Consider the following 911767-nt stretch of genomic DNA (forward strand, 5'->3'; position numbering starts at 1 on the left):
CAACATCCAGCTGTCGCGGATCCTCGGCGCGGACGTCCGGCTCGTCGACGCCGGGTTCGGCATCGGGTTCAAGGAGAGCTGGGAACAGGCGCTGGCGGAGGTCGAGGCGAACGGCGGCACGCCGTACGCGATCCCGGCCGGGGCGTCGGACCACCGGCTCGGCGGGCTCGGGTTCGCGAACTGGGTGCTGGAACTGGAAGAACAGGAACGCGAACTCGGCGTTTTCTTCGACACCGTCGTGGTTTGCTCGGTCACCGGCAGCACGCAGGCGGGGATGCTGGCCGGAGCGGCGGCGAGCGGGAAGCCGCGGCGGATCCTGGGGATCGACGCGTCGGCGAAGCCCGAGGAGACGCGCGAGCAGATCGGCCGGATCGCGAAGAGCACGGCGGCGCTGATCGGAGCCGGGCCGGTTGCAGAAACCGAACTCGACGAGCGGTATCACGCCGGGGTGTACGGGATTCCGGATGAGCGGACGCTGGAGGCGATCCGGACCGCGGCGCGGTTCGAGGGGATGATCACCGACCCGGTGTACGAGGGGAAATCGATGGCCGGGCTGATCGATCTCGTGCGCACCGGCGAAATCGCGAAGGATTCGAACGTGCTGTACGCACACCTCGGCGGGCAGCCCGCGATCAACGCGTACACGAGCGTGCTCGGCTGAACCGGGTGCCCGGCCGCGGCCGGGCACCCGTGCGGCTCAGTCCAGCACGGCGAGCACGTCGATCTCGACCAGGAGCCCGGCGGGCAGCCCGACGTACACCGTGGTGCGGGCCGCGTGCGGGGCTTCGCCGATCAGTTCGTTGTAGACCTCGTTGAACGCGGCGAAGTGGCTGGTGTCGGTGAGGTACACGCGCACCATCACCGCGTCCGCGAAGCTCGAGCCCGCTTCTTCGAGCAGCGCGGTCAGGTTCTTGAACACCTGCCGGGTCTGGCTCACGACGTCGTCGCCGACGATCTCGTTCGTGGCCGGGTCGAACGCGACCGCGCCGGCGACCTGGAGGATGTTCCCCTTGCGGACGGCCTGCGAGAAGTTCGCCGGCGGCTTCGGCGCGTTCTCGCTGGTGATCGCCGTCTTGCCCATCATTGCCCCTTTCCGTTCCCCGTCCATCCACTGTGGACGGAAGCTTCTTCGGCGGCGGCCAGCAGCTCGGGCACGAGCGCCAGCAGCCCGTCGTAGTCCAGCAGCACCTTCGGCACCGACATCGACGCCGCGGCGAGCACTTCGCCGCCCGCGCCGCGCACCGGGGCGGAGATACAGTGGATGAAGTCCTCGTGTTCGGCATTGTCCACCGCGTACCCGCGCTCAGCGACCTGGTCCAATTCGGCCAGGTACGCCTCGGGCGTGGTGATGGTGTTGGCGGTGAGCACGACGTAGTCGATCGCACGGGCGATCTCTTCGCGTTTCGCCCGCGGCATCGCCGCCACGAGCACCTTGCCGACCGCGGTGCAGTGCAGGGGCGCGCGTTTGCCGACCCGCGAGTACATCCGGACCGCGTGGTGTCCCTCGAACTTGTCGATGTACACCACCTCGCCGTCCTCATAGGACGCCAGGTGCACAGTGTGCCCGGTGCGCGAGTTCAGCCCGGCGAGCGCTTCGTGCGAACTGCGCCGGACATCGCGGTCTTCCAGCGCCTGGTTGGCGAGGTCGAAAAGCGCGCTGCCGAGCCGGTAGTGCCGGGCCCCTTCGCGCCGCACGAAATGGTGCGATTCGAGCGTGCGCAGCAGCCGCAGCACGGTCGTCTTGTGCACGCCGATCTCTTCGGCCAGCTCGTCGAGCGTCTTGCCGCCGCGGGCGAGACCGCCCAGCAGCGTCAGCGCGCGGTCGAGACTTTGGCTCACGTCGCCACCACTCCCTCTCCGGTGAGCCGGACCGAACCCCAGCCGTCGGCGTCCGCCTGCACCAGTTTCGTCACGACGGCCTCGGCGAGCGGCACGCCGACGTCGTCCTGAGTCAACAGTGTCGCGGCTGCTTGCAGGTGACCGCGCCGGAGCCTTGTCAGCGGGTCGGCGCCGTGCAGAGTCGCGGCCAGGAATCCGGCGGCGAAGGCGTCGCCCGCGCCGACCGGCTCGACGACGTCGACACTGAGCGCGGGCGAGAACAGCGGTTCGGCCGAGCCCTCGACGAGCGTCGCGCCGCGTTCCCCGTGCTTGACCACCAGCGTGCGCGGACCAGGCAGAAGCTCGCGCAGCCGCACCGGATCGCCGGTGCCCCACACCCGCTCCGCTTCGTCGTCGCCGGTCAGCACCAGGTCGGCCTTGCCGGCCAGTTCGGCGAGAACGGACTGGTCGCGTCCGGTCCACAGCGCGGGGCGGTGGTTGACGTCGAACGACACGAGCAGGTCGCCGCGCGGACGGTCGAGCAGCGCGCGCACGAGCGCGAGGCAGCTGCCGGAAAGCGCGGGCGTGATCCCGGAGAGGTGCAGCACGCGAACGCCGGAGAAGTCCAGCCGGGACATCAGTTCCGGGCCCATGCCGGAGGCGGCGGAACCCGAGCGGTAGTAGCGGACCGGACTGCCGCCCGCGCCGCTTTCCTTCACGTACAGCCCGGTCGGGCGCGTCGGGTCGAAGACGACGCCGCGCACGTCCACGCCCGCCGACGCGATCTCGCGGACGAGCGCGCGGCCGAACGGATCGTCGCCGACCGCGCTGACCCAACCGCTGCGCACGCCGAGCGCGGGCAGGTGGCACGCGACGTTCGACTCCGCGCCGCCGATGGTGCGCAGCCAGGTGCGCACCTCGTCCGGGGGGCCGGGTTCGGCGGGCACGAACAACGCCATCGACTCGCCGATGCAGAGCACTTCAGGCGACGCTGTCGGACTGCTGGTCACTGACGTTCCTTCCCCGTTGACCTGTGGCCACCCGGATGCTACACCTATGCAACGCATTTTGCGCAACGTCCGTTGCAAGATACGCAACCGAGGTCCCAGATGAACAGCAACGCCGCTCTCACCGCCGCCGTCCGAGCCGGGCGCGGCGAACGGATCGACTGGCGCTTCCGCGCTCTCCCTCCGGCACTGTCCGGGCTCACTCTCGACGAAGCCGCCGCCCGCCGTGCCAAGCTCTTCGACGACGGCTTCTTCGGTCCGTTCGTGGTCATCGACGCGGCCGCGATGGAGCACAACCTCGCCACCATGGCCCGCTGGTGCGCCGAACGCGGCATCGCGCTCGCGCCGCACGGCAAGACCACGATGGCCCCGGAGCTGTTCGCCCGGCAGCTGGAGCACGGCTCGTGGGGCATCACCGCGGCGAACGCCGGGCATGTGCGGATCTACCGCGCGTTCGGCGTGCCGCGGATCCTGCTGGCGAACCAGCTCGTCGACCCGTCCGCGTTGCGCTGGCTGGCCGGCGAACTGGCGGCGGATACGGACTTCGAATTCGTCTGCTGGGTCGATTCGGTGCGCAGCGTCGAGCTGATGACCGAAGCGCTCGCCGGCGCCAAGCGGCCCGTCGATGTGCTGGTGGAGCTGGGCGGCGAAGGCGGTCGCACCGGTGTCCGCGACGCCGCGACCGCGCTTGCCGTTGCCGAAGCGGCGGCGCAGAGCCCGGTGCTGCGACTGCGCGGCACGGGCGGATACGAAGGCGCGCTTTCGCACCACACCGGCGAAGCGGCGCTGGCGAAAATCAGTTCCTATGTGGACAGTCTTCGCGACGCGACGATCACCTTCGCGGACAAGGGTTTGCTCGCCGACGGCCCGGTGTACGTCACCGCGGGCGGCAGCGCGTACTTCGACCGCGTCGTGGACGAGCTGACCAAGCCCTGGCCGGACGGTCTCGACGTGGTCCCGATCCTGCGCAGCGGCGCGTACCTGACCCACGACGACGGCTTCTACCGCGAGATCTCGCCGCTCGGCGAGCACCCGCGCATCGCTGGCGTCGACAGCTTCCGTCCGGCATTGCACGCATGGGCGCAGGTCACGTCGAAGCCGACGCCGGAGCTGGCGCTGCTCACCGCGGGCAAGCGCGACCTGCCGTACGACGAAGGCATGCCTGAGCCGCAGCTGCTGCGCAAGGACGGCGTCGTCGCCGAATTGACCGGGCACACCGTCCCGAAGCTCAACGACCAGCACGCGTTCCTCGAACTGCCGGAAGGGTCGCCAGTCGAGGTCGGCGACTGGGTGCGGCTCGGTCTGTCGCATCCGTGCACGACGTTCGACAAGTGGTCGCTGCTGCCGGTCGTGGACAGCGACGGCGAGACGGTGGTCGACTTCGTGCGGACGTGGTTCTGATGGACCTCGTGATCCGCGGTGCCCGAGTCGCCGACGGAACCGGGGCCCCGCTGGAAATCCGCGACGTCGGGATCACCGGCGACCGCATCGCCGACATCGCCGCGCCGGGCGAACTGACCGCACCGCGCGTGCTCGACGCGACCGGGCAGGTCCTCTCCCCCGGTTTCATCGACATGCACTCGCATTCCGACCTGCAAGTGCTCGCCAACCCGGACCATCTGGCGAAGATCAGCCAGGGCGTGACCACCGAGGTGCTGGGGCAGGACGGCCTCTCCTACGCGCCGGTCAACGACGAAGTGCTCGCGAGCCTGCGCCAGCAGCTGGCCGGATGGAACGACGACCCGGCGGGCTTCGACTGGAGCTGGCGCTCGGTCGGCGAATACCTCGACCGGCTCGACCAGGGCATCGCGACGAACGCCGCGTATCTCGTGCCGCAGGGCACGGTGCGGATGCTGGTGATGGGCTGGGAAGACCGGCCCGCCACGGACGCCGAGCTGGCGCGGATGCGGGACCTCATCGCGACCGGGCTGGAAGAAGGCGCGTTCGGGCTGTCGTCCGGGCTGACCTACACGCCCGGGATGTACGCGACCACCGAGGAACTGGTCGAGCTGTGCCGCGTGGTCGGCGAACGCGGCGGCTACTACAGCCCGCACCACCGCAGTTACGGCGCGGGCGCGCTGGAGGCGTTCGCGGAAATGGTCGACGTCTCCCGCCGCTCCGGCTGTCCGCTGCACCTCGCGCACGCGACGATGAACTTCTCGGTCAACAAGGGCAAAGCCCCGGATCTGTTGCGGCTGCTGGACAACGCGCTCGACGACGGCTGCGACATCACCCTCGACACGTACCCGTACCTGCCCGGCGCGACCTACCTGTCGGCGCTGCTGCCGAGCTGGTCTACCGAAGGCGGTCTGGAACCGACACTCGCTCGGCTGTCCGACTCGGACACTCGCGAACGCATCCGCGCCGAGATCGAAGAGTCCGGTTCGGACGGTGCGCACGGTGTGCCGATCGACTGGGACGCCATCGAAATCAACGGTGTCCGCCGCGAGGAAAACGCCGCGCTGGTGGGGCACAGCGTTCTCGCGTCCGCCCGTGCCGCCGGGAAATCCCCCGCAGAGCTGTATTTCGACACGCTCATCGACGAAAAGCTCGGCACGTCCTGCCTCATGCACGTGGGCCACGAGGAAAACGTGCAGGCCATCATGCGGCACCGCACGCACACCGGCGGCTCGGACGGACTGCTGGTCGGCGCGCGCCCGCATCCCCGCGCGTGGGGCACCTTCCCGCGGTACCTCGCGCGCTACGTCCGCGAACTGGGCGTTCTCGAACTGGCCGACTGCGTCGCGCACCTCACCGGGCGCGCGGCACGGCGGCTGGGGCTGACCGACCGGGGCCTCGTGCGTCCCGGCTACGCAGCCGATCTGGTGCTCTTCGACCCGGACACGGTCGCCGACACCGCGACGTTCGACAATCCGCGGCAACCAGCCGCGGGCCTCTCCCACGTCTTCGTCAACGGCGTCGCCGCCCTCGAAGACGGAACCCCCACCGGCGCGCTCGCCGGGCATTCCCTTCGCCATCCCCGGAGTCGACGATGATCCACTGGCTGCAGACCAGCACAGCCGGTCTGCTCACCCTGGCCGCGGTGTCCATCGCGGTGCTGCTTTTCCTCATCATCAAGGTCAAGGTCGAACCGTTCATCGCCTTGATCGTGGTGGGCCTGCTCACCGCACTGGCCGCGGGCGTGCCGGTCGGCACCCTCGTCGGCACCGCCCAGAAAACCTCGGATTCGCTGCTGGAGAAGGGCTTCGGCAGCATTCTCGGGCACATCGCGGCGATCATCGGGCTGGGCACGCTGCTCGGCTCGATCCTGGAGAAATCCGGCGGTGCGCGCGTGCTCACCGCGGCGCTGCTGCGGACGTTCGGCGAGAAACGCGCCCCGCTCGCCATGGGTCTTTCCGGGCTCATCTTCGGCATCCCGGTGTTCTTCGACATCGGCATTTTCGTGCTCGCGCCGCTGGTCTACGCGGCGGCGAAGCAGGGCGGCCGGTCGATCGTGCTGTACGCGATGCCGTTGCTGGCCGGGCTTTCCATCACGCACGCCTTCATCCCGCCGCACCCGGGGCCGGTCGCCGCGGCCGGCCTGCTGCACGTCGATCTCGGCTGGCTGATCCTGATGGGCGCGGTCTGCGGCATCCCGGCCTGGTTCATCGGCGGCATCCTGTACTCGACGTGGATCGGCAAGCGGGTGAACGTGCCGCTGGCCGAGGACTTCGCGAAGCTCGCCGGGGAAGAAGGCGAGCAGGAGGGCCCCGCGCCCTCGCTCAAGCTGGTCGCCGGGATCATCGCGGTGCCGCTGGTGCTGATCCTCGTGGGCACGTTCGGCAGCATCCTGCTGCCCAAGGGTTCCACCGGAGCGGGCATCGCGGCGTTCCTCGGCACCCCGGCCATCGCGCTGACCATCGCGACGCTGCTCGCTTCGTGGCTTCTCGGCCGCCGTCGCGGGATGAGCGGCGCGGATCTGGCCCAGCTTTCGGCCAACGCGCTGCGTCCGGTCGCGATGATTCTCCTCGTGGTCGGCGCGGGTTCGTTCTTCGGCGCGGTGCTGTCCGCCACCGGGATCGGCAAGGCGGTGGCCGGTTCCCTTGGCGACGCCGGGCTTCCGGTGCTGCTGGCGGCATACATCATCAGCTGCGGCATGCGCATCGCCCAGGGTTCCGCGACGGTCGCGATCGTGACAACGAGCGGCATTGTCGCGCCGACGGTGATGGAACTGCATTACTCGCAAGCACAATTGGCGCTTCTGGTGGTCGCGATCTCGGCCGGGTCGATCATCGCCTCGCACGTGAACGACGGCGGATTCTGGATCGTGTCCCGGTACTTCGGGCTGACCGTGACGCAAACCCTGAAAACCTGGACGGCTTTGGAAACAGTCCTTTCCTTGAGCGGTTTCGGTGTGGCAGCATTGGTGATGGCATTGGTCTGAACCACATCGGCACACGTTCCGGGGGTATTCGATGACCGAGATTTCCCGCCGCACGTTCGTCGGAGCAGTCGGCGCGGCCGGGGCCGCCGCCGTGGTGGGCGCACAGCTCGCCACGGCGGCGCCCCGGCCGCGTGCGGCCACGACGGTGTACGTCGGCAGCTACACCAACTCCTCGCCGGCCGGGCACGGGCTCGACGTCACCCAGCGTGCGGCGGGCAGCCCCGCGCTCACGCCGGTGCGCACGGTCCCGAAGCTGACCGACGTCTCCTGGTTCGACCGCACTCGCGACGGCCGGATCCTGTACGTCACCAACGAAAACGAGGGCGCGGAGACCGGGACGGTGTCCGCATTGGACATCTCCGACCCGGCCCGGCCGAAGCTGCTCGGGTCGACCTCCTCCAAGGGCGGCTCGCCCACGCACCTTTCGGTGCACCCGAGCCAGAAGTACGTGCTGGCCGCGAATTACGACTCCGGCAGCGTCGTAGTGCTGCCGATCAAGTCCGGCGGCAAGCTCGGCGCGGCCACCGATCTGCAGCAACACCAGGGCAAAGAGCCGCACGCGCACCAGGTCGTCACCGATCCGTCCGGCAAGTGGGTGCTCGCGGTCGACCTCGGCACCGACTCGGTGTACGTCTACTCGTTCGACACCGGCAAAGGAAAGCTGAAGCTGCACAAGCAGATCACCCTCCCCGCCGGCGCTGGCCCGCGGCACCTCGCGTTCCACCCGAACGGCACATTCGCTTACGTCGCCCAGGAACTGCGCCCGGAGATCACCGTCGCCAGCTGGGACGCCGCCACCGGCACGTTCAAGCCGATCGCCGTGGTCCCCGCGGTTCCGCCGGGCAGCACCGGCGAACTGTTCCCCGGCGAAATCACAGTGTCGCGGGACGGGAAGTTCGTCTACGCCACTGTGCGCGGCCCCAACACCATCGCCGCCTTCACCGTCGCCGACGGCGGAGCCGGGCTCAGCTTGGTCTCCTCGGCGGCGTCCGGCGGCAACTGGCCGCGGCATCTCGCGCTGGATCCGGACGAGAAGTGGTTCTACGTCTCGAACCAGCGCTCCGGCACGGTCACCTGGCTGCCGCGCGACCCGGCCACCGGCCTGCCCGGCAAGTCCGCGGGCTCGCTCGCCGTGCCGAACGTCAACTCCGTCTTCTTCGTCTGAGAAAAACCGGGGCTGGCACGCCGCACAGCCCCGTCTTTCCCGGTCTCTGACCGGTCCCCGCGACAGGAGTCACCGATGAAGCTGCGTTCTGTCCTGCCCGCTGTCGCCGCGCTGGCGTTGCTCGCCGCGTGCGCGCCCACCCAATCCGGTCCGGCCGCCTCGGGCGGAAATCAAACCGACGGCACGCTGAGAGTCTGGCTGTTCGACGAGGCGAACCGCGCGCCGAAGGAGGCCGCGGTCAAGGAAGCGATCACCGAATTCGAGGCCAACCACGCCGGCGTGAAGGTCGACGTGCAGTGGGTTCCGGTCGAAGGCCGCGCGGACAAGTTCTCCGGTGCGTTCAACGACCCGTCCAACGCCCCCGACGTCGCCGAATTCGGCAACACCGACGTCTCCAGCTACGCGCAGACCGGCGCGTTGTCCGACCTCACCAAGGACATCTCGAACTGGTCGGACGGCAAGGACCTGCTTCCGTCCGTAGTGGACACCGCCAAGGCGAACGGCAAGATCTACGGCATTCCCTGGTACACCGGCATCCGCGCGTTGTACTACCGCACCGATGTCTTCGCCGAACTCGGTCTCAAGCCGCCCGCGACGCTGGCCGAGCTGACCGAAGACGCGCGCAAGATCCGCGAGAAGAAGCCGGATCTGTACGGCATCGCCACCGGAGGCAAGTACACCTACGCGATGCTGCCGTTCATCTGGGCCAACGGCGGCGACCTGGCCAAACAGGACAATGGCAACTGGACGTCCACTGTGGACTCTCCGCAGGCCAAGGCAGGCGTCACCGCGTACGCGAACCTGATCAAGGACGACATCTGCCCGCCCGCGGCCTGCGCCAACCTCACCGGCACGCAGAGCGTCACCGCGTTCGCCGGCGGCAAGGCGGGCATGGTGATCGGCGGCGACTTCAACCGCAAGGCCGTCGAAAAGGGCGCGGTCAAGGGCAAGTACGCGATCATGCCGCTGCCCGGCACCACCCCGGGTTCGGTCGCGCCCGCGTTCGCCGGCGGCAACCTGCTCGGCGTGTTCGGCGCGAGCCAGCGCCACGGTCTCGCGGTGCAGTTCGCCGAGCTCCTGGCCGGCATCAAGTACCAGGAGAAGATGTACGCGGCGATGGGCAACCTGCCCACCCTCTCGTCGGTGCAGAAGAAGCTCGCCGCCAGCGACCCGACGCTGAAGGCGTTCGTGGACACCCTCAGCGCGGGCACGAAGTTCGTGCCGAGCACCCCGGCGTGGTCCAAGATCGACAGCCAGAACGTCCTGCCCACCGCCGTGCAGCAGATCGCGACCGGCGGCAAGGACGCGAACGCCGCGCTGGCCGACGCCGCCGCGGCGATGAACAAGAACTTCGGCTGACCCGTGGCCGCAGTCCGTTCCGCGACCGTCCGCCGCGACGGCCGCGCGGCCCTTCTGTACCTGCTGCCGGCGGGCGTCTTGCTCGCCGCGCTGCTGGTGTACCCGATTTACCAGCTGGTCGTGATCTCGCTCTACGACTACGGCCAACCGCAGGCGGCGGGCGCAGCCCCGCTGGTGTTCCTCGGCCTCGACAACTACGTCAGCCTGCTGGCCGACGTCCAGTTCTGGACGGTGCTCGGCAAAACGGTCGGGTTCGCCGCGGCCTGCGTGCTCGGCAGCCTGGTCGTCGGCACGGCGCTGGCCGTGCTGGCGAGCCGGGTCCGCGCGCTGCCGCGCATGCTGCTGTTCCTGGCTGCGCTCGGCGCGTGGGCGACCCCGGCGATCGCGGGCTCCTACGTCTGGCTGTTCCTCTTCGACACCGATTTCGGCCTGGTCAACGAGGTGCTCTCGGGCATCGGGTTCACCGGGATGGAGCACCATTCCTGGACGTTCGGCACCTTCGGCACGTTCGGGCTGGTCGCCGCCGAGGTGATCTGGTGCTCGTTCCCGTTCGTGATGGTGACGATGTACGCCGGGATCAGCGCGGTGCCGAAGGAGACGCTGGAGGCCGCCGCGCTCGACGGCGCGTCGGTGTGGCGCACCTCGTGGTCGGTGATCCTGCCCGCGGTGCGGCCGCTGCTCACCATCGCGACCGTGCAGTCGATCATCTGGGACTTCAAGGTGTTCACCCAGATCTACGTGATGACCAACGGAGGCGGCATCGCAGGCCGGAACCTGATCCTGAACGTCTACGCCTACCAGCAGGCGTTCGCCGGGCAGGAGTACGGGCTCGGCTCGGCGATCGGGGTCGTGATGACCTTGCTGCTGCTGTCGATCACCGGGCTCTACGTCCGGTCCCAGCGCCGGAGTGCCGCATGGCTCTGAAAGTGCGCCGCCCCGCGCGGCTCGTCGCCGAAATCGTGACCGTGGTGATCGCCGGGATCGTCGCGTTCCCGCTGTACTGGATGGTGCTCTCGGCGTTCAAGCCGGCCGGCGAAATCCAGTCCGCGCATCCGAAACCGTGGACGTTCGCGCCCTCGCTGGACAGTTTCCAGCGCGTGCTCACGGTGTCCGGATTCGGCCGGTACTTCCTCAACAGCCTCGTGGTCGCGGTCGTCGTGGTGCTGCTGTCCCTGGTGTTCTCGTTCCTGTCCGCGGTAGCGCTCACCCGGTTCCGCTTCCGCGGCCGCGGAGTGCTGCTGGTGATGCTGCTGGTGGCGCAAATGGTGCCGGTGGAAGCGCTGACCATCCCGCTGTTCTTCCTGATGCGCTCGGTCGGCGGCACGGTGCCCGCCTTCGGGCTCAACGAACTGGGCTCGCTCGTGCTGGTGCACCTGGCGTTCAGCCTGCCGTTCGCGATCTGGATGCTGCGCGGGTTCGTCGCCGCGGTGCCCGCCGAACTGGAGGAAGCGGCCACTTTGGACGGTGCGTCGCGGATGCGGTTCACCTGGCAGATCCTGTTCCCGCTCGTCGCCCCCGGGCTCGTGGCGGTGAGCGTGCTCGCGTTCATCCATGCGTGGAACGACTTCCTGTTCGCCAAGACGTTCATCATCTCCAAGACCGAAAACCAGACTCTGCCGCAGGCGATCCTGGTGTTCTTCAAACCGGAGGACACCGACTGGGGTGCCGTGATGGCCTCGTCCACCCTGATGACGATTCCCGTGCTGGTGTTCTTCGTGCTGGTGCAACGGAAACTCATCGGCGGGACGGCCGGGGCCGTGAAGGGATGACCATGTCCGGTTTCGCCGCCCTCCTCCCCCGTCCCGTGTCCGCGGAAGCGGTGCCCGGCACCTGCCCGTGGCCCGCTCCGGTCGAGGTCCGCCCGGGCGCGAACCTCCCCGCCGAGGGCTACCGGCTCACGATCGCTCCCGACGGCGTCACGCTCGAAGCAGCCGACGCCGCGGGCGAGTTCTACGGCCGCCAAACACTTCGCCAACTGGCCGGCCCGGACGCGTTCCGTGCCGCTTCGATCCACAATGGACCGGCCGAGCTGCCGTGCGGGACGATCACCGACCATCCGCGTTTCGCCTGGCGCGGCTGCCTTTACGACGTTTCCCGGCATTTCCGGACGAAGGCCGAGGTGCTGCGGTTCATCGATCTGCTGGCCGCGCACAAGCTGAACGTGCTGAACCTGCACCTCACCGACGACCAGGGCTGGCGGATCGAGACGCCGGAGTTCCCCCGGCTCACGTCCGTCGGCGGCTGGCGGAAATCGTCGATGGTCGGCAGGCACGACGGCCCGGAGCGCGACGGCCGCCCGCACGGCGGTTACTACACTGTGGACGATCTGCGCGAGATCGTCGCGTACGCCGCGTCGCGGGCGGTCACCGTGGTGCCCGAAGTGGACATTCCCGGACACGCCCGAGCCGCCATCACCGCATACCCGGAACTCGGCCCGGCCAGCGACACCCCTTGGGAGGTATGGACTTCCTGGGGCATCAGCACTTCGCTGCTCGACCCGTCGGAGTCCGCTCTGGACTTCTTCCGCACGGTTTTCGACCACGTGCTGGACATCTTCCCGTCGCAGGTGATCGCGCTCGGCGGGGACGAGGTGCCCGGCGTCACCGAGGCGCACCACCGGTTCGTCCGGGCGATCGCCGACCATCTCGTCGCGCGCGGCCGCACGCCGATGGGCTGGGACGAGGTCCTCGACGGCGGCGACCTGCCGGCGATGGTGATCGGCGTGTGGCAGGACCGCGAACGCGCCTCGCTGGCGGTGAAGGCCGGGCACGAGGTGGTGCTCTGCCCCGAGGACGGCGTGTACCTCGACCACCGGCAAAGCGACCACCCGGACGAGCCGGTCCCGGTCGGGTACCTCCAGGATCTCGAGCATTTCTACGGTTTCGAACCCGAGTCCGGACCGCACGTGCGCGGCGTCCAGGCGCAGCTGTGGTCCGAACACCTGGACACCGTGCGGCGGACGGATTACGCGGCGTTCCCTCGCTTGTCGGCGTTCGCCGAGGTCGCGTGGAGCAGCGGACCGCGCGACTACGCGGAGTTCCTGCCCCGGCTGCGGGACCACCACCTGCCGCGGCTGGACGCGCTCGGCGTGGAGTACCGGCCGCTCGACGGGCCGCGTCCGTGGCAGACCCGGCCGGACGCGCCGGGACGGCCTCGCTGAACGCGGATCAGACGGCCGACCGTTTCAGGATCACCGCGATGGGTTCTGCTGCTTGCCACCGCAGTCGTCGAATCGCTGCTGCGTGATTCAGGACATGATGTCATCTGATGACAGCGCGACTGCATCCTTTCCGAGGGCCGCTCCTGCTGCACATCATGAGGGAAATTGGGCCGTCTCCCATTATTTCAGGCACATTCTTCAAGATTTGTTCCAGCACAGGTGCCGCTTCGAGAATGGCAGCCCGATTTGCTTCTAGCTCGGATGAAGACGGCCGCTGGATGCGCTCCAGATTGCCGTCCAAGTCGCGGCACCAGTGCTCGCCTGCCGGATCGGTGAATGCCACCTCGGAGATATACGCTGTTCTCAAGGTACGCCCGGGATCAATGACTTTGCCCGAGCGCACGAGGTCTTCAAAAAGGTCGATCGCCTCGCTGGCGACCTGCTGTGGGTCCTCGGCAGGTCTTAGCCGCGGCAGGACGACCGGCGATGGCTCGACCGGCAGTTCGTCGCCTCTGACGTGGAACTGGACGGTGGCCACGACGTTGCGAATCGAGCCCGGGTTGCGGTTGATGTACATCATCCTCGGCTTGCCTGGGGCAGGCTCTCCCGTCCATTCGAGCCACAGATCGAATCTGGTCGCCATATCACGGGTACGTCGCGCAGTCTCGCGGCGTTCCGTCCGGATCGACCGCCGAAGAGCAAGACCAGCCAGCGCAGCACTCGCCGATGAGATCACCCACGGGATGGTGTCTGTCCACTGGAAACCCACGTCGCCCTCCCCTAAGCACGGGTTCACAGAGTGTGCATCCTACCAATCGTGGAGAGTTGATGCTCCCGATTGGCTTGCCGTGGAGTCGAGAACGATTTGCTCGACACTTGCGCGCGCGGTCAGCGACCGAACGGCCAGACTCACCAGGGTCTGGCCGCTCCCGCACTGCACCTGAGGCATCGCCAAGCCACGGAACAGATTGCTGGAGCCGTGATACGTACATAGCCCGGAATGCAGGGGTGATCTCCCCTGGCCGCCCTCGCCTTCCTTTGTCTACTCGCTAGTCAAGACCGGACCGAGTGGCGGCGCAGCGACGACAGCCTGCTCCTTCCCTGAACTAACGCACGGGTGGCAGAACCCAGGATGGACGGCTGAGTGCTCCGGCACGGCGGTGTCCGCCCACGGCGCTATATAGGCGAACTGGTGAGGCTTGCCCGACGGTGGGTGATAGGCCGGAAGTCCGACTAGTCACAACTCGGTGCGATACGCGGCAACGGCTTGACATCGGGCAACGACCTGAGGAGCTTGGCGTGCTGGCCTAAACATCTAGACCAGCACGCCAAGCTCTGATATATGCCGTTATACGCCTGTCGGCCCGAGGAACGTCCCGCCGGTCGCGTCCACGACCTGCCCGGTGACCCACCGCGCGTCCGCCGAGGCCAGGAACGCCACGATGTCGGCGATGTCGGCCGGTTCGGCGACCCGCCGCATCGCGGACGCCCCCGCCGTCCCCGCCCGCATCCGCTCGTCGGCGAACATGTGCGCGGTCCGGTCGGTCGGCGTCGGACCTGGGGCGACCCCGTTCACCGTGATCCCCCGCTGGCCGAGTTCCTGCGCCAGGCTGCGGGTGAACACGTCGAGCGCGCCCTTCGTCATGCTGTACGCCAGCTCGAACGGCAGCGCGATGCGCGTGTCCGCGGACGAGATGTTGACGATCCGGCCGCCGTCCCGCAGCACCGGCAGCAGGCGCTGCACCAAGAAGAACGGCGCCTTCACGTTCACCGCGAACACCTTGTCGAACTCCTCCGACGTCGCAGTGGTGATCGAGCCCGCGCCGGTCGCTGCGTTGTTGACCAGGATGTCGAGCGCGACCTCGCCGGTGCGTTCGCGCAGCTCCGCCGCGAGACGGTCGAACAGCGTCTCCGCGTCCCCGTCGACACCCAGCGTCGCCTGCACTGAGAACGCCTTGCCGCCGTTCGCCTCAATCGTCGCGACAGTCTCCTTGGCCGCCGCTTCGTCGCTGCCGTAGTGCACGGCGACCAGCGCGCCGTCGTGCGCCAGCCGCGTCGCGATGGCCCGGCCGATGCCCTTGCCGCCGCCGGTGACCAGTGCGGTCTTCTGCGTCATTTCTTGCTCCCCTTGAGTGGTGAACTTCGATGTCCACACTTTCGGGGAGGCCGCTTACCGGCCGCGCACGAAGCGCTGACGGGCCCGGTCAGCGCTCAGCCAGGCTTCAGCCGGTACCAGACCTCCGGCCGTCCGACCTGCCCGTATCGCGGTTCGCGCTGCGCCAATCCGTTGTCCGCCAAGTACTCCAGGTACCGCCGCGCGGTGACCCGGGACGCCCCGATCGCGCTCGCCGCACCGCCAGCGGACAGCCCTTCGCCCGCCCCGGCGAGCGCGTCGGTGATCGCGTCCAGCGTTTCCGCGCTCATGCCCTTGGGCAGCGGCGCGGACTCGGTGGTGCGCAGCGTGCCGAGCGCGCGGTCGATCTCCGCCTGCCCGGTGACCTCGCCGGACGCCTCGCGGAACGACGCGTAGCGCTCCAGCTTGTCCCGCAACGACGCGAAGGTGAACGGCTTCAGCAGGTACTGCACGACCCCGACCGAGACCGCCGCCTTGACCAGCGCGAGGTCGCGCGCGGAGGTCACCGCGATGACGTCGATCGGCAGCCCGGCCGCGCGCAGCGAACGGCAGACAGCGAGACCGTGCGTGTCCGGCAGGTAGAAGTCCAGCAGGACCAGATCGACGGGTTCGCGTTCGCAGAACCGCAGCGCCTCGCCGCCGGAATGCACCACGCCGGCGACGACGAATCCCGGCAGCCGCTCGACGTACAGCCGGTGCGCCTCGGCCGCCACCGGCTCGTCCTCCACCACCAGCACGCGGATCACGCCGACACCTCCTGCCTCGGCAACCGTACGGTGAAGACCGCGCCGCCGTCGCGTCCGACGTCGATGGTGCCGCCGTAACGCCGGACCGCCTGCACCACCAGCGCCAGGCCGAGGCCGTGCTCGTCCCCGGCCTTGGTCGACCAGCCCCGGCGGAACATCTCCCCCACCGCCTCCTCCGGCACACCCGGGCCGTTGTCCGCGACGCGCAGCAGCAGACCGTCCTCTTCGGACCGCGCGGTGACCACGACCGACGGCCGGGTGCCGGATTCCCGCACCACAGCGTCGATTCCGTTGTCGATCAGGTTGCCGAGAATCGTCACCAGATCCCGTCCGGCGACGCCGGGGCCGAGGTCGTCGATCATCGTGTCCGGCGTGATGGTGAATTCCACGCCCCGTTCGCTCGCCTCCGCGGCCTTGCCGAGCAGCAACGCGGCCAGCACCGGTTCGGCGACCGCGGTCATCACGCGGTCGGTGAGTTCCTGCGCCAGCGCGAGTTCGGCGGTCGCGAACTCCACGGCGTCCTCAGGACGGCCGAGTTCCACCAGCGACACGACCGTGTGCAGCCGGTTCGCGGCTTCGTGCGCCTGCGACCGCAACGCCTCGGCGAGACTGCGCGCCGTGGTCAGCTCGCCGGTGAGGGTCTGAAGTTCGGTGTGGTCGCGCAGGATCACGACGGTGCCCTGCGCGCGTCCGCCAGAGCTGACGAGCGTCGTGCTCACGACCAGCACCCGCGAATCGGTCAGGTGCAGTTCCTCGGTGCGGTTTTCCGGCGCGGTGAACGCCGCCGCCAGCTCCGGCGACAACCCCAGCTCAGCGAGCGGCTGCCCGACCGGGTCGCCGCTCAGCCCGAGCAGGGTGCGGGCGCCGTCGTTGCACAACCCGACGCGGCCGTCGCGGTCAACCAGCAGCACACCTTCACGGACCGAATGCAGTACCGCTTCGTGGTATTCGAACAGATTGCTCAGCTCGGCCGGAGCGATGCCGCGCGTCTGCCGCTTCAGCCGCGCGCTCACCAGCCAGCCCCCGCAGGCGCCCACCAGCAATACTGCCGCCGCGACGCCGAGCAGCGGCCAGACGCGCTCCTGCACCTCGGCCGAGATCGCCGCGATCGTGATGCCCACCGCGACGAGCGCGACCACCCGGTGGTTCACGTCGAACACCGGAACCACCACGCGCACCGACGGGCCGAGCGAACCGGTGTAGGTCTCGGAGACGACGCCGCCCTCCTGCGCCGCTTCGATGTGCCCGAGGAACCGCTGCCCGATCAACGCCGGATTCGGGTGCGTGTAACGGATTCCTTGCGGCGACATGATCGTCACGAAGTCCACTCGCGTGTCCACGAGCACCCGCTGCGCATACGGCTGCAGCGTCGCGGTCGGATCCGCGGTCGCGGCCGCCCGCGCGACATCCGGGGCGTCGGCGATCGAACGGGCCACCGCGAGCGACTGCTCCCCGGCCCGGTCGGTCGTCGTGCGCCGGGCGTCGAGATAGGCAATAGTGATGCCGCCGGAGACGAGCACGAGCAGGATCGCCAGCTGCAGCACCAGCAGCTGGCGGGCCAGGCTCCAGCGGCTCGTCCGGATCCGAGGTGTCGGGGGCACCCGCTCATACCAGCACACGCACGGGTCCGGCAACACTCCGGCGCCGCTGCCGGGAAGTCCACACCGGACAGACCCGCCGCGAACTCAATGAACACAACGGTGACGCCGGTCATATCCGCCCCGCATAGTGACCCGCGTTCCCCCCACCGAGCTGGAGGCAACGGTGCCGACACCGACCCCCGAAGCAGCCGCGCCCAAGCGCGACCGCACGCGTTACCTGTACCTGGCCGTGATCGCCGCCGTCGTGCTCGGCGTCGCGGTCGGGCTGCTCTGGCCGTCCGTCGGCAAGAGCCTCGCCCCGCTGGGCACCGGCTTCGTCAACCTGATCAAGATGATGATCTCGCCGATCATCTTCTGCACCATCGTGCTGGGCATCGGCTCGGTCGCGAAGGCGGCGAAGGTCGGCAAGGTCGGCATCACCGCGCTGGTCTACTTCATCGTGATGTCGACGTTCGCGCTCGCGATCGGGCTCGTCGTCGGCAACCTGCTGCACCCGGGCAGCGGCCTGCACCTCAACCCGGCCGACGTGTCGAAGGTGCACCAGCAGGCCGAAGGCGGCGAGGGCACCACCGACTTCCTGCTCGGCATCATCCCGAAGACCTTCGTGTCCGCGTTCACCGAGGGCCAAGTGCTGCAGACGCTGCTCGTGGCGCTGCTGGCCGGGTTCGCGCTGCAGAAGCTCGGCAAGCGCGGCGAGCCGATCCTGCGCGGCATCGAGCACATCCAGCGGCTCGTGTTCCGCGTCCTCGCGATGATCATGTGGGCCGCCCCGGTGGGCGCGTTCGGCGCGATCGCCGCGGTGGTCGGCGCGACCGGCTGGGGCGCGCTGCGCAGCCTGCTGGTGATCATGCTCGGCTTCTACCTCACGTGCCTGGTGTTCGTGTTCGGCGTGCTCGGCGCGGTGCTGTGGCTCGGCGCGCGGGTCAACATCTTCAGCCTGCTGCGGTATCTCGGCCGCGAATTCCTGCTGATCCTGTCGACGTCCTCTTCGGAATCCGCGCTGCCGCGGCTGATCGCGAAGATGGAGCACCTCGGCGTCAGCAAGCCGGTCGTCGGCATCACGGTGCCCACCGGGTACTCGTTCAACCTCGACGGCACCGCGATCTACCTGACGATGGCGACGCTGTTCATCGCCACCGCGCAGGACCAGCCGCTCGCGCTCGGCGAGCAGATCACGTTGCTGCTGTTCATGATCATCGCGTCGAAGGGCGCGGCGGGCGTGAGCGGCGCCGGCATCGCGACGCTGGCCAGCGGCCTGCAGTCGCACCGGCCGGAACTCGTCGACGGCGTCGGTTTCATCCTCGGCATCGACCGGTTCATGTCCGAGGCCCGCGCACTGACGAACTTCGCGGGCAACGCGGTCGCGACCGTCCTCATCGGATCATGGATGAAGGAATTCGACCGCGACCGCTCGCGCGCGGTGTTCACCGGCCAGGCCCCGTTCGACGAAGCGACCCTGGTCGACGAGAAACCGGCCGAGCCCGCTCAGCCCGCCCCGGCGAACGCCTGAGACCCAGTCCGCGCCCGGGCCCCTTCCCTCCGGGTGCGGACTGTTCGGCGCCGCGGCCGTGCACGTCCCCCGTGCGCACGGCCGCGGTGCCTTTCCAGGTCAGCAAGCAGTGCGGCCGTCGTAGCCCTGCCGCGAAACCGCGATCGCCTCGCGATGCCGTTCCGCCCAGTCGACCAGACCGGACAGCGAGTCGTACAGTTCGCGCGCCATGTCGGTCGCCTCGTACTCGACCCGCGGCGGCACCGTCGGGTAGACCGTGCGCGTCAGCAGGCCGTCGCGTTCCAGGTTCCGCAGGGTGAGCGTGAGCATGCGGCGGCTGATCCCCTGCACCGAGCGTTCGAGTTCGGTGAACCGCACCGGACCGCGCGTCGCCTCCAGCAGGATGCCGATCACCCATTTCCCGCTGATCCGGTTCACGACCTCCATCACCGTGCACACCGCGAATTTCGCCGGGTCGAAGTCCGTGGCCTCGTCGGTCACAGCGATGTTCCCCTGGGACATGAAAGTGCCTCCTTCCGCACCGTCCCATGGTCACACATGATGGGCACTGTAACAAGAGATGCCCTGGCTACGACCAGCGGAAACTCTCCCCTGTGCTCGTTATGGAGGACCTTGTCATGCCCGAAACCGCTCGGCATCGCGGCGCGGCGCTCGCCGTGCTGTCCGCCGCCTCGCTGATGGTGGTGCTCGACAGCTCGATCGTCGCGGTCGCCCTGCCGGTGATCCAGACCGACCTGGGCTTCAGCGCACCCGGGCTGGCCTGGGTGGTCAACGCCTACCTCGTCGCGTTCGGCGGCCTGCTCCTGCTTTCCGGCCGCCTCGGCGACCTGGTCGGCAGGCGGAAGGTGTTCCTCGTCGGCATCGTCGTCTTCACCGCCGCTTCGCTGGCCGCCGGGCTTTCCCCGAACGCGACCGCGCTGGTGGTCGCTCGGTTCGTCCAAGGCGTCGGCGGGGCCCTGACGTCAGCGGTCGTCTTGGGCATGATCGTGACGCTCTATCCCGAGCCGCGCGCCCGCGTCCGCGCGATCGGCGTTTACAGCTTCACCCAAGCCGCGGGCGCGTCGATCGGCATGGTCGCGGGCGGCGCGCTGACGCAAGGCCTCGACTGGCACTGGACCTTCTACATCAACCTGCCCATCGGCATTGCCGCGCTCGTCCTGACTCCGCTGGTTGTCGCGTCCGACCGCGGCCTCGGCTTGCGCACCGGCATCGACGTCCTGGGCGCGCTGCTGGTCACCGCCGGGGTGATGCTGCTGGTGCTGGGCATCGTGCAGGCAGGCGACGCCGGGTGGACGTTCCTGACCATCGGCACTCTCGTGCTGGCGGCCGTCCTGCTCGCACTGTTCCTGGTGCGCCAAGCCCGGACGCGAACCCCGTTGCTGCCACTGCGTTTGCTCCGCGTGCGCGCGATCAGCGGCGCCAACCTGACCATGGTCGTGATGGTCGCCGGGTTCTTGGGATTCCAGTTCGTCACCGCGCTGTACCTTCAGCAGGTCCTCGGTTTCGACGCCCTCACCACGGGTTTCGCCTTCGTCCCGACGCCGGTCATGATCGCCGCGTTCTCGCTCGGCCTCGCCGACTGGCTGAACAGCCGCTTCTCCCCGCGCGCGGTCCTGGTCGCCGGTCTGCTGACGACGTCGGTGGCTTTCCTTTACCTGACCCAAGTCCAGACCGCCGGCGGCTACGCATCGCACGTGCTGCCGTCGCTGATCCTGATGGGCGCCGGGGCGGGAATGGCGATCCCGGCGCTGATGGGCTTGGCGATGTCCGCGGCGACCCCCGACGACTCCGGCGTGACTTCGGGGTTGATCACCACGACCCAGCAGGTCGGCGGCGCGCTGGGAACCGCCGTGCTGGCGACCGCCGCCGCGACCCGGACTGCCGAGATGCTGGGCGGAGGCGCTTCCGAGAAGGAGGCGCTGGCGTCGGGATTCCGGGTGGCTTACGGCTTCAGCGCCGGGTTGACCGCTCTCGCCGCGATCCTCGCCGCGGTGCTCCTGGGCCGCCGATCCGCCGCGGCTCCCGCCGACACCGCCGCCGAACCAGTCGCGTCCTGACCTGACACCTCGTGAGTGGCGGCGCCGGTTCTAACCGGCGCCGCCACTCACGAGGTAACCGGCCAGTCCGTGGTGCCCGCGCCGCATCATCCACGCGTGGTTGGCGCGAAAGAACGGCCGGGCGATGACGTCCAGCCTCCGCAGCAACGGTTTCCGCACCCGAACGTGCTGCGTGATCTCCAGCCGGGAGCCCTCGCCGTCGGCGTGGATCGCCCCGGCGAGCATCCCGTCGAGGTCCCCGCTCAGCCGGACGCGCACCCGCAGGCCCGCCGCGTCCTGCTGCTCCCGGTGCATCGCGATGACGATCCGGTACGGCAGCCGGGAGCGGCAGACGATCTGGGCGGTGTCGCCGTCGACCTGGCGCACCGACTGGACGTCCGGCCACCACCGGGGATACGACTCGAGGTCGACGATCGCGTCGAACACCCGGTCCGGGAGAGTCGGCAGCCACCAGTCGCTCCGGAACGAGTACTCGGCGTCCGTCTTCTTCTCGAGGCTCACAGTCCGCCCCTCTCTCCCGATCAGCGGAACGCGTACTTGTCGATCTTGACCTGTGTTTCCTAGGCTGGCCATCCCTTGGGTACGCCGCCGCCTGAACCATCGAGGAGGCCTGCCGTGCCGACAGCCGCCCGAACCGCCCTGGCCGCGCTGCTGACCGCGACGCTAGTCGGCTGCGGCACCGCTCCGCCGCCGCCGGCCGCCCCCGCTTTCACCGCGACCCTCACCTCGCCCACGAACGTCGTCCTGCACTGGCCTGCCGACCCGGCCGCGGCTGGCTACCTGCTCGAATACGCCAACGCCGCCGGCGGACCGTGGACCGCGCTGCAGTACCTCCCGCCCGGCCAGACTTCTTATACCCACCCGGACCTGATCCCGGAAACGCCGTTCTACTACCGGATCCGGTCCTTCGCCGGTCCGGTGTCGGCGACCGTCACGGCGGGCAACACTGCTCCCTCCGGTGCCGCTGCCGCGCAATCCGCCCCGGCCGACCTCGCCGTGACCCCGGCCCCGGACCAGAACCTGCACTTCACCTGGACCGACCGCTCGACCGGCGAGGCCGGTTTCCTGCTGGAGATCCGCCGTCCGGGCACGCCGGACTTCGTCCCGGTCGAGGTAGCCGATCCCAACGCGACGCAATGCGCGCTGTCGCTCCTGCCCGGCGAACAAGGCTCGGCCTTCCGCCTCCGGGCCCTGTCCTACGGACCGCTCTCCCCCGTCGTCGAGCGCACGACCGGAAAGGACTGAAACTTCCGCCGCACAGCCGAAGAGCCGCCCGGCATGGCACCGGACGGCTCTTCCTGCTTCGAGTTCATCGCGGGCAGAACGCCACAACCCAGCCCACGGTCAGCGCCAGCACCGCTCTGCCGGCCCGGGGCCGCGATCGGGCCGACCGGCGACAGCATCGCGGCTATCGCCACGACCGGCAGGGCGCAGCCGCGGATCAGGCCGGCTTCAGCACCTGCGCGAGGAACTCGCCGGTGTAGCTCCCCTCCGTGGCTGCGACCTGTTCCGGCGTGCCCTCGGCGATGACGGTGCCGCCGCCGGAGCCGCCTTCCGGGCCCATGTCGACGATCCAGTCGGACGTCTTGATCACGTCGAGGTTGTGCTCGATCACGATCACCGTGTTGCCCTTGTCCACCAGCCCGTTGATCACGCCGATCAGCTTGCTGATGTCCTCGAAGTGCAGGCCGGTGGTCGGCTCGTCGAGGATGTAGACGGTCTTGCCGGTGGAGCGCTTCTGCAGTTCGCTCGCCAGCTTGACGCGCTGCGCCTCGCCGCCGGACAGGGTCGGCGCGGGCTGGCCCAGGCGGACGTAGCCGAGGCCGACGTCGACGAGGGTCTGCAGGTGCCGGTGGATCGCCTTGATCGGCTCGAAGAACTCGGCCGCCTCCTCGATCGGCATGTCCAGCACGTCCGACACCGTCTTGCCCTTGTAGTGCACTTCGAGCGTTTCCCGGTTGTACCGGGCGCCCTTGCACACCTCGCACGGGACGTAGACGTCCGGCAGGAAGTTCATCTCGATCTTGATCGTGCCGTCGCCCGCGCACGCCTCGCAGCGCCCGCCCTTGACGTTGAACGAGAACCGGCCCTGCTGGTACCCGCGGACCTTCGCCTCGGTGGTGGCCGCGAACAGCTTGCGCACGTGGTCCCACACGCCGGTGTAGGTGGCCGGGTTGGAACGCGGCGTGCGGCCGATCGGCGACTGGTCGACGCGCACCAGCTTGTCGACGTTGCCGAGGCCGTTGACCCGGGTGTGGCGGCCCGGGACCTGGCGCGCGCCGTTGAGCTTGTTGGCCAGCACCTGCGCGAGGATGTCGTTGACCAGCGTCGACTTGCCGGACCCGGACACGCCGGTGATCGACACGAGGCAGCCGAGCGGGAACGACACGTCGATGCCGCGCAGGTTGTGCTCGCGCGCGCCCACCACGGTGAGCTGCCGCTTCTTGTCGACCGGCCGCCGGATCGCCGGCACCTCGATCTGGCGCCGCCCGGACAGGTACGCGCCGGTGATCGATTCCTTGTTTTTCAGGATCTTCTTGTACGGGCCGCTGTGCACGATGTGCCCGCCGTGCTCGCCCGCGCCGGGGCCGATGTCGACCACCCAGTCGCTGGCCCGGATGGTGTCCTCGTCGTGCTCGACCACGATCAGCGTATTGCCGAGGTTGCGCAGCCGGGTCAGCGTCTCGATGAGCCGGTGGTTGTCGCGCTGGTGCAGGCCGATCGACGGTTCGTCCAGCACGTACAGCACGCCGACCAGACCCGAGCCGATCTGCGTCGCCAGCCGGATGCGCTGCGCCTCGCCGCCGGACAGCGTGCCGGACGCGCGGTCGAGCGACAGGTAGGTGAGCCCGACGTCGAGCAGGAAGCGCAGCCGCGCCTGGATTTCCTTGAGCACCGCGCCCGCGATCATCGCCTCGCGCGGGCCGAGCACCAGTTCGTCGAGGAACTCCGACGCCTCCGCGATGGACAGCGCGCACACCTCGGCGATCGACCGGTCGCCCTGCGTCGCGTGCTCCAGCGTGACCGCGAGGATCTCCGGCTTGAGCCGGGTGCCCTGGCATGCCGGGCACGGCACCTCGCGCATGTAGCCCTCGTACCGCTCGCGCATGTACTCCGAGTCGGTCTGCTCGAGGCGCCGCTCCAGGAACGGGATGACGCCCTCGAAGGCCGCGTAGTAGGAACGCTGCCTGCCGTACCGGTTGCGGTAGCGGACGTGCACCTGCTCGTCGACGCCGTGCAGCACCGCCTTCTGCACGCGCGCGGGCAGCCGCCGCCACGGCGTGTCCATGCGGAACCCGACCGCCTCCGACAGCGATTCCAGCAGCCGCAGGAAGTAGTCGGCGCTCTGCCCGCCCGCCCACGGCGCGATGGCGCCTTCGGCGAGCGACAGCTCGTCGTCGGGGACCACCAGTTCGGGGTCGACCTCCTTGCGGATGCCGATGCCGGTGCACTCGGGACACGCGCCGTAGGGCGAGTTGAACGAGAACGACCGGGGCTCGAGGTCCTCGATCGCCAGCGGGTGGCCGTTGGGGCAGGCCAGGTTCTCGGAGAAGCCGCGCACGCGGTGCGGGTCGTTCTCGTCGAGGTCGACGAACTCCAATTCGACCAGGCCGTCGGCCAGCCGCAGCGCCGTCTCCACCGAGTCGGTGAGCCGCTGCCGCGCGCTGGTCTTGACCGCGAGCCGGTCGATCACCACGCCGATCTGGTGCTTTTCCTGCTTCTTCAGCTTCGGCGGGTCGGTGAGCGGGTGCACCGTGCCGTCGACGACCACGCGCGCGTAGCCCTGCTGCTGCAGGTTCTGGAACAGGTCGAGGTACTCGCCCTTGCGCCCGCGCACGACCGGAGCGAGCACCTGGAACCGGGTGCCCTCGGTCATCTCCAGCACCTGGTCGACGATCTGCTGCGGGGTCTGCTTGCTGATCGCCTCGCCGCACTTCGGGCAGTGCGCCTTGCCGGCGCGGGCGTAGAGCAGCCGCAGGTAGTCGTAGACCTCGGTGATGGTGCCGACGGTCGACCGCGGGTTGCGCGAGGTCGACTTCTGGTCGATCGACACCGCGGGCGAGAGGCCCTCGATGAAGTCGACGTCCGGCTTGTCCATCTGCCCGAGGAACTGCCGCGCGTACGCCGACAGCGACTCCACGTACCGCCGCTGCCCCTCGGCGAAGATCGTGTCGAAGGCAAGGCTCGACTTGCCCGACCCGGACAGGCCGGTGAACACGATCATGCTGTCGCGGGGCAGATCGAGATCCACGCCGCGGAGGTTGTGCTCGCGCGCTCCGCGAACAACGAGGCGATCAGCCACGCCTTCGTCCCTTCCATCGTTCTGCTCGGTGGCCCGCCGGGAGATCCGGTGCCGGCGGACGTGCCCAGGGTAGGGACGACCACCGACAAAAACCGGACCGCACGTGTTCTGCCTGGGCTTTTCCGCTCTCCGGGGGCCGGGGGAAGCGGCCCGCGGCGGGGTCGCCGGACGCTGTCGGAGGCCCCGCGCGGCAGAGCGGATGCGCGGGCTGGCCCGGTTCCACGATACAGGTCGGCGAAGGCCGCCCGGCCCGGGTGCACGCCCCGGGAACCGGCGCGGGGCAGCGCCTTCCGGCCGGTTTCGCCAAAAGTGTCGGTCCCCGCCGCTACGTTCGGGGCGTGGCGAGCGAAGAAGCCGGAGCCGTGCGGATCTACGCGGCGGGGAAGGGCAGCGGCGACCCGGGACCGGGCGGCTGGTCCGCGGTGCTGGCCTACGGCGGCCATCGGAAAACCCTCGCCGGCGGGGCGGCGGACACGACTGCCGGCCGGATGGCGCTGACGGCCGCGGTGGAAGCACTCGAAAGCCTGAACAGGCCGGTCCGCGTGCACCTCTACAGCGACAGCGAGCATCTCCGCACCGCGCTGGACGGCCAGGGGTCCGACGACCTCCTCCCCCGGCTCCGCACCTGCGCCGACCGGCACGAGATCACCTGGCGGGCGGCCGGGGACCCGGCCGCCCGCGCCCAGCTCGCCGAACTGGCCGATCTCGCGACGGCGGCCCGCCCCTCCGGCCGCCCGCCCGCGCGGCCGGAGGACGACGAGTGCCGCCACGGCATGACGAAGGCCTACTGCGCCGATTGCCGCCAGATCGACGCCGGAGTGCTGCCGAACGGCTACCACACGGCGGGCGGCCACGCCTACCACAACGACGCCGATTGCTACTGGCTGCGCAGGGGCCAGCAGCGGCAGGAGCGGATGGGCCGCGACACCCACGAGATCGTCCGGATCGCCTGGGCGTCGGTGATCCCCGGCGAACTCGCACCGTGCGAACACTGCTGCACGACGGAATGGCTTCAGCGGAACCGCCGCGGCCGAGGGCTCAGCCGCTCTGCATGACGCACCGGACCCGGTCGAACCGGCCCCCGGCGAGGTCGTCCTCGCGGATCAGCCAGTACAGAACCCCGACGTCGCCCCACGTGAGGCCCGCGTCACCGTCGCTGTCGATCTGCGCGAGCAGGGCCCAGCGCACCGCTTCGTCCGCGAGATCCGACTCGCTCGCCTCTTCCGGCAGGACTGCCGCGGCGACCTCGTCCTCCGGCGGCCCCTGGACCGGCCACGAGCAGCCGCCGATCTGGTGGTACGGCGCGGCCGACGACTCGCGGAGCCGGTCGTAGAACTCCTCGGACCAGTTGTCCGGGTCGGAGAGCGGAAGCCCGTCGCGGGCGAGCGTGCGGCGCAGCACCTCCTGCTGGGAGTTCGGGAAGGTGCCGGCGATTTCCCCGGACAGCTCCAGCCGCGGATAGCTCTCGACGCCCTCCGGCGCGGCCCGTTCCGCGGTCTCCGTCCCGGCCGGGACGACCACGACGGCGCCGAGCGAGGTCAGGTCGACCGGGCCCTGCGCCTCGAACCAGTCGTCGCAGTAGAAGAACAGCAACGAACCGGACGCGGGCAACTCGATCCCGCCGGGCACGCGGGGCAGCGCCGCACAGTCCACGGCCGCGACGAAGTTCATCGGCAGCTCGCCGCGCCAGACTGGCCATTCCACGTCCGCGGGCAGCGCGGGATTCCCGCCGAGGCAGCCGACGCGCACGCCGTTCCCGCCGGTGTTCAGCCGCGCCGCGGGCCGGAAGAGGGTTTCCCACGCCTCGGCCACGTCCGGCGGAAGGTTCTCGCGCGCCAGCCCGGCGAGCGGGTCGATCCAAGAGGTCATGGGAAGATCTTGACAGCTGGCGCCGACAGAAACGGCCGCGTGGCCACCGCACGGGTGATCCGGCTACGGTGGGACCTCGTGAACATCGCCGACACGTACACCGGACACGTCGAACCGGGCGGCGACGCCGCCCGCCGGACGCTGGACGGGCTCACCATCACCAAGCTCTCCGTTGGCCCGATGGACAACAACGCGTACCTGCTCGTGTGCCGCGAGGAGAACGAAGCGCTGCTGATCGACGCGGCCAACGACCCGGAACGCATCTCCGACCTGATCGGCCACGGCCCCGACCGCCCCGCGCTGCGCACCGTCGTGACGACCCACCAGCACCCCGACCACTGGCAGGCACTGGGCGCGGTCGCCGGAGCGAACGGCGCGAACACCGCGGCGCACCCGCTGGACGCGGAACCGCTGCCGGTCCCCCCGGACTTCCTGGTCGAACACGGCGACACGCTGAAGGTCGGCTCGGTCACGCTGGAAGTGATCCATCTGCGCGGCCACACGCCGGGGTCGATCGCGCTGCTGTACCGGGACCCGAAGGGCCATGGGCATCTGTTCACCGGGGATTCGCTGTTCCCGGGCGGGGTCGGGAAGACTTCGTCGCCGGAGGACTTCGCCTCGCTGCTGGACGATGTCGAGGCGCGGATTTTCGATCAGCTGCCGGACGACACGTGGTTCTACCCGGGGCACGGGGACGATTCGACGCTGGGCGAGCAGCGGCCGCATCTGGCGGAGTGGCGCGAACGCGGCTGGTGAACCCCGTCGTTCAGCAACTCCTGACGCTGGCCGCGGTGCTGTTGGGCGCCGCGGCCTCGTTCACTGCGACGGCGCTGGTCGAACGCGGCAAGTGGCGACGCCAGTATTTGACGCGATGGGACGAAAAGCGGCTCAGCGCCTACGCCGAGTACGCCACCGCGCTGAAGTCATGCGCACAGTTGTCGTACCGGATCGCCGCGACCCGCGGCTTTCCGGCGGGCGCGCTCCCGGTAGACCTCGACGAGGGTTTGGCCGCCCTTGCCCAGGCTGAGAGCGAGCGTGCGACCAAATGGGAAACCGTGCTGCTTCTCGGCTCCCCGGCGGCCGTCGACGCCGGACGCCGCTGGCATGAGACCGTCTGGAAGCTCAGCTGGGTCGCCCGGGGCACAACGATGAGCCACGACGATTTCATCGGTCTCTATCACGCCATCGGAGCCAAGCGGGACGAGTTCTACGTGCACGCCCGGGCCGACCTGGATGTCCGCAGCGGACGCCTGCCGCTGCCCGATCGCGACTGGCTCCCGCCCGCGGACCGCGATCTCAGCGGATGACCGTCGTTTTGTCCCGTGTCGGCCGTGGCGATCCGGAAATCCCAAGCCCGCCAAGGGAATTCGACTACAACCGCGCGCGGCGTGTTGCCTAGCCACCCTCCGGCGAGTACTCAGGCGAGGGGTCAACTTTCGCAGCACGGATCGGGGGAGCGGCATGACAGCGCAGCTATGGTCACGGCGGACCTTGCTCAGCGGGGCGGCGAGCAGCGCGGCGCTGCTCATCGCCAGCTGCGCGGCCAAGCAGTCCAAAGCCATCGCTGCGGCACCGCCCGCTCAGCCTGGCGGGGCGCGCGTGATGATCATCCGGCACGCCGAGAAACCGTCCGGTTCGACTGGGCCGCAAGGGATTGACGTGAACGGCAGCCCCGATTCGCACTCGTTGACCGTCCGCGGCTGGACCCGGGCGGGGGCGCTCGTGGAGTTATTCGCCCCGGCGACAGGCGCCTACCGCACAGGGCTCGCCAAGCCGACCGCTGTCTACGCGGCTGGCGGCAGCGGTGGTGAGGGCACCCGGCCGCGGGAAACTGCTGGGCCGCTGGCAGAGCGGCTCGGCAAAACCGTCCTGACCACCTACGCCAAGGGCAGCGAGAGTGCGCTCGCCGCGGAGGTCGCCCGGCGGACTGAGCCGACGTTGATCAGTTGGCAGCACGAGGAAATCCCCGCGCTCGCGGCCGCGTTCGGGGTGACTGCGCCGCAAAAGTGGCCGGACGACCGGTTCGATGTCGTCTGGGTGCTGACCCCGGCCGGGTCCGGCTGGGCACTTTCTCAAGTGCCGCAGCTGCTCCTGGCCGGGGACAGCGCCGAGCCGATCAAATAGCTTACTGCCGCTCGTAAGGAATCTTCTCCCCCGCCTCCACCGCGAACGGCAGGTGATTCCCTTCAGGCGGCAGCGGGCACGTAGCGAAATCCGTGAACGCACACGGCAGGTTCACCGCCCGGTTGAAGTCCAGCGTCACCGTTCCGTCCGCGGCAGCCTCGGCGACCGGCAGGGAACGATTGGCCGCATAGGTGGTCACGCCGCTGGTCGCGTCGGTGAAGAGGATGCTGTAGCCGCCGGTCTTGCCGTTGAACGCAGTCAAAACATGCTCGACACCGTCGCGCTCGAAGACCACTCGGCCAGGCGCGGTGTAGACGTGCGACAGGCCTTCCACTACCGCCCCCACCGTCGTCGGCCGCGGTTCGTCGAACGGCTCGAAGCGGCCGGTCAGGACCCACGCCGGGTCGGGTTCGTACGCGGGGACCCCGCGGAAGTCATGCAGCACAGGGGCTTTCGGGTCGTGCACGCGGATCAGGTAGCCTGACCGGCGCGCGATCTCGATTTCCACCGAACCGGCCGTCACCCGGGTGCCCGCGCCGCTGTTCACCAGTTCGAAGCGGTGGACATCCGTCAGCAAAGCGCCTTCATGCCGCAGCTCCCCGCCGGCCGGGTCGACGTAGGCGGCTTCGGCGTCCTGCCACCATCGGCCGGGCAGGCCGGGGTACGTCCGGGGCGAATTCTCGAGCCAGTCGAGCGACACCAGCGCCAGCCAGCCGTACGGATCGGCCAGCGTCTTTTCCCGCTCCGCCTTCCAGTCCTGCCACGCCTGTGCGAACTCCACCGCCATGTCCGGATCCCTTCCGTGAGTGTCCAGGGCACAACACCGTCCCCGGCATGGCATTCCGGCTCCCAGCACGTGGGAACGGTAGGGTCGCCGGGTGGCGGAGCAGACGGAACAAGCCGTGGAGATCTACACCGACGGCGCGTGCAGCGGAAATCCCGGACCGGGCGGCTGGGGCGCGCTGCTGCGCTACGGCAAGCACGAGCGCGAGCTGTACGGAGCCGAGGACACCGTCACCACCAACAACCGCATGGAGCTGATGGCTCCGATCCGCGCGCTGGAAAGTCTCACTCGCGCGTCTGTGGTGCGGATCTACACCGACAGCACGTACGTCCGCAACGGCATCCTCCAGTGGATGCCTCGCTGGAAGAAGAACGGCTGGCAGACGCAGGCGAAGCAGCCGGTCAAGAACGCCGACCTCTGGCAGCGCCTCGACTCCGCCTGCGAGCGGCACGAGGTCGAGTGGCTGTGGGTCAAGGGCCACGCCGGGCTTCCGGAGAACGAGCGCGCGGACAAGCTCGCGGTCAAGGGATCGCAGGAAGCCGCCGCGGCCGGGGTGCGCCGGGCTCGCGGCTGAGTCTGCGGATCACGCCCGGCATTACCTGTTCGAGGAGATTCCACGGACCGGACCCGCGCGGTTTCACGAGGCGGCGGCGTCATCGTCTCGGTCAAGCGGGCACCGTCCGACAAAAAAATTCGTCTTGACAAGACAAATCATCGGAAGGCAAGCTCGGCAGCATCAGCAAGCCGAGAGGACAAGCCATGCCGAAGTTCACGACCGTCGCCCAGTACGTCGCCGCGCAGCCAGAAGCGCTCCGCGAGGTTTATGCCGACCTCCTGCCCGCCCTCGACCACGCGATGCCCGCACCGGCCGCGCTCTACCACGGCGCGCCCACCTGGAAGGCCGGCAAGAACCCGGTCTGCCTCGCGAAGGCGTACAGCTCATACGTCACGCTCGCCTTCTGGCGCGGCCAGCTTCTCGACGGCGACCTCGAACCGAGCGCCCGCGAGATGGCGCACGTCAAACTGCGCAGCGCGGAGGACGTCGACGCCAAGCAGATCACCGCCTGGGTGCGGCAGGCGCTGGCACTGGAGACAGAATCAGCGGCGTGACGAACCCCTGCCCCTGCGGGCTGCCCGAGCCCTACGCCGACTGCTGCGGCCGGTTCCACCGCGGCGACCAGCACGCCCCGACCGCCGAACGGCTGATGCGGTCGCGGTACTGCGCGTTCGCCGTCGGGGAGCCCGATTACCTCCTCGACACCTGGCATCCGGACACCCGCCCGAAGCGGCTGCGGCTCGATCCCGCCCAGGAGTGGACCCGGCTGGAGATCCTCGGCCAGACCGGCGGTTCGCTGCTGCAGAACGAGGGCACCGTCGAGTTCCGCGCGCACTACCGCTATCAGGGTCGCGACGATTCGCAGCACGAGAACAGCCGATTCGTCCGCGAGGGCGGGCGCTGGTACTACGTCGACGCACGCTAAGCGGAACCGCGGGGGAAAATCGGGCGAAAAGACCCCGTCGAGGTCTGTTCCCGGACGCCCGGGGCGGCTACGATCACCGGCAATCGTTAAGGAACTTTACTAACAATCGCCGCCGCCAGGAGCCCGAGGAGGACCGCTCGTGACCCCACGCCGGCCAAGAATGCCCGGACGGCTGTTAGCAGTCGCCGCCCTGACCGCAGCGCTGATCCCCGGACTCGCCGGGGCCGCCTCGGCCGGGCCGGAGCCCGGCCGGGCCGCGATCCCCGGCTATCTGATCCAGTCCTCGGCCAAGGTGTCCGACGACGCCTCGGTGTCGAAGCCCGGCTTCGACGCCAAGGGCTGGTACCCGGTCGGCTCGCAGTCGACGGTGTACGCCGGACTGCTCGCCAACGGCCGCTACTCCGACCCGTTCTACTCGACGAACATGAAGAACGTGCCCACCGCGGACTTCAAGGTCCCGTGGTGGTACCGGGCCGACATCAAGGTCGCCGACCCGACCCAGCGCACCTACCTCGACGTCAGCGGCGTGCTGTCCAAGGCCGACGTCTGGGTCAACGGCACCCGGGTCGCCACCAAGGACGAGGTCAACGGTCCCTACACCCGGCACGACCTCGACGTGACCAAGCAGGTCCACGAGGGCGTCAACAGCGTCGCGTTCAAGGTCTACCCGAACGACCCGAACAACGACCTGTCGATGGGCTGGATCGACTGGGCGCAGACCCCGCCGGACCAGAACATGGGGCTCGCGCGCGAGGTCCTCGTCCGGCACAGCGGGCCGGTCGCGCTCCGCGGCGCGCACGTGGTCACGAAGCTGAACGTGCCCGCGCTCGACCACGCCGACCTCACGGCGAAGGCCGACGTCCGCAACGACTCCGACTCCGCGGTCCGTGCCACGGTGTCCGGCACCGTCGCGGGCAAGCCGGTGAGCCAGGACGTTTCCCTTGCCGCGCACGAAAAGAAGACCGTCACCTTCCCGGTGATCGGCGTCGACAAGCCGCAGGTGTGGTGGCCCGCAGGCATGGGCGGCCAGCCGATGCAGCAGCTGGACCTGACCGCGACCGTCGGCGGGACCGCGTCCGACGCGAGCCGCTCCAGCTTCGGCATCCGCGACGTCAAGGCCCCGCTGAACTCCAGCGGCGGGCGGCAGTACGTCGTCAACGGCAAGCCGCTGATGATCAAGGGCGGCGGCTGGTCCCCCGACCTGCTGCTGCGCTGGGACGCGGGCCGGGCGGCGGACAAGCTCGCCTACGTCAAGAACCTCGGCCTCAACACGGTGCGGCTCGAGGGCCACATCGAACCCGACGCGTTCTTCGACCTCGCGGACCGGATGGGCGTGCTGACCATGCCCGGCTGGGAATGCTGCGACAAGTGGGAAGGCCAGGTCAACGGCGACGAGAAGGGCGAGCCGTGGACCGAGGCGGACTACCCGATCGCCAAGGCGTCGATGACCGCCGAAGCCGAGCGGCTGCGCGACCACCCGAGCGTGCTGTCCTTCCACATCGGCAGCGACTTCGCGCCCGACGCGCGGATCGAAAAGGGCTACCTCGACGCGTTGTCGGCGGCGGACTGGCCCGCGGCGGTGATCTCCGCGGCTTCGGCCAAGGCGTCGCCGAAACTCGGCCCGTCCGGGATGAAGATGAACGGCCCGTACGACTACGTCCCGCCGAACTACTGGTACGACAAGGCGCACAAGGACGCGGGCGGCGCGTGGAACTTCAACTCCGAGACCAGCGCCGGGCCGGACATCCCGACGATGGACACGCTCAAGCGGATGATGACGCCGGCCGAGCTGGAAACGCTCTGGAAGAACCCGGCCGCGCCGCAGTACCACCGCTCCGAGTCGGAGACCTTCGCCAACCTGAAGATCTTCGGCGACGCGCTGGCCGGCCGCTACGGCAAGCCGACCAGCCTGGACGACTTCGTCCGCAAGGCGCAGCTGGCGCAGTACGAGAACGTCCGCGCGGAGTTCGAATCGCACTCCCGCAACTTCACCGATTCGAAGGACCCCTCGACCGGGCTCATCTACTGGATGCTCAACAGCGGCTGGACGTCGCTGCACTGGCAGCTGTTCGACGCCTACCTCGACCAGAACGGCTCCTACTTCGGGGCCAAGAAGGCGAACGAGCCGCTGCACATCCAGTACTCCTACGACACCAAATCGGCTGAGGTGGTCAACTCCACCACGAAGAAGGCGTCCGGCCTGACCGCCACCGTCGAGCTCTTCAACACCGACGGCACGAAGAAGTTCTCGAAGACCAAGAAGGACTTCTCGGTCAACGGCGGCGGCGCGCACGCGAAGGCGCTCGACATCGGTTCGGTCAGCGGGCTTTCCTCGACCTACCTGGCGAAGCTGGTGCTCACCGATTCGGCGGGCAAGGAGGTCAGCCGGAACGTGTACTGGCTGTCCACCAAGGACGACAAGCTGAACTGGAGCAAGTCGGACTGGTACTACACGCCGACGTCGTCGTACGCGGATCTGTCCGGGCTGTCGAAGCTGGGCGCGGCGAAGGTGGGCGCCACGGCGACCTCCGCTCCGGGTCCGGACGGCACCACCGTCACCACGGTGAAGCTCACCAACACCTCGTCGGGCAAGACCCCGGCGTTCATGGTGGACGCACACATGGTGGACAGCGCGGGCACTCCGGTGCTTCCGGTCAGCTGGTCGGACAACCAGGTCAGCTTGTGGCCGGGCGAATCGGTGACGATCACCGCCACTTACCGCACGGCTGATCTGCACGGCTCCGCGCCGTCGGTGCGGGTCGCGGGCTGGAACACCGGAACGCAGACCGTACAAGACTAGGACTCGTGAGTGGCAATCGCGGTTAGAACCGTGATTGCCACTCACGAGTCCCACAGCCGCCGCTGCCCCGCGTCCGGATCCGACACCGTCTCGCTGACGTCGTCGAACACCCGCGTCACCCGGTCCTCCGGCCGGTACGACGCCCACCCCGGATCGCCGGTCGCCACGAACCGGACCCACGTTCCGAACATCTCCTCCGCCATCGCCCGCAGCCGCTCCGGATCCGGGCGGGCGATGGCGAACATAAAGCGCCAGTTGGGGTTGCCGACGTCGTCGAACACGAACGGCAGGTCCACCCCGTGCGCCGCGCCGAGCCCCTTCCCGCGCGGCGCGATCCGCCAGTCCAGCCGGTACATCCACGCCGTGCCGCCCGCCGCGTGCTGGGTCTCGGCCAGCCGGATCGCCGGCAGCCACCAGTCCCCCGCCGTGCGGACGCGGTTCACCAGCTGGTCCTCCGGCCAGTCCGGCAGCAGCTCCCGGTACGCCTCGGTCATCCGCGCGAGGTCATCCGGTCCGAGCATCGTCGAACCGGTGCCGAGCAGTTTCGCGCCGCCGGTTTGCAGCCAGGAGAACAGATCCTGTTCGTCGGCCGTGGTGCCGGCGAGGATCCGGACTTCCCGGGCCGCCCCGTCCGCGACAGCTTCGCCGGGCCGCTGCGGCAGGAGATCCCCGTCGACCACCACGCGGTAGGTCACGAGGGTGCCGAGCTGAGCCGTGACCCGTTGCTGCGCGGTCAAAATCTCCGTGACCGGCAGCGTGCGCAGGTCCGCGTTGCCCAGCTCGGCCAGCACCGCTTCGCCGACAGCTTCCGCTTCGGCCGGGGTGTGGACGACGGAACCGACGCCGGTGCCGCTCTGCACGATCGCCTGGCTGAACAGCCCTTTCGCGGCCGGAACCGCCAGCAGCGTCCCCACCGTGCGGCCGCCGTTGGACTGCCCGGCGAGCGTGACGCGCCGCGGGTCGCCGCCGAACGCGGCCACGTTGTCGCGGACCCATTCCAGCGCGAGCACTTGGTCGTGCAACGAGAGATTCCCGTCGGAAACGCCGGGCAGCCGGAGCATGCCGAGCACCCCGAGCCGGTACGCGACGGTCACCACGACCACACCGCGGCGGGCATACGCGGACGCGTCGAACTGGTGCGGCGCGCCCATCACCCCGCCCCCGCCGTGGATCCACACGAGCACCGGATACGAACCAGGTGCTTCGGGCGCGTAGACGTTGACGTACAGGCAGTCCTCGTCGCCGACGAAGCGTTTCCCGGTCACGTCGGGCTGCGGGGCTTTGGCCGCGAACTCCGTCGCGTCGCGCACCCCGGTCCAGGACGCCGCCGGCACCGGCGGCCGGAACCGCAGCTCCCCCACCGGCGGTTCCGCGAACGGCACCCCCAGGAACAACCCTGCTCCGTCCCGCACCTCGCCGCGGACGGCACCGGTCCGCGTCTCCACCGTCGTCACGCCCGGCAGCCTAACGCCGGCCCCCGCGCGTGCTCCGGGGCCGCGGGTGATGATTGTCCCGTGGAAATCGCAGCGGAATTGGTGGCGCTCGTCCTGACGGTTCTCCTGGTGACCGTCGTCGCGCGCCGGATGGACTGGTCGGCTCCGCTGTGCCTCGTCGCGGTCGGCGTCGGGGTGTCGTTCATCCCCGGGGTGCCGCAGTACGAACTGGACCCGGAGATCGTCCTCATCGGGCTGCTGCCGCCGCTGCTGTACTCGGCGTCGATCCAGACGTCGCTGATCGCGTTCCGCAAGCTGCGCGGGCCGATCGCGCTGCTTTCGGTCGGGCTGGTGGTGTTCACCGCGTTCGGCGTCGGGCTGGTCGCCTGGCTGGTCGTGCCGGGATTGCCGCTGGCCGCCGGGATCGCGCTGGGCGCGGTCGTCGCACCGCCGGACGCGGTGGCGGCGAGCGTGGTCGCGCGGCGGGTCGGGATGCCGCGCAAGCTCGTCCGGCTGCTGGAGGGCGAAAGCCTCTTCAACGACGCCGCCGCGCTCGTCGCGCTGCGCACCGCGATCGCGGCGATCGCCGGCGCGGTCAGCCTCTGGCAGGTCGGCCTGGATTTCCTGCTCGCAGCGGCCGGCGGGATCGTCGTCGGCTTCCTCGTCGGGCTGATCGTGACGTACGTTCGCGCGAAGCTGGAAGACACGCTCACCGACACCGCGCTGTCGTTCGCGGTCCCCTTCGCGGCGTACCTGCTCGCTGAAGCGGTGCACGGATCCGGCGTGCTGGCTGTGGTCGTCACCGGCCTGATCCAGGGACACCAGACGCCGCGCATCCAGTCCGGGCCGTCGCGGCTGGCCAGCAGGCTGAACTGGGAGACCGTCCAGTTCCTGCTGGAGAACATGGTCTTCCTGCTGATCGGCCTGCAAGTGCGGGGCATCCTGCACGAGGTCGGCAAGAGCGGGCTGTCGCTGTGGCAGCTCGTCGGGATCTGCGCCGCGGTGCTCGCCGCGACGATCCTCACGCGGATGCTCTGGATGGTCGGCATCGGCGTGGTGAAACGCCTCCTGGACACCCTCGGCGTGGAACGCGGCAAGGTGTGGCCGTGGCGCTACTCGGCGGTGATCGCGTGGGCCGGGATGCGTGGCGTGGTCACGCTCGCCGCGGCGTTCGTGCTGCCGGCTGACACCCCGCAGCGCGCGGTGCTCGTGCTGGCCGCGTTCGTCGTGGTGGCCGGGACGCTCGTGGTGCAGGGCATGACGCTGCCGCCGCTGATCCGCCGTCTTCGCCTGCCTCGGCCGGACCCGGCGGAGGACGCTCTCCAGGAAGCCGCCGTGCTGCACGACATGACCCGTGCCGCGCTCACGAAGCTGGAGGAGCTGCGGCGTCCGGAGGACCCGCCCGAGGTGATCGAGCGGCTGCGCGACCGGTTGCAGGGCCGGTCCGACGCCGCCTGGGAACAACTCGGCAGGCAGAGCGCGCTCGCCGAAACCCCCAGCGACGCCTACCGTCGGCTGCGCGTCCAGCTTCTCGAAGCCGAACGCGAAGTGTTCCTGAAGGCACGGGACAGAGGCAGTGCCGACGACGCGGTGCTGCGCCGCGTGCTGGCCCGGCTCGACATCGAAGAATCCATGCTCGACCGCGACGAGGAGGAACCCCCGGTGGCCGAACGCGAACTCAGCACCCCCGCCGCCACGGCCGGGTCCTGCAAGCACCTCAGCCACGAGTGGCCGGAGAAGGAGCCCAGCTCCCCGGACTCCTGCGCCGAATGCGTCGAAGCCGGGACGACCTGGGTGCACCTGCGGAAGTGCCTCAAGTGCGGGCACGTCGCCTGCTGCGATTCGTCGCCGGGCAAGCACGCTTCGCAGCACTTCCGCGAAACCCTGCACCCGGTGATGCGCAGCTTCGAGCCGGGCGAGACGTGGCGATGGTGCTTCGTGGACAAGCAACTCGGTTGAGCCGACCGGTTAGGGTCGGGGCATGAGCACGCCCGAACAGGAAGTCGAGTACCGCCAGCACCGCTTCAGCCCGCCCTCGGGCGCCACCGAGATTTTCCTGGTGCGCCACGGGGAATCGATGCCGCAACGGCTCAGCGAGCCGTTCGATCTCGTCGACGGCCAGGCCGACCCGGACCTCGCGCCGGAAGGCCGCGACCACGCCGCCCGCGTCGGCGAGCGGCTGGCGTCGGAACGCATCGAAGCGCTGTACGTGACCACCTTGCGGCGCACCGCGCAAACCGCTGCGCCGCTGGCGGAAAAGCTCGGCCTCACCCCGGCCGTCGAGCCGGACCTGCGCGAGATCCACCTCGGCGAATGGGAAAACGGGCTGTTCCGCAAGCACACCGCCGAAGGGCATCCGCTGGCGCAGAAGCTGTGGGAACAACAGCGGTGGGACGTCCTGCCCGGCGCGGAATCCGACGAAGCGTTCGGCCTCCGGATCCGGGCCGCGCTCACCCGCATCGCCGCGGCGCATCCCGATCAGCGGGTCGCGGTGTTCACCCACGGCGGCGTGATCGGCGAGGTCTTCGCCCAGGCGAGCCGTGCGCTGGAGCGGTTCGCGTTCCTGGGCGCGGACAACGGCTCGATCTCGCACCTCGTGGTGCACGGCGAGAACTGGCTGATCCGCGGCTTCAACGACCGGTCTCACTTGGCGGCCCCGCTCGGCTGAGCCGGCTCGTCGCGGCGGACGAACCCCGCCGCGACGAGCTGCACCGTCACCAGCACCGCGATCGCCTCCGCGGCCAGCAGCCCGATGAGCACCAGCACCTGTGTCGTACCGGCTTGCAGCGGGCTCGCCCCGCCCAGCAGGACGCCGACGTACGCGCCCGGCAGCGTCACCAGGCCGACCGTCCGGGTCTGATCGAGTGCCGGGATCAACGCGTGCCCGGCCGACGGACGGCAGATTTCCAGCGCGGCATGCCTCGGCAGAAACCCCAGCGCCAGCGCGGCTTCGTACTCGCCGCGGCGTTGCTTGAGTTCGTCGAGCGCGCGGCGGGCCGCCTGCGAGGTCGCGGTCATCGAACCGCCGATCACGATCCCCGCGATCGGCACGACGGAAATCGGCTTCGCCGGGACGACGCCCGACCCGAGGACGAGCCCCAGCACCGGAAGCACGCCGGACGCCAGCGACAGCGCCACCCACCCGATCCGCTTCGGCACCCCGATCCGGCTCGCGGACGTCGCGGCGGCGATGGTGAACATCGCGAGGACGAACAACCCGGTCAGCCAGCCCGACCGCAGGATGACCGTGATGACCAGCGAAACGAGCGCGAGCTGCGCGACGGCGCGGACGGCCGCGACGAGCACCGCCCGCCCCTGCCCGAGCTGCCCGAACCGGACGACGGCCGCGCCCGCGAGCGTCAGCACCGCGAGCACGGCGATCAGCGCGGGCCCGAATCCGATCGCACCGTTCACGGGGTGATCCTGCCGCAGGCCGGGGTTCGGCGCGGCGAACCGGGGCCTTGTCCCGGACCGGTGCTGCCCCCGATGAGGCTTTCTTCGCGGCGGCCTGGCTGCAGGGGCGCTTGCGAGGGCGATGCGGAGCAGCCGCTGGCGAGACCCTTGCAGGGCTTCGCTCCCGCGGACCTTGATATCGCGAGCCAGGCCCGGCAGCGGGGCGAGACCCCCGCGCTCCTGCGAAACCCCGACGCGGGCCCCAGAGCTTCGAGCAGCTCCGGTCAGGCGCTGCAGCTGAGCTGCCGCCCCTCCCCGGACACCGATTTCTCGGCGACCACGTGCCCGTCGACCCGGATCCGGCACAGCAGCGCCCCGGCGCTCTGCGCGACCAGGCTGCTGAACACCGGCTGCGCGGCGGGAGTCTTCCGCTGCACCGTCACCGACCAGGGCAGCTGGACCTCGGCCTGTTGTTCGAGGTCGCCGCCGGTCGCGACGTAGGTGAGGTTGTGCGCGACGTCCCCGCCGGTCAGCTCGTAGACGACCGTGCGGGTCACCTCTTGCGCTACGGCGGGTTCGACGGTCACCGACGGCACCGACGCGGCCGGGGCGGGCCGGTCCGGGGTCGCTTTCGGCATGACGTACCACGCGACAGTGACCGCGACGGCGATGACGCCTGCCACGACCACCACGCTTCCGAGCGGCCGCAGCCTGCCCGTTTCCCCCCGGGCCGCCGTGGGCCGGGTCGCGCCAGGAACACCCATGGAGAGGTCTTCTCTTCTCGAGCGCACTTCCCGCGAGTGCGACGTCTGGTTCTTCGCCAGACCGTTACACGGCGTTAGCCAACCCGAGAAAATCAGCTCCATTTCACCCTGATGGGGGTAGGGGACGTTCGCTCACGAGCACGGTCACCACGCACGATGCCGATGACGCTCGCGCATCCCCCGGTTGACGCAGGGTGATCAGTCGACGAGCCCGGCCTCGGCCAGCATTCGCAGCACGCGCTGTCCGGCGGGCGGGCAGGCGGCGGCGTCCGCGGCGCTCAGCCAGGCGGCCTCGGCGATCTCGGCCGACGGCTCCGGTTCGCCGGTGTGGTCGGCGGTGTAGCAGGTCATCCGGACGCGGCGGCCGTCGGCGAATCCGTCGGCCCGCTCGTCGAGCAGCGCGAAGAACCGGAAGCTGAGCGGGTCGAGCGCGACGCCCAGTTCCTCGCGGATCTCCCGGCAGAGCCCCTCGACGTCGCCCTCGCCGGGTTCGCGCTTGCCGCCGGGGAGATAGAACTTTTCCTTGCCGGTCGTGCGGACCGACAGCAGCCGCCGGTCCCGCACGTGGACCCAGGCCAGGGCGTCGATCGGGGTCATGGGCGCCATTTTGTCGTACCCGAGGGGGATGATCGCGGGGTGTACTCGGAAAGCCCGCCGCCGGAGTCCCTGCGCCGCCTCGTGCGGTGCCGCTGGGAGTCGGTCGAGCCCGGCCCGAAGCGCATCGTCCCGGACGGCTGCGTGGACCTCGTCGCCGGCGCGGGCCAGGTGTTCGTGGCCGGACCGGACACGACGGCGTGGACGTCGGTGTACCCGCCCGGCACGCGCCTGCGCGGCCTGCGCTTCCGGCCCGGCGCGGCGGCCGCGATGCTCGGCGTGGGCGCGGACGAACTGCGCGACAGCCGCGTCCCGCTGCCGGACCTGTGGAACCGCCGCGGCGCGACTCTCGCCGACGAAATCCTCAGCGGCCGCGACCTTGCCGACGCGATGGCCGATGTCGCGACAGAGCGGGCCGCCGCCGCGGATCCGGTGGTGGAGCGGATGCTGGCGAGACTCGCCGCGGAGTCCGCTGGGGACACCGGAAATCTGAGCCGAGGAGAAGCACCCGCCACGCGACAACTGAGCGCGCGGCCATCGTCGAGTGCCGCCGAACCATCCGCGGGGCATCCGGCTGAACCGAGCCGAAGCGAACGGCAGGCGCGCCGCCTCTTCACTCTCGCAGTCGGCTACGGACCGGCCACCTACCGCCGAATCCTGCGCCTCCAACGAGCCATCGCACTGGCCCCCGCCGTAGCGACCCTCGCCGATCTAGCTGTCGCTGCGGGGTACGCCGACCAACCGCATCTCACCCGCGAATGCCGGGCCCTCACCGGCCTCACCCCGGGCTCCTGCTTTGCCAGGCAGCTCACTCCGCCGCCAGATCCTGTTGCCGCGCAAGGAAATGCGCCGTCTCCGCCGTAGCCGGATACAACGCCCGGTAATGCGCGTAGAACTCGTCGTACCGATCCGCCCGGACGGGATCCGGCTCGATCACCTCGGCGACCGGGTTCCACGCCTCGATATCCGGCTCCAACCCGACCGCCACCGCCGCCAGGTACGCGTCCCCGAAGCACGCCCCGACAGTTTCCGTCGGAAGATGCTGCGGCGTCCGCGTCACGTCGCTGACGATCCCCGTCCACACCCTGCCCTGCGTCCCGCCGCCGACCGCCACCAATCGGCGCGCGGGAGCACCCATCGCGGAAAGGTTGTGCCGCACCCCGTAAGCCGTCCCCTCCAACGCCGCGCGGTACAGCTCCGCCCGCCCGTGCGACGTGGTCAGCCCGGCGATCATCCCGCGTGCCAGCGGATCCGGCGCAGGGGTCCGCTCGCCCGCGAAGTACGGCAGCATCAGCAATCCGCGGCTTCCGGCCGGGACCTGACCGGCCGAGGCGACCAGTTCGGCGAAATCGCCGTCGAAGAGTTCCCGCAGCCAGTCGGTGATCGCGCCGGAGGTCGCCATTCCGGCGGCCAGCGAGTAGCTGCCCGGGAAAACCCCGCGAGTCGCCCACAAGCCGGGCACCGGACGGGCCTCGGCGACAGCCTGGACGAGGAACATCGTGGTGCCGTACATGACCATCGTGTCGCCGGGCTCGCGCACGCCCGCACTGGCCGCTTCGGCCCACGCGTCGATCGTGCCGCAGGCGACCGGCAATCCGGCAGGCAATCCGGTCTCGGCGGCCGCTTCGGCGGTGACCGTGCCGACGACCTCGGTCGGCCAGGCGAGCCGCGGCAGGTCGATTCCGGGCGCGACGAGCGCGGCCCAGTCCTCCGCCCAATCTCCCGCGCGCAGGTCGTACATCGGGTCGCATTGGCTGGCCGAATGGTGGTCGAGCACATACTCGCCGGTCAGCCGCTGGACGAGATACGAACTCGCCATCAGGAACTGCCGGGCCCGCGCGGCGACGTCCGGTTCGTGCCGGTACAGCCACCGCCACTTCGGGCCGACCGCCTGGCTCGACAGCGCGCTCCCGCACCGTTCCACAATGGACTCTTCGCCGAGTTCGGCGGTCAGCTCGGCGATTTCCGCGCCCGCCCGGGTGTCCACGCCGTAGAGAATCGCCGGGCGCAGCGGCCGTCCGCCGGCGTCCGCGGGCAGCAGCACCGGGCCGATGCCGCTCACCGCGAGCCCGGCGGGTTTCGCGCCGTCGGCCAGCAGTTCGCGGACCAGCTCGGCGAACCCGGCCCACCACACGGTTTCGGCGTCGTGCTCGAACCAGCCGGGGCGCGGGCGGGAGGTGCTGTGCGGGCGGGCGGCGCGCGCCAGTACAGTGCCGTCCGCACCCACGAGGACGCCTTTCGAACTGGACGTGCCGATGTCGATGCCGAGCAACGGGCCCGGTCGCATCACAGCACCCCCGGCAAGCGGACGGTAAACGATTACCGGCAAGGTATTCTGCGCTCACCGGGGTGTCAAGGAAGCCAGGACGAGGAGGCTCGGTGGCCACGATCAGCGACGTCGCCGCCAGGGCAGGCGTCTCGACCGCCACGGTGTCGCGGACACTGAACGGCAAGTCCACAGTGGACCCCGAGCTGGCCGCCCGGGTGCTGGAGGCCGCCGAGGAGCTCGGCTATCACCCGAACGGACTGGCGAGAAACCTGCGCCGCCAGGAGACCGCCGTGCTCGCGCTGATCATCTCCGACGTCGAGAACCCGTTCTTCACCTCGATCGCGCGCGGGGTCGAGGATCTCGCGCAGGTGTCGGGGTACTCGGTCGTGCTCTGCAATTCCGACGAGAACGAGGACAAGGAACGCCGGTACCTCGACGTCGCGCTCCAGGAACGCGTCGCGGGCGTGCTGCTCTCCCCCACCGGCCCGGCCACGAGCGTCACGCGGCTGCGCCGGCTCGGCATCCCGGTGGTCGCGGTCGACCGGCCGCTGCCCGGCACCGACGGCGACCAGGTCCTCGTCGACACCCGGCGCGCCGCCCGGCAGGCGACCCGGCATCTCGTCGCGAACAGCTACCGGCGGGTGGCGTGCCTGACCGGCCCGCCCGGCGTGCGCACCGCCGACGACCGGCTGTCCGGCTACTTCGACGCGGTCGGCGAGGAGAACGCGATCTTCCGCCGCGCCGAGTACCGCGCGGAAGGCGCGCGCCACGCCGCCGGGGACCTGCTGGACCAGCCGGTGCCGCCGGACGCGCTGCTGGTCGCCAACAGCACCATGGCGATCGGCGTTCTGGAGGCGCTCGCGGAGCGGAGCCTGCGGGCCGGTCGCGACATCGGCATCGTCTCGTTCGACGACGCCCCGTGGACGACGCTGATCGACCCGCCGCTGACGGTCGTGGCTCAGCCCGCGTACGAGATCGGCCGGGTCGCCGCGCAATTGCTGCTGGCCCGCATCGCCGACAGCACCCGCGAACCGGTCACCACGACGCTGGACGCGCAGCTGATCGACCGGCAAAGCTCGCACCGCTGACCGGCCGCGCCGGGAAACCGGCGGCGCAAGGATCCAGCCCCGGCGCGCGGCGAAATCCGGCGAGCAGACCCAGGCCGAAAACGGAATCCGAGGGAAACGACGTGCCTGGCGGCCCGGCGGAGATCCGCCGAGCCGCCAGGCACGCCCCACCCCCTGTCCCCCCAGCTTCCGCCGCGGACGGCGGAGCACGGGCCGCACCCGAGGGCGGGAAACCGATTACTCGTTCGCAACGTAAATCGGCGGTCCGGGAGTGTCAAGCACTCGAAAGCCTGGACAAGCCACCCGGTGCGGGGCAGACTGTCCCGAACTCGCCTACGCATCGTGTTGACTTCTGTGCGATGCGTGTCGATCTTTGGTGAATTCACCCACAAAAAGGCGAGAAACCGCACGAACCCGCACACACGCGCTAGGCTGAGCGTATGTCGATAGCGCTGGAGAACGTTCTCGCAAGAGCCGGCCTCAAAGCCGACGCGAACGAGTTTCTCACGCTCGTGGAGGACGCGGCCCGCAGGCTGTCGCCGCCCAACCCCGACCCCTCGCACTACTTCTCCCCCGACCAGCAGGCCGCGCTGACCGACGCGGGGCTCGATCTGAGCCCGCGCGACGAGGGCGAACCGGACTTCCGCGCGCGCACCGTCGCCGCGCACGCCGTGCTCGCCGACTCCGCGCTCTCGGTCGGCCAGGCCGCCGAGATGCTGAACGTCGACGACAGCCGGATCCGGCACCGCCTCAAGGAAGGCAGGCTCACCGGCTGGAAGGACCAGGGCTGGCGGCTGCCCGCGTGGCAGTTCAACGGCGCGGGCGTGCTGCCCGGCCTCGAGACCGTGCTGCGCGCCGTCCCCGAGGACCAGCCCGCGCTGGTCGTCGCGGCGTTCATGAACACCCCGCAGCCCGACCTGGTGATCAGCGACCGGCCGGCCACGCCGCGGCAGTGGCTGCTCGCCGGCGGCGACCCCGAGCAGGTGGCCCGGCTCGTCGCCACGCTCGGCTCGCCGTTCTGACCCGCTGACCTTCCCCGCCTGCGCACCGCCCGCCCACCGCGGCGCAGGCCCGCCCCCTGCCCCGACACAGGACGGACAACCTCCCCCGCATGGCCCGGCTCCCCTCGCCTCCGGCGCGGTCGGCTCTGGTCAAGGGGCTCGACCGCAGCCACGACGTGGTTTCGGTGCAGCCCGAGACCCGGCTGGTCCGCATCTTCACCGCGCACGGCAACCATCCGCAGCAGTGGAACACCTTCCGCTACACCGGCCCGCTCCCGCACGGCCGGTTCGACCAGCAGACGCCCGGCCGCGGCGGCCGCCCGGTCACCGACCCGGGCAACGGCGTGCTGTATTTCGGCCTGACCGTGCGCACGAGCGTCGCCGAGGTGTTCCAGACGACCTCGACGGTGGACCGCACGACGCGCGGCCCGCGGCTGGTCGTGGTGCGCCCGACGCGCGTGCTTCGGCTGCTCGACCTCACCGGGTTGTGGCCGACCCGGGTCGGCGCGTCGCAGGAGATCTCCAGCGGCCCGAAGAAGATCACCCAGGCGTGGGCGCGGGCGATCCGCGGCGCGATGCCGGACCTCGACGGGCTCTGGTACCGCTCGTCGATGGACGCGGGCAAGCCCTCGGTGTGCCTGTGGGACCCGCCCGCGGGCGCGGCGCTGCCGATCGCCCCGGACGTCCTGCTTCCGCTGGACCATCCGGGGCTCGACGTGCCGCTCGGGCGGGTGTGCGAGGAGCTGAACTACACGCTGCTCAGCTGAGGTGCCGGGCCCACCAGGCCAGCACCGCCTCGAACCGCTGCACCCGGTGCCGCGGCTTGCCCGAGCGCGTCAGCTCGTGCCCCTCTCCCGGGAACAGCAGGAATTCCGTCTCGACCCCGGCCTGGCGCAGCGCCACGAACTGCCGCTGCGCCTGCTCCAGCGGGCACCGCCAGTCCTGCTCGGAGTGCACGACGGCGAACGGGATCCGGATGTCCGCGGCGTAGCTGAGCGGGCTGCGGCGACGCTGTTCCTCCGGGTCCGCGCCGACGTAGCCCTCGGTGAAGTAGTAGCCGATGTCGGAGCTGCCCGCGAAGGAATCCCACGCGTTCACCGCGCGCTCGCTCCACGCCGCGCGGAACCGGTCCGGGTGCTTCGCGGCGACCCAGCTCGTCATGAACCCGCCGTAGGACCCGCCCATCATGCCGGTCCGCGACGCGTCGAGGTCCGGCCGCTCCAGCGCCTTGTCGAGCAGCGCGAGCACGTCGTCGACGTCGACGGTGCCCATGTTGTGCACGACCGAAGTACCGTGCGATTGCCCGTATCCGGCCGAGCCGCGCGGATTGCCGAGCACGACCGCGAACCCGGCCGACGCGTACACCTGCGCCTCGTCGAACACCGTCCATTCCTGCTGGGCGAACGGCCCGCCGTGCACCACGCGCAGCACCGGGTGCGGCCCCTCGCCTTCCGGAAGGACGAGCCAGCCGTGCACCGGGTAGCCGTCCGGCGCGGTCGTCTCGAGCTCCACGACCTCGCAAAGACCCTTGTCGCGCAACGGCTTCGAGTAATCGGTGAGCGTGCGCGGACTGTCCGCGCCAAGCACCACCAGCTCGCCCGCAGTGTCCAAACCGGCCACAACCGCGACGACAGTGCCGCCGTCCGCCGCGAATCCGTGGACTGCCGAATGCCCGGCATGCAGCACACGCAAGTCGTCGAACTTCGCACCGTCGCCGTCCGTCGCGATCGCGCGCAGTTCCACCGCACCCCGATTGCGCACGGCGACCAGCACCTCGTCGCCCAGCGGAACCGCCGGGCCGGAGCCGCTCTCGATGTCCACGGTCTCCACATCGGTCAGCCGCCGCGGTTTCCCGTCCGGAACGACCGCGTACAGCCCGGTATTGGAGGCGACGACGACACCGTCCTCATGAGACGTGCCGAAGAAGTAGAGCGTGCCGTCCGGCGCGTACACCGGCTGATCGGCATACCCGGCGCAGGCGGCCAGGACCTCGGGGGCGCCACCGTCGACCGGAAACGCGACGAGGTCGTGCTCGCGCGTTTCGATCCGGTCGAAGTCGTGCGGCACGATCACGACGACGCGCTCGCCGTCCGGCGTCCAGACCGGCTGGCTGACGCTGTAGTCGCGCGGCGTCACCGCTTCCGGCTCGCCCTCCTCGAAGGTGTCGAGCACGAACAGCCGCTTCGGCCGGTCACGCAGGAAACCGACGTTGTCGATGCGGTAGTCGAGCCGCGTGATCAGCCGCGGCGCCTCGGCGGCGGGCTCCGGTGTGCGCTCGTCGGCGTCCTCGGTGCCGTAGCGGCCCGGCTCGGCCTCCCGCGCGGTGAACGCGAGCCAGCGCGAATCCGGAGCCCACACCGGCGCGTCCGCACCGAGGTGCAGCGAAGTGAGCTTCCGGGATTCGCCGCCGTCGACGGGCATCACGTGCACCTGCGGGCTGCCCTCGGCGCCCTTGCCTTCGCCGGCGCGCAGGAACGCGACCCACCGGCCGTCCGGCGAGATCGCCGGCGACGAGTCGCGCGGCCCCTGCGTCCACGGCGTTTCGCCGCCGGAGAGCGAGATCCGCCGGATCGCGCTGCGGTACTGGTCGGTTTCCAGGTCGGGACTGCTCACCGCGGCGAGCAGGAGGTCACCGCGCAGCGCGGGACGGCCGGGGACGGCGAGGACTTCGATGTCGGCAGGACGCATGCCGACGACCGTACCCGATCCTTAGCAAGGCAAACGACCTATTTGGCCTCGACCGCCCGCCGTTCGTCGCGCTTGGCCTTCGCCAGGCTCAGCACCGTGGTCACGGTGAGGACGACGACGATGACGCCGAGGGACATCCAGTTGCTGATGTCCAGCCAGTCCGGCGCGAGGTGGTACTCGTGCAGCGCGTGCACCACCAGCTTCGCGCCGATGAAGGCGAGGATCACCGCGAGGCCGTAGCTGAGGTACACCAGCTTCGTGACCAGCCCGCCGAGCAGGAAGTACAACTGCCGCAGGCCCATCAGCGCGAACGCGTTCGCGGTGAAGACCAGGAACGCCTCCTGGGTGATGCCGAAGATCGCGGGGATGGAGTCCACCGCGAACAGCAGGTCGGCCGAGCCGATCGCGACGATCACCAGCAGCATCGGGGTGATCTTCCGCTTGCCGTCTTCCTTCACCAGGTACTTGTGGCCGCGGTAGTCGTCGGTGACCGGGAAGAGCTTGCGCACCCAGCGGGTGAGCGCGTTCTCGTGGTACTCCTCCTCGTCGCCGTTGCCGCGCAGCATGCTGATCGCGGTCCAGACGAGCACCGCGCCGAAGACGAAGAACACCCAGACGAACTGGTTGATCAGCGCCGCGCCGACCGCGATGAACACGCTCCGCATGCCCAGCGCGAGCAGGATGCCGACGAGCAGCACGCGGTGCTGGTGGATCGCGGGCACCTTGAACGAGGTCATGATGATCATGAAGATGAACAGGTTGTCCACGCTCAGCGAGTACTCGGTGATGTACCCGGTGAAGAACTGGACCCCGGGGTCGTGCCCGGCGAAGAACCAGATGCCCGCTCCGAACAGGACGGCGCAGGCGATGTAGAAGATCACCCAGCGCGCGGCCTCGCCGGTGGTCACCTCGTGCGGCTTGTGGTCGACGATCACCAGGTCGATGGCGATCAGCGCGAGCAGCCCGCCGACTGTCGCGAACCACAGCCACAGGGGGACGGTCATATCTGAAACCTCCGGATAGTGCGCAGCAGCAACTAACCGGAGGTCTCTCCCGCCGGTGCGAGACCGGCCGACGGTGCCGGGGACCTCGGCGAATGACTCGCCCGGGTCACCGTGCTGACGACACCGCCGCGAAGGAATACTCCCCTCACAGCGCGTTCAGTCTGCCGGTTACGCGCTGCGAACGCCAGCCGGGGTTGCCTACGTCACCGGACCGGCCGTGTTTTCTTCATCACTCCGGGCATCGGACGGGCGAACCGGCCGGATCCGGACACTCTCCGCACAGTCGAACCACCGCGGATGCGGAATCGGAGGCGCTGGGGGCAACAAGGCGAGGTCGGGGCTCGTGCGTGGCGATGCCGGGCAGAACCGGCATCGCCGCTCGCGAGAACGGCACCGGGCGGGTGAACCGTGTCTGATCCGTGTTAGCCCGCATGCCCGTTCTCAGGAAAATAGTCATAACGTCGCTTCGTGCCCCGAATCCCGTTTCCCCGCACCCGCGGTTCCCGGCTCGTCGCCGTCGCCACCGTGGTGCTGGTCGCCGCGGCCGCGGTGACCGTCTGGGCGACCCGCGACCGCGGTCCCGCACCGGTCCGGACCCAGGACGCGTTCGTCGCGATGCCCGCCGCACCCGGTTCCCCCGATCAGGTCCGGATCGACACGACGACCTACTACCCCGAACACACGCCCGCGCCCGCCGTGCTGCTCGCGCACGGCTTCGGCGGCGACAAGTCCAGTGTGGACCCGCAGGCGCGCGAACTGGCCCAGCGCGGGTTCGTGGTGCTCGCCTGGTCCGCGCGCGGATTCGGGCACAGCACCGGCAAAATCGGGCTGAACGACCCCGACGGCGAGGTCGCCGACGCACGACGGCTGGTCGACCGGCTGACGGCAAGTCCCGAAGTGGCGACCGGCGCCGACGGCCAGCGCGAGATCGGGGTGACCGGAGCGTCGTACGGCGGCTCGCTGTCGCTGCTGCTCGCCGGGACCGACCACCGGGTGCGCGCGCTCGCACCAGTGATCACCTACAACGACCTCGGCCAGGCTCTCGTGCCGAACGCCGCGGCGTCGGCTGCGCCGTCGGCGAAGACCCCGGCGGCCGGTGCCTTCTCGCCGGACGGCGTCTTCAAGAAGAGCTGGGCGGGCATCTTCTTCTCCGCCGGTTCGGGCGCGGCCGCGGCGAGCACGCCGTCCGCCGAAGCGCCGGAAGCGGGACAGAAGACCAACGACAACGGCAGCACCGCGGGGAACAGCGGCGGCACCGCGCCGCAAGCCGCCGCGCCACCGGCTGGCGCACGGGCGGAGCGGCCGTCCGCGGATCCGTGCGGCCGGTTCACCGCGGCGGTGTGCAAGGCGTACTCGGAACTCGCGACCACCGGCAAGGCCAGCCCGGAGACGGTCGCGCTGCTGCACCGCGTCTCGCCCTCGTCGGTCACCGGCAAGATCACCGTGCCGACACTGCTCGTGCAGGGCGAGAGCGACACGCTGTTCGGGCTCGACCAGTCCGACGCCACCGCGCGGCAGATCACCGCGGCGGGCGGGCCGGTGCGCACGATCTGGTACACCGGCGGCCACGACGGCGGCATCCCCGGACCGCAGTTGCGCGCGAAGATCGGCGACTTCCTGTGGTCGTCGCTCACCGGTCAGGGCGACCCCGGCCGCGGATTCAGCTACGACGTCCAAGGCACGTTGCGCGCCAACGGAACCCCGTCGGTGCGGACGGTCAACGCCGCCGCGTACCCCGGGCTCGACGGCACCGGTGCCGAGCGGAAGCAGGTGGCGCTCACCGGTCCGGCGCAGCCGATCGTCCGGCCCGCGGGCGCGAATCCGGCCGCGGTGAGCGGAATTCCGGGGCTCAACGGGCTCGCGGCGGGCACCTCCCGGCTGGCTCCGCTGTTCAGCAGCGACCCGCCGGGGCAGGCCGCGCAGTTCGGCACCGCGCCGTTCGACAGCCAGGTGCTGCTGTCCGGTTCGAGCACGGTCCGGTTGCAGGTCGCGACCGACCCGGCGCATCCGCAGCCGGAAGCGGTGCTGTTCGCGAAGCTGTACGACGTCGGCCAGGACGGCACCCGGGTGCTGCCCGCGAACGCGGTCGCGCCCTTCCGGGTCACCGGACTGCCCGCGGACGGCACGCCGGTCGACGTCACGGTGACGCTGCCGGGCGTCGTGCGGCCGATCGACTCCGGGCATTCGCTGCGGCTCGTCGTGGGGACGACGGACCAGGCGTACTCGGTGCCGACGCAGCCGGGAGTGTTCCGGGTCGGGCTCGCTCCGGGCGCGGCGCTCGCCGTCCCGGTGGTGCCCGGCGCGTCGGTCGGCGCTCCCCTTCCGGTCGGGCAGCTGATCGGCATCGGCGCGACGCTGCTGGTCGCGATCGCGGTCGTCGTGGTCGCGGCGATCCGCCGCCGCCGGGCGCACGACGTCGACCCGGAACTCGCGGACACCCCGCTGGTGATCAAGGGGCTGCGCAAGCAGTACGCGGGCGGGTTCACCGCCGTGTCGGACCTGTCGTTCCGCGTCGAACCGGGCCAGGTGCTCGGCCTGCTCGGCCCGAACGGCGCGGGCAAGACGACCACGTTGCGGATGCTGATGGGCCTGATCACGCCGAGCGCGGGCGAGATCCGCGTGTTCGGCCACCGGATCACGCCGGGCGCTCCGGTGCTTTCGCGGATCGGGTCCTTCGTCGAGGGGTCCGGATTCCTGCCGCACTTGTCCGGCAAGGCGAACCTGGAGCTGTACTGGGCGGCGACCGGGCGGCCGGTCGAGAAGGCGCATTTCACCGAGGCGCTGGAGATCGCCGGGCTCGGCGACGCGGTGCACCGGCGGGTGAAGACCTACAGCCAGGGCATGCGGCAGCGGCTCGCGATCGCGCAGGCGATGCTCGGGCTGCCGGAGCTGATGGTGCTCGACGAACCGACCAACGGGCTCGACCCGCCGCAGATCCACCAGATGCGGGAGGTCCTGCAGCGCTACGCCGCCACCGGGCGCACCGTCGTCGTCTCGAGCCATCTCCTGGCCGAGGTCGAGCAGACGTGTTCGCACGTGGTGGTCATGCACCGCGGGAGGCTCGTCGCCTCGGGCGAGGTCGGCGAGCTGGCGGCCTCGAGCGGCGAGGCCACGTTCCGGGTCGGCGACCCGGCGGCGGCCGCGGCGGCGCTCAAGAGCGTCGGCGGGGTGTCGGACATCGAGACCGAGGGCGATCTGGTGCACGCGAATCTCGACGGGCTGCCGCGCGCCGACGCGGTCGCGGCGCTCGTGCGCGCCGGGGTCGCGGTCGAGCAGGCAGGGCCGCGCCGACGGCTCGAGGACGCGTTCCTGCAGCTGGTGGGAGAGAATTCATGAGCGAGGGCAACGGTTCCGGCGGGGTGCACACCGACCCGGCCGCACTGCAGGAGCTGAGCGACCTGGCCACCGCGGAACCGGCCGAGGTCGGCCCGGACGGCGCGGTCGCGGGCTACCGGGCCGACCGGACGCTGCGGCTGAGCGTGGAGCTGAAACGGCAGCTGCGCCGCAGGCGGACCCAGCTGGTGCTGGCGTTCGTCGCGGTGCTGCCGTTCATCCTCGTGGTGGCGTTCCAGATCGGGCAGTCGAATCCGAACCGCCGCTCCGGCGGGTTCGTGGACCTCGCGACGGCGAGCGCGCCGAACTTCGTGGTGCTCGCGTTCTTCGTGTCCGGCACGTTCCTGCTGCCGATGATCGTCGCGTTGTTCTTCGGCGACACGATCGCGAGCGAATCGTCGTGGTCGAGCCTGAAGTACCTGCTGGCGATCCCGGTGCCGCGGCACCGGCTGCTGCGGCAGAAGGCCGCGGTGTCCGGGCTGCTGTCGATCGCCGCGCTGGTGCTGCTGCCGGTGGTTTCGCTGCTGGTCGGCATCATCTGGTACGGCGCGGGCGACGCGATCAGCCCCACCGGCGACGCGGTCAGCTTCGGCGACAGCCTGCTCGCGCTGCTGATGTCCACTGTGTACATCGTGGTGCAGCTGGCCTGGGTCGCCGGGCTCGCGCTGCTGCTGAGCGTGTCGACGGAGGCTCCGCTGGGCGCGGTCGGCGGGACGGTGCTGGTGGCGATCCTGTCGCAGATCCTCGACCAGATCACCGCTTTGGAAGGGTTGCGGAACTATCTGCCGACGCATTACTCGTTCGCCTGGATCGACTTGATCTCCACCGACATCGACTGGACGAACCTGGCCAGCGGGGTGCTGTCCTCGGTCATCTACACGACGGTGTTCCTGCTGCTGGCGGGCCGCCGGTTCGCACGCAAGGACGTCACCAGCTGAGGCGGACGTCCGGTACGGTTCGGCGCGTGACGATCCACCTGGAACTCGACGCCGGCGTCGCACTCGTGACCCTCGACCACGGGCGCGGCAACACCCTCGACACCGCCACCTGCAAAGAGCTGGTGATCAGACTCGAAGAGGCCGACGCCGCCGGGGCGCGCGCGGTCGTGCTCACCGGATCCGGCGACATGTTCTCCGCCGGAGTGGACCTGGTGGCGCTCGACGAGGGCGGCGCGCGCTACGTCGGCGATTTCCTGCCCGCGTTGTCGGACGCGTTCCTCGCCGTGTTCGGCTTCCCGCGCCCGGTGGTGGCGGCGGTGAACGGCCACGCCATCGCGGGCGGCATGGTGCTAGCCGCGGCGTGCGACCACCGGATCGCCGCGGACGGCCCCGGCCGCATCGGCGTGACGGAGCTGCTGGTGGGCGTGCCGTTCCCGTTGTCGGCGCTGGAAATCCTGCGCTGCACCTACGGCACGACGCCGCTGCCGTCCCTCATCTACAGCGGCGCGACGGTCACCATGCCCGACGCACTCCCCCGCGGCCTGGTCGACGAGGTCGTGGCGAGCGAGGACTTGCTCGGCCGGGCCCGCGAACTGGCCGCCCGCCTCGGCGAACTGCCCGCGGAGGCGTTCGCGCACACGAAGCAGCAGCTGCGCCAGCCGTATCACCAGCGGATCGCGGAGAACCGCGTGTCCGACGACGCACAGGTGGAGCGGCTGTGGCGGTCCGAACCGGCGCTCGCGGCGGTGAAGGCGTACGTGGAGAAGGTGCTGAAGCACTGACCTGCCGCCCGGGCCGTGCGCGGGAACGGGAGACTTTCTTGCCTCGGCTCTGCCCGCGCACCCATTGCTTCGGGCGCATGTTTCTGTGAAAGTCGAAGCGAGGGTCCGGGAAACCGGGGGTGCCTCAGTTCGGAGCGCACCCCCGGGTCGGGGGCCGCTCGTTGTCACGGATCCGGTCAGTTCTCTCCAGCTTGACCAGCTCCAGGTCGGTCTGCGGGAAGTCGTCGCCGATGCAGAGCAGCGGTTCTCCGGCGAGCTTGGCGGCCGCATAGGTGAGGCAGTCGCCGAAATTCAGCGCTGCGGGATGCCTGCCTTTGCCGTACCGCAGGTATGCGGTCTGCGCGGTCCGCCAGTGCGCCTCGCCGAACGTGAGAATGTCGAACCGCCGCCGCTGCAGAAACGAAGCCAGCAGCGTCGCGCCTCGCTCGCCTTCCTTGTGCGTCAGCACGATCGAGGTCTCCGCCAGCGTCGGCGCCCCGATCCGGCATTCCTCCGCGCCGCCGATCGCCCGGGCGATCGGCACCGCCAGCGGTTCGCCCAGGAGGACCGCCACTACCGCGGAACTGTCGATGATCACACGCCACCTGGCCCGTAGCCAAGGATTTCCTCGCGCTCGGCCTTGCTGACCGGCTTGCCCCGGTTCTCCGCCGAGACCTGCGGCCAGATCTCGTCCTGCAAGAAGCGCACGAAGTCGTCCGCGTTCTGCTCCGCGCTCCGCTGCGCGAGCAGCCGGTCCCGCATGATCCGCAGCGAATCGCGGACCGCGCCGGTTTTGGTGGTGCCGGTCAGCTCGGCCACCTCGGCGGCCAGGCGCTCCGTTTCCGGATCTTTGATATTCAAAGCCATGGTGGAATGGTACCCGGCTATGGTGTAACTACTTAATTCCTGCCGCGTCCATCCCCCGCAGTTCCTTCTTCAGGTCGGAGACCTCGTCGCGCAGCCGGGCGGCCAGTTCGAACTGCAGGTCGCGGGCGGCCTGCATCATCTGGTCGGTCATCTGCTGGATCAGATCGGCCAGTTCGGCACGCGGCATCGACGACACGTTCTTGTCGGTGAGCATGCCCGAGCTGCGGACCCGGTCGCCCTGTTCCGGCTTCTTGCCGCGCGAGGCGTTGCGGCCCGAACCGCCGACCGCGACCGCCTCGTCGGAGTCTTCCGCTTCGTTGTAGACGCGGTCGAGGATGTCGGCGATCTTCTTCCGCAGCGGCTGCGGGTCGAGGCCGCGCTCCTCGTTGTAGGCGACCTGCTTGGCGCGGCGGCGGTCGGTCTCGTCGATGGCGTACTGCATCGAATCGGTGATCTTGTCCGCGTACATGTGGACCTCGCCGGACACGTTCCGCGCCGCGCGGCCGATGGTCTGGATCAGCGAGGTTCCGCTGCGCAGGAAGCCTTCCTTGTCCGCGTCGAGGATCGCGACGAGCGACACCTCGGGCAGGTCGAGGCCCTCGCGCAGCAGGTTGATGCCGACCAGGACGTCGTAGTCGCCCGCGCGCAGCTGGCGCAGCAGCTCGACCCGGCGCAGCGTGTCGACCTCCGAGTGCAGGTACCGGACCCGGATGCCCAGCTCCAGCAGGTAGTCCGTGAGGTCTTCGGCCATCTTCTTGGTGAGCGTGGTGACCAGGACGCGCTCGTCCTTGTCCGCGCGCTCGCGGATCTCGTGCACCAGGTCGTCGATCTGCCCCTCGGTGGGCTTCACGACCACCTTCGGGTCGACCAGCCCGGTGGGCCGGATGACCTGCTCGACGAACTCGCCGCCGGTCCGGCCCATCTCGTACGGGCCCGGCGTCGCCGACAGGTACACCGTCTGCCCGATCCGGTCGGAGAACTCCTCCCAGGTCAGCGGCCGGTTGTCGACCGCGCTCGGCAGCCGGAACCCGTAGTCGACGAGGTTGCGCTTGCGGCTCATGTCGCCCTCGTACATGCCGCCGATCTGCGGCACCGTCTGGTGCGATTCGTCGATGACCAGCAGGAAGTCTTCCGGGAAGTAGTCGATCAGCGTGGCGGGGGCGGAACCCGCGCCGCGGCCGTCGATGTGCCGCGAGTAGTTCTCGATGCCGGAGCAGAAGCCGACCTGGCGCATCATCTCGATGTCGTAGGCGGTGCGCATGCGCAGCCGCTGGGCCTCCAGCAGCTTGCCCTGCTTCTCCAGCTCGGCCAGCCGCTCTTCCAACTCGGCCTCGATGCCGCGGATCGCCTTCTCCATCCGCTCCGGCCCGGCGACGTAGTGCGTGGCCGGGAAGATCCGGACCTCGTCGACCTCGCGCACGATGTCGCCGGTGAGCGGGTGCAAGTAGTACAGCTTGTCGATCTCGTCGCCGAAGAACTCGACGCGGATCGCCAGCTCCTCGTACGCCGGGATGATCTCCACCGTGTCGCCGCGGACGCGGAACGTGCCGCGCGCGAAGGCGATGTCGTTGCGCGAGTACTGCACGTCGACCAGCGCGCGCAGCAGCACGTCGCGCTCCACCGTGCCGCCGACCTCCAGCTTCGTGGACCGGTCGAGGTAGGACTGCGGGGTGCCGAGGCCGTAGATGCAGGACACGGACGCGACGACGATGACGTCGCGCCGCGAGAGCAGATTCATCGTGGCGGAGTGGCGCAGCCGCTCGACGTCGTCGTTGATCGACGAGTCCTTCTCGATGTAGGTGTCCGTCTGCGCGATGTACGCCTCGGGCTGGTAGTAGTCGTAGTAGCTGACGAAGTATTCGACCGCGTTGTGCGGGAACAGCTCGCGCAGCTCGTTGGCCAGCTGCGCGGCCAGCGTCTTGTTCGGGGCCATCACGAGCGTGGGCCGCTGGACGCGTTCGATCAGCCACGCGGTGGTGGCCGATTTGCCGGTGCCGGTGGCGCCGAGCAGCACGACGTCTTTCTCGCCCGCCTTGATCCGGCGTTCGAGATCGTCGATGGCCGCGGGCTGGTCGCCCGCGGGCTGGTACTCGCTGACGACCTCGAACCGGCCGCCGGCGCGAGGCACCTCGGAGACGGGGCGGAAGTCGGACTGGGCGAGGACGGGGTGTTCGGTTGCGAAAGCCACGGGAACCAGGGTAGGCCGGGGCACCGACAATTTCCGCGACGGCCGGTGTGAGCTGGGGATCCTCTCCCCAACCGGAGGCTCGGGGGACGCGGCTGCCGGGCCGCCGGACCTCGCGGGCCCGCACCGGCGGCGGGCGGGCCCGGCAGCCGAGCGCCGGGGTCGTTGCCCAAGAACCAACCAGCCGGTGACACAACGGGCATTTCACCGGTGTCGGTGCCCATGGTGAATGTTCAGCAGCTGCAGCAGTCGCATCCGCCGCAGCAGTCGCAGTCGCACCCGCTGCAGCAGTCACAGCCGCAGTCGCAGCTGGCGCCGTTCGGTTCGCCGCTCCAGGGGCCCGGGTACGGGTCGCGGCAGCAGAACTGGCACGAGCAGCACATGTACGTCGCGATCGCGCAGCCCGCGAAGAAGTTCCGGCGTTTCGGCGGGACCGCGAACTTCGGCGCCCAGCAGCCGCCGCCCTTGCCGTCCAGGGAGCCCCCGCCCTCCGGCGGTTCGGGACCGTCCGGACCGCCCGGGCCACCGGGCCCGCCAGGTCCGGGAGGACCGCCGGGCCCAGGCATTCCAGCAGGTCCGTACCCCGGCGGCGGAGCCCCGTAACCGTGCGGCGGCCCGTAACCCGGCGGAGGCCCGTACGCAGGCGGCAGCCCCGGCTGCCCGGGCGCCCCGATCCCCGGCCCGTACGGCGACTGCTGCGGCGCTGGTCCCGGCCCGATCCACCCGGGCGGCGGCTGCTGGCCGTGCAGGTGGTGATGCCCGAACGCCCGTCGCACCGCCTGCCGGAGCTCGTGCACCAGCAGCGCGTGCACCAACGCCGAATCAGCGAACTCGGCCTCGCGCAACGCCAGTTCGACCCCGAGCACCGCGTCCGAACACAGCCGATGCGCCTCGTCCAGCGCGGTTCCCGTGGCCAGCAACGGATTCCAGGAGCCGGACGCCGCGTCCGCAGCCAGGTCCTCGACCGCGTCGAGCAGGTGCGCCACCCGGCCGAACAGCCGTCCGGCCTCGGCGAGCGGCGCGCGGTTGCCGGGGCGTCCGGCCAGCACCGCGGTCTGCGCGAACGCCGCGGACGACGCCAGCTCGGCCGGTTCGGTCGCCAGCAACGGCGAGTCCCCGGCGCGAATCGCGCGTTCCAGCTCGCCCTGCCGGCCGACGGCTTCGGTCAGGACCGCGGTGTCGAAGCCGATGCCCGCGCCCGTCCGCCCGCCCTGCGCGGCCCAGCGCCGCGCGACCAGCCGCGCCGCTCCCGCCACCGGGCGCCGGGCGAAAGCGCCGTCCCGGTCGGCGACGTGGTCGTCCACCTTCGCCGAAGCCAGCACCAGCGACACCGCCGCGGCGAGCCGGGCGCCGTCGCCGACCGCGACCGACGCCGGGCGCATCGACCGCAGCGGGCACGGTCCCGCGGCACGCCGGGGTCCGCTCGGCGTTTGTGCCTCGACCAGCGCCGAAACGATCAGCGCGTCGTAGTTCGTCACGACCCGGGCGAACTGCCCGTGCTGGTCGCGCAGCGCGAGGCAGAGGCCGCACAGGTGTGCCATCCAGTCCGCGTGGAGGCGGCCGGCCAGCCGGTGCCGGCAGGGTCTGATGATCCCGAACATGCGCGCGTACCCCCAGGAGAACCGAATGACTCGCGAACTTTAGCCCCGCGACCGGGCCCCTAACCGGTTTTCCGGCGATTCTCGCGAAGCGCGCGGACAAGGCAGGATGGGCGGATGACCGATCTGCACCCGCCCAAGGTCGAGACGTTCGACCCGGCCGCCCGCGTGAACATCGACAACAAGGGCATCCGCCGCGACGTGGAGGAGTTCCGCGAGGAGCCGTTCGGCCTGTACCTGGCGCGGCCGACGCCGGGGCGGGCGCAGTTCCACTACCTCGAATCGTGGCTGCTGCCGGGGCTCGGGCTGCGGATCACCGACTTCTGGTTCAGCCCCGGCCACGAACGCGACCAGGACTTCTACCTCGACGTCGTGCGCGTGCACCGCGACGGCCCGCGCTGGGTCGCCACCGACCTCTACCTCGACCTCGTGCTCAAGGACAAGATCTCGGTCCGGGTGATCGACACCGACGAGCTGCTCGCCGCCGTCGCCGGGAACCTGCTCTCCCAGCAAGAAGGCGAGTACGCGCTCGAAGTCGCCTACGCTGCGGTCGAGGGCCTCGCCGCGCACGGATACGACCTCGCCGCCTGGCTGTCCGCAAAGGACATGACACTCGGCTGGCGCAGGCATCCATAACCGGGAACGGGGGAATTCCCCACCCCCGCCCGGCGGTCAGCCGGATTACCGGCAGCGGCTCGCCCGGCCACGATCAGCGGCATGGAACGAACCGCACACCAGGTGACGCTCGACCTCGTCCGCTCGCTCTATCGCGAGCACACCGAAGCGTTGCGCGCCGCGAAAGACGCCCAGCGGGCGCACCGCCGCGCGCATCCGGCGATGAAGACGCAGCTGGACGACGTCGAAGCGGAGATCACCTACCTGCTCCTGCGGCACCTGCGCCCGGAGAAAGTCGTGGAGATCGGTTCGCTGCACGGCTGGTCGACGAGCTGGATCCTCCGCGCGCTCGCGGACAACGACGCCGGCGAGCTGACCACGATCGACCTCGTCGGCAACGCCACGAAGACCGTCCCGCGCGCGCTGGCCAAGGGTCGCTGGGAGTTCCGCCAGGGCGACGCGCGCACCATCGCCCCCGATCTGCTGTCCGATGTGGACTATCTCTTCATCGACGCCGACCACCGCGCGCGCTTCGCGAAGTGGTACCTCTCCGATGTCTTCCCGAAGATCGACGCCGCGGTGAGCGTGCACGACGTGTTCCACCGCGCCGCCCCGCTGCCGTTCACCGAAGGCGCCGAAGTGGTGCGCTGGCTGGAAAAAACGCGGACTCCGTACTTCACCGCGGCCCGCGCCCGCGCGAAACACGCGTACGCTTGCCTCAACGAACTCCGGCGCGAACTCGGCGTCGACAGCGCCGTGCACACCGGGCGCGACAACCCGATGATCTACTTCCGCATCCACCGATCGGTGGATGCGCGGCGGACAGCCGGTGGACCGGAAGTCGCGCCGTTCCGCTGATCCGATAGGCCCCTCCAGCCGGGATTCTCGAAGGCAGCAACCGCTGCGATTCGAGAGGGGAATCCCAGGCAATGCCGGTCATCGAGGTGCGGAACCTCCATAAACGCTATCGGCAGAAGACAGCCGTGGAAGACGTTTCGTTCACCGTCGAGCAGGGCGAGATCTTCGGGATCCTCGGCCCCAACGGCGCGGGCAAGACGACCACGGTGGAATGCGTCGAGGGCCTGCGCTCCCCCGACGGCGGCACCGTTTCGGTGCTGGGACTCGACCCGCGGCGAGACGTCCGAGAGCTGCGTCAGCGCCTCGGCGTCCAACTGCAGGAAAGCCAGCTGCCCGACCGGTTGCGCGTCGGCGAGGTGCTCGACCTGTTCGCCGCGATGTACCGCACCCCGGCCGATCCGGGACGCCTCATGGCGCTGCTCGGGCTCGCCGGACAGCGGAACACCTTCTACCGCAAGCTTTCCGGCGGCCAGCAGCAGCGCGTGTCGATCGCGCTCGCCCTGGTCGGCAGCCCCGAGGTGGTGGTGCTCGACGAACTGACCACCGGTCTCGACCCGCAGGCCCGCCGCGACACCTGGGACCTCGTCGAAGCCGTCCGCGCGGAAGGCGTGACGGTCGTGCTCGTCACGCACTTCATGGAGGAGGCGGAACGGCTGTGCGACCGGATCGCGGTGATCGACGCCGGGCGCGTCGTCGCGATCGACACCCCGGCGGGGCTGGTCGGCCGAGTCGGCGGGGAGCAGCGCATCCGGTTCCGCCCGTCCGCGCCGGTCGACCCGCGGGAACTGGCCGGGCTGCCGAGCGTGCTGAAGGCCGAGCGGAACGGCGCGCATCTCGTGGTGACCGGCGGGGAAGGCGCGCTGCAGGCGGTGACGTCGTTCCTCGCCCGCGCCGACGTCGTCGCGGGCGATCTGCGGGTGGAGCAGGCCAGCCTCGACGACGCGTTCGTCGCGCTGACCGGCCGGAAACTGGACTGAGGGGGAACCGGAAGTGCTGTCGAAGCTGACCGTCGCCGAGGCGAAGATCTTCCTCCGCGATCCGGGCGCGCCCGCCGTGGTGCTCGGGATCCCGTTGGCGCTGGTGCTGGTGTTCGGGCTGATGCCGGGGTCGCGCGAACCGAGCGCCGAGCACGGCGGCCAGTCGTCGCTGGCCACCCTGATCGCGCCGATGGCGGTGGCGATCCTGCTCGGGATCCTCGCGCTGAACCTGTTCCCCGGCGCGATGGCCGCGCACCGGGAGAAAGGCGTGCTGAAGCGGCTTGCGGCGAGCCCGGTGCCGCCGTCGCGGCTGCTCGCCGCGCAACTGCTGGTGAACCTCGCCATCGCCGCGGTCGCGATCGTGCTCGTCGTGGGGGTGGGCACGATCGCGCTCGGCATGGCGCTGCCGAAGAACCCCGGCGGGTTCGTCGCGGTCGTGCTGCTGGGCGCGGTGTCGCTGTTCTCGGTGGGCACGCTGCTCGCCGCGTTCGCGCCGACCGGCCGCGCGGCGAACGGACTCGGCGCGGCAGTGTTCTTCCCGATGCTCGCGCTCGGCGGCGTGTGGGTCCCGAAGGAGCAGCTGTCGCCGGTGTTGCAGCACATCGCCGACGTCCTGCCGCTCGGCGCGACGCTCGGCAGCCTGCGCGACACCGCCGCCGGACACGCGCCGCGACTGCTGTCCATGATCGCGCTCGCGGTGGTCGCCATCGTGTGCTCGACGCTCGCCGCCCGATTCTTCCGCTGGGAGTGAGCCCGATGACCACGACACAGGAAGAAGCCACGACGGCCCGCCCGGTCGCGCCGTTCGCCCGGATGCCCGTGTTCGGCATCGCCGCGCTGATGGCGGTGCCGCTGGTGCTCACCGCGAACAACTACGGCTACTTCGGCGACGAGCTGTACTTCCTCGCCGCCGGACGGCATCTGGCCTGGGGTTACGTGGACCAGCCGCCGATGCTGCCGCTGCTCGCCCGCGCGATGGACACCATCGCGCCGGATTCGCTGTTCGTCCTGCGGATCCCGGCGATGCTGGCGACGCTCGCGGGCGTCGTGTTCGCCGCGCTCATCGCCCGTGAGCTCGGCGGCCGCACCCGCGCCCAGGCGATCACCGCCGCGACCTTCGCCGCCTGCACGAACTTCCTGGCAGGCGGGCACTACCTGGCGACGTCGACCCTGGACCCGTTCCTCTGGACCGTCCTGCTCTGGCTGATCGTCCGCTGGATTCGCACCCGGCGCGACGGCCCGCTGCTGTGGGCCGGAATCGTCACCGCGCTCGCGATGTACGTGAAGTTCCTGATCGGCGGCTTCTGGATCGTCGCCGGAATCGCGCTGCTGATCTGCGGTCCGCGCGAACTGCTGCGCCGCCCGCTGCTGTGGGCCGGTGCGGCGATCGCCGCGCTGGCGCTGGTCCCGACGCTCGTGTGGCAGGCCCAGCACGGCTGGCCGCAGCTCGGCATGGGCGCGGCGATCTCGAACGAGGTCGGCGAGTCCTGGGGCGGGCGGCTGACCTGGATCCCCCAGGTGCTGCTGCTCGCCGGAGTCCCGGTCGGGGTCGCGTTGCTCGGCTACGGCCTGTGGCGGCTGCTGCGTTCGCCGCAGCTCCGCTCCTACCGCTTCCTCGCCTGGACCACGCTCGCGCTCGCCGTGGTGTTCATCGCGGTGAACGGCCGGTCGTACTACATCGCGGGCATGTTCGCGCCGTGCTGGGCCGTCGCGGCGGTGGAACTCGAGAAGGGACAGGCGTCGCGATGGTGGCGCTGGATCCCGACGTGGCCGGTCTTCGTGCTCTCCGCGCTGGTGATGCTGCCTGCCGCGCTGCCGGTCTGGCCGCATTCCTGGGTCGAGAAGAACCCGTCGCTGCCGACGCCTGCCTTCTCGTTCGGCGAGGTCGGCTGGCCGGAAGCCGCGCAATCGGTCGCCAAGGCGTTCCACAGTGTGCCCGACCCGGCACACACCGCGATCGTCGGCGAGACCTACTGGACCGCGAGCGCGCTCGACCGCTACGGCCCCGCACTCGGCCTGCCCGAACCGACCAGTCCGAACCGCGGGTACGCGACGCTGGCCGTCCCGCCCGATTCGGCGCGCGACGTCCTCTTCGTCGGGGCCGATCCCCGGCCGTTGCTCGGGCGCTTCGCCCATCTCGAGCCGGTCGGCGCGGTCACGACCGGGACCGCGAAGCCGAGTGTGCTCGACGGCACCCCGATGTGGCTGGCCACCGCGCGGCTGCGGTCGTGGGCGGAAATCTGGCCCGAGCTGGCGAACACCGGGGCTTGACCGGCGGCACCCGCAGTGGGACGGCGCCAGGCCTCGCCCGTAGGGTGCGGGCGAGGCCAGCCCCCGATCCGCCGACAGGGAGCAGGATGGATGCCGTGACCACGGCCACCGCACCGAGCACGCCCGGCCGCGAGCTCGCCGGGTTCGCCCGGCGGCCGGTCTTCCTGCTCGCCGCGGGAACCGCCGCCGTACTCCTCGCCACCGCCGGCCGCTACGGCTACTTCGGCGACGAGCTGTACTTCCTCGCCGCGGGCAAACACCTCGCGTGGGGCTACGCGGACCAGCCGCCGGTGCTGCCGTGGCTCGCCTGGCTGGCGAACTCGATCGCGCCGGGCTCGCTCGTCGTGTTCCGGATCCCGGCGATCCTGGCGACCGCCGCGGGCGTGGTGTTCACCGCGCTCATCGCCCGCGAAATGGGCGGCGAGCGCAAAGCGCAGACCCGCGCCGCCGCCGCGTACGCGATCTGCGGGCAGTTCGTCGGCAGCGGCCACTACCTCGCGACGTCCACTGTGGACCCTCTGCTGTGGACGATCGTGCTGTGGCTGCTGGTGCGCTGGATCCGCACCCGCGACGACAACTTGCTGCTGTGGCTCGGCGTCGCGACGGCGGTCGGGCTGAACGTGAAGTTCCTGATCGGCGGGTTCTGGGCGGTCACCGCGGTCACCGCGCTCGTCTTCGGGCCGCGAGACCTGTTGCGCCGGCCCAAACTGTGGGCGGGCGCGGCGATCGCTGCTGTCGCGTGTGTCCCGACGTTGCTCTGGCAAGCCGCGAACGGCTGGCCGCAGCTCGGCATGGGCGACGCGGTCTCGCGCGAAGTCGAGGAAGCGGGCGGCCGGGCGATGTTCGTGCCCGCACTGCTCGCCGGAGCCGGTCTGGTCATCGGTGCGCTGGGCGTGCTGTACGGGCTGGCTGTGCTGCTCGGCAGCACCCGGCTGCGCCCGTACCGGTTCCTCGGCTGGACCGCGCTCGGCGTCTTCGCGATCTTCCTGATCGGCAACGGCCGGTTCTATTACGCCGCAGGCACTTTCGGCATCCTGTGGGCAGCCGCCGCGGTGCATCTGCAAGACCGGCGGCCCGCGTTGTGGTGGCGCTGGGTGCCGACATGGCCGTTGTTCGCTCTCTCCGCGCTCTACAGTCTCCCCTACGCGCTCCCGGTGTGGCCGGTGCAGTGGCTGGTCGAGCATCCGACCGCGCCGCGCCCGGCGTACGCGATGGAGGAATACGGCTGGCCGGACCTGGCCGCGTCCGTCGCCAAGCAGTACCGCGCGCTGCCGCCGCAGGAACGAACCCGCACCGCGCTCGTCACCGGCGGATACTGGCAAGCCGGCGCGCTCGACCGGTACGGGCCTGATCAGGGCTTGCCCGAGGCGTACAGCGCCAGCCGCGGGTTCTGGTACTTCGGCCGCCCGAACGACAACGCCGACACCGTGCTGTTCGTCGGCCGCGAACCGGCGAAGCTGGCCGCGCACTTCCGGTCCGCACGGGTCGTCGGCGAGGTCGGCAACCGGCTGGGCGTCCCGAACTCCAGCCGCCACCTGCCGATCTGGCTGCTCGAGGGCCGGATCGGCGGCTGGGCCGGGATCTGGCCGCAGCTGAAGGACCTGAAGGCGTGAGACTCGAGGACGTCCGGGACGTCAAACTCGATTGGCGGGGTTCGCTGATGCCGCCGGCCACGCCCGACCCGGACGATCCTCCCGTGCGGTGGCACCGGTGGTTCACCCGGACCGAGACCGCGATCGCGTGGCTTCTGCTGATCGTCCCGACGCTGCTGAGCGTGCTGCACGGGGACCAGACCGCCGGGCACCGGACCACCACCCTGCTGCTCGCCGCCGGGGCCGCGGTGTGGCTGGGGCTGACCACCGTCGCCGTGGGCGCGAAACTGCGCGACCACCCGATCCCCGCGGCCGCGATGTTCGCCGGGGTCGTCACGTTCGGCGCGATTCTTCAAGCCCGAGACACCTACTTCATCATCTTCATGGTCTACGGGTTCTTCGCGGCGATGCGGATGAAGCCGATGCCGGTCGCGGTGCTCGGTGTCGGCATCACCTCGCTGCTGATCAACACCATGACGCTCGGCGGGCCGATCCACGCGCTGTCGGTGTCGCCGGGGATCTGGGGCACGGTGGTGGTCGTGCAGACCACGGCGATCGGCGGGGGCGGCGCGCTTTTCGCCGCGGTGGGCAGGCAGAACCTGGAACGCAAACGGGCGCTCGACCGCCTGGCGGCGGCCGAAGCGGAGAACCGCGGCCTGCAGCGGCAACTGCTCACGCAGGCGCGCGAGGCCGGCGTGCTCGACGAGCGGCAGCGGCTGAGCCAGGAAATCCACGATACGCTCGCGCAGGGGTTCACCGGGATCATCACCCAGCTCGAAGCCGCCGCCCAAGCCCGCGACGACGCGGCGGAATGGGAACGCCATCTCGCCGCGGCGACCCAGCTGGCCCGGGAGAACCTCACCGCGGCCCGGCGTTCGGTCGCCGCGCTGCGCCCGGAACCGCTCGAAGCCGCGACGCTGCCCGAGGCGCTCGCCGAGGTCACCCGGCTGTGGAGCGAACGCACCGGGGTGCCCGCGGAATTCTCGGCCACCGGGACCGCGGTCCCGCTGCATCCGGAGCTGGAGGCCACCCTGCTGCGGATCACCCAGGAAGCACTGTCCAATGTGGCCAGACACGCGCAGGCGAGCCGAGCCGGGATCACCCTGTCCTACATGGGCGACGAGGTGACCCTCGACGCGCGCGACGACGGCGTCGGCTTCGACCCGGCGCGCCCGCCCGCGCCTCCGTCCGCGGAAGGCGGGCACGGCCTGCCCGGCATGCGGCGGCGCGCGCAGCGGCTCGCCGGCGCCCTGCACGTCGAGTCCGAACCGGGCGGCGGCACCGCGGTCTCGGCGCGCCTGCCCGCGATCCCGGCTGCGACACTGGATCCGACCGAGGGGGCCACATGACCATCACGCTGCTCATCGCCGACGACCATCCGATCGTCCGGGACGGTCTGCGCGGCATCTTCACCGGCGAACGCGGCTTCGAGGTGCTGGGCGAGGCCGCGCACGGAGCCGAGGCCGTCACGCTCGCCGAGGCGCTGAAGCCGGACGTCGTGCTGATGGACTTGCGGATGCCCGGCACCGACGGGGTCGCCGCGATCACCGAACTCGCCCGCCTCGGCAACCCGGCGCGCGTGCTCGTGCTGACCACGTACGACACCGATTCCGACGTGCTGCCCGCGATCGAGGCGGGCGCGACCGGCTACCTGCTGAAGGATTCGCCGCGCGAGGAGTTGTTCCGCGCGGTCCGCGCCGCCGCGCGCGGCGAGGCAGTCCTCTCCCCCGCCGTCGCGAGCCGGATCATGGGCCAGATGCGGGCACCGGCCCAGGAACCGTTGTCGCAGCGGGAGATCGAGGTGCTGAACCTCGTCGCGCGCGGGTCGACGAACAAGGAAGCGGCGAAGAAGCTGTTCATCAGCGAGGCGACGGTGAAGACGCACCTGCTGCACGCGTACGCGAAGCTCGGCGTGAAAGACCGGGCGGCTGCGGTGGCGGTGGCTTTCGAACGCGGCTTGATCGGGTCCTAGCCCCAGAGTTCGCTGCCGCGCGACGCCGCCCTGACGACCACCGCGGCCACGAACTCCTTCCCCGGCAACGGATCCAGCTTCCGCCCGTCCCGGAGCCGAGGCGCGACCAGCCCCTCGTCCGCCTCCCGTGAGCCGATCACCGCCTGGTACGGCACCAGCCGCCGGTCGCGGATGCGAGAGCCCAGACTCCCCCGTTCCGCCGCGACGACCTCGGCGCGCAACCCGGCGTCCATCGCCGCCTCCGCGAGCGCTTCGGCCGCCGGAAGCTCCGCGTCACCGACCGGCAGCACCGCCACCTGCACCGGGGCCAGCCACGGCGGGAACGCGCCGCCGTGTTCCTCGATCAGCTGCGCCAGCACGCGTTCCAGGCTGCCGAGCACCGCGCGGTGCACCAGGACCGGCCGGTGCGCGCGGCCGTCCGGGCCGACGTATTCGAGCCCGAACTGCTCCGGCTGGTGCAGGTCGACCTGGACGGTGGACAGGGTCGATTCGCGGCCGGAACTGTCGGCGATCTGGACGTCGATCTTCGGGCCGTAGAACGCGGCTTCGCCCGGCCCGCGTTCGTAGTCGACCCCGTCCAGCGCGTCGACGAGCACTTCGGACGCACGCTCCCACGCTTCGGCCGCTCCGGCGTACTTGCCGCGGTTGTCCGGAAGGGAAAGGCGGTAGCGAGCGGGTTTCAGCCCGAGGTCCCGGTACACGCGCCGGATCAGCGCGAGCGCACTCCGCACCTCCTCGCCGACCTGGTCAGGCTGGCAGAAAATGTGCGCGTCGTTCAACTGGATCGCCCGCACCCGGCTGAGCCCGCCGAGCACGCCGGACAGTTCGGCGCGGTACATCCCCCCGAGTTCGGCCAGCCGCAGCGGCAGTTCGCGGTGACTGTGCGCGCGGGACCGGTAGATCAGCGCGTGGTGCGGGCACAGGCTCGGCCGCAGGACGACCTGTTCGCCGCCGAGATCCATCGGCGGGAACATGTCGTCGCGGTAATGCGCCCAGTGGCCGGAAAGCTCGTACAGCTCGCGTTTCCCCAGCACTGGCGATGAAACGTGCCGGTAGCCGGCCCGGCGTTCGACCTCGCGGACGTACTCCTCCAGCACGTGCCGTACGGCGGCGCCGTCGGGCAGCAGATACGGCAGACCCGCCCCGATCAGCGGGTCGCTGCCGAACAGGCCGAGTTCGCGGCCGAGTTTTCGGTGGTCAGGCATGGCGGTCTCCTCACGGAAGGCGAGGCGAGCGCACGACAGAGCCCGGGGCGCTCGCCCCGGGCTCGAATGGCAGTGTTCAGCGCGCCGGGACGGGATCCGGCGTCGTCGTGGACTGGGCGCGCATCATGGCGCGAACGGTAACCCCGCACCCGGCGGGACCGCACCTGGTTTTCCGGCTCAGGGCTTCCAGCCGCTCTGCGCGGCCCACTTCTCCGCGCGCACGAACGCCTCGTTGACCCAGCCCTGCTTCTCCTCCGCGTACTGCTCGACCGTGCCGTCCGCGGAATGCTTGCGCGCCAGCTCTTCCTTCACCCGGGCGTAGTCGTCGCGCTCGTCCGGGTGCGCGCGGATCCAGTCCCGGAACAACAGCGCGAGCCGCCACGCCGGGGTTTCGGTGGAGCGGACGTGCAAGTTCACCGGCCGCTTCGGGTCGGCGCTCTGGTGGAACCGCTTGAGCCACTTCCCGTCGCCGCCTTGGGGATCGTCCCACCATTCGCCTTCGCGGCGCGGGAATCCGGCGTCGGCGAGGGCCTCGGCGATCGCGTCCGCATCATCCAAAGAGGACACGGTGAGCTGCAGGTCGAGGATGTCCTTGGCCGGAAGGCCCGGCACCGCGGTGGATCCGATGTGGTCCGCGCGCACCAGCCGCGAACCCGCGAGCTGCCGCAGCCGCGCCAGCCGGCGTTCGGCCTGCAGCGGCCAGCTCGAGTCGTACGGCGAGATCACCGGCGAGGCGGGCGGACGCGGTTTGCGCAGCCGGAGGTTCGCCTCGAACGGCACCAGCCGGTCCGCCCACAAGGCGTCCACCTCGGCGAGCACGACGTCCGGCGTGCCGCCGTTGTCGAGCCAGACGTCCGCGACGGCGCGGCGCTGTTCCTCCGCGGCCTGCGCCCGGATGCGCGCCCGCGCGTCGGCTTCGGGCATGCCGCGCACCTCGACGAGCCGGCGCACCCGCACCTCCACCGGCGCGTCGACCACCAGCACCAGGTGATAGGCGGGCGCGAGGTCGTTCTCCACGAGCAGCGGCACGTCGTGGACCACGATCGCGTCGTCCGCGGCCGCGGCCATCAGCTCGCCGGTGCGCTGCCCGACCAGCGGATGCACGATCGAGTTCAGCCGCTTGCGCGATTCGTCGTCCGCGAACGCGCGCGCGGCGAGCGCCGGACGGTCCAGCGAACCGTCCTCGGCCAGGATTTCCTCGCCGAACGCCTCGGCCAGCGCGGCCAGCCCGGGCGTGCCCGGCTCGACGACCTCGCGCGCGATGCGGTCGGAGTCGATGACGACGGCCCCGTGTTCGGCCAGCCGGTTCGCCACCGTCGACTTCCCCGCACCGATCCCGCCCGTCAGGCCCACTCGCAGCATGGCCACAACCTTAACGAGCCCAGCGGTCACCCGCTCAGGCGACACCGAACCCCCCTGCACGTGCACCCGCACACGTACCCGCACACCCTCCGCGCAAACGCAAGCACATTTTCGGGCGTAGCCGAACTGATGTGGGTGACACGCCGCGCGCTTGCGCTGTTTTCGCGGGTCGAGTGCGTACCGTGCGCGGCGGAAGGGTCGCCCACACGGAGGAACAATGGCGGAGAAGCACGTCGGGAAGCACCGGCTCGGCACCCCGGGTCTGGTGCACTGCGTCTCCTATCGCCAGGTCTCGGACGCTCTAGCGGAGTACCGGCGCACGTGGTTCAGCGCGCTGCTCGTGCCCGCGAAGCACAGCCTGGCCGGCCTCCGCCGTCGTGCCCGCGAAGCCGCACTGGAACGTGCCTGGGTCCCCTCGGTTTCGCTGGAACGCGCCTGACCGCGAGTACGTGAGGGGAACCCTGAGGGACTCTGATTCCCTCGGGCGGCCCGCACGGACGGCCCGCGCCCGCCGCCTCGTCGGCTGGGTGCTGAAGTCCGCGGATCAGATCGCGTGGGTTTCGATCGCGATCTCGTGGCTCAGCGTGCGGTGCACCGGGCATTTGTCCGCGATCTCCAGCAGTCGCGCGCGCTGAGCGTCGTCGAGGTCGCCTTCCAGGGAGATTTCCCGGGTGATTCGGCTGATCAGCCCGACCTCGGTCTCGCAGCGTTCGCAGTCGCGGGCGTGCACGCGGTCGTGCCGGAGCCGGACAGTCGTGCGGGTCAGCGGGATTCCCTTGCGGTCGGCGTACATCCGCAGCGTCATCGACGTGCAGGTGCCGAGCGCGGACAGCAGAAGGTCGTACGGCGTGGGACCGGCGTCCGCGCCGCCGGCACTGGCCGGTTCGTCGGCGAGGAATTCGTGGCCGGCGGTCGTGACGCGCTGGGTGTAGCGGCCGCTCCCGGCATCGGTGACGACGACAGTGCCGGGCTCCGGGTGGGTCATGAGGGCGCGTTCCTTCTGCTCGGCACCGCCCGCCCGGTCCGGGCGGTCGCTTGTGGACGGTCCGGGAACGACGTTCCCAAGAAGCCGTGAATATCGTATCTTCTGCTTGCGAGAGGCGGACGCGCTTCCCGCGGAGCACGGGCAAAAGGGGGTGGGAGATGGCCACCCGGCATCTCTCGACACGGCCGGCGGAGCAGCACAACCGCGGCCGTTTCCTCGACGCGGCACTGACCGTCCTCAGCGAGCGAGGCGTCGCCGGATTGACCGTGCGCGCGGTGGCGGAACAAGCCGGAGCGTCCACGATCACCGTGTACACGCGCTTCGGCGGGCGCACCGGTCTGCTGGACGCCTTGTACGAACGGGCTTTCGACCTGCTGGGCGAGGAATTGCGCGCCGTTCCGCAGTCCGACGGCGACGGGATCGCGGATCTGGTGGAGGTCGCACTCGCCTACCGCCGGTTCGCCTTGGAAAGCCCGGCCCGCTACGGCTTGATGTTCGAGCGTTCGGTGCACGACTACGACCCGGACCCGGCATTGCGGTCGGGAGTGCTGCGCACGAGTTTCGCCGAGTTCGTCGCGAGAATCGACCGGGTCTGCCCGCCCGGCGTCGTCGCGCAGGAATGCGGGTACCTGCTCTGGACGTCCATGCACGGGCTGGTGAGCGTCGAGCTGACGATCCGCTCGCAAAGCCCGCTCGACGACTGGTTCCTCAGCTCCGACGAATCCGCGCACGAAACCATCTACCGCCGGGGTGTGCACGCGACGATCGACGGGCTCGGCCTGCGCGACTGACCCGCCCGGCACGCGGAGCCTCGGAAGACAGCTCTGCGGCCGGGGGCATCGCGCACGCAGGTTCGCTGGGCTCGTCGCGAAGATCCGACCGCATCTGCCCGCTCGACGTCATCCGCACCCGAACGCGCCGAGGCGCCCCGATCACGCACCCGACCGGCGCGAAAAGATCCGGAGAAACAGTTCGGCCCCGGTCCGCTCGGGACCGGGGCCGAACTTGTCAGAGACTCAGCGAGTCAGCCGCTCACGCGCCGCCCGACAGCTTCTCGCGCAGGGCCGCGAGCTGCTCGTCGCTGGCGAGCGTGCCGCCGCTCTTCGCCTCGGCCGGGGCGGACGAGGTGTAGCTCTGGTCGCCGCCCTCGATGCCGGTGGCAGCGTCGGCAGCGGCTTCGGCGTCGGCCTCGGCGGCCTTCTTGACCTGGGCCATGTGCGCCTCGTAGCGCGTGTGGGCCTCGGCGTACTGCCGCTCCCACTCCTCGCGCTGCTTGTCGAAGCCTTCCTGCCACTCCTGCGTGTCCGGGTCGAAGCCTTCGGGGTAGATGTAGTTGCCCTCGGCGTCGTACTCGGCGGCCATGCCGTACTGGGTGGGGTCGAACTCGGTCTCCGGCGTGACGCCCTCGTTCGCCTGCTTCAGCGACAGCGAGATGCGACGGCGCTCGAGGTCGATGTCGATGACCTTGACCATGACGTCGCCGTTGACCTGGACGACCTGCTCCGGGATCTCCACGTGGCGCTCGGCCAGCTCGGAGATGTGCACCAGGCCCTCGATGCCCTCCTCGACGCGGACGAACGCGCCGAACGGGACGAGCTTGGTGACCTTGCCCGGCACGATCTGGCCGATCGCGTGGGTGCGGGCGAACTGGCGCCACGGGTCTTCCTGGGTCGCCTTCAGCGACAGCGAGACGCGCTCGCGGTCCATGTCGACGTCCAGGACCTCGACCGTGACCTCCTGGCCGACCTCGACGACCTCGGACGGGTGGTCGATGTGCTTCCAGGACAGCTCGGAGACGTGCACCAGGCCGTCGACGCCGCCCAGGTCCACGAAGGCGCCGAAGTTGACGATGGAGGACACGACGCCCTTGCGGACCTGGCCCTTGGCGAGCGCGTTGAGGAACTCGCTGCGCACCTCGGACTGGGTCTGCTCGAGGTAGGCGCGGCGGGACAGGACCACGTTGTTGCGGTTCTTGTCCAGCTCGATGATCTTCGCCTCGAGCTCGCGGCCCACGTAGGGCTGCAGGTCGCGCACGCGGCGCATCTCGACCAGCGACGCGGGCAGGAAGCCGCGCAGGCCGATGTCCAGGATGAGACCGCCCTTGACGACCTCGATGACGGTGCCCTTGACGGGCTCGTCCTTCTCCTTGAGCTCCTCGATCGTGCCCCAGGCGCGCTCGTACTGGGCGCGCTTCTTGGACAGGATCAGGCGGCCTTCCTTGTCCTCCTTCTGGAGGACGAGGGCTTCGACCTCGTCGCCGACGGCGACAACCTCTGCCGGGTCGACATCGTGCTTGATGGACAGCTCGCGCGAGGGGATGACGCCCTCGGTCTTGTACCCGATGTCGAGCAGGACCTCGTCGCGGTCGACCTTGACGATGGTGCCCTCGACGATGTCCCCATCGTTGAAGTACTTGATCGTCTTGTCGATAGCCGCGAGGAAGTCTTCCTCCGACCCGATGTCGTTGACGGCGACCTGCGGGGCCCCGGTGGGGGCGGTCGGGGCGGTGGCGGTGTCGGTGGTCATTAGGCGGGTTGCTCCGGTGGATGGGTGTCGTAGGTGGATGTGAAGTTGGCTACCGGCAGTGCACGCGGCGGGCCCCGCAACTGGCATGCGGCGACCCTGCTCAAACGTCCGGCGACCAAACGTTCCACCAGTGAACGACCGCGGCATGACCCGCTGACGATGCGCGGCCCCGGTGGGTAGTCACCCGGGCAGCGCGAACCCCACTGCGCTAACACGTATCGTACGCGGGCCCCCGCGGGGGACACAATCAGGGTCGCCCTGGGCTCCCGGTACCTTCCTCGCAACGTTTCCGCCGGTCCGGGCATTCCCCGCGCCCGGACGGCCGCACCCGGGAGAGGAGACCCGCATGCCCGAGCCCGCCGCGGCCCCGGCGGACCGCCACGCGAGCGCCGAAGAACGGCTCGGCACGGTCGGCGTCGCCCATCGCGAGGTCGCCGGAAACGAGGCGGAGGCGGCGAATCTGGCCTGGTGGGACGCGGATGCCGACGACTACCAGGCCACCCACGGCGGATTCCTCGGCGACGCCGATTTCGTCTGGTGCCCGGAGGGCGTGCGCGAGGAGGACGCGCGGCTGCTCGGCGACGTGCGCGGCAAGCGGGTGCTCGAAGTCGGCTGCGGACAGGCCGCGTGCTCGCGCTGGCTCGCGGCCGCCGGGGCCGAACCCGTCGCCACCGATCTGTCCGGCGGCATGCTCCGGCACGCCCGCGAAGGGAACGCCCGCACCGGCGCGACGGTCCCCCTCGTGCAGGCGAACGCCGAGCGGCTTCCGTTCGCCGCGGCGAGCTTCGACATCGCCTGCTCCGCGTTCGGCGCGCTCCCCTTCGTGCCGTCGCTGGAGACCGTGTTCGGCGAAGTGCGCCGGGTGCTGCGCCCTGGCGCGCCGTGGGTGTTCTCGGTGACCCACCCGATGCGGTGGATCTTCCCGGACGATCCCGGGCCCCAGGGGCTCACCGCGACCCAGCCGTACTTCGACCGCACGCCGTACGTAGAGGTGGACGACGACGGCACGGCGACGTACGTCGAATACCACCGCACGCTCGGCGACTACGTGCGCGCGCTCGCCGCCGAAGGCTTCGCGCTGGAGGACCTCGTCGAGCCGGAATGGCCGCAGGGCCACACGCGCACCTGGGGCCAGTGGAGCCCGCTGCGCGGCAGGCTCTTCCCCGGCACCGCGATCTTCCGCACGCGCCGCGACTGACCGGCTACGCTGCGGCAGTGAGCTCCGCAGGCCGATTCGCCGAACTCGACCCGCTCCTGCCGCCGCCCGTCCCGCTCGCGAGCGGCGACCGGCTGCGCGCGGTGACCGCGTCCGGCACGCAGGTTTCCGCGATGCTCCAGCGCTACCGGCACGGTCCGGGCGACGCTCCCCTGCTGTGGTCGGCGGCCGAGGTGTGGCAGCTGTTCCCGGATCCGGAGACCGCGGGCACCGAAGCGTTCGACGCGCTGCTCGGCGCGCTGCGGTCCCAAGTGGACACTGAAGCGCCGGGCGCCGATTCGGCGTGCGTCGTCAACTGGCCGAGCCGCGACGCCGAAGCCATCCGGGCTTTTCTCGATCACGGCCTGGTTCCGTTGTCCGCGTTGGCCGTTCGCCCCGCCGTCGCACCGGAAGACACCGGCACGAACGCGTCGATCCGCCTCGCCGGACCGGACGATTACCCCGCCGCGCTGACGCTGTGCACGGCGACGTTCGACTACACTGGCCTTGTCGCGCACCGGAAACGCGAGCAGACCGCGGAACTGCTCGGCCCGGCGCTGCGCCGCGCGCTCGGCGAGAAGGCGACCTGGCTCGCCGAGGTCGACGGCGAAGCGGCGGCGCTCGCGCAATGCGACTGGGTGGAATCCATGCCCGGGAACGAGGCCGCCGAACTGCTGCCGACCGGACGCTGGGGGTACGTGAACAACGTCGTCACCGCCCCGGGCAGCCGCGGCGGCGGGATCGGCCGCGCGCTGATGGCCCGCGTGCACCGCGAACTGCTGAACCAGGGCGCGACCGGCACCTACCTCTATTACAACCCGACCAACCCCCTGTCGTCGGTGTTCTGGCACCGGCAGGGCTACCGGCCGCTGTGGACGTCCTGGGAAGCACACCCTGCGTGGGCCTTGCGCTGAGCTTTCCGCTCTTTGGTGTGACGTCCGGCGAGCCGGCTTGCCGACCCCGCGAGGTCAGGACTAACTTTTGAACTGACTAGTCAGTTCAAAATCCGTGGAGTGTGTCCTGTGCAGGTCCGTGCCGACCGGGTGTCCCTGAAGGGTCCCCACGGCCCCTTGTTGCCGCCTACCTCGCTCACCGTCGAGGAGGGCTGCCTCACCGTCGTGCACGGCGAACCGGGCGTCGGCATCACCGCGCTGGCGCTGGCGCTGGCCGGACGGCTGAAGCCGACCACCGGCACCGTGACCGCCGAACCGGAGGGCGACCTGCGGCGGCTCGTGGCCGTCGTCGACTCGCCGGGGGTCAGCGAGCCGGACGAGGCCTTGTCGCTGCGCATCGTCACCGGCGAAGAACTGGCGCTCGCACACCGTCCTTCCAGCAAGGATGCTGTCACAGCTTGGCTCTCCCAGCACGACGCGGCTCCGTATGCCGACAGCCGGTTCGAGAACCTCGAGCCCGCGCTGCGCATCCGGCTGCTCACCGCGCTGGCCGCCGAACGCGACGGCGTGCGCGTGCTCGTCCTCGACGCGCCCGACCGGCACACCAGCGACGTCGAGACCTGGGCCGCGGTCGCGAAGGAGCACGCGGCCCGCGGGTTCGCGGTGGCCGTGCTGGCCGCGACGACGCCGGAGCCGGCGCTCCCCTGCCCGCCCGCCAAGGTCGGCGAGGTCGAGCAACCGGACCCGGTCCGGCTGTACGCCCCGCCGGAGCCCGCTGAAGCCGAGCAGACCAAGCAGCTCCCGGACACCGCCGAACTGACCGCCGAAACCGAGAACTCCGAGGGAGACCGGGCATGACCACCCCCCACAAGCGGGCCGGCGGACTGAACGCGTTCCGGATCGCGCGCAACGAGCTGCGCAGGCTGTCCACCGGGACGCTGCCGAAGCTCGCCATGTTCGCGCTCGTGATGGTGCCGCTGCTGTACGCGTCGTTCTACCTCTACGCGAACTACGACCCCTACGGCCGTCTCGACAAACTGCCCGCCGCGGTGTTCACCGAGGACGCCGGCGCGAAGGACTCGGGCGGGGCCGAGCGCAACGTCGGCCGCGAAGTCACCGACGAACTGGTGAAGTCCGGCACCTTCCAGTGGCATCAAGTGTCCGAAAAGGACGCCCGGGACGGCGTGCGCGACGACAAGTACTCGTTCGCCATCGGCATCCCGCACGACTTCTCGAAGGCGCTGCTGTCGTCCGGGAATTTCGAGCCGGAGCAGGCGACGATCACGCTCACCACCAACGACGCCAACAACTATCTGTCCGGCACCATCGCGAAACAGGTGGCCGACCAGGTCCGCAAGACGATCGCGGAGAAGGTGGGCAGCGAGGCCGCGGACAAGTTCCTCGTCGGCTTCTCCACCATCTACGGCAAGATCTCCGAGGCGACCGACGGGGCCAAGCAGCTGGCCGACGGCGCGGCGAAACTCCAGACCGGGCAACATCAGCTCTCCGACGGCGCGGGCCAGCTCGCGACCGGGTCGGCGAGCCTCGCCACCGGGCTGGGCACGCTCAAATCGAGCACCGCGCAGCTGCCGAGCCAGACGCAGAAGCTCGCCGACGGGGCGGGCCAGGTGGCCGACGGCAACCAGAAGGTGGCGAGCGCGGGCTCGCTGGCCGCGTCCGCCTCGTCCGACGTGATGGGCCGGATCGACAGCTACCGCACCCAGCTGGCCGCGAAGCTGCAGGAATCCGGGATGCCGGAGGATCTCAAGAACTCGATCCTGGCCGACTACGACAAGCTGCGCACGGACGCGAACCAGGCGAACGGGAAGATCCAGTCCGCCAACGGAGACCTGCAGAAGCTCTCCAGCGGCGCCCGGCAGGTGTCCGACGGGGCGCATCAGCTCGCGTCGGCCTCGCCGCAGCTGGCCAACGGGATCGCGCAGGCGTCCGACGGCGCGAACCAGCTGCGCGACGGCGCGGCCAAGCTCAACGACGGCGAAAAGACCGCCGTCACCGGCACCGACCAGCTCGCCGACGGCTCGGCGAAGCTGCGCGACGGGCTGGCCGCCGGGCTGAAGCAGATCCCGAACCCGGACGACCCGACCCGCACCGCCACCGCGAACACGATCGCCGACCCGGTCGCGGTCACGTCGAACGGCGTCGCGTCGGCGGGCACCTACGGCGCCGGGCTCGCCCCGTTCTTCATCTCGCTGGCCACCTGGATCGGCGCGTTCGTGCTGTTCCTGCTGATCCGCCCGCTGTCGACGCGCGCGCTCACCGCCGGCGCGTCGCCGCTGCGGGTCGCGCTCGGCGGCTGGCTGTCCTCGGCCGTGCTGGGCCTGGGGCAGGTGATCGTGCTGTTCGCCGCGGTGACCTGGCTGGTCGGCATCCACGTGGCGCATCCGCTGGGCGCGATCGGCTTCGCCTGCCTGGTGTCGCTGGCCTTCACGTCGATCGTGCACGCGCTCAACGCGCTCTTCGGCGCGGTCGGCAAGTTCCTCGGGCTCGTGCTGCTGGTGCTGCAGCTGGTGAGCGCGGGCGGCACGTTCCCCTGGCAGACGATCCCGGACGCGCTCTATCCGCTGCACATCGTGCTGCCCATGGGCTACGCCATCGACGGGTTCCGGCACCTGCTGTACTCCGGCGCGTCGCTGCAGATCCTCGGTGACGTAGGGGTGCTGGTCGCGTACCTCGTCGGCGGGATCCTGCTGTCCACTCTCGCGGCGCGCAAACACCGGGTGTGGTCGGTCTCGGCGCTCAAGCCCGAGCTGAGCCTGTGAGAGAAACGACCAAGCGGAAGCTCTTCGAGGCCACGCTGCGGCTGTCTGCCAGCCGCGGCCTCGTCGGGCTGACGGTGGATGACATCGCGGCGGAGGCCGGGGTCGCGAAGGGCACCGTTTACTACAACTTCGGGTCCAAGGACGGGCTGGTCGACGCGCTGCTGCGGTTCGGCGTGGATCTGCTGGCCGGGCGGCTGCGGGCTGCCGGGTCGGACGACGATCCGCTGGCGGTGATCGAGGCTCAGGTGGATACGACGCTGGAGTTCATCGCGGAGTATCCGGGGTTTTCGCAGATCGTGGTCAGCGAGTTGTGGCATACGCCGGGGCGGTGGCACGACACGCTGGCGTTGCTGCGGGAGGAGCTGATCGCGGTCGTGAAGGCACAGCTGGAGCGGTTGCGTGCGGCTGGACGGTTGCCCGCCGGGCTGGATATCGCTACGGCTGCGGCCGGGTTGTTCGGGACGATGCTGGTGGTGGCGCTGGATTGGCAGGTGTTCCATCCGGCCCGGGACCGGGCGGACGTGCTGGAGTCGGTGATGGTGCTGATCCGGGGGCTGCGGCGGTGACGTGGCGGGGCCCGGCGGTGGGTGCCGGGCCCCTGGGGGGTCAGTGGCAGTTGGCGCAGCAGCCGCAGCCCTTGCCGGTGCAGGCGGAGCAGCATCCGTGCCGCAGGACGGTCTGGAACAGGCGTTTGATCATTGCTCGGTCCTTCCGGGTTGGTCTTTCCTGCGTGGGTCACGCTAAGTCGGGTTGTGGTTGCCGGGGTACCGCTGACCGGGCAAGCGGGCGGGTGAATCCCGGATGGCGGGAGTTCGGTCGCGGATCTCGGGCGGCTCGTCGCCTGGCTGCAGCATTGCGCCCGAAGCAGGCCCCCGCCCCCGAACCTTGGCTGTGCTGACGGTTCGGGGGTGGCTCCATGCGTCGGGCGGGTGCAGCGGTGCGGTTATTTGTCGTGAGGGGAACACGGACTTGGGTTCCTACTGTCCGCAGGGGACGTTGAGCCAATCTGCTTTCGGGATGCTTGTGCGGGTGTCTTCCAGGTGGGTCAGCAGGGAGTCCAGCTGGGCGGGGTCCGCTGTGTATTCGAGGATTGCCCGGTAGAAGGCGCCGGTCATGGTTTTGGGCATGAGGTCGGAGGCGTCGAAGCAGACTGGTTTTCCTGAGGTGATGGTGGCCGCTATTTTGCGTCGTACTGGGTCGCGGTAGACGTCCTTCGCCACCGCTGCGCCTGCGGAGAAGGCCGTTGCGTTGGGGTTGCCTGCCCAGATTTGCTGGGCTTCCGGGGAGACCAGGAAATCCAGGAACTGGCGGGCCTGCGGGGTGTCGGAGAACATCGCGGCCAGGTCTGCGGATACTTCTGATGCGCCGGAGCCGGGGAACGGGAAGAAGTCGTAGTCGGTTCCTGGTTGCGGGCGCGGACCGGTTTCGTCGTGCAGGTGCATGGTTTGGTAGCTGCCCATCGCGAACGAGCCCTGGTGTTCCATCCGGCAGCCTGGCGGGTCGGCGAAGAGGGGGCGGGCCGCGTCGCGGAAATCGGTGAGCAGGGCGGAGGGGGCGCCGCCTTGGATGCCGCCTGGGCGGACTGCCACGGCGCCCCAGTCTTGGAAGGCTTTGCGTACTGGATCCGAGGTCCAGGGGAGGGTTCCGGCCGCCCATTGGCGATAGATTTCCGGGCCTGCGGAGTGCAGCAGGATGTCTTCTATCCAGTCGGTGCCTGGCCAGCCTGAGGTGGGCGGGGCGGCCAGGCCCAGGCACCACGGGGTGTTGTGGCTGGTCGCCAGGTTCACTAGCTGTTGCCAGGTGGCGGGTTTCGGGCCGGGGAGCGTTGCGGGGCGGTACCAGATCGCGCTTTTCAAGTCGGCTTTGACGGCGACGGAGTAGAGCTTTCCGGTGCCAAGGCGTTGCAGGTCGACCCATTGCCTGCCGTAGAAGGATTCGGCTTTCTGTTCCAGGAAGTCCAGGGGTTTGATTTCCTGGCGGCGGGCGTAGTCGGCCAGGAGGCCGGGGCTGGACAGGACTGCGATGTCGGGGGCGGCGCCCTGCTGGACGTCGGCGGCCAGGACTTGCTCTACCGCGCGCGTGCCCTGGTAGCGGACTTCGATGCCGGTCTTCGCTTCGAACCGTTGCTTGACCAGGTTGAAGGCTGCTTCCTCGCCTTCGGTCCACACGCCGATCACCTGGAGGGTGTTGCTGCTCGCGGCGACTCCGCACGCCGACGAAGCCGCTGCCAGCGCGGCGGCGGCCAGCAGGAGCAGTTTCTTCCACAGTGGACAGTTCATGGGCGGTACCGGTATTCGTCGATCCGTCTGTACAGGCCGGCGACGGTCAGGGCTCCGGCGATGATCAGGGCGGCCGGAACCAGTACTGGCAGGCCGCCGGATTCGGTGGCTGCGGTTCCGGCGGACGTCACGGCGCGGGCGGCTGACGTGATGGCGTTCTGGGCCGGGGCCGCGGCCGAGGCGATCGGGGTTTGGCGGCGGAAATCGTCCACAGTGGATCCGCAGCCGGGTGGGCCGCAGCGCTGGTGCAGGAGGGTGGCCAAGCGGGCGTGGCCGCCGGCGTCGGCGGCTTCGATGCTTTTCTCCCGGACGGCTACTGCTTCGTCCACGCTGCTGCGCACGGTGTCGAGGCGTCCGGCCAGGGCGGAGGCCACTAGCAGGCCCGCGACGACGCCTAGTCCTAAGACGGTCGCGCCGAGCAACGGCAGGTTCAAGCGGCGGCGGAATCGTTGACGGAGGAAAACTTGCGCCGAGACCAGCAGGGCGAGCAGGACGATGGGCGGCAGGAGCCAGAGGATCAGCGGGCCCGCGCTCATCCTGGTGCCGGAGATCTGGGTGTCGAGGGCGGCGCGTTCGTCCTTTTGCAGTTTGCCCAGCAGGGCCAGGACGTTGTCGGGGCCGTGCAGCAGGAGCGAGGCATACCAGAGGTCGGCCAGTCCGACGAGTTCCCCGCCTGGTTGCCGGAAGTGCGCGTCCGCTTGGCCCATCGCGCCGGAGTACGACGCGACCAGGCCTTCGACGGTTTGCAGGGTGCCGGTGCCTGCGTCGCCTGCTTGGTTGAACTCCGCGACGCGCGCGAGGCTTTGGCTCGCTGCCGCCATCCGGTTTTCGTACTCCTGGCCAGGACCCGCGAGTTTCGCTTCTCCGGAAGCGAAACTCGCGATGGCGGCGGCGTCGGCGGACACGAGGGCGTCCCGTGCCGCCGCGACCTCGAGGATCGCCCGGCTGGTCGCGGACGAGATCTGCTCAGCCGTCCGGACCACGCCGTTCACCGCGAGAAACGACGTGACCATCGCGAGCACAGTCCCGGCCAGCAGCACTGCCCGGATCCGCACGAGCGCCTGCCGCGTCCGCAGCGTCACGCGGCACCTCCGTCGAACCGTTCTCCGCACTCCTCGCAGAAGCGCGCGCCGGACGGGTTCGGGGTCTGGCAGTGCGGGCAGATCGCCGGTTCGGCGTCCGGAGGCGGCGCGGGGCGGGCGTCGCGAGGTTCGTCGCCGACGTTCGAGACCGTGGAGACCAGCAGGTTGAGCAGTTCGCTGCGGGTGACCTCGGGGCGCAGGCGCACGTCGTCGCCGTCCGTTTCGACTACCCGGGCCAGCCGGCGCAGTACCTCCTTGTTGCTGGTCCTCGTGGCGATTTCGACTGCGCGGCCCCACTCCCGTGCCGCTCGTGCGTGATCGCCCGCGGCGTAGGCCTCGTCGGCGTTCACCAACGCTTCGCTCAACTCGGCGTGCATGGTGTAGCGGCGCACCTTCGGGTCGACCAACGTCGGCGCGACCGGGTCGCGGGTCCAGTGCGCCAGAACAGGCGCCGCGGAATCCGGTGCGCCCTCGACCTCGACCCAGGCGAGCATCCGGTCGGAGCCGTATTCCGGCGGAGCGTCCGCCGAGACTTCCACCGCGAGCTGGAATTCCCGGGTCTCGCCGGCGCTCCACGAGCCGAGCGAGAGGACCGTTTTCCCGTCGCCGTCGCGGACGCAGCGCGAGGTCAGATCGTATTCGCTCGGCCAGACCTGCTTCACGAACCGGAGCGTGGTCTGTTCGGTGACGCCGATCCGCAATCGCGCCGACGGGATGATCTTGGCGAGCGCCGCGGCCATCAGTGCGCGGAAGTCCTCGACCAGGTCTTCGTCGCGCACCACCGAATCGACGGAACCGCGCAGCACCCGGCCGATCTCGACCAGTTCGGCTCGTTGCCAGCCGTCGCCGATTCCTCTTGCGTCGCAGACGAACTGGCCTTCGCAGGCGTCCAGTTCGCGACGCAGTGCCTCCGCTGATTGCGACTGGTTGTTCCCGTCGGTCAGCAGGATCGCGTGGCGTACCGCGTCCGGCGCTGAAGCGAACAGGTGCCGTGCGCACTCCAACCAGGTGCCCATCGCGGTGCCGCCGACCGCGACGAACCGCTCCACCGCGGCAACCGCGGCGGCCCGGGTCTCGTCCGACGCGACCGCCAGCCCGGGTTCGGCCGGATACGCCAGGTCGGCGCGTTCGGTGCCGCGGACGACGGCGAACGCGACGCCGTCCGGGAGAGCCCAGATCGCCGCGGCTGCTGCCCGGCGCGCGGCGGCGATCTTCGTCGGCGGGTAGCGCATCGAGGTCGAGCAGTCGACCAGGAGCACTTCCGCGCCGGACGGACGGGACCCGCCAGCGCCGCCGTCGTCGCGCGCGGAAACGGTGACCACGGCCTGCATCGCGGTGTCGCCTTCGCCGAGGTAGCGGTTCTGATGGACCTCGACGTCCCAACCCCTGCTCATCCCTCGCCCCTTCGCCGCCTACACCCAGGTCGTCGGCCTCGTCTCGTTCGCCCGGTCGACCAACGCGTCGTGGTACTCCGCCGAACCCGCCCGGCGCGCGATCCGCCGGTACGACTGTTCCACCAGCAGCCGCAGCCCGTGTTCGTCGAGCCTCTGGCCGAGAACCGGGCCCGGCGGCATCCCGCGCATCCCGGCCAGGAAACAGCGCAGCGCGCTCTCGCGGACCTCGGCGGTGAGCCGGTCCGCGGTGTCGCGGTCCACTTCCAGCGCGGACAGCCGGTCGATCGCCTCGGCCAGGTCCTCGAGGTCGGGCAGCGCGTCGCCCACCGGCAGGATTCCCGCGCGCACGCGGATTCCGGCGATCCGGGCCGCCTCGTCGTGCCGCGAGTACTCCGGGACCTGGTCCAGCAGTTCCACCGCGGCCGTGCGCTCGTCCAGCTGCAAATGCCCGCGCGCAAGTCCGAAAACGGCATTGACCTGCAAATGGTCTCGCACCCACAGCGCGTCGTAGTAGCGCGCAGCCTTCTTCGGGCCGCCGCAGTGCTCCGCGCACAGGCCGAGCGCGAGCTTCGGCGTCTCCTCCCCCGGGATGTCACGGTGGACGCGCTCGAACCAGGTCTGCGCGCTCTCCACGGCGCCAGTGGCGAGTGCGACCAGCCCGCGATGCCAGGCGATCCGCCAGTCGTGCTTGGCCCGCGCGCCGAGCAGTTTCTCGGCGGCGTCCACTCGCCGCCCGGCTTGCTCCGTGCCGTTCGAGTCCGCTTCGGACAGTTCGAGCCAGGCCCGGCAGCGGCGCAGCTCGACCTCGACGGTCGAGTCCGCGCGTTCGAGTTTCTTCAGCAGCCGAGCGGGATCCGGCGCGCGGACGGTGCGCAGAAAGGTGACCGCCGGGTCGTGCGGATCCTCGTGCGGCACCGGCAACCCGAGCGCGATGTCGAGCGGTGCTGGCAGCGCGCCGAGCGGGCCGACGGGACGTCGGGTGCGACGCACCCACTCCCCTACCGGTCGCGGCTGGCCGAGCCCGGCGTCGAGCAGCACCGCCGCTTCGGTGAACAGGGTGGAGATCGACGGGCGCGATTGGCGGTCGCGCAGCGAAAGGATCTCGTGCAGTACGCCGTCGAGTTGCACGAGCATTTCGCCGGCGGTGGCGAACCGGTGCTCGTACGGACCGGTCGCGCGGTCGAGCACCTGGGTGAAGGATTCGACGCCGAGCGCGATCCGTTTGTCGGCCGGATGCGGCCAGCCGTCGCTGCAGCGGAACAGGTCGCGCAGCGTCGCGCCGACGGTGTGGATGTCCGAGCGCACGGTGAGGCCGTGCTCGTCGAGTTCGGTCGCGCCGATCTGGAACCGCGGGTTGCCGACGATCGGGCTGGTCTGGTCGCCGATCTTGCGGATGGCGCCGAAATCGATCAGCTTGACCCGCTTCTCGCCGTGGATCACGTTCTGCGGGCTCAGATCGCAGTACAGCAGCCCCTGTTCGTGCAGGTAGCCGAGCGCGGTGAGGATCTCGCGGCCGTACGCCACGACGTGCTCGACGAGCAGCCTGCCCTCGGGCCCGTCGAGCATCGCGCGGCCGCGCCGCATCACCTCGGCGAGCGGGAGGCCGTCGACGAACTCCATGACGATGTAGCGCGCGTCCGGCCCGCCGTGCGGATCGGGATGCGTGGCGACGTCGTGGATCCGGACGATGTTCGGGTGGTCGAGCGAGGTCAGCACCTGGCTTTCGGTCTCGGCGATCCGCACCGCGGCCTCGTCACCGGTGTTGAGCAGGCCTTTCAGCGCGACGTACTGCTTCAGCCGCAGGTCGGTGCCGAGGTAGACGTACCCGAGCCCGCCGCGCGCGATGCAGCCGTGCACCTGGTAGCGGCCGTCGACCACGTCGTCCGGGAACAGCTTGGGAGAGAAGGAAAACGGCGTGCCGCACTGCGAGCAGTAGCCTTCGGTGCGTGCGGGACGGCCGCCCGTCGATCGGCCCACCGGCGCGCCGCAGCCGCGTTTGCCGCAGTACCGTTCGTCCTCGGCGACATGCGGATCGGCGAGGACGCGCCCGGCGATGTCCGGCAGCACGACCACGGGAAGCGGAACGTAGTCGTCGCCGGTGCCGTGCCCGGCGGTCTGCTGCTCCCGCGTGACGACGGTGTCGGCGATCCGGCTCGCGCCCGGAGCGGGGATGACGAGCGTCGCGTCGGCTTTCGGCGTCGGCCGCTTCGGCTCGGATCCCGGCGCCCAGCCGCATTTCGCGCAGAATCCGGCGCGGCTGATCGTGCCGGAGCAGTTCGGGCGGGCGCAGGCGGTCATCGATTCCCCTTGCGCACCGCGGCACCGAACGCCTCGACGGCCGCCGCGGCTTCTTCGGGATCGCACGCGCCCTCGTACAGCAACTGCCAAGCGTTGGCGTACAAGGAATCCAGCAGCGGATCCTCGACCCGGCCGGCGGCGCGGGCGCGCTCTCCGTAACCGTCGAGACGAAACCTCAACTCGGTGCGGCGGTCATGCGCCGCGTCAAGCCGATCGCGCGCGCTTTTCGCCGCGGCCAGATCGGCGGCCACCACACCGGCGACTTCCTCGACATGTCGTTCCGCCCACGCGACATCGCCGAGATCAGCGGCTTCCTGCAACCTGCTCACCGCACCGCGGCGGCGACGCACGCGCGGCGGCGGAATGTCGCTCACCGCGAACCGCGGGGCCAGTTCGGCGATGTCCTCCTCGAGCGCGGCGAGTTCGTCGATCTGCTTGTCCAGCGCGGAAATCCGGCGAGCCAGCCCGTCCGGGCGCGCCCCGTTCCGGCGCGAGCGCAACTCCGTCAGCCCGGGCGAGGACTCCCGGCGGAACCCGAGCGCGAGCCGGATCCCGAGCCGCGCGGCACGGTCCGCCAGCGGCGCGATCACCTCGCCGATCAGCCGTTCCGGCTCGGCCGCGTCGTCGATCGCGTTCACCACCACCGTGCGGCCGATGCCCGAATGCGTCGCGCCGTTGTCCAGCGTGAGGTCCAGCCGCTCCGCGAGCCGCTGCCGCACCTGAGCCGAGGTTTTGCCCGCCGCGTCCACCGCGAGATCGACGCTTCCCGCTGGCGGCAAGGTTTCCTTCGCCAGGGTGTCGCGCAGTTCGTTCGCCGCCGCCGAACGCTCCCGGTCGGCGAGCACCACCGCGAGATCGAGCGCGGCGGCCTTCGCGGACCCGGCCTCGCCGGTCACGACGATCCACACGCCGCGCCCCTCGCCGAACCAGCCCACGACCTCGCGCGCGAATTGCGGATCGTAGGCGACCCGGTCGAGTTCGCGGCCGAAGGTCTGGTCGACAGCCGGACTCCCCCGCCCCCACCGGTCCGCGCCGAGATAGCCGAGAATGGTCTCGACCGGGATCATCCACGCGACCCGTTCGCCCTCGGCCTTGTAGCGCGACACGACCATGCCGACCACCCGGCCGGTCTCCTCGTCGAGCACCGCGGTGCCGCTGAACCCGCCGGTGATCGGCTGGTCGTCGTTTTTGCGGCCCAGCTGAACCCATTCGCATCCGGGCCCGCCTTCGCCGGCGAGCTCGCCGAACGTCCACAACCCTTCGTCCGCGCCCGCCGGAAATCCGTAGGCACGCACTGCTTGGCCGTCCGACAACGGCATCCGGTACAACGGCGCGCCCAACGCTCCCGGCACTCGTCCGGCCAGCCGCAGCACCGCGATGTCGCCGCGCTCGTCCCGCCCCGGCGGCACCCACGCCCCCGGCACGACGCGGCCGGAGCTGACCGGAGTGCCGGGCAGCCCGACGAAATCGACCAGGACGTCCGCGTCCGGCCCGCCCGCCCGCTCGACGACGTGCGCGCAGGTGAGCACATGGTCCTCGTCGAGCATGGTGCCTGCCCCGCGGATCCCGCCGGTGCGGTCGCGCAGGCGAACCCGCCAGCGTCGACGCTCGGCCTGGTACCCCACGAGGGGACCCTACGCCGCGGGATCGGCGGCTCGGGCGGCGTTTGCGGAAAGTGGCCCACGCTGGAGCAGCAAGCTCACCCGTTCAGCGGCGTGGAAGCACTTCTCGTGGGTGACACCGGTTCCGGGGAGTCGCTTCGCGGCGGTGGCGTTGACGATCTTTCTTGGGTTGCTGCTCACCGAGTGCAGGTTTCCCGCGCAGGGCACGAAGCGGGCGGGACGGGCAGGCAGCGGATCTGAGCACGCCTGCTGACTCGTGCACTTCTAGCTGAATTCGCTGCCGATTCCGTTGCCCGCAACGGTATTCGCAGATGGCGCACAGCCAGCACCGTTGCCCGAGCGCCGCCGACCCGCGTTCGCGTTCCGGGGCGTGCCGCCGATTGCCTTGCCCACGCCGGAGATCCGTGAACGCCCGGCCCGGCCTCGTCGCCCATGCCGTCGACCCATGTTCGCCCGAACGGGCGCGCTGCCCCATTTTCGTCCATGCCGACGAACCTCGGCCAGGCTCTCTCGCCCGCAGCCGACGCGTGCTCACCCGCTCGAACGCACCGCCAACCGCGCCCGCCGCGCATACCGCCGACTCGTACCCGTGCAGCCGGCTTCGGGTGCCCGCGCCGCCGACCGGGCTCGCGCGCTATCGGGAACCCGGTCTGACCGAGTGCCCGGGGCGGGTCGCCGACCGGCCCCGGGCGCGGCTCAGCTCAGTGCGCGGCCTCGTTCCACGATCGCCCGTACCCGACCGAAACCTCCAGCGGCACGGCCAGTTCCGCGGCCGAGCCCATGCCCTCGCGGACCAGTTTCTCGACGTCCGAACGCTCGCCGTCGGCGATTTCCAGGACCAGTTCGTCGTGGACCTGGAGCAGCACGCGGCTGCGCGCGCCCGCTTCGGCGAGGGCGCGGTGCACGTTCAGCATCGCCACCTTGATGATGTCCGCCGCGCTGCCCTGGATCGGGGCGTTCAGCGCCATCCGCTCGGCCATTTCGCGGCGCTGGCGGTTGTCGCTGTTCAGGTCCGGCAGGTAGCGGCGGCGGCCGAAGATCGTCTCGGTGTACCCGCGCTTCGCGGCCTCGCCGACGACCGACTGCAGGTAGTCGCGCACCCCGCCGAACCGCGAGAAGTACGCCTCCATCTGCTCTTTCGCGTCTTCCGTCGAGATCTTCAGCTGCTGCGACAGGCCGTACGCCGACAGGCCGTACGCCAGCCCGTACGACATCGCCTTGACGCGGTAGCGCTGCTCCGGCGTGATTTCCGCGGCGGGCACGGAAAACGCGCGCGACGCCACGAACGTGTGCAGGTCCTCGCCGCTGTTGAAGGCCTCGATGAGGCCCTCGTCCTTCGACAGGTGCGCCATGATCCGCATTTCGATCTGGCTGTAGTCCGCGGTCATCAGCTCGGCGTAGCCGTCGCCGACCACGAACGCGTCGCGGATGCGCCTGCCTTCCTCGGTGCGCACCGGGATGTTCTGCAGGTTCGGCTCGATCGAGGACAGCCGCCCGGTGGCCGCGATCGTCTGCTGCAGCGTGGTGTGGATGCGCCCGTCGTCGGCGACCGATTTGATCAGGCCCTCGACCGTGGTGCGCAGCCGCGTCGCGTCGCGGTGTTCCAGCATGTGCTGCAGGAACGGGTGCTCGGTCTTCTCGAACAGCGACTGCAGCGCGTCGGCGTCGGTGGTGTAGCCGGTCTTGGTGCGCTTGGTCTTCGGCATGCCCAGCTCGTCGAACAGCACCACCTGCAGCTGCTTCGGCGAACCCAGGTTGATCTGCTTGCCGATCACCTCGTACGCGGATTCCGCGGCCTGCGTGACCCGGCTGAGGTAGTGCGCCTCCAGCTCGGTGAGCTGGTCGACGTCGACCGCGATGCCCGCCGCTTCGAGTTCGGTGATCACTTCGAGCAGCGGCAGCTCCAGCTCGGCCAGCAGCTTCGCGCCGCCGAGCTCCTCCAGTTCGGCGGCGAGCGCGCCGGCCAGCTCGAAGATCGCGCGGGCTTTCACCAGTTCGGCGGAAATCTCCTTCTGCTCCAGCTCGTCCGCGCCGCCGTCGAGCAGCGACAGCTGACCGTCGCCGTCGCCCGCCTCCGAGCGCAGCTCGCGGTGCAGGTAGCGCAGAGCCAGGTCGTCCAGCCCGAACGTGCGCTGTCCCGGCCGTGCGAGGTACGCGGCGAGCGCGGTGTCCATGCTGAGCCCGCCGAACGTCCAGCCGCGGGCGCGCACCGCGTGCAGCGGCACCTTCGTGTCGTGGCCGATCTTGCGGATCTTCGGGTCTGCCAGCCATGCCGACAACGCCCGGTCGTCCGCCTCGTCCATCGCGGTGACGTCGACGTACGCGCCCTCGCCGTCAGCCGTGGCGAAGGCGACCGCCTTGAGGTCGGAACGGACCGACGAGCCAGTGGTCCGGAACGACAGCGCGACCGGCTCGGCCGCACCGGCGTGCGCTTCGAGCCACGCGCCGAGCGCACCCGGGGCGAGCGCGGAGCCGGATACCTCGAAGCCCTCTTCGGCCTCCGGTTCGGCGCTGCTCAGGGTGTCGAACAGCCGGTCGCGCAGGACGCGGAACTCCAGCTCGTCGAAGAGCCGGTGCACGGCCTCGCGGTCCCACGGACGCAGCTCCAGCTGGTCCGGCGCGGACTCCAGCGGCACGTCGCGGACCAGTTCGGTGAGCTGCCGGTTGAGCTGGACCGACGACAGGTGCTCGCGCAGCGCGTTGCCGACCTTGCCCTTGACCTCGTCCACTCGGTCGATCAGGTCGGCCAGCGTGCCGAACTGGCGGATCCACTTGGCCGCGGTCTTCTCCCCCACCCCGGGGATGCCGGGCAGGTTGTCCGACGGGTCGCCGCGCAGGGCCGCGAAGTCCGGGTACTGGGTCGGCGTGAGGCCGTACTTCTCTTCCACCGCGTCCGGCGTGAACCGCACGAGGTCGGAGACGCCCCGCTTCGGGTACAAAACGGTCACCCGATCGGTGACGAGCTGCAACGCGTCGCGGTCGCCGGTACAGATCAGGACGTCGTAGTCCTCGCCCGCCTGCGTGGTGAGCGTCGCGATGACGTCGTCGGCCTCGTAGTTCTCCTTCGTGAGCGAAGGGATGCCGAGCACCTCGAGCACCTCTTTGACCAGGTCGACCTGGCCGCGGAACTCGTCCGGCGTGGCGCTGCGGTTGGCCTTGTAGTCGGCGTACGTCTCCGACCGGAAGGTCTTGCGCGAGAGGTCGAAGGCGACCGCGAGGTGCGTCGGCTTCTCGTCGCGCAGCAGGTTGATGAGCATCGAGGTGAAGCCGAAGACCGCGTTGGTGACCTGCCCGGTCTTCGTGCGGAAATTCTCCGCGGGCAGGGCGAAGAAGGCGCGGTAGGCCATCGAATGGCCGTCGATCAGCAGCAGCCGGGGGCGGTCTTTCGCGGCGGCGGCGCCTGTGGCGTTGGCAACGGTTCGGTTCTCGGTCGGGCTCACGGGGGCGAGTCTAGGGTGAGGGCCTGACACTCTTGCGTGTCGCATAGGTTGAGGAGCAGAGAGTGACCGAGCAGACGGCGGAAATCACGCCGGGCCAGTTCGCGGGCATGGACCCCGCGGCGGCGGGCCAGCAGCTGAACGACAAGATCGGGCTGAAGCTCGTGGAGCTGACCCCCGAGCGGGTCGTCGGAACGATCCCCGTCGAAGGCAACCTCCAGCCCTACGGACTTCTGCACGGCGGCGCGAACGCCACCGTCGCCGAAGCACTGGGCTCCGTTCTGGCCGCGCTCAACGCGGGCCCGGAACGCGCCGCGATGGGCCTGGAGCTGTCCTGCACCCATCACCGCGCAGTCCGCTCCGGCACTGTCACCGGCGTCGCGACCCCCCTGCACGTCGGCCGAGGCACCATCACGTCGGAAATCGTGCTCACCGACGACGAAGGCCGTCGCACCTGCACCGCCAGGCTCACCTGCGTCGTCCGGGACCGCCCGCCAGGCGCCTGATTTTCCGGCGAGATGTCGTGAAAAGCCCCTTGAGGGAATCAGATTCCCTCAAGGGGCCCTTCACAGACCACCGCCACGGCCGCGACGCACCCAATGTGGCGTTCGGTGCATCCCACGCACCCAATGCGGCGTTCGGTGCGCCACATGCACCCAATGCCACATTGGGGCGCTCAACCGCAGCCGCGACTCCCAACGCAACCAGCCACCCAAGCCGCGCACACCCACCGCCAAACCGCAGCCAGCGCACCCAACCCATCAAGGCGCCCACACCTCCCCCACCCCCGATACGAAGCCAAAAACACGGCGCGGGGGTCCTTGTCAAGGCATCTTTCCCGCCTTGACAAGGACCCCCGCACCGTAGTCACACTCAAAAATCGGGGCGCCCGTCTCACCACCCGACGGCAATGTCGCCGCCAGGCGACGAGCCGCGACCGGGAAGACAGACCTCACCCAACTCCGAGATAAGCCTCCTTGATACTGGTATCAGCCAGCAATTCCTGCCCAGTACCAGTCTTGGTGATCTGCCCGGTCTCCAGCACATAAGCCCGATGCGCCCGGGACAACGCCTGCTGCGCGTTCTGCTCGACCAGCAGCACGGTCGTCCCCTGCCGGTTGATCTCCGTGATAATCCGGAAAATCTGCTGAATGAACTGCGGTGCCAACCCCATCGAAGGCTCGTCCAGCAACAACAGCCGAGGCTTGGCCATCAACGCCCGCCCGATGGCAAGCATCTGCTGCTCACCCCCGGACATCGTCCCGCCGACCTGAGTCTTCCGCTCAGCCAGCCGCGGAAACAACTCGAACACCCGGTCGAAGTCAGGCTGCAGATTCTTCCGGTCCTTGCGCGCATAAGCGCCCATGTCCAGATTCTCCAGCACCGTCATGCCGGGGAAAATCCCCCGGCCCTCCGGTGCCTGCGAAATCCCGCGAACCACCCGCAAATCCCCGCGCAGCCGCGAAATGTCCTCGCCGTCAAACCGGATAGCCCCGCCAGAAATGGGCCGGATCCCGGAAATCGCCCGCATCGTGGTCGACTTGCCGGCGCCGTTCGCCCCGATGAGGGTGACGATCTCGCCCTCGTTGACCGTGATCGACAGCCCGGACACTGCCTGGATCCGTCCGTAGTGAACGGAAACGTCGGATAGCTCAAGCAACGTCATCGTCGGGAACTCCCAGGTAAGCGGCGATCACGGCGGGGTTCTCCCGGATTTCGGAAGGCAGCCCGTCGGCGATCTTCTTGCCGAACTCCAGCACCACGATCCGGTCGGTGACGCCCATGACGAGCTTCATGTCGTGTTCGATCAGCAGGACGGTGTAGCCGTCGTCGCGGATCGTCCGGATCAGCCCCATGAGCTCTTCCTTCTCCGCCGGGTTGAACCCGGCGGCAGGCTCGTCGAGGCAGAGCAGCTTCGGCTCGGTGGCGAGCGCCCGCGCGATCTCCAGCCGCCGCTGGTAACCGTAGGGCAGGTTCTTCGCGCGGTCCGCGGCCCGGTCGGCGATGCCGACGAATTCCAGCAGCGCCATGGCCTTCTCGATCGCTTGCTTCTCCTCGCGGTGGTGCCGCGGGACTCGCAGGAGCGCGCCGAGCAGGCTCGTCTTGTGCCGCGCGTCGGTGCCGACGACCACGTTCTCCAGCGCGGTCATCTCGGAGAACAGCCGGATGTTCTGGAACGTCCGCGCGATGCCGAGCTGCGTGATCCCGTGCCGCGACGTCTTGCCGAGCGGCTTGTCCTCGAGCAGCACCTGCCCCGACGACGGCCGGTAGACGCCGGTCATCGCGTTGAAGCAGGTCGTCTTGCCCGCGCCGTTCGGCCCGATCAGGCCCAGGATCTCGCCGCGCCGGATCTCGAAGGACACCGAGTCCAGCGCGACCAGCCCGCCGAAGCGGACGGTGACGTCGTCGACTTTGAGCAGCGTCTGCCCGTAGTCGGCCTGGATCTCCCGGTCCGGCGCGACGACCTCGGCGACCTCGGCCTCGTGCTCGGCGAGCTCCTCGGCGGTCATGTTGGCGACCTCGGCCACGAGGCCGCCCTCGGCCGGGACCTCGGGCCCGTTTCCGTTGCCAGGGACCGTCATGCCCTCTCCCCCTGGTTGTCGGTGGCCAGCGAACCGTCGCTGCTGACCTGTTCGCCCTTGCCGAGCAGCCGCTGGTACGCCTGCCTGCCGTAGGCGAGCAGCCGCTGCCGCGCGCCGAGCAGGCCCTGCGGGCGAAAGATCATCAGGACGATCAGCGCCAAGCCGAAGATCAGGTACTTGTACTCCGCGATCGCCTGGAACCGCAGCGGCACGTACGCCACCACGATCGCGCCCAGCAGCACGCCGACCTTGTTGCCCGCGCCGCCGAGAATAACCGCGGCCAGGAACAGCATCGACGTGACCACGTCGAACTTCTGGTTGTTCACGAAGCCCAATTGCCCCGCGTACAGCGCCCCGGAGAGGCCGCCGACCGCGGCGCCGCCGACGAACGCCCAGATCTTGAACTTGAAGGTCGGCACGCCCATGATCTCGGCCGCGTCCTCGTCGTCGCGGATCGCGACCCACGCGCGGCCGACGCGGCTGCGCTCCAGGTTCCCGACCACGAACAGGATCACGATGATGATCGTGACGCAGAGCCAGTACCACGGGATGCCGTCGGTGTTGTTGAAGAGCGGGCTGCCGTCGGCCTTCGTGCCCGGCGGATGCCCGACGCCCTGGAAACCGCGGTTGCCGCGCAGCGGGTCGATGTTGTCGGCCAGCAGCCGCACGATCTCGCCGAAGCCCAGCGTGACGATCGCCAGGTAGTCGCCGCGCAACCGCAGCGTCGGCGTCCCCAGGATCACCCCGAAGATCATCGTGACCACCATCGCGATCGGCAGCACGACGAGGAACGGCAGCTTTGCCAAGGACGAGTCCGGGCTCGTGAACAGCGCCATCACGTAGGCGCCGATCGCGAAGAACCCGACGTAGCCGAGGTCGAGCAGACCCGCTTGGCCGACCACGATGTTGAGGCCGATGGCGACCAGCGCGTAGCGGGCCACCTCGAACATCGCGATCGGGAAGTCGTACCCGGGCTGGGTGGTGATCAGCGGCGGGTTCAGCACCGGCAGCAGGTAGACCAGCGCCACCAGCGGGATGAGCACCCCCCACTGCTGGACCCGGGAGAGCCGGTTCCACCATTCCGAGAGCGGGCGGCGGCGCGCCTTCGCCGGCGCGGCGGGCGGCGTCGTAGTCGTCGTCATACCCGTGCCTTTCCGAGCGATTCGCCGAGAATGCCGGTCGGGCGGAACATCAGGATCAGCACGAGCAGGACGAACGCGACGACGTCGCGCCATTCCCCGCCGAACAGCGACTGCCCGTAGTTCTCCACGACCCCGAGCAGCAGGCCGCCCAGCAGCGCGCCGCGCAGGTTGCCGATGCCGCCGAGCACCGCGGCGGTGAACGCCTTGATGCCGAGGATGAAGCCGCCCTGGTAGGAGGCGCCCTGCGGGATCTTCATCATGTAGAACAGCGCCGCCGCGCCGGCCAGCAGGCCGCCGATGAGGAACGTCAGGGTGATGACGCGTTCCTTGTTGACGCCCATCAGCGTCGCGGTGTCCGGGTCCTGCGCGACCGCGCGGATGCCGCGGCCGAACTTGGTGCGGTTGACGAACATGTCCGTGCCGACCATCAGCAGGATCGAGGCCACCACGGTGATGATGGTGACGATCGTGACGCTGCCGCCGAAGATCGTGAACACCTCGTCGTTGCGCAGCAGCCGGATGCTGTTCTCCGGGTTGCCGCCGCGCCAGATGAACAGGATCTGCTGCAGCACGAAGGACGCGCCGATCGCGGTGATCAGGAAGACCAGCCGGGGGGCCTTGCGTTTGCGCAGCGGCCGGTAGGCCACGCGTTCCAGCACGACCGCGGTGCCGCCGGACACCGCCATCGACGCGATGAGCGCGAGCAGCAGGAAGCCGATCAGTTCGAAGATCGGCAGGTCGGGGGTCGCGCCGGGGCGGAAACCCAGGCCGTAGAAGGTGAACCACGTCGCGAAGGCGCCGTAGATGAACACCTCGGAGTGGGCGAAGTTGATGAGTTTGAGCACGCCGTAGACGAGGGTGTAGCCCAGCGCCACGAGCGCGTAGATGCTGCCGTAGGAAAGACCGTCGATCGTGTTGTCCCAGAACTGGTTCAGGAACGAATTCACGTCGAAGGTGATCCAGCTGCCGCCGCCCTGCGCGAGGACGAGCGAGCTGAGGTCAGGGGTCATCGACACACTAGTTCTCCATGTGGGTCCGGGGTGCGGGCGAGGCGGGATCGTGCCGCCTGGCCCGCACCCCGGTACTGGAACCGAAAGCGGTGAGCTACTTGATCTCGGTGTTGCGGACGATCTTTCCGTTGTCCACCTTGTAGGTCCACACGGTGGTCGCGGCGAGCTCGCCGTGGTCGTCCCACTTGAAGTGCTTCGTGATGCCCTGGCCGTCGTAGGTCTTCACGAAGTCCAGCAGGCCGGCGCGGTCCTTCTTGCCGGCGTCGATCCCCTTCAGCAGGATCGTCGCGACGTCGTAGGCCTCGGGCGAGTAGGTGCCCGGGTCGACGCCGGTCGCGGCCTTGTAGGCGTCGGTGAACTTGGTGAACTGGTCAGCCGGGACACACGGGCAGGTGAAGTACGCGTTGGCCGCGGCGTCGCCGGCGCCCTTCACGAACAGGTCGTCCTTCACGCCGTCCGGGCCGACGAACTTGGCCTTGACGCCCGCGTCGTTCAGCTGCTGCGCGAACGGAGCGGCTTCCTGGTAGTAGCCCGAGTAGAAGATCGCGTCCGGCTTCTCGCCCTTGATCTTGTTGACCACCGCGGAGAAGTCGGTCTGCTTCGTCTTGACCTTGTCCTGGCAGCTCGCCTTGTCGCCGAGCGCCTTGACGGTCGAGGCGGCGAGACCGGTGCCGTACTCGGAGTCGTCCTCGATCACGCAGACCTTGCTGGCCTTGAGCTCGCCGGTGATGAACTTCGCGGCGGCCGGGCCCTGCGCGTTGTCGTTGCCCAGCGCGCGGAAGAAGGTCTTCCAGCCGTTCTGGGCGAGCGACGGGTTCGTCGCCGACGGGGTCACCGCGACCAGGCCCGCGGAGTTGAAGATGTTGCCCGCGGCCTTCGACTCGCCCGAGAACGGGAGGCCGATGACGCCGATGATGCCCGGGGTGTTGACGATCTGGGTCACGATGCCCGGCGCCTTGTCCGGGGTGCCCTCGGTATCGAACTCCGCGAGCTTGACCTGGCAGCCCGGGTTGGCCTTGTTGTGCTGGTCGACCGCCAGCTTCGCGCCCTTGAGGATGTTCTGGCCAAGGGCCGCGTTCGCGCCGTTGATCGTGCCGGCGTAGGCGATCGAGGTCGGCGCGCACTGCGCCTTGCCGTCTCCCGCCGGGTCCGCCGCGTTCGCCGCCGCCGACGGGGCCGCGGCCTGCGGCGCGCCGCTGTCGCCACCCGAGTCACCGCCGGTCCGCGCCGAGCAGGCGCCAAGGGAGATGACTCCCGCCGCGGCCAGCACGATGACCTTAGTGAGTCGTGCTCTCTGCACTCGTTCCTCCAAATGCCACCCGCCACGCTCCTGCGGAACGGCGGGTCCCTGCGTGGGACTTCGACTGGGCGCTGAACGTAGCCGCCGGGTGAGGTGTTGCACAGAGTCACAGCGAGTCTTGTATCCACATCGTGACGGTCGTCACGAGAATTAACGGACGATTTACACTCGATCGTCTTATTGCAACGACCGAGTGAATGACTCTTCGTGTCCGAGCACCCCTCGAAAGGACCTTGACCTGACGTCCGATCGATGGGGGCAGTCTAGGAACATCCCCTCCGTCATCGTGACCGACACCACGATCCCCCGGCCTCCAAGGTAGCAACCTTGCCCTTTCGCGCAGGGCAGATCAACCCGCACGGGTGGGTCCGGCTTCGGTGCCGCACAAGGGTTTTCCCTGGTCGGCAGCCAGGTTTCGGCGCGACCCGGCGACGAGGGACAGACGCGGCGAACCGGACGGAGTCCCGCTGGCCGGGAGCGCACTCCGGGGCCAGGCGGTGACTCTCCGACACGATTTCCGGCGTTCCCGAAGTGCCGGGCAACGAAAAAGCGGGCGCGACCCCCTGGTCACGCCCGCTTCCCGGATGCTTGCCGGTTGCTCAGCCGATGCTTTCCACGACCGCCTCGGCGACGGCCTTCATCGTGGTGCGCCGGTCCATCGCGGTGCGCTGGATCCAGCGGAACGCGTCCGGTTCGGTGAGCCCCTGGCGGCTCATCAGCAGGCCCTTCGCCCGGTCGATGACCTTGCGGGTCTCGAGCCGGTCGGTGAGCCCGGCGACCTCGGCCTCGAGGGCCTGCAGCTCGGAGAACCGGCTGACGGCCAGCTCGATGGCGGGCACGAGGTCGCGTTTGGCGAACGGCTTCACCAGATAGGCCATGGTGCCCGCGTCGCGGGCCCGTTCGACGAGGTCGCGCTGGCTGAACGCGGTGAGAATGACGACCGGCGCGATCCGGTCGCCGGTGATCCGCGCGGCCGCCTCGATGCCGTCGAGCTTCGGCATCTTGACGTCGAGGATCACGAGGTCCGGCTTGAGGTCGGTGGCCAGCGCGATGGCCTCCTCGCCGTCGCCGGCCTCGCCGACCACCTCGTAGCCCTCTTCGCGCAGCATTTCCACCAGGTCGAGCCGGATGAGCGCCTCGTCTTCCGCGACGAGCACCCGTCGCTGCGGCACGCCGGCGGCGGCGCCGTTCGACTCGGCAGCCTGTTCGGTCACCGGTGTCCTCCTGAAGGCTCGGCGGGACGTCTTCGACACGCGGTCACCCGCGAGAGCCCAGCGTACCGGGACCGATCCAGATCCCACGATGGCGTTCACCACGAAGTGGCGGGCGACACCCAGCCCCGGCCCCAAGTCGATCACCGTCGATCACCGGACCCGGTCGCCGGCGGGGAGGGCGGGTCCCGTAAAGTCCCCGGCACTGCGCCCCCGTAGCCCAACTGGCAGAGGCAACGGATTCAAAACCCGTCCAGTGTGAGTTCGAATCTCACCGGGGGCACGGACGACATCTACACAAGCGAACACGCTCGGCTGAGCGGCTTGTGTGTCAGTCATCTGATCCGTGATCCTCTCCGCCACCTCGGCCACGTCCGGAACGTCCCCGGCGGGCAGCGTGATGGCAATCTCGACATGATCGTCGTCCAGCAATCGTACTTCGAGCCGGAGCACCTCGAAGAGCCTCCTCAGCAACTCCGGCGGTGCCGCGGCAAGCTTCAGGGCAAGCAGGGGCAAAGCATCAAGCAGTGCCGCCTCGCCAGGACCCGGCGGCTTCGGCTGGCTTTGCACCTCCGCGTCCAAATCCGCTATCTGCTCCGCGATCGCTTCTTTCTCCGCCTCCAGTTCGTTATACGTGCCGCGCAACCCCCGGGTAAACGGATCGTCCGGGTCTCCGCCCTGCGCTTGCCGGAGGATCGACTGCTGGCGCTTCTCGAGGTCGGCGACCGCGCCCTGGAGCGATGCGCGCTTCCGCGATCGTTCCTCTGCGGCGATCTCGTCCGCTGACGAAGCCTCGCCGAGCAGCAGCCGTACCCGCTCTTGCCCGAACACCCGCTCAGTCAGGAACTGGGCGACCGCATCGGCCACCGCATCCTCGCGGACGTAGACCGTCTTGCGGTGTCCTGCGTACTTGTCCGCTCTCCCCCGGTTGTTGTTCAGCGGGTGGCAGACGTAGTACGCAAACCGCGGCCGTTGGGCACCGAACATGCGGCGACCGCAACTGCAGAAGATCAGGCTCCGGAACAACCCGGTCCGCCTCGCCTCCGGATGGCTGTTGAGTTCCAGCCCATTCCGCCTCGATTGGCCGATCTTCCGGCCGGCATTGAAGTGGTCGTACATCCACTTCGGGATCAAGGGCTCATGTGCCGGATCGACCGACCACACCCACTTCGCGGGGTCGTTCACTCGCCCGTGAGCGGATCGCGAAGCTCGCCGGTTGAAAACCTGGTAGCCCGTGTATTTCGGGTTGTGGAGGATGTCGGCCACGGTCGACTTGCTCCAAGCTCCTCGTGCGCGAAGCATCCCTGCGGGCTGAGGGGGCGGATACTTCGAGAGATCGGCATTGAGCCGGTCGACGATCGCCGGATACCCGAGGCCCTCGTATCGCCAGAGCGCTATCTGCGTCACCGTCTCGCCACGAGCGCCGTCGGGCTCGAGCCGTGACTTTGTGAACCCCTTGGCTGCCTTCGCGGGGTTTGGATGGCGGTAGGTCTTCGCGCGGTAGCCGTAGCAGGGCTTGCCGATGTTCCAGCCCTCGCGAACGTGGGTGCACAGCCCGCCCCAGGACTGCTCCAGGGTGTTGAGGACCTCGTATTCGGCGACCGACTGGTTGATCCTGCGCTGGAGGATTCGCTGCGCGCGGCTGCCGGAGACGGTGATCGGCTCGTTGGAAGCGAACAAAGAGACGTCCGCCTGCTCGAGTTGACGTTCGATCGACAGTCCTTCGAACGACCGTCGAGCTACCCGGGCGATGCCCTCGCAGATCACGACGTCGAACCGACGATCAGGACTCTGTGCTTCCTCCAGCAGGTCCGCGACGCCGCCATCGCGTGCGATGGGAATGTCGAACCGCTCGTAGCCCGTCTTCTTCCCGCGATCTTCCAGCGTCATCCGCCCGGATTCGACGTCGTAGAAATGGGCGACGATCACCCATGCCCCGGGCAGGGCGTTCTTGGAGTTTCCGAGCTGGCGGATCAACGACTGCCGCGGGTCCTGTTGATCGTCGGTCGAAGTACGCCCGAGGAACGCCACCCGAATCTCGCCCTGGAGCAACGCTGCCGACACGCCTAGCGGGGAAACCGCGTAGTCGGACAGTCCAGAGGGACCGTGGACGACCTTGGGCGCCCGTACGCCGGATGGTGGGTCCCACGGGATTTCCAGGCCCGAGGGCAACTGCTCGGTCATTCTCGATCGTCCTCCTTTGCCGTACTGTGCGTCGATTCATCGACGGCCCAGTTCAGCAAATCTGCGAGGACGAGCCCAAGCTCGCCGCGAAGACGTCGCGCCTCGGCGCCGTGAAGGTAATCGACGTGAGCGGAAAATACGCGACGACGGCCGCGCTTGAGACGATCAATATAGCACCATGAATCGTCGCGAATGCCGCGTTCACCGAAAGGCTTCCCGCTGTCTCCGACCTCCGAGCAACCCACATCCGCCCCCGCAGTCTCGAGACGCCCGAGATACTTCGAGACCGGCAGACCTGCTGCTACGAACTCGGTCTCGGACCCAGTCTCGACAACGGTCTCGCCGTATCTCGGATGTCACCGTCTCCGTCCTTCACAGAGACACGGCACCCAGGAAGCGTCTCGATTCGGCGAGACTGTCAATTCGAGATGCGCGGCGTCACTCGTTGCAGCAATTCGACTGTCTCGGGTTCGAGCGGGCTTTGCAGTGAGGAACTAGCTGTTTGCAGACGCTCAGCGAGCGCTCTGGTTGCGGATCGATTTCCGCTTGCGTGTTCGATCCGCAGAAGGTCTCGGTTGAGCAATTCGCTGACGGGCTCAGCACGGAGGCCTCGTACCGCTGCACGCCGCGCTCGGGAAAGGTCGTCAACTTCGCAGTAAGCAGTGGCGAGCGTATGGGCGACCTCGACGATCTGGTCGATCATGTCGCGTTGATGCCACGAACTCCATTCGTAGCGAGTCCGCGGAACGTTGCTCAACGGCATGCCCTCCACCAGGTCGAGAGCCCGCTGCAGCCGGTCGACACGATCGTCCCCGTCTGCGGTCCTCACCAGGTGCTGGAATCGGAACCAGTCGCAGAGCAGGGTGTCGGCGAGGCGGTAACCGCCATTCTTGGCGTCGACGTTGGGCAGGTACAGCCCACCGTCACAGTCGTGGCCGAGCCAGGTGCGCAGGCGGGAGATGTAGCCCTGTCTTGTGGCGGCGGACCATGGCTGGGTCGCGGTTCCCAGTTGCTGCGAGATCTCATCGGCGTGGACGCCGGGGTTGAGGGCCAGGAAAGCGGCCAGTTCAGTGAGCCGGTTGACCTTCTTGCCCTCGACGCGGCTGTAGTCCACCCCGCGCAACGAGACCGGTCCAAGCAGCCGCAGCTCCGGCATCGTCGGGTCGAGAACGGTCTCGGCAGGTGTCTCGGGCTCGTCTCGGTCCGCCTTCTGTGGATGGGCGACAGTCTCGGCGGGATCGGGACCGAGGGTCTCTGGGGTCCCCCTTCGTTCGTCCTTAGGTGCGCGTTGCAGCGCAACGCGGACGTCAAGCTGCTCCACGTGGGTCAGGTGTTCGCGAAGGTCGAGTTGCCAGGCACCCGGGATGTACGTGTCCGGATCGGTACCCGCGACGACGGCGACGATGCCGGCCGCAGCGTCGCTGGTGGCGAGGAGGTCGGCGTCCTCCTGCGCAAGCGGGGTCAGTGCGATCACGACGTGCGAGCGTTGGTCGGTTGCGTCGCCGAGGCGTTCGAGCAGGTCATCGACGGACTGGTACCGGTCGATGCGGTCGGTGCCGTCGAGGAGTTGCCCTGCTCCGACGGCGTCGACAGCGACATCCCGCGCCCAGGGCGAACTGGCGAGTTCGACGGCTATGGCTGAGGCAACCTCGGCGATGTCGCCCGGGTCTCCGTCGAGGAGGAGTGCTCCGATCCGGTCGAGGCTCAGCAGGATCAGGTCGCCGTGCAGGTCGTGACCGAGACCAGTCAGGAAGGGGTATGGAGCGTCGCTGGCTGCGTTGCCCGGCGGGACCGAGTGGGTCAATTCCCATTCGTCGTCGATCAAAGTGGCGGTAAACGGCGCGATCGGTTCTGCGGGCTCGGCCAGGCGGACGGTCGTGCGCGCGCTGCCGAGCCGGACCATCCGGATTCCTGGCAGTTTGCTGCCCTCGTTCTCAGCGTGTTGGGCGAGCTGGCGCAAAGAGCGGTCGAGGTTGTCGATCGGGTCCGTTATCGGCTCGGAGTCCGGGGCGTGCCTGCGGGCTGTGCGAAGCCGACGGATGCCGACCGTGCTCAGGAAAGTTGCCGCCGCAAGCCCGGCGGCACCCGCGATCACCAACGGTGTATCGATGGCAGGGCCGGGCGGCTGCGCTGACTGTTGGCTAGTCTCCTTGTTCGTCGGCGGTTCCGGTACCGGAGTGCTCGTCGGCGGAGCTGACGTCGTGGGCTCAGGTTGTGGCGGTCGCGGCGCAGGAACAGCAGGCGGCGCGGTCGGCAGTTGGAGCGTCTCGCCCGCTCGGATGCGGTCAGGATTGCGCACGTTCTGGTTGAGCCGCACGATTTCTTGGTAGCGGTCGGCGCGGCCGAGCCGATCGCGGGCGATCGACCTCAGCGTTTCGCCTGGCTGCACGCGGTATTCCTTGACCGGCGTCCGGAGGGGAAGCTCGAGCTGCCATCCCGGTTTGATCAGTGCGACGTCGCGGAGGGTTTCCCCGTCCGGTTGGCGACGGAAGTGGTTGAGGTCGTAGATCTCGGTGTAGCGGCGTTCATCGCCGAGTCGCTCAGCGGCGATCCGCATCAGGCTGTCGCCGGGCCGCACGACGTAGGGTGCCGCTGTCGAAGCGGCAGGTGGTTCCGCGGCAGTGGCGACGGTGGCCGTCCCGATCATCAGCAGCAGCACTCCGGCGACGACCTTCCGTGCCCAGCCGAGCCCGGCGACCTGGCGTACTGGAAGTCCGCGGAGGCGGCCGACTGCTTCGACGAGCACCGCGGCGGCGAGTTGCAGCCAGGCGATGACGCCGGCGAACGCAAGGAGGGTCAGGAAAACCTGGCCGCTGTCGCGCGTCACCAGTGCAGACAACACGTCGGCGAGGGTGTGCACGTGGTTCGGGAGCAGGACATCGCGGAAGGTCCATAAGGCGGTCGGCGGCCCGGCGAGGATCGCGGTCAAGGCGAGCAGTCCACCGAGGAACCGGACGATGCTGGTGAGGGGACGCATGATCGACTCCTTCGTGGTCAGTCGGCGGAAATCAGGCCTGCCGCGCCGCGACCGTGGACGATGAGTTCGGAGATGCCGATAGCTCCGAGGAACACGGTGCGGAGGGAGTCGGTTGTCTCCACGACGATGTGGTCGGAACTGACCTGCACGGTTCCGGTCATGCCGAATGCCGCGAGATAGCGTTTCGCTGCGGTCGCAGCTTCGTCCGGGTCGACGTGCGCGGCCCCTCCGGCGGCGAGCGCGTGCGGGTCGAGAGCTTGGCCGCCGGCGCGCGCGGCTTCTTCGGCGACTGCGGTGGCCCGTGATGCGGCGAGTGCTTTGCGGGAGCCGTCGACGGCGAGGCCGATGGCGATGATCAGGGCGAGGCTGAGTCCGAGGATCAGCACGGAGATGGAGCCGCGCTCGTCGCGGAACAGGTTCATCGGCGGGCTCCGTATCGGTCGATCGGGGAACGGAACGTCGCTTCGACCGGTCTGGTCCCGGTCAGCCCAGGCAACAGGTCGGCAAGCGGGACGTCGCAGCGGATGCGTGCGGTGACGGTGCCGTTGATGCCCGCGGGGCGGCCGAACTCGCTGGCGTCGATGCCGACGGTCAGGTGTGCGCAGGTGATGGACTGCTCGGCGAGTACGGCCCGGGACTGCTGCTCGGCTGCGGACGCGGCTGCCCGGCCGTCGTGGGCGAGCGATGCTTGGCGGGCTGCTGCCCGGGCAGCAGCGTCTATTGCGGATTGGGCGGTTTCGACGCGCATGCCGAGCAGTCCGAGGCCAAGGAGCGCGATCAAGGCGGAGATGCCGATGACGGCTTCGATGTTCATGTCGCCGCGTTCGGTGCGCAGTTCGGCGAGGCGAGTTGTCATGGCCGGATCCGCTCGATCGGCGCGGCGGCGGTCTGGCTGATCCGCATGGTCACGAACGGCACGAAGGACGCGACCTCAGCGTTGACCGTCACCCGGACGACGTTGCCGTCCGAGCGCCCGTCGGCGTCCACATGCGACAGCCACGCGCCGGTCGCGTCGCGGGTGTAGGCGGTAGCCCGTTGAGCGGCTCCGGTCACGTCGACGGGCGAGATGCGGGCACGGTCGGCACCGTCGCGGGCGGCTTCCAACGCGATCGTGCGGCCGAGGAAGACCGCGACGAGCTGGAACACCGTCAAGGCTGCGATGATCAGGGTGCTGATGATCAAGACCGCAGTGATCGTGTCATCGCCCCGCTCGCCTGTTCGCAGCTGTTCGGCGCGGTTCATGTCAATGCCCGCCGATCAGGGGAATCTTGCCGTTGACGTAGGCCGTAATCGCGCCCGCGATGAGCGTGGCGATGCCGACGGCGAGGGCGGCGTACAGCGCTTTGGTGATGTTCTCGTCGCCACGTTCGCTGTCGCGGCGGAACTCCTGCAGCCGAGCGGAAAGCAGCTCGTGTGCGAACAGCCAGCAGGTCAGGACGAAGCGGGGCATGACGGGTTTCCTTCCTTAGGTGGTGAGCATGGTGGCGACGCCGGGGAAGGCGAGGAAGACAACGAACGCGAGTCCGAGGAGGGCAAGCGGGAGGTCCATCCGGTCGGAACGCACTGCTGCGCCGGTTTTGCGTTCGGCTGACAGTTGCTGCTCGATGGAGTCGGCCTTGACGCGCAGCGAGGTGACGATGCTGGCGCCGTCGTGTCCGGCGCTGGCGACGACGTGGGTCAGGTCGCTCAGTTCGCGGACGCCGGTGGCGGTGCCGAGTCGTTGCAGGCCGTCCCAGGGCATGTCGCCGAGCAGGGCGGCCTCGTCCATTGCGTCGCGGATGCGTCGGAACGTCCAGCCCTCGCCCAAGCTAGCCGGGTAGCGGAGTGCTTCGACCGGACCGCGGTCGCCGATCCTGCCGAGTGCGACGAGGCGGCAGTAGCAGGCCAGCGCGCCGCGCAGTTCTGCCCGTGCACGAGTGACCTTCGATTTCAGGCTCGCGGCCGGGAGTGTCCATCCGACCACAGCTGTGGCCAACGACAGAACACCAGTAAGGACAACAGGCGGGGCCACGCCGCCGAACGCGAGAACGACGGAGAGCAGGGGCACCCAGAGGGCACCGATCGCGGCGAACACGATCCGATGCAGCAGAAACGTTTCAGGTGCCTGACCAACCAGTTCCAGATCGGCGAGTGGGACCGAGAGGAAGGCGAAGCGGGCTGGGACGTCCTTCGGGCCGGCATCGTCGACGATATCGGCCAGCCGCGGCCTGGTCCGGACGAATGCCGCGGCCACCATTGTCACGCCGGCCGCGAAACCGATGGACAGGAGGATCAGCAGCGAGAGGGAGGTCATCGCGGTTCTCCCGAGCGGAGGAAGCGCGGCGATTTCGGTTCGACGCCGAGCCGTCGCAGCCACGCGACCGCTGCACCGACCAGAGCCAGGACAGCGGCGAGCACCGCCTGGCCGCCGACAGAGTTGTAGACGCCGGTGTAGGTCGAACCGCCGAGCACGGCGAAGCCGAGGAACATCACCGCCCAGATGCCGAGCAGGATTCGGGCGGTCGAGCGCCGCCGGGCCCGTTCGACCTCCGCGGCACGACGTGCACCCACTTCGTCGGACACCTGACGTGCCAGCGCATTGAGAAGTTCGGCCGCGCCTGCCCCGTAGTGATGGGCCACGCACAGGCCTGCGGCGGCGATGTCGCCGACCCGGTCGTCGAGGTCGTCCGCGAACTCCAGCAGTGCCGGACGGAACGCCCAGATCCGCAACCGTTGCGCGAGGGTGCTCACCTCGGAGGCGATCTCCGGTGGCGCTTCGCGGGCAGACGCCTGGATGGCAGTGGTCAGGCCGATGTGTCCAGGACCGAGGAGGTCCGCGAGACGGCGGAGCCAGGTCTCGATCGCCTCCAGGCGAGCGATTCGCGTGGCCGACGCACGACCAGCGGAAACGAGCCACGGCAAGAAGATGACGGCCGCGGCTCCTCCGACGCCCATGATCGGCCACCCGGAGACCAGCCACAGCACTCCCCCGGCACCTACCGCGATCAGATGGCGCCGGGCGAACCGCAGACGGCGATGCCGGGACCGCACCGAGCGGCCCGCGGTTCCGCGGCAACCTGCCATCACTGCGGTCAGTCCGGTGGCGAATCCGAGACCAGTGAGCGCGACGAGCAACTCATCCATGACGTTCCTCCGGAGGCCGGAGCGTCCATTCGCCGTCGCCGCTGGTGGTGAGCCAGTTCCGGTCGAAGCCACAGGCTTCGAGGTCGGCGATGTCGGTCGGGAGGTTCCCGGTCGGGACGGCGCGGGACGCTCCGGTCGGACGGCGGAAGAGGTGGGTGCGCGCCGGGTGCCCGTGTTCTCCCGGTTCGACCGCGACGATCTCCGACACCGACCGGTCGAGTGCGCCGTCACGAGCAGTGAGGTCGATGTGGACGATCAGGTCCACTGACTGCGCAACCATGTCGCGCGCGAACTCGGGTGTCCAGGCGGAGTTCGCGTCCAGGCACAGCAACGCCATCCGCTGGATCGCCTGATCCGCGCTGCGGGCGTGCACAGTCGACAGAGATCCGGCTCCGCCTGAGGACAGCGCGTTGAGCATCGGGACGATCTCCTTGCCGCGGACCTCGCCCACGACGATCCGGGCCGTGTGCATGCGCAGGGCTTGCCACACGAGCTGCATCAGGCTGACGCCGCCGACCGGATGGCCGTTGTCGAGGTGCTCGGCGTTTCCTTGCTGCTCTTCGAAGGCGACCACGGCGGGGAACCGGTCACGACGCCGATGCAGGCCGAGTTCGAACTCAGTCTCCAAGGTCGCGAACCGTTCGGTCGGCGGAATCTCCCAGCACAGGCCTCGCAGAAGCGTCGTCTTACCGGCCTTCTGCCGTCCGCTGACCACGATGTTCTTCTCCGCCCGGACTGCGGCGCGCAGCAACGCCAGCTGCGCGGTGGAAATCATTCCGCGGTCGCGTAGCACCTCCAGGTCGGCAGCGCCGAGCCGGTGGCGGCGGATCGAGACGTGCGGCCGGTCGGTGACGCCGACGGTCGCGGCAAGACGTTCGCCGCCGGGCAGTTCCATGTTCAGCAGCGGATGCGTCGCGTTGATCGCGTGCTCGGTCCGGCCGTGGCGTGCGGCGATGCGTTGCAGCCAGCGGATCAGCGCGTCGTCGGTGGGTGCGATACGCGGTCCGCGCATGACGCGGCCGTCGCCGTAGGACAACCACGCGGCATCGCTGCCGATCACGTCGATGTTCTCGATCGAGTCGTCCGCTAGCAAAGGTTCGAGGCGTCCCAGACCGAACATCTCCGCCATGACGGCTTGCCGGATCGCCCAATCCTGATCCGGATCCGGAAGCGCCCTGCCGCGAGCAATCCACTCTTTTCCGACCTCGCTCAGTACCTCGTCGATAAGGTTTCCGGCGACCGCTCGTTCGTCAGCGGGGACGTGGCTTCCTTGCCTCAGCGCGTTCTGGACGCGTGGAGCCAAACGTTCCTGCACCAGATCGACCAGCTCATCGGAGCCCGCGAATATCTCCGCGTCATCCGGCATCGTCCGGCTCCCCACCGTGATTCGGCCTTGGCACCGGGATCGGCCGCACCGCAGGCACCGGTGCCATGTGCACCGACGGAGGTCCGGGGTGGGGCGGGAACCGTACGACGTTGGTAGAGCGCAACAGCGCTTCCCTCGTCGAGGCACGCCGACCCAGTTCCTGCGCGACCACGCGAGTCGACGACAACAATGGAGAGGTTGGGAATCGCCGTGACGGCTGGAACAGGTCGCTGAACTGCGCGGCCGCAGCAGGATCCTTCGCCAGTACTCCCGCCAACGGCACTCCATGCGCCGCGAACACTTTCGCGACTTCGGCAGGCGGAAAGCCTTGGGACTCTGCCGGGACGACCACGGCGACGAGGCTGCCGTCGCCGGACGCGGTGAGCCCGGCTTCGCGCTGAACGAGTTCGAACGAGCGCACCGCGCGAGCCAGCGAATGGCGGTCGTTTCGGAGAACGAGCACGACCAGGTCCGAGGCGGCCATCACCGCGCGCGGCGCGCCGTGCGCCCGGATGCGACCGCAATCGACCAGGACGTCGACCGTCTTGAACTCGCGGAACAGTCCCGCGAGCGAGGCCCAGGGCACGCCGTCGGATTCCAGCGGGCCACGGCATCCTGGCAGCAGATGGTGGCGGCCGGTTCCGTTCGGCAAGGTGACCAGCTGCGCCGACATGGCGTGGTGCAGCGGAGTCTTGCGGGCAGCGACCGTCAACTCGAGAAGACCGCGACGGCCGAGAGCGCCGTCGGGATCGAAGACTGCCAGCGCGTGCCCGCCGGTCGGATCCGCCTCGACGGCGACGGCATCGCGTGGCCACGACCAGGTGAGGGCCAGCACCGCTGTGGAGACGCCGGGGCTGCCAGACAGCGAGAAGAACGAGATCAGCATGTCAGCCAGCCCCCAACGGAAGCATGATCAGCACCACCGCGCTGGCTGCGGCCTTTGCTGCGAGACGAGGACCGTCCGCGGCGGGCACGACGACGTCGACCACACGGATCCCACTGGCGTCGGGCGCACCGACCCGCAGCACGGTCGCACGGACCGGCTGCCAACTATCGGCCTCGGTTGAGACCAGCAAGACCGGCGATCGGGTGGTCGGTGTGCCTCCTGGCATCTGCCCGGCCTTGAACGGGACGCCGACCAGCTGCTGCCCGACGACGGGAAGCGACGGACCTTCGACTTGGCTTCGCGTCACCAGATTGCCGACGACAAGGTCCGAGGTAGCCGGTTTGCCGACGATCTCCGCCCGCCCGTCCCAAGGAATCGGATCGAGCCCGGCAGTCGGATGGACCTCGACCTCTCGCAAGGCAGCCTCGGTCACCGTCTCGCCGAAGCGAACCGGCGCGGCGACGCCGACCGCCGCGATCGTGTCGCTGGTCGACCGGAAAACGGCGACGGTTCCGGCGGCGCACATCGCCGAGAGCACCACACCGACGAGGATCAGCAGCTTCGACCGGTACCGCCGCGGCGGGTGCAACGGCGTCGGCGCGGGCGGTGCCGGGCGATCTGTGGTGGGCACGGACTTGACGGTCATCTCAGCCTCCCCGAACGTCGGTGTTGAGAGTCCGGATCTCGCGGACCGCCAGCTGCGCACGGGACGTCAGGTCCATCGAGTCGGCCGCGCCCTGCCCTGCTCCGGACCAGCGGATCCGCCAGTGCCCGGTCGCGGAAATGGGGAACCCGGCGGAGGACGCTCGGGAATAGATGTGTCCGCAGGTCGGAGACGGTCGGCCAGCCTGGTCGTCGGTGAACGGCGTGCCCGGGCCCGCGCAGGTGACCGGCGCGCCGTCTCCCATGGCCCAGGTGATCCACTCGAGCGTGGCGGTCACGCTCACCGAGATCCCGCCGGCGGCTGCAGTCTTCGATACCGGGCCAATCGTCGACGGCCGGCGGACCGTCCACATCCAGACCGGGAACCCGACAGTCGCGCCGTGGGGCGAATCCGCCGGAGGAGCGAGCTGGATATCAGGAGCCTCAAGCCCCAGCTCGGCGATCGCCTGCCGGGCCAGTTCCGCCGGCGAAACCTGCGGAGCGGCGGCAGGCTGGCCGTTGGGAGCGAACACGACCCTCGGCCAGGGCAGCGCAGCTCCGTCGCCTTGGCACATCTGGAACTTCAGCGACCCCTCGTGCGGGTCGTGCCCGCCCCACATCGGATCTCCCGGAGGAGGCTGTTGAGCCCATGGTCGCTCGACGCACGTGAACTTCGGCCGTGGTGCTTGCCCTTCTGCGCCGGGCCGCGGAGGGCTCGGCGCGGGAGTGGGACCGCCTGGACGGCCAGGGTCGGTCGCGGCGACCCAGCAGCGTCCGCGCGTGCCGGTCGACGTACACCCGCCCTCCTGTCCGGCAGCCGGCGCCGGAATGAGGATCAGCAGCAGAAGCACGCCGATCGCAGCATCAGCGCGGCTCAGCATGGCTGGTCCACGTGCGGTCGGACGATCTGAATCAGCCACCGGTACGGCGCTGGATACCGGACCACCTCGGCTTCCAGCCGATAGCGCCGAGGCTGCCCCGGGTTGTCGAGGTACTTGCCCGTCTCCCCCGGCCTGTCACTGACCAGGTGTTCGTCAGAGGCATCCAGGCAGTCGTCGATCACGACACGAGCCGGCTCGGCAACGCTGACCGAGCGGACCGAAGGAGCCCGGCGGTATTGCCCGACCGAGTGAGCTGGCACAGACGCCAGGTTGGCCAACTCGTCGACGAAAGACGTCAGCGCGGGATCCGCCATCAACCGAGTCAGCGCCGGACGCCAATCGTGCGACTGCGGAGCCGCCTCTGCTTGTTCGCTCAGTTCCCAGTATTGGCGATAGACCGCCAACGCCTTCGGGGCGATTTCGTGTTCGGGGGCGGGGATCCAGGGAGACGAGGGCGCGGCGGCAGTTGCCGGTGATGGAGGCCGCGGCGGTGCAGCGTTGGAGCATCCAGCGAGCAGGGTGCCCGCGATCATCAGTGCGACGGTCGGGTACCTGAGCTGAGTCATCAGGGTCTCCATGGGATAGGCGGGTGCGACGAGCCCGATCGGCCCGCCGCACCGCAGCGAGCAGGGTCAGGCCGGGCCGTAATAACCGGGCTGGCATCCGACGCCGCCGTTCCACCAGGCGTCGATCACCCGCAGCCGGACGACGGGCTGCACGTTCGTGATGCCCGGTCCGACGCAGTAGCGGAAGAGATTCCGGAAAATGTCCTGCACGTCGAGCATCACCGTCGAGCCGGAGCCGCCGTCGCAGTGCCGGTACATCCCAGGATCGATGTAGCCGCACGGCATGCGAGCGCTCACGGTGGTGGCCGATGCCTCGGCCGAGACTCCCACGCCGAGCGCGAACACAGCTGAACCCATCGCCACGGCACGTCTGATTGTTCCGGAAATGGACATAGTTCCTCCCCAAAACAAAAATGAAATTGCTTCACAACAGAGCGGTGAATGCGCGGGCCTGGTCGCCGGGTTTCAGCCGACGAGGATTCCGAGGTCGATCACGATGCCTCCGCTCAGGTGGTGAGGCGACCGGCCCCGCCCGTTCTCACCGCGTTCGGGGACCGGCCGCTTCCTCTTCCGTTCCCCAACGCCGGATGCTGGGGCACGTCCTGGTTTAACGCGGCGAATCCGACTGAGGGCAAGGTGAGTCGACCGCTGAGTCTCGACTCACCCGACTATTCTTCACCCGTTCGGCGGAAGGTGTCGGCAAAACGGAACAGGTAATGGAGCGAAGGCGAAGTTGCTCGTGGTACTCACTGTGAGTGGATGCCCATGAGGTGCCGGACCGGCAGAGCGTGCACGAGGTGCTGGAGCTGTTGAAGGGGCAATGGACCGTGGCTGTCCTCGCCAGCCTTGCCCTGGGCGAGCGTCAGTTCAACGACTTGCTCGCCGATGTCAACGCCGTGGAGGAACGCATCGGCTGGACGTCGCATCCACGTCCGCTCACGGCCCGGGTCCTGACGGACACGCTTCGCCGGCTACAAGGACACCAGCTCGTCGCTCGTCGCTCGGACGGCAACCAGTTCTCCGCGGTCTGGTACCGCCTGACCCAGGACGGGCGATCTCTGCTGCGCGCACTCCGGCCGCTCGCGAACTGGGCACGGCAGCACCGGGCTAACTCCGAATCGGCCGAGATCTAACCCCGGGACTCAGCCCGGCGCTGAGTCCTCTAGACCAACAAGACCGCACGACGACCACCAGCACCGGCAGGATTCTGCCGGTGCAGGCATCAGCAAATACGCGGTCAAGGCGCGCCCCAAGTGTCGAAGTTCTCTTGCGCCTGTTGCAACCGGTCGTAGTCGGTGGGAGTTGCACCCGGATTCAGTTTTTGGAAATGCTCGAATTCCCGTCGCCCGGCCTCGTCGGCCCACCCGGTGGTCGCGTCGTAGGCCTTGTCCAGCAACTCCTGGCCGCCGAAGAAGCCGAGCGCACCGCCGATCAGGCTGCCCAAAACAACCGCGACCACCGCGCCCGGGCCGGTTTCCCAGCCCAAGGCCGCGCCAGCGGCGGCACCGCCTTCGGCACCTGCCGCTCCGGCAGCCAGGCTGAACGCCCAGCCACCGCCCTCCTGCGCGGCGACCCGGCCGCGTTCGGCTTCGGGCGCTGTCGCGATGCGTGCGACCGACATCCCGGCTCCGACCACCAGCAGCACGCGGCCGCCGTAACGCAGGACAGTGATACCGCGGAGAAACGCCTTTTCACCGGCCACCGCGCCAGCCATGTTCGGCCCCTTGACCTGGCTGATCGACTTGCTGGGGACTACGCCGACGCCCTGTCCCTCACCGAAGCCGCGCGCATACTCCTTCGCCCGTTCCAGAGCCACCAGCCGACTCTCCAATTTGGCGATGAAGGTCTTGCCCCGTCCAGCGGAGCGGGCCGCCGCCAGTTGCTGCGCGAGGTCACGACCGATCTGCTCCAACTGGGCCATGATTTCACCGTGTTCCAGGAATCGCGCACCCAGTCGCCGCGCGGCCTCCACGTCGATCCGGACCAGTTCGCCGGTGCCCCGGCCGGCCAGCAGCTTCTCGAAGGCCGCCAGGTTCCCGGTGGAAATCCGGTCCGTGCCGATCTTCGGGACATTACCTCCCGGCCGGAGATGGCGGAACGTCATCTCTGCCTCAGTGGCGGCCGGTTTGAAGACAGACCCCGGATCGGGCGGCCGAGGCGTCAGGTTCGCGCCGCCGAGCAACTGGACCGCACTCGGATCGGTGCTGGCCAGTACGCGGTAGTACCAGTTCATTTCCGGGATGAACAGTGCCGGGGCACCGGCGGCGGCCGGGATGCCAGAGGTCGCCCGGGACAGCGCCGCCGGTGGAAGGCCGGGCAGCACGCCCTCCGGGACGTCGGCGGCGCGTTGCCCGGTGAGCGCTTCGTACTCCGGGTAGGACAGGCTGATCACGTCGACCGTCCGGTCCGGAGGCGGCCTGCGATCAGCCTGGGAGACTGGCTGAAGACGCGGCCCTGCAGCAGGTAGCGGCGTTTCCCGGACCTGCCTGCCAGAGACGGCGTCGTCAGCCATGCGGTCGGCCTGCGCCTCCACCGCCGTGGTGTGTGCCGCTGGCCCCTCAGCGGCCGCCCGCGATTGGAGAACGTGTGCGAGTTCGTGGGCAAGCAAGTCCAGGTTGGTCCGCTCGGCCGCGGCGGGTCCGAGCGTCAGGTGCTCGCCCTCGGTGAAGGCCCGCGCGCCGCGGATCTGCGCGTCGAGCTGGGAATGTGGATGGGTATGTACCCGGACACGCGAGAAGTCCGTGCCGAACGCGGTTTCCATCCGTGCACGGACCACGCCGTCCAACGGCTCGGCCGGGTGCTCCTCGTGGGCCGAGCGCACCGGCGGGTCCGGCTTCCGCCGCGGCACCGGTTCGTGGAAAGCAGTCATAGCGCAAGGATCGGCTCGATGCGTCACTGCGCCGTCAACACGCCATCGACATAGCTGCCCGCTCTGACCGCACAGCAAGCTAATGCGATCAGGCCTCAGTCGATCGCTTCGACAACCAGCACCTGGTCGCGACGTCCATCGTCTTTCGCCGTGAATAGAGCGTTGTCGGCAGCAGTCATCAGCTCCTGCAGGGTCCGACCCGCTCCTGGAAAAGGTGCCGCGCCAACTGAAACACAGATTCGGATGGATGAGTCAGCAGAATCTGAACACGCGTCAACGATTCGCTGTCGAATCCGCCTCGCAACGGCGAGGAGCACGTCTGGTTGGGTACCGGGCAGGAGCGCCGCGAACTCGGCACCGCCGAGGCGCCCACACAAGTCATCTCCACGAATTTCATCGCGGAGTGCGTCGCCAACCTGCCGAAGAACCTGGTCCGGCACCAAACAGTCATCCTGGTAATGGCCTTCGACCAGATATTCGACATCCATCAGCAGCAAGGCGACCTCTGTGCCGAACTCCCGGGCTCGCTCGATCTCGGACTCACCGATCGCGGTCCAGCTCGTCGCGTTGAGCAGGCCAGATTTCGCATCAGTCGTCGCAGCCTGCTCGAACTGCCGAATCAGCACCGTGCGGTGCAGTGCGTACAGCGGCAAAAAGATCACGACGACCAGCCAGGGCCACCAGACCAACAGCAGCGCCGTCAACGCGCCCATGCACAGGGTCGCCAACTCGAGCAGGTTCTCGTTGACCGGGCCGAGCAGGCCAGACAGGCTCATCCGCCCCTTGATCAAGACGATTGCAGTCGCGACGACCGTCGAGTTCACCAGGAAATACAGCGCGATCACGCCGACAAGCCCAGCTGCGGTCATGGCGTCGCGGTGTGCGCCGGGCGGCACGAGGTTCAGCTGACGACCAGCCCAGCCAGCGACCTGGCAGGACAGAGCAACATTGCACGCACTGAAGACCACCCGGTACGCATGTATGCCCGAGACTCCGCGCCAGCTACGAAACCACAGGTGGAGGTACAAAAGTGCCACCAGCGCCGAGGCCAGCGCCGGAGGCAGGAGCAGCGCAGCCGACAACGTCCAGACCGACGAGAAGTTCACGTGCGGCGTATTCGAGAATCGCCGCCTGCGCCGTTCGACCTGACGGGTCATTTCGGCCGCGACCACGCCGAGCACCACCAGCACTACCCACTCAAGCGCGTCTCGCACCGTAGTCCGCGCAAACGCGGAACTGGTCGTCACGGCGATGGCCGCACCGTCCACGAGCAGCAGAAACACAATCGCCGCGCGTGGGATACCCCAGATCGCCCAGCTTCGTCTGCGAGCCCACCACGAGCCGATCACACGGGGCATACTGAACTCACTTCCGTTCCCAAGGAGGGGCAGCCGGCCACTTGCTCCTCCTCAAGCCGGACACCTGGGAGGGGGCCTACATGCGCAACAAGGACCTGTGATCACGCCGCAATGACCGGCGCAGGCTCGTCCGCGGCGCTTCTCGCTCGCCGCGGGCGGGCCGCCTGCCAAACCAGCCCTGTGCCCGCCGCGGCGACCACCGCCGCTCCGCCGGACAGCGCTACCGCACCGACCGGGCCGACTTGCTCCGCCACCACGCCGCCGAGCAGGATCGCGACGCCTTGGGAGCTGTAAAGCACCGTCGTCAATCGCCCCATGACCGTGGCGCGACGCGAATCAGGGACAAGCTGGCGAACCGCAGCCACCATCCGCACGATGTACACCGTCGACAGCATCCCGGTCACCGCCCATAACGCTGCTGCCCACCAGACGCCTGGCAACCACGCGCACAGGACCAGCGGAACCCCGGCCACCACGGCTGGCAGGACGACCGCCTTCGCCGACAGCACGTTGCTCACTTGCCGACGCGCGGCCCACCACCCGCCGACGACGCTGCCGATCGGATCCGATGCCATCAGCAAGCCGACGCCGAACGACCCCACCCCGGCTGCGGTCGCGAACGGTGCGGCCAAGCCTTCAGGAACCACGAGCAATCCGGTCAGCCCAGCCAACAGCGCGACTGCAACGATCCGACGGTCGAGCTTTCCCAGTCCGCTTTGCTCGGCGCTGCCTGCCTCAGCCGCAGCAGCGCGGCGTTGCCGGATGAAGACGAGCACCAGCGTCGCACTAAGGAAGAAGGTCGCGGCATTCAATACCAGCGAGGCGCTGGTGCCCCACGCCGTGACCAGAACACCGCCCAGGCCGAAGCCGGCGACCTGCGCGATCTGCGAGGTCATCTGTCTCAGTCCGAGACCTGCTTGCAGGGTCTTCTCGGGAAGGACATCCGAGAGCAGCGCCAACTGCGCCCCTTTGAACGGCGCTCCCGCCAGGGTGAGCAGGCCGACCAGTACCCACAGCACCGGCAACGGCACTCCAGGAATGGCCATCGCCGCCGCCAAGCAGCCGCGGACGATGTCCGTCACCACGATCACCGTGCGGCGCGGAAACCGGTCGGCCAAGCCGGACAAGAGGAATCCGCCAAGAACAGCTGGCACGAAGGTCAGCGCGTAAGTCAATGCCGTCAGCAGCGCGGAATTCGTACGTGCGTACACCAGTAACGCGAGCGCGACCCGCGCCAACTGGTCCCCGAAGACCGACAACGCCTCAGTCAGCCACAGGACGCGAAACTCCCTGACCCGCAACGCATCCCTGATCGGTGCGTGCTTGGTGTCCTTCATCCGGCCTCCCCTGCCGTCCGACGAACCCAACGACCTCAGCTCACAGAACTGCGTCGAGTGATCAACTGTATGCCTGGAGTGTTGACAAGCAGGCTCAAACAGCTGCGGTTCACCTGAACGTAGTACCGAGAGAACAGAGAGTAATTCTACTTAGCCGAAGCCGAGCCGACTGCGTTAAGCCTTCAGCATGCGGCTGGTGAATCCGCGCTCCACAAGGCGCGAATACGCAGCAAGAGCGCTATCCGGGACGTCCTGTTCGATGGCGAATCCCAGCTCCGGATAGCGAATGACCCGTTCCATGTCACCGATCATCATGTCCACGACATCCGCCGCAGGACCGATCGTCTCGACATATTCGCGCAAGCCAATCGGTGCGGACGCACAGCGAGGATCGACCTCCGGCCACTGCCGTCGGCAGGTCGCGTAGGCGCGCCGCTCCATGTACGGCATCGCAATCAGCAACAGCGAAGTCGGTTGGATCCCAGCCGCGGTGAAAACCTCGCGCGACAGAACAATGTTCTCACCGGTGTTCTGCGCGTTCGGTTCCAGCAGAGTCGCCTCAGCCGGAACTCCGCGACGGAGAGCAATCTCGCGAAAATGTTCTGCTTCACCGCGTGGAAAGAGCTTCTCGGTCGCAGGAGTCTTCCCGCCGCTGAAGGCCAGCAGCGGGAACAAGCCCCGGTGGTACAGCTCCGCCGCGAACGACGCGACGCCGCTGTCGTTGCCCCCGAGAACGAGTGCGGCCGAGCACGGGACCAGCTCGTGGTGGAGCTGGTGAAAGTCCCAGACGACCTCAGCATCCGCCCAGTCCTGCGCCGTCAGCTCGCGCTCCACGTGCTCAGTCAGCCCCTCACGCCCGTACCCGTCGTTCCCGAGCCAAGAAGACTCCGAATGCTCCGCAACTGGTGCATCATGCCGTACCGCTCGGCAACCGCGGCAGCCGCCTCAAGCCGGCGGTGGCCCGCAGACTCGGTCCGCGGATCGGACAACAAGACGTGGCCGTAGGCCGTATCCAGCCGTACCTGTTGCATCGGTGCTCCAGTCCCCTGCGCGTCCAGCGCGACCCCGATAGCCGCAGTCGCCTGGTGGAGGTCGCCAGCGCTCCGGTGCGCGAGCGCCAGCTTCTGATGTGCGGCTGACCAGTCGAGCGGTTCCTCCAGCCTCTCGAACTCGACGATCGCCGGTTCGATGAACTGGACGGCTTCCTCGGGTTTGCCTGCTTTGCTCAGCGCAGTCCCCACCCAAAGCTGCGACCTCGCGCGGTCTCGAGCGGACAAACGTGCGTCGTCGGCCAGTTCGAGGTACCGGTCCGCCGCCGTGCCGTAAGCACCTGCCATCTCCTCGTTCACCACCAGCTGCAACTCGACCTGCGCTACCCGCCGAGGCCTGCCGAGATCGGCGAAAACCGCACGCGCGAGCGAATAGCTCTGCCTGGCCGACAACGGCCCGCGAAGCAAACCCTGGTCCTGGCGCAGATCTCCTTGCAGCCGCAGGGTTCGGGCGTACAGCGACATGCCGAGTGCGTCGTTGCTGTCCGGCGAAAACCGGCGCAGCGAGCGATCGATCAATGCGGTGCAGGAGTAAAAGTCTTGGCGTCCAAAGTGCACTAGCGCACGGTCCAGGTCATCCGACCACAACTCATAGTCCACAGCAGACGAGCGAGGTCCTTGGTCGGCAGCCGTTGCCGATCCGGTCGGCGCTTCCAGGACAAGCAGGTCGCCAAGCTCGCGAAGGCTGACGCCCAACAGTTTGGCGATCTTCGGGCGGCGGCGCGCGCTCGGTGCCCAAATGCCGCGCTCCCATCGTTTGACCGCGCTCGGATCGACCCCCAACGCGTACGCGAACGACTCTTGGGAGTAGCCAGTTTCCTTGCGCGCGCGCTTCAGTTTTTCCCGTGGGGCGCTCATGTTCTCACCCCTGCTAATCCGTGGTCAGCGGCCTGAACGCCCCCAGAACGCCCCTGCCCGCCCCGATACCGCCCTGGTCCGGCTGGCTCGGAAGATCCACAGTCGTTCCAGGCACCCTTGCAGTCGCACGGCATCCCAGGATCCGGGCGGAATGACCGCCAATCCCGCCGTCCGAATCCGCCGGCGAGCGTCAGGTGCCTCCCCGAGCCATGGAGGACAAGAAATGACCGGACTGCGGAAGACTCCCGCCCCGGGCCTGACCAGCCAGGCGATCCCGTGAAGCTCTCGATGATCGACACCTTGACCGCACTCGCCGCCGTGTACCGGCGACGTCCCCGGATCCTCGTGGAACTCATCGCCGGGCAGCTAACGGCGGACGAGCTTCGCGAGTTCGGCGATGTCCTCGCAGAAGCCGCTGCGTTAGTGCGCGAGCGCGCCGCATCAGTGGATTCCGCGGGCAACCAGGCTGGGCCGACCGCGCCATGAAGGTCTGTGTTCGCGCCACTCCGCCCGCCGCCGTCGCCATCGGAGTCGAGTTGCGCGCGGCGAGGTTGGAGGCCAAATGCGGAGTCCGCGAGCTGGCGCGCAGACTGGCCGTGAACCCAGCACACGTGAGCAACTGGGAACTGGGGGAACGAGTCCCTCCGCCGGACATCGTTTCCTTTGTAGCCGGCGTCCTGCAGCTGACGAAGGCCAAATTCGACCGCCTCAGCCAGCTCGCGGCGGACGCGCGCCGTGAGAACCACATCGAGCCGAGGGAAGACGCCGCGGCACGGCTTACTGCCGTCTACGAGCAGCTGGCGTCGCACATCATCGAGTGGGCCCCGATGCCGTTGCCTGACCGCGTGCAAGACTCCCGGTGCGCGGATCGGAGGACGTCGGCCTACTCCGGACGAGCACCGGCCAGTCGAGACCTGTTCGTCAGCGCGCGATCCTGTCGAAATTCCGAACTGAGCCGCGCGGCGATGATCGAGCGGAACGAACGGTTGCTCCGCCTCCTCCGGAAGGAGCGCGGTGGCGTCCGCCTGGTAACGGCTGACGTCGGAGACCTCCCGGCGTTCACCGTCTACCGCATTGAGGGCAGGACACCGACGGTCGCGTTGCGGCACGCAGGCTGCTCCATCTACCTCACAGCCGAACTTGCGACCGCCGCTTACATTCGCGCCACCCGAAGCTTCGCGGGCGAAGCGCTCTCCCCCGAGCAGACCGTCGATACGATCGAGCAGACGCTCCGAGAACTGAAGGCGGGCCAGTGACCGGCAAAGCCCGGCAAGAACCGCGCCCCGAGCTGGCTCTGGCGATCGGAACGCGGTCGACCTGCACCACGTCCAGGCCGACCGCGTTCCGACTGTTCGATCTCCTTCGGCCTCTGTCGACGGGCTACCCCAGGTCATACCCCAGGCTGTCAGCCACGTCCTCGACGAAGTCCTCACCGGGGACAGAGTCGTCCTGCTGATGGACGTCCCATGCGACGTCGTCCACGGCGTCACCGCCGTCCTCCAATGCTTCGGACACCAACCCGACCAGGTCGCGGGCCTGGTCCTGATCGAGGTCGAACCGGTCGGCCGCGTTCGCTGCCGCGTACTCGAGCATGTCTTCGGGCCAGGTTTGGTCGTTCACGAGCCGACTCCTTCTCGTAGGCGATACAACGCGAGACACGGCCGCGACAGCAGAGCTTTATTCAGCGCACCAGCGTCATCGTTGCCGCCAGCACCGTGCCGCCGACCATCGCAGGCGCGAGCGGGATCCGGCATTGCCGGGGTCGCGCCAAGACGGTCGCCAGCGCTTGGATTCCGGCGAGCAGGTAGCAGAAGACAATCGCCGCGCCGATCGCCGACCAGCCTGCTGTACCCGCGAGCATTCCTAGCGACGGAGCTAGTTTCACGTCGCCAGGCCCGGGATGCCCGCTCAGGACGAATGATGCGAGCAGCAGCCCTGCCCATGCCGCGCCGCCGATCACGGCACGGAGCACCATATCCGGTGTTCCCGAAAATAGGGCGGTGCCGATGATGCATGCCGTCACGGAGACGAAAAGCATTGCGCTGAGCTGATTCGGAACACGATGCTCGGCGAAGTCGACCACGACAGCAGGCAATCCGAAAGCGACTAGGGGACCTGCTGCCGACGAGAGACCCGATGGCCAGCAGACAGCGATGGCCGCCGCGGCACCCAGCAACGCGACTTCCCGCCAACGAGACGTGACTCCGGTTCGGCGGAGCAAGACAATGCCGACGGCACCCGAGAACGCCGCGACAACAGTTCGCCAGAACCACAGTTCAGATGTCACGGCGGACCTCGATCCGCACCTCCGCGCCGTACCAGGCGTCATCGTCCTCACAACACCCAGGCTGATAATGCCAGCCTGGATGGTTAGACGAGGCGAGTGCCCGGCGACATCTGCACGGCACGCTCTTCCACCAGCCCACCCTGAGAATGCGCAGCCGTCCCAGCGAACAGTTGCAAGGAAACTGCCCGGCAAGAGACACCCGCGCTAGATCGATCACCGCAGCGAGGTTCGCTCCGCGAACCAGCAACTGGCCGTGTGCCTCCACGTGGTTCGCGACCCACTCGACAGACCGAAGCACCTCCACCGCGCCCTCCCGCTGATCGCTCGCAGAGACGCGAGAGACACGCCTGGGACGCCGTGGCCCGATACATCGCGGCAGGCGGGCGACCTCGGTGGTGATGAGCGGCCCTGCTCGGAGTCGGCGGGGCGCGGCTCCGCACAGGACCGCTCCTTCCGCATGTCCGCCGCTTCCACCGGTTCACTGATCTGACTCGACAAGCCCGGCCCGGACGCATAGATGCGGGGCGATGGGACGAAGAGTCGGTGGTAAGCCTGCAGCTTGTCTTCGCCGTGGTCCGACCTTGCCCACTCTCATCCACGATCGTCCTCCTCATCAGAGGCTTCGGACGGCCGCTCCGCCGCTCGGGCAAGACCGGTGGCCACAGGCGGGAGTGCAGTTCCGGCGGGACGACATCCCCGAGCCGAAGCTGTGCGGCATGCACGCCGGGGTCCGCCAGGTGTCTGGTCAGGTCGTTGATGGCTTCGCTCACGCGGCCAGCGGGACTGTCCGCCGCAAAGATCAGGGCCGCCATCGGCCGGATTCGCACCATCAGCCCGCTCCATCCGCGCAGTCCGCACCGCAGGAACGAAGCACCGTCCCAGCCGCAGGGACTTTCATCGCGCCGGACAGGAAGATGATCGCGGATGTCGCGAAGCCGCTCCCGCGGATGACGGGACCGGGCAACCGGCGACTTCCCACTCGGTGAAGAGCGCGACGATCCGGTCCCACAGGTCCGGCGCTCCGACCTCGGCGACGCGCATTCGGACGCGGTGCGCGCGACTGTCCCAGCAGGCCGCTACCCGCACGCCGGACCAGGCATCGACGTCCAGGAACAAGTGCTCGTCGAGCTTCCGGTGCGGGCTCCACTTGCGGTAGACCACACCCGGCAGCCCAACTGTCACGATCGCAGTGGCAGCCTGATGCTCGATTCCTGGCACGAATACCGCGGGGACCAACCGTGCGGCCCGCAGCGCGTCGATCAACTGATCGCGGGGGTCCTTGCCCTTGAACATCCACGTCACGGTGTGCACAAGCTCGGCCAAGGCCGCCTTCGGCACAGACAAGATCGCAGTCATCTCGCGGTGGCTCCTTCACAGCTGGGAGGCAGCGGCCCCGGACTGATCGGGGGTCAGGGCCGGGGCCGCCGCCATCGAAAGCCCCGCGACAGCGCTCGACGGCGGGGGCAATCGCCGGAGCGCCGTCACGGGGCAAGTGACCGTCAGCCGGTACCGTGTCGGCTATCAGCGTGACGTAGGTCATACTGATGACAGTACAACTGACGATCGTCAAAATGGGATCGTCCGATTGGGTGCGCTTGCGCAAGCCGTGCTTCCGGCGAGCGCGAGAGGCGAGGGAGAACAGGAGCAACGCGTGGCAACGACCAGTCCGACCGCGCTGAAATGGTGGTTCGCCGTCGCCATGCGGCACCTGCGCGAGATCGCCGGCCTTGAGCGGTCAGACGCGGCCCGGGCGATCCGCGGCAGCGTGTCGGCCATCGCCCACATCGAGAACGGCCGCTCGCTGCCGAAACCTCTCGAACTCGAGCGGCTGCTCACGCTCTACGGCGTCGCCCACCGGATCGAAGCGTTCCTGCGCTTGAGGGAACGCGCCCGCAAGGGCAAAGACTGGTTCGCCGACGGCGGACAGCACGACTTTCCCGAGGACTTCGGCCTGTTCCTGGGCATGGAGTCCTCCGCCAGCCAGCTGGAAGGCTGGGACGCCAACGTCGTTGCCGGAGCATTCCAGACCCGCCGGTACGCCGAGGCCACCATCCGCGGTGCCGGACCAGACCTCGACGAGGACGAGGTGCGCCAACGCGTCGACCTGCGGATGGCACGCCAGCGCATGATCTTCGAGGAAGGCGAATCTCCGCTGGTCTGGCGGGTCATGGCCGCCACCGCGTTGGAATGGCAGGTCGGCGGCAAGGACGTTCTGCGCGAACAACTGCTCCATCTGGCCGACCTCGCCGATCGGCCCGGCATCAAAATCCAGGTGCTGCCGACCACCGTCGGCGCGCACACTGGCGCGGAAGGGACCTTCACCATCCTGTCCGCGCCGCCGGAACTGGAGGACTACCCCGGCTGCGTGTACGCGGAGACGCTGGTCAAGCCCTACTACTACGAGGAGCTGGAGCAGATCAGGAAGTACCGCAACGCCTTGACCGAACTCCGGGTCAAAGCCACCAAGCCGGAGAAAACTCCGGCGCTGTTCCGTCAGCTAGCAAAGGACCTGTGATCCCATGAAGCACGAGGACGCCGTCGCCGCCCTCGCCCGCGCGACCAACTGGCACAAAGCTTCCTACAGCAAGGAAAACGCCTGCGTGGAAGTTGGATCCGTCCCAGGCCTGGTCGGAGTCCGCGATACCAAACTCGGTGCCACGAGCCCGATCCTGGTCTTCGACTCCGCCGAGTGGGACGCGTTCGTGCGCGGCATCAAGGACGGCGAGTTCGACCTCACGAAGCCGTAAACCATCTCTTACCGGTGGAAGCGCCCCTGACGATCGACGTTGTCGGCCAGGGGCATTCCTTTGCCCAGAGCTTGCTCCGGTCTCATTTTTTCCTCAGCGGGTGTTCCGGTAAACCGGCGCGAATAGCGACCGGCGGCGTGTGTCCGCACCGAGGATAGGCACGGCAACATCGGCCAGCACCCCGTCGTTCTGGAGCCGCCGCAAGGTCGTCACGACCAGGTCGACCCGGTCACCGGCCGACGCGACCACCGGCAATGCCTGCGCGTGAGCACGCAAATCTACGAGCCGGCGTTCGAGCACATGCTCCGCAGCACCGGACAAGACGATCACGACGCGCGGGAAGCGCGGATACCGTGAACGCCAAGCCGGACTCGCTCCGGGACGCCGCGGCACGTAGTCGTGGTAGCGCACATACGTGACGAGCTTCTGCGCCAAGCGGGCGACCGGCATGGTCGACCGGTCGAGTTCAACGAAGAAGATGCGCTGGGAACGGTTCCCCTCGTCGAGGACGTAGTGCAGGACTGCGTCCGCGATCACTGTGGCGCGCCGGCCGTCGCGATGGTGTGCGACTTCCGGGGTCCAAGACAGCGGGCCGCAATCGTGGCCGTGTGCACGGGCGGTCTCCACGAACGCGAGACCGGTCTCGACGACGTCGAGACTGTGAGCAAGCAGCACTTGAGCCGCCTCGGGATCCGCGACCCGGTACTGCCTCGGCTCCACCGCGTCCGACAGTTCGGCCATCGCCGCGCCTTCCGCAGTGACGTACCAGGCACGCGGGCTGTGCTCGCGGGTCACCGCGTCGAGAAGACCGGTGCGGCGCAGGACCGCGAGCTTGTGCCGGACCGTGCGCAACGGCATCCCCGGCGCGATCAGCCGCCCGAGTTGGTCAGTCGAGACAAGCCGGTGCCAGTACGCGAGCAAGAGCGCCTGCAGCTGAAATGGATCGAGCAGCATTCGTCACTCCACACTGGACTCGATCTCGCCACTGCTCCCCCGGCCCGGCGGCCTGCCGCGTCGCGATCGCGGCCGTCCGCCGCTATGCAGAGCGGTGATGATGCGCTCGTCGAGGGTTTCGAGTTCGTCCAGGACCTCGCCGATCGGGCGACGGCGGAGATTCCAGTCCAGGCATTCGTCGACCTTGTCGTTCCACTCCGGATGGAAGTGCTCGGCGAACTCCCCGTCCACATGCAGGCCGCGGATCTTGAACGGCGTCGTCCGCTGTCCGCCCAGGGTCACGGTCACCACGTGGTGGAACTGCTCCAGCTCGGTGATCGTCGCCGGCTGGACGAGACCGCCGAACTCCCGCGCGACCGTGCGGGCACCGTCGATCGCGGCGGCGCTCGTCATCAGCAGCGACTGGTTCTGCAGCAATGCGCGACGGGTCTCGGCGGCGAGGCGGTCGGGCATCTGGTTCATCACGTGCAGCCGAACCTGGAACTTCCGCATTTGTTCGAGGATCGCCGCGACGTAGCCCTTCGCCGCGCCGTCCACTGCGGCGAGTTCGTCGATGAACGCGTCGAACCTGCGGCGCTTCTCCACTGGAATGTTCGCGCGGGACCGTCCAGCGCGGAACAGGTCGTAGATCATGAACGAGGTGATCAGCTTGCTCGTCTCGCCTGCGCCGCTGGTGCATACGAACACGATCCGGTTCGCATCCATCGCCTTGCGCACTTCATAAGTGGTGACCGACGATCCCAGGAACGCCGACAGCGTCGGGCTCGTGCGGAGCCGGTTGATGATGTTCGTGACCACCGTCGTCGCGTCCGGAGTAAGCCGGGTGAAGGAATCGGTCCAGTACCGGCGCACGCTCGGCCGCAGGCAACCCAAGATTTCCTCGCGCCAGTCCGCGTCGTCCAGCAACGTGGGGATCTGGAAGATCGTGGGCGCGCACTCCGCCGGCACTCTCATCGCCACGTAACACAGCGCCTCACACGCCTTCGTCAGAATCGACTTCGCCCGCGGTGCCGCATCACCCCAGCTCAACGCCGCAGCGAACGAAGTGACCACGGCGTCGACCCGGTCCTCGATATCAGTCTCGTCGTAGCCCTGCATGCTCAGCGGATTCCAGCCGGGCAACCGCTTGCCCCGGCCGCGGACATCGAGGTTGATCTCCCAGAGCCGATTCCGCAGCCCCGGGTCGGACAGATACGGCTTCGCCCGCTGCCAGCCGTCCGCGTGCGGGTCGAGAAACCACACCCCGCCGCCCGCACGGGCGATCTCGATCGCCTGCGCCAGCGCCTCTTCCGTCTTGCCGAACCCAGCCTTGCCGAACCGTGCCGAGAACAGCAGCTCCCGCTTCGGGATGCCGACCAGCCGCTCCTCACCGTTGACGTCGGTCACGTAGCCCAACCGCACCAGACCAGCTTCTGGCCGGTACGTCGGCACTTCCCGCGGCGCGGGCAGCACCCAGCCCCGGCTCCGCGCGATCACCGGCGACAAACACCGGCCCGACGGCGGCTTGAGCAAAGCGGCGATCTCCCCGGCCGTGACCAAGGAGCCGCAGCGCGGCTTCGCCAGCCCGCTCGTGAACCGCCTGTCGAACAGCCACCTCACCACCGGCAGGTCCGCACCCAGATGTCGGCCGAGGAGCCGAGCGCCGCGCAAACGCCAGTAGTTTTCGCCGCGGTAGACATCGAACGCACCGATCACGCTGCGCAGGTGCGCCTCCGCTCGCCCGGGAATCTCAGAGGCACACCGCAACAACAACTGAACCGCGAACACCGGCTCGTCGGTGAGGAACTTGTTCTGATTCACCGGCTTCCGCGACCCTCGCACGGCGACGGCTCCTCCTTGTCCGCGCGCACCAGGCAGGAACTCGCCGACGACCTCCGCCAGCCCCTCTCCAACCGCGTGCAACACGCCTGCGGAGTCACCCGATGGCTGGTGCTTACGCGAGACACGCCGGGTCCGGGCAGGGGTCAGCGGTATCAGGTCCAGGCACACGTCGACGCTCTCGCCGAGATCCGGTCGAACGTCGCCCAGCGCGTTCGCCAAGGACTGCAACGGATCATCCGGCCGGACTGGCAACGCTTTCAGCGCGAACTGCGGCGGCCGTGCCAAGACCAGTTCAGCCCGCGCGACGTGAACGCCGTGCCTCTCGGCCCGGCTCACGCGTTCACCAGGACAGTCGCTCCGTCAGCCATGCCGCTCCCCTTCGCTCGTGCCGTTTTGCGAAGAAGACAAGGTCACAATCAACCGCGATGATTCTCACCCTGACTGACCACAGTGGACGGCTGTTACAGAAAGTCCTCGTCGAGATGATCGACGACCTCGACGGCACCGAAGCCAGCCAAACCGTCCCCTTCGGACTCGACGGCGCCCAGTACGAATTCGACCTGTCCGACGACAACGCCGCCGCCCTACGCGACCAGCTCGCCGCCTTCATCGCTTCCGCCCGCCGCACCGGCGGGCGCAAAACCACCGGCTCGGCCGCGGCCGCACCCACCGCCGAGGACCGCGAGCGGTCCAAAGCCATCCGAACGTGGGCTGTCGCCAACCAGTGGGCCGTCGCCGCACGCGGCCGCATCCCGGCCAACGTCGTCGCCGCATACGAAGAAAGCCTGAAGCAAGACACGAAGCCTCGCCGGGCGCGCACCGCGAAGAAATCCGCAGCGAAATAGCCCGTCAGCAACCCCGGGCGGCGGCCGCCGAGGTCATTTCTCCTTCGCGTCGCCCGGGGTGGTCTCTCCTCCGGCCGTGAGGGTGGTTTCTCCGCCACCGGGCGGCGTCGCGCGGCGGATTTCCACCTGCGGGTAGCTGAGCTTGTTCAGCACACCGGCAATGGATTCCCGCCCCTCGATGCTCATCACCATCTTCCCGAAGTCCGGGTCGGTCCCGAACCGCACCCGGACGCCGACGACCGAGCGGGGCACCCAGCCGTGCACCGGACGCGCGCGGCCCAACTGGTGGGCGAACGCCAGCACAGCCGGCAGCGACGGCTCGAAGGCGGCCGTCGGCAGCAGGTCGTAGCGGACACGAGAGCGGAGGTGGCGGGAACGGATGTGTCGGTGGAGGACAAAGACCGCGATCAAGATCGCGACCACCGCTGTGGTCACCCACCACAGCGCGGCGCTCGTGAGCAGGTGGTCCATATGGAGCGCCTGCGGCGCACCGTTCTCCTGCATGGCCTGACGGCCATGCGTACGGGAGAACATGTCGGCTTTATGAGCAACCGTGCTCCACTGCCACTGACCAGCGGGTTTCCCCGCTTTAGCGATGAACTCAAGCGAACAGCCAACGGCGAGGCCAAGGTAGGACCCAACGGCAACGATCAACACAGGGCTTCCCTTCTCGAGCAGACCCCGCAGACACGTCGAAGCAGATCGCGATTCAATACACGACAGCCAAGGCTCACTCCGGACACGCCTTCAGTACCTCGCGCTCGCCTGGTCATTCTCCTGGCGATAGCCGCTGGTCCACTCGCAGACGCAACCGAGCCGCTCTCGGGCCGTCGATTCCGGCAAGCAGCGGCTGGGCCTCGTTCCAGGCTTGCCGCGCATGATCGGGTTTGCCAAGCAGGCTGAACGCTTCCGCGAGGCTGTCGAGCGCGACCGCATGATGCCAGCGATCGCCGTACTTGCGCTGGGCATCCGCAGCCTGCCGGAAGAAGTTGACGGCGTCGTCCAAACGGTCCAGTTGTCGGTAAGCCTTTCCCGCGACTTGCAAAGCTTCAGCCGCACCGCCTTCATAGCCGAACTGACGCAATAGAACTGCAGCATGCTGGCTCGAGGTCAGGGCACTCTCCGGATGGTTCTCCTCGAGTTCCAGATGACCCTGGCGCAGCAGTAAAAGCCCCTCCAACAGCTTGTTGTCATTCGCTTCCGCATACGCCATAGCGTGCTGCAGAGACTCCCGTGCTTCGGCAAACTGGCCCTGCTCTATCAGCACCTCGGCCAAGCGGGTCAAACAGAAGGCCTCCTCACTGTCATTGCCAAGCTGACGGTAGGTGGCAACAGCCTTTCGGGTTTCGCGTTCAGCTTCGGCAAGGTCACCGTGGCGAAAGTGGAGGTCACCAATATTGCCTACCAGGAAAGCAACGAGCAACGGAGCGTCCAGTTCGCGCGCAATGGTCAAGCCGCGCTCGAACTCGACCCGCGCCGCGTGAAGCCGGTAGTATCGCAAATACGTGAGACCAAGGCCGTTCAGTGACTTCGCGACACCCCACTGATCACCCAATTCATCGAAGAGCGCCTGCGCGTTCCGGTAATGGTCCTCGGCTTCCTGCAGATGCTGTCCCAGGCGGTTACGCACGCCGAGCCCCCAATGGATGACGGCCTCGCCCCTGCGGTCACCACCGCGTCGAGCAGCGTCAAGGGCGATCGAGTCGACCGCCAGCCACCCGCCCAGCGGATCTCGACTGCCGTTGATTTCCATCAAGACCGCGGGAATCTGCCATGCGATTCGATTCAGCCCGGCAGCCGCGGCAGTCCGAGTCGCTGCCATGAGGTTCGAGCGCTCCCGCTCGTACCACTGCGCCGCATCGCGGTGATCGATGAACTCGGTCCGCGGAATTTCGCCGTCGAACGGGTCCGGCGAGACGCGGAAAGCACCTCCCCGCGATCCGGTGGCATCCACCGACGCGATCGACGAGCGCAGGTACCACTCCAGGACGCGGCGCAGCGCCGCGTCCTGCTCGTCCGCCGGTTCCTCGTGATGAGCCTGGTCGGCGGCGTAGGCACGCATCAAGTCGTGAAACTGGTACCGGCCCGACCCCATGTCTTCCAAAAGGTGGGCCCCGACGAGCGTATCCAGGAGGCGGCGGGCATGGCGTCGGGTGTCACCGATCAGCGCTGTCGCGGCGTCGAGACTGAACTCAGCACCAGGATGCAGACCCAGCAAGCGGAATGACCGAGCGGCATCCGGCGGGAGAGCCCGATAGGACCACGCGAACACGGCGCGAACCGCGTCAGCGTCATCGTCGTCCTCAGTGGACAAAGCGTCCCATAGTGACGACTCGTCGCGCAGATCCTGGATCAGATCAGCCAGCGGCATTGCCGGCCGGCCGGCGGCCCGCTCCGCAGCGACCCGCAGGGCCAACGGCAACCGAGCGCAGAGCCGGGCCAGCTCCGCCAAGTCGCCGGGGTTATCTGCTTTCCGGTAACCGACGGTGACCGCACGCAACAAAGCGACGGACTCTGTGTCGGAGAGCAACTCCAGGGCAACCCGACGCGCGCCCTCGCGTGCCACCAGGCCGGGAAGGCGGCTGCGACTGGTGATCAAGACGCGGCAGCCGGACGTACCTGGCAACAGCGGCCGGACCTGTCCGACTGTCGCGGCATTGTCCAGAACGATCAACATTCGCTTGTCGGCGACCAGCGAACGGTACAACCCGGCCTTGGCCTCGACGTCGGCTGAAATCCGGCTCGCCGGCACCTCCAACGCCCGCAGGAAATGGCCGAGCGCGTCGTCCGCGGTCAGCGGCGCGCCTGGATCGTAGCCGCGCAGGTTCACGTAGAGCTGGCCGTCGGGGAAGCGAGGACTGGCACGGTGCGCACAGCGGATCGCCAACGCTGTCTTGCCCACCCCGGCCGTGCCAGCGATCACTGCGACGGCAGCCGTGTCCAGCTCTTCGTCGCTGGACAGCCAGCGGTCCAGCCTCTCCAGCTCGACGTTCCGGTTGACGAAGCCCCGCACGTCTATCGGCAGCTGCCGTGGCACTTGCGCGGCGCGCTGCCCAGCCTGATGTAGATGCACCCCGCCGCTGACATCCCGCGCCTGCACGAAATCTCGGGCCGATGCCGATCGATTGGACCAATTGTTCGCATCCGGCTCAGGTGTCTCCGACATTCGGCCCCCTCAGCCATGTCGCACATCCAGGTGGTCACACTACCGTGGTCCTGCGCGCAGGCGACCAGATTAGAGCCAGACGGCCGAGCACGGGCTCGAACGCTTCCAACAGGTAGCTCGACAGAATGAGCAGTGCTGCCGGCCCTCGAAAGCTGATTTCGTATTCATAAACGATGTTAGACACCTCTATTGCAGCCGTTCGGATACATCGCGCCACCGCTGTGGCACTTCCGGCCGTCTGACCGCTCGTACGTGGCGGGTGCTCATGATCGGATCGGCACCCAGGACTGCCCGACGTGCTGCAGCCGTACGATCGCGGTTTGGCGCTCGACATACTCGCCGTCTGGGCTTTTGGCTGCCCACAGCAGGTGTGCCTCCACGGTCACAGCGTTGACGCGGCGCGCGACACCGGCTTGAACACGCGCCTCCTGGTAGACCCGCGTCGGGCGGTGTCCGGGGAGATAGTCCGGGAAGCGTTCGCGGCCAACTCCGGTCAGGTCCGCCAGCAGCGCCAACTTCGCGAGCGCAAGCATCGGCTGCTCGAGCTGCGGGTCCAGGTTGCTTGCCTCGGATGTGCGCAAAGCGCGGTTGAGGTCGCCGTCGTTCACCCGCCCAGAGAGGGAATCAGGCACCGGCCGCGGCGACGAGGGGGTGGACCACGGCGTGACTCGCGGCGGGGCAGGACGAGACGAATCGCTTGTGGAAAGGTTCGAGCCGAGAATCAACACGACGATACTTCCAGTCGCGACGACTCCGCCGAGGCCGAGCAGGACGGTTCCGCGCCTCGACATGGCGTTACGGGAGCAGGCGCACGCCGCCGGCGTACTCATGGAGGTCGACGGGGTCTTTGCGGACGACTGTACCCGAGGCGAAAGCGTTGATCATCTGACCATCGCCGAGGTAGATCCCGACGTGATGGATGAGGCCGGGACTGTAGAAAACGAGATCGCCCGGCCTGAGCGCGGCCAGCCCCGCGGCCTTGGGCAACCGGGCGCCGAGGGAGAACTGCGCTCCGCTTTGATGGGGCAAGGTGATTCCCACGCGGGCATAGGCGTAGAGGGTCAGGCCGCTGCAGTCGAAGCCGATCTTGTTGTAGTCGCCGTGCTGGTCGGCCACGCCGCCGTCGCGGATGCCGCGGCTCGGTCCGGCTGCGGTGCCTCCGCCCCAGGCGTAGGTGACGCCGAGCTGGGACATCGCCGCGTCGATGACCTGCTTCGCTTGCCCGCTCGCCGAGAGGTGCGCTGCGACGGGTTTGAGCTGCAGTGCGTCGTAGGCGCGGATGTCGGCCAGCACCTGCTCGACGTATACCTGGCTGGCGTTGTAGGAGTAGATCGCGTCGCGCAGGTCGGCGTCCTTGCCGAGGTCTCGAGGCCCTCGTCCGCAGAGGTAGACGGCAGCGGTGAGTGCCGCGTCGAAGGCGTTCTGCGGGTTCTGGATTCCGTCGTCGTTGCCGTCCTGCGCGACGGTGCTCCAGGTAGTCGAGAGGAACTGGAAGGGTCCTTCGGCGCGCGCGAAGGTGCCGTCGAGGTTCCGGATCGGCGTGCGGTTGCCGCCGGTGCCACTGCCGTCCAGTTGCGGGCCGAGGATCGGCGGCGTGATGTCGCCGTTCGACGCGATCGTATGACCGTTGGCGTGGTGGGACTCCTCTTGCGCAATGCCAGCCAGGATCGGCCAGCGCATTCCGCGGCAGTCTGGGCGAAGCTGCTCAATTCTGTGTACGGCGCGGGTATAGGCGGTGAGCATGACGGCTGGGATGCCGGGCACGTCCGCAGGCGCCTCGGTTGATCCGCTGGAATCGTCAGCGATCGCGATCAGGACTCCGGCGAGCAGGAACGCCGCGAGAAGAGGTCCAGCCAGGGGCAGTATGGCGATGATGCGCCATCGCCACGGATGCTGCCGGTAGGCGTTGCGCGCGTAATCGGCGATGCGGAGCGCCAGCAACGGATTCATATCATGCCTCCTTGCTCATGCGGTCTCGCAGGCGTTGGCTCCAGGAGACGGGCGGCGCGAGCATGCCCGCCGGCAACGGTGTCGCGGCAGGAGGCGATGTCGGCTCGGCCGGTGCCGCATGGTTGGTGCCAGTGAATGTCGGTGCATTCGTGATTCGCGCGGGAATGTGAGCCGCGACTTCGTCAGCCAGGTACGGCTTCTCCCCCGCCGCTCCGGGACGCGCCTGCAGTGCCGCCGCGGCGGTTGTGACGGCGTGCCAAGCCGGCGTCGCACCCGACATCGTGCCAAGTCCGGTGGCGTAGCGGACGCCGTAGGCCTTGGCTGCGGCGGCTTGCCTGCCGAGTGCGGCTTCGGCGGCGTTGCTCTTCGAAGTCAGCGCCGTGCTGGCTCGGTGCGCGGCGCGCGGCCACGACACCGGTGCGCCGATCGTGTAGGACAGCGCCGTGCGTCCAGCCCTGCCGCCTGCTTTTCCCGCCGTCACAAGCCGGTTCTTCAAGTCTCCGACCGGGGCCAGGGACTCGGCGAACGCTTCCGTTCCAGCTTTCACTGTCCGGGAGATGCGGTGCGGTCCGGGCGGGACGATCGGGTCCGGCAGCGATTTCGGCGCGGAACGCGGTTGCCCGAGCTTCTGCACTCCCGCGCTCACCCGGGACCTCACTCGCCCGACATTGACGGAGAGCCGTTTGCGGAACAGGAACCCGGAGAACACAACCAGGTCGATCACCGCGAACCGGACCAGAGGCGGGCCTAGGTCGGCGGTCATCAACGACCGGACGATCACCGTCATCACCGCCAGGAACAGCATGCCCATGAGCACCTTCGCGACCGTCGCCGCGATCGAGCTGACCCGATACGCCAACTGGTGCTGCCATGCCGGGACCACTGCGATCACGAGCGCGAACGCCAGCAGCAATCCCTCGAACAGCAGCAGATACGGGGCCAGCACTTGGATCGCATTGAGACAGACGGTGAGGATGGCGAACAGCACCATCGAGACCGCGTAACCCCACGCGCCGAACGCGCGGTCGGCATCGGCGACCTCGTTGTACTTGCCGTACCGGTCCGGGCAGCCGTCGAGTTCGCGGGCCTTGGTGCTGTCGTCCTTGCCAGACCACGGACCGTCGTCCAGCACCTTCTTCACCGAGTACCGGCAGACGCCGTCGACTTTGTGGTCGCTCGTGATCGCGGAGCCGTAGTTCAGGATTTCCCATGGCATGACGAGAAGGTTGTCGATGAGCGCCTGCCCGATCGGTGCTGCGGGATTCCCGGTTCCGCCCGGCCGTTGGCCCAGCACCACGGCGCTGACGTCCGTGCCCAGGTCGCGGCTGAGGCTGAGCACCCCGTTGTCGCCCACCAGGAACGCGACCGGATGCGTGACGACCGAGACGGCCAGGGCGTTGATCACGATCGTCGAGAGCATTTCGCGCCACGCCCGGGTGGTGAGTCCGCGTGCGAACAGGAATCCGAGATAGCACACTGCGATCAGGAGCGCGATCTGCCTCAGGTGCAGGTCGCCGATGATCGAGGTTTGCCAGACCTGCTCGAGGTTTTCCGCTGGCGCTTTCACCCAGTCCGCGACGCCTGCGGTCATCGACCATTCGGTGAACCAGACCGAGAAGCCGACTGAGTACTTGCCGACCGCGAAGCCCATGTTCCCCAGCCACAGCCAGATCGTGGGCATGGGATCGCTCAGCAGCGACGGGAGATTCGCGAAGAGGTCGTAGTTGTGCAGGTCGCGGCCGTAGCCATCGTTGAGGCTGAACAGTCCGGAGGTGTGTCCTTCGTGCCCTTGCTGGTCGACGAGAGGCAAAGGCGGCGGTGCCGAGGCGCCGGGGCTCAGTGGCGGTACCGATTTCGGCGGCAGGGGAATCGTTGCGCAGTAGGGATAAGGCTCGCAGGAGTGCGGCTTCGAGGGCGAAGGGTCGGCGGCCGCGTACGGCGCGCTGGCCACGCCTGTGGCAAACGTGCATATCAGAGCAACTGCGAGGACCGCCGCAGCGTAACGAGAACGCACTCTCGTGACACGCGCCGAGGCAGCGGATTCGATGCACCGGAACGCCACCTCGACCGGCCCGCCCGACCACTACCCACCACTATCCACTAGTATTCGGGCCGGACATGCTGCTCCGCTCAAGCAGCGGAGCAGCACGCCTCTCGTCAGCGCAGGAAGATGGCTGCTAAGCCAACGACTTGACTGGCCAACTGAAGCACCGGTCCCCAGGCAAGCAGGCGCCTAACCATTTTGCCTGGGGGCCGCTGCGAACGACAGCGTTCGCAGCCACTTCCCTCTCGATGGGGCACTAGGCCTCACCTCTCTTATCGACCCTATTCCGCCGAGGCGACCGGCGGGCCGACAACGCCCGCCCGCCGTCTCGACGCCGGACGACGGCAGCCTAGCGGGACGCAGCAGTGGCGCGGCAGGCGGGTATCGGCACAAGACCTGTTGTGCCGCAATGATAACTAGTGTGTACACGTGTTGACGTGCAGACGTCAACACGATCAGCAGCGCCCCTAAGGCGACCGTTCAAGCTTCTTTCACGGACCGGGCACGCACAACGACAGGCGTCGTGAGAATCGACTTGACGAAGGAACGATACGGCTGTGGAAGGACCTTGACCTTGCCTATCCGTCCAAAGTGGTCTCTGGCAAGGAACTCTCCTGCGCGTGCGTTGCGCTCAGCCGCTCCTCCAGAGAGGCTGACAGGCGAAAGATCTTTGGTGACCGTGTCGTGGTAGTGCGGATCGGCCGCGTCGACGCCGAGCCAGGCCAAGCTGTGCCGAGCGAGGCTGTCATCTCGATGACGACCGACCAGCCGCACAGCAATCAGGCCGCGGAGGACCTCGTCGCCGAGGTCTTGCGGGGCGTGGGATCCGAACGCGGCGTCAGCGCCGTGTTTGCGGCCGTCGCGGACGAATTCCAGGGCGATTTGCTGGCCTTCGGGGGTTCCGGTGACGTTGTAGGCCTCGTCGCAGATGAACTCGCCCCAGCGGGTGGTGCCGAAGCAGACTTCCTTCGCGATGGCGGCAATCAGCAGATGGAAGGCGCGGCCGAACAGCTTCCGCGGCGGGATGCGAGCGGCCATTCGCTCGCTGCTCATCTCCAGTGTGGTCGGCAGCGGGACTTCGTGGGTGCAGAACACGACGAAGTCCGCAGCGCGCAGGTCGACCGGCGGCAGGTCAGGATCGAAGATGGGACGAGTGATCGGGTCTCGCCGAAGCCGGTCTAACCGGGACGCGAGCGCCCGCGCGGCAGCGTCATGTTTGCCCTGTGTCGTCAGGGTCGCGATCAGCTTGTTGCTGGAGGCGTCGTCGGCAGCAGTGACAGCGTCGAGACCCCGGCCGAGTGCGTCTCGTTCGGGTGAAGCGGATTCGAGATCGAGCCAAGCGGCGAAGAAGATCTCCGCGATGCCGGTGCTCGTCTTGCCGCGGAACACACGTAACGGATCACACGAGTAGCGGAGTTCGGCGCTGCTGGCGCGTTCGCCGTCGAGGGCGGGGTCGACGATGTCGACGATCTGGCTGTTGCCGGGTAGGGCGTCGGCGACCGGGACCCATTCGCGGCTGCGGGTGCGGTCGATGGCGATGACGCGGCCGTCGAGCATGAGCCGGACGATGGCGGCGACGTTTTTCAGCACGACCGACTTCCCGGCACCCAACTCCCCTACCACCGCGATCCCGCCGGACGAGTCGTGAGTCGGGCCGTAGGTCGGATCGAGCAGGAACGGGGCAAGTGCCCCGCCGTCGAGGGCAAGCCCGAACAGGGCACCGGTCGGGTCGCCGAAGTCGGTGGCGGAGAACGGCAGGAGCATGGCGGCGTCGGTGGCGAGGAGGTTCTGGCTGCATTCGCGCACGACCATCGGGGTGCGGTAGCCGGGCAGCATCGCTTGGTAGAGCTGGCGCTGTCCGCCGAGCGGGCGTTCCCACCGATATTCGCCGCCGAGGAAAGACTGCCGTAGGGTTTTCGCGGCGGCGTCGCATTCGTCGGCCGTTTGGCCCCAGACGCAGGCGATGACGCCGACTTCGAGGTCGACCTCGGTGGAGCTGGCACCGAGGCGGGCGTTCTTGTGCTGGATCTCCTCTTGGGCGGAGTGCACGTCGGCGGGCACGCCGGCGCTGTCGGCGGCGTGTTCCTCGTCCTGTCCCATCAGGTCGCGCGTGCGGCGTCGGTTGGCGGCGCGGGCTTCTTCGTTGGTTTTCGCGGTGATCCGCAGCGCGTAGTCGATGCCGAACCCGAGGTCGGCCAGGCGGGCGAGGATTTCGTGACCGGGAAAGGTGAACGCGCGCGGCATCTCGGCGAGGACGAGGTAGGCCTGGTAACTCGTGAGTAGGCCGTCGTCGGACGGGGTGAGGCATTTGAGGAACCGGCGGTTCAGGGTCGCGAGCGGCGCGAGGAGCCCACGGCCGTCGTGGTCGGTGCGGCCGCCTTCGTCGAGGACGCTCGCCGGGAACGTCGCGAACGAGGTACGACGTCGGGGCGAGACCGAGACTCGTGTGTTGTGGACGGTCTCGCTGGTCTCGAGTTGTGGCTCGTTCACTCCGCGGACCGGTGCGCGGCACAGCCACCACAGCAGTTCGGCTTCCGCCGCCGGCCGCAGCGGCAACGCTCCGCCGATTTCCCGGCCCGCGACTCGGGCCCGTTCCTTGGCTTGCGTTACGGCTGCGGTTGTCGCTGGTCTCGTGGGGAGACCGAGACTGGCTGCCAGCGCGGCACCGGTCGCGCGCAGCAGGCCGCCGGCGGTGTCCCGCCAGCCGTGGCCGGTCAGCGGGAGCGCGATCCAGTAGGTCCGGCCGAGCAGGTCGAGGGCGTCGAGCTGGTCCCAGGCGTTGTGCACGGTTTCGGCCCAGTGCGGGTTCGCTTCGACGTCGGTCCCGGCCAGGCAGCGGCGGACGATCGCGTGCGGCTGGGCCTGTTCGCACAGCGACACGATCAGCGCTTCGCCGCGCAGGGACTTCATGAACGTCACGGTGCGCTCGTACAAGGTACGCAGCTGCCGGCCGCTGGAACGCGCGCTCTCCCTCGGCAGCACGCGCCATACGGCCCAGGTCGCGCCGTCCGCGCAGAACACGAGGTTCCCGCTCAGGTCGAGGATCTGTTCCATCTCCGCTCCTTCGTCTCCGCCGCAGTCCGCGGCTCGTCCTGCGGCGCACCGAGATGGAGATGGATCCGGTGCTGTGTCCACACAGGACGGGCAGGTCGGTACGGCCGACGGCCGAGCATCCCGGGCTGCGAAGCCAGCACATGCGAGACAAAGCCGCACAACCAGCCCAGCGGGGTGCGCGATTCGATCCGGGCGCGGCGCAGGAACACCGCTGACAGCGGCACGCACCAGCGCGCCGCACCTAGCCAGTCCAGCAGCGGGAGTTTCCATACCGTGAGCAACAGCAGCAGGAACACCACGCCCTGGGTCAACGTGTACGGACCGCCCGGCAAATACCCACCGTCGCGGCCCGGCATCCGGCCGAACATCCGCGGATACCGCCGCGACCGCGTGTAGGACCGGCCGATCAGCGTCTCGCCGCGAGGCTTCGGCGTGGGCACGGCTAGTGGGTGAACCAGGAACCGAACATCCCCGACACCGCGTCCAGGTTCAGCAGGATCCCGAGGAACACCGCCGCGATCACCCCGTACTTGATCGCCCTCGTGAAATTCCCGCGAGTGCCGATCAGCAGACCGATCCCGCCGACGACAGCGACCAGCAGGATCAGCCGCCGGACCGCTTCGCCGCCCCACGCGAGATTCGCGTCGAGCCACGACTTCACGTCTGCAGCCAGCATGCCCATCGTCAACGCCCTCCTCCGCTCGGTTCCCGCAGCGGGACCGGGTCGATCCGGGTCAGTTCCCATCGGCCTGAGCGGGCGGTCAGGGTGAGCGGGTAGTCCGCGAGCGTGTTCTGCCCGGTCGCGTCGAAACACCGTGCTCGCGCCAGTACCCGGACCTGCGTCCCGTCCAGGGGCCGCGCGGCCTGGCCCGGTTCGAACGTCTCGCGGGTCCGCAGGTCCTCCAGCCGGATCGACGCATACGGAGTCGGCGAAACCGGGACGATGCTCGTCCCTGGGCTCACATATCGGTCGAGCTGGCCTTGCCCCACGAGGTAGGCGGTCAGGAACCCGGTCACCGACTGCCCGATCGGACCCGCAGGAGCAGCGGACTGGCCGTACGCGAGCACAGGTGGTGCCGAGGTCGAGGGACAGGCCACCGGCGTCGGCAGCGACGTCGCCGCATACGAACTGCCGTCGCCGACGAAGCTGACCTGCTCGCAGGTGATCTTCGCCGGATGGGAACCGTCCGGCTGGAGCGTGAGCAGGTTCGCCGCAACCACCACCGACCAGGCATCCGGCGACGGCGAGACCACCGACACCGCGGCGGTCGCCACCGGGATCTGCGACCCGACCTCGCGCTCGGACCGCATCCCGTCGGGATAGAACGCTCCCAGCCCGGCGGGGTCGCCGCGACTGGCCGACAGCCACGAGCGCACGTACATCTCCGCCCATCCCCGCGGATCCCGATGGACCCCCTCGGCCGCAGGCATCGCCGGGTTCGCGGGCGCGGCGGAGCGCAGCAGAACCAGCCCGCCGACGGTGGCCAACGGACTGGCGATGACGACCAGCCACGCCAGCACCCGCCCAACCCGACCAGTCACCACCCGCACCGCCGGCTCGGCAACGACGTCCGGCAGCATCCGCGTCGCCGCACCGAGCCCGCCATTCCGTTGGCCCGCGCCAGCACGCGGCTTCGCGCTATGGGCCATGACCGCCTCCTGCCTGCAGACGCCAACCTCGCAGACAGGCTTGCCACTCGCCGGATTGATGCGGTCCCGCTCAGCTCGCCCACGGCAGGCCGCACCCCGGATAGTCCTCCGCAACCTCCGACAGCGCCGCGATCGCCCGTTTGCGCCACCGGGTCACCGTCGGCTGGCTCACCTCTAGTTCCTCGCCGACCTGCCGATCCGTGGCCACTCCGTCCCGCCCTGCCCGATCGCCGAAGAACCGGCGGATCAGCACAGCCCGCGCTCGCTCATCGAGCAAACCGCGATCCACCGCCCACGACAGCACCGACAACAACTCCTCCGACGCAGCGATCTCGCGTTCCGGCTGCACCAGCGCGAGGCGGAACGTGTCGTCGTCGACGCTCACGACCTCAGCCGCCACCTGCGCGTAATCAACCCCGAACGACCGCAACGCGGCACGCTGCGTCTCCCGGACCAGGTTCGCCGCCACGTGATTCCGGCGCCGCAACGGGAAACACCGGATCTGCTCCCACAAGTGCCCGATCACGGTCGCCTGGACGTCGCCGTTCGCCTCCCCCGCCGACGCTCCCCCACCGGTGACTCCTCGCCGTCGTCCGCCCGCGCCGGTCGCGGCCCGAATCGCACGGATGACCCGGCCGGTGACGCCCGGGACCGCCGGCAGCATCGCCGAGAGCACGATCTCCGCCGCTGTCACCCCGTCTCGATTGGCGTCCGCAGCGCGCTCGAGCAAGGCATGCAGGATTCGGTCGTGAGTCTCGTACTCTCGCGTCGCCAACACGCGAGCGAGAGCGTCGTGGCTCGCAGTCTCGGCCAGCACGAGATCAGTGCGAGACCAGGTCTCCAGCGCCCGGTCGAACCTCCTCACCATCCGCGGGTGACGAAGACGACTCTCCACCATCGTCAACGGGCTTTCACCGACTTCATCGGCACACAGCGAACTCATCACAGGCCCTCCTCGAGTCGCGACTGCTTCGCCCCGACCCTCCGACCGACCTGCGTCTCCCTTGCTGGACCCGATCCTTGCCCCTCGCCGAGAGCAAGCGTTGATTCACCCGTTGCGACGACGCGTCCGCACCATGCCCGCCGGAAATAGGTGCCCCTTGCCCCACCCAGCGCAGCATCCGGGCATGACCGCGTTCCAGCTGGTTTGACTTCACAGGCGAACACATGTTCGACTCCACGCGGGGTCGCCGAGAGCCGTGACGACCCGGAACGTGGAAGCGAGCAGGTGAGCTAGAGGTGAGCGAATGGCCGTCGACCGTGCGGAAAGTAGATCCACCGATTCCGGTGTGGGTGGGCGTGCGCAAGCTGCTCGTGCTCGGCACCGAAATCCTCGCGCCCCGTGACCGCGCCGGGCTGCGCATCGAGACCGAACATCCAGGACTGCTGTTCGAATGGGCGCGCCGCGAGGACGGCGGTCTGCTCGGCTGGGTCACCTACCAGCTCGTCACCGCCGACGACCAATGGTCACGACCGGTCAGCCACTACGTGCCCGCACACCTGCTCCGCCGCCGCGGACCCGCCCGAAGGCACCAGTACAGCGACTACCGGCCCCGGACCCACGGATAACGGCCCTCCGCAAACGGGTTCTTCCGCAGCTCTCTCTCGAAAGGGCTATTTGCCGGGACCCGCACTGAGACCGCCGAGAGGTAACGACAGCCCAGGTACCGCCGACGACCGCCGACAACAGCACCGCCAGGGTGCTCGTCCGGCCCATGTCGTTGCTGGAGGAAACCGGACAGTTACAGGTCCACTGGCAGGAAAGTGGGGCGCGTCTCCGGAGCCGCCGTTGAGCGCGAGGACGAGATCGGAGTGGGTCGGCGAGCCGACCAGCATCAGCATCGAGGACTTCAGGATCGTGTACCGCAGCTGCGGCAGGGCGCGGAACGGCATGAGCTGCCAGCCGATCACGAAAATCACCAAGCACAGCGCGAGCATCGGATCGCCGAACCAGTCCTGGGCGAGGGCGGTGGCGACGACCGCGCGGCTCATACCTGCCCACCGAACACGCCCGTCGCCGCGGCGAAACCCTCTGGTGAGTCAGCTGATCTTGGCTTGGTCGAGGAGATTCTCGCCGTCGTCGACCTCGAGCGCCGTTATCGGTGGTGGTTCCTCGATATGAATCCCGAGGAGACGCAGTTGGCCGATGATCTGGTCGTCGACGGGTTTGGTTGTCGACGACCACGGCCGTTCGCCTTCGCCGCCAAACAGGGCCACACCGTTCGGGCGAGGGCCGGTGTCGAACCTCGTCCGGTACCGGATGCCGTCGAAGACCGTCGCGCCCCGGTTCCCTCTCGTCTCGTCGAACGTCCGAGCGTATAGGCGCGGCACGCGGTACTGCGACATGTCCGACAGCTCGTTCGTGATCCGGAATTGGAGAGCGCGGCGGTGCGTCAAGTTCGCCAGTCGGATCCTGGTTTCCACGTGCAGTACATGGATTAGCCACTGCTGCAGGAAGGAGATCTCGAAGACAGCTTCGTTTTCCCTTGTGCACCATTCGATCCCGATGCACTCGAGGAGTCCGCACAGCGGGTCGGAACTCAGGTAGCACGTACCTCGAGGTTTGCTCAAGTCGAAACGGCACTTCCCGCACGTGCAGAACCACCACGGGCCGCGCCCGTTTCGCACTGCGCGGTACAGGCAGGAGTTTCGCCGAACGTAGAAACGGGGAAATTTCTGCCACGGCAGGTGTGGGCCGGGCTCGGGTTGCACGACGAATTCCCGTGTCGTCATGAGGCCCACCTCGCAGCCGTTCGCCGCGCGGCGTCGACGGCAGAGCCGACGTCTCCGCTGAGCAATGCATCGACGATGCTGCGATCACCGAGAATGCGCAGAGGCGTTCGCAGCCAAGCCGCCGCGGTCCACGTGACCTCGTCGCCTGGACCGGCTACAGCTTGGAGCACCTCGGAGAATCCTGGGAGGACGCCGTCGGGCGTGAACTGATAGCAGGGCAGGACATCATGTCCATCGCTGGTTCTAAGTACCAAAATCACGTTGGCGGCCGCCATCTTCACCAACTCTTCGGGGTCTGAGGCGCCGAGTACGGCACACGCCGTCTCGGCTCGGAGGACTGGTCCGATCGCAGCGCGCCACGGGCTCTCGGACGGGCCAGTGCCGAGAACAGCCCGGACTTCCTCGATCAGCCCTCTCACGTCGTCGCGGTGAACCTTGACCGTTTCCGGGTCTGTCTGGAGGCGAGAAGCGAGATGGGTAGCCAACAAGTCCGCGACAACGCCGGAAACGAATACGTCTGTTGAGGCGCGCACGTCGATGGATCGTGAGCGCACGTCCTGCACGGCTCGGCGGACGTCGGCGTCGGAAACCTTCGGCAGCGTCGCGGTGGTCACGAACCGCCCTCCGGCCGAGCGCGGCCGGCCACCCCGGCCTCGTCGTGACGCGATCGGCTGGGCCTCTGCGGGCAGGTTCGAAATCGAGATCGGCCGGTTCTCGAGCACGTGCTCTACCTTGCGGGAGAGCACACGCAAATCGCCCTTCCTGATCCGGATCGAGCCAGCGGGAACCTTGTGGACAAGCCGCTCGGCCAGTATTCGAGCAACGACGTCACTTGCGGGAAAATGTCGATCCTCGCCGAAGGCGCCTCGAACCTTTACGTCGTCAATGGCGCGCTGCACGTCGTTTTCCGACACGTGCAACAAGTCGGTCAACGTCCGAGACCGGTAGTTGTCTTTGCGTGCGGCCCGGGCGTAGACCCGGTGTCTGCTCTTGGCGGCCATCTTCGAACTCCACTCGGCAGGAAAGGTGACTCGCTCACGGCCGCAGTGATGAAGCGACCTTGCCGAGTCCAGCCTTCGCACTTCTCCCCCATAGTCGGTGGAGTGCGTGCGTCTGTTTCAGTTGTGACCGGTTCGGAAGGCTCTACATTCATTGTTGCCCTCGGCAGTGAGCACCACTGCCGGCCACCGCGAATACCGTGCGCAATGCCTACCACGCTGCCCAGCACTAGGCATCCCCATAGCGCCACTCTCGTGCGGCCCAAGACCAGGCGGTTCCGCGCCAGCCAAGGCAGGCGCCAGTCCACAGCGATCGACTGGACTGGGTCGCGACGAATGGACGAAACGAAGCGATCACATCGTGGTGTTACTCGGCTGCTGACAAGCGAACGCGTTCCTCCCCGGAGGGGAGTCGACCAGGTTGACGCGAGTACGCGGAAGCCGAAGGCATCGTCGGCGAACTGGCTTGTATGGCGTTTCTGAGCCCGCACAGCCCGCTTCTCAGGCGCGGTGCTGAGGTTGTCTAGGGTCGCAGTGTGAGCGAGTCGAAAGATCAGCAGGTCCGGTACGTCGTCGAAGGTGTCGCCCTAGGGGTGCTCGCTGCGGGGATCGAGGCGCTGCCCGCGGTAAAGATGACGTTGGAGTTGAACTTCAACTCGGTGTGGCGACGCTGGGAGCCAGCTGCGGCCTTCCCGTCGCTCGCCCGCGCCGCTGACCCGGGAAACCTCTTCTACCTGGCTCTTCATCGATCGGAGGGTCGCCGTTGGGGAGCGGGACGCTGGCAGATCGACGGGCCTTGGGCCAGGCCTTTCCTCGCGGAGGGGTGGGAGCCGAGCGAAATCGAGGAGTGCCTCGATCAGTTCGCTGACGAACGGGCCTCGGCCGAAGACTGGCGTCGATTCGGTCGGCTCTACGTGGACAAATTCGAGGCTGGCGAGATACTGCGCGGATAGGCCCTGGCCAAGGCGACGGCATGGGGCGCTGGTTTCGTCGGCGCTGTCTGGTATCTCTGTGATCATGTTCGTCTATGGGGGGACGGTCGCCGGGGCTGCCGAGGCGATCGAGGCGTCGGTGGCACGGTTCGTCAAAGCGGCCGAGGACAGGTTCACGAAGCTGTATCAGCGGCCGATGAACGGGTCCGAGCGGTCGAGCTGGCAGAACAGCTGGCCAGCGCTGCTGCGCACGCTCACCGACGCGGGCCTCGGCAACCTGCAGCTGTTCCTCGAGTACGAACTACCCGGCAGCGGACAGCGAGTCGACGCTCTGCTGCTCGGATCCCGCGACGACGGCGGAGTGACCGCCGTAGTGATCGAGTTGAAGCAGTGGACAGAGATGGACTCGACCACGGATCTGTTCACCTGGGTCCGCCGCGTCAAGTATCTGCACCCGAGCCGTCAAGCCGCGGGCTACCGGTACTACCTGGACGACTGGATCGACGAGCCCGAACTCAGGTTGGCGACGCGGGCCGTCGCCTACCTCCACGATGCCGACAGTGAAATAGTGCGCTCGCTGCGCGAGCCGGTGGCGGCCCGCCCGGGCAGCGGCGAGGTGTCGCTCCTCGGCCGCGACGACGTCCAGTCATCGGCGAGTCCGGCGGGACTCGCCAAACTGTTCGGTGCCGACGGCCTCCAGGCACCCACTGAGGAGCAGGTCCAAACGTTTCTGACGGCTCGCCACCGGCCGTCAGCCGATCTGCTCACGCGGATCAACGATCTGATGACGAGGCACTCAGTCTTCCGGCTGATCGGCGCTCAGCAGACCGCCTACCTGGAAGTCCTGGACGCGGTGAGCCGTGCCTTGCTGGATCCGCGCAAGCAGCTGATCGTGGTGTCCGGAGGCCCGGGAACCGGCAAAACGGTGATCGCGGCCCGTCTGGTGGGCGACATCCGGAAGGTCGTCGGCGACGAGGCCTACGGGTGCTATCTGACCCCGTCCGGAACCCTGCACAACCAGCTCAAACGTGCCGTCACGACCCCCGGCGCGGATGGCTTGTTCAGCCACGTCGGCGACTTCGGCAGGCGCGAGGGCAAAGTCGTGCCGATCGTCGACGAAGCCCAGCGGTTGCGCCGGGACCAACGGCAGGTCGTACAGATGCTCGCACGCACACGAGTGTGCGTCCTGTTCCTCGACGAACGTCAGATCATCCTGCCGGACGAAGGCTTCACTCTCGCCGAGCTGGAACAGCAGGCGGCCCGGGCCAGGGCCGACGTCACGCACGTGAAGCTGGTCAGCCAGTTCCGGTGCAACGGTTCCCAGCGATACCTGGGCTGGCTCGAGCAGCTCCTCTACGGCAAGGCGACGCAGTGGACACCATCGGACTACGACCTGGCGGTCGCCCCCACCCCCGACGCTCTCAGCGAATGGGTCACCCGGCACGCTCGTGCCGGGCGCACCGCCCGCATCACCGCGGGCTTCTGCTGGCCATGGACCAGAAAGCCGGGCGCGGACGGCAAGCTGGTCAAGGATGTGAAACTCCCGTGGGGCGCGACCGCGCCGGACTGGTCGATGCCCTGGAACGCCTCTCAAGAACTCCAAGACGACGAAGGAGCTGTCCCGAAAAGCCACTTCTGGGCAACCGACGACGGCGGTCTTCGCCAGGTCGGCTGCATCTACACCGCGCAAGGCCTGGAATACGACTACGGCGCCGTCATCCTCGGTCCCGACTTCGTCCGCCGCGGCAACCGCTGGGTCGCCGTCCCCGAGACGAACAAGGATTCGCGCATCCCCAAGGACATCGACCCCGACCACTATCTGCGGCTGGCGGCGAACACCTACTGGGTGCTCGCCACCCGAGCGAGCCTCGGCTGCCGGCTCTACTCAGCCGACGCTGAGACCCAGAAGTTCCTGACGAGCCTGGTCGCCCCATCGGAGAGCACTCCCTGAGCGCACCGCTTTCGCCCCGCACAACACGGCCTGGGCGAACCATCCGGGCGGACACAACCAGCTCGGCGACATCTCCAGCGGGCTTTCAACATCTACCAGGTCCTGCGCACCGCCGAGGGAAGGGCCGCCGGTCGGTCTAGGTCGCCGACGCACAGACCCAGGACTACCTCGAACGGCTGATCCCTCGCCCGGATCCCGCCTCGGCTGTCGGCGACCGGGCAGGATTTGTCGGTGGTACGGCCTAGGCTCCGGGACCATGGCATACACCGACGTGACCGCAGAGGCTGTGCGCAAGGCCGTCGCCGAGTACGACGATCGCGGCGCCGAGGACTTCCTCCGTGCCTACGGTTTCGAACCCGCGCGCCAGTACCAGCTCCTGGTGCACGGCAAACGGTATCCGTCGAAAGCCATCGTCGGGGCCGCCCACCAGTACGTCCATGGCCGTCCGCTGCGTGCGGACGAGTTCTCCGGCGGCGCGGCGACCGTCGTGCGGCACCTGGCATCGCTCGGGTTCGAGATCGAGGCGACCCGCCCGGTCCTGATGATCCACGTCGGCCAGGCCGGCCTGGACAACCTCGAGCACGGGCTCGAGACCTCGACCTGGGGCTTCCGCGAACTGCCCGACGACCTGGCCGACGCGCGCTTCGACTTCGTCGTCTTCGGCGAAGGCGCCTCGCCCCGCGTCCCCGACGAGGACTGGTTCGCCGACACCGCCACCCTGCACATCTGCCAGGCCACCAGCGGCTTCTACACCACCGACGCCAAGCACTGGCCCGACGAGCTCGACCGCGACGAACTGATCTACCCCGTCCACTTCGGCATCCTCCCCCTCGGCACCGCCGACGCCGTCCCCCTCGGCCCCGACGGCCCTCTGCCCGCCGATGCCAGCCGGCAGCTCAAGATCTCCGGCACCCACCGCGGGTTCGGCAAAATCGCCCACTTCGACCCCGCCCCGCTCCTCGCCCGCGCAGGCCTCGCCGACGCGGTCGGCCTCCCCCGCAACCCGCAAGAACGAGCAAAAATCACCCTGTCCCGCGCCCCCGGCACCCGCCGCACCCAACGCACCAACCCCAGCGGCCGCCACGGATCCGGGCCCGGCCGACAGCAAGACCCCAAAAAACGCATCGCCGTCGAGCAACACGCCGTCAAACTCGCCATCGCCCACTACGAACGACACGGCTGGCATGTCACGGAACTCGGCAAACCCTACGACCTGCGATGCCGACGCGGCGACGAGGAACTCCACGTCGAAGTCAAAGGCACCACCGGCTCCGCAGCCGCCGTCGAACTCACCATCAAAGAGATCGAACACGCCCGCGGCACCGACATCACCGACCTCTTCGTCGTCAGCGAAATCGTCGTCGACAACGACTACACCACCACCGGCGGACGCACCCAGCTCTTCCCCGACTGGGCACCCGCCGACGAACACCTCCAACCCACCAAATTCCGATACGAACTCCCACCCAACCCCACACACCTCCAATCGCACGCCACCTGATACGACGACCGAGGCTTGCGTTAGCAACCTGGCTGCCGACACACAGTTTCAGGCACATAACGGGAGAGAGGGCAAGGATCTCGTCCGTCGCGCCTCCCTCGGTGCGGCACAGGACTGCTCCCGCTTGCGGAGCACCCTCGATGCGGCCAGCGGCAGCCGTTGCCTGTGAAGCGGATCGGCGCGTCGACAATCGCGAACCACCTATAGGCCTTCACTGTAAACGGGTCACTGCGGCAGGCGCGTTTGCCCTATGGTCTCGCCCGATTCGTCCTGGGCTTTGACAACCTGGCACAATTGCAGGCTTACAACGGGAAGCTATCGGTCGGCTCTAGGACGCCGACAGCCAACCGGACACTGGCAGCAGCCAGCACCCCCGCCCGACACGCTCAGCAGCCTCTCCACTGGTACCGCACGGAAGTCACGGAGTGCAAATCAATGGCTGATCAAGAACCTCGCCATGCGTACAACTCCATGTCCGGATGGAGCGATCGGGTCGTACAAGCTCAACAGATCAATAGCGTGCACTTCCATCATAAAGCTTCCGACCGTCCGCACCGTGCACCTCTGTTCATGGTTCCACCGAAGACGCATCACGTAGTCGAACGCCCAGAGCTGACCGACGCCGTGGTTGATTCCCTTATCGCCGACGGGCCAAGCGATCTGGTTCTGCTCACCGGACTGAGCGGAGCCGGCGGCTTCGGGAAGACAACCACCGCAGCCCGAGCGTGCCGAGACCAGCGAGTACGCGACCACTTCACCGAGATACTCTGGGTAACGCTGGGCGAGGGAGTCCATGGCAACGAACTCGCCGCCCGCATCAATGATCTGTCCGCACAGATCACGGGCGAGAAGCCGCTCTTCGTAGACCCGGAACAGGCAGGACACCACCTGGGCAACCTTCTCGACGCGGTCCCACGCCTACTGGTAATCGACGACGCCTGGACAGCTGCACAACTGCATCCGTTCCTCGTCGGTGGTGACCAGTGCGTCCGGCTGGTTACGACCAGGATCCCCCGGATCCTGCCCGCAGGACCAGAGCCGATTGTGGTCGGCGGGATGAGCACGGCCGAAGCTCGCGAACTGCTTACGGGTGGGTGGCCAGACCCCCTGGCTGACGTCACAGGGCTCTTGCAACGTACCGGCCGCTGGCCGGTTCTGCTTCGGCTCGTCAACGGAACCGTACGCAGGCACCTTAAGTACGGCTCGAACCTCCCTGAATCAATCCGCATGACCGAGGAGCAACTGTCCGGACGGGGGCCTTCCGCACTCGACATCACCGACGCGGGCCAACGCAACCTCGCGGTGGCCGCGACTATCGAAGCAAGCCTGCGCGCGCTGAGCAACAAAAATAATCAGCACCTCCACCGATATCTCGAACTCGCCATATTTCCCGAGGACATCGATATCCCACTCTCCGCTCTGACCACTTATTGGAACCACGTCGCCGATATCGACAGGAAATCGACCGTTCAGATATGTATAGAACTGGCTGAATCATCACTGATCGATAGTTTTCGCCTGGATTCTAATCCAAGATTTCGGCTGCACGACGTCGTCCGTCACTATCTACAGCACAAAGTGGGACCGAAGCTTACATCACTTCACCGAAGCTTCGTGGACGCCCACCGCAAGGCCCTCAATGAGTGGTGGAATCTACCCGAAAGCGAGCATTACCTCACACGAAATCTCATATATCACCTGGAGGAAGCCGACCTGACCGACGAATTGACGAGCCTCGTCTGCGATCCACGATGGATCGCTCAGCAACTATCGCGGCAGGGTCCGTCGTCCGTTGAAGCCGACCTCAGCCGCGCATCAAATCCCATCGCAGACCAGCTTGCCAAAGCCATTCGCCAGAACGTTCACATCCTCGGACCGATCGACCCGCCCGATGCCATGCTCCCTACCCTTCTCAGCCGACTTAGCGGATACCCCCAACTCCACAGCCTAGTCTCCGAGCATGCCAGCCTCGTACGGGAAGAACATTTGGCACCGCTCTGGCCGATGGAAGCGCCCCACCCAGCAGTCATTCGGTCGATTCCCACAGGCAGACCCGTTCAGATTGTGAAGATTTCCCCAGACGGATCGTGGCTCGCCGCAGCCTTCCGTTTTTCTGAGCGCGCACAGACTTGGACGATGGACGGAACACCGTTAGCTACGATCGAAGCGCCGGGGAGAACGATCGAAGATCTTGCGATCGGCCCAGACTCAAATTGGTTGACCACGATCCATCATCAGAAATACACAGAATCGCAAAATAGAACTGACTGGGTGCATTTTTGGTCCCCTGATGGCAACGAGAAAGCAGCGATCGACAGCCACAACTCAATAGCGACACTAATCGATGGAAACAGAATACTCCTCACACGGATAAATGACGAAATACAGCACCGTGACAATGCCGGGAACGTCCTATCTTCAGCGAAGCTACACCATCTGAAGCTGCGAGTGTCCAAGCAGGTAAAGATCTCTGCAGACGGCAAGACCCTGGCGGGCGTAGACGGAGTCACCGTATGGACCTGGAACGCCGAAGGAGTTCCTTCTAGTACATTCGCAGGACACACCGACCACATCACTGATTTCGCAATTAGCTCTGATGGTCGCCTCATTGCGACGGCCAGCAGGGATGCCACGGCACGACTCACTACCCTGAACGGAAATTGCGTCGCCAGCTTCATCGGCCACGACAACGATGTTCTGGCAATTGCAATAAGCCCGGACGACAAGTGGCTGGTGACCGGCGGACTCGACGGAACCATCCGCTTGTGGAACTCGGACGGCACCCTGATCGAAACCATTCACGACCACAAACAAGAGGTCCATTCCGTCGCGATGAGCCCGGACGGATCCTGGTTTGCCAGCGGCGGAGAAGACGGCACCGTAAGATTGTGGGATTCAAGTCTCATCGGCCGCGAGAAGCGGGCTTCACTAGATCGGAACGTTTTCGCCGCAGCTCCGGACCACTCGTGGGTCGCCGAGGAAGATTCTCGCCATGGGCTGCGAATCCGGAGTTTCCGCGACACCGGACGGCACCCACTCTTGCACAGCCAGGATTTCAATGCCGCCTGTACAGCTGTGAGCCCGGATGGGTCCTGGCTAGTCGCCGGAAACTTCGGAGGCGAGATATCCGTCTGGCGGACAGCGGACGGACATCGCGTCGCCTCCGCATCCAGTGACCATCGCCGGATCCACGGCATCACGGTGGCACCCCACGGTGAGTTCATAGCCACTGCAGGACAGGACAACAAGATCCGCGTCTGGGATAAAACCCTCGTTGAAAAACACGTTTTCGAGAGCGCTAAGCTAGGATGGGCAAACTGCGTTGCGGCGGGTCCCGCCGGCGACTGGCTTGTGGCCGGGCATGAAGAGGGGTTGGCCATCCTCTGGAACGTTAAAGGCGACGAAATGGGTAGGCTGACCGGTCATACAAGCGGTATCCGGGACGCCGCCATCTCACCCGACGGGCAGGTAATCGCCACGGGCAGCACCGACCGTTCCGTCAGGCTGTGGAGACCCGATTGTTCGGTGATCGGGATCCTTTCAGGCCATACTGCCGCAGTTTCGGCCGTGCAATTCAGCCCGGACGGCCGGTTGCTCGCCTCACTGGACCGAGGTTCCACTATCCGGATCTGGGATACCACGGAACTCCGCTGCCGCACCACATTGCGGCTTGGAGACCGTATGCGGAACATCCACTGGCACCGCGACAGCCAGCAGATCGCTGTCAGCGGCGGCGGGAGTTGGCTAGAAGGAAGCATCGCCGGATTGCATAAACTTCAGCTCATACCCCGGAGACCCGGCTGAGCCAGCGGGCCTTCATTCACGCGCCGATTCAGGACTGACTACAACATGCCTGCGGCGGAAGCTGCCTCTGTCCTCGTGTTGCGAGAAGTGCTCAAGACCTCGCGAGGGCCGTTGGACATAAGATCGGTGAGCACTCGCGCGGATTCGGTTCGCACGGTGGTTGTGCACCCACCCATCGCTCGCCTCAGTGTTCGATCTCGGCGAGGTCGGCCTGTGCCGAGACCCCGCGGAGCATCGTTCCGGCGAAGATCGCCACCCCGAGCAGGACGAGCGCGGCGATTCCGCCAGTCCAGGCGAGTGCGCTGGTGAACGAATCCGTCGCTGCCGTGTACAGCGCCGCCTCCATCGCAGCGGGCAGTTCCTTGGCGTACAGAAGTGCCGCGGCGAGGGTTTCCTTCACAGACTCGAGAATGCCGCCGGGAAGTCCTGCCGGGGCTGCGTTTTCAAGGCCCGTGCGGTAGAAGCCGAGCAGCACGGAGCCAAGGATCGCGGTGCCGAACGCGGTGCTGAGTTCGTACGCGGTTTCGCTGATCGCGGCGGCCTGGCCGGAGTGCTCAGGGCGCACCGAACTCATAATGAGGTCGTTGGTGAGTGTCATGGCCACACCGGCACCGAGACCAACCAGGCACAGGGAGATGGCGATAACCCACGGCTGGGTGTCGGCAGTGATCGTGAGCAGTAGTGCGAAGGCCCCGGCGGTAATGAGCCCGCCCGCAGCGACAACGGTCGCGGTAGGAATGCGTTTGACGAGCGCCGCGGCAAGGAAACCGGCGCAGGCGGACACGGCGGCCTCGGGCAGCATCCACAACGCTGACTGGATGACGCTGAGGCCCGCGACGAGCTGCAGGAACTGGGTGAGGGCGAACATCGCGCCGACCAAGGCGAACACCGACAGCAGATCGGTGACCACCGCACCGGTGAAGGCCCGGACGCGGAACAGCCGGACGTTGATCATGGGCTCCGGCAAGCGCAACTGGCGGATGACGAACAGCACGAGCAGGGTGAGTCCGGCGAAGAAAGCAAGGAGCGCGACGCCTGGTTCCTTGCCCTCGGCGAAGGTCTTCACCCCGTAGACGAACGAGATCATGCCCGCGAGCGAGAACGCGATCCTGGGGAGGTCGACGCGGCCCGGGTTCGGGTTCTTGCTCTCCGGGACGAGGAACGGCGCCAAGACGAGCAGCAGCACCATGACCGGGATGTTCATCAGGAATACCGCGTGCCAGCTGAAGATCTCGATGATCCAGCCGCCGACGATCGGGCCCGCGGCCGCGCCGAGCGCGCCCGACGCGGACCAGACCGCCATGGCCGTGCGGCGCTGATCGCGGTCGAGGAACATGGTGCGGATCAAGGAAAGCGTTCCCGGCATGATCGTCGCGCCGGCGACGCCGAGCAGAGCGCGGGAAACGATCAGCATCCACGGCGCGGTCGAAAGGGCGCCGAAGACAGAGGCGATCGCGAAGACGACCGCGCCGACGAGGCGCAACCCGTCCGATAGCCTGCTGGCATCTCGCCCTGCTCCATCCATTCGCCATTCGTCGAGTCGCAGGTTCGGCGGCAATCGCCGACGCTGTTCAGTACGGGAACGAAGCAGCCACGTTCACCGCAGCGTCCGGATATTCTTTGTCGACCTGTTCGCAGGGAGCATGTAACGGAACCGGATCGCCGCCGACTAAGTGAGTGCCGGATTAGACGACTGGCAACCGAGTCTGGGAGCGTGGGCATGTCCGTAGATGGCGAGCATCATAAAGGTCCGTCCACTCTGGATATCCTCACTCAGACGTACGGTGCTTTGCGAGACAACTGGTGGAACCTCTGCACCGAAACCAGCTGCGACTCGTCCGCACCATGGGTGCGCGAAGGGAACTGCTCGACACTTTCGGATTCCACGAGCAAAGCATGCGCTGACTTGCTCAAGAACGCGCAGGAGACCGCAGACAGTGCAGGCCGCTCCGTGCTCAACCACCTGAAGCTGCTCGCGATGGCCTACCCGGCCGAAGGCGAACACGACGACGCCTTGTTCCCCGGACTGGCACCATTTTCGCTCGCGCGGACGCTATTGGAAGGTGCCGCCGTGCTGAAATGGTCGCTCACGCCGGACCTCGACAAGAGACTGCAACGCTCTGCGCGCCTCCAACTGTGGTCGGCTGGGGAGGCTCAGCGAGCCCGCGGTGCAAGTGACAGCAGCGAGCCGCTGGCGGCCGCGGAAAAGCTGGTCAAGGCTGCTGGATTCGAGGTACGAGATGGACGCTTTCCCAGTCAGCGGCTCATCGTCGTCAACGGCAGCACGCAGAAGACTTTCCAACCGTCCGAAGCCATTGAGGATCTGCTCCAAAAGCGCGGCCTCGCGCTCTATCAGTCGTGGAGCGGCTACGCACACCATGCTCCGTAGGCCGTAGTGCCCTGGTCTTCACGTTCCCTGTCGGTGGACGGGCGCGGGCAGCATATTTCCACATTCCGCTTCGAAGATAAGCATGTCGAACTCGCCGCAGACGTCGCTATCGTGGTGTCGGCGGCAAGCGAAGCCCTGGGGACGTTCTACGGTCGTCGGTACACGGACTTCGTCGTAGCCGGCACCAACACTGCCTCGAGGCTCCGGGCTCTGATCCCGCCGATCCGGCTTGCGTTGGGCCGCCCCGACGCTGACCCCGTGCGACGCTAGACGAGGACACTCTGCCACGAGTGTCGGCTGCGCGGTTGCAAGTCACCTGATCGCGATGCGGGAATCAAGACGTCCTGCGGCGGCCGAGTCGTCGCTGGCGACTGGTGCCGGACGAAGTGCGGGGCGGGCCGTGCCGCTGTTTGACGAGACAGACACGCCCGCTGAGGTTCGCGTGCTGTCACGAGCAGACGGTCGGTTAGCACTGATTGCGCCCGTTCAGAACGGCGGTGTTTCTGGCGCAAAGTCTGCCACCCGGTTTAGGAGCGAGAATGCACACTCATCGTATGGCGACACCGGAATACTTGGGGCAGGCGGTTCTCGACGTCTCGATCGCCCCCGGGCGCGTGGCGTACTTGATATGCGAAGGCAGCCGTGATGGATTCCGGCGTGCCGTGCAAGAGGCATGCACGCGGTGGGGCGGCCAGGCCGAGCCGATCATCCCGGTCGGCGCTGGCGGCACGGTGGCTGAATGGCATCAACAAGTGGTCGAACTGGCCGGTGTCGAGGCCGTAGTGAACATCGACCTGCCCGATGACGACGCCGCGACTGCCGCCCAGGCTCTGAACCAGGTCCTGATTCCACTGGCGCACATCGACAATCCGCCTGTCGCGTCCTCGTTTACAGTGCATCCATCATGGGTGGAAAATCCGCCTAATTCTCCGGACGGATACATCGTGGCGGCCGTGAACGCACCGTTGTGGCAAGTCGCCGTCGCAGGCGACCTCACTGCCGACCACCTCGCCGCGCTCAACCAGCCAGGCCGACCGTTCCACGTACCTCAGCCTTTCTCGGTCTACCGCCAGGAGCACGAAGACCAGGTCTCGCGCGCACAGTTGCGAGGCGACACGCTCCTGGACCGAACTGTCGCCTGGTTCGGCGAGTGCTGGGCGAGACCTGGCCCGACCGCGTTCCCGGCTTTGATCTGGGTGACCGACGGTGACAACCTTGAGGATTGCCAGTGGTTCTGGAACCTGCGGGCCCTTCGGCCGTTGCGGCTCGAGACCGTCCCGATGGTCCTGCTCCCCGCCGATGCCGTCGAGCATTGGATGGGGTACGCGAACCAGCTTTCCGTGAGCCTCGCCCGATTCGAGGGCTTCGCTCCTGACGTGGTCATCGGCGGCCACACCGTTGAGGACGACAAGCTGCACGGCTTAGCCAGCCAACTCGGCTTGCAAAGAAGCAACGAAGAAGCCCGCAGCGGGTACAAGTTCCCCGCGGAGCTTCGCGAGGCTCCGTTCACGTACCTGACCTGGAACGAACTGGCCGCGAGCGGCATGGACTACCGCATCTGGCTGACGTATGAGCGGCGATACGGCGAACCACTCCAGATTCTTACGCAACTGTTCCGCGATCCCACCGTCATCCGCTTCGCATCGCCCGTCCCGTTCACCGCGTACGGGCGAGCATTGCTTCGCCTGTCAGGCGGCCCATTCGACGCCCTGCCGCAGCGCGCATCGACCGCCAGGCTGGTGCACGACGCTGCGACCTGGCACGGTGAGGCACTACAATTCAACACCGACGCGCGTCGAGTCGAATATGACCTCCGCGTGCGGATACCCCGGATGACAGATGTAGTAAGCGCTCTGTTGCAAGAACGCACCCAGCGTCATGAACTCTCGGACAAGGGCAAGATCGGTGCCGCATTACAGGCCAGCCGGGACATCGCCGTCCTGCTCCAGCCAGGAGCCTACGAAGCGATCAACGAGCTAACCACCCCCAGAGCGAAACGCCTCCGCGAAGAACTGCACGAACTGAACAACGAGGGCCTCACGCTGGACGCAGCCTTGGTGGAAGAGCTCGTGTCCAAATGGGGCCACCGAGGCGAGCGCCGCTACCGCGCGGGCAACAACATCCTCCCGCTCGCCAGGCCAGCGCTCGAAACACTAGTCGATCACTATTGGGCTGAACGCGGGTTCGAGATCGCCTGCACTACCTGTGGAGTCAATACGTTCGCCGTCATGGCTGACGTGCCTTCACGAGGACCCGCCGTCTGCGACGGCTGCCAAGCGCCGCAGCGCTACACCACACCGAAGACCATGCCCGCCGTCTACTACCGACTGGACGCACTCATCGACCGCGCCAGCGACAACGGCGTTCTGCCGCACCTGCTCGCCATCGCGGCACTGACCGTCCAGGACCCAGAATGCTGCCTGCTCCCAGGCACTGACGTCGTTTCCCTCGATGGCGACACTTCCGAAGTCGACATCTTCGGAGTACACAATGCACGTGTGCTGGCAGGCGAAGTCAAGACCCGAGCCGCCGACTTCACCCCTGCTCAGCTCACCCGTGACGTCAACCTCACCAAACGCCTCGATGCCGACATCCACCTTCTAGCCGCGATCGACACAGTGCCCGCAGATACTGCAGCAGAAGCTCAACAGCTGTGCGATGAAGCTGGCCTGGAGTTGCTCGTGCTCGACAAGACGCAGTTGCGCCCCGTCCGCGGTTGAGGGTCCATGGCATACAAGGCCGCAACCATCAGGACAACCGCGGGCGAGACCATCGGAGCCACCCACAACAGCAAACGCTCTTAACCAGCGGGTCCGAGGTTCGGGGTTCGAGTCCCTGACTGCGAACCCAGCCAGCATCGCAACACTCATGCTGAACTCCCCCGCACCGCAAACCCGCGGCGCACAGCCATGACGGCTCCGGCGTCAACACCTGCGCCCTGATCGGGCCGAGATCCATACCGAACAGCGTCGGCGTCACCCCACGACCAGAGCCGGAACCGCGTGCCAGCTGAACAGCTGAAATCGCGGCGCCGCACGGGACCTGACAAGACCAAAATCGATCCGCTGGCTCGACATCGCGACCAGCAGAACGGCCCCGGCAGGTGCGCTGGGGCGGCCAGAACAGCCCGGGCACGAGATTCGGCCACCCACTGACACGGCTGTCTCGGCGGGTGGCCGCACTGACCGGGCCACCATGGCACAAGGCCCGCTGCTGTCACGAGGCCTCCGGATCGGGATGTCCGCCCCGTCTTTCGCAATCTAGTACGCGGCCTTGGTATCCCGCCGCGCTGCAACTGTCGGCCAGTTGCTGTTCGCATGTCCGACCCTGACACGCGGTGCCGGACCGACCCCGTGCCGGAACTCCGCGCGGCCGATGTTCCCGTCGGGATCGGCTGCGACTCCTCACCCCACAGCGGCCACGCGAGCACGTGATTGGAAGCGCACACCGCACTACGTCGCCTTCGAAGGCTGCGGCGGCGCAGGGGCGATCTCCGCCCACGACGTGCTCGAGATGGCCACCACCAACTCCGCCGCCTTCCTCGGCCGCGACGACCTCGGCCGGATCCGGGTCGGAGTTCCGGCAGACCTCGTCGCGTGGGAACTCAACCCGGTCGCGTTCGCGGGCGCGCACTTGGACCCGGCCGACGCCTGGCTCCGCTGTGAACCCGTTCAGGCGCGCCACACGGTCGTACAAGGCATCCCGATCGTGGAAAGCGGCGAACTCGGGCTGCCCTGGCTGGACGACATACTCGCCCGGCACCGCCGGATCTCCCGCCAGCTGCAGGGACTGGCGGGATAACCCGAACCCCGGGCTGCCGAGCAGGCCGGTGTTTTGGCAGCCCGGCCTGAGACTGCCAGGCCCATCTCCGCCTCCGTTCCGCCGCGGCGGCTACGACGCTAAATCGTGTTCTTAGTTGTTGCTGCTCCCGAGAGTTCGCGGTGAATAATGGCTGGATGCCTGGCTGGTTGCAGATAATCCTGCCGATCGTCACCGCACTGCTCGGCGGAGGAGTCGGCTTCGGCTTCGGACGCTTGGGGAAGGCACTCGATCGTCGCCAAGATCGAAAGGATGCTGAAGCTGCCCGCGTGCTGGCTGAGCAAATGCGCCGACCTGCATTCGCAGTCGAGCACGTGAAGGGCACACTGTATCGGCTGGTGAACGTTGGCGACGCCGACGCTACTCGCGTGCACTTCTCCGATCGGGACGAGTCGTACGCCCAGATCCAGTACCGTCCGGAGCGAGTTACGCTCGGCATTGGTGCAGCGCACGAGTTCGGCATCCTTACGACAGACGCGCTGCCACTTCCTGGACGGGTCCTGGTCATGTGCGACCAGTTTGACGAACCTGTACCGGCCCGAGTGCCGCTATAGATCACGGGTGGGAGAACCCTCGCCGCACTACGCAACCCTGAACAGAGCTTCAAGCCTCAGTTCACGCGCTCATTGAGTTAGCAAGGCGGTCGGCACAGACTCAACCGTGCCGGTCGCCGCGCCACCCGCCAGCGCCTCGACGCGCCGGCGCTGGCGCGCAGCAGAGCCGAACAGCCGACGAAATCGGCAGGTCTAGCTCCGTGTCAGTAGCTCTCAGTCCGGCGCAGGAGCGCCGGGTCGTCGCGCCCAGCACAAACACCGACGAGAAGAACCCAGATTCCCCTTCCGACGCATGTTTGCTCTGCCTCGCGGCCGCACCAATCGCGATATGCGGCGCACCTCAGGCCGTCGCCTCGACCACCACGACAGGCAGGGACCTGCGCATCGGCAGGCTGGAACACGTCGGACGGCGCGCTTGTCGTCTGCAACTCCTGAACGACTCCCCAGCGCGGCAGCCTCAGTCACGACGACGTTCGCGAAGGGCCGTGAGCCCTTTGCCGCCACAGAGATCGGCTGGTCAGCGGCGAAGTAGGCGGTTTTCGCACCTTGGCGTTACTGATCGATTACAGTGATTGTTGGGGCGGTCTCGCGCGGGCTGCCCCGCCGTGGTGGTGACTTGTCGCTTGAGGGGTGCGCATCGTGGGTCAACCTGCGTCGAAGGCAGGCAGCTGGCTTGACGGCCTGATGTTCAACATCGGGGACCCGCCGGGTGGTGGCGGCGGGGCTGTTGCGGGCGGTGGTCCGGGTTCGAGCGGGCAGGGGTTCAGCCTCAGCCATGATGAGGCGATGAGCATGCTGAACCTGGCGCGCGGCATCCGCGACGATCTGGCGAAGATGATCCCGAAGGCGGAGCGTCTCACGCATCTGAACCCGCCTGCCGAGGACCCCGCGAGCAAGGGCTATAACGCGCTTCTTTCCGGATCGGGCGCAGGTGCCAGCGCGTTCGGCCACGGCTTGGGCCACATTCAGCGCGAACGCGACTACGTCTCGACGCTGATCGAACGGCTGGAGAAGGCCCTGCACATCACCCAGAGCGGCGACGACGACGCGGCGGGAGCGGTGCAGAACGCCGCGAACTCGGGCGGAGGACTCGCCTGATGAGTTCGCGCACGCTCATGCGGTCAGCTGGGCTGGTCGTGCTCGCCGCGGTCGCGGCCGGCTGCAGTTCGCCCGGCAATCCCGGTTCCGGCCTCCCGACGTCCGCTGGTGCACCGGCGAGCACGTCCGCAGCGGCCGCACTGCCGCACAGCGGCGCGCCGAAGGTCGCGAACCCGCTGCCGTCGACGATCCTGGACAGCTCGCCCTGCGACGGCGGCCTCACCGGGGACCAGTTGAACGAGATCATCGGCCAGGCCCCGCAAGGCTCGCCCGACACCAAGTCCAGCCTGGGCCCGAGCTGCACGTGGATCAACAGCGTCAAGGGTTCCTACGTCGACGTCGCCTACGACACCAAAAGCGACGACGGGCTCAGCTCGTGGTACGCGAACACCAAGCCGAAGTCGGTGGTGTGGAAGGAATCCGAGGTGCTCGGGTTCCCGTCGGTCGCGCACGTGACGCAGAGCAGCGACTCCCCCGACGAGTTCTGCCAGGTCACCATCGGGATCAACGATCAGCGGACCGTGGACGTCTCCATCGGCCTCAGCACGGCGAAGAAGGGAACCGTCGACCCCTGCTACGTGGCGAACGTCGCCGCCCAGCGGGTGATGACGAATCTGAAGCACAAAGCGGGTTCGTGATGTCGATCTTCGATGTCCTGGGCGACGCGGCGAAAGCCGTCGGGCACGCCGTCGAAGGCGCCGTCGAGTGGGTCGGAGACCGGGCCAGCGACGTCGGCGGATGGTTCGGCGATCTGTTCGAGGGCAACCTCGGCGAGCAGGCCGTGCCCCAGTCGGAACTGGTCAAGCAGATCATGGCGAGCAAGGGCGCGCCGGACTGGCACGGCGGCGCCGACCAGGCCGCGGAACTGGCTGAGCAGCACGCGCAGGTCAGCGGTCGCGTGCAGCAGCTGATGTCGGGCATGGAATCGTCCTGGACCGGCGGCGGCGCGGACGCCGCGCAGGCGCGGATCAAGCCGCTGGCGGACGTGTCGCAGGCCGCGTCGCAGACCTTCACCGCGAACTCGCAGAACGCCAGCGGCCTGGCGCACGGGTTCGACCAGCTGAAGGCGTCGCTGCGGCCGATGCCCGAGACTCCGCCGCACCGGACGTTCCTGGACGAGGCACAGTTCTGGCGGACCACCGACACCGAAGCGAAAATCAACCAGTACAACGAGATCGCGCAACAGAATCTCGACAAGTACAACACCTACGCGGACACCGCGAAGTCAGCGGGCCAAGGCTTGAAGATCGACTACGGGCAGCTGCAGGACTTCGGCGACGGCAACGTCGACATCAGCGCGCAACCCAAGGAGCCGGCCGACCACAGGGCAGGCCCGGACAATCCTCACCTGCGCAGCGGCGGCCACCAGCCGCCCGTGGCAGCGCCTGGCACCAGCGGGCCGGCGCAGTCGTTCGCTCCCCCTCCGCCGCCGTCGGCTCCGGTGCAGTACCAGCCGCCGGCCAGGGACGCGGCGGGGCTGCCGCACTATCAGGCTGGAGGCGGACCCGGCGACGGGACGACCACAGCCGGATGGACACCGCCGGCCTACGAGCGCCCGAACAGCCCGGGCTGGGTGCCTCTCGCGCTGCCGAACACCGGCGCAGGTGCCAACGGCGGCAATCCGTCGCCGGGGTTCGTCGCGGGCTTCGGACCCGCGGGCGGCTTCGGGCCCACTGGCGGACTGCCCGGGAACGGCCCGGGCAGTCCTGGCGGGAGCGCGGGCGGCCGAGCCGGCGGTTCCGCAGGGCCGGGCGCGGGTTCCGGCGCCACGGAAGAACCGGTGGCCCGCGGAGGCGCGAACTCGGCCGCGGCCCGAGGCGCGGCCGGTGCCAAGGGAACGCCGGGAATGGGCGGGATGGCCGGCGGCGGAAAGGGCGGGAAAGGCGAGGAAGACAAGGAACACCAGCGCAAGTACGGGCTGGACGACGATTCCGCGTTCGACCTCACCGACGACGAGGACGGCCGGCTGCGCGACCCGCGCACCGGCCTGCCGCCGACCCCGCCCACCATCGGAGGCTGACCCGCGACGATGACGATCATCGACAGACCGGTCCGGATGCCGCGACCGGCGTTCTTCGCCGCCTGGAACTACACCGGCCTGACCAGCCTCCCGATCGTGGTGAGCCCCGAACACACCTACATGACCGCGGAATTCGCCGCCGAGCGAGAGCGACGAGCGATGGACCGGTTCGCCGCCTTCGGACTCGCCACGCCGGACGGACGGTTGACCCCGCAGTTCCGGGCCACACTGGAACTGCTCGCCGCACCCGCCCGCGAGTGCTACGCCTGGACCGCGTTCACCCACCGCCCGCACGACGACGGCGCGTTCTTCGTCGCCGCGGCCGGACGCGACGCCGTCCGGCTGATCACCGACCACCAGTCGATCCAGCTCGACCCGATCCAGCCCCGCAACCTCGCCACCGCACTGGTCGAGGCCCTGCCCGAACACCCACCAGCCCGGACGGCAACCCTGCGAATCCCCACGACCTACCTCGAAGACACCGACGTCGACCCGCTCTCGGAAATGTCCGGGCACGCCGACGACCTGCGCCACCTCCTGCGAAGCGAACGCACCGCCGTGCACAAGCTCCACGCCGCAGTCGGACACGGCACCGACCGGATCCACAGCACAGCGCTGACCGTCTACGACCTCACCCGCGCAGGCCGCGTGCTCGCCTTCACCAGCGACACCCCGCACGGCGGGCTGGAAGCCACCGTATGCAGCGGCAACCGCACCAACCTCGTCGACGCGCTCAACCTCACCCTCAACGGACTCACCTGACGCCGTCGATGCATAGCAGTCTCCGTAAACGCATGCCGGTGCGACTGCGAGGACAGACAGCGATCCCGCCACAGTCACCCGCGGTCGCCCATTCGCTCTCAGCACTGGCTCCACGGATACAGAGCGCTGAACTGGTCGAACGCGTCGTTCAAATCCTCATCCCGAGCCAGAACGTCTACCGCAATCGACGATCCCGAAAGCACATCCGCAGCAGCGAGCACACTGACGACAGCCTGCACTATCGCGGCATACCGACCCGGTGGCACATCAGGCGGCAACTGCACCCGAAACTCACGAGGCACCACACGAGGAAGACTGCCTGTCATCAGTTGGTGACACCAACTCACGTTATGGCTGGACTTGGTCGCGGCCCGTTGTCCGCCTGAGAGTGTCGCAGCGTCCCTCAGAAGGTGTTCGAGCCGACCCTGGCACTGGCTCAACGGTGATCCCTACCGAACCGTTACTGCGACGGAGCTGGCTTCGCGTAGATATCCGGTGCGTAGTTCTTCGCCTTCCGCACGAAGAAAGCGTAACTCTCGTGCCGGTTGAGACCCTTCTTGATCACCTCGGCATCGACGCCAACATGCAGCAGGATCGCCGCCCCGAGGATCCATTTCAGCGACTCCCATAAGACGAGATTGGTCTGCCAACTGTTGCGCGGACCTGGCAACAAGTGTGCATAGTCGTTGCGGGCATTTACCAGGCTGGCTGCCCACTGCGTGGCCACACCGGCAGCGTCGGGCACGCAATCCTTGGTGTACGCGATCAGCCGCTCCAGACGCTGCCGATACTCCTTCTTCTTGCCGGTCTTGTGCAGCCGGCGGTCGAGCCCCTCCGCACACGCTGCCAGCTCCAGCAGGTCAGTCTCCAGGAAGCGGCCAGTCTCCCGCTCGAAGGTGCTCACCAAGATCGAGGGGATCGGATCGATATCTCTGGAAGCCACGATCGCATTAGCCACAGTAGCCAAGTTGATATCAGGAAGCCGTAGATAGGAGTAGCCGGGTTTGATTGGCCTCAGTAGACGGTCCGCCCGCACCATGGGGTGGTAGACGCGGTCGTAGTAGTCCGAACGCTCGGTGACCACCTTCAGCTCAGTTATCTTGCATGCCCGGTCCATCATCACCGACGCCATGTTCAGCACAGGCGCGATAAAATCGGTGTAGAGCGTATCCAATGACTCCGCCTGTGCATCGATCCACAGCCACGCCTCGTGCCGGATTTCGAAACCGGCGGCACTCGGAGAGGTCAGGTGCCGCTGGTGTGTCACCCGCAGCGCACCCAGTCCGCCGGGGATCTGAGCTGACTGCGGCTCCGGCTCGCGGTAGGACACCTCGACCGGGGAGCCCTCGCTATAAGAGTTCTCGTACTTGGTTAAACCGGTCCTCGCTACCCACTCGTCGATGTAGGTGAACCGGACCATCGCTTTGAGGATCGGATCGCCCGGTTCCATGTGCACGCCGCGGATCAGCCACGGCCCTTCGAAAACTTGGGTGCCATTCTCAGAGCCTGCCTCCAGATCGCCAAAGATCTGCAAATTCTGCGGATAGGTGTCGGCACCCAGCAAGGTCACGTTCGAGTGGCTGCCTTCGCTGAGTCGTCCGTGCACCGTGTACCGGTCGACAGGGAACTCTGGTGCCGGCACTCCTATCCTCCCGCCCGATGTGGACGACCACTCGACCGGAGCAGTCAACTGCCCGGCGAGGGTGATTCTCGGGTTCGACCCCGACACATCCAGCCAGCCCGGCAACTTCTCGTCGGGATGGCCCGCCAGCCAGAATCGCCCCAGCAGGTGTTGCTCGTCTCGATCCGCCACGCTTCCCGCCCTCTCTACCGACTGGCCAGCCGACCGAGTGTAGCTAGGCCGTCTGACCTCGTCATGCGTTAATGATCTGCCAGCAATAGCATTAGGCGGTAATAATCCACCGTCGAGAAATCTTTGCTGCATCTGCTGGTGTACCGCGCTCCGCAACGTGCGTTGCGTCTCCGCTGGGCAGTCCAGTGGGTATTCGCTCCCTCGTAGCGGTCGGTGTACGCGTAAACCGTGCCAATCTGGTGGGGATCCGCGCGGCCACAATTGGTAGGTCGCGACAGCCGACGGCGGCGAGCGCCGCGGCGCACAGCTCGAGAAGCTGTTAGGAGTCCGGGTGCGGCAGGAAGAATCCCAGCTGAGCCGGCGGTCTGCCCCGCCTCGTGGTTCCACCCGCCCGCCCGCGGTCGCGCAGGAAGCCACACGGGTTTACAGTGGACCGTCGTGTTCGGCCCTAGTCGATTGCGGTGAGCACAAACGACACATCGCGCCAGTGCAAGGCTGTCCTGTATGCCTTTTCGACTACCCGAACAATCTCAGGTATCGGAGCTCCGTCGTCTTCGCGGCAGCGATCGATCTTCTGCTTGAGCACGGGCCATAGCTGGTCGGCCAACGCCACCTTGCTCGGCTCGTAACTCCAATCCCACCACACGTTCTTGATATCTACGTTGCGGTGCCCAGTCCGCGCCCGCGCCCTCAACGCCGCCAGAGCACCGATGAGATCAACACGGCTAAGGCCGTTCACGGTCTCGTGGATCGCTATGATCGCGTCGGCGAGTTCTTCGTCCGTGAAATGCGCAAACTCGTAACATGAGGCCGACCAGCGGTGAATGTCGACAAGCATGCTCAGCTCTTCATCGGTGGTCTTCGCGCCTTGGGCACGCAGTACTTGTCGAATCTCATCAAGGATTCCGTCGCGAGTCCGCTCCCATTTGTCCGCGGCGAACTTGCCCTCTGGGTCTACAGCGACCATCAAGCAGGTCGGCGGTTTGAGAAGGTCCCAGTGGTTGTCGGTCTTGCGCCCAGCGATCAGCGGCGCGGCCGCGAGAGCTGCGACCTTCTGGAGGTCCTTGGTCGTCCCGCCGAGATGCAGGACCCGGACCAGCTCTGGAGCAGCCCGGTAGCCCAGCTCGGCCGCGATCTTCGGGACGTGCAGCTGCTCGCTTTCGCCCTCAACGGCTAACACGACACGAGGATGCGGCGAGAGTCCGAGACTCATCAGGTCTTGGTCCAAGCTGCTATCGCGGCGGCTCAACCGCTCGTGCGACGGATGCGCTGACATCGGCGAAGGCTTCGGCAGCTGCTGCGCCAAGGCACGATCGGCGAGGTTTTCATGGAAGCGGAGAAGGATCTCAGCCGTCTGCCGCATGTCCATTGCCGCGAGCGCGGGGCCTTTGAGTTGCTCCCATGCCTTGCGCGGCGCGCGGCGGGCGAGTTTCCCCCAGGAACCGCCTAACGGATCGATCCGGACTGCCGAGCTGAGCAACGACTCGGCGTCCTCGGCAGCTTGCCCGGCGGAGTAGCCCAGGGTGTCGCTCACGGCCGCGGGGTCGAACGACGCGCGGTACGCGGACCACTGCTTGAATGTCGTGTTCGACAGGTGCACGAAGTCGGGATCAAGCGTAGGCCCGTACCGTGCCTCAAGTGCAGTCGCAGCGATGGCGATACGCCGAAATTCGGCGGCCTCCTCGATCAGGTACGGACCTGGATCAGGCAGCTGCACCCGACACTTGCCGTCGCGCCAGGTCTCCCGGCGGCCCTCCAGCACCCACGCGATCGACGACAATACGTGCAGCTGATGCCATGAGTAGATCAAACCGTCCCACCAACGGCGGCCGAAGCGAGCCTGCCGGACAAACGGCAGGTGCGGCCGAAACGGCATCGCGGCAAGGTCACGCGCCCTGCCGACCTCACGCGCTAGACGCAGCTCGGTGAGCAAGGTGCCGTTCGAGCGCGGTTCGTCGCCGTTGGGAACCGCCAACGAAGGATCCGGTTCGTTCTGCACCCAGACGAAGGGGATCAACAGGCGATGCCGATAGAGCTCGCGCACAGTTTGGATGGTGAGATCAAAGCCACGACGCTTCGCCTCCGAGATGAACTTCTCCGGGCTCAACGGCGGTCGCTGCGTGAAGACCCACGGCATGGAGGCGACCGCCAGTGATGACGGTGAGTTAGCACCCACAACATTGTCGGAACGAAAACGCGCCATGACTCCAGCCCTAGTATCCCAGCGGCCGCGCGGGCAAACTGCGCCAACGAGCGGCCCGCGCCGCCAAGCGATGCCGATGGGACTGCCGCAGGTGTCGGCGATCCTGCTCGCTGGCGGGCCGAACAATGTGCACACCTTGTACCACCCCGACGGCAGCGAATCCCGCATCGGGCCGGCCGAACGCGCACAGCAGCTGGCCGAGCGGATGGGCGTCGTGGACCGCTTCGCCGCCGATGGCCCGTTCTGACCCGGCGACAACCTGCTCGCGCCACCCCGGCAGCCGACCCTGATGCCGCATCAGCCGAACCCGTCCTAGCGCGACGGCGAATATCCCTGCCGAGGCACAGACGAACGAGAGCATCCGATGGTCGACTACGAATTTCCGGTTGCACCGGAGATCGAACAAGCGTAACGAGCCGCGTACGAGGCCCTGGCGGCTCTCGTGCCGTCGGCCGCCGCTGGCAGGAATCAGGAGGCCGAGGTTTGCTCGTGACGCATGCGGCGTGCCGATCGCAGCACGTCTGACCGGCTATGCTGCCGAACCGGGGACATTCGCGACCGAAGGCGGTGACAACGCGGGGATGGAGTTCGCGCGCCCGCCCTATGTCGTGGTGGACACCACCGAGTTCCGCGCCGACCTGACGCTGGGGACCCGCTGGACGGCGACTCTGTCGGCCGGCAGCTACGGCCTGCTCAAGCTCGCGATTCCGATGATCGTGCGGCTCGAGGCGATCCGGCACCACGATCAGCTGGTCTCCGAAGGCGAGCGGGGAGCGCTCAAGGGACTCAACATCGTCCGCCGCTACGCCGAAGAGCCCGACGACATCATCGACGCCCGGAAGATCACCCAGATCTGCGAAGCGACCCGACGCGGCTTCCAGTACAAGCTCGAGTACTACATCGAGCAGGCGGGCGGCAGGTTCCTTCCCGTGCCGGCCATTGACCACGGCACCCTCGTAACCAGGGCCATGCAGGGCCGGAAACCGTTCACCAACAACGGAAAAGAAGGCTACCGCGATGCCCTGATCTGGTACTCCATCCTTGAGCTCTGCGACAATCTCGACGCGGACGACTACGTCCTGTTCGTCACTGGCAACAGCCGCGACTTCTGCGATTCCGGCAGCAACGCCCTCGCCGAGCCGCTGCGACAGGACCTGGCGACGCTTGCGTCACCACCCACCCTCACCGTGATCCCCTCGCTGCGCGACCTGCACGAGGCGTACGGCGAGGCCATCAACGCGCTTGCGGCCCCCTCGAACCGACCGCCTCGTCATCCGCCGGCACCGCCCCACCCTGATCTGCTCGCGGACAGGATCGGCAAGATCTGCAACGGCTTGATAGGCAGCGCCATCCCGAGCGCGGACATCCCGACTCCTTTCGATCAAGCCGGCCTGCCTGCGATCGGGCTCGACGACGTGCTCGTCCGCGACATCGAGGAAGTCAACGAGCCGGAGCCCGGTGCCCCGATAACCCCGCTTGTCGACGACGTACTCACCCGCGAGATGGCGCAGTCCGCGTTGGTTGCGCTCGAGGGCGTGATGACCGACTCGGATTTCGCCCGCTACGTGCCGAACGATATCGACGAGCTCCTAGTGCTCGAACTAGCCGCCACGCCGGGACAGCTCCGCGTGCGCTTGACCCGACCGGCGTTGCTGTTCTTCCAGGTCACCTACGACGTCATCGACGGCAGCATCGACCGGATCCACCTCGCGCTCGTCGAATACGTCGTCGATGTCCTCGCCGAGCATCCCTTCTGCGAACTCCCCGATGCTGCCGACGACGACTCGGTTTCAGATTGAACGCGACCATCCGCAGGCAACGCAGCTGAGTCCGGACACCGCAACAGCTCCACAGTCTCTCACTGAGTCCGCCCTGCCCCGCCGCTCGAATGCGGCCACACATCAGTCCCGCCATTCCTTTTGATCTGCAAGTCCTGGGCCGGTGATGGACGATCAGCGCATCCGGGCGATTCCAGCCGAAACCACATGCCGGGATGACGCAGGCCGAGTCGACAATGACGACCTTTAGGGGCCAGCTCGCTGTGAACTCGCTGCTCGGAGGGCCTGAGGCCTCAGAACGGCGGCTCGAGAGAGGGTTCCGTGGCGCTCAGGCCTGCTAGCTCTGACAGCAGAACCGTAACGTCCACCGCCAGTGAAGCCTGCTGCGCCGCGATGACCGCGAGCTCGTTCATGATTTCCTTGCGTCGACGCTCCGCAACGGTGGGCTCGGCTTCGTCAGGATCGGCACCCGCACGCTCAGGTAGCTCGTCCAGCTGCCGTCTCGCGTACGACAGACCTTGGTGAAGCTGGTCCAAGGCGGCGCGGCGGATCAGTGCCCGCTGCCACGGCGGTCCAGCGAATGCCACGGTGACCGCGAGGGCCAGCGCGGAGACGAACACCGACCACGTGGTCCAGCGGTCCAGCAACAGTTCCAGCCCGACGGGAGCCACCACAAGCAATACCTTCGCGGCCACCAGACCGCGGAGCGGCGGGTGCGCGGTGCTCGGCGCGGACCTCCGGCGTCGGATCAAGTGCCCCAGCGGCGGCACGACAAGGACGGGTGCGCAACGCAGTTGCCTCAGGTGAACCGGTGACGGCAGAGAACGTCGAGCATGTATCGGGCTTGCGTCCTGCAAAGATCACGCCTGACGCCGGGTGGATCGCGTTCGCATTGATCCCTGAAGGCGGGGGCGCGGTCGCCTTCAATTTCCGCTACAACCGAGACCGCGCGGCAGAACTCATCAATCGAGCGTCGGAATTCATGGCGACCGCGCGAGAGGCACTGGCTGCCGGACGACCCGGCCCCGCAGTGGAGACCGCCTTGGCTGCGGGAGAACTCGCGGCGACGGCCATGACCTCGCTGCAAAATATCACTCACAAAAGACGGAACACCCACGGTGCACGCCAGGCTTGGCTGAACCGGTACACGCAGCTCGGCAACGCCCCGCACGATTGGTATAATTCGATGAGGCGTCTGTTGTAATCCCGTCCCTTCGCACGTTACGGGGACCCGTACGGAGGCCCCCTACCGTCCGAGAGCGATCTGGCCGACTATCTCGACCACGTCGAGAGCCTGATTGGACACGCTGCCCGGAGCGCGACAGATCACTATGCCCCTGACTCGTAGACACTGTCTCGGCCTGAGCGCCCAATATCACTGGGCGATCGATGAGGCAACCAAACCGGGAAGCTCTTAGTCGACGACTCGTCTGCGCACCGCACAACCCCGAGAATGACATATAGCGTACTCATAAGCAGTATCGATACATCAAGACCAAACCTCGCAGTGCTCGTCAGCTACAATGATGAACGTGAGCCACGAGATACGCTATCGATTTGGCGAGGCCGACAAGAATTCCATACTTCGATTGGCGCTCCTAGAAGCTTGGGGGCACCGCTGCTACTGGTGCACTGAACCCAAGGACTTCGCCGATATCCAGATCGATCACATCATTCCCCATACCATCACGACAGACGATCTTGAAGAAATCCTTCGCGAACATCTTCCTTGGCCTGCAAGGCAAGCGTTCGACGTACACACCGCACAGAACCTTGCTCCAATATGCACCCCATGCAATATCAAAAAAGGCAACACAACACTGATTGGCACCGGCATACTTTCGACCCATCTACGAAAATCTAGCCAAATGCGCACGAAGGTCGAGAGGTACGTCCGATCATTCCAAGCGTCGAACACCGTCTCCAAGGCCCTACTCGCAGTGTCTACAGCAGATTTAACCGACCCAGGCTCCAGGAAGGCACTCGACGACCTCGGGCCGATCGTGATGCAGAGATTCGCCATGCTCACACCCGAAGTTCTCACCCAATACTCAACAATTCATAAGATTGACGACCCAAGAGAAGACGAATCTATTCGCGCTCTCGTTAACATCAACGAGACTGGACGAAAGACGAAGGCCATACTTGAGGAATACTATAAAATAAATGCGAATGATGCATTTCTTGAAATTCTCAAGGCCGTCAAATCAGGGATAATCGTACGCCTCGAGGATGACATCTCTTCCGAACTGCGGCGACATGGTCATATGTATCCACAAGTGGGACCGCCAGCCGGGAGACGAATCATCGAAATCGAAGACTTAGCATTCGACGCCGCAGACGCCATTTTCACAGCGGAAGGAACCTTCGAATTTGACGTTTCAGCAGAGGTAGTCGTTCCAAGCGAAAACGATTCTGGCTCGGAGAGTTTTCAGAGCGACACAGCCGCCCATGGGCGATTCTCCGTTGCATTCTGGCCGGATAAATCAAACACTGCAGTTACGGAAGTCGACACTCCATTGATAACGGAATGGAACAAGGGGCCCGCGCCCTGGTAACCCTGAGACGCTAGCGCGCAGAATTATGAGCAAGCGATGCACACTCGACGCATGGCGACGCCGGAATACGTGGGACAGGTGGTTCTCGACGTCTCGATCACCCCGGGGCGTGTGGAGTACTTAATACGCGAAGGCAGCCGTGACGGACTCGGGCATGCCGCGTAAGAAGCATGCACGCGGTGGGCGTCGTTATAGGTTAGGTACGTGAACGGAGCCTCACGAAGTTGCGCTGGGAACTTGTGGGCGCTGTGGGTCCTATCTTCGCTTCTTCGCAAGCCCAGTTGGCTGGCTAAGCCGTGCAGCTTGTCGTCGTCAACGGTCTGACTGCCGATGACCACGTCGGGCGCGAAACCCTCTAAGCGGGCGAGGCTGACGGAAAGCTGGCTTGCGTACCCCACCAATGCTCGACGGCATCGGCGTGGATCAGGACCAGGGGGGACGGTCTCGCGGTACCGCGTTCGCACAGGTACGCCAGTCAGCAGGTTTACGTCACCGAGATGTATGCCGGCATTGGCGTAGCCGCCGGGTGCGGTCGCCGCCCCGCTGCCGGATACCGTGTTCCGCCGTTCCCTGGTCATTTGTACGGATTCCGTCAGTCCAGGTAGACGCCGGTGGTGATCGCAGCCCCGGCACCCGATGCTTCCGCGTGCACTATGTTCGCCGCGCGGAGCGAGCTGGCCGTGGTGACCTTCCCGGAAATGCCGGTGATCGCGCCCCCGCCACTTTCTGCGGCAGCTCGGCCTGTGTCAGATGCGCAGACAACGCCGCTGGCTTGCGGCCCACTCAACGCCGCCCGCACGGCGACCCCGACCGCCGCGACTGCTCCCAGCGCCGAGATCGTCGTCGCGATCTTGTTCGCAACATCCCACTGGATGATGGCGAACGAGACTCCCAGCGTCGCTACCAGCGCACAGGTAACAACCAGCACGACGCGTCCTGTTTTCGTTCGCCTTTTCACGATGCCGAGGACGCTACCAGTCTTTCGTACTGCGTTCGGGCCCTCGCCCGGCAGCAGCGCTGAGAAGACGTGCCGGCGTACCGAACTCAGAGGATTTCGCCAGCGGCACAGCAATTTCGACCCACTCGGCACAGGCCCACTTCGCCTACGATTCAAGCCCGACGAAGTCGGCCGCACTATAACAGCGCAGCATGATCCTGCCAAGCCAGTGAGGGTTGACAATCTGTCAGTGGACCACGTCGGTCGAATCAGGTCTGCTAAGCGGACCGATCCACCCCGCCGACGACTCAGGAGGCCTCCGCGATGCCTGCCGCGCCCACAGGCGGCCCCCTTCCCGCATGTCGCGTCGACGGCGAACCGGCTGCGCTGCTAGCTCGCCGCAGTGGCACCCTGCTCGACGACGTGCACTCGCCGACCGACTGCGCGAACCGGCTGACAACGCCATCCCATTGCGCCACAGTCGGTGACTCCTGTGAACCACCTCCGCAGCTGTGGCCGACCAGCCCGAGGACGTCCTGCCTGTCTACGCCAGCAGACCGCGACCAGAAGGCAGTGAACAACATCCGCCACGACATCGTCGACGACCAGGCGACGCGATCCCCGTGCGTGGATCAACCAGGGGGCTCGGTCGGTGAAGAGGGCTTCGAACGTCTGCGCCGGGCCATGCTCGACAACGGGGCATCCACGCGAGAGACAGCCGAGGCCCTCGGCAGGCGCCGGGGCCTAGGTCCGCTTTCGGCTTGGCGGCACGCTCTCGGCTTAACCCGGGACGAGGTTGCCACCCGATACAACGCCGCGGTTGTCAGCAATCGCCGGCTCAGCGATACGGCAACTGCCCTCGACCCCAGGCCGATGACCGCTGAACTCGTCGTCGAATTGGAAGCCGAAGGCAACGATGGGCGGGGCTTTATCACGGCGGAAGAAGCCGAGGCGTTCGCGAAAGTATTTCAGGCAGACCCCACGACTCTGCAGAACGGCGACGCCTGGGTGATCTCGTTGAACGTCAAAACCGTTGACGCTGGCTTGCCTCTGCTGCCAGGGGAAAGTGTCATCTCGATTTACACCACAGCGGACGACGGAACGCTGTTGCAGGAGGCCGTGGTGGAACTGCTGGAGGCATGCGGGCTCGAGGCGGAGCTGTGGGACAGGGTGCACCGCGGCTCGTGGTTTCGCCGCTTCCGCGCACGATCCCAGGCCCGCGCAGCAGCGGACAAGCTCGCCGATCTGGCCAGCAAGCTGGAACGTGCCGCCGAGCTCAAGTACATTGACACGCCGCGCTCCGAGAGCGACGTGCGGGAAGCGAACGCGGTCGCGCAACTGCTGCAGCACACAGGGGCCGACGAGGAAATAGTCATCTGCCTTAGTTCCGTGCTGTTCGTCAAGACACGAGGCACGATCGTGGTGAAAGTCCTCAACGAGAACGAGATCCGGGTGCTCAAGCAGTACCCGCGCCTGTTGAAGTCTCCCGGCGAGATCCTCGACGGCCTTGCGCGCCACCAGTCTCCAGCCCCCACGGCGTCGGAACCCGGCGCGCTGACGCCGACCTTGCCCTCGGGACGGGCCGACCGTCCTACCAGCTGACCAGGCGCGTCTATCGCGCAGCGAACGGGCACCTGCGCTATTCGAGCACGGTCAGGCGATCGAGCACCAGGGAGTGCTCGGTCGCTGAAGCCGATACCGACGTCGCCTCACCCGCAATATCAGCCGCGGCATGCCGATCGTCCCCGTTTCTCGTTGAGAAGGTTCGAGTCTCCGCAGAGCGTGACGCTATGTGTCGGTGCGGAGTTCGACGATCGAGGTAGTTGACAGGATCGGCTTCCAGCCGGGGGACATGGTCTCCATCAGCCCGTCCGCACGGAGACGATGGTGAGCCGCATCAGGCAGCAGAGCGGGGTCGAGCGGGTACAAGGCGTGGGGGTTGTGGAACACGTCCATGCCCTCCAGCCATGTCTCGGGCTGCTCCGGTCCCACGACGTGTACGAAGCGCAGGGCCTCGGAGGAACTCTGGTCTGGATCCCAGCAGCGGCCGGTGCGGATTAGAATTGTGGTTCCGTCGCCGAATCCAGCGTTGACACCCATGCGATTGAATTTCGAGATCGTGCCACTCCCATTAAACAGCACGGCGCTGACATTCTCGGCACCGGGCTGCGTAAAGAAGCTCGATGGAACGCTCTTCTCGCCCCAGCGGTGTTCACTAATCTGGACTGACCGGGTCGTCAGGTTCCCGTAGCCGTCAGATTCGGACTCGGTGAACCGACCATAGAGGTAGATGGGAAGCGCTCCATGACTATATGTCATGGAAAACGGTTGGTGAAAGTCTTGGATCGCGAAAACCAGCGGTTTATTCGCAGCAGCTTCGCGCGTCCAATACTGCTTTCCCAACTTTCTCATCAGCGGCCCGGAGTACTTCGTCGGCAGATAGTGCCGAACATACCTCGACCATTCCTCGTCCGTGTTGGGCAAGGGGACCTCGGCGGAGCCCGCCGACTGTCTCGTAGGGTTGACGGTCGTCGCCTCTATGGCGAACTCCCCTGCGAGCCCAGAGGCCAGGAAATCCGGGGCGGGCTTAGGGTTGGTGATGTCAAATCCCGCCTCGGTGAAGGCAGCGAACAGGTAGAGTTCCCATAGCCGGGCATCGAAGCCGGTGGTCTGGAACTGCTCGACAAAGTTGCCGTCGACGTCGTTATGCCACCTCATCATCGCGGTGATAATGCCGCGAGCGGCTGAGAACGCCCTGCCAGAGGCGACCTCTCGGAAACTCGGGTGCAGCTTATCCTCGCCTACAACAGGAGTGAAGAAGTCGATTGGAGGGCCGACTTCGTCGCCCTGTGCACGTTCGCTCTCCAATCTGGGCAGCAGTTCCTGCATTGTGAGATCCAACGCCGCCACCGCCTCCTCTGGTCTGCTGAAGTACTTCGTCTGACCGATATAGCGGTATCGCTCCCTCAAGTCCTGCGCGAGGATGATGCCGGAGAACTCATCGTCCGTGTCCACGACGAGAGTGGCGAGAAGTCGCTCATCACCTGCCTCAAACCAGCCGATTTCATGGCACATGGCACGAGTTGCGGCCCTGCGACAATACGCAGCGAGGGCCTCCCACCGGACTCGAGAGATAGCTTGCATACCCGATAATAGCGGGCAGTGACTGCAGCCACGGTCAATCAGCGCTGGCCGTCGTCACAGCCACCCCTTGCAGGGATCGGCCCCGGGGGCTGTTGGCGACCGAAGGCTCTAGGTGCCGACTGCGGCTGGAACTCCACCGGCCCGGCGCCGGCGGTCACGACCCCCGCGTCGCCACGATCAAGGACTACAAGAAGAGCATCGCCGGTTAGCTACGGCGCTGACGCTTCGGCGCGAGGCCCTGCTGACAGCTGGCGAGGCTGGCTTCCGGGCGGAAGCTCACGTCCGCCAGTTTCGTCCTCGGCAGTGAGCGTCGCCGCAGGGACCGGCCAGCCGCCCGGCCAGGCTTCGACAGTTCGTGGCCGCCAGAGCTGCCACCAGCGAGCACGAGGAGTTTTTGCGGAGCCCAGGTCACGCCGGGCAGCGAGGATGAAGTGTTTCTGCGCGTCGCCAAGTTCACGCATCCACTCGCGCGTGTGCTCGATCTCGTGCACGCGGGCAGCCCCGCCCTTCGATGTTGGCAAGACGCCGAACAACTCCCCCATGACCGCAGTGATCCTTTCGGCCGCAGCTCGCGGTCCCGGATTTCCGACCAAACGGACCTCGGACAGTGCCGCGAGAAACGCGGACATGGCTTTACGCACGTCGGCGGTCTGTTTGATCGCGGTTGTTGTGTGACGCCACCTGAACGGCTCCCACCGCTGCATCGTCAGGGCAAGTTCACCGAGAAAGTTATGCCATGTCATGAGGTCGTTGGTCGCCGACAGAAGCCCCAGGTAGGCGCGACGTCGATCCTCTTTGCTCTTCGCACCAGCGTCCTGGCCAGGGGCGATGACCGAGAACAGGGCTCGCGCGGTCTTCAGGCAGCCGACGAACTGCTGGCTCAGCTTCAAAACCTCGTCCGCCGGCACACCGAACACGTTCACGCCGCCACAACCTCCGAAGCCGAATGACTACGCACCCCGTCGTCGCGGTGCAGTCAGGCGTTACAGGCGGCCCTGGTCTCTGAGGGGAGGTGATTGCCCAATGACAGCTCTTGAGCAGGCGCGGTCGGCCTAACCCCCGTAGCACTCAGCCTGGTTTGGAGGCGCGGCGTGGACGGGCCGTTCGTCCTGCCACAGCACACTCCCGGCTGGCAGATTCTCGGCTGGACCAGCTAGTAGCTCCAGCACGGCGACGGACCCCCGCGGCGCGACATGCCCGAGCAGGCCGGGCTGACCCTGTGGTGACAGGCGGCGGTGACCCGCCTCTCGTCCACCACCGCCCTCTTCAACCTTGATGGGAAGCCATTCGCTCCTCGAACTCAGATCGAACAATCTTGACGAGACGACGTGCCCGAGCGGCACCCACGCCAAGCCGGACGCGCAGTGTGTCGGCGGATATCGGCGTCTGGTGCACCGCACGATGGACCGCGTCTTCTTTCCGCGCCCGGGTCAAGAGCGCATCGGACATGCGATCATCAACTGTCTGCCCGGCACTCGGCTGCACGAAATCCTCAAGTCGAGCCTTCGCAACACTGCGCCCTCATCGAAGTCCGCACAGACAGCCAGACCCGGCCGATCAACTTCGCTTCCAACTGGCTTGCGGAGAGACTGTTCGCCAATGGCCAACAGCAAGCCGGGACCGACCTCCGCCCAGCCGATCAACAGCAACGGCCCCACAGAGTCGAACGCCGCCTTCCCGAACTCGCCCGCAGCAAGAGGCTCCGCGATGTTCAACCCGAGGGGGACCACGCTGGCGAACACCAGCAAGCGACGAGCAGGCCGCAGCACCTCCGAAGACGCGCCCGCAAGCACGAGATGCCGCCCACCGAGAAGGAGACCTAGAATTGAAAGATCGACCGCAGGAGCCACCAGCGGTGCGACCCACGCAGGCACACCGAGCCGGAGAGCCAGGCTCAGAACGTTGCCGAAGCCAACCAGAAACGCCAAGCCGACAACGGTGCCCATGATCGCGGTGACAGCTCTGACAACGACGTCGTAACCAGTCGATGCTTGGCACGCGAACTGCGCCCATCGGCGGCCATCAGGCATCAACTCCAGGCCTGCCGACCTGGAAACTGCCCTCAATCACCAACATCCCGCTAGAAACCCACTGGTCAGGCCCGGGACCGTCTGCATGTAGCCCTGCCCAGGGCACGAACCTGCGCCAGGCGGAGGTCAGCGTCGGCATCAACAGCCTCGGCGCGCCGACGGGGTGCACCCGAACACCGTGACCTACCGCCTAGAACGACGGGGGTATCTGACCGGGTGGGACCCCGGACGTTCGCCCAGGCTGCCTCGGCGTAGCGCGGCAGCGACCGGACCGGAGCAAGGAACTTCTGCTGTACGCCAGACATCGCGCACTGCGCCCATCCGCGATGGGGCGCACGGGGCATAGCGATCCGCCGGAGGACATCTGCGCTCGGCGACCGAGGACTGAGCTCAGACCCCGCTCAGCTGTGGCATAGTCTGGGCTGCTTCCGCATTGAGATCGTGAGCAAATAGTCCGCATCGCCACCGGGCGCGCTATTGAGTGAGCGTTGCCACCACCCGAGCGACGAATTCCACCCGCGATCACGAAGAACGGCTCATCGCTCCGTCCACCTTTTCGTCGACTGTCGCCATTGCATCGAGTCGGCCCTCGGCTCTCCACCGCCGCAGCACTCGCCGCCCGTAGTTATGCGTACCGGCCACCCGGTCCAGCTCCGCACCCGAGGGACGGCGACCCAACGCAGCCTCCTGCTCGTAGTGCAGCCACATCCGCTGCTCAGCCGTCAGCTCATGATCCACCTGGGCTGCCTCCGGCATGGGCTCCACAACTGCCTCGGCCTCAACAGAAGGTCTCCCCGGCTCCGCGTGCGGCGACGGGTCAGCAGCCGTCGGCCAATGCCGCCGCAACGCCCGGTTCAATAACTCCACGGCAAGTAACAGAGCAAGCGGAGGACACGCCGCCACCGTCACCCCGAACACACTCAACGACGGAGCCGCACCGATATTCGCACACAACGACAACGAAATCCCGAACAAGAACGCCGCCCACGCCAACCACCGACCGCTCCCCCGCTGACCACGCCACAACTCCACCGTCGCCAACGTCAACAACCCATCCACGATCAACGGCCAAATCGCCGCCGTCGTCGCATCCGCACCAAACCGCAGCGCGAACACCCGACCATGCTGATACGACGCATACGCCGCACCCAACGCCACCAACCCCGTCGCACCACACTGCACCCGCAACGACCACGACCGCGCCCATCGAACCGCTACTCCGTTCGGAGGGTGAACAGCACCTTCCTGCATCAACTCCGCAGTCACGCCGACTCACCCCGACGCACCCGACGACAGCTCACAATCCCCACCACTGCGGAAACCCGCAGCTCAAAGGCCATATTTCCCGATGTAGATATCGTCCGAACCGCCCCGGGGGCACCCAGAATCTCGCTGTTTCCGCTGCTCAGCGGCTTGCCGTCAGTGGCAGCCCGGCCCGCCGATTCCCGTTCCCGCAGGTCGGACGGCCTGAGTTCGAATCCTCAGTGCACCGGCAGGAGTTACCGCCTTCTCGAGCGCTGCCGACGCATTAGGCCCGCTGCCCGACGGGAACGCAGCACCCCAACCAGGACGAACAGCCAGCACAATCCTCGTCAAGAATGCACCCAACGTTGCTTGTCGATGTCCCAGCTTCCTCCGCTGTCCAAGCAATCGCTGAACTCGCGCTGACCGTCTACCCACGCCTTGTGCCCCGCGCACACGTCGTATTTCAGCTCGTCGCCGTCCCTGCATTGGTAGCCGTACTGGGGAGGCTTTCGCGGCGGAGTCTTTCGCGTCGGCGCCGCTTTGGCAGTCGATGGGGCTCGCGCGCCCGGCACCCTCGCCGAGGTACTTGCCGGCACCGGAGGCATCGTCGTTGTCGCCGCTGGGCCGGACGACCCCGGAGAGGGCACGACGCTGGTTGCGGCGGGCGGATTCGCCGGTATCGACGAAGAGGGTGCCGCCGGCGCACCACCGCACCCGGCCACCGCCAAGGCCGCGATGAGCAGAATTCCCCAGAACCGCAACCTTGTCATGCTGCGACCCCCGACCGACTCGACGACATAACTGACCTGCAAGTCGTGCCACGGCACAAGCAGTGCAACAGCATCGAGCGCCACGTCACCCGACTGAAATCAAGCCGACGGCGTCACGAAATCGACGACCGCCGGGCTCGCGACGATGAAGTTCTCGGCGCGCACTTCGGCCGGTTTGGCGAGGTGCGGGTCGCACTCAATCCACCGTTTCCTTCCTCTCCCGCCCGCCGCAACGAATCCGTCGACCCTGGCCCGATGTGACACCCCGGCATAGACGGCAGGTCCGGCCATGGATCTCGATCGCGGCGTGGTCGGAGAGTCCCTTCCAGTGACCGGACAGGCACCGGCTGCCCAGTCGAGGACGGATCCGATCGGACCATCGTTGCGACCGTCAAGGACGTCGAGCCCGGCGGTTCCGAAGACTCGGACAGGCTCCCCTCAGAGCGGTGCCCGGCCCTGGCCAGCCTGCCCGCCGCCCGGCGCGCCGAAGGGGGTGTGCGCGGTGCGTTTGAGGGTGATCGAGCTGATCCGTCCGGCCAGCGTGCCGGGGATTTCCCAGTCGCCGGGGACGCCGGTGAAGCAGGCGTCGTGGGCGTGGGCGGCCCGCAGGATGGCGTCGGTGTCGTCGACGGTGAGCCGGGAGAAGCGGACTCGTGCCTTGCCGGGGCCGTCGAGCGCGACGACGCCGTCGCGCGGGCAGCCGCCGAGGCATTGGACGTGGCGGATGCCGACCTTGTCGCCGCCGAGGTGCTCGGCGATGCCGGCGGTGAGGGCGTGGCTGAATTCGCCGCTGTGCTGGGGGTCGTAGCGGGGGCAGGTGGCGCAGACGAGCAGTGTCACGGATACCTCGGCGCGGGCTGAGTGCGGGGACGGCGCCGGGACGGGCGGGCGTGGCCGCGGGTGGTGGCAGGCCGCCCGTCCCGGAGGACGGGTCATGGCCGGTCGGCGGTTTCCTTGTGGAACTTGCCGTCCTTCATGATGGCGTGGAGTTTCCCTTTGTCTTGCAGGACGGTGATGTCGGCGAGCGGGTCGCCGTCGACGAGCAGCAGGTCGGCGAGGTAGCCGGGCTGGACCTTGCCGAGTTCGTCGGGACGGAGCATGATCTCGCCGCCTTGCGCGGTCGCGGCGAGGATGGCTTCCATCGGGGTGAACTCGAAACGTTCGACGAAGTGCTGCAGGTCGCGGGCGTAGGTGCCGTGCGGGGTCCAGGCGAAGCCGTAGTCGCCGCCGGGCAGCACCCGGATCCCGCGGCGGTGCATCTCGATCATGGCCGCGGTCGCAGTCTCCAGTTCGCGCTTGTAGCCGGCGGCTTCGGCGGCTTCCTGCGGGTAGCCGAAGTCGGCTGCTTCGTAGAGAGTGGCCACGAGCCAGTTCACGCCGGGCGCGACGAAGATCCAGTCCTTGGCGGATTCGAGCAGGTCCATGCCTTCTTCGTCGGTGAAGCTGGCGTGGTAGACGATGTCGACGCCGTGGCGGACGCACATCTTGACGCTTTCGGCGCTGCGGGCGTGCGCGCAGACCCGCTTGCCGCGGCGGTGCGCCTCGGTGACCGCGGCCGCGACTTCCTCGTCGGACATGTAGGTGTCCTCGGCGCGCTGGGTGCCGGTGATCTCTTCGCCGGTCATGGAAAGCTTGATCTGGTCGACCCCGATTTCGATGAGACGGCGCACGGCCTTGCGCATTTCCTCGGGACCGTCGGCGAACCAGGTGATGCCCTTGACCAGTTCGCCGCCCGTGACCGCGATTTCCGGGCCGTTGGCGAGGTAGCGCGGGCCGGGGAACCGGCCGGCGTTGATGACGTCGCGGCAGACGACGTCGAGGCGGTCTTTGGCCGAGGCCGCGCCGAGGCACATCGTGTAGCCGGAATCGAGGTAGGACCGTGCGGACTCGATCGCGAACAGCAAGTGCTCCTCGACCGGAAGCGCGGCCAGACCGTCGAGGTCGCCGCTGTTGTTCCAGGTGAAGTGGGTGTGGGCGTCGCACAGCCCGGACATCAGGGTGCGGCCGCGGCCGTCGATCACGCGGGCGCCGGCGGCCGCGGCGGGGTCGACGGCGCCGACCGCGGCGATGCGGTCGTGGTCGACGAGCACGTCGCCGCGGTAGGGGTCGGCCCCGGTGGAGTCCAGGACGGACACGTCGCGGAACAAAGTCTTGCTGGCGGGAACGGACATGGGAACTCCTCGGCATTGAGGCGCAGAAGCGTTGCGGTTACAGAAACTTCGTGAGCTGATCGGTGGTGTCGGCGGCGGCTTCCAGCGCCGTCCAGTGCCCGACGCCGGGCAGGATCGACACGGTGGCGTCCCCGTGCGCGGCAGCGAGCGCCTGGCTCACCGCGGGCGGGCCGACTTTGTCGTCGGAACCGGTGATCAGCAGCAGCGGCAGATCCGCGGGAACCGCTCCCGGGTCGGTCGCGGCGGCGAGCGCTTCGCAATTGCGGGCGTAGCCTTCAGGGTCCTGGCGCATCACCAGTTCCCGCACGAACGCGGCGACTTCGGGTTTGTCCCGCCGCGTTGTTTCGGACAGTGCGTTGGCCACCACGCCGGGCGCGACGGCAGCGGTGCCTTGGCCGCGCAGGACAGCGGCGCGGTCTCGCTGGGCTTGCCGTCCCGCGTCGGCCGGTTCGGCGACCGCGCCCAGCAGCGCCAGGGCCGTCGCCCGCCGCGGATGCCGGGCCGCGAAGGCGCGGGCGACGAGCGTGCCCATCGAATGCGCGACCACTGCCGCCGCGTCGGCCTCGAAGGCGTCGAGCACTGCCGCGAGGTCGTCGGCGTGGGACTCGATGCTGATTCCGTCGCGCAGTCCGGACCGCCCGGCTCCGGCGGAATCGACCCGGATCACCCGGAACCGTTCGGCCAGCGCTTGCGCCTGCACCTGATAGAAGTTCGAGGTGCCGCCCAAACCGTGCACCATCAGCACGGCCGGTCCCGCGCCCTCGGCTTCGACCGCCAGTTCGGCGCCGTTGATCTTCATGTCCGCGTTCCTTTCGTGCTCAGGCGATCCGGTTGCGCAACGCGCCCAGACCGGAGACGGACACCTCGACGACGTCCCCGCGGCGCAGGAACTTCGGCGGCTCGAACCCGATCCCGACCCCGGCCGGCGTGCCGGTGGCGATGATGTCGCCCGGCAGCAGCGTGATCCCCGCCGACAGCGTCGCGATCAGCTCCGGGATGTCGAAGATGAGGTCCTTGACCAGCGCCAGCTGCCGGCTCTCCCCGTTGACCGAGGTCTCCAGCTCCAGCGCGGTCACATCCGGGACCTCGTCCGCGGTGACCGCGTACGGGCCCATCGGGCAGTGCGTGTCCAGCGACTTGCCCAGCAGCCACTGCTTGTGGTCCCGCTGCAGATCCCGCGCGGTCACGTCGTTGACGATCGTGTAGCCCCACACGTGCCCGTACGCGTCCGCACGGGAGATCCCGCGTCCGCCCCGGCCGATGATCACCCCGAGTTCGCCCTCGTAGTCCAGCTCCGCGGTCACCCCGGGGTGGGCGGACACCTCGTCGAACGGGCCGGTCACCGACGTGGTGGCCTTGGAGAACAGGATCGGCTTCTCCGGCAGCGCCTCCGACCGGCCCGGGGTGTCGTAGCCGCTGCGGCCGAACTCGGCCACGTGGTCGCGGTAGTTCTTGCCCACGCAGAACACATTGCGGCGCGGCACCGGAATCGGCGCCCGCAACCGCACCGACTCCAGCGGCACCGGCTCCAGCCCGCCCGCCCGCGACGTCAGCACCGGGCCGAGCTCGTCCCACCGCTCGACCAGTTCCAGCACGCCCGTCCCGGCCGGAAGCAGTCCTGTCACGTCCCGCACCGCGGCAGCATCGACCAGCCCGACCCGGTCACCGGCGCCCGCCGAGAATGTCACCAGCTTCATTGTGAACCAATCATGACCAATTAGCACCAAATCTGACCAAGCTGACCGTACGCGTGCCGCCCCCGGTTGTCGACACCTGCGCGGAAACTGGTCTCGATCGGCCCGATTGGTTCAGATTGGTTTGTCGCCGTGCGGTACGATGCGACCATGACGGCGACCACGGTGGAGCACTCGCTGCGCGCCTTCGTTGTCGACGGCGCCCGCGACGGCAGCCTCGGCCCCGGCGCGAAACTTCCCACCGAACGCGCCCTCGTCGAACAACTCTCCGCACCCCGCAGCGCCGTGCGCCGCGCCCTGGAAGCCCTGGAACGCGACGGACTGGTCGTCCGCCACGTCGGCCGCGGCACCTTCCTCACCGAAGCGGTTGCCGGCCAGGTCGACGGAGCCCCCGCCGACACCAGCCCCACCGAAATCATGCAAGTGCGGCAACTGCTCGAACCGCAAGTAGCCACTCTCGCCGCGCGCGTGGCCACGCAAGCCGACCTCGACCGCATCGCCCGTTCCCTCGCCGTGGGCGGCGAGGCCGCGGACTTCGAAAGCTTCGAACGCGCCGACGCCACCCTGCACCGCGCCATCGCCACCGCCGCCCACAACGGCCTGCTCATGAACATGTTCGACGTCATGAACACCGCCCGCGCCCTGCCCATCTGGGGCAACCTCAAGCGCCGGACGTCCACCCCCGAACTGCGCGCCTGCTACCACCGCGAGCACACCGACATCGTGACCGCCCTGCGAGACCGCGACCCAGACGGCGCCGGCGCCGCCATGCGCCAGCACCTCCAGCACGTCGCCGACAGCCTTCTCGGCCGACCCTGAACCGGCGGGGAACACCGGCGCGCGCGTTGTGCTCGCCGGCGGGCTGCCGCACCGAGACGCTGCTCCCGCCGGACACCACCGTGTGGCTCGCCTGAGTACCGGCTACTGCTGCGCCCAGGCCATGGTCCGCGCCCACGCCGGTGTCTCCCTCATCCCCGGCCCCGACTTGGACGCCGTCCTCATCTCCCCACGCCCCACCGCCGCCTCGGCATCGTCGACCCGCCATCACCCAGCCCCGAAGCCGCCGCCCTCCGGACGGCTCTGCCGAAACAGGCACGACCGACCGCCAGCAACTCGAGTTCAAGCCTCGCCACGGTGGCTGCTGATTGAAATCTTCCCCGCGAAACCCTTGTCCACCAGCAAGATCCGGCCGTTTCGGACTGCCCGACACTTCGACTGGCGCGGCGCAGGCACAGTTCTTCCTCAGCCACGGCGGCTGGGGCACCGGCCGGCGGGACGCTGCCGCTGTCACGTCCCCCGACGGCGAATCTCACGCACCTCACCGTCATTCTGTGTTGACCCATAACGGATTTCGCGTTCGGCGAGCGCAGTACGGCCGCCGCGGCTCCGGGTGATCGACGGAGCCGCGGCGGCCATTGTTCCAGGCTCCCGCAAAGGAATGGCCGAAGTCTGGATCCGATTCTACTTGTTGGCGCCCGGGGTGAGCACCTTGTCGATCACGAACACCGTGGCGTTCTTGGTCGGGATGTTGCCGCACAGGATCTTCGCGCCGTTGACGGTCATGTTGTCGCCGGAGCCTTCGATCTTGATCGGCCCGCCCGCGGTGTTGAGCGAGGTCACGTCGCCGGCGGCGGCGAGGCCCTTCGCGTCGTAGCGCTTGCCCAAGACGTGGTACTGCAGAATCGGGGCCAGCTGGTTCGGGTTCTTGGCCAGTTCGGCGAACTTCGCGTCGCCCAGCGCGGCGAAGGCGGAGTCGGCGGGCGCGAACACGGTGATCGCCTGCTGGCTGTTGAGCGTGTCCACCAGGTTCGTCGCCTTCACCGCGGCGACCAGCTTGGTCAGCAACGGGTTCGTCGAAGCCGCGGAGGCCACCGGCTGCGGCCCCATCGAGTCGAGCGAGCCGGGAGCGTTGCCCTGCGGCAGCTTCGAGCACGCCGGGCCGAACACGTCGGCGTTCGTCGTCACGCCGTCGCCGGAGGACGCGCTGCTGGACATCGGCGCGGACATCGAGCTCGACATCGGCGCGGGCGCGCTGGAATTGCCGCTCCCGGACGAGTTGTCGCTGCCGCTGCACGCGGTCAGGGTCAGCGCGGCGGCCGCGGTAAGGCCGACACCCGCGACGCGGAATTTGTTCACGATGATTCACTCCTAGTCGAGCGGCGGTAGCAGTACGTCGGAACTGCCTGATGCCGGTCATTCGGCGCGGCTGCCGGAGCGGATGGGTCGCCCGGACGAAAAACCCGATCGAGCGAACGAAATCCGCGCTCGCCTGGCGCGAAACGCCGATGCCGTCAAGAAAACGCGGGCGACGGCCAATCTCCTGACCGGGTCGGCGCCGAATGACCGGCGGAGGCAAGCAGACGGGCTTGCCCTCGGCAGACGACACGGAGGCAGCCGGCCGTGCACAGCACAGCAAGCGCCGCCTCGGCGGCCAGTCCCCCTCGGCCGCGTCGCCCATCGAGAACAGACGAAAACGGCGGTCCACTGTCATGAACGCACACACGAGCCGCACATCCGCTTCCGCGGCAGCTCCGAGCCGCCTGACGTGGTGGGCAGGTGCTCTTCTGGGCGTCCTCGCACTCGCGGCCGCGCTCGCCGCGGGGCATCTGGTCGCGGGGCTGATCTCGATCAACGCCTCCCCTTACCTCGCCGTCGGCAACGGCGCGATCGACCTGACCCCGGTCGAGCTGAAAGACTTCGCGGTGCGGACCTTCGGCACCTACGACAAGCTGGTGCTGTTGAGCGGCATGGCTGCGGTGCTGGTCCTCGTGGCGGCCGCGGCCGGCGTGGCCTCGCGCCGGACTCCTGTGCCGGGCGCCGTCGTGATCGTCGGGTTCGGACTGGTCGGGGCGTTCGCCGTCTACGAACGCCCCGACCTGACCGCGGTGGCGTTGCTGGCCCCGCTGGCGAGCCTGATCGCCGGGGTCGCCGTGTTCGTCGGCTTGCACCGGCTGGCTCTTCGTTCGCGCCAAGAGAAAAGCGAAGAGCAAGGCACCTCGCGGAGGACCGTGCTGCTGGCCGGCGCCGGAGTGATCGTCGGAGCGGGCGCCGCGGCCACCGCGGGCGAGTTGCTCGCCGGCACCCGCGACGCGAACGCGTCCCGGACCGCGGTCGGGCGGCTCGTCCCAGCCCGGACAGCGCCGCCGATACCCGCGGACGCGGACTTCGCCAAACTGGGCACGCCCGCATTCCTCACGCGCAACCGCGACTTCTACCGCGTCGACACCGCCCTGACGGTTCCTCAGGTCCGCGCGGAGGACTGGAGCCTCCGGCTGCACGGCATGGTCGGGCGCGAGCAGCGATACCGCTACTCCGACATCCGCGACCGGCCGCTCGTCGAACGCACGATCACCATGACGTGCGTCTCCAACGAGGTCGGCGGCACCTATGTGTCCACCGCGAACTTCGTCGGCGTGGACCTGGCCGACCTGCTCGGCGAAGCCGGAATCCGCCCTGGCGCGGAACAATTGTTCTCGACCAGCGTGGACGGCTGGACCTCCGGCAGCCCCGTCGCCGCCGCGCTGGACCGCGACCGCGGCGCGATGCTCGCCATCGGGATGAACGGCGAACCGCTGCCGATCGAACACGGATTCCCGGCCCGGCTGGTGATTCCCGGCCTGTACGGCTATGTCTCGGCGACGAAATGGGTCACCGACCTCGAAGTCACCACCTGGCAGGCGAAACAGGCGTACTGGCTCAACCGGGGCTGGGGCCGCGAAGCGCCGGTCAAAACCGAATCGCGGATCGACTCGCCCAAAGGATTCGACACCGTCCCCGCCGGGAAGGTGCGCGTCGCCGGGATCGCCTGGGCCCAGCACACCGGGATCGAGAAGGTCGAAGTCCGCGCGGACAACGGACCGTGGCAGGAAACGACGCTGTCGGCGGAGGTCAACCGGAACACCTGGCGGATGTGGTGGACCGAACTCGACGTCCGGCCGGGCAGCCGTCAAGTCGTCTGCCGCGCCACGGACAAATCCGGCTACACCCAGACCGACCAGCGCGCCGGAACCGTGCCCGACGGGGCGACCGGATGGCATGCGATCACCTTCATCGCCCAGTGACCCGGGCGCCCGTCCCCGCGGGCCGTTCCCGGCTGCGGCTCCGGCGGCCGCCTGGATGCGCTGATGAGCGGGGTCGCGTTCTCGGGCGGCGCTGCCGGGGAACATGACGACCCGACCGGTCCTTCGATGCCGCGGAGAGGTGTCCGGGTTGTGCTCGCATTCCGGCATCGTGCGGAACAGGCCGAAGCGCGGACACGCTCCAGTCCACAGTGGACGGGGCAAGGCAGCCGCGTTTCGGCCTGGCACCCAGCAGATTGCCCGATTCGTCGCTTCGATGGCATACCGATCCGGCGCGAACGTCGAAAGCGTGGCAGCACTTCGCTGACGCCCTCGAACGCACCGAGCGATTCATCCGTGACGCCGACGGGTCCGGCCTGGCCTTGTCCCCTGTCGCAGGCAGTGATCCCGGAGTGCACCGGACCCGGTGGCATCGATCGGCCGCGGCCCGCAGAAATCGGAGGTCAGCCCGGCGCGAGCGCCCCGGCCGGGAAGCGGGCGCGCAGCCATGCCCCCATTTCCGCGCCGGCCAGGGTCGCCCCGGAGGTCATCCCTTCCCGCAGCGGAGCGCCGAAGTGGCGGCCTGGCACCCGCACGTGCGCGAGGTCGGCCGCACCGCTGCGGTCGCGGAACCGCTGCGCGTCGGCCGGGAAACACGCCTGGTCGCCGGTCAGTTCCACGAGCAGCGTCGGCACCGTCACTTCGGGCAGGCAGGCGGCCAGGTCCGCGTTGCCGGAAATCGCCGACCAGGTCGACAGCCACGAATCCGGGGTCGTCAGCCTGCCGAAGCCCAGGACTCCGTAGTTGGTCAGGTCCGGGCGGCGGCCGAACAACGACCCGTACGGGCGGTCGTTCGGGTCCAAGGACAGGTCTACCGAGCGCAGGTCGGCGTCGGTGCGGTAGACGGTCAAGACGCCGGTGGCCAGCGCGGTGCGGCGATCGGCGGCGTCCCGGGTTTCGCCGTACCGGTGCCGGGCCGCCGCGGACTGCTCGGCGAGTTCGCGGGCCAGCGCGTCGATCCGGGCGATCCGGTCGTACTGTGCCTTTCGGTAGGCCGCGACGAACTCTTCCGAGTACGCGGACGAGCCGGGCGGTTCGGCGAAGCCGTTGGCCGGCAGGTACGGGTCCAGCTCCGGCGCGGCCGAACGCGGGTCCCGCTCGTCGACGACCGACGGATCGATCAGCCGCAGCAGCAGCGCGCCCTGGCCGGGGTGCGGGGCCATCATCAGGAACCCGTCCGCGACCGGCATTTCGGCCTCCGCCAGCGGAACCGGCTTCCCGCTCGGAGCCCGGCGCAGCCGCTGGGCGGCCGGGCGGGCGGCCTGCTGGAGGTAGAACGCGGCCAGCGCGGCGCCGCCGGAGTGTCCGATGAGGACTACCCGCGAGAATCCCTTGTCCCGCAGGAAAACGTTCCCGGCGGCCAGGTCGAGCAGGGCTTGCTCGTGCAGCAAGGTCAGGTCGTTGCCGACCGTCCGGGTGCCCTGGGTCCACACCGCGTACCCCTGGCTCAGCAGCTCCGGCACCAGCACGTGATGCGAGAAGTCCTGCCGCGGATGCATCAGCACGGCTACGGTGCTCGCGCCCGGGACTGTCCTCAGCAGGCCGTGCACGGTCGCGCCGTCGCTCGTGGCGAGCTGGTGCGCGGTCGTGACCGTCGCTTCGGGCAGCTCCGCCGGGGCGAGATGCCGGCCTGCGCCGAGTCCGTTCTCAGCCATCGGCCCGCCTTTCGACCCGCAACGCGTTCTTGTCGTGCTGAGTGATCACCGAACCTTCCAATCCGGCGACCGCGCTGTACCAGACCGCGTGCCGGCAGCCGGTCGAGCGCCGGTCGATCACGATGGTTTCCGGCGCGGTGATCCGGAAATACGGCCCGATCCGGTCGACGGTGGTGTGGTCGTCTTTCCGCGCGACATCGACCACTCCGACGTTTTCGGGCACATCGAGAACGTAGAACCGGGCCACGTCAGACCAGCTCCTTCCCGGTCGGTTCCCACGACGCCGCCCGCTCGACGATCAGCTCGGCCTTGCGCGTCAGCAGCTGGTCCATCGACGGCGCCTCGCCGGACGCTACGTCGCACAGCGCTCGCAGGGTGAGCTCCGCGTCGAGGTCCTCCTGCGGCGTGACCGGGCGCAGCGCGCGGGTGATCTCGACCATGTAGCCGTTCGGGTCGTGCGTGTAGATGGATTCGATGGTCTCGTGCATGACCTGCATTTCCACCGGCCACTCGGATTCGTCCAAGCGGCGGCGGTACTCCAGCAGGTCTTCCTCGTCCTCGACGTTGATCGCGAGATGCCTGCTGTCGGCGAAGAACTTCGGCGTGCCGTGCGGCAGCCGGGCCCAGGCGTCGCCGGGCGCGGTCTGGTCGCCCGCCGGTTCCCAGCCGAAGTAGTAGAAGAACGCCAGCCGGTCGCCGCCGCCGATGTCGAAGAAGAAGTGGATGAAGTCCGGGTGCCGTTCCGGGCCCCAGCCGGCCGCGCAGATCGAGTGGACGATCGGGAACTTGAGCACGTCGCGGTAGAACCGGACGGTGGCGGCCGGGTCGAAGGTCGGGAACGCGGCGTGGTCGACCCCGCGCACCCGGTGCACTGGCTTGTCAGTCATGGAAACTCCTTGTCAGACCTGGACGTTGGCGTCGGCGCGCAGCAGCGAACCCGCGCCGGGAAGATCGACGGGCAGGCCGAGGCCGCGCAGGATCGAGTACGCGCCCGCGGTGGCCGCGGACAGCACGGGCAGCCCGAACTCCTCTTCCACGGGCTGGACGAGGTCCAGCGACGGCATCTGGACGCAGCACGAGATCACCAGCGCGTCGCTGTCGCTCAAGTCGAGTTCGCGGGCCGCGGCCAGCACGGTCTCGCCGGGGATGCAGCCGACCTCGGCGTTGTCCGCGACGCCGAGCGCGCGCCAGCCGGTGATCGTGAATCCTTCGGCTTCGAGGTATTCGACGACCGTGCGCGCCACCGATTCGGTGTACGGCATGACCAGCGCGACCCGCCTCGCCGCGAGGTCGGTCAGCGCCCGCACCAGCGCTCCGGCGCTGGACAGCACCTTCGTGTCCGAGCCGCCCGTCGCGAGCTGTTCCGCGATCCGCAGTTCGGCGTCGCGGTGTTCGCCGGCGCCCATGGCCATTACCGCGACGAGGCAGGCGTACAGCAGCACGTCCGTCTGCGCGTCGCCGATCTCCAGCACGCACCGCTCGCGCTGCGCGTTCATCGCGCGCAACTGCTCGGGCGTGACGGCGTGCATCCGCATCCGGCTGGCGTGGAACGAAAACTCGACGCCGTCCACGCGCCGCAGCAGCCGCGGCAGCTCGGTCTCGACGGTCACGTTCGAACTCGGCACGATCAGCCCGACGCGCCGGGATGTGGTGGTCACGAATCCTCCTGGGAGACAGTCACGAAATCGGCCCGGCCGGCGCCGACCGAGGTGGCCGCGAAGGCCCGCGCGGACCGCGGCAGATCCACTCCGACAGTGCGCCGGGTCCGCAGCCGGAGCCGCTCGGCGAAGTCGACCCGGGCCCAGAACTCCCCGGGTTTCCCGGTCACCAGCACCGGTCCGGTCCCGGCCGCGAGCCGCGCGACGGTCCGGTCGGCGGCCTCGCCCCACACGTCCGGCTCGGCCCACGCGACCTCCTCGACCGGCTGGCCGAGGTCCGCCCGCGGGACCGCCCGGGCAGGCAGCTGGATCCCGTTGCCGCGCAACGGTTGCGCGAGGACCCACTCGGCCGGGTCGCCGGACGGCGCGGCGCCCAGCCACTCCAGCGCGGTGCGCACGACCCCGGGTTCCGAGGCGGCGTAGTCGGCCATGGTCAGGTTGCCGGAGCGGGTCATGTAGGAAAGGCCCAGCCGCTCGGCCGGCCAGTCCGCCCGCCAGCGGTAGGAATCCCACCACCGCTGGCTGCGGCCCGCGAGCTGTTTGAACCGCTCGACCGCCGGACGGCGGGCCTGTTCGTACGCCGCGAAGGCGGCCGGCACCGAGCTTTCCCCGGCCAGCGCGTCCGCCAAGGCGATCGCGTCTTCCAGCGCCAGCTTGGTGCCCGAGCCCAGCGTGTAGTGCGCGGTGTGCGCGGCGTCGCCGAGCAGCGCGACGTTCCCGGTGTGCCAGCGGTCGAGGCCGAGGTTGACGAACCGGCTCCACCGCGTGCGGTTGGCGAGCAGTTTCCCGCCGCGCAATTGGTCCGAGAGCACGTTTTCGAGCAGCCGCACGCTCTGCTGGTCCGTTTCGCCGGGCGCGGTCGCCGCGTCGAACGCGGCCAGCCCGGCGTCGGTCCAGGTCCTGTCGTCCACTTCGATCAGGAACGTGCTGCGGTCCTCGGCGTACGGGTACGCGTGCGTGACGAACAGCTGCTGCCCGCGCCGGGCCGACGCGAAGAACGCGGACGAGGCGGCGAACGGCGCGCCGCACCAGACATACCGCGTCCGCCCGCGGCTGGTCCGGACGCCCAGTTCGGCGCTGAGCTTGGCGCGCGTCCCGCTGCCGACGCCGTCCGCCGCGATGACGACGTCGCCGCTCACCGAGCCCAGATCCGCGTGCGATCCGGCCCGGTACTCGACGCCCGCCGCGGTCGCCGCTTCGGTCAGGACGCGCAGCAGCGCGGCGCGGCCGACCGCGAGGTTCCGCGCGCCGTGGAGGCAGACGGACCGGTCCTCGGCGGCGAACCGCAGTTCGTGGCCGACGTAGCTGACCTCCCGGACCCGGTCCGCGGTTTCCGGATCGGCCTGTTCGAGATTGCGCATGGTGGCCTCGGTGAGCCCGACGCCGAACCCGAACGTCTCCTGCGCGCCGTCCATCCGCTCGTGGACGACCACCTCCAGGGCCGGGTCGCGCAGTTTCAGCAGCCGCGCGGCGTACAGCCCGCCGGGGCCGCCGCCGAGCACGTTCACCCGCCGGGTCATCGGGCGCTCCCTTCGGCCATTTTCGCCTGGACGTCCTCGCGCAGCCGGTTCTTCGCGACCTTGCCGACGTTCGTCAGCGGCAGCGCGGGCACGACCTCGACGCGCTCGGGCAGTTTGTACTTCGCCAGCCCGCGGGCGAGCAGGTGCGCACCCAGCGTTTCGACTGTCAGCGGCGCCGCGCCGTCCTCCAGCACGAGATACGCGCAGGCCCGCTCGCCCAGCACGGGATCGGGCATCGCGACGAGCGCGGCGGTGACCACGTCCGGATGCGCGACGATGATCTCCTCCACCTCCTCGGCGAAGATCTTCTCGACGCCGCGGTTGATCACGTCCTTGATCCGGCCGTCGATCGAGTAGCTGACCCCCGCCGCGGCGACGTGCCGCCGGGCCAGATCGCCGGTGCGGTAAAAGCCGTCGGCCGTGAACGCGGTCCGGTTGTGCTCGTCGGCGCGGTAGTAGCCGCGGATCGTGTACGGCCCGCGCGCGGCGAATTCGCCGACCTCGCCGTCGGGCACCTCGTCCTCGGACACCGGGTCGAGGATCCGGATCTCGTCGGCCGCGGAGATCGGCGCGCCCACCGTGCGGTGGCGCACCGCCTCGTCCGCGCCGGCGGGCGTGACCAGGAACATCCCTTCCGCCATGCCGAACATCTGGCGGATCCGGATGCCCAGCTCGTCGCGCAGCCGCTCGGCGACCTCGACCGGCAGCCGCTGTCCGCCCACGACGAAATCGCGGAGACCGGAGAAGTCGGTCTGCTGGGCGCGCGGCGATTCGAGCAGCCGGACCGCGAGCGCGGGCGGGACGAGCGGCAGCACGTCCGGCTGGTGCTCGGCGACGAGGTCGAGGACCGTGTCGACGTCCGCCGAGGGCGAGAGCACGAGCGTCGCGCCGGTGAAGATCGACGGCTGGAGCGCGAGCGAAATCCCGGCGTTGTGCATGAGCGGCAACGGATACAGCAGGCGGGAGTGTTCGTCCATCGCCATCGCCGCGGCCCAGGCGCGCGCGTTGTAGGCGTATTCCTCGTGCAGCCGCGGCGCGACCTTCGGCAGGCCGGTCGTGCCGCCGGAAAGCTGGAAGACCGCGGGCCGGAGCAGGTCGGATTCGAGATAGGGCAACGGTTCCCGGACCGGCTCGCGCACCAGCCGGTCGTAGCCCGGCGCCGTGCCGATCGGCTCGCCGCGGCACGTCACCACCTCGGCGACCGAGCCCTCGGCGAGAAGCTGTTCGGCCTGGGTGCGCAGCCTCCCGTCGCGGAAGTCGGCCTGCACGAGGAGCGTGCGGGCGCCGACGTGCGCCGCCAGCAGGCCGATCTCGCGCGTGCCGTGCTGCGGCAGCGTGCACACCGGCGGCGCGGCGGCGAACAAGCAGCCCAGGTAGGCGACGACCGTCTCGGCGACGTTCCCCATCTGGAACATCACCGGCTCGCCCGGCCGGGCCGCGCCGGAGCGAAGCAGCCCGGCCGCGAACCGCTGGGCTTCGCCGAACAGCTCGTCGTAGGTCCACGCGCGGCCCTCGGCCAGCAGCGCGATCCGCGTCCCGTGCCGGCGCGCGGAGTCGAGCAGTTCCGCCGGCAGCGACCGCCCCGCCCAGAACCCGGCACGCCGGTAGGCAAGCACGCTGACCTCGTCGTACGGGGTCGTCGGTGGTGCAGGTGGAGGCAACGTCATGCGGATGACGGTAAGCCGGTCCGCGCAAAAGTTCAATAGCTGTGTCGAAAGTTCGACACTGATGTCACAACGCCGGACTGGCCGGGGCACGAAAAAGGCCGTGCGGCGCTGGTGCGCCGCACGGCCGAAGCAGGATCCCGGTCAGCCTTCGAGGCGGTCCAGGAGCGCGCGGATCTGGTCGATGGTCTTCGCGTCCTGCCGTCCGCGCCCGGTGTTGTCGCCGGCGGCGAGCATCGACGTCGCCAGCCCGGTGATCGTCGCGACGACCGCCTCGACGTCCGAGCCGGACCGGAACCACCAGGCGACCCAGTTGCACATGCCCAGCAGCGACAACGCGGCGGTGCGCGCGTCGACCGGGCGGAACTCCCCGGTTTCGATGCCCGCCTCCACGAGTGCGGTGAATTCGCGCAGGACGGTGCGTTTCGCCTCGAGATGCTCGCCCGCGAGCGGTTCCGGCAGGATCGACTCGGAGCGGTCGAGAATGCGGAACTGGTCGGAATGCTCGGCCCGCTGCCGCACGATCAGCCCGACGACGTCGGCGATCTTCTCCGACGGCGCGAGATCGTCGCGCGCCTTGAACTGCGCGAGCACCTCGGCGAAACCGTTCGTGACCTGTTCGACGAGCATCGCGAGCAGGTCTTCCTTCTTGCTCACGTAGTGATACAGCGCGGGCCGCGAGATGTTCAGCGCGTTCGCGATGTCCAGCAGGCTGGTCGCCTCGTAGCCCTTTTCCGCGAACAGCCGGGTCGCGGTGTCGAGCAGTTCCGAAGTCACCAGCGTGCGGCGCAGCTCGCTGCGTTTTCCCTTACCCCGCTCTGCCGTGGACATGATCCGCAGCTTACCCGCGGGCTCACCGCACGCCGTGAATGCCGTGCGCACCCAGCCAGCCGACGATCTCGTTCAGGTAGTCGGCGCCGCCGTAGCCGAGCAGCGTGGCGTGGCCGGTGTTCTGCACGATGTACTTGGTGAACACGCCCGGCCGGTAGTAGCCCGGCTCGTTCGCCGACATCGGATCGGTGTCGCAGTCGTCGGTAGTGCCGCACCAGATCTTGTCGTACTGGCCGGGCGACCACAGGATCGGCGCGTCGATGTTCTTGGTCTGGTCGGTGTAGGTGCGCAGGGTGATGTCCGCGAGCTCGGTCGCCGACATGGTGTCCTTCGTCGCGTCCTCGACCGTCAGCTGCTGTGGATCGAAAGTGGCCGCCGGACCGTAGAAAATGGTGCGACGGCCCGGAATGCTGGTGAGATACGCGGGGTCGACCGCCCACGGCTGCCCGGAGAACTTCGAGTCCAGCAGCGCCGGATAGGCGAAAGTGCCCAGCCGCGCGGTCGAAGCCGGAGTCAGCAGCCCGTGCCCGACGGCGTGCACCATCAGCGCGTCGACGTCGTGGAAGGTGCCCGCCTCGACCTGCGAGGTGAGACCGCCCATCGAGTAGCCGTTCAGCGTGACAGTGCCGAATTGCGGGCCCAGACCGCCTTGGCGCAGGTACTGCACAATTTGATGCGTGGTGTTCGCGGCGACGTCGAAGTTCATGCTCGCGCCGAGCGGATGATCACTGCGGCCGTACCCGATCCGATCAAGGTTCAGGGTCGTGAAGCCGCGCTGGGTCATGTAGCGGACGTAGTTGTAGCGGTCCGGCTGGTACGGCCAGTCGTAGTAAGTGTGGTCGTAGGTCCCGCCGTGGATCAGGATCTGCACCGGCTGCTTGCCCAGCAGCGCCGGGTCGGAGGTGCACAGCTGGCCGAATTCCTTGAGCACCACGGAACTTCCCGGCTCGGTGACCGGGAAGAAGTAGTTGCGGCACTGCGCCCCGCTCGCCGAGGTCGCGTCCGGCAGGTCGGCCGCCGCCGGAGTGCCGGGCAGACCGGGCACCGCCTGCGGCGCGAGCGGCCAGCCGTTGTCCGCGCTCGCGACGGCCGCGGCGCCGGACAGCGCTAGCACCGAGGCGGACACCACCGCCGCGATCCGGGAAATACGTCGTTGCACGCTGCGCACGGTGGTCTCCCTTCGACGGACGGGCCTCATTGCCCGCCCTCTTACGCATGTGTCATGTTATCGACGTAAGTGTCGAAGTCAAGTGTTGGCGCAGGTGAAGGCGTTGCGTCCGGGCGCGCTACTGGTCGCTGACCGCCGCCGGCGCAGCCGTGCCCTGTCCGCTGCCTGAGCAGAGGCTCAGCGGCCGAACAAAGCCTTCAGCCCTTCAGGGACACGCTCACCCTGGATATCGTTCGCGGCCTCCTCGATGCGTTGCAGGTCGCCGGGCGTCAATTCGACGTCGAGCGCTCCCAGCCTCTCTTCCAGGCGGTGCAGTTTGGTGGTGCCGGGAATCGGCACGAACCGGGGCTTCCGCGCCAGTACCCAGGCGAGAGCGAACTGTGCCGGGGTGGCTCCCTTGTCGCCGGCGATCTGCTTGAGCAAGTCGACCAGTTTCTGGTTGGCCTGCCGTGCTTCCGGGGCGAAGCGCGGCAGCATGCGGCGGAGGTCGTTGCCGGCCAGGGAGGCGCCGGGGTCGATCGTGCCGGTCAGATAGCCTTTGCCCAGCGGGCTGTAGGGCACCAGGCCGATGCCCAGCTTTTCCAAGGTCGGGATGATCTCGGTTTCATGGTCTCGCATCCAGAGCGAGTATTCGCTTTGCAGGGCCGTCACCGGCTGCACGGCGTGGGCGCGGCTGATCGTCGCCGCGCCTGCCTCCGACAGACCGAAGTGTTTGACCTTGCCTTCCGCGATCAATTCCCTGACCGTGCCCGCTACGTCTTCGATGGGCACTTCGGGATCGACGCGGTGCTGGTAAAGCAAGTCGATGCAGTCCGTGCGCAGCCGCTGGAGCGAAGCCTCGGTCACGCGACGGACCTGCTCGGGGCGGCTGTCCGGCCCCGACGCCGGGGCCGGACCGTTTTCTCCGTGCTTGAGGCCGAATTTGGTGGCGATCACCACCTGGTCGCGGACCGGCGCCAGCGCCTTGCCGACCAGCTCTTCATTGGCGAACGGGCCATAAACCTCGGCGGTGTCGAAGAAAGTCACGCCGAGATCGACCGCGGCCCGCAGCAGCTTCGTCATGCCGGCGGGGTCCGGGGCCGCACCGTAGAAGAAGCTCATGCCCATGCAACCGAGTCCCATGGCGGAAACTTCGAGGTGCTGCCCGAGTGTGCGTTTCTGCACGGAAAGCGCTCCTTCGGTCAAAGTCGTCTGGACCATTGCTTCCGCTGCGCGAACGGAAGCGGTGACCGCAGGCCAGGTCCGTACCGGGGGCGGCGGGGAGGACTTGTCGTTGCCGGTACTGCCGGTGCCCCCATGGCCGAGTCCCTCGCCGCCGAACCGGCCCGGACCTTCCGAAGTCCGGGCCCCACTTGACGTTGTCCCCCCGCCGGGCCCCGGATCCTTTGCCTGGCGGCGGTTCCGGCTGGCGCAATGGCCAGGGAATGACGGGTGGACAGCCGGCCAGCGAAGCCGCAGGAGGAGTTCGATGCGTACCGAACAGACCCGGCAAGTGGTGGAGAAGTACTTCTCCAGTCTCGAGAACGGAGACCTCGACTCGGCGCTGGCGCTGCTCGCCCCCGATGTCGAGTTCGATCTGCCGCGCGACGAGTGGAACAGCGTCATCCCCTACCTCGGGCAGCACCGCGGGGTCGACGCCGTGCGGAAGGCCTTCGCCGTTCGCGCGAAGACGACCGAGGTGCTGGACTACGCGCTGCGCGGGTTGCGCGCCGACGGCGACACCGCGTTCGCGACGATTTACACCAGGGCCGCGCACACCAGGACCGGCACCGAGTTCGAGATCCTCGACTCGCACGAGATGGTCGTCGACGACAGCGGCCGGATCGCCAGGTGGAAGGTGTACTTCGACCCCAACGGCGAGATCGCGGCCTTCACCTCGGACGCGAACGAGCGGTTGATCGCGGCGAGCTGGAAAGGCGACCGCGAAACGGTTTCCGAGGTGCTCCGCTTCGGTGCGGACGTCGATCACCGGGACCCGGAGAGCGGGTTGACCGCGCTGATGATCGCTGCGGGACGCGCCGACGCGCCGTTGACGGACCTCCTCGTCGCGCGCGGCGCGGACGTCTTGACCGCGGACAGCGGCGCGGGGGCGACCGCACTGCACAAGGCGTGCCAGGGCGGGAGTCTCGACGTGGTCCGGTCGCTGGTCGAGGCGGGCGCGTTCGTCGACGCGGTCGCGCCGACCACCGGGCACACCCCGCTCATGGACGCGCTTTGGTACAAGTTCCCGGAGGTCGCGAAGTACCTCCTCGACGCGGGTGCCGGGCTCAACCTCAGCACGCACTACGGGTTCTCGCTCAAGGAGCACTTCGCGTACGAGCTGAACGTGAACACCGTGGGCAAGGACCGGCTGCTGCTCGCCGAGAAGTACCTCAACGAGCGCATCGCGTCCGACGAGGAGCGGGCGGCAGCGCAACGGCTGATGACGGCGGTCACTGCGGGCGACGTCGGCTCTGTGCGCGAACTGCTCGCGAACGGAGCCGAGGCCGACGAAGTGTTCCCGATCGTCGGCGGATTCAACGACGGGCACACGCCGCTGCTGGTCGCGGCCCGGGACGGGCACACCGAGATCGCCCGCCTGCTGCTGGACGCGGGCGCGGACGTCAACGCCACCGAGCCGACCTTCGGAGCCGTGCCCCTGCACAAGGCCGTCTACAACGGACACGTCGAGCTGACGAGGACGATCGCCGGATGGCCCGGGGTGAACCTCGACTTCCAGGGAGCCACCAACGGATACACCCCGCTGCACGACGCGCTGTGGCACGGCTACGAGGAATGCGCGCGGACCGTCGTCGACGCGGGCGCGCGGCTCGACCTGGTGGGGCACGACGGAAAGACCCCGCTCGACCTCGCGGCCGAGGTGTTCGGGGACCACCCGCTGACCGCGCTCATCCGCGCGAAGTCCTGACCGAGGAGGGACCGATGCTGTTCTACGTGCAGATGAAATGGCGCCACGAGGGCCGGATCACGCTCGACGAACTGTGGGAGATCGAGCGGGAGGAGGCCGAGCACGCGCAGGAGACCGTCGACTCCGGTTTCTGCGTCGGCATCTGGAAAGTGGCCGCGCAGAAACGGGTCGTCGCGATCATCGACTCCCCCGACGCCGAGGAGCTCGACCGCACCGCGCTGGGCAGGCTGCCGATGCGCGAATACCTGGAGTTCGAGCAAGTGTGGCCGCTGCGCGACTACCTCGGGTTCGCCGAGGACGTCAAGAAGCGTTACCAGGTCTGAGGATCCGCCCGAGGAGGACAGGGAGCGACATGATTCACCAGCTCATCTTCGCCGCGCCGAAACCCGGCATGTGCGAGCAGGAGTTCCAGGACTACTGGCTCGACGTGCACGCGGTCGAGTTCGCCAGCAAGATCCCGCAGATCCGCAAGTACCTGATCGACAAGCGGATCCCCTTCCCCGGCGAGGATCCCGACGCCGAGCCGTTGTGGAGCGGGGTCGCGGAAATCTGGCTGGAGAACGAACAGGAGCAGCTGGCCTCGCTGCAGACCGACGAGTTCTTGCAGGGCGCGCGGCTGGACGAGCCCAATTGGGCGGCGTTCTGGCGCACCGTCGTGCTGGACACCGACGCGCACGTGGTGCGCGCGGGCTCCGAGCCCGCCGGGGTCAAGATGATCATGCTGGCGAAACGCCGGGAAGGCTTGCCGCTCACCGAGTTCCGCGAGCACAGCCTCGGCGAGCAGGCCAGCCTGACGGCGGAGGTCCCGGGGCTGCGGCGCTACCTCCAGGGGTTCACCAAGGACGGCTACTACAGCCTCGGCGAGGCCCTGCTCGACGTCGCGTACCAGCTGTACTTCGACGACGTGGCCGCCGTGACCGCGGCTCTCGAATCGCCGGAGTTCGCGCGTGCGACGAAGCACCTGGAATCGATCGCGGAGCCCCGCTACGTCCACCGGCTGCTCTTCACCGAGCACTGGGTCATCGGACCGCAGGCGCGCTGAGATGAGCGCGGTGAGCCGCAACGCCGAGACGGTGGCGACCTTCCTCCGGCTGCTGGAGGAAGGGAACATCGACGACTGGATGGAGCTGTGGGCCGACGAAGGCGCGCAGTACTACCCCTTCGGCACCGAGATGTTCCCCCGGCACCTCGTCGGCAAGGCCGCGATCTACGACAGGTGGAGGGGCATGCCGTCGATGTTCGACAGCCTGAGTTTCCCGATCAGGGAGACCTGGGAGTCCGGCGACACGGTGCTCGCCCGGTTCGACTCGGCCTGCGTGCTCGCCGGCGGGAAGCGCTATCGCAACACCTATCTCGGCATTTTCAAGTTCGACGACGCGGGTCTGCTCCGCGAGTACTGGGAGTACTTCGACCCGATCGTCGCCGGGGTGGAATTCGGCCTCGCCGCCGTGGCGTACGCCCCGCGGCGGACCTGACCGGGGAAGAACCGGATCGGCCCGGGCGGGCGCACCGCCCGGGCCGATCCTCGTCTCAAGGGAGCGAAAGATGAGCGGCAATCCCGCGATCTCGGCGGCACAGGCCCGCCGGGTAATCGACAAGGCGGTCGCCCGCGCCGGGGAACTGGGCGCCGGGGTGTGCGTGGCGGTCGTCGACAGCGGCGGCAATCTCAAGGCGCTGCACCGGATGGACGGCGCGACGTTCGCGACCGTCGACCTCGCCGTCGACAAGGCCGCCACCGCGGCGGGCTACGGCATGTCCACCCACGCCCTCGCGGAATTCGCCTCGGCCGACCCGGCCGTCCTCGCCGGGCTGTCCAACCGGCCCGGTTTTTCTTTGCTGCCCGGCGCTCTCCCCCTCGAGCGGGGCGGCGCGATCGCGGGCGCGGTCGGTGTCTCGGGCAGCAGCCGGGGAGAGGACGAACCCATCGCCGCGGCGGGCGTGGACGCGTTCGGCGAGGAGTAGGGCAGGCGCCAAGGAACCGGCCGGAGGGAATTCTCCGGCCGGTTCGCCGCGTGCGGTCGGCGTCTCCGGCAGAAGACGCCGGACACAGCGAACCGGCCGAAGGTGATCCTCCGGCCGGTTCCCCGTGCGCGGTCACACTTCCGTCAGCGACCCCGCGTCGACCAGATAGTTGGCTCCGGTGACCCGCGAAGCCCGGTCCGAGGCCAGGAACACGACCACGTTCGCGACGTCCTCCGGGGTGCTCTCCCCCACCAGCGGCGCGCTTTCCAGTTCCACCAGCATCTTCCGGACCTCGGCCGGGTCCTGGCCGGTGTCGCCCGCGATGGCCCCGACCACGCCGTCGATGCTCGGCGTCTTGGTGAGGCCCGGGGAAACGCTGTTGACGCGGACGCCGCTGGGCGCCGCTTCGGCAGCGAGTCCCTTGGCGTAGTTGGCGAGCGCCGCCTTGGCCGCGGTGTAGTGCAGCAGCGGAGGGATCGGCCTGCGGGCGGAGTTCGACACGATCTCGACGATCGAGCCCGAACCCCGTTCGATCATGCCGGGCAGGACGGCGCGGTCGAGGCGCACCGCGGCGAGGTAGTGCGTCTGCATGACCGAGACCCACAGTTCGTCCGGGATCGACGCGATGCCGTTGATGTAGGGCCGCGCGCCGCTTTCGGTCCCGCCCGCGTTGTTCACCAGCACGTCGATCCCGCCGAGCACCGAAAGCGCCTCGTTCGCGGCATATTGCACGCCCTCGAGGGTGCTGAGATCGGCTCGCACCAGAGTCGCTTCGGACGGCAGGTGGGGCGCGGGGTTCCGGGCCAGGGTCACGACAGTGGCGCCTTCTTCGAGGAACCGCTCGACGATGCCGAGGCCGATCCCCCGCGTCCCGCCCGTGATCAAGGCACGCTTTCCCTTGAGCTCGCCAGACATGGTGCACCTTTCCTTGTTGGTTCGGCGGCGCTGTGCTCAGTCGGCCGCCGGGGCGACTGCCTCGCTGGACCTGGCTTCGGCGTGGGCCGCCGCCGGCGGCGGCTTCAGGAATCCGGTCGCCCACCCGACCGGCACGGTGACAGCGCAGATGATCAGTCCGGTGACGGTGATGGCGGACAGCCCGCCGCCGGTCAGCGCCAGGCCGCCGACGAGCGCGCCGATCGCGATCCCGGCGTTCAGCGCGGAAGCGGGCAGCGACGCGGCGAGATCGCCGCCGGGCCCGGCCAGGGCTGTCACCCGGTACTGCACCGACGGCACGGCGGCGAAACCGGCGAGACCCCACACCCCCAGCACCACCGCGGCGGGCACCGGCAGGGACCCGACCAAGGCGAGCACGCCGAGCGCGGCCGCCAGGACGAGCCCGCAGACGACCATGGTCAGCGTCGCGTTCCAGTCGGCGAGCTTGCCGCCCAGGAAGGTGCCGAGCGCGTTGGCGATCCCGAACACCAGGAGGAAGACGCTCACCATCCCGCCCGCGATGCCGGTGACCTCCCCGAGGTAGGGCTCCAGGTAGGTGAGCACCGCGAACTGGCCCGCGAACAGCAGCACGGCGAAGCCGAGCACCGCGATCACCCGGGGGTGCAGCGCGTGGCGGACCTGCGAGCTGAACCCCATCGCCCCGGACGAGGCGACCTTCGGCACGAACAGCAGCATCGCGGCCAGCACGAGGACCCCGACGAAGACGATGCCGAAGAACCCGCCCCGCCAGCCGACGAGCTGCCCGACGAGCGTGCCGAGCGGGACGCCGAACGCGGTGGAGACCGCGAACCCGCCGATCACCACCGACATCGCCCGGCCGATCCGCTCGGGCGACACGACGCCGATGCCGATCGTGATGGCGACCGCGACCACCAGGCCCTGCAACGCACCGGTCAGCACGCGGGCGATCAGGAGCACGGTGAAGTCGGAGCTGAGCGCGATCACCGCGGTGATCGCGACGTACGCCGCCATCGCCGACAGCAGCACGAGCCGCCTGCTCGCGCGGACGGTGACCGCGGTGAGGACCGGGCCGCCGATCGCCTGGCCGAGAGCGTAGGCGGTGACCAGGGAGCCGGCGGTGCTGATCGACGCGTGGGTGTCCTGGGCGATCAGGTTCAGCACGCCCACGACGAGAAGTTCGGCGCTGCCCATCGTGAAGGTCCCGAGGAACAGGATCAGCAACACCAGGCTTCCCCGGGATCGAGTCAGGTCCGGCCTCATCGGGGAACTCATTTCCTTTCCGCCTTCTTTCTTGGTTTTTCTCGGGTTCGCGCGCACGGCGCGGGGCGGTTTCGCTGCGTCGAGGAGACCAAGCCGGGGCACGCCGCGACAAGCCGCGCCGGGAATCGCGCCCGTACTCTGGCAACTCGTTTCTTCCGGCCCCGACGTCACTGAGTGCGGACGGCGTTCTGGTCGCGCGGTTCCCGGCCTGCCTACGGTGTACCGCTATGATTCGACAAACCTCGCGGCTCCCGTCGTTGACGGGAATGCGATTCATCGCGGCGGTGCTGGTTTTCCTGACACACGTCGCGGCCGGAAAACTGTTCTCGGACGCCAGCCTCAGCGGCTTCCTCAACGACTACCTGAGCAGGACCGGCTATCTGGGGGTGAGCTTTTTCTTCGTGCTGAGCGGATTCATCCTGACCTGGACGGCGAGACCGGACGACACCGCGGCCCGCTTCTACCGCAGGCGGCTGGTGAAGATCTACCCGAACCATTTCCTCACCTGGCTCGCCGGGCTGCTGCTGATGGTGTGGGCGGGAACCGCCGTCACCACCGGGAACACGCTGCCGAGCATGTTCCTCGTGCAGAGCTGGTCGCCGGACTTCGACGTGCTCATGGGCACCAACGGGCCGAGCTGGTCCCTGGCCTGCGAACTGCTGTTCTACCTGTCCTTCCCGCTGCTGCTGCCGCTGCTGCGCAAGATCCCCGCCGCCCGGCTGTGGGCCGCCGCTGCGGTCGTCGCGGCCGCGGTGTGGCTGGTGCCGCTGATCTCCCAGCTCGGGCCCGATTCGCCGGTGTCGCCGTTCCAGCCGGTTTCGTGGTGGAAGTACTGGTTCACCTACTTCATGCCCGCTTCGCGGCTCTTCGAGTTCGTCATGGGCATCGTGATGGCGCTGATCGTCCAAAAGGGACGGTGGATCGGCATGCGCCGGACGACGGCGTTCCTGCTGCTCGGGGTCGCCTACGTGCTGCAGGTCGCGCTCCCGGACTCGTGGGGGCTGGTGGCCCCGGTGGTCCTGCCGCTCGGGCTCGCCGTCGCGGCGGGCGCGGTCGCGGACACGACCGGGCAGCGTTCGGTCTTCGCGACCAAGACGATGGTGTGGCTCGGCGAGGTGTCCTTCGCGTTCTACCTCGTCCACATCCTGGTCTTCGACTACGGGCCGATCGGGCTGGCCACCCATCCCGGCGCCGAGCACGCGCGTGCCACGCCGGTGTCGATCGGGCTGATCGTCCTCACCTTCGGCCTGTCGCTCCTCTTCGGCTGGCTGCTGTACAGCTTCGTCGAACGGCCGATGATGCGCTTCAGCCGTCCGAAGAAGAAACCTCCCGCTCCGGAGGCCGTGCCGGTCGCCGCGGCACCGGAGGGGACTGGCGAACCGCGCCGCTGACCATCCACAACGGACGCCCGTTGCCCGGGTCGGCAGGTTCGTGAGGGGAACTCTGAGAAAATTCGATTCCCTCAGAGTTCCCCTCACGGACGAAGCCCGGGCTCGCTCGGGCCGGTCCCGGCGCACGGGCCTCAGCGGGAAGCGGTGCGCCGCATGCCGAACCACGTGAGCACGCCGCCGGCCAGGAACAGGCAGGCGCAGATCAGCATCGAGACGGCGAACCCTCGGTCGAGCGCGGCCGGGTCCGCTGCGAGGACCCGCGGGAGCCCGGCGACCGCGGGCAGTGCGGCCACCACGACGAGACCCGCGACGCGTGCCACGCCGTTGTTCACCGCGCTCGCGATGCCGACTCGCTGTTCGGGCACCGCGCCGAGCACGGCGGTGCTGATCGCGGGCGTGATCATCGCGATGCCGACGCCGATGAGCACGATCGTCGGGAGAACGTCCGCGAGGTACTCCGCGCCGGGGCCGATGCGCAGCGCGAGCAGCAGCGCGGCCACGCAGCACAGCGAGCCCGCCGACACGAGCGTCCGCGAACCGATCTTCGCGGTGAGCGCGCCGGCGCGGGCGGACAGCCCGAGCACCAGCAAGGTGGCCGGAAGCAGCGCGAGTCCGGCGGCGAGCGGGGTGTACCCGACGGTGACCTGCAGCTGGATCGGCAACAGGAAGAACAGTCCGGCCAACGCGCCGTAAACGCAGAACGACGCGAGGTTCGCGGTGGAGAACTCCCGGGACGAGAACAGCTCGAGCGGCAGCATCGGCGCGCGGCGGCGACGCTCGGCTTGGACGAAGGCTGCGAGCGCGATCAGGCCGGCCGCCGCACTCGCGAAGACCGGCCAGCCCGCGCTGGAAGCCTCGGTGAGCGCGTAGGTCGCGCAGCCGAGCCCGGCCGCGGCGAGCAGTCCGCCGGCGAGGTCGAACCCGCGGGCCGGACCCGGGTCGCGGCTTTCCGGCACGTACCGGACCAGCAGCACGGCCACGACCAGCGAGACCGGGACGTTGACCCAGAACGCCGAACGCCAGCTCGCGACGTCGACCAGCCAGCCGCCGACCAGCGGGCCGGCCGCGCCCGCGACGCCGCTCAGCCCGGACCACGCGCCGACGGCCCTGGCCTGGTCGCCGGGCCGGAACGCCTCCTGGACGAGCGCGAGCGACCCCGGGACGAGCAGCGCGCCGCCGAACCCCTGCAACGCCCGTGCGGCGATGAGCCATTCGACGTTCTGCGCGGCGCCGCACAGCAGCGACGCGACAGCGAACCAGGCGAGCCCGACCAGGTAGATCCGCCGCCGTCCGAAGCGGTCGCCCAGTGCGCCGCCGAGCAAGACGAATCCGGAAAGCGTGAGCGTGAAGGCGTTGACCGACCACTGCAGACCGGTCAGCGAGGCGCCCAGGTCCTCCCCGATCGCCGGCAGCGCCACGTTGACCACCGTGGTTTCCAGCAGGACCAGGCCGGCGCCGAGGGCCGTCGCGATCATGACCCACCGCCCGGCGGGCGAGGAAAGCCGGAGTGCGCCGGACGTCGTGACCCTCGCCACAGCAAACCTCCCGGACGTCGAAAATACCGACGCTACCGGGGCTGGCGAAGCCTCGGGAAAGAATGTCCGCACTACGTCAAGTCGGGTCGCGGCTGCTTTGTCAATTCACGGAGTGCCGGCCGCCGTCTTGCCGCCGCCGGCCGCGGCCGAGGACCATTTTCCGGAGAGGACCACGTATCGGGAGGGCCAAGATGTCAGTCGCCACGTCCCTGCTCGCGACGACCGCGGAAATAGCGCGCGAGTTGCGGGCGAAAATGCGCGGATCCGTTCTGACGGAATCGGATCCCGAATATTCCGGCGCCACGGCGATCTGGAACGGCGCGGTGGACCGCAGACCCGCGGTGATCGCCCGCTGCGCCGACGACCGCGACGTCGTCGCCGCGGTCTGCGCCGCCCGGCGGCACGGCCTGCCGCTTTCGGTGCTGGGCGGCGGACACGACTGGGCGGGCCGCGCGCTGCGGGACGGCGGCCTGCTGGTCGACCTGACGCCGATGCGCGAAGTGCGCGTGGACGACCTGTCGTGGACAGCGTTCGTGCAGGGCGCCGCACGAGCGGGCGACGTGCTCGCCGCGGCCCGTCCGTACGGCCTGGCCCCGGTGACCGGCGTGATCAACAAGGTGGGGCTGACCGGGCTGGCGCTCGGCGGCGGCTACGGCGTGCTCGGCGGCCGCTACGGCCTGGCGAGCGACAACCTGATCAGCGCGGACGTGGTGCTCGCCGACGGCAGGAAGGTCACCGCGAACGCGACCGAGCACCCGGACCTGTACTGGGCGCTGCGAGGCGGCGGCGGCAACTTCGGCGTGGTGACCGAGGCGCATTTCCAGTTGCATCCGGTGTCCGCGGTGCAAGCCGGACTGCTCGTCTTCCCGCTGAACCAGGCGGCGCGGGTGCTGCGCGGCTACCAGGACCTGATCAGCGAGGCCCCGCACGACCTGACGGTGATGGCCGGGTTCTTCGGCGGACCGGACGGCGAGCCCGTGCTGTTCCTGCTCCCGGTGTGGTGCGGGGACGAGCGGCGGGCCGAACCGTGGCTGGCGCGGCTGCGGGGCCTCGGCAAGCCGGTGGCGGGCGAACTGACCTCGATGGCCTATCCGGACGTGCTGAGCCTTTTCGACGCGAGCATCGTGGACGGCAGGCACAACGAGATGCGCACCCGCTGGGTCGCCGGCCTGACGGACGAGATCATCGACATCGTCGTCGCGGCGATGTCCAAGGCGACCTCTCCGCTGACCGGCCTGTTCCTGCACAACTTCCACGGCGCGGCGACCGAGGTCGGCCCGGCCGACACCCCCTTCGCACTGCGCAGAGACCACCTGCTGGTGGAGATCTGCGCCTCCTGGGAGTCCACTGTGGACGACGACGGCACCGCGCACCGCCACTGGGCCCGGGACCTGTCCGCCGACCTGGCCCGGCACGCGCTCCCCGGCGGCTATCCGAACCTGCTGGGCACCGACGAACCGGAACGCGTGACGGTCGCTTTCGGACCCAACGCGGCGCGGCTGCTGGAAATCGCCGAACGCTACGACCCGGACGGCGTGTTCAACGCGGTCGCCTCGCTCCGCCCGGATCCCCCGGCGCCCGCTCCTTCGACCACCGTGGAAACCATCCGGTTCAAGCTCCGCGGCGGCGTGTGCGACGCCGACTTCCGCACGCTGAACCGGCAGGTGCAAGACGAGTACCTGGCCCGGCGGCCGGGTTTCCTGTCCAGGCAGACGTCCCGCAACGCCGACGGCGAGTACCTGGTCGTCGTGCACTGGGCGAGCAAGGAGGACGCCCACGCCACGATGGGGTCGTTCTTCACCGCGCCGGAGACGCAAGGGTTCCTCGGCGCGGTGGACAAGAGCACCGTCGCGTCGGGCAGCTACGCACTGGTCCCGGGGCCCCGACGGGCGGGATGAGCCCCACGCGGGAAACCGGCCCTTCTTCTTGTGCACCAAGAAGAAGGGCCGGTCTGCTGGGCAGGAACCGCGGCGGGGAACCGCTTTACCGCGCGGGCACGGGCAAATACCGCAGCCCGGCAAGGGAAACCAGCACCAGCGACCCGACCCCGACGATCAGCACCCCGGTGGCCCCGAGCAGCCCGATCTGCGTGGTGGCGAATCCGGCGGCCACCGTGGGCACCACGGTGCCGAGATAGGCGACGATGTTCGTGGCGGCGACCAGCTCTCCGAGCCGTTCGGGCGGGGCGAGCGCGCTGGCGAGCCGGAAGGACGCCATGTTCGAGCAGCCCCATCCGAACCCGAGCACCACAGTTCCCAGCAGGAACGCCGACCGCGACCCGGCGGCCAGCGAAGTCAGCACCCCCACGAGCCCGGTCAGTTGCGCGGCGGCCCCGGCCGACAGCTGCGGCCGGGCCGGCATCCGATGGCAAGCCACCTGTGCCGCCGCGGCGCTGCCGGCCAGCACCGCGATCACCGTCCCGCCGAGCGCGCGGCTGGAACTGCCCAGCACGACAGCGGCCACCGACGGCCCCAACGCCATGTAAAGCCCGCCTACCGCCCACACGGCGACGATCGTCGACGACAGCACCGTGAACGCGCGCCGGGCCGAGGAGGGCACGTGAATCCGCCGGGGCGCCAGCCGGAACCGGCGGCACAGCGAACCGGACCCGCACGGCGCGGTCTCCGGGACGAGCGCGACGCAGACACCGGAAGCGGCGAGCAGCCCGAGCAGGATCGCATACGGCAGCCGGGTCGGCGAGGGGCCGTACTCCACCAGCAGCCCGGATCCGAGCGCACCGGCGCCGATTCCGATGATCGGCGTCACGCTCCCGCTCAGCACTCCCCGCCACCGCGCCCCGGGCGGCGCCAGCTCGAGCAGCGCGGCCGCGAGCGCCGAAGCCCCGATGCCGCCGCCGAACCCCTGCACCGCGCGGGCGGCGATCAGCCACGGAAGTCCCTGCGCGAAAAGGAACAGCACCGTCGCGGCGGACACCGTGCCGATCGCCAGCAGGATCGCCGGGCGGCGGCCGGTCAGGTCGGACAGCGAGCCGAACAGCAGCATGCTCGCCAGCACCGACACGCAGTACACCCCGAACACCACGGTGACCGTCGAGTCGTCGAACTGCCATTCCCGTTGGTACACCGGGTAGATCGGCGAGGGCACGGTCGACGCCGCGGACAGCAGCACCGCGGCGAACCCGACCAGAACGGACGCCGATCGGCGGGAGGGGACGGGGGCGACGGCGTTCTGCCGACGGCTGGCAATCGTCATGGGAATCCTTTGGGTAGAAAAGGAAAAAGGCGGCCGCGGATCGTTCGCGGCCGCCTCCTCGCCGAGGGTCAGAGACGGAACAGCCCCGGGTCCTCGACCACGACGTCGAGCAGCACCGGGCCGTCGGCGGCGAGGGCCTTCTTCAGCGAGTCGCGCAGCCCGTCCGGCGAGGTGATCCGTTCCGCCGCGCAGCCGAAGCCCTTCGCCAGCTGCGCCATGTCCACATCGGACAGATCCCAGCCGGCCTGCCACGATTCCTGGTCGGCGAGGTAGTACTTCAGCGACAGATAACCGGAGTTGTTCGGGATCACGAAGGTCACCGGCAGGTCGTGCTGCGCCGCGGTCCACAGCGCGTGCAGCGTGTACTGCGCGGACCCCTCCCCCACGACCACCACGGCACGGCGGTCCGGGCGGGCGAGGGCGTACCCCACCGCGCCGGCGAACGGGAACCCGAGCGCGCCGCTCGCGGTCGCGAAGTACCCGTTGGACGGCCCGAGCGGGATCTGCTCGTGGAAATCGGCCCGCGCGATCGGGAGTTCCTCGAAGAGGACCGCGTCCTCCGGCAGTTCCTGCGACAGCAGGTGGAAGAGGTACGCCTGGGTGAGCGGTTCCGTGGCCTCCGGCACCGGATAGGTCTGCTTGGGCGCCGGCGCGGCCAATCCGTCGCGCTGGCGCACCAGCGTGCCGAGCTGCTTGACCACCTGGCCGGGCGGGCACACGTAGACCGCGTCCGCCATCGACCAGGACGCCGCCTCCGGATCGTCGGTGACATGCAGGAACCGGGTCCCCGCCGGCAGTTCGGGCGGGGCGCTGGAATCGAGCTCGGCGTCCTCGGTGGAGAACAGATCGGCCGTCGTGAACAGCGTGAACGCCGGGCTCCCGAGGATGGCGACGACGTCGTGCTGCCCCAGTTTTTCCGAGATCAGCTCCGGAATGGGCGGCAGCACGCCGGCGAACTGCGGGTGGCTCTCCGGGAAGCTGGCGCGCGGCCACACCGGGCTCCCCCACACGGTGGCGCCCAGCTTTTCGGCCAGCCGCACGAGGTCGTAGCGGGCCCCCTGCGCGTCGATCGCGGGACCCGCGACCAAAGCGGGGCGCTCGGCCGCGTTGAGCTCCTCGGCCACCTTCGCGAGCACCGCCGGGTTCGGCACCACTGCCTGCTCCACCGTCGGCACCTTCACCGGCGGACCGGCGGGCCGCACCCAGTCGTCCTCGGGCACCGCGACGAACGTCGGACCCTGCGGGTGCTGCTTGGCGATGTGGTACGCCTTGGCGAGCAACGCGGGAACGTCCTGCGGACGGGCCGGCTCCGCGGCCCATTTGATGTAGGGCTGCGGGAGCTGGGTCGCGTCCTTCGCGTGCAGGAACGGCGCGCCCTGCAGCATCTTCCTCGCCTGCTGCCCGCCCAGGATCACCATCGGCGTGTGCGCGCTTGCCGCGGTGTAGACCGAGCCCATCGCGTTGCCGAGCCCCGGCCCGCCGTTGATCATCACCAGCGACGGCGCGCCGGTCGCCTGCGCGTAGCCGTCCGCCATGCCGACGACCGAGGCCTCCTGCAGCCCCGTCACGAACCGGAAGTCGGACGGCCAGGACTCGAACAGCTTCATCTCGGTATGGCTCGGGTTGCTGAAGATCGTGGTCATCCCGAGTTCGCGGAGAAGGTCCAGTGTCGCGTCCCGAACAGACCTGCCGTTTTTTTCCGTTGCCACGGTGAAAACCCTCCTTCGGGGCGCGGACTTGCGGTTGCTGTCCGAACGCTATCCACGCGGGCAACGGATCGACAGTGCACGGCCGATGATCCAGCCGACGTCGTTAAGTCGGCTGCGGCAAAGCGCCCGGTCCGGTTTTCCGGAGGAGTATCCGGCGACTTCTACAAGTGACCGCGAAAAGACAGCTTTCGCTTGTCCGGAAGAGCGTGTCCTGTTTGACTCGGCGTTTCTCCGGCAAATACGAGAGGTGTTCGTCGATGAGTACGATCGAGACCATCCGATTCAAGCTGCGCGACGGGGTCGGCGAGAGCGCGTTCCGCGCGCTCAATCACGAGGTCGAAACCCGGTACATGGCCCGGCGACCGGGTTTCCAGTCGCGGGAGACCGCGGTGTCCGCCGACGGGGAGTGGTTCGTCTCCGTGCACTGGGCGACCGCCGAGGACGCCAAGCGCACGGTGGACGCGTTCTTCTCGGCCCCCGAAACCCAGGCTTTCCTGGCCGCGGTGGACGTCTCGACTGTGTCCTCCGGCAGCTACCAATTGCTTCCCGACGAGGACCCGCGGAAACCGCTGCACATCGTGAACAAATCCGACCTTCCGTCGGTGCGGCTCGGCGGCGAGATCATGGCGCGCATTTTCGACGGCGGCGCGCACGGCGACGGCGCGAATGTCTCCGCGTTCATTGTCGACCTGCCTCCTGGCGCGGGCCCGAAACGGCACGTGCATCCGTACGAGGAGGTTTTCATCACCCTCGACGGAAAGGTGGAACTGGAGGCGGGCGGCACGCTGCGGACCACCGGACCGGACGAGGTCTGCGTCGTGCCCGCCGGCGTCCCGCACACGTTCACCAACGTCGGGACCGAACGCGCGGTGATGGTGAACATCCACGCCGGCCGAAGCGTGGCCACCGAATTCGTGGAGGGCGGCCCGGAGCGGAAGGGCTACGAGTTCAACCACGCGGAAGGATCGTCGGCGCGGTAGCAGAGCCGCTGGCTCATCGCGACGGCGTAGGGGGCGTAGCGGGTGCGCCAGTGCTGGAACACCGGCCACGCCTCCTGTTCGCCGAGTTCCTGCGGCAGGCCCGCGTCCACGGCGACCTTCAGGGTCTGGTCGAAGTCGCGTTCCTCGCGGCCCTCCAGGCTCACCACGGGCCGCGGGAGGCGGACGCCGACCTGCCGCGCCAGCACGGGAAAGCACTCCGCGCCCGCCATGAGCACCGACCGGGTGCTCGGCGGCGCCCAGTCCGGCGCGACCGACTCGGTGAGCGCCGCGGCGTCGAGGACCAGCACCGCCGCGTCCAGCCAGCACGTCCCGGTCGCCGGGCGGTAGACGGTGAGCGCCGGGTAGCCGGTGTGGGTGGCCAGGATGTCGGCCAGCCAGCCGGTCCACTGCGCGAACAGCCGGTCGAGGTGGTCGCGCGAGCCGAGCCGCAGGTGCTCGGCCAGCACCTGCTCGGCCTCGGTGGCCATGGCGGCGCGCATCGACATCCGCGCCACGACCAGTTCGCGCCGGCTGTACGCCGCCGTGACCCGGTGCAGGTGCAGGACGAACGACGCGAGCACCAGCAACGCCGAGACCCACGCGGCGACAGCCAGCAGGTTTCCGTCGCGCAGCACGAGAAATCCGGTCAGGCCGCTCCAGGTCAGCGGCACTCCGGCGAGCACCGGAGCCGTCAGCGCGAAGCCGGCGAGCGTCGCGACGAACCAGCACGCCGCCGCGAGGTACAGCGCGAGCGGCGCGCACAGTTCCAGCACCCGCTCGCCCGCCGCACGCGGCAGCCGGTGCGCCAGGACGGACCCTGCCCGCCAGGTGCCGCCCACGACGGTGCGCATCAGCACCGACGAACGCCAGCGCGGGACGAAAACGGTCCGCAGCACCGACAGCCAGGCGGCGACCGCGAGCGCAGCTCCGAAGACGAATGCGATTGTTTCGGTCACGTGGCCACCGCCCGCGTCGCAGAAAGAGCCTGTCCGACCGCAGCCTGCCAAAGAGCGCGGGCGGCGAACAGAATGAGTTTGTGGTGGTACTCGCGGTTCCAGGACAGCACGTACCGCGCGAGAGCGCTGTCGAGGGGAAACCGCGGAACCGGCACGGCCTGATTCTCATCACGGGGGCGCCGGGACGGCGAACATTCCGGCCGGATTCCGTGCAGTCAGGGATACCTCGCCACCGAAAGCCGCGAAACATGCACCACCCCGGCCCCCGGATCGTCGCGGTCGACCACCACCTCCGACGGCAGGTCCGCTCCCGAGAACGCGGCCAGGCCCGCGGTCACGCCCCAGGCGCCGAGGTCCGGCACGGCCAGTACGTCGCCGGGCCGGAGCGGGGGCAGCCGGAGCGCGGGCGCCCACACGTCGAACGGGGTCTCCTGCGGGCCGATCAGAACGGTGTCCACCAGATCGCCGGACAGCGGACGGGAGATCAGCTTCGGCGTCAGCGGGCGGCGATGCCGGCCCGCGAACGGGCCGATGTGGTTCGCGCCGGACTCCAGCACCGCTGTCTGCCCTCCGCCGGAGAATCGCACGTCGAGCACTGCGGTGACGAGGGTGGCCGCGGAGCCGACTAGCTCGCGGTCCACTTCGAACGAAACGAACGGCCCGCCAGCGAGCAGGTGCGCGAACCTCGGCGCGAATCCGGTGAAGCCGACCCGTTCTACCGGTCCGCCTTCCCGGGCCAGAACCGAGATCAGCCGTCCGGTCAGGTCGGCGGCGCTGTCCGCGTCGGCGTCCGCGCACACGTGCAGACCGACGACCCGCACGCCGTCGCGCCCCGTGAACCGGGACGGTTCGGCGAATACCGCGTGCGGATCCGCACCGGCGCGGACGGATCCGCACGCGTTCACCCGCAGCAGGCAACGCACCGGGCGCCCCGCGGCGCGACGGGCGAGCTGGTCCAGCGCGACCGGCGAGTCGACGGCGAAGGTCCGCACACCCAAGCCCAGCGCCCACTCGAGATCCGCGTCCCGTCGCGCGGGGCCGGTGTAAAGGACGTCCCGGCCCGGCCAGCCCGCGACGAGCGCGGCATCCAGTTCGCCGGACGACCGCACCGCGGGCAATACGCCGGCTTCGCGGATTTCCCGGAGCAGCTCGGGGTGCGGGTTGGCCGACAGCGCGTAGCGCAGTTCGGCGCGCGCGGGCAGCGCGGCGAGCAGCGACTGCCGGCCGGCCCGGAGGTCGGCGAGGTCGTACACGTAGCAGGGCGTGCCCGCCTCGTCCGCTACAGACAGCAGGTCGGTCACGTTTCGCTCCATCGCCGGACCCGGGCAGCCGAGGACATCGGGGGCAGGGGCTGGGTTTCACTCAACCGGCAGGCAGACCGTGAAACACGTGTCGCCGGGCGCCGAGGTCACGCTGATCGTCCCCCGGTGCCGGGTGGTCACGATGCCGTGGCTCAGGTGCAGGCCGAGCCCGGTGCCCTTGCCGATGTCCTTGGTCGTGAAGAACGGCTGGAACAGCATGCCGATCGCGTCGGCGGGGATTCCCCGTCCGTCGTCCCGGATCTCGACGACGGCGTAGCGGCCCGAACGCCGGGTGCCGATCCGCAGCACGCCGGCGCCCTCCATCGCGTCGACAGCGTTGTCGATCAGGTTGGACCACACCTGGTTGAGCTCGCTCGGGTACGCGGTCACCGGCGGCAGGTCCGGCGCGTAGTCGCGGCGCACCTGGACGTTCCCGAGCCGCGCGGCGTGCATGGACAGCGTCGCGTCGAGCCCCTCGGTGAGGTCGACCGCGCGTTCCGGCGCCCGGTCGAGATTGGTGTAGGCCTTGGTGTCCCGCACCAGCATCGAGATCCGTCCGCTCGTCTCCGCGACGTCGGCGACGAGCGCCTCGGCACGCAGCCCCTGCGCCAGCCACTCCACCGCCGCGGGCAGCGCGCTCGTGCGCACCTGATCCGCGAACCGGTCGAGGTCGTCAGGACAGACGCCGCCTTCGACGAGCACGGCCGCGGTCTCGTCCGCGCCCGGAACCCCGTGTGCGGCAAGCACTTCCGCGAGCGCGTCCGTCGTCCGGTCCGTGTCGAAGGGACCGAGCGGCCGCTTCGCGGCCCGGGCCCGTTCCGCCAGCCGGCCGAGGCGGACGTCCTCGTCGTCGGTGGCGAGGCGGCCCCACCGCACGGCCGACCCGGCCAGCTCGCGCACCGACTCGCCGAGTTCCCGCGCCGCCTGGACGAGCGCGGCGGCCGGGTTGTTCAGCTCGTGCGCCAGCCCGGCGGCCAGCGAGCCGAGGCCGTCGAGCAGCGCCCGCCTGCCCGCCTGCAGCTCGTAGGACCGGATCCGCCAGGCCAGCACCGGGAGCAGCACGCGGCACACCCGCGGGCAGCGGACGATCATCTCGAGGAACGTCTCCTGGTCGTAGGCGAGCAGCTCGGTGGCGCCGACCGCGGTGCCGCGCGCGACGTAGCCGCCGCCGGCGAGCATCGGCAGCTCGCCGGTGAACTGGTGCGCCGCGACCGGTTTCTCCGGCTCCGCACCCGGCGTGGCCGCGCTCGGCACCGCCGCGACCGCGTCCGCCGAATGCCGGGCCACCACCTCGGTCCGGCCGCCGATCATCTTGGAGATCAGCAGTTCGCCCGCGAGCAGCACGTAGAAGTGCTCGGCCCGCTGCCCGTCCTCGAACAGGACCTCGCCGTCGGCGAGGGTCACCGGCTTCCCCGCGACGGCCAGCCAGCCGAGCTCCTCCTCGCCGAGGCCGGCGAACAGCTCGATCCGCCGCAGCGCGTCGACCGCCTCGGGGCCCGGCCTAGGCATAGGGCCGCATCGCCAGGTCTTCCCGGCTCTCCCGCAGTTCGCTGCCGAGGCGGTAGGCGTAGGCGAGGGAAGCCAGGGTGACGTGGTGGTGCCAGCCGCGGTACGACCGGCCCTCGAAATGCCGCAGGCCGACGTCGTCCTGCATGCGCCCGAGATGCTCGGCGGCGAGGCTGTCCAGCCCCACCAGGTCGATCAGCTGCGGCAGCCGCGCCACGTTCAGGTTGGTCAGCCAGGTCGCTTTCGGCCGGTTCCGCCCGACCGTCCACTGGGCGAGCAGGTGGCGGGCGGGCTGGTGCCGGCGGGCCACCCGGACGTTGCCGTACCGCGAGGGCTCGGCGTCGCGCGACACCGGCGAGGCGACGAACCGGCTGGCGGACGCCCGCGCCGCGGTGCGGATCTGCCAGTTCAGGGTCCTGGCCGCGGGCCGCACGGCCAGCACCGCCAGCTCGCCCACGGTGCACGCCCGGCCGGAGCTCGCGCGGGCCGGCGGCACCGGGACGTGCTGGCCGACCCGCAGCAGGTAGCCGAGCCCGCGCTCTTCCAGCGCCCACAGCAGCGGCTCGACGTCCTGCTGGTCGGAGACGTCGGCGAGAACCGGGGCCGGGGCCAGCCCCCAGTTCTGCCGCATCTCCTCGACCGCCTCCAGCATCACCTGCCAGCGCGGCCGGTGCCGTTGCGCCGCCGGCACGTGCGCGCGGCCGCGGCGCCGTTCGTCGGCGTCCCAGGAACGCGGCAGGAGCAGCCGCCAGTTCACCGGCACGCCCACGGAGCCGCCCGCCAGCATCACGGCGAGGCCGACCTGGCAGTTGAGGGTGCGGCCCGCGGCGGGCACGTACCGGCTGTCCACGCCGACGGAGTTCGCGCCGTTCTTGGGGAACACGGCGTCGCGCACCACCCACGCCCTCGGCGCGATCGCCTCGGTCACGTGCTCGGCGAGGTTGCGGCGCACCGGTTCCCACTGCCAGGTGCTCTGGTTGACGAACTGCTGCAGGCACTGGTCGACGCGGGTGCCGACCACGGTGTCGCAGATGCGCCGGATGGACTTGCGGCCGGGCACGGTCACCAGGCCGCGCACGTACACCTCGCCCCAGCGTCTCTGATCGGACCGGGCCAGCGGGGAGAGCCGGTCCCGGCAGAACGCGCCGAGGCTCGTGGACTCGTTCAGCACGGATATCTTGTCGACAGCGATGGACATCGTTACCGTTCCCCCAATTCTGGTCGGCGGTGACCGCCGAAAACGTTCCCGGCGTCCATCCCCCGTCATGGAGCCGCGCGGCGGCCTTGGCCGCGTACGGCGCGTGCCTCGTGCTTTCCTGCTGGAAGACCTCGCGGGCCGCTCGTCGTGCGCGTGCTGCCGGAAGACCGGCGAACGGGTCGCCCCCAGGCTCCCGCGATCACCGGGCCGGCAGCCGTGCCCGACGGGCGGGAGCCATGCGATTCCCTCCGCCCGGGTGCTCCGGGTGATGCGGTTTTTCCGTGTGTCCCACCATGGCCCGGGCGGCGGCGATTACCCAGAATGTGGTTATGGGGGTACTCCGGGTACCAGGGTCGCGGTGACGGCGGACTTAGTCAGCTGGCGATTGATCGGACCGCGCCGGGGCACGGATGGTGAGGGTCTGCTCTTTCCACGGTGGGAGGTACGGCATGCCCTGGCCTTTCGTTGGCAGGACTGAACTGCTCGACCGGATCCGCGCGGTGTTCGCCGAGCCGGGGCCCGGCCCCGTGCTGCTGGTCGGCCCGCCCGGGATGGGCCGGAGCACGCTGCTCGCCGAAGCGCTGGCCAGGGCGCCGCTGTCGCGGGACGACGCGGTGCTGCGTCTTGAACCGGCCGGGCCCGCGCCGTTCGCCTCGCTGCGCGGCCTGCTGCCCGACGGGTTCGCCTTCACCGGCACGCCGGACCGCGCGGTCGCGTCCGTCACCGGCGAGGTGGCCGCGCGGCTGTCCGGCAGGCGGCCCGTGGTCGCGTTCGACGACGCGCACCTCGCCGACGCGTACAGCGTGCGGGTGCTGCGACAGCTGCGGAACGAGCACGACGCGATCGTGTTCGCGACCGCCGCGGGCGCCGGCGCGCTGCCCTCCGGCCCGGATCCGCTGGACTGCCTGCGCTACGACCTCGGCTCCCGCACGCTCCGGCTGCCGCCGCTGACCGAGGACGAGGTGGCGGGCATCCTCGCCGAAACCCTCGGCGGCCCGGTCCGCCCCGCGACCGCCGAGGCGCTGCACGCTTCGACCGGCGGCAACCCGGGGCTCTTGCACGACCTGGTCGTCCGCGACGGCCTCGCCGCCGAAATGTCGCTGTCCGGCGGGATGTATCAGCTGTCCCCGATCTTCCCTGGCGGGCAAGGCCGGGCCGCCGGCGAAGCGGTGACCGCCCGGCTGACGGACGCGGTCGCGTGTGCCTGGCAGCGGCTCTCCCTCGACCAGACGGGCGAACTGTGCAGGCTGGCGGCCTGGCACGGGCTGGGCCGTTCGGTCGCGCCGGTCTGGGCCATGGCGCTGTTGCTGCGCGGCGAAACCGCCGCGGCCCGGCGCGTGCTCGACACGCACGCCGACCGGTCGCCGCAAGCGGAGATAGCCAGGGCGATGGTCGTCGGGCTCGGACAACGAAACATCGCCGCCGCGGACGCGGTGCTGGCCGCCGCGGCGAGCTCGGACGTCCGGCACCGCGCCCGGTTCCTGGCGTGCCGCGCTTGGCTGCTCGCCGTCACCGGGACACCGGCGGTCGTCGAGCTGGTGGACCCTGGCGAAGACCGCGAAGCGTCGCTGTTCTCCCGGGCCGCACACGCGGTCGCCGCCGGACGAGGCGCGTCGGCGGTCTCGCATCTGCGTCGGTCGCTGGCCGCCGCCGAAGGGCTGCGGGCGGAGATGCCGTGGTTTCCGCCGTATCTCACCGCGTGCCTGATCGACGCCCTGCTGCTGGCCGGGCGCATCAACGAGGCCACCGCCGAGGCGGCCGAATTCCATGCCGGGCAGCGCGGATGCGGCTGGAACGTGGCGGTGGCTTTCGATTCGCTGCTCGCCGCGCGGGGTGCGGACGGCGGAAATTCCGGGGAGGCCTGGGACGGCCTCGCCGGGCCGGATTTGTCCCCGGCGGTTCCTCCTCGGCGGCCGCTGCCGTAGCGAGCCGTCGGCATGCGGTTGGCGCCGTGCCCGCCCGGACCGAAGCGGGGCGGGTTTGGCGTCTGCGAGGACGGCACGCCCAGTTCCCGCCGTCCGCGTCGCCCCCGACGCAAGCCAACGGTCCGCCAGCGGCTTCGGCCTGGGCGGACACGCCTCAACCGCACCCGTAACGCCGTCTTGAGTCCCCCGGCATTGGACTCTGATTCCCGCAAGGAGCCCTTCACGGCCCGGGCAATCCGCGGCGGCGCGGCCCGCACGAGAAGCGGCCGCAGCGGCGTTGTCGCCGCTGCGGCCGCAGCACCTTCGCTCAGGAAACCGCCTCGCGAGGCCGGGGTTCCAGCTCCCGCGCCAGATCCTCGATCGACGCCGCGCCCAGCAGGTCCCGACCGCTGACGCGGAGGCCGAGTTCGGTCCGCACCTGGTAGGCGAGCTGCACCGCGAACACCGAGCTCAGGCCGAGCGCGGGCAGCGGGACGGCCGGGTCGACGTCGGGCAGGCCGAGCAGCAGGCCGACCGCCGTCCGCAGGTAGCGGACGCGGCCGGGCACGGTCGCGGCGGACTCGGCGTAGTGCAGCGCGTCGATCGGAGTCGCCCTCGGCGCCGCTCCGGTTCCGCCCGGCCACTCGACCTCGCCCGCGTCGATCCAGAACCGTTCGTGCTGCCACGGGTAGCCCGGCACGTCGACGAACCGGCCGTCGCCGAGGCGGTCGAACGCGACCTCGCCGCCCGCCGCGTACACGGCGCCCAGACCGCCCAGCATGGTCTTGTACTCCGGTTCGTCCCTGCGCAGCGACGCGACCTGCCATGCCCGCGCCGCGGCGTCCTGGATCCCGTCCTCGATCGCGAGACTCAGGATCGGGTGCGGGCTGATCTCGACGAACACCGTCGGCCGCCGGTCCGCCAGCACGGCGCGGACCGCCGATTCGAACCGCACCGGGAGGATCAGGTTGTCCGCCCAGTACCCGGCGTCGAAGCCGGAGCCGTCGACGACGCTGTCCAGCACCGTCGAGCGGACCGGCACCCGGCCCGGCCGCGGGCGCAGGCCCGCCAGCACGTCGTGCAGCAGCGGGCGCAGCGGTTCGACCTGCGGGGCGTGCGAGGCGTAGTCGACCCGCACCTGACGGCAGAACACGCCGTCCGCGCGCAGCCCGGCGACGATCTCGGCCAGCGCGTCCGGGTCTCCGGACAGCACGGTCGCGGCACGGCTGTTGACGACCCCGACGCACACGCGGTCCGCGTACTCGCCGATCGCCCGCTGTGCCGCCTGCTCGCCGAGCTGAACCGCCCACATCGCGCCGGGTGTGCGCCGGGCGGCCAGCAGCGCGGAGCGCCTGCAGATCACGGCCGCGCCATCGGAGACGCTGAGCGCCCCCGCGGTGACCGCCGCGGCCACTTCGCCCATGCTGTGCCCGATCACCAGGTCCGGCTCGACGCCGAAATCGCGCCACACCGCGGCGAGCGCCACCTGGACCGACCACAGCACCGGCTGCACGAAGTCCATAGTGGACACTTCAGCGCCGCTCCCGATGACCTCGGCGGGCGACCATCCCGTCTCGTGCCGCACGGCGCGGTCGCATTCGGCGAACCGGCGGGCGAAAACTTCGCTGCTCGCCAGCAGTTCCCGCGCCATTCCCGGCCACTGCGAGCCCTGTCCCGGGTAGACGAACACGATCTTCGGCGGTTCGGTGACCGGACTCCCGTCACCGAACACCTGCGCGGATCCCTGCCGCCGACCGGCCGCGGCGAGTGCGGCCACGAGTTCCTCGCGGTCGGAGCCCACCACGGCCATCCGCCGCTCGAAGTGCGTGCGGCGCACCGCGGCGGTGTGGCAGACGTCGGCGAGTGCCGGGGCCGCCGGCGATTCGAGCAGCCCGGCGTACCGTTGCGCGGTCTGCCGCAATGCTTCCGGATGCCGGGCGGACAGCGGAAGCAGGTAGGCGGAGCGCTCCTGCGGGTCGGCCCTCCCGCGCTCGGGGAGTTCCGCGAGCACGACGTGCACGATCGCGCCCGCCAGCCCCAGCGACGTGACCCCGGCGATCGCGGTCTGCCCTTCGGCCGGGAGGACCTGGGTCCGGCGAGGCAGCCGCAGCGGGGTGCCGGGCTGGCGGAACTGCGCGATCGGCTTCGTGACGTGCAGCGTCGCCGGAACGGTGCGATGCCGCAGCACCAGCGCGGTCTTGATCAGCCCGGCGATCCCGGCCACGCCTTCGAGGTGGCCGATGTTGGATTTCACCGAGCCGACGAGGCACGGCCGGTCCTCGGGCCGCCCTTCGCCCAGCACGTCGGCGAGCGCCTGCAGTTCGACCGGGTCGCCCGCCGGAGTGCCCGGTCCGTGCGCCTCGACGTAGCCGACTGCCGAGGGCGGGATGCCCGCGTCCCGGTAAGCGGCTCGCAAAGTGCTCTCCTGCGCGACCTGCGCCGGTGCCGTCAGCGACGGGCCGGTCCTGCCGTTGTTCCCGGTCGCGGTGCCCACGATCGCCGCGTAGCCGCGGTCGCGATCGCGCGTCGCGTCCGGCAGCCGCTTGAGGATCACCGCACCGACGCCCTCGCTGCGCACGTAGCCGTCCGCGCTGGCGTCGCCGAACCGGGAACGGCCGGTCGGCGACAGCATTTCCGCTTCCGACACCGCGAAGTGCAGGTCGGGCGACAGCATCAGCTGCGCGCCGCCGACGATGGCGAGGTCGATCTCGCCGTGCCGCAGCGCGCGGACGGCCAGGTGCACCGCCAGCAGCGACGTCGCGCAGTTGGCCGCCACGCCCATGGTCGGGCCGCGCAGGTCCAGATGGTGCGCGATGCGCCCGGCGATCATCCCGGGCACCACGGTGCCCATGGCCGCGTGCAGGCCGCTCCGGCCGGCGGCACGCACGAAATCCCAGTACTCGGTGCCGAACGTGCTCAGGTACACGCCGGTGTTGCTGCCCGCCAGGCCTTCCGCGGTCAGGCCCGCGTCCTCGACGGCCTGCCACACGACTTCCATGAGCATCCGCTGCTGCGGATCCATCTGCTCGGCCTCGCCCCGCGTGATGCCGAAGAACCCCGCGTCGAAATTGTCGACGTCATTCAGATAGCCACCCCCAAGACTGCGAATCGTATGCGGTTTCCCGGATTCCGCCGAATAACATTTCTCGGCGTCGAACCGCTCGCGCGGTATTTCCCCGACCGCATCCCCTCCGGATATCAGCAGTTCCCACAACTCGTCCGCGTTCCGCGCTCCGGGAAACCGGCAGGCGACACCGACCATGATCACCGAACGGCCGGCGTCGAACGTCCCCCCAGCGCCTGTCATGACTGTGGACCCAGCACAGCGACTCCTCATTTCCGCGGGATTCGTCCCGACGGGTCGCATCATGTCCATCAGCAAACCCCCAGGTCAACTTTGAACTAACGGAATATCGGCGCGGCGAAAACGCCCGCGAACTCTAGTGCGAATCCAACGGAAGGTGCAGCACTACTCCGACCGGCACAATCTCCGGCGTGTGCACGACCGTTATCCGCAACGCCCGCGCCCCCATTCGGTCGTGCCGGAGCCGCCGGATCCGCGACCGGTGCTCCACCACCCGGTGCTGTCCCCACCAGGCCCGGAACTCCGGGCTGAGCCGGGCGAACTCGGCGACCTGGGCCTGCTGGCGCGGGTCGTTCGGATGCTGGGACATCTCGCTCCGCCACCGGGCGACCGCGTCCCGGGTGTCGGACTCCCAGTCCGTCAAGCGGGTCCGGGCGACCGGCGACACCAGCATCCACCTCAGGATGTTCCGTTCCTCCTTCGGGAGCGCGCCCCAGTCCTCGTACCACTCGCACGCCGCCGGGTTCCACGCCAGGAGGTCGCCGTAATTGTCGCCCGCGTACACCGGATACGGGCTTTCCTCGAACATCGCGACAATTTGCCCGACCAGGACTTCGGCGGGCACTTCGGCGTCCAGCGCGGCCGCGTGGACGACGGCGCCGAGCGAAAGGCGGTGGATGTAGCGGCGTTCGTCTTCGGACAGCCGCAGCACCCTGGCCAGGCTGTCGAGCACCTCGCGGGACGGCTGGATGCCCCGGCCCTGCTCGAGGTAGGTGTACCAGGTGGGGCTGACCCCGGCCAGCACGGCGACCTCTTCCCGCCGCAATCCCGGTATCCGCCTTCGCGTTCCCGGCGGCAGGCCGACTTCGGACGGAGCGATGCGCTCTCGTCTGCTGCGCAGGAACCTGGCAAGCTCCCGTCTGCTGGCGTCCGTCGACAACTGAGCCCCAGGATTTCGAAAACCGGATGACGCGGAAGGTCACCCGCCATACTACGGGCGGCTGCGGATTCCGGCACCCGAGTCACAGCGCACCCCGATGCAGTGCCAGCATCGTGATGTCGTCCGATTGTTCGGCTGCTCCGACATGAGCACGCAAAGCCTTGTCCACCTCCGAAAGAACCGCCTCCGCGGACGTCGCCGGTTCGCTTATCGCAGTGATCAGCCGGTCCATGCCGAAAAGCGATCCGCCCGCCGCGCGCGCCTCCACTACGCCATCGGTGTACAACAGCAGCGTGTCGCCCCGTTCCAGGCGGGCGCAGCCGAGGCCGTAGGAACTGTGCAGCATCATGCCGACGGCCGGGCCGGTCGGGGTGAGCAGCGTGTGGCTGCCGTCGGCGCGCAGCAGGACCGCCGGGTTGTGCCCGCCGTTGATGTAGAGCAGGCCGCCCGACGCGGGATCGAGCACGCCGAAGATGAGCGTGGCGAAGTAACCCTGGCGCAGGTGGTTGCGGGTCAGGTACCGGTTGGTCGCCACCACCGCCTGCACCAGCGGGCCCGCGCCCACCGACAGCATGGGCGGCAGCGGCTCGCCCGCCTCGGCCGCGGGAGCGGGCCCGGGCGCGTCGCCAGGGCGTCCGGCGGTGCCGGTGTGCTCGGCGGTGTGCCGCAGCAGGGTGCGGATCAGCGCCATGAACAGCGCGGCGCCGACGCCCTTGTCGCACACGTCGGCCACCACGAACCCCACCCGGCGCCCGCCGACCAGTTCGAACCCGTCGTAGAAGTCGCCCGCCACCTGCCGGGCGGGCCGGAAGCGGGACGCGACGTCCCAGCCGTGCGGCGCGGGCAGCTTCTCCGGCAGGAAACCGGACTGGATCTCGTGCGCGATGGCGAGGTCCCGCTCGTAGGCGCGCAGGCTGGCCTCGGCGGCCATGTCCTCGACCGCGCCGGCGAGCTGGCCGCGTTCCCAGCAGGAGCTCATCCTGCTGCGCAGCAGGCTCGGCAGGAACGGCGGCAGGACGTAGTCGAAGCCGCCCCGCACGCACGCCTCCAGCGCGTCGAAGTCGTCCTGCGGGAACACGATGGTCGTCGGCGGGTTCGGCAGGTGCGCGAACCGCCTGGCCAGCAGCGCCACCCGCTGCAGGCCCAGCGACGCCGACACCAGCAGCCCGTCCGGCGGGGCGAGGCGCTCGTCGCCGGCGAGCACCTCGTCCTCGGTCGCCGTGCGCACCTCGAACCCGCCGTCGGCCAGCGCGGGTTCGAGCCGCGGCATCCTGGCGGCCGGGTCAGCGACGACCAGTACGCACGATTTCCTCATCGGTCCCTCCCCCGCGCCGGATCTTGAGCAGGTTGCGGTTGCGGCCCCCGGCCCGGACGTGCTCCAGGCTGTCCACACTGGACAGTGCGAGGAACAGCCCGAAACCGCCGAGCGGGGCCCATCCCGGATCCATGGCCAGCCGGGACGCCACGTCGTAGGCGGACGGGTCGAACTCGGGCGCGTCGTCCTCGATCCGCACCCACACCCACGCGTCGTCGTAGCCCGGTTCGATGTCGATCGTCCCGCCGCGGCCGCCGTACCCGTGCGTCACGATGTTGGTGGTGATCTCCTCGGCCGCGAGGCGCATCCGGTAGGCCTGGCTGTGCGTCATCCCGGTCGCGCCCGCGAGCCGGTCGACGATCGCCGGGATCAGGACGCCCAGTTCCTCGATGTCCCTCGCCTTGACCGCGATCACGGCTGCCCGCCCGCCTCGTGCATCACGATGCTGCGGTCGAATCCGGTCAGCCGGATGGTCTCGGCCACGTCCGGCTGCACGCCGACGAGCACGATCTCCACGCCCCGCCCCATTTTCTGGTGCGCGAACACCAGCGAGCGCAGCCCCGCCGAGGACAGGTAGGTCAGCTCCTCGGCGAGCAGCACCAGCCGCTGCGGCATCCGCTTGACCGCGGCGACGATCAGCTCGTTGAGCCGGTGCGCCGAGCGCGAGTCCACCTCGCCGGCGAGCCGGATGGTCGCGACGCCGTTCTCCGCGTGCATTCTTCCGTGAAACCCCATGGTTCATCTCCCTCGACGTTCCCGCGCCACGAGCACGAGCACCGTTCTCGGTCCGATGCGGACCCGTTCCTGGTCGGCGAGCTCCGGCTCGGCACCGGGCTGCTCGGCAGGAGGTTCGGCGTGGGTGTCCGCGAACCGGTGCCACGCCAGGTGATCCGGCAGCTGCGGCAGTTCCAGCTCGTGCCGCTCCCAGTGCGCGTTGGCCGCCAGGTAGACACAGTCCGCGGCGCCTTCCTCCTCGGCGTGGAACATGACCGCCAGCAGCCGGTTGTGCGAGGACCAGTCCGGTGTCCACGCGCGCACGCCGTGCCAGCTCACGTCCGGGAACAGCGCGCCGTTCGCGTGGCCGGTGATGTGCCAGCGCCTGCGCAGCACCGGATGCGCGCGCCGGAACGCGATGGCCCGCTTGACGAATAGCAGCAGATCGGCGTTCTCCGCGAGACCGCGCCAGTCGAACCACGAGATTTCGCTGTCGTGGCAGTAGGCGTTGTTGTTTCCCTGTTGCGTGCGGCCGATCTCGTCGCCCGCCAGCAGCATCGGCACCCCGTGGCTCGTCAGCAGCAGCAGAAGCGCGTTGCACGCTTGCCTGCGCCGCAGCGCCAGCACTTCCTGGTCGCCCGCCGGGCCTTCGTGCCCGCAGTTCCACGAGTGGTTGGCGTCGTCCCCGTCGCCGCCGTGCTCGCCGTTGGCGTCGTTGTGCTTGTCGTTGTAGGCGAACAGATCGTGCAGGGTGAACCCGTCGTGCGAAGTGACGAAGTTGACCGAGGCCACTGGGCCGCGTCGCAGGTACAGGTCCGGCGAGCCGATCAGCCGGTCGGCCATCTCGCTGACCGTGCCCGGCTCGCCCTTGAGGAACCGGCGGACCGCGTCGCGGTAGCGGCCGTTCCACTCCGACCACCGGCAGTAGTCCGGGAAACTGCCCACCTGGTAGAGCCCGCCCGCGTCCCACGCCTCGGCGATCAGCTTGGTGTGCGCCAGGACCGGGTCGCTCGCGAGCGTCTCCAGCAGCGGCGGATTGGCGAGCGGCGACCCGTCGGAAGCGCGGCCGAGCACCGCGGCGAGGTCGAACCGGAAACCGTCCACGTGGTACTCCGACACCCAGTACCGCAGGCAGTCCAGCACGAAGCCGAGCACCACCGGGTGGTTGCAGTTCACCGTGTTGCCGGTGCCGCTGAAGTTGTAGTAGCGCCCGTCCGGGGTCAGCATGTAGTAGACCCGGTTGTCCAGGCCCCGGAAGGAAAACGTCGGACCGCGCTCGTCGCCTTCCGCGGTGTGGTTGAACACCACGTCCAGCACGACCTCGATGCCCGCCGCGTGCAGTTGCTTCACGAGGCTCTTCAGCTCGTCGCTCTGGCGGCCGAGCACGCCGGTCGCCGCGTAGGAGGCCTTGGGCGCGAAGAACCCGACGGTGTTGTAGCCCCAGTAGTCGTGCAGCCCGGCCGGATGGTTCTCGTTCTCGTCGAATTCGAGGACCGGCATCAGCTCGACGCAGTTGACGCCGAGTTCGACGAGGTACGGGATCCGCTCGGCGAGCCCGGCGAACGTGCCCGGCCAGCGCACGCCCGACGACGGGTGGCGGGTGAAGCCGCGCACGTGCGTCTCGTAGATCACCAGGTCCTGCATGGGCAGGCCGAGCGGCCGGTCGCCGGCCCAGTCGAAGCCGTCCGGGGCGATCCTCGACCGGTAGCGGTACCGCCGGTCGCCCGGTTCGCCCCAGGTCTCGCGGCCGCCGACCGCGGTCGCGTACGGGTCGGACAGGAGGCACGCGGCGTCGTACCGGTCGCCCCGCTCCGGATCCCACGGGCCGTCGATCCGGTAGCCGTACTCGATCTCTTCGGCGCACAGCCCGAACACCGTCATGGCGTAGACCGAGCCGGTGCGGTAGCACTCGGGGAATTCGAGTTCCGCGAACGGCTCCTCCGCGCCGCGCCAGAACAGCACGAGCGCCACCGAGGCAGCGCCCGTGGAGTAGACGGAGAAGTTGACGCCGCCGGGGACGCGCGTGGCCCCGAACGGGAGCGGCCTGCCCTCCCGCACGTCGAACCCGGCGAGCCGGCCCGCCGGGCACGGAGCGGCGCGCGGCGCGGTCCGCATCGGCTGGAGGCTCATCGGGTCAGCGCCTCCACCCCGGCGTCGACGGTGTCCACGACGGTGAAGAAGTCGATGAACCCGGTGCCGGTCATGACCTCGGCGACGTCCGGGGTGAGCCGGGCGAGCGCCAGCGGCACGCCGGACTCCTGCACCTGCCGGTAGACCAGCAGCAGGACCCGCAGGCCCGCGCTCGACGTGTACGTCATGCCGCCGAGGTCGAGCAGCGCCGCGCCGTCGGACGGGACCAGCTCGCTGATCCGCGTCCGCGCCTCGTCCGCCGTCGCGCTGTCCAGTTCCCCCTCGAGCGCGAGCACGGTCACCCGGCCCCGCATGTACTTCTCCAGCTCCATCGTCCCGCTCCCCAGTCAGTCCACAGTGGACAAATGTGCCCGCACGGTCAGGTCGTGCCCGGTCTCCGGCAGGCGCACGGTCATCTCCTCCGCGTCGAACGCGGAGTACGGGCGGCCGTCGACCTCGACCCACGACAGCCGCACCCGGCCCTTCGGCAGCGCGTCCGGCGCGGTCCGCAGCAGCCGGTCCGCGTCCGGTCGCGGGCGGAACCACAGGGTCATCGGCTCGCCGGACAGCAGGAGGCGCTGGTACACCGTGGCCAGGAAGCACAGCTCGCTGCTGTGGTACATGCTCATCGAGTGGCTGCCCTTGAGCCGCTCGGTGCCGAGCAGGTACGGCGTGCCCGCGGCGAGCACGTTGAAGTACACGCCGCCCTCGTCGTGGTCGAGGAAGAAGCTGTTGTAGAACGCCGCGGCCTCCCGCGCCTGCTCGCGGAACCCGGCGTCGCCGGTCGTCCCGGCCAGGATCAGGTAGGCGAGGATCGCCTGCTCCTGCTGCCACCAGGCCTTGCGGTCGTGCCAGACGAGCCGGTGGGCGTCCTCGCCGTCGGCGAGCTGCCGTTCCACCATGTCGTACCAGCCGCCGCGCCGCCGGTCGCTCCCCACGTCCGGCATCGTCCGGCCCAGCCGTTCGGCGAGCTCGACGTACTTCGGGTCCGGCCGGATCGCGTTCATCCGCAGGAGATTCCAGGCGATCTTGAGGTTGTGCCCGACCACCGCCCGGTCCTGCTGCCAGCCCCAGGTCCGGTCCGGCGTCCAGTCGCCGTGGAACCGTTCCTGCACGAACGGGCTGTCCTCGCGCGGGAAGTGCTCGGCGATCAGGTCGAAGGTCTCGGCCAGCATGTCGGCGTGCCGTTTCTCCCCGGTGGCCAGCCAGAGGTTGATCAGGTAGGCGGGCGCGTGGTCGCCGATCGAGTTCCAGTTCTTGCGCGACCGGTTGTGCCGCAGCGATTCCTGGTGCGGCGACAGCAGCACCGGGTCGATGTGCGAGTAGTACCCGCCGAGGTCGGGGTCGCGGAAGAAGCGGCGGAACAGCCGCAGCGTCGCGTCGATGTCGTCGCGGATCCGCCGGTCGCCGGTGACCCGGAACAGCTGGGTCTGGCCGACCAGCGCGTAGATCTGCTCGTAGGCCGGGATCGCCTCGTAGTCGTCGCCGAACTCGGAGGTGAACAGCTTGCGCTCGCTGCCGCCGCGCACGTCGATGCCGTGGTACCAGTACACGACGTCCTCGTCGCGGTCGACGAACCGCATGTGCTCGCGCAGGTACTCGGTGCCACGGTCGGCCACGCCGAGGAAGTCCTCGTCGCCGGTGAGCAGGTACGCCGACGCCATCCCGTACACCAGCCGGGAGATCGTGTCCGTCTCCTGGACGTGGTGGTCGCTCTTGTCGCCGCCGAGCCGCAGCACGGTGCGGTAGTCGGCGAAGTCGACCGGCCGCGCGCCGCCGAACTGCGCCCGCCGGTAGAACCGCGCGATCTCGCCCAGCTGCCGGGACCACCAGTGCGGGTCCTCGAAGCAGTAGTCGCCTGCCCGGCGGCCGAGGAAGATCAGCCGCTTCGCCTCGAACCGGCCCGAGGGATAGCGGATCCCGTACGCGTAGAGGAATCTTCCCGGCGCCAGCAGCTCGGCCACCTGCCCGGTCGCGTCGGCGTAGGGCTCGCCCAGGTTGCGCAGGAACTCCGCGGACATGGTGTGCCCGAAGGCGATCCGCTGCCGCCGCCCGCCGGAGGTCTTCAGCTCGAACGACATCCCGTCGGATTCGGTGACGTAGCCCGCGACCAGGTCGGAGAACGAGTAGTCCACGCCGGCGGCGGGCTCCGGGCGGCGGCGGTCGCGAGCGATCAGGTGCGCGGTGAGATCCGAGTGCGCGGTCATGTCGCCCTCGCCATCCTCTCCAAGACGGACCTCCTGGTGCGGTCGGCCCGCGCGGCGATGAGGTCGATGAGCGTGCGGGCGAACAGGTGGCAGTGGTCGGCGCTGCGCGCGGTGACCAGGTCGCCGTCGACCACCACGTCCTGGTCGGCGAAGACCGCGCCCATGTTGCGCACGTCGCCGATCAGGTTGTTGTGGCAGGTGACCCTGCGGCCGCGGACCACGTCGGGAATCGGCGACAGCAGCCACATGCCGTGGCAGATGACTCCTTTGAGGACGGCGGGATCGGCGAACGCGGCACGCGCGAACCGCACCGCCGGGGCGAGCTCGCCGACGCGTTCGGAGTAGCGCAGCCGGTCGGACACCATGCCGGACGGGATGATCAGCGCGTCCAGCGCGGACGCGTCGAGCGTCTCGAGATCGCCGTCGACCGTGATCGGCAGCTGGTGCTCGTGCCCGGTGAACGTGATCGACCGCTGGCCCCACAGCCGGGTGATCAGCCGCAGTGCCACGCCTTCCTCGGCGAAGCGGCGGAGGTAGTACCACAGCTCCGGTTCGACGTAGTCCGTCTCCATCAACACGGCGACGCTGCGCCCGGCCAGCCGGCCGCCTTGGCGGAGGATGGTGTTCACGACTGTCCTTTCAGGACGTGATCAGGTGGACGAGGAACGGTCCCTCGTGGCCGAGCAGGCCGGCGACCGCCCGCTCGACGTCGGCTGCCTTCTCGACCTTGACGCCCGGAACTCCCATGCTCCGCGCGAGTTCCGCGAAGCCGAGCGGCGGCGTGGCGAGGTCGAAGGAACCCGGGTAGGCGTGCGCCTGGATGTCCCGCTCCCGCCAGTACTGCTCGATGTTGTTGTCCAGCAAGCCGTATCTGCCGTTGTCGCAGATGACGAACTTCGCCGCGACGTCGTGTCGCGCGGCCGTCCACAGCGCCTGGATCGTGTACATGCTGCCGCCGTCGCCGGTGAAACCGACCACCGGCGCGTCGGGCCGCGCGAGCTTGATCCCGATGGCGCCGGGGATGCCGACGCCCAGGGAACCGCCTCTGGTGGCGAAATAGCTTCCGGGCACGCGGGGCGGCAGGTGGCGCCGAAGGCCGGGGGACGCCGTCAGCGCCTCGTCGAACACCACGAGGTCCTCGCCCGCCTGGTCGGCGAGCGCCGCCGAGAACCGTTCGATCAATGGAGCGTCCTCCCCGAGGCCCGGTCGCTGCCACTCCGCCCGGTCGGCGCGCCTGCCGGGCAATCTGGCGGCGAGTCCCGCGAGCGTCGCCTTCGGGTCGGCGACCAGGCCGAGATCGACCGGGTGGTTCTTGGCGATCTCGAAGTCGTCCAGGTCGACGTGCACCACCTTGGCGTCGCCGAACGGGTTGTCCAGCAAGGGGAACACGTCCGGGAACACGTAGGTGCCGACGATCAGCACCGCGTCCGCGTCCTTGACCGACGCGGCGCTCGCCTCGCCGAACATGTGCCCGGTTTCCCCGCGGTACCAAGGGTTCGTGGTGTCCATGTTCACCTCGGACGTGTCCACGCCCCACACCGGTGCGCCCAGCCGCTCCGCCACCTCGGCGAGTTCGGCCTGCGCCTCCGACACGGCGACGCCGTCGCCGGCGAGGATCACCGGGCGTTCCGCCCCGAGCAGCAGTTCCGCCGCCCGGTCCAGCTCGCCGGGGAGGGGGAACGCCGCGCGGCTCGGCACGCTCGCCGGCATCGCGGGTTCGGCGGTCGGCGCGTCGAGGACGTCCATCGGCAGCTCGACGAAGACCGGGCCGCGCGGCGGGGTCATGGCGATCTTCACCGCGCGGCGCAGCACCCGCAGCAGCGAGGACGGATCGGTGACCCGCGTCGCGTACTTGGTCACCGGCCGCGCCATGGCGACGAGGTCGGCGGCCATCTGCGAGTCCATGGCGTCGTAGCGCACGCCCGCACTGCCCGCGATCACCACGAGCGGCGAATGGCCGCGCTTAGCCTGGTACAGCATGCCGATCCCGTTGCCGAGGCCGACCCCGGCGTGCAGCTGCACCAGCGCCGGGGCGGCCGCGGCCCGGCAGTACCCGTCGGCGATGCCCACCGCGACGGTCTCCTGCAGCGCCAGCACGTAGGAGAACGCGGGCAGCTGGTCCACGATGTCCAGCAGCCCCTGTTCGACCGTGCCGGGGTTGCCGAACATCGTGGTCATGCCGTCGGCCGCGAACTGTTCGAAGATCGCGATCTTGCCGGGACGCTCGTGCATGACGGCCTACCAGCCGTACCGGCGCAGGCCGGACTCGAGCACCTCGACCAGCTTGCCGCCGCCGAGGAAAGAGTCCGGAGTGGACCGTGCGGTGACGTACGGGAAGTCGACGATCACCGACGTCTCCTTGCCGACGTTGCCGTGGTAGCGGCCGTCCGGGCCGGTCGCGTCGCGCAGGATGTACTCCAGCGGGTACGGCGGCGGGCCCATGTTGAAGTCGACGCCGAGGAAACCCGTGCCGTCCTTGTAGTCGTACTCCTTGCAGTGCCCGGTGACGTGCTTGCCCCGGAGGATGCTGACGCGGTCCTCCCAGTCGCGGGCGAACGCGAGGGCGGCGACGCCGTAGCAGAGGGCGAGGATCGGCTTGTCCGCCCGGACGAAGGCGAGGATCAGCTCGTGCAGACGGCCGTTGTTGGCCAGGTCCACGATCGGCCCGCTGCCGCCGACGATCACGAGCGCGTCGTACTGCTCGATGTCGGTGTCCAGCTTCGCGAGTTCGCGGTAGTAGTCCTCGGTCTTGCGCAGCGGTTCGGGTTCGCTTTGGTAGGGCCGGTCGGGAATCCACTGCTCCAGGCTGAGCGGATTGTCCAAACGGGACGATTCGTCGAGTTCCCTGGCCGCTACGGCGACTTCCGGCGTGGTGACGGAGCGGCCGAGCGGCGGGTCGATGTAGCCGGGGTCGAGGCTCGGCGGCAGTGCGTGGGCCCGTTTGCCGGTCGGCGTGGCGAAGACGGTCTGGTAGCCGTGTTCGTCGAAGGCCACGAGCGGTCCGAGGAGTTCCTCGCCCCAGTATCCGTATTCCGAGAGGATCGCGAGTATCTTTGTCACGCCGTCGAGTGAACCCGCTTCCCGTGCGGCGCAACAAGAACCGGCTTCGCTACTCCACGAAGTCCGCGCCGGGTTCCGGCTACTTCGTTAGGTGGTCCCGGAAAGCCCGTGTGCCGCCCGACACTGGTCGCCATGACCGCATCCGCGCCGCCCCGCCACCGACCGGCCCTGCTCGCCGTCGACGACGACGCGCACGTGCTGCGCGCTGTCCGCCGGGACCTGCTCAGCGTCTACGCCGACCGCTACCGGGTGCTGTCCACGACCTCGCCCGCCGACGGCCTGCGCATCCTCGACCGGCTCGCCGACCGAGGGGAAGAGCCCGCGCTGCTGCTGGTCGACCAGCGGATGCCGGAGATGACGGGCATGGAGTTCTTCGCCGAGTCGCTGAACCGCTTCCCTTCGGCGCGGCGGGTGCTGCTCACCGGCTACGCCGACACCGCCGTCGCGATCGACGCGATCAACGAGGTCAAACTGCACCACTATCTGGTCAAGCCGTGGGAGCCGCCCGCGGAACGGCTGTACCCCGTGCTGGACGACCTGCTCGCCGAATGGCAGTCGACCTACGAGCCGCCGTACGAGGGCATCCGCGTCGTGGGGCACCGGTTCTCCCCCGCCACGCACCAGCTGCGCGATTTCCTCACCCGGCTGTTGCAGCCGTTCCGTTTCGTCGACGTCGACGAAACGGGGTCGGACGAGGTTCCCGCGGTCGAACTGCCCGACGGCAGGCGGCTGGTGCGGCCGACGCGCACCGAACTGATGGCCGCGCTCGGCCTGCGCGGCGAGCTGTCCCGGCCGCACTACGACCTGGTGATCGCGGGCGGCGGGCCGACCGGACTGGCCGCCGCGGTGTACGGCGCCTCGGAAGGCCTCGCGACGCTGCTGCTGGACGCGCACGTGCCCGGCGGCCAGGCGGGCACATCCAGCCGGATCGAGAACTACCTCGGTTTCCCGGCGGGGGTGAGCGGAGCCGAACTGACCCGGCGCGCGGTGGCGCAGGCCCGCCGGTTCGGCGCGGAACTGCTCGCCCCGGTCGGCGCGGTGTCGTTGCGCCGCGCGGGCCGCGCGCACCTGATCGGCCTGTCCGACGGCAGGGAGATCGGCGCGGGCAGCGTGCTGCTGGCCACCGGCCTGTCCTACCACCGGCTCGCGGCGGACGGCTGCGACCGGTTCGAAGGAGCCGGGATCTATTACGGCTCAACGAACTCCGAAGCCGCGTTGTGCGCGGGCCAGCACGTGGTGATCGTCGGCGGCGCGAACTCGGCCGGACAGGCGGCGCTGCACTTCGCCAAGCACGCCGAACAGGTCACGATGCTCGTCCGCGCACCGTCGCTGGCGACCCGCATGTCCCGCTACCTGGTGGACGAGATCGACGGGACGCCGAACATCGAGGTCCGCGCGACCACCGAGGTCGAATCCGTGTCCGGAGCCGCGCATCTGGAACGAATCACGTTGTGCGACAACCGGACCGGCACGGTCGACGAGATCGCCGCGGAGTCCATGTTCAGCTTCATCGGCGCCCGCCCCCGCACCGGCTGGCTCGCGGACACGGTGCGGCGCGACACCGGCGGGTACCTGCTCACCGGCTCCGCACTGGCGGGCCTGCTCGACGAGACCTGGGACCTGCCCCGCGAGCCGATGCTGCTCGAAACGAGCGCGCCGGGGGTGTTCGCGGCCGGGGACGTGCGCGCCGACTCGGTGAAGCGCATCGCGTCGGCGGTCGGCGAAGGGGCGCTCGCGGTGACGCAGATTCACCAGCATGCGGCGGGGGTTTAGGACAGGCCTTTCAGTCTGCCCTGCTTCCGGCAGAGTGGGCCCGTGCGCAACCATCGGCGGGAACACGCACTCGGCGTCATCGTCGACCGTTACGTCACTCCCGGCCCCAGCCGAACGCAGCGCCTTCGCCCGCGCACTCGCCGCCGACGCGCGGCAGATCACCGCCGACGATCTTCGGGAGCCGTTCGGCTACGAATGGCGGGCACAGCTGACTGCGGCCTGGCTGGCCGGGCTCGACCGCCGCGAGCGCATCGGCGAACTGCTGCTGGCGAGCAAACTGTGTCGCGCGGGCAAGGGATTCTGCTTCGCCTTGACGCGGTCCGGCACCCAGCAGGACGCGCAGTTGCCGGTCGACTGCCTCGACCGGTATCTGGCTCGCCCGGACCTGATGTACGACCAGCACTGGGCGATGGCGGCGTTCCTTTGCCTGGACGCGCGTCTCGGCGCCGGCCACGCGAGCCCCTTCCTCGGGCCGAGCGGGGCATGGCAGCGCTGGACCGCAGCGGCAGCGACGCCGGTCACCGATCCCGGATCGCTGCGTCCTCAGATCGGCATGATGTGTTCCTTTGCCGAGCACTGCATGCGATCCGTCGACGAACCTTGATCGTCCTTCGAGTCATCCCGGGAACAGCAGGCTCGCCAGCAGAACATGCACCGCAGTACCGCCGACGATGCTCAGCACCGCGTTGCGGCGCCACAGATGCAGGCCGATCGTCACCGCCAGCGCGATCGTCGGGGCGAAGGCGCTCGAAGACGTCCACGACACGTCGCGCAAGCAGTAGACCAGCAGGATCACCATGACCCCCGCAGGCATGCGGGTGCTCAGGTACTGCACGGTCCGGCTGGCGCGCAGCGGGGCCAGGACTGCGAACGGGAGCGCCCGCAAGCCCCACGTGACCGCGGCGGACACCGCGACCGCGGCCAGCAGGTAGACGGGGTCAGGCATTGCTCACGCTCCGTTCGGCGACGAGGCCGCGGACGACCAAGCCGCCGACGAACAGCACGAACGCCGCCAGCAGCATCTGGCCGGGGAAGACCACGCGGGCCACGACCGCGCTCAAGGCGGCGAGGACGGGCGTAGGCAGGTCTCCCTTGCGGTCGCGGACGGCGTCCAGCGCGAGTACGACGAACAAGGCAGTCATGGCGAAGTCCAGGCCGACGACGCCGCTGGGGATGAGCGAGCCGAGCAGGCCGCCCACCGTTGCTCCGCCGACCCAGAACAGGTGCAGGAACAGTTGCAGCCACAGGATTCGCGCGCCGTTCCACTCGCGGGCGGCGTCCGTTGTGGACAGTGCGTAGGCCTCGTCGGTGAGGGCGAACGTGCTGTACGCGCGCGCTCCGCGACCGCGTACGCGGTGCAGCGGGAAGGACAGCGCGTAGAAGACGTGCCGGACATTGACCAGGAACGCCGAGAGCCCGATCGACGCCAGCGGGGCCGCCGCCGCGGCCAGGCCGATGAGCAGGAACTCGAACGAGCCCGCGTAGATGAACGTGGTGAAGACCGTCGCCCACCACCAGGCGAGGCCCGAATGCGTGAGGAACGCGCCGAACGCGAGTCCGAGCGGGACCAGGCCGATCCCGACGGACCCGCAGTCCTTCAGCGCGGCCAATGCGGGCGGGCGATCACGAACAGCCAGGTCGGACACGGTTTCCACGCTTGGAACACTACGTCAGCTCGTGGCTAATTTGGTGTCCGATCATGGCGCTAGAATGGGCCAGTGAGCAATGTAGTGCGGCTGGATGCGCTGGATCGGGATATTTTGTTTCACCTCCGTCAGGACGGGAGGCTGACCAACGTCGAACTCGCCAAACGGGTCGGGCTCACCCCTCCCCCGTGCCTGCGCCGGGTGAAGCGCCTCGAGGACGCCGGAGTGATCGCCGGGTACCGCGCGGTGATCGACCCGGAAACCGTCGGCCGGGGGCTGGAAACGCTCATCGACCTGGAGGTCTACGCGACCGACCGGGCGACGATCGAGGCGCTCGAGGACACCGTCGCCTCCTACGAGGAGGTCATCGAGTTCCGCCGCCTCTTCGGCCGCCCCGACTACTTCATCCGCGTCGCGGTCGCCGACCACGCCGCGTACGAGGAATTCCAGACGCGGAAGCTCTCCGGACTGCCGGGGGTTTTGCGCGTCACGTCGCACCTGACGATGAAGAAGATCAAGGGCGACGCCTGAGTCCGGGAAGGAAGGCCCCGGCCGGGAAGGGCCTGGCAGCGGGTTCAGCGCCGGATCGTGGGCGGCAGCAGAAACGGATAAGTGCGGCGGCGGACGGTGCGCTGCCAGAACCGGTCGGCTTTGCGCAGCCGCTGGACGATTGCCCACATCCGCGCGTCGCCTGCGTAATAGCGAGCCACTTCCCCGCTGCTCAGCGGAACCTCGAGGCGCTCGTTGGCCTGTTCCAGGAAGACCGGCACCAGGGAATCGAGCCGGTCCTTGTACAGGTTGCCGAGGAAATCGAGGACGATGCCGCGCGTCGAGTAGTACTTGTCCGTGGCTGCCTTGAGCATGACTGCCTTGACCGCGCCGCGCAGGATCCACGGCAGGGACGTGAGCAGCAACCCCACGTCGGCCTGCTCCCGGCCGCGGCCGTCCCGCAGGAACGGGGTGGTGACGTCGACGAACACGAGTTCCCCGTCGAGGTCGAACCAGTTGCTGGCCTGGGCGTCGAGCCCCAGGTCGGGTCGGGCCGCCCGTCCGATCGCGGTCAGGTATCGCGCGAAGAAGGACTTCGCCCAGCCGAGATCCCGGGTGTGCAGCAGCTTCGAGCACAGCCGTGCCGGCGGCAGCGCTTCCTGGACGCAGTAGGCGACGCCGCCGCTTCGTCCCCGCGACAGGTAGCGCAACTCGGTAGGCGCCACCGTGATGCCGTGAGCGCTCAACTGCCCGACATAGCGGGCGAGCGTTTCTTCGTACCGCTGAAACCGATCGCAGTCCGGGAACGGCGGAAGCCGCTTGCAGGCGAACGTTCCCTCGCCGGTGCGGACTTTGAGGACCAGCGTGTCCTCGCCGTGGCCGAGAACGTCGAAGACGCCGTAGTCGCCGGACCGCAAGGCGGCCTGCACCTGGCGCTCCAACGCATCGAGGTCGCGAGACGCGATGGCTAGGGACACAACGGTTCTCCCTTGTCCGCGGCAGACCGGAAGACCGCGAGCTCCGCGCGGAGGGCGTTCAGCACTCGCGACCGGCCCGCGCCTGCGAGAAAGAAATGCCCGCCGGCGACCTGACGGACCACTAGCGACCCCTGCGTGTAAGAGCGCCATGCCTCGACCTCTACGGCATTGGCCAGCGGATCGTCGCTGCCGCGGAACGCGGTGACCGGGCAGCGCAGGGGTCTGCGCGGCGTCCACGCATAGCTGTCGCAGAGGGCGAGATCGGCCCGCAGCACCGCGCTCTCGGGAACCGCGTGCTGCCCGGCCGCGGACAGCACCTCCGCATCGGACACCTGCGCGGGACCGTAGAGATGCGGTGCCCGGCTTCCGGAAACGAACAGGTGCAGCGGCTCGCCGTGGCCGCGGTCGCGCAACCGGCAGCTGAGTTCGTAGGCCAGCAGCGCGCCCATGCTGTGGCCGAAGAACGCATACCGATCAGCCAATCCGTGCGCGATCAGCGTTTCGGCCAGCTCGTCGGCCAACGGCTCGAGGCCGGCGTGCGGGCGAGCCCGGACGTGGCGGTCGCGTCCCGGCAGCAGGACCGGAACGACCTGGGCGACCCCGGCGAGATGCCGCTGCCAGCCCTGATAGGTCGCCGCGGTCCCGCCGGCGTGGTGCAGGCAGACGAGCCGCGGGACAGCGCCCGTCTCGCCGCTGAATCCTGGCAGCCACGGGGTGTCCGGCACCGGCGACCCGGGGTGCTCGCTATCGCTTGACGTGTCGCCGCCCCTCCTCCGACCCTAGCCAGTCGATCGTGCGCCGCATGCCGTCCTCGAATCCCACGTCGCCGTCGAAGGCGAAGTCGTGTCTCGCCCGGTCGATGGGGAACAACTGGTTCCGTTCGAACAGATGCACCGCGTGCCGGGTCAGCATCGGGCGTCCGCGCAAGCGCAGCGCGCCGTAGACAGCTTCGAAGGCCAGCGCGAGCCCGGTCGCGATCGGTGCCGGCAGGTTCAGCTTGGGCTCGCCGACGCCCAGTCCGCGGGCGAGCGCCCGGAGGTACTCGCGCCAGGTGGTCTCCTCGTTGTCCCGCAGGTTGTACACCCCGCCGACCGCGGATTCGGCTGCCGCGGCGGCGATCATGGCGTCGGCCACGTTGTCCACGTACACCAGGCCGGCCGGTGCTCTGCCGCCGCGGACATACATCATTTGCCCTCGCAGCAGCAGATTGGCGACCTCGACGACGAAGTCCTTGCTGCCCGGTCCGTACACCGAGACCGGTCGCACGATCGTCAGCGGCACGCCGCCTTCAGCGGCCGCCCGGCGGACTTCTCGTTCGCCGAGCAGCTTGCTGCGGTTGTAGGGCAGCCCCACGTCTCGCGGCGGGACGTTCTCGGAGCAGGGCCGCGTCGGATAGCCGTAGACATCGGTGGTGCTGACGTGCACGAAACGGCGCACCGTGCCGGCACGGGCGGCGGCCCGGACGAGATTCGCCGCGCCTTCGACGTTGACTTCGCGGAACTCGCTCCACGCACCCCAGTCCGCGGACTTCCCGGCGCAGTTGTAAACGCATCCGGCGCCGTCCGCCGCCTCGTTCAGCGCGTCCGGATCGGACAGTGCGCCGACGTGGAACTCGACGGGCAAGCCCGCCAGGCCCCGGCGATCGCTGCGCTCCCGGACCAGGGCGCGAACGCGATGTCCTCGCTCGGCCAGCCGGCGGACCAGGCGGCCGCCGATGAAGCCGCTCGCGCCGGCCACCAGCACGGTCTCCCCGGTCACGGCCGGACTCCCGCCGCGCGCATGGCCTCGACCAGCCGGTCGAGCGAGTATTCGATGTCGTCCTCGGCATGGTCGGCGTTGACGAAGAACCGCAGCCGGCACTGGTCGCGCTCGACCGCCGGATAGCCGATGGGCATGGCGTTCACGCCCATGGCGAGCAGCGCGTTCGAGACCGCGATCGCAGGCTCCCATTCGCCGATGACGACCGGGATCACCGCCGATGCGCGGGACACCCCGATGTCCAGCCCCCGCGCCCTCGCCGCGGTCCTGAACAGGTCCGCGAGTTCCCGCACCCTGGCGACCCGCTCGGGTTCTTCTTTGACGACCCGGATCGCCTCCAGCGCCGCACCGGCGTTGGCGGGCGAGATCCCGGTGCTGAAAATGTAGAGCGGCGCGGTGTATTCGAGGTATTCGATCACCGGCGCGCGGCCCGCGAGGTACCCGCCGAGGCTGCCGAGAGCTTTGCTCAGCGTTCCCATCCAGAGGTCGACGTCGGCGCGGTCGACGCCGAAGTGCTCGCCGATGCCCGCGCCCGTGGCGCCGAGAACGCCGATCGAGTGCGCTTCGTCGACCATGAGCATCGCGCCGTGCCGCTTGGCGACCTCGACGAACCGCGGCAGGTCGGGGATGTCGCCGTCCTGGCTGTAGGCGCCTTCGAGCACGATCAAGGTCCGGCGGTGCCGGTCGCGCGCCGCGCGGAGCCGCTCGTCGAGGGAAGCCCAGTCGTTGTGCGGGAACGGCTGGCGCTGTGCTCCTGACAAGACGCAGCCGCGCACGATGCTGTCGTGGATCCAGCGGTCGTGCAGGACGAGGTCCGGCGGGCCGAACAGATGCCCGACGGTGGCCACGTTGGCCGAGTGGCCGCCCGCGAAGACCATCGCGTCCTCGGTGCCGAGGAACCCGGCGATTTCCGCCGCGAGTTCCTTGTGCAGCGGCGTTTGGCCGCACAGCAGCGGGGTGGCCGACGCCGAGGTTCCGTAGCGGTCGACGGCGGCTTTGGCCGCTTCGCGGACTCGACGGTGGTGGGACAGTGCCAGATAGTTGAACGCCGAGAAGTTGACCGTCCGCTTGCCGTCGATCGTCGCGTGCCCGGAATTGCCGCCGTCGTGAACCCGGTCGTAGGGATTCGCGCCGCCGCGTTCGACCTGGCGCCGGCGTTGCCGCAAGGCGAGGTACTCCGGCCACTGCTCGAATCCGGTCCTTTCCCGGACCTCGGCGGGCTCGAGGGCCTCCGGCTCGCCCTCGCCCGCTTCCAGGAGCTCCGTCAGCTGCGCCACGGTCGGATCCTCCGCGAGTGCTTGCCGCACCCGCTCGGCCTGCCGCTCGGGCAGCGGGCCGAAGTGGCGCCGCAGTTCGGTCACCATCAGCGAGTCGAACCCGAGATCCGCGCCCAGCCGGGCGTGCGAGGGGATCTGGTCCGGGGCGAACCCGGACACCCTCGCCAGGTGGTGCAGAAGTCTTCGCCGGGTCAGGACCGGAATCGCGGTCGCCGGATCGCGTCCGGCCGGGGCCTCCCGGGTCTCCCCCTCTGCGCTGCCCGTCGCCGCCGCGGTGAACCAGCAGGAGCGCGGTTCGCGCACGGAATGCGGGACGTCGACGGGCACGCGGGTCCGGTGCCGGTCGAGCGCCGCCCAGTCCACGCTGCCGTCGGAACAGTGCAGCCGCCCCAGCGAACGCAGCAGTGTCTCCCACTCGCGTCCCGGCCGCAGCGACGGCAGCCAGAGTGCTTCGGCCGGGTCTGCGGTCATTGCCCGGCCCAGCGTGAGCAGTGTCTGGTTCGGGCCGATTTCGGCGAAGGCGTCGCACCCGAGTCGCCGCAGCGCGGCGAACCCGTCCGCGAACAACACCGGGCTGAGCACATGGTCCGCCCAGTAGTTCTCGTCGACGCCGCCGACCGGTTCGCCGGTCAGGTCGCTGATCCAGGGCGTCGCCGGCGCGGCGAAATCCACCTCCTTGGCGGCATCGCGCAGAGGCGGCGCGGCTCCGGCCATCATCGGCGAGTGGAACGCGTGCGAGACCCGCAAGGACCGGACGTCGACCGCGCTCGCCTCGAGCTCGCGCCGGGCGGAGGCGATCGGTGCGGGCGGTCCGGCCAGCACCAGGTGATCGGGCGCGTTCACCGCGGCGACCGCGATCCCCGGCTGCCGGAGGGCGACCGCCCGGACGACCTCCGCGTCGCCGACGCAGGCGATCATCTCGCCGCCCGCGCTGTGCTCCTCCATGTACCGCGCGCGCAAGGCGACGAGGGCGAGTACGTCGTCGAACTGGACCGCGCCGGAAATACAGGCGGCGCTGTAGGCCCCGACACTGTGGCCCAGCACTGCCGCCGGCCGAACTCCGAGCGAGATCCACAGCCGGGCGAGGGCGACCTCCAAGGCGACAAGAGCGGGCTGGCAGTAGCGCGTTCGCGTCAGCCAGTCCTCGCTTTGCCCGGCAAGAAGCAGCTCCGGAAGCGGACGGTCGAGCAACGGCCGCAGCACCAGGCCCGCTTGGTCGATGGTGTCCCGGAACGACGGATGCCCCTCGTAAAGTTCGCGCCCCATTCCGGCGTAGTGCGATCCCTGCCCGCTGAACACGAACGCGACTCGCCGGCGCTCGCCCCGGTCGACGTCCCGCGCCACGGCAGCGGACGGGGTGTCCGCGGCGAGGGCGGCCAGCGCGGCGTCGAGTTGTTTCGCGCCGGCGCCGACCGCAGCACCGCGATACCGCAACAGCGCGCGTCCGGTGTTGGCGGCGCGGCACAGGTCGTCCAGTCCGGCCTCCGGGTTCGCGGCGAGGTGCCTGCGGTAGTCGCCGGCCAGCGTGCGCAACGCGGTGGGCGTGTGCCCGGACAGGCAGAGCACGTGCGCGGCTCGTTCCGGCGCCGTGCCGGCGGGTTCTCCCCGCGGGGCTTGCTCGAGGACGACGTGCGCGTTCGCGCCGCCGAATCCGAACGAGCTGACGGCGGCGCGGGCGGCACCGCGTTTGAGCAGTTCGGTGCGCCGGGTGGACACTGTCAGTCCCGAGTCGGCCCAGGCCAGCCGGGTGCTGGGGGTTTCGAGATGCAGTTGCGGCGGCACCTCGCCGTGATGCACGACGAGTGCTGCCTTGATCAGGCCTGCCACGCCCGCGGCGGCCTCCAGGTGGCCGATGTTGGCTTTGACCGAGCCGACCAGGCACGGCTTGTCGTCGGCGCGGCCGGTTCCGTAGACGGCGGCCAGCGTCTCCCACTCGACCAGATCCCCGAGTTTCGTCGCGGTGCCGTGCGCTTCGACGTAGTCGATCTCCTCGGCACAGAGCCCCGCCTTCTCGAGCGCGCGCTGGATCACCTGCCGTTGCGCGATTCCGCTCGGTGCGGTGAGCCCGTTGGCGCGTCCGCCGTGCGCGACGGCGGATCCGCTGATCGTCGCGTAGACGCGGTCGCCCGCCGCGGTCGCGTCCGACAGCAGTTTCAAGCACACGAGCCCGGCGCCCTCGCCGCGGACGTAGCCGTCGGCGGCGTCGTCGAACACCCGGCAACGGCCTTGCGCGGCAAGCATCCGTCCCTGTGCGAAGGCCACCGACGGCAGCGGGGACAGCATGAGGTTGACTCCGCCGGCGAGCGCGAGGCCGCATTCGCGCTCGCGCAGGCTTCGGCAGGCCAGATGCACCGCGACCAGCGACGAGGAGCAGGCGGTGTCGAGGGCGAGGCTGGGGCCGCGCAGGTCGAGCAGATAGGACAGCCGGTTGGCCGCGATCGCGTGCGCGTTTCCCGTCGCGGTGTACAGATCCGGCTCGTCGTGCCCGGCCGAACGCAGCGTCGCGTAGTCGTTGCTGCTGATGCCGACGAACACGCCCGCGTCGCTGCCGGCCAGGCTGGTGGGAGCGATCCCCGCGTCCTCGACGCACTGCCACGCGATCTCGAGCAGCAGGCGCTGCTGGGGGTCCATCTGCTGCGCTTCACGGGCGGAAATGCCGAAGAACTGGGCGTCGAACTGGTCCGCGCCGTCGATGAACCCGCCGAATCCGGGCGCCGGGAACGCGTCCGCGTCCCACCGCCCCGCGGGCACTTCGGTGACCGCGTCCCGGCCGTCCAGCAGCAGCTTCCAGTAAGACCGGGCGTCAACCGCACCCGGCAGCCTGCAGCCGATCCCCACGATCGCGATCGGCTCGCCGGCGCGCGGATCCGCCGCGGGCGAGAGCGGCGGCGCCGGAGCCGGACGGCCGAACCGCTGGGACAGCTCCCGGATCGTCGGATAGTCGAACACCGTTGCGGGGGTCACCTCGCGGCCGAGCCACGAGCCCAACTCGTCGACGAGTGCGACCAGGTGCTGCGAGCCGGCCCCGATCTCGGCCAGCGGCAGCGCGGGGTCGATCGCGGACGGCGGGAGGCCGAGCTGGTCGCCGAGCCGCGCTCGCAGCCAGTGCTGGAGTTCTGCCGGGGTCGGGCTGCCGCGCCGCGGCTGCCGGCGGCACAACGCCACCAGGGTGTCGGCGCGGGGATCGACCAGAAGCGGCCCGATCGGCACGGCGATGCCCCATCGTGCCTCGATCTTCCTGACCAGCTCGACGAGCCGGGGGTACTCGAGGCCCAGTTCGGCGAAACCGCGCCCCTCGACGTCGGTCCGGCCGGAGATGTCCGCGAGCGCCCGGAGCACGGCGGCCGCGGACGGCGGCGCCGCGTCGGCCTTCGGAGCGGAAGCCCGCGTGACGCTCGCCGCCGCGACAGCCAGGCCGAAAGTGCGGAAAGCCCGGCTGCAAGCCTGTCTTCGCAGTTTGCCGCTTGTCGTCTTCGGCAGGGCTCCCGGCCGGAGCACGACGACGGCGTGCGGGGAAACCGCGTGCTCGGCCCCGATGCCCGAGCGGACCTTCGCGAGCAAGCTGTCCGTGTCCTCACCCGGCCTGACCGCTGCTTCGAGGGCCACGACCAGCTGCTCGCTGCCGTCGATTTCGGCGGAGAACGCCGTCACGCTGTTCGCTCTCGGCGCGCCGGCCGCGTTCTCGACGGTCAGCTCGATGTCCTGCGGGTAGTGATTGGTCCCCTGCACGACCATGACGTCCTTGGCCCGGCCGACGACGAACAGCTCGCCGCGATGCTGGAAGCCGAGATCCCCGGTGCGCAGGAAGGAAACCCCCGGCTCGTCCGCGACAGCGGCCCGGAAGGTCCGTTCGCTCTCCTCGTCCTTGCCCCAGTAGCCTCTCGCCACGCTCGGCCCGGCGACCCAGATCTCGCCGACCCGCCCCGAGGGGAGCCGCCTTCCGGTTTCCGGGTCGACGACGGCGACCGCGACCCCGTCCGCGGCGGGACCGCATCCGACGAGCCGGACAGTGCGGCTGGTCCGGCTTGTCGGCGGCGCGGGATTTCCCTCCGCCACCGTGACCGCGTCGAAGGTGCGCTGGACCGGCTTGGCCGCCGAAGCGGTCGCGGTCACCATCAAGGTCGCCTCGGCGAGGCCGTAACACGGAGAGAACGCGCGCCGGTCGAACCCGCACGGCGCGAAAAACTCGGCGAACCGGTCCAGGGTCCCGGATCTGATCGGTTCCGCGCCGTTGACGGCGATCCGCCACCGGGAAAGGTCGAGGGTGTCCCGCTGCTGCTCGGTGATCTTGCGCAAGCAGTGTTCGTAGCCGAAGTTGGGCCCGCCCGAAGTGGTGGCTCCGGTCGCGGACAGCGTTTCCAGCCAGAGCATCGGCCGCCGGGCGAACGCCAGGGGAGACAGGAAATGCAGCGGCACCCCGCCGTACAGAGCGGTCAGGAAGCACCCGATGAGGCCGAGATCGTGGTAGAGCGGGAGCCAGGAGACGATCGCCGAATTCTCGTCGTGCCCGAGCCTGCGATGGATCGATTCCAGGTTGTGCAGCACGTTTTCGTTGCTGACCATCACGCCCTTCGGCGCCGAGGTCGAGCCCGACGTGTACTGCAGGAAAGCGAGCGAATCCCGGCCGGTGCCCGGATCGTCCCAGTGCTCGGCGAGGGCGGCGTCCGTTTCCTCGGCGACCAGCCAGCGCAGCGCACCGGGGCCTGCCGCGCCGGTCCCGGCGTCCCGGTTCCCCTTGCGCGGGAGCACATCCGCCGTGGTCAACGCGTGCGTCGCCGCGCAGTCGGCGGCCATGGCGGCCAGCCGCCGCAGCGCGTGGCCGGACCGGGCGGTGTCCGCCGGATAAGCCGGCACCGCGACGGCCCCCGCGTATTGGCAGCCGAGGAAACCTCCGACGTAGTCCAGCCCCGGCGGGTGCGCCAGCAAGACGGGCTTGCCGTTCAAGCCCTCCCGCCGCAAGCGGACCGCGAGGGCGCGGGCATACCGGTCGAGCCCGCGGTAGGTCCAGGCTCCGCCGTCGTCCGCATCGGTGACGAAGCGGCAGGCGAGTTCGTCCGGCCCCCGCTCGACCCGCTCTCGCAGCACAGCCGCCAGCGTCGCGGGCGAGCCAGGGCGCGCCTCGGTCATCCTCGAATCCCGGCCCATGGCCGCTTCCTCCCCCAAGGCAATCCTGACACGGCGGCGAAAGCGGGCGCACCCGCGGACCGGCCCGCCGCACCGCGGCGTCGGCCCCGGACAAGGCACCTGAACTGATGCCGTTGCGGAAACCGCTAATCCGGACGGTACGCCGCAACGAATTCGGTAATAGTGGTGCCAGCTGTCTCACGAATGCACTCGCGCACGGCAGCCCCCATTGAGTTGACCCGATCCGCGATCCGGCGACAACCGGGCGGACCGCCAGGTCACGCTAAGTCCCGTTCATCTGCCCGACAACCCGAATTTATCGCAGTTCACTCGAACGGTCCAGCTTCGCGGAATTTCCTGGTACGAACAGCCGGAAAGCATTCGCCCGAATGGCGACGAAGCACCCGCTCGGGCGGATCTCCCGGCCATCCGCCGTTCATCCGCGCAATCCCGGGCACCAGCGGGTGAAATGTACACTGTGGACACCGAGCTGCCGGAACCCGGTTAAGACAATGGCGACATAACGCCCGGCAAACCAATCTTCGCCTGCCGAGGACGACGCTCATGTTACCTTCACCCGATGGGCGAATATCATCGCGCGCTGATCACCGGGGCCTCCGCGGGAATCGGCGAGAGTTTCGCGGAGGAGCTCGCGTCACGTGGATGTTCCCTCGTATTAGTGGCTCGCCGCCGCGCGTTGCTCGAAGCGGCGGCCGAGCGCCTTCGGGAACGCCACCGGGTGGAGGCCGAGGTCCTGGTCGCCGACCTGGCCGACCCCCGCCAGCTCGAGGCGGTGGAAAACCGGCTCTCCGACGAGAGCAGCCCGGTCGACCTCCTGGTGAACAACGCGGGCGTCGGCGAGACCGAGCCGTTCGCGGACTGCCCGGTCGACAGCGAGCAGCGGACCGTGCTGGTCAACGCGCTCGCGCCGACCCGGCTGTGCCACGCCGCGCTCGCGTCGATGACCAAGCGCGGCCGGGGCGGAATACTCAACGTCGCCTCGATGGCGGGCCAGCTCCCCGCGTTCCGCAACAGCGCGACCTACGGTGCGACCAAATCGTATCTTTGCTCGCTCAGCGAAAGCATCCGGCTCGAATTGAAGGCCGGGAATTCCCGGATCGCGGTCACCGCGGTGTGCCCCGGATACGTGCCGACCGACCTGACCGCCGGAATCACCTTGCCGAAGATAGCCTGGACGTCCCGGGAAAAGGTCGTCCGGGATTCGCTTCGCGGATTGTCCAAGAACAAGCCGCTGGTGATACCGGGCACCCTCTACAAACTGGCGGCCATCGGCGCCCGGGCGATGCCGAGGGCACTCGTCAGACCCTTCGCCGCGGATTCCCCGAAAGACGACGATGCGTTATCGACGGCGCGCACCCGGTGACTCCCGGCGCGATTGCCGAATGACCCCGGCGCGCCGGCGGTGCGCATTGGTCGCGGTGTCGCTCGTGACGTTCATGGCCTACCTCGACAACAACATCGTCAACGTGGCGCTGCCCTCCATCCAGGAAGACCTCCGGTTTACCGTATCCGGTCTGGAATGGGTGGTCAGCGCGTACATTCTGGTCTTCGGAACATTCCTGCTGTTCGGCGGACGGCTGGGCGACATCCGCGGCTGGCGGCCGCTGTTCCTGTCCGGACTCGGCCTGTTCACGCTGTCCTCGCTCGTGGCGGGCATGGCGACCAGCCCGGCCATGCTCGTGGCAGGCAGAGCCTGCCAGGGCCTGGGAGCCGCCGCGGTCACGCCGACCACCCTGGCGATCATCTCGGCGGTGTACCCGGACGAGCGCCGCCGGGCCAACGCCGTCGGCGTGTGGAACGCCGTCGGGGCGCTGGCCCTCGCGGTCGGCCCCCTGCTCGGCGGGGTGATCAGCCAGCATCTCGCGTGGGGCTGGATATTCTTCGTCAACGTTCCCGTCGGCCTCGCGACGCTCGTTCTCGGAGCGTGGGCGATCCGCCTGCCGAAGCCCGCCGGGGAAAAACAGTCCATGGACATCGCCGGGACTCTCTCTTCCGGCGGCGCGTTGTTCGCCTTGACGTTTTCCCTCATCGAGGGGCACGAATTCGGCTGGGATTCCCCCGTCATCCTCGGCGGATTCGTCGCGGCCGGACTGCTGGCCGCGGTTTTCGCCGTGGCCGAGACCAAGGTCGCGCATCCGATGCTGACCATCAGCCTGCTGTGGGACCGCGTTTTCGGCGGCGGTGTCGCCACGATGTTCATCTGGGCCTTCGGGCTGTTCGGAATCTTCTTTTTCACGTCCCTCTATTTGCAGGACGTGCTGCTGTTCTCGCCCACCGAGGCCGGACTCGCCTTCGTGCCCATGGCAGTGCTCATGATCGCGGGCTCGGTGCTGAGCGGCCCGGCGGCCGCCCGGGTCGGTGCGCACCGCTCGGTGTCGGGCGCGATGGCGCTGATCGCCGCGGGCATCGCGGGCGCCGCGCTGCTCGACGCGAACGCGACCTTCGCCGAAGTGATGCCGCCGTTGCTGGTGATCGGGCTCGGCGGAGGATTCACCACGTCCCTGACCGCGACCGTGCTCGCCGCCATGCCCGGCCGCCAGGCGGGAGTGGCCACCGCGGTCTTCAGCACCGTCCGCCAGATCGGCGGATTGCTGGGCGTGGCCGTCATCGGTGCCGTGCTGACCGCGCAGCAAACGACGGAATCGCACCGGGGAGCCCCCTTTCGCGACGCATTCCTCAGCGGTTACCACAAAGCGTTGATAGTAGCCGCTGTCCTGGTAGCCGTTGGCGCTGCCATCGCCTACTTCGCCTTGCGCGCGAAGCTTCCCGAAACCGATCCGCACCAATCCGGCGCCGAGCATTGAATACGCTGGCTATGCCCGTATCGTCACTCGATCGGACGTATCTGGGAGGAAGGCGGTCGTGTTTACTTGATGCCCGAAGAGGGAGCCGTCGATTGGATCGGCCGATTCCGTCTTCGAGCGCCCCGGCCCGGGCGGTCCCTCTTGTGCACGATTCCTGAAGTTTTTCTGTGCATGATCGTCGAGGGGACAGCAATGGTGAATTCATTCGTCAAGTCCGGGACCCGGCTCGCGGCGATGACCGGGTTCGTCGTCGCGACGGGCGTCGTCGGCGCCGCACCCGCGCTGGCCGCGGACGCACAACTCGTCGTCAGCCCCACCACTGACATCACCGACGGGCAGAGCCTCGCCGTCACCGGCACGGGATTCTCGGCCGGGGCCACCGTATTCGTGGCGGAGTGCGCCGACAACGCCGCCGCCCATTCCTGCGACCTCGCCAGCGGCGACCTGCAAGTGGTCGTCGCGGACGGCAATGGCGCCATCTCCGCGTCGCTGCCCGCCCGCCGCACGTTCGCCGGTGCCGACCCCGCGACCGGCGCTCCCACCGGAACCGTGGACTGCACGATCGCGCCCGGCTGCGCGATCGCCGCTTCGGTCGACCGGTCGACCCCGGCCGCGCCTCCGGTCGTGATCAGTTTCGCCCGAGGAGAGTGAGTTCCGGCGCCGGGTTGAGCCCGCTGGCGCTCAACCCGGCGTTCGATGGCGCCCGCCGCCGGTCACTCCATCTGCAATACGACCTTGCCGAGCTTGCCCGGTGAACCCAGCCGCGCGTAAGCCTCACGCGCCTGTTCCAGCGGATGAACACTGTCCACCGGCACCGTGAGCCGACCCGCCGAGAGCGCGCGCAGAAGTCCGTCCCGCACCCGGTTCGCGAGCAGAGCCTTCTCGACCGTGCTGCGAGCCCGGATAGTCGACCCGAGCACCCGGCCGCGGGCGCGCATCAGGTCGAACAGGCGCAGGGACGTCTCCTCCCCGGCACCGACCCCGATGACCAGGATTCGGCCGTACGGGTTGAGCCACCGCACGCGGCGCAGGCAGTCCTTGCCGCCGACCAGTTCTACGACGATGTCGTACGGGCCGTGGGCCTCTTCCTGATCCGGGGTCACGACTGTCGCATCGGAAGCCAGAGCTTGGACGGCGGCATGGGACTCCGCGCGGCGCACGCTCGCGACGACGTCGGCCCCGGCGAGTGCGGCGACCTGGAGCATCGCGGTGCCGACTCCGCCGGCCGCACCGGTGATCAGGACTCGCTCGCCGGGGCGTACGCCGGCTTGGTCGACCAGGCCGTCCCAGGCGGTGCTGAACGCTTCGGGGAAACCGGCGGCGTGGACGTCGTCGACCGAGTCCGGGATCGGCAGCAGCAGGCTCGCCGGAACCGCGATGCGTTCGGCGTGGGCGCCGCCGCCCACCACGGCCATGACGCGGTCTCCGGCGGACCACCCGGCAGCCGGTTGTTCGATTACCCCGGCGATTTCGAGTCCGGGGATGTCGTCCGGCCAGCCCGGCGGGGCGGGGTAGGCGCCTCGGGCCTGCTGCAGGTCCGCCGCGTTCAATCCGGCCGCGCGGATCCGGACCACGGCCAGGCCGCCGTCCGCGGCCGGGTCGGGGGCTTCGCCCAGTTCGAACTCGCCGTCCTTGATTTTCACCGCGCGCATGCGGGTTCCCCTCGCCTCAGACTTCGTGGACGTGCTCGACCTCGGGCGGAGCGGCGAAGTACTCCCCCACCAGTTCCCGCCACCGCTGGAAATCCGGCGAGCCGCGGAACTTCACCGTGTGGTGCTCCACCGTTTCCCAGCGGACGACGAGACGGTAGCGCGCCGGTTTCTCGGCACTGCGCCACAGGACCGCGCCGTGACAGCCTTCCGCTCGGTCGAAAAGCGGTTTGGCCTTCGCCACCGCCTGCTCGAAATCCGCCTCCGTGCCGGGGCGGACGTCGATCTGCGCGAGTTCGCGGATCATCCGGGTTTCCTTTCGCTGACGGGGTTTTCGGGCGACCGGTCCCGCAGTTCGCGGCGCAGGATCTTCCCGGAGGCGTTTTTCGGGATCTCGTCGAGGAATTCGACGATACGGGGGTACTTGTACGCGGCCATCCGTTCCTTCGCGTACGCGACCAGGTCCGGCGCGGACGCCGACGCGCCGGGGTTGAGCGAGACATACGCCTTGACCGTCTCGCCGCGGTACGGGTCCGGCACTCCGACGACGGCCGTCTCGCGGACGGCGGGGTGGGTGTAGAGCACGTCCTCGACCTCGCGCGGCCAGACCTTGTAACCGGCGGCGTTGATCATGTCCTTCTTGCGGTCCACCACATAGAACCAGCCGTGTTCGTCCATGAACCCGACGTCCCCGGTGCGCAGTTCCCCGCCGGGCAGCGATTCCGCGGTCGCGTCGGGCTTGTTCCAGTAGCCCGGCACCACTTGCGGTCCGGAGGTGGCCAGTTCGCCGATCTGCCCGGCCGGCACCTCCGCTCCGGCCTCGTCGAGGACCCGCACGACGGTGTTGAACACCGGAACGCCGACGGAAAGCGCACCAGAAGCGGGGTCGACCGGCGCTCGCACCCCGCGCGGGACGCAGTGCGACGGCGAACTCGTTTCGGTGAGGCCGTAGGCGTTGTGCACCTGGATGCCGAGTTGGTTCTCGAGCGACTCCGCGACCGCGGGCGCGATGGCGGCGCCGCCGGAGTAGACCGCGGTCAGCGAGGCGAAATCTTCTCGGCTTGCCTCGGGAACGCCCGCCAGCGCGGTGAACGCGGTGATGGCGCCGATGGTGAAGGTCGGCTGATGCTCGCGGATCGCGTCGAGCATCACGGCCGGCTGAAAACGGTGCGACAGCACCAGCGGCGCGGGCAGCAGCAGGGCGAGCATCACGTGCCCGACGAGCCCGGTGATGTGGAACAGCGGGGCGATTCCGAGGATCGTGTCGGTTTCGCCGAGACCGATCCAGTCCCGGTAGGTCTGCGCGTTGAAGACCAGGTTGCGGTGGGTGTTGATCGCGCCCTTGGGGATTCCGGTGGTGCCGGACGTGTAGGTCAGCACCGCCGGATCGGAAGGCTTCGGCGTCGCCGCCATTCGCCTGGTGGGCCGCGCCACCAGGTCGGCGAGATCGCGGACGCCCTCGTCGCGCCGCTCCGCCGAGCCGAACAGGCGCGGATCGTCGCGGTTCTGCCAGTCCAGCGCCGAAGTGGTGACCACCGTCCGCACCGCGGTGCCGCCGTCGGCGATGACGTCGCGGGCGACCTCGGCGTACAGCTCGTCCAGGGCGAGCAGCGCGGTCGCGCCAGAGTCGGCGAGCAGGTAGTTCAGCTCGCGCGCCCGGTTCATCGGGTTGATCGACACCGCTGTGCCGCCGGCCTTCCACGCCGCGATCAGCCCGATGACGTACGCCGGGTTGTTCTGGGTGAACAAGGCCAGCCGGTCGCCCGGGGCGAAACCGTCGTCGGCTAGCGCGGCTGCCAGCGCGTTCGCGGCCTCGTCCGCCTCGCGCACGGTCAGGGCGCCGTCGAAGTAGCGGATCAGCACGGCGTCCGGGGCGCGGCGAACGGACGCGTCGAACAGGGCCAGCGCGGTGTCGTGTTCCGGGCGGATCTCGGCGGGGGTGCCCTCGCGGTAGAGCGCGAGCCAGGGTTTCGCGGCGTAGGCGCTCATTTCACCGCCATCGGGTTGACCGGCGAGCCGCTGGCCCGGTGGATCTTCAGCGGGGCCGCGGCGTAGAAGAAGGTGTACTTGCCGTCTTCGGCGCAGTCGGCGGCGAGCTTCTCCAGGTCGCAGATCTCGGTGAACACCACGCCGAGGTTGCGCATCAACGCGTTGTGCAGCACCAGCGCGACCCCGGTGTCCGGGTCGGTGGTGACCTCGTTGGCGATGGTGTCGGTGACCAGGTTCGGGATCTCCCGGCGCTGGAACCACTCGACGAGTTCCGGCGAATACACGAGTCCAGCTTCGCAGAATCCGTCGTAGAAGGCGTCGCCCTGGTCGAAGAACAGCCGCAGGTGGTTGGTGCGGATGAGCAGGATGTCCCGGTCCTCGATCGCCGTGCCCTGCGCCGCCGCGCACGCCTCCAGGTCCTCGTGGGTGAACGTCTCGCCCGCGTCGAGGTGGTCCTTGCCGCGGAACCGCGCGATGTCCAGCAGCACCCCGCGGCCGGCCACGCCGCGTTCGGCGATCGGGGCGACGCTGGCCTTCTCCAGGCCGCCGACGGTGCTCCGCGCGTCGTAGCCGTTCCAGATCCGGCCGTCGTACCAGACGTGCCCCAGCGCGTCGTACTGCGTGGAGCCTTGCAGGAACGCTTCGATCTTGTCGTCGGCGTAGTGCAGGCCGCCGGGGAATTCCGGTCCGTCGCCGCCCTCGTCCCAGGCGGATTCGTCGATGACCTGCTCGCGTTCGGCGGGACGGCGGCCCGGCCACACCGGCTCGCCTCGCGGGTCCCCGATCAGCCGCTGCAGGGTGAACACCTTGCCCGCGCCGATTTCCGCGACGCCGCGCAGCACCTCGGTCTCGGTCAGGTAGTTCAGCGCGCCGACCTCGTCGGCGGAACCCCACTTCCCCCAGTTCGACGGCGCGTTCGCCAGCAGGTCCGTCAGGGCAGGTGCGTCGCTCATCGATCATCCTCCACGTCGAGCCAATCGGTTTCTGAACAAACCCGTACGAGCGTTCGGTCGCGTTCAATGCGATGTCATCGTGAGGTTGGCCGGACGCTTTGTCAATACTGATCCCCGAAGTGATGAAGACATTGGCCGCCGCGTCGGCTAGTGTGTTCAGAATGTCTGAACATCTCGCGGCCGAACCGGAGGCGGGACCGCTCGTCCGGCAGGCCAGGACGCGGGCCCGGGTGTCGCTGCGCGAACTGGCGAGCCGGATCGGGGTCAGCGCCGGGACGCTGAGCGCGATCGAGAACGGGAAGACCGGCCTGACCGTGGAACGGCTGGGCCGGATCGCCGACGCGCTGGGCACCTCGGCGTCCGACCTGCTCGCCGCGCGCACCGCGCCGGAGGAGCGGCCCCCCGCGTCCGACCGGCCCTGGCGCGTCTTCGAACCGCTCGACCTCGACCCGGTGCTGCGGGCCGCGATCGCCACCTTCGTCATCACCGGCTACCACGGCGCGACCATGCGCCTGGTGGCGGCGAACGCCCGGATGAGCGTCCCCGGGGTCTACCACCACTACCCCAGCAAACAGCACCTGCTCGCCGCCATTCTCGACGTCGCGATGACCGAACTGCACTGGCGGATCCCCGCGGCCCGCGCCGACGGCGGCACCTCGGTCGAACGCTTCGCGAACATGGTCGAGGCGCTCGCGTTGTTCCACGCCCAGCGCCGCGACCTCGCCTTCATCGGGGCCAGCGAGATGCGGAGCTTCGAGGAGCCGAACCGGTCGCGGATCGCGGCCAGCCGCACCGAAATCCAGCGGCTGCTCGATGCCGAGGTCGACGCCGCGATCCGGGACGGCGAGTTCGCCACGCGGCATCCGCGCGACGCCGCCAGGGCCGTGGCGACCATGTGCACCTCGCTGCCCCAATGGTTCCGTGCGGACGGGCCCACCTCCCCTGAGCAGATCGCGGCTGAATACGCGCGGTTCGCGGTCGACCTGATGCGCGGAAGCGGGTGAGCACGGTCCGTTGTGGACAGTCGGCGGGCTTCGCTCCCGAGAATCGCACTGCCCGCGAACCTGAAGCAACCAAGACTGCCGGGCGGGCCAACCCGGACTGTCCGCGGGCACAAGAGCCAGGAAGGGGCCGGACATGAGCGGCGATCTCCGCGAACTCGTCAGGCGGGCCGAGGCCGAACTCCCCCGGCTCGTCGACACCCACGTCGCCCGCGTGCGCGACGAGATCGACATCTACCGTGAGGACGGGCTCGTCCCGCCCGAGGATCTGCGCCGTTCGGTCGAGGCGAACATGCGGTTCATGATCGCCGCGCTGCGCGATCCGAAGGGCGGCAACGACTTCTCCGCGCCGCGCGAGACCGGATCCCGGCGGGCGCGGCAAGGTGCGCCGCTGCCCGAGGTGCTGCGGGCCTACCGGCTGGGGTTCGCCGCGCTGTGGGACACGCTCGCCGCGGCGGCGGACTGCCGGCGGCCCGCGTTGATGCGTGCCCTGCTGGCCGCGGGACGCGGTTTGTGGCTGCTCACCGACGAATACGCCATCCAGCTGACCGAGGCGTACCGGGCGACGATGGCCGAACTGACCCTCGCGCGCGAGCGGCGCCGGTCGGCGCTGGCGGAGGCGTTGTTCACCGGCGAACCGGTCGCCGGGACGACGCACTGGGAAATCACCGCGCTGCTCGGCTTCCCGCCGGACGCCGGCCTGGTCGTGGTCATGGCGGAGACCCGCCGCGCCGACGAACCGCTCCCGGGGATCGAGCAGCGGCTCGCGGAGCACGGGATGGTTTCGGTGTGGCGGCTCACGCCCGCGCTGCAGACCGGGATCGTCGCGCTTCCGGACGGCGCCCCGGAGCCGCTCGTCGCGTTGCTGCGGCAGATCGCCAAGGCGAGGGTCGGGATGAGCCAGCCCTACCGCGCGATCGGCGAAACCCCGAGGGCAGTGCGCCTGGCCAGGATCGCGCTGGTGTCCGCCCCGGAAGGCAGCAACCAGGTCAGCACCTTCCGGGCGGGCCGGGTCGCCGGTCTCGTCGCCCACGCCCCCGCCGAAGGCGTCCGCGTCGCGCAGGCGGTGCTCGGCCCGGTCCTCGAACTGCCCGCCGAGGACCGCGAAACCCTGCTGGCCACGATCCGGGCCTGGTTCGACAACGACGGCTCCGCCGAGCAGACCGGCAAGCAACTGCACTGCCACCGCAACACCGTCCGGTACCGCCTGCGGCGGGTGCACGAACTCACCGGGCATTCCTTCGCCAACCCGGCCGACATCGCCGAACTGGCCGTCGCGCTGGAAGCGGTTCCCCAGGACCGCTGATCCTCAATGCCCGGAACTCAAGCGGCGCAGCGAAGCGGGATCGTCGACGCGCCCTCTTGAGTTCCGGGCATCGCCGCTGACCTTTCCGTTGTTCCCCGGCACAACGCGGACAGTTCCCGGAGACAGCATTCTCCGCCGCCGGGATGCCCGGCTCGGCACACCTCGTTCCACCGGGCAGATGCCCGTGACCGAGGCGGGCGTCGGAACCACCGTCCGGCCTGGCGAACACGGCCGGGAAAGGAAGGCATCGTGGCATTGCCGAGGAAGGCCCTCATCGCCATTCCCGCCAAGCACTTCGAGTTCTACGAGGACGGTTCGGAGACCGGCCTGTTCTACACCGAGGCGCTGCATCCGTACTCGGTCTTCGCCGATGCCGGGTTCGAGGTCGACCTGGTCAGCGAAACCGGCAGCTTCGGGCTCGACGCGCACTCCACCGAAGACCAGTTCCTCACTGATGAGGACAAAGCGGTCTACGAGAATCCCGAAGCGCCGTTCAGCGTCAGCCTGAACCAGAACCTGAAGAAGGCCGCCGACGTCGACCCCAACGAGTACGGGGTCTTCTTCGCCGCGGCCGGGCACGCGGCCATCTACGACTACCCCGGCGCCACCGCACTGCAGTCGGTCGCCCAGGGCGTTTGGGACAACGGCGGCATCGTTTCCGCCGTCTGCCACGGCCCGGCGATCCTGCCGTACGTGCGCGACAAGGAAACCGGCAAGTCGATCGTCGCCGGCAAACGGATCACCGGCTTCACCACCCAGGGCGAGATCGACCTCGGGCTGATCGACCGGATCAAGACGGACAACGCCCCGCTGATCGAAGACAGCGCGGCCGCGGCGGGGGCCGGGTATGTCGCTCCGGCGCAGCCGTTCGACGACCTTTCGGTTACCGACGGGCGGGTCGTGACCGGGGCGAATCCGGCCAGTGCGCATTCGGCGGCTCGGCGGGTTGTGGAGGCGTTCGACCAGTTGTGACGGGTGTTGGCGGCGCCGCCGAGCGAGCCAGCGCCTGTCCCAGCCACTCGTTGATCGCCCGAGTCGACTCCCGCTCAGGCGAATCGGCCACCGGAACCGGCCGGTGCTCCGGCCAGCCGGCGGCCAGCGTCGCCGGATCCGGTACTGGCCCCAAGGCGGTCAGAAGGTCGGGCAACGTCGGGTAAAAGCGGTCCGGACGGCCGGCTGATCGCAGTGACCAGCCGGCCGGTCCGGTGGCGACCCGGACGCCCCGGCGCAGCGTCGACAGGCGGGCCGCGACGACCGTGCGGGCGTAGCTTCCCGACAGCACGCCGGTGAGCCAGTCCGTTCTCGTGGTCCCGCAACTGCCGCACATCAGGGCATCACGTCTCCGCTGTTCGGGCCGAGCACCTGGCCGACATACAGGTTGCCGCCGGGGTCGGAGGCGAGCAGGACGGCGGTCGGTGCGATTTCGCCGACCGTGCCGAAGCGGCCGAGGGGCAGTTCGGCGGCTTTCGCCGAGCGCCAGTCGTCGCTGATCCCGGCCAGCAGCGGCGTTTCCACCGGGCCGGGGGCGATGGCGTTGACCAGGACGCCCCGGCTCGCTGCTTCCAGGGCGATCGACTTGGTCATCGCGATCACCCCGGCCTTCGCGGCGGCGTAATGCGCGAGACCGACGCCGCCCTTGATGCCCAGTTGCGAGGCGACGTTGACGATCCGCCCGTCGCCGCGTTCGAGCATCGGGCCCAGCACCGCGCGGTTGAGCAGGAAGACACTGGTCAGGTCGATGTCGATGGTCTGCTGCCAGGTCTCGAGCGGCATCGTGTCGGCGGGGGCCTCGGTCAGCAGCCCGTGCGAGGTCACCAGGACGTCGATCCGGCCGAGCAGGCGGGTCGCCTCGGCGACACCGTCCGCGACCGCTTGTTCGTCGGACGCGTCCATCCGCACGGCGCCGGTCGCGCCGAGTTCCGCCGCGCGTTCGGTGACCTGCGGCTGGACATCGGCCAGCACGACGGCCGCTCCGGCCGCGACGAAGTGCTCGGCGATCGCGCGGCCGATGCCGCTCGCCGCGCCGGTGACCAGTGCGGTCCGGCCGGCGAGCGGGCTGGAGTCGGTCATGGGCGGGGTCCTTCCGGTTTCGTTGGTGCGCGAGCGAGCACGGGCTCAATCCCGCATCGCGACAGTGAGGGCGCCGTCCACCGTGATCGCCTGGCCGCTGACATACGAGGCCGCGGCCGAGCTGAGGAACTCGATCACGCCGGCGATCTCCTCCGGCCTGCCGACCCGGCCGCACGGGATCGTCGCGCCTGCCCGCCGGAGTCCTTCAGGGCCAAGCGAATTGGCCGCGTCCAAGGACTGCGGCGTCTCGATCAAGCCGGGGACGATCGCGTTCGCGCGGATTCCGCGCGGGCCGAGTTCGACCGCGAGGCTGCGGATCAAGCCGAGCACGCCCGCCTTCGCGGTGGCGTAGTGCGCGTGCTCCGCCCAGCCGTACACGCCGCCGGCGATCGACGAAATGGCGACGATCGAGCCGCCCTCGCCCAGGTGCGGAGTCGCCGCCCGGGCCAGCCGCATCACGCCGTGGAGGTCGACTTGCAGGACTTCGTCCCACTGGTCGTCCGTCATCCCGTCGAAGGCGGCGCGGCGAAGGATTCCGGCGTTGGCGATCACGTGGTCGACCCGTCCGAACGCCTCCAGTGCCGCGGCGACGAAGGCTTGCGCCGACGCGGTCTCGCTGACGTCCAGTTCGGCGATCAGCCCGGTGCCGCCCGCTTTTTCCACCCCGGCCAGCGTCTCCTCCGGATCGTGCGGGTCTCCGGGGAAACTGCCGATCACGACCTGGTCGCCGCGGGCTGCCAGCCGGACCGCGGCGGCCCGGCCGATGCCGGACGCCGCGCCGCTGATGACCGAAACCGCTGTCATGCCGCTTCCGCTTTCGTCTCGGCCGGGCGCACCGCGGCCCCGGCGTCGGGAGTCACTGTCTTGGCGCCCAGCATGATCAGGCCGGACGCGAACGTGCCGAGCGCGCCGACCAGCAGGGCGGCGGTGGAGAACGACATCGCGTCCGCGACCAGTCCGGTCAGGATCAGGCCGCCGACGATCGCGCCGGGCTGGCTCATCGCGCCGATGAAGGTGCTGCCGGTCGCGCGGCAATCGGTGTCGTAGCACTCGGCCTGGAAGAACATGATCGCGGCGTACGGGCCGAGCAGGAAGAACAGCCCCAGCATGTACGTGACCAGCACGTAGGCCGGGTTCTCCGGGCCCACCAGCATCGCGGCGAAGAAGACGCCCGCCAGCAGCCAGCCGGTCACGATCACCTTCTTGCGGCCGAAGCGGTCGCCCAGCCAGCCGTGCGTGAGGTAGCCGAGCGCGCCCACCAGGTTCGACACCACGACCAGCACCAGCGCGTTGCCCGCCGAGATGTGCTTGCCCGATTCCAGCACCGTGGTGCCGAGCACCGAGAAGGTCTGGATGCCGAACCAGTTCACCAGCCAGGCCAGCGACAGCATGATCGTGTTGCGCAGGTGCTTGCCGGAGAAGATCCGCTTGAACGGAGCCGCGTGCTGCTCTTCGAGCCCTGCTCGCGCGGCGAAGGCCGACGCCTCGTCGCCGCGGCCCTCCTTGCGCAGCCGCCGCAGGGTCTGCTGGGCCACGAACTGCGGGCTTTCCTTCAGCCGCAGGCACAGCAGCGCCACCACGAACGCCGGGACGGTCGCCAGCAGGAACGCGATCCGCCAGCTGCCGGGGCCGAAGACCGCGGTGATCAGGCCGACGAACGCGGCCGCCAGCAGCGCGCCCAGCGGCCAGCCGGTCTGCACGATCGCATAGACGAAACCCTGATGCCGCTTGATCTTGCGGTCCTCGGTCAGTGCGTACAGCTCGTTGAGGTAGGTCGCGTTCACCGACTGCTCGGCGAGCCCGAGACCGCTGATCCCGCGGACGCCGACGAGGCTCGCGGCGCCCGCGGTCGCGGCCGTCGCGGCGGAGGACAACGCGGTGCCGCCGACCGAAATGATCATGCCCTTGCGCCTGCCGAGCCGGTCGACCAGCGGGCCGACCGCCAGCACCACGACGAAGGTGCCGACGCTGACCAAAGTGGACACCAGCAGCGCGAAACTCGCGTCCCAGTGGAAACTGTCGGAGATCCGCGGCAGCAGCGTGCCGAACATGATGAAGTCGTAGACCGCTACGGCCCAGGCGAAAAAGGCGATCTTGGTCGCCCGTCTGGTCTCCTTGACCGAGACGGCGGGCAGCCCGCTCCCGGGTGCTGGGGTGGTCATCTGCGTGCTCCTGTCGTGAGCCGGGTCAGGCGGTGCGCGGGAAGCGCGCCTGGAAGTCCTGCGCGATCTGGTCGAAAGTCGCCCAGCGGACGCCCTCGTGCCCGTTGATGTGCTCGATCAGGCGCTCCAGCATCAGCAGCACCTGCGGACGGCCGGACACGTCCGGGTGCACGGTGAAGGTGAAGACGGCGTAGTCGAGTTCGCGGTAGACCCAGTCGAACTGGTCGCGCCAGATCTCTTCGAGGTGGCGCGGGTTGACGAAGCCGTGGCTGTTCGGGCTGGACTTGACGAACATCATCGGCGGCAGGTCGTCGAGATACCAGCTGGCCGGGATCTCGACCAGGTCGGTCTCGGCGCCGCGGACCAGCGGTTTCATCCAGGTCGAGGCGGGCTGGTCGTAGTCGATCTTGCTCCAGGAGTCGCCGACCCGGACGTAGTACGGCGTGAAGTCGCGGTGCATCAGCGAGTGGTCGTAGCGGATCTTCCGTTCGACCAGCAGCTCGTTGGTCACCGGCGAGAACTCCCACCAGGGCGCGACGTACCCGGTGGGCCGCGTGCCGGTGCGCCCCTGGATCAGCTCGAGGCAGTAGTCGAGGATCTCCGACTCCTGCGCGCGAGTCATCGCGATCGGGTTCTCGTGGCTGTAGCCGTGCAGGCCGATCTCGTGGCCCGCGGCGACCACCTGCTCGAACTGCTCCGGGAAGGTTTCGATCGAGTGGCCGGGCCAGAACCAGGTCGCGGGAAGGCCGTAGCGGGCGAGCAGCCGGTTCAGCCGCGGCACGCCGACCTCGCCGGCGAAGATGCCGCGCGAGATGTCGCCCGGCGAGTCCTCGCCGCCGTACGACCCGAGCCAGCCGCCGACGGCGTCCACGTCGATGCCGAAGGCGACGAAAATTTCCTTGGCCATGCTCAGCTTCCTTTCTCACGGTTCGCGCGGTGCCGCAGCCGGTCGGCGGCGACGTCAGCGGGAAAACGGGACAGCAGCAGCGCGAGCAGGATCCGCGTCTGCGGGAACGGGAGCGCGGTCGCCGGGACGGCCCCGGCGGCGATCGCGTCGACCGCTCCGCCGCTGCCGTAAATGGCGGCGCCCGGCCCGAACGGGACCCGGCTCGAGAGCGCCACGACGGTGCCGGCGTCGACGGCCGCGCGCAGCGAGCGCAGGTAGCCGCGGTTGAGGTTCCCGGAACCGGTTCCGGCCAGCACGATCCCGGGCGCCCGCTGCTCGACGAGGTGGTCGAGCAGTTCCGGGGTCGCGCCGGGCGACAGGGTCAGCGTTTCGACGCGGAGCGAGCCGAACCCGGGGCCGGGCAACGGAAGCGGTTCGGGACGGGCCGGCCGGGCGGTGAGCAGCGGGCCGTCGTCGAGCACCTGCCCGATCGGCCCGCCGGACTGGGCGGCGAACGGCTGCGGCAGCAGGGTGTGCGCCTTCCGCAGCCCGCGCGCGGCGAAGAGCTGGCCGGCGAACGCGACCAGCACGCCGAGCCCGCGCGCCTCGGGCGCGGCCGCGACGCCGATCGCCTGCCGCAGGTTCCGGGGACCGTCGGAGCCGTCGCGGTCGGGCGCGATCTGCGCGCCGGTCAGCACGACCGGCCGGTCGTCGGCGTGGACCAGGTCCAGCAGGAACGCCGTCTCCTCGATCGTGTCGGTGCCGTGGGTGAGGACGATGCCGTCCACCTCGGGACGGGCCAGCTGGGCCTGGACCGCTTCGGCGATCGAGGCCAGGTCTTCCAGGGTCAGGTTGAACGAGTTCTCCCGCAGCACGTCGACCGGTTCGACCTTGACCGAGGGGTCTGGCCCGGCCGCCTCGAGCAGCGCGCCGGCCCCGTCGGCGGCGACCGAGGCGCCGCCGGGACCCGTGCGGGAGGCGATGGTGCCTCCGGTGGCCAGGACCACGATGTGCGTCATGGGCGTTGAGTGTGAGCTACACAAACGTTTGAGTCAATCGTTTGTGTCAATCGTTTGTGGCGACGTCCGCGCGGGCCGGGCATACTGGGGCCCGACGACAGGAGGCAGATGCCCGCGACCGTGCGGCCCTTCACCCAGCGGATGATCGCCGAGGACGTGGGCGTCAGCGTGACCACGGTGTCCCGGGTGCTCAATCCGGCGGAAGAGCATCCGGAGCGCTGGGCGTCGCCGGAAAAGGTCGCGGCGATCCTCGACTCGGCCGAGCGCAACGGCTACCGCCGCAACCCGCACGCCGCGAGCCTGCGCACCGCCCGGTCGAACGTGATCGGCGTGCTGGTCCCCCGGCTGCAGGATTTCGTGCTCGCGACGATCTACGAGGGCATCGACGAGGCCGCGACCGAGGCCGGGATCTCGACCTACGTCACGAACTCGCTCGACAACCCGGAACTGCAGCGCCAGCGCACCCAGCAGATGCTGGACCGCCGGGTGGACGGGCTGATCTTCGGCGACGCGCACTCCGACGACACGTTCCTCGACGGCCTAGCCGAAACCGGCGTCCCGTTCGTGCTGACCTCGCGCAGGCTGGGCGAGCACGTCTCGATCACCTGCGACGACCCGGCGGGCGGCCGCTTGATCGCCGACCATCTGCTGGAGACCGGCCGCCGGGACGTCGCGATCGTCGCCGGTCTCCCCTTCGCCTCGACCGCGCAGGAACGCACCCAGGGGCTGGTCGACCGCTTCGCCGAGGCCGGGATCGAAATCCCCGCGCACCGCATCGTCTACAACGGATTCGACGCGGCGGCCGGGCGGGCGGCCGCCGATCAGCTGCTGGCGCGCAAGCCCTATCCGGACGCGATCTTCGCGACCAACGACTTCGCCGCGATCGGCGCGATGGGGTCCTTGCGGGACAAGGGACTCCAGATTCCCGAGGACGTCGCCCTGGTCGGCTACAACGACACCCCCCTCGCCGCGTCGATCTCCATTCCGCTGACCACGATCCGGTCGCCGATGCACGAGATGGGGCGCCGGGCGCTGGGCACGTTGCTGCGCAAGCTCGCGGGGCAGGACGTGGAATCGCAGCGGCTTCAGCCGGAGCTGATCGTGCGGGCGTCGACGGTCGGCTGAGTCCCCGCGGAAGTCCGTGAGGACCGTCCGCAGAAGCGGCGAGAGCGGCGAGGCGGCGGGTCAGGGCTGGCGGTCCATGGAGCCCCAGCCGGCAGGGGCTTCCCGGTCCACCAGCCGCAGCGCTTCGTGCAGCACGGCGTCCTCGATCCACGCCAGCGGTTCCGCGTCCACGATCAGCGGCTCGTTGTCCGGCCCCCGCGCGATCTCCCGGCCCCGCAGCAGCCACGGACGCACGCCGGGGCCGCCGCGTTCGCGCAGGTGCTGGTAGTCGTGCAGGCGCCGGGCCAGCCACAGCCGCAGCGATCGCCCGCGCCACCACGGCTGCCGGGCCAGCGAGTTCGCCGACAGCCCCGGCAGCAGCATCCCGGTGAGCCCGTCGCGGCTTTCCTCGCCGGAACACAGGTCCGCGTCCGGGCCGCGCGACCACCGGACGTACAGGTCGTCTTCGCCGGCCCGGCGGAACGCCGAGACCAGCTCGTCGAGGTCGCGCACGACGGGCAGCCGGTTGTCCCATTCCGTCATGGGCCCGGGATTACCCGCGTCCGCCGGAGCCAATCTCAGCGGGCGACGACCCGCACGCCGCGCACCAGCGGATCCACCGGGTCGGGCAGGAACATGCCCGCGGCCGCTCCGCTTCGCAGGTAGTCGAGCACCGGGCGGGTCAGCACCTCGCCGGGGAACACGGCCGGAACGCCTGGCGGGTACGGGCTCATCGTCTCGGCGACGATCCGTCCGGCGGCCTCCTCGACCGGGACCTGTTCGGCCGGCCCGAAGAACGCGTCGCGCGGCAGCATGGCCTGGTCGGGTTCCAGGTCCTCGGGCGCGGGCAGGTCCACCGTCTTGGCGCGGGGCAGCTCGCCGGCGTGGCCGGACAGTGCTCGCAGCGCCTCGACCAGCCGGGCGGCGGTGCTCTCGTCGTCGCCGACGGTCAACTGGGCGGCGATCCGGCGGTGGTCGGAGAGCCCGACGTCCACCAGCTGGTGTTCCCGCAGCCAGTGGTTGGCGTCGTAGCCCGAGCACCCGAGTGCGGACACGTCGATCAGCATTTTCAGCGGGTCCCGGTCGTCCGCCCGGCCGGGGCCGAGCAGTTCGGCGTCTCCCAGCACGGTGATCCCGGGGATCGCGGCCAGCCGTTCCCGGGTGTCCGCGGCCAGCCGCAGCACGGTGTCGAGCAGGCCCTTTCCGTGCTCGGCCATTTGCCGTCGCCAGCCGTCGAGCCCGGCGTAGACCAGCGACGACGGGCTGGTCGTGTCGAGGAGGTCGGCGCGCATGGCGAGGACGTCGGCGTCGACCAGGTCGCCGCGCAGGTGGTAGACCGAGCCTTGTTCCAGGCCCGCGCCCATTTTGTGCACGCTCGTCACGCACAGGTCGGCTCCCGCGTCCATCGCCCACGCCGGCAGGTCCGGGTGGAACGGGAAGTGCGCACCCCAGGCCTCGTCGACGATCAGCGGCGCCCCGCGCTCGTGGCAGATCCGCGCGACGCCGCGGATGTCCGCGCAGGAACCGTAATCGGTCGGCGTGATGAGCAGCATTCCCTTCGCCGCCGGGTGTTGCGCGAAGGCCGCCTCGGTTTCCTCCGGCCCGGGCGGATGGGCGAAGTGCAAGGACGCGTCCCAGCGCGGGGACACCCACACCGGCCGGATGCCGCTGAGGATGAGCCCGGCCACCACGGATTTGTGCACGTTGCGGGAAATCAGCAGCTCTTCGCCCGGGCCCGCGACCGACAGCATCGCCGATTTGACCGACAGCGAACTGCCGCAGGTCGAGAAGAACGCGCGGTCCGCGTGCACCGCGTCCGCCATCAGGTCTTCGGCCTCGTTCAGCACGCCGCGGTTGAGCGCCCGGTCGTCAAGCCCGTTCATGAGAATGACGTCCGAGGCGAACACGTCGCGGCCGACGATCTCGGTCAGCCGGGGGTCGGCGCCGCGGCCCTGTTTGTGTCCGGGCGGCAGGAAGGACACGTGCCCGGACGCGCGGAACCGGCGGATCGCCTCGAGCACTGGTGCGCGGGAATGATCGGCCACGCGTCCCGCTTACCCGGCCGGGCCGATCTCAAACACGCACCCGTTTCAGGGGCCCCCGAAGGGGTAGTCCTGCCTGGTCTTCACCGGGAGACGGAGGAATCATGACTCAGATGACGGAAGAACCGCAGCAGGCCGGGGTCTCGCTCGCGACGCCGCGCCGCACGTGGATCGGCGACCACGACCCGACGGACCAGAACTGGCAGGAGGTCGGCGACGAGATCCGGCTGGCCGCCCAGCGGGCCGGAAGGGCGTGGCAGCAGCCGGAAACCGATTGACCCGCCGGCGGAACCGGCGACGGCGAAAGGGCTGATCGGGCAGGCGGAGTTGCCTGATCGTCCTCCGGCTTTCGCCGCCGTCGCGTCGCGTGCCCCTCGGCCGCCGTTCTCGGGCGTCGAGTCGTCGCAGGTCAGCACGCCCCGGGTCGGCCAGATGGCCGATGCCCGGACGGGGTTGCCCGCCGACTGGCCTGAATGGACGGACTCTTCGGACGATTCTGTCTTTTCCCCGGTCTCACTACCTTCGGAGCGCTCCCGCTTCCCGCGGAAGCGGACCGTTGCCGAAGGAGTGCGCATCGATGAAGATGCTCGTGGGGCTCGCCGCGCTCGCCGTCGCGGGAGGTTTGACCGCCGCGATCTGCCTGGCCGCCGGTTCCGGTGGCACCGACTGGCAAGCCTCGTGCAGAGCGGCCCCGGCCTCGACGGCGGGCAAGCACTCCGGAGCCGTCGCGGAAGCCCGGAAAGCCTTGCTGAGCAACGGAAACGACCCCCGGCTCGAGATCGAGGTCGCCGACCTGGACGCGTGCGCGGTGGAGGTCGGCTGGAAAGCCGATCAGCCGCAGCCGACCGCGTCCGTGGTGAAACTGCTCATCGCGCTCGATCTCCTCGACCAGTCCGGGGTCCCCGAAGACAGCGAGGCCGACGCCGTCCATGCCATGCTCGCGGCCAGCGACGACCGCGTCGCCAGCCGGTTCTGGCAGCGGCTCGGCGGGCCGGCGATCGTCCGGCGGCAGGCCGGGAAGCTGGGGCTGACGCACACTTCTCCGCCTGCCGATCCTGGCCAGTGGGGGTCGACGAAGATGTCGCCGGAGGATGTCGTCGCGGTCTACCGGAACATCACCTCGGGACGGTCTGACGAGGAACGCGACTTCCTGACAGAGGCGCTGGAAAGCGCGCCGCTCAACGCTGCGGACGGATTTGATCAGCATTTCGGGATTCCGCGGGCGTTTCCCGGCACGGTGTGGGCGATCAAGCAGGGCTGGGGCACGTCGGAGGGGCGGCGGGTGCTGAACACGACGGGGCTGGTCCGGACGGAGTCGCGGACGTTCGCGGTGGCGGTGATGAGCACGTGGGACGATGACATTGATGTCGCCACGGCCGCCAAGGCGCTCACTGCTGCCACTGGGGCGTTGAAGGATTCGCTTGCCGGCACCGGCAAACTCGCGTGAGCTGGTCCTTTGTGGACAAAGTTGGGCTTTCGCGCTCCGCAGTCCTCTTCTTCCTCGGGAAACGTCGTTTGCGCGCGGAGCCGTCCGGGTATTCCGATGCCCCCGACCCCAGGAGAACATCGGTGGACGAGCAGACCGGCGACGAGCTGACCTTCGGCATCGAGGAGGAGTTCTTCGTCGTGGACCGCGACGGCCGGCTGGCGCGGGCGGACGACGTGGTCGACCGCGCGGCGAAAACGGGCGGCGGCAACGGCGAGTTGCAGCACGAGCTGATCCAGTCGCAGGCCGAGATCGCCACCGACGTCTGCCGGACCCGGGACGAGGCGTCGCAGCGGCTGCGCGAGTTGCGCGAGGACTTGGCCGCGGCGGCGCGACGGCAGGGCTGCCGGTTGCTGCCCGCGGCCTCGCCGCCGGTGTCGGAAGCCGGCTTGCCGGGCGTCACCCCGAATCCGCGGTACGAGCGGATCGGCGAGCATTTCGGCGCCACCGCGCGGACGTCGCTGACCTGCGGCTGTCACGTGCACGTCGCGATCCCGGACAAGGAGACCGGCATCCAGGCGCTCGGGCGGATCCGGCCGTGGCTGCCCGCGCTGCTGACCGTGACCGCGAATTCCGCGATCGCCGACGGTTACGACACCGGTTACCGCAGCTGGCGCTATCAGCAATGGAGCCGCTGGCCCTCAGCGGGGCCGCCGCCGCGGTTCGCGTCGCTCGACGAGTACGAGAGCGTGGTCGACGCGTGGCTGCGCTCGGGCGCGATCCTCGACCGCGGGATGGTCTACTGGGACGTCCGGCTCTCGGAGAAGCAGCCGACGATCGAGTTCCGCATCGCCGACGTCGCCGCCACGCCGGAGGAAGCGGTCCTGCTCGGCGTGCTCGCGCGAGGCCTGGTGGCCACCGCGCTGGCGGACGACGATCCCCCGCCGGACCTGCCGAACGAGGTGCTGCGCGCCCATCTCTGGCGCGCGTCGCGGGACGGGGTCAGCGGCTGCTGCCCGCACCCGCGCAGCGGCGACTTGGCTCCGGCGAAGGCGGTGCTCGCCGATCTGATCGAGCTGACCTCGTCCGCCTTGGAGTCAGCCGGGGACCTGGAGTTCGCTCAGGACGCGACGGCGCAGTTGTGCGCCGAGGGCAGCGGCGCGGACCGGCAACGGCGACGGTTCGCCGAGCGGGGACGCGGCGAGGACGTCGTGGACCTGCTTGCGGGCAACGCCTGACCGCAGGCGCGTCAACGCCGATGCGCCCAAGCCGCGGCCAGGCAGTAAGCGCCGAACGCGGCGAGGCCGACCGCCACCACCGTCAGCAGAACCGCGCCGAACGGCTGGGCGGCGAGGGTCTTCAGGCTGGCATCCAGGCCGCCCGCCTGTTTCGCGTCGGAGCGGAAACCGGCGTAGCCCAGCAGGAACGCGGTCACCGCGAAAACGACTGCCTTCGCCAGGTACCCGGTGCTGCCCAGCCACCCGACCCAGCGGCGGGTCTTGCCGGGCAAGCCGGCGAGGTCGAGGTCTTCGAGGAAACTCTGCTTCACGCCTTTGACCCCGGCGGCGACGGCGACGCCGAGCACGATCGCGGCGGCGATCACCACGAGTGCCGGGCCGGCGGGCAACTGGAGCAGTTTCGCGGTGAACTCCTGCTGGGTCTGATCGCTCGAACCGCCGCCGCCGTCGCCCGCGGCGAGCCGGAACGCGGTGGTGCCTATCGCGAGCACGACGATTCCTCGCGCCGCGGCGCCGAACCGTTTGCGCGTCCGTTTCCCGCCGCTGGTCCAGGTGTATCCGGTCGCGGCCATCAGGAACTGCCACAGTCCGAACGCGACCAGGCCGGCCGCGAGCACCCACAGCAGGACCTGGCCGAACGCCGTAGACCCGACCTCTTGCAGCGCGCCCTTCTGGTCGGGCTGCCCGCCGCCGCCGAAGGCGACCCGTACGGCGAGGTAGGCGAGGATGAGGTGCACGAGCGCGTAACAGGCCATTCCCGCCCGGCCGAGCAGCTGGGCGGTGTCGGTCTTTTCTCCTCGGGCGACCTTGGCGGCGATCCGGTTCATGCAGTGGGGATACCCGCTGTGGTCCGCCCTGCCACTAGGCCAGGTGGTGCAATCCGCCACCTCGGTGAGCTCCGGTTCACGGAGGGTTAGTCCACAGCGGACGCGTTCGCTGGAGCCAGGGCGGCGACGCTGTTCTGCGCCGCGTGCGCGCGTTCAGAACGGCTTCTTCGAGGCAGCCCACGACCGGGAGGTCGAGGCCCAGCAACGCCAGCGGACGCAGCACTGCCCGCTGCTGCGCGACCACCGCGAACCGCACCCCGGAGCCGCGGGCTTCGCTGGCCTGTTCGGCGAGGAATTTCAAGAACCGGGCCGAGCAGAACGGCACGGCGGTCAGGTCCACGAGCAGGGCCGGCGGCCGCAGCCCGAGTTCTCCGGACACGAGCCGGCGGAGCCGGGGTACGTCGGCGGCGTCGAGGTCCCCGGCGAGGGTGACCACGGTCGACTTCGCGGTGCGGGTGAGCGTCGTCGCGGGACGGTCGGCCGGGCACACGACGGTCAGGCTCAACGGCGGGGCGTTGCTGTGCATGGTTTTTCGTTCCCTCCTCGCGCGAAGCGGGGCGGGGACCGGGAACGAGCGGCGCCGGCCGGGCTGTCGGAAATCCCCCTCGGCGGCTGGTCGGATACGGCGAAATGCCTGGCTGACCGGCGATGCCGCCAACATACCTTCGGGGCGCCCGTTTTGCGCAACCCTGCCTCACCCGGGCGGCCGTACGCGCCGAGGACGACGCGCGATCAGGTCGGGGCCAGACCAGGCTCCGGCGGACTCCGGCAGATCCGGATCGTCAGCAACGTCGTGACGACACAGCCGAGACCCATGAACGCGACCATCGTCCGCGTGCCCGCGAGTTCCGCGAGCGGTCCCAGCACGGCGGTGCCGACCGGGATCATCGCCCGGTCCGTGCTCGCGATGCCCATGATCCGGCCGAGGAGATCGCCGGGGGCGGTCGCTTGCAGCGCTGCTCGGTTCGCGGTGCGGTAACACTGCCCGACCAGCCCGACCACCACCATCGTCGCGCCCGCGCCGACCGCGGCGGACTTGCCGCTGAAGCCGCTGGGCACGAGGAGGACCAGCAACGCGCATCCGAGCAGCACCGCGCCGATCGCGGCCAGTCGTGCGGGGTTCGACGGAGGGCGGCGGGACATGGTCGCGGAGGCGGCCAGCGCGCCCGCGGCGCCGCAGGTCAGCAGCAGGGCCGCAGTGCTTCCGTCGCCGTGGAAGAGGTCTTTCGACAGGAGCGGCATCATCGCGGTGTACGGGAAAGCGAACAGCATCGGCCCCATCGCGAGGGCGATCTGACGGCGCATCGCCGGGTTCTGCCGGAGCAGCCGCCGCACGGACTCCGCTGGCGGCGCCGGGCCAGGCGTCGGGACGGGATCGGGCAGGACGGTCAGGCAGCACAGGGCGACGAGCGTGCAGAAAGCGTTGAACCAGAACGCGATCGGGACCGAGCTGATCGCGAGGACGAGCGCGCCTGCCGCGGGGCCGAGGAGCATCGCCGCGTTCAGGCAGGCCGAGTGCATGGCGATCACGGCGGTGAGCGGTCGCTGCCCGCGCAGCAACGGCAGGAGCGTCTGCCTCAGCACAGGTTCCGCGCTGCCCGCTGAGGCTCGTGCGAACACCGTCGCGCACACGAGCCACAGCGGGCCGCCAGCGGTGACGATCCAGGCGAGGCACAGGGTCGAGCCGAAGAGCGCCACGCGCAGACCCGCGAGCAGCCGGCGTTTGTCGTAACGGTCGGCGAGCCATCCGGCCGGCGCGGTGAACAGCAGGATGGGCGCGAGCCGCACCACGTTCACCGTCGCCAGCGCGGTGGCCGAACCGGTCCGCTCGACGACGTACCAGTTGAGCGCGACCAGATCCGCGGTGTCGCCGATCCGGGAGGACAGCGTGCCGGCCAGGAACAGGCGCAGCGGCAGCCGCCCGGCAGTGCCCGCCGTCATCGGACGGTGTCGCCGGCGCCGTGCAGGGGGTTGGCCTGGGGCAGGTAGATGTCGTGGTCGGCGGCCAGCAACCGCATGAGCCCGAACGCTTTCTGCGGAAGATGGGACGTCATCAGGAACGCGACGTCCGCGGACGCCCTGGCGAGCAGGTTCGCGGGCAGCCCGGCCAGCAGGTCGGTCATCTTGGTGCGGACTGTCGTCCAGAGCCGCTCGGCGGGCAGGTCCCAGGTCTCCGCGAACATCGTCACCACGTGCGCGATGTTGGCCTGCAGCAGCGCGTACGACACCTTTCTCCGCACGTGGCCGATGTCGTCGGAGAAGGTGATCGACCCGGGGTGCGGGACGAAATCGAGGCCTGCCTCGCGCATCCGGCCCGAGTGGACGCGGATGCCGCCGAAGTCGCGGACGAGGACCCGGACCGGCAGTCCGTCGCGGACCACCAGCAGCGTGTTCTGCAGATGGGCCTCCAGTCCGATGCCGTACCGCCACAGCAACGGCAGCCCCGCGGCGAGCATCAGCTCGGCGTAGCGGTCGAAGAACCCGAGCGCGACCGCCGAGCGACGTGAGCGTTCGTGGACCAGTTCCGCCAGAACGGTTCCGTCCGGATACGCCGCTCCTCGCAGAGCGCAGGCGGAAAGGACGATCTCGCCGGGGACCGCGTAGTCGGCGGGATCGGCCCGGAGCAGGGCGGAAAGGCCGCGTTCTCGCGAGGGTGCGGGGTTTCCCGGCGGCGGAGCGAAGGCTATGCCGGCCAATTCGGGTACGCAGACGACCCTGCCGCGCGTGCTGGGGTCGTCGGCCAGCAGGCGTTGCAGGAGACAGCTCATTCGCGGGCCGTTGCCGGTGGTGGCCGGCGAGATCGTGCGCCGCCGCGAGGTGAGCTGGACGTCGAGCGAGGTTTTCACGGTCAGCCGCCGTCCGTGCCTGCCCGCGGCGGCGGTGACCAGGGTGCGCACCGAGACGGTCGGCCGGCAGGCCAGTTGCGCTTCGGGGAGCGGGACGATGCCGCCGGTCGCCAGTTCCTCGGGGTACTCGGCGGCCAGCCTGCTCCGCAGCTGCCACGGGTGCACGGGAATCAGCTCGTACTCGGCGGGAGCGTGCCCGCGGGCGGCGAGTCCGTCGATGGCGCGCGCGACGGTCGCGGGGAAATGGTCGGCCACGATCGTTCCCACCGACGCGCCCGACGGATCGGGGGTCGAGAGCACGGAATCCTTGCGCACCGCGACGAAGGAAAGGCCTACGGTGTCGGCGCTTTCCGGGCAATACGCGAGCGAATCCGCTGGGGTGAAGCCGCGGCGGACCCTCGGGGCGAGGTGGATGGTGTGCCCTTCCGCGCACGCGGCGTCGAGGTCGAGGGCGAGGTCGGAAACGGCGCGTTGTCCGGCCGCCGCCGCGATCCGGTGCGGGCGCGCGGGCAGGCGGCGCCGGACGCAGGCACGGGACAGGGCGAGGTTGCGCGCCGAGTCGACGAGATCGTCGCGGAGCGCGCCCCAATCCATCTCCCCGCCGGACGAGGCGACGGCGTCGACCAGATCCTCGGGTCGGTCGAGCACGCGGACTTCGACGCCGTCGCTCAGCACGACCGGGCTCGCCACTTCGTTGGCCCCGAACCCGCCTTCCGGCTCGCACACCGCGGCCAGCCGCCGTCCCGACCGCAAGGTCACGCAGATCAGCCGTCCGGCGCCCGGCCCCAGCAGCGCGAGAACGCTCGGGGCCACCGGCGGCGGTCCGGTGAAGGGAAGGACGATCTCGGTGATTCGCTTGGCGGGCAACGATCTCCGTTCGCGCAGCAGCGCGCCGCAGGCGCCGTTGAGGGTGCTCAATCGCGCGCCGGCGAGTTCGTCCAGCCAGGGCCGCACGAGTTCCGGGCGGCGCTCGCGCAAGCACGCGAGCATTTCCCGTTCCGCCTCGTTGAGGTCCGGCGGTTCCGGCTCCTGCTTCGTCGCGGCGAGCGGATTCGGTCCCTCGACGTACTGCTGGTCGGTGACCAGGTTCTTGAGGCGCATCGTCAGCAACGCCTTGTGCTGCCACGGCTCGTTCAGCAACGCTTCGGCGTCCGCCCTGGCGTCCTCGGCCTCCTCGGGGCAGCAGGCGGACATGGCGAGCCGGTGGAACGCCTGCCGCACGCACTCCCCCGCCACCGGCCACAGGGCGTCCTCCACGCATCCGGACGCGTGCGCCAGCTCGGCGACGAGTTCTCCGAGATGGTGGCCGAAAAGCGGGTAGTACAACTTGGCGCGGAGCGCGGCGGGGTCGCTGGCGAGCAAGGGCGAGCCGGGCAGGAAGTCGCCGGCCAAAGCGCGTCGGGCCAGACGGGATTCCAGCACGCGCGCGGCGCCGAGGTCCCGGAGCAGAACGCGGTGCGGCAACCGGTCTTTCAGGACGAGAACGGTGTTCTGCGGATGGGGTTCGAGCGCGATGCCGTAGCGGACGAGCAGCGTCAGCAACTGCGGGACACAGCGCTCGACGTGCGCGGCCAGCCACTGCCGCGCCACCTCGCTCAGCGCAGCGCCGGTGACCGACGCGGTCTCGGCGAGCAGATCGTGGAGGAGGCTGGCGCCGGTCAACGGAGATTTCGCGAACAGCGCGGCGACCGGCATCGACAATTCGTCCGGGCCGAGCAGGTCTTCGCTGTCTTCCCGGAGGACAGCGGCCAGCGAACGGCGCCGGGCCTGCACAGCCGCGGGATCGGGCCCGTCCGGCGGCACATACGCGACGCTGGCCAGCTCTCGCAGCACCGCGAACCGCGGCCGCCCGTCCGGCGTGCCGAGCGCCAGGTCCAGGTCTGCCGCGACGATCCGTTCGAGCAGCGCGGACAGGCGCGGCCCGTTGTGCACCGCGGCGGGCGAGACCCCGCGGACGGCGCTGGTGAGCTGCACTTCCAGCGCGGTTTTGACGTGCAGTCCCGCGCTCGCCGCGGTCTCGCGCGCCGACAGGGTCCGGACCGAGATCAGCGGCCGCGCCGGGATCCGGGTGCGCAGCGGCGCCACCGTGCCGTCGGCGATCGCGTCGGCGTGCAGCGCCGGGAGGGCGTGGAAACGCTGGTGCGGATGGACGGGAATCAGCACGCGCTGTTCGGGAATGAGCCCCGCCGCGCGCATCTCCACGGCAGCCGCGGCGACAGTTCGCGGAAAGGCTTCGCTGAGCAATGCTTGCGAAGCATCGAGGCCGTTCGCTCCGGTGGCGGCGTCCCGGGAAACCGCAACCAGCGGCAGATCGAACGCCGCGCCGAATTCCGGGGAATAGCGAATGGTGTCCTCGGCCGACATCCCGACTTTCATTTTAGCGACCGGATGCAGCGGATGTCCTTCGACCACCATTCGCTCGAAGGGAATCAGCAGCGATCCCTCTTCGCCCGAATCGCGGAGCGCGGCGACCAGCGACGCGAACGGCCGGTTTCGGTGCCCGTTGCCGGAATTATCCCGATCGCGCAGCTCGGCCGCGAAGACGCTCGCCGCGGCCAGGGACAGCGCATGACCGGCGACGCTGTCGGCGAGCTCGGCACGCAGCCGCTCCCAGGCGTCGGAGTCGCCGGAGCACAACCGCTCCTTCGCCAGGAAATCCCAGAGCCGCAACGGGTCGGCGACCTCCCGGCCGTTGAGCCGGACCGGACCGGCGAGGGTCAGGCGACCGGTCTTCGTCGCCTCGCGCAGCACCAGTTCCAGGCCGCGTCCGCGCGCCGGCCCCGTTCTCAGCAACCCCTCGCGCACTACCGCGGAAAGGAGGCGGGACATAGTCGTCGCGCGGGCTTTCGGAAGGCATTCCGCGTATTTTTCCGCGAGCCCCGGAAGCACCGGTTTCCCGGATCCTTCGAGGCGGACATAAATTGCGCGTTCCTCGGGAGAAAGGGATTCTCCCAGCGGTGCAAGGAAAGCATTCTCACTAGCCTGAGCGGGAGATGACATGGTGCACTATGGTGGCGCTGCCAAGGTTAACCAGACAGGAACGTACAGGTTAACAAAAGATGAACACACCTATCACAACCCGATAAACTCGGACATTCGCGCACTCAATCTCGGCCATTGCGCAGCAGGTTGAGGACTCAACTGGAGCAGTGTCCGATATTTTGGCACGGCAATTAACCCGCGCTCACAGAATTCGCCGGTCGATTTCGCGGATCACGGCGAGACTGCCGTATTCCGCGTTGGACAGCACCGCCACGTCGAGGTTCTCCCCCGGATAGTGGCGTGCGATGCCCCCGGCGCCGGCGTTGCCGCCGTCCTTGTAGTAGTTCCGCACCGAACCGTCGGGCCGCATCGTGAACTCCAGCCCGAACCCGAACCACACGTCGCCGTCTTCGGCACGGTGGTGCAGCACCTGCGGGGTGAGGAACTGCCCGGTGCGCTCGGCCGACAGGAGTTCGCCGCCGCGGACGGCGCGCAGGAACCGCACCAGGTCGGCCACGGTGGCATGCGCCCCGCCGTCGGGCGCGCCGATCGACGGGCAGCTGAAGATGTTCTGCTGCCACCCGGTGATCCGTCCCTCCGCGCCGACGACCGGATCCCAGCCCTCGGCGACGTCCGCCGCGGCTTCCCGCCGGTCGTAGAAATCCGACGACGTCATGCCCGCCCGCGCGAAAACCGCGCTCCGGATGTGCTCGCGATAGGCGACCCCGGTGATTTCCTCGATCGCCAGACCGACGAGGAGGTATCCGGCATTGCAGTACCGGCATCCCTCCCCCGGCGCGAAATTCGGTGGCTTGGCCGCGAAATTCGGCAGGTGGTCGCGCGTTCGCGTCACCGAGTAGACCGGCCTGTCAACCCACAGCGCCTCGTAGCTTTCACCTGCTTCCTCGTCCGCGTCGTCGGCGATGCCGGAGGTGTGCGTGAGCAGGTGCCGCACGCTCACCCGCGGTGAGATCGCCGTCCCGGCCAAGTCGACGATCTCGGTGATCGGCGCGTCCAGCTCCAGCCGTCCTTCGTCGACCAGCTGCAAGGCGGCCACCGCTGTGAAGAGCTTGGTGACGGACGCCGTGTCGAACCGGAGGCCAATCCTGTTCGGCACCGCCCATCGGCGGCTGGCCTGCCCGTACGCACCCGAAAACACCACGTGCTCGCCGCGGCGGATCAGCACTGCTCCGGAGAACTTGCCGACCGCGGCTCGGGCACTCAGCCAGGCGTCTAGACCGGAGAAAGGCATTCTCCGAAGGTAGCGATCCCGGTCGCTCTTCGCGACGACCATAAGATCGTCGCGAAGAGCCTCAGCCGGCTGACTCGTCCGGAGACCAGGTCAGGGGCCGTCGCACCATCCGTCGCAGACGTAGAGCCATCCGGTTCCGCAGCCGCCCACCCGGTGGCACTCGTCGCTGTATACACAGCCTTGCCAGCAATAGTCGCTCTCCATGCTGCACTGGCAATCGTCGCTGGCGGCTTCGGGTTCCGACGGGCCGAGGGTCGCGATGATCGACTGGGCCTCCCCGGCGAAGGCAGCGGTCACCACGGCGCGGAGGTCCTCCAGTACCTGGTTCAGGTCGGGCGGCGACGGCCGCGAGTGCAACGACTCGTTCCCGAGGACCTCCGCGGCGCGCTGCAACGCTCGTTCCTGGCTCTCCGACAGGGAATCGTGCGTCGCACCGTACTGGCGGAGGTGCTCCGTCCACAGACGGCTTCTGACCGCGGCCGACGAAGCGGTGAAGATCGCCTTCCGGTAGGGGAGCGAATGCTCCGCGAACTCGGAGTACGCCTGGGGGAGCCGGTCCTTGTTGGACTCCGCCCACGCGACAGGATCTTCGCCCTTGCCCTTGCCCTTGCCTCCCGACGGCCCGAGTTTGACCAGCGCGGCCGCCACTGCGAGGCCACCGACGAGCGACCGGACGCCTAGCTGGTTCCGCTGTGCAGGGCGCCGCGTCCGGCCCATCGCGCCGAGGACTGCCAACGTCGACCGGACGCCCAGATGCCTGGCCAGTTTCACCCCGAGCCGGGAGCCTATCCAAGCTCGGGTGCCGTCGGGCCTCACCCGGATCAGAGTGGGCGCCCACGCCGGGTCGGCGCCGAGCGCCTGCTCACGCCATCTCCGCACATCCGGCTGTGCCAGCGGCAAGACTTCGAGCGTCCCGTCGCAAGCCTCGGCCACCGCGCGGGACATGGCCCGGCAGAACCGGCACGAGCCGTCGAAAGCCAGCACCCATCGGTCAGATGCGTTCGTCATGGAATCCCCCGCCATTCTGTTCGGGCTCTGCGCGATGCGCTGTTCGCCGTGCTGCTATCCGCGGCACGGAAAGTCCTGGATATGCGATCCGTCGACCCAGTTGCCGTACTTGTCGCCGCTCAGTCCGGCCGCCGGCACGTACCCGCGCACATTCTGGTAGCCGTAGACGATCAGCCAGACATTGTTGTACCGCCCGTGGCTGATCTCCACGGGATCGCCCGTCGTCCAGCAATCCCAGCCATAGGTGAAGCCCGCCCAGACCTCGCCGACCTGGCGCGCCGGCAAATGCGGTTGAATCCGGACACCCATGTCGCGGTACGGATGCACCGGCGGCTCTCCTGGCGGGTGTGCCATTGCGCGATGCGTGGGCGGCATCTCAGCCGCCGCCGCGGCGGGCACAATTGCGGTCGCCGCCGCAAGCGCGGCGGCTGCGACAGTTTTCGCTGACATTCTCATCGCATGCTCCCCTCTGAACGGAAACCCGCACGCCCCCGCGTACGGTCCGTTCAAGACTCAGCCGCGCTGCGCGAGCATCCAAGCCTTTGCGCTCTCGCTGAAGGACCTTGACAGTGCAGCATCGCAGGAGTAGCGGAGTGCCGAGAAACGATCGCCGCGACGTGCGTATTTGGTGAGCACCAGGCTGTGTTCGAGCACCGGCCCGTGGAAGAACTCCAGCGGCGTCCCGCCCGGGCCCTTGGCGGAGAACCCGGCCTCGACCTTGCGCCGGTCCGCGAGTTCCTGCGAGATCGGCGTGCACTCGCCCGAACTGCCACGATCACCGAGGTGCGCAATGCCGCGGCTACGGTGTGGCGGGTCGCCAACGGGGTGCCGACGCTGCGTCCGCGAGCGGTGCCGGACCCGCCCTCCGCGGAGGCCGAACTCCAGCTGGCCAACGGACGGCCCGCTTCCGGCTGACCGTGCCGACCATCCACAAGGGACACCACGCTCGCCTGCCCGCCTCATCCCCCCTGCTCGCGTCCCCCGCACCTGCCGCAACCAGGACAGAGAGATCCGCCGTCCGCCGATCAGCGGGCGGCGGGTCACGCGGTCTGGCCGCCGTCGATCACGAAATCCTGTCCCGTGCAGTAACTGCTCGCGTCGCTGGCCAGGAACGCCACCAGCGCAGCGACCTCGCCGGTCGTGCCGGGGCGGCGGATCGGCTGTCCCGCCACCGCGCCGCCGCCCGCGCGGGTCGTTTCGGAGATCATCCGCGTGTCGATCGCGCCCGGGCAGACGCAGTTCACCCGGATGCCGAACTCGCCGAGCTCCTTCGCAGCGGATTTGCTCGCCCCGCGCAGCCCCCATTTCGACGCGCTGTACCCCAGCCCGCCCGCGAAGCCCGTCAACGCCGCGGTCGAGGCGACGTTCACGATCGAACCGCCACGGTCCCGCATCAACGGCAGCACGGCTTGCATCCCGAGGACCGGGCCGATCAGATTGACGCCCAAGGTGTGCGCGAGATGGTCCTCCGCGAAGCTCTCCAACGGTGCCTTGCGGTAGAAACCGGCGTTGTTGACGAGCACGTCGACCCGGCCGAACTCGGCGCGGGCGAGTTCCATGGCGGTGGCCCAGTTTTCCTTGCTGCGCACGTCCAAGCCGACCGCGAGCGTCGCACCGTCGATCTCGTCCGCGACCGCGGCGACGGCGCTTTCGTCCAGGTCCGCCAAGACGACGCGCGCACCCAGCCGCGCGGTCGTCCTCGCGTGCTCGGCACCCTCCCCTTGCGCGGCACCGGTCACGAACACGATTTTGTCCCGCAGATCCACGAGTTGATCGGCCACGTTCCACTTCCTTCGGCTCGGAGCGCTCAATCGCGCGAAGGTACCTTCGCCGGAAGGGAGAGCGGAGGGCATGCGTCGGCTCAGCGGACACCTGATTTGACCGGCGTCGCACGGGATCGTAGTCTCGCACCAAGCGCTTGCTTCAGATGGAGGAAGGCTGCCCTTGAAGGATTTCCACGGCAAGCCGGGCATCGCGGTCGTGACCGGCGGAACCGGAGGGCTGGGCACGGCGATCTGCCACACGCTCGCCGAACGCGGCTCCGCGGTCGCCTTCACCTATCGCAGCGACCACGAAGCAGCGAAGCGGCTAGCCGCCGAACTCGACGCGACAGCCGAACCCCTGGACCTCACCGACGCCCGGCAGACCAAGGCGTACCTCGACAACGTGGTCGAGCGTTTCGGAACGATCCACACCCTCGTCCACGCCGCCGGACCGCTGGTCCCGCAACAGCATCTGTCCACAGTGGACCCCGCAGACTTCGGCAGGCATCTCGCCGCGGAGGCCGCCGCGTTCTTCAACCTCGTCCGCCCGGCGCTGCCCGCCCTGCGCGCCAGCAAAGGCTCGATCGTCGCGGTCACCACCGCAGCGACCCGGCGCTACCCTGTCCGCGACGGGCTTTCCGCCGGGCCCAAAGGTGCGGTGGAAGCGACCGCACGAGCGCTCGCGGCCGAGGAAGGCCGCTTCGGCGTCCGGGTCAACTGCGTCGGCCCCGGAATGCTGACAGACGGCATGGCAGCGGAGCTGGTGGCCAACGGCGACCTCGACGACCGCGCCCTCGACGCCGCCCTCCGCGCCATCCCGTTGCGCACCTTCGGCAACGCACAGGACATCGCGGAAGCCGTGTGCTTCCTCGCCTCGGACCGCGCCGGGTTCATCAGCGGCCAGAAACTCGACGTCGACGGCGGATACGGCGTCTGACGCGCCGGACCCCGAGGCACAGCCGGCCCCGGGGTCCCGAACACCGTCACTTAGCCTTGTTCTTCACCTCTTTCGCCTTCCCCTTCAGCGAACCCACCGCGTTCTGCGTCGGCGAGTACGTCCCGTACAGCGCAGGATCCGGCTTCGGCGCCGTACCGGGGCCACCGAGCGGCTGGGGATCGGCGAGGTACTCGATGCCTTCCCCGCCGAAGCTCCAGCCCGCCTTCGCCCCGTCCGGGCCGTCCGACAGGTGCCACACCGTGTTGTTGTGGTCCTGGTTTTCCTCGTCGAACAACGCGGTCGGCGCGATGTCGCTTTCCAGGCCGTCGGCCTTGAGTTCCTCGATCGCGGCCAGCCATTGCTTCTGGTGCACGGTGTCGCGAGCGAGATTGAACTGCAGCATCGCCTTCACGCCGGGATCGTCGGTCATCCGGTACAGCCGCGCGGTCTGCAGCCTGCCCTGCGCCTCGGCCGCGGCGTTGGCGCGGAAGTCGGCGAGGAGATTGCCGGAGGCGACGATGTACTTGCCGTTCCACGGGGTGCCGTTCGAATCGGCGGGCAGCGCGCCGCCACCGGCCACGATCGCCTGCTCCGGGTCCATCCCGCCGATCGCCGCCGCCATCACCGGGTCCTTCACCGCTTCCGCGGTCGCGGTGGCCGGCGCGCCCTCCAGCAGCCGCGCGACCATCGTGGCGAGCATTTCGACGTGCCCGATCTCCTCGGTCGCGGCGTCCATGATCAAGTCCTTGTACTTGCCCTCGATGCGGCAGTTCCAGCCCTGGAACAGGTACTGCATGGTCACCGTCATCTCGCCGAACGCGCCCCCGATCAGCTCCTGGAGCCTGTGCGCGTACACCGGGTCCGGCTTCTCGGGCTTCGCCTCGAACTGCAGCAGCTTGGTGTGTCGGAACATCAGCGTCCTCTCCCGGGATCCGAGCCGGGCGCCATACCCGGCAAGTCCGGCTGGAGTGCCCGCGATCGACCGGCCTACACACGGCGATTTCAGGGAGTCCGGCGGGGCAACGGCGCGGTGGCGGGCCCTTCGAGCACAGTGCCGTCGACGTCGAATCGCGAACCGTGGCACGGGCAATCCCAGCTGCGCTCGGCGGCGTTGAACCGCACGAAGCAGCCGAGATGCGTGCACCGCATGGACACCGCGTGCAGGGTGCCTTCTCGGTCTCGGTAAACGCCTTTGCGACCATGTCCGTCCGCCAGCACTTTCGCCTGGTCCACGGCGATGTCGTCGGTGCTCGTCGCGTCGGCTTGGGCGAGCCGGTCGCCGACGAAGTCCTTCGCCACCTTCGCGTTCTGCTGCACCAGTTTCGATGCCGACTTCAGCGAAACCCGTTGCGGAGAAAAGAGGTCCCGACGCGGATTGGCCGATCCGGTGATCCCGTCGGCTACCGCGGCCGCCGCCGCGGTCCCCATCGCCAAGCCCCATTTCGCGAACCCGGTCTCGACCCACAGCTTCCGTGCGCCCGGGAAGTACGGCCCGGCGATCGGGATGCTGTCGTAGGCCTTCGGATCCTGCGCCGACCACCGGTGCGTGACCTCGTCGACGTCGAAGTGGCGCGCCGCGAACTCGCCCAGTTCGGTGTACCGCGCGAAGTCGACCGGGTCGCCCGCCGGATGGCCTTGGCCGCCGAGGATCAGCCGGTCCTCGCAGGAGGCGAACGACCACAGCGGACTCCCGGCGCTGATCGCCAGCTCCCCCGGCGGCTTGCCGGATTTCAGTGTCGCGGCAACGCAATACGACCGTTGCACCTCCAGCCGGGGGAAGAACAGCCCGCGGTCGAGGATCGGGTAATGCGTCGCGATGACCACGTTTTCGGCGTCGAGCGCGCCGTCCTCGGTCGTGACGCGGTACGGCGGCGCCGCGCTGACCTGCCGCACCCGGCTTTCCTCGAATACCCGGCCGCCCTCGGCCTCGACGGCGTCGGCGAGCCCGCGCACGTAGTCGGCCGGATGGAGCGCGAGTTGCTCGGGCAGCCGCACCGCGCCGTGCACCGGGACCGGCAGGTCGAGCGTGTCCGTCCACTCGACCGGCAGACCGGCCTGGGTCGCGGCCTCGTACTCGGCTCGCACGGTGTCCGCCTCGTCGGCGTCCAGCGCGAACGTGGCGGCGGGCAGCCTGCGGAGCCCGCACTTGATGGGTTCGGCCAGCTCCGCCACCAATTCGACCCCGGCCAGCGCCGCCTCGGCGTAGGCCGTCGCGGTGGCCGCGTCGTGCTCGCGAAGGAGCGTTGAGTACACAGTGGACTGCAACGCGGTGACCTTCGCCGTGTTATTGCCGCTGGCTCCCTCCGCGACGCGCCCCGATTCGACGACGGCCACATTCACGCCCCGGCGCGCGAGCAGCAGTGCAGTGGTCATCCCGGCGACGCCACCGCCGACGACGGCGACTTCCGCCCGTTCCCGGCCGCGCAGGGACGACCGGCTGGTCGCCGACGCGGTCGCGAGCCACAGGGACTGGTCTGCGGTGGTGGTCATCAGAAGCTCCTCCGAGTGCCCATCGGGAGGACGCCGAGCACGATCATCACGACGGCCAGGCCGAGGTGCAGCCAGTTGTCGGCGGTGTTGACCGGGATGAAGTCGGCCGAGCTGCCGTGGTCGACGATCAGGCCGTACACCCACAGCGCCAGGTAGATCACCCCGCCGGCGACGAGGAAGTTCTTCGCCCCGGCCGGCGTGCGGGCGAGCGCGAGCCCCGCGACGCCGAAGGCCAGGTGCACGACGTTGTGCAGGATCGACACGCTGAACAGCCCGAGCAGCAGCGCGCCGGAATGGTGCCCGGCACCCGTGAGCTGGTCGTAATGCGTGGTGACGCCCGGGATGAAGCCGAGGATGCCGACGAGCAGGAACACCGCGCCCACACCGGCGGCGACGAGCTGGCGCGGCGTGCGCCGCGCAACGGCAGTAGTCATGACCGGAGCCCTCCCTGAATCGCCCGCACCGGGTCCGGCGCGGAGTTAGCCGGGTAACCGGTGCGGGATCGGGCAAACCTCCGCGCACGTCCCGGCCCCGGCTCGACGCCTGCCGCATCCGGTGGCGGGGCGGCCAACCGGCGTCCGGAATCCGGTTTGAAGCCCGCCGCCGCGGGCAACCGCGAGCATGCGATTGCGGCGGAGCGAGCTGTCCTCGCCAGGCATCAAGCGGCAGCGCCGGGGCCGCGGCTTCCGGTACCTCGCGCCGGACGGCTCCCCGGTGACCGACGCCGAGGTCCTCGAGCGCATCCGCGAGCTGGTGATCCCGCCCGCGTGGCGCCGGGTGTGGATCTGCCCGCATCCGACCGGGCACATCCAGGCCGTCGGGACCGACGACGCGGGCCGCCGCCAGTACCTGTACCACCCCGAGTGGCGGCGAGCGCGCGACGAGGAGAAACACGACCGGGTGCTCGCACTGGCCGGGGAGCTGCCGAACGTCCGCGCCGCCATCCGGGAGGATCTGCGCCGGCGCCGCCTCGACCGCCGCCGGGTCTCCGCCGCCGCGTTGCGGATGATCGACCGAGGCGTCTTCCGCAGCGGCGGCGAGGAGTACGCGGAAGCCAACGGCTCCCACGGCGCGACCACGCTGCTGCGCGAACACGTGAAAATCAGCGGCGACGAGCTGACCTTCTGCTACCCCGCCAAAAGCGGCCTCGTCCGGTCGCTGAGCATGCGCGACGGCGAACTCGCCGCCGTCCTCAAGTCGCTCCGCCGCTGCCGCACCGGCACCTCGCGCCTGTTCGTCTACCGCGCCGACGACGGCTGGCGCGAACTGCGCGCCAGCGACGTCAACGAGCGGTTCAAGGAACTGGCCGGCGAGGAATTCACGGTCAAGGACCTGCGCACCTGGCACGCGACGGTGCTCGCCGCGGTCTCCCTCGCCGCACGGGAGGCGCCGACGTCCCAGCGCGGCCTGGCGAGGGCCGAGACCGCCGCGATGAAGGAGGTCGCGGAGGAACTGGGCAACACGCCCGCCGTCGCCCGGCGTTCGTACGTCGACCCGCGGGTGCTGCGGGAATTCGAGCGGCGCGGCACGATCCACCGCTCGGTGCGCAAAGCCGACGCTGACGGGCTCGCGGAGGAGCAACTGCGGGAGCGGATCGAGAAGGCAGTGATCCGGCTGTTGCGGCGGGCCTCCCAGTAGGTCTGCGGCAGTCGAGGAACTCCTGCTCCCCCGACGCGGCCAGGCGGCGGTCTTCGGCGCACTCGACCGTCCGACGCGAGGATTTGCCTCTTAAATCATACGCACTACTAATGGTATGTTGCGCTCATGACCGCCCTCCTGGCGGCAGGCTGACCACGTTCGCCCACCCGAAAGGACCCGGCCATGACTCTCGCCGGAAAGACCGTCCTGATGTCCGGCGGCAGCCGCGGCATCGGCCTGGCCATCGCGACCCGCGCGGCGCGGGACGGGGCGAACGTCGTCCTGCTGGCGAAGACCGCGGAACCGCATCCGAAGCTGGAAGGCACCGTCTACACCGCCGCGAAGGAGATCGAGACCGCCGGCGGCCAGGCACTGCCGATCGTCGGCGACGTGCGGTCCGAAGACGACGTGCTCGCCGCGGCCGAAGCGGCGGCGGCGCGGTTCGGCGGCATCGACATCGTCGTGAACAACGCCAGCGCGCTCGACCGGTCCGGCACCGAAGAGCTGTCGATGAAGCGCTACGACCTCATGCAGGACATCAACACCCGAGGCACGTTCCTGCTCAGCAAGGCGGCGATCCCGCAGCTGCGCAAGGCAGCGAATCCGCACATCCTGACGCTGTCGCCGCCGCTGAACCTCTCCCCCGCGTGGATCGGCGCGCACCTGGGCTACACGCTCTCCAAATACGGCATGAGCCTGTGCACCGTGGGTCTCGCGGAGGAACTGAAAGCGGACGGAATCGCCGCGAATTCGCTGTGGCCGCGCACCCTCATCGACACCGCGGCAGTGCGCAACATCATCGGCGGCGCGAGCCAGGCGCGCACCCCGGAGATCATCGCCGACGCCGCGCACGCGATCCTCACCCGGCCCTCCCGCGAATGCACCGGGAACCTCTTCATCGACGACGAGGTGCTCGCCGCCGAAGGCGTGACGGACCTCTCCGGTTATCAGCGCGGCGAAGGCGAACTGGCGCTGGACATTTTCGTCGGCCCGGCCTGATCCCGCATCCGGTCGAACTCCCCGGGCAGGGTGGCGCCCTCGTTCATCTTGGCCAGCAGTTTGTGCAGGGACTCGTGGGAGCGCTGCGGAAGGTCGCTGAGCACGTGCCGGTCGAGATCGGCCAGCAGTTCGTTCGCCTTGCGCAGCGTTTTCCGCCCCGCGTCGCTGAGGTCGACGACGTAACGCCGCCGGTCTTCGGGGTCGCGGGCGCGCGCGGCGAGCCCGAGGGTCTCAAGGTCGTCCAGGCTGCTGACCATGGTCGCCGGGTCGATCCGCAGGTAGGCGCCCAGCGACAGCTGCGACATCGGGCCGTTGTCGGCCAGCGCCTGGAGGACGCTGTAGTGCCGCACCCGCAGGCCCAGCTCGTGCAGCCGGTCCTCGGCGAGCCGGAACACGACCTGGCCGAGCTTGACCAGGAGACAGCTCGTGTGCTCGCCGATCCCGCCCGGCACCAGCGGACCTGACATCGTTTCCCCTGCCCATCGTTAGCGGACCGTACGAATCCCGATGATACCGGCCGGGGCGGGAGAAGGGCCGCTTGCCGAAGAGGCGGCCGCTCCCCCGGATCGGGGTGCACCGCACCGCCGCGGGCCCGGCACGCGTTAACCTGGCCTCAACCGACAGCGCGAGAACACGGAACCCAGGTGAACCAGACCGGAGCACAGCCACCAGCCGGAACCCAGGCCATCCGCCGGGCGCTCGGCATCCTGCGGCTGCTCATGGACGAGGACGGGGAGCTCACGCTGTCCGCGATCGCCCGCAAACTGGACCTCACGCCGGGCACGACGCACCGGGTGGTGCGCGCGCTGAGCGCCGACGGGCTCGTCGCGCACAACCCCCGCACCGACAGCTACCACCTGGGCCCCGGCTCGATCCTGCTCGGCCAGGCCGCCCAGCGCGTGCACGGCCTTCAGCTCGCGCTGCCGGTCATCCAGCGGATCAACGCGGACACCGGGGAATCGGTCAACATCACGATCCGCGAGGGCAACGAGTCGGTCGTCCTGCTGCGCGCGCAGTCGACGCTCCCGTTGCGGTTCGAGCAGCATCCTGGCGCGCGTTTCCCGTTGTACGCCACGGCTTCCGGCAAGGCGATGCTCGCCAATTCCCTTGATGCGGAGTCCTATCTCGCGAGTCTGCCGGAGCAGTTGCCCGCGCTGACGCCGCACACCCTCGCGACCCGCGACGCCCTCGCGGTGGAGCTGGCCGAGACGCGCGATCGCGGGTACAGCATCGACAACGAGGAAAACGTCGCCGGTGTGCGGTGCGTCGGCGCGGGCGTGCTGGACGACCGGGGGCTGGCCCGGGCGGCGGTGGTGATTCAGGTGCCGACCGTGCGACTGCCCGAGGATCGGGTTGCCGAGCTGGGTGCGCTCGCGATCGATGCCGCCAAGGAGATCGCCCCGTTCCTTCCGCCGGACCGGCTCACTCGCTACTGACGTCAAGCCGGACCACACCTCAGCCGCCACTGACTCCCATGGCGCGAGCGGTGAGCGAAGCGAGGTGCGCGGGCTGGTGCTCGGACAGCTGCCGAATCTGCGTCCGGCAGCTGAATCCGTCCGCGTGCACCACCGTCCCCTCCGGCGCCGCGCGCAGGGCGGGCATCAGCTGGTGCTCCGCGACAGCGACGGAAACGTCGTAGTGCCCCCGCTGGAAGCCGAAATTCCCCGCCAGACCGCAGCAGCCCTCGCGCAACACCTGCGAATGCTCAGACAACCGCCCGAGCAGCTGCGAGTCGGCGTCGTAGCCGAGGTCCGCGTGCTGGTGACAATGCACCTGAGTGAGCACCGGAGCCGCGGACTTCGTCAACGCGGGAAGCTCGCTCTCCCCGACATGCTCCGCGAACGTCCGGACATTGCGCTTCAGCAATGCAGTCCGCGAATCCTCCGGCAGCAGCTCCGACCCGTCCTCCCGCAGGGTCGCGGTACAACTCGGCTCCAGCCCGATCACCGGAATTCCCTGCCGCAGCCACGGGTCCAGCGCGTCCAAAGACCGGCGCAGCACCCGGCGCGCCGCGCCTAGCTGGCCGGTGCTGTGCCAGGTCAGTCCACAACAGACAGTCCGCTCGGGGATGACCACCTCGTGGCCAAGGGCTTCCAGCACCGCGACCGCGTCCCGGCCGACCTGGGGGTCGAAGAAGTTCGTGAAGGTGTCCGGCCACAGCACGACCTTCGACGAGGAACTCGCCCGCTCCCGGCGGCGGAACCACGAAGCGAACGTCGGCGACGCGAGCCGCGGCAATTCGCGTTCGGCGGCGATCCCGCCCAGGCGGTTCAGGACCGGCCGGAGCGGACCGCCGGCCGCGGCGTTGATCGCGCGGGCGAAGGGCGCGCCCAGCCGGAGCCAGCGCGGCAGCGCGCCCATCGTGTAGTGCGACATCGGGCGCATCCGCCGCTCGTAATGGCGGCTGAGGAATTCGGTCCGGTAGGAGGCCATGTCGACGCCGACCGGGCAGTCCGATTTGCACGCCTTGCAGCCGAGGCACAGATCCAGCGCGTCGCGGACTTCGGGCGAACGCCAGCCGTCCTCGATGACGTCGCCGGCCAGCATTTCGAACAGCAGGCGAGCCCGGCCGCGGGTCGAGTGTTCCTCCTTGCCGGTCGCGCGGTAGCTCGGGCACATCATCCCGCCGGACGCGGACACGCACTTGCCCACGCCCACGCATCGCCGGGACGCCGCGGCCAGGTCGCCGTCGTCGGCGTGCAGGGCGAGCCGGGCCCGGGTCGGCAGGATCGGCGGGGCGATGACCGTGCGCAGGTCGGCGTCCAGCGGCGCGGGATCGACGACCCGGCCGGGGTTCATGCCGTTCGACGGGTCGAAGGCGGCTTTGTAATCGGCGAAGGCCTGCATGAGCCTCGGCGGGAACATCAGCGGCAGGAGTTCGGCTCGCGCTTGGCCGTCGCCGTGTTCGCCGGACAGCGAGCCGCCGTGGGACACGACGAGTTCCGCGGCCTCGACCATGAACGATCGATACGCTTCCTTCGCTTCCGGCGCGGCCATCGGGAAGTCGATCCGCACGTGGAGACAGCCGTCGCCGAAGTGGCCGTAGACCACGCCTTTCCGGCCGTGCTTGTCCAGCAGCAGGTCGAATTCGCGCAGGTACGCGCCGAGCCGGTCCGGCGGGACCGCGGAGTCTTCCCAGCCGGACCACGCCTCGGAGCCGTCGGCCAGCCGAGTCGCGAGGCCCGCGCCTTCTTCCCGGATCCGCCAGAGTTTCCGCTGGGCGACGGGATCTTGCACGACGAGCGAAGTGGCGCCGACCTGCGGGGCGCGGGCAGCGACTCGTTGGGCGACGGCGAAAGCCTCGGCCGCGTTGTCGCCGCCGGTTTCCAGGTACAGCCACGCCGTTCCGTCCGGCAGCGTGCTGCGGTCGCCGGGTTTCCGGGCGTCGAGAGCGGCGACCAAACCGGCCTCGATGCCTTCCATGGTCAGCACCGGGAGGTCGAGCAGGGCGGGAACCGCGTCGGCGGCGGCGATGCTGTTCTCGAAACCCAGCACGGCGAGGGCGCGCATAGCCGGGATCGGGGCCAGGCTGACGACCGCGCTCAGCATGGTCGCGCAGGTCCCCTCGGAGCCGACCAGGGCCTTGGCGACGTCGAAACCGTTCTCCGGCAACAGGTATTCGAGGTTGTATCCGGAAACCCGCCGCGGCAGTTTCGGGTAGCCGAGGCGGATGTCGGCCAGGTATTCGTCGCGCAGGTCCCGCAGGCGGCGGTACAGCTCGCCGACGGAATCCTCGCGGGCGCAGAACTCCTCCAGCTCAGCCGGTGAAGTCGGGCCGACCTCGAGCCGGGTTCCGTCGAGCAGGGCGATTTCCAGCGCGCGGACGTTGTCGACCGTCTTGCCCCACGCCACGGAATGCGAACCGCAGGCGTTGTTGCCGATCATGCCGCCGATCGTGCAGCGGCTGTGCGTCGAGGGGTCCGGGCCGAAGGTGAGCCCGTGCTCGGCGGCCCGTTCGCGCAGCCGGTCCAGCACGAGGCCGGGTTCGACGCGCGCGGTGCGGGCGGCGGGGTCGATGTCCAGCACGCGGTTGAGATGCCGGGTGAAGTCCAGGATGACCGCGCGGTTCGCGGCCTGCCCGCCGATGCTGGTCGCCGCGCCGCGCGGGAGGACGGGCGCGCCGTGGTCCGCGCACACCTTCAGCGCCGCCACCACGTCGTCCGCGCTGCGCGGCCGCACCACGAGCAGCGGGACGTGCCGGTAGTTCGACGCGTCGGTGGAGTGGGTGGCGAGCGTGGCCGGGTCGCCGGCGACTTCGCCGGACACCGCCCGCGCGAGTGCTTCCTGCAGTGCCGAATGCGAACGGGCTCGGGCCGGCATGGGCGTCTCCTGGGAAATCGGGGGTTCACAGCGCCGCGGTCGCCGGGCTACCGTGAAGGCTCGCCACATAGTGGATATAGCTTCCACATGTTGTCAACATCGACGTGAGGAGTGGTCTCCTTGACCGACATGCCCCGCAACGAAAGCGTCTTCACCTGGGCGGCGCCCCCGTTGAAGTTCGGCGCCGGCGCGCTCGACGAACTGGGCGCGGAGGTGGCCGCGCGGCAGGCCAAGTCGTGCCTGATCCTCACCGACCCCGGCGTCCGCGGCACCGGCATCCCGGACCGGGCGCTCGACTCGATCCGCGCGGCCGGGGTGAAGAGCGAGATCTTCGACGGCGTCGGCGTCGAACCGACCGACGCGAGCATCGACGAGGCCGTCGCCTACGCCCGCCAGCAGGAATGGGACTGCTTCGTCGCGATCGGCGGCGGTTCGGCGATCGACACCGCCAAGGCGGTCAACCTGCTGACCACCCACCCCGGCGAACTGCTCGACTTCGTGACTCCGCCGATCGGCGCGGGCAAGGCCCCGTGGCTGCCGCTGAAGCCGCTGATCGCCGTGCCGACCACCGCGGGAACCGGGTCCGAATCGACCACGATCTGCGTCGTCGACCTGCTCGGCCTCCACCTCAAGGCCGGAGTGAGCCACCCGTCGCTGCGCCCGTCGCTGGCGGTCGTCGACCCGCGCACGACGATCAGCCTCCCGTCGGCGGTGACCGCGGCCAGCGGCATGGACGTCCTGTCGCACGCGCTGGAGAGCTACACCAGCGTCGCGTTCGACGCGAAGCCCGCGCCGGAAGACCCGATGAAGCGGCCGGCGTTCTGCGGCTCCAACCCGATCAGCGACGTCTGGTGCGAGATGGCGCTGACGTTGGTGGGCAAGCATTTGCGCGCCGCTGTCCTCAATGGACGCGACCTGACCGCGCGCACCCAGATGGCGCTCGCGTCGACCTACGCCGGGACCGGTTTCGGCAACGCCGGCACGCACCTGCCGCACGCGAACGCGTACCCGATCGCCGGTGCGGTGAAGCAGTACCGCGCCGAGGGCTACCCGGAGATGCCGATGGTCCCGCACGGCCAGGCCGTGTCCGCGACCGCCGCCGAGGTGTTCCGCTGGACCTATCCCGCGGCGCCCGAACGGCATCTGCACGCCGCGCACCTGCTGTCCGGCGGCCAGACCTTCACCGCCGCCGACGGCGCCGACGCGCTCCCCCACGTGCTCACGGAGCTGATGGCCGACATCCAGATGCCGAAGGGGCTGCACGCGTTCGGGTACGGCGACGAGGACATCGACACCCTCGTCGACGGCACCCTCAAGCAGACCCGCCAGCTGGCTGTCGTGCCCCGTCCGGTCACCCGGACCGCGCTCGAAGACATCTTCCGCCGCTCGCTCTGACCACCGGGAGTTATCAATGGCGACAACTCCGGAGAAGAGCACCGACGTCCGCCTGGTCGTCGCGTCCAGCGTGTTCGGCACGACCGTCGAGTGGTACGACTTCTTCCTCTACGGCACCGCCGCGGGCCTCGTCTTCAACAAACTGTATTTCCCCGGCTCCGATCCCCTGGTCGGCACCGTGCTGGCCTTCGCGACCTTCGCGCTCGGCTTCCTCGCCCGCCCGATCGGCGGGTTCGTCTTCGGCCACCTCGGCGACCGGGTGGGGCGCAAGAAGATCCTCGTGGCGACCATGCTCATCATGGGCACCGCGACCTGTCTCATCGGGCTGCTGCCCGACTACCGGATGATCGGCCCGGCCGCCCCGATCATCCTGGTCGTCCTCCGGCTGGCCCAAGGCGTCGCCGTCGGCGGCGAATGGGGCGGCGCGGTGCTGATGGCCACCGAGTACGCCCCGGCCGGGAAACGCGGTCTCTACGGCAGTTTCCCGCAGATCGGGCTGGCCATCGGGCTCACCCTGGGCACCGGCGTGCTGGCGCTGCTGAACGCGGTCACCAGCGACGAGGCGTTCCTGTTGTGGGGCTGGCGGATCGGCTTCCTGCTGTCCGCCGTGCTGGTGGTGGCGGGCCTGCTGATCCGGGTCAAGGTGATGGAAACCCCGGCCTTCCGCACCATGGCGGCCGAGGAGGGCACCGCGACCGTGCCCGCCGTCGAACTGGTCCGCGACCGGCTCTCCCGGCGGCATCTGCTGCTCGGCATGGGCAGCCGGTTCACCGAGGGCGTGGCGTTCAACGCGTGGGCGGTCTTCGTGATCTCCTACGGCAGCGGGACGCTCAAGCTGGACCGGCAGCCGCTGCTGGTCGGCGTGATGATCGCGGCCGCGGTGATGGTGGTGTTCATCCCGGTGTTCGGCAGAGTGTCCGACCGGCTGGGCAGGCGGCGGACCTTCACGACCGGAGCCGTGACGACCCTGGTGCTGGCGATCCCGGCGCTGGCGGCCCTGCACAGCGGCAATCCGGTGCTGATCACGCTCTCGCTGATCGCGGTGCTGGGCATCAGCTACCCGGTGATGTACGGCCCGCAGGCGGCGTTCTACGCCGAGCTGTTCCCGATTTCGCGGCGATGCACCGGGATTTCGGTCGTCTACCAGCTTTCCGGCGTCGTGGCTTCGGGGCTTACCCCGCTGATCCTGGCGTATCTCGCCGGGAAGACCGGGACGACCGGCATCCTGGTCTACCTCGCGGCGACGACCGTGGTGAGCGTGGTCTGCACGCTGGCGATCCGGCAGAGCGACCTGTTCGAGGACGACGAGCGGGTTTCCGCGCCGGCCAAGGAGGTACCCCGGCTCACCTGAGCGGCGGGGGTCGTGAGCGGCGTTGCCGGTTCTGGCCGGCAACGCCGCTCACGACCCGATCGCCTCGATAACCCGCTCCCGATCTTGCGGCCGGAGGTAGAGGTAATGCCCCGCCTCCGCCAGAACCTCCACCTCCGCCTGCGGAACCAACCGCCGGAGATTCGCGGCTGCCGCCACGGGATCGTGGACGACGCTGCGCCCGCCGAACAACGCCAGCACCGGCGTCCGAATCCCGCGGAGGGCGTCGTCAGGCGGACAGTCTTGGAGCGGGATCCGCGCCCGGTAGGCACGGATCCCGGCGACGACCACCTGCGCGGCGGGCTGGTCGAACACGTCCTTTCCTGCGGACCAGGCAACGAAGCGCCGCCAATCGCGGTCGCGGTTCAGCACCATCGCCGCGAGAGCGCGTCGTTGCGTGGCGGCGGAGAACTTGGCGCTGACCGTCGTCGGGTCGAGCAGGCAGATCCCGGCGAGCCGATCCGGGGCGTGAATCGCCTGGTTGACCGCGTGCCAACCACCGGTCGAGCCGCCGACGAGGCGGACCTCGTCCAGTCCGAGCCCGGCCAGGACGTCGTCGAGACCGAGGGCGCGGTCGCGGATGCCGGCGAACGGCCTGGTCTGCACGCTGCGACCGGCCTCGCCGAGGGTGTCGAGGGCGTAGACCGGGCCGTCCAGCCCCGGGATGAGCGGCGCGTAACACACGGCGGTCGCCATCAGGCCCGGCAGGAGCACGAGCGGGCGCGCACCGGCGCCGAAGCGGTAGACGCGAGTGGTCCCGTGGCGGCACGCGACGTCGAGGACCTCATCGGGCTGAGGGCATTCCCGCAACGCCTTCTCGTAGACCGTGAAATAGCGTTGCTGCGCCTCGGGATTCTTGAACCGGCCGATCTTCTTCATGGCCAGGGACGCTATTTCGCGAACGCCCGGCCGGTCTTGGACGAAAGTAAGATGGCGGCATGGCAGAGTGGTCGCTCGTCGTCCCGCGCCGGGACATCACGGCCTCCCGAGGACTGCATGTCTTCGGAAGTCCCCGGGTCCCCGGCGTCCTGGACTACGCGGGCCACGACTTCCCGCCGTCCGCCGAACTGCCTTGGCGAGTAACGCCTTTGGGCGCGATCACCATGATCCTGGACTTCGCGGCGCCTGCTCGGACGCTGCCGTTGTCGCCGGTCTTGGGCTTGCGAGACCGGCCCCTGCTCGTCTCGCAAGCCGGACCCGCGAAAGGGATCACGGTCGCGCTGACTCCGCCCGCCGCGCACGCGTTGTTCGGAGTGCCGCTGCGCCTGCTGGCGAACGCGACCGTGTCCGCCACCGATCTCCTCGGCCGCGACGCCGTCCTGCTCGCCGAGCAACTCGCGTCCGCACCCGACTGGACCGCGCGCTTCGCCCTGCTCGACGGCTTCCTGCTCCCCCGCGTCCGGTCCGGCCCCGCCTTGGCCCGCCCGGTGCACGCCGCGTGGCACCGGCTTGCGTCCGCGCCAGTCCGGGTCGACGCGGTGGCCGCCGAGATCGGCTGGTCACGGCAGCATCTGACGGTCCGCTTCCGCGAACAGATCGGCCTCTCGCCCCGGACCGTCGGCCGGATCGCCCGCCTGCACCGCGCGGTGTCCCGGCTCCCGGCGGCGCGGTCCTGGGCCGAATTGGCACTCAACTGCGGATATGCCGATCAATCCCACCTGAACCGCGATTTTCGCAGCCTTACCGGATGCACACCTACGGAATACGTCAGCGAGTCGCAGTGGCAGCCTCGGTGAGCTGCTCCCGCAAGGTGCTCAGCGTCCGGGCCAGCAGCCGCGAAACCTGCATCTGCGACAGCCCGACCCGATCGGCGATCTGGCTCTGCGTCATGTTCGAGAAGAACCGCATGACGACGATCGCGCGCTCCCGCTCCGGCAGGCTCCGCAGCAGCGGCTTGAGCGTCTCCCGGTCCTCGAGCTTCTCGATTTCCGGGTCCTCGTCGCCGAGGGTGTCGGCCAGCGCGAGCGAGCCGGTCTCGTCGTGGGCCGGGTAGTCGATGGACGCGGCCTGGTAGGCGTTCCCGGCGTGCAGGGCTTCGGTCACCTCGTCCAGGTCGAGGTCGAGATGGTCGGCGAGTTCGCGCGCGGTGGGCGCGCGGCCGATGCGCTGGCCCAGGTCGGTGGCGGCCTGGCCGATCGTCACGTGGAGTTCCTTGAGCCGCCGCGGGACGCGGACCGACCAGGTGTGGTCGCGGAAGTAGCGGCGGACCTCGCCCATCACGGTCGGGACTGCGAAGGCGACGAAATCCGTCTGCCGCGCCGGATCGTAGCGGTCGACGGCGTTGATGAGGCCGATCCGCGCCACCTGCAAGAGGTCCTCGGACGGCTGGCCGCGCCGGGCGAAGCGGCGCGCGATGTGCTCGGCCAGCGGAAGGTGCTCCTCGATGAGGCGGCGGCGCAGCCGCGAGTGCTCGTCGGTGTCCTCGGCGAGGTGGCTGATCTCCTCGAACAGCACCGCGCAGTGGCGGTAGTCGTCGCGCCGGGTGCGGGTCATGGTCGCCGCGGTCATGTAAATCCTCCTGACAGCCGAAGGGAACGTGACTCGTGTAGTGCCATGGAGCGCATCGCGTTGCCGACGCTAATCATCCTTAGTGGACAGTGCCCGGCGTCGCAAGGCGAGCGCGCGGCGGATCCGCGTGCTGGCCGGGGCGACAGGCAGCCGGAGTGTCATGGCCGGGTGGTACCCGCCCGAGGACAGGATCAATCGGCCGGCCACCCGAATGGGGGCTCAAGTCACATCGCGCAGACGCAGCAGAGTGTCGAGTTCGGCGGAACTGCCGACGGAACGCAGGACGGGCGGCGCGAGCTGCCCGATGCGGTGATCGCCGCGCGCAATGCGGTGACGAACCGGAGGAGCTGCGCGGGCGGCGGAACGACGGTGGCGCCGCCGAAATAGCGGAGAACGATGAGATCTTCACCGGAATGCGTTTCGACCGCGGTCGACCATCCGTGGACCTCGTCCCACAGCAACGCGACATCCCGCCCGGGGCAACCCGGCAGATGACCGTCGAGAGCGACGTACGCCGACACCGGCGGGCCTGGGTCGAGAGCGCAGAACTCCGGACCGACCCCGAGCGCCCGCGCGACCTCGGCGAGATAGCCCCGCAGCGGGGCGAGGACGGCGTGCGGATTGCCGGGCGGGACGTGCGGCGTCGCGATCACGGGCGCCTTTCCGGCGGAAGGATCAGCTTCCGGGCCGCCAGCGCCCGCGCACCGAACGGCGGTCGGCGCGGCTGAGCACGCCCGAGGTGTCGCGCGTCCAGTGGCCGCCGCGGGAATCGGTGAAGGACAGGCCGGGCACGGCGGCCGCGGAGTACAGGTCGTCCACCGGCATGGCGTCCTCGCCGAACGGCAGTGCCCGGACGGCAGTGGCGCCGGGCGGGATGATCGCGAACCGCGCACAGTGCGGCTCCTCCTCGTCCGGGCGGCTGACCTCCAGCGAACAGTCGAACACCGGTGCGTCGCCGCTGTTGTGCGCGCAGACGACGTAGTCCTCGTCCCGGTCGTGCCGGGCGCCCTCGTCGAGCCACGCGGAGACCGACTGCGCCTGCTGCTCCTGCCGGACTTCCGCCTGGTCTTTCCGGTTGAGCAGCATGATCCACACATACGAGGCGAACCCCAGCAGCGAGCCCGCGCTCCCGATCGCCGACACCCACGTCGCGGCAAGTTGTGATCCCATTTCCGGCGGGGTTCCCCGATCCGGCCGCGGCCAAACCCGGCCCGGCAGAGGTTTAGACCTCCGCCGGCCGGGGCAGCAATAACCCGCCCCCGGACTTTCGTTGCCGCGGGGACGCCGGCGATGCCGAGACATCGCCGGCTTTTCTGCTGTCCACAGTGGACTTCCGGGGGCTCAGACCTTCAGCCAGGACGGTCGAGCGCCCTTGCGCAGCGTGCGCCACTCGTCGGCGAACCTGCCCTGGAGCATCTTCGCCGCAGCCTCGTCCCGGCCGTAGAGAAGACCGAAGGTGAACGTGTTCTGGTTCTCGCTGAAACCGTCGATCGCGAAATGCCGCAGCGCCGCACGGTCGACGACGCTGTCCTGATGCTTGCCCAGTGTCTGCTGCACCGCCTTCACGTGCTTGCGCCACGCGCGCAGCTTCTTGCCGAACGCTGGCCGGACGGCGTCGGCGGCATAACGTGCGCGCTTGGCCTTCTTCCGGACGTTGTGCAGTGCCTTCTCCAGTTCAACGCCACTGAGCCCTTCCGTCGCCGCAGTGGCCCGGCAGAGTTTGCGCGCGGTCTTGCGCAGGGGTTTGCGCAGCGCTTTCTTGCCTGCCGGACGCATCGTGTCGAGAAGGGCGGCGATCGACCGCAACAGGGCCGCGTATCGGTTGCTGGACAACGCTTCCGTCGCGCGGGCCAATTCAGTGCGGGAGGTGCGGGCGAAGTCGCGGGTCAGGTATTGGCGCAGGGGACCGAAAACCAGCTCCGGCGAGACCTCGTCGAGGCAGGCTTCGAGGCGCGCTTGGCTGACCTCGGCGTCCCGCGCGGGGGCGAGTTCGGCGCCCAGCCACTTCAGCTCCGCCGTGACCGCATCGGCTTTCTTCCGGCCCACCAGAGACGCGAACGTCTGGAGCGCGCTCCGCAGCTTCCGCGCCGCGACCCGGAGCTGGTGCACTGAATCGTCTTCCCCGACGCGGAAACCCAAGTCAGCGCGACGCAATCGCTCGAATTGCGCGCGCAGATACGCAGGCAGCACCTCGTTCGAGCCCCGCTTGTTTTCGGCGGCGTCTCCCATCAGCCGCTGCAGTTTCGACGGCCACCAAGCGTTCTCCGCCCCGCGCTTGCGCAAGGTGCGGTCAAGGCGGTCGAGCAGCTCAGGTCCCGCCTCGACGTCCAGTTCGCGCCACCGGTCCAGCCGCACCGCCGGTCCCCCAAGGAATTCTCCGGTGACGTGGTCGTCCGCGAGCGTCGCCAGCGTTCGGCCGGACGCGTCGGTCAGGCGGTGCGTGAACCGGTCGGTCCGCAGCTGCGCGACGGGGCGCAGCTTGCGGTCCAATGTGTATGCACGGAGCAGCGTTGCGATTTGAGCGGGCGCCTTCGGGCTGTCACCGAGCGGAAATCGCAGCTCCTGGCTGGGCAATTTCAGGGACCACCCGGTGCCGCTGTTTCTTCGCAGCGCGATCCCGGCTCTGGTCAGCCGGAAATCCTTGGTGTCGTAGTAAACGGTCTCGAGCGTCCGCTCGGCCGGAGCTTCCTGTGTGACTCCCTCGCCCGCCAGCCGCGGCACGCGGGCTTTCAAGCTCAGCTCGTACTTGCGGCCGGACTCTGCGCTTCGCATTCCCCGCTCCTTCAGTCGTTTTCGGCGGCGCCGGCGACGCCTTCGGCGATCGCGGGCACCAGGCCCTCGTCGAAGACGCTCGGCACGATGTGTTCTCGGTCGAGGTCGTCGCCGACCGTCGCGGCCAGCGCGTGCGAGGCCGCGAGCAACATCCGTGCGGTCACCCTCGGAGCGCCGGAGTCGAGCAGCCCGCGGAACATCCCCGGGAAGACGAGGACGTTGTTGATCTGGTTGGGCAGGTCGCTGCGTCCGGTCGCGACGATCTCCGCGTGCTCGTGCGCGGCGTCCGGATCGACCTCCGGATCCGGGTTGGCCAGCGCGAACACGATCGCCCGGTCGGCCATCCGCGCCAGGTCGCCGCCCTTGAGCAGACCGCCGACGCTCACGCCGACGAAGACGTCCGCGTCGTGCAAGGCGTCTTGAATACTTCCCTGGACGGCGTCGCCGCGGTTGGTGTTCTCCGCCAGCCACTGCTTCTCGCCGGTCAGGTCGCGCTCGCCGTGCAGAGTGCCTTTGCTGTCGCAGACTACGATCCGCTCCGCGCTGAAGTCGGCCTTCAGCAGCAGCCGGGCGATCGCGGACCCAGCCGCGCCCGCACCGGAGATCACCACCGACGTGGCTGCCGGCGTGCGGTCGGTCAGCTTCAGCGCGTTGTGCAGAGCGGCCAGCACGGCTACCGCGGTGCCGTGCTGGTCGTCGTGAAAGACCGGCACGTCCAGCTCGTCGTGCAGCTGCCGCTCGACGGTGAAGCACCGAGGCGCGGCGATGTCCTCCAGGTTGATCGCGCCGAAGGACGTCGCGAGGTCCTTCGCGGTGCGCACCAGGTCTTCCGGCTCGCGGCTGACCGGGCAGATCGGCCAGGCGTCGACGTCGGCGAACCGCTTCAGCAACGCCGCTTTGCCCTCCATCACCGGCAGCGCGGCGGCCGGGCCCTGGTCGCCGAGCCCGAGCAGCGCGGAACCGTCGGAGACGATCGCGACGGAGTTGCCGCGCACGGTTTCCCGCGCCAGCACCGACGGATCCTCGGCGACGCGCTCGGCCAGCTCGGCGACGCCGGGCGTGTAGTGCTCGGCGAGGTCGTCGGCGTCGTCGAGCCGCACTCGGGTGGTGACTTGGATCTTTCCGCGACTGCTCATGCGAGCCGGATACCCGGCCGCGCCGCGGCGGAATCGTGCTCAGCCGGAGCTCCGCCCGCTGCCCCTCTCCCCTCCGCTGACGGGCAGATGTCCGTGAGGGGAACCCGGAGAACCCCAATGCCACATTGGGTGCGTCGCAGATACGGTCCGGTGAGCATCAACCGAGTGTTTCGGCCAGGTCGGCGTCCTGTGCGGCGGTCAGCCGGGCGACGCGGCTCAAGGTCCCGGCGTGGGGACTCAGAGTCGCTCACGGCTCGCTGCCGCGGTGCCCACACCCGGCGCCGGCGTGCTCAGTCCAGCACGAGCGCCGCGTCCGGTTCGGTCACCCGGAAACTGAAGCTTTCCTCCAGGTACAGCGTGAGCGTCTCGGCGTCGTGGTGGCGGTAGCCGACCGAGAGGTCCTGGCCGAGCTCCAGCACGAAGTCCCCGCCGGACAGGCTCAGCACGACCGCACCGGTCAGCCCCGGCGTGCGCTTCACCCGGCCGCCGCCCAACGCCCGGCGGAGGTGGTCGAGCACGAGAAGACCGCCGTGTTCGGTGCTCTCCACAATGGAGGTGTAGCCGCCGGGGTTGATCGCGAGCGCGTACGGTCCTTCGATTCCGTTGCACCGCAATGTATTCACCGCGTTGGCCACGATATGCGGATAGCGTTCCGGATCGCTGCCGAGGGTCCCGTGGTCGTACGGGCTCGCCTCGGCGATCCCGGTGATCCCGGCGTCCGGCCAGCCGTGGAACACCGCGCGGTTCTCCAGCAGGCCCACCTGGGCGGCGGCCTGGTCGAGGTCGTCGAACTCCAGGTCGTCGGCGCCGCGCTCGGCGTCCTCGAGCTCCTTGCGCTGGACGGTGAACGGCACCCGCACCTCCACCAGCGGCAACACCCGGCGCTGCTGCGCGAGGGTTTCGCGCTCCCGGGCGGCTTCAGGCGGATCGACCCGCCGGGTCCGGCCGAGCGGCGTGGCCGAGTGCGTCCAGCCGTGCGGGCCTTCGACGTCGACCATCTTGCGCGCCGCCAGATGCGTCCCCAGCCGCTCCCGCGCCTCGTCGTCGATCTGCTTCCAGCCCTCGGCCGGGATCGGCGCGAGGTCGCGCATCAGGTGGTTCATCATTCTCCCTTCAGGCTGCCGATCCCCAGCGATCCGTCGCCCGACGAGCTTTTCCCGGCTTTCCGCTCCTGCTCCTCGACGTAACGCTCCGGGTCGACGTCCCCGGTGTCGATGCCCTTCCCGCCCTCGTGCTCGGCCTTGAACTCGAGGAATTTCCGGCCGAGTTCCTCGCGCAGGCCCGGATCGGCGTGCTTGCGGAAGTCGGCGAGCGCGTCGTCCTCCTCCTCGGCCATGTGCTCGCTGTTGGCGGTGCGGGCCTGCCGGACCGCCGCGTGCCAGGCCGCGCTGCCCGCCGGATGCCTGCGGGCTTCGGCGACGGCGTCGCGGATGTCGTTGTGGTCGCCGACCGCGTCGAGCGTCTCGTCCTCGGCGTCCGTGCCGCGCTGGATCAGCTCGGGGTAGAAGACCGCCTCCTCGGCCGCGGCATGCAGGTCCAGCAGGTCCGCGAGCGGTTCCCACGCCCGCGCCAGCTCGTCCGGGCCGTCGAGGTCGTCGAGGTCGGCGAACGCCCGCCGGAACCGCTCGTGATCGTCGAGGATCAAGCTGGTGATGTCCGTCATGGCCCTCGACGTTAGCTCTCCCGGCGGCGGCGCGCTCGTCGTGTTTGCGCGAGGCTGCTTGCGGGTAAAGAGATCCGATGGTCGCGCGTCAGGAACCGGGAGCCGAACCGCCGGACACCGTCAGCCTCGACAAGCTCCGCCGAGCCGCTGGCGATTGCCGCGGCTGCGGGCTTTACCGCGACGCCACGGCGACGGTTTTCGGCGCCGGGGCCGAGCGTGCGGACATCTTCGCTCTCGGAGAGCAGCCCGGCGACCAGGAGGACCGGCGAGGCGAACCGTTCGTCGGCCCGGCCGGGCGCCTGCTCGACAAGGCGCTCGGCGACGCGGGCCTCGACCGCGGTTCCCTCTACCTGACCAACGCGGTCAAGCACTTCAAGTTCAAGCTCCGCGGCAAACGCCGGATCCACGAAAAACCGGCGCGCTCCGAGGTCGTCGCGTGCCGTCCGTGGCTGGTGGCCGAACTTCGGGCGGTACAGCCCCGTCTCGTGCTGTTGCTGGGCGCGACGGCGGCGCAATCGGTGTACGGCAGCAGTTTCCGGCTCACCCGGCATCGCGGCGAACCGCTGGATCCGCCGGAAGAGTTCGCCGGCCTGTTCGCCTCGGCAGTCGCCACCGTGCACCCGTCCGCCGTGCTGCGCGCGCCCGACCGCGACACCGCGTACGACGAGTTCGTCGCCGACCTGCGCGGCCTCTGACGTTTGCCCGTCCCGGCAAGGGGAATCCGGCCGCCATGAAAGCAGTGACCTGGCACGGCAAGCGGGACGTGCGAGTCGAGGCCGTCCCGGACCCGAAAATCGAGGAGCCGACCGACGCGGTCGTGCGGGTGACCTCGACCGGCATTTGCGGTTCCGACCTGCACCTGTACGAGGTCCTTGGCCCGTTCATGACCGAGGGCGACATCCTCGGCCACGAGCCGATGGGGATCGTCGAGGAAGTGGGCAGCGGCGTGAGTTCGCTGAAACCCGGCGACCGGGTGGTGGTGCCGTTCAACATTTCCTGCGGACACTGCTGGATGTGCGAGCGCGGGCTGCAATCGCAGTGCGAGACCACCCAGGTCAAGGACCAGGACAAGGGCGCGGCGCTGTTCGGCTACACGAAGCTCTACGGCCAGGTGCCCGGCGGACAGGCCGAGTACCTCCGGGTCCCGCAGGCGCAGTACGGGCCGATCAAGGTGCCCGACGGCCCGCCGGACGAACGGTTCGTCTACCTGTCCGATGTGGTCCCGACGGCGTGGCAGGCCGTGGAATACGCGGACATCCCCGACGGCGGCTCGGTCGTGGTCTTCGGTCTCGGCCCGATCGGCCAGATGGCGGCCAGGGTCGCGCAGCACCAGGGCGCGGGCGAGGTGATCGGCGTCGACCTCGTGCCGGAACGGCTGGCGCGGGCCCGCGCACACGGCGCGACGACGCTGGACCTGCGCGACCACCGGCAGATCGGCGACGCGATCCGCGACCTCACCGGCGGCCGCGGCGCCGATTCGGTGATCGACGCGGTCGGCATGGAAGCACACGGCGCGCCGATCGGGAAGCTCGCGCACAACCTGGTCGCGCTGCTGCCGCAGCCGCTCGGCGCGAAGATCACCGAGAAGGCCGGAATCGACCGGCTGAGCGTGCTGTACGCGGCCATCGACAGCGTCCGGCGCGGCGGCACGATCTCGCTGTCCGGCGTGTACGGCGGGATGGCCGACCCCATCCCGATGATGGAAGTGTTCGACAAGCAGATCCGGCTGCACACCGGACAGGCGAACGTCCGCCGGTGGATCGACGACGTGCTGCCGGTGCTCACCGCGGACGGGGATCCGCTCGGCGTCGAAGGCTTCGCGACGCACAAGCTTCCGCTGGCCGACGCGCCGCGCGCCTACGAGATGTTCCAGAAGAAACTCGACGGGGTGCAGAAAATCCTGCTCGAGCCGGCGGCATAGCCAGCGGTCCGTGAAGGACTCCTTGAGGGAATCAGCTTCCCTCAAGAGGCCCTTCACGGACCGCTTCGCGCTGCGCGAGCCGTTCCCGCTGCGGAACCACGACGTACTTCGGGTCCTTCGCGGACTCCACCCCGGCCGCATACACGCCGAACCGCGTGCACAATCCGGAGGCGAGATAAGCCGCCCCGGCAGCAACGCCCGCCGCGCGGTTCTTCCGTGCTGCCAACGACAAAGCCGCTCCCGCCGCGGTCAGCGCCTTGGCCGCCTTCAGCAATCGCCCGGCCCGCCCGGTCCGGTAAGGCTCCGAAGCCAGCCCCAGCCCGGTCTCCAGGTGATGCTCGGCAGCCAGCTCCGCCGCGGCACCAGCTAGCCCAGCCCGCACCGCGGGACCGTTTTCCTTCCGCGGCACCGCGAGCAGCGCGATCCCCGCCCCGCTGGTCAGCGCGCTGCCCGCGAACAGCACCGGCAGCGTGCCGTGCGCCTCGTGCCACGACGGCGTCGCCGTGTCGGCCAGCAGCACCGCCGTGTACGTGCACATCGCCGGGCCCAGTACGCCCGCGCCCGCCCCGGCCAACCGGCCCAGCCGCGGGAAACGTCCGGTCAGCGTGGAAAACGCCGCCCCCGCGGCGAGACCGGAGAACGGCGACAGGATCCACGACCCCACCGACAACGGCGAAGTCGGCTTGAGCACGCGCAGCATGTTCAGGAACCGCGCCGGCTTGCCGAGGTCGTGGATCAGCGCGACGACGCTGGCGATCGATCCGCCGGAAGCCGCCAGCCGGCCGGCCTTGGCCAGTTCCGGGCGTCCGGTCGCGTCCGCGAGGGCGGCCAGCGACGCCGACGCGCCGGCCGCGCCGCCGAGGAACAGGTACAGCGGGACGTCCGGCTGCTTCCAGGCGGGCTCTTTGAGGATCGGCCTGCCGTAATAAGACCGGAATTCGGCGGGCTCGACCATCGCCCGTTCGCGGCGGGGGCTCATCGGCGCCGTCCCAGGAACGACACGACCAGCGCCGCGGCCACCCCGGCCGCGGTCGTCGCGGCGCGCTTCCACATCCGCGGCAGGTCGCGGGTCGTCACGACCGGGTCCGGCGGGAAGCCGTAGACCTCAGGTTCGTCCAGCAGCAGGAAGAACGCGCCGTCGCCGCCGACCCCGTCGCCGGGATCGTGCCCGTAGAGCCGCGCCTCCGGCACGCCGTCGTCGTGCAGCGCCGACACGCGCGCGGCGGCGCGTTCGCGGAGTTCGTCCAGCTCGCCGAACTGGATGGAATCGGTCGGGCAAGCCTTGGCGCACGCGGGTTCCATCCCCGCGCCGAGCCGGTCGTAACAAAGGGTGCACTTGAACGCACGGCCGTCGCTCTCGCGCTTCTCGATGACCCCGTACGGGCAAGCCGGAACGCAGTAGCCGCAGCCGTTGCAGATGTCCTGCTGCACCACGACCGTGTCGAATTCGGTGCGGAACAGCGCGCCGGTCGGGCAGACGTCGAGGCAGGCGGCGTGCGTGCAGTGCTTGCAGACGTCGCTGGACATCAGCCAGCGCACGCCTGCTTCTTCCGGCTGCTGCTGCTCCGGCGCTCCGACCGTCGGCATCCCCAGGTCGACCGCGGGCTGTTCGATGAACGCCACGTGCCGCCAGGTGTTCGAGCCGAGGTCGCCGGTGTTGTCGTAGGACAGCCCGAGCAGGTCCGGCGCGCTTTCGGCCTCCGGGACGCCGTTCCACTCCTTGCACGCGACCTCGCACGCCTTGCACCCGATGCACACCGACGTGTCGGTGAAAAAGCCCATCCGGGGCTGGGCGCCGTACTCAGCCATTGGCTCGCCTCCGGTACTCCGCCACGAACTCCAGCAGCGCCGGCCCGCGCGGCCGCCGTCCGGGACGGATGTCGCAGGTGGCCGCTTTGGCCTCCTGGATGTGCACGTTCGGGTCCAGCACGATCGACAGCAGGTCGTTGGCCGCGTCGCCGCGGGACAGTCCGTTCGGGCCCCAGTGGTAGGGCAGCCCGACCTGATGGACGGTGCGGCCGCGCACCTTGAGCGGTTTGACGCGGTCGGTGACCAGCACGCGGGCCTCGATCGCCGTCCGCGCCGACACGACAGTGGCCCAGCCGAGGTGCACCAGCCCGCGTTCGGCGGCCAGCGCGGGCGAGATCTCGCAGAAGAACTCCGGCTGCAGTTCGGACAGGTACGGCAGCGTCCGGCTCATCCCGCCCGCCGTGTGGTGCTCGGTGAGCCGGTAGGTGGTGAACACGTACGGGTAGACCTCGCTGCGCGCCGGGTTGTACTGGTTCACCGGGCTGTCCAGCGTCTGCCGCACCGGCGAGGACTGCTGGCCGTAGAGGGCGTTGCCGACCGGGCTTTCGAACGGCTCGTAATGCGTGGGCAGCGGACCGTCGGCCAGCCCGGCGGGGACGTACAGCCAGGCTTTGCCGTCGGTCTGCATGATGAACGGGTCGCGGCCGCTCAGCGCGTCCTGCGCCTTCGCCCCGTCCGGCGGCTGGTAATCGGGTGGCTTGGCGGCCTCGAAGTCCGGCACGTCCGGGCCGGTCCACTTGGACTCCTTCGCGTCCCAGCGGATCAGCTTTTTGCGTTCGCTCCACGGATTCCCGTCCGGGTCCGCCGAGGCGCGGTTGTACAGGATCCGCCGGTTCGCCGGCCATGCCCAGGCCCAGCCGTTCGCGATCCAGTCCTGTTCGGAGCCGGGCTGCCGGTTCGCGGCGTGGTTGTGGCCGTCGGCGCGGACGCCGCAGTAGATCCAGCAGCCGCACGACGTCGAGCCGTCGTCCTTGAGCTGGGTGTAGGACGAGAGCGGACCGCTCGGGCCGTGGCCGTTGATCTCCGCGAGCACGGACTCCGCGCTCGGGTCGTCCGTCGGGCCCTCGGTCGGATAGCTCCAGGCCAGGTCGCGCAGCGGGGCGTCGCGCTCGTCGCTGCCGACGCGCTCCCGGATCAGCCTGCCCAGGTGGTAGTAGAACCACAGGTCGCTGCGGGCGTCGCCGGGCGGTTCGACCGCTTTGTGGTGCCATTGCAGCAGCCGCTGGGTGTTGGTGAAGCTGCCGTCCTTTTCGGTGTGCGCGGCGGCGGGCAGGAAGAAGACCTCGGTGCCGATCTCCTCGGATTTCAGCTCGCCGGTCTCGATCTCCGGGCCGTTCTTCCAGAACGTCGCGCTTTCGATCAGCTGCAGGTCGCGGACCACCAGCCAGTCGAGATTGGCCAGCCCGAGCCGCTGGAACTTGCCGTTCGCCGAGCCGACCGCCGGGTTCTCGCCGACCAGGAAGTACCCCTTGCACTCCCCCGCGATCTGTTTCTGGACCGTCGCGTACGTCCCGTGGTCGCCGGTCAGCCGGGGCAGGTAGTCGAAGCGGAAGTCGTTGTGCGGCTGGGCGGCCTCGCCCCAGTACGCCTTGAGCAGGCTGACCGTGTACGAGCGCATGTTGCCCCAGAACCCGGTCTTGCCGGCGTCGGCCTCGACGAAGCTGTCGAGGTCGAGGTGCTGGTGCGCGTGCGGCATCGGGATGTAGCCGGGCAGCAGGTTGAACAGCGTCGGGATGTCGGTCGAGCCCTGGATGCTGGCGTGCCCGCGCAGCGCGAGAATGCCGCCGCCCGGACGGCCGATGTTGCCCAGCAGCGTCTGGAGGATCGAGGCGGTGCGGATGTACTGCGCGCCGACCGTGTGGTGCGTCCAGCCGACCGAGTACACCCAGGCGGTGGTGCGGTCGCGGCCGGAGTTCGCGGTGATCGCCTCGGCGATTTCGGTGAACTGCTCGACCGGCAGGCCGCAGATGTCGGCGACCGCCTCGGGCGTGTAGCGCGAGAAATGCCGTTTGAGGACTTGGTAAACGCAGCGCGGATGCCGCAGCGTCTCGTCCGTCCTCGGCTTGTTTTCGATCGCCGCGCCGCCGCTGCCGTAGGACTCGGCGCGCGCGGAGCTCTGGTGTTTCTCGCCGCCGTGGTGGCCGCCCGGCTGCCCCGGGTCGCGGTGGCCGGCCGCCGGCGCCGCCTCGGCGTCCTCGTACGCCCAGGTCGAGTTGTCGTACTGGCGTTTCTCCGCGTCGAAGCCGGAGAACAGGCCGTCGAGGTCCTCGGTGTCGGCGAACTCCTCGGTCAGCATCGCGGCCGCGTTCGTGTAGGCCACGACGTACTCGCGGAAGTCCAGTTCGTTCTGCAGGACGTAGTTGATCAGCCCGCCGAGGAACGCGATGTCCGAACCCGCCCGCACCGAGGCGTGGACGTGCGCGACCGCGCTCGTGCGGGTGAACCGCGGGTCGACGTGGATGATCTTCGCGCCGCGGGCCTTCGCCTCCATCACCCACTGGAACCCGACCGGATGGCATTCGGCCATGTTCGAGCCTTGGACGACGATGCAGTCGGCGTTGGCGAGGTCTTGCTGGAACGTCGTGGCGCCTCCACGACCGAAGGAGGTCCCCAGACCGGGAACCGTGGCGGAGTGTCAAATACGGGCCTGATTTTCGATCTGTATCGCGCCGAGCGCGGTGTACAGCTTCTTCATCAGGTAGTTCTCTTCGTTGTCCAGCGTCGCGCCGCCGAGGCTCGCGAACCCGAGCGTGCGGTTGAGCCTGCGGCCCTGGTCGTCGGTGTCCTGCCACGTTTCGGCGCGCGTTGCGAGCACGCGGTCGGCGATCATGTCCATCGCCTGGTCGAGGGACAGCTTTTCCCAGTCGGTGCCGTACGGCCGCCGGTAGAGCACTTCGGTGACGCGGCTCGGGCTGGTCACGAGCTGTTTGCTGGCCGAGCCCTTCGGGCACAGCCTGCCGCGGGAGATCGGCGAATCCGGGTCGCCCTCGATCTGGGTGACCGCACCGTCCTTGACGTACACCTTCTGCCCGCAGCCGACCGCGCAATACGGACAGATGGAACGGACTACCTTGTCGGCGTCCTCGGTGCGGGCGTGCCATTTTTCCGAACCGGCGGATTTCGCCGCCGAGGCGCGCGCGGTGCGGTCGGGACCGGCCAGCTGCCGGTACACCGGCCAGCCTTCGATCCACTGCCGCATGCCCACGCTGTCACGGTAATCCGTTCTCCGGGCGCTCGCAGCATGTCCGGCGGGTCCCGTCGCCGAGCGGTTCGGTGAGCCCGGCGGCGTCGAGGTGCTCCAGCAGCGGGATCATCACCCGGCGGGTGCTGTCCAGCGCCTGCCGCGCCCGCGACACGGTGAACGGCTCGCCGAGCGCGGCCAGCGCCTCCGCCGCGCGCTCCGGCGCGTCCGGGGCCAGCACCACTCCGTCGGCGATCGCCCGCAACCGGCCTGCCCGGACGGCGGCGGCCAATTCCCGTTTGCCCAGACCGAGTTTCCGCAGTTCGTCCGCCTCCGGCGCGCGGAACGGGCGCTCGGCGAAGCGCTCTTCGAGGACTTCGACGGCGCTTTGCACTTCGGCGGTCAGCCCGGCGCCCGGTTCGCGGACGAGCCCGTCCTTGAGGACCGGCCCGCCGGCGAGGACTGCCGGGACGAGTTCCGCGTCCGGCAGGCCGAGCCGCTGCCGCAGCGCCTCGACCGGGATTCCCGCCGCCAGCGGATGTTCCCGGGCCCACGCGGCGACCACCTCGGCGACCTCCGCTCGCGACTGGCTGAGCCGGCCCGGATCGGCGTGCCAGCCGCCGAGCCGTTCGCCCACCTCCGGCAGCCCCAGGGCCCGGAAGTCCTCGTGGCGTACGAAACCCTCGCGGCGAAGGTAATCCCAGCCTGGCTCCAGGGCGGTCAGCTCTTCGCCTCGAGCTCGCGCGGCGCCGCGGCGGGCGAGTGCCGGCGGGCGGACGTCGACCACGTCGAACCCGGCCGGGATCCGGTGCTCCCCCGGGTCGCGCAGCAGTCCTCGGTCGCCGGTCCGCAGCGGCAGCGGGGTCGCGAGCAGCAGCCGCGCGGTGTCCGGCCCGAGTGGACGGACCCGGGTCGGCACCGCCGCGGATCCGAAGTGCAGCACGAGATTCCGGTGCAGTTCGCCGGACGGCGCGCCGCGCAACCGGACGTCGATTTCGGCCGCCGGACGCCACGCGCCCGGGGTCAGCAGAACGTCGCCCCGGCCGACGGAATCCCTGGGCACGCCGCGCACATTCACCGCCACCCGCGCCACCGCGGACACGCTTTCGCGGGGTTCGCCGAGCGCCTGCAAGCCGCGGATCCGCACCCGGTTCGCGCCGAGCGTCAATTCGTCGCCGACCCGCAGGGTGCCGCCGCCGAGCGTTCCGGTGACGACGGTGCCCGCGCCTTTGATGGTGAACGCGCGGTCGATCCAGAGCCGGACGTCCGCGTCCAGGTCCGGCGGCGGCAACCGGCCGGCGAGCTTGGCAAGCTGCGCGCGCAGTTCTTCAAGACCTTCGCCGGTCGTGCCGCTGACGCTCACCGCGGGCACCTCGCCGAGCGCCGTCGCCGCTGTCTCCTGCAGCGCCGCCGCCGTCGCTCCCGTCGGGTCGGCGCGGTCGGATTTGGTGACCGCCACGAGGCCGTGTTCGACGCCGAACGCGTCCAGCGCCGCCAGGTGTTCCGCGGATTGAGGCATCCAGCCCTCGTCGGCGGCCACGACGAACAGCGCGGCCGGGACGGGACCGACGCCCGCCAGCATGTTCGGGACGAATCGCTGGTGCCCGGGGACGTCCACGAAGGCGATTTCCTCGCCGCCCAGCCGGGTCCAGGCGAAGCCGAGGTCGAGGGTCAGGCCGCGGCGGCGCTCCTCGGCCCAGCGGTCCGGCTCCATGCCGGTGAGCTGCCGGATCAGCGTGGATTTCCCGTGGTCGACGTGTCCGGCGGTGGCGATCACCAGCATCGGCGGACCGCCTCCCGCAGGGTCGCGTCGTCCGCCGGGGGAACCGTCCGGAGGTCGAGCAGGCACCGGTCCCGCACGATCCGGCCGACGACGGCGGGCTCGCCGAGCCGCAGCGCCTCCGCGTACCGGGCGGGCAGCGCGACCGCCGCACTGGGCAGCTCGACTCCCGGCGCACCGCCGCCGCCCACGACCGCGGTCGAGTCCACTGCCTCGGCGGCCACGCCCGCCGCGCGCAACGACTGGGCCAGAGCTTCGGCGCGCGGGTGGAGCCCCTGCGCGAAAAGCGCCGCCCGCACGGGTGGTTCCGGCCCGCGAAGGGTGGCTTCGAGCGCGGCGAGCGTCAACTTGTCGACCCGCAGCGCACGAGCCGCGGGATGCCTCCGGAGCCGTCGCAGCAATTCGGCGTCTCCGAAGAGCAAGCCCGCCTGAGGACCGCCGAGAAGCTTGTCGCCGCTCGCGGTGACGACGTTCGCGCCGCCGGCCAGCGCGGTCGTGACGTCCGGTTCGTCCGGCAGCAGCGGGTGCGGCGCGAGCAGCCCGGATCCCACGTCGGAGACCACCGGCACGCCGAGCCTGGCCAGTTCGGCGACGCTCGCTGCCGAGGTGAACCCGGTGACCTGGTAGTTCGAGGGGTGGATTTTGAGCACGAATCCGGTGTTCGGGCCGACGGCCGCCGCGTAATCCTCCGCCGAAGTCCGGTTGGTGGTGCCGACTTCGCGGAGCCGGGCTCCGGTCGAGGCGAGCAGGTCCGGAATGCGGAAGCCGTCGCCGATCTCGACCAGCTCGCCCCGGCTGACCACGATTTCCTTGCCTGGAGCCAAGGCCAGCGCGCACAGCAGCAGCGCCGCCGCGTTGTTGTTGACCACGTGCACCGCCTCCGCGCGCGGCACCGCTTCCGCCAGCGCGGCCAGAGTGCCGCGGCCGCGTTTCGCCCGCTCCCCCGTTTCGAGCGCGAACTCGACGTCCGTGGCGCCGCCTGCCGCCACGATCGCGTCCAGCGCGGCGGCGGACAGCGGCGCGCGGCCGAGGTTGGTGTGCACGAGGACGCCGGTCGCGTTGAGCACCGGACGCAGCGACGACACCGTCGCGGGCAGCCGCGCCACCACCTCCGCGACGACCTCGCCGGGCTCGATCTCGCCGGCCCGCGCCCGCTGCTGCGCCGCCGCGACCAGCGACTTCACCAGGTCGCGGCCGAGCGTTTCGACAGCTTTCGCGATCCTCGGCTCGCCGAGCACGGCGTCGGTGCGCGGGATCGCCCGGCGCGGGTCACCCATGGCGGAGGCGGACGGGAATCGAACCCGCCAGCGGCAGGACCTGCCGCTCAACGGTGTTGAAGACCGCGCCGGTCACCAGGCCGGATACGCCTCCCTGGGGCATTCCGCCATCCTGCCAAGAGCGCCGCACGCCCGCATCATGAACGGCATGAGCGTCCGGCTGACCCAGTACGCCCACGGCGGCGGCTGCGCGTGCAAAATCCCGCCCGGCGAACTGGAAACGATCGTCCGCGGCCTGTCCGGCGCCGCCCCGGAGAACCCGCCCGGCGAACTCCTGGTCGGCCTCGACGACGGCGACGACGCGGCGGCCGTGCGGATCGCCGGGAACGTCGCGCTGATCGCGACGACGGACTTCTTCACCCCGGTCGTCGACGATCCGTACGACTGGGGCCGGATCGCCGCCGCGAACGCGCTGTCCGACGTCTACGCGATGGGCGGCGTTCCCGTGGTCGCGGTCAATCTCCTCGGCTGGCCGCGCGAGGTGCTGCCGTTCGAACTGGCTGCGGAGGTGCTGCGCGGCGGCTTGGCCGTCTGCGCCGCGGCCGGCTGCCATCTGTCCGGCGGGCACAGCGTCGACGACCCGGAACCCAAGTACGGCCTCGCGGTCACCGGCACTGCCGACCCGGAACGCTTGCTGCGCAACGATTCCGGCAAGCCGGGCACACCGCTGACGCTCACCAAGCCGCTGGGAATCGGCGTGCTGAACTCACGGCACAAGGCCACCGGCGAACGCTCCGAGGAGGCGATCGCCGCGATGACCACGCTCAACCGCGCCGCGTCGGCCGCCGCGCTGGAGGCAGGCGCGGTGTGCGCCACGGACGTCACGGGGTTTGGCTTGCTCGGCCACCTGCACAAACTCGCCCGGGCGAGCGGGGTCACCGCGCGGCTGGACCCGGCGGCTGTCCCGTACCTCGAGGGCGCGCGGGAGGCGTTGCGCGACGGGTATGTCAGCGGCGGGACTCGCCGGAATCTCGACTGGGTCCGGCCGCATGCCGACCTGTCGCGGATCTCCGAGGACGAGGCCTTGTTGCTGGCGGACGCGCAGACTTCCGGCGGCTTGCTCGTGGCGGGCGAGCTTCCCGGCCACCCCGTGATCGGAGAGCTGACTTCGCGCGGCGACCACACGATCGTCGTCGGCTGAGATCCAGGAGTCCTTCACGGGCCTTCGGCGGCGCAGATCGGGCCAGGCAAGCGGCTGCGGATTGGCCGGTCCCCGAAGTGGGTAGCCCCTGCCCGAGGTGAGACATGCGCGCTGCGACCGAGATTCTGCTGTGGTGGCTTGCCCTGACCGGGCTGTGGACCCTCACGCTGTCCACCCCGTCGGCACCGGAACTGATCGCCGGCGCCAGCGCGGCGGCGGTCTGCGCGATCGCCGCCCGTTCCGCACGCCGGGCGATGAACGGGACGTGGCAGTTCAAAGCCGGCTGGCTGGCCTGGCTGACGCCGCTCCCCAAAGCCGCCGTCAGCGAATCCGTCGCCGCCTTGCGCGCGGTCTTCCCACGCCCCTCCGCCGGAAAGTGCGCGAAAGTCCCCGTCCCGGCCGAACCACGCGCGCAGCACGAAGCGCGGCTCGCCGTCGCGACGGTGGTGATCGGCTGTACGCCAGGCACGATGGTCGTCGCGAGCCCGCCAGACGACACGGACATCGTCGTTCACCGCCTGCTCCCGGACTCCCCGGCTCTCGATCGGGTGACGCGATGACCTGGCTGCTCCTCGCCGCTCTGCTCTTGATGGCAGGCGGTCTCGGCACCGCGTTGTGGCTGGCCGCCCGGGGCACCGCGATCGAACGCCTCGCCGGGATGCAATTCGCCGGGACCGTCACCGTCCTGACGCTCCTGCTGCTCGTCCAGGCGTACGGCCCGTCCAGCGCCGTCATCCTCCCCCTGACGCTGACCGTCCTCGCCTTCGCCGGGACGCTCGTCTTCGCGCGGCTGCTGGGGACCCGATGACGATCGCCGCGCAGATTCTCGTGTTCGCCGGGGTGTTCGTCGTCCTCGCTTCCGCCGCGGGTTTGCTGCGCGCGAAAGACTTGCTCACCCGCCTGCATCTGCTCTCCCCGGCGACCACGCTCGGCGCGCCGCTCATCGGTGTCGGGCTCGTCCTGGTCAACGGCGTTCAGCTCGGCTCGGGCGCGATCCTCGCGACGGTCGTCCTGCTGGCGGTCACCGGCCCGATCCTGCAATCCGCCACCGCCCGGCTCGAAGCTCGCCACCGCGGCGAGATCGACGAGGACCTCCCCTCATGAGCGCCGCCGTGCTGCTCGTCGCCCTCGCGCTGGTCGCCGTGGCCGGATTCGCCGTCGTCGCGACGCACGACCCGAAGCGGCAAGCGAGCACGCTTACGGTGTTTTCCCTGTGCCTGACGGTGCTTTTCGTGGTGTTCCAAGCTCCGGACGTCGCGTTGTCCGAACTCGCCGTCGGCGCGGCGATCGTCCCGCTGCTCGTCCTGCTCACGCTGCGGAAGACCGGCAAACGATGAGGACCCGCGACGTCGTCGGAGCCGCCGGGCTGGCCGGGGTCGCGGCGCTGTTCATCGCCGCGTTCACCCGGATGCCCGCCGCCGGAAGCGCCAGCCACGTCTACCGGGACCTGGTGCTGCCCATGGGTTTCCGGGAGGTCACGCCGAACCTGGTGTCCTCCGTGAACTTCGATCTGCGGGCCCTCGACACCCTCGGCGAGGAAACGATCGTCGCCGCCGCGGTCGTCGGCACGCTCGCGTTGCTGCAACCGCCCAAGAAGGAGCCCGAAACGGACGGCACCGGCTACGTCCTGCCCGCCGTGAAGCTCGCCGGATTCCTGCTGCTGCCGGTCTCGGTGCTGCTGGGCATCGACATCGTCGTGCACGGACACCTGACGCCCGGCGGCGGTTTCCAAGGCGGCGTCGTCCTCGCGACCGGCTGGCATCTGCTCTACCTCTCCGGCAGCTACCGCGCGCTGGCCCGGCTGCGCCCGATCGACTGGTGCGAATACGCCGAAGCGGCGGCCACCGGCCTGTACGTCGTGACCGGCCTGCTGGGGCTGGCCAGCGGCGGTTCGTTCCTCGCGAACGTGGTGCCACTCGGCCAATTCGGCTCGCTGCTGTCCTCCGGGACCGTCCTCGTGCTGAGCGTCCTGATCGGCATCGAGGTCGCCGCCGGATTCGTCGTCCTGCTGTCGCGGTTCTTCGTGCACGGGCTGGAGGAACGGTGACCGGCGTGGTGTCGGCGGCCTGCTACGGCGTGGCGGCGTGGCTGTTGCTGCTGGGCTGCGCCGGGATCATGCGCAGCCGGCATCTCGTGCACACCGTGGTCTCGCTGTCGGTCGCGCAATCCGGCACGTATGTCCTGCTGCTCGCGATCGGCTACCAGGACCAGGCGACCGCCCCGATCGTGTCCCAAGGCCAGTCGCAGCCGGTGGTCGACCCGATGGTGCAGGCCATGACGCTCACCGACATCGTCGTCTCGGCGACCATCACCGCGCTCCTGCTCGCCCTGACGCTGCAGATCTCGCGCCGCCACGGCACGGTCGATCCCGACGAACTGCGGGCACTGCGCGGCTGACCATGACGACCCTGCCCGCACTCGCCGTCGCCGTCCCGCTGCTGGCCGCCTGCCTGCTGCTCGGCCTCGGCGGCAAACTCCCCCGCGTCGTCGTCGACGTGACGGCCACGGCGACCGCGGCGGCGGTGTGCGTGCTGTGCGTGGTCCTGCTGACCGCCGCGCACCACGAGCGGGTGGTCAGCTGGCTCGGCAGACAGGGTCCGGAAGGTGCCCGCTCGGTCGGCATCGTGCTCGTCGCGGACGGGCTGAACACGACGTTCGCCGCGCTGGCCGCGTTCCTCACCGTCTGCGCGCTGCTCTACAGCTGGCACTACTTCGAAGCCGTCGAAGCCCGCTACCACGCGATGATGCTGCTCTTCCTGACCGGCATGATCGGTTTTCTCTTCACCGGCGACCTGTTCACGCTGTTCGTGTTCTTCGAGCTGATGAGCGGCGTCGCCTACGCGCTGACCGGGTACCGGATCGAGGAGGCGGACTCGGTGCAGGGCGCGCTGAACTTCGGCGTGGTCAACTCCCTCGGCGCGTACTTCACGCTGATGGGCATCGGCCTGCTCTACGCCCGCGGCGGGCAGCTCGGGCTCGCACAGCTGGGAGTCGCGCTCGACGGCCGTCCGGCGGACGCGCTGGTCATCGCCGCGTTCGTGGCGGTGTGCACCGGATTGCTGGTCAAAGCCGCGACCGTGCCGTTCCATTTCTGGCTCGCCGACGCGCACGCCGTCGCTCCGACACCGGTGTGCGTGCTGTTCTCCGGGGTGATGGTCGAACTCGGCCTCTACGGCGTGCTCCGCGTCCGCACGACCGTGTTCGGCACGGTGCTCGACGACGCCACCGTCAGCCGGGTCTTCCTCACCGCCGGGATCGCCAGCGCCGTCCTCGGCGCCGTGCTTTGCTTCACCCAGCGGCATCTCAAACGATTGCTGGCCTACTCGACCATCGCCCACATCGGACTGTTCCTTTGCGGACTCGCCGCCACCGGCGGCGAAGCGACGGCCGCGTTCGTGCTCTCGGCGCTCGGGCACGCCGGAGCGAAGGGTGCGCTGTTCCTCCTGACCGGAGCGTTGAAGGACCGCTACGGCAGCGTCGACGAAGACGAACTCTTCGGCCGGGCAACACATTCACGAACCGAAGCAGCGCTGTTCCTGGTCGCCGCGGCCGCTCTCGCCGGATTGCCGCCGTTCGGCCTGGCGCTGGGCAAAGACGCCGCCGAACACGCCGGACCAGAGTGGCTGATGATCGTGTTCGCAGTCATTTCCGCACTCACCGCCGCGGCGGTGCTGCGCGCCGGGCTGCGAGTCTACTTCGGACTCGGCAGGCCGCCTGCCGGGGATTCCTCGGACACGACGACCGGCTCCGGCGAGGAACCCGAGACCGGCCGGCCGATCGCACGCACCCCGATCCCGATGCTGGCCGCCATCGTCGTCCTGCTCGCTTTCGCGCTGGCCGCAGGCGTCGTGCCGTGGATCCGCGACGTCGCTGTAGCCGCCGGAGCGCAGGCCGTCGACCGCGCGGGCTACCTCCACGACGTCCTGCCGACGCTGCCGCCGTCCCGCCCCGAAGCCGGATCCGAGCTGACCTGGACCGGCCCCGGCCTGCTGTCCGCCGCGGCAACCGCCGTCCTCGCCCTCGCCGCCACCGCACTCGCGCTGTGGTCGCGACGCCGGGTCCCGAAACCGGTGCACGAAGCACTCACCGTGCTGCATCGCGCGCACTCCGGCCAGGTCGGCGACTACGTGGCGTGGCTGCTCGCGGGCGTCGCCGTCCTCGCCGGGCTGGTCTGGCTCTGACCTCGCCGGGTTTACCCGCCGGTCAACCCGGCTACCCGCAGAGCGGCCCGTGACGTCGACCGTGAGGAGTTGCCGTGCCCGCCAGCACCGCCGACGGCCCGAAACTGCTGCCCGAAACCGAAGAACTGGCCACCGGCAAGAACTTCGCCGCGGTCACCACGGTGCTGCCGAGCGGCCGGATGCAGACGCAGATGATCTGGGTGCACGTCGAGAACGGCCGGATCGTGCTCAACACCGAAACCCACCGGGCGAAGTACCGCAACGCCGAGCGCGACGATCGCATCACCGTCCTGATCCGCGACGAGCAGGACCCGTACCGCTACGCGGAGGTCCGCGGCCGCGTGACCGGCGTCGAGACCGGCGAACGGGCCCGGTCGCACGTGGACGAACTCGCGCGCAAGTACACCGGCGGCGACTATCCGCCGGACGCGATCAAGTCCGAACGCGTCATCCTCCAGGTGACCCCGGAGCGGCAGACGTTTATCGACCAGAAGAAGGGCGTCGCCGACTGATGCGCGACGCGCTCCGCCGCTACCGCCGGGCGTGCGACTACCTGGCCGCCGCGATGATCTACCTCAAGGACAACGTCCTGCTCACCGAGCCCTTGCGGCCCGAGCACCTGAAACCGCGCCCGCTCGGTCACTGGGGCACCTGTCCCGGCCTGACCCTCGTCTACAGCGCGCTGAATCGCCTGGTCGCCGAAACTCAGCAGCGCACCCTGCTCGTCACCGGTCCCGGCCATGGAGCCCCGGCGATCCACGCCAATCTCTGGCTCGAAGGCACGCACGCCGAGTACGACCCGCGGCTGTCCCTCGACGGTTCCGGACTCGCCGAACTCGTCCGCCGGTTCTCCTGGCCGGGCGGTTTCCCCAGCCACCTCTCCCCCGAGGTCCCCGGCGTCATCCACGAAGGCGGCGAACTCGGCTACGCCCTCGCCACCGCGTTCGGCGCGGCCTTCGACGATCCCGACCTGCTGGTCGCCTGCGTCATCGGCGACGGCGAGGCCGAAACGGGTCCGACCGCGGCGGCGTGGCACAGCCCGAAGTTCACCAATCCCGGCGATGGCCGGGTGCTGCCGATCCTGCACCTCAACGGGTACAAGATCGCTTCCCCGACCGTCTGCGAAGCCATGTCGGACGACGAACTCACCGCGTACTTCACCGGCTGCGGCTGGAACCCGCTGCTCGTCGACGTCCGCGACACCGACGATCCGGACTCCCCGCTCGCCGAAGCCCTCGCCCGCGCGCATCGCCAGGACAGCGGCCCGCCGCCGATGATCGTCCTGCGCAACACCAAGGGCCTGGGCCTGCCTTCGACGTCCCCGGAGGGCACGCCCCTGGAAGGCACCTTCCACGCCCACCAGGTCCCGCTCGACCCGGATCAGCTGAGCGCAGTGGAACAGTGGCTGCGTTCGTACCGGCCGGAGGAACTTTTCGACGCCGACGGTGTTCCCGCGCCGGATTTGCTCGCCGTGCCACCGGAACCGGAGCTGCGGCTCGGACGGGTTCCGCAGGCGAACGGCGGCCGGCTTCGCCGAGACCTGCCGCTGCCGGATGTCGCCGCATTCGCCGGCACGGAGGAGGAAAGCCCGACTGAGGCCCTCGGCGGCTGGCTCGCGGAACTGGTGCGCCGCGCTCCGGACACCTTCCGCGTCGTCTGCCCGGACGAACTGCAGTCCAACAAGCTCGGCGCGCTGCTGGACGTCACCGACCGGCAGTTCGACCGCGCCGTTCCCGGCCACACCGAACATCTCGCGCGTCGCGGCCGGGTGCTGGAAGTCCTGTCCGAACACCTCTGCCAAGGCTGGCTGCAGGGTTACCTGCTCACCGGACGACACGGCCTGTTCCCGTGCTACGAGGCATTCGTGTCCATTGTGGACAGCATGGTGAACCAGTACGCCAAGTTCCTCAAAATGTCCGGCGAGGTCGGCTGGCGCGCTCCGGTGGCGAGCCTGAACTACCTGCTCACCAGCGACGGCTGGCGGCAAGAACACAACGGCTACAGCCACCAGGGCCCGGGCTTCATCAACCAGATGCTCACGAAAAAGGCCCACACCACAAGGATCTTCTTCCCGCCGGACGCCAATACGCTGCTGGAAACCATGCACCGCTGCCTGTCCTCGACCGACCTGATCAACGTCGTGGTCGCGGGAAAGCAAAGCAGTCCCGTGTGGTTGTCCCCCGACGATGCCCGCGCCCACTGCCGCGCCGGGACCGCAGTCTGGCCTTGGGCGAGCCACGGGGGTTCGCCGGACGTCGTCCTCGCCTGCGCCGGGACTACCCCGACGGCCGAAACCCTTGCCGCCGTGCAGTTGCTGGCCGCTGCGGCTCCGCAACTGCGGGTCCGAGTGGTGAACGTGGTCGACCTGCTTTCGCTCTGCCCGCCCGGCCGCCACCCGAACGGACTCTCCGACGAAGCGTTCGCCGAGTGCTTCGGCGAGGACGTCCCGGTGATCTTCGCTTTCCACGGCTACCCGTCCGCCGTGCACGAAGTACTGCACGGACGCCCTGCCACGCAACGCTTCCACGTGCACGGCTACTTGGAGGAAGGCACCACGACCACCCCGTTCGACCTGCTGGCCAGCAACCGGATGACCCGCCACGACCTGGCCGCCGACGCCGTCCGCCGCGCCCGCGGCTGGTCCTCCCTCGGCGGCGACCTGGCCCGCGACTTCCAACGGCAGCGCGACGAATTCCTCGCCGCCGCCTACCGCGACGGCGAAGACCCGGCCGAGATCACCGGCTGGCGGTGGAAGCGATGAACGTCCTGACCGTCAACCCGGGCTCCGGCAGCCTGCGCTTGCACCTCGTGCGCGCCGAAGACGAGAAAGTCCTGGATTCCGCCTCGACCGACGACGTCTCGTCCTTCGCGGACCGGCAGCCCACGATCTCCGTTGTCGCACACCGGCTCGTCCACGGCGGCCCAGACCTGGTCCGCCCGGTGGAGGCGACCCCAAGCGTCCGGGCGAAGATCGCGGACGCCCGGTCCCTCGCCCCGGAACACGTACCGAAAACCGAGGCCCTGCTGGACCAGCTCGCCGACCTCCTCCCGGACGCGACGCACATCGTCTGTCCCGACACGGCCTTCCACGAAACGCTTCCGTCCGTCGCCCAGACCTACCCGCTGCCCGCCCGGTGGCGCTTCCCGTGGAACCTGCGCCGCTACGGCTTCCACGGCTGGTCCTTCAGCTGGGCGACCCGCCGCGCCGCCGAACTCCTGCATCGGCCGCCCGGGGAACTGAACCTGCTCATCGCCCATCTGTCCGGCGGCTGTTCGGTCTGCGCGGTATCTCACGGACACAGCGTTGACACGTCAATGGGGTTCACGCCGCTGGAAGGCGCGATGATGACCAAACGGTCCGGCTCCGTGGATCCCGGCATGCTGCTGTGGCTGCTGCGCGAAGGAAAACTGACCGTCAGCGAACTGGAAGACGGCCTTTACCACCACTCCGGTCTGCTGGGGTTGTCCGGCATCTCCGACGACACCCGCGACCTGGTAAGCGACGGTTCCGCCGAGGCCCGCTTCGCCTTGGCCGTCTTCGAACACCGGATCCGAGCCGAACTGGCCGCGACAGCCGCGAGCCTGGACCGGATCGACGCGCTGGTGTTCACCGGCGACATCGGCTGGGACCAGCCCGAAACCGCCGAGGCGGTCGCTGGCGGTCTCGGGGTCCTCGGCATCGCCGGCGGTTTGTCGCGGACCCGGGAACGCGATGCGGTGATCAGCCCGCCCGGGGCGAAAATTCCGGTGCTGGCCTTGCGCTCCCGGGAAGAACTCGAACTCGCCCGCGCCGCCGCCGAGGCGGTCCGCTGACCTCACGAATGCGGGTCGACGTCGTCGCCGAGAAGCCGGTGCACGGCCTCCACGTTCTCGTACCGCTGCTCGGGCAGTTTGCCGAGATGGCCGATCACGTCGTCGCCCGCGCCCTTCGCGGCGGCCCGGCGGAGAAGTTCGTCGCGCTCGCACGGGTACTCGACTTCCGTCAAATACTCCCGGACGTCAGACATGGCGCTCCCTTCCTCGGGTTCTCCCTCCGCATACCCGCCCGGTCCGGGATCAATGCGGGTTACGCTCGACTGGTGAACGACTCCCCGAAGCCGGCCAAGATCGGGAACGTGCTGCATCCCGTCGCCGACGTCAGCTCAGCCGTGCGGTTCTACGCCACGACCTTCGGCCTGCCCGCGAAATTCGTCGACGGAGACCGCTACGCCGCCCTCGACGCGGGCGGAACGACACTCGCCCTCGCCGGCCCGGAAGAGGACGTCACCGACGGCGCCCCCGCCGCTTCGTTCAAGGTGCCCGACGTCTCCGCCGCCCTGACCGCACTGGTCGCCGGCGGCGGAACCGTTGTGCGGCAACCGGAACAAGGCCCCCACGAGGTCCGCGCGGTAGCCCGCGACCCGTGGGGCAACACGATCGTGGTCTACGGACCGCGATAACGGCTGAGTCGCAGCGGGACCACGCCCCGCTGCGACTCCCTTACCGCGGCCTCCGCACGTGATCCGCGATCGCCGCGTCGTCGTCCGCGCCGTACATCTGTTCGATCAACCCCGAGAACGACCGCACCACCGCCGCGCGCTTGACCTTCCCGTTCGCCGTCCGCTCGCCCCGCGAAGCCTCCAACGGCCGCGGCAGCACCCGGAAATCCTTCAGCTGCTCCACCCGCGCGAGATCCGCGTTGACCCGCTCCAGCTCGGCCCGCAACCGCCCGGCCAGCCCCGCGTCCGCGGCCGCGCTCGGTTCGATCAGGACGGTCAGGTACTTCCGCCCGTCGCCGACCACGATCGCTTCGTCGATCAGCACACTTTCCTTCAACCGGATCTCGATCGGCTGCGGATCGACCGTCTTGCCGCCCCGGGTGATGAGCACGTCCTTCTTCCGCCCGATCAGCCGGATGTCCCCGTCGGCGGTCCGCTCCATCAGGTCGCCGGTGCGGAACCAGCCGTCGGCGAAGACCGCCGCGGTTTCCGAAGGATTCCGCCAGTACCCGCTGAACAGCAGCGGCGCGCGGATCAGCATCTCCCGGTCGTCGGCGAGTTTCACCTGGTAGCGCGGGTCCGCGAACTCCCGGCCGATCCGCCCCGGACGCGGGAACGGCTGCCCGAACTGCCCGATCGGGCACCCGCCGGTCTCGGTGAGCCCGTAGTTCTCGCGCAGGTCGAGACCCCAGATCTGCCACAGCGCCACGACGCTCTCCGGCATGGCGGCCGAAGCCGTCCACGCGACGCGCAGCCGGTCCATGCCGAGACTCGCCCGCAGCGGAACGAACACCGCCCGGACCGCGGCGGCGTAAGCGATCCGCAGCGGCACCGGCGCACGACGGCCGGACCACCGCCGCTCGGCCATCCGGCGACCGATCCGCATCGCGGCCCGGTACGCGAGGCGGCGGATTCCCGTCCAGGATTCAGCGAGGGCGATCAGCTCGGCGGCGAGCTTCTCGTAGAACCGGGGCGGCCACAGCACCGCCGTCGGGCGTACCGCGCGCAGCACCTCGCCGTAGTCCTCGATGCGGCAGAAGGTCACGACCAAGCGCGTGTGCAGCGGGGTGAAGACGAGCAGCAGCGCGGGAGCGACGTGCGCCAGCGGGAGGAACCCGACGACGTCGTGCCGCGTGGTCCGGCTCTCCGGGTAAAGGCCGATGACGCTCTGGACCGCGTGCTGGAGCGTGCGGTGGGAATGGGTCACGCCCTTGGGCGCCCCGGTGGAGCCGGAGGTGTAGAAGAGGGCAGCCGGATCGTCGAGCGTCGTGGCGGCGATCAGCTCGGCCAACGCGTCGGGGTCTCCGGCCGTACGCAGGTCGTCCCAGCTCACGCCGGTGATCCCCGCCGGCAGCTCCGGCGGGGCCGCGTCGATTCCGGCGACGAGCCGCAGGTCCGGGGCGTTCCCGGCGATGTTCGCGACCTTGGCGAGCTCCGTTTCCGTCTCGCCGAGGAACGCGACCGCCTCGCTGTGCACCAGGAGCTGCTCGATCTCGGCGGGCGAGTTGGTCGGGTACACCCCGAGCACGACCCCGCCGACGCTCTGCACCGCCAGCGCGGCGAACACCCATTCCGGACGCGCGCTGCTCATCACCGCGACCCGATCGCCGGGCCGGACCCCCCGCGCGACCAGGCCGAACGCGAGTTCGCGCACCCGGTCCAGGTACGTCCGCCAGGTGATCGCCCGCACCGTCCCGCCGCGCGAATACCGCAGCGCGACGGCGTCTGGCTCTCGGCGAGCGCGGTCGAGCAGCAGACCCGGCAGCGTCCGCTCCGGTTCGAACTCGGTCAGTTCCATGACCCACCCTCTCTTCCCGCCGCGAGCCCGCGTCCGGCGGCGTTCACGCGGCACGCTCGCCGAGGTGGAGGAAGTCACCTCGGTACCACATCACGGGTTTGCCGTCGCCGGCCCGCGCGTCGCGCACGCGCCCGATGAGGATCACGTGATCCCCGCCGGGCACGGCCTGCGCCAGTTCGCAACGGAGAACCGCCGCCGCGTCCGGCAGGAGCGGATGGCCCTGTTCGTCGAACTCGAAGCTCCCGTACGCGAACTTGTTCTCGCCTTTCGTCGCGAACCGCGTCGCCAGCTCGGCGTGCGAAGGGGTCACCACGTTCACGACGAACCGCTCGGCCGCCATGAAAACCGGGAAACACGTCGCGCCCCGGTCGAGGCACACGAGCACCAGCGGCGGATCGAGCGACAGCGACGCGAAGGAACTCGCGGTGAATCCGTGCAGCGTGCCGTCCTCGCCCCGGGTCGTCACGATCGTGACGCCGGACGGGAAACGAGACAGCGCCGACCGGAAAACGGCCGGGTCCAGATCGTGCGATACGTCAGCCATTCCATGCCTCCCGGGCAGCTCGTGCGGCGGGGTCGTCGAAAACTGTTCGCGCGCCGGCGGCCGTGACCCGCAGCTGCTTCTCGTCCGGCCATCCGGCGGTTTCCTGAAGGAGAGCCAGTTTCAAGGCCGCGAACACCGCGGGCGGTTTCGCCGCCGCCGCTCGCGCCTGTGCCGAAGCGGCCTCCAGCAACTCTCCCGGCTCAACCACTTCGTCGACGATGCCCAACGCTTTCGCCTCCGACGCGCCGACCGGTTTTCCGCCCAGCAGCAACCGCCGGGCGCCACGATCGCCCACCGCCTCGCGGACCCGGGCGATCCCTTTGCCCGCAGGCAACATCCCGTGGTCGACCTCGGGGAAAACGAACCGCGCTCGCGAGGACGCGTAAACGAAATCGGAGAACAACGCCATTTCGATCCCGCCGCCGACGCACCAGCCGTTCACCGCGCACACCAGCGGCCGGGGAAATTTCTCCAGTGCGCAGAGCAGCGCGTGAAACGACGTCATCCGCTCGGCCATCGACTCGGCGTCGTAGCCGGCCGCTTCCTTGAGGTCGCCGCCCGCGCAGAAGAACCGGTCGCCCGCACCGGTCAGGACGACCGCGGGACCCTGCGCCAGGTCTTCCAGGGTCGCGGTCAGCCTGCTGATCAGCGAGTTGCTGAGCGCGTTCGCCGGCGGACGGCTCAGGGTCAAGACCACCGCGCCGTCCGTTTCCGCGGACACCTGGACGGCGCCCAGCGCGGCCGTGGTCATGTCGCCGGTACGCCGGAAGCGGAAGGAAAGACCGGCGCACGCTTCTCCCGGAACGCTTGGCGCGCTTCCCGATAGTCCGCTCCGGCGAAGTCGAGAATTTCCAGCGCACTGGACAATTCATGCTGAGGCAACGCATTCGTGAGCCACATGTTGAGCGCGCGTTTCGTGAACCGGAGCGCCTGCTGCGAGCCTCGCGCGAGCTGAGCGGCGACCTCCAACGCACGCGGCAGCACCTGCTCGCGAGACACGGCCAAGCTGACGAGCCCGATCCGCTCGGCCTCCGCACCGGTCAGCTTTTCCGAGGTCAGCACGTAATACTTCGTCTTGGCCATCCCGACCAGCAGCGGCCAGATCAACGCGGCGTGGTCGCCCGCGGTCACGCCGACCTTGGTGTGGCCTTCGATCAGCACGGCGTCCTCGGCGGCGATGCTGATGTCCGCGAGCAATGCCGTCGACAGACCGTAGCCGACCGCCGGGCCGTTGATCGCGGAAATGACCGGCTTTTCGATCCGCAGCATCGTCGAAATCCGGCGGCGCTCGGATTCCAGCATCGCGAGCGCCGCTTCCGGCGTCGGATCGGGTTCGCGCACGTCCATTCCGGTGCAAAACGCCTTGCCCGCCCCGGTCACCACGACGACCCGGGTCTCGTCGTCGCGCTCCACGTCGGCCCAGATCTCGCTCAGCTCCTCGAACATCGGCATCAGCAGCGAGTTGTACCGCTCGGGCCGGTTGAGGGTGATCAGCAGGACGCCCTCGGCCGGACGCTCGACGAGCACGTTTCCGGTGCCGTGCTGGTAAAGGTCGCTCATCGGACTGCCTCCGCGGTCAGGTTCCCGGACTGGAACCGGCGCAGCGCTTCCTCGTGCGCCGGACGCGCGGCGCGGATGTCGGCCAGCACGTCGCCGGCCGGGCGCACCACGTTGCGCGGGTGCTTGAACCGCGGGATCACGTACTTGCCGAACAGCTCGATCGAACGCATCAGCTGGTCGTGCGGCAGACTGTCCACTCGCAACACCAGCGATTCCACACCCATGTCCGCGTACCGCTGGACGTGCTCGACGCAATGCTCCGGGTCGCCGACGAGGAAGCCCTGCGACCGCTCGAACAGGTATTCCTCGTCGCTGAAATCGACGTCGTCGATCGCGCCCAGGTAGGCGTAGTCCTGGGAAAGCTTGGCCAGCCGCCCGTACGCGTCGGTGGAGAGCTTGGACATCTCGAACAGCGGCCGGGCCTGTTCGCGGGCCAGCGCGGTCGTTTCGGCGCAGTGCATACCGCCGCTGACCAGCACCATCTTGCGCGGCGTGATCGGGTACGGGTGCGTGGCGGCGGCGAGGGTCTCGTCGTAGAGCTTCAGCATGTTCTCCACGAGGTCGTAGCCGAGGTAGAAGCCGCCCATGATCGCGCCGATGCCCATCGCGGCCGCGGTTTCGACCGAACTCGGACTGCCCGCGGCGACCGAGATCGGCGGGTACGGCGCCTGCAGCGGCTTCGGCACCAGGCTGCGCGGCGGGACCTTGTAGTGCTCGCCCACGAAGGAGAACGGATCGTCGAGGAACGCCCGGCGGATCAGCTCGATCCCTTCGCGCCACTGGGATTTGTTCTCCGTCGGGTCCACCTCGAAGGCCCGCAGCGCCAGCGTCGTGTTGCCGCGTCCGGTGCCGAGTTCGATCCGGCCGTTCGAAAGGATGTCCTCGGTCGCGATCCGTTCCGCGACGCGCAGCGCGTGGTTCATCCGCGTCGGCAGCAGCGTGACGAGGTGGATGAAGCGGATCCTGCTCGTGAGCGCCATCAGGTACGGGTAGAGCACCTCCGGCGCCGAGACCGTCGCCGTGCCGATGGCGACGTGCTGTTCGGAACTGCCGAACGCGTCGAAGCCGACCTGCTCGGCGAGCAGCACCTCCTCGACCAGCTCCCGGTAGCGGTGCTCGTGGGTGAGCCCGACCGGGGTGTCCCCCTCCGACATGAGGATGAAGTCCATGATCGCCCCTTCCAGCCGATGTTATTGCTCGATAACATAAGACGGAGCTAACCCGTGGTCAATAGCCCTTCCGGGAGGAAACATGTTACTTACCGCTAACTTTGGCTGGTGGAACGCATGAGCGAGTTGCGGATCGAGCACCTGACTTCGCCGGAGATCGCCGACGCGCTGGCGAGCGGCATGCGGACCGCGATCCTGCCGCTGGGGGCTACGGAGCAGCACGGGGCACACCTGCCGTTGTCGGTCGACAGCGACCATGCCGATCGGCTGGGGACGCTCGTGGCGGAACGGCTCGGAGATGCGCTCGTTCTGCCGGCTGTGCGTCTTGGCTGCTCCGCGCATCATCTCGGCTTCTCCGGGACGCTGTCGGTGCGGCCCGAAACGCTGGAAGCTGTCTGCTTCGACTGTTGCGAAAGCCTTGCCCTGCATGGGTTTCGACGGGTCTTGATCTTCTCGGCCCACATCGGGAACTATCCGCTGCTGAGCGAGATCGAGGCGAAGCTCCCCGCAGGCCTGGCTGACGAGCTGGATGTGGTCGCGTTCTGGGACTCCGCCGCGGTGCTCGATGCCTGGCGCACTGCCGTCGCCGGCCTGGCCGGCCAGGTCGGCGGGCACGCCGATGTTGCCGAAAGCTCGATCATGCTCGCACTTCGGCCGGAGGCGGTGCGGCCTGGTCTTGCCGCCGCCGGCCTCGGTGAGCCGATGAACGATGCCCTGCTGGACCGGGTATTAACCGGGGGCGTCAAGGCGGTCGCGCCGAACGGCGTGCTCGGCGATCCGCGCGGAATGTCCTCCGACCTGGGGTTTGCCTGTCTCAGCGCGGTCGCGGACTTGCTGGCCGAGTACGCGACGGCTCGTTATCGGCCTCTCACCTAGAATCGTGCCATGACGAGCCCATCTCGCGCCGCGTCGCCGCGTTCGTCGCGCAGGCAGACGTTGATCAAGGTCGCCGGCGAGTTGTTCCACGAGCGCGCTTTCGACGCGGTCACCACCGAGATGATCGGTGCTCGGGCCGGCGTGACCGGGCCTGCGCTGTACCGGCACTTTCCCAGCAAGCAGGCGTTGCTGATCGCCGTGCTCGAGGATCCGCTGAAAGATTTGCTCGCCAATGCGCGCGAGACCGCGGCGGAGGTGACTGATCCGCGCAAGGCGCTCGAGGCGATGATCGACTACCACGTCACGCGGAGTCTGCAGAATGTGCCGTCCACGTTGGTGTTCTTGAAGAATGAGCACAACGTTCCGGAGGAGGAGCGGCATCGGATGCGGCGGATGATGCGGTTGTATGCCGAGGAGTGGAGTGCGCTGGTGGAGCGGCTTCGCCCTGATTTGTCTGATGCGCAGAACCGGGTGCTTACGCATGCGGTGTTCTCGATGATCAATTCTGTGCCGCAGTTCAATAGCGGGCTGGATGTCGAGAGCGTGGCCTCGACGATCCGCACCGCGGCGGTTAATGCGTTGCTTGTGCCGGCTGGCGGTGTTTGAGGCTTCGGCTGGGGCTGCCTGATCTCGGGCGGCTCGTCGCCATGGCGGGCGACATTGCGCCCGGGGTTGGGCCCCACCCCCGAAGGTTCATTGTGCTGACGGTTCGGGGCCGGGGGCGGTGTGGAGTGCCTCGATGGGTGGGTGCGTCGGCTGCGGTGCGCGAGTGGGCGGGGCTAGCGCCCCAACGCCACATTGGGGCGCATCCCGGCGGAGCCGGTGGTCCGCGAAGGGCCCTTGAGGGAATCTGAGTCCGTGAAGGCGGCCTTCACGGACGGCGGGCAGGCGAGCACCAGGCGGCGACTCTGGTCACATTCAGATGTCTGACATTCGGTGTTAGGGTCGCCTTATGAACGATCTTCGGGCACCCCGCCGGGTCGCCAGTCTTGCCGCGCAGCTCGTGGACACCTTGCGGGAGCAGATCGCGTCCGGGGAATGGCCGGTCGGGATGCGGATTCCGGCGGAGAACGACCTGGTCCAGCAGCTTGGCGTCGGGCGAACCACAGTGCGGGAGGCGCTCGGCGCGCTGGTGCATCTCGGTCTGCTGGAGGCTCGGCGGGGCGACGGGACGTACGTCCGCGCGTCCAGCGAGATGCAGTCCGTCTTGATGCGGCGGGCGAATTCCTCGCGGCGGAGCGACGTGCTGGAACTGCGGGCCGTGCTGGAGGAGTACGCCTCGGGGCTGGCCGCGGTCCGCCGCAGCGACGACGATCTCGCCAACCTGCGGAATCTGCTCGACGAGGCCGGGCAGCGAGACGACACCGGGACGGCCGCCGAGGCGGATGTCCGTTTTCACCAGGCCGTCGTGAACGCGGGGAGGAATTCGCTGCTCACCGAGGTGTACGACGTCCTCAGCGCCTCCGTTGCCGAGCAGATCGGCGACACTCTCTGGCCCGGCGCGACGGCCGACGAGCACACCCGGCTGCACCGGCAGCTGGTCGAGGCGATCGCTGCCCAGGACGAGGTCGGGGCACGTTACTGCGCGGCCGAAATCGTGAAGCTGACCGAGGCCGGGACGGAGCGGGAGAAGTGACGGCCGAAGTTGAGGCGCCGGCCGTCGCGAAGAGAGCGGTCGCCAGACCTGAGCGGTCCGTTGGGTTGTTGCTCGCGATTCTCCTGGTGGCGGCCAATCTGCGGGCGACGCTGACTGGCGTCGGCACGCTGCTGCCCGCCATCGAGCAGGACACCGGGCTGCCCGCGTGGGCCGGCGGCGTGCTGAATACGGTGCCGTTGCTGATGTTCGCGGTGACATCGCCGGTTGTCGGGCGCGTCTCGCATCGGGTCGGTTCTACGCGGTTGCTCGTGCTTTCCCTGGCAATGCTGACAGTGGGCACAGTGGTTCGGTCGCTGCCGTCGACTGCCTGTTTGTTCGCCGGCACGGTCTTGCTGGCTGCGGCGATCGCGGTCGGGAATGTCTTGCTGCCGACGGTGATTCGCGCTCACGTACCAGCATCGCGGATCCACACTGTCAGCGCGCTTTACGTCACGGTGATGGGTGTCGTCGCGGCGGTGTCGTCCGGGATCTCCGTTCCCTTGGCGGGGATTTTGCCGGGAGGCTGGCATTCCGCGCTGGCTTGGGGTGCGGTCGTCGCGTTGGCCGCACTGGCCGGATGGTTGCCGAGGTTGCGCGGTTCGGGCCCGGACGCCGGTGCGCGGACGGGCGGCTCGCACGCGCCGACGCCATGGCGGTCGTGGCTGGCATGGCAGGTTTCCCTGTTCATGGGCCTGCAATCACTCGCCTTCTACACCGCGGTCGCGTGGCTGCCCAGCATCCTCAGCGGGCAGGGCATGAGCACCGCGGCGGCCGGCTGGATGCTGTTCTGCTGCCAGCTCGTCGCGCTGGCCACCGGCATGGTGCTGCCGCTGCTCACCCGGGGCCGGGCCGATCAGCGTTATCCGGCGGCCGCGGCGTCGGCGGTCATGGCGGCCGGGTTCGCGGTTCTCCTGGTGCTGCCCGGAATCGCGATCGTCGGGTGCACGCTGCTCGGGCTGGGCACTGGGGTCTGTCTCGTGCTGGCGCTCAGTTTTCAGAGCCAGCGCGCGACAGGCCCGAGCGAGGCCACTGCCCTGGCGGGGATGGCGCAGTCGATCGGTTACCTGGTCGCGGCGGCCGGGCCGCTGTTGCTCGGCATTCTCCACGACGCCACGGGGAGCTGGTCCGGCGCGCTCGTCGCGCTCACCGCGTTGAGTGTCGCGATGGCTTTCACCGGATATGGCGCCGGACGCGACCGTCACGTTCGCGCTGATGTCTGACCTCGACCTCGCCGACCAGGTGACCCGTCAGCTTCTCGCGCTGACACGGCTGGCGCCTCTTCCGCCCGATGTTATTGACCGATAACATATGGAGACAGGTAAGACCAGTTCAGCTCACGGCAATGATTATTGGCTAGTAACTATGAGTGGCTTCGGGACTCAGGGAGGTTCGCCATGCTGGATGCCGCGGACAGCGTGCGCGCGGCCGTGTTCGCGCTCGAGGAAGGCCGGATGATCGTGGTCGTCGACGATCACGACCGGGAGAACGAGGCCGATCTCGTGCTCCCGGCCGACAGCGTCACTGCCGGCCAGATGGCCTTTCTCGTCGCGCACACCACCGGAATCGTGTGCGCACCGATGACCGGGGAACGCGCCGACGCACTCGCGCTCCCGCCGATGGTGGCGCAGAACAAGGACGCGCACGGCACCGCGTTCACCGTCTCTGTGGATCACAACGACGCAGGGACCGGAGTGTCCGCGACGGCCCGCACGCTCACTTGCCGCGCGCTAGCCGATCCGGTCACGACGCCTGAGAAGCTTCGCCGTCCAGGTCACATCTTCCCGTTGCGCGCGCGAGAAGGCGGCGTGCTCGTCCGCGCCGGGCACACCGAGGCCGCCGTCGATCTGCTGCAGATGGCTGGTCGCGAACCGGTCGCTGTCATCAGCGAGCTGATCGGCCCGGACGGCGAAATGCTGCGCGACGAGGCCGTGCGGGAGTTCGCCGCGGACCACGAGCTGCCGGTCGTCGCGATCGCCGACCTGGTCCGGTATCGCCGCCGGGCCGAGCGGCTGGTCGAACCGGTCGCGACCGCGGCGATGCCGACCGCATTCGGCGATTTCCGTGCTGTCGCGTACCGGTCGCAAGTGGACGGAGCCGAACACCTCGCCCTCGTCATGGGCGACGTCGCCGCCGCCGGTCGCTCCGAGCGCGGCGCGCTGGCGCGGGTGCACAGCGAATGCCTGACCGGCGACATCCTCGGTTCGTTGCGCTGCGACTGCGGCGCCCAGCTCGAACAAGCGATGCGCGCGGTGGCCGACGAGGGTTGCGGGGTGATCGTTTACCTGCGCGGCCACGAGGGCCGCGGGATCGGGCTGGCGCACAAGATCCAGGCTTATGCGCTCCAGGAATCCGGCCTCGACACGGTCGACGCCAATCTCGCACAGGGTCTTCCCGCGGATTCCCGCTCCTATGATTCCGGGGCGCGGATCCTCGACCGTCTCGGCGTCCGGCGAGTGCGGCTGATCACCAACAACCCGGAGAAATACCGCGGACTCGGCGAATACGGACTCCGGATCGTCGAGCGGGTCGCACTGCGCGCGGCCGAAACTCCGCAGAACCTGCGTTACCTCCGCACGAAACGCGACCGGATGGGCCACCGCTTCGGCGCATTGACCGATCCAGTGCCGGAGCAGAAAACTTCCTGAGCCTTGCCGCTTCCGCGCGGCCGGTCCTCCCCCGCGGCCCGCCGCGCATTGTCTCCGGCGACCAGCCACAGTGGACTCCTGTTATGGTCTGCGGTGACCACGTCCCGTTTCCAGGAGGAGCCGCCGCGATGGCACAGAAAGTCCTCGTCGAGATGATCGACGACCTCGACGGGTCCGAAGCCGGGCAGACCGTCCCCTTCGGACTCGACGGCGTCCAGTACGAAATCGACCTGTCCGACGAAAACGCCGCCGCCCTGCGCGACGAGCTCGCGACGTTCATCGCCGCCGCCCGCCGCACCGGCGGACGCAAGACGACCGTGCGGGCCACGGCCGCGCCGACCGCCGAGGAACGCGAGCGCTCCAAGGCGATCCGCACGTGGGCCCTCGACAACAACTGGGCCATCGCCGAACGCGGCCGCATCCCGCGCGAAGTGATCGCCGCCTACGAGGAAAGCCAGAAGCCGGAGGCGAAACCCCGCAAGCGCACCGCGAAAAAGCGCGCCGGGAAATAAGCGTCCGGCCCCGACGGGTTCCGGATCGATCATTTCGGGAAAAGCCGGACGAGGCGTTCGCTCCCCCGCCGGAGTTCCGGCGCAGGCGTCCGGAACACCGTCCTCCGCGCACGAAGAAAACACCGCCCGGCCGCAGGCGAATGCCTCCGGCCGGGCGGTCTTTTCCGGCTTGCCGGGAGCGGACGAGCAGTTTCCGGCTCCGTCGCTGACCCCTGTCCCGGCACCCGTCCGGCACGCCCGCCAGATCGGCGGTCGCGTCGAACACCTTGCCGGATTCGACGGAGCCGTCGAGGACGCCGGGCGATCCCGCATCGCTCTTCCGCAGTCATCGAGCAGTACGGGCGCAGGTCGCCGGAGCGGACCCGGGCGGCGGTGATCCGCACGGAAGCACCGGCGGGCCGCGCCGAGGGCGAATCGCACCGCCGAGGTCGAACGCGCCGCCAATGCCGCCGCACCAGCTGGCCGGCCACCGAAATCGCCATGAGATCGGGCCGAGAGCGGGAGAAGTCCGATACAGTTGCCGGAAAACTCTCCCAGGGGGCGACGATGGAGTTCCAGGAAGTCGTGCGGCGCAGGCGGATGGTGCGCAAGTTCACCGGCGAACCCGTGGCCGAGGACAGCATCCGCCGGATCATGCGCAACGCGCTGCGCGGGCCGTCCGCCGGATTCTCGCAAGGCCAGGCCTTCCTGGTGCTCCAGGGCGACGACGTGCGACGATTCGCCGACACCCTCCAATCCTGGACGCTGGACGACGACGCCAAAGCCGCGCCGGTGATCGTGATCCCGTTCTCGGTGAAGGACGTTTACCTCGACCGCTACGCCCAGCCGGACAAGGGCTGGACCGACCGCAGCGAGGACCATTGGCCGGTCCCGTTCTGGTACATCGACACCGGGATGGCCGTCCTGCTGATCCTGCAGACCGTGGTCGACGAAGGGCTCGGCGCGGTGTACTTCGGCATCGGCGCGGAGGATTTCGACCGGCTGCGCGCCGAATTCGGCGTGCCCGACACCCACGAACCCATCGGCGCGATCGCCATCGGCCACGACGCCGACGCCAAGATCTCCGCCGGAGCGTCCCCGAGCACCCGCCGCCGGAAGCCGGAATCCGAGACTGTCCACTTCGGACAGTGGTAGATCCCTGCCCGCCGGCGGAGCCCGGAGACCCCAAACGTCCACTTTGGATGCCATTGGGCCGGTGTCGCGCAGCGGCCCACGGTTCGCCTGACCGCACCGGCCTCGGCTGACCAACCGCGGTCGCCGGCCGGGGCGGCCCGCTGACGCACGCCGCCGCCGGTGAGCGCGATTCCTCCGCGTTCACCGGCGGCTTCGTTGTGGAGCCGTCTCACGCGAAGACGGCGGCGCCCGCCACCGCGGCCCGGCGAGATGCCGCCCTCGGCGGCGACCGGGCCGGGGAGCTCCTGTCCGGGCAGCGGAGCGGGCATCGGACCTCGCGGGAATCCCGGGACGAACCGGAGCGGGCGTCCTTGCCTCCCCGCACCCGGGGCGCGATCCGGGAAATCCGGACAACACGAAAATGTTTCAATACCGCTGGAAAGCCGCGCGAAGAGACATAATTCCCGTCACTGGTCCGGCGCTTCGCTTCACCTCCGCGACTGGGCGCGAAAGCCGCCCTCGGCCGTTTTCGCCCGAGAAGGCGTCCGTGCGAGCTTCCTGCGCAACCCGGCAATAACCGACGCACGCACGACAAGAACCGCACCGGAGCAGTACCGATCCGGCCGAACAGCGCAATCACGCCCGCCGTCTGCCGCACGCCTCACCCTGGCGGCAGAAACCCGGGGCACGAAACGGCAATTCCCTCGAAAGTGCCATCAATCCCGTGAGACAGCACTTGCATATTCCGACCTGATGCGCAATGTCCCCGAATTCGAGGACCAAGGAACCTTGACGGCCGCCCCGCGGCCGTCAAGGCGAGGCCGGACACCCCCTGCGCACAGCGACTTCGCGCCACTCGTTGTGCCACGGATTTCACCCCAGCGGAGCAGTTCCACGTGCGCCAACCGGGGAATCCGCACCCCGAAAGAAGGGAAATCCTGGTAACATCGCCCGTGCGGAGGATCGGTTTGCGGTAAACGCACGACGACGATCAGACTTCACCGGAACCCTTCGCCGGACCCTCCCGGATCCGTCGACAGCTGCCACTAGCTGTTGAAAAATAAAGGGTATTCGCGGCCTAAGTCCTCTTTGCCAGATAAATACCCGTTCGCGTGGTCTAGACCTCAATCTTCGGTCGTGCCGTATTTGTCAGCCGCGACGCGCATCGAACAGGTCACGAAATTGTCAACACCGACGTCCGTAGGTTACGTCGGCGTTACATCCACCGATGATTAGGCATATGGATCTCACCGAGTACCCGACCGCCCGCCCCGGTCCGGCACCCGACACCGAAGAAGCATTCGCCCAGGTGATGGCCGATGTCACCGGGCAGGAAAACGTGTCGGCCGACAGCAACTTCTTCGCCGATCTCGGGGCCAACTCGCTCGTGCTGGCACAATTCTGCGCGCGAGTGCGCAAGCGTGCCGATCTTCCCTCCGTCTCCATCAAGGACATTTACCGGAATCCGACCATCGCCAGTCTCGTGTCGGCGCTGGCCGAGCCAGCGGAAGTCCCGGCCGAAGCACCCGCTCCCGCGCCCGCCGAGCCGCCGAAGCGGGCGAGCAGGCTCGAATACTTCGGCTGCGGTTTCCTGCAGTTGGTGATTTTCCTTGCCTATTCCTGGCTCGTGGCCCAGGTGCTCGGTCTGGGAACCGACTGGATCGTGGCCGGGACCGGGCTGCTCGACTACTACCTGCGCGCGGTCGGGTTCGGCGCCATGGTGCTGGTCGTCCTGTGCACCCTTCCGATCGCGCTCAAATGGATCCTCGTCGGCCGCTGGAAGCCGAGGGAGATCCGCGTGTGGTCCCTCGGGTACGTGCGGTTCTGGGTGGTCAAGACGCTCGTCCAGCGGAACCTGCTGGTCCCGCTCTTCGCCGGTTCCCCGCTCTACTCGCTGTACCTGCGCGCGCTCGGCGCGAAGATCGGCAAGGGCGTCACGATTTTCTCCCGCTACGTCCCGGTGTGCACCGATCTGCTCTCCGTCGGGGACGGCACGGTGATCTGCAAGGACACCTACTTCACCACCTACCGCGCGCAGAACGGGCTCATCCAGACCGGGCCGGTCGCGATCGGCGCGCACGCCTACGTCGGCGAGATGGCCGTCATCGACATCGAGACCAGGATCGGCGACAACGCCCAGCTCGGGCACGCCTCGTCGCTGCACGCCGGGCAGGCGATCCCGGAAGGGCAGAGCTGGCACGGCGTGCCCGCCGTCCCCGCCGACGTGCTCTACCGGCGGGTCGAGCCGCGGGCCTGCGGAAGCGTCCGGCGGGCGTTTTTCGCCGTGCGCCAGGCGCTGACCGCGGTCTTCCTGATGGCTCCGCTGGTGCTCGGCCTGCTCGGCTTCGTGCTGAACACGCTGCCGAACCTCAGCCCGGCGATGGGGCTCGGCTCGGCCGTCATGGACTTCACCTACCCGAAGTTCTACTGGAAGGCGCTCGTCGTCTCCTTCATCCTGTACTTCGGCCTGCGGCTGACCGGCTTCCTGATCGTCACCCTGGTCCCGCGGCTGCTGAACCTGGCGCTCAAACCCGGCGAGGTCTACCGCCTCTACACCCTGCGCTACACCGCGCACCGCGCCGTCCGCGCGCTCACGAATCTGCGGTTCTTCAAGACTCTTTTCGGCGACAGTTCGGCCATCGTGTACTTCCTGCGCTTGCTGGGCTGCAAGGTCTCCAAGAAGGAACAGACCGGGTCCAACTTCGGGCTCGAGGAGAAATTCGAGAACCCGTACCTGTTCGAGGCCGGCGCGGGCACGATGGTCGCCGACGGGCTCTCGGTGGTCAACGCCGAGTACACCAACACCTCCTTCCGGCTTTCCCGGGTGCGCGTCGGGGCGCGGAACTTCCTCGGCAACCACGTCGTCTACCCCGCCGGCGCCAAGACCGGGGACAACTGCCTGCTCGCCACGAAGGTCCTGGTGCCGCTCGACGGCCCGGTGCGCGAGGGCGTCGGGCTGCTCGGCTCCCCCAGCTTCGAGATCCCGCGCTCGGTGGAGCGCGACAGCCAGTTCGACCATCCGAAGACCCCGGAGGAATTCCGGCGCAGGCTGGCCGCCAAGACGTTGCACAACGTCGGGGGCATGCTGCTGTACGCCTTGTCCCACTGGCTGTTCTTCTACGGCCTGCTGCTGATGACCTGGGCCTCGGACGTCTACTACGGCGTGATCGGCGCCCCGCTGTTCGCGATCGACACGCTGGCCTTCCTGCTGTACGGCACGGTCTTCTTCGTCGCCCTGGAACGGATCACCGTGCTGATCCGGCCGCTGCGCCCGCTGTCGTGCTCGATCTACGACCGGCGGTTCTGGCGGCAGGAACGGTTCTGGAAAGCCGCGGCGACGAACGCCCACCTGCGCGTGCTCGACGGGACCCCGTTCAAGAGCGTGCTGTGGCGGCTGCTGGGCATCAAGGTCGGCAAGCGCCTGTTCGACGACGGCGCGGGCATCATCGAGAAAACGCTGGTGCGCATAGGAGACGACGTCACGCTCAACGTCGGCTCCGTCGTCCAGTGCCACTCGCAGGAGGACGGCGGTTTCAAGATGGACCGCATCTCCATCGGCAGCGGGTGCACGGTCGGCATCGGCGCGCTGGTGCATTACGGCGTGACGATGGGCGACGGCTCGACGCTCGCCCCCGATTCCTTCCTCATGAAGGGCACTGAGGTCCCGGATCGCGCGCACTGGGGCGGGAACCCCGCGCACGAGATCGGGGCGGGCCGCCGTCAGCTGGCGGCGAGATCGTGACGGATCACCGACAATCACGGGAAGGACGACCCATGAGAACCGGACTGGGAGCGGTTCGCGAGCATTGGCGCGAAGTACTCACCGCCGGCGGCCGCACCAGCGTCCCGCGCTGGACGCTGGCGGCCGGATCCGCGATCGGCGACCACGAAACGCCGGTCCCCCGGGGGCTCGCGGCCGCGCTGCGGCTGCTGGCCGAGCAGCTGCGCGTGCCGCTGAGCTCAGTGCTGCTCGCCGCGCACGCCAAGGTCCTCGCCGCGCTGTCGGGCGAGACCGAGGTGTGCACCGGCTACGTCGCCGAGCCGGGCGGGACGCCGCTGCCCTGCCGGCTCAGCACCGAATCCGGCACCTGGCGCGAGCTGATCGAGCACGCCGCGGCGATCGACGCGCAGACCCTCGCCTTCCGGGACTTCCCGGTCGACGAACTGCGTGCCGAACTCGGCATCATCGCGCCGCCGTTCGAAACGGTCTTCGACCCGACCGGCGCCGACGGGGACCTCGCCGGGGACATCGTGCTGCGGCTGGACGTTTCGCCGGATCTGGAGACGCTCCGGTTGCGCTTCCGCACCGAGGTGCTGGATTCCGAAGCGGCCGAACGCATCCTCGGCTACCACCTGAGCGCGCTCAGCCTGATCCGCACCGACAGCACCGCACCGCACCAGGAAACGACCCTGCTGTCGGCGGCGGAGCTCAAGCTGCAACTGGAAGGGCTCGCCGGGCCGCACGTCGAGGTGCCGGACCTGCGGTGCCACGAACTGTTCCAGCGCAACGCCGCCCGGAATCCGGACGCGATCGCCGCGGTGCACGGCGACCGGCGGTGGACGTACCGGGAGCTCAACGGGCGCGCCAACCGCCTGGCGAGGGCGCTGGTCGCGCGCGGGCTGCGCCGCGAGGGCGTCGTCGCGGTGGTCACCGAACGCAATCTGGACTGGATGGCCGCCGTGCTCGCCGTGTTCAAGGCGGGCGGTGTCTACCTGCCGATCGAGCCGCATTTCCCGGCCGACCGCATCGCGACCACGCTGCGCCGGGCCGACTGCGAACTGGTGCTGACCGAACCCGGCAGCACGACGACCCTGCGCAAGGCGGTCGAATCGCTGCCCGGCGTGCGCACGCTGTTCGTGGACGCCGCGTACGAGGAGGACCATTCCGAAGACGATCTCGGCGTCGCCGTCGAATCCGGCCAGCTCGCCTACATCTACTTCACCTCGGGCTCCACCGGCGAGCCGAAGGGCGCGATGTGCGAGCACGCCGGGATGGTCAACCATCTCTACGCCAAGATCAACGACCTCGGCATCACCGAGGAGTCGGTGGTGGCGCAGGTCGCGCCGCAGTGCTTCGACATCTCCCTGTGGCAGCTGGTCTCCGCGCTGCTGGTCGGCGGGACCACGCTGCTGATCGAACAGGACGTGATCCTGGACGCCGACCGCTTCGTGGACCGGCTCGGCAGCGGCGGGGTTTCGGTGCTGCAGGTCGTGCCGTCCTACCTCGAGGTCGTTCTGTCCGCTGTGGACAAGAACCCGGTCGCGCTGCCGGATCTGCGCTGCGTGTCGGTGACCGGCGAAGCGCTCAAAACCGAGCTGGCACAGCGCTGGTTCGCCACGATGCCGGACATCAAGCTGGTCAACGCCTACGGCCTCACCGAAACCTCGGACGACACCAACCACGAGGTGATGGACCGCGCGCCGGCGCGGGAGCGAGTGCCGCTCGGGCCGCCGGTGCAGAACGTGCGCGTGTACGTGGTCGACGAGCGGCTCGACCCGGTCCCGCTCGGCGCGCCCGGGGAGATCGTGTTCTCCGGGGTGTGCGTCGGCCGCGGGTACGTCAACGACCCGGAGCGCACCGCGCGGGCGTTCACCACCGACCCGCATCGCCCGGACGCCCGGCTCTACCGCAGCGGCGACCACGGCCGCTGGCTGCCCGAGGGCAAGCTGGAATTCCTCGGCAGGCGCGATTCGCAGGTCAAGATCCGCGGTTTCCGGATCGAGATCGGCGAAATCGAGAACACGCTGCTGCGGGTGCCCGGAGTACGCGACGGCGCGGTGGTCGTGGCCGACCGCGGCGGACAGGGCAAACGGCTGGTCGCGTTTTATTCGAGCCGGGAACAGCTCGACCACGAGCAGATGCGCGAGCACCTCGCCGCGGCGCTGCCGGAGTACATGCTGCCCTCGGCATTCCATTGGCGCGAGCGGCTGCCGTTGACCGCCAACGGGAAAATCGACAAGAAGAACCTCGCCGCGCTGGCCGCCGAACTCGACGCCGTCGACGAGGACTACGACGCACCGGCCACCGGCACCGAAGAGCGGCTGGCCGGGGCCTGGGCGGACGTGCTCGGCATCCGGGCGGGCCAGGTCGGCCGCCGGGACCACTTCTTCGACCGGGGCGGCACGTCGCTGTCCGCGGTGAAGCTGGCGATCGCGCTCGACCGCGCGGTCTCGATCAAGGACGTCGCCAAGCACCCCGTGCTCGCCGACCTGGCCGCGCTGATCGACAGCCGGTCCGCTGCCTCCGGAAACTCCTGAACCTCCCGAACCGCGGAAATCGAAGGGATTCCACGATGTCGTTGTCCAAATTCCTGCCGAAGACTTCCCCGCCCGAGCCGGATTTCTGTCCCGGGCTGCCCGCGGTGCTGCGGGCCGAGGCAGGCGGCGACCCGGCCGGATGGGCGAGCACGCACCGGGAGACCGTGCGAAGACTCGTCGCCGAATACGGCGCGGTGCTCGTCCGAGGTCTCGGGCTGGCCGAACAGACCGCGGTCGCGGCCGTGTTCGGGCGGCTGACCGACCTGCTGATGACCGAGCGGGAGGCGTTCGCGCCGCGCACCGCCTACCCCGGCGGGGCGCACTCCTCGACCGAATGGCCGCCGAACCAGCCGATGTGCATGCACCACGAACTCAGCTACACCCTGGAATTCCCGGGACTGATGCTCTTCGCCTGCGTCAGCCCGCCGTCCTCGGGCGGGGTCACCGGGGTCAGCGATTCCACCGCCGTGCTGGCCTCGCTGCCCGCGGACCTGCGCGCGCGGTTCGAACGCGACGGCTGGCTGCTCACCCGCAGCTTCAACGACGAGATCGGGGCCTCGGTCGCCGAAGCGTTCGGCACCGAGGACCGCTCCGCGATCGAGCAGTACTGCCGCGCCAACCGGATCGAGTTCGAATGGCAGCCCGACGGCGGCCTGCGCACCCGGCAGCGCCGCGACGCGATCGTCGGGCATCCGGTCACCGGCCAGCCGTGCTGGTTCAACCAGATCGCCTTCCTCAACGAGTGGACGATGGCCCCCGAGGTGCACGAGTACCTGGTCGACATCTACGGGGCCGACGGCCTTCCGTTCAACACGCGCTTCGGCAACGGCGACCCGATCGGCGAGGACGTCGTGCGATTGCTCAACGAGGTGTACGAGGAACACACCGCCGGAGAACCGTGGCAGGCGGGAGACCTGCTGCTGGTCGACAACGTCCGCACCGCGCACAGCCGGGACGCCTACGAGGGCCCGCGCGAGGTGCTCGTCGGACTGGCCGACCCGGTGCGGCTTTCCGACTGCTCGCTCGCTTCCGAGGGGAAAAACCAGTGACCACGCAATCCTTCACCGCCGAATCCGCTTCGGCGGGCCCGGTCGCCGTGCCGCCGTTCGCGGTGATCTCCGGCGCCCAGGTCCAGCAGGCGCTGTCCGGGCGCGAACGCGAGGTCGTCGACCTCGTCGAGACCGCCTACCGGGTGCACGGCTCCGGCGATTCGGTGAACCCGCCCTCCTATTTCCTGCGCTTCCCCGACCGTCCGGCCGACCGGATCATCGCCCTGCCCGCCTCGCTCGGCGGGAAGACCAACGTCGCGGGCCTGAAGTGGATCTCCAGCTTCCCGGGCAACGTCGCCGCCGGGATCCCGAGGGCCTCTGCGGTGCTGATCCTGAACGATCTCGCGACCGGATATCCGTTCGCCTGCCTGGAAAGCTCCATCATCAGCGCGACCAGGACGGCCGCCTCCGCCGCGCTCGCCGCGGACTGGCTCAGCCGGACCCGGCAGCGTCCCCGGCGCGTCGGGTTCTTCGGCGTCGGCCTGATCGCCCGCTACATCCACACCTTCCTCGCCGGGACCGGCTGGGAGTTCGACGAGATCAACGTGCACGACCTGCACCCGGACAGCGCCGCCGGATTCCGCGGCTACCTGGAGCAGTCCGGCTTCGCAGGCGAGATCAGCGTCCACGACACCGCCGAGGGCCTGATCCGCGGCAGCGACCTGGTGGTCTTCGCGACCATCGCCGGCGAACCGCACGTGCACGATCCCTCGTGGTTCTCGCACAATCCGCTCGTCCTGCACGTGTCCTTGCGCGATCTGGCCCCGGAAGTCCTGCTGGCGTCGGCGAACATCGTCGACGACGTGGACCACTGCCTCAAGGCCAACACGTCGCCGCATCTGGTGGAGCAGCGCACCGGCAGCCGGGACTTCCTGCTCGGCACCCTCGACGACGTGCTGTCCGGCCGGGTCAGCCCGCCGGCAGGCCGGCCGTTGATCTTCTCCCCGTTCGGGCTCGGCGTTCTCGACCTCGCGGTCGGGGCCTTCGTCCACGAGAGAGTGTCCGACGCCGGCGGACTGCACGTCATCGAGGACTTCTTCCACGAACTGCGCCGGTATGGCTGAGCGCCGTCCGCCACTGAGCTTTGCCTGAAGGGGAGAAAACTGTGCGAGTCATCACCGTTCCCGAAGCTTTCAACGAGGAGGCGCTGTACGTCGACCTCCGCTGGAGTTTCGGCTATTCGCTCTACCTCAAGTGCGAGGGGTTCAACTTCGCAGGCTCCATCAAGCTGAAGGCCGCGACCGAAATGGTCGACGCGGCCGAACGCGACGGCCTGCTGCGGCCGGGCTCGATCATCGTCGAATCGTCCTCGGGCAACCTCGGCGTCGCCTTGAGCATGATCGCGGCCAGCCGGGGGTACAAGTTCCTGTGCGTCACCGATTCCCGCTGCAACCTCGCGACGCGCCGCGCGATCGAGGCGCTCGGCAACGAGGTGCACATCATCACCGAACCCAGCCCCGAAGGCGGTTTCCTCGGGGCGCGCATCGACCACGTGCGCATGCTGGTCGCCTCCGACGAGCGCTACGTGTGGCTCAACCAGTACACCAACCCGGACAACTGGGGAGCGCATTTCCAGCGCACCGGACCGGAGATCGCCGCCGCGTTCCCGAATCTCGACGTGCTGTTCGTCGGCGCGGGCACCACGGGCACCCTGATGGGCTGCGCGCGGTTCTTCCGGCAATGGCACCGGCCGGTGCGGATCGTCGCGATCGACAGCGTCGGCTCGGTGACCTTCGGCGGCCCGGCGGGCAGGCGGATGCTGCCCGGGCTGGGCACCAGCGTGCGCCCGGCGATCCTCGACGAGTCCTATGTGGACGACGTGGTCCTCGTCGAGGAACCGGATTCGGTCCGGGCGTGCCATCGGCTGGCGCGCAACGGCTTCCTGTTCGGCGGCTCGACCGGGACGGTCGTCAGCGGAGCCACGAGCTGGCTGTCCGAACACGACGCACACCACCTGACCGCGGTGGCCGTCGCCCCTGACCTCGGCGAGCGGTACCTCGACACGATCTACCAGACCAACTGGCTGCAGGGCATCTACGGAGAGGACGTGCTTTCGCCCCGGCCGCGCCAGTCCGTCTGACCCGCGCGCGGCGCACCGGCGTTCCCCGGTGCGCCGCGCCGCGGCGGGCTCAGTCTTTCTTCTGCCATTCGTCCCAGCTGAAGCGCCAGTCGGTCCAGCCGTCGCCGGGTTTGAGGTCGACGCCGGTGTCGGTCACCGTCACGACGTCCCCGCGATGGGAGTTCTCGTAGAACCACTTCGCGTTCTCGACGCTGACGTTGAGACAGCCGTGCGAGGTGTTGGTGTGCCCCTGCTGCCGGACCGACCACGGCGCGGAGTGCAGGAACTGACCCGAGTTGGTGAGCCGCAGCGCGTACTTGACCGTGGTGCGGTAGCCGCCCGGCGAGTCGGTGGGCACGCCGTACGTGCTGGAGTCCATGGTGTACGGCGACTGCACGGTCATGATCAGCATCGTGCCCGAGACGCTGCGCGCCGACGGCTTGCCGAGGCTGACCGGGGACGTCAGGACGAGCTGGCCGTCCTTGTACGTCCGCATCTGCTTTTCCTTGTCGGACACCTTCGAGATGATCGACGGGCCGGTCTTGAAGCTGATCTTGCGGTCGGCCTTGCCGAACACCCCGTTGCCGAGCGCACGGCCGGCGATTTTGATGTCGAGGGTGATCGTGGAGTACGCGGGCCAGTATTCCTTGGTGCGGTAGTGCACCTCGTCGTCGCCGAACCAGCGCCACGCGCCGGTGGCGGGCTTGTCGGAGGTGACGGTGAGCATCTTCTCGGCAGCGGCCTTGTCCGCGACCGGCGCGGAGAACTTGATCGTGATCGGCATGCCGACGCCGGTGGTCTCGCCGTCGAGCGGGATCACCGACGGGTACGCCTGCGCCTTCGCGGTCGCGGTGGTGAAGGTGCTCGTGCGGGTCACCGGGTTGCCGTCCGCGCCGGCGGAGCGTGCGGTGAGCGTGTACTTCGTGCGGTATTCCAGGGGTTTGCTGCTGGTCCAGCGCTGCTTCGCGGCGTCCATCCCGCCGGGAACCGGGGTGCCGTCCGCGGCGGCGAGGGTGACCTCGCTGAGCGTGGACCCGCCCGCCACCGCGGTGACGGGTTCACCCGGTGCGACGTCGTTCGAGCCGTCCTTCGGCCCGAGGTCGAGGGTCGCGGGCGCCGGCGCCGCGCTGGTCTTCTGTTCGGCGCCGGCAGCGGGACCGGGCTCCGGTGCGGACGTGCACGCCGCCGTCAGCGCCAGCCCGGCAACGATCCCCCCGATGATCTGCGTTTTTCGCCCCAGCACCTGATTTGCCCCCGTTCGCCCTTACTACCGGACATAGTAGTCATACCGGTCAGGCGTGGAGCAGAGCGGGAGTCGCCGTCCAGGCCCCGGCGGCGATCAGGGCCACGGCTGTGCTCACGGGGAGTAACGCGGCCGTCGCGAAGGCGAGAACACTGGTAATCGCGGTGTGCCGCCCGCGGGCGAGGTGTTCGAGCCGGAGCTCGTGTCCGCCGAACGCACCGGATGCATCCGGTCCAACGCCGCGCTGACGGTCGCCGCTCCATGCCGACGCCCAGCCGCGGCGTCCGCGCTCAGCTCGACCGCAGCGGCGGCGAACTCCGGCGACCGCCGGGCCAGCGGAACGAACGACAGCGCCGCCGACACCGCGTGCGCGAACCCGGCCAGGCGGTGATGCCGTCCGCGCAGATGGGACCGTTCGTGGTCGACGACCGCGGCGAGTTCGGTTTCGGAGAGATCCTTCGCGAGCCCTTCGGAGAGCACGACGAGGCCGGTCGCGCAAGCGAAGCTGACGCCGATACAGGCGGATCGACGCCAGCGCGAACGCCGTCGCTACCGCACCTGCTCCGGCCGCGATCATGCCGCCCAGCAACAGAATCCACGCGCCAAAACGCAGCGTCGCCGGCATCCGTGCCCGCAATACGCGACGCAGCAACAACGGTCCGCGGCAACCCGCCATCGCCGCAGTCGCGACGAGCGCCGCGGAGACGATCACGAGCGCTTCCGCAGTCCGCGCCGCAATGCGTCCCGCTCCCCCTCGGACGCCGACCGCGCGAAATGCAGCAGCACCCCTTCGGGATCGCCCACGTCCGCGAGCAGGTTCCGCATCGCGCGCGCCGCGGCTTCCTCTCGCGACAGCGCTGGCGTGTAGCAGTAGGCGCGGCTGCGTTTTTCGCGTTCCACCCAGCCTTTGCTGTGCAAATGATCGAGGACGGTGAGGACCGTCGTGTAGGCGAGATCCCGGTTCAGCGCCTCCAGCACTTCGCGGACGGTGCGCGCTTCGCTCGCGCGCCACAAGACGTCCATCGCCGCCGATTCCAGCTCGCCGAGTCCTTGCACGCCACGCATCCTAGGGCTCGCTCATCCGGCGGTTTCCCCGCTCTCCGGCTCGTTTTCCGGAGGCCGCCGGGCCGAAGCGGCTCGCACGCGGTTCCTTCTGGTGGCGGGATCAGGACCGCCCGGTGAACCGGTACGTCGGCCCGTGCGACCGTTCGCAGTGCTCGGCCCGGTCCTCGTCGGCGTGGTCCACCTGCAATGTCGTGTGGTCGAGCCGGTGCCGCGACCGCATGATCTCCTCGATCCCGGCGCGCACGGCGTGGCAATCGGCGGCGGGCCGCACCAGCACGTGCGCGGACAGCGCGGGCTCGCCCGAGGTGATCTGCCAGATGTGCAGGTCGTGCACCTGCACCACGTCCGGGACGGACGCCACCTGCTCGCCGACCGTCTCCGGGTCGATTCCCGCGGGCGCGGCCTCCAGGAAGATCCGGCCCGACTCGCGGACCAGCCCCCAGCCCGCCTTCGCCATCAGCGCGGCGACGACCAGCGCGGCGATCGCGTCCGCGCGGGCGAATCCCGTCCACCACACGATCGCGCCCGCCACCGCGGTCGCGATGAACGCGTAAAGGTCGTTGAGGATGTGCTGGAACGCGCCCTCGACGTTCAGGCTCGACCGGTTCGCCCGGCTGATGCACCAGCTCGCCGCGACGTTCACGACGATCCCGGCCAGCGCGGTCACGAGCACCAGCGCGCCCTGGACCTCCGGCGGTTCGATCAGCCGGGTCACCGCCTCGTAGCCGAACCACGCGGTCAGCAGCAGCAAGGTGATCCCGTTGGCCTGCGCGGACAGGATTTCCGCGCGCTTGAGCCCGTAGGTGAACCCGCCCTTCGCCGGACGCGCCGCCAGCCGGATCGCGACCAGCGCGAGCACGATCGACGCGGCGTCGGTCAGCATGTGGCCGGCGTCGGTGATCAGCGCGAGCGACCCGGCGATCAGGCCGATGACCAGCTCGACGGCCATGAACCCGACGATCAGCGCCAGCGCCCGCACCAGCCACATGCGGTCCGCGCCCGCGGATACGCCGTGACCATGGCCTTGGTGTTGCTCGCTCACCCGCACCGTCCCTGACATATTGCGAAACGTGCATGTATTGTCGCGCACGCTCCGCCCCGGCGTCCACCCGAGGTCACCCGCCCGGTTCGAGAGCACCGTCCCGGCGAGCGGCGTCCGGACCGGGGTGCCGATGGCGTTCGCGACGCCCAGGCCGTAGTGGGTCGTTCCCCAGCGGATGCCGTAGTTCGAGGCGACCGTGCCGGTCACCGGCGCGCAGGCACGGGGCTTCCCGACTGGCTCGCTCCTCCCGCTCCGGTCGGTCGTCGCGCACCTTGACCGCCGACTTCAGCTCCGCCGTGGGCGGACGTGCGGAAACCGGAAGAACCTCATGCCCCGGCTGCTCGTGCCGCCGCCGCGAACACCCCCCGCCCGCGAACCCGGCCAGGACGAGCCCGCCGCGAGCACCGGCGGACACCCGGTTCGAACGCCGCCCGCGGGCAGCCGCCAAGGTGCTCGTCTCGCCGGATCTCATCTACTATGCCGGATAGTAGATGATGCCGAGGTCAATGCGCGGTGAGCCCGCCGTCCACGACCAGTTCGGTTCCGGTGACGAACGAGGATTCGTCGCCGGCCAGGAACAGCATCGCGTGCGCGACCTCGGCCGGGCTGCCCGCGCGGCGCATCGGCGTGCGGACGATGTCGGGCTGCTGGTCGCCCTGTTCGTCGAGCAGGTCCTGGATCATCGGCGTCGCGATGACGCCCGGGTGCACCGAATTGACCCGGACCCCGCGCGTCGCGTACTCGACCGCGGCCGTCTTGGTCAGCAGCCGCACCGCCCCTTTCGACGCCTGGTACGCGGCAGCCGCGCCGCTGCCGACCAGCCCCAGCACCGAGGAGGTATTGACGACCGACCCGTTGCCGGAGGCGCGCAACAGCGGCATCGCGGCCCTCATCCCGAGCCAGGTCCCGGTCTGGTTGACCGCGATCACCTGGTCCCAGGCGTCCTTCCCGGTTTCCTCGATCCCCGGCCAGTCCACGATTCCCGCGATATTGACCAGCACGTCGAGACGGCCGAACCGTTGCTGGGTCCGTTCGACGGTTTCACGCCAGTTGTCCGCCGAGGACACGTCCAACCGGTCGGCGAGCACGTCAGTCCCGAGCCTCGCCGCGAGTTTCTCCACCGCGCCGTAATCGACATCGGTAATGACCAGACTGGCCCCTTCACGGGCGAACAGCTCAGCAGTAGCCTGTCCAATCCCTCCGGTCGCTCCAGTGAGCAACACAACTTTGCCGCCAAGCCGCATGGGATATTTCCTTTCGCCGGAGGGAAATCAAGCCGCCGTGTAGCCGCCGTCGGCGGCTACGACCGCACCGGTGACGAACGCGGACCGCGGCGAAGCCAGAAACCCGATCACCTCGGCGATTTCTTCAGGCTGCGCGACCCGGCCGAGCGGATGGGCGTCGCCGAAAGACCGCAGATACGCCCGGCTGTCGGCGCGGAAAGTGTCGAGCAGATCTGTCTCGATCACGCCCGGAGCGACCACATTCGCACGAATTCCGTGCGGCGCGCCTTCCAGTGCGAGCACTTTTGTCAATTGTGCCAGCGCTCCTTTCGACGCGCTGTACGCCGCCGCTTCGGCCAACCCCACCGTGCTGGCGAACGAGCCGACCGTGACGATCGCTCCCCCGCCGTTGTCGCGCATCACCCGAAATGCTTCCCGCGCATGCAGAAACGCCCCGCGGGCGTTGACGGACATCACCTCGTCCCAGTCCGCCGCGGTCGTCTCAGTGATCGCTTTGTTCACCGAACGTCCCGCATTGGCGACCAGGATGTCGAGCCCGCCGAACCGCTCGATCGCCGCAGCCGCCGACCGCAACGCGACGTCCTCTTCGGACACATCGCCGACCAGCACCGCCACCCCGTCGCCGGCCAGCTGCTCCGCCTCCGGCCGGATGTCGGTCGCCAGCACTCGTGCCCCACGGGAGCGCAGCCAAGCGACCGTCGCCGCCCCGACCCCCCGCGCGGCACCCGTGACCAGGGCGACCTTTCCCGCCAATTCACTCGTCATGCCGCCCAGTCTCAGCCGCTTCGAGTCTCGCTGACAGGACGTGTCACACCCACCCAGCCGCCGCCTACCCTGGTCCGCATGGGCACGGAACTGGGCGACTTCCTGCGAGCACGCCGCGCACAACGCTCCCCGGAGGACGCCGGCGTGCGCTACTCCGGCAGACGCAAAGTCGCGGGACTGCGCCGCGAGGAAGTCGCCGTGCTCGCCGGAGTGAACGTCGACTACTACGCACGCCTGGAGCAAGGCCGGGAAGCCCGGCCGTCCACCCAGGTGCTCGACGCCCTCAGCCGCGCCCTGGACCTGGACCCCGACGCCCGCGAACACCTGTACCGCCTAGCCGGCGCCGCCCCGCCCGACCTGCCGTCCCCCGTTTCGCAGAGCGTGAGCCCGGAACTGCGGCAACTCATGGACGGCCACCCGCACGCGCCCGCGTTCGTGCTCAACCGCGTCCTGGACATCCTGGCCGCGAACGCCCTCGCCGACGCCCTGTTCTCCCCTTTCGCCGCAGCCGGCAACCTGGCCCGCATGACCTTCCTCGACCCAGCGGGTCGGCAGTTCTACGCCCGCTGGGACTGGACGGCCCAAGCCACCGTGGCGAACCTGCGCGCCGCCGCGGGAGATCCCGCATTGCCTCGCTTAACCGCGGAGCTCAGCGAGGGCAGCGAGCAGTTCCGAGTGCTGTGGGAGACCCATCAAGTGCGCGGGAAAACCCGCGAACCGAAGCAGTTCGTGCATCCGGCGGTTGGGCCGCTGACGTTGACTTATCAAGCCTTCGACGTGCGCGGTGCGACTGGGCAGCAGTTGATTGTCTATCAGGCTGAGCCTGGGAGTCCGAGCGCTGATGCGCTGTCTTTGCTGCGGAGCGTTCCGCTGCGGATTCCGGCTGCCGGGAACGCCACTCACCGTCCGGATGCGGGCGGAAAATCGTAACCGCACGAGTTCTCGTGCGTGACGTGGGCGGCGAATACACCGAACTGGCGCGCCGCGCTGCCACGGGATTCTTCACGGCGATGCATCGCACAGCCCCCATCGGAACACGGCCAGCGCGACAGCAGCGGCCGCATTTCGGCTGCGAGTTCCGAGCGTGTTTCCGACTCTTCTCGCGGAAACACCGGCAAGACAGTCCGCGAACCGGGCGCTCAAGGCAAGGCACGCAGGACAGGCAGGCTCTTCTTCCCGCAGAGCACGCGCACAGGTCCCGCGCACTCGAAAACCTCCGCCAACTCACGATCCGCGCGGCGCCCAAGCGCCCGTTCGCGCACTCGAAAGCCCCACGAGGCAAGGCGTGCGGCGCGAACCGGCCTGTGTTCCCACAATGCAGGCCCGCCCGCCCCGCACGCCGGCCGCCGGGGCGCGCGTTCGGTGCCCGAGCGCACGTGCGCGCGCGTGCACCAGCGGCCTCCGGCCGGGGTCGCGCCGCCCGGGGGAAAGCGGCGCGGGCCCGGCCAGGGCCTCGGCAGGTTACTTCGTGACGATCTTCTGGCCGACCAGGATCAGGTTCGCGTCGGGGATGTACTTCGCGTTCAGCTGCTGCAGGTGCTGCCAGCCGCCCTCGACGTTCAGGTTCTTCGCGATGCCGGAGAGGGTGTCGCCGGCGGCCACGGTGTAGCTGCCGTCCGGGTTCGAGGACGGTGCGGCGTGCTTGGGCGCGGACTTGACCTTCGTCTCGGCCTTGACCTCGACCTTCGGCTTCGCGGCGACGGCCTCGACCTCGGCGGAGCCGCCGGAGGTGTCGCCGCCGAAGTCCGCGTAGCTCGCCGGACCGGAGCCGCCGCGGCACTGCCACGGGGCCGAACCCTGCTTCGCGTAGATCCGGTCCGCGACGATCTGCTGCTGCGCAGGGGTGGCCTTGTCGGCCGTCGGGGCGAACTGGCCGCCGCCGTTCGCGAGCCAGGTCTTCGTGACGATCTGGAACAGGCCGGCGGGGCGGCCCGCGCGCTGGCCCGCGGCGGTGTTGTTGACCGCCTTCGGGTTGCCGCTGCTCTCGCACTTGACGATGCCGGCCTGCCCCGGGAAGGCGTTGGCCGTGCCGGCCCCGGCGAGGCCGATGCCGCCGAGGGTGGCTCCCGCGAGAGCCGCGGTCGCGCCGGTGCGCTGGAGGACTGTCTTCGTCTTGCTGGGTTTGCTGTGCCGTCCCACGGTAGGTGGGCTCCTTCGCTGTCACACCGCACCGCCGTCCTCGTGCCTGAACCAGGCAGCGAGCCGCGACGGCGCGCGGCGGCTTCGGGTCGCTGATCCTCGGGGTAGATCGCAGGTCACCGCAAAAGCTCGAGAAGATTACGAAACGGAAACGGCAGGTGTACAGAGGCAGTGGGATCGGCCACAGATCGCCTCGGCGCGTAGCAGTGGGGCGACAGTCCGTCATGGTCACCGCCGCACATCTGGTTAATAAATCACTGCTCAACCGCAACGGTATCTTGCCCATCACCCGCCCAAAACTGCCCTCCACCAAAGCACCGGAAATTTTCCAACAGAAAGAACTGTGCGTTACTTGCTCTTCAAACGTAGATAACGGTCGAGATAAACGCAGCTTCGCGGACCTCGTTCACCCGCACTGCTCCGCCCGGCCCGGCCGCGCGCGCCCCGCCGGAGCAGGCCCGCTCCCCCGGACGCGCTCGCGCCCGCCGCCGTCCGCGAGCGACCGGAGCCGGCGGACCAGCGGTCCGGACCACCACGATGGTCTGGACCACCCGCCCGACAGCCCCGCCGCTCCCCGCCGCCGAAACCGCGGTCCGCCGCTCCTTCCCGGCGGAAACCGCACCCGCCGCCGGACCCAGACGGCGAAAAGACCAGAAAAACCCCGGAAAGGTCCACATTTCTCCCCGCCGGAATATTCTCGAACGTCGGCCGCGCCACTCGCGGAAACATCTCACCATGCGGCCCTTCCCGCCGATTCACACGCCGGAAACGGATCGTGAATATTCACGCCCCGTTTCGCGGAACCGAGAACGCCGTTGCCGTTTCAGTCGTTCAGCCCAGTACGGCGAACTCCGCGAAATCGCCGCGTTCACTCTCCCGGCGCATTGCCTTGCCTTATCGCGGCCGATTCTTTTCTTTCCGCAGCCGGACGCCACCCGGCCGCCGCCGACCCTCCGTTCGGCCGGAACCGGCTGCGCTACTCTGTGCCCCGCGGCATTCCAGCGAGGTCGGCCGGAGAGGGCCGAGCACCGGCGCGGCCCTCCCCGCTTTCGCTCTCGACACACCGTTTTCCTCACCGCGGACCGTTTTCCTACGGTTGGCGAATCCCTGCGAAAAAGAGGAGGAGTGCATGACGGACTCGGCGCCGGAACCGCGGCGCGACGTCGGCGGAACGCATCCGGGAAACGGACCGTTCTGTCCCGGAGAAGGCAACCCGCTGCCGCGGCGATCGGGAAAACCGCTGCTCTGTTCGTTCCGGGAGAAGCGCGTCCGGCGGGCGGCCGCGAAGTCCGCGCGGGGCCAGTCCGCCCCGAAAGCCCTTCGCGGAGGGAAAACCGGCCGCGCCACCACCACTGTCAGGGGAGAACAGGCCAGATGACCACCCTCGAGCATCCCGCGCCGCTCACCGGCCCCGCCGTCTACTGCGACCTGCCCGGCCCGCGTTCGGCCGAGTACCTCGCCCGGCAGGACCGCCGGGAGCCGAACGCCCGCCGCGGCCCGCGGCGGCTGCCGATCGCGATCACCGAGGGCTCGGGCAGCTTCGTGCGCGACGCCGACGGCAACGTCTTCATCGACTTCCTCGCCGGGGCGGGCGTGCTTTCCCTCGGGCACAACCATCCCGAACTGGTCGCGGCGATGACCGCGCAGCTGAGCAAGCTGACCCACGCGCTCGACTTCGCGACCCCGGTCAAGGACGAGTTCTCCGAGGCCCAGCTCGCGATGCTGCCCGAAGCCCTGCGCTCGCGGATGAAGCTGCACTTCTGCGGACCGGCCGGGACCAACGCGGTCGAGGCCGCGCTCAAGCTGTGCAAGACCGCGACCGGACGCGGCGGAGTCGTGTCGTTCCAGGGCCGGTTCCACGGCAGCGCGCACGCCGCGCTCGGCCTGACCGGGCAGCGGCCCGGCGCGAGCGCTCTCTCCGGCACGCAGTACCCGCCGTACTCCTCCTGCCCCCGCTGCCCGGCCGGCCACGATCCGGACACCTGCGCGGCGACCTGCCCGGACCTGCTCGAACGCTCGCTGCACGATCCCGACGGCGGCCTCCCGCTGCCCGCGGCGGTGGTGCTCGAACTGGTGCAGGGCGAGGGCGGAGTGGTCCCGGCGCGGGCGGATTTCGTGCACCGGGTGCGCGAGCTGACCCGGGAGCTGGGCATCCCGCTGATCGTCGACGAACTGCAAACCGGCTGCGGCCGGACCGGGACCTGGTTCGCCTTCGAGCGCTACGGCATCGAACCCGACGTGATCGTCGCGTCCAAGGCGCTCAGCGGAATCGGCTCGCCGGTCTCGCTGATCATCTACGACGAGCGCCTCGACAACTGGGCTCCCCGCCCGCACGCCGGCGCGTTCCGCGGCAATCAGCTCGCCTTCGCCGCGGGCGCGCGGGCGATCGAGGTCGTCAACCGCGACAGCGTGCTGGACAACGTCGTCGAGCGCGGATACCAGTTCGAGGAACTGCTTTCCCCGCTGGCCAGCCATCCGTGGGTGACGGACGTGCGCGGCGCCGGGCTGATGTGGGGCATCGAACTGGCCGATCCGCGCACCGGCGCGCCCGCGTCGGAACTCGCGCTGGCCGTGCAGAACCACGCGCTGCGGCGCGGGCTCATCGTCGAACTGGGCGGACGCGGCGACAGCGTGGTCCGGTTGCTGCCGCCGCTCAACGTCGCCGCGGAAGTCGTGCGCACGGCCGCCGGGATTCTGCTGGCCGCACTGGACACGGCGACCCGGGAAGCACGCTGACCGCGCGACCGCGCCGCCGCCCGGGGTCTGGCGGCGGCGCGGTCGTCCGTCGTTCCAGAAGTTCTAGAAGCTGAACCACTGCGAGGACACGAGCACCAGCCCGAGCGAGCACACCGCGACCACCACCAGTCCGAGCGCGGCCACGATCAACGGCCGCAGCCCGCTGCGCGCCATCTGGCGAAGGTCGAAGTTCAGGCCCACCCCGGCGAAGCACAGCAGGAACGCCCACTTCGACAGGTTCCCGAGGCTGGCGACCTCCGCCTTGGTGAAGACGTGCGCGGTCGCCAGGGCGGAGACCGCGATGAACCCCAGCACGAACTTCGGGAAGGTGCGCCACACAAAGCCCGCGCGGCCCTTCACCCCGCTGGCGACCGCCTTGCCGCCGCGCGTGGACCAGTATGCCGCGTAGCCGAGGACGACCAGCCCGATCAACGCGTTCCGCGTGCTCTTCACCGCGACGGCGATGTCCTGCGCGTGCGGGGAGTACGCCGCGCCGGTCGCGGTCGTCTCGGCGGTGTTGTCCACCGCGAGTCCCGCCCAGAGGCCGAATTCGGTGTCGGTCAGGTTCAGCGCGTGCCCGATCGCCGGGAAGGTGAACAGCGCGACCGCACCCAGGGCGAGGATCGCGGCGATGGCGTAGCCGGAATCCTCGTCGTCGGCGTCGATGGAGCCGCGGCCCGCGATGATGGCGGACACGCCACAGATCGACGTACCGATAGCCAGCAGCGAGGACAGCTTTCCGCCGAGGCCGAAAGCCTTGCCCACTAACAGGATCACAGTGGTCGCGACGGCCATGTCGACCAGGATCAGGCCCAGGCTGAACCCGCCGAGCTTGGCGAGGTCGCCCAGCACGAACCGGGCGCCGAGCAGGACGATGCCGGTCTTCAGCCAGAACTCGTAGGTCCCGACCCCTGGGCGGAACAGCGCGGGGACGCCGATCGTATTGCGGATGACCAGTCCGAGGACGATCGCCCACAGCACGTACTCGATGTCCGGCAGCGCCGTCCCGGTCGCGTGGCCGAGGCTGCGAATCCCGTTCTGCGCCAGTGTTCCCGCAATGCCCACTGCTGCCAACAGCAGAAGCCCCGGCAGATATCTCACGACCGCGGGCACCGTGCGGCGGCTCTCCAGTGCGGCGGTCATGTGACGAGAAAGGGAATCGCCGGCAGCACGCCGAACGCCGCCAACGCCACCAGAACGGCCGCGACCAGCACCGCGGCCCAGTCGGCGCTGATCCGCGCAGCGCCTCGCGGCTTCGCATCTGAACTCATGACCGCAGGACTGTAGGCGGACCGGCCGCGCTGGTCCGCCTCGTCCACCAGCTGGGAACACCCTGCCGGAACAACATCCCCCAGCCGCCCACATCCTGAGCGGCAGTGCGGGGCACCCCGGATCCGGGCTACCTGTGGCACAACCGAATCGAGGGGGCAGTGCCCGCATGAGTTCATCGAAAACCTTGCACCTCGCGGTCGAACTCGACAGCGACGGAGCACCTCCGGAAACCGGCCCGCACGCGCTGGCGGACGTCGTCGCCGACGCCGAGCGCGCCGGGTACACGTTCGCCACCTTCGACGACGCGCCCGTCCCGCCCGCCGGCGGATTCCGGGTCGACGCCACGGTCCGCACCGCGTATTCCGCCACCCGGACGTCCCGCATCGGCTTGGCCCCGACGTCGCACGTGCTGACCGCCGAACCGTTCCACCTGGCCGCCCAGCTCGCGAGCCTCGACCACGCCACGCACGGCCGCGCCGCCTGGATCGTCGGTACCGCCGCCACTCCGGAGGCGCTCGCGACGGTCGGCCGCGCCGAACCGGGCGATCTCCGCCAGGAGGTGGCTGACGTCGTCGAAGCGATCCGGCGGCTGTGGGACTCGTGGGAGGACGACGCGGTCATCAAGGACCTCGCCACCGGCCGTTACCTGGACCCGGACAAGGTCCACCACGTGGACTTCGCCGGGGAAACCTTCTCCGTCAAAGGCCCGCTGATCACGCCGCGACCGCCGCAGGGCAGCCTCGTCGTCCTGGCCGCGGAGGAGTTCGCCGACGTCGTCCGGCCGGACATCGTGCTCACCGACGATCTCCAGCGGCGCCGTGAAGCCGGCGCTCCCCTGGTGTTCGGCGAGCTGGAAGTCCGCTTCGATTCCGCGGACCCGACACCGAGCGGACGCACCCGCTACACCGGGTCTCCCGCTGGGCTGGTCGCCTTGCTGGAACAGCTCGACCTCGACGGCGTGCGCCTGCACCCCGGCGCGGCGGACCTGCCGGTGCTGAGCCGGGAAGTGCTCCCGGAACTGCGCCGGCGCGGGGTGCACGCCCCGCCGGAACCGGGCGCGACCCTCCGCACGACGCTGGGCCTCCCGCGTCCCGGGAACCGATTCGCCGTGTCGTCGAAGGGAATCGCATGACCGCGCAGCTGCACCTCGGGGTCTTCTACACCGGTGTCGGACCGCAGTTCCTGTGGGACGACCCGTCGAACGCGGAGCACACCGAGATCGAGACCTACGTGTCGGTGGCCCGCACGATGGAACGCGGGCTGTTCGACGCGTTCTTCCTCGGCGAAGGCCTCCGGGTCCGGGAGAACCGCGGCCGCGTGCACGCCCTCGACGTCGCCGGCCGTCCGGACGCGATCACCCAGCTGAGCGCGCTCGCCGGGGCCACCACGAAAATCGGGCTGGTCGCCACGCAGAACACCACCTACAACTACCCCGCCGACCTCGCCCGCCGCCTGGCCTCGCTCGACTACCTCTCCGGCGGACGGGCCGGGTGGAACATCGTCACCACCGACAACGCCTGGACCGGAGCCAACTTCCGGCACGGCGGCTGGCTGGCACACGAGCGCCGCTACGAACGCGCGACCCAATTCGTCGAAGCCGCGAAAGCCCTGTGGGCCGGACCGGTGGCGGCGGACACCGACCTGGTGCGGCTGCGCGCCGAACCGACGCTCCCGCCTCGGCGGCCGGTCTTGTTCCAGGCAGGCGACTCCCCCGGCGGCCGGGAACTGGCCGCGCAACACGCCGACGTGGTCTTCTCCGCGAACACCGCCTACGACAAGGCCGCGGCCTACGCGGCCGACCTGCGAGCGCGGCTGACCCGCCACGGAAGGCCCGCTGACGCGGTACGCATCCTGCCTGGCGCGTCAGTGGTTCTCGGTGATACGCCAGCCGACGCCGCTGAACGCGCAGAGGACATCCGCCGCCGCCAGATCAACCCGCAACGCGCCATCGCGTTCCTCGAACAGTATTGGGGCCAGGACCTGTCCGCCTACGACCCGCACGGACCGCTGCCGGACATCGAACCGGCAGAAGGGGAACTGGACCCGTCGCGCGGCACGATTTCGATCGAGCACCGCACCGGGAAGCTCGAGCGCATCCGGCAGTGGCGCGATCTGGCCGAGGCGAAGAACCTTTCGATCCACCAACTGGTGCTGGAGGTCGAACCGCGGCACCACTCGTTCGTCGGGACGCCGGGACAGATCGCCGACGAATGGGCCCGGTATGTCACTGACCGGGTGGTGGACGGGTTCAACCTCAGCCCGCAGCTGGTTCCGGGTTCGATCGACGAGGTGGTCGACCGGCTCGTGCCGGAACTGCAGGAGCGCGGGGTGTACCGCACCGAGTACACCGGGTCGACGCTGCGCGAACATCTGGAGCTGCGGTGAAGTTCCTGCTGATCACCCTCATCACGCACACCCCCGACCCGGTCACCGGCGAACTCGCCGCCCCCGACGCACGGCTGCGCGAGGTGGTCGAAAACGCCGAACTCGCCGAGGAACTGGGCTTCGACGGCTACGGCGTCGGCGAACGGCATGAGCGACCCTTCCTCTCGTCGTCCCCGCCGGTGGTGCTCAGCCACATCGCCGCCCGCACGCGCCGGATCCGGCTGTTCACCGCGGTCACGACGCTCAGCCTGCTCGACCCGGTGCGCGCGTTCGAGGATTATTCGATGCTGGACAACCTTTCCGGCGGCCGGCTCGAACTCATCATCGGCAAGGGCAACGGCTCGGCCCAGCGCGAACTGTTCGACGTCACGCCCGAGGAGCAGTGGGACCGCAACGCCGAGGGCTACGAACTGTTCCGCAAGCTGTGGGAGGCGGACCGGGTCACCTGGTCCGGCCGGTTCCGTCCGCCGCTCGCCTCGGCGGAGGTGTGGCCGCGCCCGCTGCAGCAGCCGATCCGGATCTGGCACGGCAGCGCCACTAGCCGCGACTCCGTCGAACTGGCCGCGAAACACGGCGATCCGCTGTTCTCGGCCAACGTGACCAACCCGATCGAACCGTACGCCGAACTGATCCGGCACTATCGCGAACGCTGGGCCTTCCACGGCCACGATCCCGCCGACGCGGTGGTCGGCGCGGGCACGGCCGGATTCCACCTGGCGAGCCGTTCGCAGGACGCCCTCGACGCGTACCGGCCGATTTTCGAGGCCCGGCTGGCGCTCCAGCGCGAACTCGGCCAGAAACCGGTTTTCCCGACGCTGGCGGATTTCGTCGAGCGAAGCTCCGCGCTGATCGGCAGTCCTGCTCAGGTGACCGAGAAGGTGTTGCGGTACCACGAACAGTTCGGCCACCGGGTGACGCATCTGTCCGCCGACCGCGACGGACGGACCCCATCCGAGCACCGGGCCGCGCTGGAGCTGTTCCAAGCCGAGGTGGCACCGGCGTTGCGCCGGGCGATACCGGGGCCGCCCTGGCCGTCGAACGGCTGATATTCGGTGGACAGGGCTTCCTGCGGCGCGCAAGATCGAGAGACGTGACCGACCTCGCCGCCTTGCCGCTCGCTGATGCCCAGCTGTCCGAAGCCCAGCCCTCCGACGCCGCCGAGCTCCTTGTGCTGCAACGGTGCTGCTGGGTCCCGCAGGCGATCGTCAACGACACCTTCGACGTCCCCGCCCTGCACGAGGACCTGGACACCGTGCGCGGCTGGATCGAGACCACTCGTGTGTGGACCGTCCGGATCGGCGGACGGCTCGTCGCTGCCGTACGCGCGCACCTCGAGCAGGACCGCTGGGAGATCGGCCGCTTGATGGTGGCCCCCGATCTCGCCGGGCAGGGCGTCGGGCGGTGGCTGCTGAGCTATGCCGAGCAGCAGGCCCCTCCGCGGGCGACCAGCCTGGTGCTCTACACCGGGGCGGGCAGCGAGCGGAATCTGACGATGTACCGGCGCGCGGGGTACCAGGTGGCCGAACCGCCCGCGGACACGCTCGGGAAGCACATCCGCGGGGCGGTTTATCTCACGAAGAGCGTTTAGCGTTTTCCTCTGCGCAGCAACCCGAACGCCCCCGCACCGACCAGGGCCAGCGCGTCCACCCCGATCGCCGCCCGGATGGCGTCCAGTTCGCCGGTCGTGACCGTCGTGAACACCGCGCTCGCCAGCGGGATCCCGATCGCCATGCCGATCTGCTGGCTCTGCGTCGCCATCCCGGTCGCGAGGCCCTGGGCGTCCGCGCCGGCCGCCGACGTGGCGAGCACCAGGAACGACAGCATCGCCAGCATCGAGAAGACCGCGTTCGCGAACTCGGCGGCGATCAGCACCGCCAGCCAGCCGTTCGTCGCGGCCAGCCACAGGCCCGGCAGCATGAACGCGCCCTGGCCGACCAGCGCCACGCCGAGCAGCGTGCGCGGACGGACCTTCGCGAGGATCCTCGGGCCGATGCTGCCGCCGAGGATCTGGCCGGCCCCGATCCCCACCAGCACCATTCCGGCGACCAGCGAGGAATGGCCCAGGACGTTCTGGACGTACAAGCCGGTGAAGAAGATCAGCGCGGTCTCGCCGCCGAAGAGGAACAGGGCGGCCACGTTGCCGTAGGCGACGTCGGGGTGCCGGAGGATGGCTGCGGGGACGAGCGGGTCGGCGGTCCGGCTTTCCACGATTCCGAACGCGATCAGCAAGACGGCCGCCAGTGCGAGCGAGAAGACAGCGGCAGTGTCCAAACCGGACTCGGCGGCCCGGGTGATGCCGTAGACGCCCGCGAACAGCCCGGTGGTGATGAGCACCGCACCGGGCACGTCGGGTTTCCGGCGGGTTTCCGCGCGGCTTTCCGGAACGACCAGCGGCACGACCGCCAGCGCGGCGAGCGCGACCGGCAGGTTGAGGAAGAACGCCCAGCGCCAGGAGAGCAGGTCGGTGAGCAGTCCGCCGAGGATCGAGCCGACGGTGAAGCCCGAGCTCATCATCACCCCGTTGAGCCCCAATGCCTTGGTGCGCAAGGAAGGTTCCGGAAACGCGGCGGTCAGCAGCGCGAGCGCGGCCGGGGTGACCGCGGCGGTGGCCAGGCCCTGCAGCGTCCGGGCCACGAGCAGCACCGCGGGCGAACCGGCGAGGCCGCCGACCGCCGAGGCGGCCGCGAGCACGGCCATCCCGGCGGCGAAGATCCGGCGGCGGCCGAGGTGATCGCCGACGCGGCCGAACATCAGCGTGCAGCCGGCCGCGCACAGCGCGAACGTGGTGGTGATCCATTGCAGATCGCCGGAGAGAAAGCCGAGGTCCGCCCCGACCCGCGGGAGCGCGACGTTCAGCACGGAGAAATCCGCCGCCAGCATGAACTGCGCGGCCAGCAGGACCACGAGCACCATCACGCGGCGGCCGGTCAGGCGGACGTGAGCCGTATCGGTCGTCATGCGGCCAGATTCGCGGCCGGCGCGGGAAACAGCCAGATCCCCGCTGTGACTAGCACTGCCAGTGTCAGGCTGGGATCAGCTGAGATCAGTGGCCAGCAGCTTCACCGCAGCCTCATGCGCCGAGTCCGGCGCGGCGTGATATATCTTCAGAACAGTTCCGTCGCCCAGCTCAGCCGATTGGTACATCAGCTCGAACTCCCCCACCGTCGGATGCCGGAACGTTTTCACCCCGGCCGTGCAATTCCCGACCGTCTGGCCGACCCACAGCTTCGCGAATTCCGGGCTGGCCATCGTCAGCTCGCCGATCAGCTCGGCCAGCCGCGGGTCGTGCCGGTGGTCCGCGGCGATGTACCGCAGGTAGGAGACGTTCTGCTGCGCCTCCAGCGGCCAGTCCGCGTACAGCGCGCGGACGTTGTCGTCGAGGAAGTTCAGTTTGACGACATTCGGCCGGTCCCGGTCCGGCGCGGCGAAATCGAGATGGGCGGCGAACAGTTTGTGGAACAGCGAATTCCACGCCAGGATGTCGCAGCGGAAATTCAGCACCGCGACCGCCGCGGCGCCGAGGGTGTTCACCAGCATGCGGGTGTGCGGGGTCAGTTCGTCGGTCGTGGCCGGGCGCACCGGCGGGGCGGGCGCGGTCGTGCCGATCTTGAGCAGGTGCGCTTCCTCGGCCGCGCTCAGGTCCAGCGCGCGGGCGATCGCGGACAGGACTTCCGGCGACGCGTGCGCGGTCTGCGCCTGTTCGAGCCGGGTGTAGTAGGTCGAACTGACCCCGGCGAGCGCGGCGACCTCCTCCCGCCGGAGTCCGGGCACTCGCCGGGACCCGCGGCTGACCAGGCCGATTTCGGCGGGTTGGAGGCGCTCGCGCATCCGTCGCAGATAGCTTCCGAGGTCGGTGTTCACAGGCTCTGGCACGGTTCCATCCAAGATCTCCCGCGACCGCGGCGTCAAGCGTCCCGCGCGGGGAAGCCGTGCCGTCGGGCAAGCAGGACGACCGCCAGGACCGGCGCCATCAACGCCAGCACAGCCCAGGGGAAGGAGCCGCTGCCAGCCGCGTCGAGCAGCACCCCGCCGACGACGCCGCCGGCGGCCATCGCGGCGTTCCACAGCGTCACGAGCATCGCTTGCACAGTGTCCGCGGACTCGCCGCCTGCCTCGCCGGCCGCGGTTTGCAGGAGCGTCGGCACGCCGCCCCAGCCGAGGCCCCACAGCGCGGCGGCCGCGTAGACCAGCGCCGGTTCGGTCGCGAGCAACGCCGCGGCGACGGCGACCAGCAGCGCACTGACGACCGTCAGCAACCGCAGCCGCCGGTGGATCTGCGCGCCGACGATCCAGATGCTCGCGATCGAGGCGAGGCCGAACGTCAGCAGGACCAGGTCGGTGTCGCCGCCCAGGTCCAGGCCGGTGAGGAAGGTGGCGAGGTAGGCGTACAACACGGTGTGCGCCAGCACGAACACCAGCGTGACGAACAGGACCGCCGCGACTCCGGGGATCCGCAGCGCGGGCAGCATTTTCGGACGCGCTCCCCCGGGCTGGCCGGGGAAGTCCGGCACAGCCACGACGATCCAGGCCAGCAACACCGCCGTGAGCACAGTCATAGCGAGGAACGCGGTGCGCCAGCCGGTCAACTGGCCGACGAAGGTCCCGGCGGGCACGCCCAGGCACAGTGCGACGGGGATACCAGCCATGGCGATGGCAATGGCACGCCCCTGCAGAGCGGGTTCGGCGAGGCGCCGGGCGTACCCGGCCAGCAGCGCCCACGCGAGACCGGCGGCGACGCCCGCGACGAACCGCGCGACCATCGTCACGCCGTACTCCGACGATACGGCGGTGACGGTGTTGGCCACGGCGAATCCGGCCATCGCGGTCAGGAGCAACCGTTTGCGTCGCCAGCCGGCGGTGACAGTGGACAGCGGGATCGCGGTCAGCACAGTGCCCAGCGCGTAGACCGTGACGGTCTGCCCGGTCGCGGATTGGCTGACGCCGAGCGAGCCGCTCATCGCGGGCAGCAGACCGGCCGGCAGCGTCTCGGTGAGGCTGGTGACGAACACCGCGGTGGCGAGGGACAGCAGCGCGAAAAGCGGAAGCCGCTGAGTCGGCGCGACGGCGGCTGAAGTGGGGCTCATGCGCCCACAGTGCGGACCGGGCCTTCGGGAATGCTTACGATCGACTGACGGTGGGGCTGACGGCGCGAACAGGGGGGCGACGCATGCGGTTCGGGGTGCTCGGCCCGCTCGCGGTATGGGACGAGACAGGCGCACCAGTCACCGTGCCCGAAGCGAAAGTCCGCGCCCTGCTCGCGACACTCCTGGCCCGCGACGGCGGACCGGTCGCCCCGGACCGGCTGATCCAGGACCTCTGGGGCGATCGCCCGCCTGGCAAACCGGCCGGCGCGTTGCAGGCCAAGGTGTCGCAGCTGCGCCGGATCGTCGGCCGGGAAGGCGTCGAGCGGCAGCCGGCGGGCTACCGGCTGCGGATCGACCGCTCCGACGCCGCCCAGTTCCGCGACCTCGTCGCCCGGGCTCGCGCGACGACAGACCCCCGAGCCCGGGCGGCGCGCTTCGCCGAAGCCCTCGGCCTGTGGCGAGGCGAGCCGTTCGCCGACTTCGCCGACGAGGAGTTCGCGAGACCGGCCGCGCACCGGCTGGCCGAGCTACGCCTGGCCGCGGTGGAAGAACGAGCTGCGGCCCAGGTCGAAGCAGGCGACTACTCCCCCGCGGACGATCTGGCGGACGTCATCGCGCGGCACCCGCTGCGGGAAGGCTTGCGAGCAGCGCACATGCGCGCGCTCTACCTGCGCGGACGGCAGAGCGAAGCCCTTGCGTCCTATACCGGTCTCCGCACCCGCCTCGCCGAGGAACTGGGCGTCGACCCGGGGCCGGAGCTGCGCGCGCTGTACGAATCGCTGCTCCGCCAGGACCCCGGACTGGCCGCCGGACCACACGGCAACCTTCCCCGTCCGTTGACGCCGCTGGTCGGCCGGGAAGCGGCCCTGGCCCGGCTGACCGGGTCGCCGGCCAGGCTGGTGACGCTCACCGGGCCGGGCGGGGTCGGCAAGTCCCGGCTGGCGGTGGCCGCGGCGGGTTCTCCCCGAAGCGCCCCGGACGGCGTGTGGCTGGTCGAATTCGCGGGCGTGCGCGGCTCCGCGGCCGATCTCGCCGAGACGGTCGCCGCCGCGCTCGGAATCCGTGACTCGGCCGACGCCGCCTCCCCGGCCCAACGACTCGCCGCCGCCCTGCGCGACCGGCGGATGCTGCTCGTCCTGGACAACTGCGAACACGTCGTCGACGCCGCCGCCGAACTCGTCACAACACTTCTCCGCGCCACCGGCGACCTGCGGATCCTCGTCACCAGCCAGGAACCGCTCGGCCTGCCCGGCGAGACCGTGTTCGCCGTCGAGCCGCTGCCGCCCGCCGATGCCGTGCGGTTGTTCACCGAACGCGCCACCGCCGCCGCCCCGGATTTCACCGGCGACGCCGACACGATCGCCGAAATCTGCCGTCGCCTCGACGGCCTCCCGCTCGCGCTGGAACTCGCGGCCACCCGCGTGCGCGGCCTGGGCGTGCGGGAACTGGCCGCCCGGCTCAACGACCGGTTCGCCGTGCTGACCCGAGGCTCGCGCGGCGCGCCGGCACGGCAGCAGACCTTGCGCGCGGTGCTCGACTGGAGCTGGGAACTGCTCAGCGAACCGGAGCGGACCGTCCTCAGCAGACTGGCCGTCCATCGCGACAGTTTCGATCTCGCCGCCGCCGAAGCGGTCTGCGCGGGAGACGGCGACGTGGTCGATCTCGTGCTCCGGCTGGTAGACCGGTCGCTGGTCTCCGTCGCGAATGGACCGTCCGGGATCCGGTACCGGTTGCTGGAATCCGTTGCCGCGTATGCCGTCGAGCGGTTGGCGGATCCGGCTGCCACGCGCGGCCGGCACCTGCGGCACTACCTCGAAATCGCCGAGAACGCCCGACTGCACGGCACCGGACAACGGATGTGGCTCGCCCGGCTGGACGCCGAAGCGGGCAACCTGCGCGCGGCCCTGGACGAGGCCGTCTGCCGGTCGCCCGCCGAGGCAGTACGGCTCGCGACGGCGCTGTCCTGGTGGTGGCTGCTGCGCGGCAGGCTCGCCGAGGGCCGCCGGATGCTGTCCGCCGTGCTCCAGGTCGCCGGGCCGAATCCGGATCTCACCGTCCTCAATGGATCGTTCGCCCTGCTGACCGGCGAACCAGCCCCGCCCGATTCCCCGGGCAGCGTCCGCGCACTATGGCTGCGCGCCTACAGCCTGTTCAGCGTCGGCGACCTCGCCGCCAGCCGCGAAGTCAACGCGCGTGCACTGGCGGCTGCCGAGGACGACGAATGGGGCACCGCCGCGGCGCTCAGCCTGCGCGCGATGCTCAGCCTGGTCCGCGGCGATCTCGCCGGACTCGGCCGCGACGGTCTGCGCAGCGCCGAGATTTTCCGCCGCCTCGGCGACCGGTGGGGCGAGATGCAGACCATCCCGCCGCTCGCCGCGCTCGCCGAAATCAAGGGCGACTACGCCGAAGCCGCGCGCCGCCAGCACGAAGGGCTCGCCATCGCGCGCGAACTGGACTTGCAGGCGGAAGTGTCCGCGAGACTGTCCGGCCTCGGCCGCCTGGCACTGCTTGAACGCGACTGGCAACGAGCCCGCGACTTGCACGAACAAGCCCTCCGCAGCGCGGCCGCGCACGGCTACGCCTACGGCCGGATCCACGCCGAAATGGGCCTCGCGCTGGGCGCCCGCCGCTCCGGCGATCTTGACGCCGCCGAACGCCACCTGACCCGCATCCGCGACGAATACCGCGGTCTGTCCTCGACGGCGGGCGACCATTTGCTGTACGCGGAACTCGGTTTCGTCGCCGAACTCCGGGGAGATGCGGTGCAGGCGAAGAGATATCACCGGCAAGGTCTGGAATACGCGCGAATGCTCGCCGAGCCGCGGGCTTTCGCGTTGTCGCTGGAGGGATTGGCGGGCACGGCGGTTCCGGAAACCGCGGCGTTGCTGCTCGGTGCCGCCGACGCCGCGCGACGCAGTGTCGGCGCACCGCTCCCGCCCGCCGAGCGCGGCGACGTCGACCGGATCACCGAAGCGGCGCAACGGGTTCTCGGCGCATCCGCCTTCGCCGCGATCTTCGAGCGCGGCACCCGGTTGCCGGTCGAGGACGCCGCCGCGGTCGCTTCTGGACGGTAGTGCCGCCATCACCAGCACAACCGCCGCCTAGCTCCGCGCCCTCCGGCCCCGCACTCTGGCCTGAGAGCCGCACCTCGCGGCCGGACTGGAGCAGCCCCCGTGAAAGCACTGCGCATCACCGCCTTCGGCACCGAAGCCACCCTTGCCGACGTCCCCGCCCCGGCCCCCGGACCGGGCCAGGTCGCAGTCGACGTCGCCGCCGCGGCGGTCAACCCGCTCGACCTCAAAATCGCCTCCGGCGCCATGCACGGCTACTTCCCCGTCACCCTCCCCTACGTCCTGGGCACCGACTTCTCCGGCACGATCGCGACACCGGGCCCCGGCTGGCAGATCGGCGATCCGGTGATCGGCCGCCTGGATCCCGGCGCCGGCGGAGCTTTCGCCGAACAGCTCGTGATCGACGCCGCACAACTGGCGCCCGCACCGGCCGGGATCAGCCTGGAAACCGCGGCAGGGCTCCCGACCGCCGCCGCGACCGCGTGGCAGGCACTGGCCGAAGTCGCGAATGTCCGCTCTGGACAGACAGTTCTCGTGCACGCCGCGGCCGGGGGCGTCGGCAGCTTCGCGGTCCAGATCGCCCGGCGCCTCGGTGCGCGCGTCGTCGCGACCGCGTCCGGTTCGGGGATCGCCATCGCGGAGAAGCTCGGCGCCGACGAGGTCCTCGACTACCGGAAGGTCGCCTTCGACCACCGGCTTCGCGGAATCGACGTCGTGCTCGACACCGTCGGCGGCGAGGTCGGGGCCCGGTCCCGGCAGGTGCTCAAACCAGGCGGACGGCTCGTGACGACTCCCGCCCCGGCCGACGGCGCCGAGTTCGTGTTCCACACCTCGGACGCGGCCCGGCTGGCGAAAGTGGCGGAACTGGACCTCGACGTGCTCGTCGACCGCACCTTCCCGCTCGTCGACGGCGCCCGAGCACTCGCCCGCCTCGCCCAAGGCCGCGCACGAGGCAAAACCCTGCTCCGCATCGCTTGAGTGGTGCTGACGACGCCTGGCTGGGGCAGCGCACGCGGAGGCATAGTGGCGGCATGGACCTGCGCGAACTAGGCGTGTACCTCAAATCGCGGCGCGACCGGATCAGCCCGGCGGACGTCGGCCTTTCCGCCGGTCCGCGCCGCCGGGTGGCCGGGCTGCGCCGCGACGAGGTGGCGACCCTTGCGCGTGCTTCGGTGGACTACTACGTGCAACTGGAGCAGGGCCGCGGCACCCAGCCGTCCGAGCAGATGCTCGCCGCGCTGGCCCGCGCACTGCGGCTGACCAGCGACGAACGCGATCACCTCTACCATCTCGCCGGGCGTCCGCTGCCGCCCGCGTCGAGCGGCAGCGCGCACGTCCAGCCCGCGCTGCTCAACCTCCTCGAACAGCTGACCTCGACGCCGGCGCAGGTGATGACCGACCTCAGCGTCCCGCTCGTGCAGAACCGCCTCGCCGAGGCGCTGCTCGGCCCCGCCGCGCCCGGCGACGGTGTCCGAGCGAGCTTCGTCTGCCAGTGGTTCACCGACCCCGCCGCGCGTGCGCGGTACCACCCGGACGAACACGAGCACCAGTCGCGCGTCTTCGTCGCCGACCTGCGCGCCGCGATCGCCAAACGCGGCCGCGACGCCCTGGCCGAAGAGCTCGTGTCGACGCTGCGCGCGAGCAGCGAGGAATTCGCGCACCTCTGGGAACAACGAGAGGTCGCCGTGCGGCGCACGGACCGCAAGCGGCTCGTCCACCCGGCGCTCGGCGTCCTGGAGCTCGACTGCATGAACCTGCTCAGCGAAGACGGCGGCCAGCGCCTCCTGTGGTTCACCGCCCCGCCGGGCAGCGACCGTCTGGAGTTGCTGGCCGCCGTCGGCACCCAGGACCTCGCTCCGCGCTAAGTCCGCTACGACCGCACAGACAGGGTGAGCTTCCCCATCGCCTTCCGGTTTTCGATGGCCTCCAACGCCTCTTGCACCTCCGCGAGCGGGTAGCTCCCGCCCAGCGGAGGCACGATCTTCCCGGAAGCCAGCTTCGGCAGCAGTTCCGCCCACTGCCCCTGCAAGTACCCCGGCCGCGGCAGCGCGTACGCGCCCCAGCCGACGCCCACGACGTCCAAGTTGTTGAGCAGCAACCGGTTGACCTTCACCTCGGGGATCGACCCGCCGGTGAATCCGATGACCAGCATCCGCCCGTCCGCGGCCAGGCAGCGCAGCGAATCGGTGAACCGGTCGCCGCCGACGACGTCCGCGATCACGTCGACGCCGCGGCCGCCGGTCGACGCTTTCACCGCGTCCTTGAAGCCGTCCGCCAGCACGTACTCGTCGGCCCCGGCGGCGACCGCCGTCTCGCCCTTCTCCGGCGTGGACACCACGCCGAGCACCTTGCCCGCGCCGAACGCCTTCGCGACCTGGATGACCGCCGTCCCGACCCCGCCGGCCGCACCGTGCACCAGCACGGTCTCCCCGGCCGCCATCCGGCCGCGGCGGCACAGCGCGAAATGCGCGGTCAGATAGTTGAACGGAATCGCCGCCGCCTGGTCGAAGCCCAGGTCGTCCGGGATCGGGAACACCGCGTCGGCCGCGCACGCGACCTGCTCGGCGAACCCGCCCAGGAACGGCAGCGCCGCGACCCGGTCGCCGGCCTTGACCGCCGCGCCCTCCGGAGCCTCCGCCACGACCCCGGCGACCTCCGCGCCCGGGATGAACGGCAGCTCCGGCTTCACCTGGTACAGCCCGCGCGTCTGCAGCAGGTCCGGGAACGACACCCCGGCCGCGTGCACGTCGATCAGCACCTGGTCGTCAGCGCGCGCGGGCGCGTCGGCTTCGACTACCGAAACGGTCGACGGGCCTTCGAGGTCCTTGATGTGTACGGCTTTCATGCGTTTCTCCTGGTTCACAGCGCGGCGAGGATGTCGTTGACCCGGTCTTTGGCGTCGCCGAAGAGCATCGCCGAGTTTTCCCGGAAGAACAGCGGGTTCTGCACGCCCGCGTAGCCCGAGGCCATCGACCGCTTGAACACGACGACGTTCTCGGCTTCCCACACCGTCAGCACCGGCATGCCCGCGATCGGGCTGCCCGGGTCCTCGGCCGCGGCCGGGTTGACGGTGTCGTTCGCGCCGATCACCAGCACCACGTCGGTGTCGGCGAAATCGTCGTTGATCTCGTCCAGTTCCAGCACGATGTCATACGGCACCTTCGCCTCGGCCAGCAGCACGTTCATGTGGCCGGGCAGACGTCCGGCGACCGGGTGGATGCCGAACCGGACTTCGATGCCCTTGTCGCGCAGTTTCCGGGTCAGCTCGGCCACGCCGTACTGGGCCTGCGCGACCGCCATCCCGTAGCCCGGCGTGATGATCACCCGCGACGCGGCCGTCAGCAGTTCTGCCGCGCCCTCGGCGTTGATTTCCCGGTGCTCGCCGTAATCCTTGTCCCCGGACGGTCCGGCCTCGATGCCGAATCCGCCCGCGATCACCGAGATGAACGACCGGTTCATCGCCTTGCACATGATGTAGGACAGGTACGCACCCGACGAGCCGACCAACGCGCCGGTGATGATCAGCAGGTCGTTCTCCAGCAGGAAGCCCGACGCCGCCGCGGCCCAGCCCGAATAGCTGTTCAGCATCGACACGACCACCGGCATGTCCCCGCCGCCGATCGAGGCGACCAGGTGCCACCCCAGCGCCAACGCCAGCACGGTGACCACGATCAGCAGCCACAGCGCCGGGCTCGCGACGAACCACGCGGTGAACGCCACGAACAAAACCAGGGCGCCGAGGTTGAGGAAGTTCTTGCCCGGCAGCATCAACGGCGCGGACTTGATCTTCGCCGACAGCTTCAGGTTCGCCACGATCGACCCGGTGAACGTCACCGCGCCGATGAACACGCCGATGAACACCTCGGCGTGGTGAATTCCCAGCGTGCCCAGGGAATCGAGGTGCTGCGCCTCGCCGCCGGCGGGATCGTCTTCGACTTGCAGGTACCCGTTCCAGCCCACCAGCACCGCGGCGAGACCGACGAACGAATGCAGCAGGGCGATCAGCTCGGGCATCCCGGTCATCTCGACCACGGCCGCCCGGCGCAACCCGATCCCCGCGCCGATCACCATCGCGATGATCATCAACGCGATCGAGGTGCCGGTGATCTCCCCGGACACCGCCTGCGCGATCGTCGCGATCAGCGCGACGACCATCCCGGCGATGCCGAAATAGTTCCCGACCCGCGCGGTCTCGTGCCGGGACAGCCCGGCCAGCGCGAGAATGAACAACAGCCCGGCCACGATGTAGGCGGCCTGGCTCGCAGTGTGCACAGTCATCTGAAGAAGGCCTCTCGGGTCAGCTGCGGGAGAACATGGCGAGCATCCGGCGGGTCACCGCGAACCCGCCGAAAATGTTGATCGTCGCCAGCAATGTCGCCACCGCCGCCAGCACGACGACCACCGTGTTGCCGCTGACCAGATTCAGCAGAGCGCCCACGACGATGATCCCGGAAATCGCGTTCGTCACCGACATCAACGGCGTGTGCAGCGCGTGGTGCACGTGCCCGATCACGTAGTAGCCGATCACGATCGCCAGCGCGAACACCGTCAGATGCGGCAGCAGCGCCGCCGGGGCCAGCGCCGCCAGCAGCAGGAACACCGCCGCGATCCCCAGCACCAGCCCGAGCCGACGCCCCGAGGACATCGGCTGCTTCTCCGGTTCCTCCTTCTTCTCCGCCGCCGCCGCGGGTTTCTGCGGCGCCGCGGAGACTTGCACCGGCGGTGGCGGCCATGTCAGCTCGCCGTTCTTCACGACGGTGATCGAGCGGACCACCACGTCGTCGAAGTCCACGACCAAGCGGCCGTCCTTCTCCGGCGTCATCAGCTTCATCAGGTTGACCAAGTTGGTGCCGTACAGCTGCGACGCCTGCGCCGGGAGCCGCCCCGCGAGATCGGTGTACCCGAGGATCGTCACCCCGTTGCCGGTGACGATGCTTTCCCCGGCGACCGAACCCTCGACGTTGCCGCCGTTCGCCGCGGCCATGTCCACGATCACCGAACCCGGCTTCATCGACGCCACCATCTCGCCGGTGATGATCCGCGGCGCCGGACGGCCCGGGATCAACGCCGTCGTGACGATGATGTCGGCCTCGCGACACTGCGTCGCGTACAGCTCCTTCTCGCGCGCCTTGTAGTCGTCGCCCATCTCCTTCGCGTACCCGGTGGCGGAAACCTCCGCGTTCGGGTCCTCGATGGACAGATACTCCCCGCCCAGGCTCTTCACCTGATCAGCGACCTCCGGCCGCGGGTCCGTCGCCCGCACGATCGCACCCAGCGACCCCGCCGCGCCGATCGCCGCCAACCCCGCGACCCCGGCGCCCACGACCAGGACCTTCGCCGGGTTCACCTTCCCCGCCGCAGTCACCTGACCGGTGAAGAACCGCCCGAACGTGTGCGCCGCCTCCACCACCGCGCGGTACCCGGCGATGTTCGCCATCGAGGACAGCACGTCCAGCGACTGCGCCCGGCTGATTCGCGGCACCGCGTCCATCGCCAACGCCGTGATCGGCCGCTTCGCCAGATCCTCCACCAGTTCCGGCTTCAACGCCGGCGCCAGCAAGCTCACCACCGTCGCGCCCGGCTTCACCGCATCCAACTGCTCGGAAGAGGGAGCGTTCACCCCGAACACGACGTCCGCCTCGGCGACCGGCCCGACCGCCGCACCCGCGTCCGCATACGCCTCGTCGAAGAACCCCGACGCCAGCCCCGCGCCCGGCTCCACCGCCACCTCGTAGCCCAGCCCGCGCAGCTTGCCCACCGTTTCCGGGGTCGCCGCGACGCGCGTCTCCCCCGGTTGGGCCTCCTTGAGCACCCCGATCAGCATGCCGTCTCCTTCCCGCTCGTTCGCGGAAGATCCGCCGGCCGGGCCTGACGGCGTTTTGGGTCGCCACCTGGTCCGACTTCGCCCGCTTCAGGTACAGATGCGCTGGATACTCCCATGCCGCCCGGCCTCCGGCAGCCAACCGGAGCCCCTTTTTCCCGGCGAGTGCGACGAGATCACGGTCATAGCCCGGGCCGTCGCGGGCGGCCGGCCCGCGCCCGCCGTCCCGCGGGCCGCGGCGGCGAGCAGGTCAGCCGCCGACTACCCGGTTGAACCGCCTCGCCGGTCCTGGCCCGGGCCGATCCGGCCGTGCTCTCGGACACAGCCGCCGGATCGATCACGACGCCCGCAGTGATGTCCGCCACTTGACAACCGGCCTCCCCGCGCTCAGCCGACCGGGCGGCCCAACCCGCTGCTCCGCTCGGAGCCTGCGGTCGCGTACCGGGTCAGCATGGCCGTCAGCTCGTCCTCGAACGCGGGAAGGTCGAGCGGCTCCGGCCCGGCGATCAGCTTGTGCACGAGCAGTTCCACCGTGTTCACCACGATCCGCGCCGCCATGTCCACATTGGACACGCGCGTTTCCGGCGAGCGTTCCAGCAGCTCGCGCACAGAGGCGACCCGCTCTTCCTCGTACCGGGCGACCTGCTCCAGCAACTCCGCCGAACGCGGGGCCTGGTCGGCCAGCACGCGCAGCAGCTGCGGATCGTCGAGGTGGTTCTGGACCGCCACGTGCACGAGCTCGCGGAGCGCCCCGTAGAGCGTCTCCGGCGGCCCGGCGGTTTCCCGGTGGCGGCGCAGGGTTTCCGCGCCGGCGTCGAGATGCCGGGCCGCCAGCGCGACGAGGATGGCGTCCTTGTTCGGGTAGTACTGGTAGAGCGACCCGATCGACACCCGCGCCCGCTCCGCGATGCGGTTCGTCGTGCCCGCGGCGTAGCCCAGCTCGGCGAAAACCCGTGCGGCCGCCGCCAGGATCCGCTGCCGGGTCAGCTCGCCGCGCACCTGCTGGGGCTCCTTGCGCGGCTGGAGCCGCTTTCCGGACATCGCAAGCCTCCTCGACGGCGGTGAGCTTTTGCTCATAATAAGCCGCTGAACAGCAGGTGTGCGATTCTCCGGCGGGCCTCGGCCCTAGCCGCGGCCGAGGCCAGGCAGCGGACGCGTGCCCTCCGCGCGCACCGCGTCCAGCGCACGCGGGTCCAGGCCCAGCAGCCGCAGGATCGTCGGCGCGATCTGCGTCGTCTCGACGGCCGCCGGGATCCGCTCGCCGTGCCCGCCGCTGACGACCAGCGGAACCGCGCGGTCGTCGGCCGCCGCGCCGCCGTGTTCGGCGATTTTCGAGTGGCCGCCGGTGTACACGACGCCGTGCTGCGCGATGCCGACCAGATCCGGCACCCGAGGGTCGCCTTGGGCGGCGTGGAAGTACCGGGCGGCGTCGGTTCCGGCATACGCCGCCGTCAGACCCGCGTGCGTGAACGGTTTCGGCGCGCCGGTGCTGCCGTTTCCGGTACCGGACTGGGCCAGCAAGTACTGCCGGGCGAAGGCGGCGGCCTCCGGCGAGTGGTCGGTGAACCACAGCAGCATCGCGTCGTCGTCGGTGGACTGGGCGACCAGGTCGGGCGCGCCCGGGTGCGCGGCGCGCCAGGCGGCGTTCAGTCCGGCGAGCAGCGGGGCGTCGTCGATGCGGGTCAGCGCGGCCGGGTCGATCGGCGACTGGCCGTGTTTCGCGGAGAGGACCACGGCCGTCGAACGGTCGAGGTGCTGTTTCCGCAGTTCAGCGATGAACGCGCCGAGTCGCCGGTCGACGAAGTCCAAAGCGGACCGCAGCACCGGGCCCGGCGTGCCGTCCGCCTGGTACCCGCCGGGCCTGCCACCGGAAACCGGCAGCTTCTGCGCCGTCGAGACGGACTGGAAGTTCATGCCGAACACGCCGGGCGTACCGGCGTGCGCGCGTCCGCTGTGGTCGAAGCCGTCGATCTCGTTCAGGACGGCCTTGGCCTTGTAGCCGTCGTATCGCTGGGTCGCGGCGTTGTCCTTGGTCCAATCGCCGGAGCCGGGCGCCTTGCTGTTGATCTCCGGGGCGAAGAGGTCGTCGATTCCCGTCCCGGACGGACCGCTGAGCAGTTCGTACGCCGGGTGCTTGTCCGACCACGCGGTGCGCAACCCGGCCTGGCGGGCGACCTCGAACACGGTGTTCACCCGCAGATATTGGTGCGGGTAAACGGGTTCGCACGTCTTCGGATCGACCGGGAGCGCGGCGGGGTCGATCAGCGAACGCGGATCGCCGGTCATCGCGAGCACGCCGTCGGGCAGGTTCGGCAGTCCCTGTCCGGCGTCGATGCGGTCCTTGTCCCGGTCGAGATCCTCGGTGTAGTCCACTGTGGACCCCGGCTTCGCGCCCGCGCACGCCGTCGTGCCAGACGGCAGCAAAGCCCGGTTGTAGGTGGCGTCGTAATAGATCCCGGTGGTCGCCGGGTTGCCACCGGTCACCTGGCCGACCATGCCGGGGAACGAATCCGACGGCACCGGCGTGCTCGCGTGCGTGTACTCGGCGCCGTGCGCGACGAGCGCGGCCAGCGCCGATCCGGGGTGGGTGCGCGTGTACCACTCCAGGTCCGATTGGTGGAGACCGTCGACCGAAAGCAGCAGCACGTGCTCGGCGCGAACCGGCGCGGCCAGTGCGGGCACGGCCGCCGCGACGGCACCGGCCGCGGCCATCGCCACGGCCGCACGCCAACGAATTCTCGACACGGGTGCCCTCCTCGTCTCCGCCGCCGACACAGCGACCGGCGTATTCCAGGCCGCGCACAAAGACGAGGGAAAACCGCGGGAGAAACACAAGATGAACGCTCGCGGCGAAACGGCGGCGCAATTCGCGCGATTCGTTCAACGGCGCGGATACACGTACACGCCGTCGGAGTCCTTGTCGATCACTGCGACGCTCTGGTCGATCGCCGCCGGAGCCGAAGTCCCCTCGGGCAGCGGCTTCGCCTCCCCGGTGGACAGGTCGATCCGCACCGGGGATTCACTAGCCCCGTAGGCAATTCCGTCCGGATCGACCGATTCGACCTTGATGGCCTTGTGTGTCGCGGTTTCGGCGAAACAGTATCCTTTCTTCGCTTCCAGATCGAAAACCGCCCGTCCCGCCACGAGATACCGGCCGCCCGCGTCCAGGAACGGCCCGGCGCGCCTGCTCTCCTTGTCGTCCAGAGTGGACTGCGCGCAGCGGACCGAGGCCTGCACCTGTCCTGTCGCCGCGTCGTGGACCGCCCACATCCGTGCAGTCGCGTCGTCCTCGACCGGCCACGCCGCGAGGACGTGCTTGCCGTCCGGCGTGCCGTAGGTCCGCACATCGGCACTGCCGACGTTCGCCGCCGCCCCGGCCGGGACCGCGTCGCCGCTGAACCAGCCGCCCGGCGTCCAGAACGCCCGGAACCCCTGTACCAGCGGCCCTCTCGCGGTCGCGCCGGGGACGCTGAGATTCAGGTTGCAGTCGCCGATCGCGTGCTCGCACGGCTTCGGCGCGTTCAGCGACGGACTGCTCCGGTCGTAGGTCGTGACTTCGCCGGTGGACACGTCCGCGACCGCGGTCGCGCGGTCCGCTTCGACCAGCGCCGTTCCGCCGTCCTGCACGGTGAACCGGCCCGCCGCGACGGGGATGGCGATCTGCCGCACCGCCTTCCCGCCGTTCGCGGTCGCGCCGAGGTCGAACACGTCGAGATGCGTTACTTCCTTCGCTTTGTTGACCGCGTCGCCGCCTTCGAGGCCGGTGCTGGCCAGCACCGCGTAATCCTTGCCGTCCTTGGCCGTCTCGAACAATCGCGTGGCGACGTCGTGGTAACCGCTTTCCTCGCCGGGCAGTTCGACCGGCGCGCTCGTCCACCGGTCCGCGCCGGTCTTCTCGTCCTTCGCGAGGAGCCGGACGGTCTTGCCGTCGGGCGAGGGCACCGCGAACAACACCGCTCCGGCCCGCGCCGCGAGCACCGGATCAGCCAGTTTGCCGCCGTCGGCGCCCACCGCCGTCCAGCCCTTGGCCGCGTCGAACGCTTCGGGGATCTTCTGCTGTGCCGCTTCCGGGTCCGCCTTGGGCGAAGGGGGCGGCACCGGGGGCGGCGCGGGGTCCGAACAGCCGGAAAGCACCGTCACAGCAACGAAAGCACCGGTGACGACCACGGAATTCCTCAGCCTCGACATGCCAGGTGCGACGACTCGAACCGAGCACAGGTTCCCCGCGTCCGGCAGATATTCCGAACCCCCGGCGATCGCAAGTGCTTGCACTTTGCCATCACCTGTGCTCTCCTCACAGTGCTTGCACAACGAAATCACCACGGAAGGACTGGTCATGATCCGCCGAGTACTCGCCCAGTGCACCGTCTCCGACCTCGCACGCGCCGAGAAGTGGTACACCGCGTTGTTCGATCGCGGTCCCGACGCGCGGCCGATGCCCGGACTGCTGGAATGGCACCTCGGCGACGCCTTCGGACTGCAGGTGTGGTCCGAACCCGAGCGCGCCGGACGGTCGACGGTCGTCTTCGAAGAGACTGACCTCGACGCGGCCGCCGCACAGGCAACGAAAGCAGGCATCGCGCACGACGGACCGCAGCCCGGCGGCGGCGCGCGCATTCTGCCGCTCGCCGACCCGGACGGGAACCGCGTCGTGTTCAGCGGCCGGTGACCCGGCTTGACCGGCCGGCCCGGACCGGCCTAGGGTCACGACTAGAGAGATCGCTCTAGTCGCGAGACCCGAGGAGGTCCAATGCCGCGCGTGGAGCTGTCCGCCGGGCCGATCGACTACACCGACACCGGCGGCGCCGGACCGGTCCTGGTGTTCGGGCACGGTTTCCCGATGTCCGGCACGCAGTGGCGCAAGGTCGTCCCGCTGCTGGACGGCTGCCGCTGCCTGCTGCCCACGCTGCCGCTCGGCGCGCACCTCGCCCCGATGCGGCCCGACGCGGACCTGACCCAGTTCGGGATCGCGCGGCTGCTCGGCGAATTCCTCGCCGCACTCGACCTCCACGACGCGACAATCGTGCTCAACGACTGGGGCGGCGGCCAATTCCTCGTCGCCGACGGGCTGGCCCCGGCCGAGCACGTCGCCCGGGTCGGCCGGCTCGCGCTCGTCGCGTGCGAGGCGTTCGACAACTTCCCGCCCAAACCCGCTCGACCGGCCGTGAAGCTGCTCCGGCTTCCCGGCGGACCGTGGCTGCACGCCCAAGCCACCAGGACGTCGTTCTACCGCCACGCCAAGGCCGCCTACGGCGGGATGTGCGAAAGCCGGATCCCCGACGACGTTCTCGAAGGCTGGTTCGCGCCGGCCTTGCGGGACAAGGAAATCCGCCGGGACATGGTCAAATTCGCCACCGGGAGCCCGCCGCGGCGAGTGCTGCTCGAATGGACGGAGCGGCTGCGGACCTTCGACCGGCCGGTCCTGGTCGTGTGGGCGGGCAAGGACCGGATGATGCCCGCCGAGCACGGACGACGGCTCGCGGACCTGTTCCCGGACGGCCGTCTCGCCGAGATCCCGGACAGCGGCACGCTGATCCCGGAGGATCAGCCGGAACGACTGGCCAAGGAACTGACGGCGTTTCTTGCCGAGACCGGCGCGAAATAACGCGTCAGGCCGGGACAGTCAGCGGAAACCGCACGCCGGTCAGTTCCTCGGAGACCGTCCACAAGCGACGCGCGGTCTCGAGATCGCGTGCTTTCGCCGACCGGCCGACGAGTTTCGGCGCGCCGCGGTTCTGCAGGAAGCCGCGCGGGCCCGCGTAGCTGTTGCCGGGAATGTCGGCCAGCGCGGCGTAAAGCGTCGGCCGGGCGCCTTGCTCGGGGGTTTGCGCGATCAGGCGAGTGCCGAATTTCGCGATGGAGGAAAGCACCGGCGTCTCGACTTTCAGCAGGTTCGTCGCCGCCACGCCCGGATGCGCGGCGGTCGCGAGCACCGGCGAACCGGCTTCGGCCAGGCGGCGCTGGAGTTCGGCGGTGAACAGCAGGTTCGCGAGTTTCGACTGTCCGTAGGCCGCCGTCGCCCGGTACGGCCTCCGTTCCCAGTTCAGGTCGGCGAAATCGATCGAGCCCACCCGGTGGCCGTTCGACGAAACCGTCACCACGCGGCCGCGGATCTGGCGCAGCAGCAGATTCGTGAGCGCGAAATGGCCGAGATGATTGGTCCCGAACTGGGATTCGAAGCCGTCCGCGGTGCGCGACAGCGGCGGGATCATGATCCCGGCGTTGTTGATCAGCAGGTCGATCGGCTCGGCGAACTCCGCGGCGAACGCGCGGACCGAGGCCAGCTCGGCGAGGTCGAGCTGCCGGACTTCGACGTCGCCGGGCAGTTGACCGGCGACCTCGCGACCGCTGCGCGGATTCCGCACCGCGAGCACGACCCGTGCGCCCTTGGCGGCCAGCGCCGCCGCCGTCGCCCGGCCCAATCCGCTGTTCGCACCGGTGATCACGGCGGTGCGGCCGGTCTGGTTTTCCGGAAGAAGGTCCATGCCCCCAAAGTAGGCACCGACAACAATGTTGTCAACGGAAACATACTGCTAGACTGGCCGGGTGCCCGACCAGTCCGACGACCGCCCCTACCACCACGGCAGCCTCCGCACCGCCTTGCTCGACGCGGCCGAACGCGGGTTGCGCGCGCACGGGGCCGATCAACTGTCGCTGCGCGACCTGGCCAGAGAGATCGGCGTCAGTCACGCCGCGCCGCGCCGGCACTTCCCGGATCGGCAGGCGTTGCTCGACGCCCTCGCCGAAGCCGGTTTCGCCCGCCTGGACAGCGCGTTGCGCACGGCGTTGAAGACTGCCGACGACTTCCCGGGCCGCGTACGCGCCGCGGCAACCGCGTACACCCGCTTCGCCACCGAGAACTCGGCACTGCTGGAACTGATGTACACCAGCAAGCATCGCCCTGGCGCGTCGCGGATCGTGCAGGCCGCCGAAGCGCCGTTCTCGCTGATGAACGACCTGATCGTCGAAGGGCAGCAGCAAGGCGCGTTGCAGGACGGGCCGCCGCAGCGGATCGGGGTCGTGCTGTTCGCGACGCTGCAAGGAATCGCGACGCTCGGCAACGGCGACCTCGTTCCGCCGGAATTGCTCGACGGGCTCGTGGACACCGCCGTCGAACAGTTCCTGCACGGCGCTCGTCCGTAACGAAACCGGCGGGCCGGGCGAATGCGGCGGACAATTGGATACCGTGGTCGGCATGGCTGACCAACGACCGCTCGGCTTGCGAGAACGCAAGAAGCTCGACACGCGCAAAGCGCTGAGCGACGCCGCCGTGGCGCTGATGTACGAGAGAGGTCCAGACAACGTCGTCCGCGAGGACATCGCGGAACGGGCCGGGGTGTCGCTCCGGACGTTCAGCAACTACTTCGCCACGAAATACGACGCGGTCGCCTACCGGCAGGAGCACCGGATCCGGCTCAGCGCGGAACTGCTGCGGAAACGCCCGGCGGACGAACCGCTCTGGACCGCGCTCGCCGAAGCGCTCATCGAACCGCTGCGCGCCGACGGAGTGCCGTACGGGCAGCCAGCGTCCGACCAGCTCAGCGCGGTGCAGGCGTGGAGCGCGACGCCGGAGATGCGCACCGCGCTGGCCCGCGTGGAGACCGGCGACCTGGTCAAGGCGATCGCCGAACGCACCGGCACGCAGGTCGGCGACCTGTACCCGCAGCTGGTGTCCGACGTGGCGATCGCGGCGATGACCACAGTGCTGAACCGGTTTCTCGACGAGAGCCTGGAGAAAACGGTTCCGGCGACGCTGCGCGACGTGTTCGCGCGGATTTCCCGGGGGTTGCCGCCCCAGTGATCAGCGCCGCGAAGCCGCGGGCAGCGAATTCTCCCTGCCGTGCGCGGCGAACTCGGCCCGCAGCGCCTCCCGATCCTCCTCGGTGAGCAGCCGGTACGGACTGGCCCGGCTCGGCGCGTACCACACCCGGCCGCCTTCCCAGCCCTGTGCGCGCAACGGCGCCTTGTCCACCTTGCCGCTGCCGGTCACCGGGGCCTCGTCGATGATCCGGACGAACGTGGGCCGCCATTTCGTGCCGAGATCCGGTTGCGCGGCAAGGAATCCGGCGAACTCGGCCGGATCGAACGCGGCATCCTCGGCGAGAATCACCGACGCCATGAGCAGGTCCCCGGTCCGCGGATCGGGCACGCCGTAGCAGTGCGCCGCAGCGAACGCCGGGTACCGGCCGAGGATCCGCTCGACCGCGACCGTGCCGAAGTTCTCGCCGTCCACGCGGAGCCAGTCCGCCGCCCGGCCCGCGAAGTACAGGTAGCCGTCGCGGTCGCGGTAGCCCAGGTCGCCGGTCCAGAAGTCTTCGCCGCCGAATTTCAGCCGTTCGGCCATCGCGGCGGGGTTGCGGTAGTAGCCCTCGAACGTTTTCCCCCGGCCGACCGCGACGATCTCGCCGGTCGCTTCCTCGCCGTTCAGCAGCAGGCCGTTCCCGTCGAATTCCGCGAGCGGGCATTCCCGGTTGTCCTGGTCGCGGATCTCCGCGCGCATTCCGGGCGCGGGACGGCCCAGCGCGTTCGGCGGCGCGTCCGGGTCCGCCACGATGCGGATTCCGCCCTCGCTGGACCCGTATCCTTCCCGCACTTCGCAGCCGAACCGGCGGCGGAATTCGGCGGATTCTCCCGGCGCGGCTTCCGATCCGAAGGCCACTTCCAGCCGGTTGTCGGCGTCGGACGGTTGTTCCGGCTGCGCGACGACGTAGCTCAGCACCCGGCCGACGTAGTTGAAGTAGGTCACGCCGTGCGCGCGCAGGTCCGGGACGAACTGCGACGCGGAGAACTTCCGCACCAGCACGATCGTCGCGCCGACCTTCGCCGCCGCGGCGAGGTTCATCATGATGGCGTGCCCGTGGAACATCGGCAGGCACAGGTAGGTGACCGAATCGCGGTGCAGCGAGACGCGTTCGGCCAGCGCGTCGGTCAACCGGCCGAGGCGGCCGTTGCCGCAGATCACCGCCTTGGGCGTGCCGGTCGACCCGGAACTGAACAGCAGCAGGAAGATCGCGGCCGGGTCCGGGAGCCACGCGGGCAGGTCCGCGCCCGCGTGCTCGGCCAGCAAGCTTTGGTACTCCGCCGACTCCACGTCGAGGATCCGGCGGACGGTCGGCAGGTCGAGGCTCGCCGCTTCGTCGCGGTAGAGCGGTTCGGTGAGCAGCACGTCGACGTCGGTGTGGCTGATGTCCGCCGCCAGCTCCGCACCGCGCCGGGTGGAGTTGACGCCGACCAGGACGTCCCCGGTCACCGCGGCGGCCAGGATCCAGAACACGAAGTCCGGCAGGTTCTGCAGCAGCACCCCGACGTGCCGCTGCGTCCGGCCGGGCCCCGGCTCGAAGGTGCGCAGCAACGACGCCCGGACGGCGGCCTCGTCGACGACTTCCGCCCACGTCCAGCTTCGCCCCTCGAACCGCAACCCCTCGTGCGCGTCCCCGCGCCGGGACCGGACGACTTCCGCGAACGTCTCCATCAGCGGTCCGCCGCGAGGACGATCGCCGAGTGCGGCACCGGCGAACCGCCGGTGACGAGCACGTGCTCCAGCGACTTCGCCGGCTGGTTCACCGAGCTGCCGCGAATCAGCCGGACGCCCTCGGCGATTCCGTTGACCCCGTGGAGGTAGCCCTCCCCCAGCTGGCCGCCATGGGTGTTGACCGGCAGCCGCCCGCCGAGTTCGAGCGCGCCGCCGGCGATGAAGTCCTTTGCTTCGCCGCGACCGCAGAACCCGTATTCTTCCAGTTGCAGCAACACCATCGGCGTGAACGCGTCGTACAGAATCGCCGCGTCGATGCCGTCCGGCCCCATCCCCGACTGGGCCCACAACTGCTCGGCGACCAGCTGCACCTCGGGCATCTCGTCGATGTCGGCACGGTAATAGCTGCTCATCGAAATCTGTTGCGGCCCCACGCCTTGCGCTGCCCCGGCGATCACCGCGGGCGGATGCGGCAGGTCGCGAGCCCGCTCCGCGCTCACGATCACCAGCGCCTGTCCCCCGTCGCTTTCCTGGCAGCAATCCAGCAACCGCAACGGATCGGCGATCATCCGCGACGCCTGATGGTCTTCGAGCGTGATCGGCCGTTCGTGGAACCAGGCCTTCGGGTTCACCGCCGCGTGTGTGCGCGAAAGCACCGAAACGCGGCCGAAGTCCTCGCTCGTCGCCCCGTATTTGTGCATGTACCGCCGCGCCAGAAAGGCTTCTTGCTGCGCGGGAGTGAGCAGGCCGTACGGGTTGATCCAGTTCCGGTATTCCTGGTCGGTGTTCGCGGTGTAAGCGAACGGCGGCGGCCCGGCCCCGAACCGGTGGCCAGAACGTTCGTTGAACGCCCGGTACACCACGACGACGTCCGCGACGCCAGAGCTGACCGCGAGCGCCGCCTGCTGCACCGGCGCGCACGCCCCGCCGCCGCCGTGCGGAATACGGCTGAAGAACTTGAGCCGCGGAATCCCCAACGCCCGCGCGACCGCGATCTCCGGGTTGGTTTCCATGGTGAACAATGCGAATCCGTCGACTTCTTCGACCGGAATCCGCGCGTCGGCAAGAGCGGCGAGGACGCATTCGCAGGCGAGCTGCCATTCGCTGCGCCCGGAATTCTTGCTGAACTCAGTCGCGCCGATCCCGGCGATCGCGGCCCGCCGCGCGAACCCGCTCATGCCGCCACCTCTTCACGGAGTCGCACGCCGGCCGACCGGAAGGCGCCGGCATGAATAACCATGATTCGCTTGCGAGCTGCGCTCATGCCGCCACCGTCACTCGAGCCGACACGTGCACGCCGCGTTCGTGGCTTCCGGCGACCTTGATCGTCACCGCGTCCTCGGTCGCTTCGATGACTTCGCCGGCGAAAGTGAGCGTGTCCCCGGGAAACAACGGCAGCCCGAGCCGCAGCGACACCTTGCGGATCCGCGTCGCCGGGCCGCAGACGTCGGTGAGGTAGCGGTCGATGAACCCGTTGGTGGCGTTGATGCTGATGAAAATGTCCGGCATTCCCCGTTCGGCCGCCTTGCCGGGGTCGTGGTGCACGTCCTCGAAATCCTGCGACGCGATCGCGGTGGCGACGATCGTGGTCCGGTCGAACGGGATCGCCAGCTCCGGCAGGCGGTCCCCGAGAGCCAGGGTCATCGGGTGTGCTCCTTCGGGTCGCGCGGCCGCAGCTGCGGGAGGATTTCGCCGTGCGCGTGCTCGCTGAAGCCGACCCGCAGCGGCAGACCGATCTCGAGCCGGTCGTGGTCGATCCCGGCGATGTCCGCGACCAGCCGGACGCCCTCCTCCAGATCGGCCAGGCCGACCGCGAGCGGGTAGTCGAACGCGGGATCCTTCGGGTGATACAGCACCGTCCAGCTGTGCAATACCGCGCGTCCGCTGGCGACGACCGTGTCCCACGCGAAGCTCCGGCACACCGGACACGCCGGGCCGGGCGGATGCCGGAGCGTCTGACAGCCGGTGCAGCGCTGGATTTCCAGGCGTCCTTCGCGAGCGGCGGCGAAGAAGAACTGGTTGTCCTGGGTGATCGTGAGCCGCGGGACCGCGGTGTGCTCGCCCATCACTCGCTCCGTTCGGCCGGGCGGAACCGCAGGATCCGGAAACGTTCGTCGACCAGCAGTTCGCCGGCCTCGTCCACGTAATGCTTGCGCAGCGTCACGAAATGCCCGTAGCCGAGCGCGGTGCGCTTGCACCCCGACACGGCCTCGATGGTGAAATGGCAGGTCACGTGCGTGCCCGGGGTGATCTCGCGGACGTACTCCTGTTCGACGTCGGTGGCCACCACCGAGGTGTAGCCGGCGGCGTCGAGCACGTTCATCAGCCGCGAGTACGCGAAATCCTCCACCGCGCCCTCGCGGCGCAGCTGCTGGATCTCGCGGTAGCGCCGGTACCCGGCCATCACCCAGGTCGAGCACATCGCGGGCGGAGCGACGACGCCGGGGCGGCCGGTCGCCTTCGCCGCGGCGTCGTCGACATACACCGGATTGCGGTCGTCGAGCGCCTCGACCCAGTTGCGGATCATCGCCTCGTTCACCGCGTACCGGGCCACCCGCGGCGGCTCGGCCTGCTGGCCGGTGAACTCGGCGAAGTCCGTCCGGAGACCGGTCATCACCCCTCCTTGAGCAAGCGTTTGGCAGGACGTTAGGAGCGTGCGGGAAAGCGGGCAAGCGACAGTCCCGGTGGGCGGGCGGCTCGTGCGTGTCTATGCCGGTCAGCACCGGCGCCGCCACTCACGAGCCCTTACTCCCACCGCACCAGCCGCCGGACCACCTTCCCGGTCGCGTTGCGCGGCAACGGGTCCCGGGTCAAGAACCAGGCCGTCGGAACCTTGTACCGGGCCAACCTTTCGCCGAGATACTCGCGCAGCTCATCAGCGTCCACTTCAGACTCCGCACGAACCACTATCTTCGCCGCGACGATCTGCCCGTAATCCGGATCCGGCAGACCCGCGACAATGCATTCGGCGACCCCGGGATGTCCGGCGAGCTGTTCCTCCACCTCCGCCGGGTAGATGTTCTCCGCCCCGCGCAGGATCAGGTCGCTGCGCCTGCTCAGCACGAACAGCGCGCCGTCGCGCAGCTGGCCGAGGTCGCCGGTCCGGAACCAGCCGTCGTCGGTGAACGCGGCGGCGGTCGCGGCCGGGTCGTTGAAGTAGCCGAGCATCACCTGCGGGCCGCGGAGGTGGATCTCCCCGTCGGTGCCGTCCGGGACCGGACGGCCTTCGGTGTCGCGGATCTGCACTTCCATGTTCGGCACCGGCCGTCCCGCGGTGTCCGGGTCGGCGAGGAGTTCGGCGGGGGTCGCGAGGGTGGCCGCGGTGGACGATTCGGTCAGACCGTAGTTCGTGCTCAGCGAAGCGGCCGCACCGGGCAGCGCGTCCCGCAGCTGGTCTTTCAGTTCGGCGGTCGACGGCGCGCTGCTGACCGAGACGGTCTTGAGCGTGCTGAGGTCGTAGCCGGAGAGATCGGCTTCGACCAGGCGGGACAGCATCGTCGGGACCGCGCCCCAGTTGGTGATCCGTTCGGCCTGCACGAGGTCCAGCACCCGGTGGATGTCGAATTTCCCCTGGTACAGCACGGCGGTGTCGCCCACCGCGAGCCGCACGACGGCGAGGTTGTGCAGGGCGGCGATGTGGAACAACGGGGTGGCCAGCAGGAATCGGCGGTCCCGTGCCGGACGGCCGAATTCCGCCGCCAACGCGTCGTTGAACAGGTGGAACCAGACCGCGGCGAGCACGTTGCGGTGCGAGTGCGTCGCGCCCTTCGGATGGCCGGAAGTGCCGCTGGTGAAGAGGATGACGGCGGGGTCGTCCTCGTCGACCGGCTCAGGTTTCAGCGCGGTGCCTTCGTGCCGGCCAAGGAGTTCCCGGTACTGCGGGCTGCCTAATTCCAGCACCGGATACTGGTCCGCGACCAGCGGTGTCCGGGACGCGTCGGTCAGCACGACTTTCGGCGTGGTCAGGTCGAGGCCATGCGCGACCTCCGGCGCGGCCCACATCGAGTTCATCCCGACCGCGATCGCGCCGAGCGACACCGCGGCCCAGAATCCGACTATCCACTCCGGACAGTTCGCCGCGCACAACGCGACCCGGTCCCCTCGGCCGACCCCGTATTCGGTCCGCAGCACCGAGGCGAGCGCCGAAACCTGGTCGTAGTGCCGGGCAAAGGTGAGCCGGCTGTGCACAGTGACCAGATACTCGCGGTCGCCGAACTCGCGCGAGGCCTCCAGCAATTCGGTCAGGCGCCGATGCCGCCGCGCGAACACCCTCGCCGGACGGCCCGCGACCGGCTCCGGCCGGATCTCGAACCTCGCGCCCGGCGCGGTCAGCCGCGCGATGATGTCGTCCCGATCGGTCATCGGTCGCCTCCCGTTGTGATCATCGGATCGTCAGCTGCCCGCCGTCGACGTTCCAGCACTGCCCGGTCACCCAGCCCGCCTCGGCGCTGGCCAGGAACACCGCGGCCGCCGCGATGTCGGCCGGCTCGCCAACCCGCCGCAACGGCACTTGCGCGCGAACGTACTCGGCCCAGGAAGCCGGATCCACGTCGTCCAGCCTGCTCGTGCCGACCACCCCGGGGCACAGCGCGTTCACCCGGATTCCGTGTTCTCCCAGCTCTTTCGCCGTCGAGGAGGTCAACGACTGCAGCGCGGCTTTCGACGCGGAATAGGCCGCCGAGCCCGCTCCGGACAGCTTCCCGCCGATCGAGGAGATGTTCACGAAAACCCCGCCGTCGCCCTGCTCGACCATCCTTCGCCCGAACGCGCGCGTCATCAGGAACGGCCCGCGCAGGTTGACCGCGAGGACCCGGTCCCAGGTTTTAACGTCGAGGTCCAGCACCGGCAGGCGATCGGGCCCGCGCGCGGCCGCGGCGTTGTTGACGACGATATCCACGCGGCCGAACGCGTCGAAAACGGTCGCCAGCAGGCGGTCGACCTGCACCGGGTCAGCGACGTCGCTCACCACCGGCAAGGCCTGGCCGCCGAACTCGCGAATCTCGTCCGCGACGGACTCGATGTCCCGCCAGCCCGCGGCCTGCTCTTCCGGCGGGAATTTCTCGCGCGGGCGGCCGCTGCCGGTCAGCGCGACCGCGCAGCCGGCCTTCGCCAGCTCGACCGCGATCGCCCGGCCGATCGACCGCATCCGGCCCGCCCCGGTCACCACCGCGACTTTGCCGTCGAACCCGCTCAGCGGATACATCTCAGAGCCGCTCGACGATCGCCGCCGTGGCCTGCGCCCCGCCGGCGCAGATCGCCACCAGGCCGAGCGTCTGGTCGCGGCGCTCCAGTTCGTCGACGATCTCCGCGAGCAGCCGGATTCCGGTCGCGCCGACCGGATGCCCGATCGCGATCGCGCCGCCGTTGACGTTGAGCCGGTCCTCGCCGACCCCGAGGGTGCGGGCGAATGACAGCGGCACCGCCGCGAACGCCTCGTTGACCTCGAACAAATCGATGTCCGCGATGGTCATCCCTGCTCGGCCAAGCACGCGTTCGGCCGCGCGGATCGGGCCGTCCAGCAGGTACTTCGGCTCGGCGCCGACGATGGTCTGCGCGACCAGCCTCGCCCGCGGCCGCAGCCCGAAGGTCTGGTCGGCGTCGACCAGCAGCGCGGCCGACGCGCCGTCGGAAATCTGCGACGCGGTGCCCGCGGTGTGCAGGCCGTCTTCCTTGATCGGGGCGAGTCCGGCGAGGGCTTCGGTGCTGGTGTCGCGCAGTCCTTGGTCGCGGTCGAACTGGCCGCCGTCGAGCGGGACCGGCAGGATCGAACGGCCGAACCGGCCCTCGTCCCAGGCACGGCGCGCGCGTTGCTGCGAGCGGAGCCCGAACGCGTCCAGGTCCGCGCGGGCGAGCCCGCGCCGTGCGGCGATCCGGTCGGCCGCCTCGTACTGCGCGGGGAGGTCGGTCTTCCACGACTCCGGACGCGGGCGGCCCGCGTCGCCGAGGTTGCTCAGCAGCGGCACCCGGCTCATCGACTCGACCCCGCACGCCATTCCGGCGTCCACCAGCCCGGCCGCGATCTGCGCGGCGATCAGGTGCACCGCCTGCTGCGCGGACCCGCATTGCGCGTCGATGGTGGTGGTCGCGGTCTCCTCCGGGAGCCCCGCGTGCAGCCAGGCGAACCGGCCGACGTTGTTCGACTGCTCGCCCGCCTGCGTGACGCATCCCGCGACGACGTCGGTGACCAGCGCCGGATCGAGGCCGGTGCGGTCGAGGATCCCGCGCTGCACGTGACCGAGCAGTTCGACCGCGTGGATGCCGGACAACGCGCCGCGCCGCTTGCCGAACGGGGTGCGGACCGCGTCCACAATGACCGGGGTGCCCATCATGCATCTCCTGGAGTCGTGCGGGCCCAGGCGTCGGCGAGGACCGCCGCGTCGCCGCAGGTCGCTTTCAGCCTCAAGTCACTTTCCTGCTGCCACACGGAAATCCTCAATGTCTGGCCGGGGATTACCGGACCCGCGAAGCGCGCTCCCAGTTCACGGAGGCGTGCGGGGCGGCCGTCGAGGAAGTGGTCCACGACGGCTTTGGCGACCAAGCCGTAGGACGCCAGCCCGTGCAGGATCGGTGCTTCGAAGCCTGCCTTGGCCGCGACCTCCGGATCTGCGTGGAGCGGGTTGCGGTCGCCGTTCAACCGGTACAGCAGCGCCTGGTCCGGCGTGGTGGCGACGTCGAGCACGTGCGTCGGATCGCCGTCCGGCAGCTTCGGTCCGGCTGCGGTGCCTGGGTCTCCGCCGAAACCGCCCTCGCCGCGGGCCCAGATCGACATCTTCGACGTCCACAGCGGACCATCGGCGTCCGCGACCTCGTGGGCCAGCACGATAACCGCGGCTTTGCCCTTGTCCTGGATCTCCGCGATCCGCGTGGTTCGTTCCGCCGAGCCGGACGTCGGCAGCCGGTCGCGGTGGAGTGTGACGACCTGTCCGGCGTGCAGCAGCCGGGTCAGGTCGACGTCCACACCGGGCAGCGTCAACCCTTCCGCGGGGCGGTCTCCGGCGGAAATTCCTTGTCCGGCAACGAGCGCGAAGGTCGGAAGGACTTCCAGGTCCCGTTCGTAGCCGTACCGCAGGTCGGTGCCGGAGCCGAGGGAAAGGTGGTACAGCAGCACGTCCCGGGTGGTCCAGGCGAGCTGCTGGGTGCGCGGCGGGGCGTTGAGCGCTTTGTCGACGTCGATGGGCACGGAATCCTCCTAAGCCGGGGCACCGATCGGGGGTGCGGACGGCAACCGGTCCCCGAGTTCGGCGGCGAGTGCGTCGGCGGCGCCGAGGGTGAAGGCGACCTGGCGGCCCCAGAGGAAGTAGCGGTGGATCGGGTAGTCGACGTCCGCGCCGATGCCGCCGTGCAGGTGCTGGGTCGCGTGCACGACCCGCAGTCCTCCGCGCGAGGCCCACCATTTGGCGACCACCGCGGCGATCTCCGCTTCGTCCTCGCGGCCCTCGTCCAGCAGCCAGGCGGCGCGCTGGGTGCAGACGCGGATTGCCTCGGTGTCGAGGTAGGCGTCCGCGGCCCGTACCGCGACAGCTTGATTCGTCGACAACGGACGTCCGAATTGGACTCGTTCCGAGGTGTACTTCGCGGTGGTCGCCAATGCCTCGGCACACACGCCGACGCTGATCGCGGCCAGTGCGACCCGGAGCCTCCGCAGTGTCCATCGCAGAGCTTTGTCGCCGGAAGCCAGGATGTCCTGCGGGGCGGCTACTGCCCCCGTGAAGCTGATGGATGCGTGGCTTTCGCGGCTGGTGACTTCGACGGGCGTCACGGCGAGGTTGACCGTCGGTACCAGTACCAAGTGGACTTCGTCGGCTTCCTTGACCGGCACCAGCACCAGATCGGCTTGCGCGCCAGCGGGCACTGACCCGACCTCGCCGGCGAGTTCGAGCTCGTCGCCGCGCCGGGTGGCGGTCACCGAAACCGTGTCGTCGAACGCGCCGACCAGCAGCGCCGAACCGTCCAGCACGCGCGGCAGGACCCGGTTCCGCTGATCCTCGGAACCGAACTGCGCGACCGGCAGCAATCCGCCCGCGACGACGTTCCACAATGGAACCGGCGCGACGTGCCGTCCCACTTCCTCCAGCAGCACCGCCAGCCCGGTCATCCCCAGCCCGGCCCCGCCGTCCCGTTCGGACAGGCAGATCCCGAGAAGGTCCGCTTCCGCGAGCACTCGCCAGAGGCCGGCGTCGAAACCGCCCTGCTTCTCGACGGCCGCCACCCGCTCGACGGTCGCGCGGTCGGCGAAGATCTTCGCGGCCAGCTCGCGGACCGCGCCAAGGTCGTCGTTGAGGTCGAAATCCATGTCAGCTCCTGGCCTTTTCCGGACGGCGGCGCGCGGACAGCGTCATGCCGAGGGTTTTCGCGGCGACGATCTCGCGCAGCACCTCGTTGGTGCCGCCGCCGAAGGTGTTGTTCTGCGCACGGCGGGCGAGCGTCTCGACCCGTCCGTTCACCGCCGCTCCGGGCGAATCGGGCCGCAGCAGGCCGCGAGCGCCGAGCACTTCCTGAAGCCTGCTGTACGCGGTCACCACCGCTTCGGTGCCGAACACCTTGGCGGCAGCGGAATCCCCGCCGCCGAGGGTGCCTGCCGCGACATCCGCGACCAGCCGCAGGTTGATCAGGTCCGTGGCGCTGAGCAGCGCGTACACCTCGGCCAGCGTGTGCCGGACCCACGGCAGGTCGTACACCGTGCCCGGGCCGAACGGCTCCTCCTGCGCCCACTTGAGGACCGCGTCGTACATCTGGTTCGCGATGCCGCCGCGTGCGGCGAGGGCGACGCGTTCGTGGTTGAGCTGGCTGGTGATGAGCCGCCAGCCGTCGTTCAGCTCGCCGACCACATTGGACAGTGGAATTCGGACGTCCTCATAGTACGTCGCCGAGGTGCTGATCCCGCCCACCGTGTGGATTTCGGTGGCGGAAAAACCTGGCGTGTCAGTCGGCACGAGCACGACGGAGATGCCCCGGTGCGGCGGCGCGTCCGGATCGGTCCGGACCGCCAGCCAGATCCAGTCGGCGAAGACGCCGGCACTGGTGAAGATCTTGTTGCCGTTGACGACGAGCGAGTCGCCGTCGATCTTCGCCCGCGTCTGCAGCGACGCGAGGTCGGTGCCCGCGCCGGGCTCGGTGTAGCCGATGGCGAACATCAGCTCGCCGCGCAGGATCGGGGGCAGGAAGAACTTCTTCTGTTCCTCGGTGCCGTGGTGCATCAACGCGGGCGCGACCGTGTTCAGGGTGACCAGCGACAGCGGGGCTCCCGCGCGCAATACCTCGTCGTAGAACACGAAAAGCGCTTCCGGGTCCTCGCCGCGGCCGCCGTACTCCTCCGGCCAGCCGAGGCCGAGCCAGCCGTCCGCGCCCATCCGGCGCAGCACCCGGTCGAACACCGGGCCGCCCTCGGTCTGTTCGGCCAGCGCGCGGCGGTCGTCCTCGTCGATGATGCGGGCGAAGTACTCGCGCAGCTGCGCGCGGAGCCTTCGCGAACGCTCCGACAGCTCCGGATGCATGCGGTTTCTCCTCAGGATCGGGTCAGCGGGGCAAGCCGAGGACGCGGTGGGCGATGACGTTGAGCTGGATTTCCACGGTGCCGCCGCCGAACAGCACGGCGGGAAGGCCGAGGTGGTCGACGACGTGCCCGTCCTCCGCGCTCGCGGAGCCGGGGCCGAGCAGGGCGATCACCTCGCGCGAGCCCTCCTGCTGGGCGAGCGCGCTGAACACCTTCTGGACGCTGACCTCGGCGCCCAGGTCGAGTCCGGCGAGCCGGGCCAGGACGCTGCGGAGGCCGAGCGCGGCGAGCGTGAGTTCCCGCGACGCGCACCGGCCGAGCGCGGCCAGTGCGTCGGGATCGTCGGGATGGTCGCGGAGCAGCTGGCGGATCCGGTCGGACGAACCATGCGCGAGAGTCGCGCCCATGTTGTGCCGCTCGTTGGCGAGCGTGGTCGTCGCGAGCTTCCAGCCGCTGTTCGGTTCGCCGACCAGATCGCGGTCCGGGACGAACACGTCGTCCAGGAAGACCTCGTTGAACTCCGAGCGTCCAGTGGCCTGTTTGATCGGCCGGACGGTGACGCCCTCCGTGGCCAGATCGACGAGAAAGTACGAGATTCCGCGGTGCTGCGGCGCTTCCGGGTCGGTGCGGGCGAGGCAGACGCCCCAGTGCGCCTCGTGGGCCAGCGAGGTCCAGACCTTCTGCCCGGAGATCCGCCAGCCGCCTTCCGCTTTGGCCGCGCGAGTGGTGAGCGAGGCGAGGTCGGAACCCGCGCCGGGCTCGCTGAACAGCTGACACCAGCGGATTTCCCCGCGCAGCGTCGGCAGCACGAACCGCTCGCGCTGTTCCGGGGAACCGTGGACGAGCAGAGTCGGCAGGACCCATTCGCCGATCACCGTGGTGGGCTGCGGAATTCCGCGGCGCTCGAACTCCTCCGCGATGACGGCCTGTTCGAGCGGCCCCGCGGCCAGGCCGTAGGGCTTCGGGTAGTGCGGGGCGGCGAGACCTGCGTCGGCGAGCGCGCGGGTGGACGGCTCGGTCTGGTCGAGGACGGCGGCGATCTGGCGGCGCAGTTCGAGGCAGTCTCGGGGGCTGGCGATGGTCAGGTCGCGGGTCGTGGTCCGGGCGCGCTCGCCGAGGGTGCGGGCGGCTGATCGGCCGAGGGAACCGGACAGCGCGACGGCGCGACGCCAGTAGAGGTGCGCGTCGTGTTCCCAGGTGAAGCCGATCGCGCCGAGGAGGCGTACGCAGCCGAGGGATGCGTCCACCGCGGCGGGAAGCGCGGCGTGCCTGGCCTGCGCAGCGGAAAGCGCTTGCTGTGCAACGGAATGCTGCTCGGCGCGCGCCGCGTCCCAAGCGGCGGCCGTCGCGATCTCGCGGTGCAGAAGGATGCCCGCCGCTTGATGCTGGACGGCTTGGAACGAACCGATCGGACGGCCGAACTGGACGCGGGTGCGGACGTGGTCGACGGCGCAGTCCAGAGCCCAGCCGCACAACCCCGCCGCCTCCGCGGCCGTGGGGACCGCGAGAGCCAGCTCGGCGCGTTCCGGGTGAAGTTCTACGAGGTTGTCCTGAGATACCAGGAAGTTCTCCAGTGTGAGCCGCGCCGCGGATCTGGTCAGATCAACGGCCTCGACGGGGATCAGCTGCCCGGGCTCTGGTCGGAGCACGAACCAGATCTCTTGTGCGCGGACGACCGCGATCTCCGCGTCCGCGAGCCCGAGCGTCGGGCAACTCGTGCCGTTGACATGCCAGCCGTCCGCAGTGCGGGTCGCGGAGAGACCGTCTAGTACGACAGCTCCGGTCGCACCAGCGGCGAACGCGGACAACGCCTCCGTCGGTTCGGCGGCGGCGAGAACGGCACTGGCCATGACGGTCGGCAGGAACGGTCCCGGCACCAGATGGCGGCCGAACTGCTCCGCCACCACGGCGAGTTCGAGCAGCCCAGCGCCTTGGCCGCCAACGGATTCCGGCAGGTGCAGGGAGTGCCAGCCTTGACCGGTCAGGGCTTTCCAGAGGTCCGGCCGCCCGGGTTCGGCGCGGGTCTCGGCGATCGGCGCGTACCGCGCGGCCCACCCGGCGGCGGAGGCGGCCAGGTCGCGGTGTTCCTCGGACAGGGCGATGGGCATGGGTCAGATCCGTTCGACGAGCACGCAGCTGGTGGCGGCCGCGGCGCAGATCGCGATCATCGCGAGGCTGGCGTCGCGGCGTTCGAGTTCCTCGACGGCCGTCGCGAGCAAGCGGATGCCGGTCGCGCCCGCCGGATGGCCGAGCGCGATTGCGCCGCCGAGGACGTTGAGCTTGTCCTCCGGGACGCCGTGCACTTGCGCGAACGACAGCGGAACGGCCGCGAACGCTTCGTTGACCTCGAACAGATCGATGTCGCCGATGGCGAGCCCGGTGCGGTCGAGCAGTTTCCGCGCCGCGGCGACCGGCCCGTCGAGGAGGTATTCGAGGTCGCCGCCGATGACGCACTGCGCGAGAAGCCGCGCCCTCGGCCGGAGGCCCAGTTCGCCGGCGCGGCCGCGGGACAGGAACAGCGCGGCACTCGCGCCGTCGGAGACCTGGGACGAGGTGCCCGCGGTGTGCAGGCCGTCGGGCACGGTGGTGCGGAGACCGGCGAGCGCTTCCGTCGAGGTCTCGCGGAGGCCCTGGTCGCGAGTGATCCGCCGGCCGTCCGGCATTTCCAGCGGGAGGACTTGCCGGTCGAAAAGCCCAGCGTCCCAAGCCTTCCGCGCGTTGTGCTGGGAACGGAGGCCGAACGCGTCGAGATCCGCCCGGCTCAGCCCGCGCTTCCGGGCGATGCGGTCCGCGGCGGTGTACTGGTCCGGGGTTTCGAGAGACCAATCGGCCGGTCTCGGCGTGCCCGCACCGGTCCCTTGCTTCGGGGTGAGCGGCACGCGCGACATCAACTCGACGCCGCACGCGACGCCCGCGTCGACCGTTCCGTTCGCGATCTGGCCGGTGAGCAGGAAGGACGCCTGCATCGAAGTGCTGCACTGCGCGTCGATCGTGGTGGCTCCGGTCGCCGCCGGGAGCCCGCCGTAAAGCCAGGCGGTGCGGACGACGTGGCCGTACTGCTCGCCCAGCGGCGTGACGCAACCGCCGATCACCTGGTCGACCTCGCCCGGCTCGAGTCCGGCGCGATCGAGGACGCCGCGCTGGACCCGGCTGAGCAACTGGACGGCATGCAGGTCGGAAACCCAGCCGTCGCGCTTGCCGAACGGCGTGCGAACCGCGTCGACGAGTACTGGCGTGGTGTCGTTCAAGCCCGGATCTCCTTGTCGCGGGACAGGCTGGACCGGCCCCGGTAATCGAGCAAGCGTTTGGTTGGAGGTTAGCTCCGGCCCGGTGGGCGGGACAAGCACAGGTACTGGTGAGCGGGAGTGGCCCGGCGCCGCGGCGGGCTCGGCTCGGCCAGCCTCGGCTGCCCGCTGCCGAACGAGCCGCCGCCCCGCTGGCGAGCGAGCAAGGCCTGGCAACCTCGCGCCGCAAGCTCGCCGAATAACCACCACGCAACCCGGTCGCACCACTCCGCGCGCCGGCGGACAAGCTCCGGCCAGCCTGCGATGCCCGCTCCCGAACTGGCCCGGCCCGATCAGCCCACTGCGCAACAAGCACCGCACACACCGCTCCGTCCGCAAAGCCGGCCCGCCCCGCCCCACCCAGCCTGCGCCGTCGCTCCCCCGCCGCGAGCCGCCGATGCCACTCACCGGGAGCAGCCGCCCGCCGGGGCCCCGCCATCGGCACCATGGCGGCATCCCTTCCCGCATTGGAGGCCCCGTGTCCCACCCCAGCACCGCCCTTTCCGGCCGCACCGCCATCGTCACCGGGGCCGGAGCCGGGCTCGGACGGGCCGAAGCGCTCGCGCTCGCCGCGGCGGGGGCGAACGTCGTCGTCAACGATGTGAGCGAGGCCCGGGACAAGGTTGTCGCCGAGATCGAGGCAGGCGGCGGCCAGGCGCTGGCCGTCCCGGGCGACATCGGCGACTGGCACTACGCCGAAGAGCTCGTCGCCGCGGCGACCGAGGGCTTCGGGTCTCTCGACATCGTCGTCAACAACGCCGGCATCACCCGCGACGCGATGCTGTTCAACCTCGGCGAGCAGGACTGGGACGACGTCATCCGCGTCCACCTCAAAGGCCACGCGGCCCTGTCCCGCGCGGCGGCGCGCCATTGGCGGCAGGTCAGCAAAACCGCTGGCGAGCCCGCTTACGGACGGCTGATCAACACGTCGTCGGAGGCATTCCTCCTCGGCGGCGCGGGGCAGCCGAACTACGCGGCGGCGAAGGCGGGGATCGCGGCGCTGACGTTGTCGTGCGCGCGAGGACTGAGCCGCTACGGCGTGCGCGCGAACGCGATCTGCCCCCGTGCCCGGACGGCGATGACCGACGGGATCTTCGCCGCCGGACGCAGTGCGGGCGGGCTGGACATCCTCGCGCCGGAGCGGGTCGCGGCGTTCGTCGCGTACCTCGGGTCCCCGGCGGCGGAGGCGGTGAACGGGCAGGTGTTCGTCGTGTACGGGGACATGGTCGCGCTGCTCGCCCCGCCGACCGTCGAGCACCGGTTCGTGTCCGCTCGAGGAGCGTTCGACCCGGCGGAGCTCGAGCGGACAGTCACACCGTATTTCGCCGGGCGCGACCCGCGGAAAACGTTTGCGGCCAGCGACATCGTGGGGCTCGACGACACCGAGACGTCGTGAGCGGCACTGCCGGTCAGCACCGGCATTGCCGCTCACGAGCTCACCGCACCGCCGCGGCCATCTTCTCCAGCATCGGCCGGACGTCCCGGCGGCGGTAGCCGAGCAGCTCCGTCTCGCGGGCGTCCGGTTCGTAGGAAATCGTCGCGCCGCGGCCGGGGACCAGGACCCGGTCGGGCAGGAACGGGTGCTCCTCGTCGCGTTCTGCCAAGACCCGGCCCGAACCGGAGACGTCGAAGATCAGCTGGAAGTAGTCCCGGAAGCTAAGGTTTTCGTCGCCCACCAGGTACGCCGCACCGGATTCCCCGCGCAGCAGCGCGCCCTCGACCGCTTCGGCCAGGCTCCGCACGGACAGGTAGTTCGTCCCGCCGACCGGTGCGAAGTCCGGCACCTTTCCGATTAGCTCCCCGTCGGCCCAGGCCAGCATTTTCGCGAACTGCCGCGTCGACCGGCCGGGTGCCATGCCGACGATCGACGGCGGGTTCAGCGTGCACACCGTGAACCCGTCCCCGGCGAGGGCGCGCGCTCCTTCGTCGGCGAGGCGGCGCGCGTCGACGTACGGATTCGTTTCCGCGAGATCCGGCCGGACCTGGTGGTAGTAACTGCCGATCTGGACGAAACGTCCGACGCCGGCCCGTTTCGCGCGCGCCGCGATCGCGGTGACGCCGTCGATTTGGTACGTCCGCCAGAATTCCTCGTCGCCCCAGCCGGTGACGTGCCGGATGTCCTGCCCGGCCGCGAAAACGACGGCGTCGAACGGGGCGAGCGCGGCCTCGTCGAAACCGTCGTGGGCGTAGTCGCCGAGCAGCACCGGCAGGCCCGCCGCCAATGAATCGGCGTCGGGTTCGTGTCGCCCGGCGACCGTGACGGCGTGCCCGGAGTCGCTCAGGTGCACGGCGGTGTTCGCGCCGATCATGCCGGTGCCGCCGATGACCAAGACCTTCATGCGCATTCCTCTATCCGAAGTGGACTCGCCCGCCGTCGACCACCGGGCCGCGTTCCGACGTGATCCGCAGGCCGCCGTCGGACCAGCCTTCGACTCGCAGTTCCTCGCCGGGGAACACTGGTGCGGCGAACCGGCCTTCCAGCGACGTCAGGTCCGCCGGATGCGCGCCGACCTGCCGGGCCGCGACCAAAGCGCCCGCGCCGAGGGTGGCCAAACCGTGCAGGATCGGGCGCGGCTGGCCGATTCCGGCCGCTGCCGCGGGGTCGACGTGGATGTGGTGCCGGTCCCCGAGCAACCGGTACAGCAGGGCTTGATTGTCCGCAGTGGACAACGGGACGGTCCAATCCGGACTGTCCAAAGCGGGCGGCCGGCCGGGGCCGCGCTCGCCGCCGAAACCGCCGATGCCGGGACAGAACAACGACCACGTCGCGACGAAGTAGTCCGATTCGACGGCCACGTCATACACCGCCGCGCTGCCCTTGTCCCATACCTCCGGAACCCGGGCCCGCATGGAAATCTCGCCCGCGGGCGGCAATGGCCGCAAAACCCGCAACCGCTGCGAACCGTGCACCGCGTTGCCGACCTCGAACGCGCCGGCCGAGCCGAGGACGTCCGGGGCCCATTGGGCCAGCGTCAGCGCGAACGGCGGCAGCACCCGAAGCCGGTCCTCGAAGACCAAGTCGAGTTCGTCCGGCCGGGCACCGATGGCGAGGGCGTAGAGGATCGGGTCGCGGTCGGTGTAGGCGACGGTGCGTTCGCCGAGGACGCGACCCTTCCAGTCCGCGGGGCTGTTCACTGCGCTCCGTAAACCGGTTCGGGCGCGGGCGCTTCCTTCAGCAGCTCGCGCACGGCCGGGCCGACTTCGCCCGCGGTCCAGCGCCGGTCCAGTTCGCGGGACGGACCGTGACTCCAGCCGTTCTCCACGCAGATCCGGCCGCCCTCGACCTCGATCACGCGGCCGGTGACGTCCGCCGCCTCCTCGCTGGCGAGCCACGCGACGATCGGCGACACGTTGCCCGGGTGCATCGCGTCGAACCCGTCCTCCGGCGCGGCCATCTGCGCCGCGAACGGGCCTTCGGTCATCCGGGTGCGCGCGGCCGGGGCGAGAGCGTTCACCGTGATGCCGTACCGGCCGAGCTCCGCCGCTCCGACCAGCGTCAACGCGGCGATCCCGGCTTTGGCGGCGCTGTAGCTGCCCTGGCCGACGCTGCCCTGGAGACCCGCACCGGAGGTGGTGTTGACGATCCGCGCCGCCCGCGTACGCCCCGCCTTCGCCTCCGCGCGCCAGTAACCCGCGGCGTGGTGCATCAGCGCGAAATGCCCCTTGAGGTGCACCGCGACGACCGCGTCCCACTCCTGCTCGCTGGTGGTCACGATCATCCGGTCGCGCACGAAGCCCGCGTTGTTGACCACGATGTCCAGCCCGCCGAACGCGTCGACCGCCTGCTGGACCAACGCTTCCGTCGCCGCGAAGTCGGCGACATCGGCACCGTTGGCCACCGCTTCGCCGCCCAGCGCGCGGATCGCCTCGACCACTTCGCCCGCCGGACCGTCGGACGCGCCTTCGCCCGCGCCCGACGTGCCGAGGTCGTTGACCACGACGCGTGCGCCCTGCCGGGCCAGCTCCAGCGCGTGCTCGCGGCCGAGCCCGCGGCCTGCCCCGGTCACGATCGCGACCCGGCCCTCCAAAATCCCGCTCACATCATCTCCGTTTCGTCGACCGGCCGGCGAGGCGGTTCCCCGTAAACCAAGCAAGTGTTAGGCTACCAAGCAATCGCTAGGTTAGGAACGCACGTGACGATTTCCACGCAGCTCCACGACAACGGCACCTTCGTGGTCACCATGGACTACCCGCCGGTGAACGCCCTGCCGGTCGCCGGATGGTTCCGCCTCGCCGAAACGGTCCGGCAGGCGGGCGAGGACCCGGCGGTGCACGTCGTCCTGCTCAGGGCCGAGGGACGCGGCTTCAACGCGGGCGTCGACATCAAGGAAATGCAGCGCACCACCGGTTTCGACGCCCTCGTCGGCGCGAACCGCGGCTGCTACCTGGCATTCAAGGCGATCTACGAATGCGCCGTCCCGGTGATCGCCGCGGTGAACGGCTTCTGCCTCGGCGGCGGTGTCGGCCTCGTCGGCAACTGCGACACGATCATCGCCGCCGACGACGCGTACTTCGGCGTCCCCGAGGTAGACCGCGGCGCTTTGGGCGCGGCGACGCACCTCGCCCGCCTGGTCCCCCAGCACCTGATGCGCACGCTGTACTTCACCAGCCGCACCATCGCGGCGAAAGACCTGGTCCAGCACGGCTCGGTACTGGAAACCGTGCCCGCCGCCGACCTGCACGACGCCGCACTCGCGCTGGCCGCCGAGGTAGCGGCGAAGGATCCGCGCGTCATCCGGGCCGCCAAAGCCGCGCTCAACGGCATCGACCCGATCGACGTCAACCGCAGCTACCGTTACGAACAGGGCTACACCTTCGAACTCAACCTCATCGGAGCCGCCGACGAACACCGCGACGCCTTCGTCGCCACCGGCCGCCCGATGAACGACTGACCTCTCGAGGAGACCCGTGCCTCTCCGCACCCCGCTCACCGAGCTCACCGGCGTGACCCACCCGATCGTGCAAACCGGCATGGGCTGGGTCGCCGGCCCGCGCCTGGTCTCCGCGACCGCCAATGCCGGAGCTCTGGGCATCCTCGCCTCCGCGACGATGACCTACGACGAACTCGACCACGCCATCAAAGAAGTCAAGCAGCGCACGGACAAGCCCTTCGGCGTGAACCTCCGCGCCGACGCGGGCGACGCCGCCGAACGCGTCGAACTGCTGATACAGCACGGCGTCAAGGTGGCATCTTTCGCCCTGGCGCCCAAAAAGGACCTGATCGCCCGCCTGAAGGACCACGGCCTGGTCGTCATGCCCTCCGTCGGCGCCGCGCGACATGCCGAAAAAGTCGCCTCATGGGGCGCGGACCTGGTGATGATGCAAGGCGGCGAGGGCGGCGGCCACACCGGTCCGACCGCCACCACCCTGCTGCTGCCGTCCGTACTGGACGCAGTTGACATCCCAGTGGTCGCCGCTGGAGGATTCTTCGACGGCCGCGGCCTAGCCGCCGCACTTGCGTACGGCGCCGCCGGCATCGGGATGGGCACGCGTTTCCTGCTCACCAGCGACAGCGCGGTGCCGGATGAAATCAAACGCACCTACCTGGGCTTCGGCCTGGACGGCACCGTCGTCACCACCAAGGCCGACGGCATGCCGCATCGGCTGTTGCGCACCCCGTTCATCGAGGGCCTCACGAAGGAAGGCTTCGTGCAACGCATGGCGCGGACTCTGCGCCGAACGAAGGATTTCAAGCGCCTGAGCGGCCAATCCTGGCCGTCCTTGGTCGCCGACGGCCTCCGCATGAAACGCGGCAGCGACCGCTCGTGGACGCAGACGATGCTGGCCGCGAACACCCCCATGCTGCTCAAAGCAGGCCTGGTGGAAGGCGACACCAAGGCCGGGATGCTGGCGTCCGGGCAGGTGGTCGGGGTGATCGAGGATCTGCCGAGCTGCGCGGAACTGGTGACCCGGATCGTGGACGCCGCACAGGAGCGGCTGAAAGCCACCAGCGCCCTGCTGGACTGAGTCCAAGCACGTGAGGGAACCCTGCGGGACTCCGATTTCCTCAGGGTTCCCCTCGCGTACTTCACGAGCCCCGCCAAACCGCAGCCACCCCGCCCCGGAACCGCAGGTTAAAGCCGCTCGAGCACAGTCACGTTCGCCTGCCCGCCGCCCTCGCACATGACCTGCAACCCATACCGCCCCCCGCTCCGCTCCAATTCGTGCAGCAAAGTGGTCATCAACCGAGCACCCGTCGCCCCGATTGGGTGCCCCAGCGCGATCCCGCCCCCATTGACATTGACCTTCTCGTGCGGCACGCCGATCTCCTGCATCCAAGCGAGAACCACCGGCGCGAACGCTTCATTGCACTCGAACAAGTCAATGTCGTCCACGGACAGCCCGGTCTTCTCCAACGCCCGCTGAGTGGCCGGAATAGGCGCGGTCAGCATCCACACCGGATCCGCCCCGTACACGCTGATGTGATGCACCCGCGCCCGCGGCGTCAAACCGTGCTCCGACACCGCACGTTCGGACGCGATCAGCATAGCCCCGGCGCCGTCACTGATCTGCGACGCCACCGCGGCAGTAAGCGGACTTCCCTCCTCAAGAGGCTTGAGCCCGGCCATCTTCTCCAAAGTCGTGTCCCGGCGCGGCCCCTCGTCCACAGCGAACGGCCCGACCGGCGCGATTTCCCGGGAGAACCGCCCGGCATCGATGGCCGCCAACGCCCGCCGATGGCTCTCGAACGCGAATTCCTCCAGCACGGCCCGGGAAAGCCCCCACTTCTCGGCGATCATCCGCGCCGACCGGAACTGCGAAACCTCCTGGTCCCCATACCGAGCCACCCACCCGGGCGACTCCGCGAAGGGCGTGCTGAACCCGAACTGCTGCCCCACCGCCATCGCCGAAGAAATCGGAATAGCGGACATGTTCTGCACTCCTCCGGCCACCACAAGATCCGCGGTCCCGGACATCACCCCCTGCGCCGCGAAGTGCACCGCCTGCTGGCTCGACCCGCACTGCCGGTCGATGGTCACCCCAGGCACATGATCCGGCAGTCCGGCCACCAGCCAGCCAGTCCGAGCCACATCCCCAGCCTGCGACCCGATCGTGTCGCAACACCCGAACACGACGTCGTCCACCGCACCGGGATCGATCCCGGTCCGCTCCACCAGCGCACGGATCGCGTGCGCCGCCAAGTCGGCGGAATGCATCGCGGCGAGCGAACCGCCGCGTCGGCCCACCGGAGTGCGAACCGCGTCCACCACATATGCCTCAGGCACGAAATCCTCCAGCGGGATCAGGGATGCTGACTGCTCACCGAGACGACTTCACCAGTGAGATAAGACGAATAAGCACTAGCGAGAAACACCATCACATTGGCGACTTCCCACGGCTCGGCGGCCCGCCCGAACGCCTCGCGCCCCTTGAGTTCGGTCAGCAGTTCGGCAGTAGTGACCTTCTCCAGGAACGGATGCATCGCCAGACTGGGCGACACCGCATTGACCCGGATCCCCGACGAAGCCAGATCCATCGCCGCGGAACGGGTCAACGCCATCACCCCGGCCTTGGCCGCCGCGTAATGCGCCTGGCCCTCCTGCGCTCGCCAGCCGATCACCGAGGCGTTGTTCACGATCACCCCGCGACAACCGCGAGCGATCATCCGCCGGGACGCCGCCCGGACGCACCGGAAAGTCCCGGTCAAAGTCACGTCGAGGACCAGCGACCATTGCTCGTCAGTCATCTCGGTGATCGAAGCGGTGCCCCCGAGACCGGCGTTGTTCACCATGACCTCGACCCCGCCGAACGGGTCGGCCGCGTCCAGCAAGGCGGCGACCTGCTCTTCTTTGGTCACATCGCACACCACTGACGCGACCCGCTCGGCACCGAACTCCGCGCCCAGCTTGGCGGCCGCCTCGGCAAGCCGTCGCTCGTGGGTATCCCCGATCACGACCGCCCGGGCGTCTTCTTCCAGGCACCGCCGGGCAATCGCCGCCCCGATGCCCGCGCCCGCCGCGGCAGTCACGACGACCACGCGCTCGGCGAGCAAGCCATGCCCGGGCACGTAATCAGGCGCGGGCTGTTCCGGTTTAACGCTCACGGTCGCGGCTCCCTAGGCAGGCCGAGCACGCGCTCGGCAATGATGTTGCGCTGGATTTCGTCCGAACCGCCGTAAATCGTGTCGGCCCGGCTGAACAAGAAAAGCGTCTGCTGAGCATCGAGGTCGTAAGAACCGGCGGCGGTCAACGCGGAACCCCCGCGGACCTCCATCGCCAGCTCCCCCAGTTCCCGATGCCACCGGGCCCACAACAGCTTCGACACCGACGCTTCCGGCCCCTGCGACCCAGCCTCGTACGCGCTCAGGGTCCGCAGCGCGTGCACCCGCAGCACCTCGAGGCCGACGGCAGCTCGCGCCAACCGATCCCGCACCACCGGATCGTCATAACGCCCGTTCTCTTGCGCGGCGGCGACCACGCCGGCCAGCTCCCGGGCAAACCCGACCTGCTGCCCGATCGTCGACACCCCGCGTTCGAACCCGAGCGTCGCCATCGCGACCCGCCACCCGTCCCCGGGCGCGCCCACCACGAGGGACTCCGAAGTCCGCGCCCCGTCGAAGAAGACCTCGTTGAACTCGCTGGTCCCGGTCAGCTGCCGGATCGGCCGCACCTCGACCCCGGGCTGGTCCATCGGCACCAGCAAATACGACAGTCCGGCATGCCGCCGGGAACCCGGCTCGGTCCGCACCACCGCGAAACACCACTGCGCGTGCTGCGCGAGCGACGTCCAGATCTTCTGCCCGTCGATCACCCACTCCCCGCCCTCCAGCCGGGCCCGCGTCCGCACCCCGGCAAGGTCCGACCCCGCGCCCGGCTCCGAATAGCCCTGGCACCACAGCTCGGCGACCCCGACGATGCCCGGCAAGAACCGCCGCCGCTGCTCGTCCGTGCCGTGCGCGATCAGGGTGGGCCCGAGCAGTTCCTCGCCAAGGTGGTTGACCCGCGCCGGAGCGTTCGACCGCGCGTACTCCTCGTGGAAGATCACCTGCCGCAGCAGGCTCAGCCCGCGCCCGCCGTACTCGACCGGCCAGCCGAGGCAGGTCCAGCCGTGCGCGGCCAGATGCTGGTTCCACGCCTGCCGCTCCTCCGGCGCCTCGTGCTCGCGCCCGGATCCGCCGAGGCCCTTCAGCGCGGCGAACTCGCCCGCGAGGTGGTCGCCGAGCCACTCGCGCACCTCGGCGCGGAACTGCTCGTCCTCGGGGGTGTAGCGAAGATCCACCCGTCCTCCTGGTCCGCCGGTGCCGGTCCGGTCACGCTACCAAACCAAGCACTTGTTTGGTAGCATCGCCGCCGAACCGAGAAGGAGTGATGCGCGTTGAGCGGAACCGAAGAAAGCACCGACGAGCAGGTCGTGACGTACGAGGTGCGCGGTCCGGTCGCGGTCGTCACGCTGAACCGGCCGCAGTACCGCAACGCCCAGAACTCGAAGATGACCTACGCGCTGGACGCCGCCTTCACCAAGGCCGTGGACGACGCGGACGTCAAGGCGATCGTGCTGGCGGGCAACGGCAAGCACTTCTGCGCCGGGCACGACATCGGCACCCCTGGCCGCGACATCGACCAGAGCTTCGAGCGCAAAGCGGTCATCTGGTGGGACCACACCGACCGGGCGGGCGTCGATTCGCGGTTCGCCCGCGAGTCGGAGGTCTACCTCGGCATGTGCCGCCGGTGGCGGGAGATCCCGAAGCCGGTCATCGCGATGGTGCAGGGCGCCTGCATCGCGGGCGGCCTGATGCTCGCGTGGTCGTGCGACTTCATCGTGGCCTCCGACGACGCGTTCTTCTCCGACCCGGTCGTGCGGATGGGCATCCCGGGCGTCGAGTACTTCGCGCACCCGTGGGTGATGAACCCGCGCGCTGCGAAGGAATTCCTCTACACCGGCGACCGATTCGGGGCGGACCGCGCGCAGGCGCTCGGCATGGTCAACCACGTCGTGCCGCGCGCCGAACTCGAAGAAGCGACGTTCGCGATCGCCGAGCGGATCGCGCAGATGCCGCAACTCGGCCTCGCGCTCACGAAGAAGGCCGTCAACCAGGCTGAAGACCTGATGGGCATGCGGTCCGGAATGGACTCGGTGTTCGGCCTGCACCACGCCGCGCACGCACACAACGCCGAACTGGACACCGACTCGCTCGCCGGGCTCGACGCGCGTTCCATGGCGAAAGCCAACAAGAAGGCCGCGGGAGAGTCATGAGCCCGGAATTCACCGTCGCGGAAGAGGAGTTCCGTGCGGAGGCGCGCGCCTGGCTGGCGGAGAACAGCCCCGGCCCGCTGCCGTCGATGGACACCGAAGACGGCGCCCGCGCGCACCGCGAGTGGGAGGCGAAACTCGCCGAGGGCCGGTGGTCCGTGGTCGCCTGGCCCGCCGAATACGGCGGCCGCGACGCGACACTGACCGAGTGGGTGCTGTTCGAGGAGGAGTACTACCTCAGCGGCGCGCCGACCCGGATCGCGCAGAACGGCATCTCGCTGCTGGCCCCGATCATCTTCGAGCACGGCACCGACGACCAGCGCGCGCGGCACCTGCCCTTGACCGCCAACGGCACCCGGATCTGGGCGCAGGCCTGGTCCGAGCCGGAGGCGGGCAGCGACCTCGCCGGGATCCGCAGCACCGCCGTCCGCGACGACGAACGCGGCGGCTGGGTCCTCAACGGACAGAAGATCTGGAGTTCGCGCGCCCCGTTCGCGGACTGGGGGTTCGGCCTGTTCCGCTCCGACCCGGAAGCCGAGCGGCACCGCGGCCTCACCTACTTCCTGTTCCCGCTCGATGCGGACGGCGTCACCGTCCGGCCGATCGCCCAGCTCGACGGCGACTGCGGCTTCGCCGAAATCTTCTTCGACGACGTCTTCGTGCCCGATCAGGACGTCCTCGGCGGGGTCGGCGACGGCTGGCGCGTCGCGATGAGCACCGCGGGCAACGAACGCGGGCTGTCGCTGCGTTCGCCGGGCCGGTTCCTCGCGGCGGCGGACCGGCTTCTGGACCTCTGGGCCGAGCGCGGAGCCGAGGCGCCGCACCTGCGCGACCGCGTGGCCGACGCCTGGATCAAGGCCGAGGCCTACCGGCTCTACACCTGGGACACCGTCGACCACGTGCAGAACGGCGGCGACGTCGGCGCGGCGGGCAGCGTCAACAAGCTCTTCTGGACCGGCCTCGACCTCGGCATCCACGAAACGGCGCTGGACCTGCTCGGCGCGGGCCAGGAGCTGCGCGGCCGCTGGGCCGAGGACTACCTGTTCGCCCTCGGCGGCCCGATTTACGCCGGCACCAACGAAATCCAGCGCAACATCGTCGCGGAACGGCTGCTCGGCCTCCCCCGCGGCGAGCGCAGGAAGGCACAAGCATGAAGTTCCGGTTGTCCGCCGAACAGCGCGCGTTCGCCGAAGCGCTGGACGCCCTGCTGGGCGCGGCCGACGTCCCCGGCGTCACCCGGTCCTGGGCGGCCAAGCGGCCGGAATCCGGGCTGCTGCTGTGGAAACAGCTCGCCGAACTGGGTGTCACCGCGCTCGGCGTGTCCGAGGAACACGGCGGCGTCGACGGGACTCCGGTCGATCTGATCGTGGCCTTCGAGCGGCTGGGATACCACGGCGTACCGGGGCCGGTGATCGAGTCGATCGCCGCCGCGCCCGCGTTGCTCACCGACGGTTCGTTGCTGTCCGCGCTGGCTTCCGGAAACGCCGTGGTGACGTTCGCGAGCGCGCCGGACACTCCGTACGCGCTGGATGCGGACGTCGCCACGGACGTCTTCGTGATCGGTGATTCGCTGGCACGCGCGGAAATCGGCCGCGAGCTGCAGTCGGTCGATCCTTCCCGGCATCTGTACGAAGTCGCCGCCGGTGCCGGGGTTCAGCCGCTTCCCCCGCAAGCGCGGCAGAAAGCGCTCGATCTCGCCAGCCTCGCCTGCGCCGCGGAGCTGCTGGGCTGTGGCGAACGGATGCTGGCCGACACTGTCGCCTACCTCGGCCAGCGACGCCAGTTCGGCCGCGTGATCGGCGAGTACCAGGCGCTCAAGCACGCCGCCGCGGACGTCCGCGTGGCGCTCGACTTCGCCCGTCCGCTGCTGCTGGGCGCGGCCCGCGAACCCAGCGCTCGTGCGATCTCGGCGGCAAAGGTCGCGACGTCGGACGCGGCCCAGCTCGCCGCGCGCACCGGGCTGCAGTTGCACGGCGCGATCGGTTACACGCTCGAATGCGATCTGAGCCTGTGGCTGCTGCGCGTCCGGGCGCTCGTGGGCTGTTGGGGCACGCCGGCCGTGCACCGCGCGCGGGTGCTGGAGAGCCTGACGAGGGGCCGCTGATGCACTTCGCGCTGACCGACGAGCAGCGGGAACTCGCCGCCGCCGTCCGCGGGCTGGTCCAGCGACGAGCCGCGAAGACCGATCTGCGAGCGGCGATCGACTCGCCGACCGGGTACGACACCGAGCTGTGGTCCGCGTTGTGCGAGCAGATCGGCGTCGCGGCGCTGGCCATTCCCGAGGAGTACGGCGGGGCCGGGTACAGCCTGTTCGAAACGCATGTCGTGCTGGAGGAGCTGGGCGCGAGCCTGACGCCGTCTCCGCTGCTGGGGTCGGGAGTGCTTGCCGCACAAGCGTTGCTGGCCGCAAACGCGCCGGAGTTGCTCCCCGGGATCGCGGCGGGCGAGGTCGTCGCGCTGGCCTGGGCGGATCGGGCCGGACGGCATCGCACCGACGGTTCGGACGTGGTCGCCTCGGGCGGAACCCTGAACGGCACCGCGACTCTGGTGCTGGACGGCGCGCAGGCGTCGCAGCTGCTGGTGGTCGCGATGGCCGACGGGCGGCCCGCGCTGTTCCGGACTGACGCCACCGCCGAAGCGACCCCAGCAGTCGACCAGACCCTCAGGTTCGCCAAGGCCGAGTTCAGCGACACCCCGGCGACGTTGCTCGCGGAAGACTTCGCCGAAGCCCTCCCCCGGCTGCACGCCATCGCCGCGATCGCTTGCACCGCCTTGCAAGTCGGCGGCGCACAGTCCTGTTTGGACCGAACCGTCGCACACCTCAGGGAACGCGAACAGTTCGGCCGCCCGCTCGGTTCGTTCCAGGCGTTGAAACACCGGGTCGCGGACATGCTGGTGCAGGTCGAAACCGCCCGGTCGATTTCGTGGGCAGCCGGATTCGCGGCCAGCAACGGCGAGGATCTCGCCCGGCAGGCGGCGTACGCGAAATCGTGGTGCAGCGAGGCTTTCACCGCGGTCGCGGCCGAAACCGTCCAGTTGCACGGCGGAATCGCGATCACCTGGGAACACGACGCCCAGTTGTACTTCAAACGCGCGCACGCGCTGGGGCAGCTCTTCGGCGACGCCCGTGAACACCGGACGCGGCTATGATCCACCACGTCGGCATCACCGTGACCGATCTCGCCGCGTCGACGGAGTTCTACCGCGATCTGCTCGGCGGCGACGTCGAAGGCCCGTTCGAGCGCAGCGGTCCGCGGATCGACGAGGTCACCGGATATCCGGGCGTGATTGTGCGGCAGAGCTTCGTGTCGGCCGACGACGGCGACACGGTGGTCGAGCTGCTGCAGTACGAAAACGGGTCGCCGGCGCGGCTCGACCCGGACCACGGGCAGGCGGGCGCCGCGCACGTCGCGATCACCGTCGCCGACCTGGACGCGACGCTGGAGCGGCTGCGCGGACGCGGGGTCGCCGCGCTCTCGGAGCCGATCGTCACGAGCCATCCGATGGCGGGCTGCCGCGCGGTGTACGTGCTCGATCCGGACCGGGTGCGCGTCGAATTGGTGCAACTCCCCGCCTGAGCGGAACAACAATGGAGGAACGAATGGGCGGCAAGTCCATGACCCTGGACGGCGTCACCGAGTACGTCCGGTCCGGGATGACCGTCGGGATCGGCGGATGGGGGTCGCGGCGCAAGCCGATGGCGATGGTGCGCGAACTGCTGCGCAGCGACGTCGAGGACCTCACGCTGGTCACCTTCGGCGGGCCCGAGGTCGGGCTGCTGTGCGCGGCGGGCAAGGTGCGCCGGGTGATCTACGGGTTCGTCTCGCTCGACACGATCCCGCTCGACCCGCATTTCCGCGCCGCTCGCGAGGGCGGCCGGGTCGAGACGACCGAGTACGACGAGGGCATGTTCGTCGCCGCACTGCGGGCGGGCGCCAACCGGCTGTCGTTCCTGCCGACGCGGGCCGGGCTGGAAAGCGACGTGCTGCTGATGAATCCGGAGCTGAAGACCGTCGCGTCGCCTTATGACGACGACGTCTACCTCGCCGTGCCCGCGGTGCGCCCGGACGTCTCGCTGCTGCACCTCAACCGCAGCGACACCCTCGGCAACGGCCAGTTCCTCGGCCCGGACCCGTACTTCGACGACCTGTTCGCGATGGCGTCGGACAAAACGCTGCTGAGCGTCGAGAAGATCGTGGACACCGAGGACCTCACCGCTGCCGAGCGGTCGACGTCGCTGCTGATCAGCCGGATGTTCGTGAACGGCGTGATCGAGGCCCCGAACGGCGCGCACTTCACCTCGTGCGACCCGGATTACGGCCGGGACGAGGCGTTCCAGCGGCATTACGCCCAGTCGGCACAGGACGAGGTCTCGTGGAAGCAGTTCCGCGAAACCTTCCTGACCGGCGACGAGGCCAGCTACCACGAAGCAGTGCGCGCCTTCCACCGCGCGACCGAGAAGGAGTCCGCATGAGTGCCCCCGCAACCCGCGCCGAGGTCTGCGTCGCCGCGTGCTCCGACGCGTGGCGCGGCTCCGGCGAAGTGCTGGCCCACGCGGTCGGCACGGTCCCGGCGGTCAGCGCGCGGCTGGCCCGGCTCACCCACTCCCCCGAACTGGTGCTGTCCGACGGCGAATGCCACTTCATGGCCGACCCGCCGCCGCTGGGCAAGACCGCGGCGGCGGGCGGGACCGTCGAGGCCTGGGCGCCGTTCGGCCGGATCTTCGACATCCTCAACACCGGGCGGCGGCATTCGATGATGGGCGCGAGCCAGATCGACCGGTTCGGCAACCAGAACATCTCGCTGATCGGCGACTGGCGGAAGCCGAAACGCCAGCTCATCGGCATGCGCGGCGCGCCGGGCAACACGGTCAACCACCGCACCGACTACTGGGTGAGCCGGCATTCGAGCCGTGTGTTCGTGGACCGGGTGGACGTGGTGTCCGGCGTCGGCAACGACCGGGCCCGCGCGCATCCGTCGACCTCGCTGCGGTTCCACGACCTCGGCGTCGTGGTGACCGACCTGGCGGTGCTCGACTACGACGAGGACGGACGGCTGAAGGTGCGCTCGCTGCACCCGGGCGTCACCGAGGACGAGGTGCGCGCGAACACCGGCTTCGAACTGGACTTCAGCGGCGCGGGCGTGTCGCGGGTGCCGGACGAGCACGAACTGGAGCTGATCCGCACCGTGCTCGACCCCAGGAACGCCCGGGACCGGGAGGTCAAGGAGCCCCGGTCCTGAACCGCTCAGCCGGCGAGCAAACCGCCGTACAGCATCGCGAGGTACTGCTCCGCCACGACGTCGTGGCGGAGCTTTCCGCGCGGGTTGTACCAGCGGACCGACGACCACACGGTGTCCCGGATGAACCGGTACACGAGGCTCACCTCGAGGTCGTCGCGGAACTCGCCGGTCTCCCGGCCCGCGTGGAGCACTCCGAGCCACAGTTTCTCGATCTTCAGCGATGTCTTCCCGACGAATTCGAAATCGGCGAGGCTGCCGACAACGGCCGATTCGTTCTGGTAGAGCGCCACCGCGAACGGCCGCTCGTGAATCGTCGCGAAGGCGGTGTACACCAGCGCGTCGAACTGCTCGCGCGGCGTGCCGTCCTTCCCGGCGATCTCGGTGAACGCGGCCAGCAGGTCGTCCATGAACTCCTTGAGGATCTCGCGGAGCATGTCCTCCTTGGACGCGAAATGGTGGTACAGGCTCCCCGAGAGGATGCCCGCCTCGTCGGCGATGTCGCGGACGGTGGTCTGGGAGTAGCCCCGGGTCGCGAACAACTGCGCGGCGATGCCCAGCAGTTCGCCGCGCCGGGTGCCGCCGTTTTTCGCCGGAGCCCGGCCGGTTCGCGGAGTCATCGCATGGATCCCTTCCTGCCCGCTGCTTTCCCCTATGCTACCGAACAAGCACTTGTTCAGTGAGGAGACCCGCGTGTCGACACCTCGCACGATGCCCGCCCTGCTCGACGAAGCCGCCCGCCGCCACGGCGACGCTCCGGCTGTGGTCGACGGTACGACACGGCTGTCCTGGACGGAGTTGCGGGAGGAGGCGCGGAGGGTTTCCCGCGCGCTGGCCGCCGCCGGCGTCCGGTCCGGCGACCGGGTCGCGGTGTGGTCGCCGAACCGGGCGGAATTCATCCTGACGTTCCTGGGCGCACAATGCCTCGGCGCGGCGCTGGTGCCGATCAACACCCGGTACCGCGGCGAGGAGGCCCGGGTGGTGCTGGAGCGTTCCGGTGCTTCGGTGCTGGTGCTGTGCAACGGATTCCTCGGGAACGACTATCTCGGGATGCTGACCGAGGCGGCTTCCCGGTCTGGTTCCGGTGGTTCTGTTGTGCCTGGGCTTCCGCGGCTGCACACCGTGATCGACCTCGGATCGGACGGCGTCGCGTTGCCGTGGAACGAATTCCTCGCCGGGGCGGAATCGGTGGCCGCTGTCGATGAGTCGGTGGTGACGCCGTCGACGGTGGCGGACATTCTGTACACCTCGGGCACCACCGGCGTCCCCAAGGGCGTCATGAGCACGCATGCCCAGACGATCGGCGTCGCGGACGTCTGGGCGAAGGGCGCGTCGCTCGCCCCGGCCGACAACTACGCGATCGTCAACCCGTTCTTTCACTCCTTCGGTTACAAGGCCGGGGTCGTCGCGGCGATCACCGCGGGCACGACGATCTACCCGGTGCCGACCTTCGACCCGGTCGCGTTGATGGAGCTGGTCCAGCGAGCCGGGATCTCGGTGCTGCCCGGTGCGCCGACCATCTTCACCACGCTGATCAACCACCCGCGCCGCACGGAGTTCGACCTGTCGTCGCTGCGCTTCGCGATCGCGGGTGCGGCGTCGGTGCCGGAGAACCTGTTCTCGGACATGCTGGAAATCCTGGGCTTCGAACAGGTCGCGCAGGCGTACGGGCTCACCGAATGCGTCGTGGCGACCCAGTCGCGGCCGGACGAGGACCCTCGGCACGTCGCGCACACGACCGGTCCGGCGGTGCCCGGCCTGGAAATCCGCGCGGTCGACGGCGAGGGCGAGGACGTGCCGGTCGACGCGGACGGCGAAATCCTCATCCGGGGCGAGTTCGTGATGCTCGGCTACTTCGACGACCCGGACGCGACCGCGGCCGCGATCGACGCCGACGGCTGGCTGCACACCGGCGACGTCGGGCAGCTGGACGAGCACGGCTGCGTCAAGATCACCGGGCGGCTCAAGGACATGTTCACCGTCGGCGGGTTCAACGTGTACCCGGCCGAGGTGGAGAACGTGCTGAGCACCCACCCGGACGTCGTGGAGGCCGCGGTGATCGGCGTGGACGACGACCGGATGGGGTCGGTGGGGCGCGCTTACGTGACGTTGCGGGACGGGGTCGAGCTGGATCCGGAGGCACTGCGCTCGTTTTGCCGGGAGCGGCTGGCGAACTTCAAGGCGCCGCGCGAGTTCGTGGCGATCAGGGAGCTGCCGCGGAACGCCAGCGGGAAGATCGTGAAGCGAGAGCTGTCCTGACGTCGTGAGTGGCTACGCCGGTTAGAACCGGGATAGCCACTCACGACGTACTCAGCGGTGCGGCGCCGAACTTGTCGCGCTCGGTGCGGCCGGGCACCCAGGCGGAGGACTCGGCGCCAGATTGGTCGTCCCGTCGGCGTTCGCGCTGGACAGCAGCACGACGGGGGTGCCGGGGCAGCGCACCGGCGGGGCGATCACGACGGAATCGATGACCGCATCCTGGCGGCGAGACGGTTCGGTGCGCGCCGAACCGTCCCGCGTGCGGCCGTTACGCCAGCCGTTCCAGCACCATCGCCATGCCCTGTCCGCCCGCCGCGCACATCGTTTCCAGGCCGAAGGCCGCGTCTTTCGCCTGGAGGCCGTGCAGCAGCGTCGCCGCCATCCGCGCGCCGGTCGATCCGAACGGGTGTCCCAGGGCGATCGCCCCGCCGTGCACGTTGACGCGGTCGATGTCGAGGCCCAACTGGTCGACGCACGGCAGTACCTGTGCGGCGAAGGCTTCGTTCATCTCGACCAGGCCGATGTCCTCAACGGACAGCCCGGCCCGCGCCAGCGCCTGCTGGCTCGCCTCGACCGGGCCCAGTCCCATGATCTCCGGGCTCAACGCCGACACCCCGGTGGCGACGATCCTCGCCAGCGGCTGGATGCCCAGTTCGCGGGCCCGCACGTCGCTCATCACCACCAGCGCGGCAGCCCCGTCGTTGAGCGGGCAGCAGTTCGCCGCGGTGACCGTCCCGTCTGGACGGAACACCGGCTTCAGTCGAGATACCTTCTCCAGCGTCACTCCCGCGCGCGGACCGTCGTCCGTGGACACCACGCTGCCGTCTGGCAAGGTCACCGGCGTGATGTCCTTCTGCCAGAACTCCCCCGCCGCCTCGGCGAGATTCTGGCTGCGCACCGCGAAGGCGTCTTGATCCGCACGCGACACTCCGCAATGGTCCGCGACGTTCTCCGCGGTCTCGCCCATTGCGATGTAAACGTCCGGCAGCGCACCGTCTTTACGCGGGTCTGTCCATTGCAGACCACCAGCTGCTCGCTTCTCCGTCACCGCCATCGCGTCGGCGTACAACGGGTTCTTCGTGTCCGGCATGCCGTCAGCTTTCCCCTGGGAGAACCGGGAAACGCACTCGACACCTGCCGAGACGAACACGTCGCCCTCGCCGGCGCGGATCGCGTGCATCGCCATTCGCGTGGTCTGCAGCGAGGACGCGCAATAGCGATGCACAGTCGTGCCGGGCACCGCGTCGAGGCCGAGCCGCAGCGCGACCATCCGGCCGAGGTTGTACGCCTGTTCGCCGGCCGGTTGCGCGCAGCCGAGCATCAGGTCGTCGATCCGGTCGATCTGCGGAACCGCGGCCAGCGCGGCTTCGACCGTCTGCGCGGCGAGGTCGTCCGGCCGCAGGTCCTTGAGCGAGCCCTTGTACGCCCGCCCGATCGGCGAGCGGGCGGCGGAGACGATCACGGCTTCGGGCACAGCAGGGTCCTCCTCAGGCGTTCGGGGTGTGCTGGAGGAACGCGGGCCATTCGCCGCCTCCGTCCACATTGAGCACCGCTCCGCTGACATGGCTCGCGAGCGGCGACGCGAGCAGCAAACAGGCTTGGCCGACCTCGGCCGGCGACGCGAACTGCCCGCGCGGGATCGTCCGGGCGACCGCGTCGCGCTGCGCCGGATCGCCGTAGTGGTCCTCGGAACCCGGCGTCTCGACCAAACCGCAACTGACCGCGTTGACCCGCACCCGCGGCGCCCATTCCACGGCCAAACTGGTGGTGAGGCTTTCCAGCGCCGCCTTCGCCGCGCCGTACACCGCGGTGCCGGGGCTGGGCCGCCGCGCCGAGATCGACGTGACGTTCACCGCCGACGCTCCCGGCGTCTCGCGCAGGATCGGATGCGCCGCGTGGAGCACGTACGCGGCGGCCAGGAAGTTGAGATCGTTGATCTTGCGATGAAACCGCGGCGACGCCTCGGCGAACTGCGCGAACGGCGCGCCGCCCGCGTTGTTGACCACGACGTCGAGCCGCCCGTGCCGCTCGCCGATCTCGTCCAGCCATTGCCGGACCTGATCCGCCTCCCGCACGTCGACCCGCGAGAACCGAGGTGCGCGTCCGCCGACCTCGCGCAGCTTCCCGGGTTCCGTGCGCCCGCAGATCTCGACCTCGGCGCCCGCTTCGAGGAACGTCGCCACGATGCCGTCGCCGACTCCGCGCGCTCCGCCGGTGACGAGGACGACGCGATCGGTCAGGTCGAAGCTGACAGGCATGCTGCTCCTTCTCGCCGGGAGCGCTCAGCCTACCAAACAAATGCTAGGTTGAGGACGAGGAGGTTTTCCATGCCACAGGAAGCAATCCGGCGAGTCAGCGTCGTCACCGGCGGGGCACTGGGGATCGGCGGGGCGACCAGCCGCCGCCTCGCCGCGCGCGGGGACCTGGTTGTGCTGAACGACATCGACGCCGCTGCCGCCGCCGTCGCGCGCGCCGAGATCGAGGCGGCCGGTGGCGTGTGCGAAACGGTCGTCGGCGACATCGTGACCGACGAAGTGGTCGAAGCTGTCACCGCTGCTGCCCTGCGCTTGGGCGACGGGCGGATCGACGTCCTGGTCAACAATGTCGGCGATTTCCGCCCTGCTTCCCGGGATTTCCTGCACAGCACACCGGAACAATGGGCGCGGTTGCATGAACTGAACCTGCTGCACGTCTTCAAGCTCACCCACCAGGTGCTGCCGCGCATGATCTCGCAGGGCTCAGGCGTGATCGTGAACAATTCGACCGTGGAAGCGTTTCGCGGCATCCCCGGGCACGCGGTGTATTCCGCTTACAACGCCGGGGTTTCCGCTTTCACGAAGAGCCTGGCCGTCGAGGTGGGACGGCATGGCGTCCGGGTGAACGCGATCGCGCCGGATCTCGCGGACAGCGAGCAGACTCCCGCCGCGGCGATGCTGCGCGACAACGACCCCGCGGCGATCGAAACGTGGGTGCCGCTGGGCCGGTTCGGGCACGTGGACGAATACGCGAAAGTGATCGAATTCCTGACCACGGACGCGGCGTCTTACGTCACCGGCCACACGATCCCGGTGGACGGCGGGACGCTCGCGGCCTCGGGGTGGTACTTGCGGACCAACCGGAAGGGGTTCACGAACTTTCCGCGGGAGACGTAAGGGGTCGTGAGTGTTCATGCCGGTTCTCACCGGCATGAACACTCACGACCCCGGTGCGACGGCCCGCTGAACGCTGTCGCGGAGCAGGTTCCGGCGTTGCTCGTGCAGTTCCGGAGGCTCCTGGTCGCTGGCGGCATAGACGTTGCTGACCGGCGACCACGCCATCGACATCGCGATCACCATGGCCATCAGGTCGAACGGGTCGCCGTCCCGGACGAGGCCCGCGGCTTGCGCGTCGGCGATGGCACGCAGTTTGGCGTCGTCGAGGCGGTCGCTGTCGTCGACGAGGTGCCCGGCCGGACGGCGTTCCAGGCGTTCCCAGGTGGCCAGCCGGATGAGGTCGGGCCGGCGGAGGTACTCGTCGTAGAGGCGGACGGCCCAGTCGGCGAGGTCGGTGGCGTCGATCGGCACGACGGTCATGATCCGCTCCAGGGAAGCGGAGAAAACCGCGTCGAACAGCCCTTCCTTGTTGCCGAAGTAGCCGTAGAGCTGCGCCTTGTTGGTGCGAGCCGCGGCCACGATGCGCTCGACTCGCGCCCCGGCGATCCCGTGCTCGGCGAACTCCCGGGTCGCCGCGTCCAGGATGCGCTGCCTGGTGGCGGTGCCGCGCGAGGTCAGGGGCTTGTCGGCCATGCCGGGCACGATAACAACAGACCAGTCTGTTTGCCGAATCGGCGGGCGGCGGCTAGCGTGGCAATAGACCGAACAGTCTGTTTGCTAAGGGGCGAACATGAGAAGCACTCCGGGCTGGCGAGCCGACGGCGCCGGGTTACGACAGACCGTCCTGCGACGCCGGGAACTGCGGCCCGACGACGTCGCCGTTCGCGTGGACTACTGCGGTGTCTGCCATACCGATCTCCACGCCGTCCGCACTCACACCGGCGAAGCGCCTTTGGTGCCCGGCCACGAGTTCACCGGCGTGGTGACCGGTCTCGGGCGCGAGGCCACCCGATTCGCCATCGGCGACCCGGTCGCGGTCGGGAACATCGTCGATTCGTGCGGCGAATGCGCGATGTGCCGGGCAGGACAGGAAAACTTCTGTCACGAGTTCCCGACCTTGACCTACGGCGGCACCGACCGCCACGACGGAACCAGCACGCTCGGAGCGTTCTCCCGCGAGTACGTCGTCCGCGACGAGTTCGCCTACCCGCTCCCCGCCGGACTCGACCCCGCGGCCGCCGCTCCCCTGCTGTGCGCGGGAATCACGGTCTGGGAACCGCTGCGCGCCCTCGGCGCCGGACCCGGCACCCGGGTCGCCGTGGCCGGGCTCGGCGGCCTCGGGCACCTCGCCGTCAAACTCGCTGTCGCGCTCGGGGCCGACACCACGGTCGTCAGCCGATCGGCCGGGAAAGCCGACGACGCCCGGCGGCTCGGCGCCCACGACCTGATCGTCTCCGCGGACCAGCGCCAGATGGCCGCCGCCCGGGACCGGTTCGACGTCGTCATCGACACCATCGCCGTCCCGCACGACGTCTCGCCGTATCTGGGCCTGGTCGCCCTCGACGGAACCCTGAGCCACGTCGGGCACCTCGGCGCGGTCACCGTGCAGGCCACCGATCTGCTGATCGGACGCAAGAAACTCAGCTCCGCGGGCAGCGGCGGCCGTCCCGCGACCGCCGCCATGCTGGAGTTCTGCGCCGAGCACGGGATCACCGCCGACATCGAACTTCTGCCGTCCGCCCGCGTCAACGAGGCTCTCGAACGCTTGGAGCGCAACGACGTCCGCTACCGCTTCGTGCTGGACCTGTCCGATCTGCCGGAGAACCGCTGAGCGCGGTCAGCCCACGTAGCCCGCGGGCTGTCCCCAGTCCGCACCCCGGGTCGTAGTCCGGTCCACCAGCACGCACCGGGTTCCGGTGAAGTTCGTCGGCATGCACTTGTTGCAGTGGATGCACAACGACGGCGTCTCCGGCTCGGCCGCGATGCGGTTCACCAGATCCGGCTCGCGCAGCAACGCCCGGCCCATCGCGACGTACTGGAACCCTTCCCGCATCGCCAGATCCATCGACGCGCGGTCGGTGATCCCGCCGAGCAGCACCATCGGCAGCTTCACCGCGGCCCGGATCTGCCGGGCGTCCTCGAGGAGAAACGCGTCCCGGTAAGGATATTCTCGGATGAATTTCTTCCCCACCGCCTGCACGCCCAGTTTCAGCGGCTGCGGCATCACCGCCGCGAACTCGCGGACCGGCGCGTCCCCCTTGAAGAGGTACATCGGGTTGAGCAGCGACGAACCGGCGGTCATCTCGAGCGCATCGCAAGTGCCGTCGGCTTCGAGCCACTGCGTCACCGGGATCGCCTCGTCGAGCCAAAAGCCGCCAGGCGCGCCGTCGTCCATGTTCATTTTCACGATCACCGCGATCCGGTCGCCGACCGCGTCGCGCACCGCGCGCATCGTGTCGCGCGCGAGCCGGGCGCGGTTTTCCAGCGAACCGCCGTATTCGTCGGTGCGATGGTTGAGTTTCGGGCTCAGGAAGGAGCTGATCAGATAGTTGTGTCCTAAGTGGACCTCGATCGCGTCGAAGCCGCACTCGATGGCGCGCAGGGCCGCGTCGGCGTGGGCGCGTTTGACGCGTTCGATGCCGGCGTGGTCGATTTCCTGCGCGAAACTGAGCGTCGTCTTGTGGAAGTACCGGCTCGGCGCGAGCGCGGGCAGCCCGTTGCCCTTCGGATTCGCGACCGGCCCGCCGTGCCCGATCTGCGCCGAGATCGCCGCGCCCTCGGCGTGCACCGCGTCGGTGAGCACGCGCAGCCCGGGGAGGGATTCGTCGGCCCAGTAGATCTGATGCCGGTCGGTGCGGCCTTCCTTGGCCACCGCGCAGTAGGCGACCGTCGTCATCCCGACGCCGCCCTTCGCGTACCCGACGTGGAAATCGACCAGATCCCGGGTGACCCGGCCGTGATGGCTGAGGCCCTCGTAGGTCGCCGCCTTGACGACGCGATTGCGCAACTGCACCGGCCCGAGCCTCGCGGGGGCAAGCGGATCGGGCGGGGTGGGGGTCGTGGAAGTCACGGTGTCACGGTAGGAAAGGCAGGGGGTGGGCCGCTCTCGCGATCTCGGTGACCGGGAGGCCTGGACGGCGGGAAACTCTTCGCCGCCGTAACGCAATGGCCGGACCCGCCGATTCTTTTTCGGCAATCGCCGCTTCGCCGGAGGAGAAATACCCGTGCCCGATCTCAAACCCCGTCCGCGCTATCACACAGACGCCTTCACCGACCCCGCTTCCGTCGCCGAGCGGCTGAAGGAAGCGGCCGAGAAGGACGGTCCGACGGACTACGCGAACAGGATCAACCTGGAACTCCTGGCGCAGCTCGTGGCGATCCGGCGGCACACGTTGATCATCGCCACGATCGTCGTGATGTGGGCGGTCCTGACCGCGATCGGGGTCATCGTGATCATGAACAAGCTTCCCAGCACCGGATCAGCCGTCTCCCACTATTGAGCCGGCCAAGGAGCCGCCTCCTCCAGCTGCGCCGCCAGCGACAACAGCAGCCCCTCCCGCCCAAGATCCGCCGCGAACTGCACCCCCAGCGGCAGCCCGTCGTCGTCCCGGCCCAGCGGGAGCGAGATCGCAGGCATCCCGGTCACGTTGAAAACGCTGGTCCACGCCGAATACGCGCCCGCGTGCTCGTAGATCGACGCCGGATCGGTCGTGTCCAGCAGGCCCAGCGGCGGGGCCGGGAGCGGCAAGGTCGGCGTGAGCAGCACGTCATACGAGGTGAAGACCTGCCCGACTTCCCAGCCGATCTCCTGTGCCCGGCGCAGTGCGCGGTGGAGCTGGTTCGCGGTCAAGCCGCGGTAGTGGTCGAGCAGCAGCGCGGTGAACGGCTCGACGTCGCCCGGCTCGAGTTCGCGGCCCAGTGCGGCCAGCCGGTCTTCGACGATCACCACCAGGTCCGCGCCCATCAGCACTCCGCCGGTCGTGCGGACGTCCGGGACATCGAACGGGGCCACGGTTTCCTCGACGCGGTGGCCGAGTTCCTCGCACAGTTTCGCCGTCTGCTGTACCGCCGCCAGGCACGCGGGATGCGGGTCGACGCCGGTCCGGGCTTGGGTGGCCAGGCCGATGCGGAGGCGGCCGGGCGCACGGCCGGCCGCGTCGAGGAAAGTGCCGGGCGGGGTCGGGGCGGCGAAGGCTTCGCCCGGGAGCGGTCCGGCGATCGCGTCCAGCAGGGCTGCGCTGTCACGGACCGTCGTGGTGACCGCGTGGGCGACCGAGACCGGCGCGGCGAGGGTGCCGGAGTCGGGGGCGCCGGTGGTGCGGCCGCGGCTCGGTTTCAGGCCGACCAGGCCGCACATCGCCGACGGGATCCGGATCGAGCCGCCGCCGTCGGTTGCGTGGGCGGCGGGGACCAGGCCCGCGGCGACGGCGGCTGCCGAACCGCCGCTGGAGCCGCCGGGTGAGCGGGACCGGTCGCGCGGGTTGCGGGTCGGGCCGTGCAGTTGCGGTTCGGTGCTCGCGTTCAGGCCGAATTCCGGCGTGTTGGTGGTGCCGAGGATGACCAGGCCGGCGCGTTTGTAGCGGCGGATCAGTTCGCTGTCCACAGTGGATACAGCAGAGGCGAACAAGCGACTGCCCTGGGTGGCGGGGAGTCCGGCGACCTCGGTGCCGAGATCTTTGACCAGGAACGGGACTCCGGTGAGCGGGCCGTCCGGCAGTCCGGCGTCGATTTCGGCCAGGGCGGCTTCGAAACGGCGGCCGACGACGGCGTTGAGCCGCGGATTCGCCTGCTCGATGCGGGTGATCGCGGCTTCGGCGGCCTCTCGGGCGGACAGGTCGCCGCGGCGGATGGCGGCGGCGGTATCGAGGACAGAAAGCACAGCGAGGTCTCCTCAGAAAAGCTCAGCCGAAGAAGGCTTGGCCGCCGTCGAGCGGCACGGTGGCTCCGGTCAGGTAGCGCAGATCGGAGCCGACCAGCGCGACGACGGCGCGGCCGATGTCCTCCTCGCATTCCCCGATCCGGCCCATCGGAATGGTCGCGACGAATTCGGCGGCCTCTTCCGGATTGTGTTCGGTCCACCATTTCAACCCGGGCGACAACGCGTGCGGCGCGATCGCGTTGACCCGGATCCCGTCGCGCGCCCACTCCACGGCAGCAGTGCGCGACAGCGAGCGCAAGGCTTGTTTCGCTGCGGCGTAAGCACCGTAGGCGGTGGGATCCCAGCGCACCATCGCTGAGGTGACCAGGTTGACGATCGAACCGTCGCCGGTCGCCTTCAAATGCGGGTGGGCGGCTTTCATGAAGGCGAAAGCCGCGAACGGGCCGGTCTCGAAACCGCGCGCGAAATCCTTGTCGCTCATTTCCAGCAACGGACCGAAGGCACCGGAGTATGCGTTGTTGACCAGGATGTCCAGTCGGCCGAACCGCGAACCGACCTCGTCGACGACGCCGGGAATCGACGCGGTATCCGCGACATCGCACTCGAACGGTTCCGCGGAAGCTCCCCGCTCGCGCAGGAGGCGGCAGGTCTCGTCCAGTTTGCCGCGCGTACGCCCGAGGACGGCGACCGACGCCCCCTCCCCCGCCAGCGCCAGCGCGATTCCTTGCCCGACGCCTTGTCCGGCGCCGGTCACCAGGGCCACCCGGCCCGCGAGCGTGTTCATCGGCCTCCTTCGTCCGGGGCAACCGGTCGTGCGACGTGTTTCGCCACGAAAATGCCGTCCGCGGAAACGCAGACCTGGCCGTCGGCGAGAATCTCGCCGGTCGTGTGGATCCGCCGGCCCTCGCTGGATTGCTGCCGCGCACGCACGGTCAGCTCCTCGAACAACGGGGTCGTCCGGTGGTAGCGGACGCTGAGGGTGCCGGTCATCCCGTCCGGTCCCGGCCCCCAACTGTTGGCGACGCCGAGCGCGTGATCCAGCAGCAGCGCGGAAATCCCGCCGTGCACGCAGCCGGGCGGGCCCTGATACGGCAAGCCGAGCGTCACCGTGCCGGTCACCGATCCGTCCGGCAGGCCGTGCAGGCGCAGCGGCGGCGCGAGCGCGTTTTCCGGGCCGGTGACAGGATCGTGCCGAGGCCGCCCGGCCCACATTCCGACGAACCGCTCCTGGCGCTCCGGCGCGTGTTCTTCCAGTTGGGCGGCGATCCGGTTGAGGTCGCGGGCGATGTCGGACATCGGTGCGGCGCTGCCCGCACCAGCGTGCAGGAGCGCGTTGACGACCCGGCGCGCGGCCGCGGCGGCAGCGTCGATGCCGTCGTCATTCGGGACCGGTGACAAGGGAACGTTTTCGGCGTAAGTCGTCATCAGTAGTGCGCCGCCGGGCGGAGGGTCGCCTCGGCGCCGCCGTCGACGTAGACGACCTGGCCGGTGATGTGCGTGGTCGCGGCGTCGGCGAAGTACACCAGCACACGCGCGACGTCCTCCGCGGCCGCGTAACCGTGCAGCGGCATCGGGACCGCTTTGTCCATCACGGCCTTCATCTTCGGGTCGGCGAAAAGCTCGTCGGTCATCGGCGTCCGGACCACGCCGGGCGCGACCACGTTGACCGCGATGCCCGCGTCGGCCCAGCCCGCCGAGACGGACGTCCGGCGCGCCCATTGCGCGATCGCGGACTTCGAGGACGGGTAGAGCTGCAGCGCGCGATTGTCCGCGATCGCCTCGCGGGCAGCGGTCAGCGCGGCTTGCTCGTCGCCGCGCAGGCAGGCCTCGACCACCGCGGGGTCGTTCGGCTGGGTGCCGGAGATCGAGCCGACCAGGACGACCCGCGGCGACTCGGACTTCGCGAGCAGCGGCTGCAGGGCCTCGATGAACTCGGTGCTGCCGAAGTAGTTCACCGTGACCATGGCTTCGCCGGGATTCGACGTTCCGGCGCAGGTGACGACCGCGTCGACGTGCCCGGTGCGCTTGCCGACCTCCTCGGCGGCGGCGGCGCGGCCGTGCGGGGTCGAGAGGTCCGCGTCGACGTCGCTGCCCGCGAGGTCGACGCCGAGGACCTGGTCGCCGCGTTCGGCGAGGAGACCGCTGAGCGCCGCCCCGATCCCCGAACTCGCTCCGGTGACGACGACGGTGCGCGGCATGACGGCCTCCTGAAGTGTGGTTCCGGGAACGGCCGCGACGCTACGGGGACTCCGCGCGCGCACGGCGGGTCGATCCCGGTCACCGGGAGAAGCCGGTCAGCGGCCCAGTCCGGCCAGCAGCAACCGGCACGCCAGCACCGTGTCCGCCTCCGCCTCCTCGGCGGTGATGTGCCCGTTGAGCTGCGAAGTCAGCACGCCGTACCAGGTCTGCTCGATCAACCGGACCAGACGGCGGTCGTGGTCACTGGGCTCGGCCACCCCGGCGACGCGCAGGATCAGATCGGCGAACTCGACCGCCGCGGCCATGTTCGGCGACTCCCCCGCGACGGTCGCGTTGTTCGACTGCAGCATCGCCTGCGCGAGCCGCGGCCGTTCCAGCAGGCGGCGGGCGGCGTCGACCAGCACGCGCGCGACCGCCTCGGCCGGTTCCTGCCCGGGTTCGACCGGGACGCTGTTGCGGTCCAGCTGCTCGACCTGGCTGTGCAGCAGCGCGGTGAACAGGATCGTCTTGGACGGGAAGTACCGGTACAGCGTGGCGATGGCGACGCCGGCGTCGCGGGCGACGTCGAGCATCTGGATCCGGTCGAGACCGTGCTCGGCGCCGTGGTCCGCGGCCGCTCGCAGGATGCGCCGGTAGCGCTCCTGCTGCGCGGGCGAACTCGGCGTGGCCGGCGCCCGGTTTTCGGCGACTCTCGGCACCGCGACTCCTCCGCTCGTGATCAGGCCATTCTCTCCCACGATCCTCCCACCGGGCGCCGCCGCTACCGGTGAGTGGGATGACCGCGCCCGGGCGCGGCGGCGATGCGGTTGGCTCGCCGGGTCGCGACGACTTGGAGGACTCATGGCTTTCGACGACCAGTTCGACGTGGTGGTGGCCGGCTCCGGCGCGGGCGCGCTGACCGGCGCGTACCTCGCCGCCCGGGCCGGGTTGCGCACCGCGGTGGTCGAGGGCGCGGACCTGCTCGGCGGGACTTCCGCCTACTCCGGCGCGGCCTGCTGGCTGCCCGGCACACAGGTGCAGGAGCGGTTCGGCGTCGCGGATTCCACCGCCGCCGCGCGCGAGTACCTGCGCGCGCTGCTCGGCGAGGACCGGACCGGGCGGCAGGAGGCGTTCCTGGCGAAGGCGCCGGAACTGGTCGCGGCGCTGGAGGCGGATCCGGCGCTCGAGTTCGAATGGCGGGCGTTCCCGGACTACTTCGACCGGCCGGGCCGGGTCCCCGGCGGACGCTCGTTCGTGCCGGTCGACCTGCCGCTCTCCGAACTGGGCGACCGGGCCGAACTGGTGCGTCCGCCGGTCGACCGCGACCGCGCCGGCCGCGGGCACCGGGACGCCCCGCTGGACGGCGGCCGCGCGCTGATCGGCCGGCTGCTGCTGGCCTTCGACGCGACCGGCAACGGCACTGTGTTCACCGGAACTCCGGTCGACGAACTGGTGGTCGAGGACGGCCGGGTCGTCGGCGTCGGTGCCGGCTCGAGGCGGATCGGGGCGACCCGCGGCGTGCTCATCGGCGCGGGCGGGTTCGAGCGGAACGCGGACCTGCGGGAACAGTCCGGCGTGCCGGGCTCGGCGGCGTGGTCGATGGCACCCGCGGAAACGAACCGCGGCCAGGTCCTGGCGGCGGCGCTCGCACTCGGCGCGGCCGTCGACCTGATGGACGAGGGCTGGTGGTGCCCGGGAATCGCGATGCCGGACGGCGGCGCGTCGTTCACGCTCGGCTTCCGCGGCGGTCTCGTCGTCGACCGCGACGGGCGGCGCTATGCGAACGAGTCGCTGCCATACGACCAGATGGGCCGTGAGATGGCAGCAGACCCGGCGCGGCGGGTCCCCTCGCACCTCGTGTTCGACAGCCGGGAGGGCGGCCGGCTGCCCGCGATCGCGTTGCCGGGCGGACGGCCGGACGACCATCTGGCGGCTGGCACCTGGGTGGAGGCGGACACGCTCGCGGAACTGGCGAAACTGATCGACGCTCCCGGGTTGCCCGAGACGGCGGCCCGGTTCAACTCGTTCGCCGAAGCCGGGCGCGACGAGGATTTCGGGCGGGGCGAAGACGAATACGCGCGGCATTTCGCGAATCCGGTGCTGGTGCCGGTGGATCGCCCGCCGTTTCGCGCTGCCCGGCTGGTGTTGTCGGACCTGGGCACGAAGGGCGGTCTGGTGACCGATCCGGACGCGCGGGTGCTGCGCGAGGACGGCTCGGCGGTGGCAGGTCTTTACGCGGTCGGCAATTCGGCGGCGTCCATGACCGGAAGCTACTACCCGGGTCCGGGAATTCCGTTGGGCACGGCGATGGCTTTCGCGGCGCGGGCCGTCGACGATCTGGTGGCACAGGCCGGAAAATAGCCGGATTGCCGCGCAGCCCCACACCACCGCGGGCCAGGCGCGTCAACCGAGCACCGTGCCCGAGCTTTCCGTGTTGCGAGGGCGTTTGCGGGAGAAGGCCGAGAGGTCGATCTCCAGCCCGGTGTGTTCGCCGAGGTACTGCGCCGGTCGCGTGTCGTGGTCCGTGCCGTTCTCGGTCTGTTCGATGATCGCGGCGAGGAACTTGCCGACGACCGGGGCGTTTTTGAATTGATTGCCGCTGGTGCCCATGGCGACGTAGAACCCGTCGAGCCCGGTGCGGTCGTAGATGGGGGTCCAGTCGTCGGCGACGTCGTAGACCCCTACCACCCCCCGCGCCCGGTTCGGGACCGTCAACTCGGGCAGCCGCCGGGCTGCGCGGGTCACTTGCGCCTCGAACACCGCCATGGTCGGGTGCGTCGCGACCGCGTCCGGGTCGTCCGCCCACTGCAGCGGATCGCACTCCGGTTCCGTGCCGCCGACCAGCAGACCCCCGCCGGGCTCGCCGCGCAGATACGTGCCCAGGTCCATGTCCGCCACCGAAATCCCGACCCCGGCACCGGATTGATACCCCGGCGGCGCCGCCACGTGCGCGACCTCCTGGCGCAACGGCCGGCACGACACCGTGAAATCCGCGCCCACCCCGGCCAGTTCGTTGACGCGCGTCGACCACGGGCCGGCGGCGTTGACCACCACGGCACACGGAATCCGGGTCCCGTCGCCCAGCACTACCGCACTCACGCGGCCATCGGCCCGCTCGACGCCGCACACGGTCGTGCGGAAGCGGAACTGCGCGCCGTGGAACCGCGCGGCGGCGGCCAGGTTCTGCGCGGCCAGCGCCGGATCGGTCACGAATCCCGCGTCGGGCGTGTACACCGCGCCCAATGCGGACTCCGCGTCCGCCCAGAACCGGTTGTCGTCAAGGCGTTTCGGCGGCCAGTAACTGCCGACGTCGATACCCGGTATCCGTTCCCGCAGCTCCGCGCTCGACCACTCCTCGAACGGGACCCCGGCCTCTTTGAACAGCGGCACATACGCCGACCGCGGCGCGGCAGGGACGTCCAGCATCGCCAGCCCGCACCGCTCGAACCGGGCCGGCTGCCCGACGTCGCAACCGAGGTGCTCCGCCCACGCCCGCCAAGCGAAATGCGCCTCCCAGGCCGCGGAGACCCCGGCCAGCGTGGAAAAGTTGAACCGCACCACCGCACTCGAAGCGGCCGTGGAACCGTGGCCTGGAGCCCCGGCCTTGTCGACGACCGTCACGCGCCACCCACGCCTGCCGAGTTCCAGCGCGACCGAAGCACCGACAACGCCCGAACCGATCACCACGACATCGGCGGCCATGGAACCCCACTCCCCTCACGGAAACCCCGTGCGCCACGCCGGGCACGCACGATGACACGGCCATTGTCGGCAGGCGCGCAGTCGCGCGGCATCAAGCATTCGCCGCATCTCCGCGCGCGAAACCGCGACCACTGTCGACCCGCGGTGCCGCCTGTCCCCTGCGTCAGCCGACCTGACCGCGCAGCCTGCACGCGTCATCTGTCGCGCCGGACCGCCACCGCGCACGACAGGTGTCGCTTGTCCTCGAAGGCGTGGTGGGAGACAGTGGACGCTGGCCCGTACCAGCGGAGGTAAGCGCTCATGGCTGATGAGCTGCAGGAGGTCGTGGACACCCTCGCCGAGCGGCTGCAGCGGTCGGTGGCGATCGACGACCCGCAGATCCGGCTGCTCGCGGCGAGCCGCCATTTCGGCGACGAGGACACGACGCGGGTCTTCTCGGTGCTCAACCGCTCGCTCGACCCGCGGTTGTGCGAGCAGATCCTCGCCAAGGGCATCGCGCAGTGGACCAGCCCGGGCCTGGTGGCCGTGCCGAACGAAGGGACGCTGCCGCGGCTGTGCGTACCGATCCGCTGTGCCGGTCTGCTGCTCGGCTACCTGTGGCTCATCGACCCCGATGCCACGCTGACCGAGCACGACAAGGAGAGCGCGCGGGAAGCCGCCGAACGCGCCGGCGTCGTGCTGTACCGGGACCTCATCGTGCACGAACGCACCCGGGCCCGGCACGAGGCGATCCTGTGGGAGCTGGTGGCCACCGACCCGGCCATCCGTTCGCAGGCGGTCGAGGACCTGCGTGCCGAGCAGCTGTTCCCCGCGACGGCCATGCACTTCCAGGTGCTCGGCGTGCAGCACCGGGGAGCCGAATCCCCGCAGACGGTGGCCATGGAGGCGGCGCTCGAGGACGCACAGGACACGATCGCGCAGTACTGCGGGGCGCAGGGCTCCGCGCTCGTCGCCGCGAACAAGTCCCGGGCCTGGTTGGTGATCGCCCAGCCGCGGCCGTTGTCGCGGCGCGAGACGGAGACCGTCTGCGACCGCCTCACCGCACGATTCGACCAGCTCACCCACCACGACGGGCAACTCGTGCTGGGCATCGGCGGTCCCGTCGCCCGGATCGAGGACATCATCGAGTCGTACCGGCAGGCTTTCCTCGCAGTGCGCGCGGCACAGCTCGTCCCCTCCGTCGGACCGATCGCCCGCTGGGACGAACTGGGGCCCTACGCGCTCCTGATGAAAATGCCCGCCGAGGATCTGCTCGCCGCCGCGCAGGTGCCGGCGCTCGCCGTCCTGGAACGCGAGGACGGCCAACGCGGGCTCGTCACGACGCTGGAAGCGTTCCTCGACAACGCGGGCGATGTCGCCCGTACCGCGGGCGAGCTCAAGGTGCACCGGGCCACCCTGTACCACCGGCTCAAACGCATCGAAGCGATCACCGAATGCGACCTGAACCGAGGCGAAGACCGGCTCACCCTCCACTTGGGACTGAAACTGCGCACCCTGGCCGCCGCCTACCGCAACCAGACGGCTCCGGAGACCTCTTCCGCCGCGCTGCGCTCGGTGTCCTGACCCACCAGGAAAGCGCACCCCTCAGCCGCAAGACTGCTGGGCATGACGTTGGCGCCGCCCAAGCGGATTTTCCGCCTGCTCCGCCGGAAACCACCGCACCAACGCCATCATCTCTCACAGGTTGCCGGCAGCTGGCTTCATCCCGAGATGGTCCATGACGAACGCGAGGATCTCCGCGTGGTGTTCGATGGCCTGCGCCCGCGTCGCCGGCAGGTGGCCGTAGTCCTTCCGGACCCGCAGCAGCGGCTTGTTCGCGGCGCTGGCCGCGCGCAGCCGCGCGGTGAAGACGCGGCCGTGGAACGGCTCGCAGCCGAAGTCGTGCTCCCCGAAAATCTGCAGCACAGCCGGATGCCGCACGCCGACGCGAACGTTGTGGTACGGGGAAAAGGCGGCGAGACGACGGGAGTCCTCGGGGTCCGTGACGTCCCCGTAGTCCTCGAGGAACGCCCCGCGCGCTTCCTTGGCCGCGGGGTTGCCGGGGCTCTGGAACTCCAGCATGTCCAGCAGCGGCACATCGGCCACCACCGCGCCCCAGAGATCCGGCCGGCGCACGAGCGCGACGCCGGCGAGCATGCCGCCGTTGCTCTTGCCGTAGAAGGCGAGCCGTCCGGGTTCGCTGACCCCGGTCGCGATCAGTTCGCCGGCGACGGCGAACAGGTCGTCGAAGGTGTTCTGCTTGTTGGCCAAGCGCCCGGCTTCGTACCACTCCCGGCCGTATTCGGCGCCCCCGCGAAGGTTCGCCTGCACGTACACGCCGCCCGCCGCGAGGAACGGCCCGACATTCCCGAGGTAGTGGGGCATCAGCGCCTGGTTGAACCCGCCGTAGGCTTCGATGAAGGCCGGCTGCGGCTTGCTGCGGTCGAGATCGGGCCGGTGGACGACGAAGTACGGGATCCGGGCGCCGTCCCGGCTCGTGGCGAACGCGCGGTCGACGGTCAGGTCCGGAAAGGCCCGGCCGCTCTCGCTCAGCCGGACGAGTTCGTTCGTCTCGGGCAGGTAGCGGTAGTCCACCGACGCCTGCTGGAAAGTCTCGTGGGTGAACGTCAGCTCGGTGGAACGCTCGAAGCGGCGGGCGGCCATCGCGGTGGGCGAGGAACCGGAACCGGGCATCGGGACGGCCGCCTTCGCCTCGCCGGTCGCGCCGACCACCCGGAACTCGACCGCGATGTCCCGGATCTCGCAGACGACCAGGTCGTCGCCGAGCTTGCGGACGCACCGCAGGACCGCTTCGGACTCCGGCACCAGTTCGCGCCAGGTGCGTTCGTCGGCGGAGGTGGCGACGGGGACGGCGACCACTCTGCCGCGCGGCGCGTCGCCGGTGACCACCGCGACGTAGGTGTCGTCGTCGTACCACACCCCGTGGCACTCGCCGCGGTAGTCCGCGGGGAGGAAGGGCCGCCATTCGCCGGTGGCGCGGTCCAGGAGGCGGCAGGCGATCTGCTCGTGCTGCCCGGCGAGGGCGACGACCCGGGCGCCGCCCGGGGACACCTGCGCGGTCAGCGTGAAGGTGTTGTGCGGCAACTGGTCGCAGGGGAACACGGTGTCGGCCTCGGCGGGGACGCCCGCGGTTACCGGGACGAAGCACAGCCGGTGCTCGCCGGTGTCCGTCCGGTCGGCCGTGTAGAACCCGGTACCGTCCGGCAGCCAGCCAGGAGTCGCGCCCGCGGCGACGTGGCGCGGCGCCTCGACCGGCAGCATCCGGCCGTCTTCGGTGCGGACGACATGCAGCGTGCCGATCGTCTGTCCCAGCGGGTAAGCGGCGAACACGACCCGTGCTCCGTCGGGGGCCGGTTCGTACCAGAGCAGCTGCGAGCCTTGGCCGAACGCGGGGTCGCGCGGGTCGACGAGAAGAGTGCGGGGGCCGTCCGCGGTTTCCGAGACCCACAGGCCCAGCGTCGGGTCGTCGGCGGCGACCGCGGCGAGCCGGAACCAGAACCGGCCCATGCGGCGCGGCGTCGTGGTCCCCCAGATCTCCGCGTTCGACGGCTGGTCCGCGACGGTCCGTCCGAGCTGGTCGCGGATCTCGCCGAAGTGCGCCCAGCCGCGGATCGCGGCCGTGGTGGCGGCGTTCTCCCGTTCCTGCCAGGCGAGCGTCTCCGGGGTGTTCTCCCGCAGCCAGCGGTTCTCGTCGGTGAACGTCACCGCCCCGACCGTCACGACCTGCTCGCTGGTATTCCCGTCCGCCGTTTCCGTCGTCACCCGTGCTCCTCGGTTCTGTGTGGGCAAGGAACGCGCTCCGCGCCAATCGTGCGGTTCAGCTTAGGATTCGCCGTCGCTAGCGGCCGCAGACAAGCGTTGCGACTCCGCGCCCGGGGACGCGACAGCTGTCGCCCGCGCCAGATGTCGGACCGCCGCGCCGAACTGCCCGACGTTTGTCCAATTCTCCTCGGCGAGTCCGCATCGCAAGCTGGGTACCGGGTTCGCCGCCTTCGCCCCCCCGCCTGGAGGTATTCATGTCCGCACGCACGGTCGACCTCGTCACCCGCAACGTCGTCGAGATTCCCGCGGAACCGGCCGCGATCTGGCCGTTGCTGCTCGATCCGGACAGGTGGAAACAGGGGGCGAAACCGGTTCGGGAATCGGGTGAGCCGGGCGCCGTCGGGGAGGTCCGGGTCGCCCGGGAGACGATCGACGGCGTCGAGTACCGCCTGGCCGTCGAGACGGTGGTGCTCGAACCGCCTTTCCGCAAGGTCGTGAAGCTGCTGACCGGAGCCCCGGACGATCCCGGGTGGGCCGCGTGGCAGCTCGTCCCGCTGGCCGGCTCGACGCTGGTGAGCTACGAGGTCTACAGCCGGCACGAAATGGACGGCGCGATGACCGCGGACGATTACCGGGCGGCGAACCGGCTTCGCTTCGACGCCGAACTCGCCACGCTCAAGCGGCTGGTCGAGGAGGAGGTGGCGGGCGATGAAAAATGAAGTGGTGGCGAGCGGCCTGCCGGCGCCGAGGGGCCGAACGCGATCGGTGAGCGCGTTGCTGGTCGGTGCCGTGCTCGTCTACGGCTTGCTCGAAGCCATGATCGTGCCCGCGCTGCCGCTCATTCAAGGCGGAATCGGCGCCACTCAGGCGGAAGCCGGATGGATCATCTCGGCGATGGCGCTCGTCGGCGCGGTCGCGACGCCGGTCGTCAGCAGGCTCGCCGACATCCGCGACCGGCGGCGCGTTTTCCTCGGTGTGCTCGCGGTCGTCTTCGTGGGGATCGCGACCGCGGGGCTGGCCCCGTCGGTGCTGGTGTTCGCGATCGGCCAGGGGCTGCAGGGCGCCGGGGTCGGCCTGGTGCCGCTCGCCGTCGGCATCGTCCGCGACACCGAACCGCCCGAGCGGTTGCGCCGGACGAACGGCCTGTTCGTCGGAGGACTGGCCGTCGCCAACGCGGCCGGGGTGCTGCTGGCCGGGCCGCTGCTCTCCGCGCTCCCGTACCAATGGCTGTACTGGCTGGCGTTGATCGTGCTCGTTCCGCTGCTGGCGTTCGCGGTTGCCGTGATGCCCTCCTATCCGCCTTCGGTACGCGGCAGGGTCGACTCCGCCGGCGCAGCCCTGCTCGGCCTCGGAGTGGTCGCGCTCCTGCTGGCCATCACCTTCGCCGCCTCGACCGGGTGGGCGTCGGCTCCCGTGCTCGGGCTGGGCGCGGCGGCGATCGTCGCGCTGGCGGGGTTCGTCCTCGTCGAGCGACGCGTCGCCGACCCCCTGGTGGATCTGCGGCTGGGCGGCTCCGCGGTGCTGATCGTGCACGTGACCGCGTTCGCCGCGGGAGTGTCCTCGGCGGTGCTGATGATCGCGGTGCCGAGAATCGCGGCGGCGCCGGCGGCGACCGGGTACGGGCTGGGTTCGACCGCGGTCGCCACCGGGCTGATCATGTTCCCGCTCGGGGTGCTCGGCGCGGTCTCCGCCCCGCTGACCGGCCGGCTGGAGCGGCTGGTCGGTTCGCGCATGGTGATGGTGCTTTCCGGGGCGCTGCTGCTCGCGGCGGGACTGATCATGGTGAGCGGCCGGTCCAGCGCTTTCGTCCTCGCCGTCGGCGCCGGACTGGTCGGGGTGGCCATCGGCACCGGGCTCACTCAGGGCGTCAACATCATCGCGCTCACGCTTCCCGCCGACCGCGTCGCGAGCGTGACCGGGCTCGCTTACGTGCTGCGCGCTGTCGGCAACGCGGTCGGCGCCCAATTGGCCGCCACCGTCATGGCCCTCGACCTGCTTCCGGGCACCCAGCTGCCCACCTGGAACGCCATCACCTGGGTCTTCCTCGGCGCGGGCGCGGTAGGGGCGCTCGTGGCAGCGGTGTCTTTCCGGCTCCCCGCGCGGCTCACCGCCGCACGCTGAACCGCGCGCATCCGTCCGACCAAGGAGACGCACATGGCCCCGACCGTCCGAGCCCTCGCCGACCGGGTGTGGGACCACGTCCTGCGGACCGAGCCGCACTACGCGCTGCGCGCCGGCCGTCCCGTCGAGCACCTGCCGAACGGGTCACTCGACGAGGCGGAAGAACGGGCCGCGACGGGCCGGTCCGTGCGTGCGGCACTCGCCGAGACCGACGACGCCGCGCTCGACCGGGACACGGCCGCGCTGCTGCACTTCATCGCCGACCAGTGGGCGTGCGCCGACCAATCGTGGTGGTGGCACTTCCCGGTCGCGCCTTACCAGCTGTTCGAGCTCAGCTTCACCGCGCCGCAAGCCTTCGGCGCGATCACTTTCGCCGACCCGAACGCCGATGTCGAGCTTTTCCTTTCCCTCGCTGGGGATCTCGCTCGGCGGGTACGCGGCGCGGAGGCGAAGCTTCGTGCGCAGGCCGAGCGCGGATGGGGAACGCCGCGAGCGGCGTTGCCAGGATTCGTCTCCGCCGTCGTCGGCCTGCGCGCCGCGACGCAGCGGTGGCTCAGCCTGGACGAGCATCGCATCGAGCCCCTCTCCCCCGCACTGCGCGGCAGGCTCGCCGACGGACTTGGCCGCGCCGTGACCAACGACGTACTGCCCGCGGTCGACTCCCTGCTGCGCTACCTCGACGGTCCGGCACGAGACACCGCGACACCAGGGGTCGGGCTCGGCCAATACCCCGGCGGCGAGCAAGCATACCGGCGACTGGTACGGCAGTACGCCTCCTATGACATCTCACCAGAGCAGGTGCACGACATCGGGCAAACCCAGGTCGCCGAGCTCACCGAGAAGATGGCGAAACTGCGCTCCGAGATCGGGTTCGACGGCGACGAAGCCGCCTACCGGAGCGTCCTCGACGCGGACGAACGATTCCACGCCCGCCGCGCCGAGGACGTCGCCGCGACCTACCAGCGCCACCTCGCCGCCGTCGAACCGCTGCTGGGGCATTGGTTCTCGGTGCTGCCCAAGGCACCGCACACAGTCGAACGCCTCGATCCCGAACTCGAAGCCGGACTGTCCTACGGGTACTACGAACAACCAGGACCGGCCAATCCCGCAGGCCGCTACCGCTACAACGGATCCGGGCTCGACAGCCGATCACAGATCAACGCGGCGACCCTGATCTTTCACGAACTCGTTCCCGGGCACCACTTCCACCTCGCGCGCCAGGAAGAAGACACCGCACTGCACCCGATCCGCGGCAAGTTCGCCCCCGAACTGCTCGGCGCCTACACCGAAGGCTGGGCCGAATACGCCGCCTCGCTCGGGACCGAAATGGGCCTCTACGCCGATCCCTGGGACCGGTACGGCCACTACGTGCACCAGCGCCTCACCGCGCAACGACTCGTCGTCGACACCGGGCTCAACGCGTTCGGCTGGTCCTTGGAGAAGGCGGAGGCGTACATGGCGGCCACGACCTTGGAATCGCCGCCTCAAATACACACCGAAACGCTGCGCTACTCCACTGATATGCCCGGCCAAGCGCTTGGCTACCGCCTCGGGTTCCTCAAGTTCTGGGAACTGCGCGAACAAGCCGCGCGGAAACTCGGGGCCGCCTTCGACGTCCGCGCCTTCCACGAGGTCGTCCTCGGTCCCGGTGCGCTCCCGCTCACCGCCGTCAGCGAGAACACGGCAGACTTCGTTGCGGAGCAAACCACCGGATGACACCGTGGTCCGCGCTATCCCTTCGGCGGGGTGAACGCGGCCAACTGCTCCGACCCGGACCAGTCATGCCCCCAGTAGCTGTCCCGGGTGATCTCCTCGGCCGTATAGAACCGCTCGTCCACCAGCATTCCCTCGGTCCCGTACTCCAGATCCCACCCGCCCGGAGCCCGGACGTAGAACGACACCATCTTGTCGTTCGTGTGCCGACCCAGCGTCGACGACACCGAGAACCCGCGTTTGCCGACCTCGTCCAGGGCGCGGCCGACGGCATCGAGGGAGTCGACCTCGACCATCAGGTGCACCAGGCCCGGCGGTTCGCCGTGCGGGGCGGGGCAGATCGCCAGGCTGTGGTGGCGCTGGTTGACGCCCATGAAGCGCACCCGGCGGGGTTTCTGATCGGGAGCCGCGCCGCCCATCGCGACCGCGCCGCGCGGCAGGAAGCCGAGGACCTCGGTGTAGAACGTCTCGACCTCGGCGAAGTTCGTGGTCGGCAGCACGACGTGGCCCATGCCCTGTGCGCCGGTCACGAACTGCTGCGTCCACTTCGTCCGGACCGGGTCGTGATCGAGGACCGGGCCGAAAAACACCTCGACGGGGGTGCCGGACGGATCGTCGAAGGTGAGCGCCGAATCCACGCGGCGTTCGCGGCATTGCTCTTCCGACAACACTTTCACCGCGGTTCCGGACGCCTCCACCGCCCGCCCGACCGCGGCCAGCGCGAACTGGTCGCGCACCTCCCAGCCCACCGCGAGCACCCGGTCGTCCTCGCCGGGCAGCACGATCAGCCGCGCCTCGCGTTCGTCCATCCGGAGGTACAGGCCGTCGGCGACCGGGCCGGACGTTTCGGCGAAGCCGAGCGCCTCCACGGTCAGTTCGCGCCAGCGCGGCAGGTCCCGGCTCTGGACCCGGAGGTATCCGAGCCCTCGGATCTCGGTCATGGCGAAACTCCTTGCGGGATAGGAAGGTTCAGATCATGGAGAGCATCGGGCCGGGTGGCGGCTCGACGTCGAGGTCGGTGAGCGCGGACGCGTGGAACACCGAACCGGGCACGTGGATCGCGTGCGCCAGGCCCATGTGGCCGTCGCGCCAGAACCGCTGGATCGGGTTGTCCATCCGCAGGCCGTTGCCGCCGCTGCGGGCGACCACCTCGTCCATCGCGCGCACCGCCCGCCATGCCGCGGCGACCTGGGTGCGGCGCGACGCGGCACGGTCGGCGAGCGTCACCGGCTCCCCGGCCGCTGCCTTGTCGTAGAACCGGGAAACATTGTCCAGCATGGCGATTCGCGAGGCTTTGATCTCTTCGGCGGCGGCGCTGATCGCGAACAGGACGTACGGGTCGTCCTTCACCCGGGTGCCGGTGATCTGCACGCGAGTGCGTTGATATGCCAGATGCGCGGCCAGCGCGCCCTCCGCGATGCCGATCACCGCGGACGTGATGCCGAGCGGGAAGATCGTGGTGAACGGGACGCCGTACGTCGGGTTCGTGCGGCCGGATTCCCGCAGCGCGCTGCCGTCGGTCATCCGGCTGAACGGGACCGCCCGGTACTCCGGAATGAACGCGTCCTTGACGACGATGTCCTTGCTGCCGGTGCCGCGCAGGCCGACGACATCCCAGGTGTCCTCGACGATTTCGTAATCCGCGCGAGGCAGGATCACGTGGTAATTCCGGGGCGGCTGCACGACATCGCCGTCCGCGTCGCCGAGGAATCCGCCGAGGAAAATCCAGTCGCAATGATCGGTGCCGGACGAGAACTGCCACCGTCCGTTGAAGACATACCCGCCGTCGACCGGCTTCAGCACGCCCATCGGCGCGTACGGCGAAGCGATCCAGGTGTCGTTGTCCGCACCCCAGATTTCTTCCTGGACGCGACGGTCGCAGAGCGCCATTTCCCACGGGTGCACGCCGACGATCCCGGCCACCCAGCCCGTCGAACCGTCGAGCGAAGCCAGCCGCATCACCGTTTCCGCGAATTCGCGCGGATGCGCTTCCGCGCCGCCGTAATCGGCGGGCTGGAGCATTTTGATCGCGCCGGTTTCCCGGAGCACCTTCGCCGCTTCGTCGGCGAGCCGGCCGAGCCGCTCGTTTTCCGGTCCGAGCGCGGCGATCTCCTCGGACCGCTCCTCGACGGCGGCTAGAGCGGGATGGGTCATGGCGCTTCCCTTTCTCCGGTCCGGATACGGTGCGGTCCCGGCTGCCCCGAGCCTCCCAGCGGAGCACCCGAGCGCGCGGGCGCGCTCCCGGTCAACGGGATCAGGGCCGCGGCACCTTGCTCCGCACGACCTTGCCGGTCACGTTGCGCGGCAAGGGATCCGGCCCGATCCGCCACCGCGACGGAACCTTGAAATACGCCAGCCGCTCGGCCGCGAAGGCCCGCAGTTCCTCCGCCTCGATCGGCACCGAGACCACCACGACCGCAGCCACTTCCTGGCCGAGGTCGACATGCGGCACGCCCAGCACAATGCATTCCCGCACCGCCGGATGTTCCGCCAGCACGTTCTCGACCTCGGCCGGATAAACGTTCTCGCCGCCGTGCAGGATCAAATCCGAACGCCGTGCGGCGAGCCGGAGCAGCCCGTCGGAGAGAACGCCGATATCCCCGGTGTGCAGCCATCGCTCGTCGTCGATAGCGGCTGCGGTGGCTTCGGGATCTTCCCAATAGCCGAGCATCGTGAACGGGCTGCGCACGCAGATCTCTCCCGCGCTGCCCTCCGGCATCGCCTCGCCGGAGGTGTCCCGGATCTCCAACTCCACCGTCGCGATCGGATGCCCGACAGTGCCGGGGAAAGCCGCCAGGTCACCAGCAGCGGCAACGGCGATCGCCGTGGAGGATTCGGTGAGGCCGTAGCTGTCGACCAATCCCTTCTCCGCCATGGGGAGTTCCGCGCGGAGCCGTTGCTGGAATGCAGGCGAAGAAGGCGCGGCACCGAGAGTGAAAGCGGTCAGCGAGGAAAGGTCGTATCGGGCAAGGTTGCCGTGTTCCAGCAGCCGGTGTGCCATGGTCGGCACGACGCCCCAGTTCGTCACCCGCTCAGCCTCGACCAATCGCAGCACTCGCTCCGCGTCGAAACCTCCCTGGTGCACCACGACCGCGCTGCCGTCCGCCAGCCGCGGCACGACGAGGTTGTGCAGTCCGGCGATGTGAAACAGCGGCACCCCGAGCAAGTACCGCCGCGCGGACGGATCCGTCGGGTCGCCGAGCACACGGGCGACTTCGCTGTTCAGGCGGTGAAACTCGATCACCGACGTCAGGTTCCGGTGCGTGTGCACCGCGCCTTTCGGCCGTCCGGTCGTGCCGCTGGTGTAAAGGATGACCGCCGGATCGTCCTCGGCCACCGCACAGGAAGGCAGCGGTGCGTCCGGCCGGGAGCGGGCGAGCCGGGGAACATCCTCCTCGACAGTCAGCACCGGAACGCCGTCCAGCAGCGCGGCCCGCTTCGAATCGGCGACCACGAGCGACGGTCGGGTGTGGCCGAGCGCGTACGCCAGTTCCGGCCGCGACCACCACGCGTTGTAGCCGACCGCGATCGCGCCCAGCGACACCGTCGCCCAGAACGCGATCACCCACTCCGGACTGTTCGCCGCCGCGATCGCGACCCGGTCGCCCTTGCCGATCCCGTACTCGTCGCGAAGCGCGCAGGCCACCGATGCGACCTGCCGGGCATGGTCAGCGAAGTTGATACGGCGATCGGCCGTCACCAGGTACTCGCGTTCACCGTGTCGTGCCGAGGCCGCCAGCACCTCCCCCAAGGACCGCGCGCGGCGGGCGAACACCGTCATCGGCACGCCCAGCACCTCTTCGGTGCGAAGCTCGCACGGTCCGCCGGGCGCGGTCAGTGCCTGCCGAGGATCAGCGGAGAGGCTCATCAAAGGTCTCCCTCCTCGCGCACCGGTGCGGGCGTGATTGTGCCTGCTCGCCGCAGTGAGCGCCGGGCCGATTCCAGTGACCGGGACCGGCTCAGAGGAACGCTGGTTCGCCGTACGCGCCCTGGCGCAGCAGCCCGGGCGACTCGGCCCGGCCGTCGAGAACCCGGTTGGTACGCCGGGTGACCTTCCATCCTGCATCGGTGCGGGCGAGCGCCCAATGGTTCGCCGTCGCCCGCCGGACAACAAAGCGGTCGTCCTGATATACCACCATCAGCGAATGACATACCGCGATCGCCGTGTCGCCGTCGACGGTCACGTGCGGCGGGCCGACGAAATGCGCGCATCCGCCGGAGATCCAGCCTTGATGGGCGCTCGACCGCACCATCCGGGCCAGCTGCTCCCGGCCTTCGAGGTAGATCTCGTCGACGTCGTACACGCCGTCCTCGGTCCACAGCGCGGCGACGTCCTCGGCCGCGCCGGCGTCGACCAGCGGACCGTACGCGGCGATCAGCCTGCTGATCTCGCGTTCGTCCTCCAGCCGCGCGAGCCGCGCCTCCAACTGGGCGATCCGGTCCACCTCAGACCTCGCTTCCTAGCTCGGCGAGCGTTTCGAGCTGCTCGCGGTAGTGGTCGGCCGAGTTCGCGGCGATCCGCGCGCTGACCGTCGTCGCCCCGGCCTCGACCACCCGGGCCAGCCGGTCCCGGCAGGACGCCGTGCCAGGGTCCAGCGGCCGTCCGGGCGACAGCACGACCTGGAAGCCGTCCGGCAGCTGAACCGTGCCGAGCATCCGGCGCAGCTCTTCCAGCGACAATCCGAACGGGACCCAGCCGTCGGCGAGCTCCGCCGCGCGGCGGAGCGAGCGTTTGGTTCGGCCGCCGATCCACAGCGGGACTTTCGCCTGGACGGCATGCGGTTCGACGATCATCCCGGCGAAGTCGTAGTGCGGACCGTGGTATTCCGGCAGCCGCTGCGACAACGCGGCCCGCAGCGCCCGGAGCGCGTCGTCGGCCCGCTCGCCGCGCTGTTCGAACGGCGCGCCCAGCAGGTCGAACTCCTCCCGCAGCGACCCGACGCCCAGGCCGAGCACGAGCCGCCCGCCGCTGACCGTGTCAAGCGTTCCGTAGCGCTTCGCGATCTCCAGCGGGTGGTGATATCCCAGCACGAGCACCTGCGTGACCAACCGGATCCGGTTGGTACGAGCAGCCAGGAAGCCGAAGGTGGCGAGCGGATCCCAGTACGTCGAGCCGCGCTGCTCCGCCACCGGTACCGGCACCGCGACGTGCTCGCTGCAGGTCAGGTGATGGAAGCCGAGACGGTCCGCGGTCTCGGCGATCCGTGCCAGGTCTTCGATGCCCGCGGCGTCCTCCCAGGCGTTCGGATCCCCCGGCAGCCGGGTCACCACGGGGCTCACGAGGCCGATGTCCATGCGCCATGCCTACCGGCCGCTCGCGCCTGCGCGAGCGGCTTCTCCCGCTGATCGGGAGCCGTGCCGCACTCGTGACCCGCCGCTTGTTGACGCCGTGCCCGGCCGCCGTGTTACCGTCAAAACTAGAAATGATTTCAATTCGTCCGCGAGGAGCACAGCATGACGGTTGTCGCGATCGAAACGGACTCCCTCGGCACGGACGTCGCACAGAACCGCGCCCTGCCGCCGTCGATGGTCGAGAGGATGACGCTGATCCTCGACGCGTTCGACGCGCCGAGCACCCGGCTCACCCTCGAACAGGTCGCACGCACGACCCATCTCCCCCGTTCGACCGCGCACCGCATCCTCGACCAGCTCGTGCGACTGCAGTGGCTGTCGCATTCGTCGTTCGGCTACGCGCTCGGCGCGCGGGCGCTGAATCTCGGCGGCACCGGCGGCAACCACCTCGAACTGCGCGAGGCGACCGCGGCCGTGCTGCACGAACTGCAGTTGCGCACCGGGATGGTCGCGCACCTGGCGATCCTCGACGGCGCCGACGTCCGGTATCTCGACAAGGTCGGCGGCCGGTTCGCCGCGGTGGTCCCGTCGCGCGTCGGCGGCCGCGCGCCCGCGCAGTGCACCGCGCTCGGCAAGGCGATGCTCGCGTGGCTGCCCGCCGAACAGGTCGAGGACCGGGTCATGCCGACACTCGGCCGCCAGACCAGCCGGACGATCTGCGACATGGTGACGCTGCACCGCGAACTCGGGCGGATCCGCGACCGCAACGGCCTCGCCTTCGAGCGCGGCGAATGCTTCGCTGACATCTCCTGTGTCGCCGCTGCCATCCGAGGCCCGGAAGGACCCGAGGCGGCGATCTCTCTGGTCGGCGACGCACACACCGCACTGGAGCGCGTCGCACCGCTCGTCGTGGTCGCCGCACGGCAGGTCACGCAGGAGCTGTACCCGATGGTCCGGTTGCGCACCGCCGAGCCCGCCTGGAATTGAACCGTCCACAAAGGACTTCCGGTCACTGGGATGCCACCGGCCTCGGGACCGCCCGCCGTTCTACGTTCTACCTCGCAGAAGTGGGGCACTGGAAGGAGATCCGACGATGACCACAGTGGAGCCGGCACCGGACGAGGTCCGCGTGATCGAGGCCGGCGCGGCGCCCACGCGGTTCGCCCGCGGGTGGCACTGCCTCGGGCTGGCCGAAAGCTTCGCCGACGGGAAGCCGCATCCCATCACCGCGTTCGGGCAGAAGCTCGTGGTGTTCGCCGGCGAGGACGGCAAGCTCAACGTGCTCGACGCGTACTGCAGGCACATGGGCGGCGACCTGTCGCAGGGCACGGTCAAGGGCAACGAGGTCGCCTGCCCGTTCCACGACTGGCGCTGGGGCGGCGACGGCCGCTGCAAGCAGATCCCCTACAGCCGCCGGGTTCCGCTGCGGGCGCGCACCGCGGCGTGGACGACGATGGTGCAGGACAAGATGCTGTTCGTCTGGAACGACCCGGAGGGCAATCCGCCGCCGGCCGACGTCGTCATCCCGCGCATCGAGGGCGCCACGCGCGACGACTGGACCGACTGGACCTGGTACGAAACGCACGTCGACACGAACTGCCGCGAGGTCGTCGACAACGTCGTCGACATGGCGCACTTCTTCTACGTGCACTTCGCTTTCCCCACGTACTTCAAGAACATCTTCGAGGGACACGTCGCCACCCAGCTGCAGCGCGGCACTTCGCGGGAGGACGTGCGTCCGCCCGCCAAGGACGGGCAGCCGAAGGCGCTCGGCAACACCTCCGTCGCCGCCTACTACGGGCCGTCGTTCATGATCGACGAGCTGACATATCACTACGAGGGCATGGACATCGACGCCGTCCTCATCAACTGCCACTACCCCGTCACGGCGAATTCGTTCAAGCTGCAGTACGGGATCATCGTGAAGCGCACGGACAAGCTCTCCGGCGCGGAGGCCGAGGAAACCGCGCGCAAGATGGGCGATTTCATCCGGATCGGGTTCGAACAGGACGTGCAGATCTGGAAGAACAAGACCCGGATCGAGAACCCGCTGCTGTGCGAGGAGGACGGTCCGGTCTACCAGCTGCGGCGCTGGTACGAACAGTTCTATGTGGACGTCGCGGACGTCACGCCGGAGATGACCGAGCGGTTCGAGTTCGAACTGGACACCGCGAAGCCGAACGCCGCGTGGCGCAAGGAGGTCGAGGAGAACCTCGGCCGCCGGACCGGCGAGCGCGTCTGATGGCGGTCCGGGCCGACAACCGGCTGCTGGACGAGCCGATGCGGCCGGTCCAATGCGGAACCTGCGAGGCGTGGCTGACGGTGCGCAAGAGCAGCTGGCATCAGACAAGCATTCAGTGGGATGCCGACGCTTCCGCGCGATGTGTCGAACGGTCGGCTTGCCCGGAGGATCTGTTCCGCGGCTGTCACGCGTTGCGGGATTCGATCGACCGGGCGGTCGCGGACGGGGGAATTCCGGTGGCCGGCGAATGAGCATGAACGAGAAGTACGGACCCTGGGCGGTGATCGCGGGCGGTTCGGAGGGCGTTGGCGCGGCGTTCGCGCATCAGCTCGCCGAGGCCGGGATCAATCTGGTGCTGATCGCGCGCAAGCCGGAACCGCTGGCAGAGACTGCGGCGGCGGCGCGGGCACGCGGTGTGGAAGTGCTGACCGCGCAGGTGGATCTGCTCGATCCAGACGCGCTCCCGGCGATCCGGGAAGTGACTGACGGGCGTGAAGTCGGTCTGCTGATCTTCAATGCTGGCGCGAACAGTTACGGGCACGAGTTCGTCACCGGGGATCTCTCGCGGGTGCGTGGGGTCATCGACCTGAACATCACCGCGCAGCTCGCGTTGGCACATCACTTCGGCGCGTTGATGGCAGCACGCGGGCGCGGTGGAATCCTGCTCGTGGGCTCGCTGGCCGGGTATCTCGGGCAGGCGGAGATCAGCGTGTATTCCGCGGTCAAGGCGTTCAGCCGGGTGTTCGCCGAGGGGCTGTGGCTGGAGATGCGGGACCGCGGCGTGGACGTGCTCGAACTGGTGCTGGGCGTCACCCGGACTCCGGCGATGGAGCGGGCCGGGCTGGCGTTCGACCTGCCGGGGCTGAACGTGGCCGAACCGGAGGACGTCGCGCGGGAAGGGCTGGCGCATCTCGCGGACGGGCCGGTGTGGGTGGCGGGTGGCAACCTCGCCGCGGCGGAGAAGCGGAGCGGGTTCCCGCGAGCGGAACTGGCGCTGGCCGCACACGAGGCGACGCGGAAGCTGCTCCCAACGCGGTAGCCAGCGGTCCGTGAAGGGCTCCTTGAGGGAATCTGATTCCCTCAAGGAGCCCTTCACGGACCTGCCAAGAAACCACCGACCGCGGCGTGGAAACCGCTCGGGTCCTCCACCCACGGCAGGTGACCGGCTGGCAGCTGCACGCGCGACACCTCGGGCAGCGCCCGTTCCAGCGAGTCCACCGCCTTGCGGGGCCGGATGTCCGCTGTCCCGTCCACGATCAGGGTCGGCGCCTTCAGCGTCTCGCACTGGCCACGCAGATCCGGCGAACGCTCACGGTTCAGCGCGGCGTTGCACTCGAAATTCACGCCGAACCACGGGTCAGCCATGGCTTCGGCGTGCCGAAGTGCGCGCTCCCGGTCGGCGAAGTCCGCTGACCATTGCAGGACGCAGTACTCCCGGTCTTCCTCCGCGGTGCGGTCCCGGTCCCGCAGCGCCTCCCAGCGCCCCAGGCGCCCACCGAGCGCGACGCGGAGGTTGTGCTCGTACTCCGCGTGCCAGGTCGAGTCGTCGTCGATCCCGGTGCCGGAGACGTAGACCAGCTTCGTTACGCGGTCCGGATGCGCCAGCGTGTAGCGCAACGCCAGCTGCGCGCCCCACGAGTGGCCCAGCAGCGCGACGCTGTCCCAGCCGAAATGAGCCCGGATCGCGTCGAGGTCGGCCACCGTCCGCTCCACGGAGTACGGTCCCCGCCGCTGCGACCTGCCGCATCCTCGCTGGTCCCAGCGACAGATCGGCGCGGCTGCCGAGAGGTCAGCCGCGACGTCCGCCATCATGTCCCACAGCCCCGGGCCGCCGTGACAGAAGACGACCGGTTCGCCGTCGCCTGTCTTCGCCGCCCAAAGCCGGATGCCGTCTTCCGTCCGCACCGCTTGATCCACGCGACGCAGTATGGCGGCGGTCAGGCCTGCGCGACCCGCACCCGGGCAGCCGTGTCGTTCTCCTCGACCAGCCCGCCCTGCGCGGGTTTGCGGCCGTGCTTCATCACCAGGATGATCGCCACCCCGACGATGCCGACGACGCCCGCCCACAGGTACGACTGGGTGAACGCGGCGTCGCCGTAGATCACCGCGTGCGATTGGGGCAGCGTCATCCGGACGTGCTCGGCCATGATCGCGCCGGTCACCGTCACCGCGGCCGACGACGCCAGCATCGCGATCACGCCGGCGATGCAGTTGCCCGCGCCGCCGAGCCGCTCGGGCAGGGCGTCCTGCAGCAGGTTCGCGTTGGAGGAATGGAGGAACCCCACCGCGAACCCGGCGACGAAGCTGGTGATCGCGACCTGCCACTGCACGGTGAACATCCGCGAGCCGAGGAACATCACCACGAGGAAGCACAGGCTGGACGCGAGCAGCACCTGCCGCGCGCCGATCCGCTTCGACAGATAGCCGCCGAGCGGGCCGACGACCATGCCCACGACGCCGAGCGGGAACGTCCACAGTGCCAGCTGCAACGCGGAAAGGCCGACGCCGTAAGTGTTTCCGGGGATGTGCGGCGTCTCGAACATGGTCGGGCTGAGGATGCCGTGCGCGTTCATCATGTACGACACCAGCCCGACCGCGACCACCGTCGGCAGGAATTTGCGGCCGATGAGCACCCGCAGGTCGATCAGCGGTTCCCTGGCCTTCAGCTCGCGCAGCACGAACGCGGCCAGCAGCAGCACCCCGATCCCGAACGCGCCGACGGTCTTCGTCGAACCCCAGCCCCACGTGCCGCCCTTGCCGACCGCGACGAGCAGAATGCCGAGGCTCGCGCCGAGCAGAATGGCGCCGAGAATGTCGAAGGAAGATTTGACCCGCACTTTGCTTTCCGGCACCAGCCACGCGTGCAGCGGCAGCAGGATGCCGACGTAGATCACCATGAACCAGAACACGCTGCGGAACCCGAAATTGTCGATCAGCACCCCGGCGAGAAACGGGCCGGCGACCGCGCCCATGCCGATTCCGGTGACCACCGAACCGAGGGCGACCGGCACGTACGAGCGCGGGATCACGTCGCGCACGAGCGCGTAGGAAATGTTCACGATGCCGACCAGGCTGCCCTGCAGCAGGCGGCCGATCAGGAGCAGCGCGAACACGTCGGTGGTCGCGCACACGATGCTGCCGAGCAGGAAGATCGCGCCCATCACGAGGATGATCCGCTTCTTGCCGTAGCGGTCGGCGGCCTTGCCCGCGAGCGGCAGCACGACCGCGCCGGCGAGCGTCACCACCGAGGCCGCCTGCGCCACGTCCAGGGTGCGGAAATGCGCGGCCATCCCGGGCAGCGCCGGGTACACCATGAGTATTTCGAACGTGGCGATTTCGGAGAGCAGAATGATCAGCGCGCAGACCGCGATGATCCGCCCGCGGGAAACAGGTCCGTTCGCCGGATTCAGGTCGAGTGCCATGCCGGTCCCTTTCCAGAAGTGATCAGGGGAATCCCCGCCGGAATACGAGGTCCCGCGCTGATGAGGCCGGAATCGACGTGAGCGTAATCACGGCGGCCGGACAGCCCTGGCGCGATCCCGCTCACCGGGAGAGCCGAAACCCCTTCAGATATGCGAGCCGCCGTCGACGCGGATCTCCGCACCGGTCAGGTATCCCGCGTCCGCGGAAGCGGCGAAGGCGATCGTCGCCGCGATCTGGTCCGGTTCCGCCGCGCCCATCGGCGAGCGGATGCGGCTGTAGTACGAGGTGTCGAGACCGGCCAGGACGTGCTCGCCGACCAGCGGCGTCGCGACCGTGCCCGGCGACACGACGACCACGCGCACGCCGCGGCCGACGACCTCCGCCGCGAGGCTCAGCGAGAACCCCAGCACTGCGGCTTTGCTCGCCGAATAGGCGGTCATGTAAGGATTTCCGTGCGTAGCGGAACTGGAGGACACGTTCACGATCACGCCACGGCCGTCGGGCAGCTGCGGCAACGCTTCCCGGCAGCACAGCGCGGTGCCGATCAAGTTCACGTCGTAGAGCCGCCGCAGGTCCTCGACGGTCAACTCGGCGATCGGCGTCGTGCGGTGGATTCCGGCGACATTGACGACCACGTCGATGCCGCCGAGTTCAGCCGCCGCGGCCCGGACCGCGGCCGAGATCGCGGATTCGTCGGAGACATCGGCCTGATGCCGCAGGATTCGTTCTGTTTCCGGAGTCCCGGAGTGGTCGACGTCCACGGAGAAGACGGTCGCGCCTTCGGCCGCGAGACGGAGCGCGGTCGCTCGGCCGATCCCCGAGCCGCCACCGGTGAGCAGGACTTTCGCGTTCTCGAATCGGCCCATCGCTGCCTCACTGGGGCGTCGTGAGTGTTCACGCCGGCGAGAACCGGCATCGCCACTCACGACGCCTCGTACGTAACCTTGACCTCGTCCGTCTTCGGGCGGGCCTGACAGGCCAGGATCAACCCGTCCGCGAGGTCCTGGGCATCCAGGACCTCGTTGTGCGCCAGGTCGACTTCACCGCTCACGAGCACGCAAGCACAGGCACTGCACGCGCCTTCCCGGCACGAGAACGGCGCGTCCAGGCCTGCCGCCAGGAGGACGTCGAGCAACGCGTTCTCCCGCGGCCAGCGCAAGGTGCGCGTCTCCCCGTCGAGTTCGACTTCCACTGTGCCCGCCGGGCCGGACTCGTCCACCTCCACCGACTGGAACGGATCACCGGTGAGCGACGTGAACCGTTCCACCGTAATGCTTTCCACGCCGAGTCCGTTAAGGACCGCTGAAGCCAGGTCCATGAACGGCCCGGGTCCGCAAAGGAACGCCTGCCGATCCCGGTACGGCGCGGTCAACGCCCGAAGCCCGGCCTCGGTCGGCAACCCCTGCACCGATTCCAGCCAATGCGACACGGTCAGCCGATCCGGATGCTCCTTCGTCAGCCGCACCAGCTCGTCCCGGAAGATCACCGACTGCTCGTCCCGGTTCGCGTAAACCAGCGTCACCCGTCCGGAACCGGCCCGCAGGCAGGATTTCAGGATCGACATCACCGGCGTGATCCCGCTTCCGGCGGCGAGCAGCAGCACGTCGGCGTCGAGCGAACGCGGCGTGAACGCGCCCGATGGCCGCAGCACCTCCAGCACGGTCCCCTCGACCGCGTTGTCCACCAACCAATTCGACCCGTAGCCGCCCGCGGTGCGCTTCACCGTGATTCTCGCCGGCTCCTCGCAATACGGGGAACTGCACAGCGAATAGCACCGCGCGACACTGTCCTCAGCGGACGGAATCCGCACGGTGAGGAATTGCCCGGGCAGATAGTCGAAACTGCCCTCGATCGGTTCCAGTACCAGCGAATGCGCGTCAGCGGTCTCGCGGACCACCTCGGTCACCCGCACGCGCATCGCGCTCATGCCGAGCGCGCGGCGTGCCGTGCCGCGAGATAGCCGAAGACGATCGACGGCCCGATCGTCGCGCCTGGACCAGCGTATTCGTTGCCCATCACCGCAGCGGTCGTGTTGCCGGTGGCGTACAGACCGTCGATCGCCGAACCGTCGTCCCGCAGGACCCGGCTGTTCTCGTCGCACACCAGGCCGCCCTTGGTGCCGAGGTCGCCGACCTCGATGCGGAACGCGTAATACGGGCCCCGCTCGATCACGTCGAGACACGGGTTCGGCAGGGTCGGATCGCCGTAATACCGGTCGTAAGCGGATTCCCCGCGGCCGAAGTCCGCGTCCACTCCATTGTGAGCGAAGCCGTTGAAGCGCTCGACCGTTCCGGCCAGCGCGTCGGCCGGAACTCCGATTTTCCCGGCCAGCCCGGCGAGTGTGTCCGCCCGGTGCGCGATTCCCGCCGCGTAGTACGGCTCCGGAATCGGCGCGCCCGGCAGGATCTGGGCGAACGGATAGCGCGCCCGGGCCTTGGCGTCCATCACGAACCAAGCGGGCACGTGTCCGCCTTCGAGCTGGGCGTGCACGAAGGTGACATACGGCGCGGATTCGTTGGTGAACCGCGTGCCCTCGGCCGACACGATGACCGAACGCGGGATCGACCGCTCGGACACCAGCGGCACGACCGCGCCGGACGGATGCCGCACCGACGGCATCCACCACGCGTCGTCCATCAGGTCCGTGGCCGCGCCGACGCCCAGCCCGGCCTCGATGCCGTCGCCGACGTTCTCCCGCGCGCCGCCGCTGTAATCGTCCCACGCGGCTTCCGGCAGATAGCGTTTCCGCAGATCAGCGCTGTGCTCGAAACCTCCGGTCGCCAGCAGCACACCACGACGGGCGCGGATCCGCTGCTGCGCGCCGTCGTGCTCGGCGACGATCCCGGTCACCCGGCCGTCCTCGACGACGAGTTCCGTCATCGGCGACCGCAGCCACAGCGGGACCCCGGCGTCCTTCAACGCCATCCGCAACCGCGCGACCAGCGCACGACCGCCGGTCGCCATGTGCCGGCGCCGCACCACGTTGGACGACACCCGCCAGGCGGCGATCACCGACGCCCACCGGCCGCGCCAGGTCCGCTTGACCATCGCCAGATCGTGGTAATCCTTCGCGGTGACCCACAGGCCGAGCGGACCCTTCATCGTGTTCGGCCGCTGGTACCGCTCGTCCTCGCCGAGCTGCCGGGTGTCGAACGGCTTCGCCTCGATCGACCGGCCCAGCGGACGACCGCCCTCCAGCTCCGGGTGGTAATCGGCGTACCCCTTCACCCAGAAGAACCGCAGCCACTTGCTGCGCTCCAGCAGCTCCATCGCCGCCGGGCCGTGGTCCACATACGCGTCGAGCCGCTTCGCGGGCACCCGTCCCTCGGTGAGCAGGTCGAGGTAGCGGCGGATCGACGCGCGGCTGTCGTCGTGCCCGGCCGCGCGCAGCGTCGGGTTGTTCGGGATCCAGATGCCGCCGCCGGAAATCCCGGTGGAGCCGCCGTACATCGCGCCCTTCTCGACGACCAGCACGTCCAGCCCGGCCGCCGCGGCGGTCAGCGCCGCGGTCATCCCGCCGCCGCCCGAGCCGACGACGACGAAGTCGTGCTCCGCGTCCCAGGCCATCACTCGCCGTCCTTCCGGAGCAGGAACGCGAGGACGGCGCTTTCCCACGCGTCCTTCTGCTCGATCATCGTCCAGTGGCCGCAATTCGGGAGGATGTGCAGTTCCGCGTGGGGAATCGTGCGCATCGGAATCAACGCCATGTCGAGCGGGCTGACCCGGTCGTCCCGGCCCCAGGTGATGAGCGTGCGAGCGCGGATCTTGCGCAGGGTCGCCCACAGCGGGGTGACGTCGAAGGCCGCGGCCGCCTGCGCCCGCAGCACCCCTTTGCCGTACATTTTCTTGGCGCTGGCCAAGGAATCCGCCGCGGTAGCCAGCTTCCACCGCTCCTCGATCAGCTCTTCGGTGATCAGGCCGCGGTCGAAAACCATGGAGTTCAGCCACTGCACGAGCCGTTCGCGCGTCGGGTCTTCGACGAACTCGGTCAGCAGGTTGATGCCCTCGCCCGGAGCCGGGCTGAAGATGTTCGTGCCCATCCCGCCGACGGTCACCAGCCGGCGGACCCGGTCCGGGTGCGCGATCGCGGTGCGGGTGGCGACGAAGCCGCCCATGGAGTTGCCGACGAGGTCGGCGGCGGCGATGCCGAGCCCGTCGAGCAGGTCGAGCACCGCGCGTTCGGCGGCGGGCATCGGCGGCGCGTCGACCGGATCGCTGACGCCGAATCCGGGGAATTCCAGGATCAGGCACCGGAAATGCGCGGCGAACGACGGCAGATTCGCGCGGAAGTTCTGCCATCCGGTGACGCCGGGGCCGGATCCGTGCAGCAGTACGACCGGCGGCCCGTCGCCTGCTTCGTGGTAGCGCAGCACGCCCCGGTCGGTGCGGAGTTCGCGCAGCGTCGCGTCGTGGCTCAGTTCCGGCATGGCTGACCTCTTGCTCGTGGGTGCGGGATACCGCCGAAGCTAGCCAGCCGCCGGACGCGCGCGGGCCTTCAGTCCCGGTCACCGAGAGAGCCGGACGCCGCCCGGGCCGGCAGCTTTTACCGTCGAAGCCATGCAAGCCACCGAAGCACCGAGCCCGCTGGAGATGCGCCGCGCGCTGAGCCGGTTCGCCAGCGGGGTCACCGTGGTGACCGGCGTCGACAGCGGCGAGGCGGTGGGGTTCACCTGTCAGTCCTTCACGTCGGTGTCGCTGGCACCGCCGCTGGTGCTGTTCTGCGCCGACCGCGGCGGCCGGGCGTGGCCGCGCATCCGGTCTGCCGGGCGGTTCTGCGTCAACGTGCTGGCCGAACCGCAAGCCGATCTCTGCGGCCGCTTCGGATCCCGCCGCGGGCTTCGCTTCGAAGGACTGGATTGGGAGCTTTCCCGCTGGGGCACGCCGGAATTGCCCGGTGTGCTGCTGCGCGTGCACGCCGAGGTCGAAACCGTGCACCGCGCGGGCGACCATGACGTCGTCCTCGGCCGCGTCCTCGCACTCGACCCCGGCACCGACGACCGGCCGATGATCTTCTACCGCGGCGATTTCGGCGTGGAAGGGAGTCCGGACGAGGTTCCGGGTTATCTCTGGGGCTGGAGCGACCGCTGAGCCGCCGTTGGGCTCGACTCCGACGGGGAACGCGTGACGGTGCCGCCGAGATTCCATGCGCTGGTTGCCCATCGGCCAGGAACGGCACTTCCTTCCCGTTCTCCGGCAATCACCGCCCGAGCATCCGCGGCAGCTCCTGACCGCGTGAAGAACGCGGTGCCAGGCGCTCGACCAGCGACGCCGGAATCCCGACCGTCGCGGCTCGTCGCGACCCGCGCGCAGGCACGGCTTCTCCCGGCCCGGCAACCGTTCCGGGCCGCGATCGGGTCGCCGGCCCAATCCGCGGAACGAACCGCGCCGAAAGGGACGCGCGCCGGGCTCCGGCGGCAAGGCATCCGGCTCCGGCGTTTTCGGCTGAACTTCGCTGCCGCGGCTCCGCCGGGACTCGTCTCTCCGCTCCCAGATTCGCGGCTGCGGTTCCGGGAGAATCATCATTCTGGTCACCACACCATCATGTCGAACACCTGTTCGATATCGCATCACTCGGCCAGGTACAACCCGACCACCCGGTCGAGGTGACCGCCGGCGCAGTGGTCACGCGGCGCGATCTCGCCGAGGCGATTCGGTCGCCCCGCGCGTGTCCCGCATCGGCTTGACTGGCCGGCGCGACGGGCGGAAACCGCGGTGAAGCACGCGGGCACCGGGATCCCCCGGGTATCCCGGTGCCCGCGCGCCTGCCCTCGCGAGTCCACCCCGCCGGACACCGGACTCGCGGTCGTCGAGGACAGCGCTTTTCGTTGCGAGCGGGGATTCTCCGCAAAGTTCTTGCTGAACTCCGCGAATCGGTTCGTGTGTTACAGAGAATGGGACTTTCGCGATGATGCGGGAAGAGAACGTCTCGTCATACGAGACGACGCAGTCGCGAGGCGTCCGGAGGCAGGGGTGCGGGCGTGTTCGGCAACATCTGGTGGGGCGCTTCGATCCAGACGCGGCACTGCGACGGCGGCGGCACTCAGTCGTGGCGCATCAGCTGACCCGCGACGAACGCGAGCCGACCTGACTGAAGCGGGACCGCGCTCAGGACAAAAGCGCGCCCCCACGACGAATCCCGCCTCTCACGAACATCAAACCCGCAGAAACCGCAGCACGACGGCACATCCCTCGTCTAACAGCCCCGCCCCAGCGACCCAGCCTCCTGCTCCAGCGCCCGCACCATCGCCACCGCCGCCGGACTTGGCTGCTCCCCCGTCACCGCCCACAGCACGCGCCGCAGCCCGCCGCACTCGTCGCGCACGGGGACCCATCGCACGTCGGCGGGCAACGAGTCCGCCGCGAAACCGGGCACCAGCGAAATTCCCAACCCTGCCGCGACCAGGCCCAACCGCGTCGGCCACGCGCGTACCGCGAAGGCGATCGACGACCCGGCGATTCCCGGCCACGTCCCGGATTCCGGCGAGCCGCCCGCACCGACGATCCATTGCTGTTCGGCCAGTTCGTCCGGTTCGACCCAGCTGCGCCCGGCGAACGGATGCGATTCCGCGACCGCCACTCCGTACCCGGTTCCGCTGCGCAATTCGGTGCGCCGCAAGCCCTCGAAGTCGTATTCCGGCAAGCCGTCGCCGGTGACGGCCACCGCGACGTCGAGGCGGCCGCGGCGCAGGGACTGCAGTTGCGCCGGGGTCGCGGATTCGGCGAGCTGCACCTCCACGCCCGGATGGGCGCGCAGCAGCCGGGAAACCGCGCGGGGCAGCAAAACCGCCGACGCCGCCGGGAATCCGCCGACCGCGATCCGCCCGGCCAGCCGGTCGCGCAGTCCGGCGAGTTCTTTTCCGGCCGCGTTCACGCTGTCCAGCACGCGACCGGCGTGCCGGATCAGCACTTCTCCTGCTGTCGTAGGGCGGATTCCGCGGGCATGCCGTTCGAACAACGCGGTTCCAGTAGCGCGTTCGCTCGCCGCGATCTGCCGGGACACCGCGGATTGCGTGTAGCCGAGCCGATGCGCGGCAGCACTGAACGACCCGGTGCGGGCCACCTCGACCACGACCCGCAGGCCGGTGAGCGTCAGATCAGCCATTCCGCCAACCATATCCGAAACGAACGGCCCCGGACGTCCACAGTAGACGCAACGGCGGCCACCTCCCCTTGCCTGCGACGCGAAATACCGGTTCGGAACGGGATTTCCGCGCCCCGAAGGACACCGAGCGTGCCCCAACTACCCCGCCGCGGGTGCCGCCGAACGCCCGAATCGGGGTTGCGGCGAACAGTCGAACTCGCCCCGAACCCCGGAACCGGCGAAACGTCCGCGCGGGAACGAACGATGTCATCGCCAGGAGTGGCGAAGAGAATCTCCAGGGTGACCGCCTGCCGACGGTCTACTGTGGAATGCCCGCGCCCGCCCGCTGTTCACCGGGTGGCCGTCGCCGCTTAACCGCCGGCGGTAACTTTCCGGCGCCGTGTCCGCGATGTCCTCATCGACTGCGACGGCTTGTCACCGGACGGCCGTCCGAGCCGGACTGAGGTTGCGACACATGAAAAGCGCTCGAAGTCCACGTCGGACTCCCCGGTTCCAGCTGATCGGCGGCCCGGGGAACGCGACGAGGTGGCGGCTCCTCGGCACGAACAACGCGTCGCTGGGGCTGGGCACCGTCGACTACCGCAACGGGGAAGAATGCGTCGCGGCGATCCAGTGGCTGTGCGCGAACCTCCCGCGCACGCGCATGGAACTGACCCACGACCACGGAATCGACTGGCGGTGGGTCCTGCGCGCGGGGAGCGGGACGATCGCTTCGGCGAGCCACGCCTACGGACGCCGCATCGAAGCGCAGCACGGGTACGAGCGATTCGTCGCCGCGATCGCGGACGCGGCGGAATTCGCGGCGGAAGGCCGAATCACCGACTGGCGCACGAAGTACCGGCTGCCCGGCTGAACGCGTTCGTCGGGCATTAACTCCCGCGCCGTCGGGCGGGAACGCGACGTGGCGGGCAGTGTTTGCCAGGCCCCGCGAAGTTGGTCTCGACCACGGAATCCCGTGGTCGAGACCAGACAGAAAGAGTACAAACCGATGCGTGCTCGTACTGCCCGGTTCGCGGGCGTCTCCGCCGCGGTCGCCGCGGGTGCTGCCCTGATTTTCCCGGGGACCGCTGGCGCGGTTCCCGGCCCGAACCAGCTCCCCGAGGTCGTGGCCGCGGTGGGCTCCGACACGATCGCGGACGTCACCGGCGCGGTCTTCGCCGCTGCCAACGGCGCGGCGGCGAACAGCGACCCCGACAACTACGTGAACGTCCCGCCGGTCCTCGCGGGCAGCCAGTCGTTCGCTGTGCCCGGCGACGTCTACGACGGCGGAACCAGCTACACCGTCTCCAACCCGCCCCCCAACGGCTCTTCCGCGGGGAAGACCGCGCTGGCCAACGCCGCCGCGGCCGGCAGCGGGTCGGTCGACCTCGCCCGCTCCTCGTCCCCGCGGTCGGCCTCCGACCCGTCGACCTTCCAGTACTACGCCTTCGCCAAGGACGGCGTGTCCTGGGCCGCCTCGTCGACCGGCGCCGGCGCGGGGGTCACCCTGACGCTGGCCCAGCTTCGCGACATCTACAGCGGCGCCATCACCAACTGGAACCAGGTCGGCGGTACCAACACGCCCATCTCCGTCTACCTTCCGCAGGCCGGTTCCGGCACGCTGTCGTTCTTCACCAACACGGTGCTCGGCTTCGACCCGACCACGAAGCCGGTCACCATCAAGCGCTTCCAGGAGAACGAAGGCAACACCATCCCGGCGGGCGACCAGCCGTCGGCGATCGCGCCCTACTCCGTGGCCCAGTGGGTCGCCCAGGGCAACGGCGTCGTCAGCGACAAGCGCGCCGGCTTCTTCGAGGGCGCCCTGACCGGTGCCGGTTCGGACGGCGCCCCGGTTTCGGGCTCCGCGCCGAATTTCGCCCCGGCGTTCGCCGACGGCTTCCTCGGCGCCCGTTTCGTGTACTACGTGCTCGACACCCGCTCGCCGTCGCGCGACGCGGCGCTCAACGCGGTCGGCTTCGACTCCTCCGGCCCGAGCCCGCTCTGCAACGGCAGCCTCGCCGGCACGCTGAGCCAGTACGGTTTCAAGCCGCTCGCCCCGGTGAACGGCGTCACCTGCACACTTTCCTGACCCGCTGACGCATCGGACCGGCCCGGCTGGGGATTCCCCGGCCGGGCCGGTTCCGTGTGCCCGGCTGGGGATTCCCCGGCCGGGCCGGTTCCGTGTGCCCGGCAAGGCAGGCGCCCACCGTGCTCCGGCATGAAACCGGGGCTGGCCCGGAGAGTCTCCGTGCCAGCCCCGGTTTCAGCTGAGGCAGATCAAGCCCAAGCAGGCAGCAACCGCCACACCGCCGATGCCGCCAGCACGGCCAACGCCAGCAGCGCCGGTGTCGTGAGCACATACGTCGACACCGAGCGCCAGCGCCGATACAGCAGCGTCGCCCCCGCGGCCACCACCGCGAACCCGCCGAACGCGAGCACCAGCCGGGCCCAGCCGCCCGGGTCGCCCGTGCGGCCGTCCTGCGCGTCGGCCCGGCCGTTCTGCGGCGTCGGGCGGAACGGCTTGCCGTCGAGAACCGCGGTCACCACCGTCGCGCCCGAAGCCGAGCCGGGCCACCACGAACCGGATGTGACCAGCGTCAGCCGGCCGTTCTCCGTACGGCCGTAGTCGCGGTCTTCGTCCAGGTCACGGTTCGCCGTGCCGGTCACGGTGTACACCGATTTCCCTTGGGTCGTAGCGATCACCAGCTGGTCCCCGGGAGCCAGCTCGCCCAGCCGCGAGAACGGGGCGCCGTACCCGGAATACCGGCCCACCACGGCCGAGTTCCCCGGCTGGCCGGGGCCCGAAGTGCCGGGCACGTGCCCCGGTCCGGACATCGTTTCGCCCGGTTCGACGCCTTCGAGAACCACCTGCTGCACCTGCAGCTTCGGGATCTCCAGCACTGCCACCGGCGCACCGAACTCCGGCGGCTTCGTCACCGGAGCGGCACCGAGCAGCGTGCGGGCCGCGCCCTGCGCCTGCGCCATCCGATCTCGCAGCACCGCCAGCTCCGTCCGCTGGTCGTTGTTCGCGAGCATCGGGCCGAGCGCGTAGGCGACAATGCCGAAGCACACCACCGTCGTGAGCAGCCAGCCGGCTACCGCGACAACCGTCCACTGAGGATTCAAGCGCACCGGGGCGCGCGGCGTCGCCGTCATGCCCGGCGTCGCAATGCGACGACCCGCTCGGCGAGCCGGTTCATCCACGCGGGCAATGGCTTCCCCGCGGTCAGGTAACCGGTCGTCGACGGCAGCAGCACCAACGCGACCAAAGCGAGCAACGGAATCAACGCCCCCAGCACGCCCGCTCCCGGGAACAGCGGGACCTTCACCGCCGCTGCCAGGCTGCGCGCTTCTTGGACACTCGCCTGCGTCGGCGCCTTTATCGCCAGCGCAGCAGCTTCCGCCGCACCAGGGCCATTCGAACCGGAGCGAGCCAGCGGACCTCCGAGGCCACTGCTCGACGGAGACCCGCCCGCGGCGGCACCAGGACCGCCGGTCGCGGCCGAGCCAGGGTTCCGCGCTTCCTTCTGCTCATGGCAGGAATCCGCGGCCGTGCCGGTGCCGACCTTCGCCACGGCCGCCTGAGCAGCGGAAAGCAGATCCGGCGGCAAGGGAACGAGTCCTGGGCCCAAGCTGTTCTGCCCGCCGTTGGCCGCGGCTTTCAAGAAGGTCGCGAGCTGGGCTTGCTTCGCCGCTTCCGGCGCACACGAGGCATCCACCAGCGGGTTCAGCGGCGCGGTGAGAGACTCGATGAACGTGAGCGGGTATGCCTCCGGGTCCTCGCTGGGAACGATGCGCACCGAACCGTCCTTGGCCTGCTCCGTGTGCGCGGCCGCGGCCTGCAGCGATTTCGGCGTCGGCGCCACGTAACCGCCCTTGCCGTTGGGCAGGGCGACTGGGGTCCAGCCGTTCTCGGTCGCGGTGGCCAGGTCGGTGACGACCCAGTTCAGGCACCCTTTCTTGCACTCGTTCCCGGTCCCCAGCGTCACGTTGCTGACCTGTTTGCGGACGTTGACCTGACCGGTCTTCGCATCGACGTTGTGCACCCCGCCGTCGCCGAGGTTGAGCGCGTTCAGATCAGTGACGACGCCGACCGGCCCGTCGCTTCCCTTCAGCTTCTGCTTGTCAAGGTCCACGAAAGTCCCGTACTTCCACGCGGGCATTCCGTTCAGCCTGCTGCTGAGCACCAGCGGCACGGTGCTCGTCCCGATTTCGCCGGTGACCCCGAAGAAATCGGTGGTGAACTGGCCGGCGCGCGTGTTGGGCGAGAGGAGAGCATTCGCGGCCCCGCTGATCGCGGCCAGCGCCGGATTGCGCCGCACCAGCGCGGACCCGTCCGTGAAGATGCCGCCCCGGCCAGTGCTGTCCGGCGACAAACCGCCCTTGCTCAGCAGATCGGCGAGTTCGTCCCAGCCGAACTTCAGGTTGTCGGCCAGACGGGAGTTCAGCGAGCCGCCGTCGTCCCGGCGGTCCGTCGGCGCCCATCCGACCGCGGCGAGCACTGTGGCGTTGAGCGCCGTCGGGATGTAGCTGCGCGCGCGGACCTGCTGCGCGGCCAGCGTTCCGCCGGAGCCGGTGACCTGCACATCCGACTCGCCCTTGTCGAACGACGTCAGCCCGACGTCCTCGCTCTCGTTCACGATGTTGACCGGCTGCACCGTCTTCTTCGGAGCGCAGATCATCTGGTTCCAGCCGACCGCGGTGCGGCCGAACCGCTCCGGCATGCTCCCGGTCAGTGTGCCGGCCCCGACCCCGCCACACCCCTTGATCTTGAGTCCGGGCGCGGACGCGCGGAACGTGATCGAACTGTCGAACACTGTTTGCGCGGGACCGGCCGCGGTCGCCGGGACGACGATCCGCAGCATCATGGTGCACGGATGGTTCTCGTCGCAGGGGAACGAATACTGCTTGTGATCTGGGTTGTTCGGCCACTTCAGCGCCTCGGTCTTCTTGAGAGCCGTGAAGTCCGGGTCGAAGGCGATGGTCGCGGGCGTACGCGCTCCTCGCGGCACATAGGTGTCGAACACGAGGTCGTGCGTGGTCGCGCTCCGCCCGACGTCCTCGGTCGGGGTCTTGAACTCCGTGCCCGACAGCTCGTCGTTGAAGTTCTTGCAGTAGGCGGTGACCCGGGCCGCGACGGACGGATCGTGCGCCCAGGTCCCCGGTTTCACGAGCGAATCCCGCAACGGCAGCGGGCACACCGAGTAGTTCGCCGTGGCCCCCGCGGGCAGCCCCGAGACCGTGATGCGCAGCGGGTCCCCGTCCTGCGCGTTCATCGGATCGGCACCCGTCACCTGCACCTGGTAGTTCAGCGGCTGCGTCTGCGCGGACGCGGCGGGCACGACGGCGACGCCGAGCACCGCGAGCACCCCGGCGGCGAGCACGTGCGCCACGCGTCTGAAGCGGTTCATGAGTTCAACTTCTCCAGCGTCGCGCGCGGCGTCAACAAACGGGATCCGAACGCGGGCACCGGTTCACGAACGCGCCGTCGGGCCTTCGCTGTCCAGCCAACTTTCCCCGCTGCCGGGTCGCGATACTCGCTGCCGTGACCGTCTCGTCCTCAGCTTCCGTCCCCGCGCCTCCGGATCGTCTCGTCCTCGCCGATCTGCCCTCCCGTGCCGATCGGCTCTTCCGCCGCGTCACGAGCGGGGCCGGGCTTTCGGTGCTCGCACTCTTGATCGTGATCGGCTTTTTCCTCGTCTACCGGTCCGTTCCCGCGTTCGAGGCCAGCGGTTTCGGCTTCTTCACCACGATCCAGTTCGACCCGGCGTCCGGGCACTTCGGCGTGCTCGGCCTGCTGTACGGCACGGTGGTGGTCGCGCTGATCGCGGTCGCCGTCGCGGTGCCGTTCTCCGTGCTGGCCGCGTTGTTCATCAGCGACTACGCGAGTCCGCGGGTGCGCGGGTTCCTGACCGGACTGGTCGACCTGCTCGCCGCGATTCCCAGTTTGCTCTACGGGCTCTGGGGATTCAGCTTCCTGCGCCCGTACATCACCCCGTTGTCGCAGTGGCTGACCGGCAATCTCGGCTGGTTCCCGTTGTTCGAGACGAAACCGGGCGCGGTGCTGTTCAATTCGATGTTCGTCGCGGGGCTCGTGGTGTCGCTGATGGTCATCCCGATCACGACGTCGGTCATCCGCGAGGTGTTCACCCAGACCCCGCCTGGCGAAAAGGAAGCGGCGCTCGCGCTGGGCAGCACGCGCTGGGGCATGGTGCGGACCGTCGTGCTGCCGTTCGGCCGCGGCGGGATCGTCGGCGGCTCGATGCTCGGGCTCGGCCGCGCGCTCGGCGAGACGATCGCGGTTTCCCTTCTGCTGCCCCAGGTTCCGGAGTTGACGACGCATCTGCTGGAGTTCGGCGGCGCGACCATCTCCGGGTTCGTCGCCAACAACGCCGGGCAGTCCGGGCCCGCGCTGAGCGGGTTGATGGCGGCCGGGCTGGTGTTGTTCGCGTTCACGCTGGCGACGAACTTCACCGCGTCGGTGATCATTTCCCGCAGCCGTTCCGGAGCGGGGGTCGACGCGTGACCGCCACCGAGATTCGCGTCGAGCAAGCGCGTCCGGCCCCGGTGCGCCGCCGGACGTCCGCGACCACCCCGCAGGACCGGCTCGTGGCGCTCGGCTGTGCGGTGTCGGCGACGCTGCTGACCTGGTTCGTGATGCACCAGCTGCTGGTGTCGCCGGGCTGGCTCGCCGACCTCGTCGTGGCGTATCTGCTGTACCTCGGCATGCTCTACCTCGTCACCCGCGACCGGCTCGGCCGGCTCGCCGCGGTCGACAAACTGGTGTCCGCGGTCGTGGTGAGCGGCGCGGTCGGCCTGCTGATCCCGTTGCTGTTCCTGCTCGGCTACATCGTCGTCAAGGGCGTGCCAAGCCTGCGGCTGGCCTTCTTCGGGCACGACATGTCCGCCGTCGCGCCGACCGATCCGGCGACGGCGACCGGCGGCCTGCACGCGATCGTCGGCACGTTGGAACAGACGGCGCTCGCGCTCGTGTTCGTCGTTCCCCTCGGCGTGCTCACCGCGGTGTTCCTGAACGAAACGCGGTCGCGGTTCCGCCGTCCGGTGCGGATTTTCGTCGACGCCATGAGCGGTTTGCCGTCGGTGGTCGCCGGGCTTTTCGTCTACGCGGCGCTGATTCTGCCGCCCGCGCAGCTCGGTTTCTCGGGGTTCATGGCGACGCTCGCGTTGACGATGATCATGCTGCCCACCGTCACCCGCACCGTCGACGTCGTGCTCCGCCTGGTGCCGGACGGCCTGCGCGAGGCGTCACTCGCCCTTGGCGCCAGCCGCGCCCGCACGGTCTGGTCGGTGGTGCTGCCGACCGCGCGCACCGGGGTGAGCACCGCGATCATCCTCGGCATCGCACGAGTGGTCGGGGAAACCGCGCCGCTGCTGTTCACGTCCTTCGGCACGCTTTCGATGAACTACAACCCGTTCAGCGAGCCGCAGGAAAGCTTGCCCCGCTTCGTTTACCGCTACATCAAGGAACCGCTCGCCTCGGCGCAGGAACGCGGGTACATCGGCGCGCTGGTGCTGATCCTGCTGATCTTCGCGCTGTTCGCCCTGACCCGGCTGATCGGCCGCACACGCTGGTCGGCGCGCCGCACGAAACCCAGGAGTGCCCGGTGACCAAAACTCTCGAAGCACGCGAACCCGTCCGGGTGCTCGGCGGGCCGCCCCCGGGCGCGGCGACGCTGGAGGCGCGCGGCGTGCACGCCTGGTTCGGCGACCGGCTCGTGCTCGAGGACGTCACCCTCGCGATGCCCGCCAACGAGGTGACCGCGCTGATCGGCCCGTCCGGCTGCGGCAAATCGACGTTCCTGCGCATCCTCAACCGGATGCACGAACTGGTCGCCGCGGCGAGCCTGGCCGGGGAGGTCCTGCTGGACGGCGACGACATCTACGCCGAGGGCACCCGCGCGCAGCACGCCAGGCTGCGGATCGGGATGGTGTTCCAGAAGCCCAACCCGTTCCCGGCGATGTCCATTCGCGACAACGTCCTCGCCGGGCTCAAGCTCGCCGGCGTCAAATGCGCGGACAAGGACGGGCTGGTCGAGCAAAGCCTCGAGCGGGCCGGGCTGTGGCGCGAGGTCCGGGACCGGCTGAACTCCCCCGGCGGCGCGCTGTCCGGCGGGCAGCAGCAGCGGCTGTGCATCGCGCGCTCGCTCGCGGTGCAGCCGAACGTGCTGCTGATGGACGAGCCGTGCTCAGCCCTCGACCCGACGTCCACGCGGCGGATCGAGCAGACGATCGTGGAAATCTCCGACGAGGTGACCGTCGTCATCGTCACGCACAACATGCAGCAGGCGCAACGGGTTTCGCACCATTGTGCGTTCTTCCTCGCCGGAGAGAACGAGCCCGGCCGAGTGGTCGAGCACGGGTCGACTGAGCAGATCTTCGAGAATCCGGAAGACAGCCGCACGCACGATTACGTGCACGGCCGTTTCGGCTGAACTGGGGAGTTTCTTGATGCATCGCACGAGACGGCTCGGCCTCGGCGGCGCGGCGGCGCTGCTGGCTTGCCAGGTTTTGCTCGCTCCCGCCGCGGAGGCGTTCAGCCAGGTCAACGGATCCGGGTCCACCTACGTCGGACTCGCGATGAGCGACTGGCAGAACGGCGCCAATTCGCGCGGCATCCCGGTCAATTACAGCGCACTCGGCTCCCCCGCCGGAGTCAATCAATACGGCGACCACACCGTCGACTTCGCCGGCACCGAAGCCGAAGTCAGCTCGCTGGAGGCGGCCGGGGGCGGCGGTGCGACCGCGAAACAGCGCGGGTACCAATATGTTCCGGACGTCGCGGGCGCGGTGGCGGTGATGTACAACGTCACCGACGCCGGCGGACGCCGGGTCGACACCCTCCATCTGACCCGCGATGTGGTCGCCCGCATCTTCGCGCGGCAGATCACGCGCTGGAGCGATCCGGCGATCAGCGCGACGAACGGCGGCTTCGCCCTGCCGGATCAGCCGATCACCCTGGTGGGCCGCAGCGGACAGTCCGGCACCACAGCGTTGTTCTACGACTTCGTGGCGCACGTCGCGCCCGGACCGTACGGCGCCTTCATCGCCCGGAATGTCGACAAGGGGATCGGCCCGCTGCCGTCCGGGGTCCGGCCGATCCAACTGCCCACCCGCGGTCCGGACGCGGACTTTTACCGGCTGTTCGCCGACTCCGACCAGATCGCGCAGACCCTGGCGAACGGCAGCGTCCCGTTTTCCATCGGGTATGACGAGTTCGGGTATGCGAAGAAGTACAACGCGCCGACCGCGTGGGTGGAAAACCAGGCCGGAAAGTACACGCTGCCGTACGCGGCCAATATCGCGGCAGCACTGACCAAAGCCAACCTGCGACCAGACCTCAGCCAGGAACTGTCCGGGGTCTACGCCAATCCGGATCCGTCCGCTTACCCCATTTCGGCTTACTCGTATCTGATGACGCCATGCGGAGCCGGCCGGGACACCTGCAAGGGCGGGTATCCGGACGGAGCCAAGGCGGACACCATGACCGCGTTCATCGAGCATGTCGCTTGCGACGGGCAGATCAACATGGCGCGAATCGGGTATTCACCGCTGCCGCCGAACTTGTCGCAGGAGATGATGAACGCCAATGCCCGGCTCACCGGGCGGCCGGCCAAGCAGCTCAATGCCGGCAACTGCGCCAATCCGACGTTCCAAGGCGGCCTCGGAGCCGGGGCTACCGCACCGCAAGATCCCTTCGCCGCCATGGGCGGAGTGGACGCGCTGACCCACCCCGGGAATGGTGGCGGCCCCAAGGCTGGCGCGAAGGAAGGCCCCAAGTCTTCAGCCGGTGCGCAGGCGTCGAATGGGCCAGGAGCGTCGTCTTCGAACGGGCCGGATGCGTCGGAGGCGAATAGCGGATCGCGGGATTGGCGCAATGCCGAACCCGCCGCATACCAAGGCAGCGGTCTCGGCGGATTCGGCGCATGGGCGGCACTGGTGTTGTTCGCGGCGATCTGCGTCCCGTTGGTGGTGCGCGGAATTGTCCGACGGTTGCGGCGGACCGAATAGCGCGGATTCAGGTGCCAGTCCACGGAGGAGCCGAGCCCCAACCCCAACGGGGCACCGGCTGGTCGGCCGCCGGCCCGGCGTCCGGGGCGGAGAACACCACCGCGAGCCTGCTGCCCCATTCCAAGTATCCCGCGAGCGCGGCGCGGAACTCCGGGTCGGCAGGCAGCCCGACCTCGTCCGCGGTGGCCAGCAGCAGCGAAACCCACCGGCGCCGCTGCGGCTCGGTGATCGCCCGGCCGGCGTGCCTGGAGATCATGTGCGCGTGCCCGCCGTGCCGGCCGGTGTACGCGGCCGGGCCGCCGAATACCTCGCCGAGCCAGATCGCCACGTGCGCGGGGTGCTCGGGGCTCATCCCGGCGAACACCTCGGCGAGCAGGTCGTCCGCGGGCACCTTCGCGTAGAACGCCTCGGTCAGCTTGGCGAGCGCCGCCGCTCCGCCTGCCCATTCGTAGAGCGTCGGCACCGCGCCGCCGGAACCGGCCACCTCGGTGCGCTCGTAATGCCGCATCTCCTCGATCTGCTCGACATAGGGCCGGATCTCGGCGAAGAACGCGGCGAAATGCGGTCCGCCGCGAAAGCCCTGGAGGTGGGCCTCGGCGGAAGTCCAGACGATGCGCAGGACGTAGCTGCCCGGCTCGTCGACGGCGTGCGAGAGTTCGTAGTCGTGACACTGTTCCGCCGCGGCGAGCGACCGGGCCGCGCGTCGATAGGCGGCTTCGAAGTCCGCGCGGCCGCCGTCCGGGACGCGGTACCGGATGTACTCGATGATCACCGGACCACCCAAGCACGCACCGGGCCGGCCGCCTAGTACGCACTTGCCGGTGCGTAGCCGCGGCGGGCGATGATGGAGGGATGAAAGCGCGCTACTCCTGTGCGGTCGAACTGGCCGTCGACGTCATGGGCGGGAAGTGGAAGCCGGTGATCCTGGCGCGGCTCAAGGAAGGCCCGCACCGTTACGGCCAGCTGCGCCGGGCCATTCCGTCGATCACCGAGAAGATGCTCACCGAGCAGCTGCGCGAGCTGGCCGCGGCCGGACTGGTGGACCGGACCGAGGTCGACGGCCGGGTGCCGACGGTCGAGTACCGGCTGACCCCGGAAGGCGACGAGCTGCGCCCGGCGCTGACCGCGTTGTACGAATGGGGCAGCCGATATGCCGAACGCAACGGCATCTCGGTCGGCAGTTCATGACTGGAGAATGTCAGCCAATACCGCCGCTTCGCTGATGTCGCTGCGTTTAGTCGCGGTCAGCAACGTCAACGGACCCTCCTTGGCCAGCGCACGCAACTGGTCCAGCGCTTCCGCGCGCTCCGGCTCTTCCAGTTCCGACCGGTACCGTTCGGCGAATTCGTCGTAGCGGTCCGGGTCGTGGGAGTACCACTTGCGCAGTTCCGTCGACGGGGAGATCTGCTTCAGCCAGTCGTCCAGATGGGCGCGGTCCTTGCGCAGCCCGCGCGGCCACAGGCGGTCGACCAGGACCCGTGCGCCGTCGGCGGATTCCGGGGCGTCGTAGACCCGGCGGACCTGGACTCGGCGTTTGCTCATCGGGACAGCGGCTCCTTCCGGTGTCGGGGGCTCCCGTCTCCGCCCAGCGTCCGCCGGTCGCCGCCGCGGTGCAAACGAAGGGGGTATAACCCCAGGGTATGGAACTGCGTCAGCTGCGGTACTTCGTCGCCGTGTTCACCGAGGGGTCGATCAGCCGGGCGGCCGGGTTGCTGGTGATGTCGCAGCCCGCGCTGACCCGGCAGATCCGGGTGCTCGAACGCGAACTCGGGACGCCGCTGTTCGACCGGGTGCCGACTGGCGTGCAGGCGACGGTCGCCGGGCGGGCGTTGCACGAGCACGCGCGGCAACTGCTGCGGCTCGCGGACGCGACACGGGAGGTCACGCGGTCCGCGGCTCCGGTCAAGGAACAGGTCGAGATCGCGTTGCCGCCGGGGATTCCGCAGGACTGGGTGCTCGCGGCGCTGGCGGAGATCCGCCGTCAGGTGCCGGACGCCGCACTGTCGTTTTTGGACGCCAGCAGCACCGAGCAGCTGCGGATGCTCAGCGAGGGACGCATCGACATCGGGCTGGTCCACCAGAACCCGCCGTCGACGCTGCACGGGCGGCTGTTGTTCGAGCATCCGTTCGGCGTCGCGGTCCGGCCTGGTCACGAGCTTTTCGGGCGGGCGAAGTGCCGGTTGCGGGATCTCGACGACGTCCGGGTGCTGGCCCACTCGCGCGCGCAGGTCCCGGCCGGGCACGACCAGATGCTCGCCGCGGCGCACGGGCTCGGCGTGTCGCCGAACTGGCGGCTCGCACGGTTCAACGAGAACGCGCTGGCCTGCGCGGAGGCGGTCGAGGCGGACGCGGTGCTGCTCAGCAGGCCCAGCGCGAACCGGATGCTGCCGGGCTGGTTCTGGAGCGAACTGGTCGAGCCGAGCGTCCCGCTGACGACCTGGGCGGCATGCCAGCCGCAGACCCGGCGGATCGTCGGTGCGGTCATGGAGGCGCTGGCCGAGTTTTAGCATTGCACCGTTACGCAACACCGTATTACTATCCTGGCGTGAGCCCGAGACAACGCGACACCGCGCTTCGCGAGAGCCTTCTGGCGACGGCCGCCCAGGTGCTGGCCGAAGAAGGCGGCCCGGCCTTGTCGACCCGGCGGCTGGCCCGCGAACTTGGCGTGTCGACGACAGCGGTGTACACGTATTTCGGCAGCGTCGAACAGCTGCGCCGGGAGGTGCGGCTGGAGGGCTTCCGCCGGCTCGAAGAGACGATGGACCCGCCCGTCGAAGACCCGGTGGCGGCCCTCGCCGGCGCGGCGGCGGCGTTTTTCCGGTTCGGGATGGCCGAACCGCACCTGTACCGGGCGATGTTCGTCGACCGTCCGCTGGACGACGACCGCGCGGGCGAGGCGTGTTTCTTGCTGCTGCGGAAGATTTTCGCCAGGGCCGTGGAGACCGGCCGGTTTCCCGGGGTGTCCGCGGAGCAAACGGAGATGGGCGCTGCCCAGCTGTGGAGCACACAGCACGGGCTGGCGACGATGGTGCTCAGCGGCGCGTTGCCGGAGGCCGCGGGGCGAGCGGCGCTGGCGGATCTGGTGGTGCGGCTGGCGATCGGGTACGGCGACGATCCGGCCCACGCGGCCAGGTCAGTGTCGGGAGCGATGAAATGAGATGGCGTTTTCCTGGCAGCGAAGCGAATCGCGCGGCGCTGCGGTCCGGCGAGGGGCGACCCGCCGGGAGCCGCCGGCCGCGGATCGACACGCCTGCCGGGATCGTGCTGTCCGCGATCCCCTCGGCGGTTCTCGCGCCGCTCAACGCTTTCGCCGGCACGGGAATCGCTGTCGGCGCCGCAGCCGTCCTCGCCGCTGTGCTCGCGGCGGTCCGGATCCGGCGCGGGGATCCGAAGGGGCCGGCGTTCGGCGGCCTGGCCGGCGTCGGCATCGCCGGGGTCATCGCCTGGCAGACCGGCTCGGGCGGCGGGCTTTTCCTGCCCGACCTCGCCTGGTACCTGCTGGCCGCGCTGGTGCTGACCGGGTCGGTCCTCGTCCGGCGGCCGCTCGTCGGGATCGGCTGGGCGGCGGTCGGGCGCGGCGGGACCGGCCGCGCCGCCCGCCGCCGGTTCGCGGTCGCGACCGTGCTCCTCGCCGCGGGCTTCCTCGTCCGGGCGGCCGTGACCGGGCTGCTCAGCCTCGACCCGGGCAACGCCTGGCTGGTCGCGGCGAAAGTCGCGACCGGACTGCCGGGCACGCTGGCCGGGCTGGCGGTCCTCGCCTGGGCGCGGCCCCGTCCGGGAGCCCGGCCGGACCGGGCTCCCGGACAGGTCCGGGTCAGCCGGTGGCCAGCACCTTCAGCCGGTCGATGCCCGCGCTGAAGTAGTCCTGGTCGAGCGGCGTCGAGGTGTACTGCCAGAAGGTGTAGAAACCCCAGTTGTAGGGCAGCGCACCCGGCGACGACGAGTACGCCGCCACCCACAGCGGGTTGGTCGAGCTGAAGTCGCCCTTGTTGCCGGTGCACTGGGTCCACCAGCTGGTGGCCGTGTAGATCACCGGCCAGCGCGACGTCTTCGCGTGGTACTCGTCGCTGAAGGCCTTGATCCACGACACCATCGCGGACTGGCTCAGCCCGTAGCAGGCGGAGCTGGGCCCCCATTCGATGTCGAGCGTGCCGGGCAGGGTCTTGCCGTCCTTCGACCAGCCGCCGCCGTGCGCGACGAAGTAGTCGGCCTGCGCCGCGCCGCCGGACAGATCGGGCCGGCCGTAGTGGTACGCGCCGCGGATCATGCCGACGTTGTACGAGCCGTTGTACTGCTGGGTGAAGTCCGGGTTCTGGTAGCCGGTGCCCTCGGTCGCCTTCACGTAGGCGAACCGCTTGCCCTGGTTCCAATAGGACTGCCAGTCGACCGCGCCCTGGTAGCTGCTCACGTCGATGCCCGCCGTGGTGGTCTCGACCGACGCGGGCGCGACCGCCGTGCCGCCGGGCTCGTGCGCCCGGATGGAGGCGCCCATCTGATGGTTGTCCGGAGTCTCGGTCGAAGTGCTCGCGGCTGCGGCAGGTGCAGCCGAGGCGTTCGACGCGGTCGCCACGAGCAGGGCGGCAGCCGCGGCGAGCACCGCACCGGTCAGGCGGCGGCGCGCCCTCCCGGCGGGTCCCCAGTGGTGAGTCGTCATGACAGGTCCTTTCGGATGCCCTCGCGACGTGCCACCCGATCAGGTGGCACGAGGACCTGATTCTGTTACTAAATGTGATGCACTGTCACTGCTCCAAGTGAACTAATTTCCACTTGACCGGACAACGGGAAAGACATTCTCAGTAGGCCGTTGCGGTCGAGTTCCGGGAAAACGCCGCCGGCCGGCCGCCGCCGCCTTACTCTCCTCGGCCATGTCGAAACCTCGAAGAACCCGGACGCTCCTCCGGCTCCTGGCCGTCCTCCTGTCCCTGGCCGCGACCGGCACTGGCACCGCGGAAGCAGGCGAACCGACTCTGCTGCACTTCAACCACGGCTACGGCGTCCTCGACCGCGAGACCGCCGACGCCATCGAGCATTCGTCCTACCTCAAGGACTTCGCGAACTTCCAGGTCCGCACCACCACCGGCGCGGGCGGCGAAAAGTGGACCGGCCGCTACCTGATGGGCCGGGAAACCTACGTGGAACTCTTCGGTGTCGGCGACGTCCCCGGCAAGGACGGCGACCTCGGTTCGGCGGGCCTGGGAGTCTCGGTCGAACACACCGGCCAACTGTCCACAGTGGTCCAGCGCCTGCACGACGCCGGCATCGCGAACCCGCTGGAATTCCTGCAGACCCGGGACTTCGGCGACGGCAAGCCGGTCCCGTGGTTCAACGGAGTCTTCACCACCGACCAGTACGACACCTTCGGCGCCTGGGGCATGGAGTACCGCGAGGAGTACTTCGCCGACCCGCGCAGCAACACCGGCCCGGCCCAATACCCCGGCGACATCAGCCGCAACCGCTACCTGCCGGACGACTACCGCGACCACCAGATGCGCGACGTCACCGGCATCCGCCTGGGCATCACCGCACGCGACCTGGCCAACACCCTGCCCCTGCTGCGCGCCGGAGGAATGACCGTACGTCAGTTCCCCACCGGCGCCCTCGCCTCAGACGGCATGACCACCATCCGCTTCGACACGGTCCCCGCAGACCAAGTCGGCCTGCGACAACTCGACTTCGCCCTGAACTCCCCCACCGGAACGAAGCACGTCGAACGCCTAGGCCACTCCACCCTTACCGTCGGCCCAGGCGCCCACGCCCGCTGGACCTTCACCATCCGCACCTGACCAAGTCTGTAAGGGACCCCCGCCGCGCATGCGCCCCCAATGTGGCGTTAGGTGCATCCCACGCACCGAACGCCACATTGGGTGCATCTGACGCACCCAATGCCACATTGGGGCGCTAGCCCCGCCCACCTACGACACCGCAGCCGGTGCACCCAACCATCGAGGCACCCAGCCCCTCCCCCAACCCCGATACAAAGCCGCCCTGCGGTTCGGGGGTGCTTGTCAAGGCATCTTTCCCGCCTTGACAAGCACCCCCGAACCGTCAGCACAATGGACTAACGGGGTGCCCCACGCAACCCAAGACCGGGCCGATGTCGCCGCCAGGCGACGAGCAGTCACCCCTCCCCGTCCTCCCCAGACCGCAACACCGCCAACTCAGTCCGCCCCCGAATCCCCAACTTCGCGTATATCCGCGTCAAGTGATACTGCACAGTCTTCACCGACAAGAACAACTCCGCAGCCACCTCCCGATTCGACTGCCCCCGAGCCACCATCCGCGCCACCGCCTCCTCCTGGGGCGTCAAAGAATCCGCCCCGCCCCGCGGCAAATGCACGCCCCCAGCCCGCAACTCCCGTTCACACCGAGCCACATAAGCAACCGCCCCCATGGAAGCGAACCCATCCCGAGCAGCGACCAGCTGCGTATCCGCCCGAGCCCGCCGCCCCAGCCTCCGCAACGTCTGTCCATAAGCGAACGCGATCCGAGCTTGGTCGTACCGCAACGGCAACGCCCCGATCATCTCCAGCGCAGCGTCAAACGCCGCCACCGCACCCACATGATCATTCCGCGCCCCCAGCAACCGTCCGCGCGCAGCAGCGAGACGAGCCCGCGCCGAAGCATGCTCCCGTTTCCCGGCAGCCCGCTCATGCGGAGCCAAAAAGGCATCCGCCTCCTCCGGCCGTCCGCTAAGGACCAAGGCATGCGCGTACAGATCATGCCAGGGCCAATGCCCCGGCTCGTCCACCGAAGTCGGCAACGACAACCGCGTCAAGGGATGCAACGCCCGCAACACCCCGGCGGAATCCGCGGCGGCCTCAGCGACCTGCGCCCGCGCCAGCAACGCAGGAACCCGCATGATCTCGTAATCCTGCGGCCCGGAAGCACAAGCCAGCAACGCCTCCTCCGCCCGCCCTTGGTCCCCGCGCAACGCGTGCACCGCGGCGGAGGTCCACCGCAGCAACGGCGCGGTGATCACAATCCCCGTCCGGTCCACCAAGACGAGCGCTTCCCGGACCACCCGCAACGCGTCGTCCCACTCCCCGCTCAGGAACAACGTCCGCGCCAGCCAAGCCTGCGCCCACAAGGAAATCCGCGCCGAACCGCCCAGATAACTAGTGGGCACAGCGCTTTCCAGATCCACCCGGGCGTCGTCGATCCGATCCGTGAGCAGGTTCAGCCATCCCCGTGCCATCACGATTCGCTGCGCCTGCGCGCCATGCCGGATCCGCTCGGCCAGTTGCCCGTAATCCCGCCGAGCCTGCTTGGCCCGCCCGGACGCGGCAAGCCCCAGCCCCCGGATCGCCGCCGCCTCCACCGCGGCCGGGGTCTCCGGTACAGCTAGTTCAAGAGCCCGGTCCGCCCACCGCACGAGATCCTCCGCGGAGTACCGGCACAGCGCGTCCAGCACATACCGCTGACATATCAACGCGGCCGTCTCCGGATCCCGCGCGGCGTTGACGATATCCCAAGCCCGGCTCAACCGTCCGCCAGCTTCAGCAGCCCGACCGCGCACCACTGCGAGATAGCCCAGCACCGCGTCCCGCAACGGCGTCTCGCGCACACTCTCGACTTCCGGAGCAAGCGCAGCCGCCCGAAACACATCGCCGGCACCGATCAACGCATCGACCGCGCGGGTGATCCGCGCCTGACGCAGCTCGGCGTCCTCAGTGAGCCGCCCAGCGTCGTTGAGCAGCACCGCAGCCGTCCCCCACGCCCCCGCCGCGGCCCGCTCGACCGCCAACGCGTCAAGCCGATCCGCGACGCCCGCGTCCGGCACCGGACTGGCCGCCACCAGCAACCGCAAACTCCGCGCCGGATCCTCGACCAGCTCCGCCGCCCTCCGCTGCAGCTTCGACCGCCGCTGCGGCCCCAGCCCCGCGAGCACAGCCGCCCGGACCATCGGATCCGGCGGCCCCACCTCCGCGAGCCCGCGCGGCGCGAGTTCGACCAACCGCGCCGCGCACGCCTCGTCCAGCACCGGCAACGGATCCCCGTCGAGATCGGCCAGCGACGCCGCCGACCGCACCGCCGCACCAGCGCCCAGCACCGCAACCGCCGCGACAAACCGTTCCGCCGCGGGGGAAAGCCTCGAGATGCGTTCGCGGACCGAAGCGGCAACCGCGGCCGGTGCGGGAAGATTCGGATCGAACCCGGCCCAGGTGGCCCGGGGCACCTCAGTCAGCAGCTGCACCACATACCGCGGCCGGCCAAGAGTGTGGCGGCACAGCCGTTCGGCCATCGTCGGATGCAAGGCGATGCCGCGCGCCGAGGCCAGTTCGGACACTTCCGCGGCGTCCAGCGGCGGCACGCGCACCTCGTCGCCGGACATCCGGGCGAGCAGCTCCAGAACGTCCGCGCGAGCGCGAGAATCGCCGGTCGCGACAGTGAGCAGCACCGTCGCCCGCGCCGCCGGATGGTGCCGCAGCAGTGACGACAGTGTCCGCACGGAGTCCACATCGGCCAGTTGCGCGTCGTCGATCACCAGCAACGTCCCCGGCACCAGCTCCGCCGCGATCCGTCCCGCGAGCGGCAGCGGGCCGCCGTCGGCCGACAACTCCGGGAACAGCTGCCGCAGCACGGCGAACGCGCTGTCGCTTTCCCATTCGGCCGCGGTCGCCCGGAGCACCGGCCCGGGGAACGCGTCGGCGGCGCGGCGCGCCAGCGTGGTGCGCCCGCATCCGGCGGGACCGCACAGCAGCACCGCGCGTCCCGCCAGGGACAGCAGGCCGGCCAGCTCCTCCGCCGCTGTCGTCACGGTCCTCCCCGCTTCGCCGAATGCCTCCGTCAGCCGGGATCGCCCCCGGCGACGGGCAGGACGGTACCGGTGACGTACGAGGCCTCGTCCGAGGCCAGGAACGCGATCGCCGCGGCCTGCTCGTCCAGGGTGCCGTACCGCTTCAGCAAAGACGACCCGACAGTCTGGTCGATGTGCGCCTGAAACCACTCCCGTTCCTGGTCAGTGGCCGGATCGGGGCCGCCGCGCGGGATCCGCCGCGGCGGGGCCTCGGTGCCGCCCGGCGCGGTCGCGACCACGCGGACGCCCGCGTCGGCGTACTCGAACGCCAGCGACGCGGTCAGCGCGTTGATCCCGCCCTTCGCCGCCGAATACGGGATCCGGTGGATGCCGCGGGTGGCCGCCGACGACACGTTCACGATCACCCCGCCGCCCCGCTGCGCCATCGACGGCAGCGCGGCCCGGCAGGAGAACAGCGCGGTCAGCAAGGACCGGCGGAGTTCGGCCTCGATCTCGTCCGGGCCGAACTCGGTGAACGGCTTGAACCGCAGCGCGCCGCCGACGTTGTTGACCAGCACGTCGATCCGGCCGAACCGGGCCAGCGCCGCCTCCGCGACCGCCTGCGCGCCCGCCCAGGTCTCCAGGTCGGCGACGACCGCGGCGGCCTCGGGCAGCTCGTCGGCGAGGCCGCTGACCAGGCCGGACCGGTCGGCGAGCACCAGCGCGCCGCCCTCCGCGGCGATCCGCCGGGCCGTCGCCTCGCCGATCCCTTGCGCGGCGCCGGTGACCACCACGACCTTGCCCGCGAACCGTCCTGGCGACAGGAATTTCGGTCCCGCCGCCGCGCCGCCCATCGCCCGCCGGGTGGTGACCTTCGACCGTTCCGCGTGCTCGGCGACCAGCCGTCGCGCGGCCGCCCGGTCTCCGGACTCGAACGCGGCGACCAGGTCGAGGTGGTCTTGCGTGCAGCGCGGATGGCACCAGGTCGCGTTGCGCAGCGTTTCGGCCATGTGGCCTTTCACGCCGAGCGCCTGATATGCCTGCAAGAGATGCTCGTTGCCGGTGAGCGTGAACAGGTAATCGTGGAAAGCCGCGTTGGTTTCGGTGTAGGCCGAGGCGTCCAGGAACCGGTCACCGTCCACATAGGGCACTGTCGACTCGGCGAGCAGCCGGTACCCGGCGAGCTGGCCCGAGGTGAGCCGTCCGATGGTCAGTTCGAGCGCACCCAGTTCGAGGGCCTGCCGGGCCTCGAAAACCGCGTCCGATTCGTGCACCGACGGGTGTTCCTCGCCGATTTCGTACTCGCCCGGCGTTTCGTCGGCCGCGGGCAGCATTTCCTGGCCCGCGATCGTGCGGGCGACCCGCGCCTCTTCCGCCGCGGACAACACCGCTCCGGCCCGCAGCGGGGCCAGTTCGACCGTCGGGAACAGCTCCTGCCCGGCCAGCGCGCGGCCCGCGCCGAACTCCAGCTCCGGCTCGGGTTCCGGCAGTGCCACGGCAACCGGCTCGACTGGGATCTCTGGAGCCCGAACTGGCGCCGCCAGCGCGAACTTCTCGTAGTAGAACCCGGTCGGCTCGAACCCGGCCGACGCGAAGTGCCCGCGCACCGACTCCACCATCGGCGGCGGACCGCACAAGTACACCGCGACATCCCCGCCGTGCAGGTGCTCGTCCCGGATCAGCGTGGTCACGTAGCCCTTGTTCGGTGCGGCGCTCCCCGGATCGGACACACAGTAATCCCAGGTCAGCCCGGGAACCTCCGCCGCGAGCTTCTCCAGTGTCGCCGTCTCGACCAGGTCGTCGTCGGTGCTCACGCCGTACACGAGATGCGCGGGCCTGGCCACGCCGGAATCACGCATGGTGCGCACAATGGACAGAATCGGCGCGAGTCCGGTGCCTCCGGCCAGCAGCAGCACCGGCCGGTCCGTCTCGCGCAGGAAGAAACTCCCGTGCGGTCCGGTGAACGTCAGCTCGTCGCCGGATTTCGCCCGCCCAGTCAGGTAATCCGACATGACGCCGCCCGGCGAGAGCTTCACCAGGAAGGTCAGCCGCTCGTCCTCGGGCGCGTTGCTGAACGAGTACGACCGCGTCACCTCGGTGCCCGGAACAGTGATGTTCACGTACTGCCCAGGAAGAAACGCGAGCCGGTCCCGGTCGCGGATCTCGACGGTGAGCGAAATCGTCGTCGGCGAAAGCCGGTCCAGCGCGACAAGAGTCCCGTGATGTTCGGCGGCCTGCGTCTTCGCGACCGCCGACGTGCTCGCGATCTGCAACACCAGATCGGATTTCGGCTTCATGCTGCACGGCAGCACATAACCGCGCTCCGCCTCGTCCGCGCTCAACGCGTCTTCGAGATAAGACCCGCCCTCGTACTCCCCCGATTCGCAGAACGCCTTGCAGGTTCCGCACGCGCCGTCGCGGCAGTCGAGCGGGATGTTGATGCGCTGCCGGTACGACGCGTCCGCGACAGTCTGCTCCGGCGCGCAGGTGACGAAGCGAGTGACACCGTCCTCAAAGGACAGAGCGATCCGGTGGTTCATGACCGCCTCCGCTCAGAAGTGGTACACGTCGACGACGTGGTGGATGTAGTCGTTCTTGAGCACCACCGTCTTTCGCCGGATCAGCGGCGACAGCCCGGAGAAATCGATGGTGCAGAACGAGGTCCCGTAATACGGATCGACCGTGTTGTACCGGAAGTACATCGTGTGCCAGTTGAACCGCACGTCCACCAGATCGCCGTGCCGCTCGATCAGCTCGACATTCGAGATGTTGTGGCTGGTCCGCGGTTCCGGAATGGACGTCGCGCTCGACCGTTCGGTGCGGATCCGGAACACGCGGTCCTCGAGCCCGCCCTTGTTCGGGTAGTAGATCAGCGAGATATCGCGCTGCGGGTCCTCGGTGAGCAGATCGTCGTCGCCCCAGGAAGGCATCCAGTACACGACGTCGTCGGCGTAGCATTCCAGCCACTTCTCGAACTCGCGGTCGTCCAGATACCGCGCCTCGCGGTAGAGGAACTGTTCGACGTCGTGCTGGGTGATGGTTTTCTCGGCGGCGGCGGTCATCGGGCTTCTCCTCGAACGGCCTGCTCGCGGGCGATCGCCGCGCGCATGGTTTCCTGCCAATACCCGTGCTGCACCGGGTAAAGACCCTCGTCCTCGTTCTTCTGCCCGGCCGACACGACCCTGTCCAGCCCGAGCGACGACGCGACCTCGTCCGGCCCGGTCAGCCAATGCCGCGCACCGCGGCTCATGTCGTTCCATGGCGCGGCCGTCGCGCGGAAAGTGAGCTGGCAGGACCGGAATTCCTCCAGGTCGTCCGGCGTCGCCATGCCCGAGGCGTTGAAGAAATCCTCGTACTGCCGGATCCGCCACGCCCGCGATTCGGCGCTTTCGCCCTTCGGCGCGATGCAGTAGATGGTGACCTCGGTCTTGTCCGGCGCGATCGGCCGGAAATGCCGGATCTGCGTCGAGAACTGGTCCATCAGGTACACGTTGGGGTACACGCACAGGTTCCGGGACCCGCGCACCATGAACTCGCCCTTGGCGTCGCCGTAGCGCTCCTTCAGCTCCGCCATCCGCGGCCACAGCGGCCGGTCCTGCGGATTGCCCGCCCAGGTCCACAGGCACAGGTGCCCGTGCGGGAACGACCAGTAGCCGCCGCCGGACTTGCCCCACGAACCGGCGTCGAGGGTCTTGGTGTCGTTCGCCGATTCGCCGGTGTCGCGCCGGGCCGTGGTGGCCGCGTAATTCCAGTGCGTCGCGGTGACGTGGTAGCCGTCCGCGCCGTTCTCCGCCTGGACCTTCCAGTTGCCGTCGTAGGTGTACGTGGACGCCCCGCGCAGTACTTCAAGTCCGTCCGGTGACTGGTCCACGAGCATGTCGATCACCTTGGTGGCGTCGCCGAGGTGCTCGGTCAGCGGCAGCACATCCGGGTTCAGGCTGCCGAACAAGAACCCGCGGTAGGACTCGAAGCGGGCGACCTTCGTCAGGTCGTGCGAGCCGTCGGTGTCGAACGAATCCGGGTAGCCCGCCCCGTCCGGGTCCTTCACCTTGAGCAGCTTGCCGTCGTTGCGGAAGGTCCAGCCGTGGAACGGGCAGGTCAGCGTCGGCCGGTTGTCGCGTTTGCGCCGGCAGATCATCGCTCCGCGATGCGCGCAGGCGTTGATCAGGCAGTGCAGTTCGCCCGCCTTGCCGCGGGTGATGACGACGGGCTGGCGGCCGATCGTGGTGGTGAAGTAGTCGCCGGGGTTCGGCAGCTGGCTCTCGTGCGCGAGGTAGATCCAGTTGCCCTCGAAGATGTGCGTCATCTCGAGTTCGAAAATCTCCTCGTCGGTGAAGATCCGGCGGTTCGCGCGGTAGACGCCCGCCTCCGGGTCCTCCACCACCGCGTCCGCGACTATCGCGGCGGCGTGGGCATGCGGCTCGGCCATGACTCCTCCAACGGGCCTCTGATCTGCACTGATCGACTCCCCAGCAGGGCGTTTCCCGCACTGTGCCAGTCCGTGGCGGCGGCCACACCAGGGCAAGACCCAGTCCTGACCTAGGGTGTGATTATTCGATGTCGTTTATCAATCGCACGCAAACCGCTCCTTGTCTTCACTCAATGCCGGAACTTACGGTGAGCGAGACCACGCGAGGAGCCGGTGAGGAGGCAGCCCGATGGAACTGCGCCACCTGCGGTACTTCGCCGCCGTCGCCGAGACCTGCCACTTCGGCCGCGCCGCCGAACGCCTGCACCTCGCCCAGCCCGCGCTTTCGCACGCGATCCGGCAGCTGGAGGACGAGCTCGGCGTCGCGCTGCTGAGCCGCACGACGCGGCAGGTGCAGGTCACCCCGGCCGGCCGGTTCTTCCTGGCCGAGGCCCAGCGGATCCTGGAGGCAGTCGAGGCGGGCGCGCGCGGAGCCCGGCGCATCGCCGACGGCCGCCGCGGGCTCGCCCGGATCGGCTTCACCGGTACCGCCGCCCTGTCGCACCTGCCGCAGGTGGCCCGCGCGCTGCAGCACCGGCTGCCCGAGGTCGAACTCGAGGTGCACGCCGACCTGCTCACCGGCGAGCAGTGCGAACAGCTGCGCGACGGCACACTCGACATCGGCGTGCTGCGCCCGCCGGTCACCGGCGGCGACCTCGACCTGCACGTCATCGAGACCGAGCCGCTGGTGCTCGCCGTCCCGGCCGACCACCGGCTCGCGGTGGAACCGGTCGTGGCGATGAGCGATTTGCGCGCCGAAGCTTTCGTCACCTATCCGGCCAGCTACTCCGTCGTCAACGAAGCGGTCCTGCGCAGTTGCCGCGACGCCGGTTTCACCCCGCAACGCGAGCACGAAGCGGCCGGCACCGCGGTCTTGCTCGCACTCGTCGCCGGCGGTCTCGGCGTCGGCGTCGTCCCCGCGTCCGCGCGGGCGCTGCCGCTGGCCGGGGTCGTGTTCCGCGACCTCGCCGGGGCGGCCACCGTCCAGCTCGCGCTCGCCTGGCACCGCGACCGGGCCTCGGCACTGGTCCCCGCCGTGCTCGACGCGCTCGGCGAGCTGTTCCCCGTCGAAGTGCCCGTGTCAGGGAGGACACGATGAAGATCACCCGGGTGGAGGCGATCCCGTTCGCCATCCCCTACCGCAAACCGCTGCGTTTCGCGTCCGGGGAGGTGCACACGGCCGAGCATGTGCTGGTCCGCGTGCACACCGACGACGGCGTGGTCGGTGTTGCCGAAGCACCGCCGCGGCCGTTCACCTACGGCGAGACGCAAGCCGGGATCGTGGCGGTGCTGGAGACCGTGTTCGCGCCGCAAGTCGTGGGCCTGAGCCTGCTCGAACGCGAGACCGTGCACGCGCGGCTGTCCCGCACGGTCGGCAATCCGGCTGCGAAGTCCGCTTTGGACATGGCGATCTGGGACGCGCTGGGGCAGAGCCTCGACGTCTCGGTCACCGAACTGCTCGGCGGCTACACCGACCGCATGAAGGTCTCGCACATGCTCGGCTTCGACGAGCCTGCCGCGATGGTCGCCGAGGCGGAACGGATTCGCGACACCTACGGCATCACGACGTTCAAGGTGAAGGTCGGCCGTCGTCCGGTTTCCCTGGACACCGCAGTGGTTCGCGCGTTGCGGGAGCGGTTCGGCGCCGAGGTCGACCTGTACGTGGACGGCAACCGGGGCTGGACGGCCGCGGAATCCGCCCGCGCGATGCGGGAAATGGCCGACCTCGACCTGCTGTTCGCCGAGGAGCTGTGCCCCGCCGACGACGTCCTCGGCCGCCGCTGGCTCGTGTCCCGGTTGGACATTCCGTTCATCGCCGACGAATCCGCGGTGACCCCGGCCGACGTGACCCGGGAGATCCTCGGCGGGTCGGCCACCGCGATCAGCATCAAGACCGCCCGCACCGGCTTCACGCGTTCGCAGCGCACGCACCACCTCGCGGACGGGCTCGGGCTGGAAGTCGTGATGGGCAACCAGATCGACGGCCAGATCGGTTCACTGTGCACTGTCGCGTTCGGAGCGTCGTACGAGCTGACGGCGCGCCGCCCCGGCGAACTGTCCAACTTTCTCGACATGACCGACGACCTGCTCGCCGAACCGCTGTGCATCGCGGACGGCGAACTGGTCATCCGCCCCGGCGCCGGGCTCGGCGCCGAACTCGACCCCGGCAAGCTCCGGCACTACCGGCAAGACCGCTGAGCCGGAAACCCCTGATGGATCAAGGAGGATTCATGACTGCCACGCATTCCCCCACCGCCGCCGCGTCCGGAGCCAACGCCACCGAACGGTTCAAGAGCGACAAGCTCGCCGGCGTCGCGGGCACCCCGAAGGAACGGGTCAGCCTGCTCGCCCGCGAGGTGCTGGAGGCCGTGCACGCGACCATCCGCAAGCACAAGGTGACCTACGAGGAGTACAACGCGCTCAAATCGTGGCTGATCAGCGTCGGCGAGGACGGCGAATGGCCGCTGTTCCTGGACGTCTGGGTCGAGCACGTCGTCGAGGACGTCGCCACTGAGCACCGCAAGGGCAACAAGGGCACCATCGAGGGCCCCTACTACGTGCCGGACGCCCCCGAACAGGGCGCGCGCGGTTCAGTCCCGTCGCGGGAGAACGAGCCGGGCACGCCGCTCACCTGGACCGGACAGGTCACCTCGACCACCGGCGCGGCACTGGGCGGCGCGAAGGTCGAATTGTGGCACGCGGACGCGGACGGGCTGTACTCCCAGTTCGCGCCGGACATCCCGGAGTGGAACCTGCGCGGCACCTTCACCACCGACGACGAGGGCCGCTTCGAAATCCACACCGTGCGACCCGCGCCGTACCAGATCCCGACCGACGGCGCCTGCGGCAAACTGATCGCGGCGGCCGGCTGGCACGCCTGGCGTCCGGCGCACCTGCACGTGAAGGTCTCCGCGCCGGGCCACGAACTGCTCACCGCGCAGCTGTACTTCCCGGGCGACGAGCACAACGACGACGACATCGCGTCCGCGGTGAAGCCGGAACTGCTGCTCGACCCCAAGCCCGCGGCCAACGGCGAGACCATCGAGTACAACTTCGTCCTCGACCCGGCCCTCTGATTCGGCAGGAGACCCATGCTTTACCACGTGCGGATGGACGTCCGCATCCCCCCGGACCTGGACCCGGCGGTCCGCGACGCCCTCATCGCGCGCGAGAAGGAGTACAGCCAGCAGCTGCAGCGCAGCGGGAAATGGCCGCACATCTGGCGGATCGCCGGGGAGTACGCGAACTACTCGGTACTGGACGTCGCGGATCACGACGAGCTGCACCAGATCCTGTCGAATCTGCCGCTGTTCCCCTACATGGACATCCAGGTGACCGCCCTCGCCCGGCATCCGTCCAAAGTGGACTGATCCGCTCCGCCCCCGCACGGCTCGCGAACCCGCGCGAAGGACCGGTGAGGCGGGGTTACTCGCCGACGGTCACCACGCGGTCCGCGTGATCGGCCAGCAGCGGATCGTGGGACGCGACCAGCACCGCCGTCCCGCGATCCGCTGCCCGGCGCAGAGCGGTCAGCACCATCTCCGCGTGCGCGCGGTCCTGATGCGACGTCGGCTCGTCCGCCAGCAGCACCAACGGTCCCGCTGCCAACGCGCGCGCCACCGCACCTCGTTGCTGTTCCCCGCGCGAGACCTCGCTCGGCAAGCGGTCCGCCAGCTTCGCCAGGTCCAGCGTTTCCAGCAGCTTCGACCGATCCGGCGGCTCCGCCGCGGTCCGCGCGGCGAACGCGAGGTTCTCCTCGACCGTCAGTTCCTCGAACAGCGCGATCGACTGCGGCACGAAAGCCAGCGCGTGCCACGGCTGTTCCGAAACCGGCGCGTCCGGCATCGGCGGATGCGCGGTGACGGTCCCGCTGTCCGGCTTGTCCCAGCCGCCCGCGATCATCAGCAAGGTGCTCTTTCCGGAGCCCGACGGGCCGGTCAGCGCGACCAGTTCGCCCGCCGCCAGGTCCAGGCTCGTGTGCCGCAGCACCGGCGTCCCGCCGTGGGAGCGGCTCACGTCGGACACGCTGAGCAGCGCAGTCACCGGACTCTCCCGTCCACCAGTTCCACCACGTCGTCCGCCGCTTCGGCCAGCACCGGGTCATGCGTCGCGACCACGACGGTCTGACCCGAATCCGCCAGCGCGCGGAACGCCTCCGCGACCAAGCGGGCCGAGGAGCGGTCCAACTGGGCGGTCGGTTCGTCCGCCAGCACCGCGTCCGGGTCGCCGACCGCGGCGAAGGCGAGTGCGGTTCGTTGTTGTTCACCGCCGGAAAGCTGGCGCGGACGGTGGCCGCGGCGGTGGTCCAAGCCCAGCCGCTCCAGCGAAGCCAGGGAAAGACCGGTGCCGCGCATTTTCGCGGCCAGCTCCAGATGTTCTTGCACGGTGAGGTAATCCAGCAGATTGTCGGCGGGATTCTGGAATACGTAACCGATCCGTCGCCGCCGCACCGCTCGGCGGGCCCGTGCGGACAACGCGGTGACGTCGGTGCCACCGACCTCGATCCGGCCCTCGTCCGGTCGTTCCAGGCAGGCCAGCAGACGCAGCAAGGTCGATTTGCCGGAGCCGGAGGGGCCGACCAGCGCGGTGATCCGGCCGTGCGCGGCGGCGATCGAGACCTCGTGCAGAGCGGTCAGCGAGCGACCCGCGGTGCGATAGCTGTGCGTCAATCCGGTACCCCGGACAGCATCAGGCAGTGTCACGCAACACCTCCGAAGGCAGTGCCCGCGCAGCCGCGCGTTGGGCCGCGTAGGTGACAACAAGTGCGACGACCGCCGCAGCGAGCAGCAATTGCCCGCCCGGCCCCCACGGCACCGGGATCACCGTGCCCGGCGGGGTCGCCGGATCGAGGTCGTAACCCTCGTAGGTCACCGAGACCGCGACGGCCGCGAATCCCACGCCCAAAGCGAATCCGGCCGCCAGCAGACCACCGACCTCGTACGCGAGCGCTCGCCAATGCGCGCCGGAAGTGATGCCCATCCGTCGCAAAAGGACATACGCTCCGCGGCGGGCGCGCGCCCTGGCGTTGAGGTACAGCAACAGTCCAACCAGGACTACGACACCGACCAAAGCGGACACTGCGGTCAAGAACGCGAAGGTGTAAGTGACTCCGCCGTAGACGCCGTGCGCCGTGACGTCGGCCGCGCGGCTCACCGTCCCGGCCGGAACCCCGGCTTTGCCCAGTTCCGGCAGGACTCGCGCCGGATCGCCGCGCGCCCACAGTTCGCGGTGCACGCTCTCGCCGGCGAACTTGGCGAGAATGTCCTTGCGCAGCAGCAATTCCGGGAAGCCCGCGTTCTTCCCGGGCAGCTGCGCCACCGTGACGACGCGCAACGGGAGGTCCTTGCCGCCGATGCTCAACGTCGCCTGCGCGGGCGCGTCCGGAACCCCGGCGATGATGCCGACCGCAGTGTCGCCGGACAGCTGGTCCAGCAGCTCCGGCAGGGTCGGCCCGCTGAGGTGGTCGTCCCAGAACGCGGCCGAGCCGAACGTCGCCGGGTCGACGCCGAGCACGTTCACCGTCTTGCTGCCCAGGTACGCCGAGTCGTAGCGGTCGACCAGCGCGGCTTGCCCGGTCAGGCCGGGCGGGATCGCGGTGGGGCCGGTCAGGTGCACCACGACGTCCGAGCCGACCACGAGCTGTCCCTCGTCGTCGAGCGTGCGCTGGACGGAGCCGGTGACGGTGGTGGCGAAGATCGAGAGCGCGACCGGTACCGCCGTGGCCCCGACCAACACGGCCGCGGCGGCGGGCGCCGAAGCCAGCCGTCGCCAGGCCAGGAACGCCACGGCCCGTTCCCGACGCACCGCGCGCACCCGAGGCAAGGTCAGCCGCACGGCCCGGGTCGCCAGCATCGCCAGGCCCAGCACCAGCAGCAACGGCACGACGATCAGCCGCGGCGGGATCCGCGCGACCGAACCGGCCTGGCCGAGCCCGGTCTGCGTCCCGTCGCCGAGCGCGAAGTAGCAGACCACGGCGGCGGTCAGCGGGAGGATTTCCCACGGGAGATGCCGGATCCGCGACCTGCGCGCGTCGAACGTCGCCCGCGTGCGGAGGACGACCGAACCGGCGATCCCGGCCAGCGTCGCCAGGAACGCGACCGCCGCGCCGCCGATCGAGTAGCCGACCGCGGACGGCGTCACCAGCGGGCTCGGCCCCAGCGCGCCGACCAGCCCGCGCGCGGCGAACCAGCCGCCGACGGTGCCGAGCAGCGCGATAGAACCCAGCTCCAGCAACGCTTTTCCGGCGAGCGCGGCCGGACCCGCCCCGCGCGCGGACAGCACAGCGAGCTCGGCCCGGCGGCGTTCGACCCAGAACGACCCGACCGTCGCCGAAATGACCAGCCCGGTCAACGACCCGGCGACGCCGATCGGCACCACCGTCGCGGCAAGCGAGGATTCGACCTGGTCCGCGCGGTCCGCGATACCGCCCAGCGACGACGTGAACTGCATCCGGCCGCGCTGCGCGAACAGTTCGGGAGTGTTCTCGGTGCGCTGCCGCACCCGTTCCAGCCCGGCGATGGTGCCGGGTGCGTTCGCGGTGGTCAGCCCGTCGGTGTCGACCGAGGCCTCGAGGAAGCTGCCGACGCCCGAATCCGGCGGGGTCAGCCCGAACAGCGCGTCCCGCGACACGAACCCCACCGGGAAGACCGGGGCCTCGCTCAGCGGATTCGGCCGGTACAGCGACTGGAGATGGCACCAGAACGGCTGGTCAGGAAGCTCGCGCAGATCCCGGTAGACGGCGGCGACCGGCATCGTGGCCACCGGGGCGCCCGGCGGCACGCCGGTCCGCGGGCTCCAGCCGCCCTGGATCGCCACCTGGTCGCCCGCGTGCAGCCCGCGCGCCTGCGCGAACTGGCTCGACACCCAGATCCCCTGGCCCTTGCCGCCCTCCAAGACCTGCAAGTGCCCGGCGAAATCGTCCTGGGCGACCAGCCACATCGCGGACTGCTCGGGATTCGGCGAACCCGGCCGGACCGGGTTGACCTTCGCGCTGCTGGAGAGCGTCGACCGCACCCCGGACAACCGCGGCACATCGCGAGCCGCGTCGCGCGCGACCGCGAGCCGGGCGTCGTCGAGCGCCTTGCCCGTCGGCCCGGTGGCACCCGGATACGGCTGGGACATCGGCAGTCCGCCGACCCACTCCGCGCCGACCGCCCACTGGCACGCCCGGTTCGTCTGGTCGTGCAGCATCGCGTTCCCGGCCGACGACAGGAACAACGCCACTGCCGCGGCAGGCAACGCGACGAGCATCGCCGCCGCGACAGCCGCCACGACGACCGCTGGTTGCCGCCACCCCGTTTTCGGCGCCCGCGTCCACGGCGTCGCCCCCCACCCGCGCATCTGCCGAGTCTGCCACGATCCCGGCGCCGGCGGGGCGGCGCTGCCCGATGTCCGTGACCCGACGCGAACAGAGCGCGTTTTCCCGAATACAGAACGCTTACTTCGCCTGCCAAACCGGCGCGCGCTTCTCGACGAACGCCAGCGTCCCCTCGCGGACGTCCTCGCTCGTCATCACGCCGACGGCGTTCTCGCGCGTGTTGTCCCAGTCGCTGTCCTCGGCGGAGATCGCACCGTCCACAATGCTCAGTGCGACGCGTTTGCTCGCCTGCACCGCCAACGGCGCGTTCGCGGCGATCTTCTCCGCCAGCGCCAGCGCCTCGGTCAGCACGTCGGCGTCCGGGACCACGTGGTTCACCAGCCCCAGCGTCGCCGCGCGGGCGGCGTCCAGGGGTTCGCCGGTGAACATCATCTCCATCGCGATCTTCCGCGGGATCTGCCTCGGCAGCCGGAACACCCCGCCCGCCGCCGCGAAGAGGCCGCGTTTCACCTCGGGCAGCCCGAATTTCGCCGATTCGGCCGCCACCACCAGGTCGCTGGCCAGCGCGAGTTCGGTGCCGCCGCCGAGGGCGAATCCGTTCACCGCGGCGATCGTCGGCTTCGAGACCGGATGCCGCACGTATCCGGCGAAACCCCATTCCTCGTGACCGGGAGCCGCGAGCGATTCGCCTCGCGACACGGCTTTCAGGTCGGCACCGGCGCAGAACGCCCGCTCCCCCGCACCGGTCAGCACGACGACGCGGGTTTCCGGATCCTGCTCGGCCCGTTCCAGCGCGGTGCCGACCAGTTCGCTCAGCTCGGCATTGACCGAGTTCATCGCGTGCGGCCGGTTGAGCGTGACGACCAGGACGTGTCCGCGCTGTTCGACGAGCGCGGCCGGAGCGTCATCGGGCATGGTCTGCCTCCTCCGCCGGCGCGAAGACCGGCACCTTCTCGTGGTCAGGTTCAGGGCCGGAGGGCACGAACACTGCCCGCACCGGCAGCTGCCAGAGGTCCGCGTCCGGGTCGGCGTCGAGCCGGCACCACCACCACGGTCCCTCGGCCAGCTCCACGATGCCGACGACCACGCGCTCCGGCTCGCCGCCGTCGCGCGCCCGTTTGTGCACCACCGACCACGACACCACCGTGCCGGTTCCCGAGGCGGCCGTCCACTCCAGATCGTCGTCGGGGTCCGGGACCGTGCGCGGGTCCAGGTACTCGCCGGTGCCGCGCCGCCGCAGTAGCCGGAATTCGCCGATCGCGGTGCCGTCGAAGAACGCGGCGGACTCCTCGTCGCGCGCGACTGGGTTGATCCGCACTGTCATCCCTCCGTTCCGAGCACCAGCGTGCTGTGGTGGTCCAGAATGCCGCCGTTGCCGGAAACCAGCACGGTGTCGTGTTTCGGCACCTGGCGTTCGCCGCCCTGGCCGCGTGCCTGGATGATCGCCTCGGACAGCGGCGTCATGCCCCACAGGTAGTAGGACGACAGCTGGCCGCCGCCGGTGTTGACCGCGAGCTTGCCGTCCGGGCCGAGCATGCCCGGCGTCGCGACGAACTCGCCGCCTTCGCCCTTGCCGCAGAACCCGTAGTCCTCCAGGGTGAGCAGCGCGGTGAAGGTGTAGCAGTCGTAGATCTCGGCGACGTCGATGTCCTCGATGGTCACCCCGGCCATCTCCATCGCCGCCGGGCCGGACTGCGCCGCACCGCTCACGAGGCCGAGATTGTCGTTGCGGCGGAAGGAATTCCCCGGATGCGCCTGGCCCCAGCCGAGCACCTGGACGGCGGGCTGAGCGAGTTCTTTCGCTCGTTCGGCGGAGGTCACGATCACCGCCGCTCCGCCGTTGGACACCAGGCAGCAGTCCAGCAAGTGGAACGGTTCCGCGATGAACCGCGACGCTTGATGGTCGGCCAGTGTGATCGGCTCGCGCAGCTGTGCCAGCGGGTTCTTCGCCGCCCACGCGCGCTGCGCGACCGCGATCGCGCCGAGTTGTTCGCTCGTAGTGCCGTAAGTCTTCATGTGCCGTCGCGCGGCGAGCGCGTAGAACGAGTTCGGCCCGGCGAAACCGCTGGAGCCCAGCAGGCTTCCCCAGCCGGTCGGGGTCGTGCGCCGTCCGCCGTAGGCCGCGCCGGTCGCTTTGCCCTGCTGTAGCGGCGCGTCCGCGAACACGCAGGCCACGGTGTCGGCCATGCCCGCTTCGACGGCCATCGCGGCGTACTGCACCATCGCGCCCGCTGTCGAGCCGAACGCCTGCATTTGGGTGAACAGGCGCAGGTCGCGCAGTCCTAAGTCGACTTGCAGGCTCAGGTCCACTCCGGGCGTCGTGCCTGCGGACACCAGCAGCCCGTCGATGTCGGACAGCCCGATCCCGGCGTCCGCGGCTGCCCGCCGGACGGCCTGGGCGGCGAACTGCCGCGCGCTCGGACCGTAGACTTTCCCCAGCTCAGTGAGCCCGAGACCGGCGATTGCCGCCCTCCGGCGCGCCGGGGTCTCCCGCCTGCTCGTCATCTTCGCACTCCGTTCCCGACCGGTGGTCGCACCTCCACGTTCGCATCCCGCTGACGCGGCGTAAACGACCGGTCGGGACACCGGCAGATGTGCGGCCGCGACACGTGCGCCGATGTCGCTGCCGGAAACCTGCCGGTGTCGGAATCCGTGATGTACATCGCCGTTTTCCGCACCCAGCATGGGAATCGAGACCCGACGACGGGAAAGGCGGTCCGGCGATGGCGATCAGCGCCGCGGAAACCGAACAGCTGCGGGAGGCGGTGCGCGACCTGCTCGCGGACCGCTGCACGGAGGCCGACGTGCGCCGCGTGATGGCGAGCGGCTCCGGCTACGACCTGCGACTGTGGAAACAACTGGCCGAGCTGGGATTGCCCGGCCTGCTGATCGCGACGGAATACGGCGGAGTCGGCCTGGGTGCGGAAGAACTCGAAGCGGTGTCGGAGGAAATCGGGGCAGCGCTGCTGCCGTCGCCGTTCCTGTCCAGCGCGGTGCTGGCCTCGACGCTCATCGACGCCGCCGGGTCCGAAGAGGACAAACGCCGTCTGCTGCCCGCGCTCGCCGACGGGTCTTCGATCGGAACCGTCGCCGTCACTGGCCCCACCGGCGCCTGGACGCCTGAAAGCATTGCGATACAAGCGAACGGAACTCTCACCGGGACCGCGTCCTATGTGACCTTCGGCCAGGTCGCCGACGTCATTCTCGTGGTGGCCCGCGCTGGTGACGACATTGGCATCTTCGAAGTCGCCCCTGACGCGCCGGGCTTCGTCCGCAGTACAGCAGAGGTATTCGACCCGACTGTACGGCTGTCTCAATTCACCTTCGCTGATACCCCAGCGCGCCGAGTTGGCACTTCAGGCTGGGAGGCTGTGCAGAAAGCCTTGGATACCAGCATTGTCGCGCTCGCCGGAGAACAGGCAGGCGGCGCTCGTAAGATCTTTGAGACAACCGTCGAATATCTCAAAACCCGCGTCCAGTTCGGCCGAGCGATCGGCAGTTTCCAGGCGATGAAGCACCTCGCGGCAGATCGGCTGCTGGACGTCGAATCCGCGACCTCCGCCGCCCGGCACGCCGCGGCCGACGGCAGCCCGGGCGCGATCGCACTCGCCGGGTTCGCGTGCGCGGAAGCGTACGAAACCGTTGCCCTGTCCGCGATCCAGATGCACGGCGGGATCGGCTTCACCTGGGAACACCCGGCGCACCTGTACCTGCGCCGCGCCCGCTCCGGCGCGCAGTTGTTCGGCAGCTCGCGACTGCACCGGGAGCGCTACCTCGTCTCGAAGGGAGCCTGACATGACCAGCGCCGACCAGCTCCGCGAAGAAGTCCGCGCGTGGCTCGCCGCGGAATGGACCGGGCTCGCGCCTGCCGAGGATCGCTGGAGCACCACCCCGGAACGCATTGCCTGGCTGGAAAAAGTCGTCGCCGCCGGATACGCGGTGCCGACCTGGCCGGTCGAATGGTCCGGCCGCGCCTGCCCCGCCGAACTGGCCGACGTGATCGCGGCCGAGTTCGACGCCGTCGGCGCACCTGGCGCCCGCCAGGACAAGTACAGCATCCCGGCCAACACCGTCCTCGCGTTCGGCACCGGAAAACTCAAGCACGACCTGCTGCACGACGTCCTCACCGAACGCTCCCGGACCTGCCTGTTCTACAGCGAACCCGGCGCGGGCTCGGACCTCGCCGCCGTGCGTACCACCGCGGTCCGCGACGGCGACCGCTGGATCGTCAACGGACAGAAGGTCTGGACGTCCGGCGCGAAGACCGCGGACTACGCGCTGCTGATCGCGCGGACCGACTGGGACGTCCCGAAACACCAGGGCCTCAGCTACTTCGTCGTGCCGATGCACCAGCCCGGCGTCGACATCCGGCCGCTCGTGCAGATCACCGGCGAATCGCACTTCAACGAGGTGTTCCTGACCGACGTCGAAATCCCGGCGGACTACCTGGTCGGCGAAGAGGGCAAGGGCTGGCGCGTGCTGCAGACCGCGCTGGCGTACGAACGCTCGATCATGGGCGACGGCGCGCGGGCGTCGCGGCACGGATCGATCGCCGACGACCTCGTCGGGCTCGCCCGGGACCGCGGCCGCCTCGCCGACCCGGTCGTCCGCGACAACCTGGCCACCGTGCTCGCGTTGCGCGAACTGAACGCGCTGAACAACGCCCGGGCGAAAGCCGCCGCCGAACAAGGCACGTCGAGTTCGGCGATGTCGCTGGGAAAGCTCGCGATGTCCGGCATCCTGCACGCCGAAGGACGGCTGCGCACCGACATCGCCGGTCCGGAAACGCTGCTGGCCGGGGACGGGAACCCGGTCGCCGACGACGTGAACTTCCTGGCGCTCAACGCCTTCTTCACCTCCATCGGCGGCGGCACCGACCAGATCCAGCGCACGATCATCGCCGAACGCGTCCTCGGCCTGCCCAAGGAACCCGAGATCGACCGCGACCTCCCCTTCCGCGCCGTCCGCCGCAGCTGAGCCCCGAGGAGGCTGGTTCCCTTGCCCGACACCTACGACCCGCCGCTGTCCGGGTTCCGCGTGCTCGATCTGTCCTCCGGCCCGATGACCGCGACCGGGCGGCTGCTGGCCGATCTCGGCGCGCGCGTCACCCGCGTCGTCCTGCCCGGCGTCACCGGCGACCACACCACCGGACCGGTCGTCGACGGCGTCGCGATCGGCACCGCGATCGACCGGCACGGCTTCGCCCACGCGACCGCCGAACCCGGCTCGCACGGCTGGGACCGGCTGCTGGCCGACGCGGACCTGCTGATCGAGACCACCCCGCCCGGCTCGCCCGCCGAAGAACTGCTCGACGTCCCCGGCCTGCGCACCCGGCATCCCGCGCTGGTCGTCCTGTCGATCAGCGACTTCGGCCGCGCCACGACGCGGCGGCACTGGCAGGCCACCACCCCGGTGTTCCACGCGCTGACCGGCGAACTCTCCCGGTCCGGCATCCCCGGCCGCGCGCCGCTGCTGCCGCCCGGCGAACTGCCGTACCACGTGGCCGCCGCGCAAGCCGCGTTCCAGGCGGTGAGCCTGTATCTGGACCGGCTGCGCACCGGACGCGGCGACCGCATCGACTTCGCCGTCCTCGACGGGGCGATGCAGGCGCTGGACCCGGCGTTCGGCATGGTCGGCAGCGCGGCCGCCGGGGTGCCGTTGAGCGACCTGCCGCGCGGACGCACCGAAGAGCGCCACCGGTACCCGATTTTCCCTTGCCAGGACGGATACATCCGGATCTGCCTGCTGTCGCGCCGGCAGTGGCGCGGCATGTTCGAGTGGATGGGCAGCCCGGCCGAATTCGCCGACCCGAAGTACGACCAGGTGCGCGAGCGCTATGCGTCGCCGGACCTGCTGCCCGCGATCGGCCGGTTCTTCGCCGACCGCACCCGGGCCTCGCTGGAATGCGAGGGCCAGCGCCACGGCGTGCCGGCCGCTGCGGTGCTCACGCTCGCCGAAGCCCTGCACACCGACCAACTCGCCGCGCGCGGTTTCTTCCGCGACACCGAACTGTCGCCCGGTCTCGTCGCGCCGGTCCCAGCCGGAATCACCGAGATCGACGGGCACCGCGCCTTCGCCGTGCCCGGCACCGGCGCGCGCGTCACCGCCGCACCGATCCTCGCTGGTCGCCCCCGTCGCGGCGAAGGACGTCCGCTGGAGGGAATCCGGGTCCTTGACCTCGGCGTGATCGTCGTCGGCGGCGACACCGGACGGCTCTTCGGCGACCTCGGCGCGGACGTCGTCAAGATCGAGAACTCAGCTTTCCCGGACGGTTCCCGCGCCGCACTGCCCGGCCTGATGTCGCACGGTTTCGCCGCCGGGCACCGCAACAAACGCGCCATCGGCGTCAACCTGCGCGACCCCGAAGGCCAAGCGCTGGTCCGGCGGCTGGTCGCACAATCGGACGTCGTACTCACCAACTTCAAACCCGGCGTCATCGCCTCGCTCGGGCTCGACCGGGCCGCGCTCTCCGAGGTGAACCCCGGCATCGTCGTCGTGGACAGCTCCGCCTTCGGCCCGACCGGCCCGTGGGCCAGGCGGCTCGGCTACGGCCCGCTCGTGCGCGCCGCGACCGGACTCACCAGCGAGTGGATCTATCCCGGCGAACCGGGCACGTTCAGTGACGCCGTCACCGTCTATCCCGACCACGTATGCGCCCGGATCGGCGCGCTGGCCGCGCTGGCGCTGCTCGTCCGGCGCGAACGCAGCGGCGAGGGCGGGTCGGTGAGCGTCGCGCAGTCCGAGGTGATGCTGAGCCACTTCGCGGACCGGATCGCCGCCGAAGACCTGGCCCGCCGGGGACACTGTGCGGACGGCCCCGCGCACGACGCGCCCTGGGGCGTGTTCCCGACCGCTGGCGACGACGATTGGCTCGCCGTCACGGTGCGGAACGACGCGGATTGGGGTGCGTTGTGCTCGGTGCTGGACCGTCCCGACCTGGCCGCCGACCCCGGTTTGGCCACCCGCTCCGGCCGAGCGGCGGCCCGTGCCCGGATCGACGCAGCGGTGACCGAGTGGACCTCGCGGCATTCTCCGTTCGAGGCGATGGATCTGCTGCAGGCCGCGGGGATTCCGGCCGGGGCGCTGCTGCGGGCGGGCGACCTGCCGGAATGGGAGCAGTACCGGGAGCGGCGGGCGTTTCGGGAGGAGCTGCATCCGTACGCGTCGGAGCCGTATGTGCTGGAGAACGTGCAGATCCACGCCGCGCACGTCGCCGATCCGCCGGTGGGGCAGGCGCCGCTGCTGGGCGAGCAGACGTTCGAGATCGCCGCGGAACTGCTCGGGCTGGGGGTCGCGGAGACGGCGGGGCTTGTCGCTCGCGGGGTGTTGGAGGCGCCCGAGGAGCAGGGCGGGCGGGCTGCTCGCGCGGGGTGACTTCCAGCGGGGGCCGCGAATCCGCCCGGCATCACCACCGCACGCTCCGGTGACACCGGGCGGAAACACCCGCCATCCGCCTGGCCGCTCGGCGAACCCGCCCCCGGCACCCCGCCGGGTGGCCAGGCGTCCCGGAATCCGGCGGTCCGGGCAAAGCCGCCCGCCGCGCACGGCCACCCCGGCACCCCGCCGCGAAACCCGGCGCCGCCGAACGAAAACGCCCCGCCGGCCCGACCGTCCCGCGAACCCGCCGAACCCCGCTCCCCGCCGTATGATCGCCGCAACCCCGCCCGCCTCTGCCGGACCTCGCTGGACATTGGACGATGGAGATCGATTTCACCCGCCTGAAGTACTTCGTCGCGGTCGCCGACGAACTGCACTTCAAGCGCGCGGCGGACCGGCTGCGGATCACCCCTCCGCCGCTCAGCAAGCAGATCAAGCTGCTCGAACGCGAGCTCGGCGGCCCGCTCTTCGAACGGCACTACCACGAGGTCCGGCTCACCCCGCTCGGCCAGGCGCTGCTCGGCCCGGCTCGGGCGATCCTGCGCCAGGTCGACGGCTTGAAGGACATCGCGGCGGGAGTTCTCGAGGACGGCACGCCGATCCGGGTCGGGGCCACCGCGTACGCGCCGTCCGATCTGCTCGAAGACCTGGAAACCGCGGTCGGCGGGCTGGCCGCGCCCGCGACGTTCGAGGTCGCCGGTTCCGCCGCCGAGGTCACCGCGAAACTCGTGTCGGGGCACCTGGAACTCGGGCTGATCCACCTCGCCGTCGAGGATCAGCGGCTGCGCGCCCGGACCGTCGCCGAGTACCAGGGCGCGATCGCGGTCCGCGCGGACGATCCGCTCGCCTGCCGCGATCTCGTGCACATCGAGGAACTGCGCGACCGCGAGGTGGTCATCGACTTCGCCCGGCCGAACCCGGTCATCCTCGCCGCGCTGACCAGGAGACTCGCCAAACGCGGCGTCCGGAACATCGTGCGCGCGGTCAGCGGGCGCGGCGGCGAACTCGAAATGGCCGCGCAGGTGTTCAACCGGCGGCTGGTCGCCCTCGTGTCCTACGCGCCCGCCTCGTTCATCGGCCGGATGTTCTCGCCGCCGGAGTTCAAACTGGTCCGGATCGACGAGGACGGCTGGGAACCGAGCAGGCTCGCGCTCGCCTGGGCCGCCGACCGCGCCGCCGGACCGCCTCGTCCGGCCGATCTCGCCGAGGACCTTTCCGCGAAACTGGGCCCGATCCGCCGCGGCTGACCACGACCCGGGCCGCCAGCAGCGTCCACAGTGGACCGTCAGGACCCGACGAACCTGCTCAGCAGCCGCCCGAACTCGGCGACGTCGCGGCGCGGCCAGTCCCGCAGCCGCTCTTCGAGCCGTTTCCGTTGCGCCGCACGGGTAATCGCCAGCGCGCGATGCCCGGCTTCGGTCAGCTCCAACCGCTGCCTGCGCGAATGCCGCGGATCCGGGCCGCGCACCAGCAGCCCGCCGCTCTCCAGTTCCGCCAGCTGCCGGCTCACCGTCGACGGGTCGAGCCCGTACTCCTGGGCGAGATCCGCCGCGTGCGCGCAGTCCGCGAGGTCGATCGAGGACAGCATCGTGTACTGCACGAACCCGAGCCCCTCGTACAGTTCGTTCGAGCGCACCCGGGACCCGCGGGAAAACAGGATCATCGCGCGGTGGATAGCGTCCAGGGCATCGCCGTCGCGGTCTTCTCCCGGCATGTCCCCGCATGCTAGAGATGCACCATACAACTGTCAACGCGGCTCGGCGGCGATCCCCCGGCGCAGCAGGTCCTCGGCGTCGACCCCGGCTTCTTCAAGCAGCGCACGGGTATGCGCGCCGAACGCCGGGACGTCGCCCATCCGCGCCTCGACGTCCGCGAACGTCACCGGCGGCAGCAGCGCGTCGACGGTCGCGTGTTCGGTGCCGATCCTGCGCCAGCGGTCGCGGGCGCGAAGCTGCGGGTCGGCCACGACGTCGGCGACCTGTTTCACTTGCGCCGCAGGGATTCCGGCGTTCGCGAGCCGCTCGTCCAATTCCACTGTGGACCATCGGGCGGTCTCGGCGGCGACCGCGGCGTCGCATTCCGCGCGGTGCTCGACGCGCCGCACGTTCGTGGTGAATCGCGGGTCGTCGGCGAGTTGCGGAGCTTCGAGGACCGAGGTGACCAGGGTCCGCCAGCCGCTGTCGTTCTGGACCCCGATCAGCATCTGCCCGTCTTTCGTCGGATACGCGTCGTAGGGCGCGATCGAGGCGTGGCTCAAGCCCATCCGCGCGGGCTGGCGTCCGGAGTACATCTGGCTGTACATCGCGTAGCCCATCCACTCGACGGTCGCCTCCAGCATCGACACCTCGACCGTCGCGCCCTGCCCGGTTCGCCACCGGCGCAGGAGGGCGGCCAGCACCGCTTGCGCGCAGTACATTCCGGAGGCGATGTCGGAGGTCGGGATGCCGGTCTTGACCGGGGTGTCCGGGGTGCCGGTGATGCCGATCAGGCCCGCTTCGGCCTGGACCAGCATGTCGTAGGCCTTGCGCTGTTCCCGCGGACCGCCCGTGCCGTAGCCGGAGAGGTCTGCGGCGACCAGTTCCGGACGGTCGGCTCGGAGCTCCGCGGCACCGAAGCCGAGGCGAGCGGCCGCGCCCGGGGCCAAGTTCTGGACGAAGACGTCGGCGCGCGCGACCAGCCGGCGGACCGCGTCGCGGCCTTCCGCTGTTTTCAGGTCTACCGCCAGGGATTCCTTGCCCCGGTTGAGCCAGACGAAGTGTGCGCCGGTGCCGTGCACTACGTGGTCGTACTCGCGGGCGAAGTCGCCGCCGTCCGCTCGTTCCACCTTGATCACCCGGGCGCCCAGATCGGCCAGAGTGCGGGTGGCCAGCGGGGCGGCGACTGCCTGTTCGACGGAAACGACGGTGATCCCGTCCAGCGGGAGCGCGGGGTCCGAGTGCATGCCGATTACTATGACCCGGTTTTCGCCGGGGTGCTCGGGTGAATCGTGTTGCGCAGGGCACGTGTCCCGGCGAGCTCAGCCGCGCGGGTCGAACGGGATGCCGGACGGCTTCGACTTCTCCAGCAGGTCCTGGTACCGGCCCTCGCTGATCTTGATCGTCGCGGCGCCGAAGTCCGCGGCCGTCAAGCGGTCGCGCAGGGCGGTCGAGGGCCACCCGTCCCAGCCGACCAGGGGCGGGTAGCGCCAATCGTGGTAGTGGTTCTCCGGCGGCTCGTCGTGGGCGTCGGCGAGGCGGAAGAAGTGCGTGCCGGGGCCGTCCTTGTGGTACACCGTCTTCGGGTGGGCGCCGTCGAAGCTCACCTTCGACCGGGGGTACGTCACCTGCGAGGAATGCTGCGTGGTCGTCACGTACTCGACCTGGTTCGACGACTGGTCGATCCACGAGATCACGTGCTCCCAGTCGTGCCGGTGCCCGCCGAGGCCGCTGCCGTCGACGGCCTGGTCCTTTTCGAAGTAGCTCGCGTAGACGACCGCGCACCAGCCGTGGTTGCAGGTCGAGCGCGAGTAGGTCTGGGAGTTGTCGAGGTCGGACTTGTCGTGGCAGTTGCCGTTGACCGCGCCGGTGGTCTTGAGGCCGGGCGCGAGGGCGCCGTCCGGGCCGATCGCCGGGGTCGCGTAGCAACCGTCGCCGTCGTAGTCGTAGGCGGGCGAGAAGGACTGCTCGTATCCGTTCGCGTTCTGCGGCAGGTTGTGCGGCGGGTCGGCGTACGCCGCGGACACCGGGAACAGCAATGCCGTGCACACGGCCACCGTCGCGACGCGGGCGAGCGGAAGTTTCCTCATGTCCGGATGGTGACACCGCGAACGCGGAAGGTGAAGGGATGTCAGGGAAGCATCCGATGGCCTTTCAGCCCGCGAGGACCTCCGCGCCGCGGTGCACGCGCAGCAGGTCAGCCCGGACGAGGTCGGCCAGCAGCCGTTCCTCCTCGTCGACCTCCGAAGGTCGCGGCGGCAGTTCTCCGCTGCCTGCCAGCGCGCCTGCCGCGGCCTCCGCGAAGGACGCCATCGTCGGCGACTGACCGTCCCGCTGCAGCAGCGCGCCCGCCGAAGCCGCGAGACCGCGCAAGCCCTGCCCGGCCTCTTCCAAGGCTTCTCGCTGCTCCGACGCAGGCTCCCGGCTGCCGGGCTCGGGGCTCAGCAGGTCCTGATGCGTCCGAGCCGCGGCGCGGAACCGCAGCCCGACCTCACGACGGCCGCCTCCGCCGCGCAACCGCTCCGCCACCGCCGCGAGCAGCTCGCCAGTTTCGGAGACGGCGTCGGAAAACCGTTGCGCCACCGAAGGTTTCGGTACCCCGGGCACCGCGGCGAAGCCGAACAGCAGGCCGATCACCACCGCCAACGCCACCAGCAGCAGGTATTCCCCGAGCACCGACACCGCGTCCAGATGCCGCGTCGTCGCGTTCATCCCGACGCTCATCAGCACCATGCAGCCGTTGAACACCATGGGCTTTACCTGCATGAACGGGAACCCGACGAGCAGCGCGACGATCCCCAGCGGCAGCAACGCGCCCGGCGGCAGCAACCACAACGCGACCGCCAGCACCACAGCCCCGGCCACCGCACCGGCGGCGCGCTGCCACGCTTTCGCCAGTGTGTCCCGCCATTCCGGCTGCATGAGCGCGAACGTCGTCATCAGGAACGACACGGTGAGCGGGTCGCCTGGGCGGAACGTCGCGATCACCGCGGCGACCAGCATTCCCAGCGCGCACCGGACCGCGTGCCGCAACTGCGCGGACCGCCACGAGAACACACCGGTCGCCTCGCGCCGCAAGGCCTCGCGGACCAGATGCCGCGGGAAGTCCACAATGGACTCGTCGCGGTTCAGCACGGCTTCCCGGATCGCGGACAACCCGGCCCAGGCTTCGTCGAGCAGCGCAGCAGTGTCGCCGGGCAGCGCGACGTCCGGGTCGGCCCGTTCGATCTCCGGCGGATCCGAAACCGTCTTCGCCCGCACGGCTTCCGCCAGCTCCGCGACCTGTTCGTCCGCGGCGTCGAGCACCCGGGAAACAGCCGCCGCTTGTTCTTCGTCGAACGCACGCAGCCGATCCCGCAGCAGCGCAGCGGTTCCGTGGTACCGCGCGCCACCAGCGAGAACCCGCGCCTGCCACGCGCGCGGCCGATCGGTCATCCACAGCCGCACCGCGCGCTCCGCGCTCGCGCGATCCGGCCCCGCGAGCGCGTCGGCCAAGGCAGTGCGGGTCGGCTTGCCCGGATCGCTCAGGCCCATCAGCAGCCGCAGCACGAACACGACCGCGACGGCCAGCGCCGGCGCGCAGACGATCTGCACCGGGCTGGCCGCACCGCTCAACTGGAAGCCGTAGCCGAACACCGAAGCCATGCCGAGCCCGAGCCCGACCGTCACGTACCGCGGGCCCAGCGCGGGCACCACCGCCGCCGCGAACACCACCAGCACGAGCAGCGCGATCGACGCGACCGGCGACACCTCGCCCAGCAACCGCGGCCCGGCGCCGCCGAGCACGACCGCCGGAGCGAACGCCGCGAGCAACCACAGGTCCGGCCGCAGCGGGCCGCCGGTGGCGGCGATGAAGCAGAACAATGCGGTCAGCCCCGCCAGCATCGCCGTCCCGCCGAGCCCGAGCGCCACCCCGAGCCCGGCGGTGCCGCCGACGACCACCAGAATCGCCGCGAGCATCCCGCCGCCGCGCGCAATCGCGTTCATCCCGCCCCGTTCCGTCACCGCGCAATGCCGCAGTAGCCTCGCACGTCGCAGTCGTGCGTGCTGATCCCGGTTCTGACCGCGACAGCCGCTCACGACGCCTCAGCCCGCGCCGCCGCAGGCAGTTGCGGAGCATGGCGCAGCGGTCGGTGCGGGCCTGAGCGCGTGCGTGTCGTGGGTGTTTATGCCGGTTCTAACCGGCAACGCCGCTCACGACGCCTCAGACGTTCGCACGCTCCGGCGGCAGCGTCAGCAAGTTGTGCACCTCGCTGTGCTCTGCCCCCGGCAACCCGTCCAGCGCCAGCAACGCCGCGCTCCGCGCCGCCACCTCCGCCTCGGTCCGCGGCGACATCAGCGCCGACCCGCCCGTCGCCAGCGCCTGGTTGGCCTCCACGAACTTCCGCGAGCGCTTCTCGTACGCGGCGAAGGCGACGTCGTGCGGAGCGTCCGCCAGCTCGTACGCCAGCAGGTACGCGCCGATCATCGCGAGGCTCGATCCCTGCCCGGACAGGAACGACGTCGCGTGCGCGGCGTCCCCGGCCAGCGCGACGCGGCCCTTCGACCAGACCGGCAGGTGGATCTGGCTGACCACGTCGAAGAACAGATCGTCCGCCGAGCGCATCGCCTCGACCATCCGCGGCACCTCCCAGCCGCAGCCCTCGAAGCGGCTCGCGACCAGGTCGCGCTGCGCGGCGGGGTCGGAGAACGCGGAGAAGGGCGGCTCGGCGTGAGTGAACACCAGGAATCCGTGCACCTGGTCGCTGTCGCGGTCGCCGGCGGCGTAAAGCGACGCCGACCGGCCCGCCACCGCCCAGGACGCGCCCTCGTGGGACAGGCCGAGGTAGTTCGGCATGGTGAATCCGGCGAAGCAGTAGCCGAGGTAGCGGTGGAACTGCTCCTCCGGCCCGAACGCGAGCGCACGGGTCTTCGAGTGCAACCCGTCCGCGCCGATGACCAGGTCGAACGTCTGGCTCCGGCCGCTGGCGAAGGTGACCTCGACGGCGTCGCCGCGATCGTCCAGTTCGGCGATCGACTCCGAAAAACGGAACTCGACGTCGTCGCGGACCGCGTCGTACAACAGGCTGGTGAGGTCGCCGCGGGCCAGCTCGATGTCGTACCCGGACTCGTCCCCGGTGATCACGGTCGGCGCGACGCTGTTCAGGACGCTGCCGTCCGCGTCGAGGAACGCGAGCCGCCGGGTGGCGACGTGCCGCTCCCGCACCTTCTCCTCCAGCCCCATCCGCCGCAGCACCTCGACGGCCGGGCCGCGCATGTCGATCGGGTACCCGCCGCCGCGCACCGCGGCCGCCTTCTCCGCCACGGTGACCGCGAAGCCGTACTGGTTCAGCCAGTACGCCAGCGCCGGGCCCGCGATGCTCGCCCCCGAGATCAGCACACTCCCGCTCATGGTTCTCCCCTTGTCCCCGGCAGGCGATAGATGCCTACCTTAGGTATCATTTTCGAGACCGGCCGGAACCGCCTCGCGCGATCCCGGTGACCCAACCGTATACCTAAGTTAGGTATCTAATCAAGGAGCCCACGATGTCCGCCGTCCCTTCCCTGCTCCGGGACCTGCTCCCCCGGCTGAACGAACTGAGCGGGACGCTGCGCCGGGGCAAGCTCTTCGAGCGCGCGGTCGAGGCCACCGGGTTCCCGCTGGAGCGGCCGGCGATGAGCGTGCTCGGCATCCTGCACATCGAGGACGCGCCGCTGCGGGTCGGCGAGATCGCGAACCGGATGAACGTCGTCGGCCCGCACGTGACGCGGCAGGTGCAGGGGCTGGAAGGCCGCGGGCTGGTACGGCGCGTGGCCGACCCGGACGACCAGCGGGCCCGGCTGATCGAGCTGACGCCCGAAGGCAAGGCCGCGGCCGAACGCTACGTCGGGGTGATCGAAGGCTGGTTCGCCGACGCGCTCAGCGGCTGGACAGCGGAAGACCGCCAGCTCCTCGACCGGCTGATGAAAAAGCTGGTCGAGGACCTGACGGCCGGGTTGTCCGATTTGGACTGAAGCGGATTACCGCGACAGCCGCAGGAACTCCTGCTGCTCGCGGTCGTAGCGCTGGGTCAGCCCGTTTCCGTAGCGGTCCCACCAGTTCTGCGTGTGCCCGTTCTGGCGGGTGGTCGTGTCGCCGTAGATCTCGCGGTCGTATTCGATCCGGGCGTCGTGGAACTGCTGCTGGAATTCCTGCGGCGACAGGCCCTGCAGCTGCTGCACGGCGGCCGGGTCGAGGGTGCGCGCGCTCCGCACGATGTCCGCGCCGCCCATGTGGTTCAGGATCGCCCGGACGCCGCCCGCGCCGCGCATGTGCGCGCCGGACATGATCGCGGCCTGGGTGCCCGCGTCGGTGAACTCCATCGCCCCGGCCCGGCGCGCGTTCTCGGTCATCAGCTGCGCGACCACCGCGCGTTCTTCGGCACTGCCGAGGCCGTACTCCCGGCGGGCGGCCATGATCTGGTCGTAGCCGTTGTGCATGCTCTCGCGGAAGCCGTACGCCTCGCGCACGCCGCCCTGTTCGCCGGTCGCGCCCTCGGACCGCATGATCGAATCGACGACCCGGTCGTCCAGCTGCTGCGGTGCGGCACCCCCAGCAGCCGCACCGCCGCCTCCGGCCCCAGCTCCACCGCCCGTGCCGCCGCCATAACCCTCGGCCACTGCGGTGTCGGCGTCGGCGTAGTTCTGCGCCGCGTGCTGCACCTTGCCGTTGACCTGGTCGATCAGCTTCACGAAATCGCCCAGCGACGACACGAGTTTCGACTGCAGCAAGGTGTTCGCCGCGGCGACCCCGCTGCCGATGCCCGCGAACGACAAGGCGTCGATCACGAGCGTCTCGAGGTCGCGGACGGCCGAGAACGCCGCGGCGCCGAGGCCCTCCACGTTCTTCACGATCGCCGACACCTCGGCCGGCAGCACCCGGTAGCTTCCCGCTGTCATGCCAGTGACCCTCGCGCACCGGCCCGGGCGCGCCAACGGCCGAATTACCCACTTTCGAAGGGGATCGAATCGCTGCCCGCTGGGTACCTGGGCGGCATGGAGCCCGACGAGGACCGGCACGACCGGACCGACCACGAGATCGAACTGCTCGCCGAGCGGCTCTGGGCCTGGTCCCGCGAACCGGGCGGCGAGCAGGAGCCGGATCTCGGCCCGCTCGCCGAGGCCGGTTTCGCCGTCGACGGCGGCGTCGCGCGGTACGGCTCCGGGCGGCCGTGCGTCGCCTTGCTGCTCCCGTCCGACCGGCTCCGGGAATTCGGGCACAACCTCGTCGCCGCGGCGGTAATCGGGGCAGCGCTCGCCACCGGCCGGACGCTGGAATCCGGTTCCGTCGTCGTCACCGACCGCCCCGGCGACGGGATCGACGCGGTGCTGACCTTCCAGCCCGGCGTGCACACCTGGGCCGCCGCGCCGCTCGCCGCGCGGACCGAACTGCGCGTGACCGTGCACGGGAATTCGGGGCCGGCGCCCGAAGACAGCACCGACGCGGTCGCCGGGCTGGTGCAGGTCTTCACCGCGATCGCCGCGCTCCGGGCCCGGCTGCCCGCGGGCGCGGCGGTGCAGGGAATCGTGACGCACGGCGGGGAATCCACCGATGTGGTGCCCGATTTCGCCGAAGCCCGCTTCGGGCTGCGTGCGCCGGACTCCGAAACGCTCGGGCACGTCGTCACCGAAGTGACCACCGCCGCCGAAGGCGCCGCTATAGCGACCGGAACCAAGGCGAACGTCGAACGGTTCGGCCCGATTCACGCGCGGTTCCAGGACAATCCGGTGCTGTCCGGGCATTTCGCCCGGCATCTCGCGGCGTGCGGGATCCACGCGTCCCCGTCCGGGGCGGCGGCGATTCCCGGCAGGCCCGAGGTGGGCGACCTGAGCGTGCGGATGCCGGCGATCCATCCGTCCGTCGCGCTCCACGATCCGGGGCGCGCGGTCGGCAGCCGCGCCTTCGCCGAGGCGACCGGGTCGCCGCGGGCCCGGACGGTGCTGCTCGCGACGGCGTCGGCGCTGGCCCGGACCGCCTCGGACCTTCTCGCGCATCCCGCGCTGGTCCGGCAGGCTTGGGACAATTTCGCCGATCGAGCGCGCCGGGGTGGCTAGAGTCCTCGGCATGGGGACGACTGATCTGCCGCTGCCCGACGGCCGCGACCTTCGCGTGCACGACAGCGAGGGCGACGGCTTTCCCTTGGTGTGGCACCACGGGACTCCGCAGTCCGGACGCCTGCTGCCGCCCGTGGTGGAGGCTGCGGCCGCACGAGGATTCCGGGTCGTTTCCTATGCACGGCCCGGATACGGCGGGTCCACGCCCCGGGCCGGGCGGACGGTGGGCTCGGCTGCCGAGGACGTCCGGCAATTGGCGGATGCCTTGGACCTGCCGCGGTTCGCGGTGGCGGGAGCGTCCGGCGGCGGACCGCACACGCTCGCCTGCGCCGCGATGCTGCCGGATCGGGTGACCGCGGCGGTGTGCCTCGCCGGGCTGGCCCCGTACTCCGAGGAGTACGACTGGTACGGCGGGATGGTCGACGACAGCTCGCTGCGGGCCGCCCACAAGGGCCGCGAAACCCGGCTGCAGCACGGAGAAACGCAGGAATTCGACCCGACGAGCTTCACCGACGCGGACTGGGCGGCGCTGCGCGGAACGTGGGGTCCGCTGGGCGAGGACGCCGGGGCTTCCGGTGACGTGGCCGCCGAAGCCGACGACGACCTCGCGTACGTCGCGCCGTGGGGTTTCTCCGCCGCCGACGTGCGGGTGCCCGTGCTGCTGGTGCACGGCGGCGAGGACCAGATCGTCCCGAGCCGCCACAGCGAATGGCTCCTGCGGAACCTCCCGGACGCCGAACTGTGGCTGCGCCCGCGCGACGGGCACATCTCGGTGCTCAACGCGCTCCCGACCGCGCTCGACTGGCTGCGCAACCTCCTCGCCCGCTGACCGCCGGTTATCGTGTCAGGCATGAGCAACGTCGAGACCGATCCGGCCGAACTAGCGTGCGGCGGCGACCCCGTCGACCCCGGCAAGGTCGAGATCCTCGACGCCCGCTCAGTCCCGCTCGGCGGACCGCGGGCGATGCCGGTCCGCCGCACCTTGCCGCAACGACAGCGGTCGCTGATCGGCGCGTGGTGCTTCGCCGACCACTACGGCCCGGACGACACCTCCGTCAGCGGCGGCATGTCCGTCGGCCCGCATCCGCACACCGGCCTGCAGACGGTGAGCTGGCTGTTCACCGGCGAGATCGAGCACCGCGACAGCCTCGGCTCGCACGCGATGGTCCGGCCCGGCGAGCTGAACCTGATGACCGGCGGGCACGGCATCTGCCACGAAGAGGTGTCGACGCCGGAAACCACGACGCTGCACGGGGTCCAGCTCTGGGTCGCGCTGCCGGACGAGCACCGGCACACCGCCCGAGATTTCCAGCATTACGTCCCGCCCGCCGCCGACCTCGGCGGGGCCGCCGCGCGCGTCTTCCTCGGCACGCTGGCCGGGCAAACCTCGCCGGTCAAGACCTTCACTCCGTTGCTGGGCGCGGAAATCGTCCTGGACCCGGGCGCGTCGCTGCGCCTCGACGCGGATCCGTCCTTCGAGCACGGTGTCCTGCTCGACACCGGGGAAGTCACCTTCGCGGGCACTGCGCTGCAGCGGGCCCAGCTCGGCTACCTCGGCATCGGCGCGTCCGCGCTCGACCTGCACAACCCCGGGGCCTCCCCGGCGCGGGCGATCGTGCTCGGCGGGCCGCCGTTCGGCGAGGAAATCCTGATGTGGTGGAACTTCGTCGGCCGCAGCCACGACGAGATCGCCGAATACCGCGAGGCGTGGGAGGCGAACTCCGACCAGTTCGGCGCGATCGAGCCCTACCCCGGCGGCCCGGCTCGGCTGCCCGCTCCCCCGCTGCCCGCCGTGCGGATCAAACCGCGCCGCAACCCCTCGTGAGCGTCGATCGCGGCTAGAACCGGGATCAGCACTCACGACCCCGCGGCGCCGCTGAGCCGGTTCCGCGCCCCGGACGGGTCGAAGTTCACCCGGCGGAGCGGTCCGGCGGCCAGCAGCACCACCGCCACCGCACTCAGCGCGGCCAGCACCAGCGCCGCCACGAACCGGGCCGGAACCGACGTCGCCGAGGCCAGCACCGCGTACCCGCCCAGCACCACCGCGACCGGCCCGAGCAGCGCGATCGCCGTCAGCACCGGCGGGATCCGGCTGCCGTCCGGACGCCGCGCCGAGACGACCGCCGCGCCCGCCGACACCACCGCGGCCACCAGCAGGCAGGCGCCCACGGTGTCGGAAAGACGGTGCCAGCTGAGCGCGACGGTCGCCGCGGCCACCCAGGCGACGCCGGGCGCACCCACGGCGAGCACCCAGGTCCGGAACCGCGCGGGCAGCACCACGGCCAGTGCCAGCAGCACGGCGGTGGCCGCGCTCACGTGCCCGCTCGGAAAGCTGTTGTGGTGCGGGGCGCCGGCCGAACCGACGTCCGGCCGGTCCAGCAGGTAGATCTTGAGCAGCTGCGCGGCCGCCAGCGGCAGCAAGTACAGCACCAGCGCGGTCACGCCGAGCGCGAATCGCTTGCGCAGCACCGCGAGCGCCACGATCACGATCCCGGCCGCGCCGAACACCTCGACCCCGTCGATCCCGGCCAGCGGCCGCGCCCAGTCCACAGTGGACCGCGGAAGGTTCTGCGCGAAGCGGACCACCCCGTCCTCGGCGCGCTGCCCGGCCTCGGTCCGCACGAACAGCAGGTAGGCGACGACGAACGCGCCCGCGAACCCGATCGCGGCCGCGACCAGCACGGCGGTCCGCGAACGCCGCGGCGGGGCGAGCGCGTGCCGGGGTGCGGGCGGGGGCGTTTCGGACGTCGGCGTTTCAGGAGTCAGCACTGCCATGCCTTCGAGCCTGGCCGCGGGATTTCGGGATCTCGTCAGAGCCGTGTCATGGTTTCGCTACAAGATCCGCCCGGCTCGCGCGAATCCGCGGGCATTCCGAATAATGGCCCCTGTGGCTGTGGTGTTGGTGGTCGAGGACGACGCGTCCGTCCGCGAGGGCATGGAACTGGCGCTGCGCAGGCAAGGACACACGGTGCACACGGCCGCGACCGGCGAGGACGGCGTGGCGCAGCTGCGCGAACGCGCGCCCGACCTGGTGGTGCTCGACCTGATGCTGCCCGGCATCGACGGGTTCGAGACCTGCCGCCGGATCCGCGCGCTCGGCCAGGTGCCGATCATCATGCTCACCGCGCGCAGCGACGATTTCGACATCGTCGCCGGCCTCGAAGCGGGCGCGGACGACTACGTCGTGAAGCCGATCGAACCGCGCGTGCTCGACGCCCGGATCCGCGCGGTGCTGCGCCGCACCGCCGCCGAACCCGGGGCCGCGGGCCCCGAACAGCACGGCGACCTGGTGATCGACCGGGCCGGGATGCTGGTGCGGAAGCACGGCGAACAGGTTTCGCTCACGCCGACCGAACTCAAGCTGCTGCTGGAGATCTCGCGCACGCCGGGCCAGGTGTACAGCCGCAGCCAGCTGCTCGCGTCCGTGTGGGGCCACGACTATCTCGGCGATTCCCGCCTGGTCGACGCCTGCGTGCAGCGGCTGCGCGCGAAGATCGAGGACGTCCCGGCGCGGCCGGACCACGTGCAGACCGTCCGCGGCTTCGGCTACCGGTTCGGCCGCTCGTGAACCGGCTCCGGTCGTGGGTGTCCGGGCTGCGCCTGCGGCTGGTGCTGGCGTTCGCGGCGATGACGCTGGTCGGAGCGGGCGCGGCGGCGGGCGCGAGCTACGTGTCCGCGCGCAACACGATCCTGGCCGGCGTGCAGGACCCGGCGATGGTGCAGCTGCGCGACGAGGTCAGGACGTACCTGCCGCAGCTGACCCTGCCGCCCGACCAGCGCCAGCTCGACAACATGGCGAGCTCGCTCAAGGGCGTCACGACCGTAGTGTTCGGGTCGCTGCATTCGCGCGTCGGGCTGAATCCGGCGGAACTGCCCGCCGGGCTGCGCACCGCGGTCGCGGACGGGACCAGCATCCAGTTCCAGCGGGTCGTCGAGGGCGGGCGGCCGGTGCTCTACATCGGGATGCCGCTGCTGCGCTACGGCGCGGGGAAGAGCGAGCACACCGGCATCGAGGTCTACAAAACGGTTCCGCTCGCCACCCAGCAGGCCGCGATCGAGCAGCTGGCGACGCGCGCGTGGCTGATGACCGCGCTGGCCCTGCCGATCGCGGTCGCGCTGGCGCTGCTGGCCGCGCGGCAAGTGCTGCGACCGGTGCGCGCGCTGAACTCCGCGGCCCGCAAACTCGGCGACGGGCAGCTCGACGTGCGCCTGCCCGCCAAGGGGTCCGACGAACTGGCCCAGCTGGTCACGACGTTCAACCACACCGCGGCGGAACTGGAACGCACCGTCGGCTCGCTGCGCGAAATGGAGGCCGACGCGCGCCGGTTCGTCGCCGACGTCTCGCACGAGCTGCGCACGCCGCTGGCGGCGATGAACGTGGTCACCGACGTCCTCGACGAAGACGCCGACCAGCTGCCCTCGGACACCGCCGTAGCGGCGCGGCTGGTGTCCGCCGAAACGCGGCGGCTGACCCGGCTCGTGCAGGACCTGGTCGAGATCTCCCGCTTCGACGCCGGACGGGCCGAGTTGCGGGTCGAAGAGGTCGACCTGGCCGAGGCGGTGCCGAACAGCCTCGCCGCCCGCGGCTGGACCGACTCCGTGGCCGCCGACCTGCCGAGCATCACCGTGCCCGCCGACCCGCGACGGCTCGACCTGGTCGTCGCCAACCTCGTCGGCAACGCCCTGCACCACGGCGCGCCGCCGGTCGAGGTCCGGCTGAGCACCGACGACACGACCGTCTTCCTGACCGTCACCGACCACGGCCCGGGAATTCCCGAGGAGGTGCTGCCGAAAGTGTTCGACCGCTTCGCGAAAGCCGACACCTCGCGAGCCCGCTCCGACGGAAGCGGCCTCGGTCTGTCGATCGCGCTGGAAAACGCCCGGCTGCACGGCGGCGACATCGAAGCCGCGAACACCGGCGACGGGGCGCGGTTCACGCTCCGGCTGCCCCGCACCGCGCAGGAGGAGCGATGAAACTTCGGCGGCTCTTCGTTGTTTTCGCTTCTGTACTGGCCCTCGCCGGTTGCGGCATCCAGCCGACCGGAGTGGTTCCCGCCGGCGACGCCCCCGGCGGATTCCAGCTGGGCGCACCACGTCCGCAAATCACGCTCTACTTCGTCTACGCGGGACAACTCAGCCCCGTGCAGCGCGCTTGGGCAAGGGACGCGACCCCCACGACGGTCCTGACGGAACTGTTCGGCGGCCCGACTCGCACGGAGGAGCAGGAGGGTTTCTACTCGACGCTCTCGCCCGGCCGGCACGTCACGGTCGACACCTCGGCCCAGCCGGTGACCGTGACCGTCTCCGAATCGATGAAAATGCTGTACCCCATCGGCTTGCAGCAGGTGGTCTGCACCGTGTCCGCGTCGCTGGCGGCCTCCGGGCAGCCGGTCAGCAAGGGGATCACCGTGGTCGCGTCGGACACCAAACTCGAATCCCTGTACTGCAATTAGCCTTTCGGCACGAACCCGCGCACGACCCGCTCGACGATCCCCAGCACGGCTTCCGTCGCGCTCTCCCCCGCAGGCACCTGCCGCAACGCCGCCTCCAACGCGCCCAGCACCGCACCGGTCAACGCCGCAGCCTCGACCCGATCCAGTCGTGGCGCACACGTCTCGTAGAGCTTCTCCGCCCACCGGTCGCCCACCGCTGCGTTGCGCAGCAGATATCCCGCGCGCAGCGCAGGGACCCCGGCCAGCAGCCGAGTGCGCACCTCAGTGAGCGGATGGTCCAGCGGGAAACTCCACGCGTCCGCCGTCGCCAGCGCGTAGACGGTCTTGGTCACCATCTCCGCCACCGGCGCTCCCGGCTCCGCCGCCGCGAAGACCTCGTCGACCACCTCGTCGTAAAGATGCTGGTCAGCGAAGACGACGTCCTCTTTGGTGGCGAAGTAGTTGAAGTACGTCGCCGGGGACACCTTCGCCCGCGCGGAGATCTCGGCGACGGTCGTGCCGTCGTAGCCCTGCTCGTCGAACAGCGTGAGCGCCGCCTCGATCAGCGCCTGGCGGGTCCGCCGCTTCTTCTCTTCCCGCAACCCGGTCATGGCAGGAATCTTAGCGTTACTCTAAACTTAGAGAGTCTCTAAGATTGGAGGTCCCGATGGAACGGACCGGATGCGTGGTCGCCGGCGGCGGTCCGGCAGGCGTGATGCTGGGCCTGCTGCTGGCACGGGCCGGGGTCGAGGTGGTGGTGCTGGAAAAGCACCGCGACTTCCTGCGGGACTTCCGCGGCGACACCGTGCACCCGTCGACGCTGCGCCTGCTGGACGAACTGGGCCTCGGCGCCCAGTTCGCCGCGCTGTCCCGTTCGGTCCTGGAGCGGATGAAAATGGAGATCGGCGAGGAAACGGTGATCGCCGCCGACTTCAGCAGACTGCGCGGCCCGCACAAGCACATCGCGATGGTCCCGCAAGCCGAATTCCTGGGCCTGCTGGCCGAAGCCGGTGCGGCAGAACCGAAATTCTCCCTGCACATGGGCGCTTCCGTGGTGTCGCTCCGCCGCGAGGCCGGCCGCGTGACCGGCGTCGACTACCGCGACGACACCGGTGTGCACGAGCTTGCCGCCCCGCTGACCGTCGGCTGCGACGGACGCTGGTCGACCGTGCGCCGCGAACTCGGCCTCGCCCTGCGGGAATCGGACGTCCCGATGGACGTCTGGCAGGTGCGAGTGCCGAAAGCCGGACCGGGCGAACAGGGGGTGTTCGCCCGGTTCGGCCCCGGATACGCCTCAGTGACCATGGATCGCGGGGATTACTACCAAACCTCGTACCTCATCCCCCGAGGCCAAGACGCCCGCCTGCGTTCCGGCCCCGTCGAAGACTTCCGCGCACGGTTGGCAGAGCTTTTCGGCTGGACGCCTTCGCAAGTGTCCGCCATCCGCTCGTGGGACGACGTGAAACTGCTCGAAGTGACTATGGGCCTCCTTCCGCGCTGGCACGCCCCCGGCGCGTTGTGCATCGGGGACGCGGCACACCCGATGTCGCCAGTGGGTGGCGTCGGGGTGAACCTCGCCGTGCAAGACGCTGTCGCCACCGCCCGGCTCCTCGCGGAACCGTTGCGCCGCGGGGAGGTTCCGGTGTCCCGCCTAGCCGCCGTACGCCGCCGCCGATTGCTGCCGACGGTCGCGGTGCAGTCGAGCCAGCGGGGCGAACACGAGATGCTGCTGCGCCCGGCACTCGCGGGGACGCTGGATCGTTTGCCCACGCCGATGCGGGTGGTGCAACGGTTTCCGGTGCTTTCCGGGGTGACTGCTTACCTTGGGGGTGTTGGGTTGCGGCCGGAACACGCACCTGCTTTCGCGCGACGGTCTGGTGTGGACAGTTACGCTGGCTGAACGCTTGTCCGGCGCGGTGCCGCTTGCCCGCGTGGGGTTTGCGGCACCGCACCGGACTCGCTGCCCCGCCGGATGGCGCCGGGCTGGACTCGCTGCCCCGCCGGTTGGCGCCGGACCGGAACACGCTCCGGTCTCCTCCGTTCCCCGATCCGGACGGGTAACCGCGTCGCCCAGGGCAGCCGCACCATTAGCCCACCTCCGGCGCTTCCCCCACGCCGATCCGCGCCGCCCGTGGCAGCTACGCCGGGTAAGCCCGCACCGACCGGGCGTCCTGCAATGCGCGGGCCCACCATTCGAGCTGGTCGAGCAACGCCTTCGCCGCGGCCTCGGCAGCAGGGTCGACCGGTTCGCCGTCCTCCCCGAACCGGCCGTGCACCCCGTGGAAGCTCACGGTTTCGCGGATGGTGACCGCGTGCAGTTCGGCGAAGACCGGACGGAGGTGTTCGACCGCGCGCAGCCCGCCGGAAATCCCGCCGTAGGACACGAAAGCGACCGGCTTCGCGTGCCATTCGCCGCGGAACCAGTCGAGGACGTTCTTGAGCGCGGCCGGGTAGCTGTGGTTGTACTCCGGCGTGATCACGACGAACGCGTCCGCCGCGTCCAGCCGGGCAGCGACGGGCGCGGCTCCCTCGCCGTTCATCGCGAGCGGCAGCGAGATCTCGGCGACGTCCAGGACGTCGACCGCGAACCCGCCGTGCCGGTCGGCCTGACGGGAGAACCAGCGCACGACCGTGGGGGCGAACCGCCCTTCCCTGGCGCTGCCGACGAGCACAGCGAGCCGGACCGGAGCTTCGGACACGTTTTTCTCCTTTTCCCGGGGCAGGACAGGTTTCCCGCCTCCGGAAAGGAGTCTCGAACTTCAAGCTCCCTTTAAGTCAAGCTATGCTGAGCGCATGGCTAAAACGGAGCTGCCCGAACTGACCGTGGGCGAACTCTCCCACCGCAGCGGCGTACCCGCGTCGGCCCTCCGGTTCTACGAGGACGAGAACCTGATCCGCAGCAGGCGCACCGCGGGCAACCAGCGCCGCTACCGCCGCGACACCCTGCGGCGGGTCACGTTCATCCGCATGTCGCAGCGGGTGGGCATGCCGCTCGCGCAGATCCGCGACGTGCTGGCCCTCCTCCCGGACGACCGCACCCCGACCCGCGCCGACTGGTCCCGCATCTCGTCCTGCTGGCGCTCCGACCTCGACCAGCGCATCCGCCAGCTGGAACAACTCCGCGACCAGCTGAACGACTGCATCGGCTGCGGCTGCATGTCCCTGGCCAAATGCCGCCTGGCCAATCCGGAAGACCGCCTGGGCCAAGACGGCCCCGGCCCGCGACGACTCCCGGACCACCGGGGCACCGGGTTCGAGTGAGACCGCTCGGCAACTGAGATCTCTCGGAGGCTGAGCGGCTGCGGCGGCGAGGGTTCACTTCGCGCGGAGCTGCGGCCGCGCAGTTCTACGCGGAATCGTGCCCCGCTCTACACGGAACTGCGCCAGCAAGGCTGCGCCCGCTTCGGCCACCAACTCAGCACTCGCCGCGCACTCTCACGACGCCCGCTTCAGCTACCAGTCCCGCCTTCGCCGCGCGCACTCACTGCGGGTTGGCCAGCAACCCAACTCTCATCGCACACCCTCACCGTCCTCTCCCCCGTCACCGATTCCGCCCTCGGCGTGCACTCTCCCTGCACCCGCCTCAGCGACCAATCCCAGCTTCACCACACGGCCCTCACCGCGTGCTAGCCCAGCAACCTAACTTTCACCGCATACCCTCACCGCCCTCTCCCCACCACCAATTCCGCCCTCGACCGCACCTGACTCAGCGACCAATCCCACCCCTCGCCACGCATCCTCAGCGCCCGTTGGCCAGCAACCGACTCTCCTCACTCGCCCGCACCGCGCGCTAACCAACACGCATCGCCGCCCCTCCTCTTAGCCCGCCGCGCAATGAGGACCGGTCACTCACGTGGCGCGTCAACCGCTCCGGTTCGGGTCATCCCAGCAGCAACCCCCTCACGTAGGCGGCCTGTCCGGCGTGCTGGAGGTCGTCGGACAGCACGCTGACCAGCCGAACGCCAAGCGTGACCGGCGGGTTCCAGCCTTCGTCGACCACGCGGTCCAGCGCCGCCCCGTTGAGACTGGTCACCCAGGACACCGTGTGCTCGTGCACGGCGTCGTAGTAGCCGGTGAGCAAATCCGGCGACTCCGGCCGCACCTTGGCCACGTCGTCGCTGCTGTGCCCGTAGCCGATGTCGCCGGCCGGGAACGGCAGGCCGAATTTCTCGCGCCAGTCCTGTGCCGTCCAGAACTGGTCGGTGCCCGCGACGTCCGCGACATGGTCGTCCTGCACCCTCGCCAAATGCCAGACCAGCCAGCCGATCGAGTTGGCCTCCGGGCCGGGTCGCGCCGCCAGTTGCTCCGCGGTCAGCCCGTCGACTGCCTGGTGCACCACTTCCCGCACCCGGCCGAATCCGTCCACGAGCAGATCGGCCACATTCATCTCGCGCTCCTCTTCCGTCGTCGTGCGCTTGCCTCGATCATGCCTCGAAGATCCGCTCGTGCCCAGCACTGTGACTCGAGCGGCACGAGGGGTCCCTTCGCCCCGGATCGAAGCGCCTCAACCCGGGAAATCCGTTGACTACCAGCGGTGACCACGACTGTCCACTTCGGACCTGACGAGGGCGGCCGACGTCAGGTAAAATGCCGCACGAAAGCGATCTGCACGCCGACGACGCGAACGGAGGGCCTTGTGGCGATCACCGCGCCCCGCGCCCTGCCCGGCTTCGACAACATCGCCGGTGTCGCGATTCCGGCCTGGGCGGGCATGGTGATCACCGCGGCCTGCGCGATTTCGGCGATCACGGTTCTGCTGGTGATCCTGCGCAACCGGCGCAAGTAGGCCACGCGCGACGGTTGCTTCGATACCCGCCGGATCCTGAGTTCAGCAGCGCGGAATCCTGCGCCGCGCCAGGGAGATCACGTGTCCGCACGCGTGAATCGGCTGGTGATCACGTGGTCCTTGGCCGGTCCGGTCACCACCCATTCCTGCTCCCACCGGCGATCGTCGAGCACGCGGTACGCCCCTCGATACCAATCGGCGGCGCACGGATGATCGGCCGTCCACTCCCCGGTCGCCAGGTCCAGATCGTGGAAGAACCCGCCATGGTCGAAGTGGACCGCGGCGCGCGAGCTGCCGGACGGCCGATAGTGCAGAGTCCGGACAAACGGTCCGCGATGCGCTCCGAGCTGCAGCTCTCCCGACTCGCGGTAGACGAGCACGCCGTCTTCCGAGGTGAACGTCGCGCGGCCGCTCGCCTCGCCCATCGCCGCACCGTCGACGTCGGCGATTTCGCGCACGAGCTGCCATTCACCGGAGAAGTACCCGGTCAGGTCATTGATCGGAAAAGCCACGGCTCCCATTGTGCGCCTCCGGACCGCAAGCGAACGGCACCGGGACTGCGGTCTCGACACCGTCTGTCACGGGGGCGGCGTGAAGGGTCCCGTCATCCCTGGCGTCACCAGTCGTCATGCTGTTCACCCTGCGCGACCGGGGCCATTGCGGACCCCGAAAACGGCCGGTGCGACGGGGACTCTCGCGCCGAACCCGGCGGGGCAGGCTCGCCCGGACGGCCTTCCGCCCTAGAATCGGCCGCGTGGCGCACCCCGATCTGGCCGAGCAGGCCACCCGTTCCCCCGCTCTCGAGACCTTGCAGCGCGTCTTCGGCTACGACGCGTTCCGGGGCGACCAGGCGGAGATCGTCGAGCACGTGATCTCCGGCGGCGACGCGCTGGTGCTCATGCCCACCGGCGGCGGGAAATCGCTCTGCTACCAGATCCCGTCGCTGGTGCGGCCGGGCGTCGGCGTGGTGATCTCGCCGCTCATCGCGCTGATGCAGGACCAGGTCGACGCGCTGCGCAACGTCGGCGTGCGCGCCGGATTCCTCAACTCCACCCAGGATTTCGCGCAGCGGCAGGAGGTGGAGGAGGCGTTTGTCGCGGGCGAACTGGACCTGCTCTACCTCGCGCCCGAACGGCTGTCGGTCGAATCCACCGTGCGGCTGCTCGACCGCGGCAAGATCGCACTGTTCGCGATCGACGAGGCGCACTGCGTCTCCCAGTGGGGCCACGATTTCCGGCCCGACTACCTGATGCTGTCGTCACTGCACGAACGCTGGCCGGACGTGCCCCGGATCGCGCTCACCGCCACCGCGACCGAAGCCACGCACAAGGAAATCTCGCAGCGGCTCGGCCTGGACAGCGCGAAGCATTTCGTCGCGAGCTTCGACCGGCCGAACATCCAGTACCGGATCGTGCCGAAGAACTCGCCGCAGAAGCAGCTGCTCGATCTCCTGCGCACCGAGCACCCGGGCGATGCCGGGATCGTCTACTGCCTGTCCCGAGCGTCGGTCGAAAAGACGGCGGATTTCCTGGTGCAGAACGGAATCCCGGCGCTGCCCTACCACGCCGGGCTCGACAAGTCGACCCGTGCGGCGAACCAGGCGAGGTTCCTGCGCGAGGACGGGCTTGTCGTGGTCGCCACGATCGCGTTCGGCATGGGCATCGACAAACCGGACGTCCGGTTTGTGGCCCACCTGGATCTGCCGAAGTCCGTGGAAGGCTACTACCAGGAAACCGGCCGCGCGGGCCGCGACGGGCAGCCGTCGACCGCCTGGCTCGCGTACGGGCTGCAAGACGTGATGCAGCAACGCAGGCTGATCGACAAGTCCGAGGGCGACGAGATGCATCGTCGCCTGCAAGCCCAGCACCTGAACGCGATGCTGGCGCTGTGCGAGACGGTCGAATGCCGGCGCACGCAGATCCTCGCGTACTTCGGGCAATCCGGTCAGCCGTGCGGGAACTGCGACACCTGCCTTGCCCCGCCGGAACGCTGGGACGGCACCATTCCCGCGCAGAAACTGCTGTCCACAGTGGTCCGTCTGCGCAACGAACGGCGACAGAAATTCGGTGCCGGCCAGATCATCGACATCCTGCTGGGCAAGTCGACGCCGAAGGTCACCCAGTTCCAACATGACACGCTGAAGGTCTTCGGCATCGGCACCGAACTCCGCGAACAGGAATGGCGCGCGGTGGTGCGGCAACTGCTGGCGCGCAACCTGCTTGCGGTCGAAGGAGATTACGGGTCGCTGGTGCTGACCGAAGGCTCGACCGCGGTGCTGAACGGCTCTCTCGAAGTTCAGCTGCGCCGCGAACCGGAACGCCCGGCGCGCGCCCCGCGAACGTCCCGCCGCACGCCAGCGGCTCCGATCGACATGCCCGCGGAGGCGGCACCGGTGTTCGAGCGCCTGCGTGCCTGGCGCGGGGCCACGGCGAAGGAACAGGGTGTCCCGGCGTACGTGATCTTCCACGATGCGACGCTGCGACAGATCGCCGCGATGATGCCGACGACGCTCGACACGCTGGGCACGGTGAGCGGGGTCGGCGAGAGCAAGCTGGCCAAGTACGGGGAGGGTGTGCTCGCGGTGCTGGCCGAGGAGGAATGAGGGCTGGCCGAGCCGAGGCTGGAGTCGGCGAGCGCGGACGATGGCCGGGCTGGTTGCGCACGGCAGTTGAAGACCTCGCGGAGCGGTCCTGCTTTGGTCAGTGCCGACAGCCGGATTCGCGGCAGAGCGACGGGCTGGGCAGGACGGAAAGGACCGGCGAGACTCGGCAGAACCGCAAGCCAGCCTGCACAGCACGACCGGCCAGAGTCAGCGAACAGCACGACGGCGCGACAGCGCGAACAGCACGACAGGACGGCTCGACAGATTGGCTGGGCAGGGTTCCCGAAGCCGAGAGTCGGGCAGGCAGTGCCGACGGCGATCAAGGCACGATGAGCCAGGAAGACCGATCGAGCCCTCGGTGGCGTCGAAACCGCGCGGTCCCGACGCCACCGGACGGCGATCAGCCAGCACGAGCCGAACTACCGCCCGCTGAGCACAGCGCGCTCCGCAGGCGAACCCCGAGTCCGCGGACCGCGGTCCTACCCGCGCTCAGCGCAGCACGCTCCAGCCCGCGAGCCGGGCGCGCTCAACCCGCTCACGCCCCAGCCGACCTCCGCGGCCGGATCACAACTCGCTCAGCCAGCCTCCGAGGTTGAGGTCAAAACTCGCTCAGCCAACGGGTTAAGCAAAACTCACCCAGCCCGCCCTCGGGTTAAGTCAACCTCGCTCAGCCCGCCCCCGGGGTTGGGTCAAAACTCGCCCAGCCCACTGCCGGGGTCCAGTCAAACCTCACGCAGCCAACCCCAAGCCACGCCAAGACTCACTCGCCCCGGAAGCCAGGGCAAAACTCACTCAGCCGTCCGAGGGCGGGTAGTGTCCGAGACCTTCCGGACGGCTCCCGCGATCTGCGAGTGATATCGCCCGTGGGTCCTCTCGTCCACGAAACGCGCCGCCTTCCCCACGGCTTCGTTGACCTTCTGCGGGTTCTTCCGCACGTACGACACCGCGCCCGCGGCACCGGCCAGCATGGTGAGTTTCTTCATCAGAGCCATCGCACACAGCCTTCCCCTGCGGAAATCTCCGTCACTCCCCCAACGCCGTCCAGCCGTCTGCAGTTCCCGGCGAAACTTGGATGACAGGACACACCCGGGCAGGCATCATCCGACGCGTGCGCGATCTTTCGGCCCTTCCCAAGGTGCATCTTCACGTCCACCTCGAGAGCACCGTCCGCCCTGGCACGCTCGCGGAGCTCGCGGACGCCCACGGAGTCCGGGTGCCGGACAAACCGGCCGCGTTCAGCGGGTTTCGGGCGTTTGCCGATCGCAACAGTCTCACTCGGTCGTGTTTGCGCGAGGCCGCGGACTTCGAGCGGATCGCGCGCGAGTTCTGCGCGGACGAAGCCGCTCAGGGGACTCGGTACGTCGAGGTCACGTTCACGGCCGCTTCGCACGGGGAACGGATCGGGGATCTTGAGCTGCCGCTCGACGCGGTCCTTAACGGACTGAAAGAAGGCGGCGAAGAGCATGGGCTGCAATGGCGGTTGATCCTCGACCATTCACGACGGCGGTCGGTCGAGCGGGCGATGAAGACCCTCGAACTTGCCGGGCGGCATGAAGAGGTCATCGCGATCGGGATGGCCGGAGAGGAAAGGCACTCGCTCGCGCCGTTTCGGGAGGTGTTCGCCGGGGCGCGGGAGGCGGGCGTGCATCTCGTCCACCACGCCGGCGAGGACGCTGGGCCGGCCAGCGTCCGCGAGGCGATCGAAATCGGTGGCGCGGAGCGTATTGGGCACGGGATTCGCATTGTCGAGGATGCGGAACTGGCCGCTCAGGTAGCGGAAAAGGGGATCGCGCTCGAGGTGTGTCCATCGTCGAACGTCGCGCTCGGGTTGGTGCCGACGCTTCCGGAGCACCCGCTCCCCCGGCTGATCGAGGCGGGACTCCGGGTCACGCTCAACACGGATGTCCCGGACGTCACGGGTACCACGATCACCGACGAATTCACTCGTGCGAGGGAAGTTTTCGGGTACGACGACGCGACCTTGGCTCAGCTGGCCGGCAACGCCGTCGAGGCGTCGTTCGCGCCGGAGGAGACTAAAGTGTTGCTGCGCAAGGAAGTTGACAGTTGGCTCAGGTCGGCAGAAGGCGCGTGACGAGCACGCCGAGCTGCTGAGCGTTCCGGCATTCGTGCATTTCCACCAGCTCCGCGTAGTCCGGTGCGGCGGAATCGCCTGTCCCCCATAGGGATCGGCGTTCGGGGTTCAGCCAGTGGACGTGCCGGGCGCGGGAGCGGATCGCGCGGACGGCTTCGAGGTTCGGGTCGCCGCCGTTCGTTCGGGCGTCGCCCAGGATGAGGACCGACGTCCGCGGGCCGACTGCGTCGAGCCAGTGCGCAGTGAATTGTCCCAGCGCACGGCCGTAATCGCTGTGGCCGTCCCAGCGGACGACCGCTGCTTCGCTGAGCATTCGGGCGCCCAGCTGTTCGGGATCGGCAGCGCCGGTGTCTACGAGGTGCGTGACCTCGTCGGTGCTGTCGACGAAGCCGAAAACGCGGATTTTGCTGAACTGGTCCCGCAAAGCCTGCACCAGCAGCATCGTGAAGTTCGCGAAACCCGCCACCGAACCGGAAAGGTCGCACAGGAGGATGATTTCCGGGCGGCCGGGGCGGCGGTGCCGGTAGGCTGGACGCAAGGGCACGCCGCCAGTGGAGAGTGAACGACGCAGCGTTCGGCGCAAGTCGATCTGGCCGCGGGTGGTGCGTTTGCGGCGTGCGGCAAGCCTGGTGGCGAGTTTTCGGGACAGCGGCTGGATAGTGCGCCGCAGCTCGGCCAATTGCGTACGGCTGGCGAGGAGGAAGTCGACGCGGTCGGCGGCGGGGGCGATCGCGTGTTTGGCGATCCGTTCGCGGCCCCGGAGTTCGGCGGCTCGGCGGCGCGCTTCGGTCCGCACCCGGCCGCGGAAACCTTCGACGCGGCGGCGGATCTCGTCGCGGGTGAGCCGGTCGGTGAACTCGTCCGCGGCACCCGCGGCCCGCATGGCGGCCAGCACCTGTGCGATGAGCGTCTGCGGTTGCAGGCGGTCCAGCGTCTGGTGCGCGGAATATCCGCCGCCGGGGCCGGTTCCGACGCCGTACTGGCCCAGCAGGTCCACGGCGAGTCCGGCGAGCTGGTCCAACGCCTGGTCGTCGCCTTCGGCCAGGGCGGCGGCGAGTGCTTCCCGCAGTTCCTCCCGGTCCTGCGGCGGGTTTTCGCGCGCCAGCTCGGGAGCGCCGACGCCAGCCGGGAAGTACAGGTCGAACGCGGCGTCGAACACCGTGCGCTGCCCGCCTCGGCGGACCAGCGCGGCGGCGAGGCCTTCGCGGACCAGTTCGCGGTCGTCGAGGCCGAGCACTTCCAGCGCGGCCGCCGCGTCGGCCGTCTCGCCGGGTCCGGCCGGGATGCCTTGCGCCCGCAAGGCCCGCACGAACTCGGCGAGCCGTCCGGTCAGGCCCGGCGCGGCGGTCACGACGCGTCCAGCACCTGGTCGAGACGCAGCCCGGCCCCGGCCTTCGCGATGTCGTCCTGGTGCTTCAGCACGACGCCGAGGCTTTCGCGCACCACGCGTTCGTCGAGCGCGCCCGCGCCGAGCTCCAGCAGCGTGCGCGCCCAGTCGACGGTCTCCGCCACCGACGGCAGCTTCCGCAGGTCCATCGCCCGAAGCGCGGCGATCACCCGCACCACCGAATCCGCGAGCGCGGCCTCGATGCCGGGCACCTTCAGCCGGACGATCTCGCGTTCCAGGTCCTCGTCCGGGAAATCGATGTGCAGGAACAGGCACCGCCGCCGCAGCGCCTCGGACAGCTCGCGCGTCGCGTTCGACGTCAGCACCACGAACGGCTGCTGCGTCGCGGTGATCGTGCCGAGTTCGGGCACGGTCACCTGGAAATCGCCGAGCACCTCCAGCAGCAGGCCCTCGATCTCGACGTCGGCCTTGTCCGTCTCGTCGATCAGCAGCACGGTCGGCTCGGTGCCGGAGATCGCGGTGAGCAGCGGGCGGCGCAGCAGGAATTCCTCGCCGAAAATGTCGGTGCGCGCCTCGTCCCACGTCTCGTCGCGGCCCGCGGTGATCCGCAGCAGCTGCTTCGCGTGGTTCCACTCGTACAGCGCGCGGGCCTCGTCGATGCCCTCGTAGCACTGCAACCGCACCAGCCGCGAGCCGGTGACCTCGGCGACCGCCGTCGCCAGCGCGGTCTTGCCGACCCCGGCCGGACCCTCGACCAGCAGCGGCTTCCCCAGCCGGTCGGCGAGGAACACCGTGGTCGCGACCGCGGTCGACGCGAGGTACCCGGCCTCGGCCAGCTGCGCCGACACGTCGTCGACGGACGAGAAAAACCCGGTGCCCACGTGGCCTCCTAAGCGATCGCTCACCCGCACTGTACTGGGCAGTCGCCACCGAAGGCGTCCCGGCGACCAGACATCGGACCTAAGCGCGCCCGCAAGACCGCCAGCGCACAGCGAACCCGGTATTCCTCCGATGTCTGCCGAGTCCGCGGACCCGCGTTACGGCAGGCCGGGAATGGCCTGGTCCACCAACCGCTTCGCCACCGGGCAGGACCCTTCGTTGCTCACGGACCGGTCGAGGTACCAGATGCGCACCGCCGAATCCGTGTCCGGGATCTGGACCTGGTACCGGCATCCGCCGCCGGCTTTCGTGGTGTCCTTCCGGACTTCGTGCCCGCCCTGGGTGCTCGCTTCGCTGTGCCCGCTCCAGTCCTCCGCCTCGCCCAGCTCCAGCGTCGCGGCCAGGTCGCCGCCGGTCAGCTTGCCGGACGGCGGGTTCCACTCGGTGCGGCAGCCGCCGACGCCTCCCGACGCCCCGGAGTCCGCCAGCTTGTACTCGCTGTGCCGCGGGTCGATCGGCGTGCCCCGCGCGGCGGTCGCCAGCAACTCGCAGGCGTTCGTTTTCGCGAACGTCTCCGCCGGATCGCCGCCGCATCCCGCTGCCAGCACGACGAGCGCCAGCCCGGGCGCGAGCCGTCTAAGCGTTGCCATGGAACCCTTGCCACGCGTCCTCTTCGTCGTCGTGCTCGCGACCGGCGGACTTGTCCGGGCGGACATTGCCCGATTCCGAGACAGCGTGCGGCGATTTCAGCCCCGCGTTGCCGAACGCGGCTTCGATGTCGTCGCGGAGGTAATCCGTGCGCGCGTTGGCCAGCGCGTCGACGTTCGGGCTCGCCGAGATCATCGCGCCGGCCTGGAAGCGGAGGCTCAGATAGCCGAAGTCCCCGCTCACCTCGCGCGGCGGTTCCGGCTCCGCGGCCGGGCCGCGCTCCCGCTGCTGCCGGAGCCGTTCGTTCTCGTTGCGCTCCCGGCTGGCCCGGGCCGCCGCGACGACTTCGTCGAGGGTCGGGATAGCCGCGGGCCCGCCCGCGGCGCCGGCCGGAGCCGCGGCAGGCGGCCGTTCCGGAGCCAAGCGCGCGGACCTTTCCTGCACCGCCGAATCCAGCGCGGCCAGGTACGCCTCCGTCAGCGCCTGCCCGAGGAGAGCCGGCTCCACCTGGGTTTTCCAGTGGTCCAGGACGCTCGCGTCGACCAGCTTGAGGTCCTCGTCCAGGGTGATCGTGAGGACGCCGGTCCGGTCGGACGCACGGAAACCGCGTGCCTTTCCGGTGCCGACCAGCACAGGTTCGGCGACGGTCGGGAGCGGCTGCGGCGCCGGGGCCCGATCGAGCCGCGCGCCGATGTGCCGAAGTGCTGCCAGTCCCGCGTCGAGCGTGTTCGCCAAGGCGACCGGGTCGGTCATTGTCGTTCCCTTCCGGAGACTAGCCCGCGATGCTCGGCCACTTGCCGTACGGAAATTCCGAGCCGTCGTACTGGATGCTGGTGGCGTCGCGCGTGCGCCCGACCGCCTCGCTGTACATCTCCACCACCTTGGTGAGCCGTTCCCCCGCGGTGGTGACGAGCTTCTCGACGAGCTCGCCGCCTTCATCGATGGCTTTCAGCGCGCCGATGATGCTCCCCGCGGCGACCAGCAGGGCGACGAACTCGCCCGCTATCGCGGCGAAGGCGTCACCGAGTTCCTTCACGAACATGATGTTCGCCTTGGCGATGTCGAGCAGCCAGCTGCTGATGTTGTCCGCTTTGGTCTTGATCGCGCCCAGCGCGGCGTGCTGCGCGTCCACGGCGTGGTCGTAGGTGTTCCGGGCCGCGCCTTCCCAGTACTCGAAGTTCGGGTCCGGGTGTTCTTTGACGATGCCCTGGAGCTCGGACGCGGGCTTCTGGGCGTTCTCCAGCCAGGAGAACCCCTGGACGATGACCGAGACGATCGGGGTCGAATGGTCCAGGATCTTCTGGACGTCCTGGGCGATCTTCGTGATCTTCTCGTTGAGCTCCTTCATTCCCCGGTCGAAGGCGATGACGGCCGGGCCGAGGACGTACCGCCACTGGGAATCCGCCCATTTCTCGACGAACCGCCGGAACCCGTCGATCATGTCGTCGACCCACTGGACCAGCTGGTCGATCAGTTTGTTGAATTCGGCGATGGTGCTGTCCGCGTCCTCGCTCACGACTCGCCCTCCGGAATCTTCTTCGACCAGTCGCCGAGCTCGAGTTCGACGATCTTTTCGTTCTGGGCGTAGGTCGTGGCCGCCTTGACCAGCACGTCGCCGATGTGGCTCATGGTCGCGCCCGCCGTGGAGAGTTTCTGCTCCATGAACTGCTGGAGCTGGTCGTAGGCGGATTTGTCGATCGCCGCGACCTCGGCCGTCAGCAAGTAGTTCACGCCGTCGCCGATCCAGAAGGCCGAGGTGTCGAGCGTCATGCCGGAAACCGCCGTGTGCACACCGGCGATCTTTTCCGCGTGCGGATCCCACTTCTTCGCTTCGGTGCGCAAGGCACTGGTGATGACCTTGTAGCCGGCCATGGCGAGTTCCTCCCTCGTTCGCTGGCGGCTTGCCCGGCCCGTGACGGGCGCCACAGCCCGCATAGTACGTAGTCAAATGGGATGTCGCGCGCAAAACCGTCTTTTGCCCGCCGAGCTGGAGGTCGCCCACCGTGCGCGGGCCCCGGCAGCGCCTCGCGGCTAGCATCGCGGCGTGACTTACGCTGCCGCTGACGCCCGTTACGACTCGATGCCCTACCGCCGCTGCGGGCGCAGCGGCCTGAAGCTGCCCGCGATCTCGCTCGGGCTGTGGCACAACTTCGGGAACGACCGCCCGCTCACCGTCCAGCGCGACATCGTCCGGCGCGCCTTCGACCTCGGCATCACGCATTTCGACCTGGCCAACAACTACGGCCCGCCGTACGGCAGCGCCGAGGAGAACTTCGGCCGGCTGCTGGCGAGCGACCTGAAGCCCTACCGCGACGAGCTGGTCATCTCCACGAAGGCGGGCTACGACATGTGGCCCGGGCCGTACGGCGAATGGGGTTCGCGGAAGTACCTGCTGGCCAGCCTCGACCAGTCGCTCGGGCGGATGGGACTGGACTACGTCGACATCTTCTACTCGCACCGGTTCGACCCGGAGACGCCGCTGGAGGAGACCGTCGGCGCGCTCGACCGCGCGGTCCGGTCCGGCAAGGCGCTGTACGTCGGGATCTCGTCCTACAACTCCGCGCGGACCGCGGAAGCCGCGCAGCTGCTGCGGGAACTGGGCACGCCGCTGCTGATCCACCAGCCGTCGTACTCGATGTTCAACCGCTGGACCGAGACGGACGATCTGCTCGGGACGCTGGAGCAGGCCGGGGCCGGGTGCATCGCGTTTTCCCCGCTGGCGCAGGGATTGCTGACGGACAAGTACCTGTCCGGGGTGCCCGCGGATTCTCGCGCGGCGCAAGGGAAATCGCTGAACCCGGACACGATCACCGAGGAGAAGCTCGGCAAGATCCGGGCGCTGGGCGAGATCGCGGCGCGGCGGGGGCAGACCCTGGCGCAGCTCGCGCTGGCGTGGGCGCTGCGGGATCCGCGGATGACGTCGCTGGTGATCGGCGCCAGCAGCGTGCAGCAGCTGGAGGACAACGTCGCCGCGCTGGACAACCTTTCGTTCACCGCGGAGGAACTGGCCGAGATCGACCAGCACGCCACCGAAGAAGGCATCAACATCTGGAAGCGGTCTTCTGACGGATGACCGGCACGGCCGGAGGCGAGGGGCTACCCGAGCCTCCGGCCGAACTCGCCGTAGACCGTCTCCCCGTCCAGAAACGCTTGGTGCGCCAGAGCAACCCGGCGAGCCTTCGAGGGCCGCAATCGCGATCGCGCGGCTTCGAGGCCAAGGAACTCGAACCGGCTCACTTCGTCCGCGGCCAGCCGGATGGCGCCGATCTGCTCGCGGCTCAGGACGCCGCCGTCGAAGATGAACTGCACGCTGTCCCGCCAGACGCCGTGCGTGGGCAGCCAATCGACGACGAGAAGGCGTCCGACCGGCGCGTCGATGCCGAGTTCCTCGCGGACCTCGCGACGGCACGCCGCCAGCGGTGATTCGTCGTCCTCGACCAAGCCGCCCGGAATCTCCAGGAACGGCTTGTAGGTCGGGCAGACGAACAGGATCCGGCCGTGCTCGTCGCGCACAAGAGCTCCCGCGGCCGCGTTCTTCCGCGGAAACCGGGCCGCGATACCAGGGTTGAACTCGGCTTCCGGCTCGCCCTCGTCCCGAAGGTCGCGCGCGAAACCGGCCTCGTCGCCGCAGTGGCAGGCTGGGTGGTCGGTCATGATCAGCCGCGGGCCGCGCGGATCGTCTCCGCCGCCCAGTCCGCCCAATCGCGTTCCATCGCCGCGTACCGCTTGCCCCATTCCAGCGCGAGGCGGCCGTACAGCGACGGATCGCTGTCGTCCCAGTCCACTGACGCGTCGATCGCCGCCAGTTCGTCGACCAGCCCCTCGGCGAAAGCGCCGTGCCTGCGCAGGAATCCGCGGGCCTCCTCCGGCGTGACCTCGCCGAGGAAGTACACCCGCAGCAGCATCTCGTTCCGCCGCGCCGCCGGCGGCCGCTCCTCCAGCAGCCACTTGCGCAATTCCGACCGGCCGGCGTCGGTGATCGCGTACTCCTTGCGGCCGCGCGGACCCTCCGCGGAGACCTTGATCAGGTCCGCGTTCTCGAGCTTGCCCAGTTCCCCGTACAGCTGGCTCTGCGTGGCCGTCCAGACGCTCGACATCGCCGTTTCGAAGCGTTTCAGCAGGTCGTAGCCGCTTCCAGGGGCGGCGGCGAGCAGTCCCAGCACCGCGTGTCGCAAGGTCATGCGCCCACCCTACCTTCCACTATTGACATGTGCACTCCGGACGTTCTAGCTTTGACATGTCACTACAGGAACGTGAGCGAGGGGCACCGATGAACTACCTGAAGAGTTTCCTTCCGTGGATCGCCTTCGCGGTCGTGTCCACGCAGGCCGACTGGCGGTGGTCCGGGCTGACCGGACTGGTGCTCGCGGGCGGACTGCTCCTGCTCGAACGCCGGCGCGGCAAGGGCTGGGACACGCTGTTCATCGAGGTCTCCGCGGTCGTTTTCTTCGCGGCGCTTTCGCTCTGGTCGTTCAGCGATCCCGCCTCGCCGCTGCGGGATTACGTCGGCGCGCTCACCGATCTTTGGCTGGCGGCGACCGCCTGGGGGTCGCTCGCCGCGAAACGGCCGTTCACGCTCGGGATCGCGAAGACCATGGTTCCGCCGGAAATCGCCGCTACCGCGGTATTCCGCCGGGTCAACGTCGTCATCACCGCGGTGTGGGCGGCCAGTTTCACGGTCGCCGGAATCGCCGAGGCCGTCCTGCTGCATTACGCGCCGCACAACACCATCGGCTTGATCGTCATCAAGGTGCTCGGCTTCGCGATTCCGATCTCGTTCACCGTCCGCTATCCGCGCATCGTCCGGGCCCGCGCCCAGAAAGCCGCGTGAATCCATGGCCACCACAGATTTCCACCTCAAGGACCATTACGCCCCGGTCCACGACGAACTCACCGCCTACGACCTCCCGGTCACCGGTGCGCTCCCGCCGGAACTCAGCGGCTGGTATCTGCGCAACGGGCCGAATCCGCGCCAGGACAGCGCGCATTGGTTCACCGGCGACGGCATGGTGCACGGCGTACGGCTCGAAAACGGCCGTGCCGCCTGGTATCGCAATCGCTGGGTGCGCACCGAGAGCTTCGACATCCCGGATCCGGCGCTTTACAACGCGGACGGAACGCGGAATCTCCGGTGGAGCGTCGCCAATACCCACGTCGTCAATCACGCGGGACGCACGCTCGCGCTCGTGGAATCCTCGCTGCCGTACGAAATCACCACGGATCTCGACACCGTCGGCGTCTACGATTTCGACGGCAAGCTCGCCGATGCGATGACCGCGCATCCCAAGATCTGCCCGGAAACCGGCGAACTGCATTTCTTCGGCTACGGCAGCATCACCGCCCCGCACGTGAGCTACTACCGCGCCGACGCCGCCGGGGAACTCGTGCTGCGGCAGCCGATCGACGTTCCCGGGCTGACGATGATGCACGATTTCGCGCTCACCCGGCGGCACGTGGTCTTCTTCGACCTTCCGGTGGTGTTCGACCACGGAACCGACGGCGGCATCCCGTACCGCTGGAGCGATACGTACGGCGCGCGCCTCGGCCTGCTCAGCCGCGACCGGCCGGGGGACGGCGTGCGCTGGTTCGGGATCGACCCGTGCTACGTCTTCCACACCCTCAACGCGCACGACACCGCCGACGGCCGGATCGTGGTGCACGTCGTCCGGTACGAGCATCTGTCCAAGCCGGGCGTCCCTGATCCGAAGGGCGCGCTGTGGCGGTGGACGATCGACCCGCGCGCGGGCACTGTCGCCGAGGATCTCCTCGATGACCGCGACGGCGAGTTCCCCCGCATCGACGACCGGCTCGCCGGGCTCGACGCCCGCTTCGGGCACGTCACCGGACGGCACGGTCCGCAGGGTCCGCTCGTGCTGCGCCGCTACGACCTGCACACGAACTCCTCGCGCGAGCATCTGTTCCCGCAAGGGCACATCCCCGGCGAAGCGGTATTCGTTCCGGCGGACGATCGTCCGGACGGCGCGGGCTGGCTGCTCGCCTACGTCTACGACGGACCGAACGACCGCAGCGATCTGGTGGTGCTCGACGCGCAGGACCTCGAAGCCGACCCGGTCGCGACGGTCCGCCTGCCCGGCCGCGTGCCCGCCGGCTTCCACGGCAACTGGCTGCCCGACGCCTGATCCGGTCAGCCAGCGGGAAGCAAACTCTGCGTGCCGTCCCCGGGTTCCGCCCGCCGAGCCCGTATCGTCGGGCAAGACCTCCCGCCTGCCCTCCCGAGCCGGAAGAAAAGAAACTTTCCTGCCAAAGCGGGGCGAATCCGGTTACCGTGGCAGGACGGAAGTCCGAACGGGAAGGAAACTCAGCAGGTGGCAGGGTCGGGTACACCACCGGTCGGCACCCCGGCCGGGATGCGCATGATCAACCAGCGGGCGGTGCTCGACCTGCTGCGCCGCGGCGGGCCCGCGACGCGGCCGCAGGTGGCGAAGGACACCGGGCTGTCGAAGCCGACGGTGAGCCAGGCGCTGCTGGCGCTGGAGGCCGCCGGGCTCGCCCGCGCGACCGGGCACACGTCCACCGGCACCGGCCGTTCGGCGGTGCTCTACGAGGCGGACCCGACCGCGGGGTACGTGCTGGGCCTGGACATCGGCCGCGAGCACATCCGGGTCGCGGTCGCCGACCTGGGCCGCACCACGGTCGCCCGGCGCGACGTGCGCAACACGGCCCGCTCCGGCAGCGCGCTGATCTCCGCGCTGGGCAAACTGGCGACGGACATCGTGGCCGAGGCGGGCCTGACGAACGACGACATCGTGGTCCGCGTGCTGGGCTCCCCCGGCGTCGCGGACCCGGTGAAACGCTGCTTCCGGCACGCGCCGAACCTGCCCGGCTGGGGCCGTCCCGGCCTGCTCGACGACCTGGAACAGGTCCTCGGCCCGGAACTGGTGGTGGAGAACGACGCGAACCTCACCGCGGTCGGCGAATGGGAAAGCGGCGCCGCCCGCGGAGCGTCGGTGGTCGGCTGCATCACCATCGGCACCGGCGTCGGCATGGGACTGATGGTGGACGGCCGGGTCTTCCGCGGCGCCACCGGTGCGGCGGGCGAAATCGGCTACCTGCCTTACGGTCGCACCCGCGTGTCCGACGAACCCGGCGAACCGCCCGCGCGCGGACATCTGGAGGAGGCCACCGCCGCTCAGTCGGTGGTCCGCGGCGCCCGCGAACTCGGCCTGGGCACAGCGCGATCGGCGCGCGAAGTCTTCCGCCTCGCCCGCGAGGGTGACGAACTGGCCCAACGCGCAGTGTCCGCGGAGGCCGACCGCCTCGCCTACACCGTCGCCTCGGTAGCCGCGGTAATCGACCCAGAACTCATCGTCCTGGGCGGCGGCGTCGGAACGGCAGCAGACCTGCTGCTGGAACCCATCGACCGAGCCCTCCGCGCCTTCACCCCGCTCACAACGACTGTGGTGCAAGGCGAACTGGGCGACGACGGCGTCCTCACCGGCGCCATCAGCGTCGGCCTGCGCGCCGCGGAACGCTTGGTCTTCGACCGCCGGGTAGGCGCCGCCTAACGTTCCGTGAGGGGACCCCGGAGGAACTCAGGGGTCCCCTCACAGCACTAAAACCGCACCGCCGCACCGCCTCAGCCAAGCACCCCCCAACACCCCGCCCGCCCAACAGCCCGCGAACCTCACCCGAGACCGGTACCTTGCAGGCATGATCGGACTGCCCGACACCATCACCGCCTGCCTCTTCGACCTGGACGGCGTACTGACCGGGACGGCCGTGCTCCACCGCGAGGCGTGGAAACGGACGTTCGACGAATACCTGCGCACCCGTGACGCCGCGAACTTCCGAGAATTCACCGACTCCGATTACGCGACCTATGTGGACGGCCGCCCCCGAGCCGACGGAGTCCGGGAATTCCTTCGCTCACGCGGAATCGACCTCCCCGAAGGCACCCCCGACGACCCCGTCGACGCGCCGACCGTCAACGGCATCGGCAACCGCAAAAACGAACTCGTCCTGAAAATCATCGACGAACGCGGCGTGAACCCCTACCCCGGTTCCGTGCGCTACCTCGAAGCAGCGAAGCAAGCCGGGCTCAGGATCGCCGTAGTCACCTCCTCCGCGAACGGCGAAAAAGTCCTCGCCGCCGCCGACCTCTCCCGCTTCGTCGAAGCCCGCGTAGACGGCCTGGTCATCCGCCGAGACCACTTGAAAGGCAAGCCCGCGCCCGATTCGTTCCTCGCCGGAGCCAAGGCACTCGGCGTGGATCCGAAGCAGGCGGTGGTGTTCGAGGACGCACAATCCGGCGTCCAGGCAGGCAAAGCGGGCGGTTTCGGCTACGTCGTCGGCGTCAACCGCGAGAACCAGGCCGAAGCACTGCGCGCGCACGGCGCCGACGTCGTGGTGGACGACCTCGCCGAGTTGCTGGAGGACAAGTGACGGAATCCGGTTACGAATGCGCGCCGTGGGAGCTGCGCTGGCGCGGTCTCGACGTGGATGCGTTGCAACGCACCGAATCCGCCTTCGCGGTGTCGAACGGACACATCGGACTGCGCGGCACGCTTGAGGAAGGCGAACCGCGCGGGCTGCCCGGCACGTATCTCAACGGCTTCTACGAACAGCACGAACTCCCTTACGCCGAAGGCGGTTACGGCTATCCGGAGGAAGGCCAGACCGTCGTCAACGTGACCGACGGCAAGATCATCCGGCTGCTGGTCGAGGACGAGCCGCTGGACATGCGCTACGGCATCGCGACCGCGCACGACCGCGTGCTCGACTTCCGCCGCGGCACGCTGCGGCGCGTCACCGAATGGTCCTCCCCCACCGGCAGGCGCGTGCGGGTGACCACCGAACGGCTGGTCTCCTTCACCCAGCGCGCGGTCGCCGCGATCCGCTACGAGGTCGAACCGCTCGACGAGGACCTGCAGCTCGTCGTGCAGTCCGACCTGCTGGCCAACGAACCGGTCGAGTCCGACACGCACGACCCGCGCGTCGCCGCCGCGCTCGACGCGCCGCTGGTCGGCGAGTTCAGCCACGCCGCGGGCTACCAGGCCGTGCTGGTGCACCAGACCCGGATGTCCGGGCTGCGGGTCGCCGCCGCGATGGACCACAAGATCGAGGTCGACGACGGCCTGCGCACCCGCATCCACGCCGAGGAGGACCTCGCCCGGCTCACCGCCGCGGTCGACGTGCCCAAGGGCGGGCGCCTGCAGGTCACCAAATTCCTCGCCTACGGCTGGTCCGCGCAACGGTCCGCCCCGGCGCTGCGGGCGCAGGTCGAAGCCGCGCTCGCGGGCGCGCGGCAGACCGGATGGAAGGGGCTGGCCGCCGAGCAACGCCAGTTCCTGGACGACTTCTGGGCCACTTCGGACATCGAAATCGACGGCGACCCGGAGCTCCAGCAGGCCGTCCGGTTCGCGCTCTTCCACCTGCTGCAGGCCGGCGCCCGCGGCGAAACCCGTGCGATCGCCGGAAAAGGCCTCACCGGACCGGGGTACGACGGGCACGCGTTCTGGGACAGCGAGACGTTCGTCCTGCCGGTCCTGACGTACACGATGCCGGACGCCGCCCGCGACGCGCTCGGCTGGCGGCACTCCACAATAGACAAAGCCAAAGAACGCGCGACCCAGCTGGGCTTGCGCGGCGCGGCTTTCCCGTGGCGGTCCATCAACGGCGCCGAATGCTCCGCGTACTGGCCCGCGGGCACCGCCGCGTTCCACGTCAGCGCGGACATCGCCGACGCCGTCGTGCGGTACGTGAACGCCACCCAGGACGAGCATTTCGAACGCACCTGCGGCGCGGAACTGCTGCTGGAAACCGCGCGGCTGTGGGCGTCCCTCGGGCATTTCGACCACCACGGGCACTTCCGCATCGACGGTGTCACCGGGCCGGACGAGTACTCCGCAGTGGCGGACAACAACGTCTACACGAACCTGATGGCGCGCAGGAACCTGCTCGCCGCGGCGGAGGTGTGCCGACGGCATCCCGACCTCGCCGAACAGTTCGAAGTGGACGCTCCCGAGATCGATTCCTGGCGCGCCGCGGCGGACGCGATGGCGCTGCCGTACGACCAGGAACTCGGCGTGCACCCGCAGTCGGAAGGCTTCCTGCAGCACGACGAGTGGGATTTCGCCGCCACCGACGAGGATTTCTACCCGCTGCTGCTGAACTACCCGTACTTCGACCTGTACCGCAAGCAGGTCGTCAAGCAGGCCGACCTCGTGCTCGCCCTGCACCTGTGCGGCGATTCGTTCAGCCCGGAGGAAAAAGCCCGCGACTTCGCCTACTACGAAGCACGGACAGTCCGCGATTCCTCGCTGTCCGCGGGCACGCAGGCCGTCATCGCCGCCGAGGTCGGTCACCTGCGACTGGCCTACGACTATCTCGCCGAAGCCGCGCTGACTGACCTGCACGACGTGCACAACAACGTCCGCAACGGCCTGCACATGGCGTCACTGGCCGGCGCGTGGCAAGCCGCGGTGGCCGGATTCGGCGGCTTCCGCGACTACGGCGGCCAGCTGTCCTTCGCGCCCCGGCTGCCCGACGAACTCGGCGGCCTCACCTTCCGCCTCGCCTTCCGCGAAACCCGGTTCCAGGTGTCGATCCGGCACGGCGCGGCGACGTACCGGGTGCTCAACGGGCCGCCGCTGGACCTGATCCACCACGGCGAACGGTTCACGGTGACCGAGGACCCGGTGGAGCTGCCGATCCCGAAGCTGGACCCGGGCCCCGCGCCGGTCCAGCCGATCGGCCGGGCACCGGCGCGCCGCGACGCGTCGAAGGTGCGGCAGTACGACCACGTCTGACTCGTGAGCGGCGATGCCGGTGCTCACCGGCATCGCCGCTCACGACGGCGTTTCGTCCGTGCCCGGCACCCGCGGCACCTCGTCGGTGCGGGACGGGCTCAGATCCGGCCCCGGCGCGGTGGCCACCTCGCCGGCCAGCTCGTCCGAGTCCGGCAGGTCGCGTTTGCGGCGCGCGGGGAACGGCGTTTCCTCGTCGTCGTCCTCGGACCGGTCGCGGGGAAGGAATTCGCTGCGCGGGGTCATGGTTCCGGGATACCCGGTTTACCGCCCGCGCACCAGGGAGTTCACGCGGCCGGACGCGAGCGCTGCTTGCCGGTCGCGTCCGTGAGCTGATCCAGCAGCGTCAGCAGCAGCCCGTCCCGGGTCGACCACGGGCAGATCGACAGGCTCCCGCCCGCGACCGTCAGCAACGCCTCCGCGACGACCGCGCCGCCGAGCGCCTGCTGCGCCCGCTGCCGCGAAATCCCCGGCAGCTGCGCGCGCCGCGCGAACGGCATCGCCGACAGCCGCGGAATCCACGCGCGCACGTCGTCCAGGTGCAGCTCGCGGGCCTTGCCCGGACGGTCGCCGGCCAGCCGGGCCAGCTGCCGCAGCACCTTCGAACAGCCGACCACCCGGTGTTCGGCCAGCTCGTCCTTCACATCGCCCAAGGCGGCGGAGACTTCCTCCAGCACGTGGTCACGCAGCGCACGCACTTGCTTGCTGCGCACCGGCGGTTCGGCGGGCAGCCAATCGCGCGTGACCGACCGGGCGCCGAGAGGCAGCGACCGCGCGAAAGTGGCCTGCTCGCCCGCTCCGGCGGACAGCTCGACCGTGCCGCCGCCGATGTCGAGCGCCAGCAGCGGGCCGCCGGACGCGCCGTACCAGCGGCGCGCGCCGACGTAAGTCAATTCCGCCTCCCGGCGGCCGGAGAGGAACCGCAGTTCGACCCCGGTTTCCCTGGCGACCGCACGGACCGCGTCGCGGGAGTTGACCGCGTCCCGAATAGACGACGTGGCCAGCGGAAATACGTCCTCGACGCCGTGCTCGCGGGCGAATTCCATCCCGTTCGCGACGGCCTTGGCGATGGCGGCGATGCCGCGTTCGCTGAGCCGTCCGTCGTCGTCCAGCTCGCGGTCCAGCCGCAGCCGGGTCTGGTGCGTCAATGCCGGGTCGATCGGGGATCCGCCGGGTTCGAGCACGACAAGCCGGGCACTGAACGAACCCACGTCCAGCACCGCGGCGGCGGATCCTTCGATTCTGCGCACAGCCCGGCCTACCTCGCTTTCGCCCCGCCCGGATTCCCCGTTGAACCCGTTCTTACTCCCGACTTCGCGCCCCGCGCGGGGAGTTGACGGCATTTCGACGGCGGCATCGACCTGAAGTGCGGTTTTTTCACACTCTCAGTAGCCCGCATCATAGCGGACCTACCCGAGCAGCTCCTTCAGCTTGGCGACAGCGGCCACTCGCGCCTCGCGTCCGGGCTGCAGCGGGTTGACCGCCAGGGTCGTCGCGCCGGCCTCCTTGAACGCCGCCAGCCGCTCCTTCACATACCCCGCCGGACCGACCAGCGACGTGGCGCGCAGCAGCTCCGCCGGGACCGCCGCGGCGGCTTCTTCCTTCTTGCCGTCGAGGTAGAGGTCCTGGATCTTCTTGGCCTCGGCCTCGTAGCCGTAGTTGCAGGCCAGCGTGTTGTAGAAGTTCTTGCCGCGCGCGCCCATCCCGCCGATGTACAGCGCGAACACCGGGCGCACCCAGTCGAGCAGGCCCTCGACGTCGTCGCCGATGGCCAGCGGCGGCGCGGCGAACACGTCCAGCTCGCCCAGCTCCGGGTCGCGCTTGGCCTTGCCCTCGGCCAGCGAGGCGCCCCAGACGTCGGCGGCCTTCTCCGGGTGGAAGAAGATCGGCTGCCAGCCCTCGGCGAGCTCGGCGGCGAGCGCGACGTTCTTCGGCCCGAGCGCGGCGAGCACGACCGGGATCCGCTCGCGCACCGGGTGGTTGATCAGCTTGAGCGGCTTGCCGAGCCCGGTGCCCTGGTCCGCGGGCAGCGGGATCGTGTAGTGCTTGCCGTCGTGCACGACGCGCTCGCGCCGCCACACCTGGCGGCAGATCTCGATGATCTCGCGGGTGCGGCCGATCGGCGCGTCGTACTTCACGCCGTGGAAACCCTCGATGACCTGCGGTCCGGACGCGCCGAGGCCGAGGGTGAACCGGCCGTCGGACACGAAGTCCAGCCCGGCCGCGGTCATCGCGGTGAGGCTCGGCGTGCGGGTGTAGATCTGGAAGATGCCCGACATCAGGCCGACGCGCTCGGTCTTCGCGGCGAGGAAGCCGAGCTGGCTCACCGCGTCGAAGCTGTAGGCCTCGGGGACGAACACGATGTCGAGCCCGACCCGTTCCAGCTCCACGATGTCCGCGACGCTTTCGGCGAACCCGCCCGAGTAGCTGACGCCGGTGCCGATCCTCATCGATCCCTCATTCCCGTGCCGGTCGACTGTGACTAAGCGTTTGCTCATTATGCGGCCGCTCGGGTGACGACGCTACGGCGTGGGTCACACCACAGCGGGCGCCACCGTCCCGCGCACCTCGCCGAACCCGATCCGGGCGCCGCCTGGGCCGGGTGCGGAGGCGCTGATGACGACCTCGTCGCCGTCTTCCAGGAACGCCCTGGTCTCCTCGCCGACCGCGAGCGGTTCGCGACCGCCCCAGCTCAGCTCCAGCAGCGAGCCGCGCTGGTCCTTCGCCGGGCCGGTGACCGTGCCGGACGCGTACAGGTCGCCGGTGCGCAGGCTCGCGCCGTTCACGGTGAGGTGCGCGAGCTGCTGCGCACCCGTCCAGTACTGCGTGGCGAACGGCGGACTGGACACGAGATGGCCGTTGATCCGGATTTCCAGCGTCAGGTCGAGGCTCCACGGCTCGGCCGCGCGCAGGTATGCGAACGGCTCCGGATCCTGCGCGGGCTGCGGGACGCGGGCGTGCTCCAGCGCGGCCAGCGGAACCAGCCAGGGCGACATGGACGTGGCGAACGATTTGCCGAGGAACGGGCCGAGCGGCTGCGATTCCCAGCCCTGCAGATCGCGCGCCGACCAGTCGTTGACCAGGCAGACGCCGAAGACGTGGCGAGGGAACTCGTCGATCGGCACCGGCTTGCCCAGTTCGGACGGAGCGCCGACGACAAACCCGACCTCCGCCTCGAAGTCCAGCCGCTTGGCCGCGCCGAACGACGGTTCCGTCGCCTTGCGCGGCTTCCGTTGCCCCGCCGGGCGGATCACCGGCGTGCCGGACGCGACGACGGTGCCCGCGCGGCCGTGGTAGCCGATCGGCAGGTGTTTCCAGTTCACCGGCACCAGATCGTCCGCGCCGGTGAAGATCCGGCTGGCGTTGAGCGCGTGCTGCTCGCTGGAGTAAAAGTCGGCGTAATCCGCGACCTCCACCGGCAGATGGCTCACGATGTCCTTGCGCGGCACCAGATGCGGCCGGATCCGGTCGGCATGCCGCGGGTCGGTGAGCCATTCGCGGACCCGCGCCCGCACGTCGGCCCAGGTGTCCGGACCGGCGGCGAGCAACGGGTTCAGCACGCCCGCGGCGAGCAGGCGGCCGAAGGACTCCCCCTCGGCCGCCGCGGTCAGGTCGAGCACCTGGTCTCCGACCGCGACACCGGCCCGGCGGGTCCGCTCGCCGTGCGAGAAGACGCCGTAGGGCAGGTTGCCGAGGCCGAAGAGGGTGCCGGCCGGAAGGTCGAGCCAGCTCACGCAGAAGCCTCCGCGATCCACGCGCCGACCACGGTGTCCAATGCCGACAGCGGGAGAATTCCGTTGCCGAGGATCACATCGTGGAACGCGCGGATGTCGAACCGGTCTCCCAGCGCCTGTTCGGCCTCGGCGCGCACGCGCTGGATTTCCAGCCGTCCCACCATGTAGCTCAGCGCCTGGCCCGGATTCGCGACGTACCGGTCGATCTCCGCCTCGATCTCCATCTTCGCCATCGGCGTGTGCTCGACCAGGTAGTCGACCGCCTGCTGACGGGTCCAGCCCAGCGCGTGCAACCCGGTGTCGACGACGAGCCGTCCGGCCCGCATCGAGTCCTGGGCGAGCATGCCGAAGCGGGCGACGTCGTCGGAGTACAGGCCCATCTCGTCGGCGAGGCGTTCCGCGTACAGGCCCCAGCCCTCGATGTAGGCGTTGAACGGCGCGATCCGGCGCAGCAGCGGCAGATCAGTGAGTTCCTGCGCGAACGTGAGCTGGAAGTGGTGGCCGGGAACGGCCTCGTGGAACGCGATCCCCTCGCTGGTGAACCGCGGCCGCGAACTCGCCTCGTAGGTGTTGGCGTAGTACGTGCCGGGCCGGGAACCGTCGAACGCGGCCTGGAGGTAGTAGGCGATGGTGCCGCTCGCCGCGTCCGCCTCCGGGACCGGCTCGACCGCGCACTTCGCGTCCGGCACCCGGGAGAACCACTGCGGGGCGACGGTTTCCGCTCGCGCGATGGCGGTGCGAGCGCCTTCCAGCAGCTCCTCGCCGTCGCGCCAGCGCAGTTCCGGGTCGGTGCGGAGGCGGTCGAAAATCTCCCGCAGCTCCCCGGTGCCGAACACGCGGGAGCCCAGTTCGCGATACTCCTCGGCCAGCTTTTCGCCCATCCGCAGACCGGTGTCGTGCAGTTCCTGCGCGGTGCGGTCGGTGGTGGTGTGCGCGCGGATCAGGCCCTGGTACTTCTCCAGCCCGCCCGGCAGGTGGCTGATGCCCGGCTGGCTGTCGGTCTTCGAAACCGGCAGCACGTCCTCGGCGAGGAAGTCGCGGTAGCGGCGGTACGCGGGCCGCACGACCTCGGCGAGCAGCCGGTCGCACTCCGCCGCGAAGCCTTCGACCTCGACCGAAGGCGTGACGCGGAACGGGTCGCCGTCCTCGTTCGCGAGGTACCGCTCGACGTACTCGATCCCGATGCGCACCAGGAAGTCCGGCGGCGCGAACCCGTCCGCGACGGTCGTCCGCTGCGCCTCGATCACCGCGTCGAGGTAGCCGCCGATCGCCGCCAGCCGGGTGAGATAGCCGCGCGCCTTGTCCGCGTCGTCCGGGGTCAGCGCGGGAAGGATGGTCATGAGGTTGAGCGCGGGCGAACTGAACCCGTCGCTCACCGCGAACCCGGACAGCCGCGAGTCGATCGTGTCGATCGCGCCGCGGGCGTGCGTGCGCACCACCTCGCGGGTGATCACCTCGGACGCGGTCAGCCCGGCCGGGTCGAGCGCGTCGGCGCGTTCGGCGATCGCGGCGTACTTGGCCCGGTCGCGCTCCGCGGCGGCGAGACTCGGGTCGGCGAGCTTCGTGTGGTCGCCGGGGAGGCCCAGGACGGTGCGCTCCAGCGGTTCCCGTTCGAAGTCCAGCTCGACCAGTTCGTCCGCCAGGCCGGCGACGGTGTCGCCGTGGCCGGCCGCCCAGCCGGTGACCACGGCGTCCAGCACCGACAGCGGAAGGGAGCCGCCGGAGAGGACCGTGTCGTGGAACGCCTTGACGTCGAACCGGCTGCCGAGCCGCTGCTCTGCCTGTTTGCGCAGCCGCTCGATCTCCAGCCGCCCCACCATGTACGCGAGCGCCTGGCCCGGGTAGCCGAGGTACCGGTCGACCTCGGACTCGATCTCGACCTGCGCCATCGGCGTGTGCTCCAGCAGGTAGTCGACCGCCTGCCGGCGGCTCCAGCCCAGCGCGTGCAGGCCGGTGTCGACGATCAGCCGCCCGGCCCGCATGGACTCCATCGTCAGCATGCCGAGCAGCGACACGTCGTCGGAGTACAGGCCCATCTCGTCGGCGAGGCGCTCGGTGTAGAGGCCCCAGCCCTCCGCGTAGGCGGTGAAGTTGCCGATCCGGCGCAGCAGCGGCAGGTCGGCGAGGTCGAGCGCGGTGCTGAGCTGGAAGTGGTGGCCAGGGATCGCCTCGTGGAACGCGATGACCTCGGCGGTGTGCCGGAACCGTTCGGTGGCCTGATGGGTGTTCGCGAAGTAGACGCCCGGCCGGGACCCGTCCGCGGCGGGCGGCATGTAGTACGCCGGGGGCGCGCCGGGCGCGGAATCCTCCGGCACCGCCTCGACGGTCCACGGGTGCTGCGGGATGTGGCCGAACCAGTTCGGCGCCTCGGCCGCGGCGCGCGAGATGGCCGTGCGGGCGGTTTCGAGGAGGTCCCCGGCGCTCGTCCAGCGGAGCTTCGGGTCGGTGCGCAGCCGCTCGAAGATCTCCGGCAGCTCGCGCGTGCCGAACACGCGCTCGCCGAGGGCCTGGTACTGCTCGACCTGGCCCGCGATGATCGCGAGGCCGGTGTCGTGCAGCTCCTGCGGGGTGCGGTCGCTGGTGGTGTGGGTGCGGGCGAGGCGGGCGTAGATCTCGTCGCCGCCGGGGAGCCAGGAGACGCCTGCCTTGTCGTCCGGGCGGCCGTGCGGGAGGACCTCGGCCTCGAGGAAGTCGCGGTACTCGCGGAAACCGGGCCGGGCGACGTCGCGGAGGATCTGCTCGCGGCGGGCGGCGAACTCGGCGTCCGGCGCGGACTGGCGCAGCAGCGGGTCGTTCTCGGGCTCGGCGAGGTAGCGGTCGAGGTGCGCGATCGCGGCCTTGACCAGGCGTTCGATCGGCAGCAGCCCCGCGGCGATGCCGTCGCGGTGCCGGTGTGCGACAGCGCGGAGGTACTCGGGGATCGCGCTGAGCCTGCCGAGATGCGCCTCCGCGGTTTCCGCGGTGACGGTGACCATCGGCAGCGCGGACAGCAGCCCGGACGCGGGCCCGACGAACAGGTCGGTGACGGTGAAGTCGACGACCCGGCTGTCCATCCGGTCGAGGTTCCCGTCGATGGAGCTGAGCAGGACGTCGCGAGTGACGCGGTCGACCTCGTCGAGCCCGGCCGGGTCGATCGCCTCGGCCCGCTCCCGGATCCCGGCGAGCTTCTCGCGCAGCGCCGCCTCCGCCGCGGCCGACGGATCGCCGAGCCCCGGCGCGTCCGGCCGGATGCCCAGAATGGCGGCGTCGAGCGGTTCGTGGTCGAACGACACCTCGACGAGTTCGTCGGCGAGATCGGAAACGACGGTCATCGGCGTGGACCCCCAGGGTAGGCGGAGCGAGTGCTGACGCCGACCCTAATCGAGACCGGGGTGCGGACGCCCGTGTCCTCGGCGGCCGGCCTCCGTCCGGGGGCAGCGGCGTTCCGGGGCGTGGAACCTGGGGCCGCGGGCGGCGGGACGGCCGGGCAGTGCGTGCACGGTTCACGGATCGCCGTGCACCGGCATTCGCGGGTGCGCACCGGCCGGTGTTCCGCCGACGTCTCGGTGGCGCGGGGCACGCCGGGCGCGTGGTGCGGCCGGGCGGGGCGGGCGAGGCGGTAGCGTTGCCGGAGTGGCCGTGACCGATCCCGCCGACATCCGCCTGCTCGCCGCGCTCGCCGAGCTGGGCAAGGGGGCTGTGCACGAGCTGGCGGCGAAGGTCGGGATGGACCCGCGGGAGGTCGCGTACCGGCTGGTCGCGCTGTCCGGGAGCGGGTTGCCGCTGCTGGTCGGGGTCGAAAGCGACCCGAACGGTCTCCGCGCGGCGATCTCCGGGGCTCCGGCGTCGTGGCAGCGTCCGCAAGGCCCCGGGGGCGGGTATCCGGGCGGGCCCGGGTCGGCGCCGTTCCCCGCGGCCGGGCAAAACCCGGGCAGCATGCCTGGACCGAACCCGGGCGGGATTCCCGGGCCGATGGCTTCCGGCCCGGGTGCGACGCCGGGCGCCATGCCCTCCGGCCCTGGCCCGATGAACAGCCCGGCGTCGGCGGGAGTCCCGGTTCGAGGCGGAACGTCGGGCGCGCAAGGCTCCGGGATGCCAGGCGCCTCCGGCCCGCACCCGCCCGGACCGAACGGGGTCCCCGGTCCCGATTCACCCGGGATGCCGGGACACTCCGGCCCTCATCCGCCGGGACAGCACGGAATGCCCGGCCCCGGAACCTCCGGTGCGTACTCCCCTGGGCAAACCGGCCTGCCCGGCCCCGGGACCTCCGGCGCGTATCCCCCCGCACAGACCGGAATTCCGGGCCCCTCCGGCGGCTACGCGCCGGGGGTGTCCGGCGCGTACGCACCCGGACCGGCCGGGATTCCCGGGGTTTCGGGCGCGTATCCCCCTGGACCGAACGGGATTCCCGCCGGGCCGGGCGTCTCCGGCGCGTACAGCCCTGGGCAGCTGCCGCCCGCCGGCCCGAGCGTCCACAATGGACCGTACCCGGCCCCGGATCCGGTCGTCAGCACGTGGGGCGTTCCGCAGACCGCGTCCTGGGCCCGCGGCGACGAACCCCGGCCCGCCGCGGCGCCGGCCAAGCAGGGGCGGATCGGCGAGACGATGCAGTCGCAGGGGCTCGAAGGGGAACAGCTTTCCGTGCAACTGCTGGAGGTCCAGGATCCCGCCGACTTCCTCTTCGGCGCGGCGGGCTACCGGCTCGAGGACGGCGAGCGCGCGGTCGTCGTGCACACCGAGATCACCAATCGCGGGCCGATCCCGTTCGCGTCGCTGCCCGACAACTACCTGGAACTCGTCACCGACAGCGGCGAGACCATCGCGAAGGCCCCGGTTTCGCTGACCTCCCGGCCGCCGCACAAGATCGGCGTGCAGCCGGGCGAGACGCTCGGCGGGCACACCGTCTACGTGCTTCCCACCGCGACCCGCGTGGTCTCGGTGCGCTGGAGCCCCCGGCCCGAGCCAGACGAGCGCACCTTGACCTGGGCCGTCGGCTAGCCGGCTCGTGAGGGTTCATGCCGGTTGGAACCGGCAAAAACACTCACGAGGCCACTAGTTCCCGTCGCGCAGGATCTCCAGCGCACTCGCCAGATCGTCGGGGTACTCCGCCTCGAACTCCACCCACCGGCCGTCCGCGGGATGCGCGAAACCGAGCGTCCGCGCGTGCAGCCACTGCCGCGTCAGGCCGAGTTTCCTGGCCAGCACCGGGTCCGCCCCGTAGGTCAGGTCGCCCGCGCACGGGTGGCGCAGCGCGGAGAAGTGCACGCGGATCTGGTGCGTGCGGCCGGTTTCCAGCTTCACGTGCGCCAGCGAAGCCGCCCGGAACGCCTCGACTACCTCGTAGTGCGTGACGCTCGGCCGTCCGCCCGCGACGACCGCGAACTTGTAGTCGTGCCGCGGATGGCGGTCGATCGGAGCGTCGATGGTGCCGCGCGTCGGATCCGGGTGGCCCTGCACGACAGCGTGGTAGCCCTTGTCGACGGTCCGTTCCTTGAACGCCCGCTTCAGCACGGTGTACGCGTGTTCGCTCTTCGCCACCACCATCACCCCGGTGGTGCCCGCGTCGAGGCGGTGCACGACGCCCTGTCGTTCGGCCGCGCCGGAGGTCGAGATGCGCAGCCCGGCCGCGGCGAGGCCGCCGACGACCGTCGGGCCGGTCCAGCCGGGACTGGGGTGCACGGCGACGCCGACCGGTTTCGAAATCACCACGATGTCGTCGTCATCGTGCAGGATCTTCATGCCTTCGACCGGCTCCGCGACGATTTCCGCCGGACGTTCCGGTTCCGGCAGCGTCACCTCCAGCAGTCCGCCCGCGGCCAGCCGGTCCGATTTGCCCGCCGGACGGCCGTCGAGGAGCACGTCGCCCGCCGCGGCGAGGTCCGCGACCGCGGTGCGGGACAGGCCGAGCAGTTTGGCGAGGCCGGCGTCGACGCGCATCCCGTCGAGCCCGTCGGGGACGGGCAGCATGCGCGCGCTCACTCGGATTCCTTCTTCTTGCCGCGGGTGGAGGTGCCGTCGTAGTCCTTGCCGAGCAGGGACAGCAGCACGATCAGCGCGCCGCCGACGCAGATCGCGGAGTCGGCGATGTTGAAGATCGCGAAGCCCTGGCCGTTGGGCGCGAACGCGGAGATGAAGTCGACGACGTGGCCGCGCAGCGGTCCCGGCTCGCGGAAGAACCGGTCGGTCAGGTTGCCGAGCGCGCCGGCGAGCACGAGCCCGAGGCCGATCGCCCAGCCGACCGAGCGCAGCCTGCGCGAGATCCACACGATCGCGATCACGACGCCGATCGCGACCAGCGCGAGCACCCACGTCATGCCGGTCGCCATCGAGAACGCGGCTCCCGGGTTGCGGATGACCTGCAAGTAGATCAGCCCGCCGAGGATCGGCTTCGGCTCCTTGCCCTCGAGGTTGGCGACGACGAGGTTCTTCGTGATCAGGTCGATCGCCCACAGCAGCGCCGCGACCGCGAACACCACCCAGACGCGCCGCTTGGGCAGCGGCACGGCGTCCTCGGCAGCCTCCCGCTCAGGCGGTTCCGCAGACGGCTCGACCTCGGATTCGGACGGCGAAGGATCGGTGCTCACACCCCCATTGTCCACAACCGCGCCCGAGCAGGTCACAGCGGCCGAATTCAGTCGCCCCGCACGCCCCTCGCCCGCCATCATCGGCTCCGTGCCCGCCGACATCCCCAGCCCCGCCGCGGCCGCGGCCTGGATCGCCCTCGACCTCTCTCCCACCGACGACCTCCCGCTCTGGGCAGCCCACTGGCTGGCCGACGGCGAGGACGGCGAGCACCTGCGCCGTCTGGCGGGCCTGTCCCGCACCGAACCGCGGGAGATCCACGACGTGCAGGAGGCGGCCTTGGCCGACTGCCGCACTCCCATTCCCGCGGTGGCCGACGCGGCTGACGCCGCGTTCACCCATCTGGCCCGGCTGTTGCTCAACGGCCAGCTCAGCGAACGCGGCCTGCTGAACGACCTGCACGCGATCATCTTCCGCACTGTGTTTAATGGCGTCGGCTCCGCCGCCGCGGCGGGATCGCCCTTAAGCCGATCCCGCGTTGTGGTCAAGTTTCCTGCCGCGCCAGGCCCAGCACCCCCGCGCCGTCAGGCGCAGAACGGCGGCAGCTCCCGCGTGTCCCCGACCGGCGCCCACCGCCCGTCCACCTTCGCGTACTCCCACCGGGCTCCCCGGGCCACGATCTGCCGCAGCGCGAGCACCAACCGGTCCACGTGCTCTTCGGTGCTCCCCAGCCCGAGGCTCACCCGAACCGCCTGCTGGCCCTCGCTCCCGGCTTCACGGATCAACCGCCGGGCGGCCACGTGCGCGCAAAACGCCCCGTCCCGCACGCCGATCCCGTACTCAGCCGACAGCACCGCGGCCAGCCAGCCCGGCTCGAAGCCGTCGACCACGAAGCTCACCGTGCCGACCCGGTCCACCGGCGCGTCAAAGAACCGCAGCTCGGCAAATCCGGGCAAGCCCTCGAGCCCCTTGCGGAGCCGCTCCAGCAACGCAGCCTCGTGCGAACCCACGGCATCCCACTGAGCCGCCAGCTGCTCGCACGCCACCCCAAGCGCATACACGCCAACGGTATTCGGCGACCCGGCCTCGTGCCGCTCCTCGCCGCTGTTCCACACCACGGCTTCCTCGGTCACCAGCTTCGTAGCACCGCCACCGGCCAGGTACGGCTCCGCGGCACGCAGCCAGTCGCTGCGGCCGATCAGCGCGCCAGCCCCGAACGGGGCGTAGAGCTTGTGCCCGGACAGCGCGACGTAGTCGACATCCAGCTCCCGCAACGAAATCCGCCGATGCGGAGCGAGCTGCGCGGCATCCAGGGCCACCCGGGCGCCGTGTTTCCGGGCCACCGCGGCGATCTCGGCGACCGGCAGCAGTTCGCCAGTCACATTGGAGGCACCAGCGACGACCACCAATCGCGGCCCCTGCGGGCATTCCGCCAGCGCTTCGTCCACAACGGACACCGCGGCGAGCCGGGTCCGCGGCAACTGCACGCGCCGGACGTTCGGACCCCGCCACGGCAGCAGCGCCGCGTGGTGCTCACTGTCGAACACGACCACGGAAGTCTTGCGCGGCAACGCCTTCGCCAGCAGGTTGAACGCGTCAGTGGTGTTGCGCGTGAAGATCACCGAGTCGCCGGTGCGCGCGTCCACGAACCGGCGCAACACGTCCCGGGTCCGTTCGTACAGCCGCGTCGAGACCTGCGAAGCGAAGCCCGCGCCGCGATGCACGCTGGCATACCAGGGAAGGAACTCGTCGACCGCCGTGCGCACCGCGTCCAGACACGGCGCGCTCGCCGCGTGGTCGAGGTTGGCGTAGCCGATGTCGCCGCCGGTCACCAGCGGGACCCGCAGCGTCGCACCAGCGACAGCGGGAACAGCAGCGACAACAGTTTCCGTGGACCGGTCGAGTGCGAGAGTCATGACGGCGCCTCCTCGGCGTTCCGGGGGACCCCCGGCGAGGGGCCCGCGCTTGCCCGCCGCACTGCGCGACCGGCCTGGTCCTCACCCGGGGCACCCCACCGCGGTAGGAGGGTTGCCGGCCAGCAAGCCGGGGCTTCGCGCTGGCACTCATGACCTGAACCCGACGATAGCGGAAAACTCGCGCGGGAAACCAGACCCGTCCCGTGATCTGAGACGGCAGTCACAAGTAGTGTCCACAAAGGACAGAAGGATCAGGCCCCGGATTCCCCGTGCCAGCGGGCGAGGCGGCCGGCCCGGTCGACGGCCCGGATGCGCCGTTCGGTCGCGTCGCGGTCGGCGGCGGTCGTGACCACCAGAAGCTGGTCCTCGACCTGCAATCGGCTCGTTTTCTGCGGGGTGAAGCCCGTCCCGCCGCGGACCACGAGGCTGACCGTCGCCCCGGCGGGCAGCCGCAGCTCGGACAGGTACACGCCGTGCAGCTTCGACCCCTTCTGGATGCGCACCTGCAGCAGTTCCGCGCCGAGTTCGTCGAGCGGCGCGGCGTCGACCTCGATCTCGTGCGCCTGCGTCGCCTTCGCCAGCCCGAGGATCCGCGCGAGCGGGCTGAGCGTCGCGCCCTGCAGCACGGTGAGCACGATGACGAGCACGAAAACCGCGTCCACCAGCCGTTGCGCGCCGGGCACGCCTTCCGACAGCGGGATCATCGCGAGCACGATCGGCACCGCACCGCGCAGGCCCGCCCAGGACAGGAACGTCTGCTCCCGCCACGGCAAGCGGAACGGCAGCAGCGACAGGACCACCGAGAGCGGCCGGGCGAGCAGCAGCACCACCGCGCCCGCGACGAGGCCCGGGACGAGCGCTTCGAGCAGCCGGGTCGGCGACGCGAAGAGGCCGAGCAGCACGAAGAGCCCGATCTGCGCGAGCCAGCCGAGCCCTTCGGCGAACGACAGGGTGTCCGACCGGTGCGGCAGCTTGGAATTCCCCAGCACCAGACCGGCGACGTACGTGGCGAGCAGGCCGGACGCGTGCGCCAGCTGGCCCGAGGAGTACGCGAGCACGCACACCGCGACCGTGGCGAGCGGGTACAGGCCGGTCGCCGGGAGCGCGGCCCGGCGCAGCGCCTGCGCGCCCAGCCAGCCGAACGCGAGGCCGAGCGCGAGGCCGGTGAGCAGTTCGTAGACCACCAGCAGCGGCAGCGACCAGTCGACCGCCTCGCCGGACGCGAGCACTACGACCGCGATGTAGGCGGGCGCGTCGTTGATGCCGGATTCCAGCTCCAGCGCGCCGACGACCCGTTTGCCGACCCCGGCCGTGCGCAGCACGGAGAACACCGCCGCGGCGTCGGTGGACGCGAGGACCGCGCCCCACAGCAGGGAAAGCCGCCAGTCGAGGCCGAGCAGCCAGTGCAATGCCGCGCCGGTGACCGCGATGCTGATCACCACGGCCACTGTGGACAGCAGGATTCCGGGCCCCAGCGAGGGTTTCACCGCGGACCAGCGCGTGGTGAGCCCGCCCTCGGTGAGGATCAGGACGAGCGCGGCGAGCCCGAGGGACTGGGTGAGCGCCGGATTGTCGAAGCGGATGCCGAACCCGGCCTCGCCGAGCACGACGCCGATCCCGAGATACAGCAGCAGCGACGGGAATCCGAGCCGGATGGACACGCGCACCGCGACGACCGAGACGACCAGAACCAGCGCTCCGACGCCCAGCACCATGGGAAGCTCGTCCACTCGCCCGCCTCCCTCCCGTCGCCCGCAGGCGTCCAGAATAGTGAGGCAGTGTCCGGTTCCCGAGCGCGCACCACCGGTCCGGGGGACCTCGCAGGTGTGTTACGACGCCTCGGCGGCACTCACCGTCGCGAGATCGACACCCAGCGCGGCGAACGGGCCCCTCGCGCCCGGCAGGACGCGGACCGCGCGCTGCTGGTCCCGCGTCAGCCAGCCCGCCTCGACCGCCCGCTCCAGCACCGCCGCCGGAACCGCGCCGGCGAGGTGCTCCCGCCGCTCTGTCCAATCCAGACAGTCGCGCAGCAGCGGCCGCCGCGGCCGATCCGGCACGGTGACGCCGAGACCGGCCAGGACGTCGCGTCCGGCGTCGGTGAGCGCGAGCCCGTCCGACACGTCGATCAGGCCCCGTTCGACCATCCCGTCCCGCAAAGCGACGCCGAGCGTCCCGGCCAAATGGTCGTAGCAACTGCGCGCGAACGACAACCGCTGCACCCGCAACGAAGTCCGCAGCCCGGACGGCCGTTTCAGTTCGGCATGCTGCGCCAAATGCTCGATCAGCTCCGCGACCCGCGGATTCGCCAGCCGCACGTACGCGTGCCGCCCCTGCTTCACCCGGGCGACGAACCCGGCCTCGGCCAGCCGTGTCACGTGCTCGCTCGCCGTCGAGACCGCGATCCGCGCCGCGGCGGCCAGTTCGCCCACCGTCCAGGCACGGCCGTCGAGCAGGGCGAGACACATAGTCGCGCGGCTCGGATCGGCGAGCACAGCGGCGACTTCGGCCAGTGCGACGGTTTCCATGTCCCTACGGTAGAACGGCGACACTTCGGCCGCGGCCGAACTGACGTTTGCTCAGCAGCCGTGGCGTGCGCCCCCGCCGCACACCCGGGCTCCTGGAGGCGGCTCGTGAGTGCTGATCGCGGTAAGAACCGTGATCAGCACTCACGAGCCCCTACAGCGCGTCGAGGAACTTCGCGCCCAGCGAGACGGCCGGTTTGGAGTCGTTGGCGCCCTCCAGGAACACCGCGAACGCCAGGTCGCCGCGGTAGCCGACGAACCAGCCGTGCGCCTCGGCGCCGGACCCGAACTGCGCGGTGCCGGTCTTGCCGAACACCGAGCCGGAGTGCGCCAGGCCGGTCGCCGTGCCGCCGGTCACGACCTCGCGCATCATCCCGCGCAGCGCCGCCAGCACCGAGCCGGACGGCGGCTGGTAGCCGGTGTTGACCTTGGTCCCGCCTTCCCACAGCCGCGGCACGACCGCGTGCCCGGACGCCGCGGTCGCCGCCATCACCGCCGCTCCCATCGGACTGACCTGCACCTTTCCCTGGCCGATGCCGTCCTCGACCTGCTCGTCCGGGCTCGCTGCCGGGTCGACGCGGCCCATTTCGGAGGAAAGGCCCTCGATCCCGAAATCCGCGTTGAGACCGAACTGGGTGGCCGCCTTCGCGAGCCCATCGGCGGGCAGCTGCGACGCGAGCCTGCCGAACGTGGTGTTGCAGGACTTCGCGAACGCCTTGTGCACGGTGGTCGTGCCGAGGTCGAAACCCTCGTTGGAGAGCGTGCGGGTGCCGATCCGGTCGGTCAGCGGGCACGGAACCGAGGAATCCGGCGTGACGAGCCCGGCTTCCAGCGCCGCGGTCGCGGTGACGATCTTGAACGTCGACCCCGGCGCGTACTGGCCGCTGAACGCCGACGCGGCGTTGGTGACGCTGCCGTTCTGCGCCACCGCGAGCAAGTCGCCGGACGACGGCTGGATGGCGACCAGAACGGCCTTGCCGCGATACCCGTCGACCGCTGCCTGGGCCGCGTTCTGCGTCGCGATGCTGAGCCCGGTGGCGGCCGGTTTGCGGTCGCCTTCGGGGTTTCCGAACAGCGCCTCCAGGTTCTTGCCCGAAGCGTCCACGCGCTCGACCGCGAACGCTTGGGACGCCTGCCCGTGCCCGGTGAGCGCCGAACGGAGCAGCGGGAACGCCTTGTCGTCAGCCAGCTTCAGCCCGCCGCCGCCGGAAACGACGAGCGGTTTGCCGTCGCGGTCGACCACCGCCGGGACGTCCGAGGACGCGATCGCCAGCCGCTGCCCCGTTTCCAGCTTGGGGTGCAGCACCGTCGGCGCCCAGTGGACCCGCCATGCGCCCTGCGCCTGGACGAGACCGAGGCTGCCGGTGTACGTCCAGACGTGGCCGGTGCCGAGGTTCCAGGTGATCGTGTAGCCCGCCGTGGCCTTGTCGCCCTGCGCCGCGCCGACGTCGCCGAGCTTGGCGGTCAGCTCCTTGGGCCGCAGCGTCGCCCACGCGTCCTGCAGCGCGGCCGAGGCGTCCATCGGAGCGTCGGTGGCCTTGCTGGCGGCGTCCGGGTCCTTCTTCGCGAAGGCGAGCAGGTACGTGCGGGCCGCCGACGTCGGATCGCTCGGCTCCGCGGCCGTCGGCGACGTCCCTGAACCCGTATCCGGTGCGGCCGCCGTCGTTCCCTCGCCGTTGAGCAGCACGAACGCTGCCACGACGATCGCGATCACGGCCAGCGCGCCCCCGATCAGCACGCCCTTCTTCCCGGCAGGACTCACCGTCGCCTCCCCCTCGCCCAACGCGGTCCGCCCGCGTCCCTCGCTCAGCTTTCCATCGCCGCGCGGAAGCGGGTGTTACCTCGGGGAATGCGACAGATTCGTGATCAACGCCGAGCCGTATAGGTCGTTATACAGTTTGTTCGGCTTCCCGGCGGGCGCGTTGCCAGCAGATCCCGGCCACGACCAGCACCGCGACGAGGACGTCCGAGCTGATCAGCTGGATCCGGGCGCCGGCGTCGCCGGCCATCACCACCAGGATCGCGACCATCGCGGCGAGCGTCGCCCAGGTCAGGTACGGGAAGCCCCACATGCGCACGGTGAGGCTTTCCGGCGCGGTGCGTTCGAGTTGCTTGCGCACCCGCAACTGCGTGCAGGCGACCAGGATCCAGACGATCAGCAGCACCGAGCCGACCGCGTTGAGCAGGTACTGGAAGACGGTGTCCGGCCAGAGCGCGTTCAGCGCCACGGCGACGAACCCGAAGAGCACCGAGGCCGCGACAGCGAAGACGGGCACGCCGTTGCGGTCCACTCTGGTCAGTGCGCGCGGCGCGTGGCCGCGGCGCGCCAGCGAGTACACCATGCGGGCCGCGCCGTACATGTTGGTGTTCAGCGTGGACAGCAAGGCGAACAGCACGACCACGTTCATGACCTGCCCGGTCGCCGGGATCCCGATCCGTTCGAGCACCGCGGCGAACGGGCTCTGTCCGGTTTGGACACTCGGCCACGGCAGCAGCGAGACGATGACCAGCATGGAACCGATGTAGAACACCGAAATCCGCACGACCGCGTTGCGGACCGCCTTGCCGACGGCGTGCGCGGGATCGTCGGATTCGGCGGCCGCGATGGTCACCACTTCCAGGCCGCCGAAGGTGAAGACCACCGCGAGCAAACCGGTGCCGACGCCCTGCCACCCGTGGGGCAGCAGCCCGCCGTGGCCGAGGAGATTGGCCGTGCCGACGAAGGACGTTCCCGGCAGCACGCCGAGAAACGCGAGCACGCCGAGGACCAGGAAGGCCACGACCGCGACGACCTTGATCAGCGCCAGCCAGAACTCCAGCTCGCCGAAGCGGGACACCGCCGTGAAGTTGACCGCGGTCAGCACCGCCATGAAGATCAGCACCAGCGCCCACTGCGGAATGCCGGGCAGCCAGCCGTTGACGATGATGGCGGCCGCGGTCGCCTCCACGGCGAGCACGACGACCAAAGCGGCCCAGTACAGCCAGCCGATCGCGAACCCGGCCCACGGCCCGAACGCGCGCTCGGCGTGCACCGAAAACGACCCGCTGGACGGGATCGCGGCGGCCATTTCCGCCATCATGCGCATGACCAGCATCGCGAGCGTGCCCGCGAGCACGAAGGACAGCACGATGCCGGGCCCGGCGAGCTTGATCCCGACGCCGGAGCTGACGAACAGTCCCGACCCGATCACGCCGCCCATCGCGAGCATGGCGAGGTGCCGCTGGCGCAACCCGGCGGCCAGTCCCTCGGCGGCCGGTTCGGCGGCGGCTTCTGAAGTCATGGGGAATCCCTAGCAGACGCTCCCCCGGGCACCGTCGCTCGGTCCGTCAGGAGTCAGCTGAGACACGACGCGACAAGCCGAGGACTTCGCCGACGCGGTCTTGCTCCGAGCATCTCACCCGGAGCAAGACCGCTTCCCTTCACGCCTTCGCGACCGCCACGCGCACCTTCACGCCCTCGCCCACCGTGCCGTCGAAGCCCTCGGCCACCTCGCCGTAGGACACCGACGTCGCCAGCGTCTCGGACGCCACGAACTCCTCGTGCTTGCGCGCCGCGGCCGTCACCTCGGCGGTGGCGTCCACGGTCAGCGAGATCCGGTCGCCGACGTCCAGACCGGCCTCGCGGCGGGCCTGCTGGACCACGCGGACCAGGTCGCGGGCGAGGCCCTCGGCCGCCAGGTCCTCGGTGACCTCGGTGTCCAGCACGACCAGACCGGCCCCGCCGGGCAGTTCCGCCGCCGCGCCGCCGCCGGACGCGACCAGGCGCCGGTCGTACTCGCCCTCGACCAGTTCGACGCCCGCCGCCACGACCGCGCCGGACACGTTCGTCGTCCAGTCGCCCGCCTTGACCGCCTTGATCACCTGCTGCACGGCCTTGCCCAGCCGCGGCCCGGCCGCCCGCGCGTTCACCGCGACCTCGAACGTGCCGTGCGCCGCGACGTCGGTGGTCAGCTCCACCGACTTCACGTTCACCTCGTCCCGCAGGATCTCGGTGAACCCGCGCAGCGGTTCGACGTCCTCGGCGGCGACCACGAGCTTCGCCAGCGGCAGCCGCACCCGCAGCTTGTTCGCCTTGCGCAGCGCCAGCGCCGACGACGCCACCTGCCGCACCTTGTCCATCGCGGTCACCAGCGCCGCGTCGGCGGGCAGGTCGAGCGCGTTCGGCCAGTCGGTGAGGTGCACCGAACGGCCGCCGGTCAGCCCGCGCCACACCGTTTCGGTGGTGAGCGGCAGCAGCGGGGCGATGACCCGGCAGGTCACCTCCAGCACCGTGTGCAGCGTGTCGATCGCGTCCTGCTCGCCCGCCCAGAACCGGTCGCGCGACCGGCGCACGTACCAGTTCGTGAGCACCTCGAGGAAGTCGCGCACGGTCTGGCACGCGCCCGCGATGTCGTAGCCGTCCATCGCGGACTCGACGTCGGTGACGAGTTCGTGCGTCTTGGCGAGCACGTACCGGTCGAGCAGATGCGTCGAATCCGTGCGCCACTGCCCCTGCTTACCTTCGGCATTCGCGTACAGGGCAAGGAAGTAGTACGAGTTCCACAGCGGCAGCACGGCCTGGCGCACCGCGTCGCGGATGCCCCGGTCGGTCACGATCAGGTTGCCGCCGCGCAGGATCGGGCTCGCCATGAGGTACCACCGCATGGCGTCGGACCCGTCGCGGTCGAAGACCTCGTTGACGTCCGGGTAGTTCCGCAGCGACTTCGACATCTTCTGGCCGTCGGAGCCGAGCACGATGCCGTGCGACACGCAGGTGCGGAACGCCGGCCGGTCGAACAGCGCGGTCGCGAGCACGTGCAGCAGGTAGAACCAGCCGCGGGTCTGCCCGATGTACTCGACGATGAAGTCGCTCGGGTAGTGGTGCTCGAACCATTCGCGGTTCTCGAACGGATAGTGCACCTGGGCATACGGCATCGACCCGGAGTCGAACCACACGTCGAGCACGTCCGGCACGCGGCGCATGGTGGACTTGCCGGTGGGGTCGTCCGGGTTCGGCCGGGTCAGCTCGTCGATGTAGGGCCGGTGCAGGTTGTCCAGCCGCACGCCGAAGTCGGCCTCCAGCTCGTCGAGCGAGCCGTAGACGTCGATGCGCGGGTAGGCCGGGTCGTCGCTTCGCCACACCGGGATCGGCGTGCCGAAATAGCGGTTGCGGGAGATCGACCAGTCGATGGCGTTCTCCAGCCATTTGCCGAACTGGCCGTCCTTGACGTTCTCCGGGTACCAGGTGATCTGCTGATTCAGCTCGACCATCCGGTCCTTGAACTGCGTCACCGCGACGAACCACGACGACACCGCGCGGTAGATCAGCGGGTTCCGGCAGCGCCAGCAGTGCGGGTACGAGTGGTCGTAGGTCTCGTGCCGCAGCAGCACCGCGCCCTGCGCCGCCGCGCCGCCGGTGCCGTTCTTGAGGTCCTTCACGATGTTCGGGTTCGCGTCGAACACCTGCTGCCCGGCGTAGTCCGGCACGGTGGCGTCGAACTTGCCGTGGTCGTCCACCGGCGTCACCGGGGCGATCCCGGCCGCGTCGGTGACCACCTTGTCCTCGGCGCCGTAGGCGGGCGCGATGTGCACGACGCCGGTGCCGTCTTCGGTGGTGACATAGTCCGCGGACAGCACGCGGTGCGCGTTCTCCGTGCCCACGAAGTACGGGAACGGCGGCGCGTAACGGGAGCCGAGCAGCTGCTCGCCCGTGTAGCGCGCGACGACGGCCGGTTCCTCGCCCAGTTCGCGGGCGTACGCCGCCACGCGCTCCTCGGCGAGCAGGTACCGCTTGCCGTCGCTTTCCACCACGACGTACTGCACCTCGGGGTGCACCGCGGTGGCGAGGTTCGACGGCAGCGTCCACGGCGTCGTGGTCCAGATCAGCAGGTACGTGCCGTCGAGGTCGTTGTCGTTGCCCTCCAGGCGGAACCCGACCGTGACGGCGGGGTCCTGCCGGTTGCGGTAGACGTCGGCGTCCATGCCCAGCTCGTGGTTGGACAGCGGCGTCGCGTCGCGCCAGCAGTAAGGCAGGACGCGGTAGCCCTCGTAGACGAGTCCCTTGTCCCACAACCGTTTGAACGCCCAGAGCACCGACTCCATGTAGGTGACGTCGAGCGTCTTGTAGTCGTTGTCGAAGTCGACCCAGCGGGCCTGGCGGGTCACGTAGTCGCGCCATTCGTCCGTGTAGCGCAGCACGGATTCGCGCGAAGCCTCGTTGAACTTCGCGATGCCCATCTCTTCGATCTCGGTCGTCTCGGTGATCCCGAGCTGCCGCATCGCCTCGAGTTCGGCGGGCAGGCCGTGGGTGTCCCAGCCGAACCGCCGTTCGACGTGCTTGCCCTTCATCGTCTGGTAGCGCGGGACGATGTCCTTGACGTATCCGGTGAGCAGGTGCCCGTAGTGCGGGAGGCCGTTGGCGAAGGGCGGGCCGTCGTAGAAGACGTACTCGTTGTCGCCGTTCGTGCCCTCGGGACGCGCGTCGATCGTCGCCTGGAAGGTCCGGTCGCTCTCCCAGTACGCGAGGACGCTCTCCTCCAGCGCGGGGAACGACGGCTGGGACGGGACCGTGGTCTCTCCGCCCGGCGAAGCCTGGGGGTACATCCGGGTGCTCCTTGCGTTCGTCGCTCGTACGGGCGGCCGGCGGCCGTCCACACGGGGACGAGACGCTCGCGCGTCACGCGGTACCACCCCGCTTGCCCGGCACGCTGCTCCCGGGCCACTCGTTCGCACGGCTGTCACGGGCCGCACCCGTCCGGTTCTACTGCGGGCGGCGAACGCCCGGTTCTTCCGGAGGCTCCCCGGTGATGGCCGGATCGACGCCTTGCTGACTCAAGGTTAACCCGTCGCGCAATTCGCTTTCGCCCTGCCCCGGCCGTGCTCGCCCGCCGCGGGGCCGGTGCCGGGAAACCAGGTAACGATTGCGCGCGCCGCGGGGAAAAACCCGGTGTCCGGCACCGGGTCTCGCCGATACGGTGACGGCCGGGCGGCGGGCGCGGACTCGCCGGGCAGAAGTCCCGCCCACACCACAGCACAGGAGTCGAGCACGGGTGAACCGTAGTTTCCAGGTGGATCTTCGCGGGGTCGTCGACCTGCTGAGCCAGCACCTCTATTCCAGTCCGCGCGTGTACGTGCGGGAACTGCTCCAGAACGCCGTGGACGCGGTCACCGCGCGACGGGCGGCCGACGATGCGGCGCCCGCCGGAATCGCGATCGACGTCGCCGGCGGGACGCTGCGGATCGCCGACACCGGCATCGGCCTGTCCGAGGCGCAGGTGCACGAACTGCTCGCGACGATCGGCCGCAGCTCCAAACGGGACGAGCTCGGCTACGGCCGGCGGGATTTCCTCGGCCAGTTCGGAATCGGGCTGCTGTCCGCCTTCCTGGTCGCCGACGAAACCCGCGTCGTCACCCGCTCCGCGACCGGCGCTCCCGCCGTCTCGTGGACCGGCCGCGCGGACGGCACCTACGCCGTCGGCCCCGGCGAACGGGACACGATCGGCACCACCGTCACCCTCACCGCGCGCCGCGGCGCCGAGCAGTGGTTCGTGCCGGAGACCGTCGTCGATCTCGCGACGCTGTACGGCTCGATGCTGCCGTTCGAAATCACCGTGAACGGCAAGGCGATCAGCGGCCCCGGCGTCCCGTGGCAGGCCGACGAGCGCTCCCCCGGGCACCGTTCCGCGGACCTCGTCGGTTACGCGCAGGAGGTGCTCGGCTTCACTCCGTTCGACATCGTCGACCTCGACGTGCCGGAGGCCGGGCTGACCGGCGTCGCCTACGTGCTTCCGTTCCCGGCGAACCCGGCCGAGCAAGCCGGGCATCGCGTGTACCTCAAGCGGATGCTGCTCGCGGAGAACGCGCCCGGACTGCTGCCGGACTGGGCGTTCTTCGCGCGCTGCGTCGTGGACACGGGCGAGCTGCGGCCCACCGCGAGCCGCGAAGCGCTGTATGACGACGATCAGCTCGCCGCGACCCGCGAAGCGCTCGGCGAGCAGTTGCGCGGCTGGCTCGTCGGGCTCTCCGCCACGAATCCGCAGCGGCTGAACCAGTTCCTCAAGATCCACCACCTCGGGGTCAAAGCGCTCGCGCTGCACGACGACGACATGCTGCGGCTGGTCGACGAGTGGTGGCCGCTGGAAACGAACGTCGGCCGGATGACGCTCGCCGAGTTCCGCGCGCGCTACGGCGTGCTCCGCTACTGCGCGACCGCCGACGAATTCGACCAGCTCGCCGGTGTCGCGGCCGCGCAGAACCTGCCGGTGATCAACGGCGGCTACACCTACGACAGCGAGCTCGTCGAACGCGTCCGCGCGCTCGAACCGGAGGTGCGCGTCGACCGGCTCGATCCGAGCGACCTCACCACCGCCTTCGCCGATCTCGACCCGGACACCGCCCTGGCGGTCCGTCCGTTCGTCGCGGCCGCGCAACGCTGCGTCGACCGGCTCGGCTGCGAAGTGGTGGTGCGCGAGTTCGAGCCCGCGTCGCTCCCGGTGCTCTATCTCGTCGACCGTGCCGCCGCGTTCGCCGGCGAGTTGCGCGCGACCAAGGAGACCGTCGACGAACTGTGGGCCGGGGTGCTCTCGGCCTTCGAAAAGCCGGAACGGGACCGCCCGCAGCTCGTGCTCAACTACCGGAACCCGTTGGTGCGGCGCATTTCCCGGTTGGAGAACGCGGAACTGACCGCGCTGGCCGTCGAATCCCTCTACGGCCAGGCGCTGCTGCTCGGCAGGCATCCGATCCGGCCCGCCGACTCAGCCCTGCTCAACCGGGCTTTCCTCGGCCTTCTCGACCACGCCGTCCCGAACGGGGAGAACTGATGGCCGCACCGACCGAACAAGAGCTGTGGAGCCGGCTGTGGTCCTCCCGGAGCCTGCCCTTCGGCAAGGGGCAGATCGCCGAGACGGAGAGCCTGGTCCGGGCCGCCGACGCCGAGGGAACTCCGGAACTGCGGTACGCCGCCCGGATTTCGCTCATCCGCGCGTACAACCAGGGCGACGAGCCCGCGAAGGCGTTCGTGCCGTTCGCCTGGTGCCTCGCCAAGCGCGACCAGGGCGAGGGCGACGAGGACTGGGACCACAGTCTTTTCTGGTCGTTCAAAGCCGCTGTCGCGGCTCTGGCCGACTTTCCCGAGGTGCCGCTGGACCGCACCTACGCCGTGCTCGACGACATGGAGCGCCGGTACCGGGCGGCAGGGCACACGATGAACCCGGTGCACCAGCACCGGCAGCTCGTGGCGCGGCACGTCGGCGACCACGAAACCGCCGCCGAGCAGTACCGGCTCTGGAATGCCGCGCCGCGCGGCGAGATGTCGGACTGCATCGGCTGCGAACCGTCCGAAAAGGTCGCCTACCTGAGCCGCTACGGCCGGTTCGAAGAAGCCGTGGCGGTGGCCGAACCAGTGGTCGGCGGCACGTTCACCTGCACCGAGCAGCCGAACGCGATCCTCTCCGCGCTGCTGCTCCCCTATGTCCGCACCGGACGGCTGGAGGAGGCGGCCAGTGCGCACCGGCAGGCCTACCGCACCATCCGGCACAACCGGCTGAACGTGTACCTCATCCCCCACCACCTCCGGTTCTGCGCCCGCACCGGCAACCACGTGCGCGGGCTGGAAATCCTCGAACGGCATCTCGGCTGGCTGGACGAGGCGCCCTCCCCGTTCGTCGAAATGGAGTTCTGCGCGGCCGCGGCGCTGAACCTGCGGCTGGTCGCCGAGTCCGGGCACGGCGGCACGGCCGTGCGGCGGCCCGGCGGCGAGAGTTCCGTCCAGGCACTGCACGACGAGCTTTCCGAACGCGCGCTGGGCATCGCGGCCCGCTTCGACGCCCGGAACGGGACCGGCGAGCAGAGCGACCTGGTCAGCGCCGTCCTCGCCGCAGAGCCGATCGTGGACCACCTTCCGCTGTCCTTGACCAGCCCGCGTCCTGCTTCCCCGCCGCGGAAGTCCGCCGCACCGTCGCTTCCGGACACTCCCGAGGAGCTGGCCGACCTCGCCGAGAAGCACCTCCGGCGCAGTGAAGACGCGGCTGCCGAAGCTGTCTGGGCGAAGTTCGACGAACTGTGCCCGGAACCGGCCGGATCGCTGCTCGCCCGGCGGCTGTCCGGATCCGCCAGTTCGTCCGTGGACGCCGACCCCGAAGCCGCCGAGCGCGATTGGCTGCGCGCGGCCGAACTGTTCGCGGCCGAGGGAGACGAGGTCGCCCGGCACGCCGCGGCGAGCAAGGCCGGATTCGTCCGGCACCAGCTGGGCGAGCCCGAAGCCGCCCTCGTCGCGCTCTCCGGCGCGGCCGAGGCGCTCGCCGGGCTCGGCGATCAGGAACAGCACGTCCGCGCACTGCTGCGATGGTCCATGGCGCTCGCCGCGACCGACGACCTCGACGCCGCGTTCGAGATCCTCGGCCGCGCCGACGCCGCCGTCGCCGCTGAGGTACCCGCGGACCTGACCGCCCGGCTTTTGCTGCTGCGCGGCGAACTCACCGCCCGCAGTGGCCGTCTGGACGAGGCGCGAGAACCGGCCGGTCGCGCGGCGGAGCTGTTCGCCGAAGCCGGGTTCGCCGATCAGGCGGCGTGGGCCCGGCTCATGGCCGGGCGGATGACCGCCGCGACCGGCGACCTCGAGACGGCCTACGCCACGGTGCGGCGCGCCGAGTCCGCCGTCACTCCGGGCCTGCGCGCCCAGGTGCGGCACACCCTCGGGTTGCTCGCGTCCGACCTCGACCTGCCGGAGGAGGCGGCGGACCACTACCGCGGCGAGGTCGCCGACCTGGCCGAGGCCGGAGACGTGACCGGGGCCGCGCTCGCCCAGCTGGGGCTGGCCGCCGCGGCCGGGCGCGCCGGGGACGCGCTGACCGCCGCCGACGCCGCCGAGTCCGCGATCGAGGTCCTGGAGAAGGGCGGCGACGAAGACGAACTGGCCAGGGCGCGCTACCTGCTCGCCGGGGCGCACCGCACGCTCAGCCAGCGGGATCCGGCGCTGGCCCTGCTGGAGCAGGTGCTCGGGCATTTCGCCGCCGCAGGCAACGAGCCCGCGGCCGGACAGGCGGCCGAGACCATCGGCGACATCCTCGACGAACTCGACCGCGACGGCGAGGCCGCCGAGTCCTACCAGCGCGCCGCGGAGCACTTCAGGACGGCCGAAATCCCGGTCGACACCGTGCGCAACCTCCGCCAGGCGGCGCTGTCGTGGCAGTGGGCGAAGGGATCGGACCAGGCCCTCTCGGTGCTGGCCGAAGCGGAAAAGAGCGCCGCGGACCTCGAAGGCGACGAGCCGCCGGTCCTCTGGGAACGAGCCATGGTCGCCTTGAACGGCGGCAAACTGCTGGCTTCCGCGGAACAGCCCGGCCAGGCGCTGATCCGGGCGACCGCGGCTGTCGAACTGTTCCTGGCCCTTGGCGCGACCACCGAGGCGGCGATCGCCGCGGGCCTGCGCGCTCAGCTGCTGGTCGAGCTGGGCCGCCCCGCCGAAGCGCGAGCCGCGACGGAGGCCGCGATCGAAGGCCTGCCGCCGGAGGCGACGGAGCAGATCGAACGGCTCGAATACCTCCTGGCGAATCTCGACGAGGAGTAAGCGATCTCCGTCGGGCCCACGGGTTTTCCGGCGGGCCCGACGGAGATCGTCCCGGCCGCGGCTCACCCCGTGGGCTCAAGCCGCTTGCCCCGAACCCGCCCGTGCACCGTCACCACCGCGAGCACCGCAGCCGCGAACCACAGCCCCGCCGAGATCAACCCGAGCAAGTGCAGGCCGTGCACAAACGACCCGCGCGCCGCTGGTTCTCCCGCCACCGCACCGAAAACCGCCACCCCAAGCGCTCCGCCCGCCTGCCGGGCCGCGTTGTTGATCCCGCCCGCGATGCCCGCGCGTTCATCCGGCGCGTCGGCGACCGCGGCAGTCACCACGGCGGCGGTCAGCAGTCCCATTCCGACGCTGAGCACGAACAGCGTCGGGAGCAGCGTCCAATACCCGGTGCCGGGGCCGATCCGCAGCAGGTTCAGCATCGCCGCGACGCCGAGAAGGAGCCCGGCCACGATCTGCGGACGCGGGCCGAACCTCGCGGTGAGCCGTCCGGAGACCGGGCCGAGCAGCACCATCGGGACGAACATCGGCAGCATCGCCGCGGCCGCGGCGATCGGGTCCGCGCCGAGGACGTCCTGCAAGTAGAGCGTGAACACCAGCACCGAACCCAGGCCGACGAAGTTCATCGCCGCGGACACCAGGTTCGCGCCCGCCGTCTGCCGCGAGCGCAGCAGCGGCAACGGCAGCATCGGCGCCGCCGAACGCCGTTCCACCACTACGAACGCCACTGCCGCCGCCACCGCGAGCAGTCCGACCCACGGCGTCTTCGCGATCACTGCGTACACCCCGGAGCCGAGTGCCAACGCCGCGGTCGCCGCCCCGGGAACGTCCACGCGGCCCCGTTTCCGGACGTCCGGCGGCACCAACCGCCGCGTCGCGACGGCCGCCGCGGCGACGATCGGGACGTTCAGCCAGAACACCGGCCGCCATCCGGCCGTCTGCACGAGAATCCCGCCCAGCAACGGTCCCGCGGGCAGGGCGAGCGCTGAAATCCCGGCCCAGATCCCCCATGCCCGGGCCCGTTCCGTACGGCCGGGGAACGTCCCGGTGATCACCGCCATCGTGCCCGGCAGCAACAACGCCGCCCCGGCCCCCTGCACCGCCCGAGCCGCGACCAGCCAGCCCGCCGACTGCGCCAGCCCGCACGCCGCCGAAGCAGCCCCGAAAACGGCCAGCCCGGTCAGCACCACGCCGCGGTGCCCGAGGACGTCGCCGAGCGCTCCCCCGGCCAGCAGCAAAGCGGCGAGCACGACCGAATAGCCGACCACCACCCACTGCAACTGCGGAACATCCGCGTTCAGCTCGCTGCCGAGCGCGGGGAGGGCGACGTTGACGACGGTCACGTCGAGCTGCACCAGGAACATCCCGGCGCACATGGTGAACAAGATCGCGGTGCGCATGGGTCCAGCAGACACCGGGAACGCTTCCGTCGCGGTGGAAGTGTGCCGGGGGCATGCTGGAGGCATGGAAGGAGACGCCGACATCGCGCGCACCGCCGCCCTGTTCGCCGATCCGGCGCGGGTCCGCGTGCTGATGGCGCTGGCGGACGGCCGGTCGCTGGCCGCGTCCGTGCTGGCCGGCGAAGCGGGCCTGACCGCGCAGGGCGTGAGCGCGCACCTGTCGAAACTGCTGGCCGCGGGGCTGGTGACGGCGGAAAAGTCGGGCAGGCACCGGTTCTACCGCATCGCCGGCGCGGCCCCGGATCTGCTGGAAGCCCTCGCCCGGCACTCCCCCGCGCGCCCCGTCCGCTCGCTGCGGGAAGGCACGCGCGCGGAAGCCTTGCGCACCGCGAGACTGTGCTACGACCATGTCGCCGGACGCCTCGGCGTGGCCGTCACGGCCGCCTTGCTCGACCGCGGCGCACTGGCCACTGTGGACGGCGACCCGACCACCCAGCGACGGCCCGGGGACCGGATTTCCTCCCAGCTGCAAGAACATCCGTACGTGCTGGGACCTGCTGCCGACGACGTGTTCGCGGCGTTGGGCGTGGATGTCGCAGCGGCCGCGGAGAGCCGACGACCGCTGCTGCGGTTCTGTCTGGATTGGACAGAGCAACGCCACCACCTCGCCGGGGCCCTGGGCGCGGCGGTGACCCGACGATTCATGGACGCGGGATGGCTCCGCTCGCGCGCGAAGGCACACCGAGCGGTTCAACTCACCGAAACCGGCGCGAAGGTGCTTGAGGAGGTGCTGGGCGTCAGCGATGCGCCGCGGCCAGCACCGCGTCCGGACCGCACCGCGCGCACGGCGTGAAACCGAGCTGCCGTGCCTCGCCGACGCCGATCGGGATCGTGTCGCGGCCGGACAGCCAGCCGCAGTCCACCAGGTGGTAGCGCGGGTACTCGTCGACGACCACGACCTCGTCCTCGAGTTCCTTGACCACCTCGAGGTCCTCCGGCGCGGTCTCCTCCACGCCGGGCGGCGTGTCGCGGACCGCCTTCGCCTCGGACTTGGGTCCGGCTTCCCCGGCGGGCTTCTCGATCTCCGGTTCCGGCACGTCCGCCGGATCGCCCAGCTCGCCCGTCGCCGGGATCAGCGCGGTCTGCTCGGCGTCCTCCTCGGCCGGAGTCTCCTCGCCCTTCTCCTCCGCCGCGTCCGCGTCCGCGTCCGCATCGGATTCGGCCGAGTCCTCCTCCGAGCCGGTGTCCGCGTCCGCGCGCTTGCGCCGGCGCAGCCAGTCGACGAGCAGAAGAAGCCCGGCGAGCACGGAGAGGCCGATGGAAACCCAGGCCCACAGAGAGGTGCCCGTGACGAGCGCCGTGACGAGCAGCCCGAGAGCCGCCAGCACCAGAAGGAGGACGATGTAGAGCACGCTGAATTACAACACGCGCCGCCCGGTTTCCCGCTGCGACCCGCCCACGCGGCGTACCCCGCCGGTTCCCCACCGTGGCGGCGCCGGACCCGGACACGCCGAAACCCCGCCGGGTCGGAAGGTCATCCGGCGGGGTGCGTACGGCGGTTCGGTCAGCCGGCCTCGGCGCGCGGGCCGAACGAGTAGCCCTGGCCGCTGCTTCCGGTCGAGGACTGGCTCGAACCCGAGGACGCCGACGCCGGGGCCGCGGAGCCCCGGTCGTCGAGCTCGCGCAGCTGGGACTCGAGGAAGCCGCGCAGCCGGGTGCGGTATTCGCGCTCGATCGTGCGGAGTTCCTCGATCTTCTTGCCCAGAGCGCCCTTCTCGGCGTTCAGGTTGTTCATCGTCTCGGTGTACTTGCGCTGCGACTCGCGTTCCATGGTGGTCGCCTTGTCGCGCGCCTGGCGCTCCAGCGTTTCGGCGCGCGTGCGCGCGTCGTTCAGCATCGTCTCGGCGCGCGTGCGCGCCTCGTTCACCATCGAGTCGGACTTCGCCCGGGCGTCGGACAGCAGCTGCTCGGACTTGGTCCGCGCCTCCGCCAGCATCCCGTCGGACTCGGTCTTCGCCTCGGCGGTGAGCCGGTCGGCCATTTCCTGCGCCAGGCCGAGCACCTTGGCCGCCTGGACGTTCGGCTCGCCGCTGTCGGGGACCATCGAGTGCGCCTGGGTCTGCTCCATCGCCGAAGCGGGCGGCGGCACCGGGGCGAGCCGCCGCGACGGCTCGGGGTCGCGGCCCGGCGGCGGGCCGGCGACCTTCGCGTTCTCGAGCTCCGAGCGGGTCGACTCGAGCTCGGAGTCGAGCTGCTCGACCTGCTGGCGCAGCTCGTTGTTGTCCTCGATCAACCGGGCAAGCTCGGTCTCCACCAGGTCGAGGAACGCGTCCACCTCGTCCTCGTTGTAGCCCCTCTTGCCGATGGGCGGCTTGCTGAACGCGACGTTATGCACGTCAGCGGGGGTCAACGACATCAGATCACCTCACGCACTCCATGGCCTGCAAGGACACACCCGGGTTTTCCCCGATCACCTGGGTGTCAGTTGCATCGCGAAGAACACAACCAACAGCAGCACCATAATCGACAAGTCCAGTCCTACGCCGCCGATCCGGACCATCGGAATGATCCTGCGGAACAACCGCACCGGCGGGTCGGTCACTGTGTAGATGGTCTCGAGCGTCACCGCAACCCCTCCGGCGGGACGCCATTCCCGTGCGAAAGTCCGCACGAGCTCGACCACGATCCGGGCCGTGAGCAGCAGCCAGAAGGCAAACAGCACGTACCAGATCGCAAGCCACACAGCATTCACGGCGACCACTCTAGCGGGGGACGGCCGGATTGGGCGCGACCAGCCGCCCCGAGGGCGACATAGTCGACAAAATCACGTCTGGCTGCGCCCAGCGGTCCGGCCGTGTTCACCCGCGCAGGAACAATCCGCCCTCGGCGATCCGCCTGCGGTCCTCGGCGGTCACGTCCACATCGGGCGGTGAGAGAAGGAACACCTTGTTGGTGACCTTGTCCATCGACCCCCGCACGGCGAACGCCAGCCCCGCCGCGAAGTCCACGATCCGCTTGGCGTCCGCGTTGTCCATCTCGGTGAGGTTGATGATCACCGGGATGCCCTCGCGGTAGTGCTCGCCGATCGCCCGCGCCTCGATGTAGCTCGTCGGGTGCAGTGTGGTGATCCGGCTGAGCGGGTCCCGGGCCGGCGCGGCGACCGGCTCGGCGACCGGCCGCAGCCGGGCGACCGGCTCCGGCTGGCGGTCCACGGCGAGCGCGCCGTGCGTCGCGGGCTCGGCCGCCATCGACCGCGACCGCACGCGCGCGGCCGGTTCGTCGTAAGCCTCTTCGACGTCGCGGTAGCGCGCCCGGGACCGCGCCGGCGGCTGGTCGTAGCCGTCGTCGTATTCGTCGTAACCGTCGTCGTAGCCGTCTTCGTCCGCGGGCACCATCCCGAAGTAGGCCTTCAGCTTCTGCAGCGCGCTCATAGCCTCTCCCTAGCCCTTTGCCGCTCCCGCACCGTTGTGCCCCGCCCGGCCGGACACGAAACGTGACCACCGGGCGGACTCCCTACGGCGAGGCTAAACCGCGCCCGCCGAGCAACGCGGTTCCGACACGCACACACGTCGAGCCGTGCCGGATCGCCTGGTCCAGATCATGGCTCATTCCGGCGGAGACGTCAGCCGCTTCCGGATACCGGGCCCGGACTCTTTCCGCCGCGTGGGACAGGCGGGCAAAAGCGGTGCCCGGGTCCTCCCCTAACGGGGCCACGGCCATCACGCCTCGCAACCGCAGCTCCCCCGTGTGGGCGATGCGGTCGGCGAGGGCGTCGAGCTCCTCGAGCGGGGTCCCGCCGCGCGCGACGTCGCCGTCGAGGCTCACCTGGACCAGTACGTCGAGCGGTCCGGTCCGCTCCCCCGACTCCTGCGCGGCGGCGACCGCGCGGGCGAGGGCGTCGGCGAGCCGCGCCGAGTCGACCGACTGGACCTCGGCCGCCCAGCGCACGACCGACCGCGCCTTGTTCCGCTGCAGCCGCCCGACCATGTGCCAGCGCGGGGCCGCTTCCGGGCGCAGCTGCGCGACCTCGGCCGCCTTCGGACCTGCTTCCTGGTCGCGGTTCTCGGCGAGGTTCAGCAGCCCGAGGTCGGTCAGCAACGCGGCGTCGGCCGCCGGGAAGGTCTTGGTGACGCCCAGCAACCGCACCTCGTCGCGGGAGCGGCCGGCCGCCGCGCAGGCGTTCGCGATGCGCTCCTCGACCGCGGCCAGCGCCGCCGCCAGCTCCGCCCGCCGCTGGTCTGCCGGGTCCCCGGTCACGCCTTCTCCTCTTCCAGCCAGGTGATGCCTGCGATGCGGCCGGTGGTGCCGTCGCGGCGGAAGCTGAACAACGTCTTGTCCTCCGCCGTGCACCGCGGATCCGCGCCGACGCGTCCGACGCCCAGGTCGGCCAGCTGCCGCCAGAGCCCGGCGCGCAGGTCCAGACCGGTCGTGCCCTTGCGCGTTTCGCAGGCGCTGCCGGGCAGATGCTTCTCGACGTCCGCGGCCATCGCGGCCGGGACCTCGTAGCAGTCGCCGCAGATCGCCGGGCCCAGCAACGCCTCGACCCGGCCCGGTTCGGCGCCGAGTTCGCGCATCGCCTCCAGCGCGGCGGGCACCACGCCGACGCGCGCGCCGACCCGGCCCGCGTGCACCGCGGCGACGACGCCCGCTTCCGGATCCGCCATGAGCACCGGAACGCAGTCCGCGACCAGCACCACGAGCGCGACGCCCGGACGATCGGTCACCAGCGCGTCGGTCGCTTCGGCGGCAGAGGTCTCGGTGCCGTCCACGACGGTCGCGGTGCGGCCGTGCACCTGCTCCATCCAGGCCAGCTTGTCCTCGGCGAGACCGAGCTCGGACGCCAGCCGCTTGCGGTTGGCGTAGACGTCGCCCGCGTCGTCGCCGACGTGGTCGCCGAGGTTGAAACTCTCGTACGGCGGCCGGGAAGCCCCGCCCGCCCTGGTCGTGACCACTCGTCGTACTCGCACCCCGCCATCCTGCCAAAAACCGCGGCGGCCGCCGGGGCGAGCCTCGTGCGCGGCGATGCCGGTGCTAACCGGGATCGCCACTCCGCCGCAGCAGCCGGCTTGGCCCGGGCGAGTCGGGTCCGGGCCCTCGTGAGTGGTTTGTGCCGGTGCTAACCGGGATCGCCGCTCACGAGGGTCCGGACACGGCAACGGCCGCCCCGAACGTGTCGGGACGGCCGTTGCCGGAAACGGAAAGCGGACGGATCAGCGCCGCATGAAGGGCGGCACGTCCACGTCGTCGTCGGTCGGGTCGTCGTGGACCGTCGTCGGGCGGCTCGGCAGGCCGCCCGTCGCGGAGCCCGAGCCGATCGGCGAATAGCCGCGCGAGCCGCCGCCCGGTTGGGGCAGGCCGCCCGGCGGGGTGCCGGCGCCCGGCTGCGGCAGGCCGGAGGGCGGGGTCCTCGGCGGAGCCACCGGGTAGCCGGAGCTGCCCGCCGGCGGCACCGGCGTGGCCCCGGTCTGCGGCGGGGTCTGCGCGGCCGAGCCGCCGCCGACCTGGCCCGCCGCGGCGGACGCGGTGCCGTTGCCCTGTTTGCCGCCGAACGCGGGCGGGTCGAGTTTCTTGTGGGTGGGCGCGCCCGCGTCGAACCCGGCCGCGATCACCGTGACGCGGACCTCGTCGCCGAGGGAGTCGTCGATGATCGTGCCGAAGATGATGTTCGCGTCCGGGTGCGCCGATTCCTGCACGAGCGACGCGGCCTCGTTGATCTCGAACAGCCCGAGGTCCGATCCGCCCGCGATGGACAGCAGCGCGCCGTGCGCCCCGTCCATCGACGCTTCCAGCAGCGGCGAGTTGATCGCCTTCTCGGCGGCCTGTATCGCCCGTCCCTCGCCGCGTGCGGAGCCGATGCCCATCAGCGCGGAGCCCGCGCCGGACATGACGCTCTTGACGTCGGCGAAGTCCAGGTTGATGAGGCCGGGCGTGGTGATCAGGTCGGTGATGCCCTGGACACCGGAGAGCAGCACCTCGTCGGCGGAGCGGAACGCGTCCATCAGGGACACGCCGATGTCGCCGAGCTGCAGCAGCCGGTCGTTCGGGATCACGATCAGCGTGTCGCACTCGTTGCGCAGCTGCTGGATGCCCTCTTCGGCCTGCTTGCCGCGGCGTTTGCCCTCGAAGGTGAACGGGCGGGTCACCACGCCGATCGTGAGCGCGCCGAGCTTGCGGGCGATCTGCGCGACGACCGGCGCGCCGCCGGTGCCGGTGCCGCCGCCCTCGCCCGCGGTCACGAACACCATGTCGGCGCCCTTGATGACCTCTTCGATCTCCTCGCGGTGGTCCTCGGCCGCCTTCTGCCCCACCTCGGGGGCGGCTCCGGCGCCGAGTCCGCGGGTCAGTTCCCGGCCGATGTCGAGCTTGACGTCGGCGTCGGACATGAGCAGTGCCTGCGCGTCGGTGTTCACCGCGATGAACTCGACACCCTTGAGGCCGACCTCGATCATCCGGTTCACGGCGTTCACGCCGCCGCCGCCGATGCCGACGACCTTGATCACCGCAAGGTAGTTGTGCGGGGGCGTCATCGGGTCCGCCTTCCTGATCGTGATGTGCACATGCCGCCCGCCGGGGCCGGAAACCCTCAACCTCAACCCGAGAGTGAGAGTTATGTCAACCACCGGCGTCAAGGCAGGACGGTAGGCGCCGCGCAAGCTCTAATCCAGTAGCCACGCCGTGAGCGGCAAAGGTGTTTTGCCACAACGCGAAGCCGCGCGCAAGGCCGGAACCCGCCGCGAGGCCTGGCGCGCGGTCTGCTATGCGGGCACCGAAGCGACCAGCACCACGTCCTTCGACGGCTTCCCCGACGGCGACCCGCCGGCCTGCTCCACGCTCACCGCGAACTGCTGCGCACCGGCCAGCCCGTCCGCCACGACCAGCGAACCCGACGGTCCCCCGGGCAGCAGGCCGGCCGGCCGCGGCGCGAGGTCCGGGCCCATCAGCCAGGCCTCGTAGACCTGCCCGGACCGGACCGGCGGCAGCCCGGACTGCATGAACATCACGCGGTCGAGCTTCCGCGAAACCACCACCGTGCCCCCGCCCCCGCGCGGCGACGCGACGTGCGAGGTCTGGCTGTCCGGCGCGGTGAGCAATTCGGCCACCGGCAGGTAGCGTTCGCGCGCGGCGTCCAATTCGGACTGTGCGCTGTTCAGCTGGCTGCTGGTATGCAGCGCGATCCCGCCGAACACGCCGGCCAGAGCGAGCCCGACGACAGCGGCCGCGGCGGCGATGAGCATCGGCCAGCGGCGCGGTCCGCGCAGGCGCGGTTCCCCGGAACCGGTCAGCGGCGGCAGCTGGCGCGTCGTGCGCATTTCCGCCAGCACCCGGTCCTTGAGCCCGGACGGCGGCTGTTCGTCCATCGCCGCGCCGAGCCGGGCCGCGGTCTCGCTCAGTTCCCGCACTTCCTGCGCGCAGGCTTCGCATTGTTCGAGGTGACGGCGGAACTGGGCCCGCTCGACCTCCGACAGCGCGTCGAGCGCGTACGCGCCGGCCAACGTGTGCATCTCCGGACTGGTCACGCCGTCACCCCCAGGCAGTCGCGCAGCCGGATCAACCCGTCGCGCAGTCTGGTCTTGACCGTCCCCTGCGGCGTGTCCAGCACGTCGGCGACCTCGCGATAGGTGTAGCCCTGGTAGTACGCCAGCAGGACGGATTCCCGCTGCAATTCGGTGAGCGTTTTCAGGCAGCGCCGCACCTGCGAGCGTTCCAGCCGGGTCGCGACGGATTCGGCGACCTCGTCGAACGGCCGCCCGCGCGCGGCTTCGAAAGTCGCTTTCCGCTCGCGTTCGGTGCTCGCCCTCGCCGACCGGACCCGGTCGACCGCTCGGCGGTGCGCGAGCGTCATCGCCCAGTTCAGGACGCTGCCCTTCGCCGGCGAATAGCGCGTCGCGGTCTTCCACAACTCCACGAGCACCTCCTGCGCGACCTCCTCGGACTGCGCGGGGTCCCGCACGATGCGGCGGACGAGCCCGTAGACGGGACCGGCGAGCTGATCGTAGAGCCGTTCGAAGGCGCGTTCGTCCCCCTTCGCGACCAGCGCCATGAGTTCTTCGGCGCTGGTCGGCGGCACCGCGGAGAGCCGGTCCGCCGGGCGTGCGCTCTCTTCCCGTGCGCTCTCATCCATGGAGGGCTCCTGCCGTGTTCTGTCCGGTCCGGGCGACGAGCGGGGCTTTGCGCCGCCAGAGCGCGAGCCCGTGGCGGCGGATCAGCGCGGCGACGCGCTGCGGTTGCAGCGGCCTGCCCAGCAGGAAGCGCGCGAGCGTGCGGATCCCGACCGGACGGCGGACTCCTCGCAGCGTAGCGGTCAGGGCGGCGTCTCCGTCGTGCCGCAGGACGACGGTCAACGCCAGCAGCGCGTCCGGCCGCGGCAGGTGCATCCGGTACTCCCCCGCCATCTCCTGGAACGGCGACACGTAGAACTCCTTCTCCGCGTGGAGCTCCCCGAGGTCCCCGCCGGGCCCGAGCAGGTAGGCGTGGCGGCCGCCGTAGGTGTTGTGCACCTCGGCGACCACGCAGGCGAGCGCGCCGTCCGGCGTGTGGCACCAGTAGACCGTGATCGGATTGAAGACGTACCCGAGAACGCGCGCCGACGCGAGCATCGTCACCGGCCCGCCGCGCAAGTCCACCCCGCGGTGCGCGAGCCAGGCGTCCAGTTTGGACCGGATGTCGCCGGGTTCGTCGGGGCTGAAGTGGTCGCGGCCGTCGAAGCGGGCGAACGGCCGGAGCCACCACGGCAGCCGCGGCAGGTCGCCGAGATCGGTCCGCCACAGGTACATCCGGTGCGCGAAGGAGTACGGCGGGTCGGCCCGGCGGACGTGCGCGACGGTGGCGTCGTAGAGAGCGGTCACCAGGTCACCCCGAAACTGGCCGCGGCGCGGACGCCGGAGGAACAGCCGTCCTCGTGGAATCCCCAGCCTTGATAAGCACCGGCGTACGCGACGACACCGTCGTTCAATTCCGGCAGGCTTCTCTGCGCGGCAACCGATTCCGGCGTGTAGATCGGGTGTTCGTAAGACATTTTCGCGACCACCGCATCCGGATCGAGGCCCGTGCTCGGATTGAGCGTGACGGCGTACGTCGTCGCTTCGTCGAGGCCCATCAAGCGATTCAGGTCGTAAGTGACTTGGACAGCGTGCAGGTCCGCCCCGCAGCCAGGCGTCCGGTAATTCCAGGAGGACCGGGCTCCGGACGCGGTCGGCAGCACGGCGGGATCGGTGTGCAGCCAAGCTTCGTTGCGCGAGTAGCGGAAAGCACCGAGCAGCTTCTGTTCCGCCCCAGTGGGATCCGTCAGCAGCCGCAACGCTTGGTCCGCGTGCGTCGCGACCACGACTCGGTCGACCCGGTGCGCCGTATCGGCATCATCGCGCACCTCGACGCCGCGCGCGGTCCGCCGCACCGCGCGAACCGGGGTGGACAAATGCACCGCGGTCAGCTGCTTGGCCGCCCGCTCGACGTACTCTCGCGAACCGCCGACGACCGTCCGCCACGTCGGCGAATTCCGCACGGTGAGCATTCCGTGGTTGCGCAGGAATTCGAACAGGTACCGCGCCGGATACCGCATGGTGTCGGTGCGATCGGCGGACCACACCGTGGACACCAGCGGCAGCACGAAATGATCCACGAAATACCGCGAATACCCGCCGATCGCGAGGAACGCGCCGAGCGGGACGTCACCCGCTTCGGGGCGGGCCAGCAGCCGTGCGGCGTGCCGGTGGAACCGCTTCACCTCGGCCAGCATGAGCAGGTAGCGCGCGGAGGCGGCGTTGCTCCGTTGCGCGAACAGCCCGCGCACGCCTTTCGCCCCGGCGTACTGCAGGCCGCAGCCGTCGCAGCGGATGCTCATCGACATCTCGGTGTCGCGAGTGCGGACGCCGAGTTCGCCGAACAGCCGCAGCAGCGTCGGGTAGGTGCGCTCGTTGTGGACGAGGAACCCGGAATCGACGGCGACCGTCCCGCCGTGCGCGCTCGGCACGTCGTGGGTGTGGGCGTGGCCGCCGAGCCGGTCGTCGGCCTCGAACAGCAGAACCTCGTAGCGGCGCTGCAGCAGGTACGCGGCGGTGAGGCCGGCGACCCCGCTGCCGATGACAGCGATGCGTTGTCCCGTGGTGTGGTGCACGGAGAGGATTCGGAGCCGGCCCCGGCACGGATGGGTACCAATCCGCGCGGCTGCCGGCTCCGAATCCCCCGCATGCCGAAATCCGCAGCCCACCGACTCGCCGACTTCGCCGAACGCGTCCTCGGCGGCCCGCTGCCGGTCGCCGTCCGCACCTGGGACGGGCACCAGGCCGGGCCAGCCGGGCCGACCGTCGTCCTGAAAAACCGCCGCGCGCTGCGCTGGCTGCTGTACTCGCCTGGCGAACTCGGCCTGGCCCGGGCCTACGTCTCCGGCGACCTGGACGTCGAAGGCGATCTCACCGAGGGTTTCCGCCGCGCCTGGGCTTACCGGCCGCAGCTGTCCGCACGAGACTTCGGCGAGGCCGTCCGCCTGGCCGCCCGGCTCGGGGTGTTCGGCCTGCCGCCGAAACCGCCCGCCGAGGAAGCCCGGCTGCGCGGGAAGCTGCACACCCTCGGCCGGGACCGCTCCGCGATCTCGCACCACTACGACCTGTCGAACGCCTTCTATCAGCTGCTCATGGACGATTCGATGGCGTACTCCTCGGGCTACTGGTCCGAGAACGCCGATCTCGCGCGCGCCCAGCACGACAAACTCGAGCTGATCTGCCGCAAACTCGGCCTGCGGCCAGGCATGCGCCTCCTCGACGTCGGCTGCGGCTGGGGTTCCCTGCTCGTGCACGCGGCGAAGCACCACGGGGTCGAGGCCGTCGGCGTCACCATCTCCGCCGAGCAGGTGCAGCACGTCAAGACCCGGCTGACACAGCACGATCTGGACGACCGCGTCGAGGTCCGCCGGCAGGACTACCGGGAACTCGCCGGAGAGTCCTTCGACGCCGTAGCCTCCATCGAAATGGGCGAACACGTCGGCGAGGAGAACTACCCGGCCTACGCCGGCACGCTCTGCCGGATGCTCAAGCCCACCGGACGCCTGCTGCTGCAGCAGATGTCGCGCGGAGCGGTCGCACCCGGCGGCGGCGCGTTCATCGAGCGCTACATCGCCCCCGACATGACCATGCGCCCGCTCAGCCGCACCCTCGGCCACCTCGAAACCGCGGGCTTCGAAATCCGCGACGTGCACGCGTTGCGCGAGCACTACGTCCCGACGGTCCGAGCCTGGGCCGACACCCTGGAGCGGCACTGGGACGAGGCCGTCGCGCTGATCGGCGAGGCAGGCGCCCGCGTCTGGCGGCTTTATCTGGCCGGCGGCGCACTCGCCTTCGAGGAGAACCGCATGGGCGTCGACCAGATCCTCGCGGTGCGCCCGGACGCGACCGGCCGCACCGCGATGCCGTGGACGAGGGAGTGGGCATGATCGCGCTGCTCGGCCTCACCGCCGGAGTCACCCTGGTCGCGGTGACCCTGACCTTCGGCATCGCTCGTCTGCGGCGCCGCTACGACACCATCGACACCTTCTGGGGCTTAGGTTTCGCCCTCGTCGCCGTGGTCTCGTTCCCCTTCGGCTCGGGCCCGCTCGCCCTGCGCCTGACGACTGCCGCGCTCACCGTCGTCTGGGGCGTGCGCCTGGCCGTCCACCTGCACCTGCGCAACCGCGGCAAGCCGGAAGACCCGCGCTACCAGCAGATCGCCGAACGCGCCGGCCCGAACCCCGGCGCCCGGATCTTCGTGCGGACCTACCTGATGCAGGCCGTGGTCCTGTGGTTCGTCTCGCTGCCGGTGCAATTCGCCATGTCCGGCACGGGTTTCGGCGTCACCGCCTGGCTCGGCGTGGCGGGGTGGCTGGTCGGCTTCGTCTTCGAAACCGTCGGCGACGAGCAGCTCCGCCGCTTCCGCGCGAACCCGGCCAACCGGGGCCGAGTCCTCGACACCGGCCTCTGGCGCTACACCCGCCACCCGAACTACTTCGGCGACGCCTGCGTCTGGTGGGGCCTCTACCTGCTGGCGTGCTCGACGTGGCCCGGCGCGGCGACGATCCTGTCCCCGGTCGCGATGACCTTCACCCTCGCCCGCGGCACCGGCAAGCCCATGCTGGAGAAAGGCATGCGGCAAACTCGCCCGGGCTACGCCGACTACATCGCCCGCACCAGCGGTTTCCTCCCGCTGCCCCCGAAAAAGCTCACTCCCCGATGAGCTCCCGCACCAACTCGAGATGCCGCGAGGTCTCCTTCACCAGGTACTCAACGACCGCCCCCACCGTCACCAGCCGATCGTCCGCGAACCCCACCGGATCGTCCAACGACCGCTCCGCCAGGGCCTCGCGACACATCTCGACGTTGTCCCGGTAAGCGTTGCGCACCTCCTCGATCGGCAGGTCGAGGCCCACCTCGAACGCGGCGTCCCGGCCCGCTTCCAGCCGCTCGGCCCACCGCTGCGGCTGCCCGGTGACGACGACGTCGTGCAGCGTGTTCTCCACCAGCGCGAGATGCCACACAATCCCGGCAGCGGTCATCAGCTCGCCGGGCCAATGGGCCTGCTCGTCGGTGAGTTCGGAGCATTTCCACGCCACGGTCGCGCGCAGCAGTTCGAGGTCGTCGACCAGCTGCGCGCGATCGAGGCTCACTCCCCGGTGAGACCGTCGGTCAGCTCGCGCAGCAGGTCAAGATGCCCGAGATGGCGCGCGGTCTCCTCGATCATGTGCGTGACGACCCACCGCACCGTGAGCGGTTTGTCCCCCTTGAACAGCACTGTGTCGTCGAACCCCCTCGCCGCGACGACCGCACGGCACTTCTCGGTCTCGGCCTCGTAGTCGGCGATCAACTGCGTCATCGGCAACTCCAGCGCGAGCCGGAACTCGGCGTCCCGATCGATCTCGAGCCGATCCGCCCACTCGTCCGGCTGCCCGTCGAGCACGACGCGGAACCAGTAGTTCTCCACGAGCGTGAGATGGCACAGCAGCCCGGCGATCGTGGTCAACTCGCTGGGCACGTGCGTCTGGCGGGCCTGCTCGTCGGTGAGCCCGGAGCATTTCCACACGACGCTGGCGCGCAGGAAGTCGAGGAAGCCGGCGAGCTGGGTGCGCTCGTCCCCCGCCATCGGCGGATCGGGACGTTCAGGAGCATCGGTCACGCCTAGTAGTCTGCCGCACCCGGCCACTCTTTTCAGGGATTTAGCTTGCACGCAATGTAATTGCACACTACCTTCATGGGGTACCTATCCCTCGACCGCCACAAGGAGACAGCGATGCCCAGCCGCGACGCGACCACCCACTGGACCGGCGGACTGCAGAAAGGCAAGGGCGAGGTCACCCTCGACTCGTCGAACCTGGGCACCTACGAGGTGTCCTTCCCGACCCGGGCGGGCGATCCGGACGGGCGGACCAGCCCCGAGGAGCTCATCGCCGCCGCCCACTCGAGCTGCCTGGCGATGAACCTGTCCGGCGTGCTGGAGTCCCAGAAACTGGAAGCCGAGTACATCGACGTCTCCGCCGAGGTGACCCTCGGCCCGGCCGACGGCGGCGGCTTCGAAATCAGCGGCATCGCCATCACCCTGCGCGCGAAACTGGACGGCGTCACCGCGGACCAGTTCGCCGAGCTGGCCAAGACCGCCGAACGAACCTGCCCGGTCTCCAAGGCCCTCTCCGGCACCACCATCACCCTGGACGCCGCACTCGCCTGACCCCCGCGTTCCGTGCGGGGAACCCTCGGGGACTCTGACTCCTCGGGGTTCCCCTCACGACCCGCGATCGACCGGGACGGCGCGGTTTTGTCGGTGCTCGGGCCTACTGTGCGGATCATGCAAAGACATGTCGACGAGGACCTGCACGACGCGGAATTCCGCGAGTGCGATCTGACCGGAGCGCGCCTGATCGGCGTGGTCATGCAGGACGCAGTGATCGACGGGCTCGTCTCCAACCTCGTGGTGAACGGCGTCGAAGTCAGCCAGTACGTAGAGGCCGAACTGGACCGCCGCCACCCCGTGCGCGTCCTGATCCGTTCCGATGACCTCGCCGACCTGCGCGAGGCGGCCCGCCGGCTCCACGCGGACTGGACCGCGACGATCGAGCGAATCCGCCGCACTCCCGGCATCGAACACCGCTCCGCGAACGACGAATGGTCGGCCGCGCAAACACTGCGCCACCTGGTCTTCGTCCACGACTCCTGGTTCCGCCGCTGCTGCCTGGGCTCGACAGCGCACTTCACCCCCATGGGCATCGGCCCCACCGTCGAGCCCTACCGCGAAGCACACGGACTGGACCTCTCGCTGAACCCGTCCCTGGACGAAATCGTGAACGTGCGCAACGCCCAAGCCGCCGAACTAGCGGCCTGGCTCAACACGGTCGCCCCGGACCAACTAGCCGCACAAGCCCCAGTCCCCGACGACGACGTTTGGCCGCCCTACGCACGAGGCCGCACAGTACGCCAATGCCTGGGCACAGTCCTCAACGAAACCTTCGAACACCACGGTTTCTGCACGCGAGACCTTACCCTCATCGAAAACGCGGACTAAACACACACAAACCGCAGCCGGTGCACCCAACCCACCAAGGCAGCCACACCTCGCCGCCCCCGATACGAAGCCAAAAACACGGCGCGGGGGTGCTTGTCAAGGCATCTTTCCCGCCTTGACAAGCACCCCCGCGCCGTAGTCACACTGAAAAATCGGAGGGCCCGTCTCACCACCCGACCGCAATGTCGCCGCCAGGCGACGAGCCGACCTACTTCACTCAGGAAAAGGCCGCAACATTAACCTTGGCCCACTCCGCGAACGAAACCCCCGGCCGCCCGAGCAATTCCTCCACCACCCCGGTAGGCACCTGCGGCTCCCGATCAGTAACCTCGAAATTCTCCAGCAACCAAGAAGCAACCCCCTCCGGATACCCAGCCCCGACCCACTCGGCAACCTGCTCCTCCGGAGTCAGCTCCACAAACGGCAACGCTTTCCCCAACGCATCCCCAATAGCCGCCGCCATCTTCTCCAGAGAAATTCCCTCCGGCCCGCTCAGCTCGTAAACCCGCCCCACATGTCCCTCAGTGCTGAGCACATGAGCGGCCACCGCGGCAATGTCCCCCAAATCAATAGGCGTCTGAGCAGCCCCAGGATAAACCGACCGAACCTCCCCCTTCTCCCGGATACAAGACGCCCACCCCAAGGAATTCATCATAAACGCCCCAGGCCGCAAAAACGTCCACTCGAATCCCGCACCGCGGACAGCGGCCTCGACCGCAGCGAACCCATGCCCGCTGGACATCGGATGCGCATCCCCCACGCTGGACCCGGACAACGCGACCACCCGCCGAATCCCAGCCCCCGCGGCCAGCTCGCAAAACCGCGAAACAGTCCGCGCATAAGGCGCCAAATAAACCGCCTCGACGCCCTCCAGCGCCGCAGGCAACGCAGAAGGCTTGGCCAGCGACCCGACCACCACCTCAACCCCGTCCGGCAGCGCCGCCCGCTCGGGATCCACTGTCAACGCCCGCACCGGCACCCCGCGCGCCACCAGCTCGTCAACCACCAGCCGTCCGACGTTGCCGGTCGCACCCGTCACCAGAACCGTCATGCCCCCACCTTCTCGTATGACGTACGAACACAACGAGCGTACGCCATACGAGAACTCCGCGCCACGAAACCCGGGACACCCGGCCGGCACCGGGCCTAAGACGTGATAGTCGGCAGCTCCGGCGCGGAAACGTCGTAGATCTTCCCCTGCTGCGTCAGCAACGCAGCCAGCACCTTCGCCTTGCGATCGGTGTTCTCCGCGTTCCCCCACCGCACGGTCTTGCCGGTGGACAGCGTGAACTCCACGCTCGCCGGGGTCTGCGCAGTGACCGTCTTCGTCTGCTTCAGCAGTTGCTCCGGCAGCACCCCGAGCACAGCAGTGACCGCGCGGGTGACCGGATCGTCCACCGACACCTTCGGCAGCTTCAGCTCGGGCAACCCGACCGGCCGCGTCTTCACCGTCTTGAACACGACCCCGCCGCCGTCCACGAGATGCACCCCGTCGCCGCCGGGACCGCTGTCGAAGAACGCGATCGCGGTCCGTTCGGTCACCGCGATCTCCAGCGTCGTCGGCCACGACCGGGACACGTCGACGGTCGCGATGCCCGGCATCTGGGCCACCCGGTCGCGGATCCCGTCGACGTCCGCGCGCAGCATCGGCTGCCCCGGCGGCACCGCGGCGGTCGCGCGGATCTGGTCCGCCGACACGGTTTTGGCGCCCTGCACCTCGATCGTCTTCACCGCGAGCAGCGAGCTGAAGAACAGCAGGTACCCGAGCGCAACCAGGGTGACCACGGTCAGCAGCGCCACCCAGCGACGGCGGATCTCCTTGCCGCGCGTGGGCCGGGACTTCCGCGCGGCAGCCCGCGTCGAGCGGCCCGACCGCGCGGAGGTGCGGGCGCGGGTGCGCTGGCGTTCCTCCTCGGTCCGCCGCCCGCGTCGTTCCCGGGCCAGGGCAGCACGCTGCTCCTCGCCCGCACGAGGCGCGGGCGAGCGACGGCGCTGCCGGGTCCCGGTCATGCCCCCGCGGCCCTCCGGTCCAGTTCGGCCAGGATCTCCGGGCCGAGCTGCGTCACGTCGCCCGCGCCCATGGTGATCGCGAGGTCGCCCGGCCGGACGAGATCCGCGACCAGGCCGGCGGCCACGTCGAAGGCGGGCTGGTAGTGCACGGCAGCGGTCACCCGGTCGGCGATCAGCGCGCCGGTCACGCCCGGCACCGGCTCCTCGCGCGCGCCGAACACGTCGAGCACCACGACCTCGTCGGCCAGCGACAACGCTTCGGCGAACTCAGCGGCGAAAGTCTGCGTGCGCGAGTACAGGTGCGGCTGGAACACCACGACGACCCGTCCGCTGCCCGCCGCCGTGCGCACCGCGCGCAGCTGCGCGGCCACCTCGGTCGGATGGTGCGCGTAGTCGTCGTACACCCGGACGTCGCCCGCACGGCCCTTGAACTCGAACCGGCGGCGCACCCCGCCGAACGCGGCGAGTCCGGCGGCCATGCCGTCCAGCGGCGCGCCGAGTTCGAGCCCGGCGAGCAGCGCGGCGACCGCGTTGAGCGCCATGTGCTCGCCCGGCACCGCGACCCGCAGGTCGTGTTCTTCGCCGTCCAGCGCGATCCGCACGACGCCGCCGTCCGGCGCGGGCGTGTAGCCGACCACGCGCACGTCGCCTTCGCCGGAAGCCGCACGGCCGTAGCGACGCACTCGCACGCCGGCCGCGACGGCCTCGTCGCCCAGCCGGGCCGCGCCCTCGTCGTCCGCGCACACGATCAGCAGCCCGCCCGGCTCGATCTGGCCGACGAAGTCGCTGAACACCTTCACGTACGCCTCGGCGGTGCCGTGGTGGTCGAGGTGATCAGGCTCGACGTTCGTCACCACCGCGACCGACGGCGTGTAGGTGAGGAAGGAGCCGTCGCTCTCGTCGGCTTCCGCGACGAACACGCCGCCCTCGCCGTGGTGCGCGTTGGCCCCGGACTCGTTGAGGTCGCCGCCGATCGCGAACGACGGGTCCATCCGGCAGTTCTGCAGCGCCACGGTGAGCATCGACGTGGTCGACGTCTTGCCGTGCGTTCCCGCGATGCACGCGACGCGGTGCCCGGCCATCAGCCCGGCCAGCGCCTGCGCGCGGTGCAGCACCGGGATGCCGCGTTCGCGGGCCGCCGCGAGCTCCGGATTCGTCTCCTTGATCGCGGTCGACACCACGACGGCCGACGGCGGTTCGGCCAGTTCGGCGAGGTTGTCCGCGGTCTGGCCGACGAACAGCGTCGCGCCCTGCGCGCGCAGCGAAAGCAGCGCACGCGATTCCTTGGCGTCCGACCCGGACACGGCCGCGCCGCGGGCGAGCAGGATACGCGCGATGCCGGACATCCCGGCCCCGCCGATCCCGATCAGGTGCGCCCGGCGCAGCTGCGCGGGCAGTTCGGGCGTGTCAGGCACCGGCGGCCTCCAAAACGATGCGGGCGAGGGTCTCGTCGGCCTCGCGGTGGCCGAGCCCGACCGCGGCCGCGCTCATCGCGGCGACCCGGTCGGCGTCGGTGACCAGCGGGATCACCAGTTCGGCGACCTTCTCCGCGGTGAGGTCGCCGTCGGCGACCATCAGCGCCGCGCCCGCGTCGACCGCGGGCTGGGCGTTGACCGCCTGCTCGCCGTTGCCGTGCGGCAGCGGCACGAACACCGCGGGCAGCCCGACCGCGGACACCTCGGCCGCGGTCATCGCGCCGGACCGGCACACCACCGCGTCCGCCGCGGCGTAGGCCAGGTCCATCCGCTCCAGGTACGGCACCGGCACGTACGGCGGACGACCGGGGAACTCTTGCACCACAAGGGAATTCTTCGGCCCGTGGGCGTGCAGCACGCCCACGCCCGCCTCGGCGAAGTCCTTCGCCGCGCCGGAAACCGCCGAGTTGATCGACGCCGCGCCCTGCGAACCGCCGAACACCAGCAGCGTCGGCGCGTCCGGGTCCAGCTCGAAGAACTCGCGGGCCTCGGCGCGCAGCGCGGCCCGGTCCAGCGACGTGATCGAGCGGCGCAGCGGAATGCCGACCACCTCGGCCTTCGGCAGCGGCGTGCCCGGCACCGCGACCGCGACGCGCGACGCGAACCGGGCGCCGACCTTGTTGGCCAGCCCGGCCGACTTGTTCGCCTCGTGCACCACGATCGGCGTGCGGCCGCGCGCGGCGAGGTACGCCGGAAGCGCGACGTAGCCGCCGAAGCCGACCACGACGTCCGCGTGCACCCGGTCGAGCACCTCGCGGGTGCGGCGGACCGAATCGCGCACCTTCAGCGGCAGCCGGAGCAGCTCCGGCGTCGGCTTGCGCGGCATCGGCACCGGCGGGATCAGCTCCAGCGGGTACCCGCGCGCGGGCACGAGCTTGTTCTCCAGGCCGCGTTCCGTGCCGAGCGCGACGACCTCGGCGTCCGGGCGCAGCCGCTTCACGGCGTCCGCCAGCGCGAGCGCGGGCTCGATGTGCCCGGCGGTGCCCCCGCCTGCGACCACGACGACCGGCGCCCGGCCCGCTGCCGACCGCTCGGTTCCCTTGACGGGCTTGCTCACCAATGACCTCTCCGGTTCGCGGTGCTCCGGGCACCGCGGTTCGCTGTAGTCCGCCGCGCCGACCGGCGGCGTTCCTGTGCCGGTGCGGGCCGGGCCGCACGCGGCGCCGGCCGGGCCGCCTTCGTCCCGGTCCCCGCGGCGCGCGTTCCCTTGCGGGAGGACGGCGGGCGGTACGGATCGGGCGCGGGCAGCCGCAGCAGGCGTCCGAATTTACCCGGCCCGTGCGAGCGCAGCGCGGCCACCGCCTCGGGTTCGTGCCGCGCGGCGTTGGCCAGCACGCCCATGATGAGCATGGTGATCACGAGCGAGGTGCCGCCGTAGGAGATCAGCGGCAGCGTGACGCCGGTGACCGGCAGCAGCCCCACCACGTAGCCGATGTTGATGGCCGCCTGCGCGACGAGGAACACCGTCAGCGTTCCCGCGACGATCCTGATCCACGGGTCGATGTTGCGGGTGGCGATGCGCAGGCCGACCACGGCCACGCCGGCGAACAGCGCCAGCACGACCGCGCAGCCTACGAAGCCGAGTTCCTCGCCGATCAGGGCGAAGATGAAGTCGTTCTGCACGTTCGGCAGATAGCCCCAGTTCGACGCGCCCTGCCCGAGCCCCTTGCCGAACAGGCCGCCGTCGGCGAGGGCCAGCTTGGCCTGGTTCGCCTGGAACCCCTCGGCCGAGGTGTCCGCGTCCGGCGACAGGAACGACATCACCCGCGCGAGCCGGTAGGGCGCGATGATCGCCAGCACCAGCACGCCGCTCAGGCCGCCCGCCAGGATCACTCCGAAGAGCCGTTTCGGCGCGCCGGCGAACCACAGCAGGCCGAGCAGCACCACCGCGAGCGTGATCGTGCCGCCGAGGTCGGGCTGCAGCATCACCAGCGCGAACATCAGCAGCGCCACCGGCACCACCGGGACCAGCAGATGCCGCCACTGGTGCAGCACGTTGTACTTGATCACCAGGATGTGCGCGCCCCAGAAGGCCAGCGCCACCTTCGCCGCCTCGACCGGCTGGAAGGTGAACACGCCGAGCTTGAACCAGCCCTGCGAACCGTTCACCGTCGACCCGAGCGGCGTCAGCACCAGCATCAGCAGGCCGAGGCAGATCACCGTCATCGTCGCCGACATCCGGCGGATCCGCTCGAGCCGCACCCGCAGGCCGACCCAGAACACGATCCCGCCGAGCGCGACGAACATCAGGTGCCGGAAGAACAGCGCGTACACGCCGCTGCCGGTCTTCGGGTTGTAGGAGGCCACCGACGACGCGGACAGCACCATCACCGCGCCGATCACGGTGAGGATGCCGGTCAGCGCGAGGACCAGGTGGAACGACGCCAGCGGCCGGGACAGCCAGGCGGTCAGCGCGGTGCGGAGCGCGACGAACGGGCTTTCCTTGCGGACGCGCCGCGGCCGGGGCTTGTCTCCGTCAACGACTGTCATCCGCCGCCCCCGCCGCGCCGTCGGCCAGCGCACGCACCGCGGCTTCGAACGCGTCGCCGCGCGCTCCGTAGCCGCCGAACATGTCCAGCGAGGCGGCGGCGGGCGCGAGAAGCACCACGTCACCAGGACGAGCCAGGGCGCTGGCCGCATTCACCGCCGCAGTCATGGGCTCATCGTCACCCGGAAGGAGGCGGTTGCACGGGACATCCGGCGCGTGTCGCGCGAGAGCGGTTTCGATCACCGGGGAATCGACGCCCAGCAGGACGGCCGCGCGCAGCCGGCCGCCGACCGCGGCGACCAGATCGTCCACCGACGCGCCCTTGAGCTGCCCGCCCGCGATCCAGACCACGCTTTCGTGCGCGAGCAGCGAGCCGAGCGCGGCGTGCGGGTTGGTGGCCTTCGAGTCGTTGACGTAGCGGATTCCGCCGATCTCGGCGACCTCGACCGCGCGGTGCGGCGCGGGTTCGTATGCGCGCAGCCCTTTTCGCACCGCCGCGGGCGACACGCCGTGCGCGCGGGCCAGCGCGGCCGCGGCGAGTGCGTTCGCGAGGTTGTGCGGGCCGGCCGGGCGGACGTCGGCGATCTCGGCCAGTTCGTCCGCGCTCGTCTCCGGGTCCGCCCCGAAAGCGCGGTCCACCAGCAGGTCTTCGACCAGGCCCAGTTCCCCGGCGCGCGGGGTGTCGAGCACGAAGCCGATCCGCCGGGCGCCATCGGGCGCGTGGGCCTCGGCGATCCGCACGGACCACGGGTCGTCGACGTTGTGCACGACGGCGCGCGAACGCTCGTGCACGCGGCCCTTCGCGGCGGCGTACTCCTCCATCGAACCGTGCCAGTCGAGGTGGTCCTCGGCGAGGTTCAGCACCACCGACGCGTCCGGCGCGATCGTGGACGACCAGTGCAGCTGGAAGCTCGACAGCTCGACGGCCAGCACCTGGTGCCCGCCGCGGACCGCGTCCAGCACCGGGTAGCCGACATTGCCGCAGGCCACCGCGTCCGCGCCGGCCGCGCGCAGGATCGACTCCAGCATCCCGACCGTGGTCGTCTTGCCGTTCGTCCCGGTGATGACCAGCCACGCGGGCGGATGCTCGCGCAGCTGCCCGATCCGCCAGGCCAGCTCGACGTCGCCGATCACCTCGACGCCCGCCTCGGCCGCCGCGACCAGCAGCGGAGACGTCGGCCGCCAGCCGGGGCTGGTCACCACGAGCGCGGTGTCCGCAGGCGGTTCGGTCAGGCCCGGCGCCAGCTCGGCGTCCAGGTCCTTCAGCTCGGCGAGCCGGTCGGCGTTGCCGTCGGTGACCGTGACCCGCGCGCCCAGCTCGCGGAGCACGGGAACGACCGACTTCCCGGTGACGCCCGCGCCCGCGACGAGAACGTGTTTGCCGTCAAGCTGCAAGGCTCAGCCTCCGAAGTTGAGCTGCTCGCTGTAGAACAGCCCGAGCCCGAACATGCAGCAGATCGCCGAGAGCAGCCAGAACCGGATGATCACCGTGGTTTCCGCCCACCCGGCGAGCTCGAAGTGGTGGTGGAAGGGCGCCATCCGGAACAGCCGCCGCCGCGTCGTGCGGAAGACCGCGATCTGGGTGACCACCGAGATCATCTCGACCATGAACAGGCCGCCGATGACGATGGCGAGCAGTTCGGTGCGGGTGGTCATGGACAGCCCGGCGACCAGGCCGCCGAGGGCGAGCGACCCGGTGTCGCCCATGAAGATCTTCGCCGGAGCCGCGTTCCACCACAGGAACCCGATGCAGGCCCCGGTGGCCGCGGCCGCGACGACCGCGAGGTCGAGCGGGTCGCGCACGTCGTAGCAGGCCGGGAGCGGCTGGGTCGAGCAGGAAAGCCGGGCCTGCCAGAACGAGATGACCACGTACGTCGCGAGCACCATCGCCGCCGCGCCGCCCGCCAGGCCGTCCAGGCCGTCGGTGAAGTTCACCGCGTTCGACCAGCCGGAGATGACGATGTAGCAGAAGATCACGAACACGACCGACGGGAACGTGATCAGCGCCAGGTCGCGGACGTAGGACAGGCTCTGCGACGCCGGGGTCAGCCCCTGCGCGTCCTTGAACTGCAGCGACAGCACCGCGAACAGGATCGTGACCACGAGCTGGCCGACCAGCTTCGCGGTCTTGTTCAGCCCGAGGTTGCGCTGCTTGCGGATCTTGATGAAGTCGTCGAGGAAGCCGACCACGCCGAGCCCGACCGCGAGCATCAGCACGAGCAGGCCGGACGCCGAGGGCGCGGCCGAGCGCGAGTTGCCGATCCAGGTGATCAGGTGCGCGACGAAGTAGCCGACGACCATCGCGATGATGATCGCGACGCCGCCCATGGTCGGCGTGCCGCGCTTCGACTTGTGCCCCTGCGGGCCTTCCTCGCGGATCTCCTGGCCGAAGCCCTGCCGCGAGAAGACCCGGATGAGGTAGGGCGTGAGCAGGATCGAGACCAGCAGACCCGCCGCGGCCGCGATCATGATGTTGATCACGCGTGACCACCGTTCGAGCGTTCGGAGTTCGAGGAGGGGGAGTTCCCGGGGTCGGCCAGCAGCGCTTCGGCCACCCGCCAGAGACCGGCGGCCTTGGACGCCTTGACCAGCACCACGTCCCCGGGACGGAGCTGATCATGCAGCACGGCGACCGCGGCCTCGACATCGGGTACCAGCACCGACTCCTCGCCCCAGGAACCCTCCTGGAACGCGCCCTGGTGCATGGCGGCCGCGTCCTGGCCGACCACGACGAGCTTCTCGATGTTGAGCCGCACGACGAGGCGGCCGATCGAGTCGTGCGCGGTCACCGAGTCCTCGCCCAGCTCGCCCATCACGCCGAGCACCGCCCACGCGCGACGGCCGGAGCGGCTCATCGACGCCAGCGCCTTCAGCCCGGCCCGGACCGATTCCGGGTTGGCGTTGTACGAGTCGTTGAGGATCGTGACGCCGTCCGCGCGGGTGGTGACCTCCATCCGCCGCTCCGAGCGCCGCTGCAGCGAAGACAGCCGCTGCGCGATCTCCTCGACGGTCGCGCCGAGCTCGCGGGCGATGGCGGCGGCCGACAGCGCGTTGCCGACGTGGTGCTCGCCGTGCAGCGGCAGCGTCACCTGGGCCTCGCCCTCGGGCGTGATCAGCCGGAAGGACGGGCGGGCCTCGTCGTCGACCGCGATGTCCGCGGCCCGGACCTGCGCCCCGGCCGACTCCCCCACGCCCACGACGCGGGCCTTCGTGCGGCTCGCCATGGCGGCGACCAGCGGGTCGTCGAAGTTGAGCACCGCCAGCCCGCCGTGTTCTTCGCCGGGAAGCGCCTCGACCAGCTCGCCCTTCGCCTTCGCGATGCCCTCGCGCGAGCCGAACTCGCCGACGTGCGCGCTGCCGACGTTGAGCACCGCGCCGATCCGCGGCGGCGTCGTCTCGGCGGCCGCGGCGATGTGCCCGACCCCGCGCGCGGACATCTCCAGCACGAGGAACTTCGTCGACGCGTCGGCGCGCAGCGCGGTCCACGGATGGCCCAGCTCGCTGTTGAACGACCCGGGCGGCGCGACCGTCGGGCCCATCGGCTCGATCAGCTGCGCGATGACGTCCTTGGTCGAGGTCTTGCCGGACGAGCCGGTGACGCCGATGACGGTCAGCCCGCCCGCCGCCAGCCGGTCGACGACGTGCCGGGCCAGCTTGGCCAGCGCGGCCAGCACGGCGGCTCCGGAACCGTCGGTGTCGCCGGTCAGCGCGACCGACCCGGCGTTGCCCTGCCCCGGCGGCAGCGGCGGCACGACGATCGCCGGGGCGTCGACCTCCCGCGCGGCCAGCACGCCGGCCGCGCCCGCCTCGACCGCCTTCGCTGCGAAATCGTGCCCGTCGACGCGTTCGCCGGGCAGCGCGAGGAACAGCCCGCCGGGGCCGAGCTCGCGGGTGTCGAATTCGACGCTGCCGGTCACGACAGCGGATCCGTCGGTGCGGTGCAGCCGGCCACCGACGACGTCGGCGATCTCGGCCAGGCTCAGCTCGATCACGCGGTCACCTCGAGACGCTTGCGGATGGCGGCCTCCAGTTCGTCCCGGTCGGAGAACGGGTGCACCACACCCTGGACCTCCTGGCCGGTCTCGTGGCCCTTGCCTGCGATCAGCACGATGTCCCCCGGCCGGGCGAGCGACACCGCGGACGCGATCGCCTCGCGCCGGTCGCCGATCTCCACGACCTCGCCGCCCGCGGCGGGCCCGACCGCGCGGGCCCCGGCCATCATCGCGGCGCGGATCGCGGCCGGGTCCTCCGAACGCGGATTGTCGTCGGTGACGATCAGCAGATCGCTGCGGCGCACCGCGGCCTCGCCCATCATCGGGCGCTTCGCGGTGTCGCGGTCGCCGCCGCAGCCGAGCACGGTGATGATCCGGCCGTCGGTGCGGGCGCGCAGCGCGTCGAGGCCCTGCGCCACCGCGGCCGGTTTGTGCGCGTAGTCGACCACCGCGGTGAACTCCTGGCCGAGGTACACCCGCTCCATCCGGCCGGGCACCTCCACCGCGGCGAGCCCGGCGACGATGTCGTCGGCGTCGATGCCCGCGCTGTCCAGGATCGCCGCCGCGAGGACCGCGTTGGCGACGTTGAACGTGCCCGGCAGCGGGATCTTCGCCGCGCGGCTGAGCCCGTCCGGCCCGAGCAGGGTGAAGGTCTGCTCCCCCGCCGGGGTCGCCTCGATGTCGGCGGCCCGCCACAGCGCGTCGGCGCCGGCCTCGATCGAGACGGTCACCGTCTGCGGCGTGAGCAGCGCCTGCCCCCACGCGCTGTCGACCACGACGACCTCGGTGGTCGAGCGGCCGTCGAACAGCAGGGACTTGGCGGCGAAGTACTCCTCCATGTCCTTGTGGAAATCGAGGTGGTCCTGCGACAGGTTGGTGAACGCGCCCACCGCGAACCGGGTGCCGTTGACCCGGCCGAGCGCCAGCGCGTGGCTGGACACCTCCATCGGCACGTGCGTGACGCCGCGCTCCAGCATCACCGCGAGCAGCGCCTGCAGGTCCGGGGCCTCCGGCGTGGTGAACCCGCTGGCGAGGCGCTCGCCGGCGATCCGGGTCTCCACCGTGCCGATCAGGCCGGTGGTCCGCCCGGCGGCGCGCAGGCCCGAGTCGACCAGGTAGGAGGTGGTGGTCTTGCCGGACGTGCCGGTGACGCCGAGGACGGACAGGCTCAGCGACGGCTCGCCGTAGATCCACGCGGCGATCTCGCCGAGCGCGGCGCGCGGGTCCGGGTGCACGAGGACCGGCACCGGCGCGTCGCGCAGCGCGGGCCGGTCGGCTCCGCTCGGGTCGGTCAGGACGGCCGCGGCTCCGGCGGCGAGGGCCTGGTCGCTGAAGTCGGCTCCGTGCGCGCGGGCTCCGGGCAGGCCGGCGAACAGGTCACCGGGGAGCACGTGCTGCGCACGCAGCGTGGTGCCGGTGACGGTGAGGTCGGCGGCCTCGGGACGGTCGGCGATGAGCCGGGCTCCCGCACGGGCGAGCAGAGTGGCCAGCGGGACCGGGTCGATCCGGGCCGGGCGGGGCGGGGCTGCGGCTGCCTTGGCCGGGCTGTCCGGCAGCGACGCGGCAGCGGGCCCGCTTCGGGGCTGGGACGAGGACACGGACACGCCGGAGAGGTTACCGAGGCCGGATCCGGGTGACCCAACGCGGTACGGCGAACGCGCGCCGCCGCCGCGCGTGTGGTAAGCGGAGCAGTCAAGATCGTTGCGGCGCAACCCTTTCCCTGGCACTGCACCGGCCCGTGTGGACAATGCCCGGCCCCGCCGCGAGGTGGCATTGGGTGCGTCCCACGCACCCAATGCGGCGTCCGGTGCGTCACATGCACCCAATGCCACATTGGGGGTTTCCTCAGTGGCACCTTGCGGCGGGCCGGACGCAGGGCGGTAAGCCTCGCGGGTGCCTGGCGAGGCGCGGGTGAAGCCATCCCCGGCCGATGCCCGCCGGTCCGGCCGGTGAGCACCGTACGTGAGGGGAACCCTGCGGGAAGCAGAGTCGATGAGGGGAACCCACACGCACGTCGGCGGAGGCGGAGCCGGGCGTTGCCGCAGAGAGGCCGCACACCACAGCTGCACGCCACAGCTACTGAGAAAACCTCGACGGGGTCTTGTCCGCCCCAGCCTCGCGCGGCTCTTCTCCCGCAGAAGTACGTGAAGGGCCCCTTGAGGGAATCTGATTCCCTCAAGGGGCCCTTCACGGACATTGCGCAGCGAGGCGCGGCGGTCAGCCGACGACGAGCGGCACCACCGGCGACGGCCCGTCCGACAGCGGAATCTGGTACCGCTGCGACAGGTACGACGCGATCGAGTGGAACAGCGGGCCCGCGGAATGCCCGGCGGGCGTGCTGTCCGGCGCGTCGAGGCGGATGCCGACGACGAACCGCGGGTGGTCGGCGGGCAGGATGCCGGCGAAGGTGATGTTCGCCAGGCTCGAGCTGTAGGCCTTGGTGCGCGGGTCGATCTGCTGGCCGGTGCCGGTCTTGCCGGAGATCTGGTAACCCTCCAGCCCGGCCGACGGCGCGGTGCCCGCGTTCGGGCTCTTGGCGTTCTGCACCACCGCGCGCAGCATGTCCCGCACCGTTTTCGCGGTCTCCGGGCTCACCACGCGCTCGGTCTTCGGCGGCGCTTCCGGCGTGACAGTGCCGTCCGGGTTCTTCTTCGCCTTCACGATCCGCGGCTCGACGCGCAGGCCGTCGTTCGCGATCGCCTGGTACATCCCGGCCATCTGCACCACGGTCATCGAAAGACCCTGCCCGATCGGCAAGTTCCCGAACGTGGACGCCGACCAGTCCTTGCGCGGCGGCACGTATCCGGAGCTCTCGCCGGGAAGGCCGATGCCGGTCTTCTGCCCGATGCCGAACTTCTTCAGCAGCGCCAGATACCGGTCCGGGCCGACCTGCTGGGCCAGCTCCAGCGTGCCGACGTTGGAGGACTTCGCGAACACGCCGGTGGTGGTGAACGTCTGCGTGCCGTGCACCCACGCGTCGTGCACCGTCCGGTCGGCGACCTTGATCGAACCCGGCACCTCGAGCGTCGAGGTGGGCGTGGCGATCTTGTCGTCGATCGCCGCGGTCGCGGTGACCACCTTGTTCACCGAACCGGGTTCGTAGGGCGTGGTGATCGGCCGGTTGTTGAGCAGGTCGTCCTTGATCGTGGACGGGTCGTTCGGGTTGAACGTGCTCGCGTCGGCCAGCGCGTACACCTCGGAGGTCTTCGCGTCCATGATGACCGCCTGGCCGCCCTTGGCCCCGGCCTTCGCGACGTAGTCGCTCAGCTGGCGCTGCAGTTCGAACTGCAGGTCGGAATCTATGGTCAGCTCCAGATCGGAGCCGGGGACGGCGGCGGTGAGCACGTGCTCGGTGCCCGGCAGGTAGAGATTGTCGTTGCCGTTCTGGGTGTTCACGATCTCGCGGCCGGGCGTGCCCGCCAGGTCCGCGTCGCGCGATTTCTCCAGCCCGATCACGCCGTGCAGGTTGTGCTTCGACACGTCAGGGTCGTCCATCCGCCAGTTCGCCAGGCCGACGATGTTGGACGCGAGCGTGTCGCCGGGGTACTCGCGCTTGGCGCGCTTCTCCACGCTGATCCACGCGTACTTCTTGACGATCTGGTCGGCCACCGAAGGCTCGACATTGTCGACGAGGTAGGTGAAGGACTGCTGTTTGTGCAGCAGCGCCAGCTGTTCTGCCTCGGTGGTCAGATGCGGTAGCTTCTGCGCGATCAGCTTCGCCGCGCCCGACACCTCGGTTTCGAAGTTGCGGCCCTTGTCCGGGTACTTCTTCGCGTACTCGTCCATCGTCTTGTGCAGCGCGCGCAGGTTCACCGACAGCGTGCGGGTTTCCACGCTGAACGCCAGTTTCGCCCCGTTGCGGTCCACAATGGACCCGCGCTGCGCCGGGATGTCGATCGTCAGGGTGCGCTGCCGTTCGGCCGCCGCGGACAACGCGGGAGCCTCGAACCACTGCACCTGCACCAGTTTCGCGCCCGCCACCACCATCAGCACGACGAGCATGATGCGCACCGCGGAAAACCGGCTGCGCTGTCCGCCGTTGCCCCGTTTCGCGACCGCGCGGCGGGTGCCCGCGGCGTAGGTCCGCCGCGCGCTGCCCGCCGCCCGGGAACGGCTGTTGCCGCCTGCCGCCATCACTGCCCTCCCCCGGCGAGGCCAGGCGTGGTGCCCGGCAGATCGCCTTCGATGCCGCCCTCGGCGGGCGGCGCGACGGGGGTCGACGGCGGCACGGCCGCGTCGTCCTGCGGCGCCTCGGCCTTCTTCGGTTCGCCGACGACGGTCGTCTTGCCGTCCTTGCCGACGACGATGCGCGCCGGGTCGCCGCCGGGCACCATGCCCAGTTGCTTGGCCGCGGGCGCGAGCGACGCCGGGGACTGGGCCTTCGCGACCTCGCGCTCCAGCCGGTCCTTCGTCTCCATCAGCGAAGCGCTGTCCGTGCGCAGCTTTTCGAGCCGGTACGAATCGGCGATCGCCTGCGTGGTGAACCACAGCGTCGCGGCGACCCCGACCGCCAGCAGCCCCATCATCACGAGCACGAACGACGCGCGCGATTGCGGCCAGCGCAGCTGGAACCGCGTGCGCACGGTCTTCGTCTCGACGTTTTCCGGTTCCGCGACCGGCTTTTTCGGCGCGCGCTGCCGCAGCAGGTCGGCCCGCTGCGCCCGCCGGGCGTACGCGCGCTCGGCCGCCGTCGTGCGCCGCCGAGCCGGAGCGTCGGCCTCGGTGACGGTGTTCCGCGGTGCCCGCTCCGCAGCGGTCGACGACGAGCGGCGGGACTTCGTAGGTGCGGTCATCGCGGCTCTCCGATCCGTTGTGCTGCGCGCAGCCGCACCGAGGCGGCCCGCGGGTTGTGCTCGATCTCGCTCTCGCCGGCTTTCTCCGCTCCCCGGGTGAGGAGCTTCAATTCCGGCCCGTGCCCGGGCAGTTCGACCGGAAGCCCTTCCGGCGTCCGGGATTTCGCCAGTTCCGCGAGCGCCTGCTTGACCAGCCGGTCCTCGAGGGACTGATAGGACTCGACGACGATCCGGCCGTCCATCGCCAGTGCGCCCAGCGCCGCGGGCATCGCCCGCCGCAGCACTTCCAGTTCGCCGTTGACCTCGATCCGCAGCGCCTGGAACGTGCGCTTCGCCGGATGGCCGCCGGTGCGCCTGCTCGCCGCGGGCACCGCGGAGTAGAGCAGTTCGACCAGCCTGCCGCTGCGGGTGAACGGTTCCTTCTCCCGCTCCGCCACGACGGCGCGGACGATCCGCTGCGCGAACCGTTCCTCGCCGTAGTCGCGCAGGATCCGGATCAGCTCGCCCGGCGCGTAGGTGTTGAGCACGTCGGCCGCGGTGAACCCGGTGGTCGGGTCCATCCGCATGTCCAGCGGCGCGTCCTGGGAATAGGCGAATCCGCGTTCGGTGCGGTCGAGCTGCATCGACGAGACGCCGAGGTCGAACAGGATTCCGTCCACTCGGGACAGTCCCAGTCCGGACACCGCTTCGGGAAGTCCGTCGTAGACAGTGTGGACCAGGTCGACGCGGTCGCCGTGCCGCGCGAGCCGCTCCGCGGAGCGCTCGAGCGCGGCCGGATCGCGGTCGAGACCGATCAGCCGGAGGCGGGGAAACGCGGCCAGCAGCGCGTCGGAATGGCCGCCGAGGCCGACGGTCGCGTCGACCAGCACGGCGTCGCGGCCGTCCAGCGCGGGGGCGAACAGTTCGACGATGCGGTCCAGCAGCACCGGAACGTGCTCGGCTGCGTCCGTCATGTCTTCCCCCTTTCTGCCGCGAGTGTTTCCGGGGAAGATGCGGCGGATGCCGTCAGGTCCCTGCCCGCCCGCTTGCTGACCTGGCACCGGGGAAGGTGCGCCAGGGTCAAAGAGCGGACAGAGGCCTCACGGCATCCGCGTCGAACGGCGTACCCGCGTCCCCCGACGACGCAGGTGCGCTCAAGGCGTCTCCTAGAAGACGCCCGGCAGAACTTCCTCCCGAGCCTGTGCGTAGCTGTCCTCGTGTTCGTCCAGGTAGCCCTGCCACGCCTGGGCGTCCCAGATCTCGAGCCGGGTGATCGCGCCGATCACCACGCACTCCTTGTTGAGCCCCGCGTACCGGCGCAGCTCCGGCGCGATGGCGACGCGCCCTTGCCCGTCCGGACGTTGCTCGTCCGTCCCGGCGAACAGGTAGCGCTGGTAGGCCCGCACCGCCTCGTTCGTGAACGGGGCTTCGGCGACCTTCCTGGCCATCTGCTCGAACTCGGCACGGGGGAAGACGAAGAGACAGTGGTCCTGCCCCTTGGTGACCATCAGCCCGCCTGCCAAGGCTTCGCGGAACTTCGCGGGCAGCGTGAGCCGCCCTTTGTCGTCCAGCTTCGGGGTGTGGGTGCCGAGGAACACCGGCCTCCACCTCCCTACCGGATCCGGTTGGCTCCCCGCCCGGTTCCGGCTCGGGGGCTCCCTTCCGCCCCACTGGCCACCACCGTACCCCACTTTTCACCACAGTCAACGCGTCCCGCGCCCGCGCCACTCCGTCGGGTGGCGCGTTTGCGCAGGTCACGGAGGTGGGTCCAGGTGGGGGCGCGGTGGGGGGACCGTGGCGAAGATCCCCCGCACCGGGGTCTCTCGCAACCTCGGAAGGCCTGAAACGTCCGCGTTTCGGCAGCGTGGGGACCCCTGGTGGGGGTTGGTGGGGGAACCGGTGGGGACGGGTGGGGACGCGGGTGGAGCGGGGTGGGGAGCCGCGGTGGGGCCTGGTGGGGGGCGTAGGAGGAAGGCGGATGGCTCGGCCGGATGCCGTGCGGGGGCTGGTGGGGAGCCCCTCGCGACGGTGCCGAGGCAGCCGCGGTGGGGCCTGGTGGGGCGGTTGCGGGGAGCCGGACGACTCGGCCGGATGCCGTGGTGGGGGCCGGTGGGGGACCGTGCGACGGGCACTGAGGCAGCCGCGGCGGGAGCGAGCGGGGGCCGCTGTGCCGCACGGGCGGTGAAGCGCGGCCTGCTGACCGCAGTCGTGAGTGGCGATACCGGTTAGAACCGGCATCGCCACTCACGAGGCCTGGCTGGACAGCGCGGGCTGCGGGCCAGTCCTGCGCGGGTCCGTGTCGTGAGTGTTCACGCCGGTTCCAACCGGCACGAACACTCGCGACCGACCGTCCACTTCAGACCACGGGGGTCAGCGCGGCACCAGCTCCATGACCCGCTCGGCCAGCCGCGCGCTGTCCACCGGGGACACCGTCACCCACTCCTGCCCACCGCGCCCGGGCGAGGACACCGCCGAATAGGCCCCGGCGTCCGTGTCGAACCACGTCAGCCCGCCGGTCCGGGACAGTTTCCCCGCCCGGTCGCGGGCGTGGACGGTGAACTGCCCCGCCGCGTACACCGGCCGGGCTTGGATCGCCCGGAGCTCCTCGCCTTGCGAGCCGCCGGGCGGCTCCCCCGCCGCGGGCAGCCGGACGCCGTACCCGGGGCCGGCCGAAAGCTCGGGCAGCACGTCGATGATCGCCGAGGCCAGCTCGCTTTCCCCGATGCCGCGCACGCCGATCGTCCGCGCCGGCTGCACGGCGAGCACCGCGTCGCGGCCGCGGAGCGCGGCGACCGCGCGAAACGGTTCGTCGGCCGTCATGTCCGCGAGCGCTTCGCACTCCACATACCGTTCCGCGGAAGCCAGCACGCGGAGGCTGTTCTCCAGTGCGGCGTCGAGACGGCCGTCGAAGAGGCCGCGTTCGCCGAGGTTCCGGTAGACCTCCGCGCGGATCGCGGAGCGGTCGGCGTCGGTCTCCCCCACGCTGCGCACCGCCAGCGGCGCGGGCGGGGCGTCGAGGCCGAGGTCGGCCCAGACGATGTCGAACGCGGACGCCGACAGGCTGATCAAGCCGGCCCCGCGCCGAGCGGCGGGACCGCGGGGAACTCGCCTTCGGGCAAGAGCCCGCGCAACGCGGTGTCCCGGGTGCGCAGGACGTCGATCGCCTTCTGCCGGGCGGCCTCGGCCTCGGCGCGCCGCTCGTCCATCGCGGACGACAGCCCGGCCAGCCGCACCAGGTCCCCGCTCGCCGCGGCGGAACGGATCATCGCCGCCGGGTCGAAGTCCACCGGGGCGGGCATGTCCGCGCGCGCCCGGGCGGCGACCTCGGCCTGTCCCTGCACGGCTTCCCCGACCTTCGCCGACACCACGGAGGTTTCGGCGAGCCAGCCGGACGCGGCGCCGAGCACCTTCCGCATCGCGTCGCCCGCGTCGCCCTGCCAGGATTCCTCGCTGCCCGCGGACAGCGCGACCAGCCCGCCGATCGAATCCTCGAGCCGTTGCGACAGCCCGGCCCACCGCGAACCCGATTCGCCGGCCGCGGCCGGGTCGTTGCCGTCGACCGCCTGCGCGGCGAGCGCCGCGTGGCTGAACGCTTCGTACCGCGCCGTCGGCTCGGGGGCCGGGGACGCAGCCGGGGTGTCGGTCACGACTTTCCTCCTCGCACGGGGTTCACGGCAGCTTCGGCTCGACCAGCCCGGCCACGTCGCCCGCCCGCGAGCAGGCGAGGTCCGAGTCGGCGAAGTTCGCGTTGTTCACGTCGACCTGCACGCTCTGCGCGCCGCCGACGTCGAGCAGCACCGCGCAGGTGCCGCGGCGGCCGGACACCTGCACCGCCTGGTGCGAGCCGACGTCCTTCTTGGTGCGCTTGCCGTCGGAGAGGTCGAGGTTGGCCAGCCCGTTGGTTTCGTCGAGGGTGACGGTGACGCCGAAGGTCGAGGGCACTGTCCAGTCGCAGGCGCGCGCCTCGCCGATCGTCTTCGGCTTGCCCTGGCCGGTGAGCCCGGCCGACGACCGGTCCTGCGGCGAGAGCAGCGCGCACGGGTCGAGCTTGGCCAGCGAAGGAGCCGACGAGGACGGCGGCGCGGGGGCGGGCGGGCCTCCGTCGGCGGGCGCGGCGTGCGAGATGCCGGGCATCCGGCCGCAGGAAACGAGCATGGCGAGCCCGGCGAGCGGGAGAAGAAGGAGCGCGGCACGCGCCGCGGAACGGTCAGCCACCGGTGCAGTCCACGCCTTCGGCGGCGTCGCTGTCCTGGTCGCGGTATTTCTCCAGCGCGCCGCCGATGCGTTTCTTCAGCCCGGCGATCTCTTTCCCGAACGCGGTGAGCTGGTCGACCGCCGAGCCGTCGCGGCCGAGGCCGTACTTCGCCATGAACGCGCCGACCTCGCCGGCGTACCCGCCGCCCAGCGGCACCGACCGGCCGAGCACGGCGGCCTCGCGGACCATCTCGCCGACGACGTCCTGCAGTTCGCCCAGCTTCGAATACGTCGCGGACGCCAGTTCGGGCGTGACCGCGAACCGGCCGCCGGACAGTCCCGGGAGCCCGGCTTTCCGTTCCGCCTCGGCCTCGCTCATGCGCGGATGCACCTCTTCCGACGTCGAACCGTGGTCGGGCGACTTCGTTTCGGAGCATACGACAGTGCATACGGTCAGCGGGATCACCTGAAAATGCCTCATAATCACCCGTAAGAAGGAGCGCCGGGGTGGCTGGGCGTCACCATGAAACGATCTCGGGGTTCCGCCGCCCAGTTCTCCCGGGTTTGACACACTGGGGAGAACGCTGGACAGGCGCGCATCCCCGCCGGTTCCCGTCCAGCTATTGCGCCACCAGGAGGTCGAGTGACGTCGAGAATCCAGTCCGCTTCCCCCGCCGGGCCGCACGGCAACGGGTCCGGGCAGCCGCCGTACCCGGCGGTCGAGTCCGCGGACGGGCTGGCTCCGGTCCCGGCGGCCGGGCTCGGCGAACTGCACGACACCGCGCGCCGGATCGCCGCGAACGTGGAGCGCGTCCTCGTCGGCAAGCCGGACGTCATCCGGATCGCGCTGGTGACCCTCCTCGCCGAGGGTCACCTGCTTGTCGAGGACGTGCCGGGCGTCGGCAAGACCTCGCTCGCGAAGGCGCTCGCGCGCTCGATCGACTGCACCGTCAGCCGCGTGCAGTTCACCCCCGATCTGCTGCCCAGCGACGTCACCGGCGTCTCCATCTACAACCGGCAGACCGGCGAGTTCGAGTTCCGGCCCGGCCCGGTGTTCGCGAACATCGTGGTCGGCGACGAGATCAACCGGGCCTCGCCGAAGACGCAGTCCGCGCTGCTGGAGTGCATGGAGGAGCACCAGGTCACGGTCGACACGAGCACCTACACGCTCGGCGCGCCGTTCATGGTGATCGCGACGCAGAACCCGATCGAGATGGAGGGCACCTACGCGCTGCCCGAGGCCCAGCGCGACCGGTTCACCGCGCGGGTGTCCATCGGCTACCCCGACCAGCAGGCCGAACTGGCCATGGTCGACGAGCATTCCGGGCACAATCCGCTCGCGGACCTGACCCCGGTGTCCGACGGCGAAACGATGCTGCGGCTGATCGAGACCGTCCGCGGCGTGCACATCGCGCCGGAGGTCCGCCGGTACGCCGTCGACGTCGTGGCGGCGACCCGGCAAGTGCCGGAGATCCGGCTCGGCGCCTCGCCGCGCGCGACGCTGCACCTGGTCCGGGCCGCCCGCGCGCAGGCCGCGCTGTCCGGGCGCGACTACGTGGTGCCCGACGACCTGCACACGGTCGCGGCTCCCGTGCTGGCGCACCGGCTGGTGCTCACCACCGAGGCGCACGCCGCCCGCCGTTCGGCGACCGACGTGGTCCGCGCGGTGCTGCACCGCGTCCCCGTCCCCCAGGGCTCGGCCCGCTGAGGCGCGTCCCGCTACCCGATTAGGGAATCCGCATGCTGCGCGCGCTTTCCGGCCTCACCACCCGAGGCCGCTGCCTCCTCGCCGCCGGGATCGCGGCCGCGGTGTGCTCGCTGGTGCTCAACGAACGCGACCTGCTGCGGGTCGCGGTGTTCGTCGTCGCCCTGCCGCTGCTGGTCGCCGCCTACATTTCGGCGACCCGGCTGCGGCTCGGCGCCGCGCGCTCGCTGCGCCCGGACCGGGTCGCGGCGGGTTCGGCAGGCGAGGTCGACCTGGAATTGTGGCGCAGCGGACGGCTGCCCGGCGGCGAGGTGCTGCTGGAGGACGGCGTGCCGTACGCGCTGGGCGCCCGCCCGCGGTTCGTGGTCGAACGGCTGCCGCACGACCGGCGTGTGCTGCTGCGGTATCCGCTGCGGCCGGCGATGCGCGGGATCCAGCAGGTCGGGCCGCTGCGCGCGACGATCACCGACCCGTTCGGGCTGTGCGAGTTCGAACGCGAGCTGATCGGCCATTCCCGGCTGGTCGTCGTGCCGCGCGCGGTGCCGCTGTGGGGTCTGCCCGGCGGCGCCGGGGCCGGGGCGGGCGACGACGGCAGCGTGCGGCTGCATTCCGGGCAGGGCGAGCCGGACGTCATCGTGCGGCATTACCGCACCGGCGACGACATGCGGAAGGTCCACTGGCGGTCGACCGCGCGCCGCGACGAGATCATGGTCCGCATCGAGGAACGTCCTTGGCGCGGCGGCACGACAGTATTGCTGGACCACCGCGCCGCGGCGCACCACGGCAGCGGGCCGACGGCGAGCCTGGAGTGGGCGGTCTCGTTCGCCGCTTCGGTATCGCTGTATCTGCGCCGGACCGGCCATCGCGTCCGGCTGGTGACCGAACACGGCATTTCGCTGGCCGACTCCCCCGCTGACGGCGGCGAAGGCTACGACAACCTGGTGCTCGACGCGCTGGCCGCGCTCCAGCCCGCGCACCAGCGGGACGTGACGCTCGGCCACGACCCGGCCGAGGGACAGGAACTGATCGCGATCCTGGGGACGGTGAGCGCGGAATCGGTGCACGAGCTGACCCGGTACCGGGCCCGCGGAGTCCGCAGTCTCGCCGTTCTCCTGGACACTCCGGCCTGGGCGGGATCGGCCTCGCCGGACCACCTCGCCGCGGCGACCGAGGAATCGGCGGAGCTGCTGCGCGGAGCCGGATGGGGCGTCGTGGTGGCCGGGCCGCGGACGCCGATGCCCGAGGTGTGGGGTCTGCTGTGCCGCGCGGGCACCCATCGGTCGACGGTGATCGGCGGGACGCGATGAACCTGAAGAAGACCGTCGTGCGCGGCGATGCCGGTGCTGACCGGTGTTGCCGCTCACGAGCACGCAGGGGGATCCGATGACCACCACCGCTCCCCGCCCGTCCGGCGCGCCGCCGATCCCGCACACCCCGACCCCGCAGCCGACCGATCCCCCGCCCGCGTGGCGAAGCAGCGTCCTGCCGCCGATCGCCGCCGGGCTCGCGACGCTGTGCGCGGCCACGTCGCTGACCAGCGTCGTCTCCGGCTGGGCCTGGTTCGGGTACCTCTTCGTGGCCGTCGTGCTGGTCGCGGGCACCGGGCTGGCGCTGCGGTCGCTGCGCGCGCCGACCGTCGTCGCCGGGTTCGGGCAGTTGCTGGTGCTGCTGTTCCTCATCACCGGGGCGTTCACGACGCAGGGCGTGCTCACGATTTTCCCCGGGCCCACCGCGTTCGGCGAACTGCGGGCCACGCTCACCGCGGCGGCCGACCAGATCCGGATCGGCCTCCCGCCGGTCGACAGCACGCAGCCGATCCTGTGCCTGGTGACGATCGCGGTCGGCCTGGTCGCGGTGCTGGTCGACACGCTCGCCGTCGCCGCGGCAGCGCCGGCGGCGACCGGGCTCGTGCTGCTCTGCGTATACGCCGTGCCCGCGGCGCTGTCGGACGAACTGATGCCGTGGTGGACGTTCGTGCTCGGCGCGGGCGCCTTCGCGTGCCTGCTCGCGCTCGACGGCAGCCACCGGCATCGCCGCTGGCGCAACCGCGACGCACCCGGCTCCGGCGGCACGCTGCGGCTGATGCAGGCCCCGGTGGCCGTGGTCAGTTCGGCGATCGTGCTCGGCCTGCTGGGCGGCGGGATCACGATGGTCGGGACCGTCGGCAAGATCCCGTTCGGCTCCGGGCCGGGCGGCGACGGCGACGGGACCGGCGGCTTCGGCATCGCGCCGTTCACGCAGTTGCGCGGCCTGCTCGACCAGGGCCAGAACACCGAGCTGTTCCAGGTTCGCGGCCTCGGCCCGGACCGGCGGCTGATGCGCGCGTTCACCCTGGACACCTACACCCCGAACAAGGGCTGGGGCCTGCGCGCCGGCGGCCAGGCGCAAACCGGCGTGCTCGCGAACAGCACGCTGCCCGCCGCGCCCGGCGACGACGGCACCGGGGTGTCGCGGCAGATCCAGATCCAGCCGACGCGCTGGGTCGACAACTGGCTGCCGGTCTACGGCGCCCCGCGCGCGCTCCGGGGCGTGCCGCCGCAGTGGCTGTACGACCGGGTCAGCGGCTCGGTGTTCACCACGACGAGCGAACCCGCCCCGGCCTACGTGGAAACCGCTTCGCTCAAGGAGCCGACCGCCGCCGAATTGCGCGACGCCGCCCCGAAATCCGACGAGGTCCCCGCGCTGTACACGCGGATCGGCCAGGTCGACCGGCGCGTCACGGCGCTGACCGAACAGCTCACCGCGGGCAAGACGAACAACTTCGACCGGGCGACCGCGCTGTGGCAGTACTTCAGCGCGCAGAACGGTTTCGTGTACGACACGAAGACCGCGGACGCCACCGACGCCGACGCGCTCGCCGACTTCATCCTCAAGGGGAAACGGGGCTACTGCGAGCAATACGCGTCGGCGATGGCGGTGATGCTGCGGGTCGCGCACATCCCCGCGCGCGTCGCGATCGGCTTCACCCCCGGCGTTTCCAAGGGCGACTACCAGTCGATCAGCTCGCAGGACGCGCACGCGTGGGTCGAGGCGTACTTCGGCGACAAGGGCTGGGTCAGCTTCGACCCGACCCCGCTCGCCGACGGGCGGGGCATCGTCCCGCCGTATCTCCAGCAGAACACCCAAAACCCGCAACAGCCCAACGCGACCGACGACCTCCCGACGGCCCCGCGCTCCGCTTCGCCGTCGACAGGTGCGTCGACCGACAAGGCCCACGACCAGGCCGCCCCCGCCGCCCCGGCCGATTCCGCCCCCGACGACAGCTGGCTGACCTGGCTGGCTCTCGCCTTGGCTGTCCTGGGCGCCGCCGCCGTTGCCGCGTCGTACTTCCTGCGCCGCCGCCCCCGTCCCGGCCTGACCCCGTCCGGAGTCCCGCCGGGTGCCACACCGGACGGGAACGTGCTGGTCAGAAACCCAGTCACCGCCCCGACCCCGGTGCACCTGGCCGCCTTGTGGCTGCCCTTGGCCGGAGCCGTCCTGCTGGTCGCCGCTCTCGGCCTGCTGGCCGGGACCGTGTCGTGGTGGTTCGCCGGGGCGGTGGTCCTGATCCTCGCCGCGACCGGCGGCCCTGCCGCGGTCCGGGATCTGACGCGCCGCCGTCACCTCCAGGCGATCGCGACGCACTCCTCCGGTGCCGCCGACGCGGCTTGGCGCGAGCTGAAGGCGGAGTGCGCGGACCGGGATCTGCCCATCTCCGACAGCGACACGGTCCGCGTCGCCGGCGGGAAGATCGCCGAACGCCACCGCTTGGACGACTCGGGCCGGGAGGCTTTGCGCACCGTGCTGGGCGCGGTGGAACGCAGCTGGTACAGCGACGAGGCGGCCCCGGATCCGACGCTGGAGCCCGCTTTCGGGCAGCTGAGGGAGAGCCTGCGCCGGACCGCTCCGTTGTCGATGAGGGGCCGGTTGTTCCCCCGATCGGTCCTCCGCCGACGGCGGTGAGCTTCGCGCCTTGGCTGCGATTTGCCGCGCCGCCAAGCCTTGTCTTACGGCCGGCGCAGTGAGGCGGGCGAAACGACCCGGATGCGTTCCCCGACGGGGGACGGCCCCTCGGGCGGGAAGTCGTCGCGGCGACTCGCGTGGCCCACGCCGCGGCAAACCCGGCGGCCTGCTTGTTCGCCCCAGTCCCGGAAACCGCAGCGACGCGCGCCAAAGTGTGCGCGACGGCACCGCCCAGCGCGAGCGCGTTCAACTGACGGCTCGACAGACGCGCGGCGACCGCGCTTACCGCGATCACGATCGACGGAACCGTCAGCGGAGCCCGCCGCAAAACCCGGCAGCCTGCCCGCCCGAGACCCCGGAAGCCGCCGCAACACGCGGGATCCGCCGCGAACCCGAGCGGCTTGCCGTCCCGGCTCAGACCCGAATCGGCGCAGTCACTGCCACACGAGCGGGGCCCGCCCGGGTGCGGTTCTCCACGCGGAATCCGCGCGGCCCGCCGGCCCTGACCCGCCTCGGCGAATCCGCTGTGCCCCGGCGTGGCCGCACCACATCGCCCGATCCGGTGCCGTGTCCAGATCCGTCCGCCGGGTGGGACCGCATTGCCCGGAGCACGACCAGCGCCCCGACCAGGCGTACGCGAGTCAGGTCTGCCGTCGAGCGTGCCGAGGGCCGGAACCTGTGTCCCGCTAAGCGGTGCAGCCGGTGCCCGCGCACGAGAATCCGCGCTCCGCCCCGAGGGGAGAAGCGCGGATTCGCCGTCGTGCTATTGGCCTTCGAAGCGCTGGCGGAAACGTTCCTCCATGCGCTGCGTGAAGGAGCTCTTGCGGCCGGATTGCTTCCCCCCGCCGCCTCCGTCGTCATGGCTGTTCTTGCCGCCGCTGTCGCTGTGGCGCAGCGACGTCACGGCCATCATGACCCCGAAGAACATCACGAGGAACCCGAGCACGCTGACCACCGGCACGTCGGCGACCCGCAACACCGGGATCACCACACCGAGCACCAGCAGCGCAACGCCCACCACGAACAGGGCGATCCCCTGGATGCGCCGACGGCGCGCGGGTCGGCGCAACCGGGTGCCGCGCACCGTGGATGCGAACTTGGGGTCCTCGGCATAGAGCTCGCGCTCGATCTGGTCGAGCAGCCGCTGCTCATGCTCGGAGAGTGGCATCTTTCCTCCTCCGGCACAGCTGTCGCGGGCGCCGGGCCGCGCAACGTCCTGGACCCAACAGCCAACCCCAGGCGGGGTGGCACTGTCCAGGATACGAGCCCCGCGCTCGTCCGACTACCCGATCCCCGATCCGGAAATGATCGAATCGGGGGAAATCCCGCACAATGCGGGTTGACAGTGCGTCACCGCGACGGAAGTCACCCCCATCGGCGCAGCCCAGGCCGTCGCGCCGCCCCGTCGGCCTCCCCCGCGCGGGGTCCCTCGTCACGGAGAGAAACCGTCTTCGCGCCGACCACCCGCCCTGCCGACGCCCCGGTCCGCCCGATCTTCCGCCGATCGATACCGTCCGCCATTCATTCACCCGGCCGTCTCCGAGATCGGCAATTCCCCACCGCCCGAACAGCCCGGGTCCTGCTGACTCAGCGCTACCGGCGGACCCCTGTTCCGGGCGTCGCTCAACCGCCTCGCAACCGGACGCCGACTCTCCGCCAAGCGGTCATCTCGGCGAGGTGCCCACGAACCAGCCGGGAAGGACAAACCTGGCCGAAAGGCGGCTCAGGCGGCAGCGGCCGACCGGACGGACCGACTTCCCCCGGACGCTTACCGGCATGGTCCGCCGCCGAGCAGTCGCGGAGACCATCGGGGACACCCCGTCGGCCAGGCGCAGAATCCGATCCGGATCCCGCCGCCCGATGCTGGGCCAGTCCCGGCGCGTCGCACCGGTCCGGCACGAGGGACGTTGGCTTCGCCAGCGACGCGAAGACTTCCCGGCGCGCAATCAGCTCCGGACCCGGTGCCCGGTCTTGCCCTTGCCTCCACGCCAGGCGGCGCGAGGCCGGACCCCACTTCGCGGGGCGGGGCGAGGCCGGACCCACCTCGCCGGACCCACCTCGCCGGGCGGCGCGAGACCGGACCCACCTCGCCGGGCGGCGCGAGACCGGACCCACCTCGCCGGACCTTCTTCGCGGGGGCGGGGTCTCGGGAAGGCGAGGACAGGTTCGATCGAGATCGAGGCGTCGCGCGGAGAACGTGTCCCGGTTCCGCAGCGTCACTCCAGAGGGCGAAGGTTTCGCGCGGGAAGCGGCGCGCGGCACCCCTGCCGAGCGACTCAGCGGGCCTCCGCCCTTATGCCACACCGTCACTCCTCCCGAGGAGAGAGCAACGAAGCAGGCCGGATAGCCGCCGATCCGAACTTCAGCCTCGCCACGTCCGCGGCCACCTCCGCGTCCCGCCAGCGAGGCTCGTCGTTCGCGAACGACAACTGCTCTCCCCCGTCGCCGGTGTCCAGGCCTTCCACTCGCACCCCGATCAACCGGACCGCTCCCGTCGGCGCGTGCTCGGTCAGCAGCTCTACTGCCGTGCGGTGGATGTCGCGGGCCACGTCGGTCGCCGAGAGCACCGTGCGCGCCCGGGTGATCGTGCGGAAATCGGCGAACCGCACCTTGATCGACACCGTCCTCCCGCGCAGCGCGCGCGACCGGAGCGTCGCCCCGACCCGTTCGGACAGGCGCAGCAGTTCCACACTCAGCTCGCCGCGGTTCAGGACGTCGACGTCGAAGGTGTGTTCCGCCCCGATCGACTTCTCCGCCGACTCCGGTTCCACCGCCCGGTCGTCGTGGCCGTTCGCCAAGGCCCACAGGTGGTCCCCGGCCGCGCGGCCGACCGCGCGCCGCAGCCGGGCGGGCGGGGTGGCGGCGATGTCCGCGATCGTGTGCCAGCCGTGTTGCCGCAGCTGTTCCTCGGTCCGCTTTCCGACGCCCCACAACGCCGACACCGGCAGGGGGTGCAGGAACTCCAGCGTCTCGGCCGCGGGGACGATCACCATCCCGTCCGGTTTGGCCATCCCCGAGGCCAGTTTCGCCACGAATTTGACCTTCGCGACCCCGACCGAGCACGTGATCCCGTGCTCGGCCTCCACCCGCTCCCGGATCCGCGCCCCCAGCGCGCCCGGAGTGGTCCCCAGCCGCCGCAGTGCGCCTCCTACGTCAAGGAACGCCTCGTCCAGGCTCAGCGGCTCCACCAGCGGCGTCAGCTGCCGGAAAATCCCCATGACGCCGCGCGACACCTCTCCGTACAGCCCGGGCGTCGGCTGGATGCAGACGAGCTGGGGGCAGAGCCGTTTGGCCGTGGCGAACGGCATGGCCGAGCGCACGCCGAAGCGCCGCGCCGGATAGCTCGCGGCGGCGACGACCGAGCGCGGGCCGCCGCCGGACACGACGACCGGCTGGTTCGCCAGCTCCGGCCGCGTGCGCAGTTCGCACGACACGAAGAAGGCGTCCATGTCCACGTGAAGAATCGAGCAGCCGGTGTCGTCCGGCAGCTCGGTCGCGCCCGTGGTGACGCGGTAGCGGGCCATCCCGCTCGGCAGTTCGGCGTTTCTCCCCACGCCTCCGGACGCTACCTGCCGCCACCGACAATTCCCGGCGCACGAGCCCCGGCGGCCACGCTTACGGGTGGCGCGGATCCTCGCCAGGACGGTTGCCGAGGCAGAAGAGCGGGTCAGCCTCGCCGGGCGATCGCGTGCAGCCGGCCCGCGACGTCGCGCAGCGCGGGCACCGCCGAGGCGCTCAGCTCGAACTCGGCCAGCTCGTCCTCGCGGACCCCGCCCGGCACGACGTCCGAGATCACCCGGTCACCCTGCAGAAGCGTGACCTCCAGGCCGGCCGCCACGAGCGAATCGGTCAGCCCGGCGCTGTCGTACCGGCGCAGCACCGTGTCCCCCGCGACGATGCCGTCCGGGCCTTCCATCAGCTGCTGCGCCTCGGAGATCCGCCCGGCCAGCGCGCGATGCAGCACGGCCGCGGTGCGGTTGGCCACCAGCACCGACACGGCCCCGCCCGGCGAAACGGCCGCCGCGAGCGCGTCGAGCACGGCGCGCGGGTCGTCCACGACCTCCAGCAGGCCGTGCGCCAGCACCAGGTCCGCCGATCCGGCCTCGACGTGCGCGCCGAGTGCGTCGGAGTCGTCCGCGATCACCGTGATCCGGCCGGAGACGCCCTCCTCCTCGGCGCGGCGGCGCAGCGTCGCGAGCGCGTTCGGGTTCGGTTCGACCACGGTGACCAGGCATCCGGCCGAGGCGAACGGCACCGCCCAGCCGCCGCTCCCGCCGCCGACGTCGACGACGACCGGCTGCTCCACGCCGCGGGCGCGAGCGGCCCGCAGTTCGGCCTCGAGCGCCCGGCGAACAGCGCCCGAACCCCGGGCGGCCACGGTGTCGGTCTTCATGGCCGACAGGGTAATGGCCGCCGGTCACTTGCCGTGACCCGCGTGGGCGCCGCAGCGGCGTTCGCCACCTTCCGGGCTACCGCCCCGGCGCGCGGCCCGTAGGCTGTGTCGAGTGCACACGGTCGCCGTTCTCAGCCTCAAGGGTGGTGTCGGCAAAACGACGGTCGCGCTCGGTATCGCGTCGGCCGCGCTGCGTAGGGGAACTCGCACGCTCGTAGCCGACCTCGACCCGCAGGGCAACGCCACCACCTCGCTCGACCCGCCGTTCACCGACGCGACGCTCGCCGACGTGCTCGAGACGCCCGCGCGGGCAGTCCTCGAACGCGCGATCGCGCCCAGCGTCTGGAGCGAGGAGATCGACGTGCTGGTCGGCGCCGAGGAGCTGGAGTCGCTCAACGAACCCGACTCCGACGGCCGCCGCCTGGAAAACCTTTCCCGCGCGCTCGACGAACTCCACCAGCACCCGTTGCGCGAGGACCCGTACGAGCTGGCGATCATCGACTGCCCGCCGTCGCTCGGCCGGCTCACCAAATCGGCGCTCGTGGCGGCCGACAGCGCGCTCATTGTGACTGAACCCACAATGTACGCGGTAGCCGGCGCCCAGCGCGCGCTCGAAGCGATCGAACGGATCCGCGAGGACAGCAATCCGTCGCTGCGGCCGATCGGCGTGCTCGTGAACAAGCTGCGCGTGCGGTCGTACGAGCACCAGTTCCGGGTCTCGGAGCTGCGCGAGAACTTCGGTTCGCTGGTGATGCCGACCGCGATCCCGGACCGGCTCGCGGTGCAGCAGGCACAGGGCGCGTGCAGCCCGATCCACGAATGGCATTCCCCTGGCGCACAAGAGATCGCGCTGACCTTCAACATGGTCCTCGCCAAGATCCTGCGCTCCAACCGCGCCGGACGGCACCGCGTGCGCGCCGAGGAGGAAGCGGTGCAGGCGGAAGTGTCGGAAACCGCGGGCTGAACCGTGCCCGAGGGCGATACCGTATTCCTGGCCGGAAAGCTGCTCGACCGCGCGCTCGCCGGGAAAACGTTGGTGCGCGGCGAGTTCCGGCATCCCGGACTGGCCACTGCGGACCTCGCGGGCCGCGAGGTGCACGGGGTCGGCACCGTCGGGAAGCACCTCTTCACGCGCTTCTCCGGCGACCTGACGCTGCACAGCCACCTGCGCATGGACGGCTCGTGGAAGATCCAGCCCGCGGGCGCGAAATGGGCGATGCCCGCCCATCACGCGCGCGTCGTGCTGATGACCGAGGACGTCCAGGCGATCGGTTTCCGGTTGCACGACCTGAAATTGCTGCCCACCGCCGAGGAGCACACCCTCGTCGGCCACCTCGGCCCGGACCTGCTCGATCCACAGTGGACGGACGAGCACGCCGCGCTGGCCGCCGCCAACCTCGCCGCGAAACCGGACCGCGAACTCGGCGACGCACTGCTCGACCAACGGGTCATGGCCGGCGTCGGCAACCTGTACAAGTGCGAGATCTCTTTCCTGCTAGGGGTTTCCCCGTGGACCCCAGTGTCCGAAGTGGACCCCGCACGGGCAGTGGCGCTCGCCCGGAAGCTGCTGGTCGCCAACGCGTGGCGGCACGAACAGGCCACCACCGGCGACCTCCGCCGCGGCCGCCGCACCTGGGTCTACGAACGCACCCGCCAGGGCTGCTTCCGCTGCGGCGGCCCGCTCCTGGTGCGCCAGCAGGGCGACGGCCAGTACCAGCGCCCGACCTGGTGCTGCCCGCGCTGCCAGCCCGGCCCCGTCCCGGCCGACGGACCGCCGCGCAAATGATGTTGCCGTACCGAGAGGTTCGCGGTTAGCGTGGCAGTACACGAGAGAGGAGGTGGTCCTAAGTTGTATTCACACAGGACTCGTGAGGTGGCTGTCCGCTAGCGGATGGCACGTGCAGGGACTTTGAGCAGCGATGCAACAAGAGCCACCTTCGGCTCATCGCCTGCTTCACGTGCTGCCTGCTGACGAATACCAGGCAGTCACCGGGTTCCCGGGGTTCTCGAGCACCGGTCCGGCTCGAGCCTGGACGCTGACGGCGTCCAGGAGGCGCCCCGGGAATTTCCATGTCCGCTCGCGGTGTCCTTTCCGCGCCGGGCGATCACCGCGGCGGTACCTCCGGACCCGCGGAAGTGGCTAGGCTGGGAGGATGCTCAGGCCGGACTATCCGATCAGCACCGAACGCCTGCTCCTCCGCCCGTTCCGGGACGACGATCTCGATGCCCTGAACTCGTTCCAGTCCCGCGCGGACGTCGTCCGCTACCTGTACTGGGGACCGCGCAGCCGAGCGGAATCCGCGGCCGCGCTCGCGAAGCGCGTGCACAGCGCGACCCTGTCGGAGGAAGGCCAGTTCCTCGCCGTCGCCGTGGAACTCGCCGAAACCGGGCAGCTCATCGGCGATCTCAACCTCGAATACCTCAGCGCCGAACACCGCCAAGGCGAGATCGGCTTCGTGTTCCACCCCGACCACCACGGAAAAGGCCTCGCGCTGGAAGCAACGCGCGAAGTCCTGCGCCTCGGCTTCGAAGACCTGGGCCTGCACCGCATCATCGGCCGCTGCGACGGCCGCAACACCGCGTCGGCGTCGCTGATGGAACGGCTGGGCATGCGCCAGGAAGCGCGCCTGCGGGAAAACGAGATCGTCAAGGGCGAATGGACCGACGAACTGGTCTACGCCATGTTGGAAGACGAGTGGAAATCCGGAGCCGCGAGGAGAAACTGACCCCTCGCACCCGTCCGCCCGCTGCTGGCTCAGCGGCATGCCAGGTGCCGCCGGTCGTGAGGGGCCCCTTCACGGACTTGGATTCCCTCAAGGAGCCCTTCACGGACCGCCTCCGCCCACCGTCACCGGATGCCCCAATGCGGCATTGGGTGCGCGGGATGCACCCAATGCCGCATTCGGTGCGTCAGACGCACCCAATGTGGCATTGGGGCGCTAGCCCCGCCCGCCTACGAACCGCAGCCAACGCACCCAGCCGCGGACGCACCCAACCGCCGCCGGTGCACCCACCCGATCCCAGCACCCACACCGCCCCCAACCCCGATCCGAAGCCTCCCTGCGGCCTGGGGGTGCTTGTCAAGGCATCTTTCCCGCCTTGACAAGCACCCCCAGGCCGTCAGCACAATCAACCTTCGGGGTGGGGCCCCACCCCCGAGCGCAATGTCGCCGCCAGGCGACGAGCCGAACCCCAGACAGCGACCCAAACCACACCAACCCGAGCCACCCCAAGCCGGACCAGCAGCGATACGGCAGCATGGACGACGTGCTCTTCGACAGGATCGTCCGCCCAGCGATGTACCGGCTCGCCTACCACGACCCCGAGGCAGTCCACGAACGCACCGTCGCCCTCCTGAGCCGAGCCGGACGAACCCTCCGCCCGATCTCGAAGCTGTACCGCACCGCCGACCCCACCACCGTCCTCGGCCTGACTTTCCCCAACAAAATCGGCCTGGCCGCGGGCATGGACAAGAACGGCCGCGCCCTCCACGCCTGGCCCGCCCTGGGCTTCGGCTTCGTCGAAGTAGGCACGGTCACCCGCCACCCCCAGCCGGGCAACCCCAAACCCCGCCTCTACAGCCTCCCGGCCAGCGACGCGGTCATCAACCGCATGGGCTTCAACAACGACGGGGCCCAGGCCCTCGCCGACCGGCTGGCCGCCCACGGCAAACCCGCGGTCCCGCTGGGGATCAGCATCGGCAAGTCCAAGGTGACGCCGCTGGACGAGGCTGTCGAGGACTACCGCTTCTCGCTGCGCGCCCTGCACCCCTTCGCGGACTACTTCGCGATCAACGTCAGCTCCCCCAACACCCCGGGTCTCCGTGCGCTGCAAGACAAAGCCGCGCTCGCCGAACTGCTCGCCGAACTCCGCAAGACCGGTACCGAACTGGGCGGCGACACTCCCCTGCTGGTGAAGGTCGCCCCCGATCTCACCGACGACGCGCTCGCCGAACTCCTCGAAGTCTGCCTTGAGCACGGCGTCGCCGGAATCATCGCGACCAACACGACCCTCTCCCGCGAAGGCATCGTCCCGGCCGAAGCCGCACTGGCCGCCGAAACCGGCGGGCTGTCCGGCCGCCCGCTGACCGCGCGCTCGGCCGAAGTCGTCCGCTTCGTCCACGAGAAGACCGAAGGCAAGCTGCCGATCATCGGCGTCGGCGGCATCCTCGGCCCGGACGACGCCCGCCGCATGCTCGACGCCGGAGCCAGCCTCGTGCAGATCTACACCGGCTTCGCCCTGCACGGACCCGGACTCGTCCGCCGCGTCGGCCGGGGGCTCGCCGCCCGGTAGCCCCCAGACACCGGCGCCAAGCCCGAGTCCGCCCACGAAGACTCGGGCCCGCCCACCGCATCGGGCGGACCCGCCTCCGGCGCCGGACGAGCCAGCCTCGGCAGCTCAGTCCGGGCGCCGAAAGCGACCGCCCGACCTCAGCCGGGCAACCGCGGTCCTCCGGTGCTGACGAACCGCAGGTACCCCCGCCAAGACGCGTACCGGTCCAGACCTTCCCCGCCCACCGCGGCCGCTGGTTCGCACAGCACCGCGAGCGGCGAGGTCCCGTCCTCCAGCTCGACCCGGCCGAGCACGAACGGCGCGGCCAAACCCGAAGCGAACCGGCCGAACGCCGCGGGAGACAGCCGCCAGCGCTCGCCGTCCACGCCCGCCGAACCGGAGACCACCCCGGGCTGCGGCGGCGCGACTCCGTCGAGCAGCACCATCCGGTAGCGCTCAGCGGTCCGGACCAGACCACCGAACCGGGCACCGTGCAGCTCGTCGTGCAACGGCTGGCCGCACAGATGCGCGCCGAACACCACGACGTCGACGCTCTCGCACGGATACGGATCCGGCGACTGCTCACCCGTCAGCACCGAAGCCAGGTCGACCCCGATCTGGTCCTCGAACGCCCTTGTCACCACCGTGATCCCGTACGGCCGCCGGTCCCCAGACACGGTGACCGCGGCGAGATCCAAGGCGTTCAGAGTCGCGTCCAGGACGCCGACGGTCGGCAGGAGAACCGCGTCCAGATCCGCCAGCAGCGAGCGCGCCGCAAGGACATCCCCGGCCCCGTGAAGCGCGCTGACGTCCACGGGGACCAACACGGCACCGGAAGCCTCCAGAGACGCCGCGGCGACGTCGAAGGCCCTTCTCGCGGGCAGCGGGAGGCTGGCTTCGGCGGGAATGCCGAGGCGCGGGTGCTGTCCGGCAGCGAGCCGGACGTCGGCGGGCCATTCGCGGACCGCCGGGTCCAGACCATTGGGGCCGAGCATCGCCGCGACGGCGCGCTGGGCGGTCGCGAGGCGGTGCGTGGACACCGAAACGGCCGTCCCAGGGATGAGCCCGGGCGTCGGTTTGACGGTCAGCACCCCGGGCGGGGCGGCGATCTCGCGGGCAGTGGAATTCAGTGCCAGGTCGACGATCTCGAGTCCGACGACCGCGTTTTCCGGGTCCTCGGCCGTGGTTCCGAGGACCACCGCGCCGGCTTCGGTCAGCCGCGCGATCGCGGGCGGACTGTCGCAGTCGGCCGCGCAGACGATTCCGGCGAGCGGCAGGTCTTCTCCGGCGTGGACGCGTTCGTCGACGGTTTTCGCTTCGACGAGCACTTCCTCCATGGTCCGCACCGAAGCCCAGAGTCCGGGGCGGTCGGCTTTCGCGAGCCGCTCGAGCGCGGTGCGGACCCGCTCGTGCGAGCTGGGCGGAGGGACGGGAACAGGATCAGGTTCCGGCGGGAGCGTAGTCACGAGGGCGTCCTTTCCTCGGCGGGATCGGAGGAGTCCACTGTGTACGTCCGGCGCCGCGAACCTCAGCCCGCGACGCCGGGCCTGGCGGGTGCCAACACCGACCTCATGGGAAAAACGTTAAACCGCAGACGTTTCCGTCACCAGCAGGATCGGATTACGCGATTGTTGCGGTGTGCGGAGGAAACTCACGCACCGTCGCGGCTGCACTGTCCGGTTGCGCCGACCGGAATCCCAAACTCGGCCATCAGGACGGCGTTCCCGCCCGGCCGCTGCGATTCCCGGAGTCGTCGCGAAGCCGCGGGCCCGGACCACATTCACCCCCGGATCGGGCGTTTCGCGGCGGATTACCCGGCCGCGGGCCCGGGAACGGGGCTGGACCAGCAGGTCAGCCAAGATCCTTCAACGACGGCGACCCGGTCGGCCACCGCTTCCCGGAGGCACCGCGAACTCGCGCACGGCCGCGGTCAGCGGTCCGGATCAGCCGAGGTCCTTCAGCGCCAGCGCCAACCCGGCGAGCCGGTCCGTCGCGTCCGTGAGCGCCTCCCGCGAAGTGACCATCCCGTCGCTGCTCGCCGCCACCGCGCGACCGGCCGCGGCGACCAGACCGCCGTAGCCTTCGATGCCGTCGTCGAGTTGTTCGCGCAGTTTCGCGATCGCGGCCTGCAGCGCCGAACGTTCGCGTTCCGGCGCGGAATTGCGGCCCCGTTCGATCGCCTGGATCCGGTCGGCCAGGCCGCGCAGCGCACGGGCGGCCTCGTCGGCCGTCGCGCGGGCGTCGGCGACCGAAACCCCGGGAACCGCCGTGGTGCCCAGCGACGTCGGGACCGAAAGCTGTTTCAGGAGCTCGCGCAGCGAAGCTTCCGACTCGGCCAGCCGCTCCATCGGCTCGCGCGCGGCCGATCCGGCGGCGGGCAGCGGCGGCGGACCGCTGGGCGCGGCGGGAAGTTCGACCTTCTTCAGCTCTCGCAACCGCATTCCGGTGCGGACGCTGAACGTGCCGAACACCAGCGTCGCGAAACCGGAGAACACCGCCTGCCCGATCTCCGGGCCGGCGACCGCTCCGCCGAGCAGGCCGGTGGCGGTGAGCACGGTGAGGACCCCGAACAGGATCGTCACCAGCACCCACAAGGTCAGCACGCGCGAGGTGCGGCGGATCCGGCGCTGGTGCTTCGCGCTCGGCTCGTTCCAGCGCTGCCATTTCGCGCGGACCTCGGCCACCGCGGGGACCTGACCGGCCACCGCGGAAAAGGCGGCAGGGGCCGACGGGCGGCGCGGCACCGGCGGCGGGGAAACCGGACCGCGCGGGGCCCGGCTGTTCTGCTGCGGCTTCCCGCCCGCCTCGTCGGCGGGCGGGAAGTACCGCTGCAGTTTTTCCTGGGCGCGCTGGGCGTAGTCGGGCAACCGCTCGATGTGCTTCTCGAGCTTGGCGTTGAACTCGCTGAAGTCCCGCCGCTTGGTCATCCGTCTCGCCCCCTGCGCCGCTCGTGCCCGGCCGGTCAGGCCGGGTTCTTGCCCTGTTCCGCCTGCACGCGGGCCTGGATCTCCCGCTGGATGTCGCCCGAGGCGGCGGCGGGCTTGGCCGCGGCCGCGCCCGCACCGCCGTCGGTGACCTGGGCGACCGAGTCGCCGCGCATCGACGCGCGGATCTGCTCGAGCCGCGAGTGGCCCGCCATCTGGGTGGCCGACTCCTGGACCTCCATCATGCGGCCCTGCACCGAGTTCTGCGCCAGCTCCGCCGAGCCCAGCGCGGTGGTGTAGCGCTTCTCGATCTTGTCCCGGACCTCTTCCAGCGACGGCGTGTTGCCCGGCGCGGCCAGCTGGCTCATCTGGTTCAGCGACGCGGAGACCTGCTCCTGCATCTTCGCCTGCTCCAGCTGCGAGAGCAGCTTGGTGCGCTCGGCCAGCTTCTGCTGCAGCATCGTCGCGTTGCGCTCGACGGCCTGCTTGGCCTGCGTCGCCGCCTGCAGCGACTGGTCGTGCAGCGTCTTGAGGTCTTCGATGCTCTGCTCGGCGGTGACCAGCTGCGCGGCGAAGCTCTCCGCTGCGGTCTCGAACTGGGTCGCCTTCGCCTCGTCGCCCTTGCCGCGGGCCTCGTCGGCCAGCACCAGCGCCTGGCGCGTCGAGGCCTGCAGCTTCTCGACCTCGCCGAGCTGGCGGTTGAGCTTCATCTCCAGCTGCCGCTGGTTGCCGATCACGGAGGCGGCCTGCTGCGTCAGCGCCTGGTGGTTGCGCTGCGCCTCCTCGATGGCCTGCTGGATCTGTACCTTCGGGTCGGCGTGCTCGTCGATCTTCGACGAGAACGCCGCCATCATGTACTTCCAGAACTTCACGAACGGGTTGGCCATCTCCTCCGCCTGCCTTCTTGCGTCCCACGGGCCCTGATTGCTTCGGGGCGGGGCGTCGCTCCCCTAGTCGCACAACGTACCGACCCCGGCGTTGGGTTCCATCGTGTCAGGTCGGCCTCCGCCGTTCCAGGCGACCCCGGGGGAATTCAGGGTCAGCCCTGACCGGCGGCCGGGCGCGGCCCGGAGGGGGACCCCGCGCACGCCGACGGCCCCGGGGAGATCCCCGGGGCCGTGCAGCGAAACAGCGCCGGCGTTACGCCGCGATCGTGGAGGCGAGCTTGGGCGCGCCGATCGTGGTCCGCAACGTCGTGTTCATCCGCGGCGCGGGCTGAAGCCGCAGGTCGGAGAGGTCGTCGCCGATCAGCTCCGACACCAGGCGGCCGCCTTCGAACCCGGCCTCGCCCCGGTCGGGCACGGTCTCCCTCGGCGCGGTCTCCACCTCTTCGACCGGTGCGACCTCGACCTTGTCGAGGGCCGACACGTCGGCGGCGACCTTGTGCAGCAGCTCGCCCAGCGGCAGCTCCAGCGCCTCGCAAATGGACGCCAGCAGCTCGCTGGAAGCTTCCTTCTGGCCGCGCTCGACCTCGGACAGGTAGCCGAGGCTCACCCGGGCGGCGCGGGAGATGTCACGCAGCGTCCGACGCTGGTTGGTGCGGGCATGACGGAGCCGATCACCGATCGCCTCGCGCAACAGCACGGTCATCACGCGCCTCCCTTCCCGAACTGGTGCCTCCTACGTTACCCAGAGCGGTACCCCGAGTGCAGGACTTGACACGTACGTACGCCAAGGGCGAACGCCGTTTTCAGTCTAGTTGTTCCCCGAGCAGCACGAACGCGGCGCGCACCGAGGCCGTCCGGATCGTGTCCCGGTCACCGGTCTCGGCCAGTTCACGCACCGTGCCCACGCCCGGTCCGCTGATCCCGACGTACACCGTTCCCGGGGCCACGCCGTCCTGCGGATCCGGCCCGGCGACACCGGTCAGGCCGAGGCCCCAGGTCGCCCCGCAACGCTCCCGCGCGCCCCTGGCCAGCTGCGCGGCGACGTCGGGGTGCACCGCACCGTGCTCGGCCAGCAACGCTTCGTCGACCCCGGCGAGCGCGGCCTTCAGCTCTGTGGCGTAGACCACCAGGCCGCCGCGCAGCACCGCGCTCGCGCCCGGCACCTGGGCGAGCGTCGCGCAGACGAGACCGGCCGTGAGCGACTCCGCCGCCGCCACGGTTTCCCCCCGGCGGGTGAGGGTCGCGACCAGTTCGCGCGCTTCGGTCATCACGAACCCATCGCGCGCCGGCCGGCGGCGCGCAGCCGGATCGCGCGGACCAGGTAGTCGACGCCGGTGATCACGGTCAGTGCCACCGCGAGGCCCATCAGCGCCCAGCGCACCGGGTCCGCGCCCGCAGGCAGCGGCAGCAGATAGGTCACGATCGCGACGATCTGCGCCATCGTCTTCGCCTTGCCGCCGCGGCTGGCCGGGATCACGCCGTGCCGGATCACCCAGAACCGCAGCAGCGTCACGCCGATCTCGCGCACCGCGATCACGATCGTGACCCACCAGGACAGCTCCCCCAGCGCGCTGAGCCCGATCAGCGCGGCGCCGATGAGCGCCTTGTCCGCGATCGGGTCCGCGATCTTGCCGAAGTCGGTGATGAGCCCGTAGCGGCGGGCGACCCAGCCGTCCACCTGGTCGGTGGCCGAGGCGATGGCGAACAGGCCGGTGGCGATCGCGCGCCAGGTGGTGTCCTCGCCGTGGCCGGTGAACAGCGCGACGACGAACAGCGGGACCAGGACGAGCCGCGAGATGGTGAGCAGGTTCGCCAGGTTCAGCGTCGGGACTGGAGTCGCCTCGGGCAGCTGGGCCCCGCCCTCGGAAGCGGCGCGGGGCACGCCCTCGCCCGCCCCGCTGGGCGCGGCACTCACCGGCCGGCGTCCGGCGCCGGGCGGACGACCAGGTCGACGCCGGCGGAGTCGACGACCTCGCAGCGGACGATGTCGCCCACCGCGAGCGGCTTGGTGTCTTCGTCCTCGAGGATGACGCATTCCCCGTCGACCTCGGGGGCCTGGTGCGCGGCGCGGCCGACCGCGTCGTCGCCGTCCGTGCCGTCGTGCTCGACCAGGACGTCCACGAAGGTGCCGATGCGGTCCTCGGCGCGCTGCGCGGTCAGCTCCTCGACCAGCGCCGAGATGCGCGCGACGCGCTCGGCGACCACGGCCGGGTCGCGCTTGCCCTCGAAGGTCTCGGCCTCGGTGCCGTCCTCGTCGGAGTAGCCGAACACGCCGACCGCGTCGAGCCGGGCCCCGGTGAGGAACCGCTCCAGCTCGGCCAGGTCGTCCTCGGTCTCGCCGGGGAAGCCGACGATCACGTTGGTGCGGATGCCCGCCTCGGGCGAGTACTCGCGGATCTGCTCGGTGAGCGCGAGGAACGAGTCGGTGGAGCCGAACCGGCGCATCCGGCGCAGCACCTGCTCGCTGGAGTGCTGGAAGGACAGGTCGAAGTAGTCCGCGACGCCCGGCGTGGTCGCGATCGCCTTGACCAGCTGCGGCCGCGTTTCGGCGGGCTGCAGGTAGGAGACGCGGACGCGCTCGATGCCGTCGATCTCGGCCAGCCGCGGCAGCAGCAGTTCGAGCGCACGGGTGCCGTCGCGGCCGAAGTCCTTGCCGTACGACGTGGAGTTCTCGCTGACCAGGAACAGTTCCTTCGCGCCGTTCTCGGCGAGCCAGGCCGCCTCGGCGACGATCTCGTCGGGCTGGCGGGACACGAACGACCCGCGGAACGACGGGATCGCGCAGAACGAGCAGCGGCGGTCGCAGCCGGACGCGATCTTCAGCGCGGCGACCGGGGAATCGTCGAGCCGCGTGCGCAGGACGCGCGGGCCCCAGCCGTGCTGCGCGTGCCCGGGCACCTCGACCTCTGCCGTCGCGGCGGGCCGCTGCACCGGGCTGATCGGCAGCAGTTTGCGCCGGTCGGACGGGGTGTGCGCGGCGATCGCGCGGCCGGCGACCACGTCGTCGAGGCGCGAGGACAGGTCGGCGTAGTGGTCGAAGCCGAGCACGGCGTCGGCCTCGGGCAGGCTGTCGGCGAGTTCGTTGCCGTAGCGCTCGGCCATGCAGCCGACCGCGACGACCTTGCGCCCGGTGTCGGCGGCGGCGAGCAGCGTGTCGACCGAGTCCTTCTTGGCCGATTCGACGAACCCGCACGTGTTGACCACGACGACGTCGGAGTCCTCCGGTTCGGCGGCCAGTTCCCAGCCGCCCGCGGCCAGCCGGCCCGCCAGCTCCTCGGAATCGACCTCGTTGCGGGCGCAGCCCAAGGTCACGAGGGAGACACGGCGGGCGCGAGCGGAGTCAGCGGCTGGAGAAGGCACGACGTTCAGGGTAGCCGTCGCCTGCGGACCGCCCCGCGACGGCGTCGCCCAGTGCGGTGAAGCGGCCTCCTCCGGCCGGGCCGCTCCGCCGCCACGACCCGGCTGAGGTGCGCCGGGGCCGGTCGGCCGGGCCGCACCCGGCGCGAGTCCCCGGCGCGGGATCACTCCGCTGTGGACACGTCCGGAACCGTCAGCAGCGTCAGCTCCGCGTCGTCCAGCGCCTCCAGGTCGACGTCGGGCCCGGCCAGCCGCATCGCCTGCGCCCGGATCGCGCGTTCGAGCAGGCCGCGGGCCGAACGGCCGTTGGCGAAACCCGTTCCGCGGTCGAGGCCGGCCATGAAGCCGGGCAGCGCTTCGGCGAGCGCGGCGTCGAGCCGGTAGCCCTGTTTGCCCGCCATGGCGGTGAAGATCGCGGCCAGCTGGTCGTTGTCGTAGTCGGCGAAATGCACCGTCGCGCCGAAGCGGGACCGCAGTCCCGCGTTGGCGTCGAGGAAGCGGTCCATGTCCGCCGGGTAGCCCGCGGCGATCACGATCAGGTCCTCGCGGTGGTTCTCCATCTGCACCAGCAGTTCCGCGACCGCCTCGGCCCCGAAGTCGGCGCCGTTCGAGTAGGTCTGGACCAGGTTGTAGGCCTCGTCGATGAACAGCAGCCCGCCGATCGCCCGTTCGCACACCTCGCGGGTTTTCGGCGCGGTCTGGCCGATGTACTCGCCGACCAGGTCCGGCCGCGCGACCTCGACCAGATGCCCGGACGGCAGCACGCCGAGCTCGCGGTAGAGCTGTCCCATCAAGCGCGCGACGGTCGTCTTCGCCGTGCCGGGGTTGCCGGTGAACACCAGATGCCTGCTGCGCGCCCCGACCGGCAGCCCGGCCTTGCGGCGGCGCGCGTCCAGCCGCGTTTCCGCGACCAGCGCGCGGACCTGCTCCTTCACCCCGTCCAGGCCGATCATGCCGTCGAGTTCGGCGAGCAGGTCGTCCAGTCCGCGGCGCGGTCCGGCGTCGTCGCTGACCGCGACCCCGGCCTCGCCCGGCAGGTCCGCGGCCACCAGGACGGCCAGCTGGTCCGGCGGCGTGTCCGGGGCGGCGGCGAGCCGGCCGGACTGCCCGCTGATCGCGGCTTCCAGCAGTCCGCGCGCGGACCGGCCGTTCGCGAATCCGCGGCCGCGCGGGATGCGGCGGATCGCCTCGGGCAGCGCGGCGGCGAGGTCGGCGGAGAGCTCGTAGCCCTGGCTCTTCGCCATCACGGTGAAAATCCCGGCGAGTTCTTCGTTGGTGTAGTCCGGGAATTCGATCCGGCCGGAGAAGCGCGACCGCAGGCCCGGGTTGGACTCGAGGAACTCGTCCATCTGCTTCGGATAGCCCGCGACGAAGACCACCAGGTCGTCGCGGTGGTTCTCCATCTGCACCAGCAGTTCGGTGACGGCTTCCTTGCCGTAGTCGTCGTTGTCGTCGCGCACGAGGTTGTACGCCTCGTCGATGAACAGCACGCCGCCCGCGGCCCGTTCGCACACTTCGCGGGTCTTCGGCGCGGTCTGGCCGGTGAACTCGGCGACGAGATCGCCGCGGCCGACTTCGACGAGGTGCCCGGACGGCAGCACGCCCAGCTCGCGGTAGATCTGCCCGACCAGCCGCGACACGGTCGTCTTCGCGGTGCCCGGATTGCCGGTGAACAGCAGGTGGCGGCTGCGGACGGCGACCTTCATGCCCGCGTCGCGCCGCCGTGCGTCGACGGCCATCTCGTCCACCATGGACCGCACGCGCTGCTTCACCGAGTCGAGCCCGATCATCGCGTCCAGCTCGGCCAGCAGTTCGGGGAGGCTGCGCCGCGGTCCGGAATCGTCCACCGCGCCCACCCCGGATTCGCCGGGCTGCGGCAGGTCGGCGGCGACGAGGGTGACCAGGTCCGCGCCGCCGTCGGTGGTCAACCGGGTGGACTGCTTGCCGATCGCCGCTTCCAGCAGCACGCGCGCGGACCGGCCGTTCGCGAAGCCGCGGCCGCGCGGGATCCGCCGGACCGCCTCGGGCAGCGCCGCGAGCAGGTCCGCGGAAAGCTCGTAGCCCTGGCCCTTCGCCATCGCGCGGAAGATCTGCGCCAGCTCGTCGTTGGAGTAGTCCGGGAATTCGATGGCGCCGGCGAACCGCGAGCGCAGGCCGGAGTTGGACTCCAGGAAGGCGTCCATCTCCTTGGGGTAGCCGGCCGCGAAGACCACCAGGTCCTCGCGATGGTTTTCCATCTGCACCAGCAGTTCCGCGACCGCTTCCCGGCCGAAGTCGTCGTCCTTGTCGTTCACGAGGTTGTACGCCTCGTCGAGGAACAGCACGCCGCCGACGGCCCGCTGGACCGCCGCGCGGGTCTTCAGCGACGTCTGTCCCACGTACTCGCCGACCAGGTCGGTGCGGGTCACCTCGACGACGTGGCCCTTGGGCAGCGCACCGAGCGCTTGGTAGATCTTGCCGAGCAGCCGGGCGACGGTCGTCTTCGCCGTGCCGGGATTTCCGGTCAGCAGCAGGTGGCGGCTGCGCACCGCGACCTTCATGCCCGCTTCCCGGCGCCGCGCGTCGATCGTCATCTCCGACGTCAGCGAACGGACCCGCTCCTTGACCGCGGCGAGGCCGATCATCCCGTCCAGTTCGGCGAGCAGCTCCTCGATCGAGGACCCGCCGCGCTGGCCCGCCGCGGCGACGAGCGGCTCGATGTCCGGGTGGCCGATCTCGATCCGGGTGCCCGGCATCGCGCCCCGGCTGATCGCCTGCCGCGAGGCCGCGTCCAGCAGCGCCTCCACCGTGCGGGCACTGGGTTCCTTGGCCAGCGCGGCGAGCCGGTCGCGTACGTCGGCGGGCAGGCCGAACGAGCGTTCCCGGGCGAGGACGTCGAGCAGCGCGGCCGCTTCGGCGGGCCGGTCGAACCGGGGCAGCCGGTACTGCAGCATGTTCTGCACCAGGTCGGGAGCCTCGGTGCTGAGCTGTTCGAGGACCTTTTCAGTGCCGTCCAAGACGATCAGGCGGCAGCTGTCCTGGTCGCGCGCGTAGTTGCGCAGCAGCCGGACGGTGGCCGCGACGTCCTTCTCGAACAGCGCGTCGGCCCGCTCGGCGAGCATGAGCGCGGAGCCGCCGTTCTCGATCTCGTTGATCGTCGCGGGCACCGAACGCTCGAGCGGGTCGTCGCCGTACTCGGCGATCAAGGCGGCGCAGTCGAAGAACTCGGCGTTGTCGAAGCCGACTTCGGCGTCGGTCAGCGACGCCTTCAGCGCCCGGGTGAACCGGCGCTGGCCGGTGTTCGGCTCCCCCACCAGCAGGATGAACGGGTTCGGCTGCTTGGTGCCCGCGGTCATCCGGGCCGCTTCGCGCTTTTCCCATTCGGCGTAGGCCTTCTGCCACTCCTCGTAGGCCTTTTCGTAGCGGGACTGCTCCTTGCGCTGCCACATCCGGTTGCCCGCGGCCAGCAGGTCGAGCGTGACCGACCGGCTGTGCCGCGCCATGTCGCCGAGCACGTTGCTGCCGGAGCCGTCCGACCCCGGCCGCTCCGGTTCGACCGGCGGCGGTTCGCCGGGGCCGTTCGCGGTGCCGTGCCGGGTGGCGTCCGCCCAGGCGACCACCCGGGTGGCGCGCGTGACGAACTCGGCCATCGATTCGGACCCGGCGACGAACATCCCCGCCTGGCCCAGGTTCTCGACCCGGATCTGCGGCGGTTGGGCGGGATTCGGGGCCGGGGCGCTCGCGGGGACCGGCGGCGGCGCGGCGGGCAGCGGCGGCGGCGCGGCGGGCAGCGGCGGCGGCCCCGCGACTGGCTGCGGTCCCGAAGGTGCGGCGGGCGGCTGCGGTCCCGGAGGCGCGGCGGGCGGCGGCTGCGCCGGGACTTGCCCGGACGACGGGCCGCCCTGCGGCTGCGGATAGCCCGGCTGCGGCTGCGGATAGCCCGGCTGCGGCGGCCGGTAGCCCTGCGGGGCGGGCGGCGGGCCGCCGAATCCGTTCCCTTGCGGCGCGCCGGGTCCGGGATGACCGCCGGGGTTGCCCTGCGGCCCGGGATAGCCCTGCGGCCCCGGATACCCGCCGGGATTGCCTTGCGGCCCGGCGAATCCGCCCGGGTTGCTCCGCGGACCCGGATACGGCTGCCGGGGCCCTCCGCCGGGACCGGGATAGCCCGGCTGCCCGCCCTGGTACTGCTGCGGCGCGCCGTACCCCGGCGCGGGAGTGCCGGGAGAGGGCGGCGGCACGGGACGGGCGGCGCCACGGTAGCCGGGATCCGCGGGCGGCTGCGTGTACTGCCAGTTCCCGTCCGGCCGCCTCCGCTGCCACGCCTGGCCGGGGACGAGCAGCCAGCCGACGCCGTCCGGGCCGGTCAGCGCGGCCGTCCGGCCCGCCGCCGCCTCCGACTGTGCGGCCTGGAATGCGTCCCACCCTGCGCGCGTCAAAAAGACCAGCTCCCCCTCAGGTGCCCGTGCGGCGAACCCGCCGCCGTCCCATTGTGCCCAACCCGGGACGCTCCGCGACGGCTAGTCGCCGAACTCGTCCGTTCCCGCTTCGCGTGCGGTCACCACCGCAGGGCTTGTTTGAGCTGTTTGACCGCGATCGGCGCGAGTGTCGTGTTGAAGGTCGCGGACGGGTGGTTGTCGTCCATGTAGACCAGCACGTTCCCGACCACCGCGCGGCAGCGCTTCTGGTCGCAGTAGTAGTCGGTGAAGTCCAGGAAAGTCACGTTGTCCGGGACGTCGTCGACCTGCTCCCACGACGGCGTCGCGGCCACCGCGGCGGACCGCGGCACCGAGCACGACGGGTCGGCCGGGCTCTTCTGCGCGACGCAGCTGGCCATGTTGAACGTGTAGCGCGGGTTGTCGCGCACGGCCACGACCGGGATGCCCGCTTTGTCCAGCGTGGCCCAGACGTCGGCGAAGCCCTTCGGCGTCGTCTCGTTCGGCCCCGGCTTGGCGTTGATGGTGCCGAGCATGATCACCGCGTCCGGGCGCGTGTCGAGCAGTTCGTCGGTGACCGCCTTGTTCCAGTCGAGGCAGGGCTGGTCGCCCGGCATCAGCTCGGAACCGGACGAGTACGGGCACGCACCCTTCAACATGGTCGAGACCTGCCAGCCGTCGGAGGTCACCGCGGGCCGGAACGACGCGAGGAACTGCTGGATGTGCGAATCCCCGACGAGCACCACCCGCTTCGCCGGCGGGCCTTCCGGGGACTCGGTGCAGATCTGGAGTTCTTTGTTGCGCGGCGAGATCGAGCACTGGTCCGGGGGCGTGCGGGCCCAGTCGTCGGCCAGCTTCACCGTGGGCGGCACGATCGACGGCGACGACGCGCCGCGGTAGACGAAGCCCGGCGCGTGTGCGACCGCGCCCGGGTGGTCCGGGTCGCCGATGGCGATCTCGTAGTTCGCCCGCGCGCTGCTCACGCCCTGCCAGACGCCGCTCGCGACGAGCACCGGGGCCAGCGCGAGCACGCCGAACCGGTAGGCGCCCCACTGTTTCGCGGTGCCGATCTTCGACAGCCGGATCGGGTTCTCGATCAGGTGATAGGTCAGGATCGAGAGCAGGAACGACACGCCGACCACGAACGTGCCGCCCAGCAGGCCGACCGCTACCCGGTCGCGGACGATCAGGTAGAACACCAGCACCGGCCAGTGCCACAGGTACAGCGAGAAGCTGAGGTTGCCGACGTAGCCGAGGAACTTCGAGCTGAGCCAGCGGTCCGCGCCGAGCACGCTTTCGGTCTGCCCGGCGACCAGCACCAGTCCCGCGGAAAGGGTCGGCCACAGCGCGATCCAGCCGGGGAACACGCTGTCGACCTCGAGCAGCACGCCGCACAGCACCAGCCCGGCGACGCCGATCCAGCCGAGCACGATGCGCAGCAGCCGCGGCAGCGTGACCTGGTCGAGGAACATCGCCATCAGGCCGCCGAGCGCGAATTCCCATACTCGGGTGAGGCCGTGGAAGTAGGCCAGCGGCTGGTCGGCGGCGGTGAGGTACACCGAATACGCGAGCGAGGCGGCGAACAGGACGATCAGCAGCAGGTTCACCGTGCGCCGCAGCGACCAGCCGAGCCTGCGCACGAGCAGGCCGAGGCCGACGAACAGCAGCGGCCACAGCAGGTAGAACTGGCCCTGGATGGACAGCGACCAGAAGTGCTGCACCAGGCTCGCGCTGTTGTGCTGGGCGAAGTAGTCGACCGAATCGGCCGCGAGTTGCCAGTTCTCGTAGAACAGCGCCGAGGCGACGACCTCGCGGATCGTCTGGAACCAGCGGTCCTGCGGCAGCAGCAGCTGCGAGAGGACCACGACGGTCAGCAGCACGGTCATCGCGGCCGGGAAGAGCCGCTTGATCATCCGGCCCCAGGTGGCGCGCAGCTCGATGCGGCCGCGCAGCAGCGCCCGGTAGAGCTGGCCGGTGATCAGGAACCCGGAGACGAGGAAGAACACGTCGACGCCGCCGGAAATGCGGTCGAACCACACGTGGTAGACGACGACCAGCACCGAGGCCAGCGCCCGCACGCCCTGCAGCTCGGGCCGGAACCGCGCCTGCGCGCTCGGCCCGGCGGGAGGTTTGCCGGGCCGTTCCGGGGCGACCACCGTGGTGCCGGACATGCAGGGTTCCTCCCGAGGGCCGGCAGCGGGCCGGGCCGCCGACTACTGGTCATGTGCGCTCACTAGCTATACGTGACGGCTCGCGGCGTCACGCATCCGGGGTCCCCCGATGGAGCCGCTCGGCCAACGCCCGCGATTCGAGACGCGACCGAGGCGCGACTGCCGAGGCCGAAGGACCTCCCGGGCCCGAGCCGGCCGTCGCCGGCCCAGCCTGACCGCCGGGAACTTCGCTCCCCGCACGACCGGCAAAGCCCCTGACGGAGCCGCTCGGCGCGGCCGGTCCTCGCGGTCGTTATCTTGACCAGGTGCCCGATTCCCGCTCCCCGTCCGTCCGCCGCGCGCGGATCGCCGACGTCCGCAAGATCAAGGCCCTCGTCGATTCCGACGCGGGCCGCGTGCTCCTGGAAAAAGATCTGGTCACGCTCTACGAGGCGGTGCAGGAGTTCTGGGTCGCGATCGACGAGGAGACGGACGACGAGGACGTGCTGGGCGCCGCCGCGCTGCACGTGCTGTGGGAGGACATCGGCGAACTGCGCACCGTGGTGGTCGACAAGGCGGCGCGCGGCCGCGGGATCGGCCGCGCGCTGGTCGGCAGGCTCGTCGAAGAGGCCCGCGAGCTGGGGCTCAAGCGGCTGTTCGTGCTGACGTTCGAGACGTCGTTCTTCGCCGGGCACGGATTCGTCGAGATCGACGGCGCCCCGGTGTCGCACGAGGTGTACGAGGAGATGCGGCGGTCGCTGGACCCGGGCGTGGCGGAGTTTCTCGACCTGCCTTACGTCAAGCCGAACACGCTCGGGAACTCGCGGATGCTGCTGGAGTTCTGACCGCTCAGGAGAACCGGACCAGGATGTGCTCCCCCGACCCGTCCACCGCGGCGAGCTTCACCGTCGTCCCGGCGAACGTCGTCGCGTCCGGGCCCTGGCGGCCGGTGTGCAACTGCGCGGACGTGTGCTCGCCGCGGCCCGGTTCGGTCAGGACCAGCGCCACGACCGCCTCCCCCGCCACGAAGCATTGCCTGCCCGGCTTGCAGCGCGAATCCGAGACCAGCTGGCGGTAGCGCACGGTCAGGTCCCGGCCCGCGACCTGCACCTCCTGGCCGGGCGTGAGCGCCACGTTCCCGCCCAGCTCAGCGGCAGGCGGTCGCGACGGTGTCTGCGCGACAGCGACCGTGCCGCCCGCGCACCCGGCCAGCGCGGCGGCCGTCCCGATACCCAGTGCGAGCTTCTTGAGGTCCATGCCCAAGGGACGGGACCGGGGTGCCGCCGGGTTGCACGCGCGGCTCAGAAGTCTTCGTCCTCGCCGCCGGCGGGCGAGCCGCCCGCGTCGGAGCCGCCGCGGATCATGAACAGCACCGACTCCAGTTCCTCCGGCTTGATGAGCACGTCGCGAGCCTTCGAGCCCTCCGACGGGCCGACCACGCCGCGGCTTTCCAGCAGGTCCATGAGCCGTCCGGCCTTGGCGAAGCCCACGCGGAGCTTGCGCTGCAGCATCGAGGTCGACCCGAACTGCGACGTGACGATCAGCTCGGCGGCCTGCAACAGGACGTCGAGGTCGTCGCCGATGTCCGGGTCGATTTCCTTCTTCTCGCCGGCCTTGGCGCTGGTGACGCCCTCGTTGTAGTCCGGCTGCGCCTGTTCCTTGGCGAAGTTGACGACCGCGGCGATTTCCTCGTCGCCGACGAACGCGCCCTGGATGCGGACCGGTTTCCCGGCCCCCATCGGCAGGTAGAGCGCGTCGCCCATGCCGATCAGCTTCTCCGCGCCCGGCTGGTCGAGGATGACCCGCGAGTCGGTCAGCGACGACGTGGCGAACGCGAGCCGCGAGGGCACGTTCGTCTTGATCAGGCCGGTGACGACGTCGACCGACGGCCGCTGCGTCGCGAGCACCAGGTGGATGCCCGCGGCACGGGCCTTCTGGGTGATCCGCACGATCGCGTCCTCGACGTCGCGCGGGGCGGTCATCATCAGGTCGGCGAGCTCGTCGACGATCGCCATGATGTACGGGTACGGCTGGTACTCGCGTTCGCTGCCCGGCGGCGCGGTGATGTCGCCGGAGCGGACCTTGGCGTTGAAGTCGTCGATGTGGCGGACCCGGTTGGCCTGCATGTCCTGGTAGCGCTGCTCCATCTCCTCCACCAGCCAGGCCAGCGCGGCGGCGGCCTTCTTCGGCTGCGTGATGATGGGCGTGATCAGGTGCGGGATGCCCTCGTACGGCGTCAGCTCGACCATCTTCGGGTCGATCAGGATCATCCGGCACTCGGCGGGCGTCGAACGGGCCAGCAGCGACACCAGCATCGAGTTCACGAAGCTCGACTTGCCGGAACCGGTGGAACCGGCGACCAGCAGGTGCGGCATCTTCGTGAGGTTCGCGGTGACGAACTCGCCCTCGATGTCCTTGCCCAGCCCGATCAGCATCGGGTGGTTGTCCTTGACCGTGGTCGGCGCGCGCAGCACGTCGCCGAGGCGCACCATCTCGCGGTCGGAGTTGGGCACCTCGATGCCGACCGCGGACTTGCCCGGGATCGGCGCGAGGAGGCGGACGTTGTCGGTGGCCACCGCGTAGGCGATGTTCTTGGTCAGCGCGGTGATCTTCTCGACCTTCACGCCCGGGCCGAGCTCGACCTCGTACCGGGTGACCGTCGGGCCGCGGGTGAAGCCGGTGACCTGCGCGTCGACGTTGAACTGGTCGAGGACGCCGGTGATCGCCTCGATCATCTGGTCGTTGGCCTTGCTGCGGGACTTCGGCGCGTCGCCGAGCTTCAGCAGGTCAGGCGGCGGAAGCGCGTAATCGCCCTCGACGGTGCGGGTGACCGACAGCGCGGGTTCCGGAGCCTTCTTCTGCTTCTTCTCCGGCACCTCGGCGGGCGGCGCGACCGGCTTCGGCGGCCGGATCGGCGTGGCGGGCTCGGCGAGCGCGGCGTCGATGTCGAGCTGCTCGCCGTCCTTGTCGGCGCTCGCCTGGCGCCGCCGCGACGGCTTCCGCAACCGGACCGACTTCGGGTCGGCCTCGGGTTCGGGTTCCGGCTCTTCGTCGTGCTGACCGGCCTCGTATTCAGCCAGCTCGTGCTCGTCGAGCCCCCAGGTGCGTAGGCGGTGCGGGATGTCGCGCACCGGCGTGCCGGTGAACACGAGCACGCCGAACAGCAGCGCGAGGATCAGCAGCGGCACCGCGACCCACGTGGTGACGCCCTTGGTGAGCAGCCCGCCGGAGAACGCGCCGAGGATTCCGCCCGCGTACATCCGGCCGTCGTTGGTGTCCGGGAGCGCGGTGAAGATGTGCAGCATCCCGAGCACGGACAGCACGACCAGCACCGTGCCGATGACCATCCGCGGCCGGGTCTCCGGGCTCGGTTCGGACCGCATCAACGCGACCGCGACCACGAGCAGCACCAGCGGCAGCGTCACCGCTCCCGCGCCGAGCACCGTCCGCGTCGCGACCTCGACCCCAGCCCCGATCGGCCCGGCCGCCCGCCACCAGACGCCGACCGCGGCGACGATGGCCAGCGCGATCAGCCCGAGCGCGAGCCCGTCGCGCCGGTGTTCGGCCTCGAGCTCCCGCGTGCGCCCGACCGTGCGGGCCAGCGAACCGACGCCCTTGGCCACGAGGTTCCAGGTGCTGCGCACACCGCGCCCGAACGCGCCGTTCTTGCGCCGGGGGGCCGGGCGCCGGGTACTGGGCGTCCGCGGCCGCGAGCTGCTCCTGCTCCTGGCGGAGCCCTTGGACGACCTGCTCGACGCAGCCGCCCGGGACTTCGCCGGCGTACGCGAACTGCGCGCCGGTGCCTTCCCGCCGCTTCCCGCCGTGCTCCGCTTCCTCGTCGCCGACCCAGCCATGCCTTCACGGTAACGGGCGAGGACCGATAGTCACATGTGCCACTCGCAGCGCAGGCGAAACAATCGTCTCCAGATCACAGTCGACGGCGACGATCTACCAGGTCGGCTGCTAAGACCAGCTGGGTGGCCAGCGCACGAGCCGCGTCGGGGGTGAACCAGCCCTCTGCGTAGCTCCCGTCGTCCTCGGAGTCAGTCAGCATGTGCACGCCGACTGACTTGGCCCCGTCCTCTTCATTTGCCCAAGCTCGCGCCGTCACTGACGGCACCGGACGCCCCGCCAGCCGAGGAACTCCGATCACATAGTCAGGACAAGATGTGCAGTTGTGCCGGGCCCCGTAGGTCTGGTCCTCGCACCAATCCGCATGAACGAATATCCGGTTCAGCTCCTCCGACGTGGCATCCGCGAGCTTGGCAAGAGCGGCACGCAACTCGTGGTCCGCCGCACCTGACTCGTCCATCCGGCGGATCTCGGCTCCCAAGTCGCTCCACCGCACCGTCGCGGCCGCACGTACCGGGTCGTAACCGGGCCGCTGAACGAAGTCGGAAACGAATGTCTGGTCAGCCATCAGCACCTCTTTCGAACACGGCCGGGGCGGCCGACGTTATCGCCGTTTCCCCGGTCACCGGGAGAGAGAACCACCCGATCCGGGGCAATCCAGCCGCCGTGAAATGCTCTGCTCATGTTCGCGCTCCAACAGGACGAGGCTCCGCGCCGTGCCCCCGCGATCTGGCGGACGATGCTCAACCTCGACCGAGGGCTGGTGAATCTCGTCGGGCGGCTCACGGTCACCGGGTCGGTGCCGCGGGAGCTGCGAGGCAAGCCGTTGCTCATGGCGGCCAATCACATCGGCGTGTTCGACGCCTTCGTGCTCATGGCGGCGTGCAAGCGGATCGGCATCAACCCTCGTTTCATGCTCGCCGGCGGGATTCTCGACGCGCCGGTGATCGGCCCCGCGCTCAAGGTCAGCGGGCATTTGCGCGTGGACCGGGCCAAAGCGGCGACCGCGGTCGGGCAGTTCGCCGAAGCGGCCGAGGCGTTGCGCACTACGCGCGAGCCGATCGTCGTGTATCCGGAGGGGCGGATCAGCCACGACCCGGGGCTGTGGCCGGAGCGCGGCAAGACCGGCGCGGCGCGGCTCGCGCTCGCGGCGGGCGTGCCGGTGATCCCGATCAGCCAGTGGGGCGCGCACGAGGCCGTCTACTGGGGCACGGAGACGGTGAACGGGCCGGCGGATCTGCTGCCGCTGGCCAAATCCGGGTTGAGCGCGCCGTTGCGGCGGCCCCGGTTCAAGGTGCATTTCGGGACGCCGGTCGACCTCTCCGACGTCGAGCCGGAGCGGCCGGGCGCGGGCGTTCGCGCGCACGCCAAGATCATGCAGGCCATCACCGACGGCCTGATCCCCTTGCGCCGCCACGAACCCATCCGGCCGCGCTTCTACGACCCGACCCGGCCGACCGACACGGTCAGTCCCTGGAAGCCGCAGCGCTGAGTCCGGATCGTGGGACGCACCCACCAGCCCGGCTAGGGTCGCCAGGTGTGAGCACCCGCATTCTGGTCGTCTACTACAGCGCCACTGGCAACACCGCCGCCCTCGCCGGCGCGCTCGCCGAAGGGGCGGGCGAAGCCGGTGCGGAGGTGCGCGTCCGCACCGTGGCCGAGACCGCGCCGCCGGAAGCGGTGGCGAGCAATCGGCGGTGGCAGGAGCGGGTTGACACCGGGCCGCATCATGAGCTCGCCACGCTGGCGGATCTGGAGTGGGCGGACGGGCTCGCGTTCGGCACCCCCACCCGGTTCGGCGGGCCCGCGGCACAGCTGAAGTCCTTTGTGGACACCACGGGCGGCCTGTGGGCGCAAGGGAAACTGGCCGACAAGGTGGCGACGTCGTTCACGTCGGCGTCCACCGCGCACGGCGGCCTCGAAGCGACCGTGCTGGCCATCAACAACATCTTCTACCACTGGGGCGCGATCGTCCTCCCCCTCGGCTACGCGGACCCGCACCTGCTGGAGTCCGGCAACCCCTACGGCGGCTCGTTCGTCTCGCGCAAGTCCGCGGCCCCGGACGGCACCGCACTGCAGGCACTGCGGATTCAGGGACGAAGGCTGGCGACGATCACGACACACGTCGCGACAGGCCTGAAAACCGGGGAATAACTCAGTTTCGTTCGGTCGCGCCGCTCCGTAATGTCGCGCGCGTGACCACCGAACTCCCCGTCCTGGAACGGCCCCGGGTCATCCACCGGGGCCGCGGCCTGTCGCTCGTGCTGCTCGCCGCGGTCTTCTTCAGCACGTCCGGCACGCTCGCGAAACCGGTCATGGGCGCGGGCATGACGCCGGAGCAGGTGGCGGTGCTGCGGATCGGGACGGCGGGAGTTCTGCTGCTGATCGGCACCGCGCTCTTCGCACCGCACACATTGCGCGTCCGGCGCGGGGAATGGCCGATGCTGCTGGCATACGGCGCGCTCGGCGTCGCCGGCACGCAGCTGCTGTATTTCATTGCCGCGCAACGGATCCCGGTCGGCATCGCGATCCTGCTGGAATTCCTGTCGCCGGTGCTGATCGCGTTGTGGGTGCGCGTGGTGCGGAAGAAGCGGCTGCCGCGGATGCTGTGGTTCGGGATGGCGGTCGCGCTGGTCGGACTGGCGCTGGTCGCGCAGGTCTGGCAGGGGCTGCGGCTCGACGTGATCGGGCTGCTGGCCGGGATCGGCGCGGCGCTGTGTTCGGCCGGGTACTTCCTGATCGGCGAGCGCGCGGTCGCCGACCGCGAACCGCTCGGGCTGGTCACCTGGGGCATGGTGATCGGCGGGGTGCTCGTGAGCGTCGCCGCGCCGCCGTGGACGCTGCCGCTGGGCATGGCGGGGCAGACCGTCCCCTTCGGACCGTGGACCCCGCCGCTGTGGCTGCTGCTGCTCGGCCTGGTGGTGCTGTCGACGGCGATCCCTTACGTCGCGGGAATCTCCGCGCTGCGCCACCTGCCCGCCTCGGTGGCGAGCGTTGTCGGGCTGCTCGAACCCGTCACGGCGGCGGCGTTCGCGTGGGCGCTGCTCGGCGAAGCGCTCGCCTGGCCGCAAGCGGTCGGGGCGGCGCTGCTGCTCGGCGGCGCCTACCTGGTCCAACGGCAGACCGCCGAGGTCGCCTGACTCCCTCTCCGGGCGGACGAGGGAACCAACCTCGAGCGGGATGTGTCCTATCCGCGGACCCGCCACACTGGACGGGCCGCACGAGACACCTGGGGGATTTCATGGACAACCGGCCGAGCAGAGCCGAACAGCGCAGAGCCGAACAGCGCAGAGCCCGCAACGCACTCGCCCGCCAGGCAGCGATCGTCGTGATGGCGTTGCTGCTGGCGGGCGCGCGCCGCTGAATCAGACCGGGATGACCGTCGGCACGATCATCGGCCGGCGGCGGTAGGTGTCGGCGACCCACCGGCCGACGACCCGGCGCACCGCCTGTGCGATGCGGTGGGTGTCGGTGATGCCCTCGGCTTCCGTCCGCGCCAGCTCCATCTCCACGAGCGGCACGACGGCGTCGAGGGCCTTCGGGTCGTCGGAGAACCCGCGGCCGGAGATCGTCGGGCTGCTCACCGCGCGGCCGGTGTTCGAATCGACCGCCACGGTGATCGCGATGAACCCGCCCTCGCCGAGCACGAGCCGGTCGGACAGGGTCGACTCGCCGACGTCGCCGACGGACAGCCCGTCCACGTACACGTGCCCGACCTCGACCCGGCCGGTGCGCGAGGCCTTGCCGTCGACCAGGTCCACGACCACGCCGTCCTCGGCGATCACCACGTTGTCCGGCGCGACGCCGGTGCGGATCGCGAGTTCCCCGTTGGCGCGCAAGTGTTTCCACTCGCCGTGCACCGGCATCACGTTGCTCGGCCGGACCGCGTTGTACAGGTACAGCAGCTCGCCCGCGGACGCGTGCCCGGACACGTGCACCTTCGCGTTGCCCTGGTGCACCACGTTCGCGCCGAGCCGGGTCAGGCCGTTGACGACGCCGAACACCGCGGTCTCGTTGCCCGGGATCATCGAGCTGGCCAGCACGACGGTGTCGCCCGCGCGGATCGAGATCTGCCGGTGCTCGCCGCGGGCCATCCGCGACAGCGCCGAAAGCGGCTCGCCCTGCGAACCGGTCGACACGAACAGCACCTTGCTCTCCGGCAGGTTGCTCGCCTGGTCGAGGTCCACGAGCAGGCCGTCCGGCACGTTCAGCAGACCCAGCTCGGCGGCGATGCCCATGTTCCGGACCATCGACCGCCCCACGAACGCCACCCGGCGGCCGTGCCGTACCGCGGCGTCCAGCACCTGCTGCACGCGGTGCACGTGGCTGGCGAAGCAGGCGACGATGACGCGCTGGTCCACACGCCGGATCACGTCGTCGAGCACCGGGCCGATGTCGCGCTCGGGCATGACGAACCCGGGCACCTCGGCGTTGGTCGAGTCCACGCAGAACAGGTCCACGCCCTCGTCGCCGAGGCGCGAGAAGCCCGCGAGGTCGGTCAGCCGCCCGTCGAGCGGCAGCTGGTCGAGCTTGATGTCGCCGGTGTGCAGCACGACGCCGGCCGGCGTGCGGATGGCGACCGCGAGCGCGTCCGGGATCGAATGGTTCACCGCGAAGAACTCGAGGTCGAACGCGCCGACCTTGCGTTTCTCCCCCTCGCGCACCTCGATCAGCTTCGGCCGCTGGCGGTGCTCCTTGGCCTTGGCCGCGAGCAGCGCGTTGGTGAAGCGCGAGCCGTAGATCGGGACGTCGGGGCGCAGCCGGAGCAGGAACGGGACGGCTCCGATGTGGTCCTCGTGCCCGTGGGTGAGCACGAGGCCGTCGATGTCGTCGAGCCGGTCCTCGATCGCGCGGAAGTCCGGCAGGATCAGGTCGACGCCCGGCTGGTCGTCCTCGGGGAAGAGGACGCCGCAGTCGACGATCAGGAGCCTGCCGTCGTATTCGAAGACGGTCATGTTGCGCCCGACCTCGCCGATGCCGCCGAGCGCGACGACGCGCAGGGCTCCCTCGGGAAGTGCGGGCGGGAGGTGCGTCGGGCCGGGTCCGGCGGGAAGTGAGGTCACCGGGGCATTGTCCCAACGCTGGTGTGCGAGGTGGGGGCGGTGTAGGCCGCCTGCGAATCTGCTTGTGCCACCCGTGCACCATGCCAGTCCGAGGCCGCGCTGTCCTCCAGCGGCACGCCGCCCTGGGCGAGATCGGCCGCGATCTGCTCCAGCTGGTCGTCGAACGGGGCCACGATCGGCAGCCGCGGGTCGCCGATGTCGAAGCCGCGCAGGCGCAGCGAGGACTTGCTGAACGCGACGCCGCCGACGCGCGACATCGCCCGCAGCACCGGCAGCATCGCGCGGTGGTTCGTGCGCGCGGTGGACGTGTCGCCCGCCTCGTAGGCCTCGATCATCGCGCGGATCCGGCCCGCCACGACGTGCCCGATCACGCTGACCACGCCGACCGCGCCGACCGACAGCCACGGCAGGTTCAGGCCGTCGTCGCCGGAGTAGTAGGCGAGGTGGGTGTTCGCGATGACCTCGGACCCGGCGATCAGATCGCCCTTGGCGTCCTTCACCGCCACGATGCGCGGGTTCTCGGCCAGCCGCTGCAGCGTGTCGACCTCGATCGGCACGATCGAGCGCGGCGGGATGTCGTAGAGCATGACCGGCAGCTCGGTGGCGTCCGCGACCGTGGTGAAATGCGCGAACAGCCCGGCCTGGCTCGGCCGCGAGTAATAGGGCGTGACCACGAGCAGGCCGTGCGCGCCCGCCTCGGCGGCGGCCTGGGCCTGCTCGATGCTGTGCGCGGTGTTGTTGGTGCCCGCCCCCGCGACGACGGTCGCGCGGTCGCCGACCGCCTCGACGACGGCACGGACCAGGGTGGCCTTCTCCTGGTCGGTGGTGGTCGGGCTCTCGCCGGTGGTGCCGTTGACGACGAGGCCGTCGTTGCCGAGGTCCACGAGGTACTCGGCCAGTTCCTGGGCCCGCTTCACGTCCAGCGCCCCGGCTCGGTCGAAGGGGGTCGCCATCGCGGTGAGCACGCGGCCGAACGGACGTCCGGGCGCGGCGGCAGGTGAGGTGGACATGGCCACGACGGTACCTCGTCGGAGTGCCGAACCCGGCCTCGACCTGGTGTGCCACCGGCAACTTCGGAGATTTTCCGCCGCCGCGCCGCTCCCGGCGGAACTTCTCGCGCGGCTACTTGACCTTGGCGGTGATCTGCGCCGGGATCTGGTCGTTGTTGGTGCGCGCGAGGACGCAGTAGATCTTGCGGTTCGGACCGCTGCTGCTGTCGCTGTCCGGCTGCACCTGCCACGCCTGCTGGGTCGGCACGATCGCGCGGTAGGCCAGTCCCGTGCGCTGCTGCGGCGGCACCACCGCGGAGCGGAACGTCGCCGCGCAGCGCGCCTCGGCCGCCCGGCTGATGTCCTCCAGGCCCGGGTACGGGGCGACGGCCGCGTCGTCGTTGCTCCAGTTCTCCAGCGGCAGCGGGTCGGCCGTGTCGTAGACCTCGAGCGTGTGGTTCTTCTTGCAGTCGACGTTGTTGTCCGAGCTGATCACCACGCCCGCCTGGACCACGGCGTTGTAGCAGACGTCGTACGAGGAGAACTTGGCTTTGAGGTAGCCGTCCGGACCGTAGGTGACGGTTTCGGCCTGCTGCTCGTCCTTCTTCGGCGACCACACCGGCTTGCCGAGGAAGAACCCGCCGGCCAGCGCGGCGATCACCAAAACCGCGATCACGCCCGCCCACAGGCCGCGGCGGCTCTTGCCTTCCGGTTTCGCGGCCGTCCGGGTCGGCTGCCCGCCGACGCGGGTCTCCTGCCGTGGCATCACCGCGGTGGCCGGACGTTGCGTGGGCCCGGTGGCGTGGGCGAGCTGCGCCCGCGCTTGCGTCGCGGTGAGCCGGGCTTCCGGGTTCGCCACCAGCAGGCCGAGGATGACCGCGCCGAGCGGGCCCTGCACGCGGGTCAGATACGGCACCTCGGTCATGATCGCGTGCAGCGTGGCGGCCGTGGTGGGCCGTTCGAACGCGACGATCCCCTCGACCGCGAAGTACAGCGTGGCGCCGAGCGACCACAGATCCGATTCCGGCATCGCCTCGCGGCCCTCGACCCGCTCCGGGGCCATGAACGCCGGCGAGCCGACGATCATCCCGCTCGTGGTGAGCCGCGGGTCGTCGATGGCGTGCGCGATGCCGAAGTCGGTGAGCTTCACCCGGCCGTCCGGCGCGACCATGATGTTGGCCGGTTTGACGTCGCGGTGCACGATCCCGGCGGCGTGCGCGGCCTGCAGCGCGGACAGCACCCGCTCCCCGACCAGCGCGGCCTGCTGCTCGGGCATCGGGCCGTGCGCGCGCACCAGGTCGGCGAGCGTGGGCGCCTCGACCAGTTCCATCACGATCCAGGTGGTGCCCTGGTCGGTGACCACGTCGTAGACCGTGACGACGGCCGGGTCGTTGAGCCGCCCGCCCGCGCGCACCTCGCGCAGGATCCGCTCGGAAAACACCGCGGCGCCTTCAGCTTCAGGCAGCCGCAACTCCTTGATCGCGACGTGGCGCCCGATCACCTGGTCCTGCGCGCGCCACACGATGCCCATGCCGCCGCGGCCCAGTTCGCCGAGCAGCAGGTAGCGGCCGGCCACCACGCGGCCCGCGGGGGCTGTGCGGTTCGGGTCGTGCGGGCGGGTCTGTTCGTCGGTCACGGGGTCGGGCTCCTCGGTCGGCTTCGCGCAGATGCTAGTCCGACCGTCCGGCCGCCCTGCCGGTTCCGTCCGGTTAGGACTGCTCGAGCCTGCCTCAACCGGTGCAGGTGAGCACGATCAGCACAACGTTGAGCAGGATGATCACCGCCGCGATGACGGCCGCGAGCACGGTGGTGGTCCGGCGGTTTACGTCCGCGCCCATGAGCCCTCGGTCCGAGGTGAGCCGGATCAGCGGCACGAGCGCGAACGGGATGCCGAACGACAGCACCACCTGCGACACCACCAGCGCGGCACTCGGATCGGCGCCCAGCGCCAGCACGACGATCGCCGGCGCGAGCGTGACGAGCCGCCGCACCACGATCGGAATCCTCTTGCGCAGCAAGCCTTGCATGATCATCGCGCCCGCGTACGCGCCCACCGACGTCGACGCCAGCCCGGACGCGAGCAGCCCGATCGCGAACAGCAGCGCGACCCCCGGCCCGAGCGCGGCGGCGACCGCGCCGTGTGCGCCTTCGATGGTGTCGACGCCTTGCTGGCCTTGGAGATTCGTCGCCGCGACGAGCAGCATGCCGAGATTCACCGCGCCGGCGAGCAGCATCGCGAACCCGACGTCGTAGCGGGTCGCCCGCAGCAGCCGCCTGCGCCGTTCGGGTTCGGGTTTGCCGTGCCGGTCGCGGACCAGTCCGGAGTGGAGGTACACCGCGTGCGGCATCACCGTCGCGCCGAGCATCGCGGCCGCGATCAGCACGCTGTCGCCGCCGCTGAAACGCGGGATCAGGCCGTTGGCGATCCCGGCGGCCGACGGAGATTCGACGAACAGGCTCGCCAGGAACCCGACCGCGATCACCACCAGCAGACCGGTCACGACGCGTTCGAACGGGCGCTGCCCGCCGCGGTCCTGCACCGCGAGCAGCACCAGCGACACGAATCCGGTGATCAGGCCGCCCGCCACGAGCGGAAGTCCGAAAAGGAGGTTGAGCGCGATCGCTCCGCCGACGACCTCGGCCAGGTCAGTGGCGATCGCGACGATCTCGGCCTGCGCCCAGTAGCCGAGCCTTCCCGTCGTCGAGAGCCGGTCGCGCAGCGCCTCGGGCAGCGACTGGCCGGTGACCAGGCCGAGCTTCGCCGACAGGTACTGCACCAGCACGGCCATCAGGTTCGCCGCGACGATCACCCACACCAGCAGGTAGCCGTAGCGCGCGCCGGCGCTGACGTTGGCCGCCACGTTGCCCGGGTCGACGTACGCGATCGCGGCGACGAACGCCGGTCCGAGCAGCGCCCAGCCGGCCCGCAGCCGGGCCACGCCGCGCGGACGTGCCGCTTCCGCCACCGCCATGTGCGCCACTCCCTGATATCGGCCGCCCCAACTCAAAGTTTAGGCACGCCGAACTTTGCCGGGCAAGGGTGTGCTGCGCCACGTCGCGCCGACGCTCCGCGAAGGACTTTGGTCAGGCAGGCGGGAGCACTTCGTGGCCGGCTTCGCGGAACGCGGCCACGGCGCGGTCGAGGTCGTCCGAGCGCACCAGGATGTGGTCGGTGTCGAAGGTGGACAGCGAGAACAGCGCGACGCCCGCGGCCGCCAGCTCGGAGGCGAGCGCGGAAATGATGCCGGTGAGGGTGAATCCCAGCGGCCCGCGCACGGTGAACAGCCGCCAGCCGTCCTCGACCGTGCCGCCCTCGGGTTCGCGGCCGGCCGGGCAGATCACCGACAGTTCGTCGGGCGTGCGGGTGACCGACACGAGCGCGGGCTCGCCGGGTTCGAGCAGTTCGGCGGGAACGGCGGCGTCGGCGGGCAACCGCACGACCGAATAGGGGCCGGGGCGGAGGTCGATCGTCAGGTGTTTCATCAGTGCGTTGTCAGCCTTCCAGCACTTTCGGGCTCGAGGCGATCTCGGTGCCGTCGGGCAGGGTCGAAATCGTGAAGTCGGCGAACACGTTGGCCGCCGCCTTGTGCAGCTGCCGCAGGCATTCGATGGCCAGCGAACGGATCTCGACGTCCGCGTGTTCGGTGGCGCGCATCGCGATGAAGTGCCGCCAGGCGCGGTAGTTGCCGGTGACGACGATGCGGGTTTCGGTCGCGTTCGGCAACACGGCGCGGGCCGCCTGGCGCGCTTGCTTGCGGCGCAGGGTGGCGCTGGGCGTGTCCGCGAACTTCTCCTCCAGCCCGGCGAGCAGCTCGTCGTACGCGGCGGCGCTGGCTTGCGTGGCCTTGACGAATTTCTCGTGCAGCACCGGGTCTTCGGCGATGACGTCCGGTTCGACGAACTCGGCGTCGCGCTCGGGGACGTAGCGCCGCGACAGCTGGGAGTAGGAGAAATGCCGGTGCCGGATCAGCTCGTGGGTGAGCGAGCGGGAGATCCCGGACAGGTAGAAGGTGACCGACCCGTGCTCCAGCACGGCCAGATGGCCGACGTCGATGACGTGTTCGAGGTACCCGGCGTTGGTCGCGGTCGCGGGATTCGGCTTCTCCCAGGACTGATAGCAGGCGCGCCCGGCGAACTCGGCGAGCGCTTCGCCTCCGTCGGCGTCGGTGGACCAGGGCACGTCCCCGGGCGGGAAGAACTCGGTTTTCGCGATCAGCTGCACCTTGGGCGGCACCGGTCTCGCTCCCCTCATGTCGGCTCCGCCAGCCTAACCCGGCGGCACGGGTGACATCACCGCGCCTTGACGTGACGTCATTCGTGACGCCATAGTGGTGTCATGGACTTGACGCCGTACATCGCGAACCTTCGCGAAGACCTCGCGAACACGGCCTCCGCCGGGGACGAGCAGACCCGGCGGGCGGCCGCACTGCTGTCGTCTGCTCTGGAGCCGGCAGTCCGGCTGACCCTGATGAACGCGCTGGCCGACCTGGCGGCCGAGGTGACCGCCGCGCTGCCCGGCCAGGTCGTGGACGTCCGGCTCGACGGCCGGGACGTGCGCGTGGTCGTGACCGGGGGCGAGGACCGTTCCGCGTCCGCGCCTCCCCCGCCGCCGCCACCGCCGGTCCCTCCGATCGACGGCGGCGACATCTCGCGGATCACGCTGCGGCTGGTCGAGCAGATCAAGGGCCAGGCCGAACAGGCGGCGGCCGCGCAAGGGGTTTCGCTCAACACGTTCGTGGCGCAGGCCGTGCAGGGGGCGCTCGGCCAGGCGCAGCAGCACCAGCAACGGCACCAGCGCTGGCAGGACAGCGGCAGCGGCGGGGGCCGCACCGAGACCAAGCTGCACGGCTGGGTCGAAGGCTAGAAGGGGGCACCACCATGGGCGAGAACCGGGAAGACCAGGGGAAGAACACCGAAGACCGGGTTGGGGAACCCGGCTTCGGGACGGCGGAAGCGGCCGGCGCTTCCGCGGGCGACGAGACCGCTTCGTCAGCTGCGGCGGACGGAGTTGAGTCTGCCGCGAGCGCGTCCGCTTCGGACAATTCGGCGGCCGGCTCCGGCGCTTCGAAGGCATCAGCCACGGCGGACGAGGCTGAGTCTGCCGCTGCGGCGAACTCGTCCGGGTCCGCTTCGGGCACGGCCGGCTCCGCCGCTTCGGCTGGTTCCGAAAGCGCGGAACCGGGTCCGTACGTGCGGCTGCAGGACTTCGCGGCGGACGGTCCGGTCGAACTGGACCTGGGCGTCACGATCGGGCGGGTCGAGGTCGTGCTCGGGCGGGAGTCCGGGGTGACCGTGCGGCTGCAGCACGACGCGGGCGAGCAGCCGTCGTGGGTGAACGGGGTCAGCAGCCTGCTGTCGTGGGTCGGCGAGAAGTTCGGGGACCAGTTCGGCGGCGTGCCGGAGTTCTCGGTGGCCGACGCCGTGCGGCAGGCGCGGATCGAGAAGACCGGCAACCGGGTCGTCGCGCGGGCCGCGAAGGCGTGGCAGCTGCGGAATGTTCCGGTGGCGGTGACGGTGCACGCACCGGCCGGTTCGCACCTCGAAGTACGCGCGGGTTCGGCGGACGTCACGGTGACCGGCGCCGCGGGCCGCGCGGACATCCTCACCGGATCCGGCGAAGTGTCGCTGGAACGCGCGGACGGCGCGGCCACCATCCGGACGGGTACGGGAGCCGTGAAACTCGGCCCGACCCTGGCCGGACTCCAGTTGCGGAGCGGAAGCGGCTCGGTCGAAGCGGCGTCGATCGCCGGACCGGCGACGCTCGGCACCGGAACCGGAAACGTCTGGCTGGGCGCGGTCGAAGGCGACGTCATGGCCCGTACCGGCAGCGGCGACCTGTCCGTGGCCGACGCGGCGTCCGGCTCGCTCGAACTGATCACCGGCTCGGGAGAGGTGCGGGTCGGCATCCGCAGCGGGGTGCGAGCGGAAGTGGAACTGGCGTCGGCGGCCGGGCGGGTTTCGAGCGAACTGGAGGTCTCGGACACGCCGCCGGAGGACGCGGTCGCGCTGAAAGTCCGCGCCCGCACCGGAACCGGCAACGCGGTCGTGACCCGCGCGGCCGGCTGACGCCCGTCTGTTCAGGCCTGCACACCCGTCATTCCACTGCCCCGGGTGCGCCGAGCAGACGGATGCAAGGGGGAGGCGGCGGGCCGCACCGGGGATTCCGGAAGCGGCCCGCCGCTTCGTGCTGCCCGCAGGGAGTCCTTGTGCGCCATGACAAGCCGCTGCGGCGAGTGCTTTCCGCGCTCCGGGCCTCGCCGCGACGGCCTTTCGTGCGCCGGCTCCGGCTGCCACGGGGACTTCCCCCGCGCCGACCGGCCGCCGCCGCAGAACCCCGCGCGAGCGTCGTGAGCGGCGGTGCCGGTGAGAACCGGCGCCAGCACTTACGAGACCCCCGCCCCCTTCACCGCGCGCCGCAACGCCCGGGCCAGATCGCCCCGCTCCCCCACCACGACACCGTCCAGCCCCTGCCATTCCGCCATCGTCCGCAGTTCCGCGGCCAGCTCCGCCGCCACCCGCGGCTGGTCGGCGCCGGGCTCGGCGAACGCGCCCTGCACCCGCAGCACCCCGGCCGCTCGGTCGGACTTCAGGTCCACCCTCGCGGACAGCGCCCCGTCCAGCAGGAACGGGAACACGTAATACCCGTGCACCCGCTTGGCTTCCGGGACGTAAATCTCGATGCGGTACCGGAATCCGAACAACCGCTCCGTCCGCGCGCGTTCCCAGATCAGCGGGTCGAACGGGCACAGCAAAGCCCGTCCGGACACTGCCCGCGGCGTCCGCGCTTCGGCGTGCCGGTACGCGACCGCGCGCCAATCGTCCACCTGGACTGGTTCCAGGACGCCTTCCTCCACCAGTTCCTGAACAGCCTGCCGGGAGACGTCGGGACCAAGGCGGTAGTAGTCGCGCAGGTCGGTTTCCGTTGCCACGCCCAATGCCCGCGCCGAGCGGTCGATCAGGCCGCGGGCGCCTTCCTCCGCGGAAACCTTGCGGGACAAGATCTCCGGCGGCACCACTCGCTCCGTCAGGTCGTACAGCCGCTCGAACGACCGCCGCGTTCCGGTGCTCAGCTGGCCGACGCCGAACAGGTACTCGCACGCCTTCTTCACCACCGAGCGTTCCCACCACGCACCCGGCCCGCGCCGGACCGCCTCCGTCTCCAGCGCCTTCTCGATCGCCCCGGCTCCGATCGGACCGTGTTCCTTCACGACCGCCAGCACGTCGTCGAGCAGGCCGGGCACCGTGTCGACCACCCGGGTGTAGTTCCGCCACCAGCCGTCCCGTTTCGCGCCGGACTTCAGCAGCGGCCAGTCTTCGATCGGCAGCAGGCTCGCCTCGTGCGCCCACGACTCGACCAGCAGCCTCGGCCGGCGCGCGCGGTGGCTCCACGCGGCGTCGTCGACCAGCGCCGGGTCGTACGCCCCCAGGCGCGAGAACAGCGGCATGTAGTGCGCGCGCACGGCGACGTTGACCGAGTCCAGCTGCAGCAACTGGACCCGGGACAGCACCTTGGCGAGGTGCCGCCGGGTCGGGTCGGAAGAGGGCCGGGGGTCGGCGAACCCCTGCGCGGCCAAAGCGGTGCGGCGGGCGGCGGAAAGGCTGATCGTCTGCATGATCCCGCCATGGTGCCAGCCACCCCCGACAGTTTCGGTACATTGCCCGCGTGAGTGCCGCCGAAGTCCGCCCCGCGAACCCGTCCGACGCCGCGGAGATCGCCCGCATCCAGCGGCTGACCTGGCGGGCCGCCTACGCCGGCCTGCTGGGCGGCGAAGCCATCGACGAACTCGACAAGGCCGATCTCGAGGGCACCTGGGCGGAGACGATCGAGTACCCCGGTTCCCGCGTCTACCTGGCCACCGAAGGCTCGTTCACGGTCGGCTACTGCGTCGCGGGGCCTGCTCCGCAGGACGAAGCCGCCGCGGCCGACGGATCCGCGCCCGAGGACGCGCCCGGGTTGATCGCGTCGCTGGTGGTCGAGCCGCGCTGGGGCCGTCGCGGGCACGCCGGACGGCTGCTCGCGACCGCCGCCGCCGACCTGCGCGCGAACGGGCTCAGCCGCGGCATCACCTGGGTCGCGCAGTCCGACCACGCGACGCTCGGCTTCTACCGGCGCGCCGGCTGGTCCCCCGACGGCACCGTCCGCACCCTCGACACCGGCCGCGGCACGCTCCGCGAGGTCCGGCTCACCGGCACGCTCGAACTGGAACTCACACACTGACCGGCTCTTCGCGCTTCGCGAAGACCACCCAGCGCATCACCGAGTACATGAACACGCCCTCGCACGCCCCGGCGATCAGCCGCGACAGGTGGTACTCGACGCCCAGCGCGGCCAGTCCGGCGCCCAGCCCGAGCAAAAACGCCACGTAGTTCACCGCGATCGCCGCCGCGTACAGCACCGCCTGGCGGCCCACCGGCGCGTGCGAACGGAAGTTGAGCGCGCGGTTCAGCACGAAGCTCAGCCCGAACGCGACCACGTACGCGATGCTGATCGACAGCCACACCGGCCACTTGAGCCCGCCGTGGAACAGCGTCAGCAGCAACAGGTCAACGCCGAAAGTGAAGCCGTTGATCACCGCGAAACCGAGAAAACTCGGCGCGACGATCCGCGGCAATCCGAACGGCAGAACGCGCACGACGGCGGCGCACAGCCCGGCGAAACGGTCGGCGATCGGCACCTCAGGCACCTGCCCGATCCTGGCAGCGGAAGGTGTCCGAGACCGGTCGGCCAGGTGATCTTCTGGGGTTGGCTCCCGGGGAAAGAGTGGGGTTAGCCCCCGTGATCTTTTCGTGATGGCTGATAGCTTGGAGTGAGCGGGGACACGGACGGGGGTGGCGCGATGGGATGGGTGCTCCTGACCCTCGGCGTCGCCTTCGGCTCGGCGATCGTGCCGCTGATCAACGCCGAGCTCTTCGTCATCGGCCTCTGCGCGAGCCAGCACAGCGTGCACTGGCTGTGGCTGGGCGGCGCGGTCGCGGTCGGGCAGATCGCCGGGAAACTGCTGTACTACCTGGCCGCGCGCGGCTCGATCCGGCTGCCGAAGTTCCTGCACGACCGGCTGCACCGCGAACGCCCGCTGACGCCGCGGCGGGTCCGCTGGCAGCTGCGCACCAAGCTGGTCCGCGGCAAGATCGAGGCACTGCGCGAACGCTGCCAGCGCCATCCGCACTGGATGACCGGCACGTACGGGGTCAGCTCGCTCGTCGGGCTGCCCCCGTTCATGGCGACGAGCGTGCTCGCCGGGATGGTCCGGATGCGGCTGTCGACGTTCCTCGCCGCGGGGCTGGCCGGACGGTGGGTGCGGTTCAGCTTGCTGGCGGCGTCGCCCGCGATGTTCGCCGGGTGGCTGCAGTAAACCGGCTAGAAGTCCTGCGTTACTTGCGCTCCGCCGCTTCCAGTTCGATCGCCTTGCGCATAGTCGCCCGCGCCCGCCGCCGGTCGCCCGCGATGTCGTACGCGTACGCCAGCCGGTACCAGGGCCGCCAGTTCTCCTGGTCCGCCTCGACTTCCGCGCGCCGCTGATCGAACCACGCGTCCGCGGCGTCGCGGTCCACGCGACCGGACGGGCGGCGCGGCAGGTCCGACACGTCCGGCAGGCCGCCCTCGGCGTCCAGCTGCCGCGACAGCCGCTGGATCTGCATGCCGGACCGCCAGGTCACCACGACGATCCACACGCCCAGCAGCGGCAGCAGGAACACGCCGATGCCCAGCGCGATCCCGGCCGGCGTCCCGGTGCCGAGCAGCGCCACGGCCCGGTCCGCCAGCAGGACCAGGTACACCACCAGCGCCGCCGTCATCAGCAGCGCGAAATTGCGAGCTTTCACAGGTCGAGCACGTTCTCCAGGCCGACCGTCAGGCCGGGACGCGACACCACCGAGCGCACGCCGAGCAGCACGCCCGGCATGAACGACGTCCGGTCCAGCGAATCGTGCCGGATGGTCAGGGTCTCGCCCTCGCCGCCGAACAGGATTTCCTCGTGCGCCACCAGACCCGGCAGCCGGACGGAGTGCACATGGACGTCCTCGACGGAGGCGCCGCGGGCACCGTCCAATTCGGACGTCGTGGCGTCCGGGCCCGGCGTGACCCCGGCGGAAGCGCGGGCCTGCGCGATCATCCGCGCGGTGTGCGCGGCGGTGCCGGACGGGGCGTCGGCCTTGCGGTTGTGGTGCAGTTCGATGATTTCGGCCGAGGCGTAGAACTTCGCCGCCTGCGCCGCGAACCGCATCGCGAGCACCGCGCCCAGCGCGAAGTTCGGGGCGATCAGCACGCCCACCGACGGCTTGTCCGCCAGCAGGCCGCGCAGTTCGGCCAGCCGCTCCTCGCTGAAGCCGGTGGTGCCGACGACCGCGTGCCGGTCGTGCGCGATCAGCCAGCGCAGGTTGTCCATCACCACGTCCGGATGCGTGAAGTCCACGACCACCTGGGCGTTCTCGAGCGCGGCGAAATCGTCGCCCGCGTCGAGCGCGGCCACCAGTTCCTGGTCCGCGGCGCCTTCCACGGCTTTCACCACGGTGGCGCCCATGCGGCCGCGTGCGCCCAGCACGCCGACGCGGATCGGGGACTCGGTCATGACGCGATCACCTCGTGCAGATCGTCCGGCAGGTCGTCGGCGTGAGCGTACGGCCCCACCACCGCCGCGGACGACACCCCGCCGGGGCGCCGCAGCAGAGTGCGAGCGAGCGCACACACGTCTTCGGTCGTGACCGCGTCGATCCGCGCGATCGTGTCGTCCACGCCCAGGTACCGGGCGTAGTTCAGCTCGTTCTTGCCGATCCGGGACATCCGCGACGACGTGTCCTCCAGGCCCAGCACGAGCCCGCCGCGCAGCTGCCCCTTGGCGCGCGCGACCTCGGCGTCGGTGAGCCCGTCCGCGGCGACGCCGTCGAGCACCTCGCGGATCACTCCGGCGACCTGGCCCAGCCGCTCCGGCTGACAGCCCGCGTACACCGACATGTGCCCGAGATCGGCGTAGCTCGCCACCGACGAATACACCTGGTACGCCAGGCCCCGGCGTTCGCGGATCTCCTGGAACAGGCGGGAACTCATGCCGCCGCCGAGCGCCGCGTTGAGCACCGACAGCGTGAACCGGCGCTCGTCGTGCCGCGGCAGGGCGCGGAAACCGAGCATCACGTGCGCCTGCTCGGTGTCGTCCGGGTGCAGCGCCAGCTTCGGCACCGTCTTCAGCCGCGCGCGGCCGGACCGCGGCGCGACCGGCGTCGCGGTGCCGCCGAGGCGGTCCTTCAGCGCGCGCTTGACCAGCCGCAGAACCTGGCCGTGTTCGACGTTCCCGGCGACCGCGAGCACCATCCGCGGCAGGGTGTAGCGACGGCGGTAGAAGCCGCGCAGCGCGACCGGCGACATCTCGGTGATGGACTTTTCCGTGCCCAGCACCGGACGGCCCAGCGGGTGGTCGCCGAGGATCGCGCTGACGAACTCCTCGTGCAGCAGGTCTTCCGGGTCGTCGTCGCGCATCGCGATCTCTTCGAGGACGACGCTGCGTTCCATGTCCATATCGCGGTCCGTGCACTGGGCTTCGAAGACCACGTCGGTGACGAGGTCGAGCGCCAGCGGCAGGTCCGCGTCCAGGACCTGGGCGTAGTAGCAGGTGTGCTCTTTCGCGGTGAAGGCGTTGAATTCGCCGCCGACCGCGTCGATCTCTTCCGCGATCTGAGTGGCGTCGCGATGGGCGGTTCCCTTGAACAGCAAGTGTTCCAGGTAGTGTGCCGCGCCCGCGACCGGCGACGGCTCGTCCCGCGAACCGACCCCGACCCACAGCCCGACCGTCGCCGACCGGGACGCGGGGACGTGCTCGGTGATCACCCGCAGGCCGCCGGGAAGAACACTCCGCTTGACGACCGCACCGTCCGAAGTGGACTCGAGCGTACGGGTGGTGCCGACGGGCTGCTCGTGCCCGGAAACCTGCCGTGCCAATGCAATCCTTTGCTCACGTGCATCGAGGGCCTCCCACCCTGGCTCGTGAGCGGCATGCCGGTTAGAACCGGCATGCCGCTCACGAGCCACCTCGGGTCAGGAGGCCCTCGATGGAACTGCGGGTGCCTTACTTGGCTTCGGCGGTCTCGGCCGGAGCGGCGTCGCCTTCAGCCGGCTTCGCGGCGTCTTCTTCCTTGACGACGATCAGGCTGATCTTGCCGCGGTTGTCGATGTCGGCGATCTCGACGCGGATCTTGTCGCCGACGTTCACCACGTCCTCGACCTTCGCGATCCGCTTGCCGTTGCCCAGCTTCGAGATGTGCACGAGGCCGTCCTTGCCCGGCAGCAGCGAGACGAACGCGCCGAACGCGGCCGTCTTCACCACGGTGCCCAGGAAGCGCTCGCCGACCTTCGGCAGCTGCGGGTTGGCGATGGCGTTGATCTTGCCGATCGCCGCCTCCGCCGACGGGCCGTCGGCCGCGCCCACGTAGATCGTGCCGTCGTCCTCGATCGAGATGTCGGCGCCGGTCTCCTCGGTGATCGAGTTGATCATCTTGCCCTTCGGCCCGATCACCTCGCCGATCTTGTCGACCGGGATCTTCACCGACGTGACGCGCGGGGCGTACGGGCTCATCTCGTCCGGGCCGTCGATCGCCTCGGCGATGACTTCCAGGATGGTGAGGCGAGCGTCCTTCGCCTGCTTCAGCGCGGCCGCGAGCACCTCGGACGGGATGCCGTCCAGCTTGGTGTCCAGCTGCAGCGCGGTGATGATGTCCTTCGTGCCGGCGACCTTGAAGTCCATGTCGCCCAGCGCGTCCTCGGCGCCGAGGATGTCGGTCAGCGCGACGTAACGCGTCTCGCCGTCGACCTCGTCGGACACCAGGCCCATGGCGATGCCCGCGACCGGCGCCTTCAGCGGCACGCCGGCGTTGAACAGGCCCATGGTGGACGCGCAGACCGAGCCCATCGAGGTGGAGCCGTTGGAGCCCAGCGCCTCGGAGACCTGGCGGATCGCGTACGGGAACTCGTCCCGCTTCGGCAGCACCGGGACCAGGGCGCGCTCGGCGAGCATGCCGTGGCCGATCTCGCGCCGCTTCGGCGAACCGACGCGGCCGGTCTCGCCGGTGGAGAAGGGCGGGAAGTTGTAGTGGTGCAGGTAGCGCTTCGTCGTCTCCGGGGAGAGCGAGTCGATCTGCTGCTCCATGCGGAGCATGTTCAGCGTGGTGATGCCCAGGATCTGGGTCTCGCCGCGCTCGAACAGCGCCGAACCGTGCGCCCGCGGGACCACGGCGACCTCGGCCGAGAGCTGGCGGATGTCGGTCAGGCCGCGGCCGTCCATCCGGATCTTCTCGGTGAGGACGCGGGTGCGCATGATCTTCTTGGTCAGCGCCTTGAACGCACCGCCGACCTCCTTGTCGCGGCCCTCGAAGGCTTCGCCCTCGCCGAGGCCGAGCTTCTCCAGGACGGCGGCCTTGACCTCGTCGGTCGCGGCGTCGCGCTCCTGCTTGCCGGCGATCTGCAGCGCCTTGGCCAGCTCGTCGGACGCGATCGCGGCGACGGCCTCGTAGATGTCCGGCTGGTAGGCCGGGTACAGCGGGAACTCGCCGGTCGGCTTCGCGGCGTCGGCGGCCAGGCGCTGCTGCGCCTCGCACAGCACGCGGATGAACGGCTTCGCGGCCTCGAGGCCCTGCGCGACGGTGGTCTCGTCCGGCGCGGTGCCGCCGGCGGCGATCAGGTCGAGCGTGTGCTCGGTGCCCTCGGCCTCGACCATCATGATGGCGACGTCGTCACCGACGATGCGGCCAGCGACCACCATGTTGAAGGTGGCCTTCTCGAGCTGCGGCCAGGTCGGGAACGCGACCCACTGGCCCTCGATCAGCGCGACGCGCACGCCGCCGACCGGGCCGGAGAACGGCAGGCCGGCGATCTGGGTGGAGGCCGACGCGGCGTTGATCGCCAGCACGTCGTACGGGTCGTCCGGGTTGAGGCTCTGGACGGTGATGACGACCTGGATCTCGTTGCGGAGGCCGTCGGCGAAGGACGGGCGCAGCGGGCGGTCGATCAGGCGGGCGGTGAGGATCGCGTCGGTCGACGGGCGGCCCTCGCGGCGGAAGAACGCGCCGGGGATGCGTCCGGCGGCGTACATCCGCTCCTCGACGTCCACGGTCAGCGGGAAGAAGTCGAAGTGCTCCTTCGGGTGCTTCGACGCCGTGGTCGCCGACAGCAGCATGGTCTCTTCGTCCAGGTACGCGACGACGGCGCCGGCGGCCTGCTTGGCGAGCCGGCCGGTCTCGAACCGGACGGTGCGGGTGCCGAACCGGCCGTTGTCCAGAACGGCTTCGGTCTCGAACACGGTGACTCCGGTGGAGTCGGTCATATGGTCAATCTCCTCTTTGGTTCCTTCGTACGGCGAGAGTCTCCCACTGTGGGACCCGGTTCGCCCGAGGACGCTCGAGGAGGTGTGAGGCCGGTCTTCGATCGAAGCCCCCGGGTCCGTTGCCCGGGAACCACTACCGAGGACCGGCGAGATCGTTCCTCCAGCGCGCTCGCGCCGTGTGGGGGTGTGCTTGCGGCGAGGGGGAGCGGCCGAAGCCGCTCCCCCTCGTCAGCACGCTATCGGCGCAGGCCGAGACGCTTGATCAGGTCGCGGTACCGCGCCACGTCCACCTTTTCCGTGTAGTTCAGCAGCCGGCGGCGACGGCCGACCAGCAGCAGGAGACCGCGACGGGAGTGGTGGTCGTGCTTGTGGGTCTTGAGGTGTTCGGTGAGGCCGATGATCCGCTTGGTCAGCAGCGCGACCTGGGCCTCGGGGGATCCGGTGTCCGAGTCGTGCAGCCCGTACTCGGCGAGGATCGTCTTCTTCTCTTCGGTGGACAGCGCCACTGGTGGTGCTCCTTGTGCATCTAGTGCCGTGAGGCCCGTACCGCGCCACGCGGCCGGGTGAGCCGGTCACGGCCGCCACGGACTGCAGCCGGACCCGGTTATGGAGGTTACCAGCCGGTTGAACTGCGGCTTCCGGCGCGTGGGGCTAGCCGGGCAGCACGGGTTCACCCGCGTCGCAGCGGCCAGGACCGCAGCGTGCGGTATGGGGCGCCGCCGCCCATCAGCTCCACCCGGTCCGCGGTCCAGACGCGGCTGCGGAAACCGGCCAGCTGTTCCGTCCACTCCGTCGGCGGCTGCGTGCGGGAGCAGCGCGCCAGCGTCAGGTGCGGCCGGTAGGGACGGTCCTCGCCGGAGCCCAGGGTCGCGGCCGCGGCGAGATCGGCCAGGTCCTCCCCTGCCACTCCCAACCACAGCACTCCCGGGAATGTTCCCGAACCGGAGAGCCGGACGTCAACGGATTTTCGGCCGTCGAGCGCCCGGTCGAGGAAGGCGCCGTATTCGGCGGGGTCGACCTCGCCGTAGAAGGCCAGCGTGATGTGCCAGCCGGCCGGATCGGACCAGCGCAAAAGCCGGTCCCTGCCGCCGAGGGCGCCGGCCACTTCCGCCGCGACGTCGGCGGGCGGGCGCAGCGCGGAGAACAGCCGCATCGGCTACTGGCCCGAGGCTCCCGCGCGGCGGAGCAGGTCGGCGATCGCCGGGAAATCCTCGTCGAGCAGTTTCGCCGCTTCGGCCAGGTTCTCGTCCTCGGCGATGTCCCGGATGCCCGCGAGCAGGACCTTCTCGTCCGAGCTGACCGGGATGTTGTCGCGGCCGACGGTGGGCCGCGAGTCGCGCACGTCCTCCAGCGCGGCCTGCATCGCGTCGCGGTCGCCCGCGGCGACCTCGGGCACCAGGATCTTGCGCTCGAGCATGATCATCCTGGCCAGCACGACCGGATTGCCGATCTTCGCCCGCCGCCCGCTCATCACCTGGCTCAGCATCGGCGCGCTGATCCCCAGCACCTCGGCCAGGAACGCCTGCGACACGTCGAAGGCCACCACCAGCCTGCGCACCCGATCGCCCAGCGGCTCCCCGTACCACTCCCGCTGCAGCGCGATGTTCCGCTGGACGATCTTGTGGTCCTCCACCTAGCTCCGCTCCCCTAGCGCTGTCGTCCCGCGGCCCGGTGCTGCCGGCCCACTTCGCTTCCCCGGCCCGGCGCCGCCGGCCCATCTTGCCACTCCGGACGCCCCCGCCGGGCCGGAACGCCCGATTCGCCCCGGGCCGGTCCTGTCCCGGGGCGGGCCCGCTCAGCTGTCCGAGCCGAGCGCTTCCCTGGTCCGGGCCACGTCCTCGTCGATCTTCTTGACGAGATCGGCCGAGGCGCCGAACCGCGCTTGATCCCGCAACCGGGTGACGAAGTCCAGCGCGACGTGCTGGCCGTAGAAGTCCTCGTCGACGTCCAGCACGAACGCCTCGACGGTGCGCTCGCGGCCGGAGAAGGTCGGGTTCGTGCCCACCGACACCGCCGCGCGCAGCCGCCGGTCCGGGTCGGACAGCCTGCTGAACCAGGCCGTGTAGACGCCGTCCGCGGGCACGGCGGCGAACCGCGCGGTGGACAGGTTGGCTGTCGGATAGCCGAGGTCGTGGCCCCGGCCGTCGCCGCGGACGACGATGCCTTCCAGCCGGTGCGGGCGGCCGAGCGCGTCGGCCGCGGCCTCCACGTCGCCCGCGTCGATGCACGAGCGGACGTAGGTCGAGGAGAAGGTGATGTCGTTGGCGCCGCGGTCGTCGTCGAGCGAACGGCCCTGCAGCTCCGCGCCGTAGGCGACGAACCCGAAGCGGCGGCCGAGTTCGCGCAGCAGCGCGACGTTGCCCGCGGCCTTGGCCCCGAAGGTGAAGTTGTCGCCGACCAGCACCGCGCCCGCGTGCAGCCGGTCGACCAGCACCTCGTGCACGAACTCGTGCGGGCTGAGCCGGGACAGCTCCAGGGTGAAGGGCAGCACGCAGAACACGTCCACGCCGAGCCCCTCGACCAGCTGGGCCTTGCGCCGCAGGGTGGTCAGCTGCGCGGGATGGCTGCCCGGGCGCAGCACCTCGGACGGATGCGGGTCGAAGGTGAGCACCACGCTCGGCACGCCGCGCTCGGCGGCCGTCGCCACGGTGCGCTTGATCAGTTCCTGGTGCCCGCGGTGCACGCCGTCGAACACGCCGATGGTGACCACGCACCGTCCCCAGCCGCCCGGGAGGTCCCCGAGCCCACGCCACCGCTGCACTGTTGTCAACTCTCCCCGAGCGAGGTGCCTTTGCCTCCCACCCTATGCGGGCAGGAGGACCACCACCGAGCGGGTCACTCCCTCGGTGTCGGAGGCCAGCGCGAGCACGTGGCCGTCCGGCGCGAAGAGGCCGTACGTGCCGGTGATTCCGGCCGCCGGGATGCGCCTGCCGTACTGCACGGCTTTGGCGGTGGCGGCGTCGAGATCCCGGCGCGGGAACGCGGCGGCGACGGCGGCGTCGAGGTCCAGCGACAGTTCCGGCTTCTCTTCGAGCTGGTCGAGCGTGCGCGCGCGGGCGAGCGTGAACGGCCCGACTGTGGTGCGGCGCAAGGCTTTCAGGTGCCCGCCGACGCCGAGCCCCGCACCGAGATCGCGGGCGAGTGCGCGGACATAGGTGCCGGACGAGCATTCGACGATCGCGTCGAGTTCGATCCGGTCGTCCTCGCGGCGGAGGCCTAGAACGTCGAACCGGTGCACGGTCACGGGTCGCGGCGGGAGGACGACGTCTTCGCCCGCGCGCACCCGGGCGTAAGCGCGCTTGCCGTCGATCTTGACCGCGGAGACGGCGCTGGGCACCTGCTGGATGTCCCCGGTCAGCGCGGCGATCCCGTCGGCGATCTGCTCGTCGGTGACAGCGGCGAGGGTTTCCGGCGCGGCCTCGGTTCCGAGCGGTTCGCCTTCGGCGTCGTCGGTCGTGGTGGACCGGCCGAGCGACAGCGTGGCGAGGTAGGTCTTGCGGTCGAGGGCGAGGTGGCCGAGCAGTTTGGTGGCGCGCTCGATGCCGAGCACCAGGACGCCGGTCGCCATCGGGTCGAGCGTGCCGGCGTGGCCGACCTTGCGGGTGCCCATGATCCGCCGCGCCCGCGCGACCACGTCGTGCGACGTCATGCCCGCCGGTTTGTCGACGATGAGCAGTCCGGGAGGAGGGGCGGGACGACGCGGTTCTTTCGGGCGAGACACGGCGGAAACCCTACCTAGGCGGGGATTCGCGGGTGGCGCCTGGTGCGCGGGGCGAAGCGGAGGGGCGGGCTGGGGTCTCGTGAGTGGCGGCGCCGGTTCTGACCGGCGCCGCCACTCACGACTGGCTCAGGCGGCGACGACGGCCTCTTCCGGAACGCGGTCCCAGCGGTGCCGCCGGATCCGGACCGGGACTTCCTCGCCGCGGGCTTCCGCAGCGAACACCTGGGCGCGGGCCCGCCGCCACCACACCAGCATTCGCGACGCGCCTGCTGCCAGCACGGCGACGACGACCAGCAGCGCGATCCGGAAGTTGCCGCCTGTCGCCTGGAGGAGGATGCCGATCAGCAGAGCTGTCACGGTGGTCGCCAGGAAGCCGCCGACGTTCACTACCCCGGTTGCGGTTCCGACGCGGGACAGCGGGTTGTAGTCGCGGGCGATGGCGAAGCCGATCATCGACGCCGGGCCGCCGAGGGTGAGGAAGGCGAACGCGGGGACGAGGACGCCCACCGGGACGTGGCCGTTCCAGCCGAGGAGCACTGCCCACACGATCGCGGCGCCGACGAGGTAGCCGATGACCAGCGGCACCCGCAGCACCGGAGAGCGGCCGATCACGGCGCCCAGCAATGGGCCGCCTGCCATGGAGCCGAATACGAAGACGGTCAGCAGTGCGCTGGCGGTCGCGGCAGGCAGGCCTTCGCCCTGCACCAGGAAAGGCATGCCCCACAACAGGGTCAGCACGTTCGGCGCGAACATCGTCGAGAAGTGCACCCAGAAACCCAGCCGGGTGCCAGGGGTTCGCCAGGCCAGTTTGACCTGCCTGCCGAGTTCGGCCGGACGCACGGGTTCGCGCTTGAGTTCCGGTGCGCCGTCGGGAGTGTCGCGGACGCGCAGCGCGACCGGCACCGAATAGAGCACCGTCACCGCGCCGACGGCGAGGAAGGTGACTGTCCATCCTGGACCGTCGAGCAGCAGGGTGAGCGGGACGGTCGCGGCGAGGTTGCCGATGTAGCCGACGCAGGAGGTGAAGGACGCGAGCAGCGCGTACCGGTGCGCCGGGAAGTGGGCCGCGACGAGGCGCAGGACGCTGACGAAGGTGAGCGCGTCGCCGAGGCCGAGGACGCCGCGGGCGACCAGGCCGAGTGCGTACGTGTCGGCGAGTCCGAGCAGCAGCTGCCCGGAGCCGAGGATCAGGACGGCGGCGGTGAGCACGCGGCGCGGGCCGTAGCGGTCGACCAGCACGCCGGTCGGGATCTGCATGGCCGCGTACACGCCGACCTGCAAGACGGTGAAGATGCCGAGCGCGGCGGACCCGACGCCGAAGCGTTCGGCCGCCTTCAGGCCGGCGACGCCGAACGAGGTGCGGTGGAAAACGGCGAGCAGGTACACCGTGACCGCGGTGAGCCAGATGAGCCAGGACCGGACAGGGGCGCGGCCGGCGGGCGTCAAGAGTTCCTCCAGAGAGCAGGCGAGCGTCGGACAGAGGAGGACGACGACGCTGCCGCCTCGATAGTTGTATCGCCTCAGCAACCTCGATACATAGCCGTAACCGGGGTGTGCTTCACCACAGATCCACTTCGCCCCGGATGCCGACGACCGTTTCGCCGCCGACCCACACGTCGTCGCCGTCCCGTTCGACGTGCACCCGCCCGCGCCTGCCGAGCCTCGTGCCCTGCGCCGCGACGTACGACTCGGGCGCGATGCCGTCGCCGATCAGCCACTGGCCGAGCGCCGCGTTGAGACTGCCGGTGACCGGGTCCTCGACGACGTCGCTGAACGCGCGGACCTCGAAAGCCGTATCGGATCCGGCGGGCTGCGCACCGGCGACACCCACCTTGTACGACCCAAGCGCCCCGAAGTCCGGCTCGATCGCGAGGACGGTCGCGGCGTCGCGCAGCAGCAGCGCGACCCAGCCGGGACCGTTGTCCGCCCAGCGTGCGCCGAGGACGTCGGCGTCGCGGAGGTGCAGGCCGCGTTTCACCGCGGCGAGGTCTGCGTCGTCCACCGGACCGCCGCGGCGCAGCGGAGGTGCGGCGAACGCCAGCCGGTCTCCGTCGCGGCGCACCCGGACCAGCCCGGCTCCGCATTCCTGCACGAGGTGCCCGGCCTTCGGCTCGCCCCCGGCGGCCAGCCACGCCCGCGCCGACCCGAGCGTCGGGTGCCCGGCGAAGGGCAGCTCGCCGTGCGGGGTGAAGATCCGCACGCGGTAGTCCGCGGCCGGGTCGGACGGCTCCAGCAGGAACGTGGTCTCGCTGAGGTTCGTCCAGCTGGCGAACGCGGCCATCCGCTCGTCGGACAGCCCGTCCGCGCCGTGCACGACAGCGAGCGCGTTGCCTCGGGCGAGTTCATCGGTGAAGACGTCGACCTGGGTGAACTTCGGCATGCGCCCACCCTCGCATCCGCCGGGCGCCGGCGGCGAGCGGGTTTCGCCGTTATGCCATCACGCCTCCCGCACCGCGCCGACCACGGCCCACCGCCCGGACCGCCACCGCGCCACCACGGCCGCCAGCCGGAACACCATGAACAGCGACAAGCCGCTCCAGATCCCGCTCAACCCCCAGCCCAGCGCCAGCGACAGCCAGATCAGCGGCAAGAACCCGAGCCCGGCGCTGACGAGCGTGGCGGTGCGGAGGAAGGCGGCGTCGCCCGCACCGAGGAGAACGCCGTCGAGCGCGAACACCACGCCCGCGATCGGTTGCAGCGCCACGAAGAACCACCAGGCGTGCGGAATTTCGCCGAGCACTCCCGGGTCGGACGTGAACGCATGCGGCAGGACGCTCCACAACGCCGCGAACAGCACGCCGAGGAAACAGCCGAAAATCAAGCCGTATCCGGTGATCTGCGTGGCCACCCCGCGCGCCTGCCGCGCCGCCCCCGCGCCGAGCGCCGCGCCGACGAGCGATTGCGCGGCGATCGCGACCGAATCGAGCACCAGGGACAGGAACGTCCAGAGCTGCAGGACCACCTGGTGCGCCCCGACCGCCTCGGTCGAGGTGCGCGCGGCCACCGCGGCGGCCGACACGAAGCACGCCTGGAACGCGAAACTGCGCAGCACCAGGTCGCGGCCGAGGCCCAGTTGTGCCCGCATCACCGGGAAATCCGGCCGCAACGGCACCTTTTCCCGCACCAGCGCGGCGACGAACATCGACGCGGACACGACCTGCGCGACGACGTTCGCGATCGCCGACCCCTCCAGCCCGAGATCGGCGGCGTACACCAGCACCGGGCACAGGACGGCGGAGATTCCGTTGCCCGCCAGCACATAGCGCAGCGGGCGGGTGGCGTCCTGCACGCCGCGCATCCAGCCGTTGCCCGCCATCGTGACGAGGATCAGCGGCGCGCCGAACAACGCGATCCGCAGCCACGACACGGCCGCCGCGGCGATCTCGTCGCTGCCCGAAAGCGCGCGGGCGATCGGCCCGGCCAGCAACTGCCCCGCCACCAGCAGCACCAGCCCGACCAGCACGCCCAGCCAGGTGGCTTGCACGCCTTCGCGTACCGCGTCCGCGCGCCTGCCCGCGCCGTGCAGCCGCGCGGTGCGCGAGGTGGTGCCGTAGGACAGGAAGGTGAGCTGCGTGGAGACCTGCGACAACACCACGCCGCCCAATGCGAGGCCGGCGAGCGGCAGCGCCCCGAGATGGCCGACGACGGCGGTGTCGACCAGCACGTAGAGCGGTTCGGCGGCGAGCACGCCGAGCGCGGGCACGGCGAGGCCGAACACTCGGCGGGGCGGGATGCGGTCACCGCTCGCGGCGGTGGTCGTGGCGTTTTCGGACACGGGACGAGAGTAGCTACCGGGACCGACAATTCCGGCGGCCCGGACTGGGCAAGGGTAAGCGAGGTGCGTGATTCGCTTATGGGGCAAGGGAATCAGCGACAGAAGTCCTCTGTGGCGTGATCCGGCGCGCGCGGCCGGTCAACCGCGACTGTCTCGGGTGGACACCGGAGCGGGCCGCAACCCGGCGGAGCTTCGCGGCTCGTGCGGTACGCTCGAATTGGAGACGATCTCCGCTTGCGGACGGGAGGGCTGCGGATGACCGCGGGCAAGCCGCTGCGGGCCGACGCCCGGCGCAACCGCGACCTCCTGGTCGCCAAGGCGCGGGAAATCTTCGACGCGGGCGAATTCTTCGACCTGCGCTTCGACGACTTCGCCAGCCTGGCCGGAGTGGGCACCGGCACGCTGTACCGCCACTTCCCCACCCGGGAGGCGCTGGCCGAGGCGGTCTACCACGGGGAAGTCGCCGCGCTGTGCGACCGCGCCCGGCAGTTGCGGGACACGCTGCCCGCGGCGGAGGCGCTGGCGACCTTCCTGCGCGGCATGGTCGACCACATCGACGCCCACGCGGGCTTGGCCCGGACGCTGGCCACGCTCATGGCCGACCGTTCGAACGCCCTCGCCGGGGGCAGCCACGCACTGGAGGAAGCGGTCACCGATCTGGTGGCCGCCGCCGTGCGGGAGGGCTCCGTTCGCGACGACGTGGACGCGGGTGCGGTGATGATGGCGCTGCACGGCATCGGCGCGGCCCACGACCGTCCCCGGTGGCGGGCCGAGGCCGACGATGTCATCACGCTCGTGCTGGACGGGTTGCGCCGACCGGAGTGACCCGGCGCGAGGTGGTGGCGTCCCGGCACGCGAACGAGGAGACGACACGAACCCGGGATTCGCCAGCTCAGGACCTGCGCGAACAGCTCGGCCGAGGTGGCCAAAGCACTGCCCTGAGCCCCGCGCACGCGTCGGCCGGCCGCGCACCGTCCAGCCAGATCAGGAAGCCCGCAGCAGCGGCGCCCGTCCCAGCGCCTCCCGCAGCCGGTCCAGCACCTCCTCCGCCGGACCCTCCGCCGTGCACCCGGCCGCCATCCGGTGGCCTCCCCCGCCGAACTCGGCGGCGGCCGCGGACACGTCGATGTCGCCTGCCGAGCGCAGCGAGACCGTCCACACTGGACCCGGCCCGGCCTCCTTCAGCACCGCCGCGACGCCAGCCTCCCGGGTCGCGCGCACGACGTCGATCACCGACTCCACCTCTTCGAGCCGCACCGTCGCCGCGGCGGCCGCGCGCACGACGGTGTGGACGAAGCCGAAGCCTTGCGCCCCTTCGGGTTCCAGCCGGGCCTCCGACAGGACTGTCGACAGCATCGGCAGCCACGCGAACGGGTGATCGTCGACGATTCGGCGGGCCACCTCGCCGGGGTCCGCCCCGGCTTCCAGAAGGCGAGCCGCGATCCGGTGCGTTTCGGGGCTCGCCCGGCGGAAGCCACTCGTATCGGTGACTACCCCGGCGTACAGGCAGCGCGCGGCGGCCGCGTCCAGCTCGACCCCCATCGCCTCGACGATCCGAGTGACCAGGATCGCCGTCGCTTCGGCGGTGTCGTCCACGACGTGCTGGGTGCCGTAGCGGCCGTTGGTCGCGTGGTGGTCGACGACCAGGACCGAACCGCCCGCATCGCGGACCGCGGCGACCCGCGGGGCGAGCCTGCCCAGCCGGGCCAGGGTCGGAGTGTCCAGCGCGACCAGCAGGCCGTCGGTCGGCGGGAGCGCGTCGACAGGAGTGATCAGGCCGTCGACGTCGAGCCACGCCAGTGTTTCGGGGGCCTCGTCCGGCTCGCCGAAGGCGACTCGCACCCGCGCGCCGCGGCGATGCAGCACGTGGCCGAGGGCCAGCGCGCTGCCGAGGGCGTCCGCGTCGGGACGCACGTGTCCGAGCAGCGTCACGTCGGTGGCCCCGGCCAGCAGTGCGGCGGCGGCCTCGATGTCCTGTACCAGGGAAGCTGTCACGAAGTGCCACGCTACGCTCTGCGGGATGCCTGAGTACGTGATCCTCGTTCTGCCTTCCGCCAACCGCGTGTACGCCGCCTCGTCGCCGGCGCTGCTGCGCGCCGAACTGGCGGCCTTCGGCACCGGTCTTTCCGCCGAGGTGTCGGCGATCGAAGAGATCGAACTCGGCGGGGTCGGGTACGTGAAATTCGCCTGCGCGGCCCCGCTCGGCGAGCGCGACCTGGCGCTGCTGTCGAACCTGTCCTCGCTGTACGCCCTGTTCGAACTGGGCGACGGAGTGCTGCGGCCGGTCGCCGTGCACCCGCTGGCGAAGGCGGACTCGGACCTGCTGACCATCCAGAAGTACCCGGGCAAGACCAACGAGCAGTTCACGAAACTGCTGCTCAACCTCACCCTCCTGGCGACCTCGCGGCCCGCGGACTGGCCGGATCGCGAACTGCACGTTCTCGACCCGTTGTGCGGCCGCGGGACGACGCTGAACCAGGCAGTCATGTACGGCTTCGACGCGACCGGCCTCGACGTCGACACGCGCGATTTCGAAGCGTACGAACAGTTCGTGAAGACGTGGCTGCGCACGAAGCGCGTGAAGCACACCGCGGAATCCGGGCAGCTGCGCCGCAACAAGGTCCGCCTCGGCCGTCGGCTGGACATCGAGTACGCGTTCGACAAGGACGACTACAAGGCCGGCCGCACCCGACGGCTCAGCTATCTGAACGCGGACACGCTGACGACCGACGAGGTCCTCCGCCCGGCGTCGGTGGACCTGATCGTGACCGACGCGCCGTACGGCGTGCAGCACGGCAGCCACCGCGACACCGGCCTGGCCCGCAGCCCGCGCGACCTTCTCGCGGCGGCGATCCCGGTGTGGAACCGCGTGCTCCGGCCGGGCGGGGCGATCGGGATCTCGTGGAACACGCATGTGCTGCCGCGCGAGGAACTGGTGGCGATCCTGGAACGGGCGGGGCTGGCGGTGCGGGCCGGCGGGCCGTACGAGGAGCTGGCGCACCGGGTGGATCAGGCGATCGTGCGGGATCTCGTGGTGGCGGGAAAGCCAGCCTGAATTCGCGGCGGAAACTACCGTTTCCCCACACAGAACGCATTCACTGGATTGAGTGAACTCGCTACAGTGCGGACGAACCGCACTGGGCTTTTAACGCGTGAAGCGGACCGCTCATCGCATTAAGCCTCTCCTGACGCATTCCGTACGGCAGGGTCGACCGTGACATGGACACGACCGCAGAACGAACCCCGGCCACCGAGGCAGTCGAATTGGCGACCCGAACTCCCCGCCAGCTGGAACTCTCCCCGTTGAGCGAAGCCGGTCAGCCCGACGAATCCTTGCCCTACCTGACCTCCTATTGCCGTCGTGCCCACGATCGCGCGCTGAGGTCCGTCGTCGAGGCCGCCGCACAGGGGAAGAGCGGAATGCGCACCCTCGTGGGCGGACCGGCGACAGGGAAGAAACGCGCGCTATGGGAAGCCACGCACATCCGCGGCACTGACGGGCAATTGCTGCTCTACGGCTGGAGAATCTGGCCCGCCCTCAGTCCGCGCAGCATCGAGGAACTGCTGGCGAGCGCGAACAGATTCCAGGAAAAAACCGTCGTGTTGCTTCTCTCCGCGGAACGGTACTTGTTCTCGGATGACAACGAAAAAAACAATGATGTCGCCGATTTCCTGCGAAATCTGCTGGAAGACGCCGGACGTGCGCCGATTCTGATTCTCGCCAGCCTGCTTTCGGAGTACTGGCAGAGTCTCACGGCACCGCAGGACGGGGGCGTCGATCGCTCGAGCGTCGAACTGCTGCTGCGAGGCACCAGCGACACGGTGGCCGGCTCCTTCTCCGCAACCGAGGTCCAGCGGGCGCTCGGCTCGTCCGACCCACGAGTCTCCGAAGCGGCGGCGGACGCGCCGAACGGACAGGTGATCCAGACGATCGTCGCCGGGCCAGCACTGCGCACGCGCTGCCAGCGGATCAGCCCGGCCGCTCGCGCGATACTGGATTTCGTGGTCGAGGCCCGGCACGCGGGCCACGGCCCCTCGATGTCCCGGGCAATGCTCCGCCTGGGTGCGCAAGCCTGTCCGGACGGACCGGAGACCGACGAGCAGTTCGGCACGGCGCTGAAAGAGCTGACGACTCCAGTCCGCGGTGGTGCCACTGTGCTGGTCAAAGACGGGAAAACGGACGCCTGTCGCCTTGCCCCGGGTCTCGATCGGCAGTACGTGGCCGAGGCGGCGCAGCCGATCCTCCCTCGGGCGAGCTTGTGGCCGGTGTTGCTGGAAACCGTTGCGGGACAGGACAGTCTTGACGTCGCGCGGGAATGCCGCCGACGCCATCTGCTGGAGTTGAGCACCCACTTCTTCCTGAAGAGCGGCCTGCCGGAGGCGCGCCTCGAACTCGCGGCGATGCTGGCGAAGGCCGGGCGGATCGACGAGGCGGTGGTCCAGTACCGGATGCTCACGCGGATCGGTGCCGACGTCGAGGAGGCGATCAACCAGGGGGCGGCCGTTCTCTTCGCAGCGGGGCGCGAAAAGGACGTCCTGGACTGGCTGAGTCCGCTCGCCGAGGCGGGCGACCGTTCGGCCGCCTTGCACGTCGAGACCGCCCATACCCGGTGCGGCCGGCCGGAGCTGGCATTGGCCGTGCACCGCCGGCGCGCGGAAAACGGCGACCTGCGGTCGGCGGCCTATGTGGCCGCGAGCATGGTCTCGCCCGAGATTTCGGTCGATTCCCACGGCCGCCTTTCTGCCGAAGATCTGGAGAAACAGCGGAACCGTCGCCGGAAAGAACTCGACAAGGCGGTGCGCTGGCTGAACGAGCTGGCCGCCCGGCACGGGCGCGATCTGCTTCCCCTGATCGCCGACCTGACCATGGACGCTTTCGGGATCGACGCGGTGCTGGAGATGCTGGAGGCGGAGGCGACCGGCTACGACCGGCACAGCGCCTACCTGCTCGGCGCCGAAGCACTGTCCGCGGCCGGGCAGGCCGAAAGGGCGCTGAAGTGGGTGGAAGCGGCGCGGCTGCTCGGCGTCCCCGGCACCGCCGCCGCGGCGACGCGGGTGAATCTGCGCGCCCGTCTGCTCGAAGCTGCCCAGAAGTGCGCGCTCGAGGCTGCGGACGAGGGGGACGCGGCTCCGCTGATCGAGGTCGGCGACGCCTTCGCCCGCTCCGAACCCCCGCTTCCGGACCGAGCGTTCGAGTGCTACGACGAGGCGGCGTCCGGCGATCCGGCCGCCGCCTTCAGCGCGGGTGCCCGCACCGCGGCCCGGCTCGGGATGCTCGACCGGACAATCCGCTGCTTCCGCGGCGCGAGCCTCGCCGGTCGCGCACCGGATCCGGTCAAGATCGTCCGGCTGCTCTGCGCCGCGGAAAAGAGCGCTGAGGCGTTGGAATGGTACGTCGCCACGGTTCCGCCCGATCCGGGCTCGCTCGGTCCGGTCGCGCGGCACGTCAAGGACGTCCCGCATGCGGTGACCGTGGCCGAGGCCGTCCGCTCGCGCAGGAACATCCCGCGCTGGCGGGCACTGGTCTGGGTGGCCGACGAACTCCTCGACGCGCGCGCCGAGGAAGCCGACCGGGCGACGGTGAGCGGGAACGGCCCGCACCACGCGACCTCCTCGCTGCTGGTGCTGGCGGGCCGGCTCTACAAGGAAGCGGCCGCGTCGGGTGGCGCGCGGATCGGGGAACGAGCCCTTCGCCTGCTGATGGACGCGCGCAACTTCACCGAGGCAGTGCAGCTGATCCGCGCCGGACGCGAGGCCGTGCCGCGGCGGTTGCGGGCGCTGCTGGCGGAAGCCCTCGCCGGACGCGGCTCGCTGAAAGACGCCGAACAACTGCTCGAGGAACTGCTCGACGAGGACGACTTCAGCGCCGCCGCCGGGGTCGCCCGGGGATTCAACCTGCACGAGGAGTACTTCAAAGCGCAGGACATCGCCGAGCGCGGGGCCAACGGCGGGGACGTCGAATCCGCTGTGCTGCTGGGCGATCTTCGCCGCGGCGCGGGCGACCAGACCAGGGTGCTCGATCTCTACTGTCTCGCGCTGGCCCACGGCCATCCGGGCGCGCGGATCAGGATCGAACGCATTCTCGCGGGGGACGGCACTGCCTGGGAGCACGCGCAGTTGCGGAAGTACGGCCTCGATCCGCAGGGGCACATCGCGCCGGACTGGGAGGTCCCGGCGCCCGGCGCGGACGACGCGTGAAGCCGCACCGCACCGCGCTCGTTCACTGGTCACCCGGGAAAGCTCGGTGTTGCCAATTGCCTACACAACCCCGGCCACCCGAACCGGTGAACCCGCTACGTCAGCCGCGGCCCGAGGAAGCGCAGGACTTCCGGCAGGATTCCCTGCCAGTACTCCGAAGTGTGCGCCCCCGGCGTGATCCGCGAGACCTCCGGCTTGGCGCTGGTGATCAGCTTCCGGTTGGCCGGCAGGAACGGGTCCTCCTCGCCGCACCACACGCCGAGGCCCCGGGGCGGGAGTTCGTCCACGTGCTGCAGCGGTTCGGCGGCCGTCCAGTCGTTCTGGGACGCGAAGATGTGCCGGGACCGGGCTTCCGGCCACGTGCGGAACAGGGCCGCGCTGCAGGTGGCCACGGCGGTCACGTCGCGGCGGAGGCGGGCGAGGTTCAGTGCTCCGAAGCCGCCCATGGAGATGCCGAGGAGTCCGGTCATCGGGCGGAGGCCCGATTCGGACAGCCAGCCGGGGAGTTCGTCGGTGAGCATGCGGTGCGGGTCGTCGTCGCCGTCAGGCATCCAGTAGTGGCTTCCGTCGACCGCGACGACCGCGAACGGCGGGGTGCCGGACCGGACGGCGGCGGTGAGTGCCGCGGGCAGGCCCAGGTCCATGAAGATGCGGGCGTTCGACCCGCGGCCGTGCAGTGCGACGCAGACCGGCAGGCCGGTGCTGGGGATTCCGTCGGGCGTCATGAGCACCACGTCGACGTCCCGGCCCCGGGCCGCGGAGTGCCTGCGGTGGATCGTGATGGACGCCTTCAGGGGCGACGGGCTGGAGGCCGGGGCAGCCGAGGTCGGCGCAACCACCGGGGCGGAGCGCCCGGTGCAGGCGGAGACGAGCGCCGCGGCACTGCCGAACAGCAGGCCGCGTCGCGTGACACCGGGCTTTGACCGCATCGCTTCAGCCGCGCGTCTCCTCTTCTGCTTGCTCCTCGTCCTCTTCGGCGCGAGGGGCCTTGTACGGGTCCGCTTCGCCCGCGGGCTGCGCTCCGGTCGCCCGGCGGGCCACCTCGGCGTCCGATTCGCGGGCCTTCGCGAGCAGTTCTTCGATGCGGCGGGCGTCGTCCGGGACGCTGTCCGCGACGAAGGTGAGCGTCGGGGTGTAGCGGACGCCGGTGCCCTGTCCGACCTTGGTGCGCAGGACGCCGCGCGCGGCTTCCAGCGCGGCCGCGGCGCTCGCGAAGTCCGGCTCCGCGTCGACGGTTTCGCCGAGCACCGTGTAGTACACCGTGGCGTCGTGCAGGTCCGCAGTGACACGGGCGTCGGTGATGGTCACCGCGCCCAGTCGCGGGTCCTTGACGTCGTGTTCGATCGCCGAGGCCACGATCTGCGAGATCCGCTTGGCGAGCTTGCGCGCTCGAGCGGGATCGGCCATGGCTGAGGTCTCCTTCTCCGGATTTCCGGGTGTTCTAGTCGTCCGGGCCGAGCAGCCGGCGGCGCGCGGACAGCAGTTCGAACTCGGGGCGGCCCGCCGCGAACCGCTCGCACGCGTCGAGCACGTCCCGGATGTGCTCGCCGTCGGGGGCGACCGCGGCGACGCCGATGAGCGCGCGCCGGTGCAGGTCCAGATGTCCCGCCTCGGCGACCGAGACGGCGAATCGCTTCCGCAGTTCGGCCACCACCGGCCGCACCACGGATCGCTTCTGCTTCAACGAATGCACGTCGTCGAGCAGCAGGTCAAGCTCTAGGGCTCCGACAAACATAAATGGCGAAGTTGTGCCGCGAGGGCGGTCCGGGGTGCGCGGCTGGCGCACCCCGGACCGGTCGCTCACGCGCGGGGCTTCTCCCGCTGTTCGTAGGTCTCGATCACGTCGTCGACCTTGATGTCGCTGTACGAGCCCAGCGTGAGACCGCACTCGTACCCTTCCCGGACCTCGACCACGTCGTCCTTGAACCGACGCAGCGAGTTGATCGGCAGGTTCTGCGCGATGACGTTGCCGTCGCGCAGGAGGCGGGCCTTGGCGTTGCGCCGGATCTCGCCGGACATGACCAGGCAACCCGCGATCGTGCCGATCTTGGAGGACTTGAAGACGTCCCGGACCTCGGCGCGGCCCAGTTCGACCTCTTCGTACTCCGGCTTGAGCATGCCCTTGAGAGCCTGCTCGATCTCCTCGATCGCCTGGTAGATGACCGTGTAGTAGCGCACGTCGACGCCCTCGCGGGTGGCCCGCTCGGTCGCCTTGCCCTGCGCCCGGACGTTGAACCCGAGGACGATCGCGTCGGACGCGGTCGCCAGGTCGATGTCCGATTCGGTCACGCCGCCGACGCCGCGGTGCACGACGTGCAGTTCGACGTCTTCGCCGACGTCCAGCTGCAGCAGCGCCGCTTCGAGCGCTTCGACGGTACCCGAGTTGTCGCCCTTGATGATCAGGTTGAGGCTGCTCGTCTCCTTCAAGGCGGAGTCGAGGTCCTCGAGGCTGACCCGCTTGCGGCGCGACGCGTTGAGCGCGTTGCGGGTGCGGGCGGAGCGGCGCTCGGCGATCTGCCGGGCGACGCGGTCCTCGTCGACCACCAGGAAGGTGTCGCCCGCTCCCGGCACCGAGGTGAACCCGATGACCTGGACCGGACGCGAGGGCAGCGCCTCGGTGACGTCCTCGTTGTGCTCGTCGACCATCCGGCGGACGCGGCCGTAGGCGTCGCCCGCCACGACCGAGTCGCCGACGCGCAGCGTGCCGCGCTGGACCAGGACGGTGGCCACCGGGCCGCGGCCGCGGTCGAGGTGCGCCTCGATCGCGACGCCCTGTGCTTCCATGTCCGGGTTGGCCCGCAGGTCCAGAGCCGCGTCCGCGGTCAGCAGGATCGCCTCGAGAAGCCCGTCGATGTTGATGTTCTCCCGTGCGGAGATCTCGACGAACATCGTGTCGCCGCCGTATTCCTCGGCGATGAGGTTGTACTCGGTGAGCTGCTGCCGGATCTTGTCCGGGTTCGCGCCCTCCTTGTCGATCTTGTTGATCGCGACCACGATCGGGGCCTTCGCGGCCTGCGCGTGGTTGATCGCCTCCACCGTCTGCGGCATGACGCCGTCGTCGGCCGCCACCACGATCACCGCGATGTCGGTCGAGTTCGCGCCTCGGGCACGCATGGCGGTGAACGCCTCGTGACCCGGGGTGTCGATGAAGGTGATCAGCCGCGGCACGCCTTCGAGCTCGGTCTCGATCTGGTAGGCGCCGATGTGCTGGGTGATCCCGCCGGCCTCGCTCTCGCGGACCTTCGTCTTGCGGATCGTGTCCAGCAGCCGGGTCTTACCGTGGTCGACGTGACCCATGATGGTGACGACCGGCGGCCGGACCTGCAGGTCCTCTTCGCCGCCCTCGTCCTCGCCATAGGTGATGTCGAAGGTCTCCAGCAGCTCGCGGTCCTCCTCCTCGGGGGAGACGACCTGGACGACGTAGTTCATCTCGCCGCCGAGCAGCTCGAGGATGTCGTCCGACACGGACTGCGTCGCGGTGACCATCTCGCCGAGGTGGAAGAGCACCTGCACCAGCGAAGCCGGGTTGGCGTCGATCTTCTCGGCGAAGTCGGTCAGCGAAGCGCCGCGCGGCAGCCGGATCGTCTCGCCGCTGCCCTTGGGCAGGCGGACGCCGCCGACGCTGGGCGCCTGCATGTTGTCCATGTACTCCTGGCGCTTCTGCCGCTTCGACTTGCGGCCCTTGCGCGAGGGCCCGCCGGGACGGCCGAAGGCGCCGGCCGTGCCGCCGCGACCGCCAGGGCCGCCACGGCCGCCGCCGCCGCGGAAGCCGCCGCCGCCGGCCGGGGCGCCACCGCCGCCGCCAGGACGGAAGCCGCCGCCACCGCCACCGCCGCCGGGACGGAAACCGCCGCCACCGCCGCCGCCGCCGGGGCCGCCGCGGAAGCCGCCGCCACCGCCGCCAGGACGACCGCCGCCGCCACCGGGACGACCGCCGCCGCTAGGACCGCCCCGGCCGCCTGCCGGTCCGGCCGGACGGGCACGGCCCGGCATCATGCCGGGGTTCGGGCGCGGGGGCATGTTGCCCGGGCTCGGCCGGTTGCCGCCGCCCTGCCCGCCGGGACGCGGCGGACGCTCGCCGCCGCCCTGGCCGCCGCCCGGACGCGGGGGACGGTTGTCGCCGCCCTGGCCGGGGCCGGGGCGCGGGGCGGGCGGACGCGGGGCCGGGGAACCGGAACCGACGCCGAACGGGTTGTTGCCGACCCGCGGGGTGCGCGGACCGGGCTTCGGGCCGCCGGGCTTCGGGCCCTGCGGCTTGGGCGGCACGACCGAACCGGCGGACGACGAGTCCTGCTGCTTCGGGGCCGGCTTGGGCGCGGCGGGCTCGGCCTTGGCGGCCGGGACCTCCTGCGCTGGGGCCGGCTGGGCCGGGGCGGGCGGGCGCGGACCGGGGCGCGGGCCGCCGGGCTTCGGGCCCGGGGACGCGGCCGGCTTGGCTGCCTGCGGACCCGGCTTCACGGCCGGGGCCTGCTGCGGCGCGGGCGCCGGAGCCGACGGGGCCTGCGAAGCGGCGCTCTGCTGCTGCGGAGCGGGCGGCTTCGGGGCCGGGCGCGGTCCCGGCGTGGGACCGGGCTTCTTCCCGCCCTTGGCGGGGTACGCGTCGCGGAGCCGGCGGGCGACGGGCGCCTCGACGGTGGACGACGCGGACTTCACGAACTCGCCCTGCTCCTTCAGCTTGGCGAGAACTTCTTTGCTGGTGATGCCGAGCTCCTTAGCGAGCTCGTGTACGCGGGCCTTGCCTGGCACAGCTCTCCTCATCTAGGGGAGGCCAGGCGGAAGACCCGCTGACCTCGTCCTTATCGTCGCGCGTTCATGGCTTCAGCTTCACGGCTGACTCATGACGGGTCGACCTGCTTCCTTGTTTCTCGCGACTCCGGGAGTGTCCCGGAGTCGTTGCCTGCGGCGAACGCCGCGTGGTCGTGCAGCCCCGCGGCCTCGAGCGCGCCCTGGACCCGGAGGGCCCGCGGGAACGCCCGCTTCCGCTCGGCTTTGGCCAGGCAGCCCGGCCCCGGGTGCAGCCACGCACCCCGGCCCGGCAGCCGCCGACGTTCGTCGACGACCAGCCGCCCGTCCGCCGCGACCACGCGCAGCAGTTCACCGGTCAAGTCCCGTTTCCGGCAGCCGACACACGTGCGCACCGGCGACTGCCGGTGACGCTGGAGGTCGGGGGTGTCCCCAGTAGCCCTTCGCGGGTCTTGAACCGTTGTCGAGTCTAGCGCCTGCACCTTCAGTCGGCCGAACCGGTTGCCGCGGCGGGCCGCGCCTGGCCGGCGTGGTCTTGCTCACCCCCGGCCGGACCGGCCGGCTCGGCGGGGGCCGCGTCGCTGCGGATGTCGATCCGCCAGCCGGTGAGCCGGGCGGCGAGGCGGGCGTTCTGGCCCTCCTTGCCGATCGCCAGCGACAGCTGGAAGTCCGGCACGACGACCCTCGCCGTCTTGGCGCGCTCGTCCACGACACGTACCGAAACAACCTTCGCCGGCGACAATGCATTCCCGACGAACTTGGCCGGGTCGTCGGACCAGTCGATGATGTCGATCTTCTCGCCGGCCAGCTCGCTCATCACGTTGCGCACGCGCGCGCCCATCGGGCCGATGCACGCGCCCTTCGCGTTGACGCCCGGGATGGTCGAGCGCACGGCGATCTTCGACCGGTGCCCCGGTTCGCGGGCGACCGCGGCGATCTCGACGGTGCCGTCGGCGATCTCCGGGACCTCCAGCGCGAACAGCTTGCGCACCAGGTTCGGGTGCGAGCGCGACAGCATGATCTGCGGGCCGCGGTTGCTGCGCGACACGCCGAACACGAACGCCTTGATGCGGGTGCCGTGCTCGTAGGACTCCCCCGCGACCTGCTCGGCCTGCGGCAGCACGCCCTCGGTGTCGCCGACCTGGATCACGACCATGCCGCGGGCGTTGGCGCGCGCGTCGCGCTGCACCACCCCGGCCACGATCTCGCCCTCCTTGGCGGAGAACTCGCCGTAGGTCTTCTCGTGCTCGGCGTCGCGCAGCCGCTGCAGGATGACCTGGCGCGCGGTGGTGGCGGCGATCCGGCCGAAGCCCTCGGGCGTGTCGTCCCACTCCTCGTCGACCTCGCCCTCGGACGTGAGGGTGTGCGCGAGGACGCGGACGAGGCCGGTCTTGCGGTCGATGTCGATGCGGGCGTGCGGCTGGTGGCCCTCGGTGTGCTTGTACGCGGTGAGCAGCGCGGTCTCGATGGCCTCGATGACCGTGTCGAAGGGGATGTCCTTGTCCCGTTCGATCGCCCGCAGCGCGGCGATGTCCACGTTCACTTCGACTCCTCCTTCTTGTCCTTGTCGTCCTCGGCAGCGCTGTCGTCGGCCAGGGCTTTGAGGTCTTCTGCGGGCGGTTGCTTGAATTCGACTTCCACCACGGCCTTCGCGACGGATCGGTAGTGCACGTCCTTGATCCGGCCGTCGGCGAGCACGCGCACGCTCTTCTCGCCGGCGTGCCCGACGCGGCCGAGGTAGGCGGAGCCTTCGACGGGCGTGATCTTGACGAGGCGGAACCGGGCGCGCCGCCAGTGCCGCCGCTGGGTGAGCGGCCGGTCGAGGCCCGGCGAGGTGACCTCGAGCGTGTAGGCGCTCGCCAGCACGTGCTCGTTCTCGTCGAGTGCGGCCGAGACGGTGCGGCTGACCTCGGCGACCTCGTCCAGCCCGACGCCGTCGTCGGAGTCGACGACCACCTTCACCAGCTGTCGCCTTCCGGCTTGCTGCACCTCGAGCGAGTCGAGGTCGAAACCCGCGGTCGTGACGGCTTCGGCCACGATCGGCTCCAGCCGGCTGGCGAGTTCGTTGGGCACGTGGAGCACTCCTGTTCGGCCGTCGTGACGCGGGCTGGTCACGGCTGTGGTCGGTGAAGGTCAAGCTTATCCTGCGCCCCCGCCAGGACGCGCGAGCGGCGGCGCACCCGGGCGGCCTGGCAGGATGGGCCGACGTGACCGCAGACCTCTCCCGGCGCGCCGTGCTGCGTCTGGGCGCACTGAGCGCCACTGTCGCCGCGGCTGTGCCGCTCGCCGCCTGCTCCGGCGGCTACGACGACGCCCCCGATCCACTGGCCCCGCTGCTGGCGACGGCCGAGGCGGACGCCGCCGCGGCCAGGAAGCTGCCCGCGGGCGGCGACGCGGCCGGCCAGGTCGCCGACGCCAGAGCCGCGCAGGCGGCCGCGCTCAAGGCCGAGGTGGACCGGCTGAACCGGCCCAAGCGGGCGGCGAACGTCCCCGCCGCGCCGGTCGGGCTCGCCGGGTTCAAGGACCGGCTCGCCGCCGCGCGCAAGCAGGCCGAGGACCTGGTGCCCGCGCTGCCGGCGTACCGGGCCGGGATCGTCGCGTCGGTGGCCGCCGGGTGCGCCGGGCTGCAGCGGGTCGCGCCGGAACTCGGTCCGGGGGCCGACGCGAAGCCCGCGGCCGCGCCGTCGCCGGTGCCGAAGGAAGCGGTGGATTCGCTGCAGAAGGCGCTGGCGGCCGAGCACGCGTCACTGTGGGTGTACGGGCTGGTGACGGCGTTCCTGCCGGGTGATTTCGGAGAGGCGGTGAAGGCCGGGCGCGCGGAGCACACTGCGCGACGCGATGTGGTGACGCAGATGATCACTTCGGTCTCAGCGACGCCGGTTGCGCCTGAAGCCGCGTATGTGCCGCCTAAACCGGTTACGGACACGGCTTCGGCCGCTGCGCTGGTGGCGAGCGCGGAGGCGGACACGGCCGCGGCTTGGCTTGCGGTGCTCACGCATACCGATGACTCGGGGTTGCGCGGGATGGCTTTGCAGGCGTTGATCGCCGCGGCGCGGCGGGGGATGCCTTGGCGGCAGGAGGCGGGTCAGAAGCCCGCTGCGGTGGCGTTGCCCGGGCAGCCCTCGTAGGAAAAGCGCGCGGGCCGGGCGGAGCTCGTGAGTGCTTGTGCCGGTTAGAACCGGCGCAGGCACTCACGAGACCTCAGCGGAGCTTCCCGGACAGCTTCAAAGCGTTCTTCGCGATCCGGTTGAGCAGCTGCTTGTCGTGATGGCCGTAGTAGAAGTCGGTCAGCACGATCGTCACCTCGGGGCCGCTGGCCTTCGACTCGTACTCGGCCTCGTCGCCGCTCAGTTTCGGGGCGTCCGTGTCGTGGAAGGTGCCGTCGCGGACGAGGTCGCTCACGTTGCCGGTGCCGTCCCGGTCGGTGAGCTGTTTCAGCTCCGTCGCCTTCGCCGCGTCCGGCATCGTCACCAGCACGACCGAGACCAGCGCCTTCGCGTCCCCGGACTGCACCGTGTACAGCGCCCGCGCCAGGGACTTGCACTGGTTGTCCTGGAAGAACTTCTTGGCGCCGGAGTAGGCGTTGGCCGCGCAGTCGGTCGCCTTGACCGGGCCTTCGGCCAGTTTGTAGTCGAACGCGGGCTTCGTCGTGGTCGCCGGGGATTCGGCGACCGGCTCGTCCGGCGTGCTGTCGTGCCGGATCAGGTACCAGACGAGACCGGCCACGACGGCGATCGCCACGAGCCCGGCGCCGCGCAGCAGCAGGGCGCGGTTGCGCGACGGCCCGGGCGGCGGACCCGGCTGCGCGGGCACGGCCGGGATCGGGGCCGTGTCCGAGGGTCCGGGGGTGAAGTGCGGATGGGACACGCGAACACCGTAGTTCACCGCCCCGGCAGCCTTCAGCCAGACGCTGCGCCCAGGGCGTCCAGAACGCGTTCGACGTCGTCAGGGCCGTTGTAGAGATGGAAACCGACCCGTACCCGCCCGTTGCGGACGCTCGCGACGATGCCGGCTTCGGCGATCCGCGCGGGATCGGCTTCCAGCGCCACGATCGCGCTCCCCTGCGGCTCCAGCCCGGCCGCGGTGCGCAGGGAGTCGGCCAGTGCCACGTTGTGATCGCGCACCGCGGCGAGGTCCAGTGACGCGAAGTAACCGAACGCTTCCGCTGCGCCAACGTGCGACAGCCACACCGGCGAAAGGTCGAATCCGCGCGCGTTTCCGGCCAGGCGCAGCGGCATTCCGTATACCGAGGACCACGGATCGTCGCCGGCGTACCAGTTGGCGGCGACCGGGCGGGTCCGTTCGTGCGCCCGCGGATGCACCGCGAGCCAGGCGCAGCCGCGCGGCGAGAACAGCCATTTGTAGCCCCCGCAGACGATCCAGTCCGCCCACGCGACGTCCAGCGGCAGCCAGCCCGCGGCTTGCGTGACGTCGATCATGACCGGCACGCCCGCGGCTTCGGAGGCGGCCCGCAGCGCGGCGGTGTCCAGCAGCGCGCCGTCGGCGGACTGCGCGAGGCTGACCGCGACGAGGTCGTGGCCTTCGACGTGCTGCGCCAGCTTGGCGAGCGGCGCTTCGGTGACATTCGCCCGCTGCGCGAACGGGAACGTCACGCTGGTGAATTCGCCTTCGGCGACGAGAACTCGGGCGTCCGGAGCCAATCCGCCGGCGACGTTCGCCGTCAACTGCGACACCGACGCGCCGATCGCCACCCGGTCCGCTGGGACCCCGGCGAGCCGTGCGAACCCGCCGCGGGAACGGGATACCGCCTCGTCGAAGTCCGACGGGGCGTCCTTGCCGGTGCGCCACCGGCCGACGGCGGCTTCGACCGCTTCGGCCACCGGCGCGGGCGGGATTCCGATGCTGGGCGTGTTGAGGTATCCGGCGGGGACAGCGAAGTCGGTGTTTCCTCCGAAGATCATGTCTCCCAGATTACGGGAGCAAGGCCGTGATATCGCCGTACGAAGGCGGCTTCATCGGCAGTTCGGCACCGTCCCGCACCGAGTCCACTGTGGACAGAGCGGCGGAAAGCGCTACCCGGTAAGGCGTTGAGCCGAGGCTGACCCTCGCCACGCCCAAAGAAGCCAATCCGGAGAAAGTGGCTTTCCCGGGCAGATGCAGGAGGTTCACCGGCACGTCGACCGCCTCGACCAGCTCTGCCACGTCCGCTGGTTCGTGCAGGCCGGGAACGAAGACGCAGTCGGCACCGGCGTCGGCGTACGCACGGGCCCGGGTGATGGCGTCCGCGGCCGGTCCGGCGCCGAGCCAGTGGGTGTCGGTGCGGGCGTTGAGGAACATGCCCGGGACGCGTTCGCGCACCTTGGCCAGCAGCGCGGCCTGGACGACGATCGGGGCGAGGGTGTCGGCCCGGCCGTCTTCCAGGTTGATCCCGGCTACCCCGGCGTCGGCGAGTTCCGCGACGAGGTCCGCTACTTCCTCGGGGTCGGCGGAGAAGCCGTCGGCGAGGTCGACGCTGACCAGGATGTCCAGGGGCGCCAGCGATTTCGCCAGCGCGACGGTCGCGGCACGGGACTCCGGGGCGCCGTCGGCGAGCCCGGCGGCGGCCGAGACGCCGAGGCTGGTGGTGCCGACCGCCGGGTGGCCCGCGGCGGCGAGGGCGGCGGCGAAACCGAACTCCCAGACGTTCGGCAGCAACAGCGGACGACCCGGGACGTGCAATGCGGCGAAGGAGGTCATGTCCGCCACGGTACGACGTCCACGCTTCGGCAGCGGCCGAACTGTCGACTCAGCCTCCGGAACCGCCCGAGAACGCCGCGATCCGCGCCGCGCGCCGGCCCGCTACGGCCTTGCGGAGCGCGGGAAGGACCGGTCCGGCGAGCTTCTCCAGATCCTTCAGCCGATCAGCGTGGTGCCGCGCGTCCGAGCGGGACATTCCGGCTCCGGACGCCGCGGCGAGAGCGGCCAGCGCCGCGGCAGAAGCGTCCACTTCGGACAGCGGGGCGGTCAGGGCATGGTCGAGCCGCGCGTGCGCGTCGCGTACTCGCGCCGGGTCGGAAGGCGCCAAAACCTTGCGGCGCAAGACTGAACTGCGGCCTTCTTCAAGCAGCCCCGCCGCGGAGAGTTGTGTTTCCAGCGACTGCAGCGTGTCGTTCTTGCCGCGCCGCAGCAGCGCGCGCCAGGAGGCCGGGCTGTGCGCGCGGAGGTCGGCGAGCAGATCGTCGAGCAGGAGGTCGCCGGTCGGGGCGGCATCGGCCGGTTCGGCGTGGCCGCGCTGGTCGCGGAGGTTTCCGCGCAGCACCAGGTCGGTCACCGCGGCCGCGCGGACCAGCAGGGCCGCCCGGGGACGCCGGGAGACCGGGCCGCCGTCGGGGTCGCAGGCGAGGAAGTACGCTCGCGCGGGCAAGGAGTCGCTCATTGTTTCTTCACCTCTGGCCAGATCGTTTCCCAGGATTGCTTTCGCCCGGTGTACAGCCACATCAGCCCGGGCACCACTTCAGTCACCGAAGAGAAGTACGGGCGCAGCAACGCCGGATCGAAGCCCGCGAAAAGCACGTTCTTCGCGGAATCCGGCGGCCGGTCGAAGTACCAGTATCCTCGGTGTCCACTGTAGACATCGTGGATCCCGTACCGCGGCCCGTAGTACTCGACGGCCGCGGCGAACGGGTAGATTTCCCCGTATACGGCGGTTTCCCGGCGCACCGGCTCGGGCAGTGACCGATACGCCTGCCCGACGCCGTCCGCCAGCTGCTGTTGCGCGGTCTCCCCGGCCGCGAACACGGTGCCGAGCGAAATCGGCCCGAACGACGTGGCTTTCATCGAAGCGGGCCACACCGGCAGCCCGGCGACGGTGATCGCGGCCGAAAGCGCGAACGCGATTCCGACCGGGATTTTCCACCACCGCACCAGATTCCGTCGCGAAAGCTCGGTCGCGGCGGCGGCGAACGGCAGCGAATACAGGCTCATCAGATAGTACGAGCGGCCGTGCGTCCCGATGATCACCGCCACGACCAGCAGCAACGCCACCGCGAGGTACCGGCAGGGCGCCAGGTCCGGCGAACGGAACAGCCGCCACATCCCGTACAGCAGCGCCAGCACGCCGATTCCCGTTCCCGCACTGAGCAAGCCGTCGCGCGCGAACGTGAGATAGCCGGGGAATTCGGCCGCGACGACTTCGCCCATCCGGGTGTAGGCCCAGCCGTGCGTGGCTTGCCAGAGCAACGTCGGCAAGGTCGCCACGACGGCGATCAGCGCGCCCAGCCACAGTTTCGGCCGGGACACCAGGATGCGCGGCCCGAAGAGCAACGCCGACACCAGCACCGCGCCCCACAGTGCGGGAATCAGGAACTTCGTCTGCAGCGACACGGCGGTGACCGCTCCGGCCCACACGAGCAGGCCGTCGCGCCGGGTCCGCGTCCAGCGCACGAGGAGGAACACCACGAGCGTCCAGAAGAACGGGTCGAGTGCGTACGTGGCGACCCAGTGGCTGATGATGATCAGCCCCGACGTTGCGTACGCCCCGGCTGCCATGACCTGCGCACCACGCCCGCCGCCGAGTTCGCGGGCGGTCAGCGCGGTCACGATCACCCCGGCGCCGGCCGCGAGCGCCATCGGCAGCCGCAGCGCGGCCAGCGAACCGGGGAACCACTGGTCGAGCGTGCCGGCCAGCAGCGGGACGAGCGGCGGCTGGTCGAAATACCCCCAGCTCAGATGATCTCGACCGGCCACGAGGAAGTACAGCTCGTCGAAGCCGTGCGCGTACCGGGTGCTCGTCGCCACGAGCAGCGCGACGGCGCCCGCCGCGACCGCCAGCACCGGCAGCCGGGCGAACCGCGGGATTCCTTCGCTCGTCATGGCGTCGAGTCCACCGCGCCGGGCGGGTGCGGGGTAAGCGTGTTCGGTAGCGGGTCGCGGCGACGAAAGTGGATCGTTTCCGCCCGGGCCGCAACTTTCGGCGGTAGCCCGCCACCCGTGCGGTGCGGATCCGGCGCGGACGGACCGGCGACCGGATACCGTGGCCGGGTGACCAGCACACGCCGTTCCTGGCCGCGGTCGACCGATTGGCTCTGGCTGGGCGGCGCCGCGCTGGTGTTCGCCTGCCTCGACTTCGGGCTGTTTCTCGCCGCCGGGCCCACCACCGGTTTCCTCGGGCCGTACGCGACGCTCGTGCTCGAACTCGTCTGCGACGCGTCCCTGCTGCTCCTGGCGCGTTTCCCGAACGCGGTGGCCGGGCTGCTGATCGCGGCCTCGCTGGCGATGCTGGCGTCCGACCTCTTCTCCCCCGGACTGCTCGTGCCCGGCCGGCAGCCGACGCTGATGACCGTCCCGACGATCACGCCGATCGTGCTGGCGCAGCTCGTCCGGCAGCTGGACCGGCGGCGGCTGCTGTGGATCGCCGGATTCCTGGCGCTGCTGGCGACGCGGCCGTGGAACCCGGCCTGGAACACGACGCCGTTCGGGCTGCTGAGCACCGCGCTTCCGGTGGCGGTGGCGCTGTATTTCGAGGCGCGGCGGCAGTTGCTGAGTTCGTTGCGCGACCGGGCCGAGCGTGCGGAACGCGAGCAGCATCTGCTCGCCGAGCAGGCGCTGGCGGCCGAGCGGCGGAGGCTGGCCAGCGAGATGCACGACGTGGTGACGCACCGGTTGAGCCTGATGGTGCTGCACGCGGGCGCGCTCGGCGTGACGTCGCCGGATCCGTCCGTGAAGTCGGCCGCTGAGGACATCCGTCGCGAAGGTGCGCACGCGCTCGACGAGCTGCGCGACTTGGTCGGCGTGCTGCGCAATGGCACCGGGATCGAACCTCCGGTGCCGAATCCGCCACTGCCCGGCGAGGTGGCGGACCTGGTCGCCGAATCGGTGGCGGTCGGCATCGCGACCGAGCTGTCCGTGACCGGAGACCGGACCTCGGTGTCACCGACCGTCGCGCGCACCGCGTACCGGGTCGTGCAGGAGGCGCTGACCAACATCCGCAAGCACGCGCCGGGCTGCTCGGCCACTGTTTCACTGCGCTACCACCCGGGCGGGCTGGACGTCGCGGTCGCCAACACCCGCGCGACCCGGCCGCCGGACGCGGCGCTCGCGGGCACCGGCTCCGGCGCGGGGCTGAGCGGGTTGCGCCAGCGGGTCGAACTCGTCGGCGGGAGCTTCGAGGCGGGCCCGGCGCCCGGCGGCGGGTTCAAGATCGGTGCGATACTTCCCGCCTACGTCCCGACCACGGAAGGTGCTGCCCGGTGATCACGGTCGTGGTGGCCGACGACGAGCCGATGGTGTGCGCGCACCTGCGCACGATCCTGGGTTCGGCCGGCGACATCGAGGTAGTCGCGCAGGCGCGGGACGGCGCGGAGGCGGTCGAGGAAGTGGTCCGGCACCGGCCTTCGGTGGTGCTGATGGACCTGCGGATGCCCGGCGTGGACGGGCTGACCGCGATCGAACGGATCTGCGCGCTGCCGGAACCGCCCGCGGTCGTCGCGCTGACGACGTTCGACGCGGACACCTACGTCATCCGCGCGCTCCGCGCGGGCGCGGCGGGATTCCTGGTGAAGTCGACGCCGCCGGAGGATTTGATCGGCCTCGTGCGGGTGGCCGCGGACGGGCATACCGTGCTGTCGCCGTCGGCCGCGCGCCGGCTGGTCGCGCTGTCGTCGGACGGCCACCGCCGCGACGACGAAGCCCGCCGCCGGACCGCCGGGTTGACGGAGCGGGAGCGGGATGTGCTGGCGTGCCTGGGCGAAGGACTGTCCAATGCGGACATCGCAGGCCGGCTGCATCTGGCGGAGGCGACGGTGAAGAGCTATGTGTCGCGGATGCTGGTGAAGCTCGACTGCACGAACCGGACGCAGGCCGGACTGCTCGCGCACGAAGCCGGGCTCGTCGGCCGCTAGCCCGGGGGCGGCACGATGCCGGACTCGTCGGCCGCGAGCTACTTCAGCAGGGAGCCCAGCCGCTGCGCGGAGGCCACTACCAACCGGCCCAGCTCGTCCGGGTCCGGCGCCTCGAACAGCGACAGCCCGATGCTCGTGCCCGGCGCGTCCCGGCCGGTCGGCACCACCGCGGAAATCCCGGTGATCCCCGGCGCGATCTCCCCCACCGACACCGCATAACCCCGCGAACGGGCGCGGGTGATCTCCTCGCGTTCGCCTTCCACCGGCGGCTCCGCCGAGAGCAGCGCGAGCCCGGCCGATCCGCGTCCGATCGGGTCGAGCTGGCCGCTGCGGAACGACACGTGCATCCGCGCCTGCCGCGGTTCCACGATCATCAGCATCCGCACCTGCTCGGCGTTCTCGCGGACGACCAGGTGCGCCGACGCTCGGCCGGCGTCCGAAAGCTCCTCCAGCACCGGGCGCGCGAGCGTGCGCAGGTCCTGCTCCACCGGTTCGGCCAGGCGCACCAGGCCGGTGCCGAGCGAGATCCGCTTGAACCGGTCGCGGCGGCACAGGTGGTGCGCCTCCAGCGTGCGCACGAGGCGGTGCGCGACCGTGCGGTGCACGCCGATCCCTTCGGCGATCTCGGTCATCGTGAGCCCCTGCGGGTGCTCCACCAGCAGCTCCAGCACCTGAAGCCCGTGGCTCAGCGTCTTCGACGTCCCCGATTCGGACACACGACTCCCTTGACGACAGCTTGTCCGGCGACCTACTGTTCCTACATATCGCACGGTGCGTGCGAATATAGCACGTTTGCCGCTCCAGGCAACTCCCCCGCGGATCGAGGTTCGGACATGAGCGAGGTACCCGTCGAGGACGTGCTGGCGGTGCATCAGCTCTACGGCCGCCAGAGCCACGCCATCGACTCCGGGCAGGCCGCGCGCTGGGCCGCCACGTTCACCCCGGACGGGGAGTTCGTCTCGCCCAGCTACCCGGAGCCCGAGGCCGGCACCGCCGCGCTGACCGCGTTCGCCGAGCGGTTCCACGCCGGATGCGTCGAGTCCGGCGAGCGGCTGCGGCACGTGGTGTCCACAGTGGAGGTCCGATCAGGACAGTCCGAGGACACCTTGCGAGCGCTGGCTTACCTGCAAATCGTCGGGACGCCGGAAGGCGGCGCCCCGCGACTGCACCGGCTCACCGTGCTGGACGACGAACTCGTGCGCACCGCGGAAGGCTGGCGCGTGCGCCGACGCACCGTGCACCGCGAGCCTTGACCACGTCGTGAGTGTTCATGCCGGTGAGAACCGGCATGAACACTCACGAGACCCGCCCACCCTCACCTAGGAGCCCTCCTTGACCACCCCCGTCCCTCCCCTCGCCCCCACCGGCCCCGGCCGGGTGCTGCACCAGCCCGCGACCGCGCGCTACCCGGAGATGCCGGGCAAGGTCGCCGTGGTCACCGGCGCGGCCCGAGGCATGGGCGCGCGATTCGCCGCCGGTCTCGCCACCCGCGGGGTGCACGTGGTGGGCGGCGATCTCGACACCGCCGCGATGACCGCCACCGCCGACGACCTCACCGCCGCGCTGGCCGCGGAGTCCCTTGAGGACAAGCCGGGCCGGATCGTCGCGTCCGCTGTCGACGTCACCCGCGCCGAGGACCACGTCGCGCTCGCCCAGCGCGCGATCGACGAGTTCGGCCGCATCGACTTCTGGGTCAACAACGCCGGAATCTTCCCCTACGCCGAGGTTCCCGACATCACCCCGGAGCAGATCCGCTCGACGCTTTCGGTGAACGTCGAGGGCGTGCTGTTCGGCGCGCAGGCCGCGGCCGCGCGGATGGAGCCGGGCAGCGCGATCGTCAACATGGCGTCGGTGTCCGCGGTCCGCGTGCGCAAGGGCCGCGCGGCGTACTGCAGCTCGAAGGCCGCGGTCGCGCACCTCACCGAATCGCTCGCGGTGGAGCTCGGCGACCAGGGCATCCGGGTCAACGCGATCGCCCCCGGCTACATCGACACCGAGATGACCCGCTGGATCCAGGACGACGCACCCGCGCTGGCGAAGGCGCTCGACGCGGTGCCGCTGCACCGGATCGGCTCGCCGGAAGAGGTGTGCGGCGTGCTGCTGTTCCTGCTTTCGGACAGCTCGCGGTACGTGACCGGGCACAGCCTCGCGGTCGACGGCGGCTCCCGGCATGTCTGACGCCACCGAAGCCGTGCGCTACCCGGACGTCGTGCTCGTGACGGGCGCGGCGAACGGGATGGGCGCGCAGCACGCCCGCGCGCTCGGCGAACGCGGCGTGCACGTCTGCGTCGCGGATTTCGCTGGTGCGGACGAAATCGCCGAGGAGATCCGCGCGGCCGGTGGTGCGGCGACGCCGTACACAATGGACGTTGTCGAAACAGCACAGTGGACTCGCGTGCTCGACCGGATCCGCACCGAACACGGTTCGCTCGGCGGGCTCGTGAACAACGCGGGCATCTCGCGGCGGCTGGAATTCCAGGACACCACCGCCGAGGTCTGGGACCGGGTGCTCGCGGTGAACCTGTCCGGGCCGTTCCACGGGATGCGCGCGGCCGCGCCGCTGATGCGCGATTCGGGCGGCGGTTCGATCGTGAACATCTCGTCGATCTCCGGCCAGATCGGCTACTTCTCCCCCGCCTACTCGGCGAGCAAATGGGGGTTGACCGGACTGTCGAAGTCCGCCGCGGGCAATTTCGCGAAGTGGCGGATCCGGGTCAACTCCGTCCATCCGGGGCTGGTCGGCACCGGGCTGCTGGCCGGCGCGGACGCGTTCGTCAAGTCCGCTGTGGACAGTGTGCCCGCCGGAAGGATGGCCGATCCCCAGGAAATCACCGACACGGTGCTGTTCCTGCTTTCGGACCGGTCCACCTACTTGACCGGGAGCGAGGTCACTGTGGACGGCGGTCTCGTCTCGAACGGTCTCTACCATCGCATTCTCGCCGAAACCGGAGGTGATCTCGGATGAGCGTCGACACGGACGTCGTGGTGATCGGCGGTGGCGGCGCGGGCCTGGCCGCAGCGGTCTCCGCGGCCGAGCACGGCGCCTCGGTGATGCTGTTCGAGTCGGAGAAGGAACTCGGCGGCTCGACCCAGCTGTCCGCGGGCATGCTCACCGCGGCGGGCACGAGCGTCCAGCGCGCGCTGGGCATCGAGGACACGCCGGAGCGGTTCTTCCAGCACTACCTCGACCTCAACCAGTGGCAGTTGAAACCGGGCCTGCTCAAGACGTTCTGCCGCGAGGCCGGACCCGCGGTCGAATGGCTGATCGGGCTCGGCGCGGAAATCCCGGCGAAGGTGTCGCACGACGCGCACACCCCGGGCCTGACCCGCGCGGGCGTCGAGGACGTCTGGCGCGGGCACGTGCCGAAGGACCAGGGTTACGGCCTCGTCCAGGTGCTCGACCGTGCGCGCCGCAAGGCCGGTGCCGAAGCGGTGCTGAACACCCGGGTCGAACGGCTGCTCGTGGAGGACGGCCGGGTCGCCGGCGTGGTCGCCGACGGCATCGAGGTTCGCGCGAACTCGGTGATCGTGACCAGCGGCGGGTTCGCGCAAGACCCCGCGCTGCGCTCGCGGTACTACCCGGACGCGGACGCGGCGGGCGAGGATCTGTTCGTCGTCGCCGCGCCCGGCTCCCGAGGCGACCACTTCGCGTTCGGCGAGCAGGTGTCCGCCTCGATCACCGGCGAAGGCTGGGGACTGCTGCTGCCGACCGCGTATTTCCAGCGCCTGCACCACTGGCAGTCCGGTTTCCCGCCGCGCTCGCGCGTGCTGGTGAACGCACACGGCCGCCGGTTCATGGACGAGGACGCCTCCTACGCGGTGTCCAGCGGCATCATTTCCGCGCAGGACGGTCCAGTGTGGATGGTCTTCGACGACCGAGCGCGCCGCGACCTCCCGCCGGGCTACGCGCACTGGAACGCCGAGCACGTACTGTCCGAGGCGGACGCTGGCCGCACCCTGCGCGCGGACACGCTGGAAGAACTGGCGGGCGGGATGAACGTGCCCGCCGCCGCTCTTCAGGCCACTGTGGACAGATGGAACGCCCAGCTCCCCACCGGCGAGGACCCGGAGTTCCTGAGACACGAAACGTTGTCCGCCAAAGGTGCCGCCGAACCGCCCGAGAAGATCGCCACCGGACCGTTCTTCGCCGCGCGCACGCTGCCCGCCGAACTGGTCTGCACGCACGCCGGGCTGGAGATCGACTCCAGCGCCGCGGTGCTGGACGTCCGCGGCGACCGCGTGCCCGGGCTGTTCGCCGCGGGCGAGGCCGGGGCCGGAGTGCTCGGCTTCCGCTACGTCGGCGGCGGCAACGCGGTCGCCAACGCCGTCGCCATGGGCCGCATCGCCGGCCGTTCCGCCGCTGCCTGACCCCCGAGAGTTACTGCTCACCGTCGAGGAGAAACCCCATGTCCGTCCCCGCCGCAGCCGCCACCACGGCGGACTCCCCGCTGGCCAGACGAACCGTCCGCAAGGTCGGCGTCCGCATCATGCCGATCGTCCTGCTGCTCTACATCTTCAACTACATGGACCGGGCGAACATCGGCTACGCCCAGCTCGGCATGGCCAAGGAGCTCACCATCACGGCCGCGACCTTCGGCGTCGCGTCGGCGATCTTCTTCCTCGCCTACGTGGTGTTCGAGGTCCCCAGCAACATGATCATGAAGAAGGTCGGGGCCCGGCTGTGGCTCAGCCGGATCGCGGTCAGCTGGGGCATCGTGACCGTGCTGACCGGGTTCGTCGCGAGCGTGACGCACCTGATGATCGCGCGGATCCTGCTCGGCATCGCCGAAGCGGGCCTGTTCCCCGGCCTGCTGCTGTACTTGACCTTCTGGTTCCGCGGCAAGGAACGCGGCCGGGCCATCGCGACGCTCGCGCTCGCGCAGCCGATCGCGCTGATCCTCGGCAGCCTGTTCGGCGGCTGGATCCTCGACCACGTGCACTGGTTCGGCATGAGCAGCTGGCAGTGGGTGTTCATCCTCCAGGGCGCGCCCGCGGTGCTGATCGGCCTGCTGACCTTCTTCTGCCTGCCGAACAAGCCCGCCGACGCGAAGTTCCTGACCGCCGAGGAGAGCTCCTGGCTGCAGGCCGAGATCGACCGCGAGTACGTGCCGGAGGAGAAGGAGACGTTCCTCGGCCAGCTGCGCGCGGTGCGCGACGGCAAGGTCATGCTGCTGGCGATTTCCAACCTTTTCATCGCCTGCGGGCTGTACGGGCTCACGTTCTTCCTGCCGCTGATCGTGAAACAGCTCGACCCGAAGTACTCCTCGACCAACATCGGCCTGCTCGGCGCGATCCCGTACGTCGTCGGCGCGGTCGGCATGCTGTTGCTGGCCCGCAACTCCGACCGCACCGGCGAGCGAAAGGGCCACGTGATCGGCACCGTGCTGGTCGCGGCGATCGGGTTCTTCGGCGCGATCCAGTTCAAGACCGTGCCGACGCTGTCGCTGATCAGCCTCTCGCTGGCGGCGATCGGCGTGCTCGGCTACCTCGCGCCGTACTGGGCGATGGCCGCGCGCGTGCTGTCGAAGGAACACACCGCGGTCGGCCTGGCCGCGATCAACTCGATCGCCGCGCTCGGCGGGTTCTTCGGGCCGTACGCGATCGGGCTCGCGGCGACCGAGAGCGACGTGACGATCGGGCTGTACTTCCCGATCGGCTGCCTGGTCGTCGCGGCGGTCATGCTGGCATTCCTGAAGGTGCCGCGCGACGCGGGCGCCCGCCTGGCTCGCCCGGTGAAGTAGTTTCGAGTTTGATTATCCCGGCGGCGCGGTTACAGTGCTGTCCATGCAGGACCCCGCCGCGCCGCCGGACCCGGACTCGCTCGACTTCTGGTCGTTCATCGCGCTGGCCAACCACAGGCTCTCGGAGGAATTCGGATTCTGCCACCAGTTGGCGACCGAGGTGCTGCTGACCCTGAACCGGGCGTCGAACCTGGTCACCTACGACCTCGAATCCGCCGTGCACCGGCCGCGCGGACGGTCGTGGTCGGCGTTCCGGGTGCTGTTCGTCGTGTGGCTGGCCGGACCGCTCGAACCCTCCGCCGCCGCGCGGCTCGCCGGGATGAGCCGCGCGGCCGTGTCGAATCTGGCGAAAACCCTGGTCAGCGAGGGTTTGCTGACCCGGACGCCGGGCGAGACGGACGGCCGTTCGGTGCGGCTGTCGCTCACCGAGGCCGGGCACGCCGAGATGCTCGAGGTGTTCGAGGCGCAGAACGAACGCGAGGCCGGCTGGGTCGAGGTGCTCACCGAGGCCGAACAGCGCGTGCTGGTGATGCTGCTGGACAAGCTCATCTCCGGCCGGGCCGGGTTCGCGACCCGCCGCTAACCCTTTCCCCCGGCCAGTCCGTGGACTAGGCTGACCGAAAAGTAGTACATACTTTGATTACTTCGCGCCGAGGAGGCGACCCATGGCCTACTACCGCAGCGCGGGCAGCATCCCGCCTAAGCGGCACACCCAGCACCGCACGCCCGAAGGCGGGCTCTATTCCGAGGAGCTGATGGGCGAGGAGGGCTTCTCCTCCGACTCGTCGCTGCTCTACCACCGCGGCATCCCGTCCGCGATCGTCGACGCGACGCCGTGGGAACTGCCGGACCAGACGCTCACCGAGAACCGGCCGCTCAAGCCGCTGCACCTCAAGCTGCACACGCTGTTCCCGGGCCAGGAATGGAAGAGCGCGGACGTCGTCAACAACCGCCGTCTCGTGCTCGGCAACGGCGACGTGCGGATCTCCTACGTCGCCGCCGGCGAGGCTTCTCCGTTGTACCGCAACGCGATCGGCGACGAATGCGTGTACGTCGAGTCCGGCGAAGCGGTCGTCGAGACGGTGTTCGGCGCGCTGCCCGCCCGCACCGGCGACTACGTGATCCTCCCCCGCGCCACCACGCACCGCTGGGTGCCGAAGGGCCCGGAACCGTTGCGCGCCTACGTGATCGAGGCGAACTCGCACATCGCGCCGCCGAAGCGCTACCTGTCGCGCTACGGCCAGCTGCTGGAGCACGCGCCCTACTGCGAGCGCGACCTGCACGGCCCGGCCGAGCCGCTGGTCGTCGAGGGCACCGACGTCGAGGTGCTGGTGAAGCACCGCGGCTCGCGCGGCGTCGTCGGCACCCGTTATGTGTACCCGACGCACCCGTTCGACGTGGTCGGCTGGGACGGCTGCCTCTACCCGTACACGTTCAACGTCTCCGACTTCGAGCCCATCACCGGCCGCGTGCACCAGCCGCCGCCCGTGCACCAGGTGTTCGAGGGCAACAACTTCGTCATCTGCAACTTCGTCCCGCGCAAGGTCGACTACCACCCGCTGTCGATCCCGGTGCCGTACTACCACTCCAATGTGGACTCCGACGAGGTGATGTTCTACTGCGGCGGGAACTACGAGGCGCGCAAGGGTTCCGGCATCGGCCAGGGCTCGATCAGCCTGCACCCCGGCGGCCACAGCCACGGCCCGCAGCCGGGCGCGGTGGAACGCTCGCTCGGCGCGGAGTTCTTCGACGAGCTGGCCGTCATGGTCGACACGTTCCGCCCGCTGGAGATCGGCGAGGGCGGCCACGCGAGCGACGACCCCGGCTACGCCTGGACCTGGGCAGGACGGGGACCGCAGTCGTGACCGACGCATTGACCCGCGGCCTGCTCGACGACGCGGCGGTCTTCCCGCCCGGCCTCGCGCCGCTGCCGGACGCCGTCGCCGCCCACGACCGGCACACCGCCGCGCCGTACGCCGCGATGGTCGGCCCGCTGGTGGTCGCCGCGTCCGGCTTGGCGGAACTCGCCGAGGTCGTCCAGGGCCGGGAAACCACCCTGCCGCTGACTGTGACGCTGCCCGGCGGGCCTGCCGGGATCGCCGGCGTGCTCAAGGCGGTCGACGGGCTTCCGGTGTCGGTCGAATCGCTGGAAATCGCGGTGCCGCAAGGGATGGACGTCGCCGAGTTCCTGTCCGCGGTGGACGGTTGCCCGGTCCCGGTCGCCGTGGAGATCCCGCGCGACGAACGCCGGGTTCCGTTGCTGCGGGCGCTTTCCGGCACCCCGCACAAGGCGAAGTTCCGCACCGGAGGCACGTCGGCCGAGTACTACCCGGACGAAGCCGAACTCGCCGCCGCGATCCGCGCGGCCGCCGAGGCGGGCGTGCCGTTCAAGGCGACCGCGGGCCTGCACCACGCGATCCGCAACACCGACCCGAACACGGGCTTCGAGCAGCACGGATTCCTGAACCTCCTGCTCGCCGCCGAGGCGGCCGACCGCAGCGCCGAGGACGAGGAAGTCGTTGCGCTGCTTGCCGAACGCGATGCCGAGACCGTCGCCGGCCGGATCCGCGCGCTGGCCCCGGAGCGCCTGGCCGCGGCCCGCGCCAAGTTCACCTCGTTCGGCACCTGCAGCATCACCGACCCGCTCACCGAACTGACAGACCTAGGCCTGATCGGAGCCACCGCATGACCGTGCTCGACATTCCCGCCGGCTCCCCTTTCGGCGTCGAAAACCTGCCGTACGGCGTTTTCTCGGCAGGCGACGGCAGCCCCCGGGTGGGCGTGCGCGTGGGCGAGCACGTGCTGGACCTGTCGATCGCCTTGGGCGACGCGGTCTTCGCCGAGCCGACGCTGAACGCTTTCATGGCGCAGGGCTACGACCGCTGGGTCGAGGTCCGCACGCGGCTGCAGACGCTGGTGACCGGCGAGGTGCCCGCCGAAGCCGTGCACGCGGTCGCCGACGTCAAGCTGCACCTGCCCGTCGACGTCGCCGACTACGTGGACTTCTACGCCTCCGAACACCACGCGTCGAACGTCGGCCGCCTGTTCCGTCCGGACGCGGAACCGTTGCTGCCCAACTGGAAACACCTCCCGGTCGGCTACCACGGCCGCTCCGGCACGGTCTACGTGTCCGGCACCGACGTGGTCCGCCCGAGCGGCCAGCGCAAGGGCGAGGACGGTCCGGTCTTCGGCCCGAGCACCCGCCTGGACATCGAGGCGGAGCTGGGCTTCATTGTCGGCGCGGGCACCCCCGCCAACACCCCGGTCTCGCCGGACGACTTCCCTCGCCACGTCTTCGGCGCGGTCCTGCTGAACGACTGGTCCGCGCGCGACATCCAGGCCTGGGAGTACGTCCCGCTGGGCCCGAACCTGGGCAAGAGCTTCGCGACGTCGGTCTCGCCGTGGGTGGTCCCGGTGCTGGCGCTGGCCGGGGCCCGGGTGCCGCTGCCCGGCCAGACGTCGCCGGAACCCCTGCCCTACCTGCGGGAATCGTCGCCGTGGGGCCTGGACATCACCCTGTCCGTGGAGTGGAACGGCCAGGAAGTGGCCCGCCCGCCGTACCGCGAGATGTACTGGTCCCCCGCCCAGATGCTGGCCCACCTGACCGTCAACGGCGCCTCCGCTCGCACCGGCGACCTCTACGGCTCGGGCACGATCTCGGGGGCGGACCCAGCCGAACGCGGCTCGTTCCTGGAACTCTCCTGGGGCGGGCGGGACCCGCTGACCGTCAACGGCGAATCCCGCACCTTCCTGCAAGACGGCGACGAGGTCACGATCACCGGCGCAGCCACGACCAGCGGCGGCGCGAAGCTGGGCTTCGGCGAAGTCCGAGGCCGCATCCTCCCCGCCAGGTAACCAAAGCCGTGAGGGGAACCCTGACGGAATCAGATTCCCTCAGGGTTCCCCTCACGCACTTCTCTGAAGCCGCCCCGGCGCGCCAGGGCATCCAGACCGCAGCTACTCCGCTACCGGCGCCCCGGTCTTCTCCCGCACTTCTTCAAGAGAGACCCCAGGCGCGAGCTCCACCAGCTTCAGCCCGTCCTCGGTCACATCCAGGACAGCCAAGTCGGTGATGATCCGGTTCACCACTCCGGCCCCGGTCAACGGCAGAGTGCACTTCTCGACGATCTTGGGCGTCCCGTCCTTCGCGGTGTGATCAGTGATGACCACCACCCGGCGGGCCCCGGCGACGAGATCCATCGCCCCGCCCATCCCCTTGACCAGCGCTCCCGGCACGGTCCAGTTGGCCAGATCCCCGTTGGCCCCCACCTGCAGCGCCCCGAGCAACGCCAGATCGATGTGCCCGCCGCGAATCATCGCGAACGACTCCGCGGAATCGAACAGACTGGCCCCGGGCTGCAGCGTCACCGTCTGCTTGCCGGCGTTCACCAGGTCCGGGTCTTCCTCCCCTTCCCAGGGAAACGGCCCCAGCCCCAGAATCCCGTTCTCGCTGTGCAAGGTCACCTGCACACCGTCCGGAATGTGGTTGGCCACCTGCGTGGGAATCCCGATCCCGAGATTCACGTAATCGCCGTCCCGCAGCTCGCGGGCCCCGATCGTGGCCATATCGTCCCGAGTCCAGCTCACGCCGACGCCTCCTCACGCACGCGCACGGTCCGCTTTTCGATCTGCTTTTCCCGCGCGGCGGCCTGGATCAGCCGCTGCACGTAAATCCCCGGCGTGGTGATCCGCTCCGGATCGAGGTACTCGTCCGACACCTGCTCGGCCTCGGCGACGGTCACCTTGCCGCAGGTCGCGACGAGCGGGTTGAAGTTCCGCGAGGCGTACCGGTAGATCAGGTTCCCGGCCGGGTCCGCGACGTAGGCGTGCACCAGGGCGAGGTCGGCGACGATCCCGCGCTCCTGCACGTAGGTGACCCCGTCGAACTCGGCGTGCGGCTTGCCCTCGGCGATCGGCGTGCCGACGCCGGACTTGGTGTAGAACGCCGGGATCCCCGCGCCGCCTGCCCGCATCCGCTCGGCGAGCGTCCCCTGCGGGGTGAACTCGACCTCGACGGTCCCGTCGAGGTACTGCTGCGCGAACAGCTTGTTCTCGCCCACGTACGACGCGATCACCCGGCGCACCTGCTGGTTCTCGAGCAGAATGCCGAGTCCGGCCCCGTCGACTCCCATGTTGTTCGAGACGATCGTCAGATCGCGCACGCCCGAGTCCCGGACCGCCTCGATGAGGTCGTTCGGGTTCCCGGTGAGGCCGAAGCCCCCGACCGCGATCGTCAGCCCGTCCTCGAGCAGCCCGTCGAGGGCCTCCGCGGCGCTGCGGTACTTCGTCGGCACGGCATCCTCTCCACTTCGTTCGGTGAGTGGTCAGTCCCCGCATACAACCCAGCGCAGGGGAAACGGGTCAACCGACACGCCGGGATCCCCGGCAAACCTCTCGCGCACCGAACACCCGCGCCCGATGCGTCCACTGAGCGGACGTACCCTCGTCCCGTGCCTGCCTCGCCTCCTGACCACGTCGTCGGACGGGTGTCCGCGGTCCTGCGCGCATTGTCCGCCTATCGCGACGGAGCGTCGACCTCGCAGCTGGCGCGCCAGTGCGGCCTGGCCCGGCCGACGGTGCACCGGCTGCTCGCGTCGCTGGCCGCCGAGGGCTACGTCGACCGCGACCGGCAATCCGGCCGCTGGTACCTGGGCCCGGAGCTGTACCTGCTGGGCGAGGCGGCCGCCCCGCGCTACGACGTGACGCAGCAGGCGCGCGCGAGCGTCCACCGGCTGGCCGCGGCGACCGGGGAAAGCGCGTTCTTCTCCGCCCGGCGAGGCAACGAGACGGTCTGCCTGCTGCGCGAGGACGGCGATTTCCCGATCCGGTCGTTCGTGCTGTACGAGGGCGCCCGGTTCCCGCTGGGCGTGGTGTCGGCGGGGCTGGTGGTGCTGTCGATGCTGCCGGACCGGGAGGTCGAGGACTATCTGTCCACAGTGGACCTGACGGCCGAGTGGGGTCCGGCGCACCGGGCGGAGGACGTGCGGGCCCGGGTCGCGCGGACGCGCGAGGACGGGTATTCGACCAATCCCGGGCTGGTGGTCGAGGGCAGCTGGGGAATGGCGGCGGCGGTGTTCACGCCCGCCGGAGAGCCCGCGTGGGCGTTGACGTTGACCGGGGTGGAGTCGCGGTTCCGGGCGGAGCGGCGGGGCGAGCTGGGGGCGTTGCTGCTCAAGGAGGCGCATACGTTGACGAACCTGCTGCGGCAGCCCTCGTGAGTGTTAACGCCGGTGAGAACCGCGGCATCGCCGCTCAAGAAGCAGTGGCGGCGTTCTCCGCGTCGTAAGCCGCTCGCGCCGCCGTCACCTGGTCCATGTTCTGGCGCGCCCACCGGTCCAGCAGGTCCAGCGGTTCGGCGAGGTTGCGGCCCAGCTGGGTCAGTTCGTACTCGACCTTGGGCGGGATCACCGGGTACGCGGTGCGGATGAGGATGCCGTCGCGGACGAGGCTGCGCAGGGTCTGCGTCAGGACTTTCTGCGAGATCCCGTCGACCCGCTTGCCGATCTCGGTGAACCGCAGCGGGCCGTCGGTCAGTGCGCCGACGATCAGCACCGTCCACTGGTCGCCGATCCGGTCGAGCAGCTGGCGCGTCGGGCATTCGCGGTCGTACGGGTTTCCGAGCACGGCGGCCTCCTCGCTCTCCGCAAGAGAGTAACACTCCCCCCGGGCCGGCGGGCTTTACCGAACCCGAACATTCGTCCCACACCCCTCGTACACCCGCGCGCGACGGTGGTTCCGGAAACACCGACACGGGAGGACGAGAACGATGCGAGGAACGAGGCGGCTGGCACTGGCCGGCTGCGGGATCGCGGCCGGACTGCTCGTGGCCGCGCCGATCGCCAGCGCCGACACGCAGGCGCCTGCCCCGGCTCCGGTCACTCTGAGCCCGCAGGAGGTGCAGCAGATGTGCACGGCCTGGGTGCCGAAACTGCGCAAACAGGCCCAGAACCTGACCAACCGGATCAACGGCGGACCGGAGGTCTCCGGGTCGGTCGCGAATCTCAAGGCGCGCGCGAACGACGCCCGCACAAAGGGCCACACCGCGCAGGCCGACCGGCTGCAGAAGCGGGCGGACAAACGGCAGGGCCGGATCGGGGAGCTGGCGAACGCGACGAAGCAGCTCGACGCGTTCGCCGCGGCGCACTGCCAGGCGCCGAAGTGAAACGGCTGATCGCGATCGCCGCCGCGGCTGCCGTCGTCGGGCTCGGCTGCGTGGCGTGCGACAACGGTTCGACGCCGTCGTCGGGGGCGGCGCCGGACGGCGATCTGAGCAGCATCCAGTCCACGCTGGACTCGATCCAGTCCGACATGGCGGGCGACGGGCAGCGGTGACGCGCGTACCGTTTCCCCCGACGTAGCCGGCCGGAGGAACGGGAGCCCGGATGGGGTCAGCTGGCCGCGGTCTCGTCCTCGTCGTGGAGGACGAGACCGCGATCGCCGAACTCGCTGCGCTGTACCTGCGGCGCGACGGGTTCGGGGTGGAGGTCGAGCCGGACGGCGCGAAGGCGCTCGCGGCCGTCCGCCGGCTGCGGCCGGTGGCCGTTGTGCTCGACATTGGACTGTCCGGAATGGACGGGATCGAGATCTGCCGGGCACTGCGCGCGGCGGGCGACTGGACGCCGGTGCTGTTCGTGACCGCCCGCGACGACGAGCTGGATCGCTTGCTGGGTCTCGAAATCGGCGCGGACGATTACCTGACCAAACCGTTCAGCCCGCGCGAACTCGCCGCCCGCGTACGGACTGTGCTGCGGCGCGCGTCCGGCAGTCCGGCCACGACGCTGGCTTGCGGCGGCGTGCGCGTCGACGTCTCCGGGCGCCGCGCCTGGGCAGGCCAGGAGGAGGTCGCGCTCACCTCCACCGAGTTCGATCTGCTCGCCTACCTGCTGCGTCACCCCGGCCAAGTGCTGTCGCGCGATCAGCTGCTCAGCGCGGTCTGGGGCTACGCCGCCGCGGCCGGGACCCGCACGGTGGACGTGCATGTCGCGCAGCTGCGGGCGAAACTCGGCGAGGATAGTCCAATCAGGACAGTCCGGGGCATCGGCTACGCGGCGGACGCCGGATGAGAACCACGCTCGCGCTCCGGATCACCGTGGTGTGCCTGGCGGTCGCCGGGATCGCGGTGCTCGTGGCCGGGCTCGTCGCGTCCCGGCTGGTCCGCAGCACCGCCGATTCGGTGCTGCAGCAGTCGCTGCGGGACCAGGCCGACGTCGTCGCCGGGCAGCTCGACGGCACCGGCATCGGCAACCGGCTCGCGATCGGCAAGGTCGCGGCGGTCGTGCGGGGGCAGGGCATCGAGGTCGTCGTGCACCGGGTCAGCGGCCAGAACTCCGGCCAGGCGACCGCGGTGCGCGCGGCGGAACGGGCCGGGCTCACGTCCGGAACGGACCGTTCGACGCGGGTCGCGATCGGCGACGTCGACTACCTCGTGGAAGTGCGCCCGGTCGGCCCGGAAGCCGCGTTCGCGCTCGTGCAGCCGGTGCGCAGCGCCGAATCGACCCAGCACGCGTTGCTGCGCAACATCCTTCTGGCACTGGGCATCGGGCTCTTGGTCGCCGCCGTCGCCGGATACGTCTCCGGGCGGTTGCTCGGCCGCCCGCTCCGCCGCGCGGCCGCCGCCGCGGGGAGTCTCCGCGCCGGCCGCCGCGACGTGCGGGTTCCGGTCGAAGGCCCTGCCGAGGTCGCGCAGGTCGCCGGCTCGCTGAACGAACTCGCCGACGCGCTGGCCCGCAGCGAATCCCGGCAACGGGAGTTCCTGTTGTCGGTGTCGCACGAACTTCGCACCCCGCTGACCGCGGTGACCGGTTTCGCCGAGGCGATCGCCGACGGAGTCGCCGAGGGCCCGGACGCCCGCCGCGCCGGCGAGACGATCCACCGCGAGGCCCAGCGCTTGGAACGGCTCGTGTCGGATCTGCTGGAACTCGCCCGCCTCGGCGCCGACGAATTCCAGCTCGACCTGGACGTTTTCGACTTCGCCGCGCTGGTCCGGGACTGCGCGGAGGTGTGGCGCCTGCGCTGTGCGCGCTCGGACGTCTCGCTGACCGTCCAGTCTCCCCCGGGAACCGTCCTGGTCACCGCCGACGCCCGGCGGCTGCACCAGGTCGTGGACGGGCTGGCGGAGAACGCCCTGCGCGTCACGCCGGCGGGCGCGCCGATGGTGTTCGCGCTGGCGGTCGCGGACGGCCACGCACATCTGTCGGTCCGGGACGGCGGGCCGGGGCTCGCGCCGGAGGACTACCCGGTGGCGTTCGAACGCGGCGTGCTCAACGCCCGGTACCGCGACAGCCGCCCGGTCGGGTCCGGCATCGGGCTGGCGCTGGCACACGGACTGGTGACGCGAATGGGCGGAACGCTCACCGCCGGACCAGCACCCGAAGGCGGCGCGGCATTCACCATCACGCTGCCGACGGCCTAGTTCACACAGCCGCTGGCAGTCGTCAGCTTCGGCTGCGCCGGAGTCCCCGCCGGAGGAGCCGGCGTCGTCGTCTGCGCGATCGGCCGCACCAGGCCGCCGCTCGACGACGGGTGGACAGTGTCCGAATCGGATGCTCCCCCGGAGGCCGAGACGTCCGGCGAGCTGATCTGCGCCTGCACGAACTCCCTCACCTGCGCCGGATCCACCTTCACCGCGTCGCCGTCGGACGGGGTGGCCAGCGACAGGCTCTGCACCGGGATCGTGCCGAACGCGATCGCGCCCGAGCTGAGGCCGTGCAGTTGCTGGGCGAAGCTCAGCAGGTTCCAGCCGTGGTCGAGCGTGACCGAACCTGCCAAAGCGTCCACCAGGGACGAAAGCCGCGCCGGATCGGTGAAGGTGCCGGAGCCGAGAACGGTTTTCGCCATCGCCGACATGAACGCCTGCTGCCGCGCGATCCGGTCCAGGTCGCCGCCCGGCAGGCCGTGCCGCTGCCGGACGAAGGCGAGCGCTTGGGTACCCGAGACGGTCTGCGTTCCGGCGGGGAAATCCGCACCGGAGAAGGAATCGTGCACCGGGGCGTTCAGGCACACCTGCACTCCGCCGACCGCCTGGCTCAGCGCGGCGAACCCGGAGAGATTGACCGCGGCGTAGTGATTGACGGTGAGCCCGGTGAGCTTCTGCACCGCGGCGATCGCCGACTTCGCCCCGGCCGCGTCGGCGGCCACCTCCAGCTCCGGACCGCTCATTCCTTGCTGTGCGAGCTTTCCCCGCTGATCGGCCCGCGCGCGGCTGTACGCCGAATTGATCTTGTGCTTGCCGTAACCTGGAATGTCCACATAGGAATCACGCGGGATCGAGATCGCGGTGGCGGCCGCCCCGCCGACCGGGACGTGCACCACGATCATCGTGTCGGTGGTGTTGCCGCCGTCGTCCCCGCTGCCCGCGTGGAGCGCGTCGAGCACGTTCTGCGGCAGCGGCGTCCCGTCCGGTTTGGTGCGGGAATCGAGACCTACCACCAGGATGTTCTGCGCGACGGTGAGCGGTTCTCCGGCCGGGGTGTCCGGAACCTGAGCGGAGGGCGCGATGACGTCGGCGGTGACCAGGCTCGTGTCCAGCCGGTGCCATTGCGACCACGCGAATCCGGTGGCGCCCAGCACCAGGGTGGACACCACCCCCAGCACCGCACGGCCGCCGATCCGGCGGCCCCGGGACGTGATCAGCACGGCCGGTTCCTCGCTTCCCCGGGGACGGATTTCGACCCCCTCGTTCGAGGATCACCGCGTTAGCTGGGAATAGCCTGAGAAACCTGTCGCGAAGATGTGATGCTGCCCGTTCGGCCGAGCGCGCGGCGACAGCCGGTATCCCTTCGGGCACAGGGAGTTCAGCGCGGCATCCGCCGCCACACCGCGCGCGGCACGAACCGCATCGCCGCGAACACCAAGCGCAACACGCCCGGCACCCACACGACTTCCCGGCGGCGGCGCAACGCGGCGGCCGTCGCGTCGGCCACCTGATCGGCGGTGCTGGAGAACGGCGCGGGAGACATGCCTTCGGTCATCCGGCCGATCACGAAGCCCGGACGCACGAGCAGGAGGTGGACGCCGGTGCCGTGCAGCGCGTCGGACAGTCCCGAGGCGAACCCGTCGAGCCCCGCTTTCGCCGAGCCGTACACGTAATTCGCCCGCCGCACGCGTATCCCGGCGACCGACGAGAAGACGACCACGTTTCCGGAACCCTGAGCACGCAACAATTCCGCCGTGTGAGTGAGCACCGACACCTGAGCGACGTAATCGGTGTGCACGATCGCGGTGGCGTGCGCGGCGTCGGTCTCCGCGCGGGCTTGGTCGCCGAGAATGCCGAACGCCAGCACGACGGTCTCGAGCGGGCCGTGCTCCTTGAGGACGCGCTCGAGCAGCGGGCGGTGCGCGGAGAGGTCGTCGGCGTCGAAGTCCTCGGTCGCGACGGTCTCCGCGCCCGCCTCGCGCAAAGCGGCGGCCTGCTCCTTGAGATCCGCGCCCGGCCTCGCGGCGAGCACGAACCGCTTCGCTCCTCCGCGCGCCAGCCGGACGGCCACCGCCGTCCCGATCTCGCTGCGTCCGCCTAGCACCAGCACCGTTCCGCTCACGGTCGGTGAGTCTGCCAGCCCGCTCCGGGGAGGCCCGAGGTGCCCTGATTCACAAACTGCAACTTTGCAGCTTCTGCAAGATCACGCTACGCTGATCCGGTGACCCCTCCCGGCCTTCGCGAGCGCAAGAAGCTCGAAACCCACCGCACGATCGCCCTCGCGGCCCTTCGGCTGATCGACGAGCGTGGTCTGGACCAGGTCACCGTCGACGACATCGCCGCCGAAGCGGGCGTGTCCGCGCGCACGTTCTTCAACTACTTCGCGGTCAAAGAGGACGCCGTGCTGCTCGCGTACGCCGACCACGCCGAACGGGCCGAGCAGACGATCGCCCGGTTCCTCGCGCAGCCGGAAGGGATCGACGCGTTCCCCGCGTTCATCGCGACCGTCCGGGAGGAACTCGCCGACATCGAGCGGGACCGCGACGAATGGCTGACCCGGTTGCGGATCATCCACGGCGATCCGTCGCTGCTCATCCGCGCGACGACGCTCAACTCCGGCTCGCGCGATCCGATGATCGCGGCCATCGCCCGGCGTTCGGGCACCGACGCGGAGCAGGACCTGTTCCCGTCGCTGCTGCTGGCGGTGGCGGGCGGAGTGCTCAACACCTCGCTCAGCAGGTGGGCCGCCGGCAACGGCGCCCAGCCGCTGCTCGAAATCTTCGACGAGGCCGCCGCCGCTGCCGCCGCCGGCCTGCCCGACCCTCGCTGACCTCTCGAGTCCGGAAAGGACTGTTCATGTCCCTGTCCACCGCGCAGTCGCCCGCGCCTTCCCCGGCGATGAGCCGCCGGCAAGTGCTGCAGGCGATGTCCGGCCTGATGATGGGCATCTTCGTCGCGATCCTCGCCTCCACTGTGGTCGCGAACGCCCTGCCGCGGATCGTGTCCGAACTGGGCGGCAGCCAGTCGTCCTACACCTGGGTCGTCACGACCGAACTGCTCGCGATGACCGCGACCGTCCCGCTCTGGGGCAAGCTTTCCGACCTGTACAACAAGAAACTGCTGATCCAGCTCTCGCTGGGGCTGTTCGTGGTCGGCTCGCTGGTGGCCGGGTTCGCGCCGAACATCGACGTGCTGATCCTCAGCCGGATCGCCCAGGGCATCGGCGGCGGCGGGCTCACCGCGCTCGCCCAGGTGATCATGGCGGCCATCGTTTCGCCGCGCGAGCTGGGCAAGTTCTCCGGCGTCTTCGGCGCGGTCTTCGCGGTCGGCACGGTCGCCGGTCCGCTGATCGGCGGCGTGCTCGTGGACACCTCGTGGCTCGGCTGGCGCTGGTGCTTCTTCCTCGGCGTGCCGTTCGCGCTCGCCGCGATCCTGTTGCTGCAGCGCACGCTGGACCTGCCGACCCTGCGCCGCGAGGTGCACGTCGACTATCTCGGCGCGTTCCTGATCATGCTCGGCGTTTCGACGCTGCTGGTGTGGTCGTCGCTGGCCGGCTCGACCTTCGAATGGGGTTCCTGGCAGACCGCGGTGCTCGTGCCCGCCGGCGTGCTCGTGCTGGTGCTCGCGGTGTGGGTCGAGTCGAAGGTGCGCGAGCCGGTCGTGCCGCTGAGGCTGTTCCGCAACCGGACGGTCACGCTCGCGACCGTCGCGAGCTTCCTGGTCGGCGTCGCGATGTTCGGCGGCACCGTGTTCCTGTCGCAGTATTTCCAGCTGGCGCTCGGCAAATCGCCGACGGCGGCCGGGCTGATGAGCCTGCCGATGATCTTCGGGTTGCTGGTTTCGTCCACTGTGTCCGGCCAGCTGATCAGCCGCACCGGCAAGTGGAAGCCGTTCCTGCTGCTCGGCTCGGTGCTGATGGCGGCGGGGCTCGGCCTGCTCGGGCTGATCGACGCGCACACCTCGCTGGTGGAGCTGAGCCTGTTCATGCTGGTGCTCGGCGTCGGCGTGGGCATGCTCAACCAGAACCTGGTGCTGGTGACGCAGAACGACGTGCCCGCCGCCGACCTCGGAGCGGCGACCTCGACGCTGTCGTTCTTCCGCAGCCTCGGCGGGTCGATCGGCGTGAGCGCGCTCGGCGCGGTGCTGGCCAGCCGGGTCGGCACGCTCATCGCCGACGGGCTCGGGCCCGCCGCGTCGAGCGGGTCCGGCAGCGGCGGGAAGGTGCCCGACCTGGCGCAGCTGCCCGCGCCGGTCGTGGCGGTCGTCCGCGAGGCTTACGGAGTCGCGACCAGCGATCTCTTCTTGATCAGCGCGCCGATCGCGCTGCTCGTGGTGGTCGCGGTCGCGTTCCTGAAGCACTTGCCGCTCAAGACGAAGAGCGGGCTGGAACGGCTGGCGGACGAAGCGGCCTCGTGAGTGTTTACGCCGGTTAGCACCGGCATCGGCGCTCACGAGCTACCGTTGCCCGGGTGACCAGCGACGAGGAGTTCGGTGCCCTGCTCGAACAGCACCGGCGCGAGATCCGCGTGCACTGCTACCGGATGAGCGGTTCGTTCGAGGAGGCCGAGGACCTCACTCAGGAGGCGTTTCTCCGGGCCTGGAAAGGGCGCCGCGGCTTCGCCGGACGGGCGAGCGTGCGGACGTGGCTGTACCGGATCGCCACGAACGTCTGCCTCGACGCGCTCGCCCGGCGGCCGCGGCGCGCGCTGCCGGACGAACTGGGTCCGGCTGCCGACCCGGCGGGCGAGATCTCCGCGCTGGACGTGCCGTGGCTCGGCCCGTTCCCCGATCTGCTGCTCGACCCCGCGGCGCCGGACGACACCGGCGCCGCGGTCGTCGAACGGGAAACCATCGAACTGGCCTTCCTCGCCACCATCCAGTTGCTCCCGCCGCGGCAACGCGCCGCGCTCATCCTGCGCGACGTGCTCGATTGGTCCGCAAAGGACACTGCCGAACTGCTGGGCACTTCGGTGGCCTCGGCGAACAGCGCACTGCAGCGGGGCCGCGAAACCTTGCGCGCCCGGCTGCCCGCCCGGCGCGCCGAGTGGTCCGCTCCGGACAGCACGACCGCCGAGGAAACGGCGCTGCTGCGGAAGTTCGTCGCTGCCTACGAATCGGCAGACGTGCAGGCTGTGGCGGCTGTGCTGAGCGAGGACGCGCGTGCGGTGATGCCGCCCTATTCGTTGTGGTTCGACAGTCGCGATCGGATTCTCGGCGCGCTCGGGCCGAGTTTCGATCCGGAGTCGCCGTACTACCGGGGCAGTTTCCGGATGGTGCCGGTGCGCGCGAACCGGCAGCCCGCCGTCGCCGGATATCTGCGCCGGCCCGGCGAATCGGTTTATCGCGGATTCGGCGTCTGCGTGCTCACCGTCCGAAACGGACTGGTGACGGCGATGGCCGCGTTCGAAACGGCGGCATTGGCGCCGTACGGACTCGCCGAAACGTTCGAAGAAACCGTGCCGATGATTGCCGATCCGACTACAGCCGCGGCGGACACCGGTCGCCTCAGGGGGATCGGCAGCTGACCGTTCCGCCTGCTTCCGGTCGGATCAGCAATAAAAAACGCCCGGGCGGCGATCGCGGTCTGCGATCGCCGCCCGGGCGCAACCACCGAGTTCCGGGCTTTGCGGCCGGTCGTGGTGGGGGAAACTGCTAGCGCCCTCGCCGCCGGGAAATGGTCACCGGCTCGCGGTCAGGCGACTCGATGCCGTGCGGCGGCGGAGCCGGATCGAACCAGCTTCCGGCGCTCCAGCTCGGTGGTTCCCCCGAAGATCCCGTTGCCGAGACCGTTGTCGAGAGCATAGGAAAGGCATTCCGCGCGGACCGGGCATCGCGCGCAGACCGCCTTGGCCTTCGCGACCTGCTGCGCCCCCGGACCCATGTCGGAAATCGGGAAGAACAGTTCCGGGTCCTCGTCCTGGCACGCCGCTCGGGCGAGCCAGCTGGTGGCCGTGAGTTCCATTGTTGCTTTTCACCTCCTGTCCTCATTGTCGAACCGTGGTCAACCGACTTCTCCGCGCGCACGGGCACGCCATGCCTTCGGAGGATGTTCGGTGGGCTTTTCGGCCGAACCGCCCCGGGCCGCGAAGGACCCGGCGGACGACCGGCTTTCCAAGTTACCACCGATCACCGCCCGCGCGCGAAATTTCGATTCAGCTCACATCGCGGACGCGGTTGCCGCCGGACGTGCTACGGCCCCCGCGCCGGGCGCTCGCCGGGTCCGGAGAGTCCGGGTTTTCCTTTTCCGCGCACCGTTTCCCCCTTCCGTCGCGCCCGAGGGCGAACTGCCCGTCCGGCCCAGGTACCCGCCCGTCCCGCGATTAACCACAGTTCCGTGACCGGATCGTTACATCCCACGGGCGCGTCACCGCACCTGTTCGACAAGTGCGGGTTCGGGAGGGGGTGCGCGTGGCGGGGTTCGACGGCTTCTTCAGGAGCGATTTCCCTCGTCTCGTGGCGTTCCTGTGCGCGGGCGGGCTCGGGCCGGGCACCGCGCGCGAGGTGGCGGTGGAGGCCTTCGTCCAGGAAACCGGGACGTGGCCGCCGCCGGGCGACCCGCGCGTGGCGGTGCGGCTGACCGCCGTGCGGCTCGCCGCCGAGCAAACGTGGTTCGACGGCGGCGCCCCGACCGCGGACCCGCCGGGCGACCGGCTGACCTCGGTCGTGGAGCGGAACGCGCGCGGGGTCGAACTGCTGTCGACGCTGCCGGAAACCCAGCGCACGGTGCTGACCTGGTCGCTCGACGGGTTCTCGCCCGCCGCGATCGCTTCGGCGCTCGGCATGGCGGGCACCACAGTCCGCTCGAATCTGCGGCACGCACGGGAACGGCTGAAACAGCGACTCGGCCTGGCCGGGCGCGAGGAGGCCTTGATGACCGAACTGCGCGAAGCCGAGGCCGCACTGGTCAACGCGCTGCGCTCGGCGCTCGACGTCGAAGAAGCCTTGACCCGCGTGAAAACCGCGGCGACCGCGTTGGCCGCACCGCGGGTCCCGGCCGGCCGATTCGGCTTCGACGGCCCGGTGCGCGCCGCGGTCGAAGGCGATCCGGACGCGGCGCAGGACCTGCTGGCCGCGGTACAGCCGCTGATCGTGCGCTACTGCCGGGCCCGGTTAGGCGGCGCCGACGCATATTCCTCCGCGGACGATGTGGCGCAGGAAGTCTGCCTGGCGCTGCTGACCGCGCTCCCCGGTTATCGGCATCAAGGACGGCCGTTTCTCGCTTTCGTTTACGGGATCGCGCAGCACAAAGTGGCTGACGCGCATCGGGCGCACGCACGCAACCGGACCGAGGCGGTGGCGGAACTGCCGGAAGCAATGGATCTGGCTGACGGTCCGGAGGAACGGGCGCTGCGTGCGGAACTGAACCGGCAGCTGGCTCGGCTGCTGCAATTGCTGCCAGAGCGACAGCGGGAGATCGTGTTGCTGCGCATAGTAGTCGGACTCTCCGCCGACGAAGCGGCCGAAGCGGTCAGCTCCACCCCCGGCGCGGTGCGAGTCGCGCAACACCGCGCACTCCTCCGCCTGCGCTCAGCCCTCGAGCGGCGACGCTGACCCGATCCGCGCCACCACGAACTCGGCCAGCGCCGCCACCGGGCCCTCGCTGCCGTCTCGGGACAGCAGGATGAAATCGACGTCACCGGGGTCCGGAAGGCCGAGTTCGGCAGGCAACTCGACGAGATCCGACGGCACCAGGCTCCGCGCGTGCACCGTGATCCCGAGTCCGGCGGCTGCCGCCGCGCGCAGGCCGGTCAGGCTCGAGGTCTGGCAGGCCGCTCGCCATTCCAGCCCGGCGCGTTCCAGCGTTTCCACCGCCAGCTGCCGGGTCACCGACGGCATCGGGTACTGCACCAGCGGCACGGGCTGGCCGGGTGCGAGGTCCGTCGCTGCCGAGCCGATCCACACCAGGGGTTCGCGGCGCAGCAGCCGTCCCGGGCCGGGCGCGCCCGGGCGGCGTTTGCCGAGCACCAGGTCGAGGCGGCCGTCGGCGATCCGGCGGGCGAGCACATCGGACAGTTCCACGTGCAGTTCGACGTCCGCCAGCGGATGGCTTTCCCGCAGCCGCCGCAGGATTTCCGGCAGCTCGCCGAGCGCGAAGTCCTCGGACACCCCGAAGCGGACCCGGCCGCGCACCTGTGCGCCGCGGAAGTGCCGGGCCGCCCGGTCCTCGGTGTCCACAATGGTCTGCGCGAACCCGAGCATCGCCTGCCCGCGCGCGGTCAGGTCGACCGCGTGCGTGTCCCGGGCGAACAGCAGCCCGCCCGCCTCGGACTCGAGCCGCCGGATGTGCTGGCTGATTGTGGGCTGCCCCACACCCAAGCGCCTCGCTGCCGCCGTGAAGCTGCGAGTTTCCGCCACAGCAAGAAAAGAACGGCACAACCGCGGATCCAGCATGCGTCACATCTTATCGGCTTTCACAATGACAGTCAGTACGGTCATCGGGGTTCCGAATGACCGTCGGCGACGAGAGAATGAGCGGGAAAGGAGTTCCATGACCACCGTGCTCGCCTCGCTCTCCCGCCCCGTCTCGGCTGCGCTCGCCAAGCTGCGGATCGACCCGTTCATCGCCCTGATCCTCGTCACCGTAGGCATCGCCTCGCTGCTGCCCGCGTCCGGCGCGGCCGCGACCGGGTTCGGCGCGCTGACCAAGATCGCGGTCGGGCTGCTGTTCTTCCTTTACGGCGCAAGGCTTTCCAGTCAGGAAGCGGTCGAGGGGATGCGGCACTGGCGGTTGCACGTCACGGTGCTCTGCGCCACGTTCGCGCTTTTCCCGCTGCTGGGGCTCGCCGCGTCGTTCCTGTCCCCCGGCCTGCTGACCTCGCCGCTGTACACCGGCGTGCTGTTCCTGTGCCTGCTGCCCTCGACCGTCCAGTCGTCGATCGCGTTCACCTCGATCGCGAAGGGCAACGTCGCTGCCGCGATCTGCAGCGCGTCGCTGTCCAACCTGCTCGGCATCGTCCTGACGCCGCTGCTCGTCGCGCTGCTGCTGGCCACCGACGGCCCCGGCGTGAGCGGTTCGGCGGTGCTGGACATCGTGCTGCAGCTGCTGGTGCCGTTCGTCGCCGGGCAGCTGGCGCGCCGCTGGATCGGCGGATGGGTGCAGCGGCATTCCGCGCCGCTCAAGATCGTCGACCGCGGTTCGATCCTGCTGGTGGTCTACACCGCGTTCAGCGAGGGCATGACCGAAGGCATCTGGCACCAGCTGGACATCGGCCCGCTGCTGGCGCTGGTCGCGGTCTGCTGCGTGCTGCTGGCGGCGGTGCTCGGCGCGACCAGCGGCGGCGCGCGGCTGCTCGGATTCGCCCGCGCGGACCGGATCACGATCATGTTCTGCGGTTCGAAGAAGAGCCTGGCGAGCGGCCTGCCGATGGCGACGGTGCTGTTCGGGCACGCCGAGGTCGGGCTGATCGTGCTGCCGCTGATGCTGTTCCACCAGATTCAGCTGATCGTGTGCGCGGCGATGGCGCGCCGGTACGCCCGGCAGGCGGCGGCGCAAGAGCCGGGCGAACTGGCGGCGGTCGGCTGACGTCGACCGGGCGCCTCCGGGCCCGCCGGGGTGAATCCCCATGCGGGAGCTGGTGTACGTCTCGGAGGCCACACTGAGCCGGTTCCCTCTCCCGCAAGGCCTCCGGCGGCGGGTGACGGGGTTCGGCGGGAAGATCCCGGGCGTCGAGAGCCGCGCGGACCTTTCCGCCGCAACCGGTCACCTCGGCCTCGACCGGGCGCTGCGGGACTTCGAGGCCTCCGGCCGCCATGCGCGGTACTACAGCGAGGACGGGCTGGCTCCCGGGCAATGGGTGCCATTCGAGGCGCGGCTGAACTACCGCGTCGTGCCTGGCGGAAGCCACGGCGAACAGTCCGCCGCGCTGGTCTTCCGGGAGCCCGCGAACGCCGACGCGCCCCGGCTGCTCCTGCACAGCTCGCCAGAACACCTGGTCGGCGCGCGCAAGGCCGCGGCCGCCGAAACGATCGGGCTGCCGATCTCCCCCAGCGCGGGACAGCGGATTTCCTCGACCAGCTGACCGGGAAGTCCTTCTCGCAGGCGCTGTGCTTCCTGCTCGGCGACCTGGACACCGCCCGGACTGGCCGGGCTGGATGGCGGGCTACGCGCGCCTGACCGCCGATCTGACCGTCACGAACACCCCGGCCCATTTCACCCGGGAGGAACGCACCCCGCCGACCCGGGTGGTGCTCGCCAGCCCGCTGGATGTCGAGTACACGAGCGCGCCGGAGCCGGACTGACGCCGGGCTACTCGCGCGTCCCGATCGCGTCCGCCGGCCGCGCGCGCAGGGCGAACTTCGCGGGCACGAGCACCGAAGCGGCTCCGACCAGCGCGGTCGCGGCGACGATCCCGAGGTACAGCAGCGGCGGGATGCTCGGGACCGGCGATCCGGTGAGGCCGAGGCTGACCGTGGCCAGCGGGATCAGCGGCACCGCCGAACCCGCCGCCACCGCGATCAGCACCACCGTCAGCGCCTCGATCCGCAGCACCTTCAGCACCTGGTCCCGCGTCATCCCGACCAGGCGCAGCAGCGCGAACTCGCGGGTCCGGGCCAGCGTGGTCATCACCAGCGTGTTCGCCACCGCCAGCGCGATGTAGGCGAACACCAGCACCAGCGGCAACGCGCTGCTCAGCGCCGAAGCTGTCGCCGCGTCGCGTTGTTCATCGGACAGGCCTGCCTTGGCGGACACGGTCAATCCCGGATATTTCGCGGACAGGCTCGCCAGATCCGTCCCCGGGCGGGCCCGCACCAGGATCTGCTGGTCCAGCTGCCGGGAGCTGTGCGCGAACACGTCCTCGTGCGCCAGGGTGACGTCGCCGAATCCGCTGCCCCGCTGGTAGACGGCGACGACGGCCGGGGCCGCCGCGAAGCCGTCCGGGAGGTTCAGCTTGATCCGGTCGCCGACTTTGACGCCGAGAGTGCTCGCCGCGCTGGCGCTCAAGGCGACCTTTCCCGGGGCGAGATCGGCGAGATTTCCTGACGAGACAGCAAGATCCATCGTCTTGGCCGCGTTGTCGACGGTGATGCCCTGGGCGGGGAAGTCGAAGATCTCCGGTGAATCGAGCACCTTCGTCGAGGCGAACACCGGCACCCGCGTGACGCCGGTCGCGGCCTCCGCACCGGGCAGTGCGGCGGCGTCCCGGACCGCATCGTCCGGGAGCCCGCCCGCCGCGCCGGTGAGCGTGTACTGCGCGATGATTCCCTCGTCGGCCTGGTCGGCGGCCGCGGCGGCGAGGGTCGTGGGGATGAACAGCTGCACGCAGGCGAACCCGATCGCCAGCACCAGCGGTCCGATCCCCGCGGCCAACCGGTGCGCGTTCGCACGCGTGTTGGCGGCGGCGAGGCGGCCGTATTCCTTGAACCGCCGGGTGATCGGCTTCGCCAGCAGCCGTGTCGCGAACGCCGCTATCGGCGGAGCCAGCAGCAGGACCGCGACGATCATCACCAGCCCGCCGCTGCCCGCGCCCGCCACGGCGAAAACACCGGAGAAGAACACCGGGAGCAGCGACGCGGCGAAGCCGAGAAGCAGCAACAGCACCCCGAGCGTCCGCCGTCCGCCGCTGATCCCCGGCTGTTCGACGGCGGCGTCGCTCAACGCCTCGACCGGTCGCACGGACGAGGCTTTCCATGCCACGGCGAAGGTCGCGATCTGCGCCGTCGCCACCCCGGCGAGCACGGCGACCAGCATCGGCAGAATTCCTACGGAGAAAGAGAAATCCTCCGGTACGACGCCGATCAGGACTAGCGCGCCACGCAACAGCTGCGCGGCGAGAATGCCGGGCAGACACCCGATCGCCGACGCCACGACCGACAGCACCAGCGCTTCCGCGGCGAGCATTTTCCAGATCTGGCGCGGGGTCGCCGCGATCGCACGCAGCACAGCCAGTTCGCGGCGGCGCTGGTGGACGCTCAGCGCGAGAGTGCTTGCCACGACGAGGATCGCGATCAGCAGCACGGTGCCGCCGAGCGAACCCGCGATCTCCCGCAGCGTGCTGCTCGCTGAGGCGACGTCGGGGTTTTCGATGCGGCTCCGGTCGTCTCCGGTGGTCACCTCCGCTTCGGAGCCCAGCGCGGCGGTCAGCCGGTCGGCAAGGTCGCCGGGATCGACGCCCGGCCGGGGAAACACGCCGACGGCGTCCACCCGGTCTCCGCGCCCGGCGAGGCTTTCCGCTTCCGCGTCGGCGAAAAACGCGACAGGAGTGCGGAGGTCTCCGTCCGCCTCGGACAGTTTCGCCACGCCCACGACCCGGTATTCGGCGGCGGCTTTGGTCGTCTGGATCCGGACCGCGGCCCCGGCTTCCCAGCCCGGCCCGGCGTCCAGCACCACCTCGCCCGGCCGCTGCGGTTCGCGGCCCGCGACGAGATCGAACGGACCCAGCCGGGCACTCGACCACGGATGCCCGGCCGCAGCCGTATCGCCCAGCACCGCGGGGAAACTCACGTCCGGCACCACCGACCCGACGCCGTCGGTCCCGGCGATCTTCCGCACCGTCTCGCGGCTCAGCGGCGCCGGTTCCTTGAGCGGCTTGGACTTCGTCTTGCCGTTTTCCCGCACCTCGAACGATTTCGCGCCGCCGGCGACCACCGGGACCCCGGCGTACCGCTGCGGCGCCACCCCGGTTTCCGCGCCGGACTGCAGGAGAATGCCGAACGCGGTGACCAGCGTGGCCGCGCCGAGCAGAGCGACGAACGCGCCGGCGAAACCGGAAGCGCGCCCGCGCAGCGTTTTGACCGCCAGTTCGAACATCGCTCACCACTCCCCGAGCGTCGTCATCCGCTCGGCCACGCGATCCGGGGCAGGCTCGGACATCTCGTCCGCGAGCACGCCGTCAGCAAGGAAAACCACCCGGTGCGCGTACGAGGCGGCCACCGGATCGTGCGTCACCATCACCACCGTCTGACCGGTCTCGTCCACGAGCTGCCGCAGCAGTTCGAGCACCTGGCGGCCGGTCCGGGTGTCGAGCGCGCCGGTCGGCTCGTCGGCGAACACCACCTCGGGCCGCGGCGCGAGCGCGCGGGCGATCGCCACCCGCTGCTGCTGGCCGCCGGACAGCTGGGCCGGGCGCCGGTCCAGCCGCCCGGTCAGCCCGACGCGCCGCACCACCTCGTCCAGCCAGGACTGGCCGGGAGCCAGCCCGGCCATCCGCATCGGAAGCGAGATGTTGTCCGCGACGGTCAGCGAGGCCAGCAGGTTGTAGGACTGGAAGACGAACCCGACCCGCTCGCGGCGGAGCACGGTCAGCCCGGTCTCGTCCAGGCCGGCCAGGTCCGTGCCGCCGAGCAGCACCGTGCCGGCGGTCGGCCGGTCGAGCCCGGCGGCGCAGTGCAGGAAGGTGCTCTTGCCCGCGCCGGACGGGCCCATCACCGCGGTGAACGACCCTCGGCCGAACCGGACGGTCAGGTCGCGCAGCGCGGTCACCTCGCCCGCGCCGGACCCGTAGGTCTTGCGCACCGACCGCAGCGACACCACGTCGTCCGGCGGCGTTCCGGTCTCGACCGGTGCCGGGCGTTGCCGTTTCTCGCGTGCCACTTCGTCCTCCGGGTGCGGTGATCGTGCTTTTCCCGGACGCTACGGATCCGGGAACCCGCCGGACAGCACGTATCCTGCAGATCCCAGGTGCAGAAAACTGCACCTGCGAATCTTCCGAGGGGGTCGGATGGAGCCGGTGCGCGCGAACCGGTTCAGCGTCCGCGGCCACCTCGCCGGGTTCGGCGTTTCCTTCCGGTACCTCGCGGTCGGCGCCGCGGTCGGACTCGGCGGCCTGCTGCTCTTCTGGCTGACCGCGGGCAGTCTCCTGCTGAGCGTCGTCGGCATCGGGTTGCCGCTGCTGGTCCTGCTCGTCCCGCTGCTGCGCCGGTTCGCCAGCGCGCAGCGGAAACGGGTCGGACGGCTGCTCGGCACGCCGGTCGAGGAGAAGTACGCGGCGCCCGGTTCGCCGCTCGGAGTGCTCAAAGACCGTGCGGTCTGGAAGGACCTGGCATTCCTCACGGTCAACACGGTGGCCGGCGCGCCGCTGTGTTTCGTCGGCCTGAGCCTGTTGTCCGGCATGCTCTGCTGGGGCACCGCGCCGATCTGGTGGACCTTCCTGCCGCCCGCGGCACATCTCACCTTCCAGCCGGTCACCAGCTGGGCCCAGGCGTTCGGCGCGACCGGCATCGGACTGGGGTACGCGACCGGGCTGGTCCTCCTCGTGCCGCTGCTGGCGCGCGGGCACGCGATGCTCGCCCGGGCGTTGCTGCGCCCGCCGCGCGGCAGCAGGCAGACCCGCCGGATCGAAGAGCTGACCGTCAGCCGGGCCGAGGCTCTCGAAGCGCACGGCGCCGAACTGCGCCGGATCGAACGGGACCTGCACGACGGCACCCAGGCCGGGCTCGTCGCGATCTCGCTCCGGCTCGGGCTGATCAAGCACGCACTGCGGAATCAGCCGGACAACGCGCTCAGCCTCGTCGACGACGCCCAAGAGCTGACCGAGCATTCGCTGGCGGCGCTGCGCACGATCGTCCGCGGGATCTATCCCCCGCTGCTGACCGACCGCGGTCTGGCCGGTGCGGTGCAAGCGCTCGCGTCGAGCAGCGCTGTCCCCGTCGAGGTCGAGGTCTCGGGCGAGGGGCAGGCTCCGGCCGCGGTGGAGGCGGCGGCCTACTTCGTGGTCGCCGAGGCGCTGACGAACATCGCCAAGCACAGCGGGGCCGACCGGGCGTGGATTACGCTCGCGCTCGACCGGGAAAGGATCGGGATCACGGTGCGGGACAACGGGAAGGGCGGCGCGGCCGAGAACTTCGGCACCGGGCTGGCCGGGATCCGGCGACGGGTCGCGGCGTTCGACGGCGACTTCGCGCTGGACAGCCCCGAAGGCGGCCCGACGGTGCTGCGAGCGGGGCTGCCGTGCGCGTCGTGATCGCCGACGACAACGCCTTCATCCGAGAAGGCCTGTCGTTGATGCTCTCCACGGTCGGCCACGAGGTGTGCGCCGTGCTGGAACGCGGGCCGGACGTGCTGCCCGCCCTGCTGGAGCACCGGCCCGACATCGCCGTGCTGGACGTCCGGCTGCCGCCCGGCTTCACCGACGAGGGGCTCCGCGCGGCCGCGGCGGCCCGGGAGGAAATCCCCGGCCTGCCGGTGCTGATGCTGTCGCAGTACGTCGAGCACGCCTACGCCGCCGAACTGCTCGCCAACGGCGCTTCCGGGGTCGGGTACCTGCTGAAGGACCGGGTCGGGCGGATCGAGGAATTCCGCGAGGCGATGGACCGGGTCGCCGCGGGCGGCACCGCAATGGACCCCGAGGTCATCTCGCAGCTGATGGCGCGCCGGCTCGCCGCGAACGCGCTCGACGTGCTCAGCCCCCGCGAACGCGAGGTGCTCGCGCTGATGGCCGAGGGCTACGGCAACGGCGCGATCGCCGGGAAGCTGTTCATCGCGGAAACCTCGGTGAACAAGCACGTGGGCAACATCTTCGCCCGGCTCGGGCTCGCCGCGGGCACCGGCGACCACCGGCGCGTGCGGGCCGTACTCGCCTACCTCAACGCCTAGCCGGCGGCGCCCGGCCGGAAAACCGGTGGAACCGCACCCGCGTCCGGGGCTACTGTCGCCCGGCCGTTGTCAGCCAGGCAAGGACGTGCCGTTGTACATCGCGTGAGGCATCCCAAGCTCTGATCTCGTCGCGCGCCGCGCTTGAGCGTCGCGCTTCTTCGTGCTGCGGAATTCTCACTGGATCGGTGTACTCCTGTGCTCTATCACTGGACAGTCCTGCCCACTTGCCTGCCGCTCGTCCGGCGGCGCTGCCATGCGTGCCCGTCCGGGCGTTTCCGGGCGGACGGCAAGTTCCGGGTCAACGCCAACCACAAGCTCATCGACGCCTGGCTCCTCGTGCTCTGCACGGGCTGCGGGCAAACGGCGAAACTCACCGTGTTCGAACGGGCGAGGGTGCGCTCGGTCAGCCCCGTTCTGCTGGACCGCTTGCACCACAACGATCCCGGCCTCGCCGCGGAATTGCTCCAGGATCCCGTCCTGCGCCGGCGCAACCGCGTCGCGCTCGACTGGGACGGCGCCTGGCGGCTCGACACCGGTGGTCCGGACCACTTGGACCAGGACTCGATCGACGTCTCGGTCGGCTTCGCGGCCCGGATCCCGGTCCGCCCGGTGCGGCTGATCGCCGAGGGCTGCGGCCTCTCGCGGGCTGAGGTCGAGCGGCTGCTCGCCGAGGGGAAAGTCGTGTCGGGAGTCCGGCTCAGCGGCAAGCTCTCCGGCGACTTCGCCTTCACGCTCAAGCACTGAGCCGAGTCCGTGCGGGGAACTCTGCGTCCCTCGGGGTTCCCCGCACGGACAGCTGTCTGTCCACAACGGACCGCGCAAGTCCACTCCCGACTTCCGCTCGCATGAGCGCGAACCGCGAATCCGGGCACCAGCGGTGCCTGAACGGGCAGTCGTGCGTAACCGGGTCCGGCGGAAAGCGTTGCCGCTGCCCAGCGCCCCCCAGGTGGAGGAGCCCCTTGCCCCGCCGTCCGCGCACTGGTGTTCAGAAGGGAACAACGCGGCGACAACCCGTAGACCGGCGCTTACCGTAAGTCCGCAGTCTCCCCCGTGCTCTGTCGTATCGGCCGAACGAAGGGCATCCGCGGCGACCTCGGCGGTCTGGCATGCCAGTCCGTCATATCCGGAGAACCTGACCAGAGGAGAAAGCATGGCTTCGCAGGACGGCGCCCGCGTCGATACCAACGTCATGCGCAAGGGCGCGCAGACGATCAGCGACACCGGGCAGAACATCACCGGGGTGAACCAGAAGGTCGACGGCACCATGCAGACGCTGTTCGGCACCTGGCGGTCGGACTCGGCGAACGTGTTCAACCAGGCCATGGGCCAGTTCGACCAGACGGTCCGCAAGATCGTGCAGAAGCTGGACGAGCTCGCGCAGAACGTGCAGACCTCGGCGAGCGAGTACGACAGCCGGGACTCGGACAACACCTCCACCGCCAACAACGCCGCCGCGGTCATCGGCGGCGGCGGTCTGCAGGGCTTCTGATCCCCTTCCTCCCCACGAAAGGACATTCCCATGGCTTTGGGCCAGTTCCAGATCAGCTTCGCCACCATGCAGGACACCGTCGGGCAGGCGAAGCAGCAGTCCAACCAGATCACCGAGCTGCTGGACCAGATGAAGGCCGTCATCGAGGGCCAGCGCGAAAACTGGACCGGCGTCGCGGCGGACATGTTCCACGAGACCTACAACTACTGCCACCAGGCGGCGCTCACCCTGCCGCAGGCGCTCGACGCCGCCGCGCAGACCCTCGGCCAGATCAACGAGGGCACCTCGAACACCGAGGGCAACAACGCCAAGCGGTTCGCCGCGAACTGACGCCGTTGCCTTGCCGCAACTGAGCAGAAAGGAGGGTGAACGGCCATGGTCGCGCCAGGTGACACGAATTACGGGATGAACAACGATTCGTCGAACAACCATCAGAAGACCTCGGACGACGGCAAGTTCCACAGTCCGGGCGACCAGACGCCGCCGGACGTGAAGAACGAGTGGATCCCGCCGGGCGACGTCGGCAAGCCGCCGCCGGTGCCGGGCGGTTCCGAGCATCCGGGCAAGGGCGTCACCGCGGTCAACACCGAGGCGATGCGCACGTTCGCGAAGAACATGCAGGCGCTCGCGGACGGGCCGCTGAAGGATCTGCCGGCGAAGCTCGACGGCATCCAGCTCAAGCCCGGCGTGTTCCTGACGGCGCAGAGCAAGATCTTCACGCCGATCCAGGGCACGAACGCGCTGCGGGACACCACCCGCACCGCGATCCACGACCTCTGCAAGGCGCTCGACGAGGTGGCGGACGCGGTGAACAAGGCCTCGAAGGCGTACGACAACGCCGACGAGGTCAACAAGATGTCCGCCGACGACTACAACCAGTACTTCAACACCGTCAGCGGGCACATCACCGGCGCCGGTCAGAAAACCTGACCGGACGGGCGGCGGTCTTTCCGGGTTCTGTCCCGGGTCTCTCAGGTTCGAAGCGATCGAGGGAAGATGGCGGACGACAACAACACCCACGGGTTCACCTCGGACGACAACGGGGTCTGGCCGGACACCACGCAGACCGGCAACCAGAACACCACTGGTGACCCGTCGAAGGATTTCGACGGCCTGACGTGGAAGCAGATCGAAGCGGCGATCCTCGGCGGCGGTTCGCTGTCGGGCGGCCAGGACAACCGGGACAAGGCCTACGGCAACGTCAACTGGCAGTCGCTTCAGGACGCGGCCGGGGTGTTTCAGGAGACGCAGCAGAACCTCGCGATGGTCGCTCAGTCCATTCAGGACCAGACCGCCGCCCTCGCCGGACCCGACGGTCCGTGGAAGGGCGACGCCGCGACGAAGTTCAAAGACATGATGACCGCGCTGGGCAACAAGTTCTCCGATCTGGCGGACCGGATCGGCGACGGCGGCGGGTCGAACAACGTGCCGACGAACCTCGTCAATTCCGCGGCCTATCTCAAGTGGGCGCAGGACACGATCCGCTACATCGACAGCTATTACGCCAGCCAGGTCCTCGCCCAGGGCAGCAAGTACCACCTCAGCGACGGGCGCGCGTACATCTCGCAGTTCCCCGAGGCCGTCGAGATGATGACCAACGACATGCGCAAGGTCGGCGGCCAGCTCGCGCAGAAGTACAACACCGTGCACGTCAACGCGGGCAAGACGACCCCGCCCCCGACTCCTGGCGGTGGTGACGGCAACACGCCCAAGCCTCCCCCGCCGCCGCCGGCTCCTCCGCCCCCGCCCACGCCGCCGCCACCTCCGCCTCCGGTGACCGCTCCCCCGCCACCGCCGGCTTCTCCGCCGCCGCCTCCGGCGACGCAGCCGCCGCCTGCCCCGAAACCGCCGCCCGTGTCCCCGCCTCCGGGCGGTGGCAACGGCGCTCCGCCGCCGGTGAACAAGGCCGCGATTCCCCCGCCGCCGAACGGCGTGAACGGTCCTGGCGGGAGCGATGTGCCGCCGCCGCTGAAGAACGCTCTCGTTTCGCCTCCGCCGGGCGACGTCAAGGGTCCTGGCGGGAATGATGTGCCGCCGCCGCTGAAGAACGCTGTCGTGCCGCCTCCGCCCGGCGACCTGAACGGTCCCGGGGGCAACGGCACGCCGCCGCCGGTGAACGCTGCCGCCATTCCGCCGCCGCCCAACGGGGCCGGCGGGAACAACGTGAAGCCGCCGTCGGTGAAGCCTCCGGCTGTTCCGCCGCCTCCGGGCGATTCTCCGGGAGGGAACAACCTCAAGTCGCCGTCGATCCCGCCTCCGCCCGGGGCTTCGGGCAACAACCTCGGCGGGCACGTCAACCCGCCTTCGATTCCGGCACCGCCGGGAAGCTCGGGCGGATCCGGACACGTGAATCCGGCGTCGATCCCGCCTCCGCCGGGCGATTCCGGCGGCAACCTGGCGAACAACGCGCTCAACCCGGCGCACCTGCCGCCGGGCCTCGGCAACCCGCCGGGCAACCAGAATCCGGGCGGCAGCGGCATCCCGATGATGCCGCCCGGCGGCATGGGCGGCGGCGGAGGGCTGAACACGCCGTCCGCGGAACGGCCTGATTCGTCCGGTCTGCTCGGCAACATCAAGAAACCGTGGATCAGCCCGCCTCCCGACGGCATCGGCAACCCCGACGCGCACGGCGACACGCCTCCGCTCAGCTCGGCCAAGTGGGCTCCGCCCCCCGGGGCGAGCGGCGGGACCGGCGACGGTGTCGGCGGGCCCGGCGGCCTCGGCGACGGCGTCGGCGGGCCCGGCGCGATCAAGGGCCTCGGCGAGAGCGATCTGCCGAAGATCCCGGATCCAGTCGGCAACCACGAGCAGATCCCCGGCGGAGGAACCCCGCCGATGGTCCCGCCGGGCGGCATGGGCGGCGGCAGCGGCCTGAACACACCAGCCGCCGAACGGCCTGATTCGTCCGGACTGCTCGGCAACATCAAGAAACCGTGGATCAGCCCGCCGCCGGACGGCATCGGCAACCCCGACGCACACGGCGACACACCACCGCTCCACTCGGCCAAGTGGGCTCCGCCCCCCGGAGCGAGCGGCGGAACCGGTGACAGTGTCGGCGGCCCCGGCGTCAATGGCCTCGGCGACGGCGTCGGCGGTCCGGGCGGCGGAGAGCCAGTCGGTCCTGGGGTGAAGGGCCTCGGCGAAAGCAACCTGCCGAAACCGCCGGACCCCATCGGCAACCAGAACCACGAGCAGCAACTTCCGGCTTCGGGAACCCCGCCCATGGTCCCGCCGGGCGGCATGGGCGGCGGCAGCGGCCTGAACACACCCGCCGCCGAACGGCCCGACTCCTCCGGACTGCTCGGCAACGTGCAGGAGCCGTGGACGGCCGACCTGCCTGGCGGGATCGGCGACCCGAGCGCGTTCGGGGAGACGCCGCCGAGCGAATCGGCGGAGTGGGCGAAGAACCAGCAGGCCCAAGGACCGGGCATGCCCATGGTCCCGCCCACCGGCACGGGCGGCGGAGCGAACACGCCCGCCGCCGAACGACCGGACTCCGCCGGACTGCTCGGCGACGTCCGGGACCCCTGGGCAGCGAACCTGCCCGCCGGTGCCGGAAACCCCAGCGCACAAGGCGAAACCCCACCGAGCACCTCGGCCGGCTGGGCCGAGGCCTCAGGAACCGGCACGGCGAATACGCCAACCGGCGCCGGGAACCCCAGCGCGGGGGGAGAAACTCCCCCGAGCGCTCCAACCGACTGGGCGAAGAACCAGCAGGCCCAAGGACCGGGCATGCCCATGGTCCCGCCCACCGGCACGGGCGGCGGAGCGAACACGCCCGCCGCCGAACGACCGGACTCCGCCGGACTGCTCGGCGACGTCCGGGAACCCTGGGCCGCGGGCACATCCGTCGGCGTCGGAAACCCCGACACGCACGGCGAGACCCCGCCAAGCACCTCGGCCGGCTGGGCCGCCACCCCGGCCCCGGCCATGCCGGCAGTCCCGCCGAGCACCCCGGCCGACGGCGCGAAGGCCCCCGCCGAACGTCCCGGCGCCGCCGGAATGCTCAGCGAGGCCCCGGAATCCTGGCTGCCAGTGTCCACTGTGGACGCTACCCCGGCGAATACCGGCTGGGGCACCGCGAACAACCCCGAAGACGAGAGCGTAAGGATCGCCGTGGTCCAACCCCTCGACCACGAGGACACCTCGGCCTGGGACGTAGGCACCGCCGACTTCCTCCCCGCTCTCCTGCCGGTCACCGCTCCCGCGGACGACCGGCAGCAGGAGATCGTCACCGACTACGTCCAGCGCAGTGCCGAACCGTGGCGTCCGGACGAAGCGCTCAGCACCTATCAGCGGGTTCGGGGCGGACCGGCCGAAATCCTCCCCGACGAGTTGCCCACCTGCGGCGACGCGCCGGAACCCCTGGAGCCCGAAGCGGACACGGCCGAAGACGAGACCGAGGAAGAAGAGGAACGCACCATGGCCGACCTGCTGCGCCAGGACCATTCGGCCTGGGGCGAGCCGGTGCGCCGCAGCACGCCGGGGGTGCTCGAATGAGCACGGAAACCGTCAAGCGGGGCCCGCGCGCGGCGGGTCCGGAAATGCCCGAGGGGCAAGAGGAACTGCAGGAACCGCCCGTAATGGCGGAGCCGGCGGCGCGCGATTTCAACTCGCTGCTGATGATGCTGCCGATGGCCATCGGGTCGCTGGTGATGGTGCTGGCGTTCTCCGGAGTCGCGGGCAGTTCGCCGTTCACCTACGTGATCGGCGGCGGCATGGGCGTGTCGATGATCGCGATGAGCCTCGGGCAGCTGTCCCGCGCGGCCGCCGAGCGCAAGCGCAAGATGCAGGCCGAGCGGAGGGACTACCTGCGCTACATCGGCCAGGTCCGCGAGCGGGCCCGGTCGACCGCCGAGGACCAGCGGCACGCGGTGGCCTGGAACAACCCGTCCCCGGATTCGCTGTGGTCGCTCGCGATGGGGCCGCGGCTGTGGGAGCGCCGGATCAGCCACGAGGACTTCGCGCGGGTGCGGATCGGGCTCGGCACGCAGCAGTCGGCGCTCGAACTCGTGCCGCCGGTGACCAAGCCGATCGAGGACCTCGAACCGCTGTCGGCGATCTCGCTGCGCCGGTTCACCGAGACCTACCGCACGCTGTCGGGCATCCCGACCGCGGTGGGGCTGCGCAGCTTCACCAGCGTCGAGTTCGACGGGGATCCGGACGCGGCCGTCGGGCTGGTCCGGGCGATGCTCGCGCAGCTGGTCGCTTTCCATTCGCCGGACGAACTGCGGCTCGCGGTGCTCACTACGGAGGCCGCGCAGGCGCAGTGGGACTGGGTGAAGTGGTTGCCGCACAACAACCATCCGACCCTGCGCGACGCGGCGGGCCCGCTCCGGCTGCTGGCCGCCGACCACGACGAGCTGATGGATCTCCTCGGCCCGGACGTCGCCGACCGCGACGACCACGACAAGACCGTCGGGCCGACGACGACCGAACCGTTCGTGGTGGTCGTCGCGCATCTGGCGACCATCCCGGAGTCGTCGCGGCTGGTCGGCGCGGGCCTGCGCAACGTCGTGCTGCTGGACGTCACCGGCTCGCTCCCCGGCGGCCCCAAGGTGCTGCGGCTGACCACCAAGGACGATCTGGTCGAGTTCCCGGCGGGCAGCGGCGTCGGCTCGGCGACCCGGGACGAGCTGTCGGTGACCCAGGTCGAAGGGCTCGCGAGGCTGCTCGCGCCGAAACGGACCAGCGGCACCCTCGAGATCGCCGACCAGCCGCTGGAAAGCGATTTCGGGCTGACCGCGCTGCTGGGCATCAAGGACGTGCACACCTTCGACGTCCCTGGCCAGTGGCGGCCGCGGTCGGCGCAGCGGGCGCGCATGTCGGTGCCGATCGGCGTGACCGAGGACGGCGAGATCGTCGAACTGGACCTGAAGGAATCCGCCCAGGGCGGGATGGGCCCGCACGGGATGCTGATCGGCGCGACCGGGTCGGGCAAGTCGGAGCTGCTGCGCACGCTCGTGCTCGGACTGGCCGCGACGCATTCGTCGGAGATCCTCAACTTCGTGCTCGTCGACTTCAAGGGCGGCGCGACGTTCCTCGGGATGGACCGGCTGCCGCACACCTCGGCGACGATCACCAACCTCGCCGACGAACTGCCGCTGGTGGACCGCATGCAGGACTCGCTCAACGGCGAAATGGTGCGGCGGCAGGAACAACTGCGCGCGAGCGGCTACCCGTCGCTGTACGAATACGAGAAGGCGCGCGCGGCCGGCGAACAGCTGGCCCCGATGCCGACGCTGTTCCTGGTGGTCGACGAGTTCTCCGAACTGCTGAGCGCGAAGCCGGAGTTCATGGAGCTGTTCGTCTCGGTCGGACGGCTGGGCCGCAGCCTCGGCGTGCACCTGCTGCTCGCCTCGCAACGGCTGGACGAGGGCCGCATCCACCGCGTCGAAGGCCACCTGTCGTACCGGATCGCGTTGCGCACGTTCTCCTCGATGGAGTCCCGCAGCGTGATCGGCGCGGGCAGCGCCTACGAGCTGCCGCCGGAACCGGGCAACGGCTACCTGAAGATCGACACCACGAACCTGGTGCGGTTCAAGGCCGCTTACGTCTCCGGTCCGGTGCCCGCGGGCAGCGGCGAGAACTCCGCGGTCGCGGCGGCGCGGGCGAGCCGGGAGGTCGTCCCGTTCCGCACCGAGGCGCGGCCCGCCAAGCTGATCATCCGCGACGACGAGCCGGAACCCGCCGAGAAACAGTCCGATGTGGACGCTCTCGAAGCCGCCGTGCCGGGCGGGCCGACGCTCGCCGACGCGTTCATCGACCGGCTGACCGGCGCGGGCCCGGCGGCGCGCCAGGTGTGGCTGCCGCCGCTGGCCGAATCGCCGAGCCTGGACTCGCTGCTGCCGAGCGTCACGCCGGACCCGGTGCGCGGCATGGCGGTGGCCGACCCGGCGCACTGGGGCAAGCTCCGGGTGCCGATGGGGATGATCGACCGGCCGTTCGAGCAGGTCCGCGAGCTGCTGACGGCGGACCTGTCGTCGGCGGCCGGGCACGTCGCGGTGGTCGGCGGGCCGAAGACCGGCAAGTCGACCCTGCTGCGCACGCTCGTGCTGGCGCTGGCGATGACGCACACCCCGCAGGAGGTCCAGTTCTACGGGCTGGACTTCGGCGGCGGCGGGATCATGTCGCTGTCCGGGCTGCCGCACGTCGGTTCGGTCGCCACCCGGCTCGAACGCGACCGCGTCGTCCGGACGATCGAGGAGATCTCGCAGGTCATGGAAGGCCGCGAGACGCTGTTCTCCGAGCACGGCATCGAATCCATGGACGCCTACCGCGCGTTGCGCCGCAGCGGCCGGATCGAGGATCCGTTCGGCGACGTCTTCCTGGTGGTCGACGGCTGGTACAGCCTCAAGAACGACTACAGCGACCTGGAACAGAAGATCGGCGAACTCGCCTCGCGCGGCCTGTCCTTCGGCGTGCACGTGGTGATCGGCGCGACCCGCTGGTCGGAGATCCGCCCGTACCTGCGCGACCTGCTGCAGACGCGGTTCGAGCTGCGGCTCGGCGATCCGATGGAGTCGGAAATCGGCTCGCGCAAGGCGAAAACGGTGCCGAACCAGCCGGGTCGCGGCCTGACCCCGGACGGGCTGCACTTCCTCGCCGGGCTGCCGCGCATGGACGGCAGCGGGAACACCGACGACCTCGCGGCGGCGGCCAAGGCGGTCGCCGAAGAGGTCCATCTGTTCTGGCCGGGCGCGCCTGCCCCGGCGGTGCGGCTGCTGCCCGCGAAGCTGCCGATGGCCCAGCTGCCCGCGCCGGACGGAGATCTGCGGATCGCCGTCGGCCAGGACGAACAGCGGCTGCTGCCGGTGTGGCACGATTTCGCGGCCACTCCGCACCTGCTCGCCTTCGGCGACAACGAAACCGGCAAGACCAACCTGCTGCGGGTCGTCCTGCGTTCGGTGCTCAGCCGCTACTCGCCGAGCGAGGCGAAGATCGTGCTGGCCGACCCGAGCCGCCAGCTGGACGCCGAAGTGCCCGAGGCCTACCGCGTCGGGTACGCGACCACCACCGAGGCACTGCAGGAATTGGCGCAGCAGGCCAGCGTTTCGCTCACTCCCCGGGTGCCGGACCAGACCATCACCGCGGACCGGCTCAAGCGCCGCGACTGGTGGACCGGCCCGCTGCTGTTCTTCGTGGTCGACGACTACCAGCTGCTGACCAGCGGCATGGGTTCGCCGCTGGAACCGCTGTTGTCCTTGCTGTCGCAGGGTTCCTACATCGGCTTCCACCTGATCCTCAGCCGCAGCACGTCGGGAGCGATGCGCGCGCTGAGCGACTCGGTGGTCCGCCGGATCTGGGAGCTCGGCAGCCCGGGCGTGGTGTTCTCCTACCCCAAGGAGGAGGGCAAATTCCTCGGCGAGGCGGCGCCGCGTCCGCTGCCCGCCGGACGCGCGCAGCTGGTCACCCGCCGCGGCGTGAAGCTCGTGCAGACCGCGATCGCGGAAGAAGAACGGGCCGGCGAGGGCTGGTCCCCGCTCGCGACGACCGAAGGAGGCGTGCGATGACCGCGTCGACCGGCGAACTGTGCCGGATCACCGTGTACGGGCCGCAGGGCAGGGCGGATCTGGCGGTGCCGATGTCCGTTCCGCTGACCAGCCTGCTGCCGGTGCTGCTGGAGCACACCGGAGGCCGCGAGGACCTCGGCGAGGCCTGGGTGCTGCAGCGGCTCGGCGAAGAGCCGCTGGACGCGTCGGGCACGCCGGAGTCGCTGGACTGGAAGGAGGGCGAGGAATTCCACCTGCGCCCTCGCGCGGATCCGTTGCCGGAGCTGGATTTCGACGACATCGCGGACGGCATGGCCACCGCGGTGAGCCGCCATCCCGGCCGCTGGCGCCCGGAGTTCAACCGCGGCCTGTTCCTCGGGTTCGCGATCTTCTCTCTCGTGGTGCTGGCCAAGGTGCTGCTCTACCCGGGTTCGGCCGGGCTGACCGCGATCGGCGGCGGCGCGGTGTCGCTCGGGCTGCTCGTCGCGGCCGTGGCGACCGGGGTGCGTTCGGACGACAAGGCGCTGCTGACGTTGCTCGGGCTCGGCGGCTGCGGGTTCGCGTTCCTCGCGGGCGCGGTCGCGGCGGCCGGGCTCGAGCCGGCGTTCGACCTCCAAGGCGCGCCGATCCTGACCGGCTGCCTGACCTTCGCGCTGGCCGGCGGTCTGGTGCTCGGCGGGCGGGCCGCCTGGTCGCACGCCATCCCGTTCGTGCCGTTCGGCGCGGTGGTCGCGACCGGGCTGGCCGGGGCGATCTCGCTGTGGCTGCACCTCGGCGCCGGGTTCACCACCGAGCAGGCGGCCGGGCTGGTGTCGTTCGTGCTGGTCGGGCTGATGGTGTTCGCACCGCGGATCGGGATCCGGTTCGCCCGCATCCGCGGTCCGCAGCTGCCGCGTTCGGCCGGGGAACTGCAGTACGACATCGAGCCGATGCCCGCCGCTCAGATGGTGCACCAGACCGGATACGCCGACGGCTACCTCACCATCGCCTGCCTCGCCGCGACGGCCGTTTTCGTCGGCTGCTTCCCGTTCCTGGTCGGCGACGGGCTCTTCCCGACCGTTCTCGGCGGGCTGGTGTCCGCGGCGGTGCTGATGCGGTCGCGGGCGCTGCTCGGCGTGTGGCAGCGGGTTCCGCTCGCCGTCGCCGGCGCGATCGGCCTGGTGCTGCTCGGGCTGTCGCTGATCCAGCCGCTGCCCACGCAGTGGCGGGGCGCCTGCCTCGCCGGGCTGTGCCTGGTGTTCTTCCTGCTCCTGCTGGCGATGCTGCGCCCGCCGCCGCGGCGGCTGCTGCCGATCTGGGGGCATCTGGCGAACTGGCTGGAAACGCTGAGCGCGGTGGCGATGATCCCGATCCTGCTGCAGCTGTTCGGCGTCTACGCGTGGGCCGTCGGGCTCACCGAATAAGCGAAGGAGCGCTGCCATGGTGCAGACGCAGAAGGACCACGTCGAGGCGTATTCGTTCCTGATCGGGCGGATGACCTCGGCGCTGGTGCTCGGCGACGCGGCCCACCTCGACGTGCCCGCGCGGCGGGCCTGGGTGGGCCTGCTGGTCGGGCTGGTGCTCGGACTGCTGATCGCGGTCGGGTTCTTCGTGTACGGGCTGATCGCGCACCACACCGGCGGGGCGGCGCCCGCCGTCGGCCGGCACGCCTGAGCGGAAGGAGGGCAGCCATGGAACTCTCGCTGATCCGGCGCGACGACGGCGCTTTGGAGAAGAAGACCGTGGGCAACGCGCTGGTCGTGCACCTCGCGCAAGGGATGACCGGCGAGGCGCAGTCGCTCGCGCTCGGCGTCGCCGCCGATCCCGACCACGACCTGGTCGTCGTCGACCTGCCGGTGGATTCGCCGATCGCGATGTGGGAATCGGTGGCCAAGGCGCTCCCCCGGCGCCGCCGCGGGGTGCGGCTGGTGATCGGCGGCCGTTCGCGCGAGACCACCGCGCTGGCCGGGCAGTGGCTGGCCGAGCGGATCAACCGCCCGGTGCTCGCGCCGGACGGTTCGGTGATCCCGAGCGCGGGCGGCGCGCTGTTCGTCCACGCCGGACGCGGCGGCGGCTGGGTGCGGTTCCGGCCGGGCCGTCCGCCCGCTTGGGAGGCGAAGCGGTTCCCGCGCCCGGCCTGGGATTCCGGGATCGCCGCCGAGCTGACCCCGACGAGTTCGCGCGGCGTCGCCGAGCCGCTGCCGGGCGGACTGTGGGTCCGCCCGGTCGGCTTCGACGCGCCCCAGCGGCACCACCGCACGGCGCTGATCTCCCGGATGCCCGCGCAGCACGACACCATGACGATCGTGCTGGGCTGCCCCGGCTGCCCGCCGCTGGCGCTGGACGACGCGGCCCGGCTGTGGGTGCAGCTGCCGGAGAAGGTGCGGGCCAAGGCGCGGTTCGTGCAGTACGGCCCGATGCAGGTGCCCGGCGAGGCCGCGATCGGACAGGCGCTGGCCGACCTGCTCGGCAAGCCGGTCGCGTTCTACGCGGGCGTGCCGGTCGGTTCGCCGCAGCTGCCGACTCTGCGGACCGTGCTGTACGACGGACGCCTCGGCTGGCGTCCGTTCACCACCGAACTCGGCTACGAACCGCGCTCGGGTGACGAAACGCCGCTGCCGGAGCTGCTTTCGCACCGTCCGCCGATCCACGGGCTCGACCAGGTGTCCCCCGCGGTGTACTGGTACTCCCCGGACGCGGTGGTCGAAGTCGTGCAGTCCGGTCTGCTGGTGCGGCCGCCGCAGGACGGCCCGTCGTCGGCCGCGATCCGCGAGATCGGCCTCGACGCCGCGGTGCACAACCTGACTTTTGACGCGGCGGACGAGGGTTCGGCGTCGCGGATGCGGTTGCTGGCGGAGGATTTGCTGGCGCGGTTGGACGAGCAGACTCGCCGGATGAGCCGGGTGCTGCCTGCTGCCGCGCTGCTCGCCGAGCGTGCGCGGCCGCGGGTGGCGGCTCGGGCGTTGGACGCGATCGAGTCCGGGCATCCGGCGCCTGTGGCGGTTGCGGCTCCTCCGGCGGCCTATCTGCCCGCGGCTCCGGCGGCGTTGGGCATTGCCGCGCCGACAGAGGTTCCTGGGGCGATCGCCGCGCCTGCTCCGGTTCCCGCGCCGGTCAAGCCGGAAGCCCCGGCCGAGCCTCCGGTCAAGGTTTCCGCTGCTCCTCCGGCGGCGAAGCCGATCACGCAGCTCGCTCCGGCCGACGTCGCTCCGGCCAAGCCCGTCGAACCGCCGGTCGCCAAGGTCCCGGCGCCGGAAAAACTTCCTGCGGCACCCGCTTCGGACAAGCCGAAACCGGCCCCGGCGGAGTTGCGTTTCCAGGAAACCCCCGGTGCGGAATCGACCGCGCTGCTGCCGAAACGCGGCGCGGACAAGGAACGCCAGTGGCTGCGCAAATCGCTCGGCGCGGAATACGGCCTGATGTCGAACACCGTCGCGCGGATCCTGTCCGAGCACCCGGGATTCCAGGGCGTGCTGTCGACATCGTCGTCGGCCGAGGTGCTGACCGACGCGGTGGCCGTGCAGCTTTACCTGTCCCCCAAGGGATCGACCATCGACGCCGGACTGCGGCGCGGCGCGAACGGTCCGCACGTCCCGGTCGCCCGGTGCGTCGTGGCCGGACTGAGCAGGCTGCCCTCGCACCGCGGTCCGGCGACCTTCGCGACCGAGCTGCCGCCGTCGGCGTGGCCGCTGCTGGACGGGCGGAAAGTGCTGACCGAATGGGGTTTCCTCAACGCACTGACCCATCCGTCGTCCGCGGTGGACGGCGAAACGGACGTGCTGGTGTGGTCGATCACCGGACGGCGCACCAAATTGCTGGAACCGAGCGAGGGCGGCGTCGAAAACCGCGTGCTGTTCGTGCCGGGCACCAGCTTCAAGGTGCTCGAAACGCGCAAACCGGCGGCGGGTGCGCGCGGCGCGGTGCTGCTGCGGGAGCTGACCGCGAGCGAGATCGACGAGACCGGGCGGGTGGCGAACGACCGGGCTTCGCTGGACGAGCTGGCCATGAACTCGCTCCGGCAGACGGTGCAGACGTGGGCGGAAGCGGGCGAGGACCTGGTCGCGACCGTGATGGACGAGCAGGCGGCGGAGCGGTTCGGGGCGCTCCCGGGCCTGGCGTGAGTGCGGAGAGGCGGAGACGATGAACCGACAGCTGCTCGTGGTCGGCGGCGACCGGCCGGGTGCCTTCGGGACCATCGGCGCGGCGCTGGCGCAGGCGCAGCCGGGGGCGACGATCAGCGTGCACCCCGGCCGGTACGAGGAAAACCTCGTGGTGGACCGGATGGTGTCGCTGGTGGCCGAACAGGGCGCGGGCACGGTGGAAATCGTGGCGAACACCGGGAGCGTGCTCGTCGCGAACGCCGAGGCGGTGCAGCTCAGCGGGTTCGTCCTCACCGGCGTCGACGACCAGCTGGTCACGGTCGACGTCGTGCGCGGCGAGGCGGCCCTGGACGGCTGCCGGCTGTCCGGGGCTTCGTGGGCGACCCTGCTGGCCCGGCTGGAAGGTTCGCTCGCGCTGCGGGGCTGCACGGTGACCAGCACCGGCGGGGCCGGGGTCGTGGTCGCCTCACCGGTGCAATCGGCCATCGAGGACACTGAGATCGTCGACGCCGCGTCGTCCGGGGTGGTCGTGGCCGAGACCGGATCGGTGCTGCTGCGGCGCTGCGCGGTGCGGGGCGCGGCGGGCAACGGGGTGTGCGTCAACGGCGAAGCGGTCGCGATCGTCGAGCAGTGCGAGATCGTCGGCGCGCAGAAACCGGCGATGGTCGTGGAACAGCAGGGGCGCGCGACGATCACTGGGCTGACCGTGCGGGACAGCGCGAACGTCGACCTGTACGTGACCAGCAAGGGCCGGGTTTCGGTGGCGTCGTCGCAGTTCCGGTCGGCGCCGATGCAGGCCGCGCACATCGCCGCGTCCGCCGAGCCGTTGCTGCGCGACTGCGTGTTCGCCGGTGCGGGCGCGAACGCGGTGCAGGCCACCGGAACCGCCGCACCGCAGTTCGTGGACTGCACCTTCGAGGGCTCACCGGTCACGATCCTGGTCGACGACCAGGCGCGGCCGCGGTTCGAGCGTGCGACCGTGCGGGGATCTACGCACACCGCGATGGCGTTCAGCGCGTCGTCCGCGGTGACCGTCGGCGGGCTGCGGATGACGCCGGACGGCGGCGTCGGGATCGTCCTTTCCGGACAGTCCACCTTGGACCTCGCGGACGCCTCCGTCGACACCGGCCGGGAAACCGGCGTGCAGGTCACCGAGGACGCCCGGTTGACCGTGGCCGACCTCCGAGTCGATTCGACGGCGGACAAGGCGGTCTCGTTCACCTCGAGCGCGTCGTCCTCGGCGAAGTCGGTGCAAGTGCGCGGCGGCGGGCTGCACGTTGCCGGCACTGCGGAGATCTCCTTGCAGGACTGTGAGATCATCGATTCCAGCGGGGACGGGATCACCGTGAGTTCTCCGCTGGCAGCTTCCCGTTGCCGGGTGCGCAACGCACGAGGGAACGGCGTGCGCGTCGGTGCTCAGGCGTCGTTCACCGAATGCGAAATCCTCGGCGCGGGCGAGGACGGCTTCCACGTGGAAACCACCGAGCCGGTCAGCATCCGCGATTGCGTGGTCAACGACGCCTCGGGCGAACTCGTGAGCGGCGAGCACGCGGACGTGGACAACCTGAGCACCGATTCCGCCCGGACCGCCGAGCCCGTGCCCGCCGGTCCGCCGGGCGACTTCGCGGCCGCCGACCAGACCGTGAGCGAGGCCGCCGGAGAGGTGCTCGAAGGCCCGCTGGGCGACCTGGAAGCGCTGGTCGGGCTCGCCGGGGTGAAGAAGGAAGTCACCGGCCTGATCAACCTGATCAAGATGTCGCAGATGCGCGAGCGGATGGGCCTGCCGATGCCGCCGATGTCGCGGCACCTGGTGTTCGCCGGCCCGCCCGGCACGGGCAAAACGACCGTCGCCCGGCTGTACGGCACAGTGCTCGCCGAACTCGGCATCCTGTCGAAAGGCCACATGATCGAGGTGGCGCGCCAGGACCTGGTCGGCCAGTACATCGGGTCCACCGCGATCAAGACGACCGAGGTCGTGGAGAAGGCCGTCGGCGGGGTGCTGTTCATCGACGAGGCGTACACGCTGAGCGCGCCGACCGGCGGTTCCGGTCCGGACTTCGGGCAGGAAGCCATCGACGCGCTGATGAAGATCATGGAAGACCAGCGCGATTCGCTGGTGGTGATCGTCGCGGGCTATTCCGAGCAGATGGAACAGTTCCTGCAGTCGAACCCCGGCCTCGCCTCGCGGTTCACGCGCACCATCGAATTCCCGAACTACAGCGTCGACGAACTGGTCACCATCACGACTGGGTTGACCCGCAAGCACTACTACGAGATGACCGACGACGCATTGGCCGCGCTGCGCGAGTATTTCGAGCGGGTGCCGAAGAACTCGACGTTCGGCAACGGTCGTGTCGCGCGCAAGCTGTTCGAGGCGATGGTGAACAACCAGGCCTCCCGGCTGGCGCTTCACCCGCCGTCCAAAGACATCGAACTCAACCGCCTCACCGCCGACGATCTTCAGGCCGAGCTGGCGCAGCTGCCTTCCGCCGCGAAATCGGCGGTTCCGGTCACCGCCGATCCCGCCGCCGCGGTCAAAACCAGTGCGGGCTGGAAACGCCTCAGCGGCTTGGTCGGCCAGAAATCGGTGCGGGAGAACGCCGAACGGCTCCTGCTCGAACTCGGCCGCCTGGCCCGCGAACGCCAGCCGCTCGGCCACCAGGCCAACCTGGTGATCAGCGGCAAACGCGGCACCGGACGGTCGGAGTACGCGAAACTGTACGCGCAAATCCTCTCCGAATTCGGCATGGCTCCGATGGGGCAATTGGTGCAGCGCAACCTCGCCGAAGAGCTTTCCCCGCAATGGCCCGGTCAAGCCGAACACCTCGTCCGGGCCGCCGTGGAGGACGCTTCCGGCGGCACCCTGGTGGTCGACCTGGACGGCGACTGGGACACCTCGCCGCACACCCCCGGCATCGAAGCCCTGGAAGCACTGTCCGAAATGATCGCCCGCCGCCCCGCCGACCCGGTCGTGGTGTTCACCGGCGAAAGCGACCGCGTCGGCGAACTGCTCGCCCGACTGCCCACCCTGCGCGACGCTTTCCCGTACGGCTGGCAACTCGGCGAGTACACAGTGGACGAACTCGCCGAGATCGCCGTGCGCCTGCTGGTGCGGCGTGGTCACGAGGTCCCCGGCGACGTGCGCGACGCGCTCGCCCACGAACTGTCCGCCGCGTCCGACCACACCGCGTACGCCGCGCATGAACTCGCCCGCACGCTGTCGGCCGCCGCCGCGTCCCGCACGCTCGCCGCCGCCGACCTGCGCGGCATCCGCCCGCCCGACACCGGCGCCATGGCCCTCGGGCCCGGCCTGGCCTCGGTCGGCTGACCCCTCGGGAGGAGACCGATGAGCACGCACTACGAAAAGATGCTCGAGGACGCGATGGCGGCCTACCAGCATCAACGCGATCACTTCGACCAAGCCCGCCAAGACGTCGAAACCGCCGCCAGCACCGTCACCTCGGCTCGCCGCGAGGTGACCGCGACCGTCGGCCGCACCGGCGAACTGACCGAACTTTCGTTCCCCACCAGCGCGTACAAACGCATGGCTCCCGCGGAACTGGCCTCGGTGATCGTGCAAACCGTCTCCGCCGCCCGGCAGAAATCCGTCGCCGCGGCCGCGGAACTGATGGCCCCCATGCTGCCGCCCGGCATCTCCGCGGAAGACCTGATGAGCGGAAAAGTGGACGTCAACGCCCTGTTCTCGGCGCGGGTGCCGGGATTCGACGAAGGGAATCTGCCGTGACCGACCAGTTTTTCGTCGACGCCGACGGTCTGGACGGCGGCCGCGACGGCTTCGACGGCAAGAGCGCCGAACTGCGCACGCTGGCCCAGCGGGTGCAGAGCCTGGCGAACCCCGGCCGGATCCGGGACGCGGCCGGGAACGACAAGAACGGCAACGAATTCTCCACAACGCACATCCAGTCGGCGGCCGAGATCTACAACGGCATCAACGCCTGGGCACTGGCGGTGGAAGCGACCCGCGACGCGATCGGCGACATGGCGACGTCGTTCCGCGAAGCCGACCAGGGTGCTTATGACGGATCGAACGCCCTCTTCAAGAACTTCACCGACCTGAACCACAAGGTCCAGAAGGCAGACGCCGACGCGCCGCCGACCGAGTACCAGCGCGGCGTGCGCATCCGGGGCAAGCTGCTGGGCAAAGCCCCGGAAGCCGAAGACGGCGGCGGCTGGACAGCGGCCAGGAGCGTCCGGGCCCGGATCCCGGATCGAGGCAAGGAACCCTTGCCCGAAGAGGAAACGCACTTGCGGCGGCTCTCGGTCGAGCGCCCTCTTCAGCACAAGGTGGTCGCTCGCGAAGGCGAGGTCGTCCCGCTGGAACCGGCCAAAGTCTTCGTCCGCTCGGAAAGGCCGGCTCACGCGGTCGAGGACAGCGTCGAGACGCCCGAAGGCGAGGTCCGCCCCCTGGAGCCGACCGAGGCGTGGCTGCCCGCCGTCAAGGGCGAACCCGCCGGCTGGGAGCCGGCGAAGTCGATCCCCGCCCAGCCGCCGATCACCCCGGACAACCCCGTTTCCTGACTTTCTTCGCTCGCAGGAGGTGCCCCGCGATGAGCCTCATGGTGGACCCCAGCCTGAACTGGGTGTTCTACATCATCGCGGGCGACGCCTGGCCGCAGGGCGACGAGGACAAAGCCCGCGAACTGGCCGCCGAATGGGACCAGGTCGCGCAGGAGATTTCCGCCGCGGGCACCGGTTTCAGCCAGCTGGCGGAGCAGGTGGTCTCCAACGTAGGCGGCGAGGTGGCGACCAACTTCGCCGACTACGCCAACAAACTCAGCACCATGGGCGCCGGTTTCTCCTACCGCGCCCAGCAGCAAGCCGCGGCTCTGCGCGAATACGCGCTGAATGTCGAGAACGCCAAATACGGCATCCTGATCTCCATCGCGGTCACCGCGGCGGACCTGATCTGGGCGATGACCAACCCGTTCACCGCCCCGCTGATCCCGGGAATCTGGGCAGCCGGGCGGACCGCGGTGATGCAGATCGAACGCTCGCTGATGTCGCGTCTGATGAGCCTGCTGTCGAGGGTCGCGCGCGAGGCCGCGCAGGAAGCCGCGGAAGAGGCGGCCGAGGAGATGCTCGCCGAGTTCATCCAGATCGCCCAGGGAAACCGGGACGGCTTCGACTGGAAGCAAATCGGCCAGAACGCCGCGCTGGGCGCCATCGGCGGCGCGTTCGCCGCGGGCGCGCACAGCGGCCTCGGCAAGTGGGGCCACAACGTCTTCGGCGCCGCCGGCGTGGAAGCGGCGACCGAGGTAGTAGTCGGACTGGCCGGCGCGGGCCTCTTCGGCGGAGACCTGGACAGCCTGGGCTGGGGAGCCCTGAACGGCGGCCTCAGCGGCGCCGCCACTCACGGCGCGCATCACGCGGGCCAGAACCTGCACGACAAGCTCACCGGCGGCGGCAACGACGGCGGCCAGGGGAAGGGCCCGAACGATCCCGGCGGGGAGAACGGGACCGGGAACATCAAGGTGGACCCGGTCAACGGCCCGAACGGGCCCGGCGGGTCCGGTGATTCGAGGGGTTTCGGTTCCGGGGATTCCAGCGGCTCCGGTTCTGGCGGTTCTGGTCCTGGAGGCTCCGGCGGCACCAACGGCCCGGGTTCCGGCGGTTCCGGCCCAGGCGGCGCCCACGGCTCCGGCCCAGGCAGCGCTGGTTCTGGAAACTCCGACGGCTCCGGTGGTCCCGGCGGCGCTGGTCCCGGCGGCGCCACCAGCTCCGGCGGCAACACCCCGCACAGCAACGGCCAGAACACCTCCCCCGACACCAACTCGGCTTCAGGCAGCTCCCACTCGACGGGCGGCCAGAACACCCCCCACGACGCGACGACCGGCGGCACCTCGAACTCCTCCCCCTCGTCCGGCACCCCGAACTCCGCCGCCGGACCGAACCCGACCGGCAGCTCCCATCCCGCAACCGACGGTCACTCGACGAACGGCAGCCCGTCAACCGGAGCCCCGAACCCCGCCACCAACTCAAGTTCGGCGAACGGCTCTCACTCCGCAAGCTCCCCCGACTCCACTTCGACGGGCGGCCCGAACTCCGCGAACAACGCCCCCAGCTCCGCCCCCGCCACCCCGCCGCCCGCCGCGGGCCCGGCCGGCCATCCCGCGCAAAGCCCCCACTCGCCCGGCAGCAACCCCGCCGGGGGCGCCGATTCGTCCGGGAACGCGAACCCCGGCACCGGCTCGAACCCTCCCGGCACCGCGAACCCGGGCGGGAGCACCGCCACCGGCCCGTCCGCCGACCACGCCCCCGGCCCGAACGGCAACCAGAGCCCCGTCCCCGCCAGCGGAAACCCGAGCACCAGTCCAGCCGCGAGCCCGGCCCCGAATCCGGGCGCGGGCACCGATTCCGGAACCCGCCCCTCACCCGGCACGAACACCAACCCCGGAGCCAACCCGGCCTCCGGGACGAATACCAACCCCAGCACCAGCTCAGGCTCCGGCACCAACCCCTCTCCCGGCACCAACCCCTCTCCCGGCGCAAACACGAACCCTGGCTCCAGCCCCAGCCCGTCCCCCAGCACAAGCACCAACCAGGGCCCCAGCCCCAACCCGTCCTCCGGCACGGACACCAACCCGGGCGCCTCCCCCGTCAGCCAAGGCCCGGACGGCACCGGGCACCACGCCGCCCCGCCCCCGTCCACGCCGGACTCGGTCAAGACCGGGACCCCCGCTCCGCCGCCGTCCGCACCCGCCGGGCCCCGAGACGCGACCCCCGGGTCCTCGGCGCCAGACTCCGCCACGACCGCAAACCCGCCAGCCACCAGCACAAACGGCCACCCGTCAGCGAGCAACCACCCAGCCTCGCCGCCCGCGCCCACCGCACCACACGACACCGGGCTACCCGGCTTCGGCCGCCAGGACACCGCCCCGCACTCCGACCCCAGCCAGGCGAACGGCTCCTCGAACCCGACTCCCCACCCCAGCCCGGACACCGCGCCAAGGCCGTCCGGCCACCCCAGCCCGGGTTCTTCGAACTCGTCGCCCGGCCCGAACGGCACCGCCTCCCCGGGCCCGTCCGTTCACCGCGGTCCCGAGACGAACCCGTCCCCCGACTCCGTCCGCACCCCGAACACCAGCTCAAGCTCAGCCACCAGCGCCAACCCGAACTCCCCCGACCCGGCCGCCGCCCCGCAGCCCAAGCCGGTGCCGCCGCCGACGTCGACCAGCGTCAAAGGCATCGACTCCACCCCGAGCCCCGCCCCGAAGACCACCGTCGACGGCGCGAACCCCGTCCGGACCTCGGTCGCCGGCCCCGGACCGACGACCGGCAGCCCCAACCCGGGTCCCCAGGCCAACCCGCCGGGCCCGGTCGCCAACCCGGATCCGGCAGCCAAGGCAAGCCCCGCCCCCGCCGCCGACCCGAACCTCACCCCGTCTCCGGCCCCGGGCCGGACTGCCCATCCAGGCCCCGGCACCGAGCCGAATCCAGCCACCAGCCCGGACTCCGCCGCCAAACCGAGCCCCGCCACCACGCCCGCTCCGAATTCGAACCTGGCTGCCCACCCAGGCTCCGGATCCGCTCCGGACCCAGTCGCCCAACCCGGCCCGAGCCCGGACCCGGCCACCACCACCGCCGATCCGAACCCGACCCCGGCTGCCGACCCGGATCCGAAGACAGGCACGGACCCCGCTGCCGGGCCCGGCTCGAGGCCGAACACTCCCGGCAGTCCACGCCCGGACCGCACCGCCGAACCCGCCGCGGCCCCAGCCACCGATTCCAACCCGAAGCCGCCCGCCAAGCCCGCTTCCGCACCGAGTCCGTCGGCTCACCCGGCTCCGTCCGCCACGGGCCCGGCCTCATCGCCTGACTCCGGTCAGAAGTCCGCCACCTCGGCGAAGCCGGCCACCGCCGCCAACCCGACTCCGACCGCCGCCAGCCCAGCCTCACCGCCTAACCCCGCCCGGAAGTCCGGCACCGCAACGAATCCGGCCACCGCCGCCAACCCGACCTCATCGCCTCATCCCGGTCAGAAGTCCGCCGCCTCTCCCAAGCCGGCCACCCCCGCCAACCCGGATCCGGACGGCCCCAAGAACGGCCGACCGCCGTCACCGGCCAAGCCGATCGGCACGAAGCCCACTCCTGCCCCGCGCCCCCGCGGGGACACCGCCCCGCGCCGAGACCTCCACACTCCCGTCGCAGCACCCAAGAAGACCGAAGCGAAGCCCCAAAACCGCAACCTGCACACTCCGGCAGCGGCGCCGAAGAAGCCGAACCCCGCCACCGGTCCGGGGCCGAACGCCGGGAAGCAGCCCCCCGTCACCGGCGGCAAGGGAGACTTCGCGCAGCACCTCAAGAACTTCAAGTTCACCGTCGTGCACGAGACCGGCATCATCGGCGACCTCGGCACTCGCAACGAGAACAACCAGGACAGCGTCGGCGTGGTAGCCACCGTCGCCGCCACTCCCGACGACAATCTCCAGACTATCGCGGACAAGTACGCGGCCGGGTTCACCGGGAACTCCTCCGACGGGCGGTTCGGCCTCGTCATCGGAATCAACGGGACGCCGGGGTCAGAACAAGCGATCAACCAGAAGATCCAGCAGTTCCGGAATACCTGGGACAACCGCTTCCCGGTAGCGATTATCGGGTTCACCTGGAAACACCCGAGCAACCCGGCCATCGACCAGAAGACCATCCCTTACGGCGGCATCCGCGAAACGATGGTCCGGAATCCGGTCACCGAGAAGCTCACCGGGCAAATCCGGGAAGCGGGCGGCGCCAACGAGGTCTACCTGCACACCGGCGACGCCGACGTCCACTCCTTCAACACCCGCACCGGGCCGTTGTTCGACGCGGTCAACACCGTGGTGCAGCAGAATCCCGAAGGGCCGCCGGAGGTGATCAGCGGCGGGTATCACGTCCGGCCCGAGGACGGGGATCTCGCGAATCGCGCGGCACAGTTGGATCTCGACGTTCGGCAGGCGCTCGCCGCGGTCGACTCCCGGACGGTCTACTTTCCGGAGCCGAACACTTTTGTCCGGATGCAGGGGAACAAGCTCGAGAACGACGCGACGTTCGGCACCAAGAACCCGAACACCGGCAATTTCGACTACGGGGCCAAAGAAGGCCAGGGTCTCGTCGATTCGGTGCTGGCGCAACGCAACCCGAGCTGGCAATACAGCGACCATCCGGAGGCGATCGCGAAATTCTCGTCCGATCTCGCGATCCAGACCAACGGTGCGCGCATCGCGGGCAAGGTCGGCACGGACCCGAACGGGATCACCGCGCTGGCTCAAAGCCACGCCAACGAAACCACCTGGTCCGACCTGATCGGCCATTACCTCGGCAATCACACGGCTCTCGACCCCAACCTGGCGAAGATCGCCGCGAAAGCCGCGTTCCACGGGATCACGCCGAGCGGGCCGCAGCCGAACCGGCCCGAGGTGTTTTCCGAGGTTGTCGCGAATTTGCCCAAGAACGAGCGCACGTCGCTGGTCAAGGGCATGAAGGAGAACGTCGAGGACGGCAAGAAGCTCGCCGGTCTGACGCTCGCCACCCGGCAGGCGCTGGTCGACAATCTCAGCGGCAACCGGCCGGCGAACACGCAGACGCCCGCTGCTGCGCCGAAAAACAACGGGGCGAAGACAGCGCCGAAGCCGGAACCGAAGACTCTGCCGGGGCCGAAGGATTGGAATGGCCGCCGCGACACGGCGCCGGTCACGCGGTTCTCCTCGGAGCGGTTCGACCCGATCAAGAAGATCGCCGAGCAATTCACCGGGAATCGCGCGGGCCTCAGGGGCGGGCAGCTCGCCGGAGCGATGGCGCACATCCGGTTCGACGTGCGCCGGTTCGAGATCGCGCCCGGGCAGTGGGTGCGCGAGCACACCATTCCGATCGATCTGACCTCGCATTCCGGGTCGGTGACGCCCGAGCGGCGAGAACAGTTCGTCAACGAACTGCGGGACCATCTCCAGGAGTGGGTCAATCAATCGTCCCGGCTGCCCGGCGGGGACCAGCTGCACCTCCGGCTCGACATCCGCGTCGCGGACGACATCCACCCGGACGACACCAGCTGGCAGGCCGACCCCCGCCGCCGGATCCCGGTGAACCTGCACGATTCCACTGTGGACCCGGATACCCCGGACACCAACCAGCTCAACTGGGACGTCCGCGATTCGCCCTTCGGCGTCACGCACGAGCTGATGCACTTCCTCGGCCTCGGCGACGGCTACCAGAACGACGAAATGCTCTTCAACCGCGAGGACCAGCCTGGGGTGATGGGGCCGGACGCCTGGCACGATTCACGGCTCAACCAGGGCAATCTCGCGCAGATCGAGCAGGTCTCGAACACCGCGAACATCCGGGACCACCACCTCGGCGACGCCCCCGCGCCGAACCCGCCGCCGCACCGGAACGATCACCGCGAGCAGCCCGATCCGGGAGGCAAGCCGAATCTGCACACTCCCATCAAAGCCCCGCAGGACACGAGCCCCGGCCCGGCGAGCGAACCCGCCCCGGGAACGCACGACCAGCAGACCGGCGTCCAGTTCGACTCCGAGCGCGGCGCCCAGGCGGTCCGGGAAAGCAACCCGAAAGCCAGCGAGACCGTCGCGAACCGCGTGAAACCCCGGCAGTTCACCCCCGACGAAAAGGCCGCCGTCGCCGACGCGCTCAAGCACTACGCCCCGATCATCGGCGACCAGCGGCAGAATTCCTCTCGTGCTGGAATCGAGCAGGAAGTCCAGCACATCGGCGCGGTGAATTTCGGCATCGAGAACGGGCAGCTCTCCCCTGGCATGGCGGGCGAATACATCGGCTCGCACCGGACGGTCAACATTTACGCGATGGCCGGATTCGACCGGGACTTCGGCGGCGGCCGTCGCGAGGTCGAAGGCATGGTCACCCACGAACTGTCCCACGGCCTGCTCAAATACGCCCTCGACGACTACACCGAGCACGTCGGAGTCTGGAACGAGGACAACACCCCGAAGCGGGCCCCCGGAGCCGAACCGCCGGCAGATCCGAAGTTCCGCAGCGATTTCGAGGACTTCGCCGGCTCGATCCGCACCCATCTCGCCGCCCCGGGCAAGCTGGCCGCAGACGCGCCGCGGCGGTCGGACTTCATCAAACAGCTCGAAGACTCCCATCCCGACGTCTTCGCGAAACGCGGCGAAGCCGACCTGATCCGCGTTCGCGCCGCCCGGATAGCGAAGGAACTCCGCGCGGAGAACCTCTCGGCTTTCAACGAGCACACCGGATACTGGACCGCCGACGGCTTCCCGGCCTTCGACGGCGAACGCCCGATCACCCGCTACGGCGCGACGAACCCGAACGAGGACATGGCCGAAACGGCCAAGTTCTATTTCCTCGACCCGGACCGGTTGCGAGCCGAAGCCCCGCAGCGCGCGGCGTTCTTCGACCAGCTGGTCTCGGACTGGACGCCGCGGCGGGACGACGCCGTGCTCGTCGCGGACGAGCAAACCGAAGAGGAGCCCGACACCCGCCCCCTCGCCGACCGGCTGCCCGAGTTCGTCCGCGACGGCAAAGCGCTCGGCTCCGTGGTCCCGGTCGACGTCCGCGGCGCCAAGGACGTCGGCACGAGCATCGAGAACCTGATCCACCGCCTCACCCCGAAGCAGCAGCACCCGCCGCGAATCCACGGTGTCGACGCGATTGCCGATTCCCTCTCCGGTCCTGAGTTCGAGTCCTTTATGGGCGACGGCCGCAAGCAGATGGTGCGCGCGGGCGAGAAGTGGTACGAGGTGCACGTCACCGCGGAGCCGGACTTCGGCTCCGTCGATGCCGGCCAGATCGCGAAACTCCCGCAGCCGACCATCGGCGACGTCAAGAACGAGGTCAAGACCACCCACGCGAGCCCGAACACCGACACGACCGCGAAGGTCGTCGGCTCCTCGTACTTCGCGATGTTCCCGGCGGGCCCGTACGCGTCCGTCGGCGGCACCGCACAGCTCGCCAGTCCGTCCGCGGAGCACACCGGCACCACGACCGGCACCGATCAGCGGGTGATCCGCACGGCGGGCGACATGCAGCGGGCGGACGCTCCGGTCACCTATCGGATCACGGTCCGCAACGAAACCGGCGGCCTGGTCGGCTCCACAGTGGACGGACAAGTCGGACTCGTCCTCTCCGCCGACTTGGCCGACCTGAAGCAGGAACAGACGGCCGGGCCGGCGGAGCCGAAGCCGGACTGGGTCAAGAAGATCGAATTCCTCTCGCCGGAATCAGTCGACTTCGACGAGAACGCGCTGTTCGATCAGGTGAGCAAGAACCTGCATCCGTCGGTGACGAAGTTCGGCGCCCCGGGCCGCACCTCGTTGCGGGAATTCCTCAGCCGCGGCGGCGTCCGCGGCATGCTCGGCACCGCGATGCAGGGCAGTCCGGTGGTGTCGAACGACCTGCTCAGCCCGCACGGTGCGCACCGTGACGCCGTGCAACTGGCGGCGCGGCCGACGAACGTCGAGTACCTCGGCACCATCCCGGGCGACAGCGAACTGCGGTTCAACGATTCCTCGGTCAACGGCGGAAGCACCACGGTCTCCTCCAAATACGGCGGCGAGGTCAACGCGATCTTCGGCGGCGGTTCGTATGTGCCCGGGACGGTCGGCGGTGTCGGCGGGGTCAGCGGCAGCTATTCCCGGAAGGTCAACCAACAGTCCACAAGCGGCACCAGCTTCACCAGCAAGTCCACCGTGAACGCGAAGGGCGACATCGGCCTGTACAAGGTCACCGTCGACCTCGACGTCACCACCTCAACCGGGGAAAAGACCACCGTCCAGGCCACTTCGTACACCCGGATGGGCTTGCCCGAGGCCAAAGCCCAGGGTCTTCCGGTGCCGAAGAACACCCCGGCGAAGTTCAAAGACGTCGGCGCGCGCTACGAACCGCCCTATCTCGCGGCGGCGATGGCGGCAGGCACCGCGCGGCCCGGGTCGTTCGAACCGGCGACGCGCGTCCAGCCACAGATCGAAAACGCTCTCCGGAACCTGCCGGGCGCGGACAAGTTCCTGCCCCGCTGGGACAAGTTCCAAGGCGACAACCAAGGATCCAGCCGGGACATCTCCGAGCGGTTCGCGAACCTGCGGAAGATCACGTCCACGTTCTCGGCCGCCTCGCTTCGGGGCAAAATGGACAGTCTGTTCTCGCAAGGCGTTTCAGCGCAGTTGAAGCGACGCGGGCTGTTCACCGACGAGTACCTCAACGTCACCGTGAAGGCGAAGCCCGGCCCCGGCCGGCACCTCGGTCAGGCAGACGGCCGTTCGATCAAGAACAGCAACGAAACGAGCCCCTCGCTGACCAGCGCGACCACCACCGAACGAGGCTGGTCGGTCGGCCTCGAAGGCCGAGTGATCATTCCAGGCGCCACGGCGGGCGCGAACCTCGGGATCAGCCCGACCGTCAGCCCGCTGCAGTACTCGGACAACCGGACCTGGAAGAACTCCGGCGGCCCGACGGTGACCACGGCGACCGGCAAGGGCGGCAGCCCGGATTCGCAGGTCTTCGAGCACGACGTCGAGTTCGAGGTCGAGATCACCAGCTACACCCGGCACCGGCCGTGGGTGCGGCGGCTGACGCCCGGATCGCCGTTCCGGGTCACGCCGAAGGTGTCCACAGTGGCCAAAACCGGCGATCCCGACCTGCCGAAGATCGACGGCAAAGTCGATTTGTGGATCAACGACGGCGCCGCGCTCGCCAAGGACCCGTCCGAGTTCAAGCCAGGCAAGCCAGGCGTCGTCGCGATGACACCGAACGAAACCCCGAGCATCGACGACCTGCTGACCCAGCAGCAGAACCAGACGACGCCGAAGTTCCTGCACGTGGAAGCGTTCGCGAACACCGAGGCGGTGCGGGACGAGGCGTTGCGCCAGCTCCAGCGCGCGGCCGGCGGCGACGCGGTCCTCGGCCTGCCGGGCAGCGAGGCGCGTGCCCGCGTGGACCGGATGTTCTCGCCGGAGAACTTCCGCGGCCTCACTCCGAAGCTGCTCAAGCAGGGCGGTACGGCGAACGGATTCCGCTACGACCGCCGCGTCGCGGACCGCGTCGGCGGCCTCGGCATGGGCATCTCGCTGAGCAATCCGAAGCTGGTCGCGGTCTCGGAAACCGGCGGCGGCGACCGGACGTATTCCGGCGGTTCGAAAGCCGGCTACGAGGGCACGCACAAGCAATCCGTCGAAGCCAACGTGCAACTCGGCCTGACCGTCCGGCCGATCGGCAGCGACACACACGGCCAAGGCCAGTTCTTCGGCACCGCGAAGTGGAGCCCGTGGCAGCGCAGCTCCGGTTCGTCCCACGAGATCACCGCCAGCGTCGACCACACCAACCGGTCCTCTTCGGACAGTCGCACGGTGCTGGTGCAGTACGACACGAACGTCCGGCTGATCGCGGAAAGCCGGCAGGAAGGACTGGTCAACGGGTCGATTTCCCGAGCGGGCGCGGACGTCCGGCTGCCCGGTTCGGTCTTCGTGGCAATGACTGAGGACGAGGCACGCGCGGAGGGGTTGCTGCCGCCGGTCGAGCCGCGCACTCCGGCGCCGGGCAAGCTTTCGGCTCCGCCACTGGTCGGCGGCAAGTCCAGCTCGCTCGGTTCGGCGGTGCTGGAAGACGCTCCCAACCTGACGAAGCTGGTGCAGGACGCCCGGCAGCAGCTCGGCAAACTCGGCGACCGGCTGCTGCCGAAATCGGTGCTGAACGATTCGATGAACAACCTCCAGCGGACGCTCGACACCGCCTCTCCGGAAGCGGTCACGTCCCTTGTGGACGGTGCGCTGGACGGCGGGGTGTCCTTGGTGGCCCAAGACCCGGGTGTGCTCTGGACCGACAACTACCAGCTGCTGCTCAAAGCGAAGATCCTCGACACTCAGTTCCTCGGCGTGAAGCACGACGGCAGCGAGGTCGACCACGTCGTCAACTCGACTCGGACGGACAAGAAGAATTCCGGCCGCGGCTCGTCCTACGGCGGGCAGGTCCGCGGTGCCGGCCGCGGTCTGTTCCAGGACAGCCAGCCCAAGGTCAGCGGCTACGACGGCGCGTACCTTGGCGCGTCCGGGACCCGCGCGAAGACCGACCAGACCGTCGAGAACAAGACCACGACCACGGCGTTGACCTCGTCCTCGAGCGGACCGTCGGCGCGGTATCAGCACCAGGTCCAGTTCGAACTGGTCGTCGCCCGCGACGGGCGCACCTACCCGGTCGCCGCTCAGGAGGCGACCGTGACCGCGCGGTCCTCGGCGGACGACCACCGGATCTCCGGCGACGAGCAGTACCACACCAAACTGTACGGCTCGCGCACGACCGAACTCAGCGCCGCGGAGTCCGCTCCGGACCGTCTCGAAGCGTGGCAGCAGGAAGGTTTCGGTCCCCTGCCGAAATCGTCGACCGTCGAAGGGATCCGCGGCGCCGCGGACGTGCGGGCCGCCGCCCTCCGGGCGTTGCGGCTCGCCGGTGCGGGCAACGGGCTCACCGGACCCGGCACCGGCGCGCACAACACGCTCTCGTCCTCGATCACCAACGAGACGTTGCAAGCGCATCTCCCGAATATGGTCGGCACACCGTTCGCTACCCCGGATCTGCATTCCTCCGCGGTGACCGGGAGCAGCCACGCGTCGGTGAAGGTGTACACCCGTGTGGTGAAGCCGGAGCTGGCCGGGCTGAGCGATTCGGTCAAACTGGAGCGTTCGGACCAATCCGGGTCCACGTTCACCGGCGAGGCCAAGGATACGGTCACCGGCGAGCAGCAGGGCAACATCGGCACCGGCGGGATCACCGATCCGGGCCGGAACACGCACGCCTGGGGCGGGCTCGACGTGCGCGGCCCGGTCGGGCAGAGCGATCCGACGTCCAGCACCGCCGCGGCGCAGCGGTCCGTCGTCGGCAAGGACAAGGGCCGGACCGGGCTGGTCGGATTCGACGTCGAGTACCGGATCGTCGCGACGGTCGACGGCAAGACCGCGGCGGTCGAGGTTCGGGTACCGCAGTCTTCGCGGACGCGGATGAGCGAAACGGACCTGGAGCAGTCGCTCGGCGAACCGTTGCCGGCCACGCTCGCTTCAGCGCAGGACACGGTGAAAAAAGCCGCCGAAGATTGGCGTACCGCGGAAGAAGAACTCGAACAGGCACAGCGCGACTTCGACGATGCGTGGCTGGCCGAAAACGACAACGTCCGCACCACGGCCGATAACGCACGCGGGCTGAACCTTCCGGCCGACGGCGATCCGGTGCGGCGAATGCGGCAAGCGGTGCAGTCTGCGCAGAACGAAGCTCGTGACGTGGGCCAGGCGCTGCGCGCGGGCAACGACGAGATCGCCCGGCTCGACGAACTCGACGAACAACTCCTTTCGCTGGCGCTCGGCGAGGAACCTGGCTCCGTCGCGCAAAGCGATCTGGTCGCGCGGGCCTGGGACGCGCAACGGCAGGTCCAGCAAATCCGGAACCAGCAGGCTGACCTGGTCCAGCAGCGGCAGGCGGCGCAGGATCGCGCCGCGGAAATCCTGGCGGTGCTGGACGAGTACCGCAACAACCGCACCGACCACTCCGCGCGGCAGGACGACGCGGCCAACCGGATCCAGGAAGCCCGCGAGAAAGCCGACGAGGCGCTGCGGAAATGGTGGCAGGCCAAGTCCGAAGCGGACAGCCGGATCAACGCGCACACCTGGCCGCGTCCGCCGGAGGACACGCCGGAACAGCACCGCGAAGGAACCGTCGAAGCGAACGACACAGTGTCCGGCTGGGACACTGACACCGATCGGCCGTACAGCTTCGGCCCGCACGAGATCCAGGTCCGCCAGATCACCGACGGTTCCGGCCGGGTTCGCGCCGTCTCGTTCCTCCCGGCGAACGAGCACACCGAAAGCGTCGAGCGGGACTGGGTCGCCGCCAACTCCGGTACGGTCAGCACCCTTCCGGAAGGCGCGACGCCCCAGAAGTTCGACCCGCTCCTGAAACAGGCCAACGAAACCAAACCGGAACTGTCCGGCCGCCGGTTCGGCGAGTGGGCCGACCACACCGCCGCGCCGTGGGACGACGACTCCCTCTTCGTTTTCGCCCACGGACGCGAACAATCGGTCAAAGTGACGTTGCTGGGCGGCAAGACGGTACGGGTCGACGGCGATACGTTCGCCCGGATCGTCGCACAGGCCGCTCCGCTGGCCCAGTCCCATTCAGTCACGCTGATCGCGTGCAGCACCGGCCAGACCGACGGGCCAGGAGGCCTGGCCCACGACTTCCAGCGCGCACTCAGCGAACTCGGCGGACCGTCCACAGTGCACGCACCGACCAAACCGGCGTTGTTCGGCCGAGGCTCGGCGACACTCGGCAGGGCGATCGGCGCGACAGCCGGTTTCACCGCAGTCACCGACGGCGGTCACTTCCGCACCTTCGGCAATCCTTCCGTCCAATCCACAACAGACACCGCGCCGCCCGTCGAGGAAACCCGCTATTCCTCGCCTGAGGATCTGGTGGCAGACCTTCGCCGGACCGCAGTCGACGGCCCGCCGCCGGCACCGTTGCTGGGACCGGACCTGTTCGGCCTCTACCGCGCGCCGGAGCCGCCGGAGTTCTCGCGGGGGCACGATTACCGCAACCTCACCGCCGGACAGTGCATCAGCTTCCTTGACCTGCTGGACCTCGCCAAGGGCTACCAGCTGAGCAGCGAACACCTGGACCCGGCGAACCTGGACGACAACCGAGACTGGACCTTGGAGAAGGAACGCCCGGACGAGCAACTGTCCGCTTGGGCGCCCGGCGACGTCGAACCGCTCGCCAAGACGACGTCAACACCGTTGCTGATGCACGCGATCTGGCTGGGCGGCCCGCTCAAGGACGCCGGCACCATGCACACCTTCCGCCGCAACTTCGGCGACGCCGCGGACCGGCTCGGCGACGGCATCGTCCCCGTGCTGTGGACGGACGTGCCGCGCTGGCAAACCGAACTGGCGCTGACCAGCACCGCCCCGGAGGAGGGCCCGGATCCGCTGCACGACGTCCGGGACCTGCTGCGGTGGGCCACCGAGCACCGCGTCCAGCTGGTCAATGTGGACGAAGTGTTCACCAGCGAGCATCCCATGCGGACACAGGAGTTCTATCTGTCCGAATTGGCCAAACAGACCGGTCCGGGGTACGCGGCGGCGAGCGACATCCTCCGGCTGGAGCTGATGCACCGGTTCGGCGGCCTCTACACCGACGGCGACAATGTCGTGCACGGACTGGACGACGTCGTCCGCGCCGCCCGGTCCGACGCCGGGTACGCGGTGCACCGGGTCGGCGGGAACATCGCGAATTCGGCGTTCACCATGTCGAAAGGACATCCGTTCGCCGCGTCCTATTTGGACCAGCTGCGCGACAACTACGGCCAGACGCAAGCGAATCTGATGCCGCGCGAGGCGGACTCGCTCGGCCAGGGCTTCTTCGCCACGCCGATGGGCCGGGTGCACCGGCAGTCGGTGATGTACCGCTCCGGCCCGGTCGCGATGACCGAGACGGCCCGGCGGATCGGCCTGAACTCCGCGCTCGAACTGCCGGGCATGACGGAGGTCCGGATGAACAGCGACCACAGCTGGCTCCTGCCGCCGCAGGGCGATCCGGCCCCGCTGTCGGACCGGTTCGAGACGCTGGAGCTGACCCAGCGCGTGATCCAGACGCTGGTGCGCGGCCTGCACAACCGCGACGGCGACCTGCATCTGACTGCCGTCGAGCCCGCGGTGCGCCGGCACGCCGATCCGGATCTGGTGTGGCAGGCGGCGTTGTCCTACATCGCGGCCGACCCTGAGCTGTCCGCCCTCGTCCGCACCGTGACCGACCGCAGCAGCTACACCGGCAAGGTGCACGACGTCCCGCTGCCGCCCGCTGCCCGGGCACTGCTGACCATCGACGACAGCCGCGTGCACTACCACCTCGGCGAGGTTCAGCGCGCCGCCACGATGCACGCCGCCGACGCCGTCCTGGTCGCCGATACGCCGCTGGACAACTTGATCGACACGCTGCGTTCGACGGACGGCCCGGTCCCGCCGATCGAGGTCACCGGAACCGGACCGGACGGCCGGGCGCGCGCCACCGCCGCGGCGCGCGAACTGGCCGGGAACCTCGCCGACGCCCTGGGCACCGGCGTGCTGGACCGCGTCCCGGTGAAGATCCGAGTGTCCGAAGGGGACGGTCGAGTCAGGATCGCTTTCGGCCCAGGCGCCGAGATGTCGACTGGCACGCCTGCGCCGACGGTGTTCCACGGTCTCGACGACGGACCCGCGCCCGCGACACCTCAGCCCTGGACACAGCACGGTCGCACCGTGGGGGTGCACTACTCACAGTCCGATGTGTCCGTCCCTAGTGGACCGTCCGTCTTGACCACCGACGCCACCGCGATCCGAAACTTCACTGAGCAATTGCGCACCGACGGCACAGACCGCCCAGCCGACGCGGTCACCGTCCGGTTGCCGGCGGCCGAGCACCCGGCTGCGCACTACTTGCTCGGCGACAGCACCGACACGGCGTTGATGATCGAAGAACTGGTGCGCACCGCCACGCACCGCTGGTGGTTCCGCCCCACGCCGCCGACCGGACCGATCGCGCTGAGCGACCGGGACGGCACCGCCAAGCTGCTCGGCTGGGTCCTCGCGGAACTCAGCCGCGGCGAATCGGCGGCTTCCCTCGCCGAGGACGTCGCGCGGCACGAACGACCGGACCTGGTCTGGGCCGCCGCCCGCGAACTCGCCGCGCTCCACGGCGAACTGGCCGAGCAGCACGCCGTCCTCCATCTGCACGGCGTGACCGACACCCTGCTGGGCAAGCCGGACGCCGCCGCAGTGCTCAACGACCTTGCCAAGGCGATCCGGGACGGCGCTGACGTCACCCGGATCGCCGAGGCAGTCGAGATCCTGGAACGGCATGGTGCACTGGCCCCCGTCCTGGACGCCCCCGGCGGCCGGGCCTTGCTGCGCGAAGAAATCACCCGGCTCGCCGACCGTCCGAACCCCGACGGTCACGCCCGGGACCTGACCGCCGTCGTCCGGAAGCTGACCGAGAAGAACCTGTCCGCAGACGCCTTCCGTACCGCACTGCGGAACGCCCTCGACGGCCCGAGGACGCGACCGGCCCTGCACCGGCTGAGCGTCGTCGGCCTTGGCTGGCTCGACCGGTGGCACACCGCCGCCGCCATCCGCCGCTACCAGGCGGAAGAACGCGCGGCGTCCGCCCGCCAGGCCGCGGAACTGGCCGAACTGGCGGAAGGCGGTCCGAGCCATGAGTGAATTCCGCCCGGTAGATTCACCGGACGCGAAGGAGGTACCAGCGATGTCCGAGGACCAGTGGGTGCTGCTGGTCGACCCGGCGTGGCACCCGGCGTCGACGACCGACGGCGCCGAGGTCCCGAGCCCGCCGCCGCAGGCCGTGGTCGGCGGCTGGCTCGCGCGCGAAGACGGGTCCGTCAGCCGCTTCGAGCCCAACCCGTCCTACGAACCCGCCGCGGAAGACTCCCCGACCGACCCGCTGGACGCCGTGCTCCGCCTGACCGCCCGCGGCGAAGCGGACTTCGACCAGTTGGCCACGGTCTTCCGCGAATCGGCCTTCGCGGTGGCCGTGGACACCGACGAATCCCCGCTGGTCGCGCCGTCGCCGGACAACATCCCGTGCCTGCTCGTCACGACGGCCCCGGCGCACCGCCGCCGAGTGCGCGCCGCCGGCTGGCGTCCGGCCGCTCCGGTCGACCTGCTCCGCTTGCTGAACGACTACGACGGCGTTGACTTGCTCCTCAACCCCGGATCCCCGGGGTGCCTGCGGCTGCTCGCCGACAGCGTCCGGGAGATCGGCGGCTGACAGCCGCCCGTTCCGGGCAATCAGTTCCGGTGAGAGCCGCGCAGGCCCCTTCGGCCCGGACCGGCACAGTTCGAGCGCACCTGCAGCGACGCCTTTGAATCCCAGGCCTCGGGGGTTCGAACAGGCGCGGCACCTGATGCACCGCTCTTGTGAGTTCGGAAACTGCATCACTCTGTCGTGCTCCCGCTCAGGCCCCGGTTTTTGTCGGTGGTGCGCGCGATGATGTCCGGGACAGCAGCCGGCTTGGGGAGGAACGGCGATGAGAGTGTTGATGAGCGGCGAGGCAAGAGTCGAGTACGGGCACCTCTATGTGAGGACCTGGCCGGACCTGCCTGATCTCGCGGAGTCTTTCGGCGGCCAGCGAAACGGGCTGTGCGGCGCCGCGGTGCCAGGCACGCTGTCGCTGGTCACCGGACTGGCCCATGGCTGCGTCGTCTTCCGGGTGGAACTGCACGACGAGGCCCCGCCGGTGGACGACGCGTGGGAAGACATCGTCGAGGCGTCCTTCCGGCCCAAGGGCGAAACCGCGCTGGTCGGCTTGGACGGCGAGGACCCGCGGCCGCTCGATCTCGACGTGGTCGACTACCGGGTCCGCTACAGCGGGAGCCGGATGGACGAGGCGCACCGGCTGGGCATCCCGGAGGGCGAGGAGTTCGAGCCGGACCGCTATCTGCTGCAGTTCTGGCCGGGCCCGCCGGAACCGGACCGGGTGGTCAAGCAGACCAGCGGGACCGCCGCTTACTGGCATAAAGTCGCCAGGGAAACGCCGCCGCCTCCGACTCCGGAGGAGAAAGCCGAAGCGCGGCGCCTCGTCCAGCAGGAACGAGAACGAGCCGCCGTGGAAGCGCGCCGCCAAGCCGAGATACAAGAGTGGGGCGGAAGCCTGCCTGTCGAACGGCTGCGTCAATTGGGGGGCCACGCACTGAGCGTGGCGAAGCTGGACCGCCCGCTGGTCGACGCTCTCGCGGAGACAGACCCGGAGGTCCAGCGGCAGGTCGCCCGGTGGACAGTCAGGCGCGCGTACGCGGAGGCCCACCTGACCGAGGTCGACTGGATAGCCCCCGCGCTCGCGGCGATGGAACAGGGCGGCCCGTTGCCGCCTCCCTTCGACGACGACCGGCGCGCGTGGAACCTTCTGCTCACCGACGAACGGGTTCCGCGCACGACGGCCACCTCGCCGGACGGACGGAGCGACAACTGCCTGCAGCAAGCGATGGCTTTCCCGGCGATGTTCTCCGCTCGGGAACCGGACCCGCTCGCCGCCGCCTTCGAGGCACTCTGGTCAGCCTCGGTGGCCTTCGGCTACGGGCGACACGGCGTGCTGTTCGCCGAGCTGAGGCAAGCGTTTCCGGCGCTCGCTGGAGAGGGGTGAACGGTCTGCCAGACGTCAGCAGAGTGCTGGTCATGCACGCTGAGCGGCCGTCGCTCTAGCGGGAAAGCGTTCGGCCGCAACCGAATCGGTGCTGCGGCGCGTTCGGCTCAAAGTGGAACTGCCCGGGCTGGCTCTGCCCGTCCGGGGCCAACCGGTGGAGGCGCGCGAGGCGAGCCGAAGCCGGTTCACCGCCCTGTGCCAGCGACCTGGTTCTAGCGACGTGGTTCTAGCACGCCAACCACGCACCCGTCGGCATCCGGCCAGCCGGACCGCCCCGGCTCACAACGGCGTCGACCGGGCCGGCGAAGCGCTGGCTGTCCACCGAGAGCCAGAAGTTGTGAGTCGCGGGGCAAGGCGCACTGAGACCAGTCCACCGCCCCGGACCGGCGGCCCGGCCTTCCCGCACGCCCACCACGCACCCGTCCGCATCGACCCAACCGGACCACCCCAGCTCACAACGGCACCGACCGCACCGGAGAAGCCCCAGCCTGGCTGTCCACCGACAGCCAGTCATTCCGAGTCGCATGCAACGCGAGCTGAAACCGGTTCGCCGCCCCGGTACGGGCCATCAGGTTCTCCAGATACCGGAACATCGTCCGCCTGCTCACGCCGAGCACCCGGGCCACCTGGTCGTCGGTCAGTCCCGCGGCGAGCAATGCGAGGAGCCGTCGTTCGCTGGGGCGGATCTCGGGGCCTGAGGTGTCGTCGGCGAGGCCGAGGGGCAGCGCGACCTGCCAGCACATGTCGAACAGCCCGGCGAGCGCGTCGAACAGGCCGCACGAGCGGATGAGCAGCACGGTGCGGTCCGCGCCGGACAGGGCTGCGCAGTCGTCGACGATCAGGAGCTTCACCGGGACCTCGGGCAGCACCCGGGCCTCCTCCCCGCGTTTGCCGCAGGGCAGGATGTTCTCCGCGACGTACTCGGGGCGTTCCAGTGCGAGCCGCCCGTAGACGGCGCGATAGCGGACGCCGCGCGCCAGGTTGTCCAGTTCGATCTCGTTGGCGTCCGCGTCGGCGTAGTACGGCGGCGAGTCCAGGCCGCGGACCTCCGTCCGCGCCGCCCGCTCCAGTTGCTGCACCCGTTCGGCGGCAGCGGTTCCGCTGACCACCTCGATCATCGGGTCGGCGTCGTAGCGCGCCGAATGTCTGCGGTACTCCTCGTACAGGCGCGTCATCGCCGCGCGCGCTCCGGCCAGTTCGGCCTCGCGTTGCCTGCTCAGGACCTCCAGCACCGGTTCCGGACGCAGCGCGGACATCGGCGAACCGGGTCCGTCGACCGGGCCGGCCAGTCCGATCCCGGCGAGCACCGCCAGGACGCGGCGCACCTCGCCGGGGTCGCGGCCGGTCTCGCGCGCTAGCCGATCAGGCGGAACCGGTCCCGACGAAAGTAGGTCGAGATAGATTTCTGCTTCGTCCGCTTTGAGCCCGAGCGTCAGGAGATGGCCGATTGCTTCGGGAACCATTCGGAGGCACCTCCACCGGGCTGGCCGACACCATTGCGCCACTGGCACCAGCGCGTCACCGCCAGGGCTGAACGAACTGTAGACAACTGGGCACCGAATGGCCCGACGCCGTTCGCAGGAAATTCCCTGGGAGGGATCGTGTCCCGTTCAGCCCGAAGAATCCTTGCCATGGCCGGTTTCGCGGCCTTGGCCCTGACCGCCCCGGCCCTGCCCGCCGTGGCCGCGCCCGCCGCGGCGCATCCGACCGCCCGCGTCTGCGCCGAGAAGGCCAAGCCCGGCATGGTCACGTGTTTCGCCGAGCGCCAGACCGACACCATGCGCGCGCTGCTCTCCCCCGGCGCGCTGCCCAGCGGGTTCGGCCCCGCGGACCTGCGCTCCGCCTACAACCTCACCGCCGCGGGCAGCGCCTCGGCGACGGTGGCGATCGTCGACTCCAACGACGACCCCAACGCTGAATCGGACCTCGCGAGCTACCGCTCCACCTACGGGCTCCCGCCCTGCACCACCGCGAACGGCTGTTTCAAAAAAGTGAACGAAAACGGGCAAACCAGTCCGCTTCCGTCCGCCGATTCCGGCTGGGCGGGCGAAATCTCGCTCGACGTCGACATGGTTTCGGCGATCTGCCCGAATTGCCACATTCTGCTCGTCGAAGCGAATCAGCCGAGCATGGCCGATCTCGGCACCGCGGTGAACACTGCTGTGTCGATGGGCGCGAAGTACGTCTCCAACAGCTACGGCGGCGGCGAGGACGGTTCCGAACCCTCCTCCGACTCGAGCTACTTCCACCACCCCGGGGTCGCGATCACCGCGAGCACCGGCGACAGCGGCTACGGCATCAGCTACCCGGCCTCTTCGCAGTACGTGACCGCGGTCGGCGGCACCTCGCTGTCCCGCAACAGCAGCGCGCGCGGCTGGGGCGAAACCGCGTGGAGCGGCGCGGGCAGCGGCTGCTCGGGCTACGTGGCCAAGCCCGCGTTCCAGAACGTGACGACCGCCTGCGGCAAGCGCGCGGTCGCCGACGTCTCGGCCGTGGCCGACCCGCAGACCGGCGTCGCGGTGTACCAGACCTACGGCGGCAGCGGCTGGGCCGTGTACGGCGGCACCAGCGCGTCCGCCCCGATCATCGCGTCGGTCTACGCCCTCGCCGGCACGCCCGGCGCGTCCGACACTCCCGCCGCCTACCCGTACTCGCACACCGGCAACCTCAACGACGTGACCTCCGGCAGCAACGGCAGCTGCTCGTCCTCGGTGCAGTGCAACGCCGGCCCGGGCTGGGACGGCCCGACCGGTCTCGGCACCCCGAACGGCACCGCGGCGTTCACCGCGGGCGCTCCGAGCGGCGGCGTCACGGCGAACAACCCGGGCAGCCAGAACGGCGTCGTCGGCACCGCGGCGAACCTGCAGCTGTCGGCGTCCGGCGGCAGCGGCGGATACACCTGGACGGCCACCGGCCTGCCCGCCGGATTGTCGATCAGCTCCGGCGGCCTGATCTCCGGCACGCCGACCACCGCGGGCACGTACTCGGTGACCGCGACCGCCAAGGACTCCTCCGGCGCCACCGGTTCCACCACGTTCAGCTGGACGATCGCCCCGACCGGCGGCGGCGCCTGCTCCGGCCAGAAGCTGGGCAACCCCGGTTTCGAGAACGGCACCAGCCCGTGGACCGCGTCCAGCGGGGTCGTCAGCACGTCGTCCAACGGCGAACCCCCGCACAGCGGCACCTACCTCGCCTACCTCGACGGCTACGGCAGCGCGCACACCGACACGGTCTCGCAGTCGGTGACCATCCCCTCGGGCTGCCACGCCACGCTCAGCTACTACCTGCACGTCGACACCGCCGAGACGACCACCTCGACGGCGTACGACAAGCTGACCGTCAAGGCTGGTTCGACCACGCTCGCCACGTACTCGAACCTGAACCAGGCGAACGGATACCAGCTGCGCACGGTTGACATGTCGGCGTACGCCGGCCAGACGGTGACGCTCACCTTCACCGGCGCCGAAGACTCGAGCCTGCAGACGTCTTTCTGCCTCGACGACACGGCACTGACCGTGAGCTGAGTTCGAACCGACCGAGTTCCCAGGAACGGCCGTCCCGTGCGCGGGGCGGCCTTTCCGTTCTGGTCCTGCCGAAGGCAGCGCCCGCGGAAGCGGGTACGAACGGGCAACCCGGAAGTCCTCAGCGCAACCGGGTTCCTGGAGGCACGTCAGTGCGTATGACGAGATCGGACATGACGGAGACGCGATGCCTTACTCGGTGTACCTGGTGGCGCCAGCGGTGGTCGGCGGAGTGATCGCGGCTGCCGCGGTTCTCTCGATGACTCGCCGCCGCATGAGCAGCCGTAATGCGAAGCTGGCCGCCGCAGCCGCCGGCACGGCATGGGCGCTGGGGTGGTACTTCACCGCGCTGATGGCATTGTTCGGCGTCGTCGTCGCTGCCGCGGCCTACGGCTCGGCGCGCTTCTTCATCCGCTTCGACCAGGCCATGGTCGCCGCCCTCGGCGCATACGTCGTGTTCATGGCCGGTGCCGGTTACGTGCTCTACGTCGGCCTCGACGCCATGGGCTGACCTTCCTGTTGCGCGCACACCTCAGCCAAGGTCGGCAAGGAGGGATGCGCCCCGTGCCGCGTCACGACGACCGCGGCCACTTTCGCCGCGAACCCGCACGCCGCAACGACATCGGCGGTGATCGGATCGCCGGGAAGCTCCGCGAGCCGGGCAGCGAGCGCTCCGACGAACGAATCTCCGGCAGCAGTGGTGTCCACCGCCCGGACGGCGACCGCCGGGACATGCGCGGACGACGACGCGTCGAGGACCGCGCATCCCTCGGCTCCCAGCGTCACGATCACCCACCGGCAGCCCGCCGCGAACAGGTCGGCGCTGCCGCGGCGCAAACCGTTGCCGTCGAAGGGATCCTGGCCGGTGAGCTGCCGGAACTCGATTTCGTTCGACACCACCACGTCGCTGAACGGCAGCAGCTTTCCGGCCGCGTCGGCGGCGGGCGCGGTGTTGAGCACGGTCAGCACCCCGCGTTCGCGAGCGGCCGCGAAAGCGCGCTCCGTCGCGTCTGCCGCTGCTTCCAATTGGCCTGCTACTACCCGAAGGCTCGGCAATGCGCCGATCGCCGTTTCGGCTGCCGCAGCGGGGATGTCGGCGTTCGCCCCGGCAACGACGACGATCGAGTTGACGCCCTCCGCGTCGACGGTGATCGCGGCTCGGCCGGTGGGCAGTGCCGATCGCCGCACGTGGGTGACGTCCGCGCCCTCGGCGGCGAGAGCGTTCAGGTACTCGTCGCCGTCCTCGTCCTGGCCGACGCAGCCGATCACGGCCACGTCCGCGCCGAGCCGGGCGGCGGCGACCGCTTGGTTGCCGCCTTTTCCGCCCAGTTCCCGGCTCGTCGAGAACCCCATGAGGGTCTCCCCCGGCTCGGGAATCCGCGGCGCTTGGACGATGTGGTCGACATTGAGCGAGGCGACGACAGCTACGGCCGGGCTCATGCGGTCAGCCAGTGCGCCGGGACGTCCCGCATCAGCCGGGCCACGGCGTCGGCCGGGACGCCTTCTGCTTCGAGCAGATCGGCGAAAATCGTCGGCACGAACACCAGCCCGTTCCCGCCGTTGCCGGTCCACATCTGCTTCAGGAACAGGTCGTGCGACAACATGATCTGCTCCCCGAAGCCCTCGTGCACCCATCGCGCCACGGCGTGCGCGGTCTGGGACACCGTCGGCGCCACGCCTTCGCCGGGGAACGAGATGTCGAGGCCGATCATGTCGAACTCCAGCAGCACGCCGCGTTCGAGAAGCTCGCGCTGGTAGCCGGGATCGCCGCCGGACGGATCGCTGTGCGCCAGCGCGACTTTGCCCGGAAGCGCACCGCATTCGTCCAGCACCAGGTCGAGCACCTCATGCCCGCGGCGTTGCCAGCCCGGCATGTGGATGTTGAGCCCGACGTTCGGCCGGTCCGCCTGCGCGAGTGCCGCGGCGCGCAGCGAAGCCCGTTCCCCTTCGGTGAAAAACGGCGAGACGCCGACCTCGCCGATGACGCCGGCCCGGATGCCCGTTTCGCCGACGCCCTGGTCCAGTTCCGCGAGAATGCGCGAGGTTTGCGCTTCGACGGCGACCGCGGTGATGCGCTCGCCCTCGAACTTCTCCAGGTACGCACCGGTGCCCATGATGACGGTGACTCCGGTCGCCTCGGCCACTGCCGCCAGCGCTCGCGGGTCCCGGCCGATCGCCGCGCTGCCGGTCGCGTCGACCACCGTGCCGCCGCCTGCCGCGGCGAACGCGGCCACCTCGCGCACGACGCTCGCGTGGTCCTTCGCCGCCACGTTGTCGGCGCAGCAATAGGGATCCTGGCGAAGCAGGAACTGCCAGCCGGGCCCCACTTCCGCTTCGACGAGCCGGCGGGTGGAGGCGTAGGAGGGTTCGGCGACCGCGGAGGACAGGTCGTTGAAGAGGTGTTCGTGCGGCAGCACCAGCCCGAGGCCCGCCGCGTCGACCGGACCGAGGACCCCGCGCACCTCAGCCACGACGCACCTCGGCTGGCTGGGCGAGAACCGCCGGTTCGGCCGTGTGCCGGGACGGGATCATCGCGATCGCCGCGGCCGCCAGCGCCACGAGCGCGCCGAGGACGGTGACCAGGTGCAGGCTGGAACCCGCCGCGGGAGCGACGACTTCGAGCAGCAGCGACCCGATGAGCTGGCCGGCCGTGGAAGCCAGCCCCAGCAGCAGGAGCCCCAAACCGCGCACCAGCAAGGCCATCAGCGCGATCGACAACAGGCCGAGCGGCCCGCCGAAGTACATCCACCACGTGCCCGGCAACGCGAAGTGCGCGCCAGCGGCCGCCATCCGCACCGCGTACACGAGGCCGAGCGCCACGAAGCCGATGAGGAAGTTCCAGGTGATGGAGATGAACATCGAGCCGGACAGCAGGCCGATCTCGGAGTTGCCCGCGGGCTGCCAGCCGGCGAGCAGGCCGCCCACGAACGGCATGATCGCCAGCGCGATCATGTGCGGGGCCGACCAGTTCGGGGACACGACCAGCACCGTGGCGCAGATCGCGAGGATCGCCCCGGCGACCCGCGGCGCGCTCATCGCCTGCTTGAACGGGACGCCGATGCCGAGCCGGTCGCACACCACGCCGGAGATGACCATGCCGGAGATCAGCGAGGTCTGGAAGATCGCCACCCCGAGGAAGCCCACCGTCACGCCTTCGGAGAGCACGATCACCGCGCCGCACAGGCCCGCGAAGAAGTTCCACCGCGGGATCTCGCCGCGCACCAGCTGACCCGGCAGGCGGAAGAACGCGGTGCGCGTGCGGGCGCGCGCCAGCACGATGATCAGCATCAGCACGAGTCCGGTGCCGAAGGACACCAGCGCGGCGGCGTGCCCGTCGCCGAGCTCGGTGCCGAGATGCCCGTTGACCAGCGACTGCAACGGTCCGAGCATTCCGGCGAAGACGGTCGCGATCGTCAGCACGACGACCGAGGTCGCGCGGCGGGTGGGTGACGTACTCATCGAATCCTCCTTGATCCCGAGTGCGCGCGGCTCAGATTTCGCGGCCGGCGAGCCAGGTCAGCGCCTGGGCGAAGAGCTTGCGGTAGCCCTCCCAGCTCATGAACTCCTCCGGAGCCCAGTGCGGGGAGACGTCCGAGGTGAACGCGAGGGTGCGGCCCTCGCCGAACTGGCGCGCGGCCAGCATGACGTCGCCCTCGACGGTGGCGAGCAGTTCGGCGTCCGGCTTCAGCGTGGTGTGCTGGTAGCCCAGCAGGATCGGCCATTCCCGGTCGAGACCGGCGACCACCGGGTGGCCGGACTGCACGACCTGGGCACGGACGCCCTCCGGGGTCTCGACGCGGTCGTCGAACGGGTCGATGTCGACCGGGAGGATCTCCTCGATCGGCGTGCGGTGGTAGTTGGCCTTGCCCTCGAAGCCCTGGAAGCTCAGGTAGCCGCCGGCCATCATCAGGCCGCCGCCGCCGCGGACCCACTCGCGCAGCAGCTTGAGCCGGTTGGGCGCCGGGCGGCCGCGGGTGAACGTGTCCGGGTGCAGCAGCAGCGTGTTGGAGCCGACGTCGGAGAGCAGCACGACGTCGTAGGCCGCGAGTTCCTCCAGCGTCTGCGGGAACTTCTCGGCCACGTCGTGCGAACGCAGGTGAGTCACCTCGACCCCTTCCGCCGCCAGCGCCGCCAGCAGCCGCTCGCACCCGATCTCCACCTGCGTGTGCGCGAACGGGTCGTATCCCTTGTGGTCGATCGTCGCACTGACCCACGACTCCCCGGCTAGCAGGACCTTGACCATCGACGACTCCTTCGGGCGAAAGCTTTAGCGTGCGTTGCGCAACATAGCGCAACATCGCCAATATAGGATGCGGTTGCAGTCGCCGTCAACGCTCGAACGGGGAGGAGCCGGATGTCGCTGGCGAAGGTGGCCCGAGAAGCCGGAGTGGCCGTGTCGACGGTGTCGAGGTACGTCCGGGGCGAACTCAACGTCGCCTCCGAGACGGCCCGGCGCATCGACGCCGCGCTGTCCGCCGAAGGGCATCCGCCCGTGCCGAAACAAGTGACCGGGCTCAGCCTCGGCCTGGTGGTCCCGTCGCTGGACAACCCGTACTTCTCCGCGCTGGCGGACGCGGTGGCCGACGCCGCCGCCACAGACGGCATCGACGTCTTCACCGCCCTCACCGGATCGTCGCCTTCGCGGGAGCGCGCCAGCGTCGAGCACCTGATGCGGGTGCCGGACGTGGGCGGGCTGATCTACCTGGGGATGAACAGCACCAACGAAGCCTTCGCGAACCGGCTGGCCGGCGACTTCCCGGTGGTCTTCCTCGACGAGTACGTGGAGGCCGCCGGGCCGCGGATCGCGCACATCACCGCGAACAGTTTCGGCGGCGCCTACCAGGCGACCACCCACCTGATCTCCCAGGGCCACCGGCGCATCGCCCACGTCGGCGGCCCGGCCGGGCTGCGGACGGCCGATCAGCGCGAGGCCGGGTACCGCGCGGCGCTGAAAGCGCACGGGATCGAGGCGGACGAAGCGATGATCGTGCGCGGCGCGTTCAGTTCGGCGTTCGGCATGAATTTCTTCGCGCACATGGCGCGGGCGGGCGCGGAGCCGACCGCCGTGTTCACCGCCAGCGACATCGCCGCCGTCGGCCTGCTCGAAGCGGCCCGCCGCGCGGGGGTCTCGGTGCCGGGAGACCTGTCGGTGATCGGCTGCGACGGGATCACCCTCGGCGAATGGACCTCGCCGCGTCTGACCACCGTTGCGCAACCGACCGAGCAGATGGCCCGCAAAGCGGTCGACGAGATCACCCGTCTCGCGGCCGGGGACAGCCCCGCGGACCACGTGCTCTCCATGCAGCTCGTCGTCCGCGAATCGACCCGGGAGCACTCCGCATGACCGACGAAGCCCTTGAGCTGCTGCGCGATCTGGTGCGCCAGGACACCACCTCCGGCGACAACGCCGCGCAGGCATCCGCCCAGGAGCTGGCTGTCTCCTACGCCACCGCCGCGGCGGGCGTACGCGTGCTGCAACGCTCCACCACCGGGCGGCCATGGGTGCTGCTCGGCACCGGTTCGGGCAGCGGGGCGCTGTTCGTGTGCCACATCGACACCGTTCCGGTCGGCTCCCCTGGCCTCTGGGAACGCGCCCCGTTCTCCGCGGACACCGACGAGGAGTACCTGCACGGCCGGGGCAGCGTCGACATGAAGGGCGGGCTGGTCGCCGCGCTGGCGGCGTTGCGCAACGCCGCGGAAGCCGGTGCCGACGCGCAGGTCCTCATCACCAGCGACGAGGAGATCGGCTGTCGCGGCGCGGCGGAGGCCGCGGGCTCGCTGGAGCTGACGCCGCGGATCGTCGTAGTGCCGGAGGCGACGCAGAACCGCGTTTCGCTCGGGCATCGCGGCGCCACGTGGCTGCGCCTCGCCGCGACGGGCAAGGCGGCCCACGGGTCCACGCCGCACCTCGGGCGCAACGCGATCCAGCTGCTCGCCGAACGGGCCCTCGGCCTGCTCGGCTCCTTTCCGCTGTCCACTGAGGACTATCTCGGCGAGGAAACCGTCAACGTCGGCACGTTCGAGGGCGGGACCGCGACGAATATCGTTCCCGCATCAGCGGTTCTGACGCTGGATGTGCGCACTGTCGGCGGTGGAGCGCCCGCGATCGCCTGGGCTTCGTCACTCGATCCGGCGATCAGTGCGGAGGTGGATCTCGATCTGCCCGCCGTGCGGACGCCGGGCTTGCCGGACGCGCTGGCCGGCCACGCCACCGCGCCAGCCGCCACCTACTTCACCGACGCCTCGGCCTTGGCCGGGTCGGTCTCCGGAGCCCCGATCGTGATCTGGGGTCCGGGGGATCCGCGCGAGATGCACGCGGCGGACGAGAAGCTGGAACTAGAGTCTTGGCGGGCGGCGTTGCGCAATTATCGCGAGCTGGTGCTGTCCGCCGCGCGCTAACCGACCTCGGTCCACTGTGGACTGAAGCCCGGCAAGCGGTCGGCGCCGTACACACTGACGGCGAGAGGAACGCACTGCGCCATTCTGATCCACCGCGGCGTCTGCTATTCCGGCGGACCTTCGACTAGCGCTACCCTCTGCCGAGCGCACCGGAAACGACCGCACCCGACCAGGATCCGCGATTGCGAGCCGCATGGACGCCGACGAAAGCGGGGCACCCCTCTCCGAGCAGTCCACGGCCGGAGTGCCGATTCCCTGGCGACCGCGTTGACACCGGCCCGCGAGCGCGGCAGCCGCGCTCGGCAGGACGACGTTCCCGAACTCCCTGACGGGCGGCCCAGTCCGTGACACCGCGCTCCTCCGGGCAATTATCGCGCGTCTGCAACTATTGTCAACGCATGTAACCTGCTGAAGCAACCCAGCCGTGAGCAGAACCCCGACAGTGCGAGAGAGAAGAAACCCCATGTCGCTCACCCACATCCTCCCCGGACGGCTCGGGTTCGGGACCGCTCCGCTCGGGAACATGTTCCGCGCCATTCCCGAGGACGAGGCCCTCGCGACCGTCGCGGCCGCCTGGGAGCAGGGCATCCGCTTCTACGACACCGCGCCGTACTACGGGGCCGGGCTGGCGGAATCGCGGCTCGGCCAGGTGCTGGCGGGCGAACCGCGCGATTCCTACGTCCTGTCGACAAAGGTCGGCCGCGTCGTTCTCGACGAGCACAGGGAAGCGGCGCCCGATTTCGGCGAGAAGGGCGGCCTGTTCGAGCACGGCAACCCCAACAAGATCCTCCACGAGTGGACCGCCGACGCGACCGAACGCTCCATTGAGGACAGTCTGAAACGGCTCGGCACCGACCGGCTCGACATCGTCTGGGTGCACGACATCGCGCAGGACTTCCACGGCGACCGCTGGCTGCAGAAGTTCGAAGAGGCCCGCACCGGAGCCTTCCGCGTGCTTTCGCGGCTGCGCGGCGAGGGCGTCGTCAAGGCGTGGGGCCTGGGCGTCAACAAGACCGAGCCGATCGAGCTGACCCTCGACCTCGACGAGCCGCAGCCGGACGGCTTCCTGCTCGCCGGGCGCTACACGCTTCTCGACCACGGGCACGCCCTCCAGCGATTGCTCCCGATGGCGCAGGAGCACAACGTCAGCATGGTGATCGGCGGCCCGTACAGCTCCGGCGTCCTGGCCGGCGGGACCCACTTCGAATACCGGCAGGCCCCGCCGGAAATCCTCGACCGCGTGGAGCGGCTCAGGGAGCTCGCGGCGCGGCACGGCATCAGCGTCAAGGCCGCCGCGCTGCAGTTCTCGCTCGCCCACCCGGTGGCCGCCGCCGCGATTCCCGGGGCCACCCGGCCCAGCCGGATCGCCGAGGACACCGCCGCGCTGGCCGAGCGCGTCCCGGCCGGGTTCTGGCACGACCTGCGCGCCGCCGGTCTCGTCCATCCCGCCGCTCCCCTGCCCGGCAACGCCTGAAACAGGGGCTTCCAGTGCCGTCAGCCGCTCCGTGCCCGCGTCGCCCAGCAGGCCTGGGACCTCGTCGGCGGATTCGGCTCCCTTCCCGGCTGAGCGGCTGGCGAGCTTCAGCGACACCGAACGCCACTACGCCTACGCGATCCTCGAAGCGTCGTTCCCGGTCACCGGCAGCTACCGCGACGGCCTCGACGCCCTGTACAAGACGCTGACGGCCTGACCTCACGACCGCACAGCGTCCACTGTGGACGCCCGGGTCTCGGTGTCCTCCATGCGCCCGCGAGTCTCCGGACTGACGGCGGTCGCGACGAGGAACACCGCGACCGTCGCGCCGAGGAAGAGCACCAGCCTGCCGGGCACCGCGTCGAGGCCGGGGCTGGCCAGGTTCACGAACGTCGGCATCAGGCCGCCGATCATGAACCCGAGGTTCCAGCACACCGCGGTGCCCCTGGCGCGCAGCGCGGTCGGATAGCGCTCGTTGAGAAAAACCAGCACCGGGGCGTAGGCGGCGTTGGCGAAGAACGCGAGCAACGTCGCGTACACCCCGATGAGGCCCGAATCCGCCGGGTCGGCGTGCGAGACGAGCCACGTCAGCAGCGGCAGGGCAATGAGGTTCACCGTGCCCATGATCAGCATCATGCGGCGGCGGCCGAAGCGTTCGCTCAGGTGCCCGGCCAGCACCGCGGCGACGATCACGCCGAGGCTGGCCACGAGCAGGATCACGCCTTGGGCGGTGCCGTGCACCCCGGTCACGCTGCCGAGCAGGGTCGGCAGGTAGCCCGACGTGAGGTAGTACTGCGATCCGGCCCCGGCGACGAGCACGATGTTCAGCGCGAACACCTTGCCGCGCCCGCCGCGCACCAGGTCGCTGATCCGCGCTTTCGCGGGCGGGCCGGCCGCGCGGGCGGCCCGCCACAGCGGCGATTCCTCGACGCCGCGGAGCACGAAATAGCTGAGTACCGCGGCGAGCAGACCGGCGAAGAACATCACCCGCCAGCCCCAGGCCTCGAACCGCGGTCCGGGAAACATCGCGCTGACCCCGATGTAGAGACCGCTCGCCATCGCCGCGCCGAGGCCCGCTCCCCCGGCTCCGACGAGCCCGGACATCAGGCCGCGCCACCGCGGCGGCACGCTTTCCGTGCCCAGCGTGTGCGTCGCGGCCACGACGCCGCCGACGAAAATCCCTTGCACCAGACGCAAAGCCAGGAACAGCACGGGCGCGAAGACCCCGACCGCCGCGTACGTCGGCACCGCGCCCATCGCCGCGGTCGACAAACCGACTCCGGCGAGCACGATCACCATCGTCTTCTTGCGTCCGGCGCGATCGCTGACCGCGCCGAAGATCGCCGCGCCCGCGGGCCGCAGCAGCACGCTCACCGCGAAGGACGCGTACACCGCGGCCAGGCTCAGCGTCGGGCTGTGCCCGGGAAAGATCAGCCTGCCGACCGTGCCGGCGATGTAGAGCAGGATGAACAGGTCGAAGAGATCGAACGCCCATCCGGCGACCGAGGACACCGCGGCGTAGATCGTGGCGCGGCGAGACTGGTGTTCGTACATACCCACCTCCTTGTGGAGCACAAACCTGGCAAACCTGGGGAGCGTTCAGCGACGCCGGAACGCGAGCCGGATCCGGTCGAGCAGCGTGCCGAACATGAGCTTCACCGCGCTGGGCGCTTTGACCGGGCCTTCCGGCGCGCGTCCGGACTGTGCGGCCTCGGCGACCGCGGCGGCGAACTGCTCGAACATGCGCCGGCTGATGTCGCCCGCGAGCGCCCGGCCGAACTGCGCGATGCGCCCGGTCAGATACACCTTCGCGTCGGCGTGCAGAACGGTGCCGTCGCCGGAAGCTTCGGTGCGCAGTTCGATGTCGGCCTGCGTCTGCGCGCCGCCGGTGTCCTGGCCTTGGGCGAGCACGCGCATCCGGCCCGCCTCGCGATCGTGTTCGAGGATCTTGGCGACGCCGTTGAACGCCAGTTTGACCGGGCCGACCGACACCCGCGCGCGGCCGGAGTACAGGTTGTCGCCGAGTTCGCCGGTCAGCTCGGCTCCGGGCAGGCACCGGGCCAGCAACTGGATGTCGTCGAACACCGTCCACACGCGACTGTCCTCGACGGCGATCCCGGTGGCGATCCGCACCGCGACGGTCGGAGCCCCGTCCGGCAGCACGATCTCCGTCGCGACCGGTTCCTCCTCCGCCTCCGGCAACGCACCGGCGGCTTGCCCGGCCGAGCGGCCCGCCAGCGCGCGCCGTCCGCAGTTGCCCGGCGCGGGGATGCCTTCCGGGAACTCCTCCTGCGTCTCGCGAACGGCCGTGACGATGTTCCGGTATCCGGTGCAGCGGCAGATCACCCCGGACAGTTCCGCGGGCAGTTCTTCCGCCGCCACCTCGGGTTTCGCGGCGAGCAGGTCGTAGGAGCTCATCAGGAACCCCGGCGTGCAGAAGCCGCACTGCAGCGCGTGATTGCGGCCGAAGGAACGCTGCAGCGGATGCAGGTCGCCGGGTTTGCCGAGCCCTTCGACCGTCGTGATCTCGGCCCCGTCGAGCTGGATCGCGAACAGCAGGCACGCCCGAGCGGCCTCGCCGTCGACCAGCACCGTGCACATCCCGCACACCCCGTGCTCGCAACCGACGTGGGTGCCGGTGAGGCCGAGGTGATCGCGCAGCGCGTCGGAGAGCGTGACTCGCGCGGGCAGCCGCAGCGTCGTCTCGGTGCCGTTCACCGTGAAGGACACCTCGACCAGCTCGCCGGGCTCCGCGCGCACCGGACGCGGCTGTCGTTCCGCTGTCGTCATGCGCTTGCCTTTCTTGTCGCAGCAGCGATTTCGCGTTCGGCCAGCACACGGAACAGCCGACGCCGGTAGTCGCGGGACGCGTGGACGTCCCCGTCGGTGTCGACCATCTCGGCGAGCAGATCGGGGGTGATCTCGTCGAGTCCGGCGGTGCGGGTGACCGGACGGTCGGAGATGCCGAAGCCGGTGAGCGCGACGCGTCCCTCCCGGACGTGCACGGCGACCCCGGCGAGCGCGAAATCGCCGTGCCTGCGCGCGATCTCCCCGAATCCGTAGCCGTCACCCTTGCCTGCCAACGGGAACCGGACGGCGGTGAGCACCTCGTCGGGACCGAGTTCGGTCATCATCGCCCCGGCGAAGAAGTCCCGCGCGGCCACCGATCGCGAGCCAGCCGGGCCCGTGAGCGTGAGGCGCGCGTCGAGGCAGCACGCCACCGCGGGCAGTTCGGCGGCCGGGTCGGCGTGCGCGAGGCTGCCGCACACCGTGCCGCGGCTGCGCAGTTCCCGGTGCCCGACCCACGGCAGCGCGAGTCCCAGCAGCGGGACCTCGCGGCTCACCGCGTCGCGTTCGACCGCCCGTTGCCGGACGGTGGCTCCGATCTCGGCGAACCCGTCTCCGCGCCGGATCTCCCGCAGCGACGCGATGCCGTTGATGTCCACCAGCACCTCGGGGCGGGCCAGCCGCATCGCCAGCACCGGCACCAGCGACTGGCCGCCCGAGATCACCTTGCCGCCCCCGCCGGAACGGGCGAGTTCCGCGACCGCCTCGTCCACAGTGGAGGGACGAGCGTAGGCGAACGGCGCAGCCTTCACGGGAGGATCACCGACCTTGGAACTTGGGCTTGCGCTTGTCGGCGAACGCCGCGACGCCCTCGGCGAAATCGTTGCTGGAGCGCAGCATCGCGTACGCCTTGCGCTCCAGTTCGATGCCCGAGTACAGCGGCGCGTCGACGCCCTTGTCCAGCACCTCCTTGGCGGTGCGGGCGGCCAGCGGCGAATAGCCGAGCAGCACGCCGACGATCCGCTCGACCTCCGCGTCGAGGGCGGCGCGGTCGGGCACCACGTTCGCGACCAGGCCCCAGTCCCCCGCCTGCTGCGCCTTGATCCGGCTGGCGGTCATGATGTGGTACTTCGCCCGCGAAAGCCCGATCAGCCGGGCCAGCCGCTGCGTGCCGCCGGAACCGGGGATCATGCCGAGCCGCATCTCCGGCAGCGCGAACTCGCTGCGTTCGGTGCAGACCCGGATGTCGGTGGACAGCGCGAGTTCGAGGCCGACGCCGAAGCAGTAGCCGTCCACCGCGCAGATCACCGGCTTCGGGCTGCGCGAGGCGGCGGTGACGTTGTGGCCGAGGTCGGTGAACGCGACCGGTTCGACCTCCATGAAGCCGGCGATGTCGCCGCCCGAGGAGAAATGCTCGCCCTCGGCCCGCACGACGACCGCCTGGATGTCGTCGTCGGCGTCGATCTCGGCGAAGCGGTCGGCCATGACCTGCCGCGTCTCCCACGTGATGATGTTGAACTTGCCGTGGTCGAGCGTGAGGTAGGCGACGCGGCCCTCATGTCCGCGGTGCAGCCGGATCTCGCCTCCGGTGAGTGCCATGGTCAGTTGTTCCCTTCCTTGGTTGCCGCGCTGCGTTCGAGCAGCTCGTGCACGACGTTGCCGTGCAGGGGCAGGCTTGTGATCGCAACGCCTTCGGCCGACAGCGCGTCGGCGACGGCGTTCGCGATGGCGACGGGCAGGCTCATGCAGCTGCCCTCGCCGCAGCCCTTCGCGCCGAGTTTCGTGAGCGGCGAGGGGGTTTGCAGGTGGTCGCTGTCGAGCTCGTAGGCCGTTTCCGCCGTCGTGGGGCAGAGATAGTCCATGAACGTCGCGGTCGGCTGGCCGTTTTCGGTGTAGCGCATCTCCTCGTAGAGCGCGCCGCCCAGCGCGTGCGCGAGTGCGCCGTGCACTTGGCCTTCCAGCAGCACCGGATTGAGGATGGTTCCGGCGTCGTGCACGCTGTACACCTGCTCCAGCCGGACCTCGCGGGTCTCGCGATCGATGCGCACCACGACCAGTTCCGCGACGAATCCGTAGCAGAGGCTGGAGTTGATCTGATCGCTGCGGCTCGGCGCTTTCGACTGCGGCGGGGTGAACGCCGCTTCCTCGTAGAGCCGCGCGGACACGCCGTCGGGCAGCGAGCCGGGGTCCCAGTGCACGAGCCCGGCCGCGTGCCGGAACGACACCGAGTGCTCCGGGTTTCCCGTCTCCCGCACCAAGCCGCCGGACAGTTCGACGCCCGCCGGGTCGACGCCGAGCAGCGTCGCACCCGCGACCTTGACCGTCGCGGCGATCCGTTCGCTCGCCTCGACCAGCGCGCTGGTCAGCAGCGGAGCGAACCGGGACGAGTAGCTGCCGGTGCTGATCGTCCACGGCGTCGTGGCGGTGTCCATCTCGACTACCGGCCGCACCTGTTCGCGCGGCAGGCCGAGCTGATCGGCCACAACGGACTGTGCGACGGTCGCGTGGCCCTGCCCCTGCGGCACCGTGCCCAGCAGCACCGAAACGAGGCCGTTGGGGTCGACGCTGATCCGCACGTGCTCGGTCGAACCGGACTTCCCCCGGCCCGCGGCCCGCTGTTCGGCGGGCGTGGCGAGGCCGACGTAGCCGATGTTCGTGGCCGACGGGTCGACGATCGTCGCGACGCCGATGCCGAGGTATTCGCCGCGCTCGCGGGCTTCGGCCTGCCGCCGCCGCAACGCCTGGTAGTCGCTGTTCTTGACGAGCAGGTCGAGCGCCCCGTGGTAGTCGCCGGAGTCGTAAATGCCGCCGGTCGGGGTGGCGTAAGGGAAATCGCCGACGAAGTTGCGGCGGCGGAGTTCGATCGGATCGAGACCGCCAGTCCGCGCGATCTCGTCCATCAGGCGTTCGAGGCCGAAGTAGAGCTGCTGGCCGCCGAAACCGCGGTTGAGGCCGGTCGGCGTCTTGTTCGTGACGACCGCGCGCGAGCGGATCCGCACCGCGTCGATCCGGTAGGCGCCGGTGATGTTGCCGAAGCACCGGTAGAGCGTGCTCGGCTCGGGCGGGCGCAGGTAGCCGCCGACGTTGTCGACCAGGTCCGCACGCAGGCCGGCGACCCGGCCGTCCGCGCCGATCGCGGCCTCGAACCGCATTTTCCGGTCGGACCCCGCCGAACTGGCCAGCAGGTGTTCGACGCGGTCCTCGGTCCAGCGCACCGGCCGTCCGGCGTGTTTGCTGGCGAGCGCCATCAACGCGACGTACGGGTAGATCGCGGCTTTGATGCCGAAGCTGCCGCCGATGTCGGCGGGCACGCGCAGCCGGATCCGCGACGCGGGCACGCCGAACGCCCCGGCGAGCACCGCGACCATGGAGAACGGACCGTGGAAGTTCGCCCACGCCTCGACGGCGGGCCCGTCCGCTTCGTCGCGCCACTCCACGACCACCGAACCGCACTCCATCGGCGTGGACGAGTAGCGCGGGAAGTCGTACTCCCGCGCGACAACGCGATCGGCCGCGGCGAAAACCGCGTCCACGTCGCCGAAATCGAAGGTGCGGTCGGTGGCGACGTTGCTCTCCGCCGTGTCGTGCAGCAGCGGCGCGTCCGGAGCGAGCGCGTCCTCGATGTCGATCACCGGCGGCAGCGGCTCGTAGTCGACCTGGACGAGTTCGGCCGCGTCCTCGGCGGCGTACCGGTCGGCCGCGACGACCACCGCGACCGGTTCCCCGACGAACCGGGCCTTGTCCACCGCGGTCGGGTAATACGGCATCGGCGTCTTCACCGCGAGCGGGAACGGATTGAGCCCGGCGGCCACCTCCTCGGGCCCGAGCACCGCGGCGACGCCCGGATGGCGGCGTGCGCGCTCGAGGTCGACCCGGCGGATCCGCGCGTGCGGATGCGGGCTGCGGACGATCGCCGCGGTCAGCGTCCCGGCGAACGGGTCGAGGTCGTCGAGGAACCGGCCGCGGCCGGTGAGCAGCGCCGGATCCTCGATCCGCGCGCACATCCGGTCCGTCACGGCGCCTCCTGCACATCGGGTGCGGCGAGTTCGCGGCGCAGGATCTTGCCCACGCCGGACTTCGGGATCTCCGGCACCGCGACGACGCGCTTGGGCCGTTTGAGCGAGGGCAGGCCGGACTCGTCGCGGGCGAACCGGGCGACCGCCGCGACGGCCTCGTCCGGCGTGATCCCGTGCTCCGGCACCACGAACGCGGTGACCGCCTGGCCCCACCGGTCGTCCGCGGTGCCGGTGACGACCACCTCGCGCACCGCCGGGCACGCGGCGAGCGCGTTCTCGATCTCCTCGGGGTAGAGGTTCTCGCCGCCCGAGTTGATCATGTCGTCGATCCGGCCGGACACCCACAGGTCGCCCTCGTCGTCGGCGACGGCGAGATCGCCCGGGAAGTACCAGCCGCCGCGGATCGCCTTCGCGTCCGCGTCGGGACGGCGCCAGTACCCGGCGAACGCCTCCGGGCTCGCCATCGACACCGCGATCTGCCCCTGCTCCCCCGGTCCGACCAGGTCGTGCGGGCTCGCGTCCGGCTCCGGCCGCACCAGCCGGACCCGGGAGAAGACCCCGGCACGCCCGGCACAACCCGGTTTGGCCGCCGAGTCCGGGCCGATGGAGAAGGTGTAGATCTCTGTGCTGCCGTAGTGATTCACGAACGACTGCGGCGACAGCGCGTCCTGCAGCTGTCCGGCCAGCGAGGTCGTCATCGCCGCTCCCGCGTACCCGATCTTGCGCACCGAGGCGGCTTCCCCGAGGCGACCGGTGCGCAGGAGCGACCAATAGATCGTGGGGACGAGGAAGAGACTGGAGATTTTCTCGCGCTGGACGAGTTCGAGCGTCTCCTCGGCGTCGAACCGGACCTGCGGCACCCAGGTGCCCGCGGTGAGCACTGTGGACAGAAGCGTCCGCATGCCCATGGTGTGGAACAACGGCATCACGCCGAGCGTCGCGTCGAAATAGGACTGTCCAGTTTGGATGATGTGCGCGAGCGCGGAATAATGCTCGGCCGCGTGACTGCGGGGCACGCCTTTCGGTTTCCCCGTGGTGCCAGAGGTGTAGAGCATGACGCTGATGTCGTCGTCGCGCACCGGCACGAGCGGAGCCGGACCACCTCGTCCGGCGCGGTGGTCGAGCTCGTCGGCGGAAACGCCGGCAACCCCGTCCAGCGCCTCGGCCGCCAACTCGGCGTTCTCCTCGTCGTAAACCACCAGTGCCGGCTCCGCGTCCGCCACGCAGTACGCGAGCTCCGGCGCCGCGAACCGGAACGACAGCGGAACCGAAACCGCGCCGATCTTCTGTACCGCCAAGTGCGCGCTCGCCAGCGGCAGCCCGCCGGCGAGCACGAGCACGACGCGGTCGCCCGCGCGCACTCCCAGTTCGCCGAACGCCCTCGCCAGCCGGCTCGTCCGGTCGTCCCATTCGGCGTAGGTGAGCGGACGCGCGCCGCCCACCGCCCGCCGGGACGGATAGCGCTCGGCCGTCCACCGCATCGCCGTGCCCAGGTCCATCAGTGCTCCGTTGCCGCAGTCCGGGGCGGAAGATCTCCGCTATGATCTGTTTCAGACCATCTGTTTCAGACGGTCAGGACCGTACGGTAGCCTTCGGGGCATGTCAAGCGTGCGGTTGTCCACGACCTCGTACGTCGTGCTGGGCATGATCGCGCTGCGCGGCGCGTCGACCCCCTACGACCTCAAGCGCGCGGTCGGCCGGTCGATCGGCTATTTCTGGACGTTCCCGCACGCGCAGCTGTATTCGGAGCCGAAACGGCTGGAGGACGCGGGCCTGCTCGACGTGCACGAGGAGCAGCACGGACGCAGGCGCAAGCTGTACACGATCACCGAAGAGGGATCGGCCGCGCTCCGCGGCTGGCTGGCCGAACCGGTGCACGAGCATTTCGAACTGCGAGACGTCGCGGAGATCAAGCTGTTCTTCAACGAACTGGGCGAACTGCCCGACGTCGCACGCCTGGCAGCGAGCCAAATCGAGCAGCACGAACGCCGCATCGCCGAATACCAGGACATGAAAGACCGCTTCGGCGAGGTCCACGACGTGGCGAACCGCATGGTCACCCTGGAACTGGGGCTGGGCATGGAGCACGCCGCGCTGGAATTCTGGCAGCGCGTGGCGGGCCAGGTCGAACGCGGCGAATTCCCCGCTGCGGCAAGGCAGCCCGCAAACCGGTAGCGAACACCCTCGCGAAACCGTGCGCGATGCCGCCGCCGGACGGCGAGCGGCCCGGCGCGTCCGCCCGGCGCGGCGGACGGCGCACAGGGCCGGAATCCTCCGCCACTAGAGCCTTGTTGCTCTGGCCACGTTGGACGGCCGGTTCTAACGTCGCGGTTCGTGCAGTCCTCCGGACGGAGAGGCGCGGACTGTGGTGATCGAGCAGGAGCTGGCCAGGATCTACGAGGCGATCCGGGCCCGTGCGCTGGCCGAGGGTTCCCCGGTGGCGCTGCGGCACGTGGTCCAGGTGTGCCAGGAGGTGCTGGCGGCCGACGGCGTCGGAGTGCGGCTGAAGGAGCGGTTCGGTCTCGGCGAGCCCGCCTACGCCACCGATCCGCGCGCCGAGCGCGTGCTCGAACTCCAGATCACCGTGGGAGAAGGTCCCGGGCTGACGGCGCTGCGGCGCCGGTTCGCGGTGCTGTCCGCGGAGCTGGACGAGCCGCGGCGGTTCCGGCAGTGGCCGCTGTTCGCGCCCGCCGTGGTCGAGGAGGGGCTGCGCGCGGTGTTCGCGTTCCCGCTCGCCACCGGGGCGGCGTCGCTGGGGGTGCTGGAGATCTACCGCGAGTCCCCGCATTCCCTGACCGACGGCGAACTGGACCTGGCGCTCACGATGGTCCAGGTCGTGACCGGCCACCTGCTCGCGAGGGTGGCCCTCACGGCGTCGGGCGAGGCGGAGGCGATCGTCGACGAGCGGCTCTACCGCCGCTGGCGCACCGTGCACTCCGCCACGGGAATGGCCGCGGCCCAGCTGGGCTGCCCGGTCGCGGAAGCCTCGCTGCGGTTGCGGGCCTACGCGTACGTCAGCGGCAGGCGGCTGTCCGAAGTGGCCGACGACGTGGTCGCAGGCGTACTGCGCCTGCCTCCTGACCATCCGTCGTGGCAGCACGACGACGACCGCGACAAAAACGACGCGGACGACCGCGGCGACGAAAGCCATGGCGGCGAAAGCGGGAGGCACCCGGAATGAACACGCTGAACGGCGAGTGGGCTTCGCTGCTGCTGGAGACGGCTCGGGCGGTGACCGGCCGGCGGACCGGACTCGACGCCGCGTATCTGCTCACCCGCGTCTGCACGCGCTTGCCCGGCGTGGACGCGGCGATCGTGCTGCTGCCTGACGACCGCGGCCGCGGCGTCGCCCTCGCCGGGACAGACTGGCCGCTGGCCGACGATTTCCTCGCTTTCCGCGCTGACGAGGACGTGTGCGCGACGCCCGGGGAAGCGACCGGTTACGCCGACCTCGTCGGTCAGGCCGCCCAGCGGCCGGGACTGGCGCGGCTCGCCGTCGAGCACGGCATCACCGCGGTGCAGACAGTCCCGATGGAGGCGTTCGACGCGCTCGTCGGCACCGTCGTGCTGGTCAGCCGCGCGCACCGGACGCTGTCCGCCGACGAGATCGCCGTCGTGCGAGGCTGCGCCGGGATCGCCGCGACGGTCCTGCTGGCCGACGCCGTCGCCGACGATCTGCCCTCCACCGCCGTGCGGCTGACCCGGCACACCGCGCAGCAGGACCAGATCGAGGTCTGGCAGGCCACCGGAATGCTCGCCGCCCGCCACGGCGTGGACCTCCCCTCGGCGGAGGCCATGCTGCGCGCGCACGCGCGGGACCTGGCCCAGCCGCTCGTGCGCAGCGCCGAGCACGCGGCGGACGGCGGCGCGGACGAGTTCGCCGGTCCCGGCCACGACACGCGGATCCTGGTGGTGGACCCGGACCGCTTCACCGTCAGCTGTTTGTCGGACGCGCTGCGCGCCGCCGGATTCGACGTCACCGCAACCGTTTCCGCGGCTGCGGTGCTGAACTCGCTCCCGCCGCCGCTGGCGATCATCGACCAGACCGCCGCGGGCGCGGGCGACCTGATCCGGGCCCTCGCCGAGGGACCGGGCACCCAGCTGATCGTGATTTCGCCGTCGGCGGTGCGGCAGAGTCCGCCGGCCGCCGCCCGGGTGCTGCCCAAACCGGTGCACCCGTCGCAGGTGCTGGCCATGGTCCGCGATCTGCACCCCGCGGCCGGGAGAGTCGCGTGACGAAACAGCGATTGGCCAGCGGATGCGAACGGCTGGACGCGATACTGGGCGGCGGGCTGATCGACCCGTCGATCACCCTGCTGGCGGGAGCTCCCGGGTCCGGCAAGACCGTGCTGGCCCAGCAGTACGCGTTCGCCAACGCCGACCCCGCCCGCCCGGTGGTCTACTTCAGCACCCTCACCGAACCGCTCACGAAGATCACCCAGTTCCTGGACGGCCTCGAGTTCTGCGCGCCGGACCGGATCGGGACGTCGGTGCTGTTCGAGGACCTCGGCGACGTGGTGACCGAGGGCGGGCTGAACGCCGGTCTCGCCCGGCTCACCGAGATCGCGACCCGCACCCGGTGCGGCATCCTGGTCGTGGACAGCATCAAAGCCCTGCGCTACGGCTCCCAGGACCAGGCCGCCTACACGCGCTTCCTCTACGAATTGGCCGGACGGCTCAGCGCGCTGGCGACCAGCACCCTGTGGCTGGCCGAATACGACAGCGCCGAACTCGCGTCGTCGGCCGAGTTCACCATCGCCGACGCCACCATCGCGCTGTCCACGCAGGCCAGCGGCCAGCGCACCAACCGCGCGCTGCAGGTGCTCAAGCTGCGCGGCAGCACCTTCCTGCCCGGCTGGCACACCTACCGCATTTCCGAGAACGGGCTGGACGCGTTCCCCCGGCTCAGCGATCCGGCCGTCGGCGAGGGCACGGTCGACCCGGCGGCCACCGCACGGGCGAGTTCGGGCATCCCCGGCCTCGACGCCATGCTGGGCGGCGGATTCTGGCCCGGTTCGAGCACCATCGTGGCCGGGCCGCCCGGCTCCGGGAAGACGGTCATCGGCCTGCACTTCGCCTACCACGGCGTGGAGCTGGGCCAGCACAGCACTTTCACGACGCTGCAGGAGAACTCGCTCCAGCTCAACCGGGCCGTCCGCAGCCTCGGCTGGGAACCGCGGTCCGACTCCGTCACGCTGCGCTGCGAATCCCCCAACGACATCTACATCGACCAGTGGTTCTACGACCTGCTGGACTCGCTGACCGCCAGCCGGACCCGCAGGCTGGTCATCGACAGCCTCACCGACCTCGCCGCGGCGTGCGACGACGACCAGCGGTTCAGCGAGTTCCTGCATTCGCTGCTGGGCCGCTGCGCCCAGGTGGGCATCACCACGCTGCTCACCTTGGAGATCCCGGACCTGTACGGGCAGGCGGGCCTGTCCGGCACCGGGATCTCGCACCTGTCCGACAACGTGATCCTCTTGCAGTACCAGCGCTCCGGGGCGCGCATCGACCGGGCGCTGACCGTGCTGAAGACCCGGGCCAGCACGAATCTCCCCTACACCACCGCGTTCGAGGTCACCGGCCGCGGGATCGTGATGGACGGGAAGCCGGATCGCGCGTGACGATTCACGCCTCAGGTTCGGTCTCGTCCGGGCGATCGCCCCCGGCGGAACCCGCCCGTCGATCTGGTCGATGTCCCGCAAGGAAAATCGCGGTGCCGGGGTGACCGCCCGCGCTCCGGAAGGATTCCGGTTCTGCTCGTCGGCGGAGCCCAGAGACAGGCTCTTGTGCAATGGTTTCCGCGGATACGCCAACAGCGCCAGAATCATTTTCTGGAGGAGAACGCTCAGCCCTTCACGACGGTACGGCGGTAGTCGCGAATCCCGACGACGGTCAATGCCACGACAATCGCCCCGGCGCAGCAAACCTGCGCGAGCACTATCGCGTCGAACGGGATGATGCCGTTTTTCAGCACCAGGTTCTGGATCACCGCCAGTGCGATGCACAGGGCCAGCGCTAGCGTCCATGCCGGACGGGGCGCGGAGCGGAGCCGGAGCAGCAGGTATCCGGCTCCGGCGAGCGCGCACAGCCAGACGAGCGGCGACAACCCGGTGATCCGGTCGAGATCGCCCGGGAGCGCGAACCTGAACGCGAGGACGGGAGCGAGGAGCAGGCTTCCCCCGACGATCCACCACCACGGCCGCGCCGGCGGCAGCGGGGCGTCGCGGTGGAAGGCCGCCAGCAACAGCACCAGGGGAATCCACTGCGGAGCGAAGTACGCGATCGCTTCCGGGCCGGAATGCTTGGCCAGAAACCAGATCGCGCCGACCGCCAGGATCGCCCCGGCGGTGATCCGCGCCAGGCGGCGCCATCCGTCGACCAGCAGCACGAGCGGAATCAGCGCGGCCGCCAGCGGGATGAGCTCCGTGATCAAGTCGGACGTCATCGCCGCACGGAAGTTCCCCGGGTAGGGGCCGGAGAACGTGAGGAGCGTCCAGAGCGTGCCGGTGGCGAAGCAGGCCGATCTGAGCACGTCCCAGAGCAGCCCGAGGAGCGCGACCTGCCGCACGAGATCGCCGAGGGCGACCGTGCGCGCGGGTGCTGCCCTGGCCGCCAGCCGGGTACGCAGGCCCAGCGCGAGCACCGCCCACAGTTCGCTCCACAGCGCCTTGCGGTCCTGCTCGCCGTGCAGGTCAAGCAGCGTGCCGACCATCTCGTCGCCTCGATCGGCGCGATACCAAGCCGGGAGCACGCGCAGCAGGGCGCGGTACCGGGCCTCGGCGCCGATCATGCTCGCGCTTCCGCTGAGCGGGGGCTTCGCACCATGGTCCACATATATCCTAAGACGATATATAGCGGGGTACGTTGCTTCGTGGTGCGCGAAACTTCGCCGGAGCGGCGCTGGGCATGATCGTCGCGCCGCCCCTGTTCGGTTGGTTCGTTGACACCCCTCACTGGGCACGGCCGCAGCTGAGCGAATGCCAGCGAGGCATGGCGCTTACCCGGCGTTCCAGGCAAGCACCATGCCCCGCTTCCCGAGTCCCCGGGGTCTAGCGCGCGGCCGACGCGACAGCGAAAGTGTTTCCCTCCCCTTGAAAAACCGAGCTGAGATACGCGGTGAAGGCACCACAGCCGGTCAACGGCGGGACCGAGCATGTTCCGGTCACCGGACCGCCGGTCGTCAGCGCGAATCCGAGGCCAGTGCGCAAATCGACCGGGATCGGCGCGCTCGCGCGGCAGTTCTGGTCCGCGACGGGCAACACGTCCACGCCGCACAGGCGGTGCTGCCCTCGATGCTCGCCCGCGGCGAATGCTGCCTGCCGCTCACCGCGTCGGCCGCCGGCCTGCTCGGAGTACCGGGCGACGCGCCGTACTCGGTCACCAAACACGCGGCCCTCGCGCTGGCCGGATGGCTCGCGATCACCTATCGCCCGCGCGGGGTGCGGGTCAGCGCGCTGTGCCCGCTCGGCGTCCGCACCGCGTTGCTCGAACCGGGCCTCCCCGCTGCTCGAACCGGAGGACGTCGCCGACGCGGTCGTGCGGGGGCTCGCCCGGGACGAGTTCCTGATCCTGCCGCACGAATCGGTGCGGGAGACGTTCGCCCGCGAGGCCCGCGCGATGCACGCGCGGATCGACCAGACAGCCGCCCGAGGAAGCTGAAGTGGACTACCGCACGCTCGGCGCCAGCGGCCTCGCCGTCAGCGAAATCGCCTACGGCAACTGGTAAAACCACCGCGCCCCCGGCTGCGCCACCGCGGCGCTGGACGCGGGCATCACGACCTTCCACACGGCAGCGGCCCGGGACGGCGGCACCGCGGAAGCCGCTTTCGGCGCGGCGTTCGCCGGGACGGCCTGGTCCTGTGCACCGGCGTGTTCTGGCCCGAAGGCCCCGGGCCCAACGACGCGGGGCTGAGCCGCAAACACGTGATCGCCTCTCTGAAGGGCTCGCTGCGGCGGCTGCGCACCGACTACATCAACGTCTACCAGCTCTTGAGATTCGACTACAAGACGCCGGTTCCTGGCCCTGTCGGACCTCGTGCGGCAAGGCAAGAGGCACAGGTGATCTCGGTGTCCGACCGCCTCGGCATCGGCCAGTTCGCCGCTGTCCCGCTGGCACAAGGCGTCCTGACGGGCGAATACGGCAACGGTGCGGTCCCGCCGGGCTCGCGCTCGCCTGGACCCTGCAGCACGAAACCGTCGCCGCCGCGGTGGTGGGAGCGAGCACGCCGGAACAGGTGACCGAAAACGCGAAAGCCGCGGTGTCCGGCTCGACCTGGACGTGCTGATGCGCGTGGACCAGCTGCTGGGCAGCTTCGCGCAGACCGATCCGCGGCTGGCGTGGACGCCGCCACCGGTTAACTGAATCGTGACAGACCGTGACGCCAACGGTAAACGAGCACCGCGACGCTGGCGAGCATGAGAGCAACCGACATGCGGCGTACGACCGCCGAGAGCCGGAAGCGTTCGGTCAACCGGGAACTGGTCGAACTGGCGGCGTTGTTCTTCGCCACCGGGATCGCCGATCTGTTCGTCAGCACTCTCTCGAACAACCGGGTCGGGCCCGCGCTGCTGTTCGCTTTGGGCGGGCTCTTCATCGTCTCCGCGGCCCTGCGACACCGCTGGAGCCACCGGCCGCAGCGGGCGGGACGAGCGACCGAACCGGCGGACGCGACCGAATGGCGGCTCCGCGCGACCGTCCGCGACGTGCCCGGAAGCCTGGCCGCCCTCACCGCCACCCTCGCCGCGCACCGCTACGACATCGCGGCCATGCAAGTCCTCGCCGTGCCCGACGGCGCCGTCGACGAGTTCCTCCTCCGCACCCCGGGCGGCACGACCGCGGCCGACATCGCCGAAGCGGCCCGGTCCGGCGGCGGGGGCAACGTCTGGGTCGTGCGAGCGGACGTGCACGAACTCGTCGACCTCCCGACCCGGATGCTCGCCATCGCCGGACAGGCGGCCGCCCCGGGAGCCGATCTCGCTCAGCTGATCGGCACGCTGCTCGGCCCGTCCTGCACGGTCCAGCGGAAAACCGGCCGCCGCGTGCGGGAGGAGCGCTTGGCGGGCACCACCATGCTGCTGCACGGCCGCGTCGGCGAACTCATCGAAGCGGACCGTCCCGCGCTGCCGTTCACCTCCGCCGAATTCGCCCGGGCCCAAGCCCTCGTCCGCGTATACCGCGAGTCCGCCGCCCAGCCCGGCGCCGACGGCGACCGCCAGCTTCAGTCCAGGCTCGGCTGAGTTCGCGTGGCCGCCCAGCTCGCGAGGAGCCTGAGCCGGTCCTCGGATTCGGCGCCAGGTTCGGCGGGGTAAGCGATCAAGTCGTGCACGGCCCGGCCGGGCAGGGGCGGATCGAGGGACTGCAAGGTCAATTCCAGCGGGCCGAACTCGGGATGCTGGAGCCGGTTGGCGCCGCCGTGGCGGATCATGACGTCATGCACGGCCCACCGGCTGCGGAACTCGGCGCTGGGGGTGCCGGAAAACGCCGATCCTAGTTCACAACTCAGATCCGATGGCGCTCGCCGACTCCGCGGACTCGCTCGGAGCGAAGTTCTGGAAGCACAGGCCTTCCGCCGGAGAGAATTGGGGCAACGAGTTCAACAGCTCCGTCGCGTACGGTCGCACGAAGACCCATTTCAACCTGGACGGAATCGACGATCCCGTTGCCGCGGCACGACTCGGCGACGGACTCGATCCCATCTTCGACGGTCAGGCCACAGCATGGGAGCTAACCGGCAACCGCAACAACCCAGGCTCGTGGCCGAATGTGCTCTTTTACCGAGACGGAGTGCCCGTTGCCAACCCCTTCATCCCCTGACCGGGACGCTCGCCCGAGCGCGGCGCTTCCCGTCACGTTCGACCGGGCTTTTCGCCCGTGGCGCTATGCCATCAGCCATTCGGAACTTCGGTTGCGCACCGTCGACACCCAAGCCGGCGACCTGATCGAAGCCACCTTCTTCGGGGTGGTCGGGATGAAACTCAAATCCCTCTGCCAGTCCCTGACCATAGACTACGCAGACCGTGCGCAGACTGCGGAAGTACTGCAGTTCGCAGACATCAAAGAGAAGTCCGCCCATCATGTGCACTGTTTGACCCTGCGCTCGACCGGCGACGGCGGATTCATAGCATGCCTCAGTTTCGTCGTCAGATCCTATCCTCCTGAATCCGACCCGGACCGGGCTTCCGACCGGTCCGGCAATTCCGCTTTGATAGTGAGGAGCAATCGATAAGGTGCCCCGCCGCACAGAGAAGCGGCGGCGGCAGGCGTTCGTTCCAGCCTGGGGGCGGCAGCCAGGGCAGCCGTAGCCCTCAGTTAGCTCATTCCTCGGGGTACGGCCGAGGAGCACAGTCAGGTCAGATGGTCGAATTCGCCGCTCACCCAACGAATGTGCGCCTCGGCGGAGCGGTGCACGACAGCCTTGGCGTCCGCGTCGACGGTGTCCCCGCCGAGCGTGTACAACCGGTCGTAGGACCAGCCGTCCAGCCGGTCCGCGATGCGCCGGACCACCACGGCCGACAGCGGGATGTGCTTCGGGAAGTTGCGCTGGAACGACACCCAGTCGGGAGCCAGGCCGCCGCTGATCGTGTCACCGGACAGGAGCGTGCCGTCCGGGGTGCGCAGCACTGAGCTGCCCAGCATATGACCGCCGACCTCGATCAGCTCGACCCCGGGCACCGGCTCGGCTTGCTCCGTCCAGAACTCGATCACCGGGTCGGCGCGGCCCAGCCATTCCCGGCCCGCGGCGTTCACCAGCACCGGGATCCGCCCGAACGCGTGGCTCCAGCTGACCTGCGCGGCGAACATGTGCGGGTGGCTGGTCGCCACCGCGGCGACCTCGCCGAGCGCCCGGACCGCGGCGAGCGTGTCCGGCTCAATGGAGGTCGGCGGATCCCACAGCACGTTCCCCCGCGCGGTCCGCACGACGAACGACCACTGCCCGATGCCCACCACCGGTTCCCGGCGCAGGCTGTGCACCCCGCGGCCGTGGTCCCGCTGCCGCACCGTGTGCGGTTCGGCGGCGAGCTGTTCGTGAGTCCGCCAGCTCCCGGAGTGCGGGCCGAGGTCCCCTCGCTCCTCGATGCCGACCTCCCCGCGGTCCATCACACAGTGCGGGGGTTCCGGCGAACCGGGTTGCTCGATGCCGCATCGGTCGCAGATCCACAATGTCATGATCGCGATTCTCGGACCTCGACCTTGGTAGAGGTCAACCAGGAACTGCCTGGATTCGCGCGCTCTCCGCAGAACCGCTCGGGACAACAGCAACACCCTGGTCGTTGAGCGACCTGACCGACGGCGCCGGCAGCGGCATCCGCATCGCATGCGACGGCCAGTGGGCGCTCGTCGTCGAACTGGAGTCGCTGGTGGCAACGAAAACGGAAATCCTCGCCGAACTGTCCGCCCGCGGGCGGCAGGTCGTGCAGGTCTTCCGGACAGGGTCGACCCGGACCTGAAGCAGCCCCGACAGCCCTCGTGCTCGCAGCCGATCTTCCGGCCGGATCGATCCCCCGCCGATGTCGCCGAGGTTCGCTGGGGGCCGGCTGACCGGGAGACGCACCGGGCACCTCGCCCGGAGCCGCGATACCGGACTGCCCGGGACGCGCGGCACCTGTGCCAGAACTGCAGCGGATGCCGCTTGGCGACGCCACAGTCGTGACAGCGACTCACCATCGCAGTCGAGAGAAGCGGCTGCTTCCGCACCGGGCGCAGAGTGCCCGGCGACCAGCCGGACATCGACTGGCTGATCGCCCGTGCACTGTGCGGAAATCAAGCTTTCCGCGACGTCAGCAGCAACAGGCATCCGATCGCGACCGCGGTCACGAGACCGGCTACGAGCAGTTTGGGATCGAGGCTGGTGGTCGCCGCGGCCTGGGCGACCGGAGGTGCCGCAGCCGGCGTTGGAGGCGCCGCCGCCGCACTCGACTGGACTGGCGCCGCTGAAGTGGCCACTGTGGACGGTGAGGTCGTAGCGGTCGGCACTGCCGGCGGCGCTGCCACGGCGGTACGGCTGGGAGCGGCACGCGAAGCGGGTGCCGCAGAAGGCGGCGGCTGGGTGGCAGCCGCCGGCTGGACGACGACCTGCGCTCGCATGTCCGGGTGCACCGAGCAGTAATAGGAATAGGTGCCTGGGGTGCGGAACGTATAGCTCCAGCTCTGGCCCTGGGACAGCTGCGGGCTGCGGAACGCGACGGGCGCACTGGTGGTGACCACGTCGTGCGGAGCGGTGTCGTGCTGGGTCCAGGTCACCGTGTCGCCGACGTGCCCGGTGAGCGACGCGGGCGAGTAGGCGTAGTCCTGCATCATCACTGTCTGCGTGGCTGCGGCGGCCGGTGCGGCCAAGGGAGTGGCAAGCGCGAGCAGGAACGCGGCGGCCAGCAGGGCGAGAAAGCGTTTCACTGAACGAACTCCCCGGCGAACTCGACGCGGATCGGCCGGCGGACGAGCAACCGCGCGAACCAGCCTTCTGTCCTCAGTGGACGGCGGGGCGGCGGCAATGTCCCGCGCAGCCACAGGATGACGCGATCCGGTCCGGCCTCGCGAACCTCGCCGCCGAGCACCAGGTCGCGCGACGAGTCGCCGAAGCCGAGCCGTCCGGCGAATTCGACCGGCGGGCGTTCGGCGATTTCCTCGCCGGTGAAGCACACCTCGCCCAGTTCGCGGGTAACCGTCGCGGACGGGAGCGGGAAGGCGGACCGGAAGGACGCACCGTCGATCGCGGCGGCGAGGCTGCTGCCTTCCGAGTCGCGGGTGAACGTGGCCCGGCGGACGGTCAATCGCCCGCGCAGCACCGGAATGCCGAGCAGCCGCTGCGTCAGCTCCAGGACGCAGCGGTCCGGCCGGATCCGGTGGACGGCGGGGTCCGCGTCGAGGGCGCCCGCCGCGGGCAGGAACCGGGTGTCAGTGGGCACGAAGTCCTCCGAGGGGGTCGAGGGTGGTCCGGGGCGGGCACGGCGGCCCGCCCCGGACCGGTGGGCATGGCTCAGCAGGACGCCTGGTTCAGCAGCGGCGTCAGGACGCTTTCCAGCCAGACGGTGTGCGTCTTGATGTACTGGTCCAGACTCAGCAGGTCAGTGACCTGCTGCCCCGGCGACTCCTCGAGATGCGCGGCCTTGATGTGCGCGATGATCGGCGCGAGCGTGTCGGTGACGACCTTGTCGGCCGAACCGTCGAGCACGGGCTTGAGCACGTTTTCCAGCCACACGGTGTGCGTCTTGATGTACTGGTCCAGCTTCAGCAGGTCAGTGACCTGCTGCCCCGGCGACTCCTCCAGGTGCGCGGCCTTGACGTGGTCGAGGATCGGCTGCAGGACGCCCTTGGGCACGCAGTTTCCGGGCGGGGCGTCGGTGGGCATCGGCATCGTGTGCGTCGGGCTGGACGGCGCGGTCGGCGCCGAGGACGACGACGGCGGGGCGGTCGGCGAAGACGGCGGCGGCGCGGGAGCGCCTTGGACCGTCACGGTCGCCTTCATGTCGGGATGGATCGAGCAGTAGTAGGAGTAAGTGCCCGCTTTGGTGAAGGTGTGGGAGAAGGTCCCGCCGGTCTGCATGGTCGGCGAGGTGAATTTCTCCGGTCCGTCGGTGACGACGACGTTGTGCGGCGCGGAATCGTGGTTGGTCCACGTCACCGTGTCGCCCGCGGCGATGGTCAAGCTGGCCGGCGAGAACTTGTACCCGCTCATCTCGACCGATTTGGCCGAGCCCGCGGCCGCGGCGGGGGCCGCCGCGCCGCCTTGCTGCTGTGCCAGTCCCTGGTAGAGCGGGACCGCGAGCGGGCTCTGCTTCGCCAGCGCCGCGAGGTCCACCTGCGGCGAGGCAGGCGCGGCGACCGGAGCCGTCTGCTGTCCCGTGCGCAGGGTGGTGAGACTGACCAGGGCCAGCGCCAGTGCGACGACCGCGACCGCGATCGGCCACCGGCGCCGGCGAGCCGCCTCGGGCGGGGCTTCCGGCCGCGTTCCGGCGGCGGCAGAGGTGGGTTCCGGGTTGTCCATCAAGGAGATTCCTTTCCGGGGTGGGACGTTCACCGGCCGGGACTGGCGGTGACGAGGAGGCTCGCCGCGAAGAGGACCACGACGACGAGCGTGGTTTCCGCGGCGACGGAATTGACGAAAGGACGGACGGCGCCGGCGTCGCCGCGCAGCACCACGGCGAAATCGAGACGGCGCGCGACCCAGCTCTTGCTCGCCTGGGCGAAGAGGAGCACCACGGCGAGCACGGCGAGTTTGGTCAGCAGGATCCGGCCGTAGCCGGTGGTGAACACCCGTCCGACGTCGCCGAGCGTCTCGACCGCGAGCACGGCCCCCGCGACGATCACCAGCAGGACCGACGTCAGCGCGAGTTTCGAATAACGGGGAACGACTTCGGCGAGTTCGCCGGGATCGCGCCGGGACAGCACGCCGAACAGCAGCATCGCGAGCCCGCCGGTCCACGCGCAGACTCCCGCCAGGTGCCCGAAATCCGCGAGCTGGCTCAGCAGCGGATGCGCGCTCTCCGCGGAGTGCCCGGTCAGGCCCGTCGTGCGCAGCAGCCCCGCGGCGACCACGCCCGCGCCGACCCGCCACGCCACCGAAACCGCGGCGCGGCGGCCGCGTTGCAGCACATCGGCGAGCACCACTCCGGCGAGCACCCACACGAGCGCCTTGGCGAACCAGATCCGGCCGAACTGGCTGTCGAGGACCTGGGCGAGCAGATCCGGGTCGGCCAGATCGGCCGGGGGCCGCTGCGCCACCCACGCGCCCTGCAGCCCGAGCCCGGCCGCCGTCCCGGCGAACCCGAGCACCCAGCCGGTCGCGAGCACGCCCCGGGCCCGGCGACGGTCCGCTCCCGCGGGCCACAGCAGTGCGAGAAAGAACAGCCCGCCGACGAACAAGGCGAGCCCGGAGTAGTCCGCGCAGCGCGCGAGGACGTACCAGAATTTCGCGGAACCGAAGTCCATGGGCTCAGCCGCCGCTCGACGGAATCGCCGCGGGAGCCGGGGATCCCGCGGGTTGCCCCGGAACTGCCGGGCAGGAACCGATGAGCGTCGCGAGGAGCCCGTCCGGGCCGGTCACCGCGAGCCCGGTCGTGAGGCCGCCGACGAGCGGCAGCCCGCTCACCGTGTCGAGCACCGGCTGGACCGCGCCGGGCCGGCACGTCGGCGTCCCCGTCGGCGGCGGAGTTTCCGGAGGGGTCTGCGGCGGCGTGTCCGGCGGGGCGGGCGGCATCGGGTCACCGGACGGCTGCGGGATGTCCCCGGTCGGCGGCGGGACTTCTCCTGGCGGCAGGTCCGTGACCGGAGCCGCGGGCGGAGGCGCGTCGACCGGCGGGATCCCGCCGCCGGGCACCGGAGGCATCGGCTGCACGGCGCCCGGAGGCGGCAGTTCGCCGTTGGGCAGAACCGGTTGCGGCGCGGGCGCCGCCTGCGCCGGAGGCTGATCCGAAGGGGCCGGACCGCTCGCCGCTGTCGTTTTCAGGCCGATTCCCGAGGCGTACCCGACCACGACGACGACCGCGCCCGCCAGACAGGCCGCGACCACCTGGTCGCGCCGCGGTCCGCGTCCCACTGAAGCCACCACAAGCATTTCCTTCCCCGACGTCTGCCGCCGACCCGGCCGGATCACGACGGGAAGCACCACATCAAACGGCGCGTTTCGGCAGACGGCCGCACCGTGACGGGAACGTAAAATTGATCTCCGAACACCGAACGGCAAGCAGTGAATTCGCTGGCTCGGCCAGCAGTGAGAACTATTTAACCTTCCCGTTTCGCGTTCGACCCGCCGCCGACAACGCGCCGCCGAAACCATCTCGTTCCGACACCAGTCCCCTTAGCGAAGCAGGGTTCATGCGACCATCATCCGGGATTTCCGCCCCCGTCCGCCGCCACCCGAGCCGCCGCGCGCTTCTCGCGCGCGTCCTCACCGCTATCGCGTTCAGTCTCCTGGCCACGCTTTTCCCTGCCTCGACGGCCGAAGCGCACAGCTTTTTGGAATCGAGCACACCGGCGAAGGATTCCGAACTGTCCTCCGCACCCGAGAAAATTGTGCTCACCTTCAACGAGCCGCTGGACCGCGGTTTCACCGAATTGGCCGTAGTCGGACCGGACGGCGCGACGCATTGGGAGTCGGCGGGCGCCGCGGTCGACGGGCCGACCCTTTCCGCGCCCGTGAAACCGCTCGGCCCGGCCGGGAAGTACACCGTGGCGTACCGGGTCGTGTCAGCCGACGGGCATCCCGTGTCCGGCTCCTATTCCTTCACCCTCGCCAAGGCAGGCGCCGGCGTCGCAGCTCCCGTCGCTCCCCCGTCCGCGACGCAGGCAGCGCACACCGCACCGGCCGCCGGCAACGACACGGGCAGCGGGATACCGGTCTGGGCCTGGATCGCCGCGGCCGCGGTGCTGCTGATCGCGGGCGGAATCGTCGCGGCCCGGATCAGCGGGGCTCCCGCACGGGACTGAGCGGCTGTCCGAAATGGGCCCGGTGCGGTATTTCACCCGCTCGGACCGCGACCTGTGCGCACTCGGACACCCGTTGCTGATCACCGCGCTACCGGAGCGAAGAATCCGCGCGGTCGAATGCCCGGGTACCTGACCTCACCGGAAGGCTTTGTCCCATGCCGATTCCCGTACCCGAAGCACTCGACCTGCAAGCAGACGTCGCCGACGGGAAGATCGACGACCTGCGCCGCCCCGGCCGCTACCTGGTGAGTTCGATGCTCGCCGGGGCGTTCATCGGAGTGGCGGTCGTCCTGCTGCTGTCCGCGACCGGGCCGCTCAACGCGGCGAACTCCCCCTGGACCAAAGTGGTCCAGGGGCTGGTGTTCGGGATCGCCCTGACCGCCGTCGTGTTCGCCGGAGCGGAACTGTCCACCGGCAACATGATGACCATGGTGCAGGGAGTTCTGGTCCGGCGGCGCGGGGCCGGCGCGGCGGCCGCGGTCATCGTGGTGTCGTTCGTCGGCAACCTGCTCGGTTCGATCGTGTTCGCGTGGCTCGTGCACGAAGGCGGGGTGCTGTCGATCGGCGGCGCCGGAGGCCACGCCGGACCGGGCGCCGCCCTGCTCGCGAGCCTGGTCAAGGCCAAAGCCGCGGAATCCGCCGGCGCGCTGTTCTTCCGCGGCGTGCTGTGCAACTTCCTGGTGTGTCTCGCCGTGTGGATGGCCGCGCGCACGAAGTCGGACGGGGCCAAGCTGGCCTTGATCTTCTGGTGTTTGCTGGCCTTCATCAGCTCCGGATTCGAGCACGTGGTCGCCAACATGACGACGTTCTCCCTCGGCCTGCTGGAAGGCGTTCCCGGCGCGAGCGCCGGAGAATTCGGCCGCAACCTGCTGTTCGTCGGGCTGGGCAACCTCGTCGGCGGCGGACTCCTCGTCGGAGCCGCGTACTCCCTGCTCGGCAGCCGATCCCGCGCGCGGCGCACCGCTTCCCCGGCCGCCGCGGCGGAGGAACTCGCCACGACCGGCAGCTGACCAGCCTCTCTCCGACGCTGCGGCAGAGACTCGCCTGCCGCAGCGTAGAGGTGCCCTCCAGGGATGCTGATCCGGCGCGGCACGCCAGGTCGGCCAGTGGCCGGTTCGCCCGGACAACGCGGAAGCCCTGTACTACCTCGCGCACGCACTCCGCCGCGCCGCCCACGAAACCGGGCTGCTGAACGATCCTCTGGTGTTCGAGGACCCGACGGAGCCGCTCATCTCCCGCGAACTCATCAAGGATTTCGCGGCGATCCTGCGCAACGCCAAGGCAAAGGTCGACCTGACCGAGCACGTGAAGCTCACCCGCGGACTGCCCGCGATGGCCGCGTCCGGCGCGTCGAAGCAGCCCGCGGGCAACTGCGAACTGGCGATCGTGGACGAGCGGGGCAACTGGGTGCAGATGATGAACACCCTCCCCTCCGCGACGGCCTGGCGAAACTCGGCGTGCTCACCGACCCGCTGCCCGAGTACGACTACCACATGGGCACTTGCCAGATGGCCTGGCGCGAGGAGGACGGAACACTCAGCGCGTGCACCGGCCCACGCCGCGAAGGCCGGGCGAACGGGTATTGACCGGAGGGGGCCCGCGGCAACTGCCACGGACCCCGATTCCCCCGAGTACCTGCCGGAAACGGCCCTTGAGCAAGCGCGAGTCGCTCAGGTCCGGGCCGGATACGGCTGTGGGCGGCCTGTCCGCGGCCCGCAGCCGCCGGAGTCGGCTGGACACCGCCGCATCCGTGCCGAGACGGTCCCGTTTCGAGAGCACGGCCGGCGGCCCTGCCCGGCAGCGTGAAGCTCCGGATCACCCGGGCGACGCGGCGAGGACCTCCGCCACCGCTCGATCCGCGGCGCGGACGGCACCCTCCATGTAGGACTCGAACTCCGCGGAAGTCTCCGCTCCGGCCCAGTGGACGCGGCCGACCGCGGCGGACGCCGCATCGGTGTAGTTCGTGATGACGCCCGGAGTCCGCACCGCCGCCACCCCGCTGACCCACGGTTCGGCGATCCAGGACTTTTCCAGATACTGCTCGTAATCCCCCGCCTGGGGACCGAAAAGCCGCACGAGGTCCTTCACGAACGCGTCGCGGCGTGCGGTCTCGTTGTCGAGAATCGTGTCGTCCCAATGGAACTCGCCCGAGGCGGCCGTGCCGACGAAGGCCAGGAGGATGCCCTTGCTTCCGTCGGGCGGCGAATTGTCGACGACGAAATGCGCGATCGGGAGATCGGTGACCGCGGTGCCGTTCAGTCCCTGGTCGCGCCAGAACGGCCGCCGGTAGACCAGGCAGATCTTGCGTTCGCCGCCGTTGCGCCAGACGCGCTGCAGCTTCGCGCGGCGGGTCGGCAGCGGCGGGAGGAAATCGATCCGGCCGGCGTCGCCCGGGGTCATCGCGACGACGGCCCGGCCGCACCGGACCTCCGCGCCGCGCGATCGCCGTCCGGTCAGGAGGTGACGAGGCGTTCAGCCGGGCCGCGGGCGGCGTGCATGTCCCAGTGGATGCGAGCGATCTCGTCCGGTTCCATCGGGGTCGCGTCCGCGGGAGCGCCCGGCGTGCCGGCGATCCAGGCGCCGAGCGCGACATGGCCGACGTAAATGCCTTTGCCCGCGAGTGCGCCGTTCAGGTTGAGGGCCCAGTTGTGCAGTGCGGCGCCCGCGGCTCCGACCGCGCCGGCCCACGGGGTCGGCACGACCGCGCTCGCCCCGGTCGTGTACAGGATCGTGCCGGAACCGGCCGCCGTCATCGCCGGGAGCACCGCGCGGGTCGCGGCGATCGCGCCGTAGCAGGAGCCTTCGATCTGCGGCCGCAGGGTCTCGACAGTGACGTCCAGGACCCCGGTCATCCAGCTGTCGCCGACCCGCACGTACGGCGCGGAGTACTGCAATACGTCGATTCCGCCGAACCTCGCCGCCGCACCGTCCAGGGCCGCGGTCAAGGCAGCGCGGTCCGCGACATCGGCGGAAAACGCTGTCGCGTCGATCCCCTCGGCCGCCAGTTTCCCGGTGAGCTCGCCGAGTCGTTCCGCGGAGCGCGCGATCAGGGCGACGTCGAAACCGTGGCTGCCGAAGACCCGGCCGAGCGACAGGCCGAGGCGCGTCCCGGCGGCGACGAGAGCGATTGCGGGCATGGCGAGTGCCTCCGTGTTCGTGTCCGTGCGCCGGCCGACCGGCCGGCTCCTCCACTCCAGCACCGGCGCTCGCGGCCTGTCCAAGGCCGACCGGGCCGCGATCGATAGCCTGAAGGAATGGACCGGTTGGAGACGCGGGAACTGGCGCACTTCCTGGCGGTGGCCGACGAACTGCATTTCGGCCGTGCCGCGGGCCTGCTCGGCATCACGCAACCCGCGCTGTCGAAGACGATCCGGCACCTCGAACGCAGGCTGGACGTCGAACTGTTCGACCGGACCAGCCGCGCGGTCGCGCTCACCCCGGCCGGCCAGGTGCTCGCCCGCGAAGCACGCGTGGCACTGGACGCGGTCGCCGCCGCGACCGCGCGGACCCGCCGGGCGGGCAGCCGCGACCCGCGCGTGATCCTGGCCATGAAACCCGGCGGCGACGCGGGCTTGCTTCCCGCCGTCCTCGCGGCCTACGAACGCGAACCGGACGTGCTGCCGATCGAGGTCTCCTTCGGCGGCGACCGAGCACAGATGCTGCGCGAAGGGCAGGCTGACGCGGCGCTGTTGTACTCACCGCCCGACGACCTGCACGGGCTGGACACCGAAACGCTGCTGTGCGAAGCACCGTTCGCGGTACTGCCCGCGTCCCACCCGCTGGCGCGCCGCGCCGATCTGCGCATGGCCGACCTGGCGGGCGAAAACCTGCACAAACATCCCGCCGACGCCAACGCGACCGGCACCATCAGCGAACTGATGCACCTCATCGCCCTGGGCCACACGATCGCCGTGCTGCCCCAGTCGCTGACCACGCCCCTGCGCGACGACCTGGCCGTCGTTCCGGTGACCGACCTTCCGCCCAGCAACCTCGTGCTCGCCTGGCCCGCGCACAGCACCTCCCCCTCCGTCGCCGCCCTAGCCCGGGCCGTCGCGAACGTCGCGCCCGCACCGGGCCGTGCTGCGTCCACTGTGGACAGGCACGATCAGGGGTCCGGCTCGCCGCGGGGGTGAACCCGCGGCGAAGGGAACATCCGAGAGGGAACACAGCGCCGCAGCGCTATTTCAGGACGGTGCGCGGACCGTTCGGGTCGGCCGGATCGAGGCAGCTGCTGAGCGGTGCGACGAGCGAGCAGACCCCTGGCTGGCGTTTGAGCCGGTAATCGCCGGGCGCGCCGCCGTCGGCGGTGATCGCGGTGTAGGCGCCGACTGCGTCGGTCGGGGCCGGAGTGAGCGCCGGGTCGGCGAGGACGTCGACGGTGTAGAGGCCGAAACGGGGCCGGTAGCTGCCCCATTCGTAGTTGTCGGTGAGGCTCCAGTAGTTGTAGCCGACGACGTTCATGCCGTCCGCTTTGGCGCGTTGCACCCAGTACACGGTGTCGCGCAGGTTGTCGGCGCGGGTGTAGCCGGCGTCGCGGAGTTTGCCGTTGTCGGTGGGCATGCCGTTTTCCACGATGTAGAGCGGCAATTCGGGGAATCGATTGTGGTACTCGCGCAGGGCGTAGTAGATGCCTTCCGGCTGGAGTTTGACTTTCCAGAATTCTCCGGACGCGGCGGAGATCGCGGAAAGGTTGTCGAGGCTCAGCCCGTAATAGTAGTCGATGCCGATGTAGTCGAGCTTGTCTTTGACGTGGTCGAGGAAGGCGAAGTCGGTCAGCGCGTTGAAACCGCTGATGAACGCCTGGTTGGAGGTGACCTTGGCCCCGGGGTCGAGCCGGTGGATCAAGTCGTAGGCTCGCCGGTGCGCGGTGATCACGTTCGCGTCGGCCCAGGGAAGCTGCCAAGCCTGGATGGCGCCGACTTTGATTTCGTCCTGCAGCAAGACCAGCGGCTCGTTGAAGGTGATCCACAGGACGTTGCGGTCGCGGTATCGCTGCACGACGCGGCGGGTGTAGTCGAGGAAGGCGCCGACGGTTTCGCCGGACGCCCAGCTTCCCCGATCGGTGACCCAGCCGGGTTCGGCGAAGTGGTTGAGGGTGATCATCGGGGTCATGCCGGCGTCGGTGATGCGTTTGATGACGTCGTCGTAATAGGCCAGTTCGGCGGTGTCCCAGACGCCGGGCTTCGGTTCGACCCTCGCCCATTCGATGCCGAGGCGGAAGGTGTTCACGCCGAGGTTCTTCGCCAGCTGGATGTAGCTGGGATAGCGGTGCCGGAAATCGACCGCGTTGCCGTACGGGTCGACGTTGTTCTTGCCGGCGTTGGCGTCGACATAGCGTTTCCAGTTGCTGTCCGGGGCATAGCCCTCGCTTTGAAAGCCGGAGGTCGCCACGCCCCAGTAGAACGAGCGGGCCCACCCGTTGTCGTCAGCCGCGGCCGCCGGAGTGATCGCCGCGAGCGGTGTGGCGGCGAGGACGATCGCCAGGAGGGCCTGTCGGATGCGTGATGCCATGTCAGTTCCCGTCTTGTCGCGCGGTCGCCGGGCAGCGGATCGGCTGTGCGTGGGCAGGATCGAGTGCGTTGAGCACCCAGGAGATCGCGATGGGGTCTTGCGGAAAGGTCGCGTGTTCAGTGGTGGCCGCTGGGCAGTAATCCTGGACGAAGTCGTTGCGCACGCCGGGTTCGCGGATGAACGACGCGGTTCCGGCCGGAGTGACGGTGGTGTCAGCGCGGGTGGCGAGCACTGCGTAGCGAACGCCGGACCGGGTGATCGGCCCGGCGTTGAGCGCGCGCACGAATCGCGAGCCTTGTTCCATGTCCGCACAAGCCGGGCATGCGGTCAGGTACATGCCCAGATCGACCAGCGGACGCAACACGACGGAGGCGTCGGCGAAGGTGACGAGCCCGTTCAGCGTGGTTCCGTGGGTGACCGGAGCCAGCAAGGCTTCCGAGTGCACCCGGCCGGGCTGCTGCTGGGCGTAGTACTCCGCGATCATCCCGCCCTGGGAATGGCCGACGATGTCCACGGCGGAAACGCCGGTCGCCGCGCGCACCCGGTCGACGAACGCGCCGACCTGCCGGGCAGACCGCGCGATCGGCCCCATCGCGTTGACCTGGTAAGCGGTGAACCAGTCGGCGCCGTAATCCACCGCGAACGCGCAGTACCCGCGCGCCGCGAGCCGGGGTTCGAGATCGTGCCAGGCGGCCGTGCTGTCGGCGGTTCCGTGCAGCAGCACCACCGGATGGGGATGCGCGGCCGAGGGATGGCAGGACCAGTCGTCGGCCGCCGGTGTGCCCGGCGCCGCCGACGCGGCGGCGGGGACTGCCACGCTCAATGCCGCGGCCAGCAGCAGCGCCAGGCTCGTTCGCATGACCTCGTTCCTCACCTTCGCGCGTGCATTCAGATACATCCGCGCATGTGAGTACTATTCATGTACTAGCGTTGCGGTGTCAACACCCCCAGGAAGGTGATCGTGGCTCGACTGACCAGGGCGGAGAGCGCGGCACGCACCCGCCGCCTGCTGCTGGACGCCGCCGAAAAAGTGTTCGCGGACAGGGGATTCACCGACGCGACCCTTGACCAGATCGCCGATCAAGCCGGCTTCTCGCGCGGCGCGGTGTACGCCAACTACGCCAACAAAGCCGAGCTCTTCCTCGCCCTGCTGGACCGCTGGCTCGCCGACGACATCGCCGAAGGCAGCGATCTCCAGGAACGGCACGGCACCCCCGAAGCCGCCATCGAAGCGCTCCGCGGCCACGGCGGCAACCGATTCGCCGACCGGCGCCGGTACCTTCTGATCACCGAATTCCGGCTCTACGCCTTGCGCCACCCCGACGTCGCGGACCGGCTCCGCGACTACGAGAACTCCTCCCGGGAGTGGTATCGCACCGCGGTCGCCAACGCCTTCGGGCAAGCCGGCGTCGCCCCTCCGGCCTCGCCCGACGCCATCGCGCTCATGGTCCTCGCACTGGAAAACGGCATCGCCACCCTCGCGCACACCGACCCCCAGGCCATCCCCCAGCATTCCTTTCTGGACAGTCTCCAACTCCTCACCGAGGCGCTCACAGCCCTCGCCAAGACACACGACGCGGAAGTCTCGAAGGCGAGCGGAAAGCGGTCTCGGAGAAAGGACAGCGATCCGGAAAGCTGAGCCGCCGCGCCCGTGTGCCCAGCTCCGGCGAGGCCGGCCCGGACCGCGTCAGCGAAGAAAACCCGCTCCCCCGCACCAAATTCGCCCACAGCGAGAATGCCCGCCGGGCCGGTCGCGGCGTCAGCCAGCCCGGCGGCAGGGGCCCCGGCGATGCTCCCCTGAGCGCCTTCCTCGACGAGCTTGCGCCGCAGGTCTTCGTTGAGTTCCGCCAGCAGCGCCCGGACGCGAGAGATGCGGTCACATGCTTTCTTTGATGCCCTTCCGGACCAGCCACACGTTGACCGGGTACGACGTGGCGAACCCGATCACCATGCCGACCTGCATCAGGAACCAGTAAGTCACGTGGTCCGGACGCAGATGCGGGTGCGGAAAGAACACCAGCGACATCAGCGCCATCCACCCGAACAACCCGACCTCGAAGCTGGTCAACGACAGCACATCCGCTTTCGCCGCTTCCGCCAGCCCGCGCCGCAAGCCGAGCCCGCGCATCGGGGCGATCGCCAAGTACTGGAACACAATGCCCAGCACGAGCGCCAGGACGTAGTCCCCGACGTACTCCGCCAGCAGCGTGCTGCCCAGCAACTCGGCACCGAGCAGGAACACCGCGAACTCGGCGGCGATATCCCCGAGCGTGCAACCGGCACCGCAATGCGACGTCCCCAGCGCCGGACCTGCCCAGCGAGGAGCCTCGTCCGGCTCGCGGCCGTGTTCTCGTTGCCAGCGCGAGGACTTCGGCCGCCCCCATCGGCGATACGCCCACACGGCGACCGGCCCGAAATACAAGGCGGTAACCGGCCAGACGATCCCCATGATCGCCATCGGCGGCCGGTAGCCGCGGCCGTAGATGTCGATGACAAGCCAGGCCGCCGACACCGCCGCGACGGCGATGCCGAGCCAGGAGAGCACGAGCAACCACGGAGCAACCATGCCCCGAGGATCACCGCGGCGCGGCAGTGACAAACGTGTCGTCGCGGTAACAGGACTCGTGATCACCAGGTCACGGCACGGCAGTCGGCCGAGTTCGCGGCGCGTGCCTGCACCCGGCCAGGACCACGAAGGCGCGGCTGAATCTTCTGGGGCAGGACTGTTACCAGTGTCTTTTGTGAACCGTCGACGTGCCCGTCAGGCGGACGCGGCAGCGCACTTGCGCCCGGATCCAGTGTCCAACCTCAGATTGCGGGTAACCGACGGTCAGACAAGGCGGTGCTCGCGCCCTCACCACTGGAGGTTTCACCTGATCATGCTCAAAGACTTCGTCCGCGATTTCCCCACGGTGCACCTCGTCATCGGGGTTGCCGGAAACCTGATCTTCTTCGTCGGCAGCGTCCTGTTCGTGTGGCACGCCACCGCAATGCTCGCGATCTGGCTGTTCGTCATCGGCTCTCTCGGCATGCTGCTCGGCGCCGTCGGCCAGGCGTTCTATATCCACGAACGACACCGGCTCAACGGTGCGCCCGGCCGTCAAGCCAATGACGATCGCTCCCCCGCTCGCTGATCGCGGCGAGAGTGCTCGACAAGCAGCGGCCCTGCCACTGCGCCGGAGTGCGGGCACCGAACAGGCATGGCTCGGCGTACGCGTGAACGGGTCGGCCCGGAAGACGGAACGCACGGGGAGGCGACCAGGCGACCATGGCCCCCGCCGCCCGGTGAACTGGGCACTCCACTCCGGCCGCGACGCCGCGATCACCTGAACCGCGCCACCATGCTCAACTATCGCGCCGGCCAGCCGCCCACCAGGTTAAGAGACATCCCTCAAGGACTGAGTGCCGACTCGCGCGAGAACGTTCTGCTGGGATTGCTCGGCATGCGTGCCCATGTTCAGACGTTCGAGTTCGGCGAGGAGATCGTCGACGCCGTTGCCGGGGCGGTCCCGGGTGTGTTCGCGGTCCGGAACGGCTTGAAGTACGCCCAGGACGACGGCGCGGCGACGATCTCCCAGCACCGCCGCCGAAGGTTACGCTGGTCGCCGTGGTCGTGTGCCTGCGCGAGATCGTCGACGAAAACCGTGACGCGGTGCTCGCGTTACGGTTGCCGCCGGAGCAGGAGCGGTTCGTCGGGTCGGTGCACCGGGCACTGGCCGACGCGGCGAAGCTCCCCGAGGCGAAAGGCTGGTACCGGGCGATCTACGCCCGCGACGAGCCGGTCGGGTTCGTCATGGTGAGCTGGAACATCGAGCCGAAACCGCCGGACCTGATCGGGCCGTGGTTCCTCTGGAAACTCCTGATCGACCACCGCTATCAGGGCCGCGGCTACGGCGCTGAAGCCGTGCGCCAGGTCATGGCCATCGTCCGGGACGCGGGTGCGACGGAACTGCTGACCAGCCATGCCCTCGGCGACGGCAACCCCGGCGGCTTCTACGAACGGCTCGGCTTCGAGCCCACCGGCGAGTACGACGGCAACGGCGAACCCGTGCTCCGCCTCTCCCTCGGCGCGGCGCGCTGAAGCCGGAACGCACTTGAAACAGCCGAGCGCCTGACCGATTTGCGCGGTGCGGTGCCCGTGGCGCGCTACGCCGGCGGACATCGCCGCGGGATGCGGGAGGCACCCGGGGAGCACGCTCGCCGCCACGGCGTCCGGCGTCGCGCATCTGCACAACATCCCCTCACCAACTGACCACAACCCCGACCCCGCCAACAACACCACGAATGACGAGACAGCCCTTAAGCTCGGCCGGGCGAGCCCAGGAGGCCGCGGCTGATGATGGTTTTCTGGATTTCGCTGGTGCCCTCGCCGATCAGCAGGAACGGGGCCTCGCGCATCAGGCGCTCGATCTCGTATTCCTTCGAGTAGCCGTAACCGCCGTGGATCCGGAACGCCTCCTGGGTCACCTCGGCGCAGTACTCGCTGGCGATCAGCTTCGCCATCCCGGCCTCGACGTCGTTGCGCGCACCGGAATCCTTCAACCGGGCGGCGTTGACCATCATCAGGTGCGCGGCCTCGACCTTCGTCGCCATCTCCGCGAGCTTGAACGCGATCGCCTGGTGCTGCGCGATCGGCTTGCCGAACGTCGAACGCTGCTGCGCATACGCGTGCGGGATGATCTCCTTGTCCACGAACGACCGCACCGTGGACAGAATCTCCTGCTGCACATCGGTCAGACCGGCGGTCCTGGTCAAACGAGCCATCAGGGTCAGCTCCTCCACTTCGGCGATGACGCGCGAAGCCGCGCATCGCCGGTTCGGGCACCGTGACTGCCAGCCGCCGTGGACACGCGCGGCGATCCCGGACCGGGCAGGATCCCGCGGCTGATGCTCGTGCCCTGCCTGCAAGCCCGTCAGGACGCACACCAGCAGCCCCGCGTCGAAATCCTGATGCGACGACGCACGCGACTTCGACGCGCCTGCATCCTCCTCGTTCGCGGACGCGATGCCGGCGCGACTCCCCTGACCAGCCCGTCCGCCAGCCCCGCGCGGAACTGCCGATTCCCACGACGCAGCCGCGGCGACACCAAGCATGCGCACGGAGCCGCTCATCCCGCTCGGCCGAGTTCACCCTTTCGGGTGTTACATCCAAAACGGAGACGTAACACCTCGATGTGTGGTCTGATGAGTTCCCCATCGCCGGATCAGGCCAGAAGGAGCAACTTGTGAAAAGCGTGATCGGATGGTCGATCGGGTTGCTGCTCGGACTAGGGCTGATCGCGATCGGCGCGTTCTACACCCCCAGCGGACCCGTCCGCGTGCTGTGCGGCATTGAAGACATGAGCCCCGGCACCTACTGCGAGACAACCACTTACGGCCAGAAGTCCCGCCAGTCCTACGAGGAAAAACTGCGGGAAGCGACCGACACCAGAAACAGCCTCACCCCGGGCAGCCGATGGGTCACGATCGGAATCGGCGCCGTATTCGCCATCCCCTGCGGCTGGCGGCTCGTCATCGCGATCCGGCGGAAGGCAAAGGGCGGTTCCGGCCCCGCCGCACAGGCCCTTCCGGATCAGCAGCCCCACCCCGGGTTCCCGCCGACGCCCGAATACCCCCAGCAGCCCGGTTTCCCGCCGCAGCAACAGGTTTGGCAACAGCCGGGCTTCCCGCCGCAGCACGGATTCCAGCAGCAGCCGGGGCACCAGCCACCGCAGGCGGGCTATCGGCCGCCTCAGCCGGGGCACCAGCAGCCGCAACAGCCACCGCACCAGTAGCCGCGCGGACAACCCGGCCGGATTCGGTGTCGAGAGCACAGGTGCGACAAAGGCAGCCGCCGGTCACCTGATCACGATTACCTCAGCACCTCCGAAGCCTGGTTCCTCACCGATTTCGGATCGGGATGGACAGCATTCCTGAAACGCCGGGGAGCTCGATCGGGTAACCGGCCAATAGGGCAAGAGGTCCTGGCCAACCTGACGGCGACGAAGAGAACCAGGAGCACCGGCGCGACGCAAGCCGCTGCATGAGGTACGCGAAGCTCACTTGCGACGTGCGCTCACAGCCCGGGCCAGAGAAAACGACAGGTCGCTGTGCTCCGAATCTTTCAGCTGGCAGCGAGGAAGTTCCCGTGCGCCGGCGCGGAGGAAAGCACACCGCAGAAGCAACCTACCGGGGGGATACTTGACGGCGGCGAAGTCGTCGTCTACCCGACGTTTGAGGACATCCGGACCGGCAAGAAGATGGCGAGCGCCGGCTGGCTTCGTGCCTCGCAAGCCGAAGGCCGAAACAATCTTCCCGTCGTCGTCGCCAGGCGCGCCTCCCTGCTGGAAAACACGCCTCAGCGGGCGCCCGGCATGAGTCGACCGGCACACAGCAGCTTCTGGACGGATGCGTTCGCGGCGATCTACTGGACTAACCGCAAAGAGTTCCGAACCAATGGAATCGAGACAGTGCCGGCTCTTTCACGCCCAATAGCCAGCCGTATCGAGCGCGTTCGGCCAGTTCACGGACCGGAGATCCTCGACGGCGAGGGTTACAGTATTCTGTGTGGTCTTCGGTACTGGCGCACAACACTGCGGCGAAAGCACTCGGTGCAACTGCAGGCACTCGTCATGCACGCGGACAGCGCACAGCTGTCCCAAGGAGCCTAGCTTCGGCCGCGTCTCGTTCAGTAACGTGCTAGCGACGTACGCGGACTCAGAGAAACCGGTCAGTTGCCCGGCACGGCCGAAAACACGGCGCCTGCGGATCACCGACCGGATTGGCGGCGGCGAAGTCCACGGCGACCTCCCGGTCACGCAGATCGTCGATGGCGACGAGGTCTTTCGCGGCCTGGGGGTCGTCGCTTCGCATCGCGATGCCGCTTCGATACGCGGCGACGACGCGGTAGTCGATGCGTTCGTCGGTGGATCAGGCCCAGGTCAAGGTGCCCGGCGACGAGATGGGCGGCCACTTCTGCGGCGGAACCGGGGATGCTGAAGACGGTCAGGGTCGAGGCCAAGTTCTCCACGGCGTCTTCGAACGAGGTGCCGGGTCGCGCCAGTACGCGAGACCCGGCCACTGCCGCAAGGCACGCCGCCAGTGACGACAAGCGACTCAACCATCACGCGCTACCTGGATGATCTTGTGTTTCGCGAGCGCCGCCGCCGGCTCACGGCGGAATCCCTTGGGCGGCCAGCACGTTCAGTGCGGAAATAGTCGGCAACCGCAGCAGTGTGGAGGTCAATTTGGCTGCGTGGTTGAATGGTCGCCGAGCACGACATCCGGATTGCCGGTTTCAGGTATTCACCGTCGAAGGCGGGAAAAATGAACAGAACGCGACCGTTGCGGTTCCTCCCCGCGGCCGCTCTGGCGTCTCTCGCAGCATGCGGTTCCCCGGAAAACAGCGCCAGTTCGAGCGCGGCGCCTCCACCCAGCAGTGTGCCGATGCCACCGTCCGCGCAGAACTTCACCGGCGCGGCTCTCTGCGCACTGCTGACCGACCCGGACAAGCAAGCCCTCGGCCTGACCGGTCCCAGCCAAGCCTGGGACCGGCCCTACAAGATGGGCGGCACCCGCCGCGCCCGATGCAGGTGGAATGTCGACGGCACTGAACTGGACTTCAGCTTCCACGACGCCGACATGCCGCAGAACACCACGTTCTCGACCGATGCGGAAGTGAGCCAGGAACAGATCCACGGGCGCGACGCCAAGGTGATCACGTTCCGGGGAACACCGATGAGTTGCGCAGTCCTGCTGGCTCTGCACGCGCGAAGCCACCTGAGCGTGGACGCGACACCCGTTTCCAGTGCGCCGGACGAGGCAGAGAACTGCGCGTTGGCCAAGCGGGTAGCTCAGACCGCCGCCTCCAGAATCCAGGGTTAGAAAACAGAGCCGCACCTGCTGTTGCCGAGGGGCGATGTTCGCCTCCTCGGCTACTTCGGGACGACGAGAATCCTTTCCCTGCCGAGTTGCGTGCCAGAGTCGACGTACATGTTGACCTCCCCGTCGATCCAGCGGACCAGCAGGTCGTCAGGATGGCCGTTGCCGTCGTAGTTCCCCGCGGCGAGGGTGATCGCGTTGGTCCACAAGGTGTTCGGCGGCTGGACGCGGTGCTCGCCGTGAAAGCCGGCGTCGTCGATGTCGGGGCAGACGGTGACCTCGCCGTCCACCCAGCGGACCATGAGATCCCAGGCGTCATTGCCGGTGAAGTCGCCGCTGGTGATCGCGCGCGTGTTCTTCCAGAGTTCGTTCGGCGCGGCCAGCTGCTTTTCCCCGTGGAAGCCGGTCTGGTCGAGATCGGGATAAAGGGTCAGCTCGCCGTCGACCCACCGAACGATCAAGTCGTTGCGCCGGGTGTCAGCGACGCTGAACCTTCCGCCGACGATCGACACAGCATTTTTCCATAGGTCATTCGGCGGCATGAGCTGGATTTCGCCGTGGAAACCGGACTGGTCCACCCCCGGGTAGAGCGTCAGTTCGCCGTCCGCCCAGCGTACGAGCAGATCGTCGGTGGTTCGGCCGGCGAACTTGCCCGCAGCGATGCTCGTGGCGTTTTTCCAGAGGTCATTGGGTGCGGCAAGGGTGTACTCGGTGTCGAATCGGGCGTCGCCCGCGGCGTGGTGGAGACTGACTTCACCGTCCTCCCATCGCACGACCAGGTCGCTGAACTTGCTGTCGATCTTGCTTCCCGCCGCGAAATTCCCCGGCGCGATGCCGCGTTCATGCTGCCGCCACATCCAGGACGGCGGCAGTCCGCCCGTCGGCGGGCTGGGAGCGGAACCATTCACCGCAGTGTCGTACAGCGTCCTCGCGTCCGCGCCGAAGTACGAGCTGTAGGACTCGTTGTCATTGGGTCCGCCGTCGTGAAAGCCGCCGATCACACCGATGACATCACCGGTGCTGCCGTTGAAGTTGTTGATGAACGGGCCGCCGCTCGTGCCGGGGCTGAAGCCGTCGCACGAGATCTTCAGGAAGTCTCCGGGCCACGGTCCCGGCGAGCTGAACTTCGTCGTGGCCGACGTGCACCGCGACGGCCGGGGCTTGTCGCCTGGGTAGCCGACCAGATGCACGGCGGGATGGTCGAAGCCCGCGTCGGTGCTCATCCGCAGACCGCCGACCACGTCCTCGACGTTGCGGCCGCCTTGCGACTCGAGCTCCAGGAACGCAACATCCCAGCGCGCGGCCTTCTCGTTGCCGAGGTTCAAGTATCGCTGGTCGAACCAGATGCGCCCTGGTTTGACCGCGAACAGGCCGAACGGCTGCTGGCCGGCGCGTGACTGCGGAATGAACGCCAAGGCCTTGTGCGTTTCCCCGGTCAGGCAGTGCGCCGCGGTCACCAGCAGATTCTTGCCCGGACTGGACACCACGCTCGCCGAGCAGAACCGGTCGCCTTGAACAGTCGCGACGATCTGTCCCACCACCGGGTAGCCGTCGAACTGTTCGCTGCCGGCAGAGATCCGATCCCCGGGTGCGGACGTTCCCTCCGCCCCGTGGGCGGACCTGACGGGCGCGGCCTTTGCCAGACGAGCAGGTGTCCAATACCGCGCCGCCTCCTCCGCACGCCACCCGTTGATCGGATAGTCCTTGTCAAGCCATTGCCGCCATTCCTCGTCTGGAGCCGTCGCCGCCGGCGCGGGCCTGCGCTCGTGCGCCCCCGCCGCGATCGACGCGGCCAACGCATCACGCATCGGTTGCGTGGCCGCACCAGCCGTTTTCGCAGCAGCCGCAGCGGCTTCCAGCTCCGCGCGCATGTCGCTGTCCGGCCCGGCGCTCCGCGAACTCTGTGTCCGCGCGTATTCTGCCGCCGATGCGTGCTCGCGCGGGGACAGAGCGCCCACGCTCGCCCCGGACAAGCCCAGTGCCAGGAATAACGAGAACCCACCGGCAGCTGCCACGCTCCGAAAACCCCGTCTGATCACGATGCCGCCTCTCCTCGTGACGAAGACAATTCCGTTGCTCTCCATCCGAGAGCCTTCCTCCGGCTCTTCCGAGTTGGCCGGTCCCGGGACGTCAGCCTGCGGGCTCGCCAGCCGGCCGCACACGCATTCGCCGGGGACCGGATTCGCTTTCCGACGTGAAGCAACAGAACCAGGCTACGGGATATTCGTGATCAGTTGTTGTCGACGGAAGAGATGTTCATCTGTGCCGCCCTCGACGAGGGCATTACAGACGAGAAGCGACCTTCCCCGACCTGTTCCGGCCGCCAAGTCCGAACGGGTCAAGCCCCTAGTCCGAATCACAAACTCGCCAGATCCAACCGGACCAGCTACCCTAGGAATCGCCTCTGAACAGCCCATCTGTTCTCTGCTGTCGTTCTCGTTCGCTCCTGGCCGAGCAATCCGTTTCCACCGCATAGCGGCCTTTGCATTGCGCCTGAGACGAAGCGATAATTGCATCGATTGCGCGTCCGGGAGAACCGCGGAGAATTCCGCACCACCAAGCCGTCCGCACAATTCATCTCCGCGGATCTCGCCCCGAAGAGCGTCGCCGGCCTGCCGGAGAACCCGGTCCGGGGCCGGATCGGGTTCCTGGTGGCGGCCTTCGACCAGATACTCGGCAGCGGCGAGCAGCAGAGCGGTCTCGGCACCGTGTTCCCAGGACCGCAGCGATAGCACAGCTGAACGCCGCATTCAGCGTCGCAGTCGAGAACCCACCGGCCTGCTGCGCTGCCGAAGGCTCGGGTCGGTGTGGCCGCGCTGTACGGGAAACCCACCGATTCCGTCCGGCAGGCCTGGTCTCAGAGCACGGTGACGGCGGGGCGGCGATGGGCGGTGAGCCGTGTCCGCAGGCCGCGGAGCTCTTGCAGCGCGACGGGGGTATCAGCGGGTCGGTAGCTGACGGATTGGTCGAGTGTGCCGCAAGCCGACCAAGCTGAAGCTCACGCCGCCGGGCTGCCGGACCAGGTCCACTCCGACCACGACACGATCGCGTCGCGCGCACCCGGGTTTCAGCCCGAGCCAGCACAGTATGGCGTCCGCCCGACGCCGATGCGATCTCACGCCGTCGGGTGACAGCGTAGTCGCGCACCATCCCGTGTGACACGACCCCGGCAGCGGTCAAGCCAGGATCCTCGCTTCGGTGGCGGCTTCGGCTTTCTGGACCGCGCTGACTCCAACGCCGCAGAGCGCGCCTGGACAATCCAGCCTTGTCGTCGGGCCGGATCGCGGCGTACAGGTCGACGCGTTGGGTGGGTGCATCGCTAACCGTGATGCTCGGACTCACCTCGACAGCAGATCAGTCCGTCGTTTGGCGGACGTCCGTCCCGTGCTCGGCGAACGCCTTGAAGTCCTCCATGTGCTGCCGCGACTGCTTGCGGAAGGAGCCGGGCATCGCAAGCCCCGCCAGCCGCATCAGCAATCCGTCGAACCGGAACTCGCTCTCGCTCTCCCACAGCGTGGTGCCCGGACCGGCGTCGACGAGCCGGTCGCGCTGTGCCTGCCGCATGCCCGCGCCGACGATTTCGCGGTCGTAGTGCACGACGACCGAACTGGGGACGGCCTGCAGGCTTTCAGGTTCCAGGCGCGTGATGGTCTCGGTGGCTTCCATCCTGTGCTTGCCCGTCTGGAACACGACACGCGAGGTGGTGCCGACGCGGCCGTGCGCCCCTGTGACCGGCTCGTGCAGCACCAGGCCCCGCAACCACTTCGGCAGGTGCGCGGGGTCGGCGATCAGCCGGAGCACTTTCTCCCGCGGCAGGGCGATCTCGATCGACGTGGTGTACTTCATCAAGCGCTCGCCTCGCCGGCGTAGAACGCGGTGGTGGCCTCGACCGCCGACGCTGTGTGCTGCGGATCGCCACCTGCGGCCAAGTGAGCTTCGCCCCAGGCCACAGCGCTGCGCCGCACGAACTCGCGCCCCTCGGGCGAGGTCCGGAACTCCTCGTCATCGAGGACCGGGCCGTCGGCCAGGAACCGGGCCAGAGCAAGGAGATGCAGGTCCCAGCCCACCCCGCCGGCACCGGGCCCGTAGGTCGGGAACATGGGCTCCCCGACGGCCGCCGCATGGACCAGCTCGAACTCGGTATCCCCGGCAGGACCCGGGGACAGCCGCACCTCGACCTCGCTCGTGCCCGGCCACTCGTCGGCGTCGGGCCCGAAGAGCCAGGACACCCGCAGCAGACCCGGCGGTTCGCACCGGAGGATCTCGCCGTGCTCGCCGCCCTCCAGCTCGAACGACCCGCCCAGCCGCAGGTCCCCGGTGACCGGCTTCAACCAGCGGGCCAGCCGCTGAGGGTCGGTGACGGCGTTCCACACGTCCTCGACCGGCGCGTCGTAGCGACGCCGCAACTCGACCGTGTAAGCCTCTCCGGCGGGCAGCGTCGTCGCGCCCATCGAGCGGCGCGCAGCGGCCAGTTCGTCCAGCACGTCCTTCATGTCACGTTCCTTCCGCTGATGGATCGCTCTCGCGAGCGCCGGAGGTCCGGGATGCGCGCCTGCCGCGGGCCAGCTCGGTTCCCAGAGCATCGAGCCGCTGCTCCCAGAATCCGCGAAACCGGCCCAACCACACGTCGATCTCCTTCAGCGGCGAGGGGTCGACGGCGTAGAACCGGCGAGCCCCCTCCGCACGGACCGACGCGAACCCGCTCTCCCGCAGAACGCGCAGATGCTGGGAGACAGCAGGCTGGGACAAGGCGAACTCAGCCCGGATCACGTCCGTGATCGCCCCCGACGTCCGCTCACCGCCGGCGAGCAACTCCAGAATGCGCCGGCGGACCGGGTCGCCGAGGATGTCGAACGCGTTCACGAACCAGAAACATACCAGGTCTGGCTTATATAAGCGACGGTTGATACTACGCCCGGCCGCTCTCGATGTCGGCGATCACCGACACTCGGTACGCCCGATCAGTGCCGGTGCCGAGCAAGACCGACATCCAGCATCAGATGAAACCGGCCCTGCCATGCATGCTCTCCCTTGTCCGTTCCCCGGGACTCGCAGCGGACCCCAGCTGACGCGTCGCACACCGAGCGCGCGCAACGACTCCGCGAGGCCGTCGAGAGCCCGATGCAGAACAACGGCGCGCCCGTCGACACCACCGCCGACGGCTGCTGCCGGGTGCCGCAGGAGGGTGTTTCGGGCCGGTGAAAGTCACGAAGACCTCGTGCCGGACCGATATCGCGCCGACCGTGCGGTCCAGCTCGCGCCGCACGCCGTGCCGCGGCAGGCGCGTCCTCTCGATCATGAGTGTCGTGAATCAGGCAGATCCACAGAGGTCGCGCATCGGCGGACCGTCGGGAACCGGAGCCGCGGTCTGGCACCAAACCTTTCCCTACAAGGGCGTCAATCCCGCTCCACAGGGTTCGCCACGCTCAACAACGGCAGCTTGCCGGTCCGGACTCCGCAGTCAATCGGCACCAGAATATCCGCTCTGCCCCGCAGCTCGGTGAATTCTTTTCTTTTCGCAGCGGCGAGCAGTACCTTCAGCTCATTTTCCCGCAAGGCCGTCGGCGGCTTGCCCGGAAAATGCGGCACCTCGATTTTGCAGAACGGAGACAACTCGACAACCTCTTCCACGTCGCCGAGCCAGCGCCAGAACTGCTGCAGGTTCGGATACTTCTTCGCGATGCAACTGTGCGACAGCGACTTATTGGTGCGCGAAGTACAGTTCCAGCTCCCGGCGGCTAATTTCAAAAGCCAGCATCGACATGTCTTCGTCGTCGAGGTAGTCGACCAGCATAGCCACGGTGTCGAGGCAAGCGTCGATCGGCGAGCCGGCGCGGTCGCTGACCCTCAGGCGCGGTCCCCAACCCGAGACCAGTCCCCTGATGCCATCGGGCCCCAGTACCCCCCAGCCGTGCCTCAACGGCGGTCAGGAAAACAGGCCTGCTCGAACAATCCCTTGCTGTACCAGCGCTGCACTCGTCTCCAGCGCCTCCGCGACACCTCGGCTCAAGATCGTTTCGAGGCTGTTTTCGCAGGTCAGACCCTATACAAAGAGGGGCAGAGTGGGCCGGGTCGGGCTCGAACCGACGGCCAAGGGATTATGAGTCCCCTGCTCTAACCAACTGAGCTACCGGCCCCTGGGTTCGCTTCCGCAGGTCGATCCCCCCAGTTCACGTCAACTTAGCACAGGCTCCGCACAGGCCGGGGAGCGTAGGCCGATCGGGTCGAGACGGCTCGCGGAGGCCTCGGGTCGCCTAGATTGCTGAGGTCGGGGTCCCGAGAGGAGACCGCTATGCCCATCCCCGGACGGGTTCCGCTCGCGCTTCTCGACGCTCTCGCCGCCGGGCTCGGGCTGGGCTACCTCGCCCGCGACTATCGCAACACGCTGGTCTCGCACGGGCCGGTTCTGTCGATCGCCGCGGTCGTCGGGATTGCGGTAATCGTGGTGGCATACCGCGGATACCGCGTGCTTCGCAGTACGAACTCCCGCATGGAGGCGATAATCGCGGACGAGTTATCCCGGCGTAAGCCGTCGCCCCGGCCGCGGCGGTGAAACGCGGGATCCGTTGCGGGCGCGGGGGAAATTACCTGCCCAGCTCGGCAATGGCGCCGTACAAGCCGGGCGCGAGGGCGTCGGCGAGGCCGCCGGGTGGCACTGCTTCGCGCAGAAGGTGCAGCCAGGCGAAGACCGAGCCGAGCAGCATCGCGTGCACCACGGGCACTTCGGGGCGCCGGGCCAGTTCGCCGCGGGCGATCGCGCGGTCGAGCACTTCTGTCAGGTAAGCCCGTTCTCGCACCAGGAACAACTCGCCTAGCCGGGCGGCGGGCGCGTCTTCGACGCGGAGGTCGGCGAGCAGGCCGGGCAAGGCGTTGCGCACTTGCGGACCCTCCAAAGCGGACTGAATGTCGGCGAGGACGCCCGCCACGTCGCCGCGCAGGGTGCCGGTGTCGGGGGGTGCCGCGATGGCGTCGTCGTGCACGACCGCGGCGAAGACGAGTTCCCCTTTCGACTTCCAGCGCCGGTAGAGCGCCGCCTTGCCGACCCCGGCGCGCGCGGCGATCGCGTCGACCGTGCACCGCTGGTAGCCGACCTCCTCCAGCAGTTCGTTGACCGCGGTCCGCACCGCCGCGTCGATTCCCTGCTCCCGCGGCCGTCCGCGCCGGTTGTGCGTCATGGAGCACAGTTTACGAGACTGGCAGTTCCGTATATCTTCGGGGGCATGACCTGGGACAGAACCTCCACCCGCACCCTCGCCGTCGACCCGGCCGCGCTCTGGGACGTCCTCGCCGACGTCGAGAACTGGCCGCGCTGGGACCCGGACGTCGCGCGCGTCGCGCTGCACGGGCCGGTCGCGACGGGTTCGACCGGATTCCTTTACCCCAGCGGCGGATTCCGCGGCGGCGTGCACGCGAAAATCGCGAAGGACTTCACCTTCACGAGCTGGCGGCCCGGCCACGAGTTCACCCTCCGCCAGCCCGTTCCGCTCGGAACGATGGACCTCCGGCTGAGCGTCGCGGCCGTCCCCGGCGGGGCCGAGCTGACCCAGCGCATCGTCCTCGACACCCCGTTGCGCGCGGTCATGGTGCGGATCATCGGCGCCGACATCGTGGCGAACTTCGGCCGCAAATGCGCCGCGCTGACCGAGCTCGCCGCCGCGAAAACGAGCTGACCGTCCTTGCGGTCCCGGCGGGGACCGCAAGGACGGGCCGGGCTAGTTCCGGTACCGGAACAGGATCCGGCCCCGGTCGAGGTCGTACGGGCTCAGCTCCACCAGAACCCGGTCGAACGGGACGATCTTGATGAAGTTCTTCCTGATCTTGCCGCTGATGTGGGCCAGCACGTGGTGCCCGTTCGCCAGCTCGACGGTGAACCGGGCGTCGCGCAGGCACTCGACCACGGTTCCCTCGACTTCGATCCCGCCCTTACCGGCCATGGCGCATCAACTCCACCGTGCTGTTCGCCCGCCGCGCGCCGATGCCCTCGAACAGCGCCGTCGCGGCGTCGTTGGCCTCGTTCACTTCGGCTGACGCCTTCGGGATTCCCGCTCGATGCAGGACGCCGAGCGTGTGCAGCAACAGTCCGCGCGCGATGCCGCGGCGGCGCCGATCCGCGCGGACGGCGATGAGCCCGATCCGGGGCAGGCGCGTCACCTGAACCACCCGGAGCAGACCGACGTACTCGCCGTCCTCGACAGCCACGGCGTACTTCGCCGGGTCTACGACGGTGTCGCCAGCCGGCCGAGGCAGCACCTCGGCCGGCATCTCCGACCAGCCCACGCTCGCCTCGACCTCGGCGCGGACGACGCGGTCCAGCTCGCGCAACGGAGCCTCAGCCGCGGATCCGGCGGGCACGGCCGTGACGCCCGGCGGCAGCACGACCGGCCCGGTGACCCGCGGATCCGTGGGCACGACGTACTCCCACTCGCGCCGCCGGACCGTCAGACCGGCCCGTTGCCAGCCGTCCAGCAGCTCGCGGTCGGTTTCGTCGACCACGGTGTGGAGCGGGTCCGGCAGTGCGGCCAGCATCTCGCGGGCCAGCTGGTCGAAGACCGAGCGATGCCAGGCGTCGACGCTGAGGAAGACCCGTCCGTCGGGCCGGGTGGTGGCTTCGGCGCGACCGGCCAGCCGGCCGTCGTCCAGCGCCTGCCAGAGCCGGGGTTCGACCCGGGTGATGCTCACCGCGGGTTCGCCCGCGGTGAAACGCACAGTGTCCATGGTGGTCACCTTTCGGAGTGCCTTTGCTCAAGGCGCTCCTGGCAACCCCTACGTCAGTCGCCCGACCGTGACGACACGGGGAGCACCCACATCGAAACAGCGTTCATGGGTCTCACCTCCTGGCGTCGAGTCACGGTCGGGCGAACCATAACGGCACGCGACGACCCGCGTCCACCGAATTACGTCAGCCGATCCGCAGCACTACCTTGCCGCGACCGTGTCCGGCGGCGACGTCGCGATGGGCGCTCGCGGCGTCGTCGAGCGGGTACTCCGCCCGGACCGCCACCCGCAGTTCTCCCCGCGCGCACAGATCGAGCAGTTCGCGCAGCCGCTGGGCGGACCGGTCGCTGGTGATCCACTGCCCGCCGAGTTCCGCGGCCAGCGGCGGCTCCACAATGGACCCGATCCGGCCGCGGTCAGCCACTATCGCCGCCGCAGTGCGAAGATTCCCGTGCCCGGCGGTGTCGAGAGCAAGGTCGATCCCCTTCGGGGCGGCTTCGCGGAGGCGGCCGAGTTCTCCTTCGCCGTAAACCACTGGGATGGCGCCTAGCGTGCGGAGATATTCCTGGTTTCCCGCGCTGCCCGTCCCGATCACGCGCAGACCGCGGTGGCGTGCCAGCTGGACTGCCATCGAGCCGACGCCGCCAGCCGCTCCGTGAATCAGGATCGTCTCGCCGGACCGGGCACCGAGCCGTTCCAACGCGGTGTGCGCAGTCTGCCCGGAAGCGGACAACGCACCCGCCGTCAGCCAATCGACCTTCTCCGGTTTGACGACCACCTGGCCGACCGGCGCGGTGACGTACTCGGCGTAGCAGCCGAGCACCCGGAACCCGGAAACCTGTTGTCCTGTCTCGAATTCGGTCACCCCCGCGCCGACCTGGACGATCGTGCCGGCGAACTCGTTGCCCAGGATCTGCGGGAACGCGACGGTCGCGCCCGGCGGTGTCCAGCCGTCCCGGATCGCGACGTCGGTCGGCTGAACGCCAGCGGCCTCGACGCGCACCAGCACCTGCCCCGGCTCCGCGAGCGGCGTCGGTACCTGGTGGACGGTCAGCAGTTCCGCAGGCCCGAACTCGTCAATCGCGGCGGCGCGCATCACCGTCGGAATCTCGGACATCACGCCACCGCCTTCGCTGCCGCCCGGACGAATTCCGCCAGTTCGTCGACGTTGCGCGCCCCGGCGAGAAGGCGGTCGCCATGCACGACAGTCGGCACGGAACTGATCCCGCGCGCCTGTCCTTCTTCGTGATCTGCCAGCACTTCCGCCACGTACTCCTCGTTGTCGCCGAGCGCGAGCACCTCGTCGCGCTCCAATCCGGTTTCCACCTCCGCCAGCACACCCCAGTCCGCCAGGTCGAGGTTGTCGCGCAGGTGCGCGGCGAACATCGCCTCCCACGCCGCGGTTTCGTCCAGTCCCCGCGCCGCGGCCAGCTTCAGCACGCGGTGCGCGGGCCGGGAATCGAGCGCCCACGCGGTGTCCATGCGGATGGCCAGCCCGTCGGCACGTCCCGCCCGCTCGATCCGGTCCCGGCGGCTCCCCCATTCCGCCGGGCTCATCCCCCATTCGACGGCCGCGGTCTCCGCGATCCGCCGCCGCCCCGGACCGGGTCCGTCCGGGCCGAGAAGAAAACTCCGGTGCTCGATCCGGGCCGGAACCCCGGACTCCGCAATCGCTTGCGCGAGGCGGCGGTGTCCCATCCAGCACCACGGACACAACACGTCGGCCCATACTCGCAGGGTCGCAGTCGTCACAAAATCCCCTTCGCGCGCACTCGCCGCCTTCTGCCGGGCGGTGCTTACAGTGGACTTCATCAAGCGGACTTGATGTCAAGCACGGAAAGAGCTGCCATGCCCCAGATCACGCGCGAGGTCGTCTGGCTGAAGCCGGGACAGATCGCCGAACGCGCCGGCGTGAGCGTCCCGACGCTGCACTATTATGAGAGCCGCGGGCTCATCGCGAGCAGGCGCACGAGCGGCAACCGGCGCGAGTACCGGCGCGACACGCTGCGCATGATCGCCTTCATCCGGACCGCCCAGCGCGTCGGGGTGTCGCTGGAGGAGATCAAGGACGCGCTCGCCGAACTGCCGGACCAGCGCATCCCCACCAAACGCGACTGGGTGCGCATCTCCCGCCGCTGGCACGACCGCCTCACCGCGCGGATCGAGGAGCTGACCGCGCTGCGCGACCGGTTCTCCGACTGCATCGGCTGCGGCTGCCTGTCGCTGAAATCCTGCCCGTACTCGAATCCGGACGACGTTCTCGGGCAGAGCGGCACCGGGGCGCGCCGGTTCCCTGGCTGCGGGTCGTGAGGGGAACCGGGCGGGTCTAGCCGCCGAGCGCGGCCCGGAAGTAGCGTCCCGTCGCGCCGTCGTGCTCGGCGAGTCCCTTCGGCGTGCCGGTGTAGAGCACCTGGCCGCCGTTCTCGCCCGCGCCGGGACCGAGGTCGAGCACCCAGTCCGCCGCGGCGACGACGTGCAGCGAATGCTCGACCACGACGAGCGTCCGGCCCTCGTCGACGAGCCGGTCCAGCAGCGCCACCATCCGCGTGGTGTCGCTGGGGTGCAGGCCGGCGGTGGGTTCGTCGACGAGCAGGTCGTCGCCGGTCGAGTCGAGCTGGCGGGCGAGTTTCAGCCGCTGCCGCTCGCCGCCGGAGAGCGTGTCGAGCGTGCGGCCGCTCGCGAGGTGCCCGAGGCCCAGTTCGCCGAGCAGCGCGGCCAGCCGGACCACGTCCGGATGCGGCACGTACCGGGACAGCGCCGACACCGGCGTGCCCAGCACTTCGAGCACCGTCCGTCCTTCGAGCCGGGGTTCCAGTGCCTCGGCGCGGAATCCGGTCGCGTCGCACTCCTCGCACGGCGTGTCGACGTCCTCGAGGAACGCCAGGTCGGTGCGTCGCACGCCGGTGCCGCGGCAGGCCGGGCACCCGCCCTGCGACCGCGGGTTGAACAGCTTCGGCGACTCGCCGCTCACCTCGGCGAACGCGCGCTGGACCGGATCGGCGAGCCCGAGCCAGGTGCCGACCGTCGACCGGGTCGTCGCGACGATCTGGCTCTGGTCGACGACCGTGAACCGCGGATGCCGCCCGGCGAGTTCGCCCGCCAGCGTCGACTTCCCCGACCCTGCCACCCCGGTGATCACCGTGAGCACGCCGGTCGGCACGTCGACGTCGATGTCGCGCAGCGTGTGCCGGTCCAGTCCGCGCAACGGCAGCCAGCCGGTGGGTTCGCGCAGCGTGTCCTTGAGCCGGACGCCGGTGCGCAACGCCCGCGCGGTCGTCGTGTCCGCCTTCCGCAGCTTCGCCGGCGGACCGTGGAACACCACGCGTCCGCCCGCTTCGCCCGCTCCCGGACCGAGGTCGATGACATGGTCCGCCGCCACCATCACCGCTTCGTGGTGGTCCACCACCAGCACCGTGTTGCCGTGGTCGCGCAGCCGCCGCAGGACGTCGACCAGGGACGCGACGTCGGCCGGATGCAGCCCGTCGGTCGGTTCGTCCAGGACGTAGGTGAGGTCGGTGAGGCTCGAGCCCAAGTGCCGCACCAGCTTCAGCCGCTGGGACTCGCCGCCGGACAGCGTCGGCGTCGCGCGGTAGCAGTGCAGATGCCCGAGGCCGAGCGTGATCATCGACTCCAGCCGCAACCGCAGCGCCGCCACCAGCGGTCGCGCCCACTCGTGGTCCAGTCCGGCGCAGAATTCCAGCAGCCCCGCCGCGTCGCGGTATCCGAGGTCCACAATGGACACCCCGTTGATCCGGCTCTCCCGCGCGGCCGGCGCGAGCCTGCTGCCGCCGCACTCCGGGCACGGCCGCTGCCGGGTCACGTCGGCGAGCGCCGCCCGCACCGCCGGTCCCATCTTGGCCTCGCGTTCCACGAGCAGCCGCCGGATGCGCGGCACCATCGACTGGTACTTCGCGCTGGCCGGGAAGCGAGGCAACGGATTCGGCGGCTTCTGCGTCGGCCCGTGCAGCAGGAACTGCACCAGGTCTTCAGGCCATTCCCGCAACGGCAGATCGTTGTCGAAGAATCCCGAGTAGACATAGCGCTTCCAGATCCAGCTGCCGACCGCGAAACTGGGGAAGACCATCGCGCCGTCGTTGAGCGAACGGCTGCGGTCGATCATCCGCTCGCCGTCGATGTCGGTGACCGTGCCGAGCCCCGCGCACGCCGGGCACATGCCGGAGGGATCGTTGAACGAGTAGGCGGGCGAGTATCCCGCGGACGGTTCGCCCAAGCGGGAGAACAACATCCGCAACATCGTCCACACCTCGGTGGCGGTGCCGACCGTCGACCGCGAATTCGTCCCGAGCGGCCGCTGATCCACCACGACGACGGTCGTGAGCCCGCTGAGCGAACTGGCTTCCGGAGCCGGATCGTGCGGGAGTTTGGTCCGGACGAACGCGGGCATCGTCGAGTACAACTGCCGCCGCGACTCGGCCGCCAGCGTCGCGAACGCGAGCGACGACTTGCCGGACCCGGAAACGCCGGTGACCGCGACCAGCTGGTGCTTCGGGATGTCCACGTCCACGTCGGCCAGGTTGTGAGTGCGCACACCGCGGAGACTGATCATGTTCGACGGCATGTCTGGCAGCCTACGTCCCGCGGGGGTTCGCTCAGCAGCCGTGGTCGCGGCGCCGCGGGACACCGGCCTCTCCGGCGTCCGTGAGGGGAATCCTGAGGGACTCTGATTCCCCCGGAGGGTTTCCTCACGGACATCCACTGCGAACGCGACCGGCGCGGTTCTTCGCTGCGCGGCGAGGCCCAGGATTTTGGACTTGCTGGTCCATTTTTCCGGAGGCACCCTGGCCGGGCCAGGCGGGCACGGCCCGCGCGTGTTTTCGGGAACGGAGCGAGGACCCCGATGTCTCTTGACCAGTATTACCTGCTCGGCCGGTCCGGATTGCGGGTGAGCAGGCTCGCGCTCGGCACGATGAACTTCGGCGTCGACGGGTTCCACGCCGCCTACGGGAAGTCCGAGGAGGAGGCGCGGCCGATCTTCCGCAAGTACGTCGAGGAAGGCGGCAACTTCGTCGACACTGCGGATTTCTACACCGCAGGCGAGAGCGAGCGGCTGCTCGGCAAGTTCATCGCCGAGGCGGGCAACCGGGACCGGCTCGTGCTGACGTCGAAGTTCACCAACAGCGTCGAGCCGGGAGATCCCAACGCGGGCGGCAACGGGCGCAAGCACATGATCCGGTCGGTGGAGGCGTCGCTGCGCCGGCTGGGCACCGACTATCTCGACCTGTTCCTGCTGCACACGTGGGATCGGATCACGCCGGTCGAGGAGGTGCTGCGCACGTTCGACGACCTGGTGCGAGCGGGGAAGATCCGGTACGCCGGGCTTTCGGACGTGCCTGCCTGGTACGCGAGCCGCGCGCAGACTCTCGCCGACGCGCATTCGCTGCCGCCGATGATCAGTCTGCAGCTGCCGTATTCGCTGATCGAGCGGACGATCGAAACGGAGCATGTCCCGGCGGGCCTGGAGCTGGGCCTGGGAATCACCGCGTGGAGCCCGCTCGGCAGCGGGTTCCTGAGCGGCAAATACCGCAGTTCGTCGAACGGCCTGAGCGGCGAGGGCCGGTTGACCGGCGAGGGCGCCACCGGGTCCGGGGCCTGGACCGCGCAGCAGTGGGAGCTGCTGAAGACGCTCGAGACGGTCGCGGACGAGCTGAACGTGACGATGGCGCAGGTCGCGATCAACTGGGTGGCGACGCAGCCCGGCATCGCGTCGGCGATCGTCGGGGCGAGCAGCGCGGAGCAACTGGACGCGACGATGCACGCGCTCGACTTCGCCCTGCCCGCCGACCTGCGCGGCGCCCTGGACCGCGCGAGCGAGGTGCCGCCTGCCGGGCCGTACCGGATGTTCACGCCGGGCTACCAGTCGTGGCTGATCAACCCCGGCGCGAAGGTGGGCGACAAGCCGGAGGGGTATCGACCGGTCGTGCGGAACTGGGCGCCGGCGGCGCAGGCGTGAACCGCGCGGGATTCCGCGCGCCGCAACAAATGATTTCCTCCGCCCTTTTCAAGATATAGCGCACCCCGGGGCTTGCCGCAAGCCCCGGGGGATGGCGCAGAATCGCTGCTCGACCATGAAAATCCAGCCGTCGGGGGCCGTTGTGCGAGATGGGTGCGGGCGAGTTCGGGACTCAAGGCGTGCGGGGACGTCGCGCCGCCGACGGGACGTCCGTCACGCCGCCGCCAGGCCGCCGAACCGGGACCCGGCCCGGCGCATCGGGACGCACCACTCGCCCGAGCTGACGAGTCGGCGCGCGACGCCGGAATCCATGCCCGCGTAGCCGGACGCGGCTCGGCTCGGCTCGGCTCGGCTCGGCTCGGCTCGGCTCGGCTCGGCTCGGCTCGGCTCGGCTCGGCTCGGCTCGGCTCGGCTCGGCTCGGCTCGGCTCGGCTCGGCTCGGCTCGGCTCGGCTCGGCTCGGCTCGGCTCGGCTCGGGACAAGCATGCCTTGCGACCCACGCAACCCGCCGACCCACGCAGCAACCACAGGCCAGAAACGCCGCACAAAAAGACCAGTCCACCCACCCCTTGACAGAAGGTGGACAATAAAAAATCGACGCGTCTTCACCAGGCAATCAGAAGTTCGCGCCGAATCTGAGTTCAGAATAACAGCAGCGAGGGGCACTTGTCAACTCAGGGGTACGAAGAAGAACTGCGGTCCGAACAGGACTATGTCGCCGGCCTGTACCGGCGGCTCGACGGCGAGCGCAAGCGGGCCAAGGAGCGCTACACCGCTGCCCTCAAACGAAACGACGAGGCTCCGGGCGAGCGCGACGTCGAGGTGCGCGCGCTCACGCGCGAAACGCGGCGGCTTTCGGTCGCCGACTCCGGGTTGTGTTTCGGGCGGCTCGACACGCTCGAAGGCGACCATTCCTACATCGGCCGGATCGGGCTTTTCGACGAGGACGACGGTTACAAACCCGTGCTTCTCGACTGGCGCGCGCCGGCGTCGAGCGCGTTTTACACCGCGACCGCGGCCACGCCCGAAAACATGCGGCGACGGCGGCAATTCCACACCCGCGGACGGCAGGTCGCCTCGTTCACCGACGAGGTCTTCGGCAGGCCGGGCAGCGGCGAGGAGAACGACGCCCTGCTCGCCGCGGTCAACGCGCCCCGCGGCGAGGGCATGCGGGACATCGTCGCGACGATCCAGGCCGAGCAGGACCGCATCATCCGGCTCGACCATCCTGGCGTCCTGGTCATTGAGGGAGGGCCGGGAACCGGGAAAACCGTCGTGGCGCTCCACCGCGTCGCGTATCTGCTCTACACGCAGCGCGAGCGGATGGAGCGCCACGGCGTGCTCGTCCTCGGGCCGAATCCGTCGTTCCTGAACCACATCGGGCGCGTGCTGCCGTCGCTCGGCGAGTCCGACGTGGTGTTCACCACCCCGGGCGGGCTGCTCCCGGGGCTGCGGGCGCACGCCGAGGACGAGCCGGACATCGCGCTGTTCAAGGGGTCGCTGCGGATGCTCGACGTCCTCGACGCGGCGGTCGCGGACCGGCAGGAGCTGCCCGAGGAGCCGATCCTGATCGAACTGCGCGACACCACCGTCCGGATCGACGCGGCGACCGCCGAGTGGGCCCGTGACGAGGCGCGCCAAAGCGGGCGGCCGCACAACGAGGCGCGGGCGGTGTTCGTCGAGATCGTCACGTATGTGCTCACCGAACGCGCCATGGCCCGCATCGGGCGCGGGTGGCTCACACGCGACGACAAGGAGGAATGGGAGGACCTCCGGTCCACGCTCGTCAACGAGCTCCTCGCCGACCCGGCGTTCGTCAAGGCGATCGACCGCCTCTGGCCGATCCTGACCCCGGAAAGCCTGCTGACCACGCTGTACTCCTCCCCCGCGCGGCTCGCCGCGGCCGGGGCCGACGAGGCGCTGCTGCGCGAGCCGGGCGAGCCGTGGACGGTGTCGGACGTCCCGCTCCTGGACGAGCTGATCGACCTCCTCGGCAAGGCGCCGGACCGGGCGAAACAGAAGGAGGACGCGGCCGAACGCGAGGCGGAGGCCGAGTACGCGGCCGGCGTGCTGGACATCATGCGGCTCGACCGCGAGGAGATGGACGAGGACATCGGCCTGTCCGCCGAGCACCTGCTCTACGACACCGACCTGGCCGAGCGCTTCGTCGAGTCCGACACCCGCGACCTCGCCGAACGCGCCGCGGCGGACCGGGACTGGACCTACCGCCACGTCGTGGTCGACGAGGCCCAGGAACTGTCCGAAATGGACTGGCGGGCGCTGATGCGGCGGTGCCCGAGCCGGTCGTTCACGGTGGTCGGCGACCTGGCGCAGCGGCGGTCGGCGGCGGGTGCGCTCGACTGGGGCACGATGCTGGATCCGTACGTCCCGGGCCGCTGGGCCTACCGTTCGCTCACCGTCAACTACCGCACCCCGGCGGAAATCATGGCCGTCGCGGCGGCGGTGCTGGCCGAGTTCGCGCCCGGGGCCGAGCCGCCGGAATCGGTGCGCGCGTGCGGGGTCCGGCCGTGGTCGCGGAAGGTCACTGACGACGAATTGCCCGCCGCGGTCGAGGACTTCGTCCGCGACGAGGCGGGCCGGGAAGGGACGAGCGTCGTGATCGGGCCGCCGGACGTGGCGGGCGCGGTGGCGGCGGCGGAGACGAAGGGGCTGGAGTACGACGCCGTGCTTCTCGTGGACCCGGACCGGATTCTCGAGGACGGTCCGCGCGGCGCGGCCGAGCTGTATGTCGCGCTGACCCGGGCGACACAACGGCTCGGCGTCCTGCACCGCGGCGCGTTGCCGTCGGTGCTGAACGGACTGGAGGAACGCGGCTAGCCGGTCAGGAGCGCAGTTCGGGCGCGAGGACGCTGCTGCGCTTCAACGCCTTCAGGACCACCCCGGTATGCACCGAATCCGCCTGCCGGGACCAGCCGGAACTGCCGACGAACTCGTGCAATGCGGCGATGTCGGGCAAGGTCACGTCAGCGAGCAGCTGGTACTCGCCCGTCATCGCCGCCGCGTAGCGCACGTACGGCGAGCCCAGCAGCGCGCGTCCGATGCCGTCGACGTCGTGCGGACGGCAGCGGATCCACAGCAGCGCCTCGACCGGCAGCCCGAGCACGGCCGGTTCCACCACCGCCCGGATGAACACCTTTTCCTCCCGCCGCAACGCTTCCAGCCGGCGACGGACGGTCGATTCCGAGATCCCGGCGGCGCGGGCGAGTTCCTCGTGGGTCCGTCGGCCGTCCTCGCGCAACGCGCGCACGATGGCGCGTTCGTCGCTGCTGAAGGCGACGCCGTCGGGCTGCCGGGGCTGCGGAGTCGGCTGCGGCAGCGACGAGATCGCCTCCGTCTCGGCCGGGCTCAGCAGGCCGGGCTGCCATTCGTGGATGGTGCGGTAGTAGCGCGTGACGGTATCGGCCGTCAGATCGTGCAAGCCGGGGATTGCCGCCATCTCGTCGAACATGAAAGTCGGGAGCCGATTGCGGTCGCAGAAGACCTCGGCGACCAGTTCGCCCTGTCCGGTGATCAGGTAGCAGAAGCTCGTTTCCGGCCGTCCCGCGAGCGCGGTCCCCGCGGGACGGCCGAGACCGGCCCGGCAACGGCCGCGCACCAGCAGCGGCACCCCGTGCGGCGAAACGGCGACGACCGTCACGACGCCCGTACGCAGCAGGTGCGTCCCGCGACGGGCCACCGTGCGCTCCGGCGCGTCCAGCACCTCCGCGATCCGCCGCCAGGACGCGCGGCCGTCGACTTGCAGCGCGCCGGCGATCCGGCGGTCGAGCGGGTCCAACCGTGCGGTCATCAGCCAATACTCTGGCTGATTCCGTCATTTGTCGAGCAGGTCTTGTCTGACCCCAGCACCGCGCGCGAAGCTGACGTCGCGAACGGACATCGGGGTCAGGAAGGACGACAGTGAGCGCTGAGGAGATCTGCTACTTGCCCGCCCGCGAACTGGCCCGGCGGCTGCGCGTCCGCGAACTGTCCGCCCGCGAGGTGCTGCAGGCGCATCTCGACCGGATCGAGCAGGTCAACCCCCAGATCAACGCCATCGTCACGCTCACCGCCGAGCGCGCGCTGAGCGAGGCCGCGGCCGCCGACGAACGGCTCGCGCGCGGCGAGGAGGCCGGTCCGCTGCACGGGATCCCGGTGGCGCACAAGGACACGCACGACGTCGCCGGGGTCCGCACCACCTACGGCTCCCCCATTTTCGCCGACCACGTCCCCGGCAGCGACACTCTCGTCGTCGAGCGGATCCGGAACGCGGGCGCGATCACGCTCGGCAAGACGAACGCGCCGGAGTTCGGGGCCGGTTCGCACACGATGAACCCGGTGTTCGGGGCCACGCGCAACCCGTACCGGCGGGAGCTGTCCGCGGGCGGCAGCAGCGGCGGAGCGGCGGCCGCGCTGGCCGCGGGTCTGCAACCGCTCGCCGAGGGCAGCGACATGGGTGGTTCGCTGCGCAATCCGGCTTCGTTCTGCAACGTCGTCGGCCTGCGTCCGTCGCCAGGACGCGTGCCGACCTGGCCCGCGACGCTGCCCTGGGAGGCGCTGTGCGTGCAGGGGCCGATGGGCCGGACGGTCGCCGACGTCGCGCTGCTCCTCTCCGTGATCGCCGGGCACGACGAGCGCAACCCGATCTCGCTCGACGAGCCCGCCGCGCCGTTCGCCGGATCGCTCGACGCCGACCTCGCCGGGCTGCGCGTGGCGTGGTCGCCCGATCTGGGCGGGCTGCCGGTCGACCCGGCCGTCAGCGCCGTGCTGGAACCAGCGGTGCAGGTGTTCGCCGAACTCGGCTGCCGCGTCGAACCGGCCTGCCCGGATCTCGCCTCAGCCGACGAAGTGTTCCGAACCCTGCGCGGCTGGCTTTTCCACGCCGGGTTCAGCGGTCTGCTCGAAGAGCATCCGGGCAAGATGAAGCAGACGCTCGCCGACAACATCGCCTTCGGCGCAACGCTTTCCGGCGCCGACATCGCCCGCGCGCAAACGCGGCAGCTGGAACTCATCACCGGGATGCGCGAGTTCTTCACGCAGTACGACCTGCTGCTCGCGCCGGTGAGCCAGGTGCCGCCGTTCCCGGTCGAATGGGAGTATCCGGAAACCGTTGCCGGGCAACCGATGCACGACTATCTGGAGTGGATGCGCTCGGCGTACTCGATCTCGGCGACCGGCTGCCCGGCGCTGTCGGTGCCCGCGGGGTTCACCGGCGACGGACGTCCGGTGGGGCTCCAGATCATCGCGCCGGTGCGGGGCGAACTAGGGCTGTTGCGGGCCGCGCACGCTTTCGAGCAGGCGACCGGGTACGGGAACCAGCGGCCGGTCTTCTGAGAACCCTCGCGCACCGCCCGCGTGGAACTCGGCCGCGAACTCCGCCGCGCCGAGAACCTCGCTCGCACGGGCGGTGATCCGGTCGACGTCCCCGCGCTCCGCCGCAGGCAGCGGGGCCCCGACCCCAGCACGGGCAGCAGCAGCCGCGCCCAGCAACCGCGCGGCTTCGCGAGGCGCACCGGCCAGCGCGTGCGCACCCGCCAAACCCTCCAGCGCCAACGCGATCGCGCGCGGATCTCCCGTCCGGTGCGCGATTTCGTACCCTTCCTGCTGCCGTCGCAGCGCGGTGTCCGGATCTCCGCGCAATTCCGCGGCGAAACCGAGTTCCGCGAGGATCAACGTGTTGCCCGGTTCGAAATCGACCTGCTTGTTCCACTCGAGCAGCGTCCGCAAATGCCGCTCGGCGAGATCGAGGTCGCCCTCGCGCCGGGCGCCGAGAGCAAGCCCGGTCAGCGCGTACATCTCCCCCGGCGTGAAGCCGTGCTCCGCGGCGACCTCGCGAGCCCGGTCATGCAGTTCCCGGGCGGCGGCGTAGTCCTTGCGCAGCAGGGAAACCCGGCCTAGCCACGACAGCTGGTACGACGCTTCCGGCCACAAGCCCAGTTCCTCGGCGATCCGCAGTCCTTCGACGTGGACCTCCTCGGCGCGCGCATAGTTCCCGGCAAGAGAACTGAGTGCGCCCCGCGCGAAAATCGCCTGCAGCTGACCCCATTTGTCGCCGATTTCGGCGAACAGTTCCGCACAGCGATCGGCGTACCGCCACGCTCCCGCGACATCGCCTCTCGACAGCGCCTGGCTCGCCCGGTCACCGCTGGCCGCCGCGATTCCCCACCGGTCGTCGACGGCTTCGAAGGCGGCGAGGGCGTCCAGAGTCAGCGGTTCCGCACCGGCCAGATCAGCCACTGTGGACAGTGCGTAGCCGATGAACCATTTGGCCCGGGCACTTGCCGGCAGCTCGGCCACCGGACGCCAGTCGGGCCGGTCGCCGGCGAGGATGCCGAGCGCGGTGAGCGTCGCCTGCGCTTCCGCCCGCAGGTCAGCGTCGCCGCCGGGCAGGCTGAGGGCGGCGCGCAGGGAGCGCATCGCCTCGGCGGTCCGACCGCGCAGGAATCGGTACCAGGCCAGCCGGTTCGCCAGCCGCAACGCGTCGTTGGCGCTCCCCCAGCCGGCCAGGTTCTCCGCCGCGGCACGGAGATTCGGCAGGTCCGCGTCGAGCCGCTGCAGCCAGCGTCGTTGGTCCGGGGCGCGCAGACCGGCGTCCGCGGTACCGGCGAGCGCGACGTAATACTCCGCGTGCCGACGCCGCGTCATCTCGACCGCACCGGCTTCGCGGAGGCGTTCCAAGCCGTACACCGCCACCGATTCGAGCAGCCGGTACCGCGGCGCGCCGGTGTTCGCGGGCACGACCAGCGAACGGTCGACGAGCTTCGCCAGCAGACCCAGCACCTCGCCCTCTTCGACGCCGTCGCCCGCGCAGACCGCCTCGGCCGCGTCCAGCGAGCAATCCTCGGTGTGCACCGACAACCGTTGCAGCACAAGGCGTTCCGGTTCGCTCAGGAGTTCCCAGCTCCAGTCGATCAGCGCGCGCAGCGTCTGCTGCCGGGCGGGCATCCCCCGGCGGGCGGTGTCCAGCAGGCGGAACCGGTCGTCCAGGCGGCGCAGCAACTCCGGCACGCCCAACGCGCGCACGCGGGTCGCGGCGAGTTCGAGCGCCAGCGGCAATCCGTCCAGTTTCCGGCAAATCTCGGCGACCGCGGCCGCGTCGGCACTGTCCACAGTGAACCCGGTGTCGGCGACCCGTGCGGCGAACAGCTGAGCGGCGCTGTCGTGGTCCAGCGGCGGGACCGGGAACTGCGTTTCCCCGGCGAGCCCGAGCGGTTCCCGGCTGGTGGCGAGGATCCGCAGCCCGGGCGCGGCCGCCAGCAGCCGGGCGGCGGTCGCCGCGACCGGCTCGATCAGCTGTTCGCAATTGTCCAGGACGATGAGGGTTTCCTTGCCGCGCAAGGACTCCGCCAGCCGTTGCACCGGATCCGCCTGGGCGGGCGCCGCCGCGTCCCGGATCCCCAGCGTCGCGGCGATCGCCTCCACCACCCACTCGATCGGCGGGCACTGGCTCAGCGCGCATTCGTGCCGGTCCATGCCGGTCAGTTCCACGAGCCACGCTCCCGCGGCGAAGTCGCCGCCGAGCCGGTGCGCGGTCTCCAGCGCGAGCCGGGTCTTGCCGACGCCGCCGGGTCCGGTGAGCGTCACCAGCCGGGATTCGCGGACGAGCGTGCTGACCGCCTTGGTCGCGGCGGTCCGGCCGACGAGTTCGGTGAGCGGGACCGGAAGCTGCGGGACGACGGCGGTCAGGGCCGGGTCCTGCGCCAGGATCGACCGGTGCAGCGCGGTCAGCTCAGGGCCGGGATCGAGGCCCAGCTCGTCGGCGAGAAGGCGGCGGAGTTCGTCGTAGGAGGCCAGCGCCTCGCTCTGCCGCCCCGCCGCGTACAGCGCGCGCAACTGGAGAGCGCGCAGGCGTTCGCGCAGCGGATGCTGCCGGACGAGGTCGGCGAGTTCCGCGGTCAGCGCGGCATGTTCGCCGAGCGCGAGCCGCGCGTCGGCGAGGTTTTCCTGCGCGGCAAGGCGATCCTCTTCGAGCCGCTGGAGCACCGGCTGCGCGAAGGCTTCGTCGGCGAACTCGGCGAGCGTCGGACCTCGCCACAGCGCCAGCGCCTCGGTGAGCAGATCGGCCTTCGACCGCGGGTCCTCCGCCGTGCTCGCCGCCGCGGTCAACGCACGGAAGCGTCCGGCGTCCACCGCTTCCGGTCCGGTCCGCAGGACGTAGCCCGGGGCCTGGTGCACCAGCGCGCCGCCGGATCCCGGTTCGCCGCGTTCGAGCGCGCGGCGCAGCTGCGAGACCTTCGTCTGCAGGGTGTTGACCGGATTGCCGGGCAGCCGGTCGCCCCACAGGTCGTCGGCCAGCCGGTCCGCCGACACCGGAGCGCCCTCGTGCACGAGCAGGACCGCGAGCAGGGTCCGGACCTTGGCCTCGGGTACCCGCACCGGCCGGCCGTCGTCGCTGCTCACGGCCAAGGGCCCCAGGATGCCGAATCGCACGAAACCACCGTAACCGCATCCGTGCGCGGACCCCCAGCGAACCGTGCGCGGGCCTCGGCACCGTGGTCGGCAGATCAACGAACGGGAGGGACGACATGTCCGGGAATGCGACCTCGGCGACCGTGCTGGGGCTCGGTGCGATGGGCAGCGCGCTGGCCGGTGCGCTGCTGACGGCGGGACGGCCGGTGACGGTCTGGAACCGCTCTGCGGACAAGACGAAGCCGCTGGTGGGACGGGGTGCGACGGCGGCGGGGGCGGCCGCCGAGGCGGTCGCGGCGAGCGAACTGGTGATCGTGTGTTTGCTGGACGACGCGTCGGTGCGCGAGGTGCTCAAGACGGTCTCGCTGGCGGGCCGGACGGTGGTGAACCTGACCAACGGCACCCCTCGGCAGGCCCGTGAGCTGGCCGAATGGGTGACGGAGCAGGGCGCGAAGTTCCTCGACGGCGGCATCATGGCGATTCCGCCGATGATCGGGCAGCCGGGCGCCTTCGTGTTCTACAGCGGGCCCAAGGACGTGTTCGACACGCACCGCGCGGCGTTCGACACCTTCGGCGGCAGCAACTACGTCGGCGAAGACCCGGGGCTGGCGGCGTTGCACGACCTCGCGCTGCTGTCGGGGATGTATGGCCAGTTCATCGGCGTCTTGCAGGCTTACGCGCTGATCCGCAGCGAAGGACTTTCAGCGGTCGAGTTCGCGCCGCTGCTGGGCGGATGGCTGACCGCGATGAGCAACTTCGTCCAGGAGGCCGCCGTGGAGGCCGACAGCGGCGACTACACCCGGAACGTCGTGTCGAACCTGGGGATGCAGGCCGCCGCGTTCGAGAACCTGCCGATCGCGGCCGCTGACCAGGGCGTCAGCTCCGAACTGCTCGCGCCGCTGCACCAGTTGCTCCTGCGCCGCGCCGCCGACGGCCACGGCGCGGAAAACCTGACGAGCGTCATCGAACTGCTGAAGAAATAGGGAGAACTCTGTGCGCGTGACAATGATCGGCCTCGGCCCGATGGGCCAGGCCATGGTGCGGTCCTACCTCGCGGCGGGCCACGAGGTGACGGTGTGGAACCGCACCGCGAGCCGCGCCGACGACGTGGTGGCCGCCGGCGCGAAGCGCGCGGAAACGGTCTCGGACGCGCTGGCCGCGAACGAACTGGTGATCCTCAGCCTCACCGATTATCAGGCGATGTACGACATTCTCGCGCCGGCCGAGGAAGCGCTGCGCGGGAAGATCGTGGTGAACCTCAGCTCGGACACGCCGGAGCGCACCCGGGTGGCCGCGGAATGGCTGGCCGCGCGCGGCGCGGAGATGATCGCGGGCGGGATCATGGTGCCCGCGCAGGTCGTCGGCACCGAGGGTTCGTTCGTGTTCTACAGCGGCGCGCAGCCGGCGTTCGAGCGGATCGAACCGGCGCTGCGCGTCATCGGACGGCCCGACTACCGGGGCGCGGACCCGGGCCTGGCGCAGCTGTACTACCAGTCGTTGCTGGACCTGTTCCTCACCACGCTCTCGGCGTTCCTGCACTCCGCCGCGCTCGTCGGCACCGCCGGAGTCTCCGCCGCGACGCTGGTGCCGTACGCGAATGAGCTGCTTACGCTGGTGCAGACGTCGCTGGACGAGGCGGCGAAGAACGTGGACAGCGGCAGCCACCCCGGCGACGAGGCGAACGCCAAGATGATGGGCGCGACCGCCGACCACATCCTCGCCGCCAGCCGGGACGCGGGCATCGACGTGGCCCTGCCCGCCGCGGTGAAGCAACACTACGACCGCGCAGTCGCCGCCGGACACGGCCGGGACAGCTGGACCAGCCTGGTCGAGGTGATCCGCGGCTGAGCGCCCGCGGTCTGGGAAGCCGCCGTTCGGCGCGGGCGAAGCCGCGGCCCCGCCCGCCGACGAATCCGCACCGGTCGGCGGACAGCGCTTCCCAGACCGCGGCCCCGGGACGCATCCTGGACGCAGAGCCGCGCTGGGGAGGCGCGGACCAGGGGTGGTTTCGATGCTGCGCATGGTTTTCACAGCCGACGACCTGTGCCGGGTGCGAGTGGCGAGGGGCGCGCACCCGACGTGGGAGCTGATCCTGAGCATCAACAGTCTCCAGGATCCCCACCTGCCCCTGGAGTACCGCGGCTGGAGAGCGACGCTGCTGACCGGCGCCCGGCGCGCCCCCGCCCGCTGGCGCTGTCTCAAAGCCGCCGCGGAACTGGTCCCGGCCGGGAACTTCCCGGACTTCCTGACGCCCGCGCTGGACGAAACGGACGTCGGCGCGCACTTCGAAAACATCCTGTCCCAGCCGAAAGCCGCCCTGCGCGAGGACATCGTCCGCACGTATGCCCGGCACCGCCGCGTGCCGCGCTGGGCCCGCACGGTCTACGCCGACGGCAGCACCCGCGGCGTCGTGCACGCCCTGCGCGAGTACAGCGACCTGGTCCTCGGCCCCGTGCGGCCGGTCCTGGAACGCCGCGTGGAAGCCGACCGCGCCCGGTACGCCGGCCATCTTCTGAGCGGCGGGGTCGAAGCGCTGCTGGCGAACCTGCACCCGTCGATCCGGTGGCGCAATCCGGTGCTGGAGGCGGACTATCCGCGCGAGCGCACCATCGCACTGGACGGCCGGGGCCTGGTCCTGGTGCCCGCGCACTTCTGCTGGGGCGAGCCGGTGACGTTCATCGACGCGGCGCAACAGCCGATGCTGGTGTGCCCGGCGGCTGGGCTCGTTCCGGGTGAACCTTGCGGTTCCCGGGAGGACCAGCTGTCCGGCCTGGTGGGACGGACGCGGGCGCGGCTGCTGTGCGCATTGGCGGCGGAGGCGTCGACTACGGCGCTGGCCGCGCGGTTGGGGGTTTCTCCGGCAGCGGTGAGCCAGCATACGAAGACGTTGCGGACGGCGGGGTTGATCACGACTACCCGGGCGGGGGCGGGGGTGCAGCATTCGCTTACGCCGTTGGGGAAGGCGTTTCTCGAGGCTCGGTAGTGCCGGCGCACGGCCTCTGCCCAGGCGGTGCCTGGGCAGAGGCGTCATCCGGTCGAGCCGCCCTCAGCAGTAGTCGATGGTCGAATACCGTTGGACGGGACCCAGCGGAGCGTAGAAATTCACCGCCGGTCCGCGGTACTTGACCCATTTGCAATCGCTGGCCGGGCCCCAGTTCCACAGCACGTGGATCCTGATGTCGAATCCGCACGAGACGTTCTGCACCCATACGTTGCCGTAAGGCGCCGAAGCGCGTTTGGTGCACGACCCGAGGTCGTACGGAACCGCGGATGACGTCGAGGCGGCGGATGCGGGCCCCGCGAATGCGAAGACGGCGGCGACCACGGCGAAAGCCGCCATAATTCGGCGGTGCAGTCTATTCATAACGTTTTCTCCCTCTAGCGGCGTGCACAACAATTCACAAGAATTGCCGCGCATCACCGGGCAGTCCACCCATTGAGCCCTGGCTTAACAGTCTCGACAAGAGCGCTCCGGGGTGCGTCATTTCGCAGCGACCGCCAAACTCGCTCCTGAACCCCGGCCTGCCCAAGAGATCCCCGCGCGAGTTTCTCTTCCGCGCCAAGAGATCCGCCGAAGTCGATCACACCGTCGGCCGGGCTGGGCTCGGAACGGGGTGGACGGTGTTCTCTGGGCTCGACGAGATCGACTGGGCGCGGATGAAGCACGCGTACGGACCGGCGACCGATGTCCCGGACCTACTCGGGGTCGGTTGCGCCCGACCCGCTGGGCGGGAACGAGCGCGCCACCGCGTTGTGGCGGATCACCGGCGATCCCGAGCCCGCGGCCGCCGTCCTGCTGCCGGTCTGGACGCGCAGCCGTAGCCGCTGGCCTGGTATCGCCCGAGACTTGATCAAACTCGGTCCGGCGGCGGCTCCCGCGGCGCCGTCGCTGAGAGAGGCGCTCGCGTCGCTATCGCGTGGAGCGGGTCGCCGAGTCCGACGACGGGCTGGGCAACGACATCGCCCGGGCGAGGCTTTTCAGCGCGTCTCGCGTTGGCGGACGACGGTACCTGAGCCTCCGTGGCGCCGTTCGGCCAGAGCGGCCGGCGGTCATTCGTCAAGAAGACGATCGTCCTGATGGGAGCCGTAAAACCGGGCTTGGCGGAGCATGAGTTCGCGCATCGGGGTGTCTCTCGGCGTGCCGTAGACGGTGCCCGGGAAGTCCAGGGTGCGCTGGAGTTCCCACAGTTCGTCGTGCCGGTCCGGGGAGAAGAGCTCGGCCGGGTTCCCCGCGGCGATCCAGCCGATGGGGAGCACCGCGCCGGGTTCGAGGCGGGAATTGACGTGCAGCACGCTGTTGATCCGCAGCTCGGCCCCGGCGCCGGCGACCGAGCCCGGGAACAGGGAGGCCCCGGTCGCCACGAACACCTCGTCTTCGATCACGGCTCCGTTGACGTGCGCGTGCGGCCCGACCAGCACCGCGTCCCCGAGCGTCGCGGGGTGTGCGGCCCGGCCGCGGACCAGGGCGTTCTCCATGACCACGACGTCCGAACCGGTCCGGACTTCCCCGTCTTCCGCGGTGAGCACCGCGCCGTGCAGAATCCGGGCCCGTTCGCCGAGGACGACTGCTCCGCACAGCACGGCGGACGGGGCGACGTACGCCGACTCGGGCACCACTGGCCGTTGTCCTCGATGTTCGATCAGCATCGCTCCACGCTAACCCGCGGTCCGTTTGGCGGTTGCCCTGCTGGGATATCCGGTTCCGATACAGGCAGGAGGAAGCCATGACGGAACCGTTCGCGGTCGGCGCCGGGACGTCGCTGGCCGAGGGAGAGTTGACGGTGCCTGCCGATGCCGCCGGGGTGGTGGTTTTCGCGCACGGCTCGGGCAGTTCGCGGCACAGCCCGCGCAACCAGGCGGTCGCCCGCACCTTGCAGGACCACCGTTACGCGACGCTGCTGTTCGACCTGCTCACCGAGGAGGACCACGACCGGCAGCGGTTCGACGTCGGGCTGCTGCGGGAGAGGTTGCTGCGCGCCTTGGACGACTTCGCCCGTCATCCCGGAGCAACCGGCTTGCCGGTGGGACTGTTCGGAGCCAGCACAGGGGCCGCAGCGGCGTTGAGTGCGGCGGCGAGTCGGGCGGACGTCGTGCGAGCGGTCGTTTCCCGAGGTGGCAGGCCGGATCTGGCCGAGGACGCCCTGGCGGAGGTGCGGTGCCCGGTGCTGCTGATCGTCGGCGGAAACGACGACACCGTGCGCAGGCTGAACAAGGCTGCCGCGGCCCAGCTGCCTGGCGACCGGGAGCTCGTGGTGGTTCCCGGAGCGGGGCACCTGTTCGAGGAGCCCGGCGCGCTGGAGCAGGTCGCCGACGCCGCCGCCGGATGGTTCGACCGCCATCTTCCCGGCGGTAGCGACCACATGCCCGAACCGCGGGTCGAGGACGCTGTTTTCGTGCAGCGCCATCGACAGGCCCATGGTCATGCCGCCGAGCAGCTGCGAGCGCGCGGTGACCGGGTTGACGATCCGGCCGACGGCGAATGTGCCGTGCAGCCGCGACACGCGGACTTCGCCGGTGTCGGCGTCGACTCGCACCTCGGCGAACTGTGCGCCGAACCCGTACATCGAGTACTGCTTGTCGGCCGGGTTTTTCGGAGTGCCGGCCTGTGCTTCGTCGCCGTCGCCGGGGTCGGTGCCGTATTTGTCCCGGAACACCTCCGCGGCCGCGACCACCGCTGAGCCCCACGACGCGGTTCCGGTCGAACCACCGGCCACCGTGGCTTGGGGGAGATCAGTGTCGCCGATCCGGATGTCGACGGAATCGACGGGCACGTCCAGTGCGTCCGCGGCGATCTGCGGGAGGATCGTCCACGCGCCGGTGCCGAGGTCGGCCGCGCCGATCTCGACGGCGTAGCGGCCTTTCCCGAACCGGATCGTCGCGCTCGACCCAGGCATCCGCTTCGCGGGGTACACCGAGGCCGCGACGCCGCTGCCGACCAGCCACGGTCCGTCTCGACGGCCGCCCCGCCGCGACCTCCAGCCGAAACGTTCGGCTCCGGTGCGCAGGCATTCGACCAGGTGCCGGCTGGAGAACGGAAGACCGGTCTCGGGATCCCGCTCCGGTTCGTTGCGCACGCGCAGGTCGATCGGGTCGACGCCGAGCGCTTCGGCGAGTTCGTCCATCGCCGCTTCCGGGCCGAACATGCCCGGGCACTCCCCCGGCGCGCGCATCCACGACGGAACGGGCACGTCGAGGCGGGCGAGCCGGTGGCTGGTGGAACGGTTCCGCGCGGCGTACATCATCCGGGCGGGCGCCGCGGTCTGCTCGGCGAACTCCTTGATCCGCGAGGTCTGCTCGACGACGTCCATCCGAAGCGACTCCAACCGCCCGTCGCGGTCGGCGCCGAGGCGGACCCGCTGGATCGTCGGCGTGCGGTAGCCGGCCAGGCTGAACATCTGCTGCCGGGTCAGCGCGAGCTTCACCGGGCGGCCCGGCACGGTCCGGGCGGCCAGCGCGGCGAGCACGACGTTGGCGTGCGGCATGCCTTTCGAGCCGAAGCCTCCGCCGAGATAAGGGCAGATCACCCGGACGCGGTCGGCGGGCAGGCCGAAGGTCTTCGCCACAGTGGACCGTACCGAGTGGACGCTTTGGGTGGAATCCCACAGGGTCAGCACGCCGTCGTCCCACAAAGCCATGGTGGTGTGCGGTTCGAGCGGGTTGTTGTGGTACATCGCCGTGGTGTAGGTCTGGTCCACTGTCACCGCGGATGCGGTGTCGAGGTCGCCTTCGCTCGTGTCGGTCGGGAAGTTCGGGTTGACCTTCTCGGGCTGGTACAGGCCGGGATCGTCGACGATGAGCTCGGCGGCGAAGGGATCGGTCTCGTATTCGACGTCGACGAGTTCCGCCGCGTGCCGTGCGGTCTCGGAAGATTCCGCCAGGACGAGCCCGATCACCCTGCCGCGAAACGGGATCTCGCAGTCTTGCAGCACCGCGAGTTCCGCGTCGTCGGTGTCGGCGAGCCGTTCGGCGGTGAAGGGAGTGATCAACGCGCGGACACCGTCGAGAGCTTCGGCTTCGACGCCGCTGATCCGCAGACAACGACCGCGCGCGATGCTCGCCTGAACCGGATGGCAGTACAGCGGCGCTTCGACGGGATGTTCGTAGGCGTACGGCGCGGTTCCGGTGACCTTCGCCGGACCGTCGCGGCGCGTGAGCCCGCGTCCGATCGCTCGCGGTTCCAGCAGTCCGGTCATCGGTCGCGCTCCTCGGCGGTCAGGTCGCGCAGCACCGCGGCCAGGGTGCGTGCGGCGAGCGGGATCTTGAACGCGTTCCCTCCGTCGAGGCCTTCCAACGCCGTGGCGTCCGCGAGTTCGGCGTCGGCGGCCGCGCGGAAGACGTCCTCGCTGGGCCGGACGCCGCGGAGGGCTTCCTCGGCACGCTGGGCGCGCCAGGGTTTGTGCGCCACGCCGCCGAAGGCCAGCCGGACGTCCTCGATTACGCCGTCCGAAATGGACAGTCCAACTGCGACAGAGACGAGCGCGAAGGCGTAGGAGGCCCGGTCGCGCACTTTGCGGTACGTCGAGCGGCGCGACCAGGAGGCGGCGGGCAGCGTGATGTCGGTGATCAGTTCGCCGTGTTCGAGCACGGTGTCGCGTTCCGGGTGCTCGCCGGGAAGCCGGTGCAGGTCCGCGAACGGCAGGGTCCGCTCCCCGGAAGGGCCGATCACGTGGACGCGCGCGTCGAGCATCGCCATGGCCACTGCCATGTCGGAGGGATGCGTCGCGACGCACTGGTCGGACGCGCCGAGGATCGCGTGATGGCGCGTGTAGCCGCCGAGGGCCGAACAGCCGGACCCTGGCGAACGCTTGTTGCACGGGGTCGTGACGTCCTGGAAGTAGACGCATCGAGTGCGCTGCAACGGGTTTCCGCCGACGGTCGCCATGTTCCGCAGCTGCGGCGACGCTCCGGAGAGCAGCGCTTCGGCCAGCACCGGATACCGCTCCCGGACCCGCCGGTCGGCCGCGAGGTCGCTGTTGCGGACGCCCGCGCCGATCACCAGTCCGCCGTCGTCGTCACGGATTTCCGCCGACGTCAACCCGCTCACGTCGACCAGGCGTTCCGGGCTCGCCACCCCGAGTTTCAGGTGGTCGACGAGGTTGGTGCCGCCGGCGAGGAACATCGCGGCGGGCTCGGCCGCCACGGCCCGCACCGCCTCGGCCGTCGTCGCCGGCTTGCCGTACGCGAAGGGCTTCATCGCTGTTCTCCCACCTCGCGGACCGCCGCCACGATGCCCGCGTAGGCACCGCAACGGCAGAGGTTTCCGCTCATCCGCTCGGAGATTTCCTCGTCGGTCCACTGCGGAGTGCCGGCCACCGATTCGGTGACGTGGCTGGGCGCGCCGTCGGCGAACTCGGCCAGCAACCCGGCCGCGGAACAGATCTGGCCGGGCGTGCAGTAGCCGCATTGGAACCCGTCGTGGTCCACAAACGACTGGTGCAGCGAATGCAGCTCGCCGTCCTCGGCCAGGCCGGCGGCTGTCGTCACGTCGGCGCCGTCGCAGGACAGCGCGAGAATCAGGCACGACAGGACTCTGCGGCCGTCGAGCAGAACCGTGCACGCCCCGCACTGGCCGTGGTCGCAGCCCTTCTTGGCGCTGTAGTCGCCGATCTGCTCCCGCAACAGGTCCAGCAGGGTGCGGCGCGGGTCCACGGTCAGCCGGTGCTCGGTCCCGTCGACGCGCAGCGCGATCGTCCGGACCGCGCCGGCGGTTTCCGGGATGGGTTCCGTCTTGGCCGCTCGCATACCGCCGCCATACCCGCTCGCCCCGGGCCCAAACCTCCGCCAGGTCAGGCGGCGGCCCAGCGCAGGATCTGCTCGGCGGTCCGGGCCGGGGCTTCCCGGGGCGGGAAGTGCCCGACGTCGCCGAAGACCACCCGGCGGTAGTCGGCGGCGAACAGTTCGTCCTTTCCCTCGCTGGTGGAGGGCAGATTGTCGGCGTCCTTGCCGCCGTGCAGCACCAAGGCCGGCACCTGCACGCGGGGCGGCTTCGCGAGCTCGCGCTCCAGGTCGGCGTAGGCCGGGTCGCCGTCCTGCTCGCCCCAGCGGTGCAGGTAGGCGGAGACCGTGATCGGCGGCCAGTCGTCGTTGTCCCAGCACGCCGCGGCCTGGTCGAACTCGGCGTCAGAGAACTCCCAGCCCGGCGACCACGACGTCCACAGATACCGGCAGAACGCTCGCCGGTCGCGGCGCATCGCGTCCTGGCCGCGTTTCGTCGCGACGAACCACTCGTACCAGTACGCGTGGGCGAGCGGATAGTCCAGCGGGACACCGGGGCCGCTCGCCCCGTGCCCCGCGGACATCGCGACCAACCTGGACACCCGCTCCGGGAACAGCGCGCCGACCACGTACCCGGCCCGCGCGCCCCAGTCGTGTCCGACGAGGACGACGCCGGAGAGGTCGAGCGCGTCGAGGAAGTCGCGCAGGTCCTGGCCGAGCGCCCCGGATTGCCCGCTGCGCGGCTTGTCCGGCGTGCGGAACTCCGTCGGGGCGAACCCGCGCAGATACGGCCGGAGCACCCGGTACCCCGCCTCGGCCAGCGCGGGAACCACCTGGTCCCAGCAATGCGGATCGTCCGGCCAGCCGTGGACCGCGACCAGCGGACGCCCGTCCGGCGGGCCGTCCGCCTCGTAGCCGATCTTCAGGTCGGGTGTGCGCACGAACTCGGTCATGCCCTCCTCCGCGGTTCGGCTGCCGTCGGGCGACGGATACCCGGGCGCCCGCGGAGCTACACCGCTCGATCAGAGCAGCGTCCCCAGCGGACCGAGGTCGAGGTTCAAGTCCGCGGCGGAAAGGCCGTACCGGTCGCGAAGCTCGGTCAGCCGTTCTTCGAGCAGCATCAGGGTGAGGCCGAGGCGTTCCTCCTGCGCCTCGGTCAGCCCGCCCTCCTCGACGCGCCGCAAGGCCTGGCGTTCCATCAGCTGCCGGAGCAGTTCGATGATGGTCAGGACCAGCTTCATCAGGTCGCGTTCGACCGTGTCCGCGTCGGTCTCGAGCCGGGTCGGCAGCGCGTCGTGCATCGTCCCTCCTTCACCAGGGCGCCGGACGGTCTTCGCGGATCGAGGTGATCAGTGCGCGCAGGGAGATGTGCACGAGGTCGACCTCGGCGACCGACAGCACGAGATCCCCGGTCAGCACCACGCCCCCGGCGAGCAGCCGGTCCAGCAGGTCGACCAGAGCGAGCCGGCCGGTTTCCTCGACCGCGCCCGTCACGAGATCCCCGCGAAGGAGTACGGGGCCCACGGGCCGGTGACCTCGACTTCGATTCCGGCGGCGGCCGATCGCCGCAGCTGCGCGAGCCGGTCCAGGAAGCGTTCCCGGCCGGCGTCGGGGACCAGGCAGGCCAGGTTGAGGATGTTGCGGTCGGTGCGGCCGGTCAGGGCGGGATCCTGGTTGCGGTGCCGGTGGAGGTCCGCGGACAGCTGCGCGAGTTCCCGCTCGATGCGCTCGGCGACCGCGACCGCCTCGTTCGCCCGGGTATCCCGCGCCTGCCGCTGGCGGAGTCGTTGCCGCAGGTAGGAACGTCCGTCGGCGGGCGGCTCGTGCGTGCCGGAACCGCGGAGCGAGGCGAAGACTTTGACGCCCCATTCGGCATGGCCCCGGATCCGCCGCAGTGCTTCCGAAAATTGCGCGGAATGCTCGGCGAGCATTTCCCGGACCCGCTGCTCGTCGCGATAGATCGTCGCCATCCGCAGCGGCAGCACGCCCGTGCGACGGCTCGCTTCTTCCACGACGGCGTTGTGCGCGCGGGCGATTTCTTCCAGCCACGGAAGCTGTTCCAGCGAAGTTTCGTCGAACCCCTCGTCCGGGGCCGGGCTGGCCAGCGCGGCCAGCCCAGCCCCGGAAATGACGGAAACCGGACGATCACGGAGTCCGGTGATGCCGTCCATCGGGTTTTCCGCCGCGAATTCGGCGACTGCGTAGCAATACCAGCTCACTGTTCCGCTCGCTCTCCCCGCGCGAGTTCGAGTTGCGCGCGCAGTCGTTCGTTCTCCTCCAGCAGATCCTCGCGCTTCGAGCCCGACGACAGGGACGGGTCGTGCTCCCACCAGTCGATGCCCATTTCCTTGGCCCGCTCGACCGACGCGACCAGCAACCGCACCTTGATGGTCAGCAGCTCGATGTCGAGCAGGTTGACCTGGATGTCCCCGGCGATCACGATGCCCTTGTCCAGCACCCGTTCCAGGATGTCGGCGAGGTTCGCGCCGCCGCCAGGCCCCGCCGGGCGGGACACCCCGCCGAGCGGTCTGCCGGCGGGCAGGCTGGACTCGCTCATCTGCTGCCTCCTCGTCACCGCGCCGCGACGGCCCGGCGGCCCCGGGGACGTTCGTCCTCGGGTTCGTCGTCTTCCTCTTCGAAGTCGTCCTCGTCTTCGTCATCCTCGGGAAGCTCTTCGTCCTCGGGCTCGCCGCCGCCGGTGTCTTCCTCCTCGCGCAGCGCGCCCTCGTCCTCGTCCTCGTCTTCTCGCACCTGTTCCGGGGAGCGCACGACCTCGCCGTCGCGGATCTCGCCGCGCCAGCCGTCGCCCGACGCCTGCCCGGCCATGGTGATGAACCGGCGGAAGTGCTTGAGGTCGAGCCGCGCCCGGCGGCCCTGCGCCCGCCAGATGTTGCCGGTCTTCTCGAACAGCCCGGCCGGGTAGTACTCGATCACCAGCAGGACCTTCGTCAGGCTCGGGGCGAGTTCGTGGAAGGTCACCACGCCCTTGATCGTGCCCTTGGCCCCGTCGGTGGTCCACGCGATCCGCTCGTCGGGGATCTGTTCGGTGACCGTGGCCTTCATCGAGCGATTCGACCAGAAAATCTTGAACCGCCACTGCGAAGTGGTGTCGTCGTTCTGCTCGGCGCTCGTGACGCCCTTGGCGAAACTGCTGAACTTCTGGAATTCGGTCCACTGGTCGTACGCCTCGCGGACCGGCACGCCGACGTCGATGTCCTCGATGATGTTGATGATCTTCTTGCCGCCGGAACCTTTGCCGCGCTTGCCGAACAGCCCCGAAACCGAGTTCTTGAGCGCTTTGCCGCCCGCCTCGGCCATCGCCTTGACCGGCGTCTTCCCGTCGGCGATTTTCTCGCCGGCGCTGAACAATCCCTTCAACGAGCCGCTCCCGCCCGCGTCGGCCAGCCGCCGGGACGCCTCGCCCAGTTTGCTGCCCGCCGAGGACATCACCTGTTCGGCCTTCGCCTGCGCGTATTCCTCGCCGGCGTGCAGCAGCTGCTCCGTCGCGGGATTGCGCGAGGCCAGGTCCCGAAGCTTTGCCAAGGGACCGAGTTCGTCGTTGCCAGAACGGGATTCAGCCACGGTTCACCCCCGAGGTGCTCGAGGAACGCTTCTGCGTACGGCCGCCCGAGGACGTCCGCTTCCGCGCCGTCGAACTCGACGAACCGCTGGACGCCTTCCGCGCGGGCTTGCGCTCTCCCGGCGAGGCGCTCCGCGACTTCGCCGGACGTTTGCGGGCAGGCGGGCGGGTTTCGCTTTCTTCCCCGCCGTCGTCCCCGTTGTCATCGGCCGCTTCCGGCTCTCGATCATCCGAGTCCCCTCCGCCGATCGCCGGAAGGCCCGCGGCCTTGTCCCGCAGGGTGTCGGTGTGCTCCTGCAACGAGCCGGCCAGCCGCCCCGCCTGATGAGTCAGGATGTCCGCGGCCAGGGTCTTGCCAGCGCCCAGCACCTCGTCCCGCACCTGATCGCGGACCCCGGCCAGTTCGGGCGACGAAGCCAGCTCGCGCGTGACATCCGACAGCAGCTTCTTCGGGTCCAGGTTCAGCTTCCGCCCGACGAGCCAGGCGCCCATGGTGATGGCGAGTTTGGCTTTCTTCCGTCTCCCGAGCACATAACCGCCGACCACGGCGGCGGCGACCTTCATTCCCGGTGTCATCTGTTCGCTCCGTTCATCCGGCAACCCCCCGGTCGAATTCTTCGAGCAGATCGAGTATTTCGTCTTCCCTGCGGTCGAACTCCTCCTCGCTGATCCCGCCGGTCGCCAGTTCCCGTTCCAGGGCGACCAGTTCCCGTTGCCACTGCGCGATCTGCTCCTGCTCAGCGGCGTCGACGACCTGTCCGGTCACCCAGACCGCGCCCCGCACCGGCGCCAGCGGGAGCAGCACAAGTTCCCCGAGCAGCCCCACTATTGGCCCTCGGTAAAGCTGTAGGGCGGCAGCGGTCCCTGTGCGCGGACCTCCGCCACTTCCTCGACCAGGGTCGCCAACCGCTGCACCGCGTCCTGGAATTCAGCCGTTTTCTCCTGCGGCACCAGGAACGAGCAGGTGAAAAAGCACCCGTCGACCCGCGGCCCCGGGGAATGCTCCGACGCCAGCGGAAGCAGATAGCTCAGCACCGCGTCGGCGTCCTCGCCCTCGCGCTCCTCCAGCCGGCCGGCGACCAGTTCGCCGAACCGCACCTGTTCGGCTTGCCCCTTGCCGGCGTCCTCCCGCAAGCTCGCGGCCAGGTTCCGGAGTTCCTCGTCCTTGGCGAGGAGCTGGCCGAGGACGGCCTCTTCCCGGTGCGCGACTTTGACGTTCATCTCCACGTGCCCGCGAACGCGTTGCAGCACAGCGGTGTACACCTCGGTTTTAGCCGCGATCTCCTCCGCTACCGCGGTGTCGTCGTCCGCGACGACACCGAAGCGCACCGGAAGCGTCGGCCCCTTTTCGCACAACGCCTGCAAGATCTCTTGGTGGGCAAGCAGATCCCGGCGTTTCGCCCGCAGTTCGCCTTCGACGTCGCCGACCACTGCGCGGAGTTCGTCCCCGGCCGCCAGCACCCGCGCGGGAGCCGGCGACGGTCCGACGCCGCGCAGATCGCCTACGTCGGCAGGATGATCGGCGAACGTGATGCCGTACAGGTAAGTGCTCATCCGCTCGACCTCGCGGTGCTGCGCCGGCTACGGCTGCGAGGCCGTTCCCCGTCCTCTTCGCCGTCCTTGTCGCTGGACTTCTGGAACTGCTCGGCGAACGTCTCGACCGCGCCGGTCAGCGCGCCTTTGGACTTTCCTTTGGCGCCTTTCTCGGTCACCTCGCCCAGCAGATCGGGCAGCGTCGTGGCGCTGGAGGCACGGGTGAGGTCCAGCCGGTTGCACGCTTCGGCGAACCGCAGGTAAGTGTCCACACTGGCCACGACGATCCGCGCGTCCACAGTGAGCAGTTCGATGCCCACCAGCGAAACCCGCACGAACGCGTCGATCACCAGTCCCTTGTCCAGGATAAGTTCGAGGATGTCGTAGAGGTTTCCGGTGCCCGGTCCGCGTTGCAGCTGACCGTTCGAGCCCTGCCGTCCGGTCGCCATGGTCATGAAATCGCCTTCCCTTCCTCACGCGTCGACCTGGCCGCGCGCGTACCTCCGGACCTGCTCGTAGCCGAGGAAGCCGCCCTGTGCGTCGACCCGCACGCAGTACGTGGCCATCAGGCTGGTGGTGTCCGGAACCCGTTCCAGCTCAAGCACTTCGACCAGCAGCTTCCATCCGTCGCCGTCCTTGGCGAACGCCGACACGGACTCGATGTCCTTTTCGGTCAGCTCCTCGAACACCGCACGCGCGTCGCGCATGAGCCCGGCAGGCGACCGGCCGTCGTCGCGTCCACTTTCGTCAGGCCGATGAACCATGTGGTGTCGGCTACCCCGGGCGCTCCGGCCAAAACTGGCTACTCGCGAGGAAAATCGAAATTGGGCCGAACAGCGCAGCACCGCCCCGCCAGTCAGCGCAGAATCGGACGCTCAGTAGCCGCCCGCGTGCGAAGCGCGCTTCCCGCAACGGAAATCGCTGACTGTCCACAACGGACACATCGTTGGTGTCCTCAGTGGATCGCGGAGCGTCACCACCGCCACCGCACTCCGTGGATCCCGGCCCCCTGCCCGGTCCGGATCACGTGCGCGGGCACGCCGGGCCGCACGCGGACCTCGGCGGTCTCCAGTTCCGGCCCGGCCGGCGAATCCTGCCGGTACGACACGCATTCCGCGGGCAGCGCCGACGGATCGAAATGCACTTCCAGCAGGTGTTCCGCGATCGGCAGCCGGAACCGCCGGTCGTAGCGCGCATCCGGCTCCTCGTCCCGGAACGCGAACCGGTACTCGACGATCCCCGTCTCGCCCGGGGCCAGCGGATGGTCGAGGACCAGTTCCGTCACCGAGAACGCCTGCTCCGGCGTCGCCCGCACGCAGCCGGGGCGGCAGTACCGCGCCGACACCAGTTCCGGCGACTGACCGGGCGTGAATCCCCGCAGCGCCACGATGCGCACGAACGCCGGTTCGTCCAGCGCCCGCAGCACTTCCCGCACGTGCAGGCCGCGCATCCGCCCCGCGGCGTCGACGTGCAGGGTCTCGTGCACGCTGACCGATTCCGGCGAGGAGTCCTCGAACGAGTTCAGCACCATCGGAAGCAGGCTGCGGTTCTCCCACAACCGGTCCCACCGCGCCGCACGCGGGGCCGGGCCGCCGGTGCGCGGCCGGTCCAGCAGCGCGCGCAGCGTCCCCGGCGGGACGTCCAGGACCGGCTCCAGCAAAGCCAGCGCCCGCAACGATTCCGGCCGTTCCGGACGGCTGCGCCCGGTGCGCCACGAGCTGAGCGTGGTCGTGCTGACCGGCACGCCCGAGGCCGCGAGCCGTTCGCGCAGCCGCGCCAGGCCGAGGCCGCTGCGTTCGATCGCCAGCGTCAGGGCGCGCTCGAAGGGTCCCTCGGCCAGCGCCCTGGCCAGCCGCTCCCCGCCCGGAGCCGGGGCGAACAACCGCATTTCGCCTCTCCTGGAAAAAACGGACCGGTCGAAACGGATTCTCGGCATCCGTTCACCGGTTGGCAACCCGCCGAAAGTCGCGTCGCCGCCGCTTGCCCGCCACCGGCGGTTCGGCGGATTCCGCGGCGCGGCCGCGCTGCTTACGTTCGAAAGCGTCCCCATCGGAAACCTGTCCCCAAGGAGCGACATGCGCGCACTCACCCGAGCCCTCGCCGTGCTGACCGGTTCCTGCGCGGTGCTCGGCGCGTTCGCCGTGACCCCCGCGTCCGCGAGCCCCGCCGCGCCCGACGCCCAGCCGTCGATCATCGGCGGCAGCACCGCGCAGAACCCCGGCTACATCACCCGGTTCAACGGCCACGCGAACGGCTACACCTTCTTCTGCACCAGCACCCTGATCGGCAGCCGCTGGGTCCTCACCGCGAAGCACTGCATGTACGACAACAACGGGCAGCGCCTCACCGACATCGACCTGTACATCGGGTCCAACAGCGCCAGCGGCGGCGTGCACGCCAAGGCCGCCTCCACCTACGTCTACTCCGGCGGCGACCTGGCGCTCATCAAGCTGAACACCGACGGCGGCAGCACGTACGCCCGCCTCGCCAGCAGCTCCGACGACGCGCAGGAAGGCGACAGCGCGACGGTGTACGGCTGGGGTGCGACGCAGAGCACCGACGAGGGGCACCACCAGTCGAGCGTGCTGAAGCAGGCCGAGGTGACGATCTCGAACACCCAGGACAGCGACAACTCCGGCGGCCCCGCGATCACGGCGAGCACCCCGAACGGCGCAGTGGCGGGCGGCGACTCGGGCGGCCCGATGGTCGACGGCGGCGTCCAGGTCGGGGTGTGCTCGACGAGCGACCGGTCCAGCGTCACGACCTACGGCAGCGTGGCCGCGGGGCGGGACTGGATCCAGCAGGTCTCCGGGATCTGATCGCCGCGGCGAGAAGTCAAGTGCGCGCGGGGAACCCTCGGGGAATCGGATTCCCCGAGGGTTTCCCGCACGCACCGCAAAGCCCGCGTGACGTCAGCCGAGCTTCTCCAGCGCCTTCTCCGCCGACCCGGCGTCCTTCCCCATCCCCCGCCACGGATCCTCCTTGCGCGCCAGCCGACGGCGCAGCTTGTCCGGACCCCACCCGTTCGGTTCGGCCTTGCCGAGTTCCGCCCAGTCCAGCGGGGTCGCCGAGGCCGCGCCGGGGCGGGCGCGCAGGGAGTACGGGGCCACGAACGTCTGGGCGTAGCCGTTGCGGTTCGCGTCGACGAAGACGCGGTCGCCGCGCTGGTCCTTGCGCTGCGCGGTGGTCAAGCGGTCCGGATCCGCCGCCGCGACGCGGTCCGCCAGGGCTCGCGAGAGTTCCAGGACCACGTCCGTGGTCGCCGTGGCGTCGAGGGGCGCCACGACGTGGAAGCCGCGGCCGCCGGTGGCCTGGAGGCAAGCGGTGAGGCCTGCCTCGGCGTAGTGGTCGCGGATGCGGCGGGCCGCGGTGCGCAGGTCGGCGACGTCGGTGCCGTCCGGCGGGTCCAAATCGAGCACCAGCAGGTCCGGTTTGCCCGGTGCGTCCACAGTGGACAGCCAGACGTGGAACTCCACCGTGCCCTGGTCGGCCAGGTACAGCAGGGACTCCTCGTCGTCGCACACGACGTACTCGTCCGTGCCCCCGCCCCGGCGCGGGACTCGTTCGGTGTGCAGCCACGACGGGAAGTGCTCGCCCGGGTGCTTCTGGAACCACCCCTCGGCCTCGATGCCGTCCGGATACCGCCGCAGCGTGAGCGGGCGGCCGCGCAGGTGCGGCAGCATCGCGGGCGCGACGGTGCGGTAATGCTCGGCGACGTCGCCTTTGCTGAGGCCGTCGGCGGGGTAGAAAATCTTGTCGGGATGGGAAATCTTCACGGGCGCTCCCGGATCACGTCGGACGGCTTCTTGTCCTCGCGCAGACCGGTGAACCTCGGATGGCGCAACCGGCCGTCGCGGGTCCACTCGGAGAAGCCGATCTGGGCGACCAGCTCGGGCCGCACCCAGCGCGCACCCGGCTCGCGCACCGGATCGGCGAACGGCGAGCTGTTCGTTTCGCGCCGGGTCAGCTCGGCGTGCAGCGAGGTCAGCAGCCGGTGGTCGAAACCGGTGCCGACCTTGCCCGCGTACCGCAGCCGCCCCTTCTCGTGGTAGCCCAGCAGCAGCGCGCCGAAGCCGATGCGGCTGCCCCGCGGGGCAGTGAACCCGCCGATCACCATCTCCTGCCCTTGCTGGCATTTGAACTTCAGCCAGTCCGGCGAGCGGCCGTGACGGTACGGCGCGTCGGCGCGTTTCGCGATCACGCCCTCCCAGCCGCGCCGGCACGCCTCCTCGAAGTACTTCTCGCCCTCGGTATTGCGGTGTGCGGACAGGCGGAGCGGGTCTTCGAAGGAGAAGGCGTCGCGCAGGATCGACTTGCGCTCGCGCAGCGGAAGCGGCGTGATGTCCTGCTCGTCGCAGTACAGGAGGTCGAAGAGGTAGTAGTACACGCGGACGCCGGTCGCCCGGGCGCGCGCCGGATCGGTGAGGTGGATGCGCGGCTGGAGCGCGGCGAAACTGGTCTGGTCGCCGTCGAACGCGACGATCTCCCCGTCCGCGACGAACCGCGGTCCGCCTTGCCCGGCAAGGGCTTCCACGATCTCGGGGTACGCGGTGTCCATCACCTTGCGGTTGCGGGAGTACAGCGTGGGCGTGCCGCCGTCGCGCACGCAGATCGCGCGCACCCCGTCGAGCTTGCGCTCGTAAATCCAGTCCTCGTCGGAAAACCGCCGGTCGGTGAGGGTGGCGAGGGTCGGCTCGCGCCAGCCGGGACCGGTCATTCGAGATCCCGGTTGGTGCGTCCGGTGAGCACGGATTCGAGCTGCGTTTTCGCGGGCTTGCGGCGGCGGTCGGCGCCCTCGTCGTCCTTTTTGATCAGCAGCCACTGTTCCTGTCCGGACGAGTCGCGGCGGATCAGGGAGAAGGCGCCGCGCAGCTTCTCGCCGTGCAGCCAGACCTTGAGATGGCCGTCTTCGAGGGCTTGTCCGGCGGAGTCGGTGAGCGCGTCGAACGTCCCGGTGTCCCACACGATCACGGTGCCGCCGCCGTACTCCTCGGCAGGGATAGTGCCCTCGAACCGCGCGTAGTCCAGCGGGTGGTCCTCGGTGCGGACGGCGAGCCGCCGGTCCGAGGGGTTCAGCGACGGGCCTTTCGGCACCGACCACGAAACCAGGACGCCGCCGATCTCCAGGCGGAAGTCGAAGTGCAGACTGCTCGCGTCGTGCCGCTGGACGACGAACACCGGTTCGGCGTTCCCGCGGCCCCCGCCTGGTTCCGGGGTCCGCCGCGGGTCGCGTTTGGCCCGGTATTCGGCCAGCCGGTCCTTCGAGGACATCCCACCACCTCCGACCGCCCGGGTGCCCGCGCACCGGGAGCGCGAAACGTGGTTGACGGGCCGCCACCCGGGTAAGCGAACGGTTCCCGGCAGGCAGGAGCGGCCCATGGCGCCCGAACCCACGGCCCCCATCGCGGACGGCCTCGTGCTCGCGACCCGGACCGGCGACCTCGACGAGGTGGTCCGGCTGCTCGGCGAACTCGACGCCCTTCCCGTGCGGCAGCGAGTGCTGCGCGGCCTGGTGCACCGCTGCGCCGCGGCGGTCCGCGAGCGGTTCGGGCCGCAGCCCGAGGACGCGGTGTTCACCGCCGTCGCGGTCGGCGAGGACGCGGTGGCCGCCGACGTGGACGACCTCCGGCCGGGGGTACGAGCTGCGTTGCGCGCGGTGCTGGCGGAGCTGAACGGCGACCTCGAGGCCCTCGAAGTGCAGCTCGGCCTGGCCGCGCGGGAACCGCGGCTGACCGGGCTCGTGCACTGCCTGCTCTGGGCGGCCGGCCTCCCGTGAGCCGCCTCAGCGCACGGTGAAATCTCCCTGGTCGCCGACGACCAGGACCCGGCCGTCGAGTGCGTCGGAGCTGGCCTGGTCGAGGAATACGCGCGCGCCGGTCTCGTCGTCAGTCAGCACGGTGTCGGTTTCCGTGGCCAGCGCGGACACCGAGGTCGCCAGGTCCGCGGAGCCTTCGCGGGCGGTGATGCGCAGCCCGCCCTCTGGCGCGACGCCCTGTTCGGTCGCGAGGCGCTGGATGGTCCGGCCGGCGTCGGGATCGATCTTCAGCATGGCACCCGGGTACCCGCCGGAGCCGCGGCCAGACGCGCCGGGCGTCCGTTTTGCCGCGGCGGGCAGCGGGTAAGCGGATGCTCGACCCCGATTTCGAGCCGTCCTGAGATGTGAGCGCTCCGATGACCGGATTTTTCCCGCCCGGGCAGGGAAACAGCCCGTTCGACCAGTTCCTGTCGCAGTTCTTCGGCCAGGCCGCGCCCGGCCGCCGCGGCTATTCGGTCGACGTGTCGCGCCTGCTCAACGACCAGGCCCGCGGGCTCGTCGCGGAGGCGGCGGACCGCGCGGGCGCGTGGGGCGGGCGGCACGTGGACACCCAGCACCTGTTGTGGGCCGCGACCCAGCTGCCCGCCACCGCGCAGGCGCTGACCCGCGCCGGGGTCGACCCGGCCAAGGTCGCCGGGCGCATCGAACGCGACCACGCCGCCGGCGGCGAAACCACGGCGACCGCGCTGGCGCCGGGCGCGAAACGAACGCTGATCGACGCCCACCAGCTCGCCCGCGGCCTCGGCTCTCCGTTCATCGGCCCCGAGCACCTGCTCGCCGCGCTGGCCGCCAACGAGGAGTCCGAAGCTGGCCGCATCCTGCGGGAAGAGGGCGTGACCACCGACCGCCTGCGACAGGACTCCCCCGCGGAAAGCCCGACCCCCTTGCGGGACACCCCGACACTCGCCCAATACGGCGAAGACCTCACCGCCCGCGCCCGCGAGGGCCGGATCGACCCGGTGATCGGCCGCGACGACGAGATCGAGCAGACCGTCGAGGTGCTTTCCCGCCGCACCAAGAACAACCCCGTGCTGATCGGCGAGGCTGGCGTCGGCAAGACCGCGATCGTGGAGGGTCTCGCGCAACGCCTCGCCGACGACGACGTGCCCGACATCCTCAGCGGCCGCCATGTGGTGCAGCTCGACCTCACGGCGATGGTCGCCGGCACGCGGTACCGCGGCGACTTCGAGGAGCGGATGTCCGCGCTGCTCAAGGAGATCCGCGAGCACGGCGACCAGCTGATCGTGTTCGTCGACGAGTTGCACACGATCGCCGGCGCCGGCGCCGGCGAAGGCAGCGGCGGCCAGGGCGCCGGGAACATGCTGAAACCGGCGCTCGCGCGCGGTGAGCTGCACATCGTCGGAGCGACCACGCTCGACGAGTACCGCACCGGCATCGAACGCGACCCGGCGCTGGAACGCCGGTTCCAGCCGATCCTGGTGCCCGAGCCGACCGTCGAGGACGCCGTGTCGATCCTGCACGGCCTCCGCGACCGCTACGAGGCCCACCACCAGGTCCACTACACCGACGACGCGCTGCGGGCGGCCGTCGACCTGTCCGACCGTTACCTGACCGAGCGATTCCTGCCGGACAAGGCGATCGACCTGATCGACCAGGCCGGGGCCCGCGTCCGGCTGCGTGCGCGGACCAAACCCGACGGCCAGCGCGAGCTGCAGAGCCGGCTCGACCAGTTGCTGCTGGAGAAGGACCAGGCCGTCGCCGAAGAGAACTTCGAACGCGCGTCCTCGCTCCGCGACGAGATCGCCGACCTGCGGAAACGCCTCGAACAACCGGTTGAGCGCCCCGGCGGTCCGGTGGAGGTCACCGACGCGGACATCGCCGAGGTCGTCTCCCGGCTGACCGGCGTGCCCGCGGCACGGCTCACCGAGACCGAGCGGGAACGTCTGCTGGGCTTGGAGGAGCACCTGCACGACCGCGTGATCGGCCAGGACGACGCGGTGCGCGCGGTCGCCGAAGCGGTGCGGCGGTCCCGTGCCGGGCTCGCCGAGCCGGACCGGCCGTTCGGCAGCTTCCTGTTCCTCGGCCCCACCGGCGTCGGCAAAACGGAACTCGCGCGGGCGCTGGCCGAAGCCCTGTTCGGCGACCAGGACAGCATGGTGCGCATCGACATGAGCGAGTACTCCGAGCGCCACACGATCAGCAGGCTGATCGGTTCGCCGCCCGGATATGTCGGGTACGAGGACGCCGGCCAGCTCACCGAGGCCGTGCGCCGCCGCCCGTACTCCGTGGTGCTGCTCGACGAGGTCGAGAAGGCGCATCCGGACCTGTTCAACGTGCTGCTGCAGGTCCTCGACGACGGCCGCCTCACCGACGGCCGCGGCCGCACGGTCAACTTCGCCAACACCGTGCTCATCATGACCAGCAACCTGGGCTCCGACCTGGTCGGCAGCTCGACCCACGGCGCGCTCGGCTTCGTCCAGCCCGCCGACGGCGACGGCGACCAGCTGCGCGAACGCCTCATGCGGCGGCTGCGCGAATCGTTCCGCCCGGAGTTCCTGAACCGGATCGACGAGATCGTCGTCTTCCGCCGGCTGGAGCCCGAGCAGCTCGACCGGATCACGGAACTGCTGCTGGAGCGCACGAAACGGCGCGCGCACGCGCAGGGCCTCACTGCCGAGTTCACGCCGGAGGCGGTGCGGCGGATCAGCGAACTGGGCTACGAACCGCAGTTCGGCGCGCGGCCGCTGCGGCGGGCGATCCAGCGGTACGTGGACAACCCGCTGTCGAGCAGGCTGCTGTCCGGCGACGTCGCGCCCGGCACCGCGGTGCGCGTGGACGCGGGCGACGAGGGACTTCGCTTCGACACCTCAGTGACCGCCTGAGGTGCCCCCGCTCCCGGTCCTGTTCGGCGTCGCCGGACTGCTCGCGCTCGCCGCGGCCGTGCTGCCGAAACTGGTCGCCGACCGCCCGTTCTCCACCCCGCTGGTGATGCTGCTCGCCTGGCTGCTGCTCGGCCTGCTGCCGCTGCCCTACCTCGGCGATTGGGCCTCGCCCGCCCAGCACGCGGACGTGGTGGAATCGTTCACCCAGCTCGGCATCGTGCTCGCGCTGGCGGGTGCGGGCCTGTCCGTGGACCGGCCGTTCGGGCTGCGCACCTGGATGTCGCCGTGGCGGCTGCTGTTCGTCGCGATGCCGCTTTCGATCGCGGCGGTCGCGCTGCTCGGCTGGTGGTGGCTCGGGCTCGCGCCCGCCGCCGCGCTGCTGCTGGGTTCCGCGCTTTCGCCCACCGACCCGGTGCTGGCGGGCGACGTCGGGGTCCCCGACCCCGGCGTGGAGCCGGATCTGGCGCGGGACAACGAGATCCGCTTCACCCTCACCACCGAAGCGGGCCTCAACGACGGCCTCGCCATGCCGTTCGTCCTCGTCGCGCTGCTGCTGGCCGGCACGCACGTGTCGATCGGCGCCGACGTGCTGCTGCCGCTGCCGATCGGAGTGGTGGTCGGGCTCGCCGTCGGCAGGCTGCTGGCGTGGGCGTTCTTCCGCATCCCGTCGTCGCGCTTCCGGCTGGCCGAGTACTCCGACGGATTGGTCCTGCTGGCACTGGCCTTCCTGCCGTTCGCGGTGGCGGAACTGCTGCACGGCAACGGTTTCCTCGCCGTGTTCACCGCTGCGGTGTGCGTGCGGACCAGCGAGCGCTCGCACGGCTACCACGAGGTCCTGCACACTTTCGGCCGCCAGCTCGAACGGCTTTTCGTCGCCATCACGCTTCTGGGTCTGGGCTTCGCCCTCGGCGACGGCCTGTTGCGCGGCGTCACCCTGCTCGAAGTCCTCTTCGCGGCCGTCGCGGTGTTCGTCGTCCGGCCGCTCACCGGGATCGGTTCTCTCATCCGCTCCCCCGCCCGCGGACGCGCCGCGCTCGCGATCGCGTTCTTCGGCGTGCGCGGCATCGGAACGCTCTACTACCTCGCCTACGGACTCCACCAGACCGACCTGCCGGGCGCGGACCAGCTGTGGCGGGTGGGCGCGCTGGCGGTGGCGCTTTCCGTGCTGATACACGGGATTCTGGCCGCGCCGGTGATGCGCCGGGTCGAGGAGCAGGGCGCGCACGTGCCCCGGCGCCTTCCGGAGGAGACCGGATAGTCCGCTTTCCCGGCACGGAAAACCCGCTTCCCTCACCTGGCCACGAGGCATGGGTCGACGGGCAGAAAGAATTCACCGGGTGCCTGGACAGCGCGGAACCTGGGACATGCCCGAAGAACGCTGCCATCGCTGATCCTGCCCGCCCGTCCCGAAACCTACGCGGATTCGCCGGAAAGCTCGGCAAGCTTGCCCGCGATCCCGGCCCCGTCGCCCAGCTCTTCGCGATCCGCCGGAGAGATCCGCCACCACACGACCCCGGCGACGACCCGGCTCGGCGGGAGAACCACGAGGTCGCCCGGCGAAAGGGCCTCCACCCCGGCCGCCAGCTCACGGCCCCCGCAGGTCCCGGGCTCGACGAAGAAGAACGCCCCGTGCGGCGACAACGCCATCGGACCGAGCGGCCGCCCGCCGTCGAACGCGGCGAGTGCCCGCCAGCCAAGGTGCGTCGGCGCGCGCAGGACGTCGAAGTGCTCCCCCACCGGCGCGAGAATCGCCTGCCGATGCACAGACCACCATTCCGAAACAACCCGGCCATCGACCGTGGCCTCGGACCGGGACACCGTCGACTCCCGGCCGCCGAGCAGTTCGAAACCGACCGGATCCCAGGTCGTCAGCCCGTCGCACACCGGGCCCGGCAGCACCGGCCAGCCCCGGGCGGCGTAGTTCTCGGCCGCCGCGCGCAGCGCACGCAACGCGACCCCCTGGTCCCCAGCCAAACAGCGTGAACGGCTACCGCGTGCAACAGCGGTCATCGCAAGAGTCCCTTCCGAGTGGCGATCCCCGTCCGCGCAGGTCAAACCGCGACGGACGGTGCGGGAACCGGGGTACCGCCCGACCACCATGCGACCGCGGCGAGGCGCAGACCAGCCCGCGAACCGCCCGCCAACCGGGAGCAAACCGGCAGCGCGCCTCGCCGGTGCACCTGGTCGTCGAAGCAGTACGCACCGTTCCAGGGGACACCGTGCGCCTAAAGCGGACCGAGTTCCTCGTAGGGGGCGCCCATCTCAGATTCGCCTACCAGGTCCAGAAACAGCTGAAACTGGACGAAATTGTCCGGGCCGAAAGTTCCGCCTGGCGGCCATATCGCGTCGCATTCAGGGCATTTGGCAATGGTGATGCTCAGCCGAGTCGCCCTGATCTTCTCAAGGTTTGCCTGACGGCATCTCGGACACTCCATGCATCCTCACCGCTCCCGCCGCCCTGATCTGATTGCGACCGTTCCGCTTGGCCTGCAACAACGCGCCATCCGCAGCAGTGAGCAGCTGCTCGACCGACATCCCGTCGTCCGGATAAGACGCCACGCCCATCGAAGTGCTCACCCCGGACAACGTGCGCGGCTGCCCGTCCGTAGTAGCGGTGAGCACGACCGGAGTACGCGCCAGGCGGAAGCGGATCCGTTCAGCCACAGCCAGCAACTGCCCCGGTTCGAGACCCGGCAGGAGAATCGCCAGCTCGTCCCCGCCGTAACGAGCCACGAGGTCCTGAGACCGGACTTCGGCCCGCACAAGGTCGGCGACAGCGCGGATGGCCTGATCGCCCGCCGGGTGCCCGTAGGTGTCGTTGATGGCCTTGAACTTGTCGACGTCCAGGAAAAGCACGCCAAGCCCGGTCCGGCTGAGTTTCGCGCGGTCGAGGGCCGCGGTGACGACTTCGGCCCAGTACTCCGGCGTCGCCAGACCCGTTTTCTGATCGGTCCGGGAGGCCCGCAAGTACTGGGGCAGCAAGAGATCGCGGTGCACGCACAGCACGGCGATCATCGGAGCGGGCAGCGCCCACGGCTCGTGGACCAGCAGGACGGCCATGGTCGCGCCGAGCCCCAGCGCCGACGCGACGACCAACTGGTCGCCCGGATGCCCCAACGCCTGCCGGACCGGCACTTTCTCGTGCGACGACAACCCGATCGCGACGACGACCAGTGCGTAGTTGACCAGCCACCACACGCCGGCCGCGGCGGTCACGAGCAGCAGCGACCCCAGGTCGTGCGGCAGCAGGGGACCGTCCAGGACAGTGGAGGCGACGGCCGACGCGAGCACGAACGTGGCGGCCGAGTAGATCTTCCGGAACAGGATCGCCGGCCCGTAAACCCGGTACCAGCAATACCCGTACGACACCGCGGTCAAGCCGATGACCAGCGGCAGCGGCAGCACCAGCAGCGCGGCGAAAACCCACAGGCTCTTGAGATTCGTGTACGGCGCCTTCTTCGACGCCTGCTCGCGGCGCCGCTCGATCGTGCGGACCGCCTCGAGGTGCGCCACCGCGGCCGCGGCGAGGACGGCGAACCACAGCCACTGCGTCCGGGTGACCGCGGCCGACATCGACGAGAACACCGTGATCGCGACCGCGACCGCGTCGACCGCGAGCACCAAGCACAGCGCGGGACGCGGCAGGGACCGCAATCCCCCCGTCGCTATGCATCTGCCACTCTCACCAGTCACGCTGGTATCCGCCCCTGTCAACGAAGATTAATCACAGTAATCGCCATGTCACCGGCCGTCGATACGCCGGTCGGACCAACCACCCGCGAGAAAGGCGCCACTATGAGCAACGCACCCGGCAACGAATGGACCCGTTTCGCCCGCGGCAACGAGTGGACCCGCTGCCAGGGCAACGAATGGATCCGCCGAGGCAACGAATGGGACCGCCGCCGCGGAAACGAGTGGGCCCGCTGACCCGTTACTCCGGTCCGGCAGCGCGGCGGGCGCGGTTCCAAGCCGCTCCCGCCGCGAGTGCCGTCAGCACGCCGAGCACCCCCGCGACGGCGAGGACCGTGCTCGCGCCTGCCGCGGTCGCGGCCAGCCCGGCCAGCGCGATCCCGGCCCCTTGGCTGGTCGTCAACGCGGTCGCGGCGAGCCCGTAAGCCTGCGCCCGCCGCTGGTCGGGCACCGCCAGCGTGAACGCCGCCGACGCCGGCAGATGGTAGGCGCTGGCCATTCCCGACAGGCCCCACAAGAGCGCCGTCACGACCAGCCCCGGGTGAATCGCGCACACCACCAGCGGAACGCTGGCAGCCACCGCGAGCGGCCCGAGCAACCGCATCCGCACCGGCGACGGCAGCCGCGCCACGATCAGCATCCCGAGCACCGTCCCCGCCGGACTCGCCGCGAGCAGCACTCCCACCGCCTGCGCGGACCCGCCGATCGACTCCGCATACGGCGCCGCCAGCCCCTCGACCGTGACGTAAAACCCCGCCACACAAGCCAAACCCACCAGAGAACGCAACCGAGGCGTCCGCACGACGAGCACCGTCCCGGCCCGCAGATCAGCCCACCATCGCCCCAGCCGCGTCCCGGAATCCGCCACCGCCCCCGGCGCCGGCCGCGCCCGGATCCCGAACCGCACCACCACAGCCGACACCACGAACGTCACCCCGTCCGCGACCAGCGCCTGCCCCGGACCGAGGAACGCCACCAGCGTCCCGCCCGTCGCGAACCCCGCCACCTGCGCCAACTGGACCACCATGTCCAGCACGCCTTTGCCCAGCAAGAACTCCTCGCCCGGCAGAACCGTCGCGGCGGTCGCCGCCCGAGCGGCGTTGCCCGGCGCCCCGGCCGCCTGGACCACCACCAGCAGCGCCGCCACCGCGGGCAACGGCAGCGAGGGAATCGCCATCACCGTGACCAGCCCCGCGCGCAGCAGATCCGCCACCACCATGACCCGCCGCCGCGGCCACCGATCCGCCAGCCCCGACAGCAACGGACCGGCGAAAATCGACGGCACGTACGTCAGGGCATAGACGCCGGCGGTCCAGCCCGCCGACCGCGTCCGGTCGAAGACCAGCAACGACAACGCCACCCGGGCGAACTGATCGCCCGCGACCGAAACCACCATGCTCGCGAACAGCGCCCGGAACTCCGGTCTGCCGAACACCTGCCGATACGTAGCCACCAACCCAGCTTGGCCGATCATGGCCGGGCGAGCACACCCCCGCAGGTACGGGATGCGAACTCAGCGTCTTGGCCGTGGATTCCTTCGCTCATCCCGAAATTGACAGATGAGACCGCCGTAGGGACCCGGCACGAGTTGCTGGTTCCGCAGGCTCGAAGCGGGCAGCTTTACCCGGAGTCCGCTGCGGCTACCGCCAGGAAAATTCCCGGTGCCGCCAAGCAGTGCTTCGCCCGAGTCGAAGACGACGAAGGCGCCTGAATCCGGGCTACCCGTGCGTCGATGGCTGCCCGCGTTTCACCAGCCGGGCCAGCCGTTTCCGCGCAGGCGCGAGCTCTTCGATCCTCAACGCCGCGAGCACGCCGAACGACACGCCAAGTCCGACGAGACCCTGCAGAATCAGCCTGACCCACGCAGTCGCCCGGCCCCCGAGGTCCGGCACGATCCAGCCCGCGACAACAGCCGCAGCGACTCCGAGCGCGCTCGCGAAGAGCGTGAACAGAATGACCCCCAGCGCCCGCCTGCTGCGCAGATGGCCAAGACTCACCCACAACCAAACCTGCCCCAGGATCGCGCCGACAACGAACGTCAGGGAGTTCACCAGCATCGTGCCCAGCACGATGCTGCGCGCGTCCAGCAGCACCGGGCACAGATACAGCAGCGGCACCTTCACCACGGTCATCACAACCATGATCAGCGTCGGAGTGCGCGCGTCCTTCATCGCGTAGAACACCCGCAACTGCAACATGACCAGCGCGTAAGGCAGCAGCCCGAACGACGAGATCGCCAGCGCCTCGCCGAGCCGCCCCGCGTTGGTCACGGAGTTCGCGCCGCCGCTGAACAGGGCGATGCCGATCGACTCGCCCACCACCGTCATCACGGCGGCGATCGGCACCAGCATCACGGTGGAAATGCGCGACGCGTAGGAAAGGTCGGCCACCACCTTGCGTACATCGCCGTCCGCGGCGTTGCGGGACAGCCTCGGCATGATCGCGGTCAGCAGGGACACCCCGATCACGCCGTAAGGCAACTGGAACAGCAGCCAGGCGTTGGAGTAGATGGTCACCCCGCCCGGGTCGCCGCTGGTCAGCACCCGGGTGTTGACGGTGAGGCCGGCCAGGCTGATCGCGACGTAGCCGAGGATCCACAGCGCCAGGCCGCCGAATTCCTTCATGCGCTGGTCGATGCCCCAGCGCCACTTGAAGCGGAACCCGGTCCGCAGCAGCGGCGGCACCAGCAGCCCCGCCTGCACGGCGATGCCCAGCGTGACCCCGATGCCGAGCACGAGCAGCTTCGGGTCGCTCATGCGCACGGGGTCGGTCGAGATCTTGCCCGGCATGAGCATGAACAACGCCAGCGTCACGATGACGACGACGTTGTTCATCACCGGCGCCCACGCCGTCGGGCTGAAAATGTGCTTGGCGTTGAGGACCGCCGACAGCAGCGCGAACACGCCGTAGAAGAAGATCTCGGGCAGCAGCAGCCGGGCGAACGCGTTGGTCAGTCCGGAGTTGGCGTGTCCGCCCTGCTCCAGGTACAGCGAGGTCAGCGCAGGCGCCGCCGCCACGGCGAGGACGGTGCCCACGCCCAGGACCGTCAGGCCCATCGTGAGCATGCGCTGCGTATACGCCGAGCCGCCGTCGGGATCGTCCTGCGAGCGCACGATCAGCGGCATCACGACGCTGCTGAGCACGCCGCCGAGCAGCAGTTCGAAGACGCTGTTCGGCAGCGTGTTGGCGATGGTGAACGAGTCGTTTTCCACGCCGGTGCCGACCGCCCACACCAGCATGATCTTCCACAGGAACCCGGTGACCCGGCTGACCAGCGAGGCGATGGCCATCTGCCCGCTGGACTTGGCGATCGACGGCGCCTTCGGCTCGACGCGCGGCGGGGCGACAGCGCGCCCCGGCCCTTCGGCGGCCGGGAGCCGCGGCAGCATCTGGGTGGCGAGCGAGTCGTACGGACGCAACGCATCCGGATCGACGACCGGCCACTTCGAACTCGCCGGCACCCCGCCGACGCGCGGGATGAACACCGTCGCGTCGGGATCGTCCGGAGCCAGCGGCGGCGCGCCGAACGGCATGCTGTTCTGCCCGCGCTCCTGCCGCCACGACCGGACCGGCGGCCACCGCGGCGCGGGTTGCCGCGGCGTGGCACGTTCGGGACGCTCGGGCGGCCACCCCGGTTCTCTGTCCACCGTGCGCCCCATCTTCAAGAGTCGATTCGACCCCCAAGGGTAGCCACTTCGCGCACGGCGGCTATGGGGCAGGCTTGGTCGCGGCGGCCGCCCGGCACAGCGGGAACATGCCGCCGAGCAGACCGCTTCGACCGGCATCGGTCATCCCGGCCTCGGACAGCCAGCCGGGCGTACCGGGCGGTGCCGGAGAAGTCGACGAGCAACAACCTCCCGCCAGGACGCAGCACCCGAGAAGCCTCGGAAACGCACTCGGCGCGGCGGCTGTCGGGATGCAGGTTGTGAGCCGCGAGGCAACCGGTGACGAGATCGACGGAATCCGCGGGAAAGGGCAGCTCGGTCAGGTCGCCGTCGACCAGTCCGATCTTGGCCGCGACCCCGGCGAGCAGTTTCCCCCGCCGCGGCGGATCACCCGGGATCCTCCCGAACCTCCAGCGTTGCCGAGACAAGAATATTCGCACTCTCCTTCACCCGGATTCACCGAATGCCGACAAGCTCAATACCGAACAGAGCAGCCGGAACTCGCGATTACCGCAGACTCCGGGATCCGCCGGAATCCACACCAGCCTTGCCGAGATAAGCAACATAGACACAACGAAAACAACCAAAACTCGGCCGCCGGACGCACTCCGCACCCGACCGAAGCGAACTGGACCGCCCAGCGCTGACGGCGAATCGCTTGGCCCGAGACCGTTTCGCGGCCGTCCTGGACCGATCAGGTTGCCGCCGCAGAGCCATAACCAGGCAAAACAAGTCAGCTCCACCGCGATAAAACATAAGCCAAAGCGGCCTCGACCCCCATTAACCGCGTTGCGCCTTTTGTCATACACATTGCACATCGAACAGGTTTCGAAAGAGTCAAACTCCGCCGTCGCCCGGTTGCGCCGAAGCCGCGTCGTGCGATCGTGCCGGCATGGACATCACCGAATCCCCGGTCGTCCGTCCCTGCTCTCCGGACGAAACGGGACGGGCGTTCGCCGAAGTTATGGCAGAATTAACCGGACGGGATCAGGTTCCGGTCGGCAGCGACTTCTTCGCCGACCTCGGAGCCAATTCGCTCATGATGGCGCAGTTCTGCGCCCGGGTGCGCAAGCGGCCGGAGCTCCCGTCGGTGTCGATGAGAGACGTGTACCGCACCCCGACCCCCGCCGGGCTGGCCGCGGCGGTCGCCGAGCCCGCCGAGTCCCCGGCGCCTGCCGCACAGCAGCCCTCGCCGGGACCGGCCGGGCCGCCGCGAAGAGCGAGCCCGCTGGAATACCTCGGCTGCGGAGTGCTGCAAGCGCTGCTCTTCGCAGCCTATTCGTTGCTGGCCGCGGAAATCCTCGGCGTCGGCGCGGACTGGCTCATCGCCGGCTCCGGACTGGCGACCTGCTACCTGCGTTCGGTCGCGTTCGGAGCCGCGGTGCTGCTCGTCGGAGGCACCGTCCCGATCGCGCTCAAATGGATCCTCGTGGGCCGGTGGACGCCGAGGGAGATCCGCCTGTGGAGCCTGGGCTATGTTCGTTTCTGGCTGGTCAAGACCCTGGTCCAGCGGAACCCGCTGCTCCCGTTCTTCTCCGGCTCTCCGCTCTACTCGCTGTACCTGCGGGCGCTCGGGGCCAGGATCGGCCGCGGCGTGACCGCCTTGTCGGCTTTCGTGCCCGTGTGCACGGACCTGCTGACCATCGGCGAGGGCACGGTGATCTGCAAGGACACCTACTTCACCACCTACCGCGCCGAAGGCGGAGTGCTCCGGACCGGCCGGGTCGACATCGGCGCGCACGCTTACCTCGGCGAGATGTCCGTGCTCGACGTCGACACCCGGATCGGCGACGGCGCGGAACTCGGCCACGCCTCGGCACTGCACCCCGGCCAGACGGTCCCGGACGGGGAGACCTGGCACGGATCGCCCGCGGTCCCGGCGGACGTACGGTATCGGCGAGTCGAGCCGAGGTCGTGCGGCAGCGTCCGCCGGGCCTGGTTCGCCGTGCGCCAACTGCTGTTCGCGGTCCTCGTGGCGATCCCGCTGTCGCTCGGCGTGCTCTACCTGCTGCTGGTTGCCGCGCCGCAGCTCAGCCCCGGCCTGGGACTGGGCTCGGCCGAGCTGGACTTCACCGCCGCGGGGTTCTACGGCAAGGCCCTCGTCGTCTCCGCGATCCTGTTCGCCGGCGTGCGACTGCTCAGCTTCGCAGTCAGCGTCGCCGTGCCCCGGCTGCTCAACCCGCTCCTCAAACCAGGCGAGACCTACCGGTTCTACGGCCCGCGCCACGCGGCGCACCGGGTGATCCGGCGGCTCTCCAACGCACGGTTCTTCAAGGACGTCTTCGGCGACAGCGCCGCGATCGTGCACTACCTCCGCAGCGTCGGCTGCAAGGTCTCCAAGGCCGAGCAGACCGGTTCGAATTTCGGGCAGCAGGAGAAGTTCGAAAACCCGTTCCTCTTCGCGACCGGGGCGGGCACGATGGTCGCCGACGGGCTGTCGGTCCTCAACGCCGAATACACCAGCACTTCCTTCCGCCTGTCCCAGGTGCGCGTCGGGGCGAAGAACTTCCTCGGCAACCACATCGCCTACCCCGCCGGGGCCAAGACCGGGGACAACTGCCTGCTGGCCACCAAAGTCCTGGTCCCCCTCGACGGCCCTCTCCGCTCGAACGTCGGGCTGCTCGGCTCCCCGAGCTTCGAAATCCCGCGCTCGGTCGACCGCGACAGCCAGCTCGGCCATCCGGAAACCCCGGCCGAATTCCGCCGCGCGCTGGCTGCCAAGACCCGGCACAACACGGTGTCCATGCTGATGTTCGTCCTGTACCAGTGGCTGTTCTTCTTCGGGCTGATACTGCTGGCCTGGGCATCGAAGATCTACTACGCCCAGCTCGGCGCGTGGTTGCTCGCACTCGACGTGGCGGGCATGACCATCTACAGCGTCGCGTACTTCGTCGCCGTCGAGCGGATCGCCGTCCTCGTCCGGCCGCAGCGCCCGATTTCGTGCTCGATCTACGACCGGCGGTTCTGGCGGCACGAACGGTTTTGGAAGGCAGCGTCCGCGACCGAGCACATCCAGCTGCTCAACGGCACCCCGTTCAAGGCGCTGGCGTGGCGGCTGCTGGGAGCCGAGGTCGGCCGCAGACTGTTCGACGACGGCTGTTTCATCGCGGAAAAAACACTGGTGCGGCTGGGAAACGACGTCACGCTCAACGCAGGCTCCGTCGTCCAGTGCCATTCGCAGGAGGACGGCGGTTTCAAGATGGACCGCATCGCCATCGGCAGCGACTGCACCGTCGGCGTCAACGCCTTGGTGCACTACGGCGTGAAAATGGGCCGCGGTTCGTCGCTCGCCGCGAATTCCTTCCTGATGAAGGGCGAAGAGGTCCCGGAAAACGCCTGCTGGGGCGGAAACCCGGCACACGAGGTCCGAGCCGGGATTCCCGGGCAGCGTTCGTTCGCAAGACGTCAGGACGCGGGCGAGGCTGATCCGCCCTCAATGCCGGATGAGTCCGCCGACCGCGACGGGCCCGACGTGGCCCGTCCGCGGCCGGCTGCGAGCCAGGGAAAGACCCACGTCGACCAGACCTGACCGGCGAAGCGAGACAACGGCGGGCAGCGGAGTCCACACCGATTCGGCCGTCTCGCCGTTGGGCTCCGGCCGCAGCCGGCCGCCGACGATCCGGGCCTGGTAGAAAATACCGACGTTATGGTGCGGAATCGGCCCCGGCCTGAGGCGCTCCGCCGTCGGGATGACTCGGGAATCCACTCCCAGCAGGCGTTCGACGACCGCCTCGCACCCGGTTTCCTCGAAAACCTCGCGGATCACCGCGTCGAACGGATCCTCCGCATGCTCGACGCCCCCGCCGGGAAGCGTCCAATTGCTTCCGCCCTTCGGCGAGACGTAACGCGCGAGCAGAACCGACTCGTTTTCGATGCACACGGCATACGCTGCCAACCGGAAACTCATTTCTGCCAGCTTACCCAGGTTCAGCGTCCGCGGCCGGGACCAGACGGGACTGCGGGGTAAGGATTCCCCGCTCCGCCGCTGCCGGGCGGCGGGCTGCGCCGACTGGCGCGAGAACAACGCAGCGCCATCCAACTGTCGGCCGGGCCGGCACCACGGTCGTCGCGGCCCGGCCGAGGGCCGAATGGCATTCGGCCGGTCAGGAAAGGTTGACGATGTACCACCCTTGGTAGGGGTTGGCGGGATTGCATCCGTTGCTGTCGTGGAAAAGCAGCGTGGCCTGCCCGGAGTCGAGGCAACTGTGCACGCCGAAGTTGTAGAACTGCTCGGTCCCGCCGGGGTAGCCGGTCAGCGCCCACACCTGCCTGCTGTTCCTGGACGGGTCGCAGCCCAGCATGTGCGCGGTAGTAGCGCTCACAGCGGTCAGGCAGTCACCCGAGTAGAGGCTCTTGATTTTCACGTTCGGATAGCCGGTGTCGGGCAACGCCGACTCGACGGCCCACTGCATCGGCAACGGCGGGTTGCCGGGGTCACAGGTCTCGACGTGCGGCAGGCTCGCCTTCCAGTCGAGTCTCAGGCAGCGGTTTGTCGGCGCTTTCTCGACCCTGATGGACGCCTTGGTCACCACCACCCATGCGTAGGCGGGGGCGGCCATGGTGACGCTTGCCATGACCGCGACTGCGGCGGTGAGTGCCAGGCGGGTTTTCCGGCCGATGCTTATCCTCAATTCAGAATCCTTCCGTAACGCTCAGCACGTGGACTGCGGCGTCGTTGCGGCCCGTTGCGGGCAGACGCGCCTTTCCGGATGCGGATTGCGCGCCACGACAGCCTGACCGGCCCCGGTACCCGGCTGGTACCCGCCCGGTACCCTCCGGCGACCAGCGCCGATGAGCGGTCGGTGGCGAAATCCCCGCGCCCGCCTCGGTGAACGCGTGACCGCCGCACCCCAGCCACCTCGACCAGTTCGGCTACCGCGAAGCGAATACCCAGTCGCGCGGCCCTGCACCGAGGCGCACCGCGGGCCTGCCGCCCGCGGTGCGCCGCCGGAGTTCAGGCACGGACCGTCCGCGTGCCTCGGCGCACCCGGTAAAGCGTGACCGCGACCAGGACGAGCACCGCGGCTTCCGCCAGGACGCTCAGCAAAGCCTCCGGCGCGGGCTGGAAACCCTGTTCGGAAAAGCCGAACAACCCGGTCGTCCGCGAAAGCACGAAGCCCGCCAAGGCGCCCGCCGCCAGTGCGGCCGCTGCCAGCCGCAGCAGGAAGGGGCCGCCCAGAGCCACCAGTACGGCCACCGCGAACGCCGCGGAAGCCTGAACGAGGAACGACGGCCCGATCACCGGGATCACGCGATAGCCGCCGACGTACAGCTGCGCGTGGAGATAGCCGCTCACCGCGAGGCACGCCGCCGTCGCGAGGCGAAGGACGGTGTTCATGCCAGCTTCACGTCCTTCACCGCCAGGCCCGGCCCGCCCGGGCGGTAGGACACCTCGCGGATGCCGAGCGCGTCCTTGAGCTTGCCCGCGGGCAGCGTCACCGGAATCGGAGCCGGCCGTGTTCCCGGCTGGGGCAACGGATACGCGGTCGTCGTCGCGCTGTGGAAGGTGATGTTGCCTTCGGTCTTCGTGAACAGCTGGTGCACGTGCCCGTTGAGACACGTCACCGACGAGAACCGCCGCAGGTACGAGAGCGCCTGGGTCGCGTCGTCGGTCCCCCAGCCCCACGTCGGGTACATCGCGAACAGCGGGATGTGGCTGAACACCACGATCGGCGTGTCCGAACCGAGCTTCGCGACGTCCTTGCGCACGAACTCCAGCTGATCCGGCCCCAGATGGCCGAGCTTTTCCAGGCTCAGCGTGTTCACCAGCGCGATGAAGTGGACGCCCTTGACGTCGAAGCTGTACCAGCCGTCGCCCGCCGTGCCCGCGCCGAACGCCTTGCGGTATTTCTGGCCGCTGTCGTCGATCGAATCGTGCTCGCCGGGCACCGTGGACACGTGCCCGGTGTCGAGGGCGCTCATCATCTGCTTGACCTGGTCGAACTGGGCGGCTGTCGAAAGGTGCGTCAGGTCGCCGGTGTGCATGACGAAGTCCGGGCGGTACCCGAGCGCGTTGATCTGCGTGATGGCCTCGGAAAACGACGTCTCGACAGCGGTGTTCGCGGACCCGGTGAAGCCGAGATGGCTGTCGCTGATCTGGACGAACCGCAGCGCGTTCGGGTCGCCGTCGGCGGCCGCGTCGCCTGGCGCGGCGATCCGGCTGACGACTTCGCCGCCGGTGACGGTCAGAACCACCGCGGCGCCGAACCACGCCGTGTGGCGCAGAAGCTGACGCCGGGTCATCCCGTCGGAGCTGTGGTCGTCTTCGGTCACGGGGTCACCGTCACGGTCGCCGTCATGAACGGATGGATGGTGCACAGGTACTCGAAGGTGCCCGGCGCACCGAAGGTGTACTGATAGGACTGTCCTGTTTGGAGAGTCGGTGACCGCAGCGGGCCACCGGATCCCGTGCTGGTGACCGTGTGCGCGTCCTGATCCTGGTTGGTCCACGTGACGGTGGTGCCCTTCTTCACCGTCGTCGCAGCGGGCGCGAACGCGAAGTCCTTGATAGCCACGGCATTCGCCGTCGAACTGGCGGCCGCGGTCGTCGACGGCGGCGGCGTCATCCCGGGCATCGACGCCATGGGCGTGGCGGCTGGCGGCGGCGCTGCGGGCGGCGACGCGGCGCAGGCCGGCAACGCCAGCGCGGCGGCGATGATGAGCAGAAAGTGTTTCACCCCAACGGATTTCCTCATACCAGGAATACGCGCGGGGGTTACGCTCCCTCCCCCGGCACCAGGACCTCGACGACGCCGCCGGACTCGCGCACCACCAGGTGCGGCAGCGGCGGCGGGGTCACCGGCAGCTGGTGGGTGAGGACCGCGCCGTCGACGGCGAACGACGTCCGGTGGCACGGGCAGTTCAGCCGCCGGGCCGGCGCGTCCAGGTTCAGCCGGCAGCCGAGGTGCGTGCACGTCGCCGAAACCGCGCGCACCTGCCCGCCGGAGCGCTGCACGAACCCGGCGACGGCCCCGAAGTCGAACGGCAGCACGCCGCCTTCGGGCAGGTCGCCGGCCGCGACAACAGCTCGCCACTGGCCGTTCTCCGGCCGCAGGGTCTTCTCTTCCGCGGGCGCGGCGGCCGGTTCGGCCCCGGACGTCACCAGGTACTCGACGCCCGCGCCCGCCGCGGCAGCCGCCGCGGCGGCCGAGGACACCTGGATGAACCGGCGCCGGTTGCCGCCCCGCACGGGCGCGGGTCCGCGCAGTTCCTGGGCGAGCCTGCGGTGCAGCGCGGCGACGAACTCCTCGCTCGCCGCCGCACCGCCGGGCCGGGCGGCGCGCAGCAGCACCGCGGTCCGCAACTCGGCCTCGTCGCCCGGACCGGCCTCGAACGGGCGCGGCCGGCGCCGGCGCAGGAGGTCCTTGACGAATCGGCGGACGCCTCGAGTGCTCACGTCTCCATCCCTTCCGCCAGCTGGGCCGCTTGGCGCAACGCGCGGTGCTGCAGCACTTTCGCGTTGCCGACGGTGGTGCCCAGCTCGGCCGCCGCCTCCTTCAACGAGCAGGACTGCAGGAACCGCAGGCGCAGGATCCGGCCGTAGCGCTCGGGCAGCTGCGCGAGGATCGCTTCGGCGCGGGCGAGCACCCCCGGATCCACGGTGTCCGCTTCGAACGCGGCGATGTCGCGCTCCTCGTCCAGGGCGGTGATCTCCCGGCCGAGCGTGCGCCGCCAATGCCCGGCCAGGACCGTCCGCGCGGTCGCCAGCAGGTACGCCCGGACCTCGCCCACGCTCGCCGAGACCCGCAGCGGCCGCAACGCAGTCAGGAAGACCTCCGTGGTGAGGTCCTCCGCGTCGGGCCGGTTGCCGACCTTCGAGAACATCAGCCGGAACACGCGGTCGACGTTGTCGCGGTAGACCGCCTCCCAGTCCGGATAGACGTCCGCGCCGACCGCGTGCAGCCGCGCGCGGGGTGCCGCGCCCGCTTCGTCCTGTTGGGCGCGTCTGCGCCGGAACCGCTGTGCCACCGGCACCGCCCGCCTTCTCCCCACCGGTTCTCTTCCCGCCACCAGAGGGATACGAACCGGGGTTACGCCGTAACCCGAAACCGTATCTGTGAGCGGAGTTTCCGACGACCCGGGGAGCGAAATGACCACACCGATGTCACGCCGGCACCTGCTCGTCACCGGCGGAGCGGCCGCCGCCGCCCTCGCCGCCGCCAGCCTGCCGAGGCCCGCCGCCGCGGCGACGCCGATCCGGACGGGCGGCGCGGACGTCGTCCTCGCCTGGAACCGTGAACTGCTCGCCATCGTGCGCACGCCCGGCCTCCAGCCCGCGACCGTGCACCCGACGCGCAGCTTCGCGATGCTGCACGCGGCGATGCACGACGCCGTCGTCGCGACGGCGGGCAACGGCCATCCGTACCTGTTCACGCTCGAAGTCCGGGGCCCCGCCGCACCGGAAGCGGCGGCAGCGCAGGCCGCGCACGACGTCCTGGCCGAGCTCTACCCCACCCGGTCCGCGGAACTCGCGAGCCTGCTGGCCGGGCAGCTGACCGGCATCCCGCCGGCCGCACGCGACCGCGGCGTGCGAGCCGGGCGGCGGGTGGCCCGGTTGCTGCTCGGCCAGCGCGCGGATGACGGCTCCGCGGCCGTCCCGCCGGTGCTGACGCCAGGCACGGCCCCCGGGGCGTACCGGCCGACGCCGCCCGCGTTCGCGCACGCGGTGTTCACCCACTGGCCCGCCGTGACGCCGTTCGTGCTCGACCGGGCCGGGCAGTTCCGGCCCCGTCCGTACCCCGCGCTGGACAGCGCGCGGTACGCGAGAGCGCTGAACGAGGTCGCCGCGACCGGCCGGGACACGAGCACCACCCGCACCGCGGACCAGACCGAGCAGGCGCGGTTCTGGGCGGCGCCGATCTGGAACTACTGGAACGAGATCGCGCAGTCGGTCGTCAGCGGATCGCGCAGCGGCCTGTTCGTCGCGGCCCGGGTGTTCGCCCAGCTGAACCTGACCTTCGCCGACGCCGTGATCGCGTTCTACGAAGCGAAGTACCACTACCGGATCTGGCGGCCGATCACCGCGGTCCGCCTCGCCGCCGACGACGGAAACCCGGCGACGGACGCGATCCCCGACTGGTCGAGCCTCGGCACCACCCCGGCCGACCCGGCGTACCCCGGCGCGCACAGCGTCATCGCGCAGGCGGGCGCGCAGGTCCTGCGCCAGGAGTACGGGCCGCGATGGGCACTGCAAGTCACGTCCGAGGCCCTGCCGAACGTGGTCCGTCGGTTCACCACGTTCCAGGACGCGGCCGACGAAGCAGGCTTGAGCCGTATCGCCGCGGGCGTGCACACCCGGCTCGACCACGACGCCGGCCGCCAGCTCGGCCTCGACGTCGCCGAGTTCGTCCTGTGCTCCTGACTTTCGCTGCTACGGGAGTCGTGGACGCGCATGCAGGTTACGGCGCCGGGTGCGGCGAGGTTCTCGTCGTCGCACCCGGCGCCGAAGGCGAACAGCCGTTGATCCCGGTGCAGCAGCCTGCAGCGGTCTTGCCGGACGCCGACTCGACGGCGCCGCGGTTTCCGTCGACCGCAAGCCAATTGCCTCAGGTCTTCATGCGGTCCTGCGGCTGACGGTCAGATGAAAGAGCGTTCGGCGAAGCTGATTCCGTTGCGCTGAGCCATGGTCAGGACTTGGTGAGAGACATGCTGAGGCGGCATGCGCAGGTACTGCCGATAGCCATGGGCCCGCAGCCGGATGTCGAAGTTCTGGCCCTCGATGTGCCAGGACGGCTCTGCGTGGTCGTCAGGCACTATCCGTTCCCCGACGCACCGGGGATCCCGATGGTCCCCTACCTCACCGAGGCCGACAAAAACCGCGGCAGCGGCGGCAAAAGCATCCTCAGCTGCCTGCTGCCCGGCCAGCTCGACGGCACCTGCACCGGCTCCCCCGCGTCCTTCGCGACGTCCTACCCGGCCGACCTCCAGCACTCAGTGCTCCAAGCCTGGACCGACTACGGGTTCCCCGCCTGATAGCTCCGGCATGGGCGAACGCACCGCGGAGCAACGCTCCTGACCGGGATATGCCTGCCCTGCTGCGAATGCTGCCGGATTTCCGGCGGCAGCGTTCGCCTCGACCTGCCGCCGCGCGGCGGCCCGAACGGCCGCAACCCGTGTGCCGATCAGCCTTCCCGATTCCGGCCGTCGGCCGAGGGCAGCCTGCGGCTTTCACTCGATTCCACGGCCGTCCTTCGCAATCGGGGGTCCCACAGACCGGTGAGGTTGACCCGGTTGCTCTGTTGAAGGCTGATTCGTTCGAGCAGCCTGGGCGGCAGGTTCTCGAGGCGGACACGGAAGGAAACGATTGATGACTTTGAGGCGTGCTGGTGCCTTCACAGCAGTCCTTACGCTCGGCGCAGCGACGGTGGTCACGGGGACGGCCAGCGCCGCCGCGACCGGGCAGGCCGCGGCCCGGTGCCCCTCCGGCGCCTTCTGTGTCTGGACCCAAGCGAACTTCGCGGGTGAGCGATTCGTGTTCACCGGAGACGACCACGAGTGGGAAGCCGGCCTCGCCAAGCACGATGCCTCGTGGGTCAACCACGCACACTCCGGCCCAGGCGTGAAAGACCATGTCAAAGTGTTCGCCGGGGACAACCTCACCGGCCGCACCACGATCTGCCTCGCACCCGGTCAGGCGGTCTCCATGAACAAGGAAGCCAGCCACCGGGGAAGCTCCCACACGTTCACGACGGATTGCTGAGCACCACACCGCCGCAGCCCGCCCAGCAGTCCCGCTGAAAGGGCGGGCCGCGGCGGTGTTCAGCGTCTTCCGTGTCAGTGAAACCGGGCCGCGAAGTGCGGCGCAGACCGGTGCCAGCGGTCGAGGGCAGCGCAGTCCCGCCCCGCGCCACCGTGACTGTCCCCGATTTCCCTTGCCTGCCAGGGCCGCCGACCTCTAGCCCGGCCGCGCAAAAACGGACGCCAGCGGCCCATTCGCGATCGCCGACACCGCCCGATCGCTGCCGCACACGCTGCGCCAGGTCGATCTCGGCGACGACGCGCTGGCCGAACTCGAGGTGCGCGCGGGGTTCGACGACGACCTCTACGCCGAGGCAACCCGGATCAGCAACCGCATCCGCGGCGTGCTCACCGGCATCCACTCCGCCCTCGCCCCGGGCCAGTCCTCGGCGATCCCTGAACATCCTGTCCCGCTGCGGCGGACCCGGCGGAATCCGACTCGCCGGACACTCTGGCACCTCCCGGCAGTTCTTCGAAGAATGCGGACGGGAGATCGTCGGGCCGGTCAGCGCGAACACGGCGGTCGGCTCGCCGGCCGAAAATGTCCCCGACGGTGCAGAGCAGCGACCGCAGCCGCACCTGCACTGGATCGTCCAACAACCCGGCCGCGAACACTCCCGCTTGCGCGACGGACAGCGGGCCCGCATCCCATCCGCGCAACGGCCCTGTGCTGCCAGGCAAGCACCGGAGCGCACCGGTTCCCACAGGCGGTTCGCCATGTCCGGCTACGGGAGATGACCGCCGAACAGAGCTCGGCGTCGCCGTGGTCGTCCCGGCGCGAGCAGCTCGTGCGGCCCGGAGCGGGTTTCCGGTTCGCATCGGCTCACGGAGGGCCCGCACTCGGCTGTGCACAAGATTTTCTCTGCGAAGAACTCCAGCAACGTCGTCACCGTCTCGACCGGGGCCACAATGACGATCAGCTTTCACGAATCAGGTGCCTGGCAGCAGGCGGAACCAACCGACACTCGCCGGCGGATCGATGCGCTCGCAGTCGGCGCTGGCGGCTCAGCTTTGTCGAGCAGGGCTGCTCAGCACGCCGCGGAACGCGTGCTACGCAGGGAGTTCCACCGGGCGGGGCCGGCGAGCCGCGAGGCGTGCCTCGTTCACGACGCGAGGAGCTGCTTCAGGCCGTCCTCGCTGCTGATCGGCGAACCCGGCTTGATCGTGCAGTGGTTCAGGGCCAGCTGATCGTCGACAGTGTCCGGCTGCGCGAACTCCACCTCGACGGCGACCTCCCCGTCCGGCGAGTCCGTGTTCACGTCGATCTTCATCCTCCGCAGCGACCCGTCCGGACTCAGCGTCGCGGTCATCGACGCAGTGAACTTCTCGGCCCCGGCCGGGTCGTCGCCGTTCATCCGCAGGGCCGCCGCCGGATCGAGGTCGGCGCGGACGGTGTTCCCGTCCTGGGTCAGCGTCCTGGCCGCCTTGATCAGGTCGTCCGCCTTCGACTCGTAAGTCTGCTGCCGGGTCCACGAGCGCAGCAGATCCGGGGCCACCGCGTGGGACGTCGCGACGCAGCTCGAGCCCGAAAGCCTGTAGACGGTCCTGTCGTCGCCGTAGAGAACGGCCGAGTCAGCGCCGGACTGCTCGGCGCAGGTGGTTTTCGACATCGCGAGCGTCATCCGGGCCGGCTTCTTGAGCGCCTTGACGTTCATGCAGACATGGGCGGTGGCGCCCGCGTCCATGCTCATCCGCACGTCAGTCGCCGGCCACCCCTGCAACAGCGCGAACGCGGTGCGCAGTTTGGCCGCAGTCGCCGAATCCGCCAGCGCACCGGGCTCGGGGCCCGAGCCGCCGCATCCCGTGACCACGACCCCGACGGCCAGCAGCACGGCCAAGGCTCGACAACCCGCTCGGACAATCATAAAACCTGCATAGTAGGCAAAGACGACTGTCCTGTCCGGCCTTTCGCCTCCGCCTCACCCGAGCTACGCGTCCAGCGTCACCGCGAGCCCCGATTCCGGCAGCCCGCCCCACAACCACAGCTGTGACGAGACGCGGGTGCAGCCGCCATCGGCCCAGACGTGGGCGACGGTGACCACGACGGCCAGCAGCAGGCCGAGGTGTCGGTGGCGATGTGCCGTTTGCGTCCGCTGGTTTTCTTGCCCGCCTCGTGACCCGCGGATCAGGCACGACATTCGGCCCGGACAACCCGCCGGGGAAGGCAGTGCCACCACGTGAAGCTCTCCCTCGCCCGGCTCTCCGCGTGGTATCCGAGCCTCGGCGAACTCGACCCCGCCGCCCGAGGGTTCGGCAACGGCGTCCACCGCCTCCCGGCACCGCGCACTTCGCCGCGGCCACGCCGCCGAGACGCCGGGGGTCGCCGGAGGAGCTGATCAGGACGAACGCCGCGTTCGCCGAGGCCGCGCGCCGCTACGCCGGCGCCGTCGCCTCCACATCGGTCAGCGCCCGGGACCGGACCTGGAACCGGACGCCTTCCGGGGCTTCCAGGGAAAATCCGTCTCCCCGGCCCGGGACCACGTCGACGGTCAGACGGGTGTGCCGCCAGTACTCGCACTGGTCGGCGCTCATCCAGAACTGGGTGTCGCCGGCGAGTTCGCCGATCAGGACGTCCGACCGGCCCACCCTGAGTTCGCTGTGCGGGTAGCACAACGCCTCGGTTCCGGTCTGCTGGACCATCAGCGGCCCGTGCCGCAGGCGCAGCCGGAGAAGCACGTCCTCGGCGGCCGGGGTGAGCCCGACCCGGACGAAAACCCCGCTCTGTCCTCCCACTTCGTCCCCTTCCTCGCTCGACGATGAGCCGTGCCGCGGCTCACTGTCCCGGGGAAAGGTTGCGGTCGGGTTGGCGAGTGGCCGGGCGGGTCACTCCCGGCGCGCGACGGCGAGCCGTCCGGCCGCGACGGCCCGGCGGGCATCGCCCGGTGCCAGCACGGCGAGCGCGTGCTCGTGGACCTCCGCGTCGTACAGCGCGCGTTCTCCGTAGGCCAGCGCGTGTTCCGGCGCGTCGCTGACCAGCACCGCCGAACGCATGGCCACCTCCAGGTGGTCGCGCCACTGCACGATTCCGGGCGCTTCCGACTGCGGCAGCAACGGACCGCGGTACAGCCGCACGGCGGTCGCGAGGTCGCGGCGCTCCAACGCCCGCAGGACGTCCACCGCATCGCAGCCGATCGGCATCGTTGACGCGTACCGCCGAGAACTCACCACGCCGCCGAGCGCGTTGCGCAGGTGCGAGGCCTCCGCGCGCACCGTCGTCGACGTCACCGGCCGGTCGCCGTAGAGCGCTTCGCGCAGGGCGTCCAGCGAGAATCCGTCCGGTTGCAGCGCCAGCAAAGTCAGGATTTCCACCTGCCGCGGACGAAGGTTCAGCGGGACCCCGTCGCGGGTCGCCGCGGCGACCCCCAGCGACGAGATCCGCAGCCCGGCGGGCGAAACCGCCGGCAGGCCGGATTCGATGGCCGACACGAGCGACCGGACCGTCGACATCGCCAGCGGATGCGACCGGTCCCAGGTGCTCGACAGATCGAGCACGCCCAGCATCCGGCCCCGCGCGTCCCGGATCGGGGCGCAGTAGCAGACCCAGCCGTGCAGGGCCGCGACCAGGTGCTCGGCGGAGAACACCGCGCTCGGCCTGCCGGTGCGCAGCGCGAGCGACAGCGCGTTGGTGCCCATGGCTGGTTCGTCCCAGCACCCGCCGGGGGCGAAGTTGACCCGCTCGGCGCGCCGGCGCATCACCCGTCCGCCGCAGGTCCACAGAATCGTGCCGGTTTCGTCGGTGACCGCGGCGATGAATCCCGCGTCGTCGGCGATCGTCCGCAGTTCGCCGGCCACGCGCAGCACCGGCGCGCGCAGCGGCGACTCGCTCCAGCGCGGCCGCACGACGCCGCCGTCCGAGACCGGCGCCCGGTCGGTGGCGGGATCGACTGTCGGCACCGACCGCATCCACGATTCGGCGACCTCCTGCCGCAGCGGGACGTCGCCCGGCAGGCGCGCGGGATCCCGCAGCCGCGGGACCACCTCCGCCCACTGCTGCTCGAGATCGAGCCTGCGCCGTCGAAGCGAACCGAGTCCGTGCATTGACATCCCGACGTCGTCGTCATCCGTGCCGGTCGTCGATCCTCCCAAGCCGCTCCCCCGTTCGCACCTGCCCGATCGGACAGGTTCCCCTGCCGCGAAGGAGGGGGCGGGCCGCGTCGGCGGGCGCTTATGCTGGAGAGCCGTCCGTCCGGCGGCGGGCGGGTTACCCTCGATCCGGCATGAAGGTTCCTCACCAGCACGGGAGGTCCCGGTGCTCCGACTGGCGGAAGGCCGTGCGATCACCATGGAACACGGGACGGGCCGGCGCCGGTACTCCGCCGAGGCCCCGGCGGAGCTGACCGGCCCGCAGGTCGTCGGTGCGCACACGCCGCCCGAACCGGCCCGGGTGGCGAAGTTCCACGCGCCCGAAATCGTCTTCGGCCCGGGTTCGCTGGCCGAACTCGGGCATTGCACGCTGCGGGTCGGGGCGCGCCGGCCGTTCCTGGTCACCGACCCCGGGCTGATCGAGGCGGGCTGGGTCGACGAGGCGGTCGGGCACCTGCGGATGGCCGGGCTGCACCCGGTGATCTGGCACGACGTCACCCCGAACCCCAAGGACCACGAGATCCAGCGCGCGTTCGAGCGCTACCTGGAAAGCGGCAGCGACGTGATCGTCGGCCTCGGCGGCGGGTCCTGCATCGACGCGGCGAAGGGCGTGGCGATCCTGTCCGGCAACGGCGGCCGGATCCTCGGCTACGAGGGCGTCGACAAGGTCGTGCACCCGATCCCGCCCACCGTCATGGTCCCGTCCACTTCGGGCACCGGCGCGGACGTCTCCCAGTTCGCCGTCGTCACCGACACCAGCCAGCACATCAAGATCACCATCATCAGCCGGACGCTGGTGCCGGAGATCTCGGTGATCGACCCGCGGCTGCTCACCACGATGCCGGAGCTGCTCAACGCGGCGACCGGCCTCGACGCGCTGACCCACGGCATCGAGGCGTTCGTCTCCAAAGCGCACAACCCGCTGACCGACAACCACGCGCTGCAGGCGGTCGGCCTGATCACCCGCAACCTCCTGCGCACCCAGCTCAAACCGCGCGAGGCGGAGGCGCGGATGGCGATGGCGCAAGGCTCGCTCGAGGCCGGGATGGCCTTCACCAACGCGATCCTCGGCGCCACCCACGCGATGAGCCACCAGGTCGGCGGGCTGCTCGACGCGCCGCACGGGGTGGTCAACGGGGTGCTGCTGCCGCACGTCATCCGGTTCAACGCCGCCGAGGAGCCGCACCGGTTCGTCCCGCTCGCCGCGGCCGCGGGCATCGACACCGCCGGGTTGTCCGCGCTGGAGGCCGCGCACCGGCTCGCCGACCGCGCCCGCGAACTCGCCGATCAGGTCGGCGTGCCGCGCGGCCTGGCCGGGCTCGGCGTCACCGAGGACAAGGTCGCCACGCTCGCGCGCACCACGATGAAGGACGCGTGCCTCGCGACCAATCCGCGGCAGGCGCGTGCGGAAGACATCGAGGCGCTGTTCCGGGCGGCGCTGTGAGCGAACCGGGTCCCGACCGCACCGACGCCGACCTGGGCGTGCTCACCGGCGTGCGCTCCGGCAAACGGTCGTTCTACCCGGAATACGTCCGCTCGACCGAACGGGTCTCCCGGGCGGTCGAGGCGCTCGACGGCATCTCCCGTGCGCTGGTGCGCACCGCGGAAGGGCCGCGCGCGCTCGTCGAGGCCGTGCTCCGCGCGGCGTCCGAGCACCTGCAGGCGGACTGGCTGCTGCTGGCGGTCGCGGACGGGGCGTTGCGCGCCGCGCGCCCGAGGTTCGTGCTGAACGTCGGCGGGAGGATCGTCGACGACCGGGCCGACGTGCCGGGCGAGGTCCTCGAACACCTCGACGTCCTGCGCACCCGGCCGTGGGAACTCGACGCCTGGCCGCATCGCGACGGTTTGGTGCGCGCGACGATGACGCTGGACGACGAACCGGTCGGCGGGATCGTCGCGAAACCCGCACCCGGGCTGGAGGTCGCCTCCACCGACCTCGCCATCCTGCGGGTACTGGGCAATCAGGCGGCGGTCGCGCTGCACAACTCGTTCCTCTTCCACGCGGCCGCGCAGTTGCGCGGACGCACCGAGCGATTGTCCGAGGCCGCCGAACGCCAGGCCCGCGACCTCGCCGCACGCAGCGCCGAACTGGCGCAGACCCAGGAACGCCTCGTCGAGGTGATGCAGCGGCAGGTCCTCGACGACGAACGGCACCGGATCGCCCGCGAACTGCACGACAGCGTGGCGCAGTCCGTGCTGGGCGCGGGGATGACCATCGAGCTGTGCCGGGCCGAACTCGCCGCGATGGGCGGCCCGGCCGCGCGGATCGCCGACCAGCTCGCCCCGGCCAAGGACCTGACCAGGCAGGCGATCGAACGGCTGCGCGCCTCGATCTACGCGCTGCACCACTCTTCCGCCGAAACGCCCGGCCCGCTGCCGGTCCTGCTCGAGCGTCTGTCCACTGTGCACGGCCTGGGCGAACTGTCGGTCCAGGTGCGGGTCGCGGGCAGCCCGGTGGCGCTGCCGCCGCAGGCGGAACAGTCCATCGTGCGGATGGCGGGCGAAGCGCTGTTCAACGCGGCCGCCCACGGGAAAGCCCGGCGCGCCCTGGTGCGCCTGCAGTACCGGCCGGACGGCTCGGCCGTGGTGATCAGCGTGTCGGACGACGGCGACGGCGATCCCGCGCAGATCCGCCGCGCGCTGCGGCTGACGAAGGCGGCAGACCTGTCCGGCCGCCATCGCGGCCTGGCGAACATGCTGGCCAGAGCGGAGGAACTCGCCGGGGAGCTGACCATCCGCCGGTCCCGGATGGGCGGGATCCGCCTGCAGGTCCGGATTCCGCTCCCGGTGCCGGCCGAATGGGAGGCATCCGATGACGGCTGAGCGCCCCGCACCCGCCGCGGTCCGCATCGTGCTCGTGGACGACCACGCCATCGTCCGCCAGGGCCTGCGGTCCCTGCTGGAACGCGAAACCGATCTGCAAGTCGTCGGCGAGGCGGGGTCGGCGGACGAGGCGCTCGCCGTGATCGAGGCCGCCCGGCCGTCGATCGTCCTGCTGGACCTCAAGCTGTCGACCGGCGCGGACACCGAAGGGCTGGATCTGTGCGCCCGGCTCACCGAGCGCTACCCGGACCTGGGCGTGCTCGTGCTGACCACGTTCCTCGACGACGCCCTGGTAGTCGACGTGATCCAGCACGGCGCACGCGGGTACGTGGTCAAGGACGTCGACACCACCGAGCTGCTGCGCTCGATCCGCGCGGTCGCGCGCAACGAAAGCGCGTTCGACTCGCGGTCCGCGGCGGCGATGGTCCGCTCCATGCGGGTGGCGCGGGAACGTCCGTCGTTCACCGAGCGGGAGCTGAACGTGCTGCGGCTGCTCGCGAACGGCCTGAGCAACCGGGTCATCGGCGGGAAGCTGTACATCTCGGAGACGACGGTGAAGTTCCACGTCCGCAACATCATGCGCAAGCTGGACGCCAGCAGCCGGGCCGAAGCCGTCTACGAGGCCAGCAAAGCCGGCGTGATCTGAGACGGCCGGTCCGCCGCGGACGATACCCACGCGACGGACCGGCCAGACCGGGTTCAGCCGACCAGCGGGCGGCCCAGCGGGAGCCCCTTTCCTCCGGTAGCCAGCGAGGCGACGTGGAAGAACAGGTAGACGCCGACCGCGACGAACGCGAACACCCCGATGCCGCCCGCCGTCTGCAGCGTCGCGGAGCCCTGTGCTGTCGCCGTCAGAACCAGGGCGAGCGCGACATCGACGAGCACGAACAGCGCGGTGAACGCCAACGGCAACCGCAGCGTGACGAGCGTGAGCAGAACGATGGTGACCAGCCACGAGATCAGGAAAAGCTCCTGGGTCGGCACCGCCTCGGCGGCCGGGACCGCGAACCAGTTGTGCAGCAAGCCGAACACCAGCACCGCGTAGCTGAGCCAGAATCCGGCGAAGACGCCGAAAATGCACGCGACGGCGCTCTGCCCGAGCGCCGCCGCCCACACCGCGGACACCAGCTGGCCGATCCCGGTGGCGACGAGGATGATCGCCAGCGGCGCGCCGACCGCGGCGGCCGGGACGAAACCGACCAGGGCGAGCCCCAGCGCGATCGACCCGACGAGGAAGGTCGGCACGCCGATCAGGGCGGGATCGCCGCCGAGCGGGCCGGACGCCGGGTCCGGTTCCGGCGCCGCGTGCGAGACGGGAACTTCGATTTCCGCTGCAGTCATCACTTCCTCCTTCGGTCGCCGCGCACCGCCTGCGCGGCAGTCAGCGGGGATGCAGGACCAGCCATCCGCCGTGGTGTTCGTGCACGGAGAACCGCCGGCCCGACCGTGCGCCGAGCCGGCGCAGCGCGGGCAGGTCGAACACCCGGACATGGCCGTACGCCTCGGCGGGCTCGTCCTCGAACGGCACCGCGATCACGACTGGACCGCGTGCCAGCCGCGTCGCCTCGCGCACCACTTCCTCCCCCGCGTCGGCGTCGAGGTGTTCCAGCAGGTGCAGCAGCGTCACGGTGTCGACCGACGAGTCCGGCAACGGCATCCGGGCGGCATCGCACACGAATGTCTCGAGCGGGTGTCCCCGACGCGCCGCGACCGCGTCCAGCAGGTGCATAGCGCCGGCGGACACATCCGAGGCGACGACCTCGTTGCGGCCGCGCTCGGTCAGCAGGAGCGCGAAGAACCCGAAGCAGGACCCCAGATCCAGCACTCGCCCGGGCGGGGTGAGGCGCAGCGCGTGCTCGTACACCGGGGCGAACCCCGCGATGACCGAGCGCGGGGGGAGGTCGGCCGCTCCCCCGCGCAGGCAGTGCCGGATCCGGCCGAGCGTGTTGTCGTAGAAGCACAGCCACGCTCGCATCGGATCATCCACAGTGGACTTCACGAGCCCGGTGAAGGCGTGCTCGAAGACCTCGGCCCCGGAAAGCCAGCCCGGCGTGAACAACTCGTCGGCCAGCAGGCCGGCCAGGTCGTTGTCGAGCTGGTCCGGGCGCAGCCGGTGCCGCAGCTCCACGCGGCGTCCGTCCTTGTGCAGGCTGAAATGCCGGCTCCGCACCAAAGGTTCGCGCGCGTCCCCGACGCCGGTTTCGCGGACGACGGTGAGCAAGCGGGCGAAGTACGCGCCGGCGGGGGCGGGCGCCAACGGGTCGAGGCAGCGCGGTGCGGCGACCGGTGCGGTGCTCGTCATGCCAGCACCTCCTCGGCCAGCCGGAAGGCGGCCCGGTCCAGCCCGGCCAAGTCCGCCACGACCTGCACGTCGTCGCAGAACTCCGCGTACGCGGGCAGATCGCAGCCGCCGAGCCGCCACGAGTAGCGGGGTTCCGGCGTCAGCCAGAGGGTCTGGCGCACCCGGCGGGTGATGTCCTCGAACACTTCGAGCTTCGGATCGTTGCCGTTGCCGCGGCCGTCGCCGAGGATCAGCAGCGTCGTGCGCCGGTTCAGCGCCGCGCCGTGCTCCTCCGCCAGCTGCTCGAACGCCTGCCCGTAGTCGGAATTCGCGTCGACGTCGAGCAGGCCGCCCGCGGGCAGGCCGTCGAAGACCAGGCCGAGCGCGCGCTCCAGCGGATGTTCCTGGAACAGCTCGGTGATCTCGACCGGCTCGTCGACGAACGCGAACGTGCGCACCTGCCCGAACAACGACTGCAGGCCGTGCACCAGATGCAGGGTGAACCGCGCGGTCGCGCGCACCGACAGCGAGACGTCCGCCAGTACGACCAGCCGCGGCTTGTCCTCGGCCCGCGTGACCGTCACCGGGCGGAACGGCACGCCGTCGTAGCGCATGTTCCGTCGCATCGTGCGGGCCGGGTGCACGCGGCCGCGCAAGGTGTTGCGCTTGCGGCTGGTCAACGCGCCGCGCAGAGTGTGCGCCAAGCGCCGCAACGACTCCTCCAGTTGCGCGCGCTCACGCTCGTCGACCCGTTCGGCCCGGGCCGCCTCCGCCACGCGGGTCTCCATCGCGGTCTCGGCGAGTTCGGCCAGCTTCTCCAGGTGCCGCCGCAGCAGTTCCGGCAGGTTCTCCAGTACGCCGGCCAGTGCCGGCGGCACCTGCTCGTCTCGGTCCTCATTGTCGTTCAGCCAGCCGAGGAGCGCGCTCTCCTGCGCCACGGTCAGCTCGACATCGAGCCTGCGTCCCGTCGCGGGCGCGAGTTGGCCCGGCACCCCGGCATTGTGCAGCGAGGACGTCTCCAGCTGCACGCTCGGCGCGGCCGTCCCGCCGGTCGCGCTGTCCTTCGACAACACGATCTCGTCGGTCATCGCGGCCAGGTCGATCTTGTTGGCTTCCTGGTGGAGGTTGTACTGCTGAGCCAGGTCCTGCTGGTCGAAATAGTCGCGGATGTCGGCCGGTTTGCCGTGGCTGTGCCCCTGTTCGGGCGTTTCGGACGGCTCCGGCGAGACGGTGAAGGTCTCGAGTTCTCCGGTGTCGGCCAGGTCGTCGTGGCCGTGCCCGTGCCCCGTTTCCTCTCGCAGCCGCTCGATCTCCCGCAACGAGAAGTAGGCGTCGAAGGCCTCCTCGAACAACTCGTCGTCGCGCTGGTCCTTGACCAGCGTCATGCGCAACGCTTCCCGCAGCGTGCCGCGTTCGTCGAGCACGCCGTCCTGTGCCGCCGCGCGCATCGCGTCCGTCGCCTCCGAAACGGACATGCGCAGGCCGAACAAGCGCAGCAGGCGCACGAACCGGTGCAGACTGGTCTCCATCGCCGCCGCCTCAGACCGGACGGCGGCGAGTGAACGCTTCGAACGCCCGACTGCCTTGCCCGGAGCCGGTGCGCTGCGCGGGCCCCGAGCCCGGCGCACCGTAGTAGTTCTCGTCGTGCCTGCCGGGCAGATCCTTGGCCTGCCGCGCCGCCCGCCCGCCGTCGTCCTCGTGGTGCGCATGGCCGTCGTGGTCATGGCCGTGTCCATGCCCGTGGCCGTGGCCGTGGCTGTGCGGGAGTTCGGCGGGCAGTTCGCGGTTCGGGTCGATGAGATCCGGCAGCACCCGCAGCGCCCGGCCGAGGTCGCGTTCGTACTTCAGCACCACGTTCGCGGTCTCCGCGAGGATCTCCGGCGACAGCTCCTCGACGCCGAGGACCGCGAGGGTGCGCGCCCAGTCGACGGTCTCGGAGATGCTCGGGCTCTTGCGCAGCCGCAACTCCCGCAGCTTCCGCACCACGTCGACAAGCGTGTGCGCGGCCGCGTCGGAGAGTCCGGTTTTCTTCGACCGCAGGATCTCCAGTTCGCGTCCGGCATCCGGGTAGTCGAGGAACAGGTGCAGGCAGCGCCGCTTCAACGCGGCGGAAAGGTCGCGCGTGTTGTTCGACGTGAGCACTACGAGCGGCGGGACTTTCGCGGTGTACGTGCCGATCTCCGGCACCGAAACCTGGTACTCCGCAAGGCATTCCAGCAGCACCGCTTCAAGCGCTTCGTCCGCCCGGTCCACTTCGTCGATCAGCAGCACCGCGGGCTCTTCCCCGCGTACAGCGTCCAGCAGCGGGCGCGGAGCGAGGAAGTGGTCGGAGAAGAACACGCTGTCCTGGGCGTCGATGCGTTCGACCGCGCTGGCCAGGTCCGGCGCGTCGGCGATCACGTCGCCGATTTTTTCGCGCAGCATCTGGATGTAGAGCAGTTGCTTGCCGTAGTCCCACTCGTACAAGGCCTTCGTCTCGTCCTGGCCCTCGTAGCACTGCAGGCGCAGCAACCGGCGGCCGGTGACCTCCGCCAGCGTCTTGGCCAGCTCGGTCTTGCCGACCCCGGCCGGCCCCTCCAGCAGCACCGGTTTGTCCAGGGTGCACATGAGGTAGACCGTGGTCGCGAGACGGCGGCCGGCGATGTAGCCGGCGCCGGCGAAGCGGTCGACGACCTCGTCGATCGAGCCGAACGGAGCGGGGTCGGGGAATGCGGTGGACACGTCGCCTCCGGTAGGTCGGTGCCGGGAAGCGCGGCGGGGCCTCCCCGGCCCCGCCGCGCGGGATCAGCCGAGCAGGTCGTCGAGGTCGCCGTTGAGGCAGTGGTCGACCACCGGTCGGACCGTGTCGAACGTGCACTCCTTGGCGTTGCCCGGCGTGCAGGCGTCGCCGAGGACGTGGTTGGTGATGCGGTCTGCGTCCGCGTCGTCGCCCTTGATCGTCTTCGCTCGCTCGTAGTACTTGGTCGGGCCCTGGCCGAGCCGGTTCTTCGAGTAGGAATCAGCGGTGACATCGGTGAACTTCTCCGGAATGCCGACGTCGCGCAGCAGCCGGACGGCCGCGGCCAGCGCCGCGTCCGCAGCCTGCACATCGGTCTTGCCGTAGGTGTCGACACCGAGCGCCTCGGCGATGTCCGCGAACCGCTTGTACGCCGCCGGCATGTTGAACGCCCACACGCGAGGCAGCGCGATCGCGTTGTTGAGGCCGTGGTGGGTGTCGTAGAACGCGCTCACCGCATGCGAGATCGAGTGGATGATGCCCAGCCCGCCGGAGTTGAACGCTTGGGCGGCGATGTACTGGGCGTACATCATGCCCTCGCGCCCGGCCAGGTCCTGGCCGTTCCACACCGCGGCGCGCAGGTTCTGCCCGGTCAGTTTGATCGCGTGCAGCGCGTTGCCCAGCGACGGCTCGAAATTCAGCCGGGACACGTACGGCTCCGAAGCGTGCGCCAGCACGTCGAACCCGCACTGCGCGGTGTAGTCGATCGGGCAGTCGTAGTAGAGCACCGGATCGTCGATCGCCAGCGTGGTCACCGACGCGTCGTCGAACGCCACGTACTTGTGCGGGTTCTCCGGGTCGGTCGTGGTGTCGGTGATGACGTACGCCCACGATGTCTCGGAGCCGGTGCCCGCGGTGGTGGAAACCGCGATGTGCGGCGGGTTCTTCGGGTTCTCCGACTTGTTGAAGCCCTCGAACTCGTTGACGTTGCGGCCGTCGTGCGCCACCGAGATGCGCGCGCCCTTGCAGGCGTCGTGCGAGGAGCCGCCGCCGATCGAGACGAACGAATCGCACTTGTTCTCCTGGTACAGCGTCACGGCGTCCATCACGTTGTAGTCCTTGGGATTGGACTCCACCTGGTCGTACACGACGACCTCGAGACCGTGGTACTTCATCGACTCCACGATCTTGTGCACGATGTCCGTCCCGCGCAGGCCGGAAGTCATGACCAGCACCTTCTTGAAACCCATCTTGAGGGCTTCCGGCCCGATCAGCTCGTGCGAGCCGGGGCCGAGCAGCGCCCGCGGGAACGGGTGGAACTCCTTGATGGGGAACGGTTTCAACAGCTCGTCGACCTGCATGATGGCCCTGGTCCTCTCCGCACGCCCGAGACGTGCGTGCTGCGGCGGCTGCTCCGGGACCGGCGGCGGAAGCGGCCGGCGGAGCACGGACAACCGGAAAGCTAGGCGCCGCAGCCGGTTCCGGGAACCCGGCGCGGGCCGATCCCGACCGACCGGCGCCCCGGCTCCGCACGATCGGACGGGACGACCCTGTCCGATCGGTCAGGTCGCGCGGCCCTCCCGCGCGAAATCCGGGCGGCGGCGGCCTGATCCGCCGTCCCCCGGCTCGCCCCCTGCGGATACCGCAGGCACCCGGCGACCGCACCTGCCCACCCGGACAGGCAAGGCGCGACCGGTCGCACGGCGAACGGCCGCGCTGCGCGGACCTACGGTCGGATCGAACTGCCGCGGTCCGGCACCGCGCAGTCGTCGCCGTTGCCAGTCCCCTGATCGAGGTGGTCATCGATGAGCTCGGCCCAGCGTCCGCGGCTGTTGCGTCGCGAGTGGACACACGTCGGCGGGATGGCCGCTTTCATCGCCCTGCTGCACCTCGTGGGCTGGGGGGTGCTTCTGCTGGTCGTGGTCCCCGGCCATTACCGGCTCGGCGCGGGCGTGTTCGGCGTCGGCACCGGCGTGACCGCCTACGTGCTCGGGCTGCGGCACGCGTTCGACGCCGACCACATCGCCGCGATCGACAACACCACCCGCAAGCTGATCGCCGAGGGCAAGCGTCCGCTGTCGGTGGGGTTCTGGTTCTCGCTCGGGCATTCCACGGTGGTGGTCGTCCTGACCCTGCTGATCGCCTCCGGGGTCCGGGCCCTGGGAATCGAGCTGACCGACGGCGATTCCCCGCTGCGGCAATACGGCGGGCTGGTCGGAACCCTTGTCTCAGGCGGGTTCCTGTGGCTGCTCGGCATCGTCAACCTGGTCGTGCTGACCGGCATCGTGCGGGTCTTCCGCCGGATGCGCCGCGGCGAGTACGACGAGCACGCGCTGGAGACCCACCTCGAAAACCGCGGCTTCCTCAACCGGATCCTCCGCCGGACGATGCGCGCGGTTTCCCGGCCCTGGCAGATCTACCCGATCGGCGTGCTGTTCGGGCTGGGCTTCGACACCGTCAGCGAGATCGCCCTGCTCGTGCTGGCCGGCACCAGCGTCGGGGCGGGCCTCCCCTGGTACGCGGTCATGTGCCTGCCGGTCCTGTTCGCCGCGGGCATGTCGCTGCTCGACACGGTCGACGGGTCGTTCATGAACCTCGCATACGGGTGGGCGCTGTCCCAGCCGCTGCGGAAGGTCTACTACAACCTCACGCTGACCGGCCTGTCCGTGGCCGCGGCCTTGCTCATCGGCACGGTCGAGCTTCTCTCCGTCCTCGCCGGCAAACTGGGCTTCACCGGCGGGCTGTGGGACTGGGTGACCGGACTCGACGTCAACCGGCTGGGGTTCGGCATCGCCGGACTGTTCGCTGGCGGCTGGCTGTGCGCGATCGGGGTGTGGAAACTCGGCCGTCTCGAGGACAAATGGCAGCCAGCCCCCGAGACCGGCCGCGGATCGGTTCCCGCCGAGCAGGCGTCGCGGGCCGAGGCCATCGCTTGCCGAAACCGGCGGTGAGACCGACCCTCCGCTGATCTGGGCTTTGCTCCCCGCTTGAGGCCCGCTTGTTCCTCAATCGCCCCGTGGACTCAGACGAGCCTCGAACCTTCGACGAACGTGCACTGTGGACAACGGAACAGTCGATCGCCACCTGCCTCCAAGTTCACGTCGTCGACGGCGTCCGAGCAAGCGCGGCGGCAAGCGCTCGTGCCGGAGGTCCGTCGCGGTCAGCCTCGCAAGGTCAGCAGGCGCCGGGGCGGGTGGTAGTCGTACTGGTAGCCGGGGTCGCGGAAGCCCAGGCACAGCGCGAACGGCCTGTCGCCGAATTCCCGTTGAAGGGATCGCCAGTTGCGGGCAAGGTATTCAGTCGCCGCCCACGTCGTGTCTCCTCGACGTCCCAGGCAAAACACCACGGTCGTGCCGCGCGCGGTGTCGTGCACTTTCTCGACGACCGCGAGGTCCAGGGAATCCGACGTGACCAGCTGGCCGAGGTCCGCTCCGTTGAGCACCTCAACGTACTTCGCTTCCTGCGACAACTGCTCGTCGCCTGCGTCCGAGTGTTCGCTGGAAATTCTGAGGCTTACCAGATTCTCCTGCAGATACAGCCTCCGGATGCTGTTGCGGGCAGCGGCGCCGACGACGATGAGGTTGCCGCTGAGACCGGAGAAGTGCCTGGGGTCGTCGCTCGACGAGGGGCTCACCTCAGTGCGGAAGTCGTACCGGTGACGTCCCAGGTAAATCGCGTCGACCAGACCGCGGACCAGATCCGGCAGCCGGAACGACGCCGAGCCGAACAGGCGCGTAATCGCCTCGGATGCGCGCAGTTCATGCAAGGAAATCGAATAGCCGCGGGGACGGGAGCTTTCCGCGGCGGTCCACAGGTTCGACAGGCAGACGATCAATTGCTGATTCGTCCGCAAGCCGAAGAAGCCCCGGAAGCGCCGCTGCGCGACACGGGCCATCGCTGCGACCGCGAGACCTAAGCCGAGCCAGAAAACGACGTTCGCGATGACGTTGGTAGCGATCTCCAGCAGCATCCGAACAGCATCACCGCCGCGCCGACCCCGCCCCCGGCCAGTGACCCAATCGTTAACCCGCGCGCGCCACAACCCGAGCTGTGCACGCGGCTCGTCGAGGTCTGCACCGCTTGCCGCCGGCGCCCTGTTACACCTCGGCTTCGGCCGTCGAGCGTTCAAGCCGACAACCTGGCCTCTTGAGCAGTTGCTCAAATCTTGTCTATGCTCTGATTTGAGCAACTGCTCAAAGCGGGCTGGCGGTCGTGTGCACGACCGGAGCGGGGGTAGCAATGACCAGCGTCCGTCCCGATCCCGGTTGGGCACACCGCCGTGATCGTTGGTACGCGGCGATTACCCGGGTGCTGGCGGCAGCGCTGCTGCCGGTGGCGTTCGTGCTCACGCCGCGCCGGGCTCGGCGCACGGCCTGCCAATGGGCCCTGGCGGTGCGTTTTCCCGCCGAGGACCTCGCCGGCCTGACACCGGCGACCCGTGCCGCGTTCATCGCAGCGCGCACGCAGGCGTTATGGCGAGACGGCGAACTCATCGGGCTCACCTCGGGACACCGGGATGCCGGGGAGCAGGAACGCTTGTTCGCCGCGGAAGTCCGCCGGAGCGGGTCGACGGCGGCGGCCCGGCGGCGGGCGCTGCCGCCGCACGAGTCCCGGCACGTCGCGGGGACCGCCCTGGACGTACGACCTTTCGAAGGCGCGCGCTGGCTGGAGCGGCACGGCGCGCGCTATCACCTGTATCGGGTGTACGACAACGAGTGGTGGCATTTCGAGCACTGGCCCGACGGCCGGCCGGAACGGCTTCCTCATCCGGGTGCTCTCAACCACAGGCTGCCGCGGCCTCTACGGTGATGCTGTGGCCGACACGCGACAACGCCTGATCGACGGCGCGATCGAGACGATCCGCACCCACGGCCTGGGCGGCACCACGGCACGGAGCATCGCCGCCACCGCCGGGGTCAACCAGGCGCTGGTCTTCTACCACTTCGGCACCGTCCACGACCTGCTGCAGGCCGCGTGCCTCACCGCGACCCAGGCCCGGGTCGCACCGTTCGCCGAACGCCTCGACCAGGTCGCCGACCTGCGGCAGCTTCTCGCGCTCGGCCGCGCCCTGCATGCCGACGAACGTGCCCAGGGCAACGTCACGGTGCTCGCCCAGATGCTCGCCGGCGCCCAAGCCGACCCCGAACTCGCCGAAACCACCGCGACGGCCCTGCAACTGTGGATCACCCCGATCGAGCACGCCCTGACCAGGCTGCTGGCCGGCTCGCCGGTGTCCGAGGCGATCGACACCGCGGGCCTCGCACGGGCGGTAAGCGCCGGGTTCATCGGACTGGAACTGTACGAAGGCGTCGATCCAGGAGGCAGCCAAGCAGCATTGGACGCGCTCGAGCGGCTGGCCGTGCTCATCGAGGTGGTCGACGACCTCGGACCGATCGCACTCCGCGCGCTCCGCGGCAAACTCCGCAGAACAACCAGGAAAGTGCGGTAGCGCGACCACCGCAGCTCTCCGCACATTCTGCTGACAGCTTGGTCTCGCGACCGCGGATCCAGCGGCCAAAGCCAGCCCGCCGCGGGAAAACGTCGCCGTCTTCGCTGGCCCCAAGGGCAAGATCAGGACTGCGACGCTGCTCCGCCGTCGGTCCCCGCCTGCTCCTGGCGCCTCTGGTTCAGGCCGAGTCTTCCAGGGCTTTGACGAGAAGACGAGACAGCCGGCGGAACTCCTCGGCGTCGGCCCGGCCGAACTTCTCCAGCGCCGGAGCCAGCCGGGCCTCGATCCGGACGAAGGTCTCGTCCACCAGCTGGTGCCCCTTGGCCGTGAGATGGTTGTCCACCACCCGGCCCCGGGCCGGGGAGCGCTCCACCAATCCCTCCTCTTGCAGGGTCCGGACGAGGCGGCTGACCGCCTGCGGCGTGTGGACCGCGGCGCGCGCGAGTTCCGAAGCGGAGGCACCGGGTGCCCGCTTCAGCTCCCGCAGCACCGTCCACTGCCCGAGGGTGAGCCCCAGAGGGTGGATGACCTGCTCGATCCGGTCGGCGAAATGGTGCCGGACGATCCTGGACAGCGCACCGATCTCGATCCCCTGCGGCAGCGGGTCGCCCGGGTTCTTCATGGTTGACAGCGTACCCGCCGCGTTCTACATTGAACTCAGGTTCAATATAGAACTTTGATTCCATCCAAGTCGGCCACTCGACCGGGCGGTCACGCCCTGCACCGGCCGGCCCGGGGAGCCGACTCGGCTTCCGACCCTGCCCGCGTCCTCGTCCGGAGACAGACCATGTCCGCAACCGCCCAGCCGAATACGCAACAGCGAGCACTGCCCGGCCGGCTGGTCGTCCTGCTGGCCGTTTCCTGCGGGCTGACCGTGGCCAACCTCTATTACGCCCAGCCGCTCCTGGAGACGCTGCGCCGGACCTTCCAACTGCAGGACTCGACCGCCGGCCTGCTGATCACCTTGACCCAGCTCGGCTACGCCGCCGGCATGGTGTTCCTGGTCCCCCTCGGCGACCGCATCGAGAACTCCCGACTGGTCTCCGTCCTGCTCGCTGTCGCGGCCCTGGCCATGGCCGCCGGCGGACTCGCCCCCGCCTTCACCGTCCTGCTCGCCGCCGCGCTCGTCGCGGGCGCCGCCTCCGTCGTCGCACAGATCCTGGTCCCCTACGCCGCCGACCTCGCCCCCGATCACCTGCGCGGCGCCGTGGTGGGCAAGGTCATGAGCGGACTGCTCGCCGGGATCCTGCTCTCCCGCACCGTCGGCAGCCTGCTCGCGGATGTCGCTGGCTGGCGCGCCGTGTACCTGGTCTCCGCCGCGCTGATGGCGGTCCTGTCCCTGATCCTGCGCCGTGCGCTGCCCCGCCGGGCGCCCACCAGCACCCATTCCTACGGCGCGCTGCTGCGTTCCACCACCAGCCTGGTTGCCGTGCATCCTCGGCTGCGTCGCCGGTCCTTCTACCACGCCTGCATGTTCGCCGCCTTCAGCGCGTTCTGGACGACCACCTCTTATGTCCTGGCCGCGGCACCGTACAACTACTCCCAACTCCAGATCGGCCTGTTCGCTTTCGTCGGCGCCGCCGGCGCGCTCGTCGCACCTCTCGCGGGCCGCCTCGCCGACCGAGGGCTCGCCCACGGGCTCACTCCCGTGGCCTGCCTGCTCGCCTCAGCCGCTCTCGCCTGGGCCGGCCTGACTGCTCACCAGATCGTCGCTCTCGCCGCCGCCGCAGTCCTCCTGGACTGCGCCGTGCAGTGCTCCCTGATCTTCGGACAGCACATCATCTACCAACTCGACGCAGCCGCCCGCGCTCGAATCACCAGCGTCTACCTCGCCACTTTCTTCATCGGCGGCGCCATCGGCTCCCAACTCGGCACCCTCGCCTACCACTGGGGCGGCTGGCATGCGGTCACCCTCACCGCGGCGGCCTTCCCCGCCCTCGCCGCGCTCGCCTGGACCACCGACCGCACCCACACCGGCAGGAAGCGCCGGGCGGCGGACACCGCGTGAGCGCAGCCGTCAATTTATCCGCCGATTCCGGGGCGCGATGGCAGCGGAGCCGAAGAGGCGACCGGAAATGGCACGGGTGCCGCCTCGAGAAAACCAGACGCGAGGAACGCAGTCGGCAACCGACAGAACCGCCGGAAATCCCCACGCCGTCCCCCTGAGCCTTGCCAGCCTTATTCCACAGCTGATCTTTTCTGCCCCAGCAGACCACGCCGCAGGGCCACGCTCCCCCTGACCGGTGCCGTACTTCCCGCAGCGAGACAGACTGTCCTCAATCCGCTCGACGACGCACTCCGAAATGGCCTACCGACGCCTGACCCTCGCTCGGAGCGATTCCGGAATGACGGTCGCACGTCACCACAAATCGCATAATTCGGCTGGTTTTCACGTTTCGGTCACCGTTCGCGTGAAACGGGTGCAATCGCGCGGAGCGACCTACTTCCCGTACCAGGTTCCGCCGGAATCCTGGTTTCCCACCGCACTGGCGCACAGAATTTTTCCGCGCGAACCACCTGACCACCGAAAGGAACACCGAGATGAGCACCAGTTCGTCCGCTCCCGTGCGCAAGGGCGGCTCGCTGCACGCCCGCGCGCAGTTCAGCGGGTCAACAAGACCTCCAGCGAAGTCCGCACCACGGTGACCGCTACTGGGCCGACGTCGGAGAACCTGTATGTGCACCAGGCCGCGGCTTCCGGCTATCGCCGCGCCAGCCCGTAACTTCTTCGGCATTCCGCGAGCCACCGGAACTGAGAGCAGCGTCAGCGACCGTGGTCGTCGCGGACCAAACAGACTAGCGGCGAGCCGAGTGCATGCCGCTAGCCGGCTTCGCGCTGCCCGCGGCGAAGCGGAACCGGCGACCTGAATCGGCGGCGTCGGGGGAACTTCGCCGCACACCGGTCCCCGACAGCTGGACCGCGGACCGACCCGGCGGAAACAGCGCGACCGGCCGCCTCCGCGGACTGCAGCCGGTTCGCAGCGGTCGGTCAATGCCTGCCCGTCTTGGCATGCCGCACGACCACGGATGCCGCATGCCAAGACGGAGAAACCGCGGTTCCGCTGCTCTCCGGACCGCGGCAGCATCGCCGGGACTGTCCGGTACCAATTCGATCGCGGCGCTCCGCGCCACCGACCAACGGCGGTTGTCCAGTCCTGACCCGCGCTATAGGAATAGCCCGTTCACTGGCGAAATACCCAAAAGGGGCAACCGTATGAGACGACTCCGCTACGCGGTGGTGATCCCGGCGATCGCCGGGACTTTGCTGGCCGGGTTCACGCCCGCCTTCGCGGGCCAGGAGGCTGCCGCCGGCAAGCAGCCGCCGAACCCGGCCGCCGTCCCCGCGCGGTACGCGAGCCAAAAGCTGGACTGGCACCCGTGCGCGGTCCCCTCCGAGCTGCCGACTCCCCCGCCCGAGGGCGCCAAAGACATGGAGTGCGCGACCTACCGGACGCCGCGCAACTGGTACCAGCCGAACGCCCAGATCGACCTGACCATCGCGGTCAGCCGGCTGAAGGCGACCAAGAACGCGACAGCCACCGTCGTCACCAACCCGGGCGGGCCGGGCGCTCCCGGGCGCAACTTCCCGGCGCGGCTGCGCAACCAGGCCAAGCTGCGAGAGCATCAGGAGATCGTCGGATTCGACCCGCGCGGCACCGGCAAGAGCACCAACATCACCTGCGGCGGCGCCATCGGCACCGGCTCGGACCTCGACCCGCGCGACCGCAGCAAGCAGAACCTGAACCTGATCCTCCAGGCGACGAAATACGCGGCGCTGTCCTGCCAGCAGAAGTCCGGCGAACTGGGCCCGCTGATCAACACCGACCAGACGGTCAAGGACATCGACCTGCTGCGCGTGCTCCTCGGCCGCGACAAGATCAACTGGGTCGGCTACTCGGCGGGCACCTGGATGGGCGCGCACTACGCCCAGGCCTTCCCCGCGCACACCGGCCGGTTCGTCCTCGACTCCGCGACGGAGTTCACCACGACCTGGCAGAAGTCGTTCGACGCGCAGCCGCTCGGCTTCGAGCGCCGCTGGCGGCAGGACTTCCTGCCGTGGATGGCGAACTACGACAAGCTCTACCACTTCGGCACCACCGGCGAGGCGGCCCGCCAGACCTACGAGCAGGTCCGGTACGCCCTCACCCAGAACGCGGTCACCCTGCCCGACGGCTCGCACGTCTCGGCCAACGGCCTCGACTCGTTCATCGCGGCGCAGATCTACTCGAAGCGCGCCTTTCCCGGACTGGCCGACTACCTGGTCAACGTCCGCGCGCTGACCCAGAGCACGACTTCCGCCCAAGCCAAAGCGGCGGCCGCGCAGCGGGTCAAGGCCGCCGACAAGAGCACCACGACATCCGGCCCGCAGCCGCTGATGGTGCCGGCCGACGGCGACTCCTACGATGCCTCGTTCTGGACGATCCCGTGCAACGAGGGCCCCTGGACCGGCTCGCCCCAGAGCGCCGTCAAGCAGTCGCAGAAACTCATCGACCGGCAACTGCCGCTGCTCGGCGCCGGCTGGTTCATCCAGCCGTGCCTGTTCTGGAAGAACCCCCCGGCTCCGCTGCCGGTGCTCAACGGCAAGGGCGTTCCGCCAGTGCTGATCGTCGAGTCGGAACACGACCCGGCGACACCGATCGAGGGCGCGCGCCGCGCGCACAAGGCATTCGACAACTCGCGGATGCTGACGATCACCGGAGAAGGCGACCACGGCATCTACGCCGGCGGCAACGCGGGCGTAGACAACGTCGTGGAGGCCTACCTGGTCGACGGTGTCGTGCCGAACGACCAGAACCTCCCCGGCATGCCACTGCCGGTTCCCCCGGGAGCCTGACACCACAAGGGCCTCTCCGGCCTTGAGAAATCGGCATTGTCGGCCGGGCAGCGGAACCCGCTGCCCGGCCGGCGCGTTGTCCCGCCAAGCCGCGACGGGCTTCTCTCGATCGCGCCGGGCAATAGCGGACGAGGCACCGGTCGCCGCGGCAAAGGGCAGCGGCTCGCGTGCTGCTGATCTTCGTTCGCACAGCCGAAGAAAGCCAGGCGGTGTGTCCTATCTGGACTGATCACATCAGTGCCGATCCAGCGCCGATGAGCCCGCTCGGGCATGTCCCGCAGATGACGGCGCGCGCGGTTCGCTAGAGCGGCACAGCAGGACTCCCGCCCAGGCCGGCCGCAGAGACCGTTCGCCTGCCGTGCGCACTGAGCGGCTCGACCGCAACGGATCGCGCAGTCGGAGCACCGGGAGTCGTCGCGATCCGCACTCGGCCGGCCCTGTTTCCGGGCAGTAAAAAAGCCCAGGTCTCAGACCTGGGCTTTGGCTCCCCCGCTTGGACTCGAACCAAGAACCCTCAGGTTGAGTTCCATGCGCGCTTAGATCGTCATGACCGCTGGCAAGCAGTCGATGCCGACGCGGCGGCCCTATGTCGCGGGAAGCATCAGCATCGAACCGTCTTCCCAGTACAAGCTCGCCGGGGCAGGGCTCCATTGCGGTCGCTCGGCTCCACGGCCGCTCCAGACGACGGTCGGCTGCGCGCCGAGACCGGTGAGTTCGACGATCGCGAGCTGGGTCTTGCCGCGGACGACGGCGATCTCGCCGGGATGCTGCTTGACGGCTTCGGCGACGCGGTATGCCTCGCCGGTTGCGGGTCCGCTCGGGATCGCGGCATGACGTTTCGGCCCGTCGCGTTTGAAAAGCCGGAACAGGGCCCAAACCGTGACGAACGGCCAGGTGATGGTGGAGGCCACGTCCACCAGGAACTCACCGATCTCCACCAGGCACCCGCGCGGACCGTTCTCGCTCGCGGCACCGCGTTCCCGTTTCCCGCGGCGGTCCCGTCGCGAGCCGACCGTGACCCGGCCCATCCCGGTGACCTGGACCGGTTCGCGCCAGGCCGCTTCGAAGTACTGCTGCGCCTGCGTGATCAGGTGTTCGTCCATCAGCCCACCCAGGAGACGGTGTCGAAAATGTCGAGCGCCAGCACGACGACGTGTTCCCAATCCTGCCAGTTGTTCGAGCACACCCCGACCATCGCGACCGACGTGCCCCGGGGATCCGGTATCCACGCCGCCACTTGCCGTTGCAGGACAGGGATCTCGATGCCGTCCGCGTCGTTGCGCAGGATCGTCTTCTCCTCCTGAACGGTGACGACCGCTTTCCCGGCGGGAAGGTCGAGCAGACGCGCCGTCCGACCCTCGACCGAGGCGTGCACCTCAAGCAGGCCCTCGACGGCGACGTCGACCGAGTCATGGGCGGAGGGAATGCACGAGCAGGCCAGGACCGGCATGATCGGCCGGTCGGGGACGTCGGGCGAACGGTAGACGGCGATCGCCGCGTAGCCGATGCCCTGCGAGCCCATGGTTTCGCCGTACAAGGCGTAGGTGTTGGCGAGCATCGCCGCGTTGGGGTCGTCCGCGGCCAGCCCGAACGCGCCCGCCACCCGGCCGTCGAGTTCGCGCTTCTCAACTCCGTCTACCTCGATGTCCTCGACCGGCAGTTCGACGAAACCGTCCGGGACGGTGAAGGTGAACTCACGGGTCATCCGGTCACCGTCCCTTCACGACCCGGTCGAAGATCTGGCCGGCGGATTGCGTCGGCCGGCCGGTGACCGTGTCCTTGACGAAGTCTTTCGCGGAGTCCTCGGCCCGTTCCAAGTAAGGCTCGGCGACCCACTTGGCGGCCATGCCGCCCGCCTTGGTCGCCGCACCCCAGGCCGCCGCTCCCGCAGCGCCGGCGCTGTGCTCCATCTTGAGGATCGGGCCGCCGACCCACTTGTCGAAACTCGCTCCCCAGCCGAACGCGGTCTGGACAAGTCCCTCGTCGTGCAGGATGTTGCGCGCCGCACCGGCGCCTTTGGCGACGGCTTGCACCACGCCCTTGGCTTCTTTGGCCGCTCCGATGGCGCCCTTGACCACCTTCGGGCCGACCTTGGCCGCGCCGATCGCCCCCTTGGCCGTGCCGCCGCCGGGAATCATTCCCACCGCGTCGAACGCGATGCTGGACCAGCTGACGTTCGCCCCGGCCGCTTTGGCCAGCCCGTGCGCCGCCATCGCCCCGGCGCTGAACCCGATCGCCGCCGCGGCGACCACCTCGCCGACGATCGGGATGGCCGCCGTGAACGGAGCGATCGTGCTGAGAACCGTGCCGATGGTCGAGAGGACGTCGCCGATCTTCGCGATGACGTCCGCGTGCTCCTTGACCCAGTTCCAGACCTTGCCCGCCAGGTTCTTGATCCCGTCGGCGATCTTGCCGATGGCGTCGCCGATCTTGTCGAGCAGGCCCGGCTCCTCCGGGGCCTCGTCCTTGGCTTTGCGCAGCGCGGCGGCGACCTGACCGGCCAGGTCGAGATGCTGGGCCTGCAGGCGCTTGGCGTCCTCCCGGATCGCGTCCAGCCCCTGCTGCGCCTGGTCCAGTCTCTGCTGGGCATGCCCGAGCGCTTCCTGCGCCTGCTGGAACTGCGCCGGGTCAGGGAAACTCTGCCCCGCCAGCCCCAGATCGGGATTCGACCGAGCGGAAGCGACCTGCGACTGAGCCGCCGCGGCTTGCCGCTCCAGATCAGCGGCATGGCTCTGCATCGTGCGCAGGTCATCGGCCCAGTTGGTCAGCGTTCCCGACGCCCCGGACAGCGACCGGTGCGCTTTGTCCAGATAATCGGGAACTTCGCCGACGGTCTTCTGGAACGCCTGGGCTCCGTCGCCTTCCCAGAAACTGTCCGACTTCCCGAGCTTGGTCAGGTCTTCGTACGCGCGGCCCATCTCGGCCCCGACCTTGCCCAACGTGGCCGCCACCTCGGAGACGGTCGCGACGACCCCGGGCGCCGGGTCGAACCCGAGAGCCGGGTAGCTCCCCGTCTGCACCGGGGCGGCGGCATCAGCGATGCGGTCCCGGTTCATGCTTTCCGCCCGTCCAACCGGTCGTTGATCGCCGACCGCGCCGGCGGCACCGGCGCGGGCTGCTCTGCTTGACCGCCGGCTTTCCCCAGTGTCTCGGTCACTTTCTGTTCCATGTCCGCGTAGACCTGCCTGGCTTTCGCCAGCCCCTCCGCCACAGTGCCCGAGAACTCGGCGACCTTGCCGATGCCGTATTCCCACCGTTCCTGGAACTCGCCGCCGGCGGAGTCGATATCACGACTCCCCATGTCGGACGCGGACGAGTTCTTGAGCGCGTTGTTCGCATTCGTCATGCGCTCTTTGGCCTGTTGCAGCGTCGTGATGAGCGTGTCCATTTGCTCCAGGTTGACCCGGTACCCTCCGCCTGACATCTATGCCTCCCCGCATCAGCGTCGCACCTCATCCGAACACATCCGGGCAGTCCGCGCGGCCCGCCGCGCTGCAGCGACCCGGCCGGGCTGCCTCCCGACCTCCACACCCCCGTCGCCTCAGCGCAGGTCGTCCAGCAGTGTGCGCAGCTGTGCGACCATGGTTTCCGGCCTGGCCGGGGCGACACTGACATACCGCTCTCCGCCCGGCGTGCCGGAGACGGAGAACAAGTAGCGGCCCGCCGCGGTGTCGTAATAGGTGCAGACGTTGCCGCCACTGGCTCTGTGCCTGCCGAACCGGTCGCGAGCAGCCGCCGAGAACTGCCCGGCCCCGGTGCGCGGCAAACTGGCCACATCCACGACCCGACGAGCCTCCCGGTGCGGCACGGCACCCCCGAGGACGCGTTTCAGCTCGGCTTCCCTCACCGACAGCCCCGGCCCCGCGCCCGGAGGCACGCGCGGCAGTTCCCCCACCAGCTCCTCGGCGAGCGCGTCCGGCCGAGCCGGCCGGATCAGCACCCGATTCGAGGATGGCACGAAGCAGGCCAGCACCGCGTCCGAACCGTCCGCCGTGACCACCAGGCGATACCGACGCTCCGCAGTAGCGTTCACAGTCGCAGACAGCTCACCGGCACCGCGGCACAGCACCGTCATCGTCCGCGCGAAGTCCGAGGTCAAGCCCCCACGGCTCCACACGCCTTGCTGAGCCAGCGCCTGCACCGCGGCATCACGGCTTTCCCTGGCCGCATCCGGATCGCGCCACACCGGCTCGCCGGACAACGCCGTCGGCAGCGACGCTCCGATCTTTTCGGCTGCCACCGGCAGGCAGTCCCCAGGCAGCACCACCTCACGATTGAGCACGAGCATCCGTCAGGCGCCGATCACTGGCGGGACCGCCTTGGGGAGCTCGCCGACGAGCGCGTCGTCCGGGTCCTGCTCAAGCAGGTAGTCGGCGGTCTTGTGTTCCGTGTCTTCTTCGCCCTTGCCGCCTTTGCCGCCCGCGCCCATGCCGCCCATTCCCGCCGCACCAGGACGCCCGGCCGCTCCCGACGCAGGCGTGCCAGTCTGCGCCGACGCGCCTGCGTTCAACGCACCCGACCCGGTGCCGGCACCCGCGCCGCGGCCAGCGCCCCCGCTGCTGCCGCCGGCGCCGTATCCACTGCCGCTGCCGTAACCGCCCGCGCTGCCGCCAGACCCGCCAGGGCCGAAGCCTCCCCCCGGCACGAAACCAGCGCCCGGCCCGAAGGACATGCCACCGCCGGTCGGGTTGTTGCCGCCGGAACCGCCGGTCTGACCGCCGACCGGGCTCCAGTAATTCGCGTCGCCGACGGTGCCGCCGGACGGCGGCACGTAACCGGAGGCGCGGGTCCCGTCGCTCGGGACATACGAGCCGGTGGGCGTACCCGGCCCGAGCGCCGGACCACCAGCCGAGCCGTCCGAGTGCGTCCCGCCGCCGGAGCCCCCTGTCCCGCCCGGCCCGCCGGTTCCGACAAATCCGCCGGATCCACCGGGCCCGTCGCTGTAGCCGCCGGAACGCGGCACACCCGATGTGCCCCCGTGCCCGCGACCGCCCGGCGTATAGGGCGAGGGGCCGTTCCCGATGCCCGAGCCGCCCGGCTGGCCGACGGAGAAGTCGCCACCCGCCGCAGGCATGGTCAGCTGACCATACTGAGACGGGCCGGCCCACTGGCCGGAATTGTTCTGCGACTCGCCGTAATAACCGTGGTAGCTGTCCACGACGACCTGGGCTTTCTCGTCCCACTGCTTGATCTGGTCGGCCCGGTTGCTCAAGAACGAGAACCACGTGCCGCTGACCAGGTCGTCGCTCGGCCGGTCGCCGATGTCACCGACCGACTGGACCTTCGACTTCAACGTGTTGTACGAGCCGCCCTGGCCGCTGTAGAGCCCGTCAACGGCTTGCAGATGCTGGCCGCTGACCTTCGACGCCTGCACGAGAGGACCGGCGCCGGCGTTCGCCTGACCGGCCGCGTCACCCTGCCAGTACTGGCTCATCTTGCCCTGCAGTTGCAGCATCTTGTCGGCGACGTCGTTGTGATCCGTCGAGAAACCGCGGCTCATATCCGAACCGTGGAACAGGTCATCGGAGCCCTTGCCGCTTTTCACCAACGCGATGATCTCCGGAGCAGAAAGAGACTGCGGATCACCCATCACGCACCGTCCTTCAACTTGGCTACTACGAGTTCCGCAGCCTTAAGCACCGCAGGACACGGTTTTCCGTACAGCGGTGAACTCGTCTGAAGGTTGTTGGAAACCGCGAATACCTCGCCGTCGGTGATTCCGACAGAGATCTGACACCCGATGGTCTTGCGATCGTCCGAGACGTCGACGTACGCCGCAGGATAGCCCGCGACCTCCGCCGGCTCGAAATAGGCGCTCCCGCCGTTCCGGCCGTTTTTGTAGATTGTCGCCAGCCCGCCCTGGTTCGGGATGAACGTAACACCGATACTGTCGCCGTTTTCGCCATTCCAGGTGCACGCAGGGCTGTTGCTGTCTTTGCTGCTGGTGCGCAAGCCCCCGATGAACTGCCCAGCCTGCTCTTTAGTCAGCAGGGAGCAAGGGTCCTGTTCGTACTTGGCGGCATTGAGCGGAGCGCTCACTTTCGGCACGCCGGGTGTCGTATCCGACGACGTCGGGGCTGTGCCGGACGGAACCGAACCCGCGTTTGACGGGGCAGGGCTGGGCGTGCCGGGCGTGGACGAGCAGGCCGCAGCCAGGAACAGGGTCGCAGCCGCGGCGGCGAGAGTGCTGGTTTTGGTCACCTGATCATCCTTGCTTGCGCAGGCGGTCATGGTTCGCCTGGTCCTGCTTCTCGTAGGCATCGATCGCCTTCTTCAGCTGGTTTGCGTAACCCTGCGCATACGCTTGCTGTTGCCTCAGGCTGGCCAGGTATGCATTCGCGTGGCTTCGCGCAGCCTCGATCTGAAGCTTGCTACCCGGGTCCCCGGCCGGCGGCTGCAGCGCCGGCAGCTTCCGCGCCTTCTGAATCATGCCGTTGAGCTTGTCGGCGATAGCCTCCCAGTCCGGGAGCAGCGACCGCATCGCGTCGATGTCCATCTTGAAGCCGCCGCCAGCCACCGCGGCGTTCGCGCTGATGTCCTGCATCGCGTTCTGAGCGGCGTACACCGCCGCTAGCGGGCTAGGCGCCACCGTGGTCGCGATCTGCTCGGCATTGCGCTGGGCCTGTCGCTCAGGCGTGAGATACCCGGCATGGGCGTACACCGGGGCGTTGCCGCCCGCGCTCGGCGGGCCGCTGGTCACGACCGGACCGCTGGTCGGCAGCGGCATCGGCGGCGCACCCGGCGGCGGTGCCGCCGGCTGGTCCGTCGAAGTGATCTGCTGATTGACGCGATCAAGCCCGCTCTGCCCGTCCGGCATGCCGACAGCCCCTCCTCCATGACGGCCGCCGCCCGATCGACAGACAGCTCCCGCCGTGCCCTCCGCTCGCGACGAACTCCGCCGCCCCCCTTGCGCGACCGTGCGTGGTCGCCCGGTCACCTTAACTGCGGCCACCTCACGCTGTCAGCAGAACGCAACAACTGCGAGCTGCGGCACGCGCTGGACCAGCCGAAACACCGACGACGCGCCGCCCGGTCGTCACCGGCTACCGACAGCTAGGCCACCCACGTCGATCACAGCACGGAGTACCCGGTGCCAGGGAACAGGTTCAACGGGCCAGGATTCCCGACCTCGGCCGGCAGCGTCGGGCAGAACTCGCAGACCCGCAGGGGTTCTACGAGCGCAACATCCTCGCCAAGAACCTCGCATGCCGGGCCTGGAACAAAGTTATGCAGTCGGCCGCCTGCCGAGACTTTAGCGCAATTGCCCTCGGAAGCTCCTTTCCCTGCGTTGATGGGAATGGTGAAGATGGATGAGAAATGAGATGCTAAACAGCGCTCTTTGAAAAACCATCAGAAGCAATTAGGGGTCAGCGTGCCCGGCAAGTCGTTTGGTGGGTCGCGCTTGTTGTGGGCGCTGCTCTGTGTCGCAGGGATGGCGTTAGACGGATGTTCCTGACCTGCGGGGCAGCGCGGCTGACCCCTCACTGCCAGAATGGCCGGGACACGTCCCTGACCTGCGGTTATCGAGAACCTGCAGGGTGCGTGTCGCAGTTGACTGCACTTGAATGCAGTTCGGCGCTGTTTGGTGTCACATGAACCATGGCTCTGCTCCAGGTTTGCTCCAGGGAAATTCGTGAGAATGCGCGCTGCACGATCCCTTCACTGCGGCGTCCGGCGGGGCTTCGGGGGTGGCGTCTCGTCATCTAGCTTGAGGAGCAGGGCGAGCAGGCCGCGCGGCTGCCGGCGTCAATTCGGGCGGCCCGGACGGCAAGGTCAGCTCGATCTCCTTGGCATGGCTGGCGCCAGGATGGCTCATCTGTACAGGCCAGCGTCCGCGGCAGGCTGAGGCAAGATCTCGAACGGTTGAACTCGGAGTCGTTGCGTCGGGTTTCGGTGCGATCGGTGCGGCGCATTGCTCGGGATCTCTGTCGTTGTCAAGTTACTGGATGGGCAGTTCAATCACCATTATCGTGATCCTGAGCCGTCTCGCGGACTGGCGAGATCACTTTGATCTGCTTGCTGGGGTTTCGTCGACCTTGGGTCATCAGTTCGCCATAGGGAATCCCTCCCCGCAGCCGATCTTCCGATCGTCACATGACCAGGGGTGAGATTGAAGTGACGCTCCGGCATATCGCCCACGTGGCGAAGGCGCCTGCGAACACGTGAACGATAGGAGTTCTTTCGCGACGGAGTTCGGCTGAACACGATCGGCCGTATGCTGCGGGAAGCGGCAGGCTCGACGCCAACCGACTGCGAGGACGAGGTCGGGTTGGTGGCCGTGGCGGGATCCGCTGCCCAGGTGCAGGGATGCCTCGGACACCCACGCCGGACTCAGCGCACCCCGTCTTTGGAACCTGCCCCACGGGATCCAACAGTGTCGAGCATCCGAGGCCGGCAAACATGAGCGGCACCAGGCGACGTTTTCTGGCGGCGCTGGGATCAGCGTATTGTGGAAAGAATCAGCGTAGGTATCCGGTCAATCATTCGTTTTCTTGCGGTGTCGTTTTCTCTGCTAATTTCGCCGAATCGTGTAGCTCCGGGCGTCTGCTCATGATAGACAATTCTTCTGAACACCCGGATGCGGTGCGGCGACGGTCGGTGGTTCGGAGGGCGTCATGGCTGGTGCCGATGGGAAAGACCCGTGGCGCGTCATGGACGCGCTGTGGGGAGCGGCCGCGCCGCCGGCGGAGCGGGACACGGCCGGCCCGGTCGCGTTCTACGGGCGTTGCTCGACCGAGGACAACCAGGACCCCCGCACGTCGCGCGCGTGGCAGTTCGGTGTGGCCCGGCGGTTCGTCGAACCGCTGGGCGGGCGGGTGGTGGCCGAGTTCTTCGACCTGGGCCAGTCCCGGTCGGTGCCATGGCACCGACGCGCCGAGGCCGCGCGGCTGCTCGAGCTGTTGAAGAGCCCGGACCGCGGCTGGCGTGGTGTTGTGGTGGGGGAGGGCACGCGCTGTTGGTCGGACTGTCGGATCAGGCCGAGATGCTGGTGCTGATCCAGGGCACTCCCGGCAGCAATGCGACGAGGGCGGCCACGAACGTGACCAAGGCGCTTTTGTCGACCATGCAGGGCGGGCAGTGAGACGGCCGGACAGTCGATGTCCGCGCAGCAGATCTGCGACAACTTCGCCATCGGCGTCGATCTGGGCGGGATTCGCACATCTATTTCGATCACCGCGCACATAAGACACAAGTCGGCACCCGATCGCGGTTCACCGCACGACGATTGACGTCCGACCGCAGAATCCCCGGACGACGCACAGTCTGCGGCTTCAGCACTGCGACGTTTCGCCCCTCAGCCCGCACTGATCGACTCAACCGCAACAAACTCGACGGCCGCCCGGCATGAATCGCGCAGAGATTAAGTCGAAGCCACGGCACGCGGCAGCAGATCTGCTTGCTCACGCCTGACGCGGCCCCAGAACTCGATCGTCAACCCGACGCTGCCACGGCCCTGGATACACACATCAAGCGACGAATCGACATATCGAGCGGAATCAACCGCGCCAAGATCGACAGCGGCCAACTGCAGCGCCGACCCACGGCTTCGAACCGCCACCCGGCAACCGCGGCGGATCACCGGCCGCCGACCGCAGACCGCTTGGACGACCGTCAAAATCGACGCTAAATCACCCCTACTCCCGGGTAGCAAAAAAGCCCAGGGCGCTGACCTGGGCTTTGCTCCCCCGCTTGGACTCGAACCAAGAACCCTCCGGTTAATTGTTGTAAACCATTTCGAATCGACATCATTCGATCTAGCCGGAAATTTTGCAAAAGTTTATTACCTGATTCGCTCTCGATCGCCCTCAGTCGGCGCTTAAATCGACAGTAATCGCCCCTCGCTCGACTGGCGACACACGTCGTTCGCCCCGCCACCGCTCGTCCGCCCGGCTGCCGCTCTGCATGAAGGAAGGCACTTCCAGCGCCGCGCCGAAGGCCTGAGAGGTACTCCAGGACGGCCTACTCGCTGTGCCCTCGAACCGGTTTGTGGCGCACGCTGTACCACGGATCGGATGCCAGCGTCTGGCGAACCTGGTCGAGGGCTCCCGTTGCTCCGGCGTTCTGCACGGCTTCTGCCAGCGTGCGACGCACACGAGGATCGGGATCGCCGGCCAGGTGCATACCAATTCTGACGCCGGAGAGCTAGTTACTGGCCCACGCCAGAGCTGCCGCCGACCGGGCCAGTCCAGTCCTGGTGCAAGACTAGGAGGGTGTACGGGCCAGCCGGGCTGCGAGAAATTGCGCGTGACCGCGGGCGTCGCCGGAGACACCAGTGGTCCGGAAAGCGCTGAGGGGATGGCCGCTGAGGACAGGCAGGAGTTCTCCACCACTTTTCGACTTTGGGAAATCGCGATCACGGAAGCAGAAACCAGTCAACTCCAAGCGCCTCGGACCAGTGCCAGGCACCGCCTTTTCGACACCTCCGACACGCTCGCCTTCGAACTCCTCAACGCATGCCAGGTCGCCACAGCCCGCCCCCGCTGAGGCAATACCAGTCAATGAGCCAGCCCTCACTGGCCGCCCTTGGACCCTGGTGAGCTCCCCGTCCTTTCCTTTACGGGCAGTTCGGCGGACAGTGACCGTGCCAGCGCGCGGCTATTGGGCAGGTTTGGTCGCCGTTACCGCCCGACACGGCGGGAACATGCCGCCGAGCAGGCCGCTTCGGCCGACCTCCGTCATGCCGGCCTCGACAGCCAGCCGCGCGTACTGAGCTGTGCCGGAGAAGTCGATGAGCAACAACCTCCCGCCAGGACGGAGCACCCGGAAAGCCTCGGAGACGCATTCGGCGCGGCGGCTGTCGGGATGCAGGTTGTGGACCGAGAGGCAGCCTGTGACGAGGTCGAAGGAACCCGAAGGAAAGGGAAGCTTGGCCATGTCGCCGTCGACCAGTTCGATCTTGTCTGCGACCCCGGTTCTCACGGCGTTTTCCAAGCAGGTCTTGCGATCCGATCCGGCCTGGTCTCGCGTGCGCCAGAGGTCGATGCCAGTAGCCCTTCCCGTAGTGAGCCGTGCGGCGACACCGATGAGCAGGAGCCCGCTGCCGCACCCGAGATCGAGGACGACTTCGTCGCCGCGCAGGGCAAGCCGATCGAGCTGCTGTTCACGTGCTCTGCGCTTCCCGCGCAGCGAACTGTGGAGCATGAGCGCCGCGGTGCCTGAGCCTCCCACGATAAGCAGTACGCCAAACCAGGCGAAATCGATGATCCCAGCCAGAGACACTGCGGTAATCGCAATGCCGACGAAACCGAGCGCCGCGTTCGCGACGATCACCGGCGGAGCGTCGATCCCGAAGTAGGGTCGTGCTTGCTGCGAGGACACCATGGCGTGCAGGACTCCGTAATTCGTTGGTGACACCGGCGATTTCCGCAGTTTAGCGACGGGTTGCGCGCGCCACTTCAGGGAAACCCCTTAGGGGAGCCGGCCGACCCACAGGTTGGCGGCATCGAACCAGTAAGCGGAATTCGCATGAAGATCGACGGAGTGTCCCGCACTGGACAGTATGTACGTTTGCAGATGGGCCTCTCGGCTGAAATACTGCGATTCGTAGCGCTGCAGGGAATCCGCTATGCACAGTCGACCATGGTCCCGCACAGCAGAGCGTCCCGCTGGCCGTTGGCGATGAGGACTGGACAAATTTGGACCGGTGTTCACGTCTCCGTGGTTCGCTTTTCGCTGACCTAGAAACAAATATTTGAGAAATAAGCAGCTATTGACCGCGCCGAGCGCGGTGTCAGCTTTCCGGATTGCACAGCGCTGCCGATAGCCGTACGACCGCATCCGGAAGTCGGCCCGCAGTCGGCTCGAACCGGGTCCCGTCGGCGGGCCAGCGTGAAACTTGCGGGACTCGAGCGACGGGGCCGGAACTCGGACCACCCCAATGTTGCGGCAGATGGTCCTTGACGTCGCACGCACACACCTGCCGTTCCAGCGCCGAGCAGCCCGGCCAAGGTGCGGCGCGAGTGCCCGGAGAACCGCTGCTTCCGAACCGCGAACTGCACCGACCGGCTTCGTCGGGCCCGATCGAAGAACGCGTGGTCTCGACGGTATAGCGGCCGCGTCCGGGAAACGTGGGCCAGCGGAACGGTAGGCCATCTCGTTCGCTTTGCTACTCGCGGGCCGAGTGCCTCCAGGCTCACGTGGTAGTTGCAGACAGCGGCTGCGGCGGAGAACGCCTTGTGCCTGCGGACCCGCTCTGCTGCTGTGGCGGCATCGCGCTGGGCGCGGTGCGATTTCTGCGCCGAGGACGCCAGTTTGGGCCACCTGGCCGGTCGATTCCCGTTCACCAGGTGCTCGGTGACGGCGTCGCGCACGGAGCACATGAGGTGTGGCAGCAGCGGGTTGCCTCTGGCGAGCGCGACCGCGACGTGGAATTTGCCGTCCAAGGCGAGGTACGTGCCGCCATCCGCGTCGGCGGCGTCTATCTGGCCCAGCAGCGTCTCGAGGCGAGCGAGCTGCTCGTCGGTGCGTTCGGCAGCCGCAACACGTGCTGTCTCTTCTTCCAGCAGACGACGGGTGTGCAGCACGTCTTCGAGATCGAAATGCCCTAGCGCCGCGTACGGCCGCATGAGCCGGGAGATCGTCGGGCCGAGGCGGTCGCTGATCTTCGCACCGCCGCTTGCGCCGATGACCTGCAGCGACTCGCTCAACGCGCGTTCGCTCGGCAGCCGGTCGTCCGCCCACAGGCCACGGTCGCCGCGCGACTCACTCACGCCGAACTCGCCGCCGCGCTGACCGAACGACTGGACCGCTTCCACGCAGACAGCGGACCGCCATCTTCGAACCGGTCGCGGGCCGGATGCGCGAGGCGTTCGACGAGTGCGGATACGGGTGGGTCACGAGCCACGTGTTCCGGAAGACGGTCAGCACGCACCTCGACCAATCCGGTGTGTCCACAACGGAAGGCGCTGATCAGCTCGGCGACACCCCCACCGTCTATGAAGAGCGCTACCGGAAGAAGCGGCGCAAGGCTACGAACAGGGCCGCGATGGAAGCTTTGGAGTCGATCGAGAAGGCCCCGGAGGCGAAGTGAATCTTGGGAGTTTGCCTGGGAACTGATCAGTACCAGGGCAAGAAAGAAGCCCCAGGCCGTATCTGGCCTGGGGCTTTGGCTCCCCCGCTTGGACTCGAACCAAGAACCCTCCGGTTAACAGCCGAATGCTCTGCCAGTTGAGCTACAGGGGATCGTGCTCCGCCGGTCCGGATCTCTCCGGGCTGACAGGAAGAACTTTAGCCCATGCCGTTCCCGCCTCACACAGGGGGGTCGGTTTTCGGCGGCTCCGCGCGGACGGCGGTTGTGTTGGACAATGGACAGTCGGAAGTCCTGCTGAGAAAGAGGTGTAGCCGCCGATGAAGAAGTTCCTGCTGGGCGTGGGCCTGGGGTACGTGCTGGGCACCAAGGCCGGCCGGGGACGGTACGAGCAGATCGTGCGCACCTACCGCAAGCTGGCCGACCATCCGATGGTCCAGGGGGCCGCCGGGGTGGCGCGGGCGAAGCTGGGCGAGAAGTTCGGGCGCGGGAACGGCTGAGCGGAGCCCGGCTCAGGACGGTTTTCGCCAGGTGAGCGAGTACCGGCGCAGCACGTGCCTGCGGTAGCGCACCCCGGGCAGCAACCGCTGCGCTGTCGTGCGCACCTCGCGGTAGGTCATTCGCGGCTGCATCGCCGGCATGCCCTCCGGGCCGTGTGCGCGGCGGACCGTCTTCACGATTCGCACGATCGGGGCGGCTGCGATCGTCGCTGCCCAGTCCGTCGCGCTCGCGTCGCGGGCCAGGCCGACGACCACCAGTGCGCCGCCTGGGCGCAGCATGTCCCGCATCCGGGTGAGGGCTGCTTCGAAGTCCAGGTGGTGGATGGTGGCCACCGAGCAGATGAAGTCGTAGGCGCCCAGGTCGGCGGTGAGAAAGTCGCCCTCGACGAAGGTGTCGTCAGACTGCGCGCGGGCCTGAGCGACCATGTCCGCGGACTTGTCGATCCCGGTGACCGAAGGCACCGCGGAAGCCAGTTTCCGCACCAGCAGGCCGTCTCCGCAACCGACGTCCAGCGCGGTCGAGCAGCCGGCCGGCACCGCACGGAGAATGCCCGGATGGCGGGCGACGTTCGTATTCCAGTACGACATCAGCCAGGGATTTTAGCGACGAGGAAAATCCGCCGGAATTCGAACCAGGTGGTGCCGTCCGGGCGCGGCGGGTAGGCCTCGTCCAGCAGCGGGGCGAGGTCGTCTTGGAAGGCGGCCCAGTCCTCGTCGCCCAGGGCGGCGCGGATGGGGCGGAGCGCGGTTCCGGTGATCCACTCCAGGACTGCGCGCGGGCCGGAAAGTTGTTGTACGTACGTGGTTTCCCAGGCGTCGACCAGGCATCCGGCGTCGGCGAGGAGGTTCGCGTAGTCGCGGGGTTCGCCGACGGCGTCTTCGGCTCGCAAAGAAACCGACGACAGGCGTGCGGCCCACGCCGGAGAGGCCGCCAGCTGACGGCTGATGGCGTGCGAGGGGGCCGAGAAATTGCCGGGGACCTGCACCGCCAGGACTGCTCCGGCGGGGAGTTCCGAGGCCCAGCGGCGCAGCAGGTCCTCGTGCCCGGGCACCCACTGCAGGACGGCGTTCGAGACGACCACGTCGGTATCCGGCTTCGGGGCCCACGTCCGGACGTCGCCGAGCTCGGCGGCCACCCCGCGCTCGCGGGCCGCGGCGACCATCTCCGGCGAGCTGTCCATCGCTTCCAGGACCGCGTCGGGCCAGCGGAGAGCCAGGTCGAGGGTCAGGGTGCCGGGGCCGCAGCCGAGGTCGACCACCCGGCGGGGCGAAGTCGCCGAGATTCGCCCGATCAGGTCGTAGAACGGCCGTCCGCGCAGGTCGGAGTAGTCGAGGTACTTCGCCGGATCCCACATGAGCAGCCTCCCGCCAGTAACAGTACAACCGTACTGAGTACGAGCGTACTGCTACTTGGCGCGGTTGGCCAGCTTCTCCGCGACCTCCGCCGCGACCGCTTCGACCAGCGCCGGGTCGGTGCCGGGATCGGGACGGACCTGCAGCTCGACTCCGTCGCGGCCGGGGACCTTGCGCTGGACGAACCACGCGCCGCCCTCGGGGAACTCGTGCCGGTGCCGTCCGCGCACCGAGCCGTCGACCCGCAGCCGCACCTGCTGCGGCACCTTCCCCGGCTGCGGCAGCCGGAAGCGCACCGGCTCGCGGTCGGCCAGCACCGCGACCGCGCCGGCCCGCCCGGTCTCCTCGGATTCGGTCAGCGTGAACACGCCCTCGCCCCAGGTCGCTTTGCCCACCAGGTGCCAGCCGACGCGCCGCGCGCCCTCGCCGGACGGGATCCACAGGCCCAGCGACGTCACGACGAGGTGCCCGCCGCCCTCGACCGCGGCCGCGGCGACCGGGTCCTCGCCCCGGTCCAGCTCGCCGGGAAAACCCGGGGGCACGCCGCCGCCGAAGAACCGGTTCAGCAGTCCCACGTCACTCCCACCCGCTCGCCGCCTGCTCGCGCAGCGACTTCCGGTACTGCTCCAGCGCGACCAGGTCGCCGAACAGCGCCCGGTAGTCGTCCGGGGCCTCGACCGGCGACAGCCGCTGCAGCTTCGACTTGATCTCGCCGATCTGCCTGCCGACGAGGTTCTCCTGCACGCCCGCGAGCACGCCGGAGATGTAGCGCGAGTCCACTTCTCCCAAGGCGCGCAACGGTTCCACCGCCAGTTCGCTGAGCACGCGGCGGACCGTCCCTTCCGGACAGTGCGCCGACGCGGCGTCCAGCAGCGCGGGCCCGGTGAGCCCGGACGCCGCCCCGCCCGCCTTCAGCACGGCCAGGTGCACCGCGACGTACACCGGGTGCGTGAACGCCTCTTCCGGCAGGGAGTCGTACTCCGGACCGGCGATCGCGGGCTGCTGCAGCGCGGCTTTGAGCGCTTCGCGCTGCCCGACGAACCTGGGGTCGTTCGGCGCGGGACGCGGCAGGTCCTGCTTCTCCGGCTCGGGCGCGGGGGCCTCCTGCCGGGCCGCGGAACGGCGCGGCTGCACTTCGACCGGCCCGCGCCGCGCCGCCGCTCCGGCCGCGCCGCGCACCCGGTTGACCACCTGCGCGACGTCCTGCCAGCCGACCCACCACGCGAGCTTCGACGCGTACCCGTCCCGGCTCGCCCGGTCCTTGATCGCGGCGACCATCGGCACGGTCTTCTGCAGCGCGGAGACCTGGCCGTCGACCGAGTCCAGGTCGAACTGCTTCAGCATGCTCTTGATCACGAACTCGAACAGCGGCGTGCGCCGGGCCACCAGGTCGCGCACCGCGGCGTCGCCCTTCGCGATGCGCAGCTCGCACGGGTCCATCCCGTCCGGCGCGACCGCGATGTAGGTCTGCCCGGCGAACGTCTGGTCGCCCTCGAACGCCTTGAGCGCCGCCTTCTGCCCCGCCTCGTCACCGTCGAAGGTGAAGATGACCTCGCCGCGGAAGGCGTCGTCGTCCATCATCAGCCGCCGCAGGACCTTCATGTGGTCCTCGCCGAACGCGGTGCCCGACGACGCGACCGCCGTGGGCACGCCCGCCGCGTGCATCGCCATCACGTCGGTGTAGCCCTCGACCACGACGACCTGGTGCCGTTTCGCGATCTCCCGCTTGGCCTGGTCGAGGCCGAACATGACCTGCGACTTCTTGTAGATCTGCGTTTCGGAGGTGTTGAGGTACTTCGCCGAGATCCGGTCGTCGTCGAAGAGGCGCCGCGCGCCGAAGCCGACCACGTCGTTGCCGACGTCGCGGATCGGCCACACCAGCCGCCGGTGGAACCGGTCCATCGGGCCGCGCTGGCCCTCCTTCGACAAACCGGACGCCAGCAGCTCCTTCACCTCGAACCCGCGGTTGAGCAGGTGCTTGGTGAGCTTGTCCCAGCCGCCGGGCGCGAACCCGCAGCCGAACTGCTTGGCCGCCGCGGCGTCGAAACCGCGCTCGGTCAGGAAGTCCCGCGCCGCGCGCGCCTCCTCGGTGCCGAGCTGCTCGATGTAGAACTCGGCGGCCGCGCGGTGCGCTTCGATCAGCCGCGACCGGGTGCCGCGGTCGCGCTGCACCGACGCGCCGCCGCCCTCGTAGGTCAGCCGGATCCCGACGCGGTCGGCGAGCCGCTCGACCGCCTCGACGAACGACACGAGGTCGATCTTCTGAATGAACTTGATGACGTCGCCGCCCTCGCCACAGCCGAAGCAGTGGAAGGTCCCGTGAGTGGGGCGCACGTTGAACGACGGGGTCTTCTCGTTGTGGAACGGGCACAGGCCCTTCAGGCTGCCCCCGCCGGCACGGCGCAGCGCGACGTACTCCCCCACGACCTCGTCGATCCGGTTGCGCTCACGCACCTCCGCGATATCGCTCTCCCGAATCCGTCCTGCCACGCCGACCACAATAGTTCTCCCTCCCGCCGCGCCGTGCGGCACACTCGGGACATGGGCACACCGACCGCGCTGGAGGAGCTCGCCGCCGAGTTCGCCGTCCACCGGCCGCACCTGATCCGAGCGGCCTACCGGCTCACCGGCACCCGCGCGGACGCCGAAGACGCGGCCCAGGAGGCCTGGCTGCGGCTGTCCGGGCTCGACGACGCGGGCCGCGCCGGGATCCGCGACCTGCGCGGCTGGCTGACCGCTGTGGTCGGCCGGATCTGCCTCGACCGGCTGCGGTCGGCGGCCGTGCAGCGCGAGAAATACGTGGGCGAATGGCTGCCCGAGCCGATCGTCACGCCGATCGGCGCGCCGGCGAGCGAGGATCCGCTCGAGGCCGCGGTGCGCGACGACGGCCTGCGCATGGCCGCGATGGTGGTGCTCGACCGGCTCACACCCGAACAGCGCGTGGCGTTCGTGCTGCACGACGCGTTCGCGGTGCCGTTCGCCGAGATCGCCGGCGCGCTCGGCTGCAGCCCGGCCGCGGCGCGCCAGCACGCGTCGCGGGGCCGCCGCGCGGTCGAGGACTCCGACCCGCCCGCCCGGCTCGAACTGGCGCAGCAGCAGCCGGTGCTGGAGAAATTCGTCGTGGCGCTGCTGGCGGGCGACATCCGCGCGGTCACCGAACTGCTGCACCCGGACGTGGTCATGATCGGCGATTCCAACGGCCGTTCGCGCACCAGCCGCCGGATGATCGTCGGGCCGGACAAGGTCGCCCGCTTCGTGCTCGGGGTGCTGGCGAAATACGCGCCGGGCACGATGGAGAACGGGCGGCCGGTGCTCGTCAACGGCGACCTCGGCCTGTGGCTGCCGCAGCTGCCCGCCGTCGACGGCTACCTGGCCCTCGACGAGCGCGTCCAGACGTTCAGCGTGCGCGACGGCCGCATCGCCGGCGTCTACGACCAGGTCAACCCGGAGAAGCTCACCCGGATCACCCGGCCGGAGCAGTGACGCTCCGGCCGGAGCGAGAGATCACGGGATCGGGACGCGGCAGGCGTCTCCGGAGGTGAAGCCCTGGTCGACGATGCCGAGCGCGCTGTTCATCCGCGCCCGCGAGTTCTCCAGGCCGATCTGATACGTCAGCTCGACGACGCCCTTCTCGCCGAATTCGGCCACCAGCTCGGCGATCTGCTCGTCGGTGACCGTGACGGACGGGCCGGACATCGCGTCCGCGAGCGCCAGCGCCAGCCGCTCCTGGCGGGTGAACAGCGGCGACGTCGCGTACTCGTCGATGTGCTTGAGCCGGTCGATGTCGAGGCCGTCGTGCCGCTGCAGCATGGTGCCGAAGTCGACGCACCACGAGCAGCCGATCCGCGTCGCGACGCGGTAGACCGCGAGTTCCCGCACGTTGGCCGGCAGGTGCTTGGACGCCTTCTCCGCCATCAGCTCGTGCACGATGCTCGTCCGCAGCAGCCCGCGGTGGTGCGCCACGACGGCCATCGGCTCCGGCACCGCGCCGTACCGCTTGCCGGCGATCCGGTAGAAGAGCTTGAGCACCGGGCCGCCGTCCGCGGCTCGTTTGACCGGGATACGAGGCATGTCGGGTCCTCCTTCTGAGTGGTTCGAGGGAGGAACGGGACAGCCGCGCGAGATGTGACAGCGTCAGCGGCGTCCCGTGATCGGGCGCACATCCCAGATCCACACGCCGTCCACGAACTGCGCGGGTTTGCGCAGCAGGAGGTCGACGGTGGCGCGGTAGGCGTCGCTGTGCTCGCGCGGGATCAGCACGAGGACGCTGGCGTTCCAGTAGCGCAGGTCCTCGATCGCCTGGTCCCGGTCGGCGTCGGTGATCTCCTGCGCTTGCTTGGAGTCGCGGACCCGGTCGAACAGCGTCGAGGTCGGCCGCTGGTAGGAGCCATAGCGGCCGCGTTTGTCGTCCGGGCCCTGCGGTCCGACGAAGTAGCCTTCGGGCATCGCGTACCGCAGGCCGGCGTCCATCTGCCAGTGCAGCGGCTCCGACTCCCCCGAACTCGGCAGCGGCACGGGCACGACGGTGCCGCCGGGCGCGACGTAGGTCTGCCAGGTGCCGTCGGCGAAGAACGCGGGCGTCGGCGGGCGTTTCTGCACGAGCAGCTGGGTCGGCGCGATCGGCAGCAGCACGGCCGCGACCGCGCCGAGCCAGATCAGCCGCACCGGCAGCTTCAGTTCGCCCTTTCCGGCCGCGGCGAACACCCGATCGGTCGCGATCGCCAGCAGCGCGCCGATCGCGGGCACGCACGCCATCGCCAGCCGCGATTCCAGCAGCGATTCGAACAACGGCAGGTCCGCGAGCAGTTTCCACGGACCGGGCACACCGGTGTTCTCGTGCAGCACGGTGATCTCGGAGCCGAGCGAAAGCCACGCCATCAGGAACATCGAGATCGCCAGCGAACGGGCCACGACCTCGCGCCACAGCCACGCCGTGACCACGACCATCAGCACGATCAGCGGCCAGCCGAAGAACGCGTTCTCCTCGGTGCGGTTCAGCGACACCGCGGCCGCCGCCTCCGGCTGCCCGGACACCGACTGGGTCGCGAACCGGGTCATCGCGGCGGTGTCGTTGCCGACCTGGCCGTGCTCCAGCCCGGTGTAGCTGTCCGGGCCGAAGAACTGCCACCACAACGGGAACGCGACGACCACGAGCGTCAGCACCACCGCGATGCCGCCGCCGAGCAGCACCGGCCGCACCATCGCCTTGACCTCGCGACGCCGCGAAACGCAGTAGGAGACCGCGAAGATCAGGAAGCCGAGCGCGAAGATCAGCAGCGGCTCTTCGCCGAGGAAGATCTGGTACGCGGTGAGCACGCCGAGCCAGATCCCGTTGCGCACCGGGCGGTGGCCCTGCGCCAGCTGGATCACCTTGAGCGCGATGAACGGCAGCAGGAACCACGCGACGAAGTTCGGATGCGCGTTGGCGTGCGAGATCATCGGCGGCGCGAAACCGGCGAACGCGCCGCCGATCGCCGCGGGCACCCGGTGCCGCACGAGGTGCCGCGAGAACACCCAGTACCAGGCCGCCGCGCTGCCGGCGAGGCTGCCGGTGAGCACGATCGCCCAGGTGACGGTGGGGCCGAAGGCGAGCGTGATCGGGGTCAGCGGGACGCCGACGCCCAGCATGGCCGTGTTGGCCATCATGTTCACGCCGAGCGGGTAGTTCTGCAGGCTGCTGGTGAGCGGGTTTTCCAGGTGCTGCACCGATTTCGCGGTGACCGCGAAGAACCATTCCCACAGGTTCTGGTCCGACGCGCTGTTCCACAGGTAGCCCTGTCCGAGGTCGGCCCACAGGCCGCCGAACAGGAGCACGGAGAACGCCAGGTACGCGCCGATGATCCCGGCGTCCGCCCAGGACCGGCGCATCCGCGGCCCGGCGGCGGCGAGCGCGGTCGCGCCGGGTTCGCGCGGCGGCGCTTCGGGTTTCGCTTCGGGATTCGCTTCGGGCCGGAACACGCTCACGCGGGGCGCACCACCCGGGCGAAGAAGTACACCGCGCCGGTTTCGGCGTGGCGCACCAGCAGCAGGAACGGCCGGTCGACCCGGACCTCGAGCGGCTCGCCGGAGATGAGCGACATCGTGCGCATCTGGACCGCGGTGGCGGCCGCGCCTTCGAGGCCCTGTTCGTCCAGCCGGAGCACGGCCTGGTGCAGGATGCTGTCCACCCACAGCGGACGGTCCGGCGTGAGACCGGTGAGATCCGCGTCGTCGGTGAACAGTTCGCGCACGCCGAGGCCCTGCAACGCCCGTTCGAGGTCAGCGCGCACGTCGAGGGAGATCTTGGGCAGCGACAGCTGGATCTTGCGCTGCTTCGGGCTTTCCACGAGCGCGCGCAGCGATTGTCCGTCGAGCGCGGCTTCGGCGCTCTCGAGGTCGCCGTCCGGCAGCAGGATCACCGTCTCGACGCCGCCCTCAGCCGCCAGCCGGACGACCTGCCAGCCGTCTTCGTGCGCGTAGCCGACGGATTCGTCCAGATGCATCGTCGGCACCGGACGCACGCCGTCGGGCGTGTGGAAATCGGCGTCCGCGGTGGCGTGTTCGGGGAACGGGTGCCGCCAGGCGGTCTTCAGGTACAGCGCGTTGACCAGGCTGGCGCGCGTGTACGGGTGGATCGAGCCTTCGGGGAGCAGCTCCGGGATCAGCCCGTGAGTGGTCTGGTCCACGTCGGCGTTGATCCGCTCGCGCGCGCCCTCGGGATCGGTCTCGAACGGCGCGGTCTCGGCTTTGCCGCCGGGCCAGCGCACGAGTTCGGCTTGGAAGCTGTCCTCGACGGTGATCCCGTCGGCGGCCCAGAGCGTGTTCGCGACGGCCAGCTGGGCCTTGTCGCCCAGCTCAGCCGCTGTGTGGAGCAGCCCGCTCTGGTCGCGGCCGAGCACAGCGGCCAGTTCTTCCGCGGTGCGTCCGCGCGCGGCCTGTTCGGCTAGACCGAGCGCGCTCGCCGCCGAGTAGGGCGAGAAGCACGCGTCGGTTCCCGGGGGCGCGGTCGCACCGTGCAACGCCAGGGTGAAAGTGAGGTGGCTGTCCAGGGCCATGCGGCGACCGTACCGGAACGGGTGGTTCCGCGGCTCACGGTTCGGCAGGCGGCGCCGTTCCGTGCCGTCCGGTGTGCCATCGATGCCATTCGTACGCCTGCGCGTCGGTGAGCGACGCCACCTGGTCCACCACCACCCGCAGCCGCGCCGCGTCGTCGGATGCCGCGTTCCACGCGGGCGCCAGCAGCGGGTCCAGCGCTTCGGGAGCGCGCCGGCACAGGGCCGCCACCAGCTCGGTAATCACTTCCCGCTGCCCGTCCTGCATCGCCAGCCGGCGGCGATCGCTCATCACGTACCGCAGCGCCAGCGCCTTGAGCAGCGCCACCTCCGCCCCGACCTGCTCCGGCACCGCCAGCCGCGCCGCGTACCGGGTGAGCGGGCCGTCGCCGTAGCCCGCGCGAGTGCCGGTGACCGCCGCCGAGGCGAACCGGCCGACCAGTTCGCTGGTGAGCCGCTTCAGCGCGACCTGGGCACGCAGCGAACCGTCCGGCTCCGCGCGCACCAGTTCGGCGACCACCGGCAGGTCGAGCAGTTCCTTCGCCGCACCCTCCAGAGTGGACACCGACAGCGTGGAGAAATGCCGGGCCGCGGCCTCGGCGACCGCCGCGCGTTCCTCCGGATCGGCCAGCAGCCGCAACCGGATCCGCCCGGCCAGCACCCCGTCCTCGACGTCGTGCACCGAGTACGCCACGTCGTCCGACCAGTCCATGATCTGCGCTTCCAGGCACCGGCGCAGGCCCGGCGCGCCCTCCCGGATCCAGCCGAACACGGGGGTGTCGTCCGGGTACACGCCGTATTTCGGCTCCCCGGACCGGCGCGGCCACGGATATTTCGTGGTGGCGTCGAGACACGCCCGGGTGAGGTTGAGCCCCGCGGTCGCCCCGTCCGGGCCGACCGCCTTGGGTTCCAGCCTCGTCAGGATGCGCAGCGTCTGCGCGTTGCCTTCGAAGCCGCCGCACGCCTGGGCCGCCTGGTCGAGCGCGCGTTCGCCGTTGTGGCCGAACGGCGGGTGCCCGATGTCGTGCGCCAGCCCCGCGGTGTCGACCAGGTCCGGGTCCGCGCCGAGCTCCTCGGCGATGCCTCGGCCGATCTGCGCGACCTCCAGCGAATGCGTGAGCCGGGTCCGCGGCGCGCCGCTGACCTCCGCGCCCTCGCCCGGCCCGACCACCTGCGTTTTGCCCGCCAGCCTGCGCAGCGCGGCGGAATGCAGCACCCGCGCGCGGTCGCGGGCGAACGCGCTGCGCCCGTCCGGCCGCGCACCGGCCAGCGCCGCGCCCTTGGGTTCCTCGGCCAGCACGCGGGCGCGGTCGTGCTCGCGGTAGCCGTCACTCACCCCGTCAGCTTACTGATCCGACCAAAAGCAGGCCGACCTCCGCACGGCAGGTAACCGTTGCCACGAAAGCCATTCGGCCGTGGCTGTGGTCGGATCAGTAACGATCGGCACAGTGGCGCGGGGACCGACAATTCAGCCCATCGTCGTGCCGAACAGATCGTCCGCGGGCGACTTGGTCAGCTCGTAGAACAGCAGCGCGCCGGTTTCGCGGAAGATGTAGCGGACCTGAGTCGAGCGCTCCTGCACGATCGGCCCGCTGTGCGTCGGCGCGGTCCACGCCTCCAGCCCGAGGTCCTCGGACATCGTCCGCGACCGGTAGGAATGCCACGGATCGCTCACCAGCACCACCGAACGCCACCCGCGCGCTTTCACCTGATCGGCGACCGCGCGGAGGCTGCGCAGGGTGTCGTTGCCCTCGCCGACCGGCAGCGTCGCGGCTTCCGGCACGCCGTGCTTGGCCAGCCAGCGCGCCCCCGCTGTCGCCTCGGTGTAGTTGTCGCGGGTTTTCTTGCCGCCGGCCGTGACGACGGTCTTCGCGACGCCGTCGGCGTAGAGCTGCCGCGCCTTCTCCAGCCGCGCGGTGAAGATCTCCGACGGCTTGCCGTTGTATTGAGCGGCGCCCAGCACGACGATCGCGTCGGCAGGCGTCCGGTCGTTCTCGCGCGCGACCTGCCACACGCGGAACGCGGTGCCCCCGATGACCGCGACGAGGGCCAGCACCGCACCGAAAACGATGCGGCGCACCCAGTTTCCCGCAGTAGGACCTGTCCACGCCTCCATGGCAGCCATCCTCGCAGAGCCGCTGCCGGGTGCCGGGAAGGCACCCCGATGCAGCCCACCCCAGCATGCACGGCAGCGGCGAAAGCGCTAAAGCCAGCCGCGCTCCTCCGACAATCGCACCGCCTCCGCGCGCGTGCGCGCACCCGTCTTCCCGATCGCCGACGACAGATGGTTCCGCACCGTTCCGTCGGACAGGAAAAGAGCCTTCGCGATGTCCGCGACCGTGCTGCCGTCCTTGGCCGCGCTGAGCACGTCGCATTCCCGGGCGGTCAGCGGGCTGGTTCCCGTGGCGAGCGACTCGGCGGCCAGCGCCGGATCCACCACCCTCAGTCCACTGTGGACTCGACGCACCGCCTCGACGAGCTGCTCCGGCGGCGCGTCCTTCACCACGAACCCGGCCGCGCCCGCGGCCATTGCCCTGGCCAGGTAGCCGGGGCGGCCGAAGGTCGTGCAGATGATCACCCGGCACGCCGGCAGCGCGGTTTTCAGCTCGGCCGCCGCGGTGAGCCCGTCCATGCCGGGCATCTGCACGTCGAGCAGCGCGACGTCCGGCGCCGTTTCCTTCGCCGCGGCGACCACCTCGTCGCCGGTGCCGACCTGGGCCACCACTTCGATGTCGGCCTCCAGGCCGAGCACGGTGGCCAGCGCTCCGCGCACCATCGCCTGGTCGTCGGCCAGCAGCACCCGGATCACGCCAGTCCTCCAGCGGGTTCGGCCCGCACCGCGACGGCGGATCCGTCCGGGCTCGGCTCCGGGACCTCGGCCCGGACGACCCATCCTCCCCCGGGCCGCGCCCGCGCCGACACCGTGCCTCCGATCGCGGCCAGCCGTTCGGACAAGCCACGCAACCCGTTGCCCGGCACGACCTCCCCCGTGGCGCGGCCGTTGTCCTCGACCTCCAGCCAATCCCGCCCCAGCCGCACCTTCACCTGTTTCGCGCCGGAATGCCGCAGCACGTTCGTGATCGCCTCGCGCAGCACGTAACCGAACGTGCCCTGCAACTCAGCGCGGACGTTGTCCACGGCGTGCGGCAGGTCGGCGTCGACCTCCGCCGCACGCAACGCCGCTCGCGCCCCGGCGATCTCCGCGGGCAGCGACACCTCGCGATACTCCGACACCGTCGCCCGCACGTCCGACAGCGCCGAACGGGTGAGCCCCTCGACCTCGCGGATCTCCTGCACCGCCCGGTCGACGTCGCCGGAGCTTTCCAGCACCCGCCGCGCCAATCCGGCTTTGACGGTGATCGTGGTGAGGCTGTGCCCGAGCAGATCGTGCAGATCCCGGGCGACCCGCTCGCGTTCGTTGGCGACGGCGAGCGTCCCGATCTCCTTGTTCGCCAGCTCCAGCCTGCGGATCACCCGGATCAGATTGGACATGAAGAACATCGCCGACGTGACCGAGACGACCGTGATGACGTCGCCGAACTGCTCGGGCAGCGTCCCGCGCAGGTACAAGACCAGCACCAGCAGCCCCAGCGCCGACCCGTCGAAGATCACCGCCCAGGCCGCCGGGAACAGGAAGGCCAGCGTCGCGGTGGCGTAGAGCAGGATGTACGGGCTCGCGTGGACGATCAGCGCGCACAGCAGGCCCAGCGCCAGCATGACCCCGCCGAACCAGAGCTTCACCCGCCGGGGCTTGCCGAAGACCGCCGGGAACACGACGTAGCAGAGCGAGTAGACGCCGATCAGCGCGAAGAGCAGGATCCGGAGCCACAGCGGCCCGGGGTCCTGGATCAGGCTTCGGGTCGCGGGGATCAAGTACGGCAGCAGGAAGCCCACCGCGAAAACCGGCCAGCCGACCTTGTGCGGACCGCGTCCCGGGCGCGTCGGCGGGTCGTCCCACCAGGACGCCCGGTCGTTGAGCCCGAACCGGTGCTCCGGGGACCCGCCGGTCGTCGCCTCACGGCCGAGTGGCCACACGTCGTTCTTCCCTTCCCGCCCGGTCAAACCCGGGCGCTGTCCTTACGGTATCGCCTGACCACGACAATCCCGAGCACGAGCGTCCACGCGGCCAGCACCCCGACAGCGGCCGGCAGGCTCACGAGCAGCTGGTTCGCGACGACCGGCCGGACCAGTCCGAGGACCCAGTAGGTCGGCATGATCTGCGCGACGTCGTGCATCCAGGACGGCATGCCCTCCAACGGAATCCAGAGCCCGCCCAGGAAACCGATGCCGAGGGTGACGATCATGCTGATCGGCTGCATCGACTCGGGCGTGCCGAACTGGCCCAGCAGCAGTCCGAGCAGCACCAGCGGAATCGTGCCGAGGAAAATGCCGAGGAAGATCCGCAGCCAGCCCGCCGGGTCGAGGTGCACGCCCTGGGAGAACGCGGCGACGGCCGGCACCAGGATCAGCGCGGGCAGCCCGGCGAGCATCCCGGACAGCGCTTTGCCGCCGAGGTAGCCCGCGCCGGACAGCGGGGTCAGCCGCAGCTGCCGCTGCCAGCCGCCCGCCCGTTCGATCGCGAGCCGGGCGCCGTTCGTGGTGGCCGCGGCGAAGGTGCCGAAGGTCATCATGTTGACCATGAGCACGCCCGCGACCGCGACGTGGTCCGGCGCGGACTTGTCGGTGAACACGTTGGCCTGCAACAGGAACATGACGACCGGGAAGGCCACGACGAAGATCAGGAACCGCGGCGAGCGGAACAGCCTGCGGGTTTCCACGACGAGGTAGGCGGGGTTCATCGGACTGCTTCTTCCGTTTCGTCGGAGGTCAGGGAAAGGAACGCGCCTTCGAGGCCGACCGCGCCGATCTCGATGTCGCGCACGGCCGGGACAGCGGCGAGGAGCGCGCGCAAGGTGGTGTCGGAGTCCGAACTGGACAGTGCGACGCGTTCGCCGCGCAGTTCGAAGGAGGTGACCGCGGGCAGCGTCGAAACCAGCTGGTCGCTGACCCCGGCCGGGAGCACCGCGCGGATCGTGCGGCCGCCGGCGAGGGCGCGAACCTCCGCGACGGACCCGTCGGCGACGATCTCCCCGGCCCGCATCAGCACGACCCGGTCGGCGAATTCCTCGGCCTCTTCCAGGTAATGCGTCGCGAACAGCACGGTGCGGCCGGTGTCGGTGAAGGAGTACATCGACTTCCAGAACTCGCGCCTGCTGCCGACGTCCATCGCCGCGGTCGGCTCGTCGAGCACGAGCAGATCGGGATCCGACACCAGCGCGACCGCGAACCGCACGCGTTGTTTCTGGCCGCCGGAAAGCTTGTTGGCCCGCCGGTCGGCGATGTCCTCGACCCCGGCGGCCCGCAACGCGTCCCGCACCGGCATCGGACGGCGGTGCAGTTTCGCGACCAGACCGACGGTTTCGCGCACGGTCAGGTCGTCCAGCAGCGTGCCGCCCTGCAGCATCGCGCCGATCATCCCCGCGCGCACCGCGTCGGCGGGCGCCTGGCCGAACACCGAAACGGTACCCGCGTCGGGCGTGGTGAGCCCCAGAATCATGTCGACGGTGGTCGATTTGCCCGCCCCGTTGGGCCCGAGCAGCGCCACCACTTCCCCCGGCGCGATGGTCAGGTCGACGTGGCCGACCGCGCGCACGTCGCCGTAGCGCTTCGCGATCCCGCCCAGCCGGATCGCCGCCCCCGCCGCGATTTCCTGTGTGTTGTCCATGGCTTGAAGCCTGCCGCGCGCGGGCGGCCGGTACGCAGGCCGAGCGTCACGACCCGGCCGTGACAGGTGTCAGGGGTGCCTGGGGGTGAAACGCCGGACGGCCCCTCCCCGGCTTGTGCGGGGAGGGGCCGTCCGGGACGGGTTTCGCGGCGATCAGCAGCCGATCAGCCGACCGGCCAGGTACGACTCGACCTGGTCGATCGAAATCCGCTCCTGCTTCATGCTGTCGCGCTCGCGGATGGTCACCGCGTTGTCCTCAAGCGTGTCGAAGTCGACCGTGACGCAGTACGGCGTGCCGATCTCGTCCTGGCGGCGGTAGCGGCGGCCGATCGCCTGCGCGTCGTCGAAGTCGACGTTCCAGTGCTTGCGCAGCCGCGCGGCCAGGTCGCGCGCCTTCGGCGACAGGTCGGCGTTGCGCGACAGCGGCAGCACCGCGGCCTTGAACGGCGCGAGCCGCGGGTCGAGGTGCAGCACGGTGCGCTTGTCGGTGCCGCCCTTGGCGTTCGGCACCTCTTCCTCGTCGTACGCGTCGACCAGGAACGCCATCATCGACCGGCCCACGCCCGCCGCCGGCTCGATCACGAACGGCCGGTAGCGCTGGCCCGAAGCCTGGTCGAAGAACGACAGGTCCACGCCCGAGTGGTTCGAGTGCGTGGTCAGGTCGAAGTCGGTGCGGTTGGCGATGCCTTCCAGCTCGCCCCACTCCTGGCCGGCGTTGAACGCGAACCGGTACTCGATGTCGACGGTGCGCTTCGCGTAGTGCGAGAGCTTTTCCTTCGGGTGCTCGAAGTGGCGCAGGTTCTCGGGCTTGATGCCGAGGTCCTTGTACCAGTCAGTGCGCGCGTCGATCCAGTACTGGTGCCACTGCTCGTCGTCGCCCGGCTCGACGAAGAACTCCATCTCCATCTGCTCGAACTCGCGCGTGCGGAAGATGAAGTTGCCCGGCGTGATCTCGTTGCGGAAGGACTTGCCGATCTGGCCGATGCCGAACGGCGGCTTCTTGCGCGAGGCCTTCTGCACGTTGAGGAAGTTCACGAAGATGCCCTGCGCGGTCTCCGGGCGGAGGTAGGCGAGGCCTTCCTCGGTCTCGACCGGGCCGAGGTGCGTCTTCAGCATCATGTTGAAGTCGCGCGGCTCGGTGTACTTGCCCCGGGTGCCGCAGTTCGGGCACGGCACCTCGGACAGGTCGTCCTCGGTGGTCGCCTTGCCGGTGCGCGCCTCGAAGTCCTCGGCGAGCTGGTCGGCGCGGAACCGCTTGTGGCACGAAAGGCACTCGATCAGCGGGTCGGTGAACACGTTCACGTGGCCCGAGGCGACCCAGACCTGGCGCGGCAGGATCACCGACGAGTCGATGCCGACCACGTCCTCGCGGCTCTGCACGACGGTCTTCCACCACTGGCGCTTGATGTTGTCCTTCAGCTCAACGCCGAGCGGCCCGTAGTCCCACGCCGACCTGGTGCCGCCGTAGATGTCTCCCGACGGGAAGACGAAGCCACGGTGCTTGCACAGACTGACGACGGTTTCGATTTTGTTGGCGGGCACTCCACGCTCCGGACGCATGCGGGGTCAGTTATCGGAAGGTCCAGCGTATCCGGCCGGTCCCCGGGGCCTCCGCGCAGGTCGGAGGTCACGAACGGGTGACCGGAGAGGCCGTCACGACGCGGTTGTCGTCGTAGCCCTCCTGGCCGCCCACGTAGTCGCCGCCGCACGTCACGAGCACGAGCCGGTGCGGGCCCTCGGGGTCGAAGAGCTTCGCGGATTCGGCGGCCAGGTCCGACTTGTGGATCGTGCGCACCTCGTCGATCTTGTACTCCCACTGCTTGCCCGCGGTGTCGGCGACGGTGACGACCTGCCCTGCCCTCATCTTCCAGAGCTCCTGGAACGGCCCGGACTTGCCCGCCCAGTTGACGTGCCCGGACAGCAGCGTGACGCCTTGCGCGGCCCCGAGGCCGGATCCCCACCAGGCCGCTTCGGCGAGGCTCTTCGGGATCGGCAGCGCGCCGTCCGCGCCGACCTCCTCGGCGATCAGCTTCGCCTGCCCGCCGCCGGGCAGCTTGACGGTGCCGGGGGTCTGTCCGGGGTCCGGCTGGGTGTTGCCGGCCTGGCTGCTTCCGGCTTGGCCGGCGCCGACCTGCGCGGTGCCGGTCTGCTGCTGCGGTTGCGCCGAATTGTCGTTGCCGGTGAAGAAGATCAGCACGGCGGCGACGACCGCTGCCACTGCGACGACGGCAGCTACGACGATCGCCGCGCCGCGTTTGCGTGCTGGTTGTGCCTGTGTCCCCTGCATCGTGCTCCCCTGCTCTGGATGTTCTCTGGGGAGACATGCGCTGGGACGTCGAAGGGGTTGCACGGACTTTCGCCGTGCTTTCGCGATCTCGGGATTCGCGGGGGTTTCGGACGAAGGGGACCCGTCGCGCGGCGCGCTTCGCGGGCTCGGCCAGCCGGTCCCGTGCCCGGCTCAGTCCGGCCGGGAGACCAGGTCCGCCGTGACGATCCGGTTCTCGTCGTAGCCCTCGGTGCCGCCGACGTAGTCGCCGCCGCAGGTGACCAGCACCAGGCGGTGCGGGCCGGTCTGGGCGAACCAGCCGGGGGCCTGCGCGGGCAGCTGTTCCTTCGGGATCGTGGTCGCGCCGGTGACGCGGTAAAGCCAGCGGCCGCCGGCCGCGTCGACGATGCTGACGTTGTCGCCGGTGCGGACGCGCCACAGGTCGTCGAAGGGACCCTTCGTGCCGGCCCAGTTGACGTGCCCGGACAGCACCGCCGCGCCCTGTTGCGCGCCGAGGCGGGCGCCCCACCACGCGGCGTCGCTGAGGCCGCGCGGGATCGGCAGGATGCCTTTCTGGGTGATCTCGGTGCGCTTCAGCCGGGCCTCGGAACCGTCGGGCAGGCGGATGCTTCCGGGGCGTTGCAGGCCGATCGCCTGGCCGTCCGAGGGCAGTTCGGCGGGCGCGCCGTCCTCGCCCGGCAGCGAACCGGGCGGCGGGTCGGCGACGGAGACCGGAGCCGGGGCGGGCACCCAGGTCAAGACGATCACGCCGGCCGCGATCGCCAGAACGGCGATCACCGCCGACGCGACCGTCAGCACGGTGCGCGGCACGGCCTATTCGCCGCGGGAACGGACGACCCGCGCCGCGCGGCGCCGGCCGAGCACGATCGCGGCGGCCCCGAAGAGGAGACCGCCGCCGAGGAGGCCGAAGCCGAGCGGCAGGCGCAGGTCGTCGGACGGCGCCGCGGCCTGGGGGCCGAGGTAGCCCGCCGGGACCTCGGTGGGCACCGACGGCTGCTGCACGGTGCCCCCGCTGCCCGAGCCGTTGCCCGCCGCGGCGACGAAGTTCTTCGGGATCGAGCAGCTGACGCCGCCGAGCACCATGGTGGTCTGCACGTCGCTCAGCTTGGTGTCCTTGGCGTCGCGCGCGTGCGTGGTGATCTCGACGCGCCAGCCCGCCTGCGCGGTGACGTCGCCGGAGCGCCAGCCGTCCTGCTTGATCAGCTGGTCGAACGCGGAAACGCGGGACACGACGAGGTCCGAGGTGGTCTTGCCGGGGTCGCTCTGCGGCACGTTCGTGGGCGAGCCCATCTTGAGGCCGGTGACGCTGAGCGTCCCGGTGGCGGGCATCGCGACCTGCTTCAGCACGTCGTCCTCGCCCCGCACCCAGACGCGGGCGGTGGTGGTGGCGCCGGTGGCTTTGCCGGGCCCGGAGCAGTCGACCGAGCTGCGCGCGCCTTCGAGGACCAGCATCGTGTTGCCGACCGCCTTGAGCTGCTTGCGGCCGTTGTCGCGCAGCGCGTAGTTGGTCTCCGCGACGGCGGTGGGCACGTGCGTGGTCTGCAGCGCGGCGACGACCTGGTGGTCGCGGCTCGCGATGCCGGCCGGGTACGGGCTGACCGAGCTGTCGGCGTACTTGCCGAGGTCGATCTCGTAGTTCGGGCCGAAGGTGTTGCGCTCGCCGTCGTTCTTCGGCACCGCCACGCGGTCCGTGCCGAGCTGCGACTGGCCGGGGGTGAGCGGGGACCGCTGGGTTTCGGTGATGAGCGCGCCGCCGTGCTGCGGGTCGCCGCCGAGCCGCACGGACGCCACGTTGGCGAAAGAGACCGGACCGGTCTTCTCGTCGACGGCCTGCCCGGCCTGGGTCTGCGCCGCGGCGGCCGGGGCCAGCGCCGGCAGTGCCACCAGGGCCGCCACCGCGGCCTTCGTCACGAAACGAGTCATGTCTCCCCACTGCCCTCCGGCAACCCCGAGCGATGCGCCACTGTACGAGACGCGACGAATCGCCCCCGCGACAACCTTGCACCGTCCGCCACGACTTGCGAAGCGGACAAGCCAAATCTTCACGAACTCACCCGATCGGGTCAATCCGGAACGCCGGTCCCCCGGCCCCCGGCGATCACCGCGCCCGGGGAAGGGAACACTACGATGGCGGCGAAGGTTATCGGCAATGACATCCGGCTTCGGAAACGCCGTCCCCCTGGTCGTGCTGGCCGAGGGCGCGGCGGGACGGAGCGGACGGCGGGACGCGAGTGGAGGCAGCGATGACGTCGGCACCTTCGAGCGCCCTGTCCGACGGTGCGGGGGCCGGGTCTCCGGGTTCGGCTGCCGCGGGTACGGCAGGTCCGGCTGCCGCGGGTCCCGCTGCTGCGGATACGGCAGGTCCGGCTGCGGCACGTCCGGCTGCCGCGGGTCCGACGACTCCGGCATCGGCGGGTTCGGCTGCGGCGACCTCGGGCGTGAACCACTCCGGCCCGGCGGAAGCGACTGCCGCAGACTCAACCTCCCCAGCCTCGACGGCAACCGGAAGCGGTGAGGCGCCCGCGGCCCATGCAGCCGCGCACGAGACGACCGCCGCGGGTCCGGCCGCTCCGCACTCCGACGCGATCGCAGAACCCACCGGCCCGGCTGCCGCGGACTCGCGCACCCCGGGACCGGCAACGACCAGGAACACCGAGGCCCCCGTGAAGAACGCCGCCGCGGACCACACCGGGGCAGCCAGTCCTGCCGCTCCGGCCCCGACCGCGACCGAGAACGCCGAGTCTTCCGCCGAACGCGCTTCCGCCTCTGCCGAGGCCGCCGCCGGCGAGCAGGCAGATCTGCCCGCGGACCCGCCGCATCCCGTCGACGCGAGCGGCACGGCCGGCCCGGCTGGGCGGTCCGCCGGTTCCGGACCTGCGGTCATGCCTCCCGGCGTGCTCGCCGACGCCGGCGAACTGCTCCGGGCGCTCGCCGCTCCGGTGCGGATCGCTATCGTGCTGCAGTTGCGGGAGGCGGACCGGTGCGTGCACGAGCTCGTGGACGAACTCGACGTCGCCCAGCCGTTGATCAGCCAGCACCTCCGCGTTCTCAAGACCGCGGGCGTGGTCCAGGGCGAGCGGCGCGGCCGCGAGGTCGTCTACCGGCTGGTGGACGACCATTTGGCGCACATCGTCGTCGACGCGGTCGCCCACGTGCAGGAAGGGAAGTGACGATGTCCTCGGCCCCCAAACCGGTCCCGGTCCCCGGCCGGCGCTCCACGAAGCAGCGTGCGGCGGTGGTCGACCTGCTCAGCACCGTCGACGACTTCCGCTCGGCCCAGGAACTCCACGACGAACTCCGCAAACGCGGCGACGGCATCGGCCTGACCACCGTCTACCGGACGCTGCAGTCGCTCTCCGAGGCGGGCGAGATCGACGTGCTGCGCACCGACTCCGGCGAGGCGATCTACCGCCGGTGCTCGTCGCACCACCACCATCACCTCGTGTGCCGCGTGTGCGGGCGCACAGTGGAGGTCGAGGGTCCCGCGGTGGAACGCTGGGCGGAGAAAATCGCGGCGGACCACGGGTTCACCGACATCAGCCACACCGTGGAGATCACCGGCACCTGCGCCGAGCACGCCAGCTGACGCTCGTCCGCGGAGCTGACCGAACTCGCGCTCAAGCGGGCGCTCGCCGGCCAGCCCGTGCTCAACGCGTTCGCGTGCTGCGCGACGAAGCCCCGGCTCGCCAAGGCCGCTGACGCTGATCAGCGCCGCGCCGACGGTGATCGCGCGCCATTGCTCGGGTGCCGGTCGCGATCAAGGACGACATGGACCTCACCGGCCTGCCCACCGCGTTCGGCTGCCCCGGCGAGTTCCCGGCGGCGGGCTCGTGAGCGGGTTTCGGAACAGGCGTCTGGCAAGCGGAGCCGCTGCGAGAGCGTCGGGCCGCAGGGTTTCGCAACTCTGAGCGGTTCGAACCGATCGCGGCGAGGATCCGTTTCGGAGCCGTTTCAAGCGCGGCGGGCCTGAAAGAGCGCACGAAGCAGGACACTCCGGGATCCGTCGAAGAAACTCAGGTGCACCGGGCGGGCCGAGGCGGCGGGCCGCGTTCCGTGGCGGTCGCGGCGGACATGTCGGCGGCGTCGCTCCTTTCAGTATTCATACGGATCCTTCGGCGGCGTGATCCGTTCGACTGTCACCGGGACCAGATCCGGCGTGTAGCTGTTGGCCTCGGTCGCGGTGCCCGGGACGACCTGGCCCGCGACGCGCAGCCAGGTGTCGCTCGGGAAGCGGTCGGCGCCGCCGCCTTTGAGGTGCACGGTGACGGGGGCGGCGTCGGCGGCGCAGCAGCTGATTACCAAGCGGGCCAACAGGGTTTGGCCTCCGGTGTGCACGACGAAGCCGGAGATCTCGACAGTGCGTCCGTTCATGGTTCCGTTGGCGTCCCAGCCCGCGCGCGTGACGACCTCGTTCATCGCCATCGGCACCACTGCTCCGGCGGGGAGCGGCGGGAACGCGGCTGCCGAGGTGGTCGCGGCGCTGGCGGGCAGGCGCGCCTCGGTGCGGGTGACCGAATCCGCGCCGAGTGCGGGCGGGGCGACCAGGAACACCGCAAGTACCGGGACGACGAGGAGCCAGGCTGAGCGCGCGGGGTGATGGTGGTGGCCGTGCGCGTCTGGATGTTCGGCGCCTGCTCCGGATTCGTGCGCTGCTTTCGCCGCGGCGCGCGCGGATGCGATGTCGCGGATGATGGCTGTGGCGCCGAGGAGCAGCATCACCGCGCCGCCGGCGATGATCCATGGTTGCTGGGCTGGTTTCACGTAGCGCAGGTAGTCGCCGTTGAGCGCGATTTTCACCAGGGCGCCGCCCAGGAGGATCAGCAGTACGTTCTGGGTTTCGCGCCTCATTGGACGCCTCCGAGGAAGATCACGCCCGCGACGGTGCCGCAGGCGATCGCCACCACGAAGGTGACCGGTGCGAACCGCGCGGCGAAGGAACGGCCGAAAGTGCCTGTCTGCAAAGCGAAAAGCTTCACGTCGACGGCCGGGCCGACCACCAGGAACACCAGCTTCGGCAGCAAGGGCACCGCGGTGAGCGAAGCCGCGACGAACGCGTCGGCCTCGCTGCACAACGCGAGGACTACGGCGAGGACTGCCATCACCACAACGCCGACGATGATCTGCCCGGACAGCACTTCGAACCACTGCGCGGGCACGAGAACGTTGAGCGAGGCGGAAATCAGCGCGCCGAGAACGAGGAATCCGCCGGCTTCCACAAGATCGGTGCGAGCGGTTTCGGCGAATACGCGCCATCGTTGTCCGGGTTGGACATCGGGCAAGCGGCGCAGCGCCCGCTCGGTGATCCAGGAGAGTTTGCCCCAGCGGGCCCAGATCCAGCCCATCGCCATCGCGGTGGCGAGCGAACCGGCGAACCGCGCGAACACCATTTCCGGACGGCCGGGGAACGCGACCGCGGTGGCCACCAGCACGACAGGGTTCACCGCGGGCGCAGCAAGCAGGAAGGTGAGCGCGGCGGCGGGTGCGACGCCTTGGCCGATCAACCGCCGCGCGACGGGAACGGACGCGCATTCGCAGCCGGGCAAGGCGACTCCGGCCAGCCCCGCGACGCCGACCGCGGCCGACGCTTTCTTCGGCAGCACCCGTTCCAGCGCGCGGGCGGGCACGAAGGCGGCGATGGCGCCGCTGATCAGCACGCCGAGCACGAGGAACGGCAGCGCCTGCACGCACACCGCGACGAACACCGTGGATCCGGTGCGCAGCGCGGGCACGTCGAAGAGGTCCTGGAGCTTGCTTTGCGCGAGGACCGCGACCAGCAGGACGGCACACAGGATCTCGATGGAGCTGATCCGGAACCGCCGCGTGCGGGGGCGTTCCTCAGCGGCGTTGTTGGAAAGGGTTTCCACGAAGGCGATGATGCCAGCCGGGTCCGACAGAACCCCAGCCGCAGGTGGTGCGAGGGGACCCCTCACGCCGGTTTTGCGTGAATGTCACCCGATTGAGAGGGAGGAAGGGGCGGAAACGGGCGGTCAAAGCGGGGTGGTGGAGCGGCTTGGGCGGAAGGGCTCGGCGGCGAAGCGGCGCATCGAACAGATGGCAGGGCTCCACACGCAGCGCGCAACACAACCGAGGCAAGCGGCGGAGAGTCAAGAGGCAACGAAGCAGCACACCGCGCGAGGGGCAGGGCTCCGCACGCAGCCCGCGAACCAAGCCAAGCGCGGCCGCGCACGCGGAGGCCAGCGGAGGAAGCCAAGCAGGCAACTGCCAGCGGCGGCACAGACAAGGCGCGAAGTTCGGCCCGGCTGGGGAGATCCGCTGCGCAGGAGCAGCACCTGCGAGTGAGGGGTCAGCGAATTCCGTCCAGACGAGGCGGGACAGCGTCCAAAACGCAGCCTAGCCAAGAAGATCTCGCCAAGGACCGAGGCATCAGAGACACTCCCTGCGCCGCGCAGGCCAATCAGACAGGCGAACCCGCCGCCAGCCCGCGCAAACCGAGGCTCAAGACAGCAGCGAACCCGAACCCGCCGCCGGACCGGAAACCCAGAACCGCGAAACCCGGCTCAGGCCTCCACCCCAGGCAACTCGGTCCGCAGCTGCGAAGCAGTGGAGACCACCAGCATCAGCAACGTCCCCAACGGCGACGGATCCATCCCCTCCGCCGGGAACGCGTACCGCAGGGTCACGTCCACCCCGCGCTCCGTGTGGCCCACGCCCAGCGTCCCGAACAAACCCTGCCCGGCCCGTTCGGCGACCGCGACAGCGAGGGCCGGGTCGTCGGGCAGGTCCCAGGCCACCACGCAGGTCAGGCTGAGCACCGTGAGGCCGTCGGCGAGGCGGGTCGCCTGGATGACGCACGGGACGTCGGCGTGGGAGAACGTGATCGCGCCGTCGTCGTCGACGTGGACTTCCAGGTAGCGTTCCAGTGCTTCGCGCGCCCGGGTGAGCAGTGCGCCGGTCTCGGCGGCTTCCGCGGTGCTCATTTCGTGCTCCCTGCCTGGTCCACCGCGCCGCCGAACCGGCGGTCGCGTTTCGCGAAGTCGAGGCACGCCTGCCACAGGTGGGTCCGGTCGAAGTCCGGGAACAGCGTGTCCTGGTAGACCATCTCCGCGTACGCCGACTGCCACAGCAGGAAGTTCGACGTCCGCTGCTCGCCGGACGGCCGGAGGAACAGGTCCACGTCAGGCATGTCCGGCTGGTAGAGGTACTTCGCGACGGTGCGCTCGTCGATCTTGTCCGGGTTGATCTTCCCCGCCGCGACGTCCTGGCCGATCCGGCGCATCGCGTCGCCCAGTTCGGCGCGGCCGCCGTAGTTGACGCACATGGTCATGTTGAGCTTGGTGTTGTTCCTGGTCTTCTCTTCGGCGATCTGCAGTTCCTTGATCACGCTGGCCCACAGCTTCGGCCGCCGCCCCGCCCAGCGGATGCGCACGCCGATCGAGCCGAGGTAGTCGACCTGGCGGCGGATGGTGTCGCGGTTGAAGCCCATGAGGAACCGGACTTCCTCGGGGCTGCGCTTCCAGTTCTCCGTCGAGAAGGCGTACACCGAAAGCCACTTCACGCCGAGTTCGACCGCGCCGCTCGCGACGTCGATCATCACGGCCTCGCCGCGTTTGTGGCCCTCGATCCGCGGCAGGCCGCGCTGGTTGGCCCAGCGGCCGTTGCCGTCCATGACGAGCGCGACGTGCTTGGGCACCAGGTCCGCGGGGATCTCCGGCGGTTTCGCGCCCGAGGGATGCGGGTCCGGAGCCCGCAGCTCGTACCCCGCCGAGCGGGTCTCCCGTCCCCTGCGCAGCACTCGCGGCCTCCTGAAGAATGGACTTCCTACCCGGCCGACCCTACTGGGCCCGGCCCGGCGGCCTCCCGGGCACGCCGCTCCACGAGCGGGAGCGACCGCAGCTGCCGTTCCAGATGCCATTGCAGATGCGCCGCGACCAGGCCGGACGCGTCCCGGCGGGTGATCCCCGGCGACGATTCCGCGACCGCCCACTCCCCCTGCAGCAGCGCGTCCAGCAGGGTCAGCACCTCGGGCGCGGGATGCACCGAACCGGCGATGCGGCAGTCCGGGCACATCGAGCCGCCCGCGGCGACGTTGAACGCTGCGTGCGGGCCGGGAAGTCCGCAGCGGGCGCATTCGGTGATCGCCGGGGCCCAGCCCGCGTAGGCCATGGCCCGGAGGAAGAACGCGTCGAGCACCAGCGACGCGTCCCGCTGCCCGCCAGCCAGCGCCCGCAACGCGCCCACGACCAGCAGGTACAGCTTCAGGACCGGTTCGCCCTCCTCGGCCGAGAGCCGATCCGCGGTTTCCGCGATCGCCGACGCCGCGGTGTAGCGCTGGTAGTCGGCCACCAGCGGCAGCGCGAACGCGTCGACCGTCTCGACCTGGGTGATGACGTCGAGCGACCGGCCGGGATAGAACTGCACGTCCACGTGCCCGAACGGCTCCAGCCGCGCCCCGAACCGCGACGACGTGCGCCGCACGCCCTTCGCGACGGCCCGGACCTTGCCGTGCCGCCTCGTGAGCAGGGTGACGATCCGGTCGGCCTCGCCCAGCTTGTGCGTGCGCAGCACCACCCCGGTGTCGCGGTAGAGGTTCACCACCCCGACATCGTCGCACTTCGCCGTCGATGCCGGGGCGGGACACCCTGGTTCAGCAGTAGCTGCCGGTGCAGTAGTAGCTGTGCACCTCGGACGCGGCCACGAGGCTGATGATGATCAGGATGATCGCGACGACCCAGCCGAGCGCCCCGAGGATGGTGGCGATGAGGCACAGCGTCTTCGTCGTCTGCGACGCCTGCTGGGCCATCGCGTAGTTGCCCTGCATCTTGTACGTCTGGACTTCGTTCGACTTCATGATCGCGAAGATCGCGAGGATCCACATCAGGAAGATGCAGCCGATCGCCCAGCCCTTGTAGTCCTTGATGGCGCTCATGTCGCCGCCGGGCGCGCCGCCGAAGCCGGGCTGGCCGTACGGCGCGGGCTGGCCGTAAGGCTGCTGCGGGTACGGCTGCGCCGGCGTCGCACCGGACTGCGGGTACGGCTGCTGCTGGCCGTAGGGCTGCTGCGGCTGGCCGCCGTAGGGCTGCTGGGGCTGGCCGTAGGGATTGGTCATCTGGGGTTCCCCCGAGTTCCTCGTACTTACCGTGATCCGGTGCGGATCAGGACTGGGCCGGACCGGGCTTCGGCGATTCCGGCTTGATCATCTGCGTCGCTTCCGGCTCGCCTGCCGGGTGCACGACCTGGGTGCGCTCAGCGGCGCCGAACGCTTCGGACGGTGGTTGCCGGGACGCGGGCGGGCGCACGACCTGGGTCGGCTCGGGCTGGTCGAACGGCGTGGGGCCCGGCGCGGGCGGCTGCCCGGGGCCCGGCTGGTTCGGCTGGCCGAACGCGGGCTGCGGCTGGCCGAATCCTTGCTGCGGCGGGGTTCCCGGGGCCGGCGGCTGGCCGAATCCCGGCTGCGGGAATCCGGATCCGGGCGGTGCGGCGGGAAATCCGCCGTACGGCGAGGGTTGCGCGGCGAACCCGCCCGAGGCGGGCTGCCCGAATCCCGGCTGCGGCGCGGCTCCCGGCTGTCCCGGGAAACCGCCGGGCTGTCCGGGAAATCCGCCGGGCTGCCCGAAACCGCCGGGCTGACCTGGCTGGCCGAACCCGCCTTGCCCCAAGCCCGGAGCGCCCGAAGGCCCGGCGTCGGCGGGCACCACGACCGTGCTGAGGATCTTGTCCGAGAACGTCTGCGCCTTGTCGTCCCACAGCGGCCACAGGTAGCCGAGCCCGAAGGCCATGCCGTCCAGCGCGTGCGCGACGTCGCGGACGAACGCCGTCCCGGCCCCGATCGGTTCGCCGGTGGCCTCGCTGACGAGTTTGATGCCGACGATCCGCTTGCCCAGCGACTGGCCGGTGCCGCCGCCGTTGATCCAGCGGTTGAAGACCGTCCAGGCGAGCGTGCCGAGGATCGCGAGCAGGTAGACGATCGTTCCGCCGACGCCGGAGAACAGCGACACGAGCACGGCGATCAGCATCCCGGCGAGCAGCGGGGCGAAGTCGATGAGGTAGGCGCCGGCGCGCTGGCCCCAGTCCGCGTGGACCGGGCCCGGACGGTACGGCTGGCCGAAGCCCGCGGGCGGAGGGTAGCCCGGCGCCTGCTGTCCCGGCGGCGCGCCGAACGACGGTCCGCCTTGAGGCGGGCCGCCGGGCTGGCCGTAGGGATAGGTCATCGAGTGTCCCCCTCGTTGCTGCAAGCTGGGCCTGGCCGTGTCCGCTGTGGACACGTCAGTGCGCGGGAGCGTACCTCGTCCGGCGGGGCGGGGCCGAGCAGGTGTCCGCATCGGGTGACGCGTTCGACGGCACCGCCGCCGAACCGGTTCCGGGGACAGCGAAAACGGGGCTAACTCAGACGGACAGTCCGGTGAACGGCGCGAACGGAAGGTTGCGCACCACGAACCACACGACGAACACGACCGCTGCAACGTGCGGCGTCCAGCGCCAATGCAGCCAGGACCGCATCGTCCGGCCGCGCAGGCGTCCCATCGTCCAGGCGAGACCGCTCCACGCGAAGAGCGCGGCGAACGCCAAGGCCACCGCGTTGTAGTGGAGCGCCGCGGAAAAATCGCCGTGCAGCACGCTGTATGCCATGCGAAGCCCGCCGCAGCCGGGGCAGTCGATCCCGAAAAGCAGCTTGGTCGGGCACACCGGGAGCGGGCCGCCGGGGGTGGTCGGATCGCCGAACCACACCGCGACGCACGCGAGGCCGATCCCGCCCGCCGCGGCCGCCGGGCCCGCGAGAGCCCTTGCCACCGCACGGGTCCCGCGCGCCGGCTGTCCGGTGTAGACGGTGCTCAATGCCACCAGAGCACGTTTCCGGCGACCAGCAGCACGACTATCGCGACGAGCACGTACAGCCCGATCAGGATGGCGATGCTGAGCGCCGACCACATCGCCCACTTGCGCGCCTCGTCCGCCGCGCGGTGCGCTTCGGCCGCGTATCCCTGGTACCACAAGGTGTTCACCTGGCTGGCCTTGACGATCGCGACGATCCCCAGCGGAAGGCAGCAGAACACCGTCGCCAGGATCGCCCACACCAGGTTGCTGTCCGGCGGCGGCGGATACTGCGGCGGGTAGCCGTACGACGGAGGGTACGGGCCCTGCGGCGGATACGGGCCGGTCATGCGGTCCCCCTGGACAAATCGGATACGGTTCGGGTCGACGCTACCCGGCCGCGCCGCCGGGCGCGGGCACAACCGGTCAGAAACCCAGCCTGCGCAGCTGCTTCGGGTCCCGCTGCCAATCCTTGGCCACCTTGATGTGCAGGTCGAGATAGACCTTCGTGCCCAGCAGCCGTTCGATGTGCTTGCGCGCGGTCGCGCCGACCTCGCGCAGCCGTTCGCCCTTGTGCCCGAGGATGATCCCCTTCTGGCTGGGGCGTTCCACGTACAGCAGGGCGTGGATGTCGATGAGGTCGTCGCGGTCCTCGCGCGGGAGCATTTCCTCGACGGTCACCGCGATGGAGTGCGGCAGTTCGTCGCGGACGCCTTCGAGCGCGGCTTCGCGGATCAGTTCGGCGACGAGGGTCTGCTCGGGCTCGTCGGTGAGTTCGCCGCCCGGGTACAGCTGCGGTCCCTCGGGCAGCCGCTGCACCAGCAGGTCGGCGACCGTCTGCACCTGGAAACCGTCGACGGCGGACACCGGCACGAGGTCGGCGAACTCCATCACCTCTTGCAGCGCGACCAGTTGCTCGGCGACCTGCTCCGGTTTCACCAGGTCGGTCTTGGTGACGATGCCGATCACCGGGGTGCGCCGCGCGATCTTCTTCAGCTCGGCGGCGATGAACCGGTCGCCGGGGCCGACTTTCTCGTTGGCGGGCACGCAGAACCCGACGACGTCCACTTCGGACCAGGTCTCGTGCACGATGTCGTTGAGCCGCTGGCCGAGCAGCGTGCGCGGACGGTGCAGGCCGGGAGTGTCGATGATCACCAGCTGCGCGTCGTCGCGGTGGACGATGCCGCGGATGGCGTGCCGGGTGGTCTGCGGCTTGCTGGAGGTGATCGCGACTTTCGTGCCGACGAGCGCGTTCGTGAGCGTCGATTTGCCCGCGTTGGGGCGGCCGACGAAGCAGGCGAAACCGGAACGGTGCGGTTCGGTCACGAGTGAAGCACCTCGACCACGGCGCCGGACGGGTCGGCGAAGATGATCGGGGCGGCCTTGCTCACGTCGCGGACCGCGTGCACGGACGCCTCGGCGACCAGCGCGTCCGCGGTGACGACGACGGCGGCTTCGAGGCCTTCGGCTCCGCTGGACAGCGCGGCGGCGACGGCGGCCTGCACGGCGGTGAGCTTGAACGAGGGCTGGTCGACCGTGGTCGCGGCGTAGGTGCGGCCGTCGGTGTCGCGGACCGCGGCGCCTTCGTCCGCGCCGGTGCGGGCGCGGGCCGAACGGGCCAGCGTGACCAGCTTCTGGTCCTCGGCGTCGAGGTCAGGCATGTTCGACTCTCCTGTCGTGCTCTTGCGGCTGGGGCGGGCGGGTGCGCGGGCGCGCCGACGACGGCCGGACGACCACGGAGGTGATGCGCATCCGGCCGCGGCGGTCCTTGCCCCCTTCGGCGAACAGCCGAAGACCGGCGACCTCGGCTTCGGCCCCCGGCAGCGGGACCCTACCCAGTCGCTCGGCGAGCAGCCCGCCCACGGTCTCCACGTCGTGGTCTTCGAGGTCGATGCCGAACAGTTCGCCGAGGTCGTCGACGCCGAGCCGGGACGACACGCGGACCGAACCGTCCTCGAGTTCCTCGATCTCGGGGCGTTCGTCGGCGTCGGATTCGTCGGTGATCTCGCCGACGATCTCTTCGAGGATGTCCTCGATGGTGAGCAGGCCGGCCGTGCCGCCGTACTCGTCGACCGCGATCGCCATGTGGTTGTGCGTGCGCTGCATTTCCTTCAGCAGTTCGTCGAGCCGCTTCGAGTCGGGCACGAAGCTCGCCGGGTTCATCACGGCGTCGACCACGGTGCTCGGCCCGTCCGGGCCCATGTACTCGGGCATGAGGTCTTTGATGTTGACCACGCCGACGATGTCGTCCACCGAATCGTCGATCACCGGGACCCGGGTGAAGCCGGTGCGCAGCGCGAGCGCGAGGGCCTGGCGGACGGTTTTGGTGCGCTCGATCCACACGATTTCGGTGCGCGGCACCATGACCTCGCGGGCGACGGTATCGCCGAGTTCGAACACCGAGTGGATCATCTCGCGTTCGGAGTCCTCCACGACGCCGCGTTCCTGGGCGAGGTCGACGAGTTCGCGCAGTTCGACTTCGGAGGTGAACGGGCCTTCGCGGAAGCCGCGGCCGGGGGTGATCGCGTTGCCGAGCACGATCAGCAGCCGCGACAGCGGGCCGAGGACCGTGCCGAGGGCGCGGACCGGTCCGGCGACGATCGTGCCGACGCGGTACGGGTGCTGGCGGCCGATGGTGCGCGGGCCGACGCCGATGAGGACGTAGCTGACCACGACCATGACGACCGCGGACACCAGGATGGCGAGCCACAGCCGGTCGAACCAGGCGACGAAGGACACGGTGACGAGCACCGTGGCGGTGAGTTCGCAGGCCAGCCGCAGCAGGAGCAGCAGGTTGATGTGCCTGCGGCGTTCGGCGACCACCGCGGCGAGCTGGCGGGCTCCGACGCGGCCGTTGCGGACGAGGCCGTCGACGCGGGCTTGCGACACCGTGCCGACCGCGGCGTCCGCGGCCGCGAACACGCCCGCGAGCAGCACCAGCGTCACCGCGACGACGACCTGTGCCGGGGGGTTTCCCATCGTCGGAGCCTAGGGCGTTTCCCCGGGCCGCGGCGCGTCGAGCCCGGCGATGCCGAGCACGCGGTCGTCGACGTCGCGTTGCGCGTCGCGGGCCTGGTGCGCGGCGACCGCGGCCTGGAATTCGCCGAGGATCCGCTTCTGCAGCCCGAACATCTCGCGTTCCTCGGCGGGTTCGGCGTGGTCGTAGCCGAGGAGGTGCAGGCAGCCGTGGACGGTGAGCAGGTGCAGTTCGTCGATCAGCCGGTGACCCGCGGTTTTCGCCTGGTCTTTCGCGAAGGCCGGGCAGAGCACGATGTCGCCGAGCAGCGCCGGTGACGAGTCGGGCGCGTCGGGGCGGCGCGAGGAGTCGAGCTCGTCCATCGGGAAGGCCATGACGTCGGTGGGCCCGGGCAGGTCCATCCAGCGTTCGTGGAGGTCTTCCATCACCTCGAGGGTGACGCACAGGATGGACAGCTCGGCGAGCGGGCTGACCTCCATTTTCTCCAGCGTGTAGCGCGCGGCGGAGACGATGGACGCCTCGTCGACGTCGACGCCGGATTCGTTGGCGATCTCGATGCTCATCGGCGGGTGCCTTTCCAGCCGCCGGTCTGCTGCTCTTGCGCGTCCTGCACGGCCTGCCACTTCTCGTACGCGTCGACGATGTCGCCGACCAGTTTGTGCCGGACGACGTCCTGGCTGGTGAGCTCGGCGAAGTGCAGGTCCTCGACGCCGCCGAGGATGTCGCGCACGACGCGGAGCCCGCTGCGCTGCCCGCCGGGGAGGTCGATCTGGGTGATGTCGCCGGTGACGACGATCTTCGCGCCGAACCCGAGGCGGGTGAGGAACATCTTCATCTGCTCGGGCGTGGTGTTCTGCGCCTCGTCGAGGATGATGAAGGCGTCGTTCAGAGTTCTGCCCCTCATATATGCGAGAGGTGCGATTTCGATGGTGCCCGCCTGCATGAGCCGCGGAATCGACTCCGGTTCGACCATGTCGTGCAGCGCGTCGTAGAGCGGCCGCAGATACGGGTCGATCTTCTCGTTCAGCGTTCCCGGCAGGTACCCGAGCCGCTCCCCCGCCTCGACCGCGGGCCGGGTCAGCACGATCCGCGTGACCTGCTTGGCCTGCAACGCCTGCACGGCCTTCGCCATCGCGAGATACGTCTTGCCCGTACCGGCGGGCCCGATCCCGAACACGATCGTGTGCTTGTCGATCGCGTCGACGTACCGCTTCTGGTTCAGCGTCTTGGGCCGGATGGTCTTGCCACGCCGCGACACGATGTTGAGGCTCAGCACCTCCGCGGGCGACGCGTCCCCGCTGGACAGCATCCCCACAGTCCGCCGCACCGTGTCCGGCCCCACCTGCTGGCCGCCACCGGCGAGCTGCACCAGCTCGGTGAAGACACGCTCCGCGAACGCCACGTCAGCCGCGGACCCAGTCAACGTGACCTCGTTGCCGCGCACGTGCACGTCGGCGGCGAGCAGCTCCTCGGCCACCCGCAAATTCTCGTCCCGGGACCCCAGCAGGCTCAGCTGAGCCGCCTCCGGGATCGGGAATCGAACCTGTGCCTCGGCCGATACCCGATTGTCAGGTCGGGCGGCTCCACCCGTCTCAGTTCCGGCCACGTGGCCTCGGTCCTGCTTTCTGCGCACTTCGCAAGTCAACGTACAGGGACCCCATAGATGCTACTTGTCCCCGACACCCGCTCGCAGCCCGGTTTCAGTGCACCCCAGCCTGCGGCTTCCCGAACATCCCCAGCTGCTCCCCGCCCAACACGTGCGCGTGCACATGGAACACAGTCTGCCCGGCATCAGCATCAGTGTTGAACACCACCCGATACCCGCTCTCGGCGATCCCCTCGATCTCCGCGACCTTGCGCGCCGTCAACAGCACCGCACTCAGCAACTCCGGATCAGCCTCCGCCAGCTCGCCCACGTTCCGGTACCTCTTCCGAGGCACCACGAGCACATGCACCCGCGCCTGCGGATTGATGTCGCGAAACGCGAACGTGGCGTCGTCCTGGTACACCACATCCGCCGGAATCTCCCCAGCAATAATCCGCTCGAACAACGTCTCCGCCGCACCCGCATCGCTCATGCCCCCCACCCTACAAACAGGAACCAGCGCACGACACGCAACCAACCAGCGCACTAAAGGCGACCAACGCACGACACGCAACCACCGCACCGTGGGGGTCCGGGGGGCTCGGCCCCCCGGGAGCAATAGCGAAACCAGCGGCAGCGAAGAATCGCGCCAGCGATTCGAAGACGCCGCGGCGCGGTGGAGCCTGGGGGTCGCTCCACCGCCGCCGCGGCTCCGCCGGACCGAGGGGGGAGGTGCCCGGCGGGGCATGGGTTCGCGTACTCAAGAGTAATGCCCGCCTGGGGGCGGGCTGAAACCCTCGTGTTCGCACGTTGCGAAGCAGAGTAGCCGCCGGGGGTGCGGCGCGCCATCACCTGGTGCGGATGTTTAGGGGTTCTGCCGGGTTTTGCGGGTTCTGGTCAGTGCCAGCGGCCGGTGAGGACGCCTAGTGCGCCTAGTGCGACGGCGGCTGCCGTGGAGGTGCGGAGGACCGTCGGGCCGAGGCGGACGGTGGTGGCTCCGGCTTCTTCGAGGACGGCGAGTTCGTCGTCGGTGATGCCGCCCTCGGGGCCGACGACGAGGAGGAGGTCGCCGCCGTCGGGGAGGTCGAGTTCGGTGAGTTTGCTGGTGACACCGGATTCGAGGACGAGCGTCGCGGACATCGTGGCGGCCAGTTGCGCGAGTTCGCGCGTGCCGGCTGGTTCGGCGACGGCGGGCACGTGGGCGCGGCGGGCTTGTTTCGCGGCTGAGCGGGCGGTCGCGCGCCAGCGGGCGAGGGCTTTCTCGCCGCGGGGCCCGTCGTCCCAGCGGGCGACGCTGCGGGCGGCGCGCCAGGGCACGATCGCGTCCGCGCCGGCTTCGGTGGCCAGTTCGACTGCCAATTCTCCGCGGTCGCCCTTGGCGAGGGCTTGGGCCACGTGGACGCGCAGCGCGGGCGGTTCTTCTTGCCAGCGTTCGAGAACGGTGAGCGTGACCGTGGCCGCCCGGCCCGCTTCGACGGCGTCCACGGCGCAGCGGGCCATCGCGCCGGCTCCGTCGGAGAGCACGAGCTGCTCCCCCACGCGCAGCCGGCGCACGGTGGCCGCGTGCCGGGCTTCCTCGCCGTCGAGCAGCGCCCGTCCTTCGGCGGGCACCTCCGGGGCGAGGAAGACCGGCAGTGTGGTGTCCGGCACAGTCAGCGGTTCTTCGCGCGGAGCTTCGAGAACAGGCCGCCGTGCTTGCTGCCGTTGGCGGCGAGCGTCGGGACCTCTTCGCCGCGCTGCTGTGCGAGGTCGACGAGCAGGTCGCGCTGGGCCTCGTCGAGCTTGGTCGGCACCACGACGTCGATGTGCACGTGCAGGTCGCCGCGGCCGTCGACGCGGCCGGACGAGCGCAGCCGCGGCATGCCCTTGCCGGTGAGCACCAGTTCGGTGTTGGGCTGGGTGCCGGGTTCGATGTCGAGTTCGTAGTCGCCGTCGACCAGCGTGGCGATCGGGACCGTCGCGCCGAGCGCCGCGGTGGTCATCGGGATGCGGAAGTTGCAGTGCAGGTCGTTGCCCTCGCGGACGAACACCTCGTGCGGGGCCTCGTCGATCTCGACGTAGAGGTCGCCCGCCGGGCCGCCGCCGGGGCCGACCTCGCCCTGGCCGGACAGCCGGATCCGCATGCCGTCGCCGACGCCGGGCGGGATCTTCGCGGTGACGCCGCGCCGCGAACGGATCCGGCCGTCGCCGCCGCACTGGCGGCACGGGTCGGGGATGACCTCGCCGAAGCCGCGGCACACCGGGCACGGGCGCGCGGTGACGACCTGGCCGAGGAACGACCGCTGCACGGACTGGACCTCGCCGGCCCCGCCGCAGGTGTCGCAGGTCTTGGTGCTGGTGCCCTCGGCGGTGCCCGCGCCGCGGCACAGGTCGCAGACGATCGCGGTGTCGACGGTGATCTCGCGGTCGACGCCGGTCGCGCACTCCTCGAGGGTGAGGCCGAGCCGGATCAGCGCGTCGGACCCGGGCTGCACGCGGCTGCGCGGCCCGCGGCCCCGTCCGCCGCCTCCGCCCGCGGCGCCGAAGAAGGCGTCCATGATGTCGCCGAGCCCGCCGAAGCCCGCGAACGGGTCGCCGCCCCCGCCGCCGCGGCCGCCCCCGTCCATCGGGTCGCCGCCGAGGTCGACGATCTTGCGCTTCTGCGGATCGGAGAGCACCTCGTACGCGGTGGTCACCTCGCCGAAGCGGTGCTGGGCGTCCTCCGACGGGTTCACGTCGGGGTGCAGCTCGCGGGCCAGCTTGCGGTACGCGCGCTTGATCTCCTGATCGCTCGCGTTCTTGGCCACCCCGAGGATCCCGTAGTAGTCCCTCGCCACGTTGCTCTGCCTTCTCCTTCGTGTTCCGCCCTCGCCGCCGGTCAGCGGCCGGACAGGATCTGCCCCACGTAGTTGGCGACCGCGCGGACCGCCGCGATCGTGCCGGGGTAGTCCATCCTGGTCGGCCCGACGACGCCCATTCCCCCGAGCAGCATGTCGTCCCGGCCGTAGCCGATGGACACGACCGAGGTGCTGCGCATCTGCTCGTCCTCATTTTCCTCACCGATGAGCACGGTGACCGCACCGGGGTTGCGGGCGGCGGCGAGCAGCTTCAGCACCACCACCTGTTCCTCGAGCGCTTCGAGCACCTGGCGCAGCGAACCGGGGAAGTCCGCGACGTTGCGGGTGAGGTTGCCGGTGCCGCCGAGCACGATCCGCTCCTCCGGGTGCTCGACCAGCGATTCGACCAGTGTGGTGCAGATCCGGGTGAGGTGGTCGCGCAGGTCCGGCGGAGCGCCCTCGGGCAACTCCGCCACGTTCGCCGCCGCGTCGGCCAGCCGCCGTCCGGCGAGCGCGCCGTTGAGCACGGTGCGCAGCCGCAGCACGGTCTCCTCGGTGACCACGTCGCCGAGGTCGACGGTGCGCTGGTCGACCCGGCCGGAGTCGGTGATCAGCACGAGCATGAGCCGCGCGGGCGTGAGCGGGACCACCTCGAGGTGCCGCGCCACGGTATTGGTGAGCATCGGGTACTGCACCACCGCGACCTGGCGGGTGAGCTGCGCGAGCAGCCGGACCGACCGGCGCAGCACGTCGTCGAGGTCGGTGCCGGAATCGAGGAAGCTGGTGATCGCGCGCCGCTCGGCGGCCGACAGCGGCTTGATCTCCGAAAGCCGGTCGACGAACAGCCGGTACCCCTTGTCGGTCGGG

826 protein-coding genes, 4 tRNA genes, 8 pseudogenes and 1 riboswitch (2 of these 839 cut by a window edge) are annotated in these 911767 nt (G+C 69.9%); of the genes and pseudogenes, 337 read left to right on the top strand and 501 right to left on the bottom strand.

Annotated elements, in window-relative coordinates:
- Positions 1-661, top strand: partial view of a 1-aminocyclopropane-1-carboxylate deaminase gene (locus tag L3Q65_RS17610; protein ID WP_237600274.1) — the 3' portion only. 338 nt of this gene lie to the left of the window's left edge; only the last 661 of its 999 coding nucleotides appear in the window; its start codon lies off the left edge, out of view; it ends in the stop codon at positions 659-661.
- Between the two features lie 36 nt (positions 662-697).
- Here the strand turns inward: L3Q65_RS17610 and L3Q65_RS17615 are convergent, their stop codons facing one another.
- The 3 genes from L3Q65_RS17615 to L3Q65_RS17625 are packed head-to-tail and all read right to left on the bottom strand — an operon-like array spanning position 698 to position 2777.
- The gene (locus tag L3Q65_RS17615; RefSeq protein ID WP_116204166.1) at positions 698-1081 is read right to left on the bottom strand and encodes a RidA family protein; all 384 of its coding nucleotides are present in this window, start codon (positions 1079-1081) and stop codon (positions 698-700) included.
- On the bottom strand, positions 1081-1839 hold the full coding sequence (locus tag L3Q65_RS17620; RefSeq protein ID WP_182895245.1) for an IclR family transcriptional regulator: 759 nt from the start codon (positions 1837-1839) through the stop codon (positions 1081-1083). The genes L3Q65_RS17615 and L3Q65_RS17620 overlap by 1 nt, the downstream gene beginning before the upstream one ends.
- On the bottom strand, positions 1836-2777 hold the full coding sequence (locus L3Q65_RS17625; RefSeq protein ID WP_237600908.1) for a sugar kinase: 942 nt from the start codon (positions 2775-2777) through the stop codon (positions 1836-1838). Before L3Q65_RS17625 ends, L3Q65_RS17620 begins: the two co-directional genes overlap by 4 nt.
- Positions 2778-2927: 150 nt before the next feature.
- On the opposite strand from L3Q65_RS17625, the gene L3Q65_RS17630 reads away from it, so the two are divergent.
- The 8 genes from L3Q65_RS17630 (at position 2928) to L3Q65_RS17665 (ending at position 12893) form a co-directional block, all read left to right on the top strand.
- Positions 2928-4226 carry an amino acid deaminase gene (locus tag L3Q65_RS17630; protein WP_237600275.1) on the top strand — a complete coding sequence of 433 codons (1299 nt, stop codon included), beginning with the start codon at positions 2928-2930 and terminating at the stop codon, positions 4224-4226.
- A complete protein-coding gene (locus L3Q65_RS17635) occupies positions 4226-5821 on the top strand; it encodes an amidohydrolase family protein (RefSeq protein WP_237600276.1) in 1596 nt (531 codons plus the stop codon). Before L3Q65_RS17630 ends, L3Q65_RS17635 begins: the two co-directional genes overlap by 1 nt.
- Positions 5818-7209 (top strand): GntP family permease, encoded by a 1392-nt coding sequence (locus tag L3Q65_RS17640; protein WP_182895248.1) that lies wholly within the window; start codon positions 5818-5820, stop codon positions 7207-7209. Before L3Q65_RS17635 ends, L3Q65_RS17640 begins: the two co-directional genes overlap by 4 nt.
- A 31-nt stretch (positions 7210-7240) precedes the next feature.
- Positions 7241-8374, top strand: a complete 1134-nt coding sequence (locus L3Q65_RS17645) for a lactonase family protein (RefSeq protein ID WP_237600277.1) — start codon at positions 7241-7243, stop codon at positions 8372-8374.
- A 75-nt stretch (positions 8375-8449) separates the two neighbouring features.
- Positions 8450-9733 (top strand): extracellular solute-binding protein, encoded by a 1284-nt coding sequence (locus tag L3Q65_RS17650; protein ID WP_182895250.1) that lies wholly within the window; start codon positions 8450-8452, stop codon positions 9731-9733.
- Positions 9734-9736: 3 nt separating this feature from the next.
- Positions 9737-10657 (top strand): carbohydrate ABC transporter permease, encoded by a 921-nt coding sequence (locus L3Q65_RS17655; RefSeq protein ID WP_182895251.1) that lies wholly within the window; start codon positions 9737-9739, stop codon positions 10655-10657.
- Entirely contained in the window at positions 10648-11502 is an 855-nt protein-coding gene (locus L3Q65_RS17660; protein WP_182895252.1) for a carbohydrate ABC transporter permease, read from the top strand. Before L3Q65_RS17655 ends, L3Q65_RS17660 begins: the two co-directional genes overlap by 10 nt.
- Positions 11503-11504: 2 nt before the next feature.
- Positions 11505-12893, top strand: a complete 1389-nt coding sequence (locus L3Q65_RS17665) for a beta-N-acetylhexosaminidase (RefSeq protein ID WP_237600278.1) — start codon at positions 11505-11507, stop codon at positions 12891-12893.
- A 100-nt stretch (positions 12894-12993) separates the two neighbouring features.
- Here the strand turns inward: L3Q65_RS17665 and L3Q65_RS17670 are convergent, their stop codons facing one another.
- From L3Q65_RS17670 to L3Q65_RS17685, 4 genes are all read right to left on the bottom strand, one after another.
- A complete protein-coding gene (locus L3Q65_RS17670; RefSeq protein ID WP_237600279.1) occupies positions 12994-13662 on the bottom strand; it encodes a hypothetical protein in 669 nt (222 codons plus the stop codon).
- A gap of 579 nt (positions 13663-14241) precedes the next feature.
- Positions 14242-15009, bottom strand: coding sequence for an SDR family oxidoreductase (locus L3Q65_RS17675; RefSeq protein ID WP_237600280.1), 768 nt, complete (start codon positions 15007-15009; stop codon positions 14242-14244).
- 95 nt (positions 15010-15104) lie between these two features.
- Entirely contained in the window at positions 15105-15773 is a 669-nt protein-coding gene (locus tag L3Q65_RS17680; RefSeq protein WP_067582155.1) for a response regulator, read from the bottom strand.
- Entirely contained in the window at positions 15770-17374 is a 1605-nt protein-coding gene (locus L3Q65_RS17685; RefSeq protein WP_237600281.1) for a sensor histidine kinase, read from the bottom strand. The genes L3Q65_RS17680 and L3Q65_RS17685 overlap by 4 nt, the downstream gene beginning before the upstream one ends.
- 163 nt (positions 17375-17537) lie before the next feature.
- Here L3Q65_RS17685 and L3Q65_RS17690 point away from each other — a divergent pair, with 163 nt between their 5' ends.
- Positions 17538-18884 (top strand): cation:dicarboxylate symporter family transporter, encoded by a 1347-nt coding sequence (locus L3Q65_RS17690; protein ID WP_182895258.1) that lies wholly within the window; start codon positions 17538-17540, stop codon positions 18882-18884.
- Between the two features lie 99 nt (positions 18885-18983).
- Here the strand turns inward: L3Q65_RS17690 and L3Q65_RS17695 are convergent, their stop codons facing one another.
- The gene (locus L3Q65_RS17695; protein ID WP_182895259.1) at positions 18984-19385 is read right to left on the bottom strand and encodes a helix-turn-helix domain-containing protein; all 402 of its coding nucleotides are present in this window, start codon (positions 19383-19385) and stop codon (positions 18984-18986) included.
- 116 nt (positions 19386-19501) lie between these two features.
- On the opposite strand from L3Q65_RS17695, the gene L3Q65_RS17700 reads away from it, so the two are divergent.
- Positions 19502-20941, top strand: coding sequence for an MFS transporter (locus L3Q65_RS17700; protein WP_237600282.1), 1440 nt, complete (start codon positions 19502-19504; stop codon positions 20939-20941).
- A gap of 30 nt (positions 20942-20971) precedes the next feature.
- Here the strand turns inward: L3Q65_RS17700 and L3Q65_RS17705 are convergent, their stop codons facing one another.
- Positions 20972-21442: an SRPBCC family protein gene (locus L3Q65_RS17705; RefSeq protein ID WP_237600283.1), complete on the bottom strand. Its 471-nt coding sequence runs from the start codon at positions 21440-21442 to the stop codon at positions 20972-20974.
- Between the two features lie 114 nt (positions 21443-21556).
- Here L3Q65_RS17705 and L3Q65_RS17710 point away from each other — a divergent pair, with 114 nt between their 5' ends.
- A complete protein-coding gene (locus L3Q65_RS17710; RefSeq protein WP_182895262.1) occupies positions 21557-22186 on the top strand; it encodes a fibronectin type III domain-containing protein in 630 nt (209 codons plus the stop codon).
- 196 nt (positions 22187-22382) lie between these two features.
- On the opposite strand, the gene uvrA is transcribed toward L3Q65_RS17710, so the two are convergent.
- Positions 22383-25244, bottom strand: a complete 2862-nt coding sequence (gene uvrA, locus L3Q65_RS17715; protein WP_237600284.1) for an excinuclease ABC subunit UvrA — start codon at positions 25242-25244, stop codon at positions 22383-22385.
- A 338-nt stretch (positions 25245-25582) separates the two neighbouring features.
- Here uvrA and L3Q65_RS17720 point away from each other — a divergent pair, with 338 nt between their 5' ends.
- Positions 25583-26299 carry an RNase H family protein gene (locus tag L3Q65_RS17720; protein WP_237600285.1) on the top strand — a complete coding sequence of 239 codons (717 nt, stop codon included), beginning with the start codon at positions 25583-25585 and terminating at the stop codon, positions 26297-26299.
- Here L3Q65_RS17720 and L3Q65_RS17725 read toward each other — a convergent pair.
- On the bottom strand, positions 26283-27113 hold the full coding sequence (locus L3Q65_RS17725) for a YwqG family protein (protein ID WP_237600286.1): 831 nt from the start codon (positions 27111-27113) through the stop codon (positions 26283-26285). The genes L3Q65_RS17720 and L3Q65_RS17725 overlap by 17 nt on opposite strands.
- Before the next feature lie 78 nt (positions 27114-27191).
- Between L3Q65_RS17725 and L3Q65_RS17730 the strand changes: the two genes are divergently transcribed.
- The 3 genes from L3Q65_RS17730 (at position 27192) to L3Q65_RS17740 (ending at position 29237) form a co-directional block, all read left to right on the top strand.
- Entirely contained in the window at positions 27192-27869 is a 678-nt protein-coding gene (locus L3Q65_RS17730) for an MBL fold metallo-hydrolase (RefSeq protein ID WP_182895387.1), read from the top strand.
- Positions 27866-28420 carry a hypothetical protein gene (locus L3Q65_RS17735; protein WP_237600287.1) on the top strand — a complete coding sequence of 185 codons (555 nt, stop codon included), beginning with the start codon at positions 27866-27868 and terminating at the stop codon, positions 28418-28420. Before L3Q65_RS17730 ends, L3Q65_RS17735 begins: the two co-directional genes overlap by 4 nt.
- Before the next feature lie 154 nt (positions 28421-28574).
- Positions 28575-29237 (top strand): hypothetical protein, encoded by a 663-nt coding sequence (locus L3Q65_RS17740; protein ID WP_237600288.1) that lies wholly within the window; start codon positions 28575-28577, stop codon positions 29235-29237.
- Position 29238: 1 nt separating this feature from the next.
- Here L3Q65_RS17740 and L3Q65_RS17745 read toward each other — a convergent pair whose 3' ends face one another.
- Positions 29239-30024, bottom strand: a complete 786-nt coding sequence (locus L3Q65_RS17745) for a DUF1684 domain-containing protein (RefSeq protein ID WP_237600289.1) — start codon at positions 30022-30024, stop codon at positions 29239-29241.
- 91 nt (positions 30025-30115) lie between these two features.
- Here L3Q65_RS17745 and rnhA point away from each other — a divergent pair, with 91 nt between their 5' ends.
- The 4 genes from rnhA to L3Q65_RS17765 all read left to right on the top strand — a co-directional run bounded on the left by rnhA (position 30116) and on the right by L3Q65_RS17765 (position 34302).
- Entirely contained in the window at positions 30116-30595 is a 480-nt protein-coding gene (rnhA, locus tag L3Q65_RS17750; RefSeq protein WP_182895266.1) for a ribonuclease HI, read from the top strand.
- A 185-nt stretch (positions 30596-30780) separates the two neighbouring features.
- Positions 30781-31131 carry a DUF1801 domain-containing protein gene (locus L3Q65_RS17755; protein ID WP_237600290.1) on the top strand — a complete coding sequence of 117 codons (351 nt, stop codon included), beginning with the start codon at positions 30781-30783 and terminating at the stop codon, positions 31129-31131.
- Positions 31128-31502 (top strand): YchJ family protein, encoded by a 375-nt coding sequence (locus L3Q65_RS17760; protein ID WP_182895268.1) that lies wholly within the window; start codon positions 31128-31130, stop codon positions 31500-31502. The genes L3Q65_RS17755 and L3Q65_RS17760 overlap by 4 nt, the downstream gene beginning before the upstream one ends.
- A 160-nt stretch (positions 31503-31662) precedes the next feature.
- The gene (locus L3Q65_RS17765; protein WP_237600909.1) at positions 31663-34302 is read left to right on the top strand and encodes an exo-beta-D-glucosaminidase; all 2640 of its coding nucleotides are present in this window, start codon (positions 31663-31665) and stop codon (positions 34300-34302) included.
- Between the two features lie 41 nt (positions 34303-34343).
- Here L3Q65_RS17765 and L3Q65_RS17770 read toward each other — a convergent pair whose 3' ends face one another.
- A complete protein-coding gene (locus L3Q65_RS17770; RefSeq protein ID WP_237600291.1) occupies positions 34344-35756 on the bottom strand; it encodes a carboxylesterase/lipase family protein in 1413 nt (470 codons plus the stop codon).
- 60 nt (positions 35757-35816) lie between these two features.
- Between L3Q65_RS17770 and L3Q65_RS17775 the strand changes: the two genes are divergently transcribed.
- Positions 35817-37694, top strand: a complete 1878-nt coding sequence (locus L3Q65_RS17775) for a Na+/H+ antiporter (protein WP_237600292.1) — start codon at positions 35817-35819, stop codon at positions 37692-37694.
- A gap of 22 nt (positions 37695-37716) precedes the next feature.
- Positions 37717-38403, top strand: a complete 687-nt coding sequence (locus L3Q65_RS17780) for a histidine phosphatase family protein (RefSeq protein ID WP_182895270.1) — start codon at positions 37717-37719, stop codon at positions 38401-38403.
- Here the strand turns inward: L3Q65_RS17780 and L3Q65_RS17785 are convergent.
- The 3 genes from L3Q65_RS17785 to L3Q65_RS17795 all read right to left on the bottom strand — a co-directional run bounded on the left by L3Q65_RS17785 (position 38379) and on the right by L3Q65_RS17795 (position 40489).
- Positions 38379-39149: an ABC transporter permease gene (locus L3Q65_RS17785; protein ID WP_237600293.1), complete on the bottom strand. Its 771-nt coding sequence runs from the start codon at positions 39147-39149 to the stop codon at positions 38379-38381. The genes L3Q65_RS17780 and L3Q65_RS17785 overlap by 25 nt on opposite strands.
- Before the next feature lie 263 nt (positions 39150-39412).
- Positions 39413-39892 carry an MmpS family transport accessory protein gene (locus L3Q65_RS17790; RefSeq protein ID WP_237600294.1) on the bottom strand — a complete coding sequence of 160 codons (480 nt, stop codon included), beginning with the start codon at positions 39890-39892 and terminating at the stop codon, positions 39413-39415.
- Between the two features lie 198 nt (positions 39893-40090).
- Positions 40091-40489, bottom strand: coding sequence for an NUDIX domain-containing protein (locus tag L3Q65_RS17795; RefSeq protein ID WP_237600295.1), 399 nt, complete (start codon positions 40487-40489; stop codon positions 40091-40093).
- A 39-nt stretch (positions 40490-40528) separates the two neighbouring features.
- On the opposite strand from L3Q65_RS17795, the gene L3Q65_RS17800 reads away from it, so the two are divergent.
- A complete protein-coding gene (locus L3Q65_RS17800) occupies positions 40529-41350 on the top strand; it encodes a helix-turn-helix domain-containing protein (RefSeq protein ID WP_237600296.1) in 822 nt (273 codons plus the stop codon).
- Here the strand turns inward: L3Q65_RS17800 and L3Q65_RS17805 are convergent.
- A complete protein-coding gene (locus tag L3Q65_RS17805; RefSeq protein ID WP_182895275.1) occupies positions 41295-42773 on the bottom strand; it encodes an FGGY-family carbohydrate kinase in 1479 nt (492 codons plus the stop codon). The two genes, L3Q65_RS17800 and L3Q65_RS17805, sit on opposite strands and share 56 nt — an antisense overlap.
- A 92-nt stretch (positions 42774-42865) precedes the next feature.
- Between L3Q65_RS17805 and L3Q65_RS17810 the strand changes: the two genes are divergently transcribed.
- The 3 genes from L3Q65_RS17810 to L3Q65_RS17820 all read left to right on the top strand — a co-directional run bounded on the left by L3Q65_RS17810 (position 42866) and on the right by L3Q65_RS17820 (position 45590).
- Entirely contained in the window at positions 42866-43843 is a 978-nt protein-coding gene (locus L3Q65_RS17810; RefSeq protein ID WP_182895276.1) for a LacI family DNA-binding transcriptional regulator, read from the top strand.
- Between the two features lie 419 nt (positions 43844-44262).
- The gene (locus L3Q65_RS17815; RefSeq protein ID WP_182895277.1) at positions 44263-44844 is read left to right on the top strand and encodes a DNA-binding protein; all 582 of its coding nucleotides are present in this window, start codon (positions 44263-44265) and stop codon (positions 44842-44844) included.
- Positions 44845-44933: 89 nt separating this feature from the next.
- Positions 44934-45590 carry an RES family NAD+ phosphorylase gene (locus L3Q65_RS17820; RefSeq protein WP_101439344.1) on the top strand — a complete coding sequence of 219 codons (657 nt, stop codon included), beginning with the start codon at positions 44934-44936 and terminating at the stop codon, positions 45588-45590.
- Here the strand turns inward: L3Q65_RS17820 and L3Q65_RS17825 are convergent.
- Both L3Q65_RS17825 and L3Q65_RS17830 read right to left on the bottom strand, forming a co-directional pair.
- Positions 45583-47511, bottom strand: coding sequence for a S9 family peptidase (locus tag L3Q65_RS17825; protein ID WP_237600297.1), 1929 nt, complete (start codon positions 47509-47511; stop codon positions 45583-45585). The two genes, L3Q65_RS17820 and L3Q65_RS17825, sit on opposite strands and share 8 nt — an antisense overlap.
- A gap of 38 nt (positions 47512-47549) precedes the next feature.
- Complete coding sequence (locus L3Q65_RS17830) at positions 47550-48515, bottom strand: TerC family protein (protein ID WP_237600298.1); 966 nt, start codon at positions 48513-48515, stop codon at positions 47550-47552.
- Between the two features lie 468 nt (positions 48516-48983).
- Between L3Q65_RS17830 and L3Q65_RS17835 the strand changes: the two genes are divergently transcribed.
- From L3Q65_RS17835 to L3Q65_RS17845, 3 genes are read left to right on the top strand one after another with little or no spacing between them, the layout of a single operon-like run.
- Positions 48984-51851 carry an alpha/beta fold hydrolase gene (locus tag L3Q65_RS17835; protein WP_237600299.1) on the top strand — a complete coding sequence of 956 codons (2868 nt, stop codon included), beginning with the start codon at positions 48984-48986 and terminating at the stop codon, positions 51849-51851.
- The gene (locus tag L3Q65_RS17840; protein ID WP_182895281.1) at positions 51848-52786 is read left to right on the top strand and encodes an ABC transporter permease; all 939 of its coding nucleotides are present in this window, start codon (positions 51848-51850) and stop codon (positions 52784-52786) included. The genes L3Q65_RS17835 and L3Q65_RS17840 overlap by 4 nt, the downstream gene beginning before the upstream one ends.
- Positions 52787-52812: 26 nt before the next feature.
- On the top strand, positions 52813-53568 hold the full coding sequence (locus L3Q65_RS17845; RefSeq protein WP_182895282.1) for an enoyl-CoA hydratase/isomerase family protein: 756 nt from the start codon (positions 52813-52815) through the stop codon (positions 53566-53568).
- A gap of 124 nt (positions 53569-53692) precedes the next feature.
- Here L3Q65_RS17845 and L3Q65_RS17850 read toward each other — a convergent pair whose 3' ends face one another.
- The 4 genes from L3Q65_RS17850 to L3Q65_RS17865 form a co-directional block, all read right to left on the bottom strand.
- Positions 53693-54145: a type II toxin-antitoxin system VapC family toxin gene (locus tag L3Q65_RS17850; RefSeq protein ID WP_237600300.1), complete on the bottom strand. Its 453-nt coding sequence runs from the start codon at positions 54143-54145 to the stop codon at positions 53693-53695.
- The gene (locus L3Q65_RS17855) at positions 54142-54414 is read right to left on the bottom strand and encodes a type II toxin-antitoxin system VapB family antitoxin (protein WP_182895284.1); all 273 of its coding nucleotides are present in this window, start codon (positions 54412-54414) and stop codon (positions 54142-54144) included. The genes L3Q65_RS17850 and L3Q65_RS17855 overlap by 4 nt, the downstream gene beginning before the upstream one ends.
- A 28-nt stretch (positions 54415-54442) precedes the next feature.
- On the bottom strand, positions 54443-56602 hold the full coding sequence (gene uvrB, locus L3Q65_RS17860; RefSeq protein WP_304504566.1) for an excinuclease ABC subunit UvrB: 2160 nt from the start codon (positions 56600-56602) through the stop codon (positions 54443-54445).
- Between the two features lie 230 nt (positions 56603-56832).
- A complete protein-coding gene (locus L3Q65_RS17865) occupies positions 56833-58200 on the bottom strand; it encodes a DUF5685 family protein (RefSeq protein WP_237600301.1) in 1368 nt (455 codons plus the stop codon).
- 114 nt (positions 58201-58314) lie between these two features.
- Between L3Q65_RS17865 and L3Q65_RS17870 the strand changes: the two genes are divergently transcribed.
- The 8 genes from L3Q65_RS17870 (at position 58315) to L3Q65_RS17905 (ending at position 66482) form a co-directional block, all read left to right on the top strand.
- Positions 58315-58833: a DUF402 domain-containing protein gene (locus L3Q65_RS17870; RefSeq protein ID WP_182895286.1), complete on the top strand. Its 519-nt coding sequence runs from the start codon at positions 58315-58317 to the stop codon at positions 58831-58833.
- An 81-nt stretch (positions 58834-58914) separates the two neighbouring features.
- Entirely contained in the window at positions 58915-59670 is a 756-nt protein-coding gene (locus L3Q65_RS17875) for a class I SAM-dependent methyltransferase (protein WP_182895287.1), read from the top strand.
- A gap of 71 nt (positions 59671-59741) precedes the next feature.
- The gene (locus tag L3Q65_RS17880) at positions 59742-60647 is read left to right on the top strand and encodes an ABC transporter ATP-binding protein (RefSeq protein ID WP_182895288.1); all 906 of its coding nucleotides are present in this window, start codon (positions 59742-59744) and stop codon (positions 60645-60647) included.
- A 13-nt stretch (positions 60648-60660) separates the two neighbouring features.
- Positions 60661-61398 (top strand): ABC transporter permease, encoded by a 738-nt coding sequence (locus tag L3Q65_RS17885; protein ID WP_182895289.1) that lies wholly within the window; start codon positions 60661-60663, stop codon positions 61396-61398.
- Between the two features lie 5 nt (positions 61399-61403).
- Positions 61404-62918, top strand: a complete 1515-nt coding sequence (locus L3Q65_RS17890) for a glycosyltransferase family 39 protein (RefSeq protein WP_237600302.1) — start codon at positions 61404-61406, stop codon at positions 62916-62918.
- Between the two features lie 95 nt (positions 62919-63013).
- Positions 63014-64531: an ArnT family glycosyltransferase gene (locus L3Q65_RS17895; RefSeq protein WP_370648191.1), complete on the top strand. Its 1518-nt coding sequence runs from the start codon at positions 63014-63016 to the stop codon at positions 64529-64531.
- The gene (locus tag L3Q65_RS17900) at positions 64528-65859 is read left to right on the top strand and encodes a sensor histidine kinase (RefSeq protein WP_237600303.1); all 1332 of its coding nucleotides are present in this window, start codon (positions 64528-64530) and stop codon (positions 65857-65859) included. Before L3Q65_RS17895 ends, L3Q65_RS17900 begins: the two co-directional genes overlap by 4 nt.
- On the top strand, positions 65856-66482 hold the full coding sequence (locus L3Q65_RS17905) for a response regulator transcription factor (protein ID WP_182895292.1): 627 nt from the start codon (positions 65856-65858) through the stop codon (positions 66480-66482). Before L3Q65_RS17900 ends, L3Q65_RS17905 begins: the two co-directional genes overlap by 4 nt.
- On the opposite strand, the gene thrS is transcribed toward L3Q65_RS17905, so the two are convergent.
- The gene (gene thrS / locus L3Q65_RS17910; protein ID WP_237600304.1) at positions 66479-67687 is read right to left on the bottom strand and encodes a threonine--tRNA ligase; all 1209 of its coding nucleotides are present in this window, start codon (positions 67685-67687) and stop codon (positions 66479-66481) included. The genes L3Q65_RS17905 and thrS overlap by 4 nt on opposite strands.
- A 177-nt stretch (positions 67688-67864) precedes the next feature.
- The gene (gene coaE, locus L3Q65_RS17915) at positions 67865-69049 is read right to left on the bottom strand and encodes a dephospho-CoA kinase (protein WP_237600305.1); all 1185 of its coding nucleotides are present in this window, start codon (positions 69047-69049) and stop codon (positions 67865-67867) included.
- 217 nt (positions 69050-69266) lie between these two features.
- On the opposite strand from coaE, the gene L3Q65_RS17920 reads away from it, so the two are divergent.
- Positions 69267-69488 (top strand): hypothetical protein, encoded by a 222-nt coding sequence (locus tag L3Q65_RS17920; RefSeq protein ID WP_037818102.1) that lies wholly within the window; start codon positions 69267-69269, stop codon positions 69486-69488.
- A 105-nt stretch (positions 69489-69593) separates the two neighbouring features.
- Here the strand turns inward: L3Q65_RS17920 and L3Q65_RS17925 are convergent, their stop codons facing one another.
- Positions 69594-70034, bottom strand: coding sequence for an OsmC family protein (locus L3Q65_RS17925; protein ID WP_237600306.1), 441 nt, complete (start codon positions 70032-70034; stop codon positions 69594-69596).
- Between the two features lie 158 nt (positions 70035-70192).
- On the opposite strand from L3Q65_RS17925, the gene L3Q65_RS17930 reads away from it, so the two are divergent.
- Entirely contained in the window at positions 70193-70825 is a 633-nt protein-coding gene (locus L3Q65_RS17930; protein WP_237600307.1) for a TetR/AcrR family transcriptional regulator, read from the top strand.
- A gap of 241 nt (positions 70826-71066) precedes the next feature.
- On the opposite strand, the gene rpsA is transcribed toward L3Q65_RS17930, so the two are convergent.
- Complete coding sequence (gene rpsA, locus L3Q65_RS17935; protein WP_182895296.1) at positions 71067-72560, bottom strand: 30S ribosomal protein S1; 1494 nt, start codon at positions 72558-72560, stop codon at positions 71067-71069.
- Positions 72561-72906: 346 nt separating this feature from the next.
- Here rpsA and L3Q65_RS17940 point away from each other — a divergent pair, with 346 nt between their 5' ends.
- The 5 genes from L3Q65_RS17940 (at position 72907) to L3Q65_RS17960 (ending at position 77994) form a co-directional block, all read left to right on the top strand.
- On the top strand, positions 72907-73758 hold the full coding sequence (locus tag L3Q65_RS17940) for a class I SAM-dependent methyltransferase (RefSeq protein WP_182895297.1): 852 nt from the start codon (positions 72907-72909) through the stop codon (positions 73756-73758).
- On the top strand, positions 73695-74669 hold the full coding sequence (locus L3Q65_RS17945) for a GNAT family N-acetyltransferase (protein WP_370648192.1): 975 nt from the start codon (positions 73695-73697) through the stop codon (positions 74667-74669). The genes L3Q65_RS17940 and L3Q65_RS17945 overlap by 64 nt, the downstream gene beginning before the upstream one ends.
- 108 nt (positions 74670-74777) lie before the next feature.
- Positions 74778-75506, top strand: a complete 729-nt coding sequence (locus tag L3Q65_RS17950) for an ABC transporter ATP-binding protein (protein WP_182895298.1) — start codon at positions 74778-74780, stop codon at positions 75504-75506.
- A gap of 26 nt (positions 75507-75532) precedes the next feature.
- Positions 75533-77428, top strand: coding sequence for a YhgE/Pip domain-containing protein (locus L3Q65_RS17955; RefSeq protein ID WP_182895394.1), 1896 nt, complete (start codon positions 75533-75535; stop codon positions 77426-77428).
- Positions 77425-77994: a TetR/AcrR family transcriptional regulator gene (locus L3Q65_RS17960; protein WP_182895299.1), complete on the top strand. Its 570-nt coding sequence runs from the start codon at positions 77425-77427 to the stop codon at positions 77992-77994. The genes L3Q65_RS17955 and L3Q65_RS17960 overlap by 4 nt, the downstream gene beginning before the upstream one ends.
- Positions 77995-78405: 411 nt before the next feature.
- On the opposite strand, the gene L3Q65_RS17965 is transcribed toward L3Q65_RS17960, so the two are convergent.
- The 6 genes from L3Q65_RS17965 to polA all read right to left on the bottom strand — a co-directional run bounded on the left by L3Q65_RS17965 (position 78406) and on the right by polA (position 89543).
- Positions 78406-79605 carry an ABC transporter substrate-binding protein gene (locus L3Q65_RS17965; protein ID WP_237600309.1) on the bottom strand — a complete coding sequence of 400 codons (1200 nt, stop codon included), beginning with the start codon at positions 79603-79605 and terminating at the stop codon, positions 78406-78408.
- 98 nt (positions 79606-79703) lie between these two features.
- Positions 79704-80789, bottom strand: coding sequence for a hypothetical protein (locus tag L3Q65_RS17970; RefSeq protein WP_182895301.1), 1086 nt, complete (start codon positions 80787-80789; stop codon positions 79704-79706).
- Positions 80786-82183, bottom strand: coding sequence for a VWA domain-containing protein (locus L3Q65_RS17975; RefSeq protein ID WP_237600310.1), 1398 nt, complete (start codon positions 82181-82183; stop codon positions 80786-80788). The genes L3Q65_RS17970 and L3Q65_RS17975 overlap by 4 nt, the downstream gene beginning before the upstream one ends.
- A gap of 18 nt (positions 82184-82201) precedes the next feature.
- Positions 82202-84481: a serine/threonine-protein kinase gene (locus tag L3Q65_RS17980; RefSeq protein ID WP_237600311.1), complete on the bottom strand. Its 2280-nt coding sequence runs from the start codon at positions 84479-84481 to the stop codon at positions 82202-82204.
- Positions 84478-86106, bottom strand: a complete 1629-nt coding sequence (locus L3Q65_RS17985) for a serine protease (protein WP_182895304.1) — start codon at positions 86104-86106, stop codon at positions 84478-84480. Before L3Q65_RS17985 ends, L3Q65_RS17980 begins: the two co-directional genes overlap by 4 nt.
- A 698-nt stretch (positions 86107-86804) precedes the next feature.
- Entirely contained in the window at positions 86805-89543 is a 2739-nt protein-coding gene (gene polA / locus L3Q65_RS17990; protein ID WP_182895305.1) for a DNA polymerase I, read from the bottom strand.
- A 107-nt stretch (positions 89544-89650) separates the two neighbouring features.
- Here polA and L3Q65_RS17995 point away from each other — a divergent pair, with 107 nt between their 5' ends.
- Positions 89651-90046 (top strand): PaaI family thioesterase, encoded by a 396-nt coding sequence (locus L3Q65_RS17995; protein ID WP_182895395.1) that lies wholly within the window; start codon positions 89651-89653, stop codon positions 90044-90046.
- Positions 90047-90492: 446 nt separating this feature from the next.
- Here the strand turns inward: L3Q65_RS17995 and L3Q65_RS18000 are convergent, their stop codons facing one another.
- The 6 genes from L3Q65_RS18000 to L3Q65_RS18025 all read right to left on the bottom strand — a co-directional run bounded on the left by L3Q65_RS18000 (position 90493) and on the right by L3Q65_RS18025 (position 96788).
- Positions 90493-91206 carry an ABC transporter ATP-binding protein gene (locus L3Q65_RS18000; protein WP_116203489.1) on the bottom strand — a complete coding sequence of 238 codons (714 nt, stop codon included), beginning with the start codon at positions 91204-91206 and terminating at the stop codon, positions 90493-90495.
- A complete protein-coding gene (locus L3Q65_RS18005; protein ID WP_182893044.1) occupies positions 91193-92122 on the bottom strand; it encodes an ABC transporter ATP-binding protein in 930 nt (309 codons plus the stop codon). Before L3Q65_RS18005 ends, L3Q65_RS18000 begins: the two co-directional genes overlap by 14 nt.
- The gene (locus L3Q65_RS18010; protein ID WP_182893045.1) at positions 92119-93264 is read right to left on the bottom strand and encodes a branched-chain amino acid ABC transporter permease; all 1146 of its coding nucleotides are present in this window, start codon (positions 93262-93264) and stop codon (positions 92119-92121) included. Before L3Q65_RS18010 ends, L3Q65_RS18005 begins: the two co-directional genes overlap by 4 nt.
- Positions 93261-94274, bottom strand: coding sequence for a branched-chain amino acid ABC transporter permease (locus L3Q65_RS18015; protein WP_182893046.1), 1014 nt, complete (start codon positions 94272-94274; stop codon positions 93261-93263). The genes L3Q65_RS18010 and L3Q65_RS18015 overlap by 4 nt, the downstream gene beginning before the upstream one ends.
- A gap of 94 nt (positions 94275-94368) precedes the next feature.
- On the bottom strand, positions 94369-95544 hold the full coding sequence (locus tag L3Q65_RS18020; protein WP_182893467.1) for a branched-chain amino acid ABC transporter substrate-binding protein: 1176 nt from the start codon (positions 95542-95544) through the stop codon (positions 94369-94371).
- A gap of 629 nt (positions 95545-96173) precedes the next feature.
- On the bottom strand, positions 96174-96788 hold the full coding sequence (locus L3Q65_RS18025; RefSeq protein WP_009079762.1) for an ANTAR domain-containing response regulator: 615 nt from the start codon (positions 96786-96788) through the stop codon (positions 96174-96176).
- Between the two features lie 206 nt (positions 96789-96994).
- Between L3Q65_RS18025 and L3Q65_RS18030 the strand changes: the two genes are divergently transcribed.
- Positions 96995-97068: transfer RNA gene (locus L3Q65_RS18030), tRNA-Leu, on the top strand.
- Positions 97069-97199: 131 nt separating this feature from the next.
- On the top strand, positions 97200-97571 hold the full coding sequence (locus L3Q65_RS18035; RefSeq protein WP_237600313.1) for a hypothetical protein: 372 nt from the start codon (positions 97200-97202) through the stop codon (positions 97569-97571).
- A gap of 375 nt (positions 97572-97946) precedes the next feature.
- Here the strand turns inward: L3Q65_RS18035 and L3Q65_RS47610 are convergent.
- Positions 97947-98192, bottom strand: a pseudogene (locus L3Q65_RS47610) (recombinase family protein); the annotation flags it as partial.
- Positions 98193-98264: 72 nt separating this feature from the next.
- Here L3Q65_RS47610 and L3Q65_RS18040 point away from each other — a divergent pair.
- The gene (locus L3Q65_RS18040; RefSeq protein ID WP_237600314.1) at positions 98265-98855 is read left to right on the top strand and encodes a hypothetical protein; all 591 of its coding nucleotides are present in this window, start codon (positions 98265-98267) and stop codon (positions 98853-98855) included.
- Positions 98856-99387: 532 nt separating this feature from the next.
- On the opposite strand, the gene L3Q65_RS18045 is transcribed toward L3Q65_RS18040, so the two are convergent.
- From L3Q65_RS18045 to L3Q65_RS18105, 13 genes are all read right to left on the bottom strand, one after another.
- Entirely contained in the window at positions 99388-101628 is a 2241-nt protein-coding gene (locus L3Q65_RS18045) for a LysM peptidoglycan-binding domain-containing protein (protein ID WP_237600315.1), read from the bottom strand.
- 335 nt (positions 101629-101963) lie between these two features.
- Positions 101964-102368, bottom strand: coding sequence for a pilus assembly protein TadG-related protein (locus L3Q65_RS18050; protein ID WP_237600316.1), 405 nt, complete (start codon positions 102366-102368; stop codon positions 101964-101966).
- Positions 102365-102802, bottom strand: a complete 438-nt coding sequence (locus L3Q65_RS18055; protein WP_237600317.1) for a hypothetical protein — start codon at positions 102800-102802, stop codon at positions 102365-102367. The genes L3Q65_RS18050 and L3Q65_RS18055 overlap by 4 nt, the downstream gene beginning before the upstream one ends.
- The gene (locus L3Q65_RS18060; RefSeq protein ID WP_237600318.1) at positions 102799-103128 is read right to left on the bottom strand and encodes a hypothetical protein; all 330 of its coding nucleotides are present in this window, start codon (positions 103126-103128) and stop codon (positions 102799-102801) included. The genes L3Q65_RS18055 and L3Q65_RS18060 overlap by 4 nt, the downstream gene beginning before the upstream one ends.
- Positions 103129-103189: 61 nt before the next feature.
- Positions 103190-103396, bottom strand: a complete 207-nt coding sequence (locus L3Q65_RS18065) for a hypothetical protein (RefSeq protein ID WP_237600319.1) — start codon at positions 103394-103396, stop codon at positions 103190-103192.
- A 15-nt stretch (positions 103397-103411) separates the two neighbouring features.
- Positions 103412-104239 (bottom strand): type II secretion system F family protein, encoded by an 828-nt coding sequence (locus L3Q65_RS18070; RefSeq protein WP_237600320.1) that lies wholly within the window; start codon positions 104237-104239, stop codon positions 103412-103414.
- Positions 104236-105069, bottom strand: a complete 834-nt coding sequence (locus L3Q65_RS18075; protein ID WP_237600321.1) for a type II secretion system F family protein — start codon at positions 105067-105069, stop codon at positions 104236-104238. Before L3Q65_RS18075 ends, L3Q65_RS18070 begins: the two co-directional genes overlap by 4 nt.
- The gene (locus tag L3Q65_RS18080) at positions 105062-106435 is read right to left on the bottom strand and encodes a CpaF family protein (RefSeq protein WP_237600322.1); all 1374 of its coding nucleotides are present in this window, start codon (positions 106433-106435) and stop codon (positions 105062-105064) included. Before L3Q65_RS18080 ends, L3Q65_RS18075 begins: the two co-directional genes overlap by 8 nt.
- On the bottom strand, positions 106425-107321 hold the full coding sequence (locus L3Q65_RS18085) for a hypothetical protein (RefSeq protein WP_237600323.1): 897 nt from the start codon (positions 107319-107321) through the stop codon (positions 106425-106427). The genes L3Q65_RS18080 and L3Q65_RS18085 overlap by 11 nt, the downstream gene beginning before the upstream one ends.
- Before the next feature lies 1 nt (position 107322).
- Positions 107323-107967 (bottom strand): flagellar biosynthesis protein FlgA, encoded by a 645-nt coding sequence (locus L3Q65_RS18090; RefSeq protein ID WP_237600324.1) that lies wholly within the window; start codon positions 107965-107967, stop codon positions 107323-107325.
- A 1-nt stretch (position 107968) separates the two neighbouring features.
- Complete coding sequence (locus tag L3Q65_RS18095) at positions 107969-108583, bottom strand: hypothetical protein (protein WP_237600325.1); 615 nt, start codon at positions 108581-108583, stop codon at positions 107969-107971.
- Between the two features lie 254 nt (positions 108584-108837).
- Positions 108838-109377, bottom strand: a complete 540-nt coding sequence (locus L3Q65_RS18100; RefSeq protein ID WP_237600326.1) for a hypothetical protein — start codon at positions 109375-109377, stop codon at positions 108838-108840.
- 99 nt (positions 109378-109476) lie between these two features.
- On the bottom strand, positions 109477-109767 hold the full coding sequence (locus L3Q65_RS18105) for a DUF6355 family natural product biosynthesis protein (protein WP_237600327.1): 291 nt from the start codon (positions 109765-109767) through the stop codon (positions 109477-109479).
- 398 nt (positions 109768-110165) lie between these two features.
- Here L3Q65_RS18105 and L3Q65_RS18110 point away from each other — a divergent pair, with 398 nt between their 5' ends.
- Positions 110166-110543: a helix-turn-helix domain-containing protein gene (locus tag L3Q65_RS18110; protein WP_237600328.1), complete on the top strand. Its 378-nt coding sequence runs from the start codon at positions 110166-110168 to the stop codon at positions 110541-110543.
- 104 nt (positions 110544-110647) lie between these two features.
- On the opposite strand, the gene L3Q65_RS18115 is transcribed toward L3Q65_RS18110, so the two are convergent.
- The 5 genes from L3Q65_RS18115 to L3Q65_RS18135 all read right to left on the bottom strand — a co-directional run bounded on the left by L3Q65_RS18115 (position 110648) and on the right by L3Q65_RS18135 (position 116881).
- Positions 110648-112279 carry a DUF4157 domain-containing protein gene (locus L3Q65_RS18115; RefSeq protein ID WP_237600329.1) on the bottom strand — a complete coding sequence of 544 codons (1632 nt, stop codon included), beginning with the start codon at positions 112277-112279 and terminating at the stop codon, positions 110648-110650.
- Between the two features lie 95 nt (positions 112280-112374).
- Positions 112375-113628, bottom strand: coding sequence for a GGDEF domain-containing protein (locus L3Q65_RS18120; protein WP_237600330.1), 1254 nt, complete (start codon positions 113626-113628; stop codon positions 112375-112377).
- Between the two features lie 110 nt (positions 113629-113738).
- Positions 113739-114974, bottom strand: a complete 1236-nt coding sequence (locus L3Q65_RS18125; protein ID WP_237600331.1) for an MFS transporter — start codon at positions 114972-114974, stop codon at positions 113739-113741.
- Positions 114975-115148: 174 nt separating this feature from the next.
- On the bottom strand, positions 115149-115808 hold the full coding sequence (locus tag L3Q65_RS18130; RefSeq protein ID WP_237600332.1) for a YdcF family protein: 660 nt from the start codon (positions 115806-115808) through the stop codon (positions 115149-115151).
- Between the two features lie 8 nt (positions 115809-115816).
- A complete protein-coding gene (locus L3Q65_RS18135) occupies positions 115817-116881 on the bottom strand; it encodes a helix-turn-helix transcriptional regulator (protein ID WP_237600333.1) in 1065 nt (354 codons plus the stop codon).
- A gap of 288 nt (positions 116882-117169) precedes the next feature.
- Between L3Q65_RS18135 and L3Q65_RS18140 the strand changes: the two genes are divergently transcribed.
- A complete protein-coding gene (locus L3Q65_RS18140) occupies positions 117170-117367 on the top strand; it encodes a hypothetical protein (protein WP_237600334.1) in 198 nt (65 codons plus the stop codon).
- On the top strand, positions 117364-118137 hold the full coding sequence (locus L3Q65_RS18145; RefSeq protein WP_370648193.1) for a helix-turn-helix domain-containing protein: 774 nt from the start codon (positions 117364-117366) through the stop codon (positions 118135-118137). Before L3Q65_RS18140 ends, L3Q65_RS18145 begins: the two co-directional genes overlap by 4 nt.
- 124 nt (positions 118138-118261) lie before the next feature.
- Here the strand turns inward: L3Q65_RS18145 and L3Q65_RS18150 are convergent, their stop codons facing one another.
- From L3Q65_RS18150 to L3Q65_RS18160, 3 genes are all read right to left on the bottom strand, one after another.
- Positions 118262-118501, bottom strand: a complete 240-nt coding sequence (locus tag L3Q65_RS18150; protein ID WP_237600336.1) for a hypothetical protein — start codon at positions 118499-118501, stop codon at positions 118262-118264.
- 61 nt (positions 118502-118562) lie between these two features.
- Positions 118563-118964: a prepilin peptidase gene (locus tag L3Q65_RS18155; protein WP_237600337.1), complete on the bottom strand. Its 402-nt coding sequence runs from the start codon at positions 118962-118964 to the stop codon at positions 118563-118565.
- A gap of 1098 nt (positions 118965-120062) precedes the next feature.
- Positions 120063-120524: a hypothetical protein gene (locus tag L3Q65_RS18160; protein ID WP_237600338.1), complete on the bottom strand. Its 462-nt coding sequence runs from the start codon at positions 120522-120524 to the stop codon at positions 120063-120065.
- Between the two features lie 295 nt (positions 120525-120819).
- Here L3Q65_RS18160 and L3Q65_RS18165 point away from each other — a divergent pair, with 295 nt between their 5' ends.
- Positions 120820-121683 (top strand): helix-turn-helix transcriptional regulator, encoded by an 864-nt coding sequence (locus L3Q65_RS18165; RefSeq protein ID WP_237600339.1) that lies wholly within the window; start codon positions 120820-120822, stop codon positions 121681-121683.
- A 4-nt stretch (positions 121684-121687) separates the two neighbouring features.
- Complete coding sequence (locus tag L3Q65_RS18170) at positions 121688-121915, top strand: DUF397 domain-containing protein (RefSeq protein WP_237600340.1); 228 nt, start codon at positions 121688-121690, stop codon at positions 121913-121915.
- Positions 121916-122008: 93 nt separating this feature from the next.
- On the opposite strand, the gene L3Q65_RS18175 is transcribed toward L3Q65_RS18170, so the two are convergent.
- Both L3Q65_RS18175 and L3Q65_RS18180 read right to left on the bottom strand, forming a co-directional pair.
- Positions 122009-122869, bottom strand: a complete 861-nt coding sequence (locus tag L3Q65_RS18175; protein WP_237600341.1) for a replication-relaxation family protein — start codon at positions 122867-122869, stop codon at positions 122009-122011.
- Positions 122870-122872: 3 nt separating this feature from the next.
- On the bottom strand, positions 122873-125026 hold the full coding sequence (locus tag L3Q65_RS18180) for an ATP-binding protein (RefSeq protein WP_237600342.1): 2154 nt from the start codon (positions 125024-125026) through the stop codon (positions 122873-122875).
- Between the two features lie 122 nt (positions 125027-125148).
- Here L3Q65_RS18180 and L3Q65_RS18185 point away from each other — a divergent pair, with 122 nt between their 5' ends.
- Entirely contained in the window at positions 125149-125535 is a 387-nt protein-coding gene (locus tag L3Q65_RS18185; protein ID WP_237600910.1) for an Lsr2 family protein, read from the top strand.
- A gap of 33 nt (positions 125536-125568) precedes the next feature.
- Here L3Q65_RS18185 and L3Q65_RS18190 read toward each other — a convergent pair whose 3' ends face one another.
- The 10 genes from L3Q65_RS18190 to L3Q65_RS18235 all read right to left on the bottom strand — a co-directional run bounded on the left by L3Q65_RS18190 (position 125569) and on the right by L3Q65_RS18235 (position 138267).
- Positions 125569-126192: a hypothetical protein gene (locus L3Q65_RS18190; protein WP_237600343.1), complete on the bottom strand. Its 624-nt coding sequence runs from the start codon at positions 126190-126192 to the stop codon at positions 125569-125571.
- A gap of 112 nt (positions 126193-126304) precedes the next feature.
- Positions 126305-128701, bottom strand: coding sequence for a tetratricopeptide repeat protein (locus tag L3Q65_RS18195; RefSeq protein ID WP_237600344.1), 2397 nt, complete (start codon positions 128699-128701; stop codon positions 126305-126307).
- Positions 128702-128964: 263 nt separating this feature from the next.
- Positions 128965-129309, bottom strand: coding sequence for a hypothetical protein (locus L3Q65_RS18200; RefSeq protein WP_237600345.1), 345 nt, complete (start codon positions 129307-129309; stop codon positions 128965-128967).
- 187 nt (positions 129310-129496) lie between these two features.
- Positions 129497-130651, bottom strand: a complete 1155-nt coding sequence (locus L3Q65_RS18205; RefSeq protein WP_237600346.1) for a C40 family peptidase — start codon at positions 130649-130651, stop codon at positions 129497-129499.
- 1 nt (position 130652) lies between these two features.
- Positions 130653-132461, bottom strand: coding sequence for a hypothetical protein (locus L3Q65_RS18210; RefSeq protein ID WP_237600347.1), 1809 nt, complete (start codon positions 132459-132461; stop codon positions 130653-130655).
- Between the two features lie 714 nt (positions 132462-133175).
- A complete protein-coding gene (locus L3Q65_RS18215) occupies positions 133176-135749 on the bottom strand; it encodes an ATP-binding protein (protein WP_237600348.1) in 2574 nt (857 codons plus the stop codon).
- Positions 135728-136189: a hypothetical protein gene (locus L3Q65_RS18220; protein WP_237600349.1), complete on the bottom strand. Its 462-nt coding sequence runs from the start codon at positions 136187-136189 to the stop codon at positions 135728-135730. Before L3Q65_RS18220 ends, L3Q65_RS18215 begins: the two co-directional genes overlap by 22 nt.
- 2 nt (positions 136190-136191) lie before the next feature.
- Positions 136192-136431, bottom strand: a complete 240-nt coding sequence (locus L3Q65_RS18225; RefSeq protein ID WP_237600350.1) for a hypothetical protein — start codon at positions 136429-136431, stop codon at positions 136192-136194.
- 2 nt (positions 136432-136433) lie between these two features.
- Positions 136434-137399, bottom strand: a complete 966-nt coding sequence (locus tag L3Q65_RS18230) for a conjugal transfer protein (RefSeq protein ID WP_237600351.1) — start codon at positions 137397-137399, stop codon at positions 136434-136436.
- A gap of 70 nt (positions 137400-137469) precedes the next feature.
- Positions 137470-138267 carry a hypothetical protein gene (locus L3Q65_RS18235; protein ID WP_237600352.1) on the bottom strand — a complete coding sequence of 266 codons (798 nt, stop codon included), beginning with the start codon at positions 138265-138267 and terminating at the stop codon, positions 137470-137472.
- Between the two features lie 371 nt (positions 138268-138638).
- On the opposite strand from L3Q65_RS18235, the gene L3Q65_RS18240 reads away from it, so the two are divergent.
- A complete protein-coding gene (locus tag L3Q65_RS18240; protein WP_237600353.1) occupies positions 138639-138968 on the top strand; it encodes a hypothetical protein in 330 nt (109 codons plus the stop codon).
- 45 nt (positions 138969-139013) lie between these two features.
- Here the strand turns inward: L3Q65_RS18240 and L3Q65_RS18245 are convergent, their stop codons facing one another.
- Genes L3Q65_RS18245 through L3Q65_RS18255 form a run of 3 tightly spaced genes read right to left on the bottom strand, consistent with a single transcriptional unit; the run spans position 139014 to position 141133 of the window.
- A complete protein-coding gene (locus tag L3Q65_RS18245; protein ID WP_237600354.1) occupies positions 139014-139391 on the bottom strand; it encodes a hypothetical protein in 378 nt (125 codons plus the stop codon).
- 48 nt (positions 139392-139439) lie between these two features.
- A complete protein-coding gene (locus tag L3Q65_RS18250) occupies positions 139440-140132 on the bottom strand; it encodes a hypothetical protein (RefSeq protein ID WP_237600355.1) in 693 nt (230 codons plus the stop codon).
- Complete coding sequence (locus L3Q65_RS18255; RefSeq protein WP_237600356.1) at positions 140129-141133, bottom strand: hypothetical protein; 1005 nt, start codon at positions 141131-141133, stop codon at positions 140129-140131. The genes L3Q65_RS18250 and L3Q65_RS18255 overlap by 4 nt, the downstream gene beginning before the upstream one ends.
- A gap of 533 nt (positions 141134-141666) precedes the next feature.
- On the opposite strand from L3Q65_RS18255, the gene L3Q65_RS18260 reads away from it, so the two are divergent.
- The 4 genes from L3Q65_RS18260 (at position 141667) to L3Q65_RS18275 (ending at position 149318) form a co-directional block, all read left to right on the top strand.
- Complete coding sequence (locus L3Q65_RS18260; RefSeq protein WP_237600357.1) at positions 141667-142083, top strand: hypothetical protein; 417 nt, start codon at positions 141667-141669, stop codon at positions 142081-142083.
- Between the two features lie 64 nt (positions 142084-142147).
- Positions 142148-144013: a DNA/RNA helicase domain-containing protein gene (locus L3Q65_RS18265; protein WP_237600358.1), complete on the top strand. Its 1866-nt coding sequence runs from the start codon at positions 142148-142150 to the stop codon at positions 144011-144013.
- A 256-nt stretch (positions 144014-144269) separates the two neighbouring features.
- Positions 144270-145514, top strand: a complete 1245-nt coding sequence (locus L3Q65_RS18270) for a protein NO VEIN domain-containing protein (protein ID WP_237600359.1) — start codon at positions 144270-144272, stop codon at positions 145512-145514.
- 435 nt (positions 145515-145949) lie between these two features.
- A complete protein-coding gene (locus L3Q65_RS18275; protein WP_237600360.1) occupies positions 145950-149318 on the top strand; it encodes an NB-ARC domain-containing protein in 3369 nt (1122 codons plus the stop codon).
- A 184-nt stretch (positions 149319-149502) separates the two neighbouring features.
- Here L3Q65_RS18275 and L3Q65_RS18280 read toward each other — a convergent pair whose 3' ends face one another.
- Positions 149503-150843: an MFS transporter gene (locus tag L3Q65_RS18280; protein ID WP_237600361.1), complete on the bottom strand. Its 1341-nt coding sequence runs from the start codon at positions 150841-150843 to the stop codon at positions 149503-149505.
- 189 nt (positions 150844-151032) lie between these two features.
- On the opposite strand from L3Q65_RS18280, the gene L3Q65_RS18285 reads away from it, so the two are divergent.
- The 8 genes from L3Q65_RS18285 (at position 151033) to L3Q65_RS18325 (ending at position 159960) form a co-directional block, all read left to right on the top strand.
- Positions 151033-151707 carry a hypothetical protein gene (locus L3Q65_RS18285; protein ID WP_237600362.1) on the top strand — a complete coding sequence of 225 codons (675 nt, stop codon included), beginning with the start codon at positions 151033-151035 and terminating at the stop codon, positions 151705-151707.
- A gap of 554 nt (positions 151708-152261) precedes the next feature.
- Positions 152262-154427 (top strand): hypothetical protein, encoded by a 2166-nt coding sequence (locus tag L3Q65_RS18290; RefSeq protein ID WP_237600363.1) that lies wholly within the window; start codon positions 152262-152264, stop codon positions 154425-154427.
- Positions 154428-155082: 655 nt separating this feature from the next.
- Entirely contained in the window at positions 155083-155508 is a 426-nt protein-coding gene (locus L3Q65_RS18295) for an amidohydrolase family protein (protein WP_237600364.1), read from the top strand.
- Between the two features lie 155 nt (positions 155509-155663).
- On the top strand, positions 155664-156080 hold the full coding sequence (locus L3Q65_RS18300) for a hypothetical protein (RefSeq protein WP_237600365.1): 417 nt from the start codon (positions 155664-155666) through the stop codon (positions 156078-156080).
- 630 nt (positions 156081-156710) lie between these two features.
- The gene (locus L3Q65_RS18305; protein WP_237600366.1) at positions 156711-157178 is read left to right on the top strand and encodes a hypothetical protein; all 468 of its coding nucleotides are present in this window, start codon (positions 156711-156713) and stop codon (positions 157176-157178) included.
- Entirely contained in the window at positions 157178-157816 is a 639-nt protein-coding gene (locus tag L3Q65_RS18310; protein ID WP_237600367.1) for a DUF3558 domain-containing protein, read from the top strand. The genes L3Q65_RS18305 and L3Q65_RS18310 overlap by 1 nt, the downstream gene beginning before the upstream one ends.
- The gene (locus L3Q65_RS47495) at positions 157816-159198 is read left to right on the top strand and encodes a hypothetical protein (protein ID WP_304504569.1); all 1383 of its coding nucleotides are present in this window, start codon (positions 157816-157818) and stop codon (positions 159196-159198) included. The genes L3Q65_RS18310 and L3Q65_RS47495 overlap by 1 nt, the downstream gene beginning before the upstream one ends.
- A gap of 9 nt (positions 159199-159207) precedes the next feature.
- Positions 159208-159960 (top strand): ESX secretion-associated protein EspG, encoded by a 753-nt coding sequence (locus L3Q65_RS18325; protein ID WP_237600370.1) that lies wholly within the window; start codon positions 159208-159210, stop codon positions 159958-159960.
- Positions 159961-160420: 460 nt separating this feature from the next.
- Here the strand turns inward: L3Q65_RS18325 and L3Q65_RS18330 are convergent, their stop codons facing one another.
- Together L3Q65_RS18330 and L3Q65_RS18335 are read right to left on the bottom strand one after the other, a co-directional pair.
- Positions 160421-161773: a HEPN domain-containing protein gene (locus L3Q65_RS18330; protein ID WP_237600371.1), complete on the bottom strand. Its 1353-nt coding sequence runs from the start codon at positions 161771-161773 to the stop codon at positions 160421-160423.
- 448 nt (positions 161774-162221) lie between these two features.
- Entirely contained in the window at positions 162222-163976 is a 1755-nt protein-coding gene (locus tag L3Q65_RS18335) for a hypothetical protein (protein WP_237600372.1), read from the bottom strand.
- Positions 163977-164052: 76 nt separating this feature from the next.
- Between L3Q65_RS18335 and L3Q65_RS18340 the strand changes: the two genes are divergently transcribed.
- Together L3Q65_RS18340 and L3Q65_RS18345 are read left to right on the top strand one after the other, a co-directional pair.
- Positions 164053-164223: a hypothetical protein gene (locus L3Q65_RS18340; protein ID WP_237600373.1), complete on the top strand. Its 171-nt coding sequence runs from the start codon at positions 164053-164055 to the stop codon at positions 164221-164223.
- 256 nt (positions 164224-164479) lie between these two features.
- Positions 164480-165775, top strand: a complete 1296-nt coding sequence (locus L3Q65_RS18345; protein ID WP_237600374.1) for a PIN domain-containing protein — start codon at positions 164480-164482, stop codon at positions 165773-165775.
- Between the two features lie 272 nt (positions 165776-166047).
- On the opposite strand, the gene L3Q65_RS18350 is transcribed toward L3Q65_RS18345, so the two are convergent.
- The gene (locus tag L3Q65_RS18350) at positions 166048-166428 is read right to left on the bottom strand and encodes a hypothetical protein (protein ID WP_237600375.1); all 381 of its coding nucleotides are present in this window, start codon (positions 166426-166428) and stop codon (positions 166048-166050) included.
- A gap of 137 nt (positions 166429-166565) precedes the next feature.
- Here L3Q65_RS18350 and L3Q65_RS18355 point away from each other — a divergent pair, with 137 nt between their 5' ends.
- Both L3Q65_RS18355 and L3Q65_RS18360 read left to right on the top strand, forming a co-directional pair.
- Complete coding sequence (locus tag L3Q65_RS18355; RefSeq protein ID WP_237600376.1) at positions 166566-166958, top strand: hypothetical protein; 393 nt, start codon at positions 166566-166568, stop codon at positions 166956-166958.
- Between the two features lie 328 nt (positions 166959-167286).
- The gene (locus L3Q65_RS18360) at positions 167287-168312 is read left to right on the top strand and encodes an HNH endonuclease (protein WP_237600377.1); all 1026 of its coding nucleotides are present in this window, start codon (positions 167287-167289) and stop codon (positions 168310-168312) included.
- A 592-nt stretch (positions 168313-168904) separates the two neighbouring features.
- Here the strand turns inward: L3Q65_RS18360 and L3Q65_RS18365 are convergent.
- Complete coding sequence (locus L3Q65_RS18365) at positions 168905-169240, bottom strand: hypothetical protein (protein WP_237600378.1); 336 nt, start codon at positions 169238-169240, stop codon at positions 168905-168907.
- 582 nt (positions 169241-169822) lie between these two features.
- Between L3Q65_RS18365 and L3Q65_RS18370 the strand changes: the two genes are divergently transcribed.
- Complete coding sequence (locus L3Q65_RS18370) at positions 169823-170851, top strand: hypothetical protein (RefSeq protein ID WP_237600379.1); 1029 nt, start codon at positions 169823-169825, stop codon at positions 170849-170851.
- Positions 170852-171037: 186 nt separating this feature from the next.
- On the opposite strand, the gene L3Q65_RS18375 is transcribed toward L3Q65_RS18370, so the two are convergent.
- From L3Q65_RS18375 to L3Q65_RS18390, 4 genes and pseudogenes are all read right to left on the bottom strand, one after another.
- Positions 171038-172324, bottom strand: coding sequence for a hypothetical protein (locus tag L3Q65_RS18375; RefSeq protein ID WP_237600380.1), 1287 nt, complete (start codon positions 172322-172324; stop codon positions 171038-171040).
- A gap of 278 nt (positions 172325-172602) precedes the next feature.
- Complete coding sequence (locus L3Q65_RS18380; protein ID WP_237600381.1) at positions 172603-173316, bottom strand: hypothetical protein; 714 nt, start codon at positions 173314-173316, stop codon at positions 172603-172605.
- A 358-nt stretch (positions 173317-173674) separates the two neighbouring features.
- A pseudogene (locus L3Q65_RS18385) lies at positions 173675-174339 on the bottom strand (hypothetical protein); the annotation flags it as partial.
- Between the two features lie 606 nt (positions 174340-174945).
- On the bottom strand, positions 174946-175674 hold the full coding sequence (locus L3Q65_RS18390) for a DUF2637 domain-containing protein (protein WP_304504584.1): 729 nt from the start codon (positions 175672-175674) through the stop codon (positions 174946-174948).
- An 809-nt stretch (positions 175675-176483) separates the two neighbouring features.
- Here L3Q65_RS18390 and L3Q65_RS18395 point away from each other — a divergent pair.
- The gene (locus L3Q65_RS18395; RefSeq protein WP_237600382.1) at positions 176484-176699 is read left to right on the top strand and encodes a hypothetical protein; all 216 of its coding nucleotides are present in this window, start codon (positions 176484-176486) and stop codon (positions 176697-176699) included.
- 177 nt (positions 176700-176876) lie between these two features.
- Here the strand turns inward: L3Q65_RS18395 and L3Q65_RS18400 are convergent, their stop codons facing one another.
- The 4 genes from L3Q65_RS18400 to L3Q65_RS18415 form a co-directional block, all read right to left on the bottom strand.
- Complete coding sequence (locus tag L3Q65_RS18400) at positions 176877-177278, bottom strand: DUF1636 family protein (RefSeq protein ID WP_237600383.1); 402 nt, start codon at positions 177276-177278, stop codon at positions 176877-176879.
- Between the two features lie 92 nt (positions 177279-177370).
- A complete protein-coding gene (locus L3Q65_RS18405) occupies positions 177371-178609 on the bottom strand; it encodes an amidohydrolase family protein (RefSeq protein WP_182893049.1) in 1239 nt (412 codons plus the stop codon).
- Positions 178610-178646: 37 nt separating this feature from the next.
- Positions 178647-179408, bottom strand: a complete 762-nt coding sequence (locus L3Q65_RS18410) for an alpha/beta fold hydrolase (protein WP_182893050.1) — start codon at positions 179406-179408, stop codon at positions 178647-178649.
- A gap of 19 nt (positions 179409-179427) precedes the next feature.
- Positions 179428-180306, bottom strand: a complete 879-nt coding sequence (locus L3Q65_RS18415) for a fumarylacetoacetate hydrolase family protein (RefSeq protein WP_237600384.1) — start codon at positions 180304-180306, stop codon at positions 179428-179430.
- A gap of 147 nt (positions 180307-180453) precedes the next feature.
- Between L3Q65_RS18415 and L3Q65_RS18420 the strand changes: the two genes are divergently transcribed.
- Positions 180454-181122, top strand: a complete 669-nt coding sequence (locus tag L3Q65_RS18420) for a FadR/GntR family transcriptional regulator (protein WP_182893052.1) — start codon at positions 180454-180456, stop codon at positions 181120-181122.
- Positions 181123-181764: 642 nt separating this feature from the next.
- On the opposite strand, the gene L3Q65_RS18425 is transcribed toward L3Q65_RS18420, so the two are convergent.
- Positions 181765-182439: a fasciclin domain-containing protein gene (locus tag L3Q65_RS18425; protein WP_182893053.1), complete on the bottom strand. Its 675-nt coding sequence runs from the start codon at positions 182437-182439 to the stop codon at positions 181765-181767.
- A gap of 353 nt (positions 182440-182792) precedes the next feature.
- Between L3Q65_RS18425 and L3Q65_RS18430 the strand changes: the two genes are divergently transcribed.
- Positions 182793-184364: a molybdopterin-dependent oxidoreductase gene (locus tag L3Q65_RS18430; RefSeq protein ID WP_182893054.1), complete on the top strand. Its 1572-nt coding sequence runs from the start codon at positions 182793-182795 to the stop codon at positions 184362-184364.
- A gap of 461 nt (positions 184365-184825) precedes the next feature.
- Here the strand turns inward: L3Q65_RS18430 and L3Q65_RS18435 are convergent, their stop codons facing one another.
- The 9 genes from L3Q65_RS18435 to L3Q65_RS18475 all read right to left on the bottom strand — a co-directional run bounded on the left by L3Q65_RS18435 (position 184826) and on the right by L3Q65_RS18475 (position 194081).
- Positions 184826-186076 (bottom strand): alpha/beta hydrolase, encoded by a 1251-nt coding sequence (locus L3Q65_RS18435; protein WP_237600385.1) that lies wholly within the window; start codon positions 186074-186076, stop codon positions 184826-184828.
- The gene (locus L3Q65_RS18440) at positions 186069-186323 is read right to left on the bottom strand and encodes a hypothetical protein (RefSeq protein WP_182893056.1); all 255 of its coding nucleotides are present in this window, start codon (positions 186321-186323) and stop codon (positions 186069-186071) included. The genes L3Q65_RS18435 and L3Q65_RS18440 overlap by 8 nt, the downstream gene beginning before the upstream one ends.
- A gap of 1 nt (position 186324) precedes the next feature.
- On the bottom strand, positions 186325-186963 hold the full coding sequence (locus tag L3Q65_RS18445) for a VOC family protein (RefSeq protein WP_182893057.1): 639 nt from the start codon (positions 186961-186963) through the stop codon (positions 186325-186327).
- Between the two features lie 12 nt (positions 186964-186975).
- On the bottom strand, positions 186976-187734 hold the full coding sequence (locus tag L3Q65_RS18450; protein ID WP_237600386.1) for a maleate cis-trans isomerase: 759 nt from the start codon (positions 187732-187734) through the stop codon (positions 186976-186978).
- Positions 187731-189254 carry an FAD-dependent monooxygenase gene (locus tag L3Q65_RS18455; RefSeq protein WP_237600387.1) on the bottom strand — a complete coding sequence of 508 codons (1524 nt, stop codon included), beginning with the start codon at positions 189252-189254 and terminating at the stop codon, positions 187731-187733. The genes L3Q65_RS18450 and L3Q65_RS18455 overlap by 4 nt, the downstream gene beginning before the upstream one ends.
- Positions 189251-190921, bottom strand: a complete 1671-nt coding sequence (locus L3Q65_RS18460) for an AMP-binding protein (RefSeq protein WP_237600388.1) — start codon at positions 190919-190921, stop codon at positions 189251-189253. The genes L3Q65_RS18455 and L3Q65_RS18460 overlap by 4 nt, the downstream gene beginning before the upstream one ends.
- 141 nt (positions 190922-191062) lie before the next feature.
- The gene (locus L3Q65_RS18465) at positions 191063-191749 is read right to left on the bottom strand and encodes a TetR/AcrR family transcriptional regulator (RefSeq protein WP_116205520.1); all 687 of its coding nucleotides are present in this window, start codon (positions 191747-191749) and stop codon (positions 191063-191065) included.
- 22 nt (positions 191750-191771) lie between these two features.
- Complete coding sequence (locus L3Q65_RS18470; RefSeq protein ID WP_237600389.1) at positions 191772-192908, bottom strand: alpha/beta hydrolase; 1137 nt, start codon at positions 192906-192908, stop codon at positions 191772-191774.
- A gap of 186 nt (positions 192909-193094) precedes the next feature.
- Complete coding sequence (locus L3Q65_RS18475) at positions 193095-194081, bottom strand: aldo/keto reductase (protein ID WP_237600390.1); 987 nt, start codon at positions 194079-194081, stop codon at positions 193095-193097.
- Positions 194082-194385: 304 nt separating this feature from the next.
- Here L3Q65_RS18475 and L3Q65_RS18480 point away from each other — a divergent pair, with 304 nt between their 5' ends.
- From L3Q65_RS18480 to L3Q65_RS18500, 5 genes are all read left to right on the top strand, one after another.
- Positions 194386-195825 (top strand): ankyrin repeat domain-containing protein, encoded by a 1440-nt coding sequence (locus L3Q65_RS18480; protein WP_237600391.1) that lies wholly within the window; start codon positions 194386-194388, stop codon positions 195823-195825.
- A 14-nt stretch (positions 195826-195839) separates the two neighbouring features.
- Positions 195840-196148 carry a muconolactone Delta-isomerase gene (locus L3Q65_RS18485; RefSeq protein ID WP_237600392.1) on the top strand — a complete coding sequence of 103 codons (309 nt, stop codon included), beginning with the start codon at positions 195840-195842 and terminating at the stop codon, positions 196146-196148.
- Between the two features lie 29 nt (positions 196149-196177).
- Positions 196178-196867 (top strand): EthD domain-containing protein, encoded by a 690-nt coding sequence (locus tag L3Q65_RS18490; RefSeq protein WP_182893063.1) that lies wholly within the window; start codon positions 196178-196180, stop codon positions 196865-196867.
- A gap of 1 nt (position 196868) precedes the next feature.
- Complete coding sequence (locus L3Q65_RS18495) at positions 196869-197300, top strand: nuclear transport factor 2 family protein (RefSeq protein ID WP_182893064.1); 432 nt, start codon at positions 196869-196871, stop codon at positions 197298-197300.
- A gap of 70 nt (positions 197301-197370) precedes the next feature.
- Positions 197371-197787, top strand: a complete 417-nt coding sequence (locus L3Q65_RS18500; RefSeq protein ID WP_182893065.1) for a heme-binding protein — start codon at positions 197371-197373, stop codon at positions 197785-197787.
- A 132-nt stretch (positions 197788-197919) separates the two neighbouring features.
- Here the strand turns inward: L3Q65_RS18500 and L3Q65_RS18505 are convergent, their stop codons facing one another.
- A complete protein-coding gene (locus L3Q65_RS18505; RefSeq protein ID WP_182893066.1) occupies positions 197920-198702 on the bottom strand; it encodes an oxidoreductase in 783 nt (260 codons plus the stop codon).
- Positions 198703-198738: 36 nt separating this feature from the next.
- Entirely contained in the window at positions 198739-199974 is a 1236-nt protein-coding gene (locus L3Q65_RS18510) for an MFS transporter (RefSeq protein ID WP_182893067.1), read from the bottom strand.
- Positions 199975-200189: 215 nt separating this feature from the next.
- Between L3Q65_RS18510 and L3Q65_RS18515 the strand changes: the two genes are divergently transcribed.
- Complete coding sequence (locus L3Q65_RS18515; RefSeq protein WP_237600393.1) at positions 200190-201353, top strand: acyltransferase; 1164 nt, start codon at positions 200190-200192, stop codon at positions 201351-201353.
- 131 nt (positions 201354-201484) lie between these two features.
- Here the strand turns inward: L3Q65_RS18515 and L3Q65_RS18520 are convergent, their stop codons facing one another.
- Positions 201485-202888 carry an MFS transporter gene (locus L3Q65_RS18520; protein WP_237600394.1) on the bottom strand — a complete coding sequence of 468 codons (1404 nt, stop codon included), beginning with the start codon at positions 202886-202888 and terminating at the stop codon, positions 201485-201487.
- A 191-nt stretch (positions 202889-203079) separates the two neighbouring features.
- Here L3Q65_RS18520 and L3Q65_RS18525 point away from each other — a divergent pair, with 191 nt between their 5' ends.
- Positions 203080-204786 carry an FAD-binding oxidoreductase gene (locus L3Q65_RS18525; RefSeq protein WP_220507739.1) on the top strand — a complete coding sequence of 569 codons (1707 nt, stop codon included), beginning with the start codon at positions 203080-203082 and terminating at the stop codon, positions 204784-204786.
- Positions 204787-204871: 85 nt separating this feature from the next.
- Here the strand turns inward: L3Q65_RS18525 and L3Q65_RS18530 are convergent, their stop codons facing one another.
- On the bottom strand, positions 204872-206101 hold the full coding sequence (locus L3Q65_RS18530; RefSeq protein ID WP_182893071.1) for an MFS transporter: 1230 nt from the start codon (positions 206099-206101) through the stop codon (positions 204872-204874).
- A 68-nt stretch (positions 206102-206169) separates the two neighbouring features.
- On the bottom strand, positions 206170-207810 hold the full coding sequence (gene mdlC / locus L3Q65_RS18535) for a benzoylformate decarboxylase (protein WP_182893072.1): 1641 nt from the start codon (positions 207808-207810) through the stop codon (positions 206170-206172).
- 257 nt (positions 207811-208067) lie between these two features.
- On the opposite strand from mdlC, the gene L3Q65_RS18540 reads away from it, so the two are divergent.
- Positions 208068-208790: a cupin domain-containing protein gene (locus L3Q65_RS18540; protein WP_237600395.1), complete on the top strand. Its 723-nt coding sequence runs from the start codon at positions 208068-208070 to the stop codon at positions 208788-208790.
- On the opposite strand, the gene L3Q65_RS18545 is transcribed toward L3Q65_RS18540, so the two are convergent.
- Genes L3Q65_RS18545 through L3Q65_RS18565 form a run of 5 tightly spaced genes read right to left on the bottom strand, consistent with a single transcriptional unit; the run spans position 208751 to position 213751 of the window.
- Positions 208751-209746, bottom strand: a complete 996-nt coding sequence (locus L3Q65_RS18545) for a hypothetical protein (RefSeq protein WP_182893074.1) — start codon at positions 209744-209746, stop codon at positions 208751-208753. The genes L3Q65_RS18540 and L3Q65_RS18545 overlap by 40 nt on opposite strands.
- Complete coding sequence (locus L3Q65_RS18550) at positions 209743-209901, bottom strand: hypothetical protein (RefSeq protein ID WP_237600396.1); 159 nt, start codon at positions 209899-209901, stop codon at positions 209743-209745. The genes L3Q65_RS18545 and L3Q65_RS18550 overlap by 4 nt, the downstream gene beginning before the upstream one ends.
- Before the next feature lie 60 nt (positions 209902-209961).
- The gene (locus L3Q65_RS18555; protein WP_237600397.1) at positions 209962-211047 is read right to left on the bottom strand and encodes a type III PLP-dependent enzyme; all 1086 of its coding nucleotides are present in this window, start codon (positions 211045-211047) and stop codon (positions 209962-209964) included.
- 57 nt (positions 211048-211104) lie between these two features.
- Positions 211105-212556 carry an ATP-binding protein gene (locus tag L3Q65_RS18560; protein WP_237600398.1) on the bottom strand — a complete coding sequence of 484 codons (1452 nt, stop codon included), beginning with the start codon at positions 212554-212556 and terminating at the stop codon, positions 211105-211107.
- Positions 212549-213751: an IS701 family transposase gene (locus L3Q65_RS18565; protein ID WP_237600399.1), complete on the bottom strand. Its 1203-nt coding sequence runs from the start codon at positions 213749-213751 to the stop codon at positions 212549-212551. The genes L3Q65_RS18560 and L3Q65_RS18565 overlap by 8 nt, the downstream gene beginning before the upstream one ends.
- Before the next feature lie 449 nt (positions 213752-214200).
- On the opposite strand from L3Q65_RS18565, the gene L3Q65_RS18570 reads away from it, so the two are divergent.
- A complete protein-coding gene (locus tag L3Q65_RS18570; RefSeq protein ID WP_237600400.1) occupies positions 214201-215676 on the top strand; it encodes an ATP-binding protein in 1476 nt (491 codons plus the stop codon).
- Positions 215677-215983: 307 nt separating this feature from the next.
- Here L3Q65_RS18570 and L3Q65_RS18575 read toward each other — a convergent pair whose 3' ends face one another.
- The 11 genes from L3Q65_RS18575 to L3Q65_RS18625 form a co-directional block, all read right to left on the bottom strand.
- Positions 215984-218962 (bottom strand): type I polyketide synthase, encoded by a 2979-nt coding sequence (locus L3Q65_RS18575; RefSeq protein ID WP_237600401.1) that lies wholly within the window; start codon positions 218960-218962, stop codon positions 215984-215986.
- 133 nt (positions 218963-219095) lie between these two features.
- Entirely contained in the window at positions 219096-219899 is an 804-nt protein-coding gene (locus tag L3Q65_RS18580) for a helix-turn-helix transcriptional regulator (RefSeq protein WP_182893080.1), read from the bottom strand.
- Between the two features lie 82 nt (positions 219900-219981).
- Entirely contained in the window at positions 219982-221214 is a 1233-nt protein-coding gene (locus tag L3Q65_RS18585; protein WP_237600402.1) for a PP2C family protein-serine/threonine phosphatase, read from the bottom strand.
- The gene (locus L3Q65_RS18590; RefSeq protein WP_237600403.1) at positions 221183-221629 is read right to left on the bottom strand and encodes an ATP-binding protein; all 447 of its coding nucleotides are present in this window, start codon (positions 221627-221629) and stop codon (positions 221183-221185) included. The genes L3Q65_RS18585 and L3Q65_RS18590 overlap by 32 nt, the downstream gene beginning before the upstream one ends.
- Positions 221626-221949, bottom strand: a complete 324-nt coding sequence (locus L3Q65_RS18595; protein ID WP_182893083.1) for an STAS domain-containing protein — start codon at positions 221947-221949, stop codon at positions 221626-221628. The genes L3Q65_RS18590 and L3Q65_RS18595 overlap by 4 nt, the downstream gene beginning before the upstream one ends.
- A gap of 3 nt (positions 221950-221952) precedes the next feature.
- A complete protein-coding gene (gene glgX, locus L3Q65_RS18600; protein ID WP_237600404.1) occupies positions 221953-224058 on the bottom strand; it encodes a glycogen debranching protein GlgX in 2106 nt (701 codons plus the stop codon).
- A complete protein-coding gene (locus tag L3Q65_RS18605) occupies positions 224055-224390 on the bottom strand; it encodes an STAS domain-containing protein (RefSeq protein WP_182893084.1) in 336 nt (111 codons plus the stop codon). The genes glgX and L3Q65_RS18605 overlap by 4 nt, the downstream gene beginning before the upstream one ends.
- A 15-nt stretch (positions 224391-224405) precedes the next feature.
- Positions 224406-226265 (bottom strand): AGE family epimerase/isomerase, encoded by a 1860-nt coding sequence (locus L3Q65_RS18610; protein WP_182893085.1) that lies wholly within the window; start codon positions 226263-226265, stop codon positions 224406-224408.
- Positions 226262-226894 carry a DJ-1/PfpI family protein gene (locus L3Q65_RS18615; protein WP_237600405.1) on the bottom strand — a complete coding sequence of 211 codons (633 nt, stop codon included), beginning with the start codon at positions 226892-226894 and terminating at the stop codon, positions 226262-226264. The genes L3Q65_RS18610 and L3Q65_RS18615 overlap by 4 nt, the downstream gene beginning before the upstream one ends.
- Positions 226895-226904: 10 nt before the next feature.
- Entirely contained in the window at positions 226905-228497 is a 1593-nt protein-coding gene (locus L3Q65_RS18620; protein ID WP_237600406.1) for a thiamine pyrophosphate-binding protein, read from the bottom strand.
- 6 nt (positions 228498-228503) lie between these two features.
- Positions 228504-229325, bottom strand: a complete 822-nt coding sequence (locus tag L3Q65_RS18625; RefSeq protein ID WP_182893087.1) for a type 1 glutamine amidotransferase domain-containing protein — start codon at positions 229323-229325, stop codon at positions 228504-228506.
- Between the two features lie 132 nt (positions 229326-229457).
- Between L3Q65_RS18625 and L3Q65_RS18630 the strand changes: the two genes are divergently transcribed.
- Positions 229458-231098, top strand: coding sequence for an FAD-dependent oxidoreductase (locus L3Q65_RS18630; RefSeq protein WP_182893088.1), 1641 nt, complete (start codon positions 229458-229460; stop codon positions 231096-231098).
- A 34-nt stretch (positions 231099-231132) separates the two neighbouring features.
- Positions 231133-231702 (top strand): DUF6000 family protein, encoded by a 570-nt coding sequence (locus tag L3Q65_RS18635; RefSeq protein WP_237600407.1) that lies wholly within the window; start codon positions 231133-231135, stop codon positions 231700-231702.
- A 12-nt stretch (positions 231703-231714) separates the two neighbouring features.
- On the opposite strand, the gene L3Q65_RS18640 is transcribed toward L3Q65_RS18635, so the two are convergent.
- A complete protein-coding gene (locus tag L3Q65_RS18640) occupies positions 231715-232044 on the bottom strand; it encodes a branched-chain amino acid transporter permease (RefSeq protein ID WP_182893090.1) in 330 nt (109 codons plus the stop codon).
- Positions 232037-232753, bottom strand: a complete 717-nt coding sequence (locus L3Q65_RS18645; protein WP_237600408.1) for an AzlC family ABC transporter permease — start codon at positions 232751-232753, stop codon at positions 232037-232039. The genes L3Q65_RS18640 and L3Q65_RS18645 overlap by 8 nt, the downstream gene beginning before the upstream one ends.
- Positions 232754-232816: 63 nt before the next feature.
- Between L3Q65_RS18645 and L3Q65_RS18650 the strand changes: the two genes are divergently transcribed.
- Positions 232817-233275 carry an Lrp/AsnC family transcriptional regulator gene (locus L3Q65_RS18650; RefSeq protein ID WP_182893091.1) on the top strand — a complete coding sequence of 153 codons (459 nt, stop codon included), beginning with the start codon at positions 232817-232819 and terminating at the stop codon, positions 233273-233275.
- A gap of 44 nt (positions 233276-233319) precedes the next feature.
- Here the strand turns inward: L3Q65_RS18650 and L3Q65_RS18655 are convergent, their stop codons facing one another.
- Genes L3Q65_RS18655 through L3Q65_RS18670 form a run of 4 tightly spaced genes read right to left on the bottom strand, consistent with a single transcriptional unit; the run spans position 233320 to position 242372 of the window.
- A complete protein-coding gene (locus L3Q65_RS18655) occupies positions 233320-234210 on the bottom strand; it encodes a DUF6206 family protein (RefSeq protein WP_237600409.1) in 891 nt (296 codons plus the stop codon).
- The gene (locus L3Q65_RS18660) at positions 234201-234935 is read right to left on the bottom strand and encodes a thioesterase II family protein (protein ID WP_237600410.1); all 735 of its coding nucleotides are present in this window, start codon (positions 234933-234935) and stop codon (positions 234201-234203) included. Before L3Q65_RS18660 ends, L3Q65_RS18655 begins: the two co-directional genes overlap by 10 nt.
- Positions 234936-234954: 19 nt before the next feature.
- Positions 234955-235968, bottom strand: coding sequence for an NAD(P)-dependent oxidoreductase (locus L3Q65_RS18665; RefSeq protein WP_237600411.1), 1014 nt, complete (start codon positions 235966-235968; stop codon positions 234955-234957).
- The gene (locus L3Q65_RS18670; RefSeq protein WP_237600412.1) at positions 235965-242372 is read right to left on the bottom strand and encodes a type I polyketide synthase; all 6408 of its coding nucleotides are present in this window, start codon (positions 242370-242372) and stop codon (positions 235965-235967) included. Before L3Q65_RS18670 ends, L3Q65_RS18665 begins: the two co-directional genes overlap by 4 nt.
- A 577-nt stretch (positions 242373-242949) precedes the next feature.
- Between L3Q65_RS18670 and L3Q65_RS18675 the strand changes: the two genes are divergently transcribed.
- The 3 genes from L3Q65_RS18675 to L3Q65_RS18685 all read left to right on the top strand — a co-directional run bounded on the left by L3Q65_RS18675 (position 242950) and on the right by L3Q65_RS18685 (position 245845).
- Positions 242950-243753 carry an SDR family oxidoreductase gene (locus tag L3Q65_RS18675; RefSeq protein WP_182893094.1) on the top strand — a complete coding sequence of 268 codons (804 nt, stop codon included), beginning with the start codon at positions 242950-242952 and terminating at the stop codon, positions 243751-243753.
- 19 nt (positions 243754-243772) lie between these two features.
- Entirely contained in the window at positions 243773-245194 is a 1422-nt protein-coding gene (locus L3Q65_RS18680; protein ID WP_182893095.1) for an MFS transporter, read from the top strand.
- A 192-nt stretch (positions 245195-245386) separates the two neighbouring features.
- Positions 245387-245845 (top strand): enediyne antibiotic chromoprotein, encoded by a 459-nt coding sequence (locus L3Q65_RS18685; RefSeq protein ID WP_182893096.1) that lies wholly within the window; start codon positions 245387-245389, stop codon positions 245843-245845.
- A gap of 62 nt (positions 245846-245907) precedes the next feature.
- Here the strand turns inward: L3Q65_RS18685 and L3Q65_RS18690 are convergent, their stop codons facing one another.
- Genes L3Q65_RS18690 through L3Q65_RS18705 form a run of 4 tightly spaced genes read right to left on the bottom strand, consistent with a single transcriptional unit; the run spans position 245908 to position 249785 of the window.
- Positions 245908-246846, bottom strand: coding sequence for a zinc-binding dehydrogenase (locus L3Q65_RS18690; protein ID WP_237600413.1), 939 nt, complete (start codon positions 246844-246846; stop codon positions 245908-245910).
- 16 nt (positions 246847-246862) lie between these two features.
- A complete protein-coding gene (locus L3Q65_RS18695) occupies positions 246863-247150 on the bottom strand; it encodes an antibiotic biosynthesis monooxygenase (protein WP_182893098.1) in 288 nt (95 codons plus the stop codon).
- Positions 247147-248832 carry an AMP-binding protein gene (locus tag L3Q65_RS18700; RefSeq protein ID WP_182893099.1) on the bottom strand — a complete coding sequence of 562 codons (1686 nt, stop codon included), beginning with the start codon at positions 248830-248832 and terminating at the stop codon, positions 247147-247149. The genes L3Q65_RS18695 and L3Q65_RS18700 overlap by 4 nt, the downstream gene beginning before the upstream one ends.
- Complete coding sequence (locus L3Q65_RS18705; RefSeq protein ID WP_182893100.1) at positions 248829-249785, bottom strand: cyclase family protein; 957 nt, start codon at positions 249783-249785, stop codon at positions 248829-248831. The genes L3Q65_RS18700 and L3Q65_RS18705 overlap by 4 nt, the downstream gene beginning before the upstream one ends.
- A gap of 161 nt (positions 249786-249946) precedes the next feature.
- Between L3Q65_RS18705 and L3Q65_RS18710 the strand changes: the two genes are divergently transcribed.
- From L3Q65_RS18710 to L3Q65_RS18720, 3 genes are all read left to right on the top strand, one after another.
- Positions 249947-250789, top strand: coding sequence for a TetR family transcriptional regulator (locus L3Q65_RS18710; protein ID WP_182893101.1), 843 nt, complete (start codon positions 249947-249949; stop codon positions 250787-250789).
- Between the two features lie 133 nt (positions 250790-250922).
- Positions 250923-252092 carry a CdaR family transcriptional regulator gene (locus L3Q65_RS18715; protein WP_182893102.1) on the top strand — a complete coding sequence of 390 codons (1170 nt, stop codon included), beginning with the start codon at positions 250923-250925 and terminating at the stop codon, positions 252090-252092.
- A gap of 249 nt (positions 252093-252341) precedes the next feature.
- On the top strand, positions 252342-253064 hold the full coding sequence (locus tag L3Q65_RS18720) for a DJ-1/PfpI family protein (protein ID WP_237600414.1): 723 nt from the start codon (positions 252342-252344) through the stop codon (positions 253062-253064).
- 354 nt (positions 253065-253418) lie between these two features.
- Here the strand turns inward: L3Q65_RS18720 and L3Q65_RS18725 are convergent, their stop codons facing one another.
- Genes L3Q65_RS18725 through L3Q65_RS18745 form a run of 5 tightly spaced genes read right to left on the bottom strand, consistent with a single transcriptional unit; the run spans position 253419 to position 258229 of the window.
- Complete coding sequence (locus L3Q65_RS18725; protein WP_182893103.1) at positions 253419-254162, bottom strand: SDR family NAD(P)-dependent oxidoreductase; 744 nt, start codon at positions 254160-254162, stop codon at positions 253419-253421.
- A 45-nt stretch (positions 254163-254207) separates the two neighbouring features.
- Positions 254208-254966 carry an SDR family NAD(P)-dependent oxidoreductase gene (locus L3Q65_RS18730; protein WP_182893104.1) on the bottom strand — a complete coding sequence of 253 codons (759 nt, stop codon included), beginning with the start codon at positions 254964-254966 and terminating at the stop codon, positions 254208-254210.
- Positions 254963-256324: an MFS transporter gene (locus tag L3Q65_RS18735; protein WP_237600415.1), complete on the bottom strand. Its 1362-nt coding sequence runs from the start codon at positions 256322-256324 to the stop codon at positions 254963-254965. The genes L3Q65_RS18730 and L3Q65_RS18735 overlap by 4 nt, the downstream gene beginning before the upstream one ends.
- 25 nt (positions 256325-256349) lie before the next feature.
- Positions 256350-257231 carry a polysaccharide deacetylase gene (locus tag L3Q65_RS18740; RefSeq protein ID WP_182893106.1) on the bottom strand — a complete coding sequence of 294 codons (882 nt, stop codon included), beginning with the start codon at positions 257229-257231 and terminating at the stop codon, positions 256350-256352.
- 2 nt (positions 257232-257233) lie between these two features.
- Positions 257234-258229: an asparaginase gene (locus L3Q65_RS18745; protein ID WP_237600416.1), complete on the bottom strand. Its 996-nt coding sequence runs from the start codon at positions 258227-258229 to the stop codon at positions 257234-257236.
- Positions 258230-258337: 108 nt separating this feature from the next.
- Here L3Q65_RS18745 and L3Q65_RS18750 point away from each other — a divergent pair, with 108 nt between their 5' ends.
- On the top strand, positions 258338-259354 hold the full coding sequence (locus L3Q65_RS18750) for a LacI family DNA-binding transcriptional regulator (protein WP_220507743.1): 1017 nt from the start codon (positions 258338-258340) through the stop codon (positions 259352-259354).
- Between the two features lie 60 nt (positions 259355-259414).
- On the opposite strand, the gene L3Q65_RS18755 is transcribed toward L3Q65_RS18750, so the two are convergent.
- Positions 259415-259876, bottom strand: a complete 462-nt coding sequence (locus L3Q65_RS18755; RefSeq protein WP_237600417.1) for a DUF6098 family protein — start codon at positions 259874-259876, stop codon at positions 259415-259417.
- Positions 259877-259911: 35 nt separating this feature from the next.
- Positions 259912-261378, bottom strand: a complete 1467-nt coding sequence (locus L3Q65_RS18760; RefSeq protein ID WP_182893109.1) for an aminotransferase class I/II-fold pyridoxal phosphate-dependent enzyme — start codon at positions 261376-261378, stop codon at positions 259912-259914.
- Positions 261379-261479: 101 nt separating this feature from the next.
- On the opposite strand from L3Q65_RS18760, the gene L3Q65_RS18765 reads away from it, so the two are divergent.
- The 3 genes from L3Q65_RS18765 to L3Q65_RS18775 all read left to right on the top strand — a co-directional run bounded on the left by L3Q65_RS18765 (position 261480) and on the right by L3Q65_RS18775 (position 264039).
- A complete protein-coding gene (locus L3Q65_RS18765) occupies positions 261480-261653 on the top strand; it encodes a hypothetical protein (RefSeq protein ID WP_182893110.1) in 174 nt (57 codons plus the stop codon).
- Between the two features lie 299 nt (positions 261654-261952).
- On the top strand, positions 261953-262822 hold the full coding sequence (locus tag L3Q65_RS18770; RefSeq protein WP_182893111.1) for a serine hydrolase: 870 nt from the start codon (positions 261953-261955) through the stop codon (positions 262820-262822).
- A gap of 122 nt (positions 262823-262944) precedes the next feature.
- Positions 262945-264039 carry a glutamate--cysteine ligase gene (locus L3Q65_RS18775; protein WP_237600418.1) on the top strand — a complete coding sequence of 365 codons (1095 nt, stop codon included), beginning with the start codon at positions 262945-262947 and terminating at the stop codon, positions 264037-264039.
- Positions 264040-264050: 11 nt separating this feature from the next.
- Here L3Q65_RS18775 and L3Q65_RS18780 read toward each other — a convergent pair whose 3' ends face one another.
- The 7 genes from L3Q65_RS18780 to L3Q65_RS18810 form a co-directional block, all read right to left on the bottom strand.
- A complete protein-coding gene (locus L3Q65_RS18780; protein ID WP_237600419.1) occupies positions 264051-264866 on the bottom strand; it encodes a DUF1206 domain-containing protein in 816 nt (271 codons plus the stop codon).
- 76 nt (positions 264867-264942) lie between these two features.
- Positions 264943-265392 (bottom strand): STAS domain-containing protein, encoded by a 450-nt coding sequence (locus L3Q65_RS18785; protein ID WP_237600420.1) that lies wholly within the window; start codon positions 265390-265392, stop codon positions 264943-264945.
- Positions 265393-265598: 206 nt separating this feature from the next.
- Positions 265599-266807 (bottom strand): MFS transporter, encoded by a 1209-nt coding sequence (locus L3Q65_RS18790; protein WP_182893115.1) that lies wholly within the window; start codon positions 266805-266807, stop codon positions 265599-265601.
- A complete protein-coding gene (locus tag L3Q65_RS18795; RefSeq protein ID WP_237600421.1) occupies positions 266804-270601 on the bottom strand; it encodes an IucA/IucC family siderophore biosynthesis protein in 3798 nt (1265 codons plus the stop codon). The genes L3Q65_RS18790 and L3Q65_RS18795 overlap by 4 nt, the downstream gene beginning before the upstream one ends.
- Before the next feature lie 295 nt (positions 270602-270896).
- Complete coding sequence (locus tag L3Q65_RS18800; protein WP_237600422.1) at positions 270897-271946, bottom strand: serine hydrolase; 1050 nt, start codon at positions 271944-271946, stop codon at positions 270897-270899.
- A gap of 90 nt (positions 271947-272036) precedes the next feature.
- Positions 272037-272954, bottom strand: a complete 918-nt coding sequence (locus tag L3Q65_RS18805; RefSeq protein WP_237600423.1) for a bacteriocin fulvocin C-related protein — start codon at positions 272952-272954, stop codon at positions 272037-272039.
- 54 nt (positions 272955-273008) lie between these two features.
- Positions 273009-273404 (bottom strand): hypothetical protein, encoded by a 396-nt coding sequence (locus L3Q65_RS18810; protein ID WP_237600424.1) that lies wholly within the window; start codon positions 273402-273404, stop codon positions 273009-273011.
- A 210-nt stretch (positions 273405-273614) separates the two neighbouring features.
- Between L3Q65_RS18810 and L3Q65_RS18815 the strand changes: the two genes are divergently transcribed.
- The gene (locus L3Q65_RS18815) at positions 273615-273869 is read left to right on the top strand and encodes a hypothetical protein (RefSeq protein WP_237600425.1); all 255 of its coding nucleotides are present in this window, start codon (positions 273615-273617) and stop codon (positions 273867-273869) included.
- 125 nt (positions 273870-273994) lie between these two features.
- On the opposite strand, the gene L3Q65_RS18820 is transcribed toward L3Q65_RS18815, so the two are convergent.
- Positions 273995-274735 (bottom strand): SDR family NAD(P)-dependent oxidoreductase, encoded by a 741-nt coding sequence (locus L3Q65_RS18820; RefSeq protein ID WP_237600426.1) that lies wholly within the window; start codon positions 274733-274735, stop codon positions 273995-273997.
- Between the two features lie 163 nt (positions 274736-274898).
- Here L3Q65_RS18820 and L3Q65_RS18825 point away from each other — a divergent pair, with 163 nt between their 5' ends.
- The gene (locus tag L3Q65_RS18825) at positions 274899-275654 is read left to right on the top strand and encodes an SDR family NAD(P)-dependent oxidoreductase (protein ID WP_237600427.1); all 756 of its coding nucleotides are present in this window, start codon (positions 274899-274901) and stop codon (positions 275652-275654) included.
- A 46-nt stretch (positions 275655-275700) separates the two neighbouring features.
- Here L3Q65_RS18825 and L3Q65_RS18830 read toward each other — a convergent pair whose 3' ends face one another.
- The 3 genes from L3Q65_RS18830 to L3Q65_RS18840 all read right to left on the bottom strand — a co-directional run bounded on the left by L3Q65_RS18830 (position 275701) and on the right by L3Q65_RS18840 (position 278578).
- Positions 275701-276567 carry a manganese catalase family protein gene (locus tag L3Q65_RS18830; RefSeq protein WP_237600428.1) on the bottom strand — a complete coding sequence of 289 codons (867 nt, stop codon included), beginning with the start codon at positions 276565-276567 and terminating at the stop codon, positions 275701-275703.
- Between the two features lie 89 nt (positions 276568-276656).
- Complete coding sequence (locus tag L3Q65_RS18835; protein WP_237600429.1) at positions 276657-278144, bottom strand: FAD-dependent oxidoreductase; 1488 nt, start codon at positions 278142-278144, stop codon at positions 276657-276659.
- The gene (locus tag L3Q65_RS18840) at positions 278144-278578 is read right to left on the bottom strand and encodes a DUF4383 domain-containing protein (protein WP_182893124.1); all 435 of its coding nucleotides are present in this window, start codon (positions 278576-278578) and stop codon (positions 278144-278146) included. Before L3Q65_RS18840 ends, L3Q65_RS18835 begins: the two co-directional genes overlap by 1 nt.
- A 187-nt stretch (positions 278579-278765) precedes the next feature.
- Between L3Q65_RS18840 and L3Q65_RS18845 the strand changes: the two genes are divergently transcribed.
- Positions 278766-279782, top strand: a complete 1017-nt coding sequence (locus tag L3Q65_RS18845; RefSeq protein ID WP_182893125.1) for a DNA topoisomerase IB — start codon at positions 278766-278768, stop codon at positions 279780-279782.
- A 183-nt stretch (positions 279783-279965) separates the two neighbouring features.
- Positions 279966-280781, top strand: a complete 816-nt coding sequence (locus L3Q65_RS18850) for an NAD(P)-dependent oxidoreductase (protein ID WP_237600430.1) — start codon at positions 279966-279968, stop codon at positions 280779-280781.
- Here L3Q65_RS18850 and L3Q65_RS18855 read toward each other — a convergent pair.
- On the bottom strand, positions 280730-281248 hold the full coding sequence (locus L3Q65_RS18855; protein ID WP_237600431.1) for a MarR family winged helix-turn-helix transcriptional regulator: 519 nt from the start codon (positions 281246-281248) through the stop codon (positions 280730-280732). The genes L3Q65_RS18850 and L3Q65_RS18855 overlap by 52 nt on opposite strands.
- 177 nt (positions 281249-281425) lie before the next feature.
- Between L3Q65_RS18855 and L3Q65_RS18860 the strand changes: the two genes are divergently transcribed.
- The gene (locus L3Q65_RS18860) at positions 281426-282217 is read left to right on the top strand and encodes an IclR family transcriptional regulator (RefSeq protein ID WP_182893128.1); all 792 of its coding nucleotides are present in this window, start codon (positions 281426-281428) and stop codon (positions 282215-282217) included.
- 19 nt (positions 282218-282236) lie between these two features.
- Here the strand turns inward: L3Q65_RS18860 and L3Q65_RS18865 are convergent, their stop codons facing one another.
- Positions 282237-285101 (bottom strand): FAD-binding and (Fe-S)-binding domain-containing protein, encoded by a 2865-nt coding sequence (locus L3Q65_RS18865; protein ID WP_237600432.1) that lies wholly within the window; start codon positions 285099-285101, stop codon positions 282237-282239.
- A gap of 129 nt (positions 285102-285230) precedes the next feature.
- Here L3Q65_RS18865 and L3Q65_RS18870 point away from each other — a divergent pair, with 129 nt between their 5' ends.
- A complete protein-coding gene (locus L3Q65_RS18870; protein WP_182893477.1) occupies positions 285231-286496 on the top strand; it encodes a hydroxyacid-oxoacid transhydrogenase in 1266 nt (421 codons plus the stop codon).
- A 16-nt stretch (positions 286497-286512) separates the two neighbouring features.
- Positions 286513-287847 (top strand): MFS transporter, encoded by a 1335-nt coding sequence (locus tag L3Q65_RS18875; RefSeq protein WP_182893130.1) that lies wholly within the window; start codon positions 286513-286515, stop codon positions 287845-287847.
- Between the two features lie 48 nt (positions 287848-287895).
- On the opposite strand, the gene L3Q65_RS18880 is transcribed toward L3Q65_RS18875, so the two are convergent.
- Positions 287896-288744, bottom strand: a complete 849-nt coding sequence (locus L3Q65_RS18880) for an alpha/beta fold hydrolase (RefSeq protein ID WP_237600433.1) — start codon at positions 288742-288744, stop codon at positions 287896-287898.
- 59 nt (positions 288745-288803) lie between these two features.
- Here L3Q65_RS18880 and L3Q65_RS18885 point away from each other — a divergent pair, with 59 nt between their 5' ends.
- Positions 288804-289601, top strand: coding sequence for an AraC family transcriptional regulator (locus L3Q65_RS18885; protein WP_237600434.1), 798 nt, complete (start codon positions 288804-288806; stop codon positions 289599-289601).
- On the opposite strand, the gene L3Q65_RS18890 is transcribed toward L3Q65_RS18885, so the two are convergent.
- The 7 genes from L3Q65_RS18890 to L3Q65_RS18920 all read right to left on the bottom strand — a co-directional run bounded on the left by L3Q65_RS18890 (position 289573) and on the right by L3Q65_RS18920 (position 295944).
- The gene (locus L3Q65_RS18890; protein WP_237600435.1) at positions 289573-290373 is read right to left on the bottom strand and encodes a SigB/SigF/SigG family RNA polymerase sigma factor; all 801 of its coding nucleotides are present in this window, start codon (positions 290371-290373) and stop codon (positions 289573-289575) included. The genes L3Q65_RS18885 and L3Q65_RS18890 overlap by 29 nt on opposite strands.
- A 224-nt stretch (positions 290374-290597) precedes the next feature.
- Positions 290598-291026: a DUF6292 family protein gene (locus L3Q65_RS18895; RefSeq protein WP_237600436.1), complete on the bottom strand. Its 429-nt coding sequence runs from the start codon at positions 291024-291026 to the stop codon at positions 290598-290600.
- 22 nt (positions 291027-291048) lie between these two features.
- Positions 291049-291543 (bottom strand): hypothetical protein, encoded by a 495-nt coding sequence (locus L3Q65_RS18900; RefSeq protein WP_182893134.1) that lies wholly within the window; start codon positions 291541-291543, stop codon positions 291049-291051.
- Positions 291544-291714: 171 nt separating this feature from the next.
- Positions 291715-293145 (bottom strand): CYTH and CHAD domain-containing protein, encoded by a 1431-nt coding sequence (locus L3Q65_RS18905; RefSeq protein ID WP_182893135.1) that lies wholly within the window; start codon positions 293143-293145, stop codon positions 291715-291717.
- Positions 293146-293156: 11 nt separating this feature from the next.
- Positions 293157-294281, bottom strand: coding sequence for an NADP-dependent malic enzyme (locus L3Q65_RS18910; protein ID WP_182893136.1), 1125 nt, complete (start codon positions 294279-294281; stop codon positions 293157-293159).
- A 290-nt stretch (positions 294282-294571) separates the two neighbouring features.
- The gene (locus L3Q65_RS18915; RefSeq protein ID WP_182893137.1) at positions 294572-295384 is read right to left on the bottom strand and encodes a family 1 encapsulin nanocompartment shell protein; all 813 of its coding nucleotides are present in this window, start codon (positions 295382-295384) and stop codon (positions 294572-294574) included.
- Positions 295384-295944: a hemerythrin domain-containing protein gene (locus L3Q65_RS18920; RefSeq protein WP_182893138.1), complete on the bottom strand. Its 561-nt coding sequence runs from the start codon at positions 295942-295944 to the stop codon at positions 295384-295386. Before L3Q65_RS18920 ends, L3Q65_RS18915 begins: the two co-directional genes overlap by 1 nt.
- A gap of 77 nt (positions 295945-296021) precedes the next feature.
- Between L3Q65_RS18920 and L3Q65_RS18925 the strand changes: the two genes are divergently transcribed.
- Positions 296022-296639: a UdgX family uracil-DNA binding protein gene (locus L3Q65_RS18925; RefSeq protein ID WP_182893139.1), complete on the top strand. Its 618-nt coding sequence runs from the start codon at positions 296022-296024 to the stop codon at positions 296637-296639.
- Between the two features lie 35 nt (positions 296640-296674).
- Positions 296675-297865: a zinc-dependent alcohol dehydrogenase gene (locus L3Q65_RS18930; protein ID WP_237600437.1), complete on the top strand. Its 1191-nt coding sequence runs from the start codon at positions 296675-296677 to the stop codon at positions 297863-297865.
- A 31-nt stretch (positions 297866-297896) separates the two neighbouring features.
- Here L3Q65_RS18930 and nrfD read toward each other — a convergent pair whose 3' ends face one another.
- The 6 genes from nrfD to L3Q65_RS18960 form a co-directional block, all read right to left on the bottom strand.
- Positions 297897-298844, bottom strand: coding sequence for an NrfD/PsrC family molybdoenzyme membrane anchor subunit (gene nrfD / locus L3Q65_RS18935; protein WP_182893141.1), 948 nt, complete (start codon positions 298842-298844; stop codon positions 297897-297899).
- Positions 298841-299674 (bottom strand): 4Fe-4S dicluster domain-containing protein, encoded by an 834-nt coding sequence (locus tag L3Q65_RS18940; RefSeq protein WP_182893142.1) that lies wholly within the window; start codon positions 299672-299674, stop codon positions 298841-298843. The genes nrfD and L3Q65_RS18940 overlap by 4 nt, the downstream gene beginning before the upstream one ends.
- A complete protein-coding gene (gene fdh / locus L3Q65_RS18945; RefSeq protein WP_237600438.1) occupies positions 299667-302879 on the bottom strand; it encodes a formate dehydrogenase in 3213 nt (1070 codons plus the stop codon). The genes L3Q65_RS18940 and fdh overlap by 8 nt, the downstream gene beginning before the upstream one ends.
- A 4-nt stretch (positions 302880-302883) precedes the next feature.
- The gene (selB, locus tag L3Q65_RS18950; RefSeq protein ID WP_237600439.1) at positions 302884-304638 is read right to left on the bottom strand and encodes a selenocysteine-specific translation elongation factor; all 1755 of its coding nucleotides are present in this window, start codon (positions 304636-304638) and stop codon (positions 302884-302886) included.
- On the bottom strand, positions 304629-305912 hold the full coding sequence (gene selA, locus L3Q65_RS18955) for an L-seryl-tRNA(Sec) selenium transferase (RefSeq protein ID WP_182893145.1): 1284 nt from the start codon (positions 305910-305912) through the stop codon (positions 304629-304631). The genes selB and selA overlap by 10 nt, the downstream gene beginning before the upstream one ends.
- Positions 305912-306006 (bottom strand) — tRNA-Sec (locus L3Q65_RS18960). Before L3Q65_RS18960 ends, selA begins: the two co-directional genes overlap by 1 nt.
- A gap of 54 nt (positions 306007-306060) precedes the next feature.
- On the opposite strand from L3Q65_RS18960, the gene selD reads away from it, so the two are divergent.
- The 11 genes from selD (at position 306061) to L3Q65_RS19015 (ending at position 315047) form a co-directional block, all read left to right on the top strand.
- A complete protein-coding gene (gene selD / locus L3Q65_RS18965; RefSeq protein WP_182893146.1) occupies positions 306061-307053 on the top strand; it encodes a selenide, water dikinase SelD in 993 nt (330 codons plus the stop codon).
- Positions 307054-307157: 104 nt separating this feature from the next.
- Positions 307158-307613, top strand: a complete 456-nt coding sequence (locus L3Q65_RS18970; RefSeq protein ID WP_237600440.1) for a Na+/H+ antiporter subunit E — start codon at positions 307158-307160, stop codon at positions 307611-307613.
- Positions 307610-307861, top strand: a complete 252-nt coding sequence (locus tag L3Q65_RS18975; protein ID WP_037356679.1) for a monovalent cation/H+ antiporter complex subunit F — start codon at positions 307610-307612, stop codon at positions 307859-307861. Before L3Q65_RS18970 ends, L3Q65_RS18975 begins: the two co-directional genes overlap by 4 nt.
- Positions 307858-308157 carry a monovalent cation/H(+) antiporter subunit G gene (locus L3Q65_RS18980; protein ID WP_182893148.1) on the top strand — a complete coding sequence of 100 codons (300 nt, stop codon included), beginning with the start codon at positions 307858-307860 and terminating at the stop codon, positions 308155-308157. Before L3Q65_RS18975 ends, L3Q65_RS18980 begins: the two co-directional genes overlap by 4 nt.
- Positions 308154-308390: a DUF4040 domain-containing protein gene (locus tag L3Q65_RS18985; protein WP_182893149.1), complete on the top strand. Its 237-nt coding sequence runs from the start codon at positions 308154-308156 to the stop codon at positions 308388-308390. Before L3Q65_RS18980 ends, L3Q65_RS18985 begins: the two co-directional genes overlap by 4 nt.
- Positions 308387-309100, top strand: a complete 714-nt coding sequence (locus L3Q65_RS18990; RefSeq protein ID WP_182893150.1) for an MnhB domain-containing protein — start codon at positions 308387-308389, stop codon at positions 309098-309100. The genes L3Q65_RS18985 and L3Q65_RS18990 overlap by 4 nt, the downstream gene beginning before the upstream one ends.
- Complete coding sequence (locus L3Q65_RS18995) at positions 309097-309450, top strand: NADH-quinone oxidoreductase subunit K (RefSeq protein WP_116204709.1); 354 nt, start codon at positions 309097-309099, stop codon at positions 309448-309450. The genes L3Q65_RS18990 and L3Q65_RS18995 overlap by 4 nt, the downstream gene beginning before the upstream one ends.
- Positions 309451-309452: 2 nt before the next feature.
- Positions 309453-311234: a complex I subunit 5 family protein gene (locus L3Q65_RS19000; protein WP_237600441.1), complete on the top strand. Its 1782-nt coding sequence runs from the start codon at positions 309453-309455 to the stop codon at positions 311232-311234.
- 74 nt (positions 311235-311308) lie between these two features.
- The gene (locus L3Q65_RS19005; protein WP_182893152.1) at positions 311309-311746 is read left to right on the top strand and encodes a PPOX class F420-dependent oxidoreductase; all 438 of its coding nucleotides are present in this window, start codon (positions 311309-311311) and stop codon (positions 311744-311746) included.
- A complete protein-coding gene (locus tag L3Q65_RS19010; protein ID WP_237600442.1) occupies positions 311746-313995 on the top strand; it encodes a phosphoketolase family protein in 2250 nt (749 codons plus the stop codon). Before L3Q65_RS19005 ends, L3Q65_RS19010 begins: the two co-directional genes overlap by 1 nt.
- Entirely contained in the window at positions 313992-315047 is a 1056-nt protein-coding gene (locus L3Q65_RS19015) for an acetate/propionate family kinase (RefSeq protein ID WP_370648194.1), read from the top strand. The genes L3Q65_RS19010 and L3Q65_RS19015 overlap by 4 nt, the downstream gene beginning before the upstream one ends.
- Before the next feature lie 2 nt (positions 315048-315049).
- Here the strand turns inward: L3Q65_RS19015 and L3Q65_RS19020 are convergent, their stop codons facing one another.
- Entirely contained in the window at positions 315050-315241 is a 192-nt protein-coding gene (locus tag L3Q65_RS19020; protein ID WP_037714604.1) for a DUF2795 domain-containing protein, read from the bottom strand.
- Positions 315242-315313: 72 nt separating this feature from the next.
- Here L3Q65_RS19020 and L3Q65_RS19025 point away from each other — a divergent pair, with 72 nt between their 5' ends.
- Positions 315314-315673: a VOC family protein gene (locus L3Q65_RS19025; protein WP_182893501.1), complete on the top strand. Its 360-nt coding sequence runs from the start codon at positions 315314-315316 to the stop codon at positions 315671-315673.
- Positions 315674-315713: 40 nt separating this feature from the next.
- Here L3Q65_RS19025 and L3Q65_RS19030 read toward each other — a convergent pair whose 3' ends face one another.
- Genes L3Q65_RS19030 through L3Q65_RS19050 form a run of 5 tightly spaced genes read right to left on the bottom strand, consistent with a single transcriptional unit; the run spans position 315714 to position 320783 of the window.
- Positions 315714-317510, bottom strand: a complete 1797-nt coding sequence (locus tag L3Q65_RS19030) for a long-chain fatty acid--CoA ligase (protein ID WP_237600444.1) — start codon at positions 317508-317510, stop codon at positions 315714-315716.
- A 43-nt stretch (positions 317511-317553) separates the two neighbouring features.
- Positions 317554-318054, bottom strand: a complete 501-nt coding sequence (locus L3Q65_RS19035; protein ID WP_237600445.1) for a flavin reductase family protein — start codon at positions 318052-318054, stop codon at positions 317554-317556.
- On the bottom strand, positions 318047-318805 hold the full coding sequence (locus L3Q65_RS19040; RefSeq protein ID WP_237600446.1) for an enoyl-CoA hydratase/isomerase family protein: 759 nt from the start codon (positions 318803-318805) through the stop codon (positions 318047-318049). The genes L3Q65_RS19035 and L3Q65_RS19040 overlap by 8 nt, the downstream gene beginning before the upstream one ends.
- A complete protein-coding gene (locus L3Q65_RS19045; RefSeq protein WP_237600447.1) occupies positions 318802-319614 on the bottom strand; it encodes an enoyl-CoA hydratase/isomerase family protein in 813 nt (270 codons plus the stop codon). Before L3Q65_RS19045 ends, L3Q65_RS19040 begins: the two co-directional genes overlap by 4 nt.
- The gene (locus L3Q65_RS19050; RefSeq protein WP_182893159.1) at positions 319611-320783 is read right to left on the bottom strand and encodes an LLM class flavin-dependent oxidoreductase; all 1173 of its coding nucleotides are present in this window, start codon (positions 320781-320783) and stop codon (positions 319611-319613) included. Before L3Q65_RS19050 ends, L3Q65_RS19045 begins: the two co-directional genes overlap by 4 nt.
- Before the next feature lie 117 nt (positions 320784-320900).
- Between L3Q65_RS19050 and L3Q65_RS19055 the strand changes: the two genes are divergently transcribed.
- The 12 genes from L3Q65_RS19055 to sbnA all read left to right on the top strand — a co-directional run bounded on the left by L3Q65_RS19055 (position 320901) and on the right by sbnA (position 336952).
- Complete coding sequence (locus L3Q65_RS19055; RefSeq protein ID WP_182893160.1) at positions 320901-321659, top strand: creatininase family protein; 759 nt, start codon at positions 320901-320903, stop codon at positions 321657-321659.
- A gap of 9 nt (positions 321660-321668) precedes the next feature.
- Positions 321669-322265, top strand: a complete 597-nt coding sequence (locus L3Q65_RS19060; protein ID WP_182893161.1) for a TetR/AcrR family transcriptional regulator — start codon at positions 321669-321671, stop codon at positions 322263-322265.
- Positions 322266-322611: 346 nt separating this feature from the next.
- The gene (locus tag L3Q65_RS19065) at positions 322612-323295 is read left to right on the top strand and encodes a FadR/GntR family transcriptional regulator (protein ID WP_237600448.1); all 684 of its coding nucleotides are present in this window, start codon (positions 322612-322614) and stop codon (positions 323293-323295) included.
- Positions 323292-324515 (top strand): MFS transporter, encoded by a 1224-nt coding sequence (locus L3Q65_RS19070; RefSeq protein ID WP_237600449.1) that lies wholly within the window; start codon positions 323292-323294, stop codon positions 324513-324515. The genes L3Q65_RS19065 and L3Q65_RS19070 overlap by 4 nt, the downstream gene beginning before the upstream one ends.
- Positions 324516-324689: 174 nt before the next feature.
- Complete coding sequence (locus tag L3Q65_RS19075; RefSeq protein WP_237600450.1) at positions 324690-325940, top strand: bifunctional 3,4-dihydroxy-2-butanone-4-phosphate synthase/GTP cyclohydrolase II; 1251 nt, start codon at positions 324690-324692, stop codon at positions 325938-325940.
- A 128-nt stretch (positions 325941-326068) separates the two neighbouring features.
- Complete coding sequence (locus L3Q65_RS19080; RefSeq protein ID WP_182893166.1) at positions 326069-326452, top strand: Lsr2 family protein; 384 nt, start codon at positions 326069-326071, stop codon at positions 326450-326452.
- Between the two features lie 546 nt (positions 326453-326998).
- Positions 326999-327586 (top strand): nitroreductase family protein, encoded by a 588-nt coding sequence (locus tag L3Q65_RS19085; RefSeq protein ID WP_182893167.1) that lies wholly within the window; start codon positions 326999-327001, stop codon positions 327584-327586.
- 1219 nt (positions 327587-328805) lie between these two features.
- A complete protein-coding gene (locus tag L3Q65_RS19090) occupies positions 328806-331307 on the top strand; it encodes a Pls/PosA family non-ribosomal peptide synthetase (RefSeq protein WP_237600451.1) in 2502 nt (833 codons plus the stop codon).
- A gap of 32 nt (positions 331308-331339) precedes the next feature.
- Positions 331340-333823, top strand: coding sequence for an amino acid adenylation domain-containing protein (locus tag L3Q65_RS19095; RefSeq protein WP_237600452.1), 2484 nt, complete (start codon positions 331340-331342; stop codon positions 333821-333823).
- Positions 333824-333858: 35 nt separating this feature from the next.
- Positions 333859-334872, top strand: coding sequence for a TauD/TfdA family dioxygenase (locus L3Q65_RS19100; RefSeq protein ID WP_182893170.1), 1014 nt, complete (start codon positions 333859-333861; stop codon positions 334870-334872).
- Complete coding sequence (sbnB, locus tag L3Q65_RS19105) at positions 334869-335936, top strand: 2,3-diaminopropionate biosynthesis protein SbnB (RefSeq protein WP_237600453.1); 1068 nt, start codon at positions 334869-334871, stop codon at positions 335934-335936. Before L3Q65_RS19100 ends, sbnB begins: the two co-directional genes overlap by 4 nt.
- 41 nt (positions 335937-335977) lie before the next feature.
- On the top strand, positions 335978-336952 hold the full coding sequence (sbnA, locus tag L3Q65_RS19110; protein WP_182893172.1) for a 2,3-diaminopropionate biosynthesis protein SbnA: 975 nt from the start codon (positions 335978-335980) through the stop codon (positions 336950-336952).
- Between the two features lie 49 nt (positions 336953-337001).
- Here the strand turns inward: sbnA and L3Q65_RS19115 are convergent, their stop codons facing one another.
- From L3Q65_RS19115 to L3Q65_RS19140, 6 genes are all read right to left on the bottom strand, one after another.
- Positions 337002-338174, bottom strand: coding sequence for an Ig-like domain-containing protein (locus tag L3Q65_RS19115; protein WP_237600454.1), 1173 nt, complete (start codon positions 338172-338174; stop codon positions 337002-337004).
- Positions 338175-338288: 114 nt separating this feature from the next.
- Positions 338289-338654 carry a M48 family metalloprotease gene (locus L3Q65_RS19120; RefSeq protein WP_237600455.1) on the bottom strand — a complete coding sequence of 122 codons (366 nt, stop codon included), beginning with the start codon at positions 338652-338654 and terminating at the stop codon, positions 338289-338291.
- Between the two features lie 228 nt (positions 338655-338882).
- Entirely contained in the window at positions 338883-339230 is a 348-nt protein-coding gene (locus L3Q65_RS19125; RefSeq protein WP_182893175.1) for a BlaI/MecI/CopY family transcriptional regulator, read from the bottom strand.
- Positions 339231-339339: 109 nt separating this feature from the next.
- Positions 339340-340488 carry a cation diffusion facilitator family transporter gene (locus L3Q65_RS19130; RefSeq protein WP_237600456.1) on the bottom strand — a complete coding sequence of 383 codons (1149 nt, stop codon included), beginning with the start codon at positions 340486-340488 and terminating at the stop codon, positions 339340-339342.
- 296 nt (positions 340489-340784) lie between these two features.
- Entirely contained in the window at positions 340785-341525 is a 741-nt protein-coding gene (locus L3Q65_RS19135; RefSeq protein WP_182893176.1) for an SDR family NAD(P)-dependent oxidoreductase, read from the bottom strand.
- Between the two features lie 27 nt (positions 341526-341552).
- Positions 341553-342290, bottom strand: coding sequence for an SDR family NAD(P)-dependent oxidoreductase (locus tag L3Q65_RS19140; RefSeq protein WP_182893177.1), 738 nt, complete (start codon positions 342288-342290; stop codon positions 341553-341555).
- A 78-nt stretch (positions 342291-342368) separates the two neighbouring features.
- Between L3Q65_RS19140 and L3Q65_RS19145 the strand changes: the two genes are divergently transcribed.
- Positions 342369-343220, top strand: coding sequence for a helix-turn-helix transcriptional regulator (locus tag L3Q65_RS19145; RefSeq protein ID WP_182893178.1), 852 nt, complete (start codon positions 342369-342371; stop codon positions 343218-343220).
- 531 nt (positions 343221-343751) lie between these two features.
- Here L3Q65_RS19145 and L3Q65_RS19150 read toward each other — a convergent pair.
- Positions 343752-344429 (bottom strand): transglycosylase family protein, encoded by a 678-nt coding sequence (locus tag L3Q65_RS19150; RefSeq protein WP_182893179.1) that lies wholly within the window; start codon positions 344427-344429, stop codon positions 343752-343754.
- 1374 nt (positions 344430-345803) lie between these two features.
- Here L3Q65_RS19150 and L3Q65_RS19155 point away from each other — a divergent pair.
- Positions 345804-347165: an aspartate aminotransferase family protein gene (locus L3Q65_RS19155; RefSeq protein WP_182893180.1), complete on the top strand. Its 1362-nt coding sequence runs from the start codon at positions 345804-345806 to the stop codon at positions 347163-347165.
- A gap of 63 nt (positions 347166-347228) precedes the next feature.
- On the opposite strand, the gene L3Q65_RS19160 is transcribed toward L3Q65_RS19155, so the two are convergent.
- Together L3Q65_RS19160 and L3Q65_RS47330 are read right to left on the bottom strand one after the other, a co-directional pair.
- A complete protein-coding gene (locus tag L3Q65_RS19160; protein WP_182893181.1) occupies positions 347229-348308 on the bottom strand; it encodes a YeiH family protein in 1080 nt (359 codons plus the stop codon).
- Positions 348305-348436 carry a hypothetical protein gene (locus L3Q65_RS47330; protein WP_255751364.1) on the bottom strand — a complete coding sequence of 44 codons (132 nt, stop codon included), beginning with the start codon at positions 348434-348436 and terminating at the stop codon, positions 348305-348307. Before L3Q65_RS47330 ends, L3Q65_RS19160 begins: the two co-directional genes overlap by 4 nt.
- A gap of 167 nt (positions 348437-348603) precedes the next feature.
- On the opposite strand from L3Q65_RS47330, the gene L3Q65_RS19165 reads away from it, so the two are divergent.
- The 4 genes from L3Q65_RS19165 to L3Q65_RS19180 are packed head-to-tail and all read left to right on the top strand — an operon-like array spanning position 348604 to position 352410.
- On the top strand, positions 348604-349569 hold the full coding sequence (locus L3Q65_RS19165; RefSeq protein ID WP_237600457.1) for an LLM class flavin-dependent oxidoreductase: 966 nt from the start codon (positions 348604-348606) through the stop codon (positions 349567-349569).
- Positions 349566-350822 (top strand): LLM class flavin-dependent oxidoreductase, encoded by a 1257-nt coding sequence (locus L3Q65_RS19170; protein WP_237600458.1) that lies wholly within the window; start codon positions 349566-349568, stop codon positions 350820-350822. The genes L3Q65_RS19165 and L3Q65_RS19170 overlap by 4 nt, the downstream gene beginning before the upstream one ends.
- A complete protein-coding gene (locus L3Q65_RS19175; RefSeq protein ID WP_237600459.1) occupies positions 350819-351868 on the top strand; it encodes an LLM class flavin-dependent oxidoreductase in 1050 nt (349 codons plus the stop codon). The genes L3Q65_RS19170 and L3Q65_RS19175 overlap by 4 nt, the downstream gene beginning before the upstream one ends.
- A gap of 44 nt (positions 351869-351912) precedes the next feature.
- Positions 351913-352410, top strand: coding sequence for a GNAT family N-acetyltransferase (locus L3Q65_RS19180; RefSeq protein WP_182893185.1), 498 nt, complete (start codon positions 351913-351915; stop codon positions 352408-352410).
- Here L3Q65_RS19180 and L3Q65_RS19185 read toward each other — a convergent pair.
- The 3 genes from L3Q65_RS19185 to L3Q65_RS19195 form a co-directional block, all read right to left on the bottom strand.
- Complete coding sequence (locus L3Q65_RS19185; RefSeq protein ID WP_182893186.1) at positions 352407-353780, bottom strand: MFS transporter; 1374 nt, start codon at positions 353778-353780, stop codon at positions 352407-352409. The two genes, L3Q65_RS19180 and L3Q65_RS19185, sit on opposite strands and share 4 nt — an antisense overlap.
- Before the next feature lie 75 nt (positions 353781-353855).
- Positions 353856-354695 carry a helix-turn-helix transcriptional regulator gene (locus L3Q65_RS19190; RefSeq protein ID WP_182893187.1) on the bottom strand — a complete coding sequence of 280 codons (840 nt, stop codon included), beginning with the start codon at positions 354693-354695 and terminating at the stop codon, positions 353856-353858.
- A gap of 32 nt (positions 354696-354727) precedes the next feature.
- A complete protein-coding gene (locus L3Q65_RS19195; protein WP_182893188.1) occupies positions 354728-355906 on the bottom strand; it encodes an MFS transporter in 1179 nt (392 codons plus the stop codon).
- Between the two features lie 83 nt (positions 355907-355989).
- Here L3Q65_RS19195 and L3Q65_RS19200 point away from each other — a divergent pair, with 83 nt between their 5' ends.
- From L3Q65_RS19200 to L3Q65_RS19210, 3 genes are all read left to right on the top strand, one after another.
- A complete protein-coding gene (locus tag L3Q65_RS19200; RefSeq protein WP_237600460.1) occupies positions 355990-358980 on the top strand; it encodes a BTAD domain-containing putative transcriptional regulator in 2991 nt (996 codons plus the stop codon).
- 99 nt (positions 358981-359079) lie between these two features.
- Positions 359080-359955, top strand: a complete 876-nt coding sequence (locus L3Q65_RS19205; protein ID WP_237600461.1) for an NADP-dependent oxidoreductase — start codon at positions 359080-359082, stop codon at positions 359953-359955.
- 53 nt (positions 359956-360008) lie between these two features.
- A complete protein-coding gene (locus L3Q65_RS19210; RefSeq protein ID WP_182893191.1) occupies positions 360009-360842 on the top strand; it encodes a helix-turn-helix domain-containing protein in 834 nt (277 codons plus the stop codon).
- A 5-nt stretch (positions 360843-360847) separates the two neighbouring features.
- On the opposite strand, the gene L3Q65_RS19215 is transcribed toward L3Q65_RS19210, so the two are convergent.
- The 6 genes from L3Q65_RS19215 to L3Q65_RS19240 form a co-directional block, all read right to left on the bottom strand.
- A complete protein-coding gene (locus tag L3Q65_RS19215; protein ID WP_182893192.1) occupies positions 360848-361822 on the bottom strand; it encodes an NADPH:quinone oxidoreductase family protein in 975 nt (324 codons plus the stop codon).
- 14 nt (positions 361823-361836) lie between these two features.
- A complete protein-coding gene (pntB, locus tag L3Q65_RS19220; protein ID WP_182893193.1) occupies positions 361837-363255 on the bottom strand; it encodes a Re/Si-specific NAD(P)(+) transhydrogenase subunit beta in 1419 nt (472 codons plus the stop codon).
- Between the two features lie 19 nt (positions 363256-363274).
- A complete protein-coding gene (locus L3Q65_RS19225; protein ID WP_237600462.1) occupies positions 363275-364801 on the bottom strand; it encodes a Re/Si-specific NAD(P)(+) transhydrogenase subunit alpha in 1527 nt (508 codons plus the stop codon).
- A 384-nt stretch (positions 364802-365185) separates the two neighbouring features.
- The gene (locus L3Q65_RS19230; protein ID WP_182893195.1) at positions 365186-365839 is read right to left on the bottom strand and encodes a TetR/AcrR family transcriptional regulator; all 654 of its coding nucleotides are present in this window, start codon (positions 365837-365839) and stop codon (positions 365186-365188) included.
- Between the two features lie 84 nt (positions 365840-365923).
- Complete coding sequence (locus tag L3Q65_RS19235; RefSeq protein WP_237600912.1) at positions 365924-367510, bottom strand: alkaline phosphatase family protein; 1587 nt, start codon at positions 367508-367510, stop codon at positions 365924-365926.
- A 168-nt stretch (positions 367511-367678) separates the two neighbouring features.
- Positions 367679-368938: a hypothetical protein gene (locus tag L3Q65_RS19240; RefSeq protein WP_237600463.1), complete on the bottom strand. Its 1260-nt coding sequence runs from the start codon at positions 368936-368938 to the stop codon at positions 367679-367681.
- Positions 368939-369134: 196 nt separating this feature from the next.
- Between L3Q65_RS19240 and L3Q65_RS19245 the strand changes: the two genes are divergently transcribed.
- Positions 369135-369467, top strand: a complete 333-nt coding sequence (locus tag L3Q65_RS19245; protein ID WP_237600464.1) for a VOC family protein — start codon at positions 369135-369137, stop codon at positions 369465-369467.
- Between the two features lie 81 nt (positions 369468-369548).
- Positions 369549-370403: an alpha/beta fold hydrolase gene (locus L3Q65_RS19250; protein WP_182893198.1), complete on the top strand. Its 855-nt coding sequence runs from the start codon at positions 369549-369551 to the stop codon at positions 370401-370403.
- A 4-nt stretch (positions 370404-370407) separates the two neighbouring features.
- Here L3Q65_RS19250 and L3Q65_RS19255 read toward each other — a convergent pair whose 3' ends face one another.
- Positions 370408-371283: an oxidoreductase gene (locus L3Q65_RS19255; RefSeq protein ID WP_182893199.1), complete on the bottom strand. Its 876-nt coding sequence runs from the start codon at positions 371281-371283 to the stop codon at positions 370408-370410.
- Between the two features lie 61 nt (positions 371284-371344).
- Here L3Q65_RS19255 and L3Q65_RS19260 point away from each other — a divergent pair, with 61 nt between their 5' ends.
- A complete protein-coding gene (locus tag L3Q65_RS19260) occupies positions 371345-371941 on the top strand; it encodes a TetR/AcrR family transcriptional regulator (RefSeq protein WP_237600465.1) in 597 nt (198 codons plus the stop codon).
- Positions 371942-371993: 52 nt separating this feature from the next.
- Positions 371994-372599 carry a TetR/AcrR family transcriptional regulator gene (locus L3Q65_RS19265; RefSeq protein ID WP_182893201.1) on the top strand — a complete coding sequence of 202 codons (606 nt, stop codon included), beginning with the start codon at positions 371994-371996 and terminating at the stop codon, positions 372597-372599.
- Here L3Q65_RS19265 and L3Q65_RS19270 read toward each other — a convergent pair whose 3' ends face one another.
- From L3Q65_RS19270 to L3Q65_RS19330, 13 genes are all read right to left on the bottom strand, one after another.
- Positions 372600-374270, bottom strand: coding sequence for an AMP-binding protein (locus L3Q65_RS19270; RefSeq protein ID WP_237600466.1), 1671 nt, complete (start codon positions 374268-374270; stop codon positions 372600-372602).
- Complete coding sequence (locus L3Q65_RS19275; RefSeq protein ID WP_182893203.1) at positions 374270-375448, bottom strand: lipid-transfer protein; 1179 nt, start codon at positions 375446-375448, stop codon at positions 374270-374272. The genes L3Q65_RS19270 and L3Q65_RS19275 overlap by 1 nt, the downstream gene beginning before the upstream one ends.
- A gap of 82 nt (positions 375449-375530) precedes the next feature.
- Entirely contained in the window at positions 375531-375914 is a 384-nt protein-coding gene (locus L3Q65_RS19280; RefSeq protein WP_237600467.1) for a MaoC/PaaZ C-terminal domain-containing protein, read from the bottom strand.
- Complete coding sequence (locus L3Q65_RS19285; protein WP_182893205.1) at positions 375911-376336, bottom strand: Zn-ribbon domain-containing OB-fold protein; 426 nt, start codon at positions 376334-376336, stop codon at positions 375911-375913. Before L3Q65_RS19285 ends, L3Q65_RS19280 begins: the two co-directional genes overlap by 4 nt.
- Complete coding sequence (locus tag L3Q65_RS19290; protein ID WP_182893206.1) at positions 376336-376884, bottom strand: MaoC family dehydratase N-terminal domain-containing protein; 549 nt, start codon at positions 376882-376884, stop codon at positions 376336-376338. Before L3Q65_RS19290 ends, L3Q65_RS19285 begins: the two co-directional genes overlap by 1 nt.
- A gap of 131 nt (positions 376885-377015) precedes the next feature.
- On the bottom strand, positions 377016-378632 hold the full coding sequence (locus L3Q65_RS19295) for a class I adenylate-forming enzyme family protein (RefSeq protein WP_182893207.1): 1617 nt from the start codon (positions 378630-378632) through the stop codon (positions 377016-377018).
- 19 nt (positions 378633-378651) lie between these two features.
- Positions 378652-379473, bottom strand: coding sequence for an SDR family NAD(P)-dependent oxidoreductase (locus L3Q65_RS19300; protein ID WP_237600468.1), 822 nt, complete (start codon positions 379471-379473; stop codon positions 378652-378654).
- Between the two features lies 1 nt (position 379474).
- Positions 379475-380596 carry a steroid 3-ketoacyl-CoA thiolase gene (locus L3Q65_RS19305; protein ID WP_182893209.1) on the bottom strand — a complete coding sequence of 374 codons (1122 nt, stop codon included), beginning with the start codon at positions 380594-380596 and terminating at the stop codon, positions 379475-379477.
- A complete protein-coding gene (locus L3Q65_RS19310; RefSeq protein WP_182893210.1) occupies positions 380596-381450 on the bottom strand; it encodes a MaoC family dehydratase in 855 nt (284 codons plus the stop codon). The genes L3Q65_RS19305 and L3Q65_RS19310 overlap by 1 nt, the downstream gene beginning before the upstream one ends.
- Before the next feature lie 9 nt (positions 381451-381459).
- On the bottom strand, positions 381460-382563 hold the full coding sequence (locus L3Q65_RS19315; protein WP_182893211.1) for an acyl-CoA dehydrogenase family protein: 1104 nt from the start codon (positions 382561-382563) through the stop codon (positions 381460-381462).
- Between the two features lies 1 nt (position 382564).
- Positions 382565-383764, bottom strand: a complete 1200-nt coding sequence (locus tag L3Q65_RS19320; protein ID WP_182893212.1) for an acyl-CoA dehydrogenase family protein — start codon at positions 383762-383764, stop codon at positions 382565-382567.
- Between the two features lie 22 nt (positions 383765-383786).
- Positions 383787-385871 (bottom strand): acyl-CoA dehydrogenase, encoded by a 2085-nt coding sequence (locus L3Q65_RS19325; RefSeq protein ID WP_237600469.1) that lies wholly within the window; start codon positions 385869-385871, stop codon positions 383787-383789.
- Between the two features lie 3 nt (positions 385872-385874).
- Positions 385875-387011 carry a steroid 3-ketoacyl-CoA thiolase gene (locus tag L3Q65_RS19330; RefSeq protein WP_237600470.1) on the bottom strand — a complete coding sequence of 379 codons (1137 nt, stop codon included), beginning with the start codon at positions 387009-387011 and terminating at the stop codon, positions 385875-385877.
- A 107-nt stretch (positions 387012-387118) separates the two neighbouring features.
- On the opposite strand from L3Q65_RS19330, the gene L3Q65_RS47335 reads away from it, so the two are divergent.
- Both L3Q65_RS47335 and L3Q65_RS19335 read left to right on the top strand, forming a co-directional pair.
- Positions 387119-387250, top strand: a complete 132-nt coding sequence (locus tag L3Q65_RS47335; protein ID WP_255751365.1) for a hypothetical protein — start codon at positions 387119-387121, stop codon at positions 387248-387250.
- Between the two features lie 275 nt (positions 387251-387525).
- Positions 387526-388443, top strand: a complete 918-nt coding sequence (locus tag L3Q65_RS19335; RefSeq protein WP_237600471.1) for a 3-oxoacyl-ACP reductase — start codon at positions 387526-387528, stop codon at positions 388441-388443.
- Positions 388444-388483: 40 nt separating this feature from the next.
- On the opposite strand, the gene L3Q65_RS19340 is transcribed toward L3Q65_RS19335, so the two are convergent.
- The 3 genes from L3Q65_RS19340 to L3Q65_RS19350 are packed head-to-tail and all read right to left on the bottom strand — an operon-like array spanning position 388484 to position 391087.
- Positions 388484-389386 (bottom strand): NAD(P)-dependent oxidoreductase, encoded by a 903-nt coding sequence (locus L3Q65_RS19340; protein ID WP_237600472.1) that lies wholly within the window; start codon positions 389384-389386, stop codon positions 388484-388486.
- A 10-nt stretch (positions 389387-389396) separates the two neighbouring features.
- Positions 389397-390182 (bottom strand): MaoC/PaaZ C-terminal domain-containing protein, encoded by a 786-nt coding sequence (locus tag L3Q65_RS19345; RefSeq protein ID WP_182893216.1) that lies wholly within the window; start codon positions 390180-390182, stop codon positions 389397-389399.
- Positions 390179-391087 carry an SDR family oxidoreductase gene (locus L3Q65_RS19350; RefSeq protein WP_237600473.1) on the bottom strand — a complete coding sequence of 303 codons (909 nt, stop codon included), beginning with the start codon at positions 391085-391087 and terminating at the stop codon, positions 390179-390181. The genes L3Q65_RS19345 and L3Q65_RS19350 overlap by 4 nt, the downstream gene beginning before the upstream one ends.
- 93 nt (positions 391088-391180) lie before the next feature.
- On the opposite strand from L3Q65_RS19350, the gene L3Q65_RS19355 reads away from it, so the two are divergent.
- Both L3Q65_RS19355 and L3Q65_RS19360 read left to right on the top strand, forming a co-directional pair.
- Positions 391181-391939, top strand: a complete 759-nt coding sequence (locus L3Q65_RS19355; protein WP_182893218.1) for an enoyl-CoA hydratase family protein — start codon at positions 391181-391183, stop codon at positions 391937-391939.
- Positions 391940-391955: 16 nt separating this feature from the next.
- Positions 391956-393014 (top strand): nitronate monooxygenase family protein, encoded by a 1059-nt coding sequence (locus L3Q65_RS19360; protein WP_182893219.1) that lies wholly within the window; start codon positions 391956-391958, stop codon positions 393012-393014.
- Positions 393015-393121: 107 nt separating this feature from the next.
- Here L3Q65_RS19360 and L3Q65_RS19365 read toward each other — a convergent pair whose 3' ends face one another.
- From L3Q65_RS19365 to L3Q65_RS19375, 3 genes are read right to left on the bottom strand one after another with little or no spacing between them, the layout of a single operon-like run.
- Positions 393122-394273, bottom strand: a complete 1152-nt coding sequence (locus tag L3Q65_RS19365; RefSeq protein ID WP_182893220.1) for an acetyl-CoA C-acetyltransferase — start codon at positions 394271-394273, stop codon at positions 393122-393124.
- A 17-nt stretch (positions 394274-394290) separates the two neighbouring features.
- The gene (locus L3Q65_RS19370) at positions 394291-395091 is read right to left on the bottom strand and encodes an SDR family oxidoreductase (RefSeq protein ID WP_182893221.1); all 801 of its coding nucleotides are present in this window, start codon (positions 395089-395091) and stop codon (positions 394291-394293) included.
- Positions 395088-396266, bottom strand: coding sequence for an acyl-CoA dehydrogenase family protein (locus L3Q65_RS19375; RefSeq protein ID WP_237600474.1), 1179 nt, complete (start codon positions 396264-396266; stop codon positions 395088-395090). The genes L3Q65_RS19370 and L3Q65_RS19375 overlap by 4 nt, the downstream gene beginning before the upstream one ends.
- A gap of 96 nt (positions 396267-396362) precedes the next feature.
- Here L3Q65_RS19375 and L3Q65_RS19380 point away from each other — a divergent pair, with 96 nt between their 5' ends.
- From L3Q65_RS19380 to L3Q65_RS19410, 7 genes are read left to right on the top strand one after another with little or no spacing between them, the layout of a single operon-like run.
- Positions 396363-397241, top strand: coding sequence for an enoyl-CoA hydratase (locus L3Q65_RS19380; protein ID WP_182893223.1), 879 nt, complete (start codon positions 396363-396365; stop codon positions 397239-397241).
- Complete coding sequence (locus tag L3Q65_RS19385) at positions 397238-398392, top strand: acyl-CoA dehydrogenase family protein (RefSeq protein WP_182893224.1); 1155 nt, start codon at positions 397238-397240, stop codon at positions 398390-398392. The genes L3Q65_RS19380 and L3Q65_RS19385 overlap by 4 nt, the downstream gene beginning before the upstream one ends.
- On the top strand, positions 398389-399342 hold the full coding sequence (locus tag L3Q65_RS19390) for an acyl-CoA dehydrogenase family protein (protein ID WP_182893225.1): 954 nt from the start codon (positions 398389-398391) through the stop codon (positions 399340-399342). The genes L3Q65_RS19385 and L3Q65_RS19390 overlap by 4 nt, the downstream gene beginning before the upstream one ends.
- Positions 399342-400388, top strand: coding sequence for an acyl-CoA dehydrogenase family protein (locus L3Q65_RS19395; protein ID WP_182893226.1), 1047 nt, complete (start codon positions 399342-399344; stop codon positions 400386-400388). Before L3Q65_RS19390 ends, L3Q65_RS19395 begins: the two co-directional genes overlap by 1 nt.
- A complete protein-coding gene (locus L3Q65_RS19400) occupies positions 400385-400816 on the top strand; it encodes a VOC family protein (protein ID WP_182893227.1) in 432 nt (143 codons plus the stop codon). Before L3Q65_RS19395 ends, L3Q65_RS19400 begins: the two co-directional genes overlap by 4 nt.
- A gap of 23 nt (positions 400817-400839) precedes the next feature.
- Positions 400840-401712 (top strand): CoA transferase subunit A, encoded by an 873-nt coding sequence (locus L3Q65_RS19405; RefSeq protein WP_237600475.1) that lies wholly within the window; start codon positions 400840-400842, stop codon positions 401710-401712.
- Complete coding sequence (locus L3Q65_RS19410) at positions 401709-402479, top strand: CoA-transferase subunit beta (protein ID WP_237600476.1); 771 nt, start codon at positions 401709-401711, stop codon at positions 402477-402479. The genes L3Q65_RS19405 and L3Q65_RS19410 overlap by 4 nt, the downstream gene beginning before the upstream one ends.
- Before the next feature lie 5 nt (positions 402480-402484).
- Here the strand turns inward: L3Q65_RS19410 and L3Q65_RS19415 are convergent, their stop codons facing one another.
- On the bottom strand, positions 402485-403096 hold the full coding sequence (locus L3Q65_RS19415) for a TetR/AcrR family transcriptional regulator (RefSeq protein WP_182893230.1): 612 nt from the start codon (positions 403094-403096) through the stop codon (positions 402485-402487).
- A 73-nt stretch (positions 403097-403169) separates the two neighbouring features.
- Between L3Q65_RS19415 and L3Q65_RS19420 the strand changes: the two genes are divergently transcribed.
- Complete coding sequence (locus L3Q65_RS19420; RefSeq protein WP_370648195.1) at positions 403170-404735, top strand: AMP-binding protein; 1566 nt, start codon at positions 403170-403172, stop codon at positions 404733-404735.
- 268 nt (positions 404736-405003) lie between these two features.
- Here the strand turns inward: L3Q65_RS19420 and L3Q65_RS19425 are convergent, their stop codons facing one another.
- Together L3Q65_RS19425 and L3Q65_RS19430 are read right to left on the bottom strand one after the other, a co-directional pair.
- Positions 405004-406209, bottom strand: a complete 1206-nt coding sequence (locus tag L3Q65_RS19425) for an acetyl-CoA C-acetyltransferase (RefSeq protein ID WP_237600477.1) — start codon at positions 406207-406209, stop codon at positions 405004-405006.
- Between the two features lie 13 nt (positions 406210-406222).
- On the bottom strand, positions 406223-406993 hold the full coding sequence (locus L3Q65_RS19430) for an SDR family oxidoreductase (protein ID WP_182893232.1): 771 nt from the start codon (positions 406991-406993) through the stop codon (positions 406223-406225).
- Positions 406994-407062: 69 nt separating this feature from the next.
- Between L3Q65_RS19430 and L3Q65_RS19435 the strand changes: the two genes are divergently transcribed.
- Positions 407063-407887: an SDR family NAD(P)-dependent oxidoreductase gene (locus tag L3Q65_RS19435; RefSeq protein ID WP_182893233.1), complete on the top strand. Its 825-nt coding sequence runs from the start codon at positions 407063-407065 to the stop codon at positions 407885-407887.
- Between the two features lie 42 nt (positions 407888-407929).
- On the opposite strand, the gene L3Q65_RS19440 is transcribed toward L3Q65_RS19435, so the two are convergent.
- Positions 407930-408520 (bottom strand): TetR family transcriptional regulator, encoded by a 591-nt coding sequence (locus tag L3Q65_RS19440; RefSeq protein WP_237600478.1) that lies wholly within the window; start codon positions 408518-408520, stop codon positions 407930-407932.
- 97 nt (positions 408521-408617) lie between these two features.
- On the opposite strand from L3Q65_RS19440, the gene L3Q65_RS19445 reads away from it, so the two are divergent.
- Positions 408618-409658 (top strand): NAD(P)-dependent alcohol dehydrogenase, encoded by a 1041-nt coding sequence (locus L3Q65_RS19445; protein ID WP_237600479.1) that lies wholly within the window; start codon positions 408618-408620, stop codon positions 409656-409658.
- Between the two features lie 6 nt (positions 409659-409664).
- Here L3Q65_RS19445 and L3Q65_RS19450 read toward each other — a convergent pair whose 3' ends face one another.
- A complete protein-coding gene (locus L3Q65_RS19450; RefSeq protein ID WP_182893236.1) occupies positions 409665-410897 on the bottom strand; it encodes an NADH:flavin oxidoreductase in 1233 nt (410 codons plus the stop codon).
- Positions 410898-411051: 154 nt separating this feature from the next.
- On the opposite strand from L3Q65_RS19450, the gene L3Q65_RS19455 reads away from it, so the two are divergent.
- Positions 411052-411327 carry a hypothetical protein gene (locus L3Q65_RS19455; protein ID WP_237600480.1) on the top strand — a complete coding sequence of 92 codons (276 nt, stop codon included), beginning with the start codon at positions 411052-411054 and terminating at the stop codon, positions 411325-411327.
- Here the strand turns inward: L3Q65_RS19455 and L3Q65_RS19460 are convergent.
- The 5 genes from L3Q65_RS19460 to L3Q65_RS19480 form a co-directional block, all read right to left on the bottom strand.
- Positions 411321-412706 (bottom strand): amidase, encoded by a 1386-nt coding sequence (locus L3Q65_RS19460; RefSeq protein ID WP_237600481.1) that lies wholly within the window; start codon positions 412704-412706, stop codon positions 411321-411323. The two genes, L3Q65_RS19455 and L3Q65_RS19460, sit on opposite strands and share 7 nt — an antisense overlap.
- A gap of 22 nt (positions 412707-412728) precedes the next feature.
- Complete coding sequence (locus L3Q65_RS19465; protein WP_237600482.1) at positions 412729-413490, bottom strand: SDR family NAD(P)-dependent oxidoreductase; 762 nt, start codon at positions 413488-413490, stop codon at positions 412729-412731.
- On the bottom strand, positions 413487-414131 hold the full coding sequence (locus tag L3Q65_RS19470) for a PaaI family thioesterase (RefSeq protein ID WP_182893240.1): 645 nt from the start codon (positions 414129-414131) through the stop codon (positions 413487-413489). The genes L3Q65_RS19465 and L3Q65_RS19470 overlap by 4 nt, the downstream gene beginning before the upstream one ends.
- Complete coding sequence (locus L3Q65_RS19475) at positions 414131-414904, bottom strand: SDR family oxidoreductase (RefSeq protein ID WP_237600483.1); 774 nt, start codon at positions 414902-414904, stop codon at positions 414131-414133. Before L3Q65_RS19475 ends, L3Q65_RS19470 begins: the two co-directional genes overlap by 1 nt.
- Before the next feature lie 96 nt (positions 414905-415000).
- On the bottom strand, positions 415001-415603 hold the full coding sequence (locus L3Q65_RS19480; RefSeq protein ID WP_182893242.1) for a TetR/AcrR family transcriptional regulator: 603 nt from the start codon (positions 415601-415603) through the stop codon (positions 415001-415003).
- A 142-nt stretch (positions 415604-415745) separates the two neighbouring features.
- On the opposite strand from L3Q65_RS19480, the gene L3Q65_RS19485 reads away from it, so the two are divergent.
- Positions 415746-417245: an FAD-binding protein gene (locus L3Q65_RS19485; protein WP_237600484.1), complete on the top strand. Its 1500-nt coding sequence runs from the start codon at positions 415746-415748 to the stop codon at positions 417243-417245.
- Positions 417246-417287: 42 nt separating this feature from the next.
- On the opposite strand, the gene L3Q65_RS19490 is transcribed toward L3Q65_RS19485, so the two are convergent.
- Positions 417288-418586 (bottom strand): FAD-binding oxidoreductase, encoded by a 1299-nt coding sequence (locus L3Q65_RS19490; protein WP_182893244.1) that lies wholly within the window; start codon positions 418584-418586, stop codon positions 417288-417290.
- A gap of 300 nt (positions 418587-418886) precedes the next feature.
- On the opposite strand from L3Q65_RS19490, the gene L3Q65_RS19495 reads away from it, so the two are divergent.
- A complete protein-coding gene (locus L3Q65_RS19495; protein WP_237600485.1) occupies positions 418887-420149 on the top strand; it encodes a CdaR family transcriptional regulator in 1263 nt (420 codons plus the stop codon).
- A 114-nt stretch (positions 420150-420263) separates the two neighbouring features.
- Here the strand turns inward: L3Q65_RS19495 and L3Q65_RS19500 are convergent, their stop codons facing one another.
- Positions 420264-422348, bottom strand: coding sequence for a prolyl oligopeptidase family serine peptidase (locus L3Q65_RS19500; protein WP_237600486.1), 2085 nt, complete (start codon positions 422346-422348; stop codon positions 420264-420266).
- Positions 422349-422602: 254 nt separating this feature from the next.
- On the opposite strand from L3Q65_RS19500, the gene L3Q65_RS19505 reads away from it, so the two are divergent.
- Genes L3Q65_RS19505 through L3Q65_RS19515 form a run of 3 tightly spaced genes read left to right on the top strand, consistent with a single transcriptional unit; the run spans position 422603 to position 426185 of the window.
- Entirely contained in the window at positions 422603-423067 is a 465-nt protein-coding gene (locus L3Q65_RS19505) for an SRPBCC family protein (RefSeq protein ID WP_182893247.1), read from the top strand.
- The gene (locus tag L3Q65_RS19510) at positions 423057-424469 is read left to right on the top strand and encodes an MFS transporter (protein WP_182893248.1); all 1413 of its coding nucleotides are present in this window, start codon (positions 423057-423059) and stop codon (positions 424467-424469) included. The genes L3Q65_RS19505 and L3Q65_RS19510 overlap by 11 nt, the downstream gene beginning before the upstream one ends.
- A 33-nt stretch (positions 424470-424502) precedes the next feature.
- On the top strand, positions 424503-426185 hold the full coding sequence (locus L3Q65_RS19515) for a DUF885 family protein (RefSeq protein ID WP_237600487.1): 1683 nt from the start codon (positions 424503-424505) through the stop codon (positions 426183-426185).
- A gap of 14 nt (positions 426186-426199) precedes the next feature.
- Here L3Q65_RS19515 and L3Q65_RS19520 read toward each other — a convergent pair whose 3' ends face one another.
- The 5 genes from L3Q65_RS19520 to L3Q65_RS19540 form a co-directional block, all read right to left on the bottom strand.
- Positions 426200-427123, bottom strand: coding sequence for a VOC family protein (locus tag L3Q65_RS19520; RefSeq protein WP_182893250.1), 924 nt, complete (start codon positions 427121-427123; stop codon positions 426200-426202).
- A gap of 28 nt (positions 427124-427151) precedes the next feature.
- Positions 427152-428336: an acyl-CoA dehydrogenase family protein gene (locus L3Q65_RS19525; protein WP_182893251.1), complete on the bottom strand. Its 1185-nt coding sequence runs from the start codon at positions 428334-428336 to the stop codon at positions 427152-427154.
- A gap of 100 nt (positions 428337-428436) precedes the next feature.
- On the bottom strand, positions 428437-430050 hold the full coding sequence (locus tag L3Q65_RS19530) for a class I adenylate-forming enzyme family protein (RefSeq protein WP_237600488.1): 1614 nt from the start codon (positions 430048-430050) through the stop codon (positions 428437-428439).
- A gap of 91 nt (positions 430051-430141) precedes the next feature.
- Positions 430142-430627, bottom strand: coding sequence for a nuclear transport factor 2 family protein (locus L3Q65_RS19535; protein ID WP_182893253.1), 486 nt, complete (start codon positions 430625-430627; stop codon positions 430142-430144).
- A gap of 1 nt (position 430628) precedes the next feature.
- Positions 430629-431477 carry an LLM class F420-dependent oxidoreductase gene (locus L3Q65_RS19540; protein WP_182893254.1) on the bottom strand — a complete coding sequence of 283 codons (849 nt, stop codon included), beginning with the start codon at positions 431475-431477 and terminating at the stop codon, positions 430629-430631.
- 159 nt (positions 431478-431636) lie between these two features.
- On the opposite strand from L3Q65_RS19540, the gene L3Q65_RS19545 reads away from it, so the two are divergent.
- The 4 genes from L3Q65_RS19545 (at position 431637) to L3Q65_RS19560 (ending at position 434755) form a co-directional block, all read left to right on the top strand.
- The gene (locus L3Q65_RS19545) at positions 431637-432461 is read left to right on the top strand and encodes an IclR family transcriptional regulator (RefSeq protein WP_182893255.1); all 825 of its coding nucleotides are present in this window, start codon (positions 431637-431639) and stop codon (positions 432459-432461) included.
- Between the two features lie 106 nt (positions 432462-432567).
- Complete coding sequence (locus L3Q65_RS19550; protein WP_182893256.1) at positions 432568-433716, top strand: Rieske 2Fe-2S domain-containing protein; 1149 nt, start codon at positions 432568-432570, stop codon at positions 433714-433716.
- Positions 433716-433967: a ferredoxin gene (locus tag L3Q65_RS19555; protein WP_182893257.1), complete on the top strand. Its 252-nt coding sequence runs from the start codon at positions 433716-433718 to the stop codon at positions 433965-433967. The genes L3Q65_RS19550 and L3Q65_RS19555 overlap by 1 nt, the downstream gene beginning before the upstream one ends.
- Positions 433964-434755: an SDR family oxidoreductase gene (locus L3Q65_RS19560; protein WP_237600489.1), complete on the top strand. Its 792-nt coding sequence runs from the start codon at positions 433964-433966 to the stop codon at positions 434753-434755. The genes L3Q65_RS19555 and L3Q65_RS19560 overlap by 4 nt, the downstream gene beginning before the upstream one ends.
- Before the next feature lie 53 nt (positions 434756-434808).
- Here the strand turns inward: L3Q65_RS19560 and L3Q65_RS19565 are convergent, their stop codons facing one another.
- From L3Q65_RS19565 to L3Q65_RS19590, 6 genes are all read right to left on the bottom strand, one after another.
- Positions 434809-435633, bottom strand: a complete 825-nt coding sequence (locus L3Q65_RS19565; RefSeq protein ID WP_237600490.1) for an alpha/beta fold hydrolase — start codon at positions 435631-435633, stop codon at positions 434809-434811.
- Between the two features lie 20 nt (positions 435634-435653).
- Positions 435654-437138 (bottom strand): MFS transporter, encoded by a 1485-nt coding sequence (locus tag L3Q65_RS19570; RefSeq protein ID WP_237600491.1) that lies wholly within the window; start codon positions 437136-437138, stop codon positions 435654-435656.
- Positions 437139-437282: 144 nt separating this feature from the next.
- Positions 437283-438005, bottom strand: coding sequence for an SDR family NAD(P)-dependent oxidoreductase (locus L3Q65_RS19575; protein WP_237600492.1), 723 nt, complete (start codon positions 438003-438005; stop codon positions 437283-437285).
- A gap of 56 nt (positions 438006-438061) precedes the next feature.
- Positions 438062-439066, bottom strand: coding sequence for a ferredoxin--NADP reductase (locus L3Q65_RS19580; protein ID WP_237600493.1), 1005 nt, complete (start codon positions 439064-439066; stop codon positions 438062-438064).
- Positions 439063-440706, bottom strand: coding sequence for an FAD-binding protein (locus tag L3Q65_RS19585; protein WP_237600494.1), 1644 nt, complete (start codon positions 440704-440706; stop codon positions 439063-439065). Before L3Q65_RS19585 ends, L3Q65_RS19580 begins: the two co-directional genes overlap by 4 nt.
- On the bottom strand, positions 440706-441566 hold the full coding sequence (locus L3Q65_RS19590) for an alpha/beta fold hydrolase (protein ID WP_182893264.1): 861 nt from the start codon (positions 441564-441566) through the stop codon (positions 440706-440708). Before L3Q65_RS19590 ends, L3Q65_RS19585 begins: the two co-directional genes overlap by 1 nt.
- 130 nt (positions 441567-441696) lie before the next feature.
- Between L3Q65_RS19590 and L3Q65_RS19595 the strand changes: the two genes are divergently transcribed.
- Positions 441697-442227 (top strand): flavin reductase family protein, encoded by a 531-nt coding sequence (locus tag L3Q65_RS19595; RefSeq protein WP_237600495.1) that lies wholly within the window; start codon positions 441697-441699, stop codon positions 442225-442227.
- 1105 nt (positions 442228-443332) lie between these two features.
- Here the strand turns inward: L3Q65_RS19595 and L3Q65_RS19600 are convergent.
- Complete coding sequence (locus L3Q65_RS19600) at positions 443333-444241, bottom strand: LysR family transcriptional regulator (RefSeq protein WP_182893267.1); 909 nt, start codon at positions 444239-444241, stop codon at positions 443333-443335.
- A gap of 454 nt (positions 444242-444695) precedes the next feature.
- On the opposite strand from L3Q65_RS19600, the gene L3Q65_RS19605 reads away from it, so the two are divergent.
- Both L3Q65_RS19605 and L3Q65_RS19610 read left to right on the top strand, forming a co-directional pair.
- A complete protein-coding gene (locus L3Q65_RS19605) occupies positions 444696-445094 on the top strand; it encodes a DUF1508 domain-containing protein (protein WP_220507750.1) in 399 nt (132 codons plus the stop codon).
- 135 nt (positions 445095-445229) lie between these two features.
- On the top strand, positions 445230-446309 hold the full coding sequence (locus L3Q65_RS19610; protein ID WP_237600496.1) for a substrate-binding domain-containing protein: 1080 nt from the start codon (positions 445230-445232) through the stop codon (positions 446307-446309).
- 188 nt (positions 446310-446497) lie between these two features.
- Here the strand turns inward: L3Q65_RS19610 and L3Q65_RS19615 are convergent, their stop codons facing one another.
- The gene (locus tag L3Q65_RS19615) at positions 446498-447376 is read right to left on the bottom strand and encodes a sortase (RefSeq protein ID WP_237600497.1); all 879 of its coding nucleotides are present in this window, start codon (positions 447374-447376) and stop codon (positions 446498-446500) included.
- On the bottom strand, positions 447373-449631 hold the full coding sequence (locus L3Q65_RS19620) for a hypothetical protein (RefSeq protein ID WP_237600498.1): 2259 nt from the start codon (positions 449629-449631) through the stop codon (positions 447373-447375). Before L3Q65_RS19620 ends, L3Q65_RS19615 begins: the two co-directional genes overlap by 4 nt.
- A gap of 134 nt (positions 449632-449765) precedes the next feature.
- Here L3Q65_RS19620 and pstC point away from each other — a divergent pair, with 134 nt between their 5' ends.
- The 4 genes from pstC to L3Q65_RS19640 are packed head-to-tail and all read left to right on the top strand — an operon-like array spanning position 449766 to position 454249.
- Positions 449766-450746 carry a phosphate ABC transporter permease subunit PstC gene (gene pstC, locus L3Q65_RS19625; RefSeq protein WP_182893272.1) on the top strand — a complete coding sequence of 327 codons (981 nt, stop codon included), beginning with the start codon at positions 449766-449768 and terminating at the stop codon, positions 450744-450746.
- Positions 450743-451849 (top strand): phosphate ABC transporter permease PstA, encoded by a 1107-nt coding sequence (gene pstA / locus L3Q65_RS19630; protein WP_237600499.1) that lies wholly within the window; start codon positions 450743-450745, stop codon positions 451847-451849. The genes pstC and pstA overlap by 4 nt, the downstream gene beginning before the upstream one ends.
- 32 nt (positions 451850-451881) lie before the next feature.
- On the top strand, positions 451882-452673 hold the full coding sequence (locus L3Q65_RS19635) for a phosphate ABC transporter ATP-binding protein (protein ID WP_370648214.1): 792 nt from the start codon (positions 451882-451884) through the stop codon (positions 452671-452673).
- A gap of 16 nt (positions 452674-452689) precedes the next feature.
- Positions 452690-454249, top strand: a complete 1560-nt coding sequence (locus tag L3Q65_RS19640) for a substrate-binding domain-containing protein (protein ID WP_237600500.1) — start codon at positions 452690-452692, stop codon at positions 454247-454249.
- A 7-nt stretch (positions 454250-454256) separates the two neighbouring features.
- On the opposite strand, the gene L3Q65_RS19645 is transcribed toward L3Q65_RS19640, so the two are convergent.
- The gene (locus L3Q65_RS19645) at positions 454257-455021 is read right to left on the bottom strand and encodes a group II truncated hemoglobin (RefSeq protein ID WP_237600501.1); all 765 of its coding nucleotides are present in this window, start codon (positions 455019-455021) and stop codon (positions 454257-454259) included.
- Positions 455022-455101: 80 nt separating this feature from the next.
- On the opposite strand from L3Q65_RS19645, the gene L3Q65_RS19650 reads away from it, so the two are divergent.
- Positions 455102-455437, top strand: coding sequence for a helix-turn-helix domain-containing protein (locus L3Q65_RS19650; RefSeq protein WP_182893277.1), 336 nt, complete (start codon positions 455102-455104; stop codon positions 455435-455437).
- On the opposite strand, the gene L3Q65_RS19655 is transcribed toward L3Q65_RS19650, so the two are convergent.
- On the bottom strand, positions 455432-455791 hold the full coding sequence (locus L3Q65_RS19655) for a DUF488 domain-containing protein (RefSeq protein WP_182893278.1): 360 nt from the start codon (positions 455789-455791) through the stop codon (positions 455432-455434). The genes L3Q65_RS19650 and L3Q65_RS19655 overlap by 6 nt on opposite strands.
- A gap of 98 nt (positions 455792-455889) precedes the next feature.
- Between L3Q65_RS19655 and L3Q65_RS19660 the strand changes: the two genes are divergently transcribed.
- Genes L3Q65_RS19660 through L3Q65_RS19670 form a run of 3 tightly spaced genes read left to right on the top strand, consistent with a single transcriptional unit; the run spans position 455890 to position 458107 of the window.
- Positions 455890-456756, top strand: coding sequence for a LysR family transcriptional regulator (locus L3Q65_RS19660; protein WP_182893279.1), 867 nt, complete (start codon positions 455890-455892; stop codon positions 456754-456756).
- A gap of 38 nt (positions 456757-456794) precedes the next feature.
- A complete protein-coding gene (locus tag L3Q65_RS19665; RefSeq protein WP_237600502.1) occupies positions 456795-457406 on the top strand; it encodes a TetR/AcrR family transcriptional regulator in 612 nt (203 codons plus the stop codon).
- A complete protein-coding gene (locus L3Q65_RS19670; RefSeq protein ID WP_237600503.1) occupies positions 457403-458107 on the top strand; it encodes a DUF3159 domain-containing protein in 705 nt (234 codons plus the stop codon). Before L3Q65_RS19665 ends, L3Q65_RS19670 begins: the two co-directional genes overlap by 4 nt.
- Here L3Q65_RS19670 and L3Q65_RS19675 read toward each other — a convergent pair.
- Entirely contained in the window at positions 458064-458903 is an 840-nt protein-coding gene (locus L3Q65_RS19675; RefSeq protein ID WP_237600504.1) for a GH25 family lysozyme, read from the bottom strand. The genes L3Q65_RS19670 and L3Q65_RS19675 overlap by 44 nt on opposite strands.
- A gap of 211 nt (positions 458904-459114) precedes the next feature.
- Here L3Q65_RS19675 and L3Q65_RS19680 point away from each other — a divergent pair, with 211 nt between their 5' ends.
- The gene (locus tag L3Q65_RS19680) at positions 459115-460032 is read left to right on the top strand and encodes a DUF5829 family protein (RefSeq protein WP_237600505.1); all 918 of its coding nucleotides are present in this window, start codon (positions 459115-459117) and stop codon (positions 460030-460032) included.
- 335 nt (positions 460033-460367) lie between these two features.
- On the opposite strand, the gene L3Q65_RS19685 is transcribed toward L3Q65_RS19680, so the two are convergent.
- The 4 genes from L3Q65_RS19685 to benA are packed head-to-tail and all read right to left on the bottom strand — an operon-like array spanning position 460368 to position 467415.
- A complete protein-coding gene (locus L3Q65_RS19685; RefSeq protein WP_237600506.1) occupies positions 460368-463007 on the bottom strand; it encodes a LuxR C-terminal-related transcriptional regulator in 2640 nt (879 codons plus the stop codon).
- A 29-nt stretch (positions 463008-463036) separates the two neighbouring features.
- Positions 463037-465526 carry a benzoate 1,2-dioxygenase electron transfer component BenC gene (benC, locus tag L3Q65_RS47500; protein ID WP_304504570.1) on the bottom strand — a complete coding sequence of 830 codons (2490 nt, stop codon included), beginning with the start codon at positions 465524-465526 and terminating at the stop codon, positions 463037-463039.
- 12 nt (positions 465527-465538) lie between these two features.
- Complete coding sequence (gene benB, locus L3Q65_RS19700; protein ID WP_237600507.1) at positions 465539-466048, bottom strand: benzoate 1,2-dioxygenase small subunit; 510 nt, start codon at positions 466046-466048, stop codon at positions 465539-465541.
- Positions 466045-467415, bottom strand: a complete 1371-nt coding sequence (gene benA / locus L3Q65_RS19705) for a benzoate 1,2-dioxygenase large subunit (protein WP_237600508.1) — start codon at positions 467413-467415, stop codon at positions 466045-466047. Before benA ends, benB begins: the two co-directional genes overlap by 4 nt.
- Before the next feature lie 229 nt (positions 467416-467644).
- On the opposite strand from benA, the gene L3Q65_RS19710 reads away from it, so the two are divergent.
- From L3Q65_RS19710 to catC, 4 genes are read left to right on the top strand one after another with little or no spacing between them, the layout of a single operon-like run.
- A complete protein-coding gene (locus L3Q65_RS19710; RefSeq protein WP_182893287.1) occupies positions 467645-468553 on the top strand; it encodes a LysR substrate-binding domain-containing protein in 909 nt (302 codons plus the stop codon).
- On the top strand, positions 468550-469653 hold the full coding sequence (locus L3Q65_RS19715) for a mandelate racemase/muconate lactonizing enzyme family protein (protein ID WP_182893288.1): 1104 nt from the start codon (positions 468550-468552) through the stop codon (positions 469651-469653). Before L3Q65_RS19710 ends, L3Q65_RS19715 begins: the two co-directional genes overlap by 4 nt.
- A 32-nt stretch (positions 469654-469685) precedes the next feature.
- Complete coding sequence (gene catA, locus L3Q65_RS19720) at positions 469686-470531, top strand: catechol 1,2-dioxygenase (RefSeq protein WP_182893289.1); 846 nt, start codon at positions 469686-469688, stop codon at positions 470529-470531.
- Between the two features lie 15 nt (positions 470532-470546).
- The gene (catC, locus tag L3Q65_RS19725) at positions 470547-470825 is read left to right on the top strand and encodes a muconolactone Delta-isomerase (RefSeq protein WP_037812322.1); all 279 of its coding nucleotides are present in this window, start codon (positions 470547-470549) and stop codon (positions 470823-470825) included.
- A gap of 55 nt (positions 470826-470880) precedes the next feature.
- On the opposite strand, the gene L3Q65_RS19730 is transcribed toward catC, so the two are convergent.
- From L3Q65_RS19730 to L3Q65_RS19755, 6 genes are all read right to left on the bottom strand, one after another.
- Positions 470881-471498 carry an ABC transporter ATP-binding protein gene (locus L3Q65_RS19730; RefSeq protein WP_237600509.1) on the bottom strand — a complete coding sequence of 206 codons (618 nt, stop codon included), beginning with the start codon at positions 471496-471498 and terminating at the stop codon, positions 470881-470883.
- Complete coding sequence (locus L3Q65_RS19735) at positions 471495-472157, bottom strand: ABC transporter ATP-binding protein (RefSeq protein WP_182893291.1); 663 nt, start codon at positions 472155-472157, stop codon at positions 471495-471497. The genes L3Q65_RS19730 and L3Q65_RS19735 overlap by 4 nt, the downstream gene beginning before the upstream one ends.
- Entirely contained in the window at positions 472144-474795 is a 2652-nt protein-coding gene (locus L3Q65_RS19740) for an ABC transporter permease (RefSeq protein WP_182893292.1), read from the bottom strand. Before L3Q65_RS19740 ends, L3Q65_RS19735 begins: the two co-directional genes overlap by 14 nt.
- A 97-nt stretch (positions 474796-474892) precedes the next feature.
- Positions 474893-475687: a crotonase/enoyl-CoA hydratase family protein gene (locus L3Q65_RS19745; RefSeq protein ID WP_182893293.1), complete on the bottom strand. Its 795-nt coding sequence runs from the start codon at positions 475685-475687 to the stop codon at positions 474893-474895.
- Positions 475677-476090 carry a Zn-ribbon domain-containing OB-fold protein gene (locus tag L3Q65_RS19750; protein ID WP_237600510.1) on the bottom strand — a complete coding sequence of 138 codons (414 nt, stop codon included), beginning with the start codon at positions 476088-476090 and terminating at the stop codon, positions 475677-475679. The genes L3Q65_RS19745 and L3Q65_RS19750 overlap by 11 nt, the downstream gene beginning before the upstream one ends.
- Before the next feature lie 2 nt (positions 476091-476092).
- The gene (locus L3Q65_RS19755; RefSeq protein ID WP_182893295.1) at positions 476093-477277 is read right to left on the bottom strand and encodes a thiolase family protein; all 1185 of its coding nucleotides are present in this window, start codon (positions 477275-477277) and stop codon (positions 476093-476095) included.
- A gap of 218 nt (positions 477278-477495) precedes the next feature.
- Here L3Q65_RS19755 and L3Q65_RS19760 point away from each other — a divergent pair, with 218 nt between their 5' ends.
- The 4 genes from L3Q65_RS19760 to L3Q65_RS47505 all read left to right on the top strand — a co-directional run bounded on the left by L3Q65_RS19760 (position 477496) and on the right by L3Q65_RS47505 (position 483396).
- Positions 477496-478566, top strand: coding sequence for an acyl-CoA dehydrogenase family protein (locus tag L3Q65_RS19760; RefSeq protein ID WP_237600511.1), 1071 nt, complete (start codon positions 477496-477498; stop codon positions 478564-478566).
- A 1-nt stretch (position 478567) separates the two neighbouring features.
- The gene (locus tag L3Q65_RS19765) at positions 478568-479749 is read left to right on the top strand and encodes an acyl-CoA dehydrogenase family protein (protein ID WP_237600512.1); all 1182 of its coding nucleotides are present in this window, start codon (positions 478568-478570) and stop codon (positions 479747-479749) included.
- A 21-nt stretch (positions 479750-479770) separates the two neighbouring features.
- Complete coding sequence (locus L3Q65_RS19770; RefSeq protein WP_182893298.1) at positions 479771-482146, top strand: CoA transferase; 2376 nt, start codon at positions 479771-479773, stop codon at positions 482144-482146.
- Positions 482147-482469: 323 nt separating this feature from the next.
- Positions 482470-483396, top strand: a complete 927-nt coding sequence (locus tag L3Q65_RS47505; RefSeq protein WP_182893299.1) for a LysR family transcriptional regulator — start codon at positions 482470-482472, stop codon at positions 483394-483396.
- A gap of 38 nt (positions 483397-483434) precedes the next feature.
- Here the strand turns inward: L3Q65_RS47505 and L3Q65_RS19785 are convergent, their stop codons facing one another.
- The 5 genes from L3Q65_RS19785 to L3Q65_RS19805 form a co-directional block, all read right to left on the bottom strand.
- Entirely contained in the window at positions 483435-483863 is a 429-nt protein-coding gene (locus L3Q65_RS19785; RefSeq protein WP_182893300.1) for a MarR family winged helix-turn-helix transcriptional regulator, read from the bottom strand.
- A 33-nt stretch (positions 483864-483896) separates the two neighbouring features.
- Positions 483897-485090 (bottom strand): CaiB/BaiF CoA-transferase family protein, encoded by a 1194-nt coding sequence (locus L3Q65_RS19790; protein WP_182893301.1) that lies wholly within the window; start codon positions 485088-485090, stop codon positions 483897-483899.
- A gap of 75 nt (positions 485091-485165) precedes the next feature.
- Positions 485166-485933 (bottom strand): NPP1 family protein, encoded by a 768-nt coding sequence (locus L3Q65_RS19795; protein WP_237600513.1) that lies wholly within the window; start codon positions 485931-485933, stop codon positions 485166-485168.
- Between the two features lie 64 nt (positions 485934-485997).
- Positions 485998-487830 (bottom strand): FUSC family protein, encoded by a 1833-nt coding sequence (locus tag L3Q65_RS19800; RefSeq protein ID WP_237600514.1) that lies wholly within the window; start codon positions 487828-487830, stop codon positions 485998-486000.
- Between the two features lie 217 nt (positions 487831-488047).
- Positions 488048-489235 (bottom strand): FAD-dependent monooxygenase, encoded by a 1188-nt coding sequence (locus L3Q65_RS19805; protein ID WP_182893304.1) that lies wholly within the window; start codon positions 489233-489235, stop codon positions 488048-488050.
- A gap of 134 nt (positions 489236-489369) precedes the next feature.
- Between L3Q65_RS19805 and L3Q65_RS19810 the strand changes: the two genes are divergently transcribed.
- Complete coding sequence (locus L3Q65_RS19810; protein ID WP_182893305.1) at positions 489370-489837, top strand: MarR family winged helix-turn-helix transcriptional regulator; 468 nt, start codon at positions 489370-489372, stop codon at positions 489835-489837.
- 6 nt (positions 489838-489843) lie between these two features.
- Here the strand turns inward: L3Q65_RS19810 and L3Q65_RS19815 are convergent, their stop codons facing one another.
- Positions 489844-490761, bottom strand: coding sequence for a hypothetical protein (locus L3Q65_RS19815; protein ID WP_237600515.1), 918 nt, complete (start codon positions 490759-490761; stop codon positions 489844-489846).
- 96 nt (positions 490762-490857) lie between these two features.
- On the opposite strand from L3Q65_RS19815, the gene L3Q65_RS19820 reads away from it, so the two are divergent.
- From L3Q65_RS19820 to L3Q65_RS19830, 3 genes are read left to right on the top strand one after another with little or no spacing between them, the layout of a single operon-like run.
- The gene (locus L3Q65_RS19820; protein WP_237600516.1) at positions 490858-491916 is read left to right on the top strand and encodes a peptidase dimerization domain-containing protein; all 1059 of its coding nucleotides are present in this window, start codon (positions 490858-490860) and stop codon (positions 491914-491916) included.
- Positions 491917-491926: 10 nt separating this feature from the next.
- Entirely contained in the window at positions 491927-492745 is an 819-nt protein-coding gene (locus L3Q65_RS19825; RefSeq protein ID WP_237600517.1) for an alpha/beta fold hydrolase, read from the top strand.
- A 21-nt stretch (positions 492746-492766) separates the two neighbouring features.
- On the top strand, positions 492767-493741 hold the full coding sequence (locus tag L3Q65_RS19830; protein ID WP_237600518.1) for a pirin family protein: 975 nt from the start codon (positions 492767-492769) through the stop codon (positions 493739-493741).
- Between the two features lie 32 nt (positions 493742-493773).
- Here the strand turns inward: L3Q65_RS19830 and L3Q65_RS19835 are convergent, their stop codons facing one another.
- Positions 493774-494691, bottom strand: a complete 918-nt coding sequence (locus L3Q65_RS19835; protein ID WP_182893310.1) for a phosphatase PAP2 family protein — start codon at positions 494689-494691, stop codon at positions 493774-493776.
- Positions 494692-494803: 112 nt separating this feature from the next.
- Between L3Q65_RS19835 and L3Q65_RS19840 the strand changes: the two genes are divergently transcribed.
- The 3 genes from L3Q65_RS19840 to L3Q65_RS19850 are packed head-to-tail and all read left to right on the top strand — an operon-like array spanning position 494804 to position 497369.
- Positions 494804-495484 carry a response regulator transcription factor gene (locus tag L3Q65_RS19840; RefSeq protein WP_182893311.1) on the top strand — a complete coding sequence of 227 codons (681 nt, stop codon included), beginning with the start codon at positions 494804-494806 and terminating at the stop codon, positions 495482-495484.
- 59 nt (positions 495485-495543) lie between these two features.
- The gene (locus L3Q65_RS19845; RefSeq protein WP_220507801.1) at positions 495544-496890 is read left to right on the top strand and encodes a HAMP domain-containing sensor histidine kinase; all 1347 of its coding nucleotides are present in this window, start codon (positions 495544-495546) and stop codon (positions 496888-496890) included.
- The gene (locus L3Q65_RS19850) at positions 496887-497369 is read left to right on the top strand and encodes a hypothetical protein (protein ID WP_182893313.1); all 483 of its coding nucleotides are present in this window, start codon (positions 496887-496889) and stop codon (positions 497367-497369) included. The genes L3Q65_RS19845 and L3Q65_RS19850 overlap by 4 nt, the downstream gene beginning before the upstream one ends.
- On the opposite strand, the gene L3Q65_RS19855 is transcribed toward L3Q65_RS19850, so the two are convergent.
- On the bottom strand, positions 497366-497959 hold the full coding sequence (locus tag L3Q65_RS19855; RefSeq protein ID WP_182893314.1) for a TetR/AcrR family transcriptional regulator: 594 nt from the start codon (positions 497957-497959) through the stop codon (positions 497366-497368). The two genes, L3Q65_RS19850 and L3Q65_RS19855, sit on opposite strands and share 4 nt — an antisense overlap.
- A gap of 56 nt (positions 497960-498015) precedes the next feature.
- On the opposite strand from L3Q65_RS19855, the gene L3Q65_RS19860 reads away from it, so the two are divergent.
- Complete coding sequence (locus L3Q65_RS19860) at positions 498016-499248, top strand: FAD-dependent oxidoreductase (protein ID WP_237600519.1); 1233 nt, start codon at positions 498016-498018, stop codon at positions 499246-499248.
- 238 nt (positions 499249-499486) lie between these two features.
- Here L3Q65_RS19860 and L3Q65_RS19865 read toward each other — a convergent pair whose 3' ends face one another.
- Positions 499487-500047 carry an NADPH-dependent FMN reductase gene (locus L3Q65_RS19865; protein WP_237600520.1) on the bottom strand — a complete coding sequence of 187 codons (561 nt, stop codon included), beginning with the start codon at positions 500045-500047 and terminating at the stop codon, positions 499487-499489.
- Positions 500048-500141: 94 nt separating this feature from the next.
- Here L3Q65_RS19865 and soxR (L3Q65_RS19870) point away from each other — a divergent pair, with 94 nt between their 5' ends.
- Positions 500142-500609 carry a redox-sensitive transcriptional activator SoxR gene (gene soxR / locus L3Q65_RS19870; protein WP_182893317.1) on the top strand — a complete coding sequence of 156 codons (468 nt, stop codon included), beginning with the start codon at positions 500142-500144 and terminating at the stop codon, positions 500607-500609.
- 619 nt (positions 500610-501228) lie between these two features.
- On the opposite strand, the gene L3Q65_RS19875 is transcribed toward soxR (L3Q65_RS19870), so the two are convergent.
- Positions 501229-501735: a DUF664 domain-containing protein gene (locus tag L3Q65_RS19875; protein WP_182893318.1), complete on the bottom strand. Its 507-nt coding sequence runs from the start codon at positions 501733-501735 to the stop codon at positions 501229-501231.
- Positions 501736-501882: 147 nt separating this feature from the next.
- Here L3Q65_RS19875 and L3Q65_RS19880 point away from each other — a divergent pair, with 147 nt between their 5' ends.
- Positions 501883-502134, top strand: a complete 252-nt coding sequence (locus tag L3Q65_RS19880) for a hypothetical protein (RefSeq protein WP_182893319.1) — start codon at positions 501883-501885, stop codon at positions 502132-502134.
- Between the two features lie 77 nt (positions 502135-502211).
- Here L3Q65_RS19880 and L3Q65_RS19885 read toward each other — a convergent pair whose 3' ends face one another.
- On the bottom strand, positions 502212-502646 hold the full coding sequence (locus L3Q65_RS19885) for a DUF6314 family protein (protein ID WP_237600521.1): 435 nt from the start codon (positions 502644-502646) through the stop codon (positions 502212-502214).
- A 242-nt stretch (positions 502647-502888) separates the two neighbouring features.
- Here L3Q65_RS19885 and recQ point away from each other — a divergent pair, with 242 nt between their 5' ends.
- Positions 502889-504736 carry a DNA helicase RecQ gene (recQ, locus tag L3Q65_RS19890; RefSeq protein WP_237600522.1) on the top strand — a complete coding sequence of 616 codons (1848 nt, stop codon included), beginning with the start codon at positions 502889-502891 and terminating at the stop codon, positions 504734-504736.
- A 788-nt stretch (positions 504737-505524) separates the two neighbouring features.
- Here recQ and L3Q65_RS19895 read toward each other — a convergent pair.
- On the bottom strand, positions 505525-505728 hold the full coding sequence (locus L3Q65_RS19895; protein WP_182893322.1) for an antitoxin: 204 nt from the start codon (positions 505726-505728) through the stop codon (positions 505525-505527).
- Between the two features lie 116 nt (positions 505729-505844).
- Here L3Q65_RS19895 and add point away from each other — a divergent pair, with 116 nt between their 5' ends.
- Positions 505845-506828: an adenosine deaminase gene (gene add, locus L3Q65_RS19900; protein ID WP_237600523.1), complete on the top strand. Its 984-nt coding sequence runs from the start codon at positions 505845-505847 to the stop codon at positions 506826-506828.
- Here add and L3Q65_RS19905 read toward each other — a convergent pair.
- The 6 genes from L3Q65_RS19905 to L3Q65_RS19930 form a co-directional block, all read right to left on the bottom strand.
- The gene (locus tag L3Q65_RS19905; protein WP_237600524.1) at positions 506806-508179 is read right to left on the bottom strand and encodes a VWA domain-containing protein; all 1374 of its coding nucleotides are present in this window, start codon (positions 508177-508179) and stop codon (positions 506806-506808) included. The genes add and L3Q65_RS19905 overlap by 23 nt on opposite strands.
- Positions 508176-509057, bottom strand: a complete 882-nt coding sequence (locus tag L3Q65_RS19910) for a MoxR family ATPase (RefSeq protein WP_009080300.1) — start codon at positions 509055-509057, stop codon at positions 508176-508178. The genes L3Q65_RS19905 and L3Q65_RS19910 overlap by 4 nt, the downstream gene beginning before the upstream one ends.
- A 156-nt stretch (positions 509058-509213) precedes the next feature.
- Positions 509214-509705: a hypothetical protein gene (locus L3Q65_RS19915; protein WP_182893325.1), complete on the bottom strand. Its 492-nt coding sequence runs from the start codon at positions 509703-509705 to the stop codon at positions 509214-509216.
- A complete protein-coding gene (locus L3Q65_RS19920; protein ID WP_182893326.1) occupies positions 509692-510456 on the bottom strand; it encodes a hypothetical protein in 765 nt (254 codons plus the stop codon). The genes L3Q65_RS19915 and L3Q65_RS19920 overlap by 14 nt, the downstream gene beginning before the upstream one ends.
- Before the next feature lie 19 nt (positions 510457-510475).
- Entirely contained in the window at positions 510476-511219 is a 744-nt protein-coding gene (locus L3Q65_RS19925; protein ID WP_237600525.1) for a hypothetical protein, read from the bottom strand.
- Entirely contained in the window at positions 511216-511575 is a 360-nt protein-coding gene (locus tag L3Q65_RS19930) for a hypothetical protein (RefSeq protein WP_182893328.1), read from the bottom strand. The genes L3Q65_RS19925 and L3Q65_RS19930 overlap by 4 nt, the downstream gene beginning before the upstream one ends.
- Before the next feature lie 208 nt (positions 511576-511783).
- Here L3Q65_RS19930 and mgrA point away from each other — a divergent pair, with 208 nt between their 5' ends.
- Positions 511784-512776, top strand: a complete 993-nt coding sequence (mgrA, locus tag L3Q65_RS19935; RefSeq protein WP_237600917.1) for an L-glyceraldehyde 3-phosphate reductase — start codon at positions 511784-511786, stop codon at positions 512774-512776.
- A gap of 23 nt (positions 512777-512799) precedes the next feature.
- Here the strand turns inward: mgrA and L3Q65_RS19940 are convergent, their stop codons facing one another.
- A complete protein-coding gene (locus L3Q65_RS19940; protein WP_237600526.1) occupies positions 512800-513405 on the bottom strand; it encodes an NUDIX hydrolase in 606 nt (201 codons plus the stop codon).
- Positions 513360-513884, bottom strand: a complete 525-nt coding sequence (locus L3Q65_RS19945; protein WP_182893330.1) for a PadR family transcriptional regulator — start codon at positions 513882-513884, stop codon at positions 513360-513362. Before L3Q65_RS19945 ends, L3Q65_RS19940 begins: the two co-directional genes overlap by 46 nt.
- Before the next feature lie 89 nt (positions 513885-513973).
- Between L3Q65_RS19945 and L3Q65_RS19950 the strand changes: the two genes are divergently transcribed.
- The 5 genes from L3Q65_RS19950 (at position 513974) to L3Q65_RS19970 (ending at position 520472) form a co-directional block, all read left to right on the top strand.
- Positions 513974-514534 carry a hypothetical protein gene (locus L3Q65_RS19950; protein ID WP_182893331.1) on the top strand — a complete coding sequence of 187 codons (561 nt, stop codon included), beginning with the start codon at positions 513974-513976 and terminating at the stop codon, positions 514532-514534.
- 4 nt (positions 514535-514538) lie between these two features.
- Positions 514539-515843 (top strand): carotenoid oxygenase family protein, encoded by a 1305-nt coding sequence (locus L3Q65_RS19955; protein ID WP_237600527.1) that lies wholly within the window; start codon positions 514539-514541, stop codon positions 515841-515843.
- 228 nt (positions 515844-516071) lie between these two features.
- A complete protein-coding gene (locus tag L3Q65_RS19960; RefSeq protein ID WP_220507807.1) occupies positions 516072-517229 on the top strand; it encodes an ROK family protein in 1158 nt (385 codons plus the stop codon).
- A 145-nt stretch (positions 517230-517374) separates the two neighbouring features.
- Positions 517375-518106 (top strand): HAD family phosphatase, encoded by a 732-nt coding sequence (locus L3Q65_RS19965; RefSeq protein ID WP_182893334.1) that lies wholly within the window; start codon positions 517375-517377, stop codon positions 518104-518106.
- A complete protein-coding gene (locus tag L3Q65_RS19970; RefSeq protein WP_237600528.1) occupies positions 518103-520472 on the top strand; it encodes a glycoside hydrolase family 65 protein in 2370 nt (789 codons plus the stop codon). The genes L3Q65_RS19965 and L3Q65_RS19970 overlap by 4 nt, the downstream gene beginning before the upstream one ends.
- A gap of 39 nt (positions 520473-520511) precedes the next feature.
- Here the strand turns inward: L3Q65_RS19970 and L3Q65_RS19975 are convergent, their stop codons facing one another.
- From L3Q65_RS19975 to L3Q65_RS19995, 5 genes are all read right to left on the bottom strand, one after another.
- Entirely contained in the window at positions 520512-520715 is a 204-nt protein-coding gene (locus L3Q65_RS19975) for a hypothetical protein (RefSeq protein WP_182893336.1), read from the bottom strand.
- Between the two features lie 41 nt (positions 520716-520756).
- Positions 520757-521719 (bottom strand): Ppx/GppA phosphatase family protein, encoded by a 963-nt coding sequence (locus L3Q65_RS19980; RefSeq protein WP_182893337.1) that lies wholly within the window; start codon positions 521717-521719, stop codon positions 520757-520759.
- Between the two features lie 159 nt (positions 521720-521878).
- Positions 521879-522919, bottom strand: coding sequence for an LLM class F420-dependent oxidoreductase (locus L3Q65_RS19985; protein WP_182893338.1), 1041 nt, complete (start codon positions 522917-522919; stop codon positions 521879-521881).
- 84 nt (positions 522920-523003) lie between these two features.
- A complete protein-coding gene (gene fahA / locus L3Q65_RS19990; RefSeq protein ID WP_237600529.1) occupies positions 523004-524203 on the bottom strand; it encodes a fumarylacetoacetase in 1200 nt (399 codons plus the stop codon).
- Positions 524200-527514 (bottom strand): DUF885 family protein, encoded by a 3315-nt coding sequence (locus L3Q65_RS19995; protein WP_237600530.1) that lies wholly within the window; start codon positions 527512-527514, stop codon positions 524200-524202. The genes fahA (L3Q65_RS19990) and L3Q65_RS19995 overlap by 4 nt, the downstream gene beginning before the upstream one ends.
- A gap of 301 nt (positions 527515-527815) precedes the next feature.
- On the opposite strand from L3Q65_RS19995, the gene L3Q65_RS20000 reads away from it, so the two are divergent.
- Positions 527816-529180 carry an AsnC family protein gene (locus L3Q65_RS20000; protein ID WP_370648196.1) on the top strand — a complete coding sequence of 455 codons (1365 nt, stop codon included), beginning with the start codon at positions 527816-527818 and terminating at the stop codon, positions 529178-529180.
- 54 nt (positions 529181-529234) lie between these two features.
- On the opposite strand, the gene L3Q65_RS20005 is transcribed toward L3Q65_RS20000, so the two are convergent.
- The 8 genes from L3Q65_RS20005 to ileS all read right to left on the bottom strand — a co-directional run bounded on the left by L3Q65_RS20005 (position 529235) and on the right by ileS (position 541724).
- Positions 529235-530161, bottom strand: a complete 927-nt coding sequence (locus L3Q65_RS20005) for an RluA family pseudouridine synthase (RefSeq protein ID WP_182893341.1) — start codon at positions 530159-530161, stop codon at positions 529235-529237.
- The gene (lspA, locus tag L3Q65_RS20010) at positions 530158-530766 is read right to left on the bottom strand and encodes a signal peptidase II (RefSeq protein WP_182893342.1); all 609 of its coding nucleotides are present in this window, start codon (positions 530764-530766) and stop codon (positions 530158-530160) included. The genes L3Q65_RS20005 and lspA overlap by 4 nt, the downstream gene beginning before the upstream one ends.
- A gap of 522 nt (positions 530767-531288) precedes the next feature.
- Positions 531289-532620: an aminotransferase class V-fold PLP-dependent enzyme gene (locus L3Q65_RS20015; protein ID WP_237600531.1), complete on the bottom strand. Its 1332-nt coding sequence runs from the start codon at positions 532618-532620 to the stop codon at positions 531289-531291.
- Positions 532621-532660: 40 nt separating this feature from the next.
- Positions 532661-532775, bottom strand: a riboswitch (SAM riboswitch).
- Positions 532776-532871: 96 nt separating this feature from the next.
- Positions 532872-534350 (bottom strand): potassium/proton antiporter, encoded by a 1479-nt coding sequence (locus L3Q65_RS20020; protein WP_237600532.1) that lies wholly within the window; start codon positions 534348-534350, stop codon positions 532872-532874.
- Positions 534351-534449: 99 nt separating this feature from the next.
- On the bottom strand, positions 534450-535145 hold the full coding sequence (locus tag L3Q65_RS20025; protein ID WP_182893346.1) for a helix-turn-helix transcriptional regulator: 696 nt from the start codon (positions 535143-535145) through the stop codon (positions 534450-534452).
- 151 nt (positions 535146-535296) lie between these two features.
- Positions 535297-536904, bottom strand: a complete 1608-nt coding sequence (locus L3Q65_RS20030) for a penicillin-binding transpeptidase domain-containing protein (protein ID WP_182893347.1) — start codon at positions 536902-536904, stop codon at positions 535297-535299.
- 127 nt (positions 536905-537031) lie between these two features.
- Positions 537032-538423, bottom strand: coding sequence for an amino acid permease (locus L3Q65_RS20035; protein ID WP_237600533.1), 1392 nt, complete (start codon positions 538421-538423; stop codon positions 537032-537034).
- Positions 538424-538562: 139 nt separating this feature from the next.
- A complete protein-coding gene (gene ileS, locus L3Q65_RS20040) occupies positions 538563-541724 on the bottom strand; it encodes an isoleucine--tRNA ligase (protein WP_237600534.1) in 3162 nt (1053 codons plus the stop codon).
- 446 nt (positions 541725-542170) lie between these two features.
- Between ileS and L3Q65_RS20045 the strand changes: the two genes are divergently transcribed.
- Both L3Q65_RS20045 and L3Q65_RS20050 read left to right on the top strand, forming a co-directional pair.
- On the top strand, positions 542171-543940 hold the full coding sequence (locus tag L3Q65_RS20045; protein WP_237600535.1) for an HSP90 family protein: 1770 nt from the start codon (positions 542171-542173) through the stop codon (positions 543938-543940).
- Positions 543940-546687, top strand: coding sequence for a soluble NSF attachment family protein (locus tag L3Q65_RS20050; protein WP_237600536.1), 2748 nt, complete (start codon positions 543940-543942; stop codon positions 546685-546687). The genes L3Q65_RS20045 and L3Q65_RS20050 overlap by 1 nt, the downstream gene beginning before the upstream one ends.
- Before the next feature lie 62 nt (positions 546688-546749).
- On the opposite strand, the gene L3Q65_RS20055 is transcribed toward L3Q65_RS20050, so the two are convergent.
- The gene (locus L3Q65_RS20055; protein ID WP_237600537.1) at positions 546750-548093 is read right to left on the bottom strand and encodes an MFS transporter; all 1344 of its coding nucleotides are present in this window, start codon (positions 548091-548093) and stop codon (positions 546750-546752) included.
- A gap of 64 nt (positions 548094-548157) precedes the next feature.
- Between L3Q65_RS20055 and L3Q65_RS20060 the strand changes: the two genes are divergently transcribed.
- Positions 548158-548946 (top strand): helix-turn-helix transcriptional regulator, encoded by a 789-nt coding sequence (locus L3Q65_RS20060; protein ID WP_182893353.1) that lies wholly within the window; start codon positions 548158-548160, stop codon positions 548944-548946.
- Here the strand turns inward: L3Q65_RS20060 and L3Q65_RS20065 are convergent.
- The 11 genes from L3Q65_RS20065 to L3Q65_RS20115 form a co-directional block, all read right to left on the bottom strand.
- Complete coding sequence (locus L3Q65_RS20065; protein WP_237600538.1) at positions 548891-549505, bottom strand: hypothetical protein; 615 nt, start codon at positions 549503-549505, stop codon at positions 548891-548893. The two genes, L3Q65_RS20060 and L3Q65_RS20065, sit on opposite strands and share 56 nt — an antisense overlap.
- A 152-nt stretch (positions 549506-549657) precedes the next feature.
- Positions 549658-550509, bottom strand: coding sequence for a DivIVA domain-containing protein (locus L3Q65_RS20070; RefSeq protein ID WP_037812417.1), 852 nt, complete (start codon positions 550507-550509; stop codon positions 549658-549660).
- Positions 550510-550563: 54 nt separating this feature from the next.
- Positions 550564-550836, bottom strand: a complete 273-nt coding sequence (locus tag L3Q65_RS20075; RefSeq protein WP_037367937.1) for a YggT family protein — start codon at positions 550834-550836, stop codon at positions 550564-550566.
- A 115-nt stretch (positions 550837-550951) separates the two neighbouring features.
- Positions 550952-551524, bottom strand: a complete 573-nt coding sequence (locus tag L3Q65_RS20080; protein WP_182893355.1) for a cell division protein SepF — start codon at positions 551522-551524, stop codon at positions 550952-550954.
- An 82-nt stretch (positions 551525-551606) separates the two neighbouring features.
- Positions 551607-552350: a YggS family pyridoxal phosphate-dependent enzyme gene (locus L3Q65_RS20085; RefSeq protein WP_182893356.1), complete on the bottom strand. Its 744-nt coding sequence runs from the start codon at positions 552348-552350 to the stop codon at positions 551607-551609.
- Positions 552347-553060 carry a peptidoglycan editing factor PgeF gene (pgeF, locus tag L3Q65_RS20090; RefSeq protein ID WP_182893357.1) on the bottom strand — a complete coding sequence of 238 codons (714 nt, stop codon included), beginning with the start codon at positions 553058-553060 and terminating at the stop codon, positions 552347-552349. Before pgeF ends, L3Q65_RS20085 begins: the two co-directional genes overlap by 4 nt.
- Positions 553061-553303: 243 nt before the next feature.
- Positions 553304-554620, bottom strand: a complete 1317-nt coding sequence (ftsZ, locus tag L3Q65_RS20095; protein WP_182893358.1) for a cell division protein FtsZ — start codon at positions 554618-554620, stop codon at positions 553304-553306.
- 228 nt (positions 554621-554848) lie between these two features.
- The gene (locus L3Q65_RS20100) at positions 554849-555610 is read right to left on the bottom strand and encodes an anti-sigma factor domain-containing protein (protein ID WP_237600539.1); all 762 of its coding nucleotides are present in this window, start codon (positions 555608-555610) and stop codon (positions 554849-554851) included.
- Positions 555607-556215: an ECF RNA polymerase sigma factor SigK gene (sigK, locus tag L3Q65_RS20105; protein ID WP_182893360.1), complete on the bottom strand. Its 609-nt coding sequence runs from the start codon at positions 556213-556215 to the stop codon at positions 555607-555609. Before sigK ends, L3Q65_RS20100 begins: the two co-directional genes overlap by 4 nt.
- Positions 556208-556942: a DUF1365 domain-containing protein gene (locus L3Q65_RS20110; protein ID WP_182893485.1), complete on the bottom strand. Its 735-nt coding sequence runs from the start codon at positions 556940-556942 to the stop codon at positions 556208-556210. Before L3Q65_RS20110 ends, sigK begins: the two co-directional genes overlap by 8 nt.
- Complete coding sequence (locus L3Q65_RS20115; protein ID WP_182893361.1) at positions 556936-558207, bottom strand: NAD(P)/FAD-dependent oxidoreductase; 1272 nt, start codon at positions 558205-558207, stop codon at positions 556936-556938. Before L3Q65_RS20115 ends, L3Q65_RS20110 begins: the two co-directional genes overlap by 7 nt.
- Before the next feature lie 72 nt (positions 558208-558279).
- Between L3Q65_RS20115 and L3Q65_RS20120 the strand changes: the two genes are divergently transcribed.
- Entirely contained in the window at positions 558280-559518 is a 1239-nt protein-coding gene (locus L3Q65_RS20120; protein ID WP_182893362.1) for a cyclopropane-fatty-acyl-phospholipid synthase family protein, read from the top strand.
- Positions 559515-560294, top strand: a complete 780-nt coding sequence (locus L3Q65_RS20125) for a DUF1295 domain-containing protein (RefSeq protein WP_182893363.1) — start codon at positions 559515-559517, stop codon at positions 560292-560294. Before L3Q65_RS20120 ends, L3Q65_RS20125 begins: the two co-directional genes overlap by 4 nt.
- Here L3Q65_RS20125 and L3Q65_RS20130 read toward each other — a convergent pair.
- Together L3Q65_RS20130 and L3Q65_RS20135 are read right to left on the bottom strand one after the other, a co-directional pair.
- Complete coding sequence (locus tag L3Q65_RS20130) at positions 560281-560724, bottom strand: DUF664 domain-containing protein (protein ID WP_182893364.1); 444 nt, start codon at positions 560722-560724, stop codon at positions 560281-560283. The two genes, L3Q65_RS20125 and L3Q65_RS20130, sit on opposite strands and share 14 nt — an antisense overlap.
- Complete coding sequence (locus tag L3Q65_RS20135) at positions 560721-561230, bottom strand: DinB family protein (protein ID WP_182893365.1); 510 nt, start codon at positions 561228-561230, stop codon at positions 560721-560723. The genes L3Q65_RS20130 and L3Q65_RS20135 overlap by 4 nt, the downstream gene beginning before the upstream one ends.
- 114 nt (positions 561231-561344) lie before the next feature.
- On the opposite strand from L3Q65_RS20135, the gene L3Q65_RS20140 reads away from it, so the two are divergent.
- Entirely contained in the window at positions 561345-561779 is a 435-nt protein-coding gene (locus L3Q65_RS20140) for an OsmC family peroxiredoxin (protein WP_182893486.1), read from the top strand.
- Positions 561780-561896: 117 nt separating this feature from the next.
- Positions 561897-562610 (top strand): DinB family protein, encoded by a 714-nt coding sequence (locus L3Q65_RS20145; protein ID WP_182893366.1) that lies wholly within the window; start codon positions 561897-561899, stop codon positions 562608-562610.
- A 217-nt stretch (positions 562611-562827) separates the two neighbouring features.
- Here L3Q65_RS20145 and L3Q65_RS20150 read toward each other — a convergent pair whose 3' ends face one another.
- From L3Q65_RS20150 to L3Q65_RS20230, 17 genes are all read right to left on the bottom strand, one after another.
- Positions 562828-563661 (bottom strand): NAD(P)H-binding protein, encoded by an 834-nt coding sequence (locus L3Q65_RS20150; protein WP_182893367.1) that lies wholly within the window; start codon positions 563659-563661, stop codon positions 562828-562830.
- A 95-nt stretch (positions 563662-563756) separates the two neighbouring features.
- The gene (locus L3Q65_RS20155; protein ID WP_182893368.1) at positions 563757-564620 is read right to left on the bottom strand and encodes a cell division protein FtsQ/DivIB; all 864 of its coding nucleotides are present in this window, start codon (positions 564618-564620) and stop codon (positions 563757-563759) included.
- Positions 564617-565966: a UDP-N-acetylmuramate--L-alanine ligase gene (gene murC, locus L3Q65_RS20160; RefSeq protein WP_370648215.1), complete on the bottom strand. Its 1350-nt coding sequence runs from the start codon at positions 565964-565966 to the stop codon at positions 564617-564619. The genes L3Q65_RS20155 and murC overlap by 4 nt, the downstream gene beginning before the upstream one ends.
- Positions 565967-566027: 61 nt before the next feature.
- Positions 566028-567152 (bottom strand): undecaprenyldiphospho-muramoylpentapeptide beta-N-acetylglucosaminyltransferase, encoded by a 1125-nt coding sequence (gene murG / locus L3Q65_RS20165; protein WP_182893370.1) that lies wholly within the window; start codon positions 567150-567152, stop codon positions 566028-566030.
- Positions 567149-568585 (bottom strand): putative lipid II flippase FtsW, encoded by a 1437-nt coding sequence (gene ftsW, locus L3Q65_RS20170; protein ID WP_182893371.1) that lies wholly within the window; start codon positions 568583-568585, stop codon positions 567149-567151. Before ftsW ends, murG begins: the two co-directional genes overlap by 4 nt.
- Positions 568572-569978: a UDP-N-acetylmuramoyl-L-alanine--D-glutamate ligase gene (gene murD, locus L3Q65_RS20175; protein WP_182893372.1), complete on the bottom strand. Its 1407-nt coding sequence runs from the start codon at positions 569976-569978 to the stop codon at positions 568572-568574. Before murD ends, ftsW begins: the two co-directional genes overlap by 14 nt.
- A gap of 3 nt (positions 569979-569981) precedes the next feature.
- Complete coding sequence (mraY, locus tag L3Q65_RS20180; RefSeq protein ID WP_037812444.1) at positions 569982-571064, bottom strand: phospho-N-acetylmuramoyl-pentapeptide-transferase; 1083 nt, start codon at positions 571062-571064, stop codon at positions 569982-569984.
- On the bottom strand, positions 571061-572575 hold the full coding sequence (murF, locus tag L3Q65_RS20185) for a UDP-N-acetylmuramoyl-tripeptide--D-alanyl-D-alanine ligase (RefSeq protein ID WP_237600541.1): 1515 nt from the start codon (positions 572573-572575) through the stop codon (positions 571061-571063). Before murF ends, mraY begins: the two co-directional genes overlap by 4 nt.
- On the bottom strand, positions 572572-574131 hold the full coding sequence (locus tag L3Q65_RS20190) for a UDP-N-acetylmuramoyl-L-alanyl-D-glutamate--2,6-diaminopimelate ligase (protein ID WP_182893487.1): 1560 nt from the start codon (positions 574129-574131) through the stop codon (positions 572572-572574). Before L3Q65_RS20190 ends, murF begins: the two co-directional genes overlap by 4 nt.
- 661 nt (positions 574132-574792) lie before the next feature.
- The gene (locus L3Q65_RS20195; RefSeq protein ID WP_182893374.1) at positions 574793-576709 is read right to left on the bottom strand and encodes a penicillin-binding protein 2; all 1917 of its coding nucleotides are present in this window, start codon (positions 576707-576709) and stop codon (positions 574793-574795) included.
- A complete protein-coding gene (locus tag L3Q65_RS20200; protein ID WP_237600542.1) occupies positions 576709-577368 on the bottom strand; it encodes a hypothetical protein in 660 nt (219 codons plus the stop codon). Before L3Q65_RS20200 ends, L3Q65_RS20195 begins: the two co-directional genes overlap by 1 nt.
- Positions 577365-578321 carry a 16S rRNA (cytosine(1402)-N(4))-methyltransferase RsmH gene (gene rsmH / locus L3Q65_RS20205; protein WP_182893376.1) on the bottom strand — a complete coding sequence of 319 codons (957 nt, stop codon included), beginning with the start codon at positions 578319-578321 and terminating at the stop codon, positions 577365-577367. The genes L3Q65_RS20200 and rsmH overlap by 4 nt, the downstream gene beginning before the upstream one ends.
- 192 nt (positions 578322-578513) lie before the next feature.
- The gene (gene mraZ, locus L3Q65_RS20210) at positions 578514-578945 is read right to left on the bottom strand and encodes a division/cell wall cluster transcriptional repressor MraZ (protein WP_009080393.1); all 432 of its coding nucleotides are present in this window, start codon (positions 578943-578945) and stop codon (positions 578514-578516) included.
- A 772-nt stretch (positions 578946-579717) separates the two neighbouring features.
- Positions 579718-580416, bottom strand: coding sequence for an ESX secretion-associated protein EspG (locus tag L3Q65_RS20215; protein ID WP_182893377.1), 699 nt, complete (start codon positions 580414-580416; stop codon positions 579718-579720).
- Entirely contained in the window at positions 580413-580994 is a 582-nt protein-coding gene (locus tag L3Q65_RS20220) for a PE-PGRS family protein (RefSeq protein WP_237600543.1), read from the bottom strand. The genes L3Q65_RS20215 and L3Q65_RS20220 overlap by 4 nt, the downstream gene beginning before the upstream one ends.
- A 22-nt stretch (positions 580995-581016) precedes the next feature.
- A complete protein-coding gene (locus tag L3Q65_RS20225; protein WP_237600544.1) occupies positions 581017-581562 on the bottom strand; it encodes a DUF3558 family protein in 546 nt (181 codons plus the stop codon).
- Positions 581555-581920 carry a hypothetical protein gene (locus L3Q65_RS20230; protein ID WP_237600545.1) on the bottom strand — a complete coding sequence of 122 codons (366 nt, stop codon included), beginning with the start codon at positions 581918-581920 and terminating at the stop codon, positions 581555-581557. The genes L3Q65_RS20225 and L3Q65_RS20230 overlap by 8 nt, the downstream gene beginning before the upstream one ends.
- 264 nt (positions 581921-582184) lie before the next feature.
- Here L3Q65_RS20230 and L3Q65_RS20235 point away from each other — a divergent pair, with 264 nt between their 5' ends.
- The 3 genes from L3Q65_RS20235 to L3Q65_RS20245 all read left to right on the top strand — a co-directional run bounded on the left by L3Q65_RS20235 (position 582185) and on the right by L3Q65_RS20245 (position 587188).
- Positions 582185-583249 carry a MoxR family ATPase gene (locus L3Q65_RS20235; RefSeq protein ID WP_182893380.1) on the top strand — a complete coding sequence of 355 codons (1065 nt, stop codon included), beginning with the start codon at positions 582185-582187 and terminating at the stop codon, positions 583247-583249.
- 32 nt (positions 583250-583281) lie between these two features.
- Positions 583282-584553, top strand: coding sequence for a DUF58 domain-containing protein (locus L3Q65_RS20240; RefSeq protein ID WP_237600546.1), 1272 nt, complete (start codon positions 583282-583284; stop codon positions 584551-584553).
- 76 nt (positions 584554-584629) lie between these two features.
- Complete coding sequence (locus L3Q65_RS20245; protein WP_237600547.1) at positions 584630-587188, top strand: DUF3488 and transglutaminase-like domain-containing protein; 2559 nt, start codon at positions 584630-584632, stop codon at positions 587186-587188.
- A 763-nt stretch (positions 587189-587951) separates the two neighbouring features.
- On the opposite strand, the gene L3Q65_RS20250 is transcribed toward L3Q65_RS20245, so the two are convergent.
- The 3 genes from L3Q65_RS20250 to L3Q65_RS20260 all read right to left on the bottom strand — a co-directional run bounded on the left by L3Q65_RS20250 (position 587952) and on the right by L3Q65_RS20260 (position 591581).
- Positions 587952-588356: a DUF3040 domain-containing protein gene (locus tag L3Q65_RS20250; RefSeq protein WP_043827044.1), complete on the bottom strand. Its 405-nt coding sequence runs from the start codon at positions 588354-588356 to the stop codon at positions 587952-587954.
- Between the two features lie 1138 nt (positions 588357-589494).
- The gene (dinB, locus tag L3Q65_RS20255; RefSeq protein WP_182893489.1) at positions 589495-590712 is read right to left on the bottom strand and encodes a DNA polymerase IV; all 1218 of its coding nucleotides are present in this window, start codon (positions 590710-590712) and stop codon (positions 589495-589497) included.
- 143 nt (positions 590713-590855) lie between these two features.
- On the bottom strand, positions 590856-591581 hold the full coding sequence (locus L3Q65_RS20260) for a methyltransferase domain-containing protein (protein WP_182893383.1): 726 nt from the start codon (positions 591579-591581) through the stop codon (positions 590856-590858).
- Between the two features lie 112 nt (positions 591582-591693).
- On the opposite strand from L3Q65_RS20260, the gene L3Q65_RS20265 reads away from it, so the two are divergent.
- The 4 genes from L3Q65_RS20265 to L3Q65_RS20280 all read left to right on the top strand — a co-directional run bounded on the left by L3Q65_RS20265 (position 591694) and on the right by L3Q65_RS20280 (position 595874).
- Positions 591694-592545, top strand: coding sequence for a ParA family protein (locus L3Q65_RS20265; protein WP_182893384.1), 852 nt, complete (start codon positions 591694-591696; stop codon positions 592543-592545).
- Positions 592546-592548: 3 nt separating this feature from the next.
- Positions 592549-593367 carry a DNA-formamidopyrimidine glycosylase family protein gene (locus L3Q65_RS20270; protein ID WP_237600548.1) on the top strand — a complete coding sequence of 273 codons (819 nt, stop codon included), beginning with the start codon at positions 592549-592551 and terminating at the stop codon, positions 593365-593367.
- A 367-nt stretch (positions 593368-593734) separates the two neighbouring features.
- Complete coding sequence (locus L3Q65_RS20275) at positions 593735-594307, top strand: GNAT family N-acetyltransferase (RefSeq protein WP_182893386.1); 573 nt, start codon at positions 593735-593737, stop codon at positions 594305-594307.
- Positions 594308-594848: 541 nt separating this feature from the next.
- Complete coding sequence (locus L3Q65_RS20280; protein WP_182893490.1) at positions 594849-595874, top strand: quinone-dependent dihydroorotate dehydrogenase; 1026 nt, start codon at positions 594849-594851, stop codon at positions 595872-595874.
- 137 nt (positions 595875-596011) lie between these two features.
- Here the strand turns inward: L3Q65_RS20280 and L3Q65_RS20285 are convergent, their stop codons facing one another.
- The 9 genes from L3Q65_RS20285 to L3Q65_RS20325 form a co-directional block, all read right to left on the bottom strand.
- The gene (locus L3Q65_RS20285; protein ID WP_237600549.1) at positions 596012-597319 is read right to left on the bottom strand and encodes a hypothetical protein; all 1308 of its coding nucleotides are present in this window, start codon (positions 597317-597319) and stop codon (positions 596012-596014) included.
- A 477-nt stretch (positions 597320-597796) separates the two neighbouring features.
- Positions 597797-598780: a hypothetical protein gene (locus tag L3Q65_RS20290; protein WP_182893388.1), complete on the bottom strand. Its 984-nt coding sequence runs from the start codon at positions 598778-598780 to the stop codon at positions 597797-597799.
- Between the two features lie 35 nt (positions 598781-598815).
- Entirely contained in the window at positions 598816-599664 is an 849-nt protein-coding gene (locus L3Q65_RS20295; protein ID WP_182893389.1) for a PspA/IM30 family protein, read from the bottom strand.
- Positions 599665-599917: 253 nt separating this feature from the next.
- Positions 599918-600367 carry a helix-turn-helix domain-containing protein gene (locus L3Q65_RS20300; protein WP_182893390.1) on the bottom strand — a complete coding sequence of 150 codons (450 nt, stop codon included), beginning with the start codon at positions 600365-600367 and terminating at the stop codon, positions 599918-599920.
- A gap of 100 nt (positions 600368-600467) precedes the next feature.
- Positions 600468-600932, bottom strand: a complete 465-nt coding sequence (locus tag L3Q65_RS20305) for a CinA family protein (RefSeq protein WP_182893391.1) — start codon at positions 600930-600932, stop codon at positions 600468-600470.
- Entirely contained in the window at positions 600932-601579 is a 648-nt protein-coding gene (gene pgsA, locus L3Q65_RS20310) for a CDP-diacylglycerol--glycerol-3-phosphate 3-phosphatidyltransferase (protein ID WP_182893392.1), read from the bottom strand. Before pgsA ends, L3Q65_RS20305 begins: the two co-directional genes overlap by 1 nt.
- Positions 601576-603024 carry a 30S ribosomal protein S12 methylthiotransferase RimO gene (rimO, locus tag L3Q65_RS20315; protein ID WP_237600550.1) on the bottom strand — a complete coding sequence of 483 codons (1449 nt, stop codon included), beginning with the start codon at positions 603022-603024 and terminating at the stop codon, positions 601576-601578. The genes pgsA and rimO overlap by 4 nt, the downstream gene beginning before the upstream one ends.
- Before the next feature lie 161 nt (positions 603025-603185).
- On the bottom strand, positions 603186-607436 hold the full coding sequence (locus tag L3Q65_RS20320) for an AAA family ATPase (RefSeq protein WP_237600551.1): 4251 nt from the start codon (positions 607434-607436) through the stop codon (positions 603186-603188).
- 119 nt (positions 607437-607555) lie between these two features.
- A complete protein-coding gene (locus tag L3Q65_RS20325) occupies positions 607556-609604 on the bottom strand; it encodes an acyltransferase family protein (protein WP_237600552.1) in 2049 nt (682 codons plus the stop codon).
- Between the two features lie 305 nt (positions 609605-609909).
- On the opposite strand from L3Q65_RS20325, the gene L3Q65_RS20330 reads away from it, so the two are divergent.
- Positions 609910-610428, top strand: a complete 519-nt coding sequence (locus L3Q65_RS20330) for an amino-acid N-acetyltransferase (RefSeq protein ID WP_182893396.1) — start codon at positions 609910-609912, stop codon at positions 610426-610428.
- Positions 610429-610432: 4 nt separating this feature from the next.
- Here the strand turns inward: L3Q65_RS20330 and L3Q65_RS20335 are convergent, their stop codons facing one another.
- Together L3Q65_RS20335 and L3Q65_RS20340 are read right to left on the bottom strand one after the other, a co-directional pair.
- Positions 610433-610840, bottom strand: a complete 408-nt coding sequence (locus tag L3Q65_RS20335; RefSeq protein WP_237600553.1) for a hypothetical protein — start codon at positions 610838-610840, stop codon at positions 610433-610435.
- A 44-nt stretch (positions 610841-610884) separates the two neighbouring features.
- Positions 610885-613227 (bottom strand): DNA translocase FtsK, encoded by a 2343-nt coding sequence (locus L3Q65_RS20340; protein WP_237600554.1) that lies wholly within the window; start codon positions 613225-613227, stop codon positions 610885-610887.
- On the opposite strand from L3Q65_RS20340, the gene L3Q65_RS20345 reads away from it, so the two are divergent.
- Positions 613217-613450, top strand: coding sequence for a hypothetical protein (locus L3Q65_RS20345; protein WP_237600555.1), 234 nt, complete (start codon positions 613217-613219; stop codon positions 613448-613450). The two genes, L3Q65_RS20340 and L3Q65_RS20345, sit on opposite strands and share 11 nt — an antisense overlap.
- Positions 613451-613511: 61 nt before the next feature.
- Here the strand turns inward: L3Q65_RS20345 and L3Q65_RS20350 are convergent, their stop codons facing one another.
- The gene (locus L3Q65_RS20350) at positions 613512-614003 is read right to left on the bottom strand and encodes a hypothetical protein (RefSeq protein ID WP_182893399.1); all 492 of its coding nucleotides are present in this window, start codon (positions 614001-614003) and stop codon (positions 613512-613514) included.
- A gap of 114 nt (positions 614004-614117) precedes the next feature.
- On the opposite strand from L3Q65_RS20350, the gene L3Q65_RS20355 reads away from it, so the two are divergent.
- The 4 genes from L3Q65_RS20355 (at position 614118) to L3Q65_RS47340 (ending at position 616799) form a co-directional block, all read left to right on the top strand.
- Entirely contained in the window at positions 614118-614927 is an 810-nt protein-coding gene (locus L3Q65_RS20355) for a 1-acyl-sn-glycerol-3-phosphate acyltransferase (RefSeq protein WP_237600556.1), read from the top strand.
- 47 nt (positions 614928-614974) lie between these two features.
- On the top strand, positions 614975-615589 hold the full coding sequence (gene wrbA / locus L3Q65_RS20360; RefSeq protein ID WP_182893401.1) for an NAD(P)H:quinone oxidoreductase: 615 nt from the start codon (positions 614975-614977) through the stop codon (positions 615587-615589).
- A 41-nt stretch (positions 615590-615630) separates the two neighbouring features.
- Positions 615631-616575, top strand: a complete 945-nt coding sequence (locus tag L3Q65_RS20365; RefSeq protein ID WP_182893402.1) for a DMT family transporter — start codon at positions 615631-615633, stop codon at positions 616573-616575.
- Positions 616576-616676: 101 nt separating this feature from the next.
- Positions 616677-616799, top strand: a complete 123-nt coding sequence (locus tag L3Q65_RS47340; protein ID WP_255751369.1) for a hypothetical protein — start codon at positions 616677-616679, stop codon at positions 616797-616799.
- 1 nt (position 616800) lies between these two features.
- Here the strand turns inward: L3Q65_RS47340 and L3Q65_RS20370 are convergent, their stop codons facing one another.
- From L3Q65_RS20370 to thyX, 6 genes are all read right to left on the bottom strand, one after another.
- Complete coding sequence (locus tag L3Q65_RS20370) at positions 616801-618390, bottom strand: ribonuclease J (RefSeq protein ID WP_237600918.1); 1590 nt, start codon at positions 618388-618390, stop codon at positions 616801-616803.
- Between the two features lie 104 nt (positions 618391-618494).
- On the bottom strand, positions 618495-619508 hold the full coding sequence (gene dapA, locus L3Q65_RS20375; RefSeq protein WP_182893404.1) for a 4-hydroxy-tetrahydrodipicolinate synthase: 1014 nt from the start codon (positions 619506-619508) through the stop codon (positions 618495-618497).
- A gap of 112 nt (positions 619509-619620) precedes the next feature.
- Positions 619621-621123 carry a serine/threonine-protein kinase gene (locus tag L3Q65_RS20380; protein ID WP_182893405.1) on the bottom strand — a complete coding sequence of 501 codons (1503 nt, stop codon included), beginning with the start codon at positions 621121-621123 and terminating at the stop codon, positions 619621-619623.
- 94 nt (positions 621124-621217) lie between these two features.
- Positions 621218-622459 carry an Nramp family divalent metal transporter gene (locus L3Q65_RS20385; protein WP_182893406.1) on the bottom strand — a complete coding sequence of 414 codons (1242 nt, stop codon included), beginning with the start codon at positions 622457-622459 and terminating at the stop codon, positions 621218-621220.
- 112 nt (positions 622460-622571) lie between these two features.
- Positions 622572-622970 carry an ACT domain-containing protein gene (locus L3Q65_RS20390; RefSeq protein WP_237600557.1) on the bottom strand — a complete coding sequence of 133 codons (399 nt, stop codon included), beginning with the start codon at positions 622968-622970 and terminating at the stop codon, positions 622572-622574.
- Between the two features lie 10 nt (positions 622971-622980).
- Positions 622981-623739, bottom strand: a complete 759-nt coding sequence (gene thyX / locus L3Q65_RS20395) for an FAD-dependent thymidylate synthase (protein ID WP_237600558.1) — start codon at positions 623737-623739, stop codon at positions 622981-622983.
- Positions 623740-623823: 84 nt separating this feature from the next.
- On the opposite strand from thyX, the gene L3Q65_RS20400 reads away from it, so the two are divergent.
- Both L3Q65_RS20400 and L3Q65_RS20405 read left to right on the top strand, forming a co-directional pair.
- Positions 623824-624351, top strand: a complete 528-nt coding sequence (locus L3Q65_RS20400; protein ID WP_182893409.1) for a toxin-antitoxin system HicB family antitoxin — start codon at positions 623824-623826, stop codon at positions 624349-624351.
- Positions 624352-624677: 326 nt separating this feature from the next.
- Positions 624678-625553 (top strand): DUF4097 family beta strand repeat-containing protein, encoded by an 876-nt coding sequence (locus L3Q65_RS20405; protein ID WP_237600919.1) that lies wholly within the window; start codon positions 624678-624680, stop codon positions 625551-625553.
- A 317-nt stretch (positions 625554-625870) separates the two neighbouring features.
- On the opposite strand, the gene L3Q65_RS20410 is transcribed toward L3Q65_RS20405, so the two are convergent.
- The gene (locus L3Q65_RS20410; RefSeq protein WP_182893410.1) at positions 625871-627100 is read right to left on the bottom strand and encodes a winged helix-turn-helix domain-containing protein; all 1230 of its coding nucleotides are present in this window, start codon (positions 627098-627100) and stop codon (positions 625871-625873) included.
- A 50-nt stretch (positions 627101-627150) separates the two neighbouring features.
- Here L3Q65_RS20410 and L3Q65_RS20415 point away from each other — a divergent pair, with 50 nt between their 5' ends.
- Positions 627151-627705, top strand: coding sequence for a GNAT family N-acetyltransferase (locus tag L3Q65_RS20415; RefSeq protein WP_237600559.1), 555 nt, complete (start codon positions 627151-627153; stop codon positions 627703-627705).
- On the opposite strand, the gene L3Q65_RS20420 is transcribed toward L3Q65_RS20415, so the two are convergent.
- A complete protein-coding gene (locus L3Q65_RS20420; protein WP_237600560.1) occupies positions 627695-628171 on the bottom strand; it encodes a GtrA family protein in 477 nt (158 codons plus the stop codon). The two genes, L3Q65_RS20415 and L3Q65_RS20420, sit on opposite strands and share 11 nt — an antisense overlap.
- A 153-nt stretch (positions 628172-628324) precedes the next feature.
- Here L3Q65_RS20420 and L3Q65_RS20425 point away from each other — a divergent pair, with 153 nt between their 5' ends.
- On the top strand, positions 628325-628840 hold the full coding sequence (locus L3Q65_RS20425) for a hypothetical protein (RefSeq protein WP_182893412.1): 516 nt from the start codon (positions 628325-628327) through the stop codon (positions 628838-628840).
- Between the two features lie 19 nt (positions 628841-628859).
- Here L3Q65_RS20425 and L3Q65_RS20430 read toward each other — a convergent pair whose 3' ends face one another.
- From L3Q65_RS20430 to L3Q65_RS20485, 12 genes are all read right to left on the bottom strand, one after another.
- Positions 628860-629309: a tetratricopeptide repeat protein gene (locus L3Q65_RS20430; protein ID WP_237600561.1), complete on the bottom strand. Its 450-nt coding sequence runs from the start codon at positions 629307-629309 to the stop codon at positions 628860-628862.
- Positions 629306-630055 carry a 4-hydroxy-tetrahydrodipicolinate reductase gene (gene dapB, locus L3Q65_RS20435; protein WP_237600562.1) on the bottom strand — a complete coding sequence of 250 codons (750 nt, stop codon included), beginning with the start codon at positions 630053-630055 and terminating at the stop codon, positions 629306-629308. Before dapB ends, L3Q65_RS20430 begins: the two co-directional genes overlap by 4 nt.
- Positions 630052-631416 (bottom strand): pitrilysin family protein, encoded by a 1365-nt coding sequence (locus L3Q65_RS20440; RefSeq protein WP_182893415.1) that lies wholly within the window; start codon positions 631414-631416, stop codon positions 630052-630054. Before L3Q65_RS20440 ends, dapB begins: the two co-directional genes overlap by 4 nt.
- Positions 631417-631543: 127 nt before the next feature.
- Entirely contained in the window at positions 631544-633793 is a 2250-nt protein-coding gene (locus L3Q65_RS20445; protein ID WP_182893416.1) for a polyribonucleotide nucleotidyltransferase, read from the bottom strand.
- Positions 633794-634029: 236 nt separating this feature from the next.
- The gene (rpsO, locus tag L3Q65_RS20450; RefSeq protein ID WP_009080476.1) at positions 634030-634299 is read right to left on the bottom strand and encodes a 30S ribosomal protein S15; all 270 of its coding nucleotides are present in this window, start codon (positions 634297-634299) and stop codon (positions 634030-634032) included.
- Between the two features lie 164 nt (positions 634300-634463).
- The gene (gene thpR / locus L3Q65_RS20455) at positions 634464-634946 is read right to left on the bottom strand and encodes an RNA 2',3'-cyclic phosphodiesterase (RefSeq protein WP_182893417.1); all 483 of its coding nucleotides are present in this window, start codon (positions 634944-634946) and stop codon (positions 634464-634466) included.
- A gap of 3 nt (positions 634947-634949) precedes the next feature.
- Positions 634950-635426, bottom strand: a complete 477-nt coding sequence (locus L3Q65_RS20460) for a helix-turn-helix transcriptional regulator (RefSeq protein WP_182893418.1) — start codon at positions 635424-635426, stop codon at positions 634950-634952.
- Positions 635427-635588: 162 nt separating this feature from the next.
- Positions 635589-636554 (bottom strand): bifunctional riboflavin kinase/FAD synthetase, encoded by a 966-nt coding sequence (locus tag L3Q65_RS20465; protein WP_182893419.1) that lies wholly within the window; start codon positions 636552-636554, stop codon positions 635589-635591.
- A gap of 42 nt (positions 636555-636596) precedes the next feature.
- Positions 636597-637442: a tRNA pseudouridine(55) synthase TruB gene (gene truB / locus L3Q65_RS20470; RefSeq protein WP_246412335.1), complete on the bottom strand. Its 846-nt coding sequence runs from the start codon at positions 637440-637442 to the stop codon at positions 636597-636599.
- Positions 637443-637640: 198 nt separating this feature from the next.
- A complete protein-coding gene (locus L3Q65_RS20475) occupies positions 637641-638960 on the bottom strand; it encodes a nitrate/nitrite transporter (protein ID WP_182893421.1) in 1320 nt (439 codons plus the stop codon).
- A 112-nt stretch (positions 638961-639072) separates the two neighbouring features.
- Positions 639073-639894: a PhzF family phenazine biosynthesis protein gene (locus tag L3Q65_RS20480; RefSeq protein WP_182893422.1), complete on the bottom strand. Its 822-nt coding sequence runs from the start codon at positions 639892-639894 to the stop codon at positions 639073-639075.
- A gap of 57 nt (positions 639895-639951) precedes the next feature.
- The gene (locus tag L3Q65_RS20485; RefSeq protein WP_182893423.1) at positions 639952-641289 is read right to left on the bottom strand and encodes an MATE family efflux transporter; all 1338 of its coding nucleotides are present in this window, start codon (positions 641287-641289) and stop codon (positions 639952-639954) included.
- Positions 641290-641544: 255 nt separating this feature from the next.
- Here L3Q65_RS20485 and L3Q65_RS20490 point away from each other — a divergent pair, with 255 nt between their 5' ends.
- Positions 641545-642114 carry a TetR/AcrR family transcriptional regulator gene (locus tag L3Q65_RS20490; protein WP_182893424.1) on the top strand — a complete coding sequence of 190 codons (570 nt, stop codon included), beginning with the start codon at positions 641545-641547 and terminating at the stop codon, positions 642112-642114.
- Positions 642115-642273: 159 nt separating this feature from the next.
- Here L3Q65_RS20490 and L3Q65_RS20495 read toward each other — a convergent pair whose 3' ends face one another.
- Entirely contained in the window at positions 642274-643284 is a 1011-nt protein-coding gene (locus tag L3Q65_RS20495; protein WP_182893425.1) for a bifunctional oligoribonuclease/PAP phosphatase NrnA, read from the bottom strand.
- A 25-nt stretch (positions 643285-643309) separates the two neighbouring features.
- Between L3Q65_RS20495 and L3Q65_RS20500 the strand changes: the two genes are divergently transcribed.
- Together L3Q65_RS20500 and L3Q65_RS20505 are read left to right on the top strand one after the other, a co-directional pair.
- The gene (locus L3Q65_RS20500; protein WP_182893426.1) at positions 643310-644344 is read left to right on the top strand and encodes a TRM11 family methyltransferase; all 1035 of its coding nucleotides are present in this window, start codon (positions 643310-643312) and stop codon (positions 644342-644344) included.
- 164 nt (positions 644345-644508) lie between these two features.
- Positions 644509-647487 carry a lipopolysaccharide assembly protein LapB gene (locus tag L3Q65_RS20505; protein WP_237600563.1) on the top strand — a complete coding sequence of 993 codons (2979 nt, stop codon included), beginning with the start codon at positions 644509-644511 and terminating at the stop codon, positions 647485-647487.
- Positions 647488-647582: 95 nt separating this feature from the next.
- Here the strand turns inward: L3Q65_RS20505 and L3Q65_RS20510 are convergent, their stop codons facing one another.
- From L3Q65_RS20510 to rimP, 7 genes are all read right to left on the bottom strand, one after another.
- Positions 647583-648416, bottom strand: coding sequence for an alpha/beta hydrolase family protein (locus L3Q65_RS20510; RefSeq protein ID WP_237600564.1), 834 nt, complete (start codon positions 648414-648416; stop codon positions 647583-647585).
- A 4-nt stretch (positions 648417-648420) separates the two neighbouring features.
- Positions 648421-648894, bottom strand: a complete 474-nt coding sequence (rbfA, locus tag L3Q65_RS20515) for a 30S ribosome-binding factor RbfA (protein ID WP_037369137.1) — start codon at positions 648892-648894, stop codon at positions 648421-648423.
- Positions 648895-648928: 34 nt separating this feature from the next.
- Entirely contained in the window at positions 648929-649222 is a 294-nt protein-coding gene (locus tag L3Q65_RS20520) for a DUF503 domain-containing protein (protein WP_009080501.1), read from the bottom strand.
- Positions 649223-649287: 65 nt separating this feature from the next.
- On the bottom strand, positions 649288-652233 hold the full coding sequence (gene infB, locus L3Q65_RS20525; RefSeq protein WP_237600920.1) for a translation initiation factor IF-2: 2946 nt from the start codon (positions 652231-652233) through the stop codon (positions 649288-649290).
- 89 nt (positions 652234-652322) lie between these two features.
- Positions 652323-652625 (bottom strand): YlxR family protein, encoded by a 303-nt coding sequence (locus L3Q65_RS20530; RefSeq protein ID WP_182893429.1) that lies wholly within the window; start codon positions 652623-652625, stop codon positions 652323-652325.
- Positions 652626-652714: 89 nt separating this feature from the next.
- Positions 652715-653773, bottom strand: a complete 1059-nt coding sequence (gene nusA / locus L3Q65_RS20535) for a transcription termination factor NusA (protein ID WP_182893430.1) — start codon at positions 653771-653773, stop codon at positions 652715-652717.
- The gene (gene rimP / locus L3Q65_RS20540) at positions 653770-654303 is read right to left on the bottom strand and encodes a ribosome maturation factor RimP (RefSeq protein WP_182893431.1); all 534 of its coding nucleotides are present in this window, start codon (positions 654301-654303) and stop codon (positions 653770-653772) included. The genes nusA and rimP overlap by 4 nt, the downstream gene beginning before the upstream one ends.
- A gap of 134 nt (positions 654304-654437) precedes the next feature.
- Here rimP and L3Q65_RS20545 point away from each other — a divergent pair, with 134 nt between their 5' ends.
- Positions 654438-655358 (top strand): ferritin-like domain-containing protein, encoded by a 921-nt coding sequence (locus L3Q65_RS20545; protein WP_237600565.1) that lies wholly within the window; start codon positions 654438-654440, stop codon positions 655356-655358.
- A gap of 73 nt (positions 655359-655431) precedes the next feature.
- Here L3Q65_RS20545 and L3Q65_RS20550 read toward each other — a convergent pair whose 3' ends face one another.
- Genes L3Q65_RS20550 through L3Q65_RS20570 form a run of 5 tightly spaced genes read right to left on the bottom strand, consistent with a single transcriptional unit; the run spans position 655432 to position 660042 of the window.
- A complete protein-coding gene (locus tag L3Q65_RS20550) occupies positions 655432-656097 on the bottom strand; it encodes a hypothetical protein (RefSeq protein WP_182893432.1) in 666 nt (221 codons plus the stop codon).
- Positions 656098-656129: 32 nt separating this feature from the next.
- Positions 656130-657152: an aminotransferase class V-fold PLP-dependent enzyme gene (locus L3Q65_RS20555; RefSeq protein ID WP_182893433.1), complete on the bottom strand. Its 1023-nt coding sequence runs from the start codon at positions 657150-657152 to the stop codon at positions 656130-656132.
- A gap of 10 nt (positions 657153-657162) precedes the next feature.
- Positions 657163-657927 (bottom strand): isocitrate lyase/phosphoenolpyruvate mutase family protein, encoded by a 765-nt coding sequence (locus L3Q65_RS20560; RefSeq protein ID WP_182893434.1) that lies wholly within the window; start codon positions 657925-657927, stop codon positions 657163-657165.
- Positions 657928-657976: 49 nt separating this feature from the next.
- Entirely contained in the window at positions 657977-658606 is a 630-nt protein-coding gene (locus L3Q65_RS20565) for a GPP34 family phosphoprotein (protein WP_237600566.1), read from the bottom strand.
- On the bottom strand, positions 658603-660042 hold the full coding sequence (locus tag L3Q65_RS20570; protein WP_237600567.1) for a glycosyltransferase family 39 protein: 1440 nt from the start codon (positions 660040-660042) through the stop codon (positions 658603-658605). Before L3Q65_RS20570 ends, L3Q65_RS20565 begins: the two co-directional genes overlap by 4 nt.
- A 168-nt stretch (positions 660043-660210) precedes the next feature.
- Between L3Q65_RS20570 and L3Q65_RS20575 the strand changes: the two genes are divergently transcribed.
- Together L3Q65_RS20575 and L3Q65_RS20580 are read left to right on the top strand one after the other, a co-directional pair.
- Entirely contained in the window at positions 660211-661422 is a 1212-nt protein-coding gene (locus tag L3Q65_RS20575; protein WP_237600568.1) for a sensor histidine kinase, read from the top strand.
- Complete coding sequence (locus L3Q65_RS20580) at positions 661419-662069, top strand: response regulator transcription factor (protein WP_182893438.1); 651 nt, start codon at positions 661419-661421, stop codon at positions 662067-662069. The genes L3Q65_RS20575 and L3Q65_RS20580 overlap by 4 nt, the downstream gene beginning before the upstream one ends.
- A gap of 38 nt (positions 662070-662107) precedes the next feature.
- Here L3Q65_RS20580 and L3Q65_RS20585 read toward each other — a convergent pair whose 3' ends face one another.
- A complete protein-coding gene (locus L3Q65_RS20585; protein WP_182893439.1) occupies positions 662108-662785 on the bottom strand; it encodes an IclR family transcriptional regulator in 678 nt (225 codons plus the stop codon).
- A 117-nt stretch (positions 662786-662902) separates the two neighbouring features.
- On the opposite strand from L3Q65_RS20585, the gene L3Q65_RS20590 reads away from it, so the two are divergent.
- The 9 genes from L3Q65_RS20590 to fahA (L3Q65_RS20630) all read left to right on the top strand — a co-directional run bounded on the left by L3Q65_RS20590 (position 662903) and on the right by fahA (L3Q65_RS20630) (position 671665).
- Entirely contained in the window at positions 662903-663322 is a 420-nt protein-coding gene (locus tag L3Q65_RS20590) for a nuclear transport factor 2 family protein (protein WP_182893440.1), read from the top strand.
- Between the two features lie 160 nt (positions 663323-663482).
- Positions 663483-664247 (top strand): SDR family NAD(P)-dependent oxidoreductase, encoded by a 765-nt coding sequence (locus L3Q65_RS20595; RefSeq protein ID WP_370648216.1) that lies wholly within the window; start codon positions 663483-663485, stop codon positions 664245-664247.
- Positions 664240-665034: an SDR family NAD(P)-dependent oxidoreductase gene (locus L3Q65_RS20600; RefSeq protein WP_237600569.1), complete on the top strand. Its 795-nt coding sequence runs from the start codon at positions 664240-664242 to the stop codon at positions 665032-665034. The genes L3Q65_RS20595 and L3Q65_RS20600 overlap by 8 nt, the downstream gene beginning before the upstream one ends.
- Positions 665031-666437 carry an FAD-dependent oxidoreductase gene (locus L3Q65_RS20605; RefSeq protein ID WP_237600570.1) on the top strand — a complete coding sequence of 469 codons (1407 nt, stop codon included), beginning with the start codon at positions 665031-665033 and terminating at the stop codon, positions 666435-666437. The genes L3Q65_RS20600 and L3Q65_RS20605 overlap by 4 nt, the downstream gene beginning before the upstream one ends.
- Positions 666438-666475: 38 nt before the next feature.
- Positions 666476-667810, top strand: coding sequence for an MFS transporter (locus L3Q65_RS20610; RefSeq protein WP_182893443.1), 1335 nt, complete (start codon positions 666476-666478; stop codon positions 667808-667810).
- Positions 667811-667853: 43 nt separating this feature from the next.
- Positions 667854-668393 carry a MarR family winged helix-turn-helix transcriptional regulator gene (locus tag L3Q65_RS20615; protein ID WP_237600571.1) on the top strand — a complete coding sequence of 180 codons (540 nt, stop codon included), beginning with the start codon at positions 667854-667856 and terminating at the stop codon, positions 668391-668393.
- A gap of 82 nt (positions 668394-668475) precedes the next feature.
- A complete protein-coding gene (locus tag L3Q65_RS20620; protein WP_043830279.1) occupies positions 668476-669675 on the top strand; it encodes a homogentisate 1,2-dioxygenase in 1200 nt (399 codons plus the stop codon).
- On the top strand, positions 669642-670499 hold the full coding sequence (locus L3Q65_RS20625; protein ID WP_237600921.1) for a hypothetical protein: 858 nt from the start codon (positions 669642-669644) through the stop codon (positions 670497-670499). The genes L3Q65_RS20620 and L3Q65_RS20625 overlap by 34 nt, the downstream gene beginning before the upstream one ends.
- A complete protein-coding gene (gene fahA / locus L3Q65_RS20630; RefSeq protein WP_182893445.1) occupies positions 670496-671665 on the top strand; it encodes a fumarylacetoacetase in 1170 nt (389 codons plus the stop codon). The genes L3Q65_RS20625 and fahA (L3Q65_RS20630) overlap by 4 nt, the downstream gene beginning before the upstream one ends.
- A gap of 102 nt (positions 671666-671767) precedes the next feature.
- Here the strand turns inward: fahA (L3Q65_RS20630) and L3Q65_RS20635 are convergent, their stop codons facing one another.
- Positions 671768-672397, bottom strand: coding sequence for a CoA transferase subunit B (locus tag L3Q65_RS20635; protein ID WP_304504573.1), 630 nt, complete (start codon positions 672395-672397; stop codon positions 671768-671770).
- Positions 672394-673104 (bottom strand): CoA transferase subunit A, encoded by a 711-nt coding sequence (locus L3Q65_RS20640; protein ID WP_182893446.1) that lies wholly within the window; start codon positions 673102-673104, stop codon positions 672394-672396. Before L3Q65_RS20640 ends, L3Q65_RS20635 begins: the two co-directional genes overlap by 4 nt.
- A 156-nt stretch (positions 673105-673260) precedes the next feature.
- On the opposite strand from L3Q65_RS20640, the gene L3Q65_RS20645 reads away from it, so the two are divergent.
- Positions 673261-674028 (top strand): IclR family transcriptional regulator, encoded by a 768-nt coding sequence (locus tag L3Q65_RS20645; protein WP_182893447.1) that lies wholly within the window; start codon positions 673261-673263, stop codon positions 674026-674028.
- A gap of 34 nt (positions 674029-674062) precedes the next feature.
- On the opposite strand, the gene L3Q65_RS20650 is transcribed toward L3Q65_RS20645, so the two are convergent.
- Positions 674063-674434, bottom strand: coding sequence for a helix-turn-helix domain-containing protein (locus L3Q65_RS20650; RefSeq protein ID WP_182893448.1), 372 nt, complete (start codon positions 674432-674434; stop codon positions 674063-674065).
- 142 nt (positions 674435-674576) lie between these two features.
- Here L3Q65_RS20650 and L3Q65_RS20655 point away from each other — a divergent pair, with 142 nt between their 5' ends.
- From L3Q65_RS20655 to L3Q65_RS20670, 4 genes are read left to right on the top strand one after another with little or no spacing between them, the layout of a single operon-like run.
- Positions 674577-674972 (top strand): hypothetical protein, encoded by a 396-nt coding sequence (locus tag L3Q65_RS20655; RefSeq protein WP_182893449.1) that lies wholly within the window; start codon positions 674577-674579, stop codon positions 674970-674972.
- Complete coding sequence (locus L3Q65_RS20660; protein WP_182893450.1) at positions 674969-675142, top strand: hypothetical protein; 174 nt, start codon at positions 674969-674971, stop codon at positions 675140-675142. The genes L3Q65_RS20655 and L3Q65_RS20660 overlap by 4 nt, the downstream gene beginning before the upstream one ends.
- A gap of 50 nt (positions 675143-675192) precedes the next feature.
- Positions 675193-675873 (top strand): response regulator transcription factor, encoded by a 681-nt coding sequence (locus tag L3Q65_RS20665; RefSeq protein WP_182893451.1) that lies wholly within the window; start codon positions 675193-675195, stop codon positions 675871-675873.
- Positions 675870-677222 (top strand): sensor histidine kinase KdpD, encoded by a 1353-nt coding sequence (locus tag L3Q65_RS20670; RefSeq protein WP_182893452.1) that lies wholly within the window; start codon positions 675870-675872, stop codon positions 677220-677222. The genes L3Q65_RS20665 and L3Q65_RS20670 overlap by 4 nt, the downstream gene beginning before the upstream one ends.
- Here L3Q65_RS20670 and L3Q65_RS20675 read toward each other — a convergent pair.
- Both L3Q65_RS20675 and L3Q65_RS20680 read right to left on the bottom strand, forming a co-directional pair.
- Entirely contained in the window at positions 677219-678445 is a 1227-nt protein-coding gene (locus L3Q65_RS20675; protein ID WP_182893453.1) for an LCP family protein, read from the bottom strand. The genes L3Q65_RS20670 and L3Q65_RS20675 overlap by 4 nt on opposite strands.
- A gap of 158 nt (positions 678446-678603) precedes the next feature.
- Positions 678604-679347: an SDR family NAD(P)-dependent oxidoreductase gene (locus L3Q65_RS20680; RefSeq protein ID WP_182893454.1), complete on the bottom strand. Its 744-nt coding sequence runs from the start codon at positions 679345-679347 to the stop codon at positions 678604-678606.
- A gap of 99 nt (positions 679348-679446) precedes the next feature.
- On the opposite strand from L3Q65_RS20680, the gene L3Q65_RS20685 reads away from it, so the two are divergent.
- From L3Q65_RS20685 to L3Q65_RS20695, 3 genes are read left to right on the top strand one after another with little or no spacing between them, the layout of a single operon-like run.
- Entirely contained in the window at positions 679447-680055 is a 609-nt protein-coding gene (locus L3Q65_RS20685) for a TetR/AcrR family transcriptional regulator (protein WP_182893455.1), read from the top strand.
- Positions 680056-680081: 26 nt separating this feature from the next.
- A complete protein-coding gene (locus tag L3Q65_RS20690) occupies positions 680082-681641 on the top strand; it encodes an MDR family MFS transporter (protein ID WP_237600572.1) in 1560 nt (519 codons plus the stop codon).
- 53 nt (positions 681642-681694) lie between these two features.
- A complete protein-coding gene (locus tag L3Q65_RS20695) occupies positions 681695-682750 on the top strand; it encodes an RNA polymerase subunit sigma-70 (RefSeq protein WP_237600573.1) in 1056 nt (351 codons plus the stop codon).
- A 167-nt stretch (positions 682751-682917) separates the two neighbouring features.
- On the opposite strand, the gene L3Q65_RS20700 is transcribed toward L3Q65_RS20695, so the two are convergent.
- The gene (locus L3Q65_RS20700) at positions 682918-683187 is read right to left on the bottom strand and encodes a WhiB family transcriptional regulator (protein WP_009080567.1); all 270 of its coding nucleotides are present in this window, start codon (positions 683185-683187) and stop codon (positions 682918-682920) included.
- A 701-nt stretch (positions 683188-683888) separates the two neighbouring features.
- On the opposite strand from L3Q65_RS20700, the pseudogene L3Q65_RS47345 reads away from it, so the two are divergent.
- Both L3Q65_RS47345 and shbA read left to right on the top strand, forming a co-directional pair.
- Positions 683889-684047 (top strand): annotated as a pseudogene (locus L3Q65_RS47345) (sigma factor-like helix-turn-helix DNA-binding protein); the annotation flags it as partial.
- A 48-nt stretch (positions 684048-684095) separates the two neighbouring features.
- Positions 684096-684776, top strand: coding sequence for an RNA polymerase sigma factor ShbA (gene shbA, locus L3Q65_RS20710; protein WP_237600923.1), 681 nt, complete (start codon positions 684096-684098; stop codon positions 684774-684776).
- Here the strand turns inward: shbA and L3Q65_RS20715 are convergent.
- The gene (locus tag L3Q65_RS20715; protein ID WP_182893457.1) at positions 684753-685616 is read right to left on the bottom strand and encodes a LysR substrate-binding domain-containing protein; all 864 of its coding nucleotides are present in this window, start codon (positions 685614-685616) and stop codon (positions 684753-684755) included. The genes shbA and L3Q65_RS20715 overlap by 24 nt on opposite strands.
- A gap of 97 nt (positions 685617-685713) precedes the next feature.
- Between L3Q65_RS20715 and L3Q65_RS20720 the strand changes: the two genes are divergently transcribed.
- From L3Q65_RS20720 to L3Q65_RS20730, 3 genes are all read left to right on the top strand, one after another.
- A complete protein-coding gene (locus tag L3Q65_RS20720; protein ID WP_182893458.1) occupies positions 685714-686748 on the top strand; it encodes a bile acid:sodium symporter family protein in 1035 nt (344 codons plus the stop codon).
- Positions 686749-686788: 40 nt separating this feature from the next.
- Positions 686789-687244, top strand: a complete 456-nt coding sequence (locus tag L3Q65_RS20725; RefSeq protein WP_237600574.1) for an SAVMC3_10250 family protein — start codon at positions 686789-686791, stop codon at positions 687242-687244.
- 73 nt (positions 687245-687317) lie between these two features.
- The gene (locus L3Q65_RS20730; protein ID WP_182893460.1) at positions 687318-687464 is read left to right on the top strand and encodes a hypothetical protein; all 147 of its coding nucleotides are present in this window, start codon (positions 687318-687320) and stop codon (positions 687462-687464) included.
- 7 nt (positions 687465-687471) lie between these two features.
- Here L3Q65_RS20730 and L3Q65_RS20735 read toward each other — a convergent pair whose 3' ends face one another.
- The gene (locus L3Q65_RS20735; RefSeq protein ID WP_237600575.1) at positions 687472-689973 is read right to left on the bottom strand and encodes an ABC transporter permease; all 2502 of its coding nucleotides are present in this window, start codon (positions 689971-689973) and stop codon (positions 687472-687474) included.
- Between the two features lie 3 nt (positions 689974-689976).
- A complete protein-coding gene (locus L3Q65_RS20740) occupies positions 689977-690693 on the bottom strand; it encodes an ABC transporter ATP-binding protein (RefSeq protein ID WP_237600924.1) in 717 nt (238 codons plus the stop codon).
- 190 nt (positions 690694-690883) lie between these two features.
- Here L3Q65_RS20740 and L3Q65_RS20745 point away from each other — a divergent pair, with 190 nt between their 5' ends.
- The 17 genes from L3Q65_RS20745 (at position 690884) to L3Q65_RS20825 (ending at position 728979) form a co-directional block, all read left to right on the top strand.
- Positions 690884-692125, top strand: coding sequence for a sensor histidine kinase (locus tag L3Q65_RS20745; protein WP_237600576.1), 1242 nt, complete (start codon positions 690884-690886; stop codon positions 692123-692125).
- Complete coding sequence (locus tag L3Q65_RS20750) at positions 692113-692757, top strand: response regulator transcription factor (RefSeq protein ID WP_182893463.1); 645 nt, start codon at positions 692113-692115, stop codon at positions 692755-692757. Before L3Q65_RS20745 ends, L3Q65_RS20750 begins: the two co-directional genes overlap by 13 nt.
- Before the next feature lie 195 nt (positions 692758-692952).
- The gene (locus L3Q65_RS20755; RefSeq protein WP_182893464.1) at positions 692953-693501 is read left to right on the top strand and encodes a DUF1062 domain-containing protein; all 549 of its coding nucleotides are present in this window, start codon (positions 692953-692955) and stop codon (positions 693499-693501) included.
- Between the two features lie 406 nt (positions 693502-693907).
- Positions 693908-694246: a WXG100 family type VII secretion target gene (locus L3Q65_RS20760; protein ID WP_067590616.1), complete on the top strand. Its 339-nt coding sequence runs from the start codon at positions 693908-693910 to the stop codon at positions 694244-694246.
- A gap of 30 nt (positions 694247-694276) precedes the next feature.
- A complete protein-coding gene (locus tag L3Q65_RS20765; RefSeq protein ID WP_037812613.1) occupies positions 694277-694576 on the top strand; it encodes a WXG100 family type VII secretion target in 300 nt (99 codons plus the stop codon).
- Between the two features lie 45 nt (positions 694577-694621).
- Positions 694622-695176, top strand: coding sequence for a WXG100 family type VII secretion target (locus tag L3Q65_RS20770; RefSeq protein WP_182893465.1), 555 nt, complete (start codon positions 694622-694624; stop codon positions 695174-695176).
- Positions 695177-695242: 66 nt separating this feature from the next.
- A complete protein-coding gene (locus L3Q65_RS20775) occupies positions 695243-698746 on the top strand; it encodes a WXG100 family type VII secretion target (RefSeq protein WP_237600577.1) in 3504 nt (1167 codons plus the stop codon).
- Positions 698743-702759, top strand: coding sequence for a type VII secretion protein EccCa (gene eccCa, locus L3Q65_RS20780; RefSeq protein WP_237600578.1), 4017 nt, complete (start codon positions 698743-698745; stop codon positions 702757-702759). The genes L3Q65_RS20775 and eccCa overlap by 4 nt, the downstream gene beginning before the upstream one ends.
- Positions 702756-704141 carry a type VII secretion integral membrane protein EccD gene (gene eccD / locus L3Q65_RS20785; RefSeq protein WP_237600579.1) on the top strand — a complete coding sequence of 462 codons (1386 nt, stop codon included), beginning with the start codon at positions 702756-702758 and terminating at the stop codon, positions 704139-704141. Before eccCa ends, eccD begins: the two co-directional genes overlap by 4 nt.
- A gap of 16 nt (positions 704142-704157) precedes the next feature.
- Positions 704158-704391: a type VII secretion protein EccB gene (locus tag L3Q65_RS20790; protein WP_182896545.1), complete on the top strand. Its 234-nt coding sequence runs from the start codon at positions 704158-704160 to the stop codon at positions 704389-704391.
- 17 nt (positions 704392-704408) lie between these two features.
- Positions 704409-706838 (top strand): hypothetical protein, encoded by a 2430-nt coding sequence (locus tag L3Q65_RS20795; RefSeq protein WP_237600580.1) that lies wholly within the window; start codon positions 704409-704411, stop codon positions 706836-706838.
- Positions 706839-706857: 19 nt separating this feature from the next.
- Positions 706858-710145 carry a right-handed parallel beta-helix repeat-containing protein gene (locus tag L3Q65_RS20800; RefSeq protein ID WP_237600581.1) on the top strand — a complete coding sequence of 1096 codons (3288 nt, stop codon included), beginning with the start codon at positions 706858-706860 and terminating at the stop codon, positions 710143-710145.
- Between the two features lie 18 nt (positions 710146-710163).
- Entirely contained in the window at positions 710164-710562 is a 399-nt protein-coding gene (locus tag L3Q65_RS20805; protein ID WP_182896543.1) for a YbaB/EbfC family nucleoid-associated protein, read from the top strand.
- Positions 710559-711356: a hypothetical protein gene (locus L3Q65_RS20810; RefSeq protein ID WP_237600582.1), complete on the top strand. Its 798-nt coding sequence runs from the start codon at positions 710559-710561 to the stop codon at positions 711354-711356. Before L3Q65_RS20805 ends, L3Q65_RS20810 begins: the two co-directional genes overlap by 4 nt.
- 29 nt (positions 711357-711385) lie before the next feature.
- Positions 711386-727042 (top strand): TcdA/TcdB catalytic glycosyltransferase domain-containing protein, encoded by a 15657-nt coding sequence (locus L3Q65_RS20815; protein ID WP_237600583.1) that lies wholly within the window; start codon positions 711386-711388, stop codon positions 727040-727042.
- 43 nt (positions 727043-727085) lie between these two features.
- Entirely contained in the window at positions 727086-727607 is a 522-nt protein-coding gene (locus L3Q65_RS20820) for a type VII secretion system-associated protein (RefSeq protein WP_220508686.1), read from the top strand.
- Positions 727608-727866: 259 nt separating this feature from the next.
- Positions 727867-728979, top strand: a complete 1113-nt coding sequence (locus tag L3Q65_RS20825) for a hypothetical protein (RefSeq protein ID WP_182896535.1) — start codon at positions 727867-727869, stop codon at positions 728977-728979.
- A gap of 452 nt (positions 728980-729431) precedes the next feature.
- On the opposite strand, the gene L3Q65_RS20830 is transcribed toward L3Q65_RS20825, so the two are convergent.
- Positions 729432-730442: a helix-turn-helix domain-containing protein gene (locus tag L3Q65_RS20830; protein ID WP_237600584.1), complete on the bottom strand. Its 1011-nt coding sequence runs from the start codon at positions 730440-730442 to the stop codon at positions 729432-729434.
- A 168-nt stretch (positions 730443-730610) separates the two neighbouring features.
- Here L3Q65_RS20830 and L3Q65_RS20835 point away from each other — a divergent pair, with 168 nt between their 5' ends.
- Complete coding sequence (locus L3Q65_RS20835) at positions 730611-732503, top strand: putative Ig domain-containing protein (protein ID WP_237600585.1); 1893 nt, start codon at positions 730611-730613, stop codon at positions 732501-732503.
- Positions 732504-732687: 184 nt separating this feature from the next.
- On the top strand, positions 732688-733011 hold the full coding sequence (locus L3Q65_RS20840) for a hypothetical protein (protein WP_182896532.1): 324 nt from the start codon (positions 732688-732690) through the stop codon (positions 733009-733011).
- On the opposite strand, the gene L3Q65_RS20845 is transcribed toward L3Q65_RS20840, so the two are convergent.
- Genes L3Q65_RS20845 through L3Q65_RS20860 form a run of 4 tightly spaced genes read right to left on the bottom strand, consistent with a single transcriptional unit; the run spans position 732984 to position 736743 of the window.
- Complete coding sequence (locus L3Q65_RS20845; RefSeq protein ID WP_237600586.1) at positions 732984-733940, bottom strand: ribokinase; 957 nt, start codon at positions 733938-733940, stop codon at positions 732984-732986. The genes L3Q65_RS20840 and L3Q65_RS20845 overlap by 28 nt on opposite strands.
- Positions 733937-734971: a phosphotriesterase gene (locus tag L3Q65_RS20850; RefSeq protein ID WP_182896530.1), complete on the bottom strand. Its 1035-nt coding sequence runs from the start codon at positions 734969-734971 to the stop codon at positions 733937-733939. The genes L3Q65_RS20845 and L3Q65_RS20850 overlap by 4 nt, the downstream gene beginning before the upstream one ends.
- Positions 734964-735959: a DMT family transporter gene (locus tag L3Q65_RS20855; RefSeq protein ID WP_182896529.1), complete on the bottom strand. Its 996-nt coding sequence runs from the start codon at positions 735957-735959 to the stop codon at positions 734964-734966. The genes L3Q65_RS20850 and L3Q65_RS20855 overlap by 8 nt, the downstream gene beginning before the upstream one ends.
- Before the next feature lie 31 nt (positions 735960-735990).
- Positions 735991-736743: a glutamine amidotransferase gene (locus tag L3Q65_RS20860; protein ID WP_182896528.1), complete on the bottom strand. Its 753-nt coding sequence runs from the start codon at positions 736741-736743 to the stop codon at positions 735991-735993.
- A 111-nt stretch (positions 736744-736854) separates the two neighbouring features.
- Between L3Q65_RS20860 and L3Q65_RS20865 the strand changes: the two genes are divergently transcribed.
- The 4 genes from L3Q65_RS20865 to L3Q65_RS20880 all read left to right on the top strand — a co-directional run bounded on the left by L3Q65_RS20865 (position 736855) and on the right by L3Q65_RS20880 (position 740590).
- Positions 736855-737844: a LacI family DNA-binding transcriptional regulator gene (locus L3Q65_RS20865; protein ID WP_237600587.1), complete on the top strand. Its 990-nt coding sequence runs from the start codon at positions 736855-736857 to the stop codon at positions 737842-737844.
- On the top strand, positions 737841-738899 hold the full coding sequence (locus tag L3Q65_RS20870; RefSeq protein WP_237600588.1) for a M20 family metallopeptidase: 1059 nt from the start codon (positions 737841-737843) through the stop codon (positions 738897-738899). The genes L3Q65_RS20865 and L3Q65_RS20870 overlap by 4 nt, the downstream gene beginning before the upstream one ends.
- Positions 738900-739362: 463 nt before the next feature.
- Positions 739363-740373, top strand: coding sequence for an aldo/keto reductase (locus tag L3Q65_RS20875; protein ID WP_237600589.1), 1011 nt, complete (start codon positions 739363-739365; stop codon positions 740371-740373).
- Between the two features lie 31 nt (positions 740374-740404).
- On the top strand, positions 740405-740590 hold the full coding sequence (locus tag L3Q65_RS20880) for a hypothetical protein (RefSeq protein WP_182896524.1): 186 nt from the start codon (positions 740405-740407) through the stop codon (positions 740588-740590).
- 2 nt (positions 740591-740592) lie between these two features.
- Here L3Q65_RS20880 and L3Q65_RS20885 read toward each other — a convergent pair whose 3' ends face one another.
- The 6 genes from L3Q65_RS20885 to L3Q65_RS20910 are packed head-to-tail and all read right to left on the bottom strand — an operon-like array spanning position 740593 to position 748675.
- A complete protein-coding gene (locus L3Q65_RS20885) occupies positions 740593-741927 on the bottom strand; it encodes an MFS transporter (RefSeq protein WP_182896523.1) in 1335 nt (444 codons plus the stop codon).
- A gap of 45 nt (positions 741928-741972) precedes the next feature.
- Positions 741973-743163, bottom strand: coding sequence for a 2Fe-2S iron-sulfur cluster-binding protein (locus tag L3Q65_RS20890; RefSeq protein ID WP_237600590.1), 1191 nt, complete (start codon positions 743161-743163; stop codon positions 741973-741975).
- Positions 743160-743972, bottom strand: coding sequence for a xanthine dehydrogenase family protein subunit M (locus L3Q65_RS20895; RefSeq protein WP_182896521.1), 813 nt, complete (start codon positions 743970-743972; stop codon positions 743160-743162). The genes L3Q65_RS20890 and L3Q65_RS20895 overlap by 4 nt, the downstream gene beginning before the upstream one ends.
- Positions 743973-743979: 7 nt before the next feature.
- Entirely contained in the window at positions 743980-744759 is a 780-nt protein-coding gene (locus L3Q65_RS20900) for an enoyl-CoA hydratase/isomerase family protein (protein ID WP_182896520.1), read from the bottom strand.
- A 2-nt stretch (positions 744760-744761) separates the two neighbouring features.
- Positions 744762-747176 carry a xanthine dehydrogenase family protein molybdopterin-binding subunit gene (locus L3Q65_RS20905; RefSeq protein WP_237600591.1) on the bottom strand — a complete coding sequence of 805 codons (2415 nt, stop codon included), beginning with the start codon at positions 747174-747176 and terminating at the stop codon, positions 744762-744764.
- Complete coding sequence (locus L3Q65_RS20910) at positions 747173-748675, bottom strand: class I adenylate-forming enzyme family protein (protein WP_182896519.1); 1503 nt, start codon at positions 748673-748675, stop codon at positions 747173-747175. Before L3Q65_RS20910 ends, L3Q65_RS20905 begins: the two co-directional genes overlap by 4 nt.
- 100 nt (positions 748676-748775) lie before the next feature.
- Between L3Q65_RS20910 and L3Q65_RS20915 the strand changes: the two genes are divergently transcribed.
- The 4 genes from L3Q65_RS20915 to L3Q65_RS20930 all read left to right on the top strand — a co-directional run bounded on the left by L3Q65_RS20915 (position 748776) and on the right by L3Q65_RS20930 (position 752800).
- Positions 748776-749351 carry a PadR family transcriptional regulator gene (locus tag L3Q65_RS20915; RefSeq protein ID WP_182896518.1) on the top strand — a complete coding sequence of 192 codons (576 nt, stop codon included), beginning with the start codon at positions 748776-748778 and terminating at the stop codon, positions 749349-749351.
- A 190-nt stretch (positions 749352-749541) separates the two neighbouring features.
- Complete coding sequence (locus tag L3Q65_RS20920; RefSeq protein ID WP_182896517.1) at positions 749542-750357, top strand: GAF and ANTAR domain-containing protein; 816 nt, start codon at positions 749542-749544, stop codon at positions 750355-750357.
- On the top strand, positions 750354-751412 hold the full coding sequence (locus tag L3Q65_RS20925) for an ANTAR domain-containing protein (protein ID WP_182896516.1): 1059 nt from the start codon (positions 750354-750356) through the stop codon (positions 751410-751412). Before L3Q65_RS20920 ends, L3Q65_RS20925 begins: the two co-directional genes overlap by 4 nt.
- Positions 751409-752800, top strand: a complete 1392-nt coding sequence (locus L3Q65_RS20930; protein ID WP_182896515.1) for an ATPase domain-containing protein — start codon at positions 751409-751411, stop codon at positions 752798-752800. Before L3Q65_RS20925 ends, L3Q65_RS20930 begins: the two co-directional genes overlap by 4 nt.
- A gap of 224 nt (positions 752801-753024) precedes the next feature.
- Here the strand turns inward: L3Q65_RS20930 and L3Q65_RS20935 are convergent, their stop codons facing one another.
- Positions 753025-753969 (bottom strand): hypothetical protein, encoded by a 945-nt coding sequence (locus L3Q65_RS20935; protein WP_220508685.1) that lies wholly within the window; start codon positions 753967-753969, stop codon positions 753025-753027.
- A gap of 466 nt (positions 753970-754435) precedes the next feature.
- Between L3Q65_RS20935 and L3Q65_RS20940 the strand changes: the two are divergent.
- The 3 genes and pseudogenes from L3Q65_RS20940 to L3Q65_RS20950 form a co-directional block, all read left to right on the top strand.
- Positions 754436-754838, top strand: a pseudogene (locus L3Q65_RS20940) (SDR family NAD(P)-dependent oxidoreductase); the annotation flags it as partial.
- Positions 754839-755048: 210 nt separating this feature from the next.
- Positions 755049-755417, top strand: a complete 369-nt coding sequence (locus L3Q65_RS47615; protein ID WP_370648197.1) for an aldo/keto reductase — start codon at positions 755049-755051, stop codon at positions 755415-755417.
- Positions 755418-755594: 177 nt separating this feature from the next.
- Positions 755595-756416 carry a hypothetical protein gene (locus L3Q65_RS20950; protein ID WP_237600592.1) on the top strand — a complete coding sequence of 274 codons (822 nt, stop codon included), beginning with the start codon at positions 755595-755597 and terminating at the stop codon, positions 756414-756416.
- Here L3Q65_RS20950 and L3Q65_RS20955 read toward each other — a convergent pair.
- Entirely contained in the window at positions 756398-756616 is a 219-nt protein-coding gene (locus L3Q65_RS20955; protein WP_237600593.1) for a hypothetical protein, read from the bottom strand. The genes L3Q65_RS20950 and L3Q65_RS20955 overlap by 19 nt on opposite strands.
- 71 nt (positions 756617-756687) lie before the next feature.
- On the opposite strand from L3Q65_RS20955, the gene L3Q65_RS20960 reads away from it, so the two are divergent.
- A complete protein-coding gene (locus L3Q65_RS20960; RefSeq protein WP_182896512.1) occupies positions 756688-756993 on the top strand; it encodes a hypothetical protein in 306 nt (101 codons plus the stop codon).
- Positions 756994-757084: 91 nt separating this feature from the next.
- The gene (locus L3Q65_RS20965; RefSeq protein ID WP_182896511.1) at positions 757085-757405 is read left to right on the top strand and encodes a hypothetical protein; all 321 of its coding nucleotides are present in this window, start codon (positions 757085-757087) and stop codon (positions 757403-757405) included.
- Positions 757406-757524: 119 nt separating this feature from the next.
- Here the strand turns inward: L3Q65_RS20965 and L3Q65_RS20970 are convergent, their stop codons facing one another.
- Positions 757525-758346, bottom strand: coding sequence for a hydrolase (locus L3Q65_RS20970; RefSeq protein WP_182896510.1), 822 nt, complete (start codon positions 758344-758346; stop codon positions 757525-757527).
- A 104-nt stretch (positions 758347-758450) separates the two neighbouring features.
- Here L3Q65_RS20970 and L3Q65_RS20975 point away from each other — a divergent pair, with 104 nt between their 5' ends.
- Positions 758451-758627 (top strand): hypothetical protein, encoded by a 177-nt coding sequence (locus L3Q65_RS20975; protein WP_182896509.1) that lies wholly within the window; start codon positions 758451-758453, stop codon positions 758625-758627.
- 313 nt (positions 758628-758940) lie between these two features.
- On the opposite strand, the gene L3Q65_RS20980 is transcribed toward L3Q65_RS20975, so the two are convergent.
- The 5 genes from L3Q65_RS20980 to L3Q65_RS21000 all read right to left on the bottom strand — a co-directional run bounded on the left by L3Q65_RS20980 (position 758941) and on the right by L3Q65_RS21000 (position 762730).
- Entirely contained in the window at positions 758941-759570 is a 630-nt protein-coding gene (locus L3Q65_RS20980) for a plastocyanin/azurin family copper-binding protein (protein WP_237600594.1), read from the bottom strand.
- Positions 759567-760082, bottom strand: a complete 516-nt coding sequence (locus L3Q65_RS20985) for a hypothetical protein (protein WP_237600595.1) — start codon at positions 760080-760082, stop codon at positions 759567-759569. The genes L3Q65_RS20980 and L3Q65_RS20985 overlap by 4 nt, the downstream gene beginning before the upstream one ends.
- A 71-nt stretch (positions 760083-760153) precedes the next feature.
- Entirely contained in the window at positions 760154-761161 is a 1008-nt protein-coding gene (locus tag L3Q65_RS20990) for a plastocyanin/azurin family copper-binding protein (RefSeq protein ID WP_237600596.1), read from the bottom strand.
- A gap of 29 nt (positions 761162-761190) precedes the next feature.
- A complete protein-coding gene (locus L3Q65_RS20995) occupies positions 761191-762105 on the bottom strand; it encodes a copper resistance D family protein (RefSeq protein ID WP_182896505.1) in 915 nt (304 codons plus the stop codon).
- A gap of 4 nt (positions 762106-762109) precedes the next feature.
- Positions 762110-762730, bottom strand: a complete 621-nt coding sequence (locus L3Q65_RS21000; RefSeq protein WP_182896504.1) for a hypothetical protein — start codon at positions 762728-762730, stop codon at positions 762110-762112.
- Positions 762731-762990: 260 nt separating this feature from the next.
- On the opposite strand from L3Q65_RS21000, the gene L3Q65_RS21005 reads away from it, so the two are divergent.
- The 3 genes from L3Q65_RS21005 to L3Q65_RS47350 all read left to right on the top strand — a co-directional run bounded on the left by L3Q65_RS21005 (position 762991) and on the right by L3Q65_RS47350 (position 765188).
- Complete coding sequence (locus L3Q65_RS21005) at positions 762991-763602, top strand: copper resistance CopC family protein (protein ID WP_237600597.1); 612 nt, start codon at positions 762991-762993, stop codon at positions 763600-763602.
- Between the two features lie 155 nt (positions 763603-763757).
- Positions 763758-764612 carry a formate/nitrite transporter family protein gene (locus L3Q65_RS21010; protein WP_182896502.1) on the top strand — a complete coding sequence of 285 codons (855 nt, stop codon included), beginning with the start codon at positions 763758-763760 and terminating at the stop codon, positions 764610-764612.
- Between the two features lie 447 nt (positions 764613-765059).
- Positions 765060-765188: a hypothetical protein gene (locus L3Q65_RS47350; RefSeq protein WP_255751371.1), complete on the top strand. Its 129-nt coding sequence runs from the start codon at positions 765060-765062 to the stop codon at positions 765186-765188.
- Between the two features lie 229 nt (positions 765189-765417).
- Here the strand turns inward: L3Q65_RS47350 and L3Q65_RS21015 are convergent, their stop codons facing one another.
- Positions 765418-766002, bottom strand: a complete 585-nt coding sequence (locus L3Q65_RS21015) for an FAD-dependent oxidoreductase (protein WP_182896501.1) — start codon at positions 766000-766002, stop codon at positions 765418-765420.
- A 53-nt stretch (positions 766003-766055) separates the two neighbouring features.
- Positions 766056-766739 carry an SDR family oxidoreductase gene (locus L3Q65_RS21020; protein WP_182896500.1) on the bottom strand — a complete coding sequence of 228 codons (684 nt, stop codon included), beginning with the start codon at positions 766737-766739 and terminating at the stop codon, positions 766056-766058.
- A 117-nt stretch (positions 766740-766856) separates the two neighbouring features.
- Between L3Q65_RS21020 and L3Q65_RS21025 the strand changes: the two genes are divergently transcribed.
- Positions 766857-767735, top strand: a complete 879-nt coding sequence (locus tag L3Q65_RS21025; RefSeq protein WP_237600598.1) for a LysR family transcriptional regulator — start codon at positions 766857-766859, stop codon at positions 767733-767735.
- Between the two features lie 46 nt (positions 767736-767781).
- On the opposite strand, the gene L3Q65_RS21030 is transcribed toward L3Q65_RS21025, so the two are convergent.
- Together L3Q65_RS21030 and L3Q65_RS21035 are read right to left on the bottom strand one after the other, a co-directional pair.
- Positions 767782-769113 (bottom strand): family 1 glycosylhydrolase, encoded by a 1332-nt coding sequence (locus L3Q65_RS21030; protein ID WP_182896498.1) that lies wholly within the window; start codon positions 769111-769113, stop codon positions 767782-767784.
- A gap of 1 nt (position 769114) precedes the next feature.
- Positions 769115-769972, bottom strand: coding sequence for a triacylglycerol lipase (locus L3Q65_RS21035; protein ID WP_237600599.1), 858 nt, complete (start codon positions 769970-769972; stop codon positions 769115-769117).
- Between the two features lie 102 nt (positions 769973-770074).
- Here L3Q65_RS21035 and L3Q65_RS21040 point away from each other — a divergent pair, with 102 nt between their 5' ends.
- Positions 770075-770752 carry a TetR/AcrR family transcriptional regulator gene (locus tag L3Q65_RS21040; RefSeq protein ID WP_182896496.1) on the top strand — a complete coding sequence of 226 codons (678 nt, stop codon included), beginning with the start codon at positions 770075-770077 and terminating at the stop codon, positions 770750-770752.
- Positions 770753-770989: 237 nt separating this feature from the next.
- Here the strand turns inward: L3Q65_RS21040 and L3Q65_RS21045 are convergent, their stop codons facing one another.
- On the bottom strand, positions 770990-771679 hold the full coding sequence (locus L3Q65_RS21045) for a DUF4396 domain-containing protein (RefSeq protein WP_182896495.1): 690 nt from the start codon (positions 771677-771679) through the stop codon (positions 770990-770992).
- A 313-nt stretch (positions 771680-771992) separates the two neighbouring features.
- Between L3Q65_RS21045 and L3Q65_RS21050 the strand changes: the two genes are divergently transcribed.
- Positions 771993-772247 carry a YrhK family protein gene (locus tag L3Q65_RS21050; protein ID WP_237600600.1) on the top strand — a complete coding sequence of 85 codons (255 nt, stop codon included), beginning with the start codon at positions 771993-771995 and terminating at the stop codon, positions 772245-772247.
- Positions 772248-772490: 243 nt separating this feature from the next.
- On the opposite strand, the gene L3Q65_RS21055 is transcribed toward L3Q65_RS21050, so the two are convergent.
- Positions 772491-772694 carry a hypothetical protein gene (locus L3Q65_RS21055; protein ID WP_237600601.1) on the bottom strand — a complete coding sequence of 68 codons (204 nt, stop codon included), beginning with the start codon at positions 772692-772694 and terminating at the stop codon, positions 772491-772493.
- A 26-nt stretch (positions 772695-772720) separates the two neighbouring features.
- On the opposite strand from L3Q65_RS21055, the gene L3Q65_RS21060 reads away from it, so the two are divergent.
- Positions 772721-773194, top strand: a complete 474-nt coding sequence (locus L3Q65_RS21060) for a GNAT family N-acetyltransferase (RefSeq protein ID WP_237600602.1) — start codon at positions 772721-772723, stop codon at positions 773192-773194.
- A gap of 218 nt (positions 773195-773412) precedes the next feature.
- Here L3Q65_RS21060 and L3Q65_RS21065 read toward each other — a convergent pair.
- A pseudogene (locus L3Q65_RS21065) lies at positions 773413-773778 on the bottom strand (acyl-CoA dehydrogenase family protein); the annotation flags it as partial.
- 560 nt (positions 773779-774338) lie between these two features.
- Here L3Q65_RS21065 and L3Q65_RS21070 point away from each other — a divergent pair.
- Entirely contained in the window at positions 774339-774887 is a 549-nt protein-coding gene (locus tag L3Q65_RS21070; protein WP_237600603.1) for a hypothetical protein, read from the top strand.
- Positions 774888-775202: 315 nt separating this feature from the next.
- Entirely contained in the window at positions 775203-775763 is a 561-nt protein-coding gene (locus L3Q65_RS21075) for a hypothetical protein (RefSeq protein ID WP_237600604.1), read from the top strand.
- Positions 775764-775809: 46 nt separating this feature from the next.
- On the opposite strand, the gene L3Q65_RS21080 is transcribed toward L3Q65_RS21075, so the two are convergent.
- Positions 775810-775965 carry a hypothetical protein gene (locus L3Q65_RS21080; RefSeq protein ID WP_237600605.1) on the bottom strand — a complete coding sequence of 52 codons (156 nt, stop codon included), beginning with the start codon at positions 775963-775965 and terminating at the stop codon, positions 775810-775812.
- 453 nt (positions 775966-776418) lie between these two features.
- Here L3Q65_RS21080 and L3Q65_RS21085 point away from each other — a divergent pair, with 453 nt between their 5' ends.
- On the top strand, positions 776419-776976 hold the full coding sequence (locus tag L3Q65_RS21085) for a DUF3558 family protein (protein WP_237600925.1): 558 nt from the start codon (positions 776419-776421) through the stop codon (positions 776974-776976).
- A 50-nt stretch (positions 776977-777026) separates the two neighbouring features.
- On the opposite strand, the gene L3Q65_RS21090 is transcribed toward L3Q65_RS21085, so the two are convergent.
- Both L3Q65_RS21090 and L3Q65_RS47620 read right to left on the bottom strand, forming a co-directional pair.
- The gene (locus L3Q65_RS21090) at positions 777027-778844 is read right to left on the bottom strand and encodes a serine protease (protein ID WP_237600606.1); all 1818 of its coding nucleotides are present in this window, start codon (positions 778842-778844) and stop codon (positions 777027-777029) included.
- Positions 778845-779186: 342 nt separating this feature from the next.
- Entirely contained in the window at positions 779187-779546 is a 360-nt protein-coding gene (locus L3Q65_RS47620) for a hypothetical protein (RefSeq protein ID WP_370648217.1), read from the bottom strand.
- Between L3Q65_RS47620 and L3Q65_RS21095 the strand changes: the two genes are divergently transcribed.
- Complete coding sequence (locus L3Q65_RS21095) at positions 779484-779705, top strand: hypothetical protein (RefSeq protein ID WP_237600607.1); 222 nt, start codon at positions 779484-779486, stop codon at positions 779703-779705. The genes L3Q65_RS47620 and L3Q65_RS21095 overlap by 63 nt on opposite strands.
- Positions 779706-780327: 622 nt before the next feature.
- Here L3Q65_RS21095 and L3Q65_RS21100 read toward each other — a convergent pair.
- From L3Q65_RS21100 to L3Q65_RS21120, 5 genes are all read right to left on the bottom strand, one after another.
- A complete protein-coding gene (locus L3Q65_RS21100; RefSeq protein ID WP_182896488.1) occupies positions 780328-780819 on the bottom strand; it encodes an SRPBCC family protein in 492 nt (163 codons plus the stop codon).
- The gene (locus tag L3Q65_RS21105) at positions 780819-781466 is read right to left on the bottom strand and encodes an SRPBCC family protein (protein WP_237600608.1); all 648 of its coding nucleotides are present in this window, start codon (positions 781464-781466) and stop codon (positions 780819-780821) included. Before L3Q65_RS21105 ends, L3Q65_RS21100 begins: the two co-directional genes overlap by 1 nt.
- A 1-nt stretch (position 781467) precedes the next feature.
- The gene (locus tag L3Q65_RS21110; protein WP_182896486.1) at positions 781468-781836 is read right to left on the bottom strand and encodes a helix-turn-helix transcriptional regulator; all 369 of its coding nucleotides are present in this window, start codon (positions 781834-781836) and stop codon (positions 781468-781470) included.
- 534 nt (positions 781837-782370) lie between these two features.
- The gene (locus L3Q65_RS21115) at positions 782371-782721 is read right to left on the bottom strand and encodes a hypothetical protein (RefSeq protein WP_182896485.1); all 351 of its coding nucleotides are present in this window, start codon (positions 782719-782721) and stop codon (positions 782371-782373) included.
- Positions 782722-783036: 315 nt separating this feature from the next.
- A tRNA-Ile gene (locus L3Q65_RS21120) sits at positions 783037-783110 on the bottom strand.
- Positions 783111-783265: 155 nt separating this feature from the next.
- Here L3Q65_RS21120 and L3Q65_RS21125 point away from each other — a divergent pair.
- On the top strand, positions 783266-783526 hold the full coding sequence (locus tag L3Q65_RS21125) for a hypothetical protein (protein WP_220508683.1): 261 nt from the start codon (positions 783266-783268) through the stop codon (positions 783524-783526).
- A gap of 31 nt (positions 783527-783557) precedes the next feature.
- Here L3Q65_RS21125 and L3Q65_RS21130 read toward each other — a convergent pair whose 3' ends face one another.
- A complete protein-coding gene (locus L3Q65_RS21130; protein WP_182896483.1) occupies positions 783558-784148 on the bottom strand; it encodes a TetR/AcrR family transcriptional regulator in 591 nt (196 codons plus the stop codon).
- Positions 784149-784193: 45 nt separating this feature from the next.
- On the opposite strand from L3Q65_RS21130, the gene L3Q65_RS21135 reads away from it, so the two are divergent.
- Entirely contained in the window at positions 784194-784643 is a 450-nt protein-coding gene (locus L3Q65_RS21135; protein WP_182896482.1) for an SRPBCC family protein, read from the top strand.
- A gap of 42 nt (positions 784644-784685) precedes the next feature.
- On the opposite strand, the gene infA is transcribed toward L3Q65_RS21135, so the two are convergent.
- The 4 genes from infA to L3Q65_RS21155 all read right to left on the bottom strand — a co-directional run bounded on the left by infA (position 784686) and on the right by L3Q65_RS21155 (position 787440).
- Complete coding sequence (gene infA / locus L3Q65_RS21140; RefSeq protein WP_037818449.1) at positions 784686-784907, bottom strand: translation initiation factor IF-1; 222 nt, start codon at positions 784905-784907, stop codon at positions 784686-784688.
- Positions 784897-785688 (bottom strand): GNAT family N-acetyltransferase, encoded by a 792-nt coding sequence (locus L3Q65_RS21145; protein WP_237600609.1) that lies wholly within the window; start codon positions 785686-785688, stop codon positions 784897-784899. The genes infA and L3Q65_RS21145 overlap by 11 nt, the downstream gene beginning before the upstream one ends.
- 184 nt (positions 785689-785872) lie before the next feature.
- On the bottom strand, positions 785873-786805 hold the full coding sequence (locus L3Q65_RS21150; RefSeq protein WP_237600610.1) for an NADP-dependent oxidoreductase: 933 nt from the start codon (positions 786803-786805) through the stop codon (positions 785873-785875).
- The gene (locus L3Q65_RS21155) at positions 786805-787440 is read right to left on the bottom strand and encodes a DsbA family protein (protein ID WP_237600611.1); all 636 of its coding nucleotides are present in this window, start codon (positions 787438-787440) and stop codon (positions 786805-786807) included. The genes L3Q65_RS21150 and L3Q65_RS21155 overlap by 1 nt, the downstream gene beginning before the upstream one ends.
- Before the next feature lie 96 nt (positions 787441-787536).
- On the opposite strand from L3Q65_RS21155, the gene soxR (L3Q65_RS21160) reads away from it, so the two are divergent.
- Entirely contained in the window at positions 787537-787998 is a 462-nt protein-coding gene (gene soxR, locus L3Q65_RS21160; RefSeq protein WP_237600612.1) for a redox-sensitive transcriptional activator SoxR, read from the top strand.
- 16 nt (positions 787999-788014) lie between these two features.
- On the opposite strand, the gene L3Q65_RS21165 is transcribed toward soxR (L3Q65_RS21160), so the two are convergent.
- The gene (locus L3Q65_RS21165; RefSeq protein WP_182896478.1) at positions 788015-790267 is read right to left on the bottom strand and encodes an ATP-binding cassette domain-containing protein; all 2253 of its coding nucleotides are present in this window, start codon (positions 790265-790267) and stop codon (positions 788015-788017) included.
- A gap of 279 nt (positions 790268-790546) precedes the next feature.
- Here L3Q65_RS21165 and L3Q65_RS21170 point away from each other — a divergent pair, with 279 nt between their 5' ends.
- Positions 790547-791659 (top strand): aldo/keto reductase, encoded by a 1113-nt coding sequence (locus L3Q65_RS21170; protein ID WP_182896477.1) that lies wholly within the window; start codon positions 790547-790549, stop codon positions 791657-791659.
- Between the two features lie 213 nt (positions 791660-791872).
- On the opposite strand, the gene L3Q65_RS21175 is transcribed toward L3Q65_RS21170, so the two are convergent.
- Complete coding sequence (locus L3Q65_RS21175) at positions 791873-792145, bottom strand: hypothetical protein (protein ID WP_237600613.1); 273 nt, start codon at positions 792143-792145, stop codon at positions 791873-791875.
- A 180-nt stretch (positions 792146-792325) separates the two neighbouring features.
- Here L3Q65_RS21175 and helR point away from each other — a divergent pair, with 180 nt between their 5' ends.
- Positions 792326-794497 carry an RNA polymerase recycling motor ATPase HelR gene (gene helR, locus L3Q65_RS21180; protein ID WP_237600614.1) on the top strand — a complete coding sequence of 724 codons (2172 nt, stop codon included), beginning with the start codon at positions 792326-792328 and terminating at the stop codon, positions 794495-794497.
- Positions 794498-794501: 4 nt separating this feature from the next.
- Here helR and L3Q65_RS21185 read toward each other — a convergent pair whose 3' ends face one another.
- Positions 794502-795467, bottom strand: coding sequence for an Lrp/AsnC family transcriptional regulator (locus tag L3Q65_RS21185; protein WP_182894321.1), 966 nt, complete (start codon positions 795465-795467; stop codon positions 794502-794504).
- Between the two features lie 110 nt (positions 795468-795577).
- Between L3Q65_RS21185 and L3Q65_RS21190 the strand changes: the two genes are divergently transcribed.
- Complete coding sequence (locus L3Q65_RS21190; RefSeq protein ID WP_237600615.1) at positions 795578-796990, top strand: amidase; 1413 nt, start codon at positions 795578-795580, stop codon at positions 796988-796990.
- Here the strand turns inward: L3Q65_RS21190 and L3Q65_RS21195 are convergent.
- Positions 796919-800086 (bottom strand): BTAD domain-containing putative transcriptional regulator, encoded by a 3168-nt coding sequence (locus L3Q65_RS21195; protein ID WP_182894319.1) that lies wholly within the window; start codon positions 800084-800086, stop codon positions 796919-796921. The genes L3Q65_RS21190 and L3Q65_RS21195 overlap by 72 nt on opposite strands.
- A gap of 95 nt (positions 800087-800181) precedes the next feature.
- On the opposite strand from L3Q65_RS21195, the gene L3Q65_RS21200 reads away from it, so the two are divergent.
- The 3 genes from L3Q65_RS21200 to L3Q65_RS21210 all read left to right on the top strand — a co-directional run bounded on the left by L3Q65_RS21200 (position 800182) and on the right by L3Q65_RS21210 (position 803048).
- The gene (locus L3Q65_RS21200) at positions 800182-801048 is read left to right on the top strand and encodes an NAD(P)-dependent oxidoreductase (RefSeq protein ID WP_237600616.1); all 867 of its coding nucleotides are present in this window, start codon (positions 800182-800184) and stop codon (positions 801046-801048) included.
- 10 nt (positions 801049-801058) lie between these two features.
- Positions 801059-801913: an NAD(P)-dependent oxidoreductase gene (locus L3Q65_RS21205; protein WP_237600617.1), complete on the top strand. Its 855-nt coding sequence runs from the start codon at positions 801059-801061 to the stop codon at positions 801911-801913.
- A 172-nt stretch (positions 801914-802085) separates the two neighbouring features.
- Positions 802086-803048: a helix-turn-helix transcriptional regulator gene (locus tag L3Q65_RS21210; RefSeq protein WP_182894317.1), complete on the top strand. Its 963-nt coding sequence runs from the start codon at positions 802086-802088 to the stop codon at positions 803046-803048.
- 63 nt (positions 803049-803111) lie between these two features.
- Here the strand turns inward: L3Q65_RS21210 and L3Q65_RS21215 are convergent, their stop codons facing one another.
- Together L3Q65_RS21215 and L3Q65_RS21220 are read right to left on the bottom strand one after the other, a co-directional pair.
- Positions 803112-803405 (bottom strand): hypothetical protein, encoded by a 294-nt coding sequence (locus L3Q65_RS21215; RefSeq protein ID WP_182894316.1) that lies wholly within the window; start codon positions 803403-803405, stop codon positions 803112-803114.
- A 710-nt stretch (positions 803406-804115) separates the two neighbouring features.
- On the bottom strand, positions 804116-804712 hold the full coding sequence (locus L3Q65_RS21220; RefSeq protein WP_182894315.1) for a gamma carbonic anhydrase family protein: 597 nt from the start codon (positions 804710-804712) through the stop codon (positions 804116-804118).
- Between the two features lie 77 nt (positions 804713-804789).
- On the opposite strand from L3Q65_RS21220, the pseudogene L3Q65_RS21225 reads away from it, so the two are divergent.
- Positions 804790-805326: pseudogene (locus tag L3Q65_RS21225) on the top strand (dienelactone hydrolase family protein); the annotation flags it as partial.
- A 93-nt stretch (positions 805327-805419) separates the two neighbouring features.
- Here L3Q65_RS21225 and L3Q65_RS21230 read toward each other — a convergent pair.
- The 15 genes and pseudogenes from L3Q65_RS21230 to L3Q65_RS21300 all read right to left on the bottom strand — a co-directional run.
- Positions 805420-807258: pseudogene (locus L3Q65_RS21230) on the bottom strand (xanthine dehydrogenase family protein molybdopterin-binding subunit); the annotation flags it as partial.
- A complete protein-coding gene (locus tag L3Q65_RS21235) occupies positions 807255-808259 on the bottom strand; it encodes a xanthine dehydrogenase family protein subunit M (protein WP_237600618.1) in 1005 nt (334 codons plus the stop codon). The pseudogene L3Q65_RS21230 and the gene L3Q65_RS21235, both read right to left, overlap by 4 nt.
- Positions 808256-808807, bottom strand: coding sequence for a (2Fe-2S)-binding protein (locus L3Q65_RS21240; RefSeq protein ID WP_182894311.1), 552 nt, complete (start codon positions 808805-808807; stop codon positions 808256-808258). Before L3Q65_RS21240 ends, L3Q65_RS21235 begins: the two co-directional genes overlap by 4 nt.
- Positions 808808-808851: 44 nt before the next feature.
- Positions 808852-809733, bottom strand: a complete 882-nt coding sequence (locus L3Q65_RS21245) for an alpha/beta fold hydrolase (protein ID WP_237600619.1) — start codon at positions 809731-809733, stop codon at positions 808852-808854.
- Positions 809734-809802: 69 nt separating this feature from the next.
- Positions 809803-810081 carry a gas vesicle protein K gene (locus tag L3Q65_RS21250; RefSeq protein WP_237600620.1) on the bottom strand — a complete coding sequence of 93 codons (279 nt, stop codon included), beginning with the start codon at positions 810079-810081 and terminating at the stop codon, positions 809803-809805.
- 10 nt (positions 810082-810091) lie between these two features.
- The gene (locus L3Q65_RS21255) at positions 810092-810304 is read right to left on the bottom strand and encodes a gas vesicle protein (RefSeq protein WP_182894308.1); all 213 of its coding nucleotides are present in this window, start codon (positions 810302-810304) and stop codon (positions 810092-810094) included.
- A complete protein-coding gene (locus tag L3Q65_RS21260) occupies positions 810271-810999 on the bottom strand; it encodes a GvpL/GvpF family gas vesicle protein (protein WP_182894307.1) in 729 nt (242 codons plus the stop codon). Before L3Q65_RS21260 ends, L3Q65_RS21255 begins: the two co-directional genes overlap by 34 nt.
- The gene (locus L3Q65_RS21265; protein ID WP_220508011.1) at positions 810996-811337 is read right to left on the bottom strand and encodes a gas vesicle protein; all 342 of its coding nucleotides are present in this window, start codon (positions 811335-811337) and stop codon (positions 810996-810998) included. Before L3Q65_RS21265 ends, L3Q65_RS21260 begins: the two co-directional genes overlap by 4 nt.
- Positions 811338-811351: 14 nt before the next feature.
- Positions 811352-812362 (bottom strand): SRPBCC family protein, encoded by a 1011-nt coding sequence (locus L3Q65_RS21270; protein ID WP_237600621.1) that lies wholly within the window; start codon positions 812360-812362, stop codon positions 811352-811354.
- A complete protein-coding gene (locus L3Q65_RS21275; RefSeq protein ID WP_237600622.1) occupies positions 812355-812936 on the bottom strand; it encodes a hypothetical protein in 582 nt (193 codons plus the stop codon). Before L3Q65_RS21275 ends, L3Q65_RS21270 begins: the two co-directional genes overlap by 8 nt.
- A gap of 13 nt (positions 812937-812949) precedes the next feature.
- Entirely contained in the window at positions 812950-813186 is a 237-nt protein-coding gene (locus L3Q65_RS21280) for a gas vesicle protein GvpG (RefSeq protein WP_182894304.1), read from the bottom strand.
- Positions 813186-813914, bottom strand: a complete 729-nt coding sequence (locus tag L3Q65_RS21285) for a GvpL/GvpF family gas vesicle protein (protein WP_237600623.1) — start codon at positions 813912-813914, stop codon at positions 813186-813188. The genes L3Q65_RS21280 and L3Q65_RS21285 overlap by 1 nt, the downstream gene beginning before the upstream one ends.
- Positions 813911-814348, bottom strand: coding sequence for a gas vesicle structural protein GvpA (locus tag L3Q65_RS21290; protein ID WP_237600624.1), 438 nt, complete (start codon positions 814346-814348; stop codon positions 813911-813913). Before L3Q65_RS21290 ends, L3Q65_RS21285 begins: the two co-directional genes overlap by 4 nt.
- Before the next feature lie 18 nt (positions 814349-814366).
- Positions 814367-814657 carry a gas vesicle protein gene (locus L3Q65_RS21295; protein ID WP_182894301.1) on the bottom strand — a complete coding sequence of 97 codons (291 nt, stop codon included), beginning with the start codon at positions 814655-814657 and terminating at the stop codon, positions 814367-814369.
- A gap of 209 nt (positions 814658-814866) precedes the next feature.
- Positions 814867-815781, bottom strand: a complete 915-nt coding sequence (locus L3Q65_RS21300; RefSeq protein WP_237600625.1) for a hypothetical protein — start codon at positions 815779-815781, stop codon at positions 814867-814869.
- Positions 815782-815968: 187 nt separating this feature from the next.
- Here L3Q65_RS21300 and L3Q65_RS21305 point away from each other — a divergent pair, with 187 nt between their 5' ends.
- Positions 815969-816712 carry a trypsin-like serine protease gene (locus tag L3Q65_RS21305; RefSeq protein ID WP_237600626.1) on the top strand — a complete coding sequence of 248 codons (744 nt, stop codon included), beginning with the start codon at positions 815969-815971 and terminating at the stop codon, positions 816710-816712.
- A gap of 93 nt (positions 816713-816805) precedes the next feature.
- Here the strand turns inward: L3Q65_RS21305 and ligD (L3Q65_RS21310) are convergent, their stop codons facing one another.
- The 3 genes from ligD (L3Q65_RS21310) to L3Q65_RS21320 are packed head-to-tail and all read right to left on the bottom strand — an operon-like array spanning position 816806 to position 819164.
- Positions 816806-817669 carry a non-homologous end-joining DNA ligase gene (ligD, locus tag L3Q65_RS21310; protein ID WP_237600627.1) on the bottom strand — a complete coding sequence of 288 codons (864 nt, stop codon included), beginning with the start codon at positions 817667-817669 and terminating at the stop codon, positions 816806-816808.
- Positions 817666-818610 (bottom strand): non-homologous end-joining DNA ligase, encoded by a 945-nt coding sequence (gene ligD / locus L3Q65_RS21315; RefSeq protein WP_237600628.1) that lies wholly within the window; start codon positions 818608-818610, stop codon positions 817666-817668. Before ligD (L3Q65_RS21315) ends, ligD (L3Q65_RS21310) begins: the two co-directional genes overlap by 4 nt.
- Entirely contained in the window at positions 818607-819164 is a 558-nt protein-coding gene (locus L3Q65_RS21320; protein ID WP_182894296.1) for a DNA polymerase ligase N-terminal domain-containing protein, read from the bottom strand. Before L3Q65_RS21320 ends, ligD (L3Q65_RS21315) begins: the two co-directional genes overlap by 4 nt.
- A gap of 106 nt (positions 819165-819270) precedes the next feature.
- Between L3Q65_RS21320 and L3Q65_RS21325 the strand changes: the two genes are divergently transcribed.
- On the top strand, positions 819271-819669 hold the full coding sequence (locus tag L3Q65_RS21325; RefSeq protein WP_237600629.1) for a hypothetical protein: 399 nt from the start codon (positions 819271-819273) through the stop codon (positions 819667-819669).
- Positions 819670-819675: 6 nt separating this feature from the next.
- On the opposite strand, the gene L3Q65_RS21330 is transcribed toward L3Q65_RS21325, so the two are convergent.
- Entirely contained in the window at positions 819676-819942 is a 267-nt protein-coding gene (locus L3Q65_RS21330; RefSeq protein ID WP_237600630.1) for an adhesin, read from the bottom strand.
- 122 nt (positions 819943-820064) lie between these two features.
- Here L3Q65_RS21330 and L3Q65_RS21335 point away from each other — a divergent pair, with 122 nt between their 5' ends.
- The gene (locus L3Q65_RS21335; protein WP_237600631.1) at positions 820065-822551 is read left to right on the top strand and encodes an ATP-dependent Clp protease ATP-binding subunit; all 2487 of its coding nucleotides are present in this window, start codon (positions 820065-820067) and stop codon (positions 822549-822551) included.
- A 1-nt stretch (position 822552) separates the two neighbouring features.
- The gene (locus L3Q65_RS21340) at positions 822553-823809 is read left to right on the top strand and encodes a sodium:proton antiporter (protein ID WP_237600632.1); all 1257 of its coding nucleotides are present in this window, start codon (positions 822553-822555) and stop codon (positions 823807-823809) included.
- A gap of 155 nt (positions 823810-823964) precedes the next feature.
- On the opposite strand, the gene L3Q65_RS21345 is transcribed toward L3Q65_RS21340, so the two are convergent.
- Together L3Q65_RS21345 and L3Q65_RS21350 are read right to left on the bottom strand one after the other, a co-directional pair.
- Positions 823965-824561: a bifunctional DNA primase/polymerase gene (locus tag L3Q65_RS21345; protein WP_237600633.1), complete on the bottom strand. Its 597-nt coding sequence runs from the start codon at positions 824559-824561 to the stop codon at positions 823965-823967.
- Between the two features lie 390 nt (positions 824562-824951).
- Positions 824952-826205: a GGDEF domain-containing protein gene (locus tag L3Q65_RS21350; RefSeq protein ID WP_237600634.1), complete on the bottom strand. Its 1254-nt coding sequence runs from the start codon at positions 826203-826205 to the stop codon at positions 824952-824954.
- A 141-nt stretch (positions 826206-826346) separates the two neighbouring features.
- On the opposite strand from L3Q65_RS21350, the gene L3Q65_RS47355 reads away from it, so the two are divergent.
- On the top strand, positions 826347-826478 hold the full coding sequence (locus L3Q65_RS47355) for a hypothetical protein (protein WP_255751372.1): 132 nt from the start codon (positions 826347-826349) through the stop codon (positions 826476-826478).
- A gap of 4 nt (positions 826479-826482) precedes the next feature.
- Here the strand turns inward: L3Q65_RS47355 and L3Q65_RS21355 are convergent, their stop codons facing one another.
- The 3 genes from L3Q65_RS21355 to L3Q65_RS47625 all read right to left on the bottom strand — a co-directional run bounded on the left by L3Q65_RS21355 (position 826483) and on the right by L3Q65_RS47625 (position 830346).
- Positions 826483-827694: an MFS transporter gene (locus L3Q65_RS21355; RefSeq protein ID WP_312872208.1), complete on the bottom strand. Its 1212-nt coding sequence runs from the start codon at positions 827692-827694 to the stop codon at positions 826483-826485.
- Positions 827695-827959: 265 nt separating this feature from the next.
- Entirely contained in the window at positions 827960-829774 is a 1815-nt protein-coding gene (gene murJ / locus L3Q65_RS21360; RefSeq protein ID WP_237600927.1) for a murein biosynthesis integral membrane protein MurJ, read from the bottom strand.
- Between the two features lie 128 nt (positions 829775-829902).
- Complete coding sequence (locus L3Q65_RS47625; RefSeq protein WP_370648198.1) at positions 829903-830346, bottom strand: class I SAM-dependent methyltransferase; 444 nt, start codon at positions 830344-830346, stop codon at positions 829903-829905.
- Between the two features lie 452 nt (positions 830347-830798).
- Here L3Q65_RS47625 and L3Q65_RS21365 point away from each other — a divergent pair, with 452 nt between their 5' ends.
- Positions 830799-833435, top strand: a complete 2637-nt coding sequence (locus L3Q65_RS21365; protein ID WP_237600635.1) for a Pls/PosA family non-ribosomal peptide synthetase — start codon at positions 830799-830801, stop codon at positions 833433-833435.
- On the opposite strand, the gene L3Q65_RS21370 is transcribed toward L3Q65_RS21365, so the two are convergent.
- The 7 genes from L3Q65_RS21370 to L3Q65_RS21400 form a co-directional block, all read right to left on the bottom strand.
- Positions 833340-833930: an NUDIX hydrolase gene (locus L3Q65_RS21370; RefSeq protein ID WP_237600636.1), complete on the bottom strand. Its 591-nt coding sequence runs from the start codon at positions 833928-833930 to the stop codon at positions 833340-833342. The two genes, L3Q65_RS21365 and L3Q65_RS21370, sit on opposite strands and share 96 nt — an antisense overlap.
- A gap of 79 nt (positions 833931-834009) precedes the next feature.
- On the bottom strand, positions 834010-834480 hold the full coding sequence (locus tag L3Q65_RS21375) for a hypothetical protein (protein WP_182894284.1): 471 nt from the start codon (positions 834478-834480) through the stop codon (positions 834010-834012).
- A gap of 380 nt (positions 834481-834860) precedes the next feature.
- Entirely contained in the window at positions 834861-835244 is a 384-nt protein-coding gene (locus L3Q65_RS21380) for a hypothetical protein (RefSeq protein WP_237600637.1), read from the bottom strand.
- A complete protein-coding gene (locus L3Q65_RS21385; RefSeq protein WP_237600638.1) occupies positions 835241-836179 on the bottom strand; it encodes a metallophosphoesterase in 939 nt (312 codons plus the stop codon). Before L3Q65_RS21385 ends, L3Q65_RS21380 begins: the two co-directional genes overlap by 4 nt.
- Positions 836176-836583 carry a cupredoxin domain-containing protein gene (locus tag L3Q65_RS21390; protein WP_237600639.1) on the bottom strand — a complete coding sequence of 136 codons (408 nt, stop codon included), beginning with the start codon at positions 836581-836583 and terminating at the stop codon, positions 836176-836178. Before L3Q65_RS21390 ends, L3Q65_RS21385 begins: the two co-directional genes overlap by 4 nt.
- A gap of 38 nt (positions 836584-836621) precedes the next feature.
- Entirely contained in the window at positions 836622-837302 is a 681-nt protein-coding gene (locus L3Q65_RS21395; RefSeq protein ID WP_237600640.1) for a ubiquinol-cytochrome c reductase iron-sulfur subunit, read from the bottom strand.
- The gene (locus L3Q65_RS21400; RefSeq protein ID WP_237600641.1) at positions 837299-837880 is read right to left on the bottom strand and encodes an RNA polymerase sigma factor; all 582 of its coding nucleotides are present in this window, start codon (positions 837878-837880) and stop codon (positions 837299-837301) included. The genes L3Q65_RS21395 and L3Q65_RS21400 overlap by 4 nt, the downstream gene beginning before the upstream one ends.
- 115 nt (positions 837881-837995) lie before the next feature.
- On the opposite strand from L3Q65_RS21400, the gene L3Q65_RS21405 reads away from it, so the two are divergent.
- The 4 genes and pseudogenes from L3Q65_RS21405 to L3Q65_RS21420 form a co-directional block, all read left to right on the top strand.
- The gene (locus L3Q65_RS21405; protein WP_237600642.1) at positions 837996-839267 is read left to right on the top strand and encodes a vanadium-dependent haloperoxidase; all 1272 of its coding nucleotides are present in this window, start codon (positions 837996-837998) and stop codon (positions 839265-839267) included.
- 284 nt (positions 839268-839551) lie between these two features.
- Positions 839552-839878 carry a hypothetical protein gene (locus L3Q65_RS21410; RefSeq protein WP_182894279.1) on the top strand — a complete coding sequence of 109 codons (327 nt, stop codon included), beginning with the start codon at positions 839552-839554 and terminating at the stop codon, positions 839876-839878.
- 334 nt (positions 839879-840212) lie between these two features.
- Positions 840213-840605, top strand: coding sequence for a peptidase inhibitor family I36 protein (locus tag L3Q65_RS21415; RefSeq protein WP_237600643.1), 393 nt, complete (start codon positions 840213-840215; stop codon positions 840603-840605).
- A gap of 199 nt (positions 840606-840804) precedes the next feature.
- Positions 840805-841090: pseudogene (locus L3Q65_RS21420) on the top strand (transposase); the annotation flags it as partial.
- 656 nt (positions 841091-841746) lie between these two features.
- Here L3Q65_RS21420 and L3Q65_RS21425 read toward each other — a convergent pair.
- From L3Q65_RS21425 to L3Q65_RS21435, 3 genes are all read right to left on the bottom strand, one after another.
- Complete coding sequence (locus tag L3Q65_RS21425) at positions 841747-842481, bottom strand: hypothetical protein (protein ID WP_237600644.1); 735 nt, start codon at positions 842479-842481, stop codon at positions 841747-841749.
- Between the two features lie 535 nt (positions 842482-843016).
- Positions 843017-843376: a DUF779 domain-containing protein gene (locus L3Q65_RS21430; RefSeq protein WP_182894276.1), complete on the bottom strand. Its 360-nt coding sequence runs from the start codon at positions 843374-843376 to the stop codon at positions 843017-843019.
- Between the two features lie 90 nt (positions 843377-843466).
- Positions 843467-844729: a GAF domain-containing protein gene (locus L3Q65_RS21435; protein WP_237600645.1), complete on the bottom strand. Its 1263-nt coding sequence runs from the start codon at positions 844727-844729 to the stop codon at positions 843467-843469.
- Positions 844730-844892: 163 nt separating this feature from the next.
- Here L3Q65_RS21435 and L3Q65_RS21440 point away from each other — a divergent pair, with 163 nt between their 5' ends.
- The 3 genes from L3Q65_RS21440 to L3Q65_RS21450 are packed head-to-tail and all read left to right on the top strand — an operon-like array spanning position 844893 to position 848195.
- On the top strand, positions 844893-846170 hold the full coding sequence (locus L3Q65_RS21440) for an iron-containing alcohol dehydrogenase (protein WP_237600646.1): 1278 nt from the start codon (positions 844893-844895) through the stop codon (positions 846168-846170).
- Positions 846167-847549, top strand: a complete 1383-nt coding sequence (locus L3Q65_RS21445) for a sensor histidine kinase (RefSeq protein ID WP_182894275.1) — start codon at positions 846167-846169, stop codon at positions 847547-847549. The genes L3Q65_RS21440 and L3Q65_RS21445 overlap by 4 nt, the downstream gene beginning before the upstream one ends.
- Positions 847539-848195: a response regulator transcription factor gene (locus tag L3Q65_RS21450; RefSeq protein ID WP_182894274.1), complete on the top strand. Its 657-nt coding sequence runs from the start codon at positions 847539-847541 to the stop codon at positions 848193-848195. The genes L3Q65_RS21445 and L3Q65_RS21450 overlap by 11 nt, the downstream gene beginning before the upstream one ends.
- A 53-nt stretch (positions 848196-848248) precedes the next feature.
- Here L3Q65_RS21450 and L3Q65_RS21455 read toward each other — a convergent pair whose 3' ends face one another.
- The 5 genes from L3Q65_RS21455 to mdo form a co-directional block, all read right to left on the bottom strand.
- Positions 848249-848890: a GPR1/FUN34/YaaH family transporter gene (locus L3Q65_RS21455; RefSeq protein WP_182894273.1), complete on the bottom strand. Its 642-nt coding sequence runs from the start codon at positions 848888-848890 to the stop codon at positions 848249-848251.
- Between the two features lie 40 nt (positions 848891-848930).
- Positions 848931-849851 carry a mycofactocin oligosaccharide methyltransferase MftM gene (gene mftM, locus L3Q65_RS21460; RefSeq protein ID WP_182894272.1) on the bottom strand — a complete coding sequence of 307 codons (921 nt, stop codon included), beginning with the start codon at positions 849849-849851 and terminating at the stop codon, positions 848931-848933.
- Positions 849848-851359, bottom strand: a complete 1512-nt coding sequence (locus L3Q65_RS21465) for a VWA domain-containing protein (RefSeq protein ID WP_182894271.1) — start codon at positions 851357-851359, stop codon at positions 849848-849850. The genes mftM and L3Q65_RS21465 overlap by 4 nt, the downstream gene beginning before the upstream one ends.
- A 10-nt stretch (positions 851360-851369) precedes the next feature.
- Positions 851370-852551, bottom strand: coding sequence for a MoxR family ATPase (locus tag L3Q65_RS21470; protein WP_182894270.1), 1182 nt, complete (start codon positions 852549-852551; stop codon positions 851370-851372).
- Between the two features lie 63 nt (positions 852552-852614).
- Positions 852615-853907: an NDMA-dependent methanol dehydrogenase gene (gene mdo / locus L3Q65_RS21475; RefSeq protein ID WP_182894269.1), complete on the bottom strand. Its 1293-nt coding sequence runs from the start codon at positions 853905-853907 to the stop codon at positions 852615-852617.
- A gap of 444 nt (positions 853908-854351) precedes the next feature.
- Here mdo and L3Q65_RS21480 point away from each other — a divergent pair, with 444 nt between their 5' ends.
- Complete coding sequence (locus tag L3Q65_RS21480; RefSeq protein ID WP_237600647.1) at positions 854352-855497, top strand: HoxN/HupN/NixA family nickel/cobalt transporter; 1146 nt, start codon at positions 854352-854354, stop codon at positions 855495-855497.
- 209 nt (positions 855498-855706) lie between these two features.
- On the opposite strand, the gene L3Q65_RS21485 is transcribed toward L3Q65_RS21480, so the two are convergent.
- A complete protein-coding gene (locus L3Q65_RS21485; protein WP_182894267.1) occupies positions 855707-856516 on the bottom strand; it encodes a hypothetical protein in 810 nt (269 codons plus the stop codon).
- Between the two features lie 269 nt (positions 856517-856785).
- On the opposite strand from L3Q65_RS21485, the gene L3Q65_RS21490 reads away from it, so the two are divergent.
- Both L3Q65_RS21490 and L3Q65_RS21495 read left to right on the top strand, forming a co-directional pair.
- A complete protein-coding gene (locus L3Q65_RS21490) occupies positions 856786-857355 on the top strand; it encodes a D-alanyl-D-alanine carboxypeptidase family protein (protein ID WP_182894266.1) in 570 nt (189 codons plus the stop codon).
- A gap of 4 nt (positions 857356-857359) precedes the next feature.
- Positions 857360-857995 (top strand): TetR/AcrR family transcriptional regulator, encoded by a 636-nt coding sequence (locus L3Q65_RS21495; RefSeq protein WP_237600648.1) that lies wholly within the window; start codon positions 857360-857362, stop codon positions 857993-857995.
- Between the two features lie 178 nt (positions 857996-858173).
- Here the strand turns inward: L3Q65_RS21495 and L3Q65_RS21500 are convergent, their stop codons facing one another.
- Positions 858174-858617: a MarR family winged helix-turn-helix transcriptional regulator gene (locus L3Q65_RS21500; protein ID WP_182894264.1), complete on the bottom strand. Its 444-nt coding sequence runs from the start codon at positions 858615-858617 to the stop codon at positions 858174-858176.
- 165 nt (positions 858618-858782) lie between these two features.
- Between L3Q65_RS21500 and L3Q65_RS21505 the strand changes: the two genes are divergently transcribed.
- Positions 858783-860003 carry an MFS transporter gene (locus L3Q65_RS21505; protein ID WP_237600649.1) on the top strand — a complete coding sequence of 407 codons (1221 nt, stop codon included), beginning with the start codon at positions 858783-858785 and terminating at the stop codon, positions 860001-860003.
- A 1206-nt stretch (positions 860004-861209) separates the two neighbouring features.
- Positions 861210-862829 (top strand): alpha/beta hydrolase, encoded by a 1620-nt coding sequence (locus L3Q65_RS21510; RefSeq protein ID WP_237600650.1) that lies wholly within the window; start codon positions 861210-861212, stop codon positions 862827-862829.
- 584 nt (positions 862830-863413) lie between these two features.
- On the opposite strand, the gene L3Q65_RS21515 is transcribed toward L3Q65_RS21510, so the two are convergent.
- The 8 genes from L3Q65_RS21515 to L3Q65_RS21550 form a co-directional block, all read right to left on the bottom strand.
- Positions 863414-863932, bottom strand: a complete 519-nt coding sequence (locus tag L3Q65_RS21515) for a hypothetical protein (RefSeq protein ID WP_237600651.1) — start codon at positions 863930-863932, stop codon at positions 863414-863416.
- Positions 863932-864534, bottom strand: a complete 603-nt coding sequence (locus tag L3Q65_RS21520) for a hypothetical protein (RefSeq protein WP_237600652.1) — start codon at positions 864532-864534, stop codon at positions 863932-863934. The genes L3Q65_RS21515 and L3Q65_RS21520 overlap by 1 nt, the downstream gene beginning before the upstream one ends.
- Before the next feature lie 4 nt (positions 864535-864538).
- A complete protein-coding gene (locus L3Q65_RS21525; RefSeq protein ID WP_237600653.1) occupies positions 864539-865885 on the bottom strand; it encodes a putative T7SS-secreted protein in 1347 nt (448 codons plus the stop codon).
- Positions 865882-866217, bottom strand: coding sequence for a hypothetical protein (locus L3Q65_RS21530; RefSeq protein WP_237600654.1), 336 nt, complete (start codon positions 866215-866217; stop codon positions 865882-865884). The genes L3Q65_RS21525 and L3Q65_RS21530 overlap by 4 nt, the downstream gene beginning before the upstream one ends.
- 153 nt (positions 866218-866370) lie before the next feature.
- The gene (locus L3Q65_RS21535; protein ID WP_182894257.1) at positions 866371-867117 is read right to left on the bottom strand and encodes an ESX secretion-associated protein EspG; all 747 of its coding nucleotides are present in this window, start codon (positions 867115-867117) and stop codon (positions 866371-866373) included.
- A 3-nt stretch (positions 867118-867120) separates the two neighbouring features.
- Entirely contained in the window at positions 867121-868419 is a 1299-nt protein-coding gene (locus L3Q65_RS21540; protein ID WP_237601044.1) for a hypothetical protein, read from the bottom strand.
- Positions 868419-869030: a DUF3558 domain-containing protein gene (locus L3Q65_RS21545; RefSeq protein WP_237600655.1), complete on the bottom strand. Its 612-nt coding sequence runs from the start codon at positions 869028-869030 to the stop codon at positions 868419-868421. Before L3Q65_RS21545 ends, L3Q65_RS21540 begins: the two co-directional genes overlap by 1 nt.
- A gap of 4 nt (positions 869031-869034) precedes the next feature.
- Entirely contained in the window at positions 869035-869646 is a 612-nt protein-coding gene (locus L3Q65_RS21550) for a PE domain-containing protein (protein WP_237600656.1), read from the bottom strand.
- Between the two features lie 1798 nt (positions 869647-871444).
- Between L3Q65_RS21550 and L3Q65_RS21555 the strand changes: the two genes are divergently transcribed.
- Positions 871445-871825, top strand: a complete 381-nt coding sequence (locus L3Q65_RS21555) for a hypothetical protein (RefSeq protein WP_237600657.1) — start codon at positions 871445-871447, stop codon at positions 871823-871825.
- A 1600-nt stretch (positions 871826-873425) separates the two neighbouring features.
- Here the strand turns inward: L3Q65_RS21555 and L3Q65_RS21560 are convergent.
- Both L3Q65_RS21560 and L3Q65_RS21565 read right to left on the bottom strand, forming a co-directional pair.
- Entirely contained in the window at positions 873426-874100 is a 675-nt protein-coding gene (locus L3Q65_RS21560) for a class I SAM-dependent methyltransferase (protein ID WP_182894254.1), read from the bottom strand.
- Positions 874101-874507: 407 nt separating this feature from the next.
- The gene (locus tag L3Q65_RS21565; RefSeq protein ID WP_237600658.1) at positions 874508-875584 is read right to left on the bottom strand and encodes a FadR/GntR family transcriptional regulator; all 1077 of its coding nucleotides are present in this window, start codon (positions 875582-875584) and stop codon (positions 874508-874510) included.
- Between the two features lie 41 nt (positions 875585-875625).
- Between L3Q65_RS21565 and L3Q65_RS21570 the strand changes: the two genes are divergently transcribed.
- Positions 875626-875859, top strand: a complete 234-nt coding sequence (locus tag L3Q65_RS21570) for a transposase (protein ID WP_182894252.1) — start codon at positions 875626-875628, stop codon at positions 875857-875859.
- 76 nt (positions 875860-875935) lie between these two features.
- Here L3Q65_RS21570 and L3Q65_RS21575 read toward each other — a convergent pair.
- A tRNA-Asn gene (locus tag L3Q65_RS21575) sits at positions 875936-876011 on the bottom strand.
- A 165-nt stretch (positions 876012-876176) separates the two neighbouring features.
- On the opposite strand from L3Q65_RS21575, the gene L3Q65_RS21580 reads away from it, so the two are divergent.
- On the top strand, positions 876177-876356 hold the full coding sequence (locus L3Q65_RS21580) for a hypothetical protein (protein ID WP_067586600.1): 180 nt from the start codon (positions 876177-876179) through the stop codon (positions 876354-876356).
- 12 nt (positions 876357-876368) lie between these two features.
- On the opposite strand, the gene L3Q65_RS21585 is transcribed toward L3Q65_RS21580, so the two are convergent.
- Genes L3Q65_RS21585 through dnaG form a run of 4 tightly spaced genes read right to left on the bottom strand, consistent with a single transcriptional unit; the run spans position 876369 to position 880199 of the window.
- A complete protein-coding gene (locus tag L3Q65_RS21585; RefSeq protein WP_237600659.1) occupies positions 876369-876944 on the bottom strand; it encodes a methyltransferase domain-containing protein in 576 nt (191 codons plus the stop codon).
- Positions 876944-877711 (bottom strand): trans-aconitate 2-methyltransferase, encoded by a 768-nt coding sequence (locus L3Q65_RS21590; protein ID WP_237600660.1) that lies wholly within the window; start codon positions 877709-877711, stop codon positions 876944-876946. The genes L3Q65_RS21585 and L3Q65_RS21590 overlap by 1 nt, the downstream gene beginning before the upstream one ends.
- Positions 877712-877762: 51 nt before the next feature.
- The gene (locus tag L3Q65_RS21595; RefSeq protein WP_237600661.1) at positions 877763-878284 is read right to left on the bottom strand and encodes a hypothetical protein; all 522 of its coding nucleotides are present in this window, start codon (positions 878282-878284) and stop codon (positions 877763-877765) included.
- Position 878285: 1 nt separating this feature from the next.
- On the bottom strand, positions 878286-880199 hold the full coding sequence (dnaG, locus tag L3Q65_RS21600; RefSeq protein ID WP_370648199.1) for a DNA primase: 1914 nt from the start codon (positions 880197-880199) through the stop codon (positions 878286-878288).
- A 51-nt stretch (positions 880200-880250) separates the two neighbouring features.
- Here dnaG and sigJ point away from each other — a divergent pair, with 51 nt between their 5' ends.
- A complete protein-coding gene (sigJ, locus tag L3Q65_RS21605) occupies positions 880251-881192 on the top strand; it encodes an RNA polymerase sigma factor SigJ (RefSeq protein WP_237600663.1) in 942 nt (313 codons plus the stop codon).
- A 21-nt stretch (positions 881193-881213) separates the two neighbouring features.
- On the opposite strand, the gene L3Q65_RS21610 is transcribed toward sigJ, so the two are convergent.
- The 13 genes from L3Q65_RS21610 to L3Q65_RS21670 form a co-directional block, all read right to left on the bottom strand.
- Positions 881214-881780, bottom strand: coding sequence for a carboxymuconolactone decarboxylase family protein (locus L3Q65_RS21610; protein ID WP_237600664.1), 567 nt, complete (start codon positions 881778-881780; stop codon positions 881214-881216).
- Positions 881781-881843: 63 nt separating this feature from the next.
- Positions 881844-883577, bottom strand: coding sequence for a glycosyl transferase (locus L3Q65_RS21615; protein WP_370648218.1), 1734 nt, complete (start codon positions 883575-883577; stop codon positions 881844-881846).
- 92 nt (positions 883578-883669) lie between these two features.
- Complete coding sequence (locus L3Q65_RS21620) at positions 883670-884743, bottom strand: serpin family protein (RefSeq protein ID WP_182894244.1); 1074 nt, start codon at positions 884741-884743, stop codon at positions 883670-883672.
- Between the two features lie 34 nt (positions 884744-884777).
- Positions 884778-886076 (bottom strand): deoxyguanosinetriphosphate triphosphohydrolase, encoded by a 1299-nt coding sequence (locus tag L3Q65_RS21625; RefSeq protein ID WP_182894243.1) that lies wholly within the window; start codon positions 886074-886076, stop codon positions 884778-884780.
- Positions 886077-886208: 132 nt separating this feature from the next.
- Positions 886209-886856, bottom strand: a complete 648-nt coding sequence (locus L3Q65_RS21630; protein WP_370648200.1) for a YdcF family protein — start codon at positions 886854-886856, stop codon at positions 886209-886211.
- Between the two features lie 87 nt (positions 886857-886943).
- Positions 886944-887549 carry a response regulator transcription factor gene (locus L3Q65_RS21635; RefSeq protein ID WP_182894241.1) on the bottom strand — a complete coding sequence of 202 codons (606 nt, stop codon included), beginning with the start codon at positions 887547-887549 and terminating at the stop codon, positions 886944-886946.
- Positions 887546-888775 carry a sensor histidine kinase gene (locus tag L3Q65_RS21640; protein ID WP_237600928.1) on the bottom strand — a complete coding sequence of 410 codons (1230 nt, stop codon included), beginning with the start codon at positions 888773-888775 and terminating at the stop codon, positions 887546-887548. Before L3Q65_RS21640 ends, L3Q65_RS21635 begins: the two co-directional genes overlap by 4 nt.
- A 23-nt stretch (positions 888776-888798) precedes the next feature.
- Positions 888799-889539: an ABC transporter permease gene (locus tag L3Q65_RS21645; protein WP_182894239.1), complete on the bottom strand. Its 741-nt coding sequence runs from the start codon at positions 889537-889539 to the stop codon at positions 888799-888801.
- Positions 889536-890465, bottom strand: coding sequence for an ABC transporter ATP-binding protein (locus tag L3Q65_RS21650; protein ID WP_182894238.1), 930 nt, complete (start codon positions 890463-890465; stop codon positions 889536-889538). The genes L3Q65_RS21645 and L3Q65_RS21650 overlap by 4 nt, the downstream gene beginning before the upstream one ends.
- 153 nt (positions 890466-890618) lie before the next feature.
- Entirely contained in the window at positions 890619-892007 is a 1389-nt protein-coding gene (locus tag L3Q65_RS21655; RefSeq protein WP_182894237.1) for a glycine--tRNA ligase, read from the bottom strand.
- 85 nt (positions 892008-892092) lie between these two features.
- A complete protein-coding gene (locus L3Q65_RS21660) occupies positions 892093-892752 on the bottom strand; it encodes a class F sortase (protein WP_182894236.1) in 660 nt (219 codons plus the stop codon).
- A gap of 171 nt (positions 892753-892923) precedes the next feature.
- The gene (locus L3Q65_RS21665; protein WP_182894235.1) at positions 892924-893562 is read right to left on the bottom strand and encodes a class F sortase; all 639 of its coding nucleotides are present in this window, start codon (positions 893560-893562) and stop codon (positions 892924-892926) included.
- A 3-nt stretch (positions 893563-893565) separates the two neighbouring features.
- Complete coding sequence (locus L3Q65_RS21670; protein WP_237600666.1) at positions 893566-894675, bottom strand: hypothetical protein; 1110 nt, start codon at positions 894673-894675, stop codon at positions 893566-893568.
- Positions 894676-895550: 875 nt separating this feature from the next.
- Here L3Q65_RS21670 and L3Q65_RS21675 point away from each other — a divergent pair.
- Both L3Q65_RS21675 and L3Q65_RS21680 read left to right on the top strand, forming a co-directional pair.
- Positions 895551-895922: a helix-turn-helix transcriptional regulator gene (locus L3Q65_RS21675; protein ID WP_182894343.1), complete on the top strand. Its 372-nt coding sequence runs from the start codon at positions 895551-895553 to the stop codon at positions 895920-895922.
- A 2-nt stretch (positions 895923-895924) separates the two neighbouring features.
- A complete protein-coding gene (locus L3Q65_RS21680; protein ID WP_162473063.1) occupies positions 895925-896338 on the top strand; it encodes a Fur family transcriptional regulator in 414 nt (137 codons plus the stop codon).
- 506 nt (positions 896339-896844) lie between these two features.
- Here the strand turns inward: L3Q65_RS21680 and L3Q65_RS21685 are convergent.
- From L3Q65_RS21685 to hrcA, 18 genes are all read right to left on the bottom strand, one after another.
- Positions 896845-897600, bottom strand: a complete 756-nt coding sequence (locus tag L3Q65_RS21685) for a TIGR03943 family protein (RefSeq protein ID WP_182894233.1) — start codon at positions 897598-897600, stop codon at positions 896845-896847.
- Complete coding sequence (locus L3Q65_RS21690) at positions 897597-898616, bottom strand: permease (protein ID WP_182894232.1); 1020 nt, start codon at positions 898614-898616, stop codon at positions 897597-897599. Before L3Q65_RS21690 ends, L3Q65_RS21685 begins: the two co-directional genes overlap by 4 nt.
- Positions 898617-899270: 654 nt before the next feature.
- Positions 899271-899690, bottom strand: coding sequence for a YbjN domain-containing protein (locus L3Q65_RS21695; RefSeq protein WP_037813576.1), 420 nt, complete (start codon positions 899688-899690; stop codon positions 899271-899273).
- The gene (locus tag L3Q65_RS21700) at positions 899687-900505 is read right to left on the bottom strand and encodes an isoprenyl transferase (protein WP_182894231.1); all 819 of its coding nucleotides are present in this window, start codon (positions 900503-900505) and stop codon (positions 899687-899689) included. The genes L3Q65_RS21695 and L3Q65_RS21700 overlap by 4 nt, the downstream gene beginning before the upstream one ends.
- 26 nt (positions 900506-900531) lie before the next feature.
- Positions 900532-901308 carry a DNA repair protein RecO gene (recO, locus tag L3Q65_RS21705; protein WP_043837421.1) on the bottom strand — a complete coding sequence of 259 codons (777 nt, stop codon included), beginning with the start codon at positions 901306-901308 and terminating at the stop codon, positions 900532-900534.
- Between the two features lie 49 nt (positions 901309-901357).
- Positions 901358-901819: a CD225/dispanin family protein gene (locus L3Q65_RS21710; protein ID WP_182894230.1), complete on the bottom strand. Its 462-nt coding sequence runs from the start codon at positions 901817-901819 to the stop codon at positions 901358-901360.
- Between the two features lie 46 nt (positions 901820-901865).
- Positions 901866-902921: an RDD family protein gene (locus L3Q65_RS21715; RefSeq protein WP_237600667.1), complete on the bottom strand. Its 1056-nt coding sequence runs from the start codon at positions 902919-902921 to the stop codon at positions 901866-901868.
- A 175-nt stretch (positions 902922-903096) separates the two neighbouring features.
- Complete coding sequence (locus tag L3Q65_RS21720; protein ID WP_182894228.1) at positions 903097-903552, bottom strand: DUF2752 domain-containing protein; 456 nt, start codon at positions 903550-903552, stop codon at positions 903097-903099.
- Complete coding sequence (locus tag L3Q65_RS21725) at positions 903543-903872, bottom strand: CD225/dispanin family protein (protein ID WP_182894227.1); 330 nt, start codon at positions 903870-903872, stop codon at positions 903543-903545. The genes L3Q65_RS21720 and L3Q65_RS21725 overlap by 10 nt, the downstream gene beginning before the upstream one ends.
- Before the next feature lie 76 nt (positions 903873-903948).
- Complete coding sequence (era, locus tag L3Q65_RS21730; protein ID WP_037813591.1) at positions 903949-904848, bottom strand: GTPase Era; 900 nt, start codon at positions 904846-904848, stop codon at positions 903949-903951.
- The gene (locus L3Q65_RS21735; RefSeq protein ID WP_237600668.1) at positions 904845-905183 is read right to left on the bottom strand and encodes a cytidine deaminase; all 339 of its coding nucleotides are present in this window, start codon (positions 905181-905183) and stop codon (positions 904845-904847) included. The genes era and L3Q65_RS21735 overlap by 4 nt, the downstream gene beginning before the upstream one ends.
- Positions 905176-906501 carry a hemolysin family protein gene (locus L3Q65_RS21740; protein WP_182894225.1) on the bottom strand — a complete coding sequence of 442 codons (1326 nt, stop codon included), beginning with the start codon at positions 906499-906501 and terminating at the stop codon, positions 905176-905178. Before L3Q65_RS21740 ends, L3Q65_RS21735 begins: the two co-directional genes overlap by 8 nt.
- A gap of 9 nt (positions 906502-906510) precedes the next feature.
- Positions 906511-907062, bottom strand: coding sequence for an rRNA maturation RNase YbeY (gene ybeY, locus L3Q65_RS21745; protein ID WP_043837412.1), 552 nt, complete (start codon positions 907060-907062; stop codon positions 906511-906513).
- On the bottom strand, positions 907059-908105 hold the full coding sequence (locus L3Q65_RS21750; protein WP_182894224.1) for a PhoH family protein: 1047 nt from the start codon (positions 908103-908105) through the stop codon (positions 907059-907061). The genes ybeY and L3Q65_RS21750 overlap by 4 nt, the downstream gene beginning before the upstream one ends.
- Before the next feature lie 94 nt (positions 908106-908199).
- Positions 908200-908577 (bottom strand): histidine triad nucleotide-binding protein, encoded by a 378-nt coding sequence (locus L3Q65_RS21755; protein WP_182894223.1) that lies wholly within the window; start codon positions 908575-908577, stop codon positions 908200-908202.
- Positions 908578-908981: 404 nt separating this feature from the next.
- Positions 908982-909734 carry a 16S rRNA (uracil(1498)-N(3))-methyltransferase gene (locus L3Q65_RS21760; RefSeq protein WP_182894222.1) on the bottom strand — a complete coding sequence of 251 codons (753 nt, stop codon included), beginning with the start codon at positions 909732-909734 and terminating at the stop codon, positions 908982-908984.
- Positions 909735-909736: 2 nt separating this feature from the next.
- A complete protein-coding gene (gene dnaJ / locus L3Q65_RS21765; RefSeq protein WP_037813614.1) occupies positions 909737-910900 on the bottom strand; it encodes a molecular chaperone DnaJ in 1164 nt (387 codons plus the stop codon).
- Positions 910901-910941: 41 nt separating this feature from the next.
- On the bottom strand, positions 910942-911767 hold the 3' portion of the coding sequence (gene hrcA / locus L3Q65_RS21770) for a heat-inducible transcriptional repressor HrcA (RefSeq protein ID WP_134663007.1). Its footprint extends 200 nt past the window's final position; only the last 826 of its 1026 coding nucleotides appear in the window; the start codon falls outside the window, past its right edge; the stop codon is at positions 910942-910944.

It is taken from the genome of Amycolatopsis sp. FU40 (assembly GCF_021903635.1).
Taxonomy (GTDB): Bacteria; Actinomycetota; Actinomycetes; order Mycobacteriales; family Pseudonocardiaceae; genus Amycolatopsis; species Amycolatopsis dendrobii.

Excerpts from the sequence above, each read along its gene's own strand:
- L3Q65_RS17615 (WP_116204166.1), bottom strand. The coding sequence starts at position 1,081 with ATGGGCAAGACGGCGATCACCAGCGAGAACGCGCCGAAGCCGCCGGCG.
- L3Q65_RS17625 (WP_237600908.1), bottom strand. The coding sequence starts at position 2,777 with ATGGCGTTGTTCGTGCCCGCCGAACCCGGCCCCCCGGACGAGGTGCGC.
- L3Q65_RS17630 (WP_237600275.1), top strand. The coding sequence starts at position 2,928 with ATGAACAGCAACGCCGCTCTCACCGCCGCCGTCCGAGCCGGGCGCGGC.
- L3Q65_RS17635 (WP_237600276.1), top strand. The coding sequence starts at position 4,226 with ATGGACCTCGTGATCCGCGGTGCCCGAGTCGCCGACGGAACCGGGGCC.
- L3Q65_RS17640 (WP_182895248.1), top strand. The coding sequence starts at position 5,818 with ATGATCCACTGGCTGCAGACCAGCACAGCCGGTCTGCTCACCCTGGCC.
- L3Q65_RS17645 (WP_237600277.1), top strand. The coding sequence starts at position 7,241 with ATGACCGAGATTTCCCGCCGCACGTTCGTCGGAGCAGTCGGCGCGGCC.
- L3Q65_RS17650 (WP_182895250.1), top strand. The coding sequence starts at position 8,450 with ATGAAGCTGCGTTCTGTCCTGCCCGCTGTCGCCGCGCTGGCGTTGCTC.
- L3Q65_RS17660 (WP_182895252.1), top strand. The coding sequence starts at position 10,648 with ATGGCTCTGAAAGTGCGCCGCCCCGCGCGGCTCGTCGCCGAAATCGTG.
- L3Q65_RS17665 (WP_237600278.1), top strand. The coding sequence starts at position 11,505 with ATGTCCGGTTTCGCCGCCCTCCTCCCCCGTCCCGTGTCCGCGGAAGCG.
- L3Q65_RS17675 (WP_237600280.1), bottom strand. The coding sequence starts at position 15,009 with ATGACGCAGAAGACCGCACTGGTCACCGGCGGCGGCAAGGGCATCGGC.
- L3Q65_RS17695 (WP_182895259.1), bottom strand. The coding sequence starts at position 19,385 with ATGTCCCAGGGGAACATCGCTGTGACCGACGAGGCCACGGACTTCGAC.
- L3Q65_RS17700 (WP_237600282.1), top strand. The coding sequence starts at position 19,502 with ATGCCCGAAACCGCTCGGCATCGCGGCGCGGCGCTCGCCGTGCTGTCC.
- L3Q65_RS17725 (WP_237600286.1), bottom strand. The coding sequence starts at position 27,113 with ATGACCTCTTGGATCGACCCGCTCGCCGGGCTGGCGCGCGAGAACCTT.
- L3Q65_RS17740 (WP_237600288.1), top strand. The coding sequence starts at position 28,575 with ATGACAGCGCAGCTATGGTCACGGCGGACCTTGCTCAGCGGGGCGGCG.
- L3Q65_RS17745 (WP_237600289.1), bottom strand. The coding sequence starts at position 30,024 with ATGGCGGTGGAGTTCGCACAGGCGTGGCAGGACTGGAAGGCGGAGCGG.
- L3Q65_RS17755 (WP_237600290.1), top strand. The coding sequence starts at position 30,781 with ATGCCGAAGTTCACGACCGTCGCCCAGTACGTCGCCGCGCAGCCAGAA.
- L3Q65_RS17765 (WP_237600909.1), top strand. The coding sequence starts at position 31,663 with ATGCCCGGACGGCTGTTAGCAGTCGCCGCCCTGACCGCAGCGCTGATC.
- L3Q65_RS17780 (WP_182895270.1), top strand. The coding sequence starts at position 37,717 with ATGAGCACGCCCGAACAGGAAGTCGAGTACCGCCAGCACCGCTTCAGC.
- L3Q65_RS17790 (WP_237600294.1), bottom strand. The coding sequence starts at position 39,892 with ATGGGTGTTCCTGGCGCGACCCGGCCCACGGCGGCCCGGGGGGAAACG.
- L3Q65_RS17795 (WP_237600295.1), bottom strand. The coding sequence starts at position 40,489 with ATGACCCCGATCGACGCCCTGGCCTGGGTCCACGTGCGGGACCGGCGG.
- L3Q65_RS17805 (WP_182895275.1), bottom strand. The coding sequence starts at position 42,773 with ATGCGACCGGGCCCGTTGCTCGGCATCGACATCGGCACGTCCAGTTCG.
- L3Q65_RS17815 (WP_182895277.1), top strand. The coding sequence starts at position 44,263 with ATGTCGATAGCGCTGGAGAACGTTCTCGCAAGAGCCGGCCTCAAAGCC.
- L3Q65_RS17820 (WP_101439344.1), top strand. The coding sequence starts at position 44,934 with ATGGCCCGGCTCCCCTCGCCTCCGGCGCGGTCGGCTCTGGTCAAGGGG.
- L3Q65_RS17825 (WP_237600297.1), bottom strand. The coding sequence starts at position 47,511 with ATGCGTCCTGCCGACATCGAAGTCCTCGCCGTCCCCGGCCGTCCCGCG.
- L3Q65_RS17830 (WP_237600298.1), bottom strand. The coding sequence starts at position 48,515 with ATGACCGTCCCCCTGTGGCTGTGGTTCGCGACAGTCGGCGGGCTGCTC.
- L3Q65_RS17840 (WP_182895281.1), top strand. The coding sequence starts at position 51,848 with ATGAGCGAGGGCAACGGTTCCGGCGGGGTGCACACCGACCCGGCCGCA.
- L3Q65_RS17855 (WP_182895284.1), bottom strand. The coding sequence starts at position 54,414 with ATGGCTTTGAATATCAAAGATCCGGAAACGGAGCGCCTGGCCGCCGAG.
- L3Q65_RS17865 (WP_237600301.1), bottom strand. The coding sequence starts at position 58,200 with ATGTTCGGGATCATCAGACCCTGCCGGCACCGGCTGGCCGGCCGCCTC.
- L3Q65_RS17870 (WP_182895286.1), top strand. The coding sequence starts at position 58,315 with ATGACCGATCTGCACCCGCCCAAGGTCGAGACGTTCGACCCGGCCGCC.
- L3Q65_RS17875 (WP_182895287.1), top strand. The coding sequence starts at position 58,915 with ATGGAACGAACCGCACACCAGGTGACGCTCGACCTCGTCCGCTCGCTC.
- L3Q65_RS17880 (WP_182895288.1), top strand. The coding sequence starts at position 59,742 with ATGCCGGTCATCGAGGTGCGGAACCTCCATAAACGCTATCGGCAGAAG.
- L3Q65_RS17890 (WP_237600302.1), top strand. The coding sequence starts at position 61,404 with ATGACCACGACACAGGAAGAAGCCACGACGGCCCGCCCGGTCGCGCCG.
- L3Q65_RS17905 (WP_182895292.1), top strand. The coding sequence starts at position 65,856 with ATGACCATCACGCTGCTCATCGCCGACGACCATCCGATCGTCCGGGAC.
- thrS (WP_237600304.1), bottom strand. The coding sequence starts at position 67,687 with ATGCCTGACCACCGAAAACTCGGCCGCGAACTCGGCCTGTTCGGCAGC.
- coaE (WP_237600305.1), bottom strand. The coding sequence starts at position 69,049 with ATGCTGCGAGTGGGCCTGACGGGCGGGATCGGTGCGGGGAAGTCGACG.
- L3Q65_RS17920 (WP_037818102.1), top strand. The coding sequence starts at position 69,267 with ATGGCGGAGAAGCACGTCGGGAAGCACCGGCTCGGCACCCCGGGTCTG.
- L3Q65_RS17925 (WP_237600306.1), bottom strand. The coding sequence starts at position 70,034 with ATGACCCACCCGGAGCCCGGCACTGTCGTCGTCACCGATGCCGGGAGC.
- L3Q65_RS17930 (WP_237600307.1), top strand. The coding sequence starts at position 70,193 with ATGGCCACCCGGCATCTCTCGACACGGCCGGCGGAGCAGCACAACCGC.
- rpsA (WP_182895296.1), bottom strand. The coding sequence starts at position 72,560 with ATGACCACCGACACCGCCACCGCCCCGACCGCCCCCACCGGGGCCCCG.
- L3Q65_RS17940 (WP_182895297.1), top strand. The coding sequence starts at position 72,907 with ATGCCCGAGCCCGCCGCGGCCCCGGCGGACCGCCACGCGAGCGCCGAA.
- L3Q65_RS17975 (WP_237600310.1), bottom strand. The coding sequence starts at position 82,183 with ATGAGCAGGGGTTGGGACGTCGAGGTCCATCAGAACCGCTACCTCGGC.
- L3Q65_RS17980 (WP_237600311.1), bottom strand. The coding sequence starts at position 84,481 with ATGACCGCCTGCGCCCGCCCGAACTGCTCCGGCACGATCAGCCGCGCC.
- L3Q65_RS17995 (WP_182895395.1), top strand. The coding sequence starts at position 89,651 with ATGGACCCCGCGGCGGCGGGCCAGCAGCTGAACGACAAGATCGGGCTG.
- L3Q65_RS18000 (WP_116203489.1), bottom strand. The coding sequence starts at position 91,206 with ATGACGTTGCTTGAGCTATCCGACGTTTCCGTTCACTACGGACGGATC.
- L3Q65_RS18005 (WP_182893044.1), bottom strand. The coding sequence starts at position 92,122 with ATGACGGTCCCTGGCAACGGAAACGGGCCCGAGGTCCCGGCCGAGGGC.
- L3Q65_RS18010 (WP_182893045.1), bottom strand. The coding sequence starts at position 93,264 with ATGACGACGACTACGACGCCGCCCGCCGCGCCGGCGAAGGCGCGCCGC.
- L3Q65_RS18015 (WP_182893046.1), bottom strand. The coding sequence starts at position 94,274 with ATGACCCCTGACCTCAGCTCGCTCGTCCTCGCGCAGGGCGGCGGCAGC.
- L3Q65_RS18035 (WP_237600313.1), top strand. The coding sequence starts at position 97,200 with ATGATCGTCGTCCAGCAATCGTACTTCGAGCCGGAGCACCTCGAAGAG.
- L3Q65_RS18040 (WP_237600314.1), top strand. The coding sequence starts at position 98,265 with ATGGCGGTAGGTCTTCGCGCGGTAGCCGTAGCAGGGCTTGCCGATGTT.
- L3Q65_RS18050 (WP_237600316.1), bottom strand. The coding sequence starts at position 102,368 with ATGAACCTGTTCCGCGACGAGCGCGGCTCCATCTCCGTGCTGATCCTC.
- L3Q65_RS18055 (WP_237600317.1), bottom strand. The coding sequence starts at position 102,802 with ATGACAACTCGCCTCGCCGAACTGCGCACCGAACGCGGCGACATGAAC.
- L3Q65_RS18065 (WP_237600319.1), bottom strand. The coding sequence starts at position 103,396 with ATGCCCCGCTTCGTCCTGACCTGCTGGCTGTTCGCACACGAGCTGCTT.
- L3Q65_RS18070 (WP_237600320.1), bottom strand. The coding sequence starts at position 104,239 with ATGACCTCCCTCTCGCTGCTGATCCTCCTGTCCATCGGTTTCGCGGCC.
- L3Q65_RS18075 (WP_237600321.1), bottom strand. The coding sequence starts at position 105,069 with ATGGATGAGTTGCTCGTCGCGCTCACTGGTCTCGGATTCGCCACCGGA.
- L3Q65_RS18080 (WP_237600322.1), bottom strand. The coding sequence starts at position 106,435 with ATGCCGGATGACGCGGAGATATTCGCGGGCTCCGATGAGCTGGTCGAT.
- L3Q65_RS18085 (WP_237600323.1), bottom strand. The coding sequence starts at position 107,321 with ATGCTGATCTCGTTCTTCTCGCTGTCTGGCAGCCCCGGCGTCTCCACA.
- L3Q65_RS18090 (WP_237600324.1), bottom strand. The coding sequence starts at position 107,967 with ATGACCGTCAAGTCCGTGCCCACCACAGATCGCCCGGCACCGCCCGCG.
- L3Q65_RS18095 (WP_237600325.1), bottom strand. The coding sequence starts at position 108,583 with ATGTGGGGCGGGCACGACCCGCACGAGGGGTCGCTGAAGTTCCAGATG.
- L3Q65_RS18100 (WP_237600326.1), bottom strand. The coding sequence starts at position 109,377 with ATGATCGCGGGCACCCTGCTCGCTGGATGCTCCAACGCTGCACCGCCG.
- L3Q65_RS18105 (WP_237600327.1), bottom strand. The coding sequence starts at position 109,767 with ATGGGTTCAGCTGTGTTCGCGCTCGGCGTGGGAGTCTCGGCCGAGGCA.
- L3Q65_RS18115 (WP_237600329.1), bottom strand. The coding sequence starts at position 112,279 with ATGACTGCTTTCCACGAACCGGTGCCGCGGCGGAAGCCGGACCCGCCG.
- L3Q65_RS18125 (WP_237600331.1), bottom strand. The coding sequence starts at position 114,974 with ATGAAGGACACCAAGCACGCACCGATCAGGGATGCGTTGCGGGTCAGG.
- L3Q65_RS18135 (WP_237600333.1), bottom strand. The coding sequence starts at position 116,881 with ATGAGCGCCCCACGGGAAAAACTGAAGCGCGCGCGCAAGGAAACTGGC.
- L3Q65_RS18140 (WP_237600334.1), top strand. The coding sequence starts at position 117,170 with ATGATCGACACCTTGACCGCACTCGCCGCCGTGTACCGGCGACGTCCC.
- L3Q65_RS18145 (WP_370648193.1), top strand. The coding sequence starts at position 117,364 with ATGAAGGTCTGTGTTCGCGCCACTCCGCCCGCCGCCGTCGCCATCGGA.
- L3Q65_RS18160 (WP_237600338.1), bottom strand. The coding sequence starts at position 120,524 with ATGACTGCGATCTTGTCTGTGCCGAAGGCGGCCTTGGCCGAGCTTGTG.
- L3Q65_RS18170 (WP_237600340.1), top strand. The coding sequence starts at position 121,688 with ATGAAGCACGAGGACGCCGTCGCCGCCCTCGCCCGCGCGACCAACTGG.
- L3Q65_RS18175 (WP_237600341.1), bottom strand. The coding sequence starts at position 122,869 with ATGCTGCTCGATCCATTTCAGCTGCAGGCGCTCTTGCTCGCGTACTGG.
- L3Q65_RS18195 (WP_237600344.1), bottom strand. The coding sequence starts at position 128,701 with ATGTCGGAGACACCTGAGCCGGATGCGAACAATTGGTCCAATCGATCG.
- L3Q65_RS18205 (WP_237600346.1), bottom strand. The coding sequence starts at position 130,651 with ATGAATCCGTTGCTGGCGCTCCGCATCGCCGATTACGCGCGCAACGCC.
- L3Q65_RS18215 (WP_237600348.1), bottom strand. The coding sequence starts at position 135,749 with ATGGAACAGATCCTCGACCTGAGCGGGAACCTCGTGTTCTGCGCGGAC.
- L3Q65_RS18225 (WP_237600350.1), bottom strand. The coding sequence starts at position 136,431 with ATGGGCATGCTGGCTGCAGACGTGAAGTCGTGGCTCGACGCGAATCTC.
- L3Q65_RS18230 (WP_237600351.1), bottom strand. The coding sequence starts at position 137,399 with ATGGCCCATAGCGCGAAGCCGCGTGCTGGCGCGGGCCAACGGAATGGC.
- L3Q65_RS18235 (WP_237600352.1), bottom strand. The coding sequence starts at position 138,267 with ATGGTGAGGAGGTTCGACCGGGCGCTGGAGACCTGGTCTCGCACTGAT.
- L3Q65_RS18245 (WP_237600354.1), bottom strand. The coding sequence starts at position 139,391 with ATGAGCCGCGCGGTCGTCGCCACCGCCCTCGCCCAGGACTGGTTCGGC.
- L3Q65_RS18250 (WP_237600355.1), bottom strand. The coding sequence starts at position 140,132 with ATGACGACACGGGAATTCGTCGTGCAACCCGAGCCCGGCCCACACCTG.
- L3Q65_RS18255 (WP_237600356.1), bottom strand. The coding sequence starts at position 141,133 with ATGGCCGCCAAGAGCAGACACCGGGTCTACGCCCGGGCCGCACGCAAA.
- L3Q65_RS18265 (WP_237600358.1), top strand. The coding sequence starts at position 142,148 with ATGTTCGTCTATGGGGGGACGGTCGCCGGGGCTGCCGAGGCGATCGAG.
- L3Q65_RS18270 (WP_237600359.1), top strand. The coding sequence starts at position 144,270 with ATGGCATACACCGACGTGACCGCAGAGGCTGTGCGCAAGGCCGTCGCC.
- L3Q65_RS18275 (WP_237600360.1), top strand. The coding sequence starts at position 145,950 with ATGGCTGATCAAGAACCTCGCCATGCGTACAACTCCATGTCCGGATGG.
- L3Q65_RS18280 (WP_237600361.1), bottom strand. The coding sequence starts at position 150,843 with ATGGATGGAGCAGGGCGAGATGCCAGCAGGCTATCGGACGGGTTGCGC.
- L3Q65_RS18290 (WP_237600363.1), top strand. The coding sequence starts at position 152,262 with ATGGCGACACCGGAATACTTGGGGCAGGCGGTTCTCGACGTCTCGATC.
- L3Q65_RS18295 (WP_237600364.1), top strand. The coding sequence starts at position 155,083 with ATGTTCCCGTCGGGATCGGCTGCGACTCCTCACCCCACAGCGGCCACG.
- L3Q65_RS18300 (WP_237600365.1), top strand. The coding sequence starts at position 155,664 with ATGCCTGGCTGGTTGCAGATAATCCTGCCGATCGTCACCGCACTGCTC.
- L3Q65_RS18310 (WP_237600367.1), top strand. The coding sequence starts at position 157,178 with ATGAGTTCGCGCACGCTCATGCGGTCAGCTGGGCTGGTCGTGCTCGCC.
- L3Q65_RS47495 (WP_304504569.1), top strand. The coding sequence starts at position 157,816 with ATGTCGATCTTCGATGTCCTGGGCGACGCGGCGAAAGCCGTCGGGCAC.
- L3Q65_RS18325 (WP_237600370.1), top strand. The coding sequence starts at position 159,208 with ATGACGATCATCGACAGACCGGTCCGGATGCCGCGACCGGCGTTCTTC.
- L3Q65_RS18335 (WP_237600372.1), bottom strand. The coding sequence starts at position 163,976 with ATGGCGCGTTTTCGTTCCGACAATGTTGTGGGTGCTAACTCACCGTCA.
- L3Q65_RS18340 (WP_237600373.1), top strand. The coding sequence starts at position 164,053 with ATGGGACTGCCGCAGGTGTCGGCGATCCTGCTCGCTGGCGGGCCGAAC.
- L3Q65_RS18375 (WP_237600380.1), bottom strand. The coding sequence starts at position 172,324 with ATGTGCCATGAAATCGGCTGGTTTGAGGCAGGTGATGAGCGACTTCTC.
- L3Q65_RS18390 (WP_304504584.1), bottom strand. The coding sequence starts at position 175,674 with ATGCAGGAAGGTGCTGTTCACCCTCCGAACGGAGTAGCGGTTCGATGG.
- L3Q65_RS18405 (WP_182893049.1), bottom strand. The coding sequence starts at position 178,609 with ATGTCCGTTCCCGCCAGCAAGACTTTGTTCCGCGACGTGTCCGTCCTG.
- L3Q65_RS18410 (WP_182893050.1), bottom strand. The coding sequence starts at position 179,408 with ATGAAGATCAACGGCGCCGAACTGGCGGTCGAAGCCGAGGGCGCGGGA.
- L3Q65_RS18415 (WP_237600384.1), bottom strand. The coding sequence starts at position 180,306 with ATGAAGCTGGTGACATTCTCGGCGGGCGCCGGTGACCGGGTCGGGCTG.
- L3Q65_RS18420 (WP_182893052.1), top strand. The coding sequence starts at position 180,454 with ATGACGGCGACCACGGTGGAGCACTCGCTGCGCGCCTTCGTTGTCGAC.
- L3Q65_RS18430 (WP_182893054.1), top strand. The coding sequence starts at position 182,793 with ATGAACGCACACACGAGCCGCACATCCGCTTCCGCGGCAGCTCCGAGC.
- L3Q65_RS18435 (WP_237600385.1), bottom strand. The coding sequence starts at position 186,076 with ATGGCTGAGAACGGACTCGGCGCAGGCCGGCATCTCGCCCCGGCGGAG.
- L3Q65_RS18445 (WP_182893057.1), bottom strand. The coding sequence starts at position 186,963 with ATGACTGACAAGCCAGTGCACCGGGTGCGCGGGGTCGACCACGCCGCG.
- L3Q65_RS18455 (WP_237600387.1), bottom strand. The coding sequence starts at position 189,254 with ATGACCCGGCGGGTGAACGTGCTCGGCGGCGGCCCCGGCGGGCTGTAC.
- L3Q65_RS18460 (WP_237600388.1), bottom strand. The coding sequence starts at position 190,921 with ATGACGTTGCCTCCACCTGCACCACCGACGACCCCGTACGACGAGGTC.
- L3Q65_RS18465 (WP_116205520.1), bottom strand. The coding sequence starts at position 191,749 with ATGTCCACGGCAGAGCGGGGTAAGGGAAAACGCAGCGAGCTGCGCCGC.
- L3Q65_RS18480 (WP_237600391.1), top strand. The coding sequence starts at position 194,386 with ATGCGTACCGAACAGACCCGGCAAGTGGTGGAGAAGTACTTCTCCAGT.
- L3Q65_RS18485 (WP_237600392.1), top strand. The coding sequence starts at position 195,840 with ATGCTGTTCTACGTGCAGATGAAATGGCGCCACGAGGGCCGGATCACG.
- L3Q65_RS18490 (WP_182893063.1), top strand. The coding sequence starts at position 196,178 with ATGATTCACCAGCTCATCTTCGCCGCGCCGAAACCCGGCATGTGCGAG.
- L3Q65_RS18495 (WP_182893064.1), top strand. The coding sequence starts at position 196,869 with ATGAGCGCGGTGAGCCGCAACGCCGAGACGGTGGCGACCTTCCTCCGG.
- L3Q65_RS18500 (WP_182893065.1), top strand. The coding sequence starts at position 197,371 with ATGAGCGGCAATCCCGCGATCTCGGCGGCACAGGCCCGCCGGGTAATC.
- L3Q65_RS18505 (WP_182893066.1), bottom strand. The coding sequence starts at position 198,702 with ATGTCTGGCGAGCTCAAGGGAAAGCGTGCCTTGATCACGGGCGGGACG.
- L3Q65_RS18510 (WP_182893067.1), bottom strand. The coding sequence starts at position 199,974 with ATGAGTTCCCCGATGAGGCCGGACCTGACTCGATCCCGGGGAAGCCTG.
- L3Q65_RS18515 (WP_237600393.1), top strand. The coding sequence starts at position 200,190 with ATGATTCGACAAACCTCGCGGCTCCCGTCGTTGACGGGAATGCGATTC.
- L3Q65_RS18525 (WP_220507739.1), top strand. The coding sequence starts at position 203,080 with ATGTCAGTCGCCACGTCCCTGCTCGCGACGACCGCGGAAATAGCGCGC.
- L3Q65_RS18530 (WP_182893071.1), bottom strand. The coding sequence starts at position 206,101 with ATGACGATTGCCAGCCGTCGGCAGAACGCCGTCGCCCCCGTCCCCTCC.
- L3Q65_RS18540 (WP_237600395.1), top strand. The coding sequence starts at position 208,068 with ATGAGTACGATCGAGACCATCCGATTCAAGCTGCGCGACGGGGTCGGC.
- L3Q65_RS18560 (WP_237600398.1), bottom strand. The coding sequence starts at position 212,556 with ATGCCTAGGCCGGGCCCCGAGGCGGTCGACGCGCTGCGGCGGATCGAG.
- L3Q65_RS18565 (WP_237600399.1), bottom strand. The coding sequence starts at position 213,751 with ATGTCCATCGCTGTCGACAAGATATCCGTGCTGAACGAGTCCACGAGC.
- L3Q65_RS18570 (WP_237600400.1), top strand. The coding sequence starts at position 214,201 with ATGCCCTGGCCTTTCGTTGGCAGGACTGAACTGCTCGACCGGATCCGC.
- L3Q65_RS18575 (WP_237600401.1), bottom strand. The coding sequence starts at position 218,962 with ATGACAGGCGCTGGGGGGACGTTCGACGCCGGCCGTTCGGTGATCATG.
- L3Q65_RS18585 (WP_237600402.1), bottom strand. The coding sequence starts at position 221,214 with ATGAGGAAATCGTGCGTACTGGTCGTCGCTGACCCGGCCGCCAGGATG.
- L3Q65_RS18595 (WP_182893083.1), bottom strand. The coding sequence starts at position 221,949 with ATGGGGTTTCACGGAAGAATGCACGCGGAGAACGGCGTCGCGACCATC.
- glgX (WP_237600404.1), bottom strand. The coding sequence starts at position 224,058 with ATGAGCCTCCAGCCGATGCGGACCGCGCCGCGCGCCGCTCCGTGCCCG.
- L3Q65_RS18605 (WP_182893084.1), bottom strand. The coding sequence starts at position 224,390 with ATGGAGCTGGAGAAGTACATGCGGGGCCGGGTGACCGTGCTCGCGCTC.
- L3Q65_RS18610 (WP_182893085.1), bottom strand. The coding sequence starts at position 226,265 with ATGACCGCGCACTCGGATCTCACCGCGCACCTGATCGCTCGCGACCGC.
- L3Q65_RS18620 (WP_237600406.1), bottom strand. The coding sequence starts at position 228,497 with ATGCACGAGCGTCCCGGCAAGATCGCGATCTTCGAACAGTTCGCGGCC.
- L3Q65_RS18630 (WP_182893088.1), top strand. The coding sequence starts at position 229,458 with ATGACCGCATCCGCGCCGCCCCGCCACCGACCGGCCCTGCTCGCCGTC.
- L3Q65_RS18640 (WP_182893090.1), bottom strand. The coding sequence starts at position 232,044 with ATGCCTGACCCCGTCTACCTGCTGGCCGCGGTCGCGGTGTCCGCCGCG.
- L3Q65_RS18670 (WP_237600412.1), bottom strand. The coding sequence starts at position 242,372 with ATGACCGAGGCGCGCCCTGGCTCGCCCGCGACGCTGGCGGCTGTGCTG.
- L3Q65_RS18675 (WP_182893094.1), top strand. The coding sequence starts at position 242,950 with ATGGGCGAATATCATCGCGCGCTGATCACCGGGGCCTCCGCGGGAATC.
- L3Q65_RS18680 (WP_182893095.1), top strand. The coding sequence starts at position 243,773 with ATGACCCCGGCGCGCCGGCGGTGCGCATTGGTCGCGGTGTCGCTCGTG.
- L3Q65_RS18685 (WP_182893096.1), top strand. The coding sequence starts at position 245,387 with ATGGTGAATTCATTCGTCAAGTCCGGGACCCGGCTCGCGGCGATGACC.
- L3Q65_RS18690 (WP_237600413.1), bottom strand. The coding sequence starts at position 246,846 with ATGCGCGCGGTGAAAATCAAGGACGGCGAGTTCGAACTGGGCGAAGCC.
- L3Q65_RS18695 (WP_182893098.1), bottom strand. The coding sequence starts at position 247,150 with ATGATCCGCGAACTCGCGCAGATCGACGTCCGCCCCGGCACGGAGGCG.
- L3Q65_RS18700 (WP_182893099.1), bottom strand. The coding sequence starts at position 248,832 with ATGAGCGCCTACGCCGCGAAACCCTGGCTCGCGCTCTACCGCGAGGGC.
- L3Q65_RS18705 (WP_182893100.1), bottom strand. The coding sequence starts at position 249,785 with ATGAGCGACGCACCTGCCCTGACGGACCTGCTGGCGAACGCGCCGTCG.
- L3Q65_RS18710 (WP_182893101.1), top strand. The coding sequence starts at position 249,947 with ATGTCTGAACATCTCGCGGCCGAACCGGAGGCGGGACCGCTCGTCCGG.
- L3Q65_RS18715 (WP_182893102.1), top strand. The coding sequence starts at position 250,923 with ATGAGCGGCGATCTCCGCGAACTCGTCAGGCGGGCCGAGGCCGAACTC.
- L3Q65_RS18725 (WP_182893103.1), bottom strand. The coding sequence starts at position 254,162 with ATGACCGACTCCAGCCCGCTCGCCGGCCGGACCGCACTGGTCACCGGC.
- L3Q65_RS18730 (WP_182893104.1), bottom strand. The coding sequence starts at position 254,966 with ATGACAGCGGTTTCGGTCATCAGCGGCGCGGCGTCCGGCATCGGCCGG.
- L3Q65_RS18735 (WP_237600415.1), bottom strand. The coding sequence starts at position 256,324 with ATGACCACCCCAGCACCCGGGAGCGGGCTGCCCGCCGTCTCGGTCAAG.
- L3Q65_RS18740 (WP_182893106.1), bottom strand. The coding sequence starts at position 257,231 with ATGGCCAAGGAAATTTTCGTCGCCTTCGGCATCGACGTGGACGCCGTC.
- L3Q65_RS18745 (WP_237600416.1), bottom strand. The coding sequence starts at position 258,229 with ATGACGCACATCGTGGTCCTGGCCACCGGAGGCACCATCGCCTCCCGC.
- L3Q65_RS18750 (WP_220507743.1), top strand. The coding sequence starts at position 258,338 with ATGCCCGCGACCGTGCGGCCCTTCACCCAGCGGATGATCGCCGAGGAC.
- L3Q65_RS18755 (WP_237600417.1), bottom strand. The coding sequence starts at position 259,876 with ATGACGGAATGGGACAACCGGCTGCCCGTCGTGCGCGACCTCGACGAG.
- L3Q65_RS18765 (WP_182893110.1), top strand. The coding sequence starts at position 261,480 with ATGACTCAGATGACGGAAGAACCGCAGCAGGCCGGGGTCTCGCTCGCG.
- L3Q65_RS18770 (WP_182893111.1), top strand. The coding sequence starts at position 261,953 with ATGAAGATGCTCGTGGGGCTCGCCGCGCTCGCCGTCGCGGGAGGTTTG.
- L3Q65_RS18780 (WP_237600419.1), bottom strand. The coding sequence starts at position 264,866 with ATGAACCGGATCGCCGCCAAGGTCGCCCGAGGAGAAAAGACCGACACC.
- L3Q65_RS18785 (WP_237600420.1), bottom strand. The coding sequence starts at position 265,392 with ATGCACAGCAACGCCCCGCCGTTGAGCCTGACCGTCGTGTGCCCGGCC.
- L3Q65_RS18790 (WP_182893115.1), bottom strand. The coding sequence starts at position 266,807 with ATGACGGCGGGCACTGCCGGGCGGCTGCCGCTGCGCCTGTTCCTGGCC.
- L3Q65_RS18800 (WP_237600422.1), bottom strand. The coding sequence starts at position 271,946 with ATGCCTTTCTCCGGTCTAGACGCCTGGCTGAGTGCCCGAGCCGCGGTC.
- L3Q65_RS18805 (WP_237600423.1), bottom strand. The coding sequence starts at position 272,954 with ATGACGAACGCATCTGACCGATGGGTGCTGGCTTTCGACGGCTCGTGC.
- L3Q65_RS18810 (WP_237600424.1), bottom strand. The coding sequence starts at position 273,404 with ATGTCAGCGAAAACTGTCGCAGCCGCCGCGCTTGCGGCGGCGACCGCA.
- L3Q65_RS18830 (WP_237600428.1), bottom strand. The coding sequence starts at position 276,567 with ATGTTCCGACACACCAAGCTGCTGCAGTTCGAGGCGAAGCCCGAGAAG.
- L3Q65_RS18835 (WP_237600429.1), bottom strand. The coding sequence starts at position 278,144 with ATGACCACCACCGCAGACCAGTCCCTGTGGCTCGCGACCGCGTCGGCG.
- L3Q65_RS18840 (WP_182893124.1), bottom strand. The coding sequence starts at position 278,578 with ATGACTACTGCCGTTGCGCGGCGCACGCCGCGCCAGCTCGTCGCCGCC.
- L3Q65_RS18845 (WP_182893125.1), top strand. The coding sequence starts at position 278,766 with ATGCGATTGCGGCGGAGCGAGCTGTCCTCGCCAGGCATCAAGCGGCAG.
- L3Q65_RS18850 (WP_237600430.1), top strand. The coding sequence starts at position 279,966 with ATGACTCTCGCCGGAAAGACCGTCCTGATGTCCGGCGGCAGCCGCGGC.
- L3Q65_RS18855 (WP_237600431.1), bottom strand. The coding sequence starts at position 281,248 with ATGTCAGGTCCGCTGGTGCCGGGCGGGATCGGCGAGCACACGAGCTGT.
- L3Q65_RS18865 (WP_237600432.1), bottom strand. The coding sequence starts at position 285,101 with ATGCCGGCCCGAGCCCGTTCGCATTCGGCACTGCAGGAAGCACTCGCG.
- L3Q65_RS18870 (WP_182893477.1), top strand. The coding sequence starts at position 285,231 with ATGCCCCGCAACGAAAGCGTCTTCACCTGGGCGGCGCCCCCGTTGAAG.
- L3Q65_RS18875 (WP_182893130.1), top strand. The coding sequence starts at position 286,513 with ATGGCGACAACTCCGGAGAAGAGCACCGACGTCCGCCTGGTCGTCGCG.
- L3Q65_RS18880 (WP_237600433.1), bottom strand. The coding sequence starts at position 288,744 with ATGAAGAAGATCGGCCGGTTCAAGAATCCCGAGGCGCAGCAACGCTAT.
- L3Q65_RS18885 (WP_237600434.1), top strand. The coding sequence starts at position 288,804 with ATGGCAGAGTGGTCGCTCGTCGTCCCGCGCCGGGACATCACGGCCTCC.
- L3Q65_RS18890 (WP_237600435.1), bottom strand. The coding sequence starts at position 290,373 with ATGACCGCGGCGACCATGACCCGCACCCGGCGCGACGACTACCGCCAC.
- L3Q65_RS18900 (WP_182893134.1), bottom strand. The coding sequence starts at position 291,543 with ATGGGATCACAACTTGCCGCGACGTGGGTGTCGGCGATCGGGAGCGCG.
- L3Q65_RS18905 (WP_182893135.1), bottom strand. The coding sequence starts at position 293,145 with ATGCGAAGCGCAGAGTCCGGCCGCAAGTACGAGCTGAGCTTGAAAGCC.
- L3Q65_RS18910 (WP_182893136.1), bottom strand. The coding sequence starts at position 294,281 with ATGAGCAGTCGCGGAAAGATCCAAGTCACCACCCGAGTGCGGCTCGAC.
- L3Q65_RS18915 (WP_182893137.1), bottom strand. The coding sequence starts at position 295,384 with ATGAACCACCTGATGCGCGACCTCGCGCCGATCCCGGCCGAGGGCTGG.
- L3Q65_RS18920 (WP_182893138.1), bottom strand. The coding sequence starts at position 295,944 with ATGACGGACATCACCAGCTTGATCCTCGACGATCACGAGCGGTTCCGG.
- L3Q65_RS18925 (WP_182893139.1), top strand. The coding sequence starts at position 296,022 with ATGGTCGCGCGTCAGGAACCGGGAGCCGAACCGCCGGACACCGTCAGC.
- L3Q65_RS18930 (WP_237600437.1), top strand. The coding sequence starts at position 296,675 with ATGAAAGCAGTGACCTGGCACGGCAAGCGGGACGTGCGAGTCGAGGCC.
- nrfD (WP_182893141.1), bottom strand. The coding sequence starts at position 298,844 with ATGAGCCCCCGCCGCGAACGGGCGATGGTCGAGCCCGCCGAATTCCGG.
- L3Q65_RS18940 (WP_182893142.1), bottom strand. The coding sequence starts at position 299,674 with ATGGCTGAGTACGGCGCCCAGCCCCGGATGGGCTTTTTCACCGACACG.
- selB (WP_237600439.1), bottom strand. The coding sequence starts at position 304,638 with ATGCTGGTGATCGCCACCGCCGGACACGTCGACCACGGGAAATCCACG.
- selA (WP_182893145.1), bottom strand. The coding sequence starts at position 305,912 with ATGGGTGACCCGCGCCGGGCGATCCCGCGCACCGACGCCGTGCTCGGC.
- selD (WP_182893146.1), top strand. The coding sequence starts at position 306,061 with ATGAGCGTCCGGCTGACCCAGTACGCCCACGGCGGCGGCTGCGCGTGC.
- L3Q65_RS18970 (WP_237600440.1), top strand. The coding sequence starts at position 307,158 with ATGCGCGCTGCGACCGAGATTCTGCTGTGGTGGCTTGCCCTGACCGGG.
- L3Q65_RS18975 (WP_037356679.1), top strand. The coding sequence starts at position 307,610 with ATGACCTGGCTGCTCCTCGCCGCTCTGCTCTTGATGGCAGGCGGTCTC.
- L3Q65_RS18980 (WP_182893148.1), top strand. The coding sequence starts at position 307,858 with ATGACGATCGCCGCGCAGATTCTCGTGTTCGCCGGGGTGTTCGTCGTC.
- L3Q65_RS18985 (WP_182893149.1), top strand. The coding sequence starts at position 308,154 with ATGAGCGCCGCCGTGCTGCTCGTCGCCCTCGCGCTGGTCGCCGTGGCC.
- L3Q65_RS18990 (WP_182893150.1), top strand. The coding sequence starts at position 308,387 with ATGAGGACCCGCGACGTCGTCGGAGCCGCCGGGCTGGCCGGGGTCGCG.
- L3Q65_RS19000 (WP_237600441.1), top strand. The coding sequence starts at position 309,453 with ATGACGACCCTGCCCGCACTCGCCGTCGCCGTCCCGCTGCTGGCCGCC.
- L3Q65_RS19010 (WP_237600442.1), top strand. The coding sequence starts at position 311,746 with ATGCGCGACGCGCTCCGCCGCTACCGCCGGGCGTGCGACTACCTGGCC.
- L3Q65_RS19015 (WP_370648194.1), top strand. The coding sequence starts at position 313,992 with ATGAACGTCCTGACCGTCAACCCGGGCTCCGGCAGCCTGCGCTTGCAC.
- L3Q65_RS19020 (WP_037714604.1), bottom strand. The coding sequence starts at position 315,241 with ATGTCTGACGTCCGGGAGTATTTGACGGAAGTCGAGTACCCGTGCGAG.
- L3Q65_RS19030 (WP_237600444.1), bottom strand. The coding sequence starts at position 317,510 with ATGGAACTGACCGAGTTCGAACCGGAGCGGACGCTGCCGGGTCTGCTG.
- L3Q65_RS19035 (WP_237600445.1), bottom strand. The coding sequence starts at position 318,054 with ATGGCTGACGTATCGCACGATCTGGACCCGGCCGTTTTCCGGTCGGCG.
- L3Q65_RS19040 (WP_237600446.1), bottom strand. The coding sequence starts at position 318,805 with ATGACCACGGCCGCGCTGGGCGCCGTCCAGGTGTCCGCGGAAACGGAC.
- L3Q65_RS19045 (WP_237600447.1), bottom strand. The coding sequence starts at position 319,614 with ATGAGCGACCTTTACCAGCACGGCACCGGAAACGTGCTCGTCGAGCGT.
- L3Q65_RS19050 (WP_182893159.1), bottom strand. The coding sequence starts at position 320,783 with ATGGACTTCATCCTCATGTCGGAGGGGGACACCCCGGTCGGGCTCACC.
- L3Q65_RS19055 (WP_182893160.1), top strand. The coding sequence starts at position 320,901 with ATGAGCGAGTTGCGGATCGAGCACCTGACTTCGCCGGAGATCGCCGAC.
- L3Q65_RS19060 (WP_182893161.1), top strand. The coding sequence starts at position 321,669 with ATGACGAGCCCATCTCGCGCCGCGTCGCCGCGTTCGTCGCGCAGGCAG.
- L3Q65_RS19065 (WP_237600448.1), top strand. The coding sequence starts at position 322,612 with ATGAACGATCTTCGGGCACCCCGCCGGGTCGCCAGTCTTGCCGCGCAG.
- L3Q65_RS19075 (WP_237600450.1), top strand. The coding sequence starts at position 324,690 with ATGCTGGATGCCGCGGACAGCGTGCGCGCGGCCGTGTTCGCGCTCGAG.
- L3Q65_RS19080 (WP_182893166.1), top strand. The coding sequence starts at position 326,069 with ATGGCACAGAAAGTCCTCGTCGAGATGATCGACGACCTCGACGGGTCC.
- L3Q65_RS19085 (WP_182893167.1), top strand. The coding sequence starts at position 326,999 with ATGGAGTTCCAGGAAGTCGTGCGGCGCAGGCGGATGGTGCGCAAGTTC.
- L3Q65_RS19090 (WP_237600451.1), top strand. The coding sequence starts at position 328,806 with ATGGATCTCACCGAGTACCCGACCGCCCGCCCCGGTCCGGCACCCGAC.
- L3Q65_RS19095 (WP_237600452.1), top strand. The coding sequence starts at position 331,340 with ATGAGAACCGGACTGGGAGCGGTTCGCGAGCATTGGCGCGAAGTACTC.
- L3Q65_RS19100 (WP_182893170.1), top strand. The coding sequence starts at position 333,859 with ATGTCGTTGTCCAAATTCCTGCCGAAGACTTCCCCGCCCGAGCCGGAT.
- L3Q65_RS19135 (WP_182893176.1), bottom strand. The coding sequence starts at position 341,525 with ATGCGGCTTGGCGGCAAAGTTGTGTTGCTCACTGGAGCGACCGGAGGG.
- L3Q65_RS19140 (WP_182893177.1), bottom strand. The coding sequence starts at position 342,290 with ATGACGAGTGAATTGGCGGGAAAGGTCGCCCTGGTCACGGGTGCCGCG.
- L3Q65_RS19145 (WP_182893178.1), top strand. The coding sequence starts at position 342,369 with ATGGGCACGGAACTGGGCGACTTCCTGCGAGCACGCCGCGCACAACGC.
- L3Q65_RS19155 (WP_182893180.1), top strand. The coding sequence starts at position 345,804 with ATGACCACCCTCGAGCATCCCGCGCCGCTCACCGGCCCCGCCGTCTAC.
- L3Q65_RS19160 (WP_182893181.1), bottom strand. The coding sequence starts at position 348,308 with ATGACCGCCGCACTGGAGAGCCGCCGCACGGTGCCCGCGGTCGTGAGA.
- L3Q65_RS47330 (WP_255751364.1), bottom strand. The coding sequence starts at position 348,436 with ATGAGTTCAGATGCGAAGCCGCGAGGCGCTGCGCGGATCAGCGCCGAC.
- L3Q65_RS19165 (WP_237600457.1), top strand. The coding sequence starts at position 348,604 with ATGAGTTCATCGAAAACCTTGCACCTCGCGGTCGAACTCGACAGCGAC.
- L3Q65_RS19170 (WP_237600458.1), top strand. The coding sequence starts at position 349,566 with ATGACCGCGCAGCTGCACCTCGGGGTCTTCTACACCGGTGTCGGACCG.
- L3Q65_RS19185 (WP_182893186.1), bottom strand. The coding sequence starts at position 353,780 with ATGACGACCGATACGGCTCACGTCCGCCTGACCGGCCGCCGCGTGATG.
- L3Q65_RS19195 (WP_182893188.1), bottom strand. The coding sequence starts at position 355,906 with ATGAGCCCCACTTCAGCCGCCGTCGCGCCGACTCAGCGGCTTCCGCTT.
- L3Q65_RS19200 (WP_237600460.1), top strand. The coding sequence starts at position 355,990 with ATGCGGTTCGGGGTGCTCGGCCCGCTCGCGGTATGGGACGAGACAGGC.
- L3Q65_RS19210 (WP_182893191.1), top strand. The coding sequence starts at position 360,009 with ATGGACCTGCGCGAACTAGGCGTGTACCTCAAATCGCGGCGCGACCGG.
- L3Q65_RS19215 (WP_182893192.1), bottom strand. The coding sequence starts at position 361,822 with ATGAAAGCCGTACACATCAAGGACCTCGAAGGCCCGTCGACCGTTTCG.
- pntB (WP_182893193.1), bottom strand. The coding sequence starts at position 363,255 with ATGACTGTGCACACTGCGAGCCAGGCCGCCTACATCGTGGCCGGGCTG.
- L3Q65_RS19225 (WP_237600462.1), bottom strand. The coding sequence starts at position 364,801 with ATGCTGATCGGGGTGCTCAAGGAGGCCCAACCGGGGGAGACGCGCGTC.
- L3Q65_RS19230 (WP_182893195.1), bottom strand. The coding sequence starts at position 365,839 with ATGTCCGGAAAGCGGCTCCAGCCGCGCAAGGAGCCCCAGCAGGTGCGC.
- L3Q65_RS19235 (WP_237600912.1), bottom strand. The coding sequence starts at position 367,510 with ATGGCCGCGGCCGGTGCCGTCGCGGCGGCCGTGCCCGCACTGGCCGCG.
- L3Q65_RS19245 (WP_237600464.1), top strand. The coding sequence starts at position 369,135 with ATGATCCGCCGAGTACTCGCCCAGTGCACCGTCTCCGACCTCGCACGC.
- L3Q65_RS19250 (WP_182893198.1), top strand. The coding sequence starts at position 369,549 with ATGCCGCGCGTGGAGCTGTCCGCCGGGCCGATCGACTACACCGACACC.
- L3Q65_RS19255 (WP_182893199.1), bottom strand. The coding sequence starts at position 371,283 with ATGGACCTTCTTCCGGAAAACCAGACCGGCCGCACCGCCGTGATCACC.
- L3Q65_RS19265 (WP_182893201.1), top strand. The coding sequence starts at position 371,994 with ATGGCTGACCAACGACCGCTCGGCTTGCGAGAACGCAAGAAGCTCGAC.
- L3Q65_RS19270 (WP_237600466.1), bottom strand. The coding sequence starts at position 374,270 with ATGGAGACGTTCGCGGAAGTCGTCCGGTCCCGGCGCGGGGACGCGCAC.
- L3Q65_RS19275 (WP_182893203.1), bottom strand. The coding sequence starts at position 375,448 with ATGAGCGGGTTCGCGCGGCGGGCCGCGATCGCCGGGATCGGCGCGACT.
- L3Q65_RS19280 (WP_237600467.1), bottom strand. The coding sequence starts at position 375,914 with ATGACCCTGGCTCTCGGGGACCGCCTGCCGGAGCTGGCGATCCCGTTC.
- L3Q65_RS19285 (WP_182893205.1), bottom strand. The coding sequence starts at position 376,336 with ATGGGCGAGCACACCGCGGTCCCGCGGCTCACGATCACCCAGGACAAC.
- L3Q65_RS19290 (WP_182893206.1), bottom strand. The coding sequence starts at position 376,884 with ATGACCGGTCTCCGGACGGACTTCGCCGAGTTCACCGGCCAGCAGGCC.
- L3Q65_RS19295 (WP_182893207.1), bottom strand. The coding sequence starts at position 378,632 with ATGACCGATCGGGACGACATCATCGCGCGGCTGACCGCGCCGGGCGCG.
- L3Q65_RS19300 (WP_237600468.1), bottom strand. The coding sequence starts at position 379,473 with ATGTATCCGCTGAGCGGGTTCGACGGCAAAGTCGCGGTGGTGACCGGG.
- L3Q65_RS19305 (WP_182893209.1), bottom strand. The coding sequence starts at position 380,596 with ATGGGCACCCCGGTCATTGTGGACGCGGTCCGCACCCCGTTCGGCAAG.
- L3Q65_RS19315 (WP_182893211.1), bottom strand. The coding sequence starts at position 382,563 with ATGGATTTCGACCTCAACGACGACCTTGGCGCGGTCCGCGAGCTGGCC.
- L3Q65_RS19320 (WP_182893212.1), bottom strand. The coding sequence starts at position 383,764 with ATGCATCCGGAGCTGTCGGAGCGTTCGCGAAGGCTCCGCGCGCAGCTG.
- L3Q65_RS19325 (WP_237600469.1), bottom strand. The coding sequence starts at position 385,871 with ATGCCCATCGCCCTGTCCGAGGAACACCGCGACCTGGCCGCCTCCGCC.
- L3Q65_RS19340 (WP_237600472.1), bottom strand. The coding sequence starts at position 389,386 with ATGAAGGTCTTGGTCATCGGCGGCACCGGCATGATCGGCGCGAACACC.
- L3Q65_RS19385 (WP_182893224.1), top strand. The coding sequence starts at position 397,238 with ATGAGCCCGGAATTCACCGTCGCGGAAGAGGAGTTCCGTGCGGAGGCG.
- L3Q65_RS19390 (WP_182893225.1), top strand. The coding sequence starts at position 398,389 with ATGAAGTTCCGGTTGTCCGCCGAACAGCGCGCGTTCGCCGAAGCGCTG.
- L3Q65_RS19395 (WP_182893226.1), top strand. The coding sequence starts at position 399,342 with ATGCACTTCGCGCTGACCGACGAGCAGCGGGAACTCGCCGCCGCCGTC.
- L3Q65_RS19400 (WP_182893227.1), top strand. The coding sequence starts at position 400,385 with ATGATCCACCACGTCGGCATCACCGTGACCGATCTCGCCGCGTCGACG.
- L3Q65_RS19405 (WP_237600475.1), top strand. The coding sequence starts at position 400,840 with ATGGGCGGCAAGTCCATGACCCTGGACGGCGTCACCGAGTACGTCCGG.
- L3Q65_RS19410 (WP_237600476.1), top strand. The coding sequence starts at position 401,709 with ATGAGTGCCCCCGCAACCCGCGCCGAGGTCTGCGTCGCCGCGTGCTCC.
- L3Q65_RS19415 (WP_182893230.1), bottom strand. The coding sequence starts at position 403,096 with ATGACTCCGCGAACCGGCCGGGCTCCGGCGAAAAACGGCGGCACCCGG.
- L3Q65_RS19430 (WP_182893232.1), bottom strand. The coding sequence starts at position 406,993 with ATGCCTGTCAGCTTCGACCTGACCGATCGCGTCGTCCTCGTCACCGGC.
- L3Q65_RS19435 (WP_182893233.1), top strand. The coding sequence starts at position 407,063 with ATGCCACAGGAAGCAATCCGGCGAGTCAGCGTCGTCACCGGCGGGGCA.
- L3Q65_RS19440 (WP_237600478.1), bottom strand. The coding sequence starts at position 408,520 with ATGGCCGACAAGCCCCTGACCTCGCGCGGCACCGCCACCAGGCAGCGC.
- L3Q65_RS19445 (WP_237600479.1), top strand. The coding sequence starts at position 408,618 with ATGAGAAGCACTCCGGGCTGGCGAGCCGACGGCGCCGGGTTACGACAG.
- L3Q65_RS19465 (WP_237600482.1), bottom strand. The coding sequence starts at position 413,490 with ATGAACACGCTCGCGGGCCGGGTGGCCCTGGTGACCGGCGCCGGACAA.
- L3Q65_RS19470 (WP_182893240.1), bottom strand. The coding sequence starts at position 414,131 with ATGACGACTTACGCCGAAAACGTTCCCTTGTCACCGGTCCCGAATGAC.
- L3Q65_RS19475 (WP_237600483.1), bottom strand. The coding sequence starts at position 414,904 with ATGCCGCGCACCGTCGTCGTCACCGGAGCGAGTTCGGGGATCGGGGCG.
- L3Q65_RS19485 (WP_237600484.1), top strand. The coding sequence starts at position 415,746 with ATGGCTTTCGACGACCAGTTCGACGTGGTGGTGGCCGGCTCCGGCGCG.
- L3Q65_RS19490 (WP_182893244.1), bottom strand. The coding sequence starts at position 418,586 with ATGGCCGCCGATGTCGTGGTGATCGGTTCGGGCGTTGTCGGTGCTTCG.
- L3Q65_RS19495 (WP_237600485.1), top strand. The coding sequence starts at position 418,887 with ATGGCTGATGAGCTGCAGGAGGTCGTGGACACCCTCGCCGAGCGGCTG.
- L3Q65_RS19505 (WP_182893247.1), top strand. The coding sequence starts at position 422,603 with ATGTCCGCACGCACGGTCGACCTCGTCACCCGCAACGTCGTCGAGATT.
- L3Q65_RS19510 (WP_182893248.1), top strand. The coding sequence starts at position 423,057 with ATGAAAAATGAAGTGGTGGCGAGCGGCCTGCCGGCGCCGAGGGGCCGA.
- L3Q65_RS19515 (WP_237600487.1), top strand. The coding sequence starts at position 424,503 with ATGGCCCCGACCGTCCGAGCCCTCGCCGACCGGGTGTGGGACCACGTC.
- L3Q65_RS19520 (WP_182893250.1), bottom strand. The coding sequence starts at position 427,123 with ATGACCGAGATCCGAGGGCTCGGATACCTCCGGGTCCAGAGCCGGGAC.
- L3Q65_RS19525 (WP_182893251.1), bottom strand. The coding sequence starts at position 428,336 with ATGACCCATCCCGCTCTAGCCGCCGTCGAGGAGCGGTCCGAGGAGATC.
- L3Q65_RS19530 (WP_237600488.1), bottom strand. The coding sequence starts at position 430,050 with ATGAGCCTCTCCGCTGATCCTCGGCAGGCACTGACCGCGCCCGGCGGA.
- L3Q65_RS19540 (WP_182893254.1), bottom strand. The coding sequence starts at position 431,477 with ATGGACATCGGCCTCGTGAGCCCCGTGGTGACCCGGCTGCCGGGGGAT.
- L3Q65_RS19545 (WP_182893255.1), top strand. The coding sequence starts at position 431,637 with ATGACGGTTGTCGCGATCGAAACGGACTCCCTCGGCACGGACGTCGCA.
- L3Q65_RS19550 (WP_182893256.1), top strand. The coding sequence starts at position 432,568 with ATGACCACAGTGGAGCCGGCACCGGACGAGGTCCGCGTGATCGAGGCC.
- L3Q65_RS19555 (WP_182893257.1), top strand. The coding sequence starts at position 433,716 with ATGGCGGTCCGGGCCGACAACCGGCTGCTGGACGAGCCGATGCGGCCG.
- L3Q65_RS19560 (WP_237600489.1), top strand. The coding sequence starts at position 433,964 with ATGAGCATGAACGAGAAGTACGGACCCTGGGCGGTGATCGCGGGCGGT.
- L3Q65_RS19570 (WP_237600491.1), bottom strand. The coding sequence starts at position 437,138 with ATGGCACTCGACCTGAATCCGGCGAACGGACCTGTTTCCCGCGGGCGG.
- L3Q65_RS19575 (WP_237600492.1), bottom strand. The coding sequence starts at position 438,005 with ATGGGCCGATTCGAGAACGCGAAAGTCCTGCTCACCGGTGGCGGCTCG.
- L3Q65_RS19580 (WP_237600493.1), bottom strand. The coding sequence starts at position 439,066 with ATGAGCGCGATGCGCGTGCGGGTGACCGAGGTGGTCCGCGAGACCGCT.
- L3Q65_RS19585 (WP_237600494.1), bottom strand. The coding sequence starts at position 440,706 with ATGGCCTGGGACGCGGAGCACGACTTCGTCGTCGTCGGCTCGGGCGGC.
- L3Q65_RS19590 (WP_182893264.1), bottom strand. The coding sequence starts at position 441,566 with ATGCCGGAACTGAGCCACGACGCGACGCTGCGCGAACTCCGCACCGAC.
- L3Q65_RS19595 (WP_237600495.1), top strand. The coding sequence starts at position 441,697 with ATGCAAGCCACCGAAGCACCGAGCCCGCTGGAGATGCGCCGCGCGCTG.
- L3Q65_RS19600 (WP_182893267.1), bottom strand. The coding sequence starts at position 444,241 with ATGGCTGATCTGACGCTCACCGGCCTGCGGGTCGTGGTCGAGGTGGCC.
- L3Q65_RS19605 (WP_220507750.1), top strand. The coding sequence starts at position 444,696 with ATGAAAAGCGCTCGAAGTCCACGTCGGACTCCCCGGTTCCAGCTGATC.
- L3Q65_RS19610 (WP_237600496.1), top strand. The coding sequence starts at position 445,230 with ATGCGTGCTCGTACTGCCCGGTTCGCGGGCGTCTCCGCCGCGGTCGCC.
- L3Q65_RS19615 (WP_237600497.1), bottom strand. The coding sequence starts at position 447,376 with ATGACGGCGACGCCGCGCGCCCCGGTGCGCTTGAATCCTCAGTGGACG.
- L3Q65_RS19620 (WP_237600498.1), bottom strand. The coding sequence starts at position 449,631 with ATGAACCGCTTCAGACGCGTGGCGCACGTGCTCGCCGCCGGGGTGCTC.
- L3Q65_RS19640 (WP_237600500.1), top strand. The coding sequence starts at position 452,690 with ATGCATCGCACGAGACGGCTCGGCCTCGGCGGCGCGGCGGCGCTGCTG.
- L3Q65_RS19650 (WP_182893277.1), top strand. The coding sequence starts at position 455,102 with ATGAAAGCGCGCTACTCCTGTGCGGTCGAACTGGCCGTCGACGTCATG.
- L3Q65_RS19655 (WP_182893278.1), bottom strand. The coding sequence starts at position 455,791 with ATGAGCAAACGCCGAGTCCAGGTCCGCCGGGTCTACGACGCCCCGGAA.
- L3Q65_RS19660 (WP_182893279.1), top strand. The coding sequence starts at position 455,890 with ATGGAACTGCGTCAGCTGCGGTACTTCGTCGCCGTGTTCACCGAGGGG.
- L3Q65_RS19670 (WP_237600503.1), top strand. The coding sequence starts at position 457,403 with ATGAGATGGCGTTTTCCTGGCAGCGAAGCGAATCGCGCGGCGCTGCGG.
- L3Q65_RS19675 (WP_237600504.1), bottom strand. The coding sequence starts at position 458,903 with ATGACGACTCACCACTGGGGACCCGCCGGGAGGGCGCGCCGCCGCCTG.
- L3Q65_RS19680 (WP_237600505.1), top strand. The coding sequence starts at position 459,115 with ATGTCGAAACCTCGAAGAACCCGGACGCTCCTCCGGCTCCTGGCCGTC.
- benC (WP_304504570.1), bottom strand. The coding sequence starts at position 465,526 with ATGAACCACCGGATCGCTCTGTCCTTTGAGGACGGTGTCACTCGCTTC.
- benB (WP_237600507.1), bottom strand. The coding sequence starts at position 466,048 with ATGACCGCCGCCGCCGAGAAAACCATCACCCAGCACGACGTCGAACAG.
- benA (WP_237600508.1), bottom strand. The coding sequence starts at position 467,415 with ATGGCCGAGCCGCATGCCCACGCCGCCGCGATAGTCGCGGACGCGGTG.
- L3Q65_RS19710 (WP_182893287.1), top strand. The coding sequence starts at position 467,645 with ATGGAACTGCGCCACCTGCGGTACTTCGCCGCCGTCGCCGAGACCTGC.
- L3Q65_RS19715 (WP_182893288.1), top strand. The coding sequence starts at position 468,550 with ATGAAGATCACCCGGGTGGAGGCGATCCCGTTCGCCATCCCCTACCGC.
- catA (WP_182893289.1), top strand. The coding sequence starts at position 469,686 with ATGACTGCCACGCATTCCCCCACCGCCGCCGCGTCCGGAGCCAACGCC.
- catC (WP_037812322.1), top strand. The coding sequence starts at position 470,547 with ATGCTTTACCACGTGCGGATGGACGTCCGCATCCCCCCGGACCTGGAC.
- L3Q65_RS19740 (WP_182893292.1), bottom strand. The coding sequence starts at position 474,795 with ATGCGCGGGTGGGGGGCGACGCCGTGGACGCGGGCGCCGAAAACGGGG.
- L3Q65_RS19745 (WP_182893293.1), bottom strand. The coding sequence starts at position 475,687 with ATGCCCGATGACGCTCCGGCCGCGCTCGTCGAACAGCGCGGACACGTC.
- L3Q65_RS19755 (WP_182893295.1), bottom strand. The coding sequence starts at position 477,277 with ATGACGAGCAGGCGGGAGACCCCGGCGCGCCGGAGGGCGGCAATCGCC.
- L3Q65_RS19760 (WP_237600511.1), top strand. The coding sequence starts at position 477,496 with ATGGCGATCAGCGCCGCGGAAACCGAACAGCTGCGGGAGGCGGTGCGC.
- L3Q65_RS19765 (WP_237600512.1), top strand. The coding sequence starts at position 478,568 with ATGACCAGCGCCGACCAGCTCCGCGAAGAAGTCCGCGCGTGGCTCGCC.
- L3Q65_RS47505 (WP_182893299.1), top strand. The coding sequence starts at position 482,470 with ATGGAGATCGATTTCACCCGCCTGAAGTACTTCGTCGCGGTCGCCGAC.
- L3Q65_RS19785 (WP_182893300.1), bottom strand. The coding sequence starts at position 483,863 with ATGCCGGGAGAAGACCGCGACGGCGATGCCCTGGACGCTATCCACCGC.
- L3Q65_RS19790 (WP_182893301.1), bottom strand. The coding sequence starts at position 485,090 with ATGCACTCGGACCCCGCGCTCCCGCTGGACGGGATCACCGTCGTTTCC.
- L3Q65_RS19795 (WP_237600513.1), bottom strand. The coding sequence starts at position 485,933 with ATGAGGAAACTTCCGCTCGCCCGCGTCGCGACGGTGGCCGTGTGCACG.
- L3Q65_RS19800 (WP_237600514.1), bottom strand. The coding sequence starts at position 487,830 with ATGAACGCGATTGCGCGCGGCGGCGGGATGCTCGCGGCGATTCTGGTG.
- L3Q65_RS19805 (WP_182893304.1), bottom strand. The coding sequence starts at position 489,235 with ATGAGCGGGAGTGTGCTGATCTCGGGGGCGAGCATCGCGGGCCCGGCG.
- L3Q65_RS19810 (WP_182893305.1), top strand. The coding sequence starts at position 489,370 with ATGTCCGCCGTCCCTTCCCTGCTCCGGGACCTGCTCCCCCGGCTGAAC.
- L3Q65_RS19815 (WP_237600515.1), bottom strand. The coding sequence starts at position 490,761 with ATGACAGCGGGAAGCTACCGGGTGCTGCCGGCCGAGGTGTCGGCGATC.
- L3Q65_RS19820 (WP_237600516.1), top strand. The coding sequence starts at position 490,858 with ATGGAGCCCGACGAGGACCGGCACGACCGGACCGACCACGAGATCGAA.
- L3Q65_RS19825 (WP_237600517.1), top strand. The coding sequence starts at position 491,927 with ATGGGGACGACTGATCTGCCGCTGCCCGACGGCCGCGACCTTCGCGTG.
- L3Q65_RS19830 (WP_237600518.1), top strand. The coding sequence starts at position 492,767 with ATGAGCAACGTCGAGACCGATCCGGCCGAACTAGCGTGCGGCGGCGAC.
- L3Q65_RS19835 (WP_182893310.1), bottom strand. The coding sequence starts at position 494,691 with ATGGCAGTGCTGACTCCTGAAACGCCGACGTCCGAAACGCCCCCGCCC.
- L3Q65_RS19845 (WP_220507801.1), top strand. The coding sequence starts at position 495,544 with ATGACGCTGGTCGGAGCGGGCGCGGCGGCGGGCGCGAGCTACGTGTCC.
- L3Q65_RS19850 (WP_182893313.1), top strand. The coding sequence starts at position 496,887 with ATGAAACTTCGGCGGCTCTTCGTTGTTTTCGCTTCTGTACTGGCCCTC.
- L3Q65_RS19855 (WP_182893314.1), bottom strand. The coding sequence starts at position 497,959 with ATGACCGGGTTGCGGGAAGAGAAGAAGCGGCGGACCCGCCAGGCGCTG.
- L3Q65_RS19860 (WP_237600519.1), top strand. The coding sequence starts at position 498,016 with ATGGAACGGACCGGATGCGTGGTCGCCGGCGGCGGTCCGGCAGGCGTG.
- soxR (WP_182893317.1), top strand. The coding sequence starts at position 500,142 with ATGGCTAAAACGGAGCTGCCCGAACTGACCGTGGGCGAACTCTCCCAC.
- L3Q65_RS19875 (WP_182893318.1), bottom strand. The coding sequence starts at position 501,735 with ATGAATGTGGCCGATCTGCTCGTGGACGGATTCGGCCGGGTGCGGGAA.
- L3Q65_RS19895 (WP_182893322.1), bottom strand. The coding sequence starts at position 505,728 with ATGGCTCTGATGAAGAAACTCACCATGCTGGCCGGTGCCGCGGGCGCG.
- L3Q65_RS19915 (WP_182893325.1), bottom strand. The coding sequence starts at position 509,705 with ATGGCAACGCTTAGACGGCTCGCGCCCGGGCTGGCGCTCGTCGTGCTG.
- L3Q65_RS19920 (WP_182893326.1), bottom strand. The coding sequence starts at position 510,456 with ATGACCGACCCGGTCGCCTTGGCGAACACGCTCGACGCGGGACTGGCA.
- L3Q65_RS19930 (WP_182893328.1), bottom strand. The coding sequence starts at position 511,575 with ATGGCCGGCTACAAGGTCATCACCAGTGCCTTGCGCACCGAAGCGAAG.
- mgrA (WP_237600917.1), top strand. The coding sequence starts at position 511,784 with ATGCCCTACCGCCGCTGCGGGCGCAGCGGCCTGAAGCTGCCCGCGATC.
- L3Q65_RS19945 (WP_182893330.1), bottom strand. The coding sequence starts at position 513,884 with ATGACCTTGCGACACGCGGTGCTGGGACTGCTCGCCGCCGCCCCTGGA.
- L3Q65_RS19950 (WP_182893331.1), top strand. The coding sequence starts at position 513,974 with ATGAACTACCTGAAGAGTTTCCTTCCGTGGATCGCCTTCGCGGTCGTG.
- L3Q65_RS19955 (WP_237600527.1), top strand. The coding sequence starts at position 514,539 with ATGGCCACCACAGATTTCCACCTCAAGGACCATTACGCCCCGGTCCAC.
- L3Q65_RS19960 (WP_220507807.1), top strand. The coding sequence starts at position 516,072 with ATGCGCATGATCAACCAGCGGGCGGTGCTCGACCTGCTGCGCCGCGGC.
- L3Q65_RS19965 (WP_182893334.1), top strand. The coding sequence starts at position 517,375 with ATGATCGGACTGCCCGACACCATCACCGCCTGCCTCTTCGACCTGGAC.
- L3Q65_RS19975 (WP_182893336.1), bottom strand. The coding sequence starts at position 520,715 with ATGACCCCGCGCAGCGAATTCCTTCCCCGCGACCGGTCCGAGGACGAC.
- L3Q65_RS19985 (WP_182893338.1), bottom strand. The coding sequence starts at position 522,919 with ATGAGGATCGGCACCGGCGTCAGCTACTCGGGCGGGTTCGCCGAAAGC.
- L3Q65_RS19995 (WP_237600530.1), bottom strand. The coding sequence starts at position 527,514 with ATGACCGTCGTTTCCGATCTCGCCGACGAACTCGTCGAGGTGTCGTTC.
- L3Q65_RS20015 (WP_237600531.1), bottom strand. The coding sequence starts at position 532,620 with ATGACTCTCGCACTCGACCGGTCCACGGAAACTGTTGTCGCTGCTGTT.
- L3Q65_RS20025 (WP_182893346.1), bottom strand. The coding sequence starts at position 535,145 with ATGGAAACCGTCGCACTGGCCGAAGTCGCCGCTGTGCTCGCCGATCCG.
- L3Q65_RS20035 (WP_237600533.1), bottom strand. The coding sequence starts at position 538,423 with ATGACTTCAGAAGCCGCCGCCGAACCGGCCGCCGAGGGACTGGCCGCC.
- ileS (WP_237600534.1), bottom strand. The coding sequence starts at position 541,724 with ATGTACCCCCAGGCTTCGCCGGGCGGAGAGACCACGGTCCCGTCCCAG.
- L3Q65_RS20050 (WP_237600536.1), top strand. The coding sequence starts at position 543,940 with ATGGCCGCACCGACCGAACAAGAGCTGTGGAGCCGGCTGTGGTCCTCC.
- L3Q65_RS20055 (WP_237600537.1), bottom strand. The coding sequence starts at position 548,093 with ATGCGCACCGCGATCTTGTTCACCATGTGCGCCGGGATGTTCCTGGTG.
- L3Q65_RS20060 (WP_182893353.1), top strand. The coding sequence starts at position 548,158 with ATGGAAGGAGACGCCGACATCGCGCGCACCGCCGCCCTGTTCGCCGAT.
- L3Q65_RS20070 (WP_037812417.1), bottom strand. The coding sequence starts at position 550,509 with ATGTCGTTGACCCCCGCTGACGTGCATAACGTCGCGTTCAGCAAGCCG.
- L3Q65_RS20080 (WP_182893355.1), bottom strand. The coding sequence starts at position 551,524 with ATGAGCGCGCTGCAGAAGCTGAAGGCCTACTTCGGGATGGTGCCCGCG.
- ftsZ (WP_182893358.1), bottom strand. The coding sequence starts at position 554,620 with ATGACGCCCCCGCACAACTACCTTGCGGTGATCAAGGTCGTCGGCATC.
- sigK (WP_182893360.1), bottom strand. The coding sequence starts at position 556,215 with ATGGATGAGAGCGCACGGGAAGAGAGCGCACGCCCGGCGGACCGGCTC.
- L3Q65_RS20120 (WP_182893362.1), top strand. The coding sequence starts at position 558,280 with ATGCCGAAATCCGCAGCCCACCGACTCGCCGACTTCGCCGAACGCGTC.
- L3Q65_RS20125 (WP_182893363.1), top strand. The coding sequence starts at position 559,515 with ATGATCGCGCTGCTCGGCCTCACCGCCGGAGTCACCCTGGTCGCGGTG.
- L3Q65_RS20140 (WP_182893486.1), top strand. The coding sequence starts at position 561,345 with ATGCCCAGCCGCGACGCGACCACCCACTGGACCGGCGGACTGCAGAAA.
- L3Q65_RS20145 (WP_182893366.1), top strand. The coding sequence starts at position 561,897 with ATGCAAAGACATGTCGACGAGGACCTGCACGACGCGGAATTCCGCGAG.
- L3Q65_RS20150 (WP_182893367.1), bottom strand. The coding sequence starts at position 563,661 with ATGACGGTTCTGGTGACGGGTGCGACCGGCAACGTCGGACGGCTGGTG.
- L3Q65_RS20155 (WP_182893368.1), bottom strand. The coding sequence starts at position 564,620 with ATGACCGGGACCCGGCAGCGCCGTCGCTCGCCCGCGCCTCGTGCGGGC.
- murC (WP_370648215.1), bottom strand. The coding sequence starts at position 565,966 with ATGTCCGGCATCGCGCGTATCCTGCTCGCCCGCGGCGCGGCCGTGTCC.
- ftsW (WP_182893371.1), bottom strand. The coding sequence starts at position 568,585 with ATGACAGTCGTTGACGGAGACAAGCCCCGGCCGCGGCGCGTCCGCAAG.
- L3Q65_RS20195 (WP_182893374.1), bottom strand. The coding sequence starts at position 576,709 with ATGGCGGCAGGCGGCAACAGCCGTTCCCGGGCGGCGGGCAGCGCGCGG.
- L3Q65_RS20200 (WP_237600542.1), bottom strand. The coding sequence starts at position 577,368 with ATGACCGCACCTACGAAGTCCCGCCGCTCGTCGTCGACCGCTGCGGAG.
- rsmH (WP_182893376.1), bottom strand. The coding sequence starts at position 578,321 with ATGACGGACGCAGCCGAGCACGTTCCGGTGCTGCTGGACCGCATCGTC.
- L3Q65_RS20230 (WP_237600545.1), bottom strand. The coding sequence starts at position 581,920 with ATGAGCGAGGCCGAGGCGGAACGGAAAGCCGGGCTCCCGGGACTGTCC.
- L3Q65_RS20240 (WP_237600546.1), top strand. The coding sequence starts at position 583,282 with ATGCTGCGCGCGCTTTCCGGCCTCACCACCCGAGGCCGCTGCCTCCTC.
- L3Q65_RS20245 (WP_237600547.1), top strand. The coding sequence starts at position 584,630 with ATGACCACCACCGCTCCCCGCCCGTCCGGCGCGCCGCCGATCCCGCAC.
- L3Q65_RS20250 (WP_043827044.1), bottom strand. The coding sequence starts at position 588,356 with ATGCCACTCTCCGAGCATGAGCAGCGGCTGCTCGACCAGATCGAGCGC.
- dinB (WP_182893489.1), bottom strand. The coding sequence starts at position 590,712 with ATGGCCCGCTACCGCGTCACCACGGGCGCGACCGAGCTGCCGGACGAC.
- L3Q65_RS20260 (WP_182893383.1), bottom strand. The coding sequence starts at position 591,581 with ATGAAGACCGACACCGTGGCCGCCCGGGGTTCGGGCGCTGTTCGCCGG.
- L3Q65_RS20275 (WP_182893386.1), top strand. The coding sequence starts at position 593,735 with ATGCTCAGGCCGGACTATCCGATCAGCACCGAACGCCTGCTCCTCCGC.
- L3Q65_RS20290 (WP_182893388.1), bottom strand. The coding sequence starts at position 598,780 with ATGACCAAGCGGCGGGACTTCAGCGAGTTCAACGCCAAGCTCGAGAAG.
- L3Q65_RS20295 (WP_182893389.1), bottom strand. The coding sequence starts at position 599,664 with ATGGCCAACCCGTTCGTGAAGTTCTGGAAGTACATGATGGCGGCGTTC.
- L3Q65_RS20300 (WP_182893390.1), bottom strand. The coding sequence starts at position 600,367 with ATGACCGTGCTGTTGCGCGAGGCGATCGGTGATCGGCTCCGTCATGCC.
- L3Q65_RS20305 (WP_182893391.1), bottom strand. The coding sequence starts at position 600,932 with ATGACCGAAGCGCGCGAACTGGTCGCGACCCTCACCCGCCGGGGGGAA.
- L3Q65_RS20325 (WP_237600552.1), bottom strand. The coding sequence starts at position 609,604 with ATGTCCGGCACCACGGTGGTCGCCCCGGAACGGCCCGGCAAACCTCCC.
- L3Q65_RS20335 (WP_237600553.1), bottom strand. The coding sequence starts at position 610,840 with ATGGACCTCAAGAAGCTCGCACTGGGTATCGGGACGGCCGCCGCGCTG.
- L3Q65_RS20350 (WP_182893399.1), bottom strand. The coding sequence starts at position 614,003 with ATGGCTGACCAGACATTCGTTTCCGACTTCGTTCAGCGGCCCGGTTAC.
- L3Q65_RS20355 (WP_237600556.1), top strand. The coding sequence starts at position 614,118 with ATGTTCGCGCTCCAACAGGACGAGGCTCCGCGCCGTGCCCCCGCGATC.
- L3Q65_RS47340 (WP_255751369.1), top strand. The coding sequence starts at position 616,677 with ATGGACAACCGGCCGAGCAGAGCCGAACAGCGCAGAGCCGAACAGCGC.
- L3Q65_RS20370 (WP_237600918.1), bottom strand. The coding sequence starts at position 618,390 with ATGACCGTCTTCGAATACGACGGCAGGCTCCTGATCGTCGACTGCGGC.
- dapA (WP_182893404.1), bottom strand. The coding sequence starts at position 619,508 with ATGTCCACCTCACCTGCCGCCGCGCCCGGACGTCCGTTCGGCCGCGTG.
- L3Q65_RS20385 (WP_182893406.1), bottom strand. The coding sequence starts at position 622,459 with ATGGCGGTGGCGGAAGCGGCACGTCCGCGCGGCGTGGCCCGGCTGCGG.
- L3Q65_RS20390 (WP_237600557.1), bottom strand. The coding sequence starts at position 622,970 with ATGAAACACCTGACGATCGACCTCCGCCCCGGCCCCTATTCGGTCGTG.
- thyX (WP_237600558.1), bottom strand. The coding sequence starts at position 623,739 with ATGAGGGGAGCGAGACCGGTGCCGCCCAAGGTGCAGCTGATCGCGAAA.
- L3Q65_RS20400 (WP_182893409.1), top strand. The coding sequence starts at position 623,824 with ATGGACTTGACGCCGTACATCGCGAACCTTCGCGAAGACCTCGCGAAC.
- L3Q65_RS20410 (WP_182893410.1), bottom strand. The coding sequence starts at position 627,100 with ATGCAGACGATCAGCCTTTCCGCCGCCCGCCGCACCGCTTTGGCCGCG.
- L3Q65_RS20425 (WP_182893412.1), top strand. The coding sequence starts at position 628,325 with ATGGGATGGGTGCTCCTGACCCTCGGCGTCGCCTTCGGCTCGGCGATC.
- dapB (WP_237600562.1), bottom strand. The coding sequence starts at position 630,055 with ATGACCGAGTCCCCGATCCGCGTCGGCGTGCTGGGCGCACGCGGCCGC.
- L3Q65_RS20445 (WP_182893416.1), bottom strand. The coding sequence starts at position 633,793 with ATGACCGACTCCACCGGAGTCACCGTGTTCGAGACCGAAGCCGTTCTG.
- thpR (WP_182893417.1), bottom strand. The coding sequence starts at position 634,946 with ATGCGGCTGTTCTCCGCGCTGCGCCCGCCCGCCGACGTCGCGGCGGAA.
- truB (WP_246412335.1), bottom strand. The coding sequence starts at position 637,442 with ATGACGTCGCACGACGTGGTCGCGCGGGCGCGGCGGATCATGGGCACC.
- L3Q65_RS20480 (WP_182893422.1), bottom strand. The coding sequence starts at position 639,894 with ATGCCGAAGTTCACCCAGGTCGACGTCTTCACCGATGAACTCGCCCGA.
- L3Q65_RS20490 (WP_182893424.1), top strand. The coding sequence starts at position 641,545 with ATGACCGCGGGCAAGCCGCTGCGGGCCGACGCCCGGCGCAACCGCGAC.
- L3Q65_RS20500 (WP_182893426.1), top strand. The coding sequence starts at position 643,310 with ATGCCTGAGTACGTGATCCTCGTTCTGCCTTCCGCCAACCGCGTGTAC.
- L3Q65_RS20505 (WP_237600563.1), top strand. The coding sequence starts at position 644,509 with ATGGACACGACCGCAGAACGAACCCCGGCCACCGAGGCAGTCGAATTG.
- L3Q65_RS20510 (WP_237600564.1), bottom strand. The coding sequence starts at position 648,416 with ATGCGGTCAAAGCCCGGTGTCACGCGACGCGGCCTGCTGTTCGGCAGT.
- rbfA (WP_037369137.1), bottom strand. The coding sequence starts at position 648,894 with ATGGCCGATCCCGCTCGAGCGCGCAAGCTCGCCAAGCGGATCTCGCAG.
- L3Q65_RS20520 (WP_009080501.1), bottom strand. The coding sequence starts at position 649,222 with ATGTTTGTCGGAGCCCTAGAGCTTGACCTGCTGCTCGACGACGTGCAT.
- L3Q65_RS20555 (WP_182893433.1), bottom strand. The coding sequence starts at position 657,152 with ATGATCTTCGGAGGAAACACCGACTTCGCTGTCCCCGCCGGATACCTC.
- L3Q65_RS20560 (WP_182893434.1), bottom strand. The coding sequence starts at position 657,927 with ATGACCTCCTTCGCCGCATTGCACGTCCCGGGTCGTCCGCTGTTGCTG.
- L3Q65_RS20565 (WP_237600566.1), bottom strand. The coding sequence starts at position 658,606 with ATGAGCGACTCCTTGCCCGCGCGAGCGTACTTCCTCGCCTGCGACCCC.
- L3Q65_RS20570 (WP_237600567.1), bottom strand. The coding sequence starts at position 660,042 with ATGACGAGCGAAGGAATCCCGCGGTTCGCCCGGCTGCCGGTGCTGGCG.
- L3Q65_RS20590 (WP_182893440.1), top strand. The coding sequence starts at position 662,903 with ATGAGCGAGGTACCCGTCGAGGACGTGCTGGCGGTGCATCAGCTCTAC.
- L3Q65_RS20595 (WP_370648216.1), top strand. The coding sequence starts at position 663,483 with ATGCCGGGCAAGGTCGCCGTGGTCACCGGCGCGGCCCGAGGCATGGGC.
- L3Q65_RS20600 (WP_237600569.1), top strand. The coding sequence starts at position 664,240 with ATGTCTGACGCCACCGAAGCCGTGCGCTACCCGGACGTCGTGCTCGTG.
- L3Q65_RS20605 (WP_237600570.1), top strand. The coding sequence starts at position 665,031 with ATGAGCGTCGACACGGACGTCGTGGTGATCGGCGGTGGCGGCGCGGGC.
- L3Q65_RS20610 (WP_182893443.1), top strand. The coding sequence starts at position 666,476 with ATGTCCGTCCCCGCCGCAGCCGCCACCACGGCGGACTCCCCGCTGGCC.
- L3Q65_RS20615 (WP_237600571.1), top strand. The coding sequence starts at position 667,854 with ATGCAGGACCCCGCCGCGCCGCCGGACCCGGACTCGCTCGACTTCTGG.
- L3Q65_RS20620 (WP_043830279.1), top strand. The coding sequence starts at position 668,476 with ATGGCCTACTACCGCAGCGCGGGCAGCATCCCGCCTAAGCGGCACACC.
- fahA (WP_182893445.1), top strand. The coding sequence starts at position 670,496 with ATGACCGTGCTCGACATTCCCGCCGGCTCCCCTTTCGGCGTCGAAAAC.
- L3Q65_RS20655 (WP_182893449.1), top strand. The coding sequence starts at position 674,577 with ATGCGAGGAACGAGGCGGCTGGCACTGGCCGGCTGCGGGATCGCGGCC.
- L3Q65_RS20665 (WP_182893451.1), top strand. The coding sequence starts at position 675,193 with ATGGGGTCAGCTGGCCGCGGTCTCGTCCTCGTCGTGGAGGACGAGACC.
- L3Q65_RS20670 (WP_182893452.1), top strand. The coding sequence starts at position 675,870 with ATGAGAACCACGCTCGCGCTCCGGATCACCGTGGTGTGCCTGGCGGTC.
- L3Q65_RS20690 (WP_237600572.1), top strand. The coding sequence starts at position 680,082 with ATGTCCCTGTCCACCGCGCAGTCGCCCGCGCCTTCCCCGGCGATGAGC.
- L3Q65_RS20700 (WP_009080567.1), bottom strand. The coding sequence starts at position 683,187 with ATGGAACTCACGGCCACCAGCTGGCTCGCCCGAGCGGCGTGCCAGGAC.
- shbA (WP_237600923.1), top strand. The coding sequence starts at position 684,096 with ATGACCGAACTGCGCGAAGCCGAGGCCGCACTGGTCAACGCGCTGCGC.
- L3Q65_RS20715 (WP_182893457.1), bottom strand. The coding sequence starts at position 685,616 with ATGCTGGATCCGCGGTTGTGCCGTTCTTTTCTTGCTGTGGCGGAAACT.
- L3Q65_RS20720 (WP_182893458.1), top strand. The coding sequence starts at position 685,714 with ATGACCACCGTGCTCGCCTCGCTCTCCCGCCCCGTCTCGGCTGCGCTC.
- L3Q65_RS20725 (WP_237600574.1), top strand. The coding sequence starts at position 686,789 with ATGCGGGAGCTGGTGTACGTCTCGGAGGCCACACTGAGCCGGTTCCCT.
- L3Q65_RS20730 (WP_182893460.1), top strand. The coding sequence starts at position 687,318 with ATGGCGGGCTACGCGCGCCTGACCGCCGATCTGACCGTCACGAACACC.
- L3Q65_RS20735 (WP_237600575.1), bottom strand. The coding sequence starts at position 689,973 with ATGTTCGAACTGGCGGTCAAAACGCTGCGCGGGCGCGCTTCCGGTTTC.
- L3Q65_RS20745 (WP_237600576.1), top strand. The coding sequence starts at position 690,884 with ATGGAGCCGGTGCGCGCGAACCGGTTCAGCGTCCGCGGCCACCTCGCC.
- L3Q65_RS20760 (WP_067590616.1), top strand. The coding sequence starts at position 693,908 with ATGGCTTCGCAGGACGGCGCCCGCGTCGATACCAACGTCATGCGCAAG.
- L3Q65_RS20765 (WP_037812613.1), top strand. The coding sequence starts at position 694,277 with ATGGCTTTGGGCCAGTTCCAGATCAGCTTCGCCACCATGCAGGACACC.
- L3Q65_RS20770 (WP_182893465.1), top strand. The coding sequence starts at position 694,622 with ATGGTCGCGCCAGGTGACACGAATTACGGGATGAACAACGATTCGTCG.
- L3Q65_RS20775 (WP_237600577.1), top strand. The coding sequence starts at position 695,243 with ATGGCGGACGACAACAACACCCACGGGTTCACCTCGGACGACAACGGG.
- eccCa (WP_237600578.1), top strand. The coding sequence starts at position 698,743 with ATGAGCACGGAAACCGTCAAGCGGGGCCCGCGCGCGGCGGGTCCGGAA.
- eccD (WP_237600579.1), top strand. The coding sequence starts at position 702,756 with ATGACCGCGTCGACCGGCGAACTGTGCCGGATCACCGTGTACGGGCCG.
- L3Q65_RS20790 (WP_182896545.1), top strand. The coding sequence starts at position 704,158 with ATGGTGCAGACGCAGAAGGACCACGTCGAGGCGTATTCGTTCCTGATC.
- L3Q65_RS20795 (WP_237600580.1), top strand. The coding sequence starts at position 704,409 with ATGGAACTCTCGCTGATCCGGCGCGACGACGGCGCTTTGGAGAAGAAG.
- L3Q65_RS20800 (WP_237600581.1), top strand. The coding sequence starts at position 706,858 with ATGAACCGACAGCTGCTCGTGGTCGGCGGCGACCGGCCGGGTGCCTTC.
- L3Q65_RS20805 (WP_182896543.1), top strand. The coding sequence starts at position 710,164 with ATGAGCACGCACTACGAAAAGATGCTCGAGGACGCGATGGCGGCCTAC.
- L3Q65_RS20815 (WP_237600583.1), top strand. The coding sequence starts at position 711,386 with ATGAGCCTCATGGTGGACCCCAGCCTGAACTGGGTGTTCTACATCATC.
- L3Q65_RS20820 (WP_220508686.1), top strand. The coding sequence starts at position 727,086 with ATGTCCGAGGACCAGTGGGTGCTGCTGGTCGACCCGGCGTGGCACCCG.
- L3Q65_RS20825 (WP_182896535.1), top strand. The coding sequence starts at position 727,867 with ATGAGAGTGTTGATGAGCGGCGAGGCAAGAGTCGAGTACGGGCACCTC.
- L3Q65_RS20830 (WP_237600584.1), bottom strand. The coding sequence starts at position 730,442 with ATGGTTCCCGAAGCAATCGGCCATCTCCTGACGCTCGGGCTCAAAGCG.
- L3Q65_RS20835 (WP_237600585.1), top strand. The coding sequence starts at position 730,611 with ATGGCCGGTTTCGCGGCCTTGGCCCTGACCGCCCCGGCCCTGCCCGCC.
- L3Q65_RS20840 (WP_182896532.1), top strand. The coding sequence starts at position 732,688 with ATGCCTTACTCGGTGTACCTGGTGGCGCCAGCGGTGGTCGGCGGAGTG.
- L3Q65_RS20845 (WP_237600586.1), bottom strand. The coding sequence starts at position 733,940 with ATGAGCCCGGCCGTAGCTGTCGTCGCCTCGCTCAATGTCGACCACATC.
- L3Q65_RS20855 (WP_182896529.1), bottom strand. The coding sequence starts at position 735,959 with ATGAGTACGTCACCCACCCGCCGCGCGACCTCGGTCGTCGTGCTGACG.
- L3Q65_RS20860 (WP_182896528.1), bottom strand. The coding sequence starts at position 736,743 with ATGGTCAAGGTCCTGCTAGCCGGGGAGTCGTGGGTCAGTGCGACGATC.
- L3Q65_RS20865 (WP_237600587.1), top strand. The coding sequence starts at position 736,855 with ATGTCGCTGGCGAAGGTGGCCCGAGAAGCCGGAGTGGCCGTGTCGACG.
- L3Q65_RS20870 (WP_237600588.1), top strand. The coding sequence starts at position 737,841 with ATGACCGACGAAGCCCTTGAGCTGCTGCGCGATCTGGTGCGCCAGGAC.
- L3Q65_RS20875 (WP_237600589.1), top strand. The coding sequence starts at position 739,363 with ATGTCGCTCACCCACATCCTCCCCGGACGGCTCGGGTTCGGGACCGCT.
- L3Q65_RS20885 (WP_182896523.1), bottom strand. The coding sequence starts at position 741,927 with ATGTACGAACACCAGTCTCGCCGCGCCACGATCTACGCCGCGGTGTCC.
- L3Q65_RS20890 (WP_237600590.1), bottom strand. The coding sequence starts at position 743,163 with ATGACGACAGCGGAACGACAGCCGCGTCCGGTGCGCGCGGAGCCCGGC.
- L3Q65_RS20900 (WP_182896520.1), bottom strand. The coding sequence starts at position 744,759 with ATGGCACTCACCGGAGGCGAGATCCGGCTGCACCGCGGACATGAGGGC.
- L3Q65_RS20910 (WP_182896519.1), bottom strand. The coding sequence starts at position 748,675 with ATGGACCTGGGCACGGCGATGCGGTGGACGGCCGAGCGCTATCCGTCC.
- L3Q65_RS20915 (WP_182896518.1), top strand. The coding sequence starts at position 748,776 with ATGTCAAGCGTGCGGTTGTCCACGACCTCGTACGTCGTGCTGGGCATG.
- L3Q65_RS20925 (WP_182896516.1), top strand. The coding sequence starts at position 750,354 with ATGAACACGCTGAACGGCGAGTGGGCTTCGCTGCTGCTGGAGACGGCT.
- L3Q65_RS20935 (WP_220508685.1), bottom strand. The coding sequence starts at position 753,969 with ATGATCGGCGCCGAGGCCCGGTACCGCGCCCTGCTGCGCGTGCTCCCG.
- L3Q65_RS20950 (WP_237600592.1), top strand. The coding sequence starts at position 755,595 with ATGAGAGCAACCGACATGCGGCGTACGACCGCCGAGAGCCGGAAGCGT.
- L3Q65_RS20960 (WP_182896512.1), top strand. The coding sequence starts at position 756,688 with ATGGCGCTCGCCGACTCCGCGGACTCGCTCGGAGCGAAGTTCTGGAAG.
- L3Q65_RS20970 (WP_182896510.1), bottom strand. The coding sequence starts at position 758,346 with ATGACATTGTGGATCTGCGACCGATGCGGCATCGAGCAACCCGGTTCG.
- L3Q65_RS20990 (WP_237600596.1), bottom strand. The coding sequence starts at position 761,161 with ATGGACAACCCGGAACCCACCTCTGCCGCCGCCGGAACGCGGCCGGAA.
- L3Q65_RS20995 (WP_182896505.1), bottom strand. The coding sequence starts at position 762,105 with ATGGACTTCGGTTCCGCGAAATTCTGGTACGTCCTCGCGCGCTGCGCG.
- L3Q65_RS21000 (WP_182896504.1), bottom strand. The coding sequence starts at position 762,730 with ATGCTTGTGGTGGCTTCAGTGGGACGCGGACCGCGGCGCGACCAGGTG.
- L3Q65_RS21005 (WP_237600597.1), top strand. The coding sequence starts at position 762,991 with ATGCGACCATCATCCGGGATTTCCGCCCCCGTCCGCCGCCACCCGAGC.
- L3Q65_RS21010 (WP_182896502.1), top strand. The coding sequence starts at position 763,758 with ATGCCGATTCCCGTACCCGAAGCACTCGACCTGCAAGCAGACGTCGCC.
- L3Q65_RS21015 (WP_182896501.1), bottom strand. The coding sequence starts at position 766,002 with ATGACCCCGGGCGACGCCGGCCGGATCGATTTCCTCCCGCCGCTGCCG.
- L3Q65_RS21020 (WP_182896500.1), bottom strand. The coding sequence starts at position 766,739 with ATGCCCGCAATCGCTCTCGTCGCCGCCGGGACGCGCCTCGGCCTGTCG.
- L3Q65_RS21025 (WP_237600598.1), top strand. The coding sequence starts at position 766,857 with ATGGACCGGTTGGAGACGCGGGAACTGGCGCACTTCCTGGCGGTGGCC.
- L3Q65_RS21030 (WP_182896498.1), bottom strand. The coding sequence starts at position 769,113 with ATGGCATCACGCATCCGACAGGCCCTCCTGGCGATCGTCCTCGCCGCC.
- L3Q65_RS21035 (WP_237600599.1), bottom strand. The coding sequence starts at position 769,972 with ATGCGAACGAGCCTGGCGCTGCTGCTGGCCGCGGCATTGAGCGTGGCA.
- L3Q65_RS21045 (WP_182896495.1), bottom strand. The coding sequence starts at position 771,679 with ATGGTTGCTCCGTGGTTGCTCGTGCTCTCCTGGCTCGGCATCGCCGTC.
- L3Q65_RS21050 (WP_237600600.1), top strand. The coding sequence starts at position 771,993 with ATGCTCAAAGACTTCGTCCGCGATTTCCCCACGGTGCACCTCGTCATC.
- L3Q65_RS21080 (WP_237600605.1), bottom strand. The coding sequence starts at position 775,965 with ATGCGAAGCGACGACCCCCAGGCCGCGAAAGACCTCGTCGCCATCGAC.
- L3Q65_RS21085 (WP_237600925.1), top strand. The coding sequence starts at position 776,419 with ATGAACAGAACGCGACCGTTGCGGTTCCTCCCCGCGGCCGCTCTGGCG.
- L3Q65_RS21090 (WP_237600606.1), bottom strand. The coding sequence starts at position 778,844 with ATGCGCGCGGAGCTGGAAGCCGCTGCGGCTGCTGCGAAAACGGCTGGT.
- L3Q65_RS21100 (WP_182896488.1), bottom strand. The coding sequence starts at position 780,819 with ATGAAGTACACCACGTCGATCGAGATCGCCCTGCCGCGGGAGAAAGTG.
- L3Q65_RS21105 (WP_237600608.1), bottom strand. The coding sequence starts at position 781,466 with ATGAAGGACGTGCTGGACGAACTGGCCGCTGCGCGCCGCTCGATGGGC.
- L3Q65_RS21125 (WP_220508683.1), top strand. The coding sequence starts at position 783,266 with ATGCCCATCCCCGGACGGGTTCCGCTCGCGCTTCTCGACGCTCTCGCC.
- L3Q65_RS21130 (WP_182896483.1), bottom strand. The coding sequence starts at position 784,148 with ATGACGCACAACCGGCGCGGACGGCCGCGGGAGCAGGGAATCGACGCG.
- L3Q65_RS21135 (WP_182896482.1), top strand. The coding sequence starts at position 784,194 with ATGACCTGGGACAGAACCTCCACCCGCACCCTCGCCGTCGACCCGGCC.
- infA (WP_037818449.1), bottom strand. The coding sequence starts at position 784,907 with ATGGCCGGTAAGGGCGGGATCGAAGTCGAGGGAACCGTGGTCGAGTGC.
- L3Q65_RS21145 (WP_237600609.1), bottom strand. The coding sequence starts at position 785,688 with ATGGACACTGTGCGTTTCACCGCGGGCGAACCCGCGGTGAGCATCACC.
- L3Q65_RS21150 (WP_237600610.1), bottom strand. The coding sequence starts at position 786,805 with ATGTCCGAGATTCCGACGGTGATGCGCGCCGCCGCGATTGACGAGTTC.
- soxR (WP_237600612.1), top strand. The coding sequence starts at position 787,537 with ATGCCCCAGATCACGCGCGAGGTCGTCTGGCTGAAGCCGGGACAGATC.
- L3Q65_RS21165 (WP_182896478.1), bottom strand. The coding sequence starts at position 790,267 with ATGCCGTCGAACATGATCAGTCTCCGCGGTGTGCGCACTCACAACCTG.
- L3Q65_RS21170 (WP_182896477.1), top strand. The coding sequence starts at position 790,547 with ATGTCTCTTGACCAGTATTACCTGCTCGGCCGGTCCGGATTGCGGGTG.
- L3Q65_RS21175 (WP_237600613.1), bottom strand. The coding sequence starts at position 792,145 with ATGCTTGTCCCGAGCCGAGCCGAGCCGAGCCGAGCCGAGCCGAGCCGA.
- L3Q65_RS21185 (WP_182894321.1), bottom strand. The coding sequence starts at position 795,467 with ATGACCGCACGGTTGGACCCGCTCGACCGCCGGATCGCCGGCGCGCTG.
- L3Q65_RS21200 (WP_237600616.1), top strand. The coding sequence starts at position 800,182 with ATGTCCGGGAATGCGACCTCGGCGACCGTGCTGGGGCTCGGTGCGATG.
- L3Q65_RS21210 (WP_182894317.1), top strand. The coding sequence starts at position 802,086 with ATGGTTTTCACAGCCGACGACCTGTGCCGGGTGCGAGTGGCGAGGGGC.
- L3Q65_RS21215 (WP_182894316.1), bottom strand. The coding sequence starts at position 803,405 with ATGGCGGCTTTCGCCGTGGTCGCCGCCGTCTTCGCATTCGCGGGGCCC.
- L3Q65_RS21220 (WP_182894315.1), bottom strand. The coding sequence starts at position 804,712 with ATGCTGATCGAACATCGAGGACAACGGCCAGTGGTGCCCGAGTCGGCG.
- L3Q65_RS21235 (WP_237600618.1), bottom strand. The coding sequence starts at position 808,259 with ATGAAGCCCTTCGCGTACGGCAAGCCGGCGACGACGGCCGAGGCGGTG.
- L3Q65_RS21240 (WP_182894311.1), bottom strand. The coding sequence starts at position 808,807 with ATGCGAGCGGCCAAGACGGAACCCATCCCGGAAACCGCCGGCGCGGTC.
- L3Q65_RS21245 (WP_237600619.1), bottom strand. The coding sequence starts at position 809,733 with ATGACCGAGTTCGTGCGCACACCCGACCTGAAGATCGGCTACGAGGCG.
- L3Q65_RS21250 (WP_237600620.1), bottom strand. The coding sequence starts at position 810,081 with ATGCACGACGCGCTGCCGACCCGGCTCGAGACCGACGCGGACACGGTC.
- L3Q65_RS21265 (WP_220508011.1), bottom strand. The coding sequence starts at position 811,337 with ATGAGCGAGTCCAGCCTGCCCGCCGGCAGACCGCTCGGCGGGGTGTCC.
- L3Q65_RS21275 (WP_237600622.1), bottom strand. The coding sequence starts at position 812,936 with ATGACACCGGGAATGAAGGTCGCCGCCGCCGTGGTCGGCGGTTATGTG.
- L3Q65_RS21285 (WP_237600623.1), bottom strand. The coding sequence starts at position 813,914 with ATGAGCACTTACCTGTACGGCATCACGTTCGCCGATCATCCTGCCGAC.
- L3Q65_RS21290 (WP_237600624.1), bottom strand. The coding sequence starts at position 814,348 with ATGACCATGGCGACCGGACGGCAGGGCTCGAACGGTCAGCTGCAACGC.
- L3Q65_RS21295 (WP_182894301.1), bottom strand. The coding sequence starts at position 814,657 with ATGGTTCATCGGCCTGACGAAAGTGGACGCGACGACGGCCGGTCGCCT.
- L3Q65_RS21300 (WP_237600625.1), bottom strand. The coding sequence starts at position 815,781 with ATGCGGTTGTTCGCCCCGGCTCCGGGCGGGGAGCGGCTGGCCAGGGCG.
- L3Q65_RS21305 (WP_237600626.1), top strand. The coding sequence starts at position 815,969 with ATGCGCGCACTCACCCGAGCCCTCGCCGTGCTGACCGGTTCCTGCGCG.
- ligD (WP_237600628.1), bottom strand. The coding sequence starts at position 818,610 with ATGACCGGTCCCGGCTGGCGCGAGCCGACCCTCGCCACCCTCACCGAC.
- L3Q65_RS21320 (WP_182894296.1), bottom strand. The coding sequence starts at position 819,164 with ATGTCCTCGAAGGACCGGCTGGCCGAATACCGGGCCAAACGCGACCCG.
- L3Q65_RS21325 (WP_237600629.1), top strand. The coding sequence starts at position 819,271 with ATGGCGCCCGAACCCACGGCCCCCATCGCGGACGGCCTCGTGCTCGCG.
- L3Q65_RS21330 (WP_237600630.1), bottom strand. The coding sequence starts at position 819,942 with ATGCTGAAGATCGATCCCGACGCCGGCCGGACCATCCAGCGCCTCGCG.
- L3Q65_RS21335 (WP_237600631.1), top strand. The coding sequence starts at position 820,065 with ATGACCGGATTTTTCCCGCCCGGGCAGGGAAACAGCCCGTTCGACCAG.
- L3Q65_RS21345 (WP_237600633.1), bottom strand. The coding sequence starts at position 824,561 with ATGACCGCTGTTGCACGCGGTAGCCGTTCACGCTGTTTGGCTGGGGAC.
- L3Q65_RS47355 (WP_255751372.1), top strand. The coding sequence starts at position 826,347 with ATGAGCAACGCACCCGGCAACGAATGGACCCGTTTCGCCCGCGGCAAC.
- murJ (WP_237600927.1), bottom strand. The coding sequence starts at position 829,774 with ATGCCGTTCGGCGCGCCGCCGCTGGCTCCGGACGATCCCGACGCGACG.
- L3Q65_RS21365 (WP_237600635.1), top strand. The coding sequence starts at position 830,799 with ATGGACATCACCGAATCCCCGGTCGTCCGTCCCTGCTCTCCGGACGAA.
- L3Q65_RS21375 (WP_182894284.1), bottom strand. The coding sequence starts at position 834,480 with ATGGCAAGCGTCACCATGGCCGCCCCCGCCTACGCATGGGTGGTGGTG.
- L3Q65_RS21380 (WP_237600637.1), bottom strand. The coding sequence starts at position 835,244 with ATGAACACCGTCCTTCGCCTCGCGACGGCGGCGTGCCTCGCGGTGAGC.
- L3Q65_RS21405 (WP_237600642.1), top strand. The coding sequence starts at position 837,996 with ATGACCACACCGATGTCACGCCGGCACCTGCTCGTCACCGGCGGAGCG.
- L3Q65_RS21410 (WP_182894279.1), top strand. The coding sequence starts at position 839,552 with ATGCTGAGGCGGCATGCGCAGGTACTGCCGATAGCCATGGGCCCGCAG.
- L3Q65_RS21415 (WP_237600643.1), top strand. The coding sequence starts at position 840,213 with ATGACTTTGAGGCGTGCTGGTGCCTTCACAGCAGTCCTTACGCTCGGC.
- L3Q65_RS21450 (WP_182894274.1), top strand. The coding sequence starts at position 847,539 with ATGACGGCTGAGCGCCCCGCACCCGCCGCGGTCCGCATCGTGCTCGTG.
- L3Q65_RS21455 (WP_182894273.1), bottom strand. The coding sequence starts at position 848,890 with ATGACTGCAGCGGAAATCGAAGTTCCCGTCTCGCACGCGGCGCCGGAA.
- mftM (WP_182894272.1), bottom strand. The coding sequence starts at position 849,851 with ATGACGAGCACCGCACCGGTCGCCGCACCGCGCTGCCTCGACCCGTTG.
- L3Q65_RS21465 (WP_182894271.1), bottom strand. The coding sequence starts at position 851,359 with ATGGAGACCAGTCTGCACCGGTTCGTGCGCCTGCTGCGCTTGTTCGGC.
- mdo (WP_182894269.1), bottom strand. The coding sequence starts at position 853,907 with ATGCAGGTCGACGAGCTGTTGAAACCGTTCCCCATCAAGGAGTTCCAC.
- L3Q65_RS21480 (WP_237600647.1), top strand. The coding sequence starts at position 854,352 with ATGAGCTCGGCCCAGCGTCCGCGGCTGTTGCGTCGCGAGTGGACACAC.
- L3Q65_RS21485 (WP_182894267.1), bottom strand. The coding sequence starts at position 856,516 with ATGCTGCTGGAGATCGCTACCAACGTCATCGCGAACGTCGTTTTCTGG.
- L3Q65_RS21490 (WP_182894266.1), top strand. The coding sequence starts at position 856,786 with ATGACCAGCGTCCGTCCCGATCCCGGTTGGGCACACCGCCGTGATCGT.
- L3Q65_RS21500 (WP_182894264.1), bottom strand. The coding sequence starts at position 858,617 with ATGAAGAACCCGGGCGACCCGCTGCCGCAGGGGATCGAGATCGGTGCG.
- L3Q65_RS21505 (WP_237600649.1), top strand. The coding sequence starts at position 858,783 with ATGTCCGCAACCGCCCAGCCGAATACGCAACAGCGAGCACTGCCCGGC.
- L3Q65_RS21510 (WP_237600650.1), top strand. The coding sequence starts at position 861,210 with ATGAGACGACTCCGCTACGCGGTGGTGATCCCGGCGATCGCCGGGACT.
- L3Q65_RS21515 (WP_237600651.1), bottom strand. The coding sequence starts at position 863,932 with ATGGACGAACACCTGATCACGCAGGCGCAGCAGTACTTCGAAGCGGCC.
- L3Q65_RS21520 (WP_237600652.1), bottom strand. The coding sequence starts at position 864,534 with ATGACCCGTGAGTTCACCTTCACCGTCCCGGACGGTTTCGTCGAACTG.
- L3Q65_RS21525 (WP_237600653.1), bottom strand. The coding sequence starts at position 865,885 with ATGAACCGGGACCGCATCGCTGATGCCGCCGCCCCGGTGCAGACGGGG.
- L3Q65_RS21530 (WP_237600654.1), bottom strand. The coding sequence starts at position 866,217 with ATGGACACGCTCATCACGACGCTGCAACAGGCCAAAGAGCGCATGACG.
- L3Q65_RS21535 (WP_182894257.1), bottom strand. The coding sequence starts at position 867,117 with ATGCTCGTGCTCAATCGTGAGGTGGTGCTGCCTGGGGACTGCCTGCCG.
- L3Q65_RS21540 (WP_237601044.1), bottom strand. The coding sequence starts at position 868,419 with ATGGGTGATCCGCAGTCTCTTTCTGCTCCGGAGATCATCGCGTTGGTG.
- L3Q65_RS21550 (WP_237600656.1), bottom strand. The coding sequence starts at position 869,646 with ATGCCGGACGGGCAGAGCGGGCTTGATCGCGTCAATCAGCAGATCACT.
- L3Q65_RS21555 (WP_237600657.1), top strand. The coding sequence starts at position 871,445 with ATGGCTGGTGCCGATGGGAAAGACCCGTGGCGCGTCATGGACGCGCTG.
- L3Q65_RS21570 (WP_182894252.1), top strand. The coding sequence starts at position 875,626 with ATGCGCGAGGCGTTCGACGAGTGCGGATACGGGTGGGTCACGAGCCAC.
- L3Q65_RS21580 (WP_067586600.1), top strand. The coding sequence starts at position 876,177 with ATGAAGAAGTTCCTGCTGGGCGTGGGCCTGGGGTACGTGCTGGGCACC.
- L3Q65_RS21585 (WP_237600659.1), bottom strand. The coding sequence starts at position 876,944 with ATGTCGTACTGGAATACGAACGTCGCCCGCCATCCGGGCATTCTCCGT.
- L3Q65_RS21590 (WP_237600660.1), bottom strand. The coding sequence starts at position 877,711 with ATGTGGGATCCGGCGAAGTACCTCGACTACTCCGACCTGCGCGGACGG.
- sigJ (WP_237600663.1), top strand. The coding sequence starts at position 880,251 with ATGGGCACACCGACCGCGCTGGAGGAGCTCGCCGCCGAGTTCGCCGTC.
- L3Q65_RS21610 (WP_237600664.1), bottom strand. The coding sequence starts at position 881,780 with ATGCCTCGTATCCCGGTCAAACGAGCCGCGGACGGCGGCCCGGTGCTC.
- L3Q65_RS21615 (WP_370648218.1), bottom strand. The coding sequence starts at position 883,577 with ATGCGCCGGTCCTGGGCGGACGCCGGGATCATCGGCGCGTACCTGGCG.
- L3Q65_RS21620 (WP_182894244.1), bottom strand. The coding sequence starts at position 884,743 with ATGGCCCTGGACAGCCACCTCACTTTCACCCTGGCGTTGCACGGTGCG.
- L3Q65_RS21630 (WP_370648200.1), bottom strand. The coding sequence starts at position 886,856 with ATGGAGGCGTGGACAGGTCCTACTGCGGGAAACTGGGTGCGCCGCATC.
- L3Q65_RS21645 (WP_182894239.1), bottom strand. The coding sequence starts at position 889,539 with ATGAACCCCGCCTACCTCGTCGTGGAAACCCGCAGGCTGTTCCGCTCG.
- L3Q65_RS21650 (WP_182894238.1), bottom strand. The coding sequence starts at position 890,465 with ATGGACAACACACAGGAAATCGCGGCGGGGGCGGCGATCCGGCTGGGC.
- L3Q65_RS21660 (WP_182894236.1), bottom strand. The coding sequence starts at position 892,752 with ATGCAGGGGACACAGGCACAACCAGCACGCAAACGCGGCGCGGCGATC.
- L3Q65_RS21670 (WP_237600666.1), bottom strand. The coding sequence starts at position 894,675 with ATGACTCGTTTCGTGACGAAGGCCGCGGTGGCGGCCCTGGTGGCACTG.
- L3Q65_RS21680 (WP_162473063.1), top strand. The coding sequence starts at position 895,925 with ATGTCCTCGGCCCCCAAACCGGTCCCGGTCCCCGGCCGGCGCTCCACG.
- L3Q65_RS21685 (WP_182894233.1), bottom strand. The coding sequence starts at position 897,600 with ATGAGGCGCGAAACCCAGAACGTACTGCTGATCCTCCTGGGCGGCGCC.
- L3Q65_RS21695 (WP_037813576.1), bottom strand. The coding sequence starts at position 899,690 with ATGAGCACCGCGGAAGCCGCCGAGACCGGCGCACTGCTCACCCGGGCG.
- L3Q65_RS21710 (WP_182894230.1), bottom strand. The coding sequence starts at position 901,819 with ATGACCAATCCCTACGGCCAGCCCCAGCAGCCCTACGGCGGCCAGCCG.
- L3Q65_RS21715 (WP_237600667.1), bottom strand. The coding sequence starts at position 902,921 with ATGACCTATCCCTACGGCCAGCCCGGCGGCCCGCCTCAAGGCGGACCG.
- L3Q65_RS21725 (WP_182894227.1), bottom strand. The coding sequence starts at position 903,872 with ATGACCGGCCCGTATCCGCCGCAGGGCCCGTACCCTCCGTCGTACGGC.
- L3Q65_RS21735 (WP_237600668.1), bottom strand. The coding sequence starts at position 905,183 with ATGCCTGACCTCGACGCCGAGGACCAGAAGCTGGTCACGCTGGCCCGT.
- L3Q65_RS21740 (WP_182894225.1), bottom strand. The coding sequence starts at position 906,501 with ATGGGAAACCCCCCGGCACAGGTCGTCGTCGCGGTGACGCTGGTGCTG.
- ybeY (WP_043837412.1), bottom strand. The coding sequence starts at position 907,062 with ATGAGCATCGAGATCGCCAACGAATCCGGCGTCGACGTCGACGAGGCG.
- L3Q65_RS21755 (WP_182894223.1), bottom strand. The coding sequence starts at position 908,577 with ATGAGCGATGCGGGTGCGGCGGAGACGTTGTTCGAGCGGATTATTGCT.